This window comes from Schaedlerella arabinosiphila, from assembly GCF_003885045.1.
In the GTDB taxonomy this organism is placed as follows: domain Bacteria; phylum Bacillota; class Clostridia; order Lachnospirales; family Lachnospiraceae; genus Schaedlerella; species Schaedlerella arabinosiphila.
In genome coordinates, this window is the sequence record NZ_RHJS01000002.1 from 922,747 (window position 1) to 1,845,492 (window position 922,746).

General features: G+C 49.9%; 872 protein-coding genes, 8 tRNA genes, 1 other RNA gene and 22 pseudogenes (2 of these 903 cut by a window edge). 710 read left to right on the forward strand and 193 right to left on the reverse strand.

Annotation, left to right across the window (positions count from 1 at the left end):
• The 3 genes from EBB54_RS04730 to EBB54_RS04740 form a co-directional block, all read left to right on the forward strand.
• Positions 1-281 carry the 3' end of a reverse transcriptase family protein gene (locus EBB54_RS04730; RefSeq protein ID WP_125126567.1) on the forward strand. Its footprint begins 733 nt before the window's first position, so 281 of the gene's 1,014 nt are visible here — the last part of the coding sequence; the start codon falls outside the window, past its left edge; its stop codon occupies positions 279-281.
• A 54-nt stretch (positions 282-335) separates the two neighbouring features.
• Entirely contained in the window at positions 336-566 is a 231-nt protein-coding gene (locus EBB54_RS04735) for a hypothetical protein (protein ID WP_004069360.1), read from the forward strand.
• Positions 567-737: 171 nt separating this feature from the next.
• The gene (locus tag EBB54_RS04740; protein WP_125126568.1) at positions 738-1,352 is read left to right on the forward strand and encodes an ECF transporter S component; all 615 of its coding nucleotides are present in this window, start codon (positions 738-740) and stop codon (positions 1,350-1,352) included.
• A 61-nt stretch (positions 1,353-1,413) separates the two neighbouring features.
• Here the strand turns inward: EBB54_RS04740 and EBB54_RS04745 are convergent, their stop codons facing one another.
• Positions 1,414-2,475 carry a class A beta-lactamase-related serine hydrolase gene (locus tag EBB54_RS04745; protein WP_243127528.1) on the reverse strand — a complete coding sequence of 354 codons (1,062 nt, stop codon included), beginning with the start codon at positions 2,473-2,475 and terminating at the stop codon, positions 1,414-1,416.
• Positions 2,476-3,024: 549 nt separating this feature from the next.
• Here EBB54_RS04745 and EBB54_RS04750 point away from each other — a divergent pair.
• The 4 genes from EBB54_RS04750 to nth are packed head-to-tail and all read left to right on the forward strand — an operon-like array spanning position 3,025 to position 5,738.
• Entirely contained in the window at positions 3,025-3,789 is a 765-nt protein-coding gene (locus EBB54_RS04750) for a DUF1700 domain-containing protein (RefSeq protein WP_125126570.1), read from the forward strand.
• The gene (locus EBB54_RS04755; protein ID WP_004069352.1) at positions 3,783-4,085 is read left to right on the forward strand and encodes a PadR family transcriptional regulator; all 303 of its coding nucleotides are present in this window, start codon (positions 3,783-3,785) and stop codon (positions 4,083-4,085) included. Before EBB54_RS04750 ends, EBB54_RS04755 begins: the two co-directional genes overlap by 7 nt.
• Positions 4,086-4,113: 28 nt before the next feature.
• Positions 4,114-5,073, forward strand: coding sequence for a carbohydrate kinase family protein (locus tag EBB54_RS04760; RefSeq protein WP_125126571.1), 960 nt, complete (start codon positions 4,114-4,116; stop codon positions 5,071-5,073).
• Between the two features lie 41 nt (positions 5,074-5,114).
• Positions 5,115-5,738: an endonuclease III gene (gene nth / locus EBB54_RS04765; RefSeq protein ID WP_125126572.1), complete on the forward strand. Its 624-nt coding sequence runs from the start codon at positions 5,115-5,117 to the stop codon at positions 5,736-5,738.
• A gap of 112 nt (positions 5,739-5,850) precedes the next feature.
• Here nth and EBB54_RS04770 read toward each other — a convergent pair whose 3' ends face one another.
• Positions 5,851-6,246 carry a helix-turn-helix domain-containing protein gene (locus EBB54_RS04770; RefSeq protein ID WP_125126573.1) on the reverse strand — a complete coding sequence of 132 codons (396 nt, stop codon included), beginning with the start codon at positions 6,244-6,246 and terminating at the stop codon, positions 5,851-5,853.
• Positions 6,247-6,433: 187 nt separating this feature from the next.
• Here EBB54_RS04770 and EBB54_RS04775 point away from each other — a divergent pair, with 187 nt between their 5' ends.
• The 9 genes from EBB54_RS04775 (at position 6,434) to EBB54_RS04815 (ending at position 17,856) form a co-directional block, all read left to right on the forward strand.
• Complete coding sequence (locus EBB54_RS04775; protein ID WP_125126574.1) at positions 6,434-7,939, forward strand: AAA family ATPase; 1,506 nt, start codon at positions 6,434-6,436, stop codon at positions 7,937-7,939.
• A 210-nt stretch (positions 7,940-8,149) separates the two neighbouring features.
• Positions 8,150-8,761: a TlpA family protein disulfide reductase gene (locus EBB54_RS04780; protein WP_125126575.1), complete on the forward strand. Its 612-nt coding sequence runs from the start codon at positions 8,150-8,152 to the stop codon at positions 8,759-8,761.
• Positions 8,762-8,821: 60 nt separating this feature from the next.
• Complete coding sequence (locus EBB54_RS04785) at positions 8,822-9,808, forward strand: Gfo/Idh/MocA family protein (protein ID WP_125126576.1); 987 nt, start codon at positions 8,822-8,824, stop codon at positions 9,806-9,808.
• Positions 9,809-10,151: 343 nt separating this feature from the next.
• Positions 10,152-11,006 carry an SAM hydrolase/SAM-dependent halogenase family protein gene (locus EBB54_RS04790; RefSeq protein ID WP_004069338.1) on the forward strand — a complete coding sequence of 285 codons (855 nt, stop codon included), beginning with the start codon at positions 10,152-10,154 and terminating at the stop codon, positions 11,004-11,006.
• Positions 11,007-11,229: 223 nt separating this feature from the next.
• A complete protein-coding gene (locus EBB54_RS04795; protein ID WP_125126577.1) occupies positions 11,230-11,781 on the forward strand; it encodes an ECF-type riboflavin transporter substrate-binding protein in 552 nt (183 codons plus the stop codon).
• A gap of 147 nt (positions 11,782-11,928) precedes the next feature.
• Entirely contained in the window at positions 11,929-13,638 is a 1,710-nt protein-coding gene (locus EBB54_RS04800; RefSeq protein ID WP_125126578.1) for an ABC transporter ATP-binding protein, read from the forward strand.
• Entirely contained in the window at positions 13,635-14,462 is an 828-nt protein-coding gene (locus tag EBB54_RS04805) for an energy-coupling factor transporter transmembrane component T family protein (protein WP_125126579.1), read from the forward strand. Before EBB54_RS04800 ends, EBB54_RS04805 begins: the two co-directional genes overlap by 4 nt.
• A 189-nt stretch (positions 14,463-14,651) precedes the next feature.
• Positions 14,652-15,365: an ABC transporter ATP-binding protein gene (locus EBB54_RS04810; protein ID WP_125130602.1), complete on the forward strand. Its 714-nt coding sequence runs from the start codon at positions 14,652-14,654 to the stop codon at positions 15,363-15,365.
• Positions 15,349-17,856, forward strand: coding sequence for an ABC transporter permease (locus EBB54_RS04815; protein WP_125126580.1), 2,508 nt, complete (start codon positions 15,349-15,351; stop codon positions 17,854-17,856). The genes EBB54_RS04810 and EBB54_RS04815 overlap by 17 nt, the downstream gene beginning before the upstream one ends.
• Before the next feature lie 92 nt (positions 17,857-17,948).
• On the opposite strand, the gene EBB54_RS04820 is transcribed toward EBB54_RS04815, so the two are convergent.
• Positions 17,949-18,494: a Uma2 family endonuclease gene (locus EBB54_RS04820; RefSeq protein WP_125126581.1), complete on the reverse strand. Its 546-nt coding sequence runs from the start codon at positions 18,492-18,494 to the stop codon at positions 17,949-17,951.
• Positions 18,495-18,866: 372 nt separating this feature from the next.
• Between EBB54_RS04820 and EBB54_RS04825 the strand changes: the two genes are divergently transcribed.
• Both EBB54_RS04825 and EBB54_RS04830 read left to right on the forward strand, forming a co-directional pair.
• The gene (locus EBB54_RS04825; RefSeq protein ID WP_125126582.1) at positions 18,867-20,228 is read left to right on the forward strand and encodes an ATP-binding protein; all 1,362 of its coding nucleotides are present in this window, start codon (positions 18,867-18,869) and stop codon (positions 20,226-20,228) included.
• A 175-nt stretch (positions 20,229-20,403) separates the two neighbouring features.
• The gene (locus EBB54_RS04830; RefSeq protein WP_125126583.1) at positions 20,404-21,531 is read left to right on the forward strand and encodes an aldo/keto reductase; all 1,128 of its coding nucleotides are present in this window, start codon (positions 20,404-20,406) and stop codon (positions 21,529-21,531) included.
• 56 nt (positions 21,532-21,587) lie between these two features.
• Here the strand turns inward: EBB54_RS04830 and EBB54_RS04835 are convergent, their stop codons facing one another.
• The gene (locus EBB54_RS04835; RefSeq protein ID WP_016297040.1) at positions 21,588-22,625 is read right to left on the reverse strand and encodes a helix-turn-helix transcriptional regulator; all 1,038 of its coding nucleotides are present in this window, start codon (positions 22,623-22,625) and stop codon (positions 21,588-21,590) included.
• A gap of 378 nt (positions 22,626-23,003) precedes the next feature.
• Here EBB54_RS04835 and EBB54_RS04840 point away from each other — a divergent pair, with 378 nt between their 5' ends.
• Together EBB54_RS04840 and EBB54_RS04845 are read left to right on the forward strand one after the other, a co-directional pair.
• Positions 23,004-25,724, forward strand: coding sequence for a family 78 glycoside hydrolase catalytic domain (locus EBB54_RS04840; protein ID WP_162307087.1), 2,721 nt, complete (start codon positions 23,004-23,006; stop codon positions 25,722-25,724).
• Between the two features lie 25 nt (positions 25,725-25,749).
• Positions 25,750-26,814, forward strand: coding sequence for an MFS transporter (locus tag EBB54_RS04845; RefSeq protein ID WP_162307088.1), 1,065 nt, complete (start codon positions 25,750-25,752; stop codon positions 26,812-26,814).
• 760 nt (positions 26,815-27,574) lie between these two features.
• Here the strand turns inward: EBB54_RS04845 and EBB54_RS04850 are convergent.
• The 6 genes and pseudogenes from EBB54_RS04850 to EBB54_RS04875 all read right to left on the reverse strand — a co-directional run bounded on the left by EBB54_RS04850 (position 27,575) and on the right by EBB54_RS04875 (position 30,880).
• Positions 27,575-27,826, reverse strand: a complete 252-nt coding sequence (locus tag EBB54_RS04850; RefSeq protein WP_125126586.1) for a hypothetical protein — start codon at positions 27,824-27,826, stop codon at positions 27,575-27,577.
• A gap of 13 nt (positions 27,827-27,839) precedes the next feature.
• A complete protein-coding gene (locus tag EBB54_RS04855; RefSeq protein WP_125126587.1) occupies positions 27,840-28,388 on the reverse strand; it encodes a carboxymuconolactone decarboxylase family protein in 549 nt (182 codons plus the stop codon).
• 17 nt (positions 28,389-28,405) lie between these two features.
• Positions 28,406-29,442, reverse strand: a pseudogene (locus EBB54_RS32140) (aldo/keto reductase).
• 51 nt (positions 29,443-29,493) lie between these two features.
• The gene (locus EBB54_RS04865) at positions 29,494-29,688 is read right to left on the reverse strand and encodes a hypothetical protein (protein WP_243127529.1); all 195 of its coding nucleotides are present in this window, start codon (positions 29,686-29,688) and stop codon (positions 29,494-29,496) included.
• 50 nt (positions 29,689-29,738) lie between these two features.
• Positions 29,739-29,936: pseudogene (locus EBB54_RS04870) on the reverse strand (LysR family transcriptional regulator); the annotation flags it as partial.
• A gap of 56 nt (positions 29,937-29,992) precedes the next feature.
• Positions 29,993-30,880, reverse strand: coding sequence for a LysR family transcriptional regulator (locus EBB54_RS04875; protein WP_125126588.1), 888 nt, complete (start codon positions 30,878-30,880; stop codon positions 29,993-29,995).
• Positions 30,881-31,315: 435 nt separating this feature from the next.
• On the opposite strand from EBB54_RS04875, the gene EBB54_RS04880 reads away from it, so the two are divergent.
• From EBB54_RS04880 to EBB54_RS04915, 8 genes are all read left to right on the forward strand, one after another.
• Positions 31,316-31,801 carry a hypothetical protein gene (locus tag EBB54_RS04880; RefSeq protein ID WP_243127531.1) on the forward strand — a complete coding sequence of 162 codons (486 nt, stop codon included), beginning with the start codon at positions 31,316-31,318 and terminating at the stop codon, positions 31,799-31,801.
• A gap of 45 nt (positions 31,802-31,846) precedes the next feature.
• A complete protein-coding gene (locus EBB54_RS04885) occupies positions 31,847-32,041 on the forward strand; it encodes a hypothetical protein (protein WP_148099342.1) in 195 nt (64 codons plus the stop codon).
• Positions 32,042-32,647: 606 nt separating this feature from the next.
• On the forward strand, positions 32,648-32,905 hold the full coding sequence (locus EBB54_RS04890) for a hypothetical protein (RefSeq protein ID WP_016297028.1): 258 nt from the start codon (positions 32,648-32,650) through the stop codon (positions 32,903-32,905).
• A gap of 47 nt (positions 32,906-32,952) precedes the next feature.
• Positions 32,953-33,825, forward strand: coding sequence for a DUF3737 family protein (locus EBB54_RS04895; protein ID WP_125126591.1), 873 nt, complete (start codon positions 32,953-32,955; stop codon positions 33,823-33,825).
• Positions 33,826-34,387: 562 nt separating this feature from the next.
• Positions 34,388-36,061, forward strand: a complete 1,674-nt coding sequence (locus EBB54_RS04900) for an AAA family ATPase (protein ID WP_125126592.1) — start codon at positions 34,388-34,390, stop codon at positions 36,059-36,061.
• 20 nt (positions 36,062-36,081) lie between these two features.
• Positions 36,082-36,789, forward strand: coding sequence for a LytR/AlgR family response regulator transcription factor (locus tag EBB54_RS04905; protein WP_004069308.1), 708 nt, complete (start codon positions 36,082-36,084; stop codon positions 36,787-36,789).
• A gap of 2 nt (positions 36,790-36,791) precedes the next feature.
• Positions 36,792-38,111, forward strand: coding sequence for a GHKL domain-containing protein (locus EBB54_RS04910; protein WP_125126593.1), 1,320 nt, complete (start codon positions 36,792-36,794; stop codon positions 38,109-38,111).
• Between the two features lie 188 nt (positions 38,112-38,299).
• Positions 38,300-38,860, forward strand: coding sequence for a hypothetical protein (locus EBB54_RS04915; RefSeq protein ID WP_125126594.1), 561 nt, complete (start codon positions 38,300-38,302; stop codon positions 38,858-38,860).
• A gap of 243 nt (positions 38,861-39,103) precedes the next feature.
• Here EBB54_RS04915 and EBB54_RS04920 read toward each other — a convergent pair whose 3' ends face one another.
• Together EBB54_RS04920 and EBB54_RS04925 are read right to left on the reverse strand one after the other, a co-directional pair.
• Entirely contained in the window at positions 39,104-39,421 is a 318-nt protein-coding gene (locus tag EBB54_RS04920) for a hypothetical protein (RefSeq protein WP_004069297.1), read from the reverse strand.
• Positions 39,422-39,664: a helix-turn-helix transcriptional regulator gene (locus EBB54_RS04925; protein WP_044985071.1), complete on the reverse strand. Its 243-nt coding sequence runs from the start codon at positions 39,662-39,664 to the stop codon at positions 39,422-39,424. It lies immediately after the preceding gene.
• 367 nt (positions 39,665-40,031) lie between these two features.
• Between EBB54_RS04925 and EBB54_RS04930 the strand changes: the two genes are divergently transcribed.
• From EBB54_RS04930 to EBB54_RS30065, 4 genes are all read left to right on the forward strand, one after another.
• Positions 40,032-43,046, forward strand: coding sequence for a beta-glucosidase (locus EBB54_RS04930; RefSeq protein WP_016297021.1), 3,015 nt, complete (start codon positions 40,032-40,034; stop codon positions 43,044-43,046).
• A gap of 21 nt (positions 43,047-43,067) precedes the next feature.
• Positions 43,068-45,563 (forward strand): glycoside hydrolase family 3 C-terminal domain-containing protein, encoded by a 2,496-nt coding sequence (locus EBB54_RS04935; RefSeq protein ID WP_125126595.1) that lies wholly within the window; start codon positions 43,068-43,070, stop codon positions 45,561-45,563.
• Positions 45,564-45,735: 172 nt separating this feature from the next.
• Complete coding sequence (locus EBB54_RS04940) at positions 45,736-46,311, forward strand: GtrA family protein (RefSeq protein WP_125126596.1); 576 nt, start codon at positions 45,736-45,738, stop codon at positions 46,309-46,311.
• A 316-nt stretch (positions 46,312-46,627) separates the two neighbouring features.
• Entirely contained in the window at positions 46,628-46,789 is a 162-nt protein-coding gene (locus EBB54_RS30065; RefSeq protein ID WP_154677772.1) for a hypothetical protein, read from the forward strand.
• Between the two features lie 152 nt (positions 46,790-46,941).
• On the opposite strand, the gene EBB54_RS04955 is transcribed toward EBB54_RS30065, so the two are convergent.
• Entirely contained in the window at positions 46,942-48,216 is a 1,275-nt protein-coding gene (locus EBB54_RS04955) for an ATP-binding protein (RefSeq protein WP_125126597.1), read from the reverse strand.
• Between the two features lie 189 nt (positions 48,217-48,405).
• Here EBB54_RS04955 and EBB54_RS31010 point away from each other — a divergent pair, with 189 nt between their 5' ends.
• Together EBB54_RS31010 and EBB54_RS31015 are read left to right on the forward strand one after the other, a co-directional pair.
• Positions 48,406-48,705: a DEAD/DEAH box helicase family protein gene (locus EBB54_RS31010; RefSeq protein WP_456300110.1), complete on the forward strand. Its 300-nt coding sequence runs from the start codon at positions 48,406-48,408 to the stop codon at positions 48,703-48,705.
• A 15-nt stretch (positions 48,706-48,720) separates the two neighbouring features.
• Complete coding sequence (locus tag EBB54_RS31015) at positions 48,721-48,888, forward strand: hypothetical protein (protein WP_243127533.1); 168 nt, start codon at positions 48,721-48,723, stop codon at positions 48,886-48,888.
• Positions 48,889-49,025: 137 nt separating this feature from the next.
• Here EBB54_RS31015 and EBB54_RS04965 read toward each other — a convergent pair whose 3' ends face one another.
• A complete protein-coding gene (locus EBB54_RS04965) occupies positions 49,026-50,033 on the reverse strand; it encodes a Fic family protein (RefSeq protein WP_125126598.1) in 1,008 nt (335 codons plus the stop codon).
• 433 nt (positions 50,034-50,466) lie between these two features.
• Here EBB54_RS04965 and EBB54_RS04970 point away from each other — a divergent pair, with 433 nt between their 5' ends.
• On the forward strand, positions 50,467-52,365 hold the full coding sequence (locus tag EBB54_RS04970; RefSeq protein ID WP_125126599.1) for an IS1634 family transposase: 1,899 nt from the start codon (positions 50,467-50,469) through the stop codon (positions 52,363-52,365).
• 405 nt (positions 52,366-52,770) lie between these two features.
• Positions 52,771-54,423, forward strand: a complete 1,653-nt coding sequence (locus tag EBB54_RS32145) for an AAA family ATPase (protein WP_334295278.1) — start codon at positions 52,771-52,773, stop codon at positions 54,421-54,423.
• Positions 54,424-54,542: 119 nt separating this feature from the next.
• On the opposite strand, the gene EBB54_RS04980 is transcribed toward EBB54_RS32145, so the two are convergent.
• Complete coding sequence (locus EBB54_RS04980; protein ID WP_162307089.1) at positions 54,543-55,481, reverse strand: helix-turn-helix domain-containing protein; 939 nt, start codon at positions 55,479-55,481, stop codon at positions 54,543-54,545.
• 295 nt (positions 55,482-55,776) lie between these two features.
• On the opposite strand from EBB54_RS04980, the gene EBB54_RS04985 reads away from it, so the two are divergent.
• Positions 55,777-57,597: an amidohydrolase gene (locus EBB54_RS04985; protein ID WP_125126601.1), complete on the forward strand. Its 1,821-nt coding sequence runs from the start codon at positions 55,777-55,779 to the stop codon at positions 57,595-57,597.
• Between the two features lie 210 nt (positions 57,598-57,807).
• Here the strand turns inward: EBB54_RS04985 and EBB54_RS04990 are convergent, their stop codons facing one another.
• The 5 genes from EBB54_RS04990 to EBB54_RS05010 form a co-directional block, all read right to left on the reverse strand.
• Positions 57,808-59,517, reverse strand: coding sequence for a methyl-accepting chemotaxis protein (locus tag EBB54_RS04990; RefSeq protein WP_243127534.1), 1,710 nt, complete (start codon positions 59,515-59,517; stop codon positions 57,808-57,810).
• A 182-nt stretch (positions 59,518-59,699) separates the two neighbouring features.
• On the reverse strand, positions 59,700-59,912 hold the full coding sequence (locus EBB54_RS04995) for a helix-turn-helix domain-containing protein (RefSeq protein WP_004069227.1): 213 nt from the start codon (positions 59,910-59,912) through the stop codon (positions 59,700-59,702).
• 45 nt (positions 59,913-59,957) lie between these two features.
• On the reverse strand, positions 59,958-60,575 hold the full coding sequence (locus tag EBB54_RS05000; protein ID WP_125126602.1) for a hypothetical protein: 618 nt from the start codon (positions 60,573-60,575) through the stop codon (positions 59,958-59,960).
• 364 nt (positions 60,576-60,939) lie between these two features.
• On the reverse strand, positions 60,940-62,112 hold the full coding sequence (locus EBB54_RS05005; protein WP_125126603.1) for a hypothetical protein: 1,173 nt from the start codon (positions 62,110-62,112) through the stop codon (positions 60,940-60,942).
• A gap of 96 nt (positions 62,113-62,208) precedes the next feature.
• A complete protein-coding gene (locus EBB54_RS05010) occupies positions 62,209-62,697 on the reverse strand; it encodes an RNA polymerase sigma factor (protein WP_004069220.1) in 489 nt (162 codons plus the stop codon).
• Positions 62,698-62,859: 162 nt separating this feature from the next.
• Here EBB54_RS05010 and EBB54_RS05015 point away from each other — a divergent pair, with 162 nt between their 5' ends.
• Both EBB54_RS05015 and EBB54_RS05020 read left to right on the forward strand, forming a co-directional pair.
• Complete coding sequence (locus EBB54_RS05015) at positions 62,860-63,528, forward strand: response regulator transcription factor (RefSeq protein ID WP_125126604.1); 669 nt, start codon at positions 62,860-62,862, stop codon at positions 63,526-63,528.
• A complete protein-coding gene (locus EBB54_RS05020; protein ID WP_125130606.1) occupies positions 63,525-64,460 on the forward strand; it encodes a sensor histidine kinase in 936 nt (311 codons plus the stop codon). Before EBB54_RS05015 ends, EBB54_RS05020 begins: the two co-directional genes overlap by 4 nt.
• Before the next feature lie 57 nt (positions 64,461-64,517).
• On the opposite strand, the gene pepT is transcribed toward EBB54_RS05020, so the two are convergent.
• A complete protein-coding gene (pepT, locus tag EBB54_RS05025) occupies positions 64,518-65,735 on the reverse strand; it encodes a peptidase T (RefSeq protein WP_125126605.1) in 1,218 nt (405 codons plus the stop codon).
• A gap of 224 nt (positions 65,736-65,959) precedes the next feature.
• Between pepT and EBB54_RS05030 the strand changes: the two genes are divergently transcribed.
• Together EBB54_RS05030 and EBB54_RS05035 are read left to right on the forward strand one after the other, a co-directional pair.
• Positions 65,960-67,339, forward strand: coding sequence for an MATE family efflux transporter (locus EBB54_RS05030; RefSeq protein WP_125126606.1), 1,380 nt, complete (start codon positions 65,960-65,962; stop codon positions 67,337-67,339).
• 152 nt (positions 67,340-67,491) lie between these two features.
• Positions 67,492-70,281 (forward strand): alpha-L-rhamnosidase, encoded by a 2,790-nt coding sequence (locus tag EBB54_RS05035; RefSeq protein WP_125130608.1) that lies wholly within the window; start codon positions 67,492-67,494, stop codon positions 70,279-70,281.
• A gap of 76 nt (positions 70,282-70,357) precedes the next feature.
• Here EBB54_RS05035 and EBB54_RS05040 read toward each other — a convergent pair whose 3' ends face one another.
• The gene (locus EBB54_RS05040; protein WP_125126607.1) at positions 70,358-71,533 is read right to left on the reverse strand and encodes a helix-turn-helix domain-containing protein; all 1,176 of its coding nucleotides are present in this window, start codon (positions 71,531-71,533) and stop codon (positions 70,358-70,360) included.
• A 217-nt stretch (positions 71,534-71,750) separates the two neighbouring features.
• Here EBB54_RS05040 and EBB54_RS05045 point away from each other — a divergent pair, with 217 nt between their 5' ends.
• Both EBB54_RS05045 and EBB54_RS05050 read left to right on the forward strand, forming a co-directional pair.
• Positions 71,751-73,145, forward strand: a complete 1,395-nt coding sequence (locus EBB54_RS05045; RefSeq protein ID WP_004069193.1) for an MFS transporter — start codon at positions 71,751-71,753, stop codon at positions 73,143-73,145.
• A gap of 84 nt (positions 73,146-73,229) precedes the next feature.
• A complete protein-coding gene (locus tag EBB54_RS05050) occupies positions 73,230-75,602 on the forward strand; it encodes a glycoside hydrolase family 3 C-terminal domain-containing protein (protein WP_125126608.1) in 2,373 nt (790 codons plus the stop codon).
• A gap of 300 nt (positions 75,603-75,902) precedes the next feature.
• On the opposite strand, the gene EBB54_RS05055 is transcribed toward EBB54_RS05050, so the two are convergent.
• Positions 75,903-76,331 carry a HEPN domain-containing protein gene (locus EBB54_RS05055; protein ID WP_004069189.1) on the reverse strand — a complete coding sequence of 143 codons (429 nt, stop codon included), beginning with the start codon at positions 76,329-76,331 and terminating at the stop codon, positions 75,903-75,905.
• Positions 76,318-76,659, reverse strand: a complete 342-nt coding sequence (locus EBB54_RS05060; RefSeq protein ID WP_004069187.1) for a nucleotidyltransferase domain-containing protein — start codon at positions 76,657-76,659, stop codon at positions 76,318-76,320. The genes EBB54_RS05055 and EBB54_RS05060 overlap by 14 nt, the downstream gene beginning before the upstream one ends.
• A 401-nt stretch (positions 76,660-77,060) precedes the next feature.
• Here EBB54_RS05060 and EBB54_RS05065 point away from each other — a divergent pair, with 401 nt between their 5' ends.
• The 3 genes and pseudogenes from EBB54_RS05065 to EBB54_RS32155 all read left to right on the forward strand — a co-directional run bounded on the left by EBB54_RS05065 (position 77,061) and on the right by EBB54_RS32155 (position 78,995).
• Positions 77,061-77,789 (forward strand): class I SAM-dependent methyltransferase, encoded by a 729-nt coding sequence (locus EBB54_RS05065; RefSeq protein ID WP_125126609.1) that lies wholly within the window; start codon positions 77,061-77,063, stop codon positions 77,787-77,789.
• 117 nt (positions 77,790-77,906) lie between these two features.
• A pseudogene (locus EBB54_RS32150) lies at positions 77,907-78,416 on the forward strand (GNAT family N-acetyltransferase); the annotation flags it as partial.
• Positions 78,417-78,530: 114 nt separating this feature from the next.
• The gene (locus EBB54_RS32155) at positions 78,531-78,995 is read left to right on the forward strand and encodes a GNAT family N-acetyltransferase (protein ID WP_193554401.1); all 465 of its coding nucleotides are present in this window, start codon (positions 78,531-78,533) and stop codon (positions 78,993-78,995) included.
• A gap of 32 nt (positions 78,996-79,027) precedes the next feature.
• On the opposite strand, the gene EBB54_RS05080 is transcribed toward EBB54_RS32155, so the two are convergent.
• Positions 79,028-79,360: a DUF3784 domain-containing protein gene (locus EBB54_RS05080; RefSeq protein WP_125126610.1), complete on the reverse strand. Its 333-nt coding sequence runs from the start codon at positions 79,358-79,360 to the stop codon at positions 79,028-79,030.
• A 284-nt stretch (positions 79,361-79,644) separates the two neighbouring features.
• Here EBB54_RS05080 and EBB54_RS05085 point away from each other — a divergent pair, with 284 nt between their 5' ends.
• The gene (locus tag EBB54_RS05085) at positions 79,645-83,238 is read left to right on the forward strand and encodes a cell division FtsA domain-containing protein (protein ID WP_125126611.1); all 3,594 of its coding nucleotides are present in this window, start codon (positions 79,645-79,647) and stop codon (positions 83,236-83,238) included.
• 158 nt (positions 83,239-83,396) lie between these two features.
• Positions 83,397-85,178 (forward strand): hypothetical protein, encoded by a 1,782-nt coding sequence (locus EBB54_RS05090; RefSeq protein WP_243127535.1) that lies wholly within the window; start codon positions 83,397-83,399, stop codon positions 85,176-85,178.
• Positions 85,179-85,271: 93 nt separating this feature from the next.
• On the opposite strand, the gene ribH is transcribed toward EBB54_RS05090, so the two are convergent.
• From ribH to EBB54_RS05115, 5 genes are all read right to left on the reverse strand, one after another.
• Positions 85,272-85,739 carry a 6,7-dimethyl-8-ribityllumazine synthase gene (gene ribH, locus EBB54_RS05095; protein WP_004069174.1) on the reverse strand — a complete coding sequence of 156 codons (468 nt, stop codon included), beginning with the start codon at positions 85,737-85,739 and terminating at the stop codon, positions 85,272-85,274.
• Positions 85,739-86,974, reverse strand: a complete 1,236-nt coding sequence (locus EBB54_RS05100) for a bifunctional 3,4-dihydroxy-2-butanone-4-phosphate synthase/GTP cyclohydrolase II (protein ID WP_125126613.1) — start codon at positions 86,972-86,974, stop codon at positions 85,739-85,741. Before EBB54_RS05100 ends, ribH begins: the two co-directional genes overlap by 1 nt.
• Positions 86,975-87,042: 68 nt before the next feature.
• The gene (locus EBB54_RS05105; RefSeq protein ID WP_125126614.1) at positions 87,043-87,693 is read right to left on the reverse strand and encodes a riboflavin synthase; all 651 of its coding nucleotides are present in this window, start codon (positions 87,691-87,693) and stop codon (positions 87,043-87,045) included.
• A 93-nt stretch (positions 87,694-87,786) separates the two neighbouring features.
• Positions 87,787-88,926, reverse strand: coding sequence for a bifunctional diaminohydroxyphosphoribosylaminopyrimidine deaminase/5-amino-6-(5-phosphoribosylamino)uracil reductase RibD (ribD, locus tag EBB54_RS05110; RefSeq protein WP_125126615.1), 1,140 nt, complete (start codon positions 88,924-88,926; stop codon positions 87,787-87,789).
• A 106-nt stretch (positions 88,927-89,032) separates the two neighbouring features.
• Positions 89,033-89,791, reverse strand: coding sequence for a riboflavin kinase (locus EBB54_RS05115; RefSeq protein ID WP_125126616.1), 759 nt, complete (start codon positions 89,789-89,791; stop codon positions 89,033-89,035).
• 391 nt (positions 89,792-90,182) lie between these two features.
• On the opposite strand from EBB54_RS05115, the gene EBB54_RS05120 reads away from it, so the two are divergent.
• The 10 genes from EBB54_RS05120 to clpB all read left to right on the forward strand — a co-directional run bounded on the left by EBB54_RS05120 (position 90,183) and on the right by clpB (position 99,940).
• Complete coding sequence (locus EBB54_RS05120; protein WP_125126617.1) at positions 90,183-90,512, forward strand: DUF6442 family protein; 330 nt, start codon at positions 90,183-90,185, stop codon at positions 90,510-90,512.
• A 118-nt stretch (positions 90,513-90,630) separates the two neighbouring features.
• Positions 90,631-90,972: a DUF6442 family protein gene (locus EBB54_RS05125; RefSeq protein ID WP_125126618.1), complete on the forward strand. Its 342-nt coding sequence runs from the start codon at positions 90,631-90,633 to the stop codon at positions 90,970-90,972.
• A 10-nt stretch (positions 90,973-90,982) separates the two neighbouring features.
• The gene (locus EBB54_RS05130; protein ID WP_125126619.1) at positions 90,983-91,186 is read left to right on the forward strand and encodes a helix-turn-helix transcriptional regulator; all 204 of its coding nucleotides are present in this window, start codon (positions 90,983-90,985) and stop codon (positions 91,184-91,186) included.
• 160 nt (positions 91,187-91,346) lie between these two features.
• Positions 91,347-93,278, forward strand: coding sequence for an AAA family ATPase (locus EBB54_RS05135; RefSeq protein ID WP_125126620.1), 1,932 nt, complete (start codon positions 91,347-91,349; stop codon positions 93,276-93,278).
• 13 nt (positions 93,279-93,291) lie between these two features.
• Positions 93,292-94,053: a metallophosphoesterase gene (locus EBB54_RS05140; RefSeq protein WP_004069156.1), complete on the forward strand. Its 762-nt coding sequence runs from the start codon at positions 93,292-93,294 to the stop codon at positions 94,051-94,053.
• A gap of 222 nt (positions 94,054-94,275) precedes the next feature.
• A complete protein-coding gene (locus tag EBB54_RS05145) occupies positions 94,276-94,917 on the forward strand; it encodes a MerR family transcriptional regulator (protein WP_125126621.1) in 642 nt (213 codons plus the stop codon).
• Positions 94,898-95,215 (forward strand): YbjQ family protein, encoded by a 318-nt coding sequence (locus EBB54_RS05150; protein WP_004069153.1) that lies wholly within the window; start codon positions 94,898-94,900, stop codon positions 95,213-95,215. The genes EBB54_RS05145 and EBB54_RS05150 overlap by 20 nt, the downstream gene beginning before the upstream one ends.
• A gap of 277 nt (positions 95,216-95,492) precedes the next feature.
• A complete protein-coding gene (locus EBB54_RS05155) occupies positions 95,493-96,176 on the forward strand; it encodes a response regulator transcription factor (protein ID WP_125126622.1) in 684 nt (227 codons plus the stop codon).
• Positions 96,173-97,204, forward strand: a complete 1,032-nt coding sequence (locus EBB54_RS05160) for a sensor histidine kinase (RefSeq protein ID WP_125126623.1) — start codon at positions 96,173-96,175, stop codon at positions 97,202-97,204. Before EBB54_RS05155 ends, EBB54_RS05160 begins: the two co-directional genes overlap by 4 nt.
• A 150-nt stretch (positions 97,205-97,354) precedes the next feature.
• On the forward strand, positions 97,355-99,940 hold the full coding sequence (clpB, locus tag EBB54_RS05165) for an ATP-dependent chaperone ClpB (RefSeq protein WP_125126624.1): 2,586 nt from the start codon (positions 97,355-97,357) through the stop codon (positions 99,938-99,940).
• 144 nt (positions 99,941-100,084) lie between these two features.
• Here the strand turns inward: clpB and EBB54_RS05170 are convergent, their stop codons facing one another.
• A complete protein-coding gene (locus EBB54_RS05170) occupies positions 100,085-100,615 on the reverse strand; it encodes a hypothetical protein (RefSeq protein ID WP_125126625.1) in 531 nt (176 codons plus the stop codon).
• Between the two features lie 378 nt (positions 100,616-100,993).
• Here EBB54_RS05170 and EBB54_RS05175 point away from each other — a divergent pair, with 378 nt between their 5' ends.
• The 23 genes from EBB54_RS05175 (at position 100,994) to EBB54_RS05285 (ending at position 132,996) form a co-directional block, all read left to right on the forward strand.
• Positions 100,994-101,542, forward strand: a complete 549-nt coding sequence (locus EBB54_RS05175) for a D-lyxose/D-mannose family sugar isomerase (protein WP_125126626.1) — start codon at positions 100,994-100,996, stop codon at positions 101,540-101,542.
• Positions 101,543-101,545: 3 nt separating this feature from the next.
• Positions 101,546-104,113 (forward strand): beta-mannosidase, encoded by a 2,568-nt coding sequence (locus EBB54_RS05180; RefSeq protein WP_125126627.1) that lies wholly within the window; start codon positions 101,546-101,548, stop codon positions 104,111-104,113.
• A 15-nt stretch (positions 104,114-104,128) separates the two neighbouring features.
• On the forward strand, positions 104,129-105,517 hold the full coding sequence (locus EBB54_RS05185; protein WP_125126628.1) for an ABC transporter substrate-binding protein: 1,389 nt from the start codon (positions 104,129-104,131) through the stop codon (positions 105,515-105,517).
• 125 nt (positions 105,518-105,642) lie between these two features.
• Complete coding sequence (locus tag EBB54_RS05190) at positions 105,643-106,488, forward strand: carbohydrate ABC transporter permease (protein ID WP_125130612.1); 846 nt, start codon at positions 105,643-105,645, stop codon at positions 106,486-106,488.
• Positions 106,481-107,338, forward strand: coding sequence for a carbohydrate ABC transporter permease (locus tag EBB54_RS05195; protein WP_125126629.1), 858 nt, complete (start codon positions 106,481-106,483; stop codon positions 107,336-107,338). Before EBB54_RS05190 ends, EBB54_RS05195 begins: the two co-directional genes overlap by 8 nt.
• Before the next feature lie 23 nt (positions 107,339-107,361).
• On the forward strand, positions 107,362-108,330 hold the full coding sequence (locus EBB54_RS05200; RefSeq protein ID WP_125126630.1) for a sugar-binding transcriptional regulator: 969 nt from the start codon (positions 107,362-107,364) through the stop codon (positions 108,328-108,330).
• The gene (locus tag EBB54_RS05205; protein ID WP_125126631.1) at positions 108,324-109,385 is read left to right on the forward strand and encodes an alcohol dehydrogenase catalytic domain-containing protein; all 1,062 of its coding nucleotides are present in this window, start codon (positions 108,324-108,326) and stop codon (positions 109,383-109,385) included. The genes EBB54_RS05200 and EBB54_RS05205 overlap by 7 nt, the downstream gene beginning before the upstream one ends.
• Entirely contained in the window at positions 109,382-110,443 is a 1,062-nt protein-coding gene (locus EBB54_RS05210) for a galactitol-1-phosphate 5-dehydrogenase (RefSeq protein ID WP_243127537.1), read from the forward strand. Before EBB54_RS05205 ends, EBB54_RS05210 begins: the two co-directional genes overlap by 4 nt.
• Before the next feature lie 15 nt (positions 110,444-110,458).
• Positions 110,459-111,106, forward strand: coding sequence for a deoxyribose-phosphate aldolase (gene deoC / locus EBB54_RS05215; RefSeq protein WP_125126632.1), 648 nt, complete (start codon positions 110,459-110,461; stop codon positions 111,104-111,106).
• 5 nt (positions 111,107-111,111) lie between these two features.
• Entirely contained in the window at positions 111,112-112,659 is a 1,548-nt protein-coding gene (locus EBB54_RS05220; RefSeq protein WP_125126633.1) for a xylulokinase, read from the forward strand.
• Positions 112,660-112,679: 20 nt separating this feature from the next.
• Positions 112,680-115,196, forward strand: a complete 2,517-nt coding sequence (locus EBB54_RS05225) for a glycoside hydrolase family 2 protein (RefSeq protein ID WP_125126634.1) — start codon at positions 112,680-112,682, stop codon at positions 115,194-115,196.
• 12 nt (positions 115,197-115,208) lie between these two features.
• The gene (locus EBB54_RS05230; RefSeq protein WP_125126635.1) at positions 115,209-117,404 is read left to right on the forward strand and encodes a beta-galactosidase; all 2,196 of its coding nucleotides are present in this window, start codon (positions 115,209-115,211) and stop codon (positions 117,402-117,404) included.
• A 28-nt stretch (positions 117,405-117,432) separates the two neighbouring features.
• Complete coding sequence (locus tag EBB54_RS05235) at positions 117,433-118,485, forward strand: NAD(P)-dependent alcohol dehydrogenase (RefSeq protein ID WP_125126636.1); 1,053 nt, start codon at positions 117,433-117,435, stop codon at positions 118,483-118,485.
• 311 nt (positions 118,486-118,796) lie between these two features.
• On the forward strand, positions 118,797-119,714 hold the full coding sequence (locus EBB54_RS05240; RefSeq protein WP_004069148.1) for an ABC transporter permease: 918 nt from the start codon (positions 118,797-118,799) through the stop codon (positions 119,712-119,714).
• A gap of 14 nt (positions 119,715-119,728) precedes the next feature.
• Complete coding sequence (locus EBB54_RS05245; RefSeq protein WP_004069147.1) at positions 119,729-120,775, forward strand: ABC transporter permease; 1,047 nt, start codon at positions 119,729-119,731, stop codon at positions 120,773-120,775.
• Between the two features lie 121 nt (positions 120,776-120,896).
• On the forward strand, positions 120,897-121,895 hold the full coding sequence (locus EBB54_RS05250) for an ABC transporter ATP-binding protein (protein WP_004069146.1): 999 nt from the start codon (positions 120,897-120,899) through the stop codon (positions 121,893-121,895).
• Entirely contained in the window at positions 121,892-122,890 is a 999-nt protein-coding gene (locus EBB54_RS05255) for an ABC transporter ATP-binding protein (protein ID WP_004069145.1), read from the forward strand. The genes EBB54_RS05250 and EBB54_RS05255 overlap by 4 nt, the downstream gene beginning before the upstream one ends.
• Before the next feature lie 129 nt (positions 122,891-123,019).
• Positions 123,020-124,786 carry a peptide ABC transporter substrate-binding protein gene (locus tag EBB54_RS05260; RefSeq protein WP_125126637.1) on the forward strand — a complete coding sequence of 589 codons (1,767 nt, stop codon included), beginning with the start codon at positions 123,020-123,022 and terminating at the stop codon, positions 124,784-124,786.
• A 154-nt stretch (positions 124,787-124,940) separates the two neighbouring features.
• Positions 124,941-126,599 (forward strand): AAA family ATPase, encoded by a 1,659-nt coding sequence (locus EBB54_RS05265; RefSeq protein WP_125126638.1) that lies wholly within the window; start codon positions 124,941-124,943, stop codon positions 126,597-126,599.
• A 558-nt stretch (positions 126,600-127,157) separates the two neighbouring features.
• A complete protein-coding gene (locus tag EBB54_RS05270) occupies positions 127,158-129,101 on the forward strand; it encodes an endonuclease MutS2 (RefSeq protein ID WP_125126639.1) in 1,944 nt (647 codons plus the stop codon).
• Positions 129,102-129,169: 68 nt separating this feature from the next.
• Positions 129,170-130,063 carry a damage-control phosphatase ARMT1 family protein gene (locus EBB54_RS05275; protein ID WP_004069141.1) on the forward strand — a complete coding sequence of 298 codons (894 nt, stop codon included), beginning with the start codon at positions 129,170-129,172 and terminating at the stop codon, positions 130,061-130,063.
• A gap of 85 nt (positions 130,064-130,148) precedes the next feature.
• A complete protein-coding gene (locus tag EBB54_RS05280; RefSeq protein ID WP_125126640.1) occupies positions 130,149-131,729 on the forward strand; it encodes an AAA-like domain-containing protein in 1,581 nt (526 codons plus the stop codon).
• Positions 131,730-131,793: 64 nt separating this feature from the next.
• The gene (locus EBB54_RS05285) at positions 131,794-132,996 is read left to right on the forward strand and encodes a Y-family DNA polymerase (protein WP_125130616.1); all 1,203 of its coding nucleotides are present in this window, start codon (positions 131,794-131,796) and stop codon (positions 132,994-132,996) included.
• 52 nt (positions 132,997-133,048) lie between these two features.
• Here the strand turns inward: EBB54_RS05285 and EBB54_RS05290 are convergent, their stop codons facing one another.
• The gene (locus EBB54_RS05290; RefSeq protein ID WP_004069131.1) at positions 133,049-133,657 is read right to left on the reverse strand and encodes a VanZ family protein; all 609 of its coding nucleotides are present in this window, start codon (positions 133,655-133,657) and stop codon (positions 133,049-133,051) included.
• A 286-nt stretch (positions 133,658-133,943) separates the two neighbouring features.
• On the opposite strand from EBB54_RS05290, the gene EBB54_RS05295 reads away from it, so the two are divergent.
• The 14 genes from EBB54_RS05295 (at position 133,944) to lgt (ending at position 149,897) form a co-directional block, all read left to right on the forward strand.
• Complete coding sequence (locus tag EBB54_RS05295) at positions 133,944-135,410, forward strand: UDP-N-acetylmuramoyl-L-alanyl-D-glutamate--2,6-diaminopimelate ligase (RefSeq protein ID WP_125126641.1); 1,467 nt, start codon at positions 133,944-133,946, stop codon at positions 135,408-135,410.
• Positions 135,411-135,491: 81 nt separating this feature from the next.
• Positions 135,492-137,720: a replication restart helicase PriA gene (gene priA / locus EBB54_RS05300; protein WP_125126642.1), complete on the forward strand. Its 2,229-nt coding sequence runs from the start codon at positions 135,492-135,494 to the stop codon at positions 137,718-137,720.
• Positions 137,721-137,768: 48 nt separating this feature from the next.
• A complete protein-coding gene (gene def, locus EBB54_RS05305) occupies positions 137,769-138,242 on the forward strand; it encodes a peptide deformylase (protein ID WP_125126643.1) in 474 nt (157 codons plus the stop codon).
• Complete coding sequence (gene fmt, locus EBB54_RS05310; protein ID WP_125126644.1) at positions 138,243-139,196, forward strand: methionyl-tRNA formyltransferase; 954 nt, start codon at positions 138,243-138,245, stop codon at positions 139,194-139,196.
• A gap of 38 nt (positions 139,197-139,234) precedes the next feature.
• Positions 139,235-139,942 carry a zinc metallopeptidase gene (locus EBB54_RS05315; RefSeq protein ID WP_125126645.1) on the forward strand — a complete coding sequence of 236 codons (708 nt, stop codon included), beginning with the start codon at positions 139,235-139,237 and terminating at the stop codon, positions 139,940-139,942.
• Positions 139,935-141,365 carry a 16S rRNA (cytosine(967)-C(5))-methyltransferase RsmB gene (gene rsmB, locus EBB54_RS05320; protein WP_125126646.1) on the forward strand — a complete coding sequence of 477 codons (1,431 nt, stop codon included), beginning with the start codon at positions 139,935-139,937 and terminating at the stop codon, positions 141,363-141,365. Before EBB54_RS05315 ends, rsmB begins: the two co-directional genes overlap by 8 nt.
• Positions 141,366-141,383: 18 nt before the next feature.
• Positions 141,384-142,436: a 23S rRNA (adenine(2503)-C(2))-methyltransferase RlmN gene (gene rlmN / locus EBB54_RS05325; RefSeq protein ID WP_125126647.1), complete on the forward strand. Its 1,053-nt coding sequence runs from the start codon at positions 141,384-141,386 to the stop codon at positions 142,434-142,436.
• Complete coding sequence (locus EBB54_RS05330) at positions 142,433-143,176, forward strand: Stp1/IreP family PP2C-type Ser/Thr phosphatase (protein WP_004069117.1); 744 nt, start codon at positions 142,433-142,435, stop codon at positions 143,174-143,176. The genes rlmN and EBB54_RS05330 overlap by 4 nt, the downstream gene beginning before the upstream one ends.
• On the forward strand, positions 143,170-145,224 hold the full coding sequence (gene pknB / locus EBB54_RS05335) for a Stk1 family PASTA domain-containing Ser/Thr kinase (protein ID WP_125126648.1): 2,055 nt from the start codon (positions 143,170-143,172) through the stop codon (positions 145,222-145,224). The genes EBB54_RS05330 and pknB overlap by 7 nt, the downstream gene beginning before the upstream one ends.
• Before the next feature lie 77 nt (positions 145,225-145,301).
• A complete protein-coding gene (rsgA, locus tag EBB54_RS05340; protein WP_125126649.1) occupies positions 145,302-146,180 on the forward strand; it encodes a ribosome small subunit-dependent GTPase A in 879 nt (292 codons plus the stop codon).
• A gap of 12 nt (positions 146,181-146,192) precedes the next feature.
• Positions 146,193-146,864 carry a ribulose-phosphate 3-epimerase gene (rpe, locus tag EBB54_RS05345; protein WP_125126650.1) on the forward strand — a complete coding sequence of 224 codons (672 nt, stop codon included), beginning with the start codon at positions 146,193-146,195 and terminating at the stop codon, positions 146,862-146,864.
• Between the two features lie 127 nt (positions 146,865-146,991).
• On the forward strand, positions 146,992-147,660 hold the full coding sequence (locus EBB54_RS05350) for a thiamine diphosphokinase (RefSeq protein WP_125126651.1): 669 nt from the start codon (positions 146,992-146,994) through the stop codon (positions 147,658-147,660).
• Between the two features lie 43 nt (positions 147,661-147,703).
• Positions 147,704-148,801 (forward strand): redox-regulated ATPase YchF, encoded by a 1,098-nt coding sequence (ychF, locus tag EBB54_RS05355; protein WP_004069106.1) that lies wholly within the window; start codon positions 147,704-147,706, stop codon positions 148,799-148,801.
• Between the two features lie 139 nt (positions 148,802-148,940).
• Positions 148,941-149,897 (forward strand): prolipoprotein diacylglyceryl transferase, encoded by a 957-nt coding sequence (gene lgt / locus EBB54_RS05360; protein WP_125126652.1) that lies wholly within the window; start codon positions 148,941-148,943, stop codon positions 149,895-149,897.
• A 126-nt stretch (positions 149,898-150,023) separates the two neighbouring features.
• Here lgt and EBB54_RS05365 read toward each other — a convergent pair whose 3' ends face one another.
• Positions 150,024-151,577: a DUF6034 family protein gene (locus tag EBB54_RS05365; protein ID WP_125126653.1), complete on the reverse strand. Its 1,554-nt coding sequence runs from the start codon at positions 151,575-151,577 to the stop codon at positions 150,024-150,026.
• Between the two features lie 341 nt (positions 151,578-151,918).
• Between EBB54_RS05365 and EBB54_RS05370 the strand changes: the two genes are divergently transcribed.
• Positions 151,919-152,356, forward strand: coding sequence for a DUF4869 domain-containing protein (locus EBB54_RS05370; RefSeq protein ID WP_125126654.1), 438 nt, complete (start codon positions 151,919-151,921; stop codon positions 152,354-152,356).
• 13 nt (positions 152,357-152,369) lie between these two features.
• The gene (locus EBB54_RS05375; RefSeq protein ID WP_125126655.1) at positions 152,370-153,335 is read left to right on the forward strand and encodes a translation initiation factor 2; all 966 of its coding nucleotides are present in this window, start codon (positions 152,370-152,372) and stop codon (positions 153,333-153,335) included.
• Positions 153,336-153,459: 124 nt separating this feature from the next.
• On the opposite strand, the gene EBB54_RS05380 is transcribed toward EBB54_RS05375, so the two are convergent.
• From EBB54_RS05380 to EBB54_RS05415, 8 genes are all read right to left on the reverse strand, one after another.
• A complete protein-coding gene (locus EBB54_RS05380) occupies positions 153,460-154,650 on the reverse strand; it encodes a phosphopentomutase (protein WP_125126656.1) in 1,191 nt (396 codons plus the stop codon).
• A 67-nt stretch (positions 154,651-154,717) separates the two neighbouring features.
• Positions 154,718-155,713 carry a nucleoside hydrolase gene (locus EBB54_RS05385; protein WP_125126657.1) on the reverse strand — a complete coding sequence of 332 codons (996 nt, stop codon included), beginning with the start codon at positions 155,711-155,713 and terminating at the stop codon, positions 154,718-154,720.
• 3 nt (positions 155,714-155,716) lie between these two features.
• On the reverse strand, positions 155,717-156,421 hold the full coding sequence (gene deoD / locus EBB54_RS05390; RefSeq protein WP_125126658.1) for a purine-nucleoside phosphorylase: 705 nt from the start codon (positions 156,419-156,421) through the stop codon (positions 155,717-155,719).
• A 70-nt stretch (positions 156,422-156,491) separates the two neighbouring features.
• The gene (locus tag EBB54_RS05395; protein WP_125126659.1) at positions 156,492-157,253 is read right to left on the reverse strand and encodes a GntR family transcriptional regulator; all 762 of its coding nucleotides are present in this window, start codon (positions 157,251-157,253) and stop codon (positions 156,492-156,494) included.
• A 114-nt stretch (positions 157,254-157,367) separates the two neighbouring features.
• On the reverse strand, positions 157,368-158,273 hold the full coding sequence (locus tag EBB54_RS05400) for an ABC transporter permease (protein WP_125126660.1): 906 nt from the start codon (positions 158,271-158,273) through the stop codon (positions 157,368-157,370).
• A 61-nt stretch (positions 158,274-158,334) separates the two neighbouring features.
• Positions 158,335-159,372: an ABC transporter permease gene (locus EBB54_RS05405; protein ID WP_125126661.1), complete on the reverse strand. Its 1,038-nt coding sequence runs from the start codon at positions 159,370-159,372 to the stop codon at positions 158,335-158,337.
• Position 159,373: 1 nt separating this feature from the next.
• Entirely contained in the window at positions 159,374-160,873 is a 1,500-nt protein-coding gene (locus tag EBB54_RS05410) for an ABC transporter ATP-binding protein (RefSeq protein ID WP_125126662.1), read from the reverse strand.
• Between the two features lie 34 nt (positions 160,874-160,907).
• Positions 160,908-161,954: a BMP family lipoprotein gene (locus EBB54_RS05415; RefSeq protein WP_125126663.1), complete on the reverse strand. Its 1,047-nt coding sequence runs from the start codon at positions 161,952-161,954 to the stop codon at positions 160,908-160,910.
• A 276-nt stretch (positions 161,955-162,230) separates the two neighbouring features.
• On the opposite strand from EBB54_RS05415, the gene EBB54_RS05420 reads away from it, so the two are divergent.
• Together EBB54_RS05420 and EBB54_RS05425 are read left to right on the forward strand one after the other, a co-directional pair.
• On the forward strand, positions 162,231-163,589 hold the full coding sequence (locus EBB54_RS05420; RefSeq protein ID WP_125126664.1) for an MATE family efflux transporter: 1,359 nt from the start codon (positions 162,231-162,233) through the stop codon (positions 163,587-163,589).
• A 181-nt stretch (positions 163,590-163,770) separates the two neighbouring features.
• Positions 163,771-165,411 carry a hypothetical protein gene (locus EBB54_RS05425; RefSeq protein WP_125126665.1) on the forward strand — a complete coding sequence of 547 codons (1,641 nt, stop codon included), beginning with the start codon at positions 163,771-163,773 and terminating at the stop codon, positions 165,409-165,411.
• A gap of 141 nt (positions 165,412-165,552) precedes the next feature.
• Here the strand turns inward: EBB54_RS05425 and EBB54_RS05430 are convergent, their stop codons facing one another.
• A complete protein-coding gene (locus tag EBB54_RS05430) occupies positions 165,553-166,698 on the reverse strand; it encodes a hypothetical protein (RefSeq protein ID WP_125126666.1) in 1,146 nt (381 codons plus the stop codon).
• A 420-nt stretch (positions 166,699-167,118) separates the two neighbouring features.
• On the opposite strand from EBB54_RS05430, the gene EBB54_RS05435 reads away from it, so the two are divergent.
• The 3 genes from EBB54_RS05435 to EBB54_RS05445 all read left to right on the forward strand — a co-directional run bounded on the left by EBB54_RS05435 (position 167,119) and on the right by EBB54_RS05445 (position 169,919).
• The gene (locus EBB54_RS05435; protein WP_125126667.1) at positions 167,119-167,850 is read left to right on the forward strand and encodes a LytR/AlgR family response regulator transcription factor; all 732 of its coding nucleotides are present in this window, start codon (positions 167,119-167,121) and stop codon (positions 167,848-167,850) included.
• Positions 167,847-169,220: a sensor histidine kinase gene (locus EBB54_RS05440; RefSeq protein ID WP_125126668.1), complete on the forward strand. Its 1,374-nt coding sequence runs from the start codon at positions 167,847-167,849 to the stop codon at positions 169,218-169,220. The genes EBB54_RS05435 and EBB54_RS05440 overlap by 4 nt, the downstream gene beginning before the upstream one ends.
• A 69-nt stretch (positions 169,221-169,289) precedes the next feature.
• The gene (locus EBB54_RS05445) at positions 169,290-169,919 is read left to right on the forward strand and encodes a hypothetical protein (protein ID WP_125126669.1); all 630 of its coding nucleotides are present in this window, start codon (positions 169,290-169,292) and stop codon (positions 169,917-169,919) included.
• 36 nt (positions 169,920-169,955) lie between these two features.
• On the opposite strand, the gene EBB54_RS05450 is transcribed toward EBB54_RS05445, so the two are convergent.
• From EBB54_RS05450 to EBB54_RS05475, 6 genes are all read right to left on the reverse strand, one after another.
• Entirely contained in the window at positions 169,956-170,687 is a 732-nt protein-coding gene (locus EBB54_RS05450) for an ABC transporter permease (RefSeq protein WP_004069061.1), read from the reverse strand.
• Positions 170,688-170,690: 3 nt separating this feature from the next.
• Positions 170,691-171,449, reverse strand: coding sequence for an ABC transporter permease (locus EBB54_RS05455; RefSeq protein ID WP_162307091.1), 759 nt, complete (start codon positions 171,447-171,449; stop codon positions 170,691-170,693).
• 51 nt (positions 171,450-171,500) lie between these two features.
• Positions 171,501-172,421 carry an ATP-binding cassette domain-containing protein gene (locus EBB54_RS05460; RefSeq protein ID WP_125126671.1) on the reverse strand — a complete coding sequence of 307 codons (921 nt, stop codon included), beginning with the start codon at positions 172,419-172,421 and terminating at the stop codon, positions 171,501-171,503.
• A gap of 485 nt (positions 172,422-172,906) precedes the next feature.
• Positions 172,907-173,449, reverse strand: a complete 543-nt coding sequence (locus tag EBB54_RS05470) for a Uma2 family endonuclease (RefSeq protein ID WP_125126672.1) — start codon at positions 173,447-173,449, stop codon at positions 172,907-172,909.
• 61 nt (positions 173,450-173,510) lie between these two features.
• Positions 173,511-173,672 (reverse strand): hypothetical protein, encoded by a 162-nt coding sequence (locus EBB54_RS30070; RefSeq protein ID WP_154677773.1) that lies wholly within the window; start codon positions 173,670-173,672, stop codon positions 173,511-173,513.
• 93 nt (positions 173,673-173,765) lie between these two features.
• Positions 173,766-174,242: a helix-turn-helix domain-containing protein gene (locus tag EBB54_RS05475; protein ID WP_243127539.1), complete on the reverse strand. Its 477-nt coding sequence runs from the start codon at positions 174,240-174,242 to the stop codon at positions 173,766-173,768.
• Between the two features lie 277 nt (positions 174,243-174,519).
• On the opposite strand from EBB54_RS05475, the gene EBB54_RS05480 reads away from it, so the two are divergent.
• The 5 genes and pseudogenes from EBB54_RS05480 to EBB54_RS05500 all read left to right on the forward strand — a co-directional run bounded on the left by EBB54_RS05480 (position 174,520) and on the right by EBB54_RS05500 (position 179,371).
• Positions 174,520-176,004, forward strand: a complete 1,485-nt coding sequence (locus EBB54_RS05480; protein ID WP_125126673.1) for a transposase — start codon at positions 174,520-174,522, stop codon at positions 176,002-176,004.
• A 452-nt stretch (positions 176,005-176,456) separates the two neighbouring features.
• On the forward strand, positions 176,457-177,179 hold the full coding sequence (locus tag EBB54_RS05485) for a response regulator transcription factor (RefSeq protein ID WP_125126674.1): 723 nt from the start codon (positions 176,457-176,459) through the stop codon (positions 177,177-177,179).
• Positions 177,180-177,195: 16 nt separating this feature from the next.
• Positions 177,196-178,590, forward strand: coding sequence for a sensor histidine kinase (locus EBB54_RS05490; RefSeq protein WP_162307092.1), 1,395 nt, complete (start codon positions 177,196-177,198; stop codon positions 178,588-178,590).
• A 236-nt stretch (positions 178,591-178,826) separates the two neighbouring features.
• Positions 178,827-179,147, forward strand: a pseudogene (locus tag EBB54_RS31830) (DUF4258 domain-containing protein).
• Positions 179,147-179,371 (forward strand): type II toxin-antitoxin system MqsA family antitoxin, encoded by a 225-nt coding sequence (locus EBB54_RS05500; protein WP_125126676.1) that lies wholly within the window; start codon positions 179,147-179,149, stop codon positions 179,369-179,371. The pseudogene EBB54_RS31830 and the gene EBB54_RS05500 overlap by 1 nt, the downstream one beginning before the upstream one ends.
• A gap of 128 nt (positions 179,372-179,499) precedes the next feature.
• On the opposite strand, the gene EBB54_RS05505 is transcribed toward EBB54_RS05500, so the two are convergent.
• Entirely contained in the window at positions 179,500-180,180 is a 681-nt protein-coding gene (locus EBB54_RS05505; RefSeq protein ID WP_125126677.1) for a dihydrofolate reductase family protein, read from the reverse strand.
• 212 nt (positions 180,181-180,392) lie between these two features.
• Here EBB54_RS05505 and EBB54_RS05510 point away from each other — a divergent pair, with 212 nt between their 5' ends.
• The 5 genes from EBB54_RS05510 to EBB54_RS05530 all read left to right on the forward strand — a co-directional run bounded on the left by EBB54_RS05510 (position 180,393) and on the right by EBB54_RS05530 (position 186,097).
• On the forward strand, positions 180,393-181,049 hold the full coding sequence (locus EBB54_RS05510) for a TetR/AcrR family transcriptional regulator (RefSeq protein ID WP_162307093.1): 657 nt from the start codon (positions 180,393-180,395) through the stop codon (positions 181,047-181,049).
• Positions 181,050-181,362: 313 nt separating this feature from the next.
• Positions 181,363-182,838, forward strand: coding sequence for an FAD-binding oxidoreductase (locus EBB54_RS05515; RefSeq protein ID WP_162307094.1), 1,476 nt, complete (start codon positions 181,363-181,365; stop codon positions 182,836-182,838).
• Positions 182,839-182,841: 3 nt separating this feature from the next.
• Positions 182,842-184,092, forward strand: a complete 1,251-nt coding sequence (locus EBB54_RS05520) for a (Fe-S)-binding protein (RefSeq protein WP_125126680.1) — start codon at positions 182,842-182,844, stop codon at positions 184,090-184,092.
• Positions 184,089-185,717 (forward strand): FAD-dependent oxidoreductase, encoded by a 1,629-nt coding sequence (locus EBB54_RS05525; RefSeq protein WP_125126681.1) that lies wholly within the window; start codon positions 184,089-184,091, stop codon positions 185,715-185,717. Before EBB54_RS05520 ends, EBB54_RS05525 begins: the two co-directional genes overlap by 4 nt.
• A 17-nt stretch (positions 185,718-185,734) precedes the next feature.
• Entirely contained in the window at positions 185,735-186,097 is a 363-nt protein-coding gene (locus EBB54_RS05530) for a VOC family protein (protein ID WP_162307095.1), read from the forward strand.
• A gap of 110 nt (positions 186,098-186,207) precedes the next feature.
• Here the strand turns inward: EBB54_RS05530 and EBB54_RS05535 are convergent, their stop codons facing one another.
• Complete coding sequence (locus tag EBB54_RS05535; RefSeq protein ID WP_162307096.1) at positions 186,208-187,149, reverse strand: NTP transferase domain-containing protein; 942 nt, start codon at positions 187,147-187,149, stop codon at positions 186,208-186,210.
• Positions 187,137-187,508 carry a VOC family protein gene (locus tag EBB54_RS30365; RefSeq protein ID WP_162307097.1) on the reverse strand — a complete coding sequence of 124 codons (372 nt, stop codon included), beginning with the start codon at positions 187,506-187,508 and terminating at the stop codon, positions 187,137-187,139. The genes EBB54_RS05535 and EBB54_RS30365 overlap by 13 nt, the downstream gene beginning before the upstream one ends.
• Before the next feature lie 207 nt (positions 187,509-187,715).
• On the opposite strand from EBB54_RS30365, the gene EBB54_RS05540 reads away from it, so the two are divergent.
• The 13 genes and pseudogenes from EBB54_RS05540 to EBB54_RS05605 all read left to right on the forward strand — a co-directional run bounded on the left by EBB54_RS05540 (position 187,716) and on the right by EBB54_RS05605 (position 205,277).
• Positions 187,716-188,237, forward strand: coding sequence for a (2Fe-2S)-binding protein (locus EBB54_RS05540; RefSeq protein WP_125126684.1), 522 nt, complete (start codon positions 187,716-187,718; stop codon positions 188,235-188,237).
• Positions 188,227-190,509, forward strand: a pseudogene (locus EBB54_RS05545) (xanthine dehydrogenase family protein molybdopterin-binding subunit). The gene EBB54_RS05540 and the pseudogene EBB54_RS05545 overlap by 11 nt, the downstream one beginning before the upstream one ends.
• A 16-nt stretch (positions 190,510-190,525) precedes the next feature.
• The gene (locus EBB54_RS05555) at positions 190,526-191,032 is read left to right on the forward strand and encodes a (2Fe-2S)-binding protein (RefSeq protein WP_125126687.1); all 507 of its coding nucleotides are present in this window, start codon (positions 190,526-190,528) and stop codon (positions 191,030-191,032) included.
• A 3-nt stretch (positions 191,033-191,035) separates the two neighbouring features.
• Entirely contained in the window at positions 191,036-193,327 is a 2,292-nt protein-coding gene (locus EBB54_RS05560) for a xanthine dehydrogenase family protein molybdopterin-binding subunit (RefSeq protein ID WP_125126688.1), read from the forward strand.
• Between the two features lie 3 nt (positions 193,328-193,330).
• A complete protein-coding gene (locus EBB54_RS05565; RefSeq protein WP_125126689.1) occupies positions 193,331-195,697 on the forward strand; it encodes an FAD-dependent oxidoreductase in 2,367 nt (788 codons plus the stop codon).
• A gap of 92 nt (positions 195,698-195,789) precedes the next feature.
• Positions 195,790-196,452, forward strand: coding sequence for a TetR family transcriptional regulator (locus EBB54_RS05570; RefSeq protein WP_162307099.1), 663 nt, complete (start codon positions 195,790-195,792; stop codon positions 196,450-196,452).
• A gap of 135 nt (positions 196,453-196,587) precedes the next feature.
• Positions 196,588-197,469 (forward strand): AraC family transcriptional regulator, encoded by an 882-nt coding sequence (locus EBB54_RS05575; protein ID WP_162307100.1) that lies wholly within the window; start codon positions 196,588-196,590, stop codon positions 197,467-197,469.
• A gap of 218 nt (positions 197,470-197,687) precedes the next feature.
• Positions 197,688-198,758 (forward strand): rhamnose ABC transporter substrate-binding protein, encoded by a 1,071-nt coding sequence (locus EBB54_RS05580; protein WP_125126692.1) that lies wholly within the window; start codon positions 197,688-197,690, stop codon positions 198,756-198,758.
• Between the two features lie 63 nt (positions 198,759-198,821).
• Entirely contained in the window at positions 198,822-199,667 is an 846-nt protein-coding gene (locus EBB54_RS05585) for an SGNH/GDSL hydrolase family protein (protein ID WP_125126693.1), read from the forward strand.
• Positions 199,668-199,937: 270 nt separating this feature from the next.
• On the forward strand, positions 199,938-201,545 hold the full coding sequence (locus tag EBB54_RS05590; RefSeq protein ID WP_125126694.1) for an ATP-binding protein: 1,608 nt from the start codon (positions 199,938-199,940) through the stop codon (positions 201,543-201,545).
• The gene (locus EBB54_RS05595) at positions 201,546-202,295 is read left to right on the forward strand and encodes a LytR/AlgR family response regulator transcription factor (protein ID WP_044989589.1); all 750 of its coding nucleotides are present in this window, start codon (positions 201,546-201,548) and stop codon (positions 202,293-202,295) included. It abuts the gene before it with no gap.
• A complete protein-coding gene (locus EBB54_RS05600) occupies positions 202,296-203,612 on the forward strand; it encodes a sensor histidine kinase (RefSeq protein WP_004069034.1) in 1,317 nt (438 codons plus the stop codon).
• A gap of 165 nt (positions 203,613-203,777) precedes the next feature.
• Positions 203,778-205,277, forward strand: coding sequence for a DUF6034 family protein (locus tag EBB54_RS05605; RefSeq protein WP_148099343.1), 1,500 nt, complete (start codon positions 203,778-203,780; stop codon positions 205,275-205,277).
• Between the two features lie 80 nt (positions 205,278-205,357).
• Here EBB54_RS05605 and EBB54_RS05610 read toward each other — a convergent pair whose 3' ends face one another.
• Complete coding sequence (locus tag EBB54_RS05610) at positions 205,358-206,536, reverse strand: ribose-phosphate pyrophosphokinase (RefSeq protein WP_004069030.1); 1,179 nt, start codon at positions 206,534-206,536, stop codon at positions 205,358-205,360.
• A gap of 193 nt (positions 206,537-206,729) precedes the next feature.
• Here EBB54_RS05610 and EBB54_RS05615 point away from each other — a divergent pair, with 193 nt between their 5' ends.
• The 17 genes and pseudogenes from EBB54_RS05615 to EBB54_RS05685 all read left to right on the forward strand — a co-directional run.
• Positions 206,730-206,936 carry a hypothetical protein gene (locus tag EBB54_RS05615; RefSeq protein ID WP_125126696.1) on the forward strand — a complete coding sequence of 69 codons (207 nt, stop codon included), beginning with the start codon at positions 206,730-206,732 and terminating at the stop codon, positions 206,934-206,936.
• A 182-nt stretch (positions 206,937-207,118) separates the two neighbouring features.
• On the forward strand, positions 207,119-207,319 hold the full coding sequence (locus EBB54_RS31030; protein WP_243127542.1) for a hypothetical protein: 201 nt from the start codon (positions 207,119-207,121) through the stop codon (positions 207,317-207,319).
• The gene (locus tag EBB54_RS05620; protein WP_243127543.1) at positions 207,320-208,387 is read left to right on the forward strand and encodes an extracellular solute-binding protein; all 1,068 of its coding nucleotides are present in this window, start codon (positions 207,320-207,322) and stop codon (positions 208,385-208,387) included.
• Positions 208,388-208,491: 104 nt separating this feature from the next.
• On the forward strand, positions 208,492-209,379 hold the full coding sequence (locus EBB54_RS05625) for a carbohydrate ABC transporter permease (protein WP_125126697.1): 888 nt from the start codon (positions 208,492-208,494) through the stop codon (positions 209,377-209,379).
• Complete coding sequence (locus EBB54_RS05630) at positions 209,376-210,221, forward strand: sugar ABC transporter permease (protein WP_125126698.1); 846 nt, start codon at positions 209,376-209,378, stop codon at positions 210,219-210,221. The genes EBB54_RS05625 and EBB54_RS05630 overlap by 4 nt, the downstream gene beginning before the upstream one ends.
• Entirely contained in the window at positions 210,218-211,990 is a 1,773-nt protein-coding gene (locus EBB54_RS05635) for a glycoside hydrolase family 13 protein (RefSeq protein ID WP_125126699.1), read from the forward strand. The genes EBB54_RS05630 and EBB54_RS05635 overlap by 4 nt, the downstream gene beginning before the upstream one ends.
• A gap of 378 nt (positions 211,991-212,368) precedes the next feature.
• Positions 212,369-213,724, forward strand: coding sequence for an AAA family ATPase (locus tag EBB54_RS05640; RefSeq protein WP_125126700.1), 1,356 nt, complete (start codon positions 212,369-212,371; stop codon positions 213,722-213,724).
• Between the two features lie 135 nt (positions 213,725-213,859).
• Complete coding sequence (locus tag EBB54_RS05645) at positions 213,860-214,474, forward strand: RloB family protein (RefSeq protein WP_125126701.1); 615 nt, start codon at positions 213,860-213,862, stop codon at positions 214,472-214,474.
• A gap of 66 nt (positions 214,475-214,540) precedes the next feature.
• Positions 214,541-215,208: pseudogene (locus EBB54_RS32605) on the forward strand (IS4 family transposase); the annotation flags it as partial.
• 414 nt (positions 215,209-215,622) lie between these two features.
• Positions 215,623-215,688 (forward strand): annotated as a pseudogene (locus tag EBB54_RS32610) (IS200/IS605 family transposase); the annotation flags it as partial.
• Positions 215,689-215,713: 25 nt separating this feature from the next.
• Positions 215,714-216,250, forward strand: coding sequence for a DUF6088 family protein (locus tag EBB54_RS05660; protein ID WP_279229988.1), 537 nt, complete (start codon positions 215,714-215,716; stop codon positions 216,248-216,250).
• Complete coding sequence (locus EBB54_RS31045) at positions 216,234-216,455, forward strand: nucleotidyl transferase AbiEii/AbiGii toxin family protein (protein ID WP_243127548.1); 222 nt, start codon at positions 216,234-216,236, stop codon at positions 216,453-216,455. The genes EBB54_RS05660 and EBB54_RS31045 overlap by 17 nt, the downstream gene beginning before the upstream one ends.
• 71 nt (positions 216,456-216,526) lie before the next feature.
• Positions 216,527-216,943, forward strand: a complete 417-nt coding sequence (locus EBB54_RS31050) for a nucleotidyl transferase AbiEii/AbiGii toxin family protein (RefSeq protein WP_243127549.1) — start codon at positions 216,527-216,529, stop codon at positions 216,941-216,943.
• Positions 216,944-217,222: 279 nt separating this feature from the next.
• A complete protein-coding gene (locus EBB54_RS05670; RefSeq protein ID WP_243127550.1) occupies positions 217,223-217,906 on the forward strand; it encodes a LytR/AlgR family response regulator transcription factor in 684 nt (227 codons plus the stop codon).
• Positions 217,907-217,908: 2 nt separating this feature from the next.
• A complete protein-coding gene (locus EBB54_RS05675) occupies positions 217,909-219,147 on the forward strand; it encodes a sensor histidine kinase (RefSeq protein ID WP_125126704.1) in 1,239 nt (412 codons plus the stop codon).
• Positions 219,148-219,274: 127 nt separating this feature from the next.
• On the forward strand, positions 219,275-219,910 hold the full coding sequence (locus EBB54_RS05680; RefSeq protein WP_125126705.1) for a hypothetical protein: 636 nt from the start codon (positions 219,275-219,277) through the stop codon (positions 219,908-219,910).
• Positions 219,911-220,070: 160 nt separating this feature from the next.
• Positions 220,071-220,703 (forward strand): annotated as a pseudogene (locus EBB54_RS05685) (MBL fold metallo-hydrolase); the annotation flags it as partial.
• Here the strand turns inward: EBB54_RS05685 and EBB54_RS32160 are convergent.
• Complete coding sequence (locus tag EBB54_RS32160) at positions 220,660-220,860, reverse strand: MerR family DNA-binding transcriptional regulator (RefSeq protein WP_334295280.1); 201 nt, start codon at positions 220,858-220,860, stop codon at positions 220,660-220,662. The pseudogene EBB54_RS05685 and the gene EBB54_RS32160 sit on opposite strands and share 44 nt — an antisense overlap.
• Before the next feature lie 85 nt (positions 220,861-220,945).
• Here EBB54_RS32160 and EBB54_RS05695 point away from each other — a divergent pair, with 85 nt between their 5' ends.
• The 6 genes from EBB54_RS05695 (at position 220,946) to EBB54_RS05720 (ending at position 224,403) form a co-directional block, all read left to right on the forward strand.
• Complete coding sequence (locus EBB54_RS05695; protein WP_330554385.1) at positions 220,946-221,443, forward strand: SDR family NAD(P)-dependent oxidoreductase; 498 nt, start codon at positions 220,946-220,948, stop codon at positions 221,441-221,443.
• Between the two features lie 329 nt (positions 221,444-221,772).
• A complete protein-coding gene (locus EBB54_RS05700) occupies positions 221,773-222,024 on the forward strand; it encodes a LytR/AlgR family response regulator transcription factor (RefSeq protein ID WP_125126706.1) in 252 nt (83 codons plus the stop codon).
• Between the two features lie 142 nt (positions 222,025-222,166).
• The gene (locus EBB54_RS05705) at positions 222,167-222,850 is read left to right on the forward strand and encodes a DUF6033 family protein (RefSeq protein ID WP_125126707.1); all 684 of its coding nucleotides are present in this window, start codon (positions 222,167-222,169) and stop codon (positions 222,848-222,850) included.
• Between the two features lie 172 nt (positions 222,851-223,022).
• A complete protein-coding gene (locus EBB54_RS31055; protein ID WP_243127868.1) occupies positions 223,023-223,310 on the forward strand; it encodes a DUF6033 family protein in 288 nt (95 codons plus the stop codon).
• 16 nt (positions 223,311-223,326) lie between these two features.
• The gene (locus EBB54_RS05715) at positions 223,327-223,899 is read left to right on the forward strand and encodes a DUF3879 family protein (protein ID WP_330554387.1); all 573 of its coding nucleotides are present in this window, start codon (positions 223,327-223,329) and stop codon (positions 223,897-223,899) included.
• 192 nt (positions 223,900-224,091) lie between these two features.
• Positions 224,092-224,403 carry an HNH endonuclease gene (locus EBB54_RS05720; RefSeq protein WP_125126709.1) on the forward strand — a complete coding sequence of 104 codons (312 nt, stop codon included), beginning with the start codon at positions 224,092-224,094 and terminating at the stop codon, positions 224,401-224,403.
• Here EBB54_RS05720 and EBB54_RS05725 read toward each other — a convergent pair.
• Complete coding sequence (locus EBB54_RS05725) at positions 224,393-224,671, reverse strand: type II toxin-antitoxin system YafQ family toxin (protein ID WP_125130618.1); 279 nt, start codon at positions 224,669-224,671, stop codon at positions 224,393-224,395. The two genes, EBB54_RS05720 and EBB54_RS05725, sit on opposite strands and share 11 nt — an antisense overlap.
• The gene (locus EBB54_RS05730) at positions 224,671-224,943 is read right to left on the reverse strand and encodes a type II toxin-antitoxin system RelB/DinJ family antitoxin (RefSeq protein WP_004069026.1); all 273 of its coding nucleotides are present in this window, start codon (positions 224,941-224,943) and stop codon (positions 224,671-224,673) included. The genes EBB54_RS05725 and EBB54_RS05730 overlap by 1 nt, the downstream gene beginning before the upstream one ends.
• 396 nt (positions 224,944-225,339) lie before the next feature.
• Between EBB54_RS05730 and EBB54_RS05735 the strand changes: the two genes are divergently transcribed.
• Positions 225,340-225,786: a hypothetical protein gene (locus EBB54_RS05735; RefSeq protein WP_125126710.1), complete on the forward strand. Its 447-nt coding sequence runs from the start codon at positions 225,340-225,342 to the stop codon at positions 225,784-225,786.
• A gap of 212 nt (positions 225,787-225,998) precedes the next feature.
• Here EBB54_RS05735 and EBB54_RS05740 read toward each other — a convergent pair whose 3' ends face one another.
• Both EBB54_RS05740 and EBB54_RS30075 read right to left on the reverse strand, forming a co-directional pair.
• The gene (locus EBB54_RS05740; protein WP_125126711.1) at positions 225,999-227,015 is read right to left on the reverse strand and encodes a LacI family DNA-binding transcriptional regulator; all 1,017 of its coding nucleotides are present in this window, start codon (positions 227,013-227,015) and stop codon (positions 225,999-226,001) included.
• Positions 227,016-227,021: 6 nt separating this feature from the next.
• Entirely contained in the window at positions 227,022-227,210 is a 189-nt protein-coding gene (locus EBB54_RS30075) for a hypothetical protein (protein WP_154677774.1), read from the reverse strand.
• Between the two features lie 195 nt (positions 227,211-227,405).
• Here EBB54_RS30075 and arr point away from each other — a divergent pair, with 195 nt between their 5' ends.
• Genes arr through EBB54_RS05760 form a run of 3 tightly spaced genes read left to right on the forward strand, consistent with a single transcriptional unit; the run spans position 227,406 to position 228,776 of the window.
• On the forward strand, positions 227,406-227,819 hold the full coding sequence (gene arr, locus EBB54_RS05750) for an NAD(+)--rifampin ADP-ribosyltransferase (RefSeq protein ID WP_125126712.1): 414 nt from the start codon (positions 227,406-227,408) through the stop codon (positions 227,817-227,819).
• Between the two features lie 58 nt (positions 227,820-227,877).
• Positions 227,878-228,345, forward strand: a complete 468-nt coding sequence (locus tag EBB54_RS05755) for an AAA family ATPase (RefSeq protein WP_125126713.1) — start codon at positions 227,878-227,880, stop codon at positions 228,343-228,345.
• 35 nt (positions 228,346-228,380) lie between these two features.
• On the forward strand, positions 228,381-228,776 hold the full coding sequence (locus EBB54_RS05760; protein WP_125126714.1) for a hypothetical protein: 396 nt from the start codon (positions 228,381-228,383) through the stop codon (positions 228,774-228,776).
• A 125-nt stretch (positions 228,777-228,901) separates the two neighbouring features.
• Here the strand turns inward: EBB54_RS05760 and EBB54_RS05765 are convergent.
• A pseudogene (locus EBB54_RS05765) lies at positions 228,902-229,348 on the reverse strand (IS1634 family transposase); the annotation flags it as partial.
• A 471-nt stretch (positions 229,349-229,819) separates the two neighbouring features.
• Here EBB54_RS05765 and EBB54_RS05770 point away from each other — a divergent pair.
• The 3 genes from EBB54_RS05770 to EBB54_RS05780 are packed head-to-tail and all read left to right on the forward strand — an operon-like array spanning position 229,820 to position 231,834.
• The gene (locus EBB54_RS05770) at positions 229,820-230,194 is read left to right on the forward strand and encodes a helix-turn-helix domain-containing protein (RefSeq protein ID WP_243127552.1); all 375 of its coding nucleotides are present in this window, start codon (positions 229,820-229,822) and stop codon (positions 230,192-230,194) included.
• Between the two features lie 4 nt (positions 230,195-230,198).
• Positions 230,199-231,038: an ImmA/IrrE family metallo-endopeptidase gene (locus EBB54_RS05775; protein WP_125126715.1), complete on the forward strand. Its 840-nt coding sequence runs from the start codon at positions 230,199-230,201 to the stop codon at positions 231,036-231,038.
• Positions 231,028-231,834, forward strand: a complete 807-nt coding sequence (locus EBB54_RS05780) for a hypothetical protein (RefSeq protein WP_125126716.1) — start codon at positions 231,028-231,030, stop codon at positions 231,832-231,834. The genes EBB54_RS05775 and EBB54_RS05780 overlap by 11 nt, the downstream gene beginning before the upstream one ends.
• Positions 231,835-232,049: 215 nt before the next feature.
• On the opposite strand, the gene EBB54_RS05785 is transcribed toward EBB54_RS05780, so the two are convergent.
• Complete coding sequence (locus EBB54_RS05785; RefSeq protein WP_125126673.1) at positions 232,050-233,534, reverse strand: transposase; 1,485 nt, start codon at positions 233,532-233,534, stop codon at positions 232,050-232,052.
• A 317-nt stretch (positions 233,535-233,851) separates the two neighbouring features.
• Here EBB54_RS05785 and EBB54_RS05790 point away from each other — a divergent pair, with 317 nt between their 5' ends.
• The 4 genes from EBB54_RS05790 to EBB54_RS05805 are packed head-to-tail and all read left to right on the forward strand — an operon-like array spanning position 233,852 to position 238,201.
• Entirely contained in the window at positions 233,852-235,168 is a 1,317-nt protein-coding gene (locus tag EBB54_RS05790) for a DUF512 domain-containing protein (protein ID WP_125126717.1), read from the forward strand.
• Between the two features lie 35 nt (positions 235,169-235,203).
• A complete protein-coding gene (der, locus tag EBB54_RS05795; RefSeq protein ID WP_004069014.1) occupies positions 235,204-236,532 on the forward strand; it encodes a ribosome biogenesis GTPase Der in 1,329 nt (442 codons plus the stop codon).
• A gap of 4 nt (positions 236,533-236,536) precedes the next feature.
• On the forward strand, positions 236,537-237,166 hold the full coding sequence (gene plsY / locus EBB54_RS05800; protein WP_125126718.1) for a glycerol-3-phosphate 1-O-acyltransferase PlsY: 630 nt from the start codon (positions 236,537-236,539) through the stop codon (positions 237,164-237,166).
• 18 nt (positions 237,167-237,184) lie between these two features.
• Positions 237,185-238,201, forward strand: a complete 1,017-nt coding sequence (locus tag EBB54_RS05805; protein ID WP_125126719.1) for an NAD(P)H-dependent glycerol-3-phosphate dehydrogenase — start codon at positions 237,185-237,187, stop codon at positions 238,199-238,201.
• Between the two features lie 92 nt (positions 238,202-238,293).
• Here the strand turns inward: EBB54_RS05805 and EBB54_RS05810 are convergent, their stop codons facing one another.
• A complete protein-coding gene (locus tag EBB54_RS05810; RefSeq protein ID WP_243127553.1) occupies positions 238,294-239,277 on the reverse strand; it encodes an XdhC family protein in 984 nt (327 codons plus the stop codon).
• A gap of 126 nt (positions 239,278-239,403) precedes the next feature.
• Here EBB54_RS05810 and spoIVA point away from each other — a divergent pair, with 126 nt between their 5' ends.
• The 20 genes from spoIVA (at position 239,404) to EBB54_RS05905 (ending at position 262,186) form a co-directional block, all read left to right on the forward strand.
• The gene (gene spoIVA / locus EBB54_RS05815) at positions 239,404-240,876 is read left to right on the forward strand and encodes a stage IV sporulation protein A (protein WP_125126721.1); all 1,473 of its coding nucleotides are present in this window, start codon (positions 239,404-239,406) and stop codon (positions 240,874-240,876) included.
• Positions 240,877-241,025: 149 nt separating this feature from the next.
• A complete protein-coding gene (locus EBB54_RS05820) occupies positions 241,026-242,294 on the forward strand; it encodes a diaminopimelate decarboxylase (RefSeq protein ID WP_125126722.1) in 1,269 nt (422 codons plus the stop codon).
• A 74-nt stretch (positions 242,295-242,368) separates the two neighbouring features.
• Positions 242,369-242,451: transfer RNA gene (locus EBB54_RS05825), tRNA-Leu, on the forward strand.
• Positions 242,452-242,682: 231 nt separating this feature from the next.
• Positions 242,683-243,225 carry a Uma2 family endonuclease gene (locus tag EBB54_RS05830; RefSeq protein WP_125126723.1) on the forward strand — a complete coding sequence of 181 codons (543 nt, stop codon included), beginning with the start codon at positions 242,683-242,685 and terminating at the stop codon, positions 243,223-243,225.
• Between the two features lie 207 nt (positions 243,226-243,432).
• On the forward strand, positions 243,433-243,711 hold the full coding sequence (locus EBB54_RS05835; protein WP_004069005.1) for a hypothetical protein: 279 nt from the start codon (positions 243,433-243,435) through the stop codon (positions 243,709-243,711).
• Between the two features lie 358 nt (positions 243,712-244,069).
• On the forward strand, positions 244,070-244,471 hold the full coding sequence (locus EBB54_RS05845) for a hypothetical protein (RefSeq protein WP_125126724.1): 402 nt from the start codon (positions 244,070-244,072) through the stop codon (positions 244,469-244,471).
• A gap of 31 nt (positions 244,472-244,502) precedes the next feature.
• Complete coding sequence (locus EBB54_RS31060; protein ID WP_243127555.1) at positions 244,503-244,826, forward strand: helix-turn-helix domain-containing protein; 324 nt, start codon at positions 244,503-244,505, stop codon at positions 244,824-244,826.
• A gap of 222 nt (positions 244,827-245,048) precedes the next feature.
• Positions 245,049-245,963 carry a hypothetical protein gene (locus EBB54_RS05855; RefSeq protein WP_125126725.1) on the forward strand — a complete coding sequence of 305 codons (915 nt, stop codon included), beginning with the start codon at positions 245,049-245,051 and terminating at the stop codon, positions 245,961-245,963.
• 81 nt (positions 245,964-246,044) lie between these two features.
• Positions 246,045-246,971: a diguanylate cyclase gene (locus EBB54_RS05860; RefSeq protein ID WP_125126726.1), complete on the forward strand. Its 927-nt coding sequence runs from the start codon at positions 246,045-246,047 to the stop codon at positions 246,969-246,971.
• Positions 246,972-247,165: 194 nt separating this feature from the next.
• Entirely contained in the window at positions 247,166-249,547 is a 2,382-nt protein-coding gene (locus EBB54_RS05865) for a glycoside hydrolase family 2 TIM barrel-domain containing protein (protein ID WP_125126727.1), read from the forward strand.
• An 85-nt stretch (positions 249,548-249,632) separates the two neighbouring features.
• On the forward strand, positions 249,633-251,801 hold the full coding sequence (locus EBB54_RS05870; protein ID WP_125126728.1) for a glycoside hydrolase family 3 N-terminal domain-containing protein: 2,169 nt from the start codon (positions 249,633-249,635) through the stop codon (positions 251,799-251,801).
• A 487-nt stretch (positions 251,802-252,288) separates the two neighbouring features.
• Positions 252,289-253,737, forward strand: a complete 1,449-nt coding sequence (locus EBB54_RS05875; RefSeq protein ID WP_125126729.1) for an MFS transporter — start codon at positions 252,289-252,291, stop codon at positions 253,735-253,737.
• Between the two features lie 128 nt (positions 253,738-253,865).
• A complete protein-coding gene (locus EBB54_RS05880) occupies positions 253,866-254,711 on the forward strand; it encodes an MBL fold metallo-hydrolase (protein WP_125126730.1) in 846 nt (281 codons plus the stop codon).
• A 37-nt stretch (positions 254,712-254,748) separates the two neighbouring features.
• A complete protein-coding gene (locus EBB54_RS05885; RefSeq protein ID WP_125126731.1) occupies positions 254,749-257,538 on the forward strand; it encodes an alpha-L-rhamnosidase in 2,790 nt (929 codons plus the stop codon).
• A gap of 114 nt (positions 257,539-257,652) precedes the next feature.
• Complete coding sequence (locus EBB54_RS05890; protein WP_125126732.1) at positions 257,653-258,615, forward strand: alpha/beta hydrolase; 963 nt, start codon at positions 257,653-257,655, stop codon at positions 258,613-258,615.
• Between the two features lie 53 nt (positions 258,616-258,668).
• The gene (locus tag EBB54_RS05895; RefSeq protein WP_125126733.1) at positions 258,669-260,351 is read left to right on the forward strand and encodes a glycoside hydrolase family 5 protein; all 1,683 of its coding nucleotides are present in this window, start codon (positions 258,669-258,671) and stop codon (positions 260,349-260,351) included.
• A 167-nt stretch (positions 260,352-260,518) separates the two neighbouring features.
• Positions 260,519-261,139, forward strand: coding sequence for an AAA family ATPase (locus EBB54_RS32445; protein ID WP_330554390.1), 621 nt, complete (start codon positions 260,519-260,521; stop codon positions 261,137-261,139).
• On the forward strand, positions 261,136-261,558 hold the full coding sequence (locus EBB54_RS32450; protein WP_305137703.1) for a hypothetical protein: 423 nt from the start codon (positions 261,136-261,138) through the stop codon (positions 261,556-261,558). Before EBB54_RS32445 ends, EBB54_RS32450 begins: the two co-directional genes overlap by 4 nt.
• Entirely contained in the window at positions 261,465-261,740 is a 276-nt protein-coding gene (locus EBB54_RS32455; protein ID WP_305137700.1) for a PD-(D/E)XK nuclease domain-containing protein, read from the forward strand. The genes EBB54_RS32450 and EBB54_RS32455 overlap by 94 nt, the downstream gene beginning before the upstream one ends.
• A 149-nt stretch (positions 261,741-261,889) precedes the next feature.
• Positions 261,890-262,186, forward strand: coding sequence for a hypothetical protein (locus EBB54_RS05905; protein ID WP_016296916.1), 297 nt, complete (start codon positions 261,890-261,892; stop codon positions 262,184-262,186).
• A 77-nt stretch (positions 262,187-262,263) separates the two neighbouring features.
• Here EBB54_RS05905 and EBB54_RS05910 read toward each other — a convergent pair whose 3' ends face one another.
• The 3 genes from EBB54_RS05910 to EBB54_RS05920 all read right to left on the reverse strand — a co-directional run bounded on the left by EBB54_RS05910 (position 262,264) and on the right by EBB54_RS05920 (position 263,808).
• Positions 262,264-262,533 carry a Txe/YoeB family addiction module toxin gene (locus EBB54_RS05910; protein ID WP_125126734.1) on the reverse strand — a complete coding sequence of 90 codons (270 nt, stop codon included), beginning with the start codon at positions 262,531-262,533 and terminating at the stop codon, positions 262,264-262,266.
• Entirely contained in the window at positions 262,526-262,795 is a 270-nt protein-coding gene (locus EBB54_RS05915) for a type II toxin-antitoxin system RelB/DinJ family antitoxin (RefSeq protein ID WP_016296914.1), read from the reverse strand. The genes EBB54_RS05910 and EBB54_RS05915 overlap by 8 nt, the downstream gene beginning before the upstream one ends.
• A gap of 158 nt (positions 262,796-262,953) precedes the next feature.
• Positions 262,954-263,808 (reverse strand): MerR family transcriptional regulator, encoded by an 855-nt coding sequence (locus EBB54_RS05920; protein WP_125126735.1) that lies wholly within the window; start codon positions 263,806-263,808, stop codon positions 262,954-262,956.
• Positions 263,809-263,890: 82 nt separating this feature from the next.
• On the opposite strand from EBB54_RS05920, the gene EBB54_RS05925 reads away from it, so the two are divergent.
• Positions 263,891-265,225: an MATE family efflux transporter gene (locus EBB54_RS05925; protein ID WP_125126736.1), complete on the forward strand. Its 1,335-nt coding sequence runs from the start codon at positions 263,891-263,893 to the stop codon at positions 265,223-265,225.
• Here EBB54_RS05925 and EBB54_RS05930 read toward each other — a convergent pair.
• A complete protein-coding gene (locus EBB54_RS05930) occupies positions 265,216-265,722 on the reverse strand; it encodes a methylated-DNA--[protein]-cysteine S-methyltransferase (protein ID WP_016296911.1) in 507 nt (168 codons plus the stop codon). The genes EBB54_RS05925 and EBB54_RS05930 overlap by 10 nt on opposite strands.
• 150 nt (positions 265,723-265,872) lie before the next feature.
• Here EBB54_RS05930 and EBB54_RS05935 point away from each other — a divergent pair, with 150 nt between their 5' ends.
• Both EBB54_RS05935 and EBB54_RS05940 read left to right on the forward strand, forming a co-directional pair.
• Positions 265,873-267,015: an AAA family ATPase gene (locus EBB54_RS05935; RefSeq protein ID WP_243127557.1), complete on the forward strand. Its 1,143-nt coding sequence runs from the start codon at positions 265,873-265,875 to the stop codon at positions 267,013-267,015.
• 2 nt (positions 267,016-267,017) lie between these two features.
• Positions 267,018-267,626: an RloB family protein gene (locus EBB54_RS05940; RefSeq protein WP_125126737.1), complete on the forward strand. Its 609-nt coding sequence runs from the start codon at positions 267,018-267,020 to the stop codon at positions 267,624-267,626.
• A 123-nt stretch (positions 267,627-267,749) separates the two neighbouring features.
• On the opposite strand, the gene EBB54_RS05945 is transcribed toward EBB54_RS05940, so the two are convergent.
• On the reverse strand, positions 267,750-269,753 hold the full coding sequence (locus EBB54_RS05945) for a right-handed parallel beta-helix repeat-containing protein (RefSeq protein WP_125126738.1): 2,004 nt from the start codon (positions 269,751-269,753) through the stop codon (positions 267,750-267,752).
• 143 nt (positions 269,754-269,896) lie between these two features.
• On the opposite strand from EBB54_RS05945, the gene EBB54_RS05950 reads away from it, so the two are divergent.
• The 3 genes from EBB54_RS05950 to EBB54_RS05960 all read left to right on the forward strand — a co-directional run bounded on the left by EBB54_RS05950 (position 269,897) and on the right by EBB54_RS05960 (position 271,510).
• Positions 269,897-270,289 carry a hypothetical protein gene (locus EBB54_RS05950; RefSeq protein ID WP_044984963.1) on the forward strand — a complete coding sequence of 131 codons (393 nt, stop codon included), beginning with the start codon at positions 269,897-269,899 and terminating at the stop codon, positions 270,287-270,289.
• On the forward strand, positions 270,279-270,530 hold the full coding sequence (locus EBB54_RS05955) for a hypothetical protein (RefSeq protein ID WP_125126739.1): 252 nt from the start codon (positions 270,279-270,281) through the stop codon (positions 270,528-270,530). The genes EBB54_RS05950 and EBB54_RS05955 overlap by 11 nt, the downstream gene beginning before the upstream one ends.
• Before the next feature lie 74 nt (positions 270,531-270,604).
• Positions 270,605-271,510 (forward strand): AraC family transcriptional regulator, encoded by a 906-nt coding sequence (locus tag EBB54_RS05960; protein ID WP_125126740.1) that lies wholly within the window; start codon positions 270,605-270,607, stop codon positions 271,508-271,510.
• Positions 271,511-271,567: 57 nt separating this feature from the next.
• On the opposite strand, the gene EBB54_RS05965 is transcribed toward EBB54_RS05960, so the two are convergent.
• The gene (locus EBB54_RS05965) at positions 271,568-272,443 is read right to left on the reverse strand and encodes a LysR family transcriptional regulator (protein ID WP_125126741.1); all 876 of its coding nucleotides are present in this window, start codon (positions 272,441-272,443) and stop codon (positions 271,568-271,570) included.
• A gap of 184 nt (positions 272,444-272,627) precedes the next feature.
• Between EBB54_RS05965 and EBB54_RS05970 the strand changes: the two genes are divergently transcribed.
• From EBB54_RS05970 to hypB, 3 genes are all read left to right on the forward strand, one after another.
• On the forward strand, positions 272,628-275,396 hold the full coding sequence (locus tag EBB54_RS05970; protein WP_125130623.1) for an FAD-dependent oxidoreductase: 2,769 nt from the start codon (positions 272,628-272,630) through the stop codon (positions 275,394-275,396).
• An 88-nt stretch (positions 275,397-275,484) separates the two neighbouring features.
• Positions 275,485-275,835: a hydrogenase maturation nickel metallochaperone HypA gene (locus EBB54_RS05975; RefSeq protein ID WP_125126742.1), complete on the forward strand. Its 351-nt coding sequence runs from the start codon at positions 275,485-275,487 to the stop codon at positions 275,833-275,835.
• Between the two features lie 59 nt (positions 275,836-275,894).
• Positions 275,895-276,575: a hydrogenase nickel incorporation protein HypB gene (hypB, locus tag EBB54_RS05980; protein ID WP_125126743.1), complete on the forward strand. Its 681-nt coding sequence runs from the start codon at positions 275,895-275,897 to the stop codon at positions 276,573-276,575.
• On the opposite strand, the gene EBB54_RS05985 is transcribed toward hypB, so the two are convergent.
• A complete protein-coding gene (locus EBB54_RS05985; RefSeq protein ID WP_125126744.1) occupies positions 276,557-277,531 on the reverse strand; it encodes an AraC family transcriptional regulator in 975 nt (324 codons plus the stop codon). The two genes, hypB and EBB54_RS05985, sit on opposite strands and share 19 nt — an antisense overlap.
• Positions 277,532-277,696: 165 nt before the next feature.
• Here EBB54_RS05985 and EBB54_RS05990 point away from each other — a divergent pair, with 165 nt between their 5' ends.
• The gene (locus tag EBB54_RS05990; protein ID WP_125126745.1) at positions 277,697-279,055 is read left to right on the forward strand and encodes an MFS transporter; all 1,359 of its coding nucleotides are present in this window, start codon (positions 277,697-277,699) and stop codon (positions 279,053-279,055) included.
• 27 nt (positions 279,056-279,082) lie between these two features.
• On the forward strand, positions 279,083-282,163 hold the full coding sequence (locus EBB54_RS05995) for a glycosyl hydrolase (protein WP_125126746.1): 3,081 nt from the start codon (positions 279,083-279,085) through the stop codon (positions 282,161-282,163).
• Between the two features lie 97 nt (positions 282,164-282,260).
• Here the strand turns inward: EBB54_RS05995 and EBB54_RS06000 are convergent, their stop codons facing one another.
• A complete protein-coding gene (locus tag EBB54_RS06000) occupies positions 282,261-282,527 on the reverse strand; it encodes a hypothetical protein (protein ID WP_125126747.1) in 267 nt (88 codons plus the stop codon).
• A gap of 177 nt (positions 282,528-282,704) precedes the next feature.
• On the opposite strand from EBB54_RS06000, the gene EBB54_RS06005 reads away from it, so the two are divergent.
• Positions 282,705-283,952, forward strand: a complete 1,248-nt coding sequence (locus EBB54_RS06005) for a plasmid pRiA4b ORF-3 family protein (RefSeq protein ID WP_016296903.1) — start codon at positions 282,705-282,707, stop codon at positions 283,950-283,952.
• 190 nt (positions 283,953-284,142) lie between these two features.
• Here EBB54_RS06005 and EBB54_RS06010 read toward each other — a convergent pair whose 3' ends face one another.
• Positions 284,143-285,273 carry an AraC family transcriptional regulator gene (locus EBB54_RS06010; protein WP_016296902.1) on the reverse strand — a complete coding sequence of 377 codons (1,131 nt, stop codon included), beginning with the start codon at positions 285,271-285,273 and terminating at the stop codon, positions 284,143-284,145.
• A 309-nt stretch (positions 285,274-285,582) separates the two neighbouring features.
• Here EBB54_RS06010 and EBB54_RS06015 point away from each other — a divergent pair, with 309 nt between their 5' ends.
• The gene (locus EBB54_RS06015; RefSeq protein ID WP_125126748.1) at positions 285,583-286,464 is read left to right on the forward strand and encodes a tyrosine-type recombinase/integrase; all 882 of its coding nucleotides are present in this window, start codon (positions 285,583-285,585) and stop codon (positions 286,462-286,464) included.
• Positions 286,451-287,605 carry an IS91 family transposase gene (locus EBB54_RS06020; protein ID WP_125126749.1) on the forward strand — a complete coding sequence of 385 codons (1,155 nt, stop codon included), beginning with the start codon at positions 286,451-286,453 and terminating at the stop codon, positions 287,603-287,605. The genes EBB54_RS06015 and EBB54_RS06020 overlap by 14 nt, the downstream gene beginning before the upstream one ends.
• A 312-nt stretch (positions 287,606-287,917) precedes the next feature.
• Here the strand turns inward: EBB54_RS06020 and EBB54_RS06025 are convergent, their stop codons facing one another.
• The gene (locus EBB54_RS06025) at positions 287,918-288,931 is read right to left on the reverse strand and encodes a LacI family DNA-binding transcriptional regulator (RefSeq protein WP_125126750.1); all 1,014 of its coding nucleotides are present in this window, start codon (positions 288,929-288,931) and stop codon (positions 287,918-287,920) included.
• A gap of 325 nt (positions 288,932-289,256) precedes the next feature.
• Here EBB54_RS06025 and EBB54_RS30080 point away from each other — a divergent pair, with 325 nt between their 5' ends.
• From EBB54_RS30080 to pgmB, 9 genes are all read left to right on the forward strand, one after another.
• Positions 289,257-289,403 carry a hypothetical protein gene (locus tag EBB54_RS30080; protein ID WP_154677775.1) on the forward strand — a complete coding sequence of 49 codons (147 nt, stop codon included), beginning with the start codon at positions 289,257-289,259 and terminating at the stop codon, positions 289,401-289,403.
• 35 nt (positions 289,404-289,438) lie between these two features.
• Positions 289,439-290,851: an L-fucose/L-arabinose isomerase family protein gene (locus EBB54_RS06030; RefSeq protein WP_125126751.1), complete on the forward strand. Its 1,413-nt coding sequence runs from the start codon at positions 289,439-289,441 to the stop codon at positions 290,849-290,851.
• Entirely contained in the window at positions 290,848-291,681 is an 834-nt protein-coding gene (locus EBB54_RS06035) for a transketolase (RefSeq protein WP_016296899.1), read from the forward strand. The genes EBB54_RS06030 and EBB54_RS06035 overlap by 4 nt, the downstream gene beginning before the upstream one ends.
• Complete coding sequence (locus EBB54_RS06040) at positions 291,674-292,603, forward strand: transketolase family protein (protein WP_004068958.1); 930 nt, start codon at positions 291,674-291,676, stop codon at positions 292,601-292,603. The genes EBB54_RS06035 and EBB54_RS06040 overlap by 8 nt, the downstream gene beginning before the upstream one ends.
• Positions 292,604-292,726: 123 nt before the next feature.
• The gene (locus EBB54_RS06045; RefSeq protein ID WP_193554402.1) at positions 292,727-294,205 is read left to right on the forward strand and encodes an FGGY-family carbohydrate kinase; all 1,479 of its coding nucleotides are present in this window, start codon (positions 292,727-292,729) and stop codon (positions 294,203-294,205) included.
• A gap of 102 nt (positions 294,206-294,307) precedes the next feature.
• A complete protein-coding gene (locus tag EBB54_RS06050) occupies positions 294,308-295,798 on the forward strand; it encodes an apiosidase-like domain-containing protein (RefSeq protein WP_125126753.1) in 1,491 nt (496 codons plus the stop codon).
• A 427-nt stretch (positions 295,799-296,225) separates the two neighbouring features.
• Complete coding sequence (locus EBB54_RS06055; RefSeq protein WP_125126754.1) at positions 296,226-297,935, forward strand: glycoside hydrolase family 3 protein; 1,710 nt, start codon at positions 296,226-296,228, stop codon at positions 297,933-297,935.
• Positions 297,936-298,380: 445 nt separating this feature from the next.
• Entirely contained in the window at positions 298,381-299,874 is a 1,494-nt protein-coding gene (locus EBB54_RS06060; RefSeq protein WP_125126755.1) for a family 43 glycosylhydrolase, read from the forward strand.
• Positions 299,875-300,039: 165 nt separating this feature from the next.
• Positions 300,040-300,675 carry a beta-phosphoglucomutase gene (pgmB, locus tag EBB54_RS06065; RefSeq protein WP_016296891.1) on the forward strand — a complete coding sequence of 212 codons (636 nt, stop codon included), beginning with the start codon at positions 300,040-300,042 and terminating at the stop codon, positions 300,673-300,675.
• A 170-nt stretch (positions 300,676-300,845) separates the two neighbouring features.
• Here the strand turns inward: pgmB and EBB54_RS06070 are convergent, their stop codons facing one another.
• The 6 genes from EBB54_RS06070 to EBB54_RS06095 all read right to left on the reverse strand — a co-directional run bounded on the left by EBB54_RS06070 (position 300,846) and on the right by EBB54_RS06095 (position 306,730).
• The gene (locus EBB54_RS06070) at positions 300,846-301,481 is read right to left on the reverse strand and encodes an ATP-binding cassette domain-containing protein (RefSeq protein WP_125126756.1); all 636 of its coding nucleotides are present in this window, start codon (positions 301,479-301,481) and stop codon (positions 300,846-300,848) included.
• A 13-nt stretch (positions 301,482-301,494) separates the two neighbouring features.
• Positions 301,495-302,931 carry an ABC transporter permease gene (locus EBB54_RS06075; RefSeq protein ID WP_125126757.1) on the reverse strand — a complete coding sequence of 479 codons (1,437 nt, stop codon included), beginning with the start codon at positions 302,929-302,931 and terminating at the stop codon, positions 301,495-301,497.
• 136 nt (positions 302,932-303,067) lie between these two features.
• Positions 303,068-304,165, reverse strand: a complete 1,098-nt coding sequence (locus EBB54_RS06080; RefSeq protein WP_125126758.1) for a sensor histidine kinase — start codon at positions 304,163-304,165, stop codon at positions 303,068-303,070.
• A complete protein-coding gene (locus EBB54_RS06085; protein ID WP_125126759.1) occupies positions 304,162-304,827 on the reverse strand; it encodes a response regulator transcription factor in 666 nt (221 codons plus the stop codon). Before EBB54_RS06085 ends, EBB54_RS06080 begins: the two co-directional genes overlap by 4 nt.
• An 89-nt stretch (positions 304,828-304,916) precedes the next feature.
• Positions 304,917-305,594 carry a 3'-5' exonuclease gene (locus EBB54_RS06090; RefSeq protein ID WP_125126760.1) on the reverse strand — a complete coding sequence of 226 codons (678 nt, stop codon included), beginning with the start codon at positions 305,592-305,594 and terminating at the stop codon, positions 304,917-304,919.
• Positions 305,595-305,770: 176 nt separating this feature from the next.
• Positions 305,771-306,730 (reverse strand): calcium/sodium antiporter, encoded by a 960-nt coding sequence (locus tag EBB54_RS06095; protein WP_125126761.1) that lies wholly within the window; start codon positions 306,728-306,730, stop codon positions 305,771-305,773.
• A gap of 528 nt (positions 306,731-307,258) precedes the next feature.
• On the opposite strand from EBB54_RS06095, the gene EBB54_RS30755 reads away from it, so the two are divergent.
• Both EBB54_RS30755 and EBB54_RS06105 read left to right on the forward strand, forming a co-directional pair.
• The gene (locus tag EBB54_RS30755; protein WP_004083136.1) at positions 307,259-307,573 is read left to right on the forward strand and encodes a hypothetical protein; all 315 of its coding nucleotides are present in this window, start codon (positions 307,259-307,261) and stop codon (positions 307,571-307,573) included.
• Between the two features lie 17 nt (positions 307,574-307,590).
• A complete protein-coding gene (locus EBB54_RS06105; RefSeq protein ID WP_125126762.1) occupies positions 307,591-309,150 on the forward strand; it encodes an IS66 family transposase in 1,560 nt (519 codons plus the stop codon).
• A gap of 111 nt (positions 309,151-309,261) precedes the next feature.
• On the opposite strand, the gene EBB54_RS06110 is transcribed toward EBB54_RS06105, so the two are convergent.
• Positions 309,262-310,167, reverse strand: a complete 906-nt coding sequence (locus tag EBB54_RS06110) for an AraC family transcriptional regulator (protein ID WP_016296884.1) — start codon at positions 310,165-310,167, stop codon at positions 309,262-309,264.
• A gap of 265 nt (positions 310,168-310,432) precedes the next feature.
• On the opposite strand from EBB54_RS06110, the gene EBB54_RS06115 reads away from it, so the two are divergent.
• The 6 genes from EBB54_RS06115 (at position 310,433) to EBB54_RS06140 (ending at position 317,218) form a co-directional block, all read left to right on the forward strand.
• Positions 310,433-311,236 carry an alpha/beta hydrolase gene (locus EBB54_RS06115; RefSeq protein ID WP_125126763.1) on the forward strand — a complete coding sequence of 268 codons (804 nt, stop codon included), beginning with the start codon at positions 310,433-310,435 and terminating at the stop codon, positions 311,234-311,236.
• Between the two features lie 18 nt (positions 311,237-311,254).
• Complete coding sequence (locus EBB54_RS06120) at positions 311,255-312,616, forward strand: MFS transporter (protein WP_125126764.1); 1,362 nt, start codon at positions 311,255-311,257, stop codon at positions 312,614-312,616.
• A gap of 60 nt (positions 312,617-312,676) precedes the next feature.
• Positions 312,677-313,513 carry a Nif3-like dinuclear metal center hexameric protein gene (locus tag EBB54_RS06125; RefSeq protein ID WP_016296881.1) on the forward strand — a complete coding sequence of 279 codons (837 nt, stop codon included), beginning with the start codon at positions 312,677-312,679 and terminating at the stop codon, positions 313,511-313,513.
• 294 nt (positions 313,514-313,807) lie between these two features.
• On the forward strand, positions 313,808-314,884 hold the full coding sequence (locus EBB54_RS06130; RefSeq protein WP_016296880.1) for a hypothetical protein: 1,077 nt from the start codon (positions 313,808-313,810) through the stop codon (positions 314,882-314,884).
• Positions 314,881-315,723, forward strand: a complete 843-nt coding sequence (locus EBB54_RS06135; RefSeq protein WP_125126765.1) for an AraC family transcriptional regulator — start codon at positions 314,881-314,883, stop codon at positions 315,721-315,723. Before EBB54_RS06130 ends, EBB54_RS06135 begins: the two co-directional genes overlap by 4 nt.
• Before the next feature lie 175 nt (positions 315,724-315,898).
• Positions 315,899-317,218, forward strand: a complete 1,320-nt coding sequence (locus tag EBB54_RS06140; protein ID WP_125126766.1) for an MATE family efflux transporter — start codon at positions 315,899-315,901, stop codon at positions 317,216-317,218.
• Positions 317,219-317,303: 85 nt separating this feature from the next.
• On the opposite strand, the gene EBB54_RS06145 is transcribed toward EBB54_RS06140, so the two are convergent.
• The 5 genes from EBB54_RS06145 to EBB54_RS06165 form a co-directional block, all read right to left on the reverse strand.
• Positions 317,304-317,924 (reverse strand): HAD family hydrolase, encoded by a 621-nt coding sequence (locus EBB54_RS06145; RefSeq protein WP_125126767.1) that lies wholly within the window; start codon positions 317,922-317,924, stop codon positions 317,304-317,306.
• Positions 317,925-317,932: 8 nt separating this feature from the next.
• Positions 317,933-318,532, reverse strand: a complete 600-nt coding sequence (locus EBB54_RS06150; RefSeq protein ID WP_125126768.1) for an HD domain-containing protein — start codon at positions 318,530-318,532, stop codon at positions 317,933-317,935.
• Positions 318,533-318,610: 78 nt separating this feature from the next.
• The gene (locus EBB54_RS06155) at positions 318,611-319,522 is read right to left on the reverse strand and encodes an AraC family transcriptional regulator (RefSeq protein ID WP_125126769.1); all 912 of its coding nucleotides are present in this window, start codon (positions 319,520-319,522) and stop codon (positions 318,611-318,613) included.
• Between the two features lie 22 nt (positions 319,523-319,544).
• Complete coding sequence (locus EBB54_RS06160; protein WP_125126770.1) at positions 319,545-319,997, reverse strand: flavodoxin family protein; 453 nt, start codon at positions 319,995-319,997, stop codon at positions 319,545-319,547.
• On the reverse strand, positions 319,994-320,431 hold the full coding sequence (locus tag EBB54_RS06165; RefSeq protein ID WP_004068858.1) for a MarR family winged helix-turn-helix transcriptional regulator: 438 nt from the start codon (positions 320,429-320,431) through the stop codon (positions 319,994-319,996). Before EBB54_RS06165 ends, EBB54_RS06160 begins: the two co-directional genes overlap by 4 nt.
• A gap of 214 nt (positions 320,432-320,645) precedes the next feature.
• On the opposite strand from EBB54_RS06165, the gene EBB54_RS06170 reads away from it, so the two are divergent.
• The 24 genes and pseudogenes from EBB54_RS06170 (at position 320,646) to EBB54_RS06275 (ending at position 343,907) form a co-directional block, all read left to right on the forward strand.
• The gene (locus EBB54_RS06170; protein ID WP_125126772.1) at positions 320,646-321,890 is read left to right on the forward strand and encodes an MFS transporter; all 1,245 of its coding nucleotides are present in this window, start codon (positions 320,646-320,648) and stop codon (positions 321,888-321,890) included.
• Between the two features lie 182 nt (positions 321,891-322,072).
• Positions 322,073-323,377, forward strand: coding sequence for a M56 family metallopeptidase (locus tag EBB54_RS06175; RefSeq protein WP_243127869.1), 1,305 nt, complete (start codon positions 322,073-322,075; stop codon positions 323,375-323,377).
• 21 nt (positions 323,378-323,398) lie between these two features.
• Positions 323,399-323,767, forward strand: coding sequence for a BlaI/MecI/CopY family transcriptional regulator (locus tag EBB54_RS06180; RefSeq protein WP_004068852.1), 369 nt, complete (start codon positions 323,399-323,401; stop codon positions 323,765-323,767).
• A gap of 22 nt (positions 323,768-323,789) precedes the next feature.
• Entirely contained in the window at positions 323,790-324,560 is a 771-nt protein-coding gene (locus EBB54_RS06185) for a hypothetical protein (protein WP_125126774.1), read from the forward strand.
• A gap of 135 nt (positions 324,561-324,695) precedes the next feature.
• Positions 324,696-325,502 (forward strand): hypothetical protein, encoded by an 807-nt coding sequence (locus EBB54_RS06190; protein ID WP_125126775.1) that lies wholly within the window; start codon positions 324,696-324,698, stop codon positions 325,500-325,502.
• 91 nt (positions 325,503-325,593) lie between these two features.
• A complete protein-coding gene (locus EBB54_RS06195) occupies positions 325,594-326,316 on the forward strand; it encodes a LytR/AlgR family response regulator transcription factor (protein ID WP_125126776.1) in 723 nt (240 codons plus the stop codon).
• On the forward strand, positions 326,300-327,574 hold the full coding sequence (locus tag EBB54_RS06200) for a sensor histidine kinase (RefSeq protein WP_125126777.1): 1,275 nt from the start codon (positions 326,300-326,302) through the stop codon (positions 327,572-327,574). The genes EBB54_RS06195 and EBB54_RS06200 overlap by 17 nt, the downstream gene beginning before the upstream one ends.
• Positions 327,575-327,795: 221 nt before the next feature.
• Positions 327,796-329,313 carry a hypothetical protein gene (locus EBB54_RS06205; RefSeq protein ID WP_125126778.1) on the forward strand — a complete coding sequence of 506 codons (1,518 nt, stop codon included), beginning with the start codon at positions 327,796-327,798 and terminating at the stop codon, positions 329,311-329,313.
• A gap of 200 nt (positions 329,314-329,513) precedes the next feature.
• Positions 329,514-329,660 carry a hypothetical protein gene (locus EBB54_RS30085; protein ID WP_154677776.1) on the forward strand — a complete coding sequence of 49 codons (147 nt, stop codon included), beginning with the start codon at positions 329,514-329,516 and terminating at the stop codon, positions 329,658-329,660.
• 249 nt (positions 329,661-329,909) lie between these two features.
• Entirely contained in the window at positions 329,910-330,122 is a 213-nt protein-coding gene (locus EBB54_RS06210) for a hypothetical protein (protein WP_125126779.1), read from the forward strand.
• Entirely contained in the window at positions 330,115-330,891 is a 777-nt protein-coding gene (locus EBB54_RS06215) for an ABC transporter permease (RefSeq protein WP_125126780.1), read from the forward strand. The genes EBB54_RS06210 and EBB54_RS06215 overlap by 8 nt, the downstream gene beginning before the upstream one ends.
• 256 nt (positions 330,892-331,147) lie before the next feature.
• Positions 331,148-331,375 (forward strand): substrate-binding domain-containing protein, encoded by a 228-nt coding sequence (locus tag EBB54_RS06220; protein WP_193554337.1) that lies wholly within the window; start codon positions 331,148-331,150, stop codon positions 331,373-331,375.
• A gap of 121 nt (positions 331,376-331,496) precedes the next feature.
• Positions 331,497-333,011 carry an insulinase family protein gene (locus EBB54_RS06225; RefSeq protein WP_125126781.1) on the forward strand — a complete coding sequence of 505 codons (1,515 nt, stop codon included), beginning with the start codon at positions 331,497-331,499 and terminating at the stop codon, positions 333,009-333,011.
• Positions 333,012-333,023: 12 nt separating this feature from the next.
• Positions 333,024-333,617, forward strand: a pseudogene (locus EBB54_RS32460) (hypothetical protein); the annotation flags it as partial.
• Positions 333,618-333,728: 111 nt separating this feature from the next.
• Positions 333,729-334,391, forward strand: a complete 663-nt coding sequence (locus EBB54_RS32465; RefSeq protein ID WP_408640792.1) for an insulinase family protein — start codon at positions 333,729-333,731, stop codon at positions 334,389-334,391.
• Positions 334,392-334,406: 15 nt separating this feature from the next.
• Positions 334,407-335,183: a trigger factor gene (locus EBB54_RS06235; protein WP_125126783.1), complete on the forward strand. Its 777-nt coding sequence runs from the start codon at positions 334,407-334,409 to the stop codon at positions 335,181-335,183.
• 29 nt (positions 335,184-335,212) lie between these two features.
• A complete protein-coding gene (locus EBB54_RS06240) occupies positions 335,213-337,000 on the forward strand; it encodes an ABC transporter ATP-binding protein (protein ID WP_125126784.1) in 1,788 nt (595 codons plus the stop codon).
• A 12-nt stretch (positions 337,001-337,012) separates the two neighbouring features.
• Positions 337,013-338,734, forward strand: a complete 1,722-nt coding sequence (locus EBB54_RS06245) for an ABC transporter ATP-binding protein (RefSeq protein WP_125126785.1) — start codon at positions 337,013-337,015, stop codon at positions 338,732-338,734.
• Positions 338,735-338,814: 80 nt separating this feature from the next.
• Positions 338,815-339,081 (forward strand): TIGR03905 family TSCPD domain-containing protein, encoded by a 267-nt coding sequence (locus EBB54_RS06250; protein ID WP_125126786.1) that lies wholly within the window; start codon positions 338,815-338,817, stop codon positions 339,079-339,081.
• Positions 339,082-339,196: 115 nt separating this feature from the next.
• Positions 339,197-339,946 (forward strand): LytR/AlgR family response regulator transcription factor, encoded by a 750-nt coding sequence (locus tag EBB54_RS06255; RefSeq protein ID WP_162307101.1) that lies wholly within the window; start codon positions 339,197-339,199, stop codon positions 339,944-339,946.
• A 525-nt stretch (positions 339,947-340,471) separates the two neighbouring features.
• Positions 340,472-341,161, forward strand: coding sequence for a sensor histidine kinase (locus tag EBB54_RS06260; RefSeq protein ID WP_162307102.1), 690 nt, complete (start codon positions 340,472-340,474; stop codon positions 341,159-341,161).
• Between the two features lie 184 nt (positions 341,162-341,345).
• Complete coding sequence (locus EBB54_RS06265) at positions 341,346-341,588, forward strand: hypothetical protein (RefSeq protein ID WP_125126789.1); 243 nt, start codon at positions 341,346-341,348, stop codon at positions 341,586-341,588.
• Between the two features lie 203 nt (positions 341,589-341,791).
• Positions 341,792-342,028 carry a hypothetical protein gene (locus EBB54_RS06270; protein WP_125126790.1) on the forward strand — a complete coding sequence of 79 codons (237 nt, stop codon included), beginning with the start codon at positions 341,792-341,794 and terminating at the stop codon, positions 342,026-342,028.
• Entirely contained in the window at positions 341,949-343,907 is a 1,959-nt protein-coding gene (locus EBB54_RS06275) for a penicillin-binding transpeptidase domain-containing protein (RefSeq protein ID WP_243127559.1), read from the forward strand. The genes EBB54_RS06270 and EBB54_RS06275 overlap by 80 nt, the downstream gene beginning before the upstream one ends.
• A 47-nt stretch (positions 343,908-343,954) precedes the next feature.
• On the opposite strand, the gene EBB54_RS06280 is transcribed toward EBB54_RS06275, so the two are convergent.
• From EBB54_RS06280 to EBB54_RS06290, 3 genes are read right to left on the reverse strand one after another with little or no spacing between them, the layout of a single operon-like run.
• Positions 343,955-344,953, reverse strand: coding sequence for an alpha/beta fold hydrolase (locus EBB54_RS06280; RefSeq protein ID WP_125126791.1), 999 nt, complete (start codon positions 344,951-344,953; stop codon positions 343,955-343,957).
• A gap of 32 nt (positions 344,954-344,985) precedes the next feature.
• Positions 344,986-346,335: an MFS transporter gene (locus tag EBB54_RS06285; RefSeq protein ID WP_125126792.1), complete on the reverse strand. Its 1,350-nt coding sequence runs from the start codon at positions 346,333-346,335 to the stop codon at positions 344,986-344,988.
• A gap of 28 nt (positions 346,336-346,363) precedes the next feature.
• Positions 346,364-347,017 (reverse strand): TetR/AcrR family transcriptional regulator, encoded by a 654-nt coding sequence (locus tag EBB54_RS06290; protein ID WP_004068832.1) that lies wholly within the window; start codon positions 347,015-347,017, stop codon positions 346,364-346,366.
• A gap of 146 nt (positions 347,018-347,163) precedes the next feature.
• On the opposite strand from EBB54_RS06290, the gene EBB54_RS06295 reads away from it, so the two are divergent.
• The 5 genes from EBB54_RS06295 to EBB54_RS06315 all read left to right on the forward strand — a co-directional run bounded on the left by EBB54_RS06295 (position 347,164) and on the right by EBB54_RS06315 (position 354,787).
• On the forward strand, positions 347,164-349,632 hold the full coding sequence (locus tag EBB54_RS06295; protein WP_125126793.1) for an NACHT domain-containing protein: 2,469 nt from the start codon (positions 347,164-347,166) through the stop codon (positions 349,630-349,632).
• A 618-nt stretch (positions 349,633-350,250) separates the two neighbouring features.
• Positions 350,251-351,372: a helix-turn-helix domain-containing protein gene (locus tag EBB54_RS06300; RefSeq protein ID WP_125126794.1), complete on the forward strand. Its 1,122-nt coding sequence runs from the start codon at positions 350,251-350,253 to the stop codon at positions 351,370-351,372.
• Between the two features lie 58 nt (positions 351,373-351,430).
• Positions 351,431-352,156: an ABC transporter ATP-binding protein gene (locus tag EBB54_RS06305; protein WP_125126795.1), complete on the forward strand. Its 726-nt coding sequence runs from the start codon at positions 351,431-351,433 to the stop codon at positions 352,154-352,156.
• Entirely contained in the window at positions 352,140-353,726 is a 1,587-nt protein-coding gene (locus tag EBB54_RS06310; protein ID WP_125126796.1) for a hypothetical protein, read from the forward strand. The genes EBB54_RS06305 and EBB54_RS06310 overlap by 17 nt, the downstream gene beginning before the upstream one ends.
• Before the next feature lie 131 nt (positions 353,727-353,857).
• Positions 353,858-354,787 carry an AraC family transcriptional regulator gene (locus EBB54_RS06315; protein ID WP_016220564.1) on the forward strand — a complete coding sequence of 310 codons (930 nt, stop codon included), beginning with the start codon at positions 353,858-353,860 and terminating at the stop codon, positions 354,785-354,787.
• A gap of 69 nt (positions 354,788-354,856) precedes the next feature.
• On the opposite strand, the gene EBB54_RS06320 is transcribed toward EBB54_RS06315, so the two are convergent.
• Positions 354,857-355,225: a helix-turn-helix domain-containing protein gene (locus EBB54_RS06320; protein WP_125126797.1), complete on the reverse strand. Its 369-nt coding sequence runs from the start codon at positions 355,223-355,225 to the stop codon at positions 354,857-354,859.
• Positions 355,226-355,336: 111 nt separating this feature from the next.
• Here EBB54_RS06320 and EBB54_RS06325 point away from each other — a divergent pair, with 111 nt between their 5' ends.
• From EBB54_RS06325 to EBB54_RS06410, 18 genes are all read left to right on the forward strand, one after another.
• Positions 355,337-355,732: a DUF2000 domain-containing protein gene (locus tag EBB54_RS06325; RefSeq protein ID WP_004068820.1), complete on the forward strand. Its 396-nt coding sequence runs from the start codon at positions 355,337-355,339 to the stop codon at positions 355,730-355,732.
• A 300-nt stretch (positions 355,733-356,032) separates the two neighbouring features.
• Positions 356,033-356,707 carry a DUF5680 domain-containing protein gene (locus EBB54_RS06330; protein ID WP_125126798.1) on the forward strand — a complete coding sequence of 225 codons (675 nt, stop codon included), beginning with the start codon at positions 356,033-356,035 and terminating at the stop codon, positions 356,705-356,707.
• On the forward strand, positions 356,704-357,537 hold the full coding sequence (locus EBB54_RS06335) for a radical SAM protein (RefSeq protein WP_125126799.1): 834 nt from the start codon (positions 356,704-356,706) through the stop codon (positions 357,535-357,537). Before EBB54_RS06330 ends, EBB54_RS06335 begins: the two co-directional genes overlap by 4 nt.
• Positions 357,538-357,747: 210 nt before the next feature.
• On the forward strand, positions 357,748-358,158 hold the full coding sequence (locus EBB54_RS06340; RefSeq protein WP_125126800.1) for a BlaI/MecI/CopY family transcriptional regulator: 411 nt from the start codon (positions 357,748-357,750) through the stop codon (positions 358,156-358,158).
• Positions 358,158-359,408 carry a M56 family metallopeptidase gene (locus EBB54_RS06345; protein ID WP_243127870.1) on the forward strand — a complete coding sequence of 417 codons (1,251 nt, stop codon included), beginning with the start codon at positions 358,158-358,160 and terminating at the stop codon, positions 359,406-359,408. Before EBB54_RS06340 ends, EBB54_RS06345 begins: the two co-directional genes overlap by 1 nt.
• Positions 359,409-359,466: 58 nt before the next feature.
• Positions 359,467-360,231, forward strand: coding sequence for a hypothetical protein (locus EBB54_RS06350; protein WP_125126801.1), 765 nt, complete (start codon positions 359,467-359,469; stop codon positions 360,229-360,231).
• 326 nt (positions 360,232-360,557) lie between these two features.
• Positions 360,558-361,031 carry a hypothetical protein gene (locus tag EBB54_RS06355; RefSeq protein WP_125126802.1) on the forward strand — a complete coding sequence of 158 codons (474 nt, stop codon included), beginning with the start codon at positions 360,558-360,560 and terminating at the stop codon, positions 361,029-361,031.
• 278 nt (positions 361,032-361,309) lie between these two features.
• On the forward strand, positions 361,310-363,001 hold the full coding sequence (locus tag EBB54_RS06360) for an AAA family ATPase (RefSeq protein WP_125130627.1): 1,692 nt from the start codon (positions 361,310-361,312) through the stop codon (positions 362,999-363,001).
• A 358-nt stretch (positions 363,002-363,359) separates the two neighbouring features.
• A complete protein-coding gene (locus EBB54_RS06365) occupies positions 363,360-364,352 on the forward strand; it encodes a sugar ABC transporter substrate-binding protein (RefSeq protein ID WP_125126803.1) in 993 nt (330 codons plus the stop codon).
• A 106-nt stretch (positions 364,353-364,458) separates the two neighbouring features.
• Positions 364,459-366,018: a sugar ABC transporter ATP-binding protein gene (locus EBB54_RS06370; RefSeq protein WP_125126804.1), complete on the forward strand. Its 1,560-nt coding sequence runs from the start codon at positions 364,459-364,461 to the stop codon at positions 366,016-366,018.
• A gap of 5 nt (positions 366,019-366,023) precedes the next feature.
• Positions 366,024-366,980, forward strand: coding sequence for an ABC transporter permease (locus tag EBB54_RS06375; RefSeq protein WP_125126805.1), 957 nt, complete (start codon positions 366,024-366,026; stop codon positions 366,978-366,980).
• Between the two features lie 33 nt (positions 366,981-367,013).
• Entirely contained in the window at positions 367,014-367,406 is a 393-nt protein-coding gene (locus EBB54_RS06380) for a sensory rhodopsin transducer (RefSeq protein ID WP_125126806.1), read from the forward strand.
• Between the two features lie 74 nt (positions 367,407-367,480).
• Positions 367,481-368,266 carry an SDR family NAD(P)-dependent oxidoreductase gene (locus tag EBB54_RS06385; RefSeq protein WP_125126807.1) on the forward strand — a complete coding sequence of 262 codons (786 nt, stop codon included), beginning with the start codon at positions 367,481-367,483 and terminating at the stop codon, positions 368,264-368,266.
• Between the two features lie 46 nt (positions 368,267-368,312).
• A complete protein-coding gene (locus EBB54_RS06390; RefSeq protein ID WP_125126808.1) occupies positions 368,313-369,386 on the forward strand; it encodes an alcohol dehydrogenase catalytic domain-containing protein in 1,074 nt (357 codons plus the stop codon).
• Positions 369,387-369,554: 168 nt separating this feature from the next.
• Complete coding sequence (locus EBB54_RS06395; protein WP_162307104.1) at positions 369,555-370,613, forward strand: LacI family DNA-binding transcriptional regulator; 1,059 nt, start codon at positions 369,555-369,557, stop codon at positions 370,611-370,613.
• Positions 370,614-370,837: 224 nt separating this feature from the next.
• Positions 370,838-371,545: a LytR/AlgR family response regulator transcription factor gene (locus tag EBB54_RS06400; protein ID WP_243127562.1), complete on the forward strand. Its 708-nt coding sequence runs from the start codon at positions 370,838-370,840 to the stop codon at positions 371,543-371,545.
• Positions 371,538-373,037: a sensor histidine kinase gene (locus EBB54_RS06405; protein ID WP_125126810.1), complete on the forward strand. Its 1,500-nt coding sequence runs from the start codon at positions 371,538-371,540 to the stop codon at positions 373,035-373,037. Before EBB54_RS06400 ends, EBB54_RS06405 begins: the two co-directional genes overlap by 8 nt.
• An 18-nt stretch (positions 373,038-373,055) precedes the next feature.
• Positions 373,056-373,631: a DUF3879 family protein gene (locus tag EBB54_RS06410; protein WP_125126811.1), complete on the forward strand. Its 576-nt coding sequence runs from the start codon at positions 373,056-373,058 to the stop codon at positions 373,629-373,631.
• Positions 373,632-373,805: 174 nt separating this feature from the next.
• Here EBB54_RS06410 and EBB54_RS06415 read toward each other — a convergent pair whose 3' ends face one another.
• On the reverse strand, positions 373,806-374,561 hold the full coding sequence (locus EBB54_RS06415; protein WP_016296865.1) for a nitroreductase family protein: 756 nt from the start codon (positions 374,559-374,561) through the stop codon (positions 373,806-373,808).
• Entirely contained in the window at positions 374,551-375,222 is a 672-nt protein-coding gene (locus tag EBB54_RS06420) for an HAD family hydrolase (protein ID WP_125126812.1), read from the reverse strand. Before EBB54_RS06420 ends, EBB54_RS06415 begins: the two co-directional genes overlap by 11 nt.
• Before the next feature lie 171 nt (positions 375,223-375,393).
• Between EBB54_RS06420 and polA the strand changes: the two genes are divergently transcribed.
• From polA to EBB54_RS31070, 10 genes are all read left to right on the forward strand, one after another.
• Positions 375,394-378,009 carry a DNA polymerase I gene (polA, locus tag EBB54_RS06425; protein WP_125126813.1) on the forward strand — a complete coding sequence of 872 codons (2,616 nt, stop codon included), beginning with the start codon at positions 375,394-375,396 and terminating at the stop codon, positions 378,007-378,009.
• A gap of 15 nt (positions 378,010-378,024) precedes the next feature.
• Positions 378,025-378,606: a dephospho-CoA kinase gene (coaE, locus tag EBB54_RS06430; protein ID WP_125130632.1), complete on the forward strand. Its 582-nt coding sequence runs from the start codon at positions 378,025-378,027 to the stop codon at positions 378,604-378,606.
• The gene (locus tag EBB54_RS06435; RefSeq protein ID WP_004068790.1) at positions 378,603-379,400 is read left to right on the forward strand and encodes an MBL fold metallo-hydrolase; all 798 of its coding nucleotides are present in this window, start codon (positions 378,603-378,605) and stop codon (positions 379,398-379,400) included. Before coaE ends, EBB54_RS06435 begins: the two co-directional genes overlap by 4 nt.
• 180 nt (positions 379,401-379,580) lie before the next feature.
• Positions 379,581-379,853, forward strand: a complete 273-nt coding sequence (locus EBB54_RS06440) for an ACT domain-containing protein (protein ID WP_004068788.1) — start codon at positions 379,581-379,583, stop codon at positions 379,851-379,853.
• A 52-nt stretch (positions 379,854-379,905) separates the two neighbouring features.
• Positions 379,906-381,270, forward strand: a complete 1,365-nt coding sequence (locus EBB54_RS06445) for a PFL family protein (protein WP_125126814.1) — start codon at positions 379,906-379,908, stop codon at positions 381,268-381,270.
• Between the two features lie 85 nt (positions 381,271-381,355).
• Positions 381,356-382,213 (forward strand): DegV family protein, encoded by an 858-nt coding sequence (locus EBB54_RS06450; RefSeq protein ID WP_016296860.1) that lies wholly within the window; start codon positions 381,356-381,358, stop codon positions 382,211-382,213.
• 285 nt (positions 382,214-382,498) lie between these two features.
• Positions 382,499-383,809 (forward strand): sensor histidine kinase, encoded by a 1,311-nt coding sequence (locus EBB54_RS06455; RefSeq protein WP_125126815.1) that lies wholly within the window; start codon positions 382,499-382,501, stop codon positions 383,807-383,809.
• A 72-nt stretch (positions 383,810-383,881) separates the two neighbouring features.
• A complete protein-coding gene (locus EBB54_RS06460) occupies positions 383,882-384,400 on the forward strand; it encodes a hypothetical protein (RefSeq protein WP_016296858.1) in 519 nt (172 codons plus the stop codon).
• A gap of 399 nt (positions 384,401-384,799) precedes the next feature.
• A complete protein-coding gene (locus tag EBB54_RS31065) occupies positions 384,800-384,961 on the forward strand; it encodes an ATP-binding protein (RefSeq protein ID WP_243127564.1) in 162 nt (53 codons plus the stop codon).
• The gene (locus tag EBB54_RS31070; protein WP_243127565.1) at positions 384,958-385,200 is read left to right on the forward strand and encodes a winged helix-turn-helix transcriptional regulator; all 243 of its coding nucleotides are present in this window, start codon (positions 384,958-384,960) and stop codon (positions 385,198-385,200) included. Before EBB54_RS31065 ends, EBB54_RS31070 begins: the two co-directional genes overlap by 4 nt.
• 96 nt (positions 385,201-385,296) lie before the next feature.
• Here EBB54_RS31070 and EBB54_RS06470 read toward each other — a convergent pair whose 3' ends face one another.
• Together EBB54_RS06470 and EBB54_RS06475 are read right to left on the reverse strand one after the other, a co-directional pair.
• Positions 385,297-385,692, reverse strand: a complete 396-nt coding sequence (locus EBB54_RS06470; RefSeq protein WP_243127567.1) for an HD domain-containing protein — start codon at positions 385,690-385,692, stop codon at positions 385,297-385,299.
• Positions 385,693-385,766: 74 nt separating this feature from the next.
• On the reverse strand, positions 385,767-386,588 hold the full coding sequence (locus EBB54_RS06475; protein WP_243127569.1) for a putative ABC transporter permease: 822 nt from the start codon (positions 386,586-386,588) through the stop codon (positions 385,767-385,769).
• Between the two features lie 257 nt (positions 386,589-386,845).
• Between EBB54_RS06475 and EBB54_RS06480 the strand changes: the two genes are divergently transcribed.
• From EBB54_RS06480 to EBB54_RS06500, 6 genes are all read left to right on the forward strand, one after another.
• Complete coding sequence (locus EBB54_RS06480) at positions 386,846-387,223, forward strand: GntR family transcriptional regulator (protein WP_016296854.1); 378 nt, start codon at positions 386,846-386,848, stop codon at positions 387,221-387,223.
• A gap of 1 nt (position 387,224) precedes the next feature.
• Complete coding sequence (locus EBB54_RS06485) at positions 387,225-388,091, forward strand: ABC transporter ATP-binding protein (protein WP_125126817.1); 867 nt, start codon at positions 387,225-387,227, stop codon at positions 388,089-388,091.
• Positions 388,088-388,744, forward strand: coding sequence for an ABC-2 transporter permease (locus EBB54_RS06490; protein WP_125126818.1), 657 nt, complete (start codon positions 388,088-388,090; stop codon positions 388,742-388,744). Before EBB54_RS06485 ends, EBB54_RS06490 begins: the two co-directional genes overlap by 4 nt.
• A gap of 588 nt (positions 388,745-389,332) precedes the next feature.
• Entirely contained in the window at positions 389,333-389,809 is a 477-nt protein-coding gene (locus tag EBB54_RS06495) for a PIN domain-containing protein (RefSeq protein WP_004068770.1), read from the forward strand.
• A gap of 2 nt (positions 389,810-389,811) precedes the next feature.
• Positions 389,812-389,985 (forward strand): hypothetical protein, encoded by a 174-nt coding sequence (locus EBB54_RS30510; RefSeq protein ID WP_004068769.1) that lies wholly within the window; start codon positions 389,812-389,814, stop codon positions 389,983-389,985.
• Between the two features lie 35 nt (positions 389,986-390,020).
• Positions 390,021-390,155, forward strand: a complete 135-nt coding sequence (locus EBB54_RS06500) for a ParA family protein (protein ID WP_205128746.1) — start codon at positions 390,021-390,023, stop codon at positions 390,153-390,155.
• Between the two features lie 430 nt (positions 390,156-390,585).
• Here EBB54_RS06500 and EBB54_RS32170 read toward each other — a convergent pair.
• Positions 390,586-390,819: pseudogene (locus EBB54_RS32170) on the reverse strand (IS110 family transposase); the annotation flags it as partial.
• On the opposite strand from EBB54_RS32170, the pseudogene EBB54_RS32615 reads away from it, so the two are divergent.
• The 38 genes and pseudogenes from EBB54_RS32615 to EBB54_RS06690 form a co-directional block, all read left to right on the forward strand.
• Positions 390,807-392,140, forward strand: a pseudogene (locus EBB54_RS32615) (IS1182 family transposase); the annotation flags it as partial. The pseudogenes EBB54_RS32170 and EBB54_RS32615 overlap by 13 nt on opposite strands.
• A 285-nt stretch (positions 392,141-392,425) precedes the next feature.
• Complete coding sequence (locus tag EBB54_RS06520; protein ID WP_125126819.1) at positions 392,426-393,310, forward strand: LysR family transcriptional regulator; 885 nt, start codon at positions 392,426-392,428, stop codon at positions 393,308-393,310.
• Between the two features lie 146 nt (positions 393,311-393,456).
• The gene (locus EBB54_RS06525) at positions 393,457-393,639 is read left to right on the forward strand and encodes a hypothetical protein (protein WP_120397624.1); all 183 of its coding nucleotides are present in this window, start codon (positions 393,457-393,459) and stop codon (positions 393,637-393,639) included.
• Positions 393,636-394,049 carry a cupin domain-containing protein gene (locus EBB54_RS06530; RefSeq protein WP_170178085.1) on the forward strand — a complete coding sequence of 138 codons (414 nt, stop codon included), beginning with the start codon at positions 393,636-393,638 and terminating at the stop codon, positions 394,047-394,049. The genes EBB54_RS06525 and EBB54_RS06530 overlap by 4 nt, the downstream gene beginning before the upstream one ends.
• Before the next feature lie 10 nt (positions 394,050-394,059).
• Positions 394,060-395,187, forward strand: a complete 1,128-nt coding sequence (locus EBB54_RS06535; RefSeq protein ID WP_125126820.1) for a flavodoxin — start codon at positions 394,060-394,062, stop codon at positions 395,185-395,187.
• Between the two features lie 43 nt (positions 395,188-395,230).
• Positions 395,231-395,956, forward strand: coding sequence for a flavodoxin (locus tag EBB54_RS06540; protein ID WP_125126821.1), 726 nt, complete (start codon positions 395,231-395,233; stop codon positions 395,954-395,956).
• A gap of 26 nt (positions 395,957-395,982) precedes the next feature.
• Positions 395,983-396,675, forward strand: coding sequence for a DUF4405 domain-containing protein (locus EBB54_RS06545; protein WP_243127871.1), 693 nt, complete (start codon positions 395,983-395,985; stop codon positions 396,673-396,675).
• The gene (locus EBB54_RS06550; protein WP_125126823.1) at positions 396,647-397,990 is read left to right on the forward strand and encodes an MATE family efflux transporter; all 1,344 of its coding nucleotides are present in this window, start codon (positions 396,647-396,649) and stop codon (positions 397,988-397,990) included. Before EBB54_RS06545 ends, EBB54_RS06550 begins: the two co-directional genes overlap by 29 nt.
• A 51-nt stretch (positions 397,991-398,041) precedes the next feature.
• Positions 398,042-398,413, forward strand: a pseudogene (locus EBB54_RS06555) (aldo/keto reductase); the annotation flags it as partial.
• A 570-nt stretch (positions 398,414-398,983) separates the two neighbouring features.
• On the forward strand, positions 398,984-399,226 hold the full coding sequence (locus EBB54_RS06560; RefSeq protein ID WP_103241726.1) for a SymE family type I addiction module toxin: 243 nt from the start codon (positions 398,984-398,986) through the stop codon (positions 399,224-399,226).
• A 3-nt stretch (positions 399,227-399,229) separates the two neighbouring features.
• Entirely contained in the window at positions 399,230-400,015 is a 786-nt protein-coding gene (locus EBB54_RS06565; protein WP_125126824.1) for a ParA family protein, read from the forward strand.
• Entirely contained in the window at positions 400,005-401,006 is a 1,002-nt protein-coding gene (locus EBB54_RS06570; protein ID WP_125126825.1) for a ParB N-terminal domain-containing protein, read from the forward strand. Before EBB54_RS06565 ends, EBB54_RS06570 begins: the two co-directional genes overlap by 11 nt.
• A complete protein-coding gene (locus EBB54_RS06575; RefSeq protein ID WP_125126826.1) occupies positions 400,972-401,247 on the forward strand; it encodes a hypothetical protein in 276 nt (91 codons plus the stop codon). Before EBB54_RS06570 ends, EBB54_RS06575 begins: the two co-directional genes overlap by 35 nt.
• 192 nt (positions 401,248-401,439) lie before the next feature.
• Positions 401,440-401,952 carry a GNAT family N-acetyltransferase gene (locus EBB54_RS06580; protein ID WP_125126827.1) on the forward strand — a complete coding sequence of 171 codons (513 nt, stop codon included), beginning with the start codon at positions 401,440-401,442 and terminating at the stop codon, positions 401,950-401,952.
• 36 nt (positions 401,953-401,988) lie between these two features.
• Entirely contained in the window at positions 401,989-402,420 is a 432-nt protein-coding gene (locus EBB54_RS06585) for a hypothetical protein (RefSeq protein WP_125126828.1), read from the forward strand.
• A 24-nt stretch (positions 402,421-402,444) separates the two neighbouring features.
• Complete coding sequence (locus EBB54_RS06590) at positions 402,445-403,047, forward strand: alpha/beta hydrolase (protein ID WP_125126829.1); 603 nt, start codon at positions 402,445-402,447, stop codon at positions 403,045-403,047.
• 33 nt (positions 403,048-403,080) lie between these two features.
• A complete protein-coding gene (locus tag EBB54_RS06595) occupies positions 403,081-403,563 on the forward strand; it encodes a GNAT family N-acetyltransferase (protein WP_243127570.1) in 483 nt (160 codons plus the stop codon).
• Positions 403,564-403,583: 20 nt separating this feature from the next.
• A complete protein-coding gene (locus EBB54_RS06600; protein ID WP_125126830.1) occupies positions 403,584-404,345 on the forward strand; it encodes an MBL fold metallo-hydrolase in 762 nt (253 codons plus the stop codon).
• A gap of 83 nt (positions 404,346-404,428) precedes the next feature.
• Complete coding sequence (locus EBB54_RS06605) at positions 404,429-404,896, forward strand: GNAT family N-acetyltransferase (RefSeq protein ID WP_279229989.1); 468 nt, start codon at positions 404,429-404,431, stop codon at positions 404,894-404,896.
• The gene (locus tag EBB54_RS06610; protein WP_125126831.1) at positions 404,893-405,519 is read left to right on the forward strand and encodes a CatA-like O-acetyltransferase; all 627 of its coding nucleotides are present in this window, start codon (positions 404,893-404,895) and stop codon (positions 405,517-405,519) included. The genes EBB54_RS06605 and EBB54_RS06610 overlap by 4 nt, the downstream gene beginning before the upstream one ends.
• Before the next feature lie 220 nt (positions 405,520-405,739).
• Positions 405,740-406,393 (forward strand): TetR/AcrR family transcriptional regulator, encoded by a 654-nt coding sequence (locus tag EBB54_RS06615; RefSeq protein ID WP_125126832.1) that lies wholly within the window; start codon positions 405,740-405,742, stop codon positions 406,391-406,393.
• 3 nt (positions 406,394-406,396) lie between these two features.
• Positions 406,397-407,632, forward strand: a complete 1,236-nt coding sequence (locus EBB54_RS06620; protein ID WP_125126833.1) for an MFS transporter — start codon at positions 406,397-406,399, stop codon at positions 407,630-407,632.
• A gap of 338 nt (positions 407,633-407,970) precedes the next feature.
• Positions 407,971-408,132, forward strand: a complete 162-nt coding sequence (locus EBB54_RS30090) for a hypothetical protein (RefSeq protein ID WP_154677777.1) — start codon at positions 407,971-407,973, stop codon at positions 408,130-408,132.
• Between the two features lie 98 nt (positions 408,133-408,230).
• Positions 408,231-408,443, forward strand: a complete 213-nt coding sequence (locus EBB54_RS06625; RefSeq protein ID WP_125126834.1) for a hypothetical protein — start codon at positions 408,231-408,233, stop codon at positions 408,441-408,443.
• A 173-nt stretch (positions 408,444-408,616) separates the two neighbouring features.
• Positions 408,617-409,072: a sigma-70 RNA polymerase sigma factor region 4 domain-containing protein gene (locus tag EBB54_RS06630; protein ID WP_125126835.1), complete on the forward strand. Its 456-nt coding sequence runs from the start codon at positions 408,617-408,619 to the stop codon at positions 409,070-409,072.
• A gap of 156 nt (positions 409,073-409,228) precedes the next feature.
• Positions 409,229-409,387: a hypothetical protein gene (locus EBB54_RS30515; protein ID WP_170178086.1), complete on the forward strand. Its 159-nt coding sequence runs from the start codon at positions 409,229-409,231 to the stop codon at positions 409,385-409,387.
• 4 nt (positions 409,388-409,391) lie between these two features.
• Positions 409,392-409,766 (forward strand): DUF7768 domain-containing protein, encoded by a 375-nt coding sequence (locus EBB54_RS06635; protein ID WP_125126836.1) that lies wholly within the window; start codon positions 409,392-409,394, stop codon positions 409,764-409,766.
• Positions 409,726-410,109, forward strand: a complete 384-nt coding sequence (locus EBB54_RS06640; RefSeq protein ID WP_125126837.1) for a DUF7768 domain-containing protein — start codon at positions 409,726-409,728, stop codon at positions 410,107-410,109. The genes EBB54_RS06635 and EBB54_RS06640 overlap by 41 nt, the downstream gene beginning before the upstream one ends.
• Positions 410,109-410,525 (forward strand): hypothetical protein, encoded by a 417-nt coding sequence (locus tag EBB54_RS06645; protein ID WP_243127572.1) that lies wholly within the window; start codon positions 410,109-410,111, stop codon positions 410,523-410,525. Before EBB54_RS06640 ends, EBB54_RS06645 begins: the two co-directional genes overlap by 1 nt.
• 1 nt (position 410,526) lies before the next feature.
• Positions 410,527-411,663, forward strand: coding sequence for a DUF2800 domain-containing protein (locus EBB54_RS06650; protein ID WP_125126838.1), 1,137 nt, complete (start codon positions 410,527-410,529; stop codon positions 411,661-411,663).
• Position 411,664: 1 nt separating this feature from the next.
• Positions 411,665-412,219, forward strand: coding sequence for a DUF2815 family protein (locus EBB54_RS06655; protein ID WP_125126839.1), 555 nt, complete (start codon positions 411,665-411,667; stop codon positions 412,217-412,219).
• A 75-nt stretch (positions 412,220-412,294) separates the two neighbouring features.
• Positions 412,295-414,235 (forward strand): DNA polymerase, encoded by a 1,941-nt coding sequence (locus tag EBB54_RS06660; protein WP_125126840.1) that lies wholly within the window; start codon positions 412,295-412,297, stop codon positions 414,233-414,235.
• 59 nt (positions 414,236-414,294) lie between these two features.
• The gene (locus EBB54_RS06665) at positions 414,295-416,670 is read left to right on the forward strand and encodes a virulence-associated E family protein (protein ID WP_125126841.1); all 2,376 of its coding nucleotides are present in this window, start codon (positions 414,295-414,297) and stop codon (positions 416,668-416,670) included.
• A gap of 269 nt (positions 416,671-416,939) precedes the next feature.
• On the forward strand, positions 416,940-417,221 hold the full coding sequence (locus EBB54_RS06670; RefSeq protein WP_125126842.1) for a VRR-NUC domain-containing protein: 282 nt from the start codon (positions 416,940-416,942) through the stop codon (positions 417,219-417,221).
• Positions 417,202-418,569, forward strand: a complete 1,368-nt coding sequence (locus tag EBB54_RS06675) for a DEAD/DEAH box helicase (RefSeq protein ID WP_125126843.1) — start codon at positions 417,202-417,204, stop codon at positions 418,567-418,569. Before EBB54_RS06670 ends, EBB54_RS06675 begins: the two co-directional genes overlap by 20 nt.
• Complete coding sequence (locus EBB54_RS06680; RefSeq protein ID WP_125126844.1) at positions 418,547-419,032, forward strand: RNA polymerase sigma factor; 486 nt, start codon at positions 418,547-418,549, stop codon at positions 419,030-419,032. Before EBB54_RS06675 ends, EBB54_RS06680 begins: the two co-directional genes overlap by 23 nt.
• A 224-nt stretch (positions 419,033-419,256) precedes the next feature.
• Complete coding sequence (locus EBB54_RS06685; protein ID WP_125126845.1) at positions 419,257-419,457, forward strand: hypothetical protein; 201 nt, start codon at positions 419,257-419,259, stop codon at positions 419,455-419,457.
• A 2-nt stretch (positions 419,458-419,459) separates the two neighbouring features.
• The gene (locus tag EBB54_RS06690; protein ID WP_125126846.1) at positions 419,460-419,813 is read left to right on the forward strand and encodes an HNH endonuclease; all 354 of its coding nucleotides are present in this window, start codon (positions 419,460-419,462) and stop codon (positions 419,811-419,813) included.
• A 52-nt stretch (positions 419,814-419,865) separates the two neighbouring features.
• Here EBB54_RS06690 and EBB54_RS06695 read toward each other — a convergent pair whose 3' ends face one another.
• Positions 419,866-420,096 carry a SymE family type I addiction module toxin gene (locus EBB54_RS06695; protein WP_125126847.1) on the reverse strand — a complete coding sequence of 77 codons (231 nt, stop codon included), beginning with the start codon at positions 420,094-420,096 and terminating at the stop codon, positions 419,866-419,868.
• Between the two features lie 384 nt (positions 420,097-420,480).
• Here EBB54_RS06695 and EBB54_RS06700 point away from each other — a divergent pair, with 384 nt between their 5' ends.
• The 24 genes and pseudogenes from EBB54_RS06700 to EBB54_RS06800 all read left to right on the forward strand — a co-directional run bounded on the left by EBB54_RS06700 (position 420,481) and on the right by EBB54_RS06800 (position 436,008).
• The gene (locus EBB54_RS06700) at positions 420,481-420,681 is read left to right on the forward strand and encodes a hypothetical protein (RefSeq protein ID WP_125126848.1); all 201 of its coding nucleotides are present in this window, start codon (positions 420,481-420,483) and stop codon (positions 420,679-420,681) included.
• Positions 420,674-421,480 carry a phosphoadenosine phosphosulfate reductase domain-containing protein gene (locus EBB54_RS06705; RefSeq protein WP_125126849.1) on the forward strand — a complete coding sequence of 269 codons (807 nt, stop codon included), beginning with the start codon at positions 420,674-420,676 and terminating at the stop codon, positions 421,478-421,480. The genes EBB54_RS06700 and EBB54_RS06705 overlap by 8 nt, the downstream gene beginning before the upstream one ends.
• Positions 421,458-422,042 (forward strand): MT-A70 family methyltransferase, encoded by a 585-nt coding sequence (locus EBB54_RS06710; RefSeq protein ID WP_125126850.1) that lies wholly within the window; start codon positions 421,458-421,460, stop codon positions 422,040-422,042. Before EBB54_RS06705 ends, EBB54_RS06710 begins: the two co-directional genes overlap by 23 nt.
• Positions 422,043-422,044: 2 nt before the next feature.
• A pseudogene (locus EBB54_RS32175) lies at positions 422,045-422,272 on the forward strand (DNA cytosine methyltransferase); the annotation flags it as partial.
• Between the two features lie 6 nt (positions 422,273-422,278).
• A pseudogene (locus EBB54_RS32180) lies at positions 422,279-423,301 on the forward strand (LAGLIDADG family homing endonuclease); the annotation flags it as partial.
• 3 nt (positions 423,302-423,304) lie between these two features.
• Positions 423,305-424,489: pseudogene (dcm, locus tag EBB54_RS32185) on the forward strand (DNA (cytosine-5-)-methyltransferase); the annotation flags it as partial.
• Between the two features lie 276 nt (positions 424,490-424,765).
• Complete coding sequence (locus EBB54_RS06720; RefSeq protein ID WP_125126851.1) at positions 424,766-425,245, forward strand: phage terminase small subunit P27 family; 480 nt, start codon at positions 424,766-424,768, stop codon at positions 425,243-425,245.
• Positions 425,245-426,792 carry a terminase large subunit gene (locus tag EBB54_RS06725; RefSeq protein WP_125126852.1) on the forward strand — a complete coding sequence of 516 codons (1,548 nt, stop codon included), beginning with the start codon at positions 425,245-425,247 and terminating at the stop codon, positions 426,790-426,792. The genes EBB54_RS06720 and EBB54_RS06725 overlap by 1 nt, the downstream gene beginning before the upstream one ends.
• A 53-nt stretch (positions 426,793-426,845) precedes the next feature.
• On the forward strand, positions 426,846-427,133 hold the full coding sequence (locus EBB54_RS06730; RefSeq protein WP_125130640.1) for a DUF1905 domain-containing protein: 288 nt from the start codon (positions 426,846-426,848) through the stop codon (positions 427,131-427,133).
• Between the two features lie 17 nt (positions 427,134-427,150).
• A complete protein-coding gene (locus EBB54_RS06735) occupies positions 427,151-427,561 on the forward strand; it encodes an iron chaperone (protein ID WP_125126853.1) in 411 nt (136 codons plus the stop codon).
• A gap of 29 nt (positions 427,562-427,590) precedes the next feature.
• A complete protein-coding gene (locus tag EBB54_RS06740) occupies positions 427,591-427,971 on the forward strand; it encodes a DUF5655 domain-containing protein (protein WP_125126854.1) in 381 nt (126 codons plus the stop codon).
• Between the two features lie 53 nt (positions 427,972-428,024).
• Entirely contained in the window at positions 428,025-428,378 is a 354-nt protein-coding gene (locus tag EBB54_RS06745; protein ID WP_125126855.1) for a DUF2200 domain-containing protein, read from the forward strand.
• 98 nt (positions 428,379-428,476) lie between these two features.
• Entirely contained in the window at positions 428,477-428,845 is a 369-nt protein-coding gene (locus tag EBB54_RS06750) for a DUF4180 domain-containing protein (protein WP_125126856.1), read from the forward strand.
• A gap of 98 nt (positions 428,846-428,943) precedes the next feature.
• Positions 428,944-430,248 carry a phage portal protein gene (locus tag EBB54_RS06755; protein ID WP_125126857.1) on the forward strand — a complete coding sequence of 435 codons (1,305 nt, stop codon included), beginning with the start codon at positions 428,944-428,946 and terminating at the stop codon, positions 430,246-430,248.
• 148 nt (positions 430,249-430,396) lie between these two features.
• Complete coding sequence (locus EBB54_RS06760) at positions 430,397-431,104, forward strand: head maturation protease, ClpP-related (protein ID WP_125126858.1); 708 nt, start codon at positions 430,397-430,399, stop codon at positions 431,102-431,104.
• 32 nt (positions 431,105-431,136) lie between these two features.
• Positions 431,137-432,348, forward strand: coding sequence for a phage major capsid protein (locus EBB54_RS06765; protein ID WP_125126859.1), 1,212 nt, complete (start codon positions 431,137-431,139; stop codon positions 432,346-432,348).
• A gap of 85 nt (positions 432,349-432,433) precedes the next feature.
• Positions 432,434-432,712, forward strand: a complete 279-nt coding sequence (locus tag EBB54_RS06770) for a head-tail connector protein (protein ID WP_125126860.1) — start codon at positions 432,434-432,436, stop codon at positions 432,710-432,712.
• A complete protein-coding gene (locus EBB54_RS06775; protein ID WP_125126861.1) occupies positions 432,712-433,095 on the forward strand; it encodes a phage head closure protein in 384 nt (127 codons plus the stop codon). The genes EBB54_RS06770 and EBB54_RS06775 overlap by 1 nt, the downstream gene beginning before the upstream one ends.
• A gap of 4 nt (positions 433,096-433,099) precedes the next feature.
• On the forward strand, positions 433,100-433,486 hold the full coding sequence (locus EBB54_RS06780) for an HK97 gp10 family phage protein (protein ID WP_125126862.1): 387 nt from the start codon (positions 433,100-433,102) through the stop codon (positions 433,484-433,486).
• Positions 433,483-433,800, forward strand: coding sequence for a hypothetical protein (locus EBB54_RS06785; RefSeq protein ID WP_125126863.1), 318 nt, complete (start codon positions 433,483-433,485; stop codon positions 433,798-433,800). Before EBB54_RS06780 ends, EBB54_RS06785 begins: the two co-directional genes overlap by 4 nt.
• 3 nt (positions 433,801-433,803) lie before the next feature.
• Positions 433,804-434,406 (forward strand): major tail protein, encoded by a 603-nt coding sequence (locus EBB54_RS06790; RefSeq protein ID WP_125126864.1) that lies wholly within the window; start codon positions 433,804-433,806, stop codon positions 434,404-434,406.
• Positions 434,407-434,421: 15 nt separating this feature from the next.
• The gene (locus tag EBB54_RS06795; RefSeq protein WP_125126865.1) at positions 434,422-434,799 is read left to right on the forward strand and encodes a hypothetical protein; all 378 of its coding nucleotides are present in this window, start codon (positions 434,422-434,424) and stop codon (positions 434,797-434,799) included.
• Positions 434,796-434,960 carry a hypothetical protein gene (locus tag EBB54_RS30520; protein ID WP_170178087.1) on the forward strand — a complete coding sequence of 55 codons (165 nt, stop codon included), beginning with the start codon at positions 434,796-434,798 and terminating at the stop codon, positions 434,958-434,960. The genes EBB54_RS06795 and EBB54_RS30520 overlap by 4 nt, the downstream gene beginning before the upstream one ends.
• Positions 434,961-435,057: 97 nt before the next feature.
• Positions 435,058-436,008: an RES family NAD+ phosphorylase gene (locus tag EBB54_RS06800; protein WP_162307105.1), complete on the forward strand. Its 951-nt coding sequence runs from the start codon at positions 435,058-435,060 to the stop codon at positions 436,006-436,008.
• A gap of 15 nt (positions 436,009-436,023) precedes the next feature.
• On the opposite strand, the gene tnpC is transcribed toward EBB54_RS06800, so the two are convergent.
• The 3 genes from tnpC to tnpA (EBB54_RS06815) form a co-directional block, all read right to left on the reverse strand.
• Positions 436,024-437,649: an IS66 family transposase gene (gene tnpC / locus EBB54_RS06805; protein WP_243127573.1), complete on the reverse strand. Its 1,626-nt coding sequence runs from the start codon at positions 437,647-437,649 to the stop codon at positions 436,024-436,026.
• A gap of 136 nt (positions 437,650-437,785) precedes the next feature.
• Positions 437,786-438,163: an IS66 family insertion sequence element accessory protein TnpB gene (gene tnpB, locus EBB54_RS06810; protein ID WP_125126867.1), complete on the reverse strand. Its 378-nt coding sequence runs from the start codon at positions 438,161-438,163 to the stop codon at positions 437,786-437,788.
• Positions 438,157-438,495, reverse strand: a complete 339-nt coding sequence (gene tnpA, locus EBB54_RS06815; protein WP_125126868.1) for an IS66 family insertion sequence element accessory protein TnpA — start codon at positions 438,493-438,495, stop codon at positions 438,157-438,159. The genes tnpB and tnpA (EBB54_RS06815) overlap by 7 nt, the downstream gene beginning before the upstream one ends.
• 270 nt (positions 438,496-438,765) lie before the next feature.
• On the opposite strand from tnpA (EBB54_RS06815), the gene EBB54_RS06820 reads away from it, so the two are divergent.
• The 23 genes and pseudogenes from EBB54_RS06820 to EBB54_RS06920 all read left to right on the forward strand — a co-directional run bounded on the left by EBB54_RS06820 (position 438,766) and on the right by EBB54_RS06920 (position 462,405).
• Positions 438,766-441,696 (forward strand): phage tail tape measure protein, encoded by a 2,931-nt coding sequence (locus EBB54_RS06820; RefSeq protein WP_125126869.1) that lies wholly within the window; start codon positions 438,766-438,768, stop codon positions 441,694-441,696.
• Positions 441,697-441,698: 2 nt separating this feature from the next.
• Positions 441,699-442,061 carry a hypothetical protein gene (locus EBB54_RS06825; protein WP_125126870.1) on the forward strand — a complete coding sequence of 121 codons (363 nt, stop codon included), beginning with the start codon at positions 441,699-441,701 and terminating at the stop codon, positions 442,059-442,061.
• A 203-nt stretch (positions 442,062-442,264) separates the two neighbouring features.
• A complete protein-coding gene (locus EBB54_RS06830; RefSeq protein ID WP_205128747.1) occupies positions 442,265-443,485 on the forward strand; it encodes an alpha/beta hydrolase family protein in 1,221 nt (406 codons plus the stop codon).
• A gap of 13 nt (positions 443,486-443,498) precedes the next feature.
• Complete coding sequence (locus tag EBB54_RS06835) at positions 443,499-443,936, forward strand: MarR family winged helix-turn-helix transcriptional regulator (protein WP_125126871.1); 438 nt, start codon at positions 443,499-443,501, stop codon at positions 443,934-443,936.
• A gap of 2 nt (positions 443,937-443,938) precedes the next feature.
• Positions 443,939-444,598, forward strand: coding sequence for a nitroreductase family protein (locus tag EBB54_RS06840; RefSeq protein WP_125126872.1), 660 nt, complete (start codon positions 443,939-443,941; stop codon positions 444,596-444,598).
• A 149-nt stretch (positions 444,599-444,747) separates the two neighbouring features.
• Positions 444,748-445,143, forward strand: a complete 396-nt coding sequence (locus EBB54_RS06845; protein WP_125126873.1) for a TIGR04076 family protein — start codon at positions 444,748-444,750, stop codon at positions 445,141-445,143.
• Positions 445,144-445,146: 3 nt separating this feature from the next.
• Positions 445,147-445,674, forward strand: coding sequence for a nitroreductase (locus tag EBB54_RS06850; protein ID WP_154677778.1), 528 nt, complete (start codon positions 445,147-445,149; stop codon positions 445,672-445,674).
• 133 nt (positions 445,675-445,807) lie between these two features.
• Positions 445,808-447,763, forward strand: a complete 1,956-nt coding sequence (locus EBB54_RS06855; RefSeq protein ID WP_125126874.1) for a hypothetical protein — start codon at positions 445,808-445,810, stop codon at positions 447,761-447,763.
• A 16-nt stretch (positions 447,764-447,779) separates the two neighbouring features.
• Positions 447,780-449,186: a hypothetical protein gene (locus EBB54_RS06860; RefSeq protein ID WP_125126875.1), complete on the forward strand. Its 1,407-nt coding sequence runs from the start codon at positions 447,780-447,782 to the stop codon at positions 449,184-449,186.
• A 209-nt stretch (positions 449,187-449,395) separates the two neighbouring features.
• On the forward strand, positions 449,396-449,803 hold the full coding sequence (locus EBB54_RS06865; protein WP_125126876.1) for a phage holin family protein: 408 nt from the start codon (positions 449,396-449,398) through the stop codon (positions 449,801-449,803).
• 167 nt (positions 449,804-449,970) lie between these two features.
• Positions 449,971-451,569, forward strand: coding sequence for an N-acetylmuramoyl-L-alanine amidase (locus EBB54_RS06870; RefSeq protein WP_125126877.1), 1,599 nt, complete (start codon positions 449,971-449,973; stop codon positions 451,567-451,569).
• 168 nt (positions 451,570-451,737) lie between these two features.
• Complete coding sequence (locus EBB54_RS06875) at positions 451,738-451,986, forward strand: DUF6870 family protein (protein WP_125126878.1); 249 nt, start codon at positions 451,738-451,740, stop codon at positions 451,984-451,986.
• A 116-nt stretch (positions 451,987-452,102) separates the two neighbouring features.
• Positions 452,103-453,797, forward strand: a complete 1,695-nt coding sequence (locus EBB54_RS06880; protein ID WP_125126879.1) for a recombinase family protein — start codon at positions 452,103-452,105, stop codon at positions 453,795-453,797.
• A gap of 1 nt (position 453,798) precedes the next feature.
• Positions 453,799-455,487: a recombinase family protein gene (locus tag EBB54_RS06885; protein WP_125126880.1), complete on the forward strand. Its 1,689-nt coding sequence runs from the start codon at positions 453,799-453,801 to the stop codon at positions 455,485-455,487.
• Positions 455,488-457,062, forward strand: a complete 1,575-nt coding sequence (locus EBB54_RS06890) for a recombinase family protein (RefSeq protein WP_125126881.1) — start codon at positions 455,488-455,490, stop codon at positions 457,060-457,062. It begins immediately after the preceding gene.
• Between the two features lie 98 nt (positions 457,063-457,160).
• Complete coding sequence (locus tag EBB54_RS06895) at positions 457,161-458,639, forward strand: hypothetical protein (protein WP_125126882.1); 1,479 nt, start codon at positions 457,161-457,163, stop codon at positions 458,637-458,639.
• A 30-nt stretch (positions 458,640-458,669) separates the two neighbouring features.
• Positions 458,670-459,338: pseudogene (locus EBB54_RS06900) on the forward strand (aldo/keto reductase); the annotation flags it as partial.
• A gap of 17 nt (positions 459,339-459,355) precedes the next feature.
• Positions 459,356-459,904, forward strand: coding sequence for a carboxymuconolactone decarboxylase family protein (locus EBB54_RS06905; protein WP_125126884.1), 549 nt, complete (start codon positions 459,356-459,358; stop codon positions 459,902-459,904).
• A gap of 12 nt (positions 459,905-459,916) precedes the next feature.
• Positions 459,917-460,513, forward strand: coding sequence for a flavodoxin (locus tag EBB54_RS06910; protein ID WP_205128748.1), 597 nt, complete (start codon positions 459,917-459,919; stop codon positions 460,511-460,513).
• Complete coding sequence (locus EBB54_RS30760) at positions 460,482-461,087, forward strand: cyclophilin-like fold protein (RefSeq protein WP_205128749.1); 606 nt, start codon at positions 460,482-460,484, stop codon at positions 461,085-461,087. The genes EBB54_RS06910 and EBB54_RS30760 overlap by 32 nt, the downstream gene beginning before the upstream one ends.
• Before the next feature lie 106 nt (positions 461,088-461,193).
• Positions 461,194-461,583, forward strand: a complete 390-nt coding sequence (locus tag EBB54_RS06915; protein WP_243127574.1) for a cysteine-rich VLP domain-containing protein — start codon at positions 461,194-461,196, stop codon at positions 461,581-461,583.
• A 244-nt stretch (positions 461,584-461,827) separates the two neighbouring features.
• Positions 461,828-461,920 (forward strand): putative holin-like toxin, encoded by a 93-nt coding sequence (locus tag EBB54_RS31870; protein WP_004075933.1) that lies wholly within the window; start codon positions 461,828-461,830, stop codon positions 461,918-461,920.
• A gap of 233 nt (positions 461,921-462,153) precedes the next feature.
• On the forward strand, positions 462,154-462,405 hold the full coding sequence (locus tag EBB54_RS06920; protein ID WP_004068746.1) for a hypothetical protein: 252 nt from the start codon (positions 462,154-462,156) through the stop codon (positions 462,403-462,405).
• A gap of 142 nt (positions 462,406-462,547) precedes the next feature.
• Here the strand turns inward: EBB54_RS06920 and EBB54_RS32190 are convergent.
• From EBB54_RS32190 to EBB54_RS06940, 4 genes and pseudogenes are all read right to left on the reverse strand, one after another.
• Positions 462,548-462,631, reverse strand: a pseudogene (locus EBB54_RS32190) (nuclease); the annotation flags it as partial.
• A gap of 28 nt (positions 462,632-462,659) precedes the next feature.
• Complete coding sequence (locus EBB54_RS06930; RefSeq protein WP_125126885.1) at positions 462,660-463,919, reverse strand: DUF4179 domain-containing protein; 1,260 nt, start codon at positions 463,917-463,919, stop codon at positions 462,660-462,662.
• Between the two features lie 10 nt (positions 463,920-463,929).
• Positions 463,930-464,493, reverse strand: a complete 564-nt coding sequence (locus tag EBB54_RS06935; protein WP_125126886.1) for an RNA polymerase sigma factor — start codon at positions 464,491-464,493, stop codon at positions 463,930-463,932.
• A gap of 110 nt (positions 464,494-464,603) precedes the next feature.
• The gene (locus EBB54_RS06940) at positions 464,604-465,890 is read right to left on the reverse strand and encodes a nucleotidyltransferase (RefSeq protein ID WP_125126887.1); all 1,287 of its coding nucleotides are present in this window, start codon (positions 465,888-465,890) and stop codon (positions 464,604-464,606) included.
• A gap of 216 nt (positions 465,891-466,106) precedes the next feature.
• Here EBB54_RS06940 and mgtE point away from each other — a divergent pair, with 216 nt between their 5' ends.
• From mgtE to EBB54_RS06980, 8 genes are all read left to right on the forward strand, one after another.
• Positions 466,107-467,447 carry a magnesium transporter gene (gene mgtE / locus EBB54_RS06945; RefSeq protein WP_125126888.1) on the forward strand — a complete coding sequence of 447 codons (1,341 nt, stop codon included), beginning with the start codon at positions 466,107-466,109 and terminating at the stop codon, positions 467,445-467,447.
• 289 nt (positions 467,448-467,736) lie between these two features.
• On the forward strand, positions 467,737-468,729 hold the full coding sequence (gene pta / locus EBB54_RS06950) for a phosphate acetyltransferase (RefSeq protein ID WP_125126889.1): 993 nt from the start codon (positions 467,737-467,739) through the stop codon (positions 468,727-468,729).
• Positions 468,730-468,851: 122 nt separating this feature from the next.
• A complete protein-coding gene (locus tag EBB54_RS06955; protein WP_004068728.1) occupies positions 468,852-470,045 on the forward strand; it encodes an acetate kinase in 1,194 nt (397 codons plus the stop codon).
• A gap of 104 nt (positions 470,046-470,149) precedes the next feature.
• Positions 470,150-470,677 carry a YceD family protein gene (locus EBB54_RS06960; RefSeq protein WP_125126890.1) on the forward strand — a complete coding sequence of 176 codons (528 nt, stop codon included), beginning with the start codon at positions 470,150-470,152 and terminating at the stop codon, positions 470,675-470,677.
• 3 nt (positions 470,678-470,680) lie between these two features.
• Positions 470,681-470,860 (forward strand): 50S ribosomal protein L32, encoded by a 180-nt coding sequence (gene rpmF, locus EBB54_RS06965; protein WP_004068723.1) that lies wholly within the window; start codon positions 470,681-470,683, stop codon positions 470,858-470,860.
• Positions 470,861-471,076: 216 nt separating this feature from the next.
• Positions 471,077-472,255, forward strand: a complete 1,179-nt coding sequence (gene iadA, locus EBB54_RS06970; protein WP_125126891.1) for a beta-aspartyl-peptidase — start codon at positions 471,077-471,079, stop codon at positions 472,253-472,255.
• A gap of 22 nt (positions 472,256-472,277) precedes the next feature.
• Complete coding sequence (gene yfcC / locus EBB54_RS06975) at positions 472,278-473,789, forward strand: putative basic amino acid antiporter YfcC (RefSeq protein WP_125126892.1); 1,512 nt, start codon at positions 472,278-472,280, stop codon at positions 473,787-473,789.
• A gap of 201 nt (positions 473,790-473,990) precedes the next feature.
• Positions 473,991-474,821 (forward strand): Mrp/NBP35 family ATP-binding protein, encoded by an 831-nt coding sequence (locus EBB54_RS06980; protein ID WP_125126893.1) that lies wholly within the window; start codon positions 473,991-473,993, stop codon positions 474,819-474,821.
• A 66-nt stretch (positions 474,822-474,887) separates the two neighbouring features.
• Here the strand turns inward: EBB54_RS06980 and EBB54_RS06985 are convergent, their stop codons facing one another.
• On the reverse strand, positions 474,888-475,550 hold the full coding sequence (locus tag EBB54_RS06985) for a YczE/YyaS/YitT family protein (RefSeq protein ID WP_125126894.1): 663 nt from the start codon (positions 475,548-475,550) through the stop codon (positions 474,888-474,890).
• A 277-nt stretch (positions 475,551-475,827) separates the two neighbouring features.
• Between EBB54_RS06985 and EBB54_RS06990 the strand changes: the two genes are divergently transcribed.
• Positions 475,828-476,472 (forward strand): histidine phosphatase family protein, encoded by a 645-nt coding sequence (locus tag EBB54_RS06990; protein ID WP_125126895.1) that lies wholly within the window; start codon positions 475,828-475,830, stop codon positions 476,470-476,472.
• Between the two features lie 49 nt (positions 476,473-476,521).
• On the opposite strand, the gene EBB54_RS06995 is transcribed toward EBB54_RS06990, so the two are convergent.
• Entirely contained in the window at positions 476,522-478,156 is a 1,635-nt protein-coding gene (locus tag EBB54_RS06995; RefSeq protein ID WP_125130650.1) for an ABC-F family ATP-binding cassette domain-containing protein, read from the reverse strand.
• Positions 478,157-478,487: 331 nt separating this feature from the next.
• Between EBB54_RS06995 and EBB54_RS07000 the strand changes: the two genes are divergently transcribed.
• The 10 genes from EBB54_RS07000 (at position 478,488) to EBB54_RS07045 (ending at position 491,166) form a co-directional block, all read left to right on the forward strand.
• Positions 478,488-479,345 carry a patatin-like phospholipase family protein gene (locus EBB54_RS07000; RefSeq protein WP_004068694.1) on the forward strand — a complete coding sequence of 286 codons (858 nt, stop codon included), beginning with the start codon at positions 478,488-478,490 and terminating at the stop codon, positions 479,343-479,345.
• Positions 479,346-479,493: 148 nt separating this feature from the next.
• On the forward strand, positions 479,494-481,647 hold the full coding sequence (gene ppk1, locus EBB54_RS07005; protein ID WP_125126896.1) for a polyphosphate kinase 1: 2,154 nt from the start codon (positions 479,494-479,496) through the stop codon (positions 481,645-481,647).
• Complete coding sequence (locus EBB54_RS07010; protein ID WP_125126897.1) at positions 481,644-482,705, forward strand: aldose epimerase family protein; 1,062 nt, start codon at positions 481,644-481,646, stop codon at positions 482,703-482,705. The genes ppk1 and EBB54_RS07010 overlap by 4 nt, the downstream gene beginning before the upstream one ends.
• 9 nt (positions 482,706-482,714) lie before the next feature.
• Positions 482,715-484,748: a DNA topoisomerase gene (locus EBB54_RS07015; protein ID WP_125126898.1), complete on the forward strand. Its 2,034-nt coding sequence runs from the start codon at positions 482,715-482,717 to the stop codon at positions 484,746-484,748.
• 75 nt (positions 484,749-484,823) lie between these two features.
• Positions 484,824-485,492 carry an acyltransferase gene (locus EBB54_RS07020; RefSeq protein ID WP_125126899.1) on the forward strand — a complete coding sequence of 223 codons (669 nt, stop codon included), beginning with the start codon at positions 484,824-484,826 and terminating at the stop codon, positions 485,490-485,492.
• A 151-nt stretch (positions 485,493-485,643) separates the two neighbouring features.
• A complete protein-coding gene (locus EBB54_RS07025; protein WP_125130652.1) occupies positions 485,644-486,546 on the forward strand; it encodes an NAD(P)-dependent oxidoreductase in 903 nt (300 codons plus the stop codon).
• 52 nt (positions 486,547-486,598) lie between these two features.
• A complete protein-coding gene (locus EBB54_RS07030) occupies positions 486,599-487,297 on the forward strand; it encodes an ABC transporter ATP-binding protein (RefSeq protein WP_125126900.1) in 699 nt (232 codons plus the stop codon).
• The gene (locus EBB54_RS07035; protein ID WP_125126901.1) at positions 487,294-488,871 is read left to right on the forward strand and encodes a putative ABC exporter domain-containing protein; all 1,578 of its coding nucleotides are present in this window, start codon (positions 487,294-487,296) and stop codon (positions 488,869-488,871) included. The genes EBB54_RS07030 and EBB54_RS07035 overlap by 4 nt, the downstream gene beginning before the upstream one ends.
• A gap of 115 nt (positions 488,872-488,986) precedes the next feature.
• Positions 488,987-489,463: a methylglyoxal synthase gene (locus tag EBB54_RS07040; protein WP_125126902.1), complete on the forward strand. Its 477-nt coding sequence runs from the start codon at positions 488,987-488,989 to the stop codon at positions 489,461-489,463.
• 170 nt (positions 489,464-489,633) lie between these two features.
• Positions 489,634-491,166 (forward strand): sodium:solute symporter family protein, encoded by a 1,533-nt coding sequence (locus EBB54_RS07045; RefSeq protein WP_125126903.1) that lies wholly within the window; start codon positions 489,634-489,636, stop codon positions 491,164-491,166.
• A 223-nt stretch (positions 491,167-491,389) separates the two neighbouring features.
• On the opposite strand, the gene EBB54_RS07050 is transcribed toward EBB54_RS07045, so the two are convergent.
• A tRNA-Gly gene (locus EBB54_RS07050) sits at positions 491,390-491,460 on the reverse strand.
• Between the two features lie 458 nt (positions 491,461-491,918).
• On the opposite strand from EBB54_RS07050, the gene recA reads away from it, so the two are divergent.
• From recA to vanS, 7 genes are all read left to right on the forward strand, one after another.
• A complete protein-coding gene (recA, locus tag EBB54_RS07055; protein ID WP_125126904.1) occupies positions 491,919-493,100 on the forward strand; it encodes a recombinase RecA in 1,182 nt (393 codons plus the stop codon).
• Positions 493,101-493,154: 54 nt separating this feature from the next.
• The gene (locus EBB54_RS07060) at positions 493,155-493,769 is read left to right on the forward strand and encodes a regulatory protein RecX (RefSeq protein ID WP_125126905.1); all 615 of its coding nucleotides are present in this window, start codon (positions 493,155-493,157) and stop codon (positions 493,767-493,769) included.
• Between the two features lie 149 nt (positions 493,770-493,918).
• Positions 493,919-495,454 (forward strand): ribonuclease Y, encoded by a 1,536-nt coding sequence (gene rny, locus EBB54_RS07065; protein WP_408640793.1) that lies wholly within the window; start codon positions 493,919-493,921, stop codon positions 495,452-495,454.
• Between the two features lie 109 nt (positions 495,455-495,563).
• Complete coding sequence (locus tag EBB54_RS07070; RefSeq protein WP_125126906.1) at positions 495,564-496,100, forward strand: NUDIX hydrolase; 537 nt, start codon at positions 495,564-495,566, stop codon at positions 496,098-496,100.
• A 269-nt stretch (positions 496,101-496,369) separates the two neighbouring features.
• On the forward strand, positions 496,370-496,909 hold the full coding sequence (locus tag EBB54_RS07075; protein ID WP_125126907.1) for a stage II sporulation protein M: 540 nt from the start codon (positions 496,370-496,372) through the stop codon (positions 496,907-496,909).
• A gap of 29 nt (positions 496,910-496,938) precedes the next feature.
• Positions 496,939-497,646 carry a VanR-ABDEGLN family response regulator transcription factor gene (gene vanR, locus EBB54_RS07080; RefSeq protein WP_125126908.1) on the forward strand — a complete coding sequence of 236 codons (708 nt, stop codon included), beginning with the start codon at positions 496,939-496,941 and terminating at the stop codon, positions 497,644-497,646.
• A 58-nt stretch (positions 497,647-497,704) separates the two neighbouring features.
• Entirely contained in the window at positions 497,705-498,802 is a 1,098-nt protein-coding gene (gene vanS / locus EBB54_RS07085) for a vancomycin resistance histidine kinase VanS (protein ID WP_125130654.1), read from the forward strand.
• A gap of 147 nt (positions 498,803-498,949) precedes the next feature.
• Here the strand turns inward: vanS and EBB54_RS07090 are convergent, their stop codons facing one another.
• The 7 genes from EBB54_RS07090 to EBB54_RS07120 form a co-directional block, all read right to left on the reverse strand.
• Complete coding sequence (locus tag EBB54_RS07090; RefSeq protein WP_125126909.1) at positions 498,950-500,092, reverse strand: tyrosine-type recombinase/integrase; 1,143 nt, start codon at positions 500,090-500,092, stop codon at positions 498,950-498,952.
• A gap of 55 nt (positions 500,093-500,147) precedes the next feature.
• Complete coding sequence (locus EBB54_RS07095; protein WP_125130657.1) at positions 500,148-500,690, reverse strand: Uma2 family endonuclease; 543 nt, start codon at positions 500,688-500,690, stop codon at positions 500,148-500,150.
• Positions 500,691-500,833: 143 nt separating this feature from the next.
• Positions 500,834-501,025 (reverse strand): hypothetical protein, encoded by a 192-nt coding sequence (locus EBB54_RS07100; RefSeq protein WP_125126910.1) that lies wholly within the window; start codon positions 501,023-501,025, stop codon positions 500,834-500,836.
• Positions 501,026-501,036: 11 nt separating this feature from the next.
• Positions 501,037-501,276 carry a type II toxin-antitoxin system RelE family toxin gene (locus tag EBB54_RS07105; protein WP_125126911.1) on the reverse strand — a complete coding sequence of 80 codons (240 nt, stop codon included), beginning with the start codon at positions 501,274-501,276 and terminating at the stop codon, positions 501,037-501,039.
• Between the two features lie 284 nt (positions 501,277-501,560).
• Positions 501,561-501,698 (reverse strand): hypothetical protein, encoded by a 138-nt coding sequence (locus tag EBB54_RS31090; protein ID WP_243127575.1) that lies wholly within the window; start codon positions 501,696-501,698, stop codon positions 501,561-501,563.
• Positions 501,695-501,913, reverse strand: coding sequence for a hypothetical protein (locus EBB54_RS07115; RefSeq protein ID WP_125126912.1), 219 nt, complete (start codon positions 501,911-501,913; stop codon positions 501,695-501,697). Before EBB54_RS07115 ends, EBB54_RS31090 begins: the two co-directional genes overlap by 4 nt.
• Positions 501,914-501,952: 39 nt before the next feature.
• Positions 501,953-502,666 carry a helix-turn-helix domain-containing protein gene (locus tag EBB54_RS07120; RefSeq protein WP_125126913.1) on the reverse strand — a complete coding sequence of 238 codons (714 nt, stop codon included), beginning with the start codon at positions 502,664-502,666 and terminating at the stop codon, positions 501,953-501,955.
• Positions 502,667-502,843: 177 nt separating this feature from the next.
• On the opposite strand from EBB54_RS07120, the gene EBB54_RS07125 reads away from it, so the two are divergent.
• Both EBB54_RS07125 and EBB54_RS30375 read left to right on the forward strand, forming a co-directional pair.
• Positions 502,844-503,062 (forward strand): helix-turn-helix domain-containing protein, encoded by a 219-nt coding sequence (locus tag EBB54_RS07125; RefSeq protein WP_162307106.1) that lies wholly within the window; start codon positions 502,844-502,846, stop codon positions 503,060-503,062.
• Complete coding sequence (locus EBB54_RS30375) at positions 503,059-503,352, forward strand: hypothetical protein (RefSeq protein ID WP_162307047.1); 294 nt, start codon at positions 503,059-503,061, stop codon at positions 503,350-503,352. Before EBB54_RS07125 ends, EBB54_RS30375 begins: the two co-directional genes overlap by 4 nt.
• Positions 503,353-503,519: 167 nt before the next feature.
• Here the strand turns inward: EBB54_RS30375 and EBB54_RS07130 are convergent, their stop codons facing one another.
• Together EBB54_RS07130 and EBB54_RS07135 are read right to left on the reverse strand one after the other, a co-directional pair.
• On the reverse strand, positions 503,520-503,915 hold the full coding sequence (locus EBB54_RS07130; RefSeq protein WP_004075959.1) for a type II toxin-antitoxin system HicB family antitoxin: 396 nt from the start codon (positions 503,913-503,915) through the stop codon (positions 503,520-503,522).
• Between the two features lie 37 nt (positions 503,916-503,952).
• Positions 503,953-504,135 carry a type II toxin-antitoxin system HicA family toxin gene (locus EBB54_RS07135; RefSeq protein ID WP_125126915.1) on the reverse strand — a complete coding sequence of 61 codons (183 nt, stop codon included), beginning with the start codon at positions 504,133-504,135 and terminating at the stop codon, positions 503,953-503,955.
• A 166-nt stretch (positions 504,136-504,301) separates the two neighbouring features.
• Here EBB54_RS07135 and EBB54_RS07140 point away from each other — a divergent pair, with 166 nt between their 5' ends.
• The 5 genes from EBB54_RS07140 to vanT all read left to right on the forward strand — a co-directional run bounded on the left by EBB54_RS07140 (position 504,302) and on the right by vanT (position 509,909).
• Positions 504,302-505,312 carry a hypothetical protein gene (locus EBB54_RS07140; RefSeq protein WP_243127576.1) on the forward strand — a complete coding sequence of 337 codons (1,011 nt, stop codon included), beginning with the start codon at positions 504,302-504,304 and terminating at the stop codon, positions 505,310-505,312.
• A tRNA-OTHER gene (locus EBB54_RS30095) sits at positions 505,299-505,379 on the forward strand. Before EBB54_RS07140 ends, EBB54_RS30095 begins: the two co-directional genes overlap by 14 nt.
• Before the next feature lie 486 nt (positions 505,380-505,865).
• The gene (gene vanG / locus EBB54_RS07145) at positions 505,866-506,909 is read left to right on the forward strand and encodes a D-alanine--D-serine ligase VanG (RefSeq protein ID WP_004068453.1); all 1,044 of its coding nucleotides are present in this window, start codon (positions 505,866-505,868) and stop codon (positions 506,907-506,909) included.
• Positions 506,906-507,682, forward strand: a complete 777-nt coding sequence (locus EBB54_RS07150; RefSeq protein ID WP_125126916.1) for a M15 family metallopeptidase — start codon at positions 506,906-506,908, stop codon at positions 507,680-507,682. Before vanG ends, EBB54_RS07150 begins: the two co-directional genes overlap by 4 nt.
• Before the next feature lie 73 nt (positions 507,683-507,755).
• Positions 507,756-509,909, forward strand: a complete 2,154-nt coding sequence (gene vanT / locus EBB54_RS07155) for a serine racemase VanT catalytic subunit (protein WP_125126917.1) — start codon at positions 507,756-507,758, stop codon at positions 509,907-509,909.
• Positions 509,910-509,930: 21 nt separating this feature from the next.
• Here the strand turns inward: vanT and EBB54_RS07160 are convergent, their stop codons facing one another.
• Positions 509,931-511,316, reverse strand: a complete 1,386-nt coding sequence (locus EBB54_RS07160; protein WP_125126918.1) for a polysaccharide biosynthesis protein — start codon at positions 511,314-511,316, stop codon at positions 509,931-509,933.
• Between the two features lie 234 nt (positions 511,317-511,550).
• Here EBB54_RS07160 and EBB54_RS07165 point away from each other — a divergent pair, with 234 nt between their 5' ends.
• From EBB54_RS07165 to EBB54_RS07260, 20 genes are all read left to right on the forward strand, one after another.
• Positions 511,551-512,009: an RrF2 family transcriptional regulator gene (locus EBB54_RS07165; RefSeq protein WP_004068448.1), complete on the forward strand. Its 459-nt coding sequence runs from the start codon at positions 511,551-511,553 to the stop codon at positions 512,007-512,009.
• Positions 512,010-512,105: 96 nt separating this feature from the next.
• Entirely contained in the window at positions 512,106-513,296 is a 1,191-nt protein-coding gene (gene nifS, locus EBB54_RS07170; RefSeq protein WP_125126919.1) for a cysteine desulfurase NifS, read from the forward strand.
• A 44-nt stretch (positions 513,297-513,340) separates the two neighbouring features.
• On the forward strand, positions 513,341-513,784 hold the full coding sequence (gene nifU / locus EBB54_RS07175; RefSeq protein WP_004068444.1) for a Fe-S cluster assembly scaffold protein NifU: 444 nt from the start codon (positions 513,341-513,343) through the stop codon (positions 513,782-513,784).
• Entirely contained in the window at positions 513,784-514,854 is a 1,071-nt protein-coding gene (gene mnmA / locus EBB54_RS07180; protein ID WP_125126920.1) for a tRNA 2-thiouridine(34) synthase MnmA, read from the forward strand. The genes nifU and mnmA overlap by 1 nt, the downstream gene beginning before the upstream one ends.
• Positions 514,855-514,927: 73 nt before the next feature.
• Positions 514,928-515,743 (forward strand): histidinol-phosphatase HisJ family protein, encoded by an 816-nt coding sequence (locus tag EBB54_RS07185; RefSeq protein WP_125126921.1) that lies wholly within the window; start codon positions 514,928-514,930, stop codon positions 515,741-515,743.
• Between the two features lie 281 nt (positions 515,744-516,024).
• Positions 516,025-517,038 carry a type I glyceraldehyde-3-phosphate dehydrogenase gene (gap, locus tag EBB54_RS07190; RefSeq protein ID WP_004068437.1) on the forward strand — a complete coding sequence of 338 codons (1,014 nt, stop codon included), beginning with the start codon at positions 516,025-516,027 and terminating at the stop codon, positions 517,036-517,038.
• 206 nt (positions 517,039-517,244) lie between these two features.
• Positions 517,245-518,438: a phosphoglycerate kinase gene (locus EBB54_RS07195; protein ID WP_004068435.1), complete on the forward strand. Its 1,194-nt coding sequence runs from the start codon at positions 517,245-517,247 to the stop codon at positions 518,436-518,438.
• Between the two features lie 34 nt (positions 518,439-518,472).
• Positions 518,473-519,222: a triose-phosphate isomerase gene (tpiA, locus tag EBB54_RS07200; protein ID WP_125126922.1), complete on the forward strand. Its 750-nt coding sequence runs from the start codon at positions 518,473-518,475 to the stop codon at positions 519,220-519,222.
• A 160-nt stretch (positions 519,223-519,382) separates the two neighbouring features.
• The gene (gene gpmI / locus EBB54_RS07205) at positions 519,383-520,921 is read left to right on the forward strand and encodes a 2,3-bisphosphoglycerate-independent phosphoglycerate mutase (RefSeq protein ID WP_125126923.1); all 1,539 of its coding nucleotides are present in this window, start codon (positions 519,383-519,385) and stop codon (positions 520,919-520,921) included.
• Between the two features lie 98 nt (positions 520,922-521,019).
• Positions 521,020-521,592 carry a 2-oxoacid:acceptor oxidoreductase family protein gene (locus EBB54_RS07210; RefSeq protein WP_125126924.1) on the forward strand — a complete coding sequence of 191 codons (573 nt, stop codon included), beginning with the start codon at positions 521,020-521,022 and terminating at the stop codon, positions 521,590-521,592.
• Positions 521,593-521,895, forward strand: coding sequence for a 4Fe-4S binding protein (locus EBB54_RS07215; protein WP_125126925.1), 303 nt, complete (start codon positions 521,593-521,595; stop codon positions 521,893-521,895).
• Between the two features lies 1 nt (position 521,896).
• The gene (porA, locus tag EBB54_RS07220) at positions 521,897-523,078 is read left to right on the forward strand and encodes a hypothetical protein (protein ID WP_004068427.1); all 1,182 of its coding nucleotides are present in this window, start codon (positions 521,897-521,899) and stop codon (positions 523,076-523,078) included.
• A 10-nt stretch (positions 523,079-523,088) separates the two neighbouring features.
• Complete coding sequence (locus EBB54_RS07225; RefSeq protein WP_125126926.1) at positions 523,089-524,021, forward strand: thiamine pyrophosphate-dependent enzyme; 933 nt, start codon at positions 523,089-523,091, stop codon at positions 524,019-524,021.
• Positions 524,022-524,102: 81 nt separating this feature from the next.
• Positions 524,103-524,924 carry a purine-nucleoside phosphorylase gene (locus EBB54_RS07230; protein WP_125126927.1) on the forward strand — a complete coding sequence of 274 codons (822 nt, stop codon included), beginning with the start codon at positions 524,103-524,105 and terminating at the stop codon, positions 524,922-524,924.
• Positions 524,925-524,944: 20 nt separating this feature from the next.
• Positions 524,945-526,225 (forward strand): amidohydrolase, encoded by a 1,281-nt coding sequence (locus EBB54_RS07235; RefSeq protein ID WP_004068421.1) that lies wholly within the window; start codon positions 524,945-524,947, stop codon positions 526,223-526,225.
• A gap of 33 nt (positions 526,226-526,258) precedes the next feature.
• The gene (locus EBB54_RS07240; protein WP_004068420.1) at positions 526,259-526,720 is read left to right on the forward strand and encodes a MogA/MoaB family molybdenum cofactor biosynthesis protein; all 462 of its coding nucleotides are present in this window, start codon (positions 526,259-526,261) and stop codon (positions 526,718-526,720) included.
• Positions 526,717-527,427, forward strand: a complete 711-nt coding sequence (locus EBB54_RS07245) for an MBL fold metallo-hydrolase (protein WP_004068419.1) — start codon at positions 526,717-526,719, stop codon at positions 527,425-527,427. The genes EBB54_RS07240 and EBB54_RS07245 overlap by 4 nt, the downstream gene beginning before the upstream one ends.
• A gap of 25 nt (positions 527,428-527,452) precedes the next feature.
• Positions 527,453-527,926, forward strand: a complete 474-nt coding sequence (gene rnhA, locus EBB54_RS07250; protein WP_125126928.1) for a ribonuclease HI — start codon at positions 527,453-527,455, stop codon at positions 527,924-527,926.
• Positions 527,927-528,014: 88 nt separating this feature from the next.
• An RNA gene (gene rnpB, locus EBB54_RS07255) (RNase P RNA component class A) lies at positions 528,015-528,369 on the forward strand.
• A gap of 118 nt (positions 528,370-528,487) precedes the next feature.
• Positions 528,488-529,543, forward strand: coding sequence for a 3-deoxy-7-phosphoheptulonate synthase (locus EBB54_RS07260; RefSeq protein WP_279229990.1), 1,056 nt, complete (start codon positions 528,488-528,490; stop codon positions 529,541-529,543).
• Positions 529,544-529,592: 49 nt separating this feature from the next.
• Here the strand turns inward: EBB54_RS07260 and EBB54_RS07265 are convergent, their stop codons facing one another.
• Both EBB54_RS07265 and pyrB read right to left on the reverse strand, forming a co-directional pair.
• Complete coding sequence (locus tag EBB54_RS07265) at positions 529,593-530,036, reverse strand: aspartate carbamoyltransferase regulatory subunit (protein WP_004068414.1); 444 nt, start codon at positions 530,034-530,036, stop codon at positions 529,593-529,595.
• Positions 530,037-530,150: 114 nt separating this feature from the next.
• The gene (gene pyrB, locus EBB54_RS07270; protein ID WP_125126930.1) at positions 530,151-531,071 is read right to left on the reverse strand and encodes an aspartate carbamoyltransferase; all 921 of its coding nucleotides are present in this window, start codon (positions 531,069-531,071) and stop codon (positions 530,151-530,153) included.
• Positions 531,072-531,528: 457 nt separating this feature from the next.
• On the opposite strand from pyrB, the gene pheA reads away from it, so the two are divergent.
• Genes pheA through EBB54_RS07285 form a run of 3 tightly spaced genes read left to right on the forward strand, consistent with a single transcriptional unit; the run spans position 531,529 to position 534,835 of the window.
• Positions 531,529-532,659 (forward strand): prephenate dehydratase, encoded by a 1,131-nt coding sequence (pheA, locus tag EBB54_RS07275; RefSeq protein WP_125126931.1) that lies wholly within the window; start codon positions 531,529-531,531, stop codon positions 532,657-532,659.
• A gap of 24 nt (positions 532,660-532,683) precedes the next feature.
• Positions 532,684-534,006, forward strand: a complete 1,323-nt coding sequence (locus tag EBB54_RS07280; protein ID WP_125126932.1) for an ATP-binding protein — start codon at positions 532,684-532,686, stop codon at positions 534,004-534,006.
• A gap of 1 nt (position 534,007) precedes the next feature.
• Positions 534,008-534,835: a DUF6612 family protein gene (locus EBB54_RS07285; protein WP_125126933.1), complete on the forward strand. Its 828-nt coding sequence runs from the start codon at positions 534,008-534,010 to the stop codon at positions 534,833-534,835.
• 183 nt (positions 534,836-535,018) lie between these two features.
• Here the strand turns inward: EBB54_RS07285 and EBB54_RS07290 are convergent, their stop codons facing one another.
• On the reverse strand, positions 535,019-536,752 hold the full coding sequence (locus EBB54_RS07290; RefSeq protein ID WP_125126934.1) for an Rqc2 family fibronectin-binding protein: 1,734 nt from the start codon (positions 536,750-536,752) through the stop codon (positions 535,019-535,021).
• Between the two features lie 502 nt (positions 536,753-537,254).
• Here EBB54_RS07290 and EBB54_RS07295 point away from each other — a divergent pair.
• The 14 genes from EBB54_RS07295 to EBB54_RS07360 all read left to right on the forward strand — a co-directional run bounded on the left by EBB54_RS07295 (position 537,255) and on the right by EBB54_RS07360 (position 549,259).
• Positions 537,255-537,803 carry a biotin transporter BioY gene (locus EBB54_RS07295; RefSeq protein WP_125126935.1) on the forward strand — a complete coding sequence of 183 codons (549 nt, stop codon included), beginning with the start codon at positions 537,255-537,257 and terminating at the stop codon, positions 537,801-537,803.
• On the forward strand, positions 537,794-538,198 hold the full coding sequence (locus EBB54_RS07300) for a DUF1284 domain-containing protein (RefSeq protein WP_125126936.1): 405 nt from the start codon (positions 537,794-537,796) through the stop codon (positions 538,196-538,198). The genes EBB54_RS07295 and EBB54_RS07300 overlap by 10 nt, the downstream gene beginning before the upstream one ends.
• A gap of 109 nt (positions 538,199-538,307) precedes the next feature.
• Entirely contained in the window at positions 538,308-539,528 is a 1,221-nt protein-coding gene (locus EBB54_RS07305; protein WP_004068405.1) for an ABC transporter substrate-binding protein, read from the forward strand.
• A gap of 317 nt (positions 539,529-539,845) precedes the next feature.
• Positions 539,846-540,730, forward strand: a complete 885-nt coding sequence (locus EBB54_RS07310; protein WP_125126937.1) for a branched-chain amino acid ABC transporter permease — start codon at positions 539,846-539,848, stop codon at positions 540,728-540,730.
• Positions 540,731-540,748: 18 nt separating this feature from the next.
• Positions 540,749-541,807: a branched-chain amino acid ABC transporter permease gene (locus EBB54_RS07315; RefSeq protein ID WP_125130658.1), complete on the forward strand. Its 1,059-nt coding sequence runs from the start codon at positions 540,749-540,751 to the stop codon at positions 541,805-541,807.
• Between the two features lie 3 nt (positions 541,808-541,810).
• Positions 541,811-542,569 (forward strand): ABC transporter ATP-binding protein, encoded by a 759-nt coding sequence (locus EBB54_RS07320; RefSeq protein ID WP_125126938.1) that lies wholly within the window; start codon positions 541,811-541,813, stop codon positions 542,567-542,569.
• A gap of 11 nt (positions 542,570-542,580) precedes the next feature.
• Positions 542,581-543,291, forward strand: coding sequence for an ABC transporter ATP-binding protein (locus tag EBB54_RS07325; protein WP_004068398.1), 711 nt, complete (start codon positions 542,581-542,583; stop codon positions 543,289-543,291).
• Positions 543,292-543,405: 114 nt separating this feature from the next.
• On the forward strand, positions 543,406-544,026 hold the full coding sequence (locus tag EBB54_RS07330; RefSeq protein WP_004068396.1) for a cytidylate kinase-like family protein: 621 nt from the start codon (positions 543,406-543,408) through the stop codon (positions 544,024-544,026).
• 13 nt (positions 544,027-544,039) lie between these two features.
• Positions 544,040-544,612, forward strand: coding sequence for a DNA-3-methyladenine glycosylase I (locus EBB54_RS07335; protein WP_125126939.1), 573 nt, complete (start codon positions 544,040-544,042; stop codon positions 544,610-544,612).
• Between the two features lie 75 nt (positions 544,613-544,687).
• A complete protein-coding gene (locus EBB54_RS07340) occupies positions 544,688-545,266 on the forward strand; it encodes a TetR/AcrR family transcriptional regulator (RefSeq protein ID WP_004068393.1) in 579 nt (192 codons plus the stop codon).
• Between the two features lie 97 nt (positions 545,267-545,363).
• Positions 545,364-547,100 (forward strand): biosynthetic-type acetolactate synthase large subunit, encoded by a 1,737-nt coding sequence (ilvB, locus tag EBB54_RS07345; protein ID WP_125126940.1) that lies wholly within the window; start codon positions 545,364-545,366, stop codon positions 547,098-547,100.
• Between the two features lie 86 nt (positions 547,101-547,186).
• Positions 547,187-547,429, forward strand: a complete 243-nt coding sequence (locus EBB54_RS07350) for a type II toxin-antitoxin system Phd/YefM family antitoxin (RefSeq protein ID WP_125126941.1) — start codon at positions 547,187-547,189, stop codon at positions 547,427-547,429.
• On the forward strand, positions 547,426-547,686 hold the full coding sequence (locus EBB54_RS07355; RefSeq protein WP_330554411.1) for a type II toxin-antitoxin system death-on-curing family toxin: 261 nt from the start codon (positions 547,426-547,428) through the stop codon (positions 547,684-547,686). The genes EBB54_RS07350 and EBB54_RS07355 overlap by 4 nt, the downstream gene beginning before the upstream one ends.
• A 280-nt stretch (positions 547,687-547,966) precedes the next feature.
• Positions 547,967-549,259: an alpha-L-fucosidase gene (locus EBB54_RS07360; protein WP_279229991.1), complete on the forward strand. Its 1,293-nt coding sequence runs from the start codon at positions 547,967-547,969 to the stop codon at positions 549,257-549,259.
• Positions 549,260-549,459: 200 nt separating this feature from the next.
• On the opposite strand, the gene EBB54_RS07365 is transcribed toward EBB54_RS07360, so the two are convergent.
• Positions 549,460-550,674 (reverse strand): LacI family DNA-binding transcriptional regulator, encoded by a 1,215-nt coding sequence (locus EBB54_RS07365; RefSeq protein WP_125126943.1) that lies wholly within the window; start codon positions 550,672-550,674, stop codon positions 549,460-549,462.
• A gap of 242 nt (positions 550,675-550,916) precedes the next feature.
• On the opposite strand from EBB54_RS07365, the gene tnpA (EBB54_RS07370) reads away from it, so the two are divergent.
• From tnpA (EBB54_RS07370) to EBB54_RS07390, 6 genes are all read left to right on the forward strand, one after another.
• Entirely contained in the window at positions 550,917-551,324 is a 408-nt protein-coding gene (gene tnpA / locus EBB54_RS07370) for an IS200/IS605 family transposase (RefSeq protein ID WP_125126944.1), read from the forward strand.
• Between the two features lie 34 nt (positions 551,325-551,358).
• Positions 551,359-551,622, forward strand: coding sequence for a helix-turn-helix domain-containing protein (locus EBB54_RS32470; RefSeq protein ID WP_330554412.1), 264 nt, complete (start codon positions 551,359-551,361; stop codon positions 551,620-551,622).
• On the forward strand, positions 551,616-551,897 hold the full coding sequence (locus EBB54_RS32475; protein ID WP_330554413.1) for an RNA-guided endonuclease TnpB family protein: 282 nt from the start codon (positions 551,616-551,618) through the stop codon (positions 551,895-551,897). The genes EBB54_RS32470 and EBB54_RS32475 overlap by 7 nt, the downstream gene beginning before the upstream one ends.
• 246 nt (positions 551,898-552,143) lie before the next feature.
• A complete protein-coding gene (locus EBB54_RS07380; protein ID WP_125126945.1) occupies positions 552,144-553,169 on the forward strand; it encodes a LacI family DNA-binding transcriptional regulator in 1,026 nt (341 codons plus the stop codon).
• Positions 553,170-553,218: 49 nt separating this feature from the next.
• Complete coding sequence (ade, locus tag EBB54_RS07385) at positions 553,219-554,916, forward strand: adenine deaminase (protein ID WP_125126946.1); 1,698 nt, start codon at positions 553,219-553,221, stop codon at positions 554,914-554,916.
• Between the two features lie 101 nt (positions 554,917-555,017).
• Positions 555,018-555,626, forward strand: coding sequence for a hypothetical protein (locus EBB54_RS07390; RefSeq protein WP_243127577.1), 609 nt, complete (start codon positions 555,018-555,020; stop codon positions 555,624-555,626).
• A 76-nt stretch (positions 555,627-555,702) separates the two neighbouring features.
• Here EBB54_RS07390 and EBB54_RS07395 read toward each other — a convergent pair whose 3' ends face one another.
• Genes EBB54_RS07395 through EBB54_RS07405 form a run of 3 tightly spaced genes read right to left on the reverse strand, consistent with a single transcriptional unit; the run spans position 555,703 to position 557,171 of the window.
• The gene (locus EBB54_RS07395) at positions 555,703-556,320 is read right to left on the reverse strand and encodes a manganese catalase family protein (protein WP_125126948.1); all 618 of its coding nucleotides are present in this window, start codon (positions 556,318-556,320) and stop codon (positions 555,703-555,705) included.
• A gap of 3 nt (positions 556,321-556,323) precedes the next feature.
• Positions 556,324-556,593, reverse strand: a complete 270-nt coding sequence (locus EBB54_RS07400) for a spore coat protein CotJB (RefSeq protein WP_004081361.1) — start codon at positions 556,591-556,593, stop codon at positions 556,324-556,326.
• The gene (locus EBB54_RS07405; protein ID WP_125126949.1) at positions 556,590-557,171 is read right to left on the reverse strand and encodes a spore coat associated protein CotJA; all 582 of its coding nucleotides are present in this window, start codon (positions 557,169-557,171) and stop codon (positions 556,590-556,592) included. The genes EBB54_RS07400 and EBB54_RS07405 overlap by 4 nt, the downstream gene beginning before the upstream one ends.
• A gap of 531 nt (positions 557,172-557,702) precedes the next feature.
• Here EBB54_RS07405 and asnB point away from each other — a divergent pair.
• From asnB to EBB54_RS07425, 4 genes are all read left to right on the forward strand, one after another.
• Entirely contained in the window at positions 557,703-559,586 is a 1,884-nt protein-coding gene (gene asnB, locus EBB54_RS07410; protein ID WP_125126950.1) for an asparagine synthase (glutamine-hydrolyzing), read from the forward strand.
• A 109-nt stretch (positions 559,587-559,695) separates the two neighbouring features.
• Positions 559,696-561,057, forward strand: coding sequence for an FtsW/RodA/SpoVE family cell cycle protein (locus tag EBB54_RS07415; protein WP_193554339.1), 1,362 nt, complete (start codon positions 559,696-559,698; stop codon positions 561,055-561,057).
• Between the two features lie 105 nt (positions 561,058-561,162).
• On the forward strand, positions 561,163-562,002 hold the full coding sequence (locus EBB54_RS07420; protein ID WP_125126951.1) for a DegV family protein: 840 nt from the start codon (positions 561,163-561,165) through the stop codon (positions 562,000-562,002).
• Positions 562,003-562,132: 130 nt separating this feature from the next.
• Positions 562,133-562,372, forward strand: coding sequence for a hypothetical protein (locus EBB54_RS07425; RefSeq protein ID WP_044990994.1), 240 nt, complete (start codon positions 562,133-562,135; stop codon positions 562,370-562,372).
• Positions 562,373-562,480: 108 nt separating this feature from the next.
• Here EBB54_RS07425 and EBB54_RS07430 read toward each other — a convergent pair whose 3' ends face one another.
• Positions 562,481-564,454 carry a glutaminase domain-containing protein gene (locus EBB54_RS07430; protein ID WP_125126952.1) on the reverse strand — a complete coding sequence of 658 codons (1,974 nt, stop codon included), beginning with the start codon at positions 564,452-564,454 and terminating at the stop codon, positions 562,481-562,483.
• A 165-nt stretch (positions 564,455-564,619) separates the two neighbouring features.
• Here EBB54_RS07430 and EBB54_RS07435 point away from each other — a divergent pair, with 165 nt between their 5' ends.
• From EBB54_RS07435 to EBB54_RS07545, 23 genes are all read left to right on the forward strand, one after another.
• Positions 564,620-565,501: an AraC family transcriptional regulator gene (locus EBB54_RS07435; RefSeq protein ID WP_162307107.1), complete on the forward strand. Its 882-nt coding sequence runs from the start codon at positions 564,620-564,622 to the stop codon at positions 565,499-565,501.
• The gene (locus EBB54_RS07440) at positions 565,473-568,145 is read left to right on the forward strand and encodes a hypothetical protein (RefSeq protein WP_125126954.1); all 2,673 of its coding nucleotides are present in this window, start codon (positions 565,473-565,475) and stop codon (positions 568,143-568,145) included. The genes EBB54_RS07435 and EBB54_RS07440 overlap by 29 nt, the downstream gene beginning before the upstream one ends.
• Positions 568,146-568,264: 119 nt before the next feature.
• The gene (locus EBB54_RS07445; RefSeq protein WP_162307108.1) at positions 568,265-569,584 is read left to right on the forward strand and encodes an ABC transporter substrate-binding protein; all 1,320 of its coding nucleotides are present in this window, start codon (positions 568,265-568,267) and stop codon (positions 569,582-569,584) included.
• 207 nt (positions 569,585-569,791) lie between these two features.
• On the forward strand, positions 569,792-570,520 hold the full coding sequence (locus EBB54_RS07450) for a carbohydrate ABC transporter permease (protein ID WP_243127579.1): 729 nt from the start codon (positions 569,792-569,794) through the stop codon (positions 570,518-570,520).
• On the forward strand, positions 570,517-571,347 hold the full coding sequence (locus tag EBB54_RS07455) for a carbohydrate ABC transporter permease (RefSeq protein WP_125126957.1): 831 nt from the start codon (positions 570,517-570,519) through the stop codon (positions 571,345-571,347). Before EBB54_RS07450 ends, EBB54_RS07455 begins: the two co-directional genes overlap by 4 nt.
• Before the next feature lie 398 nt (positions 571,348-571,745).
• Positions 571,746-573,290 (forward strand): sensor histidine kinase, encoded by a 1,545-nt coding sequence (locus EBB54_RS07460; protein WP_162307109.1) that lies wholly within the window; start codon positions 571,746-571,748, stop codon positions 573,288-573,290.
• Positions 573,262-574,752 carry a response regulator transcription factor gene (locus EBB54_RS07465; protein ID WP_162307110.1) on the forward strand — a complete coding sequence of 497 codons (1,491 nt, stop codon included), beginning with the start codon at positions 573,262-573,264 and terminating at the stop codon, positions 574,750-574,752. Before EBB54_RS07460 ends, EBB54_RS07465 begins: the two co-directional genes overlap by 29 nt.
• A gap of 172 nt (positions 574,753-574,924) precedes the next feature.
• Positions 574,925-575,362: a division/cell wall cluster transcriptional repressor MraZ gene (mraZ, locus tag EBB54_RS07470; protein WP_004081353.1), complete on the forward strand. Its 438-nt coding sequence runs from the start codon at positions 574,925-574,927 to the stop codon at positions 575,360-575,362.
• Positions 575,363-575,372: 10 nt separating this feature from the next.
• Entirely contained in the window at positions 575,373-576,308 is a 936-nt protein-coding gene (rsmH, locus tag EBB54_RS07475; RefSeq protein ID WP_125126960.1) for a 16S rRNA (cytosine(1402)-N(4))-methyltransferase RsmH, read from the forward strand.
• An 86-nt stretch (positions 576,309-576,394) separates the two neighbouring features.
• Positions 576,395-577,048, forward strand: a complete 654-nt coding sequence (locus tag EBB54_RS07480) for a hypothetical protein (protein ID WP_193554340.1) — start codon at positions 576,395-576,397, stop codon at positions 577,046-577,048.
• A gap of 13 nt (positions 577,049-577,061) precedes the next feature.
• The gene (locus EBB54_RS07485) at positions 577,062-579,122 is read left to right on the forward strand and encodes a peptidoglycan D,D-transpeptidase FtsI family protein (protein ID WP_125126961.1); all 2,061 of its coding nucleotides are present in this window, start codon (positions 577,062-577,064) and stop codon (positions 579,120-579,122) included.
• A 72-nt stretch (positions 579,123-579,194) separates the two neighbouring features.
• A complete protein-coding gene (locus EBB54_RS07490) occupies positions 579,195-580,952 on the forward strand; it encodes a peptidoglycan D,D-transpeptidase FtsI family protein (protein ID WP_125126962.1) in 1,758 nt (585 codons plus the stop codon).
• 92 nt (positions 580,953-581,044) lie between these two features.
• On the forward strand, positions 581,045-582,001 hold the full coding sequence (gene mraY, locus EBB54_RS07495; protein ID WP_004081344.1) for a phospho-N-acetylmuramoyl-pentapeptide-transferase: 957 nt from the start codon (positions 581,045-581,047) through the stop codon (positions 581,999-582,001).
• A 10-nt stretch (positions 582,002-582,011) separates the two neighbouring features.
• A complete protein-coding gene (gene murD, locus EBB54_RS07500; protein ID WP_125130664.1) occupies positions 582,012-583,418 on the forward strand; it encodes a UDP-N-acetylmuramoyl-L-alanine--D-glutamate ligase in 1,407 nt (468 codons plus the stop codon).
• Between the two features lie 47 nt (positions 583,419-583,465).
• A complete protein-coding gene (locus EBB54_RS07505; RefSeq protein ID WP_004081341.1) occupies positions 583,466-584,578 on the forward strand; it encodes an FtsW/RodA/SpoVE family cell cycle protein in 1,113 nt (370 codons plus the stop codon).
• Between the two features lie 32 nt (positions 584,579-584,610).
• Positions 584,611-585,771 (forward strand): cell division protein FtsQ/DivIB, encoded by a 1,161-nt coding sequence (locus EBB54_RS07510; protein WP_125126963.1) that lies wholly within the window; start codon positions 584,611-584,613, stop codon positions 585,769-585,771.
• Positions 585,772-585,935: 164 nt separating this feature from the next.
• Positions 585,936-587,129 carry a cell division protein FtsZ gene (gene ftsZ / locus EBB54_RS07515; RefSeq protein WP_004081336.1) on the forward strand — a complete coding sequence of 398 codons (1,194 nt, stop codon included), beginning with the start codon at positions 585,936-585,938 and terminating at the stop codon, positions 587,127-587,129.
• 203 nt (positions 587,130-587,332) lie between these two features.
• Positions 587,333-588,127, forward strand: a complete 795-nt coding sequence (locus EBB54_RS07520; protein ID WP_125126964.1) for a sigma-E processing peptidase SpoIIGA — start codon at positions 587,333-587,335, stop codon at positions 588,125-588,127.
• Between the two features lie 33 nt (positions 588,128-588,160).
• Positions 588,161-588,901 carry an RNA polymerase sporulation sigma factor SigE gene (sigE, locus tag EBB54_RS07525; RefSeq protein ID WP_004081332.1) on the forward strand — a complete coding sequence of 247 codons (741 nt, stop codon included), beginning with the start codon at positions 588,161-588,163 and terminating at the stop codon, positions 588,899-588,901.
• A gap of 117 nt (positions 588,902-589,018) precedes the next feature.
• Complete coding sequence (locus tag EBB54_RS07530; RefSeq protein ID WP_125130666.1) at positions 589,019-590,626, forward strand: MBL fold metallo-hydrolase RNA specificity domain-containing protein; 1,608 nt, start codon at positions 589,019-589,021, stop codon at positions 590,624-590,626.
• Between the two features lie 227 nt (positions 590,627-590,853).
• Complete coding sequence (gene sigG / locus EBB54_RS07535) at positions 590,854-591,636, forward strand: RNA polymerase sporulation sigma factor SigG (protein WP_004081329.1); 783 nt, start codon at positions 590,854-590,856, stop codon at positions 591,634-591,636.
• A gap of 101 nt (positions 591,637-591,737) precedes the next feature.
• Positions 591,738-592,394: an HAD family hydrolase gene (locus tag EBB54_RS07540; protein ID WP_125126965.1), complete on the forward strand. Its 657-nt coding sequence runs from the start codon at positions 591,738-591,740 to the stop codon at positions 592,392-592,394.
• Positions 592,395-592,408: 14 nt separating this feature from the next.
• Positions 592,409-592,672 carry a hypothetical protein gene (locus EBB54_RS07545; protein ID WP_004081325.1) on the forward strand — a complete coding sequence of 88 codons (264 nt, stop codon included), beginning with the start codon at positions 592,409-592,411 and terminating at the stop codon, positions 592,670-592,672.
• A gap of 65 nt (positions 592,673-592,737) precedes the next feature.
• On the opposite strand, the gene EBB54_RS07550 is transcribed toward EBB54_RS07545, so the two are convergent.
• Complete coding sequence (locus tag EBB54_RS07550) at positions 592,738-593,178, reverse strand: FMN-binding protein (protein ID WP_004081323.1); 441 nt, start codon at positions 593,176-593,178, stop codon at positions 592,738-592,740.
• A 276-nt stretch (positions 593,179-593,454) separates the two neighbouring features.
• On the opposite strand from EBB54_RS07550, the gene pth reads away from it, so the two are divergent.
• The 3 genes from pth (at position 593,455) to EBB54_RS07565 (ending at position 598,648) form a co-directional block, all read left to right on the forward strand.
• Positions 593,455-594,033 (forward strand): aminoacyl-tRNA hydrolase, encoded by a 579-nt coding sequence (pth, locus tag EBB54_RS07555; protein WP_004081321.1) that lies wholly within the window; start codon positions 593,455-593,457, stop codon positions 594,031-594,033.
• A 5-nt stretch (positions 594,034-594,038) separates the two neighbouring features.
• Positions 594,039-597,407 (forward strand): transcription-repair coupling factor, encoded by a 3,369-nt coding sequence (gene mfd, locus EBB54_RS07560; protein WP_125126966.1) that lies wholly within the window; start codon positions 594,039-594,041, stop codon positions 597,405-597,407.
• A gap of 80 nt (positions 597,408-597,487) precedes the next feature.
• Positions 597,488-598,648, forward strand: coding sequence for a peptidylprolyl isomerase (locus tag EBB54_RS07565; protein ID WP_125126967.1), 1,161 nt, complete (start codon positions 597,488-597,490; stop codon positions 598,646-598,648).
• Between the two features lie 107 nt (positions 598,649-598,755).
• Here the strand turns inward: EBB54_RS07565 and EBB54_RS07570 are convergent, their stop codons facing one another.
• Positions 598,756-599,241, reverse strand: coding sequence for a cytidylate kinase-like family protein (locus tag EBB54_RS07570; protein ID WP_004081316.1), 486 nt, complete (start codon positions 599,239-599,241; stop codon positions 598,756-598,758).
• Between the two features lie 249 nt (positions 599,242-599,490).
• On the opposite strand from EBB54_RS07570, the gene kduI reads away from it, so the two are divergent.
• The 5 genes from kduI (at position 599,491) to EBB54_RS07595 (ending at position 604,524) form a co-directional block, all read left to right on the forward strand.
• The gene (gene kduI / locus EBB54_RS07575) at positions 599,491-600,354 is read left to right on the forward strand and encodes a 5-dehydro-4-deoxy-D-glucuronate isomerase (protein ID WP_125126968.1); all 864 of its coding nucleotides are present in this window, start codon (positions 599,491-599,493) and stop codon (positions 600,352-600,354) included.
• A 41-nt stretch (positions 600,355-600,395) separates the two neighbouring features.
• Complete coding sequence (locus EBB54_RS07580) at positions 600,396-601,208, forward strand: sugar phosphate isomerase/epimerase family protein (RefSeq protein WP_125126969.1); 813 nt, start codon at positions 600,396-600,398, stop codon at positions 601,206-601,208.
• Positions 601,209-601,704: 496 nt separating this feature from the next.
• The gene (dctP, locus tag EBB54_RS07585) at positions 601,705-602,727 is read left to right on the forward strand and encodes a TRAP transporter substrate-binding protein DctP (RefSeq protein WP_125126970.1); all 1,023 of its coding nucleotides are present in this window, start codon (positions 601,705-601,707) and stop codon (positions 602,725-602,727) included.
• A gap of 12 nt (positions 602,728-602,739) precedes the next feature.
• On the forward strand, positions 602,740-603,219 hold the full coding sequence (locus EBB54_RS07590; RefSeq protein ID WP_004081310.1) for a TRAP transporter small permease: 480 nt from the start codon (positions 602,740-602,742) through the stop codon (positions 603,217-603,219).
• The gene (locus EBB54_RS07595) at positions 603,220-604,524 is read left to right on the forward strand and encodes a TRAP transporter large permease (protein ID WP_125126971.1); all 1,305 of its coding nucleotides are present in this window, start codon (positions 603,220-603,222) and stop codon (positions 604,522-604,524) included.
• 90 nt (positions 604,525-604,614) lie between these two features.
• Here EBB54_RS07595 and EBB54_RS07600 read toward each other — a convergent pair whose 3' ends face one another.
• Positions 604,615-605,502, reverse strand: coding sequence for a helix-turn-helix transcriptional regulator (locus EBB54_RS07600; protein WP_125126972.1), 888 nt, complete (start codon positions 605,500-605,502; stop codon positions 604,615-604,617).
• Between the two features lie 91 nt (positions 605,503-605,593).
• Between EBB54_RS07600 and EBB54_RS07605 the strand changes: the two genes are divergently transcribed.
• Together EBB54_RS07605 and EBB54_RS07610 are read left to right on the forward strand one after the other, a co-directional pair.
• Positions 605,594-606,712, forward strand: coding sequence for a glycoside hydrolase family 88/105 protein (locus EBB54_RS07605; protein ID WP_004081304.1), 1,119 nt, complete (start codon positions 605,594-605,596; stop codon positions 606,710-606,712).
• Between the two features lie 93 nt (positions 606,713-606,805).
• The gene (locus tag EBB54_RS07610; RefSeq protein WP_205128750.1) at positions 606,806-607,606 is read left to right on the forward strand and encodes a gluconate 5-dehydrogenase; all 801 of its coding nucleotides are present in this window, start codon (positions 606,806-606,808) and stop codon (positions 607,604-607,606) included.
• Between the two features lie 59 nt (positions 607,607-607,665).
• Here EBB54_RS07610 and EBB54_RS07615 read toward each other — a convergent pair whose 3' ends face one another.
• Positions 607,666-608,544 carry a helix-turn-helix domain-containing protein gene (locus EBB54_RS07615; protein WP_004081300.1) on the reverse strand — a complete coding sequence of 293 codons (879 nt, stop codon included), beginning with the start codon at positions 608,542-608,544 and terminating at the stop codon, positions 607,666-607,668.
• A gap of 401 nt (positions 608,545-608,945) precedes the next feature.
• Here EBB54_RS07615 and EBB54_RS07620 point away from each other — a divergent pair, with 401 nt between their 5' ends.
• Positions 608,946-609,680: a DUF975 family protein gene (locus EBB54_RS07620; protein ID WP_125126974.1), complete on the forward strand. Its 735-nt coding sequence runs from the start codon at positions 608,946-608,948 to the stop codon at positions 609,678-609,680.
• Between the two features lie 423 nt (positions 609,681-610,103).
• On the opposite strand, the gene EBB54_RS07625 is transcribed toward EBB54_RS07620, so the two are convergent.
• Both EBB54_RS07625 and EBB54_RS07630 read right to left on the reverse strand, forming a co-directional pair.
• Positions 610,104-610,406, reverse strand: coding sequence for a hypothetical protein (locus tag EBB54_RS07625; RefSeq protein WP_125126975.1), 303 nt, complete (start codon positions 610,404-610,406; stop codon positions 610,104-610,106).
• 16 nt (positions 610,407-610,422) lie between these two features.
• Complete coding sequence (locus EBB54_RS07630) at positions 610,423-611,142, reverse strand: phosphatase (RefSeq protein WP_125126976.1); 720 nt, start codon at positions 611,140-611,142, stop codon at positions 610,423-610,425.
• A gap of 124 nt (positions 611,143-611,266) precedes the next feature.
• Here EBB54_RS07630 and EBB54_RS07635 point away from each other — a divergent pair, with 124 nt between their 5' ends.
• Together EBB54_RS07635 and EBB54_RS07640 are read left to right on the forward strand one after the other, a co-directional pair.
• The gene (locus tag EBB54_RS07635) at positions 611,267-611,464 is read left to right on the forward strand and encodes a hypothetical protein (protein ID WP_125126977.1); all 198 of its coding nucleotides are present in this window, start codon (positions 611,267-611,269) and stop codon (positions 611,462-611,464) included.
• A 125-nt stretch (positions 611,465-611,589) separates the two neighbouring features.
• Complete coding sequence (locus EBB54_RS07640) at positions 611,590-613,308, forward strand: DUF3784 domain-containing protein (RefSeq protein WP_125126978.1); 1,719 nt, start codon at positions 611,590-611,592, stop codon at positions 613,306-613,308.
• 538 nt (positions 613,309-613,846) lie between these two features.
• Here EBB54_RS07640 and EBB54_RS07645 read toward each other — a convergent pair.
• The 3 genes from EBB54_RS07645 to EBB54_RS07655 form a co-directional block, all read right to left on the reverse strand.
• Entirely contained in the window at positions 613,847-614,401 is a 555-nt protein-coding gene (locus EBB54_RS07645) for an ABC transporter substrate-binding protein (protein ID WP_330554420.1), read from the reverse strand.
• Positions 614,328-616,286 (reverse strand): recombinase family protein, encoded by a 1,959-nt coding sequence (locus EBB54_RS07650; RefSeq protein ID WP_125126980.1) that lies wholly within the window; start codon positions 616,284-616,286, stop codon positions 614,328-614,330. The genes EBB54_RS07645 and EBB54_RS07650 overlap by 74 nt, the downstream gene beginning before the upstream one ends.
• Before the next feature lie 127 nt (positions 616,287-616,413).
• On the reverse strand, positions 616,414-616,602 hold the full coding sequence (locus EBB54_RS07655; protein WP_044990924.1) for a hypothetical protein: 189 nt from the start codon (positions 616,600-616,602) through the stop codon (positions 616,414-616,416).
• Between the two features lie 295 nt (positions 616,603-616,897).
• On the opposite strand from EBB54_RS07655, the gene EBB54_RS31095 reads away from it, so the two are divergent.
• From EBB54_RS31095 to EBB54_RS07675, 5 genes are all read left to right on the forward strand, one after another.
• Positions 616,898-617,194 carry a hypothetical protein gene (locus EBB54_RS31095; protein WP_243127581.1) on the forward strand — a complete coding sequence of 99 codons (297 nt, stop codon included), beginning with the start codon at positions 616,898-616,900 and terminating at the stop codon, positions 617,192-617,194.
• On the forward strand, positions 617,191-617,898 hold the full coding sequence (locus EBB54_RS07660; RefSeq protein WP_243127582.1) for a tetratricopeptide repeat protein: 708 nt from the start codon (positions 617,191-617,193) through the stop codon (positions 617,896-617,898). The genes EBB54_RS31095 and EBB54_RS07660 overlap by 4 nt, the downstream gene beginning before the upstream one ends.
• Before the next feature lie 58 nt (positions 617,899-617,956).
• Positions 617,957-618,169, forward strand: a complete 213-nt coding sequence (locus EBB54_RS07665) for a hypothetical protein (RefSeq protein ID WP_125126981.1) — start codon at positions 617,957-617,959, stop codon at positions 618,167-618,169.
• 9 nt (positions 618,170-618,178) lie between these two features.
• Complete coding sequence (locus EBB54_RS07670) at positions 618,179-618,772, forward strand: Rpn family recombination-promoting nuclease/putative transposase (protein WP_125126982.1); 594 nt, start codon at positions 618,179-618,181, stop codon at positions 618,770-618,772.
• A gap of 221 nt (positions 618,773-618,993) precedes the next feature.
• Complete coding sequence (locus EBB54_RS07675; protein WP_125126983.1) at positions 618,994-619,203, forward strand: hypothetical protein; 210 nt, start codon at positions 618,994-618,996, stop codon at positions 619,201-619,203.
• A gap of 112 nt (positions 619,204-619,315) precedes the next feature.
• Here EBB54_RS07675 and EBB54_RS07680 read toward each other — a convergent pair whose 3' ends face one another.
• The 4 genes from EBB54_RS07680 to EBB54_RS07695 form a co-directional block, all read right to left on the reverse strand.
• Positions 619,316-619,546, reverse strand: a complete 231-nt coding sequence (locus EBB54_RS07680; RefSeq protein WP_125126984.1) for a hypothetical protein — start codon at positions 619,544-619,546, stop codon at positions 619,316-619,318.
• Entirely contained in the window at positions 619,539-620,048 is a 510-nt protein-coding gene (locus tag EBB54_RS07685) for a DUF3990 domain-containing protein (RefSeq protein ID WP_125126985.1), read from the reverse strand. Before EBB54_RS07685 ends, EBB54_RS07680 begins: the two co-directional genes overlap by 8 nt.
• Positions 620,045-620,269, reverse strand: a complete 225-nt coding sequence (locus EBB54_RS07690) for a DUF3791 domain-containing protein (RefSeq protein WP_004081232.1) — start codon at positions 620,267-620,269, stop codon at positions 620,045-620,047. Before EBB54_RS07690 ends, EBB54_RS07685 begins: the two co-directional genes overlap by 4 nt.
• Positions 620,270-620,522: 253 nt before the next feature.
• Positions 620,523-621,026, reverse strand: coding sequence for an ABC transporter substrate-binding protein (locus tag EBB54_RS07695; protein WP_125126986.1), 504 nt, complete (start codon positions 621,024-621,026; stop codon positions 620,523-620,525).
• Positions 621,027-621,279: 253 nt separating this feature from the next.
• Between EBB54_RS07695 and EBB54_RS07700 the strand changes: the two genes are divergently transcribed.
• Positions 621,280-621,585, forward strand: coding sequence for a YerC/YecD family TrpR-related protein (locus tag EBB54_RS07700; RefSeq protein ID WP_004081229.1), 306 nt, complete (start codon positions 621,280-621,282; stop codon positions 621,583-621,585).
• Between the two features lie 195 nt (positions 621,586-621,780).
• Here the strand turns inward: EBB54_RS07700 and EBB54_RS07705 are convergent, their stop codons facing one another.
• Positions 621,781-622,374: a DUF1836 domain-containing protein gene (locus tag EBB54_RS07705; RefSeq protein ID WP_004081228.1), complete on the reverse strand. Its 594-nt coding sequence runs from the start codon at positions 622,372-622,374 to the stop codon at positions 621,781-621,783.
• A 150-nt stretch (positions 622,375-622,524) separates the two neighbouring features.
• Here EBB54_RS07705 and EBB54_RS07710 point away from each other — a divergent pair, with 150 nt between their 5' ends.
• The 4 genes from EBB54_RS07710 to pcrA all read left to right on the forward strand — a co-directional run bounded on the left by EBB54_RS07710 (position 622,525) and on the right by pcrA (position 626,626).
• Positions 622,525-623,268: an SDR family NAD(P)-dependent oxidoreductase gene (locus tag EBB54_RS07710; protein ID WP_125126987.1), complete on the forward strand. Its 744-nt coding sequence runs from the start codon at positions 622,525-622,527 to the stop codon at positions 623,266-623,268.
• Positions 623,269-623,316: 48 nt separating this feature from the next.
• On the forward strand, positions 623,317-623,460 hold the full coding sequence (locus tag EBB54_RS30765) for a hypothetical protein (protein WP_154677779.1): 144 nt from the start codon (positions 623,317-623,319) through the stop codon (positions 623,458-623,460).
• Positions 623,457-624,293, forward strand: a complete 837-nt coding sequence (locus EBB54_RS07715) for an AraC family transcriptional regulator (protein ID WP_125126988.1) — start codon at positions 623,457-623,459, stop codon at positions 624,291-624,293. The genes EBB54_RS30765 and EBB54_RS07715 overlap by 4 nt, the downstream gene beginning before the upstream one ends.
• A gap of 98 nt (positions 624,294-624,391) precedes the next feature.
• Positions 624,392-626,626, forward strand: a complete 2,235-nt coding sequence (pcrA, locus tag EBB54_RS07720) for a DNA helicase PcrA (protein WP_125126989.1) — start codon at positions 624,392-624,394, stop codon at positions 626,624-626,626.
• A 206-nt stretch (positions 626,627-626,832) separates the two neighbouring features.
• Here pcrA and EBB54_RS30105 read toward each other — a convergent pair whose 3' ends face one another.
• Entirely contained in the window at positions 626,833-627,003 is a 171-nt protein-coding gene (locus tag EBB54_RS30105) for a hypothetical protein (RefSeq protein WP_154677780.1), read from the reverse strand.
• 167 nt (positions 627,004-627,170) lie between these two features.
• Positions 627,171-629,369 (reverse strand): PTS transporter subunit EIIC, encoded by a 2,199-nt coding sequence (locus EBB54_RS07725; protein ID WP_162307112.1) that lies wholly within the window; start codon positions 629,367-629,369, stop codon positions 627,171-627,173.
• A 648-nt stretch (positions 629,370-630,017) separates the two neighbouring features.
• Between EBB54_RS07725 and EBB54_RS07730 the strand changes: the two genes are divergently transcribed.
• The 9 genes from EBB54_RS07730 (at position 630,018) to tsaA (ending at position 642,015) form a co-directional block, all read left to right on the forward strand.
• The gene (locus EBB54_RS07730; RefSeq protein WP_044990722.1) at positions 630,018-630,257 is read left to right on the forward strand and encodes a hypothetical protein; all 240 of its coding nucleotides are present in this window, start codon (positions 630,018-630,020) and stop codon (positions 630,255-630,257) included.
• 290 nt (positions 630,258-630,547) lie between these two features.
• Positions 630,548-631,927 (forward strand): 23S rRNA (uracil(1939)-C(5))-methyltransferase RlmD, encoded by a 1,380-nt coding sequence (gene rlmD, locus EBB54_RS07735; protein WP_125126991.1) that lies wholly within the window; start codon positions 630,548-630,550, stop codon positions 631,925-631,927.
• Positions 631,928-632,087: 160 nt separating this feature from the next.
• On the forward strand, positions 632,088-635,381 hold the full coding sequence (locus EBB54_RS07740; RefSeq protein WP_004079600.1) for a DUF5717 family protein: 3,294 nt from the start codon (positions 632,088-632,090) through the stop codon (positions 635,379-635,381).
• A gap of 25 nt (positions 635,382-635,406) precedes the next feature.
• A complete protein-coding gene (locus tag EBB54_RS07745; RefSeq protein WP_004079592.1) occupies positions 635,407-636,690 on the forward strand; it encodes a DUF5716 family protein in 1,284 nt (427 codons plus the stop codon).
• Positions 636,665-637,432, forward strand: coding sequence for a hypothetical protein (locus tag EBB54_RS07750; protein WP_004079590.1), 768 nt, complete (start codon positions 636,665-636,667; stop codon positions 637,430-637,432). Before EBB54_RS07745 ends, EBB54_RS07750 begins: the two co-directional genes overlap by 26 nt.
• Positions 637,433-637,606: 174 nt before the next feature.
• Positions 637,607-640,231: a pyruvate, phosphate dikinase gene (gene ppdK / locus EBB54_RS07755; RefSeq protein ID WP_125126992.1), complete on the forward strand. Its 2,625-nt coding sequence runs from the start codon at positions 637,607-637,609 to the stop codon at positions 640,229-640,231.
• A gap of 192 nt (positions 640,232-640,423) precedes the next feature.
• Positions 640,424-640,912: a Panacea domain-containing protein gene (locus tag EBB54_RS07760; RefSeq protein ID WP_125126993.1), complete on the forward strand. Its 489-nt coding sequence runs from the start codon at positions 640,424-640,426 to the stop codon at positions 640,910-640,912.
• Entirely contained in the window at positions 640,909-641,280 is a 372-nt protein-coding gene (locus EBB54_RS07765) for a type II toxin-antitoxin system PemK/MazF family toxin (protein ID WP_205128751.1), read from the forward strand. The genes EBB54_RS07760 and EBB54_RS07765 overlap by 4 nt, the downstream gene beginning before the upstream one ends.
• A 39-nt stretch (positions 641,281-641,319) precedes the next feature.
• On the forward strand, positions 641,320-642,015 hold the full coding sequence (gene tsaA, locus EBB54_RS07770) for a tRNA (N6-threonylcarbamoyladenosine(37)-N6)-methyltransferase TrmO (protein ID WP_125126994.1): 696 nt from the start codon (positions 641,320-641,322) through the stop codon (positions 642,013-642,015).
• Between the two features lie 62 nt (positions 642,016-642,077).
• Here tsaA and EBB54_RS07775 read toward each other — a convergent pair whose 3' ends face one another.
• The 4 genes from EBB54_RS07775 to EBB54_RS07790 form a co-directional block, all read right to left on the reverse strand.
• The gene (locus EBB54_RS07775) at positions 642,078-642,980 is read right to left on the reverse strand and encodes an AEC family transporter (RefSeq protein WP_243127584.1); all 903 of its coding nucleotides are present in this window, start codon (positions 642,978-642,980) and stop codon (positions 642,078-642,080) included.
• Between the two features lie 223 nt (positions 642,981-643,203).
• The gene (locus tag EBB54_RS07780; RefSeq protein ID WP_125126996.1) at positions 643,204-643,647 is read right to left on the reverse strand and encodes a GatB/YqeY domain-containing protein; all 444 of its coding nucleotides are present in this window, start codon (positions 643,645-643,647) and stop codon (positions 643,204-643,206) included.
• Between the two features lie 42 nt (positions 643,648-643,689).
• Positions 643,690-644,331, reverse strand: a complete 642-nt coding sequence (locus tag EBB54_RS07785; RefSeq protein WP_125126997.1) for a PduL/EutD family phosphate acyltransferase — start codon at positions 644,329-644,331, stop codon at positions 643,690-643,692.
• Positions 644,332-644,394: 63 nt separating this feature from the next.
• The gene (locus tag EBB54_RS07790) at positions 644,395-644,745 is read right to left on the reverse strand and encodes a helix-turn-helix domain-containing protein (protein WP_125126998.1); all 351 of its coding nucleotides are present in this window, start codon (positions 644,743-644,745) and stop codon (positions 644,395-644,397) included.
• Between the two features lie 66 nt (positions 644,746-644,811).
• Here EBB54_RS07790 and argF point away from each other — a divergent pair, with 66 nt between their 5' ends.
• From argF to EBB54_RS07910, 24 genes are all read left to right on the forward strand, one after another.
• Positions 644,812-645,750 (forward strand): ornithine carbamoyltransferase, encoded by a 939-nt coding sequence (gene argF / locus EBB54_RS07795; protein WP_125126999.1) that lies wholly within the window; start codon positions 644,812-644,814, stop codon positions 645,748-645,750.
• A gap of 15 nt (positions 645,751-645,765) precedes the next feature.
• The gene (locus tag EBB54_RS07800; protein WP_004079574.1) at positions 645,766-646,617 is read left to right on the forward strand and encodes a dimethylarginine dimethylaminohydrolase family protein; all 852 of its coding nucleotides are present in this window, start codon (positions 645,766-645,768) and stop codon (positions 646,615-646,617) included.
• Positions 646,618-646,693: 76 nt separating this feature from the next.
• Positions 646,694-647,680, forward strand: coding sequence for an NAD(P)-dependent oxidoreductase (locus tag EBB54_RS07805; RefSeq protein WP_125127000.1), 987 nt, complete (start codon positions 646,694-646,696; stop codon positions 647,678-647,680).
• 56 nt (positions 647,681-647,736) lie between these two features.
• The gene (arcC, locus tag EBB54_RS07810; RefSeq protein WP_125127001.1) at positions 647,737-648,687 is read left to right on the forward strand and encodes a carbamate kinase; all 951 of its coding nucleotides are present in this window, start codon (positions 647,737-647,739) and stop codon (positions 648,685-648,687) included.
• Positions 648,688-648,773: 86 nt separating this feature from the next.
• Positions 648,774-650,135, forward strand: coding sequence for a YfcC family protein (locus EBB54_RS07815; protein WP_243127585.1), 1,362 nt, complete (start codon positions 648,774-648,776; stop codon positions 650,133-650,135).
• On the forward strand, positions 650,090-651,403 hold the full coding sequence (locus tag EBB54_RS07820) for a YjiH family protein (protein WP_125127002.1): 1,314 nt from the start codon (positions 650,090-650,092) through the stop codon (positions 651,401-651,403). The genes EBB54_RS07815 and EBB54_RS07820 overlap by 46 nt, the downstream gene beginning before the upstream one ends.
• A gap of 469 nt (positions 651,404-651,872) precedes the next feature.
• Positions 651,873-653,213: an ATP-binding protein gene (locus tag EBB54_RS07825; protein ID WP_125127003.1), complete on the forward strand. Its 1,341-nt coding sequence runs from the start codon at positions 651,873-651,875 to the stop codon at positions 653,211-653,213.
• Between the two features lie 191 nt (positions 653,214-653,404).
• On the forward strand, positions 653,405-653,950 hold the full coding sequence (gene spoVT, locus EBB54_RS07830; protein ID WP_004079565.1) for a stage V sporulation protein T: 546 nt from the start codon (positions 653,405-653,407) through the stop codon (positions 653,948-653,950).
• 186 nt (positions 653,951-654,136) lie between these two features.
• A complete protein-coding gene (locus tag EBB54_RS07835; protein WP_004079564.1) occupies positions 654,137-654,520 on the forward strand; it encodes a TIGR04086 family membrane protein in 384 nt (127 codons plus the stop codon).
• A gap of 262 nt (positions 654,521-654,782) precedes the next feature.
• Entirely contained in the window at positions 654,783-655,649 is an 867-nt protein-coding gene (locus EBB54_RS07840) for a transporter substrate-binding domain-containing protein (RefSeq protein WP_193554341.1), read from the forward strand.
• Between the two features lie 17 nt (positions 655,650-655,666).
• Positions 655,667-656,353, forward strand: coding sequence for an amino acid ABC transporter permease (locus EBB54_RS07845; RefSeq protein ID WP_004079560.1), 687 nt, complete (start codon positions 655,667-655,669; stop codon positions 656,351-656,353).
• A 16-nt stretch (positions 656,354-656,369) separates the two neighbouring features.
• Complete coding sequence (locus EBB54_RS07850; RefSeq protein WP_125127005.1) at positions 656,370-657,155, forward strand: amino acid ABC transporter ATP-binding protein; 786 nt, start codon at positions 656,370-656,372, stop codon at positions 657,153-657,155.
• Positions 657,156-657,419: 264 nt separating this feature from the next.
• The gene (purB, locus tag EBB54_RS07855; RefSeq protein WP_004079555.1) at positions 657,420-658,853 is read left to right on the forward strand and encodes an adenylosuccinate lyase; all 1,434 of its coding nucleotides are present in this window, start codon (positions 657,420-657,422) and stop codon (positions 658,851-658,853) included.
• A 23-nt stretch (positions 658,854-658,876) separates the two neighbouring features.
• The gene (gltX, locus tag EBB54_RS07860; protein ID WP_125127006.1) at positions 658,877-660,337 is read left to right on the forward strand and encodes a glutamate--tRNA ligase; all 1,461 of its coding nucleotides are present in this window, start codon (positions 658,877-658,879) and stop codon (positions 660,335-660,337) included.
• Positions 660,338-660,392: 55 nt separating this feature from the next.
• Positions 660,393-662,249, forward strand: coding sequence for an ATP-dependent helicase (locus EBB54_RS07865; protein ID WP_125127007.1), 1,857 nt, complete (start codon positions 660,393-660,395; stop codon positions 662,247-662,249).
• An 86-nt stretch (positions 662,250-662,335) separates the two neighbouring features.
• Positions 662,336-663,328, forward strand: a complete 993-nt coding sequence (locus tag EBB54_RS07870) for a sugar ABC transporter substrate-binding protein (protein WP_125127008.1) — start codon at positions 662,336-662,338, stop codon at positions 663,326-663,328.
• A 50-nt stretch (positions 663,329-663,378) separates the two neighbouring features.
• Complete coding sequence (locus EBB54_RS07875; protein WP_125127009.1) at positions 663,379-665,097, forward strand: alpha-amylase family glycosyl hydrolase; 1,719 nt, start codon at positions 663,379-663,381, stop codon at positions 665,095-665,097.
• A gap of 21 nt (positions 665,098-665,118) precedes the next feature.
• A complete protein-coding gene (locus tag EBB54_RS07880; protein ID WP_125127010.1) occupies positions 665,119-665,724 on the forward strand; it encodes a DUF5662 family protein in 606 nt (201 codons plus the stop codon).
• Positions 665,721-666,245 (forward strand): signal peptidase I, encoded by a 525-nt coding sequence (lepB, locus tag EBB54_RS07885; protein ID WP_004079543.1) that lies wholly within the window; start codon positions 665,721-665,723, stop codon positions 666,243-666,245. Before EBB54_RS07880 ends, lepB (EBB54_RS07885) begins: the two co-directional genes overlap by 4 nt.
• A 39-nt stretch (positions 666,246-666,284) precedes the next feature.
• Positions 666,285-667,784 (forward strand): glycerol kinase GlpK, encoded by a 1,500-nt coding sequence (gene glpK, locus EBB54_RS07890; protein WP_004079541.1) that lies wholly within the window; start codon positions 666,285-666,287, stop codon positions 667,782-667,784.
• 30 nt (positions 667,785-667,814) lie between these two features.
• Positions 667,815-668,651 (forward strand): DUF5685 family protein, encoded by an 837-nt coding sequence (locus EBB54_RS07895; protein ID WP_125127011.1) that lies wholly within the window; start codon positions 667,815-667,817, stop codon positions 668,649-668,651.
• Positions 668,648-669,976 carry an MATE family efflux transporter gene (locus EBB54_RS07900; protein ID WP_125127012.1) on the forward strand — a complete coding sequence of 443 codons (1,329 nt, stop codon included), beginning with the start codon at positions 668,648-668,650 and terminating at the stop codon, positions 669,974-669,976. The genes EBB54_RS07895 and EBB54_RS07900 overlap by 4 nt, the downstream gene beginning before the upstream one ends.
• A gap of 115 nt (positions 669,977-670,091) precedes the next feature.
• Positions 670,092-670,748, forward strand: coding sequence for a J domain-containing protein (locus EBB54_RS07905; RefSeq protein WP_004079533.1), 657 nt, complete (start codon positions 670,092-670,094; stop codon positions 670,746-670,748).
• Entirely contained in the window at positions 670,739-671,278 is a 540-nt protein-coding gene (locus EBB54_RS07910; RefSeq protein ID WP_125127013.1) for a hypothetical protein, read from the forward strand. The genes EBB54_RS07905 and EBB54_RS07910 overlap by 10 nt, the downstream gene beginning before the upstream one ends.
• 28 nt (positions 671,279-671,306) lie before the next feature.
• Here the strand turns inward: EBB54_RS07910 and EBB54_RS07915 are convergent, their stop codons facing one another.
• The gene (locus tag EBB54_RS07915; protein WP_004079530.1) at positions 671,307-671,942 is read right to left on the reverse strand and encodes a hypothetical protein; all 636 of its coding nucleotides are present in this window, start codon (positions 671,940-671,942) and stop codon (positions 671,307-671,309) included.
• A gap of 128 nt (positions 671,943-672,070) precedes the next feature.
• Between EBB54_RS07915 and EBB54_RS07920 the strand changes: the two genes are divergently transcribed.
• From EBB54_RS07920 to aspS, 20 genes are all read left to right on the forward strand, one after another.
• Entirely contained in the window at positions 672,071-673,018 is a 948-nt protein-coding gene (locus EBB54_RS07920) for a tRNA dihydrouridine synthase (RefSeq protein WP_125127014.1), read from the forward strand.
• 77 nt (positions 673,019-673,095) lie between these two features.
• Positions 673,096-673,710, forward strand: coding sequence for a DedA family protein (locus EBB54_RS07925; protein WP_125127015.1), 615 nt, complete (start codon positions 673,096-673,098; stop codon positions 673,708-673,710).
• A gap of 121 nt (positions 673,711-673,831) precedes the next feature.
• Positions 673,832-676,801: an insulinase family protein gene (locus tag EBB54_RS07930; RefSeq protein WP_125127016.1), complete on the forward strand. Its 2,970-nt coding sequence runs from the start codon at positions 673,832-673,834 to the stop codon at positions 676,799-676,801.
• A 16-nt stretch (positions 676,802-676,817) separates the two neighbouring features.
• Positions 676,818-677,717: a GTPase Era gene (era, locus tag EBB54_RS07935; RefSeq protein WP_004079517.1), complete on the forward strand. Its 900-nt coding sequence runs from the start codon at positions 676,818-676,820 to the stop codon at positions 677,715-677,717.
• A gap of 202 nt (positions 677,718-677,919) precedes the next feature.
• Positions 677,920-678,105 (forward strand): hypothetical protein, encoded by a 186-nt coding sequence (locus EBB54_RS07940; RefSeq protein WP_125127017.1) that lies wholly within the window; start codon positions 677,920-677,922, stop codon positions 678,103-678,105.
• A 107-nt stretch (positions 678,106-678,212) separates the two neighbouring features.
• A complete protein-coding gene (gene recO, locus EBB54_RS07945; RefSeq protein WP_044990715.1) occupies positions 678,213-678,953 on the forward strand; it encodes a DNA repair protein RecO in 741 nt (246 codons plus the stop codon).
• 158 nt (positions 678,954-679,111) lie between these two features.
• Positions 679,112-680,503, forward strand: coding sequence for a glycine--tRNA ligase (locus tag EBB54_RS07950; protein WP_125127018.1), 1,392 nt, complete (start codon positions 679,112-679,114; stop codon positions 680,501-680,503).
• A 77-nt stretch (positions 680,504-680,580) separates the two neighbouring features.
• Positions 680,581-681,951 (forward strand): aminopeptidase, encoded by a 1,371-nt coding sequence (locus EBB54_RS07955; protein WP_125127019.1) that lies wholly within the window; start codon positions 680,581-680,583, stop codon positions 681,949-681,951.
• A gap of 86 nt (positions 681,952-682,037) precedes the next feature.
• Positions 682,038-683,462 carry an aminopeptidase gene (locus EBB54_RS07960; RefSeq protein ID WP_125127020.1) on the forward strand — a complete coding sequence of 475 codons (1,425 nt, stop codon included), beginning with the start codon at positions 682,038-682,040 and terminating at the stop codon, positions 683,460-683,462.
• Between the two features lie 142 nt (positions 683,463-683,604).
• Entirely contained in the window at positions 683,605-683,748 is a 144-nt protein-coding gene (scfA, locus tag EBB54_RS07965; protein ID WP_004079507.1) for a six-cysteine ranthipeptide SCIFF, read from the forward strand.
• A 183-nt stretch (positions 683,749-683,931) separates the two neighbouring features.
• Complete coding sequence (scfB, locus tag EBB54_RS07970; RefSeq protein WP_044990636.1) at positions 683,932-685,338, forward strand: thioether cross-link-forming SCIFF peptide maturase; 1,407 nt, start codon at positions 683,932-683,934, stop codon at positions 685,336-685,338.
• 24 nt (positions 685,339-685,362) lie between these two features.
• Positions 685,363-687,615 (forward strand): protein translocase subunit SecD, encoded by a 2,253-nt coding sequence (gene secD / locus EBB54_RS07975; RefSeq protein ID WP_125127021.1) that lies wholly within the window; start codon positions 685,363-685,365, stop codon positions 687,613-687,615.
• Between the two features lie 116 nt (positions 687,616-687,731).
• On the forward strand, positions 687,732-689,444 hold the full coding sequence (gene recJ / locus EBB54_RS07980; protein WP_125127022.1) for a single-stranded-DNA-specific exonuclease RecJ: 1,713 nt from the start codon (positions 687,732-687,734) through the stop codon (positions 689,442-689,444).
• 291 nt (positions 689,445-689,735) lie between these two features.
• Complete coding sequence (locus tag EBB54_RS07985) at positions 689,736-692,042, forward strand: RelA/SpoT family protein (RefSeq protein ID WP_125127023.1); 2,307 nt, start codon at positions 689,736-689,738, stop codon at positions 692,040-692,042.
• A gap of 75 nt (positions 692,043-692,117) precedes the next feature.
• A complete protein-coding gene (locus EBB54_RS07990) occupies positions 692,118-692,741 on the forward strand; it encodes an MBL fold metallo-hydrolase (RefSeq protein WP_125127024.1) in 624 nt (207 codons plus the stop codon).
• A 28-nt stretch (positions 692,742-692,769) separates the two neighbouring features.
• Positions 692,770-694,404: a coproporphyrinogen dehydrogenase HemZ gene (gene hemZ, locus EBB54_RS07995; RefSeq protein ID WP_125127025.1), complete on the forward strand. Its 1,635-nt coding sequence runs from the start codon at positions 692,770-692,772 to the stop codon at positions 694,402-694,404.
• A gap of 141 nt (positions 694,405-694,545) precedes the next feature.
• Complete coding sequence (locus EBB54_RS08000) at positions 694,546-695,559, forward strand: LacI family DNA-binding transcriptional regulator (protein ID WP_125127026.1); 1,014 nt, start codon at positions 694,546-694,548, stop codon at positions 695,557-695,559.
• A 101-nt stretch (positions 695,560-695,660) separates the two neighbouring features.
• Positions 695,661-696,452, forward strand: a complete 792-nt coding sequence (locus tag EBB54_RS08005) for an aminoglycoside N(3)-acetyltransferase (protein ID WP_125127027.1) — start codon at positions 695,661-695,663, stop codon at positions 696,450-696,452.
• A 392-nt stretch (positions 696,453-696,844) separates the two neighbouring features.
• The gene (gene hisS / locus EBB54_RS08010; protein ID WP_044984431.1) at positions 696,845-698,092 is read left to right on the forward strand and encodes a histidine--tRNA ligase; all 1,248 of its coding nucleotides are present in this window, start codon (positions 696,845-696,847) and stop codon (positions 698,090-698,092) included.
• A gap of 18 nt (positions 698,093-698,110) precedes the next feature.
• A complete protein-coding gene (gene aspS, locus EBB54_RS08015) occupies positions 698,111-699,928 on the forward strand; it encodes an aspartate--tRNA ligase (protein ID WP_125127028.1) in 1,818 nt (605 codons plus the stop codon).
• A gap of 330 nt (positions 699,929-700,258) precedes the next feature.
• Here the strand turns inward: aspS and EBB54_RS08020 are convergent.
• Both EBB54_RS08020 and EBB54_RS08025 read right to left on the reverse strand, forming a co-directional pair.
• A tRNA-Gly gene (locus EBB54_RS08020) sits at positions 700,259-700,331 on the reverse strand.
• A 176-nt stretch (positions 700,332-700,507) separates the two neighbouring features.
• Positions 700,508-701,362, reverse strand: coding sequence for a hypothetical protein (locus tag EBB54_RS08025; protein ID WP_125127029.1), 855 nt, complete (start codon positions 701,360-701,362; stop codon positions 700,508-700,510).
• Between the two features lie 206 nt (positions 701,363-701,568).
• Between EBB54_RS08025 and EBB54_RS08030 the strand changes: the two genes are divergently transcribed.
• The 33 genes from EBB54_RS08030 (at position 701,569) to EBB54_RS08190 (ending at position 736,543) form a co-directional block, all read left to right on the forward strand.
• A complete protein-coding gene (locus tag EBB54_RS08030; RefSeq protein WP_243127586.1) occupies positions 701,569-702,921 on the forward strand; it encodes a ClC family H(+)/Cl(-) exchange transporter in 1,353 nt (450 codons plus the stop codon).
• Between the two features lie 136 nt (positions 702,922-703,057).
• The gene (gene pyrH, locus EBB54_RS08035) at positions 703,058-703,753 is read left to right on the forward strand and encodes a UMP kinase (protein ID WP_004079480.1); all 696 of its coding nucleotides are present in this window, start codon (positions 703,058-703,060) and stop codon (positions 703,751-703,753) included.
• 84 nt (positions 703,754-703,837) lie between these two features.
• Positions 703,838-704,389: a ribosome recycling factor gene (gene frr / locus EBB54_RS08040; RefSeq protein ID WP_004079478.1), complete on the forward strand. Its 552-nt coding sequence runs from the start codon at positions 703,838-703,840 to the stop codon at positions 704,387-704,389.
• Between the two features lie 78 nt (positions 704,390-704,467).
• Positions 704,468-705,232 (forward strand): isoprenyl transferase, encoded by a 765-nt coding sequence (locus EBB54_RS08045; RefSeq protein WP_279229992.1) that lies wholly within the window; start codon positions 704,468-704,470, stop codon positions 705,230-705,232.
• Positions 705,225-706,046 carry a phosphatidate cytidylyltransferase gene (locus tag EBB54_RS08050; RefSeq protein WP_125127030.1) on the forward strand — a complete coding sequence of 274 codons (822 nt, stop codon included), beginning with the start codon at positions 705,225-705,227 and terminating at the stop codon, positions 706,044-706,046. The genes EBB54_RS08045 and EBB54_RS08050 overlap by 8 nt, the downstream gene beginning before the upstream one ends.
• Positions 706,047-706,146: 100 nt before the next feature.
• Positions 706,147-707,301, forward strand: a complete 1,155-nt coding sequence (gene dxr / locus EBB54_RS08055) for a 1-deoxy-D-xylulose-5-phosphate reductoisomerase (RefSeq protein ID WP_125127031.1) — start codon at positions 706,147-706,149, stop codon at positions 707,299-707,301.
• A gap of 32 nt (positions 707,302-707,333) precedes the next feature.
• Complete coding sequence (gene rseP, locus EBB54_RS08060) at positions 707,334-708,368, forward strand: RIP metalloprotease RseP (protein ID WP_125127032.1); 1,035 nt, start codon at positions 707,334-707,336, stop codon at positions 708,366-708,368.
• A gap of 395 nt (positions 708,369-708,763) precedes the next feature.
• Positions 708,764-709,366: an antiterminator LoaP gene (gene loaP / locus EBB54_RS08065; protein ID WP_125127033.1), complete on the forward strand. Its 603-nt coding sequence runs from the start codon at positions 708,764-708,766 to the stop codon at positions 709,364-709,366.
• 1 nt (position 709,367) lies between these two features.
• On the forward strand, positions 709,368-709,874 hold the full coding sequence (gene loaP / locus EBB54_RS08070) for an antiterminator LoaP (RefSeq protein ID WP_125127034.1): 507 nt from the start codon (positions 709,368-709,370) through the stop codon (positions 709,872-709,874).
• 323 nt (positions 709,875-710,197) lie between these two features.
• Positions 710,198-711,865: an aldo/keto reductase gene (locus EBB54_RS31570; RefSeq protein WP_125127035.1), complete on the forward strand. Its 1,668-nt coding sequence runs from the start codon at positions 710,198-710,200 to the stop codon at positions 711,863-711,865.
• Between the two features lie 25 nt (positions 711,866-711,890).
• Positions 711,891-712,739, forward strand: coding sequence for an NAD-dependent epimerase/dehydratase family protein (locus tag EBB54_RS08080; protein WP_125127036.1), 849 nt, complete (start codon positions 711,891-711,893; stop codon positions 712,737-712,739).
• A complete protein-coding gene (locus EBB54_RS08085) occupies positions 712,726-713,748 on the forward strand; it encodes a CgeB family protein (protein WP_125130670.1) in 1,023 nt (340 codons plus the stop codon). Before EBB54_RS08080 ends, EBB54_RS08085 begins: the two co-directional genes overlap by 14 nt.
• Complete coding sequence (locus tag EBB54_RS08090; protein WP_125127037.1) at positions 713,738-714,328, forward strand: DapH/DapD/GlmU-related protein; 591 nt, start codon at positions 713,738-713,740, stop codon at positions 714,326-714,328. The genes EBB54_RS08085 and EBB54_RS08090 overlap by 11 nt, the downstream gene beginning before the upstream one ends.
• Positions 714,321-715,130 (forward strand): glycosyltransferase family 2 protein, encoded by an 810-nt coding sequence (locus EBB54_RS08095; RefSeq protein ID WP_125127038.1) that lies wholly within the window; start codon positions 714,321-714,323, stop codon positions 715,128-715,130. The genes EBB54_RS08090 and EBB54_RS08095 overlap by 8 nt, the downstream gene beginning before the upstream one ends.
• Positions 715,100-716,221: a glycosyltransferase gene (locus EBB54_RS08100; protein ID WP_125127039.1), complete on the forward strand. Its 1,122-nt coding sequence runs from the start codon at positions 715,100-715,102 to the stop codon at positions 716,219-716,221. The genes EBB54_RS08095 and EBB54_RS08100 overlap by 31 nt, the downstream gene beginning before the upstream one ends.
• Before the next feature lie 78 nt (positions 716,222-716,299).
• A complete protein-coding gene (wzy, locus tag EBB54_RS08105; protein ID WP_125127040.1) occupies positions 716,300-717,724 on the forward strand; it encodes an O-antigen polysaccharide polymerase Wzy in 1,425 nt (474 codons plus the stop codon).
• Between the two features lie 18 nt (positions 717,725-717,742).
• Positions 717,743-718,705, forward strand: coding sequence for a glycosyltransferase family 2 protein (locus EBB54_RS08110; protein WP_125127041.1), 963 nt, complete (start codon positions 717,743-717,745; stop codon positions 718,703-718,705).
• A gap of 5 nt (positions 718,706-718,710) precedes the next feature.
• Positions 718,711-719,793 (forward strand): polysaccharide pyruvyl transferase family protein, encoded by a 1,083-nt coding sequence (locus EBB54_RS08115; protein WP_162307113.1) that lies wholly within the window; start codon positions 718,711-718,713, stop codon positions 719,791-719,793.
• A gap of 6 nt (positions 719,794-719,799) precedes the next feature.
• Positions 719,800-720,930, forward strand: coding sequence for a radical SAM protein (locus EBB54_RS08120; RefSeq protein WP_125127043.1), 1,131 nt, complete (start codon positions 719,800-719,802; stop codon positions 720,928-720,930).
• Complete coding sequence (locus tag EBB54_RS08125) at positions 720,927-722,468, forward strand: oligosaccharide flippase family protein (RefSeq protein ID WP_125127044.1); 1,542 nt, start codon at positions 720,927-720,929, stop codon at positions 722,466-722,468. Before EBB54_RS08120 ends, EBB54_RS08125 begins: the two co-directional genes overlap by 4 nt.
• Before the next feature lie 50 nt (positions 722,469-722,518).
• Positions 722,519-723,478, forward strand: coding sequence for a hypothetical protein (locus tag EBB54_RS08130; protein WP_125127045.1), 960 nt, complete (start codon positions 722,519-722,521; stop codon positions 723,476-723,478).
• A gap of 48 nt (positions 723,479-723,526) precedes the next feature.
• The gene (locus EBB54_RS08135) at positions 723,527-725,023 is read left to right on the forward strand and encodes an MBOAT family O-acyltransferase (protein WP_125127046.1); all 1,497 of its coding nucleotides are present in this window, start codon (positions 723,527-723,529) and stop codon (positions 725,021-725,023) included.
• The gene (locus EBB54_RS08140) at positions 724,977-725,939 is read left to right on the forward strand and encodes a hypothetical protein (protein WP_125127047.1); all 963 of its coding nucleotides are present in this window, start codon (positions 724,977-724,979) and stop codon (positions 725,937-725,939) included. The genes EBB54_RS08135 and EBB54_RS08140 overlap by 47 nt, the downstream gene beginning before the upstream one ends.
• Before the next feature lie 25 nt (positions 725,940-725,964).
• Positions 725,965-727,098, forward strand: coding sequence for an FAD-dependent oxidoreductase (locus tag EBB54_RS08145; protein WP_125127048.1), 1,134 nt, complete (start codon positions 725,965-725,967; stop codon positions 727,096-727,098).
• Entirely contained in the window at positions 727,088-728,026 is a 939-nt protein-coding gene (locus EBB54_RS08150) for a glycosyltransferase (RefSeq protein ID WP_125127049.1), read from the forward strand. The genes EBB54_RS08145 and EBB54_RS08150 overlap by 11 nt, the downstream gene beginning before the upstream one ends.
• 11 nt (positions 728,027-728,037) lie before the next feature.
• Entirely contained in the window at positions 728,038-728,967 is a 930-nt protein-coding gene (locus EBB54_RS08155; RefSeq protein WP_125127050.1) for an NAD-dependent epimerase/dehydratase family protein, read from the forward strand.
• Positions 728,946-729,464, forward strand: coding sequence for a hypothetical protein (locus EBB54_RS08160; RefSeq protein ID WP_125127051.1), 519 nt, complete (start codon positions 728,946-728,948; stop codon positions 729,462-729,464). The genes EBB54_RS08155 and EBB54_RS08160 overlap by 22 nt, the downstream gene beginning before the upstream one ends.
• Before the next feature lie 29 nt (positions 729,465-729,493).
• On the forward strand, positions 729,494-731,329 hold the full coding sequence (locus tag EBB54_RS08165) for a hypothetical protein (protein ID WP_125127052.1): 1,836 nt from the start codon (positions 729,494-729,496) through the stop codon (positions 731,327-731,329).
• A gap of 6 nt (positions 731,330-731,335) precedes the next feature.
• On the forward strand, positions 731,336-732,127 hold the full coding sequence (locus EBB54_RS08170; protein WP_125127053.1) for a sugar phosphate isomerase/epimerase family protein: 792 nt from the start codon (positions 731,336-731,338) through the stop codon (positions 732,125-732,127).
• A gap of 28 nt (positions 732,128-732,155) precedes the next feature.
• Positions 732,156-732,845, forward strand: coding sequence for a hypothetical protein (locus EBB54_RS08175; protein WP_125127054.1), 690 nt, complete (start codon positions 732,156-732,158; stop codon positions 732,843-732,845).
• Entirely contained in the window at positions 732,838-734,271 is a 1,434-nt protein-coding gene (locus EBB54_RS08180) for a hypothetical protein (RefSeq protein ID WP_125127055.1), read from the forward strand. The genes EBB54_RS08175 and EBB54_RS08180 overlap by 8 nt, the downstream gene beginning before the upstream one ends.
• 168 nt (positions 734,272-734,439) lie before the next feature.
• Positions 734,440-735,234 carry a glycosyltransferase family 2 protein gene (locus tag EBB54_RS08185; RefSeq protein WP_125127056.1) on the forward strand — a complete coding sequence of 265 codons (795 nt, stop codon included), beginning with the start codon at positions 734,440-734,442 and terminating at the stop codon, positions 735,232-735,234.
• Positions 735,235-735,385: 151 nt separating this feature from the next.
• Complete coding sequence (locus tag EBB54_RS08190; protein WP_148099347.1) at positions 735,386-736,543, forward strand: hypothetical protein; 1,158 nt, start codon at positions 735,386-735,388, stop codon at positions 736,541-736,543.
• Positions 736,544-736,667: 124 nt separating this feature from the next.
• Here EBB54_RS08190 and EBB54_RS08195 read toward each other — a convergent pair whose 3' ends face one another.
• On the reverse strand, positions 736,668-737,885 hold the full coding sequence (locus EBB54_RS08195; protein WP_125127058.1) for a transglutaminase domain-containing protein: 1,218 nt from the start codon (positions 737,883-737,885) through the stop codon (positions 736,668-736,670).
• 219 nt (positions 737,886-738,104) lie between these two features.
• On the opposite strand from EBB54_RS08195, the gene EBB54_RS30525 reads away from it, so the two are divergent.
• The gene (locus tag EBB54_RS30525; RefSeq protein ID WP_004079415.1) at positions 738,105-738,281 is read left to right on the forward strand and encodes a hypothetical protein; all 177 of its coding nucleotides are present in this window, start codon (positions 738,105-738,107) and stop codon (positions 738,279-738,281) included.
• A 103-nt stretch (positions 738,282-738,384) separates the two neighbouring features.
• Here the strand turns inward: EBB54_RS30525 and EBB54_RS08200 are convergent.
• Together EBB54_RS08200 and EBB54_RS08205 are read right to left on the reverse strand one after the other, a co-directional pair.
• Positions 738,385-738,969: pseudogene (locus EBB54_RS08200) on the reverse strand (peptidoglycan-binding protein); the annotation flags it as partial.
• Positions 738,970-739,091: 122 nt separating this feature from the next.
• Entirely contained in the window at positions 739,092-739,352 is a 261-nt protein-coding gene (locus tag EBB54_RS08205) for a helix-turn-helix domain-containing protein (protein WP_125127059.1), read from the reverse strand.
• Positions 739,353-739,634: 282 nt separating this feature from the next.
• Between EBB54_RS08205 and arfA the strand changes: the two genes are divergently transcribed.
• The 6 genes from arfA (at position 739,635) to EBB54_RS08235 (ending at position 748,049) form a co-directional block, all read left to right on the forward strand.
• Entirely contained in the window at positions 739,635-741,146 is a 1,512-nt protein-coding gene (gene arfA, locus EBB54_RS08210) for an arabinosylfuranosidase ArfA (RefSeq protein WP_125127060.1), read from the forward strand.
• A 227-nt stretch (positions 741,147-741,373) separates the two neighbouring features.
• On the forward strand, positions 741,374-741,838 hold the full coding sequence (locus EBB54_RS08215; RefSeq protein ID WP_125127061.1) for a MarR family winged helix-turn-helix transcriptional regulator: 465 nt from the start codon (positions 741,374-741,376) through the stop codon (positions 741,836-741,838).
• A gap of 24 nt (positions 741,839-741,862) precedes the next feature.
• Entirely contained in the window at positions 741,863-744,124 is a 2,262-nt protein-coding gene (locus EBB54_RS08220; protein ID WP_125127062.1) for an ABC transporter ATP-binding protein, read from the forward strand.
• Positions 744,117-745,955, forward strand: coding sequence for an ABC transporter ATP-binding protein (locus tag EBB54_RS08225; RefSeq protein ID WP_125127063.1), 1,839 nt, complete (start codon positions 744,117-744,119; stop codon positions 745,953-745,955). The genes EBB54_RS08220 and EBB54_RS08225 overlap by 8 nt, the downstream gene beginning before the upstream one ends.
• 103 nt (positions 745,956-746,058) lie before the next feature.
• Complete coding sequence (locus tag EBB54_RS08230) at positions 746,059-746,328, forward strand: hypothetical protein (protein ID WP_125127064.1); 270 nt, start codon at positions 746,059-746,061, stop codon at positions 746,326-746,328.
• Between the two features lie 89 nt (positions 746,329-746,417).
• A complete protein-coding gene (locus tag EBB54_RS08235) occupies positions 746,418-748,049 on the forward strand; it encodes a recombinase family protein (protein WP_125127065.1) in 1,632 nt (543 codons plus the stop codon).
• An 85-nt stretch (positions 748,050-748,134) separates the two neighbouring features.
• On the opposite strand, the pseudogene EBB54_RS08240 reads toward EBB54_RS08235, so the two are convergent.
• A pseudogene (locus EBB54_RS08240) lies at positions 748,135-748,824 on the reverse strand (carboxypeptidase-like regulatory domain-containing protein); the annotation flags it as partial.
• Positions 748,825-749,002: 178 nt separating this feature from the next.
• Between EBB54_RS08240 and EBB54_RS08245 the strand changes: the two are divergent.
• From EBB54_RS08245 to EBB54_RS08255, 3 genes are all read left to right on the forward strand, one after another.
• Positions 749,003-749,611 (forward strand): TetR/AcrR family transcriptional regulator, encoded by a 609-nt coding sequence (locus EBB54_RS08245; protein WP_125127066.1) that lies wholly within the window; start codon positions 749,003-749,005, stop codon positions 749,609-749,611.
• Positions 749,612-749,678: 67 nt separating this feature from the next.
• Positions 749,679-750,560: an ABC transporter ATP-binding protein gene (locus EBB54_RS08250; protein WP_125127067.1), complete on the forward strand. Its 882-nt coding sequence runs from the start codon at positions 749,679-749,681 to the stop codon at positions 750,558-750,560.
• Positions 750,557-751,342 carry an ABC transporter permease subunit gene (locus tag EBB54_RS08255; protein WP_125127068.1) on the forward strand — a complete coding sequence of 262 codons (786 nt, stop codon included), beginning with the start codon at positions 750,557-750,559 and terminating at the stop codon, positions 751,340-751,342. The genes EBB54_RS08250 and EBB54_RS08255 overlap by 4 nt, the downstream gene beginning before the upstream one ends.
• Before the next feature lies 1 nt (position 751,343).
• On the opposite strand, the gene EBB54_RS08260 is transcribed toward EBB54_RS08255, so the two are convergent.
• The gene (locus tag EBB54_RS08260; protein WP_125127069.1) at positions 751,344-752,795 is read right to left on the reverse strand and encodes a glycosyltransferase; all 1,452 of its coding nucleotides are present in this window, start codon (positions 752,793-752,795) and stop codon (positions 751,344-751,346) included.
• A 147-nt stretch (positions 752,796-752,942) separates the two neighbouring features.
• Here EBB54_RS08260 and EBB54_RS08265 point away from each other — a divergent pair, with 147 nt between their 5' ends.
• The 32 genes from EBB54_RS08265 (at position 752,943) to EBB54_RS08420 (ending at position 781,563) form a co-directional block, all read left to right on the forward strand.
• Positions 752,943-754,199 carry an AAA family ATPase gene (locus tag EBB54_RS08265; protein ID WP_125127070.1) on the forward strand — a complete coding sequence of 419 codons (1,257 nt, stop codon included), beginning with the start codon at positions 752,943-752,945 and terminating at the stop codon, positions 754,197-754,199.
• Positions 754,200-754,201: 2 nt separating this feature from the next.
• On the forward strand, positions 754,202-754,396 hold the full coding sequence (locus EBB54_RS08270; RefSeq protein ID WP_125127071.1) for a hypothetical protein: 195 nt from the start codon (positions 754,202-754,204) through the stop codon (positions 754,394-754,396).
• A complete protein-coding gene (locus EBB54_RS08275; protein WP_148099348.1) occupies positions 754,393-754,758 on the forward strand; it encodes a hypothetical protein in 366 nt (121 codons plus the stop codon). The genes EBB54_RS08270 and EBB54_RS08275 overlap by 4 nt, the downstream gene beginning before the upstream one ends.
• A 23-nt stretch (positions 754,759-754,781) precedes the next feature.
• The gene (gene yqeC / locus EBB54_RS08280; protein WP_125127073.1) at positions 754,782-755,540 is read left to right on the forward strand and encodes a selenium cofactor biosynthesis protein YqeC; all 759 of its coding nucleotides are present in this window, start codon (positions 754,782-754,784) and stop codon (positions 755,538-755,540) included.
• Between the two features lie 37 nt (positions 755,541-755,577).
• Positions 755,578-756,141, forward strand: coding sequence for a nucleotidyltransferase family protein (locus EBB54_RS08285; RefSeq protein WP_125127074.1), 564 nt, complete (start codon positions 755,578-755,580; stop codon positions 756,139-756,141).
• Positions 756,142-756,388: 247 nt separating this feature from the next.
• On the forward strand, positions 756,389-757,294 hold the full coding sequence (locus EBB54_RS08290; protein ID WP_125127075.1) for a DUF2156 domain-containing protein: 906 nt from the start codon (positions 756,389-756,391) through the stop codon (positions 757,292-757,294).
• Positions 757,291-758,484 (forward strand): pyridoxal phosphate-dependent aminotransferase, encoded by a 1,194-nt coding sequence (locus tag EBB54_RS08295; RefSeq protein WP_125127076.1) that lies wholly within the window; start codon positions 757,291-757,293, stop codon positions 758,482-758,484. Before EBB54_RS08290 ends, EBB54_RS08295 begins: the two co-directional genes overlap by 4 nt.
• Positions 758,481-759,560, forward strand: a complete 1,080-nt coding sequence (gene hisC / locus EBB54_RS08300; RefSeq protein WP_125127077.1) for a histidinol-phosphate transaminase — start codon at positions 758,481-758,483, stop codon at positions 759,558-759,560. The genes EBB54_RS08295 and hisC overlap by 4 nt, the downstream gene beginning before the upstream one ends.
• Positions 759,561-759,688: 128 nt before the next feature.
• Positions 759,689-760,198 (forward strand): COG2426 family protein, encoded by a 510-nt coding sequence (locus EBB54_RS08305; protein WP_004079362.1) that lies wholly within the window; start codon positions 759,689-759,691, stop codon positions 760,196-760,198.
• Positions 760,199-760,237: 39 nt separating this feature from the next.
• Positions 760,238-760,768, forward strand: coding sequence for a hypothetical protein (locus tag EBB54_RS08310; RefSeq protein ID WP_243127587.1), 531 nt, complete (start codon positions 760,238-760,240; stop codon positions 760,766-760,768).
• A 147-nt stretch (positions 760,769-760,915) separates the two neighbouring features.
• Entirely contained in the window at positions 760,916-761,980 is a 1,065-nt protein-coding gene (ispG, locus tag EBB54_RS08315; protein WP_279229960.1) for a flavodoxin-dependent (E)-4-hydroxy-3-methylbut-2-enyl-diphosphate synthase, read from the forward strand.
• Positions 761,981-762,037: 57 nt separating this feature from the next.
• Complete coding sequence (locus EBB54_RS08320; protein WP_125127078.1) at positions 762,038-766,765, forward strand: PolC-type DNA polymerase III; 4,728 nt, start codon at positions 762,038-762,040, stop codon at positions 766,763-766,765.
• Positions 766,766-766,972: 207 nt separating this feature from the next.
• The gene (gene glyA / locus EBB54_RS08325) at positions 766,973-768,208 is read left to right on the forward strand and encodes a serine hydroxymethyltransferase (RefSeq protein WP_125127079.1); all 1,236 of its coding nucleotides are present in this window, start codon (positions 766,973-766,975) and stop codon (positions 768,206-768,208) included.
• Between the two features lie 329 nt (positions 768,209-768,537).
• Complete coding sequence (gene ylxM / locus EBB54_RS08330; protein ID WP_004079347.1) at positions 768,538-768,888, forward strand: YlxM family DNA-binding protein; 351 nt, start codon at positions 768,538-768,540, stop codon at positions 768,886-768,888.
• Between the two features lie 94 nt (positions 768,889-768,982).
• On the forward strand, positions 768,983-770,341 hold the full coding sequence (ffh, locus tag EBB54_RS08335) for a signal recognition particle protein (protein ID WP_125127080.1): 1,359 nt from the start codon (positions 768,983-768,985) through the stop codon (positions 770,339-770,341).
• A 59-nt stretch (positions 770,342-770,400) separates the two neighbouring features.
• Entirely contained in the window at positions 770,401-770,646 is a 246-nt protein-coding gene (gene rpsP / locus EBB54_RS08340) for a 30S ribosomal protein S16 (RefSeq protein WP_004079343.1), read from the forward strand.
• 24 nt (positions 770,647-770,670) lie between these two features.
• A complete protein-coding gene (locus tag EBB54_RS08345) occupies positions 770,671-770,901 on the forward strand; it encodes a KH domain-containing protein (RefSeq protein ID WP_004079341.1) in 231 nt (76 codons plus the stop codon).
• A gap of 50 nt (positions 770,902-770,951) precedes the next feature.
• Entirely contained in the window at positions 770,952-771,458 is a 507-nt protein-coding gene (gene rimM / locus EBB54_RS08350) for a ribosome maturation factor RimM (protein WP_125127081.1), read from the forward strand.
• Entirely contained in the window at positions 771,455-772,228 is a 774-nt protein-coding gene (gene trmD, locus EBB54_RS08355; protein WP_125127082.1) for a tRNA (guanosine(37)-N1)-methyltransferase TrmD, read from the forward strand. The genes rimM and trmD overlap by 4 nt, the downstream gene beginning before the upstream one ends.
• A gap of 172 nt (positions 772,229-772,400) precedes the next feature.
• Positions 772,401-772,748 (forward strand): 50S ribosomal protein L19, encoded by a 348-nt coding sequence (gene rplS, locus EBB54_RS08360; protein ID WP_004079335.1) that lies wholly within the window; start codon positions 772,401-772,403, stop codon positions 772,746-772,748.
• Positions 772,749-772,852: 104 nt separating this feature from the next.
• The gene (lepB, locus tag EBB54_RS08365; RefSeq protein WP_125127083.1) at positions 772,853-773,488 is read left to right on the forward strand and encodes a signal peptidase I; all 636 of its coding nucleotides are present in this window, start codon (positions 772,853-772,855) and stop codon (positions 773,486-773,488) included.
• 53 nt (positions 773,489-773,541) lie between these two features.
• Entirely contained in the window at positions 773,542-774,390 is an 849-nt protein-coding gene (gene ylqF / locus EBB54_RS08370) for a ribosome biogenesis GTPase YlqF (RefSeq protein WP_125127084.1), read from the forward strand.
• A gap of 111 nt (positions 774,391-774,501) precedes the next feature.
• The gene (lepB, locus tag EBB54_RS08375; RefSeq protein ID WP_125127085.1) at positions 774,502-775,056 is read left to right on the forward strand and encodes a signal peptidase I; all 555 of its coding nucleotides are present in this window, start codon (positions 774,502-774,504) and stop codon (positions 775,054-775,056) included.
• A complete protein-coding gene (locus EBB54_RS08380) occupies positions 775,049-775,807 on the forward strand; it encodes a ribonuclease HII (protein WP_125127086.1) in 759 nt (252 codons plus the stop codon). Before lepB (EBB54_RS08375) ends, EBB54_RS08380 begins: the two co-directional genes overlap by 8 nt.
• A gap of 99 nt (positions 775,808-775,906) precedes the next feature.
• Positions 775,907-776,254, forward strand: coding sequence for a YraN family protein (locus EBB54_RS08385; RefSeq protein WP_125127087.1), 348 nt, complete (start codon positions 775,907-775,909; stop codon positions 776,252-776,254).
• A 78-nt stretch (positions 776,255-776,332) separates the two neighbouring features.
• Complete coding sequence (pgeF, locus tag EBB54_RS08390; protein ID WP_125127088.1) at positions 776,333-777,253, forward strand: peptidoglycan editing factor PgeF; 921 nt, start codon at positions 776,333-776,335, stop codon at positions 777,251-777,253.
• 12 nt (positions 777,254-777,265) lie between these two features.
• Positions 777,266-778,156: a mechanosensitive ion channel family protein gene (locus tag EBB54_RS08395; RefSeq protein ID WP_004079321.1), complete on the forward strand. Its 891-nt coding sequence runs from the start codon at positions 777,266-777,268 to the stop codon at positions 778,154-778,156.
• Between the two features lie 145 nt (positions 778,157-778,301).
• Positions 778,302-778,374 (forward strand) — tRNA-Thr (locus tag EBB54_RS08400).
• Positions 778,375-778,528: 154 nt separating this feature from the next.
• Entirely contained in the window at positions 778,529-778,741 is a 213-nt protein-coding gene (locus EBB54_RS08405; RefSeq protein WP_004079319.1) for a FeoA family protein, read from the forward strand.
• Between the two features lie 13 nt (positions 778,742-778,754).
• Positions 778,755-778,976: a FeoA family protein gene (locus tag EBB54_RS08410; protein ID WP_004079317.1), complete on the forward strand. Its 222-nt coding sequence runs from the start codon at positions 778,755-778,757 to the stop codon at positions 778,974-778,976.
• Positions 778,977-779,124: 148 nt separating this feature from the next.
• Complete coding sequence (gene feoB / locus EBB54_RS08415; RefSeq protein ID WP_125127089.1) at positions 779,125-781,281, forward strand: ferrous iron transport protein B; 2,157 nt, start codon at positions 779,125-779,127, stop codon at positions 781,279-781,281.
• Positions 781,282-781,404: 123 nt separating this feature from the next.
• Positions 781,405-781,563: a FeoB-associated Cys-rich membrane protein gene (locus tag EBB54_RS08420; RefSeq protein ID WP_004079313.1), complete on the forward strand. Its 159-nt coding sequence runs from the start codon at positions 781,405-781,407 to the stop codon at positions 781,561-781,563.
• 109 nt (positions 781,564-781,672) lie between these two features.
• On the opposite strand, the gene EBB54_RS08425 is transcribed toward EBB54_RS08420, so the two are convergent.
• A complete protein-coding gene (locus tag EBB54_RS08425) occupies positions 781,673-782,410 on the reverse strand; it encodes a S1 RNA-binding domain-containing protein (protein WP_004079311.1) in 738 nt (245 codons plus the stop codon).
• Between the two features lie 169 nt (positions 782,411-782,579).
• On the opposite strand from EBB54_RS08425, the gene EBB54_RS08430 reads away from it, so the two are divergent.
• The 11 genes from EBB54_RS08430 (at position 782,580) to EBB54_RS08480 (ending at position 795,620) form a co-directional block, all read left to right on the forward strand.
• Positions 782,580-784,235 carry a putative manganese-dependent inorganic diphosphatase gene (locus EBB54_RS08430; RefSeq protein ID WP_004079310.1) on the forward strand — a complete coding sequence of 552 codons (1,656 nt, stop codon included), beginning with the start codon at positions 782,580-782,582 and terminating at the stop codon, positions 784,233-784,235.
• Positions 784,236-784,346: 111 nt separating this feature from the next.
• On the forward strand, positions 784,347-784,991 hold the full coding sequence (locus EBB54_RS08435; protein ID WP_125127090.1) for a flavin reductase family protein: 645 nt from the start codon (positions 784,347-784,349) through the stop codon (positions 784,989-784,991).
• Positions 784,992-785,091: 100 nt separating this feature from the next.
• Entirely contained in the window at positions 785,092-786,261 is a 1,170-nt protein-coding gene (locus EBB54_RS08440) for a galactokinase (RefSeq protein ID WP_044990697.1), read from the forward strand.
• An 87-nt stretch (positions 786,262-786,348) separates the two neighbouring features.
• Positions 786,349-787,842: a UDP-glucose--hexose-1-phosphate uridylyltransferase gene (galT, locus tag EBB54_RS08445; protein ID WP_125127091.1), complete on the forward strand. Its 1,494-nt coding sequence runs from the start codon at positions 786,349-786,351 to the stop codon at positions 787,840-787,842.
• Between the two features lie 165 nt (positions 787,843-788,007).
• Complete coding sequence (locus EBB54_RS08450; protein ID WP_125127092.1) at positions 788,008-788,361, forward strand: hypothetical protein; 354 nt, start codon at positions 788,008-788,010, stop codon at positions 788,359-788,361.
• A 171-nt stretch (positions 788,362-788,532) separates the two neighbouring features.
• Positions 788,533-790,200, forward strand: coding sequence for a glutamine--tRNA ligase/YqeY domain fusion protein (locus EBB54_RS08455; RefSeq protein ID WP_125127093.1), 1,668 nt, complete (start codon positions 788,533-788,535; stop codon positions 790,198-790,200).
• Positions 790,201-790,255: 55 nt separating this feature from the next.
• Positions 790,256-791,719, forward strand: coding sequence for a MocR-like pyridoxine biosynthesis transcription factor PdxR (gene pdxR, locus EBB54_RS08460; RefSeq protein WP_125127094.1), 1,464 nt, complete (start codon positions 790,256-790,258; stop codon positions 791,717-791,719).
• 89 nt (positions 791,720-791,808) lie between these two features.
• Positions 791,809-792,165 carry a hypothetical protein gene (locus EBB54_RS08465; protein WP_125127095.1) on the forward strand — a complete coding sequence of 119 codons (357 nt, stop codon included), beginning with the start codon at positions 791,809-791,811 and terminating at the stop codon, positions 792,163-792,165.
• 68 nt (positions 792,166-792,233) lie between these two features.
• Positions 792,234-793,805 carry a cardiolipin synthase gene (gene cls / locus EBB54_RS08470; RefSeq protein WP_125127096.1) on the forward strand — a complete coding sequence of 524 codons (1,572 nt, stop codon included), beginning with the start codon at positions 792,234-792,236 and terminating at the stop codon, positions 793,803-793,805.
• A gap of 111 nt (positions 793,806-793,916) precedes the next feature.
• Positions 793,917-795,191, forward strand: coding sequence for an adenylosuccinate synthase (locus EBB54_RS08475; RefSeq protein ID WP_125127097.1), 1,275 nt, complete (start codon positions 793,917-793,919; stop codon positions 795,189-795,191).
• 207 nt (positions 795,192-795,398) lie between these two features.
• On the forward strand, positions 795,399-795,620 hold the full coding sequence (locus EBB54_RS08480; protein WP_125127098.1) for a hypothetical protein: 222 nt from the start codon (positions 795,399-795,401) through the stop codon (positions 795,618-795,620).
• Here EBB54_RS08480 and EBB54_RS08485 read toward each other — a convergent pair whose 3' ends face one another.
• Entirely contained in the window at positions 795,621-795,827 is a 207-nt protein-coding gene (locus tag EBB54_RS08485; RefSeq protein ID WP_125127099.1) for a hypothetical protein, read from the reverse strand.
• Between the two features lie 238 nt (positions 795,828-796,065).
• On the opposite strand from EBB54_RS08485, the gene EBB54_RS08490 reads away from it, so the two are divergent.
• The 21 genes from EBB54_RS08490 to EBB54_RS08590 all read left to right on the forward strand — a co-directional run bounded on the left by EBB54_RS08490 (position 796,066) and on the right by EBB54_RS08590 (position 811,346).
• On the forward strand, positions 796,066-796,581 hold the full coding sequence (locus tag EBB54_RS08490) for an SEC-C metal-binding domain-containing protein (protein ID WP_004079286.1): 516 nt from the start codon (positions 796,066-796,068) through the stop codon (positions 796,579-796,581).
• A gap of 151 nt (positions 796,582-796,732) precedes the next feature.
• The gene (locus tag EBB54_RS08495; RefSeq protein WP_125127100.1) at positions 796,733-797,050 is read left to right on the forward strand and encodes a DUF1540 domain-containing protein; all 318 of its coding nucleotides are present in this window, start codon (positions 796,733-796,735) and stop codon (positions 797,048-797,050) included.
• 184 nt (positions 797,051-797,234) lie between these two features.
• Positions 797,235-798,614: an AI-2E family transporter gene (locus EBB54_RS08500; RefSeq protein WP_125127101.1), complete on the forward strand. Its 1,380-nt coding sequence runs from the start codon at positions 797,235-797,237 to the stop codon at positions 798,612-798,614.
• Entirely contained in the window at positions 798,592-799,518 is a 927-nt protein-coding gene (gene metA / locus EBB54_RS08505) for a homoserine O-acetyltransferase MetA (RefSeq protein ID WP_125127102.1), read from the forward strand. The genes EBB54_RS08500 and metA overlap by 23 nt, the downstream gene beginning before the upstream one ends.
• 190 nt (positions 799,519-799,708) lie before the next feature.
• Positions 799,709-801,829, forward strand: coding sequence for an anaerobic ribonucleoside-triphosphate reductase (gene nrdD, locus EBB54_RS08510; RefSeq protein ID WP_125127103.1), 2,121 nt, complete (start codon positions 799,709-799,711; stop codon positions 801,827-801,829).
• Positions 801,829-802,317, forward strand: a complete 489-nt coding sequence (gene nrdG, locus EBB54_RS08515) for an anaerobic ribonucleoside-triphosphate reductase activating protein (protein ID WP_125127104.1) — start codon at positions 801,829-801,831, stop codon at positions 802,315-802,317. Before nrdD ends, nrdG begins: the two co-directional genes overlap by 1 nt.
• The gene (locus EBB54_RS08520) at positions 802,305-802,817 is read left to right on the forward strand and encodes a dCTP deaminase/dUTPase family protein (RefSeq protein WP_125127105.1); all 513 of its coding nucleotides are present in this window, start codon (positions 802,305-802,307) and stop codon (positions 802,815-802,817) included. The genes nrdG and EBB54_RS08520 overlap by 13 nt, the downstream gene beginning before the upstream one ends.
• 174 nt (positions 802,818-802,991) lie before the next feature.
• Positions 802,992-803,064, forward strand: a tRNA-Val gene (locus tag EBB54_RS08525).
• A gap of 22 nt (positions 803,065-803,086) precedes the next feature.
• Positions 803,087-803,160, forward strand: a tRNA-Met gene (locus EBB54_RS08530).
• A gap of 154 nt (positions 803,161-803,314) precedes the next feature.
• The gene (locus EBB54_RS08535; protein ID WP_243127588.1) at positions 803,315-803,737 is read left to right on the forward strand and encodes a hypothetical protein; all 423 of its coding nucleotides are present in this window, start codon (positions 803,315-803,317) and stop codon (positions 803,735-803,737) included.
• Positions 803,738-803,788: 51 nt separating this feature from the next.
• Positions 803,789-804,346, forward strand: a complete 558-nt coding sequence (gene ispF, locus EBB54_RS08540) for a 2-C-methyl-D-erythritol 2,4-cyclodiphosphate synthase (RefSeq protein WP_004079256.1) — start codon at positions 803,789-803,791, stop codon at positions 804,344-804,346.
• 110 nt (positions 804,347-804,456) lie between these two features.
• Entirely contained in the window at positions 804,457-805,593 is a 1,137-nt protein-coding gene (locus EBB54_RS08545; RefSeq protein WP_125127107.1) for a GNAT family N-acetyltransferase, read from the forward strand.
• Between the two features lie 66 nt (positions 805,594-805,659).
• The gene (gene epsC / locus EBB54_RS08550; RefSeq protein WP_004079254.1) at positions 805,660-806,313 is read left to right on the forward strand and encodes a serine O-acetyltransferase EpsC; all 654 of its coding nucleotides are present in this window, start codon (positions 805,660-805,662) and stop codon (positions 806,311-806,313) included.
• A gap of 110 nt (positions 806,314-806,423) precedes the next feature.
• Positions 806,424-807,830 (forward strand): cysteine--tRNA ligase, encoded by a 1,407-nt coding sequence (gene cysS / locus EBB54_RS08555; protein ID WP_125127108.1) that lies wholly within the window; start codon positions 806,424-806,426, stop codon positions 807,828-807,830.
• The gene (locus EBB54_RS08560; protein WP_004079252.1) at positions 807,815-808,270 is read left to right on the forward strand and encodes a Mini-ribonuclease 3; all 456 of its coding nucleotides are present in this window, start codon (positions 807,815-807,817) and stop codon (positions 808,268-808,270) included. Before cysS ends, EBB54_RS08560 begins: the two co-directional genes overlap by 16 nt.
• Positions 808,271-808,343: 73 nt before the next feature.
• Complete coding sequence (gene rlmB / locus EBB54_RS08565) at positions 808,344-809,141, forward strand: 23S rRNA (guanosine(2251)-2'-O)-methyltransferase RlmB (RefSeq protein ID WP_125127109.1); 798 nt, start codon at positions 808,344-808,346, stop codon at positions 809,139-809,141.
• Between the two features lie 42 nt (positions 809,142-809,183).
• Complete coding sequence (locus EBB54_RS08570; RefSeq protein WP_004079250.1) at positions 809,184-809,801, forward strand: sigma-70 family RNA polymerase sigma factor; 618 nt, start codon at positions 809,184-809,186, stop codon at positions 809,799-809,801.
• Between the two features lie 39 nt (positions 809,802-809,840).
• Entirely contained in the window at positions 809,841-810,287 is a 447-nt protein-coding gene (gene dtd / locus EBB54_RS08575) for a D-aminoacyl-tRNA deacylase (RefSeq protein WP_125127110.1), read from the forward strand.
• 106 nt (positions 810,288-810,393) lie between these two features.
• Positions 810,394-810,466: transfer RNA gene (locus tag EBB54_RS08580), tRNA-Thr, on the forward strand.
• A 269-nt stretch (positions 810,467-810,735) separates the two neighbouring features.
• Positions 810,736-810,966, forward strand: a complete 231-nt coding sequence (locus EBB54_RS08585; protein ID WP_004079246.1) for a DUF2281 domain-containing protein — start codon at positions 810,736-810,738, stop codon at positions 810,964-810,966.
• On the forward strand, positions 810,966-811,346 hold the full coding sequence (locus EBB54_RS08590) for a type II toxin-antitoxin system VapC family toxin (protein ID WP_125127111.1): 381 nt from the start codon (positions 810,966-810,968) through the stop codon (positions 811,344-811,346). The genes EBB54_RS08585 and EBB54_RS08590 overlap by 1 nt, the downstream gene beginning before the upstream one ends.
• 133 nt (positions 811,347-811,479) lie before the next feature.
• Here the strand turns inward: EBB54_RS08590 and EBB54_RS08595 are convergent, their stop codons facing one another.
• Positions 811,480-812,841, reverse strand: coding sequence for an MATE family efflux transporter (locus tag EBB54_RS08595; RefSeq protein WP_125127112.1), 1,362 nt, complete (start codon positions 812,839-812,841; stop codon positions 811,480-811,482).
• Positions 812,842-813,020: 179 nt separating this feature from the next.
• Here EBB54_RS08595 and EBB54_RS08600 point away from each other — a divergent pair, with 179 nt between their 5' ends.
• The 3 genes from EBB54_RS08600 to EBB54_RS08610 are packed head-to-tail and all read left to right on the forward strand — an operon-like array spanning position 813,021 to position 815,855.
• Complete coding sequence (locus EBB54_RS08600; protein WP_125127113.1) at positions 813,021-813,743, forward strand: polysaccharide deacetylase family protein; 723 nt, start codon at positions 813,021-813,023, stop codon at positions 813,741-813,743.
• Between the two features lie 36 nt (positions 813,744-813,779).
• Complete coding sequence (locus EBB54_RS08605; protein WP_125127114.1) at positions 813,780-814,508, forward strand: tRNA threonylcarbamoyladenosine dehydratase; 729 nt, start codon at positions 813,780-813,782, stop codon at positions 814,506-814,508.
• Positions 814,509-814,538: 30 nt separating this feature from the next.
• Positions 814,539-815,855: a replication-associated recombination protein A gene (locus tag EBB54_RS08610; RefSeq protein ID WP_125127115.1), complete on the forward strand. Its 1,317-nt coding sequence runs from the start codon at positions 814,539-814,541 to the stop codon at positions 815,853-815,855.
• A 44-nt stretch (positions 815,856-815,899) separates the two neighbouring features.
• Here EBB54_RS08610 and EBB54_RS08615 read toward each other — a convergent pair whose 3' ends face one another.
• The gene (locus EBB54_RS08615; protein ID WP_004079236.1) at positions 815,900-816,412 is read right to left on the reverse strand and encodes a DUF4364 family protein; all 513 of its coding nucleotides are present in this window, start codon (positions 816,410-816,412) and stop codon (positions 815,900-815,902) included.
• Positions 816,405-817,352 carry a TIGR01212 family radical SAM protein gene (locus EBB54_RS08620; protein ID WP_125127116.1) on the reverse strand — a complete coding sequence of 316 codons (948 nt, stop codon included), beginning with the start codon at positions 817,350-817,352 and terminating at the stop codon, positions 816,405-816,407. Before EBB54_RS08620 ends, EBB54_RS08615 begins: the two co-directional genes overlap by 8 nt.
• A 381-nt stretch (positions 817,353-817,733) precedes the next feature.
• Between EBB54_RS08620 and rho the strand changes: the two genes are divergently transcribed.
• From rho to prfA, 5 genes are all read left to right on the forward strand, one after another.
• Complete coding sequence (gene rho, locus EBB54_RS08625) at positions 817,734-819,083, forward strand: transcription termination factor Rho (RefSeq protein ID WP_125127117.1); 1,350 nt, start codon at positions 817,734-817,736, stop codon at positions 819,081-819,083.
• Between the two features lie 123 nt (positions 819,084-819,206).
• Positions 819,207-819,407 carry a 50S ribosomal protein L31 gene (rpmE, locus tag EBB54_RS08630; protein WP_004079233.1) on the forward strand — a complete coding sequence of 67 codons (201 nt, stop codon included), beginning with the start codon at positions 819,207-819,209 and terminating at the stop codon, positions 819,405-819,407.
• Positions 819,408-819,549: 142 nt separating this feature from the next.
• Entirely contained in the window at positions 819,550-820,509 is a 960-nt protein-coding gene (locus EBB54_RS08635; RefSeq protein WP_125127118.1) for a DUF1385 domain-containing protein, read from the forward strand.
• The gene (gene prmC, locus EBB54_RS08640; protein WP_125127119.1) at positions 820,506-821,429 is read left to right on the forward strand and encodes a peptide chain release factor N(5)-glutamine methyltransferase; all 924 of its coding nucleotides are present in this window, start codon (positions 820,506-820,508) and stop codon (positions 821,427-821,429) included. The genes EBB54_RS08635 and prmC overlap by 4 nt, the downstream gene beginning before the upstream one ends.
• Before the next feature lie 20 nt (positions 821,430-821,449).
• On the forward strand, positions 821,450-822,523 hold the full coding sequence (gene prfA / locus EBB54_RS08645; RefSeq protein ID WP_004079227.1) for a peptide chain release factor 1: 1,074 nt from the start codon (positions 821,450-821,452) through the stop codon (positions 822,521-822,523).
• Between the two features lie 122 nt (positions 822,524-822,645).
• Here the strand turns inward: prfA and carB are convergent, their stop codons facing one another.
• The 5 genes from carB to EBB54_RS08670 all read right to left on the reverse strand — a co-directional run bounded on the left by carB (position 822,646) and on the right by EBB54_RS08670 (position 829,172).
• Positions 822,646-825,849, reverse strand: coding sequence for a carbamoyl-phosphate synthase large subunit (gene carB / locus EBB54_RS08650; protein WP_125127120.1), 3,204 nt, complete (start codon positions 825,847-825,849; stop codon positions 822,646-822,648).
• Positions 825,842-826,918 (reverse strand): carbamoyl phosphate synthase small subunit, encoded by a 1,077-nt coding sequence (locus tag EBB54_RS08655; protein WP_125127121.1) that lies wholly within the window; start codon positions 826,916-826,918, stop codon positions 825,842-825,844. Before EBB54_RS08655 ends, carB begins: the two co-directional genes overlap by 8 nt.
• Before the next feature lie 295 nt (positions 826,919-827,213).
• Entirely contained in the window at positions 827,214-827,876 is a 663-nt protein-coding gene (locus EBB54_RS08660) for an ABC-2 transporter permease (protein WP_125127122.1), read from the reverse strand.
• 68 nt (positions 827,877-827,944) lie between these two features.
• On the reverse strand, positions 827,945-828,796 hold the full coding sequence (locus tag EBB54_RS08665) for an ABC transporter ATP-binding protein (protein WP_125127123.1): 852 nt from the start codon (positions 828,794-828,796) through the stop codon (positions 827,945-827,947).
• Between the two features lies 1 nt (position 828,797).
• Positions 828,798-829,172, reverse strand: a complete 375-nt coding sequence (locus EBB54_RS08670) for a GntR family transcriptional regulator (protein ID WP_004079216.1) — start codon at positions 829,170-829,172, stop codon at positions 828,798-828,800.
• Between the two features lie 237 nt (positions 829,173-829,409).
• Between EBB54_RS08670 and EBB54_RS08675 the strand changes: the two genes are divergently transcribed.
• The 10 genes from EBB54_RS08675 (at position 829,410) to EBB54_RS08720 (ending at position 837,697) form a co-directional block, all read left to right on the forward strand.
• Complete coding sequence (locus EBB54_RS08675) at positions 829,410-830,072, forward strand: HAD family hydrolase (RefSeq protein WP_125127124.1); 663 nt, start codon at positions 829,410-829,412, stop codon at positions 830,070-830,072.
• Complete coding sequence (locus EBB54_RS08680) at positions 830,069-830,935, forward strand: DMT family transporter (RefSeq protein WP_125127125.1); 867 nt, start codon at positions 830,069-830,071, stop codon at positions 830,933-830,935. Before EBB54_RS08675 ends, EBB54_RS08680 begins: the two co-directional genes overlap by 4 nt.
• 33 nt (positions 830,936-830,968) lie before the next feature.
• On the forward strand, positions 830,969-831,751 hold the full coding sequence (locus EBB54_RS08685; protein WP_125127126.1) for an SseB family protein: 783 nt from the start codon (positions 830,969-830,971) through the stop codon (positions 831,749-831,751).
• A 209-nt stretch (positions 831,752-831,960) separates the two neighbouring features.
• Positions 831,961-832,962, forward strand: a complete 1,002-nt coding sequence (locus EBB54_RS08690) for a cation diffusion facilitator family transporter (protein ID WP_125127127.1) — start codon at positions 831,961-831,963, stop codon at positions 832,960-832,962.
• Positions 832,963-832,983: 21 nt separating this feature from the next.
• Positions 832,984-833,418, forward strand: a complete 435-nt coding sequence (locus EBB54_RS08695) for a MarR family winged helix-turn-helix transcriptional regulator (RefSeq protein ID WP_004079206.1) — start codon at positions 832,984-832,986, stop codon at positions 833,416-833,418.
• A gap of 14 nt (positions 833,419-833,432) precedes the next feature.
• Complete coding sequence (thyA, locus tag EBB54_RS08700) at positions 833,433-834,281, forward strand: thymidylate synthase (RefSeq protein WP_125127128.1); 849 nt, start codon at positions 833,433-833,435, stop codon at positions 834,279-834,281.
• A 126-nt stretch (positions 834,282-834,407) separates the two neighbouring features.
• Positions 834,408-834,917 carry a dihydrofolate reductase gene (locus tag EBB54_RS08705; RefSeq protein ID WP_125127129.1) on the forward strand — a complete coding sequence of 170 codons (510 nt, stop codon included), beginning with the start codon at positions 834,408-834,410 and terminating at the stop codon, positions 834,915-834,917.
• A gap of 17 nt (positions 834,918-834,934) precedes the next feature.
• A complete protein-coding gene (locus tag EBB54_RS08710) occupies positions 834,935-835,972 on the forward strand; it encodes a metal ABC transporter substrate-binding protein (RefSeq protein ID WP_125127130.1) in 1,038 nt (345 codons plus the stop codon).
• A 71-nt stretch (positions 835,973-836,043) separates the two neighbouring features.
• Positions 836,044-836,862 carry a metal ABC transporter ATP-binding protein gene (locus EBB54_RS08715; RefSeq protein ID WP_125130676.1) on the forward strand — a complete coding sequence of 273 codons (819 nt, stop codon included), beginning with the start codon at positions 836,044-836,046 and terminating at the stop codon, positions 836,860-836,862.
• Positions 836,855-837,697, forward strand: a complete 843-nt coding sequence (locus EBB54_RS08720; RefSeq protein ID WP_125127131.1) for a metal ABC transporter permease — start codon at positions 836,855-836,857, stop codon at positions 837,695-837,697. The genes EBB54_RS08715 and EBB54_RS08720 overlap by 8 nt, the downstream gene beginning before the upstream one ends.
• On the opposite strand, the gene EBB54_RS08725 is transcribed toward EBB54_RS08720, so the two are convergent.
• The 6 genes from EBB54_RS08725 to EBB54_RS08750 all read right to left on the reverse strand — a co-directional run bounded on the left by EBB54_RS08725 (position 837,694) and on the right by EBB54_RS08750 (position 843,505).
• Positions 837,694-839,733: an FtsX-like permease family protein gene (locus tag EBB54_RS08725; RefSeq protein ID WP_125127132.1), complete on the reverse strand. Its 2,040-nt coding sequence runs from the start codon at positions 839,731-839,733 to the stop codon at positions 837,694-837,696. The two genes, EBB54_RS08720 and EBB54_RS08725, sit on opposite strands and share 4 nt — an antisense overlap.
• Positions 839,720-840,490: an ABC transporter ATP-binding protein gene (locus EBB54_RS08730; RefSeq protein WP_125130678.1), complete on the reverse strand. Its 771-nt coding sequence runs from the start codon at positions 840,488-840,490 to the stop codon at positions 839,720-839,722. The genes EBB54_RS08725 and EBB54_RS08730 overlap by 14 nt, the downstream gene beginning before the upstream one ends.
• A gap of 207 nt (positions 840,491-840,697) precedes the next feature.
• Positions 840,698-841,387, reverse strand: coding sequence for a sensor histidine kinase (locus tag EBB54_RS08735; RefSeq protein WP_243127589.1), 690 nt, complete (start codon positions 841,385-841,387; stop codon positions 840,698-840,700).
• Between the two features lie 311 nt (positions 841,388-841,698).
• The gene (locus EBB54_RS08740) at positions 841,699-842,361 is read right to left on the reverse strand and encodes a response regulator transcription factor (RefSeq protein WP_125127133.1); all 663 of its coding nucleotides are present in this window, start codon (positions 842,359-842,361) and stop codon (positions 841,699-841,701) included.
• Positions 842,358-842,525 (reverse strand): DNA-binding protein, encoded by a 168-nt coding sequence (locus EBB54_RS32200; protein ID WP_125127134.1) that lies wholly within the window; start codon positions 842,523-842,525, stop codon positions 842,358-842,360. Before EBB54_RS32200 ends, EBB54_RS08740 begins: the two co-directional genes overlap by 4 nt.
• A 29-nt stretch (positions 842,526-842,554) precedes the next feature.
• Complete coding sequence (locus EBB54_RS08750; RefSeq protein ID WP_125127135.1) at positions 842,555-843,505, reverse strand: DUF4349 domain-containing protein; 951 nt, start codon at positions 843,503-843,505, stop codon at positions 842,555-842,557.
• 222 nt (positions 843,506-843,727) lie between these two features.
• On the opposite strand from EBB54_RS08750, the gene EBB54_RS08755 reads away from it, so the two are divergent.
• From EBB54_RS08755 to EBB54_RS08780, 6 genes are all read left to right on the forward strand, one after another.
• Positions 843,728-844,222 (forward strand): NADH-quinone oxidoreductase subunit NuoE family protein, encoded by a 495-nt coding sequence (locus EBB54_RS08755; RefSeq protein ID WP_004079191.1) that lies wholly within the window; start codon positions 843,728-843,730, stop codon positions 844,220-844,222.
• 49 nt (positions 844,223-844,271) lie between these two features.
• Positions 844,272-846,110, forward strand: a complete 1,839-nt coding sequence (gene nuoF, locus EBB54_RS08760; RefSeq protein WP_125127136.1) for an NADH-quinone oxidoreductase subunit NuoF — start codon at positions 844,272-844,274, stop codon at positions 846,108-846,110.
• Positions 846,111-846,125: 15 nt separating this feature from the next.
• On the forward strand, positions 846,126-847,868 hold the full coding sequence (locus tag EBB54_RS08765; protein ID WP_125127137.1) for an NADH-dependent [FeFe] hydrogenase, group A6: 1,743 nt from the start codon (positions 846,126-846,128) through the stop codon (positions 847,866-847,868).
• A gap of 148 nt (positions 847,869-848,016) precedes the next feature.
• Positions 848,017-848,760: a SanA/YdcF family protein gene (locus EBB54_RS08770; RefSeq protein ID WP_125127138.1), complete on the forward strand. Its 744-nt coding sequence runs from the start codon at positions 848,017-848,019 to the stop codon at positions 848,758-848,760.
• Between the two features lie 35 nt (positions 848,761-848,795).
• Positions 848,796-850,508 carry a [Fe-Fe] hydrogenase large subunit C-terminal domain-containing protein gene (locus tag EBB54_RS08775; RefSeq protein WP_125127139.1) on the forward strand — a complete coding sequence of 571 codons (1,713 nt, stop codon included), beginning with the start codon at positions 848,796-848,798 and terminating at the stop codon, positions 850,506-850,508.
• Between the two features lie 5 nt (positions 850,509-850,513).
• Positions 850,514-851,689: a SpoIIE family protein phosphatase gene (locus EBB54_RS08780; RefSeq protein WP_125130682.1), complete on the forward strand. Its 1,176-nt coding sequence runs from the start codon at positions 850,514-850,516 to the stop codon at positions 851,687-851,689.
• Positions 851,690-851,918: 229 nt separating this feature from the next.
• Here the strand turns inward: EBB54_RS08780 and EBB54_RS08785 are convergent, their stop codons facing one another.
• The 3 genes from EBB54_RS08785 to EBB54_RS08795 are packed head-to-tail and all read right to left on the reverse strand — an operon-like array spanning position 851,919 to position 855,429.
• The gene (locus tag EBB54_RS08785) at positions 851,919-854,180 is read right to left on the reverse strand and encodes a DUF6449 domain-containing protein (protein ID WP_125127140.1); all 2,262 of its coding nucleotides are present in this window, start codon (positions 854,178-854,180) and stop codon (positions 851,919-851,921) included.
• Positions 854,155-855,057, reverse strand: a complete 903-nt coding sequence (locus tag EBB54_RS08790; protein WP_125127141.1) for an ABC transporter ATP-binding protein — start codon at positions 855,055-855,057, stop codon at positions 854,155-854,157. The genes EBB54_RS08785 and EBB54_RS08790 overlap by 26 nt, the downstream gene beginning before the upstream one ends.
• A 12-nt stretch (positions 855,058-855,069) precedes the next feature.
• Complete coding sequence (locus tag EBB54_RS08795; protein WP_125127142.1) at positions 855,070-855,429, reverse strand: GntR family transcriptional regulator; 360 nt, start codon at positions 855,427-855,429, stop codon at positions 855,070-855,072.
• A 357-nt stretch (positions 855,430-855,786) separates the two neighbouring features.
• On the opposite strand from EBB54_RS08795, the gene EBB54_RS08800 reads away from it, so the two are divergent.
• From EBB54_RS08800 to EBB54_RS08830, 7 genes are all read left to right on the forward strand, one after another.
• A complete protein-coding gene (locus EBB54_RS08800; RefSeq protein ID WP_125127143.1) occupies positions 855,787-856,755 on the forward strand; it encodes a hypothetical protein in 969 nt (322 codons plus the stop codon).
• A 247-nt stretch (positions 856,756-857,002) separates the two neighbouring features.
• Positions 857,003-858,313, forward strand: coding sequence for a phenylacetate--CoA ligase family protein (locus tag EBB54_RS08805; RefSeq protein WP_125127144.1), 1,311 nt, complete (start codon positions 857,003-857,005; stop codon positions 858,311-858,313).
• 3 nt (positions 858,314-858,316) lie between these two features.
• Complete coding sequence (iorA, locus tag EBB54_RS08810; RefSeq protein WP_125127145.1) at positions 858,317-860,062, forward strand: indolepyruvate ferredoxin oxidoreductase subunit alpha; 1,746 nt, start codon at positions 858,317-858,319, stop codon at positions 860,060-860,062.
• Between the two features lie 3 nt (positions 860,063-860,065).
• Positions 860,066-860,635, forward strand: a complete 570-nt coding sequence (locus tag EBB54_RS08815; protein ID WP_125127146.1) for an indolepyruvate oxidoreductase subunit beta — start codon at positions 860,066-860,068, stop codon at positions 860,633-860,635.
• A gap of 23 nt (positions 860,636-860,658) precedes the next feature.
• Positions 860,659-861,075, forward strand: a complete 417-nt coding sequence (locus EBB54_RS08820; RefSeq protein WP_004079155.1) for an ACT domain-containing protein — start codon at positions 860,659-860,661, stop codon at positions 861,073-861,075.
• Between the two features lie 21 nt (positions 861,076-861,096).
• Positions 861,097-862,428 carry a phenylacetate--CoA ligase family protein gene (locus tag EBB54_RS08825; protein ID WP_125127147.1) on the forward strand — a complete coding sequence of 444 codons (1,332 nt, stop codon included), beginning with the start codon at positions 861,097-861,099 and terminating at the stop codon, positions 862,426-862,428.
• A 118-nt stretch (positions 862,429-862,546) separates the two neighbouring features.
• Positions 862,547-862,990 (forward strand): amino acid-binding protein, encoded by a 444-nt coding sequence (locus EBB54_RS08830; protein WP_125127148.1) that lies wholly within the window; start codon positions 862,547-862,549, stop codon positions 862,988-862,990.
• 222 nt (positions 862,991-863,212) lie between these two features.
• Here the strand turns inward: EBB54_RS08830 and EBB54_RS08835 are convergent, their stop codons facing one another.
• The 3 genes from EBB54_RS08835 to EBB54_RS08845 all read right to left on the reverse strand — a co-directional run bounded on the left by EBB54_RS08835 (position 863,213) and on the right by EBB54_RS08845 (position 865,948).
• Entirely contained in the window at positions 863,213-863,410 is a 198-nt protein-coding gene (locus EBB54_RS08835; protein WP_004079145.1) for a cold-shock protein, read from the reverse strand.
• A gap of 172 nt (positions 863,411-863,582) precedes the next feature.
• Positions 863,583-864,575 carry a CPBP family intramembrane glutamic endopeptidase gene (locus tag EBB54_RS08840; RefSeq protein WP_125127149.1) on the reverse strand — a complete coding sequence of 331 codons (993 nt, stop codon included), beginning with the start codon at positions 864,573-864,575 and terminating at the stop codon, positions 863,583-863,585.
• 23 nt (positions 864,576-864,598) lie between these two features.
• The gene (locus tag EBB54_RS08845) at positions 864,599-865,948 is read right to left on the reverse strand and encodes an MATE family efflux transporter (protein WP_193554342.1); all 1,350 of its coding nucleotides are present in this window, start codon (positions 865,946-865,948) and stop codon (positions 864,599-864,601) included.
• A gap of 241 nt (positions 865,949-866,189) precedes the next feature.
• Between EBB54_RS08845 and EBB54_RS08850 the strand changes: the two genes are divergently transcribed.
• The 9 genes from EBB54_RS08850 to EBB54_RS08890 all read left to right on the forward strand — a co-directional run bounded on the left by EBB54_RS08850 (position 866,190) and on the right by EBB54_RS08890 (position 876,250).
• On the forward strand, positions 866,190-866,648 hold the full coding sequence (locus EBB54_RS08850) for a MarR family winged helix-turn-helix transcriptional regulator (RefSeq protein WP_125127150.1): 459 nt from the start codon (positions 866,190-866,192) through the stop codon (positions 866,646-866,648).
• Positions 866,645-867,976, forward strand: a complete 1,332-nt coding sequence (locus EBB54_RS08855; RefSeq protein ID WP_125127151.1) for an MATE family efflux transporter — start codon at positions 866,645-866,647, stop codon at positions 867,974-867,976. The genes EBB54_RS08850 and EBB54_RS08855 overlap by 4 nt, the downstream gene beginning before the upstream one ends.
• A 27-nt stretch (positions 867,977-868,003) precedes the next feature.
• Positions 868,004-870,223: a thioredoxin domain-containing protein gene (locus tag EBB54_RS08860; protein ID WP_243127590.1), complete on the forward strand. Its 2,220-nt coding sequence runs from the start codon at positions 868,004-868,006 to the stop codon at positions 870,221-870,223.
• Between the two features lie 210 nt (positions 870,224-870,433).
• Positions 870,434-871,114 carry an alpha/beta fold hydrolase gene (locus EBB54_RS08865; protein ID WP_125127152.1) on the forward strand — a complete coding sequence of 227 codons (681 nt, stop codon included), beginning with the start codon at positions 870,434-870,436 and terminating at the stop codon, positions 871,112-871,114.
• A 6-nt stretch (positions 871,115-871,120) separates the two neighbouring features.
• Positions 871,121-872,881, forward strand: a complete 1,761-nt coding sequence (locus tag EBB54_RS08870; RefSeq protein ID WP_125127153.1) for a B12-binding domain-containing radical SAM protein — start codon at positions 871,121-871,123, stop codon at positions 872,879-872,881.
• Positions 872,882-873,308: 427 nt separating this feature from the next.
• Positions 873,309-873,917, forward strand: a complete 609-nt coding sequence (locus EBB54_RS08875; RefSeq protein WP_243127591.1) for an RNA polymerase sigma factor — start codon at positions 873,309-873,311, stop codon at positions 873,915-873,917.
• Positions 873,914-874,807: a zf-HC2 domain-containing protein gene (locus tag EBB54_RS08880; protein ID WP_125127154.1), complete on the forward strand. Its 894-nt coding sequence runs from the start codon at positions 873,914-873,916 to the stop codon at positions 874,805-874,807. The genes EBB54_RS08875 and EBB54_RS08880 overlap by 4 nt, the downstream gene beginning before the upstream one ends.
• 104 nt (positions 874,808-874,911) lie before the next feature.
• Entirely contained in the window at positions 874,912-875,373 is a 462-nt protein-coding gene (locus EBB54_RS08885) for a MotA/TolQ/ExbB proton channel family protein (protein WP_125127155.1), read from the forward strand.
• Between the two features lie 76 nt (positions 875,374-875,449).
• Complete coding sequence (locus EBB54_RS08890) at positions 875,450-876,250, forward strand: DUF134 domain-containing protein (RefSeq protein ID WP_125127156.1); 801 nt, start codon at positions 875,450-875,452, stop codon at positions 876,248-876,250.
• A 17-nt stretch (positions 876,251-876,267) separates the two neighbouring features.
• On the opposite strand, the gene EBB54_RS08895 is transcribed toward EBB54_RS08890, so the two are convergent.
• Both EBB54_RS08895 and EBB54_RS08900 read right to left on the reverse strand, forming a co-directional pair.
• A complete protein-coding gene (locus tag EBB54_RS08895; RefSeq protein ID WP_125127157.1) occupies positions 876,268-878,058 on the reverse strand; it encodes a BlaR1 family beta-lactam sensor/signal transducer in 1,791 nt (596 codons plus the stop codon).
• Entirely contained in the window at positions 878,055-878,444 is a 390-nt protein-coding gene (locus tag EBB54_RS08900; RefSeq protein WP_004079117.1) for a BlaI/MecI/CopY family transcriptional regulator, read from the reverse strand. Before EBB54_RS08900 ends, EBB54_RS08895 begins: the two co-directional genes overlap by 4 nt.
• A gap of 253 nt (positions 878,445-878,697) precedes the next feature.
• Here EBB54_RS08900 and EBB54_RS08905 point away from each other — a divergent pair, with 253 nt between their 5' ends.
• From EBB54_RS08905 to EBB54_RS08915, 3 genes are all read left to right on the forward strand, one after another.
• Positions 878,698-880,401 carry a DUF4091 domain-containing protein gene (locus EBB54_RS08905; protein WP_125127158.1) on the forward strand — a complete coding sequence of 568 codons (1,704 nt, stop codon included), beginning with the start codon at positions 878,698-878,700 and terminating at the stop codon, positions 880,399-880,401.
• Between the two features lie 28 nt (positions 880,402-880,429).
• Positions 880,430-881,107, forward strand: coding sequence for a Crp/Fnr family transcriptional regulator (locus tag EBB54_RS08910; protein ID WP_125127159.1), 678 nt, complete (start codon positions 880,430-880,432; stop codon positions 881,105-881,107).
• Positions 881,108-881,169: 62 nt separating this feature from the next.
• Positions 881,170-882,870: an AAA family ATPase gene (locus EBB54_RS08915; protein ID WP_125127160.1), complete on the forward strand. Its 1,701-nt coding sequence runs from the start codon at positions 881,170-881,172 to the stop codon at positions 882,868-882,870.
• 61 nt (positions 882,871-882,931) lie between these two features.
• Here the strand turns inward: EBB54_RS08915 and EBB54_RS08920 are convergent, their stop codons facing one another.
• Both EBB54_RS08920 and EBB54_RS08925 read right to left on the reverse strand, forming a co-directional pair.
• A complete protein-coding gene (locus EBB54_RS08920) occupies positions 882,932-884,623 on the reverse strand; it encodes an FAD-dependent oxidoreductase (protein WP_125127161.1) in 1,692 nt (563 codons plus the stop codon).
• A gap of 1 nt (position 884,624) precedes the next feature.
• A complete protein-coding gene (locus tag EBB54_RS08925) occupies positions 884,625-884,945 on the reverse strand; it encodes a rhodanese-like domain-containing protein (protein ID WP_125127162.1) in 321 nt (106 codons plus the stop codon).
• A gap of 221 nt (positions 884,946-885,166) precedes the next feature.
• On the opposite strand from EBB54_RS08925, the gene EBB54_RS08930 reads away from it, so the two are divergent.
• The 20 genes and pseudogenes from EBB54_RS08930 (at position 885,167) to rsfS (ending at position 902,177) form a co-directional block, all read left to right on the forward strand.
• Entirely contained in the window at positions 885,167-886,870 is a 1,704-nt protein-coding gene (locus tag EBB54_RS08930) for an AAA family ATPase (RefSeq protein ID WP_125127163.1), read from the forward strand.
• Between the two features lie 49 nt (positions 886,871-886,919).
• Positions 886,920-887,162 carry an oxaloacetate decarboxylase gene (locus EBB54_RS08935; RefSeq protein WP_125127164.1) on the forward strand — a complete coding sequence of 81 codons (243 nt, stop codon included), beginning with the start codon at positions 886,920-886,922 and terminating at the stop codon, positions 887,160-887,162.
• 486 nt (positions 887,163-887,648) lie between these two features.
• Complete coding sequence (locus tag EBB54_RS08940; protein ID WP_125127165.1) at positions 887,649-888,116, forward strand: DUF2712 domain-containing protein; 468 nt, start codon at positions 887,649-887,651, stop codon at positions 888,114-888,116.
• A 245-nt stretch (positions 888,117-888,361) separates the two neighbouring features.
• Complete coding sequence (locus EBB54_RS08945) at positions 888,362-889,120, forward strand: hypothetical protein (protein WP_004079100.1); 759 nt, start codon at positions 888,362-888,364, stop codon at positions 889,118-889,120.
• Between the two features lie 17 nt (positions 889,121-889,137).
• Positions 889,138-889,293 (forward strand): hypothetical protein, encoded by a 156-nt coding sequence (locus EBB54_RS30115; RefSeq protein ID WP_154677782.1) that lies wholly within the window; start codon positions 889,138-889,140, stop codon positions 889,291-889,293.
• Between the two features lie 191 nt (positions 889,294-889,484).
• Entirely contained in the window at positions 889,485-890,765 is a 1,281-nt protein-coding gene (locus EBB54_RS08950) for an AAA family ATPase (protein ID WP_125127166.1), read from the forward strand.
• 229 nt (positions 890,766-890,994) lie between these two features.
• Complete coding sequence (locus EBB54_RS08955) at positions 890,995-892,866, forward strand: TIGR03960 family B12-binding radical SAM protein (RefSeq protein WP_125127167.1); 1,872 nt, start codon at positions 890,995-890,997, stop codon at positions 892,864-892,866.
• On the forward strand, positions 892,844-893,566 hold the full coding sequence (locus tag EBB54_RS08960; protein ID WP_004079091.1) for a TIGR03936 family radical SAM-associated protein: 723 nt from the start codon (positions 892,844-892,846) through the stop codon (positions 893,564-893,566). Before EBB54_RS08955 ends, EBB54_RS08960 begins: the two co-directional genes overlap by 23 nt.
• Positions 893,563-894,765, forward strand: a complete 1,203-nt coding sequence (locus tag EBB54_RS08965) for a ribonuclease E/G (RefSeq protein WP_125127168.1) — start codon at positions 893,563-893,565, stop codon at positions 894,763-894,765. The genes EBB54_RS08960 and EBB54_RS08965 overlap by 4 nt, the downstream gene beginning before the upstream one ends.
• A 16-nt stretch (positions 894,766-894,781) precedes the next feature.
• Positions 894,782-895,264 carry a Cys-tRNA(Pro) deacylase gene (gene ybaK, locus EBB54_RS08970; RefSeq protein ID WP_125127169.1) on the forward strand — a complete coding sequence of 161 codons (483 nt, stop codon included), beginning with the start codon at positions 894,782-894,784 and terminating at the stop codon, positions 895,262-895,264.
• A 266-nt stretch (positions 895,265-895,530) separates the two neighbouring features.
• Positions 895,531-896,850: an aspartate kinase gene (locus EBB54_RS08975; RefSeq protein ID WP_125127170.1), complete on the forward strand. Its 1,320-nt coding sequence runs from the start codon at positions 895,531-895,533 to the stop codon at positions 896,848-896,850.
• Positions 896,851-896,878: 28 nt separating this feature from the next.
• Positions 896,879-897,664, forward strand: a complete 786-nt coding sequence (locus tag EBB54_RS08980; RefSeq protein WP_125127171.1) for an amidohydrolase family protein — start codon at positions 896,879-896,881, stop codon at positions 897,662-897,664.
• Between the two features lie 159 nt (positions 897,665-897,823).
• Positions 897,824-898,132: a 50S ribosomal protein L21 gene (gene rplU, locus EBB54_RS08985; protein WP_016294032.1), complete on the forward strand. Its 309-nt coding sequence runs from the start codon at positions 897,824-897,826 to the stop codon at positions 898,130-898,132.
• A 5-nt stretch (positions 898,133-898,137) separates the two neighbouring features.
• The gene (locus EBB54_RS08990) at positions 898,138-898,470 is read left to right on the forward strand and encodes a ribosomal-processing cysteine protease Prp (protein ID WP_004079079.1); all 333 of its coding nucleotides are present in this window, start codon (positions 898,138-898,140) and stop codon (positions 898,468-898,470) included.
• Between the two features lie 5 nt (positions 898,471-898,475).
• A complete protein-coding gene (gene rpmA / locus EBB54_RS08995; protein ID WP_004079078.1) occupies positions 898,476-898,760 on the forward strand; it encodes a 50S ribosomal protein L27 in 285 nt (94 codons plus the stop codon).
• 177 nt (positions 898,761-898,937) lie between these two features.
• A complete protein-coding gene (gene obgE / locus EBB54_RS09000; protein ID WP_004079076.1) occupies positions 898,938-900,230 on the forward strand; it encodes a GTPase ObgE in 1,293 nt (430 codons plus the stop codon).
• A 17-nt stretch (positions 900,231-900,247) separates the two neighbouring features.
• Positions 900,248-900,535: pseudogene (yhbY, locus tag EBB54_RS09005) on the forward strand (ribosome assembly RNA-binding protein YhbY); the annotation flags it as partial.
• Between the two features lie 80 nt (positions 900,536-900,615).
• Positions 900,616-901,269 (forward strand): nicotinate-nucleotide adenylyltransferase, encoded by a 654-nt coding sequence (nadD, locus tag EBB54_RS09010; RefSeq protein ID WP_125127173.1) that lies wholly within the window; start codon positions 900,616-900,618, stop codon positions 901,267-901,269.
• The gene (gene yqeK, locus EBB54_RS09015) at positions 901,229-901,801 is read left to right on the forward strand and encodes a bis(5'-nucleosyl)-tetraphosphatase (symmetrical) YqeK (protein WP_125127174.1); all 573 of its coding nucleotides are present in this window, start codon (positions 901,229-901,231) and stop codon (positions 901,799-901,801) included. Before nadD ends, yqeK begins: the two co-directional genes overlap by 41 nt.
• A 22-nt stretch (positions 901,802-901,823) precedes the next feature.
• Positions 901,824-902,177, forward strand: coding sequence for a ribosome silencing factor (gene rsfS / locus EBB54_RS09020; protein WP_125127175.1), 354 nt, complete (start codon positions 901,824-901,826; stop codon positions 902,175-902,177).
• A 96-nt stretch (positions 902,178-902,273) separates the two neighbouring features.
• Here rsfS and lexA read toward each other — a convergent pair whose 3' ends face one another.
• On the reverse strand, positions 902,274-902,891 hold the full coding sequence (gene lexA / locus EBB54_RS09025) for a transcriptional repressor LexA (RefSeq protein ID WP_004079066.1): 618 nt from the start codon (positions 902,889-902,891) through the stop codon (positions 902,274-902,276).
• 1,082 nt (positions 902,892-903,973) lie between these two features.
• On the opposite strand from lexA, the gene EBB54_RS09030 reads away from it, so the two are divergent.
• Together EBB54_RS09030 and EBB54_RS09035 are read left to right on the forward strand one after the other, a co-directional pair.
• Positions 903,974-905,041: a tyrosine-type recombinase/integrase gene (locus EBB54_RS09030; RefSeq protein ID WP_004079064.1), complete on the forward strand. Its 1,068-nt coding sequence runs from the start codon at positions 903,974-903,976 to the stop codon at positions 905,039-905,041.
• 138 nt (positions 905,042-905,179) lie between these two features.
• Entirely contained in the window at positions 905,180-905,932 is a 753-nt protein-coding gene (locus EBB54_RS09035) for a tRNA lysidine(34) synthetase (RefSeq protein WP_125127176.1), read from the forward strand.
• Between the two features lie 137 nt (positions 905,933-906,069).
• On the opposite strand, the gene EBB54_RS09040 is transcribed toward EBB54_RS09035, so the two are convergent.
• The 7 genes from EBB54_RS09040 to EBB54_RS09070 form a co-directional block, all read right to left on the reverse strand.
• Positions 906,070-906,717, reverse strand: coding sequence for a cytidylate kinase-like family protein (locus EBB54_RS09040; protein WP_125127177.1), 648 nt, complete (start codon positions 906,715-906,717; stop codon positions 906,070-906,072).
• 110 nt (positions 906,718-906,827) lie between these two features.
• On the reverse strand, positions 906,828-907,817 hold the full coding sequence (locus EBB54_RS09045; RefSeq protein ID WP_193554343.1) for an RluA family pseudouridine synthase: 990 nt from the start codon (positions 907,815-907,817) through the stop codon (positions 906,828-906,830).
• Positions 907,818-907,857: 40 nt separating this feature from the next.
• Positions 907,858-908,376: a signal peptidase II gene (gene lspA, locus EBB54_RS09050; protein ID WP_193554344.1), complete on the reverse strand. Its 519-nt coding sequence runs from the start codon at positions 908,374-908,376 to the stop codon at positions 907,858-907,860.
• A 48-nt stretch (positions 908,377-908,424) separates the two neighbouring features.
• Positions 908,425-909,240, reverse strand: a complete 816-nt coding sequence (locus tag EBB54_RS09055; RefSeq protein WP_004079053.1) for a YlmH family RNA-binding protein — start codon at positions 909,238-909,240, stop codon at positions 908,425-908,427.
• Positions 909,240-909,794 carry a cell division protein SepF gene (locus tag EBB54_RS09060; RefSeq protein WP_004079051.1) on the reverse strand — a complete coding sequence of 185 codons (555 nt, stop codon included), beginning with the start codon at positions 909,792-909,794 and terminating at the stop codon, positions 909,240-909,242. Before EBB54_RS09060 ends, EBB54_RS09055 begins: the two co-directional genes overlap by 1 nt.
• A 39-nt stretch (positions 909,795-909,833) precedes the next feature.
• On the reverse strand, positions 909,834-910,532 hold the full coding sequence (locus EBB54_RS09065) for a YggS family pyridoxal phosphate-dependent enzyme (protein ID WP_125127178.1): 699 nt from the start codon (positions 910,530-910,532) through the stop codon (positions 909,834-909,836).
• Between the two features lie 49 nt (positions 910,533-910,581).
• A complete protein-coding gene (locus tag EBB54_RS09070; RefSeq protein WP_125127179.1) occupies positions 910,582-911,979 on the reverse strand; it encodes an HlyD family efflux transporter periplasmic adaptor subunit in 1,398 nt (465 codons plus the stop codon).
• 203 nt (positions 911,980-912,182) lie between these two features.
• Between EBB54_RS09070 and EBB54_RS09075 the strand changes: the two genes are divergently transcribed.
• Positions 912,183-912,398 carry a DUF378 domain-containing protein gene (locus EBB54_RS09075; RefSeq protein ID WP_004079045.1) on the forward strand — a complete coding sequence of 72 codons (216 nt, stop codon included), beginning with the start codon at positions 912,183-912,185 and terminating at the stop codon, positions 912,396-912,398.
• Positions 912,399-912,478: 80 nt separating this feature from the next.
• Here the strand turns inward: EBB54_RS09075 and EBB54_RS09080 are convergent, their stop codons facing one another.
• The 11 genes and pseudogenes from EBB54_RS09080 to radC form a co-directional block, all read right to left on the reverse strand.
• Positions 912,479-913,690, reverse strand: coding sequence for a D-alanyl-D-alanine carboxypeptidase family protein (locus EBB54_RS09080; protein ID WP_125127180.1), 1,212 nt, complete (start codon positions 913,688-913,690; stop codon positions 912,479-912,481).
• A gap of 13 nt (positions 913,691-913,703) precedes the next feature.
• Positions 913,704-914,099 (reverse strand): methylglyoxal synthase, encoded by a 396-nt coding sequence (locus EBB54_RS09085; protein WP_004079042.1) that lies wholly within the window; start codon positions 914,097-914,099, stop codon positions 913,704-913,706.
• Positions 914,100-914,114: 15 nt separating this feature from the next.
• On the reverse strand, positions 914,115-915,248 hold the full coding sequence (locus EBB54_RS09090) for an FtsW/RodA/SpoVE family cell cycle protein (protein WP_125127181.1): 1,134 nt from the start codon (positions 915,246-915,248) through the stop codon (positions 914,115-914,117).
• A complete protein-coding gene (locus EBB54_RS09095; protein WP_044990677.1) occupies positions 915,245-915,454 on the reverse strand; it encodes a cell division topological specificity factor MinE in 210 nt (69 codons plus the stop codon). The genes EBB54_RS09090 and EBB54_RS09095 overlap by 4 nt, the downstream gene beginning before the upstream one ends.
• Before the next feature lie 15 nt (positions 915,455-915,469).
• Complete coding sequence (gene minD / locus EBB54_RS09100) at positions 915,470-916,261, reverse strand: septum site-determining protein MinD (RefSeq protein WP_004079029.1); 792 nt, start codon at positions 916,259-916,261, stop codon at positions 915,470-915,472.
• 78 nt (positions 916,262-916,339) lie between these two features.
• Positions 916,340-916,987 (reverse strand): septum site-determining protein MinC, encoded by a 648-nt coding sequence (locus tag EBB54_RS09105; protein WP_125127182.1) that lies wholly within the window; start codon positions 916,985-916,987, stop codon positions 916,340-916,342.
• A 21-nt stretch (positions 916,988-917,008) separates the two neighbouring features.
• Positions 917,009-919,858, reverse strand: coding sequence for a penicillin-binding transpeptidase domain-containing protein (locus EBB54_RS09110; RefSeq protein WP_193554405.1), 2,850 nt, complete (start codon positions 919,856-919,858; stop codon positions 917,009-917,011).
• Positions 919,851-920,381: a rod shape-determining protein MreD gene (gene mreD, locus EBB54_RS09115; protein WP_004079024.1), complete on the reverse strand. Its 531-nt coding sequence runs from the start codon at positions 920,379-920,381 to the stop codon at positions 919,851-919,853. The genes EBB54_RS09110 and mreD overlap by 8 nt, the downstream gene beginning before the upstream one ends.
• A gap of 347 nt (positions 920,382-920,728) precedes the next feature.
• Positions 920,729-921,595, reverse strand: a pseudogene (gene mreC, locus EBB54_RS09120) (rod shape-determining protein MreC); the annotation flags it as partial.
• A gap of 25 nt (positions 921,596-921,620) precedes the next feature.
• Positions 921,621-922,646 carry a rod shape-determining protein gene (locus EBB54_RS09125; protein ID WP_125127184.1) on the reverse strand — a complete coding sequence of 342 codons (1,026 nt, stop codon included), beginning with the start codon at positions 922,644-922,646 and terminating at the stop codon, positions 921,621-921,623.
• 80 nt (positions 922,647-922,726) lie between these two features.
• Positions 922,727-922,746, reverse strand: the 3' end of a protein-coding gene (radC, locus tag EBB54_RS09130) for a RadC family protein (RefSeq protein WP_044990620.1). Its footprint extends 670 nt past the window's final position; the window shows 20 of its 690 coding nt (coding positions 671-690); the start codon falls outside the window, past its right edge; the stop codon is at positions 922,727-922,729.

Consider the following 922,746-nt stretch of genomic DNA (forward strand, 5'->3'; position numbering starts at 1 on the left):
TCGTTGTCAATGAAAAGCCCCAGGTCAGCCGCGCGTATCGGAGAAAACTGCGGGCAGAGATCCATTACTGCAGCAAATACGGCGTAGAGTCGCATTTACAGAGACGCAGGGAAGGACAGGCGCCGGAGAAAGAGCGGCTGATGGAAGCGGACTGCGTACATTTTCTGCAGCAGCTTCTGGGCAAGATCAATTATGTGCTGCAGGTAAATCCGGAGGATACGGAATTTTGCCGGGCAAAAGAAATCGTGAAGGAGATGCTGGCAGAGCGGGCGTCTCTGTGAACGCGCAGGCCGGATACGAAAGAGGATGAATTTGTAAAAAAGGGGGAGACGGCAATGGCCATTAATCCGAAAAAATTATTCAAAATGCAGATGGCATGGAAACAGTTTAACGATACGCACCCGAAGGTGCTGCCCTTTATCAAGGCGGTGGAGGCAGCGGGAATCCGGGAGGGGACTGTGATCGAGATCCGGGTGGAGACGCCGGAAGGGGAGAAGTTCGAAAGCAACATCAAGGTACGGCAGTCAGACCTGGATCTGCTTAAGGGGATGAAGGAAGACATCTGAGCGGCACCGCGGGGGGCCTTTTTTGGCATACAAGGTCGTTTCTCTCCATGATAAACAAAACTGGCCTGTATAAAAATAACGAAAATGGCCGTTTTCATATGGTCACTCTGGTGATAGGATAAGAGAGAATTTTTATCAGGTTTATAGAATATAGAAAAGAGGTTGTCTATCATGGAAAAGAGAAACCAAACCGTTCTCAAGCTGGCCCAGACCGCGCTGCTGGCTGCGCTCTGCTTTGTATCCTTTACCTTTCTGCAGATCAAGATTCCCATGCCGGGCGGAGACGCGACGTCCATCCATATCGGAAATGCCTTCTGCGTACTGGCGGCGCTGCTGCTGGGAGGGTTTTACGGCGGACTTTCAGGCGCGGTGGGGATGACAATCGCGGATATTATGGATCCGGTCTACCTTCCCGGGGCGCCCAAGACATTTGTCTTAAAGCTTTGTATCGGGCTGATCACAGGGATCGTGGCTCACAGGGTGGCAAAGATCAACGAAAGCACGGATAAAAAATACATTTTCCGCTGGAGCGTGATCGCTTCGGTGGCCGGACTCGGATTTAACGTGGCAGCGGACCCGGTGGCGGGATATTTTTATAAGCAGTACGTCCTGGGACAGCCCCAGCAGATGGCGGAGGTGCTGGCAAAATGGAGTGCGGCGGCAACATTTGTAAATGCGGTCGTATCGACCGTTCTTGTAGCCTTCCTCTACAATGTGCTCCGCCCGGTACTCTTAAAATCCGGCCTTCTGGACGTGAGAAGCCAGACGAAGGAACGGGCGGTTTAACCGCGCCGTGTACCGTCGGTATGCCCTTGGGTATCGAATCAGGCAGAAATATCGGCCCGGCTCAGGGGCAGTCTGCCGCCGCTTCTGTCATTTCTATTTCGCCGGAATACAGCCGCCGGGTCTCGTTCAGCGCGGCGGCCAGTTCTTCCAGCTCGTCATAAGAATCAAAGGAATCCGACATGATGGTGAGAATATAATCACGGCTGTCTGCCCGGAGGATGCCGGCGTCATTGCGTGCGGTATCCTCCCAGTCGGTATACCAGCCGGCCTTCGTATACACCGTATATTCCTCCCCGAGTGCCGATCCGATAAAGGATTCCGCAGTGTCGGCGTAAAGGCTCCGGCACCAGTTTGACTGCTCGTTGGTATCCTCAAAGAAATAAAAATAAGTGCCGATCCAAAGCTGCGCCAGCTCTTTCACGGTCAGATAAGGATACCAGTTGTAATCGTCAATGATGGAATCCGAAACAGCGGTATACTCGGTCATATCGAACATCACATCATTTCCATACAGGTGGTGGAGCGTCTCGTAGTCTTCATTGCTTGACCAGACGATGGTATTTTCCATCAGGTCTCTGGTGTATTCGTCCGCGGCTTCCGGGCTGAATTTATTGAGCGCCGCGACATAAGGCCCTTTCATGGTGCTTGCGCTGTAAAAACGGCCGTCGGGATGGAAGCTGAAACAATCCCCTGAATTTAGATCCAGCAAAATAAAACCGAGACTGCGGCCCGTTTCCTGAAACCCCTGAATGATGCTTCGGACATGTTCAGCCTGAGGGGAAAGCAGGACCTCCGGACGGGTACAGAACAGTTCCTCCCCGTCGGGAAGCGCGGCAACGGCCGACAGCAGAATGTCCAGATCCGGTTGGACATACGCATACGAGACCGAATCCTGAATTTCCGTAAGCCCGGTACTTGAATCCTCCCGAAGGGTGACCACGGTTTGTGAAGAGCCCTGCAGCAGGGCCCCGGTCTTAGAAGATTGCCCGGACGGACTGGCGGCATCCGATAAACTCTGCAGCGCGATTCCGGTATCCGGAAATTCCTGGGGCAGTTCCGCGGTCTTCAAACCGAACACGGACAGGGACGCTGTGAACAGCATGGCGGCTGCGGTCTGCACCACCTGTTCCCGGTCAATATGGAATCAGGTGAAGCATCCTTAACAACACATCTGATTTTTGACAATAGAGATTCATTCAGCAAATGCATGCTCTTTTTCATTCGTATACACCTCATGACGGATAAATTCGGTGAGTAAAATTGCGGGCTGTGCCGCGGATTGCAGGGGCTGCGGTTCACGGACGGTCAAGCCCTGATTTGAACATATTATACGTTATAAAACAAAATAATGTCAATGGATGCTTATGAGCTGTTCATTGAAAGTAACCTATCCAGTTACATGTCACACCCCGACCAATCACCACGCTGATTGGTCGGGAGGATGCACATAAAAGCTGGTATTCAGGCCGCCCATTGCCGAAGGCAATTTTAAATGGCGGCCTGAGTTACAGGGCACGCCTGGTCAAGGTGTCCTGTAACCCTATCCAGCCCATTTTAACATCTTGTTTCCAAAATACAGCATTGACATCCCTTCCATACATATGCTATACTGAACTCAAACTACTATAATATTTACAATAGCTATTTTCACAATAGAGAAAGGAGGATCACCATGGATCAGCAGACCTATCTGAAAAAACTTTCCTGCGCCCTGCACTGGAGGCTGCCGGGGCCGGAGGCAGAGGATGTATTGTCCGATTACCAGGAGATCTTTTCCCAGCGTCCGGCAGAAGCCGATGACCGGATCATCCGGGATTTGGGGGAACCGCTGCAGGCTGCCCGGCTGCTCACGGAGCCGGATCGATACCGCCGATGGCTTGCCGCATTTGGATGGATGTCCTTCTGCCTTGCGCTGCCCGAGTTTCTGCTGCTGCGGGCCAGGTTTTACGGATATCCGGCGGGAATGATGTTTCTATTGCTGGCGGCAGGGACAGCGGCGGCACTGATGTGGTTCGGCATCCATCGAAGAGAACGGGAGATACGGCATTTGCCGAAAGGTCTTTGTCCTATGCTGGCCTGCCTGCTGGTGATCCTTGCGGCGGCCGCACTGATTCTGGCCGGTCTGGCGGCAGAGATCTGGAAAGAGCTCCCTCCGGCATTGTACGGAATCGCGGCGTATTGGACTATGAGCCTGGCCGGTACGGCCGCGGCAGTGCTTGGTTTTTTCGGGCTCGTAAAAGCCAGAATCTCCGACCGGCGCTGGCGTGCCCTGTACATAACGGGGCTGACGGTATTGGCGGAATGCGTCCTGGTGACTGCCGCCCTGGTCAGTATGGATCTGGATGCCGCGTCTTCCGGCTGGTGGGTCTCCTATGCCGGCATCATGGGGGGCATCGGTTTTATAGGGCTGGCCGGCGCGGGGGTATCCTTATGTTAAAAAAAGATCTCATCGAATTGAGCCTGCTGTACGTCCTGTCCAACGAAGATTTGTATGGATATGAAATATTGCGCCGTATCCGCGAAAGCTTTCCCGGTACCCAGGAAAGCGGCATCTACGCGCTGCTCCGCGGTTTATGCAGGGAAGGCTGTACGGAACAATACGAGGGGGAGACCTCCGACGGCCCAAAAAGAAAATATTACCGTATCACCGAAGCAGGAAATAGAAAACGGGAAAACCTGCTGGAGGAGTGGCGCCGCCTCCGTGATGCGCTTGCCGCATTAGGGATTGAATAGCTTTCATTCTAAAAGAAGTGAGAATCATATGATGGAACAAAAGACGGATTTTATTATCATCGGGGCATCCATCCTGGATGTGCTCACTCAGCCCGTTTCGGCGGAGGTATTTGAGACGGGTTCGGTGTCCGCAGAACATACGGCCATGCATACCGGAGGAGACGCGCTCAATGAAGCCGCAGTCCTCGCCGCGCTGGGAGCTTCCGTAAGGCTGGTCAGCAAAGTGGGATCGGATTATGCCGGAAATTACATTCAAAATTACTGCCAACGGGCCGGAATGGACACGTCCTTTCTGCAGGAAGCAAAAACGCTGGAAACAGGCGTGAACCTGGTGCTGGTGGATGAAGATGGAGAACGGCATTTCATCACGTCGCAGAGCGGAAGCCTGAGAAAACTCTGCCCGGCCGATATTCCGGACAGGGCCCTGCAGGGCGGACGGTATCTCTGCTTTGCCAGTATATTTGTATTTCCGGCATTTGACGACGCTGCCCTTGCCGCATTGTTTTCCAGGGCAAAGGCAAATGGCCTGGTTCTCTGCGCGGACATGACCAAGCGGAAAAACGGCGAGACCTTAAAGGATTTGGAACGCAGCCTGCCGCTGCTGGATTACATTTTCCCCAACTACGAGGAGGCCAGCCTTCTGACCGGATTGACGGACTGGGATGAGATCGCGGATGCGTTTCTTGGCTGCGGGGTAGGGTGTGTCGTCCAAAAGGCCGGCAGCCGGGGCTGCTTTATCAAAACAAAGACACAGCGGCATTGGATTCCGGCGTATCCCCATGCCCGTTGTCTGGATACCACCGGGGCCGGGGACACCTTTACCGCATGTTTTCTGGATGCGCTGGGCCGCGGGATGGAGCTGCCGGAATGCGGAAGCTTTGCAAACGCGGGGGCATCCATCTGCATCGAAGGGCTGGGGGCGACGGGCAGAATCCGGGACAGGGAACAGGTGACAGAACGATATGCAAAGATCCGCAGTCTGATCTGACTGTGAATAGAAACAGGATATAATAGAGAGAGGATATTTTCATGAAAAAGCGTACGAAAGAAATTCTTGAAATTCTGGATCAGCAGTACGGCACGGAGTATGTATGCTATCTGAACTATGAGACGCCCTGGCAGCTTTTGATCGCCACGATGCTGAGCGCCCAGTGCACGGATGCGCGTGTCAACATTGTGACAAAGGATCTGTTTCAAAAATATACCTCGGTGGAGGCATTTGCCAAGGCGGATCTGGCGGAATTGGAGCAGGACATCAAGCCTACGGGATTCTATCACAACAAGGCAAAAAATATCATTGCCTGTATGCGCGCCCTTCGGGACCGGTTCGGCGGTGAAGTACCCAGAAGCCTGGAGGATCTGACTTCTCTTGCAGGCGTAGGGCGCAAGACGGCAAATGTAATCCGGGGAAATATTTATCATGACGCAAGCGTGGTGGTGGATACTCATGTGAAGAGGATTTCCAACCGGCTCGGCCTGACAAAGAATAAGGAACCGGAAAAGATCGAGCAGGATCTGATGAAAGAGCTGCCGAAGGACCACTGGATTCTGTACAATATCCAGATTATTACATTTGGCCGCAGCATCTGTACGGCGCGGAATCCGAAGTGTGAGGAATGCTTTCTGACAAAATACTGCAGCGGGTCAAAATAAAAGAGAGGAGAGAGCCACCAGCGTGACACATAACCTCTCTTTTCGGCTAATTTTCGTGTTGTCTGCCAACGTCTGCCTTCGCAGTAATGATTGCGGATTTTCGTGCTGCCAATCAACGTTCCGTTTTCTGATCATGACTTGTATTTCCGGCTTCCATTTCTTTGATATATTTCAGAACTCTGATGATCTGCTCCTGCCTGTCCGGCGGGAACTGGTGCAGGATATTGAGGGCCTCGGCATCCCGGGCCTCGGAAATATCCTGCTGCCTGTCCTCATTCTGCCCTGCATTTAAAATAGAATCAATGGTGACATTGCACAGCCTTGCGTAATACATCAGAACGCGCAGATTCAGCTTTGCACGGTTATTTTCAATATTGCTTACAAAGGAAACGGTGCAGCCCAGATCTCCGGCAATCTGCTCCTGGGTGTAGGAATGCTCCGTCCTCAGACGCTTTAATTCCATTCCGATCTTTTCAAAATTATATTGGTCTAAATTGTAATCATTCATAAACAGCCTCCCGGCGACTATATTTATAAATATAGTTTATTATATTTTTGGGTTGAAAACAACTGGCTTGTTTAGTATAATATAATTTACTTATCAGTATACAATGAGGGGCGGTATACAAAATCTTGCAGCCGCGTCATGGATCTGCTGATGCAGAACGATCTCAGAAAAAACGAGGAGGTAGAAAATGAACATAATAGAAGCGAAGAACGAGATTAAAAGATCGGTAGAGATTTATCTGGATAAAAACGAATTTGGAGAGTATACGATCCCCGTTTCAAAACAGCGCCCCATCTTCATGGTGGGCGCGCCCGGGATCGGAAAAGCGGCGATCATGCGGCAGATTGCTTCGGAGCTGGATATCGCGCTTGTATCCTGTTCCATGAGCCATTACACGCGGCACAGCGCGCTGGGGCGGCCTGTGATCAAGACCCGGGACTTTGACGGGACGGAGACCGCGGTATCCGAATACACCATGAGCGAGATCCTTGCCGCCGTGTATCACGTGATGCGGGACTCCGGAAAAAGGGAGGGGATATTATTCCTGGACGAGATCAACTGTGTCCACGAGACACTGGCGCCGGCCATATGTTTGTTCCTCAGGTATAAGACCTTCGGAAACCGGCAGGTGCCGGAGGGATGGACTATTGTTACGGCAGGCAGCCCTCTCCGATACCATAAATCAGCCAGAGAATTTGAAGCGGCGGACATGGACCGCCTGAAACGGATTGAGATTACGGAAGACTTTCCGGTCTGGAAGCAATATGCTTATGAGCAGGGCATCCACGCCGCTGTGACTGCATTTCTGGAGATCAACCGGCAGTGCTTTTATTCCATCTGCTCCACGGCGGAGGGGCCCCGGTATGTGACGGCCCGGGGCTGGGAAGATTTGTCCGCGGCGATGCAGCTTTATGAGAAGAAGGGCTTTCCGATCAGCCGGCGGCTCATCGGGCAGTACATTACGGACGAGGAGACTGCGGAAAGGTTCGGAATTTACTATGATCTTTTTCAGAAATACAAAGCAGATTACCGGATCGGGGATATTTTATCAGGCAGGGGCAGCGGAGAACGGATCGAAAAGCTGGGGAAGGCAGACATGGAAGAGCGGTTTTCCGTGTTAGGGCTGCTTATGGAAACGCTGGGGGAGGGACTTCGAAACACGGTCAGCCGGGAGCGTATCCTGCAGATGACGGCGAAAGCGCTCAGGAGCATCAAAAAAGCGGTCAAAGAGGATCAGATACCCGTATCCCTGCTGCTGCAGGAGCAGGCGGACGGAATCCGGAGGTTTTTGCGGGAGCGGACGGCAGCCAACAATCTGACGGGAAGGGAGCGGAAAGAGTATCTTTCGGTTCTGGGGACGCTGACAGAGTATGCACGGAATCTCGATACAGGGGACCTGAAAAAAGACTTTGAAAAACTGAAAAAGCAGTTCGTCAGAGAAACCAGGCAGCACGAAAAACAGATTGTGCAGGTGAAGTCCATGCTGGAGGAGGCGTTTTCCCTGATCGAAAAGGCTTGGGGAAACCATCAGGAGATGGCCTTCTTTCTGGCAGAGCTGGCCAACGGAGCGGACAGCATGGCCTTCATCAGCCGGTGGGGATGCGAATCCTATTTCCGATATCATCAGGAACGGCCGGCTGCCGAACAGGAACAGAGCCTGACGGAGGAGCCTGGGATGCTGCTGGCAGTATGAAAGATCCATAGACGGTGGATACGGTTACTGTTCACACCCTGCGGGTGCTCCAGTAACTGGATTCCTGCTCCGGTACAGATTTCCGTTTTAAAAAGATTTTCTTTTTCCGGGATTTCTGTTATAATCAGGAATATGATGCGGGGAACCGGCAGCAGCGGATTCTGTAAGAGGACCAGGTTCGGTTCCCCAGCCATAAAGGGAGGTTGATTCATGAAGAATCCATTTAAGAAATGTATACTGCCTGTGGTTCTGTCGGCTGTTTTGCTGTGCGGCTGTGGAGGAGGCGGCGCAGGAAAAACAGAAGAGGGCAGCGGCGCACAGGAGACAGAGGACAGCGGCGCGCAGAAGACAGAAAGCACCGCCGGCGCAGAGGAAGATGCTTCCGGTGCACAGGCTGTTTTTGAGGGAAAGGACATGGAGGGGAATCGGGTTTCTTCCGATGATTTTTCCAAGTCAAAGCTGACGATGATCAATGTATGGGCCACCTACTGCAGCCCCTGCCTGAACGAGATGCCGGAGCTGGGAGAGCTTGCGCAGGAATATGATCCGGAAGATTTTCAGATCATCGGGATTGTCAGCAATGTACCGGAAGGGGCGGACGAGGAGTCTCTGGAACTCGTGGAAGTGCTGATTGAGCAGACCAGCGCGGCTTATCCCCATGTGCTTCTGAATGAGTCGCTGCTTGACGGGATGCTCGCGGACGTGACAGGGGTACCTACGACATTTTTCTATAATCAGGAAGGAAAGCTTTTAGATACCGTGGTGGGGGCTAAGGATAAAGCAGCCTGGAAAGAAATCATCGACGGGCTGATCGAAGAATAATCACCGTACGGTTCCGTTCCTGATTGAAATCCATCTGTGAATTGAAAAGGAGAAACACACATGAAAGAGCTGCGCTTAGGAACCATCGGTTCCGGTTCGATCGTCCATACCATACTGGACAATGTAAAAATAGTAGACGGTATCCGTCTGACAGCGGTCTACTCCCGGACGGAGGAAAAGGGAAGTCAGCTTGCGGCAGAATACGGGGCAGAACGGGTCTATACCGACCTGGACGCATTCCTGGGGGACGAGGAGATGAACACGGTCTATATTGCGTCGCCTAACCTGTTGCATTATGAACAGACGAAAAAAGCGCTTCTGGCAGGAAAGCATGTGATCTGTGAGAAGCCCTTCTGCACAAAGGCGGGGCAGGCCAGGGAGCTGACCGCCCTTGCGAAGGAAAAACAACTGTTCCTTGCGGACGCCGTACCCACCGCCTTCCTGCCGAATCTGGAAGCGCTGAAAAAGGAGCTTCCGAAGGTAGGAAGGGTGAAGCTTGTGCTGGGCAATTACAGCCAGTATTCCAGCCGCTACGACCAGGTACTCAAAGGGGAGGTGCCCAATGTATTCAATCCGCAATATGCGGGCGGGTGCCTGATGGATATCAACTTTTACAATGTGTATTTGAGTACGGCATTGTTCGGAAAGCCGAAATCATTCGTCTATTATCCCAACCGATGGGGGGAACTGGTGGATACGTCGGGAGTCCTGGTCATGCAGTATGACGGATTTGTGGGCAGCCTGGCGGGAGCGAAGGATACCTGGGGAGTCAATTATTTCCAGATCGAAGGCGAGAAGGGGCACATCTATATCAAAGACGGGAGCAACGGGATCGCGGAGGTACGGGTCGTCACAAAGGATTCGGAGGAAACAATCAACCTGCAGGAGAATCCGGAGTGGAGGTTCTACGAGGTGCAGAAGCTGACAGAGTATATGCTTGCCGGAGACTATGAGGCGGTGTACGGGCGGCTGGATGTGATGATTGATGTGGTTGAGATTCTGGAGGATGCGAGAAAGAAGGCAGGAATCCTGTTTCCGGGGGAATGAAAGCCTGCTGTTCACTCCTGGGCCGTGCATTGCACTGCACGTAATGTTACAGTTCACGGTCCAGCCGACCGCGAACTGTAACACCACGTGAGGCAGCTTTGAACAGGCCGGCGGAAAAGATATTGACAGATCACTCAGAATCAAATAGAATAGAATAAGTGCTGCGATAAAACGATCATACAGAGCGTTTCGTGAACAAATTGCACAATCTATACAGGCAAAGGGCTGCGGAAAAGCAGCATGGCTGCTCAACAGCGGAAAGCGTTTTATGAACGGCCGGCTTCGTCCTGTTTCCCTAAGCCGCTGCAAAACCCGGCAATATATTGAGTAAGGAGAAATGAGAATGGAAAAAAACGCATTGGTGTTCCAGACGGATTTTGGCATGGAGGACGGGGCGGTGAGCGCGATGTACGGGGTGGCGTACGGCGTTTCACCGGATCTGAAGATCTATGACCTGACCCACGGCATCGAACCCTACAACACATGGGAAGCCAGCTATCGTCTGATTCAGACCGTAAGCTACTGGCCGGAAGGAACCGTATTTGTATCGGTGGTGGACCCGGGTGTGGGCTCTACCAGGAGAAGCATTGTCGTCAGGACAAAGACCGGACAATATGTGGTGACCCCGGACAATGGGACGCTGACCTTTGTAAAACGCAACCTGGGGATCGAGGCGGCCCGAATCATCGATGAGTCCACCAACCGACGTTCAGGGTCGGAGGAGTCCTATACCTTCCACGGCCGGGATGTCTACGCGTTTACAGGGGCAAAGCTGGCCTCCGGGGATATTACCTTCGAACAGGTGGGGGAGGAGATGGATCCGGAAAGCGTACTGGAGCTGCCCACCATTCCTGCAAGGGAGACGGAGGACGGCGGCGTGGAAGGTACCATCGACGTGCTGGATGTGCGTTTCGGAAGCCTTTGGACCAATATTCCTGTGGAGCTGTTTAAAAAACTGGGTATCTCATTCGGAGAGCGGGTGGAGATCATGATCAGCAACGACACCAGGACGCTGTACCGGAATACTATGGTATACGGGCATTCCTTCGCGGATGTGTATGTGGGGGAACCGCTGCTGTATATGAATTCCCTGAACTGCATGGCAGTGGCGATCAATCAGGGAAGCTTTGCGAGAGCCTACAATATCGGAACCGGGAATAGCTGGCACATCGCCATCCGGAGAGATTCACGGGGCTGATCCTAGAAGTGACACCCTGACCTGGTGTAATATGCAGCAAAGTATACCTTAGGGCACCCCGTAATGGCCATGCGGCCGTTTCACAAGGTATACCCAAGGGCATCCCGTTATGGCCATGCGGCCGTTTCACAAGGTATACCCAAGGGCACCCCGTAATGGCCATTCGGCCGTTTCACAAGGTATCTTAAAAGGAAAGAGTTACAAAAAAGAGGAGGTTTTACACATGAAGAATTTTGCAGTAAAAACAATCGTAGCAATCGGTATCGGGGCAGCGTTATTTTTTGTACTGAGCACCTATATTGCAATCCCGACTCCGGTTCCGAATCTGAAATTGAGCGTTCACTATCCGGTGGTCGGCGTGATGGCTATGCTGTTCGGCCCTCTGGCAGGATGCCTGATGGGGCTGATCGGACATTTCCTGAGCGACCTGGCAAGCGGCTGGGGCGTATGGTGGAGCTGGGTTGCAGGCTCCGCGTTTTTCGGTCTGGCAATGGGATTCGTAGGATATAAGATCAAACTGTCCAATGGGGAATTTGGAATAAAAGGCGCAGTGATCTTTAACGTGGTTCAGGTGATCGCGCATCTGATCTCCTGGGGCTTGATCGCGCCGGGTCTGGACATTCTGATCTACAACGAACCGATGGAAAAGATTTTCCTGCAGGGAGCAGTGGGCAGCGTGGGAAATATTCTTTCTACGGCAGTCGTTGGTACGATCCTGTGCTTTGCATACGCATCCACCAGGGCGAAAAAAGGATCTTTGAAAAAGGAAGATTAATACGCAGGTGTAAAAAGGGGTGGTTTCTGCTGCCCTTTTTTCAGTACACCAAAAAAGAACAGGGGCCCAAAAAAGCGGGCGGGGCATGCCGCACCGCAAAGGGCGGCCGGAAAACGGCGATTTGACGCGGACAGGAGGACATAACAGGTGAAGGAGCCTATCATAAAATTTGAAGATTTTGGTTTTCAGTATGATGCCCAGGCAGAGCCTACATTAAAAAATATCAATCTGGAGATCTATCCGGGCGAAAAGATTTTGATCGCGGGGCCGTCGGGCTGTGGGAAGTCTACCTTGACCCACTGCATGAACGGGCTGATTCCATTTGCATATCCCGGGGAATCTACAGGGAAGCTGTCGATCCAGAATAAAGAGACAAAAAAACTGAGCATTTTTGAGATATCCAGGATGGTGGGAACGGTCCTGCAGGATCTGGACGGCCAGTTCATCGGCCTGACCGTAGCGGAGGATATTGCGTTTGCACTGGAAAATGCCTGTGTGGGGCAGGAGGATATGAAAAAGGCCGTCAGGCAGGTGGCCCGCCAGGTGGGCATTGAGGGCCATCTGGAGCACTCGCCGGACGCCCTTTCCGGCGGCCAGAAGCAGCGGGTTTCCATGGCCGGCGTCATGGTCAACGAGGTAGGTATCCTGCTGTTTGACGAACCTCTGGCCAATCTGGACCCGGCCACCGGGAAGAAGGCCATTGAGATTATAGACCGGATTCAGAAGGAAACCGGGGCTACGGTCGTCATCATTGAGCACCGCCTGGAGGACGTGCTCTGGCGGGACGTGGACCGGATCGTACTGATGAAAGACGGCCGGATCGTGAAGGACGCGCCGCCGGATGAGCTGCTTTCCACAGACGTGCTGCAGGAAAACGGAATCCGGGAGCCGCTCTACCTGACTGCCCTCAAATATGCCGGGGTCAAAATCACTCCGGAGTGCAGGCCGAGGAGCATCCGAAGCCTGACTCTGACGGAGGAGGATCAAAAGAAAGTCCGAAACTGGTTTCACGCAAGAAAAAGGGGAAAAGAAAAACAGGAGGGCAAAGCCCTTTTGACAGCCGATAAAATTGATTTTACATATGAAAACGGGTTTCATGCCCTCAAGGATATCCGCATTTCCATTGATGAAGGGGAACTGCTTGCCATCGTAGGAACCAACGGCGCCGGAAAATCCACATTTTCCAAGGTGGTATGCGGGTTTGAGAAGCAGCAGCTCGGGACGCTGACCTTCCAGGGGCAGGACATGAAAAATTACAGCATCAAGGAGCGGGCGGACCGGATCGGGTATGTGATGCAGAATCCCAACCAGATGATCTCCAAGCCCATGATCTTTGATGAAGTGGCATTCGGCCTGCGCCAGAGAAATGTGCCGGAATCGGAGATCACCCCGAAGGTGGAGGAGGTCTTAAAGATCTGCGGGCTCTACCCCTTCCGGAAATGGCCGGTATCCGCGCTGAGCTTCGGCCAGAAGAAGCGCGTCACCATCGCATCCATACTGGCGCTGGACCCTCAGATGATCATACTGGACGAGCCTACGGCGGGGCAGGACTACCGGCATTACACGGAGATCATGGAATTTCTCAATGAGCTGCACGGCCGGGGCATTACGGTGGTGATGATCACCCATGATATGCATTTGATGCTGGAATACGCGCAGCGGGCCGTGGTATTTTCGGGAGGACAGGTGATCGCAAACGACACCTCCGCCAATATCCTGACCAACCCGGAGATCATTGAGCGGGCGAACTTAAAGGAGACGTCGCTCTACGATCTGTCCCTGCTCTGCGGGATTGAGGACTCCAATGTGTTTGTCCAGCATTTTATAGACTATGAAAAGGAGGAAAAGAGAGGATGATCCAGTTATTCAATTACATTGACAGAATTTCTCCGATTCACAGACTGACGGGAGCGGCCAAACTGGCGTGTATGCTCTGCTGGGTCCTGGCGGCTATGATCACCTTTGACACCCGCTACCTGATCCTGCTTACGGTATGCGCGCTGGCGCTGTTTCGGGTATCTAGGATCAAAGTGGGGGAAGTGAAGGTGATCCTGATCTTCTCGCTGGTCTTTTTGTTCCTCAATAATCTGCTGATCTACCTGTTTTCACCGGAGCACGGGGTCAGCATTTACGGAATCAGGACAGAACTGCTTCATTTGATAGGAAGGTACAGCATTACGGCGCAGCAATTGCTGTACCACGCAAATGTGATTTTGAAATACACTGCTACCATCCCGGTGGTGATCCTTTTTGTCTCCACCACACAGCCCAGCGAATTTGCGGCGTCGCTGAATAAGCTGGGGGTCAGCTACCGGATCTCCTATTCCGTGTCGCTGGCGCTCCGCTATATCCCGGATGTGATGGACGAGTTTCATTCCATTTCCCTGGCCCAGCAGGCAAGGGGCGTGGAGCTGTCCGGGAAGGAGAGTATCATCAAGCGTTTGAAAGGGGCGACGGCCATATTGATGCCGCTGATCCTCTCCAGCATGGACCGGATCGAGGTGGTTTCCAACGCCATGGAGCTGCGCTGCTTTGGGAAGGAGCCGAAGCGGACCTGGTACCGGGAGAGAAAGTTCACCGGGCTGGATTACGGAACCATTGCCCTCGGTTTCGGTCTGATCGGGATCTCCTTTGTGCTGCAGGCGGTCAATGGGGGACGGTACTGGAACCCGTTCCTGTAAAAGGCGGCCCGGAGGTATGTCTGAAACACAAAAAAGTCTGGAAGTCCCAAGAGGAGTTTCAGACTTTTTTTCATAGACTATATCACAATTTAGTGAAAATTCAAAAATGAGACTGGTTTGTGATTTTTTTGGGATATATTCTATATAACCGCTGCTGCGGATGATTTGGAGAAGGAAAGGGTGGCAGATATGGAATCATGGATCATCAGAACAAAGAATCTGAAAAAATATTATCAGCTTGGGGAGCACACGGTGAAGGCATTGGACGGTATGGATTTTCTCGTCAGGGAGCGGGAATTTGTGGCGGTCATCGGAACTTCCGGATCGGGGAAAAGCACGCTCCTTCACATGGTCGGGGGATTGGATGTTCCCACAGAAGGGGAGGTGTACGTGGACGGCAGGAACTTAAACGAGATGAACAAGGAGCAGCTTGCGGTGTTCCGCCGGAGGAAGGTGGGTTTTGTGTTCCAGAACTACAATCTGGTGCCGGATCTGAATATATATGAAAACGTGGTGCTCCCTGTGGAGCTGGACGGGCGCCGCGTGGATCGGGAATTTGCGGAGGAAATTCTGGAATTTCTAAAGCTTTCCGGGAAGAAGGAAGCTCTTCCGGGTATTCTCTCCGGCGGGCAGCAGCAGAGGGCTGCCATCGCCCGGGCCATCGTTTCCAAGCCGGCCATCCTGCTGGCGGACGAGCCTACGGGAAACCTGGACACGGCTGCAAGCCATGACGTGATCGGGCTGTTAAAGATGGCGGCAAAGCAGTTTCAGCAGACCGTGGTATTGATTACACACGACAATGACATCGCCCAGCTGGCGGATCGGATCGTGCGGATCGAGGACGGCCGGATCGTGGAGCGCGGGGAACATGAAAGGAGGCCAAGCCATGCTGAAGAATCATAATACCACAGTCATTCAAAACATGGCGAAGCGTTCCTTTCGAACCAACCGGCGGCGGAATATCAGCATCCTGCTGGCAGTCCTGTTTTCTACATTTTTGACGTTTTGTATATTTACGGGGGGAGCTACTTTTTTTGAAATGCAGCAGACCCAGGGCATCCGGCTGCACGGCGCGGAGTATGACGCGTACCTGTACGGGCTCACTCGGGAACAGCAGGAGCTGTGCCGGGAAAATCCGGATATTCTGCGGTCAGGAATCGAGGCGGTGGCCGGTTATGTGGTGGAGACAGAACAGAACGATACCCCGGACGCGGGGCTGCTCTGGACAGACGAGACCTGCTGGGAGGAGATGCGAAAGCCCGGCCGGACCTGGATGGAGGGGCATTACCCTCAGAAGGCGGATGAAGTGCTGGTAAAACGGGAAAGCCTCAAAAGCTGCGGCCTGGAAGGGCTGAAAACAGGGGACACCTTTACCATGACCTACGGCACGGCGCTGGGGGAATTTACAGGGGAATTTCGGATTTCCGGCATGTGGGACGGGTACGGTGCCAAGGATGTCGTCTTTGTATCCAAAGCATTTTATGAGCAGTCCGGGCATGAACTGTCCAGCGTGGCTTCCGGGCGGTATATGATCGACTTCAAACCGAAGCTGATGACCAGGGCAAAGCAGGAGGCGTTTATCGAAAGCCTGCATCTGGAAAAGCAGCAGAACCTGTTTTTCAACATGGAATACGAGAACGCCGTCCAGGTTCTGGCGGGAGCCGCGGGGCTGGCCGGGATTGCCTGCCTGTGCGCCTGCCTTTTGATCTACAATATCATGTATCTTTCCGTTTCCGGAAATATCCGGTATTACGGGCTGCTGCAGACGGTGGGGATGACCGGGAAGCAGATCCGCCGTCTGGTGGGGCGGCAGCTTTCGATCCTGGCCGCGGCAGGGGCCGCAGGAGGGCTGGCTATCGGGGCAGGTGTCTCCTTCTGGCTCATTCCTTCGGTGGTGAAGTCTATGGGCGTGTATCTGGGAAAACAGGAAAGCGTCCGGGTGGCCTTTCATCCATGGATCGTACTGCTGTCGGTGCTTCTGGCTGCATTGACGGTCTTTGCCGCAGGACAGAAACCGGCCCGGGCCGCGGCGGCCATATCCCCTGTAGAAGCCCTGGGCTACCGTCCCTGCCAGGCAGGAAAGCGCAGCCGCAGGACGGGACGGGGAGGTGTCCTGTGGCGTCTGGCAAAGGAGCAGCTTACAAAGGATAAAAAGAAAGCCGGGATCGTGATTTTGTCCCTGTCTGCCGGTCTGTCTTTGTTCCTCTGCCTGGTCACCCTGCTGGAGAGCGAGGCGGCCCGCACCATAGTATCCAATTATATGGATATGGACATGGTGCTGGAGAATAAGACTTTGAAAAAGGAGAACCGGGAGGACCGCCGGCAGGTGATGGACGGGGAGTTTCTCGACGAGCTGAGAGGAATAGAGGGGCTGGAAGAGATCTATGAGGTTCGCTGCAGGGAGATTCTGGTGCCCTGGGAACCGGATTTTTCGGACATGTGGATGGAAGAGTTTTACGATATGTGGATGGTGCAGTCTTCCTATGAGGACGAGGGCCGGAAGAATTATAAGGACCATCCGGAAGAATACAGCTCTTTCATCGTCGGAATCAATGAAACCGAGTTTTCCTGCCTGAACAGCACATTGGAGGAGCCTGCGGATGAACAGGCATTTCTGGAGGGGCAGACCTGCATCTTGTACCGAAACGGCCTGGCATTTACGGACGGGGAGCTGCGGGGGAGGAGCGTGACCTGCGCTGACTTTGAAGACCCGGGGCATAGGCGGACATTTCAGGTCGGAGGGCTTACGGATGTGAATGATTATACCGGGGAGTCGCCCGGGTGTGCCCCCACGCTGATCGTAAGCGATGGGGCGCTGCGGGAATTTGCGGAGGAAGCTTTTGTTTACAAGGTCAGTCTCCGCTACAGCCGGGAATACGACCGGGAAACAGAAGGGGAGCTGCGGGAGCTGGTGGAAAACAGCGGCTGCGCCAAAAACATTTCCTGTGAATCCAAGCTGGAGGAGATGGAGACGGTGAAAAAGGCCCAGGGAAACATGATGGAAGTGGGGCTGGGGATGGTTCTGATCCTGGCGCTGATCGGGATTCTGAACTATGTGAATACGCTGGTGGGAAATATCCGGAGCCGGGAGACGGAGATCTCGGTCATGGAAAGCATCGGCATGAGCAGAAGGCAGGTACGCAGGATGCTGGTGATGGAGGGGCTTTTATTCGCCGGAGGCTCCCTGTGCGTCACCTGGACTGTCGGGCTGGCGGCGACTTATACGCTGTACCAGTCCATGAATTACCGGAAGGTGCCCTTTGCGGTGCCGGCTGCGCCCATGGCGGCGGCTTCGGCCCTTGTACTTGCTGTATGCGCGGCGGTGCCGCTGATGGCTTACCGGAGTATGGAGAAAAAAGGGACGGTGGTGGAGCGGCTGCGGGGAGCGGAGTGAAAAAACGGAGGAGGGGAAGCTGGATGATAGAGTGAAAAAAAGCCGGAGGACAGCTAAAAAACCGCCTGACGCAGGCAGCGCCGGGCGTTTTTTTACGAAAGCAGAAGCTCCATGTTCACGATTAGATTCTCAAAAATGCAGACAGGGACATCCTCGTCAAAACTGTATAGAGACGTAAATTTGTCTTGATCAAAGTCATATACATTTATGGTATGTTTTATGGGATTGACAATCCAATATTCCCGGACTCCGGCAGTGTGGTACTTAAACAGCTTTATGCCGTAATCCATATGCTGCGTTGAGGGAGAAACAATCTCAATGATCCAGTCGGGGGCTCCGACGCATCCCTTGTCATTCATTTTACTTTTGTCGCAGATGACGGAAATATCCGGCTCCACATAATTTCTGTCATCTTTATTTAGAAAAACAGCGAATGGGGCAGCATAAACATCACAGTTTCCATGCCTGGAGCTGATGTAGTTTCCGATTGCCTGATGCAGCTTCCAACTGATTTTTTGATGTATCGTATTTGGCGGAGCCATGTTGTAAATCCGTCCGTCGATCAGTTCCGCCCTCTGGCCTTCCGGCAGGGCGTAGATATCTTCGATGGTATAAATTTTTTCCTGTGGTAATGCCATAATATCACTCCTTTGCCTATATTATACACGATTCTTTTGAAAAAACAAACTTTCTATGATAGTAAAGTCAATCCAGAAAAAAGTAAAGGGCGGGAATAAATTACCAAAGTCCATGACAACACAAAAAACTGCTATACCCCAGTAAATATAAGGGATATAGCGGTTTTTACTTTTTTTACTGTCAAAGACGGGATTATAAGAAACCCATACAAGTATCTCAAATATTTACAATTACCGGAAGGTGCCCTTTGCGGTGCCGGCTGCGGGGGTGGAGTGAATGAATTTTTGAAGTGGTAAACATTACGGATTTGTGCTATTCTTTTATGTAGGAAATTCATTGTTTAGAACAGTCGACAAAGAAGGAGGGGGAGTATGGAACTAAAACGTGACATTTACAGGAAATTACTTGCGTGGAAAAGTAAAAGCAATCATAAGGTTTTGGAACTTGAGGGAGCACGTCAGGTCGGAAAAACATATATTCTGGATAAGTTTGCAAAAAAAGAGTATAAGAGTCATCTCTATATTAATATGATTGGATCTTCGGGCAAAGATTTTCTGCAATGTCTCGAAACGGCTGCAAGCTGGGAGCCGGGGAAGAAGCGGGAAAAAAATCCGGTTTATAGAGCGTTCCAGTTATACGATCCTGATTTTTCAGATTGTGAAGATCTGGTGATCGTGATCGACGAAATCCAGGAATCATCCGTTGTATATAGTAAGATAAGGGAATTTGCCAGAGATTTTAAGGCACATTTTATTGTAACAGGGTCTTATCTTGGAAAAACACGGGAAAAAGAGTATTTTCTTTCAGCCGGTGACACAGAGGTGCTTACTATGACCACGCTTACATTTCCAGAATTTCTGGATGCTTTCCATAAGCGCGGATTATACGAAGCAATCGATTTATATGGAGGATCGGATCACGCCGGATATGAGGAATTAAAGTCCTATTTTCATATTTACCTGCAAATAGGCGGATATCCGGAAGTTGTAACCACATATTTAGAAAGCAGGAGTATTCCAGATTGTGAAGCAATGATAAGCAATCTGATTCAGATATTTGTCAAAGAATCTTCAAGATATTTTGACAGTCCTTTAGAATTGGAAATGTTCGAAAAGATTTTTTCTTCGATTGCAGCGACTCTTTTGAAAGAAAAAAAGGGAACGCCGGATCTTACAACGGATCTTACGAAGATCATTTTTAAGGAGGAAAGCGGGAGAATCACAAAAAAAATGACGAACTATGCTGTTAGTTGGTTGTTTTTATCACACCAGATTGGCTACTGCAGTATGAGTGTGGATTGCAGTAATCTGGATATTGTAGATAATTGCCGTTATTACTTTAATGATTTGGGTGTAGCAGGCTATTTTCTGAAACTGACAGGAGAACCATTGAGTATCATTGAAGGGGTTCTGTGTGAGAATTTTGTCTACCTTGAGCTTGTCAGACGGATTCGGAAACAGGAAATAGCCGGCCAGGTGCCATGGTTTGCCATAGATAAAAAAACAAGCGGTGAATTGGATTTTTATGTCAGAAGCCGAATTGACAATATGGATTACGGCCTGGAAGTAAAAAGAGGGAAAAACAGGGCAAACACAGCAAATGCCTTGCTGGAAAGAGGAAAATTGGATTTTGTTTATCAGCTGAAAAATACCTACGGCGGAATTGCGGATAGAAAGTATTCGGTTCCTCTCTATCTCTGCGGCCGGATTCCATTTAACCTGGGGAAAAAGTGAGGTATCTTTTAAATTAGCAGATTCCAGCAGAACTTATAAAGTCAATCAAAAGAATGGCCACAGTCATTGAGTTTTCCTCTGCGATTCTGTATAATGATAAAAACAACATGAGCTTCTGCAGATTCCTGCCTCAGGGATTCCGGGAGCGCATCACACAGCCGAAGGAGGAAATGATATGCGTTATAAAAAGTTCAAGGATACCCAGGAGCTGTCCATGCTGGGCATGGGCGCCATGCGCCTGCCGGTGGTGGGCGAGGATCAGGGAAACATTGATTACGAGAAGGCAAAAGCCGTCATCGACAAGGCTTACCAGGGCGGGATCAATTATTATGATACGGCGTACATCTACCACAACGGAAAGTCCGAGGAATTTTTGGGAAAGGCTCTGGCAGAATATCCCAGGGACAGCTACTATGTGGCGGACAAGTTCAACCTGCAGGCAGAGCCGGATTATAAAAAGCAGTTTCCGGAACAGCTGTCCAGATTGAACATGGAATACATCGACTTCTATCTGATTCACGGCATTCAGGACGCATGGATGGACCAATTTCTGGAATGCGGTGCGCTCCGGTATTTTGACGGACTGAAAAAAGAGGGCAAGATCAAAAATCTGGGCTTTTCCTTCCACGGGTCGCCGGCATCCATGAAAAAGCTGCTGAAAATATATCCCTGGGATTTCGTGCAGATCCAGCTCAATTATCTGGACTGGTATTATGGGGACGCAAAGGAACTGTATGACATTCTGGAGGAGGCAGGCATCCCGTTGATCATCATGGAACCGGTCCGGGGAGGGAAGCTGGCAAGCCTGACGCCTGAGGCGGAAGCAATGTTCAAAGAAGCGGATTCCCAGGCTTCCATCGCATCCTGGGCGATGCGGTTTGTGATGAGCCGTCCCCAGGTGCAGGTCGTGCTGAGCGGCATGTCCGATCCGGGGCAGGTGGAGGACAATCTGCTGACATTTTCGGAGAAACCGTTTTTGACGGAGGACGAGGAGGAGCTGGTAAAAAAAGCGCTGGATGCATTCCGGTCCAAGATTGCGGTGGGATGTACAGCCTGCCATTACTGTACTCCGAACTGCCCCGTTGGGATCGACATCCCGAAGGTTCTTTCCCTTTATAACGACGTGAAGCTGGTAAATGAGGAGTGGAGGGCCAATTTCGCGGATTCCATGCCGGAGGGGAAGCGGCCGGAGGACTGCATCGGATGCGGCGCCTGCACGGAACACTGCCCCCAGAGTCTGGATGTGCCTGCGATCATGCAGGAGATGGCAGAGATCCGAAAGAAATTGCGGCAGGAGAATTAAGAGATTGGAAAGCTGTATATAAATACATTGCTTCGGCGGCAGAAGCCGCTTGTCACTCAGAATGCATTCTGCCTGCGGTACTGGCTGGGTGTCATATGGTGATATCTCTGGAAGACCCGGATAAAAGTTTCCGGATTTTTATATCCAAGCCGTGCGCTGATATCCGCTACGCTCATCTGAGTCAGCAGCAGGAAATTTTCCCCCTGCTGGAGCCGTACCGAGGTTAAAAGCTCCGAAAATGTGGAGCCGGAAAAATCTTTGATTACCTTGGAGCAGTAAGGGACGGAGTAGTAGAATTTTCTGCTCAGTTCCTCCAGGGTGACGGTCTGGTAGTTGTTCAGGATATAGTTTACCAGCGCCTCCTCATTTCCACGTTTGCTCTTCCCGGCAGAGGAGAGTTCCATCGTCTTTTTATGCCTGCGGGTCAGCTGGGTAAAGAAGATCGTCAGCAGGCTGCAGATGATGCGGTCCGAAAATTCATCTTCATTGGTCTGTTCCAAATACATATCCAATATATAATTGCGCACAACCATATCCTTACCTGTATGAAAAAGCAGGTAAGGGTATTTCTTTTTTGCAAACAGATTTTCCATAAAAAATAACCCGATCTGGGATTTATCCCGGATGGTATTCATGAAGATATCCATAAATGTACTGCGCCGGATGAGGATATTCATGACCAGGCAGTCGCGAAAAGCAGAAATGCCGTGAACCACATCCGGGGCAAGGATGCACAGATCCCCTTCGGACAGTTCGATCTCCTGGTCTCTGCCAAAGCTCTGCATGCAGCTCCCGGAGATTACATAGATCATTTCAAAATAGCCATGTTCATGAAAATAAAAAGGACAGTACCGGGGATGCTTGATCAGCACCGCGTTTTGAGAAACGCGCATAAAGGCCTCCTCGTCCTGCCTGGACGGCAGGAGCTCCGGGTGCATGACGATGGAGGTGTTGTAGGGGTCGTCCTTATGCTTTTCATAAAATGCAAAAATCGTTTCCGGTGTCTTTTCCATTTCATAATATTCTTGAAACAGCAATTCGTCCTTGTTCCAGGTATTTAAGCTTTCAATGACCATATCATAGTTCAGGTTCATATTCTTACCGTAACGGTCCCAAACAGCAGGTGGGTATCCGCTCTGCAGTCTGGAACTGCTGCGTTCCTCCTTTCCTGACCGGGCTGCGGCATGTGACGGCAGACAGCCGTGAAAATGGCTGTTTCTGCGTTCATGGCTGTATATCAGTATAATCCGGAGATGAAATAAAGTCAATTTATAATATGATTTTGAGTCAGAATTTCTAAAAATGAAATCAGCTAAACAGACTCAGCAGAATCCTACCAGGAAAAAGAAAACAGATCTATAATATCCACAACATAAAGAAAGGCATGGATCACCTGGAACATGAGAGGCCGGCGATCGAAAAGCCGGCAAAGAGAAATGGCTTACAATTCAAATCTTAAGGAGGAACATACAATGAGGAATATCAACGGACTTACAGTAAAGAAGCTGACAGTGGAGCATATGACCAATCCGATCGGTCTGGATGTATCGGAACCGAGATTTGGCTGGAAGTTGGAAAGCGGGAAGAAGAACGTTCACCAGACTGCATATCAGATCCGGCTTTACAAAGAAAATGAACTGGCGGCGGACACGGGAAAACTGGATCGGGACACCAGCATTGAGGTCACCGCGGAGGGCTTCCGGGCAGAACCGAAGACCGCCTACCAGGTGGAAGTCACCGTCTGGGACAATCACGGAGAAACCGCTTCCCTGGAAGGCTGCTTTGAGACCGGGCGGCTTGGCGTCCCCTTTGTATCCGGGTGGGCGGAGCCAGAACAGGAGCCGACCCCGGACAGCCTGGCGGGAAAAGAGATGGACTGCGATTCCGTATCCGTCAATGCATTTGCGGATCAGGAAAGGGATTTTGCGGAATTTCGCCCGGCCCAGTATGTCAGGATTCCGTTTGAGGTAAAAAAGGGTCTGAAAAAGGCAAGAATCTATATGACCGCCCACGGGATTTATCAGGTATATGTAAACGGAACCAGGCCGGACGCGCGGGAATTTGCGCCGGAAAATACCTCATATCATAAGGTTTTGCAGTACCAGACCTACGATGTGACGTCTCTGCTTTCGGAAGGAAAAAACGTGCTCGGCGTGATTCTGGCGGACGGCTGGTGGGCAGGCCGGGTGGGCGTATCCGGCGATAGCTGCCAGTACGGGAACAAGACCGGGCTGCTTTTGGACTGTGATCTGGACTATATGGACGGAAGCAAAGAGACGATCACCGGGGAACAGGGAAAATCCTCCACAGGCCCGATCCTGTTTTCCGACCTCTTCGTAGGGGAGAAGTATGATGCGGGAAAAGAGATCAGGGGCTGGAATACGCCGGACTTTGACGATGGGGACTGGATTCCGGTTCATCAAGCGGAATATCCGATGGAAAATCTGACCGGCCAGTGCGCGCCTCCGGTCCGGGTGATCAAAACGCTGGAACCGGCAGAGATCTTTACCACACCGGCAGGGGAGACCATGATCGACATGGGACAGGTCATGGCAGGCGTCCTGGAGATTGAGCTGGACGCGCCGGCGGGCATCCAGGTGAAACTGGAGCATTCGGAGGTGCTGGGAGACGACGGAAATTACTTCAACAACATTCTCGGAACCAACAAGGAGCAGACCGATTTTTACATCACAAAGGAGGGCCATCAGACCTACCGCCCCTCCTTTACCTACCACGGATTCCGGTATGTGCGCGTCACAGGATGGCCGGGGCGTATCTCGAAACATGCGGTGAAGGCCCACGTGTTTTCCAGTGAAATGGAGGATATCGGAACCTTCCATACATCCGATGAGAGGCTCAACAAGCTGCAGGAAAATATCTGGTGGAGCCAGACGGCAAATACCATTTCCATCCCAACAGACTGCCCCCAGAGGGAAAAAGCCGGATGGACCGGGGACATCATGGCCTATGCGCCGACCATGTGCTTCAACCGGAAGGCGGACGCCTTTCTGACGAGCTGGATGGCAAATGTCCGGGCAGATCAGTTGGATTCGGGAGCGGTTCCGGATATCGTGCCGTTTCTGAAAGCCTACGAGATCTTTATGATGGCCGGACAGGGCAGCGTCACAAGCTGCGGCTGGGGGGATGCGGTGATCGCCGTGCCTTACGCGGTCTATCAGGCATACGGCGACCGCCGGATTCTGGAAGAGAACTACGGCGCCATGGAAAAATGGATGGACTACATTGCAGACCGTGCGACAAACCATCATCCGGAAGCGTATGAGAGCTGGGATGAGGAACACAAGGCAAGGAGCCGTTACCTCTGGAACACAGATTTCCATTTCGGGGACTGGCTGATTCCAAGCATTGTCCTGGGCAATCCGGACGGAGCCGCCATGATGCAGACCGCGCTGGCAACCATGGAAACGGTGGCTCCCGCATATTACGCGTTCAGCGCCATGAACATGGTAAAGGTGGCAAACGTGCTGGGCAGAACAGAGGATGCACAAAAATATGAAGCACTTTATGAAAAGATACGGGATGCATTTATCAAGGAATATGTCCATACAGACGGAACCATGGACGCGGATTTTCAGGGGCTGTATGTGATCGCACTGAAGATGGGGCTGGTTCCGGATGAGGTACGGCCGCTGATGACAGAACATCTCTGTGAAATGATCAAAAAGAACCGGGGCTGCCTGGATACCGGGTTCTTGAGCGTCCTGTTCCTTATGGATGTGCTCTGCGAAAACGGAAAGCGGGATGTGGCTTACAGCCTGCTGTTCCAGACCCGGTGCCCGAGCTGGCTGTACGAAGTGGAACACGGCGCCACCACCATGTGGGAAAGCTGGGGAGCTGTCGGAGAAAACGGGGAAGTCAGCACCTACAGCTACAATCACTATACATTCGGCTGTGTGGGAGAATGGATGTATAAAGAGATCGGCGGCCTGCAGATGGCAGAGGCGGGATATAAAAAGCTGCGTATCGCGCCGGCGCTGGACTGCGGCCTGACTTCTGCAGGTGTTTCCGAGGAAACGCCTTACGGGAAAGCGGCGGTGGACTGGGAGCTTTTGGATGGCCGGGCAATCGTACACGTGGAGATTCCCGCAAATACCACTGCGGAGGTGGCGCTGCCTGGAATCCGTGAGGAGATTGGAAGCGGGAGGTATACATTTACCGTCGATATCAAGTAAAAGATCAGGAAGGAATGTGAGATTCATGGAACATAAAAAAACACTGACATTTTTAAATTATGCTGCAATCTTATCAATCTTCTTCTTCTCCGGCGGCGGGACATTTATGAATGCCGCTATGGAGACGATGATCCAGGCATGGCCGGAGCTTTCCGTGACCATGGTACGGATGGTCACCTCGCTGCCGTGTCTGGTATCGCTGCCTGTGGCCATCCTGACAGGCCGGCTGGCGGGAAGTAAAATAAGCTATCGGTTCTGCGCGGTTTTTGGAACCATTTTAATCCTTGTGGGGGGTGTGGCTCCGTTTTTCTTTGATAAAAGCTGGATCATGATCCTTGTATTCCGGACATTGCTTGGAATCGGCGTGGGTTTCTCCGGAATGCGGAACGCGCTGATTATCAACAGTGTGCCGGAGGAAAAGAAGTCCGCCATGATCGGGTACGGTTCCAGCGCCATGAATGCCTGCGCCATGATCGCCGGCCCGGTGGTGGGCATCCTGGCCGGGATCAGCTGGAAAGCGCCGTTTCTGTATAATCTGCTTGCGGTTTTTGCACTGCTGCTGGTGACCTTTTATCTAAAAGAACCAGAGAAGGTCACGGGATCAGAACCGAAGACTGGGGCAGAATCTGAGAATGTGGCGGAGCGCCGGAAAAAGGGCGGCGGTGAAAAGAATCCGGAAGGCTGGAAGATCCTGGTGTACATCGCGCTGCAGTTTATCCTTACCATGGCCCTCTACCCGGTGCTGTCCGGCATGTCTACATATATGGCGGCAAAAAATATCGGTTCCCCGTTCATGGCCGGGATATCCACGTTTGTATACGGACTTTTCGGCGTCCTGATCAACCTGGTTCTGAACCGGCTGATTGGATTTTTCCGGCAGTATATGCTTCCGGCGATGTGTCTGTGCTTTTCCATCGGGATGGCGATGGTGGTGTACCTTCCGGTGCTCCCGGCAGTCCGATTGCCATTCGGCCGTTTCACAAAGTATACCCAAGGGCACCCCGTTATGGCCATAACGGGGTGCCCTTGGGTATACTTTATACTAAGTCCTTCCTGTCAGATATCTTTTTTGATATTTCAAAAGAAATGATCCAAACTGCCAATCCGGCAGCAAACAGTATCATAGCTGAAGTCCCTGTATTGGAACGGCGCAAATGCCCGATGCTTTTAAACAGCCGCATCTGTTTCATTGCACTTGCAGCAAAAGGATACAGATAAAACAAAACGCCTAAGCATTTTGTTTTTTCTTTCTTCATGTCATTATCCCTGTTTTGATTGAAAAATGTTGAAAATGGTATTGATTCATGATAAACTGCCAATATGGGTGCTACCAAGATGGTAGGCGGTTAGCCCTCTGCGGAGGGACTGCGACCCTCTGTTTACATAGAAACCTCGAAAAAAGGGGAATCTGGGAAAGGAGGGCTGAACCACGTGGATATATTGGGACTTATTGCCGTGTTGAGTTTCGGCTTGACATGCTTTGGAATCGGATATACATTTGGTAAAGATAATAACAAGACGCAAAAATAGCCGCCCCAGTCTGGAAAACTAAGCGGCTATTTTAGCTAATTACAATCCGGGCTAACCGTCTATCGGTAGCACTCTTTTCATGTATAATATAGCATAGCCGGAGAACAAATTCAAGCCTTTTGTCAGCGTTCATCAGTTATTCTATTTCTGAAAGGTTACTGTTCACGGTGCCTTGCACCCTGCTGCAAGGCATCCGGCCAGTAAAATAGCTGTTGCGTGCATCCAGCCTCTCGCCGTCAGACGACTTTTCAATGGGCTGGATGCGTTACAGTTCGCGGCCGGTTGGGCCGTGAACTGTAACCAGAAACGCATAAAACAGCTCATGTAGGAACGCAGCTGGACAGATTAACGCTTGGCGAAGCGCTTCCGTCCACATAAAGCACGAAAGACTCGGAAGGGTATTCATCCCTGCGGCCGAATGTTTCCAGAAGATAGTCTACCGGTTCGTCGGAAAAATGCGTGTCCCGGTTGCCCACGGTCCGGTCTAAATTTCTGACAAAGTTGCGCGACACCGTTTTGCAGAAGGAATCGAACATGGCGCAAATACGGTCTTCGTTTGAAGGAGATAGCATGGCACTTCCTCCATTATTTTTCTGCCGTCACTTCATTTATACAGGAAATCGCGTTTAATGTCCTCGGAAATCCAATAAACGGCAGGCATTGGGTAATTGCTTCAATCAACATATCACGGGTATTGCCCACGCTTAAGTTTGCGCCCGCATGAGCCTTCGCCTGCGGCTCACAGCCGCCGAGACAGCAAATCGCACAGAATGTAACCAGCTCCCGCATTTTCAAATCCAAAGTTCCTCTTGTATAGAAAGCGCATTTTACCTTTTCCACGCCAATATAAGGGGCGCACTGATACAGCGTTTCTTTGATTTCTTCCGGCGCTGCTCCCATGTCCAGCGCCGCCAGCACATATTTTGAAAGTGGTTTCCATGTCTGGCTGGCCGTCAAAGCTGTAAGCATAACAAGCGCCCGCTGCACATTGGACAATGTACCATGAACGAGGACATCACCGCAAAGAAATTTCCTGACAATCTCCTCAAATTCAGGATCATATTGCTGATCGGAAAAATAAGGACCTCCGAACCAGTCCTGATGATTCTTTTCCGCAATATTTAATCGTTCCATTCCAACGCCTCCCGCAGTCAAATTTTCTGGTTCCCTGCAGACCACACATGACTTTCCTTTGCTGTATCCTGTGTATTCTGCGCCATCACGCCCACTAGCTTGTGCGGTATATAAAGCTCCTCCAAATAGGAAAGTTCTTCTTCCGATAATTTAAGCTCCGCCGCCTTTGCCGCGGCCTCCACATGATGAAGTTTCGTTGCGCCGACTATCGGCGAGGTTACTTTTGCCATAAGCCATGCAAGAGAAATCTCCGTCATAGAAACGCCTCTTTTCTCTGCAAGGAGCGCAATCCTGCTGATAATTGCGCCGTCCTGCTCTGCGGCAGCGTCATATTTCAGCCTTGCATAGCTGTCCTCCTGCATACGCTTTGAAGTTTCGCCGGGATATTTCGCAAGTCTGCCTCCTGCCAGTGCGCTGTAAGGTGTCATGGCAATCTGATCTTCACAACAGAGCTTTGCCATTTCCCGTTCTTCTTCCCGGAAAATGAGATTGTAATGATTCTGTACGGATATAAATTTTGCGAACCCTTCTTTTTTCGCCAGCGCATTTGCCCTGACAAGCTGGTAAGCATAACAGTTGGAAATGCCGATATAGCGGGCTTTCCCGCCTTCACTACATGATCCAGCCCCTCCATGACGTCATAAAGAGGTGTTTCATAGTCCCACATATGATAGATATATAAATCTACATAATCCATGCCAAGATTGATAAGACTTTTGTTTATCATCCGCTCGATATGCTGCTGCCCGGTAATGCCTGCCTTGATTTCTTCCTGTGTGCGGGGAAGAAATTTCGTAGCCACAACCACCTCGTCACGCCTTGCATAATCCCGCAGCGCACGTCCAAGATACTGCTCGCTGGTTCCGCTCTGGTATCCTATGGCTGTATCAAAGAAATTAACGCCCAATTCCAGCCCCCGGCGGATGATTTCACGGGAATGTTCCTCGTCAATCGTCCATGTATGCTGGCCGTTTCCTGCCTCGCCAAATCCCATACACCCCATACAAATGCTGGAAACATTCAGCCCGGAAACGCCTAATTCACGGTATTGCATAATCTCAACCTCCTAAAATCACAAATCCATACTTTCTACCCAATAGTACACTTAAATAACCTGAAAGTTTTTCCATCTACCGGACTTTTGCCGCAGAATAAAGATAACCGCCCGGATCATCCAGTCGCATACCATAGCAGCCGCAATGCCGATGACTCCCATATCAAGGACAACGCCGAGAAGCCAAGTCAATAACAGCCGGCCTGCAATCGTGGACGCAATGGAAACATACATGGTAAATTTCACGTCCCCCGCCGCCCGAAGCCCATTGCTGACCGCGCCGGAAAACGGAAAGGCCGCCGCAGTAAAATTCCCTCATTTGTTAAAGTAATCTTTTTTGCACCTCTGTGAAACAGCTTAACACCAACTTCTTCCTCTAACTGTGACAGCTGGCGGCTCAATGTCGGCTGGGTAATATGTAAGACTTCTGCTGCCCGATTGATTCCTTCCTCTCGAACCACTGCTAAAAAGTAACGAAGTACCCGGATTTCCATTATAAAACCTCATCACAAAAGCGTTTGCTGATGATTCTGCATATGATCTTTGCTCGTTATTTTAGCATTTTTTTGATCTCTTCCATAAATTTTTCAGAAGCCTTGGAGAATATCTGATATTTTTTCCAGATCATGCTCATACCTGCTTCTCTTTTAGGGGTGAGGGGACGGAAACACAGGCTGCTGCTGCCGGAGGTATTGATGATCTTATCAAATCCGATTGCGTATCCCAATCCTTCCTCCACCATCAGGGAGGCATTAAAGAGCAGGTTATAGGTTGCGATGATCTCTAATTCCGACATTTCTTTCTGCATCCAGTCTGACAGCGCACCATGGTTATCCCCCTGCTGCGATACGATCAGCGGCCTGTCCCACAGATCTTCCGGGGAGACGGCAGCTTTTGCGGCAAGAGGGGAATCCTTCCGCATCAAGACGCCCCAGGTATCTTTAAAGGGCATTTCCACGGAATTGTATTTTGCGTGGTCTACAGGGCCGAACACGATGCCGAAGTCGATCAGCCCTTTATCTAATTGTTCCGATACAAACTGTGCGTTGCCGCTGGCAATATGATAGTGGATGCCGGGATAAGTCCTGTAAAGCTCCCGCGCCGCTTTCGCGATGAAGCGGACCGCATCGGTTTCGCCGGTTCCGATATAAACGTCCCCCACGATGACCTGGTCGGAGAGGGTGATTTCCCGTTCTGTTTTCCGAACCAGATTGAGGATTTCTTCGGCACGTTTCCGAAGGATCATGCCTTCTTCCGTAAGGGTGACTTTTCTTGAGCCTTTCGTCCCCCGAATCAAAAGCTGCTTTCCCAGTTCTTCCTCCATTGCTTTGATCTGCGTAGAAAGCGTAGGCTGTGAAAGGTGCAGGGATTCCGCCGCTCTTATGATGCTCTGCTCCCTTGCCACTGCAAGGAAATATTGAAGTACACGCAATTCCATCTGTTTGATCTGTTCCTTTCGTATGAATACCATCGTATGCAGAAAAGCTGTTAGTGGCAGGTTTTCTGTATTTCTATACACCAAGGGTCACGTTATGGCTATACAGCCGTATCACAAAGTATCCTCAAGGGCACCCCGTTATGGCCATTCGCCCGTATTACAAAGTATCCCAAGGGCACCCCATCATGGCCATTCGGCCGTTTTATAAAGTATAACATGCCTTGCAATAGGTTTCAACTAGACAAATGGATTATATACAAGTATTTACTATTTATATTTTTGCTTATTATACTGGAAATGGGTGATTTTATAAAAATTTAGTTTGTAAGTTTATCTTGGCAGATATAAAAGAAGCCCTTTGTTTAGCAAAATGAAATCGTGGCATGGTAAGTTTTTATCAAATGAATGCCTGCCATATATTTATGCAGAAAGGCGGTGGATGCGTTGAAAGCAGATACGGTTACAAAGGATTACGTAAAAGATGCAGGCGTGTTTGCCGACATTTTTAATTACTATATCTACGGCGGACGGCAAGTGATCCTGCCGGAACAGCTTACAGAGCGTGATTCCACTAAGATTGCGCTGCCATATGGCGCGGATGAGGCTGCAGTTCCAGTCCAGAAATTCCGCGATGTGCAGAAGCTGTATGCCGCGATGACGGACGGGAAAATGGAGTATGTTCTTTATGGCGCGGAGAATCAGGCGGAGATCCATTATGCTATGGCTGTGAAGAACAATCTCTATGATGCGCTGGAGTATGCAGGGCAGGTGGAAGAGGCAGCAAAATCACACCGGAAGGAAATGAAACGGAAAAAGGAACAGGGGGAAACGCCTGCTGAAGAAGACAGGAAAAAACCAAGCGCAGGTGAATTTTTAAGCGGTTTTTGGGCGGAAGACAGACTATACCATCCATCACAGTGACCATACTTTTTAGCTCGGAAGAGTGGGAAAAATATGATGAAAAGAATGAGGTGGTTGATGTGCCAGGCAATACGAGAAATTCGGATGGAAGAGCGGAAAATTGGTGAGCAGGACGGCGAATTGAAGAAAGCCAGGGAAGCAGCCGGAAAGCTGTATGAAATGGGGCTTGATACAGATAAGATTGCGCAGGCAGTTGGTTATGCTGTGGAAACAGTAAAGGGATGGCTTGGGCTTTCTTAATGATACTAGTACATCATTGTATTAATAACCGAGTAAATAGTGCCCGCTGTTCACACCATCGCTGCGTTGGAGTCAGTCAACGATGCTACCAGCATCGCCTCCTTCCTCCGTCTTGCGCTGCTGTAAACATCAGATGCTATTTACTTCGGAATTAATGCAATGATGTACTAGTGTACTGACCGTATTATATCCAATGAAACTCCGCAGGATAATTTTTCATCGGCAAGGCGGCTGAATGAGGCGTAGCCGGTAGCTACGTCGATTGAAGCCAACGCAGTCCGATGGAAAATCAGACAAGGAGGTTTATTGGAATATAATGCGGTCAGTACACTAGGTAAGACCGTATTGCATATAAGTATGATAGCGAAAGCACATTATTTCCGAAATAGGAGATGGTGTGCTTTTTGTATACCCAAGGACACCCCTTATGAAACGGCCGGATGGCCATAATGGGGTGCCCTTGGGCATGACATGAAATACATATAGAAAAAAACTATGGTTATGAATAAACAATAGGTATTTGCTATTTCTTTAAGAGACAACTATAATTAGATACAGAAAAGGGATAGTTGATAAACAGGCTTAAAATGATTCGGGGGAATGAACATGGATAACAGAAGGATTGGATTGGAGAACATAGCCTCCTACGGGTCAAAAGAAGCAGTCATTCAAAATCTGAGAGATGCGGGATGCAGCCAGGATACGATTGAATGCTGCATGGCCTCTCTGGACTGCGGGGAAAAAGCAGAACTTTTAAAGCAGTTGGAACATCACAGAAAGAGTCTTCTTCACAAAGTGCATGAAGAGGAAAAACGCATTGACTGTCTGGATTATCTGGTATATCAGATCAGCCGATGCCGATGACAGGAATCAGAACAATAGTAGCTTTATGAAACGGAGGAAATCAGACAATGAAAGTAATTGAAAACCAGACTTTTGACATGGAACGCGCGCTTTACGGATGTAATGGGATTGCAGTAAGGAACTGCTCTTTTGACGGGCCGGCAGACGGCGAGAGCGCTTTTAAAGAGGGAGAACAGATTGAGGTATCGGACTGCTTTTTCAATCTCCGTTACCCCTTCTGGCATGACCGGGGGCTGACCATCACGGATTCAGAAATGACCCAAGGCTGCAGAGCCGCGCTGTGGTATTGTGACCAGGTGGTGATTGCAGATACGAAGCTGCACGGGATCAAAGCGCTTCGGGAATGCAGCAATGTCCTCATCCGGAACTGCGATATCATTTCTCCGGAATTTGGCTGGTCTGTGCGGGGAATCCGTATGGAAGACACCACGGCGGTGAGTGAGTATTTTATGATGCGCTCGGAGGATCTGACATTCAGAGGCGTTCATTTTACAGGAAAATATTCCTTCCAGTATATCAAAAACGCTGTCTTCGAAAACTGTGTGTTCGATACAAAGGACGCGTTCTGGCACGGAGAAAATATCACCGTCAGGGACAGCGTGGTCAAAGGTGAATATCTGGCATGGTATTCCGACGGGCTGACCCTGCTCAACTGCAGGATCGTCGGAACCCAGCCTTTGTGTTACTGTAAAAATTTAAAACTGGTTGACTGTGAAATGGTCGGCACGGATCTTGCTTTTGAAAAATCCGAAGTGGAAGCGGTCCTTACAACAAAAGTGGACAGTATCAAAAATCCCAGATCCGGCCGGATTTGCGCACCGGAGCTGGGGGAGCTTATCATGGATGATGAAAAGGCAAAAGGCCAGGTGATCATTGCCGGACGGGAAAAGCATCATTGTAAAATGTGCAGTTGTGCCTGATAAGAAGCCAAAGGAAAGAGTGGTCTCGGAAACACAATAGCGGATGCGCAGGAAAGGGTTGGTTTTCAGAAATGAGAGGGATAAGGGATGGATGATCGTGAGGTCTGAGTGGCCCAGAGAAGATAAAGAATAAAAATGGGCATGGCTTATAAGCCTGTCGGGATTAAAAGCTATGCATTCCGTCAGTCCTTTGCGTTTGCCAAAAGGCTGAATGAAGAGATAGGATGGATTTGCTGATGTGAACACCGTAGTAGAGAACAGTGCTAAATGAATCTTATTATAGATTCAGAAAGATTTCACTATTGCGATCATGAAAAAAAGTCGGAGAACAAACAGATTTGTATTTCCGGCTTTTTTGCATATATGAAATATATACTGTTCCGCCTGTGTCAGATCCGCATGGAAATAATCTGCTGTCTCTAAACAGATTACCACTTCTGTAAAAAAATACTTGTAAATTTTAAAGGGGAATGCGGTAAATTTTTTACTTCATGCGTTTGCTTGACATTGACACTATAAGGATGTGTCGTTATAATTTATAGCAAAAGCAGGAGGTTCCCGCATGGATTTTAAGGTTGGTGTCGGCAAGTCGGATTTTGCCGATCTGCGTAAGTCGGATAATTATTATGTGGACAAAACAAAAATACTCTATGAACTGGTACATGATACAGACAACAAGGTCACTCTGTTCACCAGGCCGCGGAGGTTTGGAAAAACGCTGATGATCAGTATGATAGAGAATTTCTTCAATATTAGAAAAGACAGCAGAGAGATCTTCGGGGGACTTAAGATCACGGAATATGGAGAGTTCTGCGACGCCTGGATGAACCAGTATCCGGTTCTGTCTATATCGTTTAAGGATATGGAGGCACTGACCTTTGACGGTGCATACAAAATGCTGAAAACCACAGTTGCGGATGTGTGTAAGGAACTGGACGATCTCATGGAAGAGGGCGTTGTGAATGAAGCTGACGCTGAAATCTTCCGGCAGCTGATGTATACGTCTGCGGATGAAGACAAGGTGAAAAATTCCTTAAAAACAATCATGCGCATGCTGTATGCTGTCTATGGCAAAAAGGTCATTCTTCTGATTGACGAGTATGACGTTCCGCTTGCAAAAGCAAGCGAGAAAGATTCGGCGCAGAATCCGTTTTATTCTTCCATGCTGGATGTGATCAAAGGTCTCATGAGTACGGCATTAAAGGATAACGAATATCTCAAATTTGCCGTGATCACAGGATGTCTTAAGATAGCGAAGGAAAGCATTTTTACAGGAACCAATAACTTTGCGTCGTATTCTGTACTGGATGAGGATTTTTCAGAGTACTTTGGCTTTTCAGGAGATGAGGTGGGCGAGCTTTTGGCTGCCGCTGACAGACAGGATAAGTCCGATGTCATAAAGGAGTGGTACGATGGGTACGTATTCGGCGACAGCTTTGTATACTGTCCGTGGGATGTGATCAACTATATGTCTGCATTGAAGAAGAGAAAAAACGCAAGACCCAAGAATTACTGGAAGAATACCAGCCATAACGGGATCCTTCTCTCATTTGTAAAAAGAACGGATTTTAAAGTGAAAGGGAAATTTGAAACGCTTATGAACGGCGGGACGATCGTCCAGAACATTTCAGATGAACTGGCCTATGATACACTATATTCTTCAGAGGAGCATCTCTGGAGTGTGCTCCTGATGACAGGATATCTCACAAAGGCGGATGCCGGTGAAGAAGGCCGGAGGGTCAGTCTTAAGATACCGAATCGAGAGATCGCGTCTATTTTTGAAGATACGGTTGTGACATATTTTCAGAATACGATCGATAACAGTGTGCAGAAATCCATGATGGAAGCGCTCTGGAACCAGGATGAGCAGGCGGCGTCTGAGGTGATATCGGATCTTTTGTGGAAGACCATCAGTTACAACGATTATCACGAAGATTATTACCATGCTTTTCTTGCCGGGGCATTTGTCGGACTGGGCTATGAGGTGGAATCCAATAAGAAGAAAGGGCTTGGCCGGCCGGATATTTTATTGAAGGATGAGGATCATCGCAGGGCGATCATCATTGAGGCGAAACGATCTGAACGGGAATCGGATATGGATGCGGACTGCGATGAAGCAATCGGCCAGATCATTAGCCAAAAGTACGCCGAAGGGGTATACGGATACGGACAGATCCTTTGCTACGGAGCCGCATTCTTTCAGAAGCAGGCAAAACTTAAAAAGCTTCCATTATAGAAAATGGCAGGAGGAATGAGATGATACGGATAGCGGTTGTGGAGGACGATGAACTTTATATTTCCCAGCTTTTAAAGCACCTGGAAGATTACCAGAGGGAAGAAAAGGAAGAATTTAGTATCCAGGTATACCGGGACGGGGACGGGATCACGGCAAATTATAAGGCGCAGTACGACATCATCCTGATGGACATCCAGATGAAATTTGTGGACGGGATGACCGCGGCGGAGGAGATCCGCAGGGTGGATTCCCAGGTGGTGATCATGTTTATCACCAATATGCCCCAGTATGCGATCCGGGGCTATGAGGTGGGCGCACTGGATTATATTTTAAAGCCGGTTTCCTATTTCGCCTTTTCCCAGAAGCTCAAGCGCGCGATATCCAGATTGAAGCGGGGAGAAAAGAAGTTTGTGGTCGTTCCCATAAAAGGCGGAGTTCAGCGGGTGGAGGTATCGGACATTTATTATATCGAAAGCGAAGGCCACAATCTGGTCTACCATACCCGGGAAGGGAATTTTATATCCGCCGGGACGATGAAGAGTGCGGAAAGCGCCCTGGCGGACATGCATTTTTCACGGGGCAACAAGGGATACCTGATCAATCTGGAGCATGTGGAAGGGGTTCGGGACAAGTGCGCGGTTGTAAAGGGAGAGAGCCTGCTGCTGAGCAGGCCCAGGATGAATGCATTTATGCAGGACCTGACCAAATACTGGAGTGAGGTGAAGTAGAGATGGGAGATTGGGCGGCAGGGCAGATCCTTCCGGATATCCCGCGGTTTTATACGGCTCTGGCAGAATGGCTGTCCTGCCTTCTGTGTATGCGGGAGCTGGTCCGGCGTTTTTCCGGATGGAGATTCTGGGGAATCGCGGGAACTGCATTTTTGATACAGTCCGTGTTTCTGATCCTGACCGGAGGGCTGGAAGGGCCGGTCTGGCTGATGTGCATGGCGGCAGCCGTATTTCTGATGTTTTGTTTTCTGCGGATCAGCTGTGGGAGCAGCGGTCTGGATGTGGGGTATGTCTGTGTCAAGGCATTTGTCCTTGCGGAGTTTATGGCTTCCCTGGAATGGCAGCTCCACTGCTTTTTCTATTATGGAATGGGATATGAAAGCGGCTGGACGGGGCTGCTGCTCCTGCTGGCAGTTTACGGAGGAACCTGTCTCGTGGCGCGTGGGATTTCCAGCCGTTATATCTCCGGGACAGAACAGATGGATACGACCGGGAGAGAGCTGCTGTTTGCCTCCGTCATCGGTCTTTCCGTATTTCTGATGAGCAATATCGGGTTTGTCTATTCCCAGACTCCGTTCAGCGGGAGATATGCCTCAGATATTTTTAATGTGCGGACTCTGATCGACCTGGGAGGTCTGGCGATCTTGGTGGCCTACCACATCCAGCGGCTGCATCTGCGGGCCCAGCATGATCTGGAGAGTATGGAGATGATCCTGCACAACCAGTACACCCAGTACCAGCAGTCCCAGGAAACGCTGGATCTGATCAATTACAAATATCATGATCTGAAACACCATATCATCGCCCTTCGGGCAGAGGAAAATAAGGAAAAGCGGAATGCCTATCTGGATAAGATGGAGGATGAGATCCGGAATTATGAGGCGCAGAATAAAACGGGAAATCAGGTCCTTGACACGCTTCTGACTGCCAAGAGCCTGTACTGTATGCGGGAAAAGATCGCGCTGACCTATGTGGTGGACGGCGCAAGACTGGATTTCATGGATGTGATGGACATCTGCTCGATTTTCGGAAATGCCCTGGACAATGCCATTGAATGTGAGAAGAAAATTCCGGAGACGGAAAAACGGATGATTCATGTGTCCATGTTCGTACAGCAGACATTTTTGATCATACGGTTTGAAAATTACTGCGAAGGGGAGCTGAACTTCGAGCAGAATCTGCCGGTGACCACGAAGAAACAGGCGGAATTTCATGGATATGGGCTGAAGAGCCTGAGACATACGGTGCATAAATATGGCGGCGAAGTGGATATTGATGTGGAGGATCAATGGTTCAGATTGAAGATATTAATTCCGTTGTGAGCGTTAAGCGGCGGAAGAACAGCCTGTCCGGTTTGATGTTTATTGTTCTTGCTTATCATCAAAAAGATAAGCAAGAATTTTTTTGTGCCAAATAGTAATAAATACTTTACATTTAGAATGGAATAGTTTATAATGTGGGCGATAAGAAAGTTTATCAAATTATGAAATATGAAAGGAGCTATACATCAATGGCAAGCGAAAAAAATGTCAGCAAAATCATGAAAGAATTAGGGTTTGAGCCCAAAGAACATGCCTGTATCGTTGTAAAGTATGCACCCGACGATTCTTTAGGCAGCAAGTTATCCAATTTTTTTACTTTGAAATATTACATCATGCAGCTGTGTGAAAAAGAAATTGTTTTTCTGCCCCTCCAAACGATCGTTGGTGCAGGTATGTTTCCGAAGAAAGAAATTGCATTGCAGATCCCGTATGATACACTCCGGTCTGTAAAGATTACCGAGGTCGAAAAAACATTGAATTATGAAGTCGCCTTCACAACAGATACGGACACCATACGCCTCTCAGTGCATAAAAAAGAATGGAGCGAATTTCGTACCTCTGGAACCGTTGCAACAGGAAACACTTTTCTGAATGTTGGAGGATTCGCAGCTACTGAGAGCTGGAAGTCCATCAATTGGCACAGGCAAAACCTGGACAACACGTTTTCTTATTTGCAGAATTTACCACAATCAGCAAAGCCGGCCGAGACAGTCAACAGCGAGATGAGCGCCGCTGCGGGCTGCTGTTGACAGCTTCGCCTGTCCTTGCAGGTGGGGAATCAAAAGGGCGGCAGCAAAAATGCCGCCGCCCACTTTAAGCATCAGTGTTTATTATGATGTATCCTCCTAGATCGCTGTGAAGTGTAAGCCGCTTCTGTATATCATATAAATTATTTTTATATAAATGTTGGGTATTTTATACATGAAAGGAAAGAAAATACCATCCTCATTCAGGGGATCAAGAGCATGGCGTAAGATGATGTGAAGTATACGTTATCTGATTTTCTTTAAAATCAGCAATGCAATATCAGTCGTTAAAAGAAACAGGCTATAAACTGTCTGTATCCCATTTGCTAACCGAACGATGTTATCCATAGCCCACGGCAGAAAATATGCGAAAATATTCAAGAGGAAAAACAACACGACATAAGAAATCAGCGAAGCCGTAGCGACCAGCCCTCGTCCTCTTTCATCTCTTCCCTCTTTCGAAAAATAGAAGAATAGGAAATAACCTAAAAACAGGAAACCAAAAAGTGCATTTATCCGCATAAAGGTTCTGTTGTCAAATAAACGAGTCAACCATTCAATCATTTAACATTCCTCCTTAAAGTCAAATAAATCTTCAATCGTAACTCCAAACACTTTTGCTATACTGTATGCAAGCAGCATAGAGGGATTATAACGATTTCGTTCAAGCTGCATGATTGTCTGCCTCGATACACCCACCAAATCGGCAAGCTCTTGTTGTGTCATTCTTTTTGTGGCTCGATATATATGAATTTTACTATCAAACTGATATTTGTTTTTTTTAGCCACAGGCTCACCGCCCTTCATTGTTTTTCGTTTTTTATGCAGCTATAAGCATAACATATTTCCTGCATTTTGTCGATGGAAGATTCGAAACGATCTGATTTCTTATACATGTACTAGAAAAAAAGGCTTATAGCCGCAGAGAAGACGATACGGCAAGATGAGTCTTTTTCTGGGCAAATCAGACAAAAATAAAATATAAAAATTGTGCAGATTATACAAAGCGAACACAATTTATGCAGAAATCAAGCAGTTTATGCGAAAATCTGCACAATCGGAAAAAGTATGCTAAGATTCCTTCCAGAACAGAAAAACCTCCCTGTACGGCTTACAAAATCAGGCGCGGTGAGATCCGGAACAGGGAGGAGATCAAAAGGAGGAGAAAAGGGAAATGATTGATTTTTTGGCAAAAGTACTGGGACCTGTATTTGTGAACTACGGCGTCAGTGAAGCAGATTTTCAGGCATATCTGACACAGCTTAGCGGCTACGTGTATTTTACACTGGCACTATTGGCGGTGCTGGTCATTGTGTTGGTGCTGGCCCAAAAGGCAAAGAAGGGATTCCGGCATGTGGTCCGCTGGCAGGCAGTGCTGGCGTTTGTCGCGATCATCGCGGTGATGGTCAATATGATCTGCTACGGCCCAATGTACAGCAACGTGTCCGGTTTTCTGAATGCGTCGAAGGTAGACCTGTCTGACGAAACCGTGGCGCAGAGCAGGGAGATGGTGAAGAAGCTGGGAGAAGAGGGACTGATCCTTGCAAAAAACGAGGGGATGCTTCCGCTGGCATCTGACGTGAAGAAGCTGAATGTATTCGGATGGGATTCTACCAATCCGATCCTGGGCGGGATCGGCTCCGGATCTTCGGATTCCTCCTCAGCGGTGGGAATCCTGCAGTCGCTGCAGGACGCAGGCTACGAGACGAACCAGACTCTGACCGACCTGTATACGGAGTACCGGGCAGAACGTCCGGAGATGAGTATGCATTATCAGGACTGGACCCTTCCGGAGCCGACCGCAGATGCCTACACGGACTCCATCATGAGCGAGGCAAAGGATTTCTCCGACACGGCAGTCATCGTGATCGGCCGCTCCGGCGGGGAAAACGCGGACCTGCCGACAGACATGTACGGGGTGATCCACGGTACATATGATCTGGCAAATGTGGTGTCCAGCGCGCCGGATAACTTTGATTTTACAAGATGTGCTTATACCAATAACGGCTCCTATGATGATTTTGAAGAAGGGGAATCCTATCTGGAGCTTTCCAGGACAGAGGAAGATTTGGTGGAAAAGGTCTGCTCCGAATTTGACCATGTGATCGTAGTGGTGAACGCGAATAACACGATGGAGCTGAGCTGGGTGGATGAATATGAACAGATCGGCGCGGTGATCCTGGCGCCGGGTACGGGAGCCTCCGGCTTTGCGGCTCTGGGCGAGATCATCAACGGAACCGTAAATCCATCCGGAAAGACGGTAGATACGTTTGTCAGAGACCTGACGGCGACACCCTATTACAACAACATTGGAAATCATTCTTACAATAATGTGAAGGATCTGAACGACCAGGGAGTGGCGGCGGACCCGTCTTCCATGGGAAATCTTTCCTTTGTAAACTATGTAGAAGGCATTTATGTGGGCTACAAATTCTACGAGACAGCGGCAGAAGAAGGACTGCTGAAATATGAAGATTATGTACAGTATCCCTTTGGCTACGGATTGAGCTATACCACATTTGAGAAGGAAATTCAGAATTTTAAAGACAGCGGCGATACCATTTCCTTTGACGTGGAAGTGACCAATACCGGCGACGTGGCAGGACGGGACGTGGTGGAGATCTATTTCACACCGCCTTATGAAAACGGAGGAATTGAAAAGGCTTCCGTGAACCTGATCCAGTTTGAAAAGACAGAGGAACTAGAGCCCGGGGCTTCCGCAAAGGTTTCCTTTGAGATCGCGAAGGAAGACATGGCGTCCTATGATTCGGAAGGCATCAAGATCCAGGACGGCGGTTATATCCTGGAAGCAGGCGAGTATACAGTATCTGTCCGCTCCGATTCCCATACGGTGGAGGATGAGGAAACCTTTCAGGTGGAAAAGGACATCGACTACAGCAAGGACGGCCGGGAGAGCGATATGGAAACGGCTGTGAACCAGTTTCAGGAGTATGCCCGGGGCGATTTCGAGCAGTTGTCCAGGAAAGATGGATTTGCAAATTATGAAGAAGCATGTGCGGCTCCGGCAGAGGAACAGTATGTGATGTCCGACGAAGTACGGGAAAAGGTGATCGAGAGCGCCGTAGGCACCTACGACGGTACGAAATATAATGACGATGGGGATGAAATGCCCACCATGGAAGCGGACAACGGACTGACGCTTTACCAGCTCACCGGTCTGGATTATAATGATCCCAAGTGGGAGGAACTGCTGGATCAGCTGAGCTTCGACGATATGGCGAAGCTGATCAACATCGGCGGCTGGCAGACGACGGAAGTAAAATCCGTGGGCAAGATCGCTACCTCCGACTGCGACGGCCCGGCAGGCTTAAGCAACTTTGTGACCGGGGCATACGGAACGGCATATCCGTCCGAAGTATTGATGGCACAGACCTGGAACCAGAGCCTGGCCTATGAATTGGGACAGTGTATGGGACAGGAATACAAAGAAGCCAATAACTACGGATGGTACGGCCCGGCCATGAATACCCACCGCTCCGCATTTGCAGGACGGAACTTCGAGTATTATTCCGAGGACGGCGTGCTGGCAGGACGGATCGCGGCAAATCAGGTCAACGGCGCGGCAGAACACGGCGTATATGCATACATCAAGCATTTTGCGCTGAATGACCAGGAGATCAACCGGACCTCCATGCTCATGACATTTTCCTCTGAGCAGGCCATCCGGGAAATCTATCTGAAACCATTCGAGATCGCGGTCAAGGGATTTGAAGGAACCTCCCAGGCGGTGATGTCCTCCTTCAACTGGATCGGCACGGTGCCGAGCTGCGCGAACAGCAATCTGCTGAACAATGTGCTTCGGGACGAGTGGGGATTCGTCGGTATGGTAGAGACGGATTATGACGGCTCTTACGGATACATGATCACTGACCACAGCATCCGCAATGGAAATGATCTGATGCTGGGCTTCGGAAGCGCGGAATCCAATCTTCTGGAGGACCACAGCGCGACCGCGGTCAAAGCCATGCGGCAGGCATGTAAGAATATCCTGTATACGATCGGAAACAGCGGATACTACACGGTGGATGAAGATCCGGCAGGTATTATGACCAATATGACAAAGATCTTCCTGACAGTGGATGTGATCGTTGCGCTGGTGCTCCTGGGAGTGGAAGCGATCGTAATCCTGCGGTATCTGAAAAAGAAGAAGGCAGTTTCCGCAGAGTAAACGATCAGGGTGAATCACGATTTGGAACAGCGGGCCGCAGATGAGCCTGCTGTTCTGAATACGGTCATATGCAAAAATTTAAAGAAGAAGGTGAGAGACGTGGAAATAAAGAAGATTGTCCGGGAAATGACCCTGGAAGAAAAATGTTATCTGCTCTCAGGGAAAGATTTTTGGCAGACCCGTTCTGTAGAACGTCTGGGGATTCCGAATGTGACACTTTCAGACGGACCCCACGGAATCCGGAAGCAGGAGGGGGCAAGCGACCAGTTGGGGCTCAACGGGAGCCTTCCGGCCACCTGTTACCCGACGGCGGCTTCGATTGCAAATAGCTGGGATCCAGAGCTTGGGGAAGAGATCGGGGAACATCTGGGCATTGAGGCCGCATCCCAGGATGTCTGCGTATTGCTGGGGCCGGGAATGAATATCAAGAGAAGTCCGCTGTGCGGCCGGAATTTTGAATATTTCAGCGAGGACCCCTACCTGACAGGGAAAATGGCGGCAGGCTACATCCGTGGGATTCAGTCCAAAGGCGTGGGCGCGTGTCCCAAGCATTTTGCCGCAAATTCCCAGGAGCTGCGCCGTATGGCAAGCGACTCCGTAATGGATGAGCGGACGCTGCGGGAAATCTACCTGACCGGCTTTGAGATCGCGGTAAAGGAAGCGGAGCCCAGATCGATCATGACCTCCTACAACCGGATCAACGGCGTGTATGCCAATGAAAATGAACATCTGCTGCAGGAAATCCTGCGGGATGAATGGGGATTTGACGGATTTGCGGTTTCCGACTGGGGGGCCTCCAATGACCATACGGCAGGCGTGGCGGCAGGCTCTCACCTGGAAATGCCCACCACCGGAGGAGATTCGGATGAGGAACTGATCCAGGCGGTGCGATCGGGCAGGATCAGTGAAGCACTGATCGACCGGCGGGTGGAAGAGCTTTTGGCCGCCGTGCTGCCCATAAGGGAGGCTGTGGACAAGGCAAAAGGGAAAGAATTTGACAGGGAAGCGCACCATAAAATGGCGCAGAAAGCAGCGGAGCAGAGCATCGTGCTGCTGAAAAATGAAAATCGGATCCTGCCACTGGCCGAACAGACGAAGGTGGCGGTGATCGGAGATTTTGCGAAAACACCCAGATACCAGGGGGCAGGCTCTTCCGTTGTGAATCCGACGAAGCTGGATTCTACGCTGGATGTGATCAAAGAATTTCCGCTGCAGACGGCAGGCTTTGCGGCAGGCTATCACCGAACAGGCCCGGCAGATCCGGCATTGGAGAGAGAAGCGGTGGAGCTGGCAAAAAAGGCGGATGTGGTGCTGCTTTACATCGGACTGGATGAGATTTCCGAATCCGAAGGACTGGACCGCCCGAACATGAAGCTGCCAGGAAGCCAGATCCGGCTGCTGCAGATGGTCTCGGAAGCCAATCCCCATGTGGTGGCCGTGCTTTCCGGAGGTTCGCCGATTGAGATGCCCTGGATCGGACAGTGCGAGGCGGTGATCCATGGATATTTAAGCGGCCAGGCAGGCGCGGCGGCCATGCTGAATGCCATCCTCGGAAAAGTCAATCCTTCCGGAAAATTGAATGAAACCTATCCTCTGGCCTATGAGGATGTTCCGTCGGCGCCTTATTTCCCATCCAGGGAGCGGAACGCGGAATACAGGGAAGGGCTGTATGTGGGATACCGATATTTTGAGACGGTCGGAAAGCCGGTCCGTTTCCCCTTTGGATACGGACTGTCCTACACCACCTTTACATACAGCGATCTGACGGTGAATGAACAGGAGGCGTCCTTTACCCTGGCCAATACCGGAGAAATGGACGGCGCGGAGACGGCGCAGCTCTATGTCCGCGCGAAATGCAGCGGTGTGTACCGTCCTGCGAAGGAACTGAAAGGATTCCGGAAGGTGTTCCTGAAAGCGGGGGAATCTCAAAAGGTAACGATTCCGCTGGATGACAAGGCATTTCGCTATTTCAACGAAACGACGGGCCGGTTTGAGGTGGAAGGCGGGGAGTATGAGATCCTGATCGGCGCCAGCTGCGCGGATATCCGTCTGTCAGCAGCGGTGACCGCAGCAGGGAGTGAAGCGCCGCTTCCCAGGGATATTTCCAAGCTTCCCTCCTATCAGTCAGGAAATATTCTGGCGGTTTCGGACCAGGAGTTTCAGGTGCTTCTGGGGCATGACATCCCGGACGGACGATGGAGCGGCGAGCTGGATATCAACGATGCCATCTGCCAGCTCTATTATGCAAAGCGGTGGATCGGAAGGCTGGCATACAAGGTGCTGACCGGCCTTTTGGATAGGAGCATGGCAAAGGGAAAACCGGATCTGAATATCATGTTCATTTACAATATGCCCTTCCGGGGCATCGGAAAAATGGCCGGCGGCATGTGCAGCCAGTACATGGTGGAAGGAATGGTAAAGGCAGTGAACGGACAGTTCTTCAAAGGACTGGGACAGATCATTTCCGGCTTCTTCCGGCAGAGAAAGGTAATGAAGAAGGCAAACGGGATGAAGTAAGGAACTGTGCAAAAATAACTTGCCTTTTTGCGCAGAACAAATTTTCAGACACAAGGCGGAGGAATGAGGCGTACCGGGGTACGTCGATTGACGACAACGCAGTGTATGAAGATTTGGACAAGTAAAATGGTAAGATTATTTTTGCACAGTTCCTAAGTAAAGGAGGCAAACAATGAGTCAGAATCCTGTGATGAAATGGTGGGGAGGCTTTTCAGAGAAACACCCTTCCGCGGCGAAGTGGATGCGCGAAGGCGGCCTGTTCATTATTTTCAGCTATGTAGTGACATTCTTAAAATATATCATGCTGCAGTTTTTACCGGCGATGTTTTCCGGCTACGCGGACATCGGCTGGGGATGGCCTTCCGTCGATGTGAGCCTGTTCGGCATCGACTTCGTATGGAATGCCATCGGATACAGCGTGGAACAGGGCGGCATGGCCTACCTGCTGGCCTACCTGATCTCCAGCTTCCTGGGCGAGTGTGTGAACTTCCCGCTGCAGAGGAACTTTACCTTCCGCAGCCATGGGAAGTTTGGCCCCCAGATCGCCGGATATTTCCTGGCATGGGTGGTGATCACCATCATCGTAAATTCCATCAACTGCGTATGGGTTGCAGTCGCCAGCCAGCTGGTTCCGGATTTTATCTACAATATCGGGACTACAGTTTTAAACGGCGGCGTGTCCATGGTGGTATTCTTTGTGGTAAATAAGATCATCTTTGCGGATGCACAGCCGGAGGGAGCGAAGTGATTGGTTGGGAGGATGCACGGATGATTTTACCAAGGATGAGATAAGGCAGGGAAGATGGAGAGCCTTTATCAAAAAAGAAGAATGCACTGGTGAAAGTAGAATTTGAAGAAACTATGCAACTACTAAAAGAATTATTGCTGCCCATCGTGGATTCAATTCATAACAACAATTCCTTTGAGCAGACATGGAGTAAAGAAACAAAAAGCTGGATGTAAATACATAAAATTAGTTATAGGGGGCTGTCGGTAAATTCCCGACAGCCCCTGTTTCTGCGTTCAGCGGTTCAAATCTCTGTATGGTGAGCAGGTGGCTCAAGATGACAGATGAGCAGAAAAAAAGCCATCCCGTTCTATGGTTTTCCCAATTACGAGAATATCCTGCAATTTCTTATTGCAAATTACGCAAGGTCGGAGATGCCTGCCAAGAGGTCAGCCTTGTTTTGATTTTCACATTCTTTGATGTGATTCCGTTAAACTGAAATCCCAAAACAGCCACCTCTCTTAATGGCATAAAAAAGTATCATTCCACTAGAAAGTTGCGACGCATACGACGCAAGAATATAGTAGACGGTGCTAAATAGGAGTAACCCCGAAGGGCCACTCCTAAATGGTATCAAGCTTGGTTTGTTGGTTAGAATAATTCTACACGACCAAGCAGCAGGTCTATCAGATTGCAATGGAAAATTCCGTTGTCATCATAGAAGTTATGAGGAATATCCATGCGGACAATGACTTTTTTGAAAAAATCTTTTGTCAGTATCAACGATGCCAGTTCAGAGGATTCTTTTTTATCCGTATCCATCTGGAAAGCTGACTGGATGTAGATTTTTTTATCCGCATCATTGACAACGAAGTCAATTTCCTTCTGTACATTTGCGCCGCCGGTACGGTCGGTCACAACACCAACATCAACGGAATATCCTCGACGCAGAAGTTCGTTGTAGATGATGTTCTCCATAATGTGACCGGGATCGTATTGGCGATAATTTAATCGGGCATTACGAAGACCGATATCCGTGTAGTAGTATTTGTTCGGATATTTGAAATAGGTTTTTCCTTTTATATCATAGCGTTTTGCCATCGAAATAAGGAACGAATCGATGATGTGTTGCACATAGTTTGAAACCAGAGTGGAGTTAACCTTTTCGTTCTTGATGCTGGTCAGCGCATTGGCAATATTCGTAGGATTGGTCAGAGAACTAATCTGTGAGGCGAGGAAATCCAGAATGTCATTCAGAATATCTTCACGTTCGATACCGTTGCGTTCTACAATATCCTTGACATACAGCTCGCTGCAGAGAGAGGACAGGTAATCCTTTTTGTCCTTTTCATCTGTTAATGCCAGCAGGCGTGGCATGCCGCCGTAAAGCATATAGGTGTCCAGAGCCTTTCGCTCGTCACCGCCTACATGAGAGTAGAACTCCTCGAAGGACAGAGGGAATACATGGATTTGAGTAGCACGGCCACGGAACTCTGTAGCAATGTCTTTTGACAATCCCTTTGAGTTACTGCCGGTAACATATACATCCAAATTCTTATATGCCTTGAGTTCATTGAGCATATCATAGATAGAAACCTCAATATCACCATTTTCTTTGTCGATAACCTTAGTGGTAAGCTGGACTTCGTCGATGAAAAGATAGAACTTCCCATCTTTCTTTCCCGAAACAAGGTTCTCGACATATTCACAAAGCGTGATTGGATTTCTGAACTTATAGTAACGTCTCTGGTCCAATTCGATTTTTATGATGTGGTCTTCCTGAACTTCCTGCGAGAGAAGGTATTCATAGAACAAATCAAACAGCAGTACCGATTTTCCGCAGCGGCGGATACCGGTAATGACTTTGACCTCGCCGTTCCACATATGATGAATCATACGATTCAGATAATAATCTCGTTTAATCATTACTATTACCTCGTACTTGCGACAATTGCGTCGCTACTTTCTTGTATAGTATACCACGAATTTCTCAAATTATCAATAGCACTACAGAAAGTTCATAATAAAGTTACGACATTTACGTCGTAAGTACAAGGTGTATAAATTAGATTCCGTCCGGGATAATGTCATCAATATACATTTCACGCTTTGGTTTTGCCATACCGTGATACTGCTTGTGGCATTCCCAAAGATCCAGCAACAAGCCAAACGGCATCAGCCATACTTCATCCTGTGACAGATGAAGATGGGCGATGCCTTATTTTTACGCTTATTCAGAAGTTTAACAAACCAAGTGCAGAACCGATCTATCCTGACCACGATATAATCATTATGTCTGACGAAGCTTACCGCAGCCAGTATGGCATTTTTGCGGATCATATGATGAAATTACTGCTTACTGCAGCACGTATCGGATTTACCGGAACGCCATTGAAAATGCGGATCTTGATGTAGACAAGCAGAAAGGCTATGTTTGTCTGTCTGAATAAGGTTACCTGTGTCCGTATGTACAATTATGTGCAGGAATACTGGAAAGAAGAAATCAAGAAGCTGAAAGCAAAAATAAAAAAAGCCACTCAACAGGAGGCACAGGAACTTGAACGTAGGTTGAAGTGGATGCAGGAAACCGTTGCGTGAATGATACACGGATTTCTGTCTGTTTTCGTTAGGGCGTTTTACGATACAAAGAAATTACCGTCTTTCTCACACAGAGGTGTGTGCAAGAAGAAAAAATGAGCACTACGCTTATGTATAGTGTAGCGCTCACGGATTGCTTATTTGCGTTTTCGATATTTCTGATTTTTGCTGTTCGGCCTGTCTGGAATCGTGCGCTCAATTAGATTCTGTTCCAAAGCGGGATTCAGATAGTTTTTACGGAAAGTCGGTCTGTGAGAAAGACCGAGCCGTTCCATAATCTCCGTAGCGGAAAGCATATCATTGCCGAGAACGGAGAGCAGACGGTCAACCGGGGATTTATCTTGGTCGGTTACTTGGTCGCTATCTTGGTCGGTGGAGCGATCAACAACAGTGACCTCTTTCAGACTGCCTCTGATGATTTCAAGCATCAGTTCAACAAATCCTGCGCTGTCTGCCTGCTTGTCAGCCGCGCTGAGGGCACCGTAGTATTCTTTCTGACGGGACTGGATCAGTTCCTCAATCGGAAGCCAAAAGAACAGTTCTTTCCATTTACCGAGGAGGAGGCTGTGCCACATTCGTCCCATGCGTCCGTTGCCGTCTGCGAAAGGATGAATGAATTCAAACTCATAGTGGAAAACCGCACTCTTGATCAGTGGATGAAGCTCTGAATGCTTATACCAGGCAAACAGGTTGTGGATATGCTCCGGCACAAATTCTGCCGAAGGAGCCATATGGATCAGCACTTCGCCGTCAAACACACCTACACCGCCGGAGCGGAACTTTCCATTCTCTGGAACCAGCCCGTTCATCATCAGTTTATGCGCTTTTAATAGGTCATCTACAGATGACGGGTCTAAGCGTAGCATAAGCTCGTATGCCTCGTAAGCGTTCTGCACCTCTTTAATTTCGTTCGGATTGCCGAGGACGCGCTTGCCGTCGAGAATCGCCGTCACCTGTTCCAGTGAGAGCGAATTGTGCTCAATCGCAAGAGAGGAGTGGATTGTCCGGATGCGGTTCTCGCGCCGCAAGTGCGGACTGATCGCTCCCTCCTGCAATACCGTGATGCGACCGACCTGTTCGCTGATTTCCGCAATCAGGAATGTCATTTTATCCGTCATATGAAATGGCGGTTTGTAATCGCTCATCAGTGTTCACCTCCAAATAAACCTATTAATCCACCAAGTTGTCGTCCAAGAATAACACATCACCGTCCGCAATAAACCGAAGTATTACTTTTTATTATATTACAAAATGGTGCGGATTTCAAAAAAATTTATGAATACAAAAATATTTTTTGTTAACTTTAGAACATCAAACCATGATGGATACTGAATATTTTGGTAAATTATCCGCGTGTTAGACAATTGGAATAATAATTCGGACAGTTTCTGGAAAAAGATTCCGGAATATGTTAGAATATTGTGTAAATCAAGCCGTGCATGGAAGCGGAGATGGACGGGTTTTAAACACTTTTGAACCGCAAAAAACGCCATAAACCGCAAAAATGCGGCTTTTTTTATGTCAAATTTTATAAAATTATATGTTGTACGGAGTTGTATATTGTGTTATAATGGTATTATGAAATTGAATTATGACAGAAAATCAAAAAACCCAACTTATTTTATCCAGCAAGGATTCCGCAATGGCAAAAAGACTTCTACCAGAAATGTAGCTGTGATCGGTAAACACTTGGATCTTCTTAAGATCACTGATGATCCCCTTGCTTATGCCAAGCAAAAAGTTGCCGAATATAACGAGCAGATGAAAAACAGTAAGGTCTCTATGGAGGTGACAATCGACTTTGACGAAAAGATCAAAGCATCAAATGACCTTATTTCATCGGACACCAGCCGCAATATCGGCTACTTTTTCCTGCAGTCCGTTTATCATAACCTTGCAATTGGCAGCTTCCTCAAAAAAGTATCCGCTGATTCCCGGATCACCTTCGACCCCAACCTTGTGAACCGGTTTCTGACCTGCGCAAGAATACTGGAACCAGAATCCAAGTTTGCTACGCTCCGCCATCTGGGCCGTTATTATGAGCAGCCGGAAATTGGGTACCAGCATATCCACCGGACACTGGATCTTCTGGCTGAAAACTATACCGGATATCTCCAGAACCTTTTCCAATATAGCTGCAGGATTGTCAGGCGTAATACTTCCGTATGTTACTTTGACTGCACAAATTTTTATTTTGAAGTTGAGTCGCCTGATGATGATTATGTTGATGAAGTGACCGGGGAATTTATAAAAGGCTTCCGTAAATACGGCCCTTCCAAACAGCATCAGCCCGCACCATTGGTAGAGATGGGACTCTTCATGGACGCGGACGGGATTCCTCTTTCCATGTGTCTTGCCCCGGGGTCAGATAATGAACAGACACTTGCCATCCCCTTGGAAAAAGAACTGACAAAAATGTTTAAAGGGAAGACGTTTATTTATTGTGCAGATGCAGGGCTGGGGTCACTCAATATCAGACGTTTTAATTCCATGGGTGGGCGGGCTTTTATTGTGACCCAGTCAATCAAAAAAATGGCAGGCACTCTGCAGGAAGCTGTTTTTAACGATTGCGACTACCGGCTTCTTTCTTCCGATGATCCGGTTACGATTGATAGCATGAAAAGCTTTGACCATCATAAAAAAGAAAATTATCGTCTTTATCAGGACAAGGCATACAAAATAATAAATGCTGACCGTCTGGAAGACCTGGGTTTCTATGAAGAAAAAATATGTAAAAATGGAAAAAAGAGACAGGTAAAAGCCAAAGGGATGCTCAAACAAAAGATTATCATCACGTTTTCCAGAAAAACCATGGAATATCAGCGCTATATCCGCAACCGGCAGGTTGAACGAGCCAAGCGCCTGCTAAAGGATTTGGACCCTGAAACATATAAAAAAGGCCCAAATGATGTGACAAGATTTATCAAAAGGGTATCGGATGGGAGCGTGAAGGATATTTACGAGATTAATGAAGAACGGATCAGGGAAGAAGAAAAATACGATGGTTACTATGCGGTTGCTACCAGTCTGGATGATGATGCCGCCCAGATTCTTGAGATATCTTCAAAACGGTATAAAATAGAAGACTGTTTTCGGATTATGAAGACAAATTTTTCCGGCCGTCCTGTATATCATCATACCAAAGAACATATCACCGCTCATTTTATGATATGCTACACAGCACTGCTGATCTACCGGCTGATGGAAAAGCAGCTTGAAGATTACTGTAAAGATTATGACCGCAGGTGTGGTATTGACCACAATGATCCTGCGGAAAGAATGCATTTTACCATTGATAATATCATTGAGATGCTGAAAAATATGAATGTTGTAAATGTCCAGGATATGTACTATATGTCGACCTATACGGGGTCAAAGCTGTGCACTGCACTAAATAGCATTTATGAGCTTGGTCTGGATAAAAAATACTATCAGCCAAAAGAGCTAAATAAAAGAATAAAAAAAATTTCAAGCTAGGATTTCCATACAACATTTTCAAAACACCAAAAAGAAGGCAAAACCTCGTGTTTTCAATGGTTTCGCCTTCTTCTATTAATTCAAAGTGTTTAAAACGGGATTATATTACAAAATGGTGCGGATTTCAAAAAAATTTATGAATACAAAAATATTTTTTGTTAACTTTAGAACATCAAACCATGATGGATACTGAATATTTTGGTAAATTATCCGCGTGTTAGACAATTGGAATAATAATTCGGACAGTTTCTGGAAAAAGATTCCGGAATATGTTAGAATATTGTGTAAATCAAGCCGTGCATGGAAGCGGAGATGGATATGGAGGAGACAGTATGCAGAAAAAGAAAAAGCTTCCGATCGGAATCGAGTTTTTTTTAAGATTTCAAGAGAGACAATTTCTACTATGTGGACAAAACCAGTCTGATCCGCGACCTGATCGATTTGAGAGGGAGCGTAAATCTGTTTACAAGGCCGAGGCGTTTTGGGAAAAGCCTGAATATGGATATGCTGAAAACATTCTTCGAAATTGGTGCGGATTCGTCTTTATTTGACGAGCTGGAGATTTCAAAGGAGACCGATATCTGTGAGCAGTACATGGGAAAATCCCCGGTCATTTCCATCAGCCTGAAAGACGTGGACGGGATGGATTTCCAGACGGCTTCCGGCATGCTGGGAATTGCGGTCAGTGAAGAGGCGGAGCGCTTCGGGTTTCTTTTGGAGAGCAATAAGCTGACCCCATCGGAGAAAATGAAGCTGACTCGTCTTATGGACGGGGATTTTCAGAATCCTGTTTATCTTCACAATAGTCTGCGGCTTCTGACCAAATTGCTTTTCAAGCATTATGAAGCCCCAGTGATTGTTTTGATAGATGAATATGACGTGCCACTGGATAAGGCTTATCAGAATGGTTATTATTTGGAGATGGTCAATCTGATACGTTCTTTATTCAGCCAGGTATTTAAGACAAACGGAAATTTATATTTTGCTGTAATCACAGGATGCCTGCGCATTGCGAGGGAAAGCATTTTCACAGGGTTAAATAATTTCAAGGTAAGGACGATCTCCGACGTAGATTTTGCAGAATATTTTGGCTTTACGGACCAGGAAGTCAGGGAGATGCTCTGCTACTATGAGATTGAGGATGCTTATGAACAGATAAAAGAATGGTATGACGGATACCATTTTGGAAATACAAACGTGTACTGCCCATGGGATGTGATCAATCAATGCGATAAGCTTCGTGCCTGGCCTGAAGCGCCGATGGAAGCGCATTGGGAAAACAGCAGCAGTAATGCCATTGTGCAGGATCTTCTTGTGGATGCCACAGAAACAACGAAAAGCCAGATCGAGGCGTTGATTTCCGGAGAGGCAGTGGAAAAAGTGCTCATACCGGAATTGACCTATACGGATCTGGAAAATGACGATCCGGTGATTCGCCAGACATATCTGTGGAGTGTGCTGTTTGCAGCAGGATATCTGACGGATGCTGGGAGACCCGGAAATGAGATCCATAAGCTGGTGATCCCAAACAGGGAAGTGATGAATATTTACGAGAAAAGGATTCGTTCCTGGTTTAAAGTCAGGGTTACCGGCGATACGGTCAGATGGACAAAATTCTGTGAAGCCATAAAGACGGGAGATGCTGTGGAAGTGCAGCAGTTATTTAATGAGTTTATGGCTGCTTCTATTAGCATCAGAGATACATTTGCCCGAAAGGAAATGAAGGAAAATTTCTATCATGGTATGCTGCTGGGACTTCTGCAGGCAGAGGGAAGCTGGAACCTTCAGTCAAACGCGGAATCCGGAATCGGATATACAGATATCCGGCTGGAGATTCCAGCATTAAAGACAGGCTGCATCATCGAGGTGAAATATGCGGAAAATGGCCAGTACGACAAAGCTTGTACAAAAGCGATGAAACAGATGGAGGATGATGGGTATGCTGAGGTTCTACGTCAAGACGGGATGCAGATCATCCATAAATATGGGATAGCATGTTATAAAAAAAGCTGCCGGGTGTCATATTGCATGGAAAAAAATAGTGAATCCTTGGATTGAAAAAGGAATGTAGAAGGACAGACAAAAAAGAGGAACGCCGTACAGCCGGGAAGTATCCTACGGTTTGGCGTTCCACTTTTTATACCCAAGGGGCATCCTATCATGGCCATGCGGCCGTTTCACAAGGGATGCCCTTGTGTATATTCCCTGCAAAATTCCAGAAATTTTCCGGCGGCCTGGCTGCGCCGTTTGATATCGACTTTCCGGAAAATGTTGTAGATATGCGTTTTGGTGGTGGACTGGGAAATGACGGCTTTTTCGCAGATCTCCGCGTTGTCCGCCCCTTCCATCAGATAACGGAAAATCTCCATCTCCCGCGGGGTCAGCTTATACTGTTTCGCAAATAAAGTCTCCAGATCCGCTTCGGATAAAACAGACATGGAATTTTCCTTTTTCCGGCTGCGGGAAACACAAAGTAGATGCCAGATTGCAAAAAATATCCCAATTCCGCTGATGATTTCTATGAATACGATCCGAACACCGGAAATGTTCCCAAAATAGAACGAATATGAACAGCCAAAGCAGAGAAACGACCAAAGTACCACAGACGATTTGAGGAGCGTACATATTGCAGGGGAAAGATCGCTTCTGATATGTTCTGCGTATCGAAAACTAAGATAAATCATCCAAATATGGGGCAGGAGATTGATTGTAATCAGACAGACGGACGCCCACCGCGGTATTGCAGTAAAAGACAGCAAAAAAGTAACTCCGAGCCGAAAGAAGCTGTAAAGTGCCATCAGACCGCGCTCTTTTTTGGAAGGCAGGACATGGAGAATGCAGGCGAGGATCATACGGTAGCAGATTAAAAGTATCATATTGAGTACCAGAAGGAAAACTCTGTTGAATATGGGGAACTCCTGATATAACACAGGAAGCGCTTTTATAAATTCGAGGGAGGAATAATAAAGCTCATCCACCAGATAAACTGAAAACAGCAGAGCCAGCCAGAGATGCAGCCGCTCCTTTTTTTGAACAAAAAGTTGGAAGTATAAGAACATCAGGAGACCGTAGACCAGAACCAATATGATATTATAAAAATATAAAAAATAATCCATGATGCTCCCCGCCCTCTTTTGTAAAAACATATCTTACATACAATGATATCTGAAACCAGGGGGATTGTAAAGCCGTTTTTTCGTGCGGAATGACCTGGAATGTATAGGGATTAGTCCATCGGCGATCTTTGATAGCGCTGCATGGCGTCCTGACGGCGGGTATGAGAAAAAGTCATACCGGATTTCATACATTTTCTCGATTCATAAATACTCATTTTCTTTGTATACTGACTTCATCAATTCGGTGACAGAAGGGATCCGGAAACGAACAAAATTAAATCAGGAGGAGCAGACAATGAAAAAGAAACACGTACTTCGGCTATTGGCCGCGGCAGTCACAATGGGCATGCTGGCAGGAATCGTTTCATGCGGAAACGCAGGCCAGAACGACAGTCAGGAAAGCTCTCAGGCAGAGAAAGAAAAAAAGGAAGAACCGGAACAGGAGAACGGGGATGAAGAAGAATCGGACATGGTATTTCGCGGCGGAACAATCCTTACTATGCTGTCGGAAGACGATATGGACAATTCTGCCGTTGCAGTGAAGGATGGCGAAATAGTTTATGTCGGAGATGAGGAAGGTATAGAAAAATATATCTCCGATGAGACAGAAGTGATCGATCTGGACGGACAGACATTGATGCCTGGTTTTATTGATGGGCATATCCATGAGCCAGGCAATTTCCTGACGGAAAACACGACCTTGATCCTGCCGGAAGGAAATCCGGATCTGAACGTGTACAAGAAAGCGATTCAGGAATTTATAGACGACAATCCGGATTTCCCGATTTATCAGGTGGCAAGTATGGATTTACAGGCATTTCCGAATAACATTCCGGAGAACAGTTGGATGGAAGAACTGGATACGGATAAACCTGTCGTGTTATCAGATACATCCAAGCATGGCAGGCTGGCAAACAAGATTGCGATTGAAATGGCAGGCATTACAAAAGACAGTACGCCTCCGGAAGGCGGAAAGGTTTTCCAGGATGAAAACGGAGAACTGACAGGGTATTTTTCGGATGCGGCAAGCATGTTGGATTCCCTGCCGACCATTGAGTATACGAAAGAGCAGATCAAGGAAGCTTATGATATGTTCCAGAAGCTGGCAAACAGCTACGGGCTGACGGCGATTGATTCCGGCGGTGCGGACGACAATTACGCAGTAGTAAGTGATATGGAAAAGGATGGGGAACTGACACTGCGCATCAATACCACATCATGGGCAGGACAGCCCTTGGGAACAGAAGAAGCGGAACGTTTGATCAAATTACTGGATGATTACCAGAAATATGCTTCTGATTTTATGCGCGTCTGCCAGGTAAAATTCTCCCTGGACGGCGTACCCGAAGGTGCCACCTCCGCGCTGCTGGAGCCTTATACAAAAGAAGCCGGCCAGGAAGAGGGCTATGCGGGAACCCAGAAGGCCACGGAAGAGGACCTCACAGCATTTGTCACCGCAATGAACGCGGCCGGCTACAGCGTGGAAACCCACGCTATGGGAGACGCTTCCGTACAGCGCAGCATGAATGCGTTTGAGGCCGCGGCAGAGGCCAACGGGGGAACACCGGACGGCGTGATCAACAAGATTGCCCATGTGAACCTTCTGACAACAGAGGATATGACCCGTATGGCAGACGAGGGTGTGATCGCAGCCATGCAGCCGCTGTGGTTTTACTATGATCCGTTTTTCTCCGCCCAGGAGGAGAGCAACCTGGGAAAAGAGCGTTTTGAGCAGGAATACCACATCCGGGACATGATCGACGAAGGCATCATCATTACAGGCTCCAACGATTACCCGGTAACCGCGGACTTTGCGCCGCTCCACGCCATTGAGGCAGGGGCAACCCAGCAGTCCCCTTATGAAGGCGAAGACGACGATCCGGCATACATCCGCAATCCCGAGCAGAGCGCGACGGTCTATGAAATGCTGCAGATGTACACGGTCAACGCGGCATACGGGGCGCATATGGACGATATCGTGGGAACGGTTGAGGAAGGAAAGAAAGCAGATTTCGTCATTCTGGGAGACAATCCTCTGACCTGCGATGTAAAGGCGATTTCGGACATCACTGTGGAATATACGATATCCGACGGACGCATCGTATATCAGAAATAAAACGTTCGGCATCTTAAGAAGGCATAACAAAAAAGACAGCCTGCAGTAAGAAAACTTACGCAGTCTGTCTTTTTTGTTACGATTCACAGTCGGATAAATACTGCCGGTCAGATTCATCAAGCGCGGCTTGCAAGAAGCTGATTGTCAGTTTTTATCTGACTGGAATCAGTCGTTTTTTTATTCACAACACACAGCAATTATAAAATGATCCTAGCGTATATTCTTCAACTTGAAGGAACGCATCAGATTCTTCAGCAGGCTTGCCTGAGACGACAATTCCTCGCTGGCAGCGGCACACTGCTCGCTGGTGGCGGAATTGGTCTGCACTACGGAAGAGATCTGGTCGATTCCGTCGGTAACCTGAGAGAGGGCAGAAGTTTGATTCTCTACAGCATCCACCACGATGGACATCTGGTCGGTCACATGTCCTGCGCTCTGGCTGGTCTGATCCAGCGCCTCTGTTACCTTATTTACGATATTGCCGCCTTCCGTGACAGCAATGATAGAGCTTTCGATCAGCTCCTTGGTGGCCTTGGCAGCCTTATCCGACTTGGATGCCAGATTGCCGACCTCATCTGCTACCACGGCAAAGCCCTTGCCTGCGGAGCCTGCGCGGGCAGCCTCAACAGCAGCGTTCAAAGCAAGAATATTGATCTGGAATGCAATATCCTCAATGGTGGCGATGATCGTACCGATCTTCTTAGAAGAATCGGAAATATTTTTCATGGCTACATTCAATTCATCCACAAAGCCGATGCTGACTCCCAGATGGGAACCTGCTTCGTTGACATACTCGCCGGCCTTCTCGGCAGCCTCTGCGGTCTGCTTGGCGTTCTGGGAAATCTCTGCCATGGTAGCGGAAATCTCCTCAATGGAGCTGGCCTGCTCGGTAGCACCCTGAGCCAGAGCCTGGGAACTGCTGGAAACCTGCTCCGCCCCGGAAGAAACCTGTTCCGCGCTGGTGGAAATCTGTCCCATTGTATGGTTCAGCGCGGACTGGATTTTGTCCAGGGATTTTTTGATGGACTGGAAATCACCCAGATAATCCTGTGTAGCGCCCTGAGTCATATTTCCGCCGGCCATTGCTTCGAGCACATCGGAAATCTCCCCGATATAGGACCGCAGCCGGCCGAATGTGTCCTCAAACATCTGTGCCAGTGTGCCGATCTCGTCATTGGAAGAAATGTCGATCCGGATGTCCTCATTGTCCGCAAGCCCCAGATCTCCCTGTTCCAGCCGTCCGGCGGCGCTGGTGATCTTGCCCAGCGGATGGGACACGCGTTTCTTCATGTAACCGGTCAGGAACATAATACAGATACCGATTACAACCGCGCTGACCAGGATCGACAGGGCAATCACGAGAACGACTTCCTGCTTGGCCTCTTCCCTGGAAATACCTGCGAAGATCAGCCCGTTGATCTTTCCGTCGTCCCCTTTGGTGGGAACATAGGAACACAGAAAGCTGGCTCCCTGGATTTCCGATTCGCCTACATATGTATCTCCCTGCTGGAGTACGATCTTATTCAGATCAGAAGAGAGCTGGGTACCTACCACCCGCTGCCCGTCCTGGGTCACGGTCGTGTAAGCACGTGTATCGCCTTCAAAAATAGTAAATTCACAGCCCATGCGGTTTTTTAATTCATCCAGAAGCTGATTGGGGTCGTCGCCCTCGGACAGCTTTTCGAGTTCATAGGCCAGCATATTTGTACCGTTGGTACAGCGATCTGTCTGCATCTTTGTGACCAGAGAGTTGTACATAAAAATACACACCAACATGACCACTACAATAGAAATTGCCTGCATGATGATGACGACTCTGCCGACTTTTGCTCCGATTCGTTTGTATTTTCCTTTTAGTTTGCCCTCTGGAACATGCATATCATCCATCAGTTCATCCTCCCTATGTTTCAAAATAGTCATCGCTTATAGCGTCCTGTTTTTTTATTGTAGCATAGATTGAAGACGAAGAAAAGACTAATTTTCGTTTATCCCCTGCAATCATTCTGCAAATATTTTCCACCTGTACGGTTGCAATCCGAAGTCACATTTTTATGCAATTTATTGCAATGAAAGTGCGACTTCGGATTAGCAACCTACCTCATTCATTCTTCCTCTCTCTGATATTCCAGTATGTCTCCCGGCTGGCAGTCCAGCACGTCGCAGATTTTATCCAGTGTGGAAAACCGGACCGCCTTCACCTTTCCGGTTTTCAGATTCGAAAGGTTTACATTCGAAATACCGACCCGGACGGCCAGCTCGGTCAAAGACATCTTCCGGTCAGCCATGACCCGGTCCAATCGCAATATGATCGCCATTATCATACCTCCCCATACAGCCAGACTTTTTGTATGCATTTCTTATCACAACGTCTCATCGACTTCTTTTTGAAGGGTACAGCCCCTTTTGAAGATATCGCTGACCAGCAGCAGGATCAGGCCTGCCAGGGTCCAGGACACTTCCATTGGATTCTCGAACCAAAAGTTGTGCTGGAACATGAGAGACATTCCCCCCTGTATGGTCAGGTTCCCAAACAGGCCGATGAAAAGGGCAGTCCGGCCGATCCAGCAGATATGTTCGGCAATCTCCGGCACAAACGGAGTATAGGACCGTTTCATGGCGCGCAGAATCCGATACCCTTTCCACACAATGAAGAATATGGGCAGTTTTTTTGCCATAAATGTCAGTAACAGAAAAGCGGCGGCAAATAGTTTTCCATCAACAGACGGTGCATCCACCTCAAAAGGCAGATATTCCTTGGGGAACCGCACAAAATTGCCGCCCAGAGTATAAAACCACAGATGCGTCCCGGTATCCATAATCTCCGTCTGCGCGGCCGGGCGTGACAAAACAGAGACCAGTCCTGCCAGATACATGAAAAGATCATAGACTGTAACAAGGATGTATATGTAATAAATCCTCCTTGTCAGGGTAAAATGCCGTTCGCTGCGTTCTTCTTCACTCTTCCTTTTGAATAACACGGTTCAATCAACTCCTTTCGTCCTCTGACCAAAAAACTCTGCCTGTAAAAATTCTATTTACCATTCGTCCTCTGATCTATACTAAAAAACTTCTATCTATTCTATCTAAAAAATACCATGTAATTATATGAAAGTCAATATATTTTTAATGATAATCATTAAATAATATATGTTTTACATGAAACGAAAGTGAGGGTAAATAGCAAGCCGAGAAACAGAAGAAACCGAGGAAAAAAAACCGCGTTCCCTGGTTTGAAGCTTATCGTATACAGAAACACTGTCTGTATCGAATTTCAAACAGGGAACGCGGGCCGGCAGGGACCGGGGAAGCAGGAAATTCAGCCGGCAGCACTATGGCGCCGTTTTAGTTCACTGGAAATGTTTTTTCATTTACAACGATCTCTTGGATCTCATTGATATCTACGATGCGGTTGAAGGCCGTCATATACCAGGTCTCTGAGCTGCCTGCGCCACCCACGGAATACCCGCTGTTTGCAATGTTATTTTCGACATCGCGGACGACATAGCTGGTTCCGTCCTTAAACTTGATCTCCAGATATTTGAGATTTCCGGGATCGTAGGCTTGTTTTGCAGAAAGCCCGAGTCCCTCCTGCAGGTTGACACCGATGGAAATCGGGGAATAGGTGATGCATTCGAGGTTTTGTACCGGAATGCCGTCCTGGTCTGTCAGCACGATGTCTTCTGTCACGGTTTTAGATTCGATTTCCGCATATTTCTCGCTCCATTCTTCTTCCGACAGGTCGCCGGGATTGATATCCTTTACAGAGCAGGGATATTTTGTGATGGTAAGCTGAGGGAATACCCCTTTTGAAAGAGGCTTGTTCCAGAGGATATAAGCAGTACAGAACATCTTGTCGGCTGTGCTCTTCTCTGTATCTACATAAATGTTTTCACCGCCGAAGATATCGCCCGTGGTTCCAAAGGAGAAACCATAGTTTCTGTCCTCGGCAAGATAAGCGCCCTTTCGTACATTCGTATCATCGCTTCCGACCAGGAGAGTCACGCCGCCTGCCCGTTCCAGCGTAAAGGTAATGACAGCGCCGTTTTTGTCATAGACCAGATTATCGACGGTCAGAGTGTGGTCGCCCAACTGCTTTACCACAGGCTCGCTCATGCACCCTCCTCCGGTGAGGTCCTCTGCCTGCTGGGGATCTACGGAAACAAATTCGTGGGAAGGGATGGTGACCGGGGTCATCAGGGGAGATCCGTCCGCATTCGTTTTTCCCGTATCTGCCTCTGTCTCGATCACAGGGGTGGATTTTTTGGTACTGTTTCCAAACATTGCGTCAAAGAAATCCAGGTTTGCTGCCGCATATACGCCTCCCGGCACCGCAAGGCAGGCGGTCAGGGCAATGGCGGCCGCGGCATAGGAAAATCTCCGGCGGGGAGTTTTGGATTTCAGCTTCTGATCTGCCCGCAGCATTTTGTAGGTGTGCTGTATCCGTTCGTTTACCGTATCTGATATTTGAATATCCTTGCTTAAAATTTCCTTCATTTCATGTTCTGAAAATCTCATAGTCTGTCCTCCTGTTTTTTGTAATTGATTTGTTTTGGCAGGTTCATAGCCTGCAGGCCGTATTCTGTGAAAATACCATCTTATGCAGACACTGCACTAGCATGATAATACCTGTTCCAGCTTTTTCCGGCCTCTCTGAAGCCTGCTTTTTACCGTGTTTTCGTTCCATTCCAGGAGCTCCGCGATTTCACGTATATTGAAACCCTCTCCATAATATAGAAGAAATATGGAACGATCCTTTTCCGGAAGCTCCCGCAGCAGATCATAAAACTCGTAGTCGCTTTCGATCCATGTACCTGCCTGTTCTTCGGCCTGCTCCATGGACACGGTCCGCTTTTGGCGGCGGACTACATCGGTGCAGTGGTTGATCAGGATTCTGGTGAGCCATGTTTTAAAATAGGACACGGTTTTCAGCTCCCCGATGTGTTCATAGGCGGACAGGATTGTATCCTGTATCGCATCCGCCACGTCCTCCTCATTTTTTAAATAGGTCTTGGCAACTTTGTAGAGCGCGGTTTTGTATTCATCGATCAGTTGGATAAATGCATCAGTGTCGTGTTTCTGCGCCCGTTTTATCAGAAGCATGTTCAAAAGTGTTCACCCCGTTTCTGTTTTGTTTTATACTTATTAGACGGGGAAGGGACCGGTTTCGGTGCAGGGAAAATGATTTTTTTGTAGAAAAAAGATTTCGTTGTGGTACAATGAAACGGGTGAACGGAAAAAAACCAGGTGAAGGAGGAAAAGGGATTGCAGAAACTGTTGGTAGTAGAGGATGACAGGAAGCTGAACCGCGCCCTGTGCTACGCGCTGGAAAAGGAAGGGTACGGCGTGGTTTCTTCCTATTCTATAGAGGAAGCAAAGAGGGCCTACATGCAGGGCGGCGTGCGGATGGTTCTGCTGGATGTGAACCTGCCGGATGGGGAAGGGTTTGAATTTTGCAGATGGGTGAAGGCGCAGGCGGCGGTGCCGGTTTTGTTTCTGACGGCGCGGGATTTGGAGGAGGACGCGCTGAACGGGTATGAGCTGGGGGCGGAGGACTATGTGACGAAGCCCTTTTCCATGAAAATCCTGTTGAAAAAGATTGATGTAATTCTGAAAAGGACGGAAACGGACGGGCATCTGTGCTTTGACGACGGTTTTTTGAAGGCAGATTTTGAAACCGCAAAAACGGAAGCGGGGGGACAGGAATGTGTGCTCACCCCCACGGAGTTCCGGCTTTTAAAGCAGTTTGTGACCAACCGGGGGCAGCTTCTGACCTATGAGGTACTGCTGGAGCGGCTCTGGGACAGCAACGGGCAGTTTGTGGACAAGCACACATTGGCCGTCAATGTGAATCGGCTTCGGAGGAAGATCGAGGATGAGGAGCACCGGTATATTTCAAATGTATATGGGATGGGGTATCAATGGCTGGGATGATGGTGTTGACTGCGTGCGCGCTGCTTCTGTCGGCAGTTCTGGGGTGGAAGCTGTATGTTTTGAAACAGGATATTTACCGGTTTGCAAAACGGCTGGAAGAAAGCCTGGACGACATCCTTTCCGGGAAAGAGCCGAAGCGGGACTGGGAGGATGAGGATTCGCTGTGGGGAATGGTCTGCGAAAAGCTGCGGCGGGTGAACCATGTCTGGCAGAGAAAAGAGGAAGAAAGCCTGTCCGAAAAAAATAAAATGAAGGAGCTGATCTCGGACATTTCCCACCAGACGAAAACGCCGGCCGCCAATCTGAAGCTGTGCATGGAGATCCTCCAGGATGAACCCATGTCGGACCGGGCGGAGGAATTTTTGAAAAGCATGGAGAGCCAGATTGGAAAGCTGGACTTCCTGATACAGGGCATGGTCAAGATCTCCCGTCTGGAAACAGGCGTCATTCGGATTCGGGATCATGAAACCGATCTTCGGGCGACCATCGGACGGGCGGTGGCTGCGGTCGTTCCCAGGGCGGAGCAAAAGCAGATCCGGCTGTATGTGGAGTGTGATCGGGAAATCCGGGTCCGCCACGACGGGAAATGGACGGAGGAAGCCATATTCAACCTTCTGGACAACGCGGTAAAATATACGGAAAGAGGGGGTTCTATCCGCATCGAGACCGTGGTGCAGGAAATCTTTACACAGATCCGCATTCGGGACACCGGAAAGGGAATCGCGCCGGAACGGCAGGCAGAGATTTTTACCAGGTTTTACAGGGAACCGGAGGTTCACGAGCAGGAAGGGGTGGGGATCGGGCTGTACCTTGCCAGAAAGATCGTGGAACTGCAGAAGGGGTATATTGAAGTAAAGTCAGAGGTAGGAGAAGGGGCGGAATTTCGAATCTGCCTGCTCAATGAAAGAATCGAAATTCCGCCGCGGCTGTGAAACACTGTGCAGATACATAACTGCAGCGGAAAATAGGAATCAGAAAGATCCGGCTGTTCAGTCAGCCGGGTTTTTTGCAATCTCAATCAAAACTTTTACCACCTGTTCCATGGCTTCCACCGTGATATGCTCCATGGGCCCGTGGAACCCTTCTCCGCCGGTGCCCAGGTTGGGGCAGGGAAGTCCACGGAAGGAAAGCTCCGCGCCGTCTGTGCCCCCGCGGATGGCAGGAGATTCCGGCGTGATGCCGACGGCCTTCATGGCAGCCCTGGCTTTTTCTATGATGTAAAAATGCTCCTTCACCACCTCCAGCATGTTCCGGTAGCTCTGGGTGATGGTCAGGGTCACCGTGCCCTGTCCGTAGGTTTCATTGAAGGAGGCTTCCAGATCTCTAAGAAAGGCAAGCCGTTTTTCAAAGGCTTCCTGATCGTGGTCCCGGACGATGTACTGAAGCTTTGCATGGGCCACCTCCCCCTGCATGTCGGTCAGGTGGTAGAAGCCCTGCCGGTCTTCGGTGTGCTCCGGCACTTCCTCCGTGGGCAGCGCGCGGTGCAGCTCGCAGGCAATGGAGCCTGCATTGACCATGATATCCTTGGCGCTGCCGGGATGGACGTTAACGCCTTTGAACTGAAATACGGCGGCGGCTGCGTTGAAATTCTCATATGAGATCTCGCCCTCATAATCCCCGTCTACGGTGTAGGCATAATCCGCTTTGAAGTGCTCCAGGTCGAAGGCTTCGAAGCCCCGCCCCACCTCTTCGTCGGGGGTGATTCCCACCCAGATATCCCCGTGGGGAATCTGCTCCCGGACAATCTGCTCCACTGCGGTGATAATCTCCGCGGCCCCGGCCTTGTCGTCCGCGCCCAGCAGCGTGGTGCCGTCCGTCACGATCAGGGTCTGCCCCCTGCGGGAGGACAGCCTTGGAAAATCCGATACCCGGAGCACGTCCCCGGTGGCCTGCAGGGTCACGTCCCCGCCGTCATAATCCGGGATGATGACCGGATGCACATCTCTGCCGGAAAAATCCGGCGCTGTGTCCATGTGGGCGATCAATCCCACGGCCTTCTTGTGCTCATACCCTTCTGTGGCCGGAAGCAGGCCGTATACATAGCAGTGTTCGTCGCATTTTACCTGGGAAAGCCCCAGTTCACGCAGCTCCTCTGCCAGGGCGCGGCCAAGTTCAAACTGCCGGTCCGTGCTGGGAATCTGCTCCTGCCCGTCGCAGGACGTGGTCCAATAAGAGACGTATTTTAGAAATCTTTCTTCTACTTTCATAGGTAACCTCCTGAAAACTATCAGCGGCAAGCGCTCTCTCTAACAATCCTGTATGATCCATGGCTATAGTATACGCAATTGAAATTTAAAAATCAACCTAAATTCCAGCCCTGTTTTTGTTCTTGCGTCTCATTGCGGAATGAGGTATGCTAATGTAATGTACTCTTTACTATTCATAGAGAGAAAACCGCAGTATGACTGCATGAATACAGGGGGGAAATACCGTGAGAAAAGAAAATGATCTGGGCAGGGATCCGATTGGGCGGCTGGTGCTCCGGCTGGCAGTTCCGACGATGATTGCCCAGTTTGTCAATATTTTGTACAGCATTATAGACCGGATGTACATCGGAAATATCCCGGACATCGGGGATCTGGCTCTGGCGGGCGTGGGCATCTGCGGCCCCATCGTGACACTTTTGAGTTCTTTCGGAACACTGGTGGGGCTGGGAGGCTCTATCCTGATGGCAATGCGCCAGGGGGAGGGCAATGAAAAGCGGGCAAGGCAGCTGATGTCAAATTCCTTTTTGATGCTGCTTGTGTTTGCGGCTGTGCTGACAATTTCATTTTTGCTGCTCAAGGACAGGCTGCTGATGTGGTTCGGCGCCAGCGAGGTTACGTTTGAGTATGCCAATACCTATATGACGATTTACACGGCAGGCACATTCTTCGCGCTGATGTCGCTGGGACTGAATTATTTTATTACATGCCAGGGCTTTTCCACCGTCGGAATGGCAACTGTACTGACAGGCGCGGTCACGAACATCGTATTAGACCCGGTGTTCATTTTCGGACTGAATATGGGGGTGGCAGGGGCGGCCATCGCGACGGTGATCGCGCAGACGGCGTCCTGCCTGTTTGCGGTTCTGTTTTTAACAGGAAAGAAGGCGCCCATCGGAATCTGTTTCGGAAATTATTCGGGAAAAACCATGCTGAAAATCATTGCGGTCGGCTTTTCCCCGTTTATGATTCTGGCAACGGACAGTGCGATCATACTGGTCACCAATACGGTGCTCCAGAAATACGGCGGGGCGGGACAGGGTGACCTGCTGATATCCGGAGCCACCATCGTACAGAGCTATATGATGCTGATATCCGGCCCGCTGCTTGGCATCAGCGGCGGGACACAGGCGATTTTAAGCTACAATTACGGGGCAAGGCAGACGGAACGGGTGAAAAAAGCGGAGTGGAGCATCCTGCGGATGGGGATCATCTTTACCACCATTATGTTTCTGCTGACACGGGTGGCCGCGCCGTATTTTGTCATGATCTTTACAAGGCAGGAAGAGCTGGCCGGCCTTGCGGTGTGGGGAATCCGGGTGTTTACGCTGGGAGTCATTCCGATGAGCTTCCAGTATGTACTGGTAGACGGCCTGACGGCGCTGGGCAGAACCAAGACGGCCCTGTGCCTGTCCTTATTCCGAAAAACAGGATATGTTTTGCTGACCCTGGCGCTTCCGGCGGCGCTGACTGCAAAGGCTGCCTTCTACGCGGAGCCCATCATGGACGTGACGGCAGCGGCTGTGTCAACGACTACATTTTTGCTGGTGATCGGCAGGCATCTGCGGCAGAGGGAACAGGAAGGGGTGACTGGAAGCGGACTTTAGGATGCACAGAAATCCGGTATCCAGGGCGCGCGTCAGGTTTTCTGGATCAAGACACAAATTTACAAAATAAAGCGTAAATTTACAATACTTTTCCTGCAGATCTGTTTATACTGATAGAAAACAATTGCACGAAAGGAAAAGGAGCATCCATGATGAATTTAAGAGACGTACGAGTAGAATACCGTAAGAATCCCATAGGGCTCTCTGTAAAAAGACCCCGCTTTTCATGGAAAATGGAGTCGGATGAGAAAGAGACTGTACAGAAGAGTTATCAGATTGTTGTAAAAAAATGCATTCCGGATTTAAACTCCCGGCCGGAAGGGGCAGGGCCGTGGAGCGGGCTTAAGCAGCAATTGGAAGAAATCGTCTGGGATACCGGTGTGACAGAGTCGGATGAATCGGTTCTTCTGGAGTATGATGGGACAGAGCTGGAACCGGAATGCGTCTACCATGTCCGAATCCAGACGGAAGATAACCATGGGAACAGGGCATATGCGGACACAACATTCGAGACAGGGATCTTTGACAATCAGGGCTTCCACGGGGACATGATCACGCATGATTTTGCCGGAGAAGAAACGGCCTGCCCGGTGTTCTGGAAAGAGTTTTCCATCGGAAAAAAGGTTGCCCGGGCAAGGCTATATGCTACGGCTCACGGCGTTTATGAAGTCTGTCTGAACGGAAAAAAGGTGGAAGATTACTACATGGCTCCGGGATGGACAAGCTATCACCACAGGCTTCAGTATCAGATCTATGACGTTACAGAGCAGCTTTCCCGTGCAAACCGGATTGAAATGACGGTGGGCAATGGCTGGTACAAAGGCATCCTGGGATTTTACTGTCAGCCGGACCAATACGGAGACAGAGTATCTGCATTTGCAGAACTGCGTATTGTTTATGAAGACGGGAGCCGGGAGAGCATTGCAACAGATCCGAGCTGGGGTGTGAGGACCGGAAAGATTCGTTACAGCGAGATTTATATGGGTGAGACCGTTGACACAGACGCCCCGGAGATCCAGACAGGACAGGTATCGGTTATGGATTTTGACAAATCCGTCCTTACCGCTCAGGAGAACGAACCGGTTCGAATTACGGAAAGAATCCCTGCCGAAAAACTGATCGTTACGCCAAAGGGTGAGAAGCTGGTGGACTTCGGGCAGAATATCACAGGCTTTGCCGAAGTTCATGTACACGGGAAAAAGGGGCAGAAAATTCAGATCCGCCATGCGGAAACCCTGGATAAAGACGGAAACTTTTATCCGGAAACACTCCGGCAGGCAAAATCTGCGGATACCTATATCTGCAGCGGACAGGATCAGATTTTGCATCCCCATTTTACGTTTCATGGATTCCGCTACATCTGCGTGGAGGGGATGGAGACTATGGAGCCGGGGCAGTTTACCGCATGTGTGCTGCATTCGGACATGGAAAAGACCGGAAGCTTCTGGACGTCCAATCCAAAAGTAAATCAGCTTCAGAGCAACATTGCGTGGAGCCAGAGGGACAATTTCCTGGATATTCCAACAGACTGCCCGCAGAGGGATGAACGCCTGGGATGGACCGGAGACGCGCAGATCTTTTCGTGGACAGCGGCGTTTAACAGAAACACGGCATTGTTTTTCAGCAAATGGATGCGGGATGTGGCGGCAGAGTCTTCTCTGGAAAAAGGAGTGCCCCATGTCGTGCCGGATATCCTCAGGCAGTACAGCGCGGCGGCCTGGAGCGACGTGGCGGTGATTGTCCCCTGGGTGGTTTACCAGATTTACGGAGACAGGCGGATTCTTGAGGAAAATTGGAAATGTATGCATGAGTGGGTGGATCATATCCAGAGCCATTGCGGAGAAAACGGATTGTGGCAGTCCGGCTTCCAGTATGGAGACTGGCTGGCGCTGGATAAGGAAGAAAGTGCAGACCGCACAGGCGCCACGGACAAATACATGATTGCCAACGCATATTATCTGTATGCCGCGGATCTGGTAAGAAGAAGCGCAGAAGTTCTTGGCAGGCATGAGGAGGCGCGGAGGTACGCGCAGCTTTATGAGCAGACGCTGGAGGCGTTCCGGAAGGAATATTATACACCCACCGGCCGCATCGTAAGCGAGACCCAGACAGGGGCTGTGTTGTCACTGTATTTTCATCTGGCACGGGAGCAGGATCGGCCGAGAATCTTAAAAAACCTGCTGACCAATATTGAAAATCACAAAAATCATTTGTCCACAGGGTTTGTAGGGACGCCCTACATATGCCATGCCCTGTCGGAAAATGGGGCCCATCAGACGGCAGGGACTTTATTTATGAAAGAAGACTATCCCTCCTGGCTCTATGCTGTCAATCAAGGGGCGACGACGATATGGGAACGGTGGGACTCCATCAAGCAGGACGGTTCCTTTGACGAATCGGGAATGAACTCACTGAACCACTATGCCTACGGCTCCGTGGGGGACTGGCTGTACAGGAAGGCTGCGGGCTTATCGCAGCTTGAGCCGGGGTATAAAAAATTCCTGGTCAGGCCCATGTTTGTGAAGGGAATAGAGGAGACCGGGGTCAGCTTTGAATCGGTATATGGAAAAATTGAGGTGCAGACCTCCTGCAGAAACGGAAAGATCCGCGTACATGTGCAGGTGCCGGCCAACACCTCCGCCGTGCTGATCCTGCCGGAAAAAGAGGGAGAGATCAGGCTTGGTTCCGGAAGCTATGCGTATGAATATGAAACAGATACCAGCCTGGAAGTAAAACGCTTCAGTCTGGACAGTACGCTCTCGGAAGTGCTGGCACAGCCCCTTGCGGTTGAAATGTTCAACCGGATGGCGCCGGGAATGCTGGAAGGCCCGATGATCCAATTCGCTTATCAGATGACCTTTGCGGAGATGCTCGGGGCGGCGCCGGAGGCACGCCCGCTGTATGAAGCGGTCATTGATGCGCTGAATGAACAGGAGCAATAAGTGAGTACTCTAAGTGAAAAATGGATGCGGATGTTACGATTTACAGCAACATACGGATACAGAAGGTCCATGCGGCTTACCGCATGGATTTTCTGTATTCATAAGGCGTCATATGATATTTTTTCTTAAAAACATTCTGGAAATAGGACTGGGAGGAAAAGCACAGATATTCGCTGATCTCACTGATGGATTTTTCCGAGTAAGCCAGCAGGCTTTTTCCTTCCTCCAATTTTCTGCGCATAATAAAATCGCTCAGATTAAATCCCAATTCTTTTTTAAACTTCTTTGACAGGTAGGAGCGGCTCAGGCCCACCGCTTCCGCCACATCTTCGATGGAAAGCGGCTGGTTGGTGTGGGTGGATATAAATTGGATACACTGGAAAATATCCGGAGACATGCCGAGGGGTATTTTGTTTGCAGCCACCCTTCTGGTAAAATCCAAAATGGCAGTGTAGGACAGACGTTTTACTGTGTCTACGGACTGTGCACGTTCGGATTCCTGGATATAGGTGTCGCTTAACTGGTAGGCTGTTTCAACGTCAAGGCCGCCGGCGATGCCGTGTCTTGTCAATAAGGTGACCAGGGTGATAAACAGATTTTTTGCCTGCCGGAGGGAATTTTTACCGATGGTGCCGGTCGTGATATTCATGGAAGGAAGGTTTTGGATCGCTTCCACATTTCCGGTTTCTACATAATGATAAAGCTGTTGTTCATACTGATAGGAATTATGGAAGACTTCTTTTTCTTTCGCCTCATACAGCATAGAAGTATGTTTTTCATTGATCGTGTCCGAATGGTCTCCGGCATATCCGAAATAACAAAACGGCTCCTCCACTTCCTGGTTTAAGCCGGCGTTGATGAGCGCCAGCAGGTATAAAAACCGGTCGTGTGAAACAGGAGGCAGGATCTGGAAATAATTTTTGACGGCATCCTTGTGCTCCGCAGAAATCGAACATTCCGCCATGATGCGCGGCAGCTCGTTTGGCCCAATGTGCGCGGTGCCGGCCGGTCCTAGAACAACATCTTCCCCTGTTGAAAAATTGCGTACGATTCCAAAATAAAGAAATTCATCGGAGATGATATAATGCATCTTCTTTTCCGTTTGTTTGAGAAGAGGCAAAAATACTTCCGTGAAATCAAACTCTTCTTCCGGCTCAGGAATCTGCAGGAGGCATTTGCCCTCTTTGTAGTAATGGATGGGCAGATAAATACTCTGGTACACTAATTTTAAGTAGGAAATCATGTCGTTCATAGGAATCCCTCCCGCATTCTCTTTTCATCAAACAGGTGATGCTTCTGATTTGGCTTAATTTTACAATATATAGCTCAATATTACAAGACAGGAACCCGCTTTTTCTGTAGAATACAATTACAAATTGAAATAAGCGCTTATAACAAGTGAATTGCAAAAAAATAAAGAATGATAAGAAGAATGTTAAAAAAATGAAGAATGAGAGGTAGATGAAATTATGGCAGGGAAACCATTGGGAAAAGACAGCATGGGCATTCAAAAGACGATGCGCCTGGGAGATTATCTGGGCGACGGCCTGGGACAGCTTCCGCTGAACGTGATGGCAAATCTGGTAGGCCAGCTTACCTATTTCTATACAGAAAAGGTGGGACTTGCGGCGGGGATGGTCGCAACGATGCTTTTAGCAGCAAAATTTGCGGACGCGTTCTCTGATCTGGTTATGGGGAAGATCATGGATATGGGAAATTCCCCGAAAGGAAAATGCCGTCCCTGGTTTTTAAGAATGGCGATTCCGGCGGCTGTGATCATTATCATGCTGTTCACTGTGCCGAAAAACGCGCCGGGCGGTCTGCAGATGGGATACGTTTTGATCACGAATATACTGCTCAGCGCCGTTGTCTATACGGCAGTCGCAATCCCATACGGGGCAATCATGGCGATCCGCACGGAAAGCGTGGAAGAACGGGGCAGGATGGGAATTGTCCGTACCATATTCGGATATGTGATCGGCATGGTTATTGCTATATTGCTGATCCCGATTACCAATATGCTGGGCGGGGATCAGGGTGCATGGATCAAAGTATCTGTTGTATTTGCGGTGCTTTCGGCTGCCAGCCTGTTTATCCTTTACAAAACATCGCGTGAAACTTCCAAAACGGCGGCAGAGGAGGAACCCCAGGATACAGAAGAAAAAGTACCATTTGCGGAGGCGATCCGGATGCTTTTCCAAAATAAGTACTGGGTGATCATGCTTCTGGTGAATCTGCTCGTAAATATTTCTTACGGATTATCTACCGGAGGCGGTACATATTTTGCAAAATATATCCTTGGAAACGACAACCTCGTGGCCCTTTTGGGAGCGGTCGGACTGCTTCCGACGTTTATAGGATTTATCATTGTAGGGCCGATGACGAAAAAGCTGGGTATGGCGGGAGCCTGCAAAGTGTCGGCGCTGATCGGGGCTGTGGCAATGGTTGTGAGAGCCTTTACACCATACAGCATCGTGACAACCGTTGGATGCGGGCTTTTTTCAAGCTTTGCGACCATTCCCATGATGTGCCTGACCGCACCGATGGTAAACAATTGTGTAGAGTATAACGACTGGAAATATGGGAAACGTATGGTCGGTATGACCAACAGCGCAAGCTCTTTCGGCGGCAAGATCGGATCAGGGATCGGCGGTTCGCTGATCGGGTGGCTTCTGGCGCTTGCAGGCTACAATGCCGCCGCGGCTTCACAGCCGGGAAGCGTAAATATCGCAATTTTCGCATTTGCAATCTATATTCCGCTGGGGCTGTTTGTGATTATGGCCGTTCTGTTCCACAAATATGATCTTGAAAAACATTATGTAGAAATCGTGACGGCATTGAAGGAAAGAAAAGCTGGAAAGTAAAAAAGCATCCAACCATACAGGTGGAAATAATTCAGGCAGGATGGCAGGGCGCCTCCTGCCTTCTGAACAGGAGGAATCGCATTCATGAAACAAATACAGGAAATCATCCGTAACATGACTCTGGAAGAGAAAGTGAAGCTCTGCTCCGGCGCGACATTCTGGGAGACGGAAAGCATGGAACAGCACCAGATCCCATCTGTCTTTATGTCGGACGGCCCTCATGGACTCCGTACACAGAAAGGAGAGGCCGACCATCTGGGTATCAACAACAGCGAAAAATCGACCTGTTTTCCTACGGCCAGCGCAAGCGCGGCATCGTGGAATCCGCGGCTTTTAAAGGAAATGGGAGAGGCCATCGCAGAGGAAGCGCTGTATTATGGTGTGGACATTGTTCTGGGGCCGGGGGTAAATATCAAACGCAATCCTTTGTGCGGGCGTAATTTTGAATATTTCAGCGAAGATCCGTATCTGGCCGGAGTGATGGGCACAAGCTGGATCAAAGGCGTTCAGAGTAAGGGCGTGGGTACCAGCCTGAAACACTTTGCGGCCAACAATCAGGAACAGGACCGTATGATGGGGAACAGCATGGTGGATGAACGGGCATTTCGAGAAATCTATCTGCCGGCATTTGAAATGGCGGTCAAAGAGGCGCAGCCGGATACGGTGATGTGTTCTTATAATCAAATCAACGGTACATTTGCCAGTGACAATCAAAGGCTTTTGACAGATATTCTGCGCAAGGAATGGGAATTTCAGGGGATGGTGGTGACAGACTGGGGAGCAATGAACGACCGGGTATCCGCTTTGAAAGCCGGATGCGATCTGGAAATGCCCAATAGCTGCGGATTTTTTGACGGGGAAGTGAAGCAGGCGGTCGAAGAGGGGTGTCTCTTGGAAACGGAGATTGACGCATGCGTGGAGCGGATTCTGAAAGAAGCCTTCAAAGCACAGGAAACAAAGGCACGGGCGGGTACAGCGTCCCATTTTGATATCGAAGCCCATCACGCGCTTGCAAAACGGATTGCCTGTGAAAGCGCGGTATTGCTGAAGAACGAAGGCGGGCTGCTGCCGCTCTCAAAATCGGCAAAGACGGCTTTGTGCGGTGCAATGGCTGAAAAAGTCCGCTATCAGGGCGCAGGCTCTTCCCATATCAATCCGACAAGGCTTTCCGGGCTTCGGGAAGCAATGGAAAGCATAGGAGAATGCGTTGCATATTATCCGGCATATGAAATCGACGGCGGAAGAAATGAAGAAGCATTGGCGAGGGCAGTTGCGGGAGCAAAAGCGGCGGACGTGGCCGTGGTCGTGGCGGGACTGCCGGATTCTTTTGAATCCGAAGGGTATGACAGGGCGCACATGTCCATGCCGGAGAGCCACAACGAGCTGATTTCTGAAATCGCGGCAGTAAACGAAAATGTGGTAGTCGTTTTGATGGGCGGCAGTCCGCTGGAAATGCCCTGGCTGGATCAGGTAAAGGCGGTGCTGAACCTCTATCTGGGCGGACAGGCTGTCGGTGAAGCCGGTGCGGGCCTGCTCTACGGCGAGGAAAATCCCAGTGGAAAACTGGCGGAGACCTATCCGGTTTCATACAGCGATGTTTCTTCCGCCGAAACATTCGGCGTGAATCCGCGGCAGGTGGAATACGCGGAGAGCATTTATGTCGGCTATCGGTATTATGAAAAAGCAGGGATTCCGGTGCAGTTCCCATTTGGGCACGGACTGAGCTATACCCGGTTTGAGATATCCGGTCTGGATGTAAAATCAACGAACAGTCTGGAGTTTACAGTGTCCTGTAATGTGAAAAATACCGGCAGCAGAGCAGGCGCGGAAGTGGTACAGCTTTATGTGGCAGACCAGACACCGAATCTATTTAAAGCAAAAAAAGAATTAAAGGGCTTTGCAAAAGTGTATCTGGAGGCAGGGCAAGAACAGCGGGTCAGCATGACGCTTGGACAAAGGGCGTTTGCCCACTATGATGTCAAAACAAGGAATTGGGAAGTTCTGTCCGGAAATTATCAGATCCAGGTCGGGGTATCCAGTGCGGATATCCGGCTGACAGAACAGGTTCAGATCCGGGGAACCCTCTCTTCCATGGGGGGCGAGGATATCCCGCAATGGTATATCCGGCCGTCCGGGAAACCGTCTGTCGCAGATTTTGAAAAGCTGTACGGACAGAAGATCCGGCCCTTTGAGCTGGAAAAACCGGGACAGTATACGATGCTCAACACGTTCCACGATATGAAGGACCACCCGGCCGTGCAGCAGATTCTGGAGGGAATGAAACAGGGAATCCTCCAGGGATACGGCGGGGATGAAAACGATCCGGGATTTCTCTTTACGTTCAGCATCATCATGAATACGCCGCTGGTAAGGCTGGTACAGCAGGGCGGCGGACAGACGCCGCTGTCGCTGATGCAGGATGTTGTCGCAGCGGCCAATCATGATCCGAAGGGATAATGCTTTCTATAATACTTTCTCGTTCTATAGGAAACTTCTCTGAATTTTCCCATAGAACAAGAACCCTCCGGGGAGAGCGCTGTGCGGCGTATGAGGTAGATGTCGCAATGCGGCCGCCGCAGGCGCGAGTTTCGCTTGCGAAACTCTTTGTTATGTTTTTGACCGATGCTTTTCATACCATCGTATGCAGAAAAGCTGCCAGTAGCAGGTTTTCTGCATATAAGTAAGCCGTCACTAGTGCGAATAGTGGCGGCTGTTTTTTTATGTGCGATTCTCTACGTTTCATTCTATAACGGAATCTTACATTTCAGGAGCTTCAAACTGCATCATACAGTACTTTTCGGCCAACTGTATAAATTCATCTGCCACAGCAACCTGTCTCTCGGATTCTTCCCGGATGGCAATATAGAAATCATCATAATCACTGGCATGACGAATTTCTTCAGCTTCGCCGATTTTCCTCCCCATTTCTCTGGGAAAGATTTCAGTTCTAACATAGTCCTTATTAAAATTTCCAATTGCATCTTTATGGCGTTTATAAGCCTTTCCGCTCAACGCATGAATAGCATTGATGGCATGAAAAATAGCATAGTAAGCTCTATTATTTGCTCCCTTATATTCCTCCGCAGCCAAAAGTATTCTTGCAGATTTTAAATCGGCTTTTGCACTCTGAAGCCGATAGAACATAAGATCTTTTCTCGTTCCAATATCCTCTTTATGCTGCTCCATACAAAACGACTCCTTCTATATTAATATTTGCATAAAATGGATAATTAACAACCCATTTTCTAAAATGATCTTCACTCTTGACAATAGGCTTTATATCAAGGTCATTGTCCAGATTAAAATCATAGGTCATATAAGAAAGCTGCTGGCTGTATGCCTTTAAGTCCACATCAGAAATATCAAGCAATATCATAATATCTACATCTGAATCCGACCTGAAATCTCCTCTGGCATAAGACCCAAATAAAATCACTTTACGCAAATGCGTACCGTATATCTTTTTGATTTCTGCAATGTACTGTTCTATCAAGCTTTGCATTGTCTGTGGCATGGCCATACCTCCTTGGCAATCTATTTTACATTATACCCTTTAATCTGTCTTTTCACAACCAGATTTTTCCGTATTCGGTTTTAGTATATTGTGATATTATTCCAACTCCAGTTTGTTCGGCTATCCGGGCTTGACTTTACAGGCCGTACCCTGACCACCCACTACGCTGATTGGTCGGGAGAATGCATATAAAAACTGGTATTCAGGGTTGCTTTTCACAGGGGAGGGAAAAGTAACCGGAAAAATGTAATACGGTTTCTTTTGTATCCGCAAAGTTTTGTGATGTTAAAAAAATGACATTAAAATAAGCGGCTGAAAAACTGATTGTTTCCGTACTCCCGGATCTATGGTAGAATAGAAAAGAGGGTTCAGGGAATATCGGAGCAGGAGGATGATTGGCCATGAATAATGAATACGATCAAGAACGTTTTTTTGAAGAATATGCAAAAATGTCCCGCAGCAGAGAGGGCTTGAGCGCGGCGGGAGAATGGCACCAGCTAAAGCCCTTGTTTCCTTCGCTTCTTGGAAAAGCAGTGCTGGATTTGGGATGCGGTTACGGCTGGCACTGCAAATTCGCGGCGGAACAGGGGGCGGTACGGGTATTGGGGCTTGACCTGAGCGGAAAAATGATTGAGGAAGCCAAAAAGCGGAACGCAGAAAAAGAAATCGAGTACCGCGTCTGCGGAATAGAGGAGTATGAGTACCCGGAACATATGTGGGACTGCGTTGTTTCCAATCTGGCGCTGCACTACATCGAACATATTGAGAATATCTTCCAAAAGGTACATAAAACACTGAAACCAGGCGGAGTATTTATTTTTAATATAGAACATCCGGTTTTTACCGCGGGAGTCGGACAAGACTGGGTATATACGGAAGCCGGAGAACCTCAATATTGGCCGGTGGATGATTATTTCCTTCCAGGAGAGCGGAGCACGCACTTTTTGGGATGTCATGTAGTAAAACAGCACCACACAATTACCCAAATATTGATGGGCTTGCTGAATAACGGCTTTGAACTTGAGGCTGTTGAGGAGGCGAAACCGTCTGAAGAAATGATGCATATTCCGGGAATGAAGGACGAATTGCGCCGGCCGATGATGCTGTTGGTGAAGGCTAAGAAAAAATAGATTACCGGGGTGTATGAAACTTTGCTCAACGCATCGGGGCAGGCAAAGGCAATACCTGCTCCGGCAATGCTGCTGCAGAAAATGAACCAAAGACGGAAAGGAACAAGGTGATTTTTCATGAACCATAGAGGTACAAAAGTCTTAGAGACGGAGCGATTGCGGTTAAGACCATTCCGGGCCGAAGACGCGGAGCCGATGTTTCGCAATTGGGTGTCAGATCCGGAAGTGACAAAATTTCTGACCTGGCCGCCCCATGAAAATGTGAAGGCTACAGGACAGGTACTGGATGAGTGGATCAAACATTATGAGGACCCGAAGAACTACAACTGGGCTATCCAATGGAAGAAGACAAATGAGCCGATCGGAAGCATGACTGCGGTAAGGATTGACGACCAGACCGAATCGGCAACCATAGGCTACTGCATCGGACAAAACTGGTGGAGGCAGGGAGTCACCAGCGAAGCCCTGCAGGCGGTGATGGACTTTTTCTTTCGGGAAGTGGGAGCAAATTGCGTCAACGCCTGCCACGATCCCCGCAACCCCAATTCCGGCCGGGTCATGAAGAAATGCGGCATGACACTTGAAGGAACCCGGAGGGCCGGCGGCGTGAACAACCAGGGAATCTGCGACCAGACCTGGTATTCCATTCTGAAAGAAGAGTATGAGAAGAAAAAAAGGCCGGATGGTGGGAACTGTACACTGTGCGGGAAAGCAAGTTCCGCTCAAACCGGCACAGCGCCCATGGAACTGAACTTCAAAAAGGCCGCTCTGGAGGATCTGGAAATGCTGACGAAAACCAGGGTCCGGGTTCTGCGGGCGGCGAATCAGTTGGAGGATTCGCAGGATATGTCGGAGGTGGAAGCACAGTCGAGAGCATATTACCGGAAAGCGCTGGTGGATGGAAGCCATACCGCGTATCTGGTGCTGAACGGGGAAACGCTGATTGGGACAGGCGGGATCAGCTATTATACGGTGATGCCTACATTTCACAATCCATCCGGAAAAAAGGCGTATGTGATGAATATGTACACCGAGCCCGGCAGCAGACGAAAAGGGATCGCCGCGAAAATTCTGGATCTGCTCGTCCGGGACGCAAAAGAGAGGGGGATACACAGCATATCCCTTGAAGCCACCGCGGCAGGCAGACCGCTCTATGAAGCATACGGTTTTGTCCGGATGGAGGGAGAGATGGAGCTGCCACAGTGAAAACGGTGTTTATTCCCGCGAAGCGAGGTGTTTTACTTTTTACAGATCGTATTCATTAACACGATCATAACTACGCAGTCAACCGCCACAAGCGCCAGAAATATATACGCAATGGCCGCGGGGAGCGCTTCTTCCCATACGGACATCACGAAAAGGAATACTGTGATCACGGCCATTCCGCCCCCGGCTGCCCGGCACAGCTTTTTGGCATCGTATTTGCTCTGGTTCTCCTTGCTGGATGTGTTATAGCCTGCGATCAGGCAGGAGCCGCGGCCGGACAGGAAAAGGATGGATAACAGTGCGAAAATAACGAGCACTGCCCATTGAACCCAGTCCGGCCCGGTGCTGAGATCTTTCAGTGTCATAAAAAACGCCTCCTTTTCTATATCAAGCTGCTTCTATCTTACCATATCTGAATGGATGTATCTATCCCAAATACCTGAAATACAGATTTAGCTGCGCAAAAGAATTTCTGGTTACAGGTTATGCAATCACAGCTTTCCGGCGCAGAATTTTACCTTTACTTCACATTGCCCAAAATATTTTAGGACTGTGAACTTTTTTCTGTACAGAGATAAAAAATTCCGATATAATAGATTCCAGAATATTGTGATTTTCCGGGGCATCCGGTAAAAATAAGGAGGTCGTCATGGCGAAAGGACAAACGAAAAAAGTTCCGGTGAAGGTACAGGCGAAAGTACAGCCAAAAGCGCAGCCGAAGATAAAGACAGAGGTACAGGCGGATAATATGATATTTGCCCTGGATATCGGGACGCGCAGCATCATAGGAATGGTGGGAGTTGTTGAGGAAGACAAGGTGAAGATCATTGCCATTGAAAAAGAGGAACATACGGAGCGGGCGATGGTCGATGGACAGATTGAAAATATAGAAAAAGTATCTGCATTGGCAAAGAAGGTGAAGAAGCGTCTGGAGGATAAAGTCCACGCAAAGCTGAAACGTGTTTCCGTCGCGGCGGCAGGGCGCGCCCTTCGGACCAGCAGGGTGGATTATGAGATGGTGCTGCAGGGGCCCCAGATCATTGATGATGAGGTGATCAACCGTCTGGAAGCAGGGGCGATCAGCAAGGCGGAAGCGCAGTTTGACGCGGAAAATGAAGCCCAGGAGGATACCCGCCGTTTTTACCTGGTGGGATATACGGTCTGTCAGTATTATCTGGACCAGTATATGATCTCCAGCTTAAAGGATCACCGGGGAAAGCATATCAAAGTGGATCTGATCGCTACCTTCCTGCCCAGCGAGGTGGTGGAAAGCCTTTATACCACGATGAACAAGATCGGCCTGGAGGTTGCAAGCATCACCCTGGAGCCGATTGCGGCCATCAATGCCGCGATTCCGGAAAATCTGCGGCTCTTAAACCTGGTGATCGTGGACATCGGTGCAGGAACCTCGGATATTGCGGCCTGCACCGGGGGCAGCGTGACCGGATATACGATGGCCACCATTGCCGGGGACGAAATCACGGAATCCATCATGAAAGAATTTCTTGTGGATTTCATGACTGCGGAGAATATGAAGGCGCAGATTGAGCAGCAGGAAGAGGTGGTATTTACGGATATCCTTGGATTTGAGAGAAAGTGCTCCCGGGAGGAGATTTTCCGCTGTATCCAGGGAATGTCCGAATCCCTCTGCATGGAGATTGCGGAAAAGGTTCTGGAGGTCAACGGCAGCGCACCCTCCGCTCTGTTCCTGGCGGGAGGCGGAAGCAAGCTGGCGGGACTCAGGGACGGGCTTACGGCGGCGTTGGAAATGGATCAGAACCGTGTGGCCATTGCAGGAAATAACTTCCGAACCAATGCATTTTCGGATGAATATGATCTGAACAATCCGGAATATGCCACGCCTTTGGGGATTGCCATTTCCTCCGGGCTGAATATGATCAATGACAGCTTTCGGGTCACCTTGAACGAAAAATCGGCTAAGCTGTTTCGAAGCGGCAGCTTTACAGTCATGAACCTCCTGATGATGAACGGCTACGGCTTCCAGGATATGCTGGGACGTTCCGGGGCAAGCGTTAGCGTACGGATAAACGGAAAACGGAAAGTTTTTTACGGTATGGCAGCGCAGCCGGCGTCGCTGTTTATCAACAAAAAGGAAGGCAGGCTTTCGGATATCGTCCGTGCCGGGGATCACATCGAGTTTGTGCCGGCTGTCCAGGGGCTTTCCGCAAAACCCTGCGTGCGTGACGTCGAAGGCGCCGCGGAATGCCTGGAACTGACACTCAACGGACAGCCCGCGGATCTGGAAACCCCTTTGAAAAACGGAGATATTATTCTGATGATGCTTTCCGACGAACAGTTGGCAGCCAGAAAGCGTGAGGCAGAAAAAAAGGCTGCAGAGGAAGCGGCGGAAGCGCAGGCGAAACAGGAAGAGGATTTGGAGGAAGCGGGGAATGAAACAGAAGCAGAGGATGGATCGGACGCGGAATATGAAATCGCTGCGGAAGGTGGATCGGAAGCGGAACGTGAAATAGAGGCGGGATATGCGTCAGAAGCAGAGGATGAACCGGAAGCGGAACGCGCATTAAAAGCGGGATATGAAAACGGTACGGAACATGGATCGGAAGCGGATGAAACCGATGCAGGACATGTATCGACAGCAGAACATAAGATCGATATGGGACATGTATCAGATGCAGAACAAGAAATCGCTGCTGGATATGAATCGGCATCGGAACATAAGATTATTGTGGGAGATGAGCCGGAAGCGGAACATGAAATCAGTATAGAACATGTACCGGAAGCAGGACATGAAACCACTGCGGGACATGTATCGGAAGCAGGATATGAAATCACTGCGGGACATGTATCGGAAACGGAACCTGAAATCGGTACAGAATATGTACCGGAAGCGGAACATAAAATAGAAACGGAACATATATCGGAAGCAGGAAATCCGGCTGCGGGTAAAATGGAGCCGGCAAAGGAAGAAATACCGGTGTCAGAAGTGGGATCTGCGTCAGCAATGAACTCTGTGAGGGCAGCAAAACAGAACTTATCCGAAAAAGAAAACGCGCAGGAGACATTGACGATAGAGCCGATGCATGAAGAATTGTCCAATGCTCAGGGTGAGCCGATGCCGACCGAGCTGCATAGCGTTCCGTCCGAGCCAATGTCGATAGAGCCGCATAGCGTTCCGTCCGAGCCGATGCCGATGGAGCCACAGAGCATTCCGTCCGAACCTATGCCGGAAGATTTGCAGAGTACTCATACTCAATCAAAGGCAATGTCAGCAGAGCCACAGAGTGTTCAGCAAGAGTCTATGACAGAAGAGTTGCTGGCGTCCCAGGCCGAGCCCATGGCAGAAGAGACATGGAATCCGCAAATCCGATTATCGGAGACTGGACAGGGATCAGAAACCCTGTCGGCATCGGGAGAAGGATACAGACAGCAGCCTGAACAAGGGACGGCAGCCAAACCCACGCCTCAGTCCGGCCAGGCAGCAGGGGAAATGCGGAGTCTGGCGGATCGGTTATATGACGGGGATGAAAAATCTCTGGTGCAGGGAACTCTGAATCTGGAATCGGAAACAGACAGCATGTCAGCGGCCAACGCCGTGCCGCCGAAAAGAAACTATACACAGCGCAGCATTTTTTCCGCGAAGGAACGTACATCAAAATTTCCTTCTATTAAGGAAGCCCTCGCATCCAAAGGCTTTTCCACAGCAAAGGAGCCTGCGGCATTGCGTGGATATTCCCCGGTGAAGGAATCAAATGTGCCGAGAGAGTCCGTTCAGCCCAAAGAGCCCGCCATGGCGGGAGCGCCGGCCCAGTCCAGAGAGCCCGCCATGGCGGGAGCGCCGGTTCAGCCCAAAGAGCCCGCCATACCGGGAGCGCCGGCCCAGTCCAGAGAGCCCGCGATGTCCGGAGGAGCATCTCAACCGGAAGGAACCATGATGCAGAAAGATGCATCCACATATAGATTGGGAGGAGTGAGAAAGACGCCTCCCAGAAACATGTCCGCCAAAACGGGAACCATTCCCAGCCCAGGCAGTGCGCCTTCCTCCAGGTCAGGAACGATTTTGTTCTATTTGAATGACGCGCCGCTGCGCCTGCCGCTGAAAAAAGACGGAGATTCTTATTACCTGATGGATATGATCGAATATTCCGGCATTGATCTGAAGCAGCCGAAAGGCAGGGTGACATTGAGCGTCAACGGAGAGCCCGGAACATTTATGCAGAAGCTGTTTGAAAGGGATATCATCCGCATCGTGGAAGAAGTATAACGGTCAGGCCAAAAGGCCGCCTGGCAGTATGCATTCCGGGTATCGCAGTGCGGTGTATGCTCCTGCATGGAAAATTCAAATAAGCAGGATTCATTGCTGTGAACACCTTGTGGGAGAGGGCCGCAGCAATCCGTTTTGCGGAAAGGAAACGTGATGGAATGAAAGCAAGAAACGCAGCCGGGATGCTTGTACTTGTGCTGGGAATGCCTGCACTTGCGGGCTGCTCCGGGGAATTTGAAATCCCGTTCTTTCTTCTGGGCACGGAAGAGACAGTCACGGGAGAAGTGTGCCAGGTAACGGAGGATTCTATCCTTATTCGGACGGAAAGCCCGGAGGAGGACGGAGCGGATGCAGATGAAAACAAAACGGAAGCTGAACATGATCCTGTCCAGGAGTTCACAGGGGAGGAGCAGAAGATCACTCTCACAAAGGATACGGTGGTCAGGCCTGGCAAACTCGAAGAAGCCGAACAGGATGAATCGGAGACGCCGGAGGATGCCCAGGAGGAGCTCTCAGCCGCTGACATTTTAGAAGGGGATGTGATCTCCGCCAGTCTGGATCAGAAAGGAAGGGCATCGGAAATCCTGGTCATTTCCCAGGCAAAATCGAGGGGCGCAGGGAAGCTAAGGGAGGCGGAAGACTATGACGCCGCCACGGAATTTGCGGTGGATATTGTGACGGACGGTGAAACCTATGGTTCAGCAGGAACCGATGAGAATGCGGTTCACGTATACGGGGAGGCGCGGGCGTTCCTGAAAAATGTTGAAATCACCAGAACTTCCAGGGACAGCACCGGAGGAAGCCCGGCCGCATCTTACGGCATCGGATCGGCCCTGCTCACAACCAACGGCATTTCCTATATCAGGGACAGCCGCATTTCGACGGATGCACCCGGAGGCGCGGGGATATTTTCCTATGGAAATGCACTGGCTTATGCGATGGATACCGCGGTCGCCACGAGGCAGGATCTATCCGGCGGTATCCATGCGGCAGGCGGCGGTACGCTTTATGCATGGAATCTGGAGGTGGAGACCTCCGGAGCATCCTCGGCGGCCATAAGCAGCGGCCGGGGCGGCGGCAAAATAGCGGCGGAGGGCGGCATTTACAGGACGCTCGGCACGGATTCGCCGGCTGTATACTGCGGGGCGGACATTGCCATCCGTGAAGCCCTGCTGACGGCGGATGCATCCGAGGCCGCCCGCATTGACGGCGGAAATGCACTGCACCTGTACGACTGTGAACTGACAGGAAATATGGGGGATGACCTGTACAACGACAGCGCCTGGAACGTGCTCGTTTATCATGGAACGTCCGGAAATTTTGAACCGGGAAAGGGCATCTTTGAGATGAAGGGCGGAAGCCTGACGGCAAAAAACGGCGGAATCTTTTATACCACAAATACGGAATCCACCATTACGCTGTCAGGCGTAAAGATCCTGTATCCGGATGTTCTGGACTTTTTCCTGAAATGTACGGGAAACGACCACCAGGGCGGCTGGGGGAAAGCCGGCGCCAATGGGGCGGACTGCCTGTTTACCGCGGAAAACCAGGACATGGAGGGGGATATTCTTTGGGACGATATCAGTCAGCTTGATTTTTATATGATCAAACAAAGCACCCTCAAAGGAGCGGTTCTGCATGAGAAAAGTAATGCGGACAAGAATCAGGATGGGTACTGCAATCTCTATATTGAGGAAGGGAGTACCTGGATCGTGACGGGAGACAGCGCGCTGAACCGGCTCTCCTGCAGCGGACGGATTGAGGACGACGAGGGAAAAACGGTCACCATCCGGGGCAGGGACGGCACGGTCTATGTGCAGGGAAACGGAAAGTATACGGTGACGGTGTTATCCCACGAGGCGGCTGCCAACCTGTCCGGCGCGTCGGAAATGACCCGGTGGATGGATCATCAGGCGGAGCTGCCGGAAGAATTTTTGTAAATCAGACACGAACGGCAGCCTGAAATGTGAATCAGGGGAACGAAAAAGGATCTGTCCGGCAGGAAAGCCAAGCCGGACAGATCTCTTTTTTGTTCAGACATTTAAGGCGCGGATCAGGTTTACCATCTCGATAGCGCCCTGGGCGCATTCCGACCCTTTATTTCCGGCCTTGGTGCCGGCCCGTTCGATGGCCTGCTCAATGGTATCGGTGGTAAGGACTCCGAACAGCACCGGGATATCGCTTGTCAGAGCCACATTTGCGATGCCTTTGGAGACTTCGCTGCACACATAGTCATAGTGGCTGGTACTCCCCCGGATGACGGCGCCGAGGGCAATTACGGCATCATATCTGCCGCATTTTGCCATTTTCGAGGCGATCAGCGGTATCTCAAAGGCGCCTGGAACCCAGGCAGTGTGAATATCGTCGGCCCGTACGCCGTGGCGGAGGAGCGTATCCTCACATCCGCTGAGCAGCTTGGAAACGATAAATTCATTGAACCGGGCGGCCGTAATTCCGACCCGGATTCCTTCCGCAATCAGTTTTCCTTCAAATATCTTCATTATAAGTCCTCCTTTGAAACCAATTTGCCTGCCGCCGTGGAATAATTCAGGAAGTGCCCCATTTTTTTCTGCTTGGTACGCAGGTAAAAAAGATCCTCCCTGGTGGCCTCCATCTGGATGGAAACGCGCTCCGTGATGTTCAGTCCAAAATCCTTCAGTTGGTAGATCTTGTCCGGGTTATTGGTCAGAAGGCGCAGCTCTCTTGCGCCCAGATCCCGCAGGATCTGCGCGCCGATCCAGTATTCCCGCATATCCGGGGCGAATCCAAGCTTTATGTTGGCTTCCACGGTATCATATCCCTGCTCCTGCAGTTCGTAGGTTTTCAGCTTATTGATCAGGCCGATGCCCCGGCCTTCCTGGCGCATATACAGCAAAATCCCCCGGCCTTCTTTTTCGATCATGCGCATGGCGGCTTCTAACTGCTGGCCGCAGTCGCACCGCCGGCTTCCCAAAATATCTCCGGTAAGGCATTCGGAGTGAACCCGGCAAAGCAGGTTTTTTCCATCGCCGATCTCCCCTTTTACAAGGGCTACATGGCTCTGCCCGGTCAGATCATCGGTGTAGCCGTAGATCATGAAGTCCCCGTAATGGGTGGGCATCCTGGCGGCGGCCTCCCTTACGACATGCTGATCGTGAAGCCGGCAGTAATCCTGGAGGTCTTTGATGGAAATGACCTTCATATTCCAGGCTTTCGCATGCTCCAGCAATTCCTCGGTGCGCATCATGGTACCGTCTTCCCGCATGATCTCGCAGCACAGGCCGCATGGTTCCAGCCCTGCCAGGCGGCACAGATCCACGGTGGCCTCCGTATGCCCGGGACGCGCCAGCACACCGCCGGGGCGCGCGGTCAGCGGAAATACATGTCCGGGCTGACGAAAATCCTGCGGGCCGGACAGGGGGTCAGCGCATTTTCGGCAGGTCAGGCCCCGTTCCTCTGCAGAAATGCCTGTGGAGGTGGTGATATGATCCACCGAAACGGTAAACGCCGTCCCGTGGTTGTCCGTGTTCAGCTTTACCATCTGTTCCAGCCCCAGCCGTGCCGCGGTCTCCTCGGACATGGGGGTGCAGATCAGTCCTTTGGCGTGTGTCGCCATAAAATTTACATTTTCGGTAGTGGCAAACTGGGCGGCGCAGATCAGATCGCCTTCGTTTTCACGGTCGGGATCATCAATACAGAGGATGATACGGCCGGATTTCAGCTCGTCCAGTGCGTCTTCAATGGCTGAAAAATTCATCTGAAAGTGTCTCCTTTCAATCTTAGTTTGGAATCCATGCTTTCCGGGGGCATGTCCAGAGCAGGATGTCAGAATCCATGCTCCTGCAGAAATGCTTCCGTGATCCTGCTTTCCGGTTTCCGCGCGGGGGCGGAGACGGTGATCAGTTTTTGTATATATTTCCCGATTACATCATTTTCCAGATTCACCGGGTCGCCTGCTTTTTTGGACAGAAGAATCGTGCGTTCGCCGGTGTGGGGGATGAGGGAAACGGAAAAATTGTGTTCCGTCAGTTCCGCTACGGTCAGGCTGACGCCGTCGATGGCGACGGAGCCTTTTTCTACAATCAGATCCAGAATATGCCGTGGGGCGTCCACTGTGATCCAGACTGCATTTTCCTCACGCCGGGCGGCGCGTATGGTCCCGGTACCGTCGATATGTCCGGTGACGATATGCCCGCCGAACCTGCCGTCTGCGGCCATGGCCCGTTCCAGATTGACGCTGCTTCCCGGGGAGAGCATCCCCAGGTTCGTCCGGCGCAGGGTTTCCGGCATCACGTCGGCAACAAAGCCGTCCGGCAGGATTTTTGCGGCTGTCAGGCATACGCCGTTGACCGCAATGGAATCTCCCGGTCTGGTACCTTCCAGAACCCTGCCGGCCTGGAGGGAGATCTCCCCGGAGGTGCGGCTGGAAACCACATGGCGCACCTGGCCGATCTCTTCTATAATTCCTGTAAACATGGGGTTCACCTCTTTATTGCTAATCTGTTTTTACGACAAATCGCCTGTCTGCCTGTGATTCGCATATGGATGATATTTCCTGACATGGCCTTCTCATGCCCTGCTTTCCGGGTGAGGAGAAGGGACGTTAAATTCGATAAGCAGGTCGTCTCCAATGGGGGTGACTGCGGGGGAGGTCAGTCGGATTCCGTCTCCGGGCGCGGGAAATCCGAGTCCTTCTACGGGGGTTTTTGCGTCCTTCCCGCCCAGCAGCAGCGGGGCCATATAGGTGTATACCTTTTGAACCAGCCCGGCCTGGAGCATAGCTTCGTTGAGGGTGCCGCCGCCTTCCAGCAGGATGCTGTCAATCTCCATGCGCCCCAAGGCATCCATCAGGGACGGAAGATGGATACGCCCCTCTGCATCGGCAGTCTCCAGGACCGTGATGCCCATTGCCTCCAGGGCAGCCTGCTTTTGCGGGTCTTTGTGGGTATGGGCGACGATGGTCCGATACTGCCCGGCAGTGCGGCATATTCGGCTGTCCAGTGGAATCCGCAGATGGGAGTCGCAGATGATGCGGACAGGCTGGCGCGGCTTTGCAGCAGGACAGGGTCCCTCCTGCCTGTATTCGGATATCCGGCAGTTGAGCAGCGGATCGTCCGATAGCACCGTGCCGATTCCGGCCATGATCCCGGTATACCGATGGCGCAGGGTGTGGACGTGCGCCCGGGCATCGGGGCCGGTGATCCACTTGGAAGCGCCGGTGCAGGAGGCAGTCTTTCCGTCGGCGGTCATGGCGTATTTCATTGCAACATAGGGCCGTCCGGCTGTGATATAGTGGAAAAAGACCTCATTGAGCGCATCGCATTCGTTTTGCAGGAATTGTTCCGTCACGGTGATCCCGTTTCTGCGCAGAACCTCCGCGCCCCCTGCCGCTTTTGGATTGGGGTCTTGGGAGCCGATGACCACATGGGCGATTCCATTTTCCAGAATGGCGTCCGTACAGGGCGGGGTACGGCCCTGGTGGCAGCAGGGCTCCAGCGTCACATACATGACCGCTCCGGCAGGATCTTTAGTACAGCAAGCCAGGGCATTGCGCTCCGCATGGGGTTCGCCGCAGCGGCGGTGCCACCCTTCCCCGATGATGCGGCCGTCTTTTACAATGACCGCCCCCACCATGGGATTTGGACTGGTCCAGCCGAGCCCCAGCCCGGCAAGTCTGATGGCGCGGCGCATATACTGTTCCTCCGGCATCTGATCACCTCCATATATTTAGAAACTGTGCGAAAATAATCTGTTTTCCGGCATGCCTGAAAAGGGATATACTTCCCGCGGCGGTAGTATTTCTTCGGCCCGTGGTTTAACCCGCGTGAAATTTATATCCGTATCCGGCAATGGTCTTAATAAAATCAATATCCTTTGCAACGCTCCTGCATTTTTTTCGAATCTGGAAAACCGTATTTTCCACCGCGTGGCAGTACCCTCCGGAGGGCTCATGCCACACCGCTTCGTAGATCTGTTCCTTGGTATAGGTGATATCCGGGTTGGAATAGAGCATATACAGCACGTCAAATTCCTTGGTGGACAGATAGATCTCCTGCTGGTTGATGGTGGTCTGATGGTTTCTGACACTCATATGCAGCTTGGAGGAGGTCATTTGGATTCCGAAAAATTCCTGGGCTGCGATGCAGTCCATACGGATCTGATCCAGCAGCATGGACAGATTTTCGAATTTTTTCGGACAGCGGAGCTTTTTGAAAAGCCGGATTTCCATCTGCTGTCCATGGATGTCTTTGGAAAAATTCATGATCAGCGTTTCGATGGAGATTTCTTTGTTTTTGTTGACTGTGGGAGAGGTTCCGATATTCGTAACCCCGTAATAGAGCTGCCCCTCTAAAAGTACCTCGGTGACGTATACGCCTACCGGGGGCAGCGCATCCCTGGACAGAATCTGCAGGTTGGCGGTCGGCGTCCCGACCAGCTTCCCGATGCCCTGCCCATATACGATTTTACCTGAAAGGGTATATTTGCAGGGCATCCCATAATCCGGATTCCTGCGGGGCGGGCGGACTTCGTCCGGCGATGTATCATACATTGTCTGGTTGTTTATCTGAGCCATGGCTGTACCTCACATATAAAATTGACCGGCGGAAAATGTCGTTCAGGCGCGAAATTTCAGCCGTTCGGATAAAATTATAAGCTTCGATAGGGAAATTATCAATATGCAGAGGGGATTTCGGAAATTTTTCGGAAAGGTGCAGCAGACTTGAACGGATAGAGCAAGTAACATGTGATTCGACCATTGCTTTGCAGCAAGACGCAGGGCATCGCGGATAAATAGTAAAAATTCAGGCCGCGAATAGTCATTTTTTCATATCCCCGTATGCAGAAAAATACTTGACAAGAAAACTTGTCGTGCTATAATAAAAATATACAAGAAAACTTGGCAGACTGATTTTTGAATTTTGTTTGTGCCGCTGCCTTTGGCTGCAAATATGGAGGATCTGCATATGAAGAAAGAGGAAATATTGAAGAAGAGCAGGAAGGAAAACAACGGGCAGGACCTGTATGAAAAAGAGGTCATGAAAACCGGGGGAGAAGCCGGATTTTATACAGTGTGGATCTTTGCGGCAGTGTTTGCCCTGCTGCAGATGCTGCTGTGCCGTGAATGGAACTATGCCGTATTTGTTCTGGCAGGAGGATTCTCCGCGACGGTTTATACGGTGAAGGCGCGCAGGCAGAAGCAAAGCCAGGATGTGAAAAAGGCTGCGGGTTGGTGGATCTGCACGGCCCTTTGTTCCGTTCTGCACTTTTGTCAGATGTTCGGTGTGATTTCTTAAATGCGCCTTCTGTATGAAAGCTGCTGTTCATCCGCCGGCAGGCCAACGGCAGAGGGGGCAGGCGGAGCGTGCAAAAGACCTGCGGCGCAGGTGGGGTTCAAATTTTGGAGGACTGGTTATGAAGAGAGAAGAGATATTGGAAAAAGGCAGAAAGGAAAACGCGGGGCAGGATTTATATGAAAAGGAGATCGTGAGAGAAGGCGGCGAAGTCGGAATTTATGTGGTGCTTATCATGGCTTTAGTTCTATTTCTGATCGAAATGTATGTGAATGACAGGGCAAGATACGAACTGTGGGCGATGTTTTACAGCCTGATGGCGGCGGGATATACGGTAAGGCTAAAAGCAAGCCGGAAGAAGCGCTGGCAGGAAATTCTGCCGGCGGCCGCGGGCTGGGGGGCGGTTCTGCTAGAGGCTGCGATGTATTTCCGGAACCTGCTTGGCGCCGCAGCAATGCTGTAGGAGAACGGATATGGAATTAATACTGAAAAATCATCTGAAAGAAGTCCGGACCGAAAAAAAACTGTCCCAGGCAAAGCTGGCGCAGATGGTCGGCGTCTCACGCAATACGATCAGCTCGATCGAAACCGGCCAGTTTAATCCGACCGCAAAGCTGGCGCTGATTCTGTGTATTGCGCTGGACAAAAAGTTTGAAGAGCTGTTTTACTTTGAGTGACAATTCGAAACGGTCAGAAATAGCGCATCACTGTAAAAGCATGCCGCAGGGATATTTTGTATGCGGGAGTCGGAAAAGTTTCGAAAAGAAACATAAGAAATAGTTGCTTTTTGAAACTTCTTGGGTTATAATGAATAAAAAGGAAAGAAGTGGTGCGGAAATGAAAACAAAATTTCATGAATATCTGACAATGTTTCGGAAGCGGAAAGGGTTTACACAGGCACAGATGGCTGAGAAGCTGGAGATTTCCCGCTCCACCTATACGAATTATGAGTCGGGGAACCGTTCGCCGGATCTGGATGGTCTGGAGCGGATCAGCGAGATCCTGGACTGCTCCCTGGACGAGCTGTTCGGAAGGCCGCTCCTGTGGCATGCCAACAGGATCAGTGAAGGGGCGGCCCCCTATCATGTCCATGTGAAGGCGCCCCAGAGGGGACCGGGCAGAAGGCTTGCGATCGGCACCCAGGATTTCCGCAAGCTGCGGGAGCGGAAGGCATATTATGTAGATAAGACACAGATGGTAGAGGAGTTTCTCGAATCCTGGTATGAGGTGACGCTGATCACCAGGCCGAGACGTTTCGGGAAGACACTGAATATGTCCATGCTTGCGGAATTTCTGGATTGTACGAAGGACTCTGCGGATCTGTTTGCAGGCACCAGGGTCAGCGGCAGCTATGTGATGGAGGAGATGAACCGGCATCCGGTGATCTTCCTTTCCTTCCTGAACGTAAAGGGCGGCAGTGCGGAGAGGATGCTGGACGAATTACGGATTACCCTGAAGCGGGAATACGAGAGATACCTCTCCATCGTGAATGACGGCTCTCTGCCGGCCGTACACAAAAGCATGTTTGACAGCAATTATGAACGCCTCTGCAAAGCCGGCAGTGAGGAAGAGAAGAAAGGCTGCATCAGCCGTGCGATTTCCGAATTATGCCAGGTGCTGGAAGCATATTACGGCAGGAAAGTGTACCTTCTCCTGGACGAATACGATACCCCGTTCATTGCTGCCAACGCAAAGGGATATTACGGTGAGATGCGGGATTTCCTAGCAGAGATGCTGACCTCCTCGCTGAAAGGAAATCCGTCCCTGGAAAGGGCGCTCCTGACAGGAATCCAGCGAGTGGCAAAGGAAAATATTTTTTCGGATCTCAACAATCTGATCGTCTGTACGGTAAAAGATCCAGAATATTCGGACTGCTTCGGCTTCACGGAAGAGGAGACGCAGCGGCTTCTGGACTACTGCGGAGTGGACTTTACTGAGGAGGTCAGGTCCATGTATGACGGATATCAGTTCGGGACGGCAGACGTCTATAACCCGTGGTCCGTTTCCTGCTATGCGGCGAGGAAGGAGCTGGAGCCTTACTGGGTGAATACCAGTGAGAACAGCATCATTAAAAATGCGTTCGAACAGAGAGGAGAGTCCTTTGCTGCAAAATACAACGAACTGATCGAGAAGGGGGCGGTGGACGCCAGGGTGGAGCTGTCTGTGTCCTACTATGAGGAGCCGGATGACGCGTCGCTCTGGGGGCTTCTGCTCAATGCCGGGATGATTACCATCCAGGAAGAAATGGGAGACAAAAACTGCAGGCTCCGTATCCCGAATTACGAGGTACGGGAAGCCTTTCAGGGGCTGACTGCCTTCTATCTGAAGCTGGAGGACGGCTATATATCCGATATGCTGAGCTGTCTGCGGACAGAGGCCATGGAGAAGTTTGCCGAGCAGTACCAGCGCATCCTGCTGCGGCTTCCGTCGTATTACGATCTGAAAAGCGAGAACAGCTACCATATGATGATGCTGGGGATGTGCGCCTTTATGTACCGGTATTATGACGTGAAAAGCAACCGGGAGGGAGGCATCGGGAGAAGCGATATTCTGCTCTACGCAAAGAAAAGGCCGCTGCCCCATATGATCCTGGAGTTTAAGTACACAAAGGATGAGGGTGAGGATCTGGAGATGCTTGCGTTAGAAGCCATCGGCCAGATCAAAGATAAAAAATACGACGCGGAGATGACAGGCGTTGTGTATTACATCGGACTTGCGCATTTCGGAAAAGCCGCGCAGGTGAAGTGGGAAAAACGAGTAATAAACTGACAAGGAGAATGCCATGAGCCTTTACGCGATCGGGGATCTTCACCTGTCCTTTTCCGTCGATAAACCGATGGATGTTTTCGGCAGAGTCTGGAAGAACCATGAAAAGAAGATCTGGAAATACTGGAACAAGCGGGTGACGGACCGGGATACGGTGGTGGTCACCGGGGATCATTCCTGGGGAAGGAACCTGGAGCAGAGCAGGAAGGATCTGGAGTTTATCGCGGAGCTGCCTGGAAGGAAGATCCTGCTCCGGGGGAATCACGACATGTTCTGGGATGCCAAAAAGACGCAGCGGCTGAACGAAGCATTCCGGGGCAGGCTGGAATTTTTGCAGAACAACTGGTTTGCCTATGAAGATTATGCGCTGGTCGGGACGAAGGGGTACTGCTACGAGGGTCTGGATACCTATGAACATTTTGAAAAGATCAGAGACCGGGAACTGGAACGTTTGAGAATTTCCTTTGAGGCGGCCCGTATGTCGGGAATCAGTGGGGAAAAAGCAGGTATTTCTCCTGCCTTTGGATCGGAGGAGATCCGCCCGGCAGGAAACAGGAAGTACATCATGTTTCTGCATTACCCGCCTACCAGCATCGGGGAAGCGTCAAGCCCCTTTACCAGGATGGCGGAAGCCTACGGGGCCGCAAAGGTGGTCTATTCCCATTGTCATGGAAAGGCGAGATTTGACGACAGCTTTAAGGGCTATGTGAACGGGATTGAGTATAAGCTTGTTTCCGGCGACTATCTCAATTTCAAACCGGAATTGATTTTGGAATAGTAACACAAAAAATAGAAAAAATAAAAAAACACTTGACTTTCCACCTTGTGGAAGCTGTATAAATCAGATATAGCCTTTCAAAAACATCTTGATTTCTCTGGATTTCAAAGGATTTTGAGAGACTGTATCGGAGTGGGAGCGGAAAATACCTGTACCCGTTGCCGGGCCGGTTTTTCCGGGAACATTCCAAAAGACACGAAGGGTATGATGAGGAGCTGAGACATGAAGATCAAGCAGGTTGAAGAGTTGGTTGGCATCACAAAAAAGAATATCCGGTTTTATGAGGACCAGGGGCTTCTGGAAGTGAAGCGTGCGGACAACGGATACCGGGAATATGGACTGGAGGATGTAAAACGTCTGCAGGAGATCAGGCTGCTGAGGAAGCTGGCCATTCCCATTGAAGATATGCGGCAGATGTACGGCGGAGAAAAAAGCCTGAGAAGCTGTCTGGAATTTCAGATGGGAGAGATGGAACGCCAAAAAAAGAATCTCCGGCAGATTCAGGCATTCTGCGAAGAACTTCTGAATGCGGATATTTCATTGGAGACGCTCAACGCGCCCCAGTGTCTGGAACAAATGGAACGTCTGGAAAAGGAGGGAACAAATTTTATGGATATTAGAAAAACAGATGTTCATAAGAAGAAAATCATGGGTGCAGCCCTTGGCGGCGGGATTATGATCGTGTTTATGGCTGCGATGATCGGATTCATGGTTTGGGGCTGTATGGAGGATCCGGTTCCAATCGGGGTAATGCTGTTTATGATTGGGATACCGGCGGCAGTGATCATTGGCGTGATTGCGGCAATGATCGGAAGAGTAAGAGAAATCGAAGGAGGAGAAGAGGATGAAGCTTCTAAGTATTGAATATATTCCGGGTGTGGAAATTGAGGCATTGGATATGGTAAAAGGAACGGTTGTGCAGTCAAAGAATTTCGGAAAGGATTTCATGGCCGGAATGAAAACACTGGTCGGCGGAGAGATCGTAGGGTATACGGAAATGCTCAACGAGGCGCGGCAGATTGCGGTCAAGAGAATGGTGGATGAGGCGAAAGCACTCGGCGCGGATGCGGTGATCGGGGTAAAATACGGTTCCTCACAGATCATGCAGGGCGCGGCGGAAGTGGTGGCCTACGGAACTGCCGTAAAATATATCAACAAGTAGTAAAAAAATCTGTATGAAGCAGGCTGCTGTTTTCATGAAAAAAAGCTTGGCCGTGCAGACGTTCCACACAGGGGAAGGTCTGCACGGCCTTAAAAATGTCCAGCAGGATGAATAGGCTGGATGCTGTTGCCGGAGTATCCAAAAGGTGTGATCAGCAATATATTTTTGAGGGAGGTCGGCAGTTTTTCGGCTGTTCCGTGTTGAGAAAAGGATGCAGGTCATGTATAATGGCAGAAGGGAAAATGTGACGAAAAATGACTGTGAAAGGTTTCGATAGATGATGAAAAAAATTCTGATCGTGGAAGATGACAGAGGGCTGAACGACGGCCTTGTATATGACCTGCAGGAGGAAGGTTACGAGGTCTGTTCCGCTCTGACAGCCTCGCTGGCCCTGGAGCTGTTCAGGATGCAGGAAATGGATCTGGTGCTGATGGACATCAACCTGCCGGACAGCGACGGATTTACGCTCTGCAGCCGGATGAAAAAGAGAAAGGATGTGCCGGTCATTTTCCTGACCGCCCGCGACCTGGAGCAGGATGAAATGCGGGGGTTTGACTGCGGCGCGGACGATTATATTACAAAACCGTTCAGCATGGTGCTGCTTCACAAACGGATTCGGGCCGTATTGAAGCGTGCCGGCGGTAATCAGGAGCAGAAGGTCTATTCGGACGGATATCTGACGGCAGATTTTGATACGGCAAATGTGTCGCTGGACGGGAAAGCTCTGCCCCTGACCCCTACGGAATATAAGCTGATGAAGCTGTTTATAGACCACCGGGGAACGGTTTTGACGCGGCAGATGATCCTGGAACGGCTGTGGGATGTCAACGGAAACTTTGTCGATGAACACGCATTGACGGTCAATATCGGAAGGCTGCGCGGAAAAATCGAGAAGGACGGGCACAAATATATCAAGACCATATATGGGATGGGATATATGTGGGAGGGAGAGCGCGGATGAGAAGGGGATTCGTTTCAAAGCAGTATTCATTTCGAAGAGAGAACCGCTGCGCACTTTGCATTTGCGTTCTGATGCTGCTGTCAATTCCGGTTCTTATGTTTTTTCAGCTTGATTGGGCTGCCTATGTGGTTCTCGGGATAGGCGGATTTGCGTTTTATCTGCTGTTTCAGGCATACCAGCGCAAGGTGACAGACTTTTTTGACCAGGTCAATGAAGGAATGGATCAGATGCTTTCCATGGGAAGTGATGTTTTTCTCCCGGAAGTGGAGGATCACGAGAATGTATTTTCCCGATTTGTTTCGAAGCTGTCAAGGCTCTATGGGGCCATGCGTGTTGCCGAAGAGAATGCCGACGAGGAAAAACGTGTGATGCAGGGGATGATCGCAGACCTTTCTCATCAGATCAAGACTCCTGTAGCCAATATCAAGATGGATCTGGAACTGCTCTCCAAAAGACAGATGTCTCCCAAAAGGCAGCAGGAATTTTTGGGACGGACACTGCATGAGGCAGATAAGATGGATTTTCTGATCCAGTCCATTATTAAGATGAGCCGGCTGGAAAGCGGTGCGATCCAGATACTCCCTGAGCAGGCCGACCTGGCGCGAACCCTGGCAAATGCGCTGCTGAGCGTGAGCGCTGGGGCAAGCCAGAAGGAGATCGGGATCACCGTGGACTGTCCTCAGCCGCTGATCGTCCGGCATGATCCGAAGTGGACGGAAGAGGCCCTTTTCAACCTTCTGGACAATGCGGTAAAGTATTCTGCGCAGGCGGAAACCATAGAAATCCGTGTGGAAATGCGTGAGGCCGGGGTATATCTTTTGATCACGGATCACGGGATGGGGATTCCGGAAGAATGGCAGGGGGCAGTCTTTTCCAAATTTTTCCGCGCGCCCTCTGTCCACAATCTGCCGGGAGCCGGCGTGGGGCTTTATTTGACCCGCCAGATTCTGGAAGCGCAGGGGTGCTATGTGACGGTAAAGTCGGCTGTGGGGGAAGGGAGTACGTTTTCGGTACAATTTTTGGGCTGAATTTTAGATAGAGGCTTTATAAAATTTTTATTTTTGAATTAGCACTCACTGGTTGACAGTGCTAATAATGCGTGTTATTGTTATATTGTCAGTAGAACAACACAACAAAAATTAAGAGTACTTCTGGAAAATAGACGAGGAGGTTTTGGTATGAATATAAATAAATTTACGCAAAATTCCATGCAGGCCGTGCAGGCTTGTGAGAAATTGGCTTACGATTATGGAAATCAGGAGATCGCCCAGGAGCATCTGCTGTATGGGCTGATCACGCAGGACGACAGCCTGATTTTAAAATTACTGGAAAAGATGGGATTCCAGGCATCCTATGTCGTGAACCGGGTGGAGGAGATGCTTTCAAAGCGCCCCAAGGTACAGGGTGGCAAGGTTTTTGTCGGGCAGGATCTGAACAATGTCCTGATCCACGCGGAGGATGAGGCCGCGCAGATGGGGGACGAATATGTCTCCGTGGAGCACCTTTTCCTTGCGCTTCTGAAGTATGCCGGACGGGAGATGAAAGCGTTTTTGAAGGAAATGGGTATCAGCCGGGAAGGATTTCTGCAGGCGCTGTCTTCCGTCCGGGGCAACCAGAGGGTGACCAGCGACAACCCGGAGGCGACTTATGACACGCTGAACAAGTACGGACAGGATCTGGTGGAGCGTGCCCGGGATCAGAAGCTGGATCCGGTCATCGGCCGTGATGAGGAGATCCGGAACGTGGTGCGTATCCTGTCCAGAAAGACGAAGAACAATCCGGTGCTGATCGGGGAGCCGGGGGTCGGCAAGACGGCCGTGGTGGAAGGGCTTGCCCAGAGGATCGTAAAGGGAGACGTGCCGGAAGGGCTGAAAGAAAAGACTATTTTCTCACTGGATATGGGCGCGCTGGTTGCCGGCGCAAAATACCGGGGAGAATTTGAAGAACGTCTGAAAGCCGTTCTGGAGGAAGTGAAGAACAGTGACGGCAGGATCATCCTGTTTATTGATGAGCTGCATACCATTGTAGGCGCAGGCAAGACAGACGGCGCCATGGATGCGGGAAATATGCTAAAGCCCATGCTGGCCCGGGGGGAGCTGCACTGCATCGGCGCCACCACGCTGGACGAGTACCGCCAGTACATCGAGAAGGACGCGGCGCTGGAGCGGCGGTTCCAGCCGGTACTGGTAGAGGAACCGACGGTGGAGGACGCGATTTCCATCCTCCGCGGACTGAAAGAGCGATATGAAGTGTTCCACGGCGTGAAGATTACGGACAGCGCCCTGGTGGCGGCGGCCATGCTGTCCGATCGGTATATTTCCGACCGGTTCCTGCCGGATAAGGCCATCGATCTGGTGGACGAAGCCTGTGCGCTGATCAAAACGGAGCTGGATTCCATGCCCACAGAGCTGGATGAACTGAGCCGCCGGGTGATGCAGTTGGAGATTGAAGAGGAAGCGCTGAAAAAAGAGGACGACCGTCTGAGCCAGGAGCGTCTTGTCCATCTGCAGGAGGAACTGGCCGAACTGCGGGAAGAATTTTCCGGCAAAAAAGCCCAGTGGGATAATGAAAAATCCTCCGTGGAGAGAGTGCAGAAGATCCGGGAGGAGATCGAGCAGGTCAACAAGGAGATACAGAAGGCGCAGCAGGACTATGACCTGAACAAAGCGGCGGAGCTCCAGTACGGGCGTCTCCCTCAGCTGAAAAAGCAGTTGGAGACCGAAGAGGAGCGGGTCAGGGAGAAGGAGCTTTCACTGGTTCATGAGGCTGTGACGGATGAGGAGATCGCCAGGATCATTTCCCGGTGGACGGGAATCCCGGTGGCGAAGCTGAACGAGAGCGAGCGCAGCAAGACTCTGCATCTGGGGGACGAGCTGCATAAGCGGGTGATCGGGCAGGAACAGGGCGTGGAGCTTGTGACAGAGGCCATCATCCGCTCCAAGGCCGGCATCAAGGACCCGTCTAAGCCCATCGGGTCGTTTCTGTTCCTGGGGCCTACCGGCGTGGGCAAGACGGAACTGGCAAAGGCGCTGGCGCAGAGCCTGTTTGACGATGAAAACAATATGGTTCGGATTGATATGAGCGAATATATGGAGAAGTATTCGGTATCCCGCCTGATCGGAGCGCCTCCGGGATATGTGGGATACGACGAGGGCGGCCAGCTTACCGAAGCAGTCCGCAGGAAGCCTTATTCCGTGGTGCTTTTTGATGAAGTGGAAAAAGCGCATCCGGACGTGTTCAACGTACTTCTGCAGGTGCTGGACGATGGACGGATCACCGATTCCCAGGGGCGGACGGTGGACTTTAAGAATACCATCCTGATCATGACCTCCAACATCGGTGCCCATTTCCTGCTGGAGGGCATCCAGGGAGACGGTACGCTGACAGAGGAAAGCCAGTCCATGGTGATGAACGAACTGCGCGGGCATTTCCGGCCTGAATTTCTGAACCGGCTGGACGAGATCATCATGTTTAAGCCGCTGACAAAATCCAATATCAGCGGGATCATTGACCTGTTGGTGGCGGATGTCAACAAGCGGCTGGAAGAGAAGGAACTGTCCATCGAGCTGACGGAAAGCGCCAAAGGCTTTGTGGTGGAAGGTGGTTACGATCCCATGTACGGCGCGCGGCCGCTGAAGAGGTACCTTCAGAAACACGTGGAGACATTGGCCGCGAAGCTGATCCTGGCAGGAAATGTGGGCCGGGGCGACAGGATCGTGATTGATGCGGCGGACGGAAAGCTGGAAGGGCGGTGCTCCCATTGAGGTGCAGGTTTCTGTAATGATCAGTATAAGAGAATAAAGAGGCTGCAGTTCGCCGGCATCAGACCGGCGGACTGCAGCAAGAAGTGCGTTTTCGTTGTCATCAGACAGCAGACGCGCTTTTTTATTTTCCGCGAAGCGCTGTATTCAGGCTCCATGGCCTGGTTCCATGCGGCGGCCATCCGGATCAGAAGCGGAAAATAAAGCAATCGCTGTGATGCCTGTATGGCCGGAACAGTGGATGTATTCCCAGCCTTTTTCACGGTGTTCCAGTATATATTTCCTAAAGCTTGTGGATTCGAAAGTCTTTACATAGGCAGCCTTGTAAAAATGACTATCTTCCGTCAACCTCAGTTTAAACAGGGACAGGCCCGGACGGGCCTTCTCGCAGATCCAGCCTTCATTTCCCCACGCATTCAGCTTTTCTTCCAGCCCTGCAAGGCTGCAGTAGCCAATGCAGAACCAGGCGCCGGATGTTCCTCTTTCCGCCTGCCGATATGCGTAAAAAGAGACCGAATATACAGCGGTGAATATCACCGCCAGACTGATCAGCAGCATGTACAGCGGAATATGGAAACGTCCCGGTACAGGCAGGATCTCACATACGGCCAAAGCGCATACGGTGAAGAAAAGGGCGGTCTTGAAAGCTTCTTTACATGCGATTTCATTTTGTTTCATAAAATAAAAATCCTCCTTCTTTTTTCAGCGATAAGATCATTATAAAGGATGTGTGAAAAAAGAGGGGAGGATTGCCTGAAATGTCCTTTATACTGCTTGAAACACTTTGGCAGTGGGTGTGCTGGATTCTTTTTGGGGTCTATAATCAATTGTTATAAATAATAATTGTGTCAAATGACACAAAAAGGAAAATTATGAAAAAATTGGAAATGTTGTAAATGTAGAAATTTGTAAAGTTTTATTGTATATTATGCACAATTGACTAGAGAAAAGAAATGTGATACTGTTTAAATACAAACAATATATTGTTGGAATGCATGCTGATAGAAACAAGAAACAAAAAATTAAAAGTGTCATATGACACAGAAGGGAAATCCTATGAAACGAAGTGAATATAACAAAATTAAACAAGAAGGGCTGGAACTGATGCGCAAGAGCGGGCTGTATCTTACGCCGGATGAAGAAGAGAGAATGGAAGTGACGGATTTTGGTTTAAATGATCCGTATCATGAAGGGCTCATGCTTCATGTCTATGTGAATACAAAGAGATGCTGTGCGAAAGAATTGCCAATGCTGCCCGGACAGATCTGTGCGGAACACAGACATCCGCCATTGAGTCCGGAGAACCCAGGAAAAGAGGAGACATTCCGCTGCAGATACGGAGAAGTATATATTCATGTTCCGGGTGAGCCTACTTTGAATCCCAAGGCGAAGATTCCGGCAGGAAAAGAAGATGTGTATACGGTATGGCATGAGATTGTTCTGAAAAAAGGAGAACAGTATACTCTGGCTCCAAATACGAAGCACTGGTTCCAGGCAGGCCCGGAGGGTGCGGTTGTTTCAGAATTTTCATCATACAGCGATGACGGAACAGATGTGTATACAGACCCTGCCATTACCAGATTCACCACGATAGAAGAGGACTGATCAGTGATAAGATGTAAATTAGGCGGCGCTTCCTGGAAGTTCCGCGCGTGCGGAGATGAAAAGTGGTATAAAGCCTGTGTTCCGGGAACACTGTTTTTAGATATGATGCAAAATGGCATTATAGAAAATCCCTATTATCGTTTTAATGAGAGGCAGTTCGCCGAATTGGCGAAAAGGGATTATGAATACAGAAGCGTATTTTGTGTAGATGAAAAAATAAAAAAGAAAGAGAATCAGGTTCTGGTATTTGAAGGGCTTGATACGATTACATCTATCTTTTTGAACGGGGAGAAAATAGCGGACACAGATAATATGCACCGTACATATCGTTTTGAAGTGGGGAGGCTGCTGAAACAGGGCGAAAACGAAATACATATCCTTTTTTATTCGCCTGTAAAGTATATAGAAGAACAGCATAAAGCGCATCCGCTTCCGGAGTTTAATACGGCAAGTCCCCACGGATTTTCCCAGATCCGAAAGATTCATAGTTCCTTTGGATGGGATGCGGAGCCTGTTGTCCCGGATTCGGGGATCTGGAGAGACGTATATCTGGAAGCTTATGACCAGGTGAAGCTGGATCATATATATGTGCGCCAGCGGCATCAGGATAAAAAAGTCTGGCTGGACGCGGAGGTGTATCTGGATCAATATACCCAAAGGCCATCTTTGAGTATATGCCCTTCTAAAACAGGAGCATTATCCGGAAAGTCTCCCTCTGAAGAATACCGGGTTCATATGCGGCTGGAGGACCCGGACGGTATCTTGAAAGCAGAGGGGAATGTAAGCATTGCCGATGGGAGAGGGATCTGGAATATCGCGGTTGATGATCCTCAGCTTTGGTGGCCAAACGGTTACGGAGAGCAGACATTATATAAATTGTCGGCAGCATTGGTGCAGGAATTGGAAGAGGGAGAGGCAGAAGACCGGACAGAGATACAGATCGGCCTTAGAAAAGCAGAAGTCAGAAAAGAACCGGACAGATGGGGAGAATCATTCGCATTTTATATCAATGATGTTCCGGTTTACGCAAAAGGCGGATGCTATACACCGCCAGATAAGTTTTTGACACTCTGCAGAGGGAAGAGGCATGAAGACCTGATTCGATATTGTGCGCAGGCAAATTTCAACTGTATTCGTGTCTGGGGCGGCGCTGTATTTCCGGATGATGAGTTTTATGACTTGTGTGACAGATATGGAATATTGGTATGGCAGGATCTGATGTTCGCATGTGCCCTGTACCATGTGACGGATGCATTTGTTGATAATATCAGTGCGGAAACCAGGGATAATGTCATACGGCTGAGAAATCATCCTTCCTTGATGCTCTGGTGCGGAAGCAATGAAAATGAGTGGTTTCATGATTTTGAACATGAACTGGAAGGGCTTACATATGAACTGCGCATGGATAATCTGAGACAATATGAAGTTCATTTGAAAGAGGTGGTCAGAAAGTATGATCCGGACCGGCTGTATTGGCCAAGCTCCCCTTCCAGCGGCGGCGGATATAAAGATCCGAACGGATATGAAAAAGGCGATGTGCACTGCTGGTATGTCTGGTATCTGCCTGCCAAGCCATATACATTTTACAGGGAGTGCAAAGCCAGGTTCGTAAGCGAATTTGGACTGGAATCGTTTCAGAGCATAAAGACGCTTTGCCATTATATGGAACCGGAAGATATGAGTCCAAATTCTGAAGTGATGGACTTTATGCAAAGATGCAGCGATAACCACTGCAACATGGGAAACGGCAAGATTATGAGCTATATTTTTCAGGAGGTCAGGCCGCCTGAAAATTTCAGGGAGTATGTATATGCCTCGCAATATGCCCAGGCAGAAGGGATTAAATATGGAGCCTGTCATTTTCGAAGAATGAAGCCCAGATGTATGGGAAGCCTTTACTGGCAGATCGTTGATTGTTTTCCTGGGACGACCTGGTCGGGGATCGACTATGAATATCGCTGGAAAATCCTTCATTATTATGCAAAAAGATTTTATCAGAATACAATGATCAGTGCATCTGAGCATGAAAAAATGATAGATCTGTATGTTGTACATGACGGTCAGGAAGGATTTGATGCAAAGGTTCAATGGGCGTTGAGGAAGAATGACGGGATATGTATAAAATGTGATGAGAAAGAAGTCTTTGTAAAAGGGGACAGTTCAGAGTTGGTGCGGACACTTGATTTTTCAGACAGTATCAATGAAGAGAGCAAAACGGAATGTTATCTGGAGTTTCAGATCACCGACTGCAAGGGAATGACGATCAGCAGCGATACGCATCTGTTTGTAAAACCGAAGCATTTTCAGTTTCTTGCCCCGCAACTGTCCTGGCATGTCAAAGAGGAAGGAGAGGAATTTCAGATAGAGCTGCAGACGGATGTGTATACAAAATGCATCTTCCTGGATTTGGAAAAAGCGGACGCAATTTTTTCGGACAATTGTTTTGATCTGTCGCCAGGGCAGAAAAAGACAGTGTGTATCAGGAAAGGCGAGATGAGCAGCGTGATATCAAAAGAAGAACTGGAAAGAGAGCTATGCTGTCAATGTTTGAATACCCTTGGAAAAGGGTGATGATGGAGGAAAATTATGAAGAAAAAAATTTCTGTGATTATGTCATTATTATTGGTTTGTTCCATGCTGGGAGCATGTGGTTCAGACCAAGCGGAAGACAATAAAACGAATGATACAGAGCAGACAGAAAATCAGGAAAGCGAAGCAGCAGATCCGGAAGCGGATGGGGAATTTACAGAAGAGGTTACGCTGGATGTGGCAATGATGTGGTCTCTTGACAGTACCACAGATGCGAAATCCTATGCGCTGAATCGTGCAATCGAACGGCTGGAAAAGGATTATCCGAATATTACGATCAACTATGACGGATCGGTACATGATGACTATCAGACGATCATGATGACCTATGCGGCAGCGGACACGCTTCCGGATGTGTTTAATGTAAAAGGTTCGTGGATACCCGGAATGGTTGAAAACGGTCAGTTGGGAACGATAGATGAATTTCTGGAACAGGACAAAGAATGGGGAGACGGCTTCAGTGAAGATATGCTGTTTGATATGAAATACGACGGCCATTATTATGGAGCTCCGTTTCAGGATCTATGCTGTTCTCTGATCGTATATAACAAAGAAATCTACGATTCGGTTGGTTATGACCATTTCCCGGAAGACTGGGATGAATTGCTGGACTGCTTTACAAAGCTGAAGGATGCGGGATATGTACCTCTGGGAATGGGAAACAGCGGACAATGGGTTGCAAATTCCTGTATGTTTGGCGCATTCGGTGATCGGGGCGCCGGAAACAGCTGGTATGACGATATCATGAATGGGACGGGAGACGGTTTCCTGGATGAGAATATGCTGCTCGGTGTAGAAAAAATGGCTGAGCTTGCGGAGAAAGGATTCATGAATTCCAACATGAACAGCATCGACCAGTTTGAGGTGATGCCGCCGTATATCAACGAAGAATATGCATCCTATGTGGACGGCTCCTGGACATTTGGAACTCTCATCGCAACGGCGGGAGACGACCAGAGTATTGTGGAAAAGTCAGGCGTGGCTGTATTTCCGACATTTGACGGCGCAAAGGGAGAATATCCGGCAACACCCGGCGGTTCTGCATGGGGACAGGCATACAATGCGAACCTGACAGGTGCCAAAAAAGAAGCTGCACGCATTTTCATCCAGTATATTTCGGATGAACAATGGTGCCTTGACCTTGCAGAAAAAGGAGATTTTGGAGGGCAGAGCGTAGAGTATGACTATGGTCAGACTTCTCCGATCCTGGATGCATATGTAAGCTTAAAAGAAAGCGCTGCAAAGACACCGCAGTATGACTGCCATTTTGATACATCTGTAATTGACGCGATGAATACAGGGTTCCAGGAATTGCTTTTAGGAGAAATTGATGCAAAGGAATGGGGAAAACGCGTTCAGGAAGAATATGAGATGACTCTGGAATAACAGGATGGGCTGTTGTTTAGCGCAACAGCCCATTTGCTTACTTCGATGCTTGAAAGAAAGGCAGGTGTATCGTTTTGGAGCAGAATAAAATCTTGCGGCCAAAAGGGAAAATCCTATTTTTATGTATGCTTCCGAGTGTGGCGCTGTTTCTGATATTTACAATCATACCGGTGGGCATGGCGGTTTATTATTCCTTTTTTAACTGGTCGGGCGGAAAGAATAAAAAATTTATCGGCATTGCAAATTATGTACGTTTGCTCGGAGATGACGTATTCCATGACTCTTTAATGAATAATTTTCTTCTGGCAGTGTGCTGTGTGATTTTTCAGGTAGGGATTGCATTCATTATTTCATCCCTGATTTGTTCGAAAATGCTGAAACTAAAAGGGTTTCACCAATTTGCTATTTTTATGCCTGTAGTTTTAGCGCCGGTAGTAGTAGGATTTTTATGGAAAATTGTATATAATCAGGATTATGGATTACTTAATTTCCTGCTTCGGAGTATCAATCAGGAAAGCTGGATAAGGCCATGGCTGGATGATGTGGGGATCGTAATGAAAAGTATTACCGTTCCCATCGTCTGGCAGTGGATCGGGCTGTATGTGGTAATCTTTGTAAGTGCAATGAAAAATATACCGGAGGAGATCTTTGAAAGTGCCGCGTTAGACGGGGCGAATGGAATAAAAAAGGCAATTTATATCACCTGGCCTATGACATTGGATACCGTAAAAATATCAGTGATTCTTGCAGTATCGGGATGTATGAAAATATTTGAGCACATTTATATCATAACCGGGGGAGGTCCCGGAACCGCATCTACGGTTGGCGCGATGTATGCGTACAAAACATCGTTTATCAAGCAGAAGTTCGGATACGGTTCTGCGATTTCCGTAGGGATCATGGTTGTGAGCCTGGTTCTGGTCGCGATGTGCAATATAATATTTGGGAAAGGAAAGAAACGATATGAATAAAGAGATAAGAAAGCGGAAAAAGAAAGGGGCAGGCGCAGTGGTTTCTGCTCTGGTAAATGCGATGATAGCTGCTTTATCGGTGTTCTGTTTGTTTCCTGTTGCCTGGATGCTCTATTCATCCGTGAAAGATGAGGCGGCTTTTAAAAGAAATATAGTAGGTCTGCCTACAGAGTTTCATTTTGAGAACTATTTGGCAGCAATAAAAACTGGAAAAATGGATATTGCATTTGTAAACAGCGTGCTGGTCAGTGTTACGGCGGTAGTCCTTCTGATTTTTATCGCCTTTATGGCCGGCGTGATCTTTGCAAGATACGTTTTCAAAGGGAAAACCCTGCTGTATACGATGTTCTTATCAGGAATGCTGATTCCCGTACACAGCCTTTTGATTCCGGTTTTTATTGAATTAAAATTCTTTTCGCTGATCAATAACCGGTTTGTCCTGGCGCTGATCTACACGGCGTTCGGATTGCCGAAAGCGATTTTTCTGGTAACCACGTTTGCGGCGACAATACCAAGGGAAATCGAAGAGGCAGTGATCATGGACGGCGGAAATACATTTGATATTTTCTTTAAGGTATTTCTGCCGATTTCAAAGCCGGTTTTATCAACGGTTACAATTTTAAGCTTCCTTGATGCATGGAATGAATTTCCATTTTCTCTGATCTTAATGGGAAAGCCGGAGCTTAAAACTCTGCCTATTGCACTGACATATTTTACAGGACAGCATTCCGTACAGTATACTCCGATGATGGCAGGGCTTACTATAGCAACCTTGCCGGTAGTCGTCATCTATTTTATGTTCCATAAAAAGATTATGGAAGGGATGGTGGCTGGCTCTGTGAAAGGTTAGAAAAAAATACAGAGGTGGATATTATGACAAGAGAGCATCTGAAACTGGAAGTCGTTCGATTTTACTATTTTGAAAATTTGAATCAGAATGAGATTGCGAAGAAAATGGGGATTTCACGTTCGTATGTATCGAAACTGCTGATAGAAGCGAGGAAGGAAAAGCTGATTGAGTTTAAAAGCAAAAATCCCTGGCTGACAGAAACGGAAGAAGAACGGATACTGAAAAACCGTTACGGCCTGAAAAAGGTGATGATCGTTTCCAAAGAAGTGAACTGCCGGAGAGAGTCGATCCCTTACGGGAAAGAGCTTGGGGAGAAACTGAACGAATTTTTAAATACGATCTTAAACAATGGAGATGTGATTGGCGTAGCATGGGGAAAGACCATATACGAATGCTCGAAATATCTGTATACGGATACGGCGTTCCGGGATGTGAAAGTGGTGCAGATCTGCGGCGGTGTAAGCCAGAGCCAGAACAGTACATATTCCGGCGAGATCTCTAAAAATTTTGCCGATGCGTTTCATGCCAATTCCTACAGCCTCCCAATTCCGGCTATTGTAGAAAGCAGGCAGTACAAAGAGATCTTTTATCAGGAGCAGGGAATCCGCCAGGTACGGAAGGTTTTAGATGATGTAAATATTGCCATATTTACCGTGGGCCAGTGCAGTATGGACAGCTCATTGGTCCGGTCGGGATATATTACGGAGGAAGGGATTCAGGCGCTGATCAGAGATGGGGCGATCGGAGAGGTGTGCACGCATTTTATCAATCAAAAGGGAAAATGTGTAAGCAGGGAGCTTGATGAGAGAACCGTCGCTGTGCCGATGGAAGAGCTTCAGACATGTGATTTCCGTATTGCGGTCATCCTTGGAAAAGAACGTTTGGAGCCGCTCAGAGCGATTCTGGATGCGGGATATCCCAATGTGCTGATTATTGATGAAGAAACAGCTTCAGTGCTGTTGGAAGAAACAGAAAGGGGAATGGAATGTTAGCGTACTGCTATCGTGATGGAAAGAAGCCTGTTCTGGAAGAAAAAAAGATTCCGGATCTGGGAGAGGATTACCGGGCAATTGTACGGGTTCATGCGTGTTCAATCTGCGGAACAGACATACGTACATACCGCTTCGGCAATTCTAAAATAAAAGAAGGTACTATATTAGGCCATGAAGTTGTAGGCAGGATCGAAAAAATATCAGAGGAGTGGAAGGAGGCGTTTCCCGTCGGAAGCCATATCGCTATGGCGCCTGCCATTGGATGCGGAAAATGCCATAGCTGCCGGGGAGGCCATACGAATATGTGCAGCGGCCTGAAAACAATCGGTTTTGAATACGACGGCGGGTTTGCGGAATATATGGGGATTCCGGGAGAAGCTTTTGAAAGAGGAAACGTATATCGGCTGCCGGAATCCGAAGACGATACGATTTATACCTTGAGTGAGCCGCTTGCATGTGTGATCAACGCCCAGTCTTACCTGAATATTCAGGAGGGGGAGGATGTTCTGATTATTGGCAGCGGTATCATCGGCAGCATGCATGCCGGCCTTTCTTTATATAAGAAGGCGGGGCTGGTTATGGTGGCGGATGTGGCAGAGGGAAGAGTGGAGGAAGTGAAACAGAAGCTTCCGGAAGTAATCGGCATTTGTTCCGGAACGGAAAACCTGAAAAACAGGGTGATGGAATTGACAGGAGGAAAAGGTGCGGATGTCGTAATTGTTGCGTGTTCTGTGGGAAAAGCGCAGGAGGAGGGGATGTATTTGCTTGCACGAAGAGGGAGAATTTCTCTGTTCGGAGGGCTTCCCGGAGAAACAAAGGGATTTATAGACAGCAATCTGATCCATTATAAAGAGCTGTCTGTATACGGAGTACATGCCTCCACACCGAAACAGAACAAAAAAGCAATGGAATACATCCGGGACGGGATTGTTGATGCAGAAAATTTCATCAGTGCTAAGTATCCGCTCAAAGAGATCGAACAAGCTTTTGCGGATGCAGAAAAAGGGCAGATGATGAAAGTGGTGATTACGATGAGTCAGGAGGGAGAGGTTTGAAAGCTGTTAGAATGTATGCACCGGGAGATTTGCGCGTAGAAGAAGTGAAGGACCCCGAGATCGAGGAAGACGAGGTATTGGTGAAAGTGATGGCGGTAGGCGTCTGCGGTTCTGATATCCCAAGGGCAAATAAATATGGCGCCCATGTATCTCCGATTATTCTCGGACATGAATTTGGCGGGATCATTGTAAAGGCAGGAAAAGCTGTAAAAAGGTTTCAGGAGGGGGATCATGTTACCGCGCCGCCCCTGATTCCCTGCATGGAATGCCACTGGTGCAGGAAAGGTCTGTATTCACTGTGCGATCATTATGACTATTATGGGTCAAGAAGAGACGGGGCAATGGCACAGTATATTGCCGTAAAAGAAAGCAATTTGCTCAAAGTAAAGAAAAGCGTGAAGTTTGAGGATGTGGCAACGGCTGATCCCTGTGCCAACGCGCTGCACGCAATGTATAAGGCCGGATTCCAGAAAGGGGATACGGTGTGTATCAATGGGGCGGGAGCGATCGGGCTGTTTGCGGTTCAGTATGCAAAGATCAAAGGCGCAGGCCAGATCGTAGTCATTGATATCTGGGATGAAAAACTGAAAATGGCGAAGGAAGCAGGCGCTGATTTTATCATTAATTCTAAAAAGGAAGACCCGGTTGAAAAAATACATGCTTTGACACAAGGGGTTGGCCTTGATATTGTGATTGATTTTTCCGGTTCGCCGGCGGCTCAGAAACAATGTATCTGGTATGCGGCGAAACAGGGGCGCATCATCTTTTTGGGAATCTCACATCAGGGACTGAACTGGTCGGAAAAAGAAGTGGATTATATCATGCGCGGGGAGCTTACCATCACAGGATCCTGGAATTCTTTTACAAAACCGTTTCCGGGAAAAGACTGGACCGAGTCGATAGAGTTATTTGAAAAATATGGGATGACCTCCAGGAATATAATCAGCCACAGGCTCAAATTGGAAGAGGTTCCGGATATTTTTGTTAAAATCGCGGAAGGAAACTATTTATTCAGTAAGATCATGATTTACCCGAATGGGATTGGGATGGAAGGATAGAGGAGAGTAAAAAGAATGAAAGCAGAGGCAATATGGAACAGCATTGACCATACACAATTGAAACCAGATGCAGGCTGGAAGGAAATCGACCAATTATGCCGGGAGGCTGTAAAATATGGAGCGGCGTCCGTGTGTATCCCGCCATGCTATATTGAACGGGTGAAGGAGGAATTTGGAACACAGATCCAAATCTGTACAGTAATTGGATTTCCGCTGGGATATGCCACGAAAGAGACAAAGGTTTTTGAAGCGGCTGATGCAATGAATAAGGGTGCGGCAGAAATTGATATGGTGATTAATATATCGGATGTCAAAAATAAGGAATTTGACAGGGTTCAGGAAGAGATCTATGCGGTCAGGAAAGCTGTCAGCGGGTGTGTTCTCAAGGTGATTATTGAGACCTGCTATCTTTCGGAGGAGGAAAAGAAAGAGCTGTGCCGGATTATTACTGAAACAGGGGCGGATTTTATCAAAACCTCCACAGGGTTCGGAACAGCCGGGGCCACGATGGATGATATCCGCCTTTTCAAAAAATACATCGGAGAGCGTGTCAGGATCAAAGCGGCAGGAGGAATCAAAACAAGAGAGGCGCTGGAGGGGTATCTGGCGGAGGGGTGTTCCAGGATTGGAACAAGCTCTGCAGTTGCTTTGTTAGAGAGGTGAGAGGATTGGGAAAAGCATTATTGATGGCAGTTGACCTGGGCACGAGTTTTATTAAGAGCGGCCTGTACGATATATCGGGACAGTGTATCGCAGAAGCAATGGAGCCGGTTCGGGATGAAAGGCCGGGGCCGGGGATATTTATCCAGAAAGGGGAAGATTTGTTTGCGTCGGTCCTTGCCTGTATGAAGCAGGCGTGCGCCCGGGCAGAGAATACAGGGGGTACGGTTGAAGCGATTGCGTTTACAGGCCAGATGTCAGGATTTATGGGCGTAGATAAAAACTGGAATGATATTACCACATGGTCCTGTTCGCTTGATTCTAGATATATGCCGTATGCCAAAGAGCAAATGGAACTTCATAAAGAGGAATTTTTGAAAACCGGAGGGACCAATTTTCCGCAGATGGCGCCGAAATACATCTGGTTTAAAGAAGAATTTCCGGAGGAATCAAAAAAGATAAAAAAATATCTGATGATCAGCGGCTACGTGATCGGAAAATTAGGAAAACTGGACATAGACCAGGCTGTAATGGATACTTCCTATGCGTCATGGACCGGGCTGGCGGATATGAATAAAGGCGTCTGGTCGGAAAAAATCTGCGGTTCGATCGGTCTGGAAGATAAATATCTTCCGCGTATGGTTTCGTCAGACTATATCTGCGGCAGTTTGTCAGAGGAATATGCAAAACTGACTGGATTAAAATCAGGTATTCCGCTGGTGGCTGGGGCAGGGGATAAAGTGTCAGGCTGTCTTGGGGCAGCGATCGTAGAACCCGGAGATTCTATATTTGAAGCTTCATCCTACGGGGAGATAAGCTGCTGTGTGGAGGAATACCGGCCGGATATGGAAGAGCGGAGGCTGGACGTCCTGGCCGCCGCAATCCCCGGACTGTATTATGCGACACACTTCGCCGCGGGTTCCGGCATCACCCTGGACTGGGCCGTCAACACGTTTGTGAGAGGCCCGGAGGAAAATTTGAAAGACGCGTTTATCAGGGCGGACCATATGGCGGCGGAAGTATCTCCGGGATGCAGCGGCATGATGGCGGTGGGGCTGCTTGGAGGGAGTTCCATGCCTTTGGATGGAAACCTGAAAGGGGTTTTTATGGGATTCGACTGGAGCCACGGCACGGGCCATTTCTACCGTTCTTTGCTGGAGAGCTTTTCCTATGATTTTTCGCTGGCATTAGACCGTGTCAGAATTTTATATCCGGAATATAAGTGGGATTGTATGAAAATGACAGGAGGAGGGGCAAAATCGAAATTGTGGCCCCAGATCTGCGCAGACATTACAGGGATCACCCATACAACGCTGGACAGAAATGACGTATCCATGTGGGGGGCATCAATTCTGGCCGGGCATGCGGTCGGCATATTCCCGGACATGAAAGAAACGGCAAAACAGTTTGTGAACGACAGAAGAGATTTTGAAGCAAAGCACGATATGGATGAGGTGTATGAGAAACAGAAGCGGATATACAGAGAGTATACGGAAATCATGGGAGGTTTCTGTGAAAAGCTTTCGGCTTCATGTGTGCGATCTGCGGTTTTGTAAAAAGAGGGAGTTTATATAATATGAAGCAGATGAATTTAAACGAAAATTGGAATCTTTGCAGTGCGCCTCTTTTTTGGGATATCACCTTTGCGGACGAGGTGAGAAAAAAAGAAGATGAATGGATGAAATGCCGGCTGCCGGCGGATGTCCGCATGCCCCTGATGGAAAACGGGCTGATTCGTGACCCTGTAAAAGCGGATTATTGCTTTGAATCTGAGTGGATTGAACAGAAATCCTGGTGGTTTCTTAAAACCTTTGAATGCAGTGAAGCGGATCTGGATGCAGAGGTCATCGAACTGGTATTGGAACGGCTGGATACGGATGCTGCCGTTTTCATAAACGGGCATCTTCTCGGATGCCAGAAAAGTGTACATTATCCGTTTGTGAAGGAGATCAAAGAGTATATCCGGCCGGGAAGGAATGAACTCATTGTCCGGGTGACAACGGGACTGGAACATGTGGACGATCAGCAGTTGTCACAGATTAACTGGGCGGTATGCCGGGAGCAGGATAACGGGGGAAAGGACAGAAGTGATTACCGGAGAGCTTTTGTAAGAAGGCCCCAATACACCGTTGGCTGGGATTGGGGGCCGAGGGTTGTCACATGCGGGATAACCGGGGATGTATACATCCGCTGTATGAGTAAAGCGGCCATCCGGCAGATGCATGTGTATACTTCGGATATTCGGGAAGGCCAGGCAGTCCTTTCGGCTTCTGTGTGTATAGAAAATCTGGATATGCTGTCTACCCGGGATTGCAGTATATCTGTCTCTGTCTGCAGAGGGGAAAAACAGGTGGCATCAGAATACAGGGACTGCCTGCTGACCTCCGGGGATAATTATTTTGACTTTGAGCTGAAAATTGAGAACCCGGAATTGTGGTGGCCAAACGGCTGCGGCGGACAGCCTCTGTATCAGGTGGTCTGCTCGATTGAGTGCGAAGGAGTCAGGGATGAGCATCGGCTCAAAGCCGTCGGTATTCGAAAACTGACGCTTGATACTGCGCGCCTGGACGATGAAAACAGAAAATTCCAGATTGTTGTAAACGGAGTTCCCATCTTCTGCAAAGGCGGTGACTGGATTCCCAACGATTCTGTTTATGCCAGGGTCACAGATGAAAAAGTAGAGTATCTCCTAAAGGAGGCAGCAGGCGCTAATTTTAATATGCTGCGCATCTGGGGAGGCGGCCTGTATGAAAGCGACCGGTTCTATGAGTCCTGCGCGGAGAAAGGAATATTGGTATGGCAGGATTTTATGTTTGCCTGCTCTGCTTATCCGGATCATCTGGAATCCTTTCAGGAACTGGTGAGAAAGGAACTGGACTACCAGACAAAACGGCTTGGGAATTATGCGTGTATTGCACTGTTCTGCGGAAGCAATGAGAACCACTGGCTTTTTAATAAATATGACAATCCAAGATGGAATGTAGAATTCAGACACGAAAGGGCACTGGGACTGTATATAACCAACCATATGACAAAGGAAATCATACGCCATAATTGTCCGGAGATTCCATATTGGAACAGTTCTCCTTATGGGGGGCGGCTTCCGAATGACGATACGGCGGGAGATGTTCACCGCTGGCATAACGGCTATATGAGCCAGAACATGGAAGAACGCATTGAACCGAGGCTTTATGACCAGGTGGAATCCAAATTTGTCAGCGAATATGGCTGTATTGGGCCTTGCTGCCTGGAATCGACCAGAGAATATATGGGCGGCCATGCTCTCGAAAGATCGGGAAAAATATGGGAAATGCACTGTAACGTATTCGAGAGAAATACGGTTTTGGCAGGAATTGAGAAGCATTATCTGGATCATGTACAGAATCTGCCTATGGAAGAATATCTTCTTTACGGCGGAATGGTACAGGGGCATATCCTGGGATATTCATTAGAAGCTATGCGCTTTAAAGAGAAATGCTATGGGGCATTGTTCTGGATGTACAATGATACCTGGGGTGAAAATGGATGGACGATTATTGACTATTACCTGAGGAAAAAGATTTCCTACTACTTTGTGAAAAGAGCGCTGTCCCATGTGAAATTCATCATTCGCTTAGAAGAGGGGAATGTGATTTTGATGGGATGCAATGACACTCTGGAGGAAGTCACCGTGACGGGAGAATGGGGATATGTATCATTTGACGGAGCATGCAGAAAAACCGCCCCCCTGACGGTAACGATCCCGCCGGCGACAAGGCTGTGCTGTAAAAAGGAGAAGCTTGCCGGAGAAGATTATAAAGCAGGGATCATGATGTATCTGCCTGGACAAAGCTGCGCAGAAGGCGCATATCTGCAGTTAGAGGATATGAAGCAGCTCAGATTTTCCAAAAATAGGGTGGAAATTCTCTCAGAGAATCAGAAACAGGATCAAACCTGTATTCAGATGACCTGCTCCGGCTTTGCGCATGGTGTATATGTTGCCGGAGATATGGAATGTTCTGATAATTATTTTGATATCCTGCCTGGTGAGATAAAAACAGTTTATGTAAAAAATCCAGAAGGCAGGAAGCTGGAAGTGAGACAGATTTTATAATGGAGGAACTAGATGGATCATACAAAAAAGCTGCAGGAGATTTTTCCCATCGGGACGAAATATTCTGCTTACAGGGACAGGACAGACAGGCATTGGGAAAAGGATTTTTCCAACATGAAAGCCTGCGGTATGGATACGGTCAGGGTTCATGCTACATGGGGAACCATTGAACCGGATGAAAACAGGTTTGACTTTACATATTATGACCGCATTGCGGAGGCTGCCGTGCGCCACGGCCTGAAAGTGATTTTTACGTTATATCTGGTCTGCACGCCGGAATGGGTGTTCGAAAAACATCCAGACAGCAGGTATGTCTCGGCGGGAGAGACTGTATGGACGCCCCATCAGCAGTCGGATGCATCCACCGGAGGCTGGCCGGGACTGTGTCTGGACAGCGAACCCCACAGGGAGACAATCCGGAATTTTTTGAAAGCGTTTACGGAGCACTATAAAGGCAACGAGGATATCATTGCGTTCGATATTTTTCATGAACCGACAGAAGAACCCTCCCAGCAATATTATCAGAATGACTGGAAAGAACTGGTCTATTGCTATTGCGAGTACTCAAAAGAAAAGTTCCGTCGTTGGCTGAAAGAGAAATATGGGAATCTGGAGCGGCTGAATGAGGTGTGGACAAGACAGTATCAGAATTGGGGGCAGGTACAGCCGCCGAGATCCGTAGGCATGTATACAGATTGGCTGGACTGGAAATATTTCCGCGCCGCTGCACAGGCAGATGCCATGAGATTCCTCAGTGATACAATCAAGTCTTATGACGAGGACCGCTGTACGGTTGTACATACGGCCATATACGAGACTGGCCATCCGGTCGTGACGTCCAACGACCATTATCTGTTGGCAGAAACCACAGATATGATCGGCAGTTCCATGTATGACGCCGTGAATCCAGAGATAACCGCATTTGTATGCGATCTTCTGAGAAGCGTAAATCATAACGGCCCTTACTGGATTGGAGAAACAGGTACAGGGGCCGGGCCGATGTATGTATTTGTGGGTGAGCGTACAGAAGACAGCTTTTGCTTTTCTCTGCCTATATCAGGAAAAACGATCAAACGGCAGACCTGGGGACAGATTGCCAGGGGAGCAAAGGGAATCCTGTTTTGGGGCTGGCGTCCGGAATTGTCTACGGTAGAAACGATTTCGCTCGGGTTTACGGAAAGAAATGGCGACTGGACAGAGCGGTGCGATGCGCTGAAAGAGTTTACCGGTCTGTTTGGGAAATATAAAGAAAAGATCGCACGGGCTATGGCCCCGGAGAGCGAGGTGGCTATTTTATATAATCTGGACAGTATCTTTATAGAAGGGCTGGTTTCGCTTGGGACGTCCGGCAGTTGTCTGATTCGAAAACAGAACCGGTTTTATAAAGATTCTCTCGCATTTATGGGCGCTTATAAGCTGTGCATGAAGAATCTGATCCAGCCGGATTTTATAAATAAAGAAAGAGCACAGAACGGTGAACTAGAGAAGTATAAGCTTTTGATTATACCCTATGGAGTGAGCGTCACTTCGGAACTGGGTGCGGCTCTCGAAACATATGTCAAAGGCGGGGGCAGGATTATCAGCGACGGGATGCTGGGGTATTTTACCGACGAGGCATGGGGAGCCGAAATATGCCCTGCGGGAGGTCTGGACCAGGTATTCGGGCTGGATGTGAAAAGCGATTACCAGGTGATCAACGAAGAAAATCTAAAGGACGCAGGCCATGTATATGAGAATATAGCCAAAGTGACAGCAGAACATATGGAGGTGAAGCAGGGAGCCGATGTATTCGCCAGTTTCGAAAACGGCAGGCCGGCAGCGGTATCGAATGGGTACGGCAAAGGAAAAACGGCATATGTGGGAACTCTGTTTTTTGCCAATGCCATGTGGAATTATTCGAAACATACGAATGCGTTTTTTGGGAAGCTGATGGAAGAGGTCGAGTATCGGCCGGCGGCTCAGATATCATGTCCCGGAGGGGAGTTAGTCGAAGTCCGTATGCTGTACGGGGAGCAGGAAGCGTTCCTTTTTGTGATCAACCATGAGAACAAAAGCGCGGAATTTGAGCTTGCTTTTCCATGCTCAGTGTATACGGAGCTTCGGGACATTACAGCAGATAAGACCAGTGTTTTGACGAATGACAGAGCGGTTCTGCGACTGTCCCTGGAAGCAGAAGAAGTGAAAGTATATATGCTGGAGAGACGCTGAAACGAGGTTATAATAGGAGGCAGGAGAAATGGAAGGTATGATGAAAGTGGCTGTAATGACCGGGATTCGTAAGATGGGATTTGAAGAACGCCCGATACCGCAGCCGAAAGAGGATGAAGTCCTGGTAAGATTGGATTATGTGGGGATCTGCGGATCGGATCTGCATTATTACGAGACTGGCGCAATCGGAGACTATGTGGTGGAGCCGCCTTTCGTTCTGGGACATGAGCCGGGAGGCGTGGTTGTGGAAGTCGGACAGGCTGTAAGCCATCTGAAGGTGGGAGACCGGGTTGCATTGGAGCCGGGAAAAACATGCGGGCATTGTGAATTTTGCAGAGAAGGAAAATACAATCTATGCAGGGATGTGATCTTTTTCGCAACTCCGCCCGTAGACGGGGTGTTTCAGGAATATGTTGCCCATGAGGCAGATCTTTGCTTCAAGCTGCCGGATCATGTGAGCACGCTGGAAGGCGCCTTGATCGAACCTCTGGCAGTCGGCTTCCATGCGGCGGTTCAGGGAGATGCGCATCTGGGACAGAAAGCGGTTGTTATGGGGGCAGGGTGTATCGGCCTGGTTTCCATGATGGCGCTGAAGGCGAGAGGTGTGTCGGAGGTTTATGTAGTAGATATTATGGAGAAGCGCCTGGAAAAGGCGATGGAGCTTGGGGCTGCCGGGGTGGTCAACGGCAAAAAGGAAGAGGTGGCTGAAAGAATCAAAGAGCTGACCGGCGGAAAAGGCGCAGATCTGGTGATTGAGACGGCGGGAGCAGAGATTACATCGAAGCAGGCAGTCCAGATTGCCGGAAAGGGCGCTACCATCGTGTTTGTAGGATACAGCCCAACCGGCGAAGTGTCTCTTCCGATGAGTCTTGCGCTGGATAAAGAACTGAATTTTAAAACGGTATTCCGTTATCGGCATATTTACCCCATGGCGATCCAGGCGGTGGCTGACGGAAAAGTCAATCTGAAAGGGATCGTGACAGATGAGTTTTCTCTGGATGAGGCTGATAAAGCAATGGAGGTTTCGCTGAATCATAAGGCGGATATTGTGAAAGCAGTAATCAAAATACACGGGAGGTAAATATCAACGGAGAATCCGCTTCCATCTCTCCTTTTTTCGGGGAATGATTTATAAAATCCGGCCTGTTTGTAAAAAATAACAGCATTATGCAAGAAAAAAGCGGATTTATTTGAAAAAAATTGTCGCTATTTCATTGCTTTACCACTTTGAAGGATTGACAAATCATTATTAATTTGCTATTATATTTCGCAGTGAGGAACGCTGAGTGTTTGTCATGACTAAACGAAGTGTTCCTCATTTTTAATAGGATGTATTCTCAGGAGTGTGTACAAGGTGAATCCGGGGGTACAGGAAGATAAGGAGTGGAAAGCATGTTAAAGTACATTGCAAAGCGAATCGGTCTTGCCATAGTGACGATCTGGGCAGTTGCAACCATTACATTTTTTCTGATGAATATGGTTCCCGGCGGGCCGTTCCTTTCGGAGAAGGCGATCAGCCCGCAGGCAACAGCGGCGTTAGAGGCCAAGTACGGCCTGGACAAGCCTTTATTTCAGCAATATCTAACGTATATCGGCGATGCCCTGCACGGTGACCTCGGCGACAGCTTAAAGCAGCGCGGCCGTACCGTGATGGACATTATCTCAACGAAGTTCCCTGTGTCGGCAAGGGTGGGAGGTATCTCCGTACTGGTAGCCCTGACGCTGGGAATCCCCCTTGGCTGTATCGCAGCCCTGAAGAGAGGGAAGTTTTTGGACAGTCTGATCAGTGTAGTTGCAACCTGCGGGATTGCGGTTCCCAGCTTTGTAATCTGCACGGTGCTCCTGTATTTTTTCGGTGTTAAATTAGGAGTGCTTCCGACGCTTGGAATCGGAACGTGGAAGCACTATATCATGCCGGTTATGGCATTGTCCTTCTATCCTACTGCGTATATCATGAGACTGATGCGGTCTTCCATGCTGGACGTGCTGGGACAGGATTATATGCGTACGGCAAAAGCGAAAGGCGTGTCGGGATTTGTATCTCTGTTTAAGCATGCCCTTCGTAACGCAATCCTTCCTGTAGTGACTTATGTAGGCCCGATGCTTGCCTATACGGTAACAGGAAGCTTTGTTGTGGAAAAGATCTTTACGATCCCGGGACTTGGCGGTGAGTTCATCCGCGCCATCAACGGACGTGACTATACGCTGATCATGGGTACGACGATCTTCCTCGCGACGCTGATCATCGTGATGAACGTGGCCGTGGACATCGTATATAAGATTGTAGACCCGAGAATTAAACTAAAGTAAGGAGTGCAGTGATCATGAAAGAGAATCCGGTCAGCTTTCAACTGAAACTTAATCCTGAGGATTTCCTGCCTGCAACAGAAGAAGAGAAGCAAAGCCAGGTCATCATGCGGGAAAGTGTGAGCTTCTGGAAGGACGGCGGACGCCGCCTTGTAAAAAATAAAGTAGCAATGACAAGTATCGTGGTTGTAATACTTGTAATGATTTTCTCATTTATCGTTCCTTCGTTTTATCCTTATTCTTATAAGGATCAGATCAAGGGAGGCAACAATCTGGCTCCCATGGAGTATTCGGCGGATGAGCAGGCAAGGATCGATGCCGGGGAGAAGGTATTTCCCCATGTGTTCGGAACCGATAAACTGGGTCGCGACTATGCTATCCGTGTGATGATGGGGAGCCGCATATCCCTTCTGGTAGGGCTGATCGCCACAGGCATCATCCTGATCATCGGTTCTGCTTACGGATCGATCGCCGCATTTTTCGGAGGATGGGTAGACCTCGTGATGATGCGGATTGTGGATATCATCTATACGATCCCGGATATTCTGCTGATCGTACTTCTGTCCTTTGCATTGAAGGACCCCTTAAGCCGTCTCAAGGATGTGCCGGGCTTTAGCTGGGTCGGGATCGTAGGCGAGAACCTGATCAGTATTTTCGTGGTATTTGCCCTGCTGTACTGGGTTGGTATGGCACGAATGGTCAGAAGCCAGGTGCTGATGCTCAAAGAGAGCGAGTACGTAACGGCAGCCAGGGCACTGGGTGTGGGCAACGGCAAGATCATTAAGAAGCATTTGCTGACAAACTGTATCGGAACATTGATCGTAACTACGACGCTGCAGATTCCTTCTTCGATTTTTACGGAGAGTTTCCTGAGCTTCCTTGGAATGGGTGTGGCGGTTCCGCTGCCGTCCCTCGGAAGTCTTGCGAGCGACGCGATCAACGGTATGAATACGTATCCGTACCTGTTGTTTATTCCTGCAATTTTGATCAGTTTGATCATCCTGAGTTTCAACCTGCTGGGTGACGGACTTCGGGATGCGTTTGACCCGAAGTTAAAGAATTAGGAACAGACATCTGTTCCGTCCGGGCACGGCGGCCTGATCAGGCAATTGCCGGGACCGGCGGTCTTATATAGAAGAATTAGGAAAAGCAGCATAGCCTAAGCTATGCAGAAATGAGGAATATATGTCAGAATATCTTGTAGATATAAAAAATGAACGGCTTTCCTTTTTCACACCTGCAGGAGAAGTGAAAGCGCTGAATGATGTGTCCATTCATTTGAGAGAGGGAGAAGTGCTGGGGATCGTAGGCGAAAGCGGCTCCGGCAAATCCGTAACTGCATACAGCCTGATGGGGCTGACGGCCTATCCCGGCAAGCTGATCGGGGGAAGCCTGTATTTCAACGGCCATCAGGTGGAAGAGATGACAGACAAGGAGATGCGCAAGATCCGCGGAAATGAAATCTCCATTATTTTCCAGGACCCCATGACCAGCTTAAATCCTGTGTACACCATCGGCAACCAGATCATGGAGGCAGTCCTGCTCCATACGGATAAGACGAAGGCACAGGCCAGGGACCGGGCAAAGGAGCTTTTGGAGCTGGTTGGAATCAACGAGCCGGAAAAGCGTCTGAGACAGTACCCCCATGAGCTTTCCGGCGGTATGAGGCAGCGTGTCATGATTGCCATCGCGCTGGCCTGCGAGCCCAAGCTCTTGATCGCGGACGAGCCCACGACGGCCCTGGACGTGACGATCCAGGCGCAGATTCTGGAGCTGATGATGGAATTGAAGGACAAGCTGGGCATGGCGATCATTATGATCACCCATGACCTGGGCGTGGTAGCCAGCATGTGCGAGCGTATCGCGGTTATGTATGCGGGAAAGGTGATCGAGTACGGTACGACGGAGGATATTTTCTACAATCCGAAGCACCAGTATACGAAGGGGCTGATCCGCTCCATTCCGAGAATCGACGCGAAAGAGCATGAAAGGCTGATTCCCATCGAAGGTACTCCGGTAGATATGCTGAATCCTCCCAAGGGATGTCCCTTTGCGCCCCGGTGCGAGGCGTGCATGAAGATCTGCCTGCGGGAGATGCCTCCGGTTACCAACTTTGACAGGGTTCATTATACCCAGTGCTGGCTGAACCAGAAGGAGGAAATGGAGAAAGGAGCTGCAAAATGAGTGAGAAACAGAACAGCTTCATACAGGTAGAACATTTGCAACAGTATTTCCCGGCAGGCGGCTTCGGAAAGAATAAAAAATATATCCAGGCCGTGGACGATGTATCCTTTACCATCGGCAGGGGCGAGACCCTGGGGCTGGTAGGGGAGTCCGGATGCGGCAAGACCACCACCGGACGTACGCTGCTCCGGCTGTATGAGCCCACCGGGGGCAGGTTTGTTTACGATAATGAAGTGATCTTTGATGTGGAGAAAAAGCAGTTTGTGGACATGCTTCCATACCGGAAGCGGATGCAGATCGTATTCCAGGACCCATATGCCAGCCTGGACCCGCGTATGACGGTGGGGGACATCGTCGGCGAGGCGATCGACGTTCACAAGATGGCGGCAAATAAACAGGAACGTTATGATATCATTATAGAAATGCTGCGAAGGGTAGGACTGAACTCCGAGCATGCCAACCGGTATCCTCATGAGTTTTCCGGCGGACAGAGACAGCGTGTGGGGATCGCGAGAGCCCTTGCGGTGCGGCCGGAGTTTATCGTCTGCGACGAGCCGATCTCGGCTCTGGACGTGTCCATCCAGGCGCAGGTGATCAACATGTTTGAGGACCTGCAGGAGGAGATGGGGCTGACCTACCTGTTCATTGCACATGACCTTTCCGCGGTGAAGCATATTTCCAACCGGATCGGCGTCATGTATCTTGGCCGGATGGTGGAGCTGGCGGACAGCTACGAGCTGATCACCCGTCCTTTGCATCCGTACACCAAGAGCCTGATCTCCGCGATCCCCATCGCAGACCCGAAGATCGCGAAGGAGAGCAAGCGTATCGCCCTTCAGGGCGATGTGCCGAGTCCCTTGAATCCGCCGTCCGGCTGCCGGTTCCGTACCAGGTGTCCGTATGCGGATGAGCGCTGTGCCCATGAGGCTCCTGTATGGCGTGAAGTGGACAGAGGACATTTTTCCGCCTGTCATCACATTGACCGTTTGGAGTAGAGATTTGAGGATCGGCGCGTAAGTGAGGATAAACATATATAGATGCAGGAAAATGCGTCCGTATTGTTTATAGAAAACAGAGTGCCCGGCTGTGCCGGAAGCGCTCAAAGTAAAAAAGGAGGAAATCAAATGAAAAAGAAAGTAATCGCTTTATTACTGGCGACTACAATGGCTTTCAGCCTGGCAGCCTGCGGAGGCGGCAATAACCAGGGGGGGGATAATAGTTCATCCCAGAATGGTACGGAAGGTACCGATAATGCCGGCGGGGGTTCCGAAGAGAAGATCCTGTCCGTACAGATCGGACCTGACCCGGAGACCATCGACCCGGCGCTGAACAGCGCGGTAGACGGCGGAAACATGCTGCTGCACTCCTTCGAGTGTCTGCTGACCGTTGGTGAGGACGGACAGCTTACAGAGGGACAGGCAGAAAGCTGGGATACAAGCGAAGACGGCCTGACATGGACCTTCCATTTAAGAGACGGCCTGAAATGGTCTGACGGTTCCGACCTGACAGCAAATGACTTCGTTTACAGCTGGAAGCGTGTGTGTGACCCGGAGGTTGCAGCTCCTTATGCGGAGACCGTATTGGGTATGGTAGAAGGCTATGACAAAGCGATTGAAGGCGAACTGGATGCACTTCAGGTAAAAGCAGAGGACGACAAGACACTGGTTGTTACTTTAAGTTCTCCATGTACCTATTTCGGAAGCCTTGCAGCATTTGCTACATTGAGCCCGGTACAGGAAGCAACCATCGAAGCAAACGGCGACGGATGGGCAACTTCAGCAGAAACTTATATTTCTAACGGATCATTCTATGTATCCGAGTGGGTTCCGGGATCACACATCCTGATGAGCAAAAACCCGAATTACTGGAATGCAGACGCAATTAAGCTGGACGGTATCAAGTTCAACCTGATTGAAGATGCGAACGCATCCTACAGCGCATACCAGACAGGTGAAGTCCTGATGATCAAAGACGTTCCGACCGAGGAAATCCCGTCTCTGGAAGGCAATGATGATTATTATGTAGATCCGATCATCGGAACCTATTATCTGAGCCTGAACCTGAACAGAGAGCCGTTCACAGATAAGAACGTTCGTAAGGCTCTGAGCCTTGCAATCGACCGTGATTATGTTGCGAATACACTGATGCAGGGAACTTATTCACCGGCAAGCAACTTCATGGGACCTGGCTGGATTGACACAGACGGCAAGGAATTTATGGAAAATGCAAACGGCGGACAGCCATATATTGACATCAGCAACCATGAAGCAAACCTGGAAGAGGCGAAGAAGCTTCTGAAAGAAGCTGGCTATGAGAATGGGGAAGGACTTCCGTCCATCACCTACTCCACCAATGACGCAGGTTACCACAAGGTAGTTGCTGAGTATCTGCAGGAAGCATGGGCAGAGTTAGGCGTTGACCTTAAGGTTGATATCGTAGAGTGGGCAAGCTTTACACCGATGCGTCGTAACGGAGATTATGATGCTTCCCGTAACGGATGGGTTGGCGACTACAGCGATCCTTCCAATATGTTAGACCTGCTGTATTCTACAAACGGAAACAACGACGGTAAGTTCAACAACGCGGATTATGATGCTGCTATGGAACTTTCCAGAACTACGCTTGATCCGGTAGAGCGTTCCACTGCACTTCATGAGGCAGAGGATATCCTTATGGAAGAAACCGGATGCGTGCCGGTAGCTTACTACAATGACTTCTGGCTGCAGAGCGACAAGATCACAGGCTCCTGGCATTCACCGTATGGATACTGGCACTTCATGTATGCGGATATCACAGAAGGGGGAGCTGCAGATGCAGAGACCGCAGATGGTGAGACAGCAGATGAGGAAAGCACAGATACAGAAACAGAAGATGAGGAAACAGCAGAATAAGAGATTCTAAATTTAAGGGACTTCCTGAGAGCGTTCGGGGAGTCCTTTTTTTCGGAAAAAATCCAATGACTTTGCAGTGGGTTTGTAGTACAATAATGATAGTGGAGAGAATAGGGGATGAAATGATTCAGGGAATCCGGGAAGGAGCAGCGATATGGGTATTTATTTGAACAGCAAAACCCCGTTTCAGTTATTTTGCAATGAGGCGGCGGAGACGTATTTTATCGATAAATCTTCAATGCTCGGCGGGCTGATCCCGCTGGTGGATTCAAATGAAGAGGCTCAGACACGGGAGGAAAAAGACTACCGATATCTATGCATCACAAGGCCGCGGCGTTTTGGCAAGACCATGATGGCAACGATGATTGCCTCATTTTTTGGAAAAGGAAAAGACAGCCGGACGGTGTTCAAAAAATTAGCGATCGGGGACTGCAAAGGATTTGAAGAGCATATCAACAGGCATAATGTGATCTATATCAGCTTTAACGAGGTGCCGGATGAATGTACCGCATATGCACAGTACATTTCACGTATTAAGAGGATTCTGCGCAATGACTTGAAAAGAGCGTTTCCGAATGCGGAGATCACCAATGACGATGCAATCTGGGATATCCTCACTCAGATTTATGAGACGGAGGAAGATGGCCGCTTCATTTTTGTACTGGATGAGTGGGATTATATTTTCAACAGAGGATTTGCCAACGGAAAGGACAAAGCGGCATTTATAGAGTTTCTAAGTAATTTGCTGAAGGGAAAAGGTTACGTGGAGCTGGTCTATATGACAGGGGTTCTTCCGATTGCAAAATATTCCAGCGGTTCGGAACTGAACATGTTCTGCGAGTATACGATGGCGGCGGAAGAAAAGTATTCGGAATATTTTGGCTTTACAGAAAATGAAGTAGATGATCTGTTTGAACGTTACCAAAGGCTGAATCCGGAAATACAGCATGTGACCAGAGAAGGGCTTCGCCTCTGGTATGACGGCTACCAAACGAAATCAGGGGTGAGGATATATAATCCGCGGTCCGTAGTTTTTTCGTTGATGAATAATAATCTGGCAGGCTACTGGACAAGCTCCGGCCCTTATGACGAAATCTTCTATTATATTGAAAAGGATATTTCACAGGTCAGGGATGCCCTGGCGCTGATGATCTCCGGTATTCCAGTTCCGGCGAAAGTGAGGGAGTACGCGTCTACTTCCATGAATCTGACGACAAAGGATGAGATTTTTTCTGCAATGGTCGTATATGGATTCCTGAATTATCAAGATGGTTGTGTTTCGATTCCCAATAAAGAACTGATGGACAAATTTGCGGATATGGTGGAAAAGGAAGTTTCCCTGGGGTACGTGCACCGGCTTGCAAAGGAGTCTGGAAGGATGCTGGAAGCTACAAAAAACGCTGATACCAGGACTATGGTGGAAATCCTGGAATATGCACACAATACAGAAAGTCCGCTGCTGTCCTACAGCAATGAAGCGGAGCTGGCGTCGATTGTACGGCTTGTTTATCTGGAAGCTCGGGATGAATACCAGATTGAGCGTGAGGATAAGGCAGGAACCGGATATGTGGATTTTATTTTTTATCCGAGAAGGAAAGCGGATGACTGTATCATTCTGGAATTGAAAGTGGACAGTACGGCAGAGGAGGCGATCCGTCAGATCAGAGACCGCGGGTATGCCCTGAAATTTCAGGGCAGGCTGGGAGAAACGGGACAGTATACGGGACGGATTCTGGCTGTTGGGATTGCATATCGAAAGGTCGATAAGAAGCATAGCTGCGCGGTAGAGGTTCTCTCAGGAGGATGCACATAAAAGCCGGTAAAAAAAGGTATTGACAAACATACCGTATCAGGTTAAACTAATCACAGAATAAAAGGAAGGCAGGTGTGTGGATGTTAGTCGTTCTGTAATGAAAAAAACAACTGAATTTTACAAAAGGGCAAGCACGGGAGAATCGTGTTTTTTTGAGTACCCTTTTCGGCATAATAACATGCCGGTTGTTTCTGCCTTACAGAATACTGCATACACCGGGAATAGATCTCTTATTTTGATGAAATGAGAACGGGAAAAGTATGGCTGTAATTGTCATACTTTTTTATATTGTTTTCGCGAAGCAGCGGAACGGGAAGGGCGTACATGGCTGCATGTACGCTTAGGCCCGATGGCTGCTGCGCGGGTCAAATCCATGGTTTCAGTCTGTATGCAGCGGGCGGAAACCTTATTTTTTTCTGCAAAAACTCCTTTCATCTGCAGAAAAACGATTCAGTCTACAGGAAGCAGCGTTATTTTACAGGAAGCATTTCCGAATTTTCCTGTGGAAGAAAAAACACTAAGGCAATGGGAATTTTTCAAAGAAAGGTTGATTAAAACATGATACAGATAGAAGAAATCATAGAATTTGACAAAATCAAAACATGGTGGGCCGAGCTGGCGCATACCAAATGGGCAAAGGAAGCCATATGGAATACGAAGCCCTTCCTCTCCGAGAGCGAGCTGCGCGCAAAGCAGAGGGAAACAAGCGAAGCAAAAAAGATGCTTGAGATCCACGGAAATCCGCCGCTGGTCCCCATGGAGGGGATTCGGGAAGCTGTCCGCGGGGCGGTGAGGGGGGACTGCCTGTCTGTCTCCCAGTTGGAAGAGATGGAGCAGGCCCTTGCCGCCGTCATGCGGCTGAAAAGCTACCTGAGCCGCTCCAGGCAGTGGGAGATTTCTCTGGCATACTATGAGGAAAATCTGGACGGCCTTGAGGATGTGAAGGACATGATCGGCCTCCAGATCCGAAACGGCAGGGTGGACGACAATGCGTCCAAACTGCTGAAATCGTTCCGTGACGAGATCGAAATCAACGAGAGAGGGATGCGGGAGAAGGCAGACGCGGTGATGCGCGCCAACAAGTCATGCCTGTCAGACAATTTCAGCACCGTGCGGAACGGACATCTCTGCATTCCGGTGAAAAAGGAATATAAGTTTCAGATCAAAGGGGCCGTGATCGACAAGTCTTCCACGGGAAGCACCTTATTCATAGAGCCGGCTTCTGTGGGGCACTATTTTGAGGCGCTGCAGCTTCTCTATGTATATGCGGAAAATGAGGAACGCCGGATACTCTATGAGCTTTCTGCCATGATCGCAGACCAGGCCGAGGTACTGGAACAAAACATCCGCACCATGGAAAAGCTGGATTATATTTTTTCAAAAGGCAGTCTGAGCCTGGAATACGGCGGAACAGAGCCCGGGATCAATACGGATCGGTACATGGTATTCCGGGACGGGCGGCATCCTTTGATGGAGCCCGAAGAGTGTGTGCCGCTGCAATTTGAGATCGGGAAGCAATTCCGGGGGATCGTCATTACTGGGCCCAACACAGGCGGAAAGACCGTTGCCATCAAGACCGTGGCATTGAACTGCATGATGGCTCAATGCGGGTTGCACGTGGCCTGCCGGGAGGCGGAGATCTGCATGAACAGCAATTTCCTGTGCGACATCGGGGACGGACAGAACCTGTCCGAGAACCTGTCCACCTTTTCCGCCCACATTGCGAATGTGCTGGATATTTTGAAGAGGGTGAACAAAGACAGCCTTGTGGTGATGGACGAGCTGGGTTCCGGTACCGATCCGGCGGAAGGCATGGGGATCGCAGTGGCGATTCTGGAAGAGCTGCGGAAAAGCGGCGCGCTGTTTCTGGTAACCACCCACTACCCGGAGGTCAAACAGTACGCCAGTCAGAGAGAAGAGATTGTAAACGCCAGGATGACATTTGACCGGGAAAGCTTAAAGCCCCTTTATCGGCTGGTGATCGGGGAAGCAGGGGAAAGCTGCGCGTTTTATATCGCGGGAAGGATGGGGATGCCCGGGGACATGCTGCGGACGGCCATGGAGGCTGCCTATGGAAGCCGGGAAATCCCGGAAAACCTGGATCAGGTGACGGCAGAAAACAGGCTGGAAAAAGTCTCTGTGCCGGGAATCAGAAGGCAAAAGCCGCAGGCGCCGGCGCAGCCGAAAGGAAGGGCGTTCCAGAGAGGGGACAGCGTGATGGTGTACCCGGACAAAAAGATCGGGATCGTATGCCGGCCGATGGATGAAAAAGGTATCCTGCAGGTGCAGCTTCAGAATAAGAAGATCTGGATCAACCAGAAGCGGATCAAGCTGCATGTGGCTGCGGAGGAACTGTACCCGGAGGATTACGATTTTTCCATCATCTTTGACAGCGTAAAGAACCGGAAGCTGAGACACCAGATGGACCGGGGAAAGATGACGGAGGAAGCGAAACGGATTTCTGCAAAAGAAACAGGTGATTTTTGCCAGGTTTTGGAGTAAAATACAAAGAGGAATCGTTGTACAAATCCATTTGCCCTGCAAATTGGTTACAAAGGGAGGTAAAAAAGATGCAAGCAAATTCCATGTGTATTTCCTGCATGATCGGAAAGCAGGAGAGGCAGATCAGGCCGTTTTCGGATGAACATAAAAAATCTGACTATATGCATCGGGTGCTGGAAATACTTTACAGGCACGGCCGTTCAGAATCGGCGCCGTGGCTTGCGGAACAGATTGACCAACTGTATGAGAACTTCTGGGGGGAGGCCGAAGATTACTCCCAGATCAAGCACAGGTACAACCGGCTTCTGCTGGATAAGGAACAGGAGATCGAGCGGCGGATTCGCGGGTCGGAGGACCCTGTGGAGGAGTGCGTCAAGTACGTCTGCGCGGCAAATTACATTGATTTTTCCGCGGTGGAGCATGTGACGGAGCAGACCTTTGAAAAGCTGCTGGAAAAGGCCGGCGGGGAGACGGTGCCCCAGGAGGAATACCGGGAATTTCGGAAGGATCTGGAAAAGGCGAAGAAGCTGGTCTATCTGACAGACAACTGTGGGGAGATCGTGCTGGACAAGGTGTTTATCCGTTTTTTGAAAGAAGAGTACCCGCACCTGCAGATCACGGTGATCGTCAGGGGAAAAGAGGTCATCAACGATGCCACCATGGAGGATGCGCGGGAAGTGGGCCTTACAGATCTGGTGCCCTGCGTGGGAAACGGCAACGGGGCCCCGGGGACGGTCCTCAAAAGGTTCGGCAGGCAGACGAGAAGGCTCATTTTGGACGCCGACCTGGTCATTTCCAAAGGACAGGGGAATTTTGAAAGCCTCTTCGGGGAGGGCGTGAACCCTTATTATTTCTTCCTCTGTAAATGCGAGCTGTTTGTCCGCAGATTCGGACTGGAGCAGTACCGGTCCGTATTTGTGAAGGAGGAGCGGGTGAAGATCGGGGAGATGGCGGGTACCTGATACAGAAAGTGATACCGCTGCAAAATAGAAAACATTCAGGTAAGAACTGAAAGGCGGAGACAGCAGCCGGAGCGGAGGTGTGCGGATGGAAAGAGGCATTTTGCAGAAGCGGAAAAGGTTTAATACGGCGGGACTGTGCATTCCAAAGTATCATTATATGGCGGATGTGAGGGACAAGGTAAACCGTATCATCGAAGAATACGTAGACCAGGACGAATATTTTACGATCAGCCGGGCGCGGCAGTACGGAAAAACGACGATCCTGTATCTGCTGCAGGAGGAACTGAAAGACCGTTGTGTGGTTCTGAGCATCAGCTTTGAAGGCAAAGAGGAGTATTTTACCTCCCTGCAGAACTTTGCGGAAGGCTTGAACATCAGCTTTTATAAGACTCTGAGAAAGGCGCATCCCAGGCTTGCGGAGATTTTCCGGGAAGAGATCTGCCGGACGCTGGCAATGGAAGTGTTGGGGGATCGGATTACCGCATTGTGCGGACAGGCGGGGAAACCGGTCATACTGATGATCGACGAGGTGGACAAGGCTGCGGACAACCAGGTGTTCCTGACGTTCCTCGGAATGCTGCGGGAGCGGTATCTGAGACGGAGAGTGGGAGGAGACGCCACCTTTGACAGCGTAGTTTTGGCCGGTGTGCATGATATCAAGAACCTGAAAATGAAAATCCGGCCGGAGGAGGGACAGAATTATAACAGCCCATGGAACATTTCCGCTGATTTTGATGTGGATATGGGTCTCTCTGTAACGGAGATCGAAAGTATGCTCCGGGAATATGAGGAGGATACCCATACGGGCATGGACGTTTTGCAGATCGCAGGGGGGCTGTTCGAATATACAAACGGGTATCCGTTTCTGGTGAGCAGTCTGTGTAAGCTCATGGATGAGAAAAATCTGCCCTGGGATAAAAACGGACTGCGCACAGCAGTGAAGGAGCTTTTGAAAGCCAATAATACGCTTTTTGATGATGTGATAAAAAATATCCGCAATCATCCGGAATTTTCGGATCTGGCAGAGCAGATCGTGCTTCGGGGGGCGCAGGTGGCTTTTGAGATCCGAAACCCGACCATCCAGCAGGGGGTTATGTATGGGATACTGAAGGAGGAGGACGGAAGGACGGCGGTCTCGAATGTTCTGTTTGAGACATTGATTATCAATTATTTCGTGTCTGTCCGTTCGACGTATGCCCTGACTTCCTCCGGTTATGTGGAAAAAAGCCAGTATGTGCGGGACGGAGTGCTGGATATGGAACGGGTGCTGCGCCGCTTTTCCGCATTTATGAAGGCAGAATACCGGGATGAGGACGGGACATTTATCGAGAATCACGGACGGCTGCTGTTTTTAAGCTTTCTGCGCCCGATCATCAATGGAACCGGGCATTATGCCGTAGAGCCGCAGACGAGAAAAAACAACAGGATGGACATTCAGGTATTTTACGGAAATCAGGAAATTGTTGTAGAATTAAAGGTGTGGCGGGGGGAAATGTATGAGCGGAGCGGATACGACCAACTGGTACGGTATCTGGAAGCCAGGGGTGTGGAGAAAGGATATATGCTGAGCTTCTGCGATAATCAGAAAAAGCCGCGGGATGACCAGACCTTTCTGCACGGCGGACATGAGATATGCGAGGTCATTATAGCGTATCGGGATGCGTAAAGGGCTTTCTTCCGAAAAAAGGCGGCCAGGAATGGCCATGGGGAATCGGAGTATGGGAAAAACAATGTCACCTGTGATTTTTCACATAGATGTAAATTCCGCCTACTTAAGCTGGACGGCGGTGGAACAATTAAAAAACGGGGCAGAGGTGGATCTGCGGGAGATTCCTGCCATTATCGGGGGAGACAAAAAGTCCCGCCACGGCGTGGTTCTCGCAAAGTCCATTTCCGCCAAAAAGTACGGCATCCGCACCGGGGAGCCTGTGGTCAACGCGTTCCGAAAATGCCCCAATCTGGTAATGGAGCCGCCGAACCATAAGATGTATAGGGAAAAGAGCGAGAAGCTGATGGAATACCTGCGGGGATTTACGTCCAAGATCGAGCAGGTCAGCGTAGACGAGTGCTATCTGGATTTTACCGAGATCGGAGATCGCTTTCCCTCCCCGCTGGACGCGGCATTTTTGATGAAGAACGGGATACGGGAGCGTTTCGGCTTTACGGTCAATATCGGGATCTCGGAAAATAAGCTTCTGGCAAAGATGGCATCGGATTTTGAAAAGCCGGACAAGGTGCACACCCTGTTTTTGAGGGAGGTGCCGGTAAAAATGTGGCCCCTGCCCGTTGGGGAGCTGTTTATGGCGGGACGTTCCAGCGTGGAGGTATTGAAAAAGCTGGAGATTGAGACCATCGGCGGCCTGGCAGGCGCAGATCCGGCCCTGATTGAGCTGCATCTGAAAAGCCATGGGAAAATGCTGTGGGAATTTGCCAACGGCATCGACCATTCGGCTGTCCAATGGGAACAGGCGGAAGCCAAGGGGATCGGCAATTCCACCACACTGGCGGAGGACGCCTCCACTTACGAGGAGGTAAGGGAGGTTTTTGCAGAGCTTGCCCAAAGTGTGGGGAGGCGTCTGAGAAAGGCGGGGCAGAAGGCGAACATGGTCAGCATGGAGATCAAGTACCATGATTTTCAGTCTATGTCCCACCAGACCAGGCTGCCCAGGCCCACCTGCGACGACCAGGTGCTTTTGGAGACCGCCTGCAGACTCTTTGAGGAGGCATGGAGCGGGGAACCGGTGCGGCTTCTGGGAATCCGCACGGCAAAGCTGGTGGACGCCGGGGAGCCGGAACAGTTGTCGATCTTTGACTTAGAGCCGCCCCCGCCGGTGGATGAGAAGCGCCGGAGACTGGATGCGGCCATGAGCAGGATACGGGAGCGGTACGGGGAGGACGCGGTGATGAAGGCCAGCCGGATGAAGAAAAAGTAAAAAGAAGGCATACAAAAAACTGCCGCCTGCAGTTTTTTGTATGCCTTCTTTTCTAATAGTAACGCCTCCGTCTGCGCCGGGCGGCGTCCTCCCTGCGTATGGCCTCCTGCCGCCGATGGGCCTCCTCCCGTCTAGCCCGTTTCCGGTAGGCAAATTCTTCCTGCCGTCTGGCAGACCGGGCCGGGGCCAGAAAGACCCAGCAGATGATCTGCACGGTCAGGATTCCGAAGAAGGCGCCGATGCTGTCGATGCCCACGTCCTTTATGGAAGGCCCCCGGCCGGCCACGAAGGACTGGTGGTATTCATCCCCGGCCGCGAAGGCCACACAGATGAGCCCGGCCACCAGCATCAGCGGAAATCCCCGCAGCCCATATACATAGAAGGGAAAAGAAACCGCCACGGCCAGCATGAAGTATTCTGTCATGTGGGCCAGCTTTCGGACCGGATATTCGATCCGGTCTGCAAACACTTCAATCTCGGTTTCATCCAGTCCCCTCTCCAGCACTTCGTTTCCGATTTCCACGATCTTATAGCTGACTTTAAAACTCAGGTTGCCGGAGGCAGAGGCATCCTGTGCGGAAAAGCCGTAGATCACGTACATCATGGCCAGTGCCGGAAGAAAGGACAAGGGTTTCAAAAAGAAAAAAATAATCTGTTTCATAAATGATCACTCCATTATGCAAAATATTCATCTTGTTTTCAGGACCTGTTTCATCGCTCCTTAGTATGCCACGAAATACCGGATTTGTAAAGTGTCTGCTGTAAACAGCAGTTACTGTGAGCACCCGGCGGGTGTGAACAGTAACCAACCTTCATCTTTGCCGCCGCATTTATTTGCATGATTCACGTCTTTGTGGTATTCTATACAAGGAAAAATGTATCGGTCCGACGCCGCGGGCATATCTGCCGGCCCCGGGCCGTTACGGAAAACTTCAGGAGGAACACACATGAAGCTAAACCAACTATTAGAACGTTTAGAATACGAAAAGATACAGGGCAGTGACCAGACGGAGATTACCACACTGATCAACGATTCCCGGCAGGTGCAGCAGGGGTCGGTTTTTGTCTGCATCAGCGGGGCGGTCTCGGACGGCCACAGATTTGCCCGGGAGGTTGCAGAGAAGGGCGCTTCTGCCCTGATCGTGGAAAAAGAGGTGGATGTGCCCCGGCATGTGACCGTCATACGGATGAAGGATACCCGCTATGGGCTTGCACTCATGTCCGCCGCATATTTCGGCTACCCTGCGGAAAAACTGAAGATCATCGGAATCACCGGAACCAAAGGCAAGACCACCACCACCTATATGATCAAATCCATCCTGGAGGACGTGGGACACAAGGTGGGGCTGATCGGCACCATCGAGGCGGTTATCGGGGAGAAAAAGATCCCGGCGGCCAATACCACCCCGGAATCCTACACCATCCACAAATATTTTGCGGAGATGGTGGAGATTGGCTGCGACAGCGTGGTCATGGAAGTATCCTCCCAGGGGCTGATGCTGCACCGGACGGCGGGGATTCCCTTCGAGATCGGGATCTTTACCAATCTGGGCCATGACCATATCGGGCCCAATGAACATAAGGATTTTGAAGATTACAAGCGGTGCAAGGGGCTGCTCTTCAAGCAGTGCAGGCTGGGCATCGCCAACGCGGACGATCCCTGGTTTGAGGATGTGTTCCGGGGGGCCGCCTGCCAGGTAGAAACCTTCGGACTTTCCCAAAAAGCGGATCTGCAGGCTTTGGACACCCATCTGGTGTCCAGACCGGGCTACCTGGGAGTGGCCTACCATGTCAGCGGAAAGATGGATTTTGATGTGGAAATCGACATTCCCGGAACCTTCAGCGTATACAATTCACTGACTGCCATTGCGGTCTGCGGCCATTTCGGCGTATCCCAGGATGTGATCCGCAGGGCTTTGAAGGCGGCCAAGGTGAAAGGCAGGATCGAGATGGTCAAGGTCTCGGATGATTTTACACTGATGATTGATTACGCCCACAACGCCATGAGCCTGGAAAGCCTGCTGATGACATTGAAGGAATACAACCCGGCCCGGCTGGTGTGCCTGTTCGGCTGCGGGGGCAACCGCTCAAAGGACCGCAGATACGAGATGGGCGAGGTGTCCGGCCGACTGGCGGATCTGTCCATCATTACATCCGACAATCCCCGGGACGAGGAGCCCCAGGATATCATCGACGACATCAAGACCGGCATCGGCAGAACCTCCGGGGCCTATGTGGAGATCTGCGACCGCAAAGAAGCCATCAAATACGCGATCGCCAACGGACAGCCGGGGGATGTGATCGTGCTGGCCGGGAAAGGGCATGAGGATTACCAGGAGATCAAAGGAAAAAAATATCCCATGGATGAACGGGTCCTGATCGCGGAGGTTCTGGAAGAGCTTGGTAAAAAATAGAGAGAAAGGTTGCGGTTCACAGCGATGCTGCGCACGGCAGGAAAGAGCGCCGGCCGCTGTGGGCCCAAACAGCAGATTTTTGTGTACGCAAATATTATCATAGACATCACCCATGAAAAACTGGATAAAATCTTTCAATACAGCATCCCTTCCCGGCTGGAAGATTCCCTGTCGGCAGGTATGGAGGTGGTGGTGCCCTTCGGAAAAGGGAACCGCCTGACCAAAGGCTATGTGGTGGGCTTCGCAGAACACTGCGGCTACGATCCGGCAAAGATCAAGGAGATCCAGGATATTTCCCGAAAGGGCGTGGCCATCGAAGGAAAGCTTGTGGCGCTGGCGGCGTGGATGAAAGACCATTACGGCGGCACCATGATCCAGGCGCTGAAAATGGTTCTGCCGATCCGGCAGCAGGAGAAGGAAAAGGTCAGGAAAAGGCTCCGTCTCCTTCTGGATGAGGAGGAGGGAAGGAAGAAGCTGGAATTTTACCTGCACAAAAACCAGCGGGCAAGGGCCAGGCTGCTTTCCGCGCTTCTGGACGACCCGGTGCTGGATTATGAGCTGGTTCATAAAAAGCTGAACATCCCCCTGTCCGTGGTCCGCGCGCTGGAGGAGCAGGGGGTGGCCGCGCTGGAGTCGGAGCGGGTATACCGGAATCCCGTGAAGCACAAAGAGCAGGCTCGAAAGGAGATCACATTTACAGAAGAACAGCAGAATGCGGTGGAGCATTTCTGGGAAGACTATGAAAACAGGCGGTACAGAACCTACCTGATCCACGGCGTCACCGGAAGCGGCAAGACGGAGGTCTATATCGAGATGATCCGCCGGGTGGCGGAGACGGGGCGGCAGGCCATTGTGCTGATTCCCGAGATTGCGCTGACCTTCCAGACCGTCATGCGGTTTTACCGATGCTTCGGGGACCGGGTGTCTATCATGCATTCCCGGCTCTCCGCCGGGGAGCGGTACGACCAGATGATGCGGGCGAAGGAGGGGAAGATCGACGTAATGATCGGGCCCAGATCCGCGCTGTTTACCCCGTTTCCCGATTTGGGGCTGGTGGTCATCGACGAAGAACATGAAAATACCTACAAAAGCGAGCAGGTCCCCCGCTATCACGCCAGGGAAACGGCCATTGCCCGGGCGGTGATGGAGCATGCCAGCGTGGTGCTTGGCTCTGCCACGCCGTCGCTGGAAGCCATGTACCGGGCAAAAGCCGGAGAGTACACGCTGCTGGAATTGAAAAACCGCTCCGGGCAGCAGGAACTGGCACAGGTACATATCGCAGACCTGCGGACGGAACTGAAAAACGGAAACCGCTCCATACTGAGCATCCGGCTTCAGGAGCTGATGGCGGACCGTCTGGAAAAAGGAGAACAGATCATATTGTTTTTAAACCGCCGGGGATATGCGGGCTTTGTGTCCTGCCGGGAATGCGGCCATGTGGCAAAATGCCCCCACTGCGACGTGTCTTTGTCCTCCCATCGGAATAAAGGGCTGGTCTGCCACTACTGCGGATACGAGGAGGAAAAGCCGGAGCGCTGTCCGGCCTGCGGCTCCCGGCACATCGGGGAATTTCGGGCCGGTACCCAGCAGATTGAGGACATTGTAAAGGCACAGTTTCCGCAGGCCCGGGTGCTGCGGATGGATATGGACACCACCCGGGAAAAGGACGGCCACGAAAAGATACTCTCCGCATTTGCCAATGAGGAAGCGGACGTGCTGGTAGGAACCCAGATGATCGTGAAGGGGCATGATTTTCCCAATGTGACCCTGGTAGGCATCCTGGCCGCGGATATGTCCCTGTACGCGGACGATTACCGGGCCGGGGAGCGGACCTTCCAGCTTCTGACCCAGGCCGCGGGACGCTCAGGCAGAGGAAGCAGAAGGGGGGAGGCGGTGATCCAGACCTACAGCCCCGAGCACTATGCCGTCGTGACCGCTGCGGCCCAGGATTACGAAGCTTTTTACCAGGAGGAGATCCGTTACCGGGAGCTGATGGGCTATCCGCCGGTGGAAAATCTGCTGGCGGTGCTGGCAAGCTGCCCGGACGAGGCGCATCTGGAAACCGGCTGCAGATTTTTAAAGGAATATGCCGTCCGGGTCACGGGCAGGGAGCGGGTGGACCTGATCGGCCCGGCCAGCCCGGGAATCGGAAAAATTAATGATATATATCGAAAAGTACTCTACCTAAAAGCAGAAAGATATGATACACTAGTAAGGATGAAAAATCGACTGGAACAATATATTGAAGTAAACGCCGGATTTGACACAATGCGGATTCAGTTTGACTTCAACCCCATGCAGGTGTTTTAAAGAGGCGGGGCAATACATTTATGATTAGACTAGGAGGATATGAAGAGTATGGCAATAAGAGAGGTTCGTGAGATCGGGGACGAGATTCTGACAAAGCCGTGCAAGGCGGTTCCGAAGATGACCCTCCGCACGAAAATTTTGATCCATGATATGCTGGATACCATGTATGAAAAATCCGGTGTGGGACTGGCGGCCCCCCAGGTGGGGATTTTGAAGCAGATCGTCGTAATCGACATCGGGGACGGCCCGCTGGTGCTGATCAATCCCCAGGTGGTGGAGAGTTCCGGAGACCAGACCGGAGAGGAAGCCTGCCTGAGCGTGCCGGGCAAATACGGAATCGTGTCCAGGCCCTATTACGTGAAGGTGCGGGCCCATAACGAGGATATGGAAGAAGTCGAGATCGAAGGCGAAGAGCTTTTAGCCAGGGCCCTGTGCCATGAGATCGATCATTTATCAGGGAAGCTGTACGTATATCAGACAGAGGACGGGCTTCATGACGCCGTTCCTGAGGAGGAAGAATAGATGAAAGTGCTGTTTATGGGAACCCCCGATTTTTCCGTCGGGACGCTGGAAGCGCTGGCGGACGCAGGCCATGAAGTGTGCCTGGCCGTGACCCAGCCGGATAAGCCCAAAGGGCGGGGGAAGGAAATGCAGTTCCCGCCGGTGAAGGAGGCGGCCATGAGACGCGGGATTCCCGTTTTTCAGCCTAAAAGGGTGCGGACGCCGGAAAGCGTGGAATATCTGAAAAGCTTCCAGGCGGATGTGTGCGTGGTTGTGGCATTCGGCCAGATCCTTACAAAGGAGCTTCTGGACATGACGCCCTTTGGCTGCATCAATGTTCATGCCTCGCTTCTGCCGAAATACCGCGGGGCGGCGCCCATCCAGTGGGCCATCCTCCGGGGTGAGGAGGTGACGGGCGTGACCACCATGCAGATGGATGAAGGCATCGACACAGGGGATATGCTCCTTAAGACAGAGGTGCCCATCACCCCGGAAGAGACCGGGGAGAGTCTCCACGATAAGCTTGCAGCGGCAGGCGCGCAGCTTGCGGTGCGGACATTGGAGGAGTTAGAGGCGGGAACCCTGCGTCCCATAAAGCAGGGAGAAAGCCCCACCCCCTACGCGAAAATGCTGGATAAAAAGATGGGAAGCATCGACTGGAGCCGTCCTGCGGCCGAGATCGAACGGTTGGTGCGGGGACTCAATTCCTGGCCCAGCGCCTATACCCATTGGAACGGAAAAGTCATGAAAATCTGGAAAACCGGTGTGAAATCCGCTCAAAGCGGGGATACTACGCAGCAGGCGGCGCCCGGAACGATCCTGGAGGTGGAAAAGGACTCGTTTTCGGTACAGACCGGGGACGGCGTGCTAGTGGTTCAGGAGGTTCAGCTTCCCGGAAAGAAGCACATGGAGGTCCAGGCATTTCTGCGGGGCAATACGGTGGTGCCGGGGACGGTGCTGGCTTCCGGCGATTGAGTGCGCGGCCGAGAGCAGATACAGAAAGGAATTAAGAAATGGGAATGTTTTATTTGGGATATGATTCAACGTATATTTTGGTTTTGATCGGAGTGGCCTTATGTCTCCTTGCATCATCCCGCGTGAACAGCGTGTTTCGCAGATATTCCTCTGTCCGGAGCCGTTCCGGGATGACTGGGAGGGAGGCGGCGGAGAAGATCCTCAGGGCAAACGGGATCTACGATGTGACAGTGCGCCATATTCCCGGAAACCTGACGGACCATTACGACCCGAGAAATAAAACACTGGGGCTTTCGGATGCGACCTATGGCTCGGCTTCGGTGGCGGCCATCGGCGTAGCGGCCCACGAATGCGGCCACGCGGTGCAGCATGCCACAGGGTACGCGCCGCTGAAATTCCGGGGCGCCCTGGTTCCGGTGGCAAACTTCGGTTCCGCCATAGCCTGGCCGCTGATCCTGATCGGGCTGGTGATCAACAGCAATTCGGCGTTTCTGTTTATTGACCTGGGGATTCTGCTGTTTTCCGCGGCAGTGCTGTTCCAGATCGTAACCCTGCCGGTGGAGTTCAACGCCTCCAACCGGGCCGTGAATGCGCTGGAGAAAAGCGGCATGCTGTATCCCGAGGAGATCCGGCAGACGAAAGCGGTGCTCGGCGCGGCGGCCCTGACTTATGTGGCAAGCGCGGCATCTGCTATCCTGCAGCTCTTACGTCTGATCATCATCGGAGGAAGAAGAAGGAATGACTAAAATCAAACCCGTCAATGAGCGGGAGCTGGTGCTGGGAATCCTCATGGAAGTGACGGAGAAGGGGCAGTACAGCCACCTGGTCATTAGGGACGTCCTGGGAAAGTACCAGTATCTGGATAAAAAGGAGCGGGCCTTTATCACAAGGGTGACGGAGGGCACGCTGGAGCACATGATCGAACTGGACTACATTTTAGACCAGTTTTCCAAAGTGAAAGTCAAAAAGATGAAGCCCGTGATCCGCAACATCCTGCGGAGCGCGGTCTATCAGCTCAAATACATGGATACGGTGCCGGATTCCGCCGTCTGCAACGAGGCGGTTAAGCTGGCCGTGAAAAAAGGCTTTTCGGGGCTGCGGGGATTTGTCAACGGCGTCCTGCGGAGCACATCCGCAGGGCTTGGACAGGTGCGGTACCCGTCAGACCCTGTGGAAGGGCTCTCCGTCCGGTATTCCATGCCTGTGTGGATTTTAAAGCTTTGGCTGCAGAGCTATGACAGGCAGACGGTGGAAACCATGCTGGAGGAGTTTCAGAAGGAGAAGCCCTTGACCGTCCGTGTCCGGCCCTCTCTTGAGAACATCGGGGAGGGCGGCGGACGGCCTCCCAGAGGGACGGGGGCAGAAGCGGTGTGGCCGGAAGTCTTAAAACTGCAGAAAGAGCTGGAAGGGGAGGGAATCCGCCTGGAACCCCATCCCTATCTGCCCTATGCCTGCTATCTCTCAGGCCAGGATTATCTGGGGGATCTGCAGAGTTTCAGGGAGGGGCGTTTTTCCGTACAGGATGTAAGCTCCATGCTGGTCTGCGAGATGGCGGCGCCGAAGCCCGGGGACGTGGTCATCGATGTCTGCGCCGCGCCCGGAGGAAAGGCCGTTCACATGGCGGAAATGCTCCGGGGTACGGGATCTGTGGAGGCCCGGGATCTGACCGCTTATAAAACAGGGCTGATCCAGGAGAACATTGATCGGTCCGGGCTGTCCAACATACAGGCCCGGCAGATGGACGCCAGGGTTTTGGACGCCGCTTCTGCTGAAAAGGCGGATATTGTGATCGCGGACCTGCCCTGTTCCGGGCTGGGTGTTTTGGGGAAGAAAACAGACCTGAAATACAACGTCACAGAAGAAAGCCTGGAGAGCCTGGTGAAGCTTCAGAGAGAGATCCTGACAGCGGCGAAGGCTTATGTCAGGCCCGGAGGGAAGCTTGTCTACAGCACCTGCACGATAAACCCGTCGGAAAATCTGGAAAACGTACACTGGTTTCTGGAACAGAATCCGGAATTTGCGCTTCGGGATATCCGGGAAAGCCTCTGCGAAGAGCTAAAGGGGGATGTGCAGGAAAAGGGATGTCTGCAGCTTTTGCCGGGAATCCATAAAAGCGACGGCTTTTTTCTGGCATGTATGGAGAAAGGGCTGCCGCAAAGATCAAATTAAGGAAGAAAAACAGGAAACATGAAAAAGGATATCTGTGCATATACATATGAACAATTGCAGGCAGAGATACAAGCCATGGGGGAACAAAAATTCAGGGCAAAGCAGATCTATGAATGGCTGCATGTCCGACTGGCGGAGGATTTTTCGGAGATGACGAACCTCTCCAGGGAGCTCCGCGCCAGGCTGGCGGAGGCGTATGAGATCCTTCCCGTGGTTTTGCTGGAAAAGCGGGAATCCAGGCTGGACGGGACCTGCAAGTGCCTTTTCCGGCTCTGGGACGGTAATGTGGTGGAGAGCGTATGGATGCGCTACAGTTACGGCAATTCCGTGTGTATCTCTTCCCAGGCCGGCTGCCGGATGGGTTGCCGCTTCTGCGCTTCGGGCATCGGCGGCCTGGAACGGAGCCTCTCCCCCTCGGAGATGCTCGGACAGGTCTACCGGCTCCAGAGGATCATGGGGGAGAGGGTCTCCAACGTGGTCGTCATGGGAACCGGGGAGCCGCTGGACAATTACGGCAATCTTCTGACGTTTCTTCACATATTGACCGGGGAACACGGATTACATATCAGCCAGCGCAGCGTCACGGTGTCCACCTGCGGGATCGTTCCCAGGATTTACGATCTGGCCGGGGAGCACCTCCAGATCACGCTGGCCATCTCCCTCCACGGTGCCACCCAGGAGAAAAGGAAGGAATTGATGCCTGTGGCAAACGCGTACGGCCTGGAAGATCTGCTCTCGGCCTGCGACGCGTATTTTGCGGAAACTGGACGGCGGATCACATTCGAGTACAGCCTCATCCGCGGGGTCAACGATACAGAGGATGACGCCCGGGAACTGATTCGGATTCTGGGCCCCAGAAATTGCCATTTGAACCTGATCCCCGTAAATGCGGTAAAAGAATATAATCTGAAGCAGCCTGACAGGAAAAATGCACAGAATTTCAAAAATAAACTTGAAAAATATGGGATAAATGTTACACTAAGAAGAGAAATGGGCGCGGACATCGACGGTGCCTGCGGCCAGCTCAGAAGAAGTTATGTACAGACACGGATAGAGGAGGCAGAGATATGAGGACATTTTCAATCACTGATGTAGGGATGGTAAGACAGGTGAATCAGGACTATGTCTATACAACCGACAATCCGCTGGGCCCTCTTCCGAATCTGTTTGTGGTGGCGGATGGAATGGGAGGCCATCAAGCCGGAGATTACGCCTCAAAGTATACGGTAGAGGTGCTGAAAAGGGAACTGGGACAGAGCCGGGAAGAAGATGTGGAAAAGGCTCTCGTCTCCGCGATCAAAAAGGCAAATCAGGAGATCATCAAAAAGGCGTCCCAGGACCCCCATCTCAAGGGAATGGGAACGACGGTCGTGGTGGCGACGATCGTCCGGCAGATGATGTATTTTGCAAATGTAGGTGACAGCCGGCTGTATCTCATCAACCAGGGCATCACCCAGCTTACGAAGGACCACTCTCTGGTGGAAGAAATGGTACGTCTCGGCGGTATCAAGCCGGAGGAGGCGAAGCACCATCCGGATAAAAATATCATTACCCGCGCGATCGGGGCAAAGGATACGGTAGATGTGGATTTTTACGAGCATCGTCTGAAAAAAGGGGACATCATACTGATGTGCACGGACGGACTCAGCAATATGGTGGAGGACGAGGAGCTGTTCCATATTGTGCAGGGGGGACGGGATATCGTGGAAGCAGGCACATCCCTTGTGGCGGCGGCAAAAGAAAACGGTGGTACCGACAATATTGGAGTCGTGCTGACGGAACCGTTTACGGATGAGGTGACTATATGTTGAAGGAAGGAATATTTTTAGGAAAACGCTATGAGATTCTTGAGCGGGTAGGCTCAGGGGGTATGGCGGATGTTTATAAAGGGAAGGATCATAAGCTGAACCGGTATGTGGCGGTGAAGGTGCTCAAGAGCGATTACCGCTCGGACGAGATCTTTATCCAGAAGTTCTTAAGCGAAGCCCAGGCGGCGGCCGGCCTGATGCATCCCAATGTGGTCAATGTATACGATGTGGGACAGGATCGGGGCCTGTACTATATGGTCATGGAGCTGGTGGAAGGCATCACGCTGAAGGACTATATCGAGAAAAAGGGACAGCTTTCGGCAAATGAGACCATCAGCATTTCCATCCAGATGGCGACCGGAATCCAGGCGGCCCACGACCAGCATATTATCCACCGGGATATCAAGCCCCAGAATATTATCATTTCCATAGACGGCAAAGTGAAGGTGACGGATTTCGGCATTGCGAGGGCCACCACCTCAACCCAGACCATCAGCACCAACGTGATGGGCTCGGTGCACTATACTTCGCCGGAGCACGCCAAGGGCGGCAATGTGGATGAGAAGAGCGACATCTATTCCGCCGGGATCACCATGTATGAGATGATCACCGGACATGTGCCCTTTGACGGGGATTCCACGGTATCCGTGGCGATCAAGCACCTGCAGGAGGAGATCCCTTCCCCTGTGAAGGAGGTGCCGGAGATCCCCTACAGCCTGGAATGCATCATTTTAAAATGTACGCAAAAGAATGCGGAACGCCGGTATCAGAACTGCCAGGAGCTGATCATGGACTTGAAGCGTTCCTTGGTAGACCCGGAAGGGGATTTTGTGAATAACCCGGAATATATACCTGGAGGTGATGAGACGATCATGATGTCAGATGAAGACAAGAGACGAATCCAGAACAGGAATAATTACCAGCAGGATTACTACGAGGAAGAAGAGGACTATGGCGGCGGTTACGGGGATGACGGCTACGGCGACGACGAGTACGACGATTACGAGGACGACTATGAGCGCAGCCGCGGAAACGGCGACGGCAGCGGTTCGGTGGTCGGCACGGTTCTGAAGGTGGTGGTGACGCTGGCAATCATTGTCATTGCGGCGGTCATTATCTTTATGGTTGTAAAGTCCGAGGGATTTTTTGACAAAATGTCCATAGACAGCCCCATCAAGGAGGAGGAAGAGACGAAGCAGGTCAGCGTGCCCTATCTGATCGGTCTGACGGAGGACGAGGCAAAGGATGCGCTTTCCAAGGAGGGGCTTGGGTATGGCGTATCAGAAAGAGTACAGTCCGATGAATTTGAGCGGGGACAGATTATCAGCCAGAGTCCGGAAGCGGATCAGAAGGTGGACGTCAATACGGAGATTTTAGTTTCGGTCAGCATCGGCAAGGCAATTGAGAAGAAAAAGGTGCCGGAGGTGGCCGGACAGGATGAGGCGGCTGCCAAGAATATGATGGCCAACAGCGGCTTTGTGGTGGAAGTGGAACAGCGGGAAGACGACAATGTTCCGGCAGGAAAGGTGATTACCACAGCGCCCGCAGGCGGCGTCGAGGTGGTAGAAGGCACGAAGATCATCCTCTATGTCAGCAAGGGTTCCAACAAAGTGACGGTGCCGTCCCTGAAAGACATGACCAAGGAGCAGGCAGCCAACTTGCTCGCGAGTATGGAGCTTACAGGAAGCGTATCCGGGGAAGAGTTCAGCGACGATGTGGAAGAGGGCAAGATCATCAGCCAGAGCCCTGCAGCCGGGGAGAAAGTGCCCAAGAATACGCCGATCACATATGTGGTGAGCAAAGGGAAGGAAGATAAGGACGACGACAAAGACAAAGATCCCGACCGTCCGGGATATCCGGGCAGCAGCGGCGGCGACATGCCGAATGTCAAAGGCATGGAGGCCGGATACGCAATAAGCATACTGGACAGCTACGGATATCCGGCAAGCATAATCGACTATGAAACCAACAGTACGATGATCTCCGGTTATGTCATTTCACAGACCTTATATGATGACGGAACGGTGGGGCTGGTGGTCAGCCAGAATTAAAATCAAAAAGAAGTGTTCCGGAGATGCTGCACCAGAGCATTTCCGGAACATGGATTTGCAGAGACGAAAGGACTTGAATGAAAGGAAAGATCGTGAAAGGGATTGCCGGATTCTACTACGTTAACGTGGCAGAATCCGGCCTTTATGAGTGTAAGGCAAAAGGGATCTTCCGAAAGGAAAAGATCAAGCCCCTGGTCGGAGACGAGGTGGAGATCGAGATATTGGACGAAACAGCGGGGACGGGCAATCTGGAACGTATCCTGCCCAGGAAAAATGAACTGATCCGGCCTGCCGTGGCGAACATCGACCAGGCACTGGTCATTTTTGCCGTCACCGATCCAAAGCCCCATTTTCATCTGCTGGATCGGTTTCTGGTCATGATGGAGAGGAAAGAGATCCCGGTGGTGCTTTGCTTTAACAAGAAGGACATTGCGAAGCCCAGGGAAGCCGCGGCGCTTGGGGAGATCTACAAAGCCTGCGGTTATCCGGTGATTTTGACCAGCGCCCTGACGATGGAGAACCTGGAGGGCATCCGGGAGGCGCTGCGGGGAAAGACGACGGCGGTCGCCGGCCCTTCCGGGGTGGGAAAATCCTCCCTGATCAACCTGCTGCAGCCGGAAGCACGGATGGAGACAGGCAGCATCAGCCGGAAGATCGCCAGGGGAAAGCATACCACCCGGCATTCGGAGCTGATCTATATCGAAGAGGGTTCTTACATCATGGACACGCCGGGGTTCAGTTCCCTGTATGTCAATGACTTTGGCGAGGAAGACCTGAAAATGTATTTTCGGGAATTTGTGCCCTTTGAAGGGCGCTGCAGGTTCAACGGATGCAGCCATGTCCATGAACCGGGATGCGCGGTGAAGGCGGCTGTGGAGGACGGGCAGATTCACAGAAGCCGGTATGAGAATTATCTGGAAATGTACCGGGAGCTGAAGGAAAAGAAGAAATATTAGAAGGAGTTTGAGATGAAAAGAATTTTGGCTCCGTCGATCTTATCGGCGGATTTTAAGGTGTTGGGAGAGCAGATGCAGCTTTGTGCGGACGGAGGAGCCGAATATCTGCATTTTGATGTGATGGACGGGATGTTCGTGCCGAATATCTCGTTTGGGATTCCGGTGCTGGAATGTGTGAAGGGATTCGCAGGGATGGTGATGGATGTGCATCTCATGATCCAGGACCCCATCCGTTATGTGGACAAGTTCTGCGACGCCGGGGCGGATATTGTGAATGTCCACTATGAAGCCTGCGGCGATCTTCAGGCCGTCCTGGACAAGATCCACGGCCGGGGACGGAAAGCGGGGATCACGATTAAGCCCGCCACGCCGGTGGAGGTGCTTGTGCCGTATCTGGACCAGGCAGAGCTGTTCCTCATCATGTCGGTGGAGCCGGGGCTGGGGGGACAGGCGTTTATCCCCTCTTCGCTGGATAAGATCCGAACGCTTCGGGCGCTTTTGGAGAAACGGGGGCTTCATGCAGATCTGGAGGTGGACGGCGGAGTATACCACAGCAATGTCCGGGAAGTCCTGGATGCGGGAGCCAATGTGATCGTGTCCGGATCGTCCGTATTCCGGGGGGATATTCTGGAAAATGTTTCAGGCTTTATGGAGATCTTTAAAGAGTATACCCAGGATTCCTGACATGGATGCACGGCCGTTTCATGAGGTATGCCCAAGGGCACCCCATCATGGCCATTCGGCCGTTTTTATGAGGTATACCCAAGGGCACCCCATTATGGCCATTCGGCCGTTTTAAGAGGTATGAAGTATGAATAAGCGTACAGTGATTGTCAGCGGAGGACTGCTGGAGGAAGCGTTTGTATTGGATGTTTTGAAAAGTGAAGAGACAGAATTTATTGTAGCGGCAGACCGCGGCCTGGCATTCCTGTATGAGCATCAGATCCTTCCGGATTATATTGTGGGGGATTTTGACAGCACGCCGGAGGAGGTCCTATCCTATTACCGCAGGGAGACGAAGATCCCCATTCGGAAGTTTAATCCGGTGAAGGACGCTTCAGATACGGAGATTGCGCTGCGGCTCTGCCTGGAGCTGGGCAGGGGGAATGTGGTGATCCTGGGGGCAACCGGAAACCGGGCGGATCACCTCTGGGCCAATGTGCAGACATTGAAGATCGCAATGGATGCGGGAGTGAAGGCGCGGATTTTGGACTGCTGCAACCAGATCCGCCTGCTGAACCATGCCGTTACCCTACACAGGGAAGATGCCTTCGGGCCCTATTTTTCGGTGTTTCCGCTGGCCGGGGCGGTAGAGGATTTTAACATCAGCGGGGCGAAGTATCCGCTGCGCCACCATCTGCTCACACCCTACGACAGCCTGTGCGTCAGCAATGAATTTGCGGAGGATGAGGTGGAGATCTCTTTTCCGAAAGGGGAAGTGATTTTGATGGAGACAAGGGATACAAAACAAGAATTATAAAGAATGCCGTTTTTAAAGCATTTCAAGGAGGTATTTACAAAATATGAAACTAGGTATTGTGGGCTTGCCCAATGTAGGAAAAAGTACGTTATTTAACTCACTGACCAAGGCAGGAGCGGAGTCGGCCAATTATCCGTTCTGTACCATCGACCCCAACGTGGGCGTGGTGACTGTGCCGGACGAACGGCTCAACGTCCTGGGGGAGATGTACCATACCAAAAAGATCGTGCCTGCAGTCATCGAATTTGTGGATATTGCAGGTCTGGTGAAGGGCGCTTCCAAGGGGGAGGGCTTAGGGAACCAGTTTCTGGCCAATATCCGGGAGGTGGACGCCATTGTCCATGTAGTCCGCTGTTTTGAGGACAGCAACATTGTCCATGTGGACGGTTCCATCAATCCGCTGCGGGACATCGAGACCATCAACCTGGAGCTGATCTTTTCCGATCTGGAAATCCTGGAGCGGAGGATCGCCAAGACCACCAAGATGTCGAGAAATGACAAGACGGCCGCGAAAGAACTGGAATTTTTGAACCGGGTCAGGGCGCATCTGGAAGAGAGCAAGCTGGCAAAGACATTTCAGGCGGAAAATGAGGACGAGGAAGGCTGGCTTGCGGAGTACAATCTGCTGACCGCGAAGCCGGTGATCTTTGCAGCCAATGTATCCGAGGACGACCTGCCGGACGACGGCGCATCCAACGAAGGCGTCCGGGCCGTGCGGGAGTACGCAGAGCAGGAGGACTGCCGGGTATTCGTAGTCTGCGCGCAGATCGAGCAGGAGATCGCGGAGCTGGACGACGAAGAAAAGAAAATGTTTTTGGAAGATTTAGGTTTAGAAGAGTCCGGATTGGAAAAACTAATAAAAGCAAGCTACAGCCTGCTGGGCCTGATCAGCTATCTGACGGCGGGAGAGCCGGAGGTGCGGGCATGGACCATCAAAACAGGGACCAAGGCGCCCCAGGCGGCGGGAAAGATCCACTCAGACTTCGAACGGGGCTTTATCCGCGCGGAGATCGTGAGCTACGACGACCTGATGGCCTGCGGGACGCACGCGGCGGCCAAGGAGAAGGGACTGGTCAGGCTGGAAGGCAAGGAATATGTGGTACAGGACGGAGATATCATTTTGTTCCGATTTAATGTATAATCCTGAATGCGCAAAGGCCGGCATGAGGGTATGGAGGTTTGGTGCATCACCAAAATGGGCGTCGGCGGGAACAACCAGCCTTTGCCGGAGGCGGCATGGCCGCCGTAGAGATACCGAACCTGGAAGGAGTGTGTAGAATATGCATGAAAGTATCGCTTTTCCGAATCTGGGAATCGAATTTGAACATGTGGGAAAATCCATCTCGGTCTTTGGCTTTGAGATCGCATTTTATGGAATCATCATCGGTCTGGCAATCCTGATCGGATTCGGGATCGCCACTGCGGAGGCAAGGCGGACCCGGCAGAACCCGGAAGACTATATGGATATGGGGCTGATCGGCGTCATCTGCGGGATCGCGGGAGCCAGAATCTATTATATCATCTTTTCCTGGGATATGTACAAGGACAACCTTCTCAGCGTATTTAACCTGCGGGAAGGCGGCCTTGCGATCTATGGGGGCATCATCGGAGCCATCCTTTCCGTGTTGGTCTGCGCGAAGGTGAAGCGGCTTTCGGCACCCCAGATCCTGGACACGGTTGCCATGGCGCTGGTGAACGGACAGATGCTGGGACGGTGGGGGAATTTCTTCAACCGGGAGGTGTTCGGGGGATATACGGACTCCCTGCTTGCCATGCGGCTGCCGCTGGATGCGGTGCGCGGCAGGGATGTGACGGAAGAAATGCGCCAATACATGGAGGTCATCGACGGGGTCAGCTATATCCAGGTGCATCCTACATTTTTATACGAATCGCTCTGGTGCTTAGGCGTATTGCTCTTCCTGTTCTTTTACCGGAAGCATAAAAAATACGAGGGCGAACTGTTCCTGCTCTACCTATTCGGCTACGGGCTGGGCCGGGTATGGATCGAGGGCATCCGTACAGACCAGTTGTTCCTGCCGGGAACCACGCTGCCGGTATCTCAGCTTCTGGCGGGGGGGATGGTGGTGCTGACGGGCATCCTTCTTCTGTATCTGCGGAAGCACCACAAACGGATGCCGCTGCTCAGAGCACACGTAGATTATAAACCGATGCCGCCTAAGATCGAAGGGAATAAAAAGCCCAGGTCAAAGGACCGGCTGTTTAAAAATATGGAATAACGGTGGAACAGCAGCAAAATAAAAAAGCAGCATGTGCAGATTCACTTCTTGCCGAGGGGAATTTACGCATGGCTGCTTTTTTGTGTAAAGGAAAAATCTTCTGCCGGAAACCCGGCGGTTCAGGGCTCAATATCCCAGACTGCGGTCCACCATCGTTCCATTGGCGGCATTGATAGTCAGGAAACTTTGGTCAGGGATACCTTCTTTCGTGCGGCTGTTTCCGGACTCTTCATTGACCAGCCGTTCTTTGGTTCCGAAGAAATCCCAGACCGGAACCAGGATACCGCTTGTATTGTCCGTATCCGGATCATAGATTCTTGTATAACCCAGCACGGCTTTTGTTACGTCCAGCCTGATGGATTCGCCGGGTGAGACATAGTCGGAGTATTTGATCCGGGCCATATTCTCGAAAATATCTGCAATCTCAGGGAAGGAAAGCAGCGTGACATTGTCGATCTGCTGTTCTTCCACCTGATAAAGATTCAGAATCTCCGCTTGCTGCAGCCCGTCTTTGTTCACACAGAAGTACACTTTTTCATAGCCCCAGGGTGCCGTCGTGCTGTCCATGGATGGCATGGAAAGGCCGGGATCAACTTCATCTGTGACGGGAAAACCCTGGATATCCCTTGTGTAGCTGATCCGGTATCCGGCTTCCGAATAGGGATAGGATATCGGGGGGCCGCTGGGATGGAGCCGGCCCAGGCTCAGTGCAGTGTTTTTTGCGGAGAAGTCCGTAAGTCCCAGCTTTTCCATATACCGGTCTGCGATCTCCACCGCCTGCTTTTCAGTGATTCCGGCCATTTCTTCTGCTTTTTCCCGGGAAGGAAAATCATTTTCCATAGAATAATATCCGCCCTCCAACTGATAATCATACAAAGAATAATTCCATTCCAGTGGGGAGTTATCCGTTCCGGCCCGGGATATTTTGATGTCCATGGAATTTGCAGGGCCCGCCTTCATAGAATAACGGTACGCGCTTCCATCCAGCTCCACCGCGCCTTCGAAATATCTGGAAGAGGAATCTCCGGTATCGTCTTCGGAAAGGACAGGAGTTACCTTTGTTTTTTCGATGGTTTCCGGCGTATTGTCATACTCTTTCTCATATATGGAAATGCTTTCCTGCAGGTTAAAATACTGCTCCGGATTTTCCCAGCCTTCCTCCTGTGCATAGGCAATGTATCCGTACGGGTCCAGATTTCCTTCGGCCTCATAAGCCTTAAGCTCGTTTATCCGTTCCTGGATTTGTTCCTTGGAAAACCGAAAATAGGAATCTCCGTCATAGATAGGGGCGTCTCCGAAAAAGGTCTCCGTCACCTGGGAGATCCATGCCTCGTCAAAGGGCTTCTGGCTGACCTTCCAGAGCGGGATCTGGGTCACATCAGGAACCGTGACCTGCGCATGGCAGGAAAGCTGAAACCTGTTGTCGTCGCTGGCCGCCGAGGCTTCGTATGTATCCGGTACCTGGAGATGCCTGGCCAGTGTACTGCCGTCGGCAGCAGGCTCCAAAGGATCGGCTTTCTCATAATTCTCCAGGCTTGGCCCCTTCTTTTCGCGGACAAGGGGATGCTCCGGCGTCTTCGCGTGTCCCTGAGCTATTCCGGACAGCTGCGCGCATCCCTGAGCCATTCCGGACAGCAGCGCGCCGCAGAGCAGCAGGGAGAGTAGTTGTTTGCGTTTCATAGATGATACCTCCTTATATGATCAACGATTTGTTTCTGCAAAAAAAGTGTGTTTGTTTTTTGAACCCGGGTTGTTTTGGGGACAGTTTTATTATACTAAAGGTTATGTAATCAAGTCATCAACAAGTTGTAACCAAAATGTAAAAGTAATTCCAATTCAGTGACCGCGGCATCGGCATAGGATATTTCCGTATAACATTCCCCATTGCTCCGCCTGTGAAAACGCCTTGTAATAGGAAATGTTTTTGTATATAATGAATATGGAAATACTGAAAAAAATCCGTCCGCTGCGGATGAATGGGGTCAGCCTGCCAGAAATCCGACGCCTGAAAGGAGTGCAAAATGCTTTCGATTTTTTATGGAGACATGCCGGAGGCGGTGTATAATACTGCGGCATATTTTAAATATGATTATGAAGACGATTGGATTACAGATCCATTTGTGAAGGAAATGATCCTGGATGTGGACAAATCGACCGTACTGGACAGCGGCGTGATTGACAGCCCTGTCCTTGGAAAAATTCCGCCCCTCGGACTTTCCGGCGGCGTGAAAACGCTGATTCTGATAAAATTTAATCATTCGAAGATATTTAATGCTTCGACATGCGGTGATAATTGCGCGCGCTGGCTTCTGAAAATAGCGGAAAAGGAAGACCGGACAATCAATTTGCGGCATTTACTGCGGTTCGGAGATGAACCTTTTACAATTCGGATATTAAATACAGGCCAGATCGTACATTCGACGAAAGAATTGGTGCCTGCAGCCGGGGAATTTGTCTAAGGGGAGGATGAAAATGCGGGGAGTACACAGAGTGGTCGTTTCTTCAAAACGGCTTCGCTACGATTTTCAGATAAGGCGCAATATAACGATTGTTCGCGGAGACAGTGCAACAGGAAAGACAACGCTTGTTGATATGATCTGGGAATATACCAACAATCCTTCCGGAAGTCCGGTAGAACTTGTCTGTGATAAAACCTGTTCTGTGCTGACAGGCACATTATGGAAAGAACAGCTTTCAGGGATACGGGACAGTATCGTGTTTATTGACGAAGGAAACGAGTTTGTACGGTCAGCTGACTTTGCAAAAGAAATACAGGGAACGGATAATTATTATGTAATCGTATCCCGTGAAGCGCTTCCGGCGCTACCGTATAGTGTAGAGGAAATATACGGCATCCGTACATCCGGAAAATATGGGACCTTAAAACAAAGCTATCATGAATTTTACAGGATTTATGGTACAGATGCTGTGAAAACAGAGGTAAAACCGGAAACAGTCATTACAGAGGATCGAAATTCGGGTTATCAGTTCTTTCAGTCCATATGCAGTGAGCATGATTTGGAGTGCTGTTCGGCAGATGGAAAATCAAACATTTTTCGTCTGCTGAAAGAGAGGAAAGAGGAACGGGTACTTGTGATTGCCGACGGCGCAGCCTTTGGGCCGGAAATGGATAGGGTGTTGCAGTTGTTGACAGAAAGAGAAAATTCTGCATTATATCTGCCGGAATCTTTCGAATGGCTGATATTGTCGTCTGATATTTGGACGGACAATGAAATCAGGGAAATTTTAAGTACGCCGTATGACTACATTGAGAGTAAAGATTTTTTTAGCTGGGAGCGATATTTCACCGCTTTGCTGATTGAAAAAACAAAGGGAAGTTATCTTGCGTATTCCAAAAAGAAGCTGAATACACGTTATTTGAATGATAAAATAAAAGCAGCGGTTCTTTTAAAAATGGAAAAAATTGTGTTGAGTTAATCGGATATAAGGAGTGCAAAATGCTTTCGATTTTTTATGGAGACATTTTTACGCTTACGACAGATTTAAGCCCATTTTATATATCTTCATATGCAAAAAAGGTGCCATTGGCACCTTTTTTGTATTACCGGATCTTTTCCAGCAGAGATTCTCCAATCGTATGCTCCGGCATCTCTAAGCCGAAGTTGTCCGCCACGGTTGCCCCGATGACGGCAAAGGTATCCGCCTCCGGCAGTTTGCCGCTTCCCTGTAAGGAAGGAGAGTAGGCAAGGAAGGGCACCTTCTCACGGGTGTGGTCCGTCCCTGTGTAGGTGGGGTCGTTGCCGTGATCCGCCGTCAGGATCAACAGGTCGTCGTCCCGGAGCAGGTTCAGAAGAACTCCCAGGTTTACGTCAAATTTTTCCAGCTCCCGGGCATAGCCGCCGGGATCTCTGCGGTGTCCCCAGAGGGCGTCAAAATCCACCAGGTTGACGAAGCAGAGTCCGTGGAAATCCTCCTTCGCGGCATCAATGGTCTGCTCCATGCCGTGAACGGAGCTCTTGGATTTCCAGGCTTTTGTGATGCCTTCCCCGTCAAAGATATCTTTGATCTTGCCGATGGAGAGGACGTCCAGCCCATGGTCCTTAAGCAGATTTAATACGGTGGCGTTAAAGGGCTTTAACGCATAGTCATGGCGGTTGCTGGTTCGCTGAAATTCGCCTTTTTTCCGTCCCACATAGGGCCTTGCGATGACCCGGCCGACCTTCCATTCATCCCGCATGGTGAGCTCCCTTGCGATCTCGCAGCAGCGGTAGAGCTCATCCAGGCCGAAGGTTTCTTCATTGCCGCAGATCTGGAGCACGGAATCCGCGGAGGTGTATACGATCATATGCCCTGTGGCGATCTCTTCTTCAGCCAGCTCTTCCAGGATCTCCGTGCCGCTGGCGCTCTTATTGCCGATGATTGTTTTCCCGGTGCGCTTTTCCAGTTCTGCGATCAGTTCCGGCGGGAATCCTGTCTCAGTAAATGTCTGGAAGGGGGTTTTTACCTCCAGCCCCATGATCTCCCAGTGTCCCGTCATGGTGTCCTTCCCGTTGCTTCGTTCGTTCAGCTTCGTATAATATGCCAGCGGCGTCTTTACAGGCTCCACCTGCTTTAAGGGGCAGAGGTTTGCCAGCCCTAACTTCTGCAGGTTGGGGATCTGGAAGGTGTCCGTGGACTGGGAAATGTGTTCCAGAGTGTTCACCCCTGTATCCCCGAAGGCGGGGGAGTCCGGCATGGCTCCCACACCCAGGGAATCCAGCACGATGATAAAGATACGTCGGTATCGTTCCATGTTGTTCATCTCCTTTGCGATAATAGTAAATCATGATTCCGGCGGCAGCGTTTCCGAACCATTGGAACTATTCTATCATGTTTTTCGCCGGAAGGGAATCCTGGGATTTCCAGAATACCGACAGAAATTCCCTCAGCGCCCGTTTCGGATCAACGTCCAGGGCAAAGCCCACATATTCCGCCGGGATGGGCTGCTCCCGCAGATCCGTGACCACCATTCCGCGGCAGTAAGTGCCGCCGCATTCGATCCGCGCCTTCCGTTTTTCCACGCGCACCAGATCCGGGACGACGGCGGCCATCATGGCCAGCGGGTCGTGGAGCGGGCAGTCCCCGATACAGTAGTTTTGATTCCGGTTGCCTTCCCAGTAGTACGTAAGGGCCTGTTTCATATAGTCCACGGCCTTGCGGGAATGGGGGCTGCAGCACTTGTCCAGCCAGTCCATGGCCCCGGTGGTGAAACGGACCTTTTCCGTCACGTCCAGGCCCACGGCGAGGATCTCCATGCCGGACTGGAACACCCGGTCGCAGGCAGCGGGATCGGAGGCAAAATTGGCCTCGCACATGGGGGAGACATTTCCCCGCATGTAGACCGTCCCGCCCATCATCACACAGCGTTTAATCTTTTTCGCAAAAGAAGGGGCTTTGGCAAGAGTACGGGCGATATTGGTCAGGGGCCCCAGGGTGACCAGGACCAGCTCGTGTTCGTATTTCTGCGCCAGCCGGATCTGAAAGTCACAGACATCCTCCTCAAGGAGCGTCCGGCTGCCGGAGGGCAGCTCCACATTGCCCAGCCCGTTATCCCCGTGGATGAAGGCGGTCCGGCCGTCCCACTCGCCCTCCAGGGGCTTTTCAAAACCGCAGACCACAGGGATATCCGGAGCGCCGGCCAGATCCAGGATCTTCAGCGTATTTTCCGCCGCCAGCCGGGCTTCCACGTTGCCGCATACGGTGGTGATCCCGACGATTTCCACATCCTCTTTGTTGAGCGCGTACAGAAGCGCGAGAGAATCATCCACCCCGGTATCCACATCTAAAAGTATTTTGATTCGATTTTGTTTACTCATGCTTTACGATACCAGGCTCAACGCACAGCGGATCATGGCATCCAGCCTGGTTTCCCTTTCTTCATTGGTCAGCGCGCCGCCGTGGTGCATGCTGCTGCCCACGGTGAGAAGGCTCAAAGCGCGCTTGCCGGCCCTTGCGGCGTTGCAGTAGAGGGACAGCGTTTCCATTTCCTGGACGAGAACGCCCATTTTTTCCCAGAGCCCTTTTTCTCCGGGGCTGTCCTCATAAAATACGTCGGAGCAGAAGACGTTTCCCACCTTGTAGGGGATGTGCTGCGCCCTGGCGGCCTGTACCGCCTGCTCCAGAAGCTCATAATCCGCGATGGGGGCGAAGCTTCCCGGCAGATGGTACTGGGCCGTATAATTGGAATTGGTGCAGCAGCCCATGGCAAAGATGACCTGCCCTACCTCCACGTCCCGGTGGACGGCGCCTGCCGTTCCGATGCGGATGATGGTATCCGCCTGGTAATGGTTGAAAAGCTCGTAGGAATAGATTCCCATAGACGGAACGCCCATGCCGCTTCCTTGCACCGATACTTTTTTTCCGTTGTAGTAACCGGTATAACCGTTCATGCCGCGCACCCTGTTGTAGCAGAATACGTCGGTCAGATAATGTTCTGCAATGTATTTTGCGCGCAGAGGATCCCCGGGCATCAGGACAGTACTCCCGATTTGCCCGGCCTCCGCTTCGTTGTGAAATGTGTTCATGTGATTCGTCCTCTTTATGAAATCTGTCCGGCAGACGGGGAGCCTGCGGGTGAGGCTCCGACGCCGGGTACTATGACATGCTCATCGTCCGCTCATTTTTTCTGCGGATAGGCAGTTCGTGCTGGTTGGGACTGAAAAATAATTTCTGTGAAAGCACGGGGACGTCAAATTCCGAATACAGGACTTCTTCCAGGATCAGGAGGGGATATTCCTCCTCAATCTGCAGAATCCCGGAGAGCCGTTCCCTGGTAAGCCCCATCCGGAAACGGGACTCGCTGTAGAGCCCGGTTGTCTGGAGGAATTTCGTATAAAATGCATACACCGCGTCGGTGTCCTCCAGATCCACATTGTGCTGGTCCAGAATTTCATGAGGCATATAGATCATGGCAAAGCCAGCCGGAGCCTCCTCGGTATAATAAGTAATATTGATCACAGCCACGATGCTGGAGGGACGCAGCTTCAACACCTCCTGATGCTTTTTGGTGGGAGGCTGGAAGCCGATGGTAGTCTCCGTCCGCACAATGGGCTGGATGCAGAAATCCGCAATGGGATTGCCCAGTTTTTCCAGTCCGTTTTTACAGATATCCTGATTGGAAAGCACGATATTTCCCTTTCCCTGATGATTCATGATCAATCCGTCTTCCTGTAACAGGAGCATCGCCTGGCGAAGGGTACCTCTGCTGACATCGAGCTGGGCGGCCAGGATATTTTCCCCCGGCAGCTTTTCCCCCGGCTGGTATTTTCCGTCGATCAGCCATTGCCGGATGGTTCCGTATACTGTCACATACAGTGGTATCTTTACATTTTTTTCGTTTAAGGTTGTGTCTTTCATTCGCCGTGATGCTCCTTCCTGGTTCTGATACGGCAGCGCGCCGGCTGCAGATTCCGCATATCCGCCGTTTGATGCGTGTTCCTGCCGTATCCTTCGTCTGGTAATAGTATAAAACTAATTTACCAATTTGCCAAGAGCCTCGGGTCCTTTTACTTTTTTTCCGACAAAGAGCAGGATCAGCAAAGTGACCACGTAGGGGAGCATTTGTACGATCTGGGAGGGGATCTCCAGATCCGTAAGGTAAAACCGGGCGGACTGGGCCACCGCAAATACCATGCCGGCCGCTAAGGAGCCCACCGGCTGCCAGCCGCCGAAGATATTGGCCGCCAGCCCCATGAATCCCCGGCCTGCCGTCATGTCCACCACAAACAGGTTGTTTTGGGAAACGGACAGATAAGATCCGGCCAGCCCGGCGATGGCCCCGGCTGCGATCATGGCGGTGTAGCGGTAGCGGTTCACCGGTACGCCTGCGGTCTGCACGGCGTAGGGCTGGTCACCGATGGCGCGGTAGCGCAGCCCGTATTTGGTCCGGTAGAAGACCAGCCAGACGCCTCCCACGATCAGGAACATGAGATACAGGTAAGGCGACTGATCCCGGAACAATGCTCCCAGGACGGGAATGCGGCTCAGGCCCGGAACCGTAATGTTGGGAATGGAAGCTACGGTTTCCGACATGCCTTCCTTCTGCCAGATGGCTTTGAGCATCACCGCGGTGATCCCGCTGGCGAACAGGTTGACGCCTACGCCGACCACCGACTGGTGGGCTTTCCATTTCAGGCAGAAGAGGGCGTACAGCCATCCAGCCAGCCCTCCCAGGAGGATGGAAAACAGAACTCCGGCCAGGGCATTTCCGGTGAAAAAAGAACCCGCGACGCCTGCAAATGCGCCCAGCAGCATCATGCCTTCCACGCCCAGGAGGATGACGCCGCCCCGCTCGGCAATGGTTCCGCACAGCGCGCCCAGCACGATGGGAACAGAAAGCTGCAGAGTCAGGCTTAAAAAGTTATTGATGATCTCCATAAATTTTCCCTCTCTTCTTTATTTTTTGGCAGCAGACAGCTTTGCGGCCTGCTGTTTCGGATCAGTGCTGTTTTGCACGGCTTTGCTTCTGCCATTTGATCAGTTCGGGAGCCGCCACGAACAGGATGACCAGACTCTGGACGACAGTCACCATATTGGTGGAAACCATGGTTTCCCGGCTCATGCGCAGCGAGCCCATGTCCATGATGCCGAACAGGAATGCGGTCAGCATGACCCCGGCGGGGTGGTTTCTGCCCAGGATGGCTACGGCGATTCCCGTAAATCCAAAGGAAGGGGAGAAGCCTTCGATGAACCGGTGGTATTTTCCAAAGACCTCCGTCACCCCGGCCAGCGCGGCGATCCCTCCGCTTAAGAGCATGGAGGTGATCAGGTACATGTTGACCTTGATGCCCGCGGTCCGGGAGGCATTGGGGTTGGCGCCTACGGCCCGGAGCTTGAAGCCGGCTGAGGTTTTCCAGAGGAAAATGTACATCAGGACAGCCGTCAGGATGAGCAGCAGCAGGGCATAGGTGAGCTGGGTCCTGGGCAGCAGCCGGCCGAACCAGATGGATTCCGGGATCAGCTCGGTCTGGGCGGTGGAGCCCTCCACCTTATAAGGGCCGTTTACCAGCCAGGAGGTGAACAGGGTGCAGATGTAGTTCAGCATGATGGCCACGATCACTTCGCTGGTATTGAATTTTGCCTTAAAAATACCCGGGACGCAGCCCACCAGCATTCCGGCCCCGATTCCGGCTGTGATGCTGACAGCCAACAAAAGGGGGGCCGGCAGGAAGGAGAACCAGAGGGCGAACAGGACGCTGGCCATGGCTCCGGCGTGGAGCTGTCCCTCGGCTCCGATGTTGAGCATGCCGCAGCGGGAACCCAGGGCCACCGCAAGCCCGGTGAAGGCAAGGGGAATGCTCTTGCTGACGGTATTGGCCAGCGCCTGGGGAGAGCCCAGGGCGCCTTCGATCAATGCGCCGTATGCAATCAGCGGGGACTCTCCGGATATGAGAATAAAACATGCTCCGATCAACAGGGCCAGCAGAATCGCTGCCAGTGACTTCACAAGCTCCGAAATATTTTTTGGATTCTTCATGTTAGGATACCTCCTGCTTTTTTCCGGCCATAAATAAACCGATTTCTTCTTTTGTGTAGGCTCCGTTTTCAAACTGGGCACAGGCTTCCCCCTCGTAGAGAACGGCGATGCGGTCGCTTAAGTTCATGATCTCGGAAAGCTCCGCGGAGATGAGCAAAATAGCCTTTCCCTGGTTCCGCAGGTCCAGAAGGGTCTTATGTACCCGCTCAATGGCGCCGATGTCCAGTCCGCGGACAGGCTGGGCCACCAGCACCACCCCCGGGTCGTGGCTGATCTCCCGGCCAAGGATGACCTTCTGCTGGTTTCCCCCGGAGAGCTGGCCGATCTGCTGGTCGATGCCCGCTACCTTGATCTCAAAGGTCTCCACCTGCTTTTGGGCGTCCACAGCCAGGGCCGGGTAATTTACCAGTCCGTTTCTGCAGTATTCTTTGGAATCCTGGTAGCCCAGCAGGAAATTTTCCGTGATGGAAAAATCGGATACCATGGCGTTCTTGTGCCGGTCCGAGGGGATGTAGCCCAGACCCATTTTTTTGCGCTCCTGGATGGACAAAGCTCCCGCGTTGGTGCCGTAGAGGTATATCTCGCCCTCGGTCAGCTTCTGGTTGCCGGTGATCAGGTTTTCCAGCTCCTGCTGGCCGTTGCCGTCCACGCCCGCGATGCCTAAGATTTCTCCGGCACGGACGGTCAAATTGACGGCGGATGCGGCGCGGGAATGGAGACGGACATTTTTCAGCTCCAGCAGCACCTCTCCGGGTTTGGAATCCCGGCCTGCCACGATCTCCTCCACCTGGCGGCCCACCATCTGGGTGGCCAGTTCTTTTTCATTGGTGTCCTTGGTATCGCAGTGGAAGACTACCTTTCCCTTGCGGATGACCGTAACCCTGTCGGACAAGGACATGGTCTCGTTCAGCTTGTGGGTGATGAAAATGATGGTCTTTCCGCTGCTTTTCAGCTGGCGCAGGATCTTGAACAGTTCGTCCACCTCCTGGGGCGTCAGCACGGCGGTGGGCTCATCCAGTATGATGATGTCCGCACCCCGGTAGAGCGTCTTGAGGATCTCCACCCGCTGCATCATGCCTACGGAGAGGCTTTCCACCTTTGCGTCCAGATCAATCCGGAAGCCGAAGCGCTCCACCAGCTCCTGGACGTTTTTCCGGCTTTCCTTCCGGTTTAAAATAAAATTGCCTGCTTCCTTTCCAAGGATGATATTTTCCAGCACGGTCAGTTGGCTGACCAGCATGAAATGCTGATGAACCATGCCGATTCCTTTGCCGTAGGCGTCGTTGGGATTGGAGATCACGGCTTTTTCTTCATTGATATAGATCTCGCCTGCGTCCGGATGGTAGAGGCCGAATAAGATGTTCATCAGCGTGCTTTTCCCGGTCCCGTTTTCTCCCAGCAGGCAGTGGATCTCCTGCTTTTTTACAACAAAATCTATGCCGTCGTTTGCCCGGACACTGCCGAAGCATTTGACGATACCGATCATTTTAATTGCGTCCATGTTATCCTCCGTTTTGACTTTCTGGATTTTTGGGTTACAGTTCCTCCGGAACCTGGATCTCGCCGGAGATGATCTCTTCTTTCAATTCCTCCAGCTTGGAAATGATCTCCTCCGGAACTTCAATATTGCTTTCCTCCACTGTATAGTCCACGGCTTCCTCGGCCAGTCCAAGCACCTGGTTTTCTCCGGTGTAGGTGTCCTCCACAATACTGGTGATGGCGTGATATGCGCAGGAATCCAGTTTTTTGAGCATGCTGGCCATGATATAGTCGGGGGCGATAGAGTTCTGGTTCAGGTTCACGCCGATGCCGATGAAGCCTTTCTCCTCTGCCGCCTGGAACATGCCCATTCCGGATGCGCCGGAAGCGTGGAAGATGATGTCCGCATTCTTCTCCGCAAATGTATTGGCGATGGTTTTGGCAGTGGTGGGGTCATTGAAGCCGCCTACATAGTCGATGAGCACCTTGATTTCGGAGTCAATGTGCTGGACGCCTGCCTGGTAGCCTGCTGCGAAATGGTTGATCAGCGGATTGTCCACGCCGCCGATAAATCCGATCACATTGTCGCTGCCCAGCTTGTCGCTGATCTGCTCCTGCTTTGCCATGGCAGCCAGCGCGCCTACTAAAAAGGCACCTTCCTGTTCCTTACAGGAGTAGGACGCCACGTTGTCCAGCTCCAGGGTGGCATCCAGAAGCGCAAATTTCTGTTCCGGATACATGGTGGCTACGTTGGTCAGAGAGTCGATCTGCTCCGCGCCCACGCAGATGATCAGGTCGTAATCCCCGGAGGATGCCATCTCGTCCTGGATGATCTCCTCGTCGGAAACGGATTTTGGCTCCACTTCGTCGTAGGTGATCCCGTAATCCTCAGAAGCCCGCTTCACCCCGTCTAAAACCAGGTCGTTGAAGGAGTTGCCTCCCAGTCCGGCCTCCGTAAAGATGACGCCTACATGCGCCTTCCCGTCAGCCCCTGAGGTTTCGGACGAATCCTTGTCCCCGGAGCCGCCGCAGCCTGCGAGAAGCCCTCCTGCGATACCTGCTGTGAGACACAGCGCAACCCATTTTTTTCTTGTGTTTTTCATAGTGTGATCCTCCTTAGATTATTTTGTTGTACCTTTATGATAACTTGTTGTACATGTTGATATAATATATAACACAAGTTTATGAATTTGTAAATTGAATAATTGCGTTCCGTTGTCGATTTGTGAAAAGGTGACAGTTTTTGAAAGGGGATTTTGTGCAGAATGCCGGGGGTGATTGCAGGACACACGGCATCAGGCACTTTCAAAATCCTATCCTTGCGGAACAGTAACCGCTGTGATACACTAAATGAAAATGTCAATAAGGAGATTTCAGGAATGAGAGAGAGGTTATTTTCAGATAAAATCTTTATAAAAAAGCTGTGGCAGCTTGCACTGCCGATTGCGTTTCAGAATCTGATGCTTGCATCGGTGGCGGCAGCCGATGCGCTGATGCTGGGGCGTGTGACGCAGGACTCCATGGCGGCGGTGTCGCTGGCCACCCAGATCCAGTTTATTCAGAATATGATACTTGCGGCTATCATTGCGCCGATCGTGATTCTGGGCGCGCAGTACTGGGGGAAGAAGGATGAAAAGACCGTGAACGACATCTTCTGCATCGGGCTTCGCCTGTGCGTCGGGGTGTCTCTGCTTTTTTTTGCCGGATGCGTCTTTTTCCCAAGGTTTCTGATGCTGATCTTTACAAATGAGGAGGCGCTGATCGTGATCGGGGTGCGCTATCTCAAAGTAGCAGGATGGTCCTATCTGCTTACCGGTATCTCCCAGTGCTACCTCGCCATTATGAAGGTCAGCGAACACGCGGCCCAGACCGCGGTGGTCAGCACTGGGGCGGTGCTCATCAACATCGTGCTCAACGCGGTGCTGATCTTCGGGTTTTTTGGAGCGCCTGCAATGGAAGCCCAGGGAGCGGCGGCGGCGACCCTGATTTCCAGGGTCATTGAGCTCTTTTGGGTGATCACATTTTCCTACAGGGAAGGGTATATTCATCCGGACTGGAGCCGGATTTGGAAACGAAACCGCCTGCTTTTTGGTGATTTCCGAAAATGCGCGCTTCCGCTTCTGGGGGCCTGTCTGTTCTGGGGGATCGGATTTACGTCCTATTCCGCATTTATGGGGCACCTGGGGACAGATGCGGCGGCGGCCAACTCCATCGCCGCAGTGGTGCGGGATCTGGTATGCTGTATGTGCAACGGCCTTGCAAGCGGCGGAGGAATCCTGGTGGGAAATGAGCTTGGGGCCGGACATCTGGACCGGGGAAAGCTGTACGGAGACCGGCTCGTGAAAATCTCGTTCCTGACCGGTTTTTTGTCCACTGCCATCATGCTTGCGGTGACTCCCTTTGTGACCGGTTTTGTGAAAATGACGGATCAGGCGGAGCGTCACCTGATTGCAATGATGGTCATTATGGCGTTTTACATGATCGGGCGTACCGTGAATACGATTATTATCAACGGAATCTTTGCGGCCGGCGGAGACACCATGTTCGATATGTACAGCCTGGCGGTCTGCATGTGGGGGATCGCCATTCCGCTTGCAGTGGCGGGAACCTTTTTCCTGAACTGGCCTGTGCCGGTAGTGTACGCCTGCACCTGCTTAGATGAGGTAGGTAAAATCCCATGGGTGATGTACCATTACCGCAAGTACATATGGGTGAAAGATCTGACGCGGGAATTGTAGACTGCTGCAGCCGCTTTTGTACAATTACAAAAGTGGCTGTTACAACATTTGCCGTTAAGCCGATATTTAATATAGGGAAACAAAACAGCAGCATTGACTTTATGACAGAATAAAAGGTTTCAGGAGATTCTGCACTAAAGGCATTTTCCGGAAACCGACCTATAAAGAATGAGGAAAAATTATGGCAGGTGTAAAAGAAATAGGCGCAGCCCCGGTACCAACTCCGACCAAAAATCAAACTCCGTCCGCTCCGCCCATGTCGGCCTCCGACGCGGCCGCGGCAGGCAGGGCGGCAAGAAAAAGCGCGGAGCTGGAGGCGGGCCAGGTGATGGTCGCGCAGGCGGCAAGGCAGGCGGCCGAGGCAAAGGAAAATCTGGAAAAGGAACGTGCAGAACAGGAGAACGATTACGAGCGGGAAGATCAGACGGAGAAGCGCGACACGTCGGAGCTTTCCAAGCAGAGCAAATGGTTCGGGATCGACGGGAAGCTTCTGGAGAATGGGGACATCCGATGGGTTCTGGAAATGGAACAGGAGCTTTTTGAGGCGCTTTTAAAATGGATGCCTTCCGGAAACGGGGATATCGCGAAGCAGCTTGACGAGCTGTCCCGCCTGTATCTTGCGCTCCTTGAGGCCATTTTGACACATACCATGGGGGACGAACAGGCGGCCCAGATCGCAAGGCTGGATGAGATTCTTGCTCAGAAGCTGACGCTTTTGATGGAGACCGATTTAAAGGAACTGATGGATTTTCTGAAACAGACCGGGCAGACGGATACACTGCAGAATGTAAAATCCAGCATTTATAAGCAGACCACCGGAACCTCCATTTCCGCCAGGGCGGCCGACCGGTTCTATGCAAAGGGAAAGCCGACCGGCTCAAGCAACCTGCGCTTTTTTATGCCGGAATCCAACGGGAAAGATAGTTCGCGCGCCCGGTCCACGGCAGCGGCTTATTCTTCTCACGGGGCGGAGGAGGGCTCCATCTACAAGCTGACGGAAGGGAGAAATGTCCGGATGAACCAGGCGTTTGACGTCAGCAGAAAATCCGGCGAGATGCAGATGAGCCAGCGGAACCAGGCTTTGAGCGGCAAAGGGGGAGGCTCTGCAAATGCCAGTATTTCCGGCGGGAGAACCGCATTTACAGGAAATGACCTGGCAAGGGCAAACCGGTTCGCCGCCCACATCAACGGCAGCGGCAATTTGTTAAACCATTCTGGCATCAGTGCCAGGAATGAGGAGGTAGTGGGATACCTTGCGGCCGTCACTTCCATCAAAGGGGAGATGTACGCGGCATCCTCCGGAAGGCAGAACGCAATGAATGTCCCGATCAAAAGCGCGGTCAACCAGATGGTGGACTATTACCTGAACCGTAAAGGGATTTACAAGGTTTACGATTATACCACCAACGTATATGAAAAGACCGGCAGCTCCCAGAGGGCCATGGAGGAAGGTCTGGAATACGCCTACAGGCTGTTTCAGGAAAAAAAGGAAAACACGGAGGCCCAGAAGCAGGCGGCTTATCTCGAGCAGGCCGGTTTTTTCCAGAATCTGCTCAAAAACCAGAGCATCCAGGCAGACCTGCTGCGGGGGATGCGGATCTTAGAAGAGAACTGGCGGGATTTTCTTAAGTCCATCGGGGAGAATGAGAAAAAAGGGATCTCCCTGAAAATGCAGAAGCACAGTCCATGGGGAATCCTGCTGGAGCCGGGAGAGCACAGAAGCATTTTCCGCGGAAGGTCTCCAAAGCTTCTTCTCTCGGAAGCAATTGCGGTGGCGGTGCTGATCGTGGTGTATCTGTGTTATCGGCTGATGGTGGGATAGAAGATCTGTATATAGACAAAAGAATGGGGTGTTGGAAAACCGTCGATTGGGTACAAAGACCGTTTTCCAACACCCCTTGTTTATTCACGAGAAGCAGCGGGCCAGACAGCCACGCTTGGATGAATATTTGACGTTATAGTTTCAGCCGCCCCATACAAGTTTTCTGGTATGTTCCAGTACAAAGTCCGTGGAGGCGCCGCCCAATGTGGGACCGAAAATATCCCGCAGGCGGCTTCCCTTCATCATTTCTGCAAGCTGTTCTTTTGCTGCCTGTGAGGATTGATAAGTGCCCAGGCCGCTCAGAAGGGAGCTGGTGCCGCCCAGAAGGGAGTCAGCGCCGTCCGGATCTGCCAGGAGGGAGCCGGCTCCGGAAAAGGAGGGCATCAGGCCGCCCGTTCCTGAGAAGGATTGATTGCTTCCTGCCGACAGCCCGGCCATCAGAAGCCGGTGTTCAAGCTGCGTCTCCGTGATCAGGCTCATATAGTAGGCGTGCCGTGCCTTTCGGATATCCCACCAGTCCTCGGTATCGGAGCTGCTCCTGGTCAGCCGGGGCTGGCTGGAAGAAACTGCGTTTACAATGCAGCCGTCCTCACCGATGGCAACGGCCTGGGACATTCCTATGGAACAGCCTGGCAGGATGGCTTCATTTCTCACCGAATCAAATGTAAACCAGGTCTCGATCCGTGTCAGGATCTCCTGTGTATATTCCGGATCCTGATCCATGCGCGCCTGCACCTTGGGATGGATGACCACCGCCTTGCTGCCCGGCGGCACCGCGCCCAGGGCGTGGATTTCCTTGGAAGCCTGAAATGGGGTATAGGGCGGATTGGGCCCGGAGGGCTTCCAGTTCTCTATGGCGTCGGTGTCGATCTGATCCTGATAAAGCAGATAATGGGGATAGTCATTTCTTGTTCTCCAGTAACTGCTGCCGGCGTCAAATACATGGTACTTGATGCCGGGATATTTTGCCTTAAGCATCTCCTCCAAAGTGGCGGGCCGGGCCGGCGCGGCCTCTTCCGTGCGAAGCCCGGACGCGGAGGTAACCATGGCGCTCCGGTAAGCCTCAACGGAAGAAAGGGCGGCCTGCACAGGCACTTTGGAAACTGGGGCGTCTGTACCGTAAGCCATAGGGCATAAGCCCTGCAGGGACTGACGGCCTGCCCCCGCCTGTGCTGCCAGACCGAGAAAGCTTATGGCGGCCTGCGTCTGTGGTCCGGCGGTCCGCGCCCCTGCCCTTGTCCTGTTCATTTCGTTTTTGCCGTAATCGGTATAAATCCTGCTGCTCATCAAAATGTTTGATACTCCTTTCCTGTAATAAAATCGCCGTATCTGTTCCAAAACATAGAAATCGGATGATAAAACGCCTTCCCCTCCGGCCGGAGGAAAAGTTCCGCTATAAATGTATATCGTATGAAGTAGGGATTCAAAAAAGACAAATGGCGCAAACGGCAGGTTTAACGGCGTAAATATTGTCACTGTTCACGCCTGCGGTGCTCGCAGCAGTTAAACATCGTTACTGTTCACACGGCGCTCCAGGGTCTTTGACTTGTAAGAACTATCGTTTGGCAATATAATAAGAGTCAGCGAAAAGGGGGCGGTCAGACTCTGCCGTGCCAGTTGCGCCCTCAAACGGTCCGGTTACGCCGAACCGGTTTTCACCGGTGCAGATCTGACCGAATAAACAAACAGACATAGAGGAATAAAGATATGATAAAAACCGCGATTTGTGACGATGAAACAAAGACCCGCGCCTATCTCTCAGCCCTGATCCAGGCACAGCCCTACAGCTGCGAGATTATCGAATACGCATCCGCCGATGACTGCCTTGCGGACGGCTGCGGGATGGATCTGCTTTTTCTGGACATAGAACTGGGCCGGTCCGGCTCGGGCCAGGACGGGATGGCTCTGGCACAAAAGATCAGGGAACAGGATCTGGCAGCGCAGCCGGTCATTATTTTTGTAACCGGTTATGACCAATATGTATTCGACGCCTTTGACGTGGGCGCCTTCCAATACCTGCTAAAGCCGGTGGACGAGAAAAAGTTTGCCCAGGTATTTGCCAGGGCGGCAGCGCAGGTTTCAGCACGCAAAAACGCTCCACAGAAGGTCCGTACGCTTACGCTTCGGACCGGAAATGAAAATAAGGTCATACCCTGGGACAGCATTTATTACATTGAGAGCAGCAATCACAAGGTCGTGCTGCACCTCAAAGACGGAGAGTTTGCCTGCTACGCAAAAATCCGGGATCTGGAATCAGAACTGCAGGAGCAGTTTTTCCGCATCCACAAGGGGTATCTGGTGAACCTTTCCTATGTGTGCGGATACAGCAAATCAGAAGTGACATTGACGAATGAAGAAAAACTGCTGCTCTCAAAATATAAGTATCAGGATTTTGTAAAAACGTATCTCCGCTTCTTGAAAAAGGGGATGGATCTATGAGTGAAACAAAATTTTTGATGTTCAATCATGGGTATGCTTTTGCAGCAGAGTTTTTGTACGCTTCCTCACTGGCATTTTTTCTGCAGCCCTTTATGAGGATGGGGAGATACCGGTGGAGAAAAGGGGCGGCTGTCTTTGCCGCCTACCTGTTTCTGTCCTGGATCTGTGATCGGCTTGCCGCTCCCCGGGGGACGTTTGTCCTGACCGTGACCTTGCTGCTGACTGCAGGGGCCGGGGTGCTGGATCTGGAAAGGCCAAGGGCGTTCCTGCTGGGGCTTTTATACTGGGAGACCAGGGTGAACAGCGGTCTGATTGCAGACAGCCTGTATTTTGCCGCGGAGCAGGTTCTGCCGTGCCGGTCAGTGGCGCCGGAGGAAGTCTATCTGCAGACGGCGCTTAGGCTGACACTGCTTCTTCTGTCCCATGCCGCAATGTTTATCACGATGCTCTATGCGTTTTGCCGCCGATTGAAAAGGCGGCCCCTGCCCCTTGGACGGCTGGAGATATGCTATATCAGCCTGGTGCCGGCGGCGGGGATTTTGTTTGGACAGATCATAGCCGGACTGCTGTTTGAGATCAGGGACGGCGAGCTGCTTCAGCTTTATGAACGGCATCCGGCCTTTGTGGCGGCAGTGCCGATTTTGGCCCTGCTCTTTTATGCAGGCTCCTATCTCACCATACTGTTCCAGCAGGGGATGGCCGCGCTGCAGGAGGAACAGGCAGCCGGCTTCGTGGAACGGCAGCAGACCCGGGCGATCCGGGCGCGGATTCATGAAGCGGAACAATTTTACAGCCGCATCCGCCAGCTAAAACATGAAATGCGGGGACATTTGACCAATATCCAGGGGCTGGTGCAAAGCAAAGAGTACGCCGAAGTGGAGGAATATATCTCCCGGCTGGATGAGAGCATGAGCGGTTTTGAACTGACGCTTCGGACAGGGAATCCGGTGACAGACGTGATCATCAATGACAGGCGGAGACAATGCCAGGAAATGGGGATTCGTTTTCAGGTGGAATTTCATTATCCCCAGTCCGGACATTACGACGCCTTTGACGTAGGGATCATTCTTCAAAATCTCCTTCAGAACGCGCTGGAAGCCTGTGAAAAGGTACCCGAGAGCGAAAGGTTTCTCACACTGGCGGGAAAACGAAAAGGGAGTTTCTTCCTGATTGAGGTCAGAAATTCCTTTTCAGGGGAGATCGCCTTCGGACGGGACGGACTGCCTGAAACAGCCAAAAAAGCGGATGCTCCCATGCACGGGATCGGCCTGTCCAATGTGCGGCGGATTGCGGAGAAATACATGGGAGAGATGGAGATCAGCCTGGAGGACCGGGTATTCAGGATCACGGTCATGGTGCAGGAGACATAGACAGTAAAGCAGGAGATATAGACAGTAAAAAGGAAGCATCAAAAACAGGATAACAGGAGGGAATGCAAAATGTTTATTTCAGGATTGGGCAATGTATATGGAAATCAAGCCGAAGCAAAAACGTTTGGCGTAAAGGCTTCGGAAAAAACGGAGACAGGAGAAACCAGGGCAATCACGGAAAAAGACGGCCGGGAGAATTCCGGTCAGCGGGAAGACAGCCTGGAAATCTCACTGGAAGGGCGTCTGGCTGCCGCAGAAGAGCAGGAAGCGTACTCCGGTTTTATCGCAGGGGAAGCAGAAGATTCAGGTATATCCGTGGGGCTGAATGTGAACGGTCCGGGCGAAGCAGGAGAAACGGAAGCGGAAGATTCGGGTGAAGCCGCAGAGCAAGGCGTGGATGGTCCGGATACATCCGAAAAGCAGGGCGGCAAGGTAGGCGTCAACGAGGGCAAACGGATGCGGCAGATCGCGGCGGCAAAAAGCCGGGGGCAGGTTCAGCAGGTGCTGGCATTGCTGCAGAAGGATCTTGCCGACTGCAAGGCCGGTCTGGAGAAGGGCTGGTGCGACGAAGCAGAGATCGCCAAAGTGGAAGCGCTGATCAGCAGGGCAGAAGCCCGCATGAGCCAGGTTCCCCAGGAGAACAGCCGGGAAAACGGACAGGGCGGCCTGGATGAGTTCGCGATGGCCTCGCTGATGTAAGCAACGCAGGTGCCGGAACAAAAAAGAATGTGGGGGCTAAGCCCTCACATCTTTCTTTTTCAGATACCAAATACTGATTCCGGTAAACAGCAGGAAGAACGCACACAGGCTGACCAGGAAGGGAATGGGGCCATGACGTAGGGAATCTTCCGATTTGTTGGCATTCATGCCAAGCAGCATGACGGAATAGGGCCAGTACATACTGTAGCCCTTATTGCTGATGATGAAACCCAGGATGCTGCCTGTCAGCGAAATGCCGATGGGTACCGAAAAGCTGCGGATCACCATGGATAACAAAAGCTGCAGTGTCCCCACAGCCGCTGCCGCTAACGTACCCCGGAGCAGCCAGACCAGGATCTGTCCCGGAATCATGCCGGGCAGGCCGCAGAGCTTCCCGCACAAAAAATACAGTACGCCGATCCAGAGCTGGGTCAGCAGTGTGACCCAATATACGACTGCCAATTTGGCCAGAAATACATTTCTTACGGGCACGGGATTGGTCATGAGTACGTTCCAGTTGTTATTCAGGTGTTCCAGCCGCCACAGGTAGGAGCAGTACAGCCCGATCAAAGGCGCATAAAACAGGCTGGAATAAAACAGGGTGATCTGGGTCCACAGCGAATACCACTCACGGGTCAGAACCCCCAGGTTGTTTTGGTAGTTGAAGGTGCCCATGACAGCAGGAATAAGCGGGATCAGGACGCAGGCCGCCCAGATGCAGGAGTGGCGGAGCTTCAGATTCTCGGCACGGATACATTTCAAAAGCATGATTTACACTTCCTTTCTCATAAAAATTCCTTTTTCAAACAGATAAAGCAGGATTCCCACGGCTGAAAACAACAGAAAACCGGGGAGGGGGAAATCCAGATACTGCATGTAATCGTTGTAGTCGGCGCCTTCTGGTACTTGTCCCCAGTTGATGCCGGACACCGAGAAGATGGAAAAATATCCCCATACAATGCACAGGTTGACGGCTCTGGGAAAATACATGGAGAACAGGCCAAGGAAGGAGCCTGCCAGTCCGGCGCAGAGGGGAAGAATCTGGTTGTCGGACATCAGGGAGAGCAGGTGCTGGAAGCTCAGCAGCACAGCCCCCACGGCGGAGACGGCAAGAAAATGCTCCCCGAAGGGCAGCAGCCGTACCGGCTCCGTGATGTGAAACAGTTTTCCAAGCAGCAGGATGACCAGAACCTCCCCAAAGGAAAAGAGAAGCAGGTATCTGGCCTCCGCCAGGAATTTTATGTCGTAAAAACGGCCGGTTTTTTCCAGTGTATAAAGAAGCTTTAAGGTATTGCCCTTGATCTCCATATCACAGAGCCGGCTCGCGGTCACAGCCAGCATCATCGGTACGAAGATGGCGTTCAGAAGGGAAATCTGATAGAACAGCCATTGATAACCCCTTGTCAGATCCTGGGCGGTGAAATGGAACATGGGGACGGATACCCACAGTGTAAGGACGGTTAAGAACCCCAGAGGGACGATCCAGACCTTCCGGCAGCGCTGTTTCTGTATCTCTGCTTTGTAAGCCAAACGAGTTTGTGACCAGGTTGTTTTCATAAAGAACTCCTTTCCAAATGGATTTTATAGTGAAGCCTGCTTTTCCGTCAGTTTCAGGAAGATTTCTTCCAGGCTCATCTGCATTTCCTCCAGTCTCAGGACGCCGATCTCCTGCTCCGCCAGAAGGCGTCCGCACTGCAGCACTCGGGAATCCTCTGTAGAATGCAGGAAAAGCCCGTGCCCGTCCTTGTCTGCCGCCACCGGGAGCTGTGCGTTTTTCAGGACGCAAAAGGCCCGCCCGTTGTCGGTGGTGCGGAGGCGGATTCTGGCGCGGCTGTGGCGGTGCAGGCTTTCCAGGCTGCCCTGGAAGATGAGGGCTCCCTTTTCAATGATCCCGACATGGGTCGCCATCTGGTCGATCTCACTGAGCAAATGGCTGGATACCAGGATGGTCATTCCATATTTTCCAGGGAGGGAGCAGATCAGCTCGCGCATTTCCTGGATTCCGGCCGGGTCCAGCCCGTTGGTGGGTTCATCCAGAAGAAGGAGCCTTGGATGCCCCAGCAGGGCGGCGGCCAGCCCAAGGCGCTGCTTCATCCCCAGAGAAAAATGTTTGACTTTTTTGTCCTGCTGCTTTTCCAGGCGGACGATCCGCAGTACGCTGTCAATGCCCGTTTCCGGGACATTTTTTAAGGTGCAGACGATCTGCAGGTTTTCCCGGGCGCTTAAGTGGCCGTAGTAGGCGGGGGACTCGATCAGGGAGCCGGTGTTTTTTAAAAGCTCCAGCCGGTTTTCTTCGAGTACCGGCTTCCCCAGGATGAAGATGGAGCCGGCGGTGGGTTTGACCAGGCCCAGCAGCATCTTCATGGTGGTGGATTTTCCCGCCCCGTTGGGACCTAAGAAACCGTAGATGCTGCCCGGGGGGACCTTAAGCGTCAGATCTCGGACGACAGGTTTTGAGCCGTAATTTTTTGTCAGTGCCTGGGTGGTGATGATATGTTCCATAGTGGATTGCTCCTTTCCAAAACGATTGTTTTTTTCTGCCTGGCCGGGGGATTGTTCCCCGGCGCAGTTTCTATCATACAGGAGCAGGCTTATGGGGCGATGAATACAGCCTTATTTTTACCTTAAATTTGCTACGAAAAAAGCCCGTATTTACGGGCCTTTTGGATAAATTTGTCACTAACGTGTCGCTGACGTAAACGAATTTATGTACTGTTTTTCTCTGGAATTTTAATCTTTTCAATCTCTTTTCGGAGTTCCTCAACTGTCCTGTGTCCATAGACCTTATTTGTAATATCTTGGAAAGCATGTCTAAGCATACGCTTCCGATCATTTTCATCCTTCCTGAAAAAAAGGTATAAAAATAACAGCCTGTCTATTGCAGGCCGTCACCAAAGATGATACAATACGTGTGAGCTAAATTTTGATTGTACATCTTTGGATGTATCCGAAAGCCGTTCGGTGCTGGCAACACCGGACGGTTTTTACTATAATAAATCAGTAATTTTGATGGTCAAACCATCAAATATATAAACTGGTATTTCATCATCGAAAGAGAATAAATCCGAGTCCTCTTCATCTCCAAAAATGTAAGTCTGAACAGCTTTTTTCATTGGGTTGACAATCCAGTATTCCCGAACACCAGCAGTGCGGTATTTGAATAATTTGATAGCATAGTCATTTTTAGAACTACTTGGAGAGACAATCTCTATGATCCAGTCTGGAGCCCCTTCACATCCACGATCTGACAGCTTATCTTTATCACATATGACGGAGATATCCGGCTCTACCCACACTTTATCATTCGCAGTAAGATTAACTGCGAATGGGGAAGGATAAACCTTGCAATCTCCTCTAAGATCTTTGATGTACTGTCGGATTGTTGTGGAAAGTTCCATAACTAATTCCAGGTGGATTCGGTTCGGCGGAGCCATGGCGTACAGCTTCCCATCAATCAGCTCCGCACGCTGGCCGTCTGGAAGGTTCCAATAATCTTCTGATGTATAAACTTGTTTATGTGGTAATGGCATAATATCGCTCCTTTCATGAATTTGGGCGGTAATATTTATTGCAAATTATATACTTTCTCACCTAACACGACATATTGTTCATTTCTGTATATTTTTCGTCTTGCGGTGCCATTGCTGCGTCAAGGCTGTCAATAGTAATTCCTTGCACGTATGCCAGTATATATCCCATTTTATAATCAGGTACAGTATCTAATAATTGGACGATTTTTTCTTTATTACTCATATAAACTCCTTTCAATTTACGTTTACATTTCAATACTTTCCTACCACTTTACCCATACAGACAATGTTATCATATTCAGAAATTATGATATTATCAGCGTCCGGGTTCCATGAGATCAGCTCCGTCTGATGCGCTGTGGTGGTACTCTATGAGCCGGGTGCTGTCCTCCAGACGGGGCTGGATGTCTATAACGGCGGCTTGGGAGGTTTCTAGTTCCTCTATACGGTCTTTTTGTTTCTCTAACTGTTCAGCTATAGCATATTCATTCTCTAACACTGCGTTAATTGTTTTTGCACCACTTGGAGAATGTTCAGTTATGTAACGATATTTTTTAACGAGTTTTAATTCTGAAATAGATACCTCATCCTCTGGAATTGTAGCTTGTAAAAAATACGAAGCGGTCACATGTAAAATTCCGCAAATATATGAAAGAGTATCTAAGTCAGGTTTACTCACATTGTTTTCCCAGTTGCTTATAGTGTTTCCCGTGGTATTAAGTTTCTTTGCCAATTCTGATTGTTTTAATCCGGATTCTATTCGTGCGGCTTTTAATTTCTCACCAAAAGTCATTGATTTCACCTCTCTTTGTATCCAAAGAGTACTCTCGGAAACTCACAGCCCTTGAAATCACTGCGTTTCCAGAGTTCCCTTATTTTTCTTCACCTCCACTTTTCAGTGGGGGCTTACATTTTTTATATTTTTATCAAAAAATTCCCAAATTCCTATTGACAAATCTGCCAGTTTGTGCGGCCGCGTTATTCATTGCAAAAAAATGCAATGAATAACGCGGCCCTTTGGTTAAGAAGAACTATCCACTTTTCAACCATACCAAAGGAGGACACATATTATGTTAATTCACTGGCAGTCCCATCAGGAATATCTGGCTTTCCTGCATGAGACAAAAGTACATCTTGACTCTTCCCAACGCATAAGGCTTCATTCTGAATTTGCCGCTGTCCGGGAAAAACTGCGGATTCTTAATCTGGATCCGGTTATGGAGGATCTCTCCCAGTTCTATTCCCACACCGGACGGCCCGCTATCAACCAGGTGCAGATCATTCGCTCCCTTATCCTCATGGTGATGCTTCGCTTTACCAGCCTTACCGCCTGGGTTGAAAAACTCAAAGCCGACAGCCTCCTTGCTGTCCTGGCTGGCTTTGCCCCCGCATCCCTCGCCCCGCTGGGTTCTTACTTCGACCTGATGGACAGGCTCTGGTCTCAGCCAACAGCTTTGCAGAAGACGGGACGCAAAGATCTCTTTCCCGCACACAACAATAAAAAGCCTTCCAGGAAACCCGGCAAAGGGAAAAAGCTTCCTAATAAGCATTCTGGGATTACCGATACCCTGGCCACTTATGCCCTGAACCATGATTCGTTCCCTTTTCATTATGAAGAACGGCTCCAACAGTTTTTCCGGCTTGCAGCCCTCATCCCTTCCTTACGGGACGGGCTTTTCCCCGCTGACGGCGTTACCCTTTCCGGCGATGGCACCTGTGTCCATTCCCATTCCTCCCCTTACGGGCATAAAGTCTGCAAATGTAGGGAGAATGGAATCCAGCACTGCTCCTGCAGGCGCCATTTCTCTGATCCCGATGCTGACTGGGGCTGGGACAGCGATGAAGAGGTCTTTTATTTCGGCCACACCCTTTACATGCTCTGTTCCCATAATCCGGACATTGGCATTGACCTGCCCCTGCATATCCGTTTCCTGAATGCCAGGCGGCACGACAGTGTAAGCGCCATTGTTTCCCTCCGTGAATTTAAAACGGTCAATCCGGATATCCCCATCCGGGATCTCTGCCTGGATTCCGCACATGACAACTATCCCACCTATGGCCTCTGCCAGGAATGGGACATCCGGCCTTTCATTGACCTGAACACAAACCGCGGCAGGCCGACTTCCATTCCGGACTCCCTCTCGATTGACCAGGATGGCACGCCCCTATGCATGGCTGGCTACCGCATGGTCAACTGGGGATACATCAAACAAAAACATTCCCGGAAATGGCGCTGCCCTTTTGCCTGTGGCAAGGTGGATTCCTGTCCATGTAAAGAAAAATGTTCTCCTTCTGCTTATGGCCGATGCGTCTACACGAAGCCGGAATGGGATATCCGCCTTTATCCCCCCGTCGCGCGGGGCACGGATGAATACCAAAAGATTTACAACAACCGGACTTCCTGCGAAAGGGTAAACAACCGGGTTCTGAATGACTACCATCTCCATGATATGGGAATCCATACCAGAAAACGGTATTCTTTTTTCACCATGGTCATCTGCATCAACATCCATCTGGATGCCCGGCTGAAGAAACGGCAGAAACTGGCTACATAAATCTGCTTTCCATTTCTATCTGTATTTTTCAAAAACCTGCCATAAGGGAGGTCTTAAAGTCATGCCCTCTATTGATAAACTCCGCCACAATATCAGGCACGCTGTTTCTCTGTCTGCTTTTTCTCCAAATCTGATACACAGAATCCGCTATTTTTTTCTCTGTACAGTAACTTTCCGAGACCACTCATCCAAATAGTACAATATTATTTAGAAAATGTAAATGTAAAATCACAAAATTCTTGAGATTTATCTTGCAGACAAAGGGATTACGCAAATTTTTTTATCAAATCTGGAAGCAATTTATCCAATTCTTTATGCGAGATAGAAATGGAATGATTGTTTTTTAAAATTACCTTAATTTTTCGGACCGCATCTGGAAACTGGGAAAAAAACATCTTATAATGAAAAAAGCACCATAGCGCGTATCAACCGCAATTAAGGAGGGAATCAAAATGAACCTGTACGACAGCAAAATTCTTTTGGTAGACGACAACCGGGAACTGGCGGCAATGATTCAAAATATCCTGCGCAGGAGCGGTTACATCCATGTAGACTGTGCGGAGTCCTGCGTGGAAGGACTGCGGAAATTCTGCCTGGAGGAGCCCCAGCTTGTGATCCTGGACATCATGCTGCCGGACGGGGACGGGTTTTCCTTATTCCGAAAAATGAGGGAAAAGGCGGAGACGCCGATCCTGTTTTTATCTGCAAAGGATGAGGACAACGACCGGCTGTTCGGTCTCGGCCTGGGTGCGGACGACTACATCACAAAACCATTTTTGTCCCAGGAGCTGATCCTGCGGGTAGGGGCAGTTTTGAAGCGGGCTTACTTTATGCCGGGAAAAACGGGGCCGGGGAGTGCGGAGGAAGAGCCCGTTCTCAAACTGGGCGGGCACGAGATTTCGTTTTCCAATGCATCGGTGGTATACGGCAAAAAGACCCTTTCGCTGACGGCAAAGGAGCTGCAGATTCTGAAAAAGCTGAACGAAAACCGGGGAAAGATTGTCACATTTGACGCGCTATGCATGGCCGTATGGGGGGATGCTTATTACGGATACGAGAATACGCTGATGGTCCATATCCGGCATCTGCGGGAGAAGATCGAAGACGATCCCTCATCGCCCAAATGGCTTTTGACTGCCAGAGGACTTGGATATCGTCTGAAAAAAGAGGATTAGAGATATGAAAAGCCTTATGAAGATTATCAGGAGATATGTGGTCAGCGCCGCGGTTCTGGCTCTGGCCGTAGCGCTTTTTAACATAGGAGTGCTGTTTTTTATAGGATTTCAGGCCGTTCAGAGATTTGGCGAGAGCCGCATGGGCGCGGGGGAGCAGTTGGAAAATGTGGCTGCACAGTTCACGGTATCAGCCCATGGAACCATGGAAAACAGGGCGCGGTATCAGCTTTCCGAAGAAGGGTACGCTTACCTGGAAGAGTACCATTTCCTGTGGTCCATGCTTCTGGACGAAGGCGGAAATGTGGTGTGGAGCTGGAGACTTCCCGGGGAACTCCCAGGCTCCTACGGACTGGCAGATGTTGCCAAGTTCAGCCGCTGGTATCTGATGGATTATCCGGTCCGTGTGTGGGAGATGGACGGGATGCTGCTTGTATCCGGGTATGGAAAGGAGCACGCGGTAAAGATCAGCCTGATGTATCCTTTGAACCAGATCCGTTCCATTCCCCAATATCTGTCCGTCATTGTGGGAATGAACGTGGCGCTGTTTCTGGCGCTGTCCCTCTGGTTCGCGTACCGTTTTTACTACTCCCTGCGCCCGGTCTGCGCCGGGATTGACGCGCTTGCGGAAAAGACTCCGGTATTATTGGCGGAGAAAGGGACGACTGCAGAGCTGGCAGCCAGGCTGAACCAGGCGTCCAGAATCCTGGAAAAACAGGATCAGAAGCTTATGCAGAGGGATGACGCGAGGACAAGCTGGATCGCCGGGGTTTCCCACGACATCCGCACGCCGCTGGCGCTGATCATGGGCTATTCGGAGGCGCTCACAGAAAATCCAAAGCTGGGGGAGGAACCCCGCGGACAGGCCGAAGCCATCCGAAAGCAGAGCCTTTTGATCCGGCAGCTTATTGAAGATCTGAACCTCACATCCAAGCTGGAATACCACGCCCAGCCCCTGCGCATGCAGGAATACTGCCCGGCAGTCCTGCTCCGGGAGACGGTGGCAGAGTACTACAATGAAGGTCTGGACGAAAGATACGAGATCACGGTTCAGGCAGCGCACCAGACAGAGCGGATTCGGCAGCAGGGGGATGTCCCCCTCTTAAAGCGTGTGCTCCGCAATGTGATCGGAAATAGCATCCGGCACAATCCGGAAGGCTGTCGGATCATGCTTCAGCTTTCAGAGGACATGGGATGGATCGTTTGGCGGCTTTGGGATTCCGGGCCTGGAATCCCGGAAAAGGTGGTGGATGCTCTGGAGGGGGAAGCCAGCGGGCCAGGGGAAGAGGTTCATGTCATGGGACTTCGGATCGTCCGGCAGATCATCACAGCCCATGGAGGGCACGCGGATTTTGTGAGAAATGAAGAGGGGAGTTATGGGGTGGAATTTGTGATGCCGGTGGAATTTGGCTGACAGGTATACCCAGTGGGCCTGTTATGGCCATAATGGGGTGCCCTTGGGTATAATTATTGAGAAAGATACTTGCGAAATCATTCTGGATGTGTAATGATATAGTAGATACGAAATTACGATGTTGTAGTGATATTTTTCTATTCGTTCGGCTAAATTTTGCTGGCTTGAGGTTTGAAAGTAGCGTATTACATTAACTGTAGTGACTGAATGAATACAAAAATAGAAAGGTTTATTACATGGAATTATGTATTGAAAAACTGCGCAAAATATGTACAATTGAAAATATAGAAATAACTTTACATGCTGCAAAACGTCTGGAGCAACGGGGGATTTTACTTAAGGATATCATAGAATGTATAAAAAATGGATAAATCATAGAGCAATATCCAGATGATTATCCATTTCCAAGCTGCCTTATTTTGGGAATATCTTGTATACAAAATGAGCTTCATGTTGTTGTAGGCAGCAATAGGGTTACTTTATGGATTGTAACTGCATATTTCCCCGATTTACAGAAATGGGAGAGTGATTTAAAAACCAGGAAGGAGAAGGGCTGATGAATTGCTTTACATGTAAAGGAAATGTTGAAAAGTCTACAACTTCATATATGACAGAACATAATGGCTGTTTTATTATTATCAAAAATGTACCTTGCTCCAAATGTACACAGTGTGGGGAAGAATACCTTAACGGAGCTGTTCTTCAAAAGATAGAAGATATTTTGGAAAGGGTAAAAAACGCGCTGACAGAAATTGCAGTTGTGGATTATAACGCTGCCTGATTATAAAAGAATATTCGCTGACAGGTTTTACTGACGGTAGGAAAACGCAGCGTTTCATGTTGTTTCAACTGGCCGCCATCGCGGCCAGAAATATAAGGCAGAAAATATCCGCAAACCAGAAGAACTGATCAGTGAATGACCTCATAACGCAGCCGCAAATATGAGTTCTCCAAAATCACACATTCCTGCAGTTTCAGAACGCCTAATTTTGACAATTCGCTTTGTGAGTACAAAGAGTTCCCATCAATTAAAGTAGATGTATCTTTGCCGCCAATCAGAACCGGAGCAACAACAATATCGACATAATCAAACAGTTTTTCGTGAAGAAATAAGCCGTTTAGCGTTCCGCCGGTCTGCACCGTTAATCGTTCGCAGCCATATTCTGATTTGAGCTTTCTAAGCGCGTCTTCCAGCGATAATTCTTTTTGATAGATGATATGAAGATTATCTTCCTTTATTTGAAATGCCGGGTGTTCTGCATTTGACGTAATCAACACAAACTTTTTTGATAAAGCGCAAAAATATTGTATACCATGTTCATCCAAATGCCTGTTATCTATTACCACAAAAGATACCGGCGTTTTATTCGGCATTTTTTTTGTATTGACCCCCATTTTGGCCTGAACCCGGCCAGAATTGATCGACCACAAATCTGTCGTTTGCTCGATTTCATAGTATTGGTGCAAGCCTTCTCTAACCCCTGCGATTTTGGGGAAATCTTTGTCCACATCTAAATCGTCCACTGCGCCGGTGCTTATTTTTCCGTCAACCGACATCAGCATAAACAATGTTGTAATAGGTCTGTCCATTTTATCACTCCTCGTATCATAAGTTTGCTGCTGTTTTATTATATATCCTTTTCGCCCAAAATAAAAGAGGCTTCTATACTAACGTTCGTTGTTCGGAGCCGTGTGAACAGTAACCGGCATCCGAGTCTTTGATGCGTGACAGCACCGTTTTTCTTGCAAAAAACCCCAAAAATCAGTATAATTGTTATAATATTGATGAAGGGGTGCAGAATATGAAACATTCAGAAGAATCTACATATGAAAGGATTCTGGCTGCGGCAGCGAAATTATTTGCAAAAGAAGGATACGCCGGTACAACAACCAGGCAGATCGTGGCGGAAGCAAACGCCAGCCTTGCCTCGCTGCAGCTTCATTTCAAGTCAAAAGAAAATCTATATTACGCGGTAGTGGAAAAAACGACAAAGTTTTTTTATACCGCGAACGCATCCATTTTAGATGAAATTAATGAAACGGATAAACGGGGACTGCTGGATAAAGAGACGGCGTGGAATTTACTTGTCCAGTTAACCGCAAAAATGGTAGAATGGGCATTCTGTGATGAGTATAGATATGAAATATTATTGATTCAGCGGGAACTGCAGAATCCGAGTGAAGTATTTGAACAATTGCCGGATTCACTTTATGATATGTTCTATTATTATGAAAAATTATTAAAAATGCTTGTAGATGTAAAGAATGATTTTGAGATAAAATCTGTATGCTTCAGCGTTGTAATGACACTTTTTGACCATTCAAATTATCCGCGGGTTTTGGGCCGCGTGCTTGGATGTGATGTTGAGCTTCCGGAGAATAAGGAACGGGTAAAAGTATACGTGAAAAATTTTATGCTGTCTGCAATACGCACAAATCTGGACAGGTGGAACAAGTAGTGCAGATGGTTCGATTATGAACGCGCTGCAGCCGGTATAGTGACGAGACAGGGAGCTGCTGCAAAATAAAAATTATATATGATTTATGGATGCGCTTTATTTGAGCCGGATGCCATATTTCGTATATAGCGGTTATTTTGCAGCAGCTCCTTTTTTGCGGCATACGTATGATGAGTTACTGTTTACACCAACCATGGTGAATCAAATGATATCCAAAAATAATTTGGAACATTGACGTTTTTTTGGAATTGTGATATTCTATAAAAACAGAATGAATCAATTGATTCACATAATGAAAAGGAGGAGATTGCATATGAGTATATTGGAAGGGCTACGAGCAATCGTAGGCAATGAACATGCGACAGATATTCCGGAAATATGCAGGTCATATGCCTATAGTACGTCTTTTACCGCAAGGTATGAGCACATTCCTGATTTTGTTGTGCAGCCTCAAAGTACAGAACAGGTATCAGAAATACTGAAATTTGCCAATGCACATCATATCCCGGTCACGCCGAAAGGCTTAGTATCCGGGGGAGGATACGGCGGACCCTTTTACGGGGGCATTTTATTGGATCTGCTTTATATGGATAAAGTGATAAAGGTAGATCCGGTAGATATGAAAGCGGTAGCAGAAGCCGGATGCAGCTTTTTCAAGCTGTCCCAGGAGATATTCAAGCAGGGAATGATGATTCCCACGACGCAGTATACATGCGGCCCGAATGCTGCAGCCTCATTGATCACTCCGGCCATTGCATTCGGCAAAACCAGATATGGAAGGAACTGCGAGCTGGTAGACGGCATTGAGGTAGTGCTGCCGACAGGTGAAATCTGCCGGCTTGGTTCCCTGGCATATGATGATACAGAGTTCGGGCCATATACAAAATATATCTGCGGTCCGGATTTGATCGGATTATATATTATGTCAAACGGCGCTTTCGGCATTGTGACCAAAGTTGCTTACGGATGCCAGAAACGGCCTCCGGTCTGGTCGGGAGCCTCTTATTTCTGGAAAGAATCGGAAATAAAAGCCTGCTCGGAGTTTATGTCAGAGGCAACTGCAATGGAAGTATATGACATACATATGAATGACCGGTGGAAATATGATCTTCCGACCAGGGGAAAAGATGCGAAGAAAAAAATGCCGGGACTTCTTGATCTCCTTCCGGAAGACGCGTATTTCTTTATTGAGAGTACATTGACAGCGTTCAGCCAGGAGGAAATGGACGCAAAATTAAAGCAGATGGATGCACTGGCGGAAAAGTACGGCGGAGTTAAGATGGGAAATGAATTGGGCGGAGAATTTTTTGCAAAATGGCCGACCGTGCATTCGGTTCCCCACTTTTTCTGCCATTTGCTCGGCTCCGTGTACGAGATTGGTAAGTTTAACTATCAGTTTATTTTTGACAGCATCGTTTATCCTACATCAAAATTTGATATCGTATATCTGAAAATGAAGGAATTGTTTGAAAAATATGGGTTCTGGGGATATCCGGCCGTATCTGTCATTGACGCGTTTCCGATCAAAGGGCAGACTGTCTGCACCCAGACATGGACATATCTGAACACCAGGGATCAGGAAATGGTTGACCGGGTGTTCGCATTCCGCGAGGAGTTCCGCGAATGGTTTGGCTCCATGGGCGGCACCAATCAGATGACAGTCCCGCCGCTTGGACCGGATTATGAATGGAAAAATCAGCCGGGACATTATAAAATGCTGCAGAGATTTAAAGAGGCGCTTGATCCCAATCATATCTGCAGCCCGGCGACATTCGAGATGGAGGTGTAGAAAATGGCGTACAATGACAGAGAAACCCTGGTTCAGGAAAAATGGACGCTGGATCAGTTTAAAGAATGGCAGGATATCTGTATCAACTGCGGCGCATGTGCTGCCCATGGCCCGATCATACCGCACAATAATGAAGAACTGCCGCCTCCGAATTGGAGCTCTCCGGAGCATAAATGCCCTTCACTGGAATATTACAAATTCAAAACCTTTGCCGGGCAGGGAAGGCTGGCATTAGCGGTCAATTTATTTCAGGACAAAATACAGGTTACGGACAGCTTGACAAATATTATGTATACCTGCGCGTCCTGCGGCATCTGTAATGAAATCTGCCCTGCATATAAGCCGATGCAGGTGATCCTGGCTGCAAAAGAAGATATCTGTTCCCGAGGGAAACAACTGCCCGAGCCTCTTTTGGAACTGTTTGAGAACATGGACACTGCCGGGAATCTGTTCGGTTTGGACAAAAGAGCCAGGGCGGTTCCCAAGCTGCCGGAAACCGGAGAATACCTGTATTTTACCGGCTGCTACACATCCTATCTTCTTCCGCAGATCGGATACGTAAATGCGGAAATTCTAAAACAGGCAGGTATGGACGTATGCCACCTTGGGGAGAATGAAACCTGCTGCGGCGAGGTCGCAAGGCAGGCCGGAAATACAGAGTTATTCCGCAAGATAGCTCTGTCAAACATTGAAAAAGTCAAGAAAACAGGTGCGGATAAAATAATCGTAAGCTGTGCCCACTGCTATAAGACGTGGAAAGAAGCATACCCGTGGGCTATGCAGGAAGAGCTTCCATTTGAAGTGCTGCATATAACGGAAGTGCTCAGTGAACTGATCCGGCAGGGAAAGCTGACCCCTGAGATTCCGGTAGAACGTAATATTACATATCATGACCCCTGTTTCCTGCGTTCACAGGTGAATGAGCAGCCCAGAAAAATTTTGGAGAGTATTCCGGGGCTTTGCCTGACAGAAATGGAACGGAACGGGCGTTGGTCATATTGCTGCGGTTCCGGAGCGAAGATTGCCCTGAATTGTTATCCGGATTATGCCGCGGAGACCGGGAGGGTTCGGGCGGAAGAAGCGGCAAAGGCAGCAGCAGAAGTGGTTACCGCCTGCCCGGTATGCTACAATCAGCTCCGTTTTACGGCAAAGGCTGAGGGCATGGACCTTAGAGTGAATGATATCTCGCTTTTACTGGCAGAGTCTCTTGGAATTTCTCAGGAAATGTATGCGCAAAGGGAGGACGAATCATGAAAAACAAGATAGATAAAATACTGTTTGATCATATGGCCCCTGTAGGCGGGAGGTCCTATGGCCTGGAAGTTGTCATTGACCCGGAGAAATGTGCAGGATGCGGTATTTGTGCGATGGAATGTCCCTCCCGTATTATTGACATGGTACACACAGACTGCGGGCAGAAGATTTCAGCCTGTGAAAAAGAATGCCTGTGTGAAAATGATGTGAAATATGCTCTTTATCAGTTTGGGCAGGGAATGGGAGAAGAGACCGCATTTTATACGATTGCCGAAAAGAATCCGTTTCCGGCCATAACCGGACGCGTCTGCAGTCATCCGTGTGAAACCGGATGCAACAGACGGCATCTGGATGAGGCGGTCAATCTGCATGGTTTTGAAAAATATATCGGCGATTCTGCGATTGCAGAACAGCTCGCCTTTTCTGCGGCCGGGAAGAAAAAAGATAAAAAAATTGCAGTGGTCGGTTCCGGCCCCGCGGGACTTTCCTGCGCATTTTTCCTTGCAAAGAACGGGTATGATGTGACAGTCTTTGAGAAAGAAGAAAAGCCCGGCGGAGTATTGAGATATGGGATTCCGGATTACCGCATTCCCGGGGAGGTGCTGGATGCGGAGATTGACCGGGCGCTCTCGGTGGGGATTCAGGTAAAAACGAATGTGAACGTCGGAAAAGATGAAAGCCTGGATGCTTTGATAAAAGAGTATGATGCGGTTTATCTTGCCTGCGGCCGGCAGAACAACTTTAAACTGGACGCGGCCGGTGAGGAATATGCGGTTTCTGCACTGGATTTTCTGAAACAGTCTCATCAGGATGCTGCACAATGTCCGAAAGGGGAAGTGATAGTCATAGGAGGCGGCAATGTGGCGCTGGACGCGGCAAGGACAGCAAAAAGGTCAGGAGCCGTTTCAGTGACTGTAATCAGTCTGGAGAAAGCATATGAGATGCCTGCTTCTTCAGAAGAAATAGCTGCCGCGAAAGAGGAAGGCATTGGCTTTATCTACGGCAAAGGCGCTGCGGCGCTGGAAAAACGGGATGGACGAATCTGCGTTTCTTTAAAGAACTGTACAAGCCTGCGTGATGAAAGCGGAAGGTTTCATCCCCGGTACGCGCCGTCTGATGAAAAGCTGATTGCAGATACAGTGATCACTGCAATCGGGCAGGGAGCCGACCTCAAATGGCTGCCGCCGGATATCGCAGGTGAACACGACCGCCTTGTGCCTGTGGATGATATGAAACAGACGCACAGGCCGGGGATATTTGCGGGGGGAGATTTTACGGATTTTTGCAATGCGGGAACGGTATCCGGAAATATCGCAGACGGGCGTAAAGCGGCTGAGCGGATTCAGAGGTATTTCGGAGAAGATAAGCAGGCTGATCCCGAACGCAGGATCGAAGACACAGATCATACTGAAAAATATTATGCAGTGAAAGCGCGTACAGAAGCAGCAGAAGATACGGCAAAATATGAGGCAGAAAGATGTCTGCACTGCGGAAATAAAAAGGCGGTTTATCGAAAGAAAGAGAATGTGCTTTATTTCAACCGTGCCTGCCAGAACTGCAGGAACTGTATCAGCGTATGTCAGGAAAACGCGGTTGCATTTGTATATTCAACGATTCAGAAATAGAGCGGAGGAAAACGGCTATGTATGTAAAATGGATTACGCTGCAGGTAAATGATATGGAAGCATCAAAAAACTTCTATGGGCAATTTCTGGGATTGAAAGAACAAAGGGAGTTTTCTCCTGCTCCCGGAAAAACCATCTGCTTTTTAGGCGATGACAGGGGGATGCAGATCGAATTGATCTGCGATGATCAAGCGAAAGGGGAAGCTCATCCTTCAGCAGCCAATATTGGAGTCTGCACGGATCATTACGACGACATGTATCAGAAGTCGAAAGAATGCGGAATCCTGTTGTCAGAACCCATGGTCATGGGCGGGAATCTGCATTGCTTTTTCGTTTCAGATCCGGACGGAACAAAACTGCAGATCATTCAAAACGAATAAAGGCTAAAAACTCTTAAAGCAAGATCAGGATCTCCCGCAGAAGCCCGGTGTCTGAACACCTGGTTTTCAGCGGGAGATCCCCTTGGGTATACCTCATGGCACTGCGCGCATCAAAGCAGCACATCCGAAAAAAGTTCCTCAAATTTTTCACGCATCACCAGATCCAATTGCCGATGCATAAGCATATACCGTTCTAAAAAAATGAAGCCGTATTCGGTTAATGTGGACCATCCCCCGTCCTTGCCGCCCTGATGCCGTTCGATGACAGGGGAGCCCAGATGATGTTCAAGCCGGTTTAGCAGACGCCATCCCTGGCTGTATGAAAGATTCATCTGCTGGCAGGCAAGCCGTACAGAATGCGTGCGGCTGATCAAGTTCAGGAGCAGGCAGGTCTCTTCATCAAAAAATATCTTTTCACGGATCAGAGCAAGGCTTAAGAGCGGCATAACAGGCTGGCGCAGATAAGGTGCAAGTGTTTCCGGAGAAAGTTTGGAATTTTGGAGGTTCAAGAGTATGCCTTGATCCCCCACTTCAATGGAAGCTATGCCGCCGGCCAAAGCCAGCGCCCCAAAGAGCCCTTCAGATCCGCTGTACTCTGTGATTTCTTTTAATACCGGACGTTTTAAAAGCAAGGGATAACCTTCTTTCCCGCAAAAAACAGGAACACAGGCAGAATGCTCCGCCGCGAGCAGCTGCGTGACTGTATCAACGGAGAACAGAGGAACATTGACCGGAGTAAACAGCAGTTGTTCACAGTGATCCTGCAAATAAGAAAATCCGATTTTCGCAGAGGCAAACAGATCGCTGTTCTTCCAACTGTCGTTTCTCAGGCAGATGACTCTGGAACGGGACAGGTGCCTTTCGATTTTCTTTGCCGCGAACCCGGTGACGATGACGATTTCATGGATTCCGGCTTTCTGAAAGGTGGTGATCACTCGTTCCAAAATACTGAGCTCACCGATTTTTTGCGTGGGATCGAAAAATCCGGGTTCCGCCGGTTTTCCGGCGGCGGCGATCAGGGCCGCTGAATGTTCGGGCATTACTCTCTGCAAGGATGTCCTCCTTCGAAAAACTCTAAATATTCTGCAGCGGTGCCGTCGGGATGGCGTAAAACCATGTTTCTTCCGCCGGCTACAGGCCACAGGTCCCGGACAACCGCACCGCCGTGTTCCAGCCAGTAAGTGCGCCATTCTTCCAGATTATCCGCTACAAAAGAAATATCAATCAGACGTTCCTGCTCAATCCCCTCGCCTGCATAGAGCAGGACAGTTCCGACCTGTGCCAGTTCTACGTTTGCCTGGGGAATCTTAAAACGCATTTTACAGGATTCGCTGAATAAAAGTTCATAGACAGAAACAGACCTGTTCAAATCTTCTACAAATATACGGGACAGTACCTGAATAATTTTCAATTTTGACACCTCCATTCGGTAATATACGGGTTTATAATACAATTGTATTATTATATACAATTTTGGAAAAGTCAAGAAGAAATAAGGAATATTTGTGCTGTAAACAGCGAATTGTATTGTGCGAAAAGTCGCTTTTTGTTGATTAATTCATTTGTATGAATTATAATGAAAACATGTAATTATCATGGAGGCGGGAGGTGAAAATAAATGGAAGACAAACCGGAGATGCTTCATCTTACGGTGAATGGAGTATTATACAGCATGAAAACAGGAAAGGGCGGGGAGGTGGCTCACTCCGATACACTTGCATATGTCCTGCGGGATATTCTGGGGCTGACCGGCACAAAAACTCCATGCAGCCGGGGGGAGTGCGGGGCGTGTACCGTATTGCTGGACGGAAAAATACCAATATTGTCATGTTCCACATTGGCTGTGGAATGCGGCGGCCGCCAGATTACCACAATAGAAGGAGTACATGGAGAAAACGGCGGCTTACATCCGCTGCAGCAGGCATTTTTGGATGTGGACGCAATTCAGTGCGGGATGTGTACGCCGGGGATTACTATGACCAGCCTGGCCCTGCTGGCCCGCAATCCTGATCCTTCGGAAACAGAAGTCCGTGATGCCCTTGCCGGAAATATCTGCAGGTGTACAGGTTATGAAAAGTATGTGCAAGGCGTGCTTCTTGCGGCCCGCCGTATGAGGGAGGTGAACCAAGATGACGAATGAACAGCATTTTTCCGCAATCGGTAAACATACGGTCAGATTGGACGGCCGGGCAAAAGCAGACGGAAGCGCAAAGTTTACCGTAGATATACGCCTTGCAGGGATGATCTATATGAAAGTGCTTCGAAGCCCTCATGCACATGCCCGTGTGAAAGAAGTTTACACACAGGAAGCCGAAAAGATGCCGGGAGTATTGGGCGTTTTATCACATCTGGATCTGGCGGGGCTGCGGGTACATAATGATATGCTGGACGACAGGGTCAGTTATCTGGGAGAGGCTGTCGCGGCGGTGGCGGCGCTCAGGGAAGATACGGCGGCGGACGCTTTGGAATTGATCCGCGTGGAATATGAGGAGCTTCCGGCGGTACTCAATGCCCTTGCGGCCGTGTGTCCGGATGCGCCGGCCGTGCGCCATACGGGGAATGTAGCGTCATGGAAAGGGCCGAAGACTTCTGAAAAGGGATGCTCCGACCACTGGGAAAAAGGGGAGGTCGAACGCGCGCTGGCAGAGTCAGACATCGTGGCAGAGACCGAGTTTCATACCCATGCGCAGTACCATGTCTGCCTGGAACCTCATGCATGTGTAATGGACTGGGAGAAAGGCGCGGGAGCGCTGACCGCTTATATCAGCACCCAGGCAATCTATCAGGATCAGGTGAATCTGGCGCGGGCATTGGAACTGCCCATAGAGAAAGTACGGGTAAAGTGCCCGTTCGTAGGAGGAGGCTTTGGCTCGAAAGCAGAGAATACCTGCAAGGAATACTACATGGCCGCAATGTTGTCCCGGAAATTACAGCGGCCGGTAAAATATGTTCCCGAGCGAAGCGAGGAAACACTGACTGCCATGCGCCATCCCGCAGATTTTGTGTATAAGGTGGGGGTTTTAAACGATGGAACGATCCATGCAATTGATATGAAAGTGCTCCGCAGCGGAGGATCTCATACCTCCCTCCAGATGAATTTTCTGGCAGGGAGTACGGATTATGTAGTTCCGACTTACGTCAAAAGCCCCAATGTGCGGTATGAGGGCTGGAGCGTGTATGACAATCTTCCGCTGTGCGCCGCCTTCCGCGGCTTCGGTTACTTTGAGAGCGGTACGGCCATGGCGCAGGCATTGGATCTGGCGGCTGAAAAGCTGGGAATGGATCCTGTAGAATTTTTGATAAAAAATGTACCAGAGCGCGGAGATCCTGTAGGAGCAAACCAGGTGCCTCTCACCACATCCGGAATCGGGGATGTGATACGGGAATGCGCCCGGCGCATCGGGTGGAAACAGAAATGGCACCGGCCTGGAAAAAAACGTCTTTCGGACGGACGTATGCATGGCATTGCGGCGGCGCATGCGATGGGCAGGAGCACCCTTCCGGAATTTGTAGTGACCGGAAATGCGTCAATCGAAGTCCGGGAAAACGGTACGGCGCTGGTCATGGCAGGCATCACCGACATCGGACAGGGCCAGGCTACAGGGCTTGCCCAGATTGCGGCGGAAGCCATCGGGCTGAAGGTAGAAGATATCCATGTTCTATGGGGAGATACGATTGCTCCGATCACCGGGCATCAGGTGGCCTCTTCGACGACCATGATGACCGGAAATGCGGTCCGATTGGCGGGACTGGATGCAAAACGTCAGATTTTGAAACATGCGGTTCCTGTCCTGGAAGCGGCAGAGGATGAATTGGAGATAGAGGACGGCCATATCTATGTGAAAGGCAATCCTGTGAAGCGGGTCTTAGTGTCGTAGATCGTCAGGATGCCCGGTGTAAAAACAATTCTTGGAAAAGGAAGCTGGTTTCTCCCGGAGGCAAAATGTTCGCCCCGCACTGTTATGGTATGCATTGCAGAGGTAGCCGTCGATGAAGAAACCGGAAAGGTAGAAGTCACAGATATGATCCAGGGAACGGAGTGCGGACAGATCATCAGCCCGGCCCGTGTGGAAGGCCAGATGCAGGCGGTTCTTTCCGGAGGCATCGGATATGCGCTGATGGAGAACTGGGCGATGGACGAAAGCAGGGGCGGCATGATTTTAAACACGAATCTGCTGGATTATAAAATACCGACTTTTGCAGACACCGGAGATATTTTAAGAAAAAGTATCATTCTGGAAAATCCTGATCCGGAGGGGCCCTTCGGCGCACGCGGCATGGGGGAAGCTTCGCTTTCCGCTTCCGCGCCTGCGATTTTGAACGCGGTGTATAACGCGGTCGGAGTCCGGTTTCATGAGATGCCGCTGACGCCGGCGAGAGTCCTGCAGGGATTAGGAAATGCAAATATGTGAATAAGGAGATGAAGTGATGCAGCAAGAGCAAAAGAAATTTATGGTTTTAACAGTCAATGGAAAAGCACATAAGCTTTATGTGGGCAGCGGGCCGGATGAGGTATCGCCATCGGAAACGCTGGTACAGACATTGCATGACAAGCTGGACCTGATCGGAACGAAAGTCTGCTGCGATAAGGGGGCATGCGGGGCGTGTACGGTTTTGGTAGACGGCATACCGACGGCGTCGTGTTCGACTCTGACTGTGGAATGCGAAGAAAAAGAGATTTTGACGATCGAGGGGCTTGAAGATCCCGCGACAGGGGAGTTAGATCCGCTGCAGCAGGCATTTTTAGACGGAACGGCTTATCAGTGCGGCTTTTGTACTCCGGGCGTGATACTTACCTGTAAAGCGCTGCTTGACCGGAATCCAAAGCCTACGGAAGAAGAAATGAAAGAGGCTCTTTCCGGAAATTACTGCCGGTGCGGCAGCCATCATCAGGTGATTGAAACATTATTAAGATTCACTGGGCAGGAGGTGTAGCAGATGGGAAAACAATATAGATATATCGGCGTGGATCAGCCGAGATTAGAGGGGCGTAATTTTGTGACAGGCCGTGCAGTGTATGGGAAGGATGAAAAAATTCCGGGAATGCTGTATGGAAAAGTTTTAAGAAGCCCATATGCATACTGTCGGATTAAAGCAATAGATACATCCAGGGCGGAAGCATTGCCGGGGGTACAGGCGGTACTTACATATAAGAACGCTCCGGCGTGGAAATTGGGAATGCCCATACCCCATAAAAAGATTTTGGATGAAAAGGCATACTTTATCGGAGACGGGGTTGCTCTGGTGGCAGCCGTATCTGAGGAGATTGCAGAGGAAGCATGCGAACTGATCGAAGTAGAATATGAGAAGCTAAAGCCGGTGCTGTCGATTGACGAGGCGCTTCATCCGGACAGCCCGCAGATTTATGAAGATTTTCCGGGAAATCGTGTGCCCACAAAACTGTTTGAAGAGGCGCACCAATCGTTTGACTGCAGCGTATTTGGAGATCCGGAGACAGGATTTTCAGAAGCAGACGAGATTGTTGAGGGAGACAGCACTGTGACCAGCGCGCAGAATCCGCTCCCGCCGGAACCGCCGGTGGTGATCGCAGAGTGGGAAGGGGATGAACTGACGATCCGCGGTTCCATCCATGCGCCGGGGGCTCTGAAATTATCAAGCGCCCCTGCCATGAGCCTGGAACACAGCAAACTGCGGGTGATTCCCTCTACTGTAGGGGCAAGCTACGGTTCAAAAGTCATTTCGATCTGCGGACAGATCGTGATGTACACGGCAGCCCTTGCGAAAGCTGCAAAACGTCCGGTAAGAATTGCTTATACAAAGGAAGAACATCTTTCGGTGTATATGAACCGCCTGAAATCCAAAGCCCACTATAAAATCGGACTGAAAAAAGACGGCACTGTGACTGCCATCACCGGACAATGGGATTGCGACTGCGGCGCGGCGTCTGCGGAGCAGGGGCATATGATCGGGGTGGGGCTCATCAGCCAGCCGATTCTTGCAAAGACCAGCCACTGCAATATTCAGACGAGCCTGGTCGTTACAAACACAATGCCCACGGGGCCTTACAGAGGGTTCGGCTATCTTGAGAATACATGCCATATCCTCAATATCCTGTACCAGGGGCTTGAAAAAATAGGCATGGACCCTGTGGATTATTTTAAACATAATCGCCTGCAGGTGGGCGACCCGATCTATCATGCGTATATGTGCGCCGGGTTTGAAACATGCTCCGGCCCGGATATCCTGCCGACCATCCAGAAAGGGGCGGAAGCATTCCGGTGGTATGAGCGGTTCAAAGGCTGGGATCGGCCAAGCTATGAGACAGAGGATAAGATATATGCCGTGGGTGTGGGAAATACCGGGCAAAGTGACGTAGGAGAACAGGTTTCGAATGAGAATGTACAGCTCAATTATGACGGCGGCGTGATCGTATTCTGCGGTGCGGCGGAATTTGGACCGGGAACCCGGGATGTTATGAGGAAAATTGCGGCTGAGGTGCTGAATGTACAATTGGACAAAGTCAAGGTAACAAAATGCGACACAGACGCGGTTCCTGCTGAATGGGGATCGACCGGTTCCAGAAGCACATATTCCATGGGATGCGCGACAATCGACGCGGCAAAAAAGGCGCGGGCCAAGCTGCTGGAGCAGGCTGCAGGTATGCTTCACTGCCCGCCGGAGGCTTTGGATACCCGTGACGGTATGATTTTCTTTGCGGATGCACCGGAAAAGCTGATGCTTCCATGGATTGCAGTCATGGGGCCCAATTATTCCATTACAGGAGTGGGGCACTTCGGCGGCAATTATTCGATTCCGCTGCAGCAGCTGCAATTCGTGGAGATTGCCGTGGACAAGCATACCGGCAAGGTAGAGCTTATGGAGCAGGTCTGCGCTACGGACTGCGGGCAGATCATCAATCCCACCGGACTGAAAGGGCAATTGGACGGATATTTCCCGGGAATCGACATGGCTACGCGGGAGATAACCCGCTGGGATCAGGACGGACGTATTGTAAACGCCAATATGATTGATTATAAGACCCGGACATGGAACGAATTGCCGAAACACAAGAATGTGATATCAGAAACGCCGCCGTCATCGACTCCGGAAGGGCCGTTCGGAGCATTTGGAGCCGGAGAGCCGAGCCTGGCGCCCGGTATTCCGGCAATTGTCATGGCGATCCGCTGTGCAACCGGGAAATGGTTCAACCATCTGCCGATTACACCGGGAGATATTCAGAATGCATTGAAAGAGCGAGAGGAGAGATAGTATATGAGACAATTCGAACATATTGACGTGGAAAGCTTGAAAGAAGCCAGTGAACTGCTGAAGGAAGAACATACGGCGGCAATTGCCGGCGGTACGGATTTACTTGGCGCGTTAAAGGATAAAATTATGCCGGATTACCCGGAGAAGGTAGTCAATTTGAAGACAATTGACGGATTGTCCGGGATCAGGGAGGACGAAGAAGGGCTGGTTGTGGGGGCGCTGACGAAGCTGTCCGATCTGCAGGACCATAAGCTGGTAAAAGAAAAATACCCTTCTCTTGCGCAGGCTGCAAAAAGCGTCGCATCGCCTTTGATCCGGAACAGCGCGACCATAGGCGGAAATATCTGCCAGGATGTGCGCTGCTGGTATTACCGCTATCCGCATCAGATCGGCGGGCGCGTAAACTGTGTGCGCAAAGGCGGGGAAGGCTGCTATGCCTTCACTGGGGAGCGGGGAAACCATTCTGTTTTCGGTGCTATGCGGGTGGACCGGCCTTCCTGTTCGGCCTCTTGTCCCGCGCATGTAAATATTTCTGCATATCTTGCGAAGGTGCGTGAAAATGACCTGGAAGGAGCGGCGGAAATTTTGCTTAGCGCAAACCCGCTGCCGGCAATTACCTCCCGAGTCTGTACACATTTCTGCCAGGAAGGGTGCCACCGGGGGGAACTGGATACGCATGTGGGAGTGGGACAGATCGAGCGTTATGTGGGAGACTATATTCTGAACAACGCCTCCCGTCTGATGCCGCCTCCTGAAACAGAAAGCGGCCAGAGGATTGCGGTGGCAGGCGGAGGGCCTGCCGGACTCTCTGCGGCGTATTATCTGAGGAAAGCCGGGCACAAAGTAACGGTTTATGACCGGATGGAAGAAGCCGGAGGGCTGCTCATGTATGCAATTCCGGCATACCGCCTGCCCAAAGAAGTTGTACAGAAGCAGATCAAAGCGCTGGAGGGCATGGGGATTGAATTTCAATGCGGCGTAGAGATCGGAAAAGATATAACCATGGAGCAGCTTGCGTCGGACTATGATAAAGTATTTCTTTCTACGGGCGCATGGAAGAAAACGGTCATCGGCATAGATCATGAGGAGATGACCAGATTCGGCCTGGAATTTCTGATGGAAGTAAAGGGATGGATGGCCGGAAAGGCGGGAACAAACGTGGTAGTTGTCGGCGGCGGCAATGTGGCCGTGGACGTAGCGGTTACGGCAAAACGTCTCGGTGCGTCTTCCGTGACAATGGTCAGCCTTGAGAGCCGCGGGGAGATGCCTGCGACAAAAGAAGAATTAGAAAGGGCGGAGGAAGAAGGGATTGTCCTGATGCCTTCCTGGGGACCGGCAGCTGTGATGAAAGAAGAGGGCCGGGTCACCGGCATCAGACTGCGCAGGTGTGTCAGCGTACGGAACGCAGAAGGACGCTTTGCCCCGGTTTACGATGACAATGATATAAAAGAAGTCGGCAGCGATTCCATACTGATGTGTGTCGGCCAGCAGACAGACCTTTCTTTCCTGGGCGATGATTTCGCGATTGAACAAAACAGAGGACGGATTGTGGCGGACGGGCTTACACAGATTACAAGTGATGCAGATGTATATGCAGGAGGAGACGTTGTCACCGGCCCTGCGACGGTGGTAGCCGCGTTGGCTGCGGGACGGCGCGCCGCGCAGGCGATGAACCATATGTTTGAGGGCACGCGGGATAAAGTGAAAGAGCTGCCGGAGGGCGGTTTTCTCAGATACGACCATGACTGCCGGCAGTGTAAGCATGTCATTTCGACGCATGTGCGTCCTTTGGAAGAACGGAAGGTAGATTTGGAGGATGATTTCGGACTTACGCCTGAAGAAGTAAGGCAGGAAGCAGGACGCTGCTTCAACTGCGGATGCTTTGCGGTAAATCCGTCGGATATCGCAAACGTCCTGGTCAGCCTGGATGCTTCTGTAGTTACGAATCTGCGCAGCTATACGGCCGAAGAATTTTTCCAGAGGACGCCGCGGGTACATGATATCCTGGATGACGGAGAGATCGTTGCAGAGATCCGGATTCCGGCAATGAAGGACGGCGCAAAAGCAGGCTATGAGAAGTTCAGAGAACGGGCATCCATTGATTTCGCGGAAGTAGCCTGCGCAGCCGTATATGAAACAGAAAATCAGATTGTGAAACGTGCAAAAATTGTATTGGGCGCAGTCGCACCGGTTCCTGTGTCCTGTGAAAAAGCGGAACAATACCTGGCCGGGAAAAAGATCTCCGAAGAAACAGCGGACCAGGCGGCAGAGCTGGCTTTGGCGGGGGCAGATCCATTAAAGGAAACTTCGTATAAAGTCCAGATTGCAAAAACACTTATAAAACGTTCCCTGCTTGCATTAAACCGGTAGGATCAGTTCATGTAAGCATTCTTTTCTTGATGCCTTTAAGGAAAAGTGATATAGTACCCATACGAGTGTATGAAAACCGGGAGGGCATGAACATGCAGGAAAAGAACGAACTGTCCACAAAAGAGCGTTTATTATTAGCGGCAACGAAGATGTTTGCCATACATGGTTATGAAGGCGCGACGACAAGGGAGATCACGGCGGAAGCCCACGCAAATTTGCAATCCATCCCTTTTTACTACGAATCAAAGGAAAAATTGTATCAGGCAGCCGTATGCAGAATTTCTCAACTGGTGATGAATGATTATGAACATCTGCTCAAAGAAATCGAGGATGCCAGGAAGCAGAACCTGCTTGATAAAAGTATGGCGTGGAATTATATCGTGGAAACGGTAGGGCATTTGTCAGAATGGGTATTGAATGAAGAATATAAATATGAACTTCTGCTGATCAATCATGACCTGCTCTATCCTACGAAAGGAATCTGTCAAATGCTGGAGCCGCTTGCGCAGGTATATTATTATTTTGCGGAATTGCTGATGGTGGTAACGGGAAATACAGACAGATTCTGGGCCAATAGTTATAGCTATATCGTGATATCCGGCTTTTTCACTTACAGCAATATGCCGGTTTTCTTAGAGACCGTGTTAAAAGAAGATATCGGGGATCTGAACGTGATACAGCGCGCGAGGGCTCAATTGAAAAGGGATATGCTTACCTCAATTGAGGCAGTAGTAAAAAAATATTTGAAGGAGTGAAAGGGGGGAAGGAGCAGAAAATTTTCAAAAAGTATTGACATCTCTCTTGAATTTGTGTATAAAATTTCTGAACAATCAGCTTGATCTCTGTCAGTCCTCGATATGCGAAGGAATGATACACTCAGGAGGCGAAACATGCGGAAGGATTATACACTGGATATAGATAAAAAATCAAAATGGGTCATTTATTCGGCAGGCGCGATTGAAAATTATCTCCCCTTCCGTCTGGAAGAATGCGGGATGTTCTGCGCCAAAGGAGATTTCTTTACGGAAGGAGAGGATATTCCGAATTATCTCCTGATGTATACGGTATCCGGGGCAGGGTATTGTCATTATAATGATAAGAAACAACTGCTGGAACCCAATACGGCAATTTTGATCAATTGTAAGAATCAGTTTTATGTGAAGACATTGGAGAAGGAATGGAACTACTACTGGTTTCATTTCAGCGGTATTGCCATGGAGCAGTATTACGGTTATATTTCTGATAAATTGGTTCAAATACAACTTGAAGCAGATAACCGTGAAATCACGAATGATTTTGAAGAACTATTGGGGCTTCCAGAAGTGCTGGATCTTCAGCAAAGCTATTTTGTATCAAATATTCTGTCGAATATACTGACATGCCTGATCAGGAATAAAGATCTTGGCGAAGAAAAGCGTGCAGAAGATGCGGGGAGAAATGTGATCAAAAGTATAAAAACATACATTGAGGATCATTATTCTGAGGAAGTATCTCTGGAGGTTTTGGCAGACAAGGTTCATTTGTCGAAACATTATATGATTAAACGGTTTAAAAGTGTTACAGGAGAGACACCCTATAATTACCTGCTGAATTATCGGATTTCCCAAGCAAAGATCATGCTCAGGATCTCGGATTATTCCATCTCGGAGATTGCGGAGAAGATTGGATTTGCCTCCTTGAATAATTTTATTATTCAGTTTAAGCGGAAAGAGAATATTACACCAAGAGCATACAGGGAAAAACAGAGTGCTCAGATAAAAGATTTACTGTAAAGACAGTGAATGCAGAATACGAAAAATATAAAAATATTGTCCTGTTAAACAAAAGTGTTTTTTTGCTGGAAACAGGACAATATTTTTATATTATAGAGTAAGAATGAGAATTGAAAGAGAGACATATATTGCATATAATGTAAAAAGTATTCGCGAATCAAATCAGTGTAGACAGCAATAAATGAACAAGAATGATCTTATAACAGGAGAAAAACGCTATGAAAAAGAAAATATTATGCGTACTATTATGCGCAGGACTGACCCTTGCATTTGTGACCGGATGCAGCGACAGCGTGGGGAGTACGGCTGGTTCCGAAAAGGATACTCAGTCTGAAAAGACGGATCAAGGGGGAAAGACTTATGCGATCATCACACGTTCGGCTGGAAATCCATATGCTGAGAAGGAAGCGGAAGGATTTCAGGAGGTGATCGAGGCGGAGGGAAATACATGCATCGTGCGCCATCCCGAAGCAGCAACCGCTGATGCGCAGGTCTCTGTGATTCAATCCTTAATTTCTCAGGGAGTAGATTCCATCTGTATCGCGGCAAATGATGAAAATGCTCTGCAGGCGGCATTGGAGGAAGCAATGGAAGAGGGAATCAAAGTATCCTGTCTGGATTCCCAGACGAATCCGGACTGCCGCCAGACATTTGTAAATCAGGCAGGGATCAAAGAGATCGGGCAGTCTTTGATGGACGCGGTACTTGATATTTCCGGCGGCGGGGGACAGTGGGCAATTCTGTCGGCAACCTCCCAGGCATCCAATCAGAATGCGTGGATTGATGCCATGAAGGAGATTATGGAAGCAGATGAAAAGTATTCCGAACTGGAATTGGTAGAGGTGGCATATGGCGATGACGAGCCCCAGAAATCCACGGACCAGACTCAGGCTCTGCTGTCGAAATATCCGGAGCTGAAAGTGATCTGTGCGCCGACAACGGTCGGGATCAATGCGGCAGCAAAGGTTCTGCAGGATGAATCCTCTTCTGTGAAACTGACAGGACTTGGACTGCCTTCAGAAATGGCGGAGTACATCGGAGATGATGCCGACCATTCCTGTCCCTATATGTATCTCTGGAACCCAATTGACGTAGGCCGTCTAGGGGCTTACACATCCATTGCTCTGGCTGAGGAAAAGATAACAGGAGCAGAAGGCGAGACATTTACGGCAGGAGAACTGGGAGAGTATGAAATCACAGCGGCTGGTGACGGCGGTACAGAGATTATCCTTGGACCTCCGTTCAAATTTGATCCCTCCAATATTGACGAGTGGAAAGATGTTTATTAAAATGGATCTGCTGTATATATGAAACAGAAGAAAATATACGAAATGAATATGAAGGAATAAAAGATGAAGACAAGTTTTAAAACGCCGGATCAGTATGCAGAGGCCATCCTGCATATTGCCGATATGCAGGAGCCAGAGAACGAAAAACAGCCGCTGCGCTTTATGAAGGTAATGAAAGAAAACAGAGGATTTATCAATAAGCTTAGTCCTTATTCCATGGAAACAGAAGATGGATTAGAAAGAAAAAATCCACTTATTGTTGTATTGGGAGACAGCGTGACGGCAGGGCATTTTGAGTTTAATGGGGATATGGCTGATTTTTTTGAAAAGTTGAAAACGCAGAAGATTGACGAGGATCAGGTGATTGAGGCTACGGATGTACTGCGCTCTTATGCGGATCAGTTCCGGAAAATGCTGATTGAACATTACGATCAGACAGCGGTCAGCGTGATAAATTCAGGGATCGCAGGAGATACCATGCATGGAATGTACCGGCGTCTGGAACGGGATGTTATACGATACCAGCCTGATCTGGTGATCATCAACGGCTCATTGAACTGGGGGGAAGAGGACGGTGACGATGAAGAGTATTATGATGTGCTTTCTAAAACTGTACAGGAAGTAAAAGATAAGACAGATGCAGACATTATTTTACTTACACCGAATATGGAACTCCCGGGCAATCCGGCATCCAATCCTCATTCCTCCTTGAAAGACAGGATAAAGGCAATCCGCAGGGTGGCAAAGGAGAAGGATGTGTGTCTGGCAGATGTTTACAAAATATGGGAAACGTATGCGGAAAAAGGGTATCCACTGAAAGAGCTGCTTGCAAACGGGATCAACCATCCGTCTATTGTAGGCCATACGGTTTACGCAAAGGCGCTGATGAAATTATTTTATAACGTTTAGGAAGCGTTTTATGCTTATATCTGGAATTGTTATATCAATTACTAACTTATGGTTTCTAACTCAATCTGTAAAAAGGCAGCCGCGCCGTCCAAAGCGACTGCCTTTTCCGCTCAAAAGAATTTTACATGATCTTTGTCCCCGGCCGGAAATACGTGGATTGCCACAGCCTGAATATCAACAGCATATGACGGCTCCATCGAAAATTAGAGTTGTACGCATAAAAAAAATCAGTTATACTGAAATCAAAAGAGGAAAACAAGGTATAACATTATGGGAAAAATATTCAATGTAACTGCCGACTGCAAACCTGGCCTGCACTATATGGTTGATATCAGTTCCCGCCTGGCCCGGATGAAAGGATATGTGGACAGGGGGGAATATTTTACAATAAACCGGGCACGCCAATATGGAAAAACAACAACGCTCCGGGCATTGAAAGAATATTTAAAAGATCAGTATTATGTAGTCAGCATGGACTTTCAGGTGCAGATGAGTTACGCAAAGTTCCGCAGTGAGAATGCATTTTCAGCTGCATTTGCAAAAGCATTCGTCCGCATCATCCAAGATCCGGATATTGCCCTTCCAGAGGCGATGAAAACAGCGGTTGGGAACCTGAAAAGGGCAACCCGGGAGAACAGGGAAGACCTGGAATTAGTAGAGCTGTTTCAATATCTGAGCGATATCTGCAGAACAGCAGACAAACCTCTGGTTCTGATGATTGATGAGATTGACAGCGCGGCAAATAATCAGGTGTTTCTGGACTTTTTGGCCCAATTAAGAGGTCATTATATTGACAGGGACAAATCACCTGCCTTTCAATCGGTTATTTTGGCAGGCGTATACGATATCAAGAATTTGAAGAGGAAATTTCGTCCGGGGGAGGACGATAAGCTGAACAGCCCGTGGAATATTGCGGTAGATTTCAAAGTGGGCATGAGCTTTACGGCGGAGGAGATTGCAGGTATGCTGACGGATTACGAGGACGAGCATGCCACAGGAATGAATATTGCAGAGATGTCCGAACTGATTTACGAATATACGTCCGGTTATCCATTCCTTGTCTCAAAATTATGCAAACTGATTGCCGAAGAGGTTGCGGGCGGAGAGAAGTTTTCGGAACTGAAGGCAGCATGGACATATGCCGGTTTTATGGAGGCGTATCAGACTCTTCTTGGAGAAAAGAATACACTGTTTGAGTCTATGGTAAATAAACTCTATGATTACACGGAACTGAGAGACATGGTCTGTTCTATCTTATTTACGGGAAAGGAATACTCTTATAATGCGCTGGATCAGGCAATCGGAACGGCAGAAATGTTTGGTTTTATAAAGAATGTGAATGGTACGGTTGCCATAGCAAACAGAATTTTTGAAATGGTTTTTTACAATCTGTTTCTAACCTCTGCGGAGAACCAGAATACGGATATTTATAAAGCTGCCATAGCAGATAAAAATCAATTTATTTACGCCGGACATTTGAACATGGACTTGCTGTTGGAGCGATTTGTGGAACATTTTGACGATCTGTACGGCGATATTCCCCATCCATTCAAAGAAGAGGATGGAAGGCGGTATTTTCTGCTGTACCTCAGGCCAATCATCAATGGTACAGGAAACTATTACATTGAATCCAGAACCCGCAATATGGAGCGGACAGATGTGATTATAGATTATTGTGGGGAACAGATTGTAGTTGAGTTAAAGCTCTGGCGGGGAAATACGTATCATGAACGTGGAGAGCAGCAGCTTATGAAATATCTGGAGCATTACCATTTGAAAAAAGGATATATGCTGAGTTTTAATTTTAATAAAAATAAAGAAATAGGAGTTAAACGTATTGTTCTCGGGGATAAAGTATTGATTGAGGCGGTCGTGTAGATGGGAGGAATACAAAAGGGAGTCAGAAACATGCTGAATATTGCAGTATGTGAAGACGATGTATCCATGGGCTCCTATATAGAAAGATGCCTGTATCAGCAAGCATTTAAAGAGGGGCTGGACATTCATATAGAAGTCATGGATTCTTTCGAAGGATGCTTAAAGTACATAAGAGAAACGAACGAAGTGGACCTGCTGTTTCTGGACATTGAACTGGGAAACAAAAACGGAATCCAATTAGCGGATTTTATCCGAAACGATCTTTGCAATGACTATCTGCAGATCGTATACGTTTCAGCGAAACAGTCTTACGCCATGGAACTGTTCGAGACTCATCCGCTGAATTTTCTTGTGAAACCCATAGACGAGAAAAAACTTGCAGACGTATTTCGGAAAGCAGCCAGGATCATTGGACGAAGCGAAGAAACCTTCTGCTATAAAATAGGCCATGCATATAAAAAAGAATTTCTTTCGAATATCCTTTACTTTGAAGCCAACAACAGGGAAGTGGTCATGTATACAAACGAAGGCAGAGACGTTTTTTATGGGACATTAAAGAAGATCGGTGGGGAGCTGACAAAACGCGGCTTTTTCTTTTGCCACAAGTCCTTTCTTGTACATTATAAAAAAGTGAAAATATTTGAGCCCAATCAACTGGTTATGGAGAACGGGAGCGTTATACCAATCAGTCAGGCACGGAGGAAGGAAGTAAAAGAAATGCAGTTGGATATGGAATTGAGGAATCTATAGATGGAACTGAATGTATACCAGATCGTCTATATCATGGGAAATGCGTTTCAGGAATATATGGTATACCGATTTTTTCACATTTTTTACCCGGAGCAGAAGGCAAAAAAACGATGCCTTGAAATCCTGATTTATCTGTTTTGCTTTGCCGCCGCCATGCTCCTGCATGTTTCAGGAACCGGCGACGCGGCTATATTGGGCTGCAATCTGGTCTGTCTGGCGGCGGTCTCCTCCCTTTACAGGGAAAACTTCAAGAAAAATCCAGGGGCCATACTTGTAATCCTGCTGGTTCTTTGGATGGCAGAACCGGCTGTTTTGACATTGCTCAAATATCTGGACAAACACAGGAATATGGGGAGTACGGGACTTGCCGTGTTCGGAATTTACGCGTCCAAAATCGCGGTTTATACAGTCGTTTTATTCATATCCAGTGTTCAGAAACGGCAAAAGGGAGTGAAGGTTTCGATTCCCCAATGGATCTTTATGGCAGTTTTGCCGATGGGAAGCTGCTACCTGCTGTCGGACATTTTGTACATCAGTGGAGACGGGATGCTGAACCGGGTATTGGATATGACGGTGCTCATCGTATTCCTGTTGAATATCGGAATTTTCTGGCTGTATGATTTCAGCATCCAGGCAATGGATCAGGAATATGAAAAGCAAATATTGCTGAAAGAAAACCTGTATTTTGAAAAACAGTTGGAAAACCAGAAGCAGTCCATAGCCGTGTGGAAGAAATTAAAGCATGATCTGAAAAATCACTTGATTGTTTTGATGGGAATGCTGGAGGAAAATGAAGAACGTGCTGCAAAAGAATATCTGCATGATCTGATGAACGATAGGGTTGACAGCAGGAAAGAAATCCAGACAGGAAATACAGCGATTGACAGCATTGTCAACTATAAGTTATTGGAAGCAAAACAGCGTCATATTCAGTTTGACCTGGAGATCCAGATACCGGAGAATCTGCAGGTTTCCTCCTATGCAATGTCTGTGATCCTGGGAAACGCAATCGACAATGCCCTTGAGGCTGCGGAAAAGACGGAGGAAAAGCGCATCAGCCTGGTGATCAAATATACGAAAGGACGGCTGCTGATCCGGGTCAGCAATCCTTTTTCGGGCCGGTTGGATGAAAAAGGCGCCGGGAGATTCAGGACAGGCAAAGCGGATCAGAAAAACCACGGGCTCGGATTAAAAAATATGGAAGAGGCGGCAGAGAAGCTGGGCGGGGTTATGCGGGTTCATACGGAGCGGCAGGTCTTTACCCTGACGATGCTATTATATGTTTCAGATCAGAATGAGAAGAAAGTGGGGGATTGACCCGATGCACGTTCTTCTCTTTTTTTACGCGTTGATTTACAACAAAAAGAACGTAAGTTACTACAACTTATATTGGGAAAGCATGGATGTGAACTATAATAGCAACCAGCAAATCGTCATCAAACTCACTTACTGCGAAAGGATAACACTATGGAAAAAGAGAAGATGAAATTCAAAAAAGTATTGGCGTTATTTGCGCTTGGCACAGCGGCCTGCTTTCTGCCAGGCTGCCGGGAAACACCGGAGAAAAGCGCGGTAGTCAGCAAGGCTGACGGGCTCGACGAGTCAGTCATTGCAGCTCCGTTAGAGGAAGGGCAGACAAGGAAGGCAGACATGCCGAAGCATTGGAGCGCAAAACATACCAGCAGCGACGGAAAAATGACAATCACCGCGGATCTGGACTTAGAGGCGCCGCAGTTGGGAAACCTTCCCGTACTGGAGATGAAGAACCACAAAATAACACAGGAGGAGCTGGAAAAGCTGGTTCATTATTTTGCGGAGGGCCAGGACCTGTTCGTACCCAAGGCAGATACGAAGGAAGTGTATCAAAAAATCCTGGACCGGATAGAGAAGGGGGAGGGAGCCTACAGCAACGAAGGCGATCTCTATAATATGGAGATCAAGGGCTATGTAGAAAAAGGGCTGGAACTTGCGCCGGAAACGTCAGGGCCAGACCAGAAAGCGGAGGTTGTTTTTCAAAAAAAGAGCGAAGATGCCGCCAGAAATGCGGCAAAAGGAAGGGCCGCTGAAACAAAGGAGCAGGAGAGCTATTTCGTGGCAGACATCGGAAAAGGGAGAGAGTCCTGTATTGAGGCTGTGACCTATGACCCGGATTCAGGCAATGACAGCTCCTTTTCATGGAAAACAGGAGAAGCTGTGTCAGATGAATTGGATATTCAATATTATCTTCGGTGGAATGAAAGTGGAAATACAGAATATGCAGCGCGTTTTCAGGAACTGGCAGAGAGATTCCATGCAGCTTTGGAAAAAGAAACGGTGACGGAGGAAGAGGGGGAAGTCCAGGCGAGACAGGTGATGGAAGAGCTGGAGCTGCCGGAGATGAGGGTATCCTCCCTGGAAAAGATCTTATGGTTTCCGAAGGGCTCGATCCCCGAAGAAGGGTCCCCCGGGAACAGTGAGGATTTCCTGTGGCAGGCAGACCTGTCAAAGGCAGCGGCCGGATACCGGTATACGTTTACACGGAAAACAAACGGACTCTTTTTGATCCGGGGCGGAATGGCGCTGAATGGCACCGGGGAAGTATACGCGCCGCCGTTTCCGGTAGAAACCGTGCAGATTACGGTGACGGAAAAAGGGGTTCAGGCGTTTTCCTGGGAAGGCATAAGCGAAGAATCAGCAATTGTGGCGGAGAATACGGAGCTGCTTGAATTTGAAGAAATCCAGGAATGGCTCTTTAAGCAGATTACTTACTGGTATACCCAAAAAAAGGTTCCCCCTGAGGAAAATATGAGATTTTCCTATCCGGTGATAGGTGCGGAAATAGGATATACGTATATTCCGGCTTATGAAAAACCAGACTGCGTCTGGATGGTTCCCGCATGGAACTTTCAGGTTATGGAACAGGTCAACGGCCGGGATATGCAGTACCTGGAATGGACGATCAATGCCCTGGACGGGGGAGTGGTCGGTGAGATATTGAATTAGAGGGAGGAAGAAAAAATTCGGTATCATCAGCCAATCCGCAGAGATTAGCTGAAGATACCGGATTTTTATGTTATTGGGATTTAAGACTCTGCTTTCATCCGCCTTTCCAGAAGCGCATGGATCTTCTCCGTCGGCGTCATGACAGATCCGATCGCGGTATCATGATTCAGGGAATCAATGATGATGGCAAGGTACTTGCTTAAGTCCGCCATGATAAAATAAGGCTTCTCCTTTGCTTCCGGCGGAAGATAGGTCAGGTTTGTGGTGATGACCTTGTTGAGATATCCGTTTTCATAGTATTCATCGAACTTTTCAAAACCATCGGTAAACAGGCCGAAGGTGGTGCAGGCAATGACCCGCTTTGCCTTCCGTTCCTTGAGCTGCTTGGCCACATCCAGCATGCTTTCTCCGGAGGAGATCATGTCGTCAATGATGATCACATCCTTGTCCTTCACATCGTCCCCGAGAAATTCATGGGCTACGATGGGGTTTTTTCCGTTTATGATCTTCGAATAATCCCGGCGTTTGTAGAACATTCCCATATCTACGCCCAGCATATTGGAAAAATACACGGCCCTGTGCATAGCGCCTTCGTCCGGGCTGATGACCATCAGATGATCCTTATCCACGGCCAGATCCGGCACCTCGCGGAACAGCGCTTTCATGAACTGGTAAAGGGGATTGAAGCTGTCAAATCCGTTGAGCGGGATGGCGTTCTGAACCCGGGGATCGTGGGCGTCAAAGGTAATGATGTTGGCGATCCCCATGGACGCCAGTTCTTCCAGTGCCAGCGCACAGTCCAGGGATTCCCGTTTGGTCCGCTTGTGCTGGCGGCTCTCATACAGGAAGGGCATGATCACCGTGATTCGGTGGGCCTTACCTGTAGCCGCGGAGATGATTCTCTTCAGATCCTGAAAATGGTCGTCCGGGGACATATGGTTCGGATGTCCGTTGACCGTATAGGTCAGGCTGTGGTTGCACACGTCTGTCATGATAAACAGGTCCGTACCGCGGATGCTCTCCTTGAGGATACCCTTTCCCTCGCCGCTTCCGAAGCGGGGGCAGCAGCAGTCTACGAGATAATTTTTGGATCGGTAATTCACATACAAGGGGGATTCTGAGACTTCATTGATCGTATTTTTCCGAAACGATACGATATGGTCGTTCACCTTTTGTCCAAGTTCACTGCAGCTTTCCATAGCAACGAGCTTCAGCGGTGCGACCGGGAGGGTTTTTTCTAATAATTCGATGTTTGACATAAATTCTCTCCTGTACTTTGTGCATACTTTTTACAATGCGGTGCCTTAAAAACTAGTTTTTTGTATAATTTGTCTCCATATATGGTTATATCATTTTTTCTGCCGAAATTCAAGATAACACGAGAAATAAAGCCGAAAATCCACAGGCAGATTGGGAAGTATGCGTATCATTGCGGAGTGAAATAGCAGATTTTTGGTTATACAGAAGCTGAATTGGAAGGGCTGCTATTTCGGAGGAACAAGCACAATGCCGGTGGGATCAAATGCAAAGAGGATCTCTGAGATCACAGAGGCGTTCTCTAAGATAGACCCGAATGACAAACGTACTTATGACGCCCCCGTAGACAGATTCCAGGAGATCATGGGGCCATTCAGGGGTGGATATATGTTCCGCCCCTGAAATTTTTTCCGGCTGTGCGGTTGGAAAAAAGGTAAACGTTTTCTTTCTTTTCTTGGTAAAAATCTCTGTTTTTTATTGTAAACGATCAAAATATATGGTAAAAACTACTTAAATATCTGATATATATCCGATGAAAGCAAATACAGCAGGAAAGTGTTTTATCAAAAAGGAGGAAGGAATCAATGAAAAAGAGAATCGCAATGCTGCTTTGCGCGGCGATGGCCGCATCGTTATTTACCGGATGCAGTTCAGGCGGGAACGGGGCGGAGCCCAAGGAAGATGCTGCTGAAAACGAAGGCAGTGAGGAGCAGACTGCGGAGGCAGAGGAGATCAGCATCTGGCACGACGGCGACGAGGCAATCATGGATGTCATTGAAAGCTAGGTGAATGAGAAGCTCGGCGGGGATGGCATTACAGTGAAGTTTGAGAAGAAAAGCGGCCTGACAGACCAGATCAAGCTCTATGGCAGCGATGGGGAGAGCGGCCCGGATATGTATATGTATGCACATGATTCCCTGGGTACCTTTGTAGAGATGGGAGTGCTCTCGCCCCTGTCGGACATCGTCGGGGAAGAGGTCTATGCCGACATGCTTCCCATGACACAGGAGGCCGGATTATACAAAGGGGAACAGTATCTGCTTCCGGTCTATTTTGAAACACTGCTCTTTATGTATAATAAGGATCTGTGGGAAGGGGAGGTTCCGTCCACAACAGAAGACCTGTATACATATATGGAAGCGCATACGGATACGGCGGCAGGCACATATGCATTGGTAAACCAGCATTCCACAGCCTATAATGTATCCCCGTTCATCCATGGGTTCGGAGGATATATCATTGATGAGGATGCTGCCCCGGGGCTGGCGGATGAAAAAACAAAAGAAGCCATTGAGTACAATAAAAAATTCGCCGCACTGCAGGCTGACGGCGATTATAATACGGTAACAACACTGTTTAATGAAGGGAAAGCGGCGGCGATCATCGGCGGGCCATGGCTGGTACCTGGGATCAAAGATGCCGGGATAGACCTGGGAATCCAGTCTCTGTCAGACTTTACTTTGCCGGGCGGGGAGAGCCTTGCACCCTATTCAGGGATTCAGGGGATCGGAGTCATGAAGCATGCGGCTGAGGAGAAAAAGGATGCGGCTGCAAAGGTGCTTGCCGCATTGGCAGCCCCGGAAGTCGGCATTGCGCTTGCAGAAAAAGCAAGCTGCGCGCCGGCAAACCAGAAGGCATACGATGAGGATTCTGTAAGCAGCAACGAAATGATCGCGGCAATGAAGCGGACTGCGGAGACGGCCAAACCTATGCCGAATATTCCGGAGATGAGTGTGATGTGGGGGCCGGCAGAATCCCTTCTGGCAGCGGTAAACAAATCCGGAGAGGATCTGGACGCAGCAGCGGAAAAATATCAGGCAGAAGCAGAGACTGCGATCGCGGATATGCAGTAGCATAGATGTATCAGGGCATTACAGCTTGCATCCGGTCAGGGATGCAAGCTGCCCGTTGCGCGGGTGTGCGTCAAGACGCACACTTTTTTGAAAGGGGAAACAGTATGAAGAACAGACAGAAATTACGTCCATGGATCTACAGTCTGCCTGCGCTTACGCTGGTAGGGTTGATCGTCGTCTTTCCCATTTTATACACAGGCTATATCTCATTGACGAACATGAACCTTTATCACTGGGACAATTACGAACTGATCGGGCTGGATAATTTTGGGCGGGCTCTGCTGAAAGTGGATTCGGGATTCTTGAAAGCGCTGCTCACAACAGTCCTGTGGACGGTTTTTAACATGGTGATACAGGTGGTCCTGGCTTTTTTCATTGCCCTTGGCCTGAATGTCCGGGAAATGAAGCTGGCAAGGGTCTATAAGACGCTCCTCATGTTTCCATGGGCAATGCCGGCATATGTTTCCATACTTTTATGGCGTGTGGGGATGTTTAACACAGAGTTCGGATTCCTGAACAAGATCCTTTTAAGCCTGGGCCTGGGGAAGATGAATTTCCTGTCAGAAAATATCCCGGCGTTTCTTTCCTGTATGGTGCTGAACCTGTGGATGGCGCTGCCGTTTATGATCATGATGATGGACGGCGCGCTGCAGAGTGTGGACAGGAGCTACTACGAAAGCGCCAGACTGGACGGAGCCGGGTTCTGGAAGCAGTGCCGGTATATCACGGTTCCCGCGATCCGACCGATCCTTCTGCCTTCCGTCATCATGACCACATTTACGACATTCAAGCAATTTGATATCGTGTATCTGCTCACCATGCAGAAAGGCTCCCTGTCCGGGGCAACGCTGCAGACGATCATTACCTATGCGCACCAGAATGCGTTTGTATCAAATAATTATGGGCTGTCCTCGGCAGTGTCCATTGTGATTTTTGGTTTTATCATTGTATTTTCATTGTTTACGAACCGGGGAGTAAAGGAGGAGGCATGAGTACGAAAAAAATAAAACGTATGGCGGGGCTTACAGTTTTAAATCTGATCTTTATCATCATCTGCCTGCTCGCGCTGATCCCGATCCTGTATGCGGTTTCCCTGTCATTCTGCAATGGGGGTTCCGGGTTAAGTTCCGATCTGTCGTTCTGGCCCAAAGATCCCACCTGGAAGAATTATTCCGCAATCCTGATGGAAGAACCGTTCCTGCTCTGGCTTAAAAACTCCGCGGTCCTGAGTGTGGGAACGATGATCGCGGCAATGGGGACGGCGGTCACGGCGGCCTATGCATTTTCAAGATACCGTTTTAAAGGAAGGAACGGGGTGCTTCAGGCTCTTCTGATCTTGAATGCATTTCCCCAGATTTTATCTATGTTCGCGATCTTCCGCCTGTTTAAGACCTTCCATCTGCTCAATTCCTATCTCGGCCTGATCATCGTTTATGCAGGGAGCATGTGCATTTTCAGCATCTGGAATATGAAGGGGTATTTCGACACGATCCCGGTGGAGATCGAGGAGGCGGCCAGGATCGACGGCGCGGGAAGCGGACAGATCCTGATGAAGGTGGTGCTTCCATTGGCAAGGCCGGCGATCATCGTGACATCGGTCATGGTGCTGATCTTTGTGTGGAATGAGTACCTGTTTTCCACTACCTTTATGATGAATGAAGGGAGTTACACGCTGGCGGCCGGATTATACCAGCTCCAGACCAGTGATTACAGCAGGAGCTGGCCGTTATTTTCCGCGGCGGCGATCCTGGTATCGATCCCGATCCTGATCGTATTTTTCTGCATTCAGAAATATATGGTGTCAGGTTTGACGGCAGGGGGTGTCAAAGGATGAGTATCAAAGAAGAACGGATGGATCGGGCGGCGGTTCTGCATATTCCGCTGTCCCAGTATGCATTTGCAAAATCAGAACATACGCTGGTGATCCGGATACGGGCAAAAAAGGAAGACCTGTCCGGATGCGACCTGTATTATGGGGACCGGGCATGCAGGAAAACGCCTATCGAGTTTTACAGGATTCCGATGCATGTCTGTGCAGAGGATGCCTGCTTCCAATATTATGAGGCGGAGATTCATTCCGTCTATAACCGGATCTGTTATTATTTTAAGTTGATAAAAGGGCAGGAATGGGCCTACTATTACGGGGACCGATTTACGGAAACGCTGGCGGATTTTTATCTTGGGGATCAGGTGGTGGATGGGAGAAGTGAATATTACCAATACCCGATCATCCTGAAAGAGGAGATACCGGACGTACCGGAATGGTTCAAAACTGCCGTTGTTTACAACATTTTCCCGGACAGCTTTGCAAGCGGGAAGAGAAGCCTGGAGAACAGGGCAGAAGAGAAGCGCCTGGAGGATGGGAGAATATGCCGGTCAAGGCTGGGAGGCACTCTGAGAGGAATCCGGGAAAACCTGGATTATATTCAGGGAATGGGATTTACCTGCCTCTATCTGAATCCGGTTTTTTCGGGCGGGGAATACCATAAATATGACGTGCTGGATTATTACCATATCGATCCATGCCTGGGAACGGAAGCGGATTTTCAGGAGCTTGTGGAGGAACTTCACAGGCGGGGGATGAAGATCATCATTGACGGGGTTTTTAACCACTGCAGCTGGGAATTTTTTGCGTTTGAGGACGTGGCGGCCAAGGGCAGGGCGTCCCGATATTGTAAATGGTTTTACGGTCTGGAGTTTCCTGTCAGAAAGCCGGAAAATGCGGACGAAGTTCCCAATTATACCTGCTTTGCATATGAAAGGAGAATGCCCAAGCTGAATACGGCGGAACGGGAAGTGCAGATGTATTTTGCGGATGTAGGGGCGTACTGGATTCAAAAATACCATGTGGACGGCTGGCGGCTGGATGTGGCAAATGAGATCCACCGGAATTTTTGGCGGAGCTTCCGTTCGGCCGTAAAAAGCGCCGATCCGGATGCGGTGCTGATCGGGGAAGTATGGGAAAATGCGGAGACCTGGCTGCGGGGGGATGCCTTTGATTCTACTATGAACTATGAATTTCGCAGGATCTGCAGGGACTATCTTGCAGCCGGATCACCGGATGGGAGATCTGCGGCCTGCCAGTTTGAACAGATGCGTCTCAGATATCCGACGAATATCGTAAACGGGCAGTTGAATCTGATCGACAGCCATGATGTCCCGCGGTTCCTTTCTCTTTGCCGGGGGGACCTGGGGAAGTGGAAGATGGCCTGCATCCTGCTCATGCTGATGCCGGGCGTGCCCAGCCTTTTCTACGGGGATGAGCGGAAGATCCAGGGGATAATGGAAAACGAGTACCGGAAGGGGATGGCCTGGGAGGAAAAGGAGGATGTCTGTGATTTTGTCCGGGAACTGATCAGAATCCGGAAAGAATATATCGATGGGTCAACCGGCTATCACCCGGTCTGGGGGATGATCCGTTCCGGTGTCTTTGCATTTGCCAGGGAGAATGCGGGATGTGAGATTACTGCGGTCATGAACCCGGGAGACGCATGTGCAGTACCGGAAATGGGAGATCGGAGAGTTCTGCTGGAAAACGAATGCCGGGAAGGCTGGATCGGACAGGGAGGATATGGGGTCTGGCTTAGGGACAAAGGACGGTAAGGCTCCGGGCGGAGATACATTTTATGAGGTATCTTTGCCCGGTTTTTCGTGCGGCGAGCGCACGTTCTAATGAGTGAGAGTCCCTAATCCGCCCAGTAGTGGGGCGGGGAAGAATATAGCCAATGACAGGGGGGCGTGGTGGAGAGAAACGGTTTTCAATATTTCTTTTATGAAAATCTTTTTATAGTGAACTTGAACAGTTAAGTACACTTACAAAAGCCAAAATGCCAAAAGGAAAGTCGATTTTAGAGTATAAATTAAAATGAAATGTCAAAATAAAAGAAATAGTCGTTTATTTGACGAAAAAAACTCCAAAAAACGGATTAAAATTGACTTTGTGAGAATGACTGTATATAATAATGGTGGAGGTGTATAACAATGTTAGTGAAAGTTAGTATAGAAAATTTTAAATCTTTTGATAGTGCAATCGAGTTGACAATGATTTCTTCCAACAAAATACGGATAAACGCAAGCCACAGATTGAAGATAAAGAGTACACAGTTATTAAAACATGGTGTAGTGTACGGTGCAAATGCTGCCGGAAAAACAAATCTGGTAGAATTTTTCCGCTTTTTCAAAGAGTGTGTAAGTAAAGGTATTCCAATGGAAGCGGTAGGTATGTTTTGTAAAAACAGAGAAGAAAACAAAGAGAGAGAAAGCAGTTTTGAAGTACAGATTACTGTTGAGGATAAATTCTATGCTTATGGTTTTTCTGCGATTTTAAGTAAAAGAAAAGTTACAGCGGAATGGTTATATGAACTTTACCAGAATGGTTCAGCACGCTGCTTATTTGAAAGAGAAGGAAAGAAACGTCCGGCATTAGATGAATCTATTACCCTGTCAAATACGGAGAAAAATAAATTTGAGATTTATGCAGATGATTTTGCAGGCAATGAAACATCATTGTTCTTAACAGAAATGAATCGCAGCAAGAAATATACGGTACGCTCTAAACTGATATTTTTCAGACAGGTATATGATTGGATACAGAATCACATTGCAGTAATTACCCCAAATACTCCTCTGATTGATTTGGAGTATTATTATGATACAGACTCTCTAAAGTTAATCAATAAACTAATTGAAACATTTGATACAGGAATCAGTAAAGTAAAAATAGAGGAAATCTCCCTGGATGAATTATCCAATGCTATGCCGAAAGCAGTATTTGATAAGGTTATGCGTCATGTAAAGAATCGTATTGAGGAACAGGAAAATCCGTCTTTTAGAATGACGATGAGATCAAATGAGAGTTTCTTTAATATCGAAGTCAAAGGACATTCAGAGCCGAAAGTAACAACAATTCGATTGAATCATGTGAAGTCCTTTTTTGATTTTGGTTTTGAGGAAGAGTCCGATGGTACAAGGCGTTTGTTTGATTTAATGGATATGCTGCTTAATAAAAGAGAAGATATGCTGTATGTGGTAGATGAGTTAGAAAGAAGCCTGCATACGAAATTGACAGAACGATTTTTACAACTGTTCATGCAGTTGCATGAGAAAGAACGTATGCAGTTACTTTTTACAACGCATGAATCTTCTATCATGGATCAGAGTATTTTCAGACGAGATGAGATATGGTTTATTGAACGTAATTCAGACAATGCAAGTGTGATTTATTCCTTAGACCGTTTCAAAGAGAGGTATGATAAAGTTTTGAGTAAGGCGTATCTGGAAGGCAGATATGGCGCTGTTCCAGTATTTAGCACGTTCGAGTTCAGAGAGGAGGAATAGGTATGTCCCCTGTTAGAAGTTATACCTTGTGAAACGGCCGCATGGCCATAATGGGGTGCCCTTGGGTATACAAATTGGAACAGCAGAAGTACAGATCATGTAGAGCAAAGAGAGCCATATCGGAAATATTTCTTTATTTGTGAAGGGGCAAATACAGAAACATGGTACTTCCGTAAACTGATAGATATTCGCAAATCTCTGAATATTCACCCATTGATAGATATTCGATTGCTTGAGAAAACAGAGGAAGATAAGGATATTAGTTTTCCAAGAAAGCTGATTGCCTTTGCAGAGAGTCAGAAAGAAAATGAGGACATATCCTTTGATAAAGAGCGAGATAAAATGATTATCGTGTTTGACGCAGATATTTTTGAAGAAAAAGTACAGGACTATGATGAGGTTGTAGCTTTGGGAGAGGCGGAAAATATCCTTGCGGTAAGTAATCCGGCATTTGAACTGTTTTTACTTCTTCACTTTGAAAATGCTTATGAAGAAGATATTAAGCCGAATGAAGAGAAGATTATCAAAAATGAGAAGGACGGTAATCAGACATTCGTTTATAAACTTCTGTTAGCAAGAACAGGCGTGAATTCCAAGAAAAATCCTGCTATTGGAGAACTGGCAGAGAATGTGAATATAGCCATTGCACAGGAGAAGCAGATCAATGAAGATATTCATAAGTGTAAGGGGAAAGTGACTTGTAATATCGGGGCAATCATTGAGAGCATAAAAAGAGATCAATCAATTTAATTGTATATTTCAGTGGTATTGATAAGGCTAAAGTTAATAGAATCAATGCTTTTCATAAACAATCAAAAGATTTTTCAGTATCTGTTTCTTCTGATCTTTTCAAACAGAAGCATGTACATGCATCTGCTGTCGGGAAGAAATACGCCGGCTTTTGCTAAAGATACGGTATACCGCTTTATGAAATCAACACAGATCAACTGGATCAGGTTCACAACCATACTTGCATCAAGAATTATCAAGGAGGCCATTGTCCCACTGAATAATGCAGACAGGGAAAATGTTCTCTGCATTGATGAATCTATGTTTGAAAGAAATCGCTCCAAGAAGGTGGAATTCCTTGCAAAAACTTACGACCATGCGAAACTATGTTGGAACTTCTCAAAGCCGCCAAAACAGTGGGGATTCCTGCAAAATATGTCCTCTTTGACAGCTGGTTTTCTTCTCCTAAATCGCTTCATGCCGTAAAAAATCTTGGCTATGAAGTGATTGGAATGATTAAGAAAACCCCGAAAATGTTTTTCCGATACAATGGAGAAGAACTCTCCCTTATTGATATCTACAAGAGGAATAAAAAACGCAGGGGACGTTCCAGATACCTCTTATCGGTGGATGTGGAAGTCATCAAAAACGGGGAAGCGATCCCGGCCAGGGTTGTGTATGTCCGCAACCGGAATAAGCGCAAGGAATACCTCTGCTTCATCACAACAGATACATCCATATGTGAAGATGAAATCACACCTTTTTTCATCAGGTAGCGGCAGAATCCACGGATATCCGACAGCCTGTGGTTGACAGTGGGGCTGCATTTCCCCTACTGTCGCGTAACCAGGCCCTCCCCATAGACTGATGAAAGCTGTTTCCAGTCAACCTTGACCGATTTACGCAGTTTTTCCAGAAGCATGTGTACATAATACTTATAGCAAGATTGTCATAAGTACTATGTTGAAACTGATATAGATATGATTAGAGACTCCTTAAAACAGATATCTAAAGAAGATCAGGAGGATCTATATGTGTCATTAAGCCCGGATGAAGGGAACAAGATTAAAGGGCAGTCTTAGTGAGATTTTAGACCGATAAATTAATTTGAACATATAAGTATAATAAGGCTTTTCCTGTGATTCATCGGTCTAATTTTTTTGTCGGCCTATGTAGACACGGTGGGGAAGAATACAGCTGCGATCAAAGCGTACATCCAGAATCAACTAAAAAAGCGCCCAGGAAGTATTTGATAATGCCCTGCGCCAGTATTTCAAACGGATGCTCAAGTCAGGCGACCTGGCTCGTTTTGACACAGGGATTTATTATCTCCCCAAAGCGTCACGGCTGCTGAAAAAAAGTTATTTAGATCCCATGAAAGTCATTATACGCAAATATATCCAAAGTACAACAGAAATCTACGGATACTTCGCCGGAGCTACTTTTGCCAATCAGATCGGCCTGACAACCCAGATGCCGGCAATGTTGGAGATCATCACATCAAAAGAATCGACAAAGGGGCGTACAGTCACTGTAGGCTCCCAGGCCATCCGGCTGAAACGGCCCGCCACGACTATAACATCGGAAAACGCTGCACTGCTCCAGCTTTTGGATGCCGTTTCCCAGGCAGAAAAGTATTCTGAGCTTTCTGCTTTAGAAACCGGGAATCTTCTGAGAAACTATGCAAAACAACAAAATTATAGTAAGGAACTTCTTTCCAGCGTGTTGTCTGGCATTACAGGTCCTACTGCAAAAAAACTGATTGAATGGGGAATTATTTATGAATTTACATCATGACCACGAAGCATTTAGCGAATTTATCATCGCTGCTTCTAACGAACTGCATATACCTCCCGGAATTATTGAAAAGGATTATTATGTTACGCTTGCTCTCAAGGAGCTGGCCTCCAGGGTAAAGGGGATGGTTTTTAAAGGCGGCACCTCTCTGACAAAATGCTATCAGATTTTGGATCGCTTTTCGGAAGATATAGATATTTCCTAATGGCCGATAATTATATATACCGTTTCTTGAAAATGACGGAACAGGAAGAACTGGCAGAAGAATTTGACATCATGCCCTTTGAGATCACAACGCAGGCGATTGAGCGGACTCTGATTGATAAGGTCTTTGCCATCTGTGATTATTATTTGTCAGATAAGATTGACCGGCATTCCCGGCATTTATATGATATCTACAAGATTATGGAATACACTAAGCCGGATGCATCTTTGTCAGGACTTGTTCAGGAAGTTCAGAGCCTGCGGGAGCCTCTTCCAGTCTGTCCGTCTGCTAAAACAGGGGTATGTATCAATGACGTTTTGGCAGAAATTGTGGACAAGGAAATATATCGGCAAGATTACGAATCGATTACTGGCAAGCTTTTATTTACATATGTTCCTTATGAAACAGTCATTGGTGGGGTAAAAGAAATCGATGCGGGTTCAGAGGGGTTATATCTGTTTGCCAAGTTTATGCCTGCATTATGTTGAACTGAATAAAAGGATCATAAGCAAGACCGCCGCACTATGGACTTCATCCGCCATATGTGGCGGTCTGCCTTTTCCGCAGGCAGGCCGGGCGGACTGATAACGGAAATTACTTGGAAAGCGGGGAGATAACAGGTAATATGTTTACACGGCCAGTATCGGCTGTGTGCTTATAGTCATTTCGTGCAATTTGTGGGAATTTCGTGCAATGGGATTTGATAGGATACCCATAATCCGATATAATTTATAGTGGAAAAAAACACAGAATTGAGGGAAATGCGTATGAAGATAGCGGTATGTGATGACAGCAGGGAGGACAGGGGCGAATTGAGGGAGCTGCTGGAAGCCTGCGGTTATGATTTTGAAATAAGGGAATACGGTTCCGGGGAGGAACTTTATGCGGATATGGGGTATGTACGGGAATGTGGCATTGTGTTCCTCGACATCAACATGGAGGGCATGGACGGGCTGGATGCGGCGGGGAAGATAAAGGCGGAATGCCCGAAGGTACATATCGTGCTGGTGACCGCCTATGTGAACTATGCGCTGGACGGGTACAAGGTGAAGGCCAGCCGGTTCCTCTTAAAGGATGACCTGGAGCAGACGCTGCAGGAGTGCGTGGATGACATCCTGCGGGAGGAACGGGTGGTGGAGTTCAGTTTCGTGGAGGGGAACGTGCGCCTGCGGGTGGACGATATCATCTATATTGAGACGAGCAAACACAAGAACGTATTCTACACGGCGGGGGAGGCGTACAGCATCTATAGGAAGATGGATGAGCTGGAGGCGGAACTGGCGGGGATGGGATTCGTGCGGATACACCAGAGCTTTCTTATCAACATGAGGTACATCGGGAAACTCAGCAGCTATGTCATGGTTCTGACCACGGGGAAGGAGATATCCGTGCCGAAGTCAAGATACCCGGAAGTGAAGCGGCAGTACACATTGTTTAAGGGGGCGGAGTGATCATGGCATTGTGGGTACTTTCATTCTGTATCATGGCGATAGAGGCATGGGGGAGCATATATTTCTTTGATACCTTTTTGAAGAAAAAAAGTATAGGACAGTGGGGAAAGTACAGATATGTTGTTTTGTATTTTGCCAGCATGGTAGTGGCGCTATTTGGAGACTATTTTGATTTGATGGGAATCAAGGCCAGGCTGATAATCCTTGTTTTTATCGCATTCTGTGCAGTATTTTATGAGGCAGACTGGAAACAGCGCATCTTCTTTTCGGTGTTAAACTATTCGCTGCTGTTTCTGACAGACCTTTTTATGCTACAAATGGAGAATATGTTTGTTTCCAAAAACGATGTGCTTACTTTTCTTCTCCTGCCCTCAAAAATGGCATGGCTCTGTGTGGTTTTCATAGTCCGGAAAATATGGAAAGGACAAAACAATTACGGGGAACTTTCCCGTAAGGAGTGGCTGAAATTTTCCATGATCCCGCTGCTCACTGTGGCATCCATGATGCTTATGTTCTTCTGTAGCAGTACGGAAACAAAAGTGCAGACGGCATACCTTTTTCTGTCGGTGGGGCTGATATTCATCAACATCCTTGTCATAGAGCTGATGCAGGGAATCCTTGGAAAAGAGGAACTGCTCCGGGAGAGCGCACTGGCAGGCCAGAAGAAGGAAAGCCAGCTTGCCCATTACCGGGATATGCAGGCGGTCTATGAGCGGCAGGGGATGAAGATGCACGACTACAAGAACCAGATAAGGACAATACAGGTGTTGTTGAAGAAAGGCGACACGCAGGCTGCCGCCTCGCTTGCGGAACGGCTGACGGAGAGTATTTCGGTGGAGATGGCGGCGGTCAATACGAACCACCCGGTGGTGGACGCAGTCCTGAACCAGAAATTCCACGCCGCAAGGGAGCAGGGCGTGTCCATGACGTTCCGGGTGGGCGATATGGGTGGGCTGCGGCTTAATGAGGAGGAGACGGTGATCCTGCTCTCTAACCTGCTGGATAACGCCATTCATGAGTGCATGAAGGTGGTGCGGCAGGGGAGGAAGACCGTCATCCAGGTCAAGCTGGTGCAGGAGGGAGGGAAGCTGATCTTCTCCGTAAGGAACCCCGTAGAAGAAAAAGTGCGGGTCACGGAAGGCACCGGCCTGTCGAATGTGAAGGCAGTGGCAGATAAATACGGAGGTGATTTTGCCGTTTCCTGCGATGAGGAAAAGTTCCAGGCGGTGGTTATGTTATAAACTTTATGGTCATTTCGTGCAATTTATAGTCACTTGGTGCAATCGTGGTTTGAAATACGGGTGTAACTGCCGATGGATTTTATGAGGCGGGAAATTTCAAAAAAATTTTATCAAGGAGGTATGCGATATGCAGATAACAAGGGATAACTATTCACAGTATGCCAATATGGTACAGCAGATGTTTGGCAATAAGAAAAATTCCAGCAATCCGCTGGCACAGTGCGACTATGGAAATTTTGCATTGCGGTTCAAGCCAGTTGACATCAAGTTCACAAAGCCGAATTGGGATAATATCATGACGAAGCGTGATAAGCCTGCAATGTCGGAGGAGGAATTCGAGGCGGCAATCAAGGAGCTGGCGCAGAAGGAATTCGCCACCGGGAAGAGGGATGATGCCGCATACAGAAAGCTGTGTATGCAGCATGGTGAGACAGTTTCCCCAGATAGGAAAGCCATCTATGAATCAAGCATGAGGAAAACGGGTGGAAAGATGAATGCGGCCTGTATGTTCTGGGACAATAACGGGAACAAGACATTATCTTATAATCCCGAATCAAGGAACTGGAAGGCCATTAGCACGGAGGAGGAATTTGCGAGAGCGAGGGTGTTCACTTCCATCTATAATGATGAACTGGCACGGCTGAAAAAGGAATACGGGGAGAATGCGAAAGGTACGGTTTCCTATCAGCAGATACAGTCTGACTTGGCGGCAGGCACAAAAGCACCGTCTTCTTCGGGCAGCACATTGGATATACAGATATGATCCTTACCCCCTATTCAGCAGAGGCGCAAAAACCATGCGCCCCTGCTGGGGAGCATTTGGAAGGAGGTGAAGGCCGGGGAAGTAGAGAACGCTTTAGCTTTAGCAGGAACGGCTTTCTGCCGAAGTAATAGGAAGCAGCAGAATAAGGAGGAAACGGAAAATGTATGAATTGGTTCAAGTCAGTGAGAAATGCTATTACATAAACTGCCCGGCGAAGATAGGCGTCTATGTTGCGGACAAGGATAATGTCTATCTGGTTGACAGCGGAAATGATAAGGATGCCGGAAGGAAGGTCAGGCAGATACTGGAAAAGAACGGCTGGCATCTGGTGGCAATCCTAAATACCCATTCCAACGCAGACCATATCGGCGGAAACAAGTACCTGCAGGGGCAGACGGGATGTAAGATTTATTCCGGCGGTATCGAGGCGGCTTTTACAAAATATCCGGTCTTGGAGCCGTCTTTCCTATATGGCGGTTATCCGTGTAAGGATTTGAAGCATAAGTTTTTGATGGCGCAGGAAAGTGATGTGACGGATTTCTCAGATGAAAGTTTCCCGAAGGAGGTCGAGGTGATACCGCTTCCGGGGCATTTCTTTGACATGGTTGGTTTCCGTATGCCGGACAATGTGGCGTTCCTTGCGGACTGCATCAGCAGCAGGGAGACGCTGGATAAGTATGCCGTTTCGTTCATTTATGATGTGGAGGCATATCTGAAAACACTGGATATGGTGGAGGGAATGGAAGCAGCTATGTTCGTTCCCGCCCATGCGGATGCCTCTGCTGCTCTGGCAGAAAGCATAATCTTATGATCCTGCAGCCGTGCAATCTGCTCATTGAGCGGTTGCCAGAATTGCGCTTCGGGGCAATCAGCCCTTCCTGTTCATAATAGCGGAGGGTATGGATACCCAGCCCCGTCAGTTCTGAAAATTCCCCGATAGAATATTCCATAAAAAATCACTCCAATCCTTTTGACATAGAGTTCACTCTACATTGTATGGTTGGATTATACCAAATCGAAGGAGGATTATCAAATGTGGCAGATCAGAATTTGGGAAAAATCGGGACAATGCTGCACTTGAATATTGAGGCGCTGACAATACTGTCCTCCCTGTTTGTCCGCGACTATAAGGATGTAGATGGGACACAGCTTATCAATGTATCTTCATGCGGAGGCTATACCATTGTGCCTACGGCTGTAACATACTGTGCGGCAAAGTTTTATGCCAGCACATTTACGGAGGGACTGGCATGGGAACTGAAAGAGACAGGGGCGAAAATGAAGGCAAAGGTACTGGCACCTGCGGCGACAAAGACAGAGTTCGGAATGATAGCAAACAATGTCAGTGAATACGACTATGACAAGTCTTTCGGAACATACCATACGGACAAACAGATGGCGGGATTCCTGCTTGAATTGTATGACAGCGGAAACGTGGTGGGGATGGTAGACAGAGAGAGTTTCAGTTTCCGGCTGGCAGACCCATTGTTCCCATATGCGGGAAATTCCTCACATAATCAGCAGCGTATGTGAGAGCGAATATTTATGAATACTACAAAAGACAAACCGCCGCAGATGGCTTACAACCATATGCGGCGGTCTGCTTTTTTCCAGGCAGGGCGGCCTGATAACGGAAATTACTTGGAAAGCGGGGAAATAAGAGGTAATATGCTTACACGGCGGTTTGAGTTTCCCCTATATCGGACGAATGGCGAAAAACTTTAGGGCTGATTTATACATTTTTTAAAAATGCTTTTCCTTTCGTTCCCGAAAAGTGGTCATTTCGTTCCCTCCGCCCGAAAAACGGAAAATTTCTGCCGATATAAGAAGTGAATGCCTATATGGATTTGAGGTGATGGATTTTGGATATTGCAGCTGTGGATGACGAGAAAGCGATCAGGGAGCATATATGCGGGCTGGTGGAGGAACAGCAGCCGGAAAGCCGCATAGAAGCCTATGCCACGGGCGAGGAACTGCTCGCATCGGGAAAGCGGTTTGACATCGTTTTCCTTGACATACAGATGGAGGGCATGAACGGCATAGAGGTGGCAAGGAGCCTGCGGGAAAAGCAAAATGTTGGCACAGGAAACGGACAGAAGATATTACCAGAGTAAGGCAGTTTCGATTGCCGCATATGAGGCGGCGGGCATTTTGAAGTAAGGGAGTAGTTGCTTGGACTTATTGTAAGGGAGCGTATTTAGTCCTGAATGACAGATGGCTGCGATATAAATATGTTTTGGAAGGAGAAGATTTATTATGAGCATTTTAGGGGTAAACGGTACTTTGGCGGGCGCATATCAGTATGCGAACAGGACACAGAAAACGGGCACGAATAAGACAGGGTTTGCAGAGCAGTTGCTGAAAACGGGAGAAGCGGCAGATACGTCAAAGGTGGATGTATACACGGAATACCTCCGGTCAAAGTATGGCAATGTGAGAATCCAGAGTGTCGGGAAAGACCAACAGAGCCTTGACAGGGTGGGAAAGAGCATGAATGGCAGTGATGTTGTTATTGCACCGAACATTCTGGAACAGATGGCAGATGACCCGGGAAAGGCAGCTTACTATGAGGGCAAGATAGATGATTTCTTTAATGCCACTCCGAGACTGAAAGCGTCTTTTGCGGCACAGGGGCTTGACTACCAGCCGTGCGGGGTAGTCGTCCATGAGGATGGGAGCGTTACCTATATCGGCGGTTGTAGCGATTCCCCAGAGCGTGTGGCAGAAGTGAATGCCATCAATAAGGCAAAGCGGGAGAAAGAGGCGGCACAGCGGAAAGCGAGTATGGAGCGCAGCCAGGAGGCGGCGGATGAACGGAAAGAGCAGATGGAGATCATATATAAGCAAAGGAGCATGGCGGAGTTCTTTGTCAGCCATAAAGAAGATATAGGCAGAGTTACATATACGGGTACGCCGGTAAGATTTCAAAGCGGAGGATGATCATTATGGTAATTTTAGGAGTAACGGATTACACAAACACTTATGCGGCAGACAGGGCAAACGCAAGCAGTTCCCTTAACGGGGATTCGCAGGCATACCTGAATAGTCTGAAAGAAAAATACCCGGCAATTCGGAGCGGATTGAGAAGTTTGCAAGGGAGAACAATGACGAGATACTCAGTGCAGGTGCCCTTATTGACAAAAATGGGAAAGTATCTTACTGGATGGCTGGCAGGAGCAGGGACACAATGGAGAACCCTGGCACGGTTTATAAAGAAAAGGTACAGAAGCAGATCGCGGAAAAACGTGCGAAGAAGAAAGAGGAGGAAGCCTTAAAGGAGAAGAAGCTGGCAAAGGCTGAATCCGTGGAAAAACTGATGGAACAGATAAAGGCGGGAACAAGCCAGCCTGTGAAAGTGCAGGAAGAAGGCAAAGGCACACAGTTGGATTTGACCATATAGAAGGAGGGATTTTATCATGCGTATAGGAAATAACAGCCAGGGAATCTGGCAGCTTTTATCAAGGATGAATGGGGGCAAGGCAAATACGAATATGCCTTTCGCCGGGGCATCGAAAGGAAACTATTGTGACAATACCATTGATGATTTGCGTTCCGGACACTTCAAAAATTCCTATGGAGTAGAGGGCATGGGAATCACAGGAAGGACAGATTGGAAACGGATCGTCAACGTATCAGATGAAATGAAGCAGCACGTTTATGAAGATGTTAAAAAGGCGTTTTATAAGTATGGTGGGATGTCTGGTGATAATACTGCTGAGACGGATGCATATTATGACAAGATTCATTCCTATGTGAAGTCATTAGATTTAAGTACCCGCCGTGCTGCACCGTGGACGTTGAGCCAACTCCATTTAGAAATTTCTGGAAGGGTAACACAGGCTGTAAAGGAAAAAGACCCTACATGGACAGCCGGAAAACCAATTTCCCATGAGATACTGGATGAGATTTTTGCAGGTGATACTATCTATCAGGACAGTGTAAATGCCTTGTACTCTAAAGGCAGCAAAGGGCTGGATATACAGATATAATCTTTACACCCTATTCCGCAGAGGCGCAAAAACCATGCGCCCCTGCCGGGGAGCATTTGGAGGTGAAGGCCGGGGAAGTTAGGTGCAATGTATTTATAGGGCAATTAACCGCTCGGACTTATTGCAAGGGAGCGGGTGCGGCTCTGACTGACAGATGGGCTGCCATAAGAAAGAAATAGAGGATTGAAGGAAATGGGTATTAACGGAATAGGAACAGCGGGATATTCGCTGACAGAGGGGCGGTTTTGTGAGGAGCATGGAAAGCAGGAGAACCGCTGCTATGAGAAGTACGACCGCGACCCGGCTGTACGCCGTAGGTACGGGCGGGCATGGAAACGAATCCGTGGCCGTTATGCCGTAAAGCATCCTTTCTGCGAGGAGTGCCAGAGGAAGGGGCTGCTGCGGCCGGTGGAAGAAGTACACCACAAGCTGCCGCTGGCAGAAAAAGTAACAGGCAGGAAAACCTACAAAGATGGAATTACCTGCCTGTGCATTATTTCCTGAAAAGATCTGAGTGTGAACCGGTATCGATTAAGGTCAGCGTTAAAATATCATTTTCGATGAGATAAATTAACAGCCAGTCCGGCTTGATATGGCATTCACGAAAACCTGCAAGGTCTCCGGTCAGCCCATGGTCGCGGCAGCATTCTTCGAGCTGCCTGCCCTGACGCAGCAAGCCGACAACTTCATCCAGCAAAGAGATATCCAGCCCACGTTTTTTCATGAGTTTATAAGCTTTTTTATAGGCTGTGGTAAATTTGACCTGGTACATCAATCATCAAGAGCCGCTTTTAAATCTTCCATACTGGAATATCCTTTGACGTCAGGATCGCGGGAAATACGGCGGGCTTCTGCCATAGCATCAAGGGTTTTCTGGCTGTACGCCGGCATCTCCACGGCAAAAGGAAGTCCGCCGCGAAGGACGCATTGATACAGGAACATATTTACTGCACTGGACATATCCAGTCCGAGCCGGCTGAAAAGAGCCGAAGCTTCTTGTTTTATGCTGGCATCGATTCGAATCTGAGTTGGTGTTGTTGCCATTTGACTACCTCCTTTTTCTTTATTATATACGATATGGTTTACAATGTCAATCAAAATGAAAACAGAATGATGGTGAGGAATGATGGTGGAGGGCGGTAGAAATATTTGTTATCGCAGGGCATGGGATGAGGAGCTGCTCCGCATGGAGATTGAAAGTTTTCAGGGGGCGGATTTTGATGTGTCCTGTCGGGCTTCGGTGATGAAAGGACAGGGTGGATATCTATCAGGGTTTGAGGTATAATTTTTATGCTGGTGGTGTTAAAATTTTACATGGAAGGAATGGAGAACAGTGAAAAAATATCAGTGCCCCTGTTGTGGGTATTACACACACCAAGAGATGATGAAAAAGAGCAGTTATGGCAGCAAATTAAATATGTTTGAAAGGCAGGACAGCTTATGGAGCAGTTTTATAATTACCAAGATATGTCACCGGAACAGCGGGAATCGGCTTTGGGCGCTTTAAGCTCAATTGGCTTTTCCCCCGCATATGGTGGTGTAAAAACAATGCGGCGGGCAATGGATAAATCCGCAGGAGAGAAGATGCCACAATTTTATTTTGTATTCCGGGATAAGGAACTGATAGGCTATATGTTTCTTATCGGCGATGACAAAAAATTTCGTGCATTTCCATGGATTTCAATTGATAATCTTGACGAATTGCCAATGAGGATTGTAGAACCACTGGCAGCTATAGCGGTTAAGGCGTGGAACGATGAAGGTGGCTGCTTCATTAGTTCAGATGGAAGTATCATTGAAAAGAGTTTGATTGCCAGGACTTATAAACATCGTTTGGAGAATTACAGGCGTGGAATTGGAAAGAGAGACGAAAACGAGTGCCGCTGATAATTTTTCATTGAAGGTGCTTATTAGGGAAAAACCACAGTAATCCTTTGGGTGCAAAAAAGAACGATAGCCCCCAAGAAATATTTGTATCAATCAGGGCACGCAATATGGTGTGAGTAGGAGGTAGGTGAATGAATCACCTACCTCCTACTCGACTGTAGTTATATGTACGTATATTCATACCCAGGGCTTAGGAACAGTATGGAAATAACTTATACATTGCGGGTAGAGGACCGGACGATCAGCGAGGGAAGGGTCGCAAAGGACTGTACCTGCAGAGCCGGATTTTTGATCTTTTTCAGTAAGATGGATGCTGCCTGCCTCCCCATTTCATGTACGTCAATGTCTACGACTGTGAGGGGAGGATCAATGAGCTGGGACAACGGGTAGTCGTCAAAGGTGAGGACTCCGATATCATCGGGAATCGTCATGCCGTGCTTTGTGATTGCGTCTGCCGCGCCGATGGCGATCTGGTTGTCTTCGCAGATCACGGCATCCGGAAGGCTGCTTCCACGCAGCAGTTCTTCCATCATGTCAAATCCGCTTTCCTTACTGTAGGTGCCGTATTTGATAAAGGAATCCGGGACAGGAAACCCCTGAATCCGCATCGTAGAGACATAGCCTTTGAGACGGTGCCTGGAAATTTCGTCGCTTTCCTGCCCGCCGATAAACGCTATTTTTGAATACCCGCAGCTGCTCAGATATTTGGTCGCCATCTCTCCGGAGACATGGTTGTTGATGTCGATCCAGCAGGTGTTGGTTGAAAAGGGAGGCCGTCCGATGATCACATGAGGAAATTCCGTTCTTGTCAGAAGGTCGGCAAGAGGGCGTGAAGTGGCGGAACCGTGGATCAGCAGTCCGTCCGCGGCCTTCCTTCCGATGAGCTGTTCCGCTTCCTGCAGCGCGGTTTCCTTATCCGGAGTGCCGATAAAGCTGAAATGATATCTCTTTTCCCAGATTTCATTCTGGGCGCCGCAGAGGATCTCGAACATATGAGGATCATGAAAAGCCGTATGCTTCTTGGTCACGGCGAGAAAGATGATATTATCCGACCGTTTTCTGGCAAAATTGCTGGCCTGTGCATTCGGCAGGTAGTTCATTTCTTTCATGACCTGGAATACGTGCTGCCTTGTAGCTTCAGAAATGGAAGGCTTGTTGTTGATGATTTTGGATACCGTTGCGATCGATACCCCGGCCTGCTTTGCGACGTCCTTGATTGTGACAGACATTTTGCTTCACACCCCTTTTAATATATGTGCCATAATGGTATAACGTTTACCTGAAAAAATCAAGCAGACTTTTTTACTTACCTTCAATAAGTCTTTTAGCTGCGCCCGGAAATCGAAGAGGATTTCCGACAGCTGAAGGATTTCTGGAAGCTGAAAGACTTCAAGAGTACAAAATACAACTATATTCCCTGCCATATCGTAATGACGCTGGTGGGATACCTTTATTTCCAGATATACAAAAACCTGGACGAAGGGAAAAAATATTCAGGCAAATCCCCAAAAGCCTAATTGAAAATAGTATTATTGTGTATGGAAATTTGCGAATAATTGAGATATAATTTTAATGCTGGAAGTGACCGAAAAACTGGTAGTTGTCAAGGAGAAAAACAGATGAGCGAAAAAATAGTATTTAGCAGGGGTTCTTTTTTTCATGGAACAAAAGCAGATTTGAAAATAGGAGATCTGATAGTTACAGGGAAGAAAAAGAATTATAATGATGATAGAAAATCTGAATATGTTTACTTTGCAGGGACTTTGGATGCGGCAATCTGGGGAGCAGAACTGGCAGAAGGGGAGGGGGAGGAAAGAATATATGTTGTCGAGCCGACAGGCGATTTTGAAGACGACCCGAATGTTACAGACAAGAAATTTCCGGGAAACCCAACGAAATCGTATCGATCAAAACAGCCTCTAAAGATTGTAGCAGAGGTGATCAAATGGGAAGGGCATTCACCAGACATATTGAATAATATGCTGGAAAATCTCAGGAAATTGTCTGAACAGGGGATAAAGGCAATTGATTGATTTCGTAAGAGAGACAATATGAAAATCACACCGAATTGGAACTTGAAGGGACAGCTAAATGAATCAAGGAAGAATTATTGTGATTACCGGGGCACCGGGGACTGGAAAAAGTGCAGCATCAGAAAGCATTGCTCAAAAGTCCGATATGGAAAAATCTGTTCATATGTATACCGATGATTTTTATCATTTTATTAGCAAAGGTGCAATAGCACCACATTTACCGGAATCAAGTGAGCAGAATTTAATTGTGATCGAGGCTTTTTTAGAAGCTGCAAAACGGTATGCCCGTGGCGGCTATGACGTGATTGTAGACGGGATTATTGGTCCGTGGTTTTTGAAACCGTGGTTAGATATTGTTCAAGAGGGTTATGAAGTACACTATATCATTTTGAGGGCCAATAAAGAAGAAACTAATATTGAATTAGTAGAATCGATGTGGAAGCAAAATCAAAATAAATTCTCTTTTCTTTTTGTTTCCTGCTTACAGCGGAAACATTGTAAGAGCAGGAAAGCTGTGTTATTATAATGGATATTTCAGATGCTTAGTCAGGAGGATTCGTCATGGAAAATAATATTTTGATGCGTGAAGATATAACGGAAAATGTTATTGCTATAAAAATCAATCAGGCATATAGAGAAAATATGACAGAGCTTGAGTTATATGAAGCAACAAGAGGATATTGGAAAGTAGATGTTAAGAGAGCAGAAAAAGCTCAGTATGCTTTTAGTATTTATAAAGGCATTATAAAAGAAGTATACAAAATAAAAGAATGGCTCCCAGCAGGTACGATACCAAGACCAACACTTCCAGATGCCGAAACGCCAGGAGATAGATTTGAGTTTGTTGGAGAGGTAGCGGAAGAAAATATTAGAGATAAATACATAGAAAAATCTATTGCAAACTTATATCGAAAGGGTGAAGCGAATCCTATAAAATATTTTTATACGAAATTATAAAAACGTATTGACGAAAATATGTTTCTATAATCCTGTCTTTGACAGTTAGTAGATTAAACAATCGCTGTATCCCTTGTATTTTCTGGGTTACAGCGATTATTGTCGTTGTTACGAAATATAGTAATTTATTCTTTCACTTTACTTTTTTTCTGAATGGTTCTCATGCTGCTTTTGGTTATGAATTGATAATCCGTTCGGAAACCACAGACTTCATGGAGAGCATCCGTGATAAACTCCCGTCTGTATAGTGGGATAAATCCCTGTTCCTGTATTTCGGCGAAATTCATGGCTTTTAGCGTATCTAATAATTCTCCGCAGGTGTACTTATAATCCAGTTTTTTCTCAAGAAAACGGTAGAGTGTTAATGCGAGAAAACAAATCAGGAAATGTGCTCTGATTCGGTTTTCATCCTGTAAATAAACAGGTCTTGCAGAAAAATCTGTTTTCATGATCCGGAAACATTCCTCGATCTGCCATCTGCCCTCACTCACTTTCAGGATATCACTGACCTCATCATCCAAAAGGTCTGTGCATACTGCATAGAGTCCGTCGTACCCAGCCTCCTCAGAAATAAAACCCTGTGGATTTAAAGCCGATTCTTTTTCTCCTTTCTTCAGCTTTTTGATGGACTGAGTTACAATATAAGCTTGTTCCCCCATATAATTGCATCCCCGTCCATAAACAGCCCCAAGAACATCCAATGCCCGGTACACATCATGGAGTTTGTAAGAAGGTTTCTCTAAAAACTCCGATGCTGCCTTGTAAGAAGTACGCTTGCTACAAGACTCCAGAATCCTTGTATAGAAATTGTCAAACTTCTGTGTCGCTGGACAGCAGCCGGCATACACACAATATATGAATTTGGAAAAAAGTCAAAATTTCTTGAAATGTTGATACAATGTTTGGAATGTAGCCCAAAATAGAACTCCAAAAAAGTAAATGGCGAGAAAAGTCAAGAAAATGTTGATTTTTGGAGTTCTCCTGAATATAATGAAAGTGTATAAGGGAGAATAATACTCTGAATTATGTTGGAGGTAGCTGTGATGGTAAATATGAATGAGATTATCAGTAACAATATTATAAATATTATGAAGCAGAGTGGAAAAAAGCAGATTGACCTCGCAGGTTATCTAGGTGTGTCTAAGCAGATTGTAAGCAAGATGCTTAGTGGTGCAAGAATAATCAATGCTATTGAACTGCAGAAAATATCAGAATTTCTTAGCGTTTCCATGGAAAGCTTGGTTAAGGTTCCAGAGGTTCTTCCGGAAACAAATGCAGTAAAAGCATTTATGGGTAAAGTGGAATCTCGGGAAGCAAAAAAAGGACTGCAAATTGCAGATGAGATTGCAGATCTTATTTGTTTTTATGCACGTACTTGTGAAAATGCTGAGGAAATGATGAAGCCATGGGAGGCGTAAAGTTATGTGCCGGGTTTTGAATTACAGTCTGTTTGTTAGGGATAGAAATAAATACACAAAAATAAGTGAATGTGCAATCAGCTTCAATTCACTTTATAATAAAAACAACATCATTCAGGATGATATTTTTAATGTGTTGGAGAATTATGTGGCGCGTCACAATATGCCATTTGATATGTTGAGATATCCGATAGGAGATGCGGAATTATGTGCATGTACATTTATTCGCCAAGGCCGTATGTTTGTAATGATTAATTCATCGCTGCCATTATCGAAGCAAATCTTTGCGGCAGCACATGAGTTGTATCATATTTATTGTTATTTTGAAGAAAACGACCCAATTTTGTTGCAATCAGGTTCAATCTTGGAATCTGATACCATAGATGAAGAAGCAAAAGAAATTGAGGATATGGCAGCAAATGCTTTTGCTGCGATTTTATTAGCACCAAAGGATCGCCTTGATGAACAGACAGATGTGTATAATTTATCCTATAAAAACATTTCTGTACAAACAGTTCTTAAAATAATGGATATTTTTGCAATTCCATACAAGGCTGCAGTGCTTCGGCTTTTGGAAGAGGATAAAATTGATATAAAGGCGGCAAGGATGTTATTGCAGATTGATGTGACAGAAATTGCAAAACAAATGGAACTTACAGGAAAAGCTTTAAGATGGCAGGAAATTCCTAATAATTTCATTCGGTTTGGGAGCTTATCAGAGCTGATGTACAATGTTGAACAATTTGAAGCAGCTCGTGATGAACGATTAGAGAGTGATAAGATCAGATTAGATGAAATTGTAAAAAGTTTAAGAAAACAGTGCGGTAATGTCTATGGGAGTTGACAAGAAATATGCCTTGCTGGATACGGACTTTTTATACAAATCGCATGTAGCAAGAAATGCAGCGAACCACACCTTAACAGATTTTGTAATGGAGTTTACAGATTATGAGTTTTTCTGTCACGAAATGATTAAAGAGGAACTGACAAGACACGAAGTGGTTCCCGATCCGAACCCATGGCTCGAAGATAAAATTCAGAGTGGAACAGTAAAAATATATTCAGACCGTGACATAGTAACAGAACTTGGAAAAATATATGGCACATCTGCAACAAGCATGTATCTAACATTGCTACAGACAAGTTGTGATACATTTAATACTGGATTTTTCGAAAAATACTATGGCTCGATGAGTGATATGGATAATTTGGAAGATGTGGAAATATTTCTTGCAGTATTAAAAACATGCGATGACGGTGTTCCTTCTCAGAATGGTATGGGAGAGAAAAAGACTTACGTACTAATCCAAATGATGGAGATTCTGCATAGTAATCGGGTATATGTATTTTGTTCTGACGATTTTAGAGCAAGGCGAAGTATAACCAGTTTAACAAAGCCTGTTCATTGCATTAGTATTTTAGGAGTTTTTTATAAGTTGATGAAGATGGGGCATGGCAAATCCGAAATGCAGGAATATTACAATAGGTTGTCTGCCTTTTTGAAGAATCAGACGGAGTATAGGGTTTGGTCTGCATCAGGACAGCAACGTATAAGAGTGCCTATACAGCAGGTGTTTGATGATCTATATGATGGAAAATTTCAAATGTTAAGAAATGGAGATCTGCAATACATAAAGTAATGGAAAATTCAAGATATTATGGTATAATGGAGTGGTCTCGGAAAGTTACTGTACAGAGAAAAAAATAGCGGATTCTGTGTATCAGATTTGGAGAAAAAGCAGACAGAGAAACAGCGTGCCTGATATTGTGGCGGAGTTTATCAATAGAGGGCATGACTTTAAGACCTCCCTTATGGCAGGTTTTTGAAAAATACAGATAGAAATGGAAAGCAGATTTATGTAGCCAGTTTCTGCCGTTTCTTCAGCCGGGCATCCAGATGGATGTTGATGCAGATGACCATGGTGAAAAAAGAATACCGTTTTCTGGTATGGATTCCCATATCATGGAGATGGTAGTCATTCAGAACCCGGTTGTTTACCCTTTCGCAGGAAGTCCGGTTGTTGTAAATCTTTTGGTATTCATCCGTGCCCCGCGCGACGGGGGGATAAAGGCGGATATCCCATTCCGGCTTCGTGTAGACGCATCGGCCATAAGCAGAAGGAGAACATTTTTCTTTACATGGACAGGAATCCACCTTGCCACAGGCAAAAGGGCAGCGCCATTTCCGGGAATGTTTTTGTTTGATGTATCCCCAGTTGACCATGCGGTAGCCAGCCATGCATAGGGGCGTGCCATCCTGGTCAATCGAGAGGGAGTCCGGAATGGAAGTCGGCCTGCCGCGGTTTGTGTTCAGGTCAATGAAAGGCCGGATGTCCCATTCCTGGCAGAGGCCATAGGTGGGATAGTTGTCATGTGCGGAATCCAGGCAGAGATCCCGGATGGGGATATCCGGATTGACCGTTTTAAATTCACGGAGGGAAACAATGGCGCTTACACTGTCGTGCCGCCTGGCATTCAGGAAACGGATATGCAGGGGCAGGTCAATGCCAATGTCCGGATTATGGGAACAGAGCATGTAAAGGGTGTGGCCGAAATAAAAGACCTCTTCATCGCTGTCCCAGCCCCAGTCAGCATCGGGATCAGAGAAATGGCGCCTGCAGGAGCAGTGCTGGATTCCATTCTCCCTACATTTGCAGACTTTATGCCCGTAAGGGGAGGAATGGGAATGGACACAGGTGCCATCGCCGGAAAGGGTAACGCCGTCAGCGGGGAAAAGCCCGTCCCGTAAGGAAGGGATGAGGGCTGCAAGCCGGAAAAACTGTTGGAGCCGTTCTTCATAATGAAAAGGGAACGAATCATGGTTCAGGGCATAAGTGGCCAGGGTATCGGTAATCCCAGAATGCTTATTAGGAAGCTTTTTCCCTTTGCCGGGTTTCCTGGAAGGCTTTTTATTGTTGTGTGCGGGAAAGAGATCTTTGCGTCCCGTCTTCTGCAAAGCTGTTGGCTGAGACCAGAGCCTGTCCATCAGGTCGAAGTAAGAACCCAGCGGGGCGAGGGATGCGGGGGCAAAGCCAGCCAGGACAGCAAGGAGGCTGTCGGCTTTGAGTTTTTCAACCCAGGCGGTAAGGCTGGTAAAGCGAAGCATCACCATGAGGATAAGGGAGCGAATGATCTGCACCTGGTTGATAGCGGGCCGTCCGGTGTGGGAATAGAACTGGGAGAGATCCTCCATAACCGGATCCAGATTAAGAATCCGCAGTTTTTCCCGGACAGCGGCAAATTCAGAATGAAGCCTTATGCGTTGGGAAGAGTCAAGATGTACTTTTGTCTCATGCAGGAAAGCCAGATATTCCTGATGGGACTGCCAGTGAATTAACATAATATGTGTCCTCCTTTGGTATGGTTGAAAAGTGGATAGTTCTTCTTAACCAAAGGGCCGCGTTATTCATTGCATTTTTTTGCAATGAATAACGCGGCCGCACAAACTGGCAGATTTGTCAATAGGAATTTGGGAATTTTTTGATAAAAATATAAAAAATGTAAGCCCCCACTGAAAAGTGGAGGTGAAGAAAAATAAGGGAACTCTGGAAACGCAGTGATTTCAAGGGCTGTGAGTTTCCGAGAGTACTCTAATGCTCAAAAGAGGTGAACACCGTAAGCATGAACTGCAACAATACCAGGATCAGGAGAGAGCATATGGCACATGAGCACAGGATCTGTTCCGTACAGCAGGGCAGCATTGCCTGGGAGATGGGAATCGAGCCGGGGGATAAGCTGCTGGCAGTGGATGGACAGGAGATCGAGGATGTATTTGATTACCGCTACTATATAGAGGAAGAGGAGCTTGTGCTGCTGATCGAGAAGCCGGACGGCGAGCAGTGGGAGCTGGAGATTGAGAAAGAGAGTTACGAAGACCTGGGAATGGAATTTGAGCAGGGGCTGATGGACGAGTACCGTTCCTGCCGGAATCGGTGCATCTTCTGTTTTATCGACCAGATGCCGCCGGGGATGCGGGATACGCTCTATTTTAAAGACGACGATTCCCGGCTGTCCTTCCTCCAGGGAAACTATGTGACCCTGACCAACATGAGCGGGCATGATCTGGAGAGGATCATCCGATTCCGCCTGGAGCCCATCAACATTTCCTTCCAGACCATGAATCCGGACCTGCGCTGCAGGATGCTCCACAACCGGTTCGCCGGGGAGGCATTGAAAAAAGTGGACACGCTTTATGAGGCCGGAATCGAAATGAACGGCCAGATCGTTTTGTGCAAAGGCTTCAATGACGGGGAAGAGCTGGATCGAAGTATCCGGGAGCTGACCCGGTATCTGCCCCATCTGCGCAGCGTTTCCGTGGTGCCTGTGGGGCTCACCCGGTTCCGGGAAGGACTGGAGCCTTTGGAACCGTTTACGAAGGAAGAAGCCCGGCAGGTGCTAGAGCTGATCCACGGGTGGCAGGAGCGTCTCTACCCGGAACACGGCCTGCATTTCATCCATGCCAGCGACGAGTGGTACATCCTGGCGGGGGAAGAGCTGCCCGGGGAGGAGACATACGACGGTTATCTGCAGTTGGAAAACGGGGTGGGAATGCTGCGGCTTCTTCAGAACGAATTTTCCCAGGCTCTGGATGGAGAGACGGGCGACCGGAAGGAACGCAGGATTTCCCTTGCCACCGGGCTTTTAGCCGCGCCCTATCTGCGGCAGATGGCCTTAAAGCTCCGGGAAAAGTTTCCCCGTACGGAGATTACGGTCTATCCCATCAAAAATGAATTTTTCGGGGAGCAGATCACAGTGTCGGGACTGATCACCGGGCAGGACCTTGTGAAGCAGCTTGCCGGGCAGGATCTGGCAGAGCGGCTTTTGCTGCCCAGCAATATGCTGCGGGCGGAGGAAGACGTATTTTTAGACGATTTTACGGTTTCTGATGTGGAGAACGCTTTACAAGTCCCGCTGAATATTGTAAAATCAAGCGGTCAGGATCTGCTGGACGCAATTCTGGACAGGATCAGATAAACGAAGAATCAGAATACAGGAAGGATTATATAAAGATGAGTAAACCAGTAGTAGCAGTGGTAGGCCGTCCCAATGTGGGGAAGTCTACGTTATTCAACGCCCTGGCGGGGGGAATGATCTCCATCGTGAAGGACACGCCGGGGGTGACAAGGGATCGGATCTATGCGGATGTGAGCTGGCTGGACCGGGATTTTACCATGATTGATACAGGCGGAATCGAGCCGGACAGCAAGGACATCATCCTCTCCCAGATGCGGGAACAGGCGCAGATCGCCATTGACACGGCGGACGTGATCATCTTTATCACCGATGTGCGGCAGGGGCTTACAGACGCGGATTCCAAGGTGGCGGACATGCTCCGCCGTTCTGCCAAGCCGGTGGTGCTGGTGGTCAATAAGGTGGACAGCTTTGAAAAATTTATGCCCGACGTGTACGAATTTTACAATCTGGGAATCGGCGACCCCATACCGATCTCGGCGGCTTCCCGGCTGGGGCTGGGGGATATGCTGGATGTGGTGATTTCCCATTTTCCGGAAGGGGCGGGAACAGAGGAAGAGGACGAACGTCCCCGGATCGCCATTGTAGGAAAGCCCAATGTGGGAAAATCCTCCATCCTCAACAAGCTGGCTGGGGAGAACCGGGCCATTGTATCCGACATCGCCGGAACCACCCGGGATGCCATCGACTCCGTGGTAAAATATGACGGAAGGGAATATGTATTGATCGACACTGCCGGGCTTCGCAGGAAGAGCAAGATCAAGGAAGAGCTGGAACGCTACAGCATCATCCGGGCGGTGACGGCGGTGGAGCGCGCGGACGTGGTGCTGATGGTCATCGACGCGGTGGAAGGGGCCACCGAGCAGGACGCCAAGATCGCAGGGATCGCCCATGAACGCGGCAAGGGCGTGATCATCGTGGTCAATAAATGGGATGCCATAGAGAAAACGGATAAGACCATGCGGGAATATGAGAACCAGATCCGGCAGATCCTGTCCTTCATGCCTTACGCGGAGATCATGTATGTGTCGGCCCTGACCGGACAGCGGCTGAACAAGCTGTATGACCGGATTGATATGGTGATCGCCAACCAGACCCTTCGGGTGGCTACCGGGGTGCTCAACGAGATCCTCACCGAAGCGGTGGCCATGCAGCAGCCCCCGTCAGACAAGGGAAAACGGCTGAAGCTGTATTATATGACCCAGGTTGCGGTGAAGCCGCCTACATTTGTGATCTTTGTAAATGACAGGGAACTGATGCATTTTTCGTATACAAGGTATCTGGAAAACAAAATCCGGGAAGCCTTTGGGTTCCGGGGGACGGCGCTGAGATTTTACATCAGAGAAAGAAAGGAAAAGGGACGGTAGGATCATGGAACGTATCATCTGTTTGGCAATCGGCTATGTATGCGGGCTTCTGCAGACCGGTTATCTGGTCGGAAAAATGAACCACGTGGATATCAGAAAAGAAGGGAGCGGCAACGCAGGCTCCACCAACGCGCTCCGGGTGCTGGGCTGGAAGGCGGGCGCCATGACCTTTGCAGGCGATGTGATCAAATGCCTGGCGGCGGTCCTCATCGCACGGTATCTTTACCGGGATACCCAGTATGTGCCGCTGCTGGCCATGTATGCGGGGATGGGGGCCACCCTGGGGCACAATTTCCCGTTTTATCTGAAGTTCAAAGGGGGCAAGGGAATCGCGGTGCTGGCCGGGCTGATCCTGGCCACAGGGCTGGTGATGGTGCCCATCCCGCTGAGTGCGTTTCTGATTGCGGTTTTGCTGACCAGATATGTATCTCTGGGGTCGCTCCTGGCGTCCTCCATGTTTTTTCTGGAGGTATTGTTTTATGGGCAGCTGGGAGGCTTCGGCATGGCGTTCCGGTATCGGATGGAGCTGTATGTGCTGGTTTTCCTGCTGATGGTACTGGCCTGGGTACGGCATAAGGAGAATATCAAAAGGCTGCTGGCAGGCACGGAAAACCCGTTCAGGAGCAAGAAATGAAAGGTATGGTGAAAATATATGGCGAAAATAGGTGTGATCGGTGCGGGAAGCTGGGGAACGGCGCTCAGCGTCCTGCTTCATAATAACGGAAACGAAGTAACCGTGTGGTCCATTGATCCCGGGGAAGTGCAGATGCTTACAGAGAAGCGGGAGCACGAAAAAAAGCTTCCCGGCGTGAAGCTGCCGGAGGACATGCAGATCACGGGGGACCTGGAAGGAACCATAAAGGGAAAGGATTTTCTGGTTCTTGCGGTGCCGTCTCCATTTACCAGGGCAACGGCAAAGAAGATGAACCCCTTCGTTGCAGAGGGGCAGATCATCGTGGACGTGGCAAAGGGGATTGAGGAAAGCACCCTGATGACCCTTTCCCGGCAGATCGAGGAAGAGATCCCCCAGGCGGACGTGGCGGTGCTGTCCGGCCCCAGCCATGCGGAGGAAGTGGGGCGGGGCCTGCCCACCACCTGCGTGATCGGGGCGAAGACGAAGAAAACGGCGGAATATCTGCAGTCTGTATTTATCAGCAAGGTGTTCCGTGTCTATACCAGCCCGGATATTTTAGGCATTGAACTGGGCGGTTCCCTGAAAAATGTAATCGCCCTGGCGGCCGGAATCGCGGACGGGCTGGGTTACGGCGACAACACCAAGGCGGCGCTGATCACCAGGGGGATTGCGGAGATCGCAAGGCTGGGAGTGAAGATGGGCGGCAGGATCGAGAGCTTTACCGGGCTTACCGGCATCGGAGATCTGATCGTGACCTGCGCCAGCGTCCACAGCCGGAACCGGAAGGCAGGCTTCTTGATGGGACAGGGCAGGACCATGGAGCAGGCCATGGAAGAGGTCCAGATGGTGGTGGAAGGGGTATATTCCGCCAAAGCGGCCAAAAAACTGGCTCAGCAGTACCAGGTATCCATGCCCATCGTGGAGGCGGTCAATGAGGTATTGTTTGAGGGAAAGAACCCGGCGGAAGCCGTGGACGGACTGATGATGCGGGCTTCACGCAGCGAGAACGCGGCGATGCCCTGGGAAGAAGAATAGAATCATGAAGAAAACCTGCCGCACCAGTGGGATCTGATGCGGCAGGTTTTTTTATACCATCGTATGCAGAAAAGCAGCCAGGGGCAGTTTTTTTAATGCATCGGGCAGTCATGCAGGGCAGCAGCCCCGGCGGCTTCTCGTAACAGCGCCCGCTCATAGATCATTTCCCCGGCAATGCTGACGGCGATCTCTTCAGGCGTCACTGCCTTGATGGCGGTACCGATGGGGGCGTGTACCCGGGAGATCACCTCCCGTTCGATCCCGCACTCCAGCAGCTTCTGGTTCACAAAGGCTGTTTTGCGGCGGGAGCCGATGACGCCTACATAGGCAGGCGGCGTTTGCAGGATCTGGCGCAGCACGTCAAAATCATGGCTGTGCCCGTTGGTCATGACCACCACGTAGTCTGACGGCGTGAGATCCAGAAAATCCCCAATGCGGAAATAATCGCCGCAGACGACATGCTCCGCCTCCGAAAAGAGCTCCGGCCGGGAAAGCTCCGGCCGATTGTCCATGACGGTGATGCGAAAACCTACCCTGCTCAGTACAGGAACCAGCGCCTGGGTGCAATGCCCGCCGCCGAAGATCACGGCCCGGTCCAGGACGGGAAGGGGCATATAGAAAGCCTCCTTTGTCCTGGTGCAGTTCATTTCCCCGTCCAGCAGTACGGGAATGGAGCCGTCCAGATGAAGCACCAGGCATCCGGGCTGATGGGCAGAGAGCATGGACAGCACCCGGGAGACAAGCTGCGCCCATTCCCCGGCAGAAGAATCAATATACTGGAAAAAGACGGAAATCTCGCCGCCGCAGACCATCCCTAAGTCATGTTCGGACTGCTCATGGAGGGGGAAGCGGTACTCCGCCGAGCTTCGCTTCTGCAGGAGCATTTGCGCCGTCTCCTCCGCGCGGTGCTCCGCAGCGCCTCCGCCGATGGTACCGCAGATCCGCCCGCTTTGGCCGACAAGCATCTGGGCTCCGGCGCCCCGGGGGGAGGAGCCGCTTTTGGAAGTGATTGTGACAAGCACCAGGTCATGGCGGCGCGACAGTTCCTCCGATATTTTAGAAAAAACAGCATTCATATCAGGATTCATATTCAGATTCCTTTCTTGTTTCATTGTAAAAAAAGTATAGCATATTTTTGGATTTTATCATACCCCTCTTTTTTTCTGCATAGATTGTTATCAGCAGAACAAGGGGGTATTTTTATGGACTCATTTCAGTTATACAAGGATATGAAAGCAAGGACCGACGGGGAAATCTATATCGGCGTGGTCGGTCCGGTTCGGACAGGCAAGTCAACCTTTATCAAACGGTTTATGGATTTGCTGGTCCTTCCCAACATGACCGATGAAAACAGCAGGGAGCGTACAAGAGACGAACTGCCGCAGTCGGCGTCCGGCACCACGATCATGACGACAGAGCCAAAATTTGTTCCGAAGGACGCGGCGTCCATCCAGCTATCGGAGGATGTGGAGGTGAAGATCCGGCTCATCGACTGCGTGGGCTTTATGGTGGAGGGCGCTTCGGGGCACATTGAGAACGACACGGAGCGGCAGGTGAAAACACCCTGGTTTGAATACGAGATTCCGTTTACAAAGGCGGCGGCCATCGGAACCCAGAAGGTCATCCACGACCATGCCACCATCGGCCTGGTGGTCACGACGGACGGCAGCATCTGCGACCTGCCCCGGGAAAATTATGTGGCGGCGGAGGAACGCACGATTCAGGAGCTGCAGTCCATCGGGAAGCCCTTTATCATCCTTCTGAACTGCACGAAGCCCTATACGGATGAGGCGAAGGCTCTGCAGAGTGCAATGGAAGAAAAATACGGGACTTCCGTGCTTCCGGTGAACTGCGAGCAGTTAAAACAAGAAGATGTGAACAACATCATGCGCCAGGTATTGTATGAATTTCCCATTTCCGAGGTGGAATTTTTTGTTCCCAAATGGGTGGAGATGCTTTCCAGGGAGCATCGGATCAAGCAGGACCTTCTGGCGGCCGTGAAGTTTCTGATGACAGAGCTGGACGATATCCGCAGCGTGACGGCCGGGATTCCGGAGGTGGAGAGCCCTTACATAGAGAAGATCGTGGTTGACAGGATTGAGATGGATACCGGAAAGATCCGCATCCTGATCCGGTTCGCGGAGCAGTTTTACTATGAAGTCTTAAGCGAACTTACCGGAACACAGATCCAGGGAGAGTATGAGCTGATCTCCGTGATGAAGGAGCTGGCGGCAATGAAAGAGGAGTACACCCAGATCAAGGATGCATTTGCGGATGTGAAGATGAAAGGCTACGGGGTCGTGAGTCCGAAAAAGGAGGAGATCGCCCTGGAGGAGCCTATGATCATCAAGCAGGGCAACAAGTTCGGCGTGAAGATCCACTCCGAGGCGCCTTCCATCCATATGATCCGGGCAAATATCGAGACGGAGATCGCCCCCATCGTGGGAAATGAAAAACAGGCCCAGGACCTGGTGGAATACATCAAGGCGGAGAGCGAGACGGAAGAAGGCGTATGGGGCACCAACATTTTCGGAAAATCCATCGAAGAGCTGGTGATGGACGGTATGCGTAATAAGATCACCATGATCAACGACGAGAGCCAGGTAAAGCTCCAGGATACCATGCAGAAGATCGTCAATGACAGCAACGGAGGGCTGGTGTGCATCATCATCTGATCCGTAAGGAAAACCCTTAAAGAAACCCTCAGGGATCATAACTTTTGGTTGACATTTTTCAGGTTTGCGATTATAGTGTTTCTGTAAATAATCCTTTAGCAAGATAAACTGAAAAAGTGTGAATACAACAAGATGAGGAGAGAACAACCATGAATAAGATCCCATTTGTAACAAAGGAACAATTGGATGAGATTACGAAAACGTATCCGACCCCATTTCATTTATACGACGAAAAAGGAATCCGGGAGAATGTGAAGGCATTGAAAGAGGCATTTTCCTGGAATCCCGGATATAAAGAATATTTTGCGGTGAAGGCCACGCCGAACCCGTTTTTGATCCAAATCCTGCAGGAATACGGCTGCGGCTGCGACTGTTCTTCCTATACGGAGCTGATGCTGTCCGACGCCATCGGCGTAAGAGGGGCGGATATCATGTTTTCCTCCAACGATACCCCGGCGGAGGAATTTGCGCTGGCGGACCGGCTGGGGGCGATCATCAACCTGGACGACATCACCCATATTGATTTTCTGGAAAAAACCATCGGGCATATTCCGGAAACTATAAGCTGCCGGTATAATCCGGGCGGCCTGTTCAAGATCAGCAACGACATCATGGACAATCCCGGGGATTCCAAATACGGCATGACTACCGAACAGATCGGGGAGGCATTCCGCATTTTGAAGGAAAAAGGCGCAAAGGAATTTGGGATTCACGCATTTCTCGCCAGCAATACGGTGACCAACGAGTATTATCCGATGCTGGCGAAGGTGCTGTTTGAGCAGGCGGTCAGGCTGCAGAAGGAGACCGGCGTGCATATCAAGTTCATCAACCTGTCCGGCGGGATCGGGATTCCCTATACGCCGGACCAGGAGCCCAACGACATCCGCAGGATCGGGGAGGGCGTACGCCGGGTCTATGAACAGGTGCTGGTTCCGGCAGGCATGGGCGACGTGGAGATCTATACGGAACTGGGCCGTTATATGATGGGGCCTTACGGCTGCCTGGTTACAAAGGCCATTCACGAGAAACATACCCACAAGGAATACATCGGCGTGGACGCATGCGCGGTGAATCTGATGCGGCCGGCAATGTACGGGGCATACCACCACATTACGGTGATGGGAAAGGAAGGCCTGCCCTGCACCCACCGGTATGACGTGGCAGGCTCCCTCTGCGAGAATAACGACAAATTTGCCATCGACCGGATGCTGCCGGAGGTGGAGATCGGGGACTACCTGGTCATCCACGATACCGGGGCGCATGGATTTGCAATGGGGTATAATTATAACGGAAAGCTCAAATCCGCGGAACTGCTGCTCAAAGAGGACAAAAGTGTGGAGTTGATCCGCCGCGCGGAGACGCCTGCAGACTACTTTGCAACTTTCGATTGCTTTGAAATTGGAAAAAAACTGGTATAAGGTATTGCAAAAATGATTTGGATGTGTTAAGATAAATTCTGGTTTGAAGAGGAAGTTCTTTTCAGATCAGATGAGCGGATGTGGCGGAATGGCAGACGCACAAGACTCAAAATCTTGCGGGGGTGACCTCGTGTGGGTTCAAGTCCCACCATCCGCAGCCTTACGAAAACCCTTGTTTTACAAGGGTTTTCGTTGTTTTAAGAGAGTCCTTTCAGGCATGGAAAGGGCTCTTTTTTGGTGGTTTGACATCAGTAGTGACATCAACGGGATTCACTATGGGGATTTTCCCTGCTTTCAGGTTCAGAAATAGTCTCCTGCAGTTCTTAGTGCATTGACTTTTCCCATTTTGTACAATATACTAAACTGCATAAGGAAAGGACGTGATATTATGGCATTGGTGCAGGAAAAGACATATACCATTGAAGATATTTACGCTCTGCCGGAAGGTCAGAGGGCGGAACTGATTGACGGACGGATCTATATGATGGCCCCGCCTAATACGATTCACCAAAAAATCTCCTATTCTGTGGCCAGAAGGATTTCTGACTATATTGATAAGAAAAACGGTGAATGCGACGTATTTCTTGCTCCTTTTGCAGTATTTTTAAATGATGACGAGATCAATTACGTTGAACCAGATATCAGCATCATATGCGATAAACACAAACTGGATGACAGGGGATGCAACGGCGCGCCTGATTGGGTCATCGAAATTCTTTCACCTAGTACGGAACGCACGGACTGCGGAATGAAACTTTTTAAATACCGGTCTGCCGGAGTAAGAGAATACTGGACGGTAAACCCGAGGCTTAAGACGGTCAGCGTTTACGATTTTGAATACGATGAAAAAAACGGGCAGTACAGCTTTGATGATGAAATTTCTGCATGCATTTATGAGGACTTGGTTATCCGTATTTCAGACTTGTTATGAGTAAAAGCACTGACCATGCCATTGCACCAAAATGGATTTATACATTGGAGGATGATTGAAAAACGTCTCCTGTGCTAACAGATATGTTCAACCGAGGGTTCTTTTTCAGTGGGGGGATAGGAGAGGAAAAGCATTGGAAAAAGCAAGAATCAGTTTACATGTCATAATAAAGATGCTCTGTTTATTTTAATAAAGGAGGAATTGTCTATGTCAACTTTAGAAAAAACCATCGGATTGTTAGAAACGATGCCGGATGATAAGATTGAAACCATTTATGCATTTGTGCGGTTTATAAATTCAGATGCATATAAAATTTCTTCTGAAATCGCATCAATAAAGGCGGAAGATGAACATAGGGTTTCTGAAAGTATAGAAGGTCTGCGTATTTTAGAGTCCTTCGTTGGAACACTGCCAGAAGATTTTAACTACGAACAGGAATTAGAGGAGGCGCGTAATGAAAAATATGGTCGTTTTGATAGATACTAATCTGGTATTAGACGTATTGGAAAAACGCATGCCTTTCTATGAAGCTTCATATGCTATACTAACATATTGTGCCGAACAGTAATCCTTCGTAATTGAATGTTGCTGATGGGACGGCCAGCGAAGGACAGACGTCAAACTATGTTGTCCGGAGCAGGAGCAGGACATATACCGGAGGGCGGCAGTAAAAATCCTGAAGGCGATCGAGGAAAACAGGGCGGACTGGTCCGAGGACTGTGACGCCATTGTACAGAACTGCAGCGGGGCCTATCATGATGCCTCGCACCATATGACCATGGTTTACGCGGACTACTATTTTTATAGAAGCCATTTATAAGATCAAGAAGGAAGGAATCCTGCTATGGTAGAAGAGAGGAACATGAATGGAAAAAAGAAGGAACCCATGGAATTATGTTTGAAGATTTTAGATGCTGATCAGAAGACCCGGGCGGTGGGCCGGTCTCTTGTGTATGTGACCGGTAACGTGACTTATCTCCTGCCCTTTGGAGAAAAACGCATCAACCTGTCTCCGAAGGCATTTTACGGAAATAAACATCTCTTATGCGTGCAGGCCGCAAAGAGGTTTGAGGTGGATACCTACCGCAATCTGGCGGTCAATGTGTGCGACCAGCATCACCTTAAGAATTGCTATCCTCATGCGTCGGCCAATGTGGAGACCAGAGGAGAGTCCGTCTTCGCCGCCCAGAACGCCATTGACGGGGTGACGGTCAACTGCTGCCACGGAACAGGAGGAAGAAAATGAAACAGAAATATCAAATTGATACTAGGGAGATATGGCGCCGCTGGTGGTCGGCGGACTTGCGGTTTCCGCGGAGGCGGCACAGGATCCGGCAAAAAAAGAAGCAGCGGAAAAATTTATCAAGTGTTCGGCAGTCCGTGTGCTGGATGAAAAATTCCGCAATCTGGCGCTGCCTCATCCGGAGCATGACGAGAATCTGACGCTGGAGGTTCTGGCAGGGGAGGTGCACATGAATCCTTATTATTTCAGCAGCTTTTTCAAGAAAAATGCGGGGGAAAATTTTAAGGACTATCTCAGCCGGATCCGCGTTCAGCATGCGGTGTCCCTCCTGGTATCTACGGACATGAAGGCTTATTAGATCGCGCTGCAGGTTGGATTCGGCGATACCCGGGGATTCTCGGAGAGCTTCCAGAGGATCTACCATGAGACACCAGCTTCCTACAGGAAGAGGGCGAAGAAGGAACAAATTTTATAGGACGTTTTACCAGTTTGAAGGTTCGAACGATAACCAAGCCACGAACGACTCATTTCTAGCTGGGGTTGTGACCCCAACATCATTTTATAAAAAGAAGGTGTTCATTTGATTTATTACAAAGCTGCTTTCAGAGCAGGAATCATCCTGCTGTGCATGTTCGCAGTGATCACTGCAATCTTAGTGATCTGTGCATGGCTGCCCTCATTCATCAGCGGGAAGATCGGTCGGAGAGCGCTTGTAGACCCGGAACCATGGGCAGAACGCTCCGGCAGAAGGCGAAAGACCCGGATGGAACAGATTGAGTGGATCAGATTCTACCCTCTGAAAAAGCTGATCCTGGCTCTGCTGTGGCTGCTTTGTGCGGTTGTCAGCGCCAGGGCATTTCAGGTCTATGTTCTGGCAGGAATGCTGGTTGTATGGGACGCGGAGGATATCGGATTTACCCTCTTTATCTGCCTGCTGACAGCCGCCTCATCTGTGCCGGTGGCAAGATACCTCCTGCTCCAGTACCATTCCATGCCGCGCCTGAACCGGATCCTGTCCAAAAAGGAAATGGACGGCTTGATGGAAAGAGAACATTTCCAGCGCGTTCAATTTTCTAACGAGGCATTGAACAGATTCCATCCGATCTACAGAAGTATGAACTGGCTTGTAGTGGATGGAACAGCCATTTCTAAAAGACTGGCCGTCATTGCCCAACTGAACTGCCACTTCCATCGCCACCATGGGTTACGATATGTCTGGCTGGAAGTGTATTACCTGAACGGGAGGAAGGTAAAGACAAAGCTGGGGAATTGGTCGGTCCGCAGCGGAGAAAGGGAGAACAGGAAGGCGCTTGAAAACTTCCTGGCAGGGGAAAATCTGCGGGTGGAGGATTTCGGACCGGGCGGAGAGAAACGGCTGTTGGATCATATTGCAGAACAATACGGCAGACTCCTTCCGGAGCTTAAAACAGAATCCGAAAAAATCTTATATTTACTCAAAAATGACACCACAGAAATCAAAGAACATATTTTATAGGATGTTTTGGAAGAATTAAGGCAAAAAGTTGTTGCAAAATCCTCTTTGTTTTTGTAAACTCATAAGAGGAGGAAGAGTGATATGGATAAAATATTGATTGTTGACGACAGCGCCATCCAGGCGGCCCGGTTAAAATCAATTTTAGAGGAAGATTATGAGATTACGATTGCCCAGACAGCGGAGGACGGACTCAGCTTTGCAAGCTCCCAGGATTTTTCACTGATCCTGCTGGACGTGGTGATGCCGGGGATGGATGGGTTTATGCTGCTGAAGAGACTGCAGGAGGAGATCATTACCCGGAGCATTCCGGTGATCCTGATCACAAGCCTTTCTGATATCCAAAATGAACAGCGCGGATTTACGCTGGGGGCGGTGGACTATATCGCGAAGCCGTTTCACCCGGTGATCGTACAGGCGAGGGTCAATACGCATATCAAGCTGTACCGGTACCGGAAGCAGGTGGAGCATCAGTCCATGACCGACCAACTGACGGGGATTGCCAACCGGAGGCGTCATGACCTTTACAGCGTGACAAAATGGAAAGAAGCTGCCCGGCTGAAGATCCCGTTTACCATCTGTATGTTTGATATAGACCATTTTAAAGCTTATAACGACACCTTTGGACACCCGGCCGGGGATAAGGTCATCATTGCCGTGGCCAAAACCCTTTCCAAATTTATGCGGCGTACAACGGATTTTGTGGCGCGTTACGGCGGAGAGGAGTTTGTGGCGATCATCATGGGCGGGGATGCCAGAATCAATTATGAATATATGAAACAGATCCGCAAGGGGATCGAAGAACTCCAAATTCCCCACGCACCGTCTGCCGGAGAGTGGGTGACGGTCAGCATCGGCGGGGTAACCGTCCTTCCTGTAGACAGCAGCCAGTACGGTACATACCTGAACATTGCGGACACCATGCTGTACGACGCAAAGCGCTATGGAAGAAATCAGGTCGTCTGGTGCGGCGATGAGATGAAGCAGTGGCGTCAGACAGACGATGAGTGATATGGAACATACAAACATAACAAGGACAGACCCCAAAGCTTTACGTAAGAGCCCTTCTTGAGACGAGAGGGGCTCTTTTTCGTGATCACCGGAAAAAAAGTCGGTTTTATAGAAAAATACGCAGTAGAAAATTTTTTCAAAATCGTGCAGAATAGGGATAAAGATTGAAATATAGAAGCAGCAGGAGGAAAGAGATGGAAAAGATAAAGTTCAACAACGGATGGAAAGTATGGAAGGACCTGGATCCATTTGAACTGGTGTTTCATGTGCCGGAGGACGCGGCTGAGGTGGATCTCCCCTACGACGCCATGTTCCATGAGGAGCAGAAGCAGGGCGCGGCAGGCGGAGGGTATACCGGAAATATTGACGCAGGGGAGTACAAGTATTACAAGCGATTTTTTGTGCCGGAGGAATACCGGGGCGGGCATGTGATGCTGCAGTTTGAAGGCATTTACCGGAATGCCGGCATATTTGTCAACCAGTCCAGAGTGGGGGGCTGCGCATACGGTTACACGGATTTTACCGTGGAGGCGGGAGATTATCTGAGATACGGCGAAGAAAATGAGGTGCTAGTCACGGTAAAATGCGGCACCAGGAGCAGCCGTTGGTACAGCGGCGCGGGGATTTACCGGGATGTGTGGCTGATCCGCGGCGGGGAGACGTTTGTGCAGCCTTACGGGCTGAAATTTACCACCTTGGACGTGGATGCGGACGGGGCCCTTGCCTGTGTATCCGCCCAGATCCACAACGACGGGCTGGCGGCAAAGACGCTGACGGTTTCCGTGCATGTGCGGGATCAGGAGGGCCGCACCGCGGTGGATCAGCGGTATCCGGTCAGGATCAACAGCCGTTCGGTTCTGGATTTCCGGAAAAATGTCTACATAGACGGGGCAAAGCTGTGGGATGAATACGCTCCGAATCTCTACGAGATCACATTGACGATCCTGGAAGGGGACACGGTACTGGATGAGACCGCGGTGACCTCGGGCATCCGCAGGCTGTCCGTGGATGCCCGCCATGGCCTGCGGGTAAACGGAAAAAGCGTGAAACTGCGGGGGGCCTGCATTCACCACGACCAGGGGATTCTCGGCGCGGCCGCCTATGAGGATTATGAGTACCGCCGTGTGAAACGTCTGAAAGAGGCAGGCTTCAACGCCATTCGCTCCGCCCACAACCCGGCATCCCAGGCCCTTCTCAATGCCTGTGACCGGCTGGGGGTCTACGTCATGGATGAGCTGGTGGACGTGTGGAACAAGAGCAAGGTGAGCTATGACTATGCCATCGACTTCGAGCGGAGCTGGCAGGAGGATATCGGACATATGGTGGACGCGGATTACAATCATCCCTCGGTGATACTGTATTCCACCGGAAATGAGATCTTTGAGATCTGTACGGAAAAAGGCTTCGAGACCAGCCGGATGTTAAGCGACCGGTTTCACGCGCTGGACGCCACACGCTATACCACCAACGGCATCAACGGTGCGTTTGCGGCAGGGGACAATCTGGCGAAGATCGTGGACGACATCACCGACGGCCAGGCTGATACCGGAAAAGGGGATGTGAATGTCTTCATGGCCGCCATGGAACGGGATATGCCGGGGATCGTTTCCCACCCCATCTTAAGCGGGATTCTGGAAAAGCTGGAGACCACCATGGATGTGATCGGCTATAACTATATGACCTCCCGCTACTTAAAAGACGCTGAAACGTATACCGACCGGGTGATGGTGGGAACCGAGACCTATCCGAAGCAGATCGCGGAGAACTGGGACGCTGTCAGCAGATGTCCGGCGGTGATCGGGGATTTCACCTGGACCGGATGGGACTATCTGGGTGAGGTCTCCTCCGTGTACCCGGATCTCATGAACCCGGCCGGGGATCTTTCCATCATCGGAACCCGCCGTCCTGTTTCTTACTATCGGGAGATCGTATTCGGTCTGACAAAGCAGCCCTGCATCGCGGTGCAGAATCCGGCAAGCTACGGCATCCCGCGGAATTTCGGCCCGTGGCGTTATACGGACTGTACATTTGGCTATTCTTACCCTGGGCAGGAGGGGAAGCCCATCATGATCCAGGTCTACGCGGGGGGCGATACGGTGGAACTCATCCTCAACGGAAGATCTCTCGGAAAGCAGGCATGCGGGAAAGAGACCGGCTTTGAGACAGAGTTCCACACGGTGTACGAGCCGGGAGAGCTGGAGGCCGTCGCCTATGAAAACGGAAAAGAGATCGGGCGCGCCAGCCTGCGCACCGCAGGAACCCCGGCCGCGGTCAGGCTGTCCGCGGAAACATACGATACCCTTGCATTTGTCAATGTGGATGTGGTGGACGCACAGGGCCTGTTAGCGGCGGACGCTGCCGTAAAGCTCCATATTGAGCTGGACGGCCCGGCCCGGCTGCTGGGCTTTGGTGGATTTGGAGCCCGGCATCATAAGGGCTATGAAGGGGCAGACACAACCGCCGGGGAAGGACATGCGCTGGCGGTGCTGAAACTGTCCAAAAAGACCGGGGAGAACGGGAACATCCGAGTTCGGATTTCCGGAGAAGGTCTGGCGGAAAGCTGCCTGGAGATCTGATGCGAAATATTGTCTGTAAAAATGAAACGGGAACTGCCTGCATTCAAACACTGTGTTGCAGATGGCGGGCAGGAAAGGAGAAAGGATGAAAATGAAACAATACGAACAACGCATTCAAACCCTGCTTTCGAATATGACTCTGGAGGAAAAGGTCGGCCAGCTCCAGCAATGCGGCCCTTCCCTGGTAGGCGCCTTCGACGTCTCTTTCGACGAGCTGCTCAATATGATGTTTGACGGCCGCATCACAAAAGAAGAATTTGACCGTCTCATGGGCACGGCCCAGCAGGATTTCCATGAGGAGGATCTGCGGGCAGGCAGGATCGGCTCCTACAACGGGATCGGAGATGCTGCCACCGCCAACCGTCTGCAGAAGATCGCGGTGGAGGAGACACGCTTAGGGATTCCGCTTCTGTTCGGCTATGACGTGATCCATGGCTTCCGCACGGTGACCCCCATCCCCCTGGCGGAAAGCTGCGCCTGGGAGCCTGCTCTCTGGGAAAAGACCGGCCGGGTGGCAGCAGAAGAAGCCACCGCCGCAGGCGTACATCTGACCTTTGCTCCCATGGTGGATGTGGCAAAAGACGCCCGCTGGGGGCGTATCAGCGAGGGCGCCGGGGAGGACGTGCTTCTGAACAGCGCTTACGGCGCGGCAAAAGTCAAAGGCTTTCAGGGGGACGACTTGTCCAAACCGGATGCCATGGCCGCCTGCGTGAAGCATTTCGCGGCTTACGGCGCGGGAGAGGCAGGACGGGACTACAACCGGGTAGACATGTCCATGCAGAGGCTGTGGGAGGAATACATGCCGCCCTACAAAGCCTGCATTGATTCCGGCGCCAGAGCGGTCATGCCCGCCTTCAATGATATCAACGGCGTGCCCTGTACGGCCAATCCCTGGCTGCTGCGAGATATTTTACGGGAAAAATGGGGCTTCGACGGGCTGGTGATCAGTGATTCCAATGCCATTGCAGAGTGCGTGGACCACGGTCTGGTGGAGGATAAACGGGATGCGGCGAAGCAGGCCATTCAGGCCGGGATGGAGATGGACATGTCCTCCAATTCCTATGCCGAATATCTGAAAAATCTGGTGGAAAGCGGCGAGGTGCCGGAGCGCGTGGTGGATGAGGCGGCAGCGGATGTCCTTCGGATCAAGTTCGAGCTGGGACTTTTTGACAACCCTTATCAGACCAGTGAAGAGAGGGAACGCGGCGCCATGCTGACAGAAGGCTCACGGGCCGTTGCCAGGGAAGCGGCCGTAAAATCTATGGTACTTCTGAAAAACGAAAACCATATACTGCCCTTAAAAGCGGACGCCAGAATCGGAATCTTCGGCGCGCTGGCGGCAGATCAAGGGCAGATGACCGGAGCCTGGGCCATCGGGGCAAGGCCGGAGGACTGTGTCAGCATCGTGGAAGCCTGCGGGGCAAGGGGCATTTCTTATCAGTACAGTGAAGACGGGAAAGACCTGCTCAAGATCGCTGCATCCTCCGATGTCCTTGTGGCGGCCATCGGAGAGCAGAAGGAAGAGAGCGGCGAGGCGGCAAGCCGGGCAGACATTACGCTGGGAAAAGAGGATCTGGCGCTGGTCCGCGACCTGCTGGCCACCGGAAAGCCGGTAGCAGTCGTTTTGTTCAACGGCAGGCCCTTAGCCATCCCGGAGCTGGCGGAGCATGTACCGGCCATTCTGGAGGCATGGCATCCGGGGGTGGAGGCTGGTTCGGCCATCCTGGACGTGCTTTTCGGTGAAGTGAACCCTTCCGGCAAGCTGACCGCGACCTTCCCTGCGGCGGTGGGGCAGTGCCCTATGTATTATGCCCATATCAACACCGGAAGGCCGGGCGGAAAATCCAAGTTTACGTCCAAATATCTGGATGCTCCGGTGGAGCCGGTCTATCCCTTCGGCTACGGCCTGTCCTATACGACCTTTGCCTATGACAATCTGGCGGCAGAACAGACAGGGGAAGCAGTGCATGTATCGGTATCCGTGACCAATACAGGCAGCCGGGACGGGGACGAGATCGTACAGTGCTATGTACAGGATGCGGCCGCAAAACGGGTGCGCCCGGTACGGCAGCTCAAAGGGTTTGAGAAGGTCAGCCTGAGGGCAGGTGAGACAAAAACGGTGGATTTTGTGATTCCGTTTGCGGAATTGAGCTATTACGACTGGAATATGGAGAAGGTTCCCTGCGAGGGCATCTTGAAGGTCTATGTGGGAGGAGACTCCCGGGCGGAACTGAGCCGGGAAATCCGCATATAAGAAAAGTGTGCGTCTTGACGCACACTTGCGCCGGAGCGCAGCTGCAACAGCAGCTATTATCCTTATGCGCGCAGTGCGCATCCCCCGGAGGGTTATTGTTCTATAGGAAAATTCGGAGAAGTTTCCTATTAAGAACAAGAAAAGTGTGCGTCTTGACGCACACTTGCGCCGAAGCGCAGCTGCAACAGCAGCTATTATCCTTATGCGCGCAGTGCGCATCCCCGGAAGTTTTCCTACGGCCGCAGCGGATATGAAAAAATGTCGGAAAAATATGAAAAAGCGCCGGATTTGCATGATTTAAAGTAGATTGATGGTAAAAAACGTCGGGTATATATGAAAAAACTACATTCAAAAAGGGATTCCCATTGTGTATCATAGGTTTATAAGATACAGGGAGCGAACAGGAAGGACTGCCGGCCGCATGTGAGGAAGGGCGGCGGAAAAAAGAATTGCCCCTGTATCAAATAAAGAGAAGGGAATGAAGAAAATGAGTAATGAAGCAACAAAAACCCCGGCAAAGCAAGGGAAACTCAGCAAACCATTTATCTGGTTCCATGCCACATCCGTAAACGGCGGCGCAATGGCGATCGCGGCGACAATCGCAAGTTATTTTTCACTGTATGTACAGGAGACCATCGGAATCACGGCCGCGCAGTTATCGGTCATTTTGCTGATCTGTACCCTGTGGGATGCCATCAATGACCCGATCATGGGAGTGATCTGTGATACGGTAAAACCGAGATGGGGGCGGTACCGCACCTGGTTTACATTTACACCGATCTTTCTGCTGGTTGATATGTTCCTGCTGTTCAGCAACCCGGGATTCATCCAGGGAAGCCCGATGAAAAAATGTATTTACGTGTGTATTACCTACATGTTCTACGGGATGATCGTAACGGCATATACCATGCCGCAGATGGCAATCCTCCCGGCTATGACGCTGGACGATGAGGAGCGCAATGATGTGGTCGCAAAGGGCGCTGGCGTATGTGCCTTGATGTTTACAATTGCTTCCACATTTTCCACACAGCTGGTTGAAATCTTCGGAAGCTACCGGAACCTGATGTGCTTTTACGCTGTATTCGCGATCATCTCCTTCTGGGGCTTGTACAAGACATCGGAAGAACGCTATGTCATGCCGAAGGAAAAAGGGGAAGGCGGATTGAAGCAGCTGGTTTACGTATTCCGTCATAAAGAAATCTGGCCGGTGATGGTGGTATGGTGTCTGGCGGCAGTTTCTTATGGATTTATGTTTACCTCCTCCGTATATTATGCACAGTATATTCTGGCAGGGCAAAGAGTTGATTTTGCGACGATGGACGAGGCGGCGATCGGGGCAACGATCGGAGGCACCATTTCCACTTATATGGGATTCATCTCCATGGGCGCGCTGATTTCCATGGTGGTGCTGATGCCGATCTTCCTGAAAAAGTTCAAGACAGGATACAAGGCGATGATCATTTCACAGATTCTGACGATTGCATGCTATGTAATCCTGTATTTTACAGGGCGTATGAACTTTATGTACTGCTGTATCCTGTCCTTTGTGGCAACGGCAGTAGGCTCTATGGTAAATGCGTTGGTGAATGTGCTTGTAAATGATACGATTGACTTCATTATGCTCAAGGAAGGAAAACAACTGAACGGCATCATCTCATCTGTGAAGGGATTTGCGCAGAAGTGCGGCAATACCGTTACAAGTTCCGGTATGCTGGCAATTCTGGCGATCTGCGGATTCGACGCGCAGTTAGGACCGTTCGGACAGTCCCAGACAGCGGTTGCGGGTACCAATATGGTCCGTTTTCTCGTTCCGGCGCTGGTTTCCGCTGCGATCCTGGTGATCATGATCTTCTATCCATTGAAGAAATATTTCCCGGAGATTGCGGAGATGAAGAAGAAAATGGCTGCGGAGCACGAAACAAACGGAGCAGAATAGCATTGATATCCGATTGCGGATGGAAAGACGGGAATGGAGAGTATTTCACGGGGATCGACCGGTGGGATACTCTTTTCCCATATCTGCGGACCGCAGATTTGGAGAAAAAGAATGCGGAGAGAGGGAATATGTATTATAATATTGAAAAAATGGACGGATATTTCCGGATTGGAAGCCCGGAAAATGTATTTTGCTATTTGATTGAAGGAACAGACAAGGCAATGCTGATTGATACGGGGTTTGGATATGGAAATCTGCGGGAGGCTGTGAGGTCTGTTACAGATAAGCCTCTGGTTATCATAAATACACATGGACATTGCGACCATGTGGGAGGAAACGGACAGTTTGAAGAGAGCTGCTTTATCCATGAACAGGATCTGGCGCTTTGCTATGAGCATAGCAATCGGGAAATACGTGCAGGGAATGTGGAACAGGCAAAACACAGTCTGAATTATGAAACAGGTGAAATGTTTGATGCCCTGCCGGAAGATTTTGAAATGGAAACATATCTTAACAGGAGCTGTGGAAATCTGCAGACAATAAAGGAAGGGGACCTATTCGAGCTTGGCAAGGCTTCGATGGAAATCCTGGAGACGCCGGGACATACCAGGGGAGGAATTTCCGTGCTTTACCGCGAAAAGAACCTGTTGTTTATCGGAGATGCCGCCGGATTCTTTGTCTGGCTGTTTGCGAAGGAGACAACCAGCCGTGAAACCTATATCCATACATTGGAAAAAATGTATGCTTTGCAGGCGGACGGATATATCGGCGCACATAATCCTGAAATAATGCACAAGGAGGATTTCCAGCTGTATATCCGGGCTGCGTCAGAAGCAGATTATGAAAAAGGCGAGCCCTTTGAAAGTTTTTTTGCCCAAGAAACAAAGCCAAAAGTCTGTGCGCTGGATGGAATGACGTTAAAAGATATGTTCCGCCCAGGATTTGCCGCCGTGGTCATCAGCGCAGAAAAGTAGCGGAATCATACAGGAGAACAAAAAGAGGAGAAAAGAAATGCAGATTCAGGATTTAAAAATCAATGGAGTAAATAATCCAGTGGGATTCCACATGGACAGTATCATCTGTTCGTGGAAAGTAACACATACGAAGAGTCAAAAACAGGCAAACGTGAAAATAGAGGTCAGTGCGGATGAAGATTTTTGCAAAATAATTTTCACAAAGGAAGGCGCGGACTTAAAGCAGCAGGGGGAAACCCTGTGTATGGAGCTTAAGCCCAGGACTACATATTATTACCGGGTCGCGGTGACCGGGGATCAGGGGGATTCGGCGGTCAGTGAAACCGGAAGCTTTGAGACCGGAAAGATGGAGGAGCCGTGGCAGGCGGAGTGGATCGCAGCGGCAGAAGAGGACTGCTTTCACCCGGTGCTGCGCAAAGTATTTTCCGTGGAAAAGCCGGTCAGAAGGGCCAGGATCTACGGTACCGGCGTAGGATTGTTCGAGCTGTACATGAACGGGGAAAAGCTGGGGCAGGAATATCTTGCACCTTATGTGACCCAGTATGAGACCAACATCCAGGTGCTGACCTTCCCGGCAGAGGGATTGGCGCAGGGAGAAAACACGCTGGAATTTCTCCTTGGAAAAGGCTGGTACATGGGCGTATTCGGCCTGGAGCTGCAGAAACACAACTACGGGGACCGGATGGCGGCGATCGGGGAGCTGCACATCGAATACGAGGACGGCACAGAGGATGTTATCTGCACGGACGGAAGCTGGGAATACAGAGGTTCTATGATCGAGGATTCCGGTATTTACGATGGGGAGATCTACAATGAACTGCTCTGGGAGGGAAAGGAGAACCCTTGGAAACCGGTGAATGTCCTGGAGCATCCGGAGGAAAATGAGGGGACGAAAAATTTGGTGAAGAGTCACCTCATGGATCGCTTAAGTCTTCCGGTGCTGGCCATGGAAGAACTGGCGGTACAGGAGATCATTCACACCCCGGCGGGAGAAACCGTGCTGGACTTCGGACAGAACTTTGCCGGATTTGTGGAATTTGACGCAGCGTTTCCGAAGGGGACAAAGATTACGCTGGAATGTGCCGAGATCCTGCAGGAGGGGAATTTTTACCACGGCAATTACCGGGACGCAGTATCCACATTTACCTATATTTCTGACGGCACAGCGAAAAAAGTCCGGCCCCATTTTACATTTTTCGGATTCCGCTATATCCGTCTCACCGGATGGCCGGGAGAATGCAGAAAAGAAGCGTTTACAGGAAAGGTGCTGTATTCGGACATTGAACGGACCGGTTATATCCGGACAAACAATGAGAAGATCAACCGCCTGTATGAAAATACGGTGTGGGGTTTAAAAGGCAATTTCATCGACATGCCCACGGACTGCCCCCAGAGGAGCGAACGCCTGGGCTGGACAGGCGATGCCCAGGTCTTTGCGCCTACGGCAAGCTACCATATGGATACCAGGGCATTTTTCCACAAATTCATGAAAGATCTGCGTGATGAGCAGAGATTTCTGGACGGCGGGATTCCCAACTATGTGCCCAACATCGGACACAAGCCGGACTGCGGGAGCGTGTGGGGGGATGTGGCCACATTTGTCCCCTATGTGCTGTATCAGTATTACGGAAGCGCCGAAGAGCTGGAGTATTGCTACACGATGATGCGGGACTGGGTGGAGTATATCGACCGGCAGGACGCGGTCAGGGGCGGCAGGCAGTACCTGTACAACTTCGGATTTCATTTCGGGGACTGGCTGGCACTGGACGGGCCGACGCCTACCAGCTTCAAGGGCAGCACCAACGACGACTTCATTGCCTCCGTTTACTATTACCGCTCCGTGCAGATCGTCCGGGAGGCGGCCGGGCGTCTGGGAAAAACAGAGGACGCGAAGCGGTATCAGGAGCTGGAGGAGAAGATCTATGAAGCGGTTCTGCGGGAGTTCTATACACCCAGCGGCAGGCTTGCCATTGATACCCAGGCAGCTTATGTGATTGCGCTGAAATTCCATGTATACAAGGACCGCCAGAAGCTGATCGGCCAGTTTAAGCAGCGTTTGATGCAGGACTGCCATCAGATCAAATGCGGCTTCGTGGGGGCGCCCCTTTTGTGCACCGTGCTGGCGGAAGCCGGCTTGTTTGAGCTGGCCTATGATTTTCTCTTAAAGGAAGGTTTCCCAAGCTGGCTCTACAGCGTCAACCTGGGGGCTACCACCATCTGGGAGCGGTGGAACTCTGTGGGAGAGGACGGGACCATCAGCGACACCGGGATGAACTCCCTGAACCATTATTCTTACGGCTCTGTGATGGAATTTGTATACGCTTACGCAGCCGGCATCCGTCCGCTGGAGCCGGGATTTGCAAAAGCGGTGATCGCGCCCCATCCGGACATCCGCCTGAGAAAAATAGAATGCAGCTACAATTCAGTTTCCGGAAACTATGTCTGCAATTATGAAATCTGCGGGGACGGAAAGATGCGCGTGCAGGTGGAAGTGCCGTTCAACTGTGAGGCGGTTGTGGAGCTTCCGGGCTATCCGGAAAAGAGCATGACACTGGGGGCAGGGACCTATGAATACTGCTATGTGCCGGAGACGGATTACCGGAAGCCATACAGCAAGGATACCACGTTGAACCGGATCGCGGCGGATGGAAATGCTATGAAAGTGCTGGCAAAATATGCGCCTGCAATCGCGGGAATTGCAGCGTCCGGCGATCCGGAGCTGGGGGCGAATACGCTGGAGGATATTTCCCATAAAGGATTTCTGCCCTTTGAGCCGGAGAAGCTGGGGCAGGCGGTTGAGGAATTGTCGGAGCTGGCTGTGGAGTGACGGATATGGGTTAGAGCCGTTTGGCGCTGACTGTATATGCAATGTTTGGAACAGGATCGCTCAGGCGCTGTGCGGTCTTGTTCTGATTTGTAAAAAAGAAAAGGAGAGAAAGCGATGCAGAGTAATGTGATCTATTTATATGACGACAGGAAGGATGTGACACTGACAACATACATCTTGCAGGATTCCCCGGAGCTTCTGAACGGGAAAGACCGGCCAGCAGTGATCATCTGCCCGGGCGGCGGATATTTTAACTGCTCAGACCGTGAGGCGGAGCCGATTGCGTTAAAATTTGCCTCCATGGGATATCATGCGTTTGTACTGAGATATTCTACGTATTGTGAAGGCACGGGCGCGTTCCCGGATCTGTCGAAGCCTTTGACCGCAAAAGCACACTGTCAGAATCCTGTGCCTGTGCGGGAGATCGGACAGGCTATGCTGATCGTGCGGGAGCATGCAAGGGAGTGGCTGGTGGATGTAGACCGAATCGCGGTCTGCGGCTTCTCTGCCGGGGCGCACAATGCCGCAATGTATGCCGCAAACTGGCACACGGATATGATCAGCGGACATTTCGGAAAAGAGAAGGAACTGTTCCGTCCTGCGGCAGCCATCCTGGGGTATATGCTCAGTGATTATATTTACATGAAAGAGGCCGTAAAGGACGCCAGTCCTATGGATCAGGCATTTTTTGCGGCTTCCAATACGGCGTTTTTGGGAGAGGCGGAGCCTTCGGATGAGGTTCTGGCAGCAGTGAGTCCGGCAAGAAATGTGACGGAGCATATGCCGCCTGTCTTTCTGTGGGCAACGGCGGAGGATGAACTGGTCCCGGTGCAGCATTCGATCCGGATGGCACACGCGCTGGCAGACAAGAAGATTCCGTTTGAACTGCATATTTTTGAGGAAGGTCCCCACGGTCTGGCGCTTTCGGACCAGTCTTCGGCAGAATCCCTGTCGCAGGTATATCCGGATGCGGCAAAATGGGCGGATCTGGCGGGCGCGTGGCTGAAAAAGAGATTTGCGCTGCCGCTGCCGGAGAAATCCTCTTTCGAGAAATTGCTGGAGAACGGCGGGATATAAAGGCGGATAAAAATAGATGAAATCATTGCACATGGAAGAGGAGGGGATTGAATATGTTTCAAACAGTAGACGGCTGGCTGAAAACCAGCGGACAGATCTTTATAAATGAGAAGGGACAGGAGGTGCTCCTGCGCGGCCTTGGCGTGGCGAACTGGCTGAACCCGGAAGGCTTTTTATTCGGCGGTGCTCCCTTTGGCGGGGTGATGGGACGGTTTGCCAGATCCTGCGAATTTGACCGGGGACGGACGATGGATCAGTTTGTAGCCGAGCTGTGCGGCCCGTCTTATCAAAAGAAATTCTGGAAGCAGTGGGTAGACAACTATTTTGCGGAGGCGGATATTCGGAAGATGAAGGAGCAGGGATTTAATTCGGTCCGTTTTCCGTTGGATGCGAGGCTTCTGCTGGAGGAGGAGCCGGGCTATCATTTTATCGAAGAGCATTTTCAATTTTTGGAGCATTATCTGGACCTGTGCGAGAAGTACGGCATGTATGTGATTCTGGACATGCATGCGGCCTGTGCGGGGCAGAGCGCAGTCTCCTGTGACAACGGCGTAGACAACCAACCCCACCTCTTCCTGGATGAGGAAGGGGCAAACCGCACCATTCGCCTGTGGCAGGAGTTGGCCGAGCGCTGGGCGGACCGCTGGATCATTGCGGGATACGACCTGCTCAACGAGCCTATTTCACTGCCGGAATTTGACTGCCTGATCCCGGAACTGAAAGCATTCTATGACCGGCTCGTGACGGCGGTCCGCCAGGTGGATCAAAAGCATATTCTGTTTATACAGGGAAACCGTTTTGCAAATCGGCTGGATATTTTTGACCACGATTATGATCCGGAATATCACAACTGGGCGATCTGTACCCATTGCTATGAGACATTTCCGGATCTGGCCCTGTTCGGACCGATCCTGGAAAAACGGGCGCAGTGGAATGTGCCGGTGTGGATGGGGGAGACCGGAGGGAGCAGCCCGGCCAATCCCGAGGCAGGCAGCACCTGGATGGCAGTGACATTTGAAATGATGATGGAGTATCATATCAGCTACAATATCTGGTGTGCGAAAGCGCTGGAGGGCGTGGATGCCGCCTATTCGGTTTCTTTTTGCAGCCCCGATCCAAAAGGGTGGCGGCAGATCGTGGATTACTGTGCGAAAGGTACGGCGAAACCGGGCTATGCAAAGGCAATCAAGATTTTTGATGAATTGCTGGAGAATATCAAACTGGAAAACTGCACGGAACAAATAGACCGGGTGGCGGCCATGTTGCGGCGCCCGGGAATCCGGGTTTTGGCCAGTGGATACGATACGGACCAGGAGTACAGCGGGACGTGGCCTTATGCGCTTTACTGCGGCTACCGCCGGGAGGACAGGATGCATCTGGTTTACGAACCGGGATATATGCCAAACGATCTGGGCGGACTTGCTATGATGAATCCCCATCCGGAAAAGTATGGCGACTATCCCCACATCTGGCTCCGGCTGGAGGAAGGCGACTGCGCAAGTTATACGGTCCGAGAGGCAAAGGAGCCTGTTTCGGTGCGGCTCCATGGGATGGCAGCGGGAGAGAATCAGATCCGGGTTTCCGAGGGGGAGAAGATCATTTTTGAAGGCAGCGTACCTGTTTCCAATGAAATCACGGCGATTCCGGCAGGAAAAACCGGAAGCGGGGAACGTGTCGTCATCAAAATAGAAGCTGTCAGCGGCAGCGTGGTGCTGAAAACGGTAGAGTTTTGTTAGTTGCAGGCACATACTGTTCACGGTGCCTTGCACCTTGCTGCAAGGCACCCGGCCGGTAAAATAGCGGTTACAGGGAAAGCAGGTTGACAATAGATACTTCTTGTGACATGATAAAGAAAAGGAACAGCATTTATGATTTAGGCATGATAGCAGGAAGGTGATCCGGTATGTCCGCAGAATTAAAAATCAAACTGCCTGTTGGCATCGAAAGTTTTGAAGAGATTCGTACAGAAGGCTTTTACTATATCGATAAGACAAATTTGATCAGGGATTTGTTGGAAGGATGGGGAAAAGTGAACCTTTTTACACGTCCAAGGCGGTTTGGAAAGTCTTTGAATATGAGTATGCTGAAAAGTTTTTTTGAAACAGGCGCAAAAAAAGAACTGTTTGTCGGCCTTGCAATTTCAGGGGAGCATGCGCTGTGCGAAAGGTATATGGGAAAATTTCCTGTGATTTCCGTCACATTTAAGGGGATTGTAGGAGCGGATTTTCAGACTGCAAAAGGAATGCTGCGCTATGAACTGAAAAGGGAAGCCGAACGGTATCAGCTTCTGGCAGACAGCGACAGATTAACGGAGACAGACAAACGCAATTATTTTGAACTGCTGAGGATGGAAACACAGGAAACGGTGATGGTGTCGCTGGCTTTATTATCCAGGCTTCTGTACAAACATTTTGGCAAAAAAACCTTGATACTGATTGACGAGTATGATGTACCTCTGGCAAAGGCACAGCAGAGCGGATATTATGAAGAAATGGCATCGCTGATCCGCAGGAATACTGGATGAACACAAGCGGAAATGATATCATCCATACATTTCTTTCGAAGGCAAAGCCTGCTACGGTGAAGCGGCAGATTGAGCGGCTGATGGATGGGGAAGCTGTAACAATGACCATCCAGGATAAACTGACCTATAAAGAAATGTATGACTCGATTGAAAATATGTGGAGTGTGCTGTTTATGACCGGATATCTGACACAGCGCGGAAAAGCCCAGGGTAGAAAGCGGCAGCTCATGATTCCAAATACAGAAATCAGAAATATATTTTCAGAACAGATTTTAGAACAGTTTTTTGAAAATGAGAGGCAGGATGGAAAAAATATAGATATCTTGTGCAGCGCTTTGGAAAGTGGGAATCCGGGGACGGATTTGCAGACATCATCATTGAGACGGAGTACGGACCAGGGAGTACGCGGCTTGGAATAGTGATAGAACTGAAATATTCGGAGTCAGAAAAGATGGATGCAGCAATTGGAGAGGCGATGAAGCAGATGGAAGAGAAAAACTATACAGCGCTGCTTCAGGCAAAGGGATGTAAGCCTGTTCTGAAATATGGGATCGCATGTCATAAGAAAAAATGCAGAGTCGTTATGCAGGAGCTTCTGTAGCATCTGCCTGCCGCGCAGGTTTTGATCCTGCTTGGAATCCCTCTGCGGTACGAGGAATTTCTGCCCGCATATCCGGCGGTTCAGAGTAAAATGAACGTAACAAATATCAATTCGTTTCAGCCGTTTTTATGCGGCAGAAAGGAGTCGCTATGGAAGCGGAACGTCTATTGTATATGTTTGCTATGATCCTTCCCGCATTTGGCCTGGCGCGGCTGGTCTGGGAAAGGAAGCTGGAGGTTTCAAGAAAAGCGGTTACCGGTACGAACGCTTTTTCCTCTACAGTGCTGGGAGGCATTGTGGGGACAGGCGCGTTGTGGAAGCTGACAGGCAGTTATATCTATGCGGCCGTCTATGCGGCGATTATCGTTGTATGCTACGGGGTCATTTGCGTGGTTGTGAAAAAGAAGGAATATCCGGAGGAAGAACGGTTTACGAAAGAAGAGTAATCTTGGGAAATATGGAATCCGATTAGGGAAAAAGACGAAGGCTGGTCAGAGGATGACCAGCCTCATTGCCAGATAAACTACGTATCTTTATAATGGCCTCGACAATGTGCAATATAAATTCGTTCGTCTTCCATATGGTACACAAGGCGGTCTTTATCATTGATATGACGGCTGTATTCCCCTTGCAAATCGCCTGTCAGAGGTTCTGGTTTTCCGATTCCATTCATACAGCCATTTCGTTCAATATCCTTGATAAGCTGATTGATACGTTTTATTGTTTTTTTATCTTGTGTCTGCCAGTAGAGGTAATCATCCCAGGCATCATCAGACCATATTTTTTCACTCATCGTCCACCTCGATCAGTTCATGGGATTTCCCTTTTCCGGCTTTCAGTTCCTGTACAGATTTTTTTACATAAGCGATGTTTGCTTCAGAAAAAAAAGGATCAGGTGACTGTGTAATTTCAAAGGGAATCCGATTTTCACGTAAGACTGCTTTCACAAAAAGGTTAATAGCAGTGGAGGTATTTAAACCGACATTGGAACAAAATGTGTCAAAGCTGGTTTTATCATTTTCATCTACTCGTGCGGTTAAAGTTGCCAGTGCCATAGATACATCTCCTTTCACTCTTTATATGTCTATTATATTACTATTGTGTGCTTAAAGCAAGCGTTTGTAATACGAAAATTTTTTGATTATAGTTATAGTTATAATTCACGGCTTAACTGGACGCGATTAGTAATGAATCAGATACTAAAAGGGAATGTTTACGAAACTGGAATCTCAATCTGCGTAATATAATCCTCCATCCTCTCGATCACATTTTCATTGATCCCCATTTCATAAGAAAAGCCGTACAGCGTCAGGTTCTGCGCTTCGGCAAAATCCAGGATTTCCCGATATTTGCGGGGGATCTCTTTCCATGGCCCCTTGTGAAAAGCCTGGATATACCTGCCGGCGGGCTGTATATGGAATGCGCTTTCCCGGGGGCGGGGTTCTGCGGATTCTTCCGTAAAAACCGATGCCCCGGGATCGGGAATCTCAATGAAGAGGCGGGTATGGTCCTCAAAATGCCCTCCGTAAATGCTTTCCGCCGGAAGCATGGTCCCGTAGGAGGCGTCGTGCAGGCGGCGGAGCTGGCATTTCTTCGTCTCAGCGGTGATCATTTCTACCTCTTTTTCAAAAGAGGTCTCCCCGGTGATCTCAACGGTCACTAAGGCCCGTTCTTCCTTTTCCACAATACGGATCTGGGACAGGTCCATAGTCAGCAGGGTCTCCATATGTTCATGATAACTGCATAACGTTTTCCGGAGCGACCTCAGATGTTCGATACTCTGATCCAGGGCCGTTATTTTTTCTTCCAACAGGATTTTCAGGCTGGCGGCGGAACGGTTTTTCATAAAATCCTGAATCTCGCTGACAGATACGTCCAGTTCCCGAAGCAGGAGAATGGTCTCTAAGACAGCGCTTTGACGATAGCTGTAACAGCGGTATCCATTTTCCGGGTTGACGGCCGCCGGCCGGAACAGCCCGATCTCGTCATACCACATCAGTGTTTTCTTATTGATTCCGTGCATGGCCGCAAACTGGCCGATGGTGAGCAATTTCTCGTTTTGAATCATTTTTTAAAAATCTCCTTGACCGTACAGTTACTGTACGGTCTATGATACTATATACAGATTATAAAAGCAAGGAGAAAACACAATGGAAAATCAAACTTTATACGAAAAGCCGGTCACATTGAAGCATATTCTGAAATTTGCCGTCCCCACCATAGCCATGACGGTATTTATGTCCTTCTACACCATGGTTGACGGCCTGTTTGTGTCCAACCTGATCGGTACAAACGCGCTCTCTGCGATTAACCTGACGGCGCCGGTCATCCAGGTTGTGACCGCCGTTTCCACCATGCTGGCCACCGGAGGCAGCGCGGTGATCATGAAAAAAATGGGAGAGCAGAAGGTCTCGGAGGCAAGGGAGGACTTTACCTTTTTGATCCTGGTCAACGCGGCGGTGGGATTTGTGATGTGCGCTCTGGGCTATCTGGCGATGGGGCCGGTATTTGCGGGGATGAATCTGTCTGCGGAGGTGGCCGGATACTGTGTGGAATACTTGAGCCGGTATCTGCTGTTTACGGTTCCGATCCTGCTGATGAATAACTTTACCCTTTACATGATCGCCAGCGAAAAGGCAACGCTTTCACTGGTATGCTCCGTGACGGGGGGCGTTTTGAATATGGTGCTGGACTATGTATTTATAGGGATGCTGGATATGGGGATCGGCGGCGCGGCCGTGGCGACAGGGATGGGATACTCTGTGACAGCGGTTGTGGGACTGTTCGTGTTCAGCCGGAAAACAAGCCTTCTCCATTTCCGCAAACCGGTGCCGCGTATCAAGGTGCTTGTAAACGCGGCGTCAAACGGATGCTCGGAGATGGCCACAGCACTTGTTACCGGGATCATCACGATGATGTTCAACTGGACGATGCTGAGATATGTGGGGGAAAACGGCGTGGCGGCGGTGACGATCATCATGTATGTGCTGATGTTTGTCAGTTCCCTGTATACCGGATATTCCTACGGGGTGGCGCCCATGATCAGCTATTATCACGGGGAAGAAAACCACGGAAAACTGAAAACGTTGATCCGGATCAGCCTGAAAGTGATCGCCTGCATTTCCGTCCTGTCACTGGCTGCATCCTTTGCACTGACAAAACCGCTGGTATCCGTGTTCGCAAGGCCGGATAATCCGGTCTATGACCTGGCCGTGACAGGAAACCGGATCTGCACCATAGCGCTTATGTTTATCGGATTTAATATTTTTGCAAGCGGGATGTTCACCGCACTGTCTAACGGAGTGGTGTCGGCGGTTCTGGCATTTTCTCGATCCTTTGTATTCATGCTGGTCACCATGCTGGTGCTTCCGCTGTTTCTGGGGGTCAGCGGAATCTGGCTGGCCACGCCTGCGGCGGAGCTGATGGCGCTGGTGCTGTCGGCGGGGATGTTCTGGAAGCATAGGAAAACGTATGGCTACCTTTGAACAATCTCTGCGTTTTCCATAGTAAGCAGATGCAGCTTTTTCTCAATCCCGCCGGCGTAGCCTGTCAGGCTTCCGTCTGTTCCCACCACCCGGTGGCAGGGAATGATCAGTGAAATGGGGTTGTGCCCCACCGCGCCTCCCACCGCCTGGGCAGACATGTGAGGAAGCCCCATCTGTTTTGCGATGCGGTCCGCAATCCCGCCGTATGTCAGAGTCTGCCCGAATGGAATCGTAAGCAATAGTTCCCATACGGCTTTGCGGAAAGGCGTTGTCTCCATTTTCAGCAGCGGCGTGAAATCCGGAGCCTTGCCGCTGAAATAGATGTCAAGCCATTTCCTGGTTTCTTCAAACACAGGGAGGGGCTGTTCCTCATATTCTTTTGGCAGCGTACTGCCGAAATACTTCTGGCCGTCAAACCATAGTCCTGTGAGTTCGTTTCCGCTGCCGGAAATCGTAATACCGCCCAGGGGCGAATGATAATGATAAACAGATGTCATGATATCGTACCTCAAAATATGTGTTATTTGCTTTGTTCGCTTGTTATTTGGTTCATACTGCAATAGTATCATATCTTTTCTGCGAGTGCTATCTGTTTTTCAATGGGATATGATCGGGAGGCAAGGTATGGTTACTGTTCACACGGCGTCGTGCACCCTGCTGCACGGCGTCCAGCCAATAAAGTAACATTTGCCATAATATCCAGCTTTGAATTAGAAATTTTATTAAATAATAAATACTATGCTTATGGGTTTGAGGTGATTTTAAACCAAAGCCGATTTATATCAGAATGGTTAGTAGAGTTAACATCGGATAATAGGGAAAAATTAATTTTCAGCCGTGATATCAACAAAGGGACTTATGAACTTGGCGGAGAAGTAAAGGCAAAAGGATTAATAGAAAAATTGAATGTTTATGCAGAGGATATACAGGAGGATGGCAGTGCATTATTTTTATCAGTTATGAATCAAAATAAGAAGACTTTGTATCAACAGTTTAAGCAGGCCGTCATATTTCAGGATGTATATATGTGGATAAAAAATAATTTGGATATTAATTATCCAAACAGACCTATTTCCGATTACTCCTACATGGCGGAAACAGAAAATGTAGAAAAAATCTGTAGAATTATAGCAGCGTTCGGGACAGGGATTACAGATTTTCAGATGGTGGAAGTTCCTGTTGAGAAGGTATTAGGACATTTACCAAAGAAGATTCAAGAGGACTTGCTTGCGGATATTGAAAAGAAAATGGTGGAGATGAAGGAGGATATGGATTTAGGTGGATTTGGATTTGTAATGCGAAGTTACAGAAATTTTTTCATGATCAACATTGATAAGGAAGAAAACATTATTTGCAAAACAATTAAATTTTCACATGAAAAAAAGAATGTTTTGTTTGAATTGTCAGAGGAATCGGATGGTACTGTAAGACTTTTAGATTTATTAGAAGTGCTGTTATCAGGTAAAAGCAAAACATATATCATTGATGAACTGGATCGATGTCTGCATCCCAGTCTGACATATAAATTTGTCGAAACATTTTTAGAACTGGCATCCGAGAAAAATATTCAATTAATTGTAACAACTCATGAATCACGCTTATTAGATTTTGATTTGCTGCGCCGTGATGAAATTTGGTTTGTAAATAAAAGGAAATCCGGAGAAACCGATATTTATTCTTTAGAGGAATACAATGCCAGATTTGATCAGAAAATTGATAAAGCTTATTTGGAAGGACGTTATGGAGGTGTTCCGGTTTTCAATACTATATTTCCGATTCGAGAGGTATAGGGATGAGAGAGAAAAGAACATTTGCAGAGCGGACACAGGTATTCGCGTCGGATAAAACTCTAAAAAAGTATTTCCTCGTATACGAAGGTTCTGAAACAGAAGCGATCTATTTTGATGCAGTTAGTTCCCTGCGTGAAAAAATGAAGATAAACCCATTGATTGAGATTATTCCAATTATTAGAAGCTATAGTGAAGACGGATGGAGTAATCCAAAAAAAATATTGGATCGGGTTATTGAAAACTTGGAAGAAAGCAGAAATAATCAGTATCAGTATGTAATTGATAAGTGTGAAGAAATGGGATTTGGGTTATATGTCACAAACCCATGTTTTGAATTTTGGCTGTTGTTACATTTTGATGGAGTATTTGAACTGGATAGAGAAAAGTTGTTGAAAAATCCAAAAGTGACAGCAAAAAGAAGGTATGTAGAACAAGAACTTCGAAGACTTTGGCCAGGGTATAAAAAGAGCTCCTATAAGGCAGAGAAATTATTGAAGGACATCGATAAGGCTATTAGTAATGAAAAGGAATTTTGTGAAGATGTTGCAGAGTTAGAAAATTGTGTAGGCAGCAATATAGGAAAGCTGATCACTGATATGCGAACACAATGAAGGTGCCGTAAAAGAGAACTGGAATACCCGGTAGACGATGCATCCTATGATGCCTTAAAATAAAACAAGTCATAAAAGGTCTGCCGGGAAATCCCGCTGTTTCCCGGCAGCCACAGTTACAGATCAGGCAAGCGCATCTTTCGTACCCCTGCCGGCAAACGGCCCGGCGATCGGTACAACGCCCCGTTTATTTCCAAAGTAATCATATGCAAACACAATCGGCGTCTCGTCAGGCTCTTCGAACTTCTGCTCCGGTTCAAATGCCTCCCCCAGCGTTTCCGTGCTGACAAAGGGAATCTCAAATTCCGGGAGATGCTCGTACAGGTTGGTTTCCAGACGGTATCCGCCGTTTTCCTCCTTCAGAGATACCGTGACGTGATGCTCCCTGTCAACCCGGTAATTTTCCTCACAGCCGCAGGGCTGCGCACCGTTGAAATACACATTTCCCCCTGTATACACCGGAAGATGGTCATAGTAGATATCCTTTCCCCAGTGATCCACCGCAGATTCCGGCGTGAATCTGGAAAAATACTCCTCCGCCGTGGGATAGCCGTCATAAGGTCTGGTGCCGCACACAAACTGACACATTGCGGCCATGCCGCTGTTTTCTGCATATACGGCCAGATCCTGCCGGATCTCCTTCTGTACGAAGATATTATTGTAAAACCGGGCGTCCCCGTGAAGGATGGTCATAAACCCGGCTACTTCTGTGCGGTGGGGCACATGGTAGGGCGTGTAGCGCGGTGTGGGAAGGCGTCGTCCCCCGTTGTCCGTCCCCTGTCCCACCCAGGTAAAGGAGCCGGTGATCAGGTTGTGGACAAACGCGATCCCCTGGGTGCTGATGCGGGCGGCGCAGTCGGAGAGCAGCAGGTTGTTGTCGATGAGGGTGGGGCCGTGGGACACTTCGATGAAAATGTCCTCCCCAAGGGCAAGCCCGTCTGCAATCTCTGTGCCCTTCGGCGGTACATTGTCGTGGAACAGATTCTGTGTGACCCGGGTGCCCTGTGCCTGCCAGTCCAGCCAAAGCCCCCGTGTGCAGTGGTGGAAATGGTTGCGGCGGATGGTCACGTCAATGGCCGCGTGCATTTTGATGCCGCCGATCTCGGCTCCGGCAAGGTTCTGCTTGTTGTTGATATGGTGGATATGGTTGTCCTCGATCACAGAGAACACGCCCCCCAGATGCCCCACGATCCCGGTCTGTCCGCAGTCATGGATATTGCAGCGGCGCACAATATGGGAGCCGATCCGTTCCTTCGTCCAGCCTTCCCTCTGAGCCTGGCAGATGGCGTCCCGTTCGGTCTGGGTGCCGTCCTTGTAAAGCCGGGTAGTCCATTTGTTTTCATTTTCCGGCTGCAGATATTTTCCCAGAGAAATGCCGGAGCACTTGGAATGGGAGATCTCACAGTCCTCGATGATCCAGCCCTTTGACCAGTGAGGGCCGACCATGCCCTCCTGATAAGCGGTGGGCGGAGCCCAGGTGGTGGCGGCCTGCTTTACTACAAATCCGGACAGGGTGATGTATCCCACTCCGGTCTGATCCGGGTAAAAGCAATTGCGGCGTACATTGATCTCCACATTCTCCGCATTGGGATCTGCGCCCTGGAAATTGGCATAGATTACGGTGTGGTCTCCGTCCTGCTCTGTATACCATTTGTAGATTGTAAAATCCGGGTCCCAGGAACTGAGATATTTGGAAGGATGCGTTACCTCCTCCAGAGAAGCGGCCTCATACAGGGATTTTCCGTTTAAGTAGACTTCCCCGGTATGGGCAGGTGTGACCGCATTGTACCAGTCTCCCCGGATCACGGTGGTGTAGGGATTGTAGTTTCCAAACAGGCCGTTTGGAATCCGGGCCGTCCACACATGTCCCTCATAAGGCGTCCAGTGTTTGACAGGCTCGGCTCCGGTGATGACTGCCCCCAGAGGAATTTCGCTGCGGTATACGATCCGATGATTTTCGTCGGTGCCGCCGCAGAACGGATTCACATATTCGCGGTAGATTCCGGGAGCAACGATCACTTCATCTCCCGGGCGTGCGATTTTGGCAGCTTGGCTGATCGTAGGGAAAGGGTTTTCCTTCGTGCCGCTTCCTCGATGGGAAGCATTTGCAGATACATAATAAATCATAGATGACAACCTCCTGTCTTTGGTTTATAATATATCATGATACTGCAAAGAACGATTGTTTTAAATAAGGATACAGACAAAAAATATAAAGATTCTGCCGGAAAAGCTGTTGATATAACCGCCCCTATGATGATCAATCACAAATGAGGATTCATTTAGAAACAGAAGCAAAACTTCATATCCAGGATATGGTAAGGAGAGGGGATCTGGAATTGGTTGCTTCTTTTGCTCTGACTTATGAAAATGCAAAAAATCGATTTGCGCATAAAAGAGAAGCTATTTCGAAATATATGGAAGCCAATGCATCATATTATGTTGGAAAGGAAAAGGATAAAGAAGTAGCAAAAATTGCGGAAAACATAAAGTTGACAGGAATTAAGGACATGGATGCATTTCATATTGCATGTGCAATTTTTTCGGAAAGCGATTTTTTTATTACCACAGATGACAGGGTCTTAAAATATAAGTCTGAAAAAATAGAAATCGTGACTCCGGGAGAGTTTATCAGACGGATGGAGGAGAAAGATGATGAGTAATGCGGTTGAAATTATGGATACAGGCTTTGCTTGCTTAGTAGAGAAATTAGGCGTTGTAAATGCAGAACGTTTTATTGCAATGATCAAAAGAGAAAGCTTTGATTATACAATTTGGAGAAAAGAATATTTCAAAAACATGAATATGGAAGAAATCAGAGAGGAAGCAGCTGCTTACGATGAGTCCCATCCGTTTAAAGGAAAAGCTGTCAGACTTCAAAATCTACTTTATGACATTTTTTAAGGAAGGCTCAGCCAGCAAAAGAGATAAAGATTCTGCCACCCAAAACGCATACTGCAGAGTCTGAGAGAGGAACAATGGAAGAGACGTCAAAATTCCAGATTGACAAAACAAAAAAAGAAAGGATCATCTACCAGAACCAGCTGCTGCACTATGGACTGTACATGCCGGAACCGGAAAAATGCTACTGGACGGACATTCCGTGGCACTGGCATGATGAGTTTGAATTTGGCTATATCGTGAGCGGCTCGATCCTGTATAAGACGAACCATCATGAGTACACCCTCCGCAGAGGAGACGGCATCTTTATCAATTCCGGTACGCTGCATTCACTGCATCGGCAGGAGACGGCGGAAGAGATGGCGCTGTGTTCCCAGTTTTTTGACCGGTCTTTCCTGGCAGGCAGTTCCGGCAGCATATACGACCTGAAATACATGATGCCCGTGCAGGAACGAAAGCGATTGGATGCCAGGCCCCTGTATCAGGGAAATCCATCAGATGCGGTATTTTTGGAGAGACTGCAGGAGGGCATCCGGCTCAGTCAGGAAAAGGCACCTTTTTTCGAATTGCGTGTCAGAAGCCTTTTTTCCGAACTTTGGGAGACGGTGTATTCCTGGGCAATGGAAGGCAGAGAAGAAGACAGTGCATTTGATTCGGAAGAGGATGCAAGGATCAAGAAAATGCTCTCCCTGATCCGGGAGAATTACAGTGAAAAAATAACCGCGGCCATGCTGGCAGACGCGGTGCACATCAGCGAGCGGGAATGCTACCGTGTCTTTCGGAAAATACTGGGCATCACGCCCGGGGAATTTCTGGTCTCGATACGTCTGCAGAAGGCCCAGGAGCTTTTGTGGAATACGGATCAGAGTATCCTGGAGATCGCCCTGGAGACCGGGTTTGGGACCGGCAGCTATTTCTGCAAGATTTTCAAAGAAAATCATCATATCACGCCGAACCAGTACCGGCGGCTGAAAAGAAAATAAGAAACTGTCTCAAAGAAAAATGTTTGTGGTCATTTCAGAAAGAGGGGCATAAAAATCTCATACTGCCAACATTTTTTTGATATAGTTCACATAGATCCGCTCATTTTTGGTAAGATGATCCTGATATTCCAGTCCAAAGGTGTAGGAAATATCCGGTTCCAGGCGCCGGATGACGAGATTTTCATCCATTTGTGTTTTGGCAATGGCCTCATCCTGGATAAAGATTCCCATGCCCTCTTTTAACAGATGCTTTACCCCTGTAGTGTTCCCCTGATACACGATATCTGGATGAATCTCCTCCTGCTGAAAGAAATGCAGCAGATATTGATAAGGAAAAGAGGTCTGCTCCGGAACCAGGAGAGGAACATTTCCCAGATGCCTGAGAGGGATACTTTCATATTCAGCAAGAAAATGGTCTTTGGGAATCAGGGCGGTCAGGCGGCTTTTGCCGGCAGGAATAAAATGGTTCTGCGCTTTTTCCCATGTTGAATATGCCATACTGATGATATGCAGCCGCCCCATTAGGAACTCGCGGCGGAGCTCCTTTAGAGACCCCTCAAAAATCTGAATCGGAATCCCCGGATATTCCCGCCGAAATCCCGATATAAGTTCTGTTGCCATAAACAGGTCAGGATTGTGCACCACCCCAATGATTGTTCTGGCATCAGACCGTTTTTCAAAAGCAATTCTAGCTGCCTCGGCTTTACGGACATTTTCTGAAATCTGACGTGCATAGGGCAGGTAAATCTGTCCATACTCAGAGATCTCTACATTGCGGGTCGTGCGGATAAACAGCGGATGTCCCAGTTCTCGTTCCATAGATTGAATATGTTTGGAAAGAGCTGCCTGGGACATATGAAGCTGATAGGAAGCTGCACTGAAACTTTTTGTATCAGCAAGCACGACAAATTCTAAAACATAAGAAATATCCATAGATAATCCTCCCTTCTGTATCTATATTATTTATTCCAAAATCGAATAAGTCAAGACCTAAATCGAAATAATAAGCAGACCTGTATCCATATAGTTAATGTTATAATTTCATTATATTAATCCTGGGATGATGAAACAAACACGAGGAGGACAAAGTATGTCGAATGAGTCATTAAAAAACTATATGGTATGTGAAAAGGATTTCCTTCCGGACGATTATCATGTGGATGATAAAGAAAAGCTTGAGCTTTTAAAACAACTGGGGGCAATCATTACAGACCGCAGGGACAAGGCCAGCCCGGAAGCCATTACAGAGAACGATCCGGAGGTCTGGGCGCTGGATATGATCATGAGTAAAGATGAAATCAGATTCATGCTGTCTTTTGAAAAGAAAAGGGTAAATTTTTATTCTGTAGAGGAACTGGCCGGGAAGAACAATATGTCAGTAGAAGAAGCACAGGCCTACTGTGACGGTCTTTGCAGAACCGGTATTCTGGAATTTGACAGAGACACACCGGATAAAAGCAAACGTTATTTTATTCCAAAGTTTGTGGTAGGCTCCGGCGAGTATATGATGATGAATAACAAATTGATCGAAGAGCATCCGGAGATCGCAACGCTGTTCAGCCTTATGGCACAGGCCGCAGGACCGATTTCAGACAACGTTCCGCCCGGAGGCGGGGGATTGGGAATGCATGTAATTCCGGTAGAAGAGGCAATCCCTGCCGAAAGCAAGTCAGTTTCCGTAGAGCATATTTCCCACTGGCTGAAGAAATACGATAAATATGCTTTGGAAGTATGTTCCTGCCGCAGACAGCAGAGAATCCGCGGCGAAGGAACCGGTGATATTGAAGGGGCCTTCTGTATTGCACTTGGCGATATGGCGGAATATGTGGTAGAGTCAGGCAAAGAAGCCCGCTATGCCACTTATGAGGAATGTATGGAAGTACTGGAGCGTGCCGAAGAAAAAGGATTCCTTCACCAGATTGTAAATGTAGACGGTGAGGACAAGGTGGTCGGCATCTGTAACTGCGCACCCGGGGTCTGCAACGGGATTCGGTCTTCGCAGTTGTTTAATACGCCGAATATGTCCGCATCAGCCTACCGCGCCCATGTTGAAGCTGATCAATGTGTGGCCTGTGGAAAATGTGTGGAGGTCTGTCCGGTAGGTGCGGCAAAGCTTGGTCAGAAGCTGTGTAAAAAGGACAAGAGCCAGGTTACATATCCGAAGACATTACTGCCGGATGAGACCCCGTGGGGCGTGGATCAGTGGAATTACCATTACCGGGAGGACGCGAAGATCCATTGCTATGAAACAGGCACGTCGCCATGTAAGACCGCATGTCCGGTACACCTTGCTGTTCAGGGGTATGTGCAGTTGGCCGGAGAAGGAAAATATATGGAGGCTCTGAAACTGATCAAACAGGACAATCCCTTCCCGGCAGTCTGCGGCGCGATTTGCAACCACAGATGCGAAGACCGTTGTACAAGGGGAACTATCGACCAGCCGGTTGCGATCGATGAGATCAAAAAGTTCCTTGCGGCGCAGGAATTAAAGGCGGAAGGCCGCTATATCCCGGTCTGTGAAAATGATGAAGGAAAACAGTGGGGGGATGAATATAAGATCGCTGTCATCGGAGCGGGGCCTGCAGGCCTGACTGCCGCCTATTATCTGCGCACCAAAGGATATCCGGTCACTGTATTTGAAAAAGAGAAGGAACCGGGCGGTATGCTCCGCTATGGAATCCCGTCCTTCCGTCTTGAAAAAGATGTGATCCATGCGGAAATCGAGATTATCCGGACAATGGGCGCCGACATCCGGTGCGGCGTGGAGGTTGGAAAAGACATTACCTTAGACGATCTCCGCGCGGAAGGCTATCAGGCGTTCTATATCGCCATCGGCATGCAGGGCGGAAGGCTGGCCGGTGTACCGGGAGAAGACGCGGACGGCGTAGAGACAGGCGTGGATTTCTTAAGAAGAGTGAACCTTGATCCGGCGCAGAAGCTTGCCGGAAAAACGGTGGTTGTGGGCGGCGGGAATGTGGCCGTAGATGTGGCGAGAACCGCGCTTCGCGCAGGCTCTGAGGAAACGATTATGGTTTGCCTGGAAGGATGTGATGAGATGCCCGCATCCGGGGATGAAGTAGAAGAAGCAAAACAGGAAGGTATTCAGATTAAGAATGGCTGGGGGCCGAAAGAGATTCTGACGGAACATGGAAAAGTTACAGGAATCGTTTTTAAGCAATGCGTGCGTGTCTTCGATGAAGAGAACAGATTCAGTCCCCAGTATGACGAAGAGAAGGTTATGACGATTTCCTGTGATAACGTGCTGATGTCTATTGGACAGTCACCGCAGTGGGGCAGCCTGCTTAACGGATCTAAGGTTGTGGTCAGAGGAAACGGTACTGCCGAAGCAGATCCGGTTACTCTGCAGACAGCAGAAAAAGATATTTTTGTAGGCGGAGATATTTACCATGGCGCAAGATTTGCCATTGACGCCATTGCAGATGGAAAGGAAGGCATGGTCAGCATCAACCGTTTTGTACATCCGGGGCAGAGCCTTACGATTGGAAGAGATTTAAGGCAATTCATTGAACTGGACAGAGATGATATTTCCATAGAGTCTTACGATACGTCAAAACGTCAGAAGCCTGCGATGCGGGAGGGAGATGTCACAAAAACATTTGCAGATATGCGCCTGCCGCTGACGGAAGAACAGGTGAAGGCAGAGGCAAAACGCTGTCTCCACTGCGGTGCGACGACTGTGGACGAAAACCGCTGTATCGGATGCGGCCTTTGTACCACAAGGTGCGAATTTGACGCCATTCATCTGTCAAGGGATCTTCCGGAAAATTCCCAGATGTACAGCTCTGAGGAGGGCCTGGCGAAAGCAATCATGCCGTATGCGATGAAACGCAAACAGTTAATCATCTCTAAGATGAACCAGGGTTAGGAAATGACCATGGCAGTGAAACGGATACGTTCCCGGAATCTTTTCCTGGATATCCGGGGGCGCAGGGCCAAATTTTCGGGAGAAGGATATGCATGAATTAGGGATTGTCACTTATGTGGCGAAAGCTGTGACAAAAATAGCAGAGGAAAAGGACATCGAGAAGGTCGGGGCAGTTATATTAGAAATCGGAGAGGTTTCCGGGATTATAGGGGATTATCTGAAGGACTGCTGGAATTATTTCAGAAAAAGATATCCTGTCCTGACGGAAGCCGAATTACAGTATGAGACTTTATCGGCTGTTACATATTGTGAAGAATGTAAAGAAAAGTATGCAACTGTCCAATACGGACGCATATGTCCGCACTGCGGAAGTGGAAGAACCTATCTGCTTACCGGAAACGAGTGCAATATCAAGGAATTGAAGGTATACGGGACATAGGTGCAAAAAACAGGCAGAACAAGTGAAGGAATCGAAACAGTTGCGGATAAGGAGTCTAAATGTCAGATTTAAAAGTAATTGAAGTCAAACAAAGTATTTTTGAGAATAATGATAAAGACGCAGATTTATTGCGGAGCCAACTGAAAGAGGAACATACTTTTTTACTAAATCTCATGTCCTCTCCGGGAGCAGGAAAAACCACAACGCTTCTTGCCCTTGCGGATAAGCTGAAAGACCGGATCAAATGGGGCGTCATGGAAGCAGATATAGATTCTGCAGTCGATGCAGAGGCGATGAGGGACGCGGGTGTTCCTTCGATCCAGATCCATACCGGAGGGATGTGCCATCTGGACGCGGATATGACAAGGCAGGGGCTTAAAGAGTTTGACCGTAAAGACCTGGAACTGGTGATCCTGGAGAATGTAGGAAATCTGGTCTGCCCTGCGGAATTTGATACAGGAGCGGTCAAAAACATGACCATTCTTTCGGTTCCGGAAGGACACGATAAGCCGCTGAAATATCCGCTGATGTATGAGACATGCGATCTCCTTGTGATCAATAAAATGGATGTGATCGAATATTTTGATTTTGACAGGGAAAAAGCGGCCGGGTATGCAAAGCAGAGAAATCAGGATATTGAGATCCTCTTTATTTCCGCAAAAACAGGAGAGGGCATGGATGAACTTGCTGACTGGATTGTAAAAAACGTAAACGAATGGATTCAGCCATGTTCACGATAATCATGCGGTGACAGTCCGGTACGCTGCTTAAACATCCGGTAAAAATAATTCTCATCCTGGATTCCTACGATGCTTCCGATCTTATTTGCCGGGAGCATCGTATTTTTCAGCAGTTTCTTTGCGTTTTCAATCCGGAGCCGAATAATATACTCGTTCGGCGTAAATCCCAGATACTTTTTAAATAACCGGCAGAGGTGGTATTTGCTGATACTGGAAAATTCCGACAGATAGTCCAGGGTAAGCGGGCCGGCATAATTATTCTCAATATAGCTGATGAGATATTTTAAATGCTCCGGGATCTTTTTGACAGTATTCTCATATTTCGGGGTCTTGCACAGCAAAAGTACAAGCAGGCTTTCCAACTGGCTGGAAATCTGCAGTTCACGGCAAGGGGCAATGGTTTCGTGCAGTTCGATGAGCCGTTCCAGCATGGGAAGAAATTCCCCGTCTAAGGGCTGGCAGAAATGTGCATTGCCCCCGTTGATGTACTGCTGGTAGATATACTCCGAGTAAGAACCGGAAAAATGCAGGTCGCTATGTTTCCAGTGAGTCCCTTCTGTGCGGTAATAATGGGGCTTTCTGCAGTCGATAAAAAATCCTTCCCCTTCTTTTACGGAACAGGATTCGTCCTCATATTCCAGATAGCCTTCCCCTTCATATGTATAGGAAATTAAATAAGAATGGAAATTTTTCCTGCGGGTGTAATAGCTTGCCCCGGCATCCAAAATGGAAAAGGACTGGATATAGAAAAAATTTTTCAGGGCAAATTCTGTCAGCGGATGATTGGAGCAGGAAAAGCCGACGCCTTCCAGGCAGTAGGAACAATCCTGGAAAAAGACCGTATCATCCGGCAGCTCAAGTAAACGCTCTACAGGCAGGGTTTCAGGAGAAATCCTGGACAAAGGCTGTTCTCCTCTCCGATATACTGTTTTATGTAAATGAATATGATCAAACATAAACCTACCCTCCTTCAAAACAGCAATATAATGCTTATATTTTAAATTTATTCTGACAATATAATGCTGTTTTCTGCCAATTTATTCTCTACTATTTCCCTCTATAGAATACTATAATTTCCACAAGAAAGCAATAAAAACAGAAAGAGGAAAGAGGTAAAACTTATGGAAAACAAAAAGCAAGATATTTCACAAAAAGTAAGCGGGATTGAAAAAATATCCTACGTATTAGCAAATCTGGGAAATATTCCAATTCAGGCGCTGATCGGTTCTTATCTGCTGATCTTTTATACCAATGTCTGCGGACTGAATCCGGCAGCCTGTGCCACATTGTTTTTAGTGGCGCGGATATTGGATGGGATTAATGACCCGCTGGTAGGATTCTGCATCGACCATGTGCCGAACACGAAGATGGGACATTTTCGGCCGACCCTGATGGTGGGAACGATTTTATGCTCGGCAAACTTCGCGCTGCTCTGGTTCGGGCCTATGATGGCGACAAGCGGAAAGTTGGTCATCGCGTATATTTCCTATCTCCTGATCGGCGTACTGTTCCCGGTTATGGATATTTCGCTGAACAGTATGCTTCCGGTTATGACTGCGGACATGAAAGAGCGCAATGCTTTGAGCAGCATCAAAGGCGTGGCATATACACTGGGATATGTAGGATTTACCATGCTTGCTCCGATCATTCTGGGCGAGACCTCCAATGCGGATGGATATGTGAAGCTGATTGTGATCGCAATTGTGATTATTATGGCGTTTTCTATCTTAGGCGCATTCGGGATGAAAGAACGGGTTCTGCCGCAGTCGGGGAAACGTTATGGACTAAAGGACCTGATCCATATCATCACCCGGAAACCGGTCGGGGTTACATTTTTGATGAATTTATGCTACATGGTCGGGACGAATATTGTAAATGCGGCAAATGTATATTTTTACAGCTATGTGCTGGGAGATCTGAAAATGCTGAGCATTGTTTCCATGCTGCCGCTGATTCCATCCATTGCGATGATGACAATGATTGGCCCATTGATCGCAAGGTTTGGGAAAAAGAAGCTTTACTGCATCGGTCTGGTCGGATTTGGAATCATGCCGCTCTTACGGCTTGTCAATGTAACCAATATACCGATCCTATTAGCGGCAACGTTCCTTGGAGGCTGTGCTAACGGACTGATTACGCCAATCATGTACGGTATCCAGGCAGATAATACGGATTATGTAGAACTGGTTACAGGACAGCGTACGGAAGGGGCCATTGCTTCTTTATCCAGCTTCGTGACAAAATGTGGTATGGGGATTGGCGGGGCGATACCCGGATATATTCTGGCAGCAGTGGGATTTGACCAGACACTGACAACACAGCCTGCAGGAGTAAATTCCGCAATTGTGCTTTGTGTCATTGTAATCCCGTCCATATTGTATTTTATTGGTGCGGCAGTTTTCGCAAAATGCTACCCCCTGACAAAGGAAAAGCTGGAAGAGCAGAATGCAGTATTGGAAAAGCAGCGTGCGAAAGGATAAAAAGGAATTGGTTAAGGAGAAAAGGACATGATAAAAATCAGGGAATTAGAAAAACCGGATATCCAATACTGGCCGGACATCCGCTGGTGGCTGGCAGAGGGATTCCATACGGATCAGACGCTGAAAACGGAAATCCGTTCTTTGTACAAGGCAGGTTTTGGGGCTGTGGAATTTCTTGCAATGGAAGAACAGGGAGTGGATTCCAGTGTGTATGGATGGGGGTCGGAGGAGTGGATTCATGATACACATACCATCGTGCAGGAGACTACAAAACGCAATATGGGCGTCAGCATGACCAGCGGGACGAACTGGTCAAATGCCAATCTGATCACGATCACGCCGGATGACAGGGCGGCATCAAAGGAACTGGATGTGGCAGAAGAACGTGTTCTGTCAAAAACGGAAAGACATGGGGAAATTTTGAGATCTGTGCTGACCATGCCGGGCGTGACAAAGCAGGAACTAGTGGCAGTTGTGGCGGCACGCATAGAAGAAGAGACGGAAGGAAAGATCTATCTGGACCGAAACGGCATCTTTGTCCTGACAAGCAGGGTAAAGGACGGAAAATTGGATTGGCAGGCGCCGGGAGACGGGGATTATATGCTGTTTTACTTCTGGCTCCATGGAACCGGACAGACAGCGCAGCCATCCGTAAGCACATCTTATACGATCAATTATATGGATCAATATGGGGTGGAAGCCTTTAAAGAATACTGGGACAGCACGGTCCTGACGGAAGAACTTAAAGAGAACCTGCATAAAAACGGCCGCGGCATGATGTATATGGATTCTCTGGAGCTTGGTACATTTGGCAAAGGCGGCCAGCTTTGGGGATATCATTATCTGGAGGAATTTGAAAAAAGAAGGGGATATGATCTGACGCCGTATCTGCCCTTTGTTCTGAAAGAATCCGGGATGATGCAGTTCGTGTTTGAATACCATTATCATTGCAGGGATGAAGCGTTTATTGAAAAGCTGCACAATGATTTTTACCAGACTATGACGGACTTATATATGGAAAATATGCTCCATCCGATGCAGGATTGGCTGCATGGCCACGGCATGACTCTGCGCGCGGAAATTTCCTACGGGCTGCCGTTTGAAATCTCACAGCCCGGAAAATATGTAGACGGTATCGAGACAGAATCACTGGAATTTGCATCCCAGATCGAATCCTACCGCAGCATGGCAGGAGCGGCACATATTTACAATAAGACATTTTCCAGCGAGACCGGGGCAACCTTCCTGAATTATATGATGGGGCTGGATTTCTATACACAGATTATCTATACACAGTTTGCGGCAGGCGTCACGAAAACGGTCTTACATGGATATTCCAGCATTGCCGGGACGGAAGGCACGACCCAGTGGCCCGGCCACGAGGGGATGTGGCCCATTTTCTCAGAACGCTTCGGCAGCCGCCAGCCTGCTTTCCGGCATTACAATGACTGGACCTCCATGCTGGCCCGTTTCCAGATGCTGCTGCGCAGAGGAAAGCCGCGGATGGATCTTGGGATACTGCGTCTGGACTATTATATCAACAATCAGGTGTTTGCAGGATATGAGGAAGAAGACTTTTACGCAAATAAGATGATGCGCGGTAATGAAGGAATGTACTGGAAAGATATGAGGCTGCAGAACCAGGGATATACATGGGATTATTTCGCCCCACAGCTTCTGGAAGAAGCGTTTGTGCAGTTCTCAGATGGCAGACTTTTGCCGGACGGACCGGGGTATCGGGCATTGATCATTTATCAGGAGGCGCTTCCGCTGAAATCGGCCAAAAAGCTCTTATCCCTTGCAAGAGCAGGACTTCCGGTTCTTTTGGTAAATGGGGTCAATGAAACACTGCGTCCTTTCGGGGTATCCAAAACCCATCGGAGGGCGGCATCCAAGACCCCGTTCCTGAAAGAAAGTGATGAGCAGTTAGAAAATATTATGGAGGAGGTAAAGCTTCTGCCAAATGTGAGGGTGGTGGAAAAACAGGAAGACACATGCCGGGCGTTGAGGGAAATGGGAATCCTTCCTGCGGCAGAATTTGCTGAAAGCAATCAGAATATCCTGACCCATGTAAGACAGGATGGCAGTAAAATCTATGTATATACATACAACATGAAATATACGGAAAGCCAGCCTCATTCATTTGTATTGAAAGTACAGGGCGAGGGCCGGCCTTACCGGATCGACTGCTGGAATGCAGAGGCAGAAGAAGTCGGTGTGTATATATTCCGCGGCGGACGGACCGAATTTGAGGTTTCGCTGGCTCCGGGCGAGGCATGCATCTATGTGATTGATTTGTCACGCAGGGAAGAGATCCATGCAGTATATACAAATGCCGGAGGCTTGCAGAAAAACGGAGAAGGATTCCAGGCATCTGTCTTCGAGTCCGGGGACTATGAAGTGAAATTTTCCGATGGAAGGAGCTGCACATTTTCCGCAGAGGTGCCAGAGGATATTTCTCTGCCGGTCTGGAACCTTACTGTGGAGGATTGGAATGAAGGGGACAAAGAAAGTATCGTGGAAGACCGGGGCAAAGGCTTTATCACAAAAGAGATTTACTACAAAACAAAAAAAACACGATTGAAGACGGGAGAAATAAAACTAAAGCCATGGAAAGACATTCCGGCCGTCGGAGAAGAAGTTTCCGGAATCGGATATTATACGGCAGAAGCAGAGCTTCCTGATGACTGGGATGAGGAATGCGGCGCATTGCTGCAGATCGGTTCCCTGAACCGGCACACGGCAGCAGTCTTTGTAAACGATAAAAAGGCGAGGGCTGTGGATATAGACCGCCTGTCAGTCGATATCAGTGAATTGCTGCATGCGGGAAAGAATAAGCTCCTGGTAGAAGTGTCCACCAGCCTGAATAACCGGCTGCGGGCGAGGAATTATTATGAAAGCGGGAATGCGTCTTCCCAAGAGCTTGCCGCAAGCGCGAATAATGCGCTGGAGGTCACGGAAGAGGGCGGAGAGGCACAGGAGACATCGGCGGATTCTATGTTCCATATCACTGCGAAAGTAAGAGACTACGGCATGACCGGGGAGGTGAAGCTTCGGACGTACAGAAAATTTTCAGACTGGATGGGAACAGCCGGAAAGACGGTATAGCAGTCACCCGGGATTATGGCGGAGCGGCCATGATCCCGAGGAAAGATGCCTTTGACATTCAAAAACCAGGACATTGCGCCGCTTCCAGCCCAGACGTTCATTTCCCACGGGCCTGTACAATCCGCCTGGCCTTTTCGATATCGTCCTTATGGACATAGAAGATATATTCATACATCAGACCGGGATTTTCGCCAAAGCTTCCCATACGGGCCCTGGAGCCTGCATCCGCAGGAGACGGGCTCTTTCGGTTGATCACCTTTACGGAATAGTCAAGCCCGTTTTGCGCCAGTAAGCTGCGGATCTCGCTCTGCTCCTGCATGGAATAGGTGATATAGGCTTCTCTACGGTTGAAAAGGGTAATCATAGTTTTCCTCCTTATCTCTTTGCGGCTTCATACATCTTTTCATTCCAGTATAGACGGATTGGCAGAGTCTGTCAAATCCTTGCGAAGGGAGCCGGCGTTTTTATCATGTTTGTCTTGTAATGGAACTCCGGATAAGATATAGTAAAAACAAAAACGGATAAAGTAAGGAGATTACCCATGGCAAAACAAAAGAAGACCCCCGCGATTCAAATTCCATCCGGCGATGCCGAAATCATCTGCCGGGATTTTGAAGCGTTCTGTAAGTATCTCGTTGAACATAAGGCAAAGCTTTCTAAAACCACTGCGCATATCGGAAAAAAAGATTGCTTTGAACTGAACAGGCTTTTCCATCGAAAAGAAGAATATGAAAAAGCGACCCGGTTTCAGAAGCATTATCCTGTGATTCACTTTTTTTACTACGCTGCCTTAAAGTATCATATTCTGGAGTTAAACGCGGCGGAAACCGGTATGGTGTATGGCAGGAACTATACCCTGTTCCAAAATGCTCCCATATTGGAGCGATATACGCTGTTCCTTCTCAATTTCCTGTATGATGTAAATTTTTTGAGAGACAAGTATGCCCTATCTCATATCCGGCCATTCTTCCAATGGTATGAAACAACAAAACCCGAGACAGGAAACGTATATCCGTGTATGTATGGGGTGTTTCCCGATGAGTATTCTTCCGAAAAAGGAATCACGGCTCATCTGGAAGAACTTCGTCTGATCAGGATACAGAGAAAAGGGGAGATGCAAGCAGCGTTTGTTCCCTGGGAAATCGAAGTGCTTCCTGCTCTGAATGCAGCTTTCCGTCTGTATCATGAGATCCATATCAGAGAAGAAGGCATATGGGAGAAAGAGAAGAAAATAGAAAGCTTCTTTCTCAAATCAATGGATGTTCTGGAGCCTGGACAGAAAAAATATACATTGTCAGAGATTTTTATGCCAGCTCAGATTGAGATTTTGGATCAGACCGTAGATCTGGAAGTCAGTATGAGATATTATGACTGCAGCCGCACGATCCGGATGAATCAGAGGAACTCCCTGTATGACCTGCATATGATGATCCAGGAAGCGTTCGACTTTGACAACGACCATCTGTATGAATTTTATGTCGGGAAAGAGCCGCTTCAAAAAACATACTCTGTCCCGGAATCTATGGGTTCGGGAGCGGCAGAGTCCGTATATAAGACTGCATTGGGAAAACTGTCTCCTAGAAAAGGGATGAAATTTACCTATCTGTTTGATTTCGGAGATTCCTGGTGGTTTGAAATCAAGGTGGTCAAAATTGCAGACGGATCTGTGTCAAAGCCTGTGATCGTCAAGTCAAAAAATCCGGCGCCGATGCAATACCCCATGTGGGATGAGGAATATGATGAAGAGTATGACGAAGACTACGATGAAGATTACGATGAGGAAGAATAGGATATAGAAAAAAATTAGCAGCCATTTGAAACAGCAGCAATCGAAAATGCAGACCCGGCAAACCAGAGACGTCTGTTTTTCGATTGCTGCTGTTTTGGATACCATCGTATGCAGAAAAGCCGCCAGCGGCAGGTTTTCTGTATATCCGTGTATGTAAAAAAGGGAGACAGATTTTTCGCGCTATCAGAAATCAATTCACCTGGGCCATGGGCTGGAACAGATCCTCCGCGCTCTGGTGCTTCTTCCGGTATTCCTGGGGCGACATCTGGTATTCCGAACGGAAGATCCGCGAAAAATGATCCGCCGAATTGTAGCCCACGCACTCCGCAATCTCACTGATCTTCATTTTCGTATTGATCAAAAACGAGGTGGCATCGGCCATCCTGAGCTGCTTGATCAGCGCCGTAAAGCCGCAGCCGGTATTCTGCTTGATCAGCGTACTCAGATGGGGCTCGCTGTAGTGGAAAAATTCTGCCAGCGACGCCAGCGTCAGCGTCTGGTAATTGTGCTGGATATACTGCAGGATCAGGGAAAAATCCGTTCCAAGCTGGTAATTGTAGAACTGCACCGTTTTACTGTAATCCCGCAGTAAATGTGAAAAAAACAGGTGAATCCAGTTGATCGCGTTGCTGTTGCTGAACGTATCCTGCTTGTAGCATTCGGCCATGGCGTTTCGGACGATGATCTTCAGCCAGTGGATATCGTCGGAGTAAAACAGCAGATAGTTGGAGTGGGCATCCCCCTGCAGGATCGTGCGGAAAAAGTGGGAGAGCAGGTTTTTCTGCGACATCAGGGAGAAAAAAGTCGTGTTAAATGTACTCTTCCGGATCATAATCGTAAATACAACGGATTCGTCGTCATTGATGATCACGTCATGCTTAGAGGAGGGCGCAATGATACACAGCTCTCCGGCTTTTAAAACTCTCTGCTCATTTTCAAACGCCAGGTCGCATTCCCCGGAGGCGACGAAATTGATCTCAAAATAATTGTGCGTATGCTTGTACGGCCGCGTATAACGGGGATGCCGGATGATGTAGACGTCCCGTGCCAGGGGGATGATATCATGCTCCGGAACATCGGAGGAGACGGACTGGTATGGAGTCAGTGCAAGGACAAAGGAATTGACAGCCTTGTCAAATTCCTCATCCGTCAAATCTCCGAACATCTTATTCGTGGGAAGCTCCGGGGGCGGAGTGGGGGACATCATCCCCTTGCGGAACAGATAGTCCGTCATCTCCGGAAACTGCATCCGGCTTCCCGTTCGTTTAAAGTAGTCTTGCAGGTGATACTGAAATTCACCGTAGGTTATATAGTATGGCATAATACCTCCCAGTTGCGTATAAGCAGAAAAAATGTGCTGCCAGTATATTTCCATTGTACCAAGTCGCTAGCGCGACGGCTAGCCCCAATTACATAAAGCCGCCACATTTTCCCAAAAAAAGTAGCAGTTTCCATATTTTTGTAGTATTGTTAAGATACCCCTACCAAAACAATCGCATTATACGGGAACTGCTATGCTTAGTTTATCATGGATCTTTACTCTTAACAACTACATTTTTTGCTTTTCGCGTCCACCTCCTTTGGATGAACTGTCACTTTTTACATTTTATCTTACAAAGGAGGTCCCATTATGGACAATTATCTGAATTCTTACCGGGAAATGATTTCCCTACGCGGCCTTACACACCACACAGTGACATCCTACTCCACTTATATTTCTGCTTATCTGGATTATCTTTCCGTCTTCCTATGCAAAGACCCTCAAGATGTCTCCTGGCAGGAACTCCGCGATTTTATCCGCTGGCTACAGAAAGTCCGTTCCCTTTCGGACAGAACCATGAACGCTGTCATCTCACAGCTCCGTTTTTTTACCATCTATGTGCTCCACAAAACATGGGATGATTCCCAGCTTCCCAGGCGCAGGTTTGACGAATATCTTCCCTATGTCCCCTCCCAGAAAGACACCTGGACTTTTATCTCCACCATTCCCGATCTTAAGGTCAAGGCCTTTGTCACCCTTCTGTATTCGGCTGGATTACGTTCCTGCGAAGTCCGGAATTTAAAATGCCCTGATATTGAGCATTCCAACAAGCGTATCTTTATACGGCAGGCCAAAAACCGTTCCTCCAGATATGCCATCCTTTCGGATACCGCATGGGATACCATCCTGGAATACTGGTATTCCTTCCCGGCAGGGGCTCGCCCAAGGGACTGGCTGTTCACACAGCAGCGGGATAAAACCAGGCCCCTCAACCATGAGCATATCCCACATCATATCGCTCTGCATGAAAAACGGCTGGGATGGGAACACCGGATCTCCTGCCATACCTTCCGGCACGCTTTCGGTACCCACCTCTATGAGAATGGCACGGATCTGCTTACCATCAAAGCCCTGCTTGGACATAAATCTATTACTTCTACCACGATCTACGTCCATCTGGCTTCTAATGGTACAACCTGTGCCGTAAGCCCCCTGGACAGACTGGCAGGTGAATATCGTGGCCGAGTATAAGATACAGAAGATCTTTCAGCAAAACTGGGAATCCTTTTGTGCTTCCTCGGCTCCCTTCCCTGTTCAGGAGAAGGCAGCACATGCCATCATGAACTGCAAGACCGGCAGCCTGGGATTCTCCGTCTCCCGGTGCCAGGATTGCGGACACATAGAAATCCACAATAATTCCTGCCGGAATCGGAACTGTCCCAACTGTCAGGCGGTACAAAACGAGATCTGGGTGGACAAGCGACGGGAGGAGGTCATTGATTCCCCATATTTTCATGTGGTATTTACACTTCCTCATGAGTTGAACCCCCTGCTCTACTGTAACCAGACACTTTTATACAGCCTTTTTCACAAATGCTGCTCCCAAACACTTTTAGATCTGTCACAGAATCCGAAATACCTCGGGGCAGTCCCCGGCATCATCCAGGTCCTGCATACATGGAACCAGGAGCTTTCCTACCATGTACATATGCACTGTATTGTTTCCGGCGGCGGACTCACAAAAAACCGTCAGGTCAAAACTTCAAAGGGCACATTTTTTATCCCGGTACGTGTCCTCAGAGAGAAGTTCAAAGGGAAATACCTCTCTCTTCTGGAGGAATACTACCGCTGCGGAAAGCTTGTGTTTTCCGCTTCCTGTGAAAAGCTGCGGAATCCTTACGAATGGAAAGAATTCAAAGACCTCCTTTACGGAAAAGACTGGTGTCCTTTTATAAAAGAAACCTTTCGCGGTTTCGGCAACGCCCTTGAGTATCTTGGCCGTTACACACATAAAATCGCGATCTCAAACAGCCGGATCCTTTCTGTTACGGATTCCGAAACTACATTTTCCGCCAGGGCAAAGAACCCCGGAGGACACAGGCGGCAGATATCTCTGAAAAATGAAGAATTCATCCGGCGTTTCCTGATGCATGTGCTTCCTCATGGATTTCAAAGGATCCGCTACTATGGATTTCTCAACAACCGGATGAAATCCAAAAACCTGAAACTGATCTTCAAGCTGCAAGGATATCAGAGATTTAAACGCCGGTATCAGGATCTGTCCATAGCGGAACTGCTCAAGGCAGTCTGGAATTTCGATATACGGGTCTGTCCGGAATGCGGCTGTATGAACATGAAGCACCTGGGAAGGGTTTATGCGAAACCGCGGTAAAGTGCCTTCCCATCCATACTGTTTTTTTAAGATCTTCCAAGGGAAGGTCTGCGAAGCATGCCCAAATTTATTTTGAGCCCTCAGCATCCTGTTGGATTTCATAGGTTTTCGGATTGTTTTTTCATTTTCAGGCTCTCCGGGAGGATACAATCCCCATACCTTTTTCGGCTAAACGTCCGCGACTTGCTACAATTGCGAAGAATCAGATTCCGAGCAGTTCTGTGTTTTTCCAGAGCTGCTCTTTTAATCTGCTCTGAATCTGATACTTCACTTAATAATTATAGCAGATGGCATCTCTTTTGCAAGGAAAAATCATTTTGCGGCTACAGAGCGCCGCCGAACCAGCTCCGTACCGAGCCGGATTTTTTCCATCGGCGCCCCCGGCTGCTCCAGCCGCGTCATGAGGCGGGAAACGGCAGCCTCCCCCATGGACTGCTTGGGTACCCGTATGGTGGTAAGGGACGGCTCGATGACGGTGCAGAAAGGAATATCGTCAAACCCGACCACCGCCACATCATCCGGAATCCGGTACCCCATCTTTTTAAAAGCCTTCATGGCGCCCAAGGCGATCCAGTCGTTGTCCGCAAAGTAGGCCGAAGCGGTGGGCGTCCCGGCCTTCAAAAGCTCCAGCATATCGCTGTAAGCACCGTCCATGGACGGGGGAAGCCGGTGGACGATGGAGCTGGAGGTGGACAGGCCGTGGGTGCGGAGCGCCTTGTAAAAACCGTCCTGCCGTTCGTTAAAGTTGCTGATCGGATAGAAGGAATGCAGGTAACCGGGCTGGCAGCGGGTACGCTTGATCAGGTGGCTGACCGCCTGGAACGCCCCCAGGACATTGTCCATCAGCACACAGTCGCAGGCAACCCCTTCCATGGACGTATCCAAAAAGATCACCGGAAAAGGCAGATGGGAAAAATGGGTATAATCCTCCGGCATCATCTCGGTTCCAAGCAGGATCATGCCCACACAGTCAGAGAACTGGATCTCCTCGATCTCCCGTTCCAGCTCCGAATCCTCATACAGATAAGTCACCTTCATCCGAAATTCCGCTTTTTTGCAGCCGGAGGCAATCCCCTCCGAAACCTGGGAAAAGAACGGCGTGTCCCCCACCACGGCGCCGTGCTTTTTATAGATACAGAAATAGACCGTTCCGGAGGCCCTTTTTTTCTCCGAGATCCTTGTAAAATCATAGCCGTATTTTTCTGCGGCATCCAGCACCCGTTTGCGGGTCTCTGTGCTGACCCCGTGCCGGCCGTTTAAGGCAATGCTGACAGCGGCCGGCGATAAATTCAGTTTTGCTGCGAGTTCTTTTGCGGTAATCTTCATCTAAAATCTCCTTCATATTTAGCGGCAGGTTTTCCTTACTTTTGTTTCGATTCACAGCCAGATAAAAACTGCCAATCCGCTTTTTGCAAGCAGCGTTTGACGGATCTGACTTAGCTGTCAAGGGCAGTTCTGCATGATCAGACATATGCGCAAATACGTGCGATATTGGCATGGCAAAGCCTTAAGTGAATGACATTGACTGTGAATTGTAACATGTTTTTACAATCAGTATGCATGATTTACCTGAGAAATGCAATAGAAGTAGATGAAATTTAGTAATAATTTAGTTTAAAACACTTAATAATCGAATGAAATTTAGAAAATTATGTATTATGATGATACCAGATTCAAGATAAGGGGAACGGAAGAACACAGATCTGTCCGGGATGCAGATGATCCGCTGTTTTTCGCGGCATTTGCTGTGAACAGAAGGCAGGCTGCAATTCAAAGCCGGATCGACTGGGGACTGTAACCAAAACATGCAATCAAAGAAACGGAGGAACAAACATGGCAACGATAAAAATCGGCTACGCACCAACAAGAAGAAGTATTTTCAGCGCGCCCGACGCGGTAAAATACCGGGGGCTGACGGCGCAGCGCCTTAAGGAGCTGAACATTGATTTTGTGGACATCACGGACATCAACGAAGAGGGTCTGCTCTACGATGACGGGGACCGCATCAAAATTGCGGAAAAATTCAAGCGGGAAAACATCGACGGGCTTTTCCTTCCCCATTGCAATTTCGGAACCGAATTTGAATGTGCCCGCCTTGCCAAGGACTTAAACGTACCGGTTCTTTTGTGGGGACCCTTGGACGAGCGGCCGGAAGCGGACGGCACCAGGCTCCGGGATACCCAGTGCGGCCTGTTCGCGACAGGAAAGGTACTGCGGAGATTCAACATCCCCTTTACATACATGACCAACTGCCGCCTGGAAGACCCGGTATTTGAGCGGGGCCTGCGGGATTTCCTGGCAGTCTGCAATGTGGTGAAGACCTTCCGGAACATCCGCATTTTACAGATTTCCACAAGACCCTATGAATTTTGGTCCACCATGTGCAACGAAGGAGAGCTTTTGGAGAAATTCAACATCCAGCTCACCCCCATCCCTATGCCGGAGCTGACCGATGAGATGAAGAAGGCAAAGGAAGAGGGCAGGGAGGTAGCGGAAGTGATCCAGTACTGCCGGGACCATATGGAGATCTGCGTCAAGGACGAAGAACTGGAAAACGTAGCGGCCCTCAAAGTGGCAATGAAGCGCCTGGTAAACAAATACGGCTGCCAGGCAGCGGCCATCCAGTGCTGGAACCAGCTCCAGTCCGAGATCGGCATTATGCCCTGCGCGGCAAATGCGCTGATGAACGAGGAGGGAATTCCGGTGGTCTGCGAGACAGACATCCACGGAGCCGTCACCGCTCTGATCACCGAAGCGGCAAGCCTGGGAGAGAAGAGAAGCTTCTTCGCGGACTGGACCATCCGCCATCCGGATGTGGCAAACGGGGAACTGCTGCAGCACTGCGGCCCATGGCCCATTTCGGTGGCAAAGGAAACACCGAAGATCACCTATCCATTAGCATTTGATCATCCCGGCAGCATCACCGCGGAGGCACACCACGGCAAGGTGAGTCTGGTGAGATTTGACGGAGACCACGGCGACTATTCCCTGCTCCTTGGAAACGCGAAGGGAATCGAAGGGCCGAAGGGCATGGGCACCTACCTCTGGGTAGAGGTGGACAACATCAAACGCCTGGAGGCGAAGATCGTGGAAGGCCCGTACATCCACCACTGCGTCGGCATTCATGAAAATGTAGTGCCGGTCTTATACGAAGCATGTAAATATATCGGAGTCACACCGGATCTGTACGATCCGATCGAGGAAGACGTAAAAGCATACCTGAGAGGGGAGGACGTTGCATTATGAGCAATTTGAAAGCATTGGCTTATGAAATGCGGGAACGCACCATTGACATTATCGTAGAAGGGAAAACCGGACACATCGGCGGCGATATGAGCGTCATGGAGATCCTGACCGAGCTGTATTTTGACCAAATGAATATCAGCCCGGAAAATATGGACGATCCGGACCGAGATAAATTTGTCATGAGTAAAGGCCATTCCATGGAAGCCTACTATGCGGTGCTGGCGGAAAAAGGATTTTTCCCGATTGAGGAAGTGATTGAAAAATTCAGCAAATTCGGTTCCAAATACATCGGCCATCCCAACAACAAGCTGCCGGGTATTGAGATGAACTCCGGCTCTCTGGGACACGGGCTGCCGGTCTGCGTGGGCATGGCGCTGGCGGCAAAGATGAATGGGCAGGGATACCGCACCTATACCGTAATGGGCGACGGAGAGCTGGCGGAAGGCTCCGTGTGGGAAGGCGCCATGGCCGCAAGCCATTACAAGCTGGATAATCTGTGCGCAGTGGTAGACCGAAACCGCCTCCAGATCTCCGGAAATACAGAGGACGTGATGGCCCATGACGACCTCCACGAACGATTCCGGGCATTTGGCTGGCATGTCATCGATGTAGCGGACGGCAACGACATTTCCCAGTTAAAGGCGGCCTTCGAGGAAGCAAAAGAAACCAAAGGGAGACCTACGGTACTGATCGCCAACACGGTCAAGGGAAAAGGCTCCCCGGTGATGGAACATAAAGCAGGATGGCACCACAAGGTACCGAACCAGGAGGAACTGGCGCAGATCAGAAAAGATCTGAAGGAGAGAAAGGAGGCGCTGCTCCATGAATAAGATAGCGAACAGACAGGTCATTTGTGACGTATTGGTTGAGGCGGCAAAGGAGGATAAGGATGTGGTGGCGCTCTGCAGCGATTCCAGAGGAAGCGCGTCCATGACGAAATTTGCGGACACCTATCCGGAGCAGTTCGTGGAAGTGGGGATTGCGGAGCAGAACCTGGTGAGCATTTCCGCAGGTCTGGCAAAATGCGGAAAGAAGCCTTATGCGTCCTCGCCGGCCAGTTTCTTAAGCACCAGAAGCTACGAACAGTGCAAGGTGGATGTGGCCTACTCCAACACCAACGTAAAACTGATCGGGATCAGCGGCGGCGTCAGCTACGGGGCTCTCGGCATGAGCCACCATTCCGCCCAGGATATCGCGGCTATGTGCTCCATTCCCAACATGCGGGTCTATATCCCCAGCGACCGCCTGCAGACAGAACATTTATTCAAGGCTTTGCTAAAGGATGAGAAGCCGGCATACATCCGGGTCGGCAGAAATCCGGTGGAGGATGTCTACGAAGAAGGAAACGTGCCCTTTGAAATGGATCGTGCAACGGTTCTGAGGGAAGGTACAGATATTGCCATCATAGCCTGCGGGGAAATGGTAAAGCCGGCGGCGGATGCGGCAAAGCTTCTGGAAGAGAAGGGCATCCATGCCGCAGTCGTGGATATGTACTGTATCAAGCCTCTGGACAAAGCGGCCATCGTAAAAGCGGCATCCGGGGCAAAGGCAGTGCTCACGGTGGAGGAGCATGCGCCCTTCGGAGGACTGGGCTCCATGGTCAGCCAGGTGGTGGGAAGCGAATGCCCGAGAAAAGTGGTCAACCTTGCCCTGCCTGACGCGCCGGTGATCACCGGAACGTCAAAGGAGGTATTTGACCATTACGGACTGAATGCGGAAGGAATCGCAAAGAAAGCCATGGAATTGCTGTAAAGACGATCATAGATAGCCACATCAGAAGGATGCTGTCCGTAGATTCTGATGTGGCTTCAATCAAAATAGGAAGGGATGGCAGGAATCAGCATACTGGCATCCAGATGAAGGATGGGGTGAATGATGTCAGAACAATATATAATCAGTATTGATCAAAGTACCCAGGGAACAAAAGCATTATTATTTGATTCGGCCGGAAACCTGATCCGGAGGGTGGATCAGGCCCATCGGCAGATCATCGATGAGAAGGGCTGGGTGTCCCACGGCCCAATGGAGATTTACCAGAATATCATTGCGGTGACCGCCAGGCTGTTGGAGGAGACGCAGATCGACAGGGACAAGGTGGCCGGTGTGGGGATCAGCAACCAGCGGGAAACCTCCCTGGCATGGAACCGGATCACCGGGGAGCCTGTGGGGCTTGCGGTGGTGTGGCAGTGCGCCCGGGCCGCAGATCTCTGCGACCAGGTGGCAGCGGCGGGCCATGGGGAGAAAATCCGCCGAAAGACAGGCATGAATCTGTCCCCCTATTTTCCGGCATCCAAGATCGCCTGGATCTTAAGAAATGTGGAAGGCGCCAGGGAACTCTCAGACGCAGGAACGCTTTGCCACGGAACCATTGACAGTTGGGTGATCTACAAGCTGACCGGCAAAGCCTCCTATAAAACCGATTTTTCCAATGCGTCCCGGACACAGCTTTTCAACATTTTTGACCTGAAATGGGATGAGGAAATCTGTGAAATATTCGGAATCAATCCGAACAATCTTCCGGAAGTGTGCGACTCCAATTCCAACTTCGGAGAAACGGATTTTGACGGGCTGCTCCCGAATCCGGTTCCGATTCACGGCGTGCTGGGCGACTCCCACGGCGCGCTGTTCGGACAGGGCTGCCTGCAGCCGGGCATGATGAAATCCACCTACGGCACCGGATCGTCCATCATGATGAACATCGGTGAGAATCCTGTGTTAAGCACCCACGGGGTGGTCACGTCCCTGGCATGGAGCATGGACGGCAAAGTCAATTATGTGCTGGAAGGAAACTTAAATTATACGGGGGCCGTGATTACCTGGCTCAAAGACGACCTGAAAATGATCGACAGTCCCCAGGAAACCCAGGCCCTGGCAGAGCAGGCGGCGCCAGACGATCCGCTGTATCTGGTTCCGGCATTTTCCGGATTGGGCGCGCCCTATTGGGACAGCCGGGCCACCGCCATGCTCACCGGAATGACCAGGACCACCGGACGGGCGGAGATCGTAAGGGCCGGACTGGAATGCATTGCCTACCAGATCCAGGATGTGATCGGGGCCATGAGCGAGGATTCCGGGGTGGAGGTCCATGAGCTGCGGGTGGACGGCGGGCCGACCAGAAACGCGTATCTCATGCAGTTTCAGAGCGACATTGCCGGGATCGACGTACAGGTGCCGGATTCCGATGAGCTCTCCGGGATGGGGGCCGCCTATGCGGCCGGACTGGCGCTTGGCGTCTGGGACGAAACCATTTTTGAAAAGCTGGGCCGTAAAAAATATACACCGAACATGCAGGAAAAATTACGGAATAAAAAATACGAGGGATGGAAGCGTGCTGTAAAAAAGGTTCTGTCCTGAGCCGTGATGTAAAGTACTGTATCAAAATCTGTCCTGCTGACTGCTTATAAAGGAATAGATAAAGATCTGTTTTGCAGACTGCATATAATAAAAGAGGGAGAAATGATGGAGAAATTAAGGATTTCAGAAAACAGGCGTTATTTTGTCACTGCCGACGGCAGGCCGTTTACATGGATTGCGGACACGAACTGGACGATCCCCCAGAGGCTGAAATGGGACGATGTGGAATATCTGATGAAAAAGAGAAAAAGCCAGGGCTTTACCGTGCTCCAGATCGTGGCGCTGGACCCGGAGCGGGATATAGAGATGCACAGCCCGTCCGGGGAGAAGGCGCTTTTAAATGACGATCCGGATACGCCAAACGAGCGTTATTTTGAATACCTGGACTGGATTCTGGACAAGGCGGAGTCGTACGGCTTCTATGTCCTGCTCCTGCCCGTGTGGGGCCAGCTGGTGGTTGGAAGCGACTGGAGCGGCTGTACCTATGAAAAGACGATTACCGAAGAAAACGCGTACCGCTACGGCCGGTGGATCGGAAACCGCTACCGGGAGAAAAACCATATCCTCTGGTGTCTTGGAGGAGACCGCCAGCCCATCCATGACGGGGTGGATTATAAAAATGTGTGGAGGCGCCTGGCGGAAGGAATCGCCAAAGGCGTGCTGGGTCAGGACTTAAAGTACAACCAGCCTGACGATGCCTGGAAGGACGTCCTGATGACCTACCACGCATGCCACGAGATGCAGACAGGGGAATGCTCCACCATGTCCTACTGGACGGACGAGGAAGCCTGGATTGATTTTATCATGCTGCAGTCCGGCCATGGCCTGACACCGAAAAATTATGAACTGGTGGAAAAGGAATACAGCCGCAAAAAAGTGATGCCGGTATGGGACGGGGAGCCTGCCTACGAGATGATGCCCACCTCCTGGCCCATCACTCCGGAAACGAAGATGCACGGCTCCTGGATGACAAGAAAACGGGCCTACTGGTCGCTGTTTTCCGGCGCGTTTGGGTATACCTACGGGCACGCTTCCGTATGGTGCTGCGTTTCCGAGCAGGAGAAAAGCCCCATCAGCAGCCAGACATGGTATGAAGCGCTGCAGTCCGAGGGCTCTGAACAGATCCGCTATCTGCGGCAGTTTTCTGACAGCCTGCAGATCATGACCGCCCGTCCGGCCCGGGAGATACTGCCTCAGACCGAGGGGGAGGATGTGCTGGATCTGCATCTGCAGGCATGTACCTGCCTGGATGAAAGGTTTGCCTGCGTCTATTTTCCAAGCGGGGGCGGGGCTGTCCTGAACCTGGGAAATGTGTGGAAGCCGGAAGCGCCACGGGAATTTGACGGGGAAGTCTGCCTGTGGTGGTATAATCCGAGGGACGGGAAGTTCTATACCCACGCCGGGCAAAGGGCAGAAGCAGCAGAGACTGCACAGGCAGCCGGAGGGAAACTCAGCGTATCCGCCCCGGATTCCGGCCCGGAGCATGACTGGGTGCTGATTGCGTCCAGAGAACAGACGGAGGCTCCGGTGAAAGAACAGACCTATTATAATATGGATGAGGAAAAGGCGGTAAAGAAAGTATTTGAGTGGTAAAACAGAGTATGTATAAAGTTATGAAAGATCGGTATATTGAATTAAAAGTAATCTTGACAGCTTGTGGTATTCATTTGGCAGAGCTTGATAAGATAAAAGAATAGCTTTCATAATTTACAATTAAAAAAGGCGGGGCAGTCAGGAAATAGCTGATTTTCTACAGTATATCGCGAATCATCAAACATGCGCGGTATGTTGTGTATAAATCCTATTTCCAGGCTGCTCCTTCTTTTTTTGTTCTTCGAACCGAAAACAGCCAGGAAAGCCGAACGCATCCGATCATACACTGAAAAAATGTCGGATTCAGAAAAAAATAATACATTGCATTCCACTTTTTGCAGGCGTATGCTGTATATAGAATCAGGACAGAGGGATTCCAAAAAGCATGCCGTGAGAATTGGCTGCAGCGGTTAAGGAGGAAGATGAGATGTTGGATTTAAAAGCAAATCCGTTTTTTCTGGATGACAAAATGGAAAAATGGGTCTACGACACACTGGCGGGGATGAGCACAGAGGAGAAGATCGGGCAGATGTTCTGCCCCGTCGGCGGCAATACGGAGGAAGGTTTCTTAAAGGAATTTCTGGAGGAGTACAAACCCGGCGCGATCATGTACCGGCCCATGCCGGCGGCAGAGATCCAGAAGACACACCGCTTTCTTCAGGAGCATTCCAGAATCCCCATGCTCTTCGGCGCAAACCTGGAATCCGGCGGCAACGGGATCTGCTCGGACGGGACGTATTTTGCAAGGCCCATGGGGGCGGCGGCTACCGATGACCCGGTACAGGCTTACCGCCTGGGGGCGATTGCGGGAAAAGAAGCCATGGCCGTGGGATGCAACTGGGCCTTTGCGCCCATCTGCGACCTGGATCTGAATTTCCGCAATCCCATCACCAACGTGCGGACCTTCGGAAGCGACCAGAAACGGGTCACCACATTTGTCAGGGAGCAGCTAAAGGGACTCAGTGACCAGGGCGTTGCCGCGGCGGTCAAGCATTTTCCAGGGGACGGGGTGGACGAACGGGACCAGCATCTGGTGGCCTCTGTGAACAGCCTGTCGGTGGAAGACTATGACAAAACCTACGGGGCCATCTGGCAGGAGGTTGTGGACGCAGGGGCTCTGTCCGTCATGGTGGGACATATCCTGCAGCCTGCGTACAGCAAGTACATCAATCCGGAATTGAAGGACGAAGAGATCCTTCCGGCCACCCTGTCAAAAGAAATCCTCCAGGGGCTGCTGCGGGGGAAACTGGGCTTTAACGGCATGATCACAACGGACGCGACGCCGATGGTGGGCTTCAATACCTCCATGAAACGCTCCCAGGCAATCCCGGCAGCACTGGCAGCAGGGTGCGACATGATCCTGTTCAACAAGGACATCCGGGAGGATTACCGGTTTGTGCAGGAAGCCATCGCAGACGGCCGTCTGAGCATGGAACGGGTGGACGAGGCCGTGACCCGGATACTGGCCATGAAGGCGGCCATGGATCTGCCCGGAAAAAAAGAAAGGGGGACTCTTGTGCCCGGGGAAGAGGCGCTGTCCGTTGTTGCCTGCGGAGAGCATCGGGCATGGGCGAGAGAATGTGCGGATAAAAGTGTGACTCTCGTAAAGGATACACAGAATCTGCTCCCGATCTCACCGGATACATATAAAAGAATCCGCCTTTACCTTCTGGAGGACCGCCTGGAGGGCGGCTTCAAGGATGGAGACGGGGCCATCGGACTGGTAAAGGAAAAGCTGGAAAAGGAAGGCTTTGAGGTAACGCTGTTTGACTATTCCAGACCGGATTTTCATGAGATGTTTGAAGGCGGGGTGGAGGACATCCAAAGCAAATTCGACCTGGCGGTCTACGTGGCATGCCTGGATACGGCCAGCAACCAGTCCGTGAGAAGGATCGACTGGCTGCACCTGATGGCGGCGGACGCACCCTGGTTTTTAAACGAGGTTCCGGCAATGTTCATTTCCATCGCAAACCCATACCATCTGCTGGATGCGCCCATGTTTCGGACGTTTATCAACGGGTACACGCCCACAGAGGAAGTGGTGGATCAGGTGATTGATAAGATCGTGGGAAGGTCCGCATTTCAGGGTGTGAATCCGGTGGATCCGTTCTGCGGGGTATGGGGAGCGGAGTTTTGAGGAAGTGCAGATGCATGACTATAAATAGTAATGGATTGGCCTAAAGAACGATGAGCTCTGCCGCTTAAAAAATTTTTCGCAAAAATCCAGTATGATATTTTTATAAATCAAACAAAAGGACAGGCCGTCCGGCAAAAAGCTATAATAGACAGAAAAGAAGCAGCATAAGATATCCAAATCATAGAATAGGGCAAGCGGCAGAGATAAGTCGGAAGTAATGGGGATTACCACCATTAGTTTCGACTTATCTCTGCCGCTTTTTGTATGCCGCCATATCCAGAAAAGTGGCCGGCAGGAGGTGCTCTGCACAGGATTTTTGAAGGCCGGGAAACAAACTGAAAAAAGGTCGGATTCTGAATAAATTACTACATGGATTCTGTCCCCGGCTGTTGCTATCATGAAAAAGTATTGAAGTGCATTTGAAAAAATCTCGAGGAGGAATTTCATGAAAACATCAGGACTGAATCCATACCTTCCTTTCTGGGAGACTGTTCCGGACGGTGAACCCCATGTGTTTGGGGATCGGGTCTACATTTACGGAAGCCATGACCGGCTTGGAGGGACCTCATTCTGTGAAGAGGATTATGTGTGCTGGAGCGCACCGGTTGAGGAGCCGGGCGTGTGGACCTGTGAGGGTGTTATCTATAAAAAAATGCAGGATCCGCTGAACGGCGCACCCTACGGAAAAACGCTGCCTGAGATCGGAATGCCCCTGGGAACGGAGGAAAATCCGCATCTTTTATATGCGCCGGATGTGGCGCAGGGGCCGGACGGCAGATATTACCTGTACTATGCGCTGGATTTTGTAAATGTGATTTCCGTGGCAGTCTGTGATACGCCTGCAGGACAATACGAATTTCTGGATTTCGTGCGCAGGGAGGACGGTACAATCCCGGACGCGGGGCGATGGTTCGATCCGGCCATTCTCTCGGAGGAAAGCGGGAATTATCTTTATTATGGATTCGCGCCGGCCCGGAAATTTCCGGGGATGGAGCAGGTGATATTTCCGGGGGCCATGATGGTGAAGCTGGCACAGGATATGCATACCATCATCAGCGAGCCGAAGTGTGTGGCAAATGGTATAGATACGGCAAAGGGGACTTCCTATGAAGCGCATCCGTTTTTTGAAGCGTCCAGCATCCGGAAGCTGGGAAACCGGTATTATTTTGTCTATTCCAGCCTGCAGGGGCATGAACTGTGTTATGGGACGGCGGATACTCCCGAGGGCCCTTTTGCGTACAAAGGGGTGATCGTATCCAATGGAGACCTGGGATATGAGGGAAATAACCTTGCAGTGAATTATACAGGAAATAACCACGGCGGTCTGGAAAGGATCGGGGACCGGCTCTATATTTTCTGGCACAGACATACCCATGGAACCGCATTTTCCAGACAGGGGTGCGCGGATGCGGTGAAGATTTTGGAGGACGGAACCATTCCCCAGATTGAGATTACAAGCTGCGGACTCCATGACGGCCCGCTGCCTGCGAAAGGGGCGTATGACTCCTGCATCGCCTGCCATCTCACCGAGGCAGACCGGGAACAGGTAGGGCAGGTTGTGATGAGCGGCCCGGGCGAGGCAGTGCCCGAACTGCCGGAGGAAATGCCGTATATCACGGAAGAGGCGGACGAGACGGGAGAGAAGGGGCTGAAACCGTATATCCGCAACCTGCGTACCGGGTCGGCGGCAGGCTTTAAATACTTTCAGTTTGAAGGAACGGAATCCCGGATTACCGTGGAGCTGCGGGGCCTTGGATGCCTGGAGGTGCGGGCGGACAGTCCCGATCCTCAGGCGGGAACTATGGTCGGGTCGGCAGCAGTGGATTCAAAGAACTGGAAGCATGTAACGACCGGACTTCAAGTGGAAGCAGGAAAACATGCGCTTTATTTTCTTGTAAAAGAGGGAACGGTGGATTTCGCATCATTTGAGATTGCGTGATTTTGCGCAGATATAGAAATCCGGTGATTTTTTCGCAGAGACGGAAATTGAGAGACTTTTACATAGAGATGGAAATTGAGTGATTTTTTGCAGAGACGGAGATTGAGAGACTTTTATACGGATGTGTGTTGACGCACGAATATAAAATTAAGAAGGAGACAGAACATGAAGGCTTTTATTTTTGATTTGGACGGAGTGATTGTATTTACGGACAAGTTCCACTATCAGGCGTGGAAAAAGATGGCGGACAGGATGGGAATTTATTTTGATGAGGTCATCAATAACCGTCTGCGTGGTGTGAGCCGCGCGGAGAGCCTGGAGATCATTCTGGAAAAATGTGAGGAAGTGCTGACGGAGGAAAAAAAGGCGGAACTGATGGAGGAGAAGAACAACACCTACCGGGAGCTGCTGCATACCATGACTCCCGCAGATGTTTCGGACGAGGTGCGGAATACGCTGGACGCACTGCGGGCTGCGGGCTACAGGCTGGCCATCGGTTCTTCCAGCAAAAATGCGAAATTCATTCTGGAACGGGTGGGGCTTCTGGATGCATTTGACGCAATTTCCGACGGCACCAACATCACCCATTCCAAGCCGGATCCGGAGGTGTTTGTGAAAGCCGGGGAATTTTTGGGGATCGGCGCCGAAGAATGTGTGGTTGTGGAGGACGCATACGCCGGGATTGATGCGGCCCGGGCGGCAGGGATGAAGTCCGTGGGCATCGGGGACGCATCAGGGTACGGGAAGGCAGATTATAAGATCCAGGCATTCAAAGAACTTCTGGACATTGCAGAAGTATAAGATCCGGATATTCGAAGGGCAGCCGGATATTTCAAAAGTATATGGCTGTGAATAATAACAGAATATTCAAAAATCCGGCATAGCAAAAGCCGGGAATCTGTTCATAGGTTCCCGGCTTTAGTTAAGGTCTTATTTACGCATTGTGCCCTGTTTGTAAACTCTTTTTTTCATCACATGTCCCTCTCTTTCAAATGTCCCCGTTTGATCTCCAGCACCACGTCCGCCTGATTTGCTACCACGCCAGAATGTGTCACGACCACCACGCATTTTCCGAACCCATGGGCGCTCTCTTTCAAAATGGCCGTGATCTCCTCGGCGGTATCGGCGTCCAGGTTTCCGGTCGGCTCGTCTGCCAGAATGACCGGGGCATTGGAGGCCAGGGCGCGCGCAATCGCCACCCGCTGCTGCTGTCCGCCGGACAGTTTCAGCACATTACGCTGTGCTTCATCTTTTGTAAGCCCCAGCCGTTCTAAAATGGGGGCGGCGTCCAGCTTGGCGGTGAGCCGCACATTCTCAAGGGGCGTCATGTAATCAATCAGGTTGTAGCTCTGAAAAATCAGCGAGATATGGTTTTTTCGGTGATGTTCCAAGCCCTTTGCCGTTATGTCCCCGCCGTCAAACAGGACGCTGCCCTGTGTTGGCACATCCAGCCCGCCCAACAGGGACAGCAGCGTAGTCTTGCCAGACCCGGACGGGCCGAGGATGGCGTACATTTTCCCGGTTTCCAGCGACCCGCTGATGTTCTGCAAAACCGCCTTGCCCTTTTCATAGGCGTAAGAAACATTTTTCAATTCCAGTGTAAACATAATCGTCCCTCCTTCAGCTCATTTTCGACAGGATTTCACGGGGATTCAGCCGCATGACCATGATAGACGATGCGCTGACGGCCACAATGATAATGGCAAGGCCAATCAGGCAGAGCTGTGCAAGGTGATCCAGCCCAACGGACACCTGGATGCCGTCCTCCGTGGGCAGGGTTTTTTGAATAAGGTTATCTGCACCTGCATCAACCGCAGCGGCGGCAGTTACAAGGTCGTTATCGTCCTCCGGCTCCGTCTGCATACTCCGCTCCAGCAGGTGGTTGCCGATCTGCCCCGCTACTGCGTTGCTGGTGAAGTAGGACAGGCCAAAGGCGAGGACGGCGATCAGCAGCACCTCAATCAAATACTGCCCGATGATGGCCGTTTTTTTGATCCCCACGGACAGGAACACGCCGATTTCATGGATGCGGGTCTTTGTCCAAAGGGTCAAAATCAGGGCCAGAATGATGGCGCTGACAACAATAATCACCACCAGCAGGGTCATGACCAATTCATTCAGCGTAGCCAGCGGAGCGGCGGCGTTTTCGTAGGTTTCATTGTCAATCTCAACGGTAAAGGCTTTCCAGTCGATACCCGGCAGGGCTTTTACATCGGCCACCACCTGCGCCATGTCCTGCGGGTCGGATATGGTGACATGGAGGGCGGAAAAGCCGTAGTTGATTTCTCCGCCGTCAAATTCTTTCGAGGTCTGCAAGTCTACAAATATCCGGTTCTGGATTTTATCGTAGGTAGTGACGGTTTCGCCAAACTGCTCCACCGCGTTCGGGGTAAACAGCCCGACGATCTGTACCTTGATTTCCTGCCCGGTAAAACCCTGATCTTCCACGCTGTAACTGAGGGCGGTAAGATCGTCCCCAATTTTCAGCTCGTTCCGCTCTGCCAAGTCCTGGCTGATGATTGCCGCATGGGTATCATCGGCGGAGATATGCCGCCCCTCTGCCAACGTCAGTGTGCCGGTGGTGAAAAGTTCATCATCCTCCGTGCTGCAGACGCCCAGCACCTTTGTATAGCCCTGATACTTCGCATCTGTTGAAATCGTGCCGGGGAAAAGGGAAAGTCCATCAAACGGCAAAAGATTGTCCTGCCTTGCACTGCAATACTTTACGCCGGAAAGACCTTTGATTGCCGCAATGTTCTCCGGGGTAAGCTGTACGGTGGAATACATGAGAAAACTGCTTGATGTCTTGCCGGTTTCCTCGTCCACTTCGTCTTTGACGGGTTCTTTCACTACATAAGGGCTATTGCTCCAATCCACGAAAACGTCAAATTTGCCGCCCAGGCTCTGCCGCAAATCAAATTGTACGGCCTCGGATGCTTTCCAGATGGAAAGCCCTGTCAGGACAAAGGTTGCCATAATCATCAGAATAGTGAACAGGAGAATGGTTTTCCCTCGTTTTCGTGTGACGTATAGAAACGCCCTCTTGAAAATGCTCATGGTTCGATACCTCCATATCGTGATGCTGTTCTTCCGAACGCACCCGCAGAATAACACCCCAATGTGGAATGGGGATGAAACGTATATGGAATTTTTCTGGAAATGAAAAACTCCCCGGCCAGGGAGTTTTCCGTATTTATAGCTGAATTGTAAAACACATCCCAGGCGGAGAATTCATGGGCACAAAGGAATAGGGGATATTCATAGAGGTCAAGAGCGTATCCACGATATAGAGGCCCAGGCCGTTGCCGCCGCTTATCCGGCTTCGGGAGAAGTCTGGACGGTAGAATGGCTCAAACAGACGGCGGATTTCATCGTCAGGGATAGGCCTGCACTCATTTTCTACCATGAGACTGCGCCCTTCCATGCAGACGGAAACGGCTTTCCCGGCCTCCGTATAGGTGACAGCGTTTGCGAGAACATTTGATACCGCCTTGCTAAACCGACCAGCCGGAAGTTTCGCGGGAAATTGTTCTGGCAAATCAAGTGAGAAGGTGATCTGATGTGCTGCCGCAATCATCTGATACGGTGCACACAGTTCCGCCATCAGTTCCGCTATGTCAATCGGTTTCGCTGGTTCATCGGTGGTGTTCAGCCTGGAGGTTTCCAAAATTTCATGTACCATCCCTGAAAGCTGCTCCACCATTTCTTTACACTCCGGGAGATAGGCAGCATAATCCTGATACTTCCCAACGCCTAAAATCATATTTTCCAGGGTGGCGTTCAGAGCCGTCACAGGGGTTTTCAGTTCATGGGATGCCGCCCGCAGGAAGTCAACCTTGGTCTGCTCCATATCACGCACAGCGTCCTTTTCCCGCTCTAAATGTTCAATCGTGGATAGTAAATCAGAATATAGATCATTGACGTTTCGCGCCAGCGTACCAATTTCATCCTTTGTATGAATCGGGCAGTTCACCCCATGGTCTAATTTCATCATCTGCTCGGTTGCCGCCGAAATCTTCTTGATAGGGTCAGCAATCGCTTTAGAAAACAGGAGAGAGCAGACAACGGAAATCAGCAAAGAACAGCTCAAAGAGACGGGCAGGGCCTTTTCTACTGCCTCGGTCACAAATTGCTCCTGTCTGATGCTGACAACAACATCATCCGGGGTACTCACCGCAAGCTGCAACCGTGGGGCAAGGAGATAGATCAGCCCATGTGTGACAACAACGACAAAGAGCATGATACTCATGGTATACAGAAATATTTTTGGAAATAATTTTAATCGTTTCATGGCTGTACCTCGTATTTATAACCGATCCCCTTAACTGTTACGATACAGTCAAGTCGCAGCTTCTTCCGCAGATTTTTGATGTAGGTGTCCACGGTTCGGTCGATGATCGGGTAGTCAGCCCCCCATAGTTCGTCCAAAATCTGCGAACGGGTCAGCACCAGCCCTTTATGCTCCACCAGCAGTCGGAGCAGATCAATTTCCTTGGGCGTGATGTCGATTTTTCCGGTGCTGTCGCTGGCGGTGTAGCCGGAGAAATTGATGGTCACATCACCAAAGGTTATAGTTTGGGGTAACGGGGCCTGTCCACTTCGCCGCAAGAGAGCGGTGATCCGCCTCCCCAGCAGTACCATAGAAAAGGGTTTTGTCATATAATCGTCAGCCTGCTCGTCAAAACTCATGACCTGGGTATATTCGTCCTCAATAGCAGTGAGCATCAGAACGGGTGTTGTGCTTGTCCGCCGTATCTCGTGCAGGACGGACAGGCCGCTGACATGGGGCAGCATAATGTCCAGCACAACAAGATCGATGCTGTTCTCACGGAAAAACTGTAACGCATCCCCGCCATCATAGGCCGGGATAACCTTGTGGCCTGCGGGCTTTAGGTATTCACAAATTGCATCGTTGGTCTTGCGGTCGTCCTCAACTACTAATAGTGTTGCCATTGTAGCACCTCCTTGGGGACAGTGTAGCATGGGAATGTGGAATGGGTATGAAATTTTCTCCATTTTCCCGGAAGCCCTGGAGGAGAGCCTTAGATATTCTCCGTATATCGACAGTCCGGATACCCGCTGCATCCCCAGAAGTCTCCGAATTTTCCACTGCGTTTTTTCAAAAGCTGGCCGCACCTGGGGCAGGTTTTTAGATTTTGCGCAGCCTTCGGAGAGGAGAGCTCCTGGCCCAGCTTTTCGAAAATCTTCTGATTCATGCTGCAGTCGGCAAGGGCACGGTGGGCCCCGTCTGTGGAAATATGGTAATAAGAGGCCAGGTCCGTCAGCTTGTAGTTGGAAAGCTGGGGCAGGCACTGTCTGGCCAGGGGCAGCGTGTCGATGTAATCATTTGCAAGGGTCTTTCCCCAGTATTTTTCCGCGTCACGCCAGAGAAACCTCATGTCAAAGGTATGGATGTTGTGTCCCACCAAAATCCGGTCTCCGATAAACGCGTCAAAATCAGCCAGCGCTTTTTCAAATAAGGGCGCCTGCGCTACCATGTCGTCATAGATATGATTCACTTTTGAGGCATGATAGGGGATGGGTCTCTCCGGATTCACCAGCGTTGAAAATTCATCCGCGGTTCTGCCGTTTTGCACCAGGATCGCAGAGATCTCGATGACCGCATCATTGACCGCGCTGGTTCCGGTGGTCTCCAGGTCGAAAACTACATAGTCTGCCGTATATTGATTCCGTTTCTTTCCTCTTTTGTCTCCAAGCATGTTTCTCTTTTCCTCCGCCAATGTATGTGGTGCGCAGTTAGGATTTGCAGTAACGGCGCATATTGCAGCAGGTCCTGAACCGCTGCACAGATTTCATTATAACAGAACTTTTCGTGCCGCGCCATATGTTTGTGGCTGCCGCCGATTGTACCGGAGAAGCCCCCTTTGAACTGTGATTATCTAAGATAAATATAGACAAAATATATGGCATACATCAACAGGAAGACGAACCCCTCTTTTTTGGAGAGCACCCCCTTGCTCCTGGTAAATACATAAGCAATGCCGCTCATAACGATCAGGAGCAGCATATCAAAGATGGCTTCTCCATCGACTGTGATGGGGGAGATGGCCGCGCTCATTCCCAGGATCAGAAGGATATTGAAAATATTGGAGCCGACCACATTTCCAAGAGCCAGGTCATTTTCACCCTTTTGGGCGGCGACCATGGAGGTGACAAGCTCCGGCAGGGAGGTTCCCATGGCGACGATGGTGAGCCCGATGAAGGACTGGCTCAGCCCATACTGCAGGGCGATCTCGCATGCGCTGTCCACGACCAGATCTCCGCCCAGGATGATTCCGGCCAGCCCGACGAGGACAAGAAGGACGCTTTTCAGGGGGGACATGGTTTCGTAATCCTCCCCGGATTCATCGGTTCGGGCCTTCAAAGCGCCTCTGACCTGTGAAACTAAAAAGACAAGGAATAAGACCAGAAGCGCCAATCCGTCGATCCGATCCAGATGAAAGCTGCCTGTGCCGTCGAAGAGTCCGCCGAAGGACAGGCCGGTGCAAAGCAGTGCAAGTACGGCCGTGATGAGGATGGAAAAAGGAAATTCCTTTTTCAGGACAGTGGGGCTTGCCTTCAGGGGACGGATCACAGAGCTGAAGCCAAGTACAATCAGAAGATTGAAAATATTGGAGCCCAGCACATTGCTCACGGCCAGTCCATTCTGCCCCTTGAGAGCGGCGGTGACGCTGACAGAGGCTTCGGGCATGCTGGTCCCGAACGCGACCACAGTCAGCCCGATGATGATCGTCGGGATCTTCAAAAGCTTTGCCGCGCTGGAGCTCCCGTCTACAAAAAAATCCGCGCCTTTGATCAACAATACAAATCCCAGAACTAAAAATACATATACCATTTTTTTCCTCCCTTTGTCTGTGTGGCCTGCAGCAAAAAAAGACTTTTACTGCAGAGTTACAACTGTTATGTAATCCTGCAATAAAAGTCTTGCTAATTGACAATACGAACCGGATCATATCAGGAATGAACGTGGTGACGATTTCGTATCACACTGAGAACGAAAAGGCAGGGATGTGAAAAAACAAAGGCCCTGATGTTGTTCTCAATGGAAGCTACTCCCTTTTATTGGGTATAACTGCCTGCATGGAAATGCAGGGATATCTATACCGTTGCCGCTAGTTTACCCTGATTCCTGCCAAATGTCAAGAAAAAAATGGAAGAGAATCGCTATTTTAGTTACTATTCACAGTTGATTTAAACCAAAGGCTTATCCACTAGAAATTTTGAGTACAAACATAACAAGAAAATTTCTATTTAGAAAGTCGCTAAAACAATGAAAAAAATGTTGTTTTTAGTGATTTTCTTCTTGTATTTCATATCGGTATGTGTTATAATTAACACATACCGATATGAGGAGGAATATTATATGAGCATTGTTTATCAGACGGACAAAAGATCTGGAATTACTTATGCTTATGAATCGAAAGCATACTGGGACAGCGAAAAAAAGCAATCCCGTTCTAAAAGAACATTGATCGGCAGGGTTGACCCGGAAACCGGCGAGATCAGAAAAACAGACGGACGATGCCGAAAAAATAGCCCTTATCAAACCGTACAGCTGACGGAACAGGATGAAATTTTAAACCGGTTAAAAGGCATGAAGATTTCTGAGCTAAAACAGGAAATATTACGCCTGGAAATCGAGAACAGGGAACTCAGGAATAAACTGGAATCCCAGTAATCAAAGGAGCAGCTATCGTGATCTACAGTAACAGCAAACGTGTCAGCCTGGAGCGAATGTCCGCTGAAATCATAAATCTAAAAGACAGGATACAGGATTATCAGGAACGCTGCCATTCCCTCACCAATGCCCTGGCCAGATGTGAAAAATCAAAAGAAAAAATGAAAGCCGCTTATGAGGAAATGCTTTCCGAAAGAGACGCGCTCATCAAGGAACTAACAAATAAGGTGCTGCATCTTGAAGCTGTAGCGGCTCATGACGGCACAAACACGGGAATGTCTACTGCTACTACGCCAATCAACAAGAAAAAAGTGATCCCCAATTCCAGGCGTGGAAGCAGTTTAAAAAAGGGCGGACAGCCGGGCCATGAGAAGCATGGGATGGAAAAATTTGAAGATTCCGATATTACGGAGACCATTTCCCATGAGCTTGACCTGTCTGCTGAAACCTGTGATTTTTGTGGTGGGAAACTCATAGATACAGGGGAGTCCATTTCAAAAGACGAATTCGATGTAGAGATCAAAGTTGTGAAACGCAGGCATGAATACCATATTTACAGTTGCGTGGACTGCGGCGCGACAGTACGCCTGCCGATTGAGAAACGTCTGAAAGAACAAAATCAATATGGAAGCCGTGTACAGGCGTTGGCCCTTTCTATGATGGCTACCGGAAATGTAGCGGTTAATAAGGCGCGTATGCTGGTCAGTGGTATGACGGACGGGCTGATGTGTCCAAGTGAAGGCTTTATCTGCAAGCTGTATAAAAGGGCCTCGGGGAATCTTCAGGCATTTATGTCTGACCTGAAAAGGGTATTGATTACAAGGGCACTCCTTTACTGGGATGACACTGTGGTCATGATACAGACGAAAAGAGCCTGTATGCGTTTTTATGGAGACGAAACGATCTCGTACTATACCGCCCATGAGCATAAGGACCTGGAGGGCATGCTTGATGACCAGATCCTTACAGCGCTCACTCCGGAAACAACGGTCATGCATGACCATAACAGGGTGAACTATAACGAACTTTTTTGTTTTCAGAACATTGAGTGCAACCAGCATCTGGAAAGAGACCTTCAAAAGATAGCGGATGATAATCCGACCCATAAATGGGCAATTGGTATGAAAGGACTGATATCATCGACAATAAAGAAGCGTAAGGATCTGATCTTGAAAGGAATAGAGTCCTTTCCGGACCAGGAGATAAAAAGTTTTAAAACGAAAGTGGAACGTTTTTTGAAGAAAGGGGATAAAGAAAACAAAAAATCCAAAAACAAGTATGCTGTTTCCTTCGAAAGGACCGTTTTGGATCGGATTGAAAAATATCAGGAGAATTATTTCAGATGGGTAGAGGATTTCCGCCTGCCGACAACAGATAATTTAAGCGAGCGAGGGCTGCGCGGAATCAAATCCCATATGAAGATCTCAGGACAATTTGACAGCGAAAAAACCGCAAAGTATTATGCGACAGTGAAGACCTATGTGGAAACGTGCAGAAAGAATCACATAAACGAAATGGAGGCACTTTCAAGATTATGTGCCGGAGCTCCTTACACTGTTGAAGAAATCTTTGCATAAACTGTCAGTTCATAATACCAGCAAACCAAGAGACTATTTCAAATCCCTTGGTCTACTGGTGTTTATAATTTTAAATCGACTGTGAATAGTAACCTATTTTACTGGTTGGATTTATACTCCGATCGGATTCTTTTTTTCACTCTGCCTTACAAGCAGGACATCCGCATATTCTACTTTGTCGTTCCGGCGTTTGTAGTTCCGCCGGTACTGCGCCGGCGGGATATCATAGTATTTCTGGAAGGAATGATTATAAGCCCGCAGATTCGGAAAGCCGTTTTTGATGGCGATATCAATTAGCGGAAGATCACTTCCAAGCAGATCCTTCTGCGCATTGATCAGACGGATCTTCGTCAGATGCTCCCGGAACCCTTCACCCACATAGGAGCGGAACTCCCGTGAGATATGTTCTTTGGATAGATGCAGCAAATCCGCGATTTCATCCAGGGTAAGCGGCTGGCTGTAGTGTTCCTCCATGTAGGACATGAGCTCACGGTAGCGGCCGTAATATTTTTCAGAATGTGCCTGGGGACTGCCCATACGCGAGACACAGCAATATGTGATCATCAGATATACGATGTGGAACACAAGGGCATTTGCCTCCAGGAGCAATCCGGGATTTTCTTCTTTCGCCGCATAAAGTTCATAAAGGTTCCTGCAGCAGGAGGCGATATCTCTGCGCGCTTCTTCGTTTCGGCTCAGGTCGAACCAGTTGTGGTTTTCTTTTGAATAGTTTTTAAATAATCCGGGATCCAGACGGAGGGAAAGGCTTACGATGGCATGCCCTTTCACAGGGGTGACACGGTGGATCATGGAGCTATTGACAATTGTAACATCATTTTCCATAAGAGTGACTTCGTTCTGGCCGCAGGTAACATACAGGCGGGAATCCAGGGAAGCAACCAGTTCCATGCATTCATGCCAGTGCATCTCACAGATGGTTGTATTTTCAGGTGAATGAATCAGTATAACCGCGGGAAAATTATCGGGCGGCACCACGATTTCATGGAATGCATTCATTTTTTACCTCCTCGGGGAAAGCTACTTTACGAAAACTTCATATGACTGGAAAATAGCATAATTACTTGGAAAAGTCAATGCAAAAAATATCAATATTTTACATTTTTTTCCGCATGGAATCACATCCATGGAACCATATTATTTTATATAATAAGAATTGAAAAAACGGCCGTAAATATTTGGATACCACAGTAGATGAAAAGCTGTCTGCGTAGTTTTTTCGCATGTGATATCATAAAGTATAGAATGAGAGGAGACGAAAACTATGGCAATCATCCAAGTAAAATTTTTTTCCAACTGTCTGATGCGTAATGTGCCGTTTACGGCAGTGCTTCCAAATGACGGGGCATTCAGCGAGTATGGAGAACCGGATTTTATAACCGGAAAAATGAGGACACTGTATCTGCTGCACGGTTATACCGGGGATGAGACGGATTATCTGGTCAATACCCGGGTACGTGAGCTAAGCAAAAAATATGGGATCGCTGTGGTCATGCCAGACGGCGACAACAGCTTTTATGTGGACAATCCTGTGGAAAAACGGTATTTTGGAAGATATATTGGAGAAGAATTGGTAGAATATACGCGCAGGCTCTTCCATCTGTCTCACAAGCGAGAGGATACGTTTATCGGGGGGCTGTCCATGGGAGGCTACGGAGCCATGCGCAACGGGTTGAAATACACCCGCAATTTTTCGAAAATAATTGCGCTTTCTGGGGCTTATGTGCCGGTTCGTATAGTGGATAGAGGAGGAGTCCCTGCGGATGACGGCATTTCTGACGCGGCATATCAGTGTAGGGTATTCGGAGATCCCAAGAAGATTGGAGAAAGCGATCTGGATCCCAGATTTATTTATCAGGAGCTGAAAAGGAACGGAGAAGAAATTCCGAAGATCTATATGGCCGAAGGCAGTGAGGATATCCTGCTGAAGGAAAATCATACTGTGCGCGACTTCTTAAAGGAACAGAATGCAGATTTTGTATACATTGAGGACAGCGGCTGTCATGACTGGGATTTCTGGAATAAGCATCTGGAAGAAGCATTTGTATTTCTGGTTGGAGAAAACTAAAGAGAGAAGGGGAAAACTATGTTAAAGGATACGAGTAAAATCAGTTTATTTGAAAAATTAATCTATGGTTCCGGCGCATTTGGTATGAACGCCCTGTATACACTATTCAGCACTTATGTCCTGTTTTTCTATACGGATGTCATTCTGTTAAATGCGGCTCTGGTGGGAGCAGTGATCGCGTTTTCCAAGATTTTTGACGGCATTTCCGATCTGATTGCCGGACAGATTATAGATAGCCACAGGAGCAAAAGGGGACATTGTATCCCGGTTGTTCTGAAATGGTCCATTCCCATGATATTTTCTGTCATATTGGTATTTCTGGTTCCGGACGGAAGCCTTGCGCTGCGAATTATTTATATTTTTATTACCTACAACTTGTTCAATACGGTATTATATACGTATGTCGGCATGGCGTTCGGTTCCCTGCCGTCCTATGTGACAAATGACTCGGTGGATCGTTCTCAGATGCTGATCTTCAATATGATGTTTTCCGCGCTGACCCAGACCATTATGGCTTCTGCGATGATGCCCATGGTAGAGTTCTTTGGCGGGCAGGGGCAGCAGTCTGCCTGGATTAAATCCATCCTGGTATTCGGTATTATAGGCCTGATTCCCCTGGTACTGAACGTGATCTTTGTCAAGGAGCGGGTGGAAAATGAAGTACCGCCGGAGAATCTGATCGTAGGCGTAAAGTGTGCGGTTGTGAATAAATACTGGTGGATGGCATTTGTAGTAAACCTGATGGCTAACTTTATTCTGACCTTCAATCTGTCCGTCTCGGTTTACTACCTGAATTCGGTTCTGGGAAACATGGCGCTGATGGGAACCTTTGTGGCCTGCTCCAACCTTCCAGGCGTATTTTTGTCTGCGATCGCGCCGTTTTTTCTCAGGAAGTTTACCAAACGCCAGATGGTCCTGTTCGGTTCCATATGCATGCTGACGGCGCAGATTGCGTTTATCCTACTGCCTACGAGCAATACGGTTCTGTTCGTGACTGCGCTTATGCGCGGGATTGGAATGGGCTTCGCCATGGGGATGGCAGGGGCGCTGATTGGGGATACCATTGACTACGGGGAGTGGAAGACCGGTATCCGCGTTCAGTCTGTTCTGTTTTCCGCAAGCTCGGTCGGTGCCAAGGTAGGACAGGGCGCGCTGACTGCGGCATTTGGCTTTGTGCTGAGCGCCATCGGTTATAACGGGGCTCTGGAAACACAGGCCGCCTCTACCGTTTCAGGTATTGACGCATTTTTCAAATTCGGGCCGCTGGTTGTGGCGATCATCCTGTTGGTAGATATTTGGTTCCTGGATGTAGAAACAAAAAATCCGCAATTCATAAAAGAAATCAAAGAGCGGAAAGCTGCCCAAAAGGCAGGAAATTGACAGAGGATAATATTTTGTAATCCGGGGGGACGATTTTCATAGTGGAAGGAGAAAAATCGAATGTCAGAAAATATGGAAAGAAATTTGAAAGTTCAGGAGGTCATTGATCGAATCTTAAAGGATATGTGCGGCGGTCCGAAGTTCGAGCAGACCTGTGATGTGATTACTGTAGGAAGTCCGGACAATGAGGTGACAGGGATCGTAACTACATTTATGCCTACATTTCATGTGATTCAGGAGGCAGTGCACCTGGGGGCGAATTTTATTATTTCCCATGAACCAACCTGGTTTACCGGAAATGATGCGACAGACTGGTGCAAAGACGACAGTATTTATCTGGCGAAACGGAAATACCTGGAAGAGCATGATATTACGATATGGCGTTTTCATGACCATATGCATATCGGTTCGGAAAAGGATTATATTTATGAGGGGCTGATAGAGGAATTGGACTGGCGCGGGTATCTGCAGCCCGATGAAAAGCAGCCGTGGATCTATGAACTGCCGGAGACTACGGTAGGGGAACTAGCAGAATTTTTCAAAAAAAGGCTGGACATGGATACCATACAGATTATTGGTTCCCCGGAAATGAAGGTGAAGCGTACAGGCATTTTGGTCGGCGGCGGAAGCCTTGGGCTTGGTGTAGAGGAAATGCCGATGCAGGTGATGGAGCGCAACGGCCTGGATCTGCTGATCGTGGGAGATATTACGGAGTGGACGGTGTGTGCTTATATTAATGATGCGTATCAGATGGGGTTCCATCGTGCCATGCTGACCCTTGGTCATGAACGGAGTGAAGAACCAGGAATGAAGTATCTGGTGCCATGGCTGCAGAAACGATTTCCAAAACTCCCCATTACGTTTGTGGATGCAAAAGAACCATTTATATATTTGTGAATTATGAGTATATAGTGGGTATGCTTTAAGAATCTTACATTATTTTAGGGGCATTGAGGCAGTTCAATAAAGGGCCTGGAAATTTTTTCTTCGCATGTATTAAAAAACACCAGACAAATAAAAAAAGAAAGAGACGAACATCCGGGATTTCCAGTTGTAAAGAGGTCCGCAAAAACGTATAATAGGAAAAAGGGCAGAACTTCCATCCGAAATTCACCCCCGAGAAAAAGAGAGGACTCAAAGAGTCTCATCCGGGACTCATACCCGCAGAAAGAACGCATTTTGAGGTGGCCTATGCAGTTGTTATTAAAGGACATTCCCCTTCTGGATATCGGGGAAAACGGAACCTGTACGATTCTGGATTTTGACCGGCTTCCGTTTTCTCTCAGGAAAGAAAATATTACTTTTATAGATTTCATCGAGTGGGCCTCGAACCGTACCTTGTCCATCGGACGGAGTTTTGCCAAGGAGATACTGAATGCGCTCCGGCTCTCTCAGACCAACCGATATGCCGTGTGCAAGGCATGCCGGGGGCTGAGCCTGGAGGATGCGTACTGGATTCGGCAGGACGGGGATAAAAGGGTGTGGGAAGAGGTGAACCTGTTCCAAAATCCGTTATCTTTATATATCACCGAGATATCCCTCTCCGGAGCCAGCGTACACTGCTCTGGGGAGACGCTTGACAGGCGGCAGGACATCCATACGCCGGAGCTTACCACACTGGGGGCAAGCGCAAAAGGCTGGATTCGGAAGAACGGGACTCTTTATCTGCACAAAGTCGGAAAATACGAAATTCCCGCAGACCGGATATTGACTGCATTGGATATCCCCCACATCCATTACCGGATTTCATCAGAGGAAGAGCTTTGCTCCTATCTGACGGAAGAACGGAGAGAGTGGATCGAAAGCGTGGGTGATGCCGTTGTGAATGCAGAGCTGTTTACCTCCCAGGAGGTTTCTATGGTGACATTTGAGGAATTTCAGATATTCTGCGGAAATTACGGGCTGGATGCCTATGAGGAAGCCGAAAAAGCGGACAGGGAGTTTTATCTGAAAATGCAGATTGCAGATTATATTCTGAACAACAATGACAGACATGAGCAGAACTGGGGATTTTTTATGGAAAATGCAACCGGGAGGCTGACAGGATATTGTCCCCTGTTTGATCATGACCATGCCTTCGCCGGCTACTCCCATGTGTTCTCACAGACCAGAAGAGAGCAGATGACATTGTACGAATCGGCGGCTGCGGCCCAGAAGGAGCTGGGAATGGATCTGAAAAGGGTGGAGGAAATGGAACGGCCTGAGTTTTTGACGGAGGAGCAGTGGGAAGGCGTTTTGACGAGGAACCGGAGGCTGAAGGATTTATGATTACAAATGAAAGCGTCAACCAGGCAATCGACTATATACTGCGCCACATGGAAGAGGATGTGACGTTGGACGACGTAGCGGAATACTGCCATTTTTCCAAATATTATTTCAGCCGTCTGTTCAAGGAGCAGACCGGGGAAAGCGTATATGCGTTTATCAGGCGGCTGCGTCTGGAACAGAGCGCGTTCCGCTTAAAGACGGAGCAGGAGCGCAGGATCACGGAGATCGGGGCGGATTATGGCTACAGTTCGTCCAATTTCAGCTCCGCATTCCGTCAGCATTACCGCATGGCTCCGGCTGTTTTTCGGAAAAAATGCCGCAGATCTTCCATAGAGCACCCGTTTTTCCATCATGAGAAATGGCATACGGAAAGCTTTGAGGAATGTAACGCCAAGATCACAGTGGAGGAGATCCCGGATTACGAGGTAATCTATGAAAGGCGGATCGGCAGTTACGAGCGGCTTTCCAGAGACTGGGACGGATTTATCAAAAAATATGAGAAGTATATCACGGATGAAACGAAGTTTTTGGAGCGCACCTATGACGACCCGGCGGTAACCTCTCAGGAGCAGTGCCTTTATGATATCTGCATGAGCGTCCCGGAAGGCTGCCCGCTGGAAAATACGCTGCGGATTCAGGGCGGCACTTGCTTTGTGTATCATTTCAAAGGGCATGCAAAATATATTTACGCCGCCTATCAGACGCTGTTTCTGGTATGGCTGCCCGGAACCCGCCGTGAACTGGACTCCGGCAGGAGCCTGTTCGACATTTATCATAAGATAGATTGTGAAACCATGTATATGGAACTGGACATCTGCCTTCCGGTGAAAAGCTGTTAATATTCACACCCTGGCCGGGTGCTCACAGTAACGAAAAGCTGACCGTACATCCCACCCTGCAGCAGCCCGGATGGGATGCGCCATACCCGGAGGGCAAGAATCCAGAAGTATATAATCAATCTCCTCCTTATAATGGATACCGTATCAAAAGGGATTCATTGTAGGAGGTTTTATTATGGAACTGAAACAGATTAAAAACAGTACGTCAAGCATGATCCTGCAGTTTTCCATACCGTCCATCATTGCCATGATGCTTACGTCATGGATCACCGTTGCGGACGGATTTTTTATGGGAAATTATGTGGGGAAGGAGGCGATCGCAGCCGTGAACCTGGGGCTGCCTATCGTGTATCTGTACCTGGGCGTGGGGCTGATGGTATCCATCGGAGGGGTGGCGATTGCCGGAATGGCCCTTGGCGCCGGTGACCGGGAAACCGGCAATCAGGTCTTCCGCCAGACGATCGCGCTCACTCTGTTCCTTTCGGCAGGGATCAGCGTCCTTATAGGTTTCGGCTTTGGGCCGATGCTGCGTATCCTGCATGCGGATGAAAGGGTAATCGCTTATTTTCAGGAGTACTACCGGATCATGCTGCTGGAACTTCCGATCATGGTGGTCAATTCTTCTCTCGGTATGTTCATCCGGGGAGAGGGCAGTCCCCGGTACTTTATGAAAGTTACGATCTTGAACGTGCTGCTGAATATCCTGCTGGATTACCTGTTCGCCGGATGCTTTCACAAAGGGGCGGCCGGGATCGCGGCTGCGTCCCTGATCTCCGCAGCGGTGTCCCTGCTTTTTCTGTTATACTATTTTTGGAAAAAAGCCCGCATCTACCGCCTGGGGAAATTTCGCTTTTCCGGGGAGGTCTGTGTGCAGGCGCTTCTCAATGGAAGCTCGGAGTTTATCGGGGAAATCTCAACGGGGATTACAATGTTTGCCTACAATTTTGTGATCATGAGACAGATCGGCGTGGACGGGGTGACGGCTTTTACCATTGTCGGGTATACGGCGTATGCATTCAGCATGGTCATCGTAGGATTCGGCCAGGGATCAAGCCCGCTGATCAGCTTCTGCTATGGGGCCGGGGAGAAAATGCTGGCTTCGGATATCCGGAAACGGACGAACCGGTATGTTTTCGGGGCAGGGGCGGCGGTATTCCTGCTGATGGCCTTAAGCGCGGACTGGTACGGCGGTCTTTTCGTACAGAATGAACATGTGGCGGGGATGGTCCGGTCGGGGATTCTGATTTTTATGGTTTCCTTTTTCTTTTCCGGGATCAACGCCATTACATCGTTCTATTTTACCGCCGTCGGAAAGGCAGCGGAGTCGGCCGCAATCTCCTTCTCCCGGGGGCTGGTGGTTTTGCTGGCCTGTATCTTCACGCTGCCGGCCCTGTTCGGGATGACCGGGGTCTGGCTGGCGGCGCCTGTGACGGAGGCAGTGACCCTGATCATCACCGGGGGACTTCTGAGCAGGGAATCTCTTCGGGAGGCGTAAAGAGAGGCTGAGAATGTCTCAGGATTCTCAATGGGCAAAGAAATGACTTTGAAGAATTGGATGCGGATCTTCAAAGTCATTTTTGTCATGTAATCAGCGTTATCAGATCCAAAGGACTCTTCAAAAAGTAATTTGCACGGATAGACTCCTGCCGGCTGCCCCAGACTGCCAGGGCAAAATCGATACCGGCATTTTCGGCGCACTGGCTGTCATAGGGGCTGTCTCCGATGTAGAGTACCTGCCGCTCGTCTGCCTCTGCTGTTTCCAGATATTTAAAAAGGGGAGCGGCACTTGGCTTATGCTCCCGGGTATCCTCCGCGCGGACGATGGTCTTAAAATAAGGACGGATACCAAAGGGGCAGAAGTTTTGCCGAAATTCTTCCCGTGTCTGTGACGTGACGATTCCCATGCGGCACCCCAGTCTTTGAAGATGATCCAACAATTCGATGATTCCGTCAAATACCCGAACAGTATCTGCATAACCGCGCCAATAAGTATCCCACAGACCTTGCGCCCTGGAAAGGTCTTTGATTCCAAGAATTTCCAACGCGTCTTTTCCGGTGATGCCCAGTGCAAAAGTCAGTTCAGAAACGGGGAGTTCTTTCCCGGATATTGCCCGCAGGGTATCCTGCAGGGAATGCAGAACCGCATATTCCGTATCGATCAGCGTCCCGTCGATGTCAAAAACGATATGTCTGTACTTCATGTTCACTCCTAACGAAAACTATTTTCCACGATGCCCGGAAGCAGGCTATAGACAGAACAGCCCATCTTCTTTTCAAACATTGCTTTGATTTCCAGAATTTTTTTCCATCTGCCGATGGTCGCCGGGTGGACGCCGTAGCGTATCGTCACATCCACAAATCGTTTTTCCAGAAGGCAGAAGCCGGTGGGCATAGCCAGAGAATCGCATAGCTGCACCAGCCGGTCGTAATCGTCATAGACCGCGTTTGCAACAAATTCCTTTATAAACAGGTAATCCGGTTCGCTGACGTCAAACTCCCCGATGGAGGTGTTCATATCCTGGATCATAAACGCATGGGAAATGCAGATCTGGGCTGCTTTTTCCCAACCACGCTCCATGCAGAAGCGGTAACCGTCGATCAAATGCCTTTCCGAAGTCACCCCGGCATAACGCCCGATATCGTGTAGCAGCCCGTAAAGATAAGCCTGATTGGCAGATAAATGTCCGCAGTGCAGCGCAATATGTTTGCAGGCTTCTGCCACGTACCGGGAATGGTCTGTCCAGGCCCCCGGATTGGATTTTGACGCTTCTTTCAGCGCCAGCTCTGCATTCTGTCTGTTGAACTCCATTTTCATATCTCCTCTATTGTTTCTTGCAGATATCATTATAGTGCAGGTCAGTATGAAAAAAATATCCCGTTTCCGCCGTTATGTATCACAATCCTGCCATCTTTTCCGATATTCTGAGGGCGTACAATGCGCGTATTCCCGAAAAACCTTTCCGAAATAGCTGCTGCTCCCCAGGCCGCAGGCATGGCTGATCACCGTCACCGGCTCCGTTCCCCTTGCCAGCATCCGGCAGGCCGTCTGCAGGCGGTATGTGTTCAGGTATTCCACAGGCGTCATGTTGAGACATTCACGGAACACCCGGAAACATTCCCGCTGACTCAGGAAGGCAGAAGCAGCCAGCTCCGCGATGGAGAGTTTTTCCGCGAAATGCTCATGAATGTAGATCATCATCAGCTTGATCTTATCGTTGCTTTTGCTGTGGGTTCGGCCGTTTTCCAGCATAGGGCGGGACAGTTCAAAAAGCATCAGCCATATTTCCGACAGGGCTTCCCGCAGCTTCATTTCATAGCCAAATTCCTCACCGGAAAAACGAAATGCTTCTGTGATGCGTTTCAGAATGGCTTCCTGCGCCGCATTTCCGGGAAAAAGAGGAATCAGTTCGATCTGCGGGGCTGCAGCAATGGGGGTGATATATTTTTTTTCAATTCGGCTTCCCGGTTCCCCGGAAAGCAGGGAGAGATCAAAAATATGGAGGAGCTGGATGTTTTCCTCGGTCTGCGGCATGGCCCTTGTCATATGGAGTACATTGGAATTTACCAGGCCGCCGCTTCCCGCAGGAAATAAAAGCTTCCCTCCGGGCGTATGATATTCCAGGCTCCCGCTTTTCATGTAAAAAAGCTCCACTGCCTTGTGCCAGTGCCAGGGCACAAACCGCCCGGCGTATTTGTCAAGCTCCGCCCTTGAGGCGATATAGGGGAAATCAACTGAAAAATCGGGAAATAATTCTTCCTTGCTTCCGGTATGAAATTCAATATGATGTATATTGTTCATCTCTGCGTCCCCTTCTATAAAGTTACCGGTGTTTCACGATGCCCTTGATAAAATATTCCGCGTTCTTTAAGTCTTTTGGATTCGGATGCCCTTTTGCGATGCCGCCGATTTTTCCCCAGATACCATAGGTGTCATATCCCCTGCACTGAAAACTTCCGATATAGTCGGCGTTTTTCTGCCGAAGCAGCTTCTGTATGCTCTTCGTGTAATCAATGTATCCAACGCCGCATGTAGCCACAAGAAATACTTTCTGATGTCTCTCAAAATCGGCATTCTGGATATAGTGTTTCAGGCTGTCGTGAAATGAATGGAAATAGACGCCTGACGCAAATCCGATTATATCATACCCGGAAAGGTCCGGGGCCTGCTCCCGGGTGATATCAACCAGATCCGCCGGAAGCGCATCTGCCATGTATTCCGCTACTTTTTTTGTGTTTCCGTGATGTACGGAAGCGTAGATAATCAATGCCTTCATGTTTCTCCTCCGATTTCTTTTTGATTTAATTGTTTCGCCCGTTCTGCCATCGTATGAACCTGTTTGGTGAAATGAGCGATCTCCGATGTGTTCATCCCCTCTGTCATGGCAGAGATCCAGCGGGCTTGTAATTCTCGCAGCTTTGGTTCCAGAGAACGGGCCTTTTCCGTCAAATAAATTTTTTTTGCCCGTTTGTCGGAAGCATCTGTCCGGCGGAGTACCAGCCCCTTTTTTTCCATCAGCTGTATAGTTCTTGTGACAGCGGCTTTGTCCACGGTATATTCCTGGGCCAGGTCGTCCTGGGGGATGCCGTCGTTTGCATAAAGTGAGGATAAATACAGCAGCTCCGTCGAGGAAATATGGATATCGCTTAATTCACGGTTGAAATACAAATTGAGCTGGCGGAATAAGATGCTGATCTGTTTTCCTATCACGTGTAGATTCACCTCCGGTTGGCTGATGAACTCATCATACAGGAAAATAGTTGATATGTCAACTATAGTAAAACAGGTACGGGTAGGGAAAATGAAATATCTTGACAAACATACCAACAGTATGTTAATATATCATACATACCGGCGTGCGGTATTAAAAAGAGATATTTAGACAGTTACGAAGCAGGAAAAACAAAAACTGGAGGTTTCAAGTATGAATCAAAAATTATTTTCAAAGGATTTTACATTGGTGGTCATCGGTCAGATCATTTCTTTATTCGGCAATGCGACAATCCGGTTTGCGCTGCCGCTGTATTTATTAAATTTGACAGGTTCATCGGCGCTTTACGGAACGGTTACGGCATGCGCGTTTATTCCGGCTATTTTGCTGTCGCCCATCGGCGGCATTGTAGCGGACCGGGTCAATAAAAGAAATATTATGGTAATCCTGGATTTTTTTACGGCGGCAGTGATCCTGGCTTTTTCTCTGCTTATGAATGAAGTGAATCTCCTGTTTCTTCTGACGGTGACGCTGATGCTTCTGTACGGCATCGCGGGAGCATATCAGCCGTCCGTGCAGGCAAGCATCCCTGCGCTTACCAGCCAGGAGCATTTTATGGCGGCAAATTCCATCATCAATACGATCAGCTCCTTTGCGTCTTTGATCGGCCCTGTACTTGGAGGGGTTTTATACAGTGTATATGGATTAAAGCCGGTATTGTGGGTCTGCATGGTATGTTTTATGATGTCGGCGGTTATGGAAATTTTCATTCAAATACCGTTCCGGAAACAGGCTTCGGAGGGCGGTATTTTGAAGACAGTCAGAACCGATTTTGCAGAGAGCATCCGATTGATCCGAAAGGAAAAGCCTGTGATTGGAAAGGTCGTTCTTTCGGTCTGCGGAATCAATTTGTTCCTTTCCGCAATGCTCATTGTCGCACTTCCATATCTGGTCACGGAGGTATTGGCTTTCGAAGCTTCACAGGCAAACAGGCTGTATGGATTTGCAGAGGGAGCGCTGGCAGCAGGCGGATTGGCAGGTGGGATCGGAGCAGGCATTTTTGCAAACAAACTGGCGGTCCGCAAATCGGGCAATTTCATAGTCGCCTGTGCGGTCTGCGTGTTTCCTATGAGCGCTTCATTGGTACTGTTTTCGTCTGCAATCGTAAATTATATCGTCATAACCGTATGCAGCTTTGCCATTACAACATGTTCGGCGCTTTTCACCGTGCAGATGATGTCTTTTATCCAAACAGAAACCCCGCAGAATTTAATTGGAAAGGTGATTGCGGTCATTCTTACCGTTTCCATGTGTGCACAGCCCCTGGGCAATGCATTTTACGGTATTCTGTTTGAAATATGCAAAGAACGTGAATATGCGGCCGTTCTCTTTTCGGGAGTTGTATCGCTTGTAATTGCCATTCAGACAAGAAAAACTTTAAAAGGATTGTCAGCATAAAAATCGAAAATCATCCGGATGTGAATGCCGAATCAAGGCGATAGGGGGGATAGAAGCAGATTCCCCCTATTATTTTTTTGAAAATTGCTATTGACATTATTTTTTGAATTAAATATAATTTATATTAAGAATATTTAGTACAACAGGGATGTGGTGGAATGACAAATAATTTTTTGCTGATCATGTCACTTTCGGGAAGTGTTATTTTGCTCTTGTATTTACTCGTATCTCCAATTGCGAAAAGGTATTTTTCAGTGTCATGGAGATATCGTATTTTAAAGATTGCGCTTGCTTTTTATCTGATTCCGTTTCCGGTTATCTTATCTGAAATCAAGGATTCGATAGTTGGATTTTGTCCACGGGTGGTTGAGCTGTTAAGCCGGCCGGTCAGTCTTTTGAATACAAGCTATGCATTTTATGCAGATGGCGGTTCCTTATATGTATCATCAGCGTTGGAAAAAATGCTCATATTCATACTTGGGACGGGAGTTCTCTCGTTTGTTGTTATTTCGTGGTATGCCCTTCAATATTGGAAAAGGAGAAAAACATGTCTGGAATTTTCAAATATACCAGTGGAGCAAGAGCGCCAGGATATGCTTCATGCGATAAAAAATGAATTGGATATCAGGAGAAATGTAAAGCTTTTATGCTCTGAATACTGTAAGGCGCCGATCACGATGGGAATCGCTTCCCCGACGGTCATAATACCTCCATGGAATCGGGATGAGGCTGATCAGAACTTATATCATGATGTGCTGAAGCACGAGCTGGTACATGTTAAGAATCGGGATGTTCTTATAAGATTTTTAGGTATGGCGGCGATAGCAGTCCATTGGTTCAACCCGTTTACATATATCCTGTACAATGAGATTTTAAATATCAGTGAGATATATTGTGACAATATTGTGCTGAGAGGAAAAGAAGAACCGGCACGCAAAGCATATGGAGAATTGCTTCTGAAGCTTGCGGTACAGAAAAGTATGGCCGGTAATGAATTTTCTGTTGGAATTTTAGGGGGAAACAGTAAGAGAGCCTTTAAAAGGCGGATCGTAGAAATGAAAGCAGTTAGAAAAAACAAAAGAATTTTGTCTGCGCTGATAACGGCGCTGATCGGTGTGATGGGCGGGATTACGGTCTGCGCGTATGACCCGCCGGTGAATATAACGGATCATGGGCCTGTCTACGCCGAACAGGGATTTGATTTTCAGTTTACCGTGGGGGAATTAAAGCTGGAGGTTGAAGAACTTCCATATGAGCATTTTTTTGTTGATGATGCCGGAAATGTCTATGAGATAAAGGATGATAACAATGATACAAGGGACGACTGCAAACACAAATATGCTGCTGGGACAACAACATTCCATAGTAAAAACAGCAGTGGAGACTGTTCGGCGACAACTTATGAAGCGCAGAGGTGTACTTCTTGCGGCTATGTAAAAACAAGTGATGAAATTGTGCTGAAATGGTATGGAAAATGTCCGCATTGATGAAGGAAAGGGGAAGATTGTATGGGAAGAAATTACGGATTATCTAATACGGAAATGCTGATTATGGAGCTGCTGTGGCGGACGGGGGAACCTATGTCTTTTAAAGAGATCATGGACGTAGCACAAAATGAATGGAAAAAAACATGGAAAGCACAAACCTTAAATACGTATTTGATCAATTTACAAAAAATCAAAATGGTAGGAACAGACAGAAGTTCTACACATTATATGTATTATGCATTGTGCAGCAAGGAGGAGTTGATCCATAACTGGACACGTCATTTAGTAGAGGAATGCTTTGACAATTCCATCAGCCGGCTGTTTGCTGCCTTTATAGGCGACAAAAAATTGTCTGAGGAAGAGGCAGAAGAATTAAAGAAATTATTGTGAATGGTATAGGAGGTATTTATTGATGGTAGGGGTTTCTTATGGGAGTTATTCTTCGGCAGCAGGGCAGTTAAAATATCAGGCAGCGAATAGCAGCAAAAAAAGCAGCAGGAACGGTACCTATGGGACAAATGTGTCTCATGAGGAGCGCTATATTAAAACTGTATCGAGAGGAAATTTTGAAACCTGTGCCGAAGTGGATAAAATACCATGTAAGTATGCGCTCAAGGATGAAAAAGCGATTGGATGGCACTGGAAGGCTCCAGGGATAGAATACAGATTTTTTCATGCGGCCGAATCCACAGAGGAGAATCCGGTACTGGTTGCAAGAGGTGTAGATGAGCATGGAAAGTTATTTGAAGAAAAAATAGATGTGAAGCAGATTGATCCTTACAATACCACCCCTCTTGAAATAGACGCGCTGGCATATTTTAAACCGGGAGAGTATCATAAGATCAGTACCAGCAATCTCTATGGGAAGGAAGATGTGGGGATAAACGAACGGTTTGATTTTGTTGCCATGATTCGGGAGAGGCTTGCGTCCTGCAGCAGGCTGCATTTATCGAAAGAAGCCGCCTGGCATGAAAAGGATCTGGATTTCGTGCTTGGCTTCACGGAAAATCGTACCAGGGCGGATCGGATTGGAAACCATATTGAATTGGGGCCAGATATTTTCAGTGATTTTGCCGAAGAAAATAAAAGAAAATTGGAACTATATTCCGAAGCAGCAAGAGAGCGGATGATATCTGGTATGGCAAGAAAATGCTCCGAAAGCAGAACTTGGAAAATAAGATAGAAGAACAGCGGGAGACTGGCCCGAGCACAAGCCGAAGCTGCAGAAGTAAAAGGTATCGGGGCGGTATCTCAAGCAAAGGGAAGGGGCAGCTCGGCATTTTTTTCTCTAAGTAATGTAAAAGGAGCAGCTAAAAATATGAAGATAGATAGGATTGAAAATCAGGGGTTAAATGCAAAACCATATTGCTATAATACTAAAGAGCCAAATTCGTTCTCTGAATATATTTATAAAGCAAATGAAAGGATTGATATTAAAACAGATCCATGGCAGATATTACGGAATAAATATCCCGATGTAGTATATAATGTGGGTGATATTGCAATGCTTGATAAAAATAATTTAATACCATATAGACAGGATTTTCCAGTATCAAAACTTTTTGAGGAAAATATCGATTTAGAAAAATTGGCATTATGGAAACCAAAGATAAACTCAAATATTCCTACAGGATTCGAAGATTATATTCAAGCTGACAGGGAACGCATTCCAAAAGGAACACGTGCAGTTATGATTCATCCTGATGTAAAGGACAGAATGGAAAAAGATATACAATATGCAAATGATATACTTAGTAAAGTTGATAATTTTTTTCAAAGAGAAATTATGATCAATGAGCAATTAATACCTGGATGTACTTTGGGAATGAACCAATTTGTCGCAGTAGATGCAGATGGGAATATAGGATATAATTGTTCAGTGACTCATGGGACAAATAATTATGAAGAACCCTGGCAGAAAAATATAACGCCATCATTAATCAGAGAAATGGAAGATTTATATAAGGAAGTGGATATAACATCAAAAAGCGAGTCGATACAGCCTATAGAGAACAGCTTTAAATTAGATATGGCAGCAAACAATAACATAGAGGATTATCAAAGTATATTATGGATAGCGAGTGAAGAAATGTGGAAGAAAAAGTATTTACTCTCTAATATATGAGGATTGCCCGATTCCTTTTCAAATAAAAATCAACTTCAGCAGCTTTGAAACAATATAGAAAAGGGAATCTGGCTAAAAGGGGGGAGAAATCATGCGGGCCATGATATGTGATGATGAAAAAAATACATGTACAGAATTAGAGCAGATATTGATAAGCTACACTTTAGAGCGGGGAGTAAAGTTAGACGTGGATGTTTTCTTTTCAGGGGATTCCATGATTTCATATTTACGTGAAAAGGAAGCTCCGGATATTCTTTTTCTGGATATTGAGCTTCCCGGGGCAGATGGGGTCGTAGTCGGTGATTATATACGGAGCGTGCTAGAAAACGAACAGGTTTATATTATTTATATATCTTCTAAGGAACAGTATGCATTGCGGCTTTTCCAAAACAGACCGTTTGATTTTCTGATAAAGCCATTGGAGAAAGAAACAATATTTCATGTACTTGATAAGATTTATCGGCTTGCTGGAAAAAGCAATCATTGCTTTGAGTATCAGAATAAAGGAAACGTATTTCGTATTCCGTATGGGGATATCTTGTATTTTCAAAGTGTTGACAGAAAGATACAGACTGTCATGAGAAAGGAAATGAGAAGCTTTTATGGAAAACTCGCGGATATCGGAAAAAAACTTCCTGAGGCTGTATTTTTGGGCATCCACAAATCATATTTGATTAACTATAATTATGTAAAAGAATACACGTATGAATGGGTAAAAATGATAAATGGAGATATCTTGAACATCAGTAAGGTAAACAGGGCAGCAGTACGCAGGAAGATATTGGAGAGAGAAACGGATGAATTTAGAAATTAGTGATGTGATTCTCATTTTAGTGAGTAATATAGTTCGATTTTATGCGTTAAAGCGTTTTGTTGATACTTTTTTTGCAAAAGAAGGTTGCAGCTGTAGACATATGGAGATTTTGTATGGCATTGCCAATTTTTGGACGATCATCATATACTATATTTTTAGGTCTCCGGCTTACAATATTTTTTCAAATTTGATTGCGTTTTTTGTTGTAGTACTGCCATATCAGGTCAAACTGTCGCGAAAAATCGTGCTTGTCCTTTTGACGTATGCAGTAAATATTTTGATTGATATTATTGTTGTGTTTTCGTTAGCAAAATATACGGTAGGAGGAGAAGTGGATCAGGTTTATGGATGTGTAACAAGTTTGGGAATGTTAATAGTAGCCGTTATCTTAGAAAAGACAATGTTGGTGAAAAATGAGAGTAACCTGCCAACGCTTTACAGGATAGCGCTTGGATGTGTTCCAACTGTGAGCATTTTCTGTATCCACTATACAGTTATGGCTGATATAAGCCAAAAGATGAAAGCGGTTATAGTTTCCTCAGGAATATTATTTATAAATCTCCTGATTTTTTATTTATATAACTCGTTAGAACATTTTTATTCTGCGCGTATCGAAAAGCAGTTATTTGAGCAGATGGTAGAAGTATATGCGAATCAGCTCGATCTAGTCAGAGAGTCACAGAAACAGGTAAATGCGTTACGGCATGATATGAAGCATCATATAATAGAACTATCAGCTCTGGCGAGAGCGGAAAAAGGAAATGAAATTATAGAATATTTACATGGAATGGAAAAGTTTATGCTGAATCAGAAAGAGCATGTTTCAACGGGAAATAATGAAATAGATGGTGTGCTGAATTATCTGCTTCAAAAAGCATATGAAATTTTAGAACATGTAGATATAAAAATCACCATACCGGATGAAATTTACTGGACGAATTTTAATGTCTGTGTAATTTTAGGCAATCTGGTTGATAATGCGATTCGCGAAGCTGGTAAGTCGGAAGAAAAATATCTCGAAATAAATATCCGATCAAAACAGGGGATTCTGCTGGTCTTTATAGAAAACAGTTATGCAGGCAAGATTATGATGCATGATAATAAAATCAAATCTTCACAGCAAAATCTCGCGATACATGGAATTGGACTTGAAAATGTAAAGAAGATAGTACAGGAAAATGGCGGAGAAATGAATATTGAGTATTCACAGGAAAGGTTCAAAGTACAAGTTCTTTTATATTTATCAAATTTAAAATAATATTTAAGTGTAGCTGACTCATTCGAGCAGCTCTATTTTATAAAAGGTCAATTTCTGCAAAAATGTAGGTCGTTTTCACCAAGATAGATTTTTGTGGAAGACAAGGTGGTATTATTTAAGAAAAACGGAAGAGAGGTGAATGATATGGATACCATACAATTTTGCTGACAGCAAGTTTGATTTTGGCAGGAAAATGGAAGTATAAAAAGGAGTGACGAGTCATGACAATATCAGAAAAAATTGCCGGATTGCCTGTGGCAGTGAACATTGCGGAACCATTTCAGGCGCAATTAACCCAGGCAAAGCCGGAGAATGGCCGGACGTCCGGTGTGACAGGCCACACAGAGCAATCGACACCATCGACAGAAACGTATTCTTCTCTGACAAAATCTTTATATGCCGCCGACAGCTCCGATTATTCAAAAGCGGATGCAGTCAATAAGCAATGGAGAAAGATGAATACAGTGAACCTGTTCGATGTTTTAAATGGTACGGCGGATACTTCGAACAGGACCTTAAGTGCCGGGGATGTGGAAAAAATGCTCCGGCAGGGCGGTCTGCTGGACGAAGTGAGCGATACCGATTTCAGTATGCTCAAATTCGAGTTTTCCGGACTTGGATTCGAATCAGGAGCATCTTACCGATCCGTAGCTTCCGGAGAATTTCGTAAAAATGTAGAGTACCTTGCTTCGCGTTATGCGGCCATGGAGGATAAGATCAAAACAACCTATACAGGAACAGAGCAAAAAGAGCGGCTGGACCGATTGAATGAGATGTATGAGACGACCCTGGAAAGAGCGGCAAAAAGCTATTCTGAGATCGTAGGAGGCATTCTGGAAGACTACGGTGTTTCCGGGGAGAAGGAAAAGATCTACCAATCCTTCAAAAGCGGTGTGGATCAGAAGGCCGCAGAGTACAGGACATTTTTGGAGCAGAACAAGGGCTTTACAGGATTAGAGGGCACAGAAGACGAATGGCTTTTGAAGGATGATGAATACATTGCGGCCAGGCTGCGTGCTCAGGGGAATATTTCCGGGGCAAATGCTTCAAAAAGCGGAGAGTATTCCCTCCAGGAACTGGATGCGCTGGGGCAATATGCTTCCAGCCTTTCCGAAATGGCGGCAAAGGCTAATCCCTATGAGACGAATGAGGAAAGAATCGGTTTGGATCTTGCTGTGCTTGCAATGAAAACGGATCTATTAGGGAAAGAAGGAAACAGGAGCTCTGCGTTTCAGGCGACCTTGCAGAAAGCGCTGGGCGGATATCTGAATGCCTTTTTAGAGGAGTTCAGCCGTAAGCTGGAAAATAATCGGAAGAATGCACGAACCGCATATGATATTCAGGGAAATGCCGGACTGGATCAGAATGCTGTGTGGAGCGTATACGATAAAACAATGGAGCAGTACCGCCTTTCCGGTAATGTGATGGAAGCATTGATCAAAGGGGCGGAATCTGGAAGGGCACAATATGCAGAAAAAATGGAATCAAGTCATATGAAGGAAATTTACAGATATAAGAACAGCGGATCTTATTGGAATGACTTTTTCGGAAATTCATCAGATCGAAAAACAGGTTCTTATCATCAAAGCGGAAGCATCTATGAGCAGTATATGATGGGGTGGTTGGATTTCAAAAATAGTTTAGGGAAGGGGGAGAGTGTGAGGATGAATTTATCATTGAAACCGATTGACTCCTATTCGATAAATCAAAGTGGAAATTGGGTAAGTACAAATGTATAAGAGAAGAATTTACTTATGACAAGAAATATTACAGAAAATCCATTAATAAATAACGTTTTATATAAGCAAGTTATTCAGAAAGAATACGTTACAGAAATTGAATTCGGCAGCAGAAGAACAGAAAAAAGATATACAGGTAGAACTCGATCGAGTAATTCAAGAACTTAAACGGAAGGATACAGATACCTATCGTGATAGTCATGCTTACCGTAGACAATGTAAAAAAGATAGAACCGGCCAGCCGTGGGGATATTGGCTGGCCGGTTCTGGTGGTCAATATGCAGGCCGTGGGCTTCGGCGGTGGCCGGGCGGGTCAATTCATTGCTGTAAAAATGCTGATTGAATAGGTCAAACATTTCCTCAGTCTTCTTTACGATTTCGGATATATTGAGCATTGGCATGTCCTCCTAAAATCATGTTTTAATTCTGTGTGACACATCTTACATATTTTAGGGGAATTGTCAAAGATTGCGACAAGATATGGCATTTTACGTGACGGTGTACTGGTTGAAGAGATTGGTGCTAAGCAGTTGGACGTAACATGCAGGCGGTATCTCCAGCTTACAGTGGATGACGCTCAGAGGACGGCAGTGATTTTGGCAGAAAAACTGGGTATTTCAAGTACTGTCATGGATTCGCATACTGTATGTGTTTTTGAAAAGCTAGACACAACCGAAGAAATCAATTATGCAGTCGCAGTAAGTGGAATTGCCTTGAAAGAAAGCCGTTTTGCGGGGGAGGATTTAGAAAGCTACTTCATGGAAAGAACGGGTGTGAGTTCTCTGCCGGGAGGTGGTTTCAATGCGTAATCTTTTATATGGTGAATGGTATAAATGGAAAAAGAATAAAGCTTTTTGGATATGCCTGCTATCTGCATCGGGCATGATACTTCTTGTATATTTGACCATGACGGCAGCTGGTCAGGCAATGGGTGCCACCGGGGATGTTTTGAAGGAAACCGGTATTTCCGGCATGGCGGCGCAGTTTGCAGGCGGAGGGCTTGTAACGATGTTTGGTGCAATTTTTCTCTGCATCTGGGTGGTAAGCGATTATACCCATGGAGCAATGAAGAATGTAGTTGGCAAAGGTTATTCCAGAACGCAGGTATTTCTGGCAAAGCACCTGTTCGGAACGGTGATCACTCTGATTATGAATCTGATCATTTTCCTTGTGATTTTGACAATCGGATTAATCCTGATCGGAATGCCGGACAAAGGCGGATTATTTTTTCAGGATCTGCTTATCTATTTCGGCCTCCAGCTGCTGTTTGGATCCGCTATCAGCAGTATAGTCATTGCTGTCTGCGAGTGGAGCCGAAATATGGCAGCCGGGATTGGGATTACGATGGCAGTGCTCATATTTTCCCCGTTGCTGGTACAGGTAATGGATTTACTGCTATCTGCGCTGCGGTTAAAAATATCAATCAGCAGATATTGGATACTGAATCTTATGACAGATTGCCCCACAGAAGCATTTCCATTGAGATTTTTGGTTCGTGGAATTTTGATGTCGGTTATCTGGACACTGTTGCCTCTGGCAATAGGTGCTGCACATTTTCGGAAAACCGATATCGGATAAAGACAGTATGAGTATGGAGGCAGACGTATGATGAATATAAAAAACTGTGGGGAGGGAAACTCTGGTCGGTTATTATGCAGCGACAGTCTGCTAACATGGAAACAAAGAAGTCTTTCCAATTCTGTTCATTTAGTGAAATGAAAATGAAGGATTGCCAGCAAATTTGCGAACGCATTCCAATCGGTCTATGGGGAGCTCCCGACAGCGCTGTTCGTTGCCAATGATTCTATGGCTGTCGGGTGTTATAAGGCGGCGTATGAGCTCGGGATTTCTATTCCGGGATCCGCTTACCACGGTACGGTTCTACATGGAGTTAATGGGAGAATATGCGGTACGTATGTTGGAAGAGCGAATCGTAAGCGGCAGAGAGATCAGCGTGAAAGTGACGGTGCCCACGAAGCTGTACGTCAGGGACCGTGTAAGCCGGATGAGTAAACTGCCTGCAGGTTCGTTTTTTCAGCCGGATGACAGCTTTAAATCATAGGAATTTCATAGACTATAGGGACCAAATTAACCGTATTTGTTCCGAATTAACGACAGAGATTGACACTTTCTGTCGTTTTTTTTATGCTTTATCACAGATTTTATGAGAAGGAGAGATATATATGATACTGCATTGTAATGATAGAGTTTATGGATTTTCGGTCAACGACATCCGTCCTGCAGTAGAACAGGACGGGGTGCTTTATGAGTTTACACATGATCGTACAGGAGTAAAGTTGGCATGGTTATCGAGAAAGGAGGAAAACAAAACCTTTTGTATCGGATTCGCAACCATTCCGGATAATGACTGTGGGATGTTCCATATCCTGGAGCATGCGGTACTGAATGGCTCGAAGCGTTATCCGGTGAAGGAGCCTTTTGTAGAATTAATGAAAAGCTCTATGCAGACATTCCTCAACGCCATGACATTTCCGGACAGGACATTGTATCCGGTATCCAGCCGCAATGAGAAGGATTTTGAAAACCTGGTTCGGGTTTATATGGATGCGGTGCTGCATCCTCTGGTTGTAGAGAATCCAGAGATATTTTATCAGGAGGGCTGGCACTATGAGCCGGAGCCATCTGGAAACGGGTATATCCGAAATGGAGTAGTGCTTAATGAGATGAAGGGAGCATATTCTTCGGGCGATGCTATCCTGCAGCGGGAGATGAAAAGGCTGTTATATCCGGATACTTGCTACCGTTATGAGGCGGGAGGTTTTCCGGAAGATATTTCCAGGTTAAGTTATGAACAGCTTGTGGAATATCATAGGAAATATTATCGACCTTCAAATGCATATATTTTTTTGGACGGAGAGCTTCCTGTGGAGAGGATTTTGTCTATTTTAGACATGGAATATCTGAAACAATATAAAAGGGAGCCTGTAGAGACGGAAATATCTATTCAGAAAAAAACAGCACCTGCTGAGGCGGTCGTGCCATATCCGTCCATACCCGGTCTTCCTGAAGAAAAGGCGGCACAGATGGGATTTGGTTATGTGGCCGGGACCTTTGATGAGAAGGAGAAACTGTGTGCGGCGGCAATGCTGGCGGAGTATCTGGCAGGAGATCAGGATGCACCTCTTAAGAAAGCAATTCTTGAACAGGAACTTGCACAGGATGTGGAGGTTTTTCTATATGATGGAATAAAGCAGCCGTTCCTGCTGTTTTTGATGCGTAATACAGATAAGAACCGTAGAGATGAGATCAGCAAAGTACTTCGGGAGACACTGCAGGGTATAGTCCGATGCAGAATCGATAAGGATCGAATGAAAGCAGTGTTGAACCGTATGGAGTTTCAAGCAAGAGAGCAGGAGTTCGGTTGGGTTCCTGAGGGAGTTGGATTGGCACTCAAGCTGATGGGGGACTGGATGTATGGATTGGATATCATGGAGGATCTTAAAAGTGAATCGGTATTTACATTCCTTCGGGGGAGTCTTGAGAACGGATATTTTGAAAATATAATAGAAGAAATGATTCTGTCCAGTGAAAATCAGGCGTTTGTCTGTCTGACTCCGAGCGAGGATATCATGGGCGAACGGCTTCTGCGGGAGAAGAAAGAGATTAATGGAATGACCAAAGGATGGAGTGAACAGGAAAAGGGGGAGGAGGCACATAAGCTTAGGAAGCTGAAGTAGCGTCAGACGACGCCGGACGAACCGGACAAGCTCGCGTTGATTCCCTCTTTAAAACTGTCAGATGTGGAATCGGAACCGGAGTACCTGCCGATGAAGCAGTTTCAGGAAAAGGAAATGACACTGTGGATACATGAGCTGCCGACGAGAGGGATCGTGTATGTGACGCTTTATTTTCCGCTTCCGTTACTGGAGAAAGAAGAACTTTCAAAAGTATCTTTTCTGTGCGGACTTCTGGGTGAACTTAGGACGGCAGGAATGAGTTCCGAGCAGTTAAAACTAAACACAAAGACCGATCTGGGGCGGTTGAATTTTTCCATGCAGTATTATCAGGATCAGGAGTGCAGGGAGAGATGCAAGGCGTACTTCCAGGTAGATTTCAGTGTGTTGAAGGAGAAGCTGGGGAAAATACCAGAATATGCAGCAGAAATATTGTTGGGTACGCAGTTTGATGAAAAAGAGCGTGTCAGGGAGATTTTGATCCAGGCTATTGAAGGTATGCGTCAGAATATTCTGGGGGCAGGACACCATGCCGCTATGCGTCGCGCAGGAGCACATATTTCAGCGTCAGGGGCGGCTGCGGAGTACAGCGGAGGAATGACCTGTTATCAGTGGATGAGGGGAATTTCTGGAAATTATGAAAAAGAATATGAGCATCTTGTGGAAGACTGGAGACTGTTATGCCGGAGAATATTTACGTGTAACGGCCTGATTATCAGTATGACCGGCGGGGACGACAGTGAATTTGCGAGAAGGCTTTGGAACGTATTTCCTAAAGGGGAGAAAAAACCGGCATACGCCGTATATGAACCGGAGAGCCTTGACAGGGAAGGAATTGAGATTCCATCGGAGGTAGCGTATGCCGTATGCAGTGCCGGCATGACGGAAGATACGGTATACGGCAGGATGAAGGTGCTTGCGAGATATCTGACTTTAAACTATTTGTGGAACCGTATACGGGTGCAGGGCGGTGCATATGGTACAGGGCTGCAGGTCAGCGACAGCGGAATGGTTTCTTTTTACTCCTACCGCGATCCAGATGCAGCCGGAAGCCTGCGCGTGTACCGGGAGGCGCCGGAGGTTATGAGGAAAATTCCTGGCGGGCAGCAGAATATCACGGGTGTCATATTAGGGACACTGGCGGAGGATGCACCGCTTCGCTCGTCAAGAGAGCAGGGGGCATTTGCCGACCGTCAGCAGATGTTAGGAGTATCTTACGAGCAACGGTGCAGACGGAGGAATGAGATCTTATCGATGACACCGGAGAAGCTGGCAGGGATGGCGGAAAGCCTTGAGGATATGCTGAATCATGAGAATATATGTGTGGTTGGCGGCGCTATGCAGATTGAAAAATGTGGAATCACGCAGATAGAAAAGCTTTAGATGGGAGAAAATGATATGGAAAACAGAAAGTTGATGAAATTATATGATTTCCGCAGTTTTAAACTGCCGGAAAAGCTGCTGGAAATCACCGTGGATACAGAGAGGCTGGATAAGGCTGTTGCAGAGGCGGCAGGAAGGTTTTTGACAATCGAGATGACAGACGGAGGAATAAAGGAAGGGGACTTTGTGGTTGTGGAAACAGCGCCGGCTGATGAGGGAGATAACGGCGCTGATTACCGTGACCGGGCAGAGATTGTACCCGGACATATACAGGTTAATGTCGGAAAAGGGTTCTATGATTTTAAGTGGGAACAGTCTTTGGTCGGGAAAAAGACAGGGGAACAGGTGATGCTCCCTAAACGGGGAAAGAATCAGCCGGGAACCATCATGCAGGTAAAGCGCAGAGTCTATCCGGAGCTAACGGATGATATCATAAAGCAGCTGTCTATAGAAGGTATTAACACGATACCGGAATACAGGGCATATCTGAAGCAGGAGATGATCTCAGAGGAAAAGATGCGTAAATCCGGAGGTGTGAATGCATGGGTTTTAAAGGAACTGACAAGATCCAGTGTTTTTGGGGATTTGAATGAAGAAATTACGGCTTTCAAGGAAGAGTTTAAAGAGGAAGTCAGGGAACGGGCGGAAAGATTCCAGATGTCCTATGAAGAGATGAAGAAGCAATATATAGAGATGGGAGCTACAGAAGAAGTGTTGAAGGAATGCTTTACTTATGAGATTTACCAGAAGACAGCCTATGCAGATTATCTGAACGGGCGTATTCAGGAATAATATGAAGATAAGTACAGGGTGGTGTATGAATGAAAAGAGTAGAAGATAACAATCGTCTGCAGATGATGTCCAGTGATGAGAAGGGAATCGAGACCGAAAATAAGGAACAATCCTGGAAACCATTTTTTCATCTGCTGCGTTCAGTGAAACTTCCATGGGCACTGATCATTGTGTGTACTTTGGTCAATCTGCTGCAGAGCCAGTTGGGGCTTTTGTTCCCGCAGTATACGGAGAAAATATACGCCGGTGATTTCAGCAGAGAAATCGCGGGGACGGCAGTGGCAGTAGTCTTAGGAAAAGCCTTATGTATGGCTGTGTATCAATATGTGGGGAGATATACTTCGCATCTGAATCAGATGCGTTTCCAGAATTATATATGGAGAAAGCTTTCAAGGCTTCCCTTATCGTATTTTGAGAAGCATGAACCAAGAGACCTGATCAGTCGGAACACAGAAGATACCTTGACGGTCGGTGAATTTCTGTCTTATGGTATTTCCCGTATTCTGAGCACAGTATATGGTTTTGCGGGGGCCTTTATCTTGATTTTTGGATATGACTGGCGTCTTGCGGCGTCTATGGCAGTGTGTTTGCCGCTGTGTTATATAGTCGGTGTGATCGCTGGACGGTATTACTTTAAGATGAACAATCGGCTGCAGGGAAAACTGGCGGATATGACGAGATATTTTTCGGCTGTTCTTCCTTATATTACGCTTGTTAAGCTGTTCGGCCAGGAAAACCGTGAAGAAAAAAACGGTGAGGACTGGATTGAGCGTTATTATAAAACAAGTTTTTGTAATACGCTGGTTTCCACAGCGGTTTCCTTTGCGACTACGATGACAACTGTTCTGCAGACGCTGGTGATCATACTGATGGGTGTATGGTTGGTACGAGACGGTTCTATTGATATTGGAGACTGGATTGCTTTTTATATGTATGCGAATATGCTGAATAACAGTTTCACGATTATTATGAATATCTGGGGAGAACTGAAGCGGAATCAAGGTTGTTGTGCAAGGATTGCCGCCGTGACCGGTATCCCTGCCGAGGAAAATCCTGGAACCCTTGGTGCCGGCGAGATAAGCGGAGATATGGAATTTAGAAATATAACATTTGCCTATCATGAGAAAAAGGTACTGGATAATGTAAGCTTTACCGTACCTTACGGAAAAATGACTGCTGTGGTGGGTCCTTCGGGAGCCGGTAAATCGACGATTCTTCATCTGGCAGAACGTTTGTATACGCCGGATGAGGGACAGATTCTCTGGGGGCAGAAGGCGGCAGGGGAATATGAACTGCACAGCTGGCGCCGTGCGATTGGCTATATCCCGCAGGATGCTCAGCTGTTTGCCGGGACTATACGGGAAAATATCATGCAGGGAGTGACTGGAGATATTGGTGAGGAACAGGTGCGAAGGGCAGCCATGCAGGCGGATGCGCTTGAGTTTATCGAAAGTTTTGAGAAGGGTTTTGATACTGAGGTAGGCGAGAACGGGACGAAACTTTCCGGAGGGCAGAGACAGCGTATTGCGATTGCCAGAGCGCTTCTGATGAACGCACGTATACTTATCCTTGATGAGGCAACGTCAAATCTGGATGCAGAGGCGGAATATGCTATTGGACAGACCCTGAAGGAACTGAGGAAAGACCATACAATACTGATGGTTGCACATCGTATGGATAGGGTTAAAGATGCAGATCAGATTATTGTCATGGAACACACCCGTATCCAGGGAAGCGGAACACATGAAGAACTGATGCAGTCGAATGAGCTGTACCGGCAGATGGTAGATCTTCAGGCAGAGAGGATTGCAGTTTAGGAGGTGAAAAGAATGGGACAGAATAAAAAACAAAAACAAGAATGGAAACCGTTTTTTCATCTGCTGAAGGAGGCAAAGCTACCCTGGGGATGGTATGTTTTTAATATCGCTGCATCGCTTGTCTGTTCTACAGTAATGGTGAAGATGCCCCAGGTTGCCGGTAAGATCATGGCAGGGGAGATATTTGATTCGGGATTGGTGGCCTTATATATTGCAGTGACGATAGGGGGCGCCTTTGCAAGTCTTCCGATTTCGGTTCTGGATTCCTGGATATCTCTGCGGGCAGACCGGAATCTGCGCAAAATCGTGTGGAAAAGGATTATCCATCTGCCTATGAAAGAAGTTGACGCCATGCCGCCGACTTCTCTGGTCAGCCGTGTGACTTCAGACACATCGACAATCAGCTATACGCTCAGCTATATATTTTCCATGTTCAATAACGTATATAGCCTGGTACTGATGCTGATCACGATCGCAGGTATGAACATGAAGATATTTCTGATGATGGGACTTCTGGTTCCATGTATAATGCTTGCCAACATCCCGTCTCACTTTATGTACCATGCGCGGGATGAACAGCAGAATGCCGCAGCTTCTTATACGAATTTTCTGGCCGAGCGTCTCAGTGCGCTGCGGCAGATTAAAGTATGTGCGTCAGAAGAAAAAGAAGATATAAGGAATGATGAGGCGGCGAAGGCTTGTTTCAGAGCCAGAATCAAACTGGCAAAGCTAGATTTTATCTCTCAGCCGCTGATATACGGGATGGACGCCGTGGTGCAGGCAGTGGTATTGATCTATGGAGGATATCTGCTGAATGCAGGTGAGATCAACAGTGAAGTAATGGTTTCCCTGTTCATGTATGCTGCTATGCTTCCGACATATTGTTATCAGTTTGTCTTCTGCTGGCAGAATATCAAACAGTCCCAGGGCGCCGCGAGAACGGCGGGGAAGCTTGTGCAGACAGAGCCGGAGAAGATGCAGCGGAAGCAGTCTTTTGCCATTCCGGATGCAGATTTGCGCCTGGAGGATGTCTGTTTTGCCTATGAAGATAAAAAACAGGTGCTTGACCATGTCAGTATGGAGATACCTAGAGGAAAAGTGACAGCCATTGCAGGACCATCCGGGTCGGGAAAGACAACAGTGTTAAAGCTTCTGGAACGGCTGTATCAGCCGGATTCCGGGCGGATTATGTTTGGCGGCAGGGAAGCGGAGGACATTCATCTGGATGAATGGCGTGCGTCATTTGGGATGGTCCCGCAGAACAGCCCGTTACTGTTCGGGACTGTCCGGGATAATATTACATACGGCATAGAAGGGAACGTATCAGAGAAAGAAATGGATAGGGCTTTAGAGGCCGCTAATGTGAGAGAAATTATTGAGCGCATGCAGGATGGAATGGAGTCAGATATAGGAGATGTGGGAAGCAGGTTGTCTGGCGGGGAAAGGCAGAGGATCGCGCTTGCACGGATGATACTCAAAGATCCGGAGTATCTCCTGTTAGATGAGGCAACTTCAAGCCTGGATGCCCATAATGAGAGCAGGATTATGAAGGCGTTGGGAATTCTGATGAGAGGCCGGACCAGCGTGGTGGTGGCGCATAATCTGCGTACTATAAAACATGCAGACCACATTATATTCATGGAAAAAGGAAGGGTTGTCAGTACAGGAACTCATGACAGCCTGTACAGGAACAATGAAAAATACAGGCGTTATGTGGATCTGCAGAGAGTATAACAGATATGGATGAATAAGATCTGAAGACAGAACAATTACAAGCGTATTGTTGTATGAAGAAGTTTAGGAGGAGAAGGAAAATGGTGAAAGATCAGCATGTTGTATATAAGACAAACGGTAAAGTGTGCGCTGGAGAGATTCATTTTGATGTAGTAAACGGAGTCTGCCACAATGTTGTGTTCGTTGGAGGATGCCGGGGGAATACTCAGGGAGTGGCGGCATTAGCGGAGGGACTGCGTATAGAAGACGTGGAAAAACGCCTGAAAGGAATTGAATGCCATGGTGCAGATTCCTGTCCAAATGAACTTTCGAAGGCTGTCAGGCAGCTTATGGAACAGGGAATGTGATAAGAAAACAGTAATAGAAAACTGCCGCAGGGAGATGCTCCCGCGGCAGTTTTCTTGACAGTATGCAGTTGAAAATGTTATGCTTTTACAAAAAGTGAGGGAGGGGCAGGTTACAATGAAGAGAATTCCGATCCGTGTTCTTCTGGTAGATGATGAACCCCTGGTCCTGGAACAATTGAGGCAAAGATTTTTGAATTGGCAGGGATTTGAGGTGGCAGGAGCTGTCAGGAGTATGGAAGAGGCAGTTACCTTTTTACAGACAGAAGAGGTTCAGCTTGCGTTTTTGGATATCCAGATGAAAGGAAAGAATGGGTTTGCCCTGGCTTCCTATATCCGGAAGTATTTTCCGCAGATATTGATGGTATTCCTGACTGGACATGCAGGTTTCGCATTAGAGGGTTATGATTATGAACCGGTGGATTTCCTTGTTAAACCGATTATTAATGAGCGGTTTGCCCAGACTCTAAAACGGGTGGAGAGAAAGCTTGCAGGAATCAGTGATGAGACCCGAAAACTGCGTATTGGATTCTATACGGATAAGGGATACTGTCTGTATGATGTGGAGAATATTCTGTATCTGGAAAAGGAAGAGCGGAAGGTAAGCATTGTTGATAAGAGCGGGGAAGGGGTGCGGTCGGGGAATTCTATGCAGGAGATGGAGGAGATCCTGACGGATTATGGCTTTTTCCGATGTCATCAATCCTATCTTGTCCCACTGTCAGAGATTTTGGGAATTGAACAGGAACGTTTCGGCAGGGCGTACCGCCTTAGCCTCAGAGGAACAGATAAGAAGATTCCTCTAAGCCGGAGACGATATTATGAACTTAAGGAGATTCTTCAAAGACAGGGGACAAGAATTTATTAGTGGAAGGAAGGTGATGAAGATGACAGTACGTTTACAGAGGATTTGGCGAAGGGAAGACAGCAATGGATGAGGTTGTAAAATTAGCAGGCAGAATGGTACCGGCATGTGTATACATGGCAGGCCTGGCAGTTATGTCTGGCAGTATTAGTTTGTGTCTGGCAGGTATACGGTTTGGAAGGAAGCGTTCGGTATCCTGCGGGAAGATGGGTATGGCTGGTTATTTTTATTCTGGCTGGTAAGGTTGGGAAACAGATTTGGAGGCCGATATGGGTTTACTCAGCAGTTTTTGCATTGGCTTTTGGTGGAGCGTGCATTGTTTTTTTCATGCGGCTGTCGCTGTTGCCGGAGGAGTCTGAGATACTATTTCCAGCTGATAAAAAACAACAACGAAAAATCAGGGTACATGTATGGGTTGGAACCACGATATGGCTGTTATACCTGGCATGGCTGTTGTTTTTGGTGATTTGTATTGAGCATTTTGATATAAGGGAACAGATTTTGATTTTCTTTTTCTCGCTGACAGGAGTGGCTGAGATCATTTATTTTGAAAATCTGTCTGTAAAGAGTGCTTATGAGCGGATAGAGACTCTCATTGATAAGGAATATCAGGCGGAGATGTTGAATTATATGCAGATTATACGATCCCAACGACACGATTTTAATTTTCATATGCAGGCTGTTGCGGGTATGATTGAGAATGGACGCTATGAAGAATGCAGTCGGTATGTGCAGACAATGGTGGAAAATGTAGGCAGGCTTAATGATCTGCTGCCGCTCAGTAATCCTGCGGTTTCTGCTTTGATCAATACCTTTACGGAGCTTGCGGCTTCCAGAGGAATCCGCCTGGAGGTACAGATTCTGGATGATTTGAGCCGGGCTGTATGTACAACGTATGAGATGAATACGATCATTGGAAATCTGTTGCAGAATGCGGTAGACGAGACAGAGAACAAAGAGGCTGATCTGCAGTTTATCAGGTTACTGGTAATGCATCGGAGCAGATACCATATTATAAAAGTGTCAAATCCCTGTGAAAAATCGGATAAGGAGTTTCAGAAGATATTCACGCCTGGTTATACAACCAAGCAGCTGCATGAAGGTATCGGTCTTACAAGCGTGAAGAAGATAACAGCCCGCTATGGCGGAACAGTGTATTCAGAGCATGAACCGGGAATTATCCATTTTATTGCGAAGCTGCCTTATGGAAGCAGTTAGGAATTGTTTCGGGGATTCTTGGTATTTCAGACGGGAGGGGCAATCCGTTGCAGGTTCGGAAGTATCTGAAAGATGTGGCGGGAGTGTTGGAGTAATTCGTTAAGAAAAACAGGATACTGTTAGCTTTTTCTTGATATACATGGCATAAAATTATCTGGCAGGCAGATTGGGGAGGAGAGGTTCCATGCATAAAGATACGAAATGGGCAAAGCAGATTATTGCCATGCAGGAGGAAGACGGAAAGTGGGGATCCTTCCATACGCTTTCAGTTTCTTCCGGGAGGCCGATTACAACAGAACAGGCACTCAGGCGGCTGGAACGTTTAGGGGCAGAATACATGACTGGCGGCGGTGATGACTTCTACAGAAAGGTAGGTTATGAAGAAGGTATACACTGGCTCCATTGGAAAAAGCAGAGAATGATTTGAAGGGATGACAAAAATATGAAGATTGAAAAGTAAATAATAACCGGGAATGGTATCATGCACATAAAGTGGAAAGTGAAGCGGTATACACACAGTTTGAGAATCTTCGCTTTTTTACCCCAAGTGAAAAAGGGAAAGCTTAATAAATGCAGTAAATTTACAAGTTATGCTATGAATGGACATAATTGGCTAATGGAGGTGTGTTAATGAAATACGAAATAGCAAAAAAAGAGAACATTGAACAAATTTATCAATTGGTACAGAACACGATTAACGCTATTTATCCTTTATATTATCCTCAAGGAGTAGTTGAATTTTTCCGTGGGCTTCATTCAAAGGAAAGCATTGCTGCAGATATAGAAAATGTACCGGATGACGGATCCGGCCCATTCCGCATATACGGACAAGGAAGCTTTTATAAAACGGAATTCTGCCATTTATGAGGGAATAGAGATTGAAAATGTCCGGGTCGAGGTACTGGAAAATGACAGAAATAATAGCAGGGAACAGGATAACGTAGCTTACGGGATGTCCTTTGACACCCTTGCCGGCAATCTCCGGTTTGAAAACGAAATGCAATTTATAGATACGGAGGATGGATATAAAATCATTTGGCATGACAGCCTGATCTTCCCGGAACTGGCCTCCGAAGACAAGGTGCGTATCGAATCGAGTCCGGCAGAGCGGGGGAAAATATTGGATCGGAATGAACGGATGCTTGCCGGGCCTGGAACCGCCTCATCAGTGGGACTCGTACCTGGAAGGTTGGAGGATCGGGAAAATGCCTTACATCAGTTATCCAGGCTGTTGGATATGGATTCGGAAACAATCCGGAACTGTCTGGACGCAGCCTGGGTGACGGAGGATTCCTTCGTTCCGCTCAAAACGGTTCCGAAGGTCAGTGAGCTTGATCTGATGGCGCTGGAGCCGGAGGAAGATGTGCTTGCGGAGAAAGCACGGCAAGATGTACTGCTTGCCATCCCGGGTGTCATGATCAGCGACGTGGAGGTGCGGACATATCCATTCGGTGCTGCAGCCGGGCATCTGACCGGATATGTAAGAAATGTGACCGCCGAGGATCTGGAGGAGCATGCGGGGGAGGGTTACAACGAAAACAGCGTGATCGGCAAAAGCGGCCTGGAAGCACTGTTTGAAAAGGAATTGAAGGGGCAGGACGGATGCAGCATTTATATAGAAAGGGAGGATGGCAGCAAAAAGTCTGTACTGGCGAATCTTCCGGTGCAAAACGGGCAGGACGTCCGGCTGACTATCGACATGCAGCTCCAGGAAGCTTTATATCAGCAGTTCCAGGAAGATCCAGGCTGCTCCGTTGCGATGGATCCCTGCTCGGGAGAGGTACTGGCACTGGTCAGTACACCCTCCTTTGACAGCAATGAATTTATCCTGGGCCTGTCTGATGCCCGGTGGAATGCCCTCAATGAGGATGAACGAAAACCGTTGCTGAACCGTTTCCGGCAAATCTGGTGTCCCGGGTCTACGTTAAAGCCGGTCATTGCGTCCATCGGTTTGAAAACAGGTGCGGTCGATTGGCAGGAGGACTTTGGAAATGAGGGGCTGAGCTGGCAGAAGGACGCTTCCTGGGGAGACTATTATATAACGACGCTTTATGCGTATGAGCCTGTGACCATGGAAAATGCTCTGATCTATTCGGATAATATTTACTTTGCAAAAGCGGCGCTGGAGATTGGTGCAGATGTATTGGAACGAGAGCTGAACATCATGGGGTTTGGGGAGCAGATTCCCTTCGAGATTGTGATGCCCCCATCACAGTATTCCAATACGGAGCATATCGAATCGGAGATTCAGCTTGCGGACAGCGGCTATGGCCAGGGGCAGATCCTGATCAACCCACTGCATATGGCCGGCTTGTATACAGCGTTCTGTAATGGGGGAAATGCATTGACGCCGCGGCTGGTATATGAAGATGAAGCTGACATGGACGCGGGCAGCAATACCGGCGCTGAAATCTGGCTTCCGCAGATTTTTTCGGTGGAAACTGCAGCGCAGGTTCTGGAAGGCATGAAAAAGGTGGTGAACAACCCGGAAGGAACCGGCTATGCGGCACATCGTGAGGACATCGTGCTGGCCGGAAAAACCGGGACGGCAGAGATCAAGGCATCTGTGGAGGACACTGAAGGGACAGAGATCGGCTGGTTCGCCGTATTTACCGCAGAAAAGGACGCGGAGGATTCACTGCTGATCGTGAGTATGGTGGAGAATGTAAAAGAAATCGGCGGCAGCGGGTATGTAGTCAGTAAAGACATGAACGCGCTGGATGCATATTGGGGGAGCGGACAGTAGGTGGTTTACTGTCCGTTCTAAAACTTCCGCATAAATGGGGTGGCTTGTTATGCTTTGAAATATGATAAAATTTTATCCCAATACGCTTCTAAGGTTTTCGGATCGGAATTGAAGATTTCGTGCTTACTCCCCTTTACCCGGATAAGCTTTGCATCTATACGTTTCCTTCTGCATAATTTTTTCACAAACCGTTCCTGTTCCTTTTTAGAAACATAGGTCTCGTTTTCTGCCTGAAAAATCCTTGTGGGGCAGGAAATCCGACGCCATGCTTTCTTTTGAAGATTACGGTTTAACCGGTGCGCCTGCCAAAGCCATCCATAGGAGGCTGCGTTCATCTGAAATAACGGCTCCTTGCTGCGTTTTTCCTGATAATACAGGAATCTGCATTGAGAAGCGGACGCACTGTCGGCATATTGCTCCGTTCCATCATAAGGGTGGTTTCCCGGCAGATAGCGTTCTTCCCCGCCGGCCATACAGAACACCTTTGCAACGAGGCATGCCAATGGCCAGGGGGTCGGAGCAGTGTTTGGGCGTATCATTGGTGAAGAGAGGATAAGCCTGGAATAGAGCCGGGGGTCCTGCGCGGCTGCACATGCGGCGATTCCGCCGCCCATAGAGTGGCCGTACAGGCATATGGGAAGGCCGGGAAATTCCTGTGCCGCAATGCGGCTTACGAAGAGCAGGTCCTCTACATATCTTTTATAGTCATCAATATGTACCAGAGAAAAATCTTCAGTATTACTGCATAATCTGTAGCTGCGGCCGTGTCCGCAGTGTTCCGGCATGAAGACATGATACCCGCCGCGGAGAAAGTAATAGATATTTTCCAGATGCTTATCGGTTGTCTCCGTATAGCCGTGGGACAGGATGACAATCCCCTGCGGATGGTCTGCAAGGCAGCGCAGGTAAAAAATCTTTTTTCCCTTTTCCCGCTCACAGTAATTTTCAGTTTTCCTCTCTGCAAGATAGGGCAGAACCATCGACTCCATCCTTTCCGCATATTTTTCTGCCGGTATGATCAGATTATGAATTGTTCTTTTATCCATTTTATGAATCTCCTTTGTAACCATTTGCACAGTTACCGTATATCCTGGTTGATTTTGTTTTCATCATAAAACAGGAATACAATTCCACCTAAAAAGCAGAAGCATGCGGCTGAAAATGCTGCAATACGGTATCCAGTCCCCGATGCATTCCCAATTGTAGAAACCGCTGTAAACAGGAGCATAGAGAGGCTCTGGCCCAGCTTAAAGGCAAAAGTCCTTGCGGCATAGAACATGCCTTCCCGGTTGCTGCCGCTGCGCTTCGCATCGCTCTGGGCAATGTCGGCGACTACTGCCTGCGGAAGGATTCCAAAGACCGCCATGGGCAACGAAGCCGCAATCATAAGGAGCAGGCCCTGCGCATTGGCGGAAATAAACGAGATCCTTCCAAGGAATCCGGTATAAAGATAGGATAACGAAAAGATTACAAATGCCACAACTATCAGTTTTTTCTTGCCAAGCTTCGGCGCCAGCTTATTGATTGGGATATAAAATATCAGTGACAATGCCGTCATGCCTACAAAATAGAGCGTGGTCATTGTTTCCGGAAGCTTCAGCAGGCTGGTGACGAAAAACGGAAGGCCTGTCTGGAACATGGTAATGGCAATCCAGTACAGGATGTCTGAACCTACGAATTTCCGGAATTCTCCGTTGCGGAATGTGGAAACAAGAGAAGAAAACGCAGTATCCTGTGAAGGGACGGTATTGACATATTCTTTTTCGCGTATGGACCAGACCGGTATCTGCATACAGAAAAATGCGATGACAGCCATAATTGTGAATGTTGTGCGGATAGCACCTACACGGCCAAATACCGGGATCAGGGCTCCCCAGATGACCGGCGCCAGATAGGCGACTGCGGTTCCTGCAATAAAAGTAAAAGAAATTACAGTGGAAATATTTAAGCGTTCCTGCTGGTTGTGCCCCAACTCCGGAATCAGGGCATTATACGGTGTACAGTAAGCTGTAATTGACAGATAATATACCAGTACCATTACGAACAGGAAAATGGCATTGGCCCAACTGTTCCTGTTGACCGGGGACCAGAATATCAGTATGGTAGACAGAGAAAGAGGCAGGGCCGCCCATTTCAAAAATGGGATTCGCCGGCCATTTTCAGAGGTACAGCGGTCTGAAAGCGATGCGATCAACGGATCTGTGAATGCGTCAAAAAGCCGTCCGAAGGCAGTAATGCCCCCGATTACCGTAAAGATTCCGAGAATAACCAACCCCTGGGGAATAAACAGCGGCTGTCCCTGTGCCACAGACACCTCATCCGGCTGATAAAAGTATACCAGCCAATTAGAAATCAGACCAGACAGTAAAGACCATCCAAACTGTCCGGCTGCGAAAAGCCATATTTTACCTGTAGATAGTGATTTCATATGTATCCTCCTTGTTCCCTCTATGTTATCATTCTTTTGCTGCCAAGCCCTTAAGGAGCAGATTGCCCGCAATCTCTACCTGCAATGCCAGGCCGACCCGCTCGTCAGATGAAAGGATGTGCCCATTTAAGGACAGCTTCTGCATCAGACTTATCAGCGTATGTGTCACGGAAAAATATATTTCATCTGCTGTATATGAAAAGGCCAGGCTTCCGTCCCTGAGACCCTTTTCCAGAGCATTTGTCATATAAGGCTTCAGATTCAGAATGTATTCTTCATATTCGCCCAGCCGTTCTTTTGAAATGTGATATCTTTGGACAAAGATATCAAACTCCTGGAGAAATTTCAGAAATAGAAGTTCCTCCTGGAAAATCTCTGAAAAGATATGGAAAATACATTCCATCTGTTGGAGTCCGCTTAGTTTCTGATATGCGATTTGGGACAGGGACTCCAGATATTTCCCTGCAACCTTCTGCCAGTATGCAATCCCTGCCGAGATCGCAAGCTGGGCTTTGGTTTCAAAATAACGGTAGATTGTAGCTGGTCCGACACCGGCGGCTTTCGCAATCTCCTCCACTGATGTGTCTTCAATCCCTTTTTCACAGAACAGCTTTAGAGCAGTGTGAAGTATCTGCTGCGTGCGCCGCTCCATCTGCTGTTTCCGAATCATAGATTCTCCCATAAAGAATCTCTCCTGTCTGTCTGGATTTTATGATAGTTATACTATCACTTTTTTTGATTAATGTCAATGAAAGTTGCTTTTTCTATACCTGCATGATAACATTTATATCAAATCAGCAGAAAACATCCTGAAAAGAGGAACGAGAGATGAATGAACAGATATATGGTTATATCAGCAGTATCGTAACTGGTCTTGTTACAAATGGGATACAGGGGATATTTGACTATATTACAAAAGAAAACCTGCAGGACAGGATTACAAATGTGATTGAGACTGCACAGGAGATATATGAAAAGGAGTATCAATGCAGTAATAGCAGTCTATTTATATGGCAGAAAAACATTGAGTTTTATACGCAGTGGTTGATGGAAGGTTTCCTTCCAAGAAAGGATGTATTTCCCCCTGTCCAGTATGGTGAAAAGGCGGACAGTATCGTTACGCCGGAAGAAGTGGATTTTATTTACCGCCATATGGATAGGCTGGTAAAGAATGATCCGGAACTACGAAGTCTCCATGCCTCTATCGTGTGTGATGATATATACCGGATGTTGGAGGGAAAAGAAAAGTCAGAATGTAACCAGGATTACTATGGTTATGTCAAAAGCTACGGAAGTGTATTGTTTCTGCATAAGGCAGAAGACAAAAGGGCTATTACTTTGAAGGATACATATGTCAGGCCGGATTATGATATTGCACCCCGCAGTTCCATGAGATTATGGGAAAGTCGGCCAGATATTGAGAAGCTTCTGGCTGAGTTTCCGGCGGATAGGAAAAACCGTGTTATGGTGATGGAAGGTGATGCTGGTGTAGGAAAAAGCAGCTTGATTTCACATCTTGCTTTCGGCAATGAGAAGGCCATGCAAGAATCCGAAAACGGCATATTTGACGGATGCGCAATGTTTTGTGTCCGTTTGAGGAATCTGACTATGAGCAAAAAGTTTATAGAAGCACCGGTTAAGGGCATTTTGGGAGAGCTGGGATTTGAGACATATGAAGTGTTTGCAGAAAAGGCAGGGAAATCGGTCTTATTTCTGGATGGATTTGATGAATTATGCATGATTGACGGAATGACGGACTTTGCGGAGCAGATTTTGAGTGAAATCATCAGAGGATTCTCGGAAAGCCATATTATCATAACAACGAGGCCCAAATTTATTGATGTATTAAAACTGAAAGAGGAGGGAATCGGCACCGGCATCGCCTATGTATTGTTAAAGCATTTCAATGCGGGAAAGCGGGAGGAATGGATTGAAAAATACCGGAAGGTGTGTGACCGGGAAGAATTTCCGCGGCTTGATCGGATCCTTGGGATTGAGGACGATTCTTCGGATGGAATCTGTGATACCCCGTTGGCTCTATATATGCTTGCGGCAGGGAAGATTACGGATGAGGCATGGGATAATCCATGGGTCTTATACCATCAGATATTTTCTGTGGAGCTGAGCAACACGGAGTATAACAAGCTGTTTTCAAGGGATTCCTATACACATATGATTAGCAGGTATAAGGATGTTTTGTATCGGGTTGGCGCTGAGATTGCTTATAAAATGTATGCGACCGGGAATAAGAAGCTGTATGTAACACAGGATGATATCGGGGAAATCATACGCGGCCTGCAGCTGGAATCAAAACAGACAGGGCAGATTGTAAGACGGTGTTATGCGCTTTGTAATTATTGGAAAAATGATGGTAAAAGAGGCGTTGCTGAATTTTATCACAATAATATAAGAGATTTCTTCCTGTGTGAAAAGATATTTTATGAGCTTGAAACCATTTATCAGTCTTTTGATGAAGAATGCATGAGGGATGAGCAGAAGCGTAGTACGGTCATTGAAGCATTTATCTGTGCTTTCAGCCGTCTGTTTGCTGATTCAGATGTCAGTGATAAGGTATCTGAGTTTATCTATTACAGATCTTTGTATAAGATGTTATCTAACGAGGAAGAAGAATTTATCCGGCAGGAATTAAAGTACCAGTTTTTAGGTTATTTTTTTGAGAAGATGTTCTTCCATGGTGCGGTTCATGATTACCGGTATGATGGGAAACGCAGCCTGTTTCAGGAAAATATAAATGTATTAAGGTGCATAGTGCAGATATACAGACATATTTATGAACCATATGCCGTCAGGGGAAAGAAACGGTTGGAATGGTTTTTTAATGCAGGTTCAGAAATGAATGATATGGAGGGGCTGCCGTTTTTGTTCAAGCCTGTTTTTATCAGGACGCCTGTAACAATAACGTCAGATTACAGTATTCCGGTTGCAGGATATGCCAATTTTAATTTGTTTGATATGAAAAAGGCAGATTTACGGTATGGGATGTTTAATCATTCAAAGTTTTTGAGCTGTGATTTCTCGGATACGATTCTTGCAAGTACAGATTTCTCAAATGCGATGCTGGTAAACTGTAATTTTGAGAATGCGGATTTTAGGTTTTCAAGTCTGGCAGGAGCAAACATTAAGGGTAGTAAGTTTGACAACTGTATTCTCTCTGGAACAACTCTTCCAGATGGATTTTGTTCTAATGTAAATGAGGAACAGATGGAACATTTAAAGAAATTGTTGCAGGCTGCGGATGAAGGATCGGCTTCGATGGACGGCGGAGTGAAAGAGTGAGTCAGATTTTAAAACGAGTTTAACAGGAGGTTGGAGATTTGAGTGAGCTAGGATTTACAAAGAGGGACTGGATAGACGCCTTGCCCGACCCGGAACTAATCCAATCCTTATTAAACCTTAAAGGAAAAGCTGCCATCTGATAATACGATAGAAGGAAGCACCAACTTTGGTAGATTTATTGAGAATTTTTCAACAGATGATGAATACGGGGAGTGAAGTCAGGCGAGATGGATTGTAAGTTCTGCTCTAAAGGCTTTTGAGGTAAAGTCAATATGCATGCAAGACTGCAATATATGAAAAACTCAGAGGTGGAATTAGGTACTTTATCAGTGGATGAATGTGCAACAATTCCACTTCTGTTTTTTGTCAAAATATATTTACTTTTAGTTGGATACTAGATGAAAAAGTTACTTCATTCAATCTTTGTTAGTGAATTTATTTCTGTCATCACATCAAACATAAAATAATTACTCCAGCGTTTTTAGTAATAAGAAGAAGTTTCTCCCCGGTTGACTTTTTGCGAAAAAGTGGAATACAGTTCGATTGATAGGGAATCCCCTTTTTATTATAATGAAGAAAAGAGGTAATACAATAGAGGATAAGGAGAACAATAACAGTATGGACAGACTAAATTTATCGGACAATATTATCCGGCTAAGGCGCGAGCGGAGGATTACCCAGGAGGAGCTTGCAGACTTCCTCGGAGTAAGTAAGGCGGCAGTATCCAAGTGGGAAAATGCCCAAAGCACACCGGATCTTATGCTTCTGCTCGAACTTTCTGCCTATTTTGGCACAACGATAGACGAGCTGATCGGGTACAAAGCCCAGCTCTCCAAAGAGCAGATCCGCCGCTTCTATGCGGAGCTTGTAAAGGATTTTGCCAGGTTTCCTTTTCATGAGGCCATTGAAAAGACCCGCACTCTGGCCCACAGGTACTATTCCTGCCATGCCTTTTTGCTGCAGCTTACTGTATTGTACCTGAATCATTACATGCTGGCAGAGTCAGAAGAGGAACAAAAACAGCTTTTGGAGGAGGCGGCTTCATGGTGCGACCATATTCTGGAAAGCTGCAGCGATGTAAGCATATGCAGTGATGCTTTGGTTTTGAAGGCTGGCATCAGCTTATGGCTTGGGAAAGCGGCTGAAACGATAACTATGCTGGAGCCTTCTTCTGACCCCGCCCGTCTTGCAGGGCAGGACGGAGCCATACTGGTCCAGGCATATCAGATGGCGGGGGAACATGAGAAGGCAAGAGGTTATATCCAGGCAAGGGAATGGCTGGATATTCTGAACCTGGTCAGTGATGCCGCGATATCCCTGGCTTTATATCAGGATGACATAGAGCGGTGCAAAAAGACAGTATGCAGGATCAGAAATGTAATGGAAGCCTACCTGCTGGAGAAGCTCCATCCCAATCTTGCTGCACAGTTCCATTATCAGGCGGCAGTCATGTATGCAGCGGTCGGGGAGGAGGAAGAAGCGCTGAAGGCCCTCTTCCTTTTTGAGAAATGTGTTGACGGGCTCTTACGGGCAGAGAGGGTTGTACTCCACGGAGATGAATATTTTGACCGTTTAGACGCATGGATTGAAGCCCTTCCATTGGGAGAAATGGCTCCAAGAAGCAGGAAATTCGTTTTTCAGAATCTGCAGGAAGCATTCAGCCACCCGGCTTTTGAGGCTCTGAAAGAGAATGCTGATTTCCAGAAAATACTGCAGCATTTTGCAAAAACTGACACATAGAAGATTGGCAGATGCGAAGCAGCTACAGAGACTGCTCTCATAAAACAGGAGGAAAACAATGCTTATTATCAATCATTTGACGAAACACTATAAGGGCGGCAGCAAGGGCGTCACGGATCTGAGCCTTCATGTGATGCCGGGTGATATCTGCGCATTCATCGGGCATAATGGAGCCGGGAAGACAACAACGCTGAAATGCATTGCCGGGATCCATGGATATGATGCGGGAGAGATTCGGATCGGAGGAATCAGCCTTCATGATGATCCGCTTGTGTGCAAACAGATGACGGCATATATTCCGGATAATCCGGATCTGTATGAGTATCTGACAGGCATCCAGTATCTGAACTTTATTGCCGATATTTTCAAGGTTCCGGCAGAAGAGAGGAAGGAACGGATCAAAAGGTACGGGGATGAATTTGAAATAACGGAATCCTTTGGGGATCTGATTTCTTCTTATTCCCATGGTATGAAACAGAAGCTTGCTATTATATCTGCGCTGCTGCATGAACCAAGGCTGTTGGTTTTGGACGAGCCTTTTGTGGGGCTTGACCCGAAAGCTTCCGTTATTCTGAAAGAGAGGATGAGGAAACTTTGCGCCGGTGGGGGCGCCATATTCTTTTCCACCCACGTGCTGGAGGTGGCTGAGAAGCTTTGTAACAAGGTAGCGATGATCAAGGAGGGACGCCTGATTGCCGAAGGCACCATGGAGGAGGTTGTAAAGCAGGGCAATACGCTGGAGTCCATTTTTATGGAGGTGGTAAATAATGCTGGCGCAGATTAGGATTATGGCCAGGCTGGAGCTATGTAATCTCCTTGGCATAAATATTTTACGGTTCACGAAAGATAAGCGTAAAAAGAAGAGGGCCGTAATGCTTTCTGTCCTCTGGATACTCCTGATTATTATGCTGCTATTTTATGTGGGCGGCCTTTCCTGGGGACTGGTGGAGATTGGAGCAGGAGAAGATGTTCCGGCTTATGTCATCGCCATATCCAGCATGCTCATTTTTGTATTTGGAATCTTAAAGGCGGGAAGCATCATTTTCCGGAGACAGGGATATGATATGGTAGTATCCCTGCCTGTAAGGAAAGGCGCAGTAGTGCTTGGACGGTTTTTGCGCATGTATACGGAAAATCTGCTGATGGCTGCCCTGGTACTGCTTCCGGGGATTGCAGTGTATGCATGGCAGATGAGGCCGGATGTGTCATTCTATCTGTGTGCGTTTCTTGGGATATGGTCAGTGCCGTTACTGCCAATGACAGTGGCGATCCTTATTGGGGCTCTGGTTACGGGAATTTCTTCCAGGATGCGGCATAAAAGCCTGGTAGCGTCAACGCTTACGATAGTATTTGTTTTTGCCATTATGTATGGTTCTTCGCGTCTTACGTCAGTGGAAGGGATGGAAAGTCTGGAGATTATGGAGGAACTGTCCGGAATGATTTCGGCTATGCTTGAGAGATTCTATCCTCCGGCTGTGCTGCTTGGGACGGCGATTGTAAATGGGGAAATCAGCCGGTGCCTGATGTATACAGGTTTATTTCTGTCTGTATTTGCCGCGGCGGCGGCGGCCGTATCCGCCTGTTTTCAGTCCATCTGCCGGAATCTGTATACAACGGCGGCAAGGCATGATTATCAGATGGGAGATTTGAAAGCAGACTCGGCGTTGGTTTCCCTGTGCAGGAAGGAATTCCGACGGTATTTCTCATCGAGTATTTATGTATCCAATACGATCATCGGACCGCTTATGGGCTGTGTCATATCGGGGGCGCTTCTTTTTACAGGCCCGGCGAGGGTGAAAGAGCTCCTGCCGGTTCCGGTTGATCTGGCAGTAATCGCACCGTTTCTGCTGGCAGGCACTTTTTGTATGATGACAACTGCAGCCACATCTGTTTCCATGGAAGGGAAGGAGTGGTGGCTTGCCAAAAGCCTGCCGCTGCCGGCACGGACAGTCCTGGACGCAAAGCTTTTGATGAATCTGATCCTGATTCTGCCTTTTTACCTTGTGTCGGAGGTTTTCCTGATCCTTGCATTAAAGCCGGGATTACAGGATAGCTTCTGGATGATGGTGATTCCGGCGGTGATCCTGCTGTTTGCCTGTGTATACGGGATTACCGTTAATCTGCATTTCCCGGTTCTGGATTGGGAGAATGAGGTAAGCGTGGTCAAACAGAGCGCTTCAGCCGTACTTGGCGGCATGGGCGGGGCTGTCCTTGCAATCCTTGGCGGCGCGGGCGCCTGTCTGGTTCCGGAAGGATATTCCGGGGGATATCGGGCTGTTCTGTGTGTGCTGCTTCTGGGGATAACATGTCTGATGTATCGAAAGAATAACCGCATAGATTTGCGGGAACTTTGAGCAGAACAGGACTGATATCTGACATCATGCAATATTGAATATGGGAGCTGTGATGAAAAAGGGCATAGGGTGAAAAGCCTGATAAAAAACAGTGTGGTATGATTTGAGCATCAAATAAAGGAGGTGCCGCAATGCACGCATGGGAAACTATAGACCAGTCATTGAATTATATCGAGGAACATTTATCAGGAGAAATCTCTACAGAGGAGCTTGCCGATATGGTTGGCTTGTCCCAATTTTATTATCAGCGTCTGTTTAAACGTCTGGTCAGAAAACCGGTCCAGGAGTATGCGAAACTCCGCCGTTTGGCAAAAGTGGTTGAGGGGTTAAAGGATACGGACCGAAGGATTCTGGATATTGCTTTGGACTACGGCTTTTCAAGCCATGCAAATTTTACTAGGGCTTTCAAGGAGACATATGGGATTACGCCGGAGGAATACAGGAAGACCTTACCGATGCTTAATACTTTTGAAAAGCCGGAAATTTCTATGAATTATGTACTGGTGGACGAAGGGGTTCCGCTGGTGGTGGGCGGTATCGTCCTGGAGATCCAAAGAAAGACGTTGGAAAAACCGGAAATTTATCTTGGCTTTGAAGCAGAAGTTGAAATTTCCAGACAAATACCCGTCGGTGAAAGCACCGGCATAGATGTGCCAGGACAGCTTTGGAAACAGTATCATGCGAAAAAAGAACTGCTTGCAGCGAATCTCAACGGCAGGGTGGAAATAGGGATGTCCCATATGGGAAATTTCGCACAAGGGGTGTTCAATTATTTTGCGGGCGGAATGATCCAGAAAATGCCGGAGCAGCTGCCGGAGGGATTCGTAAAGCAGGAACTTCTGCCGGGCAAATATATTGTCAGCAGAATCGAGGCGGAGAATTTTGAAGACTTGGTAACGGTGAAGCTTGACCAGGCAAACAAATATCTATTCAGCACATGGCTGCCTCGGCACAACCTCACTACAGAACCATTTTCGGTAGAAAAGTATTTCCGGGATGCAGAAGATATGGCGTATATGGAAATCTGGGTGAAACCGTTGCTGCCTGAAAAGGAAAAATAAATTTGGGAAGATGAGGTATAAGCAAAGCCGGCAGGCAGGGAGTTCCCTACTGCCGGCTTTGTTTCGATTTTATTCATTATTTTTTATTCTGGCCTCAAACATTTTCACATCACGCATGGAATATTTCGCCGCTTTCAGTATTTCTACCAAAACGCGTATCTCATATTCATTACAATCTCTAAAGATTTCATTTGCTTCTTTGCTAAATACATATTTAGTTTTCAATACCGTATCACATATCAACTCATCGACCGACACTTTTAGAAGATTTGCTATAGCAATAAGCGTTGTCAGGCTGACGCTGGAATTACCGGTTTCAATATTGCTGACATGCTGAGGTGTAACTCCTATCTTTTCTGCCATAATTTCCTGAGTCAGATCGGTTTTAAGTCTTGCTATTTTGATTCTCTTACCTATGGCTTTAAAATTAAGCTCCATGGATGGGGGTACTCCTTTGATATAAGTATTTCTGTACATTGTAACCTTTGTAAAACTATATTATAATAAAATTATAAAGTTAATCATTCTTATGTTAATGAAAAATGTGTCATGGTGATTGATGGGAACCTGCCGCTTGGCATCATAGCGAACACGGCGGCAATCATGGGCATCACGCTGGGGAAGCAGATGCCGGAGGTCGTAGGTGCGGATGTGTATGACAGGACAGGAAACGGGCATTTGGGGATTATAGAGTTTCCGGTACCAATCTTAAAGGGAAATGTGGAGGTGATCAAGTCTATCCGTGAAAAGCTGTATGAGCCGGAGTTTTCGGACTTGACGGTGGTGGATTTTTCAGACCTTGCGCAGGGGTGTAAGACCTATGATGAGTTTATTGAAAAGATGAAGGATGTTTCAGAAACGGAACTGAATTATTATGGGATTGCTATCTGCGGGACAAAAAAGAAAGTAAACAAATTGACAGGAAGTATGGCGCTGCTGAGATAAAGGATATACAAAAGCTAACCGCCGCAGATGGCTAACCGCCATATGCGGCGGTCTGCCTTTTCAGAAGGCAGGCCGGGCGGCCTGATAAGGGAAATTAGTTGGAAAGCGGGGAAATAAGAGGTAATATGCTTACACGGCGGTTTGCGTTTGTGCCGCCTTTCGGGGCAGCCGTCCCTTTCAATTTAGAGAGAGTGAACAATTGTTTTTTGGAAAGCAACCAACAGTTGCCGGATTGGAACACATAGGTGGATTGATTATGGAAAAACGCTAAAGTATAATGAATGTCTGGAGGATGTCAGAATGGAATTTAAAGAAAAATTGCAATTACTAAGAACAAATATGAAACTGTCACAGGAAGAACTTGCTAACAGGCTGGATATATCAAGACAGTCTATAACAAAATGGGAGAATGGACAGTCTTTTCCGGATATTCAGAACCTTATACAGCTTAGTGAGATTTTTAAAGTCTCCATAGACAGGCTTGTGAAGGAAAATGATATCTGTACAATCAGCCTCTTTTATGAACATAAATATCCTATGCAGGATATCAGGATTTTTTTAGTCAGGGCAAAAAATAACACATATATCACGGATGAAAATGAAATCATGCCGTCACAGCCTGGCTCCCACGATTTCCGTTATGAAGATGGTGATTACCTGTATATGGATACTTACCTTGGCGGGCAGAAATTCATAGGCGGGGAACGTGTCTGGATAAGGAATCATGCAGTGTGGGCTATGAATTATTACGGGGAGAGCCTGGATGAGAATTTTGATATTATATTTTTGAAAGAAGCGCTTTCCCATGTGTCGGTTTCCATGCCGTTCCGAGGGCCGGAATTCTATCAGAAAGGCGATTATATGTACCAGTGCCAAGTGCAGGGTGATTTTGAATGTTTTTCAGGAGAGGAACGGATATATTGTAGGCAGAAAAAGGTATACGCCTGTATGTTCCACGGAGGGACTATCTTATGAACATGGTAGAAAAAGAAGTAGTAGTAAAAGATCTGGTTACAAAATCAAATCTTCCGGCAAGCGATTATGTGATAAACCCTTATGTAGGCTGCCCTCATGGGTGCAGGTACTGTTATGCCTGCTTTATGAAGCGGTTTACGAACCATAGCGAGGCATGGGGGAGTTTTATTGACATTAAGCGGTGTGACAAGCCGATAAGCAAAAAGAAACTGCAGGGAAAGTCGGTATTCCTGTCATCTGTAACGGACTGTTACAACCCATTTGAGGAAAAATACGAAAATACACGGAAGATATTGGAGCAATTGATTTCCATAGATTGTGAACTGAATATCTCAACGAAATCCCAACTGATTTTAAGGGACATTGATTTACTGAAACAGTGTAAAAATCTGAAAGTTTCGGTTTCGGTCAATACATTGGATGAGCAGTTTAAAAGTGATATGGATCGTGCCAGCAGCATCGGAAAACGGCTTGAAACGATAGAAACATTGCATGAGAACGGCATATATACCGTTTTGTTCATGTCGCCCATCTTTCCGGGCATAACAGATTATAAGGAAATAATAGTAAAAATACACAGATTCGTGGATGAATACTGGTTTGAAAATCTGAACCTGCGTGGGAGTTATAAACAGGATATCCTCAGCTACATAAAAAATGCCTACCCACAATTAGTGGAATTATATGATGAAATATATGTAAAAGGGAACATGGGGTTCTGGAACAATCTTTCTGTTGAGATTGAGGAATATTGCGTTGAACATTCAATAAAACATATAAATTATTTTTACCATAAGGAGTTGGTAGAAGCAAAATTGAAACCAAAATAACCGGGTAGTGACCGCCGCTGTGGACTTATTCTCTATATGCGGCGGTCTGTTATTTCTGTAGGCAGGCCGGAAATTACTTGGAAAGAGGGGAAGTGCTTAACTATGATCTGTCCATACCCATATCATATAAAAACGTCAATGGCTCTTAATGATTAACGATAATTGACCGATATATAAAGTGTCGAAATAAAATGAAAGGAAGGCAGAGATATGGCAAAGGAAGAGATTACACCGAGCGAATGGCAGATCATGGAAGTTCTATGGGCAAGCGATACGCCGCTGACATCCTCTGAGGTCTACAAGAGGATGCAGGGGAATGTGGATATGTCGATGAGGATGGTGCGGGTGCTGATGAACCGCCTGAACCAGAAGGATATCCTCGGATACACCGTGGATGAGCATGATTCGAGGGTTTACCACTACTATGTGCTGAAGCAGAAGGAGGAATGCGTGAAGGAGAAAAGCAGGAAGTTTGTGGACAGCTATTTTTCCGGCAGCGGGACAAATGCGATGGCGGCACTGCTGCAGAGCTTCGCATTGACAGATGAGCAGATAAAGGAACTGAAGGAGATTCTGGAGAAAAGCAAGGGGCAGAATGCGGAATCCTTGGATAAAAAGTGATGGCCATGCCCGACTGGAGACAATTAGCCAGCCTTATAAATTTTTGCACGGCTTATTACACTACCCAGCTTGTGCGGTGTGCGGCATTTTCCTTCGTGCTGATCGGGCTTGTGATGCTGCTCCGGAAGATATTTTTTTCGGAACGGACTTTTTTAAGGGGAATGTCGTGGGCATTGTTCCTGGTCATCCCGTTTCTTGGAAGATTGAAGATGTTTTATGAAAATGCCGCCGTACTAAAAGCAACATGGAGGATTACGGCAGTAACGGCTTCATGGCTGTGGGGTGACCGCATTTATATGGCAGGCATTCTGGTGACTGCCATCTGTATATTTGGAAAACGGATACGTCTTCAAAGAATTGTTTCCGGAATGGAAAAAGTTATGTTTGAAAATGTCCGTATCTATGTTACAGACATGAATATCACGCCATTTACCGTCGGGCTGTTAAAGCCGAAAATCGTCCTGCCGAAAGTGATGGCGGACAGTTACAGCAAAGATGAGCTTAAGTCTGTTATACAGCATGAGCAGACGCATATCCGGTTAGGGCATTTATGGTTTGGCTTTGCATGGGATATGCTCAGATGCCTCCTGTGGATCAACCCATTACTGACAGTTTTCCAGAAACATTTCCGTGCAGATATGGAGGATATCTGCGACAGGGTGTGCATACAAAGCAGCAGAAGGACGGCTCATGAATATGGCATGGTGCTGCTGAAAACCCTGAAACTGCTGAGTTCAAAATCGGAGGGTACGGCGCCTGCCGTCACCTATGCGGGGGAAAGGGAATTTGCAGACATGAAAAGGAGGATGGGCGAAATTGCCAGTTTCCGTCCATACCGGAAAAAACTGTGCGTAGGCATGTTAGCCACAGCTTTTCTGATGATTGCGGCCATGCTGTTGGCGGTACATACACATTCCTATGCCCGCTGCAATGAAAGCAGGGACATTCTAGTTGGAAATTATGACGGGGAACCTCAAGTTATTTCTTATGATACCGAGGAATTAAGCCAGATGATTTCGTATGATGACAGATACGTTTATGTTGAAAGGCAGGCCTTTGAGGATTTTTTAGAAGAAAACAATGCAGAAGGAGAAATTTGGATTGTCTTCGGCGGATTTTATAAACTTCCGGGTTTGGCTGGCATAGCGGAATCCTGTATTTATGAAAGCAGTTCAAAAGACAGGATAATACAAATTCCCTATGAAAGTATAAGGAATTACTGGTATTATGAGTTGCTTGAAATATTATAGGCCAACTGTACAGTTGAAATGGTTTTCAAATAAATTTATTATCAAGGAGGAAAAAATTATGGCAATGGAGATTACAAACAATTACAGAAGTTATGTAGCGCAGGGTATGGCGGGAAACTCTGCTGCAGGCAGCACGAAAAAGAAGGAAACAGAAAAAACACAGGAGACGGCAGAAAACAGTAAATTCAAGAAGACAGCAGAGTATGCGAATGAACTGGCCAAACTTGTTCCAAGCGTAGATTTTAAGGTTGGAAATGTCTGCTCATCAGCCAAAAGTGGCAAGTCACTGACCGTCAATCCCCAACTTTTGAAAAAAATGCAGAATGATCCCGAAAAAGAGAAGGATATGAAAGACATGATAAAAGGCGTTGAGTCTATGTCTAGATTGGCAGAAGGCATGGCGAAAGCCACTGGATGGACTATAGTGTATCAGCACAGTTATATTGATGAGAACGGAAAATATCATTGCAGAATGCAAACCAGAAACGATGGTATGTTAAAAATGAGTGCTAAGATGCGGGAAGAAAGGAAGAAAATTTCTGAGAAACTGTTTGAAAAGACAAAAGAAAAGGCAACAGAAAGGAAGGAAAAATTAGCGGAAACATTAGAAGAAAAGAAAGCGGAAAAGGCAGGGGATGGATCAGCCTATAACAAAGCAGAGCAGCTCTTAGAAGAAAAAATGTCTGCTTCCCAAGACGGCACGATTTATCTGAATGACGCAGATATGAAAACAATCATCGAAGCAACCAAGGAAGAGGATGCGGGCAAAACCACCATAAAAGATCAGCCGCAGGTTGGCGCGAATCTGGATTTACAGATATAAGAACAGCGGATCTTATTGGAATGACTTTTTCGGAAATTCATCAGATCGAAAAACAGGTTCTTATCATCAAAGCGGAAGCATCTATGAGCAGTATATGATGGGGTGGTTGGATTTCAAAAATAGTTTAGGGAAGGGGGAGAGTGTGAGGATGAATTTATCATTGAAACCGATTGACTCCTATTTGATAAATCAAAGTGGAAACTTTTTAGCTGTATTTCACTGTGATTCTTACTGAAAAATCAGGAGTGATGAATATGACCAGAAATATTACAGAAAATCCATTAATAAATAACGTTTTATATAAGCAAGTTGCTTAGAAAGAAGACGTGGTAGAAAATACTACGCAGCAGGAAAAAGCTGCTGGTTTGTCGCAAATGCAGAAGCGATACGACATAATAGAATATCAAGATAATGAAGAGTCAGCCGGAATTTATGAATTGAAAAAAGATGAAAGCGGGAGACCGCAGATCAGATTTAATCATCCCGAAGACAAAGATTCTAATGCATTTGATAATATAGAGGATGTTGATAAAAGCGAAGAAGATAATAAAAATAGTGAAAGGAATGGTGAAAAGCCCATCGTTGTGGTGACGACCTTAGATCTGTCTGCTGTTGAGAGAGAGATAAAACAATTGAAACAACAGCAACAACAATTAGAACAGAAATTGAATTCGGCAGCAGAAGAACAGAAAAAAGATATACAGGTAGAACTCGATCGAGTAATTCAAGAACTTAAACGGAAGGATACAGATACCTATCGTGATAGTCATGCCTACCGTAGACAATATACTCTTGATTAAAGTAATACAATAAAAAAGCTGCAGAAAGAACGGGATGATTTTTCACTTTCCCGCAAAGAGATCACAAACAACCGGAAATAGTATGTCCATCGACCCATTTTAGAACCCATTTTATAACTAACACCATAATTGTGTTTGGGCGAGAATCATAGTATAATAGATTGCGTAGTGGTGATGATTATTCATCTTGGATATAGAAAAAGGCTGTTATACAATGCATTCGAACGAATAGGCAGAAGGAAAGCGGCTAATGAATGATGGAAGGAGTGTGGAAAGAAATGGATGTGCGAAAGAAGAAACTCCCGATAGGAATTGAAAATTTTGAAGATATGATGAAAGAAGATTTTTACTATGTGGATAAAACGGGACTTATTGCTGACTTACTTCATAATTGGGGGGCGGTAAATCTTTTTACCCGCCCGAGAAGATTCGGAAAATCGTTGAATATGAGTATGCTGGAACACTTTTTCTCATTGAATGGGGATAAGAGTATCTTTGATGGGCTGGAAATTTCAAAAGAGGCTTCGCTTTGTGAAGAATATATGGGGAAGTATCCAGTTCTTTCGATTTCCTTGAAAGGGATTGACGCACGGAACTATGAAATGGCATTTGAAATGGCAGTTCAGATTATGAAGAGAGTTCCCGCAAAAGTACAATACCTTTTGGAGAGTGATGCCTTAAGTGAACAGGACAAAGCGGAATACTGTAAACTTCTGGATGATAATATGTCGGAAGCGGTATTTTGTAATAGCCTGAGAGTCCTATCGGAATTGTTGGAGAAGCATCATGGCGCAAAGGTCATTCTGCTAATTGATGAATATGACGTCCCTTTGGCAAAGGCTCATGCGAATGGATATTATGACCAGATGATTTCATTGATTCGTAATCTACTTGGAGAGGCACTCAAAACAAACAACAGTTTGAAATTAGCGGTTCTGACAGGATGTCTTCGGATTTCTAAGGAGAGTATCTTTACCGGGCTTAATAATCTGAAAGTATTGACGATTGCAGATGAGCGTTTTGATGAATATTTTGGTTTTACAGATAAAGAAGTGAGGGGCCTTCTTGAGTATTATGATGCAGCGGATCATTATGATGAGGTAAAAAGATGGTACGATGGCTACCAGTTTGGAAATGCGGAAGTGTATTGTCCGTGGGATGTGCTGAATCATTGTGACAGAATCAGAAGCGAATCGAATGTTCAGCCGGAAAACTACTGGATCAACACCAGCAGTAACGATGCAGTGAAGCGGTTTATCCAGGAATCGGCAAATGCTACGACAAAACGGGAGATTGAACGTCTGGTAGCAGGGGAAATCATTATAAAAGAAATCCATCAGGAACTTACGTATCCGGAGATTTATCAGACGATTGATAATATCTGGAGTCTGCTTTTCACCACCGGTTATCTGACCCAGCGGGGAAAAGCAGAGGGAAGGCAGATGAAACTGGCGATTCCAAATCTGGAGATCCGGGATATTTATGTGACACAGATTATGGAATTCTTTAAAGAGAATGTCCGGAAGGATGGGGATACGCTGAACCGCTTCTGTAATGCCCTGCAGAAGGGAGATGCAGAGGTTGTAGAAAAAGTTTTTACTGAATATCTAAGAAGGTCAATCAGTATCCGGGATACGTTTATAAAAAAAGATATGAAAGAGAACTTTTATCATGGTGTTTTAGTTGGAATCCTGGGAGTGAAAGACCGATGGGGCATTTCGTCTAACCAGGAAATGGGCGAAGGCTATGCGGATATCCTCGCGGAACCGGATACCGGAGATATGGGAATTATCATAGAAGTAAAATATGCGCATGACGGAGATTTGGATGCGGCGTGCAAGGAAGCATTAAAACAGATCGCGTATACCAGATATGAAGATGACCTGGAGGACGACGGGGTAGAGCATATCTTAAAATACGGAATTGCATGTTATAAAAAGCGGTGTAAGGTCATGTTAGCAGAAAGATAAACGGCTGAATTTGTAACTCGTTATCATGGACAAAAAGCCAAAGAGGATCTGCTGTATATCTAAGAATATAGTATGGAAAGCCACAGATTTCTAAAAGAGAGGTCTGTGGCTTTTCCATTTTCTCTGCCGGACCGCATCGAAACCACCGGCAGTCTCCATTGTGCATATTTCATAAAAACCAATGCATAATTTTGTCGCCATTGTTGAAAATATAAAAATAGCTTGCATTCCATGATCCTGTATGATAATATAAAAGCATGAAAAATGAATCGATTCATATTTTAAAAAACCAAATAATATAAGGATAAATTCAATTTAAAATGAATTGATATATTTTTGATGGAAAAGGAGGAAAGTCATGAAAAAAATTTTAGCGATTATCTTAGCAATAGGTATGGTTTTGTCACTGGCGGCTTGCGGGGGAAATAGTTCTGACGGAGGGAATGCATCCGGAGAAGAGGGCGGCAGCAAAGACACCCAGACAGAGAGCGGGAAAAAAACCGTCGCGCTGGTACCTCCGGCAATGATCTCACCGTATTATAAGTCTGTGATATCCGGTGCGCAGGAGGCATGCGACAAGCTGGGTTATGAATTGAAAACACTGGCTCCGGAATCAGAATCTGATTATGCGTCACAGGTTCAGATCGTGGAAGACATGATCACACAGAAGGTAGACGGAATCATCCTCTGCGCGATCAACAGCGACGCCATCGTTGCAGCCGTAAAGAAAGCCAATGAAGCGGACATTCCGGTCGTGATGTTCAATACGCAGAATGAACTTGCCGGCGGGGATGTTGCATGCTATGTGAGATATGACCAGTACGAGGCCGGCGGCAAAGTGTGTGATTTTGTTGCGGAACAGTTTGGAGAAGAACTGAAAGCAGCCATCGTGGAAGGACTTCCCTCAGACCATACGACAGAGAGAATGGGCGGCTTCGTAGACAAGGCAAAAGAGGAGCATCCTGGTATTGAAGTTGTGGCAAGTCAGGCAGGAGACTGGGAGCGTGAAAAGGGGATGAACGCGGCGGCGAATATGCTGCAGGCCAATCCGGACATTGATGTGATCTTCGCGCTGTGCGATGAGATGGGACTCGGTGCCGTGCAGGCGGTCAAGGAGGCCGGCTCGGATGCCAAAGTGGTAAGCTTTGACGGAAATCCTAACGCAGTGGCAAGTATCCAGGCAGGGGATCTGGTTTCGACGGTTTCCATCGGAGGCCCGGGAACGGGAAATATGTGTGTAGAAGCATTGGAAAAGCTTTTTAAAGGCGAGTCGGTCGAAAAAATCGTCAATGTAGATACGGAGATCATATGGGAGGAAAATGCAGATCAGTTCCCATCGGAGGCAGATTAAGCGCTGCGATTCACGGCCAGCCGTGAACTGCAATGATTAAGCCTGTTGGATGAAGAACTAAGGGTGCTGTAAGATGCGGCACCCTTTTCAGATAAGGAGAACATATATGGCAGAAGAGTTTATTTTGAAAATGTCTGATATTACGAAACGTTTTCCCGGAGTATTGGCGCTGGATCATGTCAGCTTGCAGGTAAAAAAGGGGGAGGTTCACGCACTTTTAGGGGAGAACGGAGCCGGAAAAAGTACCCTGATGAAGATTCTGGCCGGCGCCTATGTAAAGGATGAGGGCAGCATTGAAATTTTCTCACAGAAAACAGAATTGGGAAATCCCAAAGCGGCGGAAGACCTGGGGATAGGCATCATTTACCAGGAGCTGAACCTGATTCCGACCCTGACCGTGGCAGAAAATATATTTCTTGGACGGTACAAGATGGGAAGCAGGATCAAGATCAACTGGAAAGAAGTCTACGAAGAGGCAAACCGGCTGCTGGAGGATCTGGAGGTTGATGCAAAGAGCACGGATTATATACGGGATCTAGGAATCGCGCAGCAGCAGATGGTGGAAGTGGCAAAAGCGCTTTCGATGAATGCCCGCATCATTATCATGGACGAACCCACGGCGCCTCTGACGGCAAGGGAAACGAAGAACCTGTTTCGGATTGTAAAGAAGCTGAAAGAAAACGGAGTTTCGATCATTTACATTTCCCACCGTCTGGAGGAGGTCTTGGAAATCTGCGACCGCGCAACGGTCATGCGGGACGGCTGTACGATCCAGGAGCTGAATATTGCGGAAACCGACATGGATGAAATGATACGTCTGATGGTAGGGCGCGAATTGAAAGAAAAGTATCCCCGGATTGAGAAACAGATCGGGGAAGTGGTATTTCGCGTGGAGAATCTGTGTGCAGGAACGAAAGTGCAGAATATCAGCTTTCATGTCAGGGCGGGCGAGGTCTTATGCGTCGGCGGCCTGGTGGGCGCGGGACGGACGGAGACGGTCAGGGCAATTTTCGGACTGGATGAGAAAACGGACGGCAGAATCATCATTGATGGAAAGCCGTGCAATATCAGGAGTCCAAAGGATGCAATCGCAGCCGGCATCGGATATGTAACAGAGGACCGAAAGGGCGAGGGGCTGGTACTAAAGCTGGACGTAGGGGAAAATATTACGCTGGCGGCGCTGGATCAGTTCCGCAGCGGCGTTCATTTGAATTTGCGGAACGAAAAAAATGTGGTGCGGGACTATGTAAAGAGATTAAACATCAAGACTCCTTCCATTTTTCAGAAGGTGGAAAATCTTTCCGGAGGAAATCAGCAGAAAGTGGTTCTGGCAAAATGGCTGCTGTCAAAATGCAAGGTGCTGATCCTGGACGAACCGACAAGAGGAATCGACGTAGGCGCAAAGATCGAAGTATATAACCTGATCAACGAATTGGCGAAGGAAGGGAAAGCAATCCTGGTGATCACATCGGAGATTCCGGAGCTGCTGGGAATCTGCGACAGAGTTGTGGTGATGGCAAGAGGCCGAGTGAGCGGAACACTTTCCAGGGAAGAAGCGAATCAGGAAGCGATCATGACCATGGCGGTAGGAGCTCAAAGCACATCATCCGGAGACGGGGATGGGAAGCAGCCGGAAACAGAAACGATGGAAAAGGAAAGAGGATGATAAGTATGAAGAATAAGGTAAAAGAAAGAAAAGGTACAAGCTATCTTGGAATATTGATCGCATTGCTGGCGCTGTGTGTCGTATTATCCTTTGCCAGCAGCAGTTTTTTGACGGTATCGAACCTGCTCAATGTCTCACAGCAGATATCCACCAATTTCTTGATTGCCATCGGTATGACATTTATCATCTTGCTGGGCGGGATCGACCTGTCCGTCGGATCGATCATTGCGGTCACAGGGCTGATGATGGGACTGATGATGAAAAGCTGGAATCTGCCGGTGCTGGTCAGCATTTTGCTGGGGCTGGTATTTGCGTCCGCAATCGGAATGGCCACCGGACTTTTGATCACCGGATTTGAACTGCCGCCGTTTATTGCGACACTCGGAATGATGTCGATTGCCAGAGGAGCGGCTTATACGATCACCCAGGGGCAGCCGATCTATACATTTCCCGAGGGATTTCTTGCAATCACGGGAAGATACGGCGGAGTTCCGATTTTTACAATCCTGATCATGGCGGTCCTGTTTTTGATTGCGGCCTATGTCTTAAAATATACCAAATACGGAAGATATATTTATGCAATCGGAGGAAATGAAAACTGTGCACGGCTTTCCGGTATCAATGTGAAAAAGGTAAAATGCCTGGCCTATGTGATCAGCGGATTTTGCTGCGGTGTGGCGGCGATCATCCTGACATCCAGGCTGGATTCGGCCGTCCCCACCAATGCGGACGGGGCGGAGCTGGACGCCATCGCGGCAGTGGTTATCGGCGGGACTTCCATGAACGGCGGCGAGGGGACGCTGGTAGGGACGCTCATCGGAACCCTGATCATCGGGATCGTGGCAAATGGTCTGAACCTGCTGAACGTGCCCCAGGGCGCGCAGCGTATGGTAAAGGGCGGAATCATTGTGCTGGCAGTGATTGTGGACGTGATCCGCAGAAAAAGAAACCAAAAAGCCTGAGCGGCGGAAACAAACGAGCTGAAAAAAGATACAATGACTGGAGGAAGAACGATGAATGAAGCGCTGGGACACAAAACATGGTGTATTCCGGATTTATACATGAAGGAGCCGGGAACGATGCCTACGCCTTCCCATGAAAGCATTACGCTGCTGAATACAGGAAACCGTACGGCAGAGGTCGTGATCGATCTGCTGTTTGACGACGGAAGGCATTCGGAAAAGCTGGAGGGAATCCAGGTAGGGCCGGCAGGGACAAAGCATCTGCGGATGGACCAACTGGAGGAATGGGGGATTCAGATTCCCACATCCGTATGCTATTCGGCCATTATTACAAGCAGTGAGAAGATCGTGGTAGAATATGCGAGATTCAACTGGATTGACGGGGCGGCGCAGTCGTTTGCGGTGATCCCGTACTATGAGAATTAAGATGGAGAATATAGTTTGTGCTGTGGAAAAAACAGAGCTTATCAAGACATCAGGAAAAGGAGAAGAATCGAATCATGACAGAAAAAAGAGTGGCAATTGTGACAGGCGGAACAAGAGGGATGGGACAGGCCATCAGCATTGAGCTTGCAAAGAGAGGCAATATTGTCTGCGCGGCCTACAGGTCCAATGAAGAGAGCGCCAAAGAAACATTGAAAAAGATACAGGAGCTTGTACCGGAGAGCGGAATTTATAAGGTAGACGTTTCACAGGAGCAGGAGATCAAACGGTTTGTCAGTGAGATTGGAACGAAATTCGGAAGGATTGATATTCTTGTCAACAACGCCGGGATTTTTGACTTCCGCTTTATGGATGAAATGGACGGGGAGTATCTGGACCGTGTCCTGAACACCAATTTCAAAAGCCAGTTTTTCATGCTGCAGAATGCTGCGGAATATATGAAGAAGAACCACTACGGAAGAGTTGCCAACGCCTCCTCCATTTCAGGCCGGTTTGCGGACTGCGGCCTTGTGGCGTATGCGGCAAGCAAGGCAGGAGTGGATATGATGACGAAGATTGGCGCTGCAGAACTGGGACCGTACAATATCAGCGTCAATGCCTATGCGCCGGGAATCATCCATACAGATATGACAGACGCCATGATTCAGGAACGGGGGGACGAGCAGGTCAGGGACCTGTGCCTGAACCGGTTTGGGACAGGGGAAGACGTGGCGGCGCTGGTCGGATTTCTGACTTCCCCGGAGGGCGGATACGTGACCGGTGAGATCATCGGAATTGACGGAGGGATGTTCAAGGTACAGAATACATATCTGGCATATGAGCATGCAAGAAAGAACGGATGAAAGCAACTGAGAAAAGACAAAGAAGCACAGGAAGGAGAGAAATAAGATGGAAAAAAGAGACGCGAAGATGAAAGCATTATTTTCCTACGCACCCTATGATAACCGGCTGGAGGAAACAGATATTCCTTCTGCCGGTCCCGGGGAATTGGTTGTAAAGGTGCTTGGATGCGGGATCTGTGCAGGTGATGTCAAGTCATATCATGGCGGAATCCGGATCTGGGGAACCAGCCTGGAAAATCGATATATCGAAGCGCCGGTGATCGGCGGACATGAATTTTTCGGGGAGGTTGTGGAGATCGGAGAAGGGATGGACAGCTATTCCCTGGGGGAATGGGTAACGGCAGAGCAGATTGCCCCCTGCGGGGAATGTGAATTTTGCCGTCAGGGAAAATACTGGATGTGCCAGGAATCCGCGGTTTACGGATTCAAGCAGCACATTCACGGCGGATTTGCGGAATATATCAGGCTGCATAAAAACAGCAGGATTCATAAGCTGCCGAAAAGCTTTACACCGGAACAGGCCGTCCTGGTGGAACCCATTGCCTGCGGAATGCACGCCGTGGAAATGGCGGAGATCGGGCATGATGACACGGTTGTGATCGCGGGACTGGGGGCTATCGGAACCTCAATGGTCAACCTGGCCGGATTATATCTTCCGAAGCAGATCATCGGGATCGATGTAAAACCGTTCCGGATGGAAATGGGAAAAAAGTACGGTGCGGATTATGTATTGAATCCTATGGAATGCAATGTAGAGGAAGAAATCCGAAAGCGTACGGGCGGATATGGATGCGATGTGTATATTGAGGCGTCCGGAAGCCCCAGAAGTGTGACCCAGGGGCTGCAGTCTTTAAAGAACCATGGAAGATACGTGCAGATGGGAGTGTTTGCCGAGGAGGTAAAAGCGGATTGGAATATCATCGGCGACGGCAAGGAACTGAGCATCCGGGGTTCCCATTTGTCGGCCCTGACGTTTTGTTCCGTGATCAAAGGTATAGAAAGCGGGCTGATCAAAACGGAAGGTCTGATCTCACATTCCTTTGGGCTGGAACAGTGGGAGGAGGCATTTGAAGCGGCTGAGAAGGCCCCCCAGGCGATGAAAGTAATGCTGCGCCCGTAATTGCTTCAGGTTTTGGTTTACCGGCGGCTTTTGTTTTTACAAAAAACAGTCTGTTGAAAATATCCGAAAAGTGCATTTTTCTGCTGTAAAAATATGCAATTTCTGTTATAATACTGACGATGCATGGAAGAATGCCGGAAAACGCTGTGTACGTTTTCCGGACTTGCCATGGTCAAAAAAGGAATCAAAGTGAATGAGAAAGGGATTATACTTGTGGCAGTTATAAAGGATGTTGCAAAGCTGGCCGGGGTTTCGGTGGGAACTGTTTCAAAATACCTGAATACTCCGGAGCTGTTAAGGGAGGACAAGAGGGCCGCAGTAGAGGACGCAATCCAAAAACTGAATTATAAACCCAACCTGTTTGCCAGGAATCTGAGGGTACAGGATTCAAAAACGATCGCAGTCATTGCACAGGAAATCCGGAATCCGTTTCACGCGGCATTGTTTAATACGATCCGGAAGGAAGCGATGAAATATAATTATTCGGTGGTATTGTATTCTCTGAATGATATAAACGGAAATTTCGATACGTTGTTTGAGACACTGCCGATCCATTATTTCAGCGGGGTGATATCCTGTTATTTTCATGATATGGAGCAGTCCATTGATTTTGCCAAGAGACACAGCAAGGTGCCTATGGTGATCATGACCAATTCGGAACGATATTTTGACGAGTATGATTCCGAAAAAATTGTACATGCGGATTTTACACAGGGAATCCAGAAAGTATGCGAATACCTGATCAGCCTGGGAAACACCCGGATCGCGTATATAGGCTGCAGGACGAAAGACCAGCTCCGGGACCCGAAGCTCAAGGGATTTATGCTGACGATGGAAAAGCATCGTCTGGAACCCCACAGTATTGTGCGCCTGGAAAAGGAATATACGATGCAGACAGGCTATGAGTCGGCGGAACAGATCCTCAGGAGCGGACAACTCCCCGATGCGATTTTGAGCGATACGGATGTCATGTCCATCGGCGTATTGAACTGTCTGCGCAACCACGGGATTCAGGTGCCGGATGATATCATGCTGGCATCCTTTGATAATATTGAACAGGCGGAATACTGTAATCCCAGGCTGACGACCTTAAACGTACCGATCGAGGCAATGAGCGTTAAGGCTGTGGAGCTGCTGGTGGCACAGATGGAAAACCGGGAATGCAAAAATACGGGAAATGCATTTGAGCTGGAGCTGATCATCCGGGAGACTACGAAGAACAGATAAAATGACCACAATTCAAATCAGGGTGTTATAGATGGGCAGACCACTTTTCAGGAACATATTTCCTTTCGTTCCCGAAAAGTGGTCATTTCATTCCATAGGACTGAAAAATGGCGGATTTCTGCCGATATAACATGTGACTCCCTTTTCGGGATTTCAAAGCAGGATCTTGTACAAAATAGAATCTATTGGTTCCGGTTTATCCGGATTGGGATCTGAGGTGATGAATGTTGGATATAGCAGTTGTGGAGGATGAAAAAGTGATCCGGGAATATCTGTGCAGGCTGATCCAGGGGCAGAAGCCAGAAAGCCGCATAGAGGCTTATGCTGCGGGGGCGGACCTGCTGGCATCCGGGAAGCGGTTCGACCTGGTGTTCCTGGATATACAGATGGAAGGGATGGACGGCATTGAAACGGCGAGAAAACTCCGGAAGAGCCAGGAGGAAACGGTGCTGATCTTTGTCACCGCAATGAAAGAATATGTGTTTGAAGCCTTAGATCTGTACGCCTTTCAGTACCTTTTGAAGCCTGTGGATGAAACAAAATTTGCGGAGGTGCTGGAACGTGCGGTCAGAGAAGCGGCAAGAAAGCAGGAGAAGCGCGGATTATTCATAAAAACGAGAAATCTGACGCTGGATCAGGCGGACATATTGTATATCGAGAGCCGGGGCAAGAAGGTGGAGATCCATACGGCCGGGGAAAAAGAGAATATCGAGATCTACGGGACCATGGAAGGACTGGAAGGGCAGCTCGGGAAGGGCTTTTACCGCTGCCACCGGGCATATATCGTGAATATGGATTATATCACGGAATACGCCAGTGACAGCATCAGCCTCACCGGAGGCAACAAAGTGTATCTGGCAAAGAAAAAATACGGGGAGTTCGTAAAGGCGTATATGTGGCACCTGCAGAGCGGAGGTGTGTCCAGTGTCTGAAGCCATAAGCATTCTTTTTCCGGTACTGCTTTACACCTCCCAGGGATGCTGCCTGCAGTATTTTTACGGAAGCTTTCTAAAGGGCAGGATCAGGGACAAACGGTGGAATGGACTGGCGGCTGCGGCTTCGTATGCGGTGCTGAAACTGGCATTGTCCCGGGTGGAAGAGCTGGAGAGCTGGGAGTACAGGGCAGCAGCCTGGAGACTGGCGGCGGCATTGTGTTTTTTGACGGTTATTGCCTTTTGCTTTTATAAAGCCTTTTGCCTGATCACGGCGTTTCTTGTGGTAACGTTTCAGGCAGTTTCGGATATCAGCCGTTATATGGCGGTTATATGGATCGGAGAGCTTGGGGACGGGATGCTGGACTTCTGGAACTGGTGCGCGGGGAAAGGCATATTTGTTTCGAAAAGGTCTTTTGCCGCCGCGGTAAATGCCGGGCTGATCGGCGGATGGATTCTGCAATACCTGATGATGTCGCTGGCTTTGTATCTGCTTCTGAGAAAGATTGTGAGGGATTTCCGTGAAAAAGAATACGGTATCCGCAGGACAGAACTTTTATTTCTCCTTACTCCGTCTGCTGTGGGGCTGATGCTCTGTCTGCTGCTGCGCATCATCATAGTCGCAATGGAGGACGGCGCCCCCCAAATTTTGTATGACAGATATCCGATATTGGTGGCGGTCATCCCCGCCATCCTGCTTTTGTCACTGCTCTCTATTTTGTATGGGGTGAAGCTGTTTCAGGATATGATCTATCTGAACCGGGAGAGGAGCAGCAGGATCATCCTGGAAAAACAGGTGGCGGGCCTGCAGGAGCACATGGAAGAGATGGAGCGTGTCTATTCCGGCATCCGGAGTATGAAGCACGATATGAAAAATACCGTCTTAGTGATGGAGCGGCTTTTGGCAGAGGGCGGTGTAAAAGAGCATGCGGAACTGAAAGACTATATGGCGGAGTTGAACCGGACGTTCGAGAAGCTGGAGGTCCGTTTTCGGACAGGGAATGGGATTGTGGATACCCTGCTGAATATGAAATATTATGAAGCCCTGCGGGAAGTTCCGGATCTGAAACTGGAGGCGGACGGGCTGCTGTTCCCGCCGGGGCTTAAGATCCAGAGCTATGATGTGGGCATTATCCTGGGAAATGCTTTGGACAACGCCATTGAGGCGTGCAGAAGGCTTAAAGCGGAAGAACCGGGGGCGGACGCTTTCATTCGGCTGGGTTCTTTGCGGAAAGGAAATCTTCTGATTTTAAAGATCGAGAACAGTTTCGACGGACGGCTGGTAAAGAAAGGGCAGGATGAGTTTCCGGAAACTGTCAAGGAGGACAGGGAGTCCCATGGGATCGGGCTTTCCAATATCAAAAGTACGGCAAGGAAATACCAGGGGACGATGGATTTTAAGGTGAACGGCAGGGTGTTTATCCTGTCTGTGATGATGAAAAATGAGAGGAGAGATGAGGATGGAGTTTGGAACCCGGCTGGATTTGAATAGATACAGGAGGGATTGAACATGTATATAGGAAATTACTATCAGGGAATCATGCGGCTTTTTTCAGGAATGCATGGACGCGGAATCCATGCGAACATGCCGCTTTTCGGCGGGGCATCCAGAAGACCCAACGCCGGCGGCAGGAATACGCTGGAGGATTTGCTTACCGGACATTACAAAAATTCGTATGGTGTTGAAGGAATGTGCGTCACAAACAACCCAAACGCAAGAAAGATCATCCAGGTGTCGGATGAAATGAAGCAGCGTGTTTTTGACAACGTGAAAGATGCGTTTTACAAATATAACGGCATGTCCGGCGACAATGAAGCCGAATGGGAAGAGATGGCGCAGGCAAAGAATGCCTATTATAAAACGTTAAAGAAAAGCGACCGTGCGGCTGCGGCATGGACTTTGGGACAGTTCGAAATAAGCGTTTCAAGAAAGGTGGCAGGAGCTGTAAAAGAGAAGGTACCCGGCTGGACATATGGAGATCAGATTCCTGCGGGTGTTTTGGATGAGGTTTTTGCAGACGAGAGCATCACGTCCATGGTATCCGGGAAATCTGGCACAGCGGGAGGACTGGATATTCGGGCATAAAACGGCATGGAATCATTTCAGACTTGCAGGTGAAAATACCGTACAAAATCAAAGCTTCAGACATGCAGGTCGAAAATATCGTACAAAATCAAAATTTCAGACTCACAGGCCGAAAACTTTATGCAAAATCAAAGTTTTCGACTTGTAAGTCTGAAATAACAGGTGGTTCTGGTACTATTCATCGCGCGATTCTTCCGCACCGTCAAGAAAATCCCGGAGATATACCCCTACAGACCGGCTCATTTCCCTTGAAAAATCAGAATGATACTTCCGATTGCAAAATGCCTGTATCCAAGCATCATAATCCTTCTCCCCGGCGTGGAAGGAGAGCATATCAGAGAGCTCCTGGTCAGACATCGTATGGTAGGTATTTTCATGGACGAGATATGCTTCGTCGATTCGCTGCGGTTTTTTCCGGGACTTCTGCTGTTCGGTGGGATAGCCGAAGACCAGAAGGGCAGCAGGGAATACATACCTGGGAAGCTGCAGCAAGTCGCGCATCTGTTCGCAGTTTTCCATGACATCGCCGATGTAGCAGGAGCCGATCCCAAGGCTTTCGGCCGCGGTGACCGCATTCTGCGCGGCGATCAGCGCGTCATCGACTGCCAGCAGAAGATCCCCGGCACCCGGCCTGCGGGGGCTGCATCCGGCAGCAGCGAAGGCGTCGTACCATTTTTTACAGTCCGCGCAGAAGGCCAGCACCAGGTTGGCTTTCGCTATAAAGGGCTGGTGGTCGCAGAGGTCGGCCAGACGGTCCTTCAATTCCTGGTCGGTCACATCCAGGATGGTGTAGAGCTGCTGGTTGCCCGCAGTGGGAGCCATGGCGGCGGCTGTGATGATGGCTGCTTTGTCCTCCTTGGGAATCTCCCGGTCTTCAAAAACCCTTACTGATTTTCGGTTTGCTAATTGTTTCAGTATTTCATTTTTCATGAGCATTTCCTTTCTTTTCACTCAGCAGCTCGCACAATTCAGAAATCTTTTGAATCCGCTGCCTGGCATCGGGCACGTCGCCGAATCCGTATTCCGCAAGGATGAAGGGGATTTCCGCTTCCCTGCAGGCATCCGCGTCGCCCTGGGTATCCCCCACATAGACCACATGCTCCAGGTGGTTTCTCTCCATCAGCAGGCGGATGGTCCGGCCTTTGGAAACCAGCGTCTCCCCATGGCAGAGATGGTCCTTTACACAGTCCTCCAGTCCCGCGGCACGCAGGAACAGTTCAATATACCCGCACTGGCAGTTGCTGACAATGTAGAGGCTGGTTCTCTCCGCCAATGTGCGGAACGTCTCCGCAACGCCCTCATAGAGTATGCCGGGATGCTCTTCCAGATATGCATTTTCGTAAGCATAGCAGGCTTCCATGACTTTCTCCTGCTGGGCCTTTGACAAGGTGGGAAATAACGCGCCGGAGATTTCCGCCATGGTCTTTCCAAAGAGGCTCCGCAGGCGGTCTGCGCTCACCCGGGTATCCAGATCCGTATGCTCCCGCACGGCCCGGGTCCAAACCTGGGCGGCCTGCTCCGTGGAATCCCACAGTGTTCCGTCCACGTCAAATATAATGCCGTCCAAATGTGCAGTATTCTGCTGATTCATAATATCCGATTCTCCTTTTCACTTTTTACACTTCCAGCCATTTCCTACTATAACATATCCGCGGACGGAATGGGAGGGAAAAAAACTCCTTTTAAAAAGATTTCTTTTAGTGTATACTATCTTGTATGATTTGGAAAAAGATGTGAAATTTATATAGAAGGAGAAGCTCCTATGAACGAAAAAATTGTTTTGATTGACGGACACAGTATTCTGAACCGGGCATTTTACGGGGTGCCGGACCTGACCAACTCGGAAGGGCTGCACACCAACGCCATCTTCGGGTTTTTGAATATCCTGTTCAAGATCCTGGACGAGGAAAAACCGGAATATCTGACGGTCACCTTTGACGTCCACGCGCCAACCTTCCGGCATGAGATGTACGCGGACTACAAGGGGACGAGAAAGCCCATGGCGGAAGAACTGCGGCAGCAGGTTCCGGTGATCAAGGAAGTGCTGGAGGCTATGCAGATCGAGATTGTGGAGCAGGCCGGGCTGGAGGCGGACGACCTGCTGGGGACCATTTCCCGAACCTGCGAGGAAAAGGGGATGGAGGTGTCCATCATTTCCGGAGACCGGGATACGCTGCAGCTTGCCACGGAGCATGTGAAGATCCGGATTCCCAGGACAAAGCAGGGTAGAACTGAGGTGACGGATTACTATGCCGCGGATGTGAAGGAAGCTTACGGGGTGACTCCCACGGAATTTATTGACGTGAAGGCGCTCATGGGAGACGCTTCGGATAATATCCCGGGGGTGCCGGGAGTGGGGGAAAAGACCGCCACCAAGATCATCCAGGAATACGGCTCCATTGAAAATGCCTATGCCCATGCGGCGGAGATCAAGCCCCCCAGGGCCAGCAAGAACCTGCAGGAGTACTGGGATCAGGCGTGTATGAGCAAGACGCTGGCCACCATCGATACCCGGGCAGAGATCGGTTTTGATCTGGAGCAGGCCAGGTTCGGCAATCCTTACACAAAGGAAGCCCACGACTATTTCCAGCGGCTGCAGTTCAAAAATCTGCTCAGCCGGTTTGATGTGGAGGCCGATACCAATGCGGTGGAGGATCATTTTCAGGAAGTGACGGATACCGGCCTGCTGGAACGGATTTTTGAGGAGGCAAAGAAGTCGGCCGCGGTGGGGATTGCGGTTTCCGAGGACGGGGGAAATGTGCTGCCCCTGTTTGCCCATGCGTCGGGATACGGCAGGATCGCCGTCTGCTATGGGGAGGAGCAGATCTATTCCATACCATGTGATATGGACATGGATATGGGATACCTGTTCGGAAAGCTGTGCGAAGTGGCGGACGCAGTGGAGCGGTTCGTGATGTTTGACCTGAAAAAATATCTGCCGGAGCTGCCCATCACCCGCAGGGAGCATTGCTTTGACGCCACGGTGGCGGCGTATTTGCTGAATCCTCTGAAAAATGATTACGGATACGAGGACGTGGCCAGGGAGCAGCTTCACCTGCTCATCAACGAAAAGGCAGACGCTTCCATGCGCGCCTGCTACGAAGCATATACGGCTTACAAGGCGGCGGAGCCTTTGACAGTGAAGCTAAAATCGGCGGGCATGTATGACCTGTTTACGGAGATTGAGATGCCCCTTTTGTTTACCCTCTATGAGATGGAGCAGGCAGGGGTGAAGATCGAAGGAGAGGCGCTGAAAGTATACGGAGACCAGTTGGGCGCAAGGATACTGGAACTGGAAAAGGAAATCTATGAGCTGGCGGGGGAGACTTTTAACATCAATTCGCCCAAGCAGCTCGGGGTGGTATTGTTTCAGCATATGGGGCTTACAGGCGGCAAAAAGACAAAGACCGGATTTTCCACGGCGGCGGATGTACTGGAAAAGCTGGCGCCGGATTACCCGGTGGTGGCGAAGATTCTGGAGTACCGCCAGCTTGCAAAGCTGAAGTCCACTTATGCGGACGGGCTGGCCAATTTTATCGGATCGGACGGAAGGATTCACGGAAAATTCCACCAGACCATCACGGCGACCGGGCGTCTTAGCAGCACGGACCCGAACCTCCAGAACATTCCCATTCGGATGGAACTGGGACGGCTGATCCGGAAGGTCTTTGTGCCGAAGGAGGGCTGTGTGTTCGTGGATGCGGATTATTCCCAGATTGAGCTGCGGATTTTGGCCCACTGCTCCGGGGACGCCCAGCTCATCCAGGCATACCGGGAGGCCCAGGACATCCACAGGACCACGGCGTCCCAGGTATTCCACGTGCCCTTTGAGGAAGTGACGGACCTGCAGCGGCGCAATGCCAAGGCGGTAAACTTCGGGATTGTGTACGGGATCAGTTCCTTCGGGCTGAGCCAGGATCTGAGTATTACGAGAAAGGAAGCGGCCCAGTATATCGAGAATTACTTTGATACCTATCCGGGAGTCAAACAGTTTCTGGACGAGCAGGTGGCCCATGCCAAGAAAAACGGCTATGTGGTGACATTGTTTGGGCGGCGCAGGCCGGTGCCGGAGCTGAAATCCAGCAACTTCATGCAGCGCAGCTTCGGGGAACGGGTGGCTATGAACGCGCCCATTCAGGGGACTGCGGCGGACGTGATCAAGATCGCGATGATCGGGGTAGCCCGGGAATTGAAGGAAAAAGGCTTGAAGTCAAAATTGATTCTGCAGGTGCATGACGAACTGCTCATCGAGGCATATGAGGAAGAACTGGAGCAGGTAAAAGCAATCCTGCAGGAGCAGATGGAGCAGGCGGCAGATCTGCAGGTGCCGCTGATTGTGGATATGCATACCGGAAAGAACTGGTATGAGGCGAAGTAAGGCAGGCGGAAAATGATGAAAATACTGGGAATTACCGGAGGGGTCGGTTCCGGGAAAAGTGAAGTCCTCCAATTTCTGCAGGAAGCGTACGGGGCCGTGGTCTCCCCGCTGGATGACGCGGCAAGGCGTCTCCAGCAAAAGGGGCAGCCCTGCTATGAACGGATCGTGGAGGCATTCGGCCGGGACATCCTGGGGGCAGACGGAGAGCTGGACCGGGGAAAGCTGGCCGAAACCGTGTTTTCCAGCCCCCAAAAACTGGCCCTTCTAAATTCCATCGTCCACCCGGAAGTGCGGCGGTGGGTGGAGCAGGACATTTCCCAAAAAGAGAGGGACGGCGAGGAACTGTATGTGCTGGAGTCGGCGCTGTTTCCCGATGTGGATTACGGCGATCTCTGCGGGGAAATGTGGTATGTCTACGCGGAGGAATCGGTTCGCTGCCTGCGTCTGGCGCGCTCCCGGGGATATACAGAGGAGCGGACCCGGGGGATGATCCGGTCCCAGCCTTCTGAAGCGGCATTTCGAAAAATCTGCACGGCGGTCATTGACAACAGCGGTGCATTTGAAAATACAAAGAAACAGATAGGAGAATTATTATGAGATTGTGCAGCATTGCCAGCGGGAGCAGCGGGAACTGCATTTACGTCGGCAGCGACCATACCCATCTTCTGGTGGATACGGGGATCAGCAAAAAGCGCATCGAAGCGGGTCTGAAGGAACTGGACATCAAAGGGGAGGAACTGACGGGAATCCTGGTGACCCACGAGCATTCGGACCATATCCAGGGCCTGGGCGTATTCAGCAGGAAATACGGGATTCCCATCTATGCGTCGCCGGGAACCATTGAGGGGATTAAAGGCTATTCCAGCCTGGGAAAGATGCCGGAGGGGCTGTTTCATCCCATCCGGATCGATGAGAAATTTTCCCTTGGGGATATCACCATCGACCCCTTTGCCATTTCCCATGACGCCAACGAGCCCACCGGCTACCGGATGGAGTGCGCAGGAAAAGCGGCGGCCGTGGCCACAGATCTGGGGATGTATACGGATTACGTGGTGGGCAAGCTGAAAAATCTGGACGCGGTGCTCTTAGAGGCAAACCACGACATACATATGCTGGAGGTAGGGGCTTACCCTTATTATCTGAAGCAGCGGATTCTGGGGGAGAAAGGACATTTGTCAAATGAATTGTCAGGACGGCTTCTTTGTGATATACTACATGATAATTTGAAGCACATCGTCCTGGGGCATCTGAGCAAGGAAAATAATTATGTGAAGCTGGCGTATGAAACCGTGAAGCTGGAAGTGACGCTGGGCGATAACGCTTATAAAGGGGAAGATCTGGATATGACCGTCGCGAAACGGGACGAGGTATCGGAGATATACTCTTTTTGAAAGGGCCGGATGGCCGGCAAACAATCACTTGCTGCGCAAGTGGCTGCATTCAAAAGGCAATCAATTTGCTGCGCAAGTGGCTGCATTCAGAAGGCAATCAATTTGCTGCGCAAGTGGCTGCATTCAGAAGGTAATCAATTTGTTGCGCAAATTGGTTATATATTACAGGAGGAACAGGACATGAAGAAATGCATCGTAACCGTGCTGGGGAAGGATACCGTGGGGATCATCGCGAAGGTATGCACCTACCTTGCGGAAAATGGGATCAACATTCTGGACATTTCCCAGACTATCGTGCAGGGATACTTTAATATGATGATGATTGTGGATGTGACGGAGAAGGATACCCAGTTTACAAAGATCTGTGATGATCTGGAAAAGCTGGGCAAGGAGATCGGGGTCAATATCCGCTGCCAGAGAGAAGAAATTTTTGAGAAAATGCACAGGCTGTAACAAAGAATGCTGCGACAGACAGAATCAGCCGCAAAAGGTGAGGAAAACAGATATGATTAATATGTATGAAGTTTCAGAGACAAACGAAATGATCGAGCATGAGAACCTGGACGTGCGTACGATCACGCTGGGGATCAGCCTGCTGGACTGCATCGACTCGGATCTGGTAGCGCTGAATGAAAAGATCTATGAGAAGATCACCAGGGTGGCGAAGGATCTGGTCAGCACAGGCCGGGACATTGAAAAGGAGTTCGGCATTCCGATCGTCAACAAGCGGATCTCCATTACGCCCATTTCCCTGGTGGGGTCTGCGGCGTGCAGATGCCCGGAGGATTTTGTGACCATCGCCCGGACGCTGGACCGGGCGGCGCAGACCGTAGGCGTAAACTTTATCGGCGGATATTCCGCACTGGTGTCCAAGGGAATGACGAAAAGCGAGGAATACCTGATCCGGTCGATCCCCCAGGCGCTGGCGGAGACGGAGCGGATCTGCAGCTCCGTCAATGTAGGCTCCACCAGGACCGGGATCAATATGGATGCGGTTCGCCTCTGCGGGGAGATCGTAAAGGCCACAGCCGAGGCCACCAAGGACCGGGATTCCCTGGGCTGTGCAAAGCTGGTGGTATTCTGCAACGCGCCGGACGACAATCCGTTTATGGCAGGGGCATTTCTGGGCGTGACGGAGGCGGACGCGGTCATCAACGTGGGAGTCAGCGGGCCGGGCGTCGTGAAGAAGGCATTGGAAAAGGTGCGGGGCAAGGGGTTCGAGGAACTCTGCGAGACCATCAAGAAGACTGCTTTCAAGGTGACCCGGGTAGGCCAGCTTGTGGCAGGAGAAGCATCGAAGCGGATGGGGATTCCCTTCGGAATCGTGGATCTGTCCCTGGCGCCCACTCCGGCCATCGGGGACAGCGTGGCGGAGATCCTGGAAGAGATCGGCCTGGAGAGGGTCGGCGCGCCGGGGACTACGGCGGCCCTGGCCATGCTCAATGACCAGGTGAAAAAGGGCGGTGTGATGGCCTCCTCCTATGTGGGGGGCTTAAGCGGCGCATTTATCCCGGTGAGCGAGGATCAGGGAATGATCGACGCGGTGAACGTCGGTTCCCTGACGCTGGAGAAGCTGGAAGCCATGACCTGCGTCTGTTCTGTGGGCCTGGATATGATCGCGATTCCGGGCAAGACGAAGGCCAGCACCATTGCCGGGATCATTGCGGACGAAATGGCCATCGGCATGGTGAACCAGAAGACCACGGCGGTAAGGCTGATCCCGGTGATCGGAAAAGATGTGGGCGAGACGGCGGAATTTGGAGGGCTTCTGGGCTATGCGCCCATTATTCCGGTGAATGAATTTGGATGCGACACATTCATCAGCCGGAAAGGACGGATTCCGGCGCCGATCCATAGTTTTAAGAATTGATGCAGTCGCCGGGAACAGTTCGGAAAACAGTCCGGCGGAACGTTTTTGGGACTGCAGGAATATTAAAGGAGCAAGAGACGATAAAATGAGCAGGATAGCGATTGTAACAGACAGCAACAGCGGGATTACACAGGCAAAGGGAAAGGAGATGGGGATCTATGTCCTCCCGATGCCGTTCTATATCAATGGGGAACTCTTTCTGGAAGACATTACCCTGACCCAGGAGGAATTTTACAAACGGCTTGGGGAGGATGCGGATATTTCCACGTCCCAGCCGTCGCCGGGGGATGTCATGGATCTGTGGGACAGGGCTCTGGAAGAATACGACGAGCTGGTGCATATCCCTATGTCCAGCGGCCTGAGCAGTTCCTGCGAGACCGCCGTTTCACTGGCAGAGGACTACAACGGGCGGGTGCAGGTGGTGAATAACCAGAGGATTTCCGTGACCCAGGAGCGGTCCGTCATAGACGCCATGGAGCTGCGCGACGCAGGAAAGTCGGCGGCGGAGATCCGGGAAATCTTAGAAAGAGAAAAATTTGAATCCACCATCTACATCACCGTGGATACGTTGAAATATCTGAAAAAAGGCGGCAGGATCACTCCTGCGGCCGCGGCTCTGGGAACCGTGCTGAACTTAAAGCCGGTACTGCAGATCCAGGGAGAAAAGCTGGATGCCTTTGCAAAGGTGCGGGGCTGGAAGGCGGCAAAGCGGACCATGCTGCAGGCAATTGAGAAGGATATCAAGGAACGGTTTGCGGGGAAGGAGTCCCAATTGATTTTGGGGATGGCGTATACCTGCGGGAAGGAAGAGGCGGCAGAGTGGAAGGAAGAGATCCACAGCCATTTCCCGGAGTATGAGATCATGGAAAACCCGCTTTCCCTGAGCATTGCCTGCCATATCGGGGCAGGAGCCATGGCAGTGACTTGTACGAAGAAGGTATAAGAGACGAGGGTTAAACACATTTCAGTAAGGGCAGGCATTTTGCAATCGAAGAATGGCTGGAAGGGATGATAGCTGCTTTACGGTAAAACGGTAAAGCAGCTATTGTATTTAAGAGGTCTAGATTTTGTCTGTTTGTTTAAAAATCAGACGTTGCCTGACCAACTCAAGAAAGGGAAATAAAGTTGATAATATCAGAATTGCTCGGAGAAACACCTGTTTCCAGACTGCGTGAACGAGATTTGCCACAGGCCCTCTTGCGCTGCATGAAAGAGAGGAATAGCTGTTATGGATTATTTTAGTATAGGGCTTAATATTTTTTGCCTGATAGCCCAAGGCATTATGCACGTTTACTTTTGTGCCAGCCTCACCGGGAAAAAACAGAAGGCATATCATTTTGCCATATACATTTTCATTTTCTTCATTTTGGACTGGATTGCAAGTAAGTTTTCTTTCCCATGGATCATAGTGATTGGGATAGAACTGCTTATTTTGTATGGGGTAAACCGTTTTATTCTGGGCAATCGTCCCTCTGCGTCCTGGGTTGCGGCAATCCTCGCCAATTACATCTCCCAGTTTTCCTTTGGGCTTATCAACTCGGTGGAGGCGGTGATATTTCCCCGTGTGACGAACACCCTGCTTTTGTACTCAATGGTCACAGCGGCAACAGCGGTCTCCCTGGCCATAAGTATTGCCTGCTATACAAGCGTAGTAAAATCCATATCGCCAGAAGAAATTGGACACATGACATATATGGGCTGCTTATTGTTCCCTGTTCTGTTTTTCTTTACCGCAGAATTGTATATCATGCAGACCTCATATACACAGATTTACTATGATGTGTTGTCTCCTGCCCTTCTGTTGGAACATACTGCGCTGCTGTTTTTGCAAGCCCTAGGGCTGGGAGCTTTACTCTGTACCTTGTATGCCTATCGTCACCTATGCCGCAGTTTACAGACCAAAGCAGAAATGCAATCTTTGTCTCAAGCAGTCCAGGCACAGAAAATATATATTGCCGAGGCACAAACTCGCTATGAACAGACAAAAGCATTCCGCCACGATATTAAAAATCATCTTTCTGTATTGAGCGCCCTGCTTAACAATAACAAATTGGAAGAGAGCAAAGCCTATCTGCAAAAGCTGGAAACAGTCTCAACCACGTTGTCATTTCCTTGTCAGACAGGTAATTCAGTGGTGGATATTTTGCTGGGAGAAAAGTTAAAGATGGCAAAAGCAGATGGGATTACAGCTGAGGTTTCATTGTTCCTTCCACCCCCTTGCGGAATAGATGATTTTGATTTATGTGTGATTTTTGCCAATGCTTTGGACAACGCGATCAGTGCGTGTCAATCCATTGAGGGAGTAAGGTCAATTCGCATCAGCGGAGAGCGGCAGGGCGACTTCTATATGCTGGCATTTGAAAATACCTGTTCAGATAATCCGCTGCCGCCAACGGGAACCGGCCTTTCCAATATCAGAGCTGTAGCAGAGAAATATCACGGTGCGATGTTGACAGAGAAAATTGAACGGAGGTTCTCTTTGAACGTGTTGCTGAACATTTCAATACATCCAGAGAGCATTTCAATACAAAAGCCTTGAAATTCTTTTTTTACGGGGTAAACTGATAGTAGCAATATCAGTTGCCTATCTTGTGGATTGGAGGAATATATTATGCAGTCTATTTCTGGAATAAACTTTGGCGCAGCGCAGCCGTCTGTGCCGCTTGCTGGTGTGGAGGAACCGAAAAAAGTCCAGCGGCCCGAAGATGAAACCCAATCGCGCTACCAAAAACCTGTGATGGATGAATATGTTCCGGAGGAAAAAACGGAACCATCAGGGCGTTATTGGCTTGGCAAAGACGAGGACGGCAAGCCTAAATTCTATTTCGCTGACCCGGAGCGGGCAGAGGATGCCCCAGATGCTTCTGATCGGGACAAGAGTGCGGAAGGGCCGGAAAAAAGCGGCTCTGACAAAGATGGGCAAAGTTGCACCTGCAATACCGACAAGGTTGACCGTGAGATTGAAAAACTAAAAAAGCAGAAACAAGAGCTGGAGCAGCAAATCAACAGGGAAACAGATGAAAGCAAAACAGAGGATTTGAAAGCAAAATTGGCACAGATAGAAAAAGAATTGAGCCAAAAGGACAATGACACATATAGGCGTCAGCACGCTACATATACATACTCCTAATGTCTGCCACACGACGGCAAAAGAAAAAAGCCGTCGTACAAGCAGGAAAATCGCTACGCCCCGAACGGCGGCTTTTGAGAAATCGAAAGCCGCCGTTTTCAATGCCCATCGGCGGCAATGGGAGGATGCCGCCATGTGATTGCGAATAGATAGGCACTTGTCAAAAAAAGCCTGACTGACCCTTGTAGCGGCATCACCTACCCATGTTTGCAAAAATAGTCGTTTTCTGACGGCTTATATTTTGTGCTGGCAGGGAAATATAAGCCAGCCCCGGTACGAAGGGTAGAAATACCAAAGGATAACGGGAAGAAAAGAATGCTGTGCCAACGGCAGTAGACCGGGTCATCCAGCAGGCGATTGCACAGGTGCTTATTGTTACCTTCAACAAGGAGAAATCCGGTGCTGGCGGATATATTTGGACGGTTGGGATATATGGAACGTCAGGGCAGCGGACTCAACAAAATCCGTGAGGCATATGAAAATGCGGTGAATTATGAGGTTGGAATGGAGCCGGGATTTTATTCGGACAGAGTGATGTTTATGGTGACATTGAAAATTTGAATTATAAAATGCTGCTAAATGAAGCTAAAAATGAAGCTGAAAATATTGTTTTAACGGAAATTGAAAGAAATTTGTGTGAATTATTGAAGGAAATTCCCAAAATAACACAGTCAGAAATCCAAAAACAATTAAACCTTTCCAGAAGTAAAGTACAAAGAACAATGAAAAAATTGGTAAATAAAGGAGTAATTGAGAATATCGGCTTTTATAGAAGCGGACATTGGAAAGTTACAAAATAATTGTTTGGGTATGTAAGGGCAAAACGGCACTTAGTCAAATAATCTTTAACTGTGCTGCATCTTTTTCTGGATATCTATAAGATGATATTCTGCAATTCAGCAAGGAAAAGGATTGCTTCGTACAAGCGTCTCATAAGTGGAGCAGATCTTATCTGCAAGGCAGACGATCACCGCGGCCCTGCACTTCGGAAGCGAAAACAGCGTCAGGGGCCACATGTGGCTTTGGATGATATTCTGCTCCACCGGAGAGAGTGTATACAGCCGCATGGCATTTTTCAGGGCGACTGACGGATGATGGAATCCGTGGAGCCGCTCGTGGGAATCGCTTATGTGCCAGTCATACAGATAAAAGTCATGGAGAAACGCGCCCCGCACCAGTTCGGAATCCGACGCGCCGAGGTGCAGGCGGCGGTTCAGATAAAAGCTGAACCGGGTTACGCTGAGTACATGTTCATAGGTGGAAATGCGCCCATGCTGGATAAAACGCTTCATAAGCTGGGCCTCCTCTGTTAGATTCAGCCCACGAAGATGTTTTCTGATCTCGGATCGTTCTTTTTTTGTCAATCTCATTTCAGATCCTGCCTTTCTGTCTCTTTCCTGCGGAAGGAGAGCGCATGCTTCATCCTGCTTCCCAGTTCGCGGTACCGCGCATGGCGGAAGGATACGGAGGAGCGGAGCGCCCGGGTCTGGTTCCAGTTCATGGTGGAAAGCGTATGCTTTAATTCCTCCATCATCCTGCGTTCGCGAAATTCTTCCAGGGAAATTTTTTCTTTCAGGGTTTCCAGCCCTTCGGAAAGGTTCTGCCTTGTGTTCTCAATCCATGCGTCATACCGCTCCGAAATCTGCGAGTCAATGGCCTTCATGGTGGTCTCCAGCTTGACGTTCAGCGCGATCAGGGAGTCTGCCGTCAGCGCGCAGTCCGCGGAGAAAACCGCCATCAGAAGCAATGCGGCAGGCTCCTGCCAGGAAAGCGAAAGGGAGTCGGTGACACGCACCATATAAGGGTGGATGCCGTACAGCACGATCAGTCCGGCCGCGCCGAAGCCCAGGGAACAGGGCAAACAGATCCGGCCCTTGATGTTCAGAGGGAGATCGCTGTAATCCCACCATACCGCGTGAAACAGCTTTTCCGTAGTATACGAGGTGGTATATTCCAGGACCGCGGAGCCGAGCATACAGGTCAGAAATACCGCGCCGTAATTGGGGAGCCCGCTGCAGACCAGCACGTCCAGTACCGCGCCTACGCCGTAGATCGGGCAGTAGGGCCCGATGAGCATGCCCCGATTGTCCCATTTCAGAGTCTTTACACTGCAGAAGATCGTTTCATAGATCCATCCCAGAATACTGTATAAAATAAACCAGATAAATATTGTTGTTATATGCATCATACACCTCATTTGTATTTTCGGAAGCTTTTTTGTATTTTCAGAAACTTTTTCAGCGGACGCAGGATTGCGCCGGCATGTTATTGATGAATGGATGGACAGGCAGGAAAACCACGGTGCATCCGGAAATATGGTTTTTCGATAAATATTTTAGCAGATATGAAATACAGAAGCAAGTGGTTGACAAAAAGATTCAGGATGATATAATGTACTTGTACAATAAGTACACTTTACATATAAAAAAGAAAAGGCGGTGGAGCATGGAGATCATTATCAGCAATAATGCCAATAAGCCGATCTATGAACAGATTACATCCCAGATCAAAGCCATGATCATGAGCGGAGAGCTGCAGGCCGGGGACGCAATCCCTTCCATGCGGGCTCTGGCGAAGTCGATCCATGTCAGCGTGATCACGGTTCAGAAAGCATATGAGGATCTGCAGAGGGATGGATTTATCGAAACCACTGTCGGCCGGGGAAGTTTTGTATCGGCACAGAACAAGGAATTTTACCAGGAGGAGCAGCAGCGGATCGCGGAGGAGCACTTACAGGCTGCCGCAGAGATCGGCCGGATGAGCGGCATTTCCCTGGAAAAGCTGACGGAGCTTCTGGCATTATTCTACGAGGAGGATGATTGATATGGACTATATTTTAGAACTGGATCAGGTATCGAAAAGATTTCCGAAAGACGGTTTTGTACTGGACAGGGTATCATTTTCTCTGCCTTACGGCGCAGTTATGGGACTGGTCGGACAAAACGGTGCGGGAAAGACGACCGCCATCGGTTGCATCCTGAACACGTCCTCCAGGGACGGCGGAACGATCCGGCTGTTTGGACAGGAGATGGGGGATCAGGACACGGCCATAAGGGAAAAGATCGGCGTGGTCTATGACGGAGATAATTTTCCCGGATACCTGACGGCGGCGCAGTTGTCGGAGATCATGGGCGGACTGTATCAGGCGTGGGACCCTGTATTGTTTCAAAAATACCTGCAGGATTTTCACCTGCCTGCCGGACAGAAGATCGAGACCTATTCCAGAGGGATGACGATGAAGCTGGCGCTTTTTGCGGCGCTTTCACATCACCCGAAGCTTTTGATTCTGGACGAACCCACCGGCGGTCTGGACCCCGTTATGCGGGATGAGATCCTGGACGTATTTCTGGATTTTGTGCAGGAAGAGGACCATTCCATCCTGCTGTCCTCCCACATTACAAGCGACCTGGAGAAGATTGCGGATTACATTACCTTTATCCATGAGGGAAACGTGCTCCTGACCGCTTCCAAAAATGACCTGGCCTATCATTACGCGGTCATGCGCTGTAAGGAGAGCCAGTTTGACGCGCTGGACCGGGGGGATATCATAGCCTATCGGAAACGGGATTTTCAGATTGACGTGCTGGTGTCTGACGGCAAAGAAGCAGAAAAAAAGTACAGGGACGCGGTTTTGGACCATGCTTCGCTGGATGAGATCATGCTGCTTTTGGTAAAGGGGGAACGGGTATGAAGGGACTTCTGAAAAATAATGTTTATGCGGTGCTGTCCAATGCGAAGCTGTTTTCGGCCATGATGCTGGTGCTTGGGATTTTCGTCGTTGGGATAGATCACGATGCGCAGATTTTTATCATCGGCTATATGCTTCTGTGCATGACAGGATTTTCTGTCATAGCTGCGGCAAGCCTGCGCAGGGAAAGCGTGTCAAAGTGGAGTAAATACAAGCTGACGGCTCCGATCAGGCGTACGGATATTGTGAAAAGCTATTTTCTAAGTCAAATGGCCTGGCTTTGCATAGGAATGCTGCTTGCGGGAACCGCGGCGGCACTGTCCATCCTGTTTTATGGATTCCCTTTTGACAAAGACACGGACATTTTTATGGTGTATGTTGTGGGGATCGGGCTCAGCCTGTTTATGGGAGCCATCTTTTTCCCGCTGTTTTATCTCGGAGGAGAGGAACGCAGCGAGATACTCATCGGGGTCAGCCTGCTTGGCGGCGTTGGGGTGATTATGGGAGCCAGTTCACTGATGAACCGCTGGTTCGGCCCCCACATGACTGCCTTTCAGATCATGACGGCAGGGGCGGCTATCCTGGTGTGCGCACTGCTCGCATTCTTCCTGTCATTTCTGCTGACGGTGCGTATTTTTCAGAAGAAGGAGCTTTAAGCGGGGGAGAAAACCAGATTCAGAGCAGGATTCTTTGACGGGGGCTGTCGGAAATAGATAGCCTCCGTTTTGGTTTGTCATCGGCAGGTTTTAGTTTGATATCAGTTACCTGATAACGGATTCTTTTGATTGATTTATTTTATCTAATCGAATTTTTTTTGTAACGAAATCTCATTTTTTTGGATATATAAGGCAAAGGCATATGAATTGGATCAAAAGGCATGTTGCGGACTGCAAGAATTGCTGTGCAGTTTATGAATATCTGCGTTCGTCAGACAGATATGATGCCGCGGAAAAAAAGAAGGACATGGATCTGGTAAAGGATCTGAAAGCTGGCATACAAAAAAGAAAAAGAAGGAGTATGTCGGCGGTATTCGTCATATTGATCACAGGTATTTTGTTCATAAGGCGTTACAGCATCCCTGTTCCATTTGATGCAAATCGTATGTTTATAGAAACGGTTCCATCCGTATTTACGGTCTTTGCCACATTGTCAAGTGGAGAATTCAAAATTTCAATTCTCCATTGTTTTTATATGCGTTTTTTTGTATAATCTAATTATGAGAATGCTTGTTGGAGGTGGTAGATATGGGAAAATTAAGAGTTTACCTGGATACCTCAGTGATTAGTCATTTACTTCAGGAGGATGTGCCTGAAAAAATGGCTGATACCAGACAATTATGGGAAATGTTTCGCAATGGAAAGTATGACGTATATCTTTCTACTGTAACGCTTGAAGAACTAAAAGGATGTTCAGAACCAAAACAAAGCAAATTATTCGATTATTTAGGACTTATTGATTATACTTTGGTTCAAATTGATGATAATGTTGCAGATATTTCACATCAGATTATTGAAATGGGAATACTAACAAAGAAAAGCTATGATGATTGCCAGCATATCGGAGCTGCTATTGTAAGTGAATGTGATTGCATTATATCATGGAATTTTAAGCATATTGTAAATATTAAAACAATACGGGGAGTACGGGCAATTACTAACCTGAAAGGCCATAAACCAATTGAGATTTTAAACCCATCTGTGTTATTAGAAAGTGAGGAATGATTATGAGCAGACCTATTTTAAGTCCTAATTTTACCATTGAAGACATTCACAAATTGAGAGAATATAACTACTATCAGACGAAAGATATGAGCCGACAGGAACGCATGGACTATTATAATACTCGTGGTATGGAAGTTCACAAAGAGATACAAGCTAGAAAATTACAAAAAATATGAATTATGTAATTGAAAATAACGAGGGAGGGTAATGTATGGCAAAAATTATATCTATATTCAACAATAAAGGTGGTGTAGGAAAAACCACTATTGCTTGGAATCTGGCTAATGCTCTTGCTAGAAAAGGGAAAAAGGTTCTAATGATTGATTTTGATCCCCAGTGTAATTAAAGCAGGTGAAATTGAGGATATGAATGTCTTAATTCAAAACAGTATTTGGCAAAGCATACCGGTTGCTTCTTTGAAAGATTACAGACCTATGAAAACATTACAAGACAAAGGTTCATGGGCTCCTCGGCAAATAACTCTAATTGATAAGCTTAATACCCGATTCACGGAATTGGCAGATAACGTTATTTCTTCTTGTATTTAAGCAGACAAATATTACAAATACAATTTTAAATATTCCATGTATAAAGAGTATTTTGTACATGGAATATTTTACATCAATAAAAAGAACCTCATGAATAAAGTCCAGCTAAGAAATGTCAATAGGTAAAATGAAAAATGTTAAAAAAGTTTTTTTAAAGCAGTTGATGTAAAAAAGTGTAACTTTAATAAACCCACCTATGTGGAAATTTTAAAAATTTATGAGAACCTGTTAAGCTGCGTTCTGTGCCTTGCCAGGATGCGCTGCAAAATACTGCTCACAGTGTTCCTGAGGGGTGATGATCTTAAACGGCTTATTATCTCGGAGCATGGCAAAAATAATGTTGCAGATTTTATGCATGACAGCCCCGTTTTTCTTCTTGTTTTTGCATTTGCCGGCATAGTAGCTGTGGATCACCGGATTTACAGGTGTTTTCGTCCCTTTGTCCACCTTTAGGAGATTTATATCGGACTTACTGCCGGGAGGGGCACGCAAACGAACCGACACCGCGTCAGCTGCTTAAGATATTGGTTTATGGATACATGAACCATCTCTATTCCAGCCGGGAGATCGCCGCAGCCTGTCTCAGGGATATTAATTTCATGAGGCTTCTGGAAGGAGCAAAGGCACCCCATTATTCCACTATTGCCAGATTTCGTACTCTGCATTTCGGTCTCTGCGCAGAGCCGATCATGGCAGAAATGTCCCAGTTTCTGTATCAATTGGGAGAATTGTCCGGAGAAACCATTTTCATAGACGGCACAAAAATCGAAGCATGCGCCAACAAGTATACCTTTGTATGGAAGAAAGCGGTCAGTAAGAACCTGGGAAAATTATTGGAGAAACTGGCTGTTTTTGTAGAACTCTGCGAGGAGACTTACGGGATCAAGGTGGTGTATCAGAATCAGGTGAAAATGAAGCATATTTGCGGAACACGCAACAGTTATTCCAAAACCGACCATGACGCGACTTTTATGAGGATGAAAGAAGACGCTATGGGGAACGGACAGCTCAAGGCCGGATATAATCTCCAGCATGGCGTAGACAGTGAATATATTTCATGGCTGACCCTGGGATTACAGCCAGCGGATACCACAACATTGATTCCATTTTTGAAATCTATGGAAAGGAATCTTGGCTTTTCTTATTCAAAAGTAGTGACGGATTCCGGATATGAAAGCGAAGAAAATTATGGGTATCTGGACGGTAGTGGGATATTGCCATACATCAAACCAGCAAATTATGAGATTTCAAAAACAAGGAAATGTAAAAAAGACATCGGCCGGGTAGAAAACATGGAGTATGACGAAGCAACGGATACCTACACGTGCCATAATGGGAAAAAATTACATAAGGAAAGCATCAAAAAAGAGAAAACCCGACTGGATATGAACGGGAGACAACAGTTTATACCTGCCAGGAATGCGGTGGATGTCCATATAAGAAGGAATGCATCAAGGGGAACCACTGTAAGACCCCCTTGGAGGATCGGAACAAGAACCTGTATGTATCAAAAAAGTTGCTCGAATACCGGGAAGCAGACCTGGAGCGGATCGAAAGTGAAGAAGGGATAAAACTCCAGATGAATCGAAGTATCCAGGTGGAAGGATCCTTCGGGGAACTAAAACAGAACAGTGGATTCCGTAGATTTTTGTGCCGTGGGAGCCAGAATGTGAAAGCAGAAGCGATACTTTTGGCATTTGCACATAACATCAATAAGCTGCACCATAAGATTCAGGGAGACAGAACCGGGAATCACCAGTTTCCTTTAAAGAAAAGCGCATAAAAATAGACCAGTCAAAAGACTCAGGCCCTGTCTGGTGACAGGGCCTGGGAAAGTGCGTCCATCTAAAAAAACAACGGGGAATACCTCTCTAATTTCAATAAAAAAACTACTCTTTTTAGAAGAAGGGGCTGTTACATCCGAGATTTTTTGATCTCTGGTGCAACAGCCACATTGCTTGCCAGTATGTTTTAAACTATACATTTTGTGAACAGTAATAGCAGACAGTTGCTTTTTAAGCATACCTCAGATATAATAATAAAAGCTATTTATGCAGGAGGTATTGCAATGGAAATACGGGTGCTTCGCTATTTTCTTGCTGTTGTTCGCGAAGGGGGAATCAATCGGGCAGCAGAAGTCTTACATATTACCCAGCCGACATTGAGCCGCCAGCTATCACAGTTAGAGGAAGAAGTTGGTGTTAAGCTGTTTTACAGAGGCGCAAAAAAGATTACCTTAACAAACGAGGGAGTTTTACTGCGGCGGAGAGCAGAGGAAATTTTGTCTTTAGTTGACCGGACAGAAAAAGAGCTGATTGAACAGGACGAGATGGTGGAAGGCAGAATCGTCATTGGCGGTGGGGAATTGGCGGCCATGCAGGTGCTGCCGGAAATCATTGAAACTTTCCGAGACAAATATTCCCTTGTAACTTTCGACATTTTTACAGGAAATGCCGATCTGGTGAAGGAGCAGATGGAAAAAGGATTGATTGATATTGGCGTTTTACTGGAGCCGGTTGATATAGAAAAGTTTGATTTTATTCGACTGAAAGGAAAAGAGCGATGGGTTGTTTTAATGCGCCCGGACGATCCGCTTGCAGAAAAAGAAGCTGTGAGTGCAAAAGACTTGGAGAATAAGCCTCTCATACTTCCGAGACGGACAAATGTGAGGAACGAATTATCCCACTGGTTCGGCGATTCTTTTCAGGAAAAACAGGTTCTCTTTACCAGTAATCTGGCCACAAACAGCGCCCTTATGGTTCAGAGGGGGCTGGCATACTCCATTGTAATTGAGGGTTCCGTACCCTTTTGGGATAAAGAAAAAATTATTTACCGGCCATTATCACCGGAACTGACAGCAAGCAGTGTGCTGGCATGGAAAAAACAACAGCCGTTTAGTTTGGCTGCGACAAAATTCATAGAACACATGAGATACCTTTTAGGCATAACCTGAATATAAAAACTAAGCATTTGATATAACCAATGACCTAAATTATAATGTAGGTGTAGAAAAAAGTGTAGCCGCTTTTCTTCTGCACCTGCTTTTTTGTGGCGGAAAGTTTGCAGAAAGTGCTTTCTATTAAATAAGGGAGGCTGACGATGACATTAGAGGAAGTAACCAGACAGGTAAAAAAGTGTGGAAAGACAAAGGAGGATCAGATACGGATTTTAAGAAAAAGCAGATTACAACTGTTGGATGAAATACATTCCAAGCAGCAATTATTAGACCAGTTGGATTATATGATCCATGAAATTAAGAAAGATTCGGAGGTTTCTACATGAAAAGATCAGAACACAAGACTATTTTTGAAAAAGGCGTCCTCAATCCTTTTGGCGAGTATTTTACAGGACAATCCTATCTGGCAATGCTGACACAGTTAAATGGCGTAGGTGTTGCAAATGTAACTTTTGAACCTGCCTGCCGGAATAACTGGCACATCCATCATGGAGAGAACGGCGGCGGCCAGATTCTGCTCGTTACCGGAGGGCGGGGCTGGTATCAGGAATGGGGAAAAGAAGCACAGGAGCTTCGGGCCGGAGATGTGGTTACAATTCCTGTGGGCGTGAAACATTGGCATGGGGCGGCAAAAGACAGCTGGTTTTCCCATGTGGCCATAGAGGTTCCCGGCGAGGGTACTTCCAATGAATGGCTGGAAGCAGTTTCAGATACAGATTACAGCAAATTGAAGTAGGAGGCAGACAATGAAAAAACTATGGATTCCGCTGCTTTGCCTGTTATTTGCATACTCCTTTTCCGGCTGTGGAAATAATCCGACGAATCAAATAGAGGAAAGTAAGGCGGAGGAAACAGAATCTCAGTTGGTTACGGAGGAATCTTCGGCTTCGACGCCGGAAAGCAGCAAACCGGAACAATCCGCAGAAAATGAAAGTAATATTCTGATTGTCTATTTTTCACGATGGGGTAACACAGAGTATCCCAATGACGTGGATGCGACGACATCTGCCAGCATTGTGGCAGATGAAGAAAATTACGGAACTACAGAATATATGGCCCGTATGATACGGAAAAATGTCGGCGGCGATCTTCACCTTATCCAGACACAGGAACCTTATCCGACCGATTTTGATGAGCTTCGGGATTTGAACCACAGTGAAATGGCGGAGAACTATCTGCCTGCTTTGGTGGAAAGCAATCTGGATACTTCCAGATATGATACTGTGTTCATCGGCTATCCTGTATGGGCGACAGAAGTTCCGCAGGCTGTACTTTCTTTTTTGAACGAATATGATCTTACCGGAAAAACAGTGGTTCCGTTTTGTACGCACGATGGATACGGAGCAGGCGGCAGTTACGAAACAATCCGTGAGGCCAGCCATGCTGCAGAATCGCCGGATGGTCTGGCGGTTGAAGCAAAAGACGTTCTGACTGCTGAAAATACCGTTGCTGCATGGCTTGAAGAAATTGGTATCAGGGGAAAGAGCGCTGGAACAGAAATGACGGAGACCGCCATTACAATCACGATTGGCGACATCGTGCTTGATGGGGTGATTTATGATACTGCGCTGGCACAGGAAATAAAAGAATATTTTCCCCTCACGATTTCCATGAGTGGTTTTGGAGGGAGGGAATATTATGGCGGTGTAGACTTCTATCCTGCGGCGGAGAATCTGGCGGGCGGCGGAAACACCTTTGACAATGGCGATATTACTTACTGCGAGGCTCATCATAACATGGCGGTTTTTTATGCACAGACAGATAATCCCATGCTTTCCGTGGATGTCATTCCGATTGGCAGAGTGACTTCGGACTTATCTGTTTTTGAAAACCTTGAAAGCCGGGTGGAAATTACCTTCTCACTGGCAGAATAGAGAGTGAACACAAGTTCCTAAATAAAAAAATTGGAGGAGACCTATGAAAAAAATTGCAGCTTTATTACTTACTCTTTTGATGGCCGTATCCGTTACGGCATGTGCCGGGAGCAGTGAACCGGCTGAAACTGGTTCGTCTGATGTGGAGAACAGCGTAGCAGAGGAAATGTCCGAACCGGAAAGCAGCGCAGCAGAATCCGAACAAGAAAACAAGACTGCGCAGCCCGGTGAAACGGAAGAAACGGAGCCTGTGCCTGAAACGGATACCGGGATGGAAGGGGCAAAGGTACTGGTAGCTTATTTCTCTGCCACCAATACAACAGAGGGTGTGGCCGAACATATTGCAAATGGTCTGAACGCAGACCTTTATGAGATTGTCCCGGAGGAACCTTATACAGAAGCAGATCTGAACTATAACGATGATAACAGCCGCAGTACCATTGAAATGAATGACCCTTCCGCACGTCCGGCTATCTCCGGTTCGGTGGAGAACATGGAGCAATACGATATTGTATTTATAGGGTATCCGATTTGGTGGGGCGAAGCGCCAAGAATCGTCAGCACCTTTATGGAAAGCTATGATTTTTCCGGCAAGACGATTGTTCCTTTCTGCACTTCCGGCGGCAGCGGTATTGGTTCCAGCGATTCCAATTTGGAGCAGCTTACCAGTGGCGCTGACTGGCTGGATGGACGGCGGCTGAACGGAAGTGATTCGGAGGAAACGGTTATGGAATGGGTAAACGGTCTTGGGCTGGGAAAACAAAAATGAAAGTGAAAATGTTCATTGACATTTTGATGACGGTGTTTGTACTCATGCTGATGGCATATCAAGCCACAGGAGAAAAGCTCCATGAATGGCTCGGTACGGGAATGGCTGTATTATTTCTGGCACATAACCTTTTGAATATCCGGTGGTATGGGAGTTTGATGAAAGGAAACTATAGTCTTCTTCGTATTTTTCGGACAGTAATCAACTTTTCTGTTTTTGTAGTAATGCTTGCGCTTGCTTACAGTGGTATTGTTATGTCCCGTCATGTATTTTCTGCACTTCCGATTAATGGTGGAATGGCAGTGGCGAGAGTGCTGCACCTTGCAGGCTCCTACTGGGGATTTGTACTGATGAGCGTTCATCTTGGGCTTCATTGGAGTATGATAACAGGAATGATTTGTAAACATTCCGGCGAAAAAAAATCTGAGGTTCTACGATGGAGCCTCCGGCTGATAGCTGTCCTGATTGCTGCGTATGGAGCAGTTTCCTTCTATCAGGCGGATATTTTGTCCTATATGTTTCTTAAAGTGGAGTTTGCATTTCTTGATTACGAAAAAAGCGCCGCTTTCATCTTTGCAGAATATATGGCGATGATGGGACTGTGGGTGTTTATCGCCTTCTATGTGTCAAAAGTGTTGGGAAAATTATCAGCAGCAAAATTTAAGCGAAAGCGAGGCGAAGGGGCAAGAAATGAATCAGAAAGCAGAAGCATTTTCTAATAAGCAATTAAAAGGAATGATTGTCCCGCTGTTTTTCGAGCAGCTTTTGGTTATGCTGGTGGGACTGGCGGATACGCTGGTAATAAGCTATGCGGGGGAAGCAGCCGTTTCCGGTGTTTCTTTGGTAAATCAATTCAATACAATTTTTATCTATCTGTTTACGGCATTGGCATCCGGTGGAGCGGTTGTGATCAGCCAGTATATCGGCAGAAATGAAAAGGGTGCTGCGGGAGCTTCTGCCAGTCAGCTTTTGTTGTTCTCCATCGTTTTTTCGGGTATTGCGGCAGGACTGGTACTGTTGGGAAATGAATGGATATTGCGTCTGATGTTCGGCAAGGTCGAGGATTCCGTCATGGAGGCCTGTGTGACCTATCTTCGGATTTCGGCATATTCCTATCCGGCATTGGCGGTTTATAATTCCGGCGCAGCAGTCTGCCGCAGTCTTGGGAAAACGAATGTAACCATGTATCTGTCCGTGGTTTCCAATATTGTCAACGTGATTGGAAATCTAATCGGCGTATTTGTGCTTCATGCAGGAGTGGCGGGTGTCGCATATCCTTCTTTCATTGCCCGGACATTTTCGGCTGTGATGATTACATGGCTGTGCTTTCGCAGAAAAAATGAGGTGTTTTATCAGCGGGAATGGATTTTTAAGTGGAGCGGGGATTCCATGAAAAAAATTTTGCGGATTGCTGTCCCCAATGGTCTGGAAAACGGTGTATTCCAGTTGGTGAAGGTGGCTCTTAGCAGCATTGTGGCCCTTTTTGGAACTTATCAGATTGCGGCTAACGGAGTGGCGCAGAGTATCTGGTCTTTGGCAGCATTGGCAGGTGTGGCGATGGGGCCGGTATTTATCACAGTGATCGGACAGTGTATGGGAAACCGGGATACGGAAGGAGCGGACTATTATTTCAAAAAGCTGACAGGGATTACGCTCTTGCTTTCCGCGGCATGGAACCTGATTGTATTTCTTCTGACACCGCTCTTTCTAAGGTTCTATGCACTGGAACCGGAGACAAAGCGGCTTGTTGTCTGGCTGGTGCTGATTCATAATGTATTCAATGCGGCGGCCTTTCCGTTTTCCGGCGCGGTCAGCAATGGGCTTCGGGCGGCGGGGGACGTGAAATTTACCATGTATGTTTCCATTGCGTCCACGATTGCAGGCCGGCTGTTATTGACTTGGCTTCTCGGCGTTGTCCTTGATATGGGAGTCATCGGCATTGCGGCTGCTATGGTATGCGACTGGATGATCCGGGCGGTTATCTTTATTCTGCGGCAAAAGTCCGGTAGATGGAAAAACTTTCAGGTTATTTAAGTGTACTATTGGGTAGAAAGTATGGATTTGTGATTTTAGGAGGTTGAGATTATGCAATACTGTGAATTAGGCGTTTCCGGGCTGAATGTTTCCAGCATTTGTATGGGGTGTATGGGATTTGGCGAGGCGGGAAACGGCCAGCATACATGGACGATTGACGAGGAACATTCCCGTGAAATCATCCGCCGGGGGCTGGAATTGGGCGTTAATTTCTTTGATACAGCCATAGGATACCAGAGCGGAACCAGCGAGCAGTATCTTGGACGTGCGCTGCGGGATTATGCAAGGCGTGACGAGGTGGTTGTGGCTACGAAATTTCTTCCCCGCACACAGGAAGAAATCAAGGCAGGCATTACCGGGCAGCAGCATATCGAGCGGATGATAAACAAAAGTCTTATCAATCTTGGCATGGATTATGTAGATGCCCGTGTTATAATAGGGACAAGTTAGAAGAACCCAGTAAAATCAAGGGGTTGCACTAACTTGTCCCCTTATTTTTTTGCCCTTAAAAGGGCAAACGGAATCACCGCATTTCTGGTTTCCATCTGGGAGCCGTACATATATTGCTGGCCAGCAGTATGAAAGTCTGATAGCGATTAAAGCAACCATACCATCCGCTGATGATGGATTTGAAGGTCCGAAGTCCTTATAAATGCTGACGGGTTGCAACGGGGCGTTGTAATGATGGTTGACAGGTTTCGGCCGGGTTTAATGTGAACCGGGCGCCATGGGAGGGTTAAACCTGTGTTTCTGTACCATGGGCATAAATGAGATTTAACTACGGAAAGCCGGGGAACTTACAGCGCCCATATTGTTGTGATGGTTTTTTATAGATTAGCTTATCGTTTCATTCGGAAACAAATATTTCTTTTTTACAGGGAAAGGCACGGGCCGGTGCGCCTGGGAGCGGTTCCTGTAAAATTCCATAGGGAAGTTCAGTAACAGAGAATCAGTGGCAGGCCCGGTCTGGGCCGGTGAAAGGATAGGGAGCAGATGAAGAAGGATGTCAGAAAATTTAAGGTATATGAGCAGAGCGGCCATAATTATAAGCCGACGCCTACGATTACATTAAAGGGGCTTTGGCTGGAGGAATTGGGCTTTGGGGCGGGGACGCTCCTGACGGTCCGGTGTGAGGAAGGGAAGCTGGTCATTGAGCCGAGGGAGTCGGTGGATTACATTGATGTGTTTGAGGAACAGCAGTTAAGCATGGTGGCAGAGAGGAAAGTGAGGTTTTGATATATGGGAAAGATTTATATGATCGGTTCACAAAAAGGGGGTACGGCGAAGACAACAACTACGTTCAATCTGGCGTATTGTCTGCGGAAGATGGGAAAGAGGGTTTTGGCTGTGGATTTTGACAGCCAGGCGAATTTGACAACGTGCTTCGGCGTGGAGGATACGGGAGTGCTGGATGATACTATCGGACATCTGATGATGGCGCAGATTGAGGATATGAAGCTGCCGTCCCCGAAGAAGTACATACGGACGAAGGACGGGGTGGACTTCATCCCATCGTCTATTTATCTGTCGGTGGTGGATGCGAAGCTGCGGCTGGAGATGGGGGCGGAGAAGATGCTGTCCGGGATTCTGGAGCCGCTGCGGGAGAAGTATGATTATATCCTGATTGATACCTGCCCGTCCCTTGGGACTCTGACAATAAATGCGTTGGCGGCTGCCGATGAGGTCATTATCACGGTGAACCCCCAGCTTCTGGCTATGATGGGGATGCAGGACTTTCTGCGGACGGTGGTGAAGATAAGGAAGTGGATCAATCCGGGGCTGGGGATTGCGGGTATCCTGATGACCATGTGCGAGTCCAGGACGAAGCTGTGCAGGGTTCTGACTGAGGAAGTGACGGAGAGCTTCCAGGAGCAGATACGGGTGTTTGAGACGAGGATTCCCAGTACGGTGAAGGTGGGGGAGAGCATTTATTACAGCCTGCCGGTGGCGGAGTACAGCCCGAAGGCGAGCGCGGGGATGGCTTACAGAAAGTTTGCAAAGGAGTTGGTTTCGTATGAAGGCTAATGGGACGAAGAGGAAGATTTTTAATGACGCCGTGGACCTTCTGGCAGGGGCGGAAGAGGTTTCCGCTCCGGAGAACGGGATCAGGTTTCTGCCCATTGACAGTATCCGCCCGTTCCGGAAGCATCCTTTCCGGCTGTATGAGGGGGAGCGTCTGGAGGATATGGTGGAGAGCATTAGGGAGCATGGCGTTCTGAATCCGGTGATCGTGTGGCAGAAGGGAGAGGAATATGAGATGCTGACCGGGCATAACCGGCAGATGGCGGGGAAGCTGGCCGGGCTGGCGGAGATCCCGGCTATCGTGAAGACGGATTTGACGGAAGAGGATGCTTATGTGTATGTGATTGAGACCAACGTGATACAGAGGGGCTTTGCGGAGCTTCTGCCGTCCGAGAAGGCGGCGGTGCTGGCGGAGCGGTATGAGAAGGTCAGCAGCCAAGGGAGGCGGAATGACATTCTGGAAGAGATTGCAAGGCTGAACGGGCAGGACACGGCGGGGACTTGTGGACATGATGTCCACAAGTTGAAGAGCCGGGATACTATTGGAGAAGAGTACGGGATGACCGGGAGGAATATTGCCAGGTATATGCGGGTGCAGCAGTTGGAGGAACCTTTGAAGGAGCGGTTGGACGAGGGGACGTTGCCTCTGGTGGCGGCAGTGGATCTGTCTTATCTGTCGGAGAAGGAGCAGAAGGTGGTGTCCGGGCTGGCGGAGAAGGGGAAGATTAAGCTGGATGCGAAGACGGCGAAGCGCGTCAGGGGCATGGCCGGGAGTGTGACGGAGAAGAGGGTGCTGGAAACGCTTGACGGTGGGAAAGGGAAGAAGGATTTTGCCGGAAAGCCTATCAAGCTGCCGGCGGATGTGTATGAGAGGTATTTTGCCGGTGTGAAACCTGCGGACGTGGCAGGGATTGTGGAGGAAGCGCTGGCGGCATGGTTCGGGAAGGGAGGGGATGCAGATGTTCCAGGCGGAAGAGATAGAGAAGCTGGATAAGTCCTATTTTAACATTATCCTGGCGGAGAACTATGATGTGACGATCCAGTCTAAGAATACGGGGCATATCTGGTATATCCATAACCCGGAGTATCCGGGGGAAGGGGAGTGTATTATTTTCCATAAGCACAGGGCTTCCCATCCGTATCATCAGCATGGCAGGGCCAGAAATCTGCGGCAGGCAGTGAAGAGTATCAAGGGGCATGACGTGTTCCAGATGAACGGCAGGAGACGTTCGTAATATATGGCATGAAGAGGAAATCGTGAGAGCTCTGGCATATTGACATATGTCGGAGTTTTCTTATGTATATATTGTGGATGCAAATATGCCAATGGGTTTTTAATGAGTTCTTAGAAAGCCCGTTCCATTAGATGGGAATATGCTGTATAATAGAGTTTGTTATGAAAGGCAATCAATCAGGGAGGCGGAAAAATGATCTGTAAAATAAGAAAATGGGCCCTGGCAGATGCGGCAGATCTGGCGGCGGCTCTTTCCAATAGAAAAGTGCAGGATAATCTTAGAGATGGGCTGCCGTATCCTTATACGGAACAAGACGGGGTGGACTTTATTTCTGCCATGCTGTCTGCGGATGAAAATGAAACATTTGCTTTTGCTATAACTGCAGATGGACGTGTGGTGGGGAGTATTGGTGTTTTCCGTCAGGGGAATATCCACAGGCAGACAGCCGAGCTGGGATATTATATTGCGGAAGGATACTGGGGAAAAGGGATCATGACGGAGGCTGTGAAACAGATTTGCGGATATGTTTTTGATAAAAGTGATATTATCCGTATTTACGCAGAGCCATTTGCGTATAATAAGGCATCCTGTCGTGTGCTGGAAAAGGCAGGTTTTCAGTATGAGGGGACGTTAAGAAATAATGCGGTAAAAAACGGGAAAGTGATCGATATGAAAATGTATTCCTTGCTAAAAAAGGAAATATGAATTTCAGGATTTGGATTGGGCATTGTGGAGAATAGAATGGAGAAAAAAGTGTTAATATGGGAACCATGGTTCTTCATGACTTTTGGGCTGTTTCATCTGCACAGGATATGGGGATTGATAGACAGAGATTCTTATGCCGGATTTTGGGTGGGCATATTGGAAAGTAAAGGGGTGTTTTATTTTACGTTGATGGGAGTATTGGCAGGATTGAGTGTTTTAGGAATCTTTACTTTTACGAAATGCCGGGGTAACAACTATTGGTGGAGATGGATATATCTGTTTGGCGGCGCTTATGTGCTATTTGATCTATATGCGATTGCGGCCGGATTGGAATTTTGGAATAAACTTTTGTTGTGGATGTTTGACGTAGACTCAATTTATTGGAATGCGGTATGGTCATTCTTTGTATTGCTTGGTGGGTTTAGCTTTCTATTAGGAATGAAACTATTGGAGCAGAGAAAGGGATGAGCCTGGCTATATGGAGGCGGTTTTATGGAAAAAGCAATTTTATATATTCATGGAAAAAATGGGAGTTATATGGAAGTTGAACAGTACAGGAAAAATTGTATGGGCTTTGATATGATCGGGATAGACTACCAGGATGATGTCCCGTGGGTTGTGCAGGATCAGATTCGGGCGGCATACGATAAAGCCTGTGAAAAATACAACCATATTTATATCATTGCGAATAGTATAGGAGCTTACTTTGCAATGTACACATTACAGACTTGTGATATTGAGAAGGCTTTCTTTATATCGCCTGTACTTGATATGGAAAGACTTATACTGGATATGATGGAGTGGGCGGATGTATCGGAGAAGGAACTGTGCGAAAAGGAGGAAATTATTACTGATTTTGGAGAAAAGCTATCATGGGCATATTTATGTTTTGTCAGGGCTAATCCAATAACATGGAATATTCCTACGGAGATCTTATATGCAGGAAATGATACTCTTATATCCCGGCAGACAGTGGACATGTTTGTCAGTAGTCATCATGCGGCTCTTACTGTGATGGAAAATGGGGAACATTGGTTTCATACAGATGAACAGATTGCCTTTTTAAATAGCTGGATGAAAAGGGTAATATGTTAAAATGATAGAAATTGGACGGAAAGAGGCAGCCAGATGAGGAATGCGGATTTTTGTATGGAGTTGAAGCGGGCGGAATGTCCGGTGAAGGTGGCGGAGATTGTGGAGAAGACAATAAGGGCCGTCTATCCCCATTATTATCCTTCCGGGGCAGTATGGTTTTTTCTGGATTTGCATAACGAACAGAGGATAAGAGAAGCGTTTGCCAGGGAAGATATTTACTTCGCGGCGGTGCAGGGAGAGATTGTAGGAACCGGGAGTATCAGGGGGAATGAGATCTGCAGGCTGTTTATTTTACCGGAATATCAGGCAAAAGGTTACGGAAGCAGGCTGATGGATCTCCTGGAGGATACGGTTTTCCAGCAGTATCAGGCGGTACATATTGATGCGTCTTTCCCGGCGGAAAGCATGTATTTGAAACGGGGATACCGGATAAAAACTTATGAGAAGATTAAGACAGAGGGCGGGGATTATCTCTGTTACCATACAATGGAAAAGGTGGCAGGTGGAAAGGGATAAAGATTTTCAGGAGGGAACAGATGGATAAATGGTTTACGGTTGACAGGATAGATGAGGATACTTACATCATCAGCGAATACCGGCATTGGGAGGAAACACATTGTTATCTGCTGAATGGTTCCGGGCGCAGTCTATTGATTGATACGGGGCTTGGGATCTGTAATATTTATGACGAGGTGGTGAAGCTGACAGACCAGCCGGTTACGGCTGTTGCTACACATATCCATTGGGATCATATCGGAGGGCATAAATATTTTCCGGATTTCTATGCCCATGAAGAGGAATTGGGGTGGCTGTCGGGCGGGTTCCCTTTGTCTATGGAAACGGTCAGGGGCATGGTAGTTGACCGTTGTGAACTGCCGGAAGGTTATAATGTGGGCAGCTATGAGATGTTCCAGGGGAGGCCGTCCGTGGTCCTGCGCGGCGGGGAAGAGATTGACATTGGCGGGAGGATGATAAAGGTGTTTCATACGCCGGGACATTCACCGGGGCATATGTGCTTTTGGGAACCGGAGCGTGGATATCTTTTTACAGGGGATCTGATCTACAAGGATACCTTGTTTGCGTATTATCCATCTACAGATCCGGGAGCTTATCTTTCCTCACTGGAAAAGATGGCACTTCTTCCTGTGGAAAGGGTATTCCCGGCGCACCATTCCCTGGATATCCAGCCGGAGATTATCGGCCGTATGAGGGATGCTTTCCGGGGATTGAAGGAGAGCGGGAAACTGCGTCATGGGAGCGGGACTTTTGATTACGGAGACTGGGCGGTCTGGCTGTGATGGGGGTGTTTATGAGGGATGAAGGCAGGATGGAGTCAGAAGATATTATTCTGGGAAAGGCAAAATATGAGGATTAGAGATCGATATACCGGAATGTCTGGTCAAGGCCGGAAACAGCAGAATATATGGTATGGAAAGTGACGGCTGATGAGGATGGGGCCAGGGAGAGGATACAGAGGACGATTGCGTGGCAGGAGACCCATGATGCGTGGCTGGTGTATGAGAGGGGCAGCGGGCAGGCCATTGGTTTTGCCGGAGTGGAGGAATCAGAGCCGCGTATTTTTCATGAGACTGGTATTGCCCTGGGGCCGGAGTATGTGGGAAGGGGATATGGAAAACAAATCCTGGGTTTATTGATGGAATACTGTATTTCTTTAGGCGGGCAGGAATTTTATTATTCTACACGGGCAGGGAATCTTGCCTCAAGGGCACTGGCGTTATCCTGTGGATTGACTTATCAGTGTTCGGAGCGGAGGACAGACCAGCGCAGCGGGAAAACTTATGAATTGGAGATTTATAAAAAGAATCTGGAAAGGGGGGATATGGAATGAATACCTATCAGGTTATAGATGAAAAAAACTGGGAGAGAGCCATGCACTGTATGGTTTTCAGGGAAAGCGTGGAGCCTGCTTTCTGTGTGACATTTGAGGCTGATATTACAAATTTCCGGCGGAAAGTAAGGGCGCGGAATCTTTCTTTTACGCTGGCGTTTGTGTATGCGGTATGTAAATGCGCGAATGACATTGAGGCGTTCCGGTATCGTTTCCTGGACGGGAGGGTGATCCTTTTTGACCATATTGATAGTGCGTTTACTTATCTGAATCAGGATACGGGGCTGTTCAAAGTGGTCAATGTGCCGCTTCGGGGCAGTATTCAGGAATATGTGGAGACGGCGGGAAGGATTGCCAGGGAGCAGAAGGAATATTTTACCGGTCCCCTTGGAAATGATGTGTTCCAGTGTTCGCCTATGCCCTGGATCACCTATACGCATATCTCACATACCAATTCCGGGAAAAAGGATAATGCGACGCCTTTGTTTGACTGGGGGAAGTATCATGAGAAGGACGGTAAAATTGTCATGCCTGTATCTGTCCAGGCGCATCATTCTTTTGTGGATGGGATACACATTGGGCAGTTTGCGGATATGCTCCAGAGATATCTGGAATCGTTTTAGGTGTGGAAGCGAGGTCATATCATAGAATCTTGGACAGGATTTTATGATCAAAATTCTATTGTAAGTTTATAAAAAGGGCTGAAAATGCTGGGAAGGCATTTTCAGCCTTTTTTCCATTTGGAAGGGAAATTGTTTGCGGAAGTGATTGACATGTCAGCAGATTCTTTGTATAATAGTTATTGACTTCAAGTCAATAACTATTGAGGGAGGAGGAGGGAAATTGGCAAGGCCAGTGAAAAAACAGCCGGAACAATGGAAGAAAGAGATTTTGGATGCGGCAAAGGAGTTGTTTTTATCGAAAGGATATGAGGAAACTGCCATTACGGATATTATGGAGCTGGCAGGCGGCGCAAAGGGGATGTTTTACCGTTTTTTCCAGAGCAAGGAAGAGGTCATGCGCGCTTTGGGGGATCAGATGTTTTTGGAAAATAATCCTTTTGAGGCAGTCAGGGGGCGCCTGGACCTGAACGGGTTGCAGAAGATCCGGGAAGTGCTTGCTTTTGACAGGGCAGACGGAGAGCGGGAGGAGATCAATATACAGGCAATCCCTATCCTGAAAGACCCGCGCATTCTGGCGGCCGCGGTGGAGGCGAACCGGCGGGTGCTGACTCCTTTATGGCTTGAACTGATCGAGGAAGGGCGGCGTGACGGTTCTATCCGGACGGAGTATGCAAAGGAGCTTTCCGAACTGCTTCCCCTTGTTAATTTCTGGCTGATGCCGTCCGTGTTTCCGGCTGATGCGGAAGAGATCCGGCATAAGTGCCGGTTTGTCGCGGAGGTTCTTTCGGCAATGGGGCTTCCGATCATAGAGGATGAGATGGTTGGACGGACAGAGCGGATACTGGGAGGCTATGGGGAAGAAAGGAAGGAGTAGCGTATGGGGCAGAAACTGTTTACGAGAAATTTTACGCTCCTTGTACTGGGGCAGGCAAGTTCTTTGTTTGGAAATTATATATTACGTTTGGCGCTGTCTATGTATGTTCTGGAAGTGACCGGTTCGGCGGCTGTGTTTGCGGGCATTTTATCCATTGCGACAATTCCCACGATTCTTTTATCGCCTGTGGGCGGTATTCTGGCTGACCGGGCAGACAGGAGGAACATCATGGTGGCGCTGGATGCGTTGACGGGGATGTCTGTCTTATGCGCAGCAGTTTTCTTGTCCGGGTGGAATGCCATTGTGGTGATCGGCGTGCTGCTGGTAGTGCTCTCTGTCCTTGGGGCATTTGAGACGCCTACGGTGCAGGCTTGTATCCCGCAGATGCTGTCAGGTGATAACATTATTAAGGGAAATGCGGTTGTAAACCAGGTGGCGTCCATTTCTTATCTAATCGCGCCTTTGCTGGGCGGTATTCTGTATGCGGCAGTGGGTTTGAAGCCGGTGATGTACGCAAGTGTCGTATGCTTTTTAATAACGGCGTTGTTTGAATGTTTTATTAAATTGAGCCGTCAGACCAGGGATTTCAAGGGGAATATTTTGTCCATGGTAAAAGATGATTTTTCTGACAGTATCCGGTTTATTACAAAGGAGAGGCCGGATATCATGAAGACGCTGCTTCTGACAGCATTCTCACGCTTTTTTGTCATGGGGGTTACATTGGTCGGGCTGCCTTTTCTTGTGCGGACCGTGCTGGGACTGGACGCAAAGTTTTATGGCGGGGCGGAGAGCGCGCTGGCGGTGGCAACTATTATGGGAAGTATTGCCGCAGGGCTTCTTACGGGGAAGTTAAGATCCGGCAGATTATCGTATGTGCTTGCGGCAATCGGTGTCTGTATCATTCCGGCAGGGGTTGTATTCCTTTTCCCATCCAGCGCATTGATCAGATATGCCGTGATTGTTGCTGGTTTTTTTGGCATGCAGGCCGCAATCAGTATCTTTTCTATTTTTGCGGTATCCATGATTCAGCAGAATACGCCGGATGGGCTGATCGGGAAGATCATGGCTTATACAGCCGCTGTTACGATGTGCGCCCAGCCGGTTGGGCAGATGGTATATGGATTTTTGTTCGACAGGTTCCATGGAGCGGTGTATCTTGTATTGATCCCTTCGGGGATTGTGGTATGCGTGATCGGGCTGCTTGCCACAGGTTTTTTTAAGAAACTGGATGAAAAGTAAGGTGGTGTAATAAACTGATAAAGGGTATAATAGGATTACGTTAATAACACGGCCAGATAAAGGTATCATGGTTTGATCTGGATACGGATTTGATCAGGAATAATGCGTAAATATATGCCGGAATGGAGGGAGAGAGATTCAGAAGAATTATAGGCATGGGCGGCGGTTTGGACGTGTTTATGATAGGACGGAAGAGATAGACAGAGGAACATTGGAAGAAGGCTTTCCTGACGGGAGAGCGCTAAGAGAGATCAGACAGGAGGTAGACAATGAGACAATCGCCAGGTTAGAGCCCCGGCAGCCAGGAACCGGGGCTGTATACGAGGAGGTGGACATGAATGGAGAGACTGAAATGCCCAAGGTGCGGAAAGCGTGTCATGGATATCCGCACGGAATCCCCGAAGCCAGTAGAGGCACAGACCAGGTGCCCGAGCTGCAATCATATTGTTACGGTGTACTGGGAACCAAAGAGTAAGAGGAAAGAGAAAGATAAGGAATAGGTACATAGGAGGGACGGCTTCTGCGAGGATGCGGGGGCCGTCCTTTTTTTGTGCGGCGGTGATTATCCTGCCGGGAACGGGGAATACTTGGATTATGCATGGAAAATTATGGCATGGATGCCGTGCCGCTGTACCTGCAGTGGCAGGAAGGAGGCGGCGTGGGAGAAACGAAGGTATGTCCGCTCTGCGGCAGGAGGCTCCTGGACGTGAAGCGGGACCGGGCATATGAGGTCATTTTTGAACTGCGGTGTCCGCACTGCGGGAAGATTGTGAGGATTGTGCTGCCAGCCCGTGCAGGGTTGAAAAACTGAATGTATTTTTACGACCGAGCGAGTGGGACCGCATAGTGTCGAGTCACCGAATGGCCGGAGTAAAGCTAGGGATCAAGTAGCTTACTCCGGCCTTTTTTTGGTTTTACGGTAATGTCCCATATAGAGCTTCCGGCGTTTCTGGCTTTACGAAGGCGTAAAGAAAGGAACGCTTTATGTCTGAAAAGAGGATCATTACCATCAGGTCAGGGAACGAGGAAGTGCGGATGGAGGTTACGGAGGAAGAGTACCAGAGGTATTTCCGCCCGTGGTGGCGGCAGAAGAAGAGGGAGCAGAGGAACCGGGAGGCGATGGAGGAAAAGGGGTATACGGAAGAGTCTTATGAGGCGTGGAGGGACGAGGCGGCGGAGGATATGGGGATTGCGGATACGGGGCAGCCGGATATGGATGAGCTGCTGGAGAAGGAGATGCTGCTTGGGGTGCTGGAGGAAGCGCTGGATTCCCTGATGCCGGAAGAAAGGGAGCTGGCCCTGAAAGTGTTCGGGGAGCAGGTGCCGGTGAGCGAATTTGCGAAGGAACGGGGTGAGCCCAGGACAACGGTGTCTTCCCGGAAGGTGTCGGTGCTGGGGAAGCTGCGGGAGTTTTTCCGGGGGAAGGGGCTGGATGTGTGAGCCGGCCGGCGGTTCGACAATAAGGGACAGGCTTGTCGAATGGTTTTTGAAAAAGTTTTGAAAATCGTTCGTCACATTTGAAAAAAGTGTCATTACGGGAAGTAGAGGGGTAAGTTTTGCTGCCTTTCAAAACGGGAAGGAAGGAGGCCGGGATTTATGGAAAATTCGCAGGAACTGATCGGGATTCTGCAGGCGATCAGCATTGTGGCGAAGAGCCTTGCGGTGAAGCTGATGAAGATTGACCGGGAGATCAGGGCGTATGAGTCCGCCGGGGAAGGGGCCCGGGGCAGAAGGAAAATGAAGAAAGGAAAGTGACGGTATGTCTGAAAGGAAAAAGGTGTTTATCTGCAGCCCTTTCCGTGGGGACATGGAGGGGAATGCGAGGAAGGCGGCCGGGTACTGCCGGACGGCCTGGGAAAAAGGGGTTCTGCCGATTGCGCCGCATCTGCTGTTCCCGCAGTTTCTGAATGAGGGGATCGAGGCGGAGCGGCAGGCGGGGCTTGCCATGGGGCTGGAACTGCTCCTTTGCTGTGACGGGGTGTGGGTGTTCGGGGAGGCCACGGAAGGGATGGCTTCGGAGATTGCCTTTGCCGTGGAGCATGGGATTGAGGTGCGGTTCATGGAGCCGGAAAGCATGGAAGGAGGCGGCGCTGATGGAGATGGTGCTGGTGCTGACGCATCTGACGGGGAGTGAGGAACTGGACCGGCAGAGGGCGGAGGAATACTGCCGGTATGCGGCCCATAAGGGGAAGATACCGGTGAGCCCGTTTTTGTGTTTCCATGGCATTTTCAAGGATGAGCTTGGGAGCGCGGTGGAGGGCATCCTGGTCTCCCGGCTGATGGAGAAGGCGGACGGTATCTGGGTGTTCGGCTTTGAGCGGGGCGAGCGGCGCAGGCTGATGGAGGCGAAGGTACGGAAGATGTACGGGGAGAAGGCGCAGTATTTCAGCCATCCGGAGATCGGGAAGGAGCTGCTGGTGTGTGCGATGTATTCCGAGGAAATGATAGAGCGTTTGGAAGATATGGAGGGATTGTGATGATGGGAAATGAATTGTTGAGGATTGCGGACGGGTTTTCCATGGTGGCTGATGGGCTTAGAGGGCTTGCCGGTATGGAGTGGAATGGTGCTGTTGATATGGCGGAGAAGGATGCGGCTGTGCCGTGGAGCGCAGGAGCCGTGGATACGGACGGGAATGCGGAAGCGGGTTCCGGAGCGGCCGGCGCTTCGGATGCCGGGAAGGAGCAGAAGACCGGTAAGGAGGATAAGAAGGCGGATGTTAAGAAGGAGAAGTCTGTTGCCATTGAGGACGTGCGGACTGTGATGGCGCAGAAGACCCAGGAGGGGAAGTCGAAGGAGATCAAGGACCTGCTGCAGAAGTATGGGGCGGTGAAGCTGTCGGCGGTGGGCCCGGCGCATTACCCGGCGCTTTTGAAGGAAGCGAAGGTGCTTTGATATGGGGAGACATGCGTTATTGTCGGCGTCTTCTTCCAAGCGGTGGCTGAACTGTACACCGTCCGCACGGCTGGAAGAGCAGTTTGCGGAAGAGACGGGGAACAGCGTATATGCGGAGGAAGGGACTGCCGCCCATGCCCTTGCGGAGCATAAGCTGAAACGGAGCCTGAAACGGCGTTCTAAGCGTCCGGTGTCGGATTACCAGTGTGACGAGATGGAGGAATGCACGGACGGGTATGTGTCCTATGCCATGGAGCAGGTGGAGCTTGCCAGGCAGGAGTGTAAGGACCCGGTGGTGCTGATCGAGCAGAGACTGGATTATTCGGCCTATGTGCCGGAGGGGTTCGGCACGGGGGACCTGCTGATCGTGGCGGACCGGGTGCTGACGGTGGTGGACTTGAAGTACGGGAAGGGCGTTGCCGTGGACGCGGAGCGGAACCCGCAGATGATGCTGTATGGCCTGGGGGCGCTGGAGCTGTTCGGGGCTATCTATGATATTGATATGGTGCGTATGACCATCTATCAGCCAAGGCTGGAATCGGTGAGTACCTGGGAGATTTCCGTACCGGAATTGATGGAGTGGGTGGAGAAGGAATTGAAGCCGAAGGCGGCGCTTGCCATCAATGGGGAAGGAGAGTTTAAGAGCGGTTCTTGGTGCCGGTTCTGCAAGGCGAAGGATACCTGCAGGGCCAGGGCGGAGGAATTTCTGAAACTGGCGCAGATGGAGTTTAAGGCGCCGGCGCTTCTGACGGATGACGAGATTGCGGAGGTGCTGAAAGTGGCGGACGAGCTTGCCAGGTGGTCTGCGGACGTGTATGCCTATGCCCAGGACGAGGCTGTGACCAGGGGGAAGAAGTGGGACGGCTTCAAGCTGGTGGAGGGCAGGACCTGCCGAAAATATACGGACGAGGAAGAGGCGGCGGAGGCGGCTGTGGCTGCCGGGTACACGGATATCTATAAGAAGTCGCTGATCGGGATTACGGAGATGGAGAAGCTGATGGGCAGGAAGAGGTTTGCGGAGGTTCTTGGGAAGCTGGTGTATAAGCCCCAGGGCAAGATCACGCTGGTGCCGGAATCGGACAAGAGGCAGGAAGTAATGGCAGCAACCGCAGAGGCGGATTTTAAGGAGGAAGAATAAAATGAGCAATGAGAATGTGAACCTGACAAAAGTGATCGTACCGTGCAGATTTTCCTATCTGCACTGCTGGGAGCCCAATGCGGTGAACGACGGAGACCCGAAGTATTCGGTGTCGGCAATCATCCCGAAGTCGGACACGGAGACCATTGGGAAGATTAAGAGGGCCATTGAGCAGGCGAAGAAGGATTCGGTTTCCAAGTGGGGCGGGAAGGTCCCGGCGAATTTGAAGCTGCCGCTCCGGGACGGGGATATTGACCGCCCGGAGGATGAGGCTTATGCGGACAGTTATTTCTTTAATGCCAACAGCAGGCAGGCGCCGCAGGTGGTGGACAAGAATGTGCAACCAATCCTGGACCAGTCGGAGGTATATTCCGGGTGCTATGGGCGGATCAGCGTGAATTTTTACGGGTTTTCTACCAATGGCAATAAGGGGATTGCCGTGGGGCTTGGGAATATCCAGAAGCTGCGTGACGGGGAATCCCTGGGCGGGAGGACGAGCGCAGAGGAAGATTTTGACGCGGTGGAAGTGGACGAAGAGGAAGATTTCCTTGGGTAGATGCATCAGGGCGGCGGGAAACTGCCGCCCGTTTCCCGATGGGGAGAAATACAGGAGGAAGGGAGCCGTGGCGTTATGGGACGGATTTTAGAGATGGATATTGAGACGTTTTCGGATGTGGATTTGATTAAGTGCGGGGTTTACGCTTATGCGGACAGCCCTGCTTTTGAAGTCCTGCTGTTTGCCTATTCTTTTGACGGTGGGGAGACCAGGGTGATAGATCTGGCGCAGGGGGAGGAACTGCCGGGGGAAGTTGCGGAGGCGGTTTTTGACGGTTCTGTGGTGAAGACGGCGTTCAATGCGAATTTTGAGCGGACGTGCCTTTCTAAGCATTTCGGGAGGTATCTTCCGCCGGATTCCTGGCACTGCAGCGCGGTCCAGGCGGCACTGCTGGCGCTGCCCCGGTCTCTGGAGGACGTGGGCGCGGTGCTGGGGCTGGACGAGCAGAAGATGAAGGAGGGGAAGGAGCTGATCCGGTATTTCTGTGTGCCGTGTAAGCCGACGAAGGCCAACGGCGGCCGAAGGCGGAACCTGCCCTGCCATGCGCCGGAGAAGTGGGAGCTGTTCAAGGCTTACTGCATGAGGGACGTGGATGTGGAGAAGGCCATACGGAGGAAGTTGTATAAGTTCCCGGTTCCGGAAAGTGAGATGGAGCTGTACCGGCTGGACCAGAGGATCAATGACCGGGGCGTGCTGGTGGATATGGGGCTGGTGCGGCAGGCGGTAAAGTGTGAGCGGCTGCATAAGGAGGTTGTGACGAGGCGGGCGTATGAGCTTACCGGTTTGGAGAATCCCAATTCCGTGGCGCAGTTGAAGGGCTGGCTGGGGGAGAACGGGGTGGAGGCGGAAAGCCTGTCCAAGAAAGCGGTGGCGGATATGATTGAGGAATCGGACGGGGAAGTGGAGGAACTTCTGCGGCTCCGGCTTTTGATGGCGAAGACTTCCGTGAAGAAATATGAGGCCATGGAGCGGTCTGTCTGTTCGGACGGGCGGGTACATGGTTTATTGCAGTTTTATGGGGCGAACCGAACCGGGAGATGGGCGGGGAGATTGGTGCAGGTGCAGAATCTCCCGCAGAACCATCTGCAGGACTTGGGACTGGCAAGAGGCCTGGTGAAAGAGGGCAGTTTTGAGGATGTGGAGATGCTTTATGATTCCGCGCCAAACGTGCTTTCGGAACTGACACGGACAGCGTTTGTGCCGGAGCCGGGGTGTCGGTTTGTAGTAGCGGATTTTTCTGCCATTGAGGCAAGGGTGCTGGCGTGGCTTGCCGGGGAGCGGTGGAGGCTGGAGGTGTTTTCTTCCCATGGGAAGATTTATGAGGCTTCGGCGGCTGCCATGTTCCATGTGCCGGTGGAGGAAGTGACGAAGGGTTCCCCTCTGCGGCAGAAGGGGAAGATCGCGGAGCTTGGCCTGGGATACGGCGGGGCGGCAGGGGCGCTGGTTTCCATGGGGGCTTTGGATATGGGGCTTTCCGAGGATGACCTGCCGCCCCTGGTGGCTGCATGGCGCAGGGCGAACCCGCATATCACGCAGTTCTGGTGGGACGTGGATAAGGCGGCTGTGGAGGCTGTGACGAAGAGGGCGAAGACACGGGCAGGGAGGATCGGGTTTGAGTATCGGAGCGGGATTCTGTTTGTCACGCTCCCGTCCGGCAGGAAGCTGGCGTATGTGAAGCCCAGGATGGCGGTGAATAAGTTCGGGCGGGAGGGCCTGACTTATGAGGGGATTCTGGAAAATAAGAAGTGGGGACGGATTGAAACCTACGGGCCGAAGCTGGTGGAAAATATCGTGCAGGGGACGGCCAGGGACCTGCTGGCGGAAGCCATGCTGCGGGTGGAGAGGAAGGGCTATCCCATTGTGATGCACTGCCATGATGAGATCATTGCGGAGGTGCCGGAGGGCAGCGGTTCCGTGGAAGAGATGTGTGAGGTGATGGTGGTGCGGCCTTCCTGGGCCGAGGGGTTGCCGCTGCGGGCGGATGGGTATGAGTGCCCGTTTTATCAGAAACAGTAGGAGGACGTTTCCATGGGGTACGGGAATGATGCGGGAAGAGAGACAGGGGGTATGTGTGTATGAAGGTTTATGTTTCTACGGGTAATTCGAGGATGGAGAAACGGTGGAACGGCGCGGAGATGGAATTGGAGGAATTTATCCGGCGTATCTCCCAGACCATCCGGACGGCGGAGACGGTGGAGCAGTACCGGAAGCTGTCCAAGGCAAAGCAGGATTCCATCAAGGATGTGGGCGGTTTCGTCATGGGGAGATTGAAGGGCGGCAGGCGGAAGAAGGACTGCGTGGTGTTCCGGTCCGCACTGACGCTGGACATGGACCATGCCACGGCGGATATCCCGGAGCAGATGGAGCTGTTCTTTGATTTCCGGTGCCTGATCTACTCCACCCATAAGCATACGCCGGAGGCTCCCAGGTTCCGGCTGGTGGTCCCGCTGTCCAGGAACGTGTCGCCGGACGAGTACGCGGCGGTGGCAAGGAAGGTGGCGGAGGACATCGGCATGGAGCTGTTTGACGATACCACTTATGAGCCGTCCCGCCTGATGTACTGGCCGTCCACGTCTGCGGACGGGGAGTTTGTATTCCGGGATATCGAAGGGGAGATACTGGATCCGGACACGGTGCTCTCCAGGTATAAGGACTGGCGGGATTCTTCGGAGTGGCCGGTGAGCGGGCGGCAGCAGGCGGTAGTCTTGAGGGAGATGAAGAAGCAGGCGGACCCGCTTTCCAAGGAGGGCGTGGTCGGGGCGTTCTGCCGGACGTACAGCATTGAGGAAGCGGCGGAGGTGTTCCTGGCGGACGTGTATAAGCCGAGCGCCATGCAGGGGCGGTATGATTATATCCCGGCGGATTCCCAGGCGGGGGTGGTGGTTTATGAGGGGAAGTTTGCCTATTCCCACCATGCCACGGACCCGGCCTGCGGGAAGCTGATGAATGCTTTTGATATGGTGCGGATTCATAAGTTCGGGGAGCTGGACGTGAGGGCTTCGGAGGATACGGAGGCTTCCAGGCTGCCGTCTTTTAAGGCTATGAGCGAGTTTGCGGTCAGTGACGAAAAGGTGAAGCTGACGCTGGCGGAGGACAGGGCGCAGTCTGCCAAGAAGGAATTTTCTGCGGAGGATGACTGGCATAAAGGGCTAGAACTGGACCGGCAGGGGAAGGTGAAGGACACGCTGGACAATCTGGTGCTGGCAATCCGCCATGATATAGGGCTGCAGTCCATCGCCTTCAACCTGCACCGGGACGGGATTGACACCGGGGAAGGCCTGCCCTGGAAGCAGATCAAGCCGGGGTGGAATGATTCTGATTTTGCGTCTTTAAAAGTTTATCTGAATAAGGGATACGGGGTGTATGCGCCCACAAAGACGAAGGACGCTCTGCTGGCTGTGGCGTCGGAGCGGGCATACCATCCGGTGAAGGAGTATCTGGATTCCCTGCCGGAGTGGGACGGGGTGAAACGCATAGATACGCTGCTGACGGATTATCTGGGGGCGGAGGATACCGCATATACGAGGGCGGTCATCCGAAAGACGCTTACAGCGGCTGTGGCAAGAATCTACCAGCCGGGGACGAAGTTTGACAGTGTGCTTATTTTAAACGGCCCGCAGGGAATCGGGAAGTCCACGCTTTTTGCAAGGCTGGCAGGGACGTGGTTTTCCGACAGCCTGACGCTTACGGATATGCGGGATAAGTCCGGGCCGGAGAAGCTGCAGGGCTATTGGATACTGGAACTTGGAGAGCTTGCCGGGATGAAGAAGACGGACGTGGAGACGGTGAAGTCTTTTCTTTCCAGGGTGGATGACAAGTACCGGGCCAGCTATGGGCTGAATGTAGAGAGCCATCCAAGGCAGTGCGTGATCGTGGGCAGTACAAATACGGAGAGCGGGTTCCTGCGTGACATTACCGGGAACCGGCGTTTCTGGCCGGTGCGGGTAAACGGTGAGAGCGTGAGGAAGCCGTGGCAGATTTCCGGGGAGGACGTGCTGCAGGTATGGGCGGAGGCGAAGGCCGTCTATGAGAGTGGGGAGCGGCTGTACCTGGAAGGGGAAGTTGCGGCCATGGCTACTTCCGAGCAGGCGGAGGCCATGGAGACGGATGACCGGGAAGGGCTGGTGCGGACGTACCTGGACACGCTCCTGCCGGAAAACTGGGATTCCATGAGCTTATATGACCGGAGGAATTTTTTGAACGGCAGCGAGTTTGGGGAGGAACGGCAGACGGGTACGGTGCGCCGGACGATGGTGTGCAACATGGAGATCTGGTGTGAGTGCTTCGGGAGGGAGTCCTCTGCGCTGAAAAAGATAGATTCCTATGAGATCAGCGGCATCATGCGGAAGATTGAGGGCTGGGGAAAATATACGGAGACGAAGAACGGGATGTCCGGCTTTCCAATCTATGGAAAACAGCGGGCATATGTGCGGGAACAAGACAGGAAATAGACGGAACAAGTCTGCCTGTATGGGAACAAGCCGGAACGGAACGAGCGGAACAAGAGGGAGTTTGTTCTGACGGTAGTTCCCGTACAGGGGATTCCGTAAAATCAAGGGTTGCGGGGCAGTCTGGAACAAAGGAACAAGAATCTCTTAGTGGGGTATGGGTAATAAGAAAAAGAAGCATATATGTACGTGTTATATACACGTATAAGGTATAAGGGATTTTTTGTATCCATGTTCCGGGCTTTGTTCCGTGACGGGACGGAGGTGTCTGGATGAGGGAGAATGAGATTGAACGGCGGCTGGCCGTATCAGTGAAAAAGATGGGAGGCATGGCGGTGAAGTTCGTTTCTCCCGGCTTGGATGGGGTGCCGGACCGGATTGTCTTACTGCCGGGGAGGAAGATTGCTTTTGTGGAGCTGAAGGCCCCTGGGAAGAAGCCAAGGCCCTTGCAGGAGAAGAGGAAGCGGCAGTTGGAGGGCCTGGGTTTTCCGGTTTATGTGATAGACAGCCCGGAGCAGATTGGAGGTGTGCTGGATGAGATATGTTCCCCATGAGTACCAGGAGTATGCGAAGGAGTTTATCATCAGGGAGAGGGTGAGCGCGCTGTTTTTGGACTGCGGGCTTGGGAAGACGGTGATCACGCTGACGGCGGTGTGGGAGCTTTTATTTGATTATTTTGATATCCGGAAGGTGCTTGTGGTTGCGCCCTTGCGGGTGGCGAGGGATACCTGGGGCGGCGAGCTGGAGAAGTGGGAGCATCTGTCCGGGATCGGGCTGTCAAAGGTGCTGGGTCCGGAGAAGGAGCGGCTGGCGGCTTTGGGGCGGGAGGCGCAGGTATATGTCATCAACCGGGAAAATGTGGAGTGGCTGGTGGAAAATTATAAATGGGATTTTGATATGGTGGTGATCGATGAGCTGTCTTCTTTCAAGTCCCACAGGGCGAAGCGGTTTAAGGCGCTAAAGAGGGTGCGGCCGAAAGTGAGGCGGATAGTGGGGCTGACCGGGACGCCGGCGCCGAACGGGCTGATCGATTTATGGGCGGAGATCGGGCTGCTGGACATGGGGCAGAGGCTTGGGCGGTTCATCGGCGGATACAGGGAGCGGTTCTTCCTTCCGGATAAGCGGAGCGGGCAGATGGTGTTCTCCTATAAGCCCAGGGACGGGGCGGAGGAAGCGATCTATGGATTGATCTCTGATATCTGTATCAGCATGAGGGCGTGTGACTATCTGGATATGCCGGAGTGTGTGTATAACCGGGTGGAGGTTGCCATGAGCGGGAAGGAGATGGAGCTGTATGGGAAGCTGGAGAAAGATATGCTGCTGCCTTTTGCGGACGGCGACATTGACGCAGTGAACGCCGCCGGGCTCTCCAACAAACTGCTGCAGATGGCGAACGGCGCGGTCTATGACGAGAACGGCAGGGTGAGGCGTATCCATGACCGGAAGCTGGAAGCTCTGGAGGATTTGATAGAGGCGGCGAACGGGAAGCCGGTGCTGGTGGCTTACTGGTACAGGCATGACCTGGAGCGGATAAGGGAGAGGGTAGGGGCTGTGGAGCTGGATACGGCGGAGGATATGCGGAGGTGGAATGCCGGGGAGATGCCGGTGGCAGTGATCCATCCGGCGTCTGCCGGGCACGGGCTGAACTTGCAGGCGGGAGGCTCCACACTGGTATGGTTCGGGCTTACCTGGTCTTTGGAACTGTACCAGCAGATGAACGCAAGGTTGTGGAGGCAGGGGCAGAAGGATATGGTGGTGGTCCACCATCTGATTGCAAAGGGGACGCTGGACGAGAGGGTGATGGCGGCCCTGGAGAAGAAGGACTGCGGGCAGGCGGCGCTTGTGGAAGCGGTGAGGGCGAGGATTGGAGGCGGAAAGGATGGAGACAGAGAAACTGTTTAAGGAATACCGGAACTGGAAGAAGGACATGGGGCTTCTGGAGTTTGAGCTGTCCCGGTTTGAGGGTGTTCCGTATGAGGATGTGATAGAGAGCATGTGCCTGGGGCAGCCCCAGGGGGAGCGGGTGCAGGGCGGCGGGATTTCAGATAAGACCGGGAATGCGGCGGTGAAGTACCGGCAGGTGAAGGAGCGTCTGGACGATGACTGGTTTGATTACCTGCTTGGGAGGTATCAGGCGGTGAAGGAAGAGCTGGAATTTTTTGAGTATGCCGTGGGGCAGTTGAGCGGGAGGCTGCCGGAGGTGGTGCGGGATATGGTGATGGAGGATATGACGTGGCGGGAGATGGCGGAAAAGTATAATGTGAGCGAAACGATGATAGCAAAGTACCGGAAGAAAGCGCTGGCGGAGATGAAGGAGCTGTACCGGATACGGGAGAAGACGGCAGGGCGGTATCTTCTGGACTGACCGCCGGGGCCTGGTTTAGTAATGGTTGGGTAATGGTTTAGTAAAGGTACAGTAATGGTTTATTGAAAGTTTATTGGAAGCTGTGGTATTCTTAGAATGCGAAGAACTGTAAGGAGCTCTGTGGATATGTCCATGGGGCTTTTTCTTTTGTCTTTGCGGGGCGGCGGGCTTCATCCTTTCACCGCTGCCCTTTTTGAGATTGAGAGGATGGAAGGGAGAGTTTGATGGACTGTTTTGCGTTATGCGGGAATGGGCACTGCGGCGTGATCGGAAGGCAGTGCCAGGGGAAGCCCTGCGGTTTTCATAAGACGAAGGAGGAACAGGAGCTGTCCCTGGAGAAAGCAAGGGAGAGGCTCAGGAGCCTGCCGGAGCATCAGCAGGACGCCATAGCGGATAAATATTACGGCGGAGTGAGGCGGTGGTGATCATGCCGAGAAGGCCGAAAAAGCCGTGTAAGCATCCGGGATGCCCGGGGCTGACGGACGGTGATTTCTGTGGGGAACATGCGATACTGCATAGGGCGGATCGTGCGGACGCTTCCGGGCGCGGGTATGACAGCAGGTGGCGGAAGGCAAGGAAACTTTTTCTGAAACGGCATCCGTTGTGTGAGAAGTGCAGGGAGCAGGGACGGTTCGTAAGAGCGGAAGTGGTTGACCATATCGTGCCGCACAGAGGAGATGAGAAGCTGTTTTGGGATGAGGGAAACTGGCAGGCGCTCTGTAAGAGCTGCCATGACAGCAAGACCATGACCGAGGACAGATATCAGGAATACAGGTACTGACGGCAGAAAAGCCCTGGGAGTTTTCAGGGCTTTTGCGGTACAGTCTTTCTTATCATGCAGGTTCGGCGGGACATTCTGATTCCGGCGGCGCGGGGTGGATATGTATGGAGCCTTCTTCATAGTCCACCTGCAGGCGGTCCCCGATGTGGAAGCCGAGGGATTCCAGCCAGTTTCCCTCTATCTGGATTTTTGGTGTCCGGATATACTTGGTGTCTTCATAGAAAGGGTTCTTGGGATAGGTAAGGCGTGAGGAAGTGATTACTTTGATCAGCTTTGATTTCATAGATGTGTGCCTCCTTTAGATTTGGTGTGGTACTGACTATTATTTTACCGGGGAAACGTGCGGATCTCCAGCAAAATCCGGCCGGTGATCTCCACAAAGATTTTTCCTGTGAGCTGTGGGTTCTGCATATAGCCGGAGGGGAGGGGCGGTGGAAATCTCCAGAAGCCGTATCCCTGGATACCGCCGCCCCCTCAAACGTGAATTTTCGCAGAAATTGACAGGGGGGATAGGCGGCGCATGATCCCGGCATACATAAATGCAGGATTTATAAGGATTTCCGGGGATGAAGTCATTCAGGGAATCTTTATAAATCCTGCATTTTGGGGCTGAAAAACTATCGGAAAAAGGTGGTTTTTTGGCTCTTTTTGTTTTGGGGGTGAAGGTATGACGAAGGAACAGGCGGAGCGGATCAGGGAGCTTCGTATGCAGGGGAAGGGCTATAAAGCTGCTGCTTCTGCCGTGGGGCTGTCCCGTGACATTGTGAGGAATTACTGTAAGGCGAACGGGATGGAAGGCTATGGGGAAGCGGTGAAGCTGAACCTGCAGAGAGAGATGGCGGAGGATACCGCCATGTCGGATGCATGAGGACTGCGGAAAGGAAAAGCTGTATGCGGCTTCGCTGTCCGGCGGGAAGGATTCCACGGCCATGGTTCTGCGGCTGGTGGAGGAAGGCTGGCCTCTGGATTTTGTGATGTTCTGTGACACGGGGCTGGAATTTCCCCAGATGTATGAGCATGTGGAAAGGCTGGAAAAGGCCCTGCTGGTCCCGGTGGTGCGTCTGAAAGAGGAAAAGGGCTTTGAGTATTACCTGCTCCGTTATACGCCGGAGCGGAAGGACCCGGATTCTCCCTATGCGGGCAAGCCGGGCATGAGCTGGGCAGGGCCTAGGAACCGCTGGTGTACTTCCGTGTTGAAGACGGCGGTGATCAATAAATATCTGTCGGGGCTTAGGAAGAGATATGAGATCGTGCAGTATATCGGCATAGCGGCGGATGAGCCGCAGAGGGTGAGGGAGTACCGGTATCCCCTGGTGGAATGGGGTATGACGGAGAAGGACTGTCTGGATTACTGCTATGAGCGGGGGTATGACTGGGGCGGGCTGTACCGGCTGTTTGACCGGGTGTCCTGCTGGTGCTGTCCTCTGCAGGGACTGGAAGAACTGCGGACGCTGCGCCGGGAATTTCCGGAGCTGTGGAGCCGGCTTCTGGATTGGGAGGCGGAAACCTGGCGGAATTTCCGGAAGGATTTTTCTGTGCAGGAGCTGGAGGTCCGGTTCCGGTTTGAGGAAGAACGGATACGGGAGGGAAAGCGTATCCGGGGGAAGGAATTTTTTAAGGAGCTGTATGGGAGGTTAGGCAGGGATGGAGACAGAGCAGAAATATAATATCGTCTATGCCGATCCCCCGTGGCGGTATGACAACAAACGGGTGCAGGGCGGAGCGGAGAAGCATTACGGGACGATGGGCACGGAGGATATCTGTGCGCTGCCCGTGGCGGATATCTGCGCGGAAGACTGTACTTTGTTCTTATGGGTTACGTTCCCGCAGTTGCCGGAGGCCCTGCGTGTGATGGAAAGCTGGGGGTTCCGGTACAAGACGGTGGCTTTTGTGTGGCTGAAACAGAACCGGAAGTCTCTGGGCTGGTTTTATGGGCTGGGGTTCTGGACCAGGGGGAACGCGGAGATCTGCCTGCTGGGAGTGAAAGGGCATCCGAGGCGCAGGTCTGCCCGTGTCCACCAGTTTATCATCTCCCCGCTGGAAGCGCACAGCAAGAAGCCGGACGAGACGAGGGAGAAGATCGTGGAATTGATGGGAGACCTTCCGAGAGTGGAGCTGTTCGCAAGGCAGCGTGTCCCCGGCTGGGAAGCATGGGGGAACGAGGTGGAGAGCAGCGTTATCCTGGAGTCGGAGGGAGACGGAAGAAAGAAAAACGGGGAGGCGGAGTGACCATGGGAAGGCTTACATTTCTGGATATCTGTTCGGGGATTGGCGGGTTCCGGCTGGGGCTGGAATGGGCCGGGCATAAATGCGTTGGGTATTGTGAGTATGATAAGTTTGCGAGGGCTTCCTATGAGGCCATGTATGACACGGAGGGGGAATGGAAGGCGGAGGATGTGACGAAGCTGACGCCGGAAGAGATCCCCTATGCGGATGCGTGGTGCTTTGGGTTCCCCTGCTTTGAGGCCGGGACGCTGGTGATGACGGACCAGGGATATAAGTGTATTGAGCATATCCAGGCCGGGAACCAGGTGCTGACACATAAGAACAGGTTCCGCCCGGTGGTGAGGCCCATGAAGCATAAGGCCGGGGAGATTTATGAGCTGGACGTTTTCGGCGTGGAGAATCTAAGAGTGACCGGGGAGCATCCGTTTCTGGTAAAAGACGGGGATTCTGCCAAATGGAAAGCGGTACAGGAACTGGAGGCAGGTGATCTGATTGCGGTTCCGGTGAATCGGAAAGCGGAGCTACCGGAGTGGGACGGCATTACTTATGAACGGCGCGGGAAGGAGTGCAGGCTGGACGGCCTTGACCTTGGGAGCCGGGATTTCTGGTGGTTCGTGGGTTGTTATATGGGAGACGGCTGGTATCGTGTCACCAGGAGGAAGAATGCGTCTGATAATTACCGGGTGGTGGTTGCCTGTAATGAGGAAAAGCTGGAACGGCTGAAAAGGCATGTGGACGGAATGTTCCGTTACAGCGTGGCGAAGGAACGGACGGTTTATAAGGTGCATTTTACGAATAAAGAGCTGACGGTATTTTTGATGCAGTTTGGGAAAGGCGCGGGAGGAAAGCGGCTGACAGATGCGGTTTTCAATCTGCCGGAGGATCTGCTGCGGGCGTTTCTGGAAGGGTATTTTGAGACGGACGGGTGCATGGTTGGGAAATACCATCAGGCATCCACGATTTCCAGGGAGCTTGCTTATGGAATCCGGGACTGTGTGCATAAGGCGTACCGTATGCCCTGTGCGGTTTACAGAAATAAGATGCCGGAGACCTGCGTGATCGAGGGCAGGAAGGTACGGCAGCATGATTTTTATACGGTGAGGTTCAAGGAAGGGCGGTCTGAAAGGGACGGCTCTTTTTTCATGGACGGATATGTCTGGTGCCGTTTCAGGGGCAGCAGGAAGGTCCCGTTTGATGGATATGTCTACAACATGGAGGTGGAAGATGACAATTCATACACAGCAGGAGGGCTGGCAGCCCACAACTGCCAGGATATCTCCATCGCAGGAAAGCAGAGGGGGCTTAGAGGAAAAAGAAGTGGAATCTATTACAGCATTATTGACCTCATCAAAGGCAAAGAGGAAGGCGATAAGCCCACATACTTACTTGTTGAGAACGTTAAGAACCTGTTATCAGTCAATGCAGGATTCGATTTTGCCGCCGTTCTCTCTGAAATGGACGAGGCAGGGTATGACGTGCGGTGGCAGGTGCTTAATTCTAAAGACTTCGGAGTCCCGCAGAACCGGGAGAGGGTATTCCTTATCGCAGTTCTTAGAAGCAGAGGTGGACGGGAAATATTACCTGTCTCCGGAGAAGACGGCGGAGCTCTTAAAGAGGTTATAGGCGGGATGCAGGGATACCGGGTGTATGATCCGTCCGGGGTTTCGGTGAGTATCGGGGCGAACGGCGGGGGCATGGGCGCGAAGACCGGGCTGTACTGCGTGGGGAATGTGAATCCCAGCGGTAAGGGGATGAACGGTTGTGTCTATGATGCCAGGGGGCTTGCGCCGGCTGTCACTGTGAATAAGGGGCAGGGGAGCAAGGTGTTTGTGGACCAGACGCTGAACCATCCGAAGGTCACGGAGGTTGCGCGGTGTCTGGTGGCGTGTTATACCGGAAGGCTGATCAACTGGCGGGCGGTCAATTCCGGGATATTGGAAACGGAAGGAACAGAGCCGGGAGATGGGGATGCCGGTGTGCCGGAAGCCAGGGCGGTGCTGACGCCGGGCCGGGTGGAGAAGCGGCAGAACGGGAGGCGGATGAAGGAAGCCGGGGAGCCGATGTTCACGCTGACGGCACAGGACCAGCACGGGGTGTACCTGCCGGAAGATGCGTCCGGGGATGCGGAGACGGCGCTGCCGGTGAGGAACGGCACGAAGCAGGGGTATGACCTGGCTTATCCGGGGGACGGCGTGTGCCTGTCGTATCCGAAGAGTGAATCCCGGCGGGGCCGGGTTGGAAAGGGCTGTTCGCAGACACTGGATACGGGGTGCATGATGGGGACGGTGACAAAATGCGGAAAGATACGGAGGCTGACTCCCCGTGAGTGCTTCCGCCTGCAGGGGTTCCCGGATGAGCTGTATGAGCGGGCGGCGGCTGTCAATTCGGAGACACAGCTTTACAAGCAGGCCGGGAATGCGGTCACGGCGACGGTGGCTTATGCGGTCGCCATGGCACTGCCGGAGAGCCGGGAGCTTCTGGCGCAGATGGAGGCTGTGTGGGAAGAGTTCGGGGATTCCGTGCAGAGGACAGCGTGGGAAGATTTTGCTGATGCTGCGGAAGAAGAGATATGGGAAAACATTGATAATACTGTGCAGGACACGGCATGGGAGGATTTTGGGGATACGGCAGGCAGTCTGTCCGGGGATTCCGGGACAGGGCCTGATGAGGATTTTGATTTTCTGAATTGAAAAGTGCGTGAGCCAGTACGGAGGGAGGTGAGTGCGGTGGCGCAGAGAGGGCGGAAGCCGAAGCCTACGGCGGTAAAGATGCTGGAGGGGAACCCTGGGAAGCGGGGGATGAATGCCGGGGAGCCGAAGCCGGAAAAGAAGGCTCCCAGGTGTCCGGCATGGCTGGAAGCGGAGGCGAAGAAGGAATGGAAGCGGATGGCGAAGCAGATGGAGCGGCTTGGGATTCTGACGGAGATTGACATGGCGGCTTTTGCGGGATACTGCCAGGCGTATGCCAGATGGAAGGAAGCGGAGGAATATATTTCAGAGCATGGGGCGATCATGGAGACGCCTTCCGGGTACTGCCAGCAGGTCCCGCAGGTGTCCATTGCGCAGACCTACCTTAAGATCATGAACCGGTTCTGTGAGCAGTTCGGGCTTACGCCTTCTTCCCGGAGCCGGATTGTGGCGGATGCCGGGGAGGATAAGGAGAGCGATGCCATGGAGCTCCTGTTGTTCAAGGGAGGCGGCGGATAGTGTTTGACGAGGCGAAGGCGCAGAGGGCGGTGGAGTTTATCCGCTGCCTGAAACATACGAAGGGGAGATGGCGGGGGCAGGCGTTTGACCTGCTGCCGTGGCAGGAGACGATTATCAGGGACGTGTTCGGGACGGTGAATGAGGACGGCTTTAGGCAGTATAATACGGCCTATGTGGAGATTCCGAAAAAGAACGGGAAGTCGGAGCTGGCGGCAGGAGTGGCGCTTTACATGACCTGCGGGGACAATGAGTGGGGCGCGGAGGTTTACGGCTGTGCTTCTGACCGGCAGCAGGCTTCTATTGTGTTTGACGTGGCGGTGGACATGGTGGAGCAGTGCCCGGCGTTAAAGAAGCGGATCAAGCCGGTGATGTCGGTGAAGCGGCTGGTGTATAAGCCGACGAACAGTTTTTATCAGGTGCTGTCTGCGGAGGCTTATACGAAGCACGGGCTGAATGTCCATGCGGTTATCTTTGACGAGCTGCACAGCCAGCCGAACCGGGAGCTGTTCGATGTTATGACGAAGGGCTCCGGGGATGCCAGGACACAGCCTTTGTTCTTCCTGATCACTACGGCGGGGACGGACCGGCATTCGGTGTGTTTTGAGCAGCATCAGAAGGCGGAGGATATTCTGTGCGGAAGGAAGGCGGACCCGACATTTTATCCGGTGATCTACGGGGCTCCGGATGATGCGGACTGGACTTCGGAGGAAGTGTGGTACCAGGCGAACCCGTCCCTGGGGCATACGATTGATATTGGCAAGGTGCGGAATGCGTGTATGAGTGCCAGGGACAATCCGGCGGAGGAAAATATCTTCCGGCAGCTCCGGCTGAACCAGTGGGTGAAGCAGTCTACACGGTGGATGCAGATGGAGAAGTGGGATGCCTGTGCTTTCCCGGTGGACGAGGGGGAGCTTCTGGGGCGGGAGTGTTACGGCGGGCTTGACCTGTCCAGCTCTATTGATATCACGGCTTTTGTGCTGGTGTTTCCGCCCAGGGACGATACGGAGAAGTATGTGTTCCTGCCGTATTTCTGGATACCGGAGGAAAACATGGTGCGCAGGGTGAGGCGTGACCATGTGCCTTATGACGTGTGGGAGAAGCAGGGGTTTCTGGAGACTACGGAAGGGGATGTGATTCATTATGGGTTTATTGAGAGTTTTATAGAGGCTTTGGGGAAGAAATTTCACATAAAGGAGATTGCCTTTGACCGGTGGGGAGCGGTGCAGATGGTTCAGAACCTGGAAGGGCTTGGGTTTACGGTGGTTCCGTTCGGACAGGGGTTCAAGGATATGTCGCCGCCGTCCAAGAGGCTGATGGAGCTGGTTCTGGAGAGGAATGTTGCCCACGGCGGGCATCCGGTGCTGCGGTGGATGATGGACAATATTTTTGTGCGGACGGACCCGGCGGGGAATATCAAGCCGGATAAGGAGAAGTCCACGGAGAAGATTGACGGCGCGGTGGCGGCGATCATGGCGCTTGACCGGGCAATCAGGCATGGAGGAAGCACGGGGAGCGTGTATGATGAGAGGGGGATTTTGTCCTTTTAATGCGGACGGTTTTCTGGTATACTGGGTGAAACGGTTTGGGTGAGGTGTTGGCATTGAACAGCAGAGTGTATGAGTATGAATCCCTGATCTATGAGGCTGGAGAGTCGGGCGGCGCTTATGTCATTTTCCCTTACGATATCAGGAAAGAGTTTGGGCGGGGACGGGTGAAGGTCCACGCTGCGTTTGACGGGGAGCCGTATGACGGCAGCATTGTGAATATGGGAGTGCGGGACGCTGACGGGAACATATGTTATGTCATAGGCGTTCGTAAAGATATCCGTTTCCGGATAGGGAAACAGCCGGGGGACAGGGTTCTGGTGACGGTCAGGGAACGGGAATGAGGCAGGAGGAATGGAAGATGTGGACATGTCCGAAGTGCGGGCGCACTTTTAAGAAGCGGGAACAGGACCATTACTGCGGGAAAGCGCCGGAAACGGTTGAGGGATACATTGCCATGCAGCCGGAGGGGATACGGCAGTATCTGAAAGAAGTAAAGGATGTGCTGCGTGCGGCGCTGCCGGAGGCGGAGGAACGGATCTCATGGAGTATGCCGACTTATTGGAAGGGGCATAATATTATCCATTTTGCCGGTTTTAAAAACCATGTGGGCCTGTATCCGGGGCCGGAAGCTGTCCGGGAGTTTGCCGAACGTCTGAAAGAGTACAGGACCAGCAAGGGGACTATACAGCTTCCATACAGCAGGCCGGTTCCGGCGGAACTGATCTCCGATATTGCCAGGTGGTGTCATGAGACGGGGAACCATCCGTAAGGCCGGAAGGTATTGGAAAGGGGCAGAGAATGGATCAGAATGTGTTGTATTTTTTTGACGGGAAGCCGGAGGCGCTGCCGCTGTATGAGGCTTTTGAAGAAAGAGTTTTTTCGGAGGTGGGCGGCGTGAAGGTCAAAGTGCAGAAAACGCAGATTGCTTTTTCCAACAGGCATAATTTTGCTTTTGTTTCTTTTTTGCCGGTGCGGAAGGCGAAGGAGAGGCCGGAGGTTTATATTGTCGTGACCTTTGGGCTTGGATACCGTGTCCGGTCCCTGCGCATAGATGCGGCGGTGGAGCCGTACCCCGGACGTTTCACGCATCACGTCCTGGTCTCCGGGGCAGGGGAGATAGATGATGAGCTGATGGGGTGGGTGAAGGAAGCGGCTGTCTTTTCGGACGGCAAACGCTGAACCTGCCGGGCGGCAGAAGAGGTGTCAGGGATACGGATCAGAGGGGGTGTCTTATGGGAAATGAAAAAGTATATCAGATGGATCTTTCAAAGGTGTACCGTCTCCTTGTTGATAAGGCGGAGAGAAAAGGACGGACAAGGGAAGAAGTGGATGAGATCATCCGGTGGCTTACGGGGTACGGCCAGACGGAGCTGGAAGGGATGCTGGAGCGGCCGGTGCCTTATGGGGATTTCTTCCGGAATGCTCCGGAGCTGAATGAAAACAGGAGGCTGATTAAGGGGGTGGTCTGCGGTGTCAGGGTGGAGGACATTGAAGAGCCTCTGATGCGGGAGATACGTTATCTGGACAAACTGATCGACGAGCTTGCCAGAGGGAAGGCCATGGATAAAATACTGCGTAAACAATAGGATCTGGAGGAAAACGGTGCTTGACAATTTATGCGTTGTCCTGTAGAATCTATCCTCAACCGGAATTTGTACTGCAGGTTTGAGTTAAGGAGGACATTATGGATATTGAGCATTTGAAGGATAACGGGATTGATATTGCAGTCGTTTCCGGTGACGAGATGGTGATCGTTGATACGCAGTCGGCTCTGGACCTGGCGATGACTGTGAAGTATGAGACAGGCGCGGAGAGGATTGTCATTGATAAAGATGCGGTGTGCGAGGATTTTTTCGTCCTTAGTACAGGCATGGCGGGCGAGATTCTCCAGAAGTTTATGAATTATCATGTGAAGGTGGCTGTTTACGGGGATTATTCGCATTATACAAGTAAGCCGCTGAAAGATTTCATCTATGAGTCGAACCATGGGAAGGACTTTTTCTTTGTGTCAACGAAGGAAGAGGCAGTGCAGAGATTGACAGGGACACAATAACAGGCATGTACAGATTCCGGTTTTTCCGTGGATTGATTCTGTGGGGGAAGGCATCTCTTCGGAGGTGCTTTTCTTTTGCGTATTTTTAGGAGGTGTGTATGAAGCTGGCGTCGATTTTGGGTATCAGGGGAGCGAGGGATAAGCCGAGGGACAGTTACGGGAGTACGGCTTATTCTTTTTTGTTTGGGCGGAGCAGCAGCGGGAAGGTCGTGAATGAGCGGACGGCCATGCAGACCACGGCGGTCTATTCCTGTGTGCGGATTCTGTCGGAGGCGGTTGCTTCCCTGCCGGTGCATTTGTACCGGTATGCGGGGAGGGGGAAGGAGCGGGTGTATGACCATCCTTTGTATTATCTCCTGCATGACGAGCCGAACCCGGAGATGACTTCTTTTGTGTTCCGGGAGACGCTTATGAGCCATCTTTTGATCTGGGGGAATGCTTATGCGCAGATCATACGGGACGGCGGGGGCCGGGTGCTGGGGCTGTACCCGCTGCTGCCGGACAAGGTGGAGGTTGTTCGGGACGGTAAGGGGGAGCTTTATTATGTCTATAACCGGTGCAGTGACGAGAACCCGAATTTTGGGGAGTACGGCAGGGTGTATCTTGCGCCGGAGGATGTGCTGCATATCCCCGGGCTTGGGTTTGACGGGCTGGTGGGGTATTCTCCTATTGCCATGGCGAAGAATGCGGTGGGGATGACGCTGGCCTGTGAGGAATACGGGGCGGGGTTCTTTGAGAACGGGGCCACGCCGGGCGGTGTATTGGAGCATCCGGGGGTGTTGAAGGACCCGGCGAAGGTGCGGGAGAGCTGGCACGCTGTCTACGGGGGTTCTAAGAATGCGGGGAAGGTTGCCGTTCTGGAAGAGGGCATGAAGTACCAGCAGATCGGGATTCCGCCGGAGGAAGCGCAGTTTCTGGAGACCAGGAAGTTCCAGGTGGACGAGATTGCCAGGCTGTACCGGATTCCGCCGCATATGGTGGGGGATTTGGATAAGAGCAGTTTTTCCAATATTGAGCAGCAGTCTCTGGAGTTTGTGAAGTATACGCTGGACCCATGGGTGATCCGGTGGGAGCAGTCTTTACAGAAAGCGCTCCTGCTGCCGCAGGAGAAGCGGGAGTATTTCGTGAAGCTGAACGTGGACGGGCTTCTGCGGGGGGATTACCAGAGCCGTATGAACGGGTATTCTGTGGGGCGGCAGAATGGGTGGCTGTCTGCGAATGATATCAGGGAGATGGAGGACATGAACCCGATCCCGGCGGAGGAAGGCGGGGACTTGTACCTGGTGAACGGGAATCTGTGCAAGCTGGAAGATGCGGGGCTGTTTGCGGGGAAGAACCTGCAGGAGCAGGAGCCGCCGGACGGGAGGATGCCCCGGCAGGGCTATCCCGGACAGGGGCAGTGAGGCGTGGGAACATGAAAGCATAAAAGAATAATAGCTGGATAAAGGTGTTTTGAGAGCTGGCAGGTGAATGTATCTGCTGGCTTTTTTGTTCGCCGGTTTATGAGAATCGGCGGGAAGTGTTGGAAGAAGCGGAAAGTGAGGTGCAGGGATGAAGCGAAAGTTTTGGAACTGGATACGGAATGGGACGGACGGGGAGAGGACTTTGGTATTGAATGGGGAGATTTCGGATGAGACATGGTACGGGGACGAGGTGACGCCGGCGCTGTTCCGGAAGGAGCTGGATGCAGGGACGGGGGATATCACGGTCTGGATCAATTCTCCGGGCGGGGACGTGTTTGCGGCGGCGCAGATTTACAACATACTGATGGAGTACAAAGGGGATGTGACGGTGAAGGTGGACGCTCTGGCGGCTTCGGCAGCGTCTGTGATCGCCATGGCTGGGACGGAGGTTCTGATGTCCCCGGTGGGTATGATGATGATCCACAATCCTATGACTATCGCTATCGGGGACAGTAAGGAGATGCAGAGGGCAGGGGAGATGCTGGACGAGGTGAAGGAGAGCATCATGAACGCCTATGAGATCAAGACGGGCATGAGCCGGGCGAGGATTTCCCACCTGATGGATGCGGAGAGCTGGTTCAATGCGAAGAAGGCGGTGGAGCTTGGGTTTGCGGACGGGGTTCTGCATGAAGGGGAAGGTACGGAAGAGGCGGTGAGAGGTGCGGAGCCGGAGGGCGTGATGTTTTCGCGCATGGCGGTGACTAATTCCCTGCTGTCCAAGCTGGTGCCGAAGGAGCCGGAAAAGAGGGTTCCGGTGGAGCAGTTGGAGAAGCGGCTGGGACTTCTGCGGCATTGAGGTTTTAAAAATATATTGACGGAGGTATGGAGATGAAGAAGATTTTGGAGTTGAGGGAGAAGCGTGCGAAGGCATGGGAGGCGGCAAAGTCTTTCCTGGACAGCAAGCGGGGCGGGGACGGCCTGCTGTCGGCGGAGGATACGGCTGCCTATGAGAAGATGGAGCAGGAGGTTGTGGACTTGGGGAAGGAGATTGAGCGGCTGGAACGGCAGGCGGCGATTGATGCGGAGCTGAATAAGCCTGTCTCCGAGCCGATCACGAATAAGCCGAACAACAATCCGGACGGCGAAGAGAAGAAGGGCAGGGCGACGGATAAGTATAAAAAGACGTTCTGGAACGCCATGCGGAGGAAGAATTTTTATGACGTGGAGAATGCCCTGCAGGTGGGGACGGATTCCGAGGGCGGGTATCTGGTGCCGGACGAGTTTGAGCATACGCTGGTGGAGGCTCTGGAGGAAGAGAACTTTTTCCGGAGTATCGCCACGGTGATCCAGACTTCCAGCGGGGACCGGAAGATTCCGGTGGTTGCCACGAAGGGGACGGCTTCCTGGATTGACGAGGAAGGGGCTTATCCGGAGTCGGATGATTCTTTCGGGCAGGTTTCCATCGGGGCGTACAAGGTGGCGACGATGCTGAAAGTGTCGGATGAGCTTCTGAATGACAGCGTGTTTGACCTGGAGGCGTATATCTCTAAGGAGTTCGGGCGCAGGATCGGGGCGAAGGAGGAAGAGGCGTTCTTTACCGGGGACGGGAAGGGCAAGCCTACGGGTATTTTTAATGCTGCGGGCGGGGCTTCTGACGGAGTGACCACGGCAGCGGCGAATATCACGTTTGACGATGTGATGGATCTGTTCTATGCGGTGAAGTCGCCGTACCGGAAGAAGGCGGTCTGGGTGCTGAATGATACCACGGTGAAGGCTTTGCGGAAGCTGAAAGACAATAACGGCAATTATATCTGGCAGCCGTCCGTGCAGGTGGGGCAGCCGGACATGATCCTGAACCGTCCGTACCATACTTCCGCCTATGTGCCGGAGGTTGCGGCGGGGGCGAAGGTGATGGCCTTCGGGGATTTCTCTTATTACTGGATCGCGGACCGGCAGGGGAGGTCTTTTAAGAGGCTGAATGAGCTGTTTGCGGCAAACGGGCAGGTGGGGTTCCTGGCAAGCCAGAGGGTGGACGGGAAGCTGATTCTGTCGGAGGCTGTGAAGACTATGGCGATCAAGGGGAGCAGCTCCGGGGCGTAAGGTTCCGGCGTATGGTGAATGAGTGATGCCGTGGGTGTGAAATCCCCGGCATGAAATAAAGTATGAAAGGCGGGAGGGATGCAGGATGGCGGTTGTGACGCTGGAAGAGGCGAAGCAGTATCTCCGGGTGGACAGCGCGGACGAGGACGGATTTATCTCCGGGCTGCTGGAGACCGGGGAGAGCATGTGCGCGGATATGGCGCGTATGGAAGCGGGGGAGCTGGAAGGGCATCTTCCCATGGCGCGGATTGCCGTCTTGTATGTCACGGCCTATCTGTATGAGCACAGGGAGCAGGCGGATCATGAGGAACTGGTGCAGACTTTACGCTCCCTGCTGTTCGGTATCAGGAGGGAAGTGTTCTGATGGCGGAGGAATGGAGGGACAGCGGGGCAGGCGGGAGTTTCCGGCAGAGGTATCCTTTGGGGGAGTGGAAGGAGCGGATCACGATCCAGAAGAGCTCCCTGGGGAACGATAAGGCAGGGAACCATGTGCTGGTCTGGGAGGATCATTTTTCCTGCTCTGCTTTTGCGAACAGTCTTTCCGGGAAGGAATACTGGGAGGCGGCGCAGATGAACGCACAGAAGGATATGTATTTCATTATCCGGTACTGTTCGGAAGTGGCTGATATGGACACGGAGCATTACCGGATTCTGTTCAGGGGGCAGGTTTATAATATTTCTTTTATTGATAACGTGCGGTATCAGAATAGGACGTTGAAGCTGCGGGCTTCTCTGGCGAAGAGGTGACGGGATGGCTGACAATCGGAGGGTGTCTGTGGACCGGATGGCGGATGCCATTATGGACGGGCTTATGGAGTATGCGGAGCTTGCCGCGGACGTGATGAAGGGCTGTGTGAAGAAGGCCGGGAACACGGTGAAGAAGGAGACGCAGGCGGGCGCTCCGGTGAGAACCGGGAAGTATAAGAAGAGCTGGGCGGTGAAGCGGCAGAGGGAGACTTCCAATACGCTGGAGGTGGTGGTACACAGCAGGAACCGGTATCAGCTTACCCATCTTTTGGAGAAGGGCCATGCGAAGCGGGGCGGCGGCAGGGTGAGAGCTGTTCCGCATATTGCCCCGGCGGAGGAAAAGGGTATCCGGGAGCTGGAAGAGGGGATAAAAAGGGGGCTGTCTAAATGAGCCATGAGGGCGTGCTGGAAATGATGGAGGAAATGGGGCTTCCTTTTGCCTATGACCATTTCGTGGAAGGGGAGGCGCCGGAGCCGCCGTTTGCGGTGTTTCTGTATCCCAGGGCCGATAATTTTTCGGCGGACGGGATTGCGTATTTTAAGAAGAATGAGCTGGACATTGAGCTGTATACGGACTTGAAGGACCCGGAGCTGGAAGAGGCGGTGGAGGCGGTGCTGTTGAGGCACGGGATTTTCTACGGGAAGAGCGAGGTGTGGATCGAGTCGGAGAAGCTGTATGAGGTTCTGTATGAGACGGAGGTATAGACGATGAATAACAAGGTGAAGTTCAATATCTGCAACTGCCATTATGCGCTGCAGAGGGCGGCGGAAGACGGGGAGATGGCGTTTGATACGCCGGTGGCGATGCCGGGCGCGGTTTCGCTGGCGCTGGACCCCAACGGGGAGCCGGAGTCTTTTTATGCGGACGGCATTGAGTATTATATCATTGCCAACAATATGGGTTATGACGGGGACCTGGAGCTGGCGCTGATCCCGGAGAGTTTCCGGACGGACGTGCTGAAGGAGGAAGCGGACGGGAATGAGGTGCTGGTGGAGAATGCCAATTCGGAGACCGGGGCTTTTGCCCTGCTGTTTGAGTTTGACGGGGATGTCCGGAAGATCCGGCATGTGCTTTATAACTGTTCTGCCAGCAGGCCGAAGATCGAGGGGAAGACCAATGAGGAAAGCCGGGAGGTGCAGACGGAGACGCTGACGGTGAAGGCGAGGCCGCTGGCAAGCGGGTATGTGAAGGCGAAGACGGGGAACAGGACTTCGGCTGAGACGTATGAGGGGTGGTATAAGAGCGTGTATCTGCCGGTCCCGAAGGCGGAGACGGGCGGCAGTGGAGATGATACGGAAGGTCAGGGGTAAGGAGGCTGAAAGGGTATGAGCATTGTGAAGAAGGTGGGGATTGACGGGAAAGAGGTGCTGTTTAAGGCATCGGCGGCAATCCCGAGGATTTACCGGTTGAAGTTCCAGAGGGACATTTATAAGGACCTGCGGATTCTGGAGAAGAGCATTGGGGAGGGGGATGAGGAACATTCCAATCTGGATTTATTTTCTCTGGAGATGTTTGAGAATATTGCCTATACCATGGCAAAGCATGCAGACCCGGCGATCCCGGACGATGTGGAGGAATGGCTGGACGGGTTCAATACGTTTTCTATTTACCAGGTGCTGCCGGAGCTGATCAGGCTGTGGGGGCTGAATGTGCAGACGGATGCGGAGGCTAAAAAAAACTTCGCCCTACAGAGCGGGAGATGACTACGCCGCTGTTCCTGCTTAGGTGCGTGCAGCTGGGGTTGTCTATGGCGGATACGGAGCTTTTGTCTATTGGGCTGGTGAACGATATGTATACGGAGCAGGTGAATGACGGGTATCGGTACTGTGAGCTGGGGACGCAGGAGGATATGGACCGGTTCTGAAATCTGATTGAAGAAATCTCTGCTTCCTGCTATAATTAGGCATGAAATAGAGATTTCTTTTTTGCGATACTATTAACAAGGAAGGATGGCTGGTTTCATGGATGATCAAAGTACAGAAGTTGTGAAAGAAGCTAAAGACTGGATGTTGATTATTTGGATGTTCTTACAGAAAACAACTAAAATATGGAGAGATTTCGAGAAAGAGATTAAATATAATAATCGTTTTTTTCCCAAAGGTGAATTATTGGGTGAATTACAGAGGATACAAAAATATGCAGTACATGAGATAAAAAAAGGAGAGACGTTTTATAGAGCAAGATTATTTTCTTATCCTTATGAGTATTATCAAAAAGAACTGAAACAAATTACAGATGCAATAACAAAGTATTATCCAAATGTAAAAGATAAGGATGCCCAGTTTGATTTAAGGGATATGTCAGACGTAACATTTCTTTTTGGCGCAATGTCTTGTTTGGACATAGACAATCAGCCGTTATGTGATGAGCTTGAGAGAATTTTTCGGAAGAAAAAGAGGTTTTGGGGTTATGGAGCGGAACAGTCAGATGCACCGCCAAAAGAAAAGACATCAGGAGGACGGGCAAATCCTAGAAATATCAGCTATCTATATATTGCCGAGGATGTGAAGACAGCAATTTTAGAGGTGAGGCCGAATGTGACACAGGAAGTTAGCGTGGCAACTGTTAAGATAACAAAGGATCTAAGATTGTTTGACTTTTGTTATACTGACCCAAGTGAAAGTGAAATGGGCAAAAGTTTTGACTTGGGTATAATTTCGTCTGCGTTTTCAATGCCCAATTTCGGGGATGAAAGTAATTATTATGCGACTCAATATGTATGCGAATATATTAAGGAAATGGGGTTTGATGGAATAAGGTTTTATAGTTCGCTAAATCCGGAAGGGAAAAATATAGTGCTGTTTGATACAGAGGCAGATCCTTTAACTAAAAGTAAAAATTATAAGATAACCAATTCTAAAGGTAAGCGATGCAAAAGAAACCGTATTGTAAAAAATGATCTGCTATGGTAATACTTCCATAACAGATCATTTCATCTTTTTCTGAATTCTACAGTATTCCGGGAGTTCCCTGGACCATGGCAGATATGGATCCAAAATACTTGGATCATTTTGATACTGGTAATCAATTTCCGGCATCTTTTCCAACAGATAAGACAGATATCGGAATACATCCAATTGATTCAATTTCGATGATTCTACCAGTGAATAGACAATCCCACTGGCTCTCGCCCCTTCCGGTGTGTCCGCAAACAGCCAGGATTTACGGCCGGTTGCAAAGGGACGTATACAGGCTTCGCACTCATTATTCGAAATCGGAAGCCTTCCATCCTCCATGAAGGTATTCAGATATTTTTTCTGGTTCCGGCTGTATTGCAGCGCCTTTTTCAAAGATTCGTTGGCAGTATATTTTTCGCTCGTTTCTTCTACCCATGACCAAAAAGCCTCAAGTACCGGCTGGCTCAGTTCTTTGCGTTTCTCCAGCCGCTCCTGCGGTTCTAGGCCCTGAATCTTTTTTTCGATTTTAAAAAGCTGGTCGCACCATTCTCGCGCCTCCGCTCCTTTGCTCCCCTTTAGCTCCTTTCCCGCAGAGTCCAGCGGGATGCTCTCTATATAGTAGCGACGCAGATGCGACCAGCACAGAGCCCGGCTGACTCCTTCTACTTTTTCGTAGCTGTCGCAGGCATCTGTTACCAGATATCCAGCAAATCCGGTATACAGCCGTTTTGCTTCTGCTCCGGAACGGGTCCTTGCATAGTGGAAGAGCACTGCGCGGATCTCTTCAAAGCTTCCGGTCCGCACCACCCACATGAAGGATTCGCTGCTGGCCTTCTTTCCCGGTTCCTTGTTGCATTGGATCCGGGTTTCGTCACCCATCAATACGGAGCAGGTCTCCATGATGGCCTGGTGCATCCTCAGGAAGATCGGCTCCAGCCATTCCTGACTGCATCGGATCACCCAATGCGACATGGTGGAACGGTAGATACTAAGCCCAATGCGGTACCAGTCCCTCTCCTGCCTTGCCAGGGGGATTCCCATATCATATTTCTGGTATAGGATCCCTGCAACCAGGGATGGACTTGCGATCGAATGTGGGAGCAAACCTTTGGGGACTCTGGCCGCTACGAATGTGGGGGACAGCTTCTCACTGTCTTGGCTGCCGCATTTTGTACATTTTTTTATCTCCTGCACATACTGTTTTACTTTCAGCTTCGCTGGTTCATATACCACTTCGGTCCGTACTACTTTTTCTCCTACTTTTGTCAGTTGTGCACCGCATACAGGGCAGGTTTCTTCTTCACTTACTACGCAGCGTTCGATCTCTGTTTCAAGAGAAGAGAGCATTTCTGAGCGCACACCTGCCTGACGTACTTTCCGTGTATGCTCCGGTACTGTGATCTCTTTCTGTTGTTTTGCCAGTTCCTGCAGGAGCTGCTCCTGCTCCGGAAACAGGTTCAGCTGTCCTGTAACCTGGGTGGCCTCACTGGATGGGCCATACATCTTTTTACGCGCATGCAAAACTGCCTGGGTCAGGTTCTCGATCTGGATACGTTGTCTTTCGATCTGTGCATCCCGTTCTCCCAGCATCTTTTTCAGAGATTCCACCTGTTCCCGCAGTCTGGTTACTTCTTCCTGTTGTGCTGCTGTCTGCATGGCTCTTCCTCCCTCCCCGCATTTCCTTCATTTTAACATCTTTTTATGAAAAAATCAGCATTCCAGGCTTTTTTTTTGACCTGAAAAATGCTGATTTTTTAAGGATAATCCGTGGGTTATCCGTCATTTTTTCTGCTCAGAAGCAGGTATCCTCCGGCTGTATCTTTACCGGCTTATGCGCATATTTCTGTTCAATAGACAGCCCCTCCAGGAGCCAGCGTACCTGCTGCGCAGTGATGTCTTTGATATCGTCAGGTGTCCTGGGCCATTGGAAACGCATGTCCGGCAGGAGCTTCTTTGTTGCCAGGGGGAATCCGTTTCCACCTTCAAAACGGAGTGCTTTCAGACAATCTCGTTTTTTATTGCAGAACAAAAATACACAGACCGGGGAATAGGGATCCAAATGGTATTTCAAAGTAACGAGGGCTGCGAGCCCCTCAATCTGTTTTCGAAAATCCGTCGCACCACAGGCGAGGAAGATATGTTCCGCCCCCTGGGTGATCATGCTCAGCATAGGGACTGCAGGAGCCGCAGTACTCCTGAAACCTGTCCCATATCTGCGTTTTTGTGGATGCCCACATGAAATTCGTGGTATCGGACCTCTAGGGAAAGGGATTCCGGTATCGTTGGCAATTCCTGGTGGAAGAGCGGGAGCTCTATGAAAGGCTGTTCTGCAACAGGAAAGGATTCTGGTTCGGTGTCCATCCTCCGGATCTTTTTCTCCCAGTATTTATAGGTATCATATTTGAAGTTGTTCTTCTCACACCACTTACGAACGGAGAGACCACTTTGGAGCCGCTGGCTAAAGATCATCCTCCATTCCTCATGGCTGTAATGTACATTCACTGACTGATTCCTCCTTCTGCTCTTTTAGAAGCAGTATAGCAGGGAAAGAGAGATTATGCACTACGGTAGGTTTTGAATCGCTTACATTCTAAAGTCTATTCGGTTACAAAATTAGGAATAGATTTTCAACAGGTAATGCCTTTCGAGCAGAAATAATAAGAGGAATAGATACATAGGCGTTTGTCAGAAATGGCAGGCGCTTTTTTGTTGCATTTTTATGGGAGCCAGTGAGGGCTCCTTTTTTCGTTGGAGAAAGGCGGGTGAGGGTTCGTGGCATCCAGGATTCAGGGGATCACGGTGGAAATCGGTGGGGATACTACGAAGCTCTCCACGGCGCTTTCAAAGGTGAATAAGGAGATCCGGGACACGCAGGCACAGCTAAAAGACGTGAACAAGCTGTTGAAGCTGGACCCCGGCAATGCGGAGCTGATGGCGCAGAAGCAGAGGCTTTTGTTCCAGGCGGTCAGTGAGACGAAGGAGAAACTGGACGCTTTGAAGCTGGCGGGGCAGCAGGCCAATGAGGCGCTGGCGAAGGGGGAGATTTCCAGGAGCCAGTATGATGCCCTGCAGAGGGAAATCATTGAGACGGAGCAGGCCCTGCGGGACCTGGAGCGGCAGGCGGAGCAGTCATCGGTGGCTCTGCAGAAGATCGGGGCTGCGGGGGAGAAGCTGCAGGGCGTGGGCTCTGCCATTGAGGGGGCCGGGCAGAAGCTGATGCCGGTCACGGCGGCTGTGGGCGGGCTTTCTGCGGCTGCGGTGAAGGTGGCATCTGATTTTGATTCTGCCATGAGCCAGGTGGCGGCGGTGTCCGGGGCCGCGGGGAAGGAGCTGGATGCCCTGCGGGACAAGGCCAGGGAGATGGGGAGCAAGACCAAGTTCTCCGCTTCCGAGGCGGCGGAGGCTATGAATTACATGGCCATGGCCGGGTGGAAGACCGGGGACATGCTGGACGGCATTGAGGGGATCATGAACCTTGCGGCGGCTTCCGGGGAGGATTTGGCTGTTACTTCGGATATTGTGACGGACGCTTTGACGGCTCTGGGGCTGTCGGCGGCGGATTCCGGGCATTTTGCGGATATTCTTGCGGCGGCAAGCTCTAATGCGAACACGAACGTATCTATGATGGGGGAGACGTTCAAGTATTGTGCGCCGGTTTCGGGGGCTTTGGGGTTCACGGCGGAGGATACGGCGGAAGCCATCGGGCTGATGGCGAATGCGGGAATCAAGTCTTCCCAGGCCGGTACGGCCATGAGGACCATGCTGACCAGCCTGACGGGGGAAGTGACTTTCGTTGGGGATGCGTTCGGGGAGCTGACGGTGCAGACTACCAATGCGGACGGGAGTATGCGGGGCCTGGGGGATATCCTGACGGACTGCCGGGCGGCGTTCGCGCAGATGTCGGAGTCGGAGCGGGCGGCCAATGCGGAGGCATTGGTGGGGAAGAACGCCATGAGCGGGTTCCTTGCGGTGATGAATGCGGCTCCGGGGGATATTGAGAAGCTGAACAGCGCCATTAACAACTGTGACGGCACGGCGGAGCGGATGGCCGAGACCATGCAGGACAATCTGGCGGGGCAGCTTACGATTTTGAAGAGCCAGTTGGAGGAACTGGCGATCTCTATCGGGGAGATTCTGATGCCGTCCATCCGGCAGATCGTGGGATGGATTCAGGGGCTTGTGGACTGGTTGAACGGGCTGGACGAGGGGACGAAGAAGGTCATTGTGACGGTGGCTCTGGTAGCTGCGGCCCTGGGGCCGGTGCTGATTGTGATTGGTAAAGTGGTAGGTGCTGTGGGGACTATCCTGACGGTGATTCCGAAGATTGCGGGGGCGGTTTCCGGCGTGGCCGGGTTTGTGTCGGGGACGGTGATTCCGGCGCTGTCGGCGGTTGTGGCGGCTATCGGGTGGGTTCCCATTGCCATTGCCGCGGTGATCGGGGTTGTTGTGCTGCTTTATAATAAGTGTGAGTGGTTCCGGGACGCGGTGAATGCGGTCTGGGCGCAGGTGAGGGACTTTTTTGTCTCTGCCTGGGAGGTCATCTGTTCGTTTTTTACGGAGACGATACCGGCGGCGTGGGAATCCCTGGTTTCGTTTTTTCAGGGGATTCCGGCCTGGTGGTCCGGGCTGTGGCAGTCGGTGGGTGACTTTTTTAACAATGTCTGGACGGGCATGATGGAGAATCCGGTGCTGTCCGGGATTGTGGATATGATACGGTCTCTTTGGGAGAATCTTTCCACTGCTTTGCAGGGCATCTGGCAGGGGATTCAGACGGCGGCTTCGGGTGCCTGGGAATTGATTAAGAATGTGATTCTGGGGCCGGTTCTGTTGCTGATTGACTTGGTGACGGGGAATTTTACGAAGCTGAAAGAGGACGCGCTGCATATCTGGACGAACATTCAGCAGGCGGCTTCCACGATCTGGTCTGGCATTCAGCAGATGGTTGGTTCTCTGGTGCAGGGGCTGGTGAACCATGTTTCTATCCTGCTGTCGGGGCTGCGGGATTTCATGGGGAACCTGTGGTCTGCGGTGTCCTCTGCGGCGGCTTCGGCCTGGAACGGACTGAAAAATCTGGTGGTGTCCACGGCGTCGGATTTGAAGCAGTCGGCGGTGGAGGCTTTCCGGGCGATGGTGTCGGGGATTGGTTCGGCCCTGTCTTCTCTGGGGAGCGTGGTGCAGGACGGGTTCCAGTCTGCCATCAGTTTTATCACGTCGCTGCCGGGGAGGGCTTTGCAGTGGGGGATGGATTTTATCAACGGGATTGCGGAGGGTGTCCGCAGGGCCATCGGGAACGTGGTGGGCGCAGTTTCTGATGTGGCGGATGCCATCCGGTCTTATCTGCATTTCTCTGTGCCGGACGTGGGGCCTCTGACGGATTATGAGAGCTGGATGCCGGATTTTATGGGCGGTCTGGCGAGAGGGATCGAGAAGAGCCGGGGGCTGGTGAGGAAGGCTGTGGAGGGCGTGGCCGGGGATATGGTGGTCAGCCCGAAGCTGGCGGATATGCAGGCGGTCCAGGCGCAGGGGGCTTCCGTGGAAACTGTGCGGCAGATGGTTTCCGGCCTGCAGGAGATGTTTGCGGGGATACAGGGCGGAGACGGGATGGGGACGATCTGTATTCCGGTGTATGTGGGCGGCACGCTGCTGGACGAAGTGGTGGTGGACGCACAGGCGAGGCAGAATCTGAGGTCAGGAGGGAGATAGGGATGGCGTTTGTACAGTATCTGGTGTTTGACGGGGTGCCGCTTCCTCTGCCGGATTCTTATGAGGTGCAGATGGATGACGTGGAGGCGGATTCCGGCGGGGAGACGGAGGCCGGGACTACCCAGAGGGACGTGGTAAGGCTGGGGGTGGTGTCTATCCCGGTGAGTTTTTCGGTTTCTCCTAAGTGGCTGAAAATGCTGACGGGGTTTAAGCAGAAGGAGAAGATAGCGGTGGAGTATTTTGATGCGGAGACGTTGGAGATGAAAAAGACGGAGATGTTTATTGAGGGATATAAGGCGGTGCTGGTGAAGGATACGTCCTATAAGGGGCTGTGGAAGGTGTCGTTTACATTAAAGGAGTTTTAATACAGAAGGTAATTGCGGGAGAGGCAGTATAATGTATGGCATCTGATCAGGGATTTTGAGAGCTGAAATATCATAGGTCTGTCTTTCTGTCTAATGGAAAATTCTGACTGGATAATTTGCCGGATTGATTTTAAAATAGTTGACATATCAATTATATACGTGATATAGTTGACGTGTCAATTAAATAAGAGGAGGTCAGGATCATGGCAAAGGAAAATCCTATGAAACAGATGAAAAAGAAAATGTACATGGACAAATATGTTTATTCCGGGAAGCATTGGTCAGAATTAAAGTTTTATGATCACATGATGACGGATGCCCTGATCAAGCATATCCTTGGTTTATCCAGATATGGAATGTCTGATGCCGGGGAGGTATTTGAGGTAATGGGGCAGATGAAGAGTGCGGATGAAAGGGACTGGGCACTCGCATGGGGCGGCATGGCGGAAAGGTTAAAAAGAAATGCTGCCAGGTCAGAGAGTCGTGGTAAGAAAGTGTCAGCGTCAAGTGCGTATCTGAGGGCCGCTTCTTATTACAGGTTTGCTCTTGCTTCATTTTCTGATGTAAACGATCCGGTCATGGAAGAATATACAAGGGAGAGCATTTCCTGTTACCGGAAATACCTTGGGCTGTCGGGATATCCTGGGGAAGCGATTGAGATTCCTTATGAGAATACTGTTTTATCAGGATATTTTTACCGTTCGCCTGCGGCGGGGGAAAAAGCCCCGCTTATAATCCTTACTCCTGGCCGTGATACGCTTGGAGAGGATACGGTGTGGGTGTATGACGAAGCCCTGAAAAGAGGGATACACTGTATCGTAGTGGAAGGACCGGGACAGGGTGCAGCGCTGCGGCTTAAAAAGATACCATTCAGAAAAGACTGGGAAAAAGTGGTGTCCCCGATCGTGGATTATGCCGCAATGATTCCGGGCGTTGACATGGACAGGATTGCTCTTATGGGAATCAGTTTTGGAGGTTATCTTGTACCCAGGGCGGCTGCTTTTGAAAAAAGGATCAAGTTGTGCATAGCGAATCCCGGAAATATAAGCTGGGGAAAATCCATTGGCGGCGCGTTAGAAATGGCACAGAAGATGCCCAAGGCTCTCCGTCCGTCCATGGTGGATGGGCTTGTCAGGGATTATGCGTGGAAACATGGTGTTGAAAACAGTATAGATGCAGTGATCAGGGAGCTTAAAAAATATGACAATAGTGATATCCTTGATAAGCTGACGTGCAGGACTTTGGTCATGGACGCTTCGGCTGACATCAATCCGGGAGAGGCGAAAAAGTTTTATGATGCCATAAACTGTCCGAAAGAATATATGCTTTTTGATGATGAGACCATGGGGCAGACACACACGCAGATGGGATGTTATGCGTCAGCATCGGAGAGGCTGTTTGACTGGATAGAAGATAATCTGTAACAGGAGAGATCGTATGTATTCGATTGGAAAGAACATAGGGATATTGAACCGTCAGTTTAACATTTTCTTAAACCGTGAGCTTGTAGGTACGGGGCTCAATGCCACGGAATTTATGTATATCGGGTATCTGTATCAAAATAATGGTATTATGCAGGATGAGCTTGCAAGGGAATTTCTTGTGGACAGGGCCGCCATCACCCGCACACTGAAAAATATGGAGGAAAAAGGGTTTGTGGACAGGGTAAGGTCCAAAGAAGACGGGCGTGAACGCCGAATCTATCTTACGGAGAAAGCCCGCAGCTATGAAAAACTTGCCGAGTCCATCCAGGAGAAATACATCCGTGCGGCGGGGGATCTGCTGGATGGGCAGAGACAGCGGGAGATCGAGGATACCGTTTCGTTTATGGTCAGACTAATCAGGAGGATCAATCAGAATCTGGAGGAGGGATAAAAATGGATTTCAAAGAGGCTATGCGTCAGCGGCATATGGTACGCAGGTACACGGACCGGCCGCTTTCGGCAGAGATTGTGAAGGAGCTGGATGGGTACATTGGCAGAATGAACCGCTCCTATGGTCTGTCCGTGGAACTGAAAACAGAAGACAGCAGTGCGTTCCATGCAGTCATAAAGCTGGTATTGGCGAAAGGGGTTCGGAATTTTTTTATCATGGCCGGGAAGGATGCCCCAGATCTGGACGAACGGCTTGGATACTGTGGGGCTGGGCTGATGCTGTACGCGCAGATACTGGGATTGAATACATGGTGGGTAGGAGGCACGTTTAGCAGAAAGCGGATGGCAGAGATCTCTCATGGCAACAGAGTAGTTGGTGTGGTTGCTGTGGGATATGGGCAGACGCAGGGAGTTCCCCATAAGACCAAAAAGCCGGAGCAGGTAGGAAGTTACAGCGGGGAAGAACCCGAATGGTTCAGGCGGGGGATCGATGCCGCGCTTCTGGCGCCGACAGCACTGGCAAAACAGGCGTTTATGATAAAAGGTTCGGGAAAGAAAGTGTCCATCCAATGTGAAAATGGCATTTTTTCCGGTGTCGATACCGGTCTGGTGAAATACCACTTTGAGCTTGGCGCAGGGAAAGAAAATTTTGAATGGGTGTAGATTGTAAACGTAAGGGTACTTTTATCGAGGGAAATTTCTGTTATGCATTGAAAGAATCCCTGGAAAGAATCCCGGGAGCAGATAATGGATGATTTTTTGTGGGATATGCCGTATAATGAGGGAAAGGTTTATATTTACGGAGGTGCATTATGAAATATAAAGTTAAGGTGACGGTGATTGATAAAAAGCTGTATCCTGAATTGCAGGAAAAGTATTGTGCTGACCCCAATTCCGGCGCATGTCCCTGCTACAATGTGGGTGATGAATTTATCTTCGAGAGGGATGAGGAAAATGACCATTTCTGGCATGGCGGACTGAATACGCTTGTGAAGACGGATGCTGACCCTGATACTGTGGCAGGCGGGCCGAAGATGCCGCATTGTTCAGAGGCGTGGGACGCTATTGCGCGGTACATTTATGCAGGGCTGCAGGGCGGTTCGATCATGAAAGGCTGGATGAAAAAGGAGAATGAAATGATAGCCTGCTGTTCGGACGGAACAAGGCCGGTCATCTTTAAAATTGAGAGAATGGATATGGAGGGATAAGCAGTGAATGAGATCATTCAGGCAATGGAGGAACGCAGGAGCATCCGCAGGTTCAAGCCGGAGATGCCGGTTAGGAAGGATTTGGAGCAGATTATTGAAGCAGGGCTTTATGCTGCCAATGGAATGGGGAAACAGGCGGTCATAACGGTTGCAGTTACTGATAAGGAAGTCAGGGATAGACTTTCTGCTGTTAACTGTAGGATTGGAGGCTGGAAAGAAGGATTTGATCCGTTTTATGGCGCACCGGCGGTTTTGATTGTGCTTGCGGATAAGAACTGGGCGAACCACGTTTATGACGGGAGTCTTGTTATGGGGAATATGATGCTGGCGGCGCATTCCCTTGGACTGGGAAGTATTTGGATTCACAGGGCAAAAGAGGAATTTGAAACCGGGGAATGGCAGCAGTTCCTTTCCGATATTGGTGTAGAGGGCGAGTGGGAAGGTATAGGCCATTGTGCGGTTGGCTATATAGACGGGGAGATTCCCAAAGCCGCAGAGCGTAAGGATGGCAGAGTTTTTTGGGTTGAATGACCTGCTGGATTTGGGTTTTGGCGGGAATAGATTCTGCTGGCAATATAAAAAGCAAAGATGTTTCGGGAATAGCAGTATCAATGGGCATCAGTCAGGAATGGCTGGTGCTTTTTGCGTGGAAAGGGGTGTTTTCATGTATCCGGTGAGCGAGGCGTTCCTGCGGGCGGTGCGGGAGAATACCCGGAGGTATTACTGGACGGGGAAGATCACCACAAAGGGCGGGGCGGTGTATCCGTTCGGGTATGAGGATATTGTGAAGGGGAGCGGGTATGTTTCCGCCCAGTGCTGCGGGAGCGCGGAGATCGAGTTGGGGACGGTGTATGCGGCGGAGATGGGCGTTACGCTGTTTTCGCAGATTGACCGGTATACGCTGGACGGGGCGAAGGTGGAGCTTTTCTACCATCTGCGGGTGGCGGACGGCAGTTTTGAGGAAGTGCCGATGGGGATTTTTGAGGTGAGCGAGGCGAACCGAAGGTTGCACTGCCTGGAACTGAAAGCCTATGACTACATGCTTCGGTTTGAGAAGAGTTTTAACGGGTTTGAATCTGTGGGGAATGCCTGGGCTTTTCTGGAGCTGTGCTGTAAGGCCTGCGGCGTGGAGATGGAGAATACGAGGGCGGAGATTGAGGGTATGCCCAACGGGAGGGAGCTGCTTTCCATTTATCCGGAGAATGATATTGGGACGTATCGGGACGTGCTGTTTTTTGTGGGGCAGGTGCTGGGCGGGTTTTTCTGTATCAACCGGAGGGGAAGGCTGGAGCTTCGGAAGTACGGGGCGGAGCCGGTGATGGAGGTGCAGGGGAGGCACAGGTTTTCCAGCAGTTTTTCGGATTTTATTACCAGGTATACGGCGGTGAGTTCCACGAACCTGCGGACACAAACAGCGGAGTATTATGCGCTGGATACGGACGACGGGCTGACCATGAACCTGGGTGTGAACCCGCTCCTGCAGTTTGGTCTGGAAGAGACCAGGAGGCAGTTGTGTGAGAATATCCTGAATGATTTGTCTGTGGTGAATTATGTGCCTTTTGATTCCAGCACTATAGGGAACCCGGCTCTGGACCTGGGGGACGTGCTGACTTTTTCGGGAGGGCAGGCGGACGGGGAGCAGGTGACCTGTATCACGTCTTTTCAGTGCAGGATCGGAGGGAGGCAGAGCCTGAAATGTGTGGGGAAGAACCCGCGGCTGGCCCAGGCGAAGTCTAAGAATGATAAGAATATTTCCGGGCTTTTGAACCAGATTGAGGCCGGGAAGGTGGGGATTCATACGTTTACCAATGCTTCTGCTTATACGGTGGCGGAGGATAATGTGCGGATCATCAGTATCGAGTTTGCGGCGAAGGAAGAGACCCATGTGCAGTTTTTCGGGCAGGCGGTTGTAGACGTGAGGGCGGTGCAGGCGGAGAGGACGGCCAGCGCGTCCGGGAGTATCGTGGTTCCGTTTCCGGCGGCGGAAGCCGGAGCGGGCAGCGGGGAGGCTGTCGGGACCGGTGACGGCGGAAGTGGTGCAGACGGCGGCATGGCTGGGGAGAGGGCTGGAACTGGCGGAAACGGGGACAGTACCAGAGAAGATGAGGGGCGTGCAGGGGACGGTTCCGGAATCGGGGGAAGCACGGAAGATGTTACTGTAGAGGTGGAGCTTCCGGTCACTTGGACGGAGGACGGGAAGGCCGTGGCTTATGTTACTTATGAGTTTAATGATTCGGAGATTCTGGCGCACTGTCCGGCGGAGACCTGGGGGAGCGGTAAGCACATTTTGTCTCTGTACTATCCCATTGACAATCTTGTGCCGAACATTACCAACACGTTCAATGTGTATCTGCGGATGGAGAACGGTACGGGGGAGATTGGGACCGGCGGGTGCATTGCTTCCATCAGCGGGCAGGGCATGGCCGCAGCGGCCGCATGGGACGGCACGGTTACGATGGAGGAATATGTCTCCCGCTTTGCTTTTGGCGGCGGCCTGGGCATGAAGGGGGTTGCCGGGGAGATGGGGATTGAGACCATGGAGCTGGTGCGGAAGAGTTATACGGACAGTATCGGGAAGGCGCTGATCGGGGCATTTGGGAAACCCATTGATTTGGCATAGGAAGGAGCGGATGCGTATGAAGCTGAAAGGGACAATGGTTCTGGAACTGACGGATGGGGCCACGGGGGACGTGGAGACGGTCACGGAGGAAAACATGGTGACGGAGGCGGTGAACAATATCCTGGGGATGAATCCCATGGGGGTGTTCTATTCCGAGGAACGGCTGGCGGATGTGATGTCGTGGAATGATACCATGCTGCCGGTCTGCCCCAACATGATAGGGGGGATTCTGCTGTTCCCGAAGACGCTGGAAGAGGACGCGGGGCATATCTATGAGATGTCGGACAACCTGCCGGTGGCTTATGCTTCCAACAACGTGAATACTACGGCGAATGCGGCCAGGGGGAGCCTGAACCAGACGGAGAGCAAGGTTTTGGAGAATGGGTATAAGTTTGTGTGGGAGTTTACGCCGAGCCAGGGGAACGGAACCATTGCGGCGGTGGCGCTGACCAGCGCCCAGGGCGGGCAGAACGGGTACGGGAGCCTGGTGGGGGATGCCAGCGCCTTTCTGCAGATCAAGAAGCTGGATATCGGGGACTTGGGGAAGGCGAAGCAGATTGTGTTGTTTGAGGCGGCGGAGATGGATTTTGAGAGGGACCTGCTGTATTCCATTACGTTTGAGGATTCCAGTGTGCGGGTGCGGAAGGTGAGGGTTCCGGTTTTCAGTATCGGGCTGAATGAGAGGCTGGACGATTCCACTTATACGGTGCTGGAGGATCATGTGGTTCCGGTGGAGACGTTTCTGTTCCTGGGGAGCTATACGAAGTACGGGGAGTTCCTGGACGGGCAGGACGGGTACTGGTACGGGTTTTCCAATGAGGGCAATTCTTCGGGGAATGCCAGGGTGCTGTGGGTGAGGGTTTCCAAAACGGACTATTCCATGACGGAGGGGGAGTGGACGCTTTCCAATGCGAAGATGATGGCTGTGGGGGAGCGGGACATGACCGGGAGCTATCCGGAGCGGAAGTGCCGGTGCTGTATGAGGAAAGGGTATCTGTATGTGCCGGCCTATGACAAGAAGGGGATTTATAAGATCAATGTGGCGAATACGGCGGACGTATCGCTGATTGAGTTTGGGTTTACGTCTAAGATGAAGCCTTTGTGCGAGTCGGGAACCTGCGAGCTGTTCCTGACGCTGGTTGGGGATTTGATCGTGGGCGGGGATTTTCAGGTGACAGTGGAGGACATGGTGATCCATACCCAGGGGAGCGCGAGGCTGGGGAGTGCGGCCACGCCTCTGTTCCAGTATAAGCAGTTTCTGGTGGGGTGGGGAGGCAGTTACGGGAATGAGTACCGGCATATGTATCTGCTGACGCCGTATCTGGCTACGATCAACAATCTTTCTTCGGCGGTGGTGAAAGACGCTAATAAGACTATGAAGATCACTTATACGCTGACGGAGGTTGAGGATGCCGGGGCGTGAGCGGCGGGGGTAAAGTGGTATGAGGTGCTGAAAATGATTTGAGATATGGGAGAATGATATGAGGTACTGGGAAATGGTTTGGGATGTGTGAAAATGGCATGGAATGTCAGGGAATGATGTTCTGATAATGGGATTGGGAACAGGGCGGCGGCTTTTGGGAACGGGCCGCTTTTTCCATATAGAAAAGCAGAGAAAGAGAGGGATTTTAGATGAAGGAGTTTGTGAGTGTGATAGAGTGCGGGTTTGCGGCTATGGGCGGATACCTGGGCTGGGCCATGGGAGGGTTTGATGGTTTCCTGTATGCCCTGGTGGTGTTTGTGGCGGTGGATTATGTGACGGGGCTGATGGCCGCGGCGGTGGAGAAGAAGCTGTCCAGCGGCGTGGGCTTTCGAGGGATTTTTAAGAAGATCGTGGTATTCTGCCTGGTGGCTCTGGGGCATATCCTGGATACGCATATCATCCGGAACGGGAGCGCGGTGCGGACGGCGGTGATTTTCTTTTATCTGTCCAATGAGGGGATTTCGATTCTGGAGAATGCGGCCAGGATCGGGCTTCCGGTGCCGGAGAAGCTGAAAGGGGTTCTGGCGCAGCTGCGGGAGGAAAAGGGGAAGGAATAGGAGACGGTATGGAGGATAAATGCGGTTAAGTGCAGTAGAGTGTGGCAGGGGATATGGTTTGGGATTTTTATGAGAGGGCATCAGTGTGAAAAGCTGGTGCCTTTTTTCGTGCGGAGAATTTTGAGAATGTTTCCGAGTGTGGAACGGGAGAAGGAGAGTGGTTTTGTATGAAGCTGATTCAAAGATATTTAACGAAGTCCGGGTGTTACCGGGCGGGGAGGAAGATTGCGGTGAAGGGGCTGATGATCCATTCGGTGGGGTGTCCACAGCCGAAGGCTTCTGCTTTTATCAGTAACTGGGATAAGGCGGACGCGGGGACCTGTGTCCATGCCATTGTGGAGCCGGGAGGGGACGTGTACCAGCTCCTGCCCTGGGACTGCCGGGGATGGCACTGCGGAGGTGACGCAAACGGGACGCATATAGGCGTGGAGATGACAGAGCCTGCCACGATCCGGTATACGGGCGGTTCGGACTGGGTGGAGACCGGGGACGGGAGGAACACGGAGAACCATGTGTTTGCGACTTATGGGTATGCGGTGGAGCTGTTTGCTTATCTGTGCCGGATGTATAGGCTGGACCCTCTGGCGGATGGGGTGGTAATCTCCCATTCCGAAGGGTGTAAGAGGGGGATTGCCAGCAACCACGGGGACGTGGAGCATATCTGGAAGCGGTTTGGGCTGTCCATGGGGCAGTTTCGGAAAGACATTCGGGCGGCTATGGACGGTTCTGAAACCGGGAGCGTAAGCGGCGGGAACGGCGGTTCCGGCGCGGGTGTTTCCGGGTTTACGGGGATTATGGGGAAGGCTGCGGCGACGGCGGAGCAGATGCGGGAGTATGTGAAGCGGAAGAATCCCTCTGTGGCGCAGGCTGTTCTGGATATGGTGCCGCTGTATCTGTCCGAGGGGGAGGCGGAAGGCGTGAGGGGTGACGTGGCTTTTGCCCAGTCCTGCCTGGAGACGGGGAATTTTACGTTTTCCGGTTCGGCGGTGACGCTGGAGCAGAATAATTTTGCGGGTATGGGTGTGATGCGGAACGGGGTGAAAGGGCTGTCCTTTGATACGGCACAGCTTGGGATACGGTGCCAGGTGCAGCACCTGAAAGCCTATGCCTGTACGGAGGCTCTGGTGAACGAAAATATAGACCCACGCTTTAAGTATGTTGTAAGGGGCTGTGCGCCTTATGTGGAGTGGCTGGGTATCCGGGAGAATCCCCAGGGGAAAGGCTGGGCTGCGGGGGCCGGGTATGGGGAGAAGATTCTGTCTATCTTGAAGGAGATTGCCGGGGAGGCCGGGAGCGCCGGGGACGGTGCGGACAGCCCGGACAATCCGGTACAGCCCATGTCCGGGTATGTGAAGGTGTTCTATAAGGGCAGGGACGGCGTAAATGTGCGGACTGCCCCCTGCATGGGGGACAATGTGGACCGGGTGGTGTATGAGGGGATTTACACGGTGACGGGCATCAGCCTGGATAAGCGGTGGTACAGGCTGAAATCGGGGCTTTTTATCACGGCGGATGCGGAGTATGTGATGTTCATGGAGAAGCTGCCGGGGAAGTCTTCTTATCTGGTGCGGGTGGATATCCCGGATCTGAATATCCGTAAGGGGCCGGGGACGGATTTTGCCCGGACGGGGCTGTTTACGGGTGCGGGCACGTTTACCATCGTGGAGGAAGCGGACGGGAAAGGAGCCGGGAAGTGGGGGCTTTTGAAGTCATATAAGCGGGAGCGGAACGGGTGGATTTCGCTGGATTTTGTTACGAGGCTGTAAGGGCGTTTTTGCGGACGGGGCAGGGATGCCTTCTTTTTTGTCCTGATGTATGGGGCTGCCGGAGGCGGGTTTTTGTTGAGGGCCTTTGTGCGGCGCGTCAGCCGGGGATTCCCCGGCGGTACATACCATGCCGTTGGTATGAATTTTGGAAAGGAAAGGTAAGGGATTATGACGGCAAAGGAATTGGACGCGCTGAAAGGTGTGGATGTGAGGACCGTGGAGAAAGAGGCGCTTGTGGATATCCGGGAGGTAGAGGTTGACAGGAGCCTGTCTTTGGAGGAAAGGAAGAGGGCCTATCTGGAAGCGGTGGGGAATCCTTATGCGGTACGGGTAGGGGATATGAAGGTCAGGGTACGGTTTGCGGAGGACGGGGCCTCTTTTGAAGAGGCTTTTGAAAATATGCTGCGGAATGTTTAAAATAACAGTGGATTTTTTTAGGCGGAGGCGCTATGATTGTCTTAGGGACAAGTTAGTGCATCCGCCTTTTTGATTTTGCAGGTGATTCTGGCAGAAAACGAAAGGAGCGGGAGCACATGAAAAACAAACAATTCAAGAAAATCTATCATGCCGCCATCTATGTCCGGCTGTCGAAGGAGGATGGCGATGTTGCCGGTGCGTCTAAGGCGGAGAGCAACAGCATTTCTAATCAGAAAGAGCTTATCAGAAATTTCCTGAAGGACAAAGAGGATATTGTGGTGGTGTCGGAACGGGTGGACGACGGGTACAGCGGTTCCAGTTTTGAGCGGCCTTCTTTCAAGCTGATGATGGAGGATATCAAGAAGGGCGTTGTGGACTGCGTGGTGGTCAAGGACCTGTCCAGGTTCGGGCGGGAGTATATTGATTCCGGCAGGTACATTGAGCGGCTGTTCCCGGCTCTGGGAGTGCGTTTTATCGCCGTCAATGACGGATACGACAGCCTGGAGGGGAAGGACCAGTCAGACGAGATCATCATTCCGTTCAAAAATTTGATAAATGACGCATACTGCCGGGATATTTCGGTGAAGATACGGAGCCATTTGGAGGTGAAGCGGAAGAACGGGGAGTTTATCGGTTCTTTTGCGCCTTATGGGTATCAGAAGGACGAGGGGTGCCGGAACCGGCTGGTCATTGACCCGGTGGCGGCTGGTATTGTGAGGGATATTTTCCGTATGAAGCTGCACGGCATGAGCCAGGATGCTATTGCGGGCAGGCTGAATGAGACGGGGGTGCTGTCTCCGATGGAATATAAGAGCGCGTCCGGGAGCAATTACCGGACCGGCTTTAAGACCGGGGAGCGGGCGCTGTGGAGTTCGGTCACGGTACGGCGGATTCTGGAAAATGAATGTTATATCGGGAATCTGGTGCAGGGCAGGCAGACGACGCCGAACCATAAGGTGAAGAAGCCCATCGTGAAGCCGGAGAAGGACTGGGTGCGGATTGAGAAGAACCATGAGCCGGTGGTTTCGGACCGGGATTTTGCTATTGTGCAGAGGCTTCTGGGGATGGATACGAGGATGTCCCCGGAGCAGGCGGAGGTGTACCCTCTGGCGGGCATGGTGGTATGCGCGGACTGCGGCGCGGCCATGGTGAGGAAGAATGTGTGTGCCGGAAAGAGGAAGTACCGGTATTATGTGTGTTCCAGGAATAAGGCGACGAAGGAGTGCGCAAGCCACAGGATCGCGGCGGAGCAGTTGGAAGAGGCGGTCCTGCAGCTTCTGAAAGTGCAGATTGGCAATATCCTTGATTTGAAGCGGGCCATGGAGAAGGTCTCTGAAATCCCGTTCCAGGAGCTGGACATCCGGGAGCTGGAGAAGCGGATTGAGCAGAAGGAAGCGGAGGTCCTACGGTGTAAGGAACTGCGGAATATGCTCTATGAGGACATGAAGGACGGCATTGTCTCCAAAGAGGACTATATGGAGCTGCATGAGGCGTATACGCAGAGGCGTGACATGGCGGAGGAAGCAGTGGGGAAGATGAGGCAGGAGATTAAGGACATTCTTGCTTCCAATACGGACAAGTACCGGTGGCTGGATTATTTTGCGGAGCATAGGAATATTGACCGGCTGACAAGGAACGTGGCGGTGGAGCTGATCGACAGGGTGAAGGTCGTGGATAAGGATACGGTGGAAGTGGTTTTCAGCTTCGGGGACTGTTACAAGGAGGTCCTGGAGGGGCTGAAACATGCGGGCTGTGAGGTGGTCTGCGACAGCCGGGGCAGGGTCCGGTTTGAGTGGAAGGAGGCGGTATAGCATGGCGAGGAAGTCTAAGAAAGTGGATTTTGTGAATGTGAACGATTTGCCGGAGGCCGGCGCCGTGCCGGCTCCGGTGAGGGCGGCCTGTTATAAGGCGGGGCTGTATGCCAGGCTTTCCGAGGAAACGGAAGAGAACCGGGAGCGGGCGACGGTGGAGACACAGATGGAGCTTCTGCGGAAGTTTGCGGCGGAGCGGGAGGATATGGTCGTTGCAAAGGAGTATGCGGATATCTCCTGCACGGGTACGAATTTTGAGCGTCCGGGATTTGGGGAAATGATGCGGGACATGAGGGACGGGGTGATTGACTGTATCGTTGTGAAGGATCTGTCCAGGCTGGGCAGGGATTATGTGGAGACGGGGAATTATATTGAGCGGGTGTTTCCGTTTTTCGGCGTGAGGTTTATTGCGGTGACGGACGGGTATGATTCGGAGAAGCCGGGCGGGGAACTGGTGATGCCGCTGAAAAATATGGTCAATGAGATGTATGTGAAGGATCTGTCCAGGAAGATGAGGACGGCTTACAGGGCAAAATGGAACAGCGGGGAGTTCTGCTCCGGCAAGGTTCCCTATGGATACCAGAAGGAGAACAGGCATCTGATACCGGACCCGGAGACAAGGGACGTGGTGGTGAGGATATTTGAGATGTTCCTTGGAGGCACTTCAATAAAGGAGATAGGCAGGATATTGTCATCCAGCGTATTGAGTCCTGCCGATTATAAAAAGATGAAAAGCGGGAAAATGTCCGGGGAAGATGGCAGGCTCCCGTGGAAAAGCACCACGGTAAGGCATATCCTGAAAAGTGAGGTCTATGCAGGGGATTATGTTCACAATAAACAGAAGCGTTCAAAGTTTGGCCAGTACGGGAAGGTATTGCAGCCGGAAGAGCAGTGGGTGGTTATCCGGGATACGCATGAGCCGCTGGTCTCCAGGGAGGTTTTCGGCAGGGCGCAGGAGATGTTGAAAAGCAATGCGGAGGATTTCAAAAGGACCCATGGGGAGAATGGTTTTGACCATGCACGGTTCAATCTGTTTGGCGGGAAGATTGTATGTGCGGACTGTGGGAAGGTCATGGGTTTCAGGACGGAAGGCATGAAACATCAGAAAGGTTTTTTCCGGTGCAGGTCTTATCTGGGCATGGGAAAAGGGGCGTGTGCATCCCATAAGATATCCGCAGGGGAGGTTGAAACGGCTGTGTTCGGCAGGATACGGGAGCATATGAGGCTCTGCCTGGACACGCAGGCTGCTGTCAGGCAGTCCAATACCAGGGGCCGGAACATGGAGAGATATGATATTTACGGGAAAGAGGCGGAGCGTATAAAGAGGGAGCTGCAAAAGGCGTCAGAGGTCAAGGCAGGGATTTTTGAGGATTACAAGAGCGGGCTGATTGATGAAGAGCAGTATGTGGAGATCAGCGGGAAATATGCCGGGAAAGTAAAGGAGCTGTCTGTAAGGCTGGAAGAGATGCTGAAAGCGCAGGAGGAATATTCCGGCGGATACTGCGTTGACAGCGGCTGGAAGGCTGTGGTGGACAGGTATCTGAATGAAGACAGGCTGACGGGGGAAATGGTACAGGCGTTTGTTGATAAGGTGGAGGTACATGAGGATGCGGGTGTTGAGATACATCTGAAATATGACGATGCGCTGGACAGGCTGTTAAGCCTTGGGGCAGAGAGGGAGGCGTTATAAATGGGCAGGATTATGGTTGCCATATATCTCCGGCTTTCCAATGAGGATCGTAATAAAGGGAAGGGCGAAGAGAGCGACAGCATTTCGGCGCAGAGGGCGCTTCTGACAAGGCATACGGAGGAACTGATGCGGGGGCGGGAGTACGGTATCACGGAGTTTTGTGATGACGGGTATTCTGGCGTTGATTTCCGCAGGCCGGGAGTGCAGGCGTTGATTGAGGCGGCAAAGAGCGGGGATATCCATATGATCGTTGTAAAGGATTTCTCACGGTTCGGCAGGGATTATCTGGAGGTGGGGCGGTTCCTGGAATATATCTTCCCTATCCTGCAGGTGCGTTTTGTGTCCGTGAATGACGGTTACGACAGTGCCGATAAGTTCGGGGCTACCGGCGGTATGAGCGTTGCGTTGAAGAACCTGGTGTATGGGATGTACAGCGCGGACTTGTCAAAGAAGGTGCGGTCAGCCAGGGATACGAGGGTGAGGAACGGGGAGTTTGTCGGGCAGTTTGCGCCGTATGGGTATCGGAAGAACCCGGAGGATAAGCATGAGCTTCTGGTTGATGAAGATGCGGCGTGGGTGGTCCGTAAGGTCTTTCATATGGCGGCAGAGGGGATCAGCCATTCGGAGATTGCAAGGCGGCTGAATGAAGAGGGGATTCCCACAAGGTATATGTATCATAAACTGAAAGGCGATAATTTCCCGGACAAACAGCCCCATGTGAAGATAAAGAAATGGGATAACAGTGCGGTCAGGGATATCGTCACAAATGAGACTTATCTGGGGACGCTGTTCTGGAACCGTGCCAAGTGCGGGATGGATACCGATAAGAAACGAGTGGAGCAGCCCAGGGAGAAGTGGATTGTGATAGAAGGGCAGCATGAGGCGCTTGTCTCCCAGGAGGTTTTTAAGAGGGCGAATGACAACCTGGCGGGGCTTGACGTGAGCGGGCGGAAGACGGGCAGGAGGAATCTGTTCTTTGTCTGCGGATACTGCGGGAAGGGGCTGCGGTTTTCCGACAGGAAGAAGGAAAAGTACCTTTGCAGGAGCCGGACGCAGGAGTTGGAGAATGACTGCCAGAGGGTGGAGGTCAGTAGGAAAGAGATTGAGGATGCGGTGCTGGAGCAGGTGAAGGTGATGGCGGGTATGCTGATGGAAGATAGGGATATCCGCAGGGAGGCACGGAAAGGTAATGAGGCATCGGAGCTTGAAGCGGTGGTTGCTGACAGTACAAAGGAGCTGGCGCAGTGGAAGGGGACGAAAATGCGTCTGTATGAGCGGTATAAGGCCGGGGAGGTTAGCCGGGAGGAATATATGGCGCTGATTGAAGAAGGAAGGGCGCGGGTGGAAGAATTGGAGCGGATCAGGCGTGAGGCGCAGGCGGAGTTTGAACGGATGCAGGAGGTTTCCGGTTCGGAGGAAATACCGGACGAGGAGCTGAACGGTCTTTCCGAGCTGGAGATTTTTGATAAGGATAGGTTGAAGGGGCTGATTGAGAAAGTGATTGTTTATGGGGAGGATGCCGTGGAGATTGTGTGGAAGGTGGGGAATCCGTTTAGGAATGAAAACTCTGCTTGAAAGATAGTTTCAATTTGGGGAAAGTAGTGATAAAATTGAGCCATGGGCAGGTAATGTCTGTGGCTTAAAATAATTAATGCAGAAAGGAAAGATTAATAATGGAAGATAAGGCATGTGTATTGGTAAATAAAAAAACTGGTGATGCGTTGTTTGAATTTGATAAAAATTATAATAGTAGAATGATAGTTAGACCATATTCTGTGCTTGTAGAAATGCTAATGAAAGATAAAAACATGCAAGAAAACCTTATTATCATTTCTGAAGAAGAATATTTTTTGTTGAGGAAAAAGATGATCGAAAATGAAGATTATATGAATGCTATGGATAAGATATGCGATGATATATCAAAAATGCTACATAATGAGTTACCAGAGGATTTAAAAAATATAATAGAATTTGATTATGAAAAGAATGATCGAAATGTTAATGGATTTCCATCAATAACAAAATGTACAGGTGATGTTGACATTAAAAATAATTTGTGGGAACGTTTAGATGCATATGAACAGTACTTTAAAAATAAAATTGCTTTTAATGCTGATTCGCAATTACTGAATGAAATAAATAGAAATATACGATATATTAAATCTGCTTGGCATATGTATCAAAAAGGAAATATTAAGAAGGCAACAGAACAGATAGAATTGTTACTGGAAAGATATGCTGATGACGATTTTTTTGTTACTGAATTGAAAAAGGCATATGGAATTAAACAGATTGCAGGTTATGATGAATTAAAAATGGAAAGATTTGATTATTCAGAAATGGAGCAACATCCTGTTACATTATATCGAGGTAGAATATCCAAACAAGTACTATGTCAGCGGAAGGAAATGTTACATCGCCCTTACAAAAAATATGAGAAAATACCAAGGCAGAGATTTACATGTGAAGGAATGCCTGCATTATATTTATCTACTACAAGTTATACAAGCTGGCTTGAGTTGGGAAAACCTAAAAAAGATTTCTATGTTTCTGCATTTGTTCCTAATGAGCGTGGCGAAATGTTACGTATATTAAATTTAGTGATTATAGAAGAGATGGTTAATGGATTTTATAATGCGCCAATTGACAAGGAGAATATAAGGAGAAAAGAACTTCAAGATAAAATGATTTCTTTTTGGCCCTTAGTAATGGCCACATCGTACAAATATTTGGATTCACATGAAGATAAAGTGGAATATATTATACCAGAGTTAGTTATGCGTAGTTTAAAGAAATTTGGTATTGACGGAGTTGCATATTTATCAAAACATGTGGAACATGATTTGCAACTTCAAATAGGTGTAAATATTGCAATTCCTATTTATGAGGAACATTTAGATCAAGGTTATGGAACTGTATCAAGATGTTTTAAAATATCAAAACCAGAAATCTATTCGGAACAGGCAAAAGAATCTTATGCTAAATGCGAGGGGGGATCTTATATTTATGATATATATTATAGACAAAATGCAAGTTATCAGCCATCTGTAAATTTGACAGAAGGAGCAATGCTTTATGGTGATACAACGTTTGCAAAATTTGATAATTACATGGTAAATAAAGAACTAAAATATTATGATGAAGAAGATTAAAAAATTTTTGTTCCTTACTTGACACGGGCAGATTTATATATCTATCATATGTGGGACTATGAAACACCTCTTTATGACATCATGGAGGGACTGGATCATGTAGTGAAGGCGGGAAAAGCCCGCTATATCGGCATTTCCAACTGTTATGCTTACCAGCTTGTCAGAGCAAATGCGCTGGCGGAAAAAGAAGGGTTCGCAAAATTTATATCCGTACAGAATCATTACAATCTCATTTTCCGGGAAGAAGAACGGGAAATGGCAAAGCTCTGTTGTGAAGATCAGATTGCCATGACACCTTACAGCGCACTGGCAGGAGGCAGACTTGCGAAATATCCCGGCGAAACTTCAAAGCGTATGCAGGAGGACAGCTATGCAAGGCTGAAATATGACGCTACCGCAGAGCAGGACGGCGCAATTATCAGCAGGGTTGCGCTCCTTGCAGAGAAAAGAGGCGTTTCTATGACGGAGATTTCTCTTGCATGGCTTATGGCAAAAGCAACCTCGCCGATAGTCGGCGCAACGAAACTTCATCATGTGGAGGGCGCGGCAAAGGCGGTGGAGCTTAAATTATCGGAAGAAGAAATTTTCTATTTGGAGGAACTTTATATACCTCACAAACTGGTGGGCGTGATGGCGCAGAATACACAGGATACTGCAAAGGAAAGTCATGTGTGGTCTGCAGGGAACCAGAAAATTTGACTGCGGGAGGCGTTGGAATGGAACGATTAAATATTGCGGAAAAGAATCATCAGGACTGGTTCGGAGGTCCTTATTTTTCCGATCAGCAATATGATCCTGAATTTGAGGAGATTGTCAGGAAATTTCTTTGCGGTGATGTCCTCGTTCATGGTACATTGTCGAATGTACAGCGGGCGCTTGTTATGCTTACAGCTTTGACGGCCAGCCAGACATGGAAACCACTTTCAAAATATGTGCTGGCGGCGCTGGACATGGGAGCAGCGCCGGAAGAAATCAAAGAAACGCTGTATCAGTGCGCCCCTTATATTGGCGTGGAAAAGGTAAAATGCGCTTTCTATACAAGAGGAACTTTGGATTTGAAAATGCGGGAGCTGGTTACATTCTGTGCGATTTGCTGTCTCGGCGGCTGTGAGCCGCAGGCGAAGGCTCATGCGGGCGCAAACTTAAGCGTGGGCAATACCCGTGAAATGCTGATTGAAGCAATTACCCAATGCCTGCCGTTTATTGGATTTCCGAGGACATTAAATGCGATTTCCTGTATAAATGAAGTAACAGCAGAAAAATAATGGAGGATTGGTATGAGGAAAGCAGTTTCAATACTTCTCCTATGTAGTACGCTGTTTGCCTTGTCCGCCTGCGGTACGGGTAAAGTGGAGGAATCTGCAGGCGGCGGGCTGAAAGATACACAGGAGGCATTATCAGAGGAAAGCGCTCAGGAAATATCCGAAAACATAGCGAAAACGGAATCATATACCGGAAGTAACATATTGATTGCTTATTTTACATGGGCGGATAATACGAATGTAGAGGATAAGGACACAGCGGTTCAGTCTGCCCTTTCCCATTATGATTCTGTCGGTGATTCGGCAGATTATGATGGAGTGGATGCAACGACATCCGCCAGTGTGCTTCCGCCCGGAAATACCGCACAGATGGCAGAGTGGATTTGGCAGCGGGTAGGAGGGGATTTATTCTCCATTACAGTAACAGAACCATATTCCAGTGATTATGATGAATGTCTTGACCGGGCTGCGGATGAAAAGGCAGAAAATGCCCGCCCGCAGCTGGTGAATCATATTGATAATATGGATGATTACGATGTGGTTTTTCTTGGATTCCCTAAACTGGTGGTATACTGCTCCAATGGCAGTCTTTTCTTTTATAGAAGAATATGATTTGTCGGGTAAAATTGTTGTACCGTTCTGTGCGCATGGAACCGGAGGGCTTGCAGCCAGCGTCAGGGATACTACGGCGGCCCTCCCTGATTCAGCGGAAGTATTGGAGCCGATTGGTGTTTATAGAGCAGACATTACTTCGGCAGAAACGGCAATCAACGAGTGGCTGGATAATCTCGGCTTTGTTGTTGCAGAAACCAATTCAGAAAGTGTGAAAGAGCGGAAATTAAGAATGATTGTAGACGGTCAGAAGATTTCGAGTACTCTTTATGATACACCTGCTGCAAATGCTTTATATGATATGCTCCCACTGGACTTGAACTTTGAGGATTTCAATGGTATTGAAAAAATCAGTTATCTTTCGCAGGAATTGCCGACGGAGGGTGAACCGGATGGCTGTGATCCAGATGTAGGTGATTTGTGCCTCTATGCTCTGTGGGGAAACCTTTCAATTTTTTATCAGGATTTCCGGTATTCGGATAGCTTGATTATGTTGGGATATATTGATTCTGGAATGGATGTTATCTCAGAAATAGACGAGGATTTCCGAGTGACACTTGAAAGAGTGGATTAAACATATATGTTTTTTTCGTACAAGGTAAGCGTGTCACTTGCTCCGAAAAGGTCAATCTGCCTTGTGTGGATTGACCTTTTGCTTTAGAAGATTGCAGAAAGGAGATATGCCTATCCAAAATAAAATACCAACCATGACCTACTCACAATACCGTAAGGCAAGAAAGCTGGTGCATGAATGCTGCAACTATGACAACGGGAGCTGTATCGCACTGGACAGTGGGGAAGGATGCGTCTGTGTCCAGAGTATTTCCTATTCGCTGATCTGCAAATGGTTCCGTATTGCCGTCCTTCCATTGGATAGGCCGTTGGAAACAGAACTGCTGTATCGGGCCAGTATGAAATGCTGTGATGTCTGCGGGCAGCCATTCCTTCCCGGTTCCAACCGGGCAAAATACTGTAAGCCCTGTGCTTCAAAAATCCACCGCAGGCAGAAAACAGAAAGTGGAAGAAAAAGAAGGCTCTTGTGTGGACAATTAGAATCAAAAAAGAGTTGATGATACAGGCTCTGCAGACAGCGGTCAGAGGGTATGAGGGATAAATCCCTTATGCCTCCCGAAATCAGATTTTTAACTGTCCATAACACTTATTGAACCTAAATAGATATCCTTTTTTTCATGGATATATGGACGCTATATGAGTTGTCAGAAGGGAATATATATGGTAGAATCTTACCAAGGAGTGATCGTGTTACAAGGTGGAAAGCCTCCCTACACTTGAAAAAGAGGGGAGGTGGTGTGGATGGAAATGTTTACGTTTCAGGATTTAATGCTGTTCGCAACATTTTTAATTGCGCTGCTTGCCTACATAGATAGGAAGAACAAGCGAAAATAAATAAGCCTACCTTGTTTCTTGGCCGATTCAGATAGGCTTATAACTTACTTATGAGGCTAACCACTTTGTGGGTGGTTGCTCTTTTTATGTCTATGATTATAACATTTTTTAGTTCACTTGTAAATATTTAGTTCAATATGTTTAATATTGAAATATATGAGGGAGAAGTTGAGTCAGGTGAATCGATGTGACTTTATTTTGATTCGAATTATGGAAAGGGGAGGTGAGACACTATGCTGGAATTTCGATATGATACGCAGCTACTGATAGAAGGAGAAAATCTGGATGAAGATGCAATCAGTGAATACTTTACTGCACATTTTAACGGAGACTGTCTGTTAGCGGTTGGCGACGAGGAGTTAATAAAAATCCATTTCCATACGAATGAGCCGTGGAAAGTATTGGAGTATTGTGCATCCATCGGGGAAATTTATGATATTGTTGTGGAGGATATGGACAGACAGGCAAGGGGATTAAAGGGATAAATTCCGTTTTATCCCCCTGATAGGTAAGAAAAAACAGTCCGGTAAAAATTTAGGCTTTTTCAAGGCCCTGGATTTTTACCGGACTGTTTCATAATGCATACCCAAGGGCACCCCATCATGGCCATACGGCTGTTTCACAAGGCATATCTGCCGCATTCGTACATGAAAAATCATGCATGAGTTTCCAGATTGGTGTATCTCCACGATAAGCGCTGTTTACATACAGTTAAGGCAGCGCCTTTACACTCCGGATTTCAGTCAGATACCGCTCCTGCGGTCATATCCAAAGGAATCTCCGCCAGAAGAGGCAGCGGGATATCCCCCTGGCCTTGGGCGGTTCCGTTTTTGTCGTAGACCTGTAAGGTCAGATGGTCTGCCTCAGACCGGTAAAAAGAAATATCATAGAGGGAGCTGCCGTCGTCCTGGCGGCTGTACCGCGTAAATTCTACATGGGTTCGGTTTCCGCCGTCGTCTGTTAATATGAAAACCAGACCTTTTTCGGCCCATTCTTCCGGGACGGTGCATTCCACATGGGTGTTGCTGGGAGTCTGTACGGCCTTTTGAACGCGGAAGCCATTTTGTTCCGAATCAATCAGAGCGGTTCGGTTATTGGAAGTATCCATGCGAACCTGAAACCGAAGCTTCCAGTTTCCGCGGACGGTCTTGTATCCGGCCATGGTATCCGAAACCAGATCCGTTTGATGGGCGCCGACTCCGTCAATCTCCAGCTCCACAGTCATTTCTTCTGCAAGCATTTCTCTGGTAAGCTCTGCAGAGCTTACGCGGGCCAGAGATACAAACGCGCCGTCCCCGGACTTTTCGCTGCCCTGGAGTGTGACCTCCGTCTCGTACCCGTTGACCGATCCATGGATGCTTCCGTAGGGGAAAGGATCGCCTTCCTCATACCGCAGCATGAGCAGGTAATCGGCCTGGTTCATCTCTGCATCTTCTGCCTGAACGGAAAATGTGTAATAAAGGTCATATCCGTCGCAGTACGCATCGGAAACCGTCATCACAATTCCGGCATCCTCCGCGCGGTTCGTCACGCTGGCTTCATTTTCCGGCGCGGCCGGCGCCTCGTCCACAGGCGCGGAATGCTCTGCGATGCTTTCGAGGGCAGTCTGGTCCTTGTGCCCGATGAGGCTGTTTGCCCTGTTTTCCAGCAGTCGTTCAAATACATCTCCCAGGATGGGAAGGTCTTTTGCGAAGGCAGGATTTGCAAAGCAGAGCCCGGACAGGAGAAAAATCATACATAGGGCTGCGGCTGCGGTCCATTTCCAGACAGCGTTTTTCGAAAACCTTCGGTTGACAGAAAAGCAGCTTTCCGAAGTCCCTTCGTGTGTATCCTCCCTGCGGGAGGCAGGGCGGCGCTGCATATTCGGATCAGGGGCTTTTATCAGGATCTGTCCGTTTCGGATCTGCGCATATATGTCTTCCAGGCGGTCGTCCATCGCCTGGGGGATGGCCACCTCTTTTTTTAGTTTATGAAAATAGTTTTGTTCAGATCTGTTCATTCTTTACACCTCACTTTTTGCTGCCAGGGTTTGCGGGACAATAAGCGGCAGGATTCGGGGACGCGCAGCTCTCTTTGAGGTAGAGCTTTTTAAAACAGCGGCGTCCTCTGGAAAGCCTTGTTTTTACCGTGTTTTCCTTCATATCCAGTATGGCTGCGATCTCCCGGATAGTAAATTCCTCTACATAATAAAGATATAATACGATCCGGTAAGGTTCTTTCAGGAGATTCAGAAGCTCCAAAAACTCCTGGATAGAGGTATCAGGATTCTGATATTCCAGCTCGGGATGCTCATGAAGGGGAACCAGATTCTTGCGTCCCCGCAAAATGCGGTTGCACTGATTGATCAGGATTCTGGTGAGCCAGGTTTTAAAGTACCTGGGATCTCTCAGCGACCGCAGGTTTTCATAGCATCTCAGCACCGTGTCCTGGACGGCGTCCACCGCATCTGCTTCATTTTTCAGGATCGCCATTGCTGTTTTATACAGGGTCTGCCGGTTTTGGCCGATCAGTTCCACGAAGGCATCGCTGTCGCCGGCCTGGGCAAGTTTGACGTGTTTTACCAGATTTGCCACACAAACACTTCCTTTCTTTGGTACGTTTTTCTATATCTCTCAACCGATTGATAGTTATTAGATAAAAAAAACCGGAAAAAGGTTTCACAAAAAAAAGAAAATTGGATGCGTCAGATTTTTAGAATCCCCTGGTTATATTCATTTTCAAATGCCGTCTTATACTTGTCTGTGACAACGGAGGTGTAAAGGTTGGAGGCAAGGATGTCATGGGTCAGCATTTTTCTGCCCGCAGGCTCGATTCCCTGGTCATCGTAGGGCCTGGTGAGCAGCGGCAGAGGGCTCTTTTTGGCAATGGCCGAGACGACCTTTTCGCAGTCCCGGCGGAATCCGAGAAGGCGGGCATAAAAGTGGGGGCCGTTTTCCAGATATTCATTGACCGCCGTTTTCTTGATGCCCAGCATGATATGGAGCAGGGCGCGGTTGATCCGGGTCTGGGTCACGTCCCTTGTTTTTACAAGTTCACAGAACTGCTTATAATTAAAATAATCATTCAGCTGCCCGCAGATTCGGTTTGCCAGGTCCCTGGACACGTCCATATAGCGCGGAAGGGTCTCGGGCCGTTTGTTCAGCAGCTTGTATTTTAGGATCAGGGAAAAATCATTCTGATAAATCGGATATTTGACCCTGTGGTAATCCTTTAAAAGCTCCAGGCAGCTTTGGGGAACCTGCTCCTCCAGCTCGCCCAGAATATTTACGAAGGGCGTGTTTTCAAAGGTGTGCGCGGAGGATACCCCGCTCAGCGCACAACCGGAATAGGCCAGCAGGGAGCGGATGGCGGAAGCGGAGCCGAAAGGGGATTTGAGATCCTGGTCGTGGTAGTGGGAGCCTTTGCGGCGGATGGTGTAAGGACGGATTTTGCTGCCGCGCTTTTTCAGTGCTTTCAGGTATTCGACGCCCAGGATGTTGTTGGGGTCGCGGAGCAGAATCGAATATGGTTCCGTTTCCATGCAGGCGGTAAGGGCCTCCTCCCGCGCGGAAGGAAAAGACATGCCCTGCTTTAGGCAGTCCTTTAAACGGGTCTGGTATGCTTCAGGTTCTTCCAGAAGGATGTCTGCCGCGGTTTCCATTCCTTCCAGGTCGCCGCATTCGCTTCCGAAGCAGAGGGAATCCACGATCCCAAGCTGGTCGAGAAAGGAAACCGCCCCATAGGCAAATAATTCGGCGCTTCCGGTGGCGTAGCAGACGGGCAGCTCAAACACGGCTGCGGCGCCGCATTTCAACGCCATCTCGGCCCGCAGCCGCTTGGGCATGATGGCGGCGGTGCCCCGCTGTACGTAGTCCCCGCTCATGATGACCACCGCAATATCTGCCCCGGTGACCTCCTTCGCAGCCTGTATATGGTATTGGTGCCCATTGTGAAATGGATTGTATTCTGTGATCAAACCGACAATTTTCATGAGAAACTCCTTGTATATCCTTTTGAGAACCATTATACTATATCTTATTGAACATTAGTAGTTCAATAAGTACAAAATGTAGAAAAAAACATTGTATTGTGAAAAAATAGATTGCTTTAGCCGGAAATTGCTCGAATTTACTTACTATATCAGGTTCTTTGGTTCATGATTTTTTGTGAGGGAGGCAATTTATTTACAGGAAAGAGGGTGCATGGGATGATCAAAGAACAGATACTCGCATTGCTTGAGGAAAGAAAATTTAAAGAACTGAAAGAACTGTTGGAAACCGTGCATCCAGTGGACATTGCGGAAATGCTTGAAGATATCAGCAAGAAGCAGATGATCCTGATCTTCCGGCTTCTGGCAAAGGAAGAGGCGGCGGATGTATTTACGGATATGAACAGCGACATGCGCGAATACCTGATCAATACGCTGACGGACTCCGAGCTGGAAGAGGTCATGGACGAGATGTATGTGGACGATACGGTAGACGTGCTGGAAGAGATGCCGGCCAATGTGGTGGACCGTCTGCTGATGGTGACGGACGAGGATACGAGAAAAAAGATCAACGCCCTGCTCCAGTACCCTGAGGACAGCGCGGGAAGCATCATGAATATAGACTACGTCAGCCTGCGCAGGGAGATGACGGTGGAGGAGGCCATCTTAAAGATCCGTCAGGTGGGGATCAACAAGGAGACGATTTACACTTGTTATGTGACGGAAAAGAAGCGTCTCATCGGCGTGGTGGATGTGAAGGACTTGCTGACAGCAGGGGAGGCCAGGCTGATTGAGGAGATCATGGATGAAAATGTGCTCTGCGCAAAGACTCTGGACGACCAGGAGGAGGTGGCTTCTTCCATCCGGAAGTACGGCCTGGTGGCGATGCCGATCATCGACCATGAGAACTGCCTGGTGGGGATCGTAACGGTTGACGACGCTATGTATGTCCTGCAGGACGAGACAACGGAAGATATCAGCATCATGGCCGGTGTCAGCCCCAATGAGGATTCTTATTTCGGAACCTCCGTATTCCGGCACGCGAAGAACCGTACTCTGTGGCTCATGCTCCTGATGCTCTCGGCCACCGTGACCGGAGAGATCCTGCGGCATTATGAGGAGGCTATGTCGGTGATGCCGGTGCTGATCACGTTTATTCCCATGCTCATGGGAACCAGCGGAAACTGCGGCTCCCAGAGTTCCACCATGGTGATCCGCGGGCTGGCGGTGGGAGAGATCGAGTTCCGGGATTTCCTCCGGGTGATCTTTAAGGAAATCCGCGTGGCGCTTGTGGTAGGGCTTCTTCTGGCAGCAGTCAACGGGATTCGGATCTACCTGATGTATAACCAGGATATCATGCTGGCCTTTGCGCTGGGGGTGACCATGATCGCGGTGATCGTCATGGCAAAATGTATTGGGTGCACGCTGCCGCTTCTGGCGAAGAAGATCGGGGTGGACCCGGCGATCATGGCGGCTCCGCTGATTTCCACGATTATGGATACGTGTACGATATTGATGTACTTTACGATTATAACGGCGTTTTTCCGGTTGGGAGGGTGAATGGGGGAGATGGTTTCAATTGACCTAGGGAGTAGGATTATAGTGATTCCGTCCGCAGTGCAGCTCGATTACGCTGCGCTTCATCTCGCTCACGGGCATGCGCCCTATGAAAAAGAACAGGAAAGATTCTGCTTACGTGCGAGCACGACGCAGCCTCTTTCCTGTTCTTTTTCGCACTGCTCATTGCCAGCGTGGAGATTGTTCTTAAAAATAGACATGGAAATATCTTGTATACAAAAAACGTTTGCGTTATAATGATAGGCAGAAAAAGGAAAGGTGGCTTTTAATTATGGGATTTATTGATGAAATCAAAGCAAGAGCAAAGTCAGACATCAAGACAATCGTGCTTCCGGAGACGGAGGACGAGAGGACCTACAAGGCTGCTGAGGCAGTTTTGAAGGAAGGGACAGCGAAGCTGATCCTGGTAGGAAGCAAGGAAGAGATTGAGAAGATGGGAGCCGGATACGATCTCACCGGAGCGACCATCGTGGACCCGGCGGACAGCGACAAGACAGAGAGCTATATCGCAAAGCTGGTGGAACTGCGTCAGAAGAAGGGCATGACCGAAGAGCAGGCAAAAGAACTTCTGTTGAACAATTATCTGTACTACGGCGTCATGATGGTGAAGATGGGCGATGCCGACGGCATGGTATCCGGTGCGTGTCATTCTACGGCGGACACCCTTCGTCCCTGCCTGCAGATCTTAAAGACAAAACCGGGCACAAAGCTGGTTTCCGCATTTTTCGTGATGGTAGTGCCGAACTGCGACATGGGCGCGGACGGAACCTTCATCTTCGGCGATTCCGGCCTGGAACAGAATCCCGATCCGGAAAAGCTGGCGAACATCGCGGTTTCATCCGCAGAATCCTTCCGTATCCTGACAGGCAAGGAGCCCATCGTGGCAATGCTGTCCCATTCTACAAAGGGAAGCGCAAAGCATGCGGACGTGGACAAGGTTGTGGAAGCAACCCGGATCGCGAAGGAGCTGGCGCCGGAACTCAAACTGGACGGGGAACTGCAGCTTGACGCGGCGATCGTTCCTTCTGTCGGAGAATCCAAGGCACCGGGCAGCCCGGTAGCAGGACATGCCAATGTACTGATCTTCCCGGATCTGGATGCAGGCAATATCGGATATAAGCTGGCGCAGAGACTGGCAAAGGCGGAAGCTTACGGGCCCCTTACCCAGGGAATCGCCGCTCCGGTCAACGACCTGTCCCGGGGCTGCAGCGCGGAAGATATCGAGGGCGTGATTGCGATCACAGCCGTACAGGCACAGGGCTGAAAACACGCTGTGGACTGCATAACGGCCGGGTGCGCCCTGAGGCAATGAGAATGCACTCTCTGTCAGCGCGGCATTCGGCAGTATAAGAAAGATATTATCAATATCAGGAGGAACATAAGGAAATGAATGTATTAGTGATAAATTGCGGAAGCTCTTCTTTAAAATTCCAGTTGATCAATTCCGACAGCGAGGAAGTCCTGGCAAAGGGACTCTGCGAGCGGATCGGGATTGACGGAAGCCTGACCTATCAGCCGGCAGGCGGCGAAAAGGTAAAGTCCGACAAGGCAATGCCGACCCATACCGAGGCCATTCAGTTTGTGATCGACGCCCTGACAGATCCCGACACCGGCGTAGTTAAGAGCCTGGACGAGATCGGAGCGGTTGGACACCGTGTGGTACATGGTGGAGAAAAATTTGCGTCCTCCGCAGTCATTACAGAGGAAATGAAAAAAGCAGTGGAAGAGTGCAACGACCTTGCGCCGCTGCACAACCCGGCAAACCTGATCGGAATCAATGCCTGTGAGAAGCTGATGCCCGGCACCCCCATGGTAGGCGTATTCGATACGGCGTTTCACCAGACCATGCCGGAGAAGGCGTATATGTACGGCCTGCCCTATGCATACTATGATAAGTATAAAGTAAGACGCTACGGCTTCCACGGGACAAGCCACAGCTTCGTATCCAAGAGGGTTGCGGAGATCGTTGGGGTTCCCTATGAGGCGACCAAGACCATCGTATGCCACCTTGGAAACGGCGCCAGCATCTGTGCAGTACTGAATGGAAAATCCGTAGACACCTCCATGGGCCTGACCCCGCTGGAAGGTCTGGTGATGGGAACCCGTTCCGGGGACATTGATCCGGCAATCCTGGAGTTCATTGCAAAGAAGGAGAACTTAGACGTTGCGGGACTGATGAAGATGCTGAACAAGGAATCCGGCGTATACGGACTTTCCGACGGCGTATCCAGCGATTTCCGTGATCTGTGCGCGGCGGCGGATGAAGGCAAAAAGCCGGCCCAGATCGCCCTGGAGGTCTTCGGCTACAGAGTGGCAAAATACGTCGGCTCCTATGCGGCGGCCATGAACGGCGTGGACAACATCGTATTTACCGCAGGCATCGGCGAAAACGACGGGGATATGCGTGAGAGGATCTGCGGATATCTGGGATATCTGGGCATCGAGATCGACAAAGAGGCAAACGCAAAGCGGGGCGAGGAAGTGATCATTTCCACTCCGGATTCCAGGGTAAAGGTTCTGGTGGTTCCGACCAACGAAGAACTGGCCATTGCAAGAGAGACTGTAGCGCTTGTAAAATAAAGCAGGGAGCTGCGTAACAGAATTTTTGCGAAAACCTGATTTTTTTGTTGACAAACAGATTTCTCATGATATAATAGTTTAGGTATGAATAGGAGTAAACAGCAATGTTGATGAACCTTTCAGGCGTATTATCAGAACAGCACAGGCCCATAGACGAGACGGTTTTGCCGGAGCTGGAATCCATTCAGCTTAAGTCCAGGGTATATCCGGTGATCCAGAAGGAACCGGTACATGTGACTGTCGCGCACAGGAAGGACAGGGAGCTGCAGATTCAGGCGGATGGGAAGGTTACGCTTCGGATTCCATGTGACCGCTGTCTGGAAGAAGTGGAGTATGAGTTTTTGCTTCATTTTACCAGATATGTGGATTTGGGGTGTTCGGATGCTGAACTGAGAGAAGGATTCGACGAATCTGACTTTATCAACGGATATCATCTTGACGTGGACAAGATGCTCTTTCAGGAGATTTTGATGTGCTGGCCGGAGAAGGTACTCTGCGGGGAAGACTGCAGGGGAATCTGCAATGTATGCGGTCAGAACCTGAATAAAGGGAGCTGTGACTGCGAGGATACAGGGCTTGACCCAAGGATGTCCGTTGTCCGTGAATTGTTTAAGAATTTTAAGGAGGTGTAACCGATGTCGATCTGTCCAAAAAATAAATCTTCAAAAGCCAGAAGAGACAAGAGAAGAGCTAATTGGAAGATGAGCGCTCCGAACCTGGTAAAGTGCAGCAAGTGCGGAGAACTTATGATGCCTCACAGAGTATGTAAGGCATGCGGCTCATACAACAAAAAAGAAATCATTTCCGTTGATTAATGACGGGAACAAAGAGACTTTCCGGGTTCGGAGGGTCTCTTTTTTTCTGGTTGAACCGTATTTTATGATTGATAACATGCTGCTTTATGAGTATACTAAGGTAAAGTGTCACAAGTTCCTGCACCTGTTTGAAAGAACAGGCAAACCAGAAAGACAAAAATATTCAAAAAAGTATTCAATCATGGAGCTGAACAAAAAGAAAGGAGGAGAACCCCCATGCTGACATTGATTCGGAATGCGAAAATCTATGCGCCGGAATATCTTGGCGTACAGGATGTTTTGACCGCGGATTCCAGGATTTTAAAGATCGGGCCGGATATCCCCGAAGTCCGGGAATACGATGTCCAAACGATTGACGGGACAGGCATGCTTTTGTTCCCGGGATTTATCGACAGCCACGTACATATCTTAGGAGGCGGCGGAGAGGGCAGTTACCATACCAGGACGCCGGAGATCATGCTGACAGACATCACCACGGGCGGCGTGACTACGGTCGTGGGCTGTCTGGGAACCGACGGTACGACGCGGAATATGGCGTCCTTGCTGGCAAAAGCCAGGGGACTGGAGGAGGAAGGGATTACCACATACATATATACCGGCTCTTACCAGATCCCGGTGCGCACACTGACGGGAAACCTGATGGACGACCTGATCCTGATCGACAAGGCAATAGGCTGCGGGGAGATCGCAATTTCCGACCACCGCTCGTCCCAGCCCACGAAAGAAGAATTTGCCAGGATCGTGGGAGACACAAGGACAGGCGGTATCCTTTCCGGAAAGGCCGGAGTGGTGAACATCCATATGGGGGACGGGAAGCGGATGCTTGCATACCTGCGTTATGTGGTGGAAGAGACGGAGATCCCGCCCTCCAACATGCTGCCCACCCACATCAACCGGAGCATGAGGCTTTTAAAGGAGGGGATGGATTACGCGAAAACCCTGGGCGGTTTTCTGGATCTGACCACAAGCTCTGATCCGGATTATCTGGAGGAGGACGAGGTCAAGGCAAGCACCGGTCTGAAAATGCTGCTGGATGAGGGGGTGCCGGAGCATCAGATCACATTTTCATCGGACGGACAGGGCAGTATACCGATCTTCGGCAAAAACGGAAAATTTGTCGGGCTGGGAGTGGGCAAGGTGACGTCTCTGTACCGGGAGGTCCGGGACGCGGTCCTGACAGATCGGGTGGGGCTGACCCAGGCGCTGAAAACGGTCACCTCAAACCCGGCGGATCTGCTGAAACTGGAGCGCAAGGGACGCATCGCCGCTGGAAAGGACGCCGACCTGGTGCTTGTGCAGGAGGATACCATGGAGATCGACACGGTGATGGCAAAGGGAAATCTCATGGTATATAAACAGAAGGCAGTCAGAAAAGGGACTTTTGAAAATCTTTAAATAAAGGAATGGAGAGCAAGCTATGGAAACGAAAAAAAGAACGATACAGATGCCGCACACTTATGTGATCATTTTCTTTGTCATCTTATTTGCGGCGGTATTGACGCTGTTTGTCCCTCTGGGGCAGTATGAGACAAAAGAGATCACGTATATGCAGAACGGGGAGGAGAAGTCCAGAACCGTACTCGATCCGGAGAGCTTCCAATATGTGACGGATGAGAACGGCAGAAAAATGACTCACACCGCCCCTCTGTTCGGAACCGAGGATTTCGGCGGGCAGGGTATCCTGAACTATGTATTTGAAGGGCTGACCGTCGGGGACAAATGGGGCTCCGCAGTGGGGATTGTAGCATTTATCCTGGTCATCGGCGGCGCGTTCGGGATCGTGCTGAAAACAGGAGCCGTGGACCAGGGGATTCTGGCCATGATCGAAAGGACAAAGGGAACGGAAAAATATCTGATTCCGGTTTTGTTCGCCCTGTTCTCCCTGGGCGGCGCGGTATTCGGAATGGGCGAGGAGGCGATTCCTTTTGCCATGATCCTGGTGCCCATGTTCATTGCCATGGGTTATGACGCGGTGGTAGGGGTCTGTGTGACCTACTGCGCTACCCAGATCGGATTCGGGGCATCCTGGATGAACCCTTTTAGTCTGGCGATTGCCCAGGGGATCGCGGAGGTGCCGGTGCTCTCCGGCGCGGGCTTCCGTATCGTTCTCTGGTTTGTATTTACGGGTATCGGGATGGCATTTACCATGTTCTATGCGGCTAAGATCAAAAAAGATCCCAGGGCTTCCGTTGCCTATGACAGCGATGCGCGGTACAGGGAAGAATTTCAGGAAAATGACGAGAGAAAAGCAGATTTCCGGCTGGGCCACAAGCTGATCCTGCTGGTGATCCTTGCCACCATGATCTGGACGGTATGGGGCGTTGTTGCGAAAGGCTTCTACATTCCGGAGATCGCGTCGCAGTTCTTTGTGATGGGCCTGGTATCCGGAATCATTGCGGTGATTTTTAAGCTCAATGACATGCGCGTTAACGACATTGCATCTTCCTTCCAGAGCGGCGCGGCTGACCTGGTGGGGGCGGCCCTGGTAGTTGGTATGGCGCAGGGAATCATCATCATCCTGGGCGGGACGGATGCTTCCTCCCCCACCGTATTGAATACGATTCTCCATGGGATCAGCAGCGGGATGCAGAATTTCCCGGCAGTGATCTCCGCGTGGCTGATGTATGTATTCCAGACCGTATTCAATTTCTTCGTGGTATCGGGCTCGGGACAGGCTGCGCTGACCATGCCGATCATGGCGCCCCTTTCGGACCTGGTAGGCGTGTCCAGACAGACGTCGGTACTGGCATTCCAGCTTGGAGACGCCTTTTCCAACCTGATCGTGCCCACCTCCGGATGTCTGCTCGGTACACTCGGCGTTGCGAAGCTGGAATGGGGAAAATGGGCGAAGTTCCAGATTAAAATGCAGGGCGTATTGTTTGCAGGGGCGTCTCTGGTTATGGTGATCGCGGTGCTGATTGGATTTTGATACCATCGTATGCAGAAAAGCTGCCAGGGCAGGTTTTCTGCATATTGTGAAAAAAATGAAGAAAAGAATGCCCCATCTGCGGAAATTCTGTTATAATATGGGACAGGTTCAGGTAAAATGTAAACCAGAGGGGTGAGCTGAACCGGTATGCCTGTAACACCCAGGCATCACGATAAAAAAAGAAAGTGCAGGTAGAAAATCATGTCAGAAGAAGTAAATAACGGCGGATGCACGGAGGAATCCTGTGCAGGATGCGCCCATGCCGGAAATTGTGAGAGCAAGAAAGAGGATCTGCGTGCTCCGGCCAACGCATATTCCAATGTGAAGAAGGTGATCGGTGTCATCAGCGGGAAGGGTGGCGTCGGAAAGTCGCTTGTGACCGCGTCCCTGGCCCGGATGATGAAGGAAAAGGGATATAATGTAGGGATCCTGGACGCGGATATCACGGGGCCCTCGATTCCGAAGATGTACGGAATTCACGAGCAGGCAAAGGGGACGGAGGAAGGCATTTATCCCTGTATCGCAAAGGACGGGACAAGGATCATGTCTGTGAACCTGCTTCTGGAGGATGAGGATGCGCCGGTGATCTGGCGGGGGCCTATCATTGCAGGCGTGGTGACTCAGTTCTGGTCGGATGTGATCTGGGACGACCTGGATTATCTTTTTGTGGATATGCCGCCCGGAACCGGGGACGTACCGCTGACCGTATTCCAGTCGCTTCCGGTGGACGGGGTGGTGATCGTGACTTCTCCTCAGGATCTGGTGCAGATGATCGTCAAAAAGGCATACACCATGGCAAGGCAGATGAACATCCCGGTGCTTGGCATCGTGGAGAACTACAGCTATGTCAAATGTCCGGACTGCGGAAAGGAACTCCGGATTTTCGGAGAAAGCCACATTGACGAGATCGCGGGAGAATTAGGCGTGCCCGTACTCGGCAGGATGCCCATTGATCCGGCGATTGCTGAAGTGGTGGAAGAAGAGCGGTTCTATGAAGCGAAGAATCCTTATCTGGATGAAATAGAGCTGTAAAGAGGTTTGTTCCGAAAAAAAACGGGGAGGCTGACACATGGTCGGCGGCTCCCCGTTTTTTTTCTTTTACTTCATCACAGCTTTGATGACACGATCCACCATCTTTTCGCTGCGGGGCAGAAAGATGCCGGCCACCGGCCCCACCAGAGCGGCGCAGATGATCGTCCCGATTCCCACGGCTCCGCCCATGAAAAATCCGGCTGTCACAAAGCAGACATCCACGACGATACGGGTCACACTGAATGGCCGGTGCAGCTTGTCGCTGATCACGATTGCCACCAGGTCATTGGGGCCTACCCCGGAGTCGGATTTCATTACGATGGTCATACCGAATGCCAGGATTCCGCAGCCGGCCGCCAGGACCAGGATACGCACCGCAAACGGATTGCCGGAATGGATGAGCCCGCCCAAAAGCAGGGTGAAAAAATCAATGATGGGTCCGCCGCAGACCATGCACAGGATCGTGCCGATCTTGATATAGCTGCGGTCAGCGATCAGCAGGACCAGGATGATCAGAAAACAGATCGCCATATGTACCCGGCCGTGTGTAAGCAGCGTCCATCCCGTCATATGCTGCGCCGTCCGGAACAGGCCCTGGATCAGCACGTTGAACGGGTCCGCGCCGAGGTCGGCCAGGAGGAACAGGGTGACGCCCAGATGGGCGATGGTCAGTCCGACGAATAATATGACGATCCGCAGTAGGATTTCTTTGAGAGTTCTTTTTGCCATGTCAATGTCCTTTCTTTGAATAAGCATCATCATAAAGCACTGTGAGAGCGCCCGGTTCAGGCAGAATGAGACGGCGCTCCGGACAATGTAATCATTATATCGGCAAATCAAGCCTGCGTCAATTGGGAAATATGAATGATTCTCTATAAGTTGAAATTGTGAGCAGAAACGTATATACTTTACTTATACCCAAGGGCATCCCATTATGGCCATATGGCCGTTTTACAAGGTATACCCAATGGCATCATAGCAGCAAACAGACAGAGGAGACAAAGAGATGATACTTTATATTGTAAGGCACGGAGAGACAGATTGGAATAAAGCGCGCAGGGTACAGGGATTTTCCGATATCCCCTTGAATGAATACGGAAGGCATCTGGCGCGTCAGACGGCGGAAGGGATGAAGGAGATCCGTTTTGACCTGGCTTACACAAGCCCCCTGATCCGGGCCAGGGAGACCGCGGAGATCATCCTGGAAGGCAGGAACATCCCTCTCATTGAATCCGACGGGATCAAGGAAATGGGATTCGGGGCCTATGAGGGGATGTGCGTCACCGGAAAAGAAAAGACGGCGGAGATGGAAGCCTTTCAAAAATTCTTTTCCGATACAGGCAATTTTGTGCCGGCAGAGGGCGGGGAGAGCATCGCGGACGTGATGGAACGGACGGGCAGCTTTCTGAGAGAGCTGTGTACAAATCCGGATCTGCAGGGAAAGCACATCCTGCTGTCCACCCACGGGGCGGCTATGACCGCATTTTTGAATCACATCCGGGGAAACCTGGAATCAGCGGATTTCTGGAAATGGCATGTGCCCGCCAACTGCGCGGTGACCACCGTGGAGGTGAAGGAAGGCGTGCCGGCCATCCTGGAGGAGAGTAAGGTATATTACAAAGAACCTGTAAAACGCTGGAATATAGAATAGGAAGCGGGCCGATCAGAAATGGGGCTGTCACTGACAGCCCCATTTCTGATCAATCTTCTTCTTCAACCTGCACCGTATAAGTATGCCGTTTTCTCGCCATCTCATCGTTTGCAAGATATTCGTCATAGGTGGTGATCTTGTCGATCAGCCTGCCTCCCGGCACGATTTCCATGATCCGGTTGGCTGTGGTCTGGACGATCTGGTGGTCTCTGGAGGTGAACAGAAGCACTCCCGGAAACTTGATCATTCCGTTATTCAGAGAGGTGATGGCCTCCATGTCCAGATGGTTGGTGGGCTCGTCAAAGAGCAGTACATTGGCGCCGGAGATCATCATCTTTGAGAGCAGGCACCGTACCTTTTCCCCTCCGGAGAGCACTTTCAGCCGCTTCACGCCGTCCTCGCCGCCGAAAAGCATCCTTCCTAAGAAACCGCGGACATAGGTGACGTCCTTATTTTCCGAATACTGGGTAAGCCATTCCGTGATGGTATAATCGCTGTCAAATTCTTCTCCGAAATCCTTCGGGAAATACGCCTGGGAGGTGGTGATCCCCCACTTGTAGGTTCCCTCGTCCGGCTCCATCTCCCCGATCAGGATCTTGAACAATACAGTTTTGGCAAGCTCATTGCTGCCCACAAAGGCCACCTTGTCGTCGTGTCCCAGGGTAAAGGTCAGATTGTCCAGAATCTTTTCCCCGTCAATGGTCTTGGAGAGACCTTCCACTGCCAGCACCTCATTGCCGATCTCGCGGTTGGGGCGGAAGTCAATGTAGGGGTACTTCCGGCTGGACGGCTTGATCTCATCCAACTGGATCTTCTCCAGGGCGCGCTTTCTGGACGTGGCCTGCTTGGACTTTGACGCGTTGGCACTGAACCGGGAAATAAATTCCTGCAGCTCCTTGATCTTTTCTTCCTTCTTTTTGTTGGCTTCCTTCATCTGGCGGATGAGAAGCTGGCTGGACTCGTACCAGAAATCATAGTTGCCGGCATAGAGCTGGATCTTGCCGTAGTCGATATCCGCGATCTGGGTGCAGACCTTATTCAGGAAATAACGGTCATGGGACACCACGATCACCGTATTTTCAAAATTGATCAAAAATTCTTCCAGCCATGCGATGGCATCTAAGTCCAAATGGTTGGTGGGCTCGTCCAGAAGCAGGATGTCCGGGTTGCCGAACAGCGCCTGGGCCAGCAGGACTTTTACCTTCTCAGGTCCGGTCAGGTCTTTTACAAGCTTGTCATGCAGTTCCGTATCAATCCCCAGGCCGTTCAGCAGGGAGGCAGCGTCTGATTCAGCTTCCCAGCCGTTCATGGTGGCAAATTCGCCCTCCAGCTCGCTGGCCTTGATCCCGTCCTCATCGGTGAAATCCTCTTTTGCGTAGATGGCGTCCTTCTCCTTCATGATCTCATAAAGGCGGGCATTTCCCATGATGACCGTGTCCAGTACCGGATAGTCGTCGTACTTGGACTGATCCTGCTGCAGGAAGGACAGACGCTCCCCGGGAGAAATGGCGATCTCCCCGTTGGTTGGCTCCAGCTGTCCGGACAAAATCCTCAAAAATGTAGATTTTCCCGCGCCGTTTGCGCCGATGATGCCGTAGCAGTTTCCTTCGGTGAATTTGATATTCACCTCTTCAAATAAAGCTTTTTTTCCCACTCTTAACGTAATATTATTTGCACTGATCATACTGTAAACCCTCTGTTTTTTTGAATTTTTCCAGACATCCGCCGTCCTTTGTGCAGGGACGTCCGCCTGGAATTTGTCAAGTTTTACTGTCACTTCCTCTATATTATACATAAAACCTTTTCTTTTTCAAGGAAAATCATTGCGGCAGCTACATTTTCAACAAAAAGGGCTACTTTCTGTATAAAATCTGTGCTATAATTGGAAAAAATGATGCTTATGGAGATGTAGAGGAACAGGGCTATATCTCCATATTTTAAGGAAAAGAGGCGGCTTGCAGATAAAATACGACAGACAGCAATATGAAATGGATTGAAAAAGCGAGGTTTTGCATATGCAGAAAGCAACAATGATACTGGAGGGCGGGGCCACAAGAGGGGTGTTTACCTCGGGGGTCCTGGATTATCTGATGGAGCAGGAGCTGTATACGTCCCATGTCATCGGAGTGTCCGCAGGCTCCTGCAACGCGCTGGACTATGTGTCCAGGCAGCCGGGCAGGACAAAGGACTGTATGATCCTGACAGACAAAAAGGACGATTACGTCTATGGATTCCGGAAGTTTATCAAGGAAAAAAGCATTATGAATATGGATATGATCTTTGACACGTATCCGAATGAAACATTTCCTTTTGACTTTGAGACCTATTTCCGCTCGGAGATGAAGTGTGAGATCGTGGTGACAAACTGTCTCACCGGGAAGGCGGAATATCTGGATGAACGGCAGGACAAAGCGAGGCTGATGAAGATCAGCAGGGCATCCTGCAGCATGCCTTTGCTTACCCCCATCGTGCGGGTGGACGGGATTCCCTGCTTAGACGGCGGGCTGTCGGATTCTGTGCCCATTGAGCGGGCCATGACCTATGGAAACCGGAAGATCGTCGTGATCCTGACCCGGAATCCGGGCTACCGGAAAAAAAGGGTATCCAAGGGGATGGCAAGGGTATACCGGGAAGCCTACCGGTCTTATCCAAACCTGCTGCGGGCGATCATGACAAGAAGCCTGTATTACAACCGTACGATGGAACAGATCGAGGGTCTGGAAGAGGAGGGGCGGATCTTTGTTCTGCGTCCCCAGGTAAAGGCTGTGTCCCGGTTAGAGCGCAACGCGGAGATCCTGACCGGATTTTATGAGCACGGCTACAACCTGATGGCGCGGGAATACGACCGGCTTATAAAGTATCTGGAAGCATAACCGAAGGCGGTTGCAAATGATACGGGTATTGCCGCATTTAAAATCTGCTTCGCAGATGGCGGGCAAGCAATCACTTGCTATGCAAGTGGTTGCATTCAGCAGGCAATCAATTTGCTTCGCAAATTGGTTACAAATGGAGGAAAAGAAGATGGGAAAAGAGAAAATGAGCTACACACAAAACAGGGAACTGTCCTGGCTGCGGTTTAACCAGCGTGTCCTGGAGGAGGCCCGGGACGAGAGCGTTCCGCTTCTGGAGCGGATGAAGTTCGTCTCGATCTTTACCAGCAACCTGGACGAATTTTTCATGATCCGGGTCGGCAACCTCTTAAACATGGCGGCTGTGGACAACAAAAAAATGGATTTAAAATCCGGTATGACGCCGGGGGAGCAGCTTCGGGCGATCTACGGCGCGGTGGCGCCCCTTTATAAAGAACGGGATAAGACTTATTCGGAGATCAAAAAGCAGCTTTCCACCTATGGGATCAGCAGTATGAATTTCAAGGAGCTGGAGCCCCAGGAAAAGAAGTACATCAAGAAGTATTTCAAAGAACAGGTTCTGCCGGTGCTTTCCCCCCAGATCGTGGACGTGAACCACCCGTTCCCGCATCTGCTCAACAAGGAAGTCTATGTTGTGTCCAACTTAAAGCTGGAGGACAGGACTATGATGGGCATTGTCCCCATCCCCCAGTTTGTGCCGAGGATCGTGTACCTTCCGGGACATGACGTGCGCTATATCCGGATCGAAAAGGTGATTCTGGAATACATGGAGACGATCTTCGGGCAGTATCAGGTTTCCGACAAAAATTATATCTGCGTCACACGCAACGCGGACATTTCCCCCGATGACGACTCCTTTGCGGATAACGACGATTTCCGGTTCGTGATGCAGAAGGCGCTGCACAAGCGGAGGAGGATGGCGGTGGTCCGTCTGGAGGTGGCCAGCCCTCTGGGAAAAGAGATGGAAAAGTTTTTCTGTGAGAAATTCAACATCACCCAGGAATGCATTTTCCGGACCAAGATGCCCATGACTCTGGACTTCGTGTTCTCCGTGATCGAGAAGGTGCCCGATTCCATGAAGCGCTCCCTCACCGATGAGACCTTTGTCCCCCAGCCGTCGGCATCGGTGGCGGAGGGCAGTGTGATGGCTCAGGTGAAGCGGCGGGATATCCTGCTGTCCTACCCTTACGAGAGCATGGAGCCGTTTCTGCAGCTCATCCGCGAGGCATCGGTGGATCCCGATGTCATGACCATCAAGATCACCATTTACCGGCTGGCAAAGAAGACCAGGCTGGTGGAATATCTCTGTGCGGCCGCGGAAAACGGCAAGGAGGTCACAGCCCTGATTGAGCTGCGGGCGCGGTTTGACGAGCAGAACAACATTGACTGGGCGGAGCGTATGGAGGAGGCCGGCTGCCGGGTGATCTACGGCTTTGAAGGGTACAAGGTGCATTCTAAGATCTGCCTGATCACATACCGCAGCCGCAGTGAGATCCGCTATATCACCCAGATCGGCACCGGCAATTACAACGAAAAGACGGCGAAAATGTACACCGACTTTTCCCTTATGACGGCCAACCAGGCCATCGGGGAGGACGCGGCGGTATTCTTCAAAAATATGGCCATCAGCAACCTCCACGGGGCCTACCAGCATCTGATCGTGTCCCCCACCAGCTTGAAGCAGAAGGTCCTGAGGCTGATGGATGAAGAGATCAAGAAGGGAAGTTCCGGGAGAGTCCTGATGAAGATGAATTCCGTCACGGACATCGACTTTATCCGGAAGGTGGCCGAGGCGTCCAGGGCCGGGGTGAAGATCGACCTGATCGTGCGGGGGATCTGCTGCGTGCTGCCGGGCATTCCGGGGGAGACGGAGAACCTGACTGTGACCAGTATCGTAGGAAGATATTTAGAGCACCCCAGGGTATTTGTATTCGGTTCGGGGGATGAGAAGCAGGTGTACATCGGCTCCGCGGATATGATGACCAGAAACACGGAGAAGCGTGTGGAGGTGGCCTGCCCGATCTACGATCCGGCCATCAAAAAGCAGTTGATCCGGTATTTAAGCATCATGCTCGCGGACAATGTAAAGGCACGGGTCATGACCAGCGACGGCACCTATCAGAAAAAGAAGGGCGGGGAACGGAAGATCTGCGCCCAGGAGATTTTCATGAAGGAGGCGCTCCACGCAAAACGTCCCCAGAGGATTGAGGAAAAAAAGACGGTTTTTACGAGGCTGCGTGAAGCAGTGCCTGTGCTTGGGGTCAAAAAGAAAAATGAAGGTAATGTATGGAGGAAAAACAAATGAAAGCAATCAAAGTCAGCAATTTTGGCAAGGTAAAGGACGGGAGGGAAGCAAAGCTGTATACCCTCACAAACGACGCCGGGATGTCGGCGGAATTTACGGATTACGGTGCGTCGCTGGTAAGGCTTTATGTGCCGGACCGTGAGGGAGCGCTTCGGGACGTGGTGCTGGGGTATGACGACGCGGCCGGATATGAGGCAGGCACGGAATCCATCGGCGCTCCGGTAGGGCGTAATGCAAACCGGATCGGAGGGGCTTCCTTTGAACTGGGCGGCGTGACTTATCAGCTGACCCCCAATAAAGGCTGCAACAACCTGCACAGCGGGCCGGATGTCTATAACAAGCGTTTCTGGGAAGTGACGGAGGCAGAGGACGACCATATCATCTTTCTGCTGCACAGCCCGGACGGGGATCAGGGATATCCGGGGGCGCTGGACATGCAGATCAACTGCACCCTGACCGAGGAGAATGAGATTCGGTTTACATACCACGCGGTGCCCGACCATGACACGGTGATCAATATGACGAACCACAGTTATTTTAATCTGAACGGGCATGACAGCGGCAGCATCCTTTCCCACAGGGTCGTTGTGGACGCGGATGCCTTTACCCTGACGGACGACGAGTCCATTCCCACAGGGGAGATCATGGACGTAACCGGCACTCCCATGGATTTCCGAAATGGGCGTGTGATCGGGGATGAGATCGACTCTGATTTTGAAGCGATCCGCCTGGGAAAAGGATATGACCACAACTGGGTATTGAAAAATGGCGGAAAATTTGCTAAAGTAGCTGAGACGGCCGCAGATGAAAGCGGCATCGTTATGGACGTGTATACCGACCTGCCAGGCATTCAGGTGTATACGAGCAATTTCCTGAATCAGGAATCCGGAAAAGACGGGGCGGTTTATCCGTACCGGGCTGCGGTCTGCTTTGAGACCCAGTTTTTTCCGGATGCTGTCCATCACGCGAATTTTCCAAGCTCCATCTGCAAGGCGGGGCAGGCTTATCATACGGTGACGGCATATCGTTTCCGAACGAACGACAGAAGGAACGGGTAGTATAAATCTATGGGGAAAGCAGTATATATAGCAGAGAAACCAAGTGTTGCGCAGGAATTTGCCAGGGCTTTAAAACTGAATGTACGGCGGGGGGACGGCTATCTGGAGTCGGAAGACGCCATTGTGACCTGGTGCGTCGGACATCTGGTGACGATGAGCTACCCGGGGGAATATGACCCGGCATTGAAAAGGTGGAGTCTGGACACTCTGCCTTTTCTGCCGGAGAAGTTCAGGTACGAGGTCATTCCGGCTGTGGAAAAGCAGTTCCGGGTGGTCAGCGGTATCCTGAACCGGGAAGATGTGGAGCGCATCTATGTATGCACTGACTCCGGGCGGGAAGGAGAATATATCTACCGTCTGGTGGAGCAGGAAGCCCATGTGCAGGGAAAGGAACGCAGGCGGGTGTGGATCGATTCCCAGACCGAGGAGGAGATCCTGCGGGGAATCCGTGAGGCAAAGGATCTCTCGGAGTACGACAACCTGAGCGAGTCTGCCTATCTGCGGGCAAAAGAGGACTACCTGATGGGGATCAATTTTTCCCGGCTGCTGACTCTGAAATACGGCGACAGCATTTCCAATTATCTGCGCACAAAAGACCGGCCGGCCATTTCCGTAGGCAGGGTGATGACCTGCGTGCTGGGTATGGTGGTGCGCAGGGAGCGGGAGATCCGGGATTTCGTGAAAACGCCGTTCTACCGCGTGCTGAGCACGATCCGGGTAAACGACCAGACCTTTGAAGGCGAATGGAAGGCCGTCCAGGGCTCTAAGTGGTTTGAGTCCTTTGACCTCTATAAGGAAAATGGATTCAAGGAGCGGGAGAAGGCGGAGGAACTGATCGCGTACCTGACGGACGGGCAGGGGGCGGATGCGCCGGGCGGGCCGGTGGCCTGCCAGGTGGCTTCCATCGAAAAGAAAAAAGAGAAGAAGAACCCGCCCCTGCTCTACAATCTGGCCGAATTACAGAATGACTGCTCCAAACGGTTCAAGATCAGCCCTGATGAGACGCTGCGGATCGTGCAGGAGCTCTATGAAAAAAAACTTGTCACCTATCCGCGTACCGATGCCCGCGTGCTGTCCACCGCGGCGGCGAAGGAGATCAGCCGCAATTTAAACGGCCTCTCTAAATACCAGGCGGCGGCGCCGTACCTGCAAGATATCCTGCAGTTTCAGAGCCATAAAAATCTGGCAAAGACCCGGTATGTGAATGACAAGCAGATCACGGACCATTATGCCATCGTACCCACCGGGCAGGGTCTGCAGAGCTTAGGCTCTGTCTCAGACATGTCCCGGAAGATCTATGACTGCATTGTGCGGCGTTTCCTGAGCATTTTTTATCCGCCTGCAGTATATCAGAAGATATCCATTGTAACAAAGATCAAGGAAGAAAGCTTTTTTTCCAGCTTCAAGGTATTAGCGGAGGAAGGCTACCTGAAAGTGGCGGGAATCCCCCAGGCAAAGAAGGCGGCCAAAGGGGATAAGGAGGCGGAAGGGGGCGACCGGCAGAATGTGGACAGCGCCCTGTTCCAGGCCGTTCAGGGTATCCGGAAAGGAGCAGTGCTTCCGGTAGACGGGCTGGAGATCCGGGAGGGGGAGACTACGCCGCCGAAGCGGTACAACTCCGGCTCCATGATCCTGGCCATGGAAAACGCCGGGCAGCTCATTGAGGACGAGGAGCTTCGGGCCCAGATCAAGGGGAGCGGAATCGGGACCAGCGCCACCCGCGCGGAGATCCTGAAAAAGCTGATGAATATCCAGTATCTGGCGTTAAATAAAAAGAGCCAGATCATTACCCCGACGCTTCAGGGGGAGATGGTCTACGATGTGGTGGACCATTCCATACGGTCCCTTCTGAATCCGGAACTGACGGCAAGCTGGGAAAAGGGGCTGTCCTACGTGGCGGAGGGGGAGATCACGCCGGAGGAATACATGCAGAAGCTGAGCCATTTTATTTTCAGCCGAACGGATGTGGTCAAGAACCTGCGCAACCAGTTTCAGCTTAAGGCATGTTATGACCAGGCGGCCCGCTTTTATGAAAAAAACTAACTGTTTGATACCGCCGCATGCAGCCTTGTGATACTCGAAAACCGTGGACAATCAGAACGAAAATGGAGGTTATTTATGAAAGCATTAACCGTACAGGAACTTTATACATTGGAAGAAACGATTGCAAAGCCGTTGCTTGACGGGGTGACCTACCCCTGGGAGGTGCTTCCGAAGATCAGCGCGTTTATCCTGGAGCTTGGCGCAGGGCTTTCTCCGGAGGAATACGAGAAGCGGGGGGAGAATATCTGGATCGCCAAGTCGGCCAAAGTGGCTCCCACCGCGTTTATCAACGGCCCGGCCATCATCGGGAAGGACGCGGAGGTGCGCCACTGCGCGTTTATCCGCGGAAATGCCATCGTAGGGGAAGGCGCGGTGGTGGGTAACTCCACAGAGCTGAAAAATGTGATCCTGTTCAATAAGGTGCAGGTTCCCCATTACAACTATGTGGGGGATTCCATTTTGGGCTACAAGTCTCATATGGGCGCAGGCTCCATCACCTCCAATGTAAAGTCGGACAAAAAGCTGGTGGTGGTGAAGGCTCCGGACGGGATGATTGAGACCGGGATGAAAAAATTCGGCGCCATGCTGGGCGACGAGGTGGAGGTAGGCTGCGGCAGCGTCCTCAACCCGGGAACCGTGGTGGGCGCTCATACCAATATTTATCCCCTGTCTTCGGTGAGAGGCTTTGTACCGGGCGGCAGCATCTATAAGAAGCAGGGCGAGGTTGTAGAGAAACGGGATTGAGTGTTTGTAATTGACCGCATGGTGCGAGGGGACGCTGCGGAGAAAGGTGGCTGGCCGTATGGTGCAGAGAGACGCTGCGGAGAAGCACGGCCGGCTGCATGGAGCAGGAAAAAGATTTGTAAGAAGAACGGAGGCAGGGATCATGGGACAGATACAGAGTATCGGATTTATCGGTGTCGGGATCATGGGGAAATCCATGGTGCGCAATTTGATGAAGGCAGGCTTTGACCTGCATATCTATGCAAGGACAAAATCCAAGGTGGAGGACGTGGTCGGAGAGGGCGCGGCCTTTCATGAGAGCATCGCGGAGTGTGTCAGGGACCGGGACGCGGTGATCACCATCGTGGGATTTCCGCAGGATGTGGAAGAGGTGTATTTTGATGAGGGAAAGATCCTGGACAATGTGAAAGAGGGAACCTATCTGATCGATATGACCACCACCAGTCCCAAGCTTGCGGAAAAGATCGCTCAGGAAGGGGGCAAAAAGGGATGCCATGTCCTGGACGCGCCTGTGACCGGGGGAGACACCGGGGCCAGGGCGGGAACCCTCTCGGTCCTGGTAGGCGGCGAAAAGGCGGACTTTGAAGCCTGCATGCCTTTGTTTGAGGCCATGGGAACCAACATCAACTATCAGGGCAAGGCAGGCTGCGGACAGCACTGCAAGCTGGCCAACCAGATCATGATCGCCGGGGCGCTCTCCGGCGTCTGCGAAGCCATTGCCTATGCCAGAGAAAAAGGGCTGGACCCGGACACACTGCTGCGGTCCGTATCGTCAGGCGCGGCAGGCAGCAGGCAGTTGGACAGCCTGGGGCCGAAGATCGTGAAAGAGGATTTTGCGCCGGGATTTTTTATGAAGCATTTTATCAAGGATATGCGGCTGGCGCTGATTGAGGCAAACATGAGCGGGCTGTCCCTGGATGTCTTAAGCACCGTGCTTGCAGGCTGCCAGGAGCTGGAAGCAGAAGGCATGGGCGATCTGGGAACCCAGGCCCTGATTAAGTATTACGATCCCATCCAGATCGAAGACGAGACGGAAGAGACAGAAGTGTTATAAACGGAACATAAAATTGAATTACAAAACAGAGACGGAAGAAGGCTGAAAAAGCATGTTAGAGATTCAGGAATTGAGCAAATCATACGGAAAGCATCTGGCCGTTGACAGGGTCAGCTTTTTCGTACCCGACGGCCAGGTGGGAATCCTGCTTGGCCCCAATGGCGCGGGAAAATCCACGATCATCAAAAGCATTGCCGGTCTGCTGCGGTATCAGGGCAGGATCGGGATTCAGGGCATGTCTGCCAGGACGCTGGAGGCCAGGAAAATCTTCGGATATGTGCCGGAGATTCCGGCCATGTTTGACGCGCTGACGGTCCGGGAGCATGTGGAATATATCCGCAAGGCGTATGACAGTGATATTACGGAGGAGGAAGTGCAGGCGCTCTTCCAGCGCTTTGAACTGGCCGACAAGCAGGAGAAGCTGGGAAACGAACTGTCCAAGGGAATGATGCAGAAGGTCAGCATCTGCTGTGCGCTGGCCATCAAGCCCAAGGTAATCTTGCTGGACGAGCCTATGGTAGGACTGGATCCCCAGGCCATCAAGGAACTGAAAAAGATCGTGCTGGAACTAAAGGAGCAGGGCGTGACCGTGCTCATCAGTACCCATATGCTGGAGATGGTGGAAGAGCTGTGGGATGTCATGTTCGTGATGGATCAGAGCCATATTATCGGATCTTATCGAAAAGAGGACGTGGGAGAAAAGGATCTGGACGATCTGTTCTTTGAGATGACGGGCGGTGAGAAGCGATGAAGGCGTTGTTATATCTGTCGTGGAGATCTTTTGTCAACAATGTGAAGCGGGCGGTGAGAAAACCGGTCACCCTGATCCTGATCATTTTTCTGGGGGCCTATGCAGCCTATGTGCTGTTTATGGCGGGAAGTCTGGTAACGGAACTGCGGTTTGACTCTGTGGACGGCCTGGTGGCCCTGGTTTCCGTGTGGACGATCTATATGTTTCTGACGAATTTCATTGGGTATTCGTCCAGAAAAGGAGTCATATTCCGGCAGGGGCACACGCATTTTGTATTTCCGGCTCCCATCAGCCCCAAGCTGGTTCTGATTCACAGTGCCTGGCTGAATTATCTGCTCTCAATCGTTGTCGGCCTGCTGTTCGTGCTGGCCGGTGTGACGGTATTTTGTGTGGAACCCTGGCGGATGGCGCTGTTCTTTTTGGTAGGATGTGTCCTGGAGATTTTGCTGGAAGTCAGCCTGATGGTATTCTTGTATACAAACGAATCTCTTTCAGAAAGGTTTATCAAAGGGCTCGGCCTGGGAATGAAAATCTTTCTCGGAGTCATGGCGCTGTTTTTGTTCCTGTATTTCCGGCGGGAGGGTTTTAATCTGGAAACGGTTTCCGCATTCTTTGACTGGCCGGGGCTGCAGATGATTCCGGTGATGGGGTGGAGTATTGCGGCGTACCGCCTGATCCTGACAGGGCCTACAACCCTGAATATGGTCTGTACGGCCCTGTACGTGTGCTCGGTGGCAGCCGCGTTTTTGACGGCAAGCCGTATGCGCTGCGAGGGGGCCTACTATGAGGACGCTGCAAAGTTTGCAGATGATTACGCGGAGATGAGAAAGAAGAAAAACAGCGGCGAGATGGCCGTTGGGATCGGGGAAAAGAAGCGTAAATTCCGCCGGATCTCGGGGGATTACCGGGCAAGCGGGGCTAAGGCGGTCTTTTACCGGCAGCTTCTGGAGTATAAAAAGGAGCGGTATTTTATCCTGACCAAGGTGACGCTGATCAACCTGGCCGCCTCCCTGATTATGGCCTTTGCCCTTCGGGAAAATGTGGCCTGGTCAGGAGTTCCCCAGTTTTTTCTGCTGGGAATGACGGCCTATATGACGCTGGTGTTCTCAGGGATTACAGGAAAATGGGAAAAGGAGCTGAAAAACCCTTACCTGTTCCTGATCCCGGACACGCCTTTTCGGAAGCTCTGGTACGCCACACTGATGGAACATATAAAAGCATTCGGAGACGGAATCATGCTGTGCGTCCCCATGGGGGTAGTGTGGGGCGTAGAACCGGGGCTGATATGCCTGAATATTTTGATCTATACGGTGCTGCAGGCCAATAAGCTGTATGCCAAAGTGGTAGCTCAGTGCCTGGTGGGGGATTTTCTGGGAAAAACAGGCCAGGATATTATCCGGATGCTCCTGCAGATGTTTATCATCGGGATCGGCATCATGGCTGCGGTTGTGGCCGGAATCCTTATAAATATCAATTTGGTCTTTCCAATTATCCTGATTTATAGTATCATAGTAACTGGAGTGATGGGAGCACTTGCATCTCTCCGATTTGATACCATGGAACAGATGGATTGACTGCTGCCGCTGTGAGCGTCCGTGGGGGCGGGCGGTTTCAGGCGATCTATAATGAGAGATACAGGCATCAGGGCGCTGCCCGGATTGGCTGTATTTACGAAGGAGGTATATGGATATGTTGAATGAACAGTTTGTGACGATGGAGATCGGCAAGGCAAAGAACATAGCTTTGGTAGCCCACGACGGTAAAAAGCAGGAACTGGTGGAGTGGTGCGACCGGAATAAAGACATTTTGAAAGGACATTTTCTCTGCGGGACCGGGACAACGGCAAAGCTGATCGCGGAGAGAACCGGACTTCCGGTCAAAGGCTACTGCAGCGGCCCGCTGGGAGGCGACCAGCAGATCGGTGCGAAGATCGTGGAAGGCAAGATTGATTTTATGATCTTTATGTGGGACCCGCTGGAAGCGCAGCCCCATGATCCGGACGTCAAGGCGCTGCTGCGTATTGCGGTGGTATACGACATCCCGATCGCAAATAACCTGGCGACGGCGGACTTTATGCTCAGCTCCAAATATATGAGCGAGCCCTACAGCCGGAAGATTGAGAATTTCAACAAGACCATCCAGGACCGGGTGGAACGGATGAAATAATCTGCTGCCGGAAGTAAATAGATCTGGTAGAATCTATTACAGCGAACTTTTAGGAACAACATGTTGACACGGAGGAAACTCCGTGTTAAACTATGACATGACGCTTTAACACTTTAAAGTTCAACGCTTTAAAGTGAATTAGCATCAAAAAAAGAAATGAGGATGAGGATATGGCAATTAAACTGATTTTACTGATTGTATTTTTCGGGGTGATGGTTTATGTGGGCATGTATTCCAGGAAGCACGCGACCAGCGTGGACGGATTTGTCCTGGGCGGACGCAGCGTGGGGCCCTGGCTGACGGCGTTTGCATACGGAACCTCCTATTTTTCTGCGGTGGTCTTTGTCGGGTATGCCGGACAGTTCGGGTGGAAGTACGGACTTTCCTCTACCTGGATCGGCCTGGGAAACGCCGTGATCGGAAGCCTTCTGGCCTGGGTGGTGCTGGGAAGAAGGACGAAGGTTATGACCCAGCATCTGAAATGCAAGACCATGCCGGACTTTTTCGGAGAGCGGTACGGAAGTGATGCGTTAAAGGTTACGGCTTCCCTGATCGTATTTATTTTTCTGATTCCCTATACGGCTTCTGTTTACAACGGACTGTCCAGGCTGTTCGGGATGGCGTTTCACATCCCCTATACGGTCTGCGTGATCGTGATGGCCGTGTTTACCGCGGTGTATGTGATCCTGGGAGGCTACATGGCAACCGCCATCAATGATTTCATTCAGGGGATCATCATGCTGGTGGGGATTGCGGCGGTGATCGGCGCAGTCTTAAGCGGGCAGGGAGGTTTCCTGCATGCCATCCAGACCATGGCACAGATTCCCAGCGATGTACCGGTGACCCAGGGACAGCCGGGGGCCTTCACTTCCTTTTTCGGGCCGGATCCGCTGAACCTGCTTGGGGTTGTCATACTGACCTCCCTTGGAACCTGGGGACTGCCCCAGATGATCGGAAAATTTTACGCCATCAAGGATGAAAAGGCGATCAATACGGGAACCGTGATCTCTACACTGTTTGCGGTGGTGGTGTCCGGAGGATGCTATTTCCTTGGAGGCTTTGGACGGCTGTTCGACAACGCGTCCCTCTATAACGAAGAAACCGGCGCGGTGATCTATGACAGCATCATTCCCTATATGCTGTCCACACTGCCGGATATCCTGATCGGGATCGTGGTGGTACTGGTGCTGTCTGCGTCCATGTCCACCCTGTCCTCCCTGGTGCTGACATCCAGCTCCACCATGACGCTGGATCTGCTCAAGGACCGAGTTATGAAGGACATGAGCGAGAAGAAGCAGGTGGTGACCATGCAGGTACTGATCGTGTTCTTCATCGTGGTATCTGTGGTGATCGCACTGAATCCGCCTACATTTATCGCGCAGCTCATGGGGATCTCCTGGGGCGCGCTGGCAGGCGCGTTTCTGGCTCCGTTTTTGTACGGACTGTACTGGAAGGGGGTAAGCAGGGCTGCAGTGTGGGCAAGCTTTGCAACAGGGGTAGGCATTACCGTGTCGAATATGTTTATCGGATACATCGCATCCCCCATCAATGCGGGAGCGGCCGCTATGATCGCGGGACTGATCGTGGTGCCGGCGGTAAGCCTGGTAACACCCAAGCAGGAGAAGGAAAAGGTGGATGCGATCTTCGTATGCTATGACGAGAAGGTGACGATCACAAAGAAACGTTCGCTGGAAGCGAATTAGTGGAAGAGTTTTTTGAAAGGCAGCGCCGGAAGGGTACTGCCTTTTTGTATATCATCGTTTGCGGAAAAGCTGCCGGCGGCAGGTTTTCCGTATAGAAAAAGACCTCCAAGTGCATAAAATCAATAAACCAATAAAAAACCTATCAATATCGGCTTGATAGGTTTTTTATTGGTTTATTGATTTTACAAATAATGGAAGTCCAGTAAAACCGACAGTCTGACAGAGCAGATAACGGGAATCGAACCCGCCTCTCCAGCTTGGGAAGCTAGCATTCTACCAATGAACTATATCTGCACATCAATCATTATAATACTGAATGACTGGAAATGCAAGGGAAAATGTAAAAAAATTAAAAGACTGAAAATTTATGGATATCATAGATATAATCAGAAAAATAAATAAAAAACAAACATAAAATTTTCTTGTAGACAGACGGGGAGTATGGTAAGATAGAGACAGCCGCAACACGCGGCGGGGTTTCTGTACAGCGGTTCTTGCTGTACGGCAGGATTTCTGCTTTATATCATCTGATATTCATTGAGAATCCCCTGATGCATATGGAGAAGAGAACAAGAGAAGAAAACGACAGGAAGCGCGGCGGGAAAAGTGGGTCTGCCGGTTTTCCTTCGAACCTGGAAAGGCGGTGGAGAGAATGGTTTAAAAGAGAAAAAATATTTGTGGTTGACATTTTGCGGGAAATATAATAAGATAAGAAAAGAACGAACAATTGTTCGAAAAGAGGAGAATGGATTATGGCAAATGTAGTTGAAGATAAGAAAAAAGCATTGGATGCGGCAATCGCGAAGCTGGAGAAGGATTTTGGAAAAGGTACGGTGATGAAGCTGGGGGATTCCAGCGCCCATGTGAACGTGGAGACCGTGCCTACCGGGTGTCTGAGCCTGGATCTTGCGCTGGGGCTGGGCGGAGTGCCCAAGGGACGTGTGATCGAGGTCTACGGGCCTGAGTCCAGCGGTAAGACCACGGTCACCTTACATATGGTTGCAGAAGTACAGAAGAGGGGCGGGATTGCCGGTTTCATTGATGCGGAGCATGCGCTGGACCCGGTATACGCCAAGAACATCGGCGTGGATATCAACGAGCTCTATATCTCCCAGCCGGACAGCGGAGACCAGGCGCTGGAGATCGCGGAGACGATGGTTCGCTCCAATGCCATTGACATCATCGTCATCGACTCGGTTGCGGCTCTGGTGCCCCGGCAGGAGATTGAGGGGGATATGGGGGACAGCCACGTAGGACTGCAGGCGCGTCTGATGTCCCAGGCGCTTCGGAAGCTGACCCCGGTGATCAGCAAGTCTAACTGCGTCGTGATCTTCATCAACCAGCTCCGTGAGAAGGTGGGGGTAATGTTCGGGAATCCGGAGACCACCACAGGCGGCCGCGCTTTGAAGTTCTACGCTTCCGTCCGGATGGACGTGCGCAAGATTGAGACATTGAAGCAGAGCGGGGAGATGGTGGGGAACCGTACCCGGATCAAGATCGTGAAGAATAAGATCGCACCTCCCTTCAAAGAGGCGGAGTTTGACATTATGTTCGGAAAAGGTATCTCCAGATCCGGGGATATCCTGGATTTGGCGGCCAACATCGACGTGATCAAGAAGAGCGGCTCCTGGTACGCTTATGAAGGGAACAAGATCGGCCAGGGACGTGAGAATGCCAAGACTTACCTGGAGACCAATCCGGAGGTCATGGAGGAGATCGAGAAGAAGGTGCGGGAGCATTACAGCCTGGAAGAGCCGGCTGAGGTCGGCGGAGCTGACGATTTGAAATTAAAGCCCAAGGGAAGCGCATCGGGAAAGGCCGAGGAGAAGAGCGGGGAAAAGGCATCAGGCAAGTCTGCATCGAAGAGCGCCCCAAAGCCGGAGGATAAGGCTGCTTCCAAAGCCGAGTCGAAGGATGAGGGAAAAGAGGAGTAAGCCAGCTGTAAACTGTACGACACGGTTGGGGCGTCCCCAAAGTGAGGTTTGTGTATGATTGTAACAAAAGTCGAAGCATTGACAAAGGCGAAGTACAGGGTGGATCTGGACGGAGAGTTTGCCTTTGTATTATATAAGAGGGAACTGCAGCATTTCGGAATCCGGGAAGGGGAAGATCTGGAAGAAAAGACCTGTATGCAGATCCGAAAGGATGTGGTTCTCAAGCGGGCGAAGCTGCGCGCCATGCACCTGCTTACGGATATGGCACGGACAGAATCGGGCCTGCGGGAGAAGCTCAGGCAGGGGCTCTATCCGGAGGATATCGTGGAGGACGCGCTTGCCTATGTCCGCTCCTTCGGATATCTGGACGACCTGCGGTATGCGGAGCACTTTATTGAGAGCAGGAAGGATCAAAAGAGCAAAAAAGAGATCTACGCCCTGCTCTGCAGTAAAGGCGTGCCGCCGGAGCAGATCCGGGAGGCGTTCGAAAGCTGTTATCCCGAAGAAGGGGAGCAGGACGCCATCCGCCGGATTCTGGAGAAGAAGCGGGTGGACCCGGAACATGCCTCCAGGGAAGAGATCAGGAAGCTCTGCGGATATCTGTCCAGAAAAGGCTTTCGATATGAGGAGATCAGCAGGGCGCTTAAGGCATTTGACATCCCGTTTTAACCGCATTTTTAAAACCTTTACCAAAAATCTGACAAGAATGCTTGACAGAGTTGTGAAAACAGTATAAAATTTAACTGTTGTATTTCTTTAAATGTACAATGAAAATTGAATAAGGAGGTGCTCCTGTGCCAATACCAATAGCATGGTGTATTGTTATTGCTGTAGCCCTCGCGTTGATAACAGGCGTTGTCACCTATCGTGCCACAGTCTCCAAGCTGAAGAATGATGCGAACTCGAAGATCGGGAATGCGGAGACCAGGGCGAGAGAGATCATCGACGATGCCGTGAAAACTGCTGAAGCAGCGAAGAAGGAAGCTCTGCTGGAGGTCAAAGAAGAGTCCATCCGGACGAAGAATGACCTTGAGAAGGAGACGAAGGAGAGGCGAACCGAACTGCAGCGCTATGAGAAGCGCGTGTTAGCGAAGGAAGAGTCTGTCGATAAACGTGCAGATGCAATGGAACATCGCGAAGCAAAATTTACAGCGCGGGAAGAGCAACTGAAGCAGAGAGAGATCAAAGTGGAGGAGCTCGAACAAAAGAGAGTACAGGAACTGGAAAGAATCTCAGGACTTACCTCCGAACAAGCAAAAGAATATCTGTTGAAAACTGTTGAAGATGATGTGAAGCATGACACGGCCAGGATGGTCAGGGATCTGGAGATGCAGGCGAAGGAAGACGCAGACAAGCGGGCAAAAGAGTACGTTGTCAACGCAATCCAGAGATGCGCGGTGGATCATGTGGCTGAGACCACAATCTCAGTCGTACAGCTTCCAAGCGATGAGATGAAGGGAAGGATTATCGGCAGGGAGGGACGGAACATCCGTACTCTTGAGACGCTGACAGGTGTAGAACTGATCATAGACGATACGCCCGAAGCAGTCGTACTGTCCGGTTTTGATCCGATTCGCAGAGAGGTTGCAAGGATTGCGCTGGAACGTCTGATCGTAGACGGCCGTATCCATCCGGCAAGGATCGAGGAGATGGTGGAAAAGGCGCAGAAGGAAGTGGATGTAATGATCCGGGAAGAAGGAGAAGCGGCGGCGCTGGAAGTTGGCGTGCCGGGAATCCATCCGGAGTTGATCCGCTTGCTGGGACGTATGAAGTTCCGTACAAGCTACGGGCAGAACGCGTTGCGGCATTCTATCGAGGTTGCGCAGCTTTCCGGTCTGCTGGCCGGGGAGATCGGGCTGGATGTCCGTATGGCGAAGCGTGCGGGTCTTTTACATGACATCGGGAAATCCATCGACCACGACGTGGAGGGATCACATATCCAGATTGGCGCGGATCTCTGCAGGAAGTATAAGGAATCCCCGACAGTGATCAATGTGGTGGAATCCCACCACGGAGATGTAGAGCCCCAGACTTTGATTGCGTGTGTGATCCAGGCTGCTGACACGATTTCGGCGGCAAGGCCGGGGGCCAGAAGAGAAACCATCGAAACATACACAAACAGATTAAAACAATTAGAAGAGATCACCAATCATTTTAAAGGTGTAGACAAGTCTTTTGCTATTCAGGCAGGTAGAGAGATTCGAGTTATGGTAGTTCCGGAGCAGGTATCGGATGATGATATGGTACTTATGGCCAGGGATATTGCAAAGCAGATTGAGTATGAGTTGGAATATCCGGGGCAGATTAAGGTAAATGTGATCCGCGAATCGCGGGTGACTGACTATGCGAAGTAGCAGTGATCGAACCGGCTTATGAAAGTACAGCCCTTGTCGTAAGACAGGGGCTTTTCTTTACACGATCGCAGGGAATCCCGGATGAAAAACAAAAACAGGAGCAGACATTATGAGTGAACAGATCAAACGTATAAAAAGAGAATTGAAGTATAAAGGGACCATCCTTGAATTTTATCAGGATACAATGGAGATCAACGGGAGCCATACGGCGCTGTGGGATTTCATCAAACATAAAGGGGCGGCGGCTGTGGTACCGGTGACGAAGGATGGAAAGATCCTGATGGTCAGGCAGTACCGGAACGCGCTGGACAGATATACCCTGGAGATCCCGGCGGGAGCGCTGGACGCGGAGGATGAACCGGGAATCGTGTGCGCGGGGCGGGAGCTGGAAGAAGAGACCGGATACCGCTGCGAGAACCTGGAATGGCTGCTCACACTCCGCACGACGGTGGCTTTCTGCAACGAGAGAATCGAAGTCTATGTGGCAAGAAACCTGATCCCTTCCAAACAGCATCTGGATGAGGACGAGTTCATTGACCTGGAAGCCTTCACGATTGAGGAACTGAAAGAAAAGATCTTTTCCGGAGAGATTGAGGACGGCAAGACCGTATCCTCCCTGCTTGCATATGCGGCTAAGTATACCTGAAATAGTATTGCGTGATGAACGGTGAAGCCTGCATCTGCTGTTTCTGCCTGTACGGTATGGCATTAATCGGTGATACAGCCGCATTGTCTCTTCCCTTGGCATTGCCAATGAGAAAATTCTGCGGAGTTGCATTAAACGTTACTATTCACAGTCGGATAAAAATAGTAACATGAAACCCGCTGCAAGGTTCGCAGGAGTTTCTTCGGGTCAGGCATTTACGAACCATGACCGGCATATAATGAAGTATCGGGACGATGGGAGGAAATTCTGTGAAGATACTTCATTCCAAGAAGCAGATGCTGGCATTTTTTCTGCCGGGATTTCTGCTGGGGATCTTATATGTCAACTTTATAGTAAAACAGTATATCGCGGAGCCGGGAATTTTCAGCACCTATTTTCTCAGGCAGTATGCGGCTGTGGACATTATCGCAGGGGAATATATGCTGTATCTGGTGAGGGTGCGCCTGTTTCCGGCTGCGCTGCTGGCCGGCCTGGCATTTACCAGGATGCGGAAAATTGCGGCAGTCATTTTCCTGCTTTGGACGGGCTTTTCCAGCGGGATGCTGCTGACCATGGCCGTGGTGGGCATGGGCGTGAAGGGGATCATCCTCTGCGTCGTGGGGATTCTGCCCCATTTCCTGTGCTATATCCCGGCCTGCATCGTAGTGCTCTGGTACTGCTGGATGTATCCCAGAAACCGGTGGAACCGCCAGAAAACGGTGTTTGTGGCCCTGATGCTGATGATGGGGCTGATCCTGGAGTCCTATGTCAATCCGGTATGGATGAAAGCATTTTTAGGCATTCTTTAAAATAAGAAAACGAGAGAGGAAACAGATCTATGGAGGGAAATATACTGATTGTGGATGATGAAAAGGAAATTGCGGACCTGATCGAAGTCTGCCTTCAGAATGACGGTTATACGGTACAGAAGTGCTATAACGGTATAGAAGCCCTGAAATATATCGAATCAAAGCCCTTTGACCTGGCCATTTTGGATGTCATGCTTCCGGATATCGACGGATTTCGGATCTGCCAGAAGATCCGGGAACGGTATTATTACCCCATTATCATGCTGACTGCCCGGGGAGAGGATATGGATAAGATCATGGGTCTGACCATCGGGGCGGACGATTATATTACAAAGCCCTTTAACCCGCTGGAGGTGGTGGCAAGGGTTAAGACCCAGCTTCGGCGGTATGTGCAGTATAACCAGGGCGCAGCCTCTAAGGAGGATCGCGCGCAGCCGGCAGAGGAGTATGATATCCGGGGTCTGGTGATCAACAAAAATACCCATAAATGTACGCTGTATGGAAGGGAAATTGCGCTGACGCCCATTGAGTTTTCCATTCTCTGGTATCTGTGCGGGCAGCGGGGAAATGTGATCTCCTCCGAGGAGCTGTTCGAGAAAGTCTGGGGGGAAGCCTATATTGACAACAACAATACCGTAATGGCGCACATCGGGAGGCTGCGGGAAAAGTTAAAAGAACCCGCCAGGCATCCAAAATTCATAAAAACAGTGTGGGGAGTGGGGTATACGGTTGAATAAGAGAAGAGGAACAGGCAGAGAAGAGAAGCAGAAGAGAGACAGCAGCCAGTACAGGCAGATGCGGATGACGATATTTTTTCGTACAATGCTGCTCCTGTTTGCGGATTTGGTTCTGCTGTATATTTTTGTGGATGCTTTTTTGCGGGGACGGTTTGCGAACTGGGTGGTTGGATTTCTGGACCGCGTGGTTTTCCGGGATTATAACAGAGCACTGGACCTTTATCAGCAGGTGTTTCGAAACTATATGGAATGGTTTATGGCATTCGCCTTTTTCGCAGTGTTTCTCGTCAGCTTGTGGATCTATCTGAAGAGTTTTACAAAATATTTTTACGAGATCAACCGCGGCATTGACGCCCTGGTGGAGGAACTCTCCGGAGAAATTATCCTTTCGCCGGAACTGGCCCTGACAGAGCGGAAGATCAATCACATCCGGCATACTTTGGAGCGGCGGAAGTCGGAAGCGGCAGCGGCGGAGCAGCGGAAAAACGACCTGGTGGTCTATCTTGCCCACGATCTGAAAACGCCGCTGACCTCCGTGATCGGATATCTGACCCTGCTGCGGGACGAGGGGCAGATCTCGGAGGAGCTGAGAGAAAAATATCTGTCCATTTCCCTGGAAAAGGCGGAACGGCTGGAAGATCTGATCAATGAATTTTTTGAAATCACCCGGTTCAGCCTGTCAGGCATTACGCTGGAATATAGCAATGTGAACCTGACCCGGCTGCTGGAACAGCTTACCTACGAATTTCGGCCCATGCTGTTGGAGAAGAACCTGTCCTGCAGCCTGGAGGCGGCGCCGGATATCCCGTTGAGGTGCGATGTGAACCAGATGCAGCGTGTTTTTGACAACCTTCTGAGAAATGCGGTCAACTACAGCTTTGAAGGCGGGACAATCCGAATCTGCGTGCAGCAGGAGGGAGAACAGCTCAGGATCAGTTTTTTCAACCGCGGCAATACGATCCCGAAGGAAAAGCTGGATCGGATCTTTGAACAGTTCTACCGTCTAGATTCCGCGCGGAGCTCCCGAAGCGGCGGCGCGGGCCTGGGACTTGCCATTGCGAAAGAGATCGTAGAACTGCACCAGGGGACGATTGCGGCCAGGAGCGAGGACGAGAGCATCGAATTTGAGGTGACGATCCCGGGCGGTGCGGCTTGAATGACCCGGACGGGGAGGGAAGCGTCTGTCCGGTATGAACCTTCGATTCGGCCTGTTAAGAAAATCCTAAGATGAAATTTTAAAAAGCCCGTATTTATGGGCTTTTTCGTTGTATTTGTCGCTAACGTGTCACTAACGTAAGTAAATTTATGTGCTGTTTTTTACAGGAATTTCAATCTTTTCAATTTCTCTGCGGAGTTCTTCAACCGTCCTGTGTCCATAGATCTTATTTGTAATATCCTGGAAAGCATGTCCAAGCATACGCTTCCGATCATTTTCATTCACCTGATATTTTTCACAGAGCATGGAGAATGTGTGCCTGGCATCATGGGGAGTATGTCTCTGTATCCCGATCCGTTCCAGAGTTTCATACATCCTGTTCCGAAAGGTACCTGGAGTTACATCGAGAATTACATCCTGATTCTTTGTACGGCGCTTCACTAGCGAATAGATTCCGGAGTGTATCGGGACAATGCGGTCTTTTCCGGCATCAGTCTTTACTCCGCCCCGGAAATATTTTTCTTTCAGATTTACCTCAATGGCTTCATACGCTTTTATCCGGTACCCGGAATAGCACATGATTAGAAGAAATTCCACGACAGGATCCTCCTTGTGCTGCCAGAGTATTGCAAGCTCATCCTCAGAAAATGGGATGCCGTGTTCGTCATCCTCTGCCTTCTTTATCTTGACATGTACAGAATAATCCTTTTCACAGAGCTCAAACTTTTCAGAATAAGCGTACATCTGGTGGAAGAGGGACAGGATCAGCTCTAAAGATGAATGCTTTTTTGGGCAATTATCTATGACGTTCTGCAGGTCAGCAAAAGGCTTGTCATGTAATTCGGCGCAATTTTTGAAAGCTGCACGGGTGGAATTCATACTTGCCTTGGAATATGTCTTTTTCGAATCCTCATATTTATCTCTATAAAATCCCTCATACACTTCCGCAAAGGTAGCGGTTTTCTCTTTGTTCTGTTCAACCCTTGCTGACTGCAGGTAATCCAACAGGATATTGTCCATGGCGCTGTTCAGGGTTCGGCTCTGATCGAAGCCGTTCAGGGTACGCTCAAATCCCGGGTAATAGGTTCCAGCATGCCAGGCAGTCAGTACGGCGAACCCCTTCATGTAATCGTCCACGTAACAGATCGCTTTCACGGGGGCGTACTGGCCGGGGGCGATCAGATCTGTGGCAGGCGGATAGATGCCATAGGGATTCCGGCGCTTTCCGGACAGTTTTTTGATGGAGCCGTAGCCGTTTGGGAGTTTGGGGTATTTCTTTTTACGTGCCATGGTATCATCTCCGGATGAATCTGAAAGCCGTTCCTGTTGGCGCAGGGGCGGTTTTCTATATTAAATCAGATATGCATATGCTTAAATCTTCATAAATGCAAACAGGGATCGTATTATCAAAGCTATATTGTATATTTTTTTCATCATATTCAAAATCAAATACATTTACAACATGCGTTATAGGGTTGACAATCCAATACTCCCGAACACCAGCTTTTTGATAGAGCCATAGCTTTTTCAGATAATCCAGGCTTTGTGTACTGGGGGAAATGATTTCAATAATCCAGTCGGGGGCGCCGTCACATCCGCGGTCAGATAGTTTGCTTTTGTTGCAAATAACACTGATATCGGGTTCAACCCAAGTGCTGTCGTCTGCATTAAGATTCACTGCAAATGGGGCTGGGTATACTTCACAGGAACCAGATTTATTCTTTATGTGATTATGAATTACTGATGCCAGCTCCATGACCAGCTTTTGATGTATCCGATTCGGCGGTGCCATGGCATACAGCTTCCCATCGATCAGCTCCGCACGCTGGCCGTCCGGAAGGTTCCAATAGTCTTCTGATGTGTAAACTTGTTTTTGTGGTAATGGCATGTGGTCACGTCCTTTCAATATTGTTTTGATTAACATTGATGTCTGAAAACTTTTATATCCAATATTACACACATTTTCTGCATCAGAATCATTCATATAAAGCATTCGCGATAAATACATTCCTATTTTATAAATTTTATGGTTTAGTCCCAGTTTATTGCTTCATGTGGAATTGTTCCGTTTTCAGCTCTGTCTTTTCTGCCTTCCAAAAGAGCTTCAATCTCATCTGGTTCGGGCTTTACCTCTGGAATGAATTTTATAATAACCCTATAAAGAACATCAATATCATTTTCTGGAACTAATTCAATTAAATTTTTCAGTGTTTCTTTGCTCATGCTATGCCTCCCTATAATTTTTTATAAGCCTGACCTCTGGGTATTATATTATCAATAAAAATTTTGTCATCTTCCATTGAAAATAGTACCCTTAAATCCCCAACGCGAAGCCGGTAACCATCATCTACGCCTTGCAATTTTTTGACGTCTCCAAATGGAATTTTTTCAATTGCGCTCTTTAATCTCTTCTTTGTTGGTTTGTCAGCAGAATTTATATATTTAACTGCTTTTTTGCTATATTGTATTTGCATTATTCTTTCAATCCTCCCCTTTAGATATAGAATATTATGTCATACCATTTTCATCACTGTAGGATAGGGGATGAAGCATATAGTATAATTATCAATGCTTTTCATCGTTCCATATTTATCCTGGTAGCATTCTATACATTCCAGAAGATATTCTTCGGTCACGTTCAATTATAATCTTTTGTAGATGTCCCCGCGGTTGTCTATTTCTTCCACAGATATTATTTTGATTATTTCATCGACAGTATATAAAATTCTCATATTTCCGACTCTCATCCCTATATATGTTATGACCTTGCAATTTTTTTTATATCTGTTCCTTCTGGCAGTTTGTATATTGCGATTAACAATCGTTCTTGGTTTTTTCTGGGTTGTTTTTTAAGAAACTTTTCAGCAGCTTTTTGGATGATAATTTTATATTTCATAGTTTTACTCCTAATTCAGATGCTAGCGTTTCTATTGGAATACCGTGGCCGTCATTTATCTTTTTTGCATGCTCTATCATTTCTAAATCCCATTCATCCGGCTCTATTTCCTCAATGTTAGTCTTTTCAATGCCCATAATAAGATTTGCGACATATGCGAGTTTATAATCCGGCAGCCGGTCTATAATCTGTTTTAACTGTTCTTTTTCACTCATAATACAATCTCCTTTCTTACTTGGATTTTAATAAATTGGTTATACCTCAACCTTCCCAATTACCTTTCCTATCAGCCGAACCTTTTCATCTCCCGGTATATCATCATAATTCTTATTTCTGGATATCAGGCCATCTTCGCCAAGTTCTTTCAGGAAGCATTCATTCCCTATGGTGAAGATGCCTACATCGCCGTTCCTAAGGTATTCCACTTTCCGGACGTAGAGCTTTTCACCGTCATGGTAATCTGGCTCCATGGATTCGCCGCTTACCCCAATGATAAAATCAGCGCCTTCCACATAAGGGGCCTCGATCGTGTCCGTTGGGATGTCATCGAAGTAGAAACCGGTACCAGCGCAGGCGATCTTTCCGAGGTAGGGGTAGATGTGCGCGGTGGGGTCAGGCGCCGGTTCTTTTTCCAGTGACTCCATGCGCTCGACTTCTTTTTGAAGTACTGTATCTACCATGTCTCTTCCGTGAGGGTCGAGAGTGCGGTATTGTTCTATCATATTTTGTTCGGAAGAGCGTAATCGGAAAGTATGTAGTACTTCTTTTTCATCTGTTAATTCCATCAGATAATCAACAGAAACGTTAAAGAAATCTGAAATCAGCTTTAAAAAGGTATGACCTGGTTCGGTTGCATTTAGCTCATAGTTTCTAAGGGTAAATTTAGAAATTCCTAATTCTTGCGCTAATGCTTCTCTTGTGTATCCGTGTTCTTTTCTTGTCTTTATAAGTCTATCGCCAAAACTCATACGCTGTGCACCTCCTTACGGTTTGATTATATGTAATAAATTTCAAAATGTCAACATAAATGTACCAAAAAAAGATACATATTTTCAAAAAAAGTATTGATATGTATCTGAAAAAAGTGTATAAAGATAATAAAAGGTACTTGAAACAGATAGATAACGATGAAAGGAGGGTACCTAATGCTGGTAAATGTTGAGGCCGAAAGAGTAAGAAATCAATTCACTAAAGAAGATTTATCTGAAAAACTAAATGTTTCTCTGAAAACCTATTATAACTGGATAAATGAAGAAAGAGATGTGCCAAGTAAGAAATTAAAACAAATGGCAATAATCTTCGGAACAAGTATGGATTATCTTATGCAAGGGTGTGTCAGTGTGGAAGAGAAGGAGGTGGTGTGAGAGAAGGGGTGCATAAAATCAAGTATGATGTAGAAGGAAATAAAACAGTTATGGATTTATATTATGAAACTGGTTGTGTATTCAGAGAAACATATATTGACGGGAAATTAATATCTATTGAATGTCCAAAAGAGAAAAATAAGGAAAGTTTAATTGCTTCCAGTATTCGTAAACTAATTTTACATGTGCAAAATAAGCGGGGAGGAATGAAGCATGAAGGAGAGAAGAAAAGCCTGGATACAGTTGATCACGGGAATCATTTTACTGCTGTGCATGTTTTGTACTCCTGAATTTGCGGTACTGGTATTCATCGGACTGGTTGTTTTCTACATTGGGAAGAGATTATGGCACGTTCCGATCGGGACGATCAAAAGGAAAAGAAAATAAGATTGTAAAAACCACCTGTTTTGAATCAGGTGGTTTTTTTGAACATTTTTTATCCAGGAGAGAGACAGGGCTATATTCGTATTTTGGAAATAAGGGCTTCCTGTAAAACTTGCGAGAAGTTTAAATCCATTGCAACAGCGGCTTCATTTAGCCATTCAGGAATGGTGAGAGTTTTTTTCACCGATCGGTTATTGTACATTTTCCTGTATTCTAAAGTATCGCAGGCAATAAAATTTATAAATTCATTATCTGAAAGAGAAATGGAGGATTCACTGGACGGAAATGGTATTTCCCTTCCATCTTTTTCATATTCATAAAGGACAAGAGCAAGGGCATCTTCTGCCATTGCAATGGAATCGACCATATCGTCACCGCAGGTATAACAACCTTCCAGATCAGGAAACTTGATGGAGAATCCTCCATCTTCCTCTGGAGTAAAAACTGCAGGATAAGCATATTTTGCCATGATTAAAACTCCTTTCTATTAAGAGAAGAATGGGGAATTATTGGATTCCCGCATCTTCCAGAATGCTTTTTTGTGTTCCGGACTTTATTTCATCCTTGTGCCTTGGAATTGAAAATTTTTTGTTGGATATCGGGCTGTACCAGATGTCATGACGCTTGCCATGCCTGAGAAGATAGCAGCCATTTTTCTTAAGTATTTTTAGTAGCTCCGAGGTTTTCATACATGCTCCTTTCTATAATTGAATTATAGTACGTGTGAATACGTATGTCAAGAAAAAGGAATTAGTTTTTTAACCGAAATTTATGTAGAAAAAAACAAAAACAGCGAAAAGCAGATACCACTCAGAAATGGGTGGTGTTTTCATGTAGATAAGGCAGGTGAAAAAATTGGCGGCAAAAAAGATAGGCGCCCTGATTACGCTGGACGGTGAAAAAGAGTTTAACCAGAATGTCACAAGCTGCAACAAGACATTATCCTCCTTAAAATCAGAAATGGGACTGGTGAAAGCGCAGTGTGAAGGGCAGCAGAGAAAGGAAGAAGAAGTCCGCAAAGGCTTAGAGCACGCAAAGCAGAATTATGAGAAGGTGGCTGACGGCCTTTCTGTTCTGAACAAAGAGCAGGACACTCATACGAAGAGAGTGGAGGAGCTGAAAGCAGAGTATAAGACCGCCACGGATCGGCTGGAGGAGATGACGAAGGCGGGGGATGCTTCTGAGGATGCTATGAAAGCCCAGGAAGAAGCGGTGAACGCCTTGTCCCAGGAACTGAAAAAGGAAGAGGCGGCACTGAAAGAAGTCAATGCCGCCATTTCCAAAGGAGAGCAGAACTATAAGACTGCGGGAAACAAGATCCGGGACTGGGAGACGAAGCTGAACACGGCGGAAGCCCAGACCATTCGCGCATCTGCGGCGCTGAATAAAAATGCGGCTTATATGGATGAAGCCCGCAATTCCACGGACAAATGCGCTTCCTCTATTGATGAGTTCGGGAAAGAAGTCAAGAAAGCGGAAGCAGTGACTGTTGACTTTGGTACAGTTGTAAAGACAAACCTGGTCAATTCGATGGTCAATGTGGTAAAAGATACCGCGGTATCCGCGGCGCAGTCCATGATGAGCCTGGAAACAGCGCAGAAGCAGTTCCGGGCAAGCACAGGAGCGACCACGGAAGAGATGCGGATCTACAAGTTCGTCATGGATGACCTGCACCGGAATAATTATGGGGAAGATATCAACGATGTGGCGCAGTCTATGGCGTTGGTCAGACAGTATACCGGAGAACTGGACGCATCCAAGATCCGGGATATGACGGAAAATGGAATTGCCATGCGGGACGTGTTTGGGATGGACTTGGGCGAGACGATCAAGGGCGTGATAAGCCCGAAGCCGGACAGTGACTGAATGGTAAGGTGTGCCGATTCCGGCAGCCGCCCGGCAGGGCGTGCAGGTTCGAATCCTGTCTGTCTGGCGGAGTTTATTAAGAAGAACGAGCAATAATGTGTCCTTATTTGCACACAAGAAAAGATAACTGACAGCCCGGAATAAAGTTCAATTCCGGGCCGAAGATTTTGTCGCTAATTTGTCGCTAACGTATTTAAAGTTTATTCATATTTTCATAAAGTGAAAAGAGGTTATCAATGTTCCGAAAGCCCAGTATTTACAAGGGATTGCGGTAAAATTATTGTAATATCGTCGAGTGTCTGAAATAATACTTATGTTAAGAAAATCCTAAGAATTTCGGAATAAAAAAGTAGGAAAACATTCGGAATAAACAAAAAAACAGCACTCTTTATTTTGATACAATTTCTGTGTCAGAACAAAGGGTGCTGTTTTTGCATATGAAAAAGCGCGTTGAGAGGAGCTCTTTTTCCTCCATTGCATCAAACAGGCCTTGTGCAAGGCGCGGCGCGCCCTGCTGTATGACTGGATGTATGGATATAGGAGGAGAATAAAAATGGATAAAAAAACAATCGCTGTCATTTTTGGAGGATGCTCCACGGAATATGAGGTATCGCTGCAGTCCGCATGTTCGGTTCTGGCGAACCTGGACGCCGAAAAGTATGAGGCAGTCAAGATCGGGATCACCAGACAGGGGGACTGGTACCGCTACAACGGCGGCATTGCGCAGATTCAGAATGATTCCTGGCACAGGGATGGGGGGAATCTGACTCCTGCGGCGGTGTCCCAGAGCCGGACCCGGCCCGGCCTGCTGGAACTGCGTCCAGAGGGGATCAAAAGGATTCGGCTGGATCTGGCATTTCCTGTGCTGCACGGAAAAAACGGGGAGGACGGCACGGTACAGGGGCTGTTTGAACTGGCAGGCATTCCGGTGGTGGGATGCGGCACCTTGTCCTCCGCACTGTGCATGGACAAGGATCTGGCCCACCGGCTCGCTGCAGGGGCGGGGATCGCGGTGCCTAAGTCGGTGACTCTCTCCAGATGCAGCACAGAGGACTTGAGAGAAGCGGTAAAGGGACTGGCCTATCCCCTGTTTGTAAAACCGGCCAGGGCAGGATCCTCCTTCGGGATCACGAAGATTTCCGGGGAAGCGGAGCTGAAACCGGCTCTCAGGCTTGCCCTGGAGCACGACGACAAGGTGGTAATTGAGGAGGGCATCGACGGCTTTGAGGTGGGCTGCGCGGTGCTGGGAACAAAGGAGCTGCTTGTAGGAAGGGTGGATGAGATCGAGCTGACCGACGGATTTTTCGATTATACGGAGAAATATACACTGAAAACATCCAGCATCCATATGCCGGCCAGAATCAGCAGGGAGGATGAAGAGCGGATTCAGGAGGCCGCAAAGACCATATACCGGGCGCTGGAATGCTCCGGATTTGCCCGGGTAGACATGTTTTTCAACGGTGCGGGGGAGATCGTTTTTAACGAAGTGAATACCATTCCAGGGTTCACCGCCCACAGCCGTTATCCAAATATGATGAAAGGAATCGGCCTGACCTTCGGGGAACTGCTGGACAGGCTGCTGGGACTGTACGAATGATGCATATCAAACTGTCGGAAGAAAAAATATACGAAGGAAGCCTGCTTCTGGTCAACGCGGACCACCCCCTGCGGGAGTGCGGGGAGGAACGGCTGCTGCCGGTCAACACGGAATATCCCGACGTCCTGATGATGCGGGAGGCGGTGTATATTCTGCACCTGATTTTTGAAAAGCTTGGCTGCGGGGACGCCATTGTGCCGGTAAGCGGCTACCGCTCCGCAGCGGAACAGACCGAGATCTTCCAGACGTCCCTGGAGGAAAACGGGGAGGAATTTACCCGCAGATTTGTGGCGGTTCCCAATCACAGCGAGCACCAGACCGGGCTGGCGGTGGATCTGGGATTAAAGCAGGAGGTCATAGACTTTATCTGCCCGGAATTTCCCTACGAGGGGATCTGCGGCCAATTCCGCAGGACGGCTCCGGGCTACGGTTTCATCGAGCGCTATCCGAAGGGGAAGGAAGAAGTCACGGGAATCGGACATGAGCCATGGCATTTCCGGTATGTGGGGTATCCCCACTCCGAGATCATGAGCCGGCACGGTTTTACGCTGGAGGAATACATGACGTTTATCAGGCAGTATTCTCCCGGCAGCCCGCTGCGGTGGATGAAGGGAAGCCGGCCTGCGGAAATCTTTTTTATACAGGCAGACAAACAGGGGACGACGGAGATCGAGCTGCCTGAGGATTCGCTCTATATGGTATCCGGAAACAACGTGGACGGGTTTATCGTGACCATTCCGCTGCCGGCAGCGGGCGCGCCGGGGGATCTGTAAAACAAAGACGGAAATTGTCCCCACACGGAAAGACTGCCGCCTTTCTATATACTATCAAATTGGAGATGAGAATATGAACGACAGAACAGCATATACAGGAATTGATTATTTTCGGCTGGGGGCGGCGCTGCTTGTGATTGCAATCCACACCTCTCCCCTGGCCTCCATAAGCGAAGGGGCGGATTTTTTTCTGACACGGATCGCGGCCCGGGTGGCAGTGCCTTTTTTCATGATGGCATCGGGATTTTTCCTGATCTCCCAATATGCCTTCGACAACCGGAAACTAAAAACATTTCTCAAAAAAACGGCGGTGATCTATGGGATTTCCATCTTAGTCTGCCTTCCGCTGAACTTGTATAACGGATATTTTTCCGGGGCGCACCTTCTGCCGAAGCTGCTTCAAGACCTGATCTTCGACGGCACCCTTTATCACCTGTGGTATCTTCCCGCCTCCATGCTGGGGGCCGGGATTGCCTGGCTTGCCGTGAGAAAGCTGGGACTTAAAAAGGCGCTGCTGACGGCGCTGCTTCTCTATGGGATCGGGCTGTTTGGGGACAGCTATTACGGCCTGGCTGCGGGGATTTCGCCGCTGAACGGGTTTTACGGACAGCTTTTTGAGGTGATGGATTATACGAGAAACGGCCTCTTCTTTGCACCTGTATTTTTCGTGATGGGCGGAATGGCGGCGGAGGAATGTGCCCGGGGAAAAGGGTGTCCGCTGCAGTCCGCCGGGGCGGGCTTCTTCCTTTCCTTCCTGCTGATGTGCTGGGAGGGGACGCTGCTCCATGGAGCCGGCATTCCCAGACACGACAGCATGTACTTGTTTCTGCTGCCGTGTATGTACTTCCTGTTCCGGCTGCTCATTGCCTGGCGGGGAAGCCGCAGGGAAGGGCTGCGGACCTGTGCGCTTGTGCTCTATATCATCCATCCGGTTCTGATCGTGGGAGTCCGGCTTGGGGCGAAGCTCTCCGGCCTGGAAAAGCTGCTGATCGAGAACAGTCTGGTACATTTCCTGGCAGTCGTCCTTTTGTCCGCCGCAGTTGCCGTCGGAGCCGCAGCCCTGTCCAAGAGGAGGAAGCGAAACAGGGGCATTTCCCGGGTTCCCGGGAAGGAGAGGGCCTGGATCGAACTGGATTTGGACAATCTCAGGCACAATGCAGAAACCCTAAAAAAGGCAATGCAGCCAGGATGTGAGCTGATGGCAGTGCTGAAGGCACAAGCTTACGGGCACGGCATGTATGAGACGGCGGTGACGCTTGCCCGGATGGGCGTCCGTGCGTTTGCGGTGGCCACCATCGAGGAAGGAATCCGGCTGCGCCGCTATGGCATTTCCGGTGAAATCCTGATCCTGGGGTATACCCATCCGGAAAGGGCCGGGGAACTGGCCGGATACGACCTGACCCAGACTCTGATCGGGTATCAGTACGCCCGGCTTTTAAACCGGCAGAGGCGGCCTGTGAAGGTCCATATCAAGGTGGATACAGGAATGCACAGGCTGGGCTTCGACAAGGAGGACGCAGAAAAGATCGTCAGGGTATGTTCCATGAGAAACTTAAATATCCAGGGGATCTACACCCATCTCTGCGCGGCAGACAGCTTAAAACAGGAGGACGTGGGGTTTACCGAGGGGCAGATCGGGAGCTTCTATGAACTGCTGGGAATGCTGGAGGAAAACGGGATCTCCATTCCTAAGGTACATATACAGAGCAGCTACGGGCTTTTAAACTATCCGGAACTGTCCTGTGATTATGTGCGGGCCGGGATCGCCCTCTACGGCGTGTACAGCTCCCTGGGTGCACAGACAAGGCTTGATCTGGACCTGCGGCCGGTGCTCTCTTTGAAATCCCGGGTGGTTCTCATCCGGCACATCGAAAAAGGCGAGAGTGTAGGCTACGGCAGAGCCTTTACCGCCCACAGGGAGAGCCGGATCGCGGTGCTTCCGGCAGGCTATGGGGACGGACTGCCCAGAAACCTTTCCGCAGGCCGGCTTAAGGCAGTCATCCGGGGGCAGAGCGCGCCGGTGGTGGGGCGGATCTGCATGGACCAGCTTATGGTGGATATCACCGGCATAGAAGGGGTCTGTGTGGGAGATACGGCCACGCTGATCGGCAGGGACAACAAACTCCAGGTGAGGGCCGAGGATCTGGCCGAAAGGGGGGAGAGCATTACAAACGAGCTGCTCAGCCGGATGGGCGAAAGGCTGGTGCGGACGACGGCCGGCGCGTAAGGGGAGGTGTAAAAAGGCGGATCAGAGGGCCCCCTTTCTTCCTGTGTTTTGATAGATGATCCAGACGGACAGCAGGGTGGCGGCAAGCTGGCTGATCAAAAGTCCCCAGAGATATCCCTGGATTCCGAACAGGGGGATGGCGTAGAACACCCCGAAGATCCGGATCAGAAGGCTGAATGTGTTGACGAACAGGGTGCTGCCTGTTTTTCCCAGACCGTTGATGATGCTGGAGAGGGCGCTGTTGGTGTAAAGGAAGGGGCAGATCCAGGCCAGGGTGAGGATGAACTTTCCGGCGGTCCGGCTGCCGAACAGGGCAAGGCCGATCCAGGAGCCGAACAGCAGAAAGGTGAGACAGCAGAAGAGTCCCAAGGTAAAGCAGGCCCCGGTCACTTTTTTGATGATGTCGAGCATCTCGCTGCGGTCATCGGAAGCCTGGATCTCAGCCACCGTGGGCATCAGCATGATGGAAATGGAGCTGGTCACCGCGGAGGGAAACAATATGCAGGGCAGTGCCATGCCGTTGAGCACGCCGTAGAGGCTCAAAGCCTGGGAGGTGTCAAGCCCGAACCGCTGCAGACGTCCGGGAATGGAGATGGCTTCGATGCTCTGCAGCAGGTTGATCAGCACCCGGTTTGCGGTCAGGGGGACGGAAAGGGGAAGCAGCTCTTTCAGCCTCCGGCACAGGATTCCCGTCGTCATGGACGGAAATGCCCGCCCTGCCGGGAGCCCGGAGGAAGCCCGCCGGCGCAGGATCTGGGTGATGCTGCGGCCTTTTAAGAAACCGGGCAGGATGGTGGTGGTGTACAGGGCGGAAAAAAATTCGCCGATCACAAGGCCGCAGACGGCAATGGTGACAGGGGCATTTCCCTGATTACGGATCAGCACCCGGTAGAGCAGATAGACTCCGGCGATGCGGGTGCTCTGCTCGATCAGCTGGGCGGCCGCCGGAATGGAGGTCTGCTTCAGCCCGTAGCAGTACCCGCAGATGCAGCTATGTACGGCGGAACAGGGAACCGTATAGGATAAGATGGTAAGTAAAGGGACGCAGCGTTCATCGCCCAGGATCTCAGAGGCGATGAAACCTGCGTTTTTCTGCATGGCCACCATGCAGATACAGGCCAGGAAAAAGGAGAGGGAAAGTCCGGTGAGAAGAAACTCCCGCGCTTCCCGCTCCCTGCCGAGGGAAATTTTACGCGCCACGGTTCTGGAGATGGCGGTTTCGATCCCGGCGGTGGTGAGGGAATAGCAGAGCGCATAAACGGGAAAAATGAGCTGGTACAGCCCTACGCCTTCCTCCCCGAAGGTGCGGCTCAAAAAAATGCGGTAGAAAAAGCCCATGAACCGGCTTAAAAATCCGGTGATGGTCAGAATGATGGTCCCGCGGATGATGGTTTGTTTTCTGGACATGGAAAACTCCTTCGCATATGATGGAAAATATTCACAGCCTGGAATGTGCCCGGAGATTTTTTTCGCTGTGAATCGTAACCTGTTTTTACAGGATATTCCGAATTTTGTCTTGACAGAACATGAGACAGGTGTTATTCTACATTACGGAAAGATATCCTAGTAAAGTAATAGGAATTAAAATGCTAGGGATTGAAACAATCGGAATTAAAACGTTGGGAAGTAGAGGGCATAAGGTTGAAATTATCAACAAAGGGCAGATACGGGCTGCGCGCGCTGATCGACCTTGCGCAGTACAGCGGGGAAGCGCCGGTATCCATCACCAGCATTTCGGACCGGCAGAATATTTCGGAGCGTTATCTGGAACAATTGATGTCGATGCTGAAAAAAGGCGACCTTGTGAAAAGCCTGCGGGGCGCGGGCGGAGGCTATGTGCTTGCCAGGGACGCTGCGGATATTTCCGTGGGGGATATCCTGCGGGCGCTGGAAGGAAGCCTGGACCCGGTGGAATGCTCCGGGCTGAACCCGGAGGAGGGCTGCCAGATCGCGGACAGCTGCGTGACAAAGTATGTCTGGCAGAGGATCAATGAGAGCATCAACCGGACAGTGGATGAGATCATGCTGGACCAGTTGGTGGCGGAGAGCCGCAAACGGGGCTGCCAGGACGCGCCTGACCGGAATATCTGCAAAAATTAAAGAACCGCGGCGAAGGGATCCAGACACAGGGTTTCGCTGCCGGAGTTTTACAGTTTTACAAAAAACAGCGCATTACATTTCAGGAGGAATAGGGATATGGAAAAAAGAATTTATCTGGACAATGCGGCCACAACCAAGACGGCGCCGGAGGTGGTGGAGGCCATGCTCCCCTATTTTACGGAGCATTACGGCAATCCGTCCAGCATCTATGGATTTGCTGCTGCAAATAAAGAGGTGATCACCGGCTGCAGGGAGAAGATCGCCGGAATCCTGGGGGCAAAGACCGAGGAGATCTATTTTACGGCGGGAGGAAGCGAGTCCGACAACTGGGCGCTGGTAGCCGCAGCAGAGGCTTACGCGGCCAAGGGGAAGCACATCATTACCAGCCGTATCGAGCACCACGCCATCCTGCATACCTGCGAGTATCTGGAAAAGCGGGGCTACGAGGTGACGTATCTGGATGTGGACGAAGCGGGATTCATTGATCTGGAGCAGCTTAGGGCCGCCATCCGGGAGGATACAATCCTGATCTCCATTATGTTTGCGAATAATGAGATCGGCACCATTCAGCCGGTGGAACAGATTGGGCAGATCGCCCATGAGCACGGCGTCCTGTTCCATACGGACGGGGTCCAGGCATTCGGCCAGGTGCCCATCTGCGTGGATGAGATGCACATCGACATGCTGAGTGCAAGCGGACACAAGTTCAACGGGCCTAAAGGGATCGGTTTTCTGTACATCCGCAAAGGGGTGAAGATCCGCTCCTTTATCCACGGCGGCGCCCAGGAGAGAAAGCGCCGTGCCGGGACGGAAAATGTGCCGGGTATCGTAGGGATCGGCGCGGCTGCGGAGCGTGCAGCACGGACCATGGAGGAGCGCACCGCCCGGGAAAGGGAAGTCAGAGACTACATGATCTCCCGGATTGAGAAGGAGATCCCATACTGCCGCCTGAACGGGGACCGCACCATGCGGCTTCCCAATAACGTGAATTTCAGCTTCCGGTTTGTGGAAGGAGAATCCCTGCTGATCCGGCTGGACAGAAAAGGGATCTGCGCGTCCAGCGGCTCGGCCTGCACATCCGGTTCCCTGGATCCCTCCCATGTGCTTTTGGCCATCGGGCTTCCCCATGAGATTGCCCACGGCTCCCTGCGCATGACGCTGAGCGAGGAGACTACGAAGGAAGACGCGGATTACGTGGTAGACGCATTGAAGGAGATCATACAGATTCAGAGGGAAATGTCCCCTCTGTACGAGGATTTTATAAAAAAAGAAAAGAGCCGGTCCTGAAAAGAGCGGGCCTGGAAATCTGGGAAAGAAAAGAGGAAGGACTTATGTATACAGAAAAAGTAATGGATCACTTTGAGCATCCAAGGAATGTAGGGGAGATCGAAAATGCCAGCGGTGTAGGCACGGTGGGCAATGCAAAATGCGGGGACATCATGCGCATTTATCTGGATATCGACGAAAACCAGATCATCCGCGACGTCAAGTTCAAGACCTTCGGCTGCGGCGCCGCCGTGGCAACCAGCAGCATGGCCACGGAGCTGGTGAAGGGCAAGAGTGTGCAGGAGGCGATGGAAGTCACCAACAAGGCGGTGATGGAAGCGCTGGACGGACTGCCGCCGGTGAAGGTGCACTGCTCCCTTCTTGCGGAGGAGGCCATCCATGCGGCGCTCTGGGATTATGCGGAAAAGAACGGCATCAAGATTGAAGGGCTGGAAAAACCGAAATCAGATATCCATGAGGGCGAAGAAGAGGAAGAAGAGGAATACTGATGAGCAGGGTAGTAGTGGGAATGTCCGGGGGCGTGGATTCCTCCGTGGCCGCATATCTGTTAAAGGAACAGGGCCATGAGGTGATCGGGGTCACCATGCAGATCTGGCAGGAGGAAGCCAGGGAATTTCAGGAGGAAAACGGGGGATGCTGCGGCCTGTCCGCGGTGGAAGACGCCAGACGCGTGGCGGCCAAACTGGACATTCCCTATTATGTGATGAACTTCCGGCAGGAGTTTCAGACGCAGGTGATCGACTATTTTATGGAAGAATATCTCCAGGGGCGCACCCCCAATCCCTGCATCGCCTGCAACCGTCATGTAAAATGGGAAGCCCTCCTTACGCGGAGCCTGGCCATCGGGGCGGATTATATTGCCACCGGGCATTATGCGCGGGTGGAGCAGCTTCCAGACGGCAGGTATTCCATCCGCCGTTCCGCCGTCCCGGCCAAGGATCAGACCTACGCGCTGTACAGCCTGACCCAGGAGCAGCTCAGGCGGACCCTGATGCCTGTGGGGGATTTTTCCAAGGAGGAAATCCGCAGGATTGCGGAGAAAATCGGCCTGGGCGTGGCGGAAAAACCGGACAGCCAGGACATCTGCTTTGTGCCGGACGGAGACTATGCGTCTTTCATCGAGAAGCACGCGGGAAGGGAGATCCCCAAAGGGAACTTTGTGACCGCAGAGGGCAGGGTATTAGGCCCCCACAAGGGGATCATCCATTATACGGTGGGGCAGCGCAAAGGGCTGGGCCTGGCGCTTGGGTATCCCGCCTTTGTCCTGGAGATCCGGCCGGATACCCGGGAAGTGGTCATCGGAAATTATGAGGAATCTCTGGCAGAGTCATTGACGGTGTCGGATCTGAACTTTATGTCTGTGGAAGACCTTGAAAAACCCAGACGCGTCTTTGTGAAGATCCGCTACAACCATAAGGGCGTATGGGGAAGGATTGAGAAGACCGGGGCGGACCAGGTGACCTGCACCTTTGAGGAACCCCAGCGGGCCGTCACACCGGGACAGGCCGCGGTGTTCTATGACGGGGAGTACATCCTGGGAGGCGGAAGGATCAAGTAAACGATGAAAAGGCCTGCATCGAAAGTCTGCCTCGCAGACGGCGGGCAAATCTGCTGCAGAAGGAGGAATAGTCATGATTACAAGCGACTGCCATATGCATACTTCATTTTCCACGGACAGCAGCGCCCCGCCGGAGACCATGCTGGAGGGCGCGCTGGAGAGAGGGCTTCGCTCGGTCTGCATTACAGACCATATGGACATGGATTATCCGTTGAATGAGGATATGGGAAAGGATGCCTTCCTCTTCGATACGGACGCCTATTTTCAAACACTGACAGAGCTGCGGGAAAAATATGCGGGGCGGCTGGATGTGCGCATCGGGATCGAGCTGGGGCTGCAGCCCCACCTGGGAGGATTCTGCCGGGAGATCACGGAGAAATATCCCTTTGACTTTGTGATCGGCTCCCTCCATGTGGTGGACGGAAAAGACCCCTATTACAGAGATCTGTTTTCCGATCTCACAGACAGGGAACTGTACCAGAAAACCTTTGAGGAGATGTATGCGTGCCTCATGGCTGCGGACGCCTTCGATGTGCTGGGGCATATCGACTACATCGTGCGCTACGGTACATACCAGGCGGAGGAATACTCTTACGAGGCGTTTGCATCCTGTCTGGACGCGATTCTAAAGCGGGTCATCCAGATGGGGAAGGGGATTGAGCTGAACACGGCCGGCCTCAAATACGGGCTGGGCTTCTGCCACCCCCATCCGGAGGTGCTCAGGCGCTACCGGGAGCTGGGCGGTGAGATCATCACCGTGGGGGCGGACGGACACCGGCCGGAGCACGTTGCCTATGAATTTGCCCGGGGCGCGGAGGTTCTGCGGGAGTGCGGTTTCCGGTATTATACGGAATTTTCGGGGAGGAAACCGGTGTTTCAAAAACTGTAGCCGGCCCGTTAAAATCTCCCGGACAGACCTCGGGGATATGGAGATTGGACGGATCAGGCAGCGTTGTCTATCAAAAATAACTAAAGGATTTACAGGCACGGTATAAGATTTACACAAACTTCCAGAAAAATAGATTTAGTACTTGAATTTTTGTTTTCCATTTAGTACAATATTTCTAGTTGATGAATCTTTAACAAACTGCGCCTGATTCAGGTTTGTTGGAAGTTCACCAGAATAACTGTGTTACAGTTAATATTTTAAACTTTTAGGAGGAATTAATCATGGCAGTAAAAGTAGCGATTAATGGATTTGGACGTATTGGACGTCTTGCATTCAGACAGATGTTCGGAGCAGAAGGTTTTGAGATCGTAGCGATCAACGATCTGACATCCCCGGATATGCTGGCTCACCTGTTGAAGTATGATTCAACACAGGGTAAGTATGAATTAGCGGACAAAGTTACTTCCGGAGAAGATTCTATCACAGTTGACGGCAAGGAGATCAAGATTTACGCAAAGGCAAGCGCAGCAGAGCTTCCGTGGGGAGAGATCGGCGTAGACGTTGTTCTGGAGTGTACAGGCTTCTATACATCCAAGGCAAAAGCACAGGCTCACATCGAGGCAGGTGCGAAGTACGTTATCATCTCAGCTCCGGCTGGAAATGATCTTCCGACGATCGTTTACAATGTAAACCATGACAAGCTGACAAAAGAAGACCAGATTATTTCCGCAGCATCCTGTACAACAAACTGCCTTGCACCGATGGCAAAGGCTCTCAACGACCTTGCACCGATCAAGTCCGGTATCATGTGCACCATCCACGCTTACACAGGCGACCAGATGACACTTGACGGACCGCAGAGAAAAGGCGATCTGAGAAGATCCCGTGCGGCAGCAGTAAATATCGTTCCGAACAGCACAGGCGCTGCAAAGGCAATCGGACTTGTTATTCCGGAACTGAACGGCAAGCTGATCGGGGCTGCTCAGCGTATCCCGACTCCGACCGGTTCCACTACAATCCTGACAGCAGTTGTAGACGGCACTGTTACCGTTGACCAGATCAACGAGGCTATGAAGGCAGCTTCCAACGAGTCCTTCGGATACAACACAGACGAGATCGTATCCAGCGATATCGTAGGTATGAGATTTGGTTCACTGTTTGATGCTACTCAGACAATGGCTATGCCGCTTGACAACGGTACAACAGAAGTACAGGTTGTTTCATGGTATGACAATGAGAATTCTTACACAAGCCAGATGGTAAGAACAATCAAGCATTTTGGAACATTACTGTAGGACAGGCTTTCAGAGAAAACTGAATCCGTCAGATTTGATTCTGAAATAGACTCACGAAGGGGTCCGGTCTTATAATGGACCGGATCCCTTTTTACGATACCATCGTATATAGAAAAGCTGCCGGCGGCAGGTTTTCTGTATGTATGCAGCAAAACACGCCGATGACGTGTTTTGCCGGATTACAATGAAAACAGGGAGGCAATTACATGCTTAATAAAAAATCAGTAGACGATATAAATGTAAAGGGCAAAAAAGTCCTGGTAAGATGCGATTTCAACGTGCCGTTGATCGAGGGCAAGATTACCGACGAGAACCGTCTCGTTGCAGCACTTCCTACCATCAAGAAGCTGGTAGCGGACGGCGGAAAGATCATTCTCTGCTCCCATCTGGGCAAGCCGAAGGGAGAGCCCAAGCCGGAATTATCCCTGGCTCCTGTTGCGGCAAGATTATCTGAACTGCTCGGACAGGAAGTGAAGTTCGCGGCAGATCCGGAAGTGGTGGGACCCAATGCAAAGGCAGCGGCAGAAGCCCTTCAGGACGGTGAGATCATTCTTCTGGAAAATACCCGTTACAGGATCGAAGAGACAAAGAACGGAGAAGCGTTCAGCAAAGACCTGGCTTCCCTCTGTGACGTATTTGTAAACGATGCTTTCGGTACCGCACACAGGGCGCACTGTTCCAACGTGGGCGTGACACAGTTCGTAGATACCGCTGCGGTAGGATATCTGATGCAGAAAGAGATCGACTTTTTGGGCAACGCGGTGAACAATCCGGAGCGTCCTTTCGTGGCGATCCTGGGCGGAGCAAAGGTATCCAGCAAGATCTCCGTTATCGAGAACCTGCTGGAAAAGGTAGACACCCTGATCATCGGCGGCGGCATGTCCTACACATTCAGCAAGGCACAGGGCGGCAGCGTAGGAAAATCCCTGCTGGAGGAAGATTACTGCCAGTATGCTCTGGATATGATCAAAAAGGCGGAGGACAAGGGCGTGAAGCTTCTGCTTCCGGTTGACAATGTGATCGCGGATGATTTCTCCAACGATGCAAACACAAAGATCGTAGGCAGCGGCGAGATCCCGGACGGCTGGCAGGGACTGGACATCGGGCCTGAGACAGCAAAGATCTACGCGGACGCGGTGAAGGAAGCAAAGACCGTTGTATGGAACGGACCCATGGGCGCATTCGAGATGCCCAAGTTTGCGGCAGGAACCGAAGCAGTGGCAAAGGCATTGGCTGATACAGACGCAGTGACGATCATCGGCGGCGGCGACTCCGCAGCAGCAGTCAACCAGCTCGGCTACGGCGACAAGATGACCCACATCTCCACCGGCGGCGGCGCTTCCCTGGAATTTTTAGAAGGAAAAGAACTGCCAGGCGTTGCGGCAGCTAATGATAAGTAAAAAGTACATTTATTATAAAGAAGGAGACCAAATTATGGCAAGAAAGAAAATTATCGCAGGCAACTGGAAAATGAACAAAACTCCCAGCGAGGCTGTCGCTCTGGTGGAGGAACTGAAGCCGCTGGTTGCAAATGACGAAGTAGACGTTGTATTCTGCGTACCGGCAATCGACATCGTTCCGGTTGTGGAAGCTGCAAAGGGCACCAACATCCAGGTAGGCGCTGAGAATATGTACTTTGAGGAGAGCGGCGCGTACACCGGAGAGATCTCCCCGAATATGCTGGTAGACGCAGGCGTGAAGTATGTGGTTCTGGGACATTCCGAGAGAAGAGAATACTTCGGCGAGACCAACGAAGACGTGAATAAGAAAGTCCTCAAGGCATTTGAGCACGGCATCACCCCCATCATGTGCTGCGGCGAGAGCTTGGAGCAGAGAGAGCAGGGCGTGACCATGGACTTCATCCGCCAGCAGGTAAAGGTTGGATTCCAGAACGTGACCGCAGACCAGGCAAAGACAGCAGTCATCGCTTACGAGCCGATCTGGGCGATCGGAACCGGCAAGACCGCTACCACCGAGCAGGCACAGGAAGTCTGCGCAGGAATCCGTGCATGCATCGCGGAAGTATATGACGACGCGACAGCAGAAGCAATCCGCATCCAGTACGGCGGATCTGTAAATGCATCAACGGCGGCGGACCTGTTTGCACAGGCAGATATCGACGGCGGACTGGTAGGCGGCGCTTCCCTGAAGGCTGACTTCGGCAAGATCGTCAATTACAAATAAGAATCTGACAGTGTTCCCCCGCTTCACCGCGAAGCGGGGGATATTTTTTTACTTTTCGCAGAAAAGATGTTTGCAAAAATCATGAAAAGCATGTAAAATAGATACTGGACTTTCAGGTAACGGAACTGTTACAATTTCAGGGTATAGAAGGAGAAGGACAATGAGCAAAAAACCAACCGTATTAATGATTCTTGATGGATATGGATTGAATGACAATACAACCGGAAATGCCGTTGCACAGGGAAAAACTCCGGTCATGGATCAGTTGATGGCAGAGTATCCTTTTGTCAAAGGAAACGCAAGCGGGCTTGCAGTAGGGCTTCCCGACGGACAGATGGGGAACTCCGAGGTCGGGCATCTGAATATGGGCGCGGGCAGGATCGTATATCAGGATCTGACCAAGATCACAAAGGCGATCCAGGACGGAGACTTTTTTGAGAATCAGGCGCTTCTGGCAGCCTGTGAAAATGTAAAGGCGCACGACTCCGCGCTGCATATGTTCGGACTGGTTTCCGACGGAGGCGTACACAGCCACAACGAACATATTTACGGCCTGCTGGAGCTGGCGAAGAAGCAGGGAATCCAGAAGGTTTATGTACATTGCTTCCTGGACGGAAGAGATACGCCTCCCGCCTCCGGCAAGGAATACGTAGAACAGTTGGAAGAAAAGATGAAAGAGATCGGTGTCGGTGAGGTTGCAAGCGTGATGGGGCGTTATTACGCTATGGACCGGGACAACCGCTGGGAGCGCGTGGAGAAAGCCTACAATGCCCTGGTAAAAGGCATCGGCGAGACCGCACAGTCCGGGCCGGCAGGAATCCAGGCTTCCTATGACGCAGACGCGACGGATGAATTTGTCCTTCCCACCGTTGTGATGAAGAACGGCGCTCCGGTGGCTACGATTCAGGACAATGATTCCATCATCTTTTTCAATTTCCGTCCGGACCGTGCAAGGGAGATCACAAGGACTTTCTGCGACGACAGTTTCGGAGGCTTCGACAGAGGTCCCCGGGTACAGACCACCTATGTATGCTTCACAGAGTATGACGTGACCATCGAGAACAAGCTGGTTGCTTTCGCGAAGGAAGAGATCACCAACACCTTCGGAGAATTTCTTGCAGCGAACGGGCTGAAGCAGGCGCGTATCGCGGAGACGGAAAAGTACGCCCATGTGACCTTCTTCTTCAACGGCGGAGTGGAAGAACCCAACGAAGGCGAGGACCGTATCCTTGTAAAATCCCCCAAGGTTGCCACCTACGACCTGAAGCCGGAGATGAGCGCATACGAGGTATGCGATAAGCTGGTGGATGCCATCAAGTCCGGAAACTACGACGTGGTCATCATCAATTTTGCCAATCCGGATATGGTCGGACATACCGGCGTGGAAGGGGCTGCGATCCAGGCCATCGAAGCGGTGGACGTATGCGTCGGCAGGGCAGTTGACGCGGTGAAGGAGACAGGCGGCCAGATGTTCATCTGCGCGGATCACGGCAATGCGGAGCAGTTGATCGACGAGGAGACAGGAGAACCGTTTACCGCTCACACCACCAATCCGGTGCCCTTTATCCTGGTCAATGCAGACCCGGCTTACAAGCTTCGTGAGGGCGGATGCCTGGCGGATATCGCTCCTACCCTGATCGAGCTGATGGGGCTTGCGCAGCCGGCAGAGATGACAGGAAAGTCATTACTGATCAAATAGAGAAAAGACTGAGAAGAAAACTGGCAGTGTTTTTGGTTTTTGAAGACACTGCCAGTATGCGTATAGACCGGTGAATACAAAGGAAAGGAAGAAAGAACATGAGGAACCTGACAGAGATCAGATGGCACGGCCGGGGCGGCCAGGGTGCCAAGACAGCAGCGCTTTTGCTGGCGGATGTCGCATTCCAGACCGGAAAATATGTCCAGGGCTTTCCGGAATACGGCCCGGAACGTATGGGCGCGCCCATTACCGCATATAACCGGATCAGCAATCAGCCGATCCGGGTGCATTCCAACATCTATGACCCTCAGTACGTGGTGGTTGTGGACGAGTCTCTTCTGGAAGCGGTGGATGTCACCGCGGGCCTGAAGAAGGACGGTGCGATCCTTATAAATACCCGGCGCACGAAAGAAGAGATCCTTCCCCATCTGAAAGGATACGAGGGGGAGGTCTATATTATCGACGCCCACAAGGTATCCATGGCGACGATGGGAAAATATTTTCCCAATACCCCCATGCTGGCGGCCATTGTGAAAGTGGCGGGAATCATGGAGGAGGAGACATTTCTGAGAGAGATGCAGGCGTCTTTCTCCCACAAATTTGCCGGAAAGCCGGAAGTGATCGAGGGCAACATGGCGGCGTTGAAGATGGCATTGCAGGAGGTGCGGTAGATGGCGGCAGATATCAGTAAATTAGGTGTGAAAGCTGGATGGAAGGACCTGACGGAAGGTATGGTGATCCCGGGAGCCGGCACATCCAGGGAGTTCAATACCGGCGAGTGGTCCACGGACAAGCCGGAGTTTATCGAGGAAAAATGTAAACAATGCCTGCTGTGCGTGCCGGTCTGTCCGGACAGCTGTATCCCGGTTGCGGATTATAAGCGGGGGGCATTTGACTATGAACACTGCAAGGGCTGCGGGATCTGTGTGAAAGCCTGTCCCTTCGGCGCGATTACAATGGAAGGGGTGAACTGACATGGCAAAGAGAGACCGTTTATCAGGAAATGAAGCAGTTGCCATTGCGCTGCGCCAGATCAACCCGGATGTATTTCCGGCATTTCCCATCACACCGTCCACGGAGATTCCTCAGTACTTTGCGGCTTTTGCGGCAAACGGACAGGTGGATACGGAGTTTATCCCGGTGGAGAGCGAGCACAGCTCCATGAGCGCGGCCATCGGAGCGTCCGCGGCAGGGGCAAGAAGCCTGACCGCCACGTCCTCCTGCGGGCTGGCCTATATGTGGGAGGAATTATACATCGCGGCATCCAACCGGCTGCCCCTGGCGCTGGCACTGGTGAACCGTGCCCTGTCAGGACCCATCAACATCAACTGCGACCATTCGGACAGCATGGGCGCGCGGGATTCCGGCTGGATTCAGATTTACGCGGAGAATAACCAGGAGGCATACGACAACATGGTGCAGGCATACCGGATTTCCGAGCACAAGGATGTGAGGCTGCCCATCATGATCTGCCAGGACGGATTTATAACCAGCCACGCGGTGGAAAATATGGAGCTTCTGGATGACGAAGAGGTGCGGGGATTTGTAGGCGAATATGAGCCGGAGAACTACCTGCTGAACCCGGACTGCCCCATGGCGGTGGGCCCCTATTCCATCACGGATTATTATATGGAAGCAAAACGGAACCAGGCCGAGGGAATGAAGCATGTGAGCCGGGTGGTGCTGGAGGTGGCGAAGGAATTTGCCGCGCTGTCCGGCAGGGAATACGGACTGTTTGAGGAGTACGGCATGGAAGACGCGGAACTGGCCGTTGTGATGATCGGGTCCGCGGCAGGCACGACCAAGGATGCCATTGACCGTCTGCGGGCAAAGGGCGAGAAGGTGGGACTGGTGAAGATCCGGATGTACCGTCCCTTCCCGGCGGAGGAGATCGCGGAAGCCCTGTCAGGGGTGAAGGCCGTCGCGGTGATGGACCGGGCGGAGGGTTATACGAACCACGGCGGGCCTCTGGGCGCGGATGTGATGTCGGCTTTGTACCGTGCGCGCTCCCAGGCGCTGGCAGTGAATTATATCTACGGACTGGGCGGACGGGACGTACGCGTGGAAGATATGGAACATATTTTTGCAGCCCTGAGACAGATTGCAGAAGACGGCGACGCAGGGGAAACCTACCGCTATCTGGGGATTCGGGAATAGGGGGGAAAGTATGAGCTACAATTTTAAAGAAACCATGAACAAGCCGGAGCGTCTGGCTCCCGGCCATCGGATGTGCGCAGGCTGCGGCGGGACCATCGCAGTGAGAAATGTCCTGCGGGGACTTCACGAAGGGGATAAGGCCGTGATCGGCAATGCCACCGGCTGCCTGGAGGTCTCTACATTTACCTATCCCTACACGGCATGGGAGGACAGCTACATCCACAATGCATTTGAAAACGCAGGGGCCACCTTAAGCGGCGTGGAGGGCGCCTACAAGGCATTGAAGAAAAAAGGGAAGCTGGATGCCACATACAAGTTCATCACCTTCGGCGGGGACGGCGGAACCTATGACATCGGTTTTCAGTCCTTGTCCGGCGCCATGGAGCGGAACCATGACATGGTGTATGTCTGCTATGACAACGGCGCCTACATGAATACCGGAATCCAGCGTTCCTCCGCGACTCCCATGTATGCGGATACGACCACGACCCCGGTAGGCACAAAGAGCAGCGGAAAGCCTCAGAACCGGAAAGATCTGGCTGCCATCATCGCAAGCCACGACATTCCCTATGTGGCGCAGACCACCTTTGTGCAGAACTTCAAGGATCTGCATATCAAGTCGGAGAAGGCGATCTATACGCCGGGAGCGGCATTTTTAAATATTATGGCGCCATGCCCCCGTGGATGGAGGTACAATACGCCGGATATCATGGAGATCTGCAAGCTGGGCGTGGAGACCTGCTACTGGCCGCTGTTTGAGGTTGTGAATGGCAGATGGATTCTCAATTACGAGCCCAAAAAGAAGCTTCCCATCGAAGACTTCCTGGTAAAACAGGGGCGGTTTAAGCACCTCTTCCGGAAAGAAAACGAATACCTGATTGAGGAGTTTCAAAAGGAAGTAGACCGGAGATGGGACGAGCTGGTATGGAAATGCTCCCGATAACGGCGCCGGAAGCATTGCCTGATTTGGAGGGCGTCTGTGCAGAGACACAGAAACATGGTAACAAAAAAGGAGATTATATCGATGAGCATACAGTATGAAAAAGTAAAAGCATGTTATGAATATTGCAGGACAGTGACGGATTTTCAGCCCAGAGTGGGCCTGATCCTGGGCTCCGGGCTTGGCAATTATGCCAGGAATATGAAGGTGGAGTGCGAGATTCCCTACGGGGATATTCCGGGATTCCCGGTTTCCACGGTGGCAGGCCATGACGGAAGGTTCCTGTTCGGATACATCGGCGACGTGCCGGCGGTGGTGATGAAAGGGCGGGTGCATTTTTACGAAGGGTATACCCCCCAGGAGGTGGTTATGCCCATCCGGGTCATGAAGCTGCTGGGAATCCAGGTTCTGTTTCTGACCAACGCGTCAGGCGGGATTAACCAGAACTTCCAGGTGGGGGATTTCATGATGATCAAGGACCAGATCTCGAACTTTGTCCCCTCCCCGCTGATCGGGGAAAATGTGTCGGAGCTGGGGCTTCGGTTTACGGATATGACCCAGATTTACGACCTGGAACTTCAGGATATCATCCGGAAGACCTCAGAGGAGGAGCACATCCCCATTCAGGAAGGGGTCTATGTGCAGACCTCCGGGCCCAATTACGAAAGCCCCGCAGAGATCCGCATGTTTGCGGCCCTGGGCGCGGACGCGGTGGGTATGAGCACGGCAGGGGAGGCTCTGGCGGCCCGTCACGCGGACATCCGGGTGTGCGGGATCTCCTGTGTATCCAATATGGCAAGCGGGATCTCCAAGGAGAAGCTTAAGCATGAGGATGTGCAGATCGCGGCGGACAAACGGGCAGAGGATTTTGAGCGGCTGGTGACGCAGATCATCAGAAAGCTGTGAAAGTGAGGATCAAACAATCCATGAATACAAGAATTTATAATGTAAGAATACTGACCATGGAAGATGGGAAAGATATCTTTCAGGGAGAGGTATGGATTCAAGACGACACCATCACCTATGTAGGGCCGGGACGGCAGGATCAGAAGGAATGGGATCAGGAGATTGACGGAGAGGGCAGCCTTCTGATGCCCGGCTTCAAAAACGCCCACACCCATTCGGCCATGACCTTCCTGCGTTCCCACGCGGATGACCTAAAGCTGGATGAATGGCTGTTCAACAAGGTCTTTCCGGCGGAAGGGAAGCTGACGGGGGAAAGCCTTTACTGGTTTACGAAGCTGGCATTTATGGAGTATCTGACCAGCGGGATTACTACGGCGTACGACATGTATTTCTATGTGGACGACGGGGCAAGGGCGGCAAAGGACGCCGGATTCAGGTATGTGTTCTGCGACAGCATCAACAATTTCGGGGGAACCGTGGATCAGGTGGAAAAGGATTTCCTCCGCCTGAATATCGACCGTTCCCGGCTGATCAGCCACCGGATCGGTTTCCATGCAGAGTATACCACCAGCCGGGAGCTGATGGAGGGGATCGCGGCCCTTGCAGAACGCCACCAGGCACCGGTTTCCGTACACTGCTCCGAGACCCGCAAGGAGGTGGAGGAGTGCCGGGAGAGGTATGGCTGCTCCCCGGTGGCCCTTATGGATTCCCTGGGGCTGTTCCGCTACGGCGGCACGCTGTTCCACTGTGTACACATGGACGAGACGGATTATGACATCCTCAAAAAGCGGGGCATTTATGTGGTCACCAACCCGGCTTCCAACTTAAAGCTGGCAAGCGGTATCGCACCGATCAAGCGGTATCTGGATCTGGACATTCCGGTTGCCATCGGAACGGACGGGGCGGCCAGCAACAACTGTCTGGACATGTTCCGGGAGATGTTTTTGGTGACCGGGCTGCAGAAGGCAGTCTGCGACGACCCGGAGGCGGTTCCGGCGAGGGAAGTGCTTAAGATGGCCACGGTCAACGGGGCCCGTGCCTGCGGCCTGCCGGAGTGCGACAGCATCGCGGAGGGCAAGAAGGCGGATCTGATCCTGATCGACCTGAACCAGCCCAACATGCAGCCCTTACGCAACCTGGACAAAAACCTGGTCTACAGCGGAAGCAAGAGCAATGTGAAGATGACGATGATCGGTGGAAAGGTGCTGTATCGGGACGGGGAATTTTATCTGGATTCCTCCCGGGAAGAGATTTTTGCAAAAGCCAATGAATATGCGGAGAAGATCTTCGCGGATTTATAAGTAAAGAGGACAGATATAAAGAGGACAGGTATCATGAAGGCAGCAGTATTTACGGTCAGTACAAGAGCATACAAGGCGAAGCAGGAAAGCGCGTCGGGATCGGCCGTCAAGCGGGTCGTAGAGCAGGTGGGATTTGAAGTCAAGGCAGGGGTACTGCCCGAGGACAAGACCGTGGTGGAAGCGGTCTTGAGACAACTGGCGGATACGGGGGCGGTGCAGCTCATCCTGACCGTGGGTTCTACCGGGCTTCTGAGAAAGAGCTGCGCGCCGGATGCACTGACAGATGCGGCGGAACGGCTGCTTCCGGGGATTCCCGAGGCCATCCGCGGGTACTGCATCCGTTATTCCAAAAAGATCATGCTGGACCGGTCGGCAGCCGGCATCCGCAACCGGACGGTGATGGTGAACCTTCCGGACAGCGCGAAGCTGGCGAAGGAAGGAATCGAATATATCCTGCCGGAGCTGGTGCAGGCAGTGGAGATGTTGAACGTATGATAAAAACAGTATATATAGGACACAGTGGATTTCTGGTGGAGCTGGAGGACGCATATTTCCTGTTTGATTACTACCGCGGGGAGCTGCCGGGGCTGGATACGGACAGGAAGCTGTTCATCTTTGCGAGCCACGCCCATTTGGATCATTACCAGAGGAAGATTTTTCAGTTTCAGGAGAAGATGCCCGAGACCTTTTACATTTTGTCAAAGGATGTGAAACGGGACGCGCTTAAGAACGGTGGGCTGGAAGAACGCATCCGGTTTGTAGGGCCGGAGGAAGAGCTGGAGACAAAAGGGTGCCGGATTCGGACCCTGCGCTCCACAGACGAGGGCGTCGCGTTTTTGGTACAGTATCAGGGGCGCACCTTTTACCATGCAGGGGACCTTAACGCGTGGTACTGGGAGGAAGAGGGCGAGGATTATGTAAATATGATGCGCCGGAGTTATGAGCGCGAGATCCAGAAGATTGAAGGGGAGTTCATCAACGCGGCATTTGTTCCCGTGGACCCCAGGCTGGAAGGGCAGTATGCGCAAGGATTGGATTTCTTCATGCGGCACACCCGGACGGATCGGGTATTCCCCATGCATTTCTGGGAGGACTACGGGATTTTTGACCGGCTGAGGCAGGAGCCGTGTACGGAAGAGTACAGGAACCGGATCATGGAGATCAAAGAGCCGGGGCAGGAATTTTTGTGGGGAAAGATTTGAGATCAGGGGAGGACATATAAGGCAGATGCAGGTAAAATTATATACAGACGGCTCGGCCAGGGGCAACCCCCACGGACCGGGCGGATACGGCGCGGTGCTGGAATATGTGGACCCGAAGGGGGAGCTGCACAGGAAGGAGCTTTCCCAGGGGTATGTGAAGACCACCAACAACCGGATGGAAATGATGGCGGTGATCGTGGGCTTAGAAGCCCTGAACCGTCCCTGCCGGGTGGAGGTCTATTCGGATTCCCAGTATGTGGTCAACGCCTTTAACCAGCACTGGATCGAGGGCTGGATCAAAAAGGGCTGGAAGCGGGGAAAGAATGAAGAGGTCAAGAACGTGGATCTCTGGAAACGGCTTCTGGAAGCGAAAAAAGACCATGAGGTCACATTCCACTGGATCAAGGGCCATGCCGGGCATCCCCAGAATGAGCGGTGCGACGAGCTGGCGACTAGGGCAGCGGATGGAGAGGGCCTGCTCCATGATCCGGGGGTGTAATGTGTTAATGATCCGAATCTGCTGACGGTTCGGAAAAACGGCAGGACAAAGGATAGCCGCTGTTTTTGAACCGCCGGCTGAGAATATTTAAGTAAGACAGACAATCGCGGCTGCAGAGGCCGAAAGGCAGCAGACGAGGAAAGTCCGGGCTTCACAGGGCAGGATGCCGGATAACGTCCGGTGGAGGTGACTCCAAGGCCAGTGCAACAGAAATAAACCGCCCCATGCCACGGCATGAGGTAAGGGTGGAAAGGCAGTGTAAGAGACTACCGCCTCCCTGGTAACAGGGAGGGCACATGTAAACCCCATCCGAAGCAAGACCGGAAGAAAGCGATGTGGCGGCCCGTCACGCTTTAGGTAGGTCGCTTGAGCCCGGCGGCAACGCTGGGCCTAGATAGATGATTGTCCAACGACATAACCCGGCTTATCGTTTTGCTTAAATCAAGATCTATTGCCGGATCTGAAAGATCCGGTCTGGGGAACTGTCCCAAGACAGATTCGGACAGTTCCTGTTTTTTGCACCGGGCGCTGTTTTGCGTTAAGGTGTTAAAGTACCATACAATCACAAAGAAAGAAGGCACAAACATGGGTATGACTGTAAATGCACAGCTTCCTCTGCCGGCAGAATTGAAGGCAGAATATCCTCTGACAGAAAAACTCCGTCAGATCAAACAGAAGAGGGACCGTGAGATCCGGGATATTTTTACCGGAGTGTCGGACCGGTTCATCGTACTGGCAGGCCCCTGTTCTGCGGACAACGAGGACGCGGTCTGTGAATATGTGACCCGGCTTGCGAAGGTCAGCGAGGAGGTGGCAGACCGTGTGATGGTCATTCCGCGGATCTACACCAACAAGCCCAGGACTACCGGGGAGGGCTACAAGGGGATGCTGCACCAGCCGGAGCCGGATAAGGCGCCGGACCTCTATGCGGGAATCCTGGCAATCCGGAAGATGCACATCCGGGCCATGGAAGAGAGCGCTCTGACAGGGGCGGACGAGATGCTCTATCCGGAGAACAGAAGCTACCTGGACGATATCCTCTCCTATGAAGCCATCGGGGCGCGCTCCGTTGAGAACCAGCAGCACCGGCTCACGGCCAGCGGCATGGATATCCCCATCGGGATGAAGAATCCCACCAGCGGCGATTTTTCCGTGATGCTCAATTCGGTCATCGCGGCACAAAATTCCCATCGGTTTATCTACCGCGGGCAGGATGTGACCACCGCCGGAAATGACCTGGCGCATGTGATCCTGCGGGGCGGCGTGAACAAATACGGGACCTGTATTCCCAACTACCACTACGAGGACCTGGTGCGCCTGCTGGATATGTACCAGCGCATGAATCTGAAAAATCCCGGGGCGATCATCGACGTGAACCATTCCAATTCGGACAAGAAGTTCCGGGAGCAGATCCGCATTACCAGCGAAGTGCTCCACAGCAGGAGCTACAATCCACAGCTGAAAAAGCTGATCAAAGGAGTCATGATCGAAAGCTACCTGGTGGAGGGCTGCCAGAGCATCGACAGCGAGCGGGTCTACGGAAAATCCATCACAGACCCCTGCCTGGGATGGGAGGACACAAAGCGGCTGATCTTAGAGATTGCGGAGAAGTGCTGAAAAGACCGAAGAAAAGGGCCCGCCGGTTCGGCAGGCCCTGGCAGGGGCTTTATTTCATATTGCGGTGCTTCTCCTCACAGTATTTGCAGCGGTAAACCTGCTTCTCTTCATCCGTCAGGATAAAGATATGATCCAGTCCCTGCTCGATGGAGGTGATGCATCTCGGGTTCTTGCAGCGGATCACATTCTTGATCTCCCTGGGGAGCCGGAGCAGCTTCTTCTCTACAATCTGCTCGTTCTGGATGATATTGACCGTGATGTTGTGGTCAATGAATCCAAGAATATCCAGATCCATGAAGTCGATGGGGCACTCGATCTTGATGATATCTTTTTTGCCCATCTTGCTGCTCTTTGCGTTTTTGATGATGGCAACGCAGCAGTCCAGTTTATCCAGATGCAGGTATTTGTAGATTTCCATGCTTTTCCCTGCTTCGATGTGATCCAAAACAAATCCTTCGGAAAGCTTTCCAACATTCAATGTACTATTTACCATATTTCGGCCTCTTTCTTTTATTGATCTGCGGCTGTTTTTGTATCCCTCTGCGAAACGTCTATGGAAGGAACAGCCGCGGTTATTTTATTTCCGGTTACACTTGACGGGCGTTTTTTACTCCACGTGGATATCCAGAAGCGTCAGGATCAGCGCCATCCGCACATACACGCCGTACTGCACCTGGCGGAAATATGCGGCGCGGGGATCGTCGTCCACCTCCACGGAGATCTCATTTACCCTGGGAAGGGGATGGAGCACGTACATCTCTTCAGGCGCCAGCTTCATCTTCTTCCGGTCCAGGATATAGAAATCCTTCATGCGCACGTAGTCTTCCTCGTTGAAGAAACGCTCCTTCTGGACACGGGTCATGTACAGGATATCCAATTCCGACAGGGCGTCTTCGAGGCGGACCACCTCTTTATAGGGGATCTGCTTCCGATCCAGGACGTCCTGGCGCATATAATCCGGAAGCCTTAATTCCTCCGGGGAAATAAGAATGAAACGGATGCCGGTATAACGGACCAGTGCATGGATCAGGGAATGTACGGTACGTCCGAACTTCAAGTCCCCGCAGAGTCCGATCGTCAGATTGTCCAGTCGTCCTTTCAGGCTCTTGATCGTCAGAAGGTCGGTCAGGGTCTGGGTCGGATGCTGATGTCCGCCGTCGCCCGCATTGATCACCGGGATGCCGGAATGCTGGCAGGCCACCATGGGAGCGCCTTCCTTGGGATGTCTCATGGCGCAGATATCCGCATAGCAGGAAACGGTCCGGATCGTGTCGGAAACGCTCTCTCCCTTTGCGGCAGAGCTGGAATCCGCCGAGGAAAATCCCATTGTACTGCCACCTAAGTTCAGCATGGCAGCCTCATGGCTCAGACGCGTACGGGTGCTTGGCTCGTAAAATAAAGTGGCAAGCGTCTTCCCTTCGCAGGCATGAGCATATTTTGCGGGATGCGCCTCGATATCCTGTGCCAGTTCCAAAAGAGTGTCCAGTTCCTCAACGGATAAATCCAGAGGGCTCATCAAGTGTCTCATAAAATACCTCCTCGTAGTTCGTGTGAATGATCACTGCAATTGCTAAATAATGCTGTTTTTAAGAACTGTATGGTTTTGGGAAAAGGAAAGCTGAAAAAAACAAAAAAACAAATGAATGGAGAATCTTTCCGGAAACAGGAATAGAAAAAGCAGAAATAAAAGGAACAGTAATACAACGGCAAATCCAAAAAGACCTGGGTCTGCGCCTTCGTATTACGTTGCGGATTATATGATATCTGTTGCCACTCATCTGTATGCCTCCTTTCCGGATACTAATTCTTCTACCTACAATATCTTATAATTTCTCCTTTGTCAATCATAATTTTGAAAAATATGTTTTGTTAAAATAGTAGCATTTATGAAAAAAATATATTATACTAATAAGAATGAGTTGAAACAGTCGATCCGTTTGCTGCGCAGATTGACTGTAAGAAACAGGGACAAAGGAGAAGAGAGTATGGCTGCACTGGATGACTTGAGGATACGGTTGGATGAGATCGACGGGCAGATCGTCAGGCTCTACGAGGAGCGGATGAAGGTCTGCGAGGAAGTGGGCGAATTAAAGGTAAAGTCCTGGGGACGCGTGCTGGATCGGCAGCGGGAGCGCAATAAGCTGAACGATGTGGCGTCCAGGGTTTCCAATGACTTTAACAGAAAAGGGATTCAGGAATTATACGAACAGCTCATGTCCATGAGCCGGAAGCTGCAGTACCAGCAGATGGTGGAGGCCGGCGCCCTGGGAAGGCTCCCCTTCATCGGCATCGACTCTCTGGAAAAAGATACGGCCCGGGTGGTTTACCAGGGCGTGGAAGGCGCATACGGACAGGCCGCCATGCTGAAGTTTTTCGGGGAGGGCTGCAACAATTTCCATGTGCGGACGTTCCGGGACGCCATGGAGGCCATCGAGGACGGTGCGGCGGATTACGCGGTGCTTCCGATTGAAAATTCTTCGGCAGGGGCAGTGACGGAGGTATACGACCTTCTGGTGGAATTTGAAAATTATATCGTAGGGGAGACGATCCTTCCGGTGCGGCATACTCTGGCCGGGCTTCCGGGAACGGATCTGAATCAGATCAGGCGGGTCTATTCCAAAGCCGAAGCGCTGATGCAGACTACCCGGTTTTTGTCCGATCACCCGGACTGGGAGCAGATCAGCGTGGTCAACACGGCGGTGGCCGCGAAGAAGATTCTGGAGGACAAGGACTCCACCCAGGCGGCGGTCTGCAGCGCCTATGCGGCCCAGGTCCACGGGCTGTCGGTGCTGGTGGATGAGATCAATGACGACAGCAATAATTCCACCCGTTTTATTGTGGTCACCAATCAGAAGGTCTTTTTAAAGGATGCCTCCAAGATCAGTATCTGCTTTGAGGTGCCCCACCAGAGCGGTTCACTGTACCGCCTGCTGTCACATTTCATATATAACGACCTGAACATGTCCAGGATCGAATCCAGGCCGGTGGAAGGGAAAAGCTGGGAATACCGCTTTTTCGTGGATTTTGACGGCAATATGGGGGACGCTGCCGTAAAAAATACGATCCGCGGACTGCGGGAAGAGGCGATCAACCTAAAGATCCTGGGTAATTATTAATCGGCCGGAATGGGGAAAAAGAAGATGCGTACGAATGAACTGATGCTCTATAGAAACATGGAACATGGGGATATCCTGCTGGATATGACCTTTTTGATGGAGAATTATGAGAACGAATATTATAACCGGGAGGATCTGCAGAGCCTTCTGTTCGAGTGTGTCAATGAACTGCTGGAGATCGCGGTGCGGCACGGGTTTGAGGGAAATCTGTGGCATGCTTACCTGACCTTCCTTCTGGCCAACCACGAGAACGCCTACAGTACGTCCTGCGAGATCGTAGGGCAGGTTGGGGGCAGCATCAACCAGATCGTGCTTCACGATTTTGAGGTGCTCAAAGAGCTGTTTGACTTTGATTTCGGGCCGATGCAGAAGGCGCTGGACGCGGAGTGCTTTGCCATCCTGCTGGATTACCAGAATGAGGATGCCGCAGGCAAGGTGTTCAACAAACGAATCCGGGATCGGATCTGCGGCCTGAGCAGGTCCTTAGGGAAGGCGGCCGGGGCGGAGGAGTTTGGGGACTGCCTGACCCGGTTTTATCAGGAATTTGGGGTTGGAAAGCTGGGGCTTCACAAGGCGTTCCGGGTGGAGCATCCCGAAGGGGAGGCGGCGCGGATCGTTCCCATTTCCAACATCGCCCATGTCCGCCTGGACGACCTGGTGGGCTATGAGACCGCCAAGAAAAAGCTGATCGACAACACCCGGGCATTTGTGGAGGGGCGAAGGGCCAACAACTGCCTGCTCTACGGGGACGCGGGAACGGGAAAATCTTCTTCCATCAAAGCGATTCTGAATATGTATTACGGGCAGGGGCTTCGGATGATCGAGCTTTACAAGCACCAGTTCCGGGATCTCAACGATGTGATCGCGCAGATCAAGAACCGGAACTACAAATTCATCATCTATATGGACGACCTGTCTTTCGAGGAATTTGAGACAGAATATAAATATCTCAAGGCTGTGATCGAGGGCGGCCTGGAGAAGAAGCCGGAAAATGTGCTGATCTATGCCACTTCCAACCGCAGGCATCTGATCCGCGAGACCTTCCGGGACAAGGCGGACCGGGACGAAGAGCTGCATACCAACGATACGGTGCAGGAAAAGCTTTCCCTGGTAGCCAGGTTCGGCGTCACGATCTACTACGGTTCCCCGGATAAAAAGGAATTTCAGGAGATCGTCAGGACACTGGCCCGGACAAACGGGATCGACATGCCGGAGGAGACGCTGCTTTTGGAGGCCAACCGGTGGGAGCTGAGCCACGGAGGGCTTTCCGGAAGGACGGCACAGCAGTTTATCGATTATTTATCCGGAACAGACGCGGGAAATCATGTGAAAGGAAGCAAAGTATAATATGGTACGGGAATGGAAATCTGTATGGAAACGGGCCGGATGCCTTGCTCTGCTGCTCTTGTCCATGTGCGTGCTGACGGCATGCAAAGAAAAGCTGACTCCTCATACGCTGATGGAGTCAATGTCGCAAAATATGTCCGGGATCACCTCTTTTGCAAACAAGGTGAAGCTGGATATCGAACTGGAGGACGTACTGTATACCACGTCGGTTTCCATGGATATCAGCCTAGAAAGTACGTCGGACCCGAAAGCGGGACATGCCCTGGGACGCGCCCATGTCAAGATGCGCGGGGCGGAGTTGGAAAGCGTCCTGGAGGTCTACCAGGTGATGGAGGGAGGCCGCCGGGCAACATACAGCAGCCTGGACAACAACTGGAGCAAGGAGGTGTCGGAGCAGACGAAGGGGTCCGTCATCACCATCGACGACAGTTTATTTGCCAAGATGTCGGATTCTGTGGATGATTTTCACATTGCAGAGGGCACGGTGGACGTCAACGGCCAGGAATGCTATCAGATGTACGGGGAAGTCACCGGGGAGAACCTCCAGGGGCTTCTCGGGGGGCAGATGCTCAACGCCTACGGCCTGGTGAAGCTGCCCGACGAGAACGCGGTCTCGGAGCTGGTGATCCCCATTACCTTCAATATTTATAAGGAAAAGATGCTTCCGGCCAGGATCGTGGTGGATATGTCGGAGGCTATGAACGGGCTGTACGACCAGTTTGAGAAGACGACGAATGTCAACTCCTACAGCATCAAGCTGGATTTTGACAAATACGGGGAAGTGGAAGAGATCCGGGTGCCCGAGGAGGTCAAGGCGGCAGCCGGGTGAGCTCTGGTGGGGCAGCGGTTTTTGGCAGGCCGCTCTTTTCAGAGGCCGCTCACCTGTATCGCAATAAAGGGTATACAAGCGGGCTGGAGAATTGCAGCGGTACAATTAGAAACATGCGCCGAAACGGCATGGATCAAATGTCGTTTCAGCGCATGTTTCTATGTGGATTTCAGCGTCTGTTTTTTACCGGATTTCCTGAATCCCGCTGATATCGCTGTCAATGACCAGGGAGTAGTTTGTGTAATAGACCACAAATCCAGGCTTTCCGCCCTTTGGCTTTTTCACATGCTTTTTCTCCACATAGTCGATCTCCACCTTTTCCACACCCCGCATACTGGAATAATAGGCGGCCAGCCGTCCCGCCTCCTCAAAGGTACGATCCGGCAGCTCGTCCCCGTTTGTCTTGACGATGACATGGGAGCCGGGGGCCTGCTTGGCGTGGAACCACCAGTCATTGCCGACGGCAAAATCAAAGGTGAGCTGGTCGTTCTGAAAATTATTTTTTCCCACATACATATGGTAGCCGTCGCTGGAAACAAAATGCAGGGGCGTGTTTTTGATCTTCACCTTTTTCTTGGAATACTTGCGCCGCATCAACCCGGAGGAGATCAGCTCCTCCTTGATCTCCCCAAGGTCATCCTCGCTCATGGCAATATCCAGGGAGGTGCGGATGGATTCCAGGTAGGTGATCTCCTCACGTGTCTCCTGGATCAGGCGGGAGAGCGCCTCATAGGTTCGTTTCAGCTTGTTGTATTTTTCGAAATAGCGCTGGGAATTTTCCTGCGCCGTCTTGGTGGAATCCAACGGAATGGAGACCATTTCATTGTTGTAGTAATTCAGGGCGTCAAGCTTCTTCGCCCCCTCTTCCAGGTTGTACCCGTAGGTATTGATGAGTTCCCCGTAGACTTTGAACTTGTCCCGGTTTTCCGTGTCCTTAAGCTGCCGCATCTGCAGGTCGTATTTTTTCCGGTTCCGCTCCAAGGCGGTCTGGAGGATATGCCGCAGGTCCGTGGACTTCTGCCGAATCCGGGTGATGGTGTTTTTCAGCGCATAGTAGGTCTCAAGCACCTGGGAAATGGAATCAAATTCCACCCGCTCCCATCCCTTCTGGGGCAGCGGCAGGGAGGAAAATTCCTTGGGTTCCTTCCCTTCATAATAAATGGCAGGAGAGAATTTCTGCTCTCTTACGCCGGAAAAATAAATGTCAAACTGGTTGTATACATGCCGCAGGACGTCCTCTGAAAATGCCGAGGCCGGAAGGCCGGAATCCACCTGGGCGATGGAGCAGACCGCCTCCGCCGTCACCGGGCTGACCCCGGTAAAGCTGGTGTAGATGGCCTTTGCTAAGGGCACAGGCTTTGCGGTGAGGGCCCGGGAAAAGACTTCGAAATCCGCGGACAGCGGGTCCTCCTTCTCCATGGTATCCGGAATGAAATAGGGCCGTCCGGGGAGCACCTCCCGGACAGAACTCATCTGGGCGGACACATGCTTGATGCTGTCGATGATGGCGCCCTCTTCGGTGCAGAAGATGATGTTGCTGTGCTTGCCCATGATCTCCACGACCAGATCCTTTCGGCACAGGTCGCCCAGCTCGTCTAAATGCTCGATGGTAAAGCGGATGATCCGCTCAAGCTTGGGCTGGCAGATCTCCACGATCCGCCCGTTTGCAATGTGCTTGCGCAAAAGCATGCAGAAATTGGGAGCAGTCATGGGGCTGGTCTTGTTGGTCTCTGTCAGATAGACCAGCGGCAGGGACGCGCTGGCCGACAGGTAGAGACGCCTCTGTCCTGCGGGCGTCTTGATGGTCAGCAGCAGTTCGTCTGCCTCAGGCTGCGCGATCTTGGCGATTCGCCCGCCAAGGAGCTGTTCTTTTAATTCGTGGACCAGGTTCGCCACGACGATTCCGTCAAAAGCCATAATGTATTCCTCACTTTCTGTTTGAAGTGCAGAGTAGAAGCAAAAAACTCCTTTAAAATCTGTTTTTTGTTTATGAATGAAAAGTCTATTAATTATTTGCATAAGTACCTTAGCAAAATTTTTTATGTGTTCACCAATCGACACTATACCATCTCTCTTGCAGGATATAGCATAGCATATTTACATTAAAAAAAATAGTAGCAAAACTTACTGAATAAAATTTTTCAACTTTCATTGGCATTTGGGAAGCTTTAGGATTTGAAGAAAATTCAAAATTTTCAAGTAGGAGCCAAAAGATGATTCGATCAGTTTTGCAAGGCAGAAACAGGGAGTTTTCTGTATCTGATCCTGGAGTATTGTTGTACAAATGTTAACTAAAGTTTTAAAATAGTTGACAATCTACGCATATGCCTTTATACTGAAAAAGGATTCACTTGTTTACTTGTAGAAGAAGGATACAGTGAAATCACGAATACATATGAGATTTCAGGGGGCATCTATTATGCAAAATTCGAAAATTTCCGTTCAGGACATATGCAGCATCGCCATTATGACCGCGATTACAGCGGTCATGGCGCAGATTTCCATTCCCATGCCGATGGGCGTGCCGCTTACCATGCAGACCTTTGCCGTGACTTTGTCAGGGATCGTCCTTGGGGCAAGGAGGGGAGCCATCTCCATGATAATCTATGTGCTTTTAGGGGCAGTCGGCGTTCCGGTGCTGGCCGGTTTCAGCGGCGGTTTCCAGCACTTCATCGGGCCGACCGGGGGATTTTTGTTATCCTTCCCGGTTATGGCGTACCTGATCGGCGTGGGAACAAAGCTGAGAAAACAGAAAGGGATGTTCCTGCTGTTTCTGATTTTCGGAACGGCTGCCAATTATGCCGTCGGCGTGCTGATGTTCTGCATTCTGATGAAAGCATCCTTCTGGACGGGATTTACGGCCTGTGTGCTGCCCTTCCTTCCTACCGCGGTGATCAAAGCGGCTGCGGCCTCCGTACTGGGATTGAAGCTGCAGGTTCGATTGGGGGAGGTAATGCAATGGACTTAAGACCTCACCACCTCCTCTGTACCCAGGGGTATTCCGGAAAAGGATACAGCAGCGAATTTGTGGAAAATATGAACCAAATCACCCGGAAGCTGCGAAGCAGAGAGCCGGTAAAGGTCCGTCTGACATGCTCCACTGATGATTTGTGCGCCAAATGTCCCAATATGCTGGGAACAGACCTGTGCAGCACCAACGACAAGGTAAAACGGTTTGACCGGAAAGTGATGGAATATTTTCATCTGGAAGAGAAGGAGTATATATATCAGGAGCTTGTGGAAAAAATCAGGGAAGAAATGACGCCCCAGATGCTCTCAGATATCTGCGACGGATGCAGCTGGTATCCGGTCAGCGCGTGCAGGGAGAAAATTCTGGGGGAGAAGTGGAAAGCAGAGGGATGACAGCCTCTGCTTTTTTTAGATAAAATACTTGACAAAACCCCGAATCCACGATATGATTTTTGAGAAAAGAAGAACAGAGCGTACTCTGTTATTTGGGAGGAAAGATGATATGAGAAATTGGAAAAGATTTTTATCAGCCGCAGTCGTGACAGCTATGACGGTTGGAATGCTTGCCGGATGCGGCAGCAACGGCGGCAGTGACAGCAACAACAGCGGCGGAAGCAGCAACAGCAGCGAGAGCACCAGCGATGCCGGAAGCGGCGACGCGGTCATCAAGATCGGCGGGATCGGACCGACCACAGGCGGGGCGGCAATCTACGGCGAAGCGGTTAAGAACGGCGCGGAGCTGGCAGTCAATGAGATCAATGCGGACGGCGGCATAGGCGGCGTTCAGATCGAATTTAATTTCCAGGATGATGAGAATGACGCGGAGAAGGCAGTCAATGCTTACAACACCCTGAAGGACTGGGGCATGCAGGCGCTGCTCGGAACCGTTACCTCCGCTCCCTGTGTGGCGGTAGGCGACGTGGCGCAGGGGGACAACATGTTCCTTCTGACACCTTCAGGAACCGCGGTAGAGTGCGTACAGTATGACAATGCGTTCCGTGTATGCTTCTCTGACCCGATGCAGGGACTGGAGTCCGCAAAGTATATCGGAGAGAATAAGCTGGCATCCAAGGTGGCGGTGATCTATGACAGCTCTGACGTTTACTCCACAGGGATTTACCAGGCATTTGCGGCAGAGGCGAAAAACCAGGGACTGGAACTGGTAGCGACAGAGGCGTTTACGGCAGAGAGCAAGACCGACTTCTCCGTACAGCTCCAGAAGGCAAAGGACGCAGGTGCAGAACTGGTATTCCTGCCGTTCTACTATTCCGAGGCTGCGCTGGTGCTTCAGCAGGCAGCGGGCATCAACTATGAGCCCATCTTCTTCGGATGCGACGGTATGGACGGTATCCTGGGTGTAGACGGATTTGATGCGGACATGGCACAGGATCTGATGTTTTTGAGCCCCTTTACACCGACTTCTGAGGAAGAAGCGATCAAGACCTTTGTGACGGATTTCAAGGAAGCTTACGGCGGAACACCGAACCAGTTTGCTGCAGACGCATATGACGGAATCTATGCCATCAAGGCGGCAATGGAAAAAGCGGGCGTGACGGCAGACATGAGCCCGGCCGATATCTGCGACGCCATGAAGACAGCCATGACAGAGATCACCATCGACGGCGTGACAGCCAAGTCACTCACATGGGAAGCAAGCGGCGAGCCCAGCAAAGAGCCTATGGTTGTGAAGATTGCAGACGGAGATTATGCGGTAGTAGAATAATGCATTCCGCCTGTAGGGCTGGAAAAATTTAGTTAGAGGCTATGGAAACGTATCTGAGAAGGTACCGGACAGATGTTTGTATGTAATAATAGAGGGTTATCTTTCGGGATAGCCTTCTATTTGTATCATTTCTGTCTGATCCACAGCGATGTAAGAATAAGCAGACGGATCGGGAAGAGTAGGAATGGTGTGCTTATTCTTATGTGGCTGTGGATCAGGTCCCCGCTGCTAAAAGCAGTGTTTCAGGGGCTGCGGGCGTACCTGTGGCAGTATCAAACAGATCAAGATAAAAAAATGAGAGACAGGTGGACGGATATATGAGTTTTATATCGTATTTGGTGAATGGTATCAGCCTGGGAAGCGTATATGCGATCATTGCGCTGGGCTACACGATGGTATATGGTATCGCGAAGATGCTGAATTTTGCGCACGGCGATGTCATTATGATCGGCGCTTATGTGGTATTGACCGCCATGACCGGCGCAGGGCTTCCTCCTGCAGCAGCGGTATTAGCGGCAGTTGTATTCTGCACGGTATTGGGAATGCTGATCGAGCGGGTGGCGTACAAGCCCCTGCGTAACGCGGCTTCCCCGCTGGCGGTTTTGATCACGGCGATCGGCGTCAGTTATCTGCTGCAGAACCTGGCGCTTCTGATCTTCGGAGCAAACACAAAATCTTTTACCTCGGTGGTTCCGATTCCGCCTCTGGTGCTTGCAGGGGGCGATCTGACCATTTCCGGGGAGACCATCATGACCATCGGGGCGTGTATCGTGATCATGATCGGCCTGACCTTATTTATCAACCGCTCCAAGGCAGGACAGGCCATGCGGGCGGTGTCCGAGGATAAAGGGGCGGCCCAGCTCATGGGAATCAATGTGAACGGAACCATTGCCCTGACCTTTGCCATCGGTTCCGCGCTTGCGGCCATCGCAGGCGTCCTGCTCTGTTCGGCCTATCCGACCCTGACTCCGTACACCGGGGCCATGCCCGGTATCAAGGCGTTTGTGGCGGCGGTATTCGGCGGGATCGGCTCCATTCCGGGAGCCATGATCGGGGGGATCTTGCTTGGCATCATTGAAATCTTCGGAAAAGCATACATTTCCTCCCAGATGGCGGATGCTATCGTATTCGGCGTGCTGATCGTGGTGCTCCTTGTGAAGCCTGCCGGAATCCTCGGCAAGAATATTCAGGAGAAAGTGTAGGGGGAGGGGATGAAAAAGATGAATAAAATTACAAGAAATAATCTGATCACATATGTGCTGGTGATCGTCCTTTATATCATCGTGCAGGCCATGATCATGTCGGGCAGCCTTTCCAGTTTGATGCAGGGGCTGTTAGTACCCCTGTGCGCCTATGTGATCCTGGCGGTTTCCCTGAACCTGACTGTGGGGATTCTCGGAGAACTGAGCCTGGGGCATGCCGGATTCATGTGCGTGGGCGCCTTTTTCAGCGCCTTTTTCTCCAAATGTACGGCTGCGTCGATTCCGGCTGCGGGTGTGCGGTACTTTATCGCCCTGCTGATCGGGGCGGCAGCGGCGGGGATCTGCGGCATTCTCATCGGAATCCCGGTACTTCGCCTGAAAGGGGACTACCTGGCCATCGTGACCCTGGCCTTCGGCGAGATCATCAAAAATATCATGAATATCCTGTTTGTAGGCAGAGACGCCAACGGATTTCATTTTTCCACGAAGGACGTGATGGCGCTGAATATGGAGCCTGACGGGGTGGTCATCATCAACGGTCCCCAGGGGATCACAGGAACTCCCAAGGATTCCACATTTACGGTGGGAGTGCTTCTGATCCTGCTGACGTTGTTTATCGTGCTGAACCTGATCCATTCCCGGAGCGGGCGCGCCATCATGTCGATTCGGGACAACCGGATTGCGGCGGAGTCCATCGGGATCAATGTGACCAAATACAAACTCATGGCATTTTCCATTTCCGCGGCGCTGGCCGGGGTGGCGGGCGTGATCTATGCCCACAACCTGGCGACTTTGACCGCCCAGCCGAAAAACTTCGGATACAACATGTCCATCATGATCCTGGTATTCGTAGTGCTGGGAGGCATCGGAAATATCCGGGGTTCCATCATTGCGGCCATTGTGCTTACGCTGCTTCCGGAATTGCTGCGGAGCTTAAGCGACTACCGGATGCTGATCTATGCGGTGGTTCTGATCGTGATGATGCTCTTCAACTGGAGCCCGAAGGCCATCGAGTGGCGGGAAAAATACACGGAAAAATTCCGTTCCAAGAAAAAAGCAAAGGCAGAGGAGGTTTGAGAAATGGCATTACTGGAAGTGAAAAATCTGGGAATCTCCTTTGGCGGACTGCGGGCGGTGAATGAATTTCACCTGCACATCGAGAAGGGCTGTCTCTACGGCCTGATCGGTCCCAACGGCGCGGGAAAGACCACGGTCTTCAACCTGCTGACCGGGGTATACAGGCCCAATGAAGGGATCATTACGCTGGACGGGGAACCGATCATCGGGAAAAAGACCATTGAGATCAACAAAGCAGGCATTGCAAGGACATTTCAGAATATCCGTCTGTTCAAGGATCTGACCGTATTGGACAATGTCAAGGCGGGCCTGCACAATCATTGCAAATATTCCACCGTGGAGGGGATTTTGCGCCTTCCCAGATATTTTAAGGTGGAGAAGGAAATGGACGAAAAAGCCATGGAGCTTTTGAAGGTCTTTGATCTGGATCAGGAGGCACGGACACTGGCATCCAACCTTCCCTACGGAAAGCAGAGGAAGCTGGAGATCACCCGGGCGCTGGCGACAAAGCCCAAGCTGCTGCTTCTGGACGAGCCTGCGGCGGGTATGAATCCCAATGAGACGAAGGAACTGATGGAAACGATCCGTTTCGTACGGGATACCTTTGACATGACGATCCTTTTGATCGAACACGACATGAAGCTGGTGTCCGGGATCTGTGAGGAGCTGACGGTGTTAAACTTCGGCCAGGTGCTGGCAGAGGGAAAGACCGGCGACGTGCTGAACAATCCGGAAGTCATCAAGGCATATCTGGGAGAATAGGGGGTGATATCATGGCAATGCTTGAAATAAAAGATATCGAAGTATTTTACGGCGTGATCCAGGCCATCAAGGGGATTTCCTTTGAGGTCAATGAAGGCGAGGTCATCGCCCTGATCGGCGCCAACGGAGCGGGAAAGACGACGATCCTGCACACCATCACCGGCCTGCTGTCTCCGAAAAAAGGTTCTGTGGTCTTTGAGGGAAAGGATATCACGAAGGTTCCGGCTCACAAGATCGTGTCCCTGGGAATGGCCCATGTGCCGGAGGGACGGCGCGTGTTTGCGGAGCTATCGGTCTACCAGAATCTGAAAATGGGGGCCTATACGAGAAAGGACAAGGCGGAGATCGCCCAGACTTTGGAAATGGTCTACAAGCGGTTTCCTCGTCTGGAGGAGCGGAAAAACCAGCTTGCCGGGACTTTGAGCGGCGGGGAGCAGCAGATGCTGGCTATGGGCCGGGCGCTGATGTCCCATCCGAAGATCATCGTGATGGACGAGCCCTCCATGGGATTGTCCCCGATCCTGGTGAATGAGATCTTTGATATCATCCAGGAGGTCAGCGCAGGCGGGACCACCGTGCTGCTGGTAGAGCAGAACGCGAAGAAGGCATTATCCATCGCGGACCGGGCCTATGTGCTGGAGACCGGAAAGATCGTCCTGGACGGGGATGCGAAGGAGCTGATGAACGACGATTCCATCAAGAAGGCATATCTGGGAGAATAAAACGGTGAAAGGGAATGGATAAAATAACAGGACGCTGTCTGCATTTGAAAATGGTTTTGACGGGATTCGATGCATGACAGCGTTTTTTTGGCAGAAGAGAGGAGGACTGCGGAGATGGAACATATTGTAGTAACGATCGCAAGGCAGTACGGAAGCGGCGGAAAGACCGTGGGGGAAATGTACGCAAAAGAGCTGGGGATTCCCTGCTATGGGATGAACCTTCTGAAAATGGCTTCGGAGGAGAGCGGCATCAATGAACAGCTTTTCATGCAGTTTGACGAAAAGCTGCGGAATAACCTGCTGCTGCGCATGACGACAGATCTCTACGACGGGCAGGTCATCCCGCCGGGGCACAAGGATTTTGTATCCGCTAAAAATCTGTTCAACTGGCAGGCGGAGGTCATCAAGCGGCTTGCGAAAAGTGAGACCTGCGTGATCATCGGGCGCGCGGCGGATTATGTACTGAAGGACTATCCCAACGTGGTCAGCGTATTTGTCCATGCGTCGCCGGAATTTAATCTGGCCCGGGCCATGGAACGCAACAGCATGACAACGGCGGAGATGGAGAAATTCATTGCATCCACGGATAAGTACCGTTCCGATTTTTATAAGCACTATACCGGCAGGGAGTGGACAGACGCAAGGAACTATGACCTGTGCCTGAACAGTGGAAAGCTGGGATTTGAGAAATGCGTGGAAGAGATAAAGGCGTATATCAAGGTGAGATTTGAATAAAAGGAATGCGGCTATGCAGTGGAGTGATGGAAAGATAAGATGCCGTTGGGCCAATCCCAACAATGAAACGTACATTCATTACCATGACGAAGAGTGGGGCGTTCCCGTATATGACGACCGGAAATTATTCGAGATGCTGATCCTGGAATCGTTCCAGGCCGGGCTCTCCTGGGAATGCGTACTGAATAAGCAGGAGGCTTTTCGGGAAGCCTTCGACGGATTTGATCTGGAGAAGGTATGTGCATATACGGAACAGGATTTTGAGCGGCTGCAGGAAAATCCGGGCATCATCCGCAACAAGCGGAAGATCCGTGCCACAGCGGCCAATGCAAAAGTATTCCGGGAGATCCGGCAGGAATACGGGAGTTTTTCGGACTATCTCTGGCACTGGACGGATGGGAAGGTCATCTACGAAAAAGGGCTCGCATCCTCAGAGCTTTCGGACCGGGTGTCAAAGGACCTAAAAAAGCGGGGGATGACCTTTGTCGGGACAACGATCATTTATGCGTACCTGCAGGCCGTTGGAGTGATTTACTCCCATGAGGATGGATGTTTTTTAGAGCATCGTGAGGACAGCGGGAAGTGACGCTTGTTTTTCAGCTTGAAAATTCCTTCAAAAGCGTGTAAAATGAAAGCAATTACTTGCATGGAGGTGGCAGATTTGGATGACACAAGCCAGAAAATCATTGACGCGGCAATGCATTGTATCCGGGAAAAGGGATACGCTGCGACCACGACCAGAGAGATTGCCGGGCGTGCAGGCGTAAATGAATGTACACTGTTCCGCAAGTTCAAAAGCAAAAAGGAGATCATTCTACAGGGGGTCAGTCAGGCGGAGTGGAGGGCCAATATCACACCGGATGCATTTTCGCGTGTGGAATGGGACCTGCAGGCAGATCTGGAAATGTTTCTGAGAACGTATATGGACCGGATGACGGCTGATTTTGTCAAATTGTCCATCGGACTGCGTGCGCCCCAGATCTATGAGGAGACGGCGCCCCATATTATGAAGGTTCCGCAGGTGTTTCTCACTGCGCTTACGGATTATCTGAACAGAATGTGTGAAAAGGGGAAGGTTCCCGAGCAGGACTTTGGTTCCCTTGCCCTGACCATATTTTCTACGGCATTTGGATATACATTTCTGAATGCGTCCTTTGGAAAAAAGCTGACGGATGTAGAAAAAGAAGACTACATAAAAAACAGCGTGCAGGTCTTGATCAATGGAATCATGCATGGATGAAATTCGGCACTGACTGACAGTGCCGAAAAAAATAAACTTTATGCAAGCAAGTACATGCATTCATAAGACGAAAGTAAGAGAAGTGGAGGAATGGAATATGCAGATTACAGGTGCGGATTTATTTGTCAAAGCATTAAAAGAGGAGCAGGTCAGAACGTTATTTGCATACCCGGGCGGGCAGGCAATCGACCTTTTTGACGCCCTCTACAAGGAACAGGATATGGAAGTGATCCTGCCCCGCCATGAGCAGGGGCTGATCCACGCGGCGGACGGGTATGCCCGTTCTACCGGCAGGGTGGGGGTCTGCCTGGTGACCAGCGGGCCGGGGGCAGCCAACCTGGTGACCGGGATTGCGACGGCCAATTACGACAGTGTTCCGCTGGTATGCTTTACCGGCCAGGTGCCCCGAAACCTGATCGGAAAGGATGCCTTTCAGGAGGTGGACATTGTAGGGATTACACGGAGCATCACAAAATATGCTGTCACAGTGCAGAAGCGGGAGGATATGGCATACGTCATCCAAGAAGCATTTTACGCCGCAAAAACCGGAAAGCCCGGGGTCGCGGTGGTGGATCTGCCCAAGGATATCCAGAGGGCATTTGGAAGCGGCATCTATCCGGCTGAAACTGCGGCCAGGGAGGAGCGGCCGGATCTTGGGAAAGATCAGGGACGGTTGGATCAGGCGGCCGCACTGTTGGCCCGCGCCCGCAGACCTGTGTTCCTGATCGGAGGCGGCGTCAGGATTGCCGGGGCACAGAAGGAAATGCTGCGGCTTGCGGAGCAAACAGGCGTCCCGGTGGTAACGACAATCATGGGAAAAGGGGCCATTCCCACCTCAAGCAGCCTGTACGCAGGCAACATCGGAATCCACGGAAGCTATGCCGCCAATATGGCGGTCAGCGGATGCGACGTTCTTTTTGCAATCGGGACAAGGTTTAATGACCGTATCACAGGCAGCCCGGAAACATTCGCGGGCAATGCGGCAATCGTCCACATTGATATTGAACCGGCTTCTATTTCCAGAAATATTGCTGCGGATGTGCCGATTGTGGCAGACGCGAGGGATGCGATCCATATCCTGCTTCAAAAAGCAGAGCCTTTGGAGATCGGGGAGTGGAGGGAGGAGATCCGCAGATGGAAGGCAGAATATCCGATTGATATGGGACATTTTGGACTGACCCCTCAGAGGGTGATCCAGGCCATCAATGATCTCTTTTCGGAGGCGGTGATTGTCACCGATGTGGGGCAGAACCAGTTATGGACCACCCAGTTTCTTGCGCTTAATGAAAGGAAGCAGATGCTGACCTCGGGCGGTCTGGGAACGATGGGTTACGGATTGCCTGCCGGGATCGGCGCCAAGATCGGGAATCCCCGGAAACCGGTTGTGGTTGTGACCGGTGACGGCGGCATGCAGATGAACATTCAGGAACTGGCGACAGCCGTAGTCTATGAACTGCCGATTATCATCTGCATACTCAACAACGGATATTTGGGAAATGTGAGACAGTGGCAGGAACTGTTTTACGGCAGACGATATTCGTCCACATGTATGCGTTACCGGAAAAGCTGTCCGTCCGCCTGTGAACGGCCGGGAGAAAACTGCCCGGACTATACCCCGGACTTTGTAAGACTGGCACAAAGCTATGGGGCGAAGGGCATTCGGGTGACGGAAAGCGACGCAGTGGAGGATGCTTTGCGAAGCGCAAAACAGAACGAGAAAGGTCCGGTGGTGATCGAATTTATCATAGACCGGGAGGCAAATGTCATGCCCATTGTCCCGCCAGGAAAGCCGCTGTATGAGATGATCACCGGGAAGGAGAACCTTTGGAGATAGTGTAAAAAAGAGAACTATAGGGTTGAAATAGGTTGAATTTATACTATAAATTAAATATAATAAAACTATCAAAGGAGGTGTAAGCGATGACAATAAATACAAATACAATGGTTTCTATTACGGAAGCAAATCAGAATTTTTCAAAAGTAGCAAGATTAGTGGATGAGCATGGAACGGCTGTTATTTTGAAAAACAATGTACCAAGATACCTTGTCGTAGATTTTAGCAAAGCAGATTATGATGCTGTTGCATCAAATGAAGATGTATTGACCATATCGAAACGATTGATTGAGAAGAATAAGGAATCTTATGAGGTGCTTGCAAAGTGATAAAGCTGACAAAAGAACAAATTCTGTTACTTCACACTCACTTAATACAGACTACCGGAGGAAGTGATGGGATTAGGGATGTGGGTCTGCTTGAGTCTGCATTAGAAAGTCCATTCCAATCTTACGGAGGAGAGGAATTATATCCAAGCATACAGGCAAAAGCAGCAAGACTTTGTTATGGATTAGTTAAAAATCATGCAATGATAGATGGCAACAAAAGAATCGGGTGCCATGCCATGTTAGTTTTTTGGCATTAAATGGTTATGAGATGGTATATACCCAGAAAGAATTATCAGATTTAATATTAGATGTAGCAGAAGATAGGAAGCAACAGAAAGATATTTTACATTGGTTGCTGGTGCATCAGATGTAAGTAAAACTTTTTAAAATAGTTGAAAAAAAGGGACATGAGTGTGTCATTGAGAACCATGTAAAAAATGTTTGAGCAGAATTGTGCTGTGAATAGTAACCAGAAGTGATCTGTCTCTCCAATTCCGCGATTGACATTTTCACACAGATGTAGGATAATAAAATCACATCAAAAGTAAAACGTTTCGCGAAACAAAAAAAAGGAGAGACAAAAAAATGCAAGACACAAAACAGCAGTGGTTTAAGGAGGCCAAGTTCGGCCTGTTCATTCACTGGGGGCTGTATGCGCTCCTGGCCGGAGAGTACAACGGGAAAAAGACGGACCGGATCGCAGAGTGGATCATGAACGACCTGGATATCCCGGCAGAAGAGTATGAGAAGCTGGCCGCACAGTTCAATCCGGTGGAATTTGACGCGGATGGGATCGTGCGCAAGGCAAAGGAGTGGGGGATGAAGTACATTGTATTTACCTCCAAGCACCACGAAGGCTTTGCCATGTGGGATTCCAAGTGCAGCGACTACAATGTGGTAAAGGCGACTCCTTACGGCAGGGATATCGTAAGGCAGTTCCGTGAAGCCTGCGACAGGCACGGCATGAAGCTCGGCTTTTACTATTCCCAGGCCCAGGACTGGCACGACCCGGACGGCTACATGCACAGAAAGGACAACTCCGGAAAGAACTACCGTGCATATCTGGAGCGGAAGTGTTTCCCGCAGCTTCGGGAACTGCTGACAGAGTACGGGGAGGTTGCGCTGATCTGGTTTGATACCCCCATGGGCACGACCAGGGAAGAGAGCCAGGAGATGGTGGATCTGGTGAAGAGACTGCAGCCGAACTGCATCGTCAGCGGACGGATCGGCAATGGGCTGGGAGAGTATATGACGACGGGGGACAACTTTATCCCGCGCCTGCCCTATGAAGGGGACTGGGAAGTTCCGGCAACGCTGAATGATACATGGGGCTTCAATAAGGACGACCACAACTGGAAAGATGCGGAGGAGATCATCCATCTCCTGGTAAAGATCAACAGCAGGGGCGGAAATTATCTGCTCAACATCGGGCCGGAGGCTTCCGGGCATGTGCCGGAGGAAAGCATAAAGATACTGGATGAAGTGGGGAAGTATGTCAATGAGAATGAAGAAGCCATTTTCGGTACCAAGCGGGTCGGGATCTATGCCTATGAGCTGGATTGGGGCATGCTGACCCGGAAGGACCATAAGCTCTATGTCCATGTATTCAAACCGAGAAGGCGGGTGGAGCTTCTGAACATCGGAAACCGGATTACAGGCGCCTATCTAGTAGCGGATAAGAGGCCGCTGGAATTTGAGACCGGAGCGACCTGTGAAGGCTGCAGCTCCATCGAGGTGGAAGTTCCGGAGGAATATTTTGACAGGAAAAATTACAGCATCTGTCTGGAAATGGAAGAGGAAGAGCCGATTTTTGAACCCATTATCGGATAGGGCGGGACGTAAGCCGTCTTGCAGTTAAGAGGCCGGGGAAGGGTGCGGTACGAGAAGACTGCCTTTTGCAGAAATCTTGTATCCCAAAGCATTCGTTCCCCGGCCCTTTTTTGGCTGCAGGTTATACCTGGCAGGCGTGCCCCGCAGCCTGGGCCGCTCCCTGAAAATCCCGGAAAGCCCGCCGCTGTCCGTCATGGGGATCAGGATCTGCCTGTCAGCCCCAGGTCTTTTACAGACTGCCTTTCCTGGAAATGCACATCAATACATTCGGTCAGCGGAAAGTCGGAATAATCCCCCTGTATCCTTCGATAAAGGATGCCGGAAGCCTGTTCCCCGATCCGGGAAAGATCCTGTGCCACAGAGGTGATGGGCGGATACATGCTGGAGAACAGAGGGTCGTCGTCAAAGGTGACAACGGATACATCTTCCGGGATGGAGTAGCCGCAGGCGCTGGATTCGATGAGCCCGCCCATGGCGCTTAAATAATTTGTAAAAAAGACGGCGCTGGGCGGATCACCGCTCTCCATAATCTGCCGGAAATGCTCCTTTCCCAGGTCAATGGTCTTCTGGCTGATCCCAAACAGGATGGGGCCGGACATGGTAATGCAGGTCTGTGCCTGCCCGAACGCATCCTGAAAGCCTCTGATACGCTGGTACACAGGTGTGGAATAAGAGGCATGGTCCAGAATATGGACCCGTTTATGGCCCTTTTCCAGCAGATATCGGCCCAGCATCGCGCCGCCCCTGTAATTGTCCGATATCACGCAGTCTACAGGGCGGTATTTCGAAACCGGCCCTCCATCCGACAGAAGGGAGGGCTGGCTGTCCAGATCCGCCGCGCCAAAGGGCGGGCCTTCGGTCCCGGCACTTGCCGCACTCCGGGCCTGATTTCTGGTTCCGGGATTCACCGCACTCCGAGCCTGGCCTTCGGTCCCGGCACTTACCGCACTCTGGATCTGGTCTGCAGCTCCGGGATTTTGATCCAGCACCACCACAGGGATGTTCTGATCCAGCAGCAGATGGTAGTGATTGTCCCGGGAATTGTAGGGGAGCATGATCACGCCGTCGATGTTGCGGACGATCAGATCCTGAATGGCCTGGATTTCCGTCTCCTCGTCATGGCAGAACGAACAGGTGATGACGGTGTAGCCGTATTTGACGAAATACTGGGAGACCGAGCTGATGATCGGGCCCCAGAAATAATTTCCCAGGTCGGATATGAGGATGGCCACCGTCATGGTGTGCCTGGAACGCAGGATCTGGGCGGTATGGTTGGGCTTATAATTCAGATGGGCAATCGCTTCCTCAATGCGGCGCTGGTTCTTCTCGTTGATTTTTTTATGGTTGAGATATTTGGAAATCGTGGCCAGGGAAAGGCCGGTCTCCCTGGCGATATCTTTGATCGTGACTTTCATCTGTTCCTCCGATCTGTCATGCCTGCGGGCATTCTGTCACAGGCATTTTACCATGAAATCCTCAAATTAACAACCAGAGAAAAGTGAAAGCAGGTGCGGACATAAACGCGAAACGTTTTTAGTAGAGCGAAAAGACGGCGCTGCTCTTCACAGTCCTTTTGAAAAAAGGCTACCGCAATCCCACTGGCTTTAGACGGTGGGTTAAGGTAGCCAAAAGTGGCAGTTTGTGTTATACTTGCGTCATGGGAACATGGAAATCAAAAAACAGGCACAAGTATTTATTACAGTATCACACACTATTCGTGTGTAAATACAGAAAGAAATTACTGATACCAAAACAAATATCAGATGATATAAAACAGCTTTCGCATGAGATATGCCAAAAACATAACGTCATTATCAAATACAAGGAAACAGATAAAGACCATATCCATTATATGATAGAAACATTACGAAGTATCCCTTGTGGAGAACCAACAATGTCTATTAGTAAAATCGTTAACCTGATGAAAAGTGATACTACATATCATATTTGGGAAAGATATCCAAACTATCATATAAAGCAATTCTGGAAAGAGCGTACCTTTTGGACAGACGGATATTTTGCGTGTAGTGTGGGAAATGTTCCAGAAGAAATGCTGCGTAAATAGATAGAAAATCAAGGATATAAGGTGGTGATAGCAAGTGTTAAAAGCATATAAGTACAGAATATATCCAAATAAGGAGCAAAAAATACAGATTGCAAAAACATTTGGCTGTTGCCGTTTTGTTTATAACCAGACACTGGCATACCGCAAAGAAGCTTACGAAAAAGAAAAGAAGTCCGTCAGTAAAACAGATTGTAATAATTACTGTAACAGGGAATTAAAGAAAGAATATGAGTGGCTGAAAGAAGTGGACAAATTTGCCCTGACGAATGCCATTTACAACATGGACTGTGGATGGTAAAGAATCATTATCTGGCAAAATCAATATCCGATGTGTCATGGCATGAGCTGACAAGGCAGTTAGAGTACAAGGCAAAATGGAATGAGAGGAAATATATAAAAATAGATACATTTTATGCCAGCAGCCAGATCTGCTCTAATTGTGGGTATCAGAACAAGGACATGAAGGATTTATCAGTAAGGGAATGGGTGTGCCCAATATGTGGAGCAAAGCATGACAGAGATATCAATGCTGCGAAAAATATTTTAGCAGAAGGATTACGGCAGATAGCATAAGATAATAAAATACAAATAGGGACGGTTCAGCCCGAATTAACGCCTGTGGAGATAGTAGGTAAGTGCCCTATGGGTATACGAGGTCTATGAAGCAGGAAGCACATTGGCTTTAGACAATGGGTAGTTCACATGTGTTACAATGAGGAACATGAGACAAAAAATGCTATTGCAGGAACAAAAGAGGCAGGCCGCGGAAGGATACCGGCGATTTCCCAAGCATGGCACGGAGGGTAAGGAGAATCGGATATGGCGGTGACGATCAAGGACGTGGCGCGGGAGACAAATCTTGCGATCTCGACAATTTCAAAGTATATGAACGGCGGCACGGTCCGGCCGGAGAACCGGGAACGGATCAAGGAGGCTGTCCGCAAGCTGGGATATTCGCCCAACCATACGGCCCGCGGACTCAGAACCTCCCGGACCTACATGATCGGCCTGGTGACCGGGAAGATGTTCTCGCCCCATACGGCACGCATCCTCAGTGAGATTGAGAAAAAGCTTCGGCTCCTGGGATACTCCGTCACCTTCGCGACTCACGAGGAGAACGGAATCCAGGCCAAGGAGTATGTGGACTATATGGTGGAGAGGGGCGTGGACGGCATCATCTCCACCCCCATCGGGACCGGGCAGGATTATCTGAAAAGCGCGGCGGAACAGAAGATTCCCGTGGTGATACTGGAAGAGAACAGCGCGGGCAACCAGGCGGACTGCGTACAGGTGGACTGCAGCGGGGGCGCCTATCTCATCGTAGAGCATCTGATCGAGAAAGGACACCGGGAGATCGCCGTCATCAAGGGCCCGGATTACAAACTGACTTCCCGGGAACGGCTGCGCGGCTACCTACGGGTGATGGAGGACTACGGCTGTCCCATCCGGGAGGAATACATGATACAGGGAGATTTTTCATACAAATCCGGATACGAGGGGATTCGGAGGCTGTGGGAACTGGAAAAAAAGCCGACGGCGGTATTTGTCAGCAATTATGACATGTGCCTGGGGGCCATGGCGGCTGTCTACAACCTGAACATCCGTGTGCCGGAGGAACTCTCCGTCGTATCCTTTGACGACTTCGAATTGTCTGTGATGGTTCGGCCCAGGCTGACTACGGTGCGCCAGCCTTTGGAACAGATGGCGGATACGGCCGTGGATCTGCTGTATCGGCGGATGCAGGGGGACTACTCGGATTTTCCGCGGAAGATCCGTTTAAAACCAGAATGCGTCTGCAGGGATTCTGTAAAGAGCTGTTTATTCCCGCAAAACGGCGGCGCATAGGACCGCCATGATTTCTGCAAAAACAAAGAAAAGAAAGAAGGAAACTGCGATGAAAAAGAGTATGATCCGGGCTGCAAAGGGAGAAATCCCGGCAGACCTGGTGCTGAAAAACGGTAATGTGGTAAATGTATTTTCGGAAGAAATTGTCACATGCGACGTGGCGGTGGTGGACGGATGGATCGTCGGTCTGGGAAGCTACCAGGGAGAGCGTGAGATCGACTGTACGGGAAAATATATCGCCCCGGGGCTGATTGACGCCCATGTACATATCGAATCCTCCATGGTGTCCCCTCTGGAGTTTACGAAGTACATTGTGCGAAAGGGAACCACCGGGATCGTGGCAGATCCCCACGAGATCGTGAACGTCAGCGGAAAGCGGGGGATGGACTATATTCTGGACGCCTCGGAGCATGTGCCGGCGGACGTATATGTGATGGTTCCTTCCTCGGTTCCCGCCACCAATATTGATACCAACGGCGCCGGAAAATTTCTGGCCGAAGACATGGCAGAGTACAAATCCCATCCAAGGGTTCTGGGCCTGGGGGAAATGATGCGGTTCGTGGACGTGCTTGGGGAGGATCCGGAGACGATGGACAAGCTGGACGCGTTTTCGGATATGGTGATGGACGGCCATGCGCCGGGAATTTCTTCAAAAGAGATCCAGGCATACCGGATGGCCGGAATCCAGGATGACCATGAATGCTCCACCGGTGAGGAAGCGCTGGAGAAGCTGCGGGCCGGATTTCACATTCTGGTGCGGGAGGGCAGCGGGGCGAAGAACCTGGAAAGCATCTTAAGCGGCCTCCTGAAAAAAGGAGCGTCCCTGGACAACTGTATGTTCTGTACGGACGACAAGCATCTGGAGGACATCGAAAAGGAAGGACATATCAACTTTTGTGTCCGCAAGGCGATTGCCCTGGGCGTGCCCGAGGTGAAGGCATACAAAATGGCTTCGTGGAATGCGGCCCGGTTTTACGGAATCCCGCATGCCGGGGCGGTGGGGGCGGGCTACCGGGCCGACCTGCTGATTGTGGACGATCTGAGGGAGGCGGTGCCTTCCATGGTGATCAAAAACGGAACGGTGGTGGACGACGCGTGGCTGTCCTCCTTCGCATATGAGCTGAAAGACCGTTCCCTGCTGCATACGGTGTGTATTCGGAGCCTGTCGGAAGAAGATTTGTTTCTCACGAAAAAGGAAAAGAATCATGTGCTGGAGCTGGTGCCCAATGAACTGCTGACCCTGCACCGGGTGGAGGAAGTGCCCGGACAGCACGGAGAATTTACCCCGGCACAGGACTATGGAAAGCTGGTTGTAATGGAGCGGCACGGAAAGAACGGCAAGGTAGGCGTGTGCCCGGTGAAGGGATACGGAATCCGCTCCGGCGCCATTGCCACCACCATTTCCCACGATTCCCACAATATCATTGCGGCAGGCGATAATGACCGGGATATCCTGTGCGCGGTGAGGGAGCTGGGACGCATCCAGGGCGGATATGTGATCGCCTCGGGGGGGAAGGTTATTGATGAGCTCCCCCTTGCGCTCTCCGGGCTGATGAGCGTGAACTCTGCCGAGGAGGTGCAGGAAAAGACCGGGGAAATGGTTCAGAAGGCGCGGGACATGGGAGTGTCGGAAGGGGTAGACCCGTTTATCACCCTTTCCTTCATGGCCCTGACGGTGATTCCGGAATTGCGCCTGACCGAATCCGGGATGTTTGACGTGACTGCGATGCAGTTTATTGAAGAATGAAAGCATCCGGCAGGGACGCCGGAAGAGATCGAAACACAGCAAAATGGTTCCGCCTGTATGATTGCAGCCGTGCAGGCGGACAGGATTCAGGGGTAAGACATATGGCAGAAAAAAATGAAAACAACGTCCTGCGCTTCCTGAAACAATATGCGGTCAGGATTGTGGCGGTCTGCGGGATTCTCCTGGTTTTGGCCTATTTTATCAATATCATGTTCGTGCAGAATCAAAAGACGGCGGTCTCCGTGCTGGTTCTGGAATTTATGGAGGACACCTCCGCGCTGGAGCAGCAGGTGCGTGAGGCGCTGGGCGCGGGGGAGGACGAAAAAATAGAGATCCGGACCATTTCCTCGGGCATTGAGGCCAATAAGGCGGTGGCGCTGACCTGGATTCGGGCGGAAGTGGTGGATGTGGTCATCGGCGGTGAAACACAGATGACAGAATATGCCCAGGCCGGATATCTGAAAGACTTAAGCGACATGAAAGCTTCTGAACAGGGTTCAGAAGAAGATGGGGCCTCCAATTTCCTGTGCGGTCTGGCGCAATACGATCAAGACGGCAATGTAACCGGCACCGGGCCCAAGACTTGTTTTGGCAGATATATCCCGGGGATTCCCGGGGCACAGATCGAACAGCCGGTGGCCGGGCTGGCGAACAATGCGTCCAATGTGGACAATGGGCTCAGGCTGCTTCAATGGCTGGGAACGGATTGAATGATGACATATAGGATGTGCTGCGTTATCCCGGATTGAAAAAATCCGGGATAACGCAGCATGTTCTGTTTAGTTCTTATTTACATCCGCAGTCTGACGACATATCAAATGCCGGATTGAATGCGTAGAAGTTCTTGCTGTCCAGATGATCCTGTACGATTCGGAGGCTTTCACCGAAACGCTGATAATGCACCACCTCACGCTCCCGCAGGAACCGGATCGGGTCGCATACTTCCGGGTCTTTTATGAGCCGGAGGATATTCTCATAGGTAGTTCTGGCTTTCTGTTCGGCCGCCATATCTTCATGCAGATCCGTGATCGGATCGCCCTTGGACTGGAAGTAGGTGGCGGTCCAGGGGGAGCCCCCTGCGGACTGGGGCCAGAGTGCAAGGGTGTGATCCACATAGTATTTGTCGAATCCGGATTTTTTCAGCTCCTCAGGAGACAGGTTTCTGGTCAGTTGGTGAACGATTGCGCAGACGATCTCCATATGTGCCAGTTCTTCCGTACCGATATCTGTCAAAATTCCTGTCACTTCCTTATACGGCATCGTATATCTCTGCGAGAGGTACCGCATGGACGCTGCCAATTCCCCGTCCGGTCCGCCAAACTGCGATATAATCACCTGTGCCATCTCCGGATTTGTCTGGGTGATCTTCACCGGATACTGCAGTCTTTTTTCATAATTCCACATAAATCAGCATCCCCCTTCCTGCCATGGCCATGGCTCATTGATCCAGTTCCATTTTTCGCAGTCGGAACAGACCGCGGTGTCAATCGTCAGAGGTCCGAAGTTCTCTGCGTATTCCTTCAGCGCTTCGTTGCGCATGCAGCTGTATTTTCGGAAAAATTCCATTGCTTCCTCATCGCATGGATGGGTATCCAGGTAGAGCTTCACGTCATCGACCGCAAAGCTGACTTCGTAGATGTGGTTCAGCAGATCTTCCCTGCAGGTGTGGTTTTTCATCGTTTCCAGCCCCCTCTCCCAAGAAATGGTTGATCCAGTTCCTCAAAGACGGTGCCACAGCGGAAGCCTTCGCAGATATCCCTGATTCCGCACCAGGTCTGCCAGGGGACGTATGCCATGGCGATGGGCATATCATAAAGCGGGTCATCCATCATGCATTCGCAGTTCTTCGGCATTTTGCGTTCCCTGCATTCGGGCGCTTTTCTCGGCTCCGGCGGCGGAGGACAGCATCCGCAGTCTTCTCTGCGTATCCTGTCTGCTTCGGGAGCGCGGCATCCGCAGTCCTCCCTGCGTATCCGATCCGCTTCGGGGGCGCGGCATCCGCAGTCCTCCCTGTGCATCCGATCCGCTTCAGGGGCGCGGCATCCGCAGTCCTCCCTGTGCATCCGATCCGTTTCCGGGGCGCGGCACCCGCAGTCCTCCCTGTGCGTCACGTCCCTTTTGGGCGCCGGGTCACAGCAGCGCGTATCCATCTGCGGGGCAGAGGGCTGGCATCCCGTATGCATGCCGGGCATGGGACGCATAGGCCGCATATTGCCCTGGCGGCCATAGCGCATATTGTTCTGATAATTCGCCATTTGCGATTACTCCTTCCAAGATTCGGTTTACAATATATATACTATGGAAGAAGTACAAAAAAGGTTCCTTTCGCTGCATACCGGACCACGCCGATTGCTGCGCCTGTTTCCCGGCGGCATTGGGCCCGCTTATCGTTACTGTTCACAGTGCTTTGCACTTCGCTGCAAGGCATCCGGCCAGTAAAATAGCGGTTGCGTGCATCCAGCCCCTCGCCGTCAGGCGGCTTTTCAATGGGCTGGATGCCGCTACAGTTCGCGGCCGGTTAGGCCGTGAACTGTAACCACTTATCAAAAATTTCAGAAGCGAAAAAGGAAAAACATTGTTTTTATAAATAAAAAAAGCTATAATACTAAAATGAAGAGAAACAATGAGGCACTATTTTTGGTTTCTGGTAAAAAAGTTTCCAGTAAAAAAACAGGACAGTCGATCTGTGTTTGTCGTGGAAACAGAATTTTTGGGAATACTATGATTTGAATATTTTACAAATGGATGATTCAGGCCAGATTACGGGATAAAGGAGATAAGGATTTATGTGTGGGTTTGCAGGATTTGTCGGGGAGGTTGAGAACCGGGAGCGGGTGCTTGTGGATATGATGAACACCATCATTCACCGGGGGCCGGACAGTGAGGGGAAGTTCGTGGATGGGGACGCGGCGCTTGGGTTTCGGCGCCTGAGCATCATCGATCTTTCGGAGGTCGGGGATCAGCCTTTATATAATGAAGATAAAAGCAAGGTTCTGGTATTCAACGGAGAGATCTACAATTATCAGGAGCTGCGCAAAGAACTGGTGGAAGCAGGCCATGTGTTCGTATCCAACACGGATTCGGAAACACTGCTCCACGGATATGAGGAATGGGGGGAGAAGCTTCTGGACCGGCTGCGGGGCATGTATGCGTTTGCAATCTGGGACAGGAAAAAGAAGCGGCTCTTTGCGGCCAGGGATATTTTCGGCATCAAGCCTCTTTACTATGCACAGATGAACGGGACGCTTTTATTCGGCTCGGAGATCAAGTCTTTTCTGGAACACCCGCGGTTTGACAAGATTTTTAACGAGGATGCTCTTGGAAATTACCTGTCCTTCCAGTTTGTGCCCACCAACGAGACCTTTTTTAAAGGCGTGTTCTGCCTGCAGCCGGGACATTTTTTCGTATATGAGAACGGGCAGCTTGAGATCACGCGCTACTTTGAACCTCATTTTACAGGCGACTGCACAAAATCCTTCGAAGAAGTGGTGGACGAGGTGGAAGCGGTGATGAAGGAATCCGTGGAAATGCACAAGATCAGCGACGTGGAAGTGGCCTCCTATCTGTCCAGCGGCGTGGATTCCAGTTATCTGACTTATTTGGGACAGGTGGACCGTACTTTTACCGTGGGATTTGACGAGGGAAAATACAGCGAGATCCAGGATGCAAAGGAGTTTGCGGCCAGCATCCATATGCAGAACGACGCCAGGGTCATCACTCCGGAGGAATACTGGGACCGTCTCTCCGATATCCAGTATTATATGGACGAGCCGGTGGCGGACCCGGCGGCCATCGCCCTCTTTTTTCTGAGCGAGGAGGCGGCAAAAAAAGTCAAGGTGGTGCTCTCCGGGGAAGGGTCGGACGAGCTGTTCGGGGGCTATAACATTTACTGCGAGCCGCTGGAGCATACGGCTTTCAACAAGATTCCCATGGTTTTGCGCCGCGCCCTCGGAAAATTTGCGGAATACTGCCTGCCCCGGAGGATGAAGGGCAGAGGTTTTCTGATGCGCCATGGAAAGACACTGGAGGAACGGTATTTTGCAAATGCAACCAACATCTTTACAGAGCGGGAAGCACACCGGCTTCTGAAAAAAGGCTGCGCGCCGGGAATCCAGAAGGTGACAAAGCCTTTGTACGAACGTGTGAAAGGGAAGGACCCGGTTACAAAGATGCAGTATGTAGACCTCCACCTCTGGCTGGTTCATGATATTTTGATGAAAGGGGATAAGATGGGCATGGCAAATTCCCTGGAGGTGCGGGTGCCGTTTTTGGACAAAAAGGTGCTGGAGCTGGCCCAGACCCTGCCTTTGGACTATAAGGTCCGGGCGCCCAAGACCAAGGTGGCGCTGCGGGGGGCGGCGGAGAAGGCTATCCGAAGCAAGACCGCGGAGAAGAAGAAGCTGGGCTTTCCGATTCCCATCCGGGTGTGGCTCAGGGAAGAAACGTATTACGAAAGAGTACGGGAAATGTTCACTTCGGAGGCGGCCAGGAAGTTTTTCAATACCGATATCCTGGTAAAAATGCTGGATGGACATAAGAACGGAAAGAACCTGAACGAAAAAACAGACGACAGCCGGAAAATCTGGTCCGTGTATATCTTTCTCGTATGGTATGACCGGTTTTTCGGGCATGAAAAGCCGGTTCATCCGGCCAGGCTTTCGGCGGTCTGAAAGGAGCAGCAATCTGTAAGGAGCCGGCACGGGATCAAAGCCAAGGCTGATCCTGGGGCCGTACATAAATAAGGGCAGCTATTCACAGCAGCAAATAAGGGGAGAATCTATGAGAAGCAGGACTGTACGCCCGCTTAAGCGGCGGGAACACGGAGCAGGGGCTATGCAGAGCAGTTACGGATATCCGGGGAGCCAGGCACGGGTTCGGCGCGCCCCGACAAACAGACGTGCCGCGCCCCAGGCAGAACACGCTTACGGTATGCAGCACAGTGTCTACAACATACCCTTCGAGGGGGAGCGGCATTCGGGAGAGGGAAAGGAAGAACGGAAAAAGCGGGGAATCCTTTCCAGGATCTTTGTCACCGATGCGCAGTATTTTGACTATGATCTGCTGCTGGTGATCATTTTTCTGATGTGCCTGGGACTGATCATGCTTTACAGTACCAGTTCCTATGAAAACGGAACCTTCTATTTCAGAAAGCAGGCGATCTTCGGGGCCGCCAGCTTCGGCGTGATGTTCCTGGTATCCAAGATTGATTACCACATATACGGGGCGTTTTCCTTTGAATGCTATCTGCTGGCCATGTTTCTGATGGCGCTGGTGCAGACGCCTCTCGGCCACAGCGCCAACGGCGCCAAGCGGTGGATTCGGATAACAGAGAATCTGACGCTTCAGCCCGCCGAGATCATGAAGATTGCGGTGATCCTGTTCATCTCCTATGAGCTCTGCCGTCTGGGAAATAAGGCGCATGCAAGGGAGGGAGCCGTCCGCGTCTTTGCGTTCGGCATCGCGGCGGCGGCGGGCGTCAGATACCTGACGGACAATCTGAGCACCGCGGTCATTGTGCTGGCCATCACCTGCATCCTTTACTTTGTAGTGCATCCAAAGTTAAAGCCATTTCTGGCCATGCTGGTGGGCGGGGTGGTCATGGCGGTAGTTTTGATCAGCTTCCTCTCCGCGTCCATCTCGGAGAGCGATAATTTCCGTCTCTCCCGGATCATTACCTGGCTGGACCCGGAAAATCATACGGACACCGGCGGGTTTCAGGTCATGCAGGGGCTGTATGCTATCGGCTCCGGCGGATTTTTCGGCAAAGGGCTGGGGAACAGCACCCAGAAGCTGGGGGTGATTCCGGAAGCGCAGAACGATATGATTCTTGCCATTGTCTGTGAAGAACTGGGGGTATTCGGCTCCATCATCATCCTGTTGCTGTTCAGTTTGCTGCTCTACCGGCTGATGTTCATTGCCAGAAATGCGCCTGATTTATACGGTTCCCTGGTGGCAACGGGGATTTTTGCGCATATTGCGCTGCAGGTGATCCTGAACGTGATGGTTGTGACCAATACGATCCCTACCACAGGGATCACGCTGCCCTTTATCAGCTACGGAGGGACTTCTCTTTTGTTTCTCATGGTGGAGATGGGCATTGCACTGGGTATTGCGCGGAAGATAAAGATCAAGGATGCATAATTTGGAAAAATAAATCTTTTCAGACCGGGTAAAATATGATATAATCAGACGTAGTAATGAATACTATATGAAATAGAATCATATTTGAAAGGCTTGGGACAGATTATGAGTTATAAAGTGATTGTTGACAGCTGCGGGGAACTGACCGATGAGATGAAAGCGAGCGGAAATTTTGAGACGGCCTCTCTGACGATGGAGGTGGGGGGCGTCCGCATCATAGATGATGCAACCTTTGACCAGGCAGATTTCCTCAGAAGGGTTGCGGATTGTCCGGAAAGCCCGAAGTCCTCCTGCCCGTCGCCCGAGGATTATATGGAAAAGTACCGCTGCGAGGCAGAGCGGGTCTATGCGGTGACGCTGACGGCTGAACTGAGCGGTTCTTACAACAGCGCGGTGCTGGCAAAGAACTTATATATAGAAGAATACGGAGAGAAAAACATCCACGTCTTCAATTCCTGTTCCGCGTCTGTGGGGGAGACATTGATCGCCCTGAAAGTGCAGGCATGCGAAGAAGCAGGCATGACATTTGAACAGGTGGTGGAGACGGTGGAGCGGTATATAGAGGGACAGCACACCTATTTTGTGCTGGAGAACCTGGATACACTGCGCAAAAACGGCCGGCTCACCGGGATCAAATCCCTGGTGGCAGGCGCTTTGAATATCAAGCCGGTGATGGCTGCTACCCCCGAAGGCACGATCTGCCAGATCGGCCAGGCCCGGGGCATCAAAAAAGCCCTGTCCAAGATGGTGGATCACATTGTGGAAGAAACCCAGGGGGCGGAGGAAAAGATCCTGGCCATTTCCAACTGCAACTGCCGGGAGCGGGCACTGGAAGTCCAGAAGCTGCTGCTTGGTAAGATGAAGGTGAAGGCCAGCTTTATCGTGGATATGGCGGGCATCAGCAGCATGTACGGCAATGACGGCGGAATAATTGTTGTAGTTTGAAAAAAAATGTGATATACTTATGAGACGGGCATTCGGGAAACGGCTGGACAAGCCTTTCCGAACGTTTCTGGTTCCATGCTGCAGAGGAGCAGTGATGGGGGTGCCTGAGCATAAAAAGGAGATCAAAACAATGAGTCAGGAAAAGATAGACCGTTATAAACAGGAAAAAGCGAACCGGAAGAAGAATATGAAGAAGCAGCGTATGATGGGCTGGGCGCGCAAGGGTGCCCTGACTCTGGCGGGGCTGGCGCTGGTTGGCTGGCTGGGATATTCGGCATACGACAAGTTTTCTTCGAACAAGAGCCGGGATATTACGACGGTGAATTATGAAGCGGTAAATTCTTATTTGATTGATCTTACGGAAGAGTAAGGAACTGTTACACATTAATATCTCAAAAAATAGAGGATATGGTTCTTGTGAGCTATATCCTCTATTTTTACCATAGTCTTATATTCTTACCAGGTAATATTTCTCAAATTATAAAATCTTTTTATCCATGAGCATGGGCATAAAAATTCCGCCTTGCACACTACGCGCAATAAACTGACAATAGTCACCGCTGACCGTATCGTACCAGTCAGAAAACGGAACCCGGCTATTTGTGCTTTTCAGATATTCTGCGACTGGAGCTATAAATGTATGTCGTTGAGAAAGGTCTGATGTGAGCGAAGCACACCAGAGGATCCAATCACTTTTTGTATAGGCGGCACGGCTGTCCAAAGGAACTCCATAGGCATTCTGTTCTGAAAGATAATGGAGCAGTTCTTTTTCATAGACCTCTTTGCCGAAAAGGTGCGAATTAAAAAGCTTATCCCATACGAGGTTATACTTGAGGCTCCATGAATTTTCATGGTCAAACGCAAGCTTATAATGGTTTCCCGTAATGGCAGAGGCTTCCCAGTTATGAGCCATTTCAAGAGCTTGGGCGTGATAGTTCTCGTAGGCTTCCTGCCTTCCTTGAAGGCGGGAAATCTGCGCATAGCCTTCAATCCCCAATATGGCTTTCATGGATAAATTTGTGTTGTGGGCAAGGTGCCCAGCAAAATCGTCAGTGCAGAGTTGTTTACTGGGATTGGTTCCATATTCGATCAGATAGTTGGCCCATTGCTTTAATATTTTATTATATGGAAGCGCAAATGCGGCAGATTTTTCACGCAGACATATGGCAGCCGTTAAAATAATCATATTACCACATTCTTCCGTCGGCATCTGTTCGTTCAGATCGTATATATCACATTCTTCCGGAAACTGATAGAAAAACGGATATATGGCATGGTTGTCCATAACATAAAGGGAATCGGCATTTTGGGAAAGACCGTAAACCTGTCCGTTCGCATAGGGATAACGTCCAATATCATGAGGCGCAAAATCATATTTCCAGATAGGACATTTTGCAAAACGGAAAATTGGACGTAACATTCCTTTAAGAAGTTCCGGATTATAAATCAGAAAAAGTGGTGCGGAAGGGTAAGCAACATCAACGGTTCCAATGCAGCCGTTAGAATCATTTTCTTTTGACAGAAAGAGTAGCTCCCCGTTTTCATCGGCAATCAGCTTATGGGCTGCGATGGCATGCCGATAACTCATGCAGCACAAAAATGCATAATCAGCGCCACCTGACTGAAAGGCATCCTTTTCTAATTGGCTGTCCAAAAGGCTACACTTGTTCATGACTTCTTCATATTCAGTAAAGCCTGCGTCAATAGCATCAAGTATAGAGTGATATTTTGTCGTCCAGTATGCTTTTTTCCATTCTCCGAAATAGCAGATGGAAAGAAGGTCATCATAAGCGACTATCCAGTTGACGGATGCAGTATGCTTTGTCATATCCGGGGATAAAAGCCTGGCCATGCCCTGCAAAGATTCTGAATCAGAAGAATAAGAGACTGAGACATCCGAAGAATCAGAAGCAAGGTACAGGTATCCCCAATCTATGCATGTATGGTCTCCGCTGTGTCCCAGAGGATGCTGGAATGCTTTTCCCATAAAAGCGAATCGGAAATCCTTGTATGTGTTAGAACCTCCGATTGTTTTTCCGGGAGTTTCACCAACCAGATCGGCAGATAACTGGAAAATTATACTGATGCTGGAAGGAAGTTTTTGCACAACGCTCATATTTACATAAGAGCATGGACGGGAGACTAAAACAGGATCATCAAGAAGCAATGGTGAAGTAAATGTAATAGTAAAAGAGGCTTTTTCGTGCTCGAACACGTACTGCGTACTTGTTGCTGTGACATAGACTTCTGTCTGATGAAGTTTCTGAAAAAAACCACATTCTCCAAGAAAGCAATAAGGAATGTCATCAATCACCAGATAGCCGTTCATTTTCTGCCTTGTCTTGGTCCAATGAACAGGATCGGAATCGTTCAGAAAATCTGATGTGGACCAAATGCTGAAATAGGGGTCATGTGTAAATAGCGGGATTGCAGCAGCTTTTTCAATTTTCATTATAATATTCCTCCTATGTGCCTGCGAATATCTGGGGAAATTTTCGGGATTCCAAGAAAGATATCCGTTGACTTTTTAAAATGATTGTATATAATAAATATATTATATTATTTGTAATTACACTATAAAAGAGAAAATATAGGATAAAAAGTGAGGAATATTATTTTGAAGGAGGACATTCGTTATTTTTTGCGGGATGAAGGAGCACCGTTTGAAATCATAATTTCTGGAAGATCATGGTGTGACGGGTCATATCGAATTTTCCGGGAGTGTTCGGAATTTTGGGTAATAGAATATATTTCCTCAGGTATGGGAAGCATTGAAATAAACGGGAAAGTTTATTATCCCCAGAAAGGTGATGTATATCTTTTACCTTCGGGAAGCAGGCATTGTTATTATTCTGATGCGAAAGAACCCTGGATAAAAACGTTTGTTAATTTTCGAGGCGCAGTTGCAGATGGATTGGCATCTGCATATCATTTAAAGGGGATTGTATTATTTCCAGGCGTGGAGCAGGCGGTTGCAGAACGCTTTTTTCAAATATATGCGATGATGCAGAACAGGAATTTAGAAGATGCATATGTGATTTTTAAGACAGAAATATTGATTCATGAGATTTTTCATATTCTCGGACAAAAAATAAAGTCCTCAATAGGGATTAGTGATGAAATGAAAAAGATCAAAGACTATTTGGAAACACATGTATCTGTTTCTGTCACGATAGATGAGCTCTCTGCACTTATTTATCGTTCACCGGATTACCTGATCCGTCATTTTCGTGAAGAATTCGGAATGACCCCATACAAATACTTTATTGAAAAGAAAATGGAAGCGGCGAAAACAATGCTGAGAGATACATCTCTGTCTGTCAAAGAAATTGGAGAACTGGTTGGATATGAAGATGCGCACTATTTCTCAAATGTTTTCCGAAAAGAAAGCGGAATACCGCCTTTGCAGTATCGAAAACATCAAAGGGGAATTCAGGAGAAACGGTCACGGATAAAAGAGGAGGATGGCTATGTACGACAGAATAAGACAGGTAATTGAAAATGAAGAAGATAATTATTTATTTCCTTTTTTTTGGATGCATGCAGGTAAAACAGAAGGTCTGCCCGAAAGGGTGAAAAAAGTATACGAAAGCGGATGCAGGGCATTATGCATAGAATCAAGACCGCATGAGGAATTTTGCGAAGATGGGTGGTGGAAGGACTTAGACATTATATTAAAAGAAGCGCGTAGGTATGATATGAAGGTCTGGATACTGGATGATAAGCATTTTCCGACAGGATATGCAAACGGACGGCTGCAAAAGGAAAAGACAGAGCATAGACGATGGTTCTTAAGAGAACATCATGTAGATGTGATTGGAGCAATGAGAGAGACGGCAGTGTTGGTTCCGGCCCTTGGGGATGAGGAACAGATTCTTGCAGCTGCCGCATATAAACGCGGCGATAGTGGGGACAGGCTGGAAGGAAAATACATTGACCTGACAGGCCAGATATTTGATGGATTTTTATACTGGGATGTACCGGAAGGATTTTTCAGAATTTTCTTTTTAATAAAAACACGTAAAGGGAGCCTCAAAAGTCAGCAGTATTATATCAGTGGTTTATCCAGAGAATCTGTCGGTGAATTGATCCATGCAGTATACGAACCTCATTATCAGCATTTTTCAGAGTATTTTGGAAATACTCTGGCTGGTTTTTTCTCTGATGAACCTGGATTTTATACTCAGCATACGGAGCATTGGGGGTATGATCAGGGTGACTATAATCATACGGTCGGGCAGCCTGGATTGGCACTGCCGTGGGAAGATGCGATCATATCAATGATGTTGGAGCATGAGACCATGTATCAGGAGGGAGAAGAAAAGAGAGACGGTCTTGAAAAAAGACAGGTATTATGCAGGCTTCCTGAATTGTGGTATGCGGCGGAAAATGGATCGTATATGCGTCTGGCCTATATGGACGCGGTCACAAAGCTTTGGAAACGCTGTTTTACCATGCAGATCGGGGACTGGTGCAGAGCACATGGTGTGAAGTATATGGGACATATTATAGAGGACATGGATGCGCATCAGAGGATTGGGTCCGGTGCAGGCCATTATTTCCGGGCTCTTGGCGGGCAGGATATAAGTGGCGTGGATATCGTGCTTCATCAGGTTATGCCGGGGTATGCGGACTATGATGTCGCTTCTGTGGCGGAAAGCGGAAGGGCGGACAGGAGATTTTTTCACTATATTCTGCCTAAGCTTGCGGTTTCACTTGCAAGGATAGAACCAAGAATGAAGGGACGTGCAATGTGTGAAGTGTTTGGGGCATATGGCTGGGCGGAAAGTGTGACAATGATGAAATGGATGATTGATTTTTTGCTGATCAGGGGAGTGAACCGATTTGTACCACATGCGTTTACGGATACCTTTCCTGATGATGATTGTCCCCCACATTTCTATGCGAATGGAAATAATCCGCAATTCCCGGGATTTGAACAGTTGATGCGGTATACCAATAAAGCCTGCCATTTACTGGAAGGGCTCGATCTGCAGACAGATGGGGCAATCCTGTATCCGGCAGAAGCAGAATGGATGAGTTCTCCAGAATATGTTAGCATGAATGACGCGGCAAAAATATTGTATGATGCTCATATAGACTTTGATATTCTTCCACTGGAAGTTATAGAACATGCAAAAATGCGGAAAAATTGGTTTGAGGTAAATGGGCATGTATATCGTTTTTTACTCATTCCTGCCGCAAAAATGTATCCGGATAAACTGTATCGGAGCATTTTTAAAATACTGAAAAACAACATTCCGGTATATTGGTTTGAATCCGGGGAAACAGAAAGGGACAAATCAACAATGGGTATGCAGACCGTGACAACGCAAACATTGATTCAAGAAATCAGTAAGCGTTTTCTTGTGCATTGCTATACAGAGAATTCTCCTTATTTAAGGATCGCACATTTTAAGAAGGGAAAAACCATCTGTTTTATGCTGTTTTGGGAAGATGTCCGCAGGAATGTAGAGACGATGATACAGCTTCCGTGCAAAGGAAAATTCATCAGATGTGATCTCTTAAATAAACAGATTACAAAAGGTACAACGTCAGATGGAACCGTAGAGGTATTTTTGACACCCTATCAGTCAGAATTGCTGTTTTTTGATGAGTTTGAGGAAGAGTGGTGGGAATCGCTGCCATGCATGGAGACATGGTACGGCGAGACGATGCCTGAACTTTTGTGGGATATTTATCTGATGGAGCTGGGAAATGAAACAGAGTTCAGAAAAGTCCGGGAAAAAAGCAGACTATTTTCCATCACCGGAAAAAATGGCTGGCCGCATTTTTCAGGGAAAATCCTTTACGAAACGAAAATTAATCTTGCTGAGGCGAATACATGGGGGATTGATCTTGGAAATGTTGGCGGCACGGCAAAATTAAGCATAAACGGAATGGATCTGGGAATGCGTATCAGTCCTCCATACCGTTGGAACATTTCGCAAGCCGTGCATCAAGGCGAGAACAGGATTGTAATTGAAGCTGCGAACACACTGGCGCATCGTATCCATGATAGATTTTCGGAGTATATACAGATCGCTCCGGGTGGGCTTACCGGGCCTGTAAAATTTTGGAAGATCCATAGGAACGAAGGGGAGAATGGAGAATATTATAAAAAGGATGGACAATTTGTTTAAAAAGTTCTGTATGGGCAGAGAATAAGAAATTTATATATTGAATCATGTAAAATTGTCCATGTAAGGAAAATTGCTGATATGCTATGATTATGCCAACAAAAACAAGGAGGAGCAAATTTATGAAAAGAAAAAAATTGATGTCCGTTTTACTTGTTTCGGCCTTGGCAGTCGGCATGGTGTCAGGGTGCGGAAACGATAAAAAAGAGGAACTTGCAGAAAGTTCTGAAAACAGTAAACCTTATGAAGGCGTAGAACTTAGTATGCTGGTAGATAATGCGACCGGTAAAGAGGGTTATGAAGCTGTGCTTGACCTGGCTGAGAAGGAATTCGGAATTAAGGTGAAGGTTGAAGTAGGCCTTTCTGGAACAGAACAGCAAAACCTTATGAAAACAAGGCTTGCGGCAGGCGAAGCTCCGGATATTATTTATTATAATACGGGGTCTTTACTTTCTTCTGTCAATCCAGAACAATATTTTATTGATCTGTCAGATTCGAAAGTTTCCTCATCCCTGGACGATGGATTCGTTCAGGCGGCAAGTGTAGACGGGAAGTTGTACGGAGTCCCGTACCAGTGCAGTAATGTTGGCGGGGTATTTTACAATAAAACGATTTATGAAGAGCTTGATCTGGATGTTCCTCAGACATGGGATGATTTTATTGCGAACTGTGATAAGATTAAAAAATCCGGACAAACAGCGGTAATCGGATCTTTTGGAGATGTATGGACGACACAGCTTCCATTTCTTGCAGACAACTATGCCATGATTTATGAAAATCCGGACTTCCCGGAGCAGTTTACGGATGGGGCTGCAAAATTCGCAGCTACAAAAGCCGGAGTAAGAAGTTTCGAAAAGCTGGCGGCACTTACGCCTTATTATAATGAAGATTATCTTGCATGCACCTATAACGATGCTTGTGACATGCTGGCTAATGGTGAAGGAGCCCACTACTTTATCCAGTCGAACTGTCTGAATACGATCAGCAGCCTGTATGGACAGGAAACAGCAAATGGCATTGGATTTTTTGCAACACCAGGTGATACGGCGGAGGAAACAGGAGCAACCGTATGGTGTTCGAATGCACTTTATGGGAATAAGAACAGTGAGAATGTGGATGCTGTAAAGGCTTTACTTGAATGGTGGACGTCCGACGATGCGATTACGGCATTTGTAAAAGAGGTTCCTGCGGTAGGGCCATATCACAATGGATATAAGCTTCCGGAAGAGTCGTTTACGGCAGTAAAGGAAGACATGCAGAAATATTTTGATGAAGGTAAAACAGCTCCGGCACTGGAATTTCTGACACCTGTAAAAGGGATCAACTGTGAGTCTTTATGTCAGGAACTGGGAAGTGGACAGTCTACACCGGAAGAGACTGCCCAGGCATATGATGAAGATTGCAAAAAGCAGGCAGTACAGCTTGGACTCAAATGGGACTAGTGAATAGTTGGGCAAAAGAAACCGGTACCCGATCGTGCGGTATTGGTTTCTTTTTTTCAGGAGGGCTCTGAAATGAATAAAAAAAGTCGGTATTCTATATCTTTTTTACTCCCTGCAATGCTTATTTTTATCATATTTTTTATTATACCAATGCTGATGTCACTTTTCTTTAGCATGACAGTCTGGAATTTTGATAATTATACTTTTGTGGGTTTGGACAATTTTAAAATGTTTTTGACAGAAAGGTCTTTAAACATCGGAATCAGAAACACCCTGATGTATGCGGTGGTTACTTCCGGTGCGAAGGTGGTTCTGGCGTTTTTTATTGCGGTTTTTCTTACCGGAAAAATACATACAAAAAATCTGATACGCTCCATTGTTTTTTTCCCAAATCTTGTCAGTACTGTAGCAATAGGACTGACATTTACGGCATTGATGCATCCGACAAAGGGCGTTTTTAACCAGGTGATTGCATTTTTTGGCGGAAAAGGACCGAATTGGCTTGGAAATGTTGATCTTGCTCTTTTTTCGGTGGCAGCTGTAGATATATGGAAAGGGATTTCTATTGCAACAGTAATCTATATAGCGGGAATCGCATCTATTGATAAAACATATTATGAAGCGGCGGCAATAGACGGGGCGGGCCGATGGCAGGAGCTTAGGAGCATCACCATGCCATTATGTCTTCCGGCAATGAATTCGGTGATTATACTTTCTTTTATAGGCGGGTTGAGAAGTTTTGATCTGATCTGGTCTATGACCGGAGGCGGACCGGGATTTGCGACAGATGTTATGGCTTCTATTATATATAAGGAATATGCGGCAGGGTATTACGGCCTGTCCACGGCAGGCAATGTGATCATGTTTTTCTTGATTGGTTTTTTTGCATTTCCGCTTCAGCGTTTTCTATTATCAAAGGAGGAGAAACTAGAATGAAATATAAAAAAAGGTCAACACTTTTAGGAGATATGTCAGGACTTCTTGCATCAATCCTGGTGTTTGTATTTCCGTTCCTCTTCATGCTTCTTAATTCTTTGAAAGAAAGAAGGGAAGCAAATCTTCTAAACCTCTCCATCCCCAGGGTATTTCACTGGGAAAACTATGTGGAAGTATTCCAGACAAATGATTATGTTTTACTGAAGGCTTTCAAAAACAGTATGTTACTGACGTTTTTTTCGGTGATCGGCCTGGTTGTCGTCTCGTCTATGGCGGGATATATTATACGGAGAAGAAATGACAGGATGACCAGAATTGTAAATATACTGCTGATGCTTGGACTTATGATTCCTCCTGCAGTCATTCCGACAATCTGGGTCATGCAGTGCCTGCATGTATATCGGACCATGTTTGGGATGATCCTCATTGAGATTGCGCTGCAAATTCCATTTGACATTATGCTGTACCAGGGATTTGTAGGAACAATTCCGGTTGAGCTCGAAGAGGCAGCGCGTATTGACGGATGCAAAAACGGACGTCTCTTCTTTCAGATTGTTTTTCCGCTGCTGAAACCAGTTACTTCCACAATAGTTATTTTAAACGCAGTGACCATTTTCAATGATTTTACGAATCCACTTTACTTTTTACCTGGTACAGAAAACGCAACTGTGCAGCAGACCCTGTATAATTTTACCGGACAATTTTCCAGTTCGTATAATTTGCTGTTTGCGGATGTGATCTTAATCACATTGCCAATGTTTATATTGTTTATTATTTTCAATAAAAAGATTGTGAATGGTATGGTAGCCGGATCTATAAAAGGATAAAAACGAAAGAACGAAAGTATTGTCCATGACAGATTGCGTAAAAAGATTTATAATAATGAAGGGTGACTGTTCATAACAGCGGAAAGGGAAAGTGTATGGGATTTATTCATAGACGTCACATGAAGTTTCAGCAGAAGATGTTTGCTGTATATGCCGTGTTTGGAGTCCTGATTTCTGTGATTGCGGGCGGGATATACTATTATGTGAGTGCTTCTAATTTTAAACAGCGGGAGTATCAGAATCTGAATTCTGCAGCGCGGCAGGCCGCAGAGCAGTATAGTGATCTTTTGCGGTCGATGGAAGATGTCAGCAGATATCTTCTGAGTAATCCGAGTGTACTGTCATCCATTAAAATTTTAACTCAGGAAGCACGGAACCTGGAAAATCCCAAAGTCATTATGGAAAGTAAGAATTCGATTCGCATTCTTATGAATTCGGACTATTTGCTGCGGAAATTTTACAGGATCATTTATTTTAATGAGCGGGGGGATAAGATCTCTACCGCAGATTTTGGCGATAAAGCGACAAAGGAGGTTCCGGTACTTGAAAATTTTGAATGGTATGCTCAGGTAAAAGACAATAAAGGAAAATTGATCATATCGGGAATACACAAAGATGTATGGGGAAAGTATACATTTCCGGAGGTGTTTTCAACAATAAAAAAAATCCAGGGGGATTCAATGGGTTTCTTTGAGGTTCAGGTAGCACAGGCGGAAATGGATAAGCTGTTCGAACCTCCTGATGAGCAGATGATGATCTGTCTTATGGATGCAGAAGGGAGGATTCTGTATCATACCGATGCAGAATTAGATATGGAATTTTATCAGCAGTTTTTGGGAAGAACAGAAATTCCTACCGGAGAAATTGAGACAGAAACAGGGACGCTGCTGACATCGGTAAGGTTCGACGAAGCAGAAGGTATATATATAATTGTTTCAGAAGATATTTCTGTGATGAAAGCCGAACTTGACAACATCTATTTATTGACTATATTGCTGGCAGGAGGATTTCTGGTTTTATCTTTATCCTATATTTTGATTGCTTCGAAGCAGCTTACCAGACCGGTATTACAGCTGCATAAGATGATTCAGGATACAAGCCTTGAAACGCTGGGGGAACCGATAAAAATCCCAGATTCATCAGATGAATTTCGAGATTTAGGAAAAGCCTATGCGGATATGCGTGAAAGGCTGAATGAGGCTGTCATCCGTGAGACATATATATCTGTCCTGCAGCTCCAGGCGCAGTTTGACCTTCTTCAGGCCCAGGTGAATCCCCATTTTATTTTTAATGTATTAAATATTATTTCTGCCAGAGGAATAAAGGTTGGGGATGAAATTATCTGCGATATCTGTGATGATCTGGCCTGGATGCTTCGTTATGCAACAAACACAAAGGAAAAATATGCAACGATTGCCCAGGAAATCAGTCATCTTGATAAGTATTTTGCCCTGCTGAAATATAGATATGAGCAGAAGCTGAATTATACGGTACGAATCAAAAAAGAGGTTCGTCTACAGAAGGTCCCAAGGATTTTTTTACAGCAGCTGGTAGAAAACAGTGTTTTACACGGATTTCAAAATACTATTGGCGGAATGAATATTATGGTAGAAGGATGGGCGGACAGGGAACTTTGGTTCATCAGGGTAAGAGATAATGGGGACGGTTTTTCGAAGGAAATACTTGAAGCTCTTTATCAGAAGCTCCAGAAAGCAAAACAGGATTTGGGTGAGGAACGAAGCTATATTGAATTAGAGATCGGAGGCATGGGATTGATAAACTTTTATGCCAGATTGTATCTTCTGGAGGGGGAACATACGATATTTAAGCCGGGAAACTGGGAGAACGGCGCAGAGATTCTGGTGGGCGGAAAAATGTTGAGCGCAGAGGAAATGATAGGAAGGATGGATGAAGATGTATCGGATTTTTGTGGCGGAGGATGAACCGGCAGCATTGAATCATATTCTTACATTGATTGAATTGAAATGCCCAAGATTTGAAGTAGCAGGTACGGCAGATAATGGAAAGACCGCATTTGAGCAGATGGAAAAGCAGCTTCCTGATGTATTGATCACAGATGTCAGGATGCCGTTAATGGATGGGATTGAACTTGTTTGTAAAGTGAAAGAGAAGTATCCCTCTGTTTTATCTGTTATTATCAGTGGCTATCAGGAATTTGATTATGCGCGTGCGGCAATTCAGGCAGGTGTGTGTGACTATATATTAAAACCGGTAAAGCCGTCTGTGTTTCAGGACTGCATGAGGACAATACGCGGAAAGCTGGATAAGTCCTATTATACATTGCGCAACAGGATGCTTCATAAGATCTCTACAGCTGATACGGATATCATAGATAAAATAGAATTTTCAAGAATTTTCTCGGAAGAAGGATATTATGTGGCGCTGTTTCGAAAAAACGGACTTCCTCAGAGATTTGTGAATACAGGAGAGACAGAGATATTTTCCATTCCTGAGGAACAGATCATGGTATATGGAAGAGATGAGATGGAAACGCTTTGCATATGTCCGAAAGAACTGATGGTGTATGGGAGTTTTTATGAACTGATGCAGCATATAATAGAAAAGGAGAAACGATCAGCTTCTTATTATACACTTGTGCTTCTGGGCGAAGCGGTTCCTCCTGTAGAATTGCCGCCTGCCATCCAGCGGCTTTATCAGAAACTGGATTCTTGCCTGGTTATCGGGAAAAGCAGAACGATCATGCTTCCGGATCAGGAAGAACAGCAAGCCAGAGTTCTGGAAGAAGGAAATGACCTGGAATATCTTCGACACCTGCTCAGGCAAGGTGAACGGCGCAAAGCGACAGGGGAAGTCGAGCGCTGCTTTGCGGAGTGGGAGAAAAGGGAGTACACACAATTGGTAATAGAGGATAAAGTTCGTGAAATTTTCGGGTTATTTCGGAGACATCATATGCTGGAGGAGTCAGTTGAAGCGTGTGGCTATTACATGGATGATGCATTTTATTATGCGGAAAATATGAAAAGACTTACAGAAAGCGTTTTACAGATACTGGGGAAAAACAGTAATCAGGAAATGGCAAGGGGGAAAATTGATACACAGGAATATTTTGAACGGATCTTATGCTATATGACAGAGAATCTCGCTAATCCGTTGTCTCCCCAGATGATATGCAGGGTCTTTGGGATTTCTCAGACCTATCTGTGCCGGTTGTTTCGCAGCTACTCTTCCAAAAGCTTTAGTAAGATGCTGAATGAGATTCGAATCGAAAAAGCCTGTGAGATCATGAATAACAGAAATGAATTGTTTGTAAAAGATATTGCAGCTATGGTAGGCTATGCAGATCAGTTTTATTTCAGCAGGATATTCCGGGCGGTTAAGGGAGTCAGCCCTTCTGAATATATGGAGAAGTTGTCCAGGGTGTAAGCCCTTCAGACAGCTTCTTTTTTTTCGTACTGCATTGTGCAGGACTTAAAAAATGAAAAAAGGGGTTGAAAAAGGGAGTGATGTGGGGTACAATGGATTCAAGTGGTAGAAAGTGGTGGACAGTGGAGTGATGTGGGGTAGAAGTGGAGCCCGTTGACAGAAGGAGTTCTCAATGTTACTAGGGGAGTTTAATCACAGCATAGATGAAAAAGGCCGTTTGATTATCCCCGCAAAGCTGCGGGAGGATCTGGGCGACAGCTTCGTGATCTGCAATGGTCTGGAGGGCTGTCTGTTTGTGTACTCCCAGGAAGAGTGGAACAAATTCGTCCAGGAACTGGAAACCCTGCCACGTATGAACAAGGATGCCAGAATATTTAAGCGGTATTTCTTCGGAAGTGCTTCGGAGGGCAGTTTTGACAAGCAGGGGAGAGTACTTGTCCCGCCTTCCCTCAGAAAAGCGGCACATCTTGAAAAGGACGTTGTCCTTGTGGGAGTTCAGGATCGTGTGGAGATCTGGGATAAGGAGCTTTGGGAAGAGAGAAGCATGGTCAGCGAGGAAGATCTGGATGCGATCGCGGAACGTATGGAAGCGATCGGTATCCGAATCTAAGGAGGATAGGATGGCATTTCAACACATTTCAGTATTACTGAAAGAGACAGTAGACGCTCTGGCGGTGAAGCCAGACGGAGTCTACGTAGACGCCACACTGGGCGGAGGCGGACACGCCTTTGAGGTGTGCAGTCGTCTAAGCGGCAAGGGGAGATTCATAGGGATAGATCAGGACGCTGCTGCGGTCGAAGCAGCCAGTGTCCGCCTGCAGGGCTTTGGGGAGATGGTCACGGTCATTCGAAGCAATTACTGTGATATCAAACGAGAGCTTCAGGCTGTCGGAATTAAAAAAGTCGATGGGATTGTTCTAGATCTGGGAGTATCCTCGTATCAGCTTGATCAGGCTGAACGGGGATTTTCTTACCGATTGGACGCGCCTTTGGACATGCGGATGGACCAGAGGCAGGATCGGACGGCAAAGGATATCATTCATTCTTACAGTGAGCAGGACCTGTACCGTATCATCCGCGACTACGGGGAAGACAGGTTTGCCAAAAATATTGCAAAACACATTGCGATGGAACGTGAAAAGGCGCCGATCGAGACCACGGAACAGCTGAATGAAGTGATCCGGCATGCCATACCGATGAAGATCAGGAAGACATCGGGGCATCCGTCCAAGCGGACGTTTCAGGCTCTTCGGATCGAACTGAACCGGGAACTGGAAGTGCTTTCGGGCACACTCAATGAGATGATTGACCTGCTGAATCCGGGCGGAAGGATCTGTATCATTACCTTCCATTCCCTGGAGGACCGGATCGTCAAGCGTACATTCCGAAAACAGGAAAATCCCTGCACCTGTCCGAGTCATTTTCCGGTCTGCGTCTGCGGGAACGTTTCAAAAGGGAAGGTGATCACGAATAAACCGATCCTTCCTGGAAAGGAGGAACTGGAACAAAACAGCCGTTCAAAGAGCGCGAAGCTGCGGGTCTTTGAGCGTGCCTGAGAGTATGGGGCGTGAAAAGGAGTATATAAGATAGATTTTATCAGGAAGGGGAGAATCCTGATAAAAAAGAAAGGGGCGTAAGAACGATGGCATCGACAAAGACGACCATATATTCGATTTACGGAAGAGAAACGCATGAAGATTCTTTTCATGGGGATACCGTGAATCTGGATCTGTCTCAGGGCAGAAGCGGCGCATACCAGGCGACGACCCGCATAGGGGCGTTAAGCGGCGACGCGCGGCACGGAAGTCAGAGCGGACAGGCATATGTGTACGACAACATTGCCCGTCAGCCAGAAGTTCCGCCCGTACATGTTCCGGTTGGGGAACCGGAGTACAGACAAAAGACAAGCCGCCAGGTTCTTAAGAACCGGAGGCGGGCGCTGAGCATGAATACGGCTTATGCGGTATTTCTTGCATCTGCGGCAATCTTTGCCGTAGTGATCTGTTTTCTGTATCTCAGGCTGCAGTCAGAGACTGTGGCCAGATCAGAGAGCATCACGGCGCTGCAGCGGGAGCTTGCGGAGCTGACGGAGAAGAACGATGCCGCGTATCAGGCGGCGGCAGATTCGGTCAATCTGAATACTGTAAGGGACAGGGCTGTGAATCAGCTTGGAATGGTATATGCGTCCCAGGGCAGCGTAGTATCCTACAAAAACCCGACGACAGACTGTGTGAAGCAGTACAATGACATTCCGGAGAACGGCGTCCTGGCCAAGTCAGGAAGCCTGACAGAGTAAGGAAGAGCAATAGATGGCGGTAACAAAACGTAGAAACAGATTTGATTTTCTTACAAAAAAATTTCCAAAAAGGATGCAGGAAAAGCTGGTAATGGTCTTTATGGCAGTTGTACTGGCTTTTGTTGCATTAATAGGCAAAATTACCTATATCAATGCCTCCAAGGGAAGCGGGTACACAAAGATCGTACTGGAACAGCAGCAGTATGACAGCCGGGCGATCCCCTATAAGCGGGGGGACATCGTGGACTGCAACGGAACCCGGATAGCCACCAGCGAGCGGGTCTACAATGTGATCCTGGATGTATATGTGATGCTGTCCGAGGAGGAATATGCCAAGCCTACGATGGAAGTGCTGGAGAGCCTCTTCGGCATCCCAAAGGAGACGGTGCAGGGGATCATAGAGGAACGGCCGGACAGCCGGTATGAGATCCTTGCAAAAAAGATTTCCTATGAAAAGGCGCAGGAGTTCGAGGCCATAGAAGAGGATGAGGAACAATACCCGGACGTGCGGGGGATCTGGCTGGAGGAGGACTACCAGAGAAGCTATCCTTACGGCTCTCTGGCAAGCGATGTGATCGGCTTTGTGGTCGGGACAAATGAAGGCGCGATTGGGATCGAAAGCGCCTACAACGACATTCTGAACGGGACCAACGGGCGGGAGTACGGCTATTTCAACGACGACGCATCCATTGAGCGGACCGTGAAGGCGGCCAAAAACGGCAATACGGTGGTGTCCACCATAGACCTGACACTGCAGAGCATGGTGGAGCAATGCATCCGGGAATTTAACGAGGCGCATGCCGGGGAGGCCCGTCCGGGGCAGCTCGGCAGCAAAAATACGGCGGTCATGATTATGAATCCGAATACCGGCGCGATTCTGGCAGAGGCGTCTTACCCGGATTTTGACCTGAACAATCCGAGAGACCTGTCTATCCTGTATTCTGAAGAACAGTGGAAGGCCATGTCGGAGGAAGAGCAGCTGAACGCCATGAACGACCTGTGGAGAAATTTCTGCGTCAGCGATACCTTCGAACCCGGGTCTACGGTGAAGCCGATGACCGTGGCGGCGGGGCTGGAATCCGGAACCCTGCAGGGAGACGAAACCTACGGGTGCTACGGAAGCCTTCATGTGGGGGATTACGACATCTCCTGCCACCAGAGGGCGGGACACGGAACCGAGACCGTGCAGGACGCGGTGGCCTTTTCCTGCAATGTGGCGATGATGCACATGGCGGAAAAGATCGGGGTGGACAATTTCCTCAGATACCAGCATATCTTCGGGTTTGGGGAATATACGGATATTGACCTGCCGGGGGAAGCCTACACGGAAGGGCTTCTGTTTACGAAAGAAAATATGCTGGACGTGAACCTGGCCACCTGTTCCTTCGGACAGGGGTTCAACGTCACCATGACCCAGGTAGCGGCGGCTTTCTGCTCCCTGGTAAACGGCGGCTACTACTACCAGCCCCATGTGGTCAAACAGATCCAGGACGGGGACGGCAAAGTGGTGGAGATCAAGGATCCGGTGCTTCTGCGCAAGACCATTTCGGCCGAAACGTCACAGCAGATCAAACCCTATCTGCGTGCGGTGATGGAATATGGGACTGGGATTAACGCCATGGTTCCGGGATACGACATCGGCGGCAAGACCGGAACGGCGGAAAAGCTTCCCAGGGAAGCGGAGAACTATGTGCTCTCCTTTATCGGCTGCGCGCCGCTGGAGAATCCGGAGGTGGTGGTCTACGTGGTGATCGACGAGCCCAATGTGGCGAGACAGGAGACCAGCCAGTACGTGCTGGAGCTGTCCCAGAAGATCATGTCCCAGGCATTTCCGTATCTGAACATTACCATGAAGGAAGACTATGTTCCCCCGGAAACCACCGCGGAGGACGAAACCCAGCCGGCGGACGCATCGCAGGATGAATACACGTCCTACAGTGAGAACTACGAGGAAACCTATGACAACCAGGACGGGGCCTATATCGACGAGAATTACGACCCGGATCTGGACGGCTGGGCCGAAGGGATGCCGGTCGAATATGAGGTGCCCTATCCGGATGAGTATATGGAATAAAGAAGGATATAATGCATAACCTTACAAAAGAGATAATATGTTATAAAAAAATATCTTTTGTAAGGTTTTTCTATGAAAAACAGGACATATAATAAGAAGAAGATGCTTGTCGTATTCTGTGCGGCCTGCCTGATCGTGCTGGGCCTCATCGTCCGTCTTGTGTACCTGATGATCTTCGACGCCGGGTATTACCAGAAGAAAGCGGAAGCGCTTCACGAGAGGGAGCGGGAGATCAAGGCGGCCCGGGGAGAGATTGTGGACAGGAACGGCACCGTTCTGGCGACCAACAAAACGGTCTGCACGATCTCCGTCATCCACAGCCAGATCGAAGACCCGGAAGCGGTGATCCGCACCCTGTCCCGGGAACTGGATATGGATGAGGGCACTGTACGCAAACGGGTGGAAAAAGTCTCCTCCATGGAGAAGGTCAAAACCAATGTGGACAAAGAGACGGGGGATCTGATCCGCGGCTGCAATCTGGCGGGGGTCAAGGTGGATGAGGATTTCAAACGGTACTACGTCTACGACGACCTGGCTTCCAAGGTGCTTGGATTTACCGGCGGCGACAATCAGGGCATCATCGGGCTGGAGGTAAAGTACGAGGAAGAGCTCAAAGGGAGCAACGGCACCATCCTTACGGTGACGGACGCCCGGGGCATCGAGCTGGAAGGAGTGGCGGAGGATCGGGTGGAGCCGGTGGCGGGCAATACGCTGCAGATCAGCCTGGATTACAATATCCAGTCCTTCTGCGCCCAGGCCGCAGGGAAGGTGATGGAGGAAAAGCAGGCGGACAGCGTGTCGGTGATCCTGATGAACCCTCAGAACGGGGAGATACTGGCCATGGTCAATGTGCCGGAATTTAATCTGAACGACCCCTTTACGCTGAATACGGAGGGGGCCGCGGTCAGTGATGAGGAAAAACAAAACCTGCTGAACCAGATGTGGAGGAACGGATGCATCAACGATACCTACGAGCCCGGCTCCACATTTAAGATCATTACCTCCTCGGCCTGCCTGGAGGAAGGGGTGGTGAGCCTTTCGGACAGCTTTTCTTGTCCCGGATACCGGATGGTGGAGGATCGGAAGATCCGGTGCCACAAGGTGGGAGGGCACGGCGCAGAGAGCTTTGTCCAGGGCCTGCAAAATTCCTGCAATCCCGTGTTTATCGACATCGGCCTGCGGCTGGGGGCGGACCGCTTCTATGACTATTTTAAGCAGTTCGGCCTGATGAGCCTGACCAACGTAGATCTTCCGGGAGAGGCGGGGACGATCATGCACAAGAAGGAGGACATCGGGACCGTGGAGCTGGCCACCATGTCCTTCGGCCAGTCCTTCCAGATCACCCCCATCCAGATGCTGACCACCGTCAGTTCACTGATCAACGGCGGCAGAAGGGTGACGCCACACTTAGGGATGGCGGTTCTGGATCGGGACGGCACCCGGATCAAAGAAATTTCTTATAAGGAGAAAAAGGGCATCGTATCGGAAAAAACATCGGCAACCATGCGGGCGCTCTTAGAAAGCGTGGTGTCAGAAGGAGGAGGCCAGAAGGCATACATCGAAGGCTACCGGATCGGCGGCAAGACCGCCACCTCCCAGACGCTGCCCAGAAGCGCCCACAAATACATTGCCTCCTTTATCGGATTTGCGCCGGCCGACGATCCCCAGGTCATCGGCATGGTGGTGATCCACAATCCCCAGGGCGTCTACTACGGCGGGACCATCGCGGCGCCGGTGCTGCAGAGCATCTATGACAACGTGCTTCCCTATCTGGGGATTCCGAAACAGGCTGCGGAAAAAAATGAAAATAAGGAAACGGCTTCCCGGTAACCATTTGGGCCGCAGGATAACTCATGATTGAAAAAGATCCGGGAATGCGGTATACTGTAAACGGTTAGACAAAAGAGATGTGAGGTGGATATATGGCAGAACATATCGTGATACCAGTATTGATTTCGTTTGCGCTGAGTGTGATCATGGGACCCGTTGTGATTCCCTTTCTCAGGAGGCTGAAAGTCGGGCAGACGGAGCGTGTGGAAGGAGTGAAGTCCCATCTGAAGAAGGCGGGGACTCCCACCATGGGCGGGGTGATGATCCTGACCAGTGTGATCATTACGGCGCTGTTCTATGTGAAGGATTATCCGAAGATCATTCCGGTGCTGTTTCTGACGGTGGGGTTTGGACTGATCGGATTTTTAGATGATTACCTGAAGGTTGTGATGAAGCGTTCCGATGGATTGTATCCGGGGCAGAAGATGGCGCTGCAGATCGCGGTGACGGCGGTGTTTGCTTTCTATCTGGTCCGGATCGCGCAGGTTCCGCTGGTGCTTCTGATCCCCTTTTCCGGCGGCAAGTATCTGGATATCGGCTGGGTTGCCGTGCCGCTTCTGTTCGTGGCGGTCATCGGAACGGTCAACGGAACCAATTTTACAGACGGGCTGGATGGGCTTGCCTCCAGCGTGACGGTACTGGTAGCCACCTTCTTTACCGTGGTGGCGATCGGCTCCAAAAGCGGGATCGAACCGATCACCTGCGCGGTGGTAGGTGCGCTGATGGGCTTTCTGCTGTTCAATGTGCATCCGGCCAGCGTATTCATGGGGGACACCGGTTCCCTGGCCCTGGGCGGCTTTGTGGCGGGGACGGCCTATATGATGCAGATGCCTTTGTTTATCATCATCGTAGGGCTGATCTATGTGGCAGAAGTGCTGTCTGTTATGATCCAGGTCACATATTTTAAGAAGACAGGCGGAAAAAGGTTCTTTAAGATGGCGCCGATCCATCATCATTTTGAACTGTGTGGATGGTCAGAGACACAGGTGGTTGCCGTATTTTCCATCGCAACCGCGGTTCTGTGCCTGATCGCATTGATGGGGGTATGACGATATGAGCATGGACTTCAATGGAAAAAAAGTATTGGTATTTGGTTCTGGAATCAGCGGTGTGGCCGCGGGACAGCTTCTGCTCAGCCAGGGAGCCCAGGTCATCCTGTATGACGGCAATGCCTCCCTGGATGGGGCGATGCTAAGGGCAGAGCTTTTAGAAGGCGCGGAAGGCCGGTTCTCCCTTTCGGAGGACAAAAATGAGCTGGCAGGACGGGTGCGGGTCATCCTGGGGGCGTTTCCGGAGGAGGAGCTGGACTCCCTGGCCCTGGTGGTGGTCAGTCCCGGCGTTCCTCTGGACCTGCCGGTGGTGAAGCAGATGTACAGGATGCAGATCCCGGTGTGGGGAGAGATCGAGCTGGCCTATGTATACGGACAGGGAGATGTGCTTGCCATTACCGGGACCAACGGGAAAACCACCACCACGGCGCTGCTGGGCGAGATCATGAAAAACTACAGAGAAAGCGTGTATGTGGTGGGAAACATCGGCAACCCATATGCCTGTGTGGCCTCCGAGACGAAGCCGGAATCCGTGATCGTGGCGGAGATGAGCAGCTTCCAGCTGGAATCCATACATACCTTCTGCCCGGTTGTCAGCGCGGTTCTGAACATCACTCCGGACCACCTGAACCGGCATCATACGATGGAGGCATACATTGAGGCTAAGAAAAATATCCTCCGCAGCCAGACGGCGGAGCACACATGCGTACTCAATTATGAAGACCAGGTGACCAGGGGCTTCGGAGAAAATACCCAGGCCCGGGTTCTATATTTCAGCAGCAGGCGTAAACTGGAAAGAGGGATCTACCTGGAGGGCGGAAGGATCATTTACCGGGATCAGGAGCCGGTGCTGATCTGCCGCACGGATGAGCTGCAGCTTCTAGGGATCCACAATTATGAAAACGTAATGGCGGCGGCGGCCATGGCGGCGGCATACGGGGTTCCCATGGAGATCATCCAGAAGACCGTGAAAAAATTCAAAGGGGTGGAGCACCGGATCGAATTTGTGGCCGAGACAGGCGGCGTGGCTTACTACAACGACTCAAAGGCGACCAATCCGGACGCGGCCATCCGGGGCGTACAGGCGATGAACCGTCCCACCCTTCTCATAGGCGGCGGATATGACAAAAATTCCGACTACGAGGACTGGATCAGGGCATTCGGCGGGAAGGTGAAAAAGCTGGTGCTTCTGGGCGCGACCGCGGAAAAGATCGCATCGACGGCTCACAGGCTGGGCTTCGAGGATACGATTCTGGTGGATACCTTTGAGGAGGCGGTAAAAACCTGTATGCGGTTCGCTCTGCCCGGCGACGCGGTACTGCTTTCCCCTGCCTGCGCAAGCTGGGGAATGTTTAAAAATTATGAAGAACGGGGAGATAAATTCAAAGAGCTTGTACGGCAATTCGGATCACACTGAACCGTGATTTGCCGTTTGTATATCAAATCATGAAGGAGTGAATTTATATGCCCAGGAATCCCCACATCACAGACCCGCATACACGGCATACCAGGAGGAAGTACGATTATACTTTGCTGGCGGCGGTTATGCTGCTGGTCGTGATCGGGCTGGTGCTGCTTTACAGTACCAGCTCCTACAACGGACAGGTCAAGTTCCATGATCCCTATCACTATCTGAAAAAGCAGGGATTTGCGACGATACTGGGACTGGCAGGCATGTTTGCTGTCGCGGGGATTGACTATCACAAATGGGTGCCGCTGGCCAACCTGGGCTACCTGACGGCAGTGCTTCTGTCCGTTGCGGTCATTTTTGTGGGAGACGAATACAATGGGTCCAAAAGATGGCTGTCTTTGGGCCCTGTTTCATTCCAGCCCTCGGAATTTGCCAAGGTGGCGATCATCTTTTTCCTGGCATGCCTTGTGACGAAGCATGTCAAGACCATGGGAAAATTTTCTACAATGATCCGGGTCATGCTTCCGGTGTTTCCCATTGTAGGGCTGGTGGGCGCCAGCAACCTGAGTACGGCCATCATCATTCTGGGAATCGCCGCGGTGCTGATCTTCGTGGCAAGCCCCAAATACCTCCAGTTCATTGCCATGGCAGCGGCGGCGGTGGGATTTCTGGGAATCTTTCTGGCGCTGGAAAGCTACCGGCTGGAGAGGCTGGCGATCTGGCGGAATCCGGAACAGTATGAAAAAGGGTATCAGACGCTCCAGGGGCTCTACGCCATCGGTTCCGGAGGGCTGTTCGGCAGAGGGCTGGGAGAGAGCGTGCAGAAGCTGGGATTTCTCCCGGAGGCGCAGAACGACATGATTTTTTCCATCATTTGCGAGGAGCTGGGGTTGGTGGGGGCCAGCCTGATCGTCCTGCTGTTTCTGATCCTGATCTGGCGGTTTTTCGTGATTGCAACCCAGGCAAAGGATCTTTTAGGCGCGCTGATCGCGTCGGGGGCCATGGCGCATATGATGATCCAGGTGATCTTAAACATTGCCGTTGTGACGAATACCATTCCCAATACCGGCATCACGCTCCCATTTATCAGCTACGGCGGCACCTCCGTGCTGTTTCTGCTGTTGGAAATGGGGCTTGTATTGAGCGTATCCAATCTGATAAAATAGTGGGGGAACCGTAGGAGGAAGGGAGGAATTTCATGGCAGCGAAGAAACGTCCAAAGGACGGCACCCGGCGTATTCCGTCCGGCAGCCCTCCCGCGCGGAGGAGGGACCGGAAAGAAGGCTATGACAATCAAAGAGGCAGAGAATACGCTGGAACTGCCCGGCCGGAACGAAGCCGCGGAAATTCCGAGCCTCCCGGGAACCGGGAAAACAACCGCCCGGCCGGAAAACGCGCCGCCCCTCCGAGAGGGGAGCGACCCGAAGGAACCAAGGGAAGGCCAAGGAAGGCCAGGCCCAACCGGGAGGGTGTCCAAAATCATTCCTCCAGAGGCCAGGGAGGCGGCCCTCCAAGGCAGAACCGGGAAGCTGCCCGAAAGCCGGAGGCAAAGCGCCGGGAAAAGCAGGCCCCAAGGGGCAGAACCGGGTGGAAGATCCTGCTGTGGATTCTGGTGGGGATTGCGGCGGCGTCCGGATTGGGATTTCTCGCCGTTTCCCTCTTTGAGACAAAAAAGATTACGGTGACCGGCAACCAGTACTGCTCGGAACAGGAGATCATTGACTGGCTCCTTGCGGACAAGTACTCCGGCAATTCCCTTTACCTGCTGTGGAAATACAACCAGAATGATGTAAAGCAGCTTCCGGCCATTGAAGAGACGAAGATAGGGCTGAAAAGCATGGAAGAGGTTCAGGTCCATGTGAAGGAAAAGACATTCAGCGGGCGGATCGACTATCAGGAAGCCTTTTTATACTTTGACCGGGATGGGATCGCGTCCCTGGTCACGGACACCCTGATCGAAGGGGTACCTTATATAGAAGGAATAGAGATCAGCCTGGAGGAGGTCCGGCTGGGTAAAGGGCTGCCGGTTACGGACGGCCAGATTCTGGAGGAACTGGAGTCTTTGATGCCGCTTTTGGAAAAGCAGGGGCTGTCCCCGGATAAGATTAGCTGCGCGGGGACGGATCTGACCCTCCACTTCGGAGGCGTCCGGGTGCAGATCGGCAACAGCCAGTTTGCGGACAGGCTGGCCCAGGTGCCGCCGATTCTGGAAAAACTGACGGAGCTCTACGCGGATCAGACGGGGGTCCTCCATCTGGAAAATTATGACGTTTCCGGGAGTTCTATCCGCTTCGTTCCGGACACCGCGGCCCAGCCGCAGCCCGAACCAGAGCCTGAAGCACAGCCGGCGGACCCATAAAACAGAAAAAAGCTGCATAAATTGATTAAAAAAATCAGAAAATACATAAAAATCTATTGATTATTTGCCGAAAAGACTTTATTATATACTTATTGGATTGTATCATTCAATGGTAGACAGGAATGCTAGAGTATTGATAATAGATGATAAAGGAGGAAGTACTCTTGTTAGAAATTAAAACCAACGAATCAGAAGCTGCCGCACGGATCATCGTTATAGGTGTTGGCGGGGGCGGCAATAATGCTGTGAACCGTATGATTGACGAACAGATTGCAGGTGTGGAGTTTATTGCGATCAATACAGACAAGCAGGCACTGCAGTTATGCAAGGCGCCGACCTTGATGCAGATCGGTGAGAAGCTTACCAAAGGTCTTGGGGCAGGAGCGCAGCCTGAGGTAGGAGAAAAGGCTGCGGAGGAGAGCGAGGAGGATATCTCTGCCGCGCTCAAGGGTGCGGACATGGTCTTCGTTACCTGCGGCATGGGCGGCGGAACCGGAACCGGCGCTACTCCGGTCGTTGCGCGGATCGCGAAGAACCAGGGCGCGCTGACGGTGGGCGTTGTGACCAAGCCCTTCCGCTTTGAGTCCAGGACCCGTATGGCCAATGCGCTGTCTGGGATTGATAAGTTAAAAGAGAGTGTGGACACCTTGATCGTCATTCCAAACGACAAGCTGCTGGAGGTGGTAGACAGAAGGACTACCATGCCGGAGGCTCTGAAGAAGGCGGATGAGGTACTGCAGCAGGGTATCCAGGGCATCACGGATCTGATCAACGTGCCGTCCCTGATCAATCTGGACTTTGCGGACGTCCAGACCGTTATGAAGGACAAGGGAATTGCCCACATCGGTATCGGTGAGGGACGCGGGGACGACAAGGCGCTTGAGGCTGTGAAGCAGGCAGTGGCAAGTCCTCTGTTGGAGACCACGATCCAGGGTGCTTCCCATGTAATCATCAATGTATCCGGCGATATCACTCTGATGGACGCGTCGGATGCGGCAGAATTTGTACAGGAGCTCGCCGGGGAGAATGCCAACATCATCTTCGGTGCTACTTATGATGACTCCAAGTCTGACGAAGCGAAGATTACCGTAATTGCCACGGGCTTACATAACGTAGGCGGCAGTTCTTCCAAGCTGAAAGCAAGGCTGGAAGGACAGCAGAAGATGGGTTCCATCCTTCCCTCCGGTGATATGGTGAACCGGATGCCTATGGACGGCGGTGCAATGCGGAATATGGGCACCAGAGCGCCGGCAGGGACAAGGCCGATAGGCGGCCCGTCTCCTACGATTCAGCCCAGAGCTTCAGCAAGCAGCGTCAAGGAGCAGTCTATCAAGATACCGGATTTTTTTAAGAAATAAAGCACAGATCCGTCTTTCTGACTTCGGAAAGGCGGATTTTTTCGATTCCTGACAGAAAAGATGTCTGCGCTAAAACCGCGCATCTTGTCGAAATATAATCTAAAAGTCTCGTCAGCATCTGACAAAAATTCGATTTGGATAAGCATATAATATGTTTTGCATGAGGACTTGTTCCGAGGTTGTCCGGGAGATGAAAATGAAACATGTATTATGAGCTGTACATAGATGTATTGTTCCTGATCAATTTTATGATGGATTCCCTACTTCTTCTGGCAGTAAAAAGGGTACTGGGATGTCCGGTGAGAAACAGCCGCGTGTTTTTGGGAGGCGCATTGGGGGCAGCCCTCACCTGTGCGCTTGTGTGGCTGCCGCTGCCGTCCGCGGTAAAGATCCCTATCTATTATGCGGGTATCAGCAGCGTGATGCTTCGGATCGGCCTGCAGGTGCGTAAGGGAAGGGAGTTTGTGAGGGCCTTCGGCCTGCTGTACGTGTCGGCCTTTTTGATGGGCGGGATGCTCATGATCCTTAAGCCCTGGGTTCGGACAGGAAGCCTGTTTTTTGCCGCGGCAGTCCCCATATACTATCTGCTCTGCGGGGCCTGGCAGTACCTGGCCCGCCTCAGAAACGAAAAAGAGCGGCTTTGTGAAGTGGTTTTGCATACAGGGCTTGAAAAGTACAGGATGCATGCGCTGCTGGATACGGGAAACGCCCTGACCGACCCCGTATCCGGAGAGCCGGTGAGCGTGATCGACCCGGCCTGCGCACAGAAAATACTGGAGAAAGAAAGAGAACAGACAGGGGTACGGTATATCCCTTACCGCACGGTGGGCGGGGAAGGGGTCATGCCGGTATTCCGGGCGGAACAGATGGAGGTCTTTCTGTCCGGAAAAAAGGGGGAGTTTCGAATACAGCGTCCGATCATCGGAATCTGTGAAGGGTCAATTTCCGGACAGGAGGAGTACCAGATGATCTTAAATCCGGATGTCCTGACATACTGAAATATCTGTGACTGAAAAAAGGAGGAAGAAAGAATGGTTGTTAAGGTAGCGGTACCACGGCAGTTTAAGCTGAAAATCATACCGGATTTCAGGGGGATTTTCTTTTCCAATCAGAAGGAAATCCACTACATCGGAGGATCGGAGGTGCTTCCGGCGCCGCTTGAGACAGAGGAAGAATCGGAGGTGATCGAGAACCTTGGAACCGAGAGGGATGAGCAGGCGAAAAAGCTGCTCATCGAACACAATCTCCGCCTGGTCGTATACATAGCAAAAAAATTTGACAATACAGGGGTCGGGGTGGAGGATCTGATCTCCATCGGAACCATCGGGCTGATCAAAGCGATCAATACCTTCAACCCGAATAAAAATATCAAGCTGGCGACTTATGCCTCCAGATGCATCGAAAATGAGATCCTGATGTACCTGCGGCGGAACAATAAGACGAAGATGGAAGTCTCCATCGACGAACCTTTAAACGTGGACTGGGACGGCAACGAACTGCTGCTTTCCGACATCCTGGGGACCGAGGAGGACACGATTACCAAGGATCTGGAAAATGAGGCGGAGCGACGGCTCCTGGTGAAAGCCATCAACAAGCTGTCCAGCCGGGAAAAACTGATCGTGCGCATGCGCTTCGGCCTGGATAACCCGGACGGGGAGGAGAAGACCCAGAAGGAGGTGGCGGACTACCTTGGCATCTCCCAGTCGTATATCTCCCGGCTTGAGAAAAAGATCATGCAGCGCCTCAAACGGGAAATGGTCCGATACCAGTAAACCGGCAAACCTGCGGCAAAAATCTCTTTACGCTTCACCGATACAATGCTATAATATTCACAGGACTAATCATTTTGATTTGCAGGGAAAAGACTGCAGGAGAGCGTGGTGAAGAGTATGAAACTGACATTTGTAGGGGCTGCTCACGAGGTGACAGGAAGCTGTCATCTGCTGCAGGCGGCAGGGAAGAACGTTTTGGTGGACTGCGGTATGGAACAGGGGATTGATCTGTATGAGAATCCGGGGCTTCCGATTGCGGCAGATGAGGTCGATTACGTGCTGCTGACACATGCGCATATTGACCATTCGGGGATGATTCCGAAGCTTGTGAAGGATGGGTTCAAAGGAGAGGTGGTAAGTACGTTCGCCACATCGGACCTTTGCAATATCATGCTCCGTGACAGCGCCCACATCCAGGAATTTGAGGCGGAGTGGCGCAACAGAAAAGGCCGGCGTGCCGGCTATCCGGAATACGAACCGGTCTATGTGATGGAGGATGCGCTGAATGCCATTGAGCTGTTCAGCCCGTGCGGCTACGGGCAGAGAATCCAGCTCTGCGAGGGGATTGAGGTTCGTTTCACAGACGTGGGACATTTGCTTGGGTCTTCAAGTATCGAGGTCTGGGTGACGGAAGACGGGGAGCAGCGCAAGATCGTATTTTCCGGCGACGTGGGCAACCATAACCAGCCCATCCTACGGGAGCCCACATATACGGAGGAAGCGGATTACGTCGTCATCGAATCTACATACGGGAACCGGCTGCATTCCACGGAGAAGGTGGACTATATCGGGACCTTCACGCAGATCGTTAAGGAGACCTTTGACAAGGGAGGCAACGTGGTGATTCCCTCCTTTGCGGTGGGGCGCACCCAGGAGCTTTTGTATTTCATCCGTGAGATCAAGGAGCAGAACCTGCTTCCGGAATATTCGGATTTTGAGGTCTACCTGGACAGTCCTCTGGCAATTGAGGCCACCAAGGTCTTCACGAAGAATATGAAAGGCTGTTTTGACGAGGCGGCTTTGAAGCTGGTCAATTCCGGGATCAACCCGCTGGTGTTCCCGGGACTGAAGATTTCTACAGGCAGTGAGGATTCCAAGCAGATCAACTTTATTGAGAGGCCGAAGGTCATCATTTCCGCCTCCGGCATGTGCGAGGCAGGGCGTATCCGCCACCATCTGAAGCATAACCTGTGGCGGGAGGAATGTACCATCCTGTTCGTGGGCTATCAGGCGGGAGGCACGCTGGGCCGGCGGATTTTGGAAGGGGAGAAGGAAGTAAAGCTCTTTGGCGAGACCATTGAGGTGCGTGCGCGGATCGAAAGCCTGAAGGGCATCAGCGGACATGCGGACCTGGACGGACTGCTGAACTGGCTGGAAGGCTTCAAAAAGACCCCGAAGCGTGTGTTTGTCGTACACGGCGAGGACACGGTGACCGAGGAATTTGCCCAGACAGTGGAAGAGAAGTTCGGCTGTCCGGCTTTTGCGCCGTTCCCGGGAGGCGAGGCGGATCTGATCACAGATGAGATCCTTTCCGAGGGCGTGCGGATTCCGGTTAAGACGAAGAAACCGGTGCAGAAGAAAGCGGATGCGGCGACAGAACGTCTGCTTTCGGCAGCCAGATGGCTTATGGAAGTGGCTGCAAAATGCGAGGGCATGGCCAATAAGGATAAGGCAAAGTTCGAATCCCAGATTCTGAACCTTGCGGATAAGTGGGAGATCAGATAACGAACAAAACGCCGCATATGCGGTGAGAAGCAGCCATGGGCCGATGCAGGCAGACTGCCGGCCTATGGCTGATATTATGGGCGGAAAAGGAAAACAAAAGAAAACGGGAATGTTTGTCAAGGGCTAAAAGTTTTTTTAATTCCGTGTCAAAAGGAATAACAAATCGTCAGAGTGAGAAAAATTCTACTAGATTATTTTTTAAGATAACTGGCAGGAGGATTTGAACGATGGCGTTGAGCAAGGTAGAAATATGCGGTGTGAATACGGCGAAGCTTCCGCTCTTAAAAGAAGAAGAGAAGGAAGCTTTGTTTGCGCGCATTAAAAAGGGAGACGAAGCGGCAAGGGAAGAATATATCAAGGGGAACCTCCGTCTGGTTCTGAGCGTGATCAAGCGCTTTACGAACAGCAATGAAAATGCGGACGACCTGTTTCAGATCGGATGCGTGGGGCTGATGAAGGCGGTGGACAACTTTGACCCTGACCGGGAGGTGAAGTTTTCTACTTATGCGGTGCCTATGATCATAGGCGAGATCCGGAGGTATCTGCGGGACAATAATTCGATCCGGGTCAGCCGCTCTCTGCGGGATACGGCCTATAAGGCCATCTATGCCAAGGAAGGGTATATGCGCAAATATATGAAGGAGCCGACCATGCAGGAGATCGCCGAGGAGATCGGGATCGCCAAGGAGGACATCGTCTTTGCCCTGGATGCCATCCAGGCGCCTATGAGCCTGTATGAGCCCGTGTACAGCGACGGAGGGGACGCCCTGTATGTGATGGACCAGGTCAGCGATAAAAAGAGCCGGGAGGAGAACTGGATCGAGGAATTATCCTTGGAAGCGGCCATGGAACGGCTCAACGAGCGGGAGCGCTATATCATCAGGCTGCGCTTTTTTGAGGGAAAGACGCAGATGGAGGTGGCGGACGAAATCAAGATCTCCCAGGCCCAGGTCAGCCGCCTGGAGAAGAATGCTTTGAAGGTGATGCGCCAGTATTTACTGGGAAAATAGCACAAAGAAGACGATAAATTGAAAAAAATGAAAAATTTTAGTTGAAATTTCCATGGCTTCATACTATGATTAACTATATAAAAAGAAGGGTATGATCTGCCATGTACAGACTTTGTATTTTTGACTTGGATGGAACACTGACCGATACGTTGGATTCACTCACATTTTCAGTGAATGAGACCTTGAAGGAGATGGGGCTTTTGCCGGTGACGGCGGACAAGTGCCGGCAGTTTGTAGGCAACGGCGCCCGGGTTCTGATGGAGAGGTCGCTTCTGGAAGCAGGAGAGACCGACCTGGGCAGGCTTGATGAAGCGATGCGGATCTATGGACGCATATTTGACGCCAACTGCACATATCATGTAGTACCTTATAAAGGGATTCCCGAACTGCTCACAGCGCTGAGGCAGGAGGGGTTAAAGCTGGCGGTGCTTTCGAATAAGCCCCACCGTCAGACGGTTCATGTGGCGGAAGCCGTTTTCGGCAGGGATGTATTTTGGAGGATCCAGGGCCAGAAGGAGAACATACCCCGAAAGCCGAATCCACAGGCGGCTCTGCAGATCGCGGAGGAGTTGGGGATTTCCCCGGAGGACACCGTATATATCGGGGATTCGGAGGTAGATATTGCAACGGGAACCAACGCACATATGAAGACCATCGGTGTGACATGGGGTTTCCGGGGCCGCTCAGTTCTTTTGGAGGCAGGCGCAGAGCATATTGCCGGTTCTCCGGAAGAGATCATAAAGCTGATCAAGGAATAGGGAGGTTAAAAAAGATGGGTGAATATAGTGAGGAATGTCTGTTGACTTTTTTGGAGAAGCAGTCTCAATTATTTGACGAACCGGTTGCAGGCACGATGGAAGAGGCAGAGGCGTTTTTGGAGGACTGCATGGCAGTCGTGGTAGATACGCTGGATGATGTAAAAGAATATCTCGAGGAGAACGGGATTGATGTGAGCAGCATGGGGAAAGACGAGATCGAAGAGGCATCCGAGGTGTTCTCACTGCCGAACGGGCAGTATCTGATCGTAGAAGGCTAAGTGAACGTGGTATGGCGGTATTGGTTTGAAGCCATATGGCAAAGGCAGCAGAAAAAAGTCGCAGCCTAATCGACTGCGGCTTTTTCTACGGTTTCGGCAATGGCATCCAGTATGACCTGGGATGTATAGGGAGACTGCCCGGAGAGCGTAATGTTTTCCAGTGACTGTGTATCATAGATCTGCTCGGCGATGTCTTCGATGGCCGGCTGGATCAGCGGAAACATCGTAGTGACGCTTTCATCCAGATTGGAGAACCGGATGGAGTTGATGCGGGATTCATCTACAGATACTTCTACCTCCAGATCGGCATTGTTCAGTGTGAGTGTAGAGGTATAGATTCCGGGGGTATAGTGCTTCTCCGCAGAGGCGCCTGCAGGCTGCTTTTTTCCGTCGGGACGGAACATAAAGACAAGCAGGATGATGAGCAGGATGCCAAGTGCGGCGAATATGGCAGTGTAAATGATTTCTTTCATATGCAGAACTATGATTTTGGTTTTGGAACTCATGAAAGTAACCTCCCAAAGTGCATTTTTTATAGTGTATGACAAAGAGAAGAGAAATATACCTTGTGAAACGGCCGAATGGCCATAATGGGATGCCCCCTGGGTATACCTTGTGAAACGGCCGAATGGCCATAATGGGATGCCCCCTGGGTATACCTTGTGAAACGGCCGAATGGCCATGATGGGGTGCCCCCTGGGCATACCTTGTGAAACGGCCGGAAACGGGAGAAAAAGAGGCCGGGCGCCTGTACGGACAGAAAAATGGAGGTGCAAGTCTAGATGTTTGTGATTGTGGGACTGGGCAATCCCTCGAGGGAGTATAAAGGGACAAGACATAACGCGGGGTTTGAGGTTATAGATCGGATTTCCGAAAAATATAATATTTCTGTAAATATAAAGAAGCACAGGGCATTGATGGGAAAAGGCATGATCCATGGAAAGAAGGTGATTCTGGCGAAACCGCAGACCTTCATGAACCTGAGCGGGGAGAGTGTCCGCAGCCTGGTCAATTTTTACCAGGTGGACGTGGCCACGGAACTGCTGGTGATCTATGATGATGTCAGTCTCGGTACGGGGCAGCTTCGGATTCGCGCAAAGGGGAGCGCCGGAGGCCATAACGGGATCAAGAACATCATCTCACAGATCGGGGGACAGTTCTTCCCGCGCATCAAGGTGGGGGTCGGAGAGAAGCCGCCGAAGATGGATCTGGCGGATTATGTGCTGGGGCATTTTTCCAAGGCAGAGCAGCAATTGATGGAAGAAGGATATGAGATGGCGGTCTGTGCGGCAGAGACGATTATGGAGGGAAGGATTGAAACCGCAATGAATGAGTATAATCGAAAAAAGAAAGAAGAGTAGGGATCGTGAGAGCTTTATTGGCGCCGCTGCATGAGCTTGCGGATTATGAAGAGATTATACAGGAACGAAAAAAAGGGGAAGGGCTCCTGCAGATCGCAGGGTGCGTGAATTCTCAAAAGACACATCTGATGTATGAATTGGGCGATGGGTATGGATACAGACTCATCGTTTTTTCCAGTGAGGAAAAAGCAAAAAAGGCGTGGGAGGAGTACCGTTTTCTGGATGAAAGCGTGCTCTATTATCCGGCCAGGGACCTTCTGTTCTACCATGCGGACATCAAAGGGAAGTATCTGTTAAGCCAAAGGATGGAGGTGGCCCGCGCGCTGCTGGAATACGGCGCGGGAAAGAAGGAGACAGAAGGAGAAAATGGCCTGGCCATCATTACGACTATGGATGCGTTTCTGGACGGGCTTCCTTCCCGGGAGGAGCTTCTGAACCGGAAGATTCATCTGGAGGCGGGGGAGAGCGTGGATTTTTCCAGGCTTCAGGCAGACCTTTCAGGCATGGGATATGACCGGGAGACGGAGATCGACAGCCCGGGGCAGTTTGCCGTGCGGGGCGGAATCCTGGATATCTATCCGCTGACGGAGGAGTCCCCGGTGCGGCTGGAGCTGTGGGGGGATGTGATCGATTCGATCCGGGCCTTTGACGTGGAAAGCCAGCGTTCCATTGAGAACCTGGAATCCATTGATCTCTACCCGGCGGCGGAGCTTTCCGACGATTCCTGGAGCCTGGTTTCCTTCCTGGATTATTTTCCCAAAGAGGAGATGATCCTTTTGCTGGATGAGCCTGTCCGGCTTCTGGAACGGGCCAAAGAGGCGGAGGAGGAATACCGGGAGAGCCGGGAGAACCGGGAAAAGGCCGGGATGGGACCGGAGGAGGAGAAGCTGAAGATCTTTTCCTCCCAGGAGGTTGTGGAACGGATGAACCGCTTTTCAGGGATCGGCTTTACAACGCTGGAATCCAAGTGCGGCGGTTTTAGCCTGCGCAAGACTTACCGCATCGAGACAAAGGGAGTGAACCCCTACAACAACAGCTTTGAGATGCTTACCCGGGATTTGAAGCGGCTGAAACGCAGCGGCTACCGGGTGGTGCTTCTGTCCGGGTCGCGCACCAGGGCCAGGCGTCTGGCGGAGGATCTCAGGGATTATGACCTGAGCAGCTTCTACAGTGAGAACCTGGAGCGGGAGGTGAAGCCCGGAGAGATCCTGGCGGCCTACGGTCATGTGGAGGAGGGGTATGAGTATCCCCTTCTGAAGTTCACGGTCATCTCGGAGACGGATATTTTCGGACGGCAGAAGAAGAAAAAGCGGCGGAAGACCTATGAGGGGCAGAAGATCCAGGACTTTACCGAGTTGAAGCCCGGGGACTATGTGGTGCACGAGAACCACGGGCTGGGCATTTACCACGGGATCGAAAAGATCCAGGTGGAAAAGGTGACCAAGGATTATATGAAGATCGCCTACGCGGAGGGCGGCGTCCTCTATATCCCGGCAACCCAGCTCAACCTGATCCAGAAGTACGCCGGGGCAGACAGCGCCAAGCCCAAGCTGAACAAGCTGGGCACCGGGCAGTGGATGAAGACCAAGAAGCAGGTCCGCCGGGCGGTTCAGATCATCGCCAAGGACCTGGTCCGGCTCTATGCGGCGAGGCAGGAGGCGGACGGCTATGTATACGGGCCGGATACGGTATGGCAGAGGGAATTTGAGGAGATGTTTCCCTTCGAGGAGACGGAGGACCAGGTTCAGGCCATTGAGGATACCAAGCGGGACATGGAAAGCCGTAAGATCATGGACCGCTTAGTCTGCGGGGACGTGGGCTACGGCAAGACGGAGATTGCCATCCGGGCGGCCTTTAAGGCGGTTCAGGAGAGCCGCCAGGTGGTTTATCTGGTTCCCACCACGATTCTGGCCCAGCAGCATTACAATACCTTTGTCCAGAGGATGAAGGACTTTCCGGTGCGGATCGACCTGCTGTGCAGGTTTCGGACTCCGGCAGAGCAGAAGAAAACCGTGGAGGATATGAAAAAGGGACTGGTGGACATTGCCATCGGCACCCACCGGCTTTTGTCCAGGGACGTGGGCTTTAAAGATCTGGGGCTTCTGGTCATAGACGAGGAGCAGCGGTTCGGCGTGACCCACAAGGAGAAGATCAAGCAGCTAAGGGAGAGCGTGGACGTGCTTACGCTGACGGCCACGCCGATTCCCAGGACACTGCATATGAGCCTGATCGGAATCCGGGATATGAGTGTCTTGGAGGAAGCGCCCATGGACCGGATGCCGATCCAGACGTATGTGATGGAATACAACGACGAGATGGTTCGGGAGGCCATGGAGCGGGAGCTGTCCAGGGGCGGACAGGTCTACTATGTGCACAACCGGGTCAATGACATCGCGGACGTGGCGGCCCATGTGCAGAAGCTGGTGCCGGACGCGGCGGTGACCTTTGCCCACGGGCAGATGAATGAGCGGCAGCTGGAAAATATCATGTATGATTTCATCAACGGGGACATTGACGTGCTGGTGTCCACCACCATCATTGAGACCGGGCTGGACATTCCAAACGCCAATACCATGATCATCCGCGACGCGGACCGGTTCGGGCTGTCACAGCTCTACCAGCTCCGGGGGCGGGTGGGGCGTTCCAACCGGATGGCATATGCGTTTTTGCTGTACCGGAAGGATAAGCTTCTGCAGGAGGTGGCGGAAAAGCGTCTGGCCGCCATCCGGGAGTTCACGGATCTGGGCTCGGGCTTCAAGATCGCCATGCGGGACCTGGAGATCCGCGGCGCGGGAAACCTGCTCGGGGCGGAGCAGCACGGGCATATGGAGTCGGTGGGATACGACCTGTACTGCAAGATGCTCAACGAGGCGGTGAAGCAGGAGAAGGGAGAGCTGGAGATGGAGATCTTCGGAACGTCGGTGGATCTGAATGTGGACGCCTACATCCCCGATTCCTACATTTCCAACGAGTACCAGAAGCTGGATATCTACAAGCGGATCGCGGCCGTGGAAAACGAAGAAGAGATGGAAAACATGGTGGATGAGCTGATCGACCGGTTTGGAGATATCCCGAAAAAGGTGATGCAGCTTCTTCAGATCGCGCTTTTGAAATCGCTGGCCCACTCGGCCTACGTGACCAGCGTGGAGGAAAAGGGCGGCGAACTAAAGCTGATCATGTACGAGAGGGCCAAGGTACAGCCTCAGAAGATTCCGGAGCTGATCGCGGCATGGCGCGGCAATCTGGTGTTCAGGGCAGATAATCCGCCCTGTTTTATCTATCGGAAGCGGAATAAGTCGGGCAAAGAAAAGGATGAGGACATCCTGGAACTTGTGAAAAACCTGTTAAATGCAATAAAAGGCTTGTTAGAATAGGAAAAACGGATTATAATCATACTGTATGCGGACAGGTTCCGCACAGGTATTTCATTTATAAGATACTTTAGGAGGATAACATGAAGGTGTTGAAAAGAAGATGTGTAGCTGCGGCAGCGGCAGGAACGCTTGCAGCAGGTTTGCTGATGGGGTGCAGCACCCCGGAGGTGAATCATGACGAGGTGGTGGCAGTCATCGGGGATGCCGAGGTTTCCTACGGGGTTGCGAATTTTTACTCAAGGATGATGCAGTCCCGTTATGAGAATTACTATACCACCCTGACTGGGGAGACTCCGGCGGAGTTCTGGATGCAGCAGTGGGGAGAGGAATCCTATGAGAACTACGTCAAGAGCGGGCTCATGGAGGATCTGGAGAATTTCTACATTCTGAGCCAGCACGCGGACGAATACGGCGTGACGGTGACGGAAGAGGAAGAGAAGGCGATCGCGAAGGCAGCAGCTGATTTTGAAGAAGGCAATGCGCTGGAAGCAAAAGAAGTGGTGTCCGGTTATAAAAAATATATCGAGGAATATCTGAGGCTCGCCACAATCGAGGAGAAGATGGACGTCTCCATGAGAGAAGGCGTGGACGAGGAGGTTTCCGACGAAGAAGCGGCCAAGAAGATCATGAAGTATGTGTATTTTGAATACGCGAAGGAAGGGGAAGACGGCCAGAGCGAGACCATGTCGGATGATGAGAAGAAAGATCTCAAGAAAAAGGCGGAGAAGTTTGCCAAGGAGCTGCAGGACAGCGAGGAGAAGGACATCGACGCAGCCGCGGAAAAAGAGGGCCTGGAAGTAGAGACCGCATCTTTTAATTCCGAGATGACCGCTCCTTATGTGGATGTTGTGAAGGCTGCGGATAAGCTGAAGGAGAATGAGGTGACGGATGCCATCGATTCCGATGGCGGTCTGTATGTAGCAAAGGTCACCAGCCTTTTTGACCGGGAAGCAACGGATCAGGAAAAAGAGCGGATCGTGAAGGAGCGGAAGGACGAACAGTACGACTCTCTTCTGAAAAAGTGGAGGGAGGATACGGAGATGTCCGTCAACGCCGAGGTATGGCAGAAGATCGGATTCGCATACCAGGGAATCGCCATCCCCAAGGCTGAGGACGAGGATGCGAAGGACGACAAGAAAGCTTCCTCCGACGAGAAAAAGGACGATGCGGATGACGCGGACGATGAAGATCAGGAAAAAGACGTTTCGGACTCCGAGGAAGACACTTCGGACGAAGAATAGCAGGGATGGGGCCGGGCTTAGGTGAGAGGGCCGCTTCCCAGCAGAATGAAATTGAGAAGACAGGGCAGCGGCAAACGTGCACTTCCCTGTCTTTTTTGGTTCCGTCTTTAAATATATTCCAGCTTTTCGAAATACTGCATCAGTATATTGGCACAGTTCCCAACCCCTAATTCCGTAGTGTCCAGGATCATATGGTAATCGTTGACATCTCCCCACGCCCTGCCGGTATGTTCATGATAGTAGGCGGCACGCTGCTCATCTGTGCGCTCCAGCTTTTCCTTTGCCTCTTCGTAAGAGAGAGATTCCAGTTTCATGATACGCCGGATACGGTCTTCCTTGTCTGCGCAGACATAGATATTCAGGACGTTCATCCGGTCCTTCAGGATGTGCGAAGCACAGCGTCCCAGTATAATACAGGGGCTCTCCGCCAGCTTGCGGATGGCCTCGGCCTCGGATTCGTACTCATGCTCATCCAGCTTATGCTCAATGGATGCCTTATCATATACAGGGATACCAAGCCTTACCGAAAGATCATTGGCAATAATGCTTGCGCCTGTACCAAACCTGCGGCTCATCGTAATCACTAACTTCATTCTACCTTCCTCCTTTGTACAAAAGAGTGCTTTTTTACAGAGCACTCACAACCCGCCTTTCTAATTATAACACTAAAAGCCATATGGGGGAAGTGGTTTTCGATGGAAGTTTTTCGTCCTTCGGAGGATGGTTTTGTAGAAGATTTGCAACATTTTTGAGAAGAAATCACAGGAAAATGGGTTTCTTTGTATGGTATGCTGTAGACAGTTCTTACAGATCAAAGTTTTCAGAAAGGATGGATTTTTACAATGGAATTGAGAACCGCATCGTCCCCGAAGGACGTAAAGCATTACACGACCCAGAGACTGAGAGAGGAATTTCTGATCCCCCGGCTTTTTTTCGCGGATGAGATCAAGCTGGTGTACAGCCACATTGACCGGATCATTACAGGAGGCGTGATGCCGGTGAAAAAAGCGGTGGCGCTGACAGCGGGAGAGGAGCTGCGGGCCGCGCATTTTCTGGAGCGGCGCGAGATGGGCATAATCAACATCGGCGGTACCGGAAAGATCCTGGCAGACGGCAGGGAATACACGGTAGGGCACAAAGAGGGCATGTACTTAGGCATGGGCATTCAGGATATCACATTTTCCAGCACAGATTGCGAAAACCCGGCCAAGTTCTATCTGAACAGCGCTCCGGCGCACACCTCATATCCCACGGTCCTGATTCGGCCCCAGGGAGAACCGGAAGAGGGCGTGGTGATCGTGAAGGAAGAAAACAAGGTGGAGCTGGGCTCCCTGGAAGATTCCAACCACCGCACGATCTGCAAATATATCCTTCCCGGACAGGTGGAGAGCTGCCAGCTGGTCATGGGAATGACCAGCCTGGAACCGGGCAGCGTCTGGAATACCATGCCCTGCCATACCCACGACCGGAGGATGGAAGTGTACCTGTATTTTGAGATGCCCGAAGATGCCTTTGTGATGCATTATATGGGAGAGCCCGAGGAGACCAGGCACATCGTCGTCCGCAATGAGCAGGCGGTGATCTCCCCAAGCTGGTCGATCCACTCCGGAAGCGGTTCCAGAAACTATACCTTTATCTGGGGCATGGTGGGAGAGAACCAGGACTTTGACGATATGGACGCTGTGGCAAACCAGGAGCTGATGTAGGAAAAGCCGGTGCCGGAGTGCGGAGCTGAGAGGTGAGAAGGATGAAAATTGGTGTACGCGCCCATGATTATGGGCGGATGGAGATTGAGAAGCTGGCGGAGGTCTTGCGCGCCCAGGGCTATGACGGGGCGCAGCTTGCCCTGCCCAAGGCATTCGAGGGAATCCGCAGATACGAGGATATCACGCCGGGGCATCTGGAACGGATTCGGCGCGCCTTTGAGGAAAACAGGCTGGAGATCCCGGTATTTGGATGCTATATGGATCTGGGAAACCCGGACCCGGTGGTCCGCGACCATGGGGTAAAGACTCTGAAAAAATGCCTGGCCTACGGCAAAGAGGTGGGCGCAGGGGTGGTGGGGACGGAGACCGCGTACCCCCATCTGAACCAGCGGGAAAAAGCCCAGTGGTATCCCTATATGGCGGACAGCATCCGGCGCGCCGTGGAGGAAGCCGTGCGGCTGGATGTGAAGCTGGCCATAGAGCCGGTGTACTGGCATCCGCTGGACAGCCTGGAGGCCCTGCTGGACGTGATGGACAAGGTGGGCGAGCCGGAGCACCTTCGGATGATTTTTGATCCGTCGAACCTGCTGGAGTTCCCGGATACGACGGATCAGAAGGCGTATTGGGGAGAATGGCTGAAATATGCGGGAAAATACATCGAAGCCGTGCACGTCAAGGATTTTTATTTTGATGAAAACGGCGGATATTGCCCTGTATTGCTGGGGGAAGGGGTCATCCAATACCAGGAGATCTCCCGGTGGCTCCACGAAAACCGGCCTGATCTCTTCCTTCTGCGGGAAGAGATGAACCCGGAAACAGCGGCGCAAGATCTGGAATTTATGAGAAAATTATAAAAGCAAGCATACCCGGGCTGTCTGGACATGATGCGAAAACACTGTATATTGCGGTTGTTTATAAAGCAACGGAATATAAAATGTGCAAACGCGGCATTTCCGACAGCCCTTTTTCTGAAATGCGGCATAGCGGATCAGAAGGGAAAAAAAGATGTTTTCAAGATAGGACAGGTGATACAGGAGGAAATAAAAAAGAGAATATCTGACCAAAATGAGATAGTTTCAAAAGGGAAAATGGACAGGATAGACAGAAATTGAGAGCAATATAGTTTGAAAACAGGAAAATGATAACAATATGGTTGAAAAATCCCGGATTTTTTTATGCTAGAATAATACCATAAAGTGCACGAGATACAAATGAATCAAAGAGGAGACACGATACGCCTGGATTCCAGGCGGCCGCAGAAATCGGAAGCCTGCAGGGGAAACCCATGCAGGAGGGCGCGTAAGCGTCCGCCGGGGTATCGGATTCTCGAAATGAAAAGGAGAGTAAAAAATGGGAAGCATGAAGAAAAAGATTGGGATTGCGGTCTCCGCAGCCGGTCTGCTGGCAGTGGCGGTTACATTCGTATCTGTGGTCAGCGCAAACAGCACCGACAAAGTTGAAATCCGTCTGGCGCACAATCAATCCGCCGGATCGGAAATTGCCGATTCCATCGCAATGTTTTCAGAATTTGCGGCCGAGGATGAATCAAAAAACCTGAATGTCAACATTTACGCAAGCGGCGTTTTAGGGACGGAAAAGGAAGAGATTGAGATGGTCCAGGCGGGAATCCTGGATATGGCGAAGGTCAGTTCCAATACCCTGGGGCAGTTTGCCGATGAATATGCCATATTTGCGGTACCTTATCTTTTTGTAGATCAGGACCACTACTATACGGCCATGGAAAAAAGCGAGAAGGTGAAGGAGCTGTTCCGTTCCACAGCAAAGGACGGGTTCATCGCCATCGGATACTATGCCAACGGCTCCCGCAACTTTTATCTGAAAGAGGACAAAGCCTGCACGGATCCATCCGTCCTCAAGGGCAAAAAGATCCGCTCCATGCCAAGCTCCACCTCCATGGATATGATCTCCCGGATGGGAGGCTCCCCGGTGCCCATGGCCGCAAGCGAAACCTATACCTCGCTGCAGCAGGGGATTGTGGACGGCGCGGAGAATACAGAGCTTGCGCTGACCGTGGACGGGCACCAGGATCTGGTCAAATCCTATACATACACGGAGCACCAGTATTCCCCGGATATCTACATCATCAGCACAAAGGCGTGGGAAAAGCTGTCTTCGGATCAGCAGGACTACCTGGTGGAGTGCCTGGAAAAAACCAATGACAATTTTAAGAAGCTTTACAACGGCATGATGGAGGAGGCAATGGAAGAAGCCCAGTCCCATGGCGTCAAGGTATACAGGGATATCGACAAGTCCGAATTTATCGAGGCGGTTTCCCCCATCCACGAGGAATTTTGCGGACGCGGGGACAGCTACCGGGAACTTTATGAAGATATCCAGAAATATGCGAAATAGGGGGGACAGAGGATGAAGCTGATCAATAAAATCATTGAGTATGTACTGGCGTTTCTGGTGGTGGTCATGGTGGCCGGATGCTTCTGGCAGATCTTCACCCGGTTTATCTTAAATAACCCGAGCAAATGGACGGAGGAGCTTCTGCGGTATGCGCTGATCTGGCTGACCATGCTGGGAGTTCCCTATGCCTATGGAAGAGGGCAGCACATTTCCATCGGGTTCATTACAGGCACCTTTACCAAAAAAGGAACGCTGAAAAACCAGATCTTCATTGAAATTCTGGTATTGTTCCTGAGCGTGTTTGTGATGATCGCAGGAGGGATCATGGTATCTGTGAATGCGGCCGGACAGGTATCCCCGGCTATGCAGATCCCCATGCAGTTCTACTACATCGGCGTGCCCATCTGCGGGATTCTGACGGCGGCCTATTCGGTACAAAGATTGCTGCAGTTTGTAAAGGAATATTCGGACATGAAAAAGGAGGGGAAATAAATGCAGTTACAAGCGGCTTTGGTATTGATCATATTATTCTTTTTTTTGCTGGCTATGAGCGTGCCCGTGTCATTCTGCATCATTACGTCGGCAATGATCACCATCATCATGTTTTTGACGCCACAGTTTGGAATGTTCATCTCCGCCCAGAAGCTGGTCAGCGGCATTGACAGCTTTACGCTCCTTGCAGTTCCGTTCTTCATACTGGCGGGACAGCTGATGAGCAGCGGCGGGATCGCCAGAAGGCTGATTAACCTGGCGGAGCTGTTTCTTGGAAAGGTGCCCGGCTCCCTGGCGCTGACCAATATCGCGGGAAACGCCATGTTCGGCTCCCTGTCCGGTTCGGGAATCGCGGCGGCTACGGCCATCGGCGGAGTCATGAACCCTCTGGAAAAGGAACAGGGCTATGACGAGGGATTCTCGGCGGCTACCAACATCGCCACGGCTCCGGTGGGACAGCTCATCCCTCCCACCAACGCGTTTATCGTGTATTCCGCGGCAAGCGGCGGCGCTTCGGTGGCAACGCTGTTTATGGCAGGATGGATTCCGGGACTTCTGTGGGCGTTCCTCTGCATGATCGTTGCGTTTCTGTACGCGAAGAAACAGGGCTATGTTGTAAAACGGGAAAAGCTGACCGGCGCTGAAGCGGCAAAAGTCGTGTGGGAAGCCATCCCAAGCCTTCTGCTGATCGTCATCATCATCGGCGGAATCCTGTCCGGGTACTTTACACCGACGGAGGCTTCCGGGGTTGCGGTTATCTATGCCTTTATCCTGTCCGCATTCATCTATAAGAGCATTCAGCTCAAAGACATGAAAGCGATCCTGGTGGACGCGGCAGTGATGACCACCATCGTCATGCTGATCATCGGAGCATCCTCCGTCCTGTCCTTTGTGCTGTCCTTTACCGGGCTGCCCCAGGCGATCAGCAGCCTGATGCTGGGCGTGTCGGACAATAAGATCGTGATCCTGCTGCTGATCAATGTGATCCTTCTGATTGTAGGGACATTCATGGATATGGCTCCGGCGCTGCTGATCTTCACTCCGATCTTTTTGCCGGTGATCACGAATATCGGCATGGACCCGATCCAGTTCGGCGTGATGATGGTCATGAATCTGTCCATCGGAACGGTGACACCGCCGGTGGGAAGCGTCCTTTTCGTAGGCTGCAGCGTGGCCAAGCTGAAAGTGGAGGACGTAATTTCCAGGCTGATCCCGTATTTTGCGGCCATCCTGGCGGCGCTGTTGTTTGTCACATTCGTACCTGCGTTCAGCACCTGGCTTCCTACGGTGCTGGGGCTGATGTAACAGGGCATTGGGGTAAAAAAACGCCGGGCGCAGGCAGGCTTTGGTACAAAAGCCTGTGACCGCGCCGCGGCTGTAAGCAATCAGAAACAGTCATGGATTGGCAGGGTGGTTGGTGTGGGTCACAATGTTCAGAGTCTTGCGGTATTTTAACGGGGATACGGTCATGTAAGTCTTGAAGGTTTTTTCAAAATGGGTCATGGTGCCGTAGCCTACCAAGTCGGCGATCCGGGCCACGCTCAGGTCGGTCTCTTCCAGATACCGTTTGGCCTTCTGAATCCGGTGGATGTTGATGTATTCGCTGATGGTATAGCCGGTGACCTCTTTAAAGACCCGGCATGCATAGTATTTGCTCAGAAAAAACCTGGCGGCCAGATCATCCAGGGAAAGCGTCTCTTCGCAGTGCTCAGACAGGTAATCGGCGATCTCGTACACATGCCGGTACTTGCCGATGTCCGGGCCGAGGGGGCCTTCCTGCGCCTGATAGTCCAGCTCCCGGGTGAGCCGCAGGAAATAGGAGGTTACGGCAAGCTCTACCGCCTGCTTGTAATTGTGCTCCTTTTCCCTGCACTCCTGCTTGAACAGGTAGTACAGATCCATGAACTGTTCCTGCTGCCCTGGGGTCAGATGATAGACGCCGTAGTGCTGATGGAAAAAACGCACCAGCTGCAGGGTCGGATATTTTCGGTCCAGATCCTGCATGCGGCGGCTGCTTACATAGAGGATGATCCGGTTGTGCCCGGTGTCGTCCTCGGAAACGGATTTGGTCATGTGGATCAGGTTGGTATCCACCAGGATCAGATCCCCTTTGGAGGCAATAAAATTGCGGTTATTGAAGAAAAAGAGACGTTCGCCCTCCAGGATATAGAAGATCTCATATTCGTTGTGAAAATGCTTCACGCGCATATCAAACTTGCCGTAGCGGACCATATGTTCCAGGGAAATACCGTCGATGGAGGCATAGTAGGTTACTTTTTCCAAAATATCACCTGCTTTCTCTTTTGTACCTTGTTACAAAGAGTATATAATAGGAAACATGAATTTGCAAAGCATATCGGAGGAAAGGAAAAAAATGAAGAAGAACGAAACGGAACTCAGAAGAAAACTGGATCTGGTGATCGAGAAGCTTTTGAATCTGGGGGGACCGGAAAACGAGAAGGAACTGGAGGAAACCGGCGGGGAAGCGATCGGATTTTTCAAGCGGGACTTCGGAATCCGGGAATGGGACTGGCCCCAGGGCGTGGGCCTTTACGGGCTGCTCCGGATCATGCAGTACGACAAAAACGAGAAATATAAGGAATTTCTGCACAACTGGTTTTCGGGGAACATGGAGCTGGGCCTGCCCTCCCGCAACATCAACACCACCACCCCTCTTCTGACGCTGGCGGAGCTGAACGAATATTACCACGACCCGAAGTTCGAGGAACTCTGCCTGAACTGGGCGGACTGGCTTATGAACTGCATCCCCAGGACAAAGGAGGGGGGCTTCCAGCATGTGACCAGCGCCAACGGGGACCGGCAGGGGGTCCGCTTAAATGAAAATGAGATGTGGATCGACACCCTGTTCATGACGGTGCTGTTTCTGAATGAGATGGGGCAGAAGTACGGAAGGGAAGAGTGGGTCAACGAGGGCATCCACCAGATGCTCATGCATATCAAGTACCTGTACGATAAAAAGACGGGCCTGTTTTACCACGGGTGGACCTTCAACGGAAACCACAATTTCGGCGGCGTCTTCTGGTGCCGGGGCAATAGCTGGTTCACCCTGGGAAGCATGGAATACATCGAGATGTCCAGAGGAAACCTAAACCCGGGCGTGAAGACACTGGTCATCGACACCTACAAGGCTCAGGCTGCGGCGCTGAAAAAGCTGCAGGACAGGAGCGGCCTCTGGCATACGGTACTGACCGATCCTGAGAGCTATGAGGAGGTGTCCGGTTCGGCGGCCATCGCGGCGGGCATCCTCAAAGGCATCCGGTTCGGGATTCTGGATGATTCCTATCTGGAATGCGCCGAGCGGGCCGTCAGGGCTATTCTGGAAAATATAGACGAGGACGGCACGGTATTGAAGGTGTCCGGGGGTACCGGCATGGGGATGGACGCGGAGCACTACAAAAACATCCTGATCGCCCCCATGGCCTACGGGCAGGCGCTGGTGATCCTGGCGCTGGCGGAGGCGCTTCTGCATTAAAGCGGGCGGGAAAAGCTGGGGGTGCGGCATGTTCTGTCAAAACGAATGCGGACATTGCACCGGAATACAGATCAAGAGAAAGGAGAAATGGATATGAGTATATTAGAACGTTTTTCATTGGAGGGAAAGGTGGCGCTGGTTACAGGCGGCGCCTACGGCATCGGGTTTGCCATCGCGGAGGCTTATGCCATGGCAGGGGCGAAAATCGCGTTTAACTGCCGGGGGCAGGAGCACCTGGACAAGGCGCTGGCGGATTATGAGGCAAAAGGGATTCAGGCAAAAGGGTATCTCTGCGACGTGACGGACGAGGAGCAGGTCCAAGAGATGGTAGAGAGTATCAAAAAAGAACTGGGTGTGATCGACATCCTGGTAAACAATGCCGGCATCATCAAGCGGATTCCCATGACGGAGATGAGCGCGGCGGACTTCCGCCAGGTGGTGGACATCGACCTGAACGCCCCCTTCATCGTGTCCAAGGCCGTGCTGCCGGATATGATCGAAAAGGGGCACGGAAAGATTATCAACGTCTGCTCTATGATGAGCGAGCTGGGACGTGAAACGGTGTCTGCATATGCGGCGGCAAAGGGAGGGCTGAAGATGCTGACGAAGAATATCTGCTCCGAGTACGGGGAATACAATATCCAGTGCAACGGCATCGGCCCCGGATATATCGCCACGCCCCAGACGGCGCCGCTGCGGGAAGTGCAGGCCGACGGCAGCCGGCATCCCTTTGACCGGTTTATCCTCTCCAAAACCCCGGCGGCCCGGTGGGGGAACCCGGAGGATCTGATGGGGCCGGCGGTCTTTCTGGCGTCCGACGCATCCGACTTTGTAAACGGGCAGATTCTGTACGTGGACGGCGGAATCCTGGCATACATCGGGAAACAGCCGTGATAGAGGGATGACATTTTCGGACATCCGCCTCGAGTGTGCGTTAAGACGCACACTTTTTTCTACTGCTCAAACATGGCATATTTTTTCGGGGAGATGCCCACGGCCTTTGTAAACGCCTTCAGAAAATTGCTGTAATCCTGGAAGCCGCACATCCCGCAGGTTTCGGTGACCGAATACCCTTCCGACAGCAGTTCCTTTGCGCGGGTGATCCGCTTGGCGGTGATATACCGGTTGATGGTGGTTCCGGTTTCGTCTTTGAAAATCCGGCACAGATAGGAGCTGCTCAGATAAAAATGGGACGCAAGCTTTCCGATGGTCAGTTCTTCAGTCAGATTCAGGTTCACATAGGATAAAATGGCGTTGATCTGTTCGGTATGGGCGGCGGGGGCTTTTTTCGGCACAGGAGTTTCCGGCGCCCGATCCCTTTCACAGCGCTGCAAAAAGATCCGGTTCAGGCAGGTCATCAGCTCCAGAAACGCGCTCAGATCCAGGATGTCCTGCCCGTAGTCCTCCTCTTTGGAGAGCTTGTGTATGTAATACAAAAACCGTTTCTGTTCCTCCAAAGACAGACTCAGCTTATGGCCGAAGGAGGCGTCCCTGCGGGTGAAACAAACGTCCAGATCGGTCTGACCGGTTGAAAATTTCCTCAGATAGTCTGGATATATGGACAGCACGATCCGCTCATGGGTCACGCGGTCGATCTGAGAAAGATAATGGCTTTCATACTGGTTGATAAAAAAGATGTCCCCCGGCTGGAAATCATAGAACCGGTTGTCGATCAAAAACTGCTTTCCGCCGGAGATGGAATAGTAAACCTCGTAGCAGTCGTGGATGTGGATATTCATGGTTTTCTCGTCATTATACAAATGGGCCGCTGCAAAGGTCTTCGTATCAAGACAGGACTGGATGGCGGCTTTACAGGAATTTTGAATGATCATGGATGTACCTCCGCTGTTCGGTTACTGTGTGGACGCAGGCAGGCAAAAATCCGCGCAGTCTGCGCCCGGGCACGGCCCCATAGGGATATGCAGCTTCGTGGTGAATCGGCACTTTTGGGGCCTGGGTATACAGATATCATAAAATGAAATCCGGCAATATGCAAGAGGGGAAAGAACCTTACTGTTTACACCCGGTCAGGGGGGAACCGCAATGAAAGCTTTTGCGTGATTTTCACGTGATTTTTTAAATCCTGATATAAGTCTTTTAAGATTCCGGAGAATGTGCTATACTAAATGACAGCAGACCGGATCTGACGGAACGCCGTTTGGCAGGCTCGAATGCAGAGACGCAGCGGATTTCCGGGACGGATCTGTAAGTGGAACACAAGGGAGGGTATACTATGTGGAACAGAATGGATTTGAAAATGCGGGGAAAGCTTGCATTCACGAGGAATTACTGGTCGTCTGTGGTGGTGGCGCTTGTCATGGCGCTTTTCATAGGGAGTTCATATTCAAGATATACTTCCCGGGCTACGGATGCCTTTGATTTTGCGCAGAGCGGTCATTACGGTTATCATATGAGCAGTTCTGAATCTATAGCAGCCGCAATGTTCGCGTTGGTGGCTGCGGCGGTGGTGGGGATCATCAGCATCTTTTTTATGATACTGAAGATATTTGTGGGCAATCTTCTCCTGGTGGGAGGAAGCCGCTTCTTTATAGACAACCAGACGGGAACCCCAGGGGCAGGCGTGCTCGGTTCAGCCTTCCAGAGCGGGCAGTATGGGAACATCGTCGTGACGATGTTTTTGAAGGGGCTGTTTCTTGGCCTCTGGTCTCTATTGTTTGTGGTGCCCGGTATCATCAAGCACTATGAATATCTGATGATTCCCTATATCCTGGCGGAAAATCCGGGGATGGACAGACGGGAGGCATTTGCGATCAGCAAGCGGATGATGATGGGGCAGAAGTGGAATGTATTCGTGCTGGATTTGTCCTTTATCGGCTGGCGTCTGCTGGAGGGGATCACCTTCGGGATCGCAGGCGTGTTCTATGTTGAGCCCTATTATCAGGCGACCATAGCGGAATTGTATACATTTAACCGGAACATGGCGTACCAGCAGGGATACATCCGATAACCGGCCTGATTCTGGCTATAAGGGGATGCCATTGGGTACAGGATAAAAACAGAGGCAGAGCGAAAGGGTTCTTTGGAATCGGATGCTCTGCTTCTTTTAGTCTTGTGAAGCAGCAGGCTCGACTTACGTGAGGCGGCGTTTGATCCGCCTTCAGAAAGAAAAGAGCTGCCGCAGGTGATGCGGACAGCTCGGAGAAAAGGGAAATCTATCAAAATTTAGAAAATAATCTTAAGTAATGCAATACTGAGTCCTCATTAGGCGAAGTCCAATGGCCGCACATGCCTGCTGCATCCGCAGCCATCGTCTTCTTTAAGTATGCATACATCATAACAGCCATTTGTGAATCGGATGTGACAAGAGATGGAAGAAATTATGAAAAATCTAAAATCAAAATAAACCGATTCAGCGTCCGCTGCCCAAATGTTATTTTGCGTTTACAATATGCATCCGGTTCTTTTCTGCGGCTGTCCAGCTTTCTTTTTTGGATTCATACATTTCAAAAAGCCATGCAATGGCGGCATCCATCCCCTCTTCCGACATGGGAAAGGATGCGCTGCATTTCTCTTCGTCCTCGGTCTGTTCAAATGACCAGGGCTCCGGATAGACGAATACGGAAAACGTCTCCTTGCTTTCATCCGAACGGAAAAAATACCGCATTCCATGATGGCCTCCTGAGAAGGGTTCTTTTTTCAGCCCGCCCACGGGGATTAATTTTTTATCGATCATAGCGGCACGTCCTGTTCTATCGTCTGCAGTTCAGATAAGCTTTGAGTTTTTCAAAATCCGTTGTCACGACAAGCTTTTCCGGAAAATCGCAGGCCTCCAGAATTTCCCGGGCAAAGGTAAAATTGCCTGCATCCGCGTCCACGTGCGCGTCGCTTCCCGTGGTAACGGGGACTTCATACCGGCGGCAGAGGTCCAGCATGGTCAAAAGATTCTCCCGGGCGCCTTCCCGGAAGCTTTCCGGATGGAGGGAAGTATTGTTGATTTCCAGAAGGGTATGGGTTTCTTTTGCCGTCTTTACAAGCAGCTCATAATCCATGGGAAACCTGCTGTCGTCCGGATGTCCGATTATGTGGATGTAATCTTTTTTCATGGCGTTCACATAAGCGCTCATGACCTCCTCGCGGGTGTGTTCGGCCCCGAAGCAGGGGACATGGATGCTTGCCACCGCGATATCCAGATTCTTTATGGTAGATTCCGGCAGGTCCACCCGCCCGTCTGTGTCCATGATGTTGAGCTCCGCGCCGAACAGCATCCGGATTCCGTGCATTTCCCGGGGGATCACCCTGAGATTCTGAAAATAAAAAAGCCCGCAGGTGCCCGGCATTTCCGGCGCATGTTCGGTCAGGGCGAGATACTGCATCCCCCTTTTGGCCGCCCCGGCCGCCATCTCGTGTATGGTGCTGTAGGCATGGCCGCTGGCAAGTGTATGTGCATGTGTATCTGCGATTATATTCATGTGTTTGATCATTCCTTTCTTTCATTGATAAAAGCAATCTTGGATCACCAGAATTATAGTTTACCACATTTTTCCTCGAATACAAATTCTTTTTGGCCAAATAATAAAACCGAGGTGATAAAATATGTTAAATCCGAAAGAAAACGAAAAACTGATTGATGATTATGATTACCTGTCCAATGCGGCGTCCGCACGGGACTGTACCGGGCTGATCCCATTTCTTCCCAGGTCCGAGGAAGAACTGGAAGCATACAACGATGTATATCAATTTGAACCGCCGGTGATCTCTGCAAAAAAATCCAAATCGGATCGGGAGCAATAAAAAAAGAAACTCTTTATTTTGTCATTGTTCTTATCGGTATAAAATGTTATAATGGTTCTAGCCAAAATCGAAACAGATGTTTTATCCTTTGAATTGGCGAATACAAAAGAGAGGAAATGCACATCATGAAATGTCCGATATGTGGAAAAGATGTTGAGTTACAGAAGAAACAGGTTGGTGTCGACGAGCAGGGCGCACCGGTCTTTCATCAATATGCAGTATGCCGTGACTGTAAGAAGCAGTGGAACCTTGACAAGCAGCGTGCCAGGAAAGCAGCTCCGGATGGGGCGGCCAATACCGGAAAGGCAGAGCCTTCTGCCGTAATGCCGGAGAAGGAATCCAATCAGGCGGATCATGTATCGCCCTCAAAGCCGGTGCGCAGGAAAGCGCCTTCGGAGGGCGCGGTGTCCCAAAGAACCGCGGCGGAGGGCGTGGGTTCTTCAAAAGAAGCAGTTTCGGCCCCATCTGCAGGCAGGCCGCTCCCGGAGAAGAAGGCGCCGCAGAAAGCCGCCACGGATATGAGCCCGGGGGAGCCCCGGAAAAGACCGGCAGCAGATCCAGGTTCAGGAGATCCCCGGAAAAAGCCGGCGGCAGATCCAGGTTCAGGAGAGTCCCGGCATAAAGCCGGGGCGGAACAGAGTTCGGCGGAGTCGAAGGCTGCGGCAGATCCGGCTTTACCGGAGGAGAAGGCAAGGCGCAGAGCCCCGGCCGGCCAACGGGCGGCTCAGGGAAGCGCTTCTGCAGAGGTAAAACCAGTCCGCAAGCCGGCGCCTGGGAATGCTCCGGCCGAAGGCGGCCCCCGCAGACCGGCGTCAGGAGAGCCTTCTTCCGACCGGAAGGGTGCAAGGAAGCCGGCCGATGGAAGTCTTCCCGCCGAGGGACAGACACCTCGGAGAGCGCCTGCAGGAGGCCCGTCCCCTGAGAAGGGCACCAGGAATCCGGAAGCCCATAAGCCCGCCGGAGAGAAGGCAAAGGGTGGAAAGCCGGTTTCCGGAAAACGTCCGTCCGGCGGCACGGTTTCGGAAAAGGCCCCTGGCGAAAGGCCCGGTTCCGGAAAACCGCCTGTGAAGAAGAGAGCGCCCGGAGGCCCGGTAAACCCGGAGACGGAAGTTCAGGGGGCAGGCGCGCCGAAGAAAAGGCCCGTCCGTAAGAGCGCTGCCGAAACAGAGGAACAGCGCTACGGGAATATTCCCCCGGAAAAAGTACGGGTGAAAAAGGAGCATGCGGTCAGAAAAGGATATGAGGACATGCTTTCCACGGACCCGAACCACAAGCCGGCGAAAAAGAAAAAGCCTCTTCCCGAGGAGGAACAGCCCGTAAAAAAGGAACGGCCCGTGCCTGTGAAAAAGCGCCCGGATCCGAAGGCAAGCTTAGAAGACGAGTATGAAGATGAAGACGAGATGGATTATGACGACGCGGAATATACCGAAGCAAGATTCCGCCTTCCCCGAATCATTTTAGGAGTCATATCCGTATTGGCGGCCGGATTTTTCGCATACGGCGGATTTTTTGAAGGACTGGAAAATATTGCATCCGGAAGTACGGTTTCCACAGGAACCACATTCATTATATTCGCAATCTGTATGCTTGTTTCCGGATTGCTCCTGCTGATTATGCAGAACCGCAATACGATCTTCGCGTTTATCCTGCCCATGCTCTTTTACTTCGGAGCCGCCGTATTTACGTTCTTAAAACGTCAGGATGATAAGATGTTCCTGTTCTGTGCGATCGGCGCGGCTGTGGCAGGCATCCTTTTCCTCGTGCTGGGAATTGTCTCAAGAAATTCGGACGGTTATGAGGATGACGACGAGTATGACGATCCATTTGAAGATGATTATGAATAATAGATCCATAAATCTGTTAGAATGAGATGAAGCACAAATACATCTCTGCAAATCCGTTTGAAACACAACGGCAGACAGCAGACCTATGGGCCATAAGGTTTTGTTGCACAGGCTTTATGGCCCATTTTTTCCGCGAAGCAGCGGGGGCAGGCGTTTCCTCAGAGCATTGGGACAGGCGGATGGATGTATTGCGCTTTGCAAGTATCGGAGGGCAAAAGGAAAGAGCCACATTGCTGTGACTCAAAGGGGGAAAAAGTTTATGAAAAAGTGTTCTTATCTTCGAACAATTACATTATATCTTTGAGTTGTGGAAAAAATGTGATACATTTTTGAACGGATTGTAAACAAACCTATAATATTTTGTGAAGTCAAAATATGGAAGAATAATTAGAAAACGGTCTTCCGGGAAGGCCGGGAGAGTAATCTCTGCGGGTCAGCTCCGGCGATGAAGAATCGCGGAGCTGACCCGGTTTTTCTGTGTGGGATGCTGTTTATTCCCGCGAAGCAACGAGCCAATCAGCCATGCTTGCAGGTTATTTTACTTTGCCGCCTTTTCCGCAAAACTGGTTGTAACCAGGTCTTCGTAGGGGGCGCGCTGTTCTAATTCCCCGGCGCTTTCCAGAATATCCTGGAGCAGTTCAAAGCTGGACTTTTCAAAGACCAGGTTTTCTTTCCAGGTATCCTGGTCATAATATCTTGTTACGATGGTGGTGATGGTCTCCAGGTCTGATTCGGGAAACTGGGGTTCTATGATTTTTGCAATCTCTTCCGGAGAATGGGACTGAACATAATCCATTCCCTTCTGAAGGGCATTTACAAAGCTCTGGATTGTATCCGGATTTTCGTCTATAAAGCTCTGCTTTGCACTGAAAGCCGTGTAGGGAACGTATCCGCTGTCCTCGCCGAGGGAGGCCACGACATAGCCTTTTCCTTCTTTCTCCAGAGCGGTTGCTCCTGGTTCAAATTCCACCGTAAAATCTCCCAGATTTTCAGAAAATGCCGCCGCTGTAGCGCCGAAATCAATGCTCTGGTTGATCTCCAGGTCTGAACTCGGGTCGATGCCGTTCTCTTTCAGAATATACTCGAATACCATTTCCGGCATACCACCTGTTGACATCACTATTATGTAAATTAGTAACCATTTCCTCGATTTCTGCTTTACTTTTTACGATTGTATAGGGTTTTAGCTTATCTTCACAAGGTTCTATAATCCCTCTCTCAATCAGGATTGTAATATATGGCAGTACAGATTTCGTGGATTTGGGATAGCCCATATTTGTAAGATGTTTTGAAAGATATTTAGCAGAGGTAAAACCTCTGTCATCGTCTCTGATCAAACACATAGCTGCAAGGATAACTTCATTTTCGTGACGGTTTAGTTCTTCAGCTGCACTGTAATGAACTAAATCAGATAAACCATATTTTAATTTGATTTCCGGCAAGCCATTTTCATCAACCTCAATCCGTTCTATTAAAATTTCTATATCTTTGCGGTTCATTGTTCCTTTCTGGATGATCTTATCTACAACTTCAAGAGCTGTATGCAGCTTGTCTTTTACATCCGGAGTTTCCAATTCTGTGTGTTTCAACTCGTCATGCTTTAATTCAAGAGCGTGGACTCGTGCTGTTAGATCCTGTTGTATGGACTCATAACTTTCCTTAATTAAATCTTCATTGTCCGGATTACTGGCAATGTCCTTGATTTTCTGAGAAAATAGGGTTCGCAGCTGTTTTTTTACCTCATCTATATCTTCTCTGATAGCAATGCATTTTTCTTCTATTGTTTTCTGCTCTGCCGCGAAGTCTTTCATATCATAGGTAGTTATCACTTCACAAAGGGCATTACGGCACATACGAATATAACTCACTGCATCCTCCATAAGGTCTTGTTCTTCAATTAAATGTGCCTTAGAGCAATAACGTTTCCCTTTTGTGTTATAGGTGCTGCAAATATAATATTTACGCACTCTTGCTGATGTCTGCCGTTCAATAGACGTCAGTTTACTGCCGCAGTCTTTGCAGTAAAGGCAGCTTCCAAATGGATTGGGTATTTCAGACCCGATCCATTGTCCACGGCTGCCCTTATAACGGGATTTTGTACGCTTTTCTTTTAATTCCTGTACCAGATCATAGGTCATTTTGTCAATGACCGGCGGATGATGATTTTCAAAAACATACTGTTCGTCTTTCGGGACGCGCTTGTCCTTTCCATGAACGGTATTTCTGGCTCTTTTCCGTAAACGGAAAGTACCGATATAAAAATCATTATCCAAGATGTCTTTGACCATACCATCAGACCAGACAGCAGCGACATGACGATCCGTGTTTCTGCCTTCTTCCAATTCTCGTTCTCTACGGATCATGGAAGGAGTAGGCGCTCCCTGTTGTGTAAGATAAGTAGATATTTTCCGATAACCGCAGCCTTGAATATATAAATCGTAGATCAATTTGATACATTCTGCTTCTTTTGGTACGATTTCAAGACTTTCTTTCTTTTTTCCTGTTCTTCGATATCCAAATGGCGGCTGTGTCATAAGTGTACCTTCCTTTTGCTTAGCGCCTAATGCATGGCGGATTTTCTTGCTTGTATCTTTGACATAACGTTCATTAAACCATGTGGTGATACCGATCGTGTCATCCTCGGACACTTCGTTATCGTAATGATCATCAATTACGATCAGGTGTTTGCCCCGTTCTTGAAATTCATCCAGCAGAAGCAGTATTTTCGCATTATGCCTGCCTAATCTGGAAAAATCCTTTACAAAGACAGTATCAATATCTTTGTTTAAATCATCCATAAGTTGTTTAAAACCGGGGCGGTCAAAGATATAGCCGGAAACACCGTCATCCTCATACCAGCGGTCGATCACAAGGTTGTGTTCAGCCGCATATTGATTGATGATCAACTTTTGGTTTTCGATAGAAGAATAATTCCGTTTATCGTCATCTCTGGATAAGCGGACATATCCTGCATTCATAGTTTCACATCCTTTCTCCTGTTATTTGTTCCTTTATATAGTACTTAGTGGCATATAAAATGATATTTAAAAGTAAATATAAATTGTTTTATTATGTAAATATAGTATATAACAAAAAGCACCCAAGTCAACGGCAATAATCCGAAATATGGTTTTTGATCACTGCTTTTATTCCTTCATTAATATCACGATCCTTTGGGCCATCTATGAATGTGACAACCCGGAATCCCATTCTTGTGTATCGCTTTTTTTCATTTATATATTCTTCTTGTGTAGCATAATCGTCACGCCAAAGATAATAAGTCGGCTTTTTCAAGTTATCACATCCTCTCTAAATCAATATATGAGTCTTAATCTTTTGCTGTGCCTGTACTATCGGAAAGAAACGGTATGAAATTGTCAAAGAACAAGCAGCAGTTTCTTGAAAAATCCGGCTGTAACAGCTATAATTAAGGAGTACACTGGTGCGTGCGCAGGTCATCAACCTGGCGGTTGGTGACCAAATATAATTTTCCAAGAGGTCTTGCTGCAATTTCAGTATATAAAAACAGAGATTTTTTCTGAATGGCACAGACTTGGCATAAAATTGGCAAAAATGGGATGGATTTGATTTGAGGGATAGACTGGATTTTTCTGTTATATCAAAAATCATATTAGATAATCGTAAAATTGGGGCAATGTCACAGGTGGAATATTATTTCTGCCTGTTTCAGTATGCTTTTTTATTAACAGAAACAGCTCCATCTATTACAAAATGTGCAAATCTGTTAAAGGGGATTTTTGAGAATTGTATTGTGTATGGCATGGATGTACCTTACTACAACGCATTACTGAATACAATAGAAAGTATTTACCGCAATATTACGCTGGATGATGCAGTATCCGCTACAATGTTTATGACACTATGATGGCGTATCTGGCTAAATACGGGCGAATAGAAGCTGTTGAAACGATTCTTAGTCTTATGAAAAATTTGCCCGATTATGGGGAAAATACGCGCCACACGGCTATTTGTGACTGCTATGCAGGATACGTTGAATATAGGAATAGCAATTATCAAAAAGCGAAACAGTATTATCTTCATGGGTTAGAACTGCTTGAACCATTCCATCCGGTGAATGCTGATTTGGTTTCAAATTTGAAAAATAATCTTGGTCAGACATATCTTGCATTGGGAGAGAGACAGGCGGCATTTTCTGCTATAGAAGAAGCCATTTCGATTCGACAGAAGTATGGAACGGTTTCCTCTCATGATACGCTTGTGCAGGGATTTTCTTATGCTCAGATGCTTGCGGCAAATGGAAATTGGCAAGAAGCACGAAAACGCTTATTTGCCTTGATACGTTTTTCTAAAAAGATAGAAGGGATGAATCTGTTTCTGGCGCAGCTTTACAGATCACTTGCTGTCATAGAATCGAAAAGACTCCCGGAAGACAGCCTGCGGCATTATCGAAAAGCAAGGCAGGCTTTATTAGATGGTTTCCTTCCAGAAGACCATCCCGAGATCCGGGAAATCAACCGGATGATTCAGACGGAGGAAATATTGGTACGTAGGTTAAATGAGAAGATTCCCGTTATTCCAGAATTACTGCAAAAATCTTTATGGAAATAAACCATGGCGCATGCTATACTAATAGTAAGGGGATTATAAGATTTAAGGGGGACATACCATGAGAAAGCTCGAATATACGTTTAAGACGGATACGCTGTTTAAAATGCTGTTTGTGCAGTATCCGGAACTTTTGAAGAAACTGGTCGCAGATCTGCTTGGGATTTCATTGGAAAGCATCGGGCAGTTTGTGATACGCAATCCGGAGATGCCGCCTGAGAATCTAGGAGACAAATTCTGCAGGCTGGATATTAACATGACCGTGAACGGGTAGCGTGTCGATCTGGAAGTGCAGGTCAGCAATGAGGGAGATTACCCAGAGAGAGTAATGTATTACTGGGCAAGAGAGTTTTCGTCAGCGTTGCTTACAGGACAGGGATATTCTACACTGCCACGCACGATTGTTATCAGTATTATAGATTTCATATTGTTTGAATGTGAAGAATATCATTCATTCTTCCAACCTCTGGAAGTTACACGCTATACGTTGCTGTCAAATAAAATGGGATTTCATTTTTTCGAGTTACCAAAGCTTCCCGCCGATGTCAGCGAGGATAATATGTTGCTGTTGTGGCTTTCGCTGTTCAGGGCAGAAACAGAAGAGGAATTGGAAAAGATTAAAGAAATGGAGGTGCCGGTTATGAGTCAGGCGATTAATGCTTATTATACGATTACTGCTTCGTCAGAGTTTCGTGAGAAGGAAAGGTTGCGTGCGAAGGCAAGACATGACGAGGCACAGGCATTGTATAATTCCAGAAAGGAAAGAGATATTGAAATAGCCAAAAAACTCCTTAAGCGGAATAGACCAGTTGATGAAATTGTGGAAGATACCGGATTGACCTATCAGGAAGTTGAAGATTTGCGCATAAACAGTTGAGTGTATTCAAATAGAACCGGGAGAGCCGTTAATGCATTCTCGGTTCTATATTTTATGTGTAAGTTTACCATTTAGCAAGAATTAGGATGACTTAATGTTGTGAGAGTGCATGCATCGCAGACGCTAACACGCTCTTGCGCAGATACCGAGATGACTTGTTCTTCTATCTCTATATTTCTGTTTATAATAGCCTTGATGCAGATTCCGAAAAGGCGAAATCTATGGCAGCCCAAATTGCAAGGTGGCTAAAGAATGACTTGTTGGACTTCCAGATAGGGCAGGTACTAAAGGCTGTTGCGACAGCACCACAGCTTAAAGATACCGCTGTGTGGTATCGTCGGAAGGATAGCTTTCAAGAAATTAGTGTTCATCTTAATAATTATGTTCATGGCAATGGACAAGCCTACTATAATCGCAATGTTAATGCCTAAAATTTTTGTTTTAAACTGATAAAAATGACAGATCACTTTATCAGTCCCCTTCTGTATCCAACCTCTGGAAGTTACACGTCATACGTTGCTGTCAGAGAAAATGTGATTCACTTTAGTATTCGAGCTGTGTCAGCCCGCCATGATCAAGCTCTGTTGTTAAGATATCATAAATATACGCTGACCCCTCCAGATACAGCCCGGTTTCCTCATCCAGTATTCTTTCGTAAGTTTCAGATGTGTAGAAGACCCGCATTGCTTCTGCAAAATCCAACTGTCTGTCCTCCGCCAAAAAAGCCACAACATCCTGCGTGATATATTCCATCAACTGTTCCCTTTTACTCATGTAGTACACCTGCCTTTTTAAGATACGCCAGGGCTTTTGGCGTGTGGAAAGAATATTGGTTGGTCAGCTTCTTGTATTTCATTTCCCTTACCAGAATATCAACCCCAATCAATCCATTGGAGAATTGACGGAAAAGCAGTGCTAAATCATCATTGGCGATAGGGCCTGTGACGAGATCGTACTTTAAATCAAAATTACACTCTGTATCAGAATAATCTTTGAAATTCCGATTCCGGTTATTGATTACAAATAATGCCCATTCTTTGCTGGGTTTTTGAAAAATGCGGGTGTTGAGCTCCGGGTGTTCCAATGAAGAAATGTCGAAATCAAACACGGTAGTGCAGGGACTGCCGCCGTAGATACGGGAAACACGGTTTGCCATTTTTACTGCCTGTTCCGGCAGAGCAGTAAGATAAAAGCCCTGTCCAAAGTCTTTGTAGGGCCGGCATTTCGCCAAATCAATTTCATGTATTTCTACATTTGAACCATGATACAGTTTCATTCCAACATACCTCCATTGTTCCTGCAGATGATATCTAAATCTTCTATGGCATCATCCAGTGATAATGTGTGCTCTATATCGTAATTTTCCTTTAAAAAGTCGATTCCTTTATAATTATATAGATATAAAAATGCAATACGGGGGTGCAGCGCTTTTCTTCGTGCAAATTCGTTTACGCAGACTACGGTGTAATTAATTTGCTTTCTGATTGTCTCAGACATAAATCAACTCTCCTTTTTCTGTATAGCTGTTTGGAACCATTACCTTGATTCTATTATAACCGAAATCCAACTGCGAACCAAGATGGTTTTTGAAATTGTACACGAAAGTTTTGGTTCGTCTTTTCCTGAAAATATAACAAATGGTTCGTATTATACTCATAACTCTATTGAACCCCTGCCATCTGCAATTTCTTCATACGCTTCATTTTATCCGCCCAATTACATAGAATAATAATAGTCTCTAAATTTACATTTATATATGTACTACACCTTTTCTTCCGCCAAGAACTGTCTTCCCCTTCAAGTCATTCCAAGAAAATTCCGGCATTTCCTCCCGTGCGACGAGGAAATTGCCTGCCCGCTGGGTGAGCTGGGCAAAATTCACGACATAATCATTGGCCCCTTCATTATAGGTATAAATGGACGATTCCGACCCCATGAAACCGATATCCGCTTCGCCGGAGAGGACGGCGGTCATCACTTTGTCAGCTCCGAATCCACAGACAAGCTCCAGCCGGATATTTTCATCTTCAAAATAGCCTTCTTCGATGGCCACATACATGGGCGCGTAAAAAATGGAGTGGGCGACTTCGTTCAATGTCACGTCAGACAGCTCTTCCTTGGGGGCAGGCTTCGAAGCCGCCGCAGGTTCTTCGGCATTGCCGGCCGTTTCCTGTGCTGTTTTTTCTCCGCAGGCCGATAAGGTCAGGACCGCGAAGGCTGTGGTAAGAAGTAACGTAAATAAGCGCTTTTTCATAAATCCTCCTGAAAAATGATGTCTCAATCTTTATTACTATATGTCAGGAAAAAAGAATGGTTACTTTGATTTTGGATTCGGGGGGGAGAGTGAATTGCAATCTGGAAACGTGAAATTTTGCAAAATGAAATGGAGGTATGGACTTTAAAAGTTTACTGTGCTAAAATGGAAAAGGCCGATGCCGGATATCAGCATATTGGGAGACGTAAACGGTACGTCTGGCCATAGAGATCGTAACAAAGGAGAGGGCTATATGAGCAAGAAGATAAGAACAGAGGCGGTTGATTATTTATTTAGCGCAATACTGAGCTTAAAGGACAAAGAGGAGTGTTATACATTTTTTGAAGATATCTGCACCATCAACGAATTGCTGTCCCTTTCACAGCGGTTTGAGGTGGCAAAAATGCTGAGGGAAAAAAAGACATATCTGGAGATCGCGGAAAAAACAGGGGCCTCCACAGCGACCATCAGCCGTGTAAACCGTTCCTTAAATTATGGAAACGACGGATATGACATGGTGTTCGAGCGGATTGACCAGGAGACAGACCCCTCTCTTTAAAATAGAAAGAGTGTAAAAAACCAATGCTTCGCCCGTCAGGGTACCTCATTTTCCAACCGGAAAAAAAGGAACCTCTGGCGGGCGAAGCATTGGTTAGAGTTAACGGTGCCGGGTACTCGCTGCACGGCATCCGGCCGATACAGTGATGGTACAGGCATTGCAATGCCATCGTAAGCAAAAAGGCAGTTTTTTGTATTATTTCAGCTCCGGCATGGAGTCGATGAGCTTTTCGATGATCATTTTTTTTACATACACATCGAAGCTGAGACTGCAGATCAGAGAAAAAAACTGCAGGTACGCACGGTCCTCATCCGGGGCGTCCGAGAAAGAATCCATGGCCCGGGCATAGATCTCCTTCATCTCCTCCATGAGCGGCTCCACATCAGACTTTTCCATGGAGCAGACTTCCTCATAAATGGAAGTGAGATCAAAATCGTCCTCCTTATGGAAATATTTTTCCGTAAGAGGGTGGAGGAGGCACTCGATATCCTTGATTGAAAGGATATTTTTAAAATAATAAATGAAGATCAGGATCAGTACATGTTCTTTTGTATACTTTTTCTTAACCGGCGGCGGGAGAAGGTTGTTCTTGGCGTAGTTGTTGATCATGGTCTTGGTCAGGATCTTGTCCTGATCATACCGCCTGGTTGAGGAGAGCTGCGTATCCATAAACGTGGTCACCTGATCCATGTACAGGTCGATATTCGGAATGTCGTCCGCATGGATATAATCAATCCGGGAAAGGCTCTCCAAAATGCTGTTCAGCATATCTCTGGAATCTATTTTCATGTTATCACCTCGATGGAACTATTATATAGTATTTAAAACCAGATAGCAAGGAAAAGATTTGTTGTTGAAGTTTCACAAAAAGACTTCCATTTTATATGAAATTATGCTAATCTTAGTGCAAATGTTTCATGCAATGAGGAGGTATTTAGGATGTTAAAAGACAAAGTAGCGGTTGTAACCGGCGGTACGAGAGGGATTGGGTATGCCATCGTAAAAAAGTATCTTGAGAACGGCGCAAAGGTCGTTTTGTTCGGCTCCAGGGCGGAAACCGTGGAGAAGGCGCTTACGTCTCTCAAGGCTGAGAATCCGGACTGGCCGGTGGAAGGCGCGCATCCGGATCTGACCAACGCGGAGGAGATGGCAAAGGCAATTCAGGACATTCAGGATCAGTACGGAAGAATCGATATCCTGGTAAATAATGCCGGTGTTTCGGACAGTACCAAGATCGACGACTATAAAGCAGAGCAGTTTGAAAAGGTGATGAAGCTGAACGTAAGCGCGATCTTCAACGCGATCCAGCCTGTTGTGAAGATCATGAAAGAGCAGGGCGGCGGATGTATCCTCAATACCAGCTCCATGGTCAGCATTTCCGGACAGCCGGGAGGCGTTGCGTATCCCACAAGCAAGTTTGCGGTGAACGGGCTGACGCTTTCTCTGGCAAGAGAACTGGGACCGAGCAATATCCGTGTAAATGCGGTGGCTCCCGGGATTACAAAGACCGACATGGTTGCGGCGCTTCCGGACGCGATGATCCAGCCGCTGATCGCGACCATTCCGCTGCGCAGGGTCGGGGAACCGGAAGACGTTGCCAATGCGTTCCTGTTTTTGGCAAGCGACATGGCCTCCTATGTGACAGGCGAGGTACTGTCCGTGGACGGCGCGGCCAGGGCTTAGTGCCGGCTGAGGCAGCCAGGGAGATTTAAAAGAGCGGGAAAAACCGCAGTGCCTGGAAGAGAGTGGAATTTTGACGCGGGGGGCGTAAAGAATCCGCGGACAGGCATCCAAGATTTTATAGAGAAGAGGCAGGTGCCGGATGATCCGGTTCCTGCTGTTTTCAAGTACAGGGAAAGGCAGACCGGAGTATGATTTATGAGCCGTTATTTAAACTGGAACGGACCGGCGTACAGATCCATTATTACACGAATGTGAGAAAGTACAATCCGGTTCACTGGCATTCCGCCGTGGAGCTGATTTATATCCTAAATGGGAACGCGAAGATCATGATAGAAGGAAAAGACTATCCTGTTGTGGCCGGAGAATTTGTTGTCATTGATTCGAACCAGCTACATGAATTTCGATGCAGGGGCGAGTCCATGATGGTGGTGATCCACTTTTCGCGCAGCAGCATGAAGAATTTTATCCCGAATCTGGACGAATATCATTTTCGCTGCGCCAGGGCGGAGCTCCAGAAGGGGCAGTTGGAAGCCTACCTTTCGATCTGTGAGATTTTGAAAGGGCTGCCGCCGTTGTATGTCATGCATCCAACCGGGTACAGGCTGAAAAGCCAGGCCATCGCCATGGAGGTCTTTTTTGAACTGGTCAATCAGTTCGCCGAGATCGGGGAATGGGTGCAAAAGCCAGAAAAGCGGGAGAACCTGGAACGGCTTGAGGAGATGATCGAATATATCGAGCTTCACCATAAGGAACCCATTTCCCTGGAAAGCATTGCCTCTCATTTTTATTTGAGCAGAGAATATTTCAGCCGCTTTTTCCGGAAAAATATGGGGGTGACCTTTACCAGATATGTCAATCAGGTGCGGCTGATGCACATTTATCAGGAAATATGCAATACCGAGTCCGGGATCATGGAACTGGCGGAAAATCATGGGTTTACGAATTACAAGCTGTTTAACAAGATGTTCCATGAGGTTTACGGCTGTACCCCGCGGGAGATACGGATGCGGCGCAAAAAAGCGTGAGAGACTGGGAAGGGGAAGTGCCTGTGCCGGCCCGGATGTCGGGAGGATATGCCGGCAGAATCCGTTTTTAAGAGAAACGATACGAGAAGGAGATTACAATGAGTATATATGATACACTGAATGAGCAGCAGCGGGAGGCGGTATTTCATACGGAGGGGCCGCTCCTCATCCTGGCAGGGGCCGGTTCCGGAAAAACCAGGGTGCTGACCCACCGGATTGCCTATCTGATGGAGGAAAAAGGGGTCAATCCATGGAATATTTTTGCCATTACCTTTACCAACAAGGCGGCGGGGGAGATGCGGGAGCGTGTGGACAAACTGGTAAGCTTTGGCTCGGAGAGCGTCTGGGTGAGCACGTTTCATTCGGCCTGTGTGCGGATTCTGAGAAGGCATATTGACCGGCTTGGCTATGAAAATAATTTTACTATCTACGACGGCGACGACCAGAAGACCCTGATGAAGGCGATCTGTAAAAAGCTGAATATTGATACAAAGGCTTATAAGGAAACTGCACTGCTGTCGGCCATTTCTTCCGCAAAGGACCAGATGCTTACCCCGGATGCATATGAGGAGCAGGCGGAGGGCAATTACGGAAAGAAAAACATCGCCAGGGTATACCGGGAGTATGAAAGCCAGCTTCGGGGCAGCAATGCGCTGGATTTTGACGACCTGCTGCTTAAGACGGTGCAGCTTTTTGAGACCCAGCCGGATGTGCTGGAATACTACCAGGAACGGTTTCGGTATATCATGGTGGACGAGTACCAGGATACCAATACGGTGCAGTTTCGGTTTATCAGCCTCCTGGCGGCCAGGTATCAGAACCTCTGCGTGGTAGGGGACGACGACCAGTCGATCTACAAATTCCGCGGGGCGAACATCCGCAATATCCTGAATTTTGAGGAGGAATTTCAGGATGCCAGAGTCATCAAGCTGGAGCAGAATTACCGCTCCACCGGCAATATCCTGGATGCGGCGAACGCGGTCATCCGCAACAACCGGGGACGGAAGGACAAGACCCTTTGGACGGACAACGGGGAAGGGGAGCGGATTTTGTACCGTCAGTTCTACAATGCATACGAGGAGGCAGAGTTCATTGCGGAGGATATCCAGAGCCAGGTGCGCCAGGGCATGCTCTATCAGGACAGCGCCGTTTTGTACCGAACCAACGCACAGTCCCGCCTTTTTGAGGAAAAGTTTGTGGCTTCCAATATCCCTTATAAGATCGTGGGGGGGATCAACTTCTATGCCCGCAGGGAGATCAAGGATCTGCTGGCCTATTTAAAGACCATTGACAACGGCCGGGACGACCTGGCAGTGCGGCGGATCATCAACGTGCCAAAGCGGGGGATCGGCCTGACTACGATCAACCGGGTGCAGGAATCTGCGGATGCGCGGGGCATCGGATTTTACGGCGCCCTGCAGGGGACGGACCTGATCCCGAATATCGGGCGGGCAGCGGCCAAGCTGGATTCCTTCGTGGCGCTGATCGAATATTTTAAGAGCAGGGCGGACCAGGAGAGCATCTCGGAGCTGATGGAAGAGATTCTGGAGATGACGGCATACATAGAGACTCTGGAAGCGGAGGATGAGGAAGGCGCGGAAGCGAGAATCCAGAATATCGACGAATTACTGAGCAAGATCGTGTCTTATGAGGAAGCCTGTGAAGAGGCGGGAGAAAAACCGGGGCTGAGCGGATTTCTGGAAGAGGTGGCGCTGGTTGCAGACATTGACAGCCTGGATGAGAACCAGGATTATGTGGTGCTGATGACGCTCCACAGTGCAAAAGGTCTGGAATTTCCCCATGTGTACCTGGCGGGCCTGGAGGATGGGCTGTTTCCAAGTTCCATGAGTACGGACAACCCGGAGGATCTGGAGGAGGAAAGGCGTCTCTGCTATGTGGGAATCACAAGGGCTCAGAAGCGGCTGACCGTAAGCTGCGCAAGCCAGCGGATGATCCGCGGGGAGATCCGTTTCAACCCGGTCTCCCGGTTTTTGAAGGAAATCCCGTCGGAGCTGGTCGAGACGGAGAAAAAGCTCTTTGAAAAGGAGCAGCGAAGTGCTCCGGCGCCCAGCGCAAAGGAGCAGGCAAGGCGGGCCTTTCACCAGCAGCCCTTCCAGAGCAGTTCCATAGCAAAGGGTGCAAAGCAGTTCGCGGTGACGAAGGAGAAGGGGCTGGATTATACGGTGGGAGACCGGGTCAGCCACGTGAAGTTCGGCCAGGGCACGGTGAAGGTGATCACAGAGGGCGGAAGAGACTATGAGGTGACGGTGGAATTTGACACGGCGGGAGTGCGCAAGATGTTTGCAGGGTTTGCAAAGCTGAAAAAGCTGTGATGGCGGCAGGCGTTTGACAAATAAGGGGTTAAGAAATTTCAAGATGGAATAGCCTATGGAAGAATATGTAAAGTTTATTGTAAATGATACATGCGAAAATCTATCTTTCAAACGTGGGAAAGCCCGATCGGGCCTTAGTACTGTCAGCAAAATATCCTCTTCTATCAGAGATCCTGTTTCCATCACAAAATAGGGGGCGGCTCCTCTCAGAGCGGTATCTGCCCCCTGTTTTCCGGTGTTTCTGTTTCTGTATCCATCACCCTGGTACAGCGCTCCTTTATAAACTCGCTCCACGGCATCATTGCTTCCACACCTATGGTAGGTTTTGAATCGCTTACCAGAAATAACTCTGCCCTGGTGACGTAATGTAGTACCACAAGTTGTACGGACAGCACAAAAAAACGTGAGTAGGAATATTAATGTATAATTCGCATGCTCCGGAGCCTCACTGAGTTTGTGCTTGATTTACGCTTCAGATGATTCAAATGTTCCCTCGTGATTGCTCATAATATATTTTCTCACCTTTCTCTATATCCGCAATTACCTAACTTTCAAGGTTCTCAAGCGCATTCACTGTCATAAGGCTTGTTTCCATATTCAGCTTCCGCAGCTTATGCACCATTTCTTTGGACTCATCCGACCTATTGCGAACCTGTTCAGCCACCTTGGACGTATGTGATGCCGTTTCTGCAAAGAAATGGCTGGTCGTCCGGATTTGTTCATTGATTTGTTGTAATTTGCCGATCACCTCGCCGCTGTGCTTAAGAACCGCATGACACTGTACTTGAATATTGTGAATATTCTGTACAATTTCATCAAACAGCTGGTTGGCGCCAATCACCTTCTGTAGTCCGGTTTCTACCTGCCTCAAACTGACTTCAGATCGCTCAATCATATCAGATGTATCCGCCTTCATCCCCTGTAACAAACCCTCAATATCGGAAACGACCTTCGCTGTTGCTTCCGACAAATCTTTTATATTGGCGGCCACCACGGAAAACTCTTTGCCATGAACACCGGCGTGCGTCACCTCAATGGAGGCATTGTGTGAAAGAGTAGCCGTTTGCAAGAACATATCCTCAATACTTTTTAACATTCCCTCAATCTGCTCACAGCGCAGATTAAGCTGGCTGGCCAGTTCATTGTTTTTTTGTGTGGAGAGGAAAGTTTCCTCCATCTTTTGCATCATTTGATGCATGCTCTGTGCGCCTTCCATGGACAGACCGTTTGTTTTTTCCATATTCTGCAAGACAATTTTTATACTGTTATCTGTGTTGCCCACCGAGGTATCAATGATCCGCGTATATTCATCACAGGTATGCATCAATTGCATCTGTTGTTGCATCTGAGCAGAGAGCATATTCAAATCTCTGACGACGCTTTCCAGGACGATTGAAAAATCCGTAATCTCCCCATTGACCTCACCCGTGGAGTTATTGATTTTCTCAATCACTGTATTCAGTGTATTTTTTAGCAGAGCGGTATTGTCGTCCTTTTGGGCTTCTTTTTGCACCGCCCGCCTGTCCATTAAGCGAATAAATGGCAGATAAATCAGAATGCCTGCAGCAATATTGATGACCTGGAGGACGCTGCCAGACAGGTGCCCGCCAGTTGCCAGATAACCGCTGATCAAAGGCGGCATCGCCCAATGCACTTCGGTTACAACCCGGGCAACCAAACCGAGAGACATCGCACTCCATGAAACCAGCGTTATCGTGAGCGGCGTGAGCAAAAAAGGGATCAGCAAAATGGGGTTCAGGATTATAGGAAAGCCGAACAACACAATTTCATTCATGTTGAAGAGTGCGAATACACCGCCCATTTTGGCGATGCTGCGCATATACCGACTCCTGGCAATAATCAACACCGCGATGATGATGCACAGCGATGTGCCCGCTCCCCCCATAAATACAAAAGTATCCAGAAAGCCCTTACTGATAATGTCAAGCTGCTTGTCAAAAGCATCGTGATTCAAAGCATATTGGCTGGTATTATGGATGAGATTCTCGCCGAAGACACTAACCATGATGCTGTCCATCACATTTCCGCCATGAATACCGAAGAACCAGAAAATATGAATGCCGAATACCAGTAACAAGGTACCGGAAAGTCCGCCACCATCGGCCGCTGAAAAAAGAAGCGACAGGGCAGTATAAATCCACTCGTCAATCCCTTTGCCGGAGGTCGTCAATATGATGCCGTTTGTGAAGGCAATGCAGAAAACGGACAGCATGACGGGGAAAAGAGCCGCAAACATTTGCCGCACCTCCTCCGCCGTATCCTCCGAAATATTGATTTTAAGATTGGAAAATGCATGGTACAGCTCGGTGGCCATAATCGCGATTAAAATAGCCCCGAAAAGCCCACTGGAACCCAATTGGCTTAGCGAGATGCCGCCATCCGAAGTTCTGACGCAAATGGTCAGATAGGCAGATACGCTTGTGAGGGCCGAGAGCGTACCGTTAAGTTTATAGGTATTACCGAGATAATAGCCCAAAGTCCATGCAATCAAAATCGCCATGATAGCTGTGCTGCCCAGCCAGATCGCGCCATTTACCACCCGGATCACCTGTCCAGCCGGGGTAGACAGACCTGTCTGCACTATGTCAATGGGCATATTATTGATCAGCGATGCTATAGATCCCAGGATGATTATTGGCAACGTGATGATAAACGCTTTTTTTATAGAGATAATATAACGGTTTTGGAATAGCCTGTCGGCTGCCTGCAAGATGTTTTCCATAGTCATTCCTCCTAATAGAATCTCATATATACATTTAATACGAATTGTAGCATAAAATGCCTCAAATTACATCAAAAACCTTTTCCTTTCTGAATATGCATCTTGAATGTATTACCATGACAATCATACAAACCATTTGATAAGTTGTTATAAGTCATAATCGCCCACCATGGAAGCAACAAACTCCTATGGGGTAAAAATACAACTCTTATTCTCTTTTGTTCTCGGGAACATCTATTCCTTTCGCCTTTACTTGTGATACGGACATCCGTGCCACATCCGCACACAACAATCCCCCGGTCTGAATCATACGGACAAGGCAAGCTGGGTAACAGAACCCGGAGCTTATTCAAAATATGCACAATACTACACCGCTTCGTTGGCTGATGATGCTTTCAGGAGGGCATTTTACCGGAGAAATGATGGAAAAAGTCTTGGAGAATTGTGGATAGACGTACAGAAACATCGAGGAGTTATCCTGAAAATATTTTGTGTCCATATTCTTAATTTTTATGAATAGTAACAAATTTTTGTGAAATTTTTGAAAAATAATATAATTTAGTAGTAATCTGAAAAGGATAGTGCTATAATAAAAAACAAGTGAATCTAGATTCAAAGATGGGAAAGGACGGAAAGAATATGGATGCTATGAGCAAGGTGGAAGGATTGATCGCGGAGACAAAGTTAAAGGAACTGCTTCACAGGAACGAGGCGGAAAAGCAGAAAAACGCAGTTGTATGGGCATTGGCGATCATTGGAGCGATCGCGGCGGTTGCGGCGATTGCATTTGCCGTGTATAAGTTTGTGACACCGGATTATCTGGAAGACTTCGAGGAAGATTTTGACGACGATTTCGATGATTATTTCAGTGAGGAAGACCAGGTATAATCTGCGGTAATCAGGTGAGTGTTCCTGCGGGCACAGGCCCAAGGGATGTGTTTGCACATAGATGACCTGTCCGCCAGGCGGGCTGCTCTTTTCGGATCGCGGATCTTTATGGATCACGGCAGGGAAGGGCGCTCTCCTGACGGACAGGTCATATTGGCGGCTGTTGTGAGAGTCAAAGGCTCAGGGCAGGATGTACTGTTGCACTCTGCCTCTTTTTGCGTTGCGCTTTATCCGGGAATTGCAATGGACAGCCTTTGGGGACATCCGGCTATGATTGATAAGGGGAAGAGATGAAAAAAGGGCAGATATATGAGGGGACCATTGAGTCCGTAGATTTTCCGAACAAGGGAAATATCTATCTGGACGGGGAAAAGCAGCATGTAGTGGTAAAAAACGGGATTCCGGGGCAGAAGGTCCGCTTCGCGGTTCGGAAGTGTAAGCGGGGCAGCGCCCAGGGGAGCCTTCTGGAGGTGCTGGAGAAGTCGCCCCTGGAGACAAGGGAGCCGGTCTGCAGCCAATTTCCGGCCTGCGGAGGGTGCATGTACCAGACCATGTCCTATGAGGCCCAGCTTGAGATGAAGGCAGGCCAGGTCAGACGGGTTCTGGATCAGGCTCTGGAGCCAGAGGGCAGCTATGTGTTTGAAGGGATTCTGGGCAGCCCACAGGAATTTGGCTACCGGAACAAAATGGAATTTTCTTTTGGAGACGCGTATAAGGGAGGCCCGCTGTCCCTGGGGCTCCATAAAAAGGGGAGCACCTATGATGTGCTGACCGCAGCCGACTGCAGGCTGGTCCACAGGGACATGACGGCGATATTAAGCTGCGTACTTGCGTATTTTCAGGAGCGTGGCACTTCCTATTATAAGAAGCTGCAGCATTTGGGATATCTCCGGCATCTGCTTCTGCGCCGGGGGGATGCCACCGGCGAGCTGCTGGTCAACCTTGTGACGACCACACAGGAGGAGATGGACCTGGGGCCTTTGACAAAGCTGCTTCTGGGCTTGGAGCTGGAAGGGAGGATTGCGGGAATCCTTCATATTTATAATGATTCCCTCTCCGATGTGGTAAAAAGTGACAGGACAGAGCTGCTCTACGGACAGGATTATTTTACGGAGAAGCTTCTGGGACTGGATTTTAAGGTGACGCCGTTCTCCTTCTTCCAGCCCAATTCCCGCGGCGCCGAGGTGCTGTACCGTGTGGTCAGGGAATACATCGGTGATATCCGGAATCAGACGGTTTTTGACCTGTTCAGCGGGACCGGAACCATTGCACAGGTGCTGGCCCCGGTGGCAAAGCAGGTGATCGGTGTGGAGATTGTCGAGGAGGCGGTGGAAGCGGCCAGGGAGAATGCAAAGCACAACGGACTGGACAACTGCCGCTTCCTTGCGGGGGATGTGTTCCGGGTGCTGGATGAGATTTCGGAAAAGCCGGACGTGATCGTGCTGGACCCGCCCCGGGACGGAATCCATCCGAAGGCGTTGCCGAAGATCCTGGATTACCGGGTGGACCGGATCGTCTACATTTCCTGTAAGGTGACCAGCCTTGCGAGGGACCTGGAGATGATACAGGGAAGGGGATATAAACTGGTGAAGTGTACGGCAGTGGATCAGTTCTGCCAGACCGTCCATACGGAATGCGTATGTCTGCTGTCAAGAAAGCAGACAGGCTGAGGAAGTGTTACTGTTCACACCCTGGCCGGGTGCTCACAGTAACAAAGGCATGAAAATTTCATGATTCTACCATTGCAAGAATCGGTAAAATAATGCTATAATCCTTAGTAGTATACCCAGAGGGCGGCTTGTTTAGAATGTTTTGAAGTAGGTGACGAATTTGAAGAATAAGATTAAACGTCTTTCTAAAGGAGACTTTCATATTCCACAACCAGATATTATCTTTTCCGAGACCCACATTACCATGCGTGTGGGGGAAGGCGAGGTATATAAAGGCAGTTTTTCCCTGCAGAATCAGGGGGAGGGAACCATCCGCGGGCTGGTGTATCCTTCTTCTTTCCGTATGCGCTGCGAAGAGACAGGCTTTGACGGCAATCCGGTGAATATCTATTATGTGTATGACGGGACCGGCCTGGTGCCCGGGCATGTGGAGCACGGCCGTTTTACCATCGTGTGCAACGGCGGGGAATTTGACATCGCGTTTACGGCCATCATCGAGAAACCGTTTGTCATGACGCGCTACGGCAAGGTGCAGAGCCTGGAGGATTTTAAGAAGCTGTCGTTTCAGGATCCGGCCGAGGCGGAGAAGCTGTTTCGATCCCGTGATTTTTATGAGATTTTAAAATATGAAGATAAACGAATCCAGGCGCTTTATGACAACATGCGCAAGTGGGAGCTGGACCAGCAGGCGCTGGAGGAATTTCTGGTAGGCTGCAAGCAGAAGGAGAAGGTATTTCTGACGCTGGAGGAGGAGAGCCGGGCGTTCATCTCCCTGACCGAGACCAGGAAGGAGATCTTTACGATCAAGAAGAATACCTGGGGGCATCTTCTCATCGACGTACATACGGAAAGCGACTTTTTATCCATAGAGCGGACCAGAATTTCCACAGAAGAGTTCATCGGAAATTCTTACCGGATGGAGTACATCATCCATGACGAGAGGCTCCACAAGGGGAGCAACTTCGGACAGATCATCCTGGAGTCCCCCTACGAGACGCTGACTTATGAGATCGTGGTGGAAAAGAACGTAGACCGGGATGAGGAGCACCATGCCCAGGAGCAGGAGTTTGCCGGGATTCTGAAAGGCTTTCTCCAGTATGAGGCAGGGAAGAAGGAGCTTTCCACCTGGACGGAGGAAGCCCTGCGCCGGGTGGAACACCTGCGGAAGAAGAGCGACAAAAATGATATGTACCTTCTGGTAAACGCCCATATCAGCCTGATCGGAAACCGGATGGAGGAGGCGAAGCTTCTTCTGGAATCTTATAATTACAACCGGTTTGCGATTGGAAAAAATGCCGAGCTGAGTTCCTATTATCTCTATCTGACGACCCTTTTGAGCAATGATTCCATCGGACAGAGACGTGTGGCCGAGGAGATTTCCAAGTACTACATGAAGCATCCGGAGAGCTGGAAGATCCTGTGCATGCTGGTACAGGTGGATTCGGAATATAAGATCTTAAGCGAACGGCTGCGGGTGATGGAGAACCTGTTTTATGAAGAAAAGCCCCACAGCCTGATCTTCTATCTGGTGGTGTTCCGATGCTTCCGGGAGAAGAGCACGTCCCTGAAAAAGCTGGGAATGTTCGAGGTGCGGGTTCTGTTTTTTGCCGCAAAGTACAAGCTGATGACAAAGGAACTGGCTCTGTACACGGCGAATCTGGCAAGCCAGCTCAAGACGTTTGACAAGCATTTATACAATACGCTGGTGCTGTGCTATAAGATGTATCCCGAATCCATGATCCTGACGGCGATCTGCACCCTGCTGATTAAGGGGAACTGTGTGGACAACATCTATTTCCGCTGGTATGAAAAAGCAGTGAAGTCGGAGCAGAAGATCGCCCAGCTATATGAATTTTATATGGCTTCGGTGAAGGAGGCGCAGTTTAAAAAGGCACTTCCGCGGTCGGTCTATCTGTACTTTATGCACGGCAATTCCCTCAATTACCACAAACTGGCCTTTTTGTATGCCAACCTGATTTCCTATGTGGATGAGGGAAGCGAGATCTATGCCCATTACCGGGATGAGATCGAAGCCTTTGCGTGGAACCAGATGGAGCGCAGGCATATCGACGAACACCTGCGGATCATTTACAAGCGGTTTGTGGCGGAAAGGCTCATGAATCCAGACCGGGTGAAGGCGCTGTACGACATCTGCCATGCCTATGAGATCACCACCAAGGTGCGGAACATGAAGTGCATCCATGTGGTGGCCGAGGACGGAAAGATTACCCAGACGGTTCCCTATACGGAAGACGGGGCGCAGGTATTCTTGTATTCCAAGACGGACCGGCTGGTATGGGAGGCCCGGAACGGACGGCACTATACGGATTCGATTCCCTATGAAAGCAAGCGGCTGTTTTATGAACTGCGCTACCTGGATATGTGCAAAAGATACATCAACGGGATGCGGCTGAGACGGCTGGAAGAGGAAGCTGAGGAGCTGACGCTGGAGACGGTCCGCTCTGTAGGCGTAGAGCAGTATACAGAGGAAGAACTGTTCGCGCTCAGCAGCAAGACCATCCGGGAAACGAATTACGAATGCGATGATTTCCTGACGTACATCTGCTTCGAGCTGTTTAAGAAGGGGCAGTACGACAAGGTGACGCTGACCTATCTGGCCAATTATTACTGCGGAGCGACCACGGACATGAAGCTGCTCTGGCGGGAGGCGAAGGAGTTTGAGGTCCATACCCATAAGCTTGGCGAGAGGATTCTGACGCAGATGCTGTTTGCAGAAGAGATCTTCGCGGAGGCTCCGGTCTTTGAGGATTATTATGCGGAAGGCGCATATTTCCGGCTGCAGCAGGCGTATCTGGCCTACATGTCCCGGGAATACGTGGCCGAGGACCGGAAGATCAGCAGAAGCGTCATCGACATCATCTGCCGGGAATATGAAAAAGGCGAGGACACCATCGACATCTGCAAGATCGCGGTGCTGAAATATTATGCGGACAAGGACTATACGCCTTCTCAGCGCAGGACATTGAAAAAGTTTCTGCAGGAACTTTGCGGGAAGCAGCTTTATTTCCCGTTCTACCTGTCCTATGAGAAGGACTGGCTGATCGAACTGCAGCTCTGGGACAAGACGCTGATCGAGTACAAGGGGCAGAAGGGCAGCCGTGTCATGCTGTACTACCAGCTTCAGAAGGGAAATTCCGAAAGCGTGGATTACTCTACGGAGGTGCTTTCCCCGATGTACGACAATATCTATGTAAAGAAGTTTGTCCTGTTTGCAAATGAAACCCTGAAGTATTATTTTAAAGAAACCATTGACGGCAATTCCTACCGCAGTGAGAAAGAGAGCTGCGGCAAGGAGATCAAAGAGGGCGAGAACGGGCGTTACGGCCGGCTGAACGATATCCTGCTTTCGGAGGGAAGCACCCGGGAAGCCAGGATGAAAGCATATGCACAGGAGGATATGATCGCCGCCCATATGTTTGAAAACGAATCTTAAGAATGTGTGAAGGAGGCTGATTTGTATGGGGCAGAGAAGTATGATAGGGTATGAGATCACGGAAAAAATGTGCCAGATCAGCTATTATAATGACCAACAGTCAGAGCCTGAAACGCTGGAGGTGGATTCCGACAACTACCAGATCCCCTTGCTGATCGGAAGGCTTCGGGATACCTGGGCCTACGGAAAAGAGGCCAAGCGGCTGGTCACCATCAAGGAGGGCTTTGTGGTGACCAGGCTTCTGGAGCGGAGCCTTGCGGGAGAGAAGATCGACTGCGGGGAGGAGACATACGATGCGGTCTGGCTGTTATCCAAATTTATCCAGCTGTCCCTGCAGCAGTTTCTGGAGATTGACGGGATCGTGTTCAGTGTGCCGGAGCTGACGGAGGAGTTAGCCCAGATGCTTCGCGGGATCGCGGTGCGGATGGGGATCGAAAAACAGCATATTTTCATACAGGATTATAAGGAAAGCTTCTGCAATTACCTGTTCTATCAGCCGAAAGAACTGTGGCAGTACGACGCGGCGCTGTTCTGCTGCGACAGAAACGAGATCAAGGCGTTTATGCTCAGGCGCTTAAAGCCGGGGCTGGGAGGCGGCAAGACGACGTTCGTCACGGTGGACGAGGTGGCCAGCGCCCATATGAAGGAGCTGGCGGCCGTGTATCCGGTGCTGAACGAGGACAAGGCGAAGGAGGCCGATACCCGGTTCTGCAAATTCATCCAGAGTGTCTTTGACAAGCGGATCGTCTCCTCGGTCTTTCTGACGGGAGAAGGCTTTGAGAACAACTGGTATCCCAAATCGCTTAGGGTCTTATGCAACGGGCGGCGGGCTTTTATCGGGAACAACCTGTACAGCAAGGGAGCCTGCTATACGGCTTTCCGCAAGATGTACATGCATATCGAGAACCCGGTCTACCTTTCGGCCAGCAAGCTGACGGATCAGATCACGGTCAATATGCGGGTGAACGGACAGGAGATGTGGTATCCCATCGTGTCCTGGGGCGCCCAGTGGTATGAGTGCAACAACCAGTGGGAAGTGCTGGTGGAGGATTTGGACAGTATTGAACTGCATGTGGAATCGCTGGTACAGGGGTCTCTCAGGAATGAAGTGATCTCGTTGGAAAAATTTCCGAAACGGGCGGAATATTCCATGCGGCTTCAGATAGAAACACTGCTTTTGGATGAAAAGACCTGCAAGATCACAGTGCGGGATGTGGGCTTCGGAGAGTTTTTCCTGCCTACGGATTTCCATGAGGAGAAGATTATACACTTAGGAGGCAATGATGGGAAGTTTGGTTCTTTGTCATGAGAGACACGCGACGCATCCTTATGAGATTACACGAATCCACTGTAAAATATTTACCATCGAAGAATTGTGCTATTACCTCTGCAACAACCTGTATCTGATCGATTATACGATCATGAACGAGCAGTTGTGCGTATGGCTGGATGAAGAGCTGGGGATGGGAAAGCTGGCCGGGCAGCTTCGGGATGTGATCCGTCTGCATGGGTCCATTGAGAAATTCGTTCTGACGATCCTGAAAGACTCCAGGATCTACCGGGATACGGAAATGATCCGCATCCAGAACGTGCTGGAACGGCTGAGAAACCAGAAGGACATCGAGCGGCAGAAGTATAAAGGGGACAACCTGTTGGAGAGCGGGGAGATCGAGGAGGCGATCCTGGTCTACCAGGCGATCCTGAACCAGGAAAAGGACGAAAGCGTGGATGCAAAATTTTACGGAAGGATCTACGCCGGCTTAGGCGCGGCTTACGGGAGGCTGTTTTTGTATCAGGAGTCGGCAAGGATGTTTGACCGGGCGTATCAGATCTGTGAAGACCCGAATCTCCTCAAGCCCTATCTCTATGCGTCCTATAAGTACATGTCGCTGGAGGAATACCATATCCTGCTGACCAAGCACGAGAACTATGTGGAGATCAATGCCAGGATGCGCCAGGAGATGGAGGATATCCGCAACGGGATGCAGTTGGAATTGAATGACGTGCTTCTGGAGAAGTGGAAGCGGCAGTACAGAAGAAGCCATATATAGGCTGTCTTACGACCAGTCAGCGCAGTGCGTGGCCGTGGGATGACCGGTAACGGACAATAACAAATAATGCCAATTTTAGATACAAATATCTTGACGTGATACGACAAAACCTTTAAAATAAGAATGCGACTTAAACAAGCTTAGCAAAATATATATTAGGGAGGTCATTAGGACATGGCAAAATGGGTTTATATGTTTACCGAAGGTGACGCCACCATGAGGAACCTGCTCGGAGGAAAAGGTGCAAACCTTGCTGAGATGACGAATCTGGGTCTGCCGGTACCGCAGGGCTTTACGATTACAACAGAAGCCTGCACACAGTACTATGAGGACGGCAGAACGATCAATGACGAGATCATGAACCAGATCATGGAAGCAATCACGAAGATGGAAGGGGTTACCGGCAAGAAGTTTGGTGACAAGGAGAATCCGCTCCTGGTTTCCGTACGTTCCGGTGCTAGAGCTTCTATGCCCGGTATGATGGACACGATCCTGAACCTGGGTCTGAATGAAGAGGTTGTAGACGTACTTGCGGAAGGATCCGGCAATCCGCGCTGGGCATGGGACTGCTACAGAAGATTTATCCAGATGTACTCCGATGTCGTTATGGAAGTCGGCAAAAAGTATTTTGAAGAGCTCATCGACAAGATGAAAGAGGAAAAGGGCGTGAAGCAGGATGTAGAACTGACTGCAGATGACCTGAAAGCGCTTGCAGGACAGTTCAAAGCGGAATATAAAGAGAAGATCGGGGAAGACTTCCCGGCAGATCCGAAGGAACAGCTTATGGGCGCGATCAAAGCCGTATTCCGTTCCTGGGATAACCCGAGAGCGAACGTATACCGCCGTGACAATGATATCCCGTATTCCTGGGGAACTGCTGTCAACGTACAGATGATGGCATTCGGAAACATGGGAGATGACTGCGGTACAGGCGTTGCATTTACCAGAGACCCGGCTACAGGTGAGAACGGTCTGTTCGGCGAGTTCCTGACCAATGCACAGGGCGAGGACGTAGTTGCAGGTGTACGTACTCCGATGCATATTTCCGAGATGGAAGACAAATTCCCGGAAGCTTTTGTACAGTTCAAAGAAGTCTGCAAGAAGCTGGAAAATCACTACAGAGACATGCAGGACATGGAGTTTACCGTAGAGCACGGCAAGCTGTATATGCTTCAGACAAGAAATGGTAAGAGAACCGCTCAGGCTGCTCTCAAGATCGCATGTGACCTGGTAGACGAGGGAATGCGGACAGAGGAAGAAGCTGTTGCCATGATCGATCCGAGAAACCTTGATACACTGCTTCATCCGCAGTTTGACGCTGACGCTTTGAAGGCTGCTACACCCATCGCAAAGGCACTTGGAGCTTCACCGGGAGCTGCATGCGGTAAGATCGTATTCTCTGCGGACGATGCGAAAGACTGGGCTGCAAGAGGAGAGAAGGTTGTTCTGGTTCGTCTGGAGACTTCTCCAGAAGATATCGAAGGTATGAAAGCTGCACAGGGTATCCTGACCGTACGCGGCGGTATGACAAGCCATGCGGCAGTAGTAGCCCGCGGTATGGGAAGATGCTGTGTATCCGGCTGCGGCGATATCGCAATGGACGAAGAGAATAAGAAGTTTACATTGGCTGGAAAAGAATATCATGAAGGAGACCCGATCTCCATCAACGGTTCTACCGGCAATATCTACGATGGAATCATCCCGACTGTGGATGCAACCATCGCAGGAGAATTTGGACGGATTATGGCATGGGCTGACAAGTACAGAACCATGAAGGTACGTACCAATGCGGATACACCTGCAGACGCGAAGAAGGCTCGTGAGCTGGGCGCTGAGGGTATCGGACTCTGCCGTACAGAGCATATGTTCTTCGAGGGCAACAGAATTGATGCGTTCCGTGAGATGATCTGCGCTGAGACTGTAGAAGAGAGAGAAGCTGCACTGGAGAAGATCCTTCCGGAACAGCAGGGAGACTTCGAGAAGCTGTATGAGGCTCTGGAAGGCAACCCGGTTACCATCCGTTTCCTTGACCCGCCGCTTCATGAATTTGTTCCGACAGATGAGGAGGACATCAAGAAGCTGGCTGATGCACAGGGCAAGACTGTAGAGCAGATCAAGACGATCATCGACAGCCTGCATGAGTTCAACCCGATGATGGGACACCGCGGATGCCGTCTGGCAGTGACCTATCCGGAGATTGCGAAGATGCAGACAAAGGCAGTGATCCGTGCGGCCATCAATGTAAAGAAAGCGCACGCGGACTGGAATGTATGCCCGGAGATCATGATTCCGTTGATCGGCGATATCAAAGAGCTGAAATATGTAAAGAAGTTTGTTGTTGAGACCGCTGACGCTGAGATCGCAGCAGCAGGCGTGGAATTGAAGTACGAGGTTGGTACAATGATCGAGATCCCGAGAGCAGCTCTTACTGCTGACGAGATCGCAAAGGAAGCTGACTTCTTCTGCTTCGGTACAAACGACCTGACTCAGATGACATATGGCTTCTCACGTGACGATGCAGGCAAGTTCCTGGATGGTTACTATGATGCGAAGATCTTTGAGAACGATCCGTTTGCGAAGCTGGATCAGACTGGTGTCGGCAAGCTCATGGAGATGTCCATCAGCCTTGGCAAGCCGGTGAATCCGAACCTGCATATTGGTATCTGCGGAGAGCACGGCGGAGATCCTTCTTCCGTAGAGTTCTGCAATAAGATTGGACTGAACTATGTATCCTGCTCACCGTTCCGTGTACCGATCGCAAGACTGGCAGCGGCACAGGCGGCTATTGCAAGTAAATAATCATTCAAAAGGGTATCCTGAATACATGCACCTTTGAATGCATTGCAAAGTATATATAGTTTTAGATATTCCCCCGTCTATTGGAAAATAGACGGGGATTTTGTATAAAATATAATTGAAGAATGATTATTGATAAAATAACGGAATGAGCATAAACTAGAAAAGAAAAATTGCAGTAAAGGAAGTGAGTGAATGGAAAAAATTATCAACGTAGCGCAGTATATTTTTCAAGAATACAAAAGAGTGACAGGAGAGGTAATTGATGAGATGAAACTCCAGAAGCTGCTTTACTTTGCACAGAGAGAAGCGATTGCAATTACCGATACGCCTCTTTTTGATGGTGAATTTGAGGGTTGGAAATACGGGCCTGTATGTAAAGAAATCCGGAACTCAATTACACCGGATGGCATCATTGATGTGCTTGGTGATGTGTCTGATGAATGTAAGTATATTGTCAACAATGTGATTTTGGAATACGGTTCGCTTGCATCCTGGAAATTAAGTGAATTATCACACAAGGAACTATCTTGGAAAAATGCAAGGCTTGGACTTGATCAGGGAGAAAATGGGAATCGCAGGCTAAAACTTGAAGATATTAGAAAAGATGCTCAAAAAGTCAGACCATATGACTATGTATGGGACATGTACTATGATGAATTTGAAGATGAGGTGATGGAATGATTGGAAAGATTTATTCATCCATTACACCATTTTATGACAGCAAAAAGTGCATCAATTCTTTTAAACGCCGCCCGGTGCTGATCACCGGCGGACCGCGAAATAATGATTATACAATCCTTCCGGTATCAACCATCACTCGTAAAGAAAACATAGATCCTGATTTTGATGTGAAAGTGGAACCTGAACAATATCCGAACATAAATCTGGATCGTATTTCCTATATAAGAACACACAAACAAACCATAGTTCATCAGTCCTCCTTATCAAAAGAAATTGGGGATTTGAAGACAGAATATGAAGAACTATATTTATTGGTTTTAGAAAAATTAGAGGAATTTAACAAAAGGATGATGGATGATGCATTTTGAAATGACTGAGAAGGTAGATTTTTTTACTAGGAGGGATGTATGGAACATCGCATCACACTGAACGCAATCGCACATATCCGAAGCAGTTTCCCGGAAAAATTCGGAATCCCGCGGCAGGGCGGGCTGGCGGATACCCGGGGGAACATTGTCTTTGAACCGGAATACCGGGATGTACAGGCGTTCCGTGGGCTGGAAGAGTATTCCCATATCTGGCTCGTGTGGGAGTTTTCAGAGACTTTAGGCAGGCAGTGGTCTCCTACCGTGCGGCCTCCGCGCCTGGGAGGGAATATCCGCAAGGGCGTGTTCGCCACCCGATCCCCGTTCCGGCCCAATCCCATCGGCCTTTCCTGCGTCCGGCTGGAAAAAGTGGAACTGGATACCCCGGAAGGGCCGGTGCTGCATGTCCTGGGGGCGGATCTGCTGGACGGGACTCCGATACTGGATATCAAGCCCTACCTGCCCCATGTGGACAGCCACCCGGAAGCGGCGGGAGGCTTTGCGGACAGGGTAAAGGAGTATGGGCTGGAGGTGGATTTTCCCAGGGAACTGGGAGCGGAAGTGACAGAGGAGGAGCGCCGTATCATCTGCCAGCTTCTGGCACAGGACCCAAGGCCCTCATACCAGCAGGACCCTGCAAGAGTATACGGGATGCGGTATGCAGACCTGGAGGTAAAATTTACCGTAAATCATGAGACTGTACATGTTGTAAAGATTATACGAAGTATGCCGGATTGAAGCAGTGTTTTATTCTTTCGAAGAACTTATAAATCCAAACACTTCCCCAGGGCCGTTTTCTGCTACAGGACAAAATCTGCGATGAATGTGATCGCCGGGATGGTGAACACGGACAGAACCGTGCTGAAGGAGAAGATCCCGGAGGAATAAGTATAATTGCGTTCAAACCGGATGGCCATCATGGTCAGGGTCGTCGCGGTGGGGCAGGCGGCCGCCACCAGGGTGGTATAGGCCACATCCCGGTCAAACGGAAAGAATGCCAGAAATACGAGCACGGCAAGGGGCATCACCATCAGCTTGATGAAGCTGATCCAGTAGGTGCGCACATGAAAACAGATTTTTTTCAGATCTGTCTGGGCCACGGAAAAACCGGCGATCATCATGGCCAGCGGGGTATTCATATCCGCAATATATTCCATGGAGTCGATCAGCGGCGAGGGGATGCGGATCTGCAGGAAAAAGAGGATCGCCCCGATGACCGTGCACACTACGATGGGGGCAAGGAGACCTTCTTTTAAGCGCTTTGCGGAGAATTTTCCGTTCAGCAGGATCAGGCCGTGGGTCCAGGTCAGGATGTTGAATACGGTCATATAGGCGGTCAGAAGGAAAACGCCCTTACTTCCGAGCACGCTGTTGATCAGGGGGATTCCGATAAAACCGCAGTTGGAGTAGGCAGCGGCAAAACGTTCCAGGGCATAGTCCGGATTGTTTTTTTCGGGAACCAGAAAATGGGCAATAAAAAAGCCGATCACATGGGCGATCAAAGCAGCAGCAAATGCGGCCAGCAGTCCCCGGACCAGTCCCGGATCGTAATCTGTCTGAAAGACGGTGATGATCAGGCAGGGATTTACCACCATCAGCAGAAGGTTGGAAAAATTCCGGTTTCCTTCCTGGTTGATGATATGCAGGCGGTAACAGATGAATGCAAGAATCATAATGAACAACATTTTGATCAGTTGATTCATAATCAGGATAAACATGGATAAGATCCTTTCTATACTGTAGTTTCCCGCAGAACGATATCCGGCGGACATGTATACAATTGATGTCCGCCGGATATCGCGCTGCGGGGCTTATCGTGAACCGGCGTATGAAACAGCTGCCCCCATGGGGCAGCCCAGGGCGCAGGGGTTCAGATCGAAATGACTTTTTTTAGAGTGCTGCTGCCTCAAATTCCAATGCAGACTGTCAAAACAGGGACGCGACCAGTTCGCTGACCAGCTTGCCATCGGCTTTTCCCTTCACCTTCGGCATCAGTTCCTTCATGATCCGGCCTTTGTCCTTTGCGGTGGGAGCGTCGATTCCAAGGTCGGAGAGAACCCCCTGGATGACAGCTTTGATTTCCTCTGAGTCCATCATCTTCGGCGCGTATTCCTCCAATACAGAGAGCCGCTTCGTACACTCTTCGATGATATCCGTGCGGTCAGCCGGGGTGGTATCTAAAGTTTCCTTTGTCTGCTTGATCTCCTTTAAGATCACCTGCACCTCTTCCTCCTCGGTCAGGTCGGCACGCTTATCAATGGCCTTGTTTTTCAATGCGGTCAGAAGAGCGGATAATGTGGCTTTTCTTTCCTTTTCCCCCGCCTTCATGGCGGCAACCATATCTTTTCTTACTTCTTCAATCTTACTCATGCTCAAGTCCTCCTTGCTTTTATATCTTAAAACTATGCGGCGTCAGCGGTTGATGCCGGACTGCAGCTCCTCCGCCCAGGACTGCAGGCTGTAGGTGTGCCCGTCGAACAGCTTCAGGATCACGCCTGTGGGGTTGTCCTCATTTGCAAATGCATTCGCCTCATCCGTATCCACATGCATGGCAAGGGAAAAGGAAGGGCTGACCCGGACCACCACGTCTGAAAATATAAGGGAACGTTCAAAGCTAGTGGTGATGACGAACACAATGTCATTGTCCTTCACGCGGGCGCGGATGGCGTCAATGGGCGTCATGTGGATATGGCGCTTTGCAACAATGACTCCCTCGGTCAGATCCACCGTCCCGCAGGGGCCGATCAGGGTGCATCCCGGGGTATTGCTGATATCCCCAGACTGGCGGATCACACTGGGAATCCCCAGCTTCCGGTTATCGGTTACCGATACTTCCACCTGGGTTTTGGAACGGCAGGGGCCAAGTACAATGACATTTTCAAAACTGCCTTTCGGCCCCACCACCGTGAGCCGTTCCTGGCATGCGTATTGTCCCGGCTGGCTGAGCTCCTTTATATAGGTAAGCTTGGCGCCGGGGCCGAACAGTGTTTCAAAATCCTCCTGCGATAAATGAATGTGGCGTGCGGAGGTCTCAATGGGTATTGTCAGACTCATAAAAATCTCTCCATCCTGTGTGCTTTTTTGCTCTTCTGATTTTAGCAGAATAAAGCGCGGTTTTCAAGATATAAAATTTCCATCTTTTTCAAACAAATGCTTCAAACGGAACGCCAGCTGGATTTCAAACAGGTCTTCCAGCAAGTCCACGTTGCAGTTGAGAACCTTGCTGATGGTGGACAGTCTGGCGCGCAGGGTATTTTTGTGAATGAATAATTCCCGCTCCGTTTCTTTCTTGGAACCGTTGTTGGACAGATAAAGTTTCAGCGTCCGCAGCAGCTCGGTATGGTGCTTTCGGTCATAGTCTTCAAGGGGCGTGATATATGTTCCGATCAATTCCTCCAGAAAGGGATAATCCAGCTCCCCGGCGTGGTTGAAAAAATAGCGGATCATGCCAAGGTCCTGATAAAACATATAGGGCAGTTTTTTCCTGGAGCCTGACAAAAAGGAGGCCGCCAGCTTTGCCTGTCGGAATGCATCATGAGAAACAGATTCAGAGGAAAAGATTACCTTGCATTCAAGGATATGGACAGAGAGGAGATTGAGTTTATCGTAGATTTATCTCTTGATTTTAAAAAGAAATGGGCGGCGCGCGAACCCCACGAATATCTGAAAGGACAGGTCTGGGCGGCGCTGTTTGAAAAAAATTCTACGAGAACAAGAAACGCATTCCAGCGTGCGGCGGCAGACTTGGGCATCACCACCGTGTACCTGCGTCCGGACGAACTCCAGAGCGGAAGAGGGGAACCGCTGAAAGATACGGCGCGTATGTTCGACCGCTACTATGACGGGCTGTTCATCCGTACCTTCGGACATGAGATCGTGGAGGAATATGCAAAATGGATGGATCATCCGGTAATCAACGGGCTCACCACACTGGCTCATCCGACACAGGGGATCGCGGATCTGATGACGATCAAAGAGAAAAAAGGCGGATACAAAGGAATCAAGATCTGCTACGCAGGAAATCTCTACAATGTCTGCTACACCACCATGATTATGTGCGCTACACTGGGAATGGACCTGTATGTGGCAAGGCCGGAGGGAATGGAACCGGTTCAGGAGATCTATGAGGAGACCATGAGAAGGGCGGAAGCTACAGGCGCTAAGATCGTATTCACCAGCGACTTCGACGAAGCATTAAAAGACGCGGATATCGTATACGGCATGTCCCATTACAGCATGGGCCAGGCTCCGGAAGAGGTGGAACGTCTGAAAAAAGCTTTCCATCCCTATCAGGTGACAATGGAGGCTATGAAAAAAGCAAAGAAGGACGCCATCTTCATGCACTGCCTGCCGGCATATAGGGGAATCGACGTAACCGATGAAGTGATGGAATCCGAACAGTCCGTAGTATGGGACCAGGGCGAAAACAGAATGCACTCGATCAAGGGAATTTTGGCCGCGGTGGCAAGATAAGAGGAGGAAGAGGACATGTCAGAAGTATTCGTATCAAACGCAACAAACGTATTAAAAAAGGTGCTGGTCTGCTCACCGAAATATTATGTATTCAACGCCATCAATGAGATTACAAAGAGCTGGATGGAAAAGGGAGAGACCGAGCAGAATGACCTGATGGTCAAGGAGTGGAACGAACTGATGGACGCGTACCGCGCCAACGGGGTAGAGGTTGTGGAGATGACGCCGGACCCGTCCATGGAAGTCCAGACATTTGCAAGAGACTTCGGCGCATGTGTAAAGGAAGGGGCGATCATAGGCAAATTCCGCCATCCGGCAAGACAGGTGGAGACGGCGGCTTATGAGGCGAAGTTAAAAGAGATCGGGGTTCCCGTGATCGCGCGCTGCAACGCAGGCTGCTTCGAGGGCGGAGACTTCTGGATGATCGACGAGCATACGCTGGCATTCGGAGAAGTAGACCGTACAGATCAGGCCGGCATTGCGAACCTGCGGGAGCAGCTTGCGAAATTCGGTTATACCGTAGTAGGAGTTCCCTGTCCGCCTGCAAACCTGCATCTGGATATGGTGTTCAACATTGTCGCGGAAAAGACCTGCATCGCGGCGGTAGACGAACTGCCCTACAATTTTATCCAAATGCTCAAACGCCGCAATTTTGAGATCATTCCGGTGGAAAGCGAGCTGGTATTTAAGCATGGCTGCAACGTGCAGGCGCTTGGAGAGGGCAAGGTCCTTGCAATCAAAAACAACAAATCCGTCAATGACAAAATGAAAGCCATCGGCCTGGACGTCATTGAGGTAGACCTGTGCCAGATCCTCAAAGCAGGCGGCGGCCCGCACTGTATGACGTTCCCGGTTCAGAGGGCATAAGAAAGACAGCGTAAAGTATCGTATAGGCAATCCATTTGCTGTGCAAATTGGTTACATATTAGAGGAAGCTTAAAATATGAAAATTTTGATAAGCGATTACAGGGCATCTATGATGCCCTCCCACGATTATGAAATCCAGGTGCTGAGAAAAGGGCTGCCGGATGCGGAGATCGAAGTATACGAGTATTCAGATGAAAAGCGGGCGGAATTTTATGAGAAACTGCAGAATACAAACGCCCTTCTGACCGCGTTTATCCGGATGGACAGAGAAGCCCTTGAACATGCGCCGAATCTGCAGGTGATTTCGATCAACGCCACCGGATATGACTGCGTGGACCTGCCGGAGGCGACAAAACGGAGCATCGGGGTCTGCCCGGTGGGAGAATACTGCACCTGGGACGTGGCGGAACATACCATTGCCCTGATGCTGGCATTGAATAAGAATCTGAAAGAGTACACCTATGACATCGAAAAAAAACATGTCTGGGAGTACAGCATATCCAACATACCGACGCGGATCTCGAATCAGACGCTGGGCATTTTCGGGTTCGGAAAAATCGGAAAAGCTGTAGCAAAAATGGCCCGGGGACTGGGAATGCAGGTGATCGCCATGGACATTGCCGACAAGAAAGAAGAGGCAGAAAAGCTTGGCGTGGAGATGGTGACCGCAGAGGAAATTTATGAGCGCGCGGATGTGATCTCCAACCATATGAATCTGGGCGCAGGGAACCGGGATTATTTTACGATCCGTGAATTTCGCAGGATGAAAAGGCATCCCATCTTTTTGAATATGGCCAGAGGGGTGTCCATCAACGAGGAGGATCTGGCTCAGGCGCTGGACGAAGGCATTCTGCGCGGGGCCGGGCTGGACGTGCTCTCTGACGAGACGCCTAAGCTGGAAGGCCATCCCCTTGTAAACAGAAGGAATCTGATCATCACCCCCCACGCGGCATTTTTCTCAAAGGAGGCATTCGAAGATATGCAGAGAATTTCCTGCGAGAATATTGTACATTTTGTAAAGGGTGAGAAGGAAAACGTATTCCGGCTTGTAAATGAAGTGTAAGAGACAAGGATGCCGAAAAAGACAGACCGTTTTCGGCATCTTTTCAGGAGGAAGCTATGAGTGAGAAAACAAAAATTGTCATCGCCCTGGGCGGCAATGCGCTGCAGTCAAAGGGGACGGCCCCGACGGCAGAGGCCCAGCTTGAAGTTGTAAAAAGAACCTGTGAATACATTGCGGAGATCAGCGGCAGAGGATATGAGATGGCGCTTGTCCATGGAAACGGACCCCAGGTAGGCCGCATCATCCTTGCCAGCGAGACGGCAAAGGATGTGGTGCCGCCCATGCCCTTCGATGTATGCGGGGCAATGTCGCAGGGATACATCGGCTACCATCTGCAGCAGGCGCTCAGCTACGCGCTGAGTAAGAGAAACCGGAATGTGCCGGTTGTGACGCTGACGACGCAGATGGTCGTGGAAAAGGCAGACCCGGCATTCCAGAATCCCACAAAACCCATCGGAGGGTTTTATACGGAAGAGGAAGCGAAGAAGCTGACGGAAGAAAAAGGCTACAATATGAAGGAGGACGCGGGACGCGGCTGGAGAAGGGTGGTGGCATCCCCGCTGCCCAGGAAGATCAAAGAGATCCATGCGGTGCGGGAGCTCTGGAAGGATACGATCGTGATCACATGCGGAGGAGGCGGCATTCCGGTTGTGGAAAATGCGGACGGTACGACCCAGGGGGTAGACGCGGTCATTGACAAGGATTTTGCGGCAGAGCTTCTCGCGGAGCAGGTAGACGCGGATATCCTTCTGATCCTGACCGAAGTGGAGAAGGTGGCGGTTAACTTTCATAAGCCCGATCAGAAGAACCTTTCCCATATGACCCTGGCCGAGGCCGGAACGTATATTGAAGAAGGACATTTTGCGGCGGGCAGTATGCTGCCGAAGGTAGAAGCCGCGATGAAATTCGTACGCTATAATCCCAGTAAAAAAGCGATCATTACATCTCTGGACCAGGCAGTGCAGGCTTTGGAGGGGAGAACTGGAACTGTGGTTACATTTGCATAGGAGCAGGGCTGCTCTTTATACCATTGCATGCAGAAAAGCTGCCGGCGGCAGGTTTTCTGTATGGAGAGGAAAGGAAGGAGGGTAACATGTCCAAGGATGTTACAAAAAAAGAAAAGAAGGCGCCAAGCGCATATGTGGTGATTTTCCTGATCACGGTGGTGGTGGCGGTATTGACCTGGATCATTCCGGGAGGCGTGTATGAACTGGATGAGGCCGGAAATGCCATTGCCGGAACCTATGCAGGCGCAGAGTCGAACCCGCAGGGAATCTGGGATATCGGAATGGCGCCCATCAACGGAATGAATGGTGCTATCGCGATCTCGCTTTCCATTATGCTGTTCGGATCATTTCTGCAGATGATGGATGAATCAGGCGCCATTAAGATTTACTTAAGCAACATTGCGAAAAAATTCCAGACAAACTACCATGTGCTGATCTGGGTGCTGGTATTTATCATGGGAGTGATGGGGACGACGGAAGGCTGCTATGAGGAAGGGATCATCTACATGCTGATGTTTATGCCCATCATCATGGCCCTCGGTCTGGATACGGTGGTAACGGTTATGATCATCGTATTCGGTACACAGGGCGGATGCCTTGCCTCCATCATCAACCCCTTTGCCGTGGGCGTGGCATCCGGAATCGCGGGAATCAGCCCCGGGGAGGGGATGCTGACCCGTATCATCCTGTTCGTTGTGGTACTTAGCCTGATTTCCATTTATATCTGCCGGTACGCGGATAAGGTGAAGGCAGATCCTACAAAATCTTCCCAGTATTACAGGCGGGAGGAGGACATCAAAAAGTATCCCATCGAAATGGACGGGGACAAGAAGCCGACAAAGGAGCAAAAGTATTCCATCATCGTATTCATCATGGTATTCGTGATTCTGATTATAGGCTGTATCCCATGGACATCCTTGAACGAGAACTTTACGTTCTTCCAGGATTTCGTGACATGGATCGGAACGGTTCCGGTACTCGGAACGGTTCTGGGCAGGAACATCACACCGTTCGGAGACTGGTATTTCGGAGAGATCAGCCTGCTGGTGCTTGTAGGGACCTTCATTGTGGGAATGATCCACCGCCTGGATATGAATAAGATCATCGACATCGTGATGCAGGGGGCCGCGTCGGTTGTGCCCACCGCCCTGGTAGTGCCGATGGCAAGAGGAATCCAGGTCCTGATGTCAGACGGAGGAATCACATCCACCATTTTACACTTTGGGGAATCCACGCTTTCAAGCCTTCCGCCGGTGGTATTTGTACTGGTCTGCATGGTCTTCTATTTCGCGTTTGCGTCCCTGATGCCGAGTTCCACGGGGCTGGCCGCCGCAACCATGTCCATCATGGCTCCTCTGGCTGTATATGAGCAGTCAGATGCAAAACGCATTGGGGGTACCATATGGGAAAGAAAAACATTGGAAAATTTTTGTTCATATCCTGCATAGGTGTTGTGAGTTTTCTGATACCATTTCACTTTGAGGGGAGCACGAATATTCTGGTCGGAATTTTAACGACCCTGGTGAAACGCCTGCTTTCACCGGTCTCAAAAGCTGTCGTATTGCTTTTGATTGCGGGATCTGCGGCGGGGTCTTCTTACGATTACGTTATGGGGAAAAAAGGAAAGGAAGTACCGGAATGGGTGCACAGACGTTTCGGTGTTTCGGGAATTTATCTGGCAAGCAAGATCTTTACGCTGGTGATGGTATTTATGTGCAACTTTCATCTTCTGCCGGAGCATGTCATCCGCGCGTCGCAGGATATGGTGGAGCTGGGGAGCACACTGCTTGCCCTGGCAATCGCTTTGAGCTTTCTGCTCTCGTTTTTGACAGACGGCGGGCTGATGGAATTTTTCGGTGAGATTACCCGGCCCTTTGTAAGGCCCATGTTCCGGGTGCCGTCGGATGCTTCGCTAGATCTGATCGCCTCCTGGGTGGGGGCGTCCAATGCCGCGGTGCTTTTGTCGGCCGAAAAATTCAGGAAGGGGTATTATACCAAAAGGGAAGCGGCGATTGTGATGTGCAATTTCTCACTGGTATCCATCCCGTTTTGCATGGTCGTCGCGGAGGCGGCGAAGGTGGAACCGTATTTTCTGCCCATGTACCTTCTGCTCTGCGGGCTGGGAATCTTTCTGGCGATGGTCCTGCCCAGGATCTATCCGCTGAACCGTCTGGAGGACGTGTATGTGGCGGACAGGCCGGAAAGAAGGAAGGCAGGGGAACAGAATTTTTTCAGCAGGGCTGTGGCAAGCGGCTGCGGGGCGGCTGAAGATTTTTCGCTGCAAAAAGTATGGAAAACAGGGATCAATACCATGGCATCCATCCTCCTGAACCTGATGCCCATCGGAATCGGATGGGGAATCTTAGGGATGCTTACGGTGAACTATACGCCCATATTTGGCTGGCTCTCGTGGCCGATGGGGTGGATTCTGCATCTTTTGGGAGTGGAGTCCGCATTTGCGGTGGCTCCGGCCACGCTGGCAGGCTTCATTGACATGTACATCCCGGCGCTGCTGGTGACGGGGATTGCAAGTGTCAGGACACGGTTTGTCATTGCGTCGCTGTCGCTGATCCAGATCATCTATATCACGGAGGTGGGCGCGGTGGTCCTGCAGGCAAAGCTGGGGGTAGACTTAAAAAGACTGGCGGTGATCTTCATGGAAAGGACTCTGATCGCCCTTCCGATCATCGTATTGGCCAGCAGGCTGATCGTTTGAAAATGCTGCAGGGAGGTTAAGGAAGGTTTGCCGTAAGGATTCAGAAAGACTTTGTAAGTGAAAATTGCTACAAGGAGGCCAGGCCAAAGCAATAATAGGTCTGGTTTTCTCAATGATTTTCTCTGCATCCACCCTTTCAATGATGGGTATGTAAAACAGAGACATTTGCAGAAAGCGGCGTAACAGCAGCAAACTGCTTTGTATATAATCTTTCAAGAGTTTCCCGTAAGGAGACTCTTTTGTTGTATGGAAAGGATAAAAATTCATGCTATGCACCATGCTTTTGTGGTATAATTTATTTTAGATTATCGTATTTACATGATTGGGGTGCCCAAATACCTTATAGAAAAGAATATATACATTTCGACAGAGTGCTTTGAAGAGAGCAGAAAAGATTTGGTGGAATGGTATAAACGGTATACATAAAAAATAGCACTAAAAATATCAGGATTGAGGTGGAGGCTATAAAATGGCAGAGAGTCAAAATATAGAATGGAAAGAATCGTGGCGTGACGAATATCTTAAATGGATATGTGGATTTGCAAACGCGCAGGGCGGCAAAATATATATTGGAACACGAGATGATGGAATAGTAATTGGAGTCAATAATCCAAAAAAGCTGTTAGAGGATATTCCGAACAAAATTCAAAATAAATTAGGAATTATGGCGGATGTGAATCTGCTTACTGAAGATGGATTGGATTATATTGAGATTGTCGTCAATCCATGGTCATTTCCTGTAAACTATAACGGAGAATATCATTACAGAAGCGGCAGTACAAAACAATTGCTTCGGGGAAATGTATTGACAAATTTTTTGATGACCAAGACTGGATTGAAATGGGATGCGGCAACAATATCCAATATCGGAGTAGATAATTTGGATCAGGAAAGCTTTGATATTTTTAGAAGAGAAGCTTTACGAAGCGGGCGTATGACAAAAGAAGATTTGGATATTACAAATATCGAATTACTGGAAAAACTGGACTTAGTAGTAGATGGAAAACTTAAACGTGCAGGGGCATTGTGTTTTTACCGTGAACCGGAAAAGATTATTGGTGGATGCTATGTAAAAATTGGCAAATTTGAAGGCAGTGAGTTATTATATCAGGATGAAGTGCATGGTTCTTTGCTTATTTTGGCAGACAGGGTGATTGACCTGATTTATTTGAAATATTTGAAAGCGGCAATTTCTTATTACAAAGAAACCAGAGTGGAAACATATCCTTTTGCACGTGATGCCGTAAGAGAAGCCGTTTTTAACGCTTTGATTCATTGTAATTGGGCAGACAATGTTCCAGTACAGATACGTATTGAAGAGGATGCTATGTATATCAGTAATTGTAGTATGTTACCCTTTGGCTGGACGGCTGAGACACTTTTAAGCACACATGTATCAAAGCCATACAATCCTGATATTGCAAGAGTATTTTATCGAGCAGGATATATTGAAAGTTGGGGACGAGGTATTCAGAAGATTCGGGATGCATGCAAAAGTCTTGGAGCGGATGAGCCTGAGTATATTGTTCATGGAGAAGATATCATGGTGAAATTTTCTGCCTTCCAAAGTGCCAAAGTTTTAGATACCAAAGCCCTAAATGTCACAAAAGATGTCACAAAGGATGTCGCAATAGAAATAAAAATATTAGCTTTGATTAAAGAAAATGCATCTATTACTTCTACTGAAATGGCCCGGCAGCTGTCTGTTAACAGACGAACAATTCAGAGAGGTTTGGATGTATTAAAGAGTAAAGGGACGATAGAGCGCAAGGGTGGTAAACGATACGGTTATTGGGAGGTTTACGAATAGTTTTCGCATTCCTATCGTACCATTACCAGACGGGAAATCCTGCAGGGATTTTTTTGAGGCATATCCGCACAAAACCGGCCTTGCCGGGGTGAAAATTTTTCTTTTTTTGAAAAGGGCAATCAGGTATAAAATGCCTTCATTTACAAATAATAGAATCACGACAGAATTTGCAGATGGAGGTATCATAAATTATGAAAGCTACAGGAATTGTACGCAGAATAGATGATCTGGGCAGAGTTGTGATTCCAAAGGAGATCCGTCGGACGCTCCGTATCCGGGAAGGCGACCCGCTGGAGATTTTTACCGACCGGGAAGGGGAAGTGATCCTGAAAAAATATTCCCCCATCGGGGAGCTTGGCGCCCTGGCGAAGCAGTATTCGGAGAGCCTGGCGCAGACGATGAACTGTACGGTGTGCATCACGGACACGGACCAGATCGTGGCGGCGGCGGGGAACGGAAAGAAGGAGCTCCAGGACAAATATATCAGCAAGGATCTGGAAAAGGTGATCCAGCAGAGGGAGCATATCCTTGCAAAGGCGGACAGCAACAAATTTATCCGGATCGCGGACGGCGACGTGGATTATCAGGAGGAGGCCGTGTGTCCGATCCTCTGCGAAGGGGACGTGATCGGTTCAGTGGTCTTTTTAAACCGGGATGAAAAGAAAAAAATGGGCGAGACGGAACAGAAGGTGGCCATGAGCGCGGCCGGATTTCTGGGACGGCAGATGGAACAGTAATATATACCTTATGAAACGGCCGAATGGCCATAACGGGGTGCCCTTGGGTATACCTTATGAAACGCTGCCGGCGGGCGGAAGGTGTCCGCCGGTAAAAATCAATGTCCCCGGAAGGGCATATTTTTTCGAAAGCCATCATAGACTGTATCAGTAGATACCGGTGAAGGTGGAATGGGAGGAGAAAGTATGGATAAAAAAAAGAAGGGGCAGGAGATTGAAAACCTGGTGATCTGGATGCTGAAATCCTTATTGTGCGCTTACATAATCAGCGGTCTTTTGCTGTTGCTTCTGACGTTTCTGCTTTATAAATTCAACATCAACGAGGGCAAGGTGGCGGCAGGGATCATCATGATCTACGTGGTATCCACCTTCGTGGGAGGATTTATCATCGGGAAACTGTCAGGCACCCGGAAATTTTTATGGGGGCTGACCTGCGGCATCCTTTATTTTGCCCTGCTTCTGCTGGTGTCGCTGGGAGTCTACCGTTCCCTGCAGGGGGACGGGGCAAACGTGGTGACCACGTTCCTGCTCTGCGCGGGAGGAGGGATGCTGGGCGGAATGATCTCATAGACCTCAGAAATGTCACGGAACAAAAAAGACGGATCGTCAGGCCCGGAAGGGGGTGCAGCAGCCTCCCGCCGGGCTTTTTCACGCTGCTTTGATTCCGGTCAGACAGCTTGGCCGGGCAACGGTTCCCGCCGGTCAGGTATTTTGATAATACATACGCATTTTTATGTTGACTTTAATCTGGTAAACTGCTAATATATAAAAGTGCTTTGCGCACAGACAGATGACAGAAACAAAGAATCGATACAATAAGGAGAAGATGAGAATGAAAAAGTTAGCTGCTATGATGTTGACACTGCTTATGATCGCTTCCCTGGCGGCATGCGGCAATTCCGGCAATTCGGACGATGCAGGGGATTCCAATGGAGATACGGCAGGCAGCGCTGCCGAAAGCCAGGAGGAAGACGGCGCTTCCGCTTCGGACAGCGATATGGCTTATGTGAAGGAGAAGGGAACGCTGGTCGTAGGGATCACGGAATTTGAGCCTATGGACTATAAGGATGAGAACGGAGACTGGATCGGCTTCGACGCGGATATGGCCAAGGCATTTGCGGAAAGCCTGGGCGTGGAAGTGGAGTTCGTGGAGATCGACTGGGACAACAAGATCATGGAGTTAGACGGCAAGACCATCGACTGCGTATGGAACGGCATGACCCTCACCAGCGAGGTGACCAGCGCCATGGAATGCTCCAAGGCTTACTGCAACAATGCCCAGATCGTGATTGTGCCCGCGGATGTGGCGGACAAGTATCAGGACAAAGACAGCTTGAAGGATCTGACCTTTGCGGTGGAGGCGGGAAGCGCCGGCGAGGAACAGGTCAGCGCATTGGAACTGGAATATACTGCCGTAAAGGCACAGTCCGATGCACTGATGGAGGTGGCTTCCGGTACATCCGGTGCCGCGGTTATTGACTCCCTGATGGCTGCCGCCATGGTAGGGGAAGGGACAGGCTACGGGGATCTGACTTACACAGTAGGGCTCAACAGCGAAGAATACGGCGTCGGTTTCAGGAAAGGTTCCGACCTTGCGGCGGCGCTCAATGAGTTCTTCGCGGAAAGCTATGGAGACGGCAGCATGATGGAAACTGCGGAAAAATACGGAGTGGATGCCGCAATCGTGGAGCAGTCTTAAGAGAGCAGGATACATACATGGAATTGATTTTAGAACAGATGCCGATTGTCATCCGCGCGCTGAACGTCGGCTTTATACAGACCTTAAAGCTGTTTTTTGTGACCCTGATCGGCGCATTTCCGCTGGGGCTTGTGATCGCCTTCGGCTCTATGTCCCGGTTTAAGCCGCTGAGCTTTGTCACCAAGATTATTGTCTGGATCATCAGGGGGACCCCTTTGATGATCCAGCTTCTGATCATCTATTATTTTCCCGGCCTTGTGCTTCATACCCCCATCTGGGGCGGCGGTGAGGGGGGCCGGTTTCTGGCGGCGGCGGTGTCCTTTATCCTCAATTACGCCTGCTATTTTTCCGAGATCTACCGGGGCGGCATTCAGGGCGTTCCTGTGGGCCAGGAGGAAGCAGGGCTGGTGCTTGGAATGACCAGGAGCCAGATCTTTTTCAAGATCACGCTGCTGCAGATGATCAAACGGATCGTTCCGCCCATTTCCAACGAGATCATTACGCTGGTCAAGGATACGTCCCTGGCGCGGATCATCGCGCTGCAGGAGATCATCTGGGCGGGACAGGCGTTCATGAAAGGCTCCCAGGGGATTTCCGGCGCCATCTGGCCCCTGTTTTTTACAGCGGTGTATTATCTGATCTGGAACGGAATCCTGACCATGCTGCTGGGACGGCTGGAAAAGAAGCTGGATTATTTCAGATAGGGAAGGAATGGAGAAGATGCCCATATTAGAAGTAGAACATATATGCAAATCCTTTGAACATACAGAAGTCTTGAAGGACATCAGCTTTTCCCTGGAGAAAGGGCAGGTGGTTTCCATCATCGGCTCTTCGGGAAGCGGGAAGACCACCCTGCTTCGGTGCCTGAACTTCCTGGAGCGGCCCGACAAAGGAATCCTGCGGGTCAACGGGGAGGTTTTGTTTGACGGGGATGATCCCCTGACCATGCAGGAGTCGGAGATCCGGAAAAAGCGCCTGCACTTCGGTCTTGTGTTCCAGTCCTTCAACCTGTTTCCCCAGTACACGGCCATGGAAAACGTCATGCTGGCGAAGGAACTGCTGGCAAAACAGCAGCCGGACTATAAGGCGAAAAAAAAGGAAATCCATGAGGAGATCGAGGAGCAGGCGAAATCCCTGCTGAACCAGATGGGGCTTTCCGACCGGAGGAACAACTATCCCCATCAGCTCTCCGGAGGCCAGTGCCAGCGGGTGGCCATTGCCCGGGCGCTTGCGCTGCAGCCGGATATCCTCTGCTTTGACGAGCCCACGTCCGCGCTGGATCCGGAGCTCACCGGGGAGGTCTTAAGAGTCATCCGGGAGCTGGCGGACCAGAACACCACCATGATCATTGTCACCCATGAGATGGCCTTTGCCCGGGATGTGGCGAACCAGGTGATCTTCATGGACGACGGATACATTCTGGAGCAGGGCGATCCGCAGCAGGTGTTTGAGCATCCGAAGGAGGAGCGGACACGCCAGTTTTTGTCAAGATTTACACAGGGTTAATCACAGGGAACCGCAGGGAAGCAGCACGGACATTTGGTATGTCCATGTATCGGATCTGCGGTTCCTGTTCCTTTTTTATATGCTTTTATATGGAGAAAAATGTCCGGGGGCGGGTTTTCCGTATTGATTTTCATGGGGGCATGTATTATAATCGTCCTGGAGACGGAACAGATTTCGGCGGCCATTTTGCGGTGGAAACCGGCCGCGGCCGGCAGGCAGTTCATCTGCCGGGCAGACCGGTTATAGAGTATGGAGGAGACAGATATGAGTATGGATCGCTATGTAAGCCCGCTTTCGGAGCGGTATGCCAGCAAGGAAATGCAGTACATTTTTTCACCGGACAAGAAGTTCCGGACATGGAGGCGGCTGTGGATTGCCCTTGCCGAGACGGAGAAGGAGCTGGGACTCAATATTACCCAGGAACAGATTGATGAGCTGAAGGCTCACGCGGATGACATCAATTATGACGTGGCAAAGGAACGGGAAAAAATGGTCCGCCATGACGTGATGTCCCATGTCTATGCCTATGGAGTGCAGTGCCCTAAGGCAAAGGGAATCATCCACTTAGGCGCCACCTCCTGCTATGTGGGGGACAATACGGATATCATCGTGATGTCCGAGGCATTGAAGCTGGTGCGCAAAAAACTGGTCAATGTGATCGCGGAACTGGCAAAGTTTGCGGAGGCCCAGAAAGACCAGCCCACTTTGGCGTTTACCCATTTCCAGCCGGCCCAGCCTACCACCGTGGGAAAACGGGCGACTCTCTGGATGCAGGAATTTGAGATGGACCTGGAAGACCTGAATTATGTGCTGGGCAGCTTAAAGCTCTTAGGCAGCAAGGGAACCACAGGTACCCAGGCCAGCTTTTTGGAGCTCTTCGACGGAGACCAGGAGCGGATTGAGCAAATCGACCCCATGATCGCGGAGAAGATGGGATTTTCGGCATGCTATCCGGTATCCGGGCAGACCTATTCCAGAAAGACCGATACCAGGGTGCTGGGCGTACTGGCCGGCATCGCTGCCAGCGCACATAAGCTTTCCAATGATATCCGTCTGCTGCAGCATTTGAAAGAAGTGGAGGAGCCCTTTGAAAAGACCCAGATCGGATCTTCGGCCATGGCCTACAAGCGAAACCCCATGCGCAGCGAGCGGATCGCCTCCCTCTCCCGGTATGTGATGATCGACGCCCTGAATCCGGCCGTCACCTCCGCCACGCAGTGGTTTGAGCGGACGCTGGATGATTCGGCAAACAAGCGGCTCAGCGTGCCGGAAGGCTTTCTGGCCATTGACGGAATCCTGGATTTGTGCCTGAATGTGGTGGACGGGCTGGTGGTCTATCCGAAGGTGATCGAGAAGCGGCTCATGTCGGAGCTGCCCTTCATGGCAACAGAAAATATCATGATGGACGCGGTGAAAGCAGGCGGCGACAGGCAGGAGCTCCACGAACGGATTCGGGAGCTTTCCATGGAAGCAGGGAAAAATGTAAAAGAGCGGGGCATGGACAACAACCTGCTGGAGCTGATCGCGGAGGACGCGGCATTCAACCTGAGTTTGGATGATCTGAAGAAGGCCATGGATCCTGCCAGATACGTGGGACGCGCCAGGGAGCAGGTGGATGCTTATCTGGAGCAGGTGATCCGTCCGCTTCTGGAGGAAAATAAAGAGCTTCTCGGCCTGAAGGCGGAGATCAACGTATAATCAGTCAGAAATGGAGATAAGAGATGAAAAAAGTAAGGACAAGATTTGCGCCCAGCCCTACAGGGAGGATGCATGTAGGAAATCTGAGGACGGCGCTTTATGCATATCTGATCGCAAAACATGAAGGCGGAGACTTTATTCTCAGGATTGAGGACACCGACCAGGAGCGGTTTGTGGAAGGGGCCCTGGAGATCATCTACCGGACCCTGGAAAAGACGGGACTGGTTCATGACGAAGGGCCGGACAAGGACAAAGGGGTGGGTCCCTATGTGCAGAGCCAGCGCCAGGCATCAGGCTTATATCTGAAATACGCGAAGCAGCTTGTGGAGCAGGGGGATGCCTACTACTGCTTCTGCGACAAGGAACGTCTGGACTCCCTGCGGACCTCGGTTTCCGCGGACGGAACGGACATCGTGGTGTATGACAAGCACTGCCTGGGACTGAAAAAGGAAGAGGTGGAAGCCAACCTTGCTGCGGGAAAGCCCTGGGTCATCCGGCTCAATGTCCCAAACGAGGGAGAGACCACCTTCCACGACGAGATCTACGGGGATATCACGGTGCCCAACCAGGAACTGGACGATATGATCCTGATCAAGTCGGACGGCTTTCCTACCTACAATTTTGCAAATGTGATCGACGACCATCTGATGGGGATCACCCACGTGGTGCGGGGCAACGAATATCTTTCCTCCGCGCCCAAGTACAACCGGCTGTATGAAGCCTTTGGCTGGGACGTGCCGGTGTACGTACACTGCCCGCTGATCACCGATGAGGAGCACAAGAAGCTGAGCAAGCGGTGCGGCCATTCCTCCTATGAGGATCTCATCGACCAGGGCTTTGTGTCGGAAGCGGTGGTAAACTATGTGGCGCTGCTCGGCTGGTGTCCGTCCGACAACCGGGAGATCTTCACGCTGCAGGAGCTGGTGGAGGCATTCGACTACACCCATATGAGCAAATCACCGGCCGTATTTGACACGGTGAAGCTGAAATGGATGAACGGGGAATATTTAAAGGCCATGGAAGAGGAACGCTTCTATGAGCTGGCGAAGCCTTATATCCGGGAAGCGGTTTCTAAAGACCTGGATCTGAAAAAGATCGCGGCGCTGGTAAAAACCCGGATCGAGATCTTACCGGATATCCGGGAGCAGATCGATTTCTTCGAGGCGGTTTTGGACTATGACCTGTCCATGTATACGCATAAGAAGATGAAGACCAGCCCGGAGACCTCCCTGGCCGTGCTAAAGGAGCTTTTGCCGGTACTGGAAGGGCAGGAGGATTTCACAAACGACGCGCTGTTTGAGACCCTGAAGGGTTACGCGTCGGAGAAGGGATACAAGATCGGCTACGTGATGTGGCCCATCCGCACCGCGGTTTCCGGGAAGCAGAACACCCCCGGCGGCGCTACGGAGATCATGGACGTGCTGGGAAAAGGGGAATCCTTAAAGCGCATCCGCGATGCCGTCGTAAAGCTGGAAGAAGCATAAGAGGGCACGTTGTGATCCGGCGGAGGAAAAGCAGGTAGAGAAAAAAGGAGCAGGAATTTATTTGAATGAGGCACAGAAACGGGCGGCTGCCCACGGAGAGGGTCCATGCCTTGTGCTGGCAGGACCGGGTTCAGGGAAGACCCTGACCATCGTAAACCGAGTCAAATATCTCATAGAGGAACGCAGAGTAAGACCAGAAGAAATTCTGGTCATTACTTTTACAAAATATGCCGCCCAGGAGATGCGGCTTCGGCTCAAGGCGCTGATGGAAGGCAGGCGGCTTTCGGTGACCATGGGGACCTTTCACGGGATCTACTACGGGATTTTGAAATGGGCCTACCGCCTGGGCCCTGAAAATATTCTTTCCGAAGAGGAGAAGTACCGGATGCTCCGGCAGATCGTGAGCAGGCAGGAGACGGAGATCTTCGACGAGGAAGAATTTCTGCAGGGGATCGCCACGGAGATCGGCGTTCTCAAGAACCGCCGCCAGGACCCCGGGGAATTTCAGCCGGGGCAATGCACGGCGGAAACCTTCTGCAGCATTTACCGGGAGTATGAGTCTATGCGCAAAGAAGCGAAAAAAATAGACTTTGATGATATGCTGGTTTTATGTTATGATCTATTCAAAAGGCGGCCGGATCTTTTGAAACGGTGGCAGGAGAAGTTCCGGTATATACTGGTGGACGAATTTCAGGATATCAATTTGGTGCAGTACGATGTGATCCGGATGCTTGCGGCGCCGGAACACAACCTGTTCGCAGTGGGGGACGACGACCAGTCCATCTACGGCTTTCGAGGCGCGGATGTGAAGCTGATGTTCCGGTTTTTAAAGGACTATCCGGAGGCAAAAAGGATGCTTCTGGACGTGAATTACCGCTCCGCGGCCAACATTGTGCGCCATGCCCTGCAGGTCATCGGCCACAATGAGGTCCGGTTTGAAAAGAAGATCCGGACCCAGAAGCCGGCGGGAACTCCGCTGCATATCCAGGAGACGCTGGATTCCGAGGACGAGGCCGCCTATGTGGTCTCGGAGATCCAAAAAAGGCTGGAGGAGGGAGTCCCCGGGGAGCAGATCGCCGTTTTGTTCCGGGTGCACACCGACGCGCGGGCGCTGGCCGGGCAGCTTGTGAAGCAGAAGATCCCGTTTTTCATGCGGGATTCCATGCCCGACCTTTACCAGCATTTTATCGCAAAGGACATCCGGGCCTACCTGCGCCTGGCAGGAGGCGGCAGGGACCGGGCGGACTTTCTGCAGGTCATGAACCGGCCGGTGCGCTACCTGTCCCGGGAGTCCCTGCCGGAGGGGCGTACCGTGGCCTTTGAGGATCTCAGGAAGTTTTACTGTGATAAGGAATGGATGCAGGACCGGATCGACCAGTTTGAGTGGGATTTAAAGATGCTGGAAAAAATGGCGCCCTATGCCGCAGTCCAGTATCTTCGGAAAAAGATGGGCTATGAGGACTACCTGCGGGGGTATGCAGAGTCGAAAGCCGTCCAGCCCTCAGAATATCTCGACGTGCTGGGGGAGCTGGAAGAATCCGCCAGGCCCTTTGCGTCCCGGGAGCAGTGGATTGACCATATGCAGGAATATACTCAGGCGCTGAAAGAGCAGAAGCAGAAAATACAGGAACAAAAAACAGGGGTCCGCCTGCTGACCATGCACGCCTCCAAAGGGCTGGAGTTTGACACCGTCCTGATCATCCAGGCAAATGAAGGCAGGATTCCCTACAAGCGGGCCTTAAAGGAGCAGGGTGCGGAGGAGGAGGAGCGGCGGCTCTTCTATGTGGCCATGACCCGGGCAAAGGAAGTGCTCAGGATCACCTATGTTACGGTAAAAAACGGCAGGGACGCTTCGCCGTCCCGCTTTGTAGAAGAACTGCTTCCCGAAAAAGGAGGACGCCCGGCCGGATGACCGGAATCCATGATTTTCCAGGAATAAAAGCAGGCTTCTATTGACAAACCTTCAAAACAGGTTAGAATAAAACTGGGAGGTATGATATGAAACAAAAAATATTCCGTATGTTTTTTCCGGCGCTTCTGGCCTGTTTTATGCTGGCCGGCTGTAAGAAGAGCGTAGGGACGCCGGAAGACAATGCCATCGTAGAGGAGGAACCCGGAGAAGAAGAGGAGGATACGGGGTATGTGTTCGGATATAGCTGTATCGACATGGACAACCCTTACTTCGACACTCTGCGGCGTTCCCTTGAAAATACATTGGGAGAAAATGAATACCGGCTGATCTCCAAAAATCCGGGCTCCGATGCCCAGGTGCAGGCTGCCCAGCTTCAGGAACTGATGGACGAAGGGGTGGACGCGGTCTTTCTGTGTCCGGTGGACTGGGAGGCTGTCACGCCGGCCCTGGAAGCGCTGCAGGAGGCCGGGATTCCGGTGATCAATATCGATACCCAGGTGAAGGAAGAAAGCCTGACCAAGGCATACATCGGCTCAGACAACCGGAACGCCGGATATGTCTGCGGGGAAGATCTGAAAAAACGCTGTCCCGGCGGCGGGAAGATCCTGCTTCTGGAATGCCCCTCCATAAATTCCATCAACGAGCGGATCACCGGTTTTGAACAGGCCATCGCGAATGCGGGCTTTGAGGTGCTGGACCGGGCGGATGTGAACGGAGAAAAGGAAAAGGCAAAGGAGGCGATGGGAGAATTTCTGGAAAAATATCCGAAGATCGATGGGGTGATGTGCGGGAATGACCAGGTGGCTTTAGGGGCCCTGGAGGCAGTCAAAGAATCCGGGCGCCAAGGCATCCGGATCTACGGCGTGGACGGTTCGCCGGATGTGAAGCAGGAGATCGCAAAGCCGGACAGCCCCATGACGGCAACCGGGGCGCAGTCGCCGATTCGGATCGGGAAAGCGGCGGCGGAGACCGGGATCGCGATCCTGGACGGGGAGAAGTTTGAAACAACGACTTATGAGGATACATTTCTGATCGACAAGGGAAACGTAGAGATGTACGGAACAGATGGCTGGCAGTAGGTAAAGGGCACTAGATCACTTGGAGGAAAGACTGATAGGAGGAAGGGCATATGAAGAAAGTGGAAGGATACCCGCAGCCGTTGGGTGTGACGATCAAGCAGGACAAGGTGAATTTTGCAGTTTCCGTTTCATCCGGAAAGAAATGTGAGCTTCTGCTCTATCGTGCAGGAAAGACAGAACCGGCTCAGGTGTATGAGATGCCGGAGGAAGAAGGACTGGGGGAAATCCGCTTTCTGGCAGTGGAAGGACTGGATGTGCAGAAATATGAATACAATTTCCGGATCAATGAAAAAGTCGTGCTGGATCCGTATGTACGGGAGCTGGCCAGAACCAGAAAATTCGGGGAAGTGCCCGACGCAGACCTGCACCGGGTGCGGGGACGGTTTCCCACATCCTTCTACGACTGGGAGGGAGACCATATATTGAAGCTGCCCTTTGAGGAGGTGGTGGCGTACAGCCTTCATGTCCGCGGGTTTACAAAGCATTCTTCCTCCGGGGTGAAACAGAAAGGGACCTTTGCCGGGATCGTGGAGATGCTGTCCTATCTGCAGGAGCTGGGGATCAACCAGATCCAGTGTATGCCCATCTACGAATTTGACGAGTCTTTCGGAAGCCGGCTGAATTACTGGGGCTACGGAGGCGGTTATTACTTCGCGCCCAAAGCGGCCTACAGCGCGTCGGGCCATGCCGCGTCGGAGCTCAAGGACATGGTGAAGGCGTGCCACAGAGCCGGGATCGAGGTGGTGCTGGAGATGCCCTTCGAGGAGGGGATTCAGACCCAGACCGCCATCGAATGCCTCAAATATTATATGCTGGAATATCACATCGACGGATTCGTGATCAATCCCTACAATGTGTCATGGGACTGCCTGACCCGGGATCCGCTGCTGAAAGGAACCAAGATCATGCAGAAGGATGAAGGGTTCCAGAATACCATGCGGCGGTTCCTGAAAGGGGACGAGGATATGGTGAATCCGGTGATCCATGCCCTGCGCCTGAACACCAACGCCAATGGAAAGTGCAACTATATCACGACCCATACCGGGTTTACACTGAATGACCTGGTGTCCTATGAGGCGAAGCACAACGAGGCCAACGGGGAGCGCAACCTGGACGGCCCCAATTACAATTACAGTTGGAACTGCGGGGCGGAAGGGCCCAGCAGGAAGCGCTATATCGTAAAGCTTCGGAAAAAGCAGATTCAGAATGCCCTGCTTCTCCTGCTCACGGCGCAGGGGACGCCCTGCCTTCTCGCGGGAGACGAATTTTGGAATACCCAGAAAGGGAACAACAACGTGTACTGCCAGGACAACGAGACATCCTGGCTGGACTGGAGCAGACTGAAACGGGACGACAGCCTGTTTCAGTATGTGAAAACGCTGATCGCGTTCCGCAAGGCCCACCCATCCCTCCGCCAGAAGTCCCCGCTGACCGGGACGGACCGGAACGGATGCGGGCTGCCGGATGTGTCCTACCACGGGGAAAACGCGTGGCAGGTGCCTGCGGAAGTTTACAGCCGCCAGTTGGGGGTGCTCTACTGCGCGGCCGGGGAAGAGGAGGATTACTGCTTTATCGCCTACAATATGCACTGGCTGAAGCACTCCTTCGCGCTGCCGGCGCTGCCTAAGAACCGGGAGTGGCATCGGGTGATCGGGACGGAGGAGGACGCCGCGGGCAGGCAGGAGGAAGACCAGAAGCGGATCGAACTGCAGGCGCGCAGCATTGTGGTCCTGACCGGAGAGCAGAAAGCGGCCGGGAAGGCAAAGTGATATGGAAAGAGAGTGGTTGATATGATCAAAGCGGCTGCGCATTTTCGCACCATCACAAAGCATAAAATGCTGGTCATGAAGGAGTGCTTCCAGGTGGGTCTCTACCGCCAGGGGCTTCTCCATGACCTGTCAAAATATACATGGACGGAGTTCCGGGTGGGATGCCGGTTCTACCAGGGCAGCCAGAGTCCCAACAACGCGGAGAGGAAGGCAAAGGGCTGCTCCCTGGCATGGCTGCACCACAAGGGAAGGAATAAGCACCACTATGAATACTGGGTGGACTACGGGCTGGACGGAACGAAGCGTCTGATCGGGATGCGGATGCCGGTGAAGTACGTGGTGGAGATGTTTTTGGACCGGATCGCGGCCTGCAAGGTGTATAAGGGGAGTGCGTACCGGGATTCTGATCCCCTGGACTACTTCCGCAAGGGCGGCACCGACGACTATGTGATGCATGAGGAGACGAAAAAGCTTCTCACCGGGCTGCTGCGTATGCTGGCAGAAAAAGGGGAGGAGTTTACCTTCCGCTATATCCGGGAGAACGTGCTTGGAAAACGGAAAGGGATCGGGGGGATACTTGGAACCGTAAAAGCACCCAGGATACACAGGAGATATATACAGGTATGAACAGGAAAAGAAAAATCATCTCTGAAATCTTAGACTGGTCCAGGACGATCCTCATTGCCCTTATCGTGGGATTTGCGGCCAGCAAGGTATTGATCACCAGCGCCCAGGTTCCCACCGGCTCCATGGAGGATACGATCATGCCCGGAAGCCGGCTGATCATCAACCGGATTGCCTATGCGGTATCAAAGCCTAAGCGGGGGGATATCATCGCGTTCTATTTTCCGGACGATGAGGAAACGGTGTACCTGAAAAGGATCATCGCGCTGCCCGGGGAGACGGTTGAGGGAAAGAACGGCAATGTTCTGGTGGACGGAGAGCCTTTGGAGGAGGATTACGTGACGGAGGAGATCGACAGCGACTTCGGCCCCTATTATGTACCGACGGACATGTATTTTGTGATGGGGGATAATCGGAACGATTCCTGGGATTCCCGTTTTTGGGATCATAAGTTTGTGGCGAAAAAGAAGATCATCGGAAAGGCGGAGATGGAATATTTTCCGAAGATCAAGCTTCTGTTCTGAGCCATCATGCAATATATATACACAAAGGAGGAGAACAGTATGGCAAAGTATGTAATGGCCCTGGATTCGGGGACGACGAGCAACCGCTGCATCCTGTTTAACGAGAGGGGCGAGATGTGCAGTGTGGCCCAGAAGGAGTTCACGCAGCATTTCCCAAAACCGGGATGGGTAGAGCATGAGCCGGGAGAGATCTGGTCTACCCAGCTTGCGGTGGCAAGGGAGGCCATGACGAAGATCGGGGCTTCGGCGGAGGACATTGCGGCCATCGGGATCACGAACCAGCGGGAGACCACCATCGTATGGGACAAGAATACGGGGCAGCCGGTCTATCCGGCCATTGTCTGGCAGTGCCGGAGGACCTCGGAGTACTGCGACAGCCTGAAGGAAAAGGGGCTGACGGAAAAGTTCCGGGAGAAAACAGGACTTGTGATCGACGCCTATTTTTCAGGAACCAAGGTAAAATGGATTCTGGACCATGTGGAAGGGGCGCGGGAGCGGGCCGAGAAGGGGATGCTCCTTTTCGGTACGGTGGAGACATGGCTCATCTGGAAGCTGACCAGGGGGGCGGTGCATGTGACGGATTATTCCAACGCGTCCCGTACCATGCTTTTCAACATCAACACTCTGGAGTGGGACGAGGAGATCTTAAAAGAGCTGGGAATCCCCAGAAGCATGCTGCCCCAGGCCAGGGCATCCAGCGAGATCTACGGGGAGACAGACCCCAGCTTTTTCGGCGGGCGGATTCCCATTGCAGGGGCGGCGGGAGACCAGCAGGCGGCATTGTTCGGCCAGGCATGCTTTGACCAGGGGGAGGCAAAGAACACCTACGGGACGGGCTGTTTCCTTCTGATGAATACAGGCAGCAAGCCGGTGTTCTCCAAAAACGGCCTGGTGACCACCATCGGCTGGGGCATCGGCGGAACAATCACCTATGCGCTGGAAGGATCCATTTTTGTGGCCGGGGCTGCGCTGCAGTGGCTTCGGGATGAGCTGCGCCTCATTGATTCGGCTGCGGACAGCGAATATTTTGCCCAGAGGGTGAAGGACACCAATGGCTGCTATGTGGTTCCGGCATTTACCGGACTGGGCGCCCCGTATTGGGACCAGTACGCCAGAGGCACCATCGTGGGCCTGACCCGTGGGGTCAACAAATACCATATCATACGGGCCACGCTGGAATCCCTGGCATACCAGGTGAACGACGTGCTGGAAGCGATGAAGGCGGATTCCGGGATGGATCTGTCCTCCCTGAAGGTAGACGGAGGAGCCAGCGCCAATGACTTTCTCATGCAGACCCAGGCAGACTTAAGCAGCGCTCCGGTGAACCGTCCCAGATGCGTGGAGACCACCGCCATGGGTGCGGCTTATCTGGCGGGGCTTGCGGCAGGATACTGGAAGGACATTGAGGATGTGAAGCGAAACTGGGCCACCGACAAGATCTTTGTTCCGGCCATTGATTCCGAAAAACGGGAGCAGATGCTGGAAGGCTGGAAGCGGGCCGTGGCGTGTTCTTACGGCTGGGCCAGGAAGGACGGATAGGCCGGGCAGCCGGACGATAGGAGAGTTGTGATGTTTGGTTATATTACGGTTTGCGAGCCGGAACTGAAAGTGAAGGATCTGCGGAGATACCGGGCGTATTACTGCGGCCTGTGCAGGTCCCTGAAAGAAAGGTACGGGAGCCTGGGGCAGATGACTCTGAGCTATGATATGACATTCATTGTCGTACTTCTGAACTCCCTCTACGAATCCCAACTGAAAAGCTCCTCCCGCAGGTGCAAGACCCACCCGGTGAAAAAGCAGGACATGCTCCAAAGCGAGATTACGGACTATGCGGCGGACATGAACGTGATCCTGACCTATTACCATCTCCGGGACGACTGGCAGGACGAGAGGAAGCCGGGGAGCCTGCTGGGGCTTCACGGGCTGGGCCCCAGGGCGAAAAAAGCGGCCCGCCGGTATCCCAGGCAGTCTAAGGCGATGTACCGGGAGCTGAAAAAGCTGGAGCGTATGGAAGCGGCAGAAAGCACCCATCTGGATGAGGCGGCAGGGTGCTTCGGCCGGCTGATGGAAGAGGTGCTTGTGTACAGGGAGGACGCCTGGGAGGAGAGCCTGCGCAGGATGGGCTTCTTCCTGGGAAAATTTATCTATATCATGGACGCCTACGAGGATCTGGAAAAGGATAAGGCGCAGGGCAATTACAATCCCCTGAGAGCGCTGAGCCGGAAGCCGGACTATGAGACACGCTGCCGGGAGATCCTCTGCATGATGATCGCGGAGAGCACGGCGGCTTTCGAACACCTGCCCTGCCTGCAGGACGCGGATATCCTGCGCAATATACTGTACACGGGAGTCTGGAGACGGTACAACCGAATCCAGGAAAAAAGGAAAGAGCAAGAAGAAACATGAACCAGTCAAGCTTAACAACCGGAAACATTACAAAATCCCTGCTGCGGTTTGCGTTTCCCATGATGGTGGGAAACCTGCTGCAGCAGCTTTATAATATCGTGGATACGCTGATCGTGGGCCAGTTCCTTGGGAAAGAGGCGCTTGCGGCGGTGGGATCTTCGTATTCGCTGATGACCTTTCTTACCTCGATCCTGCTGGGGCTGTGCATGGGGAGCGGCGTCTGCTTTTCCATCTGCTTCGGGAAGAGGGAATATGACCGGATGAAGTCCGGTATTTTTATGTCCTTTGTGATGATCGGAGGGGCCGCCCTTTTACTGAGCGCTGCCGTGTTCGCCGGAATGGATTTGATTTTAAAAGCCCTGCAGGTGCCGGGGGATGTGTACGGGCTGATGAGGGACTATCTCTGGGTGATCTTCTGGGGGATTGCCGCCACCTTCCTGTACAACTTTTTTGCGTCCCTGCTGCGTGCGGTCGGAAATTCCGTTGTCCCCCTGCTGTTTCTGGGGATCGCGGCTTTGTCCAACATCGGGCTGGACCTGCTCTTTATCATCTGTTTCCACCGGGGCGTGCGGGGGGCTGCGGAGGCCACGGTTCTGTCCCAGTACGGGGCGGGGGTTGGGATCATGGTGTATACAATGATACAATTTCCGCAGCTTCGACTGAAGCGGGAAAATCTGAAATGGCAGCCGGAAATTTTAAAAGAAATATTTCAGTTGTCCTTTCTGACCTGCATCCAGCAGTCGGTGATGAACTTCGGAATCCTGATGATCCAGGGGCTGGTGAACAGCTTCGGGGCGGTGGTCATGGCGGCGTTTTCCGTGGCGGTGAAGATCGATACCTTTGCCTATATGCCGGTGCAGGACTTCGGAAATGCGTTTTCCACCTTTGTGGCGCAGAATTACGGGGCCGGAAAAACGGAGCGTATCCGGGAGGGCATCCGAAGCGCCGTAAAGACCGCCTTTTTCTTCGGGGCGTCGGTGAGCGCGCTGGTCTTTGTCTTTGCGCGGCAGTTGATGCTGATCTTCGTGAATCCACGGGAAACGGAGATCATCCGGGAAGGCGTGGAATATCTGCGGATCGAAGGCAGTTTTTATTATCTGATCGGTTTTTTATTTCTCTGCTACGGATATTACCGCGCCGTCAAACGTCCCGGCATGTCCCTGGTGCTGACGGTGATCTCTCTGGGAACCCGGGTTGCGCTGGCGTATATCCTGTCCGCCGTTCCCTGGATCGGCGTGACCGGGATCTGGGCCTCCGTCCCCATCGGATGGCTTCTGGCCGACCTGGCGGGATACCTGTATTACAGGCGTGCCAGGATAGAATAGTTTCAGTTCGCGGCGGTTTGTGAACTGTAAGATAAAATAACCTTCTGTCTGGACATTTCGGTGATTTTATTATATGATGATAATCGTGTAAGATCAGATATAGAGGAGAAAAGATATGAATAAAAATCCATATGAAGTGCTTGGGATTCCGTCAAACGCATCGGATGACGAGGTGAAAAGGGCGTACAGAGATCTAACGAGAAAGTACCACCCGGACGCGAACGTCAATAATCCGCTTGCGGATCTGGCGGAGGAAAAGTTCAAGGAAGTACAGGAAGCCTATGATACGATCATGAAGCAGCGGGAGCATGGCGGCTACAGCTATGGCTACGGCTCCCAGGGGAGCGCTTCCCAGGGCGGCTGGAACCAGTCCTATGGGGGTTCCGGTTCTCAGCAGAACCCTCAGATGCAGTCCGTGTATCATTATCTGAATGCAAGACAGTACCGGGAGGCGCTGAACGTACTGAGCGGGATGCCCAACCGGACGGCGGAGTGGTATTATCTGAGCGCCGCGGCCAACGCGGGGATCGGCAACAATATCATGGCCCGCGACCATGCCGGGCAGGCAGTGAATATGGAGCCCAATAACCTGCAGTACCGCCAGCTTCTGAACCAGTTGGAATGGAGCGGGCAGAGGTATCAGAACTATCCTTACGGAGGCGGCTACGGCATGGGCGGAAATTCCTGCGGTACGGGAAATATGTGCTGCGACCTCTGCATTGCGGACCAGATTTGTGAATGTATGGGAGGAGACCTTTGTTCATGCATGTAAAGGCAAAGAAAATGGCGTTCGGCGGGCTTTTGCTGGCGCTGACGGTGATCTGCATGATCCTGGGCAGCGTCATCGAGACAGGCACCCTGTTCCTCTTAGGGGCGGCATCCTTTTTTGTGGGCATTATTTTCCGGGAGTTTGGAAGGCGTACCGGAGCCGCGTTCTACCTGGCCGGGGTCCTGCTGGGATTGATTTTGGCGCCCAACAAATTCTACGTGGCCACCTATGGGGCAATGGGGTTCTATATTCTGGCCATAGAAACGGCCTGGGAGCGGCTGGGCAGATGGAATCTTCCGATTCAGAAAAAAACGCGCGTATTTCTGGGCATCCGGTATGCGGTCTTTAACCTTTTGTTTGTCCCGGCGGTGCTGTTTCTGCAGGATCTGCTGTTTGCAGGAGAATTACCCGTGCAGATGACGGCAGTGATTTTAGCGGCGGGCCAGGCGGGACTGTTTCTGTATGACAGCGCGTACGGATATGTACAGAGGGAACTGTGGGGAAAGATGAGAGGGCGCCTGTTTCGCGAATAGGAAACCGGCTGCCCTCATCAGAAACCGGCTACAGCAATGCGCCGTATATCATGGCGTCCAGGGCGTTGAGATCTTCCTCACTGATGGTCTGGACCTTGTCTGCGTTGGGCTGGATATGCAGGGTGATCGTTTCCGGGGTCCCGTATTTGGGGGAAGACAGCCTGGGGGTGATAAGCTGGTACATCTTTTCATAGAGAAACTGGTGGATCTCTTCATCGTTGGTCAGGGTCTTGGAATCCGCTTCGGCGAGGGCGTCGATCAGGCTCTGGTCAATGCCGTCGAACATGGCGAAGGGCTCCGCGGTGACCTCCACGGAAAATCCGTCCCCGTCCTCTTTGGCCTCTCCGACTGTGATTTTGCAGAGGGCATTGAGATCTGTGAAAAGCTGCCGGTATTTGTCCCTTAGCTCTGTGCTGATCGAGGCGCCGCCGACTTTTGTGGTGTTCAGAACCGCGTTGAGACCGTTTTCATGGATCTGCGACGCTTCGTATTCCTCACACTTCTTATATTCCATATAACCGCTGTAATCCGCTTTGTAGCGGGCATCTATAACGGCCTGTGTATAGACCGGGACATCCTCCAGGGTCATTTTTTTGCCGCACCCGCCAAGCAGTACAGAACAGCAGATGCCAACTATGGTGATCAGTGATAACTTTTTTTTCATCAGAACCTACCTCCATTTGTGATCAAATCCTATTTCGGGTTTCCGGTTATTACCATATCATAAATGAGCGCCTGATTCAAGAACAAAGCAGACGCGTCATCCAATCTTAATGAAAGTGAGAAGCAAAAATGAGACTATACACGGCGCCCTTAGAGGGGATCACGGGACATGTGTTCCGCACCGCGCTGAACGAATGCTTCGGGCCGGCGGATAAATATTTTATCCCGTTTATCAAGCCCAACCAGCGGGGGCATTTCAGTTCCAGGGAGAAGGAGGACATACTGCCGGAACATAACCAGGGCATGTACGCGGTTCCGCAGATCCTGACAAATTCCGTGGACGATTTTGTGCGTACTGCGGAAAAACTGCAGTCATACGGGTATCGGGAGATCAACCTGAACCTGGGCTGCCCCTCCGGTACAGTGGTGTCCAAGGGGCGGGGATCCGGATTTCTGGCCTTTCCCGATGAGCTGGACCGGTTTCTGGACGGGGTGTTTGCACAGACGGAGGCGGAGATCTCCATCAAGACAAGGATCGGAAAGGACAGCCCTGAGGAGTTTGGCAGGCTTCTGGAGATCTACGGCAAATATCCGGTGAAGGAGCTGATCATCCACCCCAGGATTCAGAAAGATCAGTACAAATACAGTCCACGTTGGGAGGTGTTCCGGGAAGCATGCCAAAAAAGCCGGATTCCGCTGTGCTATAACGGGGATTTGTTTTCGGCGGAGGCGTACCGGCGCGCCGCGGCCGCGTTCCCGGAGGTGGACACCTGGATGTTTGGAAGGGGGCTTCTGATGAATCCGGGGCTGTGCCGGGAGATCCGGCAGGGAATCGGGCTTGACAAGGAGACGCTGCGGCGTTTCCATGACAAGCTTTACGGGGATTATCAGGGGGTGCTGCCGGGAGCCAAGACGGTCCTGTTTAAGATGAAGGAGCTGTGGAGCTTTCTGGCCCCGGCCTTTACCGACTGCCATAAGTATGCCAAGCGGATCAAGAAGGCGGAAAAGCTGCCCGTATATGAGGCGGCGGTAAATGATCTGTTTGCGGAGCAGTCCCTTGAAGTGCATGAGCCTTAAGAGATACATTTTTTTGCGGATGCGGTCATATATTGATACGAAAGCATGTAAGTGTGAGGTTTACCGTGCAGGAATTTATGATCTACATCATGAACACATATGGATATCTGGGAGTCTGCTTTCTGATCGCGGTGGAAAATCTGTTTCCGCCCATCCCATCGGAGGTGATCCTGACATTCGGGGGCTTTATGACTACATATACCAGGCTGACGGTTCCCGGGGTGGTGATCTTTTCCACCCTGGGCTCCACCATCGGGGCGCTGATCCTGTACTGGGTGGGGACGGCGCTGACTCCGGAAAAGCTGGAGAATCTGACAAACGGAAAACTGTTCCGCCTGCTGGGCTTTGAGAAGGAAGAGGTGGAACAAACCATCGGATGGTTTGAAAAGCACGGGAAAAAAGCGATCCTGTTCGGGCGCTGCATTCCGATCATCCGAAGCCTGGTATCGGTGCCCGCCGGGATGGCCCAGATCGAGATACCGTTGTTTCTCGTATACACGGTCATCGGAAGCACGGTATGGAATATCATCCTGGTCTGCTTAGGCGCTGCGCTGGGCGCGTCCTGGGAGACCGTGCTCGTATATCTGGACCGATATTCCGCAGTGATCCGTCTGCTGCTCTTTGCAGGAACCGGGGTTCTTCTGTTTCGCTACGGGAAGAAAAAATGGGAGGGAAGAAAGAGGGCGCGGTAGTTTGGAAAACGGTTTTTGGAGAAAAAACAGAAACTGCCCCTTTGAAAGCCCTTCAGAAGATGTTATAATCAGGTTTACAGCGGCAAATATAAAAAAACACGATATAGAAGAGAGGTATACTATGAGCAAGTTTGAGTCTATGGAATCCGGCAGTGCCAACCAGTGGGGGCTGCCGGAGCTGGATGCGTATGAGCGGGTCCTTGCGGAGGATCTGGCGGATTTAAAATCAAAAGGGTATCTTCTGCGGCACAAAAAAAGCGGCGCGCGGGTTTTGCTGATGGCCAATGAGGATGAGAACAAGGTATTCGCCATCGGCTTTCGGACCCCGCCCTCGGACTCCACGGGCGTTCCCCACATCATGGAGCATTCCGTGCTGTGCGGTTCTAAGGACTTTCCGGTGAAGGACCCGTTTGTAGAGCTGGTGAAAGGATCTCTGAACACCTTCCTGAATGCCATGACCTATCCCGATAAGACGGTGTATCCGGTGGCAAGCTGCAATGACAAGGATTTTCAGAACCTGATGCACGTCTACATGGACGCGGTCTTTTATCCGAATATCTACCGGCATCCGGAGATTTTCCGGCAGGAGGGCTGGAGCTACCACCTGGATGATGTGCAGGGGCAGCTCTCCTACAACGGAGTGGTGTACAATGAGATGAAGGGGGCGTTCTCCTCGCCGGAAGGCGTGCTGGACCGGATGGTGTTAAACTCCCTGTTCCCGGATACCTCCTATGCAAATGAGTCCGGCGGCGACCCGGACGTGATCCCGGAGCTGACCTATGAGCAGTTCCTGGATTTCCACAAAACATATTACCACCCGTCCAACAGCTATATCTATCTCTACGGAAATATGGATATGGCCGAAAAGCTGGAATGGCTGGATGAGAACTACCTGTCGGCCTTTGACCAAAAGGAAGTGGATTCCGCGATCCGTTACCAGGAGCCCTTTGAGCAGATGCGGGAGGTGGAGATGGAGTACTCCATTTCCAGCGAGGAGCCGGAAGAGGACAACACCTTCCTTTCCTACAACAAGGTGATTGGGACAAGCCTGGATGAAAAGCTGTACCTGGCCTTCCAGGTGCTGGATTACGCGCTTTTGTCCGCCCCGGGGGCGCCCTTAAAAAAAGCGCTGGTGGAATCCGGCATCGGAAAGGACATCATGGGGTCCTACGACAACGGCATCTATCAGCCCATCTTCTCCGTGATCGCGAAAAACGCGAACCTGGAACAGAAGCAGGCGTTTATTGATACGGTGGAAAATACACTCCGGGAGATCGCGGAAAAGGGGATAGACAAGAAAGCGCTGGAGGCGGGGATCAACTACCACGAGTTCCGGTTCCGGGAGGCGGATTTCGGCAGCTATCCCAAGGGGCTGATGTACGGCCTGCAGTTGTTTGACAGTTGGCTCTACGACGAGACGAAGCCCTTTATCCATATGCAGGCGATCCCCCTCTTCGAATTTCTAAAAGAGCAGGTGGGCACCGGGTATTTCGAGGGGCTCATCCAGAAGTGGCTTCTGGACAACACTCACGGCTCCATTGTGGTTGTGAAGCCGGAGCGGGGCAGGACGGCGCGCCTGGACCAGGAGCTGGAGGAGCGTCTGGAAGCCTATAAGAACAGCCTCACCGAGGCAGAGCTGGAAAAGCTGGCGGCGGACACGAAGGCGCTGGAAGATTTTCAGGAGGGCGAGGACTCTCAGGAGGACCGGGAGAAGATTCCGATCCTCAGCCGGGAGGACATTTCCAGGGAGATCGCGCCCATCTATAATGAAGTGAAAGAGGTGGAGGGAATCCAGCTTGTGCATCACCGGATCGACACAAACGGCATCGGGTACGTGACCCTGATGTTTGACCTGTCCGGCGTGCCCGAGGAAAAGCTGCCCTATGTGGGGATGCTCCAGGCAGTGCTGGGGATCATTGATACGACCCATTACGAATACGGGGAGCTGTTCAACGAGATCAATGTGCATACAGGCGGCATCGGGACTTCCCTGGAAATGTACCCGGATGTACAAAACGTAAAGGAAAAGGCGTTTTGCGCCACCTTTGAGATCAAGGGCAAGGCCCTGTATCCGAAGATGGAGATTTTGTTCCGGATGATGCAGGGAATCCTGATGGAGTCCAGGCTGGACGATGAAAAGCGGCTCAAGGAGATTCTTGCCATGCTCAAATCCAGGCTGCAGATGAGCTTCCAGTCCTCCGGCCATACGACGGCGGCGCTGCGTGCCCTGTCCTATTCCTCCCCCATCTCCAAGTTCAAGGACGATACGGATGGGATCGGCTACTACCAGGCCGTGAAGGAAGCGGAGGAGCATTTTGAGGAACAAAAAGAAACACTGATCCAAAACCTGAAAGAGATCGCGTCCCACATCTTTCGGTGGGATAACCTGATGGTCAGCCTGACCTGCGGAGAAGAAGGTCTGGATGCAGTCTGCCGGGAGCTTTCCGGGATGAAGGACAGGCTCTATGCGGCAGGAGAGAAGGAGGAATCCAGGTGCATCCTGCACTGTACGAAACAAAACGAGGGCTTTAAGACCTCCTCCAAGGTGCAGTATGTGGCAAGGGTGGGCAACTTTATCGACGGCGGCGCCGATTACAGCGGCACCCTGCAGATCTTAAAGGTGATCTTAAGCTACGGCTACCTGTGGCAGAATATCCGGGTCAAGGGCGGGGCATACGGATGTATGTGCAACTTCAACCGGATCGGGGAAGGCTATCTGATCTCTTACCGGGACCCGAACCTGGAAAAGACCATGGAGGTCTACGAGGGCGTGGTGGATTATCTGAAAAACTTCACGGTCAATGACCGGGACATGAACAAATATATCATCGGCACCATCAGCAATATAGACCGGCCCATGACGCCTTCCGCCAAGGGAGACCGTTCCATGAACCTGTATATGAACCACGTGTCCGCGGAGATGATCCGCAGGGAGCGGATGGAGGTGCTGCATGCCGGACAGGAGGACATCCGCAGGCTCGCGCCGGTGGTGGAGGCATTGCTTCGCGCAGACCAGCTCTGTGTGATCGGAAGCGAGGAAAAGATCGAGGCTCAAAAAGAACTGTTTGGAGAAGTGAAGACGCTGTTTTAAGAGAAAGGAACAGAGGATGAAGGAAAATTACAAATCGGGCTTTGTGACACTGATCGGGCGTCCCAACGTGGGAAAATCCACGCTGATGAATACCCTCATCGGACAGAAGGTGGCCATCACCTCCAACAAGCCCCAGACTACCAGAAACCGGATTCGGACCGTGCTGACCACAGAGGAGGGGCAGATCGTGTTCGTGGATACGCCGGGAATCCATAAGGCGAAGAACAAGCTGGGGGAATATATGGTCACCATCGCCAGAAATTCCCTGGATGATGTGGACGAGGCGCTCTGGCTGGTGGAGCCCTCCACGTTTATCGGAGCCGGGGAGCGGCACATCATCGAACAGCTGAAAAAAATCAACACCCCGGTGGTGCTGGTGATCAACAAGATCGACATGGTAAAAAAGGAAGAGGTCCTGGCATGTATTGATGCGTACCGGAAGGAATATGACTTTGCGGAGATCGTCCCGGTCTCCGCCCGGAGCGGGGAGAACACAAAAGAGCTGCTTGGGGTAATCATGCAGTACCTTCCCTACGGGCCCCAGTTTTACGACGAGGAGACGGTGACGGACCAGCCGGAGCGGCAGATCGTGGCGGAGCTGATCCGGGAGAAAGCGCTCCACTGCCTGGAGGAGGAGATCCCCCACGGCATTGCGGTTGCCATCGACCGGATGAAGATGCACAACAAGGTCATGCACATTGACGCTACGGTGATCTGCGAGCGGGACTCCCACAAGGGAATCATCATCGGAAAGCAGGGCGCCATGCTGAAAAAAATCGGAAGCACGGCCCGGTTTGAGATCGAGAGGATGTTAGGCTGCAGGGCCAATTTGAAGCTCTGGGTGAAGGTGCAGAAAAATTGGCGGGACAGCGACTATATGATGAAAAATTTCGGATACACCGACGACGAGATGTAAGCCGCCAGCAGGGGCATCCTTAAAAAAGGGCTGTCAAGGGGGAAACCCTGGAAAAGCGCTGCCAGATTTTACGAGGTATAGCCCCGGAGGAAATCGGAAAACCTAAACAATAACACAGGGTGTTTTTTGCGAAAAGCCTGCCGCGGCGGCGGGCCGGGAAAGATGGAACAAAAAACGCCCGGACAGATGAAGAGGTGATCCGATGGAGCAGAGATACTGGGAGCAGTTTACGAAGACAGGCGGGGTCTGTGACTATCTGGAATATAAGATGGAAGTATACGGACACGGTGAAAACCAAAAACAGGCAGGCAGAGAGAAGCAGCGGGTGCGGAAGAATCCGGAATCCGTGATCATACCGCTGTACAAACAGGAAGATGATACGGCGTAAGATCCCTTCGGGGCGGTCTTTTTAATGCAGACATTAGGCTGGAGCCACTGCACTAGAGCGTATCATTGCCGGCGGCCAGGAAGGAAGTGCCGGCAGGGGCGAGGATTTTGAATGAGATAACGGTAACTGGCATGGTGCTTTCTACGGCACCGGTGGGAGAATATGACAGGCGGGTCGTGATCCTGACCAGGGAGCAGGGGAAGGTGGCCGCCTTTGCCAGAGGGGCGAGGAAACCCAACAGCCCCCTGGTAGGCGCCGTCAATCCCTGTTCTTTCGGGGAATTTGACCTGTATGCGGGGCGGTCGTCCTATACGATTAGATCCGCCCGGATCTCCAACTATTTCGGGGAACTGCGGGAGGACATGATCGGCGCCTACTATGGATTCTATTTTCTCGAATTTGCGGATTTTTATGCAAAGGAAGGGAATGACGAGCGGGAAATGTTAAAGCTTCTGTATCAGACGATGCGGGCACTCCTCAATAAGAAGATCCCCAACCGTCTGATCCGGTACATATTCGAGCTGCGGGCTCTGTGCATCAACGGGGAAGGCCCCCAGGTGTTCGCCTGCGTTTCCTGCGGGGATCAGAAGCATCCCGCACTGTTCAGCGTGAAAAAGGGCGGGCTTGTGTGTGCCGGCTGCAGGGCGGATACGGCGGACGGGATGGAGCTGGATACGTCCACGCTGTACTGTATGCAGTACGTGGAGAGCAGCACCATCGAAAAGCTCTATACCTTTGTGGTCAGCGATTCTGTGCTGGAAGAACTGGGACGGGCCATGGAGCGGTATATGGACGTGTACGTGGACAAGAAATTCAAATCGCTGGAGATATTGGAGACGCTGCTGTAAGGCAGAGGTTACGATTTACAGCCATTTCGCACACATGCGCAGAAACAGGCGGAGTTAAAATTATAGATGGTGCATCTTTACAAATCTGAGCGGAATCGTTATAATGACTATGGTTTATATAGTAGAAGATGAAAAAAAGAATGTGAGGAACAGATAATATGGTAGAAAAGACAATGGAAAAGATTGTAGCCCTTGCAAAATCCAGAGGTTTCGTATATCCGGGGTCCGAGATCTACGGAGGTCTGGCGAATACATGGGATTACGGCAATCTTGGCGTGGAATTGAAGAACAATGTCAAAAAAGCCTGGTGGCAGAAGTTCGTTCAGGAATCCCCCTACAACGTAGGCGTGGACTGCGCGATCCTGATGAATCCCCAGACATGGGTGGCATCCGGGCATCTGGGCGGATTTTCCGACCCGCTGATGGACTGTAAGGAATGCCACGAGCGGTTCCGCGCGGACAAGCTGATCGAGGATTTCTGCGAGGAAAAGGGAATCACCCTGGAGAGCAGTGTGGACGCATGGCCCCAGGAGCAGATGACCGCCTTTATCCAGGAGCACCAGATCCCATGTCCCACCTGCGGAAAGCACAATTTCACCGATATCCGCCAGTTTAACCTGATGTTCAAGACCTTCCAGGGGGTCACCGAGGATGCAAAGAACACCGTGTATCTGAGGCCGGAGACCGCTCAGGGAATCTTCGTGAATTTCAAAAATGTACAGCGGACTTCCAGAAAGAAGATCCCCTTCGGCATCGCGCAGATCGGAAAGTCCTTCCGGAACGAGATCACGCCCGGCAACTTTACCTTCCGCACCAGGGAATTTGAACAGATGGAGCTGGAGTTCTTCTGTGAGCCGGACACAGACCTGGAGTGGTTTGCGTACTGGAAGCAGTTCTGTCTGGACTGGCTGAGTTCCCTTGGGCTCAAGGAAGATGAGGTGCGTTACCGCGACCATGAGAAGGAAGAGCTGTCCTTCTACAGCAAGGCCACCACGGACGTGGAATTTTTGTTCCCCTTCGGATGGGGAGAGCTGTGGGGAATCGCGGACCGTACCAACTACGACCTGACCCAGCACATGGAAGTGTCCAAACAGGATCTGACCTATTTTGACGACGTGAAAAATGAAAAGTACATTCCTTACGTGATCGAGCCCTCATTGGGCGCGGACCGTATGGTGCTGGCATTTTTGTGCAGCGCTTACGACGAGGAAGAGTTAGAAGGCGGAGATATGCGGACGGTGCTTCATTTCCATCCGGCCCTGGCTCCGGTGAAGGTGGGCGTGCTGCCGCTGTCCAAGAAGCTGAACGAAGGGGCGGAGAAGGTCTACGCGGAGCTGTCGAAATACTACAACTGCGAATATGACGACCGGGGCAACATCGGAAAACGCTACCGCCGTCAGGATGAGATCGGAACGCCGTTCTGCGTGACTTATGACTTTGATTCCCAGGAGGACGGTGCCGTAACCGTGCGCGACCGGGATACCATGGAGCAGGAGCGGGTGAAGATCGAGGATCTGAAGGCTTATTTTGAGGAGAAGTTCAGATTTTAAGGAATTGCAGGAAAATCATTGGAACAGACTGGGCTTTACATTTCCATAGAGTTCCCAGGCTTAGGAGGAAACAAAAGATGAAAGAGGAAAATTTGTGGCTGAAATACGAAGCCGATGAACTGGACGCTCTGGAAAAGGTGTGCGGGGATTACCGCGCTTTTCTGGACGCCGGCAAGACGGAGCGGGAGTGCGTGTCTGAGATCATCCGGCAGGCCGAGGCAAAGGGTTACCAAAACCTGTACACGGCGCAGACTCTTCAGCCCGGAGACAAGGTCTATGCGGCATGGATGGAAAAATCCATCGCATTGTTCCGGGTGGGGACGGAGCCTTTGGAACAGGGCATGAACATCCTTGGGGCGCATATCGATTCCCCGCGCCTGGACCTGAAACAGAACCCGCTGTACGAGGAGAGCGGACTGGCGTATTTTGACACCCATTATTACGGGGGGATTAAAAAATACCAGTGGGTGACGGTGCCCCTGGCGATCCACGGGGTGGTCGTGCGCAAGGACGGCACCAGGGAAACCATATCCATCGGGGAACAGGAGACGGACCCGGTTTTTGCGGTGACTGACCTGCTGGTGCACCTTTCTTCCAAGCAGTTGGAGAAGAAGGCTTCCGCGGTGGTGGAAGGGGAAAACCTGGACATCCTCATCGGAAGCAGGCCCTTAAAGGGAGAGGAAAAAGACGCTGCGGCGGCGCAGATTTTAAAGCTGATCCGGGACAAATACCACATTGAGAAAGAGGACTTGATGTCTGCGGAGCTGGAGGCGGTTCCTGCGGGAAAGGCACGGGAGTGCGGCCTGGACCGGAGCATGATCATGGCTTACGGGCAGGACGACAGGATCTGTGCGTATACCTCCCTGGCGGCCATGCTGGATACGGAGGATACGGCCCGGACAGCCTGCTGCATCCTGGTGGATAAGGAAGAGATCGGCAGCGTGGGCGCAACCGGAATGCATTCCCGGTTCTTTGAAAATGCGGTGGCGGAGCTCTGCGAAAAGCTGGAAGGCTTTTCCGAGTTAAAGCTGCGCCGTGCCCTGGCGCATTCCACGATGATTTCCTCCGATGTGAGCGCGGCCTACGATCCCATGTATACGGACGTATATGAAAAACGGTCGTCCAGCTTCTTCGGAAGGGGTCCGGTTTTCTGCAAGCATACGGGAGTCCGGGGAAAGAGCGGCTCCAATGATGCCAACGCGGAATACATCGCAAAGCTGCGCCGGGTATTCGACGAACACAAAGTGGGCTTCCAGATGTCGGAGATGGGAAAGATCGATGCAGGCGGCGGAGGCACCATCGCGTACATACTGGCAGCTTACGGCATGGAAGTGATCGACGGCGGGATCGCCATCCTCTGTATGCACGCTCCCTGGGAGATCGCAAGCAAGGCGGATGTGTATGAAGCGTACCGGGGGTACTGCGCGTTCTTACGGGATATGAAATAATACGGATATACACTTTTTACAGAAGTATAAAAAGGGAAATCTCTCCATACCATATATGCAAGTCAAGAAGAAAAGGAGCAGATAGTATGGAGAGAAAAAACGCATGGAAATCTTATGGACAGGAAGATCTGGCGGCGGTAGAAGAATTGAGTATTCAATACCGCCGTTTTTTGGATGCAGGAAAAACAGAACGGGAATGTATTGCACGGGCAGTCCGGATGGCAGAGGAGGCAGGCTTTATAAACCTTCTTAAGGCAGTGCATGAGGGGAAGCGGCTGCAGCCAGGCGATCAGGCGTACATTTCCTTTATGGAAAAATCCGCCGCCTTTTTCCGGATCGGGACAACCCCTCTGGAGCAGGGCATGAATATCATCGGCGCCCACGTGGATTCCCCCCGCCTGGACTTAAAACAAGTGCCCTGCTATGAAGAGGCAGGCAATGTGTACCTGGATACCCACTACTACGGAGGAATCAAAAAATACCAGTGGTTTGCCCTTCCTCTGGCCCTCCACGGAATCATTGTCCGAAAGGATGGAACCCGGGTGTGCGTATCCGTCGGCGAGAAGGAAGAAGACCCGGCGTTCGTGTTCACGGACCTGCTGCCCCATCTGGGCAGGGAGCGGAACGAAGAGAAGGTGAAGGATTTTTTCAACGCGGAGAAAATGGACCTGCTGATCGGAAACCGTCCTCTGAAAGACCAGGAGGCCAAGGAGTATGTTCTGGAACTTCTAGCGGGGCAGTTCGGAATCCGGGAGGAAGATTTTCTCAGCGCGGAGCTGGAGATCGTCCCTGCCGGCGGGGCCAGGGAATGCGGGTTCGACCGGAGCATGGTGCTCTCCTACGGACAGGATGACCGAAGCTGCGCCTTTGCCGCTTTGACGGCGCTTCTGGACTCCCCGGAAAAGGCAAATCAGGAAAAGGAATCCGTAAGGACGGCCTGCTGCCTGCTGGTGGACAAGGAGGAGACGGGCAGCAACGGGGCCACAGGCATGAAGTCCCGTTTTTTTGAAAATGCGGTGGCCGAGCTGTTGTTCCTCACCGGGGAACACCTGAAAAGTCAGGGGCCGGGGGAGCTTCCCTTTGACCTTCGTCTGCGGCGGACCCTACTGCATTCCCGGATGCTTTCCGCGGATGTAAGCGCGGCCTTTGACCCCATGTTCGAAACATATTTTGAAAAGAAAAATTCGGCCTATCTGGGAAACGGGCTGGTATTCAACAAATACAGCGGCAGCGGCGGAAAATCCGGGGCCAATGACGCCAATCCGGAATATATGGCGCAGCTTTGCCGGATTATGGACGAGGAATTGGTCACCTATCAGACCGCGGAGCTGGGCGCCGTAGACCAGGGGGGCGGAGGAACCATTGCCTATATCATGGCAAAATACGGGATGGAAGTGATCGACTGCGGCCTTGCGGTGCTGAGCATGCACGCCCCCTGGGAGGTGACTTCCAAGGCGGATTTGTACGAGGCGGTGAAAGGTTACAGGGCATTTTACAAAAAAATGCTTTAAAATCAGAGGGCAGTGTGCTATAATATTGCGGAGCAGCGGTATCTGCCGGTTCAAAAGCCCCGCAATCCGTCCAGGGCAGCGCTTTGGGAGGAAGCGGGAACGTACGGCGCTGCCGCGAAGCATGATGATAGGAGGAGAAGAGATGAAGCACATTAAGACACTCAATACGCAGACATTGAACCATACAGTGAACAAAGGCGGATGCGGAGAATGCCAGACATCCTGTCAGTCCGCATGCAAGACTTCCTGTACGGTAGGGAACCAGACCTGTGAGCATAAAAAATAGTACGGAATCTGCGTAAGTGTTCAGAACAGATAAGGATCTGCTGGACATGCGGGATTGTTAAGGCAGCGGCCCGAGTCGCTGCTTTATCCATGTATAAAGATTTGCGGCTCCGGCACATGTTATGAAGCTTTGCAAGAACATGGAGGGAGGACGCAATTAGAAGCAGAAAGCGGGGTATCTTCAGTGATACATCAATATCAGAATCATGGCTATAACATCGTTCTCGATGTGAACAGCGGTTCGGTCCATGTGGTGGACAAGATCGCCTACGATGTGATTGCCTGCCTGGAGCGGCAGAACCCCTCCCATACCTGCGGCACGCTGGAAAGCCCGGAGACGCTGGAAGGGCTTGTAAAGGCGCTGCCCGGGTATCCGAAGGAGGAACTGTCGGAGGTGCTGGAAGCAGTCACGGAGCTTGTAAAGGCGGGACAACTGTTTACAGAGGACATATATGAAGATTATATAGATGAAGTGAAGCAGCGCAAAACCGTAGTCAAGGCATTGTGCCTGCATATCGCCCACGACTGCAACCTGGCCTGCAGGTATTGTTTTGCAGAGGAAGGGGAGTACCATGGGCGGCGCGCCGTCATGTCCCCTGAGGTGGGGAAGAAGGCGCTGGACTTCCTGGTCAAAAATTCCGGGAACAGACGCAACCTGGAGGTGGATTTCTTCGGCGGGGAGCCGCTCATGAACTGGAAGACAGTGAAGGAGCTGGTGGCCTACGGCAGAGAATTGGAGCGCCGGTATGAGAAGCATTTCCGGTTTACGCTGACCACCAACGGGGTGCTTTTAAACGACGAGGTGCAGCAGTTTGTCAATCAGGAGATGGACAACGTGGTGCTGAGCCTGGACGGGAGGAAGGAGATCAATGACCGGATGCGGCCTTTCCCGAACGGCAGCGGCAGCTACGATCTGATCGTGCCCAAGTTCCAGAGGCTCGCCGAGAGCCGGAACCAGGAAAAATACTACATCCGCGGTACATTTACCAGGGAAAACCTGGACTTTTCCAAAGACGTGATGCACTATGTGGATCTGGGCTTTCAGCAGATCTCCATTGAGCCGGTGGTGGGAGAGGACTCAGATCCTTACGCCATCCGGGAGAGCGACCTGCCCCGGATCTTCGAGGAATACGACGCTCTGGCGGAGAAGATGATCGAGTATGAGCGTAAGGGGAAGGGATTCCAGTTCTTTCATTTTATGATTGACTTAGAAGGCGGCCCGTGCGTTGCAAAGCGGCTGTCCGGATGCGGTTCCGGCACCGAATACCTGGCGGTGACGCCCTGGGGGGATCTGTATCCCTGCCATCAGTTTGTGGGGGATGAAGCGTTCCTCATGGGAACGGTGGACAGCGGCATTACCCGGCCGGAGATTGCCGGGGAATTTCGAAGCTGCAGCGTGTACTCCAAGGAAAAATGCAGAAAGTGCTTTGCGCGTTTTTACTGCAGCGGCGGCTGTATGGCAAATTCTTACAAATTCCATCACACCATTCACGACACCTACGACGTGAGCTGCGAGATGGAACGCAAGCGGGTGGAATGCGCTATTATGATCAAAGCCGCGCTGGCTGACCATGCAGAGGATGAGTCATAGAAATTACAGAAAGGAAAGATAGTCATGAAAAAAAGTAAAGGCATTATCAGCCTGATCCTGATCGTAGTCCTGATCGGTTTGCTGGGATTTACGACCGCGGTCGGGTTTGGAGAGGGCGGTTCGGGCGCAGCAAGGAATATCAAGCTGGGCCTGGATCTGGAAGGGGGTGTCAGCATCACCTACCAGGTAAAGGGCGGCACGCCGTCGGCGGAGGATATGGCAGACACCATCTATAAGCTGCAGCGCCGTGTGGAGCAGTACAGCACCGAGGCGACCGTATACCAGGAGGGGGAAGATCGGATCAGCATCGAGATCCCGGGCGTGACCAATGCCAACGAGATCCTGGATGAGCTGGGACAGCCCGGTTCCCTGTATTTTATTTCGGAGACCGACAGCGAGGGAGAAGAGAACTATACTTATAAAGATGGAAAGTATGTTTTAAATAAAACCATCGAAGAGCTGCAGAAGGAGGAGGGCTCCATCGTACTCACCGGTACGGATGTGAAAAGCGCTTCCGCACAGGTGCAGACCAACGAGCTGACCAATGCAAATCAGAACGTGGTCACTCTGGAGATGAACCCGGAAGGGACGGAGAAATTCGCGGAGGCTACCAAGCGGGCCTTTAAAGCGGAGGAGAGCATCGGAATCTACTATGACGGCGAATTTATCAGCGTGCCCAACGTCAACGCGGAGATCAAGAGCGGCCAGGCAGTCATCGAAGGCAGCATGAGCTTTGAGGAGGCGGAGCGGATCGCTTCTTCCATCCGAATCGGCGGGCTGAGCCTGGAACTGGAAGAACTGCGCTCCAACGTGGTAGGCGCACAGCTCGGTGAGGAAGCCATCAGCACCAGCTTAAAGGCCGGAGCCATCGGACTTGCCATCGTATTTGTGTTCATGTGCATCGCATACCTGCTGCCCGGATTTGCATCCAGCCTTGCGCTTCTGATCTACACAGGACTGATCCTTGTCCTGTTAAATGCATTTGATATCACGCTGACCCTGCCTGGTATCGCAGGTATCATCCTGGGCATCGGTATGGCGGTAGACGCCAATGTCATCATCTTTGCCAGAGTCCGGGAGGAGTTAGCGGAAGGAAAGAGCGTCAAGACCTCTTTGAACGCCGGATTCCAGAAAGCGTTGTCCGCGATTTTGGACGGCAATATCACCACATTGATCGCAGCCTTTGTGCTGCAGTGGTTAGGAAGCGGCACGGTCAAAGGATTCGCGCAGACACTGGCAATGGGTATTGTGGTATCCATGTTTACGGCGCTGTTCATCACCAGGATCATCATTTATTCCTTCTTTGCGGTGGGCATCCGTGACAAGAAGTTCTACGGACATGCAAAGAAGGCGGAAAAGGAGCCGGTGAACTTCCTTGGAAAGAGAACGGTGTTCTTCGGGATCTCCGCCCTGCTGATCGTGGCCGGGTTCGCATTTATGGGGATCAACGGGGCGCAGGGAAAAGGTGTGATGAATTACAGCCTGGAATTTAAAGGCGGCACATCTACCAGTGTGACCTTTGACAAGGAATATACATTAGAAGAGATCGACCAGGAAATCGTTCCTGTGATCGAGGACGTAACCGGGGACAACAACGTACAGGTGCAGAAGGTGGAAGGCACCAGCCAGGTGATCTTCAAGACACAGACACTGGATCTGGATAAGCGTGAGGCATTCAATACGGCAATGAGCAGTCAATTCCAGGCGGATGAAGACAAGATTGCCACAGAAAATATCAGTGCAACCGTCAGCTCCGAGATGCGGCAGGATGCCATTGTGGCGGTGATCGTGGCAACGATCTGTATGCTGCTCTACATCTGGTTCCGGTTCAAGGATATCCGCTTTGCCACAAGCGCGGTCATTGCGCTTCTTCATGACGTGCTGGTGGTGCTGGCATTCTATGTGGTGGCAAGGGTTTCCGTGGGAAATACCTTCATCGCATGTATGCTGACCATCGTGGGATATTCCATCAACGCGACCATCGTTATCTTCGACCGAATCCGTGAGGAACTCCGCACGAAGAAAAAGAACGAGGGGATGGACCAGCTGGTGAACCGGTGTATTACCCGGACGCTGACAAGAAGTATCTACACCTCCCTGACCACCTTTGTCATGGTGCTGGTGCTGTTTATCATGGGCGTCAGCTCCATCAAGGAATTTGCCCTGCCGCTGATGGTAGGTATCATATGCGGCGCGTATTCTTCGGTATGCATCACAGGCGCGCTGTGGTATATCATGAAGAACCGTGAGGGCAGGAAAGCGGAAACTGCAAAATAAATCGGCATGCATTATGGCATCTGCCGGTATAAAGAGGGACAGGCTGTCTCTTTCCTATGATGAACAGGAGGGAGACAGCTTCTTCTTTCATCATAGGAAAGAAAAGGATCACAATCATGGAAAAATGGTTTGTAACGATGAAGAAAGCAGATTTTAACGGGATTGCCGCGAGGTATCACATTTCCCCGATCCTTGCCAGGCTGATCCGCAACCGGGATGTGGTGGAGGATGCCCAGATCGAAAAGTATCTGAACGGGACTCTGTCAGATCTGCACGACGGGATGCAGATGAAGGACATGGACCGGGCCGTGGAGATCCTCAGAGAGAAGATCGGGAAGCATGCGCGTATCCGGGTGATCGGCGACTATGATATCGATGGGGTCAACGCTTCTTATATCCTCCAGGACGGTTTGTCCGGGCTGGGAGCGGACGTGGACACGGATATTCCGGACCGTATCCGGGACGGCTTCGGCCTGAACAGGATGCTGATCGACAAGGCGCTGGAAGACGGGATCGACACGATCATTACCTGCGACAACGGAATTGCCGCGCGGGACGAGATTTCTTACGGAAAAGAGCAGGGGCTGACCATCATCGTGACAGACCATCACGAGATCCCCTATCTGGAAACCGAGGAAGGCCGGCAGTACCAGCTGCCCCCGGCGGATGCGGTGGTGGACCCCCACCGGCCGGACTGCGGATATCCTTTTTCGGGGCTCTGCGGGGCGGCGGTGGCCTATAAGCTGGTGGAGGCGCTCTACCGGGCCATGGAGGCGGATCTGTCCAGGATCGGCCGTCTGATGGAGCATGTGGCCATCGCCACGGTGGGCGATGTGATGGATCTGTGCGGGGAAAACCGGATTTTTGTGAAAGCCGGGCTGGAAATGCTGAAACATACCCAAAATGAAGGGCTCAAAGCCCTCATAGAATGCACCGGGGTTCCTGTGGAGCGGCTTAGCGCCTACCACATCGGGTTTGTGCTCGGGCCCTGCATCAATGCCAGCGGCAGGCTGGATACGGCCAAGCGCGCGCTGGCCCTTCTCAATGCAAAGGATCCGGAAGAAGCAGCCCGGCTTGCGGAAGAGCTCAAGGAGTTAAACGACAGCCGCAAGGAACTGACGGAGCAGGGCGTGGAGCGGGCAGTGGAGATGATTGAACAATCTTCTTTGAAAGAGGACCGGGTGCTGGTGGTGTACCTGCCGGACTGCCATGAAAGCATCGCCGGGATCATCGCGGGGCGCATCCGGGAGCGGTATTACCGGCCGGTCTTCGTGCTGACCTCCGCGGAAGAGGGCGTGAAGGGCTCCGGCCGTTCCATCGAGAATTACCATATGTTCGAGGAAATGTGCAGGTGCCGGGAGCTGTTTACAAAGTTCGGAGGGCATAAGCTGGCGGCGGGGCTTTCCATGAAAGAGGAGCATGTGGATGAGTTCCGGAGGCGGATCAACGAGCTGGCAACTCTGACGGAGGAGGATCTGACAGAAAAGGTGTCCATCGACATGCAGCTTCCCATCGCCTATCTGTCCCAGAAGCTGGTGGAAGAGCTGGAGCGGCTGGAGCCCTTCGGGAAAGGGAACACGAAGCCTCTTTTTGCGGAGAAAAACCTGCGGGTGATCTCCCCACGAATTTTGGGAAAAAACCAGAACGTGCTCAAATTCCAGGTGGAGGACGCAAGGGGCCTTCGGATGGACGCGGTATATTTCGGAGACGTGCGTGCCTGTATGGAATATATGGGACAGAAGAAACGGATGTCGTTTACATATTACCCTACGGTAAATGAGTATATGGGGAGAAGGAGCCTGCAGATCACGGTGGTCAATTACCGGTAGAAGTGGCGGATATCCGGCGCGCGGAAGCGGGTGAACGCTCTGTCCGGCGCCGACGTCCTGCTGCCTGGGGCTTCTTGCTGTTCACAGGTTACTGCTCACACCCTGACCGGGCGCTCACAGTAACGTTCACAGCCCCTATAAAAATCGAAATTCACGGCTTTACAATCTGAAAAAAAATGATATACTTAAAATTATATTTGTGCAGAAAAAGGTCAGCCGGGGCGGGCGTTGGACAGGGACCAGACAGGAGCCAGACTCCGGCTGAATCAGGAAAGGAAGTGGGGAATTGATATGGCAGGGATATTGGAATATGAAACGATGAATAAAAGTCTCGGAATGGTTGACGGACACGCGGTCATGAATCCTGAGGATTATCAAGACCCTGACGTTTTATACCAGGCGTTGGTAAACCGGATTCGGAAGTACCATCCTTCCGCCGACATCTCTATGATCGAGAAGGCGTACAAGCTGTCGAAGGAAGCCCACCAGGACCAGGTGCGCAAGTCCGGGGAGCCTTATCTGATTCATCCCATGTGGGTGGGGATCATCCTGGCCAATCTGGAGATGGACAAGGAAACCATTGCGGCGGGGATGCTCCATGACGTGGTGGAAGATACGGATGTGACTCTGGAGGATATCTCCCGGGAATTTGGGGAGGAAGTGGCCCTTCTGGTGGACGGGGTCACCAAGCTGGGGCAGCTCAGCTATTCCAAGGACAAGCTGGAGATCCAGGCGGAGAATCTGCGGAAGATGTTTCTGGCCATGGCCAAGGATATCCGGGTGATCATCATCAAGCTGGCGGACCGCCTGCATAACATGCGTACGCTGGAATTTATGATTCCCAGGAAACAGCAGGAAAAGGCCAGGGAGACCATGGATATCTATGCGCCCATTGCCCAGCGTCTGGGGATCTCCAAGATCAAGATTGAGCTGGACGATCTGTCGCTGAGGTATTCCCAGCCGGAGGTATACGGACAGCTTGTCAGCGACTTAAACGAACGGAAGACAAAGCGGGAAGAGTTCGTGCAGCAGATCGTGGCGGAGGTTTCCCAGCATATGGAAAATGCCCATATCCATGCAAAGGTCTATGGCCGCGTCAAGCATTTTTTCAGCATTTACAAAAAAATGGTGCTCCAGAGCAAGACGCTGGACCAGGTATACGATCTGTTTGCCGTGCGGATCATCGTGGATTCGGTCAAGGACTGCTATGCGGCGCTCGGCGTCATTCACGAGATGTATACGCCGATCCCTGGGCGGTTTAAGGACTATATCGCCATGCCCAAGGTGAATATGTACCAGTCCCTTCACACGACGCTGATGGGGCCATCCGGACAGCCTTTTGAGATCCAGATCCGGACGGAGGAGATGCATAAGACGGCCGAATACGGAATCGCGGCCCATTGGAAATATAAAGAGAGCGGAGATTCAACCAAGAGCACCAAGACCCGGGAGGAGGAGAAGCTGAGCTGGCTGCGCCAGATTCTGGAATGGCAGAGGGACATGTCGGATAACCGGGAGTTTTTAAGCCTGTTAAAGGGCGATCTGGACCTGTTCACGGAGGATGTATACTGCTTCACCCCCAACGGAGACGTCAAAAGCCTGCCAAACGGCTCTACACCTGTGGATTTTGCATACGCCATCCACAGCGCGGTGGGGAACCGGATGGTGGGGGCCAGGGTCAACGGAAAGCTGGTGAACATTGACTATAAGATCCAGAACGGGGACAGGATCGAGGTGCTCACCTCCCAGAACTCCAAGGGTCCCAGCAGGGACTGGCTCAATATTGTGAAGAGTCCTCAGGCAAAGTCCAAGATCAACCAGTGGTTTAAGAAGGAATTTAAAGAAGAAAACATTGTCCGGGGGAAGGATCTGATCGCATCTTACTGCCGGATGAAGTCAATCAATATGGCGGATGTCCTGAAGCCCAAATACCAGCAGGTGGTTCAGAAAAAATACGGATTCCGGGACTGGGATGCCGTACTTGCGGCTGTGGGACACGGCGGCTTAAAGGAAGGCCAGGTGGTGAACCGCCTTCAGGAGGAATACGAAAAGGAGCACAAGAAGGAACTGACCGAGGAGCTGATCCTGGGCAGGATGTTTGAGAACAGCAGCCAGAAGGTTCATGTGGCCAAGTCCAAGAGCGGCATCATGGTCCGCGGGATTTCCGATGTGGCGGTCAGGTTCCCGCGGTGCTGCAACCCGGTGCCGGGGGATGAGATCGTCGGGTTTGTGACCCGCGGGAAGGGCATGACGATCCACCGGACGGACTGTGTCAACATGCTGCATCTTTCCGATACGGAGCGGGAGCGCCTGATTGAGGTAGAGTGGGGCGAGACCCCGGAGAATGAGAGCGGCGGGCAGTATTTGGCGGAGCTTAAGATCTTCACGGATGACCGGCAGGGGCTTTTGATGGAGATCACCAGGATCTTCACCGAAGGCAAGCTGGATGTGAAGTCTATGAATGTCAGGACGAGCAAAAAGGGAACGGCCACATTTGACATGGGATTTATCGTTCACGGCAGGGAGGAGCTGGAGAAGGTCATCGAGAAGGTGCGCCAGCTCGACGGCGTGATTGACATTGAGCGGACGGCAGGGTAGGAGGCGCTGATTTCAGGCAGAACCCATCAGAAAGGATGCCTGCCTGATAAGGAAAAGGCGAAAGGGAAACAGAACATGAAGATTCAAAATTTTGTGCTTGGCATGGTGGGTACCAATTGTTACCTTGTGGTCAATGAAGAGGAAAAGCAGTGCATTCTGATTGATCCGGCAGTGTATTCCGGGGAGATCGCGGAGCAGATCCGCAGGGAGGGCCTGGATCTGCGGGCCATCCTTCTGACCCACGGACATTTTGACCATATTATGGGGATTGACGGATTCCGGAAAGAATTTCCGGAAATTCCGGTCTATGCGCACCGAGAGGAGGAAGCGCTCCTAAAGGATGCCTCCATGAATGCATCCCTGGAATTTGGAAGACAGTATACATTTTCCGGCGCCGCTTATGCGGAGGACGGCGATGTGCTTGACCTGGCCGGGATGCAGTTTCAGGTGATCCATACGCCGGGGCATACCATCGGCGGGTGCTGCTATTATCTGCAGGAAGAGAAGGTGCTGTTTTCCGGGGACACCCTGTTTCGGGAATCCATCGGAAGGACGGATTTTCCCACAGGAAACGGCGGACAGCTTATGCGTTCCATCCGGGAGAAGCTGTTCACACTGCCTGAAGAAACGGCGGTGTATCCGGGGCATATGGAAAGGACGACGATCGGGGACGAGAAGAAGTATAATCCATACTTTTAGAGGAGACCCAAAAGAAAACGGGAGATTTATGATTCGGAATTTATGTAAAACGGCTGTGGTTTCATGTAAAGAAACCGTATATACCTACAATCTATTTCATATGGTGAAGGCATTTTTCCCGGATGCGGAGATCAGGCAGACCGTGGATGAAGAGCAGGAACCTCTGGTAAACCTTGTGTTGGACGGAGGTTCTTTCTTTTCCATTATGCCGGATCTAAGCGTGAAGACGAAAGACGACGGAAAGGATGCAAACCCTCAGGAGTCGGCGATGGACGGTGCAGGGCTTCCGGAGGATAAAGAGGATTCTGGGGTTGCCAGGAGCACAGGAGATTCGTGGCTGATCGGGAGTACAGATGATTCGTCTCTTACCGGGAGCAAGGGGGATTGGGAGGCAGACAGGCAGGCGCGGAAGAAATGGGTGACCCTTCAGGTTTATGAGTTTCTGGCCGCTTATACAGGGCGGCAGCTTGCCTGGGGGATGCTTACCGGGGTGCGTCCGGTGAAGCTTGCCATGGGCCGTCTGGAGGCCGGAGACGATGAGGAAGGGATCAGGGCCTTTTTAAGCCGTGAGTATCGGGTGTCCGAGGAAAAAGCGGGGCTTGCGGCGCAGATCGCCGTCCGGGAGAGGGAGCTGCTTGGCAGGCTGGACTGTCAGAAGGGATTCAGCCTGTATATCGGAATCCCTTTTTGCCCCAGCATCTGCACATACTGTTCTTTCAGTTCCTCGCCCATCGGCCTGTGGAAGAACCGGATCGAAGACTATCTGGATGCGCTGCTCCGGGAGATCCGGGCGCTGGGGGCGCTCGGCCAAGGCAGGAAGCTGGATACGGTGTACATCGGCGGCGGAACGCCTGTCACGCTGGAAGGGGCACAGTTGGACCGGCTGCTCTCTGTGATCGAGGAGACCTTCGCAGACGCAGCGGGAGGAAAAGGCATCCTGGAATACACGGTGGAGGCCGGACGTCCGGACAGTATCACGGAGGAAAAGCTGAAAGTCCTCCGGCGGCACGGGATCAGCCGGATCTCGGTGAATCCCCAGACCATGCAGCAAAAGACGCTGGAGCGCATCGGCAGGCGCCATACGGCGGAGGATGCGGCGGAAAGTTTTTGGCTTGCCAGGGAGCTTGGATTTGACAATATCAACATGGATTTGATCGCAGGACTGCCGGGGGAGACAGCTTGTGACATGCAGGATACACTCCGGCAGATCGAGGCATTGGGGCCGGACAGCCTGACCGTGCATTCCCTTGCCATCAAGCGGGCTGCCCGGATGGGGCAGGAGCAGGAAATGGCCAAAGCGGGCACAGCGTATGCGGAGATTTCACGGATGGTCAGAGACAGCGAGAAGGCGGCCGCCCGGATGGGATTGCTGCCCTATTATCTGTACCGGCAGAAAAACATTGCCGGGAATTTTGAAAATGTGGGGTATGCAAAGGCTGACAAAGCCGGGATCTACAATATTTTGATTATGGAGGAGAAACAGACCATACTGGCGGCAGGCGCAGGCACAACGACCAAGATTGTGCTGCCGGAAAAAATCCGTTTGGACAATGGAAAAGAGACCAATCTGATCCGCCAGGAAAATGTAAAGGATGTGGCTTCCTATATCAGAACAATCGACGAAATAATAGAGCATAAGCAAAGGCTGCTGGAAAAATGGTGAGTGCTTATAGGTGCGCCGGCTTCCAAAGCGGATGCCTCCGGAGAAAAAGTGTAAATGTCTTTATGAACACCGCCTATCCCGTTTGCCGGCAGGATAGGCTTTTTCTATGATAATTATACGGGAAAGAAAGGATGGATGTATATGGAGCGCAGAAGAATCAGGATTGTCGATATTGCCGACGAACTGGGAGTAAGTACAGCCACCGTATCGAATGTGATTCATGGGAAGACAAAGAAAATATCAGATGAAACGGTGAAACGCGTGCAGGAGCTTTTGGAAAAGAGACAGTACATTCCGAGTATGGCAGGGATACTTCTGGCGCAAAATGATTCTAAAATTATCGGGGTGGTGATCAATGACCATGAAAAATACGAAGGCCATGCGCTGGAGGATCAATTTATTTCCGCATCAGTGAACGCACTGGCAAAAGAGTTAGAGCGGGCAGGAAAATTTCTTATGCTGAAAGTTACGGATCAATGGAATGAAATCCCTAAGTTTGCTTCTATGTGGAATATGGAGGGAATGGTGCTGATTGGCTACTGTGAACAGGATTATAAAAAATTGAGGGAACAGATGCATATTCCGTTTGTGATATATGACGGTTATATGGAAAGTTCCGGAATTCATGTAAATATTGAGGTCAATCATTTTGACGGCGGGGTACAGGCCGGACGTTATCTGAAACGCATGGGACACAGGGATGTGCTTTGCATATCGGATAATCATATCTGTATGGATATGGAAAGATTTATGGGATTAAAAAGCGAGATTCCAAATGCGGAGCTTATGGTTATACCTATGGAGCAGAAAGCGCGCACCATTTTTTATATGGATCATTTCGAGGAAATAAAAAAATATTCAGCAGTGTTCGCAGTATCTGATTATTATGCAATGGATTTCATCCAATTCCTCAAAAGTGCGGGGGTATCCGTTCCGGAGGAACTCTCGGTAGTCGGGTTTGACAATATTAGGGAATGTGAAAAGTTTGTACCGGCGCTGACTACGATAAAACAGGATAACAGGCAAAGGGCATCTTTGGCAGTGAAAATGTTAAAACAATTAAGAACCGGAGACTGCCGGGATAAAAATGTAATTCTGCCTGTAACTCTCATAGAGCGTGACAGTGTGCGCGACGTAAAAATGCACAAACAATGAGGCTGAATTTTGGAATGGGTTATGCGTTTAACTATTGCTGTTTTCCCAGGTTCATTTTATTATGATAATAACTGCTGTAAGTAGATTGGAGGAATGATAAAATGGAAAAAAGGAAGCTGGTAACCCCGGATGATATGAAAACTGCTTTGAAGGATCTTGGCGTCCGAAAAGGGCAGGCGATTATGGTGCATACATCGCTGAGCAGTCTGGGTTATGTGTGCGGCGGCGCCCAGTCGGTTATTGAAGCATTGCTTGAGAGCGTTGGTGATGAAGGTACGATTATGATGCCTACACAGTCATGGAAGAATTTAGATCCGGCGTCAGGCGTTTACTGGCAGGAACCGGAGGAATGGTGGCCGGTCATACGTGAGCACATACCTGCCTATGACAAACGGATTACACCGACAAATACAATGGGCGCTGTGTCGGAAATGTTCCGGCAATGGCCGGGGACGCTTAGAAGCGATCATCCCGCAAGGTCAGTAGCGGCATGGGGACGTTACGCACAGTATCTGACAGAAAATCACGACCTGTCGGATATTTTCGGAGACAGCTCACCTGTTGGCAGGCTGTATGCGCTTGACGGATTTGTTTTACTGGCTGGGGTTGGTTATGACAAGAACACGTCCCTGCATTTGGCAGATGTAAGGGCTGAATATCCGGGCAAGCATACGGTCATAGAAAGCAGCGCCGTACTGCATGACGGACAGCGGATCTGGAAATCCTATGAGACGTTAGCCGTAGACGGAGAAGATTTTTCGACAATAGGAGAGGCATTTGAGCAGACAGGGAAGGTGCGCCATGCACCTTTAGGAAATGGGATGCTTTCCATGATGAGCCAAAGGGAACTGGTAGATTTTGCCGTGAAATGGATAGGTGAAAACAGGAGATAGTGGAAAGGTTACAGTTCACGCCTAAACGGCCGTGAACTGTAACGCATCCAGCCCATTGAAAAGTCGCCTGACGGCGAGGGGCTGGATGCATGCAACCGCTATTTTACTGGCCGGATGCCTTGCAGCATGGTGCAAGGCACCGTGAGCTGTAACGTGGTAAGACCCGGTATCGAAAAAGTTCCGATTGATTTAGCCGGAATTACAAGGTATAATGATTTTGAAGTTTTATATCTTTCGGAGAGCCAATGATTGATAAAGCGCTTTCCGGTTTTTCATGCCCGAAAAATCCGGATGCGGGACGCTCCATAAAAAGGAGCGCCGCGGAGTTTCAGGAAGCTGCTAAAAGTTCAGAGAGAATGTTTATAGTAACCGAAAGGAGAGAAAGAATCAATATGGCATTGAAGAAGAAGCCCGTTACCGGGATGAAGGACATGCTCCCGGAGGAGATGGAGATCCGGGATTACTGCGTGGGGCTGATCAAGGAGACCTACAAGTCGTTCGGATTTTGCTCCATGGAGACGCCCTGTGTGGAACACATTGAAAACCTCTGCAGCAGGCAGGGCGGAGACAATGAAAAGCTGATCTTTAAAATATTAAAGCGGGGAGAGAAGTTGAAGCTGGATCAGGCGAAGGAGGAGGCGGACCTGGTAGACGGAGGTCTGCGCTATGACCTGACCGTTCCTTTGTCCCGCTATTATTCGGCCAATGCAAATGAACTGCCGTCCCCTTTTAAGGCGCTGCAGATCGGCAATGTCTGGAGGGCGGACAGGCCCCAGCGGGGGCGGTTCCGCCAGTTCATGCAGTGCGACATCGACATTTTGGGGGAATCCTCAAACCTGGCGGAGATCGAGCTGATCCTGGCCACGACCACGCTGCTTGGGAAGCTGGATTTCCATGATTTTACGATCCGCATCAATGACCGGCGTTTCCTCAAGGCGATGGCGGCATACAGCGGATTTGACGAAGCGGATTATGAGAAAATATTTATTACCCTGGATAAGATGGACAAGATCGGGATCGACGGAATCCGGGCAGAATTAGAGGAAAACGGCTATGCGGAAGAATCAGTGGAAACATATCTGCGGATGTTTCAGGAGATTACGAATGATGTGGAAGGCGTGCGCAGGTGCGGCGAGAAGCTGGAGGGTTATCTCCCGGAGGGCGCGGCGGCATCGCTGGAAACGATCATGAGCAGTGTGGAACGCGCAAAGGAAGCGGATTTTAAGATCAGCTTCGACCCGACGCTGGTTCGGGGCATGTCCTATTACACGGGAACCATTTTTGAAATTTCCATGGATGAATTTGGCGGCTCGGTAGGCGGCGGCGGACGCTACGATGAGATGATCGGAAGGTTTACAGGGCAGGCTACCCCGGCCGTGGGCTTCTCCATCGGCTTTGAGCGGATCGTCATGCTTTTGCTGGAACGGCAGTACCAGATACCAACTGGCGGTAAGAAGAAGGCGTACCTGCTGGAAAAGAACCTTTCCCAGGAAAAACTGCTGGACGTCCTGGAACAGTCAAAAGCGGAACGGGGAACCGGAATGCAGGTCATGGTCATGAACATGAAGAAAAACAAAAAATTCCAGAAGGAACAGCTGATTCGGCAGGGATATCAGGAAATTGTGGAAATCTATGATTAAAAGGAGCAGAGGTACATTATGGCAGAATCAATGAGAGGATTACATCGTACCCACCGCTGCGGCGAGCTCTCGGCTGCAAACGCGGGGGAAATGGTCACAGTCATGGGATGGGTTCAGAAGAACCGGAATAAAGGCGGGCTTGTATTTGTAGACGTGCGGGACCGTTCCGGAATCATCCAGGTGGTGTTTGAGGAAGGAAAGGCAGACGCGGATCTGATTGCAAAAGCGGCCGGACTTCGTTCGGAATACGTCGTTGCGGTGGTGGGAAAGGTGGAAAAGCGTTCCGGCGCAGTGAACGAGCACATTTCCACAGGGGAGATCGAGGTGATCCCGTCGGAGCTGCGCGTGCTGTCCGAGTCCGCAACGCCCCCGTTCCCGATTGAAGAAAATTCCAGGACCAAGGAGGAGCTGCGTCTGAAATACCGCTATCTGGATCTGAGAAGGCCGGATCTGCAGAGGAATCTGATGATGCGCAGCCAGGTGGCAACCCTGACGAGGCAGTTTTTGGCGGATGAGGGATTTTTAGAGATCGAGACCCCCATCCTTGGAAAGAGCACGCCCGAGGGGGCAAGGGATTACCTGGTGCCGAGCAGAGTGCATCCGGGCAGTTTTTACGGGCTTCCCCAGTCGCCCCAGCTCTTCAAACAGCTCCTCATGTGTTCCGGCTATGACCGGTATTTCCAGATCGCGAAATGCTTCCGGGACGAGGATCTGCGCGCGGACAGGCAGCCGGAATTTACCCAGATTGACATGGAGCTTTCCTTTGTGGATGTGGACGACGTGATTGATGTGAATGAACGCCTGTTGGCAAAATTGTTCCGGGACGTGCTGGGCGTGGAAGTGAGCCTGCCGATTCCCAGGATGACCTGGCAGGAGGCCATGGACCGGTACGGTTCCGACAAGCCGGATACCCGGTTCGGCATGGAACTGACGGATGTGACGGAAACCGTGAAGGATTTTGACTTTGTCGTATTTAAAGGCGCCGTAGAAAACGGCGGCAGTGTGCGGGGGATCAATGTCAAAGGGCAGGGCGGCATGCCCCGCAAGAAGATCGACAAGCTGGTCAGCTTCGCAAAGGATTACGGCGCAAAGGGACTGGCCTATATTGCCATCCAGGAGGATGGAAGCTTTAAGTCCTCATTTGCAAAATTTATGACCGAGGAGCAGTCCAAAAACCTGATCGACGCCATGGCGGGAGAGGCAGGAGACCTGCTTTTGTTTGCCGCGGACAAAAACAAGGTGGTATGGGACGTGCTGGGCGCCCTGCGTGTGGAACTGGCAAAACAGCTGGAGCTTTTGGATAAAAATGAATACAGTTTCGTCTGGATTACGGAATTTCCGCTGTTGGAATGGAGCGAGGAGCAGAACCGCTATACGGCCATGCACCATCCCTTCACGATGCCCATGGAAGAGGATCTGCAGTATCTCGATTCCGACCCGGGCAGGGTGCGCGCCAAGGCGTACGATATTACCCTGAACGGAAATGAGATCGGGGGCGGAAGCATCCGGATCTTCCAGAATGAGATCCAGGAAAAGATGTTTGAGGTGCTTGGGTTTACGAAAGAACAGGCACACAGCCAGTTCGGCTTTTTGCTGGATGCATTCCGGTATGGGGTGCCGCCCCACGCTGGGCTTGCATACGGGCTGGACCGTATGGTGATGCTGATGGCGAAGGAGGACAGTATCCGGGATGTGATCGCATTTCCGAAGATCAAGGACGCGTCCTGTCTGATGACGGACGCGCCGGGAGAGGTGGATGAAAAGCAGCTTCTGGAACTGGGGCTGGCCCTGGCGGAAGAGGATACAGAAGTTGCGGAGGAGACAGAGGAAGGCTGAGCGGAAAGGAGACGGAACGGCTGACCTGGTACTTTGTCAGTTTCGAAAGAATCATCACATATCAGAATATGAATAAGCTGTGAGGATAAAAAACAGGAGATTCCGAGGGAGGCTCCTGTTTTTTTATACCCAAGGGGCATGACGTTATGGCCATTCGGCCATCTCCAAAGTATACCCAAGGGGCATCCCATTATGGCCATACGGCCATTTCACAAGGTATACCCAAGGGGCATCCCAACATAGCCATCCGGCTGTTCCACAAGGTATAGGAGATGAAATTTATTTAAGAAAATAAAAAAGCTTTCGAAAAACCGAAAGCTTTTTTACTAGAGCGACAGACGGGGTTCGAACCCGCGACCCCGACCTTGGCAAGGTCGTACTCTACCAACTGAGCCACTGTCGCATCTCTGTGTTTTTGTATTCCGTATCGGAACAATACATACTATACTACAAGATTCTCTGTATGTCAACACTTTTTGAAAAATTAATTGTTGGAATTTTTATAAAAATTTCAGACAATTCTGTATGGCCAGAAAAAGCCGCACCGGATGCCTGTCGGAGCCGGTACGGCGATTGTTTTTAATCGGCTTTTACGTCTATCACCGGGGCCGGGGCAACCGCACCAGCTGCACCGTATGCGGATCGGGCCTTAGCCCGCTTGACCTTAAGGGCTTCCGGCGTGAGTTCCGCCTCAGCCCGGGTCATTTCCCGCTGGCTGAGCACTTCCTTCGCATCTCGGATCAGCGCATCTTTTACATCGGAATCCTGGGGCTCCTCCTGGTCGGTCTCCTGTGTCTTCTCAACGACTTCTTCCACGGTATCCTGGGTCGGGTCGTCAATGTTCTGCTCGGCTTCCTTGGCTTCCTTGAGATCCTTCTCCGCCTTCAGCCGTTCCTGCTCGGTGGGGAGCTGGGCATATTTTCCACTTTCCACAAATTCCCTTGTGGACTGCTGGAGGGCGGCGTTCTTCTGATGCTCCCGCATCACCAGCTCGAACTTTTTGTTTTCCGGAATGGCAGGATTGTTCATAATGCTGTTGACGGCGCCTAAGGAACTGGCCGTATGGAGCATCTTTACCCGCTCCACCTCGTCCTTGGTCTTGCAGCGCTTGAGCTCCTCCTCATACTGCTTCTGCTCGGACTGCATGGACTTTACATGCTGGTAGGCTTCCGGGTCATTTTTCCTCAGATACTCCATCTCCTCCGCAGAAAGCCTCTGGCCGCACTTTAACTTGAGGTCGATCTGCGCCTGGAGCTTGGCGGAACCATCCTGATTGGACTGCCGGATCTCGTCTGCCTGCTGCTTCACCCAGTCGTCGATGGTCGTCGTCCCATCTGCAGAGAAATCATTGGTATCTTTTCTTTTCTGCCACTTCATCTGCATTTCCATATTTTTCGTATATGAGTTCAAAGACTGAACCGAAAAAAAATTCATAAGGCACCTCCTTCTATAATGAAAAAGCGATTGCTGTTTAGCCCGGTCATATGAAACTTATCTATAATTTATATCGGCCGGATATTACAAATCATAACGTCGGCCGGGAATCATTTGGTTGACTTTTCAGAAATGGGGGTGTATCGTTAATCATAACAGAGCGCACTACATTATGCAGGTTACAGACAGTAGTTAGAGGGGGATATATGAAAAGAGACAGGATGCAGGCAGAGGATCGGAACGGGCGGCTTTCATTGACGATGATCGCCGAGGGACTTTTGGTGGGTGTGGCCGCGGGAGTGACGGCGCTTTTATACCGGCTGTCCCTGGGATATGCCGGGAAGCTGCTGGAAAAAATCCTTCAGTTTCTCTATGCACATCCGATCTGGACTCCGGGATGGCTCGCTGTGCTGGTGCTGCTTGCGCTGGCCGTGGGTTTTCTGATGAAATGGGAGCCGCTGATCGCAGGGGGCGGGATCCCCCAGGCGGAGGCGGAGATCGAGGGGACGCTGCTTGGGCGCTGGATGCGGGTGATCCCGGCGAAGTTCGGGGGCGGCTTCTTATGTATCCTGGGCGGCCTGTCGATGGGAAGATGCGGGCCCTCCATCCAGCTCGGGGCCATGGCGGGACAGGGGGTCTCGCGGCTTTTGAAACGGGGAGAGAGTAAGGAGCGCAGCCTGATGGCCTGCGGGGCGGGCGCAGGGCTGGCGGCCACGTTTCATGCGCCTCTTGCGGGAATGATTTTTGCCGTGGAGGAGCTGTACAAAGGGGGAGACATGCCGGCTTTTATTTCCGTGCTGACAGCCACGGCGGCAGCGGCATTTTCCTCCATCACCGTCATAGGTAATGCGCCGATCTTCCAGTTCGGGCTGACCAGCGCTCTTCCCCAGTCTTATTACTGGATGCTGCTCCCTCTGGGAATCCTGGTCGGGGCGGCAGGTGCTTTCTACAGCCGGGCCATGTTAACGGCCCAGAGCCTGTATAAAAAGGCCCGGTTTCTGGATGAGCCGGGGCGGATGCTGACCGTCTTTCTGACGGCAGGAGTGTTTGCCGCAGTGCTGCCGAAGGTGCTGGGCAGCGGAGGGTGGCTGATCGCTTCCCTGACAAATGGAGAGATGCTTCTGGGAGAGGTGGCGCTGCTTCTTGTCATGAAGTTTTTGTTTTCCGCGCTCTGCTTTGGCTCCGGGGCGCCGGGAGGGAATATATTTCCTCTGCTGACGCTGGGGGCGATGCTGGGAGCCGCTTTTTCCATGATCGGTTCCGGATTATTCGGACTGGATCCGGTTTACCTTAACAACTTCGTGCTGCTTGCCATGGCGGGGCTTTTTACGGCGGTGCTGCGGACGCCGGTTACGGCGGTTGTACTGCTCTTTGAGATGTCCGGACTGGTGAGCCAGCTCTTGTCCCTGTGCATCGTCTGCCTGACCGCCTATATCGTGTCAGAATTGCTGTTTCCGAAGCCCATGAACCAGATCCTGCTGGAGAGATATCTGGCCGGCGGAAGAGAAGGACGCTTTGCAGGAAAAAGCATAGGTGAGGACGGGAAAAACTATACATGACAAAAGGGGAAAGTTATGGTATACTGCATGTTAGGGACTGCCGGATGGTTTCAGGCCGGCGGACAGGCAACAGACAGGCCGGAGGCCGTGCAGTATTTGGCATGGATGTCCGGCCGGACATGAAGGAGTATAAGAGATGAAAAGAGTATTGCTGAAATTAAGCGGCGAGGCCCTTGCAGGGGACAAAAAGACCGGATTTGACGAGGCTACCTGCATCGGAGTCGCGCAGCAGGTGAGAAAGCTGACGGAGGAAGGATACCAGATCGCAGTGGTGACCGGGGGCGGCAACTTCTGGAGAGGGCGTACCAGCGAGACCATTGACCGGACGAAGGCGGATCAGATCGGGATGCTGGCGACGGTGATGAACTGCATCTATGTATCGGAGATCTTCCGGTATGCAGGGATGAAGACAGAAGTGTTTACTCCATTTGTATGCGGGGCGTTTACATCGCTGTTTTCCAAGGACGCCGCCGTTGCGGCTCTGGAAGAAGGAAAGGTGATCTTTTTCGCAGGGGGCACCGGGCATCCTTATTTTTCCACGGATACCGGCGCGGTGCTGCGGGCAGTGGAGATTGAGGCGGATGCCATGCTTCTGGCAAAGGCCATCGACGGAATCTATGACAGCGACCCGAAGGTGAATCCGGAGGCGAAAAAGTACGATGAGATTTCCATCCAGGAGGTCATCGACAGGAAGCTTGCGGCGGTGGATTTGACTGCGTCCATCCTCTGCATGGAGAATCGGATGCCCATGCTGGTATTCGGGCTGAATGAGGAGGAGAGCATCGTCAGGACTATGAGCGGAAGCTTCACAGGGACAAAGGTTACGGTTTAAAGAAGGACGAGGCATGCGCTGCCAGGGAGGGACGGCGGCGGGTGCGGGGACCGGATAGATATCAAAAAACAGGAGGACAGGAAGATGGATGAAAAATTAAAGGGATACGATGAAAAAATGACGAAGACAATGAAGAATCTGGGCGGAGAACTGGGCGCGATTCGTGCCGGCCGTGCAAATCCGCATGTTTTGGACCGAATTGTGGTAGACTATTATGGTTCCCCGACTCCCATCCAGCAGGTAGCCAACGTTTCCGTACCGGAAGCGCGCATGATCCAGATCCAGCCATGGGAGAAGAATATGCTTAAGGTGATTGAGAAAGCCATCCAGGTATCGGACTTAGGAATCAATCCGACCAACGACGGTTCCACGATCCGCCTGGTATTTCCGGAGCTCACCGAGGAACGGAGAAAAGACCTGGCAAAGGATGTGAAGAAGAAAGGCGAGGCGGCAAAGGTGGCCATCCGCAACATCCGCCGGGACGGGAACGACGCATTTAAGAAGCTGAAAGGGACAGAGGTTTCGGAGGATGAGATCAAGGATCTCGGAGAAGAACTTCAGAAGCTGACGGACAAGTATATCAAAGAAGTGGACAAAGAGGTAGAGGCAAAGACGAAAGAGGTTATGACGGTATAATTATGGTATCGGCGTGCATGATATCAGGATAGTATCGGAGCTGACGGGGGATTTGAGAGATCTGTGTATGAGTGGGACATGGTATCTCAGTCCCCTTTTGCTGTCAGGCTCAAGGAGGGAACAAAGATGAACGTACCGCAGCATGTGGCAATCATCCTGGACGGGAATGGCCGCTGGGCGAAGTCAAAGGGGATGCCCCGGAACTACGGGCATGCCCAGGGGAGTAAGAATGTGGAGCGGATCTGCGAGGAAGCGTGGAGGATGGGGATCAAATACCTGACCGTCTATGCATTTTCCACGGAGAACTGGCAGCGCCCGAAGTCGGAAGTGGACGCGCTCATGAAGCTGCTCAGAAATTATATGAAAACCTGTCTGAAAACGGCGGAGAAGAACGACATGAAGATCCGGGTCATCGGGGATATCGGGCCATTGGATGCGGATATCCAAAAGAGGATCATGGAACTGGAGGAGGCAAGCCGGGACAACGGCGGATTGAATTTCACAATCGCTTTGAATTACGGGAGCCGGGATGAGATGATCCGCGCGGTGAAACGGCTGGCGCAGGATTGTGCGGACGGGAAGGTGAAGCCGGGGGAGATTGACGAGAAGCTGTATGCTTCCTACCTGGATACCTGTGAGCTTCCGGATCCGGACCTGTTGATTCGGACAAGCGGGGAGCAGAGGCTGTCCAATTACCTGCTGTGGCAGCTTGCCTATTCGGAATTTTATTTTACCGACGTTCCCTGGCCGGATTTTACAAAAGAGGAATTGATCCGTGCTATTGAGCATTATAATAGTAGGGAGCGGAGATTTGGCGGAATAAAGGAGGAACGGGATGTTTAAGACAAGGCTTCTGAGCGGAATCCTTCTGGTCATCATAGCTCTGGTCACGATCATATCAGGAGGTTCCGTGCTGTGGGCAGTGGTTACCCTGATCAGCCTGATCGGGATGCGGGAACTATATAAGCCCTTCCATATGGAAAACGAACTGCCGGGGATATGCGGCTATCTGTCTGCAATCCTGTATGACATTCTGCTGTTTGCCTTAAACGGCGGATTTCTTCCGGGAGAGTCCAGAGACTGGTTTATGGGCCTGTTTATGGCTCTGATCATCTCTCTGATGGCGGTCATGGTATTTTCCTATCCGAAATACCATGCGGATCAGTTGATGGCGGCATTTTTCGGGGTATTTTACGTGGCTGTCATGCTGTCCTATATCTATCAGATCCGGGGCCTGCCGGGAGGCGCCTATACGGTGTGGCTGGTGTTCATCTGTTCCTGGGGGTGCGACACCTGCGCCTACTGCGTGGGAATGCTGATCGGGAAGCATAAGATGGCACCCAGGCTCAGCCCGAAAAAATCCGTGGAGGGCGGGATCGGCGGCATCGCAGGGGCGGCCCTGATCGCCGTGCTCTATGCATTGGCCATCAACCATTGGGGAAATGCAGGGGTCAGTGCAGCATCTTTTGCAGTGATCGGCGCGGCAGGCGGGATGATCTCCCAGGTGGGGGATCTGGGCGCTTCCGCCATCAAACGGATTTACGGAATCAAGGATTACGGGAAGCTGATACCGGGGCACGGCGGGATACTGGATCGGTTTGACAGCGTGATCTTTACGGCGCCGATTATTTATTATCTGGCAGTGCTGATATCTTAGGCTTAACAACAATTTTCTGCGGAAAAGGGCAAAGCTTTAGAAGCGTGCTTTTCTGGTTTATTCAGGTTCAGTTTGTTACAGAAGAGGGGAACGGGTTATTATGAGGAAAATAGCGATTCTGGGTTCCACCGGTTCGATCGGAACCCAGACACTGGAAGTCGTAAGGGAAAACGGGGATCTTGAAGTCCTGGCTGTGGCCGCAGGCAGCAATATTACGCTGCTGGAAGCGCAGATCCGGGAGTTTGGGCCGAAGCTTGCCGCGGTATGGACGGAGGAAAAAGCCCGGGAACTGAAAAGCCGCATCCGGGATCTGGATGTAAAGGTGGTATCCGGTATGGAGGGTCTGCTGGAAGCGGCGGCCATGCCAGGGGCGGAGATCCTGGTCACGGCAATCGTGGGGATGATCGGAATCCTTCCCACCATAGAAGCGATCAAAGCGGGCAAGGATATTGCGCTTGCCAATAAGGAGACGCTGGTCACGGCGGGACATATCATCATGCCTCTGGCAGAAAAATACGGCGTGTCCATCCTTCCGGTGGACAGCGAGCACAGCGCCATCTTCCAGTCACTCCAGGGGGGACAGAAACAGGCGCTGCACAAAATCCTTCTGACGGCGTCCGGAGGCCCTTTCCGGGGGAAGACTTGGGCGGAGCTTTCAAAGATCCAGGTGGAGGATGCCTTAAAGCATCCCAACTGGGCGATGGGCCGCAAGATCACCATCGATTCTTCTACGATGGTGAACAAAGGGCTGGAGGTTATAGAGGCAAAATGGCTCTTCGGCGTCAGCGTGGACCAGGTGGAGGTCGTGGTGCAGCCCCAGAGCATCATCCATTCCATGGTGGAATATGTGGACGGGGCGGTGATCGCACAGCTTGGGACGCCGGATATGAAGCTGCCCATCCAGTACGCCCTGTACTATCCCCAGCGTAGGTATCTGCCGGGCCGGCGTCTGGATTTTTCCATGCTTTCCCAGATTACATTTGAGAAGCCGGATATGGAGACGTTTTACGGGCTGAGGCTGGCCTATGAGGCAGGCAGGAAGGGGGGCTCCCTTCCCACGGTTTTGAATGCGGCGAATGAAGCCGCGGTGGCCATGTTCCTGGAGCGCAGGATCGGGTATCTGCAGATTCCGGAAATGATCGGGTACTGCATGGAACGGCATCAGAATATTGCAGATCCTACAGTAGAACAGATCCTGGAGACAGAGCAGGAGACGTATGCGTATATTGCCGGAAGAGACTGGCAGAAGCCGTGAGGATTCAAAAAAATGAAGAGGTGGTAATATAAATGGGAATTGTCATAGCGATACTTTTGTTCAGTGCAATCGTCATCTTCCATGAGTTGGGACATTTTTTGCTGGCAAAGGCAAACAAAATACAAGTGGATGAATTTTCACTGGGTTTGGGCCCGACTTTGTTTGGAAAAGTAATCGGGGAAACAAAATTTTCTCTCAAGCTCCTTCCGTTCGGCGGGGCATGTATGATGGGAGAGGACGAGGCCGATGATATGTCAGAGGGCAGCTTTAACAGCAAGCCTGTCTGGGCAAGGATCTCCGTCATCGCTGCAGGTCCCATATTCAACCTGATTCTGGCCTGGATACTCTGTGTGATCCTGGTTGCCTGGGTGGGATACCGGGCTCCGGCAGTCGGGGAAGTGTCGGACGGCTACTCCGCCAAGGAGCAGGGCATACGGGCCGGCGACACGATCACGGAGATTAACGGGAGGCGGATCTACCTCTGGAATGAGATCACCCTTGCCAACCTGATGAACACCGAAGGCGGAGAGATGGAGATTACCTATCTGCGCGGCGGGAAGGAAACCACGGTCGTTTTAGAACCCCGTGCCCTGGAAGGAGACCTGAATAAAAGGCTCGGCATCACCAGCACGGCGGAGTCTGTAAGGCCAGGTTTTTTTGGCTCCCTGCAGTACGGCGCCTATACGGTACGGTATTGGATCAATTATACGATTGAATGCCTGAAAATGCTGGTGGGCGGAAAGGTAGGCATCCAGGATATGTCCGGCCCGGTGGGGATCGTGGATGCGGTAGACGAGACTTACCAGAGCTCCAGATCCGCAGGAATCAAGATCCTGATACTCAATCTGATGAATTTTGCCATTTTGCTGACCGCCAACCTGGGGATCATGAACCTGCTTCCCATCCCGGCACTGGACGGCGGGCGGCTGGTGTTTCTCTTCGTGGAAGCAGTGCGCGGGAAACGGGTGCCGCCGGAGAAGGAAGGCATGGTGCATTTCGCAGGGCTGGCAGTGCTGATGGTGCTGATGGTTGTGGTGATGTATAATGATATTATGAGGCTGTTCTGAGGAAATTAGTGCGGGGAAACCTGGGAAATACAAAAGCTGGAAGTTAGAATTTCCAGTTTTTTACGACAATGAGTGGGGAAAAAACTATGGTTTATTCCCCACTCATTTACATTCTTCATTCTAAGAAAAATCCAAATCAATTCACAAAAAATATCCGTTATCTATATAAAAACAACACAAATCAAACATTATTTTCTGCAAATCACCGAAATCATATTAGCACATCGAACATTTTTTTTCAAGACCTTTTGGGGAATAAACCATAGTTATTTCCCCACACGATTGCCCTGAAAATGCAGGATTTAAAGGGATTCTAAAACCGGGCGGCAGGAAAAAGAGCAGAAGCAGATGCACAGACAAATGCCACATAATCGGAATGTCTTTATGGGCTGTCTTTGATTTTTTATGCCATATCCCGCAGCTTTGAGAGAAAGCCGGGCATCCTGTGGGCTGCCAGCCAGCAGAAATGCGAAGAAGCAAAGGAGCAGATGATGTGGTATGTGATACAGACGAAAACAGGCCAGGAAGAACCCATGCGCCAGCGGGTGGAACGGATGCTTCCGGAGGATTCCTTTGAGGAATGCAAGATCCTGTATTACGTAAAAAAGAAGAAATACCTGGGAGAGTGGCATGAGGAGCGGGAGCGTCTTCTGCCCGGATATATGTTTTTGGTGACAGATGATCCAAAACCCGCAGGCGAAGCGCTTAACCGCATTACTGAGTATACAAGGCTTCTTGGAACCGGAAGTAAGTTTTGTCCGATCCGGCCGGAGGAGGAAGAACTGCTCATCCGGCTGACCAACGGGAAGGATGAAATCGGAATGTCCTACGGTGTGATCGAGAGCGGAATCTTAAAGGTTCGGTCCGGTGTGCTCACCGGAATGGAATCCAGGATCAAGAAGATCGACCGCCATAAGCGAAAAGGATTTCTCAGCATGCGGCTGGATGACAAAGAAAAGCTGGTGGGCGTCGGCCTGGAAATCACGGAGAAGTCATAATATGTGGTATGTCATACAGGTCTATACCGGCCGGGAGCTGGAGATTGCCCGGCAGTGCCGCGAGAGAGTGATGATCGAAGGCGAGGATGTATTTGTGCCGTTAGCGGAACGGTGGACGAAGATCCGCGGAGAGCGGACGCTGATCACATCCAGATTGTTTCCCGGGTATGTGTTTATTGAGACGGATCAGATCGAAGATTTTCATAGGCGCTTAAACCGGATCTATGCGATGACGAAGGTGCTCAGAACCGGAGAAGCCATGACACCCATCCATCCGGAAGAGGAAGCGTATCTGAGGAGGCTTGGCGGAGACGGGCATGTGGTGAAATATTCGGAAGGATATATGGAAGGGCAGAAGCTGGTAGTAACTTCCGGGCCTCTGAAAGATTTTGAAGGAAAGGTGAAGAAGATCCTGCGGCATAAGAGGCTGGTGGTGATGGAGGTTCCATTACTTGGACAGGCTGTGGAAGTGACGCTGGGGCTGGGGGTTGTGGAGAAAAAGGAATAAAAAAATGTTCGTTTGACTTTCCGGGAAAAAATTCCAGAGACAGGTTTTGGTATAGAGTGGGTTTTATATATGAAATTACCGAACGCATTTGACGTTTCGCGCGCTGTGCATGAGGTGATGGACACAGTGGGATCAGATTCAGAATCAAAAAATTCTGAAATGGCGAAGCATGTCCTTTTTTTGGTTAAAAAGAAAAAAAGCTTAAATACGTTTTTTGGCAGATAGGGTGGTACATCGTGGAAAAAAAAGATGGGAAAAATACCGTCAGAAATTTAATAATGTCAGGTGCGGTTTTGTCTGGATTGTATACAATAATACACTTCATGGCAAAAAAAAGGATTCGTTCGGAAGAAATTGATGAAGGAAATCCATATCTTGCTTCGCAGGACAGTCTTGGTGAGGTGCATAGAACACCAGATTGTGTTTCCGGTTTTTATGAGAACTCTGTGAAACCTTTGCTGGACAAAATCTTGGCATTTGCAGGTCTGGCTGTACTTTCCCCGGTTTTTGTCTTGATATCACTGGCCGTATACATGGACGATCCGGGGCCTGTTTTTTTTACACAGAAGCGTGTGGGAAAGGATAAACATTTCTTTGCGCTGCATAAATTCAGGTCCATGAAGATGTCCGCGCCCCATGACGTTCCGACGCACCAGCTTTCTGATCCGGAACAATATATCACAAAAGTGGGAAAATTTCTGCGGAGAACAAGCCTGGATGAACTTCCTCAGATCTGGGATATTTTCTGCGGAAAAATGAGTGTGATCGGCCCCAGGCCGGCGCTGTGGAATCAGGAGGATCTTGTGGAGCAAAGAGAACTCTATGATGCAAATTCGGTCCTGCCCGGTCTTACGGGGCTGGCCCAGATCAAAGGCAGGGATGAGCTGGAGATCACAGATAAAGCGAAATTAGATGGTGAATATGTGAAGATTTTGAGACAGGGCGGATTTAAGGCCCTGTTTTTTGATGTAAAATGTTTTGCCGAAACGATTCAGAGTGTATGGAACTCTGACGGTGTAGTGGAAGGCGGTACGGGAGAAAAGAACAGGAGATGTGCTGTGGAAGAATTTGAGAAAATAAGTACAGAGAAACACCGCAGGTTAGGCAAAACGGATATCAGCCTTTCACCTCTCGGATTCGGATGCGCCAGTGTTTGGGGGAAGGATATGATCTCTGACCAGCAGGCACAGGATTTGTTTGAAAAGGCTTATGAATTGGGAATCACATATTTTGATACCGGACACAGCTATGGAAATGCTGAAGAGCGTATAGGAAAGATTTTAAAAACATCGGAGATTGTCAAACGGGAGAAGATTGTGATTTCTACGAAATTCGGCACCCGGAATGTAAACGGCAGGCTGGTTCATGATGTCTCTCCGGAATGGATTCGGGAAAGTGTGGATATGAGTCTTGGCCGTATGGGGATCTCTTACATAGACTGTCTGCAGATCCACGGTCCGCAGATCAGCGATTTTACAGAAGAACTGTACGGTGTTTTGGAGGAACTGAAAGAACAGGGAATCGTGAGGGCTGTCGGAGCAAATTCTTTTGATACTGAAGTCCTGGAATTTATCTGCAGGGAAAAGCGGCTCGATTTTGTTATGCTGGATTATAACATTATGCGCCGGGACAGGGAGGAATTGATACAAAGGCTGTATGATAACGGCATAGGTGTAGTGGCCGGAGCGGCACTGGCCGAATCCCTTTATTCCAATCGTGTATTTAAGATCCGCGGAAAAAAGGATATCTGGTATCTCGCACGGGCGATGAAAAATTTCCGGAAGCAGCTTTTTGGCGGGTGGAAATACAGATTTATCAACCAAGTGGACGGCGTGTCCGGATCTCAGATCGCACTTGGGTATGTGCTGGATAATCCGCTGATTTCCTCTGCGGTCTTCGGAACGACAACGATGCGGCATCTGGAAGAAAATGCGGGAGCAGTTGGGGTTGAGATGCCGGCAGGGGTGTTGGAGAGGATTCGGTCAATATAAATAGAAAAAGTCAGGTGGTTCAGATTTGAAAATTTTAGTTACAGGTGCAAATGGATATTTGGGAAAAGGTGTTGTAAAACAGCTTTTAGATGATGGGATGCATGTAATTGCTACGGATTTTAGAGATAATTTGATTGACAAAAGAGCGGAGATAAAAACTGCAGATTTGTTCCATCTTCAAGATCCCTATTCATATTTTTCATGCCCGGATGTGCTTCTGCATATGGCTTGGAGGGATGGCTTTGTCCATAATTCTGTAAACCATATTCATGATCTGCCCAGCCATTATGAATTTATACGAACCATGATAGAAGGCGGAGTAAAACGCGCGGCAGTTATGGGGTCCATGCATGAGGTGGGATTCTTTGAAGGGAGCATTAATGAATCTACGCCCTGCAATCCACAGAGTCTGTATGGGATCAGTAAAAATGCACTCAGAAGACTTGTGGAGCTGAAATGCAGAGAATGCGGAACTGTATTTCAGTGGCTGAGAGGATTTTATATAGTAGGAAACACAGCGGACGGGTGTTCCATATTTTCCAAAATTGTGCAGGCAGTTCGTGCCGGAAATCAGGAATTTCCGTTTACAATGGGACTGAACCAGTTTGATTTCCTGGATTATGATGTATTCTGTAAATATGTGGCAGATACAGTTGAACAGGGGCGGGTTGACGGAGTTATAAATATCTGTTCGGGACGTCCGGAGAAACTATCCGACCGTGTGGAACGGTTCATTCATGAGAACCAGTTTAAAATCGTATTGAAATACGGGGCATTTCCGGACAGACCATATGATTCCAAAGCTATATGGGGGGATGATTTAAGAATCCAAAATATTGAAAAAGAAAAGGAATTTAAAAATGTCTGTGAGTGAGGCAAAAAGGAAAGGGCTGACAGGGAAGAAAATTTTATTCTTCTCTCCAGCCTTTTTTGGGTATGAGGATAAAATAAAGAATAAAATGCTGGAATTAGGGGCAGAGGTAGATTCCTATGATGTGAGGTCTGTAGTCAGTGCATTTGAACGCTCCGTACTAAAGATGAACCAAAATATTTTTAAGCGCAGAACAGAGAAGTATTATGCAAAAATATTGTCTGGGATTAAAACGAAAAAATACGACTATGTGTTTTTTATAAAATGTGACATGCCTACGGAGCGCATTTTGAAGATCTTTCGAAAATGTTTTAAAAATGCAAAATTTTGTCTGCATATGTGGGATTCAATCGAAAATATACCGGGAATTGAAAATAAATTTAAGTATTTTGACTTTATCAGCAGCTTTGATCGTTTAGATTGCGAAACATATCCGGAGCTGCATTTTAGACCTCTGTACTTCTGTGATGAATACAGAAGAGAAGAAAAAAGAACGGAAGAATATGACTATGATCTTTGTTTCATAGGAACAATCCATTCTGACAGGTGGAAGATTCTAAAAGAATTGAAACGACAGTCAGAAGAGAAAAATCTTCGCATATTTTATTATCCTTATCTCCAAAGTAAATTTATTTATTATTTTTATCGTTTTATAAAACCAGAGTTTTGGGATTCAACTATAGATGAATTTTATTTTGAAAAACTATCCGGTGATATGATTTCTAAAAAAGTGGATAAGTCAAAAATCGTAATCGATATCCAGCATCCCAGACAGAACGGACTGACAATCCGTACAATCGAAATGATAGGTATGAATAAGAAGATGATTACAACAAATCAGGATATCCGGAATTATGATTTTTATAATCCGGAAAATATCTGCATTCTTAATAGAAGGAAACCTGCTTTGAATATGAATTTTAAATCGGATTATATGACTCTGGATAAGGCGCTTTATAATAAATACTCACTTGAATCTTGGATATACGAGGTGCTGGGAAATGAGAAATAAATATACCTTCAGCGAATTTTTAAAAACAGTATATTCTCTTATGCTGACTAAGCTGACGATACCGCAGGCTCGATTGATCAGGCGGCCTGTTTATATTCGGGGAGGAATGTTTGTGGGAGGCAGAAATTTGACAACGGGCCGTTGCTGCAGATTTGATCTTTCAGCAAAAAAACAGACATTAACTATAGGAGTTGATTGCGAAATCGGTGATTATACTCATATTGTAGCTCATGAGAGAGTAAAAATCGGAAACAATGTCCTGTCTGCTTCGAAGGTATTTATCAGTGATACAAATCACGGTTGTTATAAAGGAGAAGATTCAGATCCCCCTGCAATATCCCCGAATAAAAGGAGGATTGTAACAGAACCAGTAAAAATTGGTAATAATGTCTGGATTGGTGAAAATGCTGTGATTATGGCAGGAAGTGATATAGGAGATGGATGCATTATAGGAGCGAATGCAGTCGTAAAGGGAAGTTTCCCGGAAAATAGCATGATTGCCGGCGTTCCTGCCAAAATCATTAAAGTATATGATTCATCCACTGGAAGTTGGATAAAAAGGGAGTATAGCAATGATTAGTGTTGTGATTCCAATGTACAATAGCAAAGACACCATTTTCGATAGTATTGATTCTATAATTAACCAATCCAGATATGATCTGATAAGGGAAATTATTGTTGTAGATGATGGATCAACAGATGGAAGCAGCCAATTTGTTTCGGAACATTATGCCGAGAATAAGAAGATAAAAGTAATCAGGAAGAAAAACGGAGGGGTCTCATCAGCAAGAAACGCAGGGATTCAATCTGCACTATCGGAATGGATTGCTTTTTTAGATTCTGATGATATTTGGCTTGATGAGAAGATAAGAGTACAGTGGGAAGCAGTGACCGCACATCCCGAAATTATGTTTATCGGCAGCAATCGGAATAAGGAGAATATCCATTGGGGAAGAAAATATGATGATAAAAGGAAAATATATTCGATTGATTTAACGCATTTGTTGATTAAAAATTGGCCGTCACCGTCTTCTGTTCTGATAAAAAAAGAACTATTGAGTATTACAGGATTATATGATGAAAGTATGCACTATGCAGAAGAGGGAGATTTATGGAATCGGATTGCAATACTAAATGAATTATATTATATAGCAGATATTTATATTATAACAGGAGCCCAGAAGATATCATTTGGAGAAAGCGGGCTATCAGCTAATTTGAAAAAAATGTATCAAGGCAATATAAGAAATATAAAATTATTAAAAGAGAGAAATAAAATATCGTTTAAATTTTATATATTTTTAAGAATTTTTTATGGAATTAAACAAATCAGGAGAATTGTAATCATAAAATGGATAACAAAATTTCGAAAGAAAAAATAAAAATTTTGCATGTAATAGGAACATTGCAAATTGGAGGGGCAGAAAATACCGCAATGAATTGTTTTAGATTCATTGATAGAGATAAATACAGTGTAGATTATCTTGTATACGATAATGAGAATAGCCCATATACAAAAGAAGTTATTGAGCTGGGGGGAAGAGTAATCCGAAAAAATGTATTACATAATAGAGTCTATTTACAAAAAGTATTAATGGATGTAATGAAAGATTATGGGCCTTATGATATTGTTCATTCGCATCTTATGTTTCATAATGGGTATGTCATGAGAGCGGCAAAAAGATGTAATATAAAAAAAAGAATCAGTATGGCACATTCTACAAGTGATGGACGTTGTAAGCTCTCTATTTTGTCTTTCATATATAGAACATATATGAGAAGCATAATCAGAAGAAATGCAACACAATATCTGGCCTGTGGGAAAAAATCAGGGGAGTATCTTTACGGAAAAAAATTTTTTGCAAAAAAAGGAAGCATAATTAAAAATCGGATTGATGTAAAAAAATTTGCTTATAATAAGGAGATGCAAGTTTCTTTAAGAAAACAGCTTAATATGGATAACGAAGTAGTATTTCTTATTGTAGGACATTTGATTCCATTAAAGAATCATTTGTTTGCTTTTCAAGTCTTTAAAGCTATTAAAAATGAAATTCCGAAAAGTAAGATAATCGTTTTGGGGGACGGGGATGAAAAAAATAAATTGGAAGAGTGGGTTGCCCAAAATAACCTGAATACGGATATTATTTTTTGCGGAAATGTAAAAAATGTAAATGAATATATGATTGCAGCCGATTTTCTATTTATGCCTTCACTCTATGAGGGATTTCCGGTGACCCTGGTTGAAGCTCAATCAGCAGGTTTAATGTGTTTTGTTTCTGATCATATAACAAAGGAAATAAAACTAACTAATTTAGTTCGCTTTATTTCAATTGACGAAGGAATAGACCCTTGGGTAAGAGAGATAAAAAGATGTTTGCATTATACCAGAGAAAATAAAATAGATGCCATAATTAATCAGAATTATGATCTCTCAGATTTAGGAGATGAATTAGAAAGATTATATCAAATATAAGAAGTAGCAACATTATAATCTTAATAATAGTATTTATCAAAAAAGGGTATTTAAAACGAAAGAAATAAGGATGGGAAAATGGGAATTAATATAAAGAAAATGAAAGTATTAACTGCATATATAATATTTTTTATACTCCAAAACCTGTTTTTATGTATTATGAGAAATCAAAAATTTGAAATATGGATAAAATTTCTGGCCGTTTTTTCTGTTTTTTTATTTTTAATAGATACCATTTTTTTTATTATACTAGGGAAAAAAATATTTAGTGTCGGATACATATTTGTAGCATTGTCTTTTCTGTTTCATATGGGACAAGTTATACTACATGCTTTTTTCAAAGATTACAACTATATTTCTGCAGATTTTATAAAGATATATCCGGAACAACTAACAAAAAGTGCATTATTATTTTCATTAAATATTATTCAAATAGTAACCTTTTTTATACTTCTATCTACATATTCTAAGATAAAAAGAGAAAGGATGAATCCAAAATTTAATAAGATTAGTAATACACAGCTAAAATTAATTGGATGGATTATGTGTATTATTACTGTACCAATGAAATTTAGATATATAAAAGCAGCAATCGATATAGTTCAAGACGAAACTTATGTGAGTTCCACAGTAGAAGGTTTTAGTGGTGTATATATTCAAATATCAAATTTTTGTATTATAGCTTTTGTCATACTTCTTTTTGCATACAGTTATAATAAAGTGATGCAAAAGATTATTTTATTTCTTTCATGTTTGTTTTTTGTATGGAGTATGCTCTCTGGAGGAAGAATTTATGGCGTAATATCAATTTTGATCCTTCTACTATGTTATATCCGTATTAATGATATAAAAATCAATTTTATAAGTATTACGGTAATGTGTTTTTTTATGGTGGTTTTTTTACAGCTTATCACTACGATTTCTTTCATCCGGACAACACACGAGTTTAATATACCAAATTTAATACAATATGCTTTCAATCCTTCAAACAACTTTTTGCTAAAGATGTTAGATGAATTTGGTGGCACAGTAGGAACAGTAATTTTTACATTTGATGAGGTTCCACGTTATCTTGATTTTCATAATGGCCAAAGTTATATAAAAGCTTGGATGCTTGTTGGTTTCAATATTAATGGTATTTTGAATCAAATAAGCAAAGAGATTTCTTATACCTTGTTATTTTCTAATAGGTTTCATCTGGGAGGAAGCTACATTGGTGAATTATACTATAATTTTGGATTTTTTTCTTATGCTTTTGCTCCTCTAGTAGGTTTATTTATAGGAAAAATCTCTGAAATGAGCGATTATTGTTTAGAAAATAAACTTGTAATAGAATTTGCAGTACTGGTTATGCCTGTTTATGGAGCTATCTCTTGGGTAAGAGGTTATTTTGATTCTTTTACCAGATCATTTGTGTGGGGAACAGTATTTATTTTATTTTTGTATTTTGTGTGCAGACGAATCAAAATAAGTGATTTAAAAAGAAAACTGATAGGTATATAAAAGCCATAGGAGAATGAAATGGAGAGTCCATTAGTTAGCGTAATAATTCCGTGTTATAATTGTATAAAATATGTTGAAGAAGCCGTAATGTCAATAGTAAACCAAACATATCAAAATATGGAAATTTTGATTACCGATGATTGTTCTTCGGATGGTACATATGAAATACTAAAGAAACTTGCAAAATTAGATAAAAGAATAAAACTATATAGAAATCAAAAGAATGAAAAAATAATTGAGACATTAAATAAAATGATACATAAATCTAAGGGTAAGTATATAGCAAGGATGGATTCAGATGATATTTCCGTATTGACACGTATTGAAGAACAAGTGTCTTTTTTAGAAATTAATTCGGATATAGATTTTTGTGGAACAAATTGTATTCATATTAACAATAAAGGAAAAATAATTGCACACAAAGAGTTCCCAGGGAAAAGTCAACAGATACAAAAGCTGATAAAATATGGAAATATATTTGCTCATCCCACAATTATGATAAGATCAGTACTATTGAAGCAATGCCGCTATAATCCAGAATTTATACACGCTGAGGATTATGAATTATGGTGTCGTCTTATATATGAAAAAAAGGCAAATGCTGCAAATTTACAAAAATATTTATTAAAGTATAGAGTGACGAAAGGGCAAATATCCCAGAAGTACGAAACAGAGCAGAAAGAGCATACAGCGAAAATAATGCAAAAATATAGTGTGACGAATATGTCAGATATTGAAATTCATAAAATGATATTCTGTACGATCAATAGCAAGAAGGTAATACAATTTGAAGAAATCAGAGATTATACAAAAGTGGTTTATGAAGATATAAAAAAGAGTGAGTTTAATTTATCATATCCTTTTATGGCAAAATTGCTGCTATTCTTAAGAAATAATTGTATAAAGTTATTTATGTATTATTTATTTACTCCTATTGGAATTAGAACTACATTAAAAAGAATAAGGACAAAACTAATATGATACAAATGTTATTGGAACTTTTAAAAGTTTTTTTACAAAAGATAGGAGTATACTATAAATATCAGTTTATTATTAAAGGAGAAAAATATAAAGATATATATTTAAAGTACAAAAATGAAAAAAAGATATATTTTTTTCTGACTCCAACATATGGTAATTTAGGTGATCAGGCAATTGAAATAGCAACTATAGAATTTATCAAAAAGTATTTTTACGAGTATTCTATTATTAATATCCATTTGCAAGAGACTTTTTATAAAATGAAAGCAGTCCTTAGAACGATAGATCCAAAAGACTTGGTTTTTATTCAGGGAGGAGGTAATTTCGGAAATCTTTATAAGAGTGTTGAGGTTTCCAGAAGATTTATCGTCAGAAAAATTAAAAAAAATACTATTATTATATTACCGTCTACGATTTATTTCACAAATAGTCTAAAGGGAAAAATAGAGCTAAAAAGATCACAATATATATATAATAAGAATCATCAACTAGTAATAACTACTAGAGAAAAATACTCATATTCTTTTTCTGAAAAATATTTTGATAAATGTAAAAATATCATGTTTCCAGATATGGTATTTTTTTTGGCAAATAGATATAAAAAAGCATTTGAAGAATTGTCTAGAGATCGAATATTGATTTGTTTTAGAAAAGATACTGAAAGTGTGATTGAATCAGATAGAGATTCTCTTATTTCTCATATATATAATCTATATGAAGGAGTTCACATTATTGATACACAATTATTTAGAAGTATAAGTGATAATATAAAAGGAATTGAAGTAGAATCTATGATTAAGGAATTTAAAAGTGCTAAACTGATTATAACAGATCGGCTTCATGGCTTGATTTTTTCCATAATAACAAATACACCTTGTATTGTTCTACCATCTTTAGATAATAAAATTAAAGGTACATATGGTTGGGTGGAAAAAGAACCGCAAATTATATTTCTAAAAACAGAAGAAATTAATAATTTAGATGAAATAATAAAAAAGATGCTAAAAATCAAGAGTATACCTATTTCAAATTATAATTATATTTTTGATGAGTTTGGAAATGAAATTAAAGCATTAAGTGAGGAGTGATAGATTATGGAATACAATGGGATAAAGTATTTTATTGGATGTGGTGTTCCAGTCAATGTTTGCAATTTTCGTTGTGGGTATTGCTATCTGGGGCAGCATCCACATCCATACGAAGGTGGAATTATTCCATTTATTAGAACATCTAAGTATATTTCAGATTATTTTTCAATTGAAAAAATGGGAGGTCCTTGTTATTTTAATTTTTGTGGAAATGGAGAGACACTTTTACATCCTGAAATCATTGAATTGGTGATACGACTCATTAAAGAAGGACATTATTGTGACATTATTACAAATGGAACTTTATCTAAGAAATTTGATGAAATTGTTTCAAATATAGAACTAGAGTTTGGGGCACACCTACTGATTAAGTTTTCATTTCATTATATTGAATTGAAAAGAAAAGGACTATTAGAAAAGTTTGTAGACAACGTAAACAAGATGCGTGATAATGGAATTTCTTATTCTGTGGAAATTACTCCATATGACGATTTGATTCCATATATTGAGGAGATTAAGAATTTTTCTATTAAGAATTTTGGAGCTTTTCCACATTTTACAGTGGCACGAAATGAAGAAACTAAAAATATAGAGCTCCTTACAAGTTTGAGCAGTGATGAATATAAAAATACTTGGTCATCATTTAACTCTCCGATGTTCGATTTTAAAAGTAATATTTTTGGGGTTAAACGGAATGAATTTTGTTACGCAGGATTATGGAGTATACAGCTTAACCTGGCCACGGGTAATTATTCGCAGTGTTATGGTGGAGATGTATTAGGTACAATCACAGATTTTGATAAACCAATTAATTTTAGAGCAATTGGTAAATGCAGACAGCCGCACTGTTTTAATGGACATGCTTATCTGACATATGGGGTAATTCCGGAACTATCAACACCAATGTATGTTGATATGCGGGATAGAATTTCAGATGATGAAAGACATTGGTTACAACCAGAAACTATCCGCTTTTTTTCGACTAAACTTTCTGAATCACATCCCAAATTAACAAAAAAACAGAAAAAAAATATTTTGCGAATGCGTAATTTATATAAAGGATATACATTATTTATAAGAGGAAAGTCATTTTTTGAAAGAAAAATAAATAAAAGAAGGAATAACTCTTTTGAATGAAAGATATAAAATATATATATAAAAATACATTGGTAACTCTACTTTCGCAGATAATTCGTATTCTACTCGGATTTATTTTACAAAGAGTATTTATAAATACTCTAGGAGTTAAATATCTTGGATACAATTCTGTATATAGTAATATTTTACAAATGCTTAATTTGGCAGATTTAGGAGTTGGAGTAGCGGTTACCAGCTTTTTATATAAACCACTAGCCGAGAATAATAAAACTAAGATTAAGGCTTTAATGTATTTATATAAAAAAATTTATTTTATAATTGCTTTTGTAGTGTTACTTGCTGGTTCATTAATTACAATATTAATACCAGCTATTATAAAGGATGCTGAATGTAGCAACTATTATTTAAGAATTTATTTTATCATTAATTTAGTGGCAGTTGTAAGTACTTATTTTTTTTCATATAAGCGTACGTTATTGATTGCTGAGGAAAAATCATATTTTACAAATTATGTGGATATGATACTGAATATTATTTGTTCAGTAGTTCAAATTATTGCACTCAATATTTTTTCGGATTTTGTTATATATTTGGTTATTAATGTCATAAAAAATATAATATCAAATTTGATAATATCAAGGGAATGTGACAAAAAGCACATATTTTTAAAAGGAAATATTGCTCAGGATGAAGTGGAAAAATATAAAAGAGCGATTGGAATATATGTAAAGGATTTATTTATATCCAGAATAGGGGCATATATTTACTATAGTACAGATAATATAATCATTTCTATTTTTAAAGGTTCACTTTTGGCTGGATATTTGTCAAATTACACACTTGTTACTACATCTATTCAATCAATTGTAACACAACTTTTTAGCGCTTTACAAGCAACATTTGGAAAACTAATTGTGAAAGAGAATAGTTTAGAAAAACAAAAAGAAATAGTGGATGAATATTTTTTTATAAACTATAATGTATCAAATATATGTGCTCTTTGCAGTTGTTTTTTGATACAACCATTTATAATGTTGTATATTGGAAAAAAATATATTTTGAACGACTCTACTATTTTCTTCTTAAGCATTAATTTGGGACTTACGTTATTATTAATAATACCATCTCAAGTATTTATAGTCTATAATCTATATAAATATGACAAACAAATAATAGCATTATCAGCTTTTATGAATATTGTGATATCCTCAATACTGGTAGAGAAAATAGGAATTGATGGAGCTCTCATTGGAACACTGATTACTTCATTAATTTATTTGTTTGGGCGATTATTTATTATTTCGAGAAAAATTTTTGATATCCCATACCGATATTATATAAAAAAAATTATTTTATGGATAATTAATAGTAGTACGGGATTTGTTGGATGCTATTTTGTTTATCGGTTAATTGATATTACATCTTGGACAAAATGGATTATATCTGCTTTTATTTATCCTATTTTAGTTGTTTTTATATCAATATTTATTATGCATAGATCAAAAGAATATATAATATTTCAAAAAATTATTTTACAAAATCTAGTAAAAATAAGAGGAAATAAAAGGTTTAAATAGCTATTATCAAGCAGAGATTAAGGTTTAACTGATTCATACAGAGGGAGGCTATGAAACATACTATGCGGATAAAACTTTATTTCATGATTTTGTGTATTGTAATTTTGTTCAGTGGATGTAGAAATGCAACCGTAGAGGATTCCAATATAGATACAGTTTCAGAAAATAGTAATGAGCTCATTATAAATATGACGGATTATAAGGACATACGTGCCTGCTTTGATTATGTTTATTCAATGGGAGATAAATACGAGAAATATTATGTTGAGGTTCCAGAAGGAGTTTACAACACGGAAGAGTTATTTACGGAGGAAGAGTGGAATAACGAGGGAAAAGATGTAGGATGGAACTATTATTATGGGCTTACTATACCAGACAATTGTTATCTGGTGGGTATCGGAGCTGTTGATAAAATAGTATTCCAAAACGGAGGGAGTAAGCCGGATTCAGACGTAAAATCACCTTTGAATTTTAAAAATAGTGGAGGTATAGAAAATATTACGGTTAAAGCAAAGGGGTGTAGATATGCGATCCATGATGATATGGCTTGGAATGCGGAACATTATACAAGAATAGTCAGAAACTGCAAGATTATTGATAATGGATCTACAATAAAAGCAGCATATGGAAGTGGAATTTATGGAGACTGTGATTTTTTCTTTTATAATACAGAGTTTATAGCATATGGTGATGCCTATCCTTTTTCGCTTCATAATACTATTGATCAGAAAAAAGTTGGGAATATTACATTTATAGGCTGTACATTTAAGGGAAATAATAAAGGCTGTGTATTTCCAAGCCTTAGTCCACTATCTGCAAAAACATATATAACAATGATTGGGTGTAAGGTGGATAATATTCTTTTTTCAGAAATACCAGATAACAGTGGAATTGCTTTTGAATTAAGTGGTGGCGGAAACAGCGAATGTAGTATAGAAGTAAAAAACTCAGATGGGAAAAAGTATGAATTTAGTTTTGCTGATGATAAAGAAGAAAAAATTTCAGAATAAAGATAAATTCATTCTGCTTATGTCAATTGATTTTTTAGGAGAAAACAAATGCTGTTTAATTCAATACAATTCTTAATATTTTTTCCAGTTGTAATTTTATTCTACTTTGTAATACCAGAAAAAATCAGATATTTATGGTTATTATTTGTAAGCTATTTTTTCTATATGTGCTGGAATGCCAAATATGCATTACTTATACTGTTTTCAACAGTTATTACATATTTTAGTGGATTGATTATTGAAAAAATCAAAGCACAAAAATGGGAAGACAGGAAAATAATTAAATATAAAAAATATTGTGTTATCGGGAGCTTTATATTAAATCTGGCAATTCTATTTTGGTTTAAATATTTAGAGTTTATGATACTGAATCTAAACCGTATGTTGAATGTGTTTCACTTTGAAATACATATTCCGACAATTGATATAATACTTCCTGTAGGAATATCATTTTATACTTTTCAAGCTCTAAGTTATACCATGGATATTTATAGAGACAAAATACATGCTGAAAGGAATCCGTTTCGATACGCATTGTTTGTGTCTTTTTTTCCACAACTGGTTGCTGGCCCAATTGAACGTTCAGAAAATCTTTTAAGACAGTTAAAAATACCAACCCGATTTAGTGTAAAAAATGCAGAGTATGGATTATTGACAATGGCTTATGGTGTATTCCTAAAAGTAGTAGTTGCCGACAATCTTTCGCTCTTGATCGACCCTGTTTATTACAACACAAATGACAGTAGTACAATAGCACTTACAACAGGAATGATTCTATTTGCATTCCAAGTATATTGCGACTTCCAGGGATATACCCAAATAGCAATTGGAAGTGCACGGATATTAGGGTTTCAGTTAAATGAAAATTTCAATTCACCGTATTTGGCAAAAAGTATAAAAGATTTCTGGGGACGTTGGCACATTTCATTGACATCATGGTTTAGAGATTATTTATATATTCCTCTTGGAGGAAACAGAAAGGGAAAATTCAGAAAGCAGATAAATACAATGCTTGTTTTTTTATGCTCTGGTTTATGGCATGGAGCTTCATGGCATTATGTGATTTGGGGGGGGGCAAACGGAATTTTCAGTGTTCTGGAGGATGTACTAAAGCCTTACTATCATAAAATGATAGCAAGACTTAAAATAAATGAAAGAAACGTATTATGGAAAGGTTTTCGGACTATAGTTACATTTGCCATGATTGATTTGACATGGCTCTTCTTCAGAGTAAATTCTTTTCGTGAAGGAATTGGTATTTTGAAAAGGATTTTTGCTGAGTTTAGAATCAAGTGGTTTATATCAAGTGGATTTTTTAATGTGTTTGGAACAACTTATAACTTTGTGATCATTGCGGTTTCATTGTTATGTGTAATGATTATTGATATATTGAATTATAATGGAATTGACGTGAGAAAGATCATTTTTAGCCAACAGATTATATTTAGATGGATCATCTATTGGATGATTTATCTGATCATTATTTATTGGGGGGTATATGGGACAGGATATGAACAGACACAGTTTATTTATTTCCAATTTTAGAGAAAATATTTTATTTATGCTGAAAGTATTACTGTTTATACTAATAGCAATAGCATATTTTGCTTATATTATGCCTCAGTATGCAGGGGCATATACAGCATCACTAGAAGATAAAGTGGAACGTTTAAAATCTATTGATGAAGCGAAAATTGTGTTACTTGGAAATTCGAATCTTGCTTTTGGCATTAACTCAGAAATGATAGAAGAGGAACTTGAGATGCCAGTGGTGAATATGGGATTCCATGGGTCGGCTGGCAATGTATTCCATGAAAGAATGTCAAGATATAATGTTACAGAAGGAGATATTTATATTATATGTCATACGGATTTTGCTGATGATGATACAATAAGCGACGCTGCACTTTGCTGGAGTGCTCTTGAAAACCATATAGAATTATGGAAGATATTGCGGACTTCGGATTTCTATCGTATGTTGAAAGCTTTTCCGGTATATCTCAAAAAGTGTTTAAGCTTATATATTGAGGATTCTGGAAATATAGATCCTGGAATTGTATATGGAAGAGGAGCATTTAACAAATATGGAGATGTATGTCTGCAGCGCGAAGGTGGCAATTATACTTTTGAAAAAAGAGTTGAACCACCAAAAATAAATGCAATAACGATAAATCGAATCAATGAATTAAAAAAGTGGATGGATGAAAGTGGCGCAACGCTGTTGGTAGCTTCTTATCCTATTGGAAAAGGAGAATTAACAGCAGATGAGAATGAGTTTGTGAATTTCCAAAGGGATTTAGAACAGAAACTTGACTGTGAAGTTATATCACAATATACAGATTATATGTATGAGTACAAATATTTTTATGATTCAGAATATCATTTGAGCAGTGAAGGAGCTGATATGAGGACTGCACAATTGATAGAAGATATTAAAAATTGGAAAAAATGGGAATATTAACTTTACTTCATTTACGGGAGAGAAAATGGAAAGCTACGATAAAATTATTATTGGTGCGGGACTTTATGGTCTATACTCAGCTCTGTTTTGTTGTGAAAGAGGTCAGCATGTGATTGTACTGGAATGTGATCCGACACCATTTAGAAGAGCTACATATATTAATCAGGCAAGAGTACATCAAGGTTATCATTATCCCAGATCTATTTCCACGGCAATGAAGTCAGCAGGATACTTTGAGAGATTTAATAAAGATTATACATTTTGTATAAATAAAGAATTTGATCAGATCTATGCAACTTCAAGTCATTATTCATGGTCAGATGGAAAACAGTTTTATGAATTCTGTAAAGCAGCAGATATTCCATGCAAAGAACTTCATCCTGGCAATTATTTCAAAGATGGCATGTGCGACGGGGTATTTAAAACTAGAGAATATACGTATGATGCGATGATTCTAAAAGATTATTTAATTGAAAAGCTGGAGGAATACCCAACATCTGTAGAAATCAAATATGGGGTCCGGATTATCAGTATAGTTAAAGACATAGATTCGTTTAAAATTTATACTGCAGATGGGTCTTCATATAAATCGGATTTTGTACTGAACGCAACATATGCTGGAACAAACCAGATATTGGATATGGTCGGATTTGAGAAATTCAGGATCAAGTATGAATTATGTGAGATTATTTTATGTGATGTGAATGAGAGATTGAAAAATATTGGTTTTACTGTTATGGATGGTCCGTTTTTTTCAATTATGCCATTCGGCAAGACTGGTTTTCATTCTTTGACATCAGTTACTTTTACACCACATACAACAAGTTATGATGAAGTACCCGTATTTTCCTGTCAGGAAGCATCCAAAGGAAATTGTTCGCCGATCCATTTGGGGAACTGTAATGACTGCCCGGTAAAACCGGCCACTGCTTTTCCATATATGGCTAATCTGGCATGCAAATATATACTTGATGATTATAAGTTTCAATACAGAAAGTCATTATTCTCGATGAAACCGATACTAATGAGTTCTGAAATTGACGATTCAAGGCCAACGGTGATTAGAAAATATTCCGAGAAACCAACATTTATTGGTATTCTTTCAGGAAAAATAAATACGGTATATGATTTAGATGAGGTACTAAGTGATGACCAATAAAGAAAAAAACTTTGCTTCGGCGGTGGTTTATATTCACAATGCTGAAAATCGAGTGGAAATTTTTCTGACGACAATAATGGAAGTCATGGAAGAGAATTTTGAGCATTCAGAGATCATTTGTGTAAATGATTCGTCTGACGACAATTCATTAAATTTAATTAAAAAAGTAAGTGTTCTTGCATCAACGACGAGCATTTCTGTGATTAATATGAGTTATTTTCATGGGTTAGAGCTCTCCATGAATGCAGGAGTGGATATGTCGATCGGAGATTTTGTTTTTGAGTTTGATAATACATATCTGGATTTTGCTTCCTCTGTTGTAATGGATATCTATCATACATTACTTAAAGGATACGATATTGTGAGTGCTTCGTCCGATAGAAAAGAAAAATTTACATCCAAGATATTTTACAAGGTGTTTGATAGATATACAGATCTTTCGTATAAGATGACAACGGAAAGCTTTCGCGTATTGAGCCGAAGAATGATTAACAGAATCAGTTCAATGAATAAGACAGTTCCATACAGAAAGGCAATATATGCCAGTTGCGGACTAAAAACGAATAACATCAAGTACAAGTCCATTGATCACGCTATAGTACTATCAGATAAGAAAGAGCATAAATTCAGATTTGGGCTGGCAGTAGATTCCCTTATTTTGTTTACAGAGGTGGGGTATAGTTTTGCAAAAATAATGACGGTGTTCATGATGCTTATGTCTATATTTATGACATTATACTCTATTATGATATATGCAACATCAAACCCTGTGGCAGGTTGGACAACAACGATTTTGTTTTTGTCTGTAGCGTTCTTTGGAATATTTGGAGTACTCACTATCATAATAAAATACCTACAGTTATTAGTTAATCTGGTATTCAAGAGAAAGCACTACAGTTTTGAGAGCATAGAAAAGCTGACAAAATAGAGAGGTGAATTATGAAAGCATTAGTTGGATATACAGGTTTTGTTGGAAGCAATATTTATGCTTCCGGAGATTTTGATGCAGTATATAATTCAAAAAATATAGAAGATGCATATGGAACGAATCCGGATCTGCTTGTATATGCGGGCTTGAGAGCCGAAAAGTATCTGGCCAATAATGATCCGAAAAAGGATATGGAGTTGATTATTCAGGCAGAGGAAAATATTCAAAAAATCAATCCCAGAAAGCTGGTATTAATTTCCACAATAGATGTTTTCAAAATTCCAAACGATGTGGATGAAAATTCTGTGATTAATACAGAGGGACTTCATGCTTATGGATATAACAGATATCAGTTGGAGATATGGGTTCGCGACAGGTATCCGGATGCATTGATTATCAGATTACCGGGAATCTACGGCAAGAATATTAAGAAGAATTTTATATATGATTATATGAATATTATTCCGTATATGCTTAAGGTAGAGAAATTTGAAGAATTAAATTCAAAGAATCCGGAATTGAAACGGTATTATCAGCTTCAGAATAATGGTTTTTATAAGGTGAATGTATCTGAGAAGGACAGGGAATACTTGAAAGATTGCTTTAGAAAGCTCGGATTTTCTGCTTTGAATTTTACTGACAGCAGAAGTATCTACCAATTTTATAACCTTGAAAGACTGTGGGCAGATATGCAGCTTGCCTTGGAAGCAGGTATAACGGTGTGGCATCCGGCAACCGAGCCTGTATCCGCAGGTGAAGTGTATGAATATCTGACAGGAGAGAAGTTCGTAAACAAGTTGGGTGGAATACCGGCGAATTATGATTATAAAACAATCCATGCGGAATTGTTTGGAGGGGAGAAACAATATATTTATCATAAAAAGGATGTCTTGGAGAGTATAAAGGAGTTTGAAGAACGATGGAAAAGTGGAAAAAGGTAATACTGGTAATCATAACAGTCGTAATATCTCTAAGAATAGGATACATCGTATTCAGAGGAGAAGTAGATAAGGAGTATTACACTTCAGGAGAATATGACTTAATCAATACATCGAGTATTCTCTGCAAAGATGCGGTTCAGATTTTTTCTAGTAATCAAGATAGATTGAACAGCTTAGAGTTTGTGTTTACTAATATTGCAGACGACAAAGCAGGATCAGTTGTTTTGAGCATATACTCCGATGAAAAACTTATATATCAGACTAACATTTCTTTGTCAAATATAAATAACTGGGGGTGGAAAAAAGTATTTATTAATACTGAAATATCCCCGGGTAAGGAATATAAGATGGTAGTTTCAGCTACGGAAGACTGCACTCAGATTCCAGAGCTGTTAGTTGTAAAAAATGCATATGCACCTGAGATAATAGAATCATACGGAAAGGATCGGGGGGGGGAAATATTGATGGGCAAATTGCTGTTAACTATGGATATCTGAGATATCCCAGTGTAGCAGATCGTCTAGTCATGGTTTCACTTTGGGGATTTTTATGGATGTTATTATTTGCTGGATTATACTACTTTGACTCAATTGTAAGTGTTTTAGGAAGAGGAAAGGACTACTTATTACAGCAAGTGAAGCCACAGATTCTTGTAACAGTTCTCGAGCTGATTGGATGTGCAGTTATTCTCGCTGGCAGTGGAATTGAATTCCAAGCGCCGACAAGAGTGATCTTATATATTATTTCTCTGATTTCTACTGTCAATTACACTAAGAAAATAGAGTATATAAGTTCCTTAATTGATTATACGTGGAAAAAAGTATTAATTATATTATTGTATGTATATGCAGCATTTGCGTTAGTTGGACAGAGAATATGGATTTATCCATTATCTATAAAGCTTACAGTTGCTGGATTATTTGTCTTTGTTTGTACAATATTTTGGTTCATTCCTGTTGTACAAAGTATTTTGTATTACATGGAAAAAGTATGTTTGTATTCCTTTACAAGTATCCCTAAAATGAAAACATGGAAATTTGTGGCTGCCTCTGTACTTATTCTTTTATTACCTGCAGTATATATTTTATTTGCTTATAATCCTGGAATATCCTCAATGGATACAGTAGTCACAATGGTTACAAACGCACAGAATTTGCAGGGAATGGCGGACTGGCATCCAGCATTTTACTGTATGATATTAAGTATTATCGAAAAAGTGTGGAATTCTACATATTCTATAATAATAGTACAATATTTTTTCTGGATCTATGTAGTCTTGGAGCTGATACTATATCTACGTAAAAAGGGAATACGAGAATCAATACTGATAGCAGTAATATTATTTACAGGATTTAATGCCGGAAATATTATTCATATCAATACTATATGGAAAGATATTCCATATACGTTATCCTTATTTTGGGCGCTGATTATCATAGCAAAAATAAGTATTGATTTTGAAAAGTATAAATGTAAATGGTATATATATTTGGAGATAATTGTTGCCTTAGTCGGAGTATGTCTCTATAGAAAGAACGGAGTGGTATCTTTTATAATTATTACAATTCCACTTGTATTTATTTTAAGAAAAAATATCAGGCTTTTAGCAGCATTAGCAATTAGTTTTGCATTAATCCTTACGATAAAAGGACCAGTATATAATTATTTTGAAGTTCAAGATACTGGAAAACATGGAATGTATGTAGGTTTGGGGCAAGACATTTTAGGTGTATATTATGCCGGAGGTGAAGTATCTGCAAGTACTTTTCAAATGATAAATAGAATGACTGATTACAATAATGCTGAATACTCTTATAACCCTACATGGTCAAACCAATCCATGGATTTGAATGTTGGAGTAAAAGAGTTTGTTTTTAATTATGTTGATACATTTCTTAAAAATCCGATTATGATGATGCGGGCAATTATAGACCGAGTAGATGCATTTTGGGATATCTATGCGGGGGAGGATACGATTTTAGGCTGTATAAATTATACAGAAGCCATGGATGGAGTTGAGACATGGAATGAAAATTATCCTGAAAGAAAGTATGTAAGTCTATATACGGCTGCATCCTCTGTATTAACATATACAGCTACTTCACAGTGGATTTCCGCAATCGAATGGAGATGTGGTTTATTTACATTTATAGGTCTTACTGCAGGTATATTTTTATTAATAAAAAAGGGAGCAGGAAAATATTGGGTTATTATTCTCCCCCTGGCAGGACACATTATAAGTTTGTTGTTATCAACTGGATGGGCAGAGTTTAGATATTTTTGGCCATTCAATTTATTAAATATGGGTGTGATTCTACTAACAATAGTAATTGTTGAAAATGCTGGGGAAAGGCGGTTATGAATAAAAATGGCGGATTTATCTATTTCAAATATAGCTTGGGGAAGTGAACTGGATGATTCAGTATATACATTGATGAAAAAATATCAATTTTCCGGTTTAGAAATTGCTCCTACCAGAGTGTTTCCGAAAACTCCTTATGAAAAAAAAGAGGAGGCTGGAATATGGAGTGAAAAACTGAGGAAGAAATATGGATTTACAGTGCCTTCTATGCAGTCAATTTGGTTTGGCAGACAGGAGAAGATTTTTGGAACCAGAGAAGAACGTCAGATTCTCATTAAATATACAAAGAAGGCGATTGATTTTGCAAAAGAGATTAATTGCAAAAATCTTGTATTTGGATGTCCCTACAATCGAAAATTCCCAGAAGGAGCAGATTTGGAGATTGGTGTAACATTTTTTAGAGAAATTGGGGAGTATGCGGCAGATCATAGCACTGTGATAGGAATGGAAGCGAATCCAAAAATATATAACACAAATTATATTAATGATACATTGTCAGCACTGGAATTAATTGAAAAAGTTAACTCCAGAGGCTTTTTACTAAATCTTGATGTTGGAACAATGATTCAGAATCAGGAATCTGTTACTCATCTGATTGGGAAGGTTGATTTGATTAATCATGTTCATATCAGTGAACCTGGGCTTAAGATTATTGTGGAAAGGAAACTTCATACGGAACTGAAAAAAGTTTTGGAGGCAGAAGTATACCGAGGATTTGTTTCTATAGAAATAGGTAAATTAGATGATATACAGATCATAGATAAGCAAATGAGGTATGTAAAGAACATATTTGGGTAATATACAAATTTGCTAAAGGAGATAAATTATGTTCTCGGAGAATAAAAATAAAATAGGAGCCATTGCGATCACAATAATTATGATAATGATTATCGTTTATATAGGTCCAATAGATGGCTTCAGACATGGTTATTTTACTGATGCAATAGATTGCGGACAAATAGACGAAAATGATTTTCTTGATACGGTATCATTGGAGGACGATGACTACAAGATGTCTTTTACACCAAAGAAAAGATATTTATCCGGGTTCGAAATATATCTGGTTAATCAACCTAGCGATAATAGCGGAAATATCATTTTGACTATATTAGATAATAAGAAAGTATTAGACACAATTTCTGTAGATTTGAGCAAGGTTCGTGACGCATCGTGGTATAAAGTATATACAGACGCAAAACTAAAAAAAGATAAAGAGTATATCTTAAAAATTTCAGCAGTTGACTGTACAAGTATACCACATTTGCAAAATGTAAAAAAAGATTATCTTTCAGATGAAACGGTTACTGGAAATATACTGATATCATATGCATATGCAAAATCTACATTTACATTTCAAAATAAGATCATTATCATTATGTTTATTATTTCTGTATGGATGTTTCTATATAGTTATTTTATGACCGGTAAATTAAAAAACTGTTTTATTTTATCGGGGGGGGGGTATTTTTTTAATTTCTGTCTTAACATGGAATTATATGTACAATTCTATGGATAATCAAAATGTAGGATTTACTAATTTTCAGGAATTCAGTGAAAGTCTGGTCACGGGGACTATTTATGCCGAGCAGGATGGAGTATACTTCAGGGATGATGATGAAAGGGGGTTTGGACTGGGAGTATATTATAATTTAAAAGGGACCTTCCTATCATATGGATTAACTTATATTACAGATGATAACTGGCTAAATGGCTATTCAAGATCAGAAAAAATAATCATAATTAACTCTAACATATATAGTAGAGAAGTAGCTGTAGCAGGAAACTATATGCAATTTGCTAATGGTGATATTTATCGGATCATACGTGTGGACGATAATGGAACCAATATTCGTATATATTTGAACAGCAGTGAAAAGCTTTCTTATGCAAAGAATGGCAGCTTAAATGATGCTGTTTTTTTTGATACGAATCATACCAGGATGCCAGTAAGCAGGATTACTGCATATAAAAGCCAGTATGGACTGCAAGGGAAAATTTTCAGGCACTTGGCAAGATATATGGATGAGAATCAGGTCATTGAGAATCTGCATCTTTTGTGTTGTATTGCAACAGCAACCATATTGACCTTAATTGTGTTTTTGGCCTCATTGAAATACAATAAAATCTTTGCCGGATGCTTTTTTGTGACTTTTTGGCTGTCTCCATGGATTGTCAATTTCGCAAAGAATTTATATTGGGTTGAATTTACATGGTTTATTCCCATGGCTGTGGGTTTATTTTGTGCGTGGAAGATTAATCAAAAAAAATATAGGGTTATAAGTTATATTTTAACATTAATTGCTGTCACCGGAAAATGTCTTTGTGGATATGAGTATATTTCTTCTATTATGATGGGGCTTATTGCATTTTTACTTACAGATTTTATACTGGCTTTACGCCAAAGGAATAAGAAGCAATCAGTTCTTTTACTGAAAACAATGGTAATGATTGGAAGTTTTGCATTGATTGGATTTACGGTTGCTCTATGCATTCATGCACAATTAAGAGGAGAGGGAAATATTGTAGAGGGAATTAAAAATATTTTTGAAGAGGATGTATTGCGTAGGACTTATGGAACTAATTTGAATGATTTTGATGCTGTATATTGGGAATCATTGAATGCATCTGTCTGGGAAGTATATTGCAAATATTTTCGTTTCCCGACACAAATAGTAACAGGTATCAATGGAAATTTGTTCCCTTTAATATGTATTTTACCATTATGCATTTTCGGATATGAGTTTAAGAAAGGGGAAATGAATACAGAGCTTTTGACAATGTATGTTGTCTTTTTTCTAACATCTGTATCGTGGTTTCTGCTGGCAAAATCACACTCATATATTCATACAAGTATAAACTACGTCCTTTGGTATTTTGGATATGTACAGATATGTATATATAGTATTGTCCATGAGATTACTAAAATATACAGAAATCTGTGAATCTGAAGGAAGTACATTGTAATAGCATTTATACCGTGATGGAAGAACTACCACGGAAATAAGAATGCTCAGAATATGGCGATTCGGCTGTTTTACAGGGTATACCCAAGGGCACCCCATCATGGCCATTCGGCCGTTTCACAAAGTATAAAAAAGGAGAGTGATTGCATGGTTTATGAAAGACAGATGGGCGTCCCACGCTTCGAATGTAACGAGTACGAAGAGAAATCTAAAAACTATGTTATTCTGATTCCAATTATTAACGAGGGTGAAAGAATCGTTAAAGAACTGGAGCGTGCCTGCGGGAATAATGTACCAGAATATGCGGATATTGTAATCTGCGACGGTGGTTCAACAGACGGATGTACAGAAGAAAATATGCTGTGCAAGCTAAAGGTAAATACACTTCTCGTAAAACAAGATATAGGCAGGCAGGGTGCCCAGCTCCGTATGGGGATTTGGTGGGCATTGCAGAGAGGATATAAAGGCATTATAACCATTGATGGAAACAACAAGGACAGTATAGAAGATGTCCCTCGGTTTATCGAGAAGCTGGAAGAGGGGTATGATCTGGTTCAGGGGTCCAGATTTGTAAAAGGCGGTAAAGCAATTAATACACCGTTTATCCGCACTGTATCAGTGAGATTGATCCATGCTCCGATCATCTCATTAACAGCCCATCGGAAGTTTACCGATACGACAAATGCTTACAGAGCATATTCTGCAAGATATTTGCTGGATGAGCGTGTGCAGCCGTTCAGAAATATATTTATGACATACGAATTACTGGCCTATCTTTCAGTCAGGGCAACCCAGATTGGGATGAACGCCTGTGAAATCCCGGTTACCAGAGCATATCCTCAAACTGGAAAGATACCCACGAAGATTCGTTTCTTTAAGGGGAATGCTGAGCTAATGAAAATCCTTATTCAGAATGCATTCGGGGCATATAAACCAAAGTAGGGGAGGGGTATTTTGTTTACTAAATTTCGGAAAAACGGAAGGACATTACATTTCATACAATGGCTTTGGATATTGTTATTCTTGATTATCCTGAGTACGGTAGGCTGTTTTTGTCTTACTAATGATGTGATTTATCGTGCAAATACTAGAAATGGAAATAAAGTTAATACGGCAATCGGGAAGTATATTTGGGGGGGGGCGTGCTAGTGCCAAAATTTTTAAGAATCCTAATGGAGGAGCAGATGTTGAACAGTTAAGAAAACAAATTAAGCCAACAACAAAAGATAGTACAGAAATTGAAAACGGAAGTAGCTCGTTACAACCTGTTATTAAAAAATATTTATTTGTGATGGATAGCTATGGTGCTGTTTTAGATGACAATTTTGTTACAAGAGCATGTAATTCATTAGGGCTTGTAAATGGAACTGACTATTCTATCGTTCAAAAAAATGGATCAGGGTTTAATCCAACTACTACAGAAGTAACGTTTCGAGATTTAATCTCTGATTGGTCTGGCGACAAAAACTCCATAACGGATATTTATACAGTTGGTGGGGCTAATGACCAAAATGGACAGACATATGATAGCATTAATAATAATATAAAAGCATTCATTGACTATGCGAAGCAAGTTTATCCAAATGCTAAAGTTAAAGTGGGATTTTTTAGTAAAAAATTTAATTCTCCCTATTATGCAAATGCATATGTTACTCTTTGTGCATATGCTAATTGTGTGGAGCATGGTGGACAATTCATAGAAAACTCTCAATGTGTAATGAATGATATTACTTTATTTAATGAAGATATGGTTCATCCAATTAGCGAGGGTACTGACGAACTTGCTAAACATCTTGTTACTGCCATCTTATATAATAGATGTGATGTACAAAGATTAACCCCCTACACTTGGACTTCGACATGGACTGACGGGGAAATTACTAATTATTCCCAATATATGTGCCAAAATAACATGAACTTATATTTTAAAAGTTCAGGGATTTATAATCAGATTATGGCTATACAATACGGAGCAGGTAAACAACCTACCACTTCAAGAATAAAACTTGATAACGTTGCAACTGTAAATACCGGATTTACTACAGCGCCTTCAAGTGGATTAGATAAAGCAATTCCTATAACATGTAGAATCTTAACGACACAAAATACTCAATTTACTGCTAATGGAGAATTAACCATCTCCTCTGTTAACAATAGGACTATAGATGTTTCTATAGATATTGTTCTTCCGTCAGAATTAACAGTTGATACTGTAAATATTTATAGTAATTCACTGTTTAATATTTTCTAAAATCGCCATTTTGATGTCATAAACACCGGCCAGGATTACGGATTTGAACGTATGATCCTGGCCTTTATCTTTCTTATTTCCTATCCCCAACTTCACACAACTACAGCCGCCCCCCTCATTCCCATCAATACCCCCAATACACCGTAATCACCGACATCATCGGATCTTCCACATAAGTATACCACACCGTATCCAGCCCGTAGTTCACCGCCAGGGTCTGGGCGGCCTGTGGGATTACGTTGTTGATGATATCGTCGTGTGCCTGGAGATAGAGGTCGTAATAGGCAAATTTGCAGGAAAAGGAGGGCCTTCTCTCATAGACGGACTGATTCATATTGAGCAGCATTGCATAGCTGTCATAGCCTTCATAAAACATTCCGTTCAGTACATAATAATCCAGATCCATGGAAGGACATTCCGGATAGGGGATACCAGGCTCGGAAGTATGGCTGCGGTAGATCTCGGAATCCGCGCAGCACAGATATCCGTAGTTGATGCTGTCCAGAGGGATATTTACCCCGCTTTCTCCCTGTTGGAAAACCGGATCGCCGAAGGTCACATCCATGTGGTAATATTGTCCGTTGCATTTTACAATATTCCAGGCATGGGGGCCCTGCTGGGGGATTGTCCCAATGGCGTAAATGCATTCGATGCCAAGTCTCTGGAGGAGGAACTGGGCGGCGCGGGAATAGCCTGCGCAGACGGATACCCGGTTTACCAGGGAACTGTAAATATTCTGGTTGTCCGGCGCGTCTAAGTTGTAATCCACGGTATTTACCAGATATTCAAAAATGTAACGGATCTTGTCATACTCCGGGGCATCCATTGCAATGCCGGCTAAGCAGGCATTCGCGGCAGCTTCGATCTGCGCCGAGCGCTGCTGCAGCTCCTCGCCCAGGCAGATATAGACCGGGCGGACTTCGGAATAATCGGTATAACTGGTGATCTGGGTTCCGCCCGTGCACCAGAAGATCTCCGGGCGGTCGTAGAGGAGATACTCGTAGACCATGGAAAATTCCTCTGTATTCCCGGTATGGATATAAAAGCTCTCGGCCTGCGTCCGTACGGCCTGCAGGATTTCCTTATAGACCAGCTGCTGCCCGTCGCTTAACAACTGATAATAGAAGCCCGAAGCGACCTCGGACTCATCAATGACGATTTCGGAAAACGGGATGGATTCTTCCATTGTCCGGGTGACGACATTCTTGATTGCACTGACATTTTCCGGCAGTTTTTGAAAATAAATGGTTGCGGCTTCCCTGGCGCCCCATATGCAAAACCCGACACAGACCAGCAGTAGAAAGACCAGTGGGAAAATCGGCTTTTTTTTCTTCCTTTTCATTGCGGCTCCTTTGTGATTTTCTGCTTCAATTATACAGTCTCTTTTCAAAAAAGTAAACCATCTCTTACATCTCCCCCGGCAATCTCCCGCGTATTTCGAACTGCCGATTGACAAACGCATTTTTTGGTTATATTCTATATTTATGTGGTAGTTTTTTCAAATTTTTTGAAGATTATCCACATATCCTCATTTTTTTTATGTTATTGCGAGGTGATACAAATGATGCATGTTTTTTACTGCATAAAATGCAAAAGATACCATTATACAAACAATCAGGCACGGGCCGTTTGCTGCGGACAGCCGATGTACCGCGTGAATATTGAATTTACGGATTTTGTGAAAATGGATCTGGATGAGCGTAAGGAGGCTCTGAAGATTTACTCTTTGGCAGAGTAGACTTTTTCTCCGCCGGACAATCCCGTGCCGTATCTTGTACTGCACGGCACGGGAATCAGAAAAACTGCGGCGGAGCCCATCTTTTCGGTGTAGACAGGATTTTTCAGGTCAGTTCGGCAATCCGGGATACACCTACATAGATCTCTGATATTTTATACCAGGTACGGTAATCTACCGTACCTGTCTGAGGAAGCCCGAAAACAGACTGGAACACCCGGACAGCTTCGGCAGTCGCGGGGCCGTACCGTCCATCCACCTGGATTTTTGGAATGGCAGGATATGCTCCGGCGATCACATTGATCTGTTCCTGGATCTGACGGACTTTATCACCGCTGGAACCGTTTTCCAGGACATAACCGGGCCAGGAGGAGGGGACTCCGGAGACTTCCTGGGCGGTGTTGATGTACATGTTGTCCCCGTAATAATACCGCAGGATCTCAATCGCGGAATAGCCCTGTTCTCCCAGGGACATGGAACCCCACTGCTGCATCCAGTTGGGACAGGACACCCGCTGCCCGTCGCAGTACTGGGTCAGGATGGGCTGCCGGACGTTGGGCCGTGACAGATAGTTGGCGAAAAGTTCATCCACGATGGCGGAGATGGTATTAAAATAATTCCGTTCCGGAATCCATTTGTGGTCGAAGGCAGTGGAAGAGGTGATTGTAAAGTCGTAGCCTCTGTTTCGGTACCCCGAAACCGCCGCTCATTCCATAGAGGGCATATCCGGCGCCGCCGGGGCTGAAAATTCGATGGCTGCCTGGTGGATGCGGGAAAAGGGCAAAAGGGGTCAATTCTATCTCTGAGTTAATTTCATTTCTCCGGGTCTGTGGTTCCTTCGATCAGATAATCGTAAGACACCTGGAAAATCTCTTTCAGAGCTTTCAACTCCAGGTCTGTGACATAACGTTTGTTCGTCTCAATTCTTGTGATCACATTTTTATCCATATCATATCCTGCAAGCTGAAGCCGGTAAGCCAGGTCGCGCTGAGAATAATTGCTTTTCCTTCGAAGTTCGATCAGATGTTTGCTGACAAGATTTTTTTCTCCTGTCTGTGTTCTTGGTTTCGGCATGATAACTCCTCCTTTTACACGTCTCACTTTCAGCACTTTTTCATGATTTTACTAGCGATCTTATAGAAGGAAGGTTGTAAAAATGAGACGTGCTGCTGTTTATTCTTCCTGTGTATATGATTAGCCCGAAAACAGCCTTTTCCCGCCCCTAATTGGATGATACCGCAGCAGAAACCAACAGGAAATACTCAACATCTTCTCGTTTTTATTGAAATGAAAACCGTTTTTTCATATAATGAAGGAAAGCACAGTCCCGGACACGACTTTAGGAGGAATGAGAACATGAGAAAAACAAAGATGACCATAGACAAGGCGTACAGGATTTCACAGGTGGACAAACGGATCTTCGGCTCCTTCATCGAGCACCTTGGAAGGGCGGTATACGGAGGAATCTACCAGCCCGGCCATGCAAGCGCGGACGAGGAGGGCTTCCGGCAGGACGTACTGGAGCTGGTGAGGGAACTAAGGGTTCCGGTTGTGCGTTATCCGGGCGGAAATTATGTATCCAATTATTTCTGGGAGGATGGTGTCGGGCCGGTCAGTGAACGCCGGGCACGGCTGGATCTGGCCTGGAGGAGTCTGGAGCCCAATACCTTCGGGCTGGGAGAATTTACAAAATGGGCGGCCAAAGCAGGTACGGATGTGATGATGGCGGTGAACCTGGGAACCAGGGGGACTAAGGACGCATGCAATCTTCTGGAATACTGCAACCATCCCTCCGGAACAAAATACAGCGACTTAAGGAGGAAGCACGGCGCAGAGCATCCCTATAACATCAAGCTTTGGTGCCTGGGAAATGAGATGGACGGGGAGTGGCAGATCGGCCACAAGAACATGCAGGAATACGGAAGGCTTTCGGAGGAAACCGCCAAAGCTATGAAGCTGATGGACCCCTCCATCGAACTGGTGACCTGCGGCAGCTCCTTCATGGGGATGCCTACATTTCCGCAGTGGGAAGCTACCACGCTGGAATGCAGCTATGATTATGTAGACTACATTTCCCTGCACCAGTATTACGGAAACGAAGCCGGGGACAGCGCGGATTTTCTCGCCCTTTCGGACGATATGGAGGAATTTATCCATACGGTGGTGTCGGTCTGCGATTTCGTAAAAGCCAAGAAGCGCAGCAGAAGGAATATCCATCTCAGCTTTGACGAGTGGAATGTGTGGTATCACTCCAAAGACCAGGAGGTGGATATCATGCAGAACCATCCATGGCAGATCGGCCCCCGCCTTTTGGAGGATCACTATAATTTTGAGGACGCGCTGGTGGTGGGGCTGATGCTGATCACGCTACTAAAGCATGCGGACCGGGTGAAGATCGCATGTCTGGCGCAGCTTGTCAATGTGATTGCGCCGATCATGACCGATCCCCAGGGCGGGGTGTGGAAACAGACCATCTTTTACCCATTCCTGCACGCGTCCATGTATGGCCGGGGAGAGGTCATCCAGACGATCCTTGACACTCCGGTACATGAGACCAGCAGGCACGGGGCGGTGACGGATGTGGTCAGCGTGGCGGTTTTCCGGGAGGAAGAGGAGGAGCTTACGGTCTTTGCGGTGAACCGAAACCTGGAGGAGGACCAGCAGATACATATGGATCTCAGAAGCTTTGAAGGGTACGGGATACTGGAAAAGATCGAACTGGTTTCCGAAGACCTGAAGGCGGAAAACTCAATCTATGAAGAAAATGTAAAACCCGTTCGGGATAAGGAGGTCAGGATGGATGGGCAGATGGCGGAGCTGGTTCTGAAAAAGGCTTCCTGGAATGTGATCCGGTTCGGGAAAAAATAGGAACCGGAAAAAAAGAGGGCTGTTTTGCGACAGCCCCTTTTTTGATGACATCGTATGCAAAAAAGCTTCTGGCGGCAGGTTTCCTGTATTGAATATTTGATTTGATATCAAACTAAATTTTAGCTAAAAAGTATAAAACAATTCTGAAATACAAAAAGATATGTTGACAAATATTGTAAATAACCATAAAATATCCGTTAGACGTCTAACTAAAAAGGAGAGATCGTATGAATAAGGAATTGAATCATATGCAGACTCTGGGGGTGCTGGGCCAGGTGACCCATCTGAGCAATTGCCTGGCGAAGCAGATGTTTGGAAAACATGATTTAAAGCCGGGCCATGCGGGCATATTATTTATATTGAACAAAGAAGGGGAGCTCTCCCAGAGGGAGCTTTCAGAGAAGATGAACCTGACGCCCCCCACCATCACCTCTGCCATTCAGAAGATGGAGAAGCTGGGGTACATCCGCCGCAAGCCGGACGATAAGGACCAGCGGGTACTGCGGCTGTGCGTTACGGACAAGGGGAAGGCGTGTCTTGACCAGATCTGCAAGGTAGGCAAGGAGATGGAAGAGATGGCGTTTCAGGGGATGAGCATGGAAGAGACATTGCTGCTAAAGCGGCTGTTCATGCAGGTTCGGGATAATCTGATGGAGGGGCAGGGGCTTTCAGGGCTGCACCCGCCGATGTAACTGACTTGTGAAAGGAGACCAACGATGCGAAAACTATTTCAATATATGGGAATGTACCGAAAAACGGTGTTCCTGGTTTTTCTGATCCTGATTGTGCAGGCATACTGCGATTTGTCCCTGCCGGCCTACACCTCGGACATTGTCAATGTGGGCATCCAGCAGGGCGGGATCAGCGAATCGGTTCCGAAGGCCGTTTCCAGGGAAGGGATGGAACGGATTCTGACCTTCCTTCCCGACCCGAAGGACCGGGAGACGGTTATGGACGCCTATGAGGAGGATGCATCCGTCTATGGGAAAGAGGCATACATCCTAAAGGACGGGATTCTGGAAGAGGCAAAAGAGGAGGGCAGTGCCTATGACCGGCTTTCAGAGGTTATGAGCCTCCCCATGATGCTCATCCAGGGCTTTTCTTCCGGTAACGATGTTACAGAACAGATCCAGCAACAGATCACGGCCGGAATTCCTGCGGAAATGCTGCCTGAAGGGGCAGATATTTTCGATATTCTGGGCATGATCCCCCAGGAGCAGGTAACACGGATGCTGGAGGAGATAGAGGGTCAGATAACGGAAATGCCGGATACGATCCGGGAGCAGGCCGCCATTTCATATGTAAAGACCGCTTATGAGGATCTGGGCATGGATCTGGACGGGATGCAGCTTGGTTATCTTGTGGAAACCGGGGCCAGGATGGTCGGTCTGGCTTTTTTAGGGATGCTGGCCAGCGTTCTTGCAGGGCTTTTGGCATCCAGGGCGGGAGCCGCGTCCGGGCGTGACCTGCGGGGAAAGGTATTTCGCAGAGTGGTGGGCTTTTCCAGCAACGAGTTTGACCAGTTTTCCACCGCATCCCTGATCACCAGAAGCACCAATGACATCCAGCAGATCCAGATGCTCATCGTCATGCTGCTGCGCATGGTCTTGTATGCGCCCATCCTGGCGGCGGGAGGGATTTACCAGGTATTTCGGACCAATGTGTCCATGTCCTGGATCATCGGGCTGGCAGTGCTCCTGATCGGGCTGGTGATCCTGCTGCTCTTTACGGTTGCGATGCCCAAATTCAAGATCATGCAGAAGCTGGTAGACCGGCTGAACCTGGTGACAAGGGAGATACTCACCGGGCTCTCGGTGATCCGGGCGTTCAGTACGGAGAAGCACGAAGAAAAGCGGTTTGACGCGGCAAACCAGGACCTGACCAGGACGAATTTGTTTGTCAACCGGGCCATGACCTTTATGATGCCTATGATGATGCTCATCATGAACGGCGTTTCCGTCCTGATCATCTGGACCGGAGCCCACGGGATCGGGGACGGGCAGATGCAGGTCGGGGATATGATGGCGTTTATCCAGTATACCATGCAGATCATCATGAGCTTCCTGATGCTTTGCATGATCTCCATCATGCTGCCCAGGGCGGCCGTTGCGGCGGAGCGTGTGGATGAGATCCTGACCAGCGAGACGTTGATCCACGACCCCGAAGAGCCGAAGCAGCTTCCGAAACACACAGAAGGGGTGCTGCGCTTCGACCATGTATCCTTCCGGTATCCGGGGGCGGACGAAGACGTGCTCCACGACATTACATTTACGGCCAGGCCGGGGGAGACTACGGCCATCATCGGAAGCACCGGAAGCGGAAAATCCACCCTGGTCAATCTGATTCCCCGGTTTTACGATGTGACGGAAGGCTCCATCACGCTGGACGGCCTGGATATCCGGGAGATCCGACAGCTCGACCTGCGGGAAAGGCTGGGCTATGTGCCCCAGAAAGGGGTGCTGTTCTCCGGGACCATCGGCTCCAATATTCTGTTCGGCAATCCGGACGGCTCAGACAAGGAGATGAGGGAAGCGGCGGAGATCGCCCAGGCCGCGGCTTTTATCGAAGAAAAACCTAATGGCTATGAAAGCCCCATTTCACAGGGCGGGGCAAATGTATCCGGGGGACAGAAGCAGCGTCTGTCCATCGCAAGGGCGGTGGCAAAGCACCCGGACGTGTTTATCTTTGACGACAGCTTTTCCGCGCTGGATTACAAGACCGACGTGACCCTGCGGAAAGCACTGAGGGAAAAGACAGAACACAGCACGGTACTGATTGTGGCGCAGCGGATCAGCACGATCCTACATGCGGACCAGATCCTTGTACTGGACGACGGGGAGGCAGCCGGCATCGGCACCCATGAGGAGCTGCTGAAAACCTGCGGGGTATACCGCCAGATCGCGGAATCCCAATTGTCGGAACAGGAGCTGAGACAGACGGGAATCTATTCCGGGAAGGAGGAGAAAGACCATGAGTAGAGAGCAGAGAAGAGGCCCCATGGGACGGGGGCACGGCCATGGGATGGGGCCCGGAGAAAAAGCGAAGGATTTCAAGGGCACCATCAGAAAGCTGGTCCGCTATATGAGCGTCTATAAAATCCAGATGCTGTTTGTGCTGGTCTTCGCGGTAGGGGGAACGATCTTCAATATCCTGGGCCCCAAGATCCTGGGAAAAGCGACGACGGAGATCTTCAACGGACTGGTAAGCAAGGTGTCCGGAACCGGCGGCATGGATTTCGAAAAGATCGGCAGAATCCTTTTGCTGACCCTGGGGCTCTATGGGGTGAGCGCGGTATTTTCCTTTATCCAGGGCTATATCATGACCGGGATCTCCCAGAAGACGACCTACCGTTTCCGAAAGGCGATCTCGGAAAAGATCAGCCGGATGCCCATGCGTTACTTTGACAAAATGACTTACGGGGAGGTGCTTTCCCGGGTGACCAACGACGTGGATACCCTGGGGCAGAGCCTGAACCAGAGCGCCACCCAGATGATCACCTCGGTGACTCAGATGGTGGGCGTGCTGATCATGATGCTGTCCATCAGCCCGCTGATGACTTTGGTTGCGCTTCTGATGCTGCCGATTTCCGTGTCCATGATTTCCCTGATCATGGCAAAATCCCAGAAGTATTTCCGGGGACAGCAGGAATTTCTTGGAAATGTAAACGGCCAGGTGGAGGAGGTCTATTCCGGCCACAATATCATCAAGGCGTTCAACAAGGAAGAGGAGACCATAGAGGCCTTCGAGGAAACCAACCGGAAGCTTTATGATTCTGCGTGGAAATCCCAGTTCCTGTCCGGGATGATGATGCCAATCATGCAGTTTGTAGGAAACCTGGGGTATGCGGGGGTGGCCATCCTGGGCGGCTACCTGGCCATAAGGAAAGCCATTGAGGTGGGGGATATCCAGTCCTTTACCCAGTATGTGCGGAATTTTACCCAGCCAATCCAGCAGGTGGCGCAGGTGGCCAATATGCTGCAGTCCACCGCGGCGGCGTCAGAGCGTGTGTTTGAATTTCTGGAGGAAGAGGAGGAGGACCAGACCGTGCCGAATCCCGTATCCGTGGACGGACTCCGGGGAAATGTGGAATTTTCCCATGTGCATTTCGGCTACAACCCGGATAAGATCATCATCAACGACTTTTCCGCAAATATCAACGAAGGCCAGAAGATTGCCATTGTAGGCCCCACCGGAGCGGGAAAGACCACCATGATCAAGCTGCTGATGCGGTTCTATGACGTGAACAGCGGGGCCATCCTCATTGACGGCCATAATGTAAAGGATTTTAACCGCAGCGAGCTGCGTATGATGTTCGGGATGGTACTGCAGGACACCTGGCTGTTCCACGGCAGCATCCGGGACAATATCCGCTACGGAAAGCTGGATGCCTCGGACGAAGAAGTGACCGCGGCGGCGAAGGCGGCCAGGGTGCACCGGTTTGTCCAGACCCTGCCGGGCGGGTATGACATGGAACTCAATGAGGAAGCCACCAATGTGTCCCAGGGGCAGAAGCAGCTTCTGACCATTGCCAGGGCCATCCTGGCGGATCCGAAGATCCTGATATTGGATGAGGCCACCAGCTCCGTGGACACCCGGACAGAGATCCAGATCCAGAAGGCGATGGATACGCTGATGAAGGGCAGGACCAGCTTTGTGATCGCCCACCGGCTCTCCACCATCCGGGACGCGGATCTGATCCTGGTGATGAAGGACGGGGACATCGTGGAGCAGGGCACCCATGAGGAACTGATCGCAAAAGACGGATTCTATGCGGAATTGTATAATTCGCAGTTTGAGAAGACGGCGTAATAATGATCCGGTACAGGAGGATCCGGTTTTAGAAAAAATGCCACCTGTACGGTTGGATGCTCTAAAGAGCCTCCAACCGACTCATCCATACAGGTGGAAAAGAATGAATAAATTCCGGCTTTCCGATATATGGATAGTAGAAAGACGAACCACACAAGGAATCGGGGACGAATCTATGTGCCGAAACGAGTATGAGCAGGTTTGTACCTGGGCGGAAGGGATGCATGTGATCCTGGAGTTTCCCGCCGGGCGGGAATGGACCCAGGACAAAAAAAACAGCGGCAGGACGTCAGAGGACAGGGAACAGGTCAGACAGGAGATCCGGGAAATCCTGACCGGCGTGCTGCTGAACATCATGGAACCGCCTGTTTAAAAAACCATCGGATAACAAAGAAGGAATATGACAGGCATTTCGGAAATAGATATTAGGAAAACAGGAACAAAAAGGGGAGCGAAACGTCTGTGAAACGTGTTAGGATGCTGCTGCGGGTAAGCTCCCACCAGCAGTTGGAGGCGGACGGGGATCTGTCGGTCCAGAGGCAGATCGTCATGGAATACATCCGGGGGCATGAAGACTGGACAGCGGATGAAAAGGAATATTTTGAGGGAAGCACCAGCGGATACAAAAATGCCCTGTGCAAGAGAGAAACACTCAAAGAAGCGCTGGAGGATGCGAAAAATCGGGAATACGACATCCTTGCGGCGTACAAGGACGACCGGGTAGGCAGGCGTATGTGGGAGATGGGCGCCTACATCATGGCCCTGAAACGTTTTGGGGTAGACGTCTATACGGTGAAGGACGGATGCATCAGCCCGGAGGCGGACGATATCATGGGCCAGATGCTGCTGGCCCTGCGCTATGGAAACGCCCAGAAAAGCAGCTCGGATACCGGGATGCGGGTAAAGGACACCGCCCAGAAGCTGGTGCAGAAGGGGAAATTCATGGGCGGGGCGGCGCCTTACGGTTATGAGCTTGTATTATCCGGGGAACTGAGCAAGCACGGGCGCGCCCTGCACCGCTTAAAGATCATTCCCCGGCAGGCGGAGACAATCAGGCACATCTATTCTCTATCTTTGAATCAGGAATACGGTTCTGTAACAATCGCAAAATTACTGAATGCAGATGCATATTACAGGGGGCTTGCACCGCGGGACATCTGGAAGGCCGGGACGATCACCAGCATCCTCACCAATCCCGTGTATGCGGGCTATACCGCGTACAAGCGCAGGGAACGGGTCAACGGAAAATACCACCGTCTGGATCAGAAGGACTGGATCAGGGCAGAAACGCCCAATCAGGAGCTTCGGATCATCGACGAAGAAGTGTGGAACCGGGTGCAGGAAAAAAGAAAGCGCAGGTCTGACCGGTACAGAAGAAAGCCGGAAGACCAGGCGGCTCCTGTGATCCGAAGAAATGCCGGCGGCCTGCCGCTGCTGGATGCGGCGTACTGCGGGTACTGCGGCAGAAAGCTGACAAACGGAAGCAGGTACCATTACTGGACCCTCAAAGGAACCGGAGAAAAGCGGTCGTCCAGAACTCCCATGTACCAATGCCGGCATGGGCTGTCTGAAAGCGGCCACCCCAAAGCGAGATTTCACGCAGGGAAGATCGAAAAGGCGGTGTTCCAATGCCTTGGGGAATACATTGCCAGGCTGCTGGGAGAGGAGGATGCGGCCCAGGCGGTTTTGGAAAATCGAAAGAAACGGAAAATGGCAGAGGAAGCAGAGCTGCGAAGGGAACAGGAGGAATGGGGGAAGCTTCTGAAAGGGATGGAAGCACTGGAGGACAGTATCCCGGCAGCAATGGCAGGAGACTTTGCATTGACCATGGAAGAGCTGGCAGAGGCCATCCGGAAGCACCGGAAAAAAACGGCGGAGAAGGAACAGGCCATCCGGGAAAAAGAAGCACGGATCAAAGGGATGGAGTCGGAAGAAACCGATGAAGCATGGGAGGAGATCAAAAAGAAAATTCCCTCCTGGCAGCAGATTTTTCAGGAGGCAGATCCGGATACGCACCGGGTACTGGTTTCAAAACTGGCGGAAAGGATTCAGGTGACGCAGGAGCAGATCGTGATCCGGTTCCGATTTCGATGAAACATACCCGGAGGGCATCCCATGACGGCCATGGGGCCGTTTCAGAAGGAAAAAATGCGCCCACGAATCAGCGGTGATTCCGCTACCATTCCGTATATACCCGGTTCAGGGTAAAGGACATGATGGCCAGCACATTTGCCCGGATGGATGCATCAGGCCAGGTGGCATAGATTTCCGAGGAGGCCACATTTTTGATATAATCACGGTACTTCACATAGTAATTCTGTGCCGTAGTATCCCGGGGAGAGCCGTCATGCACCACGATATATTCCGGTACGACCACCCGGCTTAAGACGATCTCCCCGGATTCGTTGGTGGGCTTGATCTCATCCTCCGCGATTTTCGGAGGGTATTCCCCGTACAGCGTATGGGCGGGGATGACAAAGACCTCCTCCCCCGTATCCTCCGGCACCGCGGGACGAAGCCGGATGTTCTGGATGGCCGTGACATCTGGCAGGATTTCCGCCCCGGAGATGCTCACCGGCTCAAATCCGGGCGCCCGCACGTCCAATGTATACTCCGCGTAGGGCTGGGCTTCGATGGACGGGTTCAGGCTGTATTCCAGCGGCGGCGCGTTCAGTTCAATCTGCTCCGTTTGCCCGGAACTGTCCGTATTCAGCTCTTCAAGCGTACTGTCCGGTACTCCGGTGTAGGACACGGAGATCACGGCATCAGATACCGGGTAGGAGTCCACATCCGATGTGACGTTGATCTGCAGCCGCCCTTTTTCAATCTGATTGCGCATGGCCGCGTCATTTTCCGAATTTTCCTGCATTGCCTTAATATAAACCATAGTACCCCCTGTTTAAAAAATGTTCTATATAAAATATATGCAGTTCGGGGGTGATTGTGTACATGTGCAGAAAATACAAAACAGGTCTTCTCAAAAACGGTCAACGGGATATAATGGATATTAACCGGAACGGTCAATGGTAACAAGAGAGGAAATCCTTATGAACGATAAATTTTTTTCGCTGCCGGAGGAAAAGCAGCAGAAGATCATCAATGCCGGATACCGCGTGTTTTCCCGAAATTCTTATAAGAAAAGCCCTATGGGCGAGATCGCGGCGGAGGCAGGGATCAGCAAATCGCTGCTGTTCCATTATTTCCGCAATAAGAAGGAACTGTACCTGTTCCTGTGGGAACACTGTGCAGAGGTGACGATCGAGTATCTGAAGAAATACAGATGCTACGAGCAGACAGACCTGTTTGAGATGATTTACCGGGGGATGCAGGCAAAAATCGGGATCATGGCCCGCTGCCCCGATATGGGACGCTTTGCGGTGAAGGTCTTTTATGAGCGGGACCCGGATGTGGGAGAGGAGATCCAGGAGAGCTACAAAAGGTATAAAGACATCAAAGCCAACATCACCCTGATCAACCTGAATCCGGAACAGTTCCGGGAAGGGATCGACATTTCGATGATGTATCAGGAAATGTATCTGGCGTCGCTGGGGTATCTCTGGGAATTTATGCAGAAGGATGAGATGGACGCCAAAAAGCTGGAAGAAGATTTTACAAAGATGATCGAATTTTGGAAAAAGATCTATCTGAGAGAATAACAAAGATATTTATGCTCGGTTGCTTTTTCGTGGGAAAAGGAATTCGATTCGAAAGGGGAGATATACGGTGAATGCGATTGAGATGAAAGGGCTGACCAAGTTTTATGGGAAAGCAAGGGGGATCGTGGGATTGGACCTGGCGGTTTCCGAGGGGGAATTTTTTGGATTTATCGGTCCCAACGGAGCCGGAAAAAGTACGACGATCCGCACCCTTCTGGGTCTGATCAAGGGCTCCGGCGGCAGTGCCCGGATTTTCGGAAAGGACATTGCAGCGGAAAAAAACGGCATCCTCATGGAGACAGGCTATATGCCTTCGGAGGCCCTGTTCTACCCGGGAATGCGGGTGGGGGAGGTGATCCGGCTTTCCGCCGGGCTGCGCAGAAAGGACTGCGCCGTGGAGGCGGACCTGCTGTGCAGAAGGCTGGGATTGGACACTTCAAAAAAGGTGCATCAGCTGTCCTTTGGAAACCGGAAAAAGGTGTCCATCGTATGCGCCCTTCAGCATCAGCCCAGGCTTTGTATCCTGGATGAGCCCACCAGCGGGCTGGATCCGCTGATGCAGAGGGAGTTTTTTGAGATATTGAAGGAACGCAATGCCAGGGGAGCCACCATTTTTTTATCCTCCCATGTACTGTCGGAAATCCAGCGGAACTGTACAAGGGCAGCGATCATCCGGGAAGGCAGGCTGATCGCCTGCGGCAGCGTGGAATCCCTCTCAAAGACCAGCGCAAAACGGGTCCATGTCCAGGGGGAGCTTACGGTATCCACATTGACAGAAGTGCGGGACCTGCAGCAGACCGGAAGCGGGGCCAGCTTTTTGTATGGCGGCGATATTCAGGCGCTTCTGCGGGTTCTTTCGGAGCAGAAGATCACGGACCTGACGATTTCAGAACCGGATCTGGAGGAAATCTTTCTGCATTATTATCTGGACGGAGGTGAGGAAACATGACCATGATCAGGCATGAATTGAGACAAAACAGGATTTCCCTGGCAGTGTGGACGCTGGCAGTGGGGGCTTTGATGGCTGTCTGTATCCTGATCTTTCCGGAGATGCAGGAAGAGATGGACGGAGCCGGCGATCTGTTTGCTTCCATGGGGAGTTTTACCGAAGCCTTTGGGATGGATCAGGTCAGCTTCGGCACGCTGACCGGGTTCTATGCCGTGGAATGCGGAAACATCCTGGGACTGGGCGGGGCGTTTTTCGCAGCCCTCTGCGGGGTGTCGGCACTGGCAAAGGAGGAGAAGGAGCATACGGCGGAATTTCTTCTGACTCATCCCGTCAGCCGTCCGGCTATTGTTACGGACAAGCTGGTTGCAGTGATGGTGCAGGTGTGGCTTATGAACGGGGCGGTGTATGCTGTTTCCATGGGCTCCATTGCGGCGGTGGGGGAGGAGATCCCGTGGAAGGAACTCTCCCTTTTACATCTGGCCTATCTGCTGCTGCAGATGGAGATCGGAGCCGTCTGCTTCGGGATTTCCGCCTTCCTAAAGCACGGGGGCATGGGGATCGGGCTGGGCGCGGCGGCGGTCCTGTATTTTCTGAACCTGATCGCAAATATCACGGACAGCGCGGATTTCTTGAGATACATCACCCCCTTCGGGTACGCAGAAGGGGCGGATATCGTGACAAATGTAGGCCTGGACTGGGGGCTGGTGGGGCTTGGGCTGGCATATGGAGCCGCCGGGATCGGGGCCGCATATGTGAAATACTGCAGGAAGGATATTGCGTGATTCATGAAGCGGGGAATGACTCGCTGCTATTCACGGTTCTTTCACTCACACGGGCAAAAACAGCCTGTATATTTTCCTTGATCTTTGCGGATAGATGGGCGTACTGGATCAGCTCCTCCTCGCAAAAGCCCCGGAAGCGGGCATGATCGTAGTCATTCTGGGCAGCAGCCAGATCCTCGATGACCGGGTCGGCTTCGGGCAGCAGCGTGATCTTTATCTGCCTGCGGCGGGATCTGGAACTGCGATCCATTTCCTGGGGATCGGCAGTCTGTTCTGCAAAAGCCCTGTCTGCGTTTCCTTCTCCTTTGGAGACCGGCCTGGCCCGGCGGATGTCCTCCACCTTGAGCAGTCCCCGTGCGGACAGCTTCTGGAGGGCCAGAGAGAGCATCCGGCGGGAAATATTTGCAAAATCGGCCAGCTCTGCCCGGGTGGTGATCCGGTGGGGCTGGCTCAGACAGAGAAGCAGGCTGGCTTCGAGCACAGTCAGATGGTTCTTTTTGGCGGCGGTTTCCAGATAATATTCCAGAAGCTTCCTATCCCGGTACACATCCATAAGAACCCCTTCCCCGGCGATGGCTTCGCTGCAGACCTTCGTGTGCTCCTCCCCCAGTTTTTTGGAACCCGGCAGGATGGAGGGCATAACCATGCCGTCTCCGGCGGCGTCCACAAGAAAGCGGTAGACTTGAAGCCGCTTTTTTTCATAATCTGCTTCGTCCAGGACCTGCTTGTAAAAGTGATTGTAGCATTCGAACACCATCAGCTTCATTTTTACGGTGTTGGTGATACTTGCGCCCTGGCTGGCAAGGGAGCCTTTTGTCTTGACATAGTAGTAAACGGGGGCCTGCAGGGCGTAGAAGACCTCCCCGCGGCGGATATATTCCAGGTTGAACATAAAATCCTCGCACCAACTGATGGACGCGTCCATGCGCAGATGATACCGGTCAACGATCTCCCTGCGGTACAGCTTGTTCCAGAGTACGCCGTAATAAAAGTCCGCGGGATTTTCCATCATGTGGGAGGCAAAGGCTTCCCTCGTCATCACGGAATCTTCCTCAATGTCCCCTTTCTGGGACAGCCGTTCTCCCACAACCCGGTAAAAATCCGCGATCACCAGATCACAGCGGTGTTCTTCGGCGGCGCCGACGAACAGCTTGGTGGCGTCCGGCGTGATCCAGTCGTCGCTGTCGAGAAATTGAAGGTAGGTGCCCCGTGCCCGGTCAATGGCCAGATTCCGGCTGTCGGATACACCGGTGTTCTCCTTGTGGATCACCTGGATTCGGGAATCCTTTTCGGCGTAGCCGTCGCAGATATCGCCGCTGGAATCCGTGCTGCCGTCGTTGACCAGCAGGAGTTCAAAATCCGTATACTCCTGGCTGAGGATGCTGTCGATGCAGCGGGGGAGGTGTTTTTCGGCGTTATATATGGGAACGATGATGGTGACGGTTGGGGGCATGGCGGTGATCTCCTTTCAAGTCATTCTGTTTTGAAATACTATACATATTGTACCAGATTTATACCGAAATGCAATGTTGTGAATCATAGAAAAGTATAGTAGAATAAAAGATACGCAGGGATAAAGAGCCACGGCGGAGGTGTATAAATGCGGTTTGAACAATTATATCTTTTGAATTATAAAGCCATTGAGGAAATGAATATTCAGTTTGGCGCAGGTGTGAACCTTTTAATCGGAGATAACGGTGTAGGAAAGACTACCATTCTGGAAGCGATGACAGTTGCACTGGGAGATTATCTGAATGGATTGAGCAAAATTGCAAAAACAGGGGTCAAATCTACAGATGTACGGATAGACACACATGTACTTTCCGATGCTTCCCAAGGAGTAGTTTATTCAACTCCTGTCATCATTAAAGCCCGATTTCAATACGGAAAGAATAAGCTAACGGGAGAGGTTACGAGGAAGGATGAAACCAGCAGCTCTAAAACCAGGTTTTTGGGAAAAGAAGTGGCCCAATATGCGAATACTTTGGTGAATGATATCCATGCAGAACTGCCATTGTTTTGCTATTTCAGCACATCCAGGCTTGCGCCGCCGAAAAGGGAGGATTTTGGGACGGCCAGTAACAATAAACTGAATGATAGACGCTGCGGATATATAGGCTGTTTTGAAAGTAACCTGGACATAAAAACAATACAGGCATGGTGTTTAAAGATGGAAATGGCTGCGTTTCAGCAGAAAAAATGCATTAGAGAATATGAGGCTTTAAAAAAAATTGTTTCGGACTTTATGCTGCATATGAATGAGCTGGAGGAGAAACCAGAGGTTTATTATTCAAGGGCATTTGAGACAATTGTATATTCGGAAAACGGTAATACGCTTCCAGTTCATTATCTTAGCGCAGGATATCAATCGCTGTTGTGGATCATTATGAATATGGCGTTCCGCCTCGCACTGTTAAATCCCGGAAAGGAAGATCTTGGAGCGATTGGAGGAGTCGTTTTGATTGATGAGATTGATATGCATCTGCACCCAAAATGGCAATGGAAGGTTATTGGTGCATTGAGAGATACATTTCCTAAAATACAATTTATAATGGCGACGCATTCTCCGATCATCATATCATCGAGCAGAAATGTAAATCTGATACAGATTGATGAAAAACAAAAAGTGCATTATCTCCCGGAAGCATACGCATATTCTGTAGAGGATGTATTGGAACTCAGGCAGGAGAGTGTCGGAACACCAAAGGAACTGAAAAAGGTGTGTCAGATGTTTGAAACAGCGCTCAACGAAGAAAATTATGAAATGGCAAAAAAAGTAATCGAACAGATGGCAGAAGCATTTGGAGATGATAACACGAAAGTGAAAAATGCAAAAGCGGAATTGGAAGTGGAATAAAAATGTTGTGGATTCATAAAAATAAGACTCCTGCTGCGGTAAGCCGCGAGGAAGCTAAAATACGCAGCAGCAGTGAGTGGAAAAGTGTTCCGGAAAGTAATGCCAAAGCAGTTCGAAAGGCAGGGTTCGATAAACTTCCGAAAGATACGATCAGAAAAAATCTGCTGGAAGAGCAGCATTATTTATGTGTAAAATGATGAAGGAAATATGCTATTATAGTGACGGGCAGATCTATTTTCGTGGTTTGGGAAATTGGTCGGATCAAAATAAAGAAAAAATAGAACATGAGATAAATGACGTCCTTTGCCTGAACGGAAAACATAAAAAAGACGGATCTGTTCAGGATACAGCGACACAACTGCTGAAGGGAAGACGGGATGCCTATGAGCAGGCGGAATCTATCATTCGAAGATTAAGTAAAAAAGGAAACCTTACATCGGAACGCCTGCAGAAAGAAATGAGGGCAATCAGAGAGTCAGAAAAGCGAAAGGAATATGCAGGTGTGATCTTATTTGTCTTAGAACGTAAATATAGACGTTTGAAGGCACAGGGACGATAGAATAAACAGGAGCTGCTTGGATTATGGGATCTTTTACAGAATTGTCAGAAATAACAGAGGGGAAGCTGGTCTTAAAGCAGTCGCTTCTGGAGGCACTAAACCTGACAGAGACAGCGGCGCCGAGGATTGCCGCAGCAGGTGCAGGAGGGAAGACCACTACATTAAAAAGGCTTGCGGCAGAATACGCAGACACAGGAAAAAAGCCTGTCGTTACAACCACTACACATATGTTCAAGGAAGATTCGCCGTTCTTTTTGGAAAATCCGTCTCTGGAGGAGCTGCTTGCTGTCCTTGATAAAGAGGGCTGTGTATTTGCCGGGAAAAAGGCCGAAAACGGAAAGATAAAGCGGCTTTCCGCGGATGTCCTGGAAGCTGTTTTAAAGCTGCCCAATCCGGTTCTGATTGAGGCGGACGGGGCGAAAATGCTTCCAGCAAAATTTCCCGCAGACCATGAACCGGTTTTTCTGCCGCAGACTACCCATGTTTTGTATGTATGCGGCATGGATGCGCCTGGAAGAAAAATAAAAGAGGTCTGCTTCCGGCCGGAGCTTATGGCAGCTTTTTTGAAGAAATCCACGGAAGATATTCTGACGCCCCGGGATATCGCAGCTCTCTTACAGAGTGAACAGGGGGGAAGGAAAGGGGTAGAGCTTGGGATGCATTATGCAGTAATATTGAATAAAGCAGATACCAAGGAGCGGCGCGATACGGCACTGAGAATCTGGGAGGCGATGGAGATGAAAGGGAACATGAAGGTGGTTGTAACTGCGGAAGCTTCCTGATGATCCGATTACCGCAATAGAATAGGTGGAGAAAAAAATGAAATTACGTCTGATTTACCTGGCGGCCGGGAACAGCCGCCGGTTTGGTTCCAACAAGCTTTTATATGAACTGGAGGGGAAACCTTTATACCTTCATTTACTGGAACGGCTGGACCGTCTCTGCGCGCGCCATGACGGCTGGGAAGTGATTGCAGTGACGCAATATCCGCAGATATATGATGATTTAAATGAGAGGCATATCTGCGCGGTATTGTCTCCGGAGAGCCATAAAGGGGTGTCCTACTCCATCCGCGCAGGCTTAGAAGCTGCCGCAGATGCGCAGGCATGCGCTTTTTTTGTGGCGGATCAGCCATATTTTACAGAAGAAAGCGCTGAGGCATTTCTGGAATACATGGAAAGGAACCAGGCGGAATTAGGCTGCGTGTCCTGCGGGGATCAGACCGGAAATCCGGCCTGGTTTTCACATAGCTATTTTCCGGAACTGCTGGAATTGAAAGAAGACCAGGGAGGCCGGAAGATTCTCAAGAAATATCCGGAAAAAATAACCTGTTTTCCGATCTCAGATGCAGGGGAGCTTCGGGATCTGGATACCTTATCCTGAAAAATCAGAATAGCCGTTCCTGACTTTTGCGGATACGCCCAGAGCAGGACGGCTATTTTTCAGAGCTCGTTTATTCCCGCGAAGCAACAAGCCAAGTAGCCATGCTTGCATGGATATTTGACTAGTGGAAGGATTTTTTGATAAATCTTGTCAGAACTGCACAAAATATGCTATACTGACAAATGTGCGCCGCCCCCTGCTGGAAAAATCTGGGGACAGGCACAGAAAAGAGATGGAGATTATAAAAATGGAAGAGATACTGTTTAAAAGGCCGGAACTGGAGGATCGGGAGATCATTGCTCCTTATTTTGAGAAGGCGCCCAGCAGAAGCTGCGAGCGTACCTTTGCCAATGTTTACCTCTGGTCCAGGCACTACCATGTAAAATATGCGGTCATAGAAGGGGCGCTGGTCTTTCGAGATGAAGGGGAGGATGTGGCGTTTGCCTATCCGGCCGGAGAACCGGAGGCGGTGAAGCGTGCACTGGAATACCTGATGGAATATTGCAGCCGGCAGAACGTCCCCTTTGTGCTCTACAATGTGACGGAAGAAAATTTCGCCCAGATGGATGCCTGGTATCCGGGACAGTTTGAGATCGAGTATCTGCGGGACGAGGCGGACTATGTGTATGAGACCGAGAAGCTCGCCACCCTGGCGGGAAAGAAGCTGCACGGCAAGCGGAACCATATCAACAAGTTCAAAAACCTCTATCCGGACTGGAGCTATGAGCCGATTTCCGAGGAAAATGCGGAGGAATGCTTTCAGATGGCCCTGGAGTGGCGCAACGAGAACGGCTGTGAGGAGGATCTGGAAAAAAACGCGGAGATGTGCGTGACCCTGAATTTCCTGCGGCTGTTCCGGGAATTGGAGATGAAAGGCGGCCTGATCCGGGTAGACAAAAAGGTGGTGGCATTCTGCGTTGGGGAGCCGGTCAGCAGGGACACCTTCGTGGTTCATGTGGAGAAAGCCTTTGCCGGGGTGGAAGGGGCCTATCCGATGATCAACCAGCAGTTTGTTCAGCATGAATGCATGGAATACCAATACGTAAACCGGGAGGAAGACACCGGGGCGGAAGGGCTGCGCAAGGCCAAGCTTTCCTACCATCCGGCCTTCCTGGTGGAAAAAGGGATCGTGAAAAGGAGGATGGTACAATGATTTCAAAAAAGATGGAACATATGGTGGCAAACAGTTCTGCCATCCGCGCAATGTTTGAGGAGGGAAACCGTCTGGCGAAGCTCTACGGCAAGGAGAATGTATACGATTTCAGTCTTGGCAACCCCAACGTGCCCGCGCCGGAGGCGGTAAAGCAGGCGATTCTGGATATTCTAAGCGAGGAGGATCCGGTGGTGCTCCACGGGTACACCAACAGCAATGCAGGCTACGAGGATGTGAGACAGGCCGTGGCGGACTCCCTGAATGAGCGGTTTCACACCGCATTCTCCGCGAAAAATATTACCATGACCGTGGGGGCGGCCGGGGGGCTGAATGTGATTTTAAAATCCCTGTTAAACCCGGGAGACGAAGTCATCGTATTCGCGCCCTATTTTGGAGAATACCGGAGTTATACAAACAACTATGACGGCGTTCTGGTGGAGATCTCCCCGAACACCGTGGATTTCCAGCCCAAGCTGGACGAGTTTGAAGCGAAGATCACGCCGAAGACAAAGGCCGTGATCGTCAATACGCCCAACAATCCCACCGGCGTCGTGTACTCTGAGGACACCATCCGCAGGATGGCGGCGATCCTGGAAGCAAAGCAGAAAGAGTACGGCACGGACATCTACCTGATCTCGGACGAGCCTTACCGGGAACTGGCCTATGACGGCGTGGAGGTGCCCTATCTGACAAAATACTATGCCAATACGATCGTGGGATATTCCTACAGCAAATCCCTGTCGCTTCCGGGAGAGCGGATCGGCTACCTGGTCATCCCCGATGAAGCGGCGGACAGCGAAGCACTGATCAGCGCGGCCAATGTGGCAACCCGGATTCTGGGCTTTGTCAATGCGCCCACTTTGCAGCAGAAGGTGGTCAAGTACTGCCTGAATGAAAAGACGGATATCTCTTTTTATGACCGGAACCGGGAAGCTTTATACAACGGGCTTAAAGAGCTGGGCTTTGAGTGCATCAAGCCGGAGGGCGCCTTTTACCTGTTTGTAAAATCCCCTGTGGCGGACGAAAAGGCATTCTGCGCGGCGGCAAAAAAATACAACATACTGATCGTGCCGGGCAGTTCCTTCGGGTGCCCAGGATACGTCAGGCTGGCATACTGCGTGTCCTATGAGACGATCATTCATTCCCTGCCTAAGTTTGCCGAACTGGCCGGGGAGTATGACAGGAGATGATATCAGTGGAAATGAATCCAAACATCATACGGAATATACGAAAGGTAGAGCCTTATGTTCCGGGAGAGCAGCCCCAGAACCGGGTGGTAAAACTCAATACCAATGAAAATCCATATCCGCCGGCTCCGGGGGTGGAGCGTGTCCTTGCGGAAATGGATACGGACAGGTTCAGACTCTATCCGGACCCCTCCGCGGCGAAATTGGTGAGTGCGCTGGCAGAGCACCATCACGTAGGGGAGGACCAGGTCTTTGTGGGAGTGGGGTCGGACGACGTGCTGGCCATGTGTTTTCTGACTTTTTTTAATTCCGAAAAGCCGGTCCTGTTTCCCGACATTACGTATTCCTTTTATAAAGTCTGGGCAGAATTATACCGGATACCTTATGAATGTCCGAAGCTGGACGGGGATTTCCGGATCGTGAAGGAGGATTACCGCAGGGAAAGCGGCGGCGTAATTTTTCCCAATCCCAATGCGCCTACGGCCATCTATGAGGAGCTGGATTTTGTGGAAGATATTCTGGCGCATCATCCGGATGAGGTGGTGATCGTGGACGAGGCGTATATTGATTTTGCCGGGAGATCCGCGCTGGAGCTGCTGGGCCGGTATAACAACCTGATCGTTGTCCGGACATTTTCAAAGGCACGCTCCATGGCCGGGATGCGGATCGGGTATGCCGTCAGCAATCCGTCCCTGATCCGGTATCTGAACGATGTGAAATATTCCTTCAATTCCTACACCATGAGCCAGGTGTCCATCGCCTGCGGGGCAGAAGCGGTGAGGGATCAGGCGTATTTTCAAAAGACCATCCAAAAGATCGTGGAAACGAGGGAATGGGCAAAGGAAGAGCTTCAAAAGCTGGGCTTTGAATTTCCGGATTCCAGAGCCAATTTTATCTTTGCAAGGCATCCCCGGTACGATGCAGGGGAGTTGTTCGAAGCTCTGAAGAAACAGGACATCTATGTGCGCCACTGGGACAGCGAACGTATCCGGCAGTATCTGCGGATCACCATAGGGACCAGGGAGGAGATGGAGCAGCTCTTTGCGGCGCTGCGGACATATTTTAAGAACAGGACGTAGAATATGCAAGTTTTAAGATATCCTGTAAAGCAAGGATACCCGGCTTCGCGGAAGTCGCCAAATATCCATGCAAGCATGGCTACTTGGCTCGTTGCTTCGCGGGAATAAAACAGGAGATAGTTTAGAATATGAAAGAAGCACTGATTAGTTGGTTTATTGAAAATTTGGGCGGAAAAGTAGGAAAGGAAATGATCATATTTCTCATTTCCATGGTTCCGATCCTGGAATTGAGAGGGGGGCTTCTGACCGCGGGACCGGCGTTTCTGGATGTGCCCATGTGGGAGGCGATTCCCATCTGTATCGTCGGAAACCTGATTCCGATCCCCTTTATCCTGCTTCTGATCACCAGGATCTTTGACTGGATGAAGGGTACGAAGCGGCTGAAGCCGCTGGTAGAGAAGCTGGAAAAAAAGGCCATGAGCAAAAGCTCCAACATAGAAAAATACGAATTTTGGGGGCTGTTTGTTTTTGTAGGCATTCCCCTTCCCGGCACAGGGGCATGGACCGGTTCCCTCATCGCGGCGCTGCTTGGCATCCGTTTTCGGAAGGCGTTTCCGGCAATCGTGCTGGGCGTATTCCTGGCGGCGTTTTTGATGACCGTGCTGTCTTACGCGGTCTTGGGCGGAATTTTCGTATAGTACCTGCACCCGTTGACACCTGTTTGAAAAATCCGTATAATGAATAAGGAAAAGACGGTGCGGGATAATAAAAGCGTCTGCCCGCCTCAGGGCGAAGGGCAGCGGGAAATCCGCCGGGAGGGAAGTTACAGCATGATTGCGGAAAATGACGAGAAAAAAAGAAGTAAACTTTGGAGAATAGCGATGACCGTTTCTTCGGTGCTGATCATCATCATCGCCGTGTTTTTTGGCATCAGGCTTTTCACTTCGAATCCGCTGGAAGGAAAGTGGATCAACGAAGGCAGCGGTCTGGTCATGCGGATTCAGGGAAACGGCACTGCGTCGCTGGAGTGGCCGGATGAAACGGACGGTTCGGAGGAGCTTCGGTACCATGTGGACCTGAAGTCAAAGACATTTACCCTGTATCAGGGAGAGGAAGACGGGACGCCCCAGGAGGTCTATGACACGTCGGCGGAATCCGGTTTTGCAGCGGAGACCATGGAAGGAACCTATGACTACAGCCTGGAGCAGGGAGAACTGACACTGACAGAACGGGAGTACGGGGATCAGATGGTATTTGAGAAAGAGTAGGATCACGCGCAGGAAAAGGAACGGGACTGTTCCCACCCTGCGGGTGTTCCGGTAATGGAAGAACAGCTTTGCATGTCCGGCTGGGGTTCGGATCTGCAGGGCTGTTTTGTGTCATAAAATGAGACCAAACACTGGAAGGAGGAGACAATGAACAACATGCTGAGGCAGAACACAAAGGAAGTACGCATCGGGGACGTGGTGATCGGAGGGGACCATCCGGTGGCGATCCAGTCCATGACGAATACAAGGACCGAGGACATCCACGGAACCGTGGAGCAGATCCGCAGGCTGGAAGCGGCGGGCTGTGAGATCGTGCGCTGTACCGTACCCACCCTGGAAGCGGCGGAGGCGTTAAGGGAGATCAAAAAACAGATCCGTATTCCGCTGGTGGCGGATATCCATTTTGACTACCGGATGGCCATCGCAGCCATCGAGAACGGGGCGGACAAGATCCGGATCAATCCGGGCAATATCGGGTCATCAAAACGTCTCCGGGCCGTAGTGGAGAAGGCGAAGGAACACCAGGTGCCCATCCGGGTGGGCGTAAACAGCGGCTCCCTGGAAAAAACGCTTCTGGAAAAATACGGCGGCGTGACCGCTGAGGGGATCGTGGAGAGCGCCCTGGACAAGGTGCGGATGATTGAGGAGATGGGGTATGACAACCTGGTGGTCAGCATCAAGTCCTCGGATGTGATGATGTGTGTCAAAGCCCACGAGAAGATCGCAGAGCAATGTCCCTATCCCCTGCATGTGGGGATCACAGAGGCGGGAACGGTCTATTCCGGAAACATCAAATCCTCCGTCGGGCTGGGGATCATCCTCTATGAAGGCATCGGGAATACGATCCGGGTGTCCCTCACCGGCGACCCGGTGGAAGAGATCCGCTCTGCAAAGCTGATCTTAAAGACATTGGGGCTTCGAAAGGGCGGCATTGAGGTGGTATCCTGCCCCACCTGCGGAAGGACACGGATCGATCTGATCGGGCTTGCCAATCAGGTGGAGCTTATGGTCCAGGAATTTCCGCTGGATATCAAGGTGGCGGTTATGGGATGCGTTGTAAACGGACCCGGGGAAGCCAAAGAAGCCGATATCGGGATCGCAGGCGGCATAGGCGAGGGCCTTCTGATCAAAAAGGGAGAGGTCGTAAGGAAGGTAAAAGAAGAGGAGCTTCTGGAAACCCTGCGTCAGGAACTGCAGAACTGGGAACAATAAGTATCATATTCGGAAACCGGGAATATCGTTAAAATTCTTTCAATAGGAGCTGATCAATTGGAACAAGTAGGAACCGCAAAATTATTTTTTGATGTTTTTCCCACTCTGAAAGTGGAGGACTCGGTGCGCATGCTGTTTTTGGACGTGGAGGTGAAGAAGATCACCACCAATTCCACCCGGGATTTTCTGCACATATACATATTCAGCCGTCATCTGTTTCGGAAACACCAGATATGGCAGATGGAGCAGAAGATCAAGGAGCAGCTTTTCGGCACCTCCATGGTGAATATCCACATCGAAGAGGAGTACAGCCTGTCTGAGCAGTATACGCCTGCCGCGCTGATGGCCGAGTACCGGGAGAGTATTTCCCAGGAGCTCAGAAGCAGCAGCGTATTGGCCGCCAATATGTTCGACCAGGCAAAGGTTCGGTTTGAGGAGGAGCGGGTCTGCTGCCTGGAACTGGCAGACACCATCGTATCCGAGGGAAGAAAGGAGCAGATTGTAAATCTGCTGGATGAGGTGTTCAACCGGCGCTGCGGCATCCATGCAGAGTTCCGCGTTACCTACCGGGAGAAGCCCGAGAGCAGGACCAGGGAATTTGAGGAGCAGCGGATTCAGCAGGAGATCAACGCCATTTTCCGGAGGAATCAAAGCATCCATGGAGGATCGGAAGGTGCGGATTCCGGCGGCTATGAGGCGCCTTGGGAGGAAACAGGTGCAGACGTTGGCGCTTCCGGGAAGCAGGCTAAGGCAGGCCGGGGCGGACATGGAGGCCCGGGAGAAGGCAGCGGAAACGGGCCGGCTGCAGAAAAAGGCGGTTCATCCGGAAAAGGCGCAAATGGATCTGCCGGCGAAAGCAAAAGCGGGGCCTATGGCGCAAGAGACACGGCTGCCCTTGGAAAAAACGGCGGCGGAAACGGAAATCCTGCCGGAAGAGGCGGTTTTTCTGCTGGCAGGGCGGGCCAGGGGAAGAACGGCTTCCGCAAGGAGTCCGGCAGAGACTATGTGCGCCCCTTAAAGCTGGGAGACGCTCCGGGCCTGATCTACGGGCGGGACTTTGAGGACGAGCCCATCCGTCTGGATCAGGTTGCCACGGAGATGGGGGAGATCACCCTCCACGGCAAGGTCATCAGCTTTGAGACCCGGGAGATCCGGAACGAACGGACCATCATTATTTTTTCCATTACGGACTTTACGGACACCATCACGGTGAAAATGTTTGTCCGCAACGAACAGCTTGCGGAGCTTTTAGGCGACCTGAAAAAAGGGGCGTTTTTGAAGATCAAGGGCGTTACCACCATCGACAAATATGACGGGGAACTGACCATCGGCTCCATCGCCGGAATCAAAAAGACCGGGGATTTTACCGTGTCCCGGGAGGACTTAAGCCCCGTCAAGCGTGTGGAGCTGCACTGCCATACGAAGATGAGCGACATGGACGGCGTTTCCGAGGTCAAAGACATCGTGGGCCGCGCCCACAAGTGGGGGCATCCCGCCATCGCAATTACGGATCATGGAACCGCCCAGGCATTTCCGGACGCCAACCACTATATCGAACGGCTGGACAAGGCAGACCCGTTCAAGGTCATTTACGGCGTGGAAGGCTATGTGGTGGACGACCTGACCGAGATCGCCCCGGGAGCAGGGGAGGAAAGCCTGGACGATACCTTTGTGGTATTTGACCTGGAGACAACCGGTTTCAGCGCCATCAAGGACAAGATCATCGAGATCGGCGCGGTGAAGGTGGCCAGAGGGGAGATCGTGGATTCCTTTAGTACCTTTGTGAATCCCCGCCGGCCCATCCCCTTTGAGATCACCAAGCTGACCGGCATTACCGATGAGATGGTCATGGAATATCCGGACATCGAGACCATTCTGCCCCGTTTCCTGGAATTTGTCGGGGATGCGGTGCTGGTGGCCCACAACGCCGGATTCGACGTGGGATTCATCGAACAGAACTGCAGGTACCAGGATATAGAGCCCCGCTTCATCTCCGTGGATACGGTGGCCCTTGCCAGGGTGCTGCTTCCTACCCTGTCCAAGTATAAACTGAACGTGGTGGCAAAGGCGCTGAATATTTCTCTGGAAAACCATCACCGGGCGGTGGACGATGCGGGAGCCACCGCAGAGATCTTTGTGAAATTTGTGGAGATGCTCAAAGACAGGGGCATTACCACGTTAAAAGGCATCAACCAGTTTGGAAATACGAATGAGGACGCGATCCGCAAGCTCCCCACCTACCATATTATTATCCTGGTGAAAAATGATATCGGCCGCTACAACCTGTACCAGCTGATCTCCGCCTCCAACCTGAAATATTTTGCCCGCAGGCCCAGGATTCCCAAAAGCCTGCTGAACCAGCACCGGGAAGGGCTGATCATAGGGAGCGCCTGCGAGGCCGGGGAACTGTTTCAGGCGATTTTAAATAAAAAGTCCCAGGAGACCATCGCCAAGCTGGCGGATTTTTACGATTACTATGAGATCCAGCCGTTGGGGAACAATCAGTTCATGCTGGAGAGCGACAAACTGCCGGACATTCAGACCGAGGAGGATTTGAAAAATCTGAACCGCCAGATCGTGGAGCTGGGAGAGCAGTTCAAAAAGCCTGTTGCGGCCACCTGCGACGTCCATTTCCTGGATCCGGAGGACGAGGTGTACCGCCGAATCATCATGGCCGGCAAAGGATTTTCCGATGCGGACAACCAGGCGCCCCTCTACCTTCGGACCACCGAGGAAATGCTTTCAGAGTTTGACTATCTGGGCTCCGCAAAAGCCTATGAGGTGGTGGTGGAAAATACAAATAAGATCGCGGCCATGGTGGAGAAGATCGCGCCGGTGAACCCCAACAAGTGTCCCCCGGTGATTCAGGATTCCGACCAGAAGCTGCGGGATATCTGTTACAAAAAGGCCCACGAGGTGTACGGGGAGGATCTGCCGGTGCAGGTATCCGCCCGTCTGGAGCGGGAGTTAAATTCCATTATTTCCAACGGCTACGCAGTCATGTACATCATTGCCCAGAAGCTGGTGTGGAAATCCGTGGCGGACGGCTATCTGGTGGGGTCCAGGGGCTCGGTGGGCTCCTCCTTTGTGGCCACCATGGCGGGGATCACGGAGGTAAATCCGTTAAGTCCCCACTATTACTGTGAACAATGCCATTACAGCGAGTTTGAGTCGGAGGAGGTGAAGGCTTATTCCGGCTGCTGCGGCTTTGATATGCCGGACAAGCTCTGTCCGGACTGCGGGGCGAAGCTGATCAAGGACGGATATGATATCCCCTTTGAGACCTTCCTTGGATTTAAGGGGGACAAGGAGCCGGATATTGACCTGAATTTCTCCGGGGACTACCAGTCCAAGGCCCACAAGTATACGGAGGTGCTGTTCGGGGAAGGCTATACCTTCAAGGCCGGAACCATCGGCACGCTGGCGGACAAGACGGCCTACGGATATGTGCGCCGGTACTACGAGGAAAAGAACCAGCGCAAGCGGAAATGTGAGATTGAGCGGATCAGCCAGGGCTGTACCGGGGTACGCAGAAGCACCGGCCAGCATCCGGGGGGAATCGTGGTGCTGCCCCACGGGCACAATATCAACGAGTTTACCCCGGTGCAGCATCCGGCAAATGATATGACCACAGACATTGTGACCACCCATTTTGACTACCATTCCATTGACCACAACCTGCTGAAGCTGGATATCCTGGGGCACGATGATCCCACCATGATCAAGATGCTGGAGGAATACATCACTTCGGAATCGTTGGAAAATGCATACGATGAGGAGCATCCCTTCGTGGCCACCCAGATCCCCCTGGACGATCAGGAGGTGCTGTCCTTGTTTCACGGCACCCAAGCGCTGGGGATCAAGCCGGAGGACATCGAAGGCTGCAAGCTGGGGTGTCTGGGGATTCCCGAGTTTGGTACGGATTTTGCCATGAGCATGGTCATCGAGGCCAATCCCCAGTCCCTTTCGGATCTGATCCGGCTGGCAGGATTGTCCCACGGAACCGACGTATGGCTGGGGAACGCCCAGGACCTGATCCGCTCCGGCACGGCCACCATTTCCACGGCCATCTGCACCAGGGACGATATCATGATCTACCTGATCAACCAGGGCGTGGACAGCGCGCTGTCCTTCACCATCATGGAGAGCGTGCGGAAGGGGAAGGGGCTCAAAGAGGACTGGATCGCGGCCATGAAGGAGAAGAATGTGCCGGACTGGTACATCGGCTCCTGCAAAAAGATCAAGTACATGTTCCCCAAAGCCCATGCGGCCGCCTATGTGATGATGGCGTACCGGATCGCCTACTGCAAGATCAATTATCCGCTGGCCTATTACGGGGCTTATTTCAGTATCCGTGCGGACGCCTTTTCCTATGAGCTGATGTGCCAGGGGAAAGAAAAGCTGAACTACTATATCCGGGATTACAAGAAGCGGTCGGATACGCTGACCAACAAAGAGCAGGACACCTTGAAGGACATGCGGCTTGTGCAGGAAATGTACGCAAGAGGGCTGAATTTTACGCCCATTGACCTGTACCGGGCCAGAGCAAAGCAGTTCCAGATTGTGGACGGGAAGCTGATGCCCTCCTTCGCCAGCATCGAAGGCATGGGGGAAAAAGCGGCGGAAGCGGTAGAACTGGCGGCCAAGGACGGGCCTTTTCTGTCACTGGATGATTTTCGGGAGCGAACCAAAGTCAGCATGACCGTGATCGACCTGATGGCGGATCTGGGGCTTTTCGGAGACCTGCCGAAGAGCAATCAGCTTTCACTGTTCGACCTGGCTTAGGAAAAAGTTCCGTCTGTGGGGCCGCCGATCTGTCAGTTTTTTGAATCCGGATAACCGCACAGGCATAAAAATTTATCTTGCCAACGGGAAAGTAAAATGATATGCTGTCAATGTTGAAAAACATCATTTGCACGCGGATTCTGCGCATGTGTGCAGAGCAGCGTGTGAATAGCAATGCTGATTTGAAGAGATGTGGAGGAAAAGATCATGTACGATTTTGAAGAGATCCGGAAGGCAGACGGGGAGATCGCAGACGCCATCCGGGCAGAGATGGACCGGCAAAATTCTCATATTGAGCTGATTGCGTCCGAGAACTGGGTCAGCCAGGCCGTGATGGCGGCTATGGGAAGTCCTTTGACCAACAAATACGCGGAAGGGTATCCCGGCAAGAGATATTACGGCGGATGCCAGTGCGTGGACGTGGTGGAGGATATTGCCAGGGAACGTGCGAAGAAGCTTTTCGGCTGTGAGTATGTCAATGTACAGCCCCATTCCGGCGCCCAGGCAAATATGGCGGCCATGTTCGCCATGCTGGAGCCCGGCGACAGGATCATGGGGATGAATCTGGATCACGGCGGACACTTAACCCATGGATCACCGGTGAACCTTTCCGGAAAATATTTTAACGTGACCTTCTACGGCGTGAACGACGACGGCGTAATTGATTATGACAATGTACTGGAAATTGCGAAGGAGTGCCGGCCGAAGCTGATCGTGGCAGGCGCAAGCGCCTATGCAAGGACCATTGATTTCAAACGGTTCCGCGAGATTGCGGACGAGGTGGGCGCTTACCTGATGGTGGACATTGCCCACATTGCAGGGCTGGTAGCCACAGGACTTCATCCAAGCCCGATCCCGTATGCCCATGTGACCACCACCACCACCCACAAGACGCTGCGGGGACCCAGAGGCGGTATGATCTTAAGCAGTGAGGAGATGAATCAAAAATTCAACTTCAATAAGGCCGTATTCCCGGGCACACAGGGCGGCCCGCTGATGCATGTGATCGCGGCCAAGGCAGTGTGCTTCCAGGAGGCGCTGCAGCCCGAATACAAGGCGTATATGGAACAGGTTGTGAAAAACGCAAAGGCGCTGTGCAGAGGACTTCAGGCACGGGGGATCAAGATCGTCTCCGGAGATACGGACAACCATCTGATGCTGGTGGATCTGACCGAAAAGGATCTCAGCGGAAAAGAGCTGGAGAAGCGTCTGGACGATGCCCACGTAACGGCAAACAAGAACACCATCCCCAACGACCCACGGTCTCCCTTTGTGACAAGCGGTGTGAGACTGGGAACCCCGGCCGTGACGACCCGCGGTATGGTGGAAGAGGATATGGAAAAGATCGCAGAGATCATTTCCCTGGTGATCGAGAGCGGGGACAATGTGGAGAAGGCAAAAGCCATGGTAGCGGAATTGACCGCAAAATATCCGCTTTGCTAGAAACCATGATTCTGGGATTTTGAAGCGTAAGAAAGCACTCGGTACATTTGCTGGTATCGGGTGCTTTTTCTGATGCGCTTCACTGTGGAAAGAATGGTTTTGGCGTCTGCTGCCGGTCAAAGAGACTGCACTTTTGCCAATAGGGCATCCTGCAATACCTTTGAAAATTTGAAAAGGGCAGGGGCTTATTTCAGCCCCGCCTGAATGCGTTACAGTTCGCGGCCGGTTGAGCCGTGAACTGTAATATGTTCAATACGAACAAAAGTTTGTAAAGAGAAAATACTTGACAAAGTATTTTTTTTCGGTTAATATAGCAAAGGTGATGAATCATGGATGAGATTTTAGAGCAGGCACTGCTGTATGATTTTTACGGGGAGCTTCTCAACGACCACCAGAAGGAGGTCTATGAGCAGTTCATCTTAGAAGACCTGTCGTTAAGCGAGATTGCGGAAGCGCAGGGGATCAGCAGGCAGGGGGTTCACGACCTGGTGAAGCGGTGCCAGAAGGCTTTGGAAGGATATGAGTCCAGGCTGCACCTGGTGGGGCGTTTTCTTTCCATCCGGGAGAAGGTCCGCGAGATGGAAGCGCTGCTGGAAGGTGCAGAACTGACGGGGGAGAACCAGGAAGAACTGCTGCGGCAGTTTCGGGAGCTTTCCGGTTCGATTCTGGAAGTGCTGTAGGGCCCCTGACGGATATGCAGGATTTCCTAGTACGGCGTTTCCATGACGGCAGACCCGTCGGCAACCGTTTGTGACAGGACAGAGGAGTTGGACAATGGCATTTGACAGCTTAACGGAAAAACTTCAAAATGTATTTAAAAATCTCCGCAGCAAAGGCCGTCTCACCGAAGAGGATGTTAAGGCGGCCTTGAAGGAAGTCAAGATGGCGCTTCTGGAGGCGGATGTAAACTTTAAGGTGGTCAAGGGATTTATCAAGGATGTCCAGGAGAGGGCCATCGGGCAGGACGTGATGAACGGGCTGAATCCGGGCCAGATGGTGATCAAAATCGTCAATGAAGAGCTGGTATCCCTGATGGGGGCGGAGACAACTGAGATCCAGCTTCAGCCGGGCAGCGCAGCGACGGTGATTATGATGGCCGGACTTCAGGGCGCAGGTAAGACCACCACCACGGCCAAGCTTGCGGGAAAGTTCAAGCTGAAAGGCAAAAAGCCCCTTTTGGTGGCATGCGACGTATACAGGCCCGCCGCCATTAAGCAGCTCCAGATCAACGGGGAGAAGCAGGGCGTGGAGGTCTTTTCCATGGGCGATAAAGTGAAGCCCGCGGACATTGCCAGGGCAGCCATGGAGCATGGGGCGAAGAACGGCAATAATATCATTATTCTGGATACCGCAGGACGGCTTCATATCGATGAGGATATGATGACGGAGCTGCAGGAGATCAAGGAGGCAGTGACCGTACACCAGACCATCCTGGTGGTGGACGCCATGACCGGTCAGGACGCGGTCAACGTAGCCGGCAGCTTCCATGAGAAGATCGGAATCGACGGCGTGATCGTCACCAAGCTGGACGGCGACACCCGGGGCGGCGCTGCATTGTCTATCAAAGCCGTGACCGGACGGCCCATCCTCTATGTAGGTATGGGCGAGAAGCTTTCCGACCTGGAGCAGTTTTATCCAGACCGGATGGCGTCCAGGATTCTGGGCATGGGCGACGTCCTGACGCTGATTGAAAAGGCGGGGGCGGAGTTGGACGAGGAAAAAGCCCGGAAGATGACGGAAAAGATGAAGAAAGCCCAGTTTGATTATGAAGACTATCTGGAGAGCATGAGCCAGATGAAGAAAATGGGCGGACTTTCCGGCGTGATGAACATGATGCCGGGGCTCGGAGGCGGCATGGGCGGCAGGAAAAAAATGCCGGATCTGGATTCCGAAGAAAATGAAAAGCGGATGGCGCGGATGGAGGCTATGATCTATTCCATGACCCCGGAAGAACGGCGCAATCCGGATCTCTTAAACCTTCCGAGAAAGCACCGGATCGCGAAAGGCGCCGGCGTGGATATCTCGGAGGTGAACCGCATGGTGAAGCAGTTCAACGAAACCCGGAAACTGATGAAGAAGCTTCCGGGACTTATGGGCGGTGGTAAAAAAGGCAGGTTTCGGCTTCCTTTTTGACACATAGATGAAAATAACAACAAGAATAAAAGAACAAAGAAAGAATGAGGTGCAAAAAAATGGCAGTAAAAATCAGATTAAAGAGAATGGGAAAGAAGAAAGCTCCTTTCTATAGAATCGTTGTAGCGGATTCCAGATCCCCGAGAGACGGCAAGTTCATCGAAGAGATCGGAACCTATGATCCGAACCAGGAGCCGAGCGTATTCAAGGTAAATGAAGACGCGGCTAAAAAGTGGCTGAACAACGGTGCGCAGCCTACAGAAGTGGTAGGCAAGCTGTTCAAGCTGGCAGGGATTGAAAAATAATCTGACCCGTGGAGGTACGCGTGAATGAAAGAATTAGTAGAAGTAATCATTAAGGCACTGGTGGACAACCCGGAGGGTGTGACCGTGACGGAAAAGCAGGACGGGAGAACGACGGTTCTGGAAGTGCGCGTGGCAGACGGCGACATGGGAAAAGTCATCGGCAAGCAGGGACGTATTGCCAAGGCGATCCGCTCCGTGGTCAAGGCCGCGGCGGCCAGAGACGACAAACGAGTGGTTGTTGACATCATTCAATAAGGAAGGCCCTGCCCTTTGGGGCAGGGTTTTTCGATTACAGGAGAGTGGGTATGGAGCAGTTTTTTCAAGTGGGAGTGATCACTTCCACACACGGCATCCGGGGGGAGGTCAAGGTCTTTCCGACCACCAATGATCCGGAGCGTTTCCGAAAGCTGAAAAAGGTGATACTGGCCTCGGAGAAGGAGCAGATCCCTGCAGAAATCCAGGGCGTCCGGTTTTCCAAACAGTTTGTCATCGTAAAGTTTCGCGGAATCGATGACATCAACCAGGTGGAGCCATACAAGGGCAGGCAGCTCCTTGTGGCCCGTAAGGACGCGGTAGCGCTGGAACAGGATGAATATTATATCGCGGACCTGCTGGGCATGGACGTGGTGACGGACGAGGGGGAGACCGGCGTGCTGAGAGACGTCATTGAAACCGGGGCGAATGAAGTCTATGTGGTGGAACTCGACGGCTTCGGGGAAGTCCTCATTCCCGCCATCCGGGAGTGCATCCTGAGTGTGGATGTGGAGGCAGGCAGCATGCGGGTACATTTACTGGAAGGGCTGAAGGAATGAACTTTTATATTTTGACATTATTTCCGGAAATGGTATCGGCCGGGCTGAATACAAGCATCATCGGCCGGGCCGCGGGGCGGGGACTGCTGTCGATCCAAACCGTCAACATCCGGGACTATGCATTTAACAAACATCAGAGCGTGGACGACTATCCTTACGGCGGAGGCGCGGGGATGCTGATGCAGGCAGAGCCGGTGTATCTGGCGTATGAGGCCGTCGCAAAATCCATTCGGAACCGCCGCCGGGAGGCCGGGGAGGAGGAGCTTGAAGGCAGAAAACCGAGAGTGGTGTATCTCTCCCCCCAGGGAGCTGTGTTTTCCCAGAAGATGGCGGAGGAACTGGCCCGTGAGGAGGATCTGGTCTTTCTGTGCGGGCACTATGAAGGGATCGACGAGAGGGTGCTCGAGGAGGTCGTCACCGACCATGTGTCCATTGGGGATTACGTGCTGACCGGAGGGGAGCTTCCGGCCATGGTCATGGTGGATACGATCTCCCGTCTGGTTCCGGGAGTGCTCCACAACGACACCTCGGCAGAATCGGAATCCTTCCAGGACAATCTGCTGGAACATCCCCAATATTCCCGCCCGGAGGTGTGGCACGGAAAACGGGTGCCGGAGGTGCTTCTGTCCGGACACCACGCCAATATTCAGAAATGGAAAAGGGAGCAGTCGATCCTGCGCACCAGGGAACGCCGCCCCGACCTGTTAAAGCAGTGCAAACTGACGGAGGAAGAACGGCGGCTTCTCGCAGACGAGGAATGCAGTCTATAGTCAAAAAACGGAAGAATCTGTATGAAACGCTTGCATGTTGGCAGGAAATGTGGTAACATACAATAGTTGTGAAAAGAAGAGCGATGGTCCTCTGGCACGGGGAGATGGAGATAAGAAGCGTATTTCCCCACGAAAAAGTGTTAAGAACGTCAAATAAACAGGAGGTCACACAATGAACGATATTATCAAGAATCTTGAAGCAGAGCAGTTAAAAGAGAATGCTCCCCAGTTCCACGTAGGCGATACGGTGAAGGTATACGCTAAGATCAAGGAAGGTAACCGTGAAAGAATCCAGGTATTCGAAGGAACCGTACTGAAAAGACAGGGCGGCGGAGTGAGAGAGACTTTTACGGTCAGAAAAAATTCCAACGGCGTTGGCGTAGAGAAGACCTGGCCGCTTCATTCTCCCCATGTAGAGAAGGTAGAAGTGATCCGCAGAGGTAAGGTAAGAAGAGCGAAGCTGAATTACCTGCGTGGCCGTGTGGGCAAGAGGGCAAAAGTAAAAGAATTAGTAAAATAGTAAGGAAAAGCGAGGGACAATTACAGAGTTTGTAGTTTGTCCCTTTTCTAATATATGCAAGCCGGCTTTTTGGAACAGGAAAAAGCTACGGAGGGCAGAAACGAATGAAGAAGCAAGAGATCCGAAAAAAGAGAAGGAGACAAAGAGAAAAACCGACAAACCGGCAGAAGCCGAGACTGCATTTCCCCAGCGAGGGACTGCACATTGATCAGAACCGCGTCAAAAAATCCCTCCTTCTGATGCTGCAGATCGGCGCCGCCTGCCTGCTGGCCTACTCGCTGGTGCTCTTTTACGGGCAGAGGGTCAGCAACGCGGGAGATTCCATGAGCCCCATCCTGAAAAACGGGGACGTGGTGCTGGTGGACCGGCTGGTCTACAACGCCGTCAAGCCAAAGCGGGGGGATATCGTCGTATTCAAACCGGGCGGCAATCAAAACGCGCATTATCTGATCAAACGGGTGGCGGCCCTTCCCGGAGAGACGATCCAGATCAAAAACGGCAGCATTTACATCGACGGGCAGGTCTGTACGGAAGGCATACACGTATCGGATATCCGTTCCGCCGGGGTTGCCGCCGAGCCGGTCGAGCTGGGGGCCAACGAGTACTTTGTGATCGGCGATAATCATGAAGGAAGCGACGACAGCCGCACCGCGGACGTGGGAACCGTAAAACGGAAGGATATTTTCGGAAAGGCGTGGTTTGTAGTCAGCGGGGATCATTTCGGAAGAATCAAGGAATGAAATCCTGCCGTATAAAGCGGGGAGAGGATTTACACACAATTGGAGGAAGAACAATGCATTTTCAGTGGTATCCGGGTCATATGACCAAAGCAAAACGGATGATGCAGGAAAACATCAAGCTCATCGACCTGATCATTGAGCTGGTGGATGCCAGGATTCCCTTAAGCAGCCGGAATCCGGACATCGATGAGCTGGGGAAGAACAAGGCCAGGCTGATCCTGCTGAACAAATCCGACCTGGCGGAAGAAAAATGGAATACGGCCTGGATCGAATACTTCCAGGAAAAGGGATTTTTTGCGGTCAAGGTCAATTCCAAAAAAGGCGGAGGGATGAAGTCTGTCCAGGAGGTCATCCAGGAAGCCTGCCGGGAAAAGACGGAGCGGGACAAAAAGCGGGGCATCCTGAACCGCCCGGTGCGCGCCATGGTGGTGGGAATCCCCAATGTGGGAAAATCCACCCTGATCAACGCGCTGGCCGGAAAAGCCTGCGCAAAGACCGGAAACAAGCCGGGAGTGACAAAGGGGAAGCAGTGGATTCGTCTGAATAAGAACGTGGAGCTTCTGGATACCCCGGGAATCCTCTGGCCAAAATTTGAAGACCAGACCGTAGGGCTTCGGCTGGCCTGGATCGGTTCCATCAAGGAGGAGCTGCTCCAGACAGAAGAACTGGCGGCTGGACTGACCCGGTTTCTGGCGGCCCATGCTCCGGGAACCCTGGCGGAAAAATACGGGCTGGAGGAAGCAGAAGACGGCTTTGAAAACCTCCGGGGCATCGCAGAGAGCAGACACTGCCTGCTAAAGGGCAGCGAGCTGGATCTGGAAAAGGCAGCCCGGCTTCTGCTGGATGATTTCAGAAACGGGCGGCTGGGAAGGGTGACGCTGGAATTTCCCCAGAACGTGTAACCCCTTCGTATGCGGATCATCTGCCGCGGGGCATATAATGTCCCATTGTCCGGCAGAAAAAGCCGCTCTTGATACAAAAGTTAAGTTGGATAGAAAGAGGACATACAGGACATGAAAGAGGAAAGTAACGAGAAAAGTATCTTGCGGGAGTTGGGAAGCTGGCTTTTGTACCTGCTGTTTGTGCTGGTGTTTTCCTATGTGATCATCACCTATGTCGGACAGCGCACCCGCGTGGACGGACAGTCTATGGAGACGACACTTTATGACAACGACAATCTGCTGGTGGATAAGATCTCCTATCGGTTTCGGGACCCGAAGCGGTTCGAGATCGTCGTATTCCCTTACCAGTACAGGGAGAATACATTCTATATCAAGCGGATCATCGGACTGCCGGGGGAGACCGTGCAGGTCATCGACGGCTATGTGTACATCGATGGGGAGCAGCTCGACGAGCATTACGGCAATGAACTGATGGAGAATCCGGGAATCGCGGGGGAAACCCTGATGCTGGGGAAGGATGAGTATTTTGTCCTGGGAGACAACCGGAACCACAGCTCCGACAGCAGAGATCCCAGCGTGGGCGTGATACGGCGGGAGGACCTTTTGGGAAGGGCCTGGATTCGGATCTGGCCTTTGGATCAGTTTGGGGCGATCAAGCATGAGTAAGAGCATACAGGAGATCAAAAGAGAACTGGAGCAGGCCCCAGGCAGCGAACGAGGACGGCTGTTGGAGCAGTACGCGTCCGATACAAGATCCGGGGTCGTCCGCCTTCTGCAGCAGTTCCGGAGGAAAGAAGAAAAGCTGCTGGAGGAGCGAAAACGTCTCTGGGGGATGCAGGAGTTTGAACGGCAGTATGCCCGCTGCGCGGTGATCTGCGGCATCGATGAGGCGGGACGGGGACCTCTGGCAGGCCCGGTGGCGGCCGCGGCAGTGGTCCTTCCAAAAGACTGTGAGATCCTGTATCTGAATGATTCCAAAAAGCTTTCCCCGAAGCGCAGGGAGGCCCTGTACGAGGAGATTATGGAAAAGGCAGAGGCTGTCGGCGTGGGGCTTACCGATGCTGCCCGGATTGATGAGATCAATATCCTGCAGGCAACCTACGAAGCCATGCGTGCGGCGGTAGGCCAACTGGGGATGGTTCCGGAGGTGCTGCTCAATGACGCGGTGACGATTCCGGGGCTTGCCATGGAGCAGGTCTCCATCGTGAAGGGGGACGCAAGGAGCGTCTCCATCGCGGCGGCCAGCATCCTGGCGAAGGTGACCAGGGACCGCCTGATGGCCGAATACGACGCCCAGTATCCGCAGTATGGATTTGCCCTGCACAAGGGCTACGGCACCGCGGCCCATATAGAGGCGTTAAAGGCCCACGGCCCATGCCCGATCCACCGGAAGACATTTATCACACATTTTTTATAAAAGACCGGGACTGTGAGCGACGGATAGCCTGTGAGCCAGAGCAGAGGAGTTTTGCAAAGGAAACTCGCGCCTGGGGCGGACGCAGAAGGAGCATATGGATTGAATAAACGGAAAACAGGGGCCGCCTACGAACAGGCGGCAGGGTATTATCTGGAACAGCAGGGGTATGTAATTCTGCAGTACAACTACAGGTGCCGCGTCGGGGAGATCGACCTGGTCGCGAAAGACGGAGACTGCCTGGTATTCTGCGAAGTCAAGTACCGGAAGACCGGAGGGAGCGGCAGTCCTCTGGAAGCGGTGGATTTCCGGAAGCAGCAGAGGATCTTTCGGTGCGCCCAGTACTATATGATGGAAAAACGGCTGGGGGATATTCCCTGCAGGTTCGACGTGGTGGGGATCGAAGGCGCCCGGGTCACGCTCATCAAAAATGCGTTTGACGGCGGGTGAGTCAAAGCCCGCAGGCATCCATGGAACGAGCGGTGCAAAGCCAAAGTCCCCGTGTATGTTTTATAGAAAGGAAACCGGATGAGTTTAGGTATAAGATATAAAAATCAGAATAAAATATTCAGGGAAGTGGAAGCAGAGACCCCGTATTTGGAATATCCGCTGCTGGCGGATACAGGGATTGTAAAGCACGGGTTTTCCACCCGCTTAGGAGGCGTCAGCGAAGGATATTTTTCTTCTTTGAATCTGGGCTTCCACCGGGGAGATGAGGAGGAGACGGTGCGGGAAAATTTCCGTAGGATCGGCAAATCCATCGGCGTGCGCTGCGAGGATATGGTATTGTCCCGGCAGACCCATACCACCAATGTATGGGTGGCAACGGAGGAAGACCGGGGGATGGGCATGGTGCGCCCCATGGAATACAGCAAACGGGCTTTAGACAATCCGGGCCGCTGCGCTTCGGGAAGCTTTCAAGTGGAGGCCGGCGGGAAGCTGGAAGGGGTGGACGGCCTGGTGACGGACGTTCCGGGGATCTGCCTGGTGACCTTCTATGCGGACTGTGTGCCCCTGTTTTTTGTAGACCCTGTAAAAAAGGCGATTGGCCTGAGCCATTCCGGCTGGAGGGGGACCGTAGGAAAGATCGGCAGGGTGACCGTGGAACTGATGCAGGAGCAGTTCGGGTCCAGACCCTCCGATATCCTGGCTGCAGTTGGGCCGTCCGTCTGCCAGGACTGCTATGAGGTCAGCGGGGACGTGATCGGAAAATTCCGGGAGCAGTTTGAGGAGCAGTACTGGAGCGACCTGTTTTATCAGAAAGAAAACGGAAAATACCAGCTCAACCTGTGGAAGGCCAATGAGATCGTATTCGCGGAATCCGGGATTCTTCCGGAGCATATGGCGGTGACAAATGTGTGTACGCACTGCAACAGCGACGTGCTCTATTCCCATCGGGCAACAGGAAATCAGAGGGGGAATCTGGCGGCATTTCTGGCATTGGCGTAAGGAGGCGGTCTTATGGATTCTACAGTAGAGATCCTGCAGGAATCAGCCGAGGAGTCGGCGGAAAAGGTACAGACACAGATGAATGAATTTGTAGTATTTATCCAGGAACATATTCCTAATATGGTGGATTTTGGAATCCGGCTTTTGATCGCAATCCTGATCTTTTTTCTGGGGCGGTTTTTGATCAAATGGCTGAGAAAGAGAATCCGCAATTCACTGAACCGGTCAAGTGCGGATGCGGGCCTGACCCAGTTTACGGATTCCTTTTTAAAAATTTCCCTTTATATCGTCCTGTTCCTGATCATTGCGGCCAACCTGGGGATTGAGATCAACTCCATCTCCATGCTGTTTGCGTCGGCAGGCGTGGGTATTTCACTGTCTCTGCAGCAGACTCTGTCAAACTTCGCGGGCGGGGTGCTGATCCTGCTGCTAAAGCCCTTTGTTGTGGGGGACTATATCATAGAAGACACCAACAAGGACGAGGGGACGGTCAAGGAGATCCAGACCTTCTATACGAAGCTCACCACGGTGGACAACAAAACCATCGTGATCCCCAACGGGATACTGGCCAACAACAGCCTTACCAACGTGACGGCCAAAGCCGAGCGGCAGTTGGACCTGCGGATCGGAATCTCCTATGACTCCGACCTGAAAAAAGCGAAGCAGCTTCTGGAGCAGATGCTCAAAGATATCCCAAGCATCATGAAGGATGAGAACCTGTATGTGTTTGTGGATTCCTTGGGAGAGAGCTCGGTGGTGCTGGGCATCCGGGGCTGGGTCAAGACGGATGAATACTGGACGACCCGGTGGAACCTGTTAGAGAAGATCAAGCTGACGTTTGACGAGGAAGGGATCGTGATTCCCTATAACCAGCTTACAGTACACTTGGATGACGGCGCTTAACGGATTGCATCCATCTGGTTCGCGCGTGGTAAGGAGCTGAATCCATGTTTTGTGAACAGTAAGATTTTTTTGGAAATTTTGAAAAAAGTGGTTGAAATTTGCATAAAAAGTAGTTATAATAGTAAAGGTTCGTTTGTTGAGCCTTGCCGAAATAGCTCAGTTGGTAGAGCACTTCACTCGTAATGAAGGGGTCGTCGGTTCGAGTCCGATTTTCGGCTTTGACAGAGAGAGGATAAAAAACGCTTTTGCGAATGCAGAGGCGTTTTTTTGTTACATTTTATAAAAAAAGTTCTTGACAACTTTCTTGTGTTAGATTATACTAACTTTTGTAAGTTGATAGATTGATTTGAAACAGAAAGAAGATGAGTCAAGATGCCTTTATCAATGGTAAATCAGGGGGAACCAAACAGGATACGCAGGGTCGGCGGCAGGGAGGATACAAGACGCTTCATTGAGTCGCTTGGGTTTGTGGCCGGCGCGGAGGTGACGGTGGTATCCGAAAGCAGCGGCAATCTGATCGTGAATGTGAAGGATTCCCGGGTAGCGATTGGAAAAGATATGGCAAATAAGATTATGGTAGGATGAAGGAGGAGAAGCGATGGCGACGTTGAAGGACATTCCCTGCGGACAGAGCGCGACGGTGGCAAAGCTGACCGGAGAAGGGCCGGTCAGGAGACGGATCATGGACATGGGAATCACAAAGGGCGTGGAGATTTTTGTGCGGAAGGTAGCACCCTTAGGTGACCCGGTGGAGATCACGGTGAGGGGCTACGAGCTGTCTCTGCGCAAGGCAGACGCAGAAATGATCGTTGTGCAGTAGCGTTTTATTTTTTATACATGAGTTAGATAAAACTAATAAATATAAGTTAAAACTGCATACAGACATGCAGAACATACGAAATCATACGCGCCTGCGGGAATGAAAAACAGATAAAGAATAAATGATTTGTTATCAGGAGGAAGGAAACATGGCGGTTAAAATTGCGTTAGCGGGAAATCCGAACAGCGGAAAAACCACGTTGTTCAATGCACTGACCGGTTCCAACCAGTTTGTGGGAAACTGGCCGGGGGTTACGGTGGAAAAAAAGGAAGGGAAGCTGAAAGGGAAGAAGGACGTGATCCTTATGGACCTGCCGGGGATCTATTCCCTGTCCCCTTATACACTGGAGGAAGTGGTTGCGAGAAATTACCTGATCACTGAGCGGCCGGACGCGGTTCTCAACATCGTAGACGGAACCAACATCGAACGAAACCTGTATCTGAGCACCCAATTGCTGGAGCTGGGGATTCCGGTGGTGATGGCGGTCAATATGATGGATCTGGTGGAAAAAAACGGCGGGCGGATCGACACAGAACGGCTCGGGAAGAAGCTGGGCTGCCAGGTGGTGGAGATCTCGGCCCTTAAGGGAACCGGCATCCAGGCGGCAGCGGAGCTGGCAATTCATGCGGCGTCGGCAGGGAAAGCGGCCAGGCCGGTTCATACATTTTCGGAAAATGTGGAACAGGCGCTCTTGTCTGTGGAGCGTAAGATCAAAAATGGGGTACCGGATGCGCAAAAACGATTTTTTGCAGTGAAATTATTGGAAAAAGATGATAAAATAGCAGAACAGATGGAATATGTGCCGGATATTTCCGCGGAGATCGCACAGATGGAAGAGGAGATGGAGGACGATACGGAGAGCATCATCACAAATGAGCGGTACACGTATATTTCTTCCATCATCGGGGAATGCTGTTCCAGGCATAAGGCGGCAGCGGGGATGACTGTGTCCGACAAAATCGACCGGATCGTGACAAACCGGTTTTTGGCCCTTCCGATCTTTGGGGCGGTGATGTATCTTGTATATTATATGTCGGTCACCACTGTGGGAACTTTCGCTACGGACTGGACCAATGACGTACTGTTCGGGGAGATCATCCCTCCGGCAGTGGAACGTATGCTTGTGTACCTCAACTGCGCAGACTGGCTGCAGGGCCTGATCCTGGACGGAATCGTGGCCGGTGTGGGAGGAGTGCTTGGATTCGTTCCACAGATGCTGGTGCTGTTTTTGTTCCTGGCCTTTTTGGAAAGCTGCGGATATATGGCCAGGGTTGCCTTCATCATGGACCGTATTTTCCGAAAGTTCGGGCTTTCCGGCAAGTCCTTCATCCCCATGCTGATCGGTTCGGGATGCGGGGTTCCGGGGATCATGGCGTCCCGTACCATCGAGAATGACCGGGACCGGAAGATGACGGTCATGACCACTACCTTCATCCCATGCGGGGCAAAGCTTCCCATCATCGCACTGATTGCGGGGGCACTTTTCGGCGGGGCCTCCTGGGTGGCGCCAAGCGCGTATTTTGTAGGGATCGGGGCGGTGATCTGTTCCGGGATCATCCTGAAAAAAACCCGGATGTTCGCAGGAGATCCGGCGCCCTTCGTGATGGAGCTTCCGGCCTACCATATGCCTACCCCGGGAAATGTGCTGCGCAGCATGTGGGAGCGTGGCTGGTCCTTCATCAAAAAGGCAGGCACCATCATTTTGCTTTCCACCATTGCGGTATGGTTTACCTCCTATTTCGGCTGGGTTGACGGGAAATTCAGAATGCTGGACGGCATGGAACTGGAACACAGTATCCTGGCTTCCATCGGAAATCTGTTCGCATGGCTCTTTATCCCCCTTGGCTGGGGAGACTGGAGGGCGGCAGTGGCCGCCATTACAGGGCTTGTGGCAAAGGAAAATGTAGTCGGCACCTTCGGCATACTGTACGGAGTCGGGGAAGCGGCGGAGGACGGCGCAGAGTTCTGGGGCATGCTTGGGGGAAGCATGACGGCACTGGGGGGATATTCCTTCCTGGTGTTCAATCTGCTCTGCGCCCCCTGTTTCGCGGCAATGGGCGCCATCAAGCGGGAGATGAACAACGCGAAATGGTTCTGGTTCGCCATCGGATACCAGTGCCTGCTGGCTTACGTGACCGCGCTTTGCATCTACCAGATCGGCACCTTCACGGCAGGAGGCGGATTCGGGATCTTTACGGCTACGGCATTTGGACTGCTGGCAGGCTTTCTCTTCCTGCTCTTTAGACCCGGCAGGGACAGTGCCGCGCTGCATGTGAATATGAGGAAGCTGGCCGGCGCGAAGTAAAGCCGGAAGCTTAGCCTGGGAAGGACAGGGATACATCCTGCAGACGGCTGCGATTTGAAGTCACACCGGCTGCAGGATGCAATGGATTTTGTCCGGAATCGGACTATGGAAGGAGTGATTCATATGGGAACTGTTCTGGTCAGCCTGGCGCTGGCGGCAATTGTGGCATGCATCATCCGCAGTATGATCCGTGATAAAAAGAACGGAAAATCCATCCACTGCGGCGGAGACTGCCAGTACTGCAAAGGCGGCTGCATACGCCACGGTTCAGAAGAGAAATAAAACAAAAATGAAATGAAAAAAGTCCTTATGGAGCGAGAGAACGCTTTCTAAGGACTTTTTTGATACCATCCTATGCAGAAAAACTGCCGGCGGCGGGTTTTTGTGTATCTTAAAGCTTGAGATTTTTGAACAGATCTCCAAGGCTGGTTCCGATATTCTCGGACTTTGGAATCTCTACCTTTTCCGGAACTTCCTCCACTGCCTGCTCCAGCGCCTTCATGCTCAGGCTGATCTTGCCTTCCTTGATCCCGATGACCTTGACCGTCACGGCATCCCCTTCATGGAGCACATCGGAAGGCGTCTTGACACGCTTCTGGGAAATCTGGGATACATGCACCAGGCCGGAAAGGTTGTTCTCCAGCTTGATGAACGCGCCGTAGTTCTGCAGCGTCTCCACGACCCCTTCCATCACCGTGCCTACTTTGACACTGGCAATCTGATCCTGGCGCGCCTTTTTCTCCTTGGCCCTTAAGATGTCGCGGGCGGAGAGCACCAGACGGTTGTTCGCCTGATCCACGTCGATCACGTGCACTTCGATCTCCTTGAGCAGGTAAGTCTCCAGATCCTCCACATAGGACAGGGAGAGCTTGGACGCGGGGATAAATCCGCGCAGGCCCTCGACCATAGCGATGACGCCGCCGTTTACAACACCTTCTATCTTTACAGGGAGGACTGTCTTTTCCTCCATATACTTTGTGACCAGATTCCAGGGGTTGGCATCATCCAGATGTTCCTCATAGTCTGCCATGCTCTCGGCAGGTGCTTCTGCGGCCGCTTGGCTGTTTACAGTTTCCTCGGCCTGTACATTTTCAGGAGTCATTTCTTCGGTTTTTAATTCTTCATTCATGGTTACACCTCAACGTATCTTTCTAAATTTGTAATGACGGTAACTCAAGTATACCATATGTTTATAAGAAAAAACAACTAATCTTGCAAATTCAAGTGACGAAATTGAAAAAAAGTGGTAAGCTGGTAAAAAGGTGTTACTGTAATCACGGAAAGGCTTGGTATAATTTATGGAAAAAGGTGTAATCAACAATAAAATCTATGTGGTAGGGCATAAAAACCCGGATACGGACTCAATCTGCTCCGCGATCGCCTATGCCCAGCTTCGGACAGAGCTGACCGGGGAGCGGCACAACCCGAGGAGGGCCGGCCAGTTAAACGAGGAGACCCAGTATGTGCTGGATTATTTTAATGTGAAGGCGCCGGCGCTTTTGACGGATCTGCGGGTGCAGGTGAAGGACGTGGCCATGCGCGAGGTGGAAGGGATGCGCGGTTCGGTCTCCATCAAGTCTGCCTGGGCCAGGATGAAGGAAGAGAACCTGAAAACCCTTCCTGTGACACGGGAGGGCAAGCTGGAAGGGCTGATCACCATCGGAGATATCGCTACCTCTTACATGGATGTGTATGACAGTACGATCCTGGCCACATCCAGGACCCAGTACCGCAACATCGCCACCTGCATTGAAGGGGAGATTGTCACAGGGAACCCCCACAGCTACATGTCCAACGGAAAGGTGGGAATCGTGGCCTCCAGCCGGAAGCTGATGGCGGAGTTTGTGGAGCCCGAGGATTTGGTTATCCTGGGCAACCGCAAGGAGGTACAGCAGATGGCCATCGACATGGGCGTCAGCTGCATGATTGTCTCCACCGGAGCGGAGCTGGACGACGGCATTCTGGAGCAGGCCAAGGAAAAGGAAATCGTGATCATCACCACGGAGCAGGATACCTTTACGGTGGCCCGTCTGATCAACCAGAGCATCCCGATCCGCCATTTTATGAGCGGCAGGGACGGGCTGGTCTCCTTTAAAATGCGGGACTATGTGGACGATGTCAAGGAAGTCATGATGCGCAACCGCTACCGTGATTTCCCGGTTCTGGACAATAAGGGAAAGTTCCTGGGATTCATTTCCAGAAGGCGTCTTTTGAACTGCCGGAAGAAGCAGGTCATCCTGGTGGACCACAACGAGAAAAGCCAGGCCGTCAACGGGATTGAGCAGGCGGATGTACTGGAGATCATCGACCACCACAGGCTGAGCAGCATCGAGACCATGGGGCCGGTATTCTTCCGCAACCAGCCGGTGGGCTGTACGGCCACGATTGTGTACCAGATGTACCAGGAGAACGGCGTGAAGGTGTCATCCACCACCGCAGGGCTTTTGTGCGCGGCCATCATATCGGATACCCTGATGTTTCGGTCGCCCACCTGCACCCCGTTGGATGAACAGTCCGCACGGAAGCTGGCAGAACTAGCGGAGGTGGATATCGAAATGCTGGCCCAGGCCATGTTCCGCGCCGGAAGCAACCTGAAGGGAAAGACCGCGGAGGAGATCTGCTTTTTGGACTTCAAGCAGTTTACGGTCAGCGATATGGTATTCGGCGTAGGCCAGGTCAACTCCATGAGCGAGGAGGAGCTTTCGGAGATCAAGGAAAAGGTGCTTCCCCATCTGGAAAAAGCAAGGGAGAGCCACAGCCTGAACATGATCTTTTTCATGCTCACCAATATCATTACGGAATCCTCCGAGCTTCTGTGCGCCGGGCCGGAGGCCAGGGAAAAGCTGATCAACGCGTTTGACCTGCGCTCAGAGATGGAGGAGCTGCACTTAAAAGGGGTCGTTTCCAGGAAGAAACAGCTTGTACCCGCGCTGGTGGAAGCGCTGCAGCAGTGAGAAAGAATCTTAAGCAGCAGGGTTGTCCGTCTGCGTCGGGTCGCATAAGCGGTATCATTCCTTTTTGCCCGATGCAAAACAGAATCTTATATAGAAGGAACAGGTACATAGATGGGAAAGCAAATATGGAAGCCGGGGAATATGCTGTATCCCCTTCCGGCTGTGATGGTAAGTACAGGGGATGCGCAGGGCAGCACCAATATACTGACAGTCGCCTGGACCGGGACGATCTGCACCAATCCGGCCATGGTATACATATCCGTCCGTCCGGAGCGGTATTCCTACGCCATGCTCCGGGAATCCGGGGAATTTGTCATCAACCTGACCACGGAAAAGCTGGCCTGGGCCGCGGATTACTGCGGCGTCAGATCCGGCAGGGATGAAGACAAATGGGAAAAGACCGGACTCCACAAAGAGAAGGCTGCAGAGCTTCGCTATGCGCCTCTGATCGCGGAATCCCCGGTCAACATAGAATGCAGGGTGACGGAAGTACGGGAGCTTGGTAGCCATCACATGTTTATAGCCGAGGTAAAAGCGGTTCATGCCGACGAGGGCTGCCTGAACAAAACGGGCCGGCTGGAACTGAACCGTGCGGGACTGATCGCCTACTCCCACGGCGAGTACCTGGCGGCAGGCAGGACGCTTGGCACATTCGGCTTCAGTGTAAAAAAGAAAAAAACGGCGGCGAAGAAGAAGGCGCCCGGTCAGAAACGAAGAGTCAGACAGAAAAAAAGCGATACCACAAAAGCAACATAATTGCATATTTTTGCACGGATTTTATATAGATTTCGCTCCCCGGCTCATCTATAATAAAATCTGCGGAAAATCATACCAGAAAGTGAGGACTTTGATGAACATGAAAGAAAAATTGCTCAAAAAATTTGCGGAACTGTTTGGAAATACTGAAGGAACCAAAGTTTACTTTTCGCCGGGGCGCGTCAATCTGATCGGGGAGCATACGGACTATAACGGCGGACATGTATTTCCGTGCGCGCTGACCATCGGCACCTACGGCATTGCGCGGAAACGCGCGGACCGCAAGATTCATTTTTATTCTATGAACCTGGACCGCTTCGGGGTAGTCGAAGCTTCTCTGGATGAGCTGGCCAATCAGGAAGCTTACGGCTGGGCAAATTATCCCCTGGGCGTGGTATGGGCCTTTCATGAAAAAGGATATACACTGGATACCGGATTTGACATGGTGATCTGGGGCAATATCCCTAACGGAAGCGGGCTTTCGTCCTCGGCCTCTCTGGAAGTGCTCACAGGTGTGATCCTCTGCGGCTTGTATCACATCACGGATTTGAGCATGGTGGATATCGCGCTCATCGGCCAGTATTCGGAAAATAACTTCAACGGCTGCAACTGCGGCATCATGGATCAGTTCGCGGTGGCCATGGGAAAGAAGGACAATGCCATCTTCCTGGATACCAGCACCCTGCATTATGAGTATGCGCCTGTAAAGCTTAAAAATGCCCGGATCGTCATCGTGAACAGCAAAGTGAAGCACAGCCTGGTGGATTCTGCTTACAACGACCGCCGTCAGGAATGTACGGACGCGCTTGCCGCATTGAAGACGGCAGCGGACATTGAGACGCTGGGCGACCTGACCGTGGAAGAATTTGAAAAGCATCAGCATGTGCTCAAAGACCCGGTTCTGGTTAAGCGCGCAAAACACGCGGTGGCGGAGAACCAGCGCACCATCGAGGCGGTGGCGGCGCTGAAAGCCGATGACATCACCCGCTTCGGGGAACTGATGAATCAGTCCCATATATCCCTGCGGGATGATTATGAAGTATCCTGCGAGGAGATCGACATCCTGGTGGATCTGGCATGGAAGACTCCGGGCGTGATCGGTTCCCGTATTACCGGAGGCGGATTCGGAGGCTGTACCGTGAGCATTGTGGAAAATGACGCGGTTGATCATTTCATCAGCTCCATTGGGGCTTCCTACAAGGAGAAGGTAGGGCACGAGGCAGAATTTTACACCGTGGATATCGGAGAAGGCGCAGGAGAGATCGACTAACAGACGCGTGATACTGCCGGGCAGACAGGCGGCGGACAGCAGGCAACCGGCGGAAGCCGGTTGGTTACAAGTGGGAGGACAGGTAGGATGAAATTATACGAAAATATCAAAAAACTGGTTCAATACGGAATCAATACCGGGCTGACCCCGGAATGTGAACGGATCTATACAACGAATCTGCTTCTGGAGATGTTCCAGGAGAACGATTATGAGGACACGGACTGCGATTTGTCAGACATCGTCCTGGAAGACGTCCTCAAAGAGCTTTTAGACGAGGCATGCGCCCGGGGAATCATTGAGGACAGCATCGTGTACCGGGATCTTTTTGACACGAAGCTGATGAACTGCCTGATGCCCCGTCCGGCACAGGTGCAGAAAAGGTTCTGGGAGGACTATGCCGTTTCCCCGGAGCATGCCACACAAACATACTACAAGTTTAGCCAGGACAGCGATTATATCCGCCGCTACCGGGTCAGAAAAGACAGGAAGTGGACGGTGGACACCGAATACGGCACCCTGGATATCACCATCAATTTGTCCAAGCCGGAGAAGGACCCCAAAGCCATTGCCGCTGCGAGAAACGCGAAAAATTCCGCATATCCGAAATGCCAACTCTGCGTGGAGAATGAAGGCTATGCGGGACGCGCAAACCATCCGGCCAGGGAAAACCACCGGATCATCCCCATCACGATCAACGAATCCGGCTGGGGATTCCAGTATTCTCCGTATGTATATTACAATGAGCACTGCATCGTATTCAACGGGGAGCATACCCCCATGAAGATCGACCGCGCCGCCTTTGTCAAATTGTTTGATTTTGTGAAGCAGTTCCCCCACTATTTCCTGGGGTCCAACGCGGATCTCCCCATTGTGGGCGGCTCCATTTTAAGCCATGACCATTTCCAGGGCGGCCACTATACCTTTGCCATGGCAAAGGCTCCTGTGGTGGAGCAGTTTACCGTGAAGGGCTTTGAGGATGTGAAGGCCGGCATTGTAAAATGGCCCCTGTCCGTGATCCGCCTGCAGTGTGCGGATGAGTCCAGGATCATCGACCTGGCGGAGCATATCCTGAAGGCGTGGAGAGGCTATACGGATGAAGCCGCATTCATTTACGCGGAGACGGAAGGGCAGCCCCACAATACCATCACACCCATTGCGCGCAAGAGGGACGGCCTGTATGAACTGGACCTGACGCTGCGCAACAACATAACCACAGAGGAGCACCCGCTGGGAGTCTACCATCCCCATGCCCATCTGCACCACATCAAAAAAGAGAACATCGGGCTCATCGAGGTGATGGGGCTTGCCGTGCTTCCGGCGCGTCTCAAAGGGGAACTGGAGCTTCTCAGGGAGTACATCCTGGAAGGAAAGGACATCCGCTCGGAAGAAAGCATAGAAAAGCACGCAGGCTGGGTGGAGGAATTTCTGCCCCAGTATCCGGATGTCAATGCGGACAACATCGAAGAAATCCTGCAGAAGGAAGTGGGAAAGGTATTCTGCCAGGTTTTGGAGGACGCGGGAGTCTACAAGTATACACAGGAAGGGCTGGAAGCCTTCCGCAGATTTATCGGGGTGCTTTAAAATATAGAGCGCATATCCTGCTTAGGCTCCAGGATGCAGGCGGTGCAAAGGCAGGATTTGCTGCGTTTTGTTGCTTTTGGTTTCTCGATCCAAAAACTGTGTCGATAGATCCTATGTGGCAGTTTCATATGATACAAAGAATACGGCAAGTCTTAGAGGAAAAGTATGAATTATGGTACCCTGAAAGCAGAACAGTTGGTTTCGCTGCGAGATGCACTGGAGGATCTCATGCTGTTTGTCAAAAAATGGCAGGATCATGACGTTCCGGATTTTTACCGTTATCTGGATTTCATGAAGAATAACATTGAGACCTGCATCCTCACCCGGGAGGACCGAGGCGAAGGGTTGATCTATCTGAGAAAGATCCTGCAGCGGGACTGGGATAAGGCCAACGACGAGTGCGTGGGGATTCCGTCCTGCACGTTGTTTGCGGAAGACCGGCGTGAACTGTTTCTGCAGTATCTGGGTCTTTTGGATGAGGTGGAAAGCTATTTCGCTTTGGACATGGATTTACGATAGAGTCAATGGAATCTCAGAGTTCCTGTAAGCTGCTGAAAAAGCCGGCCCTTTTTCTGACGTTTTCGTCAAAGGGCCGGCTTTTTTCACGCAGGAAACCCGCTTTGAGCCTTGCCGTTGTATACAAATTATGGTAATATAGTTGGCAGATATTGAAGGATTGAGGAGGAAACTATGGAAAACGACGTTGTATCGAAGAATTTTATAGAGCAGGAGATTGATAAAGACCTTGCGGAAGGAGTGTACGATCATGTATGTACCAGGTTCCCGCCGGAACCCAACGGCTACCTGCATATCGGACATGCCAAATCCATACTGCTGAATTACGGGCTGGCCGGGAAGTACCACGGCACGTTCAATATGCGGTTTGACGACACAAACCCCACCAAGGAAAAGGTAGAGTTTGTGGATTCCATCATGGAGGACATCCGATGGCTGGGAGCGGACTGGGAAGACCGCCTGTATTTCGCGTCGGATTATTTTGACCAGATGTATGAATGCGCCGTCCGGCTGATCCAGAAAGGCAGGGCATATGTCTGCGACCTGTCTGCGGAGGAGATCCGGGCATACCGGGGGACCCTGACCGAGGCCGGAAAAGACAGCCCTTACCGGGAGCGTACGGTAGAGGAGAACCTGCGGCTGTTTGAGGAGATGCGCCAGGGCGCATATCAGGACGGGGAAAAGGTACTCCGGGCGAAGATCGACATGGCTTCGCCGAATATCAACATGCGGGACCCGGTGATCTACCGCGTGGCGCGCATGTCCCACCACAGGACCGGAGACAAATGGTGCATTTATCCCATGTATGATTTTGCTCATCCCATCGAGGACGCCATTGAGGGGATTACCCATTCCATCTGTACGCTGGAATTTGAGGATCACCGCCCGCTCTATGACTGGGTGGTCAGGGAATGCGGATTCGAAAATCCACCCCGCCAGATTGAATTTGCCAAGCTCTATCTGACCAATGTAGTGACCGGAAAGCGCTACATTAAAAAGCTGGTGGAAGACGGAATCGTGGACGGCTGGGACGATCCCAGGCTTGTGTCCATCGCTGCGCTGCGCAGGCGGGGCTTCACACCGGAATCCATCAAGATGTTTATCGACATGTGCGGCGTGTCCAAGGCACAGAGTTCCGTGGATTACGCCATGCTGGAGTACTGCATCCGGGAAGATCTGAAGATGAAGAAAGCCCGTATGATGGCGGTGCTGCACCCCATCAAGCTGATCATCGACAACTATCCCGAAGGAGAGACGGAATACCTGGATGTCCCCAACAACTTGGAAAATGAAGCCCTGGGCACACGGAAGGTTCCCTTCTGCCGGGAGCTGTATATTGAACGGGACGACTTTATGGAGGAGCCGCCGAAGAAGTATTTCCGGCTGTTCCCCGGAAATGAAGTACGCCTCATGTCCGCCTATTTTGTAACATGCGAAAGCTTTGTCAAGGATGAGGCAGGGAATGTGACGGAAGTCCACTGTACCTATGACCCGGAGACAAAAAGCGGCAGCGGGTTTAACGCAAGAAAAGTAAAAGGAACCATCCATTGGGTGGCCGCCCCCTATGCACAGAAAGCGGAGGTCCGTCTGTATGAAAATCTGGTGGACGAGGAAAAAGGCGTTTATAATAAGGAAGACGGGTCTTTGAACCTGAACCCAAATTCCCTCACGATTTTGAAGGACTGCTTTGTGGAGCCGGGATTTGAAAAGGCAGAAGCTTACGACAGCTTCCAGTTTGTAAGAACCGGATTTTTCTGCATTGATGCAAAGGATTCCGCGCCCGACGCGCTGGTATTCAACCGGATCGTATCCCTGAAAAGCTCCTTTAAACTGCCGAAGTAAATCCCCTGGGGCGGGAAGCGGTCTGTTCGTTTTAAGGGAAGGGAGGGCTCATACAGTGAACGACCTGACGATCAGCCTGGACGGGGCATCGAAAATACCGCTCTATGAACAGATCTACAGCTACATCAAACAGGAGATCCAGACCGGACGCATCCGAAGCGGCGACAGGCTGCCCTCCACCCGGGCCCTCTGCAGGTATCTGGAGGTCAGCAGAAGTACGGTGGAGCTGGCCTACGAACAGCTTATGTCGGAGGGGTATGTGGAAGCAAAAGCCTGCCGGGGCTATTTTGCCGCCGACGTGGAGGGCTTATATCAGCTGGAGGGCCCTGTGCCTGCCGGCCGGGACGCGGAGATTCCCCAGACTCCCTCCTGGCCCTATGATTTTACGCCCAACGGTGTGGATCTGAACAGTTTTCCCTACAACGCCTGGAGAAAGCTTTCCCGGGAAAGCCTGGTGGACGACCGGGCGGAGCTGTTCCGGCTGGGCAGCCCCCAGGGGGAATACGGGCTGCGCAGCGCCATCTGCAGCTACCTCCATCAGGCCAGGGGCGTCAACTGCACTCCGGAGCAGATCATCGTGGGTGCAGGCAACGACTATCTCCTGATGCTGCTTGCGACGGTGATCGGGCAGGATCACAAGGTGGCCTTTGAGAATCCCACATACCGACAGGCATACCGTTTGTTTGAAAACCTGTCCTTTCAGATCTGTACGGTGGACATGGATGAAAAGGGAATGGACGCGGCCAAGCTGGAAGCCTCCGGCGCGGACATCGCCTTTGTGATGCCCTCCCACCAGTATCCCCTGGGGATCGTCATGCCCATCCGGCGGCGCATGGAGCTGCTGCGCTGGGCGGGGAAGAAGGAAGGGCGCTATATCATTGAGGACGACTATGACAGCGAATTCCGGTACAAGGGGAAACCGGTGCCCGCCCTTCAGGGCTGCGACAGCCGGGAAAAGGTGATCTATATCGGGACCTTTTCCAAAGCCATAGCGCCTGCCATCCGTATGAGCTATCTGGTGCTGCCACGTCCCCTTCTGAAGCGCTACCAGGAGCGGAGCGGATTTTTAAATTCCACGGTGTCCAAGGTGGATCAGCTGATCCTGAAAAAATTTATCGAGGACGGATATTTTGAACGGCACCTGAATAAGACAAGGGCCCTCTATAAGAGCCGGCACGATACCCTGCTTTCCTGCCTGAAAAGCGGCTTGTGCAGGGCGGGCGGGGATGGCAGGCAGGGGAAAAAAACGGAGGATGCCCGGGGAAATACAGGCCCCCGGTTTCGGATTTCCGGGGAGCACGCGGGAGTCCATTTGCTGCTCCATGTGTTAAACGGCATGACGGAACAGGAGCTCATCGACCGTGCCAAAAAACGCGGCGTCCGGGTATACGGGCTGTCCGAATACGACGTGGAGCCCCGGCCGGAAGCGCCTGCGGCGATTCTGCTAGGCTATGCCAATATGAGCGAGGAAAAGATCATGGAGGCCGTAAAGATACTGGAAGAAGAGTGGATGAGCTGATTGGTGTGAAAAAAGATTGTAATTATGATTAAAAAGTATTAAAATAGTAAATGATCTAGTCACGGTATGGAAGAAAGGAGATTTCTGTTTTGAAAAAGAATGTTAGATGGCTGACAGCCCTTGCTGTCGTGGGGACCGTAATTGGTCTGATCATTGCTTATGTGATGCGTAAAAACGACGAGATATCTGATTTTGATGAGGACGATTTTGACGATGAGGACGACTTTGATCTGGACGGCGATTTAAAGCCTGTTTCAGAGCGGGAATACGTGCCCCTCAATAAAGCGGCCGACATGGCGGCTCAGAAGGCGGAAGCAGAAGAGAAAGAGACTAAAGCCCGGGGCGCGGATTCGGAAGGAACGCAGGATTCCGCGGCAGACGAGGCAATCGAACAGGCGGACGAAGAGGCAGAGGATGAGGACGCTTCTTCGGCCATAGAGATCTGACAGTAGGATGGGGTCCCTGAGAGCCTTTGCTCCCATGGGATTTCATTTTGTTTTGGAAAGGATTTTTTATGAGATACAATATTGCCGTAAAGGCAGGGAAACAAGCCAAAAAAGGAGTTCTGCGCGTCATATTCAGCCGTACCGCCCTGATCCTTCTATTGATCCTGATGCAGCTGTCAACCTTTGCCGGGCTGCTCACGATCCTGAGGGACTACATGGTGTATATCTACGGCGTGATGCTGGTAATACAGGCCGGAGTGATCATCTACATCATGAATGAGCAGACCTGTCCTGAGTTCAGCCGTACATGGATTCTCCTGATCCTGATTTTTCCGGTGTTCGGGTGTGCGTTTTATGTGTATGCGAAGATGGAACTGGGCACCCATTTTTTCGGGGAGCAGCTCAAGGAGCGGCAGATGGAGACCTGGCCCTATCTGAAACAGAAAAAGACCATCATCGAGGATCTGCGCGCCAGCAAGCCGGCCAACGCGAACCTGGCCCACTACATGAACCGGTCCCTGCATTTTCCGGTGTACCGCAATACAAGGGCGACCTATTTCAGCTGCGGGGAGGAAAAATTTCCGGCGCTCTTGGATCAGCTCAAAAAGGCGGAGAAGTTTATTTTTCTGGAATACTTTATCGTGGCCGAGGGCTACATGTGGGGCTCCATCTTAAATGTCCTCAAGCAGAAGGCGGCCCAGGGCGTGGAGGTTCGGTTCATGTACGACGGGATGTGCAGCATCTCCCTTCTTCCCTACAATTATCCGAAGATGATTGAAAAATTCGGCATCCGCTGCAAGATGTTCAGTCCCATCCGCCCGGTGCTCACCACCGCGCAGAACAACCGGGACCACCGGAAGATCTGCGTCATTGACGGGAAGGTGGGATTTACCGGGGGGATCAACCTGGGGGACGAGTACATCAACCGGGAGGAGCGGTTCGGGTACTGGAAGGATACCGCGGTCATGCTGGAGGGGGATGCCGTCCAGAGTCTGACCATGTTGTTTCTGCAGATGTGGAATGCCACCGAGCGCAGACCTGAGCACTACGGACGGTATCTGACGAAGCCGGGCAAAGAGCTGCACAGGGAGCTGGGCTTCGTGATGCCCTACGGGGACAGCCCCTTTGACAAGGAGGACGTGGGAGAGGAGGTCTACTGCCACATCCTCAACCATGCCAAGAAGTATGTACATATCATGACCCCGTACCTGATCCTGGACAGCCAGATGATGGACGCCCTCTGCCGGGCGGCCAAGAGCGGGATCGACGTGAAGCTGATTATGCCGGGAATCCCGGATAAACGGTACGCCTTTGCGCTGGCAAAGACGTATTACAAAGAGCTGATCAAGGCAGGGGTCAAGATCTATGAGTTTACGCCGGGGTTCGTGCACGCCAAGGTCTTTGTGTCCGACAACGATACGGCCACCATCGGGACCATCAATCTGGACTACCGGAGCCTGTATCTGCATTTTGAGTGCGGCGTGTTTTTCTATAACAACCCGGTGGTCCGGGATGTGGAGCAGGATTTTCAGAATACCCTCAAAAAATGCCGCCGGATCTCGGTAGCCGACCTGAAAAAGATCAGCCTTCGGATGACCCTTCTCGGCCGGAGCCTGCGGCTGATCGCGCCGCTGATGTAAAAGCCTTCCGCTGCTTACAAAAAGTATTTTACAGACTGCAAAAAGTATAGTATAATGCATACGGCGCTTCGGTGAGGGAGCGTTAATATGAATCACGCAGGAGGGTTTGAAATGGTTAAAGCAGTAGTTGGAGCAAACTGGGGCGATGAAGGCAAAGGCAAGATCACCGACATGCTTGGAAAGGAATCGGATATCATTGTCCGGTTTCAGGGAGGTGCCAATGCAGGGCATACGATCGTAAATAATTACGGGAAGTTCGCGCTGCACACGCTGCCGTCAGGTGTATTCTACAGCCATACAACGAGCGTGATCGGAAACGGGGTTGCACTGGATATCCCCAGGCTTTGCGGGGAGATCCGGTCGATTGTGGAGCAGGGGGTACCCTCTCCGAAGATCCTGGTGTCCGACCGGGCGCAGATTGTGATGTCGTATCATAAGCTGTTCGACGCATATGAGGAAGAGCGGCTCGGCGGAAAGTCATTCGGATCTACCAAGTCCGGGATCGCGCCCTTCTATTCAGATAAATTTGCGAAGATCGGCTTCCAGATCAGCGAACTTTATGACGATGCGCTGCTCAAGGAGAAGTCTGCCCGTGTGGCAGAGCAGAAAAATGTGTTCCTGGAGCATCTCTACCACAAGCCGCTGATCGATCCGGACGCGTTATATCAGGAACTGATGGAATACAAGGAGATGATCGACCCTTATGTGGGCGATGTGTCACTGTTTTTGCACCGCGCCCTTAAGGAAGGGAAGAACATCCTTCTGGAAGGCCAGCTTGGATCGCTGAAAGATCCGGATCACGGAATCTACCCTATGGTAACGTCCTCTTCCACACTGGCCGCATACGGCGCCATCGGCGCGGGGATTCCGCCTTATGAGATCAAGCAGGTCATCACGGTGTGCAAGGCATACTCCAGCGCGGTGGGGGCAGGCGCATTTGTCAGCGAGCTGTTCGGCGACGAGGCGGAGGAGCTCAGAAACCGGGGCGGAGACGGCGGAGAGTACGGCGCCACAACGGGACGGCCCAGAAGGGTAGGCTGGTTTGACTGCGTGGCTTCCAAATACGGATGCCGGATGCAGGGTACCACGGACGTGGCCTTTACGGTATTGGACGTGCTTGGGTATCTAAAGGAGATCCCGGTCTGCGTGGGCTACGAGATCCAGGGGGAGGTGACCACGGACTTCCCGGTGACCCATCTGCTGGATCAGGCGAAGCCGGTGCTGAAAAAGCTTCCGGGCTGGAACTGTGATATCCGGGGAATCCGCACCTATGAGGAGCTTCCAGAAAACTGCAGGAAATATATTGAATTTGTAGAGGAACAGATCGGATATCCGATCCGGATGATCAGCAACGGTCCGGGCAGAGAGGATATCATATACAGATAGGCGGCGCGCCGGGCAGACATTTTTCGCGGGAAAGGATGTCTGTCCGGCTGCTTTTTTTGTTAAGAATTATTAGGAAATTTTAAGAAATGGGTCACGTCCTTGTCACATTTGACTGTTAAGCTGGTATAGAAATGAAAAAAGAGGAATATTCCAGAGGGGCGGACATATAATAGTAAAGCTGGGGTTTATGCACACTGGAGGTAATTTATGCAGCAGACAATGAATAAAAATTTGGAGGATACCATGATCACAATGGAAGAATATTTGAGAAAACGAAACGTAATCAAAGGAAAAGAAGTGCAGGAGAAAGAACAGGGAAAAGACTTACATAGCAGGGAGAAAAACGAATCGGCAGGCGACGAGGCCGCAAAAGTGAACAGCGGGCATTGGTATTCCGTGCTGGCGTTGGCGGAACTGATGCTGATCTGATCAGTCTTCCCCGTCCCGGTGATTGAGGCGGGCAGCAAGAATACAGGCATACAGCAGTACAGGTACAAGGATTGTGGCAGCTACGGAGATCTTCAGCAGATCAGAGAAAACGGGGCTGTCCGACAGAGCAAAGACCAGAGTGGAAATATACAGGGCGGCCAGAAGTACGGCGCCGAGCAGGGCAAGGAATTTTTTTACTTTTTTCATAAGGGGAGACCCTCCTTTACAGATATCCGGGCAGCGAAAAAGCTGACAACAACAAGCAACCATATATTATGAATTATATCTGAATTTGCAGGAAACTTCAATCAGAAAATGAAAAGGGCATGGACAGCAGCAAAAGTGCCGTTTATTATGCATATAGATTAAAATAAGAGTTTACGTAAGAATAAAATTAGTATATAATGGATAGGCGATTTATTTTATGATGAAGGAGTTAAGTACGATGAGTGATAAGAGTTTACTGGAACAATGGCGGGACATGGCTTATGACCAGAAAAAGACAAGAGAACAGCTCAAAAGCCTGTGGGATGCATATTTTGAGGTGGAAAAGGGAGTCTATGAACAGCTTTTGGCCGAACCGGACACGGAAGTGAAGGGAAGCGTCAAAGAGCTGGCTGAAAAATACGGCATGGATGTTATGACCATGGTCGGTTTTCTGGACGGGATCAACGACAGCCTGAAGGAGGCGAACCCCATCGAGACGATGGAGGAGGATACCGTAGTCAGCCTGGCCTTTGACAAGGAAAAGCTGTATAAGAATATGGTGGATGCGAGGGCAGAGTGGCTCTATGAACTGCCCCAGTGGAACAGCATTTTCGACGAGGAGACGAGAAAGCGTTTGTTCTTAGAGCAGAGGAAGTCCGGAACCATCCGCAAGGAAAAGAAAATCGGCAGAAACGATCCGTGCCCCTGCGGAAGCGGCAAAAAATACAAAAAGTGCTGCGGCAGAAATGCTTAAAAGGGCTTAAGCGCCGGGGAGGCAGTCTATCCTGCCGGCCGGCAGGAGTCAAATATCCGTGCAGGCAGGGCTTCTTTGCCGCTGCTTCGAAAGAATAAAGAACCGAATTTCGGGCATACTGATACTGATTTCAAAAAAAGGAGGAATCATTATGCCTGAATTAAAATGTACCGTACAGACATGCAGACACAACAAAAATTTCCTGTGTGACCTGGATCGAATCCAGGTGGGCGGAAGCGACGCGAAGCAGGCCAGAGAGACCTGCTGCGACAGTTTCCAGGAACGATCGGGAGATACGTATTCCAACGTAACAAAAGAGGCGTCTGCTTCCACGAATATCCACTGCGAGGCAAAGGATTGCATGTACAATGAGAAGTGCGCATGCCGTGCCGGAAAGATCAGCGTGGAAGGAAGCAATGCCTGCCGCTGTGAATCTACCGAATGTGCGACCTTTGACTGCAAAGGCTGAGTGTAGTGATCGGAATAGGCTGCGTGCCGTGAACAGCAGCGCTGCGGGAAGATCCGGGATGAATTTCGGATTTTCCCGTATTTGCGTTTGGGTGTTGACCCTCAAGCAAAGGGGCGGTATAATTCTATATATTCGATAACAGTGCAGGAATAGGAAGAAAAGTGCAGGAGTAGGAAGATACGATATGAATCAGAATATGGAACAAAAAAACGAAGGCGGCGAGACAGCAGAGCAAAAAAGCGGGTATTACATAAACCGCCCCAGCTTCGGAAGCAAAGAGCCTTCAAAACTCAAGCAGCATCTGACAAAGGAGAAGTCATTGTTCATTGTCATTGTGGTCGTGATGATGATCTATTTTGCAATGCTGCGTTTGGACGAGATCTCAAAGCTTTTGTGGCTGGTCGTCCATACGATCAAGCCGATCATCTACGGGCTGGCCATCGCTTATCTGCTGAACCCTATCATGAAGTTCGTGGAGCAGCATCTGAGCGCCTTCCTCAAAAAGACATTTCCGAATCTGGAAAAGACGCATCAGATCAGCAGAAGCGTGGGGATACTCTGCGCGGTCATGTTTTTGATCGCGGTGATCGTGGCGCTGTGCAACATGATGATTCCGGAACTCTACCGGAGCATCCGGGATATGGCCGTGACGGTGCCGGGGCAGCTCAATGACGCCCTGGATCTGATTACGAGAACGCTGGCAGGGGATTCCACCCTGGAGCAGGTCTTTACCCGGACGCTGATGGAGGTGACGGATCTGCTGCAGAACTGGATGAAGACGGACATGCTGACCCAGGCAAACGTGGTCATGACGAATCTGACGGAGGGCGTGATCAACGTGGTCAGCGAACTGTTCAACGCCGTCATCGGGCTCATTGTCTCGATCTATGTGCTGTTCAGCAAGGAGACCTTTTCCATGCAGACCAAAAAGATCATCTACGCTCTGTTCCGGCCTTCCCAGGCGAACATGATCCTCCATCTGACGATCAAGAGCAATGAGATCTTCGGCGGCTTTATCATCGGAAAGATCATTGATTCCGCCATCATCGGGGTCCTGTGCTTTGTCTGCCTGTCCATATTGGAGATGCCTTACACGCTCCTGGTGAGCGTGATCGTAGGCGTGACCAATGTGATCCCCTTTTTCGGGCCTTATATCGGCGCCATACCGAGCGCGATTCTCATCATGCTGTCGGATCCGAAGATGGGCGTGTATTTTATCATATTTATCCTGATCCTGCAGCAGCTGGACGGCAATATCATCGGGCCCAAGATTCTTGGGAACTCCACCGGGCTCTCCGCCTTCTGGGTGGTGTTTTCCATCCTGCTGGGGGGCGGCCTGTTCGGATTTGTGGGGATGATCCTGGGAGTGCCTACCTTTGCCGTGATCTATTATATCGTGCGGATGCTGATCAACCACAGGCTGGAGGAGAAAGCCCTTCCCATGGATACGAACTGCTATGATGTGTTCAGTTATGTGGATGCGGACGGAACTTATGTACATTCCAATGAGAATGAATTGAAGAAAGACGAGGAAAAGAAACATGCCGATCAGAGTGCAAAATGACCTGCCGATCAAAGAGGTCTTAGAACGGGAAAATATATTTGTCATGGATGAATACCGGGCGGCCCACCAGGAGATCCGTCCCATCAGCATCGGGCTTTTGAACCTGATGCCGCTTAAGGAGGATACGGAGCTCCAGATCCTGCGCTCCCTGTCCAATACCCCTCTGCAGACGGACGTGACCTTCGTGAGGGTATCCAACCATGTATCCAAAAATACGTCCACCAGCCATATCTACAAATTTTACGAGCCCTTTGAGGCTATCAAAAGGCAGAAGTTTGACGGGTTTATCATCACCGGGGCGCCGGTGGAGCAGATGCCCTTCGAGGAAGTGGACTACTGGGAGGAACTCAAAGAGATCATGGACTGGACCGTGACCAATGTGACCTCCACCCTGCATCTGTGCTGGGGCGCCCAGGCGGGGATCTATTACCACTACGGGATTGACAAGGTTCCCCTGCCGGAAAAGAAATTCGGAATCTTCCCCCATCATGTGAAAAACCGCAGGATTCCGCTGGTCAGAGGCTTTGACGACGTGTTCTATGCCCCCCATTCCAGGCATACGGAGGTTCCTCAGGCGCTTTTGGAACAGGACGGCCGCATGATGATCCTGGCGGACTCCGAGGAGGCCGGGGTCTTTTTGTGCATGGCTAAGGAAGGCCGGCAGATCTTCGTGATGGGACATCCGGAGTATGACCGCATGACGCTGGACAGCGAATACAAACGGGATCTGGGGAAGGGGCTGGATATCCGGATGCCGGTGAATTATTATCCGGAAAATAATCCGGAGAACCGGCCGAACCTGATCTGGCGGTCCCACGCCAACAATCTGTATTCCAACTGGCTGAATTACTATGTATACCAGGTGACGCCTTACGACCTCTACGGGACGCCGGATTTCAGCTGACTCTGTACCGTTTGGAACAGACGGTATACGGATGAAAACGCGGGAAAGCTTCTGCCGGGATTTTTGTGGAATTTTACATGTTGACGGGAATGCGGAACGGTGGTACACTGTTAAATACTAACCGCTTCATCTTGTGGCAGGATAGTAATGCGGACACTAAATATAGAGTTTTTAACAGGAGGCGCAGCGCATGATCAGTGTGGTGAAAAAGGATGGGACCAAGGAGGACTTTAACGTACAGAAGGTGGTTGTGGCAGTGAATAAGTCTGCCTACAGGGCTTTGGTCACATTTACGGATGAGGAACTGGATTTTATCTGCAGGTTCGTGGAAGAACGTGTGAAGAAGATGCACGTATCGGAGATACGGATCGCACAGATGCACAATGTGGTGGAGAGCGCCCTGGAGGCAGTCAATCCTGCGGTGGCGAAGAGCTACAAGGACTACCGGAACTATAAGCAGGATTTTGTGCAGATGCTGGATGAAGTCTATAAGAAGAGCCAGTCCATCATGTACATCGGGGACAAGGAAAACAGCAACACGGACAGCGCCCTGGTGTCCACCAAGCGCAGCCTGATTTTTAATGAACTGAACAAAGAATTATATAAAAAGTTTTTCCTCACAGTGGAGGAGATCCAGGCGATCCGGGACGGATACATCTATATCCATGACATGTCTGCCAGGAGGGATACGATGAACTGCTGCCTGTTTGACGTCCAGAACGTATTAAGCGGCGGATTCGAGATGGGGAACCTCTGGTACAATGAGCCCAAGACGCTGGATACCGCGTTTGACGTGATCGGGGATATTGTCTTAAGCGCGGCGAGCCAGCAGTACGGCGGCTTTACGGTGCCAAGCGTGGACGAGATCTTAGAGCCCTATGCCGAGAAGTCCCACAGACGGCTGATTCAAAAGTACCAGGATCTGGGGCTTGCCGCGGACAAGGCTCAGGAAGTGGCGTGGAAGGATCTGGAGAAGGAGATGGAGCAGGGCTTCCAGGGATGGGAGTACAAGTTCAACTCGGTATCCTCCAGCCGGGGGGATTATCCCTTCATCACCGTGACCGCAGGCACCCGGACCAGCGAATACGGAAAGCTTGTGACCAAAACCATGCTGGAGGTCCGCAAAAAAGGGCAGGGCAAGGCAGGCCACAAGAAGCCGGTGCTGTTTCCGAAGATCGTATTCTTATATGACGAAAACCTTCATGGGCCGGGAAAGCCCCTGGAGGACGTGTTTGAGGCGGGGATCGACTGCTCCAGCAAGACCATGTATCCGGACTGGCTGAGCCTGACCGGGGAGGGCTATGTGCCGAGCATGTATCAGAAGTACGGAAAAATCATCAGCCCCATGGGATGCAGGGCCTTTTTGTCCCCCTGGTACGAGCGGGGCGGCATGGAACCGGCGGACGAGCAGGATACGCCGATCTTTGTGGGAAGGTTCAACATCGGCGCCATCAGCCTCCACCTTCCGATGATCCTGGCAAAGGCCAGGCAGGAGAGCCGGGACTTCTTTGAGGAGCTGGATTATTACCTGAACCTGATCCGCAGGCTCCACCAGAGGACCTATGACTATCTGGGAGAGATGAAAGCCTCCACCAATCCGCTGGCCTACTGCGAAGGCGGATTTTACGGCGGACATCTGGGACTGTACGACAAGATCAAACCGCTGCTCAAGTCGGCCACCGCGTCTTTTGGGATCACGGCCCTGAACGAGCTGCAGCAGCTTTATAATAAAAAATCCATTGCTCAGGACGGGGCGTTTGCGCTGGAGACACTGCAGTTTATCAATGACAGGGTGGCCCAGTTCAAGAAGGAGGACGGGCATCTGTACGCCATCTACGGAACGCCGGCGGAGAACCTCTGCGGGGTGCAGGTCCACCAGTTCCGGAAGAAGTACGGGATCATTGAAAATGTATCCGACCGGGAATATGTCAGCAACAGTTTCCACTGCCATGTCAGCGAGGAGCTTACGCCCATTGAGAAGCAGAACCTGGAGGGACGCTTCTGGAATCTGAGCAACGGCGGCAAGATCCAGTATGTGAAGTATCCGGTCAGCTACAACAAGGAGGCCATCCGCGCCCTGGTTCGAAGAGCCATGAAAAAGGGCTATTACGAGGGGGTAAACCTGTCCCTGGCCTACTGCGACGACTGCGGCCACGAAGAGCTGGATATGGATACGTGTCCGGTCTGCGGCAGCAAGAACCTGACCAAGATCGACCGGATGAACGGCTATCTGTCTTATTCCAGGGTAAAAGGCGATACCAGGCTGAATGAGGCAAAGATGGCAGAGATTGCGGAAAGGAAAAGTATGTAATGCAGTACCATAATATTACAAAAGACGATATGCTCAACGGGGAAGGACTTCGGGTAGTATTGTGGGTGGCGGGCTGTTCCCATGCCTGTCCGGGCTGCCATAATCCGGTCACGTGGGATCCGAAGGGGGGCCTGGAATTTGACAGGGCTGCCCGGCAGGAGCTTTTTGACCAACTGGAGCACAGTTATATCAACGGCATCACATACAGCGGGGGAGACCCGCTGTATGTAGGTAACCGGGAAGCCATCGCGGAGCTGGCCTCGGAGATCCGCGCAAGATATCCCCGGAAGACCCAGTGGCTTTATACCGGATACCAATGGGAGGAGATCCGGGGAGAACGGGTTGTTCCCTATCTGGACGCGGTCGTGGACGGCCACTATGTGGAGGCCGAAAAGGATTCCCTGCTGCCCTGGCGGGGGAGCAAAAATCAAAGGGTGATTGATGTACAGAAGAGTTTGAAGGCAGGAGAAACGATATGCAGAGAATAGCAAAATTTCATAAAGTCAGTGAAGAACGGTTTTTGGAGGACTGGACAGATACCTTTCCGGAGTGCGCCCGGGATGAGGCGGCCCGGATCTATGAGGAGATCCGGCTTCCGAGACGGGCCACGGCAGGCTCCGCAGGCTATGACTTTTATGCGCCCGGGGACATTGTATTAGGCCCTGGGGAGACGGTGAAGATCCCCACCGGGATTCGGGTGGAGATGGAGACGGACTGGGTGCTCAAGTGCTATCCCAGGAGCGGCCTTGGATTCAAGTACAGGCTCCAGCTCAACAATACGGTGGGCATCATTGACAGCGACTATTTTTATTCCGATAACGAGGGGCACATCTTTGCGAAGCTGACCAACGATTCCAGGGAAGAAAAGACCGTGGAGGTCGGCCGGGGGGAAGGCTTCATGCAGGGAATCTTTGTGGAATACGGGATCACGGTGGACGACGATGTCACCGACGTGCGGAACGGAGGATTCGGAAGCACCACCAGGTAAGGCCCGGCCGCTTTTAAAGCCCATGTAAAAAACGGCGGAAACGGGGCAAAAGCAGGTTCTGTAATTCTGATGAAAAAAAGATGAAAAAAAATGGAAAAAAGTGTTGACAATTGGCCGTTCTTAATAGTATAATAGCAAAGCGGGTTCGGGAAAGAGGAACCCGAGGAGAATTAGGGGGTCTTAGCTCAGCTGGGAGAGCATCTGCCTTACAAGCAGAGGGTCATAGGTTCGAGCCCTATAGGCCCCAGGATTTTCTCAAAAGTTTATATGGCGGAATAGCTCAGTTGGCTAGAGCACACGGTTCATACCCGTGGTGTCGCTGGTTCAAATCCAGTTTCCGCTACTGAAAAAGAAGAGTTGATCAGAACTCTTCTTTTTTTCCTTTTCCGAAACTATTTTTCATGTTATAATAGTCAGGATTGATAAGCGGCTGATCCTTACGCGGCTGTAAACCGCAGCATCGGCAACAGAATACGGAGGATAAACGATTGCGTCGGTTGGGATTTATATGGAAGCTTCTGGTGGGGGCTTATCTGATATTTGTAGGTGTGACACTGCTGAATACGATTCTGGAGGTGCGTCCGGGGAATCAGGAGGTGATGTGCGGCATTGCGGCCGTATTTATTCTGGTTGGAGCCGGATACCTGATCGGGCTTCTGGCGGGGGTTGTGAGAAGGACCATGGAAAATCGGGAGCGGACGGATTCGCTGGAGATGGATCCGCCCTATTCTGCCATGCCTGCGCGGGACCAGTCCCTGTTTCGGACTGCCCCGATGATCCTCTTAGATGAGGACGATCAGAGCAGCGATATACAGGAGGGTTCTATCCCAAAGCCGGAGCAGGATCAAAAAGCGTCCGTCAGTCCTGCAACCGTGCGGCTGCAGACAGTCGGGCCGGATACGACGGTATGGAAAAAATAACAAAATAGCAAAAATAGCAAAATGGAAAAATGACAAAAAGGAGAATGGACTATGCGTGTAGGAATGGGTTATGACGTCCATCGGCTGACAGAAGGACGCGACCTGATATTGGGCGGCGTGAAGATCCCCTATGAGAAGGGGCTTTTGGGGCATTCGGACGCGGATGTGCTGATTCACGCGGTGATGGATGCGCTTCTCGGGGCGGCGGCTCTGGGAGATATCGGAAGACATTTTCCGGATACAGACCCCATGTACAAAGGGATCTCCAGTATCCGGCTTTTGGAGCATGTGGGCCGGCTTCTGGAGGAAGAGCGGTACCTGGTGGAAAACATCGACGCCACGATCATTGCGCAGCGGCCGAAAATGCTGCCCCACATTGAATCTATGAGAAAGAATATTGCAGAGACTTTGGGGATTTCCGTCGATCAGGTCAACATCAAGGCCACCACAGAGGAAGGGCTGGGCTTTACCGGCACAGGGGAAGGGATCTCCTCCCAGGCGGTATGTCTCCTGGAGAAGATCACCAACTACAGCAGCTTCGACGTGACACCGGGGGGCGCCTGCAGTACCTGTTCCGGCTGCCGCCGGATTTCTGAGGAACAGGGATAGGCGCCGGGGCGGAAAAATCAGAGTCAAATACCCCGCAGCAATCGTAAAATATCCATGCAAGCATGGCTGCTTGGCTGGTTGCTTCGCGGGAATAAAGGAAGCAGGACAGGATGGAACTTCGAAAGCTGGAACAAAAAGAACACGGGAATACGAGAAAGCTGTGGGAAACCGTGTTTTCAGAGGATACCAGAGAATTTTTGGATTATTACTATTTTTTGAAGACAAGGGACAATGAGATCTTTGTGATGGAGGAAGAGGGCAGGATCTGTTCTATGATCCATCTCAATCCCTATACGCTGCGGATTGAGGAGGATTTCAGACTGTGCCATTATATCGTCGGGGTTGCCACCGGGGAACCTTTTCGGAAGCGGGGCTATATGGGAATGCTTCTGCGCCGGGCGATGCAGGAAATGTACGGCAGGAAGGAGCCCTTTACGTTTTTGATGCCTGCCGCGGAAAGGATCTATACCCCCTATGACTTCCGGTTTGTCTATGACCAGAGGCAGACGGAGGAGTTAAAACCGGAGGATTTCCTTCGTACCCCGGATACCAGCGTCCTGTTTCAGGATGCGTCCCTTGGGGACGCCCGGGAGGCCGCGGCGTTTGCAGAGACCCATTTTGCAGGAAACTCTCAGGTCTGCGCCAGGCGGGATGAAGCCTATTACCAGACGCTGATGTTTGAGCAGCAGAGCGAGCGGGGCGGACTTCGGCTGATCCGGGCGGAGGGAAGGCTTGTAGGCCTTTTTGCCTATGGCGACGAGGACGCTCTGGAGATCCGGGAGCCTCTTTATCTTCCGGAATATGAGTGGGCGTTTCAGGAAGCGGCTGCCCGTCTGGCGGAGGAGAGGGGCAGAGCGGTAAAGCTGTATGCCTGGGAAGGGGGCGCAAAAAAGCAGCCCCTGATCATGGCAAGGCTTCTCCATCTGGAGACCATGCTTTCCTGCATGAAGGTACGGCAGGGGGAGGAGATGGATTGTTCCTTTGCGGTACTGGATTCCATCCTGCCTCAGAACAGCCGGATCTGGCGGATTCGGGGCGGGGCGGACACGAACCGGAAGGTGCTGGCCCAAGAGACAGAGGACTCCGAGGGCGTGATCACCATCGGGGCTTTGGCGGGACTTCTGTTCGGATACCGGAGTGTAAAAGAGGCGGCCCGGGAAGAGGATGTGTTTATGACAGAGCATTTGAAGCGGGAACTGGAAAAACTCCAGGTGCTGAAAACGGTCTGTCTCAATGAGATAGTATAATGCCTGCACATAGCGTCTCAGGACGTTTGCCCGGCGGCAGCCTGCAGGCATATGGGGAGGTCATAAATGGGAATCATATCTTATATCAAAGAGGAAATTCAGGTGATCCGGGAGAGGGACCCGGCCATCAAGTCCAATATGGAGGTGCTGCTGTATCCCAGCTTTAAGGTGATCTTAAGCTACCGGGCGGCACACAAGCTGTATCGGAAAAAGCATTATTTCCTGGCCCGCTGGATTTCCCAGAGGGCGGCAAGAAAGACCGGGATCGAGATCCACCCCGGAGCGCGGATCGGGAAGGGACTGTTCATCGACCACGGAAGCGGCGTGATCATCGGGGAGACCACCATCATCGGGGACAATGTGACCCTCTACCAGGGAGTTACCTTGGGAGGTACCGGGAAGGAAAAGGGAAAGCGGCATCCCACCCTGAAGGACAACGTCATGGTCAGCGCCGGGGCCAAGATCCTGGGATCCTTTACCATCGGGGAAAATTCCAAGATCGGGGCAGGCTCCGTGGTGCTTGAGGAGGTTCCGCCCAACTGCACTGTAGTGGGGGTACCGGGGCGGATCGTCCGGATGGGCAACCAGAAGGTGCCCCGCACGGAGATGGACCACGTCCATCTGCCGGACCCGGTGCTCGGCGATATCCGGGCGCTTCAGCAGGAAAACGAGCAGCTGCGCCGGCAGATGGCGGAGCTGGAGAAGCGGATGGGCTCCTGACAGCACAAACGATAAGAACGATTGCCGGAAAAAGGAAGCAGCGGTTGTGGGAAGATCTGTCCCCGGCGCTGCCCATAGAATAACCTATCAGGAAGAGAGGAAAGACAGCCATGAAATTATATAATACCATGTCTAAGAAAAAAGAGGAGTTCATCCCTTTGGAACCGAATAAGGTCAGGATGTACGTGTGCGGGCCAACCGTCTATAATTTTATCCATATCGGAAACGCCCGGCCCATGATCGTATTCGATACGGTGCGCAGGTATTTTGAGTATAAAGGGTATGATGTGAATTTTGTATCCAATTTTACCGATGTGGATGACAAGATCATCAAGAAGGCGCTGGAAGAAGGGGTATCGGCAGATGAGATTTCCAGCCGCTACATCGAGGAGTGCAAAAAGGACATGGAGGGGATGAATGTAAGGCCGGCCACGGTGCATCCCCTTGCCACACAGGAGATCGGCGGCATGATCGAGATGATCCGGACGCTGATCGACAAGGGCTTTGCCTATGAAAAGAACGGCACCGTGTACTACCGCACCAGGAAATTTGCGGAGTATGGGAAGCTCTCCCATAAGAATCTGGACGACCTGCGTTCCGGAAACCGCTCCCTCCTTGTGACCGGGGAGGATGAGAAGGAAGATCCCCTGGATTTTGTACTCTGGAAGCCCAAAAAGGAAGGGGAGCCCGCCTGGGAATCTCCCTGGAGCGAAGGGCGTCCGGGGTGGCACATCGAATGCTCGGAGATGTCCAAAAAATACCTGGGCGAACAGATCGACATCCATGCGGGCGGGGAGGATCTGATTTTCCCCCACCATGAAAATGAAATCGCCCAGAGCGAGGCGGCCAACGGAAAAGAATTTTCGAAATACTGGCTCCACAACGGCTTTCTCAACATCGACAACCGGAAGATGTCCAAATCCCTGGGCAATTTCTTTACGGTCCGGGAGATCAGCGAGAAGTATGACCTCCAGGTCCTGCGTTTCTTCATGCTCAGCGCCCATTACCGAAGCCCCTTGAATTTCAGCGGAGAGCTGATGGAAGCGGCTAAGAACGGGCTGGAGAGGATCGTGACGGCTGCAGACCACCTGCGGTTTTTAATTCAGAACGCGCAGACCACGCCTTTACAGGAATCAGAGAAGGAAGCCTTTGAGAAGATTCAGGAGTATGCAGAGAGCTTTGAGAACGCCATGGACGATGATTTTAACACGGCAGACGCGGCGGCGGCGGTGTTTGAGCTGGTGAAGCACGCCAATACGACGGCAGGCGGGGAGAGCTCCAAAGAATACCTGCAGGGGCTTCTGGATATGCTCGTGAAGCTGACGGATGTGCTGGGAATCATCGTGGAGAAAAAGGAAGAGCTGCTGGATGCGGATATTGAGGCTTTGATCGCAGAACGGCAGGCGGCAAGGAAGGAAAAGAACTTTGCCAGGGCGGACGAGATCCGGGATGAGCTGCTTGAGAGAGGGATCATTTTGAAGGATACGCGAGAAGGAGTACAATGGAAAAGGGCATGACGTTTGAGTTTTATGATCATATCCGGGATGTACTGGGGCTTAAGGAGGCGGAGGCGGACAGTTTTTCGCCCCTTGTCCTGGCATACATGGGGGACTGCGTGTTCGACCTGATCATCAAGAGTATGGTGGTCAGCAGGGGAAATAAGCAGGTTCACAGGATGCATGAGGAAACCAGCAGCTATGTGCAGGCTTCGGCGCAGTCTCTGATGATGCGCACCATACAGCAGCATCTGACGGAGGAGGAGCACGCGGTTTACCGCAGGGGGCGCAATACCAAGTCTGTTTCCCCTGCGAAGAATCAGAGCATCACGGATTACCGCAGGGCCACCGGATTTGAGGCGCTGCTGGGATACCTGTTTTTGAAGAAACGATATGCCCGCCTGATGGAACTGGTCAGGATCGGGCTGGACAGCCTGGAAAATGCGGGCGATTGTGAATAGGCAATGTGAGAGAATCTGCTTTCGCAGATGGGTTACAGGGTTACGATTCACAGCAATTTACAGGAGATGGGATATGAAAAATATAGAAAAAGAGACAAAAACGGCGGATTTGGATGTACTCCAGGAGCAGCCGCTTCTGATTGAGGGAAGAAACGCCGTGCTGGAGGCATTCCGCTCGGGAAAGCCGGTGGATAAGCTGTTTGTGCTGGACGGATGCCAGGACGGCCCCATCCGTACGATCATCCGGGAGGCAAAGAAGCACGATGTGATCCTGAATTTTGTAGGGAAGGAGCGTCTCAACCAGATCTCCGGGACAGGAAAGCACCAGGGGGTCATCGCTTTTGCGGCGGCCTATGAATACGCCCAGGTGGAGGATATGCTGGCGCTTGCGAAGTCACGGGGGGAGGATCCCTTTCTGATCCTCCTGGACAATATCGAGGACCCTCACAACCTGGGGGCCATCATACGGACGGCCAATGTGATGGGCGCCCATGGGGTGATTATCCCCAAGCGCCGGGCATCCGGGCTTACGGCTACGGTGGCGAAAACCTCTGCCGGGGCGCTGAATTACACTCCGGTGGCCAAGGTGACCAATCTGGCAAGGACCATTGAAGAACTAAAAGAACAAGGACTCTGGTTTGTCTGCGCGGATATGGACGGGGAGGCTCCCTATAAAATGAACCTGACCGGCCCCATCGGCCTGGTCATCGGCAATGAAGGGGAAGGCGTCGGACGGCTGGTACGGGAGCGCTGTGATTTTCTGGCAGGGATTCCCATGAAAGGGGAGATTGATTCCCTGAACGCGTCTGTGGCGGCGGGAGTGCTTTCCTATGAGATCCTGCGGCAGCGGCTGCACAAAGCCGGGGAATGACCGGGGGCATCGGCCTGGTATACCGGGGACGGAGGTGGAACCATGGGAATATATGACACGATGACGGATGAGCAGCTCATATCCCGTCTCCGAGGAGGGGAACGGGATATCATGGATTACCTGATGGTAAAATATAAATCCATGGTGCGCCGCAAGACCAGGGAGATGTTTTTAATCGGCGGGGAAAATGACGATCTGATCCAGGAGGGGATGATCGGGCTGATGAAGGCGGTGCAGAACTATGACCCGGAGCAGGGCAACAGCTTCCAGAGCTTTGCCGAGCTGTGCGTCTCCCGCCAGATGTACAGCGCCATCGAAGCCTCCCAGCGGAAAAAGCATTTGCCGCTGAACTCTTATGTATCCCTGTATGAGGTGGAAGAGGACGAAGACGAGAGAAAGGAGATCCCGCTGATTGATAAGATCCGGTCGGATGTGGACAACAATCCTGAAGTCCTGTATGTGGGGAAGGAGTATGTAGAGATATTTATTGAGAACCTGAAGGACTCCTTAAGCGCGCTGGAAAACCACGTGCTCTATCTGCATCTGATGGGAACCGATTACCGCACCATTGCGGAAATCCTGAATAAAAGCCCCAAGACCGTGGACAACGCGCTGCAGCGGATCAAGGCAAAGGCGGGGAAGCTTTTGCGGAGCAGATGACAGAATGATTGAGAACAGCACATCAGGAGGAAAGGAACTATGAGATTTGTGATTCAGCGGGTAACCAGGTCCAGCGTGTCCGTGGACGGGACAACCATCGGGAAGATCGGGAAAGGATTCCTGGTATTGATCGGGATTTCCCAGGAGGATACCCAGGAGACTGCGGACAGGCTGGTAAAGAAAATGACCGGGCTTCGGATCTTTGAGGATGAGAACGGAAAGACGAACCTGTCCCTGGCGGATGTGGGCGGGGCTTTGCTTTTGATCTCCCAGTTTACGCTGTATGCCAACTGTAAAAAGGGAAATCGCCCCAGCTTTACCGAGGCCGGTTCTCCGGAGAAGGCAAACGCGCTCTATGAATACATCATCCAGGCATGCCGTGAAAAGGTTCCGGTTGTGGAGACGGGAAGCTTCGGGGCAGAGATGGAGGTCAGCCTGGTCAATGACGGGCCGTTTACGATTCTGCTGGATTCGGAAAAAATGTGACAAATTCCGAAAAAAATATTGACAAATTACCAGGTTATGGTGTATAGTATTAATGTTGTGTGACATGATGCTCCGGTTTATCTGGCAGTAGAAAAATATGTTGCAGGCTGCCTTGGCGCAGCAGGTAGCGCGCATCCTTGGTAAGGATGAGGTCGGCGGTTCAAATCCGCTAGGCAGCTTTGGAATAGTTAAAAATAAAGGCTTTTCAAGGAAATCATTCTTTGAAATGTCTTTATTTTTATTTTATTATCCGAACGAGTGATTTTCATTTTCTGTTTTGAGGTAGAAATTACAAATTTATTGTTTTTCTGGTAGTGGTTTGCTATAATTTAATTGATATCGTATAGAATGTATGAAACAGCAGAAAGTATATTTGGTGTATAGTTTAAGATTTTTATATCGTCCTAAAAGTGTATAAATGTAGATATAGTTGAAAGGATGTGTTTTTATGGCATATGATACGTTAGTCAGAGAAGCGAAAGACCTTCCAGAAGATATGATAGTGCAGATCATCAATTTTATGAGATTTTTGAAATACGCATCGAAAAAGGAACAGACAGAACATTCTATAAGTAATGATATTACATTTCGCAGAACAGTAAATCCGTTAGCGGATGAATTTATTTCTATTGCAGAGGATTTTGACGAAACACCAGAATGTTTTAAGGAGTATTTATAATGTATCTATTGGACACCAATGCCCTGTTATACTTTTTATATGATAGTGAAAAACTTTCAAAAAGAGCATCAAAAATCATTTACCATAATGATGAAAAAATCAGTGTAAGCATTGTTTCCATGTGGGAAATTGCGATTAAGTCAAGCATTGGGAAATTGGAAATTAAAAGTTCAATTTCTAAGATTGTGGGAACTTGCGAAAACGAGCAATTTGAAATTCTTCCCATAAAACCGTTTCATCTGGACGAAATTGGACGGCTTCCACCGATTCATGGAGATCCGTTTGACCGACTGATTATTTCACAGGCCATTGCAGAAAACTTGATAATTATTACAAAGGACGGAACAATACCAATGTATAATGTCAAGGTTTTGTGGTAAATAGAATTTGGAATGCATATACAGAAAACCTGCCATTGGTAGCTTTTCTGTATATGATGATATGGGTCTGTCAGGAAACAGCTGAATTTCCCGACAGACCCTTTTTTTGGTATCATCGTACACAGAAAGCCATTTATCCCAGCGGGTCGATCTTTAAAGTCCGAATCCTTTTAAAGAGCAGTGTGGAAAGGGCCACAGATACGATCTCCGCAAGGGGAATGGACCACCATACCATGGACAGGCCGTACAGTACGGCAAAGAGGTATGCGGCCGGAAGGATCACCAGGAGCTGGCGCGCTGCGGATACGATCAGGCTGTACATCCCGTTTCCAAGGGCCTGGAAGACAGAGCCTACGATGATGCAGTACCCGGCAAAGATGAAGCTCAGGCTGATGATCCTTAAGGCAGGCACCCCGATCTCCAGCATGTGCTCAGAAGCATCAAAGAATCCCAGAAGCTGTGCCGGAAAGATCTGAAACAGGGCCAGTCCCACGAACATAATGGAAACCGCCAGCAGGATGCTCAATTTCATGGTGGACTCGATCCGCTTTTTATTTTTTGCGCCGAAATTGTAGGCAATGATCGGGATCATGCCATTGTTGAGCCCGAATATGGGCATGAAAATAAAGCTCTGCAATTTAAAATAAACCCCGAAGACCGCGGCTGCGGTGGAGGAGAACATGAGCAGGATTTTGTTCATCCCAAACACCATGACAGAACCGATGGACTGCATGATGATGGAAGGAATGCCTACCTGGTAAATGGTGGCAATGATTTTTTTGTCCGGCTTAAACCCTTTCAGGTTCAGATTCAGCTCCCGGTTTTTGGTGCAGTTGAAATAGACTGAAAGGGCGACGGCGACGATCTGTCCGGTTACCGTAGCGATGGCAGCCCCGGCCACCTCCAGCCGGGGAAATCCGAACAGGCCGAAGATCAGGATGGGGTCCATGATGATATTGATGATGGCGCCGATCCCCTGGGTAATCATGGTATAAATGGTCTTTCCGGTGGACTGCAGAAGGCGCTCCAGGGTCATCTGCATAAAGATCCCGATGGAAAGGATGCAGATGATCGTCAGATACTGCGTGCCGTAAGTGACGATCTGTTCATCCCGGGTCTGAAGCCGGAAAAAAGTATGAGAGCAGGTCAGGCCGATGAAGGCCATGATTCCGAAGCTGACGAGGGAAAGGAAGATCCCGTTTTTGGCAGCCTGGTTGGCGTCCTCGAATTTTTTTTCACCCAGGTTGCGGGAGAGCAGGGCGTTGATCCCCACGCCGGTACCGGCGGAAAGGGCGATCATCAGGCTCTGAATGGGAAACGCAAGGGATACGGCTGTCAATGCGTTTTCATTGATCTGCGCCACGAACATGCTGTCCACGATATTGTACAGCGCCTGTACGAGCATGGAAAGCATCATGGGCAGAGACATGGTGATCAATAATTTGGGAATCGGCATGACTCCCATCTTGTTTTCTTTTGTCTGTAGATTCTGCATCTGAAAGATAAACCTCCTCAATCTGTTATATGGTGTGCGGAAAAACAGCCTGATGCAGGATGTTTTTCTGGAAAATCAAAATACCTTCCCGATTATACCATCAATAAATTGAAAGTACAATGCATATATTAAAAAGAAAACCATATACGGCTTACCATGCCGTAAAGGAAAAGCAGAGTATGAAGAAGTGGATGCAAGGAATCGCGCTGGTCTATGTCCTTCTGCTGCTGGGAATCTGCGTTCCAAGGGCAGATTTGGGGAACGCCCAGAACGACGCGGGGGAAGCATTGTATCTGATCAGGCCCAAGGACAAAAAAGAGGAGGCGGAGAAAAAACTGGAACAGCCGAAGATCGCCCTGACCTTTGACGACGGCCCCAACGCGCAGTTTACGCCGTTTTTGCTGGACGGGTTGAAGGAACGAAATGTAAAGGCTACCTTTTTTCTCATCGGAAAGAATATTGAGGCGGGAAGCAACGCGGAAATCGTGAAACGGGAGTGGGAGGAGGGGCATCTGGTGGGCAATCATACATACAACCATGTGGAGATCACCAGGGTCAGCAACGACACTGCCTACCGGGAAATCAAGGCCACCAACGACCTGATCCAGGGGATCACCGGACAGCCCGTGGAATATATGCGGCCCCCCTTTGGCCTGTGGCAGAAGAAGCTGGAGCAGAAGATCCATGTGCTTCCCGTGATGTGGACGGTCGATCCGCTGGACTGGGCCACCGAAAATGAGGATGAAATTGTAAATAAAGTAGTGACGGAAGTGGAAGAAAATGATATTATCTTGTTACACGACTGTTATAAAAGCTCTGTACGGGCCGCGTTGCGGATCGTAGATCTTCTCGAGGCAAAGGGCTATCAGTTTGTGACAGTGGATGAACTCCTTTTGGAGTAATATTTGACCAGTGAGATACAGGAGATATGAGAAAAGATGATACACGAATTTTCCAGAACGGAGCTATTGCTAGGTCCGGAGGCAATGGAACGCTTAAAACAGGCCCGGGTGGTGATATTCGGCGTGGGGGGCGTAGGCTCCCACTGCATTGACGCCCTTGCCCGGAGCGGGATCGGGCATCTGACCCTGATCGACAGCGACCGGGTTTCCCTGACCAACATCAACCGTCAGTCCGTGGCCAGCCACCGGACCATCGGGCAGTATAAGACACAGGTTATGAAGGAGCAGATCCATGAGATCTGCCCCAAGATCCAGGTGGAGACATTGGAACGGTTTATCCTGAAAGAAGACCTGTCCGACCTGTTTGAGAACAGGCCGGATTATATCGTGGACGCCGTAGATACGGTAACCGCCAAGCTGAACATTGCCGAGTGCGCCGTAAGGCTGAACCTCCCCCTGATCAGCAGTATGGGCACGGGAAATAAACTGCATCCGGAGCTGTTTGAGATCACGGATCTGTCAAAGACCAGCGTCTGCCCGCTCTGCAAGGTGATGCGGAGGGAACTGAAAGCCCGGGGGATCACCCATCTAAGGGTGCTGTATTCTAAGGAGCAGCCGGTGGACGTCTCCGGAAACAGAACCGGGGAGGAGACGAAAGAGGGCAAAATGGTTCCGGGAAGCATTTCCTTTGTTCCACCTGTGGCGGGGCTTCTGATTGCAGGGGAAGTGATCCGCGCACTGGCGGCCGGACATCAGGCAGTTTGATGAGAAAAAGCAAAAGAGGGATAAAAAATTATGGATTTATTTGATTATATGAGAGAAACCAGACAGGAAAAGGAGTCTCCCCTGGCATCCAGGATGCGTCCTGTGACTTTGGAGGAGGTGGCGGGGCAGAAGCACATCATTGGAAAGGATAAGCTGCTGTATCGGGCGATCCGGGCGGACAAGCTGGGCTCCATCATTTTTTACGGGCCTCCGGGGACGGGCAAGACCACCCTGGCAAAGGTCATCGCCAACACGACCCGTTCCAAATTTCAGCAGATCAATGCCACATCCGCGGGCAAGAAGGACATGGAGCAGGTGGTAAACGAGGCAAAAGAGCTGCTTGGGATGTACCAGAAAAAGACCATACTGTTTATCGACGAGATCCACCGTTTCAACAAGGGACAGCAGGATTATCTCCTTCCCTTTGTGGAGGACGGCACCATCACGCTGATCGGGGCCACCACGGAGAATCCCTATTTTGAAGTCAACGGGGCGCTTTTGTCCAGATCCAGCATCTTTGAACTGCATGCGCTGGACAAGGAGGACATCAAGTCCATCCTGCGCCGGGCGGTATATGACAAGGAGAAAGGAATGGGCGCCTTTCATGCGGAGATTGACGAGGAGGCGCTGGATTTTCTGGCGGATCTTTCGGGAGGGGATGCCAGAAATGCGCTCAATGCGGTGGAGCTTGGAATTCTGACCACGGACCGCAGCGACGACGGGCTGATCCACATTACCCTGGAGGTGGCCTCGGAATGCATCCAGAAGCGGGTGGTGCACTATGACAAGACGGGGGACAACCACTACGATACCATTTCGGCATTTATCAAGAGTATGCGGGGGACAGATCCGGATGCGGCGGTCTATTACCTGGCAAAGATGCTCTACGCAGGGGAGGATATCAAGTTCATCGCACGCAGGATCATGATCTGCGCGTCCGAGGATGTGGGAAATGCAGATCCCCAGGCGCTGGTGGTGGCGGTGGCGGCGGCTCAGGCCGTGGAGCGCATCGGAATGCCCGAGGCGGAGATCATCCTCTCCCAGGCCGTTCTCTATGTGGCCTCCGCGCCCAAGAGCAATTCCGCGGTGATGGCCGTCGCTGCAGCCGGGAAAAGCGTGCGGCAGACCAAAACCACGGTGCCGTCCCATCTCCAGGACGCCCACTACAAAGGCGCGAAGAATCTGGGGCGGGGAACCGGCTATCAATATGTACATAATTATCCCGGGCATTATACGGCCCAGCAGTACCTTCCGGACGAGATCCGGGACGCCAGGTTCTACGAGCCCAGCGATTCCGGTTATGAAAAACAGATCAAGGAACATCTGGAAAGGCTTCGGGGCCTGTAAAAGGGGCATCTCCCAAACCGTGAGATGCCCCTTGTGGGCAAATCCTACAGCAGTTTTGTGAGGAGATCCCCGTAGATCTCCTGGCTGGCGGCGTTCCAGTTTTTGCTGATGGCTTCCGCCTCGGCTCTGGTGGGAACCGTCAGCTTTAAGTCCAACAGGCTGTATTTGCCTTCCAGGATCTGGCAGCGCGCCTCGTATTCCTGATTGGCATTCAGATAATAGGAAGCTTTGGCGGAGAGGGCTTCCCTTAAATGAAATTCATTTTCTTTCACAAAGGCGTCGATATCCCGGCGGATCTCAAAATTGATATTTCCCTGCAGAAGCCGGATGGTCCTGACGCCGTCGCCGGTGAGGTGGTAGAGCGTGCGGCGGTACGTATTTTCCGCTTCCACCAGGTTGGCTTCCTGGAGCTCGGAGAGGGCTTCCTGGAGCCGGAAATAATTGGTATATTCCATTCCCAGCATAAAATCAGAAATCTGCGTGGTTGCCAGGGGAAAATCTACTTTTTTCAGCAAATATAAGATCATCAGTTTGTACAAGGTCAATGTCTCATTCATGATAGTCCTTTCCCTGCCAGATATCCTGTTCCTTCAGATATTGGTGCAGTGCATTCAGTACGGTTCGTTTTTGGCCTGTCCAGAGCGGGGCGATGAGAAGCTCCTTAGGCCCGTCGCCGGTGAGACGGTGGATGGTGATATCCGGCCTGAGCCTGGAGATGCACGCTCCCAGAAGGCCGATGTATTCGTCCATGGATGGAACCGGGAAGGGGTGCTCTGCATATTGCAGGGCAAGATCCGTCCCTTGTAAAATATGGAGAAGCTGAAGCTTGATTCCCTGGATGTCCATGTGATTGAGATAGTCCAATGTCTCAAACATCTGCTGTCTGGTCTCCCCCGGAAGGCAGAGGATGGTATGGACAAGCACGTCGATGCCCCGGCTGCGGAGATTTTGGACCGCCTCTTCAAAGACAGGCAGTTCGTACCCCCGGCGGATGTATGCGGCCGTATGGGGGTGGATGGTCTGCAGCCCCAGCTCGATCCAGACCGGCTTGATCCGGCTGAGCCGCTCCAGCAGCTCCAGCACAGGCTTCCCTAAGCAGTCCGGGCGGGTGGCAATGGAGAGAATCCGCACATCCCCATCCCGGACAGCCTCCAGAAAGATCCGCTCCAGATATTCCACCGAAGCGTAAGTATTGGTAAACGCCTGAAAATAGGCGATATAGGAATGTACGGGGCGCTTCCCGGCAAGGGCGGCTTTTCCGTTTTTCAGCTGCTCTGTAATGGAAAGGGCCCGGGAACCTGCAAAATCGCCGGAGCCCGAGGCGCTGCAGAAGACGCATCCCCCGCGTCCGACGGTGCCGTCCCGGTTGGGACAGGTCATGCCGCCGTCCAGCGTGATCTTATATACTTTTTCACCGTAGGTCTTTTTCAGGTCATAATCCATCGAATGGTAGCGTTTTTCTCCCCAGCGGACCTGCCTGCTCTGCGAATCTGCCATAAACCGTATCATTCCTTTCCGGACTTTGAAAATGGGGGCAGAAGAATCTGCCCCTTTTTCTATCATATCACGCTTAAAGTGACTGTGCAAGACGAATGCGGAAATACGAAAAAATAGATTTACCGTATTTTTTATGTTTAATTTACCACATTTTTCAAAAAAAGGTTTGCTTTTTCCCAAACTTCGTGTATAATACAAACAGGTTTTAGTTCATTTGAGTCAATTCAGACTAAGATTCTTGAGGAGATAGAAGGAATTGCTTGTACGGTGAATGTACCAGCGACAGGCCGTATTCAGCAGCAATTCTGCCATCTGACCCATTAAATCCATAGACACCAACCGAATAGAGAAGACGACAGTGAAGAAAGGAAAGGTAATTTTATGACGAGAGAGAAGTATGAATCGCTGCCTCTTGCTACTTTGAAAGAGCTTGCGAAAGCGCGGAGTATGAAAGGGGTTTCTACCATGAAGAAGAGCGACCTGATTGATGCGATGCTTGCCCAGGACGAGAAGGACAGCCAGGAAGCGGCCCAGGAGGAAGCGAAAGAGGAAGTCAGGGAAGAGATGAAGGAGAAGAAGGAGTCTACGGATATTGAACAGCTTGACAGCGGCAAGACTGCCACCGGGATTCTGGAAGTGCTGCCGGACGGCTTCGGCTTTATCCGGAGCGACAACTACCTGCCGGGTGAGAACGACGTCTATGTGTCCCCCTCCCAGATCCGCAGGTTCGGCCTCAAGACCGGGGACATCCTGATGGGCAATACCCGTGTCAAGACCCAGGGTGAGAAGTTCAGTGCCCTGCTCTATGTATCGGCCATCAACGGCATGCGTCCGGCGGACGCGCAGAAGAGGCGCAATTTTGAAGACCTGACCCCGATTTTCCCCAATCAGCGTCTGCGTATGGAGACGCCGGGCTGTACTACGGCCATGCGGATCGTGGATCTGCTCTCCCCCATCGGAAAAGGGCAGCGCGGTATGATCGTATCCCCGCCCAAAGCCGGTAAGACAACCCTGCTAAAGGACATCGCCCTTTCGGTGAAGAAGTCGGATCCCAATATCCATCTTCTGATCCTGCTCATCGACGAGCGTCCCGAGGAAGTGACGGATATCCGGGAGGCCATCGCGGGCCCCAATGTGGAAGTGGTATACTCTACCTTCGACGAACTGCCGGAGCACCACAAGCGGGTATCGGAGATGGTCATTGAGCGGGCGAAGCGTCTGGTGGAGCACGGCAAGGATGTGATGATTCTTCTGGACAGCATCACCCGTCTGGCGCGGGCCTACAATGTGATCGTGCCTCCTTCGGGAAGGACGTTATCCGGCGGTCTTGACCCTACGGCTCTGCATATGCCCAAGCGGATCTTCGGCGCGGCCAGAAATATGCGGGAGGGCGGAAGCCTGACGATCCTGGCAACGGCGCTGGTGGATACCGGAAGCAAGATGGACGACGTTGTATACGAGGAATTTAAGGGCACCGGCAACATGGAACTGGTTCTGGACCGGAAGCTGCAGGAGCGGAGGGTGTTCCCGGCCATCGACATTCCCAAGTCCGGTACGAGAAGGGAAGACCTGCTGCTGAACAAGGACGAGCAGGACGCGGTCTATATCATCCGCAAGGCGCTTAACAGCATGAAGTCCGACGAAGCGGTGGACAATCTTCTGAATATGTTCTCACGGACAAAAAACAACGACGAACTGACCCGGATGGTCATCCGGCAGAAGTTCCTTTAAGAAAAAGAAAAAAACAGACGGGAATCGCAGAAAATCTCTTGCAAAAGCTTGTACGGTATGATACAATAACAGCGTTGTTTTGGAGAGTATAATGAATATTTTGAAAATAGAGAGGTGAAAGACATGAGAGAAGGAATCCATCCGGAGTACCATCAGGCAACTGTGACTTGCAACTGCGGGAACACATTCGTTACAGGCTCTACCAACAAGAGTATCCATGTGGAAATCTGTTCCAAATGCCATCCGTTCTACACAGGACAGCAGAAAGCGGCACAGGCGCGCGGACGTGTTGATAAGTTCAACAAAAAATATGGTATCAAATAAAAAGAACAAGCGGCAGGCTGAGGTAAACATATCTCAGCCTGTTATTGTATGGCAGCGATCCCAAAACGGTTCGCCCGCAGGATGCGCGGGGGCACCGGGGATACCGGCGGCCTGCAGCGGCAGAATATAGGAGATGATGCATATGAAGTCTTCAAATATAGGCGGACAGGCAGTGCTCGAAGGCATTATGATGAAGAACGGCGACCGCTATGCGGTGGGGGTGCGCAGGCCGGATCAGGAGATTGAGGTCCGTGTGCAGGAGCACAAAAGCTTTGTGCCCGGGGCAATCCGCAAGATCCCGTTTATCCGCGGAGTATTTAATTTTATAGATTCTCTGATACTGGGGATGAAGGCGCTGATGTTTTCGGCGGAATTTATAGAGGATGAAGAAGAGGAAGCAAGGGAGCTGACGGCGGACGAAGCAGCCAGGGAAGAGAAAAAGGAATCCCTGGTCATGTCCATTGTCCTGGTGTTTTCCATCCTGCTTGCAGTGGGGATATTCATGGTTCTGCCTTATTTCTTAAGCGGGCTGTTAAAGAGGTTTATTATGTCGAGAAGCGTGCTCACCGTACTGGAAGGACTGATCCGTGTGCTGATCTTTTTGGGCTACATTACCCTGGTATCCCGTATGAAGGACATTCAGAGGACGTTTATGTATCACGGGGCGGAGCACAAGTGCATTAACTGCATCGAACACGGACTGGATCTGAATGTGGAGAATGTCCGGGCCAGTTCCAGGCAGCATAAGCGATGCGGGACCAGCTTCCTGTTTTTTGTCATGATCGTCAGTATCATTTTCTGTTTCTTTATTACGGCCGAATCCCAGGTTATGCGCGTCCTGCTGCGTATCGCGCTGATGCCTTTGATCGCGGGGGTGTCCTACGAGATCATCCGTCTGGCCGGGAACAGTGACAATCCGGTGGTGAACCTGTTGAGCCAGCCGGGATTGTGGGTGCAGAACATGACCACCAAGGAACCCGACGACAGCATGATCGAAGTGGCCATTCAGGCGGTGGAAGCCGTGTTTGACTGGAAAGAGTATCAGGCGGAGAATTTTAAGGCCGCAGCCGGCAGGGCAGGGCATGCCCAGGGCGTATCATGACGGTTCGGGATGCCTGTGTAAAGGGGACAAAGCTTTTGGAGCGGCAGGGGATACCGGAGGCGGCGCTGGACGCCTGGTATCTGCTGGAGCATATAACCGGCATCAGCCGGGCCAGGTATCTTTCAGACGGTGGACAGGCGTTGGAGGAAGCCCTGGAAGCCAGGTATTTTGCCCTCATCGAAAAAAGAGGGCGGCGGATTCCGCTGCAGCATCTGACCGGGGTGCAGGAATTCATGGGATATTCCTTTCTGGTCAGCAGGCATGTGCTGATCCCCCGCCAGGATACGGAGACGCTGGTGGAAGAGGCGCTGTCCGTCCTGAAAAAGGAAGCAGGGCCGTTGCGTGTGCTTGACATGTGCACCGGTTCAGGCTGTATTCTGCTCAGTGTCCTGAAATGGATGTGTCAGGAACAAGGATATGTGATCAAAAGCCGGAAGGATTTTGATCCCGTCGCCGGGCAGGCTGTTTCAAGCGGAGAGGGCGGGCTGTCCATATGCGGAGTGGGGGCGGATATTTCCGCTCCGGCATTGGAGGTGGCCGCTGGGAATGCGAAGAGTCTGGGGGTGGAAGCCGAGTTCTGCCAGGGCGACCTGTTTGAGAATGTAAAGGGCCGGTTTTCCATGATCCTCTCCAATCCGCCCTATATCCGGACTTCAGAGATCGAAACGCTTCAGGAGGAGGTGCGGCTGCACGATCCGATTTCTGCGCTGGACGGCGGAGCGGACGGGCTGGATTTTTACCGGAGGATTATCCGGGAGAGCAGAGAGTATCTGCTCCCCAAGGGACATTTGATGTTTGAGATCGGATATGACGAGGCCGGGACAGTGGCGGAATGGATGAAAGAGGCAGGATTTGGGAATATTTCTGTAAAAAAGGACCTGGCAGGGCTTGACCGGGTCATATCCGGTGTATATCAATAGCTGGGAGGATGGAGTAGATTATGTTTGACAGGTTAGAGGATTTACTGATTCGTTATGAGGAGGTCATGGGCGAACTGCAGGAACCGGACGTTGCCAATGACACGGATCGTTTCAGGCGGCTGATGAAGGAGCAGAGCGATCTGGCCCCCATCGTGGAAGCGTATAAGGAATATAAGCAGTGCAGGCAGGATGTGGAAGACAGCCTGGCCATGCTGGAAGAGGAATCGGATGAAGAGCTTAGGGATCTGGCCAAGGAAGAGTTAAACGGCGCCAAGGCGCGCATTGAGGAGCTGGAGCGTGAGATGAAGATCCTGCTTCTGCCGAAGGATCCCAATGATGATAAGAACGTCATCGTGGAGATCCGGGCAGGCGCAGGAGGGGACGAGGCGGCCTTGTTCGCGGCCGAGATCTACCGCATGTACGTGCATTATGCTGAAGGGCGACGCTGGCGGCCGGAGATGATCTCCCTGAATGAAAACGGGATCGGCGGCTTCAAGGAATGCGTCTTTATGCTGACCGGACAGGGGGCGTTCTCCCGTTTAAAATATGAGAGCGGGGTGCACCGTGTGCAGCGCGTGCCGGAGACGGAGAGCGGCGGGCGTATCCATACATCCACGATCACGGTGGCCATCATGCCGGAAGCGGAAGAGGTGGATGTGGAGCTGGATATGAATGACTGCAAATTCGACGTGTTCCGGGCGTCCGGAAACGGAGGGCAGTGTGTCAATACGACGGATTCCGCGGTGCGTCTGACCCACATTCCGACAGGAATCGTGATCTCCTGCCAGGACGAGAAGTCCCAGCTCAAGAACAAGGACAAGGCGCTCAAAGTGCTTCGGGCCAGACTTTACGAGCTGGAGCTGGCAAAGCAGCATGACGCGGAGGCGGAAGCCAGGAAGAGCCAGGTGGGAACCGGGGACCGTTCGGAAAAGATCCGAACCTACAACTTCCCCCAGGGACGGGTGACAGACCACAGGATCAAGCTGACCCTGCACAAGCTGGACACCGTTTTAGGCGGGGATCTGGACGAGATCATCGACAGCCTGATCGCCGCGGACCAAAGCGCCAAGCTGGCAAAGATGAATGAACAATAAGACGAAATCAAAAAAGACAGGCCCTTTCAGTGTCTGTCTTTTTTTGATTCCATTGTATGCAGAAACGCTGCCAGCGGCATGTTTTCTGTATTCCATGTATGCAGAAATGCTTACGGCAGTCTCTATTTCACTTCCGCGATATCCACCAGCGTCAGCTTCTTGATATCCGTATTCTCCAGGCTGGTGATCAGCGCCCGGGCCGTGTCCATTGCAGTCAGGACGTTGACCCCTGTCTCTATGGCGTTTCTGCGGATCACGAAGCCGTCTTTTGCGTGCTCCGCCCCCTGGGCCGGGGTGTCGATGACCAGGTCGATCTCATGGCCTAAGATCAGATCCAGCAGGTTGGGGGATTCCTGTTCGATCTTACGCACCGCGATGGCCTTCACCCCGCCGGCCTTCAATGCGGCGGCGGTGCCTGCGGTGGCGAAGATCCGGTATCCGATGGCTGCGAACCGGCGGCCGATTTCCACCGCCTCCTCCTTGTCCTCGTCCCGCACCGTGAGGATCATATTCTTAAACCGGGGCAGCTTGATCCCCGCCCCCAGAAAGGCTTTGTACAGGGCTTCGTCGAAGGTGGATGCGATGCCTAAGCATTCTCCGGTGGATTTCATCTCCGGCCCCAGGCTGATGTCCGCACCCCGGATCTTTTCAAAGGAGAATACCGGCATCTTGACTGCAAAGTATTCGGCTTCCCTCTGCAGGCCCGGCGTATATCCCAGCTCCCGGATCTTACTGCCTGTGATCACACGGGACGCCAGGGGCACGATGGGGATACCGGTGACCTTGCTGATATAGGGCACGGTCCGGCTGGAACGGGGGTTGACCTCGATCACATAGACGTCCTCCTCCCCGCAGACAATGAACTGGATGTTGATCAGCCCTACCACATGAAGGGCTTTTGCCAGCCGCCGGGTATACTCCGCGATCTTTTCCTTGGCCGCCTTTGTCAGGCTCTGGGCCGGATACACGGAGATGCTGTCCCCGGAATGGATACCGGCCCGTTCGATATGCTCCATGATTCCCGGGATCAGGATTTCCTCGCCGTCGCAGACCGCGTCCACCTCGATCTCTTTTCCGCTGAGGTACTTGTCCACCAGGATCGGATGATCCTGGGCGATCCGGTTGATGATGCCGATGAACTCATCAATATCGTGGTCGTTGATGGCGATCTGCATGCCCTGTCCGCCCAGCACGTAGGAGGGCCTTACCAGGACCGGATAGCCCAGACGGTTTGCCACCTCCTTGGCCTCCTCCGCGGTGTAGACGGTGCCGCCCGAGGGACGGGGGATCCCGCATTCCTCCAGGATCTGGTCGAACAGCTCCCGGTCCTCCGCCTTGTCCACATTTTCTGCCGAGGTTCCCAGGATCGGAACCCCCATCTTCATCAGGCTTTCCGTCAGCTTGATGGCGGTCTGTCCGCCGAACTGCACCACCGCGCCGTCGGGCTGTTCCAGATCCACGATGCTCTCCACATCCTCCGGGGTCAGGGGTTCAAAATAGAGCTTGTCCGCAATGTCAAAATCCGTGCTGACGGTCTCCGGATTGTTGTTCACGATGATGGTCTCATAGCCCTCCCGGGAAAATGCCCAGGTACAGTGCACGGAGCAGAAGTCAAACTCGATGCCCTGGCCGATCCGGATGGGGCCGGAGCCCAGAACCAGAACCTTCTTCCGGTCATTGGTTTTTGCCGCCTCATTTTCACTGCCGAATACGGAGTAGTAGTAGGGGGTCTCGGCGGCAAATTCTGCGGCGCAGGTGTCCACCATCTTATAGGCCGCCACAATGCCGTTTGCATGGCGCATGTCGTGGATCTCCCGCTCAGTCCTGCCGGTGAGCCTGCCGATCACGGCATCCGGAAATTCCATCCGCTTCGCCTCCTTTAAAAGCTCCGGCGTCAGCTCGCTTGTCTGAAGGGACTGCTCCATCTCCACCAGGATGGCAAGCTTGTCGATGAACCATGGATCAATCATGGTCCGCTCGTGGATCGTATCATACTCAAACCCTCTGCGGAGGGCCTCCGCGATCCGCCAGATCCGCATGTCGTCCACGATGGAAAGCTGTTCGGTCAGTTCTTCCCGATCCAGGCCGGTGAAATCATAGGACAAAAGGCAGTCCACATGCTGCTCCAGGGAACGGATGGCCTTCATCAGGGCGCCTTCGAAATTGTCGCAGATGCTCATCACTTCCCCGGTGGCCTTCATCTGGGTGGTCAGCGTCCGCTTGGCGCTGATGAATTTGTCAAAAGGAAGCCTGGGGATTTTCACCACGCAGTAGTCCAGCATGGGCTCGAAGCTGGCATAGGTCTTGTGGGTGATGGCGTTTTTGATCTCATCCAGCGTATACCCCAGGGCGATCTTTGCCGCCACCTTGGCGATGGGGTATCCGGTGGCCTTGGAAGCCAGGGCAGAAGAGCGGCTCACCCGGGGATTGACCTCGATGACGCAGTACTCGAAGGATTCCGGATGGAGGGCGTACTGCACGTTGCAGCCTCCCGTGATCTTCAGCTCGTCGATGATTTTGAGTGCGGAGGTCCGCAGCATCTGGTACTCCTTGTCACCCAAAGTCTGGGATGGCGCAACAACGATGCTGTCCCCGGTATGGACGCCTACAGGGTCGATATTTTCCATATTACATACGGTGATGCAGTTGCCCCGGCCGTCCCGCATCACCTCGTATTCGATCTCTTTCCAGCCGGCAATGCAGCGCTCCACCAAAACCTGTCCCACACGGGAGAGGCGCAGGCCGTTTTCCAAAATCTCCATGAGCTGGCCGGAATTGCGGGCAATCCCGCCGCCGCTTCCGCCCAGGGTATAGGCGGGGCGTAAGACCACCGGATAGCCGATCTTCTGTGCAAAGGCCAGTCCGTCCTCCACGGACTCCACCACCAGGGAGGCGGCAACGGGCTCGCTGATGCGCTCCATGGCAGCCTTGAACTCCAGCCGGTCCTCCGCTTTTTTGATGGTCTCGGAGGTGGTTCCGATGAGACGCACATGGTGCTCACGCAGAAAACCGGATTCCTCCAGCTCCATGGCCAGGTTTAAGCCCGCCTGTCCCCCCAGGGTGGGAAGGATGCTGTCCGGCTGTTCCTTTAAAATCAACTGCTCCACCACTTCCGGCGTCAGGGGTTCGATATAGACTTTGTCCGCAATGTCCTTGTCGGTCATGATCGTGGCCGGGTTGGAATTTAAAAGTACCACCTCCAGGTTTTCTTCCTTCAAGGAACGGCATGCCTGGGTTCCTGCATAGTCAAACTCTGCGGCCTGGCCGATGACGATGGGGCCGGAGCCGATAACCAGTACTTTTTTGATGCTCATATCTCTAGGCATTGTTTGATCCCTCCATCATTTCCAAAAATCTGTCAAACAGGTATCCTGAATCCTGGGGCCCCGGACACGCCTCCGGATGGAACTGGACCGTAAAAATCGGTTTGCCCACATATTCCAGCCCTTCATTGGTGCCGTCGTTGACATTGACAAAGGCAGGAACGGCAGCGGACGAATCCATCTGGTCGGTATCCACCACATAGCCGTGGTTCTGGGAGGAAATGTAGACCCGTCCGGTCCTCAGATCCTTGACCGGGTGGTTTCCGCCCCGGTGCCCGTATTTGAGCTTGTGGGTCTTAGCGCCTGCGGCAAGGGCCATGAGCTGGTGGCCGAGGCAGATCGCAAATACAGGAATATTCGACTGATATATTTTTTTGATTTCTTCGATAATAGAAACACAGTCCGCCGGGTCTCCAGGCCCGTTGGAAAGCATGATACCGTCCGGATTAGCGGAAATGATTTCCTCCGCGGCGGTGTGCGCCGGATAGATGGTCACCTCGCAGCCGCGTTCGTGTAAAGATCTGGCAATGTTCTGTTTTGCCCCTAGATCAAGAAGTGCTACCTTTTTGCCGTCCCCCGGAAGAACCTGTTTTTTGCGGCAGGTCGCCCTGGAAACAACGTCCCCGATATGGTATGACTTTAACAGAGGAAGAATCTCCTCACGGTTGTAATTCAGATTGGTGGTGATCATACCGTTCATGGTTCCCTTTTCCCGCAGAATCCTGGTCAGCGCGCGGGTGTCGATGCCTGCGATCCCCGGGATATCCTGCTGCGCCAGAAAATCCTGAATTGTGCCTTCACAGCGGAAATTGCTGGGCCTGCGGGACAGCTCCCGCACAATATAGCCGTCCGGCCATGCCTTCCGGGATTCCATATCCGGTGTGATTCCGTAATTGCCGATTAAAGGATAGGTCATCACAACGGCCTGTCCCGCGTAAGAAGGGTCTGTCAGCACCTCTAAATATCCTGTCATAGACGTATTGAATACGATTTCGCTGATCATGTCTCTTGTGGAACCGATGCTTGTACCTGTAAACACAGTTCCGTCTTCTAAAATGAGAAACGCTTTCATCCATTCACCTTTCCCTTCGTGTGTATTCGTCTTGTAGTAGCAGTCAACTGCCGGCGGCTCCCGGCGGGAGAGGGCAGCGGTATCCGGGAACGATCGGTGTCCGCATTCCCAAATTGTAAAGATTATACTACAACTCCTTTGATAATTCAACTTGTTTTTTTCAGAGGGATTATTTATGGATTATCTGCGGGTTTAGAAAAGTTTAGAGGTTTATTTTCGGGAGAAAGACCTTTCTTCCTGCCGCTGTTCCAGATACGATTCTGCACAGAACAGCGGCAGGTTTTCTATCGGATTTTTAATATTCCTTCTTCTTCATAACATGCAGGGAGACCAGAATGGAGATCCCCAGTATTCCGGCCGAGGTCAGACAAAGGAGCAGTGTCAGGACTGCCGTGTCCATTCGGGAAACAAGACTCCTGAATAACCCGGGAACATCAATATGGAAATGCCTTGCCAGCGCAATCCCACCAAAAAAGACTGCGTACGCTATTCCGATGATTACGGCAAATGCAATCCGGCTTTTTTCGGCTTCAAATATTAGCTGGATGGGGATCATCAGCGCATGGACTAACGCCGACCAAAGGGCGCATGACAGCAGAGCCCGCAGCATAAGTCCCGGATCAAAGGGGATACGGTTTGTGCAGACCGCGGCCAGGAGAAGCACGGAGGAGACCGCCAGTGATCCGGCCATCGTAACGAGCATCAGGACATATTTTTCCATTGCATAGCCCCTGCGGCTGACCGGAAGCGTCAGAAGAAAGCTCATCCCGTTGGAGTGCTGGTCGTAGGAGATCGTAGACGTAGATGCCAAAGAAAACATGATGGTGATATAGCCGATGATGAAGGGAATGCCGCTGGTGCCGAATAACAAAAACGCAAACGAGATCACCATGGATAAAACAACCAGCATCTTTTGCTTCTTTAATAATTGAAAATCTTTAATCAATAATCCTTTCATAGCTTATAATCCTTTCATTCTATTCTTTCTATTGATTGATTCAGAGTCCATATTCCTGGTTTGTTCCTTTATCCGAGGGCTTTCCCGCAGATCATCATCAAGATCAGCTCGTCAATGCTGCCTTTTTCCACCGTAATCTCCGGGTGGTTTTCCAGATAGAACTGCTTCTGATCCGTCAGGCAGCTATACCCGAAGGTTTCCTTTTTATACCGGAGGACGTAAGATTTGTCCAGGGCGTCGTATTGCTCCTCTGTCATCTTGAGAAGGGCGTAGCTATCCAGCAGCACATCCGTGTCCTCGTGGAGGATGATCTTTCCCTCATGGATCATATACAGGTCGTCGCAGAAGCCTTCCAGATCCGCGGAAATGTGGGAGCTGATCAGGATGGAACGGTCTCCCGGCTCCATGTATTCCCGCAGCAGATCCAGCAGATGGTCTCTTGCGATCACGTCCAGTCCGGCGGTGGGTTCGTCCAGAACGAGCAGCCGGGCATTGTGGGAAATGGCTGTCAGGACCTGCAGCTTCTGCTTCATCCCGGTGGAAAATTCCTGCAGCTTCTTCTTTGTGGGAATGGAAAACTCTTCGCATTTTTTCAGGAAGTTATCCTTTTGAAAATCGGGATACATGGCGCGGAGTATGGGAATCAGCTCCTGAACCGTCAGAGAGCCGCTAAAGCCGGAATCCGACAGGACCACGCCGATCCGGGCCTTATCCTGCAGATCCAGGTCTTGGGCCGGTTTTCCAAAGATCTGTAAGGAGCCTCCCTCCGGGGAGATCAGCCCCAGGATCGCTTTAAACGTGGTGCTTTTTCCGGCCCCGTTCTTCCCCACCAGGCCGGTGACGCAGCCCTTGCGGACCTCCATGGAGCACTCCAAATCAAATCCTTTATAGTGCTTGGTTACGTGTTCTAGTCTTAACATCTTATTGATCCTCCAATACAATCTGAAATAAATCTGTAATCTCCTGGTTGCTCATACCGCAGCTTCGGCCCTTCCGGATCGCCATCTCCAGGTCGGCCTCCACTTCTTTTTTCTTCTCCTCCAGCATCAGCTCCTGGCTGGCCAGCGTGACAAAGCTGCCTTTCCCGTGTACGGTGACGACAAAGCCCTCCGCGTCCAGCGCGTCGTAGGCTTTCTTTACGGTCAGCGCGCTGACTTTCAGCTCCTTGGAGAGGGTGCGCACCGATGGGAGCATGGCCCCCTCCTGCAGATCCCCGCTCATGATGAACTTCTTGATCTGCGAGACGATCTGTTCGTAGATGGGCTGCATGGAAGAATTGTTGATGATCAATTTCACTGTCATCCCTCCTTCTGTACAAACAGTATATAACAGCAATAAACAGTTGTCAACTGTTTTATACTGTTTATCGAAAAATAATTTTGTTTCACTGTGGACAGTTTTATGATATAATGAAATAGTTGACAAAAACTGGAAGCGGTATTACATTCATAATACGCGGATGAGCAAGGATTTTGTTTCCAATGTCATCCATCCGTTGATTTTTTGGATAAAGCGACAGGAAAAGGAGCTGCTATGATTAAAGGTGCGATATTTGACGTAGACGGTACACTGCTGAATTCCATGCCCGTCTGGGAAAATTTAGGCGAGCTTTACCTGAAATCCGTCGGGGTCGAGGCGGAGCCGGGGCTGGGCGAGGAACTGTCTGCCATGAGCCTGCCGCAGGGGGCGGATTATCTGATCCAGCACTACCATCTGGGGAAGACGCGGAACAAGGTTCTGGACGGCATCAACCAGCAGGTTCGGGATTTTTATGCCCAGAAGGTTCCCTTAAAGCCGGGAGTCCGGGATTTTCTGGAGGGTTTGAGGGAATATCGGATTCCGATGGTCATCGTGACCTCCAGCGACCGGGGAAATGTAGAGGCCGCGCTGAAACGGCTGGGCGTGCTGAATTTTTTCGATGGGATGCTGACCTGTACGGAGATGGGAACCGACAAGAACCGGCCGGACATCTATCTGGCCGCGTCCCTGCAGCTGGATACGGAGCCATGGGAAACCCTTGTCTTTGAGGATGCTTACCACGCCGTCCTGACCGCAAAAAAATACGGCTTCCGGACGGTGGCTGTATACGACGAAGCCAACGACGGGAAGCTTGGCAAGATCTGGAATACGGCGGATATCTATCTGTCCGAATATGCGGACTTTGATCTGTTTTGGAGGAGAGTGTCAAAATTGTGAAAGAAAAAAAGAAAGCTCTTGCAGTCATTTACATCCTGCTTTCCGCGCTGTTCTTTTCGCTGATGAATATGTTTGTGAGGCTGTCCGGAGACCTGCCGTCGGTGCAGAAAAGCTTTTTCCGCAACCTGGTATCCCTTGTCTTTGCCGCTGCGATCTTAAAACGGGAGGGTGCGTGGTTTTCGGGAAAACGGGAGAATATCCGGTATCTGCTTCTGCGCTCTGGGGCGGGAACATTGGGAATCCTCTGCAACTTTTACGCGGTGGATCATCTGGTGCTGGCGGACGCATCCATGCTGAATAAGATGTCGCCGTTTTTTGCAATCGTGTTCAGTTACCTGATCCTGAAGGAGAAGATCCGGCTTCCCCAGGCGCTGATCGTGGGATGCGCCTTTGCGGGAAGCCTTCTGATCATCAAACCGACGGAAGCGGTGTTCCATTCCCCTGCGGCCCTGATCGGGCTGTTGGGCGGCCTGGGGGCCGGAATTGCATATACCTATGTCCGGGTGCTGGGGACGAAGGGGGAAAAAGGGCCTTTTGTCGTATTTGTATTTTCCGCCTTTTCCTGCGCGGTGACGCTGCCTTACCTCCTGCTGTATTTTCAGCCTATGTCAAGAGGGCAGCTTTTGAGCCTTCTGCTGGCGGGGCTTTCTGCGGCGGGCGGGCAGTTCAGCATTACCGCGGCGTATTTCCACGCCCCTGCAAAAGAAATATCCGTATATGATTATTCCCAGATCCTTTTTTCGGCAGTCCTGGGTTTTTTCGTGTTCGGGCAGATACCGGACGCGCTGAGCTGGATCGGGTACGGGATCATTTGTTCCATGGCCGTTGCCATGTTTTTATATAACCGGAAACGGACCTTGTGAAACGAAATCAGTCAAAGAGTGAGGGTGAAATCCATGAGCAGTGAGAATAATAATAATGATGATATTGCGGTGAAGCGGGCAGCCGCCGAGATGCTCCGGAAGGCAGAGGCGGTCTACATGATCCTGTCCCTTTGCACCAGAATGCCTTATGTGGTCTGCGACGAGGCCACTTACGACGATGAGATCCTTCTGTATTTTGAGGAAGAAGCGGCAAAGGCGGCGGTGAAAAAGCTGCTGGAGAAAAAGGAGCCTGTGCAGGCGGTGAAGATCGAGAAAAAGGATCTGCTGGCATTCTATGTCAGCCTGATGCCTCTGGGGGTCAACTGCATCTTTGTGAACCGGGATACGCCGGTGGAGATCTCCATCCAGCTCCATGAGATCATCCGCAGGAAGGAGCCGGAAGAGGAGGGGAAGGTCCTGATCGAGAATCCCCAGCTCCATCTGACGGCCCTTTATTTTATGCAGTCGGTGCGGAAAGCGCAGAAAGTGGAGCTGACAGAGGAATTAAAAGAGCTCCATGAGGAAATGATGGTACATTATCAGCGCGGGAAATACATCATCCCGGTCAAAGAAAACGCCGGAACGCTGGTGATGAAACAGAAAAACGGACAGGTCTTCCAGCCTGTTTTTACGGATATTCAGGAATATAAAAAGTTTTTGAGTATGCAGCAGGAGAAGGAGATCAAGTCCGCGGTGCTCCCGGCGGACCAGATTCCGGGACTCCTTGCGCCGGAGACGTCGGGCGTGGTGGTCAATCCCTTCGGCGTGAACCTGCAGCTTCAGATCAAACGTGGGAAGCAGGTGAAGAACGGATAGCGCCTGCCGGATGACAGGAATGTGTCTGCCCGGGGAACGGCCGGAGGGAATGTCAGAAAAAAGCGGACTGAATGCACGCAGCCGCTATTTTACTGGCCGGATGCCTTGCAGCAGGGTGCAAGGCACCGTGAACAGTAATACAGGCTGCAGAACTGATTTTCGGGCATACTCAGGCATATACTTTACTATCATCAAAAAAGGAGCATGTTATGAATCAACATGAAACGATGTCAATGGAACAGGTTGCGATGCGGGTGTCAAAAACCAGCATCCTTGTGAATACGCTTCTGTCCCTGGCGAAGCTGGCTGCGGGAATCCTGGCTTCATCGGAGGCCATGGTCTCCGACGCGGTTCATTCCGCGTCCGATGTGTTCAGTACCTTTGTGGTCATCATCGGAATCAAGATGGCCGGAAAAAAGGCGGATAAGGAGCATCCCTACGGGCATGAGCGTATGGAGTGCGTGGCAGCCATCCTTTTGTCCGCGGTGCTGGCCCTCACAGGGGCAGGGATCGGCTTTTCCGGCCTGCGCAAGATCGCAGGCGGTTCCTTTGAGGACCTTGCAGTTCCGGGAATCCTTGCCATGGGGGCGGCAGTCCTGTCTATTGTGGTGAAGGAGTGGATGTTCTGGTACACCCGGGCAAATGCGAAAAAAATCAATTCCGGGGCGCTGATGGCGGATGCCTGGCATCACCGTTCGGATTCCCTGTCTTCCATCGGCGCCCTGGCGGGCATCATCGGGGCCAGGCTGGGATTTCCGGTGATGGACCCCCTGGCAAGCGTGATCATCTGCCTGTTCATTTTCCAGGCGGCCTATGAGATCTTCAAGGATGCGGTGGATAAGATGGTGGATAAAGCCTGCGACGAGGAGACCGTGGAGAAGATCCGCGCCCTGGCAAAGCGGCAGCGCGGCGTGATGCGGGTGGATTCCCTGCAGACAAGGGAATTTGGAAATAAAATCTATGTGGATCTGGAGATCGCGGCGGACGGCCATCTGTCGCTGAATGAATCCCATGAGATCGCGGAGGATGTCCATGACGAGATTGAGAAGGCATTTCCGCAGATCAAGCATATCATGATCCATGTCAACCCTTATATCAACCGCAAGACGGTGTATGCCCTTCTCGGGGAAGTGGATAACGGGGATCTGGAAGAGGTGTATCAGCTTCTTCTGGGCTACCTGGAGAAACGAAAGCAGGGCCGGCCGAATTAGGAAGTACAAAGGAGGAGGCATATGGAGAGCCGAAAACAGCCGATAGGATTTCTTGTGAAGCAGATCAATAATGTATTTGAAAAGGAGCTCAACGGGAGGCTTCGGACGATCGGCGTCACTTCCTCCCAGTGCGCGGTGCTGGACTATCTGTTCCATTCCAATAAGGAAGCGGTGAACCAGCGGGACGTGGAGCGGAACCTGAACCTGAAAAATCCGACGGTGACCGGGATCTTAAAGCGTCTGGACGAAAAGGGCTACATCCTCTGCGTGCCCAACGAAGAGGATAAGCGGAGGAAAAATATCTATCTGACGGAAAAAGCGTACGATATCCAGAAGCGGATGGAAACAGACCGGAAAAAGCTGGATAAGCGGCTGACCATGGGGATGACGAAGAAGGAGGTCGCGGCAGTGACCCGGGCGCTTGAGAAAATGCTGTACAACATTGCAGACCCGTGAAGGAGGAAATCACAATGAGCTACGCAGATAAAGTATTTATAGACATGTGCAGGGATATCATCGACAACGGCACCAGCACGGAAGGGGAGAAGGTACGTCCGGTGTGGGAGGACGGAACCTCCGCCTATACGGTGAAGCGGTTCGGGGTGGTAAACCGTTACGACCTGTCCAGGGAATTTCCGGCATTGACGCTTCGGCGCACCGGGATCAAAAGCTGTACCGATGAAATGCTGTGGATCTGGCAGAAGAAGTCCAGCAATATCCATGACCTGAACAGCCACATCTGGGACAGCTGGGCGGATGCCGACGGTTCCATCGGAAAAGCCTACGGATACCAGATGCAGGTGAAGCACCAATACAAAGAGGGCATGATGGACCAGGTGGACCGGGTGATCTACGACTTGAAGCACAACCCTTACAGCCGGAGGATCATGACGAACATTTATGTGCACCAGGACCTCCATGAGATGAACCTGTACCCCTGCGCCTACAGTATGACGTTTAACGTGACAAAAAACAGGGACAGTGAGGATCTGACCTTAAACGGGATTTTGAACCAGCGCTCCCAGGATGTGCTGACGGCCAACAACTGGAATGTTTGCCAGTACGCGGTACTGCTGCACATGCTGGCCCAGGTCTGCGGTATGCAGGCCGGGGAGCTGGTGCATGTGATCGCGGACGCCCACATTTACGACCGCCATATCCCACTGGTGGAGGAGCTGATCTCCCGGGAGCCGCTTCCCGCGCCAAAATTCTGGCTGAATCCGGAGGTGACGGATTTTTACCGGTTCACCCCGGAAGATGTGCGCCTGGATCACTACGAAACCCACCCCCAAATCAAAAATATACCGGTTGCTGTTTAGAGGAGGAAGGCAAATGCGAAGCATTTCTTTCATGCCTTCCGACGACTTGCCCTCGAACCGCAGGTGAGGGGGCGCTACCTTAACAGGGGGGAGTCAAATGCGAAGCATTGAAGGAGGAAACACAGAATGAATATCATTGTTGCGGTAGATAAAAACTGGGCGATTGGGAAGAATAATAAGATGATGTGGAGCATTCCGGCGGATATGCGGTTTTTTCGTGAAAAAACAACCGGACATGTGGTGGTGATGGGCCGGAAGACTCTGGAAAGCTTTCCAAACGGCCTCCCCCTGAAACAGCGGACGAATATCGTGCTCAGCAGAGACAAAAATTATCAGGTAAAAGGGGCGTTGGCCGTGCATACCATGGAGGAGCTTTTGGAGCATCTGAAAGGCTATGCTTCCGAGGAGATCTTCATCATCGGCGGAGAAAGCATTTACCGGCAGTTTTTGCCCTATTGTGATACGGCATATGTGACAAAGATCGACCACGCCTACGATGCGGACACCCATTTCCCCAATCTGGATGAGATGCCGGAATGGGAGATGACAGAGGCCGGCGAGGAGCAGACAAGCTTTGACCTGGAATTTGTATTTACAAAATATGAGCGCAAAAGCGGCACAAAAAGCTTTGAGTAAAACGAACAGTGGTGAGTATGATGCATGATCCGGCAGCGGAGAAAAAACGGAAAAACTGGTATCGATGTTCCATGACAGTGTTGCTGGCAGCGGCCCTGCTTCTGTCCGGCTGTACGGGCGGAGGCAGTGTTTTGTCCGGGCCTGTTCGGGAAACGGATTCCAAGGGCAGGGAGGGCTCTGCTCTTAAGATCGTCACGACCATCTTTCCCCAGTATGATTTTGTACGGCAGATCGCCGGAGAACGGGTTTCCCTTCAGATGCTGCTGAAACCGGGGGAGGAGACCCATTCCTACGAGCCCACGCCCCGGGATATCATTGCCATCCAGAATGCGGATCTGTTCATCTACGTGGGCGGGGAAAATGATGCGTGGGTGGAAGACATCCTGGATGCCCCGGAGATGAAGCAGGTGCGAAGGCTACGCCTGGTGGACTGCACAGCGCTTCTAAAGGAAGAGCATGTGGAAGGGATGCGGCATAAGGGGCAGCTATGCCCGGGGACAGAGGAAGAAGAGGAGGAGAACGACGAGCATGTCTGGACCTCCCCGAAAAATGCCATGGAGATCACGAAGCGGATCGCAGAGGAGCTTTCCGCGTTGGATCCGGAAGGCCGGGAAGAATATAAGGCCAATCTGGACGCCTATCTGGAAGAGCTTGCAGCGCTGGACCGTCAGTTCCGGGAAATCACACAAAAGGCTGCGGCCAGGGGACAGGACCTGCTGTTGTTCGGAGACCGGTTTCCTTTCCGCTATCTTGCACAGGAGTACGGACTGCAATATTACGCGGCATTTCCAGGGTGCGCGGCGGATACGGAGCCAAGCGCGGCGATGATGGCGTTTCTGATCCGAAAGGCGAGGGAAGAGCAGATCCCCGTGATCCTGAAAATGGAGCTGAGCTCTGAACAGATCGCCCGGGCAGTAGCCGAGGCTTCCGGGGCAGAGGTCCGGGTGCTCTATAGCTGCCACAACCTGACTGCAGAGCAGTTTGAAGCCGGGGAGGGCTATCTCTCCATGATGCGTAAAAATGCAGAAACCCTGCAGGCGGCGCTGGGACAATGACAAGAGCAATTGACAAGAGAAGCGCCGGGAAGGGCAAAAAAGAGAATCGGGTCAGGGAGGATGGACGGATTATGGCACTGGTACAGTGTGAGGAGCTTACAATCGCATATGAGGGACAGGTGGTGGTCCGGGATCTGTCGTTTCAGATCCATCCCGGAGATTACCTCTGTATTGTGGGAGAAAACGGTTCCGGCAAGAGCACCCTGGTGAAAAGCCTTCTCGGACTGAAAGCCCCCTTGAAGGGGCGGATCGTGCTGGGGGACGGGTTAAAGCAAAAGGAGATCGGTTATCTGCCCCAGCAGACGGACGTCCAGAAGGATTTTCCGGCCAGCGTCCAGGAGGTGGTTCTCTCGGGCCGTCTGAACAGCCGGGGAATGAAGCCTTTTTACACCTCAAGAGACAGGGAACAGGCAAAGGCCATGATGGGGCTTTTGGGGATCGAAGGGCTGAGACGGAGCTGTTTCAGGGATCTGTCCGGAGGGCAGAAGCAGCGGGTTCTCTTAGCCCGGGCGCTTTGCGCGACGAAAAAGATGCTGCTTCTGGACGAGCCGGTGACGGGGCTGGATCCCCTTGTGACAGCAGAGTTTTACCAGCTCATCAAGGAAGTAAACCAAAGGTCCGGGATCGCGGTGGTGATGGTATCCCATGACATCGAGAGCGCCGTGCGGGACGCCTCCCACATCCTCCACCTGCAGGAAACCGCGCTGTTTTACGGAAAAGCGGAAGCGTACAGGGAAAGCCTGGTGGGCCGGATGTTTCTGGAGCGTACGAAAGCGCCCGGAGAAATGGCCGGAGGGAGTCAGGAGCCTGCGGGAAATACAGAAATAGCAGGCGGCGGAATGCCTGCGTATACAGAAACTTCTGAAAAGAGAGGTACAGGTTTTGATTGATACGGTGTTTGAAATGCTTTCCTATCCATTTATGGTACGGGCCTTTGTGGTGGGAATCCTGGTGTCTTTGTGCAGCGCGCTGCTTGGGGTCAGCCTGGTGCTCAAACGGTATTCCATGATCGGGGACGGGCTTTCCCATGTGGGGTTCGGCGCTCTGGCAGTTGCCGCCGCGCTGAATGCCGCGCCGCTGACGGTGGCCATCCCGGTGGTGGTCACGGCGGCGGTATTGCTTCTGCGGGTCAGCGCAAACAGTAAGATCAAAGGGGATGCGGCTATCGCCCTGATTTCCACCAGTGCGCTGGCCGTGGGAATCATGGTCATCTCCATGACTACCGGAATGAATACGGACGTGTATAACTATATGTTTGGAAGTATCCTGGCCATGAGCAGCCAGGATGTGAAAATGAGCGTGCTGCTCTCCCTGGCCGTCCTCATCCTGTATGTATTCTTCTATCACAAGATCTTTGCCGTCACCTTTGATGAGACCTTTGCCCAGGCCACCGGAGTCAGGGCGGGGCTGTACAATACCCTGATCGCGGTGCTGACTGCGGTGACCATCGTGCTGGGCATGCGGATGATGGGAACCTTGCTGATCTCCAGCCTGATCATCTTCCCGGCCCTGACCTCCATGCGGGTGTGCACAACCTTCCGCTCCGTGACGGTCAGTTCCGCCGTTGTGTCGGTGGTCTGCTTCTGCATCGGGATCACCGTGTCCTACTTTTTTGCCGCGCCTGCCGGCGCCAGCGTGGTGATTGCAAACCTTTTGATGCTGGGGGGATATGCCATAGCCGGGGCAGTGAAAAACCGGAGTGCTTTCAGGCAGTCCTGTTTCTAATTGCAGAAAAAAATTTGTTTTTCCATAACCATATGTTTACATGACAGGTAAGTGGCAATGAAATATCCACCGTACACAATCAAGAACATCAAAACAGTAACGCCGATATTTGCAGATATGTGCATATTTAGAAATTCTTCTGCAATCGCTGTGATTTTTCCGATTCCAAATGCCGAAAAAATTCCTGCAGGTAAAAGCGGTACAACAAAAAATATTGCCGTCTGCCTGAATAAAGCTCCGAAAAGCAGCCTGCTGTCTGTTCCCAGCTTTTGTAATAACCCGTATCGGTAAATATTATCTGCGGTTTCCGTCAACTGTTTTAGGGACAGCAGCGCGGCGCATATCAGCAGAAACACCAGCCCGATATAGCAGCATAAGAATACCAGCAGCGCGCAGGAACCGTAGTACATACTGCTCAACATGACTTTTTCAGTATACCGATACCCCTCTGTTTTCCATTCCAGCCCGATCGGTATCATTTTCTGCAATACTTCATCCGTATTTGTGCCGGGTTTATACTGCACTAACAAAATATTCATGTCTTTTGCTAAAGACGCAGCGATGCGATCGGGAACAATCAAAGTCCCCCTGTCGTTATTTCCTACCGAAGTCATCAAAACAGTTTCACCCAGCGGCTTCTTCCTGCCCGGCTGTAAAGTCGTTCCATTCAAGTCAATTTCTGTACAGGACTGCAAAAATGAATCTATATATTGCAAAGTACCTTTGTAATTACAGTTCAAAAGAAATTCATGATCGGCAAGATTTATGGGCGCTTTCCCCTGAACCGCTAATGCACGGTTAAAGTCTGAAATGGGAACGACACTGACGCCCACTTCGGGAATAGCGCTGTCAATGTGCCATAAGTTTAAGTCCTGTCCCTCAAACAAATCTCCATAGGTTATTTCTGCTTCATAAAGGCTGATCTGTGCTATGCTGTCTGCATAGATCCCCAGATCCACGTCCCTTGATTTCAGATATGCCGCAATGTCTGTTTCTCCCGCTACATCCATATCCGCTACAACATTCAGATCATAAGGAAGCGCAGCCTTGGACGTTTCATTCATGGTTAAAGCAGAACTGATCCCCACGGATATACCGCAAATGGATATGGTAAGCAAAACGCATACTACGCTCATAGTCATAAAATCCGTCTGCACCTTGCTTCCGATCTGCCGGCTTAAAAAGGCATTCAGCCCTTTCAGATAAATTTTTCTATTTGCCTGTACCGCTGTAAGCAATACTGCAGATACAGAAAAGAAGAAAAGCGCCGTCCCTGCCGCTAACAAAACTGCTGCAATCTGAAACCACGAATTTTCACGGCTGGGAAGTATACCGTAGCGCTGAATAATCACGCCGGAAGAAACAATACACAGGATAGAAAGCGCGGCTAAAGAAATCCCGGCGGCTTTGTTACTCAGCGCAATGATTTCATTCTTCCTGCCGGCGGTCAACAGGTCAATCAACTTGACCGAAGAAACCGTGCGCACATTAAAAATCATGACAATCAGAAAAATCAATACAAAACAGCCGATCGTCTTTTTCAGCGCGCTCATGGAAAAAACAATCTGAAACTTACTCATATCTATTGCAAACAGGCGTAAAGAAAATATGGAAAGTCCCTGTGACAAAAGCAGCCCTGATATAAGCCCAAACACAAGCGACAGAATCCCCACGCATAAGGTTTCTCCGGCAAAAATCCTTGATATTTTTCCTTTTTCCATTCCTAACAATGTATAAATCCCTAATTCCTTTTTCCTGCGTTTTAATAGAAACTGATTTGCATACAGGATAAGAAACGCAAGTACAACAGCCACTACAACAGATAATGCAGAAAGCAATATCCCTAATTGGTCAGAAAGTAATTGCTTTGTCGCGTCAAGATCATGGAATGCCGGCTGGCTCTGAATGGAATTGAAAGCGTAAAACATACTGACCGAAACCGTAAGCGTCAAGAAATAAATCATATAGTCCTGTATATTTTTACGCACATTGCGAATAATCAATTTACCCGTATTTACAGAGTTAACGCTTGTCATTGGTTTCACCTCCCAATACAGAAACCACCTCCATGATTTCTTCAAAAAATTCTTTCCGTGATTTTGCCCCGCGGTGAATTTCGCTGAAAATTTTCCCGTCCTTAATAAAAAGAATACGGCGGCAATAACTGGCTGTGAAAGAATCGTGGGTTACCATGAGGATTGTTGCAGAAAGGTTTTGGTTCAATTCTTCCAGCATATCCAAAAGCATATGGGAGGAACGGGAGTCCAGTGCGCCTGTAGGTTCATCCGCCAGAACAAGAGCCGGATTTGTTACCATTGCACGGGCGGCGGCTACGCGCTGCTGCTGTCCGCCGGACATTTGATAGGGGTATTTTTCCAAGACTTCCGTGATATTCAATGCTCCTGCAATTTCCCGTACCCTTTTATCAATTTCTTTTGCTTTTATGCCGGAAATGGACAGGGCAAGGGATATATTCTCATATGCAGTCAATGTATCTAGCAGATTAAAGTCCTGAAAGATAAAGCCCAGCTTTTCGCGCCGAAAAGCCGACAACTGCTTTCCGCGTAAAGCAGTAATGTCTTTTCCCTCCACTAATATTTTCCCGCTGGTTACTGTGTCGATTGTAGAAATGCAGTTAAGCAATGTTGTCTTACCAGAGCCGGACGCACCCATAATACCGACAAATTCCCCTTTGCAGACAGACAGGGAAATACGATTAACAGCTTTGGTAATGTTTCCTTTGTTTCCATAATATTTTTGAATATCAGAAACCTCTAAAATCGGGGTGTTCATAATGTTGCTCCTTTCGTTTTCCTTTTTTTGATATTGTACATTCCGAGATTCAAATGCACCATTAAATAAGATTACATTTACATTACCAAAATGTAAGGTTTCGGGGAGAAAAGAAGCAGGCATTTTTCATGCCTGCTCATACAATCCCGCTTTGCAGGATATTCCTATGTCAAACACTGGAATCCACGCTTCGCGAGTCTTCTATTGTCATGCATAAAGATTTTCTTTGGGAAACGTGATCTTCACGGTTGTCCCATTTTCAGAGCTGCTTGCTGCAGATATTTCCATATTCATCTTACGGCACAATTTCCGGCATAAATATAACCCAATGCCTGTTGACTTTCCAAATTTACGCCCGTTTTCCCCGGTAAACCCCTTATCAAAAATCCTTGGAATATCTGCTTCGGTTATACCGATTCCATTATCGGAGATAGAAAGGCTGCACCCGTTATCAAAAGAAATCCCCTCAAAAGTGAGAATCAGATTTTCTTTTGCATATTTAACAGAATTAGCTATGATCTGCCCTATAATAAATACACACCATTTCCGATCGGCAAATACCGGAATATCTAAATTGACAAATACAGGTTTGCCGCGGGCTTCGATAATCTGTTTGGAATCGCTTTTCAACGCTTCCTGTACCAGTGTTTTCAAGGTTGTCTTTTCTATCTTAAAATCCTTTTCCAATGTTGTACTTCTCGCATAGAAAAGGGCTTGTTCTACAAAATGGTCTATTTTATTCAATTCATCATCTATGCGGATTGTAGAAATATTCTTGTTATTCTCAATGATTAAATGGGCAGAGGTTATCGGCGTTTTTATTTCGTGTACCCACATTTCGATATATTCCCGGTACTCTTGATTCATGGCTTGTGCTTCTGCCAGCTTATCATTCATGTACTTATGAGACAGGTGCAGAATCTGGTATAGCAATTTCCCGTCAAGAAATCCCGGCTTTTCTGCAAGCTCTGCCAATAAAGTCTTGTCGTCAAGTCCGTCAAATAAAGCCATAAACCCGCAGTAATATTTCTTTTTTCTTGTGTAATCCCATAGCAGCGCCGCAAGAAAAGAACCCCCAAATATGATTTCGATATAAATAATAAATTCATAGCGCAGCCCCATTAGCCAAAGAAGCCCCGTCGAAAACATAACGGCTGCCAAAAACAGTATAACAGAGAAAAGACGGTCAGTGATATAATCGGTCAGTTTCATACTCTGTACCCCAATCCACGTTTTGTTTCCAGATAATCGGACGCACCAATCTCCGATAACTTTTTACGCAATCGAACAATGTTCACATTGAGCGTGTTTTCGTCTATAAATTCGTCGCTCTGCCATAATTCATCTATGATCGAGTCCCGCGGTATCACATTGCCTTTGTTTACAATCAGCAAACGCAGTATGCCAAGTTCATTTTTTGTTAAATCTACCTCTTTATCCCCATAAACAGCAGCAGCTTTCAGCAGATTGACTGTCAGCCCTTTATGAGTCAGGACAGAATGAACCTGTGCTTCATAAGTCCTTTTTAATATTGTTTGAATACGTGCTATCAATACCTGTGCATTATAAGGCTTTGATATAAAATCGTCTGCACCGATATTCAAGCTCATCAACTCGTCAAAGTCTGTATTTCTGCTTGTCAGAACGATAATGGGAATATCCGACTGTTTCCGAATCTCACGGCATATAGTATATCCGTCCTGATATGGCAAGTTTATATCCAGCAGTACAAGGTCTGCTTCTGCTTTCAAAATATGGTCTGTAATATGTGCGAAATCAGTGCTGCTTTCATAAACATAACCATATTTCTGCAGCAGAACGGACAATTCTTTACAAATCTCTGCTTCATCCTCAACAACAAATATTTTCACTTTCTGTTTTCCTTCCGTTTTCTTTTATCTGCTGGTTTTTCAGCGTCCTTTGGTATCAGCCAAAAGCGGCTGAATTTTGCCCCACCCGGTATACGGTTTTGTACCCGTCTTTCTGAAATGTCCCATTTTTTCGCTGCTTCCGGGGCAGAAATAAACTCTAACATTTTCAGTTTCCATCATTTTTTCACACTATTTACTCTTCGGATGTTTCCTTTTTTTCCGGCACTTCCCGGCTGCCATTTTCGTCTTTCAGAGCTTTTTTCCGGAACCTTTTCCGTCCCTTTTTCAGGAACAGCACTGTAAGGGCTGCCGCCGCCGCGAACAATACCAGTACAGGCAGGTTGGACACCAGGAAGACGAAGGAATTTACAAAGAAGTCCCGGACTCCGTACAAGCTGTTTCGGAAGCCGCCTTTGATCCTGCTGCCGACGGTGTCGGAGGTCTCTTTTTCATATTCCACTTCCCGGATGTTGATATTGACGGTGCTGTAGTCGATCTGGTTGTCATAGGTCCGAAGCTGGGATTCGTAGCTGTTGATCTCATAGCGCAGATCCGAGAGCTTGGATTCCAGGGCAAGGATCTGCTCCAGATCCTTTGCCTGCTCCAGCAGTTCCATCACCCGCTCATATTCGGTCCGCAGGGAATCTTTGTATGCGGTCTTATCTACATAGTCCAGCGTCACATCCTGTACGTTTTCCGACTGGTTTGTAATCGTGCCGAGCTTCCCCGCCTTGTTTACAAAGTCATCCAGATGTTCGGAGGGGATGCGCACGCAGAGGTAGTAGTAGCGGTAGCTCTGGCCGCCCGGGGCGTCATAGCTGGACTGCTCGACATAGCCTCCGAAGGAAGCGATGGAGTCTTCAAGCTGCTTTTTCAGGGTATCAAAGGTTCTGGTTTCCATGGTGAGGGATACGGTTTTGATCAGTTTCCGGGAAGACAGATCCTGCCCGGATATCTCCGGGGAAGAGGAATTGCCTTCGCCTGCTCCCTCCTCCGGGATTGACGCTTCCGCATCCACGATCTGGGCAGCTTCTCTCTCTCCGGACGCGCTGTCATAGCCCTTTGCGCCGCAGCCCGACAAGACCAGGACTGTGATCAGAAACAGGATCAGAAGGTTGTGGGATTTTCTTTTCATAATCTTCATAAGTGTCTCCTCCTTTATTTTTTTCATACGATACTTTACACTGTTATATTATATCAGAGTACGAAAACAACGGTTTTGTTGCAGTAAATTCAAAAAAAATGGAAAATTTTTACAAGCCGCAGTCACATTTTGCAAAAGTTTCATTTATTTTGTAGATAATTATAACATATTGTGATAAAATGTACCACAGAATGACTTAATTTAAGAAATGGAGGTAAAGTAATGCCTGAAAAGAAACAGACGGTTCCGTTCTCAGGAACAAAGGAACAGGAAGAAGCTTTGTTAGAAGTGATCGCCGGGCTGAAAGACGAACCGGGGGCATTGATGCCGATCCTGCAGAAGGCGCAGGATATCTATGGTTATCTTCCGATGGAAGTGCAGAAGATGATCTCCGACGGGACCGGGATTCCGCTGGAGAAGATTTACGGAGTGGTGACATTCTATTCGCAGTTCAGCTTAAGTCCCAAGGGCAAGTACCGGATCTCAGTCTGTCTCGGGACAGCCTGCTATGTAAAAGGTTCCGGGGACATTTACAATGCGCTGATGGAAAAGCTGGGCATCGTCGGCGGGGAGTGTACGCCGGACGGGAAGTTTTCCCTGGATGCCTGCCGCTGTGTGGGGGCCTGCGGACTGGCACCGGTTATGATGGTGAACGACGAGGTATATGGACGTCTTACGGTAGATGATATTGACGATATCCTGGCAAAATATGAATAAAACATTGTTTCAGAATATCCGCAGAATTTGAGAAAAATGGAGGACATATATGAAATCTCTTGAAGAATTACGTGTGATCAGGGAAAAAGCGAAGAAGCATGCCTGCCGTTACCGTGTCCATGTGTGCGGAGGTACGGGCTGTACTTCTTCGGGAAGCCTGAGGATCATTGAAAAGCTGGAACAGGAAATCAAGGCCAACGGCCTGGAGGAGGATGTAGAGATCGTAAAGACCGGATGCTTCGGCCTGTGCGCCCTGGGGCCGATCATGATCGTACATCCGGAAGGCTCTTTTTATTCCATGGTAAAGGAAGAGGATATCCCGGAGATCGTTTCCGAGCATCTCAAAAACGGCAATGTGGTGAAGCGGCTTTTGTATGAGGAGACCACCAAGACCGAACACATCCTGCCTCTGGAGGAGACCAATTTCTATAAGAAGCAGCACAGGGTGGCTCTGCGCAACTGCGGGGAGATCAGTCCGGAGCATATCGAAGAATACATAGGGGTGGGCGGCTATGAAGCGCTGGGCAAGGTGCTCACCGAGATGACCCCGGAGCAGGTCATCCAGCTCATCACGGACAGCGGCCTGCGGGGACGCGGCGGCGCGGGATTCCCCACAGGACTGAAGTGGAAGTTCGCGGCTGCCAACCAGGCGGATCAGAAGTATGTCTGCTGCAACGCGGACGAAGGCGACCCGGGCGCGTTCATGGACCGTTCCGTTTTGGAAGGCGATCCCCATGCGGTTCTGGAAGCCATGACCATTGCCGGCTACGCCATCGGTGCGACACAGGGGTACATCTATGTACGCGCGGAGTATCCGATTGCGGTGCAGCGTCTGGAGATTGCCATCAGCCAGTCCAGGGAACTGGGCCTTCTGGGGGATGACATTTTCGGAACCGGCTTCAAATTTGACATCGGGCTCCGTCTCGGTGCCGGCGCGTTTGTATGCGGGGAGGAGACGGCGCTGATGACGTCTATCGAAGGAAACCGCGGGGAGCCCCGTCCGCGTCCGCCGTTCCCGGCGCTCAAAGGCTTGTTCCAGAAGCCTACCATCCTGAACAATGTGGAGACCTACGCCAACATTCCCCAGATCATCCTCAACGGCCCGGAGTGGTTCGCTTCCATGGGCACCGAGAAGTCCAAGGGAACCAAGGTCTTTGCCCTGGGCGGCAAGATCCACAACACGGGGCTGGTGGAGATCCCCATGGGGACGACGCTGCGGGAGATCGTGGAAGAGATCGGCGGCGGCGTGCCCGGCGGCAAGAAATTTAAGGCGGCGCAAACCGGAGGCCCCTCCGGCGGATGCATCCCTGCCGAGCACCTGGACGTGCCCATCGACTATGACAATCTGCTGGCCATCGGTTCCATGATGGGTTCGGGCGGGCTGATCGTCATGGATGAGGACAACTGTATGGTGGACATCGCCAAATTCTTCCTGGAATTTACGGTGGACGAGTCCTGCGGAAAATGTACCCCCTGCCGGATCGGTACGCGGCGGATGCTGGAGATCCTGGAGAAGATCACCAAGGGACAGGCTACCATGGAGGATCTGGACAAGCTGGAAGAGCTGTGCTACCACTTAAAGTCCAATTCCCTGTGCGCGCTGGGGCAGACCGCGCCCAATCCGGTGATCTCCACGCTGCGGTATTTCCGGGATGAATACATTGCCCATATTGTGGATAAAAAATGTCCTGCAGGCGTCTGCAAAGACCTGCTGCAGTATAAGATTGACGCAGATAAATGTAAAGGCTGTACGCTTTGTTCCAGAGTTTGTCCCGCAGGGGCCATCGTGGGCAGCGTAAAAGAGCCGCATATGATCAATTCCGAGAAGTGCTTGAAGTGCGGCGCTTGTATTGAAAAATGCCGCTTCGGCGCGATCTACAAAGAGTAAGGGAGGAGTGAGAGAATGGAAAATGTGAATTTAAAGATCAATGGCCTTGATGTAAGCGCACCGGCAGGTTCAACGATTCTTGAGGCTGCACATATTGCCGGAATCAAGATTCCTACCCTTTGTTTTCTCAAGGAGATCAACGAGATCGGCGCATGCCGTATGTGTATCGTGGAAGTAAAGGGCGCAAGAAACTTAGTGGCGGCCTGCGTGCATCCGATCAATGAAGGTATGGAGGTGCGGACCAATACTCCGGAGCTGATCGCAGCGAGAAAGCGTACTTTAGAGCTGATTCTGTCAGACCATGACAAGAAGTGCCTCTCCTGTGTGAGAAGCGGAAACTGTGAGCTGCAGGCGCTCTGCCAGGAGTTAGGCGTCGCGGACGAGCAGTATTTTGCCGGGGAAGCCAACCATTATGAGCTGGATACCAGCGCGGCCCATATGGTACGGGACAACAACAAATGCATCCTCTGCCGGAGATGCTCCGCAGTCTGTGAAAAATCCCAGGCAGTGGGCGTCATCGGACCGAACCAGCGTGGATTTGCCACCTTTATCGGATCTCCGTTCGATATGGGGCTGGGAGAGACAAGCTGTGTATCCTGCGGTCAGTGTATCGCGGCCTGTCCTACCGGGGCGCTGTATGAGAAGGACTTCGTGGACGAGGTTCTGGCAGCGGTGGAAGACCCCGCAAAGCATGTGGTGGTTCAGCCTGCGCCCTCCGTACGCGCGGCATTGGGCGAGGAATTTGGCTATCCAATGGGAACGGACGTGGAAGGAAAGATGGCAGCAGCCCTCAGAAGGATCGGATTTGACAAGGTATTCGACACCGATTACAGCGCGGATCTGACCATCATGGAGGAAGCCCATGAATTTATCGAGAGAGTACAAAACGGCGGCGTGCTGCCGATGATGACTTCCTGTTCCCCGGGATGGGTGAAGTACTGCGAGCACTATTTCCCGGATCTTCTGGATCATCTTTCAAGCTGTAAGTCGCCCCAGCAGATGTTCGGAGCGGTGACCAAGACTTATTACGCGGAAAAGATGGGGCTTGACCCGAAGGATATTGTCTGCGTCAGCGTGATGCCCTGTACGGCGAAAAAATTCGAGGTGGGCAGAGACGACCAGGACGCGGCAGGCGTGCCGGATGTGGATATCTCCATCACCACCCGGGAGCTGGCAAGGCTGATCCGCAAGGTGGGCATTGATTTTCGAAGCCTCCCGGAGGAAGGTTTTGACGATCCGTTGGGCGAGTCCACCGGAGCAGGCGTGATCTTCGGCGCCACCGGCGGCGTAATGGAAGCGGCTCTTCGGACGGCAGTGGAGACGCTGACCGGGGAAGAACTGGCAGACGTGGAATTTCAGGAAGTGCGCGGAACGGACGGGATCAAGGAAGCGACCTACCATGTGGCGGACATGGACGTGAAGGTGGCGGTGGCATCCGGACTGTCCAACGCGAAGCAGATCCTGGAAAAAGTCCGCGCAGGGGAGGCAGATTATCACTTTATTGAGATCATGTGCTGTCCGGGCGGATGCGTAAACGGCGGCGGCCAGCCCCAGGTACACGCGGACGTGCGTAACTTCGAAGACGTGCGTGCCATCCGGGCGAAGGTCCTGTATGACAACGATGCGGCGAAGCCCCTTCGGAAGTCCCACGACAATCCGTCCATCAAGAAGCTGTACGAGGAATACTTAGGCGAGCCGGGAAGCGAGAAAGCTCATCATGTGCTGCATACCAGCTATGTGAAGAGAAGTATCAACTAAACCCTGTTTTAAGAAAGCAGACCTGCGGGAGAAGAGCAATCCGGCAGGTCTGTCTTTTTAGATTTTTCAAATGACTTTTCGGCTGTTTTATAGTATACTTACCTTTAGAGACTTACGGAACAAGATTCGATTTCGGAGTGATAAAAACATGATTCGTAAAGGAAACAAAGACTGCTGCCGGAAGTGGCTTCTGCGGATCTCGGCGGTATCCGGCGGCCTGGTCATATTGGGACTGTTTTCCCTGTGCACGGTGAATGTTTATGTAAAGCATTCCGCCGGGAAAAAAATCACAACCATTGAAAAACTGCAGGAACGTCTGGAAGAGAACCGGGAAGAAAAAGCGGATGCGGTGCTGGTTCTTGGGGCGAAGGTGAAAGCCGACGGAGAGATGAGCCCCATGCTGAAAGAACGGGTGGACTATGGGATCGAGATCTACAGGCGGGGACTGGCGAAGAAGATCATCATGAGCGGGGACCACAGCCGGGAGGACTACGACGAGGTCAATACCATGAAGAACTACGCGGTGGAGCAGGGCGTCCCATCGGAGGATATTTTCATGGATCACGCCGGATTTTCCACCTATGAGAGCATGTACCGGGCGAAGGAGATCTTTCAGACAGAGCGTGTGATCGTCGTAACGCAGAAGTATCACCTGTACCGGGCCGTTTATGACGCACGGGCATTTTCCATGGAGGCGGCGGGGGTTGCCTGTGACCAGGCAGTCTACCGCGGTGACCGATACCGGAAACTGCGGGAAATACTTGCCAGAGTGAAGGATTTCGGCTATACGATCCTAAAGCCCAGGCCCACATTTCTGGGGGACGTGATACCGGTCAGCGGGAATGGGGATCTTACCAATGATAAACAGCCAAAGAGCGATGGATCAAAATAGAAAAGGAGCAAACAAAATACAAGGAGGAAGAGTACATGAAGGTAATTGATTTTAAGGATGCGAAGTGCCGCCACTGTTACAAATGTGTGCGCCACTGCCAGGTGAAGGCGATCACGGTCCAGCAGGAGCAGGCCCGTATCCTGACGGACCACTGCATCAACTGCGGAAAATGCATGGAGATCTGCCCCCAAAATGCCAAGACCTTTGCCAGCGACATGGAGCGGGTAAAGGGCTTTCTGCGGCAGGGGCTTCGTACCGTCATCTCCATCGCCCCGTCCTATATCGGCGTGCTGGATTTTGACCGGCCGGGACAGGTGGTGGATGCGCTGCTCAAACTGGGCTTTGCAGAAGTAAGGGAGACGGCGGAGGGGGCGGCCATGGTGACCCGGGAATACCAGCGGATCATCCGGGAAAACAAGATGCCCAACATCATCACCACCTGCTGTCCCAGCGTCAATGACCTGATTGAAAAATATTATCCGGAGTGCGCGCCTCTGATGGCCCCGGTGGTTTCCCCCATGGTGGCCCACGGACGGTATATCAAAAAATTGTACGGAGACGATGTGAAGGTCGTATTTCTTGGCCCCTGCATCGCGAAAAAGCAGGAGGCCATCGGGGACGAGCGGGTGGCAGGAGCCATCGATGCCATACTGACCTTTGAGGAGCTGGCGATCTGGCTGGATGAGTCGAAGATCCGGATCTTTGACTGCGAGGACGCCCCCATGGGCAACCCGGACCCGGAGATCAACCGGATGTACCCCATCAGCGGCGGCGTAGTCCAGTCCGTGATTGCGGAGGAGGAGATGGACTCCTACCACAAGGTATTTGTGGACGGCCTGGCCAACTGCATGGAAATGCTGGAATGCCTGAAACGGGGCGAGCTGGACCACTGCTTCATCGAGGCCAATGTGTGCGAGGGCGGATGCACCAAAGGCCCGGCTTCCGCAAGATGGAATATGTCTTATGTGAAGGCAAAGATCAAGATTGAACGGGAGGTTTCCCGCAAGGCGGCCCATGACCTGCCGGATATGAGTTCGGAAGAGCTCTCAAAGACATTTGAAGACCGCAGCATAAAGGAAGCCGTTCCGACTGAAGAGGTGATTCAGGAAATATTGCGATCCGTGGGAAAATATACCAGGGAGGACGAGTTAAACTGCGGCGCCTGCGGGTATTCCACCTGCCGGGAAAAGGCGGTGGCCGTATTCCAGAACAAGGCGGAGCTTTCCATGTGTATGCCCTACGCGCTGATGCAGGCCGAGTCCATGTCCAACGTGGTCATGGATGTGACCCCCAACATGATCTTCATTGTAGACAGCGAACTGCGGATTCGGGAATGCAACAAGAAGGGGCAGGAATTGCTGGGCGTGGGCAAGGAGGAAGCGCTGCAGCGTTACATATTTGAATTTATGGACGCCGGGGATATTGAGGAGACACTGCGGACAAAGGAAACCGTATTCCATAAGAAGATCCAGCTCGAGCATGGCCGGATGACGGTGGAGGAGACCATTGTTTATATCGAAAATCTGGAATCCGTCCTGGTGACGTTCCAGGATGTGACCCGGGAAGAGAAGATGAAGGAACAGCATTACAATCTCAAGGTTGAGACCATGGAGATGGCCCAGAAGGTCATTGACAAGCAGATGATGGTAGCCCAGGAGATTGCAGGACTGTTGGGAGAGACCACCGCCGAGACCAAGGTGACGCTGACCAAACTGCGGGATTCCATTCTCAATGAGGAGGATGCCTGATGAATATGAGCGTAAGTATTGACGTGGCTTGGAAAAGCCTGAACAAACACGGAGAAGAGCTGTGCGGAGATAAGGTGGAGATCGTAAAGACCCGGGATTCGGATATCCTGATCCTGGCGGACGGCATGGGGAGCGGGGTCAAGGCCAACATCCTTTCCACCCTGACCTCCAAGATTCTGGCCACCATGCTGCACGAAGGGGCGGCCATTGAATCCTGCGTGGAGACCATTGCCAGGACGCTCCCCATCTGCCAGGAGCGGAAGGTGGCATACGCGACCTTCAGCATTCTGCAGATTTTCCACAACGGCGACGCCTACCTGGTGGAATACGACAACCCGGACTGTGTGTTTATCCGGAATAAAAAAATCGTGAAATACCCTTATGAAATACGGGAGATTGAGGGAAAAAAAATACACGAATACCGTTTCAAAGTGGAGAAGAATGACTGCTTCGTATTGATGAGCGACGGCGTCATCTATGCCGGGGCCGGGGATATTCTGGACCTGCAGGGCTGGACCTGGGAAAATATGTCCGAGTATACCCTGAAATGTACGAAGGAAACCCTGTCCGCCTCCCGTTTGGCGGCCATGCTCAGCCAGGCATGCGACGATCTGTACATCCAGAAGCCGGGGGATGATACCACGGTGGCGGTGGCCAGGGTCATTGAGCGCAAGGTGGTGAACCTGTTCACCGGGCCTCCGAAGAGCAAGGAGGATGACGAAAAGCTGATGTATGATTTTATGCACATGGAAGGAAAGAAGGTGGTGTCCGGCGGTACCAGCTCCAATATCGCCTCCCGAATCCTGCACAGGGAGATCGTTACAAAGGTAGACCGAAACAACCCGGATGTCCCGCCCATGTCCTCCATTGAGGGGCTGGATCTGGTGACGGAAGGCGTGCTCACCATGGGGCGGTCTCTAAAGCTTCTCAAGCAGTATGAAAACGATGAATTTGACGTGGAATTTTTCGATGAGCTGGATGCCGAAAACGGGGCTTCCAAGCTGGCGAAAATGCTCATCGAGGAATGTACGGAGCTGAACCTGTTTGTTGGGACTGCCATCAACGAAGCCCATCAGGAATCGGACCTGACCTTTGACTTAAGTCTCAGGATGAATCTGGTGGAGCAGTTAAAGTCCGTGGTGGAAAAGATGGGGAAGACGGTCACCGTGAAGTATTATTAGGAGGGACTCTCTACCCGGAGCACAGCATAAAAAATCAGGGGTTTGCTTGTTTAGAAATGAATCGGATGCCAGACAGGCGGCAGCCGTACCGGATGGTTTGAGGTACGGCTGCCGCCTGCTGTTCTATGGGCGGACTTCGTCCGTTAAGGTATACCCAAGGGCACCCCTTAATTCATGTCCCGCTGGGACGGGCGGACTTCGTCCGTTAAGGTATACCCAAGGGCACCCCTTAATTCACGTCCCGTTGGGACGGGCGGACTTCGTCCGTTAAGGTATAGTATGTGGGTTCTTTGTTTCCGGTCAGCAGGATTTCTGCGGACGTTCCGGCCGCATGTGTACTGATCAGAAGCCTGCTGGTCGTGTATTGTACCTGCGACAGAACCGCGGCGATCTCATCCGAATCCGTGACGATCCGCTCACTGGTGTCGGGAACGGAGAATTTTCCCTCTGCAGGAGCCTCCTCCGTGTAAATGGTTTCTGCCAGTTTGACCTGTTCCACGTCCTCAGGGTCTATCTCCCGGCGCAGAGTATATCCGTATGTTTCCAGCAGCGCCAGGCTGTTTTCGTAGCCTTCGTACAGATAAAAACCGCCCAGGGTGAAATTGTATTTGGAATCATATGCCATTTGTCCGACAAACTGCATCCCTTCCGGGATGTCGATGGACAATTCCCCGATCGGCCGTTCTAACTGCAGGTCCCGGATATCCACGTTCAGAACATCCTGCTTATAAGCGTCGAGAAGCGCATCCTGTTCTTTCTCCGTCAGATCCAGTATTTTCGGCTCCCAGTAAATGTCCGTAAGCCGGACCGCGCTGATGTCTTCATAGTCCGCATAAAAGACAGGAAACAGTATTTTCCGGTAGCTTTCCTCCTGGCAGAGGATGTCCAGTGTATCCAGGACTTCTCTTGCGCTGACTCTATAATTGCGGTAAACCGATGATCCTGATTTTTTATTATAGCGGATCGTGATATAGACCTGTTCGTCCAGGGGCTCTGATTCCCGGCCGTTCATTTCGGTTTCTCTGGTGCCGGCATTGCTCGATTGATTCAGGGACTCCAATTCCCGGCCGGCCATTTTGTCGGCTCCCTTTCCGGCATTTTCAACTCCTGACCTGGCAAGCTCATAGATGGGGGCAAACTCCTGTATCTGGCATATTTCACCGTTCAGCAGATCCGGATACTGGGGATGATCCGTACTGCGGGAAACGGTGTCCGGATAAGAAAAATAGCCGTACATCTGGCTGACGTCAAGGGACATGCTTTCCAGGCTGTCCTCTTCGGGAAGCCAGGTGTCATAGCCGAATACGTCAAACTGCAGGACGCACAGGATTCCTGCCACTCCCAGAAGGGAAGCGAGGGAGGAGTATTTTCCCGCAAACAGCCTGCGTACATCCATGTGATAAATAAATTCAATCAGGCCGCAGAGCAGGATCACCGCTAGGATACTCATCAGAATGATCCATTTCGTGCCGCCGGAGTACATGGAGCCCACCAGAATCCCAATACAAAGCGCAGTGGGCACAGAGATCAGTACCTTGATAAACGGCGCGGTGATGGGAAATGACAGGGCATTTCCTGCCGCTTCAGAGGGCCGTTTCTGATACAGAAGAAGGGCCAGAAGCAAAAGTACCGCCAGAAACACCGCAGCAGCAGCCAATGTGGCGGCAAGGCTATAGGGGTTGGCCGGCCGGGCCAGGCGGCGCAGGTAGTATGATAATGATGAAATATATCTATATCTGTCATCCGCTACATTGTAGTTGGCCGTATTTCCCAGAATCTGTCCGAACATGGGCCAGGGAGACAGGAAATCATAAAGCTTCTCCAAGAACTGTCCTCTTCCCGTATAGTAAGTCGAGAAAAATTGGAGCGGAAGGCCAGCCGCCAGGACGCCGATGATGGATCCGTAAAAAAACAGGGACACGGCCGCCAGGATGCCAGTCACAACCTTTCCGGTCAGCATCATGGCCAGAATCATCAGGTGGTAGACCATGAGGAAAGCCAGGGTGCCCCCCAGTACGGAGAGAAAGCATCGGCCCAGTACAGGCAGCGTAAAGAACCCGTGCGCAAAGCCTGCCAGGACGGCCAGCAATGAGGCCGCCAGATAGGGAACCAGAAAGACCAGAAGCCCGCCCAGGTAGGAGATGAAGAACAACTGCCGCCTGGACAGGGGAAGGCTGTGGTAAAAATCAGTCTGTTCCCTGGAATGCAGGTAGGAAAACCCGGTTACCGCGCACAATCCGCCCAGCAGCAGGAGCGCTGCAAAGAGCAGCAGATTATAGCTTCCGTTCAGCAGCCCGGGAAAAACGGTGCGGTAGATGTTCCATTGCTCCGCCAGTTCGTCCTGTGAAATATTGGCAAAGGAGGCTTCCAGCATCAGCAGGGTGGTGACCGTAACGCACAGGAACAGGAGCACTGCGGAGAGGACCAGAAGCCAGCCGCGGCGGCGGATATCTTCTTTTATAAATTTACTGTATGAGATTTTTGATGTCATAGCCTGCGACCTCCGTTTCGCTGATAAAGATTTCTTCCAGTGACAATGGCAGTACTTCCGCAAAGATCGGCTCCTTTTCCTGGGCGAGCTTTAATACCTCCGCCCTGGAGCCCCGGGCAGTAACCGTCAAAAGGGATCCGCTTTTTTCGTATTGGAGGACGGAAAGCTCGGAGAGAAGCTGTTCCTCCTTCGCATGGTCCGGTATGACGCACTGCATCTTGCAGAGGCTGCATTTCATAGAGTCCAGATCCTTAGCAAAGAGCAGGCTCCCCTGGTGGAGCAGTCCGATGGTGTCGCAGATGTCCTCCAGCTCTCTTAAACTATGGGACGCGATAACAGGGGTAAATTCCCGCTTTAACAGCTCCGCCGCGAACAGGCTCTTGATGGCCTGGCGTACGACAGGGTCCAGCCCGTCAAAGGTCTCGTCGCAGAGCAGATACCGGGTGTTTGCACAAAACCCCAGCAGGAGAGAGACTTGTTTTTTCTGTCCCTTGGAAAAGTTCTGGAGCTTCTTCTCTGGCTGGATATTGAACTTCTGCAGAAGGCTTTTGTAATTCTCCATGTCAAATGCCGGATAGGCAAGCTGGTAGAAGCTTCCCATGGATTCCGGTGTGGCATTGGGAAAATAGGTGACTGTGTCGGACAAAAAGCAGATCTGCCTCTTTGCCTCTGAATGCTCGAACACAGGGATGGTATCCAGCGTGATCTCCCCCTCCTCGGGTTTTAAAATGCCGCTGACCAGCCGAAGCAGCGTGCTCTTGCCCGCGCCGTTGCTGCCAACAAGGCCGAAGATCAGGCCGTCCTGGATCTGGGCCGTAACCTGGGCCAGGGCAGGCGTATCCTGAAAGGATTTACTGACGTGTTTTAATTCAATCATAAGGCACCTCCTTTATCTGTATATCTGGGCGAATACTGCCGTGCAGTCAGACTCCAGGATTCCCAGTTCTTTTGCGCGAAACAGAAGACGTCTGAGCTCTTCTAAACAGGACTCCTTCTTTTTCTCGAACAGGGATGCGCTTTCGGATACAAAATTGCCCCGGCCCTTGACGGAAAAGATATATCCCTCCTGCTCCAGGACGGCGAAGGCTTTCTGGATGGTGTTGGGATTGATGGACAGTTCCACAGCCAGGGAGCGGACCGAGGGCATCCGGCTGCCCGGCTCCAGGACGCCTTTGACGATCAGCATCTGGAACTTCTCTACAATCTGCTCGTAGATGGGAGCACGGTTTTGATAATCAATCGTGATCAATAGGGCACCTCCTTTGGGTTGGGACACTCATGGGGCTGCTGTAAGAAAACTGTATGGCAGCGAAGGAAAATCCACGAATGCGTACAGGGTATAGTGTATTATCTGTATTAGTACACTTAGATTATCATGAAAACAGGAAAAAGTCAAGCGGGAAAATATTACTTTAAAAGAGGAAAGGCGGACCGAAATAACATCTCAAAAAGTATTTACATTCACAGCCTTGTCTGCTATACTGAACAGGTGAATACAAATCGGATCGTGCTTTTCTGGCTGTCCGGCAATTCTGGCGTCTCGCCATATTTCACAGTAATTGCAGCCCATTGATTTCTATATTTACAGAAGAAAGGATTTTTATTTATGGTAAAAAACTTTAGACTTGAAGACAAAAATTTATGGGATGAGATCTTCAATACGATTGTGGATGTCATGCCGGAGCAGTTGTTTCCGCTCTTCAAAGAGGTGTATGGAAAGGAATATCCAAAAGGAACGCCTGTCATCCGGCTTTCTACCGTGTCCTCCACCTATCTTGAAGACCCTGACGCACCGCCCAGTTCCCGGCGTTCCGATACGGCGATTCTGGTAAACGGAACCGACTATTATCATCTGGAATGCCAGATGCACAATGATGAGTATATGGTCATACGCATGATTACATATGACATACATTTTGCAATGCAGCATTCGACTTCCAAAGATGAACAGGAAGGCGGGTTCATTATGCGCTTCCCGAGTTCCGCAGTGATTTATCCGGAGAAGAACCGGGAGCTTCCGGAAACCCTCCGGTGCCGGATCATTTTCCAGGATGGCAGCCAACATATCTACCAGATTCCTACGGTCAGGATTCAGTCTTATTCCATGCAGGAAATCTGTGACAAACATCTGCTGATCTTTATCCCTTACGTTCTGCTTCGACTGCGTCCCAAGCTGAACCCGAACCGGAAGAATCCGCTGACCGAAAAGGAATTGACAGACCTGGTGAATGAAGCTATAGTTATATTACAAAAGGAACTGGAACAGGGAAATCTGACGCAGCAGGAGTACAGTGATTATCTCAATCTTTTCCGATTTGCTGCCGATAAGATTTTTAAGGATAAAAAGCACTCCAAATTCCGAAAGGGGGTACACCAAATGACAAGCTTGTATGACCAACTGCCCAGTGTGCGCGAAAAGAGACTGCGCGCCAAGCTGGAAGGGATGCTGGAAGAGATGCGTCTCGAAAATGAGAACGCTCTTGCCAGAAAGGAAGCTGAACTTGCAGAAAAAGAAGCTGAACTTGTACGGCTGAAAGAATTACTGGATAAGCATCATATATTACCATCACCATAAAAATGGATTTGATCTGCCCCGCAGCAAGCTGATTTAAGCGCAGCCGGCTGCGGGGGATTTTTATATCAGCATATGCGGAAAGGCTATCGAAATGAAAATTTAATGCTTTAATTTGCCGCAGTAATATGATATAATAATTTCCATCGGCCGTGTACCTTCCGGCCAGCACAGAAAAATACCGGTTCCGCCGGAGGGCTGCCCCGCGCAGCTTTTCCGCAGGGGCGGTTTTAAAGGAGGATGTAAACAGATGATTTGGGCAAAAGAAGAGACGCTGCCCAGAGCGGAGATCGAGAAGATCCAGCTTGAGAAATTAAGGCAGACGGCGGCATACATCTATGAACGGGTGGAGCCTTACCAGCAGAAGATGGACAGGGCAGGGGTGAAGCCGGGAGATATCCGGACACTGGATGATCTGAAAAAGCTTCCATTTACATATAAGTCGGAATTTAAGGACAACTATCCCTTCGGCCTGTTTGCGGTGGACCAGAAGGACCTGGTGCGCTACCATGCCAGCTCCGGCACCACCGGAAAGCCTACGGTGGTAGGCTATACGAGACATGACCTGGACGTATGGCTCAACAACGTAGCCAGGATCGCCTGCATGGGCGGCGCCACGGCGGAGGATGTGGCCCAGATCTCCTTCGGCTACGGCACCTTTACCGGGGCGCTGGGGCTTCACGGCGGCCTGGAGAAGATCGGGGCATCGGTGATCCCCATGTCCTCGGGAAATACCAACAAGCAGATCATGTTCCTGCAGGATCTGGGTGTCACCCTTCTGGTGGCCACCCCCTCCTATGCGCTGCACTTAGGGGAGCAGATCCGGGAGCGGGGGCTGGACCCGAAGAAGGACTTGAAGCTCCACATCGGGCTTTTCGGCGGGGAAGGCATGACCGAACCCATGCGGGAGGAGATGCACAAGGTCTGGGGCGACCAGTTTGTCTGCACCCAGAATTACGGCATGAGCGAGCTCTGCGGACCGGGCGTATCCGGAGAGTGTACGGAGCTCTGCGGTATGCACATCAACGAAGACTGGTTCATCCCGGAGATCATTGATCCCAAGACGGAAGAAGTGCTGCCGCCGGGCGAACACGGGGAGCTGGTTGTGACCTGCCTGGGAAAAGAAGCCCTTCCGCTGATCCGCTACCGCACCGGAGACCTGACAAGATTGATGTACGAGCCCTGCAAGTGTGGAAGAACCACCTGCCGGATGGAAAACCTTTCCGGACGGGCGGACGATATGCTTGTCATCCGGGGCGTCAACGTATTCCCCACACAGATCGAGGAGGTACTGTTCAAGATCGCGGAGATCGGGCCTCACTATGAGATCCTGGTGGAGAGAAAGAACCGCCTGGATGTGATGACCATTACGGTGGAACTCATCGACGACCGCCTGCTGGACAGCTATGCACTTTTAAGCGAACTGGAAAAACGGATCAGATCCGCGTTGAAGGCACAGCTCGGACTTGCCACCCAGATCAGGCTGGTGGCGCCCAATTCCCTGCAGCGGTTTGAGGGCAAGGCAAAACGGGTCACAGATTTACGAAAGGATGGACTGTAAAATATGGCAGATAAAGTACTGATGCTGGGAAACGAAGCGATCGCCCGGGGGGCCTATGAGGCGGGAGTCAAGGTAAGCTCCGCCTATCCCGGAACCCCAAGCACGGAGATCAGCGAATTTCTCGTACAATACAAGGACGATATCTATGAAGAATGGGCACCCAATGAAAAGGTGGCCGCGGAAGTGGCCGTAGGCGCCAGCATCGCAGGGGTGCGTTCCATGGCCTGCATGAAGCACGTAGGACTGAATGTGGCGGCAGACCCGCTGTATTCTGTCTCTTATATGGGCGTCAACGGCGGTCTGGTGCTGGTTGTGGCCGACGATCCCGGGCTCTACAGCTCCCAGAACGAGCAGGACACCCGGATGGTGGCAAGAGCAGCCCAGATTCCGGTCATTGAGCCCTCCGACAGCGCGGAGGCAAAGGATTTTTTCAAGGCTGCGTTTGAACTCAGCGAACAATTCGACCGTCCCTTTATCTTCCGGACCACCACCAGGCTGGCCCACTCCCAGGGGCTGGTGGAGCTGTGTGGCCGTACAGAGCCGGAGGACAAGCCCTATGAAAAAAATATCCGCAAGCATGTGATGATGCCGGGAAACGCCAAATTCCGCCACGTGGAGATTGAGAAGCGAAACAAAGAACTTGCGGAAGAAGCAAATACATTGCCCATCAACCGGGTAGAGATGCAGGACACGAAGATCGGCGTGATCACCAGCGGAATCCCCTACCAGTATGTCAAGGAAGCGCTGCCGGAGGCGTCCGTCTTAAAGCTGGGGATGGTGAACCCCCTTCCTCGGAAGCTGATCGAAGAATTTGCCTCCAAAGTTGAGACTTTATATATTGTAGAAGAGCTGGATCCGGTGATCGAAGAACAGGTGAAGTCCTGGGGAATCCGCGCGGTCGGCAAGGAGATCCTGACCGTACAGGGCGAGTACAGCGCCAACATGCTGCGCAGGGCCATCCTCAAGGAGGAACCAAAGACGAAAGCGCCCGCAGAGGCACCCCAGCGTCCCCCGATCCTCTGTCCCGGATGCCCCCACCGCAGTGTCTACCATGTGCTCAATAAGCTGAATATGCACGCCGCGGGAGACATCGGCTGCTATACCTTGGGAGCGGTGGCGCCTTTAAGCGTGGTAGATACGACTATGTGCATGGGCTCCAGCATTTCCACGCTGCACGGCATGGAGAAGGCCAAAGGAAAAGAGTATGTCAAGAACTGGGTGGCAGTGATCGGTGATTCCACCTTTTTACATACCGGTGTAAATTCCCTGATGAACATGGTATACAATCATGCAACCGGGACGGTGATGATTCTGGACAATTCCACCACCGGCATGACCGGGCACCAGGATCATGCGGCCACCGGAAAAACCCTTCAGGGAGATCCTGCCCATGCCATTGATATCCCTGCATTGTGTCAGGCGGTAGGTGTGAAGCATGTGGTGACCGTCAACGCGTTTGACATCGGGCTTCTGGAAAAGACGGTCAAAGAAGAAACCGCCAGGGATGAGTTATCGGTCATCATTACGAAATCTCCCTGCGTGCTCCTGGATAAATCAAAGAAGCCGCTGTATACGGTGCATTCCGATGCATGCAAGAAGTGCGGGATGTGCATGAAGCCCGGATGTCCTGCCATGACAAAGGCAGAGGACGGTACCGTACGGATTGATGATACCATGTGTACCGGATGCGGGCTGTGCGCCGATCTGTGCAAATTCGGCGCCATAGAACTGGTAAAGGCAGGTGAATAGAGAATGGCAGTAAAAAATATCATGATCGTAGGCGTAGGCGGACAGGGAACCCTGCTTACCAGCCGTATCTTAGGAAATCTGACCATTGCGGGAGGCTTTGACGTGAAGCTCTCCGAGGTTCACGGAATGGCCCAGCGGGGCGGCAGCGTAGTGACCTTCGTGCGCTACGGGGAAAAAGTGGCGGAGCCCATCGTGGAGGAAGGGCAGGCGGACGTGATCATCGCGTTTGAACGCCTGGAAGCGCTCAGGTACGCGCATTTTCTGAAAAAAGACGGGGTTCTGATCGTCAACGACTGGCGGATTGATCCCATGCCGGTGGTGATCGGGGCGGCAGAATATCCGGAGCATATCCTGGAAAACCTGGAAAAAGAGCACAAGGTCTACAAGGTCAACGCCACGGAGGAGTCCAGGAAGCTGGGAAATCCCAGGGTATTCAACCTGATCGTTCTGGGGATCGCGGCGCAGCACATGGATTTTTCAAAGGAGCAGTGGTATGAGGTGATCGAAAAGACCGTTCCGCCCAAGACCATTGAGATCAATAAAAAAGCATTTGATGTGGGATATACACTCTAAGATAAAAGGCAGGTGAAACGAGAATGAAACAGATATCGGTTTTTGTGGAAAACCAGCCGGGAAGCCTGATGCGGGTCACCAACGCGCTTACGGAGGCGAAGATCAACATCCGCGCGGTTTCTTCCTTTGATGCGCCCGAGTTCGGCATCCTCCGTCTGGTCGTGGACCAGCCGGTTCAGGCCAAGGACTACTTAACCTCCAAAGGGTTTGTGGTACGGGTGCAGGATGTCATCGGCGCGGAGTTAAAGGATGAGAAAGGCAATCTGAACCAGATGCTGAAGATCCTGGCTGACGGGGAGATCAGCATCGGCTACATTTATTCCTTTGTGATCCGGGAGAACCGGGCGCCGGTCATGGTCCTCCATTCGGACGACAACGAGAAGGCACGGGCCGTATTGAAGGAAGCGGGGATCACGCTTGTGGACGATGAAGAACTATAATAATAAAGGAGCGAAGATGAGATGGCAGGAATTGCTTTAGAGAACTGGGTGGAACGGATCAGAGACCCGAAGATGGAATGCATGAGCAGGGATGAGATGGCTTCCCTGCAGAGTGAACGTCTGGTCAAGGTGGTAAAGAACGTCTATGAGCATGTGGAGTTTTACCATAACAAAATGAAAGATCTGGGGGTAGAGCCTGGAGATATCAAGGGGATCGAAGATATCGGCAAGCTTCCCTTTACGACAAAGGAGGACCTGCGGGAGAATTACCCCTTCGGACTGCTTGCGGTTCCCAAGCGCGACGTGGCCCGTGTACAGGGGACATCCGGAACAACCGGGAAGCTGACGGTCGTGCCCTATACCCAGAATGATGCGGACCTGTGGGGAGAATGTGTGGCCAGGTGTCTGACCATGGCCGGATTGACGGCGGATGATATCATCCATGTCTGCTATGGATACGGACTGTTTACCGGAGGACTTGGACTGGATTTCGGCGCAAAGGCGCTGGGAGCCATGGCGCTTCCGATGTCCGCGGGAAATACCAAGCGCCAGATGATGGTCATGGAAGACCTGGGAGCTACCGCATTTGCCTGTACGCCGTCCTATGCGCTGTACCTGGCGGAATCCATGCAGGAGGCAGGCGTGGTAGACCATATGAACCTGAAGGCCGGAATCCACGGAGCAGAGCCGTGGACCGATGAGATGCGCAAAAAGATCGAGGGCATTTTACATATCAACTGCTTCGATATCTACGGTCTGTGCGAGATTCTCGGACCGGGCGTGGCGCAGGACTGCATCCACCACAAGGGGCTTCATATCCATCATGACTATTTCTATCCGGAGGTACTCAATCCGGCGACCCATGCGCCGTGTGCCGACGGGGAGACCGGAGAGCTTGTATTTACCACGCTGACCAAGGAAGCCATGCCCCTGTTGCGGTATCGGACCAAGGATCTGACCAGCATCACCTATGAGACCTGCGAGTGCGGAAGAAAGACACCAAGAATCTCCAAGTTCACGGGACGTACCGACGACATGAAGGTGATCCGCGGCGTCAACGTATTCCCGACGCAGGTTGAGACCGCGCTGCTGAGCCTGGGCGGAGCCGTTGCGAACCATTATATGCTCATCGTGGATCGCGTGAACAACATGGATGTATTGACCGTTATGGTGGAAGTGGACGAGAGCATGTTCTCCGACGAGATCAGGAAGCTGGACGCGCTCAGGGACAAGATCGGCGGAGTCCTCAAGCAGGCGCTGGGCGTATCGGTGCGGGTAAAGCTGGTAGAGCCCAAGACCATTCAGAGAAGCGAAGGAAAGGCCGTTCGTGTCATTGACAACCGGACGATGTAAGAGGAAGTTACACCGCCACTAAGCTCGAAAATACCTCACTAAGTGGGCGGGTAATTATAACTCGTATGTAAGCGCCTAAAAAACAGGCGCTAAATACTCATAATAGGAGGGAAGCGCTGTGGGAATTACGATTCAACAGTTATCAGTTTTTTTGGAAAACAGGGAAGGACGTCTGGACGAGGTGCTGGCGGCCCTTGGAAATAACGATGTCAATATCGTGGCGCTGAGCCTGGCGGATACGTCGGATTACGGCATGCTGCGGATGATTGTATCCGACCCAAACAAAGGGCGGGCCGTGCTCAAGGAAAACGGGATCACCGCCATGCTGACCGATGTGGTGGCGCTGCGGGTGCCCCACGAGAGCGGGTCGCTTGCCAAGGCCATGCACGCCATCGTGGAAGGGGAAGTGAACGTGGAATATATGTATGCTTTCGCAAACGGCGCGGACGCCTCAGCCGTCCTGAAATGCGACGACCCGGGCAAGGTCGTGGATATCCTGCGGGGCAGCGGCTTTGACGTCTGGGAGGCGTCGGAGGCTTATGTATCGAATATCAGGCAATGATGTTTTACAGAAGAGCGGACCGCAGATCGGCCCGCTCTTTTACTTATAGGAAACTTCGTCTCCTGCAAAACAAAAAACCTTGGGGGAACCGCACTGCGGTTTTTCAAGGAAAAAGAACCGGAATCAAATCCGGTTCTTTTTCCTAATCACATTTTCTGTATTGCTTTTAAAATATTAATTCCAGGCTAATTTATATATTAAAAGGTACAATCGAAATTCTGATTAAAGTTTTACTACGTTTGTTGCTTGAGGTCCCTTTGCGCCTTCTGTCACTTCAAACTCGACAGACTGGCCTTCTTCTAAGGATTTGAACCCATCTGTAACAATCCCTGAATAATGTACAAAAACATCGTTCCCCTCAGAGTCAGAGATGAATCCATAACCTTTTTGGTTGTTAAACCATTTTACTGTACCTGTCATTGTGTTGCCCTCCATATAATGAAAGTAATATTGTGTCTGTATTATTGCTAATGGAAATCAATAATACTTACATAACATAGCATATTTGGCAGTGAAAGTCAATGAATTTCTGCGGATTCGCCCGATTTAAGCGGTTTTCTACGAATGTCTACGTTATTTTACTGAAAAAACACTACCCCATGAGCTGTAAAAGGATCTGAATGATCCAGAACAGGGAAAAAAGGGCCACACCCGCATTCAAAAATGCGGCGGACATCAGCTTCCTTTTCGGCAGGGGAAGTTCTGCGGGCTTTAGCTTCATTTTCCGGAAATGGACGGCCAGACATACGATGCCGGTGATCAGAAATCCGAGCACGGCCAGGCTGTAGAGCCCGAACAGCATCAGCCCCGGGAGATGCTCTGAGACTACACCCATCAGCGCCCCCATATCCCCGGATGCGGAAACTGCGATCAGTTCTTCATAGGCAGCGGATTTGAGCAGGAAGACGCTGGCTACGGAGCCTAAGAAATTCACCGCCATATGCATGCAGATGCTGTAGCGTATCTTTCCGGTCTTTACATAGATAAATCCCCAGAATATTCCCAGCCCGAACGCATAGGCAAACTGGTTCAGATTGCCGTGGAACAGTCCGAAAAAAATTCCCGAAAAAAGGACGGCTGTTTTTTCACCGTATTTTACGGTACGGTCTATGAGCAGTTTGCGGAAAATCAGCTCCTCGAAGACAGGGGCGCAAAGTACCATGATGACCAAAGCGGTCCAGGGACTGATGTCCGTCGCGATATCCACCAATGCGTTGTCCACAGGGGATCCCTTGACCATGCCGATGACAAAAGTCAGCCCCAATCCTACAAGGTTCCCAAGGTACATAATGGCATAGCACATGAAAAACGCAGTCAGCCACTGCAGGAATGTTATGGGGTGCTTTTCCACGGAAACGGCCGGCACCCGCCGGATCAGAAGCATCATCAGCGGCATGGAGATGAGATACATGGGAACGGTGCTGATGAGAAGCCAGACATCCGTATCATAGATCCCGGTGAGAGGAAGCCTTTCAATGAGGAAGACTTCGGCATACTGTACCCCGAATATGAGCAGTGTCCCGAAAAAGTACATCAGGCCCAGGCTGTTGAAGTGCCGCCGGATTGGTTTTGTTTCAAATTCCATAAGTAATTGACCTCTTTTCTGTTTTAGATTGTTTGTTCTTCTTTTTTCAGTTCCGCGCTGACCTTCCGGTACAGGAATACAGACAGCAAAAACGCAAAGACATCCGCCGCGGCCTGGGCCGACTGGATGCCTGCAAGCCCAAAAATCCTGGGAAGAATCCAAAGGATAGGGATAAAGAACAGCCCCTGCCTGGCGGAGGCAAGCAGGGAAGCATAGAATGTCTTTCCCATGGTCTGGGTCATCATATTGTTCATCACGATCCAGCCGTTGAGCAAAAGCGTGGCGCACTGGAAGCGCACGGCCACCGTCCCGATACCGATGACCTCCGGGTCGTCCCGGAAGATCCCGATCAGATGTCCGGAAAGCAGAAAGCCGAGAATCGCCAGGGCAAGCAGAAATACGGTAGAAACCTTCACACAGAACCAGAACGCCTCCCGGACCCGGCCGTATTTTTTCGCACCGTAGTTGAATCCGCAGACCGGCTGGAAGCCCTGGCCGAACCCGATCAATGCGGAAATTGCGAACATGAAGATCCTGCTCACCACGGACATTGCGGCAATGGCCGCGTCGCCGTACGGATTGGCGGCAATGTTTAAAGTCATGGCGGCAACGCTTCCTAACCCCTGTCGGAACAGGGACGGCAGTCCCCCTCCGGCGATCTCCCGGAAACGCTCCCGGTTCCAGCGGAGATTTTTCAGACGGATGGGGATGCATCCGGAAAAACGGACTCCGGCAAGGAGCAGGAAAAAGCTGATGAGCTGGCTGATCACGGTGGCAAGGGCCGCCCCGGAGATCCCCATCCCGAAGCCGAAGATCAGGATCGGGTCGAGCAGGATATTGAGAACTGCCCCGATGCCCACACCGATCATGGCGTAGAATGCATTTCCCTGAAAACGGATCTGGTTATTGAGGACAAACTGGGCGGTCATCCAGGGCGCGCCCACAAGAATGATCCTGAGATATTCCCTGGTATAGGGCAGAATGGTGTCCGTGGAGCCAAGAATCCGGGACAGCGGCGTAAGAAACAAAAGGCCCAGTACCAGCACCAGAACGCCCAGGAACAGGCCGGAAAAAAATCCGGTGGCCGCAAGTTCGCCGGCCTCATCGTTCTTCTGAGCCCCCAGTTTCCTGGAGATGGAATTGCCGGAGCCGTGCCCGCAGAAAAATCCCAATGCCTGAATGACCGCCATCACAGGGAAGGCGACCCCTACCGCGGCTGTGGCGCTGGTTCCGAGCCTGCCTACAAAAAAAGTGTCCGCCATATTGTAAAACGAGGTAATCAGCATGCTGATGATCGTCGGTACCGCCAGCTTCCCGATCAGCCCGGGAATCGGTGCTTCGGTCATCATCCGGTATTTTTCATCCTGAGTCATGGTATACTGCAATGAAAGCACTCCCTTTCCTTGTATAGATATTCTGCAGATCTATCATACAGTTATAAATATTCTATCAAACTCTCCGAGTTCTGGCAACTGCCAGCTACTGTGAACAATAACACATATTAACAACCTCCGGAACCCTGTTTTTTTAAACCGCTTGACAGAAGTCTGAAATCGTACTATAATCACATAGTGTGATTTAGTATGATTTCGGACTGAGAGGTGATAATCAAAGATGAAAATAAAACAGGAAAAAGCGCTGAAAGAATATAATTCCCTCTGGCGGGAGATTGATATGCTGTGGCATGAGATCGCGCGGAAGGCGGGGGTGTCTGACAGCGCCCATGCCATACTTTTCGCGATTCTGGAGCTGGGAGAGGGGTGCCTTCAGAAGGACATCTGCGGCATGTGCTCCATCAGCAAGCAGACCATCCATTCCTCCATCAAAAATCTGGAAAAGGCCGGCCTGATCGTGTTCGGGCAGGACAGCGGAAAGGAAAAGAGGGTGTATCTCACCCCCCAGGGAAAGGCATTTGCCAGAGAGCGGATACTGCCCTCCGCGGATGCAGAAAACCAGGTATTCGCGGAGATGTCCAAACAGGAAAGCAGCGAGCTGCTCCGGCTGACCGAGCTGTACCTGGTGAGGCTCCGTGAGAAGATCAACGAGCAAGAAAAAAACAGGAGGAAAACATGAGAATACAATTATCAGACCATTTTACTTATAAGAGACTGCTTCGTTTTACGATTCCGTCCATCATCATGATGATCTGCACGTCGGTGTACAGCATCGTGGACGGACTGTTCGTGTCAAACTATGTAGGAACTACGCCCTTCGCGGCCTTAAACCTGATGATGCCGCTGCTTATGGGGATCAGTACCGTGGGATTTATGATCGGGACCGGCGGAAGCGCGCTGGTAGCGATCAAGCTGGGGGAAGGGGAGCGGGAAAAGGCCAACGCATATTTTTCCATGCTGATCTATATCCTCATCGGCGTCGGGCTTGCGGTGGCTGTCACCGCCTTTCTTTTGATGCGGCCCATCGCCTATGCCATCGGCGCCACCGATGCTATGATCGAATACTGTGTGCTCTACGGAAGGATTCTGTGCGTCTCTCTCACGGGATTCATGCTGCAGATCGCGTTCCAGAGCTTTTTTATTGTGGCGGAAAAACCGGAATTGAGCCTGAAGATGTCCCTCATCTCGGGTATCACCAATGTGATCCTGGACTACCTGTTCATCGTGGTGTTCGGCTGGGGGCTTGCAGGCGCCGGGGCGGCCACGGCTGCGGGGGAGATCATAGGAGGATTGGGCCCCATCCTTTATTTTTCACGGGAAAACAACAGCCTGCTGCGGCTAGGGAAGCCCTGCTTCGACGGCAGGGTTCTGCTGAAAACCTGCACCAACGGTTCCTCGGAACTGATGACCAACATTTCCTCCTCCATCGTCAATATCCTGTACAATTACCAGCTTATGCGCCTGGCCGGTGAAGACGGTGTGGCGGCCTACGGGGTCATCATGTACGTAACCTTTATCTTTGCGGCGGTGAATATCGGGTATTCCATCGGAAGCGCGCCTGTGGTCAGCTACAACTACGGCGCCGGAAACCAAAAGGAATTGAAAAATATTTTCCGCAAAAGCGTTGTGGCCATCGGCAGTGCGGGAATCACCATGACGATCCTGGCCGAGCTGCTTTCTTACCCCATGACCCGGGTATTCGTAGGATACGACCCGGACCTTTTTGCCATGACCTGCCGCGGATTCCGGCTGTACGCCCTTTCCTTCCTGTTAAGCGGTACCAATATCTGGGGCTCCGGCTTCTTTACCGCGTTGGGGGACGGGGGAGTTTCCGCGCTTATTTCCTTTTTGCGTACGCTTTTGTTCCAGGTGTCGATGGTATTGCTTCTGCCTGTTTTCCTGAAGCTGGACGGGGTCTGGCTGGCCATCGTGGCCGCGGAATCGCTGGCATTATTTGTGACAGCCGTATTTTTGACAAGAAAACGGAAAAAATACCACTATGCGTAATGAACGTTTTCAAAAGGAGAGTATGGTATGAGCAACCGTTTAAAAGACCAGAGCAGCCCTTATCTGCTGCAGCATGCCGAAAACCCTGTGGACTGGTATCCATGGGGGGACGAGGCATTTGAAAAAGCCTCAGGGGAGGATAAGCCGGTGTTTCTGAGCATCGGCTACAGCACCTGCCACTGGTGCCATGTGATGGCCCATGAAAGTTTCGAAGACCCTGAGATCGCCGGGATTCTGAACCGGTATTTCGTGTCCGTCAAGGTGGACCGGGAGGAACGGCCGGATATTGACAGCGTTTACATGGAGGTCTGCCAGGCCCTGACCGGAAGCGGCGGATGGCCCATGAGTATCTTCATGACAGCCGGCCAGAAGCCTTTTTTCGCAGGCACCTATTTTCCGGCCAGGGCACGATACGGCGCCGTCGGGTTTTCGGACCTGCTGCTTGCCATTGCCCGGCAGTGGAAGAGCGGCAGATCCGACCTGCTGCGCTCTGCAGAGCAGATCCTTTCCCATATTCAAAGCCCAAAAGACACAGAAAAGAGTTCCCTTTCCTGGGAACATGGCCGGAACCTGCCCGACGAGGCAGCGAAGCAGTTTTCACAGAGCTTTGATCCGGCCCACGGCGGATTCGGCCGGGCTCCCAAATTTCCCACACCCCACAATTTGATATTTCTCACCTTGTACGCCCGGGGCAGACAGGACGGAGCGGCGATGGCGCAGGTTCTGACCACCCTGGACAAGATGCGCAGAGGCGGGATCTTCGACCAGATCGGCTATGGGTTCTCGCGCTACTCCACGGACCCTTATTTTCTGGTGCCCCATTTTGAAAAAATGCTCTATGACAACGCGCTTTTGATTCTGGCGTACACCGCCGCGGCCAAAGCAAAAAACAGCCGGGAGCTGCTGGATACGGCGGAAAAAACCGCGGATTATATTTTCCGGGAAATGACCGGAGCGGAAGGAGAATTTTACTCGGCCCAGGACGCGGACAGCGGCGGGGAAGAGGGAAAATATTACGTCTGGAGCCGTGAGGAAATCTGCCGGGTTCTGGGAGATGAAAGGGGCGCAAAGTTCTGCGCGTATTTCGGGATCACGGAGGAAGGGAATTTTGAAGGCAGGAATATCCCCAACCTGCTGAACGGCAATTCCCTCCGGGACGGATTTGACAAAGAGAAGAAAGCACTGTATGATTACCGTAAATGCCGGGAGGCCCTTCATCTGGACGATAAGGTTCTGACCGCGTGGAATGCCCTGATGATCTGCGCTTTGTCCGTGCTGTACCGGGCCACGGGCTCTAAGCGTTACCTTCAGGCGGCAGAGCGGGCACACCGGTTCATTGAACAAAATCTTTCAAAGGGCAGCCGGCTCTACGTGAGCTGCCGGAACAAGGTGCGGTCCGTAAAGGGATTTCTGGATGACTACGCCTTCTACACGGCCGCATTGCTCTGCCTCTACGAGGCTTCCGGAAAATCTCTCTATCTGGAACGTGCAGAGCAGATCTGCGGCGAGGCAAGGAGCCAGTTTGAAGCCGGGGAGGGAGGCTTCTATCTGTACGGACACCAAAACAGCCCGCTGATCACCAGGCCAAAGGAGAGCTACGACGGGGCGCTGCCCAGCGGAAACTCTGTCATGGCCTACTGCCTGGTCCGGCTTTCACAGCTTACCGGCGATTCCGGGAGCTCTGCCGGGGCGGGGGCAGGTGGCAGCCGTAAAAGGGCAGATGGGCCGGAAAACCATGCCGGGGCGGATACCGGTGACTGCCTGGCAAAGACCGCAGATCGGAAACGTGATTACCGGCAGGCGGCAGAGAAACAGCTTCGATTTATGGCAGGGGAAGCGCGGCAGTACCCCATGGGATACAGTCTGTTTCTCACCGCCTGGCTTCTGTACGAAAATCCACCCCAGGAAATCACCGTTGTGCTCTCAAAAGAGGACTCTCCTGAGGAGATTATGGCAAGGCTTCCGCTCTGCTCGAATGTGAAAATCTATGTGGATAATGTGGAAAATGCAAGAATAACGGAAAGTGTGAATTGTGTGAAAAGTGTGGATAACTTTTCGGGCAGCCGGGGCAAAGCGTCCCCAAGGATTTCCGAGAAAATAAGTCCTGACCGGGAAATGCCGGATTCATCAACCTTTGAGAGACTGCCCCCGTGTCCGGACGGATACACACTGTTAAATGGAAAGACGACCTATTACGTGTGTAAAAATCACACCTGTTATCCACCTTCCAACCAGATTCCGGGATGAAGAAAATGAAGAAAAGCATTCTGTGCTCATAGGGACACCATTTTTTTTTGATTTCGAGCAGTCCGGTTCCCTCAAAATGTTTCCGGAAGGATGGTCGGTCATCCTGAAAAACGGAAAAAATCAGCAGATTGTATACAAGTATACGCTACAATACCCATTATGGCCATTCGGCCATTTCATGAAGTATACAAAAGAAGGAGGACGCAGAAAATGGATATCAAACTGCATTATACGGAACAAGGGGAGGGCGACCCTCTGATCCTGCTCCATGGAAACGGGGAGGATGGAACCTATTTTGTCCATCAGACATCCCATTTCTCGAAAACACGCCGGGTCATCGCCGTAGATACCAGGGGCCACGGAAAGTCCCCGAGGGGAACGGCCCCTTTTGGCATCCGGCAGTTTGCGGAGGATCTGCGTGCCTTTCTGGATGAACTTCAGATCGAGCAGGCAGATATTCTCGGATTTTCCGACGGCGGAAATATCGCGCTGACCTTTGCCATCCTCTGTCCCGAGCGGGTCAGGCGGCTGATCTTAAACGGAGCCAATCTGAATCCAGGGGGCGTAAAGCCCTCTGTCCAGATCCCCATCGTCATAGGATACCATATTACCTCCCTGTTCGCAGGAAAGAGTGCGAAGGCCAGAAATCATGCGGAACTCCTGGGGCTGATGGTTCATGACCCGGATATCGGGACAGAGGAGCTAAAAAAAGTCCGGGCAAAGACGCTTGTGATCGTGGGCACAAAGGATATGATCCGCGAGTCCCATACACGGCAGATTTATGATCATCTGCCAGATGCCAGGCTTGTGATCCTGCCGGGGGATCATTTTATCGCAAATAAGAACCCTGACAGATTCAACCGGGCGGTGGAAGCATTTTTAAGGGAGTGAATGAGGATGAAGATTTTACTGACAGCCATCAATACGAAATATATCCATTCCAACCTTGCGGTCTTCAGCCTGCGCGCCTTTGCCCTGCAGGAGAGGAAGGAGTATCAAACGTGCGTGGAGATTGCGGAGTATACGATCAACCAGCAGGTGGATGAGATCCTCATGGATCTCTATGTCAGGCAGCCGGAGGTACTCTGCTTTTCCTGCTATCTGTGGAATATCGTGTATGTGGAGCAGCTTGTTAAGGAGCTTAAAAAAGTCCTTCCGGATACAGAAATCTGGCTGGGCGGGCCGGAGGTTTCCAGCCATCCCAAACATGTGCTAAAGCGGATGCCCCAGGTTCGAGGCGTGATGTGCTGGGAAGGGGAAGAGACTTTCCTGGAGCTGGCAGACTATTACCACGGCAAGATCCATTCGCTGAAGGAAATCCACGGGATCGTGTATGCACAGGCAGGAGAAATCGCGGAAAATCCAGCCCGCCGGGTATTGGATCTGAACCGGGTCCCCTTCGTATACCATCCCGAGTTTTCTGTCGATTCCGGGACACCTGGAAGGGACAGGGAGGAGATGGAACGCTTCCGCAATAAGATCCTTTACTATGAGTCCAGCCGGGGGTGCCCTTTTTCCTGCAGTTACTGCCTTTCCTCCATCGACAAATGCCTGCGGTTTCGGAAGCTGGAGACGGTTCAAAAGGAGCTGCAGTTTTTCATTGACCGGGAGGTTTCTCAGGTAAAGTTTGTGGATCGGACGTTCAACTGCCGCCATGACCATGCATTTGCCGTCTGGTCCTATCTGGCGGAGCATGACAGGGGAAAGACCAATTTCCATTTTGAGGTGGCCGCGGACCTGCTCAATGAGGAAGAGCTACGGCTGATCGCATCCATGCGCCCGGGACTGATCCAGTTGGAGATCGGGGTTCAGTCCACCAATCCCAAAACCCTGGGGGCGATCCGCCGGAACATGAATTTTGAGAAGGTGCGGGCCGCAGTCAGCTATATTCATGCCTGCGGAAACATCCATCAGCATCTGGATTTGATCGCCGGGCTTCCCCACGAAGATATAAAAAGCTTTCAGAAGTCATTTAATGATGTCTACGCGCTGCATCCCGAACAGCTCCAGCTTGGATTTCTGAAGGTGCTCAAAGGGGCATGCATGGAAGAACAGGCCGGAAACTACCGGCTTCTTTACCAGGACAGACCGCCTTTTGAAGTCCTCTCTACCAGATGGCTTTCCTATGGGGATGTGATCCGGCTCAAGGGGATTGAAGAGATGGTGGAGGTCTATTACAACAGCGGGCAGTTCGTACATACGATGGAACGCATGGAGCAGGCTTTTCCGGATGCGTTTACCATGTATGACCGGCTCCGTGCGTATTATGAAAGGCACTGCCTTCGCGGAGTCAGCCATTCCAGGGTCAGAAGGTACGAGATCCTGCTGGATTTTGCGGCAGAGGAAGACGGGGCGCAGACAGACGCCTACAGGGAACTGCTGACTTATGACCTGTATCTGCGGGAAAATGTAAAGAACCGGCCCGCCTTTGCCGGGAGCCCGAGTGTCACGAAAGAGGAGGAGACAGCCTTTTACCGGCAGGAAGCGGCGGAACACCGCTATCTCTTGGAATATGAGCAGTATGACAAGAGGCAACTTCGGAAAATGACGCATCTGGAGCGGGTGAATGGGGAAATTCTTTTGTTTGATTACCAGAACCGCAGTCCATTGACGAACCAGGCGGCGGTGTACCGCGTATCCTTACCGTCTCGGTTCTGAAAGGTCAAAAGGGGCGGGCTTTGGCCTGCCTCATTTTTCCGAACGGGAGATGCTTTGGCAAGGGGCGATACTTTTACATTTTTAATCGTAACACGGACATCCAGTTTTCGGGGAATTCCATTCTCCATAGAATCGTTTCATCGGGAAGATATTTTTTTATACAATGTTTCAGCTCTTTGTGCTATATATGACGAAAGGCTCCCACAGGAGCCTTCCGGACCGAAGGCTTCACAAGTTTCTCCGGTACGATCACTGAACACAATATAACAAAAAAAAGAGGCTTTGTCAACCACTTCGATTCCTATTCAGTATATGCAGACAGGAAAAAAATACACACGTTCTTTCCCCGAAGCTGCAAATTTATTAAAAAAAATAATAATTTATGTAACGAACCCTCGTTTTTTCGGATATATAGAGGAGAATACAGATGACCGGTTCACGCGGTGCTGCATGCCCGTTGGGGGGCGGCCCTGATGTATTCTCTGGATACGAATACGGCAGACGTACCGGCCGGACATCTGCGGGTTCCGTTTCGAAGGAGGTGAGCGCCCTGAAAGAGATTGAAAAAGCCTATACAAAGCATGCAAAGGACGTATATCGGTATCTGTTAAGCCTGTCCCACGACGAAGATCTGGCGGAAGAGCTGACGCAGGAGACCTTTTTCCGGGCCATGCGCACCATCGACCGTTACGACGGAAGCTGCAAGCTGTCGGTGTGGCTCTGTCAGATTGCAAAGCACCTCTGGTATCAATGGCTCGACAAGCGTTCCCGCTGGAATCAGGTGGAGCTTACGGAGGATGTGCCCTGTCAGGAATCACCGGAGAAAGCCACCCTGCTTTACATGGAAAAGACCGCGCTGTACCAGGCAATCCACACCCTTCCCGATCCGATGCGGGAGCTGGTCTATCTGCGGCTGACCGGAGAATTTTCCTTCGCGGAGATCGGCAGAATCCTGGGAAAAAGTGAAAACTGGGCGCGCACCACATTTTACCGGGCAAAACAAAAAATCATAGAAGAAATGGAGGCAGAGAAATGAAGTGCTGCATTGTAAAAGACCTGCTGCCAGGCTATATCGACGGTCTGACCAGCGAAGAGACCAATGAAGAAGTGAAAATACATCTGGAAAACTGCAGCGCCTGCAACACGATTTATAGGCAGATGACAGAAGAAATCCCCGTGGAAATACCGCCGGCGGAAGAGGAGATTGATTTTCTGAAAATGTTAAAAGAACGTATGCACCGGAAATACGTGATCGTCGCCCTTTCCACCTGCGCCGTGCTGATCGGAACTACTATATTTCTCAAAGATTATAAAATTCCGGTTCCCTATGACTCCGCCTGTATGACGGTGGAAGTGTTTGAGGCTGCATATGTGCCCAACCAGTACGGCCTTCGGGAATGGCAGTATCAGGATCTGACGGCCGGGCGGAAAACAGATGCTGATCAGACAGCTTCGGAGCCGGACGCGGCCGAAGGAGAGGAAACAGGGACGCAGGATTCGGAGGCGGCTGCTTTGAAACCGGACACGGGCAAAACAGAAGCTTCCGGGGAATATGAAACCAGGGAGAGACTATGTTTTGTCCTGAATCTGTCAAAGGAGCAGCAGAGGACTCTAAGGATCAATGATTTCACATCCCAAGGCCGGACGATCCAGCGGAACGGCAAGACTGTAAGGGTCGTGTATTACTGTTATACCAAAACGCTGTGGAACAGTCTGCTTTCGGATAAAAACACCTTTGTCAATGCTATGATTTCCGAGGGAGCCGTCTATGAAGAGCATCTTTTCCGGAATGCCAATACAGACGATCAGCCGATCCAACGGGAGATTTACTATCTGCCGAGCGTAAAAGGGTTTGACCATCTTTCGGACGAAGAGTTTGACGCACAGAGGGAAGGGGCCGAACTGGTCTGGAGCGGAGTCATTTAAAGAATAGGATGCCTGCTGAAACGGGACATCAGGACGCGTTTTTCGCAGGCAGGATTCAAATTTGTAATTCGGACGTTTAGACGTGGAAAGGAGAAGTAGAAATTATGTTTTACGGAATTTACTTAGCGGGAATTATTTTCTGGATTCTGAGAGGAATTGGAGGTGGGTTTGGAACACTGCTGAATTATATGGACGGGTTCACCGGGATGTTTGTTCTGGTTCCCTGTGTGCTGATTTTATTCTGCACCCAATCCTTCAAAGCGTTCGGAAGGGCCTTCCTGTTTGCGTTCGGCAAAAGGGACGGTTCCGTTGTTTCATACAGGGAAAGCCTGCTGGCGGTTAAAATGGTGATGGGAATCTCCGGTCTGTTTGGATTCCTGGGCTTTCTCATAGGAATGAGCTCCAGCATTCGTTCGATGGAAGACCTTTCGTCCATCGAATCCCTGGGCTGGCTCACGCTGGATCTGTCGGTGGCTATAATTTCATTGGTCTATCCGCTGCTGATCTGTGTCATCCTGCTGCCGGTCTGCTTTATGCTGAAAAAACATCTGACGAACAACCTTTGAGCATTCTTTTTTCTTGAATTTCACATTCTGCTGTGTTATGATATTATCGTCATATGTCGGAAACGGAGGTGGAGTCATGGCAAGGCCGGCACGATGCAGGAGAATTTGTTTTGAACCAAAGTATGACAGCTTTGCCCCCTGCGGGGCCAAAGGGACGGAACAGATTGTTCTGACAGTGGATGAATTTGAGGCGGTTCGGCTCATTGACCAGGAAAAGAGAACCCATGAGCAGTGCGCCGGACAGATGGGCGTTTCCCGCACCACGGTCACGGAAATGTACGAACGGGCCAGGTCAAAAATAGCGGACTGTCTGATCCATGGGAAGACACTTTGCATTTCCGGCGGCAATTATGCACTCTGTGACGGTTCGGCATGGAGATGCTGTGGAAAAAAATGCAGCAAGGCCGGGCAGGAGTCCGTACAGGACGCAGCCAGGCCGAAAAAGGAGGAAAACAGAAAAATGAAGATTGCAGTCACTTATGAAAACGGAACTGTATTCCAGCATTTTGGGCATACAGAGCAGTTTAAGGTTTATGAGATCCAGGACGGAAAGATTGAGAAGGCCCAGGTGGTCGGTACAGACGGAAACGGCCACGGGGCTCTGGCAGGGATGCTTTCGGCCCTGCAGGTGGACACGCTGATCTGCGGCGGAATCGGGGCAGGTGCGCAGAATGCGCTGGCAGAGGCCAATATCCGGCTCTACGGCGGCGTATCCGGCAGTGCGGACGAGGCGGTGGAAGCCCTCCTTGCCGGAACGCTCTCATTCAATCCGGATGTCCGCTGCAGCCACCACGAACACCATGGGGAAGGCCACAACTGCGGAACGAATCCCCATGGATGCGGCGGACATCACTGCGGAGGGCATGAAGGTTTCTGACAATGGGCTGAGCCTGTTTACAGAAGCTTCTGCAGGACATCCCATGTGATTTCAAAGGCGGCGCTGCCTGTGGCTTTCTCTGAATCCCGCAGGTTTGCCGCAAAGCAGCAGGTCTGTCCGTTTGGCCGTTCCAGAAAGCCTACGAACCATCCGTTTGCGTTTTTTTCATCTTTCCTTCCTGTGCCGGTCTTTCCGTACAGCGTTCCCGCAGGTGTTTCGGCCAGGAACAGCGCCTCTTTCACGGCACGGAGATTCTCCTCCTGAAACCCCCATTTATTTTCCAAAAGGCCGGACAACAGAACGACCTGTTCTACCGGAGAGATCTTCAGGGACGAGCCTGTCCAGTAAGAGCTGCTCCCGCCGGCCAGATCCCGGTTTCCATATCCGATCCGGTCGTAATAGCGATACAGCGCCGGAAGGCCGGTCTGCCCATCCAAATCCTGGAAATACCAGTTTACGGAGTTCTCCATGGCCGTCCTCAGAGTCTGATCCTGATTCCAGGCAGCAAAGGGCTGCGGGCTTCCATCCCATGTCCGGGCGGTGGAACCAGGCGCAATGACCCCTTCCTCCAGGGCAAACAGGGCGCTGTAAATCTTGTATGTGGATTCCGGCGATACACGCTGCTCACAGAGTTCTTTGTTATAGATCTGAAAATGGTCACCGGCTGTATCGTAGAATACAAAAGCGCCGTTTATCCCGTCAAAATCTGAAGACAGGTCTATGGCTTCCCAGTCCCCGTCAGAGAGCCGGAACACCGGAGCGCCGCCGCCATAGGCCGTATACAGGGGGCTAAAGCCAAAAACAATCAGCAGCGTCAGAAGAAAGATTCCCATACTTTTGGCTTTTCGGGACAGGGAATCAGCCTGGTGATCCGCGATTTCCTGGATTCGCTGCCGAAGGATGTGCCTGCTCCCGCCGATGCCGGATACCGGAGAAAGGAACACGCCCCGGCGCATATGCCCCGCATATTTGAGGAGGGTGCGCCCGTAATCAGCCCCCAGTTCTTTTCCGATCACCTGGATGACGGCATGGTCGCAGGCCGCCTCACGGTCCCTGCCCATCCTCATGAATCCGTACCAGACCAGGGGATTGAACCAGTAAAAAATCTGCAGGATACATGCGGCCCCATTGAGCAGGGTATCCCGATTGCGGCAGTGCTGCAGTTCATGCAGAAGGATATAGCGGATTTCCTCATCTGAAAACCGGATGTCCAGATCCTGGGGAATCAGAATCTCCGGCCGAAGCCAGCCGTAGGAGACGGGGCTTTGAATCCCGCAGGAGGCGTACAGCCGAACCCTGCGCCTGATGCGAAGCTCCCCCATGCATGCCTGGAATCGGCCGTATAAAGCCGGTTCGCTGTCTTTCGTGACGGGTACCCCGTTTCTGCGCAGGCGGTAAATCCCGAATACCGTAACCATCAGAAACGCTGCTGCCGTAAGCATACCTGCGGCCCATACCCAGCCCCAAAGGGCGGCAAGCCACACATGGGAACCGGTGATCCCTGCGGAAAAATCCCGGATACCCAGGTCTAATGGCAGCAGATCCCTGCCCGCCGCCGCAGAAACGGCAGAGTCCGGCCCGTAAGCCGCCTGAGAGAAAAAAAGCCGGATTTCCCGGAAGATTTTTTCGGGCCAGGACAATTTATAGGGCACAAACGGCAGTGCAAGGGCAAGCAGAAGCGGCCCCCAGAGGCGATACTGCATGCTCAGCGTCAGATGGTTTTTCAGCCTCTTCTTTGCCACCAAAAAAAGCGCAAGCAGCAGGCTGATAAACAGATTGCAGATAAAAAAACGAACCGGAAAATTCATGGCCGTTCCCCCTGCTTTCTTTTGGCGTCCAGCAGGTCGTATAAATCCTGCAGTTCCCTGTCAGAGAGCTCCGAATCGGAGAGGAAGGCGGAAAACATCGTCCCCACCCTGCCATCGTAAAAACGGTCGAGAAAATGGTGGTTCTCCTGCTCCAGATAGCTGCTTTGGGAAATCAGCGGAAAATAATGGTACATCCGTCCCCTTTGCTCATAAGAGACGGCGTGCTTGGCCGTCAGACGGGACAGCAGGGTATGGATGGTTTTCTGGTTCCAGTCGTGGGTCTGCCGCGCCTTTTCGCAGATCTCGTTGGTGCTGAGCGGATGCCTGGCCCAGAGGATTTTCATGATCTCATACTCCGCCTCTGAAATTTGCGGTAATTTTTCCATAGTGTATCTCCTTCATGCAGGGCTTGTGAGTCCCTGCTCCTGATCGTTTTCGTTGTACTCCATTGCCTTTCTATTATATAAAAAGCGCCGGTGTATTGCAAACGTTACTTTATTGACCGGACGCCGTGTGAACCAGTAACTTATATACGCAATGCTGTACTAGAGGATTGACCTTTTGGGAAATACCGATTAATATATTGTGTAAGTAAGAGGAACACAGATCAAATTTTGAGTATTGAGAAGGAGCAAATCTATGGAAGCACAGGAACATATGTTAAAAGTCAGGCTGATTTCCGAGATGGAAAAGGTACTTCCCACCCGGGAGCCTTCAGGGGACGGGGCGGTCAGCCGATGGAGCGTCCTGAAAGGGGAGAGGTCTTCCTTTCAGATCGCATACTATGGCGATGTGGAGCGAAAGCAGACGGGAACCATCCGGGTCGAAGCTCCCGACGGAATCTGCGTCCATGTAAAAAAAGTAGGGCTTTCGCCCTGCGCCTATCCATGCCACAGGGAGCGGGACGAGGGATATCTGACAGCAGAGCCTGGGATGTATCCGGACGTCCTGGAGGACATAACGGAATTTGGATTTCCGATTATTTCCGGCCAGTGGCGGAGCCTCTGGATCGAGGTGGAGACCAGTGAAACCACGCCGGCCGGCGAATACCCCATCGAACTCACACTGGAAAGCGCGGCCTGCGCGCCGGGGATGAAGCCGCTGTCCGCGAAGATAGGCGTAACGGCGGAGGTGATCGACGCAGTGCTTCCGGAGCTGAACCTGATACATACGGAATGGTTCCACTGTGACTGCCTGGCGGACTATTACAAAACAGAGATATTCAGCGAGCCTCATTGGCGCATCATCGAAAACTTTGTGCGCCATGCGGTAAAACGGGGCTGCAATATGCTGCTTACGCCTGTATTTACACCGCCCCTGGATACGGCAAAAAATGGGGAACGCCCTACCGTACAGCTGGTGGATGTGACCGTGACCGACCAGGGGTATGCATTCGGATATGACAGGTTTGAACGCTGGGTAGACATGTGCAGGCGCTGCAAAATCAAGTATTTTGAGATTTCCCATCTGTTCAGCCAGTGGGGCGCCAAGGCGGCGCCTAAGATCGTCGCGAATGTAAATGGAGAGGAGCGAAACATCTTCGGATGGGAGACCAGGGCCTCCGGCAAAGAATACCGGGAATTTCTGCGGGCATTTCTTTCTTCTTTTACGGAAGAGATTGAACGGCTTGGGATCGGGGCGCAGTGCTTTTTCCACATATCCGATGAACCGGAGGAACAGGATCTGGAGTCCTACCTGGATGCCAAACATCTGGTGGAAGAGTATTTGTCCGGATACCGTATGATCGAAGCGCTTTCCAATTACGATTTTTATAGACAGGGGGCTGTAAAAGAGCCGGTATGCGCCAGCAACCATATTGAGCCGTTTCTGAAAAACCGTCCTCCCAGGCTATGGACGTATTACTGCACCGCACAGCATCTGGACGTTTCCAACCGGTTCATCGCCCTTCCGGGTTTCCGCACGAGAATCCTGGGCGTACAGCTTTATAAATATGCCATCGATGGGTTTCTGCATTGGGGATACAATTTTTATAACAGCGAGTTTTCCAGATATCCCATTGATCCTTATCAATGCACCGACGCGGACGGGGCGTTTCCTTCGGGAGATCCTTTTCTGGTATATCCGGGCAGGGACGGACAGCCGGTGGATTCCATCCGGTCCATGCTGATGGAGAGGGCCATGTCGGATCTGCGGGCCATGGACTGCCTGGAAACACTGACAGACCAAAAAACGGTGATGGAATGTCTGATGGAAGAAGCATACGGGGAGATCACCTTCACCGCCTATCCGCAGAATGCCTCCTACCTTGTGCAGGCCAGGGAAAAAATCAATGCCGCGATTCAGGCGGCAGTTGAAACTCAATCCAGGAAACCCCAGTCATAAATCAGAGCTTTGGAAAGGAGTATAGGGTATGTGTGATACGATGGATCTGCCGTTTGAAACTTATCTTCCTGTCTGGAACAAACTGACTGCCGCCCAGAGGCAGCAGATTTCCGGCAGCACGGCAAGGCGTACCGTGAAAAAAGGAACCATACTCCACAACGGCAGTATGGACTGTACGGGGCTGCTGATCGTGAAAAGCGGACAGCTTCGGGCCTATATCCTCTCCGAGGCAGGGCGGGAGATTACCCTGTACCGCCTGTTTGACCTGGATATCTGCCTGTTCTCCGCCTCCTGCATCATGCGCTCGATCCAGTTTGAGGTCACCATCGAGGCGGAAAAGGACACGGACCTGCTGGTCATTCCCGCCAAGATCTACAAAGGGATCATGGAGGAATCCGCGCCTGCGGCGAATTTTACGAACGAGATCATGGCCTCCCGTTTTTCGGAGGTAATGTGGCTTTTAGAACAGATCCTGTGGAAAAGCTTCGACAAGCGCCTGGCCGGATTTCTTCTGGAGGAAAGCGCCCTGGAAGGGACGGATTTTCTGCGGATCACCCATGAGATCATCGGCAGCCACCTGGGCAATCCCCGGGAAGTGGTCACCCGGATGCTCCGCTATTTCCAGAGCGAAGGGATGGTCCGGCTGTCCCGGGGAACGGTGGAGATTTTAGACCGGGGGAAGCTGCACGGACTCTGTACGGAATAATACATCTGGGAAAAACGGATTTCATCCAGGGCGAGCGTTTTAAGAAGGAGGCCATAGATACTATGGGACGAAAAAAGCTTCCGATAGGGATTGAATTTTTTGAACATTTTAAGAGAGATCATTTTTACTATGTCGATAAAACGGGATTCATCCGTGATCTGCTGAATACGAGAGGGAGTGTGAATCTTTTTACAAGACCCCGGAGATTTGGCAAAAGTCTGAATATGGATATGCTGAAGACTTTTTTCGAGATCGGGACAGATCCGTCTTTATTTGATGGCCTGGAAATTGCCGGGGAGAAGGAACTCTGTGAACAGCATTTGGGAAAGTATCCGGTTATCTCCATCAGCTTAAAGGATGTGGAAGGGCTGGATTTTCAGACAGCATGCGGCATGCTGGGGATTACGGCCGGCAAAGAAGCCAGGCGTTTTAAGTTTCTTTTGGAAAGCGATAAACTGATGCCGTATGAGAAAGAAAAGTTGATTCGCCTGATGAAGGGCGATTTCGAGAAAGAAATTGATCTCTACAACAGCCTTGGCTTTTTGACAGAATTGCTTTTTACGTATTACGGGATTCCTGTAATCGTTCTGATTGATGAGTATGATGTGCCTTTGGATAAGGCATACCGGCATGGGTATTATCCGGAGATGGTCGCGCTCATCCGTTCCTTATTCAGCCAGGTGCTTAAAACCAATAAATCCCTGTATTTTGCAGTGATTACGGGATGCCTGCAGATTGCGCGGGAAAGTATTTTTACGGGCCTGAATAACTTCAAGGTGCGGACGATCTCAGATGTGGATTTTGCGGAGTATTTTGGATTTACGGATCGTGAAGTCAGGGAAATGCTGCAATATTATGGGGTGGAAGACCGTTTTGCGGATGTAAAAGAATGGTATGACGGTTATCGTTTTGGAAATACAGATGTGTACTGTCCGTGGGACGTAATCAACCAGTGTGATAAAATGCGTGCAAAAAAGAACAGCCCTATGGAATCCCATTGGGAAAACAGCAGCAGTAACGCGATTGTAAGAGACCTGATTCAGGATTCCACGGACGCGGCACGAACGGAGATTGAAACATTGATTTCCGGAGGTTGTATTGAGAAGACTTTGATTCCGGAACTGACTTATACAGATCTGGACAGTGAGGATCAAGGCCTCCGGCAGTCCTATCTGTGGAGTGTTCTTTATTCCGCCGGATATCTGACAGATTCCGGGGAACCTGACGGCCGAATCCACAGACTGGTTATTCCCAATAAGGAGGTTCTCGGGATTTACCAGGACCGAATCTATTCATGGTTTCGGGTTAGAGTGACGGGCAATACAGAAAAATGGCAGAAATTCTGCACGGCTTTGGAGACAGGAAATGCAGAGGAAGTAGAACGGATATTCAACACGTTTCTGGAGGATTCCATCAGTATCCGGGATACCTTTGTCCGAAAGGAAATGAAAGAAAACTTCTATCACGGCCTTTTGTTAGGTCTGCTGACAGCAGAGGGACGATGGCTGGTCAGATCCAACGCAGAATCCGGCATCGGATATACAGATATTATGCTTGAGATCCCGTCAAAGGATATCGGCTGTGTTATTGAAGTAAAATACGCAGAAAACGGAGCGTTTGACAGTGCATGCCGTGAAGCAATGCATCAGATTGAAGATGGCAGATATGTGACGGCACTTAGAAACAACAATATGCAGATTATCCATAAGTATGGCATTGCATGCTGTAAAAAGAGCTGCAAAGTCCTGTACAGCAAGGAATAAACGCAGTCCATTTCTTGCTGTACAGGCCCTCCTGCTCTTTGGAGTATCTCATTTTCACATCTCAGTGCTCCATCCCGCAGGGCGCGGCAGTCTCTGTCAGGCGGCGGTCATGCATCACGGCGCTGTAGAACCGAAAGCCGCCGGAGAGGTTTCGGCAGGCAAAGCCGTATCCGGAGAGTATCCGGCAGGCAATATAGCTGCGCAGTCCGCTCTGGCACATAACATAGACCGGCTTTTTGTCTGGAATCTCTCCTAAGCGTTCCCGCAGCGCGTCCACGGGAATGTTTGCAAAGCCGTCAATATGTCCGTTCTCATATTCTTCCGGGGTGCGGACGTCCAAAAGGGTTACGCTTCCGTCGCGGGGCAGTTTGGCCACATCCCTGGGATGGAACTGCTTCAAATTCCCTTTTGCGATATTATCAATCATGAATCCCGCCATATTTACCGGATCTTTGGCAGAAGAATAGGGCGGCGCATAGGCCAGGTCAAGCTCTTTAAGCTCTGTAGCTTTCAGCCCTCCGTGAATGGCCGCGGCCAGCACGTCGATGCGTTTGTCCACGCCTTCATATCCGATGATCTGGCCGCCTAAAAGGCGGTACGTGCCTTTCTCAAAAAGGACTTTCATGGTCATCAGCCGGCCGCCGGGATAGTAGCCGGCATGGCTCATGGGGGAGAGGACCACTTGGTCGGTCTCAATACCGGCTGCCTTTGCGTTTCGCTCGTTCAATCCGGTGACAGCCGCCGTCAGATCGAATATTTTGATCACGGAGCTGCCCAGAGACCCAACGTAGCGGCTGTCTCCGCCGCAGATGTTGTCTGCCGCAATGCGGCCCTGTTTATTTGCGGGGCCGGCCAGGGAGATCAGGGCATCCTGCCCGGAAACGGCGTGTTTGACCTGTACGGCATCCCCCACCGCATAGATATCCTGCGCCGAGGTTTCCATCCGGTCATTGACCAGGATGCTGCCTTTGATGCCCAGTTTCAGCCCCGCATCCCGGGCCAGCCCGGTATCCGGGGTGACGCCGATGGAGAGCACCACCATGTCGGCATGAAGGGGCGCCTCGTCTTTCAGCAGGACATCCATACCTCCGTCTTTTTCCTCAAAGCCTTCCACCGTATGCCCAAGTATCAGCCGGACGCCGCGTTTCCTCATCTCGCCGTGGATGAAGGCGGCCATATCCGCGTCAAAGGGGGTCATAAGCTGCCTGGGCCGCTGGACAATGGTAACGTCCATCCCGGATTCCCGCAGGTTCTCCGCCAGTTCCAGGCCGATAAAGCCGCCCCCTGCCAGCACGGCAGATTTTGGCTGGTTCCGTTGGATGTAGTCCTTGATTCGGAAAGTATCCTCCACCGTCCGCAGGGTAAACAGCTTTTCCAGGCCAACGCCGGGAAGCCGGGGCTGGGTCGGTTTTGCTCCGGGAGAGAGAAGCAGCTTGTCGTAGCTCTCCTCAAATTCAGAGCCGTTTTCCAGATTGCGCACCGTGACTTTTTTCTCATCCGGATGGATGGCAATGACTTCATGGCGTACTTTCATAACGACCCTGAAGCGTGAGAAGAAGCTTTCCGGCGTCTGGAGCGTCAGATCCTCCGGATCTTCAATGACTCCGCCGATATAATAGGGCAGGCCGCAGTTTGCGTAGGAAACATACCCGGAACGTTCGAACACGATGATTTCCGCCTGTTCATCCAGCCTGCGGATTCTGGCCGCCGCGGTCGCCCCGCCTGCGACGCCGCCTACAATCACAATTTTCATATCACATCTCCACCTTTCCCGAATAGGAGGCAATGCCTCCGATATTTTTCACATTTTGATATCCCATTTTTATAAGCCGGCTGACTGCCTGGCTGCTTCTGCTTCCTGAGTAGCAGTATACAAAGACCGGGGTGCTTTTATCGCTGATCACGCCGGCTGCCTGCTCCAGAGACTGCAGCGGCACATTTCTGCTCTTGGGGACATGCCCCTCCCGGTATTCCTGCGGGGTGCGGACATCCAGCAGAACGGCGCCGGGGACGGCACTGTAATCCTTTAAGCCCTGATTGATATCAGGGGAACGTAAAAAATCGAATAAACCCATATGGTTGTACCTCCTGGTTGTTTGATGGATATAGTATAATGCATGGAATTGGAAATGACCGTGATGATGTCACAGAAGGATGGATCTCGGATCATCATCAAACTGCTTTTTATGAATATATGAATATTTCCATTGAATCGGCAATCCAAAATTGCTATACTATCCATATGCTGTGAAACGTCTAACGAAATCTGGAGGGGATTGGAAGGAGTCTATAAGCGATGGTGATGTGGAAAAAGAAACTCCCGATCGGAATTGAAAATTTTGAAGAACTCAGAAAAGAAGATTTTTATTATGCCGACAAAACAGGGCTTATTGTTGAATTACTTCGGAATTGGGGAGCGGTAAATCTCTTTACCCGTCCGCGAAGATTTGGGAAAACTCTGACGATGAGTATGCTGGAACGCTTTTTCTCATTGGATGGGGATAAGAGTATTTTTGATGGGCTGGAAATTTCAAAAGAAGCTTCGCTTTGTAAGGAATATATGGGGAAGTATCCGGTTGTTTCGATTTCTTTGAAAGGGATTGACGCGAGATCCTATGAGACGGCATATCAGATGGCAGTCCAAGTGATCATAGAAGCTGCCGCAAAGTTCTACTTCCTTTTAGACAGCGAAAAACTCAATGATCATGACAGAGCAGAATACGAACAGCTTCTGGATAAAAATATGAATGAAGGTATGCTTGGCATCAGCCTGAAACGGTTGTCAGGAATGTTGGAAAAACACTATGGTACAAAAGTGATTCTGCTGATTGATGAATATGATGTCCCTTTGGCAAAGGCACATGCGAATGGATATTATGACCAGATGATTTCTTTGATCCGAAGTCTGCTTGGAGAGGCACTCAAAACAAATAACAGCTTGAAATTTGCAGTACTGACAGGATGCCTTCGGATCTCGAAGGAGAGCATTTTTACCGGGCTTAACAATCTGAAGGTATTGACCATTGCAGACGAGCGTTTTGATGAGTATTTCGGTTTTACGGATACAGAAGTGAAAGAACTTCTGGAATATTATGGTGTATCGGATCATTATGAGACCGTAAAAAGGTGGTACGATGGATACCAGTTCGGAAATACGGAGGTGTACTGCCCGTGGGATGTGCTGAACCATTGCGACAGGATCAGAGACAGCCGGGATGCGCAGCCGGAAAACTACTGGATCAACACCAGCAGCAACGACGCGGTGAAGAGATTTATCCAGGAATCGGCAAATGCGGCAACAAAACGGGACATCGAACGTCTGGTAGCAGGGGAAACCATTATAAAGGAAATCCATCAGGAACTTACGTACCCGGAGATCTATCAGACGGTTGACAATATCTGGAGCCTGCTCTTTACAACCGGCTATCTGACCCAGCGCGGAAAAGCGGAGGGAAGGCAGATGAAACTGGCCATTCCCAATCTGGCAGTCCGGGATGTGTTTGTGACCCAGATTATGGATTTTTTCAAGGAGAATGTCCGGGAAGACGGGGATACATTGAACCGCTTCTGTGATGCCCTGCAGCATGGGGATGCGGAAACCGTTGAGCAGATTTTCGCAGAATATCTGCGGAAAACCATCTGTATCCGTGACACAGCCGTACGGACGGACATGAAGGAAAACTTTTACCATGGGATTCTTTTGGGAATCCTGGGCGTGAAGAACCGATGGGGTATCTCCTCCAACCGGGAGATGGGCGAGGGATACGCGGATATCCTTGCGGAACCGGACACCGGGGATATGGGAATTATCATAGAAGTAAAATATGCCCATGACGGAGATCTGGACGCAGCATGCAAAGAAGCCTTGAAACAGATCGAGTATACCAGATATGAAAAGGATCTGGAAGACGACGGGGTAGACAATATACTGAAATATGGAATTGCATGTTATAAAAAGCGGTGCAGGGTCTGGATTATGACAAAGAATTGGCAGCAATAAGAATTAGAGTAGAGAAATCAATACATCAGGATTGAGAGGAGTTCAATGCATGAAGAAGATTGTAGGAATTATTTTGGCGGTAATCGGAATTGTAACGGCAGCAATCAATCTGGTTTTTAAAGTGAATGGACAAACGTCCGTAGCCAGGTCGGTGTCTGTGATTGGTGGCGCAGACGGACCGACTTCCATTTTTCTTGCCGGAAAAGTAGTAGACACTTCAGCAGTGATAGGGATGGTTGTGGGGATCCTATTGCTTACAGCCGGCATTTTTATGATTGCAAGAAAAAAATAACCAGTTTATATAATAATTCTTTATCCCCTGTTTAAAATGGAACAGGCAATACTATGTGCAGAGCCTTACCTCTGCTTCGCACTGGCTTTTCTTCTCCAAAACAAACCACTGGTATTTATCGCTTTCGTCTTGGACATTATTCGATATTGGATGAAAATGAATTTGTTATATAGGCAACGGTTCTGACTGCCTGAAACAGGATTAAAAATGATTTATACATATTCAAGGGCTGTCGCATTAAGTAAATCTGATGCGACAGCCCACTTATATTTTGGCGTATTATTTAGCTTTTTGTCGTTACAATGCAGAGAAACAATGTAGAGTTCCTCATGGCTATGATATTTGTACACAGAAGTATTTCTGATTGGGTTATATAGAACACGAGAGACTGTAATAGAACGTGATTATCTGGTAAAAAAGTCTCAGGGTCAGAAAATTAGAAAAAAATCCAATTTTGGTTTTTCTGAATAAAAATGATGTATAGTAATGCTTGTAAGAAACAGTACTGTTTATAAAAATAAAAAAGTAAAGGAGAAAAACATTATGTTCAAAAAACAGATTCTCAAATTAAAACATGGAAAAAGATTGATTGGCGCAGGACTGCTTGGCTTGATGCTGATGGGATCAATAACGGCATTTGCCGGAAATACCAAAGATAGATATTATAGTGCAACTGTCGGTGCGAGCGGCTATTCTACGCCAGTCAGATCAAAGCTGGATTATACATCTTCATATATTTTACATGAAGGAGACAGAGCGGTATATGCAGGGGTTTACAGTGGAGGGGTGAATTACTCAGCCAATGGTAGTTCCTATTATGTGGCTGTGGGAACATCCTCATATCTTCCAAATTATGTAAGAGAAAATGGAAAGAGTAGCTGCTGTTTACGTTTGACTCCTGCGCCAGCAGGATCATGCTATTTGCATGGATGGTGGAGTCCGGACAGTATTTGATATAAGAACTGTTTAAAAGTGACTTATGCCCTGAATTATACAAGAGGCAGTTATTGTGTAAGCAGGTATATACAAGTATGTAAAGAAACAGATCACAGGGAATGTTTTGAATTGAAAGCATTCCCTGCTGTATTTTTTTCACTTGTGTTTGAATACTATGGGAGATGGTAAAATCTATGCGAAATCTGAATTTCATTGTGTTAGATTGAGTTGCTGAAAATACACTTTGTAAAGAGAGGTAAGGTATGAAGAAAGCGGTTATTTCAGGAATAATGGTTGTCCTTGTGATTCTGGGGATTGGAATCAGTTATATGCAGTTCCAGGGAAAAGCCCTGCAAAGGAAGAGCCCTTCAAAGGAAGAGCAGAAGTCTATGGAAGAGAATGATAAAAGGATGGAAAATCTGATGCTGCCGGGGCAGGAGGGGGAGATTGACGAGAAGTCAGAAGCATTTGCAAAGGAATTACAGGAAAAAGCAGGGCTGACGGTAGACCCCAAAAACATAGCGTCCGTCGGCAGCCCGATCACGAGCGGGAACTATTCTTTTACGGTAGACAGCTGGCGGGCCTCAAAAGAATCTCCTGGCTACGCGCTGCCGGAAGGGATGGATTTTAATGCATACGGAGATTTTCCGCAAGTGGATGCAAATGGAAACATTACGAATGAATTTACCAATGTGATCGCAAATATTACGGTGGAGAATCTGTCAGATGAGCCGATTACGGGGGACGGTCTGTGGGGCTACCTGACATTGCAGGCTTTTGATATGGGGGAATTTATCAGTGAGGTGCAATATCTGGGAGAAGAAACACCGAGAGAGAACGGCCATAATTATTTTAAGGAATCCTTTGCAGCAGGTGAGATGAAAAGCTATCCGGTGGTCTTTTTTATGCCGGATGACATATTGAACAGCCAGGAAATCTACCTGGAGATTGATACTAGCGGAGCTAATCCCCAGCCATCAGATCCAGAATATGCTGTGAAGCGTTTTATCATATTAAACTAACACGATAAATGTTATTTATGTTAATTGCAGGTGTTGGAATTAGTAATATTCTTTACAGAAATGGTCTGCTTACAAAAGAGCAGCGGGAATCTCGCAAGGAGAATAAAAAAGAGAAGGAAGTGCTGATAAAACCTGAACAGAAAGAAAGGGTGTGGAATATTAGCCAGAAATAATAGAAATCTAGAAAACAAGGTAGTGGGGTTTTGATAGAATTCCATTACAGAAGTAGATAAAAATGTTCTCCAGGTGTCTGCCTGGAGATTTTTATGATTTGTCGCAAAAATATTTTATGGAAAAATATTGCATAAAAAATATAACGTGATACAATAGATATAATTAAAAAGATTATTTGGGAGGAATAACAATGATTATTGAGTTGAGAGCAAAAAATTGTTTTGCGTTTGAGGATCAGATTATCTTTTCAATGAAAGCTGACATGAGAAATAAAAAGTTTTCTTCCAATGTACACAGAGAAAATAATTTTAATGTATTAAAAGTTGCAGGTATATATGGACCTAACAATGCGGGGAAGACTTGTCTGGTTAAATGCATTCGTGAGATAAAGAATATATTATTAAATCACGATACAAGAATTATGGAGAATCTATTTACTGAAAATCCGGTATGCGAACTGGGTATAACATTCCTTAGCAGTGGCAGAGAATTTTTTTATAATATTAAATATAATATAAAAAAGAAAGAATATGTTTACGAAAAGTTCGGAGAGATTTTGAAAGATCCGTATTCTAATGAGAAAGTTGATGTTTGGTTGTTGAAAGACAATGAGAACATGCAATATGAATGCATTGATAAGGAAATTATTCCAATGATTTCAATAGTAACCCAGAATCATCTTCTTTGTTATCTTATAGATGTTAATAAGTTTGAGCATTTAGCAGAAATGAAGAAAATTATTACAGAATTTGCAGAAAAAATTGATATTATAAATATGAATAATATTCCGCTTCAGAAGACGATTAATCTTATGAAGAATGAAAACAACCTCCAGGACAAAGTAGTGAATTTTATAAAAAATGCCGATTTATATATGGATAATTTCAAATATGTTGATATGGATGAATTGAATTTGATAGTAGAGGAAGGAAAAGAGCAGCCTGACGAAAAGGTTCTGGCTATTAAGAATGAAATTATTGATAAGATCCGTTTAGTTTCTGTATATAAAGGGATTTCAGTTCCTAGTATCCTTTTTGATTCTACCGGAACGAAAAAAATTGCAGCGTTAGCAAGTTATATTATTGAGGGATTGGAACAAGGAAGAATTCTTGTAATAGATGAATTAGACAGTAGTATTCATTTTAAACTTACAAGGGCGATTGTAGCGATGTTCAATAATGAATTAAATACAGAAGCACAAATGATTTTTACAGTGCATGATATTAATTTGATGGATTGTAAAAGAATGTTCCGAAAAGAGCAGATATGGTTTGTCCATAAGGATGAAGACGGCGTGTATGTATATTCATTGGCGGATTTTACTGCACAGCAGGGTGTGCGGGATACAACAGATATTATGGAAAAATACAGGAAGGGTGCATTGGGCGCTTTGCCGGATCCTGAATTGTTTCATTCGCTGTTAGATTTGAAAGGAAACAGGAGAGGGGGAGTTCCGAGAGATGAAGAATAGACTTCCCAAATGGACTATTTGATGAAAGAGGATTACGATTGGATAAGGGCAATAAATTCCATATTAGAAGAATAGTATGGGAACTTGTAAGACATTTAGGATATTTGCTTGAAGTTCTTCCTTAAAATGTATATAATATTGGCAATTGAGTTCCAACAGATGCTGTCTGTTTTTGAACGGCAATGCCGGAGAATATCGTAAACTATATACAAAAACCGAAAGGAATCCTATGAGAAAACTAGCCTTAACTGATGAAATATTACTGAATATCGAGAAACCCGCCCGCTATACCGGCGGCGAGGTGAACAGTGTCATGAAAGACACTGAAAAAGTGGACATCCGCTTCGCCATGTGTTTTCCGGACGTCTATGAAATCGGCATGTCTCACTTAGGCATCCAGATCCTCTACGACATGTTCAACCGCCGGGAGGACGTCTGGTGCGAGCGGGTCTATTCCCCCTGGGTGGATCTGCACAAGATCATGAAGGAGCAGCAGATCCCCTTATTCGCACTGGAATCCCAGGAACCGGTCCGTAAGTTTGACTTCCTGGGCATCACCCTCCAATATGAGATGTGCTATACCAATGTGCTGCAGATCCTGGACTTAAGCCAGATCCCCCTGCACAGCGCAGACCGCACCTGGGAGGACCCCATCGTCATCGGCGGAGGGCCCTGCGCCTACAATCCGGAGCCTTTGGCGGAGTTTTTCGACCTGTTTTATATCGGGGAAGGGGAGACGGTCTACGACCAGCTCCTGGATACCTACAAGCGCTGCCGCCGGGAAGGGAACAGCCGGCTTCAATTTCTGGAATGCGCGGCCGGGATTGAAGGAATCTATGTCCCGGGGCTCTATGAACCGTCCTACCATGAGGACGGCACCCTGGCAGATTTCAGGCCGTTAAGCCCCCATGCCCCGGCAAAGGTGAAGAAGCAGGCCGTCATGGCCATGGACGAAGCGGTGTATCCCATGAATCCTGTGGTTCCCTTTATCAAGGCCACCCAGGACCGGGTGGTGCTGGAAATCATGCGGGGGTGCATCCGGGGATGCCGGTTCTGCCAGGCCGGGATGATCTACCGGCCCACCCGGGAGCGGAGCGCAGAGACCTTGAAGCAGTATGCCAGAACCATGCTGGACAATACCGGGCATGAGGAAATCTGTCTCAGCTCTTTGAGTTCCAGCGATTACTCCGGGCTGCAGGAGCTGGTCACGTTCCTGATCGAGGAATACCAGGGACGGGGGATCAACATTTCCCTGCCCTCCCTGCGGATAGACGCTTTTTCCCTGGATGCCATGCAGAAGGTTCAGGATATCCGCAAGAGCAGCCTGACCTTCGCGCCCGAGGCCGGCTCCCAGCGGATGCGCAACGTAATCAATAAAGGGCTGACCGAGGAGGACATCCTGGAGGGAGCCGGACAGGCGTTTGCGGGAGGCTGGTCAAAGGTGAAGCTGTACTTCATGCTGGGGCTTCCCACGGAGACCGAAGAGGATATGCAGGAGATCGCGGTCTTAGCGGACAAGGTAGCCCGGACCTATTACGAGATTCCAAAGGAACAGCGGCATGGAAAATGCCAGATCACGGCCAGCACCTCCTTCTTTGTGCCCAAGCCCTTTACTCCATTCCAGTGGGCCTCCATGTGTCCGGCAGAGGAGTATGTGCGCAGGGCCGCCGTGGTGAAGCACGCGTTTGCAGGCCAGCTCAACCGAAAGAGCCTAAAGTACAACTGGCACGATGCCGAGGTGACCATATTGGAAGGCGTCTTCGCCCGGGGAGACCGGAGGGTGGGGCCTGTCCTGGAAGAGGCTTACCGCCTGGGCTGCCTGTTCGATTCCTGGACAGAGACTTTCCACAATGAGCCCTGGATGCAGGCGTTTGAAAATACCGGCGTAGATCCGGATTTTTACACCCTGCGGAGCAGGAGCGAAGAGGAGCTCTTTCCCTGGGATTTCATCGAAATCGGCGTGAGCAGGACGTTTCTACGCAGGGAATGGGAGCTTGCCATGAAAGAAACCGTAACGCCCAACTGCCGGCAGCAGTGTTCCGGCTGCGGGGCATCCGGCTTTGGAGGAGGGGTATGTCATGAAGGTAAGAGTGAAGTTTAAAAAATACGGAAGTCTCCGGTTTATCGGCCATCTGGACGTGATGCGCTTTTTCCAGAAGGTGATGCGCAGGGCACAGATCCCCATCGCCTTTACGGCAGGGTACAACCCCCATATGATCATGTCCTTTGCAAGTCCCTTGGGGATCGGACTGACCAGCGAGGGGGAATATTTTGATATAGAACTCTCAGAACCTATTTCCAGTTCTGAAGCCGTTCGAAGGATGAACGAGGTGACGGCCGAAGGAATCGAAGTGGTCAGCTTCCGGCAGATCGCGGAGGAAAAGAAAATGACCGGCATGGCCATCGTGGCGGCGGCCGATTATCTGGTGGGCTTTAAAAATGAAACGGATGGGGCGGCTATTACAGAGAAAATAATCACCGATTTTTTACGGCAGCAGGAGATTGTGGTTCTGAAACAGACCAAACGCAGTGAACAGGAGGTCAACATCCGTCCGCTGATCTACCGGATGGAGCTTACGAAATCCGGCATATATCTCCAGCTCGCCGCGGGAAGCGTGGAGAACCTGAAACCGGAGCTTGTGATGTGTGCATTGTATCAGTTTGCCGGAATCTGTGAGGCTTCTGCCGGACTGAGCCGGCACAGGCTGGAGATGTACGCGGATCTGGCCTCTGAGACGGAAAAAGCGGCCGGCATCCGCAGGCTCGTACCGTTGGACGCATTGGGGAAGGATATGGAATGACGAGGAAAATTCTGATCATTAAAGAAGAGGAATACATCTGTACTTATTTTATAGAAGACGGGGAGATCGTGGAGATCCATCCGGGCCCTCAGCAGGAGACGCAGGGGCAGCAGGCCGTGCTGGGCAATATTTATATCGGAAAGGTCCAAAACATCGTGGCCAATATCGGGGCGGCGTTTGTGGACATCGGCGGCATCAACTGCTACTACGATGTGAGCCAGGTTTCCCATGCCATCTTTACCAAAAAAGCGGGAAAAAAGCCGCTGTGCATCGGTGATGAGCTTCTCGTGCAGGTAAGCCGGGAAGCGGTGAAGACAAAGGCGCCCACGGTCAGCAGCAATATCAGCCTGACGGGGCGTTATGCGGTGCTGACCTCCGGCAACACCAGGATCGGCGTGTCCGCCAAGCTTCCCAGGCCCCTTCGGGAGGATTATAAAGAGCGCCTGCAGGACTGGAAAAACGAGGAATACGGGGTGATCGTGCGCACCAACGCCAAAGATGTGCCTTCCGAAACCGTGCTGGAGGAGCTCTCCAAGCTTCGAAGCCGTTTTCAGGAATTAAAGCGCATCTCCCTCTCCCGAACCTGTTTTTCCTGCCTGTATACAGCCGCCAGGCCGTATCTCACGGATCTGAAAAACGTATATACCGAAGGACTCTCGGAGATCCTTGTGGAAGACCGGGAGCTCTATGAGGAGATCCTGGAATATTCCCGCCGGGAGCAGCCGGAATTTGTGGAAAAGCTTCGCCTGTATGAAGACCCACTTCTGTCCCTGGGGAACCTTTACAGCACCCGATCCGTCCTGGAAGGGGCACTGAGGGAGCGGGTCTGGTTAAAGCACGGCGGCTATCTGATCATACAGCCTACCGAAGCGCTGACTGTGGTGGATGTCAACTCCGGAAAATGCGTCTCCAAAAAGAGCCGTCCCGATGCCTTTCTGCAGATGAACCTGGAAGCGGCCCGGGAGATCGCCAAGCAGATCCGGCTTCGGAACCTCTCCGGGATCATTGTGGTGGATTTTATCAACATGGAAAAAGCAGAGGATATGCAGCTATTGCTGCGGGAATTTCGAAAAGTTCTTTCTCTGGACCCGATCCAGACCACGCTGGTGGACGTAACCGCGCTGCAGCTTGTGGAGGTAACCAGAAAGAAGCTCAGAAAGCCGCTGCATGAGTGCTGCGGGTCAAACAATCTGCCTTGATAAGGGGGGACATCAAATGGGAAAGAAAGAACTGAAAACCAACGCCATGCGGATGCTGGAAAAACTGAAGATTCCTTATGAATACCTGACCTATGAATGCCCGGAGTTTGTAAGCGGCATTTCCACCGCGGACTTAACCGGCCTGCCCCATGAGCTGGTTTACAAGACGCTGGTCACTACCGGCAAAAGCGGGGAGCATTTTGTATTTGTGATCCCCATCGAGGCGGAGCTGGATCTGAAAAAGGCGGCCAGGGCAGTGGGAGAGAAGTCTGTGGAAATGCTGCCCGTGAAGGAGATCACGAAGGTCACCGGATATGTACGGGGCGGCTGCACGGCCATCGGGATGAAGAAAAAATTTCCCGCCGTTCTGGACGAAAGCGCCCGGACACTTGACCGGATCTATGTCAGCGGCGGGAAGATCGGGATGCAGTTAAAACTCAGCCCGGAGGATCTAAAGCGCGCCGCCGGCGCGGAATATGCGGATGTGCTGCAAAAATAAAAGTTTTGATTTACAACCTTTTCGGAAAGCGTTATAATATGATTCGACCGTCATACATCCGTTTTGACTGGAGGAGGGCGGTTCTTTACATCGATGAATCAAAATATACAAAGCGTGCCGGCGACAGCGAATGCTGCTATGGATCATTCCTGAAATAATTGCAGCCGATGGAATCTGCGGCAGTATGGAACAGATTCAAATTCAGTTATTTTAGGAATGCTTCTTAGGAAACATCTGGCAACAGGTACATGGAGGAAACCGGAATTATGAAAAAAGTAGTGAAATTTGGAGGAAGCTCCCTGGCAAGCGCAGGGCAGTTTAAGAAGGCCGCAAGGATCATCCGGGCAGACAAGACCAGGATCTACGTGGTGCCTTCCGCACCGGGAAAGCGTTATGCAGAGGATACCAAGGTAACGGATATGCTCTATAGCTGCTACGGCGCAGCCATCCGGGAAAAGGATTTTACAGAGCAGATGGAGGCCATCAAGGCCCGCTATCAGGAGATCATCGACGGCCTGAAGCTTTCCATTTCTCTGGAAGAGGAATTTAAAACAATCCGGGAAAATTTCGGAAAAAAGATCGGGCGGGATTATGCCGCGTCCAGAGGCGAATACCTCAACGGCAAGATCATGGCCGCTTATCTTGGATTCGAGTTTATCGACGCCGCGGAGGTGGTTCGTTTCGACATGGACCGGTTGTTCGACGAGGAGACCACCAACACCCTTCTGGCCGAAAGGCTTCTCAATTCCTCCGGGGCGGTGATACCCGGATTTTACGGGGCCATGGAGGACGGTACCATTGTGACCTTTTCCAGAGGCGGCTCCGATATCACCGGTTCCCTGGTTGCCCTGGCCGTGCAGGCGGACCTGTACGAGAACTGGACCGATGTATCCGGGTTCCTCATTGCGGACCCCAGGATCGTCCAGAACCCAAAGGCCATTGAGACCATTACTTATAAGGAGTTGCGGGAATTGTCCTACATGGGGGCAAGCGTGCTCCATGAGGATGCCATCTTTCCGGTGAGAAAGGCAGGTATCCCCATCAATATCCGCAATACGAACCAGCCCGAGGACAAAGGCACCCTCATCGTGGAGGGCACCTGCCGGCAGCCCAGATACACCATCACCGGGATCGCGGGCACAGACAGCTTTGTGTCCATCACCATCGAAAAAGCGATGATGAATTCTGAGGTAGGCTTCTGCCGCAAGGTGCTGCAGGTCTTTGAAGAAAATGAGATCTCCATCGAGCACATGCCCTCCGGGATTGATACCATGACCATCTTTGTCCACAAGGATATCTTTGAGGAGAAGGAGCAGCAGGTCATTGCCGGGATTCACAAGGCCGTCCATCCGGACCATATCGAACTGGAGTCGGATCTGGCCCTGATCGCCGTGGTAGGCCGGGGTATGAAGGCCACCCGCGGGACAGCCGGAAGGATTTTCTCCTCCCTGGCACATGCCCATATCAACGTGAAGATGATCGACCAGGGCTCCAGTGAGCTGAACATCATCGTAGGCGTCCGCCACGATGACTTCAAAAACGCGATCCGCGCCCTGTATGAGATCTTTGTAGAGACACGGATCTGATTGTTTCCGGTATAATTAGGAGGCAGAAATGATCGATTTTCATACACATATGTTTCCGGAAAAGATTGCCGGAAAGACCCTCCGGTTTCTAAGCGAGAGATGCAAAACCGCTCCCTTTACAGAGGGCACGCCCCAGGGACTTCTGTCTTCTGCGAAGGACGCGGGGATTGCGTGTTGCGTAGCCCTTCCGGTGGTCACGAATCCGGAGCAGTTTGAGAGCGTCAACCGTTTCGCGGAGCAGTACCGCGAGGGGCCCATCCTGTCTTTCGGCGGAATCCACCCGGAAAACGAAGATTATAAGGGGAAGTTGCGGTATCTGAGAGACCATGGATTTATCGGGATCAAGCTCCATCCGGATTACCAGGGGACCTTTTTCAATGACATCCGGTATAAGCGCATCATTTCCTATGCAAGCGAGCTGGAAATGATCGTCTCCGTACATGCCGGCTTTGATCCCGGATATCCGGACTGCGTACACTGCACCCCGGCCATGGCAAGAGAGGTCATAGACGAGGTGGCACCTGACAGGCTGGTGCTTGCGCATCTGGGCGGCTTCCTGCATTGGGACGAGGTGGAGCAGGAGCTTGTGGGACGGGATGTCTGGTTTGACACGGCCGTAGTATTCGGCCGGATTCCGGATGAGCAGTTGATCCGCATCTGCAGAAACCATGGAACAAAGCGGATCTTATTTGCCACCGATTCCCCCTGGTCCGGTCAGAAGGAGTCCCTGGAGTATTTCCAAAAGCTGGATCTGGCCGATGCAGAAAAAGCGCAGATTCTTTCGGAAAATGCAAAGAAACTCTTGACTTTGTAAAGTCTGCATGGTATATTTTATGAGTATGCCGCACAGCGGGGTTTTTGAAGTTCTGCGTTTCCGAACCGGCTGCAGTCCCGTTTTTTCGGGAAGCTGTATGAGCCGGGATCAGATCTGCAGACACCGAAGCTGGCGAGTAATGATAATAGGAGGTGCCATATGTACGCGATCATAGCAACAGGTGGTAAACAGTACAAAGTATCCGAAGGCGATATCATTAAAGTAGAAAAGCTTGGTGTGGAAGCTGGGGAGACTTATACATTTGACCAGGTTCTTGCGGTGAATAATGAGAGTCTTGTTGTTGGGAATCCTGTGGTAGACGGCGCGACCGTAACCGCTTCCGTTTTAGGCGACGGAAAGGGCAAAAAGGTCATTGTCTACAAGTACAAGAGGAAGACAGGATACCACAAAAAGAACGGCCACAGACAGCAGTACACAGCAGTAAAGATTGAAAAGATCAACGCATAATCCAGATGATCCGGATAACCATTTATGTAAATGAACATCATGTATATACAGGCTTTGACGTGAAGGGCCACGCCGAATTTTCGGATCCCGGAAAGGATGTCGTGTGCGCGGCGGTTTCCATGCTTGTCATCAATACGATGAATGCCATGGAAGCCTTTACCGAGGATGAGACAAGCCACGTCAGCGATGAGGAGGAGGGAACCATTGAGTTCCGCTTCCGCAGACGGCCTTCGCATGATGCGGATCTGCTGATCAATACCATGATTCTTGGTCTGGAGAGTCTGGAAGAGAACAGCGAATATGAACCATACATTGATATCATTTTCAAGGAGGTGTAATTATCATGATGAATCTGAACCTTCAGTTTTTTGCTCATAAAAAGGGAGTTGGTTCCACAAGGAACGGACGTGACTCCGAGTCAAAAAGATTAGGTGCCAAGAGGGCTGACGGACAGTTTGTCAAGGCTGGCAACATCCTTTACAGACAGCGCGGAACAAAGATCCATCCGGGTATGAACGTAGGTCGCGGCGGCGATGATACATTGTTTGCCCTGGTTGACGGTGTTGTACGTTTTGAGAGAAAAGGAAGAGATCTGAAGCAGGTTTCTATCTATCCGAAGGCAGAATAAGTGAGTCCCTACAAGGCAGGAAGCATTTCCTGCCTTGTTTATCTATGCCATCGTATAAAGAAAGGCTGCCGGTGACAGGTTTTTTGTATGTATCGTATGCAGAAGCTGCCGGCGGCAGGTTTTTCTATTGGCGTACCATTTCAGGATTGTTTGAATTTTGGTGATAGGAGAGTATGTATGTTTGCGGACAGGGCAAAAATATCGATCCGCTCCGGAAAGGGCGGCAACGGACACTGCAGTTTCCGGCGGGAATTGTATGTAGCAAATGGAGGACCGGACGGCGGAGACGGCGGCAAGGGCGGCGATCTGATCTTTGAAGTCGATGAAGGGCTGAATACGCTGGTGGATTACCGGCACAAACGGAAGTATGCGGCAGGAGACGGGGAAGAGGGCGGCAAGCGTCGCTGTCACGGCAAGAACGGCAAAGACCTGGTACTCAAGGTCCCGGAGGGAACTGTGGTGAAGGAAGCAAAGACGCAGAAGGTCATTGCGGACATGTCCGGAGACAACCGGCGGCAGATCGTGCTCAAAGGTGGCAAGGGCGGACTGGGAAACCAGCATTTTGCCACAGCCACCATGCAGGTACCCAAGTACGCACAGCCTGGAAAGCCGGCCATGGAGCTGGAGGTGCTCTTAGAGCTGAAGGTCATTGCGGATGTAGGGCTGATCGGATTTCCAAATGTTGGAAAATCCACGCTTTTGTCCCGGGTGACAAATGCGGATCCCAAGATCGCCAACTATCATTTTACGACGCTGAATCCCAATCTGGGCGTGGTGGATCTGGACAATGGAAAGGGCTTTGTCATGGCCGATATCCCCGGCCTCATCGAGGGAGCATCCGAGGGAGTTGGGCTGGGACATGAATTTCTGCGGCACATTGAGCGGACCAAGCTCATGATCCATGTGGTGGATGCGGCGGGAACCGAAGGCCGTGATCCTGTAGATGATATCCATAAGATCAACCAGGAACTGCGGGCCTACAACCAGGAGCTTGCCGACAGGCCGCAGGTGATCGCAGCCAACAAAACGGATCTGATCTATTCCGGGGATGAGGATCCTGTAAAACGTCTCCGGGCAGAATTTGAGCAGAAGGGGATTCCGGTATTTCCCATTTCCGGTGTTTCCGGCCAGGGGCTTAAGGAACTGCTGTATTATGTCTCGGAGAAGTTGGAGCAGATGGATCACAAGCCGGTCGTATTTGAACAGGAATATTTCCCGGAGGATGAGCTGATCTATGAGGAACTGCCGTACAGCGTGGAATTTGTGGACGGCATGTATGTAGTGGAAGGGCCGAAGATCGAAAAAATGCTCGGATATACCAACCTGGATGCTGAAAAAGGCTTCGTATTTTTCCAGCGTTTCCTGAAAAATACCGGCATCCTGGACGAGCTGGAGGCAGCCGGAATCCAGGACGGGGATACGGTGCGGATGTACGGCCTGCAGTTTGAATACTTAAAGAGTGAATTGTAAAACGGAGAAATATAAATATGACAACAAAGCAGAGAGCCTATTTAAAAAGCCTTGCCATGACCATGGAGCCCATCTTCCAGATCGGAAAATCCAGCATGACGCCGGGGCTCACCGAGGCAATCGCGGAGGCGCTGGAAGCCAGGGAGCTGATCAAGATCAGCGTGCTTCAGAACTGCGCGGACGATCCCAGGGAGCTTGCCGAGCTGGTGGCAGAGCGCACCCGTTCCCAGGTGGTGCAGGTCATCGGGAAGAAGATTGTATTATATAAGGAAGGCAAGGATGACAAAAAGAAAATCCTCTGGCCCTCCGATCCCGGCAGGCGGGAGCCGGAAGCGAAACAGTCCGCCGGCAGAAAACGCGGGTTCAATCAGAAGTAGGTGACAGGATGAAGATCGGTATCATGGGCGGAACATTTGACCCGATCCACATCGGGCACCTGCTGTTGGGACAATTTGCATATGAGGAGTTTGGCCTGGGGGAAATCTGGTTTCTGCCCAACGGCAATCCCCCCCATAAGCGGCGTAAAGACGAGTGCGCCCTGCAGCTGCGGGTGGAGATGATCCGCCGGGCAATCCGGGATGTGCCTTACTTTAAGCTTTGTCTGCATGAAGCAGATGAATCGGTGCATTCCTACACTTATAAAACGATGGGAGAGTTGAATGCGCTCTATCCCGGGAATGATTTTTATTTCATCCTGGGGGCGGATTCTCTGTTTTCCATTGAGACGTGGAAGTGTTTTCGGGAGATTTTTCCCACATGTACCATCCTGGCCGCCATGCGGGATGACAAGGACATAACGGATATGCAGGGACAGATCCAATATCTGGAGCAGGCTTATGGGGCAAGGGTTTGCATCCTTCAGGCGCCGCTTTTGGAGATCTCTTCAACCACCCTTCGCCAGCGGGCTTCTAGGAGGCAGAGCATCCGTTATATGGTGCCGGACGCTGTGGCGGAATATATCAGAAAAAATCACTTGTATCAGAAGAGGGAAGCAGACGATGGCAGATTTGGAGAAGATTCAGAAAAAACTGAAGCATAAACTGAAAAAAGAGCGTTATCAGCATACGTTAGGCGTCATGTATACGGCTGGCTCCCTTGCCATGCGGTATGGGGAAAATCTGGAGGAAGCGCTGAGCGCGGGACTTCTGCATGACTGCGGAAAATATCCCTCCATCGAAAAGCAGCTCCGGCAGTGCCAGAAGTATGAGATCCGGCTGGAGAGGGCAGAAGCAGAAGTGCACGCTCTGATCCATGCCAAACTCGGCGCCTGCCTTGCCGAGAAAAAATACGGGATTGACAATCCCAGAATCCTGGACGCGATCCGATATCACACCACCGGACGGCCTGATATGTCCATGCTGGAAAAGATCATCTACCTGGCCGATTATATTGAGCCGGGGCGGAAGATGATCCCGGGCCTGCCTGAGATCCGGAAGCTGTCTTTTACGGAGATCGACCAGGCGGTCTGCCGGTGTGCCGAAGCAACCTTGCAGTATCTAAAGCATTCGAAGCGTTCCATAGACCCTATGACGCAGAGGACTTACGAGTACTATAAAACAGCGCTGAAATAATGCGGATGGAAGGAGGATTATCGTGGAACAGTCAAAAGAAATGGCCAAAATTGCGTACCGCGCACTGGAGGATAAAAAGGGAGAGGATATTAAGATCATCGATATCGAAGGAATCTCCGTGCTTGCCGATTACTTTCTCATTGCAAGCGGCTCCAATGAAAGCCAGATCCGCGCAATGGTAGACAACGTGGAAGAAGAACTGGAAAAGGCGGGCTATTCTGTAAAGCAGAGAGAAGGATACGGAACGGGCCGATGGATCCTGATGGACTTCGGGGACATCATCGTGCATGTGTTTGACAGGGAAAACCGTCTGTTCTATGATCTGGAACGCATCTGGCGGGACGGAAAGAGTATTGAAATCGAAAATCTGGAATAAGGACGCATCATCGGCCCTCAGCAATTGCAGAAGCGACTGCTGAGGGTTTTTGTTCTATAGAAAATAGTCCCATCTGTGCGGTTGGAAATAGTTTTTCTATTTAAAGAAGCGGAATACGCCGATCACTTTGCCTAAGATAAGCGGATTCTGTACGATGATCGGATCCATATAGTCATTCTCCGGCTGCAGGCGAATGTAGCCGTTCTCCCTGTAAAAGGTCTTGACCGTGGCGCCGTCTTCGATCAGCGCAGCCACCATATCCCCGTCGGAAGCCGTGTTCTGCTCCTGGATCAGGACATAATCGCCGTTTAAAATCCCGGCATTCACCATGCTTTCCCCCTGTACGATGAGGAGATAGGTCTGTTTGTTCGGAAGCATCTCCATAGGAATCGGAAAATAATTCTCAATATTCTCCTGGGCCAGAAGCGGCTCACCTGCCGCAATATGGCCGATCACCGGTACATTCACCACTTCACGCCTGGTCAGGTTGAACGTATCATCCAGTATCTCAATCGCCCGCGGCTTGGTGGGATCCCGATGGATGTAGCCGTTTTTCTCCAGGGTCTCAAGGTGAGAGTGGACAGAAGAGGTGGACTTCAAATGGACGGCTTCACAGATCTCCCGTACCGAAGGCGGAAAACCGCGGCATAAAATCTGGGACTTTATGTATGTTAAAATCTCTTCCTGCTTTTTTGTGATCTTTCCCTGCGACATAAACAGACCTCCTAGTCATATGAATCATTGGATCGACGATTTTTTATCTGTTTTCATGATAGCATAGTCGGCCAAAAAAAGCAAACACTTGTTGCGAAAATATGTTCGTTTTTTCATTTTTTTAAGAATTTTATAAGATTCCTGGTCTTTTTCTAAAATAAATATTGACAAGTAACATCTCCTGATATATACTTGATAATGCAGGTGCGAACATTTGTTTATATACTTTTTTGTTTCCTGCAGGTGAGTTTTCACTTTTTTTATTTTGCTTTCAAAAGAATACATGTATACAATTTGAACAGCCGTTTTTGAGTACAAATTCCAAATTGCAGAAAAGCACTCCAGAATTTGTATACAATAATACATTCCATAGGAATTTACAGTATTTTTGCTTAAAACCCCTTATTTTTTCAGATATCAATAGACGTCCCCACGTTATTTGATATACATCAGTATTCGGGTTACTGTTTACAGCGTCATGCACCTTTTACCAGGTTCGCGCGGCGTCCGACCAGATGAACAATCAGCAGTAGCCCTTCCCGCGAAGCAATGAGCCAGCAGTGCGCATGTCCCCACATGTACACAAGACAATTGCCTTGCGGACCGGAACCAGCCGCTGAGATCCGGCGGCCAGGTTCTTCCAGTATGAAAAGGATTGCGTACATGCCTTTTCATACTCACCTTTGAATATTTGCCACCTGTACGGTTGCAATCCGAAGTCACATTTTTATGCAATTTATTGTAATGAAAGTGCGACTTCGAATTAGCAACCGTACAGGTGGAATATTTGTATAAAGTCGGTATGTCTCCCGGACTCTCAGACCGGAATCGGCATACCGGCTTTTGCTGTCTGCAAATCCCTGTGAGGATCCATCATTTTATAAATCATTTTCCAGCGGACTCTGCGCCGTATCTGTTTGCTTTTTTCGTCCGACTATGCCTATCAGGAAAATAGATGTAAACAGCAATAGTTCTAAAATAGATCTATACGACAAATACCGATTTTTCCAAAAGATGTAGACAAAAAGAGAGATCCATGCTATAATATCGGGAAATCGAGAAAATCCGGGGAGGTTTTTATCATGGCTGATACAAATACAAAAACATATCATGAACAGCTTTATATTGACGATACCTTGCGCTTACGTGAGATTTTAAAGACGCTGCCTCCGTTTGCAAAGGATTATTTCCGGGCTGTGGAACCACAGACATCCACACGGACCCGGATTTCTTATGCTTACGATATCCGGGTGTTTTTCCATTTTCTGATGGAGAATAACCCGGTCTACAGGCAGTATTCCGTGGATCAGTTCACGGTACAGGACTTAGAGCGCATCGAGCCCATTGATATCGAGGAATACCAGGAATATCTGAAGGTTTACAAAAATCCGGAGGAAAAACAGATTACCAATGCCGAAAAGGGATTATCCCGCAAAATGTCCGCGCTGAGGAGCTTTTACGGATATTTTTTCAAGCACCAGGTCATTTCTAAGAATCCGGCCCTCCTTGTGGACATGCCGAAGCTCCATGACAAGGCGATCATCCGCCTGGATACGGACGAGGTGGCCATGCTTTTGGACTATATTGAGCATGGAGGCAGCGAGTTCACCGGACAGAGAAAACGCTACTACGAAAAGACAAAAAACCGGGATTTCGCCATCATTATTTTGCTGCTGGGCACCGGCATCCGTGTCTCGGAATGCGTAGGTCTGGACATCCAGGACGTGGATTTTAAGAATAACGGCATCAAAGTCGTCCGAAAAGGCGGCAATGAGATGGTTGTCTACTTTGGTGAGGAAGTGGAACACGCACTGAAAATGTACCTGTACACAACAAGGAAGGCCATTACTCCCCTGTCCGGCCATGAAAACGCCCTGTTTCTCTCCACCCAGCGCCGCAGAATCGGCGTACAGGCCGTGGAAAACATGGTGAAGAAATATGCCCGGGAGGTCACCCCGAACAAGAAAATTACGCCCCATAAGCTGCGCAGTACCTACGGCACGGCCCTGTACAAGGAAACCGGGGATATCTACCTGGTCGCGGACGTCTTAGGCCACAAGGACGTCAACACCACGAAGAAGCACTATGCGGCCATCGATGAGAACCGCAGACGGCAGGCGGCAGGTGCCGTGAAGCTTCGGGAACCCTGATTGCCGGGCAGTCTCCGGCCACCTTCGGCACTGCGGATATAAAAGCCCATCTATCAGGCCCGCCGAAAACCGCCTGAGGGCGAAATCCTGACGCCGGACACCGCTTTTTACTATCAGATTACGAAAGGATGATAAGGGATGCAATTGCAGCGTTTACTGAGTATTACAAGAAAAGCCGTTGATGAATATCGGATGATCCAGGAGGGGGACCATATTGCGGTCGGGATCTCCGGGGGCAAGGACAGCCTGACCCTGCTCTACGCCCTCCATGGACTCAAAAGATTCTATCCTAAGCATTTTGAGCTGAGCGCCGTTACGGTGGATCTTGGCTTTCCGGATTTTGACCTGGAGCCGGTCCGGGCATTGTGCGCCGACCTGCAGGTTCCCTACCGGATCGTAGATTCGGATATCTACCATATTCTCTTTGACCTGCGCAGAGAGTCCAATCCCTGCTCCCTGTGCGCGAAAATGCGCAAAGGTGCCCTGAACCAGGCTGTAAAGGAAATGGGCTGTAATAAGGTGGCTTACGGCCACCATATGGACGATATCATTGAGACCATGCTGCTCTCCCTGATCTTTGAGGGCCGGTTCCATTCCTTTTCCCCAAAAACCTATCTGGACCGGATGGACCTGACGGTGATACGTCCCCTGATGTTTTTGGGGGAGGCCGATATCGTCGGTTTCCAAAACAAATATCAGCTCCCCGCAGCAGAGAAAAAATGCCCCGTTGACGGATATACCAAACGCCAATATGCAAAAGAACTGGTGCTAACACTCAACCAGGAGCATCCAGGGGCCAGGGAACGGATGTTTCGTGCCGTCTTAAGCGGGAATATACAAGGATGGCCGGAACGTTTCCCAAATACACATCGAAAAAAACAACCTGAATAAAAACCATACTGGATCTGTACCAAAAAGCCGCCCCGCGAGGGGCGCAAAAAAGCCCCGGCCTGACCTTTTTATGCGTCTGCCGGGACTTTATTCATATCTGTTTTGTCATTCTATCAGATTCTATATTAGATTCTATATTAAATTCTCCTCTGCTCGGAAGAGATACTTTCTTTCTTAGCAATATATTCCTCAATAATGTGGGCGGTGCCCTCTATTCCAAGCTGGGAGCTGTTTAAGCACAATTCGTAGCTGACAGCATCCGACCAGCGTTTATTCGTATAATAATTGTAATAGCTTGCGCGCTTCTTGTCTGTTTTGGTGATCTTATCTTTTGCTTTGTTATCCGGCAGATCGTAGATCCGTGCAATCCGGCGTATGCGGGCGTCCATATCCGCATGTATGAAAACACTTACAACATTGTCATAGGATTCCAGTGCATAGTCGGCGCATCTTCCGACGAGAATGCAGGGCCCCTCATCCGCAATCTTCTTAATGGCGTCAAACTGGGCTAAAAATACCTTATGGTTGATCAGCATGTCCGTATACGTGTTCCCCGTATAGCCCATGGAATAGGTATCCATCACAAGGGAATACAAAAAGCTGTTGGTAGGCTTCTCATCGTGGTTTTCAAAGATCTCTTCGCAGATGCCGCTCTCCTTCGCCGCTCTTGCAAGCATCTCTTTATCATAGAGCTTGATCCCAAGGTCATCGGCAATTTTATAGCCTATCTCTCTTCCCGCACTTCCATATTGTCTGCCGATTGTGATAATTGTGTTTGTTTTCATAAGCAACCCACTCTCCTTTACGTCTATAAACTGCCTTTTCTTTCTATTATATCGAATATGAACATATTTTACAAGAATCCTTCGCAATTTTTTGTCTAATTCTTACGAAATCAATTTCGTAGTGTGCAGAGGAGCTCCTCAAAATAATCCGGAAGCGGCGCGTCAAATTCCATATATGCCCCGGTAACCGGATGAAGGAAGCCTAATGTCTTTGCATGCAGCGTCTGCCCTGTAAGGGAAAACGGGCATTTGGCCGGGCCGTATACCTCATCCCCCAGGATGGGATGTCCGATGCTGGACATATGCACCCGGATCTGATGGGTGCGCCCGGTCTCTAACGTGCATTCCACATACGTGTATCCCCTGGTATTTCCCCCCTTAGAGCCCCCAAAGACACAGCGGCGTACTGCGGGCAGGCTGTCGTTGTAAAAGCGCTCCAGCACCGTATAATGGGTCACTGCGTGCTTTTTGCCTCCAAGGGTACTCATCTTTTTCCGATCCGCCGGATGACGTCCGATGGGCGCGCTGATTGTACCGCCCTCCCCTTCTATGACTCCAAGCACGACGGCGCGGTATCTGCGGGTAATGGAATGCTCTTTGAGCTGCTCTGCAAGGGACTGATGGGCCCGGTCGCTTTTGCAGATCACAAGAGAGCCTGTGGTATCCCGGTCGATCCGGTGGACGATTCCCGGCCGGGTCACCCCGTTGATCCCGGACAGCTTCCCCTGGCAGTGATGCATGACGGCGTTGACCAAAGTCCCGCTGTAATGGCCGGGCGCGGGATGTACGACCATCCCCTTGGGCTTATTCACCACCAACACTTCTTCGTCCTCATAGAGGATGTCCAGAGGGATCTTCTCCGGGCAGATATCCGGCTGTTCGGGCTCTGGTACCGTTACCCGCACCCAGTCCCCGGGATTCACCTTGTGATTGGCCTTCACCGTTTTCTGGTTGACCAGGACAGCCCCCTCCCGGATCAGCTTCTGCAGGTAGGATCTGGAAAAATCCGAAAGCCGTAAAGACAGTAATTTGTCAATCCGCTCCGATCCGCCCTCTTCCATTCTAAATTCAAACACGGTTCCCTCGTCATTCCAGGCCATCCATACTCCTTACCGGGCGCAATTTTGCTGCCTCTTACGCTCACTTGCTCTTAAACAATGCAAACCACTCCAGTTCCTCCTCCTTATAGAAGAACAGGATCAAATAACCGAACAAAAAACAGGCAGCCACCGCATAGCAGTCCGCCACATTGAAGATTGGGAAATCAATCAGGCTGAAATAGAAAAAATCCACCACATACTGAAAGCGTATCCTGTCGATCAGATTGCCCACCGCGCCCGCGCAGATCAGAACCGCGCAGATCCGCATAGGAAGAAACCTGCGCCCTCCGGGAATCTTTCCATAGAAAAAGCCGATCAGGACAAAAATAATCACCGCGGCTGCGGCGAAAAACATCTGCCGGTTCTGAAACAGGCCGAATGCCGCTCCCCTGTTCTCCAGATAACGCAGCTCAAATACCCCCGGAATCAGGACGATCTCCTCCTGCAGCTTTAAATGCACCACCGCCAGATGCTTTGTAACCTGATCCAGCAGCACCGCCGCGGCGCAGCAGACGGCGGCCGTCAGATAGTCTCTTACAGTTCCTCTTTGCCCATCCATTTTTCCTTTTTCCTCCTTGGACATGGGGCAGCCAAAAGCCCCACCATGTCAGATATACTTATGGATCAATACACAGATCCGGTTTTTCTTTGTCACAGAAAGCTGCCCTGCGAACCGAAACTTCCCCATCCCCCTGACCGAGATGATATCCTGCTCCCGGATATGACAGCCGTTGGACGTCGTAAGCCTTCCGTTTACAAAGACCTTTCCTGCCCCGATCAATCCGGTGAGACTGCTTCTGGAGGAGGAAAACGCAAGGGCAAGGAGGGCGTCCAGCCTGACGGAAGACACCGTGCCTTTGATCTCCTGCACGTTTGGGGTATAGGAAAAATCCTGAAAGTCCACCTCCGCCGTCTGCACACTGGTACGGCGAATCCGGGTCAGCTCCTCCATGACAAACGCCTTCAGCTTCGCATCTAAAAAGACCAGAGCCTTGGGATCGTCCATCAGGATGTCCCCCATCTTTCCCCGTTCCACCCCCAGGTTCATCAGCGCCCCCAGATAGTCCCGATGGGTCAGCTCGTCCGCGTACTTCGCATGGAGCGGCGAGATCTCAAGCACGGCGATCCGGTCTGAAAACAATTCCCCTTCCGGCGGAATGCCGCCCTCACGTTCCTGTTCTGCACCGTATCTGCAACGCAAAGAAAGAGCATCGTCAGGCAGGAATGCCGCCATCTGACGCTCTGCACCATCATACCCGCCAAAAAGGACATATTCCGTATATAAGGAATTTTTCGGCAGAGCATGCAGAATACTCTGTTCATTCAGATTCAAAAAATCCGTATATGTAATGATTCCCCGATGAAACGCTTGCCGGGACAGTTCCGACAGCCGTTTTGCGAGCAGCTCTTCATCCTTCATCATCAATATCTGCCCCGTACGGTCGGCTGATCCATGGAACTGCTGAGAAGATCCTGCAAATCCCCTGTGATGTCTACGTTTGTCGGAGTCACAAGGAAAATGTAATTCGAGATCTTCTGAAGGTTGCCGCTGATCGCGAATGTAGCCCCGGATATAAAGTCAATGATCCTCTGGGCGATCTCCAGATCCATTCCCTCCAGATTCAGGATCACCGTGCGTCCCGAAAGAAGGGTCTCCGTGATCTCCCGGGAGTCATCCACGGAAATCGGCTTCACCACGCAGACCTCCATCCCGGCGCCCATGCCGCCGCCCCTTCTGGAAGCCGGCTGCCGCATAGGAGTCACATTGCTGGCTGGTGCAGGCACCCTGCTGCTCTCCTGCTGCATATCAAAATCATCATAACTGTCTTTACTGTTCGTCTTTTTATTGAAAAAGGAACGCCTGGGCCTCTCCTCGTATTCATCCTCGTAAAAATCGTCGTCATCATAGAAATCATCATCGTAGTCATCATCATCATTTAATTTCATGATGTCAAGGAATTTATCAAAAATACTCATCTTTACACTCCAATCAATATTATTGCTGCCCTTACTTTCCTAACCAGAGACCGTATAATCCCTGGCACCAAAGATTCCGGTCCCAACCCGAACCATAGTTGCCCCCTCTTCAATCGCAACCTCATAATCATTGGTCATCCCCATTGAAAGTATATTTACGTTAACATTATCAATGTTTTTCCCTGCGATGTCAACAGATAATTTATGTAAATTTTTAAAAATTGGCCTATTTTCTTCGGGATTTTCCACAAAAGGCGCAATTGTCATAAGCCCGCACACCTGTATATGCGGATACCCGGCAATTTTTTCAATAAAGGGGATCGCCTCGTCCATCCGGATGCCGAATTTGCTCTCTTCCTCCGCCACATTGACCTCCGCCAGGATTCTCACGGTGCGTTCCCTCTTGGCCGCCTCCTTCTCTATGGCCTCGGCCAGCCTGATGGAATCCACGGAATGGATCAGCTCCGCCTTGTCGATGATGTATTTCACTTTATTGGTCTGCAGATGCCCGATCATATGCCATCGGATGTCCCCGGGCAGCGCGTCGTACTTCTCCGTCAGCTCCTGAACCTTATTCTCTCCGAACACCCGGATTCCCAGGTCGTAAGCCTCCCGCAGCGCTTCTACGGGCTTCGTCTTGCTGACCGCGATGAGGGTCACATCCTCCCGCTTCCGCCCTGCGCGCGCGCAGGCGGCTTCGATCCGCGCTTCCACTTCCTGCAATTGTTCCCTTATCATATCCAAACTCTCCTTTAATCTCTTTTCACCCATACGCAAAAGCCCGTCCCTACTGGAATACCACCTCGGAAGCCTCCACCATATTGCCGTCTAAGACGATGTGGTCATAATTTGACAGGCTGTAGGAGGTTCCCTCCTCCACGATGTAGTAATCCGCATTCTCGCACAGAATTAGGACGCGCCGGAATACCGAGTATCCCTGGTTGACATTGTACACGCCGGGGAGCTTCTTTTTCTCCCTCAGAAGAAACGTCTCCGACGAACCGGGCTTCAACAGGGACGTATGATGCGGAAAATCATCCGGATTGAGGTAAAAATCCCCGTCCTCCGTCATATAATAAATATCCGCCGCCTGAAAGACGGACTCAACAGTCCCGTCCTCGTCATTTTTTTTCTCAATCATGACTCCCTGGGCCGTGCCGCTTTTGTTGGAAGCCAGATATTCGGCAGGAACCACGTAAAATTCCTTTTCTATGACGGCGCTTTTTGGAATCTTCAATCCACTCTCCTGCTCCAGAATCAGTTCTATATTCAAAAAACGGTCTTCCGCATAGCGGATCATGGAGTTATCAAACACCAGCTTTCCATAGTAGCTGCCGTCGATCTGCAGGATCGAAAAATCCGCCCAGACCGTCTCATTGTCCTTGTCAATCCTTGTCTTGATATACGTGGTATCCGCAAGCTCCTCTGCCGTGCCCTTGTCCAGTTGGATATAGACCGTCCATTCCTCGCCGGTCACAAGCTTGTACACGATCTCCCCTGCCTGCACTTCGGCCTGATCCTCCAGCCGGACGGCCGAGTAGCTGGTCCGGTCAAAATCCTCCGCCTTCAAAGCCCCTTCGGACACATTCTCATATCCGTCGATGGTTCGCACCAGAATGCCGTCTGACGCACTCTGGGAGACATGGATATTGCCGCCGTTCTGCGCGATCAATGTATCAAGCTGCATCATCTTCGACTGATTTGACGCGTCGCTTAGGATCTCCGTCATTTCTTTCTTCAGCGTATAGACTGAAGAAAACTTCTGCGGTGAAAAATTTTCATTAAAATTCTGCGTCTTCAAGGTCAGTTTTTTCTGTACTTCATCCCCGGGAGTAAACGCTTCTGTTTCCGTAGAAACTTCCGTATCCAGCCGCATGGGCGAGATGGCGTAAATATTGCTTCCCTTCTTTACCTTGCTGTTCTCATTGCGGAAAAAACTGATGTATCCTTTCGACTCCGCGGCCGCGGTCACTTCCTGCCTTAGGATCAGCCCGTTGTAGGAATTGTCCCTGACGATGCTTCCCCGGCGGACTTCGTATGTGGAGATCCGTTTCGAAGTCGCGTATGTAAAAATCGTAACGATCAGATAAATCAAAATCAATGTAAAGATCAGTATGCCAATGTTCATCTCCTGCCGGGTCTTATACTGGCTGATCTTAGCAAAATTCTTCCTGCCAAATGCCAATTCATATTCCTCCGGTTTCTGTGCCGCAAAAGATTCCGCGGCTCTTTCCTGTTTGTTTTACTTTGCATCTGATGAAAAAAGCTTCTGTCCCGGGCCTGAAAAAAAGCCGGAAACCGTAACAAAAGTATATCACTTTTATATGTATATTTCCACTTCAAATTGACAATAATGAAAGCATAGCCTAGTGAAAAGGAGGAAATAACATGAAGTGGTTTGACAACACTGCCCTGACTCTTGTAATCATCGGTGCGGCTAACTGGCTCCTGGTCGGAATCTTTCGCTTTGACCTGGTTGCCTTCCTTTTTGGAAATCTAAGCTGGTTTGCCAGAATTATCTATACACTCGTTGGACTGTGCGGACTTTACCTGATCAGCCTTTATGGAAGAATGGACACCATGTCTGACAGTACATCTTCCTGACCCGGTCAGGACACACACAGATCATGCGGACAAAGGCGTACAAAGCACGCCTTTGTCCGCATTACATATCCAAAATACATTTAACTGCCGCTTCCCGCCGTCACAAGCCGGGTCGTATCATTGTACAGCAGTTCCTTGTCACTGGCCCCCATCACCACCGAGATCAGGGGACGTCCCGTGCTGTCCAGATGATACAAGATGACGCAGGATCCCGCCTGATCCGTGGTTCCTGTCTTTCCGCCCAGGACCTGCACCCCGGAAGGCGGCTCGGCCAGTCCGGAGGAATAATAATTGGAAGCATGCCATACCTCGCTGCGGGTACTTCCGTCGATACCCGTCACTGTAGCGTTGTAGGACTTCATGGCAATGATATCAAGAAACCGCTGATCCTGGATGCAGGCATTGAACATCAGATACAGGTCGTAGGCCGTGGTATAGTGCCCGTCCTCATGAAGGCCGTGGGGGTTCAGAAAGTGGGTCTTGCTGGCTCCCATGGAGAGCGCCTCCTGGTTCATCATATCCACAAATCCCTCCTGGCTGCCTCCGATGTACTCCGCGATCACCGCCGCGTTGTCATTACCCGAATGGAGAATCAGGCCGCACAGCAGGTCGTAGAGGGTCAGCTGGTCGCCCACCTGAAGGCCGCACAGCGATGCCTCCGGGTCTACAAAAGACACGGCCGTCTCGCTGACCGTCACCATATCCTCCAGATTGCCGTGCTTTAGCGTCAGGTACGCGGTCATCAGCTTGGTGGTGCTTGCGGGATAGAGTTCATCGAACATCCGGTCCGCATACAGAACCTGCTTCTGGTTCACGTCAAATAAGCCCGCTGCATGAAGCGTCGGGTCTCCCTCAAATCCGTCCAAAGCCACATCTCCTGCCGTCACGCACAGATCCTGCGCGAAAAGCTCTCCCTGAAACTGGCTCTGGTTATAGTGCCTTGTCTCATAGAGGGCCGCATACTGGATCTTCGACTCTCCCTTCTGACGGTAATACAGAAATCCGGCCACGCCCAGAGCGATCAGGACAATCAGGAGGGCGGACGATAACAGCATCCCCTTCACGGCATTGCGCCTGCGCCGCTTCCTTCTCCCGGCAGGTCTCCGCTCCCCGCGGCCCTGCCGCATCCTGTCGGAGGGCTCCTGCCTGGGACTCTTCCTCCGGGGGTCCTGAGGGCCTCTTATGTCCCTGCTCCGGGCTTCACGCGGGTTTCTTATGTCTCTGCTCCCGGGCTCTGTCCCTCTTGTTCTTTGGGCCGGCCTCTGCCGGAAATCCTGCTGCTCTCTGTTCATGCGTATCCGCCTTTCATCTGTACAGTTCCCTCCAGTCCAGATCTCCTCTGTCCAGTGCCATGATCAACGCCTCTGCCGTGGCGATATTTGTGGCGATGGGGATATTATATTCATCACACAGCCGGACGATATCGTTTACATCCGGTTCATGCGATCTGGGACTCAATGGATCGCGGAAAAAAATCATAAGATCCATATCATTCTGTTCAATCTGCGCTCCCAGCATCTGCTTGCCGCCGAGATGTCCCGCCAGATATTTATGGATGTTAAGATTTGTCACACTTTCCACTAGAATCCCCGTTGTCTCAGTCGCATACAGATCGTGTCTGTTCAAGATCCCTCTGTAGGCAATACAAAAATTCTGCATCAATTTTTTCTTCGCGTCATGTGCAACCAGTCCAATATTCATGATATGCCCTCTCCTCTACTGATATTTGTTCGGCTGAAGCCCGACGTTTAGCACAAATCCGATCCCCATATAAAAACATACGACCGAAGTCATGCCATAGCTGATAAACGGCAGGGAAATCCCTGTATTCGGAAACAACATGGTAGCCACGCTGATGTTGATGAAGCTCTGTATGCCGATCAGCGCGGCAACTCCGGCGCAGATAATGCGCCCTGCCGTATCCTTTGCCTTCATTCCAATCAAAATACAATCTATTACTATTAATAATAACAAAATTATCACCGCACAACAACCCACAAATCCCAATTCTTCACCAATAATTGCAAAAATAAAGTCTGTCTGCGGTTCGGAGATAAAATTTCCGTTCTTTACGGAGGTGGTCGCGTCGCTGTTATATCCTTTTCCGGTCAGCTGACCGGAGCCGATGGCCATGATCGAGTTTAACTGCTGGTAGGCTTCCTCGGATTCATATTTTTCCGGTTCCAGCCAGGCCAGGATGCGGTTCTGCTGGTACTGGTGGATCAATGGCTGGTTCGGCTGTATGACGATGATAAAGAGAACCACTGCCAGAGGTACGAATATCACAAGCACCGTCCGGATGAATTTGTAGCTTAACCCGCCCATATACATGAGCACGCAGAACAGCATTGCCAGACAGAGCGTGTTGGACAGGTTCGGCTGTTTGTAAATCAGCGCCAGCGAAGGCAGCATCAGAACCACGGATACAATAATAAAACGCATATGATTGATCGCCTGTTCATACTTTGAGAGTAGCTTTGCGTAGAACAGAATCGTTATAATCTTCGTCAGGTCGGAAGGCTGGAACTGGATGAAGCCAAGATTCAGCCACCGGGTCGCGCCGTTCGTATTGACTCCAAACAACAGAACGGCAACTAAAAATGCGATGTTCACCACATACATGAGCCAGTAAAAATTATTCAGCACCCACTCATAATCAATCAGGGAAATCACGGCCATGGCAATGACGCCTAAGATGACCCCCTGCACCTGCTTTCCCTGCGAGGAAGCCTGCGCACTGCCGACGATAAACACTCCGATTACGGAGATCGTAAGCACCAGTGCGACAAGGCTGAATTTATAATCTTTCAAATGATACCGCTGTCTTATATTTTGGATAAAAGTCTTCAATCATTCTCTCCCGTATATTTGATATGTATATCTGAACGTGTAATCCTGAGATCAAAGTGTTCACGTCTGACCTCGATATATTTGGATATGGTGTAGTATATGTCAGAGGACAACTTTTCAGCCATATCCGGCGTACATTTCAGCCGGTCCGCGTTGAGCAGGTCATGGAGCCGGTTTTTCGCAATCTGAACGGAAGGTACACTCATCATGCCGCGGCCCTCCTACTTTTTACCCAGCATCCTGCGGATACGTGAGAACAGTCCGTCCGGACGGCTGAAATCCGGGATCGGCACCTCTTCGCCCAAAAGCCGCCTGCAGATATGGTCATAAGCATGGCCTGACAGGCTGTCCGTACCAATGATGGGTTCGCCCTGGTTGGTTGCGATGACGATCTGCTCGTCATCGGGGATCACGCCAATCAGGGGAATTGCCAGGATCTCCGTCACATCATCCACGGACATCATGTCCCCTTTCTGCACCATGTCGATCCTGAGCCGGTTGATGATCAAGGCGTTCTTCTTGATCCCCCGGGTCTCCAAAAGGCCGATGATCCGGTCCGCATCCCGGATCGCGGAGACTTCCGGCGTGGTGACGATCACCGCCCGGTCCGCCGCCGCGATGGCGTTCTGGAAGCCCTGCTCGATTCCGGCCGGGCAGTCAAGCAGTATGTAGTCAAAATCCGGCTTTAACTCCGACACCAGTTTTTGCATCTGCTCCGGGGAAACGGAAGATTTGTCCCTTGTCTGGGCCGAGGGAAGCAGATACAGCTCCGGGAAACGCTTGTCCCGGATCAGCGCCTGCTTGACGCGGCAGTTTCCCTCAATGACATCAACCAGATTGTATACGATCTTGTTTTCCAGTCCCATGACCACATCCAGATTCCTGAGTCCCAGATCCGTATCAATGACGATCACCTTTTTGCCCGAACGTGCCAGTCCGACGCCTATATTTGCCGTTGTAGTGGTCTTACCGACCCCGCCTTTTCCTGATGTAATGACAATTACTTCTCCCATTCTTGCTGTCCTCCTGCAATTTCTGATTACGAAGTATCCAGCAAAACGCGCCAGTGACGCGTTTTGTCGGATTCATGCTTACCCTACAAGCGGGTCGAGATAAATGCGGTTCCTGCCGTCCATAGCCGCGATCTTCGGGCCGTGTCCGCAAAAGCCTTCCCGGCAGGCTGCCGGCCCCGGCGTCTCCACGTCCCCGATCCGAAGCGATTTCGGCCGCATGGAAAGAGCCGCGATGCAGGCGTTTGTATCGCCTGCGGCCCCGGCATGGGCGCTTCCGCACAGGGCGCCGATCACGACAATGTTGCCCTTCGCGATGACGGAGGCCCCCGGCTCTACATTTCCCAGTATCACAATGCTGGTATCCGACTCGATCACCTGTCTTTTTCCCAATGTGCCTCGATAAAACTGCCCGTCCTTTACCGGAATATCGGATAATGTCTTTTCTACGATGCGTCTGTATGCCAGTTCGTGGTCCCGATCCTGGTCAATGACACAGACAATATCCATCTTTGCTGTTTCCGAAATCAGACTCAAGACAGCCTGCTCTTCCGTATAGTTCAGCCTGCGCCCCAGAAAGGAGACCGCCACCTGCGCTCCCTCAAAAAATCTGGCAGAACTGCAGAATTTTTCCCGGATGTGTTCCAGGAGGACCTCAAAAGACGCTTCCGGGTCCAGATAGATCTCCACACCGTATCTGCAGCTCTTGATCGTAACAAGCCTGTCCATATTTTTCTCACTTCCTAAGTTCTAATCAGAAATCGAATCTCCCAGTTCTGCGGCATGTCCGGTGATCAGTTCCTCCTCCTCGGCAAGTTCGAAGTGTGCCCTCACGATATCCCTGCCGATCTCCGCCGCATAAGCGGACGTATATCCGTTGGCGATACGCACGGCAATGGCGATCTCGGGAGATTCCGCCGGCGCAAACCCTACAAACACAGCATGATCCGGATGGACCGCGCTCTGCTGGGCGGTTCCGGTCTTTCCGGCCACCTGGATTCCCACACCGCCGTAGCTGCTTGTGTTGTTGATCATGGCCACCATTCCGTCATGGATCAGATCCCACGTGTTTTTGGACACGCCCTTTATCTTATTTACCACAGACGGCTCATACTTCTTGATGATCTTTCCGTTGGCATCCGTGGTCTTGTCCAAAAGCGTCAGCTTGTAGACCGTCCCTTTGTTGGCCACCGCGGATACATAACGGTTCAGCTGGCTGACCGTATAGTTGTTGGTGCCCTGTCCGATGGCGGACAGTACCGGGTCCGTATCCGAAATATTCGGCTCGGTTTCCGGAATCTCAAGGCCGGAGGTCTCTCCTAAGCCAAATTCCTCCGCGTACTTCCGAAGAACCTCAATTCCCCGGTCGCTGTCATAGTTCCCGTCCCGGTCCTTGCCGAACTCGAAGCCGATGGTATAGTAGAACACGTTGCAGGAATGGTTCAGCGCATCAATTACATTGAGCCCTCCATGCCCGTTCGGCCAGTACCAGCAGTGGGGATTGGGGGTAACTCCCTCAAACGCGCCTCCGCAGAAGATATACGAATCTCCCTTGATGGTTCCCTCGGTCAGCCCGGCCACGGAAGTGATCATCTTGTAGGTGGAACCCGGAGCCGTGGTCTCCTGGGTCGCATTGTTGTAAAACGGACGGGACAGCCCGGTCACAAGCTGGGTATAATAATCGGAGTCCATGGTATTGGCCAGCCGGTTATTGTCATACCCGGGATAGGATACGCAGGCCAGCACCTCGCCCGTATTGGGGTCGCTCACCACTGCCGAGCCCGTACAGGGCTCCAGAGCAAGCTGCCCCGGCGTGATGGCCAGTGTCTGTACCTGGGTATGCAGCCAGCCGAAGGAATCCACGGCACCGGACCTGAGGCCGTTGTAGGTTCCCTCGTCCATGGGCAGCACCCCCTGTTCATATACGATGGCGCAGATCTGCGTACCTTTGACACTCCCTGATTTTATAAGATATTTGTAGAGAAGTTTGTCGAAATTCATATCCGAACTCAAATAATCTTTCAGGTACCGCAGAATGGCCTGATACACCTCCGCCGCATCGGAATATTCGGATGAAATATACTCGTTCAGCCGCGAGGTATCGATCCAGTTCTTGGAGATCGCATAGTTCAGGTACTGGTTCATGCTGATGGTCTCATCCTTTGACCATGCCACATATGTGGGATCCGAGGCATCAATGGCGTCTGCCATAAGAATCCCGCCGAGCAGGATGCTTTCCATATAATCCATGTATCCCTTCATCTCGTCGGACAGGCTCTGGTAAGGGGTGGTGCCGTTTAATTCCGCCAGGATCTCGTCCATCACCGTGCTCTTGCGCGCGGAATAGATTGCGTAAACCTCCTTCTCGGTGGCCCCTGCGTCCTCCTTGCCGAAATGCTGCTCGTCGATGATCTCATTGGCAATAAAGGCATGGTAGGCATTGTCCGAGGGGATAACGATATCCATGGTGTCTTTTTCCAGGCTGGGATCGTAATTCATGACCGTGCTCAGTTTGGAAAGAACGATCCCGGCAATCTTCTCTTCGATGATCTGGTAGGTCTGCTGCTGCAGCTTCTTATCGATGGTCAGATACACGTCGTTTCCGGCTCCCGGCTCTACGAAGCTGACCTCTTCTGTCACCTTACCGACACTGTCCACATAGAAGATCTTCTTCCCCCGGTCTCCCTGGAGTACATTGTCCATGACCTGCTCGATCCCGGATTTTCCGACGATGTCGGATAAGGCGTAGCGCTCTTTGACTTCCTCGTCCAAGGCGTCATACTCCTCCTGGGAGATCTTCCCGGTATATCCGATGAGCGAGGCAAAGTACTGGCTGTCCGTATATCTGCGCAGGGATTCCTCCTCGATGCCCACGCCTTCCATCTTGTCCAGATTTTCCATGATCGCGATCCGGGTCTCGTCGCTGACGTCGGATGCCAGCACGGTGGGGATAAACTTCTGGAAGCTGTTCAGGTTGATGGCATAGCGTAGATTGACCATTTTCAGGATATACTGGCGGTCCAGCTTCTCATCGTCCAGCTCATACCCGTAGAGCTCGTCCGTACAGAGATAATGGATCAGGTCCTCCGCCGACGCGTTTTTCTGCTCCTTCTCAAGCTCGTCGATGGTCCGCAGACCATAGACGTCGGCAACAAAACGCAGCCGAAGTGTCTCGTTGGTCTGGGCAAACTGATAATTGCCCGCAGAATCCAGCACGATCCCGAAGCTGTGGATGACGCTGTCCCCATGGGCCTCCACGATCTGGATCACCTGATCCATGATCCGGTTGAGCGTCTCATTCCGGTCCACGGCGCCTGAGAGATTGTCCTCAAAGGTCACCGAGTAGGCCAGCTCATTGTAGGCCAGCAGTTCTCCGTTCCGGTCGTAGATCGCTCCTCTGGTCCCCTGCAGGTTTCGTTCCTTGCGGATCTGGAGCTTGTAGTTCTCCATATAGTATTCGCCCTTCACGATCTGCAGATTGAAGAGCTTGTTGATCAGAATCGCATATAAAAAACAAAATACCAATATCAGGACCAGCAGCCGGGATTCCGAGATCTGCAGAACCGTCTTTTTTATCCTTTTCCAGATGATTTTAAACAAATTTGCCTGCACTCCTTTTTTCTTCTGCTTCTAACCGGCGGTTTATGAAAAGTATGAGGGGATACAGCCCCAGTGTCACTACTATAGTATATATGAGCTCCGGTATGATAATATGTCTCAGATAGTGTAAAAAATCAAATTCGCTGCGCAGCATGAACATCAGCAGGTACACCACCAGGCCGTAGATAAACTCCGTAGCCCCCACCAGCGCCAGGGGCAGCTTGATATCCTCGTCGTAATACAGCTGTTCAAACAATCCGTTCACATAGCCTGCCAGCAGGTAGATCAGGGCATAGAACCCCAGAATGTTCCCGAACTGGATGTCCGTCAGCAGGCCGGAAAAAAAGCCCACCAGCATCCCGTCTTTCGGCCCCCGCATGAACCCGAAGGAAGCCGTCAGTATGAGCATCAGGTTTGGTTTTACAGACGCCAGCGCAAGGCTCGGAAACAGGGTGCACTGCAGCGCGTAGCAGATGCATACCGCCAGCGCCGTCACGATGACGCGTTTGATCTTTAACTTCATAGGCTCCTCCTTTCATCTGCGGATCACGGTTCCTGGGGCTCGTTTTCGGCCGCCCCTTCTTCAGGGGCCCCCTGGTCCGGCGGCTGCGCTCCCGCCCCATCTTCCGCAGGCGCTCCTGCCCCGTTTTCCGGCGGCTGTGCTCCGGCTCCGTCCTCTGCGGGCGCTCCTGCCCCATTTTCCGGCGGCGCTGCTTCACCTGCTCCATCCTCTGGGGGCGCTCCTGCCCCGTTTTCCGGGGGCTGCGCTCCGGCTCCCTCTTCTGCCGGCGCATCTGCCCCGTTTTCCGGGGGCGCTGCTTCGCCTGCTCCGTCCTCCGCCGGCGCCCCTGCTTCGCCTGCCGGCTGTTCTTCGGCGGCGCCGGTGCCGGTGAGATCTGCCTTGGTCTTTGTGATGACCAGCACCTCCTGGAGCTTTTTAAAATTTACAACCGGCGTGAGATACCCGGATCGGGTCAGGTTATTGGAATCCACCTGAACCTCGCTGACATAGCCGATCAGAATCCCCTGCAGGTATTTATCGCTGATATGGGAGGTGACGATCTGTTCCCCCACCTCCACCTTATTGTCATTGTTCTCCATCTGTTCAAAGCGCATCTTCCCGTCGTTGATCAGGGACAGATCCCCCCGCACGGTGCAGGTGTCCGAGGTGGACAGAACCATGCCTCCCACATTGCTGGAATCGTCGATGATGGAACGGACCGTTGCCCAGGTGGGCCCCACCTGGGTGACGATCCCCACCAGGCCGCTTCCCGCGATGACGTTCATATCCACCCGGATTCCGTCTATGCTCCCTTTGTCAATGGTAAAGGTGCTGAACCAGTTCCCGGGGTCTTTGCTGATCACCCGGGCGCCCACTTTTTCGTATTCCGCGTAGTTCTGGTCCAGCTTGTAGAGCTCCCTGAGCCGCTCCAGCTCGTACTTTTCCTCCTGCAGGTTGTTGTTCTCCATGATCAGTTCGTCAATCTTTGCCTGCAGGCTTTTGTTCAGCTTGCGCGATTCCTCCAGCGTCCCCAGGTTCTCGCTGACATCGACAAGCAGGCTTCCCACCTTGTTGAAGCCCTGCTGCATCGGGATGACCGTGAGATTGGCGAGCACCCGGAAGGGCCCTGCGGCCCTGACGTAAAATACGGACAAAAACATCAGCAGGACGCAGACCATGGTCAATCCGGCAAGCAGATATTTATTGATATTGGATGTCTGATTTTTTTTCTTCATATTGATGATCGTTCCCCCTGCGTTCTTATCTGAACCATTTATATTCTCCATCCAGCAGGGAATACGTCAGCTCCCTGTATACCCGTTTATCCTGGATGATCTTCTGCAGCCCTTCCACAACGCACAGTTCCGGACGGGACGTTGTCTTTACCGTAAGTCCGGTGCTTTCCTCCATATATGTAGAAAGCTCCTTTAAATTTGCCAGCCCCCCTGTGAGGCAGATTCCGTTCTTCTCGATCCCGGTGCGCACGGTGGGAGGCGTCCGCTCGAACATGGCCACGATCTCCGACACGCACTCCTTGAGCGGGTTCTTCATGGCCGCACGGACCATGCTCACGGGGATATCCCGGTGCTCCGGAATCCCGGTGCGCAGATTTCTCCCGGATACGTTGATGGTGGTGCAGGTGGCATCCTCAAAAATGCCGAAATCCTGCCGCAGCATCTCCGCCGTACGCCGTCCGATGAGAAAATCCATGTGATGGCGTACCAGGTTCTGGATGGCCTGGTCCAGATGCTCCCCGCCCAGCTTCATCAGCCGGTTCATGACCATGCCGCCGTGGGCGAGTATGGAGATCTCCGTGGAGCCGCCGCCCATGTTCACGATAAAGATCCCCTCCGTGCGGTTGACATTGATCCCGAAGCCGAGGGCGTCCACGATGCCCCTCTCCGCGATCCTCACGGTCTTCGCGCGGGCCGCGGAATGGTACACCAGGTCGTAAAACGCCCGCTTCTCCACCTCAGTCACATCGGTAGGGACCGCTACCAGATATTCCGCGCCCCCGTAAAAGAGCCGTTCTTTTTTGAGAAGGGACTCCAGAAGGCACTGCATGTCATTGAACTTTGCGATGGCTCCGCCCTGCATGGGGAACAGCACTTCGATATTCTCCGGCGCCTTCTCGAACATAATCCAGGCTTCATCCCCGGCGGCGTACAGAAAATCTTTGTCTTTTCTCGCGATGACATTCTTTTCTTTCCAGATATAGTCTCTCTTTTTATCGAATACTTTTATCTCATAAGTTCCCAAATCCAGTCCATAAATATTCCGGAACATAAGCGATCCTTCCCTCTTTCTGAAACATACGCGGAAAAATTGCGCCGTTTTGCGCACGTATCCTTAGCTCCCACCCGGTCTCACTTGAGGATTCCAGCCT

Bases quoted from the DNA above. Each gene is read 5' to 3' on its own strand.
- EBB54_RS04735 (WP_004069360.1), top strand. From the start codon at position 336: ATGGCCATTAATCCGAAAAAATTATTCAAAATGCAGATGGCATGGAAA.
- EBB54_RS04740 (WP_125126568.1), top strand. From the start codon at position 738: ATGGAAAAGAGAAACCAAACCGTTCTCAAGCTGGCCCAGACCGCGCTG.
- EBB54_RS04750 (WP_125126570.1), top strand. From the start codon at position 3,025: ATGGATCAGCAGACCTATCTGAAAAAACTTTCCTGCGCCCTGCACTGG.
- EBB54_RS04755 (WP_004069352.1), top strand. From the start codon at position 3,783: ATGTTAAAAAAAGATCTCATCGAATTGAGCCTGCTGTACGTCCTGTCC.
- EBB54_RS04760 (WP_125126571.1), top strand. From the start codon at position 4,114: ATGATGGAACAAAAGACGGATTTTATTATCATCGGGGCATCCATCCTG.
- nth (WP_125126572.1), top strand. From the start codon at position 5,115: ATGAAAAAGCGTACGAAAGAAATTCTTGAAATTCTGGATCAGCAGTAC.
- EBB54_RS04770 (WP_125126573.1), bottom strand. From the start codon at position 6,246: ATGAATGATTACAATTTAGACCAATATAATTTTGAAAAGATCGGAATG.
- EBB54_RS04775 (WP_125126574.1), top strand. From the start codon at position 6,434: ATGAACATAATAGAAGCGAAGAACGAGATTAAAAGATCGGTAGAGATT.
- EBB54_RS04780 (WP_125126575.1), top strand. From the start codon at position 8,150: ATGAAGAATCCATTTAAGAAATGTATACTGCCTGTGGTTCTGTCGGCT.
- EBB54_RS04785 (WP_125126576.1), top strand. From the start codon at position 8,822: ATGAAAGAGCTGCGCTTAGGAACCATCGGTTCCGGTTCGATCGTCCAT.
- EBB54_RS04790 (WP_004069338.1), top strand. From the start codon at position 10,152: ATGGAAAAAAACGCATTGGTGTTCCAGACGGATTTTGGCATGGAGGAC.
- EBB54_RS04795 (WP_125126577.1), top strand. From the start codon at position 11,230: ATGAAGAATTTTGCAGTAAAAACAATCGTAGCAATCGGTATCGGGGCA.
- EBB54_RS04805 (WP_125126579.1), top strand. From the start codon at position 13,635: ATGATCCAGTTATTCAATTACATTGACAGAATTTCTCCGATTCACAGA.
- EBB54_RS04810 (WP_125130602.1), top strand. From the start codon at position 14,652: ATGGAATCATGGATCATCAGAACAAAGAATCTGAAAAAATATTATCAG.
- EBB54_RS04815 (WP_125126580.1), top strand. From the start codon at position 15,349: ATGCTGAAGAATCATAATACCACAGTCATTCAAAACATGGCGAAGCGT.
- EBB54_RS04820 (WP_125126581.1), bottom strand. From the start codon at position 18,494: ATGGCATTACCACAGGAAAAAATTTATACCATCGAAGATATCTACGCC.
- EBB54_RS04825 (WP_125126582.1), top strand. From the start codon at position 18,867: ATGGAACTAAAACGTGACATTTACAGGAAATTACTTGCGTGGAAAAGT.
- EBB54_RS04830 (WP_125126583.1), top strand. From the start codon at position 20,404: ATGCGTTATAAAAAGTTCAAGGATACCCAGGAGCTGTCCATGCTGGGC.
- EBB54_RS04835 (WP_016297040.1), bottom strand. From the start codon at position 22,625: ATGAACCTGAACTATGATATGGTCATTGAAAGCTTAAATACCTGGAAC.
- EBB54_RS04840 (WP_162307087.1), top strand. From the start codon at position 23,004: ATGAGGAATATCAACGGACTTACAGTAAAGAAGCTGACAGTGGAGCAT.
- EBB54_RS04845 (WP_162307088.1), top strand. From the start codon at position 25,750: ATGGAACATAAAAAAACACTGACATTTTTAAATTATGCTGCAATCTTA.
- EBB54_RS04850 (WP_125126586.1), bottom strand. From the start codon at position 27,826: ATGCTATCTCCTTCAAACGAAGACCGTATTTGCGCCATGTTCGATTCC.
- EBB54_RS04855 (WP_125126587.1), bottom strand. From the start codon at position 28,388: ATGGAACGATTAAATATTGCGGAAAAGAATCATCAGGACTGGTTCGGA.
- EBB54_RS04875 (WP_125126588.1), bottom strand. From the start codon at position 30,880: ATGGAATTGCGTGTACTTCAATATTTCCTTGCAGTGGCAAGGGAGCAG.
- EBB54_RS04885 (WP_148099342.1), top strand. From the start codon at position 31,847: ATGAGGTGGTTGATGTGCCAGGCAATACGAGAAATTCGGATGGAAGAG.
- EBB54_RS04890 (WP_016297028.1), top strand. From the start codon at position 32,648: ATGGATAACAGAAGGATTGGATTGGAGAACATAGCCTCCTACGGGTCA.
- EBB54_RS04895 (WP_125126591.1), top strand. From the start codon at position 32,953: ATGAAAGTAATTGAAAACCAGACTTTTGACATGGAACGCGCGCTTTAC.
- EBB54_RS04900 (WP_125126592.1), top strand. From the start codon at position 34,388: ATGGATTTTAAGGTTGGTGTCGGCAAGTCGGATTTTGCCGATCTGCGT.
- EBB54_RS04905 (WP_004069308.1), top strand. From the start codon at position 36,082: ATGATACGGATAGCGGTTGTGGAGGACGATGAACTTTATATTTCCCAG.
- EBB54_RS04910 (WP_125126593.1), top strand. From the start codon at position 36,792: ATGGGAGATTGGGCGGCAGGGCAGATCCTTCCGGATATCCCGCGGTTT.
- EBB54_RS04915 (WP_125126594.1), top strand. From the start codon at position 38,300: ATGGCAAGCGAAAAAAATGTCAGCAAAATCATGAAAGAATTAGGGTTT.
- EBB54_RS04920 (WP_004069297.1), bottom strand. From the start codon at position 39,421: ATGATTGAATGGTTGACTCGTTTATTTGACAACAGAACCTTTATGCGG.
- EBB54_RS04925 (WP_044985071.1), bottom strand. From the start codon at position 39,664: ATGAAGGGCGGTGAGCCTGTGGCTAAAAAAAACAAATATCAGTTTGAT.
- EBB54_RS04930 (WP_016297021.1), top strand. From the start codon at position 40,032: ATGATTGATTTTTTGGCAAAAGTACTGGGACCTGTATTTGTGAACTAC.
- EBB54_RS04940 (WP_125126596.1), top strand. From the start codon at position 45,736: ATGAGTCAGAATCCTGTGATGAAATGGTGGGGAGGCTTTTCAGAGAAA.
- EBB54_RS30065 (WP_154677772.1), top strand. From the start codon at position 46,628: ATGACAGATGAGCAGAAAAAAAGCCATCCCGTTCTATGGTTTTCCCAA.
- EBB54_RS04955 (WP_125126597.1), bottom strand. From the start codon at position 48,216: ATGATTAAACGAGATTATTATCTGAATCGTATGATTCATCATATGTGG.
- EBB54_RS31015 (WP_243127533.1), top strand. From the start codon at position 48,721: ATGTTTGTCTGTCTGAATAAGGTTACCTGTGTCCGTATGTACAATTAT.
- EBB54_RS04965 (WP_125126598.1), bottom strand. From the start codon at position 50,033: ATGAGCGATTACAAACCGCCATTTCATATGACGGATAAAATGACATTC.
- EBB54_RS04970 (WP_125126599.1), top strand. From the start codon at position 50,467: ATGAAATTGAATTATGACAGAAAATCAAAAAACCCAACTTATTTTATC.
- EBB54_RS04980 (WP_162307089.1), bottom strand. From the start codon at position 55,481: ATGGATTATTTTTTATATTTTTATAATATCATATTGGTTCTGGTCTAC.
- EBB54_RS04985 (WP_125126601.1), top strand. From the start codon at position 55,777: ATGAAAAAGAAACACGTACTTCGGCTATTGGCCGCGGCAGTCACAATG.
- EBB54_RS04990 (WP_243127534.1), bottom strand. From the start codon at position 59,517: ATGACTATTTTGAAACATAGGGAGGATGAACTGATGGATGATATGCAT.
- EBB54_RS04995 (WP_004069227.1), bottom strand. From the start codon at position 59,912: ATGGCGATCATATTGCGATTGGACCGGGTCATGGCTGACCGGAAGATG.
- EBB54_RS05005 (WP_125126603.1), bottom strand. From the start codon at position 62,112: ATGAGATTTTCAGAACATGAAATGAAGGAAATTTTAAGCAAGGATATT.
- EBB54_RS05010 (WP_004069220.1), bottom strand. From the start codon at position 62,697: ATGCTTCTGATAAAACGGGCGCAGAAACACGACACTGATGCATTTATC.
- EBB54_RS05020 (WP_125130606.1), top strand. From the start codon at position 63,525: ATGATGGTGTTGACTGCGTGCGCGCTGCTTCTGTCGGCAGTTCTGGGG.
- pepT (WP_125126605.1), bottom strand. From the start codon at position 65,735: ATGAAAGTAGAAGAAAGATTTCTAAAATACGTCTCTTATTGGACCACG.
- EBB54_RS05035 (WP_125130608.1), top strand. From the start codon at position 67,492: ATGAATTTAAGAGACGTACGAGTAGAATACCGTAAGAATCCCATAGGG.
- EBB54_RS05040 (WP_125126607.1), bottom strand. From the start codon at position 71,533: ATGAACGACATGATTTCCTACTTAAAATTAGTGTACCAGAGTATTTAT.
- EBB54_RS05045 (WP_004069193.1), top strand. From the start codon at position 71,751: ATGGCAGGGAAACCATTGGGAAAAGACAGCATGGGCATTCAAAAGACG.
- EBB54_RS05050 (WP_125126608.1), top strand. From the start codon at position 73,230: ATGAAACAAATACAGGAAATCATCCGTAACATGACTCTGGAAGAGAAA.
- EBB54_RS05055 (WP_004069189.1), bottom strand. From the start codon at position 76,331: ATGGAGCAGCATAAAGAGGATATTGGAACGAGAAAAGATCTTATGTTC.
- EBB54_RS05060 (WP_004069187.1), bottom strand. From the start codon at position 76,659: ATGCCACAGACAATGCAAAGCTTGATAGAACAGTACATTGCAGAAATC.
- EBB54_RS05065 (WP_125126609.1), top strand. From the start codon at position 77,061: ATGAATAATGAATACGATCAAGAACGTTTTTTTGAAGAATATGCAAAA.
- EBB54_RS32155 (WP_193554401.1), top strand. From the start codon at position 78,531: ATGGAACTGAACTTCAAAAAGGCCGCTCTGGAGGATCTGGAAATGCTG.
- EBB54_RS05080 (WP_125126610.1), bottom strand. From the start codon at position 79,360: ATGACACTGAAAGATCTCAGCACCGGGCCGGACTGGGTTCAATGGGCA.
- EBB54_RS05085 (WP_125126611.1), top strand. From the start codon at position 79,645: ATGGCGAAAGGACAAACGAAAAAAGTTCCGGTGAAGGTACAGGCGAAA.
- EBB54_RS05090 (WP_243127535.1), top strand. From the start codon at position 83,397: ATGAAAGCAAGAAACGCAGCCGGGATGCTTGTACTTGTGCTGGGAATG.
- ribH (WP_004069174.1), bottom strand. From the start codon at position 85,739: ATGAAGATATTTGAAGGAAAACTGATTGCGGAAGGAATCCGGGTCGGA.
- EBB54_RS05100 (WP_125126613.1), bottom strand. From the start codon at position 86,974: ATGAATTTTTCAGCCATTGAAGACGCACTGGACGAGCTGAAATCCGGC.
- EBB54_RS05105 (WP_125126614.1), bottom strand. From the start codon at position 87,693: ATGTTTACAGGAATTATAGAAGAGATCGGCCAGGTGCGCCATGTGGTT.
- ribD (WP_125126615.1), bottom strand. From the start codon at position 88,926: ATGCCGGAGGAACAGTATATGCGCCGCGCCATCAGACTTGCCGGGCTG.
- EBB54_RS05115 (WP_125126616.1), bottom strand. From the start codon at position 89,791: ATGGCTCAGATAAACAACCAGACAATGTATGATACATCGCCGGACGAA.
- EBB54_RS05120 (WP_125126617.1), top strand. From the start codon at position 90,183: ATGAAGAAAGAGGAAATATTGAAGAAGAGCAGGAAGGAAAACAACGGG.
- EBB54_RS05125 (WP_125126618.1), top strand. From the start codon at position 90,631: ATGAAGAGAGAAGAGATATTGGAAAAAGGCAGAAAGGAAAACGCGGGG.
- EBB54_RS05130 (WP_125126619.1), top strand. From the start codon at position 90,983: ATGGAATTAATACTGAAAAATCATCTGAAAGAAGTCCGGACCGAAAAA.
- EBB54_RS05135 (WP_125126620.1), top strand. From the start codon at position 91,347: ATGAAAACAAAATTTCATGAATATCTGACAATGTTTCGGAAGCGGAAA.
- EBB54_RS05140 (WP_004069156.1), top strand. From the start codon at position 93,292: ATGAGCCTTTACGCGATCGGGGATCTTCACCTGTCCTTTTCCGTCGAT.
- EBB54_RS05145 (WP_125126621.1), top strand. From the start codon at position 94,276: ATGAAGATCAAGCAGGTTGAAGAGTTGGTTGGCATCACAAAAAAGAAT.
- EBB54_RS05150 (WP_004069153.1), top strand. From the start codon at position 94,898: ATGAAGCTTCTAAGTATTGAATATATTCCGGGTGTGGAAATTGAGGCA.
- EBB54_RS05155 (WP_125126622.1), top strand. From the start codon at position 95,493: ATGATGAAAAAAATTCTGATCGTGGAAGATGACAGAGGGCTGAACGAC.
- EBB54_RS05160 (WP_125126623.1), top strand. From the start codon at position 96,173: ATGAGAAGGGGATTCGTTTCAAAGCAGTATTCATTTCGAAGAGAGAAC.
- clpB (WP_125126624.1), top strand. From the start codon at position 97,355: ATGAATATAAATAAATTTACGCAAAATTCCATGCAGGCCGTGCAGGCT.
- EBB54_RS05170 (WP_125126625.1), bottom strand. From the start codon at position 100,615: ATGAAACAAAATGAAATCGCATGTAAAGAAGCTTTCAAGACCGCCCTT.
- EBB54_RS05175 (WP_125126626.1), top strand. From the start codon at position 100,994: ATGAAACGAAGTGAATATAACAAAATTAAACAAGAAGGGCTGGAACTG.
- EBB54_RS05185 (WP_125126628.1), top strand. From the start codon at position 104,129: ATGAAGAAAAAAATTTCTGTGATTATGTCATTATTATTGGTTTGTTCC.
- EBB54_RS05190 (WP_125130612.1), top strand. From the start codon at position 105,643: ATGCTTCCGAGTGTGGCGCTGTTTCTGATATTTACAATCATACCGGTG.
- EBB54_RS05195 (WP_125126629.1), top strand. From the start codon at position 106,481: ATGAATAAAGAGATAAGAAAGCGGAAAAAGAAAGGGGCAGGCGCAGTG.
- EBB54_RS05200 (WP_125126630.1), top strand. From the start codon at position 107,362: ATGACAAGAGAGCATCTGAAACTGGAAGTCGTTCGATTTTACTATTTT.
- EBB54_RS05205 (WP_125126631.1), top strand. From the start codon at position 108,324: ATGTTAGCGTACTGCTATCGTGATGGAAAGAAGCCTGTTCTGGAAGAA.
- deoC (WP_125126632.1), top strand. From the start codon at position 110,459: ATGAAAGCAGAGGCAATATGGAACAGCATTGACCATACACAATTGAAA.
- EBB54_RS05225 (WP_125126634.1), top strand. From the start codon at position 112,680: ATGAAGCAGATGAATTTAAACGAAAATTGGAATCTTTGCAGTGCGCCT.
- EBB54_RS05230 (WP_125126635.1), top strand. From the start codon at position 115,209: ATGGATCATACAAAAAAGCTGCAGGAGATTTTTCCCATCGGGACGAAA.
- EBB54_RS05235 (WP_125126636.1), top strand. From the start codon at position 117,433: ATGGAAGGTATGATGAAAGTGGCTGTAATGACCGGGATTCGTAAGATG.
- EBB54_RS05240 (WP_004069148.1), top strand. From the start codon at position 118,797: ATGTTAAAGTACATTGCAAAGCGAATCGGTCTTGCCATAGTGACGATC.
- EBB54_RS05245 (WP_004069147.1), top strand. From the start codon at position 119,729: ATGAAAGAGAATCCGGTCAGCTTTCAACTGAAACTTAATCCTGAGGAT.
- EBB54_RS05250 (WP_004069146.1), top strand. From the start codon at position 120,897: ATGTCAGAATATCTTGTAGATATAAAAAATGAACGGCTTTCCTTTTTC.
- EBB54_RS05255 (WP_004069145.1), top strand. From the start codon at position 121,892: ATGAGTGAGAAACAGAACAGCTTCATACAGGTAGAACATTTGCAACAG.
- EBB54_RS05260 (WP_125126637.1), top strand. From the start codon at position 123,020: ATGAAAAAGAAAGTAATCGCTTTATTACTGGCGACTACAATGGCTTTC.
- EBB54_RS05265 (WP_125126638.1), top strand. From the start codon at position 124,941: ATGGGTATTTATTTGAACAGCAAAACCCCGTTTCAGTTATTTTGCAAT.
- EBB54_RS05270 (WP_125126639.1), top strand. From the start codon at position 127,158: ATGATACAGATAGAAGAAATCATAGAATTTGACAAAATCAAAACATGG.
- EBB54_RS05275 (WP_004069141.1), top strand. From the start codon at position 129,170: ATGCAAGCAAATTCCATGTGTATTTCCTGCATGATCGGAAAGCAGGAG.
- EBB54_RS05280 (WP_125126640.1), top strand. From the start codon at position 130,149: ATGGAAAGAGGCATTTTGCAGAAGCGGAAAAGGTTTAATACGGCGGGA.
- EBB54_RS05285 (WP_125130616.1), top strand. From the start codon at position 131,794: ATGTCACCTGTGATTTTTCACATAGATGTAAATTCCGCCTACTTAAGC.
- EBB54_RS05290 (WP_004069131.1), bottom strand. From the start codon at position 133,657: ATGAAACAGATTATTTTTTTCTTTTTGAAACCCTTGTCCTTTCTTCCG.
- EBB54_RS05295 (WP_125126641.1), top strand. From the start codon at position 133,944: ATGAAGCTAAACCAACTATTAGAACGTTTAGAATACGAAAAGATACAG.
- def (WP_125126643.1), top strand. From the start codon at position 137,769: ATGGCAATAAGAGAGGTTCGTGAGATCGGGGACGAGATTCTGACAAAG.
- fmt (WP_125126644.1), top strand. From the start codon at position 138,243: ATGAAAGTGCTGTTTATGGGAACCCCCGATTTTTCCGTCGGGACGCTG.
- EBB54_RS05315 (WP_125126645.1), top strand. From the start codon at position 139,235: ATGGGAATGTTTTATTTGGGATATGATTCAACGTATATTTTGGTTTTG.
- rsmB (WP_125126646.1), top strand. From the start codon at position 139,935: ATGACTAAAATCAAACCCGTCAATGAGCGGGAGCTGGTGCTGGGAATC.
- rlmN (WP_125126647.1), top strand. From the start codon at position 141,384: ATGAAAAAGGATATCTGTGCATATACATATGAACAATTGCAGGCAGAG.
- EBB54_RS05330 (WP_004069117.1), top strand. From the start codon at position 142,433: ATGAGGACATTTTCAATCACTGATGTAGGGATGGTAAGACAGGTGAAT.
- pknB (WP_125126648.1), top strand. From the start codon at position 143,170: ATGTTGAAGGAAGGAATATTTTTAGGAAAACGCTATGAGATTCTTGAG.
- rsgA (WP_125126649.1), top strand. From the start codon at position 145,302: ATGAAAGGAAAGATCGTGAAAGGGATTGCCGGATTCTACTACGTTAAC.
- rpe (WP_125126650.1), top strand. From the start codon at position 146,193: ATGAAAAGAATTTTGGCTCCGTCGATCTTATCGGCGGATTTTAAGGTG.
- EBB54_RS05350 (WP_125126651.1), top strand. From the start codon at position 146,992: ATGAATAAGCGTACAGTGATTGTCAGCGGAGGACTGCTGGAGGAAGCG.
- ychF (WP_004069106.1), top strand. From the start codon at position 147,704: ATGAAACTAGGTATTGTGGGCTTGCCCAATGTAGGAAAAAGTACGTTA.
- lgt (WP_125126652.1), top strand. From the start codon at position 148,941: ATGCATGAAAGTATCGCTTTTCCGAATCTGGGAATCGAATTTGAACAT.
- EBB54_RS05365 (WP_125126653.1), bottom strand. From the start codon at position 151,577: ATGAAACGCAAACAACTACTCTCCCTGCTGCTCTGCGGCGCGCTGCTG.
- EBB54_RS05370 (WP_125126654.1), top strand. From the start codon at position 151,919: ATGCTTTCGATTTTTTATGGAGACATGCCGGAGGCGGTGTATAATACT.
- EBB54_RS05375 (WP_125126655.1), top strand. From the start codon at position 152,370: ATGCGGGGAGTACACAGAGTGGTCGTTTCTTCAAAACGGCTTCGCTAC.
- EBB54_RS05380 (WP_125126656.1), bottom strand. From the start codon at position 154,650: ATGGAACGATACCGACGTATCTTTATCATCGTGCTGGATTCCCTGGGT.
- EBB54_RS05385 (WP_125126657.1), bottom strand. From the start codon at position 155,713: ATGAGTAAACAAAATCGAATCAAAATACTTTTAGATGTGGATACCGGG.
- deoD (WP_125126658.1), bottom strand. From the start codon at position 156,421: ATGAACACATTTCACAACGAAGCGGAGGCCGGGCAAATCGGGAGTACT.
- EBB54_RS05395 (WP_125126659.1), bottom strand. From the start codon at position 157,253: ATGAAAGACACAACCTTAAACGAAAAAAATGTAAAGATACCACTGTAT.
- EBB54_RS05400 (WP_125126660.1), bottom strand. From the start codon at position 158,273: ATGGAGATCATCAATAACTTTTTAAGCCTGACTCTGCAGCTTTCTGTT.
- EBB54_RS05405 (WP_125126661.1), bottom strand. From the start codon at position 159,372: ATGAAGAATCCAAAAAATATTTCGGAGCTTGTGAAGTCACTGGCAGCG.
- EBB54_RS05410 (WP_125126662.1), bottom strand. From the start codon at position 160,873: ATGGACGCAATTAAAATGATCGGTATCGTCAAATGCTTCGGCAGTGTC.
- EBB54_RS05415 (WP_125126663.1), bottom strand. From the start codon at position 161,954: ATGAAAAACACAAGAAAAAAATGGGTTGCGCTGTGTCTCACAGCAGGT.
- EBB54_RS05420 (WP_125126664.1), top strand. From the start codon at position 162,231: ATGAGAGAGAGGTTATTTTCAGATAAAATCTTTATAAAAAAGCTGTGG.
- EBB54_RS05425 (WP_125126665.1), top strand. From the start codon at position 163,771: ATGGCAGGTGTAAAAGAAATAGGCGCAGCCCCGGTACCAACTCCGACC.
- EBB54_RS05430 (WP_125126666.1), bottom strand. From the start codon at position 166,698: ATGAGCAGCAGGATTTATACCGATTACGGCAAAAACGAAATGAACAGG.
- EBB54_RS05435 (WP_125126667.1), top strand. From the start codon at position 167,119: ATGATAAAAACCGCGATTTGTGACGATGAAACAAAGACCCGCGCCTAT.
- EBB54_RS05440 (WP_125126668.1), top strand. From the start codon at position 167,847: ATGAGTGAAACAAAATTTTTGATGTTCAATCATGGGTATGCTTTTGCA.
- EBB54_RS05445 (WP_125126669.1), top strand. From the start codon at position 169,290: ATGTTTATTTCAGGATTGGGCAATGTATATGGAAATCAAGCCGAAGCA.
- EBB54_RS05450 (WP_004069061.1), bottom strand. From the start codon at position 170,687: ATGCTTTTGAAATGTATCCGTGCCGAGAATCTGAAGCTCCGCCACTCC.
- EBB54_RS05460 (WP_125126671.1), bottom strand. From the start codon at position 172,421: ATGGAACATATCATCACCACCCAGGCACTGACAAAAAATTACGGCTCA.
- EBB54_RS05470 (WP_125126672.1), bottom strand. From the start codon at position 173,449: ATGCCATTACCACATAAACAAGTTTATACATCAGAAGATTATTGGAAC.
- EBB54_RS30070 (WP_154677773.1), bottom strand. From the start codon at position 173,672: ATGAGTAATAAAGAAAAAATCGTCCAATTATTAGATACTGTACCTGAT.
- EBB54_RS05475 (WP_243127539.1), bottom strand. From the start codon at position 174,242: ATGACTTTTGGTGAGAAATTAAAAGCCGCACGAATAGAATCCGGATTA.
- EBB54_RS05480 (WP_125126673.1), top strand. From the start codon at position 174,520: ATGTTAATTCACTGGCAGTCCCATCAGGAATATCTGGCTTTCCTGCAT.
- EBB54_RS05485 (WP_125126674.1), top strand. From the start codon at position 176,457: ATGAACCTGTACGACAGCAAAATTCTTTTGGTAGACGACAACCGGGAA.
- EBB54_RS05490 (WP_162307092.1), top strand. From the start codon at position 177,196: ATGAAGATTATCAGGAGATATGTGGTCAGCGCCGCGGTTCTGGCTCTG.
- EBB54_RS05500 (WP_125126676.1), top strand. From the start codon at position 179,147: ATGAATTGCTTTACATGTAAAGGAAATGTTGAAAAGTCTACAACTTCA.
- EBB54_RS05505 (WP_125126677.1), bottom strand. From the start codon at position 180,180: ATGGACAGACCTATTACAACATTGTTTATGCTGATGTCGGTTGACGGA.
- EBB54_RS05510 (WP_162307093.1), top strand. From the start codon at position 180,393: ATGAAACATTCAGAAGAATCTACATATGAAAGGATTCTGGCTGCGGCA.
- EBB54_RS05515 (WP_162307094.1), top strand. From the start codon at position 181,363: ATGAGTATATTGGAAGGGCTACGAGCAATCGTAGGCAATGAACATGCG.
- EBB54_RS05520 (WP_125126680.1), top strand. From the start codon at position 182,842: ATGGCGTACAATGACAGAGAAACCCTGGTTCAGGAAAAATGGACGCTG.
- EBB54_RS05525 (WP_125126681.1), top strand. From the start codon at position 184,089: ATGAAAAACAAGATAGATAAAATACTGTTTGATCATATGGCCCCTGTA.
- EBB54_RS05530 (WP_162307095.1), top strand. From the start codon at position 185,735: ATGTATGTAAAATGGATTACGCTGCAGGTAAATGATATGGAAGCATCA.
- EBB54_RS05540 (WP_125126684.1), top strand. From the start codon at position 187,716: ATGGAAGACAAACCGGAGATGCTTCATCTTACGGTGAATGGAGTATTA.
- EBB54_RS05555 (WP_125126687.1), top strand. From the start codon at position 190,526: ATGCAGCAAGAGCAAAAGAAATTTATGGTTTTAACAGTCAATGGAAAA.
- EBB54_RS05560 (WP_125126688.1), top strand. From the start codon at position 191,036: ATGGGAAAACAATATAGATATATCGGCGTGGATCAGCCGAGATTAGAG.
- EBB54_RS05565 (WP_125126689.1), top strand. From the start codon at position 193,331: ATGAGACAATTCGAACATATTGACGTGGAAAGCTTGAAAGAAGCCAGT.
- EBB54_RS05570 (WP_162307099.1), top strand. From the start codon at position 195,790: ATGCAGGAAAAGAACGAACTGTCCACAAAAGAGCGTTTATTATTAGCG.
- EBB54_RS05575 (WP_162307100.1), top strand. From the start codon at position 196,588: ATGCGGAAGGATTATACACTGGATATAGATAAAAAATCAAAATGGGTC.
- EBB54_RS05580 (WP_125126692.1), top strand. From the start codon at position 197,688: ATGAAAAAGAAAATATTATGCGTACTATTATGCGCAGGACTGACCCTT.
- EBB54_RS05585 (WP_125126693.1), top strand. From the start codon at position 198,822: ATGAAGACAAGTTTTAAAACGCCGGATCAGTATGCAGAGGCCATCCTG.
- EBB54_RS05590 (WP_125126694.1), top strand. From the start codon at position 199,938: ATGGGAAAAATATTCAATGTAACTGCCGACTGCAAACCTGGCCTGCAC.
- EBB54_RS05595 (WP_044989589.1), top strand. From the start codon at position 201,546: ATGGGAGGAATACAAAAGGGAGTCAGAAACATGCTGAATATTGCAGTA.
- EBB54_RS05600 (WP_004069034.1), top strand. From the start codon at position 202,296: ATGGAACTGAATGTATACCAGATCGTCTATATCATGGGAAATGCGTTT.
- EBB54_RS05605 (WP_148099343.1), top strand. From the start codon at position 203,778: ATGAAATTCAAAAAAGTATTGGCGTTATTTGCGCTTGGCACAGCGGCC.
- EBB54_RS05610 (WP_004069030.1), bottom strand. From the start codon at position 206,536: ATGTCAAACATCGAATTATTAGAAAAAACCCTCCCGGTCGCACCGCTG.
- EBB54_RS31030 (WP_243127542.1), top strand. From the start codon at position 207,119: ATGAAAAAGAGAATCGCAATGCTGCTTTGCGCGGCGATGGCCGCATCG.
- EBB54_RS05625 (WP_125126697.1), top strand. From the start codon at position 208,492: ATGAAGAACAGACAGAAATTACGTCCATGGATCTACAGTCTGCCTGCG.
- EBB54_RS05630 (WP_125126698.1), top strand. From the start codon at position 209,376: ATGAGTACGAAAAAAATAAAACGTATGGCGGGGCTTACAGTTTTAAAT.
- EBB54_RS05635 (WP_125126699.1), top strand. From the start codon at position 210,218: ATGAGTATCAAAGAAGAACGGATGGATCGGGCGGCGGTTCTGCATATT.
- EBB54_RS05640 (WP_125126700.1), top strand. From the start codon at position 212,369: ATGTTAGTGAAAGTTAGTATAGAAAATTTTAAATCTTTTGATAGTGCA.
- EBB54_RS31045 (WP_243127548.1), top strand. From the start codon at position 216,234: ATGAATTTACATCATGACCACGAAGCATTTAGCGAATTTATCATCGCT.
- EBB54_RS31050 (WP_243127549.1), top strand. From the start codon at position 216,527: ATGCCCTTTGAGATCACAACGCAGGCGATTGAGCGGACTCTGATTGAT.
- EBB54_RS05670 (WP_243127550.1), top strand. From the start codon at position 217,223: ATGAAGATAGCGGTATGTGATGACAGCAGGGAGGACAGGGGCGAATTG.
- EBB54_RS05675 (WP_125126704.1), top strand. From the start codon at position 217,909: ATGGCATTGTGGGTACTTTCATTCTGTATCATGGCGATAGAGGCATGG.
- EBB54_RS05680 (WP_125126705.1), top strand. From the start codon at position 219,275: ATGCAGATAACAAGGGATAACTATTCACAGTATGCCAATATGGTACAG.
- EBB54_RS32160 (WP_334295280.1), bottom strand. From the start codon at position 220,860: ATGGAATATTCTATCGGGGAATTTTCAGAACTGACGGGGCTGGGTATC.
- EBB54_RS05705 (WP_125126707.1), top strand. From the start codon at position 222,167: ATGAGCATTTTAGGGGTAAACGGTACTTTGGCGGGCGCATATCAGTAT.
- EBB54_RS05715 (WP_330554387.1), top strand. From the start codon at position 223,327: ATGCGTATAGGAAATAACAGCCAGGGAATCTGGCAGCTTTTATCAAGG.
- EBB54_RS05720 (WP_125126709.1), top strand. From the start codon at position 224,092: ATGGGTATTAACGGAATAGGAACAGCGGGATATTCGCTGACAGAGGGG.
- EBB54_RS05725 (WP_125130618.1), bottom strand. From the start codon at position 224,671: ATGTACCAGGTCAAATTTACCACAGCCTATAAAAAAGCTTATAAACTC.
- EBB54_RS05730 (WP_004069026.1), bottom strand. From the start codon at position 224,943: ATGGCAACAACACCAACTCAGATTCGAATCGATGCCAGCATAAAACAA.
- EBB54_RS05735 (WP_125126710.1), top strand. From the start codon at position 225,340: ATGGAGCAGTTTTATAATTACCAAGATATGTCACCGGAACAGCGGGAA.
- EBB54_RS05740 (WP_125126711.1), bottom strand. From the start codon at position 227,015: ATGTCTGTCACAATCAAGGACGTCGCAAAGCAGGCCGGGGTATCGATC.
- EBB54_RS30075 (WP_154677774.1), bottom strand. From the start codon at position 227,210: ATGGCAGGGAATATAGTTGTATTTTGTACTCTTGAAGTCTTTCAGCTT.
- arr (WP_125126712.1), top strand. From the start codon at position 227,406: ATGAGCGAAAAAATAGTATTTAGCAGGGGTTCTTTTTTTCATGGAACA.
- EBB54_RS05755 (WP_125126713.1), top strand. From the start codon at position 227,878: ATGAATCAAGGAAGAATTATTGTGATTACCGGGGCACCGGGGACTGGA.
- EBB54_RS05760 (WP_125126714.1), top strand. From the start codon at position 228,381: ATGGAAAATAATATTTTGATGCGTGAAGATATAACGGAAAATGTTATT.
- EBB54_RS05770 (WP_243127552.1), top strand. From the start codon at position 229,820: ATGGTAAATATGAATGAGATTATCAGTAACAATATTATAAATATTATG.
- EBB54_RS05775 (WP_125126715.1), top strand. From the start codon at position 230,199: ATGTGCCGGGTTTTGAATTACAGTCTGTTTGTTAGGGATAGAAATAAA.
- EBB54_RS05780 (WP_125126716.1), top strand. From the start codon at position 231,028: ATGGGAGTTGACAAGAAATATGCCTTGCTGGATACGGACTTTTTATAC.
- EBB54_RS05785 (WP_125126673.1), bottom strand. From the start codon at position 233,534: ATGTTAATTCACTGGCAGTCCCATCAGGAATATCTGGCTTTCCTGCAT.
- EBB54_RS05790 (WP_125126717.1), top strand. From the start codon at position 233,852: ATGGCACATGAGCACAGGATCTGTTCCGTACAGCAGGGCAGCATTGCC.
- der (WP_004069014.1), top strand. From the start codon at position 235,204: ATGAGTAAACCAGTAGTAGCAGTGGTAGGCCGTCCCAATGTGGGGAAG.
- plsY (WP_125126718.1), top strand. From the start codon at position 236,537: ATGGAACGTATCATCTGTTTGGCAATCGGCTATGTATGCGGGCTTCTG.
- EBB54_RS05805 (WP_125126719.1), top strand. From the start codon at position 237,185: ATGGCGAAAATAGGTGTGATCGGTGCGGGAAGCTGGGGAACGGCGCTC.
- EBB54_RS05810 (WP_243127553.1), bottom strand. From the start codon at position 239,277: ATGAATGCTGTTTTTTCTAAAATATCGGAGGAACTGTCGCGCCGCCAT.
- spoIVA (WP_125126721.1), top strand. From the start codon at position 239,404: ATGGACTCATTTCAGTTATACAAGGATATGAAAGCAAGGACCGACGGG.
- EBB54_RS05820 (WP_125126722.1), top strand. From the start codon at position 241,026: ATGAATAAGATCCCATTTGTAACAAAGGAACAATTGGATGAGATTACG.
- EBB54_RS05830 (WP_125126723.1), top strand. From the start codon at position 242,683: ATGGCATTGGTGCAGGAAAAGACATATACCATTGAAGATATTTACGCT.
- EBB54_RS05835 (WP_004069005.1), top strand. From the start codon at position 243,433: ATGTCAACTTTAGAAAAAACCATCGGATTGTTAGAAACGATGCCGGAT.
- EBB54_RS05845 (WP_125126724.1), top strand. From the start codon at position 244,070: ATGGTAGAAGAGAGGAACATGAATGGAAAAAAGAAGGAACCCATGGAA.
- EBB54_RS31060 (WP_243127555.1), top strand. From the start codon at position 244,503: ATGGCGCCGCTGGTGGTCGGCGGACTTGCGGTTTCCGCGGAGGCGGCA.
- EBB54_RS05860 (WP_125126726.1), top strand. From the start codon at position 246,045: ATGGATAAAATATTGATTGTTGACGACAGCGCCATCCAGGCGGCCCGG.
- EBB54_RS05865 (WP_125126727.1), top strand. From the start codon at position 247,166: ATGGAAAAGATAAAGTTCAACAACGGATGGAAAGTATGGAAGGACCTG.
- EBB54_RS05870 (WP_125126728.1), top strand. From the start codon at position 249,633: ATGAAAATGAAACAATACGAACAACGCATTCAAACCCTGCTTTCGAAT.
- EBB54_RS05875 (WP_125126729.1), top strand. From the start codon at position 252,289: ATGAGTAATGAAGCAACAAAAACCCCGGCAAAGCAAGGGAAACTCAGC.
- EBB54_RS05880 (WP_125126730.1), top strand. From the start codon at position 253,866: ATGTATTATAATATTGAAAAAATGGACGGATATTTCCGGATTGGAAGC.
- EBB54_RS05885 (WP_125126731.1), top strand. From the start codon at position 254,749: ATGCAGATTCAGGATTTAAAAATCAATGGAGTAAATAATCCAGTGGGA.
- EBB54_RS05890 (WP_125126732.1), top strand. From the start codon at position 257,653: ATGCAGAGTAATGTGATCTATTTATATGACGACAGGAAGGATGTGACA.
- EBB54_RS05895 (WP_125126733.1), top strand. From the start codon at position 258,669: ATGTTTCAAACAGTAGACGGCTGGCTGAAAACCAGCGGACAGATCTTT.
- EBB54_RS32445 (WP_330554390.1), top strand. From the start codon at position 260,519: ATGTCCGCAGAATTAAAAATCAAACTGCCTGTTGGCATCGAAAGTTTT.
- EBB54_RS32450 (WP_305137703.1), top strand. From the start codon at position 261,136: ATGAACACAAGCGGAAATGATATCATCCATACATTTCTTTCGAAGGCA.
- EBB54_RS05905 (WP_016296916.1), top strand. From the start codon at position 261,890: ATGGAAGCGGAACGTCTATTGTATATGTTTGCTATGATCCTTCCCGCA.
- EBB54_RS05910 (WP_125126734.1), bottom strand. From the start codon at position 262,533: ATGAGTGAAAAAATATGGTCTGATGATGCCTGGGATGATTACCTCTAC.
- EBB54_RS05915 (WP_016296914.1), bottom strand. From the start codon at position 262,795: ATGGCACTGGCAACTTTAACCGCACGAGTAGATGAAAATGATAAAACC.
- EBB54_RS05920 (WP_125126735.1), bottom strand. From the start codon at position 263,808: ATGATTCAAAACGAGAAATTGCTCACCATCGGCCAGTTTGCGGCCATG.
- EBB54_RS05925 (WP_125126736.1), top strand. From the start codon at position 263,891: ATGGAAAATCAAACTTTATACGAAAAGCCGGTCACATTGAAGCATATT.
- EBB54_RS05930 (WP_016296911.1), bottom strand. From the start codon at position 265,722: ATGACATCTGTTTATCATTATCATTCGCCCCTGGGCGGTATTACGATT.
- EBB54_RS05940 (WP_125126737.1), top strand. From the start codon at position 267,018: ATGAGAGAGAAAAGAACATTTGCAGAGCGGACACAGGTATTCGCGTCG.
- EBB54_RS05945 (WP_125126738.1), bottom strand. From the start codon at position 269,753: ATGATTTATTATGTATCTGCAAATGCTTCCCATCGAGGAAGCGGCACG.
- EBB54_RS05950 (WP_044984963.1), top strand. From the start codon at position 269,897: ATGAGGATTCATTTAGAAACAGAAGCAAAACTTCATATCCAGGATATG.
- EBB54_RS05955 (WP_125126739.1), top strand. From the start codon at position 270,279: ATGATGAGTAATGCGGTTGAAATTATGGATACAGGCTTTGCTTGCTTA.
- EBB54_RS05960 (WP_125126740.1), top strand. From the start codon at position 270,605: ATGGAAGAGACGTCAAAATTCCAGATTGACAAAACAAAAAAAGAAAGG.
- EBB54_RS05965 (WP_125126741.1), bottom strand. From the start codon at position 272,443: ATGGATATTTCTTATGTTTTAGAATTTGTCGTGCTTGCTGATACAAAA.
- EBB54_RS05970 (WP_125130623.1), top strand. From the start codon at position 272,628: ATGGTATGTGAAAAGGATTTCCTTCCGGACGATTATCATGTGGATGAT.
- EBB54_RS05975 (WP_125126742.1), top strand. From the start codon at position 275,485: ATGCATGAATTAGGGATTGTCACTTATGTGGCGAAAGCTGTGACAAAA.
- hypB (WP_125126743.1), top strand. From the start codon at position 275,895: ATGTCAGATTTAAAAGTAATTGAAGTCAAACAAAGTATTTTTGAGAAT.
- EBB54_RS05985 (WP_125126744.1), bottom strand. From the start codon at position 277,531: ATGTTTGATCATATTCATTTACATAAAACAGTATATCGGAGAGGAGAA.
- EBB54_RS05990 (WP_125126745.1), top strand. From the start codon at position 277,697: ATGGAAAACAAAAAGCAAGATATTTCACAAAAAGTAAGCGGGATTGAA.
- EBB54_RS05995 (WP_125126746.1), top strand. From the start codon at position 279,083: ATGATAAAAATCAGGGAATTAGAAAAACCGGATATCCAATACTGGCCG.
- EBB54_RS06000 (WP_125126747.1), bottom strand. From the start codon at position 282,527: ATGATTACCCTTTTCAACCGTAGAGAAGCCTATATCACCTATTCCATG.
- EBB54_RS06005 (WP_016296903.1), top strand. From the start codon at position 282,705: ATGGCAAAACAAAAGAAGACCCCCGCGATTCAAATTCCATCCGGCGAT.
- EBB54_RS06010 (WP_016296902.1), bottom strand. From the start codon at position 285,273: ATGCCATACTATATAACCTACGGTGAATTTCAGTATCACCTGCAAGAC.
- EBB54_RS06015 (WP_125126748.1), top strand. From the start codon at position 285,583: ATGGACAATTATCTGAATTCTTACCGGGAAATGATTTCCCTACGCGGC.
- EBB54_RS06025 (WP_125126750.1), bottom strand. From the start codon at position 288,931: ATGAAGATTACCGCAAAAGAACTCGCAGCAAAACTGAATTTATCGCCG.
- EBB54_RS30080 (WP_154677775.1), top strand. From the start codon at position 289,257: ATGTATTATGATGATACCAGATTCAAGATAAGGGGAACGGAAGAACAC.
- EBB54_RS06030 (WP_125126751.1), top strand. From the start codon at position 289,439: ATGGCAACGATAAAAATCGGCTACGCACCAACAAGAAGAAGTATTTTC.
- EBB54_RS06035 (WP_016296899.1), top strand. From the start codon at position 290,848: ATGAGCAATTTGAAAGCATTGGCTTATGAAATGCGGGAACGCACCATT.
- EBB54_RS06040 (WP_004068958.1), top strand. From the start codon at position 291,674: ATGAATAAGATAGCGAACAGACAGGTCATTTGTGACGTATTGGTTGAG.
- EBB54_RS06045 (WP_193554402.1), top strand. From the start codon at position 292,727: ATGTCAGAACAATATATAATCAGTATTGATCAAAGTACCCAGGGAACA.
- EBB54_RS06050 (WP_125126753.1), top strand. From the start codon at position 294,308: ATGATGGAGAAATTAAGGATTTCAGAAAACAGGCGTTATTTTGTCACT.
- EBB54_RS06055 (WP_125126754.1), top strand. From the start codon at position 296,226: ATGTTGGATTTAAAAGCAAATCCGTTTTTTCTGGATGACAAAATGGAA.
- EBB54_RS06060 (WP_125126755.1), top strand. From the start codon at position 298,381: ATGAAAACATCAGGACTGAATCCATACCTTCCTTTCTGGGAGACTGTT.
- pgmB (WP_016296891.1), top strand. From the start codon at position 300,040: ATGAAGGCTTTTATTTTTGATTTGGACGGAGTGATTGTATTTACGGAC.
- EBB54_RS06070 (WP_125126756.1), bottom strand. From the start codon at position 301,481: ATGTTTACACTGGAATTGAAAAATGTTTCTTACGCCTATGAAAAGGGC.
- EBB54_RS06075 (WP_125126757.1), bottom strand. From the start codon at position 302,931: ATGAGCATTTTCAAGAGGGCGTTTCTATACGTCACACGAAAACGAGGG.
- EBB54_RS06080 (WP_125126758.1), bottom strand. From the start codon at position 304,165: ATGAAACGATTAAAATTATTTCCAAAAATATTTCTGTATACCATGAGT.
- EBB54_RS06085 (WP_125126759.1), bottom strand. From the start codon at position 304,827: ATGGCAACACTATTAGTAGTTGAGGACGACCGCAAGACCAACGATGCA.
- EBB54_RS06090 (WP_125126760.1), bottom strand. From the start codon at position 305,594: ATGCTTGGAGACAAAAGAGGAAAGAAACGGAATCAATATACGGCAGAC.
- EBB54_RS06095 (WP_125126761.1), bottom strand. From the start codon at position 306,730: ATGGTATATGTATTTTTAGTTCTGGGATTTGTATTGTTGATCAAAGGC.
- EBB54_RS30755 (WP_004083136.1), top strand. From the start codon at position 307,259: ATGAGCATTGTTTATCAGACGGACAAAAGATCTGGAATTACTTATGCT.
- EBB54_RS06110 (WP_016296884.1), bottom strand. From the start codon at position 310,167: ATGAATGCATTCCATGAAATCGTGGTGCCGCCCGATAATTTTCCCGCG.
- EBB54_RS06115 (WP_125126763.1), top strand. From the start codon at position 310,433: ATGGCAATCATCCAAGTAAAATTTTTTTCCAACTGTCTGATGCGTAAT.
- EBB54_RS06120 (WP_125126764.1), top strand. From the start codon at position 311,255: ATGTTAAAGGATACGAGTAAAATCAGTTTATTTGAAAAATTAATCTAT.
- EBB54_RS06125 (WP_016296881.1), top strand. From the start codon at position 312,677: ATGTCAGAAAATATGGAAAGAAATTTGAAAGTTCAGGAGGTCATTGAT.
- EBB54_RS06130 (WP_016296880.1), top strand. From the start codon at position 313,808: ATGCAGTTGTTATTAAAGGACATTCCCCTTCTGGATATCGGGGAAAAC.
- EBB54_RS06135 (WP_125126765.1), top strand. From the start codon at position 314,881: ATGATTACAAATGAAAGCGTCAACCAGGCAATCGACTATATACTGCGC.
- EBB54_RS06140 (WP_125126766.1), top strand. From the start codon at position 315,899: ATGGAACTGAAACAGATTAAAAACAGTACGTCAAGCATGATCCTGCAG.
- EBB54_RS06145 (WP_125126767.1), bottom strand. From the start codon at position 317,924: ATGAAGTACAGACATATCGTTTTTGACATCGACGGGACGCTGATCGAT.
- EBB54_RS06150 (WP_125126768.1), bottom strand. From the start codon at position 318,532: ATGGAGTTCAACAGACAGAATGCAGAGCTGGCGCTGAAAGAAGCGTCA.
- EBB54_RS06155 (WP_125126769.1), bottom strand. From the start codon at position 319,522: ATGAACAATATACATCATATTGAATTTCATACCGGAAGCAAGGAAGAA.
- EBB54_RS06160 (WP_125126770.1), bottom strand. From the start codon at position 319,997: ATGAAGGCATTGATTATCTACGCTTCCGTACATCACGGAAACACAAAA.
- EBB54_RS06170 (WP_125126772.1), top strand. From the start codon at position 320,646: ATGAATCAAAAATTATTTTCAAAGGATTTTACATTGGTGGTCATCGGT.
- EBB54_RS06175 (WP_243127869.1), top strand. From the start codon at position 322,073: ATGTCACTTTCGGGAAGTGTTATTTTGCTCTTGTATTTACTCGTATCT.
- EBB54_RS06180 (WP_004068852.1), top strand. From the start codon at position 323,399: ATGGGAAGAAATTACGGATTATCTAATACGGAAATGCTGATTATGGAG.
- EBB54_RS06185 (WP_125126774.1), top strand. From the start codon at position 323,790: ATGGTAGGGGTTTCTTATGGGAGTTATTCTTCGGCAGCAGGGCAGTTA.
- EBB54_RS06190 (WP_125126775.1), top strand. From the start codon at position 324,696: ATGAAGATAGATAGGATTGAAAATCAGGGGTTAAATGCAAAACCATAT.
- EBB54_RS06195 (WP_125126776.1), top strand. From the start codon at position 325,594: ATGCGGGCCATGATATGTGATGATGAAAAAAATACATGTACAGAATTA.
- EBB54_RS06200 (WP_125126777.1), top strand. From the start codon at position 326,300: ATGAATTTAGAAATTAGTGATGTGATTCTCATTTTAGTGAGTAATATA.
- EBB54_RS06205 (WP_125126778.1), top strand. From the start codon at position 327,796: ATGACAATATCAGAAAAAATTGCCGGATTGCCTGTGGCAGTGAACATT.
- EBB54_RS30085 (WP_154677776.1), top strand. From the start codon at position 329,514: ATGCTTACCGTAGACAATGTAAAAAAGATAGAACCGGCCAGCCGTGGG.
- EBB54_RS06215 (WP_125126780.1), top strand. From the start codon at position 330,115: ATGCGTAATCTTTTATATGGTGAATGGTATAAATGGAAAAAGAATAAA.
- EBB54_RS06220 (WP_193554337.1), top strand. From the start codon at position 331,148: ATGAGCTCGGGATTTCTATTCCGGGATCCGCTTACCACGGTACGGTTC.
- EBB54_RS06225 (WP_125126781.1), top strand. From the start codon at position 331,497: ATGATACTGCATTGTAATGATAGAGTTTATGGATTTTCGGTCAACGAC.
- EBB54_RS32465 (WP_408640792.1), top strand. From the start codon at position 333,729: ATGACCGGCGGGGACGACAGTGAATTTGCGAGAAGGCTTTGGAACGTA.
- EBB54_RS06235 (WP_125126783.1), top strand. From the start codon at position 334,407: ATGGAAAACAGAAAGTTGATGAAATTATATGATTTCCGCAGTTTTAAA.
- EBB54_RS06240 (WP_125126784.1), top strand. From the start codon at position 335,213: ATGAAAAGAGTAGAAGATAACAATCGTCTGCAGATGATGTCCAGTGAT.
- EBB54_RS06245 (WP_125126785.1), top strand. From the start codon at position 337,013: ATGGGACAGAATAAAAAACAAAAACAAGAATGGAAACCGTTTTTTCAT.
- EBB54_RS06250 (WP_125126786.1), top strand. From the start codon at position 338,815: ATGGTGAAAGATCAGCATGTTGTATATAAGACAAACGGTAAAGTGTGC.
- EBB54_RS06255 (WP_162307101.1), top strand. From the start codon at position 339,197: ATGAAGAGAATTCCGATCCGTGTTCTTCTGGTAGATGATGAACCCCTG.
- EBB54_RS06265 (WP_125126789.1), top strand. From the start codon at position 341,346: ATGCATAAAGATACGAAATGGGCAAAGCAGATTATTGCCATGCAGGAG.
- EBB54_RS06270 (WP_125126790.1), top strand. From the start codon at position 341,792: ATGAAATACGAAATAGCAAAAAAAGAGAACATTGAACAAATTTATCAA.
- EBB54_RS06275 (WP_243127559.1), top strand. From the start codon at position 341,949: ATGTACCGGATGACGGATCCGGCCCATTCCGCATATACGGACAAGGAA.
- EBB54_RS06280 (WP_125126791.1), bottom strand. From the start codon at position 344,953: ATGGATAAAAGAACAATTCATAATCTGATCATACCGGCAGAAAAATAT.
- EBB54_RS06285 (WP_125126792.1), bottom strand. From the start codon at position 346,335: ATGAAATCACTATCTACAGGTAAAATATGGCTTTTCGCAGCCGGACAG.
- EBB54_RS06290 (WP_004068832.1), bottom strand. From the start codon at position 347,017: ATGGGAGAATCTATGATTCGGAAACAGCAGATGGAGCGGCGCACGCAG.
- EBB54_RS06295 (WP_125126793.1), top strand. From the start codon at position 347,164: ATGAATGAACAGATATATGGTTATATCAGCAGTATCGTAACTGGTCTT.
- EBB54_RS06300 (WP_125126794.1), top strand. From the start codon at position 350,251: ATGGACAGACTAAATTTATCGGACAATATTATCCGGCTAAGGCGCGAG.
- EBB54_RS06305 (WP_125126795.1), top strand. From the start codon at position 351,431: ATGCTTATTATCAATCATTTGACGAAACACTATAAGGGCGGCAGCAAG.
- EBB54_RS06310 (WP_125126796.1), top strand. From the start codon at position 352,140: ATGCTGGCGCAGATTAGGATTATGGCCAGGCTGGAGCTATGTAATCTC.
- EBB54_RS06315 (WP_016220564.1), top strand. From the start codon at position 353,858: ATGCACGCATGGGAAACTATAGACCAGTCATTGAATTATATCGAGGAA.
- EBB54_RS06320 (WP_125126797.1), bottom strand. From the start codon at position 355,225: ATGGAGCTTAATTTTAAAGCCATAGGTAAGAGAATCAAAATAGCAAGA.
- EBB54_RS06325 (WP_004068820.1), top strand. From the start codon at position 355,337: ATGGTGATTGATGGGAACCTGCCGCTTGGCATCATAGCGAACACGGCG.
- EBB54_RS06330 (WP_125126798.1), top strand. From the start codon at position 356,033: ATGGAATTTAAAGAAAAATTGCAATTACTAAGAACAAATATGAAACTG.
- EBB54_RS06335 (WP_125126799.1), top strand. From the start codon at position 356,704: ATGAACATGGTAGAAAAAGAAGTAGTAGTAAAAGATCTGGTTACAAAA.
- EBB54_RS06340 (WP_125126800.1), top strand. From the start codon at position 357,748: ATGGCAAAGGAAGAGATTACACCGAGCGAATGGCAGATCATGGAAGTT.
- EBB54_RS06345 (WP_243127870.1), top strand. From the start codon at position 358,158: ATGGCCATGCCCGACTGGAGACAATTAGCCAGCCTTATAAATTTTTGC.
- EBB54_RS06350 (WP_125126801.1), top strand. From the start codon at position 359,467: ATGGCAATGGAGATTACAAACAATTACAGAAGTTATGTAGCGCAGGGT.
- EBB54_RS06360 (WP_125130627.1), top strand. From the start codon at position 361,310: ATGGATGTGCGAAAGAAGAAACTCCCGATAGGAATTGAAAATTTTGAA.
- EBB54_RS06365 (WP_125126803.1), top strand. From the start codon at position 363,360: ATGAAAAAAATTTTAGCGATTATCTTAGCAATAGGTATGGTTTTGTCA.
- EBB54_RS06370 (WP_125126804.1), top strand. From the start codon at position 364,459: ATGGCAGAAGAGTTTATTTTGAAAATGTCTGATATTACGAAACGTTTT.
- EBB54_RS06375 (WP_125126805.1), top strand. From the start codon at position 366,024: ATGAAGAATAAGGTAAAAGAAAGAAAAGGTACAAGCTATCTTGGAATA.
- EBB54_RS06380 (WP_125126806.1), top strand. From the start codon at position 367,014: ATGACTGGAGGAAGAACGATGAATGAAGCGCTGGGACACAAAACATGG.
- EBB54_RS06385 (WP_125126807.1), top strand. From the start codon at position 367,481: ATGACAGAAAAAAGAGTGGCAATTGTGACAGGCGGAACAAGAGGGATG.
- EBB54_RS06390 (WP_125126808.1), top strand. From the start codon at position 368,313: ATGGAAAAAAGAGACGCGAAGATGAAAGCATTATTTTCCTACGCACCC.
- EBB54_RS06395 (WP_162307104.1), top strand. From the start codon at position 369,555: ATGGTCAAAAAAGGAATCAAAGTGAATGAGAAAGGGATTATACTTGTG.
- EBB54_RS06400 (WP_243127562.1), top strand. From the start codon at position 370,838: ATGTTGGATATAGCAGTTGTGGAGGATGAAAAAGTGATCCGGGAATAT.
- EBB54_RS06410 (WP_125126811.1), top strand. From the start codon at position 373,056: ATGTATATAGGAAATTACTATCAGGGAATCATGCGGCTTTTTTCAGGA.
- EBB54_RS06415 (WP_016296865.1), bottom strand. From the start codon at position 374,561: ATGAAAAATGAAATACTGAAACAATTAGCAAACCGAAAATCAGTAAGG.
- EBB54_RS06420 (WP_125126812.1), bottom strand. From the start codon at position 375,222: ATGAATCAGCAGAATACTGCACATTTGGACGGCATTATATTTGACGTG.
- polA (WP_125126813.1), top strand. From the start codon at position 375,394: ATGAACGAAAAAATTGTTTTGATTGACGGACACAGTATTCTGAACCGG.
- coaE (WP_125130632.1), top strand. From the start codon at position 378,025: ATGAAAATACTGGGAATTACCGGAGGGGTCGGTTCCGGGAAAAGTGAA.
- EBB54_RS06435 (WP_004068790.1), top strand. From the start codon at position 378,603: ATGAGATTGTGCAGCATTGCCAGCGGGAGCAGCGGGAACTGCATTTAC.
- EBB54_RS06440 (WP_004068788.1), top strand. From the start codon at position 379,581: ATGAAGAAATGCATCGTAACCGTGCTGGGGAAGGATACCGTGGGGATC.
- EBB54_RS06445 (WP_125126814.1), top strand. From the start codon at position 379,906: ATGATTAATATGTATGAAGTTTCAGAGACAAACGAAATGATCGAGCAT.
- EBB54_RS06450 (WP_016296860.1), top strand. From the start codon at position 381,356: ATGAGCAGGATAGCGATTGTAACAGACAGCAACAGCGGGATTACACAG.
- EBB54_RS06455 (WP_125126815.1), top strand. From the start codon at position 382,499: ATGGATTATTTTAGTATAGGGCTTAATATTTTTTGCCTGATAGCCCAA.
- EBB54_RS06460 (WP_016296858.1), top strand. From the start codon at position 383,882: ATGCAGTCTATTTCTGGAATAAACTTTGGCGCAGCGCAGCCGTCTGTG.
- EBB54_RS06470 (WP_243127567.1), bottom strand. From the start codon at position 385,692: ATGAAGCGTTTTATCCAGCATGGGCGCATTTCCACCTATGAACATGTA.
- EBB54_RS06475 (WP_243127569.1), bottom strand. From the start codon at position 386,588: ATGATGCATATAACAACAATATTTATCTGGTTTATTTTATACAGTATT.
- EBB54_RS06480 (WP_016296854.1), top strand. From the start codon at position 386,846: ATGGAGATCATTATCAGCAATAATGCCAATAAGCCGATCTATGAACAG.
- EBB54_RS06485 (WP_125126817.1), top strand. From the start codon at position 387,225: ATGGACTATATTTTAGAACTGGATCAGGTATCGAAAAGATTTCCGAAA.
- EBB54_RS06490 (WP_125126818.1), top strand. From the start codon at position 388,088: ATGAAGGGACTTCTGAAAAATAATGTTTATGCGGTGCTGTCCAATGCG.
- EBB54_RS06495 (WP_004068770.1), top strand. From the start codon at position 389,333: ATGGGAAAATTAAGAGTTTACCTGGATACCTCAGTGATTAGTCATTTA.
- EBB54_RS30510 (WP_004068769.1), top strand. From the start codon at position 389,812: ATGAGCAGACCTATTTTAAGTCCTAATTTTACCATTGAAGACATTCAC.
- EBB54_RS06500 (WP_205128746.1), top strand. From the start codon at position 390,021: ATGGCAAAAATTATATCTATATTCAACAATAAAGGTGGTGTAGGAAAA.
- EBB54_RS06520 (WP_125126819.1), top strand. From the start codon at position 392,426: ATGGAAATACGGGTGCTTCGCTATTTTCTTGCTGTTGTTCGCGAAGGG.
- EBB54_RS06525 (WP_120397624.1), top strand. From the start codon at position 393,457: ATGACATTAGAGGAAGTAACCAGACAGGTAAAAAAGTGTGGAAAGACA.
- EBB54_RS06530 (WP_170178085.1), top strand. From the start codon at position 393,636: ATGAAAAGATCAGAACACAAGACTATTTTTGAAAAAGGCGTCCTCAAT.
- EBB54_RS06535 (WP_125126820.1), top strand. From the start codon at position 394,060: ATGAAAAAACTATGGATTCCGCTGCTTTGCCTGTTATTTGCATACTCC.
- EBB54_RS06540 (WP_125126821.1), top strand. From the start codon at position 395,231: ATGAAAAAAATTGCAGCTTTATTACTTACTCTTTTGATGGCCGTATCC.
- EBB54_RS06545 (WP_243127871.1), top strand. From the start codon at position 395,983: ATGACGGTGTTTGTACTCATGCTGATGGCATATCAAGCCACAGGAGAA.
- EBB54_RS06550 (WP_125126823.1), top strand. From the start codon at position 396,647: ATGAATCAGAAAGCAGAAGCATTTTCTAATAAGCAATTAAAAGGAATG.
- EBB54_RS06560 (WP_103241726.1), top strand. From the start codon at position 398,984: ATGAAGAAGGATGTCAGAAAATTTAAGGTATATGAGCAGAGCGGCCAT.
- EBB54_RS06565 (WP_125126824.1), top strand. From the start codon at position 399,230: ATGGGAAAGATTTATATGATCGGTTCACAAAAAGGGGGTACGGCGAAG.
- EBB54_RS06570 (WP_125126825.1), top strand. From the start codon at position 400,005: ATGAAGGCTAATGGGACGAAGAGGAAGATTTTTAATGACGCCGTGGAC.
- EBB54_RS06575 (WP_125126826.1), top strand. From the start codon at position 400,972: ATGTTCCAGGCGGAAGAGATAGAGAAGCTGGATAAGTCCTATTTTAAC.
- EBB54_RS06580 (WP_125126827.1), top strand. From the start codon at position 401,440: ATGATCTGTAAAATAAGAAAATGGGCCCTGGCAGATGCGGCAGATCTG.
- EBB54_RS06585 (WP_125126828.1), top strand. From the start codon at position 401,989: ATGGAGAAAAAAGTGTTAATATGGGAACCATGGTTCTTCATGACTTTT.
- EBB54_RS06590 (WP_125126829.1), top strand. From the start codon at position 402,445: ATGGAAAAAGCAATTTTATATATTCATGGAAAAAATGGGAGTTATATG.
- EBB54_RS06595 (WP_243127570.1), top strand. From the start codon at position 403,081: ATGAGGAATGCGGATTTTTGTATGGAGTTGAAGCGGGCGGAATGTCCG.
- EBB54_RS06600 (WP_125126830.1), top strand. From the start codon at position 403,584: ATGGATAAATGGTTTACGGTTGACAGGATAGATGAGGATACTTACATC.
- EBB54_RS06610 (WP_125126831.1), top strand. From the start codon at position 404,893: ATGAATACCTATCAGGTTATAGATGAAAAAAACTGGGAGAGAGCCATG.
- EBB54_RS06620 (WP_125126833.1), top strand. From the start codon at position 406,397: ATGGGGCAGAAACTGTTTACGAGAAATTTTACGCTCCTTGTACTGGGG.
- EBB54_RS30090 (WP_154677777.1), top strand. From the start codon at position 407,971: ATGGAGAGACTGAAATGCCCAAGGTGCGGAAAGCGTGTCATGGATATC.
- EBB54_RS06625 (WP_125126834.1), top strand. From the start codon at position 408,231: ATGGAAAATTATGGCATGGATGCCGTGCCGCTGTACCTGCAGTGGCAG.
- EBB54_RS06630 (WP_125126835.1), top strand. From the start codon at position 408,617: ATGTCTGAAAAGAGGATCATTACCATCAGGTCAGGGAACGAGGAAGTG.
- EBB54_RS30515 (WP_170178086.1), top strand. From the start codon at position 409,229: ATGGAAAATTCGCAGGAACTGATCGGGATTCTGCAGGCGATCAGCATT.
- EBB54_RS06635 (WP_125126836.1), top strand. From the start codon at position 409,392: ATGTCTGAAAGGAAAAAGGTGTTTATCTGCAGCCCTTTCCGTGGGGAC.
- EBB54_RS06640 (WP_125126837.1), top strand. From the start codon at position 409,726: ATGGAGATGGTGCTGGTGCTGACGCATCTGACGGGGAGTGAGGAACTG.
- EBB54_RS06645 (WP_243127572.1), top strand. From the start codon at position 410,109: ATGATGGGAAATGAATTGTTGAGGATTGCGGACGGGTTTTCCATGGTG.
- EBB54_RS06650 (WP_125126838.1), top strand. From the start codon at position 410,527: ATGGGGAGACATGCGTTATTGTCGGCGTCTTCTTCCAAGCGGTGGCTG.
- EBB54_RS06655 (WP_125126839.1), top strand. From the start codon at position 411,665: ATGAGCAATGAGAATGTGAACCTGACAAAAGTGATCGTACCGTGCAGA.
- EBB54_RS06660 (WP_125126840.1), top strand. From the start codon at position 412,295: ATGGGACGGATTTTAGAGATGGATATTGAGACGTTTTCGGATGTGGAT.
- EBB54_RS06665 (WP_125126841.1), top strand. From the start codon at position 414,295: ATGAAGGTTTATGTTTCTACGGGTAATTCGAGGATGGAGAAACGGTGG.
- EBB54_RS06670 (WP_125126842.1), top strand. From the start codon at position 416,940: ATGAGGGAGAATGAGATTGAACGGCGGCTGGCCGTATCAGTGAAAAAG.
- EBB54_RS06675 (WP_125126843.1), top strand. From the start codon at position 417,202: ATGAGATATGTTCCCCATGAGTACCAGGAGTATGCGAAGGAGTTTATC.
- EBB54_RS06680 (WP_125126844.1), top strand. From the start codon at position 418,547: ATGGAGACAGAGAAACTGTTTAAGGAATACCGGAACTGGAAGAAGGAC.
- EBB54_RS06685 (WP_125126845.1), top strand. From the start codon at position 419,257: ATGGACTGTTTTGCGTTATGCGGGAATGGGCACTGCGGCGTGATCGGA.
- EBB54_RS06690 (WP_125126846.1), top strand. From the start codon at position 419,460: ATGCCGAGAAGGCCGAAAAAGCCGTGTAAGCATCCGGGATGCCCGGGG.
- EBB54_RS06695 (WP_125126847.1), bottom strand. From the start codon at position 420,096: ATGAAATCAAAGCTGATCAAAGTAATCACTTCCTCACGCCTTACCTAT.
- EBB54_RS06700 (WP_125126848.1), top strand. From the start codon at position 420,481: ATGACGAAGGAACAGGCGGAGCGGATCAGGGAGCTTCGTATGCAGGGG.
- EBB54_RS06705 (WP_125126849.1), top strand. From the start codon at position 420,674: ATGCATGAGGACTGCGGAAAGGAAAAGCTGTATGCGGCTTCGCTGTCC.
- EBB54_RS06710 (WP_125126850.1), top strand. From the start codon at position 421,458: ATGGAGACAGAGCAGAAATATAATATCGTCTATGCCGATCCCCCGTGG.
- EBB54_RS06735 (WP_125126853.1), top strand. From the start codon at position 427,151: ATGTGGACATGTCCGAAGTGCGGGCGCACTTTTAAGAAGCGGGAACAG.
- EBB54_RS06740 (WP_125126854.1), top strand. From the start codon at position 427,591: ATGGATCAGAATGTGTTGTATTTTTTTGACGGGAAGCCGGAGGCGCTG.
- EBB54_RS06745 (WP_125126855.1), top strand. From the start codon at position 428,025: ATGGGAAATGAAAAAGTATATCAGATGGATCTTTCAAAGGTGTACCGT.
- EBB54_RS06750 (WP_125126856.1), top strand. From the start codon at position 428,477: ATGGATATTGAGCATTTGAAGGATAACGGGATTGATATTGCAGTCGTT.
- EBB54_RS06755 (WP_125126857.1), top strand. From the start codon at position 428,944: ATGAAGCTGGCGTCGATTTTGGGTATCAGGGGAGCGAGGGATAAGCCG.
- EBB54_RS06760 (WP_125126858.1), top strand. From the start codon at position 430,397: ATGAAGCGAAAGTTTTGGAACTGGATACGGAATGGGACGGACGGGGAG.
- EBB54_RS06765 (WP_125126859.1), top strand. From the start codon at position 431,137: ATGAAGAAGATTTTGGAGTTGAGGGAGAAGCGTGCGAAGGCATGGGAG.
- EBB54_RS06770 (WP_125126860.1), top strand. From the start codon at position 432,434: ATGGCGGTTGTGACGCTGGAAGAGGCGAAGCAGTATCTCCGGGTGGAC.
- EBB54_RS06775 (WP_125126861.1), top strand. From the start codon at position 432,712: ATGGCGGAGGAATGGAGGGACAGCGGGGCAGGCGGGAGTTTCCGGCAG.
- EBB54_RS06780 (WP_125126862.1), top strand. From the start codon at position 433,100: ATGGCTGACAATCGGAGGGTGTCTGTGGACCGGATGGCGGATGCCATT.
- EBB54_RS06785 (WP_125126863.1), top strand. From the start codon at position 433,483: ATGAGCCATGAGGGCGTGCTGGAAATGATGGAGGAAATGGGGCTTCCT.
- EBB54_RS06790 (WP_125126864.1), top strand. From the start codon at position 433,804: ATGAATAACAAGGTGAAGTTCAATATCTGCAACTGCCATTATGCGCTG.
- EBB54_RS06795 (WP_125126865.1), top strand. From the start codon at position 434,422: ATGAGCATTGTGAAGAAGGTGGGGATTGACGGGAAAGAGGTGCTGTTT.
- EBB54_RS30520 (WP_170178087.1), top strand. From the start codon at position 434,796: ATGACTACGCCGCTGTTCCTGCTTAGGTGCGTGCAGCTGGGGTTGTCT.
- EBB54_RS06800 (WP_162307105.1), top strand. From the start codon at position 435,058: ATGGATGATCAAAGTACAGAAGTTGTGAAAGAAGCTAAAGACTGGATG.
- tnpC (WP_243127573.1), bottom strand. From the start codon at position 437,649: ATGCAGACAGCAGCACAACAGGAAGAAGTAACCAGACTGCGGGAACAG.
- tnpB (WP_125126867.1), bottom strand. From the start codon at position 438,163: ATGCTGAGCATGATCACCCAGGGGGCGGAACATATCTTCCTCGCCTGT.
- EBB54_RS06825 (WP_125126870.1), top strand. From the start codon at position 441,699: ATGGCGTTTGTACAGTATCTGGTGTTTGACGGGGTGCCGCTTCCTCTG.
- EBB54_RS06830 (WP_205128747.1), top strand. From the start codon at position 442,265: ATGGCAAAGGAAAATCCTATGAAACAGATGAAAAAGAAAATGTACATG.
- EBB54_RS06835 (WP_125126871.1), top strand. From the start codon at position 443,499: ATGTATTCGATTGGAAAGAACATAGGGATATTGAACCGTCAGTTTAAC.
- EBB54_RS06840 (WP_125126872.1), top strand. From the start codon at position 443,939: ATGGATTTCAAAGAGGCTATGCGTCAGCGGCATATGGTACGCAGGTAC.
- EBB54_RS06845 (WP_125126873.1), top strand. From the start codon at position 444,748: ATGAAATATAAAGTTAAGGTGACGGTGATTGATAAAAAGCTGTATCCT.
- EBB54_RS06855 (WP_125126874.1), top strand. From the start codon at position 445,808: ATGTATCCGGTGAGCGAGGCGTTCCTGCGGGCGGTGCGGGAGAATACC.
- EBB54_RS06860 (WP_125126875.1), top strand. From the start codon at position 447,780: ATGAAGCTGAAAGGGACAATGGTTCTGGAACTGACGGATGGGGCCACG.
- EBB54_RS06865 (WP_125126876.1), top strand. From the start codon at position 449,396: ATGAAGGAGTTTGTGAGTGTGATAGAGTGCGGGTTTGCGGCTATGGGC.
- EBB54_RS06870 (WP_125126877.1), top strand. From the start codon at position 449,971: ATGAAGCTGATTCAAAGATATTTAACGAAGTCCGGGTGTTACCGGGCG.
- EBB54_RS06875 (WP_125126878.1), top strand. From the start codon at position 451,738: ATGACGGCAAAGGAATTGGACGCGCTGAAAGGTGTGGATGTGAGGACC.
- EBB54_RS06880 (WP_125126879.1), top strand. From the start codon at position 452,103: ATGAAAAACAAACAATTCAAGAAAATCTATCATGCCGCCATCTATGTC.
- EBB54_RS06885 (WP_125126880.1), top strand. From the start codon at position 453,799: ATGGCGAGGAAGTCTAAGAAAGTGGATTTTGTGAATGTGAACGATTTG.
- EBB54_RS06890 (WP_125126881.1), top strand. From the start codon at position 455,488: ATGGGCAGGATTATGGTTGCCATATATCTCCGGCTTTCCAATGAGGAT.
- EBB54_RS06895 (WP_125126882.1), top strand. From the start codon at position 457,161: ATGGAAGATAAGGCATGTGTATTGGTAAATAAAAAAACTGGTGATGCG.
- EBB54_RS06905 (WP_125126884.1), top strand. From the start codon at position 459,356: ATGGAACGATTAAATATTGCGGAAAAGAATCATCAGGACTGGTTCGGA.
- EBB54_RS06910 (WP_205128748.1), top strand. From the start codon at position 459,917: ATGAGGAAAGCAGTTTCAATACTTCTCCTATGTAGTACGCTGTTTGCC.
- EBB54_RS30760 (WP_205128749.1), top strand. From the start codon at position 460,482: ATGGCAGTCTTTTCTTTTATAGAAGAATATGATTTGTCGGGTAAAATT.
- EBB54_RS06915 (WP_243127574.1), top strand. From the start codon at position 461,194: ATGCCTATCCAAAATAAAATACCAACCATGACCTACTCACAATACCGT.
- EBB54_RS31870 (WP_004075933.1), top strand. From the start codon at position 461,828: ATGGAAATGTTTACGTTTCAGGATTTAATGCTGTTCGCAACATTTTTA.
- EBB54_RS06920 (WP_004068746.1), top strand. From the start codon at position 462,154: ATGCTGGAATTTCGATATGATACGCAGCTACTGATAGAAGGAGAAAAT.
- EBB54_RS06930 (WP_125126885.1), bottom strand. From the start codon at position 463,919: ATGAACAGATCTGAACAAAACTATTTTCATAAACTAAAAAAAGAGGTG.
- EBB54_RS06940 (WP_125126887.1), bottom strand. From the start codon at position 465,890: ATGAAAATTGTCGGTTTGATCACAGAATACAATCCATTTCACAATGGG.
- mgtE (WP_125126888.1), top strand. From the start codon at position 466,107: ATGATCAAAGAACAGATACTCGCATTGCTTGAGGAAAGAAAATTTAAA.
- pta (WP_125126889.1), top strand. From the start codon at position 467,737: ATGGGATTTATTGATGAAATCAAAGCAAGAGCAAAGTCAGACATCAAG.
- EBB54_RS06955 (WP_004068728.1), top strand. From the start codon at position 468,852: ATGAATGTATTAGTGATAAATTGCGGAAGCTCTTCTTTAAAATTCCAG.
- EBB54_RS06960 (WP_125126890.1), top strand. From the start codon at position 470,150: ATGTTGATGAACCTTTCAGGCGTATTATCAGAACAGCACAGGCCCATA.
- rpmF (WP_004068723.1), top strand. From the start codon at position 470,681: ATGTCGATCTGTCCAAAAAATAAATCTTCAAAAGCCAGAAGAGACAAG.
- iadA (WP_125126891.1), top strand. From the start codon at position 471,077: ATGCTGACATTGATTCGGAATGCGAAAATCTATGCGCCGGAATATCTT.
- yfcC (WP_125126892.1), top strand. From the start codon at position 472,278: ATGGAAACGAAAAAAAGAACGATACAGATGCCGCACACTTATGTGATC.
- EBB54_RS06980 (WP_125126893.1), top strand. From the start codon at position 473,991: ATGTCAGAAGAAGTAAATAACGGCGGATGCACGGAGGAATCCTGTGCA.
- EBB54_RS06985 (WP_125126894.1), bottom strand. From the start codon at position 475,550: ATGGCAAAAAGAACTCTCAAAGAAATCCTACTGCGGATCGTCATATTA.
- EBB54_RS06990 (WP_125126895.1), top strand. From the start codon at position 475,828: ATGATACTTTATATTGTAAGGCACGGAGAGACAGATTGGAATAAAGCG.
- EBB54_RS06995 (WP_125130650.1), bottom strand. From the start codon at position 478,156: ATGATCAGTGCAAATAATATTACGTTAAGAGTGGGAAAAAAAGCTTTA.
- EBB54_RS07000 (WP_004068694.1), top strand. From the start codon at position 478,488: ATGCAGAAAGCAACAATGATACTGGAGGGCGGGGCCACAAGAGGGGTG.
- ppk1 (WP_125126896.1), top strand. From the start codon at position 479,494: ATGGGAAAAGAGAAAATGAGCTACACACAAAACAGGGAACTGTCCTGG.
- EBB54_RS07010 (WP_125126897.1), top strand. From the start codon at position 481,644: ATGAAAGCAATCAAAGTCAGCAATTTTGGCAAGGTAAAGGACGGGAGG.
- EBB54_RS07015 (WP_125126898.1), top strand. From the start codon at position 482,715: ATGGGGAAAGCAGTATATATAGCAGAGAAACCAAGTGTTGCGCAGGAA.
- EBB54_RS07020 (WP_125126899.1), top strand. From the start codon at position 484,824: ATGAAAGCATTAACCGTACAGGAACTTTATACATTGGAAGAAACGATT.
- EBB54_RS07030 (WP_125126900.1), top strand. From the start codon at position 486,599: ATGTTAGAGATTCAGGAATTGAGCAAATCATACGGAAAGCATCTGGCC.
- EBB54_RS07035 (WP_125126901.1), top strand. From the start codon at position 487,294: ATGAAGGCGTTGTTATATCTGTCGTGGAGATCTTTTGTCAACAATGTG.
- EBB54_RS07040 (WP_125126902.1), top strand. From the start codon at position 488,987: ATGTTGAATGAACAGTTTGTGACGATGGAGATCGGCAAGGCAAAGAAC.
- EBB54_RS07045 (WP_125126903.1), top strand. From the start codon at position 489,634: ATGGCAATTAAACTGATTTTACTGATTGTATTTTTCGGGGTGATGGTT.
- recA (WP_125126904.1), top strand. From the start codon at position 491,919: ATGGCAAATGTAGTTGAAGATAAGAAAAAAGCATTGGATGCGGCAATC.
- EBB54_RS07060 (WP_125126905.1), top strand. From the start codon at position 493,155: ATGATTGTAACAAAAGTCGAAGCATTGACAAAGGCGAAGTACAGGGTG.
- EBB54_RS07070 (WP_125126906.1), top strand. From the start codon at position 495,564: ATGAGTGAACAGATCAAACGTATAAAAAGAGAATTGAAGTATAAAGGG.
- vanR (WP_125126908.1), top strand. From the start codon at position 496,939: ATGGAGGGAAATATACTGATTGTGGATGATGAAAAGGAAATTGCGGAC.
- vanS (WP_125130654.1), top strand. From the start codon at position 497,705: ATGCGGATGACGATATTTTTTCGTACAATGCTGCTCCTGTTTGCGGAT.
- EBB54_RS07090 (WP_125126909.1), bottom strand. From the start codon at position 500,092: ATGGCACGTAAAAAGAAATACCCCAAACTCCCAAACGGCTACGGCTCC.
- EBB54_RS07095 (WP_125130657.1), bottom strand. From the start codon at position 500,690: ATGCCATTACCACAAAAACAAGTTTACACATCAGAAGACTATTGGAAC.
- EBB54_RS07100 (WP_125126910.1), bottom strand. From the start codon at position 501,025: ATGAGCAAAGAAACACTGAAAAATTTAATTGAATTAGTTCCAGAAAAT.
- EBB54_RS07105 (WP_125126911.1), bottom strand. From the start codon at position 501,276: ATGCAAATACAATATAGCAAAAAAGCAGTTAAATATATAAATTCTGCT.
- EBB54_RS31090 (WP_243127575.1), bottom strand. From the start codon at position 501,698: ATGAAATATAAAATTATCATCCAAAAAGCTGCTGAAAAGTTTCTTAAA.
- EBB54_RS07115 (WP_125126912.1), bottom strand. From the start codon at position 501,913: ATGAGTGAAAAAGAACAGTTAAAACAGATTATAGACCGGCTGCCGGAT.
- EBB54_RS07120 (WP_125126913.1), bottom strand. From the start codon at position 502,666: ATGAGTTTTGGCGATAGACTTATAAAGACAAGAAAAGAACACGGATAC.
- EBB54_RS07125 (WP_162307106.1), top strand. From the start codon at position 502,844: ATGCTGGTAAATGTTGAGGCCGAAAGAGTAAGAAATCAATTCACTAAA.
- EBB54_RS07130 (WP_004075959.1), bottom strand. From the start codon at position 503,915: ATGGCAAAATATGCTTATCCTGCAGTTTTTACTCCAGAGGAAGATGGA.
- EBB54_RS07135 (WP_125126915.1), bottom strand. From the start codon at position 504,135: ATGAAAACCTCGGAGCTACTAAAAATACTTAAGAAAAATGGCTGCTAT.
- vanG (WP_004068453.1), top strand. From the start codon at position 505,866: ATGGATAAAAAAACAATCGCTGTCATTTTTGGAGGATGCTCCACGGAA.
- EBB54_RS07150 (WP_125126916.1), top strand. From the start codon at position 506,906: ATGATGCATATCAAACTGTCGGAAGAAAAAATATACGAAGGAAGCCTG.
- vanT (WP_125126917.1), top strand. From the start codon at position 507,756: ATGAACGACAGAACAGCATATACAGGAATTGATTATTTTCGGCTGGGG.
- EBB54_RS07160 (WP_125126918.1), bottom strand. From the start codon at position 511,316: ATGTCCAGAAAACAAACCATCATCCGCGGGACCATCATTCTGACCATC.
- nifS (WP_125126919.1), top strand. From the start codon at position 512,106: ATGGAAAAAAGAATTTATCTGGACAATGCGGCCACAACCAAGACGGCG.
- nifU (WP_004068444.1), top strand. From the start codon at position 513,341: ATGTATACAGAAAAAGTAATGGATCACTTTGAGCATCCAAGGAATGTA.
- mnmA (WP_125126920.1), top strand. From the start codon at position 513,784: ATGAGCAGGGTAGTAGTGGGAATGTCCGGGGGCGTGGATTCCTCCGTG.
- EBB54_RS07185 (WP_125126921.1), top strand. From the start codon at position 514,928: ATGATTACAAGCGACTGCCATATGCATACTTCATTTTCCACGGACAGC.
- gap (WP_004068437.1), top strand. From the start codon at position 516,025: ATGGCAGTAAAAGTAGCGATTAATGGATTTGGACGTATTGGACGTCTT.
- EBB54_RS07195 (WP_004068435.1), top strand. From the start codon at position 517,245: ATGCTTAATAAAAAATCAGTAGACGATATAAATGTAAAGGGCAAAAAA.
- tpiA (WP_125126922.1), top strand. From the start codon at position 518,473: ATGGCAAGAAAGAAAATTATCGCAGGCAACTGGAAAATGAACAAAACT.
- gpmI (WP_125126923.1), top strand. From the start codon at position 519,383: ATGAGCAAAAAACCAACCGTATTAATGATTCTTGATGGATATGGATTG.
- EBB54_RS07210 (WP_125126924.1), top strand. From the start codon at position 521,020: ATGAGGAACCTGACAGAGATCAGATGGCACGGCCGGGGCGGCCAGGGT.
- EBB54_RS07215 (WP_125126925.1), top strand. From the start codon at position 521,593: ATGGCGGCAGATATCAGTAAATTAGGTGTGAAAGCTGGATGGAAGGAC.
- porA (WP_004068427.1), top strand. From the start codon at position 521,897: ATGGCAAAGAGAGACCGTTTATCAGGAAATGAAGCAGTTGCCATTGCG.
- EBB54_RS07225 (WP_125126926.1), top strand. From the start codon at position 523,089: ATGAGCTACAATTTTAAAGAAACCATGAACAAGCCGGAGCGTCTGGCT.
- EBB54_RS07230 (WP_125126927.1), top strand. From the start codon at position 524,103: ATGAGCATACAGTATGAAAAAGTAAAAGCATGTTATGAATATTGCAGG.
- EBB54_RS07235 (WP_004068421.1), top strand. From the start codon at position 524,945: ATGAATACAAGAATTTATAATGTAAGAATACTGACCATGGAAGATGGG.
- EBB54_RS07240 (WP_004068420.1), top strand. From the start codon at position 526,259: ATGAAGGCAGCAGTATTTACGGTCAGTACAAGAGCATACAAGGCGAAG.
- EBB54_RS07245 (WP_004068419.1), top strand. From the start codon at position 526,717: ATGATAAAAACAGTATATATAGGACACAGTGGATTTCTGGTGGAGCTG.
- rnhA (WP_125126928.1), top strand. From the start codon at position 527,453: ATGCAGGTAAAATTATATACAGACGGCTCGGCCAGGGGCAACCCCCAC.
- EBB54_RS07265 (WP_004068414.1), bottom strand. From the start codon at position 530,036: ATGGTAAATAGTACATTGAATGTTGGAAAGCTTTCCGAAGGATTTGTT.
- pyrB (WP_125126930.1), bottom strand. From the start codon at position 531,071: ATGAGACACTTGATGAGCCCTCTGGATTTATCCGTTGAGGAACTGGAC.
- pheA (WP_125126931.1), top strand. From the start codon at position 531,529: ATGGCTGCACTGGATGACTTGAGGATACGGTTGGATGAGATCGACGGG.
- EBB54_RS07280 (WP_125126932.1), top strand. From the start codon at position 532,684: ATGCGTACGAATGAACTGATGCTCTATAGAAACATGGAACATGGGGAT.
- EBB54_RS07285 (WP_125126933.1), top strand. From the start codon at position 534,008: ATGGTACGGGAATGGAAATCTGTATGGAAACGGGCCGGATGCCTTGCT.
- EBB54_RS07290 (WP_125126934.1), bottom strand. From the start codon at position 536,752: ATGGCTTTTGACGGAATCGTCGTGGCGAACCTGGTCCACGAATTAAAA.
- EBB54_RS07295 (WP_125126935.1), top strand. From the start codon at position 537,255: ATGCAAAATTCGAAAATTTCCGTTCAGGACATATGCAGCATCGCCATT.
- EBB54_RS07300 (WP_125126936.1), top strand. From the start codon at position 537,794: ATGGACTTAAGACCTCACCACCTCCTCTGTACCCAGGGGTATTCCGGA.
- EBB54_RS07305 (WP_004068405.1), top strand. From the start codon at position 538,308: ATGAGAAATTGGAAAAGATTTTTATCAGCCGCAGTCGTGACAGCTATG.
- EBB54_RS07310 (WP_125126937.1), top strand. From the start codon at position 539,846: ATGAGTTTTATATCGTATTTGGTGAATGGTATCAGCCTGGGAAGCGTA.
- EBB54_RS07315 (WP_125130658.1), top strand. From the start codon at position 540,749: ATGAATAAAATTACAAGAAATAATCTGATCACATATGTGCTGGTGATC.
- EBB54_RS07320 (WP_125126938.1), top strand. From the start codon at position 541,811: ATGGCATTACTGGAAGTGAAAAATCTGGGAATCTCCTTTGGCGGACTG.
- EBB54_RS07325 (WP_004068398.1), top strand. From the start codon at position 542,581: ATGGCAATGCTTGAAATAAAAGATATCGAAGTATTTTACGGCGTGATC.
- EBB54_RS07330 (WP_004068396.1), top strand. From the start codon at position 543,406: ATGGAACATATTGTAGTAACGATCGCAAGGCAGTACGGAAGCGGCGGA.
- EBB54_RS07335 (WP_125126939.1), top strand. From the start codon at position 544,040: ATGCAGTGGAGTGATGGAAAGATAAGATGCCGTTGGGCCAATCCCAAC.
- ilvB (WP_125126940.1), top strand. From the start codon at position 545,364: ATGCAGATTACAGGTGCGGATTTATTTGTCAAAGCATTAAAAGAGGAG.
- EBB54_RS07350 (WP_125126941.1), top strand. From the start codon at position 547,187: ATGACAATAAATACAAATACAATGGTTTCTATTACGGAAGCAAATCAG.
- EBB54_RS07365 (WP_125126943.1), bottom strand. From the start codon at position 550,674: ATGAAAGTCACGATCAAAGATATCGCCAGGGAGACCGGCCTTTCCCTG.
- tnpA (WP_125126944.1), top strand. From the start codon at position 550,917: ATGGGAACATGGAAATCAAAAAACAGGCACAAGTATTTATTACAGTAT.
- EBB54_RS32475 (WP_330554413.1), top strand. From the start codon at position 551,616: ATGGTAAAGAATCATTATCTGGCAAAATCAATATCCGATGTGTCATGG.
- EBB54_RS07380 (WP_125126945.1), top strand. From the start codon at position 552,144: ATGGCGGTGACGATCAAGGACGTGGCGCGGGAGACAAATCTTGCGATC.
- ade (WP_125126946.1), top strand. From the start codon at position 553,219: ATGAAAAAGAGTATGATCCGGGCTGCAAAGGGAGAAATCCCGGCAGAC.
- EBB54_RS07390 (WP_243127577.1), top strand. From the start codon at position 555,018: ATGGCAGAAAAAAATGAAAACAACGTCCTGCGCTTCCTGAAACAATAT.
- EBB54_RS07395 (WP_125126948.1), bottom strand. From the start codon at position 556,320: ATGTGGAATTATGAAAAAAGACTGCAGTATCCGGTGAAGATCACCCAG.
- EBB54_RS07400 (WP_004081361.1), bottom strand. From the start codon at position 556,593: ATGAAAAACCACACCTGCAGGGAAGATCTGCTGAACCACATCTACGAA.
- EBB54_RS07405 (WP_125126949.1), bottom strand. From the start codon at position 557,171: ATGGCGAATTATCAGAACAATATGCGCTATGGCCGCCAGGGCAATATG.
- asnB (WP_125126950.1), top strand. From the start codon at position 557,703: ATGTGTGGGTTTGCAGGATTTGTCGGGGAGGTTGAGAACCGGGAGCGG.
- EBB54_RS07415 (WP_193554339.1), top strand. From the start codon at position 559,696: ATGAGAAGCAGGACTGTACGCCCGCTTAAGCGGCGGGAACACGGAGCA.
- EBB54_RS07420 (WP_125126951.1), top strand. From the start codon at position 561,163: ATGAGTTATAAAGTGATTGTTGACAGCTGCGGGGAACTGACCGATGAG.
- EBB54_RS07425 (WP_044990994.1), top strand. From the start codon at position 562,133: ATGAGTCAGGAAAAGATAGACCGTTATAAACAGGAAAAAGCGAACCGG.
- EBB54_RS07430 (WP_125126952.1), bottom strand. From the start codon at position 564,454: ATGAAAATTGAAAAAGCTGCTGCAATCCCGCTATTTACACATGACCCC.
- EBB54_RS07440 (WP_125126954.1), top strand. From the start codon at position 565,473: ATGTACGACAGAATAAGACAGGTAATTGAAAATGAAGAAGATAATTAT.
- EBB54_RS07445 (WP_162307108.1), top strand. From the start codon at position 568,265: ATGAAAAGAAAAAAATTGATGTCCGTTTTACTTGTTTCGGCCTTGGCA.
- EBB54_RS07455 (WP_125126957.1), top strand. From the start codon at position 570,517: ATGAAATATAAAAAAAGGTCAACACTTTTAGGAGATATGTCAGGACTT.
- EBB54_RS07460 (WP_162307109.1), top strand. From the start codon at position 571,746: ATGGAAAGTAAGAATTCGATTCGCATTCTTATGAATTCGGACTATTTG.
- EBB54_RS07465 (WP_162307110.1), top strand. From the start codon at position 573,262: ATGTATCGGATTTTTGTGGCGGAGGATGAACCGGCAGCATTGAATCAT.
- mraZ (WP_004081353.1), top strand. From the start codon at position 574,925: ATGTTACTAGGGGAGTTTAATCACAGCATAGATGAAAAAGGCCGTTTG.
- rsmH (WP_125126960.1), top strand. From the start codon at position 575,373: ATGGCATTTCAACACATTTCAGTATTACTGAAAGAGACAGTAGACGCT.
- EBB54_RS07480 (WP_193554340.1), top strand. From the start codon at position 576,395: ATGGCATCGACAAAGACGACCATATATTCGATTTACGGAAGAGAAACG.
- EBB54_RS07485 (WP_125126961.1), top strand. From the start codon at position 577,062: ATGGCGGTAACAAAACGTAGAAACAGATTTGATTTTCTTACAAAAAAA.
- EBB54_RS07490 (WP_125126962.1), top strand. From the start codon at position 579,195: ATGAAAAACAGGACATATAATAAGAAGAAGATGCTTGTCGTATTCTGT.
- mraY (WP_004081344.1), top strand. From the start codon at position 581,045: ATGGCAGAACATATCGTGATACCAGTATTGATTTCGTTTGCGCTGAGT.
- murD (WP_125130664.1), top strand. From the start codon at position 582,012: ATGGACTTCAATGGAAAAAAAGTATTGGTATTTGGTTCTGGAATCAGC.
- EBB54_RS07505 (WP_004081341.1), top strand. From the start codon at position 583,466: ATGCCCAGGAATCCCCACATCACAGACCCGCATACACGGCATACCAGG.
- EBB54_RS07510 (WP_125126963.1), top strand. From the start codon at position 584,611: ATGGCAGCGAAGAAACGTCCAAAGGACGGCACCCGGCGTATTCCGTCC.
- EBB54_RS07520 (WP_125126964.1), top strand. From the start codon at position 587,333: ATGTATTATGAGCTGTACATAGATGTATTGTTCCTGATCAATTTTATG.
- sigE (WP_004081332.1), top strand. From the start codon at position 588,161: ATGGTTGTTAAGGTAGCGGTACCACGGCAGTTTAAGCTGAAAATCATA.
- EBB54_RS07530 (WP_125130666.1), top strand. From the start codon at position 589,019: ATGAAACTGACATTTGTAGGGGCTGCTCACGAGGTGACAGGAAGCTGT.
- sigG (WP_004081329.1), top strand. From the start codon at position 590,854: ATGGCGTTGAGCAAGGTAGAAATATGCGGTGTGAATACGGCGAAGCTT.
- EBB54_RS07540 (WP_125126965.1), top strand. From the start codon at position 591,738: ATGTACAGACTTTGTATTTTTGACTTGGATGGAACACTGACCGATACG.
- EBB54_RS07545 (WP_004081325.1), top strand. From the start codon at position 592,409: ATGGGTGAATATAGTGAGGAATGTCTGTTGACTTTTTTGGAGAAGCAG.
- EBB54_RS07550 (WP_004081323.1), bottom strand. From the start codon at position 593,178: ATGAGTTCCAAAACCAAAATCATAGTTCTGCATATGAAAGAAATCATT.
- pth (WP_004081321.1), top strand. From the start codon at position 593,455: ATGTTTGTGATTGTGGGACTGGGCAATCCCTCGAGGGAGTATAAAGGG.
- EBB54_RS07565 (WP_125126967.1), top strand. From the start codon at position 597,488: ATGAAGGTGTTGAAAAGAAGATGTGTAGCTGCGGCAGCGGCAGGAACG.
- EBB54_RS07570 (WP_004081316.1), bottom strand. From the start codon at position 599,241: ATGAAGTTAGTGATTACGATGAGCCGCAGGTTTGGTACAGGCGCAAGC.
- kduI (WP_125126968.1), top strand. From the start codon at position 599,491: ATGGAATTGAGAACCGCATCGTCCCCGAAGGACGTAAAGCATTACACG.
- EBB54_RS07580 (WP_125126969.1), top strand. From the start codon at position 600,396: ATGAAAATTGGTGTACGCGCCCATGATTATGGGCGGATGGAGATTGAG.
- dctP (WP_125126970.1), top strand. From the start codon at position 601,705: ATGGGAAGCATGAAGAAAAAGATTGGGATTGCGGTCTCCGCAGCCGGT.
- EBB54_RS07590 (WP_004081310.1), top strand. From the start codon at position 602,740: ATGAAGCTGATCAATAAAATCATTGAGTATGTACTGGCGTTTCTGGTG.
- EBB54_RS07595 (WP_125126971.1), top strand. From the start codon at position 603,220: ATGCAGTTACAAGCGGCTTTGGTATTGATCATATTATTCTTTTTTTTG.
- EBB54_RS07605 (WP_004081304.1), top strand. From the start codon at position 605,594: ATGAAGAAGAACGAAACGGAACTCAGAAGAAAACTGGATCTGGTGATC.
- EBB54_RS07610 (WP_205128750.1), top strand. From the start codon at position 606,806: ATGAGTATATTAGAACGTTTTTCATTGGAGGGAAAGGTGGCGCTGGTT.
- EBB54_RS07615 (WP_004081300.1), bottom strand. From the start codon at position 608,544: ATGATCATTCAAAATTCCTGTAAAGCCGCCATCCAGTCCTGTCTTGAT.
- EBB54_RS07620 (WP_125126974.1), top strand. From the start codon at position 608,946: ATGTGGAACAGAATGGATTTGAAAATGCGGGGAAAGCTTGCATTCACG.
- EBB54_RS07625 (WP_125126975.1), bottom strand. From the start codon at position 610,406: ATGATCGATAAAAAATTAATCCCCGTGGGCGGGCTGAAAAAAGAACCC.
- EBB54_RS07630 (WP_125126976.1), bottom strand. From the start codon at position 611,142: ATGAATATAATCGCAGATACACATGCACATACACTTGCCAGCGGCCAT.
- EBB54_RS07635 (WP_125126977.1), top strand. From the start codon at position 611,267: ATGTTAAATCCGAAAGAAAACGAAAAACTGATTGATGATTATGATTAC.
- EBB54_RS07640 (WP_125126978.1), top strand. From the start codon at position 611,590: ATGAAATGTCCGATATGTGGAAAAGATGTTGAGTTACAGAAGAAACAG.
- EBB54_RS07645 (WP_330554420.1), bottom strand. From the start codon at position 614,401: ATGGTATTCGAGTATATTCTGAAAGAGAACGGCATCGACCCGAGTTCA.
- EBB54_RS07650 (WP_125126980.1), bottom strand. From the start codon at position 616,286: ATGAATGCAGGATATGTCCGCTTATCCAGAGATGACGATAAACGGAAT.
- EBB54_RS07660 (WP_243127582.1), top strand. From the start codon at position 617,191: ATGATGGCGTATCTGGCTAAATACGGGCGAATAGAAGCTGTTGAAACG.
- EBB54_RS07665 (WP_125126981.1), top strand. From the start codon at position 617,957: ATGAGAAAGCTCGAATATACGTTTAAGACGGATACGCTGTTTAAAATG.
- EBB54_RS07675 (WP_125126983.1), top strand. From the start codon at position 618,994: ATGGCAGCCCAAATTGCAAGGTGGCTAAAGAATGACTTGTTGGACTTC.
- EBB54_RS07680 (WP_125126984.1), bottom strand. From the start codon at position 619,546: ATGAGTAAAAGGGAACAGTTGATGGAATATATCACGCAGGATGTTGTG.
- EBB54_RS07685 (WP_125126985.1), bottom strand. From the start codon at position 620,048: ATGAAACTGTATCATGGTTCAAATGTAGAAATACATGAAATTGATTTG.
- EBB54_RS07690 (WP_004081232.1), bottom strand. From the start codon at position 620,269: ATGTCTGAGACAATCAGAAAGCAAATTAATTACACCGTAGTCTGCGTA.
- EBB54_RS07695 (WP_125126986.1), bottom strand. From the start codon at position 621,026: ATGAAAAAGCGCTTATTTACGTTACTTCTTACCACAGCCTTCGCGGTC.
- EBB54_RS07700 (WP_004081229.1), top strand. From the start codon at position 621,280: ATGAGCAAGAAGATAAGAACAGAGGCGGTTGATTATTTATTTAGCGCA.
- EBB54_RS07705 (WP_004081228.1), bottom strand. From the start codon at position 622,374: ATGAAAATAGATTCCAGAGATATGCTGAACAGCATTTTGGAGAGCCTT.
- EBB54_RS07710 (WP_125126987.1), top strand. From the start codon at position 622,525: ATGTTAAAAGACAAAGTAGCGGTTGTAACCGGCGGTACGAGAGGGATT.
- EBB54_RS07715 (WP_125126988.1), top strand. From the start codon at position 623,457: ATGATTTATGAGCCGTTATTTAAACTGGAACGGACCGGCGTACAGATC.
- pcrA (WP_125126989.1), top strand. From the start codon at position 624,392: ATGAGTATATATGATACACTGAATGAGCAGCAGCGGGAGGCGGTATTT.
- EBB54_RS07725 (WP_162307112.1), bottom strand. From the start codon at position 629,369: ATGGAAAACATCTTGCAGGCAGCCGACAGGCTATTCCAAAACCGTTAT.
- EBB54_RS07730 (WP_044990722.1), top strand. From the start codon at position 630,018: ATGAGCAAGGTGGAAGGATTGATCGCGGAGACAAAGTTAAAGGAACTG.
- rlmD (WP_125126991.1), top strand. From the start codon at position 630,548: ATGAAAAAAGGGCAGATATATGAGGGGACCATTGAGTCCGTAGATTTT.
- EBB54_RS07745 (WP_004079592.1), top strand. From the start codon at position 635,407: ATGGGGCAGAGAAGTATGATAGGGTATGAGATCACGGAAAAAATGTGC.
- EBB54_RS07750 (WP_004079590.1), top strand. From the start codon at position 636,665: ATGGGAAGTTTGGTTCTTTGTCATGAGAGACACGCGACGCATCCTTAT.
- ppdK (WP_125126992.1), top strand. From the start codon at position 637,607: ATGGCAAAATGGGTTTATATGTTTACCGAAGGTGACGCCACCATGAGG.
- EBB54_RS07760 (WP_125126993.1), top strand. From the start codon at position 640,424: ATGGAAAAAATTATCAACGTAGCGCAGTATATTTTTCAAGAATACAAA.
- EBB54_RS07765 (WP_205128751.1), top strand. From the start codon at position 640,909: ATGATTGGAAAGATTTATTCATCCATTACACCATTTTATGACAGCAAA.
- tsaA (WP_125126994.1), top strand. From the start codon at position 641,320: ATGGAACATCGCATCACACTGAACGCAATCGCACATATCCGAAGCAGT.
- EBB54_RS07775 (WP_243127584.1), bottom strand. From the start codon at position 642,980: ATGAATCAACTGATCAAAATGTTGTTCATTATGATTCTTGCATTCATC.
- EBB54_RS07780 (WP_125126996.1), bottom strand. From the start codon at position 643,647: ATGAGTAAGATTGAAGAAGTAAGAAAAGATATGGTTGCCGCCATGAAG.
- EBB54_RS07785 (WP_125126997.1), bottom strand. From the start codon at position 644,331: ATGAGTCTGACAATACCCATTGAGACCTCCGCACGCCACATTCATTTA.
- EBB54_RS07790 (WP_125126998.1), bottom strand. From the start codon at position 644,745: ATGTTTTATCAGGACCTTGGCATGATCCGCTATTTTTTCAACCACGCC.
- argF (WP_125126999.1), top strand. From the start codon at position 644,812: ATGAGAAACAGATTCAGAGGAAAAGATTACCTTGCATTCAAGGATATG.
- EBB54_RS07800 (WP_004079574.1), top strand. From the start codon at position 645,766: ATGTCAGAAGTATTCGTATCAAACGCAACAAACGTATTAAAAAAGGTG.
- EBB54_RS07805 (WP_125127000.1), top strand. From the start codon at position 646,694: ATGAAAATTTTGATAAGCGATTACAGGGCATCTATGATGCCCTCCCAC.
- arcC (WP_125127001.1), top strand. From the start codon at position 647,737: ATGAGTGAGAAAACAAAAATTGTCATCGCCCTGGGCGGCAATGCGCTG.
- EBB54_RS07815 (WP_243127585.1), top strand. From the start codon at position 648,774: ATGTCCAAGGATGTTACAAAAAAAGAAAAGAAGGCGCCAAGCGCATAT.
- EBB54_RS07820 (WP_125127002.1), top strand. From the start codon at position 650,090: ATGGGAAAGAAAAACATTGGAAAATTTTTGTTCATATCCTGCATAGGT.
- EBB54_RS07825 (WP_125127003.1), top strand. From the start codon at position 651,873: ATGGCAGAGAGTCAAAATATAGAATGGAAAGAATCGTGGCGTGACGAA.
- spoVT (WP_004079565.1), top strand. From the start codon at position 653,405: ATGAAAGCTACAGGAATTGTACGCAGAATAGATGATCTGGGCAGAGTT.
- EBB54_RS07835 (WP_004079564.1), top strand. From the start codon at position 654,137: ATGGATAAAAAAAAGAAGGGGCAGGAGATTGAAAACCTGGTGATCTGG.
- EBB54_RS07840 (WP_193554341.1), top strand. From the start codon at position 654,783: ATGAAAAAGTTAGCTGCTATGATGTTGACACTGCTTATGATCGCTTCC.
- EBB54_RS07845 (WP_004079560.1), top strand. From the start codon at position 655,667: ATGGAATTGATTTTAGAACAGATGCCGATTGTCATCCGCGCGCTGAAC.
- EBB54_RS07850 (WP_125127005.1), top strand. From the start codon at position 656,370: ATGCCCATATTAGAAGTAGAACATATATGCAAATCCTTTGAACATACA.
- purB (WP_004079555.1), top strand. From the start codon at position 657,420: ATGAGTATGGATCGCTATGTAAGCCCGCTTTCGGAGCGGTATGCCAGC.
- gltX (WP_125127006.1), top strand. From the start codon at position 658,877: ATGAAAAAAGTAAGGACAAGATTTGCGCCCAGCCCTACAGGGAGGATG.
- EBB54_RS07870 (WP_125127008.1), top strand. From the start codon at position 662,336: ATGAAACAAAAAATATTCCGTATGTTTTTTCCGGCGCTTCTGGCCTGT.
- EBB54_RS07875 (WP_125127009.1), top strand. From the start codon at position 663,379: ATGAAGAAAGTGGAAGGATACCCGCAGCCGTTGGGTGTGACGATCAAG.
- EBB54_RS07880 (WP_125127010.1), top strand. From the start codon at position 665,119: ATGATCAAAGCGGCTGCGCATTTTCGCACCATCACAAAGCATAAAATG.
- lepB (WP_004079543.1), top strand. From the start codon at position 665,721: ATGAACAGGAAAAGAAAAATCATCTCTGAAATCTTAGACTGGTCCAGG.
- glpK (WP_004079541.1), top strand. From the start codon at position 666,285: ATGGCAAAGTATGTAATGGCCCTGGATTCGGGGACGACGAGCAACCGC.
- EBB54_RS07895 (WP_125127011.1), top strand. From the start codon at position 667,815: ATGTTTGGTTATATTACGGTTTGCGAGCCGGAACTGAAAGTGAAGGAT.
- EBB54_RS07900 (WP_125127012.1), top strand. From the start codon at position 668,648: ATGAACCAGTCAAGCTTAACAACCGGAAACATTACAAAATCCCTGCTG.
- EBB54_RS07905 (WP_004079533.1), top strand. From the start codon at position 670,092: ATGAATAAAAATCCATATGAAGTGCTTGGGATTCCGTCAAACGCATCG.
- EBB54_RS07910 (WP_125127013.1), top strand. From the start codon at position 670,739: ATGCATGTAAAGGCAAAGAAAATGGCGTTCGGCGGGCTTTTGCTGGCG.
- EBB54_RS07915 (WP_004079530.1), bottom strand. From the start codon at position 671,942: ATGAAAAAAAAGTTATCACTGATCACCATAGTTGGCATCTGCTGTTCT.
- EBB54_RS07920 (WP_125127014.1), top strand. From the start codon at position 672,071: ATGAGACTATACACGGCGCCCTTAGAGGGGATCACGGGACATGTGTTC.
- EBB54_RS07925 (WP_125127015.1), top strand. From the start codon at position 673,096: ATGATCTACATCATGAACACATATGGATATCTGGGAGTCTGCTTTCTG.
- EBB54_RS07930 (WP_125127016.1), top strand. From the start codon at position 673,832: ATGAGCAAGTTTGAGTCTATGGAATCCGGCAGTGCCAACCAGTGGGGG.
- era (WP_004079517.1), top strand. From the start codon at position 676,818: ATGAAGGAAAATTACAAATCGGGCTTTGTGACACTGATCGGGCGTCCC.
- EBB54_RS07940 (WP_125127017.1), top strand. From the start codon at position 677,920: ATGGAGCAGAGATACTGGGAGCAGTTTACGAAGACAGGCGGGGTCTGT.
- EBB54_RS07950 (WP_125127018.1), top strand. From the start codon at position 679,112: ATGGTAGAAAAGACAATGGAAAAGATTGTAGCCCTTGCAAAATCCAGA.
- EBB54_RS07955 (WP_125127019.1), top strand. From the start codon at position 680,581: ATGAAAGAGGAAAATTTGTGGCTGAAATACGAAGCCGATGAACTGGAC.
- EBB54_RS07960 (WP_125127020.1), top strand. From the start codon at position 682,038: ATGGAGAGAAAAAACGCATGGAAATCTTATGGACAGGAAGATCTGGCG.
- scfA (WP_004079507.1), top strand. From the start codon at position 683,605: ATGAAGCACATTAAGACACTCAATACGCAGACATTGAACCATACAGTG.
- secD (WP_125127021.1), top strand. From the start codon at position 685,363: ATGAAAAAAAGTAAAGGCATTATCAGCCTGATCCTGATCGTAGTCCTG.
- recJ (WP_125127022.1), top strand. From the start codon at position 687,732: ATGGAAAAATGGTTTGTAACGATGAAGAAAGCAGATTTTAACGGGATT.
- EBB54_RS07985 (WP_125127023.1), top strand. From the start codon at position 689,736: ATGGCAGGGATATTGGAATATGAAACGATGAATAAAAGTCTCGGAATG.
- EBB54_RS07990 (WP_125127024.1), top strand. From the start codon at position 692,118: ATGAAGATTCAAAATTTTGTGCTTGGCATGGTGGGTACCAATTGTTAC.
- hemZ (WP_125127025.1), top strand. From the start codon at position 692,770: ATGATTCGGAATTTATGTAAAACGGCTGTGGTTTCATGTAAAGAAACC.
- EBB54_RS08000 (WP_125127026.1), top strand. From the start codon at position 694,546: ATGGAGCGCAGAAGAATCAGGATTGTCGATATTGCCGACGAACTGGGA.
- EBB54_RS08005 (WP_125127027.1), top strand. From the start codon at position 695,661: ATGGAAAAAAGGAAGCTGGTAACCCCGGATGATATGAAAACTGCTTTG.
- hisS (WP_044984431.1), top strand. From the start codon at position 696,845: ATGGCATTGAAGAAGAAGCCCGTTACCGGGATGAAGGACATGCTCCCG.
- aspS (WP_125127028.1), top strand. From the start codon at position 698,111: ATGGCAGAATCAATGAGAGGATTACATCGTACCCACCGCTGCGGCGAG.
- EBB54_RS08025 (WP_125127029.1), bottom strand. From the start codon at position 701,362: ATGAATTTTTTTTCGGTTCAGTCTTTGAACTCATATACGAAAAATATG.
- EBB54_RS08030 (WP_243127586.1), top strand. From the start codon at position 701,569: ATGAAAAGAGACAGGATGCAGGCAGAGGATCGGAACGGGCGGCTTTCA.
- pyrH (WP_004079480.1), top strand. From the start codon at position 703,058: ATGAAAAGAGTATTGCTGAAATTAAGCGGCGAGGCCCTTGCAGGGGAC.
- frr (WP_004079478.1), top strand. From the start codon at position 703,838: ATGGATGAAAAATTAAAGGGATACGATGAAAAAATGACGAAGACAATG.
- EBB54_RS08045 (WP_279229992.1), top strand. From the start codon at position 704,468: ATGGTATCTCAGTCCCCTTTTGCTGTCAGGCTCAAGGAGGGAACAAAG.
- EBB54_RS08050 (WP_125127030.1), top strand. From the start codon at position 705,225: ATGTTTAAGACAAGGCTTCTGAGCGGAATCCTTCTGGTCATCATAGCT.
- dxr (WP_125127031.1), top strand. From the start codon at position 706,147: ATGAGGAAAATAGCGATTCTGGGTTCCACCGGTTCGATCGGAACCCAG.
- rseP (WP_125127032.1), top strand. From the start codon at position 707,334: ATGGGAATTGTCATAGCGATACTTTTGTTCAGTGCAATCGTCATCTTC.
- loaP (WP_125127034.1), top strand. From the start codon at position 709,368: ATGTGGTATGTCATACAGGTCTATACCGGCCGGGAGCTGGAGATTGCC.
- EBB54_RS31570 (WP_125127035.1), top strand. From the start codon at position 710,198: ATGGCAAAAAAAAGGATTCGTTCGGAAGAAATTGATGAAGGAAATCCA.
- EBB54_RS08085 (WP_125130670.1), top strand. From the start codon at position 712,726: ATGTCTGTGAGTGAGGCAAAAAGGAAAGGGCTGACAGGGAAGAAAATT.
- EBB54_RS08090 (WP_125127037.1), top strand. From the start codon at position 713,738: ATGAGAAATAAATATACCTTCAGCGAATTTTTAAAAACAGTATATTCT.
- EBB54_RS08095 (WP_125127038.1), top strand. From the start codon at position 714,321: ATGATTAGTGTTGTGATTCCAATGTACAATAGCAAAGACACCATTTTC.
- EBB54_RS08100 (WP_125127039.1), top strand. From the start codon at position 715,100: ATGGATAACAAAATTTCGAAAGAAAAAATAAAAATTTTGCATGTAATA.
- wzy (WP_125127040.1), top strand. From the start codon at position 716,300: ATGGGAATTAATATAAAGAAAATGAAAGTATTAACTGCATATATAATA.
- EBB54_RS08110 (WP_125127041.1), top strand. From the start codon at position 717,743: ATGGAGAGTCCATTAGTTAGCGTAATAATTCCGTGTTATAATTGTATA.
- EBB54_RS08115 (WP_162307113.1), top strand. From the start codon at position 718,711: ATGTTATTGGAACTTTTAAAAGTTTTTTTACAAAAGATAGGAGTATAC.
- EBB54_RS08120 (WP_125127043.1), top strand. From the start codon at position 719,800: ATGGAATACAATGGGATAAAGTATTTTATTGGATGTGGTGTTCCAGTC.
- EBB54_RS08125 (WP_125127044.1), top strand. From the start codon at position 720,927: ATGAAAGATATAAAATATATATATAAAAATACATTGGTAACTCTACTT.
- EBB54_RS08130 (WP_125127045.1), top strand. From the start codon at position 722,519: ATGAAACATACTATGCGGATAAAACTTTATTTCATGATTTTGTGTATT.
- EBB54_RS08135 (WP_125127046.1), top strand. From the start codon at position 723,527: ATGCTGTTTAATTCAATACAATTCTTAATATTTTTTCCAGTTGTAATT.
- EBB54_RS08140 (WP_125127047.1), top strand. From the start codon at position 724,977: ATGGGACAGGATATGAACAGACACAGTTTATTTATTTCCAATTTTAGA.
- EBB54_RS08145 (WP_125127048.1), top strand. From the start codon at position 725,965: ATGGAAAGCTACGATAAAATTATTATTGGTGCGGGACTTTATGGTCTA.
- EBB54_RS08150 (WP_125127049.1), top strand. From the start codon at position 727,088: ATGACCAATAAAGAAAAAAACTTTGCTTCGGCGGTGGTTTATATTCAC.
- EBB54_RS08155 (WP_125127050.1), top strand. From the start codon at position 728,038: ATGAAAGCATTAGTTGGATATACAGGTTTTGTTGGAAGCAATATTTAT.
- EBB54_RS08160 (WP_125127051.1), top strand. From the start codon at position 728,946: ATGGAAAAGTGGAAAAAGGTAATACTGGTAATCATAACAGTCGTAATA.
- EBB54_RS08165 (WP_125127052.1), top strand. From the start codon at position 729,494: ATGGTTTCACTTTGGGGATTTTTATGGATGTTATTATTTGCTGGATTA.
- EBB54_RS08170 (WP_125127053.1), top strand. From the start codon at position 731,336: ATGGCGGATTTATCTATTTCAAATATAGCTTGGGGAAGTGAACTGGAT.
- EBB54_RS08175 (WP_125127054.1), top strand. From the start codon at position 732,156: ATGTTCTCGGAGAATAAAAATAAAATAGGAGCCATTGCGATCACAATA.
- EBB54_RS08180 (WP_125127055.1), top strand. From the start codon at position 732,838: ATGGATAATCAAAATGTAGGATTTACTAATTTTCAGGAATTCAGTGAA.
- EBB54_RS08185 (WP_125127056.1), top strand. From the start codon at position 734,440: ATGGTTTATGAAAGACAGATGGGCGTCCCACGCTTCGAATGTAACGAG.
- EBB54_RS08190 (WP_148099347.1), top strand. From the start codon at position 735,386: ATGGAAATAAAGTTAATACGGCAATCGGGAAGTATATTTGGGGGGGGG.
- EBB54_RS08195 (WP_125127058.1), bottom strand. From the start codon at position 737,885: ATGAAAAGGAAGAAAAAAAAGCCGATTTTCCCACTGGTCTTTCTACTG.
- EBB54_RS30525 (WP_004079415.1), top strand. From the start codon at position 738,105: ATGATGCATGTTTTTTACTGCATAAAATGCAAAAGATACCATTATACA.
- EBB54_RS08205 (WP_125127059.1), bottom strand. From the start codon at position 739,352: ATGCCGAAACCAAGAACACAGACAGGAGAAAAAAATCTTGTCAGCAAA.
- arfA (WP_125127060.1), top strand. From the start codon at position 739,635: ATGAGAAAAACAAAGATGACCATAGACAAGGCGTACAGGATTTCACAG.
- EBB54_RS08215 (WP_125127061.1), top strand. From the start codon at position 741,374: ATGAATAAGGAATTGAATCATATGCAGACTCTGGGGGTGCTGGGCCAG.
- EBB54_RS08220 (WP_125127062.1), top strand. From the start codon at position 741,863: ATGCGAAAACTATTTCAATATATGGGAATGTACCGAAAAACGGTGTTC.
- EBB54_RS08225 (WP_125127063.1), top strand. From the start codon at position 744,117: ATGAGTAGAGAGCAGAGAAGAGGCCCCATGGGACGGGGGCACGGCCAT.
- EBB54_RS08230 (WP_125127064.1), top strand. From the start codon at position 746,059: ATGAATAAATTCCGGCTTTCCGATATATGGATAGTAGAAAGACGAACC.
- EBB54_RS08245 (WP_125127066.1), top strand. From the start codon at position 749,003: ATGAACGATAAATTTTTTTCGCTGCCGGAGGAAAAGCAGCAGAAGATC.
- EBB54_RS08255 (WP_125127068.1), top strand. From the start codon at position 750,557: ATGACCATGATCAGGCATGAATTGAGACAAAACAGGATTTCCCTGGCA.
- EBB54_RS08260 (WP_125127069.1), bottom strand. From the start codon at position 752,795: ATGCCCCCAACCGTCACCATCATCGTTCCCATATATAACGCCGAAAAA.
- EBB54_RS08265 (WP_125127070.1), top strand. From the start codon at position 752,943: ATGCGGTTTGAACAATTATATCTTTTGAATTATAAAGCCATTGAGGAA.
- EBB54_RS08270 (WP_125127071.1), top strand. From the start codon at position 754,202: ATGTTGTGGATTCATAAAAATAAGACTCCTGCTGCGGTAAGCCGCGAG.
- EBB54_RS08275 (WP_148099348.1), top strand. From the start codon at position 754,393: ATGATGAAGGAAATATGCTATTATAGTGACGGGCAGATCTATTTTCGT.
- yqeC (WP_125127073.1), top strand. From the start codon at position 754,782: ATGGGATCTTTTACAGAATTGTCAGAAATAACAGAGGGGAAGCTGGTC.
- EBB54_RS08285 (WP_125127074.1), top strand. From the start codon at position 755,578: ATGAAATTACGTCTGATTTACCTGGCGGCCGGGAACAGCCGCCGGTTT.
- EBB54_RS08290 (WP_125127075.1), top strand. From the start codon at position 756,389: ATGGAAGAGATACTGTTTAAAAGGCCGGAACTGGAGGATCGGGAGATC.
- EBB54_RS08295 (WP_125127076.1), top strand. From the start codon at position 757,291: ATGATTTCAAAAAAGATGGAACATATGGTGGCAAACAGTTCTGCCATC.
- hisC (WP_125127077.1), top strand. From the start codon at position 758,481: ATGATATCAGTGGAAATGAATCCAAACATCATACGGAATATACGAAAG.
- EBB54_RS08305 (WP_004079362.1), top strand. From the start codon at position 759,689: ATGAAAGAAGCACTGATTAGTTGGTTTATTGAAAATTTGGGCGGAAAA.
- EBB54_RS08310 (WP_243127587.1), top strand. From the start codon at position 760,238: ATGAATAAGGAAAAGACGGTGCGGGATAATAAAAGCGTCTGCCCGCCT.
- ispG (WP_279229960.1), top strand. From the start codon at position 760,916: ATGAACAACATGCTGAGGCAGAACACAAAGGAAGTACGCATCGGGGAC.
- glyA (WP_125127079.1), top strand. From the start codon at position 766,973: ATGTACGATTTTGAAGAGATCCGGAAGGCAGACGGGGAGATCGCAGAC.
- ylxM (WP_004079347.1), top strand. From the start codon at position 768,538: ATGGATGAGATTTTAGAGCAGGCACTGCTGTATGATTTTTACGGGGAG.
- ffh (WP_125127080.1), top strand. From the start codon at position 768,983: ATGGCATTTGACAGCTTAACGGAAAAACTTCAAAATGTATTTAAAAAT.
- rpsP (WP_004079343.1), top strand. From the start codon at position 770,401: ATGGCAGTAAAAATCAGATTAAAGAGAATGGGAAAGAAGAAAGCTCCT.
- EBB54_RS08345 (WP_004079341.1), top strand. From the start codon at position 770,671: ATGAAAGAATTAGTAGAAGTAATCATTAAGGCACTGGTGGACAACCCG.
- rimM (WP_125127081.1), top strand. From the start codon at position 770,952: ATGGAGCAGTTTTTTCAAGTGGGAGTGATCACTTCCACACACGGCATC.
- trmD (WP_125127082.1), top strand. From the start codon at position 771,455: ATGAACTTTTATATTTTGACATTATTTCCGGAAATGGTATCGGCCGGG.
- rplS (WP_004079335.1), top strand. From the start codon at position 772,401: ATGAACGATATTATCAAGAATCTTGAAGCAGAGCAGTTAAAAGAGAAT.
- lepB (WP_125127083.1), top strand. From the start codon at position 772,853: ATGAAGAAGCAAGAGATCCGAAAAAAGAGAAGGAGACAAAGAGAAAAA.
- ylqF (WP_125127084.1), top strand. From the start codon at position 773,542: ATGCATTTTCAGTGGTATCCGGGTCATATGACCAAAGCAAAACGGATG.
- lepB (WP_125127085.1), top strand. From the start codon at position 774,502: ATGAAAGAGGAAAGTAACGAGAAAAGTATCTTGCGGGAGTTGGGAAGC.
- EBB54_RS08380 (WP_125127086.1), top strand. From the start codon at position 775,049: ATGAGTAAGAGCATACAGGAGATCAAAAGAGAACTGGAGCAGGCCCCA.
- pgeF (WP_125127088.1), top strand. From the start codon at position 776,333: ATGAGTTTAGGTATAAGATATAAAAATCAGAATAAAATATTCAGGGAA.
- EBB54_RS08395 (WP_004079321.1), top strand. From the start codon at position 777,266: ATGGATTCTACAGTAGAGATCCTGCAGGAATCAGCCGAGGAGTCGGCG.
- EBB54_RS08405 (WP_004079319.1), top strand. From the start codon at position 778,529: ATGCCTTTATCAATGGTAAATCAGGGGGAACCAAACAGGATACGCAGG.
- EBB54_RS08410 (WP_004079317.1), top strand. From the start codon at position 778,755: ATGGCGACGTTGAAGGACATTCCCTGCGGACAGAGCGCGACGGTGGCA.
- feoB (WP_125127089.1), top strand. From the start codon at position 779,125: ATGGCGGTTAAAATTGCGTTAGCGGGAAATCCGAACAGCGGAAAAACC.
- EBB54_RS08420 (WP_004079313.1), top strand. From the start codon at position 781,405: ATGGGAACTGTTCTGGTCAGCCTGGCGCTGGCGGCAATTGTGGCATGC.
- EBB54_RS08425 (WP_004079311.1), bottom strand. From the start codon at position 782,410: ATGAATGAAGAATTAAAAACCGAAGAAATGACTCCTGAAAATGTACAG.
- EBB54_RS08430 (WP_004079310.1), top strand. From the start codon at position 782,580: ATGGAAAAAGGTGTAATCAACAATAAAATCTATGTGGTAGGGCATAAA.
- EBB54_RS08435 (WP_125127090.1), top strand. From the start codon at position 784,347: ATGGGAAAGCAAATATGGAAGCCGGGGAATATGCTGTATCCCCTTCCG.
- EBB54_RS08440 (WP_044990697.1), top strand. From the start codon at position 785,092: ATGAAAGAAAAATTGCTCAAAAAATTTGCGGAACTGTTTGGAAATACT.
- galT (WP_125127091.1), top strand. From the start codon at position 786,349: ATGAAATTATACGAAAATATCAAAAAACTGGTTCAATACGGAATCAAT.
- EBB54_RS08450 (WP_125127092.1), top strand. From the start codon at position 788,008: ATGAATTATGGTACCCTGAAAGCAGAACAGTTGGTTTCGCTGCGAGAT.
- EBB54_RS08455 (WP_125127093.1), top strand. From the start codon at position 788,533: ATGGAAAACGACGTTGTATCGAAGAATTTTATAGAGCAGGAGATTGAT.
- cls (WP_125127096.1), top strand. From the start codon at position 792,234: ATGAGATACAATATTGCCGTAAAGGCAGGGAAACAAGCCAAAAAAGGA.
- EBB54_RS08475 (WP_125127097.1), top strand. From the start codon at position 793,917: ATGGTTAAAGCAGTAGTTGGAGCAAACTGGGGCGATGAAGGCAAAGGC.
- EBB54_RS08480 (WP_125127098.1), top strand. From the start codon at position 795,399: ATGCAGCAGACAATGAATAAAAATTTGGAGGATACCATGATCACAATG.
- EBB54_RS08485 (WP_125127099.1), bottom strand. From the start codon at position 795,827: ATGAAAAAAGTAAAAAAATTCCTTGCCCTGCTCGGCGCCGTACTTCTG.
- EBB54_RS08490 (WP_004079286.1), top strand. From the start codon at position 796,066: ATGAGTGATAAGAGTTTACTGGAACAATGGCGGGACATGGCTTATGAC.
- EBB54_RS08495 (WP_125127100.1), top strand. From the start codon at position 796,733: ATGCCTGAATTAAAATGTACCGTACAGACATGCAGACACAACAAAAAT.
- EBB54_RS08500 (WP_125127101.1), top strand. From the start codon at position 797,235: ATGAATCAGAATATGGAACAAAAAAACGAAGGCGGCGAGACAGCAGAG.
- metA (WP_125127102.1), top strand. From the start codon at position 798,592: ATGCCGATCAGAGTGCAAAATGACCTGCCGATCAAAGAGGTCTTAGAA.
- nrdD (WP_125127103.1), top strand. From the start codon at position 799,709: ATGATCAGTGTGGTGAAAAAGGATGGGACCAAGGAGGACTTTAACGTA.
- nrdG (WP_125127104.1), top strand. From the start codon at position 801,829: ATGCAGTACCATAATATTACAAAAGACGATATGCTCAACGGGGAAGGA.
- EBB54_RS08520 (WP_125127105.1), top strand. From the start codon at position 802,305: ATGCAGAGAATAGCAAAATTTCATAAAGTCAGTGAAGAACGGTTTTTG.
- ispF (WP_004079256.1), top strand. From the start codon at position 803,789: ATGCGTGTAGGAATGGGTTATGACGTCCATCGGCTGACAGAAGGACGC.
- EBB54_RS08545 (WP_125127107.1), top strand. From the start codon at position 804,457: ATGGAACTTCGAAAGCTGGAACAAAAAGAACACGGGAATACGAGAAAG.
- epsC (WP_004079254.1), top strand. From the start codon at position 805,660: ATGGGAATCATATCTTATATCAAAGAGGAAATTCAGGTGATCCGGGAG.
- cysS (WP_125127108.1), top strand. From the start codon at position 806,424: ATGAAATTATATAATACCATGTCTAAGAAAAAAGAGGAGTTCATCCCT.
- EBB54_RS08560 (WP_004079252.1), top strand. From the start codon at position 807,815: ATGGAAAAGGGCATGACGTTTGAGTTTTATGATCATATCCGGGATGTA.
- rlmB (WP_125127109.1), top strand. From the start codon at position 808,344: ATGAAAAATATAGAAAAAGAGACAAAAACGGCGGATTTGGATGTACTC.
- EBB54_RS08570 (WP_004079250.1), top strand. From the start codon at position 809,184: ATGGGAATATATGACACGATGACGGATGAGCAGCTCATATCCCGTCTC.
- dtd (WP_125127110.1), top strand. From the start codon at position 809,841: ATGAGATTTGTGATTCAGCGGGTAACCAGGTCCAGCGTGTCCGTGGAC.
- EBB54_RS08585 (WP_004079246.1), top strand. From the start codon at position 810,736: ATGGCATATGATACGTTAGTCAGAGAAGCGAAAGACCTTCCAGAAGAT.
- EBB54_RS08590 (WP_125127111.1), top strand. From the start codon at position 810,966: ATGTATCTATTGGACACCAATGCCCTGTTATACTTTTTATATGATAGT.
- EBB54_RS08595 (WP_125127112.1), bottom strand. From the start codon at position 812,841: ATGCAGAATCTACAGACAAAAGAAAACAAGATGGGAGTCATGCCGATT.
- EBB54_RS08600 (WP_125127113.1), top strand. From the start codon at position 813,021: ATGAAGAAGTGGATGCAAGGAATCGCGCTGGTCTATGTCCTTCTGCTG.
- EBB54_RS08605 (WP_125127114.1), top strand. From the start codon at position 813,780: ATGATACACGAATTTTCCAGAACGGAGCTATTGCTAGGTCCGGAGGCA.
- EBB54_RS08610 (WP_125127115.1), top strand. From the start codon at position 814,539: ATGGATTTATTTGATTATATGAGAGAAACCAGACAGGAAAAGGAGTCT.
- EBB54_RS08615 (WP_004079236.1), bottom strand. From the start codon at position 816,412: ATGAATGAGACATTGACCTTGTACAAACTGATGATCTTATATTTGCTG.
- EBB54_RS08620 (WP_125127116.1), bottom strand. From the start codon at position 817,352: ATGGCAGATTCGCAGAGCAGGCAGGTCCGCTGGGGAGAAAAACGCTAC.
- rho (WP_125127117.1), top strand. From the start codon at position 817,734: ATGACGAGAGAGAAGTATGAATCGCTGCCTCTTGCTACTTTGAAAGAG.
- rpmE (WP_004079233.1), top strand. From the start codon at position 819,207: ATGAGAGAAGGAATCCATCCGGAGTACCATCAGGCAACTGTGACTTGC.
- EBB54_RS08635 (WP_125127118.1), top strand. From the start codon at position 819,550: ATGAAGTCTTCAAATATAGGCGGACAGGCAGTGCTCGAAGGCATTATG.
- prmC (WP_125127119.1), top strand. From the start codon at position 820,506: ATGACGGTTCGGGATGCCTGTGTAAAGGGGACAAAGCTTTTGGAGCGG.
- prfA (WP_004079227.1), top strand. From the start codon at position 821,450: ATGTTTGACAGGTTAGAGGATTTACTGATTCGTTATGAGGAGGTCATG.
- carB (WP_125127120.1), bottom strand. From the start codon at position 825,849: ATGCCTAGAGATATGAGCATCAAAAAAGTACTGGTTATCGGCTCCGGC.
- EBB54_RS08655 (WP_125127121.1), bottom strand. From the start codon at position 826,918: ATGAAAGCGTTTCTCATTTTAGAAGACGGAACTGTGTTTACAGGTACA.
- EBB54_RS08660 (WP_125127122.1), bottom strand. From the start codon at position 827,876: ATGAAAGGATTATTGATTAAAGATTTTCAATTATTAAAGAAGCAAAAG.
- EBB54_RS08665 (WP_125127123.1), bottom strand. From the start codon at position 828,796: ATGTTAAGACTAGAACACGTAACCAAGCACTATAAAGGATTTGATTTG.
- EBB54_RS08675 (WP_125127124.1), top strand. From the start codon at position 829,410: ATGATTAAAGGTGCGATATTTGACGTAGACGGTACACTGCTGAATTCC.
- EBB54_RS08685 (WP_125127126.1), top strand. From the start codon at position 830,969: ATGAGCAGTGAGAATAATAATAATGATGATATTGCGGTGAAGCGGGCA.
- EBB54_RS08690 (WP_125127127.1), top strand. From the start codon at position 831,961: ATGAATCAACATGAAACGATGTCAATGGAACAGGTTGCGATGCGGGTG.
- EBB54_RS08695 (WP_004079206.1), top strand. From the start codon at position 832,984: ATGGAGAGCCGAAAACAGCCGATAGGATTTCTTGTGAAGCAGATCAAT.
- thyA (WP_125127128.1), top strand. From the start codon at position 833,433: ATGAGCTACGCAGATAAAGTATTTATAGACATGTGCAGGGATATCATC.
- EBB54_RS08705 (WP_125127129.1), top strand. From the start codon at position 834,408: ATGAATATCATTGTTGCGGTAGATAAAAACTGGGCGATTGGGAAGAAT.
- EBB54_RS08710 (WP_125127130.1), top strand. From the start codon at position 834,935: ATGATGCATGATCCGGCAGCGGAGAAAAAACGGAAAAACTGGTATCGA.
- EBB54_RS08715 (WP_125130676.1), top strand. From the start codon at position 836,044: ATGGCACTGGTACAGTGTGAGGAGCTTACAATCGCATATGAGGGACAG.
- EBB54_RS08725 (WP_125127132.1), bottom strand. From the start codon at position 839,733: ATGACAAGCGTTAACTCTGTAAATACGGGTAAATTGATTATTCGCAAT.
- EBB54_RS08730 (WP_125130678.1), bottom strand. From the start codon at position 840,490: ATGAACACCCCGATTTTAGAGGTTTCTGATATTCAAAAATATTATGGA.
- EBB54_RS08735 (WP_243127589.1), bottom strand. From the start codon at position 841,387: ATGAATGATAAGCTGGCAGAAGCACAAGCCATGAATCAAGAGTACCGG.
- EBB54_RS32200 (WP_125127134.1), bottom strand. From the start codon at position 842,525: ATGTTAGAGTTTATTTCTGCCCCGGAAGCAGCGAAAAAATGGGACATT.
- EBB54_RS08750 (WP_125127135.1), bottom strand. From the start codon at position 843,505: ATGAAGATTATGAAAAGAAAATCCCACAACCTTCTGATCCTGTTTCTG.
- EBB54_RS08755 (WP_004079191.1), top strand. From the start codon at position 843,728: ATGCCTGAAAAGAAACAGACGGTTCCGTTCTCAGGAACAAAGGAACAG.
- nuoF (WP_125127136.1), top strand. From the start codon at position 844,272: ATGAAATCTCTTGAAGAATTACGTGTGATCAGGGAAAAAGCGAAGAAG.
- EBB54_RS08765 (WP_125127137.1), top strand. From the start codon at position 846,126: ATGGAAAATGTGAATTTAAAGATCAATGGCCTTGATGTAAGCGCACCG.
- EBB54_RS08770 (WP_125127138.1), top strand. From the start codon at position 848,017: ATGATTCGTAAAGGAAACAAAGACTGCTGCCGGAAGTGGCTTCTGCGG.
- EBB54_RS08775 (WP_125127139.1), top strand. From the start codon at position 848,796: ATGAAGGTAATTGATTTTAAGGATGCGAAGTGCCGCCACTGTTACAAA.
- EBB54_RS08780 (WP_125130682.1), top strand. From the start codon at position 850,514: ATGAGCGTAAGTATTGACGTGGCTTGGAAAAGCCTGAACAAACACGGA.
- EBB54_RS08785 (WP_125127140.1), bottom strand. From the start codon at position 854,180: ATGACATCAAAAATCTCATACAGTAAATTTATAAAAGAAGATATCCGC.
- EBB54_RS08790 (WP_125127141.1), bottom strand. From the start codon at position 855,057: ATGATTGAATTAAAACACGTCAGTAAATCCTTTCAGGATACGCCTGCC.
- EBB54_RS08800 (WP_125127143.1), top strand. From the start codon at position 855,787: ATGGTAAAAAACTTTAGACTTGAAGACAAAAATTTATGGGATGAGATC.
- EBB54_RS08805 (WP_125127144.1), top strand. From the start codon at position 857,003: ATGATTTGGGCAAAAGAAGAGACGCTGCCCAGAGCGGAGATCGAGAAG.
- iorA (WP_125127145.1), top strand. From the start codon at position 858,317: ATGGCAGATAAAGTACTGATGCTGGGAAACGAAGCGATCGCCCGGGGG.
- EBB54_RS08815 (WP_125127146.1), top strand. From the start codon at position 860,066: ATGGCAGTAAAAAATATCATGATCGTAGGCGTAGGCGGACAGGGAACC.
- EBB54_RS08820 (WP_004079155.1), top strand. From the start codon at position 860,659: ATGAAACAGATATCGGTTTTTGTGGAAAACCAGCCGGGAAGCCTGATG.
- EBB54_RS08825 (WP_125127147.1), top strand. From the start codon at position 861,097: ATGGCAGGAATTGCTTTAGAGAACTGGGTGGAACGGATCAGAGACCCG.
- EBB54_RS08835 (WP_004079145.1), bottom strand. From the start codon at position 863,410: ATGACAGGTACAGTAAAATGGTTTAACAACCAAAAAGGTTATGGATTC.
- EBB54_RS08840 (WP_125127149.1), bottom strand. From the start codon at position 864,575: ATGGAATTTGAAACAAAACCAATCCGGCGGCACTTCAACAGCCTGGGC.
- EBB54_RS08845 (WP_193554342.1), bottom strand. From the start codon at position 865,948: ATGACTCAGGATGAAAAATACCGGATGATGACCGAAGCACCGATTCCC.
- EBB54_RS08850 (WP_125127150.1), top strand. From the start codon at position 866,190: ATGAAAATAAAACAGGAAAAAGCGCTGAAAGAATATAATTCCCTCTGG.
- EBB54_RS08855 (WP_125127151.1), top strand. From the start codon at position 866,645: ATGAGAATACAATTATCAGACCATTTTACTTATAAGAGACTGCTTCGT.
- EBB54_RS08860 (WP_243127590.1), top strand. From the start codon at position 868,004: ATGAGCAACCGTTTAAAAGACCAGAGCAGCCCTTATCTGCTGCAGCAT.
- EBB54_RS08865 (WP_125127152.1), top strand. From the start codon at position 870,434: ATGGATATCAAACTGCATTATACGGAACAAGGGGAGGGCGACCCTCTG.
- EBB54_RS08870 (WP_125127153.1), top strand. From the start codon at position 871,121: ATGAAGATTTTACTGACAGCCATCAATACGAAATATATCCATTCCAAC.
- EBB54_RS08875 (WP_243127591.1), top strand. From the start codon at position 873,309: ATGACCGGTTCACGCGGTGCTGCATGCCCGTTGGGGGGCGGCCCTGAT.
- EBB54_RS08880 (WP_125127154.1), top strand. From the start codon at position 873,914: ATGAAGTGCTGCATTGTAAAAGACCTGCTGCCAGGCTATATCGACGGT.
- EBB54_RS08885 (WP_125127155.1), top strand. From the start codon at position 874,912: ATGTTTTACGGAATTTACTTAGCGGGAATTATTTTCTGGATTCTGAGA.
- EBB54_RS08890 (WP_125127156.1), top strand. From the start codon at position 875,450: ATGGCAAGGCCGGCACGATGCAGGAGAATTTGTTTTGAACCAAAGTAT.
- EBB54_RS08895 (WP_125127157.1), bottom strand. From the start codon at position 878,058: ATGAATTTTCCGGTTCGTTTTTTTATCTGCAATCTGTTTATCAGCCTG.
- EBB54_RS08900 (WP_004079117.1), bottom strand. From the start codon at position 878,444: ATGGAAAAATTACCGCAAATTTCAGAGGCGGAGTATGAGATCATGAAA.
- EBB54_RS08905 (WP_125127158.1), top strand. From the start codon at position 878,698: ATGGAAGCACAGGAACATATGTTAAAAGTCAGGCTGATTTCCGAGATG.
- EBB54_RS08910 (WP_125127159.1), top strand. From the start codon at position 880,430: ATGTGTGATACGATGGATCTGCCGTTTGAAACTTATCTTCCTGTCTGG.
- EBB54_RS08915 (WP_125127160.1), top strand. From the start codon at position 881,170: ATGGGACGAAAAAAGCTTCCGATAGGGATTGAATTTTTTGAACATTTT.
- EBB54_RS08920 (WP_125127161.1), bottom strand. From the start codon at position 884,623: ATGAAAATTGTGATTGTAGGCGGCGTCGCAGGCGGGGCGACCGCGGCG.
- EBB54_RS08925 (WP_125127162.1), bottom strand. From the start codon at position 884,945: ATGGGTTTATTCGATTTTTTACGTTCCCCTGATATCAATCAGGGCTTA.
- EBB54_RS08930 (WP_125127163.1), top strand. From the start codon at position 885,167: ATGGTGATGTGGAAAAAGAAACTCCCGATCGGAATTGAAAATTTTGAA.
- EBB54_RS08935 (WP_125127164.1), top strand. From the start codon at position 886,920: ATGAAGAAGATTGTAGGAATTATTTTGGCGGTAATCGGAATTGTAACG.
- EBB54_RS08940 (WP_125127165.1), top strand. From the start codon at position 887,649: ATGCTTGTAAGAAACAGTACTGTTTATAAAAATAAAAAAGTAAAGGAG.
- EBB54_RS08945 (WP_004079100.1), top strand. From the start codon at position 888,362: ATGAAGAAAGCGGTTATTTCAGGAATAATGGTTGTCCTTGTGATTCTG.
- EBB54_RS30115 (WP_154677782.1), top strand. From the start codon at position 889,138: ATGTTAATTGCAGGTGTTGGAATTAGTAATATTCTTTACAGAAATGGT.
- EBB54_RS08950 (WP_125127166.1), top strand. From the start codon at position 889,485: ATGATTATTGAGTTGAGAGCAAAAAATTGTTTTGCGTTTGAGGATCAG.
- EBB54_RS08955 (WP_125127167.1), top strand. From the start codon at position 890,995: ATGAGAAAACTAGCCTTAACTGATGAAATATTACTGAATATCGAGAAA.
- EBB54_RS08960 (WP_004079091.1), top strand. From the start codon at position 892,844: ATGAAGGTAAGAGTGAAGTTTAAAAAATACGGAAGTCTCCGGTTTATC.
- EBB54_RS08965 (WP_125127168.1), top strand. From the start codon at position 893,563: ATGACGAGGAAAATTCTGATCATTAAAGAAGAGGAATACATCTGTACT.
- ybaK (WP_125127169.1), top strand. From the start codon at position 894,782: ATGGGAAAGAAAGAACTGAAAACCAACGCCATGCGGATGCTGGAAAAA.
- EBB54_RS08975 (WP_125127170.1), top strand. From the start codon at position 895,531: ATGAAAAAAGTAGTGAAATTTGGAGGAAGCTCCCTGGCAAGCGCAGGG.
- EBB54_RS08980 (WP_125127171.1), top strand. From the start codon at position 896,879: ATGATCGATTTTCATACACATATGTTTCCGGAAAAGATTGCCGGAAAG.
- rplU (WP_016294032.1), top strand. From the start codon at position 897,824: ATGTACGCGATCATAGCAACAGGTGGTAAACAGTACAAAGTATCCGAA.
- EBB54_RS08990 (WP_004079079.1), top strand. From the start codon at position 898,138: ATGATCCGGATAACCATTTATGTAAATGAACATCATGTATATACAGGC.
- rpmA (WP_004079078.1), top strand. From the start codon at position 898,476: ATGATGAATCTGAACCTTCAGTTTTTTGCTCATAAAAAGGGAGTTGGT.
- obgE (WP_004079076.1), top strand. From the start codon at position 898,938: ATGTTTGCGGACAGGGCAAAAATATCGATCCGCTCCGGAAAGGGCGGC.
- nadD (WP_125127173.1), top strand. From the start codon at position 900,616: ATGAAGATCGGTATCATGGGCGGAACATTTGACCCGATCCACATCGGG.
- yqeK (WP_125127174.1), top strand. From the start codon at position 901,229: ATGGCAGATTTGGAGAAGATTCAGAAAAAACTGAAGCATAAACTGAAA.
- lexA (WP_004079066.1), bottom strand. From the start codon at position 902,891: ATGTCGCAGGGAAAGATCACAAAAAAGCAGGAAGAGATTTTAACATAC.
- EBB54_RS09030 (WP_004079064.1), top strand. From the start codon at position 903,974: ATGGCTGATACAAATACAAAAACATATCATGAACAGCTTTATATTGAC.
- EBB54_RS09035 (WP_125127176.1), top strand. From the start codon at position 905,180: ATGCAATTGCAGCGTTTACTGAGTATTACAAGAAAAGCCGTTGATGAA.
- EBB54_RS09040 (WP_125127177.1), bottom strand. From the start codon at position 906,717: ATGAAAACAAACACAATTATCACAATCGGCAGACAATATGGAAGTGCG.
- EBB54_RS09045 (WP_193554343.1), bottom strand. From the start codon at position 907,817: ATGGCCTGGAATGACGAGGGAACCGTGTTTGAATTTAGAATGGAAGAG.
- lspA (WP_193554344.1), bottom strand. From the start codon at position 908,376: ATGGATGGGCAAAGAGGAACTGTAAGAGACTATCTGACGGCCGCCGTC.
- EBB54_RS09055 (WP_004079053.1), bottom strand. From the start codon at position 909,240: ATGATGAAGGATGAAGAGCTGCTCGCAAAACGGCTGTCGGAACTGTCC.
- EBB54_RS09060 (WP_004079051.1), bottom strand. From the start codon at position 909,794: ATGAGTATTTTTGATAAATTCCTTGACATCATGAAATTAAATGATGAT.
- EBB54_RS09065 (WP_125127178.1), bottom strand. From the start codon at position 910,532: ATGATAAGGGAACAATTGCAGGAAGTGGAAGCGCGGATCGAAGCCGCC.
- EBB54_RS09075 (WP_004079045.1), top strand. From the start codon at position 912,183: ATGAAGTGGTTTGACAACACTGCCCTGACTCTTGTAATCATCGGTGCG.
- EBB54_RS09080 (WP_125127180.1), bottom strand. From the start codon at position 913,690: ATGAACAGAGAGCAGCAGGATTTCCGGCAGAGGCCGGCCCAAAGAACA.
- EBB54_RS09085 (WP_004079042.1), bottom strand. From the start codon at position 914,099: ATGAATATTGGACTGGTTGCACATGACGCGAAGAAAAAATTGATGCAG.
- EBB54_RS09095 (WP_044990677.1), bottom strand. From the start codon at position 915,454: ATGAGTGTACCTTCCGTTCAGATTGCGAAAAACCGGCTCCATGACCTG.
- minD (WP_004079029.1), bottom strand. From the start codon at position 916,261: ATGGGAGAAGTAATTGTCATTACATCAGGAAAAGGCGGGGTCGGTAAG.
- EBB54_RS09105 (WP_125127182.1), bottom strand. From the start codon at position 916,987: ATGGACAGGCTTGTTACGATCAAGAGCTGCAGATACGGTGTGGAGATC.
- mreD (WP_004079024.1), bottom strand. From the start codon at position 920,381: ATGAAGTTAAAGATCAAACGCGTCATCGTGACGGCGCTGGCGGTATGC.
- EBB54_RS09125 (WP_125127184.1), bottom strand. From the start codon at position 922,646: ATGTTCCGGAATATTTATGGACTGGATTTGGGAACTTATGAGATAAAA.